This is a genomic window from Cellulomonas sp. zg-ZUI22, from assembly GCF_017353535.1.
Lineage (GTDB): Bacteria > Actinomycetota > Actinomycetes > Actinomycetales > Cellulomonadaceae > Cellulomonas > Cellulomonas wangleii.
This window is the reverse complement of sequence record NZ_JAFMUZ010000001.1, coordinates 341,439-1,264,184: the sequence shown is the minus strand read 5'-3', so window position 1 is coordinate 1,264,184 and position 922,746 is coordinate 341,439. Positions and strand designations below refer to the sequence as shown.

At 74.4% G+C, this 922,746-nt stretch carries 837 protein-coding genes, 7 tRNA genes, 1 other RNA gene and 5 riboswitches (1 of these 850 cut by a window edge); of the genes, 384 read left to right on the top strand and 461 right to left on the bottom strand.

What is annotated here, in order from left to right:
- A protein-coding gene (locus J1G43_RS19355; protein ID WP_207370195.1) for an NUDIX hydrolase crosses the window boundary here: on the top strand, positions 1–753 show its 3' portion. Its footprint begins 228 nt before the window's first position; only the last 753 of its 981 coding nucleotides appear in the window; its start codon lies beyond the left edge, outside the window; the stop codon is at positions 751–753.
- A 6-nt stretch (positions 754–759) separates the two neighbouring features.
- Here J1G43_RS19355 and J1G43_RS05755 read toward each other — a convergent pair whose 3' ends face one another.
- The 3 genes from J1G43_RS05755 to J1G43_RS05745 form a co-directional block, all read right to left on the bottom strand.
- Positions 760–1,764, bottom strand: coding sequence for an inorganic phosphate transporter (locus tag J1G43_RS05755; protein WP_207339193.1), 1,005 nt, complete (start codon positions 1,762–1,764; stop codon positions 760–762).
- Positions 1,765–1,770: 6 nt separating this feature from the next.
- Positions 1,771–2,391 carry a DUF47 domain-containing protein gene (locus J1G43_RS05750; protein ID WP_089798286.1) on the bottom strand — a complete coding sequence of 207 codons (621 nt, stop codon included), beginning with the start codon at positions 2,389–2,391 and terminating at the stop codon, positions 1,771–1,773.
- Positions 2,392–2,635: 244 nt separating this feature from the next.
- A complete protein-coding gene (locus tag J1G43_RS05745) occupies positions 2,636–3,232 on the bottom strand; it encodes a hypothetical protein (RefSeq protein WP_207339866.1) in 597 nt (198 codons plus the stop codon).
- Positions 3,233–3,453: 221 nt separating this feature from the next.
- On the opposite strand from J1G43_RS05745, the gene J1G43_RS05740 reads away from it, so the two are divergent.
- Both J1G43_RS05740 and J1G43_RS05735 read left to right on the top strand, forming a co-directional pair.
- The gene (locus tag J1G43_RS05740; RefSeq protein ID WP_207339194.1) at positions 3,454–4,920 is read left to right on the top strand and encodes a sugar porter family MFS transporter; all 1,467 of its coding nucleotides are present in this window, start codon (positions 3,454–3,456) and stop codon (positions 4,918–4,920) included.
- A 271-nt stretch (positions 4,921–5,191) separates the two neighbouring features.
- Positions 5,192–6,814 (top strand): MFS transporter, encoded by a 1,623-nt coding sequence (locus J1G43_RS05735; RefSeq protein ID WP_374191786.1) that lies wholly within the window; start codon positions 5,192–5,194, stop codon positions 6,812–6,814.
- A 50-nt stretch (positions 6,815–6,864) separates the two neighbouring features.
- Here the strand turns inward: J1G43_RS05735 and J1G43_RS05730 are convergent, their stop codons facing one another.
- The 3 genes from J1G43_RS05730 to msrB all read right to left on the bottom strand — a co-directional run bounded on the left by J1G43_RS05730 (position 6,865) and on the right by msrB (position 8,666).
- Positions 6,865–7,326, bottom strand: coding sequence for a MarR family winged helix-turn-helix transcriptional regulator (locus J1G43_RS05730; RefSeq protein ID WP_207339195.1), 462 nt, complete (start codon positions 7,324–7,326; stop codon positions 6,865–6,867).
- 32 nt (positions 7,327–7,358) lie between these two features.
- Positions 7,359–8,039 carry a nuclease-related domain-containing protein gene (locus J1G43_RS05725; protein WP_249670606.1) on the bottom strand — a complete coding sequence of 227 codons (681 nt, stop codon included), beginning with the start codon at positions 8,037–8,039 and terminating at the stop codon, positions 7,359–7,361.
- A gap of 180 nt (positions 8,040–8,219) precedes the next feature.
- Positions 8,220–8,666, bottom strand: coding sequence for a peptide-methionine (R)-S-oxide reductase MsrB (gene msrB, locus J1G43_RS05720; RefSeq protein WP_207339197.1), 447 nt, complete (start codon positions 8,664–8,666; stop codon positions 8,220–8,222).
- A 232-nt stretch (positions 8,667–8,898) separates the two neighbouring features.
- Between msrB and J1G43_RS05715 the strand changes: the two genes are divergently transcribed.
- The 6 genes from J1G43_RS05715 to J1G43_RS05690 all read left to right on the top strand — a co-directional run bounded on the left by J1G43_RS05715 (position 8,899) and on the right by J1G43_RS05690 (position 14,501).
- Positions 8,899–10,863 (top strand): bifunctional diguanylate cyclase/phosphodiesterase, encoded by a 1,965-nt coding sequence (locus tag J1G43_RS05715; RefSeq protein ID WP_249670607.1) that lies wholly within the window; start codon positions 8,899–8,901, stop codon positions 10,861–10,863.
- A 120-nt stretch (positions 10,864–10,983) separates the two neighbouring features.
- Complete coding sequence (locus J1G43_RS05710) at positions 10,984–11,643, top strand: TasA family protein (RefSeq protein WP_207339198.1); 660 nt, start codon at positions 10,984–10,986, stop codon at positions 11,641–11,643.
- Between the two features lie 7 nt (positions 11,644–11,650).
- Positions 11,651–12,358: a signal peptidase I gene (locus tag J1G43_RS05705; protein WP_249670608.1), complete on the top strand. Its 708-nt coding sequence runs from the start codon at positions 11,651–11,653 to the stop codon at positions 12,356–12,358.
- Entirely contained in the window at positions 12,339–12,551 is a 213-nt protein-coding gene (locus J1G43_RS05700; RefSeq protein ID WP_207339199.1) for a hypothetical protein, read from the top strand. Before J1G43_RS05705 ends, J1G43_RS05700 begins: the two co-directional genes overlap by 20 nt.
- 69 nt (positions 12,552–12,620) lie before the next feature.
- On the top strand, positions 12,621–13,796 hold the full coding sequence (locus J1G43_RS05695; RefSeq protein ID WP_207339200.1) for an LLM class flavin-dependent oxidoreductase: 1,176 nt from the start codon (positions 12,621–12,623) through the stop codon (positions 13,794–13,796).
- Between the two features lie 84 nt (positions 13,797–13,880).
- The gene (locus J1G43_RS05690) at positions 13,881–14,501 is read left to right on the top strand and encodes a CE1759 family FMN reductase (protein ID WP_207378129.1); all 621 of its coding nucleotides are present in this window, start codon (positions 13,881–13,883) and stop codon (positions 14,499–14,501) included.
- A gap of 100 nt (positions 14,502–14,601) precedes the next feature.
- Here J1G43_RS05690 and J1G43_RS05685 read toward each other — a convergent pair whose 3' ends face one another.
- Entirely contained in the window at positions 14,602–14,874 is a 273-nt protein-coding gene (locus J1G43_RS05685; RefSeq protein WP_207339202.1) for an adhesin, read from the bottom strand.
- Between the two features lie 272 nt (positions 14,875–15,146).
- Positions 15,147–15,908, bottom strand: a complete 762-nt coding sequence (locus tag J1G43_RS05680; protein WP_207378128.1) for an endonuclease/exonuclease/phosphatase family protein — start codon at positions 15,906–15,908, stop codon at positions 15,147–15,149.
- A 118-nt stretch (positions 15,909–16,026) separates the two neighbouring features.
- Between J1G43_RS05680 and J1G43_RS05675 the strand changes: the two genes are divergently transcribed.
- Together J1G43_RS05675 and J1G43_RS05670 are read left to right on the top strand one after the other, a co-directional pair.
- The gene (locus J1G43_RS05675) at positions 16,027–16,719 is read left to right on the top strand and encodes a nucleotidyltransferase family protein (RefSeq protein WP_207378127.1); all 693 of its coding nucleotides are present in this window, start codon (positions 16,027–16,029) and stop codon (positions 16,717–16,719) included.
- Between the two features lie 38 nt (positions 16,720–16,757).
- Complete coding sequence (locus tag J1G43_RS05670; protein WP_207339205.1) at positions 16,758–17,114, top strand: MmcQ/YjbR family DNA-binding protein; 357 nt, start codon at positions 16,758–16,760, stop codon at positions 17,112–17,114.
- A 12-nt stretch (positions 17,115–17,126) separates the two neighbouring features.
- Here the strand turns inward: J1G43_RS05670 and J1G43_RS05665 are convergent, their stop codons facing one another.
- Positions 17,127–18,938, bottom strand: a complete 1,812-nt coding sequence (locus J1G43_RS05665) for an ABC transporter ATP-binding protein (protein ID WP_242635214.1) — start codon at positions 18,936–18,938, stop codon at positions 17,127–17,129.
- Positions 18,939–19,012: 74 nt separating this feature from the next.
- On the opposite strand from J1G43_RS05665, the gene J1G43_RS05660 reads away from it, so the two are divergent.
- Both J1G43_RS05660 and J1G43_RS05655 read left to right on the top strand, forming a co-directional pair.
- The gene (locus J1G43_RS05660; protein WP_207378126.1) at positions 19,013–19,597 is read left to right on the top strand and encodes a TetR/AcrR family transcriptional regulator; all 585 of its coding nucleotides are present in this window, start codon (positions 19,013–19,015) and stop codon (positions 19,595–19,597) included.
- A 25-nt stretch (positions 19,598–19,622) separates the two neighbouring features.
- Positions 19,623–20,402 carry an aldo/keto reductase gene (locus J1G43_RS05655; RefSeq protein WP_207370192.1) on the top strand — a complete coding sequence of 260 codons (780 nt, stop codon included), beginning with the start codon at positions 19,623–19,625 and terminating at the stop codon, positions 20,400–20,402.
- Between the two features lie 378 nt (positions 20,403–20,780).
- On the opposite strand, the gene J1G43_RS05650 is transcribed toward J1G43_RS05655, so the two are convergent.
- On the bottom strand, positions 20,781–21,836 hold the full coding sequence (locus J1G43_RS05650; RefSeq protein WP_207370191.1) for an alcohol dehydrogenase catalytic domain-containing protein: 1,056 nt from the start codon (positions 21,834–21,836) through the stop codon (positions 20,781–20,783).
- A gap of 171 nt (positions 21,837–22,007) precedes the next feature.
- The gene (locus tag J1G43_RS05645) at positions 22,008–23,468 is read right to left on the bottom strand and encodes a DUF4232 domain-containing protein (protein WP_207378125.1); all 1,461 of its coding nucleotides are present in this window, start codon (positions 23,466–23,468) and stop codon (positions 22,008–22,010) included.
- A gap of 55 nt (positions 23,469–23,523) precedes the next feature.
- On the opposite strand from J1G43_RS05645, the gene J1G43_RS05640 reads away from it, so the two are divergent.
- The 4 genes from J1G43_RS05640 to J1G43_RS05625 all read left to right on the top strand — a co-directional run bounded on the left by J1G43_RS05640 (position 23,524) and on the right by J1G43_RS05625 (position 27,370).
- On the top strand, positions 23,524–24,420 hold the full coding sequence (locus J1G43_RS05640) for a RimK family alpha-L-glutamate ligase (RefSeq protein WP_207378124.1): 897 nt from the start codon (positions 23,524–23,526) through the stop codon (positions 24,418–24,420).
- 82 nt (positions 24,421–24,502) lie between these two features.
- Complete coding sequence (locus J1G43_RS05635) at positions 24,503–24,916, top strand: PGPGW domain-containing protein (RefSeq protein WP_207378123.1); 414 nt, start codon at positions 24,503–24,505, stop codon at positions 24,914–24,916.
- Positions 24,917–25,045: 129 nt separating this feature from the next.
- On the top strand, positions 25,046–26,788 hold the full coding sequence (locus tag J1G43_RS05630; protein ID WP_207378122.1) for an FAD-dependent oxidoreductase: 1,743 nt from the start codon (positions 25,046–25,048) through the stop codon (positions 26,786–26,788).
- A 300-nt stretch (positions 26,789–27,088) separates the two neighbouring features.
- Positions 27,089–27,370 (top strand): metal-sensitive transcriptional regulator, encoded by a 282-nt coding sequence (locus tag J1G43_RS05625; RefSeq protein ID WP_207339213.1) that lies wholly within the window; start codon positions 27,089–27,091, stop codon positions 27,368–27,370.
- 206 nt (positions 27,371–27,576) lie between these two features.
- On the opposite strand, the gene J1G43_RS05620 is transcribed toward J1G43_RS05625, so the two are convergent.
- The 5 genes from J1G43_RS05620 to J1G43_RS05600 all read right to left on the bottom strand — a co-directional run bounded on the left by J1G43_RS05620 (position 27,577) and on the right by J1G43_RS05600 (position 32,467).
- Complete coding sequence (locus J1G43_RS05620) at positions 27,577–28,263, bottom strand: response regulator transcription factor (RefSeq protein ID WP_207370188.1); 687 nt, start codon at positions 28,261–28,263, stop codon at positions 27,577–27,579.
- A complete protein-coding gene (locus J1G43_RS19575) occupies positions 28,260–29,729 on the bottom strand; it encodes a histidine kinase (protein WP_307859487.1) in 1,470 nt (489 codons plus the stop codon). Before J1G43_RS19575 ends, J1G43_RS05620 begins: the two co-directional genes overlap by 4 nt.
- A 112-nt stretch (positions 29,730–29,841) precedes the next feature.
- On the bottom strand, positions 29,842–30,681 hold the full coding sequence (locus tag J1G43_RS05610; RefSeq protein WP_207378120.1) for a hypothetical protein: 840 nt from the start codon (positions 30,679–30,681) through the stop codon (positions 29,842–29,844).
- The gene (locus tag J1G43_RS05605) at positions 30,678–31,544 is read right to left on the bottom strand and encodes a hypothetical protein (RefSeq protein WP_207370185.1); all 867 of its coding nucleotides are present in this window, start codon (positions 31,542–31,544) and stop codon (positions 30,678–30,680) included. Before J1G43_RS05605 ends, J1G43_RS05610 begins: the two co-directional genes overlap by 4 nt.
- On the bottom strand, positions 31,541–32,467 hold the full coding sequence (locus J1G43_RS05600; RefSeq protein ID WP_207378119.1) for an ABC transporter ATP-binding protein: 927 nt from the start codon (positions 32,465–32,467) through the stop codon (positions 31,541–31,543). The genes J1G43_RS05605 and J1G43_RS05600 overlap by 4 nt, the downstream gene beginning before the upstream one ends.
- 259 nt (positions 32,468–32,726) lie before the next feature.
- Here J1G43_RS05600 and J1G43_RS05595 point away from each other — a divergent pair, with 259 nt between their 5' ends.
- The 8 genes from J1G43_RS05595 to J1G43_RS05560 all read left to right on the top strand — a co-directional run bounded on the left by J1G43_RS05595 (position 32,727) and on the right by J1G43_RS05560 (position 46,404).
- Positions 32,727–39,518: a VWA domain-containing protein gene (locus J1G43_RS05595; RefSeq protein WP_207378118.1), complete on the top strand. Its 6,792-nt coding sequence runs from the start codon at positions 32,727–32,729 to the stop codon at positions 39,516–39,518.
- A 154-nt stretch (positions 39,519–39,672) separates the two neighbouring features.
- On the top strand, positions 39,673–40,680 hold the full coding sequence (locus J1G43_RS05590; RefSeq protein ID WP_207339220.1) for a siderophore ABC transporter substrate-binding protein: 1,008 nt from the start codon (positions 39,673–39,675) through the stop codon (positions 40,678–40,680).
- The gene (locus J1G43_RS05585; protein ID WP_207378117.1) at positions 40,677–41,663 is read left to right on the top strand and encodes an ABC transporter permease; all 987 of its coding nucleotides are present in this window, start codon (positions 40,677–40,679) and stop codon (positions 41,661–41,663) included. Before J1G43_RS05590 ends, J1G43_RS05585 begins: the two co-directional genes overlap by 4 nt.
- Positions 41,656–42,699 carry an iron chelate uptake ABC transporter family permease subunit gene (locus J1G43_RS05580; RefSeq protein ID WP_207378116.1) on the top strand — a complete coding sequence of 348 codons (1,044 nt, stop codon included), beginning with the start codon at positions 41,656–41,658 and terminating at the stop codon, positions 42,697–42,699. The genes J1G43_RS05585 and J1G43_RS05580 overlap by 8 nt, the downstream gene beginning before the upstream one ends.
- Positions 42,696–43,457, top strand: a complete 762-nt coding sequence (locus J1G43_RS05575; RefSeq protein ID WP_207378115.1) for an ABC transporter ATP-binding protein — start codon at positions 42,696–42,698, stop codon at positions 43,455–43,457. Before J1G43_RS05580 ends, J1G43_RS05575 begins: the two co-directional genes overlap by 4 nt.
- Before the next feature lie 126 nt (positions 43,458–43,583).
- Positions 43,584–44,537 carry a zinc-binding alcohol dehydrogenase family protein gene (locus J1G43_RS05570; protein ID WP_207378114.1) on the top strand — a complete coding sequence of 318 codons (954 nt, stop codon included), beginning with the start codon at positions 43,584–43,586 and terminating at the stop codon, positions 44,535–44,537.
- Between the two features lie 90 nt (positions 44,538–44,627).
- Positions 44,628–45,197 (top strand): TetR/AcrR family transcriptional regulator, encoded by a 570-nt coding sequence (locus J1G43_RS05565; protein WP_207339225.1) that lies wholly within the window; start codon positions 44,628–44,630, stop codon positions 45,195–45,197.
- A 34-nt stretch (positions 45,198–45,231) separates the two neighbouring features.
- A complete protein-coding gene (locus J1G43_RS05560) occupies positions 45,232–46,404 on the top strand; it encodes an SGNH/GDSL hydrolase family protein (RefSeq protein WP_207378113.1) in 1,173 nt (390 codons plus the stop codon).
- Positions 46,405–46,480: 76 nt separating this feature from the next.
- Here J1G43_RS05560 and J1G43_RS05555 read toward each other — a convergent pair whose 3' ends face one another.
- A complete protein-coding gene (locus J1G43_RS05555) occupies positions 46,481–47,215 on the bottom strand; it encodes a hypothetical protein (protein WP_207339227.1) in 735 nt (244 codons plus the stop codon).
- Entirely contained in the window at positions 47,212–48,528 is a 1,317-nt protein-coding gene (locus tag J1G43_RS05550) for a hypothetical protein (RefSeq protein ID WP_207339228.1), read from the bottom strand. Before J1G43_RS05550 ends, J1G43_RS05555 begins: the two co-directional genes overlap by 4 nt.
- Positions 48,529–49,087: 559 nt before the next feature.
- On the opposite strand from J1G43_RS05550, the gene J1G43_RS05545 reads away from it, so the two are divergent.
- The 3 genes from J1G43_RS05545 (at position 49,088) to J1G43_RS05535 (ending at position 53,443) form a co-directional block, all read left to right on the top strand.
- Positions 49,088–50,647: a non-reducing end alpha-L-arabinofuranosidase family hydrolase gene (locus J1G43_RS05545; RefSeq protein ID WP_207339229.1), complete on the top strand. Its 1,560-nt coding sequence runs from the start codon at positions 49,088–49,090 to the stop codon at positions 50,645–50,647.
- Between the two features lie 263 nt (positions 50,648–50,910).
- Positions 50,911–51,114 carry a hypothetical protein gene (locus J1G43_RS05540; RefSeq protein WP_207339230.1) on the top strand — a complete coding sequence of 68 codons (204 nt, stop codon included), beginning with the start codon at positions 50,911–50,913 and terminating at the stop codon, positions 51,112–51,114.
- Positions 51,115–51,523: 409 nt separating this feature from the next.
- Entirely contained in the window at positions 51,524–53,443 is a 1,920-nt protein-coding gene (locus J1G43_RS05535) for an ATP-dependent helicase (protein WP_207378112.1), read from the top strand.
- A gap of 14 nt (positions 53,444–53,457) precedes the next feature.
- Here J1G43_RS05535 and J1G43_RS05530 read toward each other — a convergent pair whose 3' ends face one another.
- The 3 genes from J1G43_RS05530 to J1G43_RS05520 are packed head-to-tail and all read right to left on the bottom strand — an operon-like array spanning position 53,458 to position 55,549.
- The gene (locus tag J1G43_RS05530) at positions 53,458–54,423 is read right to left on the bottom strand and encodes an RDD family protein (RefSeq protein ID WP_207378111.1); all 966 of its coding nucleotides are present in this window, start codon (positions 54,421–54,423) and stop codon (positions 53,458–53,460) included.
- Positions 54,420–54,971 (bottom strand): hypothetical protein, encoded by a 552-nt coding sequence (locus tag J1G43_RS05525; RefSeq protein ID WP_207378110.1) that lies wholly within the window; start codon positions 54,969–54,971, stop codon positions 54,420–54,422. The genes J1G43_RS05530 and J1G43_RS05525 overlap by 4 nt, the downstream gene beginning before the upstream one ends.
- Positions 54,968–55,549 (bottom strand): hypothetical protein, encoded by a 582-nt coding sequence (locus J1G43_RS05520; RefSeq protein WP_207339234.1) that lies wholly within the window; start codon positions 55,547–55,549, stop codon positions 54,968–54,970. The genes J1G43_RS05525 and J1G43_RS05520 overlap by 4 nt, the downstream gene beginning before the upstream one ends.
- A gap of 197 nt (positions 55,550–55,746) precedes the next feature.
- Here J1G43_RS05520 and J1G43_RS05515 point away from each other — a divergent pair, with 197 nt between their 5' ends.
- From J1G43_RS05515 to J1G43_RS05505, 3 genes are all read left to right on the top strand, one after another.
- Entirely contained in the window at positions 55,747–56,466 is a 720-nt protein-coding gene (locus J1G43_RS05515) for a hemolysin III family protein (RefSeq protein WP_207378109.1), read from the top strand.
- A gap of 66 nt (positions 56,467–56,532) precedes the next feature.
- Positions 56,533–57,009: a heme-binding protein gene (locus J1G43_RS05510; protein ID WP_207378108.1), complete on the top strand. Its 477-nt coding sequence runs from the start codon at positions 56,533–56,535 to the stop codon at positions 57,007–57,009.
- Between the two features lie 87 nt (positions 57,010–57,096).
- Positions 57,097–59,004 carry an FAD-dependent oxidoreductase gene (locus J1G43_RS05505; RefSeq protein ID WP_307859486.1) on the top strand — a complete coding sequence of 636 codons (1,908 nt, stop codon included), beginning with the start codon at positions 57,097–57,099 and terminating at the stop codon, positions 59,002–59,004.
- 60 nt (positions 59,005–59,064) lie between these two features.
- On the opposite strand, the gene J1G43_RS05500 is transcribed toward J1G43_RS05505, so the two are convergent.
- Positions 59,065–60,942, bottom strand: a complete 1,878-nt coding sequence (locus J1G43_RS05500; RefSeq protein WP_307859485.1) for a BCCT family transporter — start codon at positions 60,940–60,942, stop codon at positions 59,065–59,067.
- Between the two features lie 285 nt (positions 60,943–61,227).
- On the opposite strand from J1G43_RS05500, the gene J1G43_RS05495 reads away from it, so the two are divergent.
- Entirely contained in the window at positions 61,228–61,644 is a 417-nt protein-coding gene (locus tag J1G43_RS05495) for an NUDIX domain-containing protein (RefSeq protein WP_207370177.1), read from the top strand.
- A 53-nt stretch (positions 61,645–61,697) separates the two neighbouring features.
- Here J1G43_RS05495 and J1G43_RS05490 read toward each other — a convergent pair whose 3' ends face one another.
- From J1G43_RS05490 to J1G43_RS05475, 4 genes are read right to left on the bottom strand one after another with little or no spacing between them, the layout of a single operon-like run.
- The gene (locus J1G43_RS05490) at positions 61,698–62,831 is read right to left on the bottom strand and encodes an acetamidase/formamidase family protein (RefSeq protein ID WP_307859484.1); all 1,134 of its coding nucleotides are present in this window, start codon (positions 62,829–62,831) and stop codon (positions 61,698–61,700) included.
- The gene (locus J1G43_RS05485; RefSeq protein ID WP_207339242.1) at positions 62,828–63,247 is read right to left on the bottom strand and encodes a RidA family protein; all 420 of its coding nucleotides are present in this window, start codon (positions 63,245–63,247) and stop codon (positions 62,828–62,830) included. Before J1G43_RS05485 ends, J1G43_RS05490 begins: the two co-directional genes overlap by 4 nt.
- 1 nt (position 63,248) lies before the next feature.
- Positions 63,249–64,835, bottom strand: coding sequence for an amino acid ABC transporter permease/ATP-binding protein (locus J1G43_RS19570; RefSeq protein WP_207378107.1), 1,587 nt, complete (start codon positions 64,833–64,835; stop codon positions 63,249–63,251).
- Between the two features lie 46 nt (positions 64,836–64,881).
- Positions 64,882–65,808 carry an ABC transporter substrate-binding protein gene (locus J1G43_RS05475; protein WP_207378106.1) on the bottom strand — a complete coding sequence of 309 codons (927 nt, stop codon included), beginning with the start codon at positions 65,806–65,808 and terminating at the stop codon, positions 64,882–64,884.
- Between the two features lie 281 nt (positions 65,809–66,089).
- On the opposite strand from J1G43_RS05475, the gene J1G43_RS05470 reads away from it, so the two are divergent.
- Together J1G43_RS05470 and J1G43_RS05465 are read left to right on the top strand one after the other, a co-directional pair.
- A complete protein-coding gene (locus J1G43_RS05470) occupies positions 66,090–66,785 on the top strand; it encodes a FadR/GntR family transcriptional regulator (protein ID WP_249670612.1) in 696 nt (231 codons plus the stop codon).
- Complete coding sequence (locus tag J1G43_RS05465) at positions 66,785–67,537, top strand: YoaK family protein (RefSeq protein ID WP_207378105.1); 753 nt, start codon at positions 66,785–66,787, stop codon at positions 67,535–67,537. Before J1G43_RS05470 ends, J1G43_RS05465 begins: the two co-directional genes overlap by 1 nt.
- Before the next feature lie 91 nt (positions 67,538–67,628).
- On the opposite strand, the gene J1G43_RS05460 is transcribed toward J1G43_RS05465, so the two are convergent.
- Together J1G43_RS05460 and J1G43_RS05455 are read right to left on the bottom strand one after the other, a co-directional pair.
- Entirely contained in the window at positions 67,629–68,003 is a 375-nt protein-coding gene (locus J1G43_RS05460) for a PH domain-containing protein (RefSeq protein ID WP_207339246.1), read from the bottom strand.
- A gap of 197 nt (positions 68,004–68,200) precedes the next feature.
- Positions 68,201–69,664: a von Willebrand factor type A domain-containing protein gene (locus tag J1G43_RS05455; protein WP_242635211.1), complete on the bottom strand. Its 1,464-nt coding sequence runs from the start codon at positions 69,662–69,664 to the stop codon at positions 68,201–68,203.
- Between the two features lie 357 nt (positions 69,665–70,021).
- Here J1G43_RS05455 and J1G43_RS05450 point away from each other — a divergent pair, with 357 nt between their 5' ends.
- Together J1G43_RS05450 and J1G43_RS05445 are read left to right on the top strand one after the other, a co-directional pair.
- Positions 70,022–70,636 carry a hypothetical protein gene (locus tag J1G43_RS05450; protein WP_207378104.1) on the top strand — a complete coding sequence of 205 codons (615 nt, stop codon included), beginning with the start codon at positions 70,022–70,024 and terminating at the stop codon, positions 70,634–70,636.
- Positions 70,637–70,768: 132 nt separating this feature from the next.
- Complete coding sequence (locus J1G43_RS05445) at positions 70,769–72,697, top strand: ABC transporter ATP-binding protein (RefSeq protein WP_207339249.1); 1,929 nt, start codon at positions 70,769–70,771, stop codon at positions 72,695–72,697.
- Between the two features lie 86 nt (positions 72,698–72,783).
- Here the strand turns inward: J1G43_RS05445 and J1G43_RS05440 are convergent, their stop codons facing one another.
- The 6 genes from J1G43_RS05440 to J1G43_RS05415 all read right to left on the bottom strand — a co-directional run bounded on the left by J1G43_RS05440 (position 72,784) and on the right by J1G43_RS05415 (position 78,569).
- Positions 72,784–73,251: an SRPBCC family protein gene (locus tag J1G43_RS05440; protein WP_207378103.1), complete on the bottom strand. Its 468-nt coding sequence runs from the start codon at positions 73,249–73,251 to the stop codon at positions 72,784–72,786.
- 9 nt (positions 73,252–73,260) lie between these two features.
- Entirely contained in the window at positions 73,261–75,165 is a 1,905-nt protein-coding gene (locus J1G43_RS05435) for an NAD+ synthase (protein ID WP_207378102.1), read from the bottom strand.
- Positions 75,162–75,959, bottom strand: a complete 798-nt coding sequence (locus J1G43_RS05430; protein WP_207339252.1) for an NUDIX domain-containing protein — start codon at positions 75,957–75,959, stop codon at positions 75,162–75,164. The genes J1G43_RS05435 and J1G43_RS05430 overlap by 4 nt, the downstream gene beginning before the upstream one ends.
- Positions 75,960–76,027: 68 nt before the next feature.
- A complete protein-coding gene (locus tag J1G43_RS05425) occupies positions 76,028–76,627 on the bottom strand; it encodes an isochorismatase family protein (protein ID WP_207378101.1) in 600 nt (199 codons plus the stop codon).
- Positions 76,624–77,208 carry a hypothetical protein gene (locus tag J1G43_RS05420; RefSeq protein ID WP_207378100.1) on the bottom strand — a complete coding sequence of 195 codons (585 nt, stop codon included), beginning with the start codon at positions 77,206–77,208 and terminating at the stop codon, positions 76,624–76,626. Before J1G43_RS05420 ends, J1G43_RS05425 begins: the two co-directional genes overlap by 4 nt.
- A complete protein-coding gene (locus tag J1G43_RS05415) occupies positions 77,205–78,569 on the bottom strand; it encodes a nicotinate phosphoribosyltransferase (protein ID WP_207378099.1) in 1,365 nt (454 codons plus the stop codon). Before J1G43_RS05415 ends, J1G43_RS05420 begins: the two co-directional genes overlap by 4 nt.
- Positions 78,570–78,939: 370 nt before the next feature.
- On the opposite strand from J1G43_RS05415, the gene J1G43_RS05410 reads away from it, so the two are divergent.
- The 3 genes from J1G43_RS05410 to J1G43_RS05400 all read left to right on the top strand — a co-directional run bounded on the left by J1G43_RS05410 (position 78,940) and on the right by J1G43_RS05400 (position 81,252).
- On the top strand, positions 78,940–79,242 hold the full coding sequence (locus J1G43_RS05410; protein ID WP_207378098.1) for a hypothetical protein: 303 nt from the start codon (positions 78,940–78,942) through the stop codon (positions 79,240–79,242).
- A 204-nt stretch (positions 79,243–79,446) separates the two neighbouring features.
- A tRNA-Lys gene (locus tag J1G43_RS05405) sits at positions 79,447–79,519 on the top strand.
- A gap of 206 nt (positions 79,520–79,725) precedes the next feature.
- Entirely contained in the window at positions 79,726–81,252 is a 1,527-nt protein-coding gene (locus tag J1G43_RS05400; RefSeq protein ID WP_307859483.1) for a hypothetical protein, read from the top strand.
- A 192-nt stretch (positions 81,253–81,444) separates the two neighbouring features.
- On the opposite strand, the gene J1G43_RS05395 is transcribed toward J1G43_RS05400, so the two are convergent.
- Entirely contained in the window at positions 81,445–81,903 is a 459-nt protein-coding gene (locus J1G43_RS05395) for a DUF1772 domain-containing protein (protein ID WP_207378096.1), read from the bottom strand.
- Between the two features lie 103 nt (positions 81,904–82,006).
- Positions 82,007–82,132, bottom strand: a complete 126-nt coding sequence (locus tag J1G43_RS05390; protein WP_242635521.1) for a RidA family protein — start codon at positions 82,130–82,132, stop codon at positions 82,007–82,009.
- Between the two features lie 18 nt (positions 82,133–82,150).
- Between J1G43_RS05390 and J1G43_RS05385 the strand changes: the two genes are divergently transcribed.
- Together J1G43_RS05385 and J1G43_RS05380 are read left to right on the top strand one after the other, a co-directional pair.
- Positions 82,151–82,300: a hypothetical protein gene (locus J1G43_RS05385; protein ID WP_207378095.1), complete on the top strand. Its 150-nt coding sequence runs from the start codon at positions 82,151–82,153 to the stop codon at positions 82,298–82,300.
- Positions 82,301–82,410: 110 nt separating this feature from the next.
- The gene (locus J1G43_RS05380) at positions 82,411–84,843 is read left to right on the top strand and encodes a LamG-like jellyroll fold domain-containing protein (RefSeq protein WP_207378094.1); all 2,433 of its coding nucleotides are present in this window, start codon (positions 82,411–82,413) and stop codon (positions 84,841–84,843) included.
- Positions 84,844–85,008: 165 nt separating this feature from the next.
- On the opposite strand, the gene J1G43_RS05375 is transcribed toward J1G43_RS05380, so the two are convergent.
- Positions 85,009–85,425 carry a YafY family protein gene (locus J1G43_RS05375; protein ID WP_207339265.1) on the bottom strand — a complete coding sequence of 139 codons (417 nt, stop codon included), beginning with the start codon at positions 85,423–85,425 and terminating at the stop codon, positions 85,009–85,011.
- Between the two features lie 84 nt (positions 85,426–85,509).
- Between J1G43_RS05375 and J1G43_RS05370 the strand changes: the two genes are divergently transcribed.
- Both J1G43_RS05370 and J1G43_RS05365 read left to right on the top strand, forming a co-directional pair.
- Entirely contained in the window at positions 85,510–85,863 is a 354-nt protein-coding gene (locus J1G43_RS05370) for a DUF4440 domain-containing protein (protein ID WP_207339266.1), read from the top strand.
- Between the two features lie 121 nt (positions 85,864–85,984).
- Positions 85,985–88,312 (top strand): hypothetical protein, encoded by a 2,328-nt coding sequence (locus J1G43_RS05365; RefSeq protein WP_207378093.1) that lies wholly within the window; start codon positions 85,985–85,987, stop codon positions 88,310–88,312.
- Here the strand turns inward: J1G43_RS05365 and J1G43_RS05360 are convergent.
- Positions 88,285–88,503, bottom strand: coding sequence for a hypothetical protein (locus J1G43_RS05360; RefSeq protein ID WP_207378092.1), 219 nt, complete (start codon positions 88,501–88,503; stop codon positions 88,285–88,287). The two genes, J1G43_RS05365 and J1G43_RS05360, sit on opposite strands and share 28 nt — an antisense overlap.
- 224 nt (positions 88,504–88,727) lie before the next feature.
- Here J1G43_RS05360 and J1G43_RS05355 point away from each other — a divergent pair, with 224 nt between their 5' ends.
- A complete protein-coding gene (locus J1G43_RS05355) occupies positions 88,728–88,928 on the top strand; it encodes a hypothetical protein (RefSeq protein ID WP_207339268.1) in 201 nt (66 codons plus the stop codon).
- A 14-nt stretch (positions 88,929–88,942) separates the two neighbouring features.
- On the opposite strand, the gene J1G43_RS05350 is transcribed toward J1G43_RS05355, so the two are convergent.
- Positions 88,943–89,506: a TetR/AcrR family transcriptional regulator gene (locus J1G43_RS05350; protein ID WP_207339269.1), complete on the bottom strand. Its 564-nt coding sequence runs from the start codon at positions 89,504–89,506 to the stop codon at positions 88,943–88,945.
- Positions 89,507–89,587: 81 nt separating this feature from the next.
- Here J1G43_RS05350 and J1G43_RS05345 point away from each other — a divergent pair, with 81 nt between their 5' ends.
- The 4 genes from J1G43_RS05345 (at position 89,588) to J1G43_RS05330 (ending at position 92,538) form a co-directional block, all read left to right on the top strand.
- Positions 89,588–90,307, top strand: coding sequence for an MBL fold metallo-hydrolase (locus J1G43_RS05345; RefSeq protein WP_207378091.1), 720 nt, complete (start codon positions 89,588–89,590; stop codon positions 90,305–90,307).
- 198 nt (positions 90,308–90,505) lie between these two features.
- Positions 90,506–90,718: a hypothetical protein gene (locus J1G43_RS05340; protein WP_207378090.1), complete on the top strand. Its 213-nt coding sequence runs from the start codon at positions 90,506–90,508 to the stop codon at positions 90,716–90,718.
- Positions 90,719–90,899: 181 nt separating this feature from the next.
- On the top strand, positions 90,900–91,988 hold the full coding sequence (locus J1G43_RS05335) for an NADH:flavin oxidoreductase/NADH oxidase (RefSeq protein WP_207339271.1): 1,089 nt from the start codon (positions 90,900–90,902) through the stop codon (positions 91,986–91,988).
- A 139-nt stretch (positions 91,989–92,127) separates the two neighbouring features.
- Positions 92,128–92,538, top strand: coding sequence for a TIGR03618 family F420-dependent PPOX class oxidoreductase (locus tag J1G43_RS05330; RefSeq protein ID WP_207339272.1), 411 nt, complete (start codon positions 92,128–92,130; stop codon positions 92,536–92,538).
- A gap of 48 nt (positions 92,539–92,586) precedes the next feature.
- Here the strand turns inward: J1G43_RS05330 and J1G43_RS05325 are convergent, their stop codons facing one another.
- Both J1G43_RS05325 and J1G43_RS05320 read right to left on the bottom strand, forming a co-directional pair.
- Positions 92,587–93,867 carry a glycoside hydrolase family 3 N-terminal domain-containing protein gene (locus J1G43_RS05325; RefSeq protein ID WP_207378089.1) on the bottom strand — a complete coding sequence of 427 codons (1,281 nt, stop codon included), beginning with the start codon at positions 93,865–93,867 and terminating at the stop codon, positions 92,587–92,589.
- A gap of 9 nt (positions 93,868–93,876) precedes the next feature.
- Positions 93,877–94,473, bottom strand: a complete 597-nt coding sequence (locus J1G43_RS05320) for a hypothetical protein (protein ID WP_207378088.1) — start codon at positions 94,471–94,473, stop codon at positions 93,877–93,879.
- Between the two features lie 433 nt (positions 94,474–94,906).
- On the opposite strand from J1G43_RS05320, the gene J1G43_RS05315 reads away from it, so the two are divergent.
- Both J1G43_RS05315 and J1G43_RS05310 read left to right on the top strand, forming a co-directional pair.
- A complete protein-coding gene (locus tag J1G43_RS05315; protein ID WP_307859482.1) occupies positions 94,907–95,989 on the top strand; it encodes a substrate-binding domain-containing protein in 1,083 nt (360 codons plus the stop codon).
- 89 nt (positions 95,990–96,078) lie between these two features.
- Positions 96,079–96,624, top strand: a complete 546-nt coding sequence (locus J1G43_RS05310) for an MOSC domain-containing protein (RefSeq protein ID WP_207339276.1) — start codon at positions 96,079–96,081, stop codon at positions 96,622–96,624.
- Positions 96,625–96,668: 44 nt separating this feature from the next.
- Here J1G43_RS05310 and J1G43_RS05305 read toward each other — a convergent pair whose 3' ends face one another.
- From J1G43_RS05305 to J1G43_RS05285, 5 genes are read right to left on the bottom strand one after another with little or no spacing between them, the layout of a single operon-like run.
- Positions 96,669–97,538, bottom strand: coding sequence for a prenyltransferase (locus J1G43_RS05305; RefSeq protein ID WP_207339277.1), 870 nt, complete (start codon positions 97,536–97,538; stop codon positions 96,669–96,671).
- A complete protein-coding gene (locus J1G43_RS05300; RefSeq protein ID WP_207339278.1) occupies positions 97,538–97,876 on the bottom strand; it encodes a lycopene cyclase domain-containing protein in 339 nt (112 codons plus the stop codon). Before J1G43_RS05300 ends, J1G43_RS05305 begins: the two co-directional genes overlap by 1 nt.
- On the bottom strand, positions 97,873–98,211 hold the full coding sequence (locus tag J1G43_RS05295; protein ID WP_207339279.1) for a lycopene cyclase domain-containing protein: 339 nt from the start codon (positions 98,209–98,211) through the stop codon (positions 97,873–97,875). The genes J1G43_RS05300 and J1G43_RS05295 overlap by 4 nt, the downstream gene beginning before the upstream one ends.
- Positions 98,208–99,914, bottom strand: coding sequence for a phytoene desaturase family protein (crtI, locus tag J1G43_RS05290; protein ID WP_242635210.1), 1,707 nt, complete (start codon positions 99,912–99,914; stop codon positions 98,208–98,210). The genes J1G43_RS05295 and crtI overlap by 4 nt, the downstream gene beginning before the upstream one ends.
- Positions 99,911–100,804, bottom strand: a complete 894-nt coding sequence (locus J1G43_RS05285; RefSeq protein ID WP_207378086.1) for a phytoene/squalene synthase family protein — start codon at positions 100,802–100,804, stop codon at positions 99,911–99,913. The genes crtI and J1G43_RS05285 overlap by 4 nt, the downstream gene beginning before the upstream one ends.
- Before the next feature lie 232 nt (positions 100,805–101,036).
- Between J1G43_RS05285 and galE (J1G43_RS05280) the strand changes: the two genes are divergently transcribed.
- A complete protein-coding gene (gene galE, locus J1G43_RS05280; RefSeq protein ID WP_207370155.1) occupies positions 101,037–102,014 on the top strand; it encodes a UDP-glucose 4-epimerase GalE in 978 nt (325 codons plus the stop codon).
- 65 nt (positions 102,015–102,079) lie between these two features.
- On the opposite strand, the gene J1G43_RS05275 is transcribed toward galE (J1G43_RS05280), so the two are convergent.
- Genes J1G43_RS05275 through J1G43_RS05260 form a run of 4 tightly spaced genes read right to left on the bottom strand, consistent with a single transcriptional unit; the run spans position 102,080 to position 104,762 of the window.
- Positions 102,080–102,985, bottom strand: coding sequence for an LLM class flavin-dependent oxidoreductase (locus J1G43_RS05275; RefSeq protein WP_207370154.1), 906 nt, complete (start codon positions 102,983–102,985; stop codon positions 102,080–102,082).
- 30 nt (positions 102,986–103,015) lie between these two features.
- Positions 103,016–103,927, bottom strand: a complete 912-nt coding sequence (locus J1G43_RS05270; RefSeq protein WP_207339283.1) for a cation diffusion facilitator family transporter — start codon at positions 103,925–103,927, stop codon at positions 103,016–103,018.
- Positions 103,924–104,367: a helix-turn-helix transcriptional regulator gene (locus J1G43_RS05265; protein WP_207378285.1), complete on the bottom strand. Its 444-nt coding sequence runs from the start codon at positions 104,365–104,367 to the stop codon at positions 103,924–103,926. The genes J1G43_RS05270 and J1G43_RS05265 overlap by 4 nt, the downstream gene beginning before the upstream one ends.
- Positions 104,368–104,417: 50 nt before the next feature.
- The gene (locus J1G43_RS05260; protein ID WP_089798709.1) at positions 104,418–104,762 is read right to left on the bottom strand and encodes a metallopeptidase family protein; all 345 of its coding nucleotides are present in this window, start codon (positions 104,760–104,762) and stop codon (positions 104,418–104,420) included.
- A gap of 186 nt (positions 104,763–104,948) precedes the next feature.
- Between J1G43_RS05260 and J1G43_RS05255 the strand changes: the two genes are divergently transcribed.
- The 6 genes from J1G43_RS05255 to J1G43_RS05230 all read left to right on the top strand — a co-directional run bounded on the left by J1G43_RS05255 (position 104,949) and on the right by J1G43_RS05230 (position 106,906).
- A tRNA-Glu gene (locus J1G43_RS05255) sits at positions 104,949–105,021 on the top strand.
- 45 nt (positions 105,022–105,066) lie between these two features.
- A tRNA-Asp gene (locus tag J1G43_RS05250) sits at positions 105,067–105,140 on the top strand.
- A gap of 39 nt (positions 105,141–105,179) precedes the next feature.
- Positions 105,180–105,252, top strand: a tRNA-Phe gene (locus tag J1G43_RS05245).
- Positions 105,253–105,621: 369 nt separating this feature from the next.
- Entirely contained in the window at positions 105,622–106,053 is a 432-nt protein-coding gene (locus tag J1G43_RS19565; protein ID WP_207339284.1) for a phage holin family protein, read from the top strand.
- Between the two features lie 128 nt (positions 106,054–106,181).
- Positions 106,182–106,616 carry a phage holin family protein gene (locus J1G43_RS05235; protein ID WP_207339285.1) on the top strand — a complete coding sequence of 145 codons (435 nt, stop codon included), beginning with the start codon at positions 106,182–106,184 and terminating at the stop codon, positions 106,614–106,616.
- Positions 106,613–106,906, top strand: coding sequence for a DUF3618 domain-containing protein (locus tag J1G43_RS05230; RefSeq protein ID WP_207339286.1), 294 nt, complete (start codon positions 106,613–106,615; stop codon positions 106,904–106,906). The genes J1G43_RS05235 and J1G43_RS05230 overlap by 4 nt, the downstream gene beginning before the upstream one ends.
- A gap of 234 nt (positions 106,907–107,140) precedes the next feature.
- Here the strand turns inward: J1G43_RS05230 and J1G43_RS05225 are convergent, their stop codons facing one another.
- A complete protein-coding gene (locus tag J1G43_RS05225) occupies positions 107,141–107,356 on the bottom strand; it encodes a BldC family transcriptional regulator (RefSeq protein WP_249670615.1) in 216 nt (71 codons plus the stop codon).
- Between the two features lie 692 nt (positions 107,357–108,048).
- Between J1G43_RS05225 and J1G43_RS05220 the strand changes: the two genes are divergently transcribed.
- Positions 108,049–108,258 (top strand): DUF3073 domain-containing protein, encoded by a 210-nt coding sequence (locus J1G43_RS05220; RefSeq protein ID WP_207339288.1) that lies wholly within the window; start codon positions 108,049–108,051, stop codon positions 108,256–108,258.
- A gap of 114 nt (positions 108,259–108,372) precedes the next feature.
- On the opposite strand, the gene purM is transcribed toward J1G43_RS05220, so the two are convergent.
- The 6 genes from purM to J1G43_RS19350 all read right to left on the bottom strand — a co-directional run bounded on the left by purM (position 108,373) and on the right by J1G43_RS19350 (position 113,904).
- Entirely contained in the window at positions 108,373–109,494 is a 1,122-nt protein-coding gene (gene purM, locus J1G43_RS05215; RefSeq protein WP_207339289.1) for a phosphoribosylformylglycinamidine cyclo-ligase, read from the bottom strand.
- Complete coding sequence (purF, locus tag J1G43_RS05210) at positions 109,491–111,038, bottom strand: amidophosphoribosyltransferase (protein ID WP_207339290.1); 1,548 nt, start codon at positions 111,036–111,038, stop codon at positions 109,491–109,493. The genes purM and purF overlap by 4 nt, the downstream gene beginning before the upstream one ends.
- Positions 111,039–111,108: 70 nt before the next feature.
- Complete coding sequence (locus tag J1G43_RS05205; protein WP_207339291.1) at positions 111,109–111,543, bottom strand: phage holin family protein; 435 nt, start codon at positions 111,541–111,543, stop codon at positions 111,109–111,111.
- A 14-nt stretch (positions 111,544–111,557) separates the two neighbouring features.
- A complete protein-coding gene (locus tag J1G43_RS05200; protein WP_207370152.1) occupies positions 111,558–111,935 on the bottom strand; it encodes a sterol carrier family protein in 378 nt (125 codons plus the stop codon).
- A 50-nt stretch (positions 111,936–111,985) separates the two neighbouring features.
- Positions 111,986–112,633 carry a response regulator transcription factor gene (locus tag J1G43_RS05195; RefSeq protein ID WP_207339293.1) on the bottom strand — a complete coding sequence of 216 codons (648 nt, stop codon included), beginning with the start codon at positions 112,631–112,633 and terminating at the stop codon, positions 111,986–111,988.
- A complete protein-coding gene (locus tag J1G43_RS19350) occupies positions 112,585–113,904 on the bottom strand; it encodes a sensor histidine kinase (protein WP_207339294.1) in 1,320 nt (439 codons plus the stop codon). Before J1G43_RS19350 ends, J1G43_RS05195 begins: the two co-directional genes overlap by 49 nt.
- Positions 113,905–114,043: 139 nt before the next feature.
- On the opposite strand from J1G43_RS19350, the gene J1G43_RS05185 reads away from it, so the two are divergent.
- Entirely contained in the window at positions 114,044–116,290 is a 2,247-nt protein-coding gene (locus tag J1G43_RS05185) for an MMPL family transporter (protein ID WP_207370149.1), read from the top strand.
- A 157-nt stretch (positions 116,291–116,447) separates the two neighbouring features.
- Entirely contained in the window at positions 116,448–117,548 is a 1,101-nt protein-coding gene (trpS, locus tag J1G43_RS05180; RefSeq protein ID WP_207378085.1) for a tryptophan--tRNA ligase, read from the top strand.
- 136 nt (positions 117,549–117,684) lie between these two features.
- Here trpS and gdhA read toward each other — a convergent pair whose 3' ends face one another.
- The 5 genes from gdhA to J1G43_RS05155 all read right to left on the bottom strand — a co-directional run bounded on the left by gdhA (position 117,685) and on the right by J1G43_RS05155 (position 124,427).
- The gene (gene gdhA, locus J1G43_RS05175; RefSeq protein ID WP_207370147.1) at positions 117,685–119,022 is read right to left on the bottom strand and encodes an NADP-specific glutamate dehydrogenase; all 1,338 of its coding nucleotides are present in this window, start codon (positions 119,020–119,022) and stop codon (positions 117,685–117,687) included.
- Positions 119,023–119,293: 271 nt separating this feature from the next.
- Complete coding sequence (locus J1G43_RS05170) at positions 119,294–120,694, bottom strand: glycoside hydrolase family 6 protein (RefSeq protein ID WP_207378084.1); 1,401 nt, start codon at positions 120,692–120,694, stop codon at positions 119,294–119,296.
- Positions 120,695–120,919: 225 nt separating this feature from the next.
- Complete coding sequence (gene rsgA, locus J1G43_RS05165) at positions 120,920–122,020, bottom strand: ribosome small subunit-dependent GTPase A (RefSeq protein WP_207339299.1); 1,101 nt, start codon at positions 122,018–122,020, stop codon at positions 120,920–120,922.
- Positions 122,021–122,094: 74 nt separating this feature from the next.
- Positions 122,095–122,907 (bottom strand): M15 family metallopeptidase, encoded by an 813-nt coding sequence (locus tag J1G43_RS05160; protein ID WP_207378083.1) that lies wholly within the window; start codon positions 122,905–122,907, stop codon positions 122,095–122,097.
- 35 nt (positions 122,908–122,942) lie between these two features.
- Positions 122,943–124,427, bottom strand: coding sequence for an RNB domain-containing ribonuclease (locus J1G43_RS05155; RefSeq protein ID WP_207378082.1), 1,485 nt, complete (start codon positions 124,425–124,427; stop codon positions 122,943–122,945).
- Positions 124,428–124,738: 311 nt separating this feature from the next.
- Here J1G43_RS05155 and J1G43_RS05150 point away from each other — a divergent pair, with 311 nt between their 5' ends.
- Positions 124,739–125,308 (top strand): NADPH-dependent FMN reductase, encoded by a 570-nt coding sequence (locus J1G43_RS05150; protein WP_207378081.1) that lies wholly within the window; start codon positions 124,739–124,741, stop codon positions 125,306–125,308.
- Entirely contained in the window at positions 125,305–125,838 is a 534-nt protein-coding gene (locus tag J1G43_RS05145; RefSeq protein ID WP_207339303.1) for a flavin reductase family protein, read from the top strand. The genes J1G43_RS05150 and J1G43_RS05145 overlap by 4 nt, the downstream gene beginning before the upstream one ends.
- Positions 125,839–125,928: 90 nt before the next feature.
- On the opposite strand, the gene purL is transcribed toward J1G43_RS05145, so the two are convergent.
- Positions 125,929–128,328 (bottom strand): phosphoribosylformylglycinamidine synthase subunit PurL, encoded by a 2,400-nt coding sequence (purL, locus tag J1G43_RS05140; protein WP_207370145.1) that lies wholly within the window; start codon positions 128,326–128,328, stop codon positions 125,929–125,931.
- 205 nt (positions 128,329–128,533) lie between these two features.
- On the opposite strand from purL, the gene J1G43_RS05135 reads away from it, so the two are divergent.
- Positions 128,534–129,193 (top strand): MBL fold metallo-hydrolase, encoded by a 660-nt coding sequence (locus J1G43_RS05135; protein ID WP_207339305.1) that lies wholly within the window; start codon positions 128,534–128,536, stop codon positions 129,191–129,193.
- 17 nt (positions 129,194–129,210) lie between these two features.
- On the opposite strand, the gene J1G43_RS19560 is transcribed toward J1G43_RS05135, so the two are convergent.
- Positions 129,211–130,074: a DUF2599 domain-containing protein gene (locus tag J1G43_RS19560; protein WP_307859481.1), complete on the bottom strand. Its 864-nt coding sequence runs from the start codon at positions 130,072–130,074 to the stop codon at positions 129,211–129,213.
- Positions 130,075–130,164: 90 nt separating this feature from the next.
- Between J1G43_RS19560 and J1G43_RS05125 the strand changes: the two genes are divergently transcribed.
- Positions 130,165–130,335: a heme biosynthesis protein HemY gene (locus J1G43_RS05125; RefSeq protein WP_207370143.1), complete on the top strand. Its 171-nt coding sequence runs from the start codon at positions 130,165–130,167 to the stop codon at positions 130,333–130,335.
- A 276-nt stretch (positions 130,336–130,611) separates the two neighbouring features.
- Complete coding sequence (locus J1G43_RS05120) at positions 130,612–131,040, top strand: alpha/beta fold hydrolase (RefSeq protein ID WP_374191785.1); 429 nt, start codon at positions 130,612–130,614, stop codon at positions 131,038–131,040.
- Between the two features lie 103 nt (positions 131,041–131,143).
- On the opposite strand, the gene J1G43_RS05115 is transcribed toward J1G43_RS05120, so the two are convergent.
- Both J1G43_RS05115 and J1G43_RS05110 read right to left on the bottom strand, forming a co-directional pair.
- A complete protein-coding gene (locus J1G43_RS05115) occupies positions 131,144–132,790 on the bottom strand; it encodes an APC family permease (protein WP_207378080.1) in 1,647 nt (548 codons plus the stop codon).
- A 19-nt stretch (positions 132,791–132,809) separates the two neighbouring features.
- Positions 132,810–134,216: a glutamate decarboxylase gene (locus J1G43_RS05110; protein ID WP_089798188.1), complete on the bottom strand. Its 1,407-nt coding sequence runs from the start codon at positions 134,214–134,216 to the stop codon at positions 132,810–132,812.
- A 296-nt stretch (positions 134,217–134,512) separates the two neighbouring features.
- On the opposite strand from J1G43_RS05110, the gene J1G43_RS05105 reads away from it, so the two are divergent.
- Entirely contained in the window at positions 134,513–134,959 is a 447-nt protein-coding gene (locus tag J1G43_RS05105; RefSeq protein ID WP_207370141.1) for a pyrimidine dimer DNA glycosylase/endonuclease V, read from the top strand.
- A gap of 197 nt (positions 134,960–135,156) precedes the next feature.
- On the opposite strand, the gene J1G43_RS05100 is transcribed toward J1G43_RS05105, so the two are convergent.
- The 7 genes from J1G43_RS05100 to J1G43_RS05070 form a co-directional block, all read right to left on the bottom strand.
- A complete protein-coding gene (locus J1G43_RS05100) occupies positions 135,157–136,833 on the bottom strand; it encodes an APC family permease (protein WP_207370140.1) in 1,677 nt (558 codons plus the stop codon).
- A gap of 26 nt (positions 136,834–136,859) precedes the next feature.
- Positions 136,860–138,266: a glutamate decarboxylase gene (locus J1G43_RS05095; RefSeq protein WP_207370139.1), complete on the bottom strand. Its 1,407-nt coding sequence runs from the start codon at positions 138,264–138,266 to the stop codon at positions 136,860–136,862.
- 186 nt (positions 138,267–138,452) lie between these two features.
- On the bottom strand, positions 138,453–139,244 hold the full coding sequence (thiD, locus tag J1G43_RS05090; protein WP_207339311.1) for a bifunctional hydroxymethylpyrimidine kinase/phosphomethylpyrimidine kinase: 792 nt from the start codon (positions 139,242–139,244) through the stop codon (positions 138,453–138,455).
- Positions 139,245–139,361: 117 nt separating this feature from the next.
- On the bottom strand, positions 139,362–139,793 hold the full coding sequence (locus tag J1G43_RS05085) for an MmcQ/YjbR family DNA-binding protein (protein ID WP_207339312.1): 432 nt from the start codon (positions 139,791–139,793) through the stop codon (positions 139,362–139,364).
- A gap of 9 nt (positions 139,794–139,802) precedes the next feature.
- A complete protein-coding gene (locus J1G43_RS05080) occupies positions 139,803–141,140 on the bottom strand; it encodes an MFS transporter (protein WP_207378079.1) in 1,338 nt (445 codons plus the stop codon).
- Between the two features lie 222 nt (positions 141,141–141,362).
- Positions 141,363–143,438, bottom strand: coding sequence for an acyl-CoA dehydrogenase (locus tag J1G43_RS05075; RefSeq protein ID WP_207370137.1), 2,076 nt, complete (start codon positions 143,436–143,438; stop codon positions 141,363–141,365).
- Positions 143,435–144,274, bottom strand: coding sequence for a TetR/AcrR family transcriptional regulator (locus J1G43_RS05070; RefSeq protein ID WP_307859480.1), 840 nt, complete (start codon positions 144,272–144,274; stop codon positions 143,435–143,437). Before J1G43_RS05070 ends, J1G43_RS05075 begins: the two co-directional genes overlap by 4 nt.
- A 236-nt stretch (positions 144,275–144,510) precedes the next feature.
- Between J1G43_RS05070 and J1G43_RS05065 the strand changes: the two genes are divergently transcribed.
- The 4 genes from J1G43_RS05065 to J1G43_RS05050 all read left to right on the top strand — a co-directional run bounded on the left by J1G43_RS05065 (position 144,511) and on the right by J1G43_RS05050 (position 149,071).
- Entirely contained in the window at positions 144,511–145,875 is a 1,365-nt protein-coding gene (locus tag J1G43_RS05065; RefSeq protein WP_207339315.1) for an acetyl-CoA C-acetyltransferase, read from the top strand.
- A gap of 121 nt (positions 145,876–145,996) precedes the next feature.
- Entirely contained in the window at positions 145,997–147,388 is a 1,392-nt protein-coding gene (locus tag J1G43_RS05060) for a 3-oxoacyl-ACP reductase (RefSeq protein ID WP_207339316.1), read from the top strand.
- Positions 147,385–148,305, top strand: coding sequence for a MaoC/PaaZ C-terminal domain-containing protein (locus J1G43_RS05055; protein WP_249670620.1), 921 nt, complete (start codon positions 147,385–147,387; stop codon positions 148,303–148,305). Before J1G43_RS05060 ends, J1G43_RS05055 begins: the two co-directional genes overlap by 4 nt.
- Positions 148,306–148,465: 160 nt before the next feature.
- Positions 148,466–149,071 (top strand): pentapeptide repeat-containing protein, encoded by a 606-nt coding sequence (locus J1G43_RS05050; protein WP_207378078.1) that lies wholly within the window; start codon positions 148,466–148,468, stop codon positions 149,069–149,071.
- Positions 149,072–149,091: 20 nt separating this feature from the next.
- On the opposite strand, the gene J1G43_RS19555 is transcribed toward J1G43_RS05050, so the two are convergent.
- The 3 genes from J1G43_RS19555 to J1G43_RS05030 form a co-directional block, all read right to left on the bottom strand.
- Positions 149,092–150,177, bottom strand: a complete 1,086-nt coding sequence (locus J1G43_RS19555) for a GNAT family N-acetyltransferase (protein ID WP_307859479.1) — start codon at positions 150,175–150,177, stop codon at positions 149,092–149,094.
- 119 nt (positions 150,178–150,296) lie between these two features.
- Positions 150,297–151,733 carry an aminotransferase class V-fold PLP-dependent enzyme gene (locus tag J1G43_RS05035; RefSeq protein ID WP_207370134.1) on the bottom strand — a complete coding sequence of 479 codons (1,437 nt, stop codon included), beginning with the start codon at positions 151,731–151,733 and terminating at the stop codon, positions 150,297–150,299.
- Between the two features lie 35 nt (positions 151,734–151,768).
- Positions 151,769–151,882: riboswitch (SAM riboswitch) on the bottom strand.
- A gap of 56 nt (positions 151,883–151,938) precedes the next feature.
- Entirely contained in the window at positions 151,939–152,508 is a 570-nt protein-coding gene (locus tag J1G43_RS05030) for a GNAT family N-acetyltransferase (RefSeq protein ID WP_207370133.1), read from the bottom strand.
- A 99-nt stretch (positions 152,509–152,607) separates the two neighbouring features.
- Positions 152,608–152,705: riboswitch (SAM riboswitch) on the top strand.
- 4 nt (positions 152,706–152,709) lie between these two features.
- On the opposite strand from J1G43_RS05030, the gene J1G43_RS05025 reads away from it, so the two are divergent.
- Together J1G43_RS05025 and J1G43_RS05020 are read left to right on the top strand one after the other, a co-directional pair.
- Entirely contained in the window at positions 152,710–153,153 is a 444-nt protein-coding gene (locus J1G43_RS05025) for a rhodanese-like domain-containing protein (protein WP_207370132.1), read from the top strand.
- Positions 153,154–153,176: 23 nt separating this feature from the next.
- Positions 153,177–154,424 carry an O-succinylhomoserine sulfhydrylase gene (locus J1G43_RS05020; protein WP_242635422.1) on the top strand — a complete coding sequence of 416 codons (1,248 nt, stop codon included), beginning with the start codon at positions 153,177–153,179 and terminating at the stop codon, positions 154,422–154,424.
- 63 nt (positions 154,425–154,487) lie between these two features.
- On the opposite strand, the gene J1G43_RS05015 is transcribed toward J1G43_RS05020, so the two are convergent.
- The 3 genes from J1G43_RS05015 to J1G43_RS05005 all read right to left on the bottom strand — a co-directional run bounded on the left by J1G43_RS05015 (position 154,488) and on the right by J1G43_RS05005 (position 156,350).
- A complete protein-coding gene (locus J1G43_RS05015) occupies positions 154,488–155,003 on the bottom strand; it encodes a hypothetical protein (protein WP_207378077.1) in 516 nt (171 codons plus the stop codon).
- 89 nt (positions 155,004–155,092) lie between these two features.
- Positions 155,093–155,698, bottom strand: a complete 606-nt coding sequence (locus J1G43_RS05010; protein WP_207370130.1) for a pyridoxamine 5'-phosphate oxidase family protein — start codon at positions 155,696–155,698, stop codon at positions 155,093–155,095.
- Positions 155,699–155,810: 112 nt separating this feature from the next.
- A complete protein-coding gene (locus J1G43_RS05005) occupies positions 155,811–156,350 on the bottom strand; it encodes a hypothetical protein (RefSeq protein ID WP_207339323.1) in 540 nt (179 codons plus the stop codon).
- 379 nt (positions 156,351–156,729) lie between these two features.
- Here J1G43_RS05005 and J1G43_RS05000 point away from each other — a divergent pair, with 379 nt between their 5' ends.
- Positions 156,730–157,374, top strand: coding sequence for a DUF1345 domain-containing protein (locus J1G43_RS05000; RefSeq protein WP_207378076.1), 645 nt, complete (start codon positions 156,730–156,732; stop codon positions 157,372–157,374).
- Between the two features lie 6 nt (positions 157,375–157,380).
- Here the strand turns inward: J1G43_RS05000 and J1G43_RS04995 are convergent, their stop codons facing one another.
- A complete protein-coding gene (locus J1G43_RS04995) occupies positions 157,381–158,106 on the bottom strand; it encodes a DUF72 domain-containing protein (protein ID WP_207378075.1) in 726 nt (241 codons plus the stop codon).
- Positions 158,107–158,232: 126 nt separating this feature from the next.
- Between J1G43_RS04995 and J1G43_RS04990 the strand changes: the two genes are divergently transcribed.
- Entirely contained in the window at positions 158,233–158,793 is a 561-nt protein-coding gene (locus J1G43_RS04990) for an META domain-containing protein (protein WP_207378074.1), read from the top strand.
- A 36-nt stretch (positions 158,794–158,829) separates the two neighbouring features.
- Here J1G43_RS04990 and J1G43_RS04985 read toward each other — a convergent pair whose 3' ends face one another.
- The 4 genes from J1G43_RS04985 to J1G43_RS04970 form a co-directional block, all read right to left on the bottom strand.
- The gene (locus J1G43_RS04985; protein ID WP_307859478.1) at positions 158,830–159,792 is read right to left on the bottom strand and encodes a GNAT family N-acetyltransferase; all 963 of its coding nucleotides are present in this window, start codon (positions 159,790–159,792) and stop codon (positions 158,830–158,832) included.
- 5 nt (positions 159,793–159,797) lie between these two features.
- Positions 159,798–160,493 (bottom strand): phosphoribosylformylglycinamidine synthase subunit PurQ, encoded by a 696-nt coding sequence (gene purQ, locus J1G43_RS04980; protein WP_207339327.1) that lies wholly within the window; start codon positions 160,491–160,493, stop codon positions 159,798–159,800.
- Complete coding sequence (purS, locus tag J1G43_RS04975) at positions 160,493–160,780, bottom strand: phosphoribosylformylglycinamidine synthase subunit PurS (protein ID WP_207339328.1); 288 nt, start codon at positions 160,778–160,780, stop codon at positions 160,493–160,495. The genes purQ and purS overlap by 1 nt, the downstream gene beginning before the upstream one ends.
- A gap of 153 nt (positions 160,781–160,933) precedes the next feature.
- Positions 160,934–162,421: an amidohydrolase gene (locus J1G43_RS04970; RefSeq protein ID WP_307859477.1), complete on the bottom strand. Its 1,488-nt coding sequence runs from the start codon at positions 162,419–162,421 to the stop codon at positions 160,934–160,936.
- Between the two features lie 167 nt (positions 162,422–162,588).
- Between J1G43_RS04970 and J1G43_RS04965 the strand changes: the two genes are divergently transcribed.
- On the top strand, positions 162,589–163,413 hold the full coding sequence (locus J1G43_RS04965) for a DNA/RNA non-specific endonuclease (protein WP_207339330.1): 825 nt from the start codon (positions 162,589–162,591) through the stop codon (positions 163,411–163,413).
- A 34-nt stretch (positions 163,414–163,447) separates the two neighbouring features.
- On the opposite strand, the gene J1G43_RS04960 is transcribed toward J1G43_RS04965, so the two are convergent.
- From J1G43_RS04960 to J1G43_RS04950, 3 genes are all read right to left on the bottom strand, one after another.
- Positions 163,448–164,383 carry a phosphoribosylaminoimidazolesuccinocarboxamide synthase gene (locus tag J1G43_RS04960; RefSeq protein WP_372434846.1) on the bottom strand — a complete coding sequence of 312 codons (936 nt, stop codon included), beginning with the start codon at positions 164,381–164,383 and terminating at the stop codon, positions 163,448–163,450.
- Positions 164,384–164,440: 57 nt separating this feature from the next.
- Positions 164,441–165,742: a phosphoribosylamine--glycine ligase gene (gene purD, locus J1G43_RS04955; protein WP_207378072.1), complete on the bottom strand. Its 1,302-nt coding sequence runs from the start codon at positions 165,740–165,742 to the stop codon at positions 164,441–164,443.
- A gap of 83 nt (positions 165,743–165,825) precedes the next feature.
- Positions 165,826–166,413: a helix-turn-helix domain-containing protein gene (locus tag J1G43_RS04950; protein WP_207378071.1), complete on the bottom strand. Its 588-nt coding sequence runs from the start codon at positions 166,411–166,413 to the stop codon at positions 165,826–165,828.
- Between the two features lie 76 nt (positions 166,414–166,489).
- Between J1G43_RS04950 and J1G43_RS04945 the strand changes: the two genes are divergently transcribed.
- Positions 166,490–167,830 (top strand): MFS transporter, encoded by a 1,341-nt coding sequence (locus J1G43_RS04945; protein WP_207370124.1) that lies wholly within the window; start codon positions 166,490–166,492, stop codon positions 167,828–167,830.
- A gap of 30 nt (positions 167,831–167,860) precedes the next feature.
- Here J1G43_RS04945 and J1G43_RS04940 read toward each other — a convergent pair whose 3' ends face one another.
- Together J1G43_RS04940 and J1G43_RS04935 are read right to left on the bottom strand one after the other, a co-directional pair.
- Positions 167,861–169,147 (bottom strand): adenylosuccinate synthase, encoded by a 1,287-nt coding sequence (locus J1G43_RS04940; protein WP_207339881.1) that lies wholly within the window; start codon positions 169,145–169,147, stop codon positions 167,861–167,863.
- A gap of 210 nt (positions 169,148–169,357) precedes the next feature.
- Complete coding sequence (locus tag J1G43_RS04935) at positions 169,358–169,774, bottom strand: DUF3151 domain-containing protein (RefSeq protein WP_207339333.1); 417 nt, start codon at positions 169,772–169,774, stop codon at positions 169,358–169,360.
- A gap of 222 nt (positions 169,775–169,996) precedes the next feature.
- Here J1G43_RS04935 and J1G43_RS04930 point away from each other — a divergent pair, with 222 nt between their 5' ends.
- Positions 169,997–170,362: an STAS domain-containing protein gene (locus J1G43_RS04930; RefSeq protein WP_207339334.1), complete on the top strand. Its 366-nt coding sequence runs from the start codon at positions 169,997–169,999 to the stop codon at positions 170,360–170,362.
- Positions 170,363–170,436: 74 nt separating this feature from the next.
- Here the strand turns inward: J1G43_RS04930 and J1G43_RS04925 are convergent, their stop codons facing one another.
- Complete coding sequence (locus tag J1G43_RS04925) at positions 170,437–172,518, bottom strand: SpoIIE family protein phosphatase (protein WP_242635207.1); 2,082 nt, start codon at positions 172,516–172,518, stop codon at positions 170,437–170,439.
- A 261-nt stretch (positions 172,519–172,779) separates the two neighbouring features.
- Between J1G43_RS04925 and J1G43_RS04920 the strand changes: the two genes are divergently transcribed.
- Entirely contained in the window at positions 172,780–173,094 is a 315-nt protein-coding gene (locus J1G43_RS04920; protein ID WP_307859476.1) for an STAS domain-containing protein, read from the top strand.
- Positions 173,095–173,209: 115 nt separating this feature from the next.
- On the opposite strand, the gene fbaA is transcribed toward J1G43_RS04920, so the two are convergent.
- Complete coding sequence (gene fbaA / locus J1G43_RS04915) at positions 173,210–174,232, bottom strand: class II fructose-bisphosphate aldolase (RefSeq protein ID WP_207370123.1); 1,023 nt, start codon at positions 174,230–174,232, stop codon at positions 173,210–173,212.
- A 149-nt stretch (positions 174,233–174,381) separates the two neighbouring features.
- Positions 174,382–175,131, bottom strand: coding sequence for a TrmH family RNA methyltransferase (locus J1G43_RS04910; RefSeq protein WP_207378070.1), 750 nt, complete (start codon positions 175,129–175,131; stop codon positions 174,382–174,384).
- Positions 175,132–175,242: 111 nt separating this feature from the next.
- Here J1G43_RS04910 and J1G43_RS04905 point away from each other — a divergent pair, with 111 nt between their 5' ends.
- From J1G43_RS04905 to J1G43_RS04880, 6 genes are all read left to right on the top strand, one after another.
- Complete coding sequence (locus J1G43_RS04905) at positions 175,243–176,037, top strand: IclR family transcriptional regulator (protein ID WP_207378069.1); 795 nt, start codon at positions 175,243–175,245, stop codon at positions 176,035–176,037.
- 233 nt (positions 176,038–176,270) lie between these two features.
- Complete coding sequence (eda, locus tag J1G43_RS04900) at positions 176,271–176,894, top strand: bifunctional 4-hydroxy-2-oxoglutarate aldolase/2-dehydro-3-deoxy-phosphogluconate aldolase (RefSeq protein WP_207339338.1); 624 nt, start codon at positions 176,271–176,273, stop codon at positions 176,892–176,894.
- Positions 176,895–176,944: 50 nt separating this feature from the next.
- Positions 176,945–178,048, top strand: coding sequence for a sugar kinase (locus J1G43_RS04895; RefSeq protein ID WP_207339339.1), 1,104 nt, complete (start codon positions 176,945–176,947; stop codon positions 178,046–178,048).
- Positions 178,049–178,172: 124 nt separating this feature from the next.
- Positions 178,173–179,024 carry a VTT domain-containing protein gene (locus tag J1G43_RS04890; protein ID WP_207339340.1) on the top strand — a complete coding sequence of 284 codons (852 nt, stop codon included), beginning with the start codon at positions 178,173–178,175 and terminating at the stop codon, positions 179,022–179,024.
- Complete coding sequence (locus J1G43_RS04885; protein WP_207339341.1) at positions 179,021–179,794, top strand: HAD-IIA family hydrolase; 774 nt, start codon at positions 179,021–179,023, stop codon at positions 179,792–179,794. Before J1G43_RS04890 ends, J1G43_RS04885 begins: the two co-directional genes overlap by 4 nt.
- A 79-nt stretch (positions 179,795–179,873) precedes the next feature.
- On the top strand, positions 179,874–180,893 hold the full coding sequence (locus J1G43_RS04880; RefSeq protein ID WP_207378068.1) for an AAA family ATPase: 1,020 nt from the start codon (positions 179,874–179,876) through the stop codon (positions 180,891–180,893).
- 56 nt (positions 180,894–180,949) lie between these two features.
- Here the strand turns inward: J1G43_RS04880 and J1G43_RS04875 are convergent, their stop codons facing one another.
- The 4 genes from J1G43_RS04875 to J1G43_RS04860 form a co-directional block, all read right to left on the bottom strand.
- Positions 180,950–181,519 carry a LemA family protein gene (locus J1G43_RS04875; protein ID WP_207339343.1) on the bottom strand — a complete coding sequence of 190 codons (570 nt, stop codon included), beginning with the start codon at positions 181,517–181,519 and terminating at the stop codon, positions 180,950–180,952.
- 53 nt (positions 181,520–181,572) lie between these two features.
- The gene (locus J1G43_RS04870) at positions 181,573–182,361 is read right to left on the bottom strand and encodes a hypothetical protein (RefSeq protein ID WP_207378067.1); all 789 of its coding nucleotides are present in this window, start codon (positions 182,359–182,361) and stop codon (positions 181,573–181,575) included.
- A gap of 11 nt (positions 182,362–182,372) precedes the next feature.
- On the bottom strand, positions 182,373–182,948 hold the full coding sequence (gene pyrE / locus J1G43_RS04865) for an orotate phosphoribosyltransferase (protein WP_207339345.1): 576 nt from the start codon (positions 182,946–182,948) through the stop codon (positions 182,373–182,375).
- A 96-nt stretch (positions 182,949–183,044) separates the two neighbouring features.
- On the bottom strand, positions 183,045–183,839 hold the full coding sequence (locus J1G43_RS04860; protein ID WP_207378066.1) for an SDR family oxidoreductase: 795 nt from the start codon (positions 183,837–183,839) through the stop codon (positions 183,045–183,047).
- 178 nt (positions 183,840–184,017) lie between these two features.
- Between J1G43_RS04860 and J1G43_RS04855 the strand changes: the two genes are divergently transcribed.
- Entirely contained in the window at positions 184,018–184,833 is an 816-nt protein-coding gene (locus tag J1G43_RS04855; RefSeq protein ID WP_207339347.1) for an SDR family oxidoreductase, read from the top strand.
- 80 nt (positions 184,834–184,913) lie between these two features.
- Positions 184,914–187,001, top strand: coding sequence for a DNA helicase RecQ (recQ, locus tag J1G43_RS04850; protein ID WP_207339348.1), 2,088 nt, complete (start codon positions 184,914–184,916; stop codon positions 186,999–187,001).
- A 30-nt stretch (positions 187,002–187,031) separates the two neighbouring features.
- Here recQ and J1G43_RS04845 read toward each other — a convergent pair whose 3' ends face one another.
- Complete coding sequence (locus J1G43_RS04845) at positions 187,032–188,129, bottom strand: LacI family DNA-binding transcriptional regulator (RefSeq protein WP_207339349.1); 1,098 nt, start codon at positions 188,127–188,129, stop codon at positions 187,032–187,034.
- Between the two features lie 146 nt (positions 188,130–188,275).
- Between J1G43_RS04845 and manD the strand changes: the two genes are divergently transcribed.
- Both manD and J1G43_RS04835 read left to right on the top strand, forming a co-directional pair.
- Positions 188,276–189,511 (top strand): D-mannonate dehydratase ManD, encoded by a 1,236-nt coding sequence (manD, locus tag J1G43_RS04840; protein WP_207378065.1) that lies wholly within the window; start codon positions 188,276–188,278, stop codon positions 189,509–189,511.
- Positions 189,508–191,700, top strand: a complete 2,193-nt coding sequence (locus J1G43_RS04835) for an alpha-glucuronidase (RefSeq protein ID WP_207378064.1) — start codon at positions 189,508–189,510, stop codon at positions 191,698–191,700. Before manD ends, J1G43_RS04835 begins: the two co-directional genes overlap by 4 nt.
- A 78-nt stretch (positions 191,701–191,778) precedes the next feature.
- On the opposite strand, the gene J1G43_RS04830 is transcribed toward J1G43_RS04835, so the two are convergent.
- The 8 genes from J1G43_RS04830 to J1G43_RS04795 all read right to left on the bottom strand — a co-directional run bounded on the left by J1G43_RS04830 (position 191,779) and on the right by J1G43_RS04795 (position 201,639).
- Entirely contained in the window at positions 191,779–192,819 is a 1,041-nt protein-coding gene (locus tag J1G43_RS04830; protein ID WP_207370116.1) for an aldo/keto reductase, read from the bottom strand.
- Between the two features lie 31 nt (positions 192,820–192,850).
- Entirely contained in the window at positions 192,851–193,342 is a 492-nt protein-coding gene (locus tag J1G43_RS04825) for a YbjN domain-containing protein (protein ID WP_207370115.1), read from the bottom strand.
- 44 nt (positions 193,343–193,386) lie between these two features.
- Positions 193,387–195,420, bottom strand: a complete 2,034-nt coding sequence (locus tag J1G43_RS04820) for a beta-galactosidase (RefSeq protein WP_207378063.1) — start codon at positions 195,418–195,420, stop codon at positions 193,387–193,389.
- A 7-nt stretch (positions 195,421–195,427) separates the two neighbouring features.
- Positions 195,428–196,174 carry a DUF624 domain-containing protein gene (locus J1G43_RS04815; RefSeq protein ID WP_207378062.1) on the bottom strand — a complete coding sequence of 249 codons (747 nt, stop codon included), beginning with the start codon at positions 196,172–196,174 and terminating at the stop codon, positions 195,428–195,430.
- Positions 196,174–197,721 carry a xylan 1,4-beta-xylosidase gene (locus tag J1G43_RS04810; protein ID WP_207370112.1) on the bottom strand — a complete coding sequence of 516 codons (1,548 nt, stop codon included), beginning with the start codon at positions 197,719–197,721 and terminating at the stop codon, positions 196,174–196,176. The genes J1G43_RS04815 and J1G43_RS04810 overlap by 1 nt, the downstream gene beginning before the upstream one ends.
- Before the next feature lie 184 nt (positions 197,722–197,905).
- The gene (locus J1G43_RS04805) at positions 197,906–199,567 is read right to left on the bottom strand and encodes an extracellular solute-binding protein (protein ID WP_207378061.1); all 1,662 of its coding nucleotides are present in this window, start codon (positions 199,565–199,567) and stop codon (positions 197,906–197,908) included.
- 105 nt (positions 199,568–199,672) lie between these two features.
- On the bottom strand, positions 199,673–200,599 hold the full coding sequence (locus J1G43_RS04800) for a carbohydrate ABC transporter permease (RefSeq protein ID WP_249670623.1): 927 nt from the start codon (positions 200,597–200,599) through the stop codon (positions 199,673–199,675).
- Complete coding sequence (locus J1G43_RS04795) at positions 200,596–201,639, bottom strand: sugar ABC transporter permease (RefSeq protein ID WP_242635206.1); 1,044 nt, start codon at positions 201,637–201,639, stop codon at positions 200,596–200,598. The genes J1G43_RS04800 and J1G43_RS04795 overlap by 4 nt, the downstream gene beginning before the upstream one ends.
- Before the next feature lie 380 nt (positions 201,640–202,019).
- On the opposite strand from J1G43_RS04795, the gene J1G43_RS04790 reads away from it, so the two are divergent.
- Entirely contained in the window at positions 202,020–203,054 is a 1,035-nt protein-coding gene (locus tag J1G43_RS04790) for a LacI family DNA-binding transcriptional regulator (protein WP_207339359.1), read from the top strand.
- Positions 203,055–203,063: 9 nt separating this feature from the next.
- Here J1G43_RS04790 and J1G43_RS04785 read toward each other — a convergent pair whose 3' ends face one another.
- On the bottom strand, positions 203,064–205,571 hold the full coding sequence (locus J1G43_RS04785) for a glycoside hydrolase N-terminal domain-containing protein (protein WP_207378060.1): 2,508 nt from the start codon (positions 205,569–205,571) through the stop codon (positions 203,064–203,066).
- A 78-nt stretch (positions 205,572–205,649) separates the two neighbouring features.
- On the opposite strand from J1G43_RS04785, the gene J1G43_RS04780 reads away from it, so the two are divergent.
- From J1G43_RS04780 to J1G43_RS04765, 4 genes are all read left to right on the top strand, one after another.
- Entirely contained in the window at positions 205,650–206,111 is a 462-nt protein-coding gene (locus J1G43_RS04780; RefSeq protein WP_207339361.1) for a tRNA (cytidine(34)-2'-O)-methyltransferase, read from the top strand.
- A 39-nt stretch (positions 206,112–206,150) separates the two neighbouring features.
- On the top strand, positions 206,151–207,974 hold the full coding sequence (locus J1G43_RS04775) for a gamma-glutamyltransferase family protein (RefSeq protein WP_207378059.1): 1,824 nt from the start codon (positions 206,151–206,153) through the stop codon (positions 207,972–207,974).
- Between the two features lie 214 nt (positions 207,975–208,188).
- Entirely contained in the window at positions 208,189–209,067 is an 879-nt protein-coding gene (locus J1G43_RS04770) for an amidohydrolase (protein WP_207370108.1), read from the top strand.
- An 89-nt stretch (positions 209,068–209,156) separates the two neighbouring features.
- Positions 209,157–209,876 (top strand): FadR/GntR family transcriptional regulator, encoded by a 720-nt coding sequence (locus J1G43_RS04765; RefSeq protein WP_207339364.1) that lies wholly within the window; start codon positions 209,157–209,159, stop codon positions 209,874–209,876.
- Between the two features lie 26 nt (positions 209,877–209,902).
- Here the strand turns inward: J1G43_RS04765 and J1G43_RS04760 are convergent, their stop codons facing one another.
- The 3 genes from J1G43_RS04760 to uxaC all read right to left on the bottom strand — a co-directional run bounded on the left by J1G43_RS04760 (position 209,903) and on the right by uxaC (position 213,486).
- Entirely contained in the window at positions 209,903–210,799 is an 897-nt protein-coding gene (locus tag J1G43_RS04760) for a hypothetical protein (RefSeq protein ID WP_207378058.1), read from the bottom strand.
- 85 nt (positions 210,800–210,884) lie between these two features.
- On the bottom strand, positions 210,885–211,913 hold the full coding sequence (locus tag J1G43_RS04755; protein WP_207378057.1) for a LacI family DNA-binding transcriptional regulator: 1,029 nt from the start codon (positions 211,911–211,913) through the stop codon (positions 210,885–210,887).
- 76 nt (positions 211,914–211,989) lie between these two features.
- Entirely contained in the window at positions 211,990–213,486 is a 1,497-nt protein-coding gene (gene uxaC, locus J1G43_RS04750; RefSeq protein WP_207378056.1) for a glucuronate isomerase, read from the bottom strand.
- 216 nt (positions 213,487–213,702) lie between these two features.
- Here uxaC and J1G43_RS04745 point away from each other — a divergent pair, with 216 nt between their 5' ends.
- From J1G43_RS04745 to J1G43_RS04725, 5 genes are all read left to right on the top strand, one after another.
- Positions 213,703–214,689: a LacI family DNA-binding transcriptional regulator gene (locus J1G43_RS04745; RefSeq protein ID WP_207339368.1), complete on the top strand. Its 987-nt coding sequence runs from the start codon at positions 213,703–213,705 to the stop codon at positions 214,687–214,689.
- Entirely contained in the window at positions 214,686–216,194 is a 1,509-nt protein-coding gene (locus J1G43_RS04740; protein WP_207370105.1) for a mannitol dehydrogenase family protein, read from the top strand. Before J1G43_RS04745 ends, J1G43_RS04740 begins: the two co-directional genes overlap by 4 nt.
- A 142-nt stretch (positions 216,195–216,336) precedes the next feature.
- Positions 216,337–217,500 (top strand): Gfo/Idh/MocA family protein, encoded by a 1,164-nt coding sequence (locus tag J1G43_RS04735; protein WP_207339370.1) that lies wholly within the window; start codon positions 216,337–216,339, stop codon positions 217,498–217,500.
- A complete protein-coding gene (locus tag J1G43_RS04730) occupies positions 217,497–218,450 on the top strand; it encodes a sugar phosphate isomerase/epimerase (protein WP_249670624.1) in 954 nt (317 codons plus the stop codon). The genes J1G43_RS04735 and J1G43_RS04730 overlap by 4 nt, the downstream gene beginning before the upstream one ends.
- An 88-nt stretch (positions 218,451–218,538) precedes the next feature.
- Entirely contained in the window at positions 218,539–219,090 is a 552-nt protein-coding gene (locus J1G43_RS04725) for a septum formation family protein (protein WP_207339371.1), read from the top strand.
- On the opposite strand, the gene J1G43_RS04720 is transcribed toward J1G43_RS04725, so the two are convergent.
- The 5 genes from J1G43_RS04720 to J1G43_RS04700 form a co-directional block, all read right to left on the bottom strand.
- On the bottom strand, positions 219,059–219,760 hold the full coding sequence (locus J1G43_RS04720) for an ABC transporter ATP-binding protein (protein WP_207378055.1): 702 nt from the start codon (positions 219,758–219,760) through the stop codon (positions 219,059–219,061). The two genes, J1G43_RS04725 and J1G43_RS04720, sit on opposite strands and share 32 nt — an antisense overlap.
- Entirely contained in the window at positions 219,757–220,728 is a 972-nt protein-coding gene (locus J1G43_RS04715) for an ABC transporter substrate-binding protein (RefSeq protein ID WP_207378054.1), read from the bottom strand. The genes J1G43_RS04720 and J1G43_RS04715 overlap by 4 nt, the downstream gene beginning before the upstream one ends.
- A gap of 101 nt (positions 220,729–220,829) precedes the next feature.
- Positions 220,830–221,612, bottom strand: coding sequence for an ABC transporter permease (locus J1G43_RS04710; protein ID WP_207378053.1), 783 nt, complete (start codon positions 221,610–221,612; stop codon positions 220,830–220,832).
- Positions 221,613–222,090: 478 nt separating this feature from the next.
- Positions 222,091–222,184, bottom strand: a riboswitch (TPP riboswitch).
- Between the two features lie 121 nt (positions 222,185–222,305).
- Positions 222,306–224,477, bottom strand: a complete 2,172-nt coding sequence (locus tag J1G43_RS04705) for an FAD-binding protein (RefSeq protein ID WP_207339375.1) — start codon at positions 224,475–224,477, stop codon at positions 222,306–222,308.
- A gap of 19 nt (positions 224,478–224,496) precedes the next feature.
- On the bottom strand, positions 224,497–225,291 hold the full coding sequence (locus J1G43_RS04700; protein ID WP_207339376.1) for a 3-ketoacyl-ACP reductase: 795 nt from the start codon (positions 225,289–225,291) through the stop codon (positions 224,497–224,499).
- Positions 225,292–225,589: 298 nt separating this feature from the next.
- On the opposite strand from J1G43_RS04700, the gene J1G43_RS04695 reads away from it, so the two are divergent.
- Entirely contained in the window at positions 225,590–226,567 is a 978-nt protein-coding gene (locus tag J1G43_RS04695) for an AEC family transporter (RefSeq protein WP_207339377.1), read from the top strand.
- 12 nt (positions 226,568–226,579) lie between these two features.
- Here the strand turns inward: J1G43_RS04695 and J1G43_RS04690 are convergent, their stop codons facing one another.
- Positions 226,580–227,167, bottom strand: a complete 588-nt coding sequence (locus J1G43_RS04690) for a helix-turn-helix domain-containing protein (protein ID WP_207378052.1) — start codon at positions 227,165–227,167, stop codon at positions 226,580–226,582.
- Between the two features lie 64 nt (positions 227,168–227,231).
- Here J1G43_RS04690 and J1G43_RS04685 point away from each other — a divergent pair, with 64 nt between their 5' ends.
- Positions 227,232–228,221 carry an NAD(P)/FAD-dependent oxidoreductase gene (locus J1G43_RS04685; RefSeq protein WP_207339379.1) on the top strand — a complete coding sequence of 330 codons (990 nt, stop codon included), beginning with the start codon at positions 227,232–227,234 and terminating at the stop codon, positions 228,219–228,221.
- A 53-nt stretch (positions 228,222–228,274) separates the two neighbouring features.
- The gene (locus tag J1G43_RS04680) at positions 228,275–228,979 is read left to right on the top strand and encodes a bifunctional 2-polyprenyl-6-hydroxyphenol methylase/3-demethylubiquinol 3-O-methyltransferase UbiG (protein WP_207339380.1); all 705 of its coding nucleotides are present in this window, start codon (positions 228,275–228,277) and stop codon (positions 228,977–228,979) included.
- Between the two features lie 16 nt (positions 228,980–228,995).
- Here J1G43_RS04680 and J1G43_RS04675 read toward each other — a convergent pair whose 3' ends face one another.
- Together J1G43_RS04675 and J1G43_RS04670 are read right to left on the bottom strand one after the other, a co-directional pair.
- Positions 228,996–229,688, bottom strand: coding sequence for a response regulator transcription factor (locus J1G43_RS04675; RefSeq protein WP_207339381.1), 693 nt, complete (start codon positions 229,686–229,688; stop codon positions 228,996–228,998).
- Positions 229,685–230,833 carry a histidine kinase gene (locus tag J1G43_RS04670; protein WP_307859475.1) on the bottom strand — a complete coding sequence of 383 codons (1,149 nt, stop codon included), beginning with the start codon at positions 230,831–230,833 and terminating at the stop codon, positions 229,685–229,687. Before J1G43_RS04670 ends, J1G43_RS04675 begins: the two co-directional genes overlap by 4 nt.
- A 157-nt stretch (positions 230,834–230,990) precedes the next feature.
- On the opposite strand from J1G43_RS04670, the gene J1G43_RS04665 reads away from it, so the two are divergent.
- The 3 genes from J1G43_RS04665 (at position 230,991) to J1G43_RS04655 (ending at position 233,890) form a co-directional block, all read left to right on the top strand.
- Complete coding sequence (locus tag J1G43_RS04665) at positions 230,991–231,401, top strand: hypothetical protein (protein ID WP_207370096.1); 411 nt, start codon at positions 230,991–230,993, stop codon at positions 231,399–231,401.
- On the top strand, positions 231,398–232,933 hold the full coding sequence (locus J1G43_RS04660) for a multicopper oxidase family protein (RefSeq protein ID WP_207370095.1): 1,536 nt from the start codon (positions 231,398–231,400) through the stop codon (positions 232,931–232,933). The genes J1G43_RS04665 and J1G43_RS04660 overlap by 4 nt, the downstream gene beginning before the upstream one ends.
- Before the next feature lie 177 nt (positions 232,934–233,110).
- Entirely contained in the window at positions 233,111–233,890 is a 780-nt protein-coding gene (locus J1G43_RS04655) for an ATP-binding cassette domain-containing protein (RefSeq protein ID WP_207339384.1), read from the top strand.
- Between the two features lie 174 nt (positions 233,891–234,064).
- On the opposite strand, the gene J1G43_RS04650 is transcribed toward J1G43_RS04655, so the two are convergent.
- Positions 234,065–236,530 (bottom strand): non-reducing end alpha-L-arabinofuranosidase family hydrolase, encoded by a 2,466-nt coding sequence (locus J1G43_RS04650; RefSeq protein ID WP_207370094.1) that lies wholly within the window; start codon positions 236,528–236,530, stop codon positions 234,065–234,067.
- A 418-nt stretch (positions 236,531–236,948) separates the two neighbouring features.
- On the opposite strand from J1G43_RS04650, the gene J1G43_RS04645 reads away from it, so the two are divergent.
- The gene (locus tag J1G43_RS04645; protein ID WP_207339386.1) at positions 236,949–238,007 is read left to right on the top strand and encodes a LacI family DNA-binding transcriptional regulator; all 1,059 of its coding nucleotides are present in this window, start codon (positions 236,949–236,951) and stop codon (positions 238,005–238,007) included.
- A gap of 15 nt (positions 238,008–238,022) precedes the next feature.
- Here the strand turns inward: J1G43_RS04645 and J1G43_RS04640 are convergent, their stop codons facing one another.
- Positions 238,023–240,320, bottom strand: a complete 2,298-nt coding sequence (locus J1G43_RS04640; protein WP_207378051.1) for a glycoside hydrolase family 3 N-terminal domain-containing protein — start codon at positions 240,318–240,320, stop codon at positions 238,023–238,025.
- A gap of 305 nt (positions 240,321–240,625) precedes the next feature.
- On the opposite strand from J1G43_RS04640, the gene J1G43_RS04635 reads away from it, so the two are divergent.
- The 3 genes from J1G43_RS04635 to J1G43_RS04620 all read left to right on the top strand — a co-directional run bounded on the left by J1G43_RS04635 (position 240,626) and on the right by J1G43_RS04620 (position 243,317).
- On the top strand, positions 240,626–240,952 hold the full coding sequence (locus J1G43_RS04635) for a hypothetical protein (RefSeq protein ID WP_207339388.1): 327 nt from the start codon (positions 240,626–240,628) through the stop codon (positions 240,950–240,952).
- Positions 240,953–241,034: 82 nt separating this feature from the next.
- Positions 241,035–241,433, top strand: coding sequence for a VOC family protein (locus J1G43_RS04630; RefSeq protein ID WP_207339389.1), 399 nt, complete (start codon positions 241,035–241,037; stop codon positions 241,431–241,433).
- A 33-nt stretch (positions 241,434–241,466) separates the two neighbouring features.
- Entirely contained in the window at positions 241,467–243,317 is a 1,851-nt protein-coding gene (locus tag J1G43_RS04620; protein ID WP_307859474.1) for a bifunctional 3'-5' exonuclease/DNA polymerase, read from the top strand.
- A 14-nt stretch (positions 243,318–243,331) separates the two neighbouring features.
- On the opposite strand, the gene J1G43_RS04615 is transcribed toward J1G43_RS04620, so the two are convergent.
- Positions 243,332–244,390: an alpha/beta hydrolase gene (locus tag J1G43_RS04615; protein WP_207378050.1), complete on the bottom strand. Its 1,059-nt coding sequence runs from the start codon at positions 244,388–244,390 to the stop codon at positions 243,332–243,334.
- A 100-nt stretch (positions 244,391–244,490) separates the two neighbouring features.
- Here J1G43_RS04615 and J1G43_RS04610 point away from each other — a divergent pair, with 100 nt between their 5' ends.
- Positions 244,491–245,810, top strand: a complete 1,320-nt coding sequence (locus J1G43_RS04610; protein ID WP_207370091.1) for a YihY/virulence factor BrkB family protein — start codon at positions 244,491–244,493, stop codon at positions 245,808–245,810.
- Between the two features lie 56 nt (positions 245,811–245,866).
- Here the strand turns inward: J1G43_RS04610 and J1G43_RS04605 are convergent, their stop codons facing one another.
- Positions 245,867–246,484: a sugar O-acetyltransferase gene (locus J1G43_RS04605; RefSeq protein ID WP_207339393.1), complete on the bottom strand. Its 618-nt coding sequence runs from the start codon at positions 246,482–246,484 to the stop codon at positions 245,867–245,869.
- A gap of 108 nt (positions 246,485–246,592) precedes the next feature.
- On the opposite strand from J1G43_RS04605, the gene J1G43_RS04600 reads away from it, so the two are divergent.
- Entirely contained in the window at positions 246,593–247,762 is a 1,170-nt protein-coding gene (locus tag J1G43_RS04600) for a PrsW family intramembrane metalloprotease (RefSeq protein ID WP_207378049.1), read from the top strand.
- Between the two features lie 29 nt (positions 247,763–247,791).
- On the opposite strand, the gene J1G43_RS04595 is transcribed toward J1G43_RS04600, so the two are convergent.
- Complete coding sequence (locus J1G43_RS04595) at positions 247,792–248,532, bottom strand: cupin domain-containing protein (RefSeq protein ID WP_207339395.1); 741 nt, start codon at positions 248,530–248,532, stop codon at positions 247,792–247,794.
- Entirely contained in the window at positions 248,529–250,070 is a 1,542-nt protein-coding gene (locus J1G43_RS04590) for a Gfo/Idh/MocA family oxidoreductase (protein ID WP_307859473.1), read from the bottom strand. Before J1G43_RS04590 ends, J1G43_RS04595 begins: the two co-directional genes overlap by 4 nt.
- Before the next feature lie 181 nt (positions 250,071–250,251).
- Here J1G43_RS04590 and J1G43_RS04585 point away from each other — a divergent pair, with 181 nt between their 5' ends.
- Positions 250,252–251,790: an alpha-N-arabinofuranosidase gene (locus J1G43_RS04585; protein WP_207339397.1), complete on the top strand. Its 1,539-nt coding sequence runs from the start codon at positions 250,252–250,254 to the stop codon at positions 251,788–251,790.
- A gap of 104 nt (positions 251,791–251,894) precedes the next feature.
- The gene (locus J1G43_RS04580; protein ID WP_207339398.1) at positions 251,895–252,860 is read left to right on the top strand and encodes a glycoside hydrolase family 43 protein; all 966 of its coding nucleotides are present in this window, start codon (positions 251,895–251,897) and stop codon (positions 252,858–252,860) included.
- A 97-nt stretch (positions 252,861–252,957) separates the two neighbouring features.
- Here J1G43_RS04580 and J1G43_RS04575 read toward each other — a convergent pair whose 3' ends face one another.
- Entirely contained in the window at positions 252,958–253,638 is a 681-nt protein-coding gene (locus tag J1G43_RS04575) for a TetR/AcrR family transcriptional regulator (protein WP_207370088.1), read from the bottom strand.
- A 155-nt stretch (positions 253,639–253,793) separates the two neighbouring features.
- On the opposite strand from J1G43_RS04575, the gene J1G43_RS04570 reads away from it, so the two are divergent.
- Both J1G43_RS04570 and J1G43_RS04565 read left to right on the top strand, forming a co-directional pair.
- Complete coding sequence (locus J1G43_RS04570; RefSeq protein ID WP_207370087.1) at positions 253,794–256,565, top strand: MMPL family transporter; 2,772 nt, start codon at positions 253,794–253,796, stop codon at positions 256,563–256,565.
- 20 nt (positions 256,566–256,585) lie between these two features.
- A complete protein-coding gene (locus tag J1G43_RS04565; protein ID WP_207378047.1) occupies positions 256,586–258,928 on the top strand; it encodes a YhgE/Pip domain-containing protein in 2,343 nt (780 codons plus the stop codon).
- Here J1G43_RS04565 and J1G43_RS04560 read toward each other — a convergent pair.
- The 5 genes from J1G43_RS04560 to J1G43_RS04540 form a co-directional block, all read right to left on the bottom strand.
- Entirely contained in the window at positions 258,891–259,934 is a 1,044-nt protein-coding gene (locus tag J1G43_RS04560) for a sugar ABC transporter permease YjfF (RefSeq protein WP_207339402.1), read from the bottom strand. The genes J1G43_RS04565 and J1G43_RS04560 overlap by 38 nt on opposite strands.
- Positions 259,931–261,043: an ABC transporter permease gene (locus J1G43_RS04555; protein WP_207378046.1), complete on the bottom strand. Its 1,113-nt coding sequence runs from the start codon at positions 261,041–261,043 to the stop codon at positions 259,931–259,933. The genes J1G43_RS04560 and J1G43_RS04555 overlap by 4 nt, the downstream gene beginning before the upstream one ends.
- On the bottom strand, positions 261,040–262,557 hold the full coding sequence (locus J1G43_RS04550) for a sugar ABC transporter ATP-binding protein (RefSeq protein WP_207370328.1): 1,518 nt from the start codon (positions 262,555–262,557) through the stop codon (positions 261,040–261,042). Before J1G43_RS04550 ends, J1G43_RS04555 begins: the two co-directional genes overlap by 4 nt.
- 201 nt (positions 262,558–262,758) lie before the next feature.
- On the bottom strand, positions 262,759–263,748 hold the full coding sequence (locus tag J1G43_RS04545; RefSeq protein WP_207378045.1) for an ABC transporter substrate-binding protein: 990 nt from the start codon (positions 263,746–263,748) through the stop codon (positions 262,759–262,761).
- Between the two features lie 220 nt (positions 263,749–263,968).
- Positions 263,969–265,015: a LacI family DNA-binding transcriptional regulator gene (locus J1G43_RS04540; protein ID WP_249670626.1), complete on the bottom strand. Its 1,047-nt coding sequence runs from the start codon at positions 265,013–265,015 to the stop codon at positions 263,969–263,971.
- 391 nt (positions 265,016–265,406) lie between these two features.
- On the opposite strand from J1G43_RS04540, the gene J1G43_RS04535 reads away from it, so the two are divergent.
- Positions 265,407–267,707: a cellulose binding domain-containing protein gene (locus J1G43_RS04535; RefSeq protein WP_207378043.1), complete on the top strand. Its 2,301-nt coding sequence runs from the start codon at positions 265,407–265,409 to the stop codon at positions 267,705–267,707.
- Positions 267,708–267,740: 33 nt separating this feature from the next.
- Here J1G43_RS04535 and J1G43_RS04530 read toward each other — a convergent pair whose 3' ends face one another.
- Together J1G43_RS04530 and J1G43_RS04525 are read right to left on the bottom strand one after the other, a co-directional pair.
- Entirely contained in the window at positions 267,741–268,898 is a 1,158-nt protein-coding gene (locus J1G43_RS04530) for a Gfo/Idh/MocA family oxidoreductase (RefSeq protein ID WP_307859472.1), read from the bottom strand.
- Positions 268,895–270,913 carry a DUF6807 family protein gene (locus tag J1G43_RS04525; protein WP_242635203.1) on the bottom strand — a complete coding sequence of 673 codons (2,019 nt, stop codon included), beginning with the start codon at positions 270,911–270,913 and terminating at the stop codon, positions 268,895–268,897. Before J1G43_RS04525 ends, J1G43_RS04530 begins: the two co-directional genes overlap by 4 nt.
- 257 nt (positions 270,914–271,170) lie before the next feature.
- Here J1G43_RS04525 and J1G43_RS04520 point away from each other — a divergent pair, with 257 nt between their 5' ends.
- From J1G43_RS04520 to J1G43_RS04505, 4 genes are all read left to right on the top strand, one after another.
- Complete coding sequence (locus tag J1G43_RS04520) at positions 271,171–272,115, top strand: carbohydrate ABC transporter permease (protein ID WP_207339408.1); 945 nt, start codon at positions 271,171–271,173, stop codon at positions 272,113–272,115.
- Entirely contained in the window at positions 272,108–273,055 is a 948-nt protein-coding gene (locus J1G43_RS04515) for a carbohydrate ABC transporter permease (RefSeq protein WP_207370082.1), read from the top strand. The genes J1G43_RS04520 and J1G43_RS04515 overlap by 8 nt, the downstream gene beginning before the upstream one ends.
- 66 nt (positions 273,056–273,121) lie before the next feature.
- A complete protein-coding gene (locus J1G43_RS04510) occupies positions 273,122–274,456 on the top strand; it encodes an ABC transporter substrate-binding protein (RefSeq protein WP_207339410.1) in 1,335 nt (444 codons plus the stop codon).
- Between the two features lie 200 nt (positions 274,457–274,656).
- Positions 274,657–275,790: a hypothetical protein gene (locus J1G43_RS04505; RefSeq protein WP_207378041.1), complete on the top strand. Its 1,134-nt coding sequence runs from the start codon at positions 274,657–274,659 to the stop codon at positions 275,788–275,790.
- A gap of 15 nt (positions 275,791–275,805) precedes the next feature.
- Here J1G43_RS04505 and idi read toward each other — a convergent pair whose 3' ends face one another.
- Positions 275,806–276,333: an isopentenyl-diphosphate Delta-isomerase gene (gene idi, locus J1G43_RS04500; RefSeq protein WP_207378040.1), complete on the bottom strand. Its 528-nt coding sequence runs from the start codon at positions 276,331–276,333 to the stop codon at positions 275,806–275,808.
- Between the two features lie 491 nt (positions 276,334–276,824).
- Here idi and J1G43_RS04495 point away from each other — a divergent pair, with 491 nt between their 5' ends.
- The 6 genes from J1G43_RS04495 to J1G43_RS04470 all read left to right on the top strand — a co-directional run bounded on the left by J1G43_RS04495 (position 276,825) and on the right by J1G43_RS04470 (position 282,608).
- Positions 276,825–277,973, top strand: a complete 1,149-nt coding sequence (locus J1G43_RS04495; protein WP_207378039.1) for an ABC transporter substrate-binding protein — start codon at positions 276,825–276,827, stop codon at positions 277,971–277,973.
- Positions 277,973–278,842: an ABC transporter permease gene (locus J1G43_RS04490; RefSeq protein WP_207378038.1), complete on the top strand. Its 870-nt coding sequence runs from the start codon at positions 277,973–277,975 to the stop codon at positions 278,840–278,842. The genes J1G43_RS04495 and J1G43_RS04490 overlap by 1 nt, the downstream gene beginning before the upstream one ends.
- A complete protein-coding gene (locus J1G43_RS04485) occupies positions 278,818–279,732 on the top strand; it encodes an ABC transporter ATP-binding protein (protein WP_207378037.1) in 915 nt (304 codons plus the stop codon). The genes J1G43_RS04490 and J1G43_RS04485 overlap by 25 nt, the downstream gene beginning before the upstream one ends.
- Positions 279,729–281,141 carry an LLM class flavin-dependent oxidoreductase gene (locus J1G43_RS04480; RefSeq protein ID WP_207378036.1) on the top strand — a complete coding sequence of 471 codons (1,413 nt, stop codon included), beginning with the start codon at positions 279,729–279,731 and terminating at the stop codon, positions 281,139–281,141. Before J1G43_RS04485 ends, J1G43_RS04480 begins: the two co-directional genes overlap by 4 nt.
- Complete coding sequence (locus J1G43_RS04475) at positions 281,138–282,160, top strand: aldo/keto reductase (RefSeq protein ID WP_207378035.1); 1,023 nt, start codon at positions 281,138–281,140, stop codon at positions 282,158–282,160. The genes J1G43_RS04480 and J1G43_RS04475 overlap by 4 nt, the downstream gene beginning before the upstream one ends.
- A 157-nt stretch (positions 282,161–282,317) precedes the next feature.
- Positions 282,318–282,608, top strand: a complete 291-nt coding sequence (locus J1G43_RS04470) for a hypothetical protein (protein WP_207339417.1) — start codon at positions 282,318–282,320, stop codon at positions 282,606–282,608.
- Between the two features lie 88 nt (positions 282,609–282,696).
- Here the strand turns inward: J1G43_RS04470 and J1G43_RS04465 are convergent, their stop codons facing one another.
- The 7 genes from J1G43_RS04465 to J1G43_RS04435 form a co-directional block, all read right to left on the bottom strand.
- On the bottom strand, positions 282,697–284,256 hold the full coding sequence (locus tag J1G43_RS04465; protein ID WP_207378034.1) for a glycoside hydrolase family 43 protein: 1,560 nt from the start codon (positions 284,254–284,256) through the stop codon (positions 282,697–282,699).
- The gene (locus tag J1G43_RS04460; RefSeq protein WP_207378278.1) at positions 284,253–286,622 is read right to left on the bottom strand and encodes a beta-glucosidase; all 2,370 of its coding nucleotides are present in this window, start codon (positions 286,620–286,622) and stop codon (positions 284,253–284,255) included. The genes J1G43_RS04465 and J1G43_RS04460 overlap by 4 nt, the downstream gene beginning before the upstream one ends.
- 142 nt (positions 286,623–286,764) lie before the next feature.
- On the bottom strand, positions 286,765–287,649 hold the full coding sequence (locus tag J1G43_RS04455) for a carbohydrate ABC transporter permease (RefSeq protein ID WP_207339419.1): 885 nt from the start codon (positions 287,647–287,649) through the stop codon (positions 286,765–286,767).
- Positions 287,649–288,668: a carbohydrate ABC transporter permease gene (locus J1G43_RS04450; RefSeq protein WP_207339420.1), complete on the bottom strand. Its 1,020-nt coding sequence runs from the start codon at positions 288,666–288,668 to the stop codon at positions 287,649–287,651. The genes J1G43_RS04455 and J1G43_RS04450 overlap by 1 nt, the downstream gene beginning before the upstream one ends.
- A gap of 8 nt (positions 288,669–288,676) precedes the next feature.
- A complete protein-coding gene (locus J1G43_RS04445; protein ID WP_207339421.1) occupies positions 288,677–289,969 on the bottom strand; it encodes an extracellular solute-binding protein in 1,293 nt (430 codons plus the stop codon).
- Positions 289,970–290,330: 361 nt separating this feature from the next.
- The gene (locus J1G43_RS04440; RefSeq protein WP_207339422.1) at positions 290,331–291,620 is read right to left on the bottom strand and encodes an extracellular solute-binding protein; all 1,290 of its coding nucleotides are present in this window, start codon (positions 291,618–291,620) and stop codon (positions 290,331–290,333) included.
- 303 nt (positions 291,621–291,923) lie between these two features.
- Complete coding sequence (locus tag J1G43_RS04435) at positions 291,924–294,503, bottom strand: ATP-dependent Clp protease ATP-binding subunit (protein WP_207339423.1); 2,580 nt, start codon at positions 294,501–294,503, stop codon at positions 291,924–291,926.
- A 258-nt stretch (positions 294,504–294,761) separates the two neighbouring features.
- Here J1G43_RS04435 and J1G43_RS04430 point away from each other — a divergent pair, with 258 nt between their 5' ends.
- Both J1G43_RS04430 and J1G43_RS04425 read left to right on the top strand, forming a co-directional pair.
- On the top strand, positions 294,762–295,247 hold the full coding sequence (locus tag J1G43_RS04430; RefSeq protein WP_207339424.1) for a septum formation family protein: 486 nt from the start codon (positions 294,762–294,764) through the stop codon (positions 295,245–295,247).
- 3 nt (positions 295,248–295,250) lie between these two features.
- Positions 295,251–295,640: a DUF4280 domain-containing protein gene (locus tag J1G43_RS04425; protein WP_089798072.1), complete on the top strand. Its 390-nt coding sequence runs from the start codon at positions 295,251–295,253 to the stop codon at positions 295,638–295,640.
- A 3-nt stretch (positions 295,641–295,643) separates the two neighbouring features.
- Here the strand turns inward: J1G43_RS04425 and J1G43_RS04420 are convergent, their stop codons facing one another.
- The 3 genes from J1G43_RS04420 to J1G43_RS19550 all read right to left on the bottom strand — a co-directional run bounded on the left by J1G43_RS04420 (position 295,644) and on the right by J1G43_RS19550 (position 301,286).
- Positions 295,644–296,174 (bottom strand): hypothetical protein, encoded by a 531-nt coding sequence (locus J1G43_RS04420; RefSeq protein WP_207339426.1) that lies wholly within the window; start codon positions 296,172–296,174, stop codon positions 295,644–295,646.
- Complete coding sequence (locus J1G43_RS04415; protein ID WP_207378033.1) at positions 296,171–299,239, bottom strand: DUF4157 domain-containing protein; 3,069 nt, start codon at positions 299,237–299,239, stop codon at positions 296,171–296,173. The genes J1G43_RS04420 and J1G43_RS04415 overlap by 4 nt, the downstream gene beginning before the upstream one ends.
- Before the next feature lie 136 nt (positions 299,240–299,375).
- Entirely contained in the window at positions 299,376–301,286 is a 1,911-nt protein-coding gene (locus tag J1G43_RS19550) for an ATP-binding protein (protein ID WP_207339428.1), read from the bottom strand.
- A gap of 247 nt (positions 301,287–301,533) precedes the next feature.
- On the opposite strand from J1G43_RS19550, the gene J1G43_RS04405 reads away from it, so the two are divergent.
- From J1G43_RS04405 to map, 5 genes are all read left to right on the top strand, one after another.
- Positions 301,534–302,106 (top strand): DUF4255 domain-containing protein, encoded by a 573-nt coding sequence (locus J1G43_RS04405; RefSeq protein ID WP_207339429.1) that lies wholly within the window; start codon positions 301,534–301,536, stop codon positions 302,104–302,106.
- Positions 302,103–304,289, top strand: coding sequence for a carboxypeptidase-like regulatory domain-containing protein (locus J1G43_RS04400; protein ID WP_207378032.1), 2,187 nt, complete (start codon positions 302,103–302,105; stop codon positions 304,287–304,289). The genes J1G43_RS04405 and J1G43_RS04400 overlap by 4 nt, the downstream gene beginning before the upstream one ends.
- The gene (locus J1G43_RS04395; RefSeq protein WP_207378031.1) at positions 304,289–306,793 is read left to right on the top strand and encodes a carboxypeptidase-like regulatory domain-containing protein; all 2,505 of its coding nucleotides are present in this window, start codon (positions 304,289–304,291) and stop codon (positions 306,791–306,793) included. The genes J1G43_RS04400 and J1G43_RS04395 overlap by 1 nt, the downstream gene beginning before the upstream one ends.
- 37 nt (positions 306,794–306,830) lie before the next feature.
- Positions 306,831–312,551, top strand: a complete 5,721-nt coding sequence (locus J1G43_RS04390) for a carboxypeptidase regulatory-like domain-containing protein (RefSeq protein ID WP_207378030.1) — start codon at positions 306,831–306,833, stop codon at positions 312,549–312,551.
- 74 nt (positions 312,552–312,625) lie between these two features.
- Positions 312,626–313,396 carry a type I methionyl aminopeptidase gene (gene map, locus J1G43_RS04385; RefSeq protein WP_207370070.1) on the top strand — a complete coding sequence of 257 codons (771 nt, stop codon included), beginning with the start codon at positions 312,626–312,628 and terminating at the stop codon, positions 313,394–313,396.
- 51 nt (positions 313,397–313,447) lie between these two features.
- Here map and J1G43_RS04380 read toward each other — a convergent pair whose 3' ends face one another.
- The 12 genes from J1G43_RS04380 to J1G43_RS04325 form a co-directional block, all read right to left on the bottom strand.
- On the bottom strand, positions 313,448–313,951 hold the full coding sequence (locus J1G43_RS04380) for a hypothetical protein (RefSeq protein ID WP_207378029.1): 504 nt from the start codon (positions 313,949–313,951) through the stop codon (positions 313,448–313,450).
- Positions 313,948–314,487: a phage tail protein gene (locus J1G43_RS04375; protein WP_307859471.1), complete on the bottom strand. Its 540-nt coding sequence runs from the start codon at positions 314,485–314,487 to the stop codon at positions 313,948–313,950. The genes J1G43_RS04380 and J1G43_RS04375 overlap by 4 nt, the downstream gene beginning before the upstream one ends.
- 90 nt (positions 314,488–314,577) lie before the next feature.
- On the bottom strand, positions 314,578–316,533 hold the full coding sequence (locus J1G43_RS04370; RefSeq protein ID WP_207378028.1) for a putative baseplate assembly protein: 1,956 nt from the start codon (positions 316,531–316,533) through the stop codon (positions 314,578–314,580).
- A gap of 1 nt (position 316,534) precedes the next feature.
- Positions 316,535–316,972, bottom strand: a complete 438-nt coding sequence (locus J1G43_RS04365; RefSeq protein WP_242635201.1) for a GPW/gp25 family protein — start codon at positions 316,970–316,972, stop codon at positions 316,535–316,537.
- Entirely contained in the window at positions 316,972–318,726 is a 1,755-nt protein-coding gene (locus tag J1G43_RS19545) for a phage baseplate assembly protein V (protein WP_207378027.1), read from the bottom strand. The genes J1G43_RS04365 and J1G43_RS19545 overlap by 1 nt, the downstream gene beginning before the upstream one ends.
- The gene (locus tag J1G43_RS04355) at positions 318,723–319,388 is read right to left on the bottom strand and encodes a LysM peptidoglycan-binding domain-containing protein (RefSeq protein ID WP_207339437.1); all 666 of its coding nucleotides are present in this window, start codon (positions 319,386–319,388) and stop codon (positions 318,723–318,725) included. Before J1G43_RS04355 ends, J1G43_RS19545 begins: the two co-directional genes overlap by 4 nt.
- Complete coding sequence (locus tag J1G43_RS04350) at positions 319,385–320,236, bottom strand: hypothetical protein (RefSeq protein WP_207378026.1); 852 nt, start codon at positions 320,234–320,236, stop codon at positions 319,385–319,387. Before J1G43_RS04350 ends, J1G43_RS04355 begins: the two co-directional genes overlap by 4 nt.
- Positions 320,237–322,443: 2,207 nt before the next feature.
- On the bottom strand, positions 322,444–322,914 hold the full coding sequence (locus J1G43_RS04345) for a phage tail protein (protein ID WP_249670629.1): 471 nt from the start codon (positions 322,912–322,914) through the stop codon (positions 322,444–322,446).
- Positions 322,907–323,080 (bottom strand): DUF6760 family protein, encoded by a 174-nt coding sequence (locus tag J1G43_RS04340; protein ID WP_207339439.1) that lies wholly within the window; start codon positions 323,078–323,080, stop codon positions 322,907–322,909. The genes J1G43_RS04345 and J1G43_RS04340 overlap by 8 nt, the downstream gene beginning before the upstream one ends.
- Positions 323,081–323,087: 7 nt before the next feature.
- Positions 323,088–323,558 (bottom strand): hypothetical protein, encoded by a 471-nt coding sequence (locus tag J1G43_RS04335; protein WP_207339440.1) that lies wholly within the window; start codon positions 323,556–323,558, stop codon positions 323,088–323,090.
- On the bottom strand, positions 323,555–324,040 hold the full coding sequence (locus J1G43_RS04330; protein ID WP_207339441.1) for a phage tail protein: 486 nt from the start codon (positions 324,038–324,040) through the stop codon (positions 323,555–323,557). Before J1G43_RS04330 ends, J1G43_RS04335 begins: the two co-directional genes overlap by 4 nt.
- A gap of 38 nt (positions 324,041–324,078) precedes the next feature.
- Positions 324,079–325,647 carry a phage tail sheath subtilisin-like domain-containing protein gene (locus J1G43_RS04325; RefSeq protein ID WP_207339442.1) on the bottom strand — a complete coding sequence of 523 codons (1,569 nt, stop codon included), beginning with the start codon at positions 325,645–325,647 and terminating at the stop codon, positions 324,079–324,081.
- Between the two features lie 300 nt (positions 325,648–325,947).
- On the opposite strand from J1G43_RS04325, the gene J1G43_RS04320 reads away from it, so the two are divergent.
- From J1G43_RS04320 to J1G43_RS04270, 11 genes are all read left to right on the top strand, one after another.
- A complete protein-coding gene (locus tag J1G43_RS04320; protein WP_207378025.1) occupies positions 325,948–328,608 on the top strand; it encodes a LuxR C-terminal-related transcriptional regulator in 2,661 nt (886 codons plus the stop codon).
- 147 nt (positions 328,609–328,755) lie between these two features.
- Positions 328,756–329,973, top strand: a complete 1,218-nt coding sequence (locus J1G43_RS04315; protein WP_207378024.1) for a toxic anion resistance protein — start codon at positions 328,756–328,758, stop codon at positions 329,971–329,973.
- A gap of 28 nt (positions 329,974–330,001) precedes the next feature.
- On the top strand, positions 330,002–330,526 hold the full coding sequence (locus J1G43_RS04310) for a hypothetical protein (RefSeq protein ID WP_207339445.1): 525 nt from the start codon (positions 330,002–330,004) through the stop codon (positions 330,524–330,526).
- A complete protein-coding gene (locus tag J1G43_RS04305; protein WP_207339446.1) occupies positions 330,523–332,043 on the top strand; it encodes an AAA family ATPase in 1,521 nt (506 codons plus the stop codon). The genes J1G43_RS04310 and J1G43_RS04305 overlap by 4 nt, the downstream gene beginning before the upstream one ends.
- A complete protein-coding gene (locus J1G43_RS04300; RefSeq protein ID WP_207339447.1) occupies positions 332,040–333,323 on the top strand; it encodes a hypothetical protein in 1,284 nt (427 codons plus the stop codon). Before J1G43_RS04305 ends, J1G43_RS04300 begins: the two co-directional genes overlap by 4 nt.
- Positions 333,320–334,318 (top strand): glutamate ABC transporter substrate-binding protein, encoded by a 999-nt coding sequence (locus J1G43_RS04295; RefSeq protein ID WP_207370063.1) that lies wholly within the window; start codon positions 333,320–333,322, stop codon positions 334,316–334,318. Before J1G43_RS04300 ends, J1G43_RS04295 begins: the two co-directional genes overlap by 4 nt.
- Positions 334,315–335,448 carry a hypothetical protein gene (locus J1G43_RS04290; protein WP_207339449.1) on the top strand — a complete coding sequence of 378 codons (1,134 nt, stop codon included), beginning with the start codon at positions 334,315–334,317 and terminating at the stop codon, positions 335,446–335,448. The genes J1G43_RS04295 and J1G43_RS04290 overlap by 4 nt, the downstream gene beginning before the upstream one ends.
- Entirely contained in the window at positions 335,445–337,778 is a 2,334-nt protein-coding gene (locus tag J1G43_RS04285; protein ID WP_207339450.1) for a serine/threonine-protein kinase, read from the top strand. Before J1G43_RS04290 ends, J1G43_RS04285 begins: the two co-directional genes overlap by 4 nt.
- Positions 337,775–339,160, top strand: coding sequence for a protein phosphatase 2C domain-containing protein (locus tag J1G43_RS18895; protein ID WP_307859470.1), 1,386 nt, complete (start codon positions 337,775–337,777; stop codon positions 339,158–339,160). Before J1G43_RS04285 ends, J1G43_RS18895 begins: the two co-directional genes overlap by 4 nt.
- A 49-nt stretch (positions 339,161–339,209) precedes the next feature.
- Complete coding sequence (locus J1G43_RS04275) at positions 339,210–340,487, top strand: VWA domain-containing protein (RefSeq protein WP_207370061.1); 1,278 nt, start codon at positions 339,210–339,212, stop codon at positions 340,485–340,487.
- The gene (locus tag J1G43_RS04270) at positions 340,484–341,299 is read left to right on the top strand and encodes an FHA domain-containing protein (protein ID WP_207378023.1); all 816 of its coding nucleotides are present in this window, start codon (positions 340,484–340,486) and stop codon (positions 341,297–341,299) included. Before J1G43_RS04275 ends, J1G43_RS04270 begins: the two co-directional genes overlap by 4 nt.
- 58 nt (positions 341,300–341,357) lie before the next feature.
- On the opposite strand, the gene J1G43_RS04265 is transcribed toward J1G43_RS04270, so the two are convergent.
- Entirely contained in the window at positions 341,358–342,074 is a 717-nt protein-coding gene (locus J1G43_RS04265; RefSeq protein WP_207370059.1) for a uridine kinase, read from the bottom strand.
- A gap of 116 nt (positions 342,075–342,190) precedes the next feature.
- Between J1G43_RS04265 and J1G43_RS04260 the strand changes: the two genes are divergently transcribed.
- Positions 342,191–342,673 carry a PPOX class F420-dependent oxidoreductase gene (locus J1G43_RS04260; protein WP_207378022.1) on the top strand — a complete coding sequence of 161 codons (483 nt, stop codon included), beginning with the start codon at positions 342,191–342,193 and terminating at the stop codon, positions 342,671–342,673.
- A gap of 88 nt (positions 342,674–342,761) precedes the next feature.
- Here J1G43_RS04260 and J1G43_RS04255 read toward each other — a convergent pair whose 3' ends face one another.
- Positions 342,762–343,397: a helix-turn-helix domain-containing protein gene (locus tag J1G43_RS04255; protein ID WP_207339455.1), complete on the bottom strand. Its 636-nt coding sequence runs from the start codon at positions 343,395–343,397 to the stop codon at positions 342,762–342,764.
- Positions 343,398–343,638: 241 nt separating this feature from the next.
- Here J1G43_RS04255 and J1G43_RS04250 point away from each other — a divergent pair, with 241 nt between their 5' ends.
- Both J1G43_RS04250 and J1G43_RS04245 read left to right on the top strand, forming a co-directional pair.
- Positions 343,639–345,330 (top strand): NCS1 family nucleobase:cation symporter-1, encoded by a 1,692-nt coding sequence (locus tag J1G43_RS04250; RefSeq protein ID WP_207378021.1) that lies wholly within the window; start codon positions 343,639–343,641, stop codon positions 345,328–345,330.
- Between the two features lie 8 nt (positions 345,331–345,338).
- Positions 345,339–346,109 (top strand): aspartate/glutamate racemase family protein, encoded by a 771-nt coding sequence (locus J1G43_RS04245; protein WP_307859469.1) that lies wholly within the window; start codon positions 345,339–345,341, stop codon positions 346,107–346,109.
- 30 nt (positions 346,110–346,139) lie between these two features.
- Here J1G43_RS04245 and J1G43_RS04240 read toward each other — a convergent pair whose 3' ends face one another.
- Positions 346,140–346,634, bottom strand: coding sequence for a thioesterase family protein (locus J1G43_RS04240; RefSeq protein ID WP_207378020.1), 495 nt, complete (start codon positions 346,632–346,634; stop codon positions 346,140–346,142).
- Positions 346,635–346,802: 168 nt separating this feature from the next.
- Here J1G43_RS04240 and J1G43_RS04235 point away from each other — a divergent pair, with 168 nt between their 5' ends.
- The 5 genes from J1G43_RS04235 (at position 346,803) to J1G43_RS04215 (ending at position 350,959) form a co-directional block, all read left to right on the top strand.
- Entirely contained in the window at positions 346,803–347,543 is a 741-nt protein-coding gene (locus J1G43_RS04235) for a Sir2 family NAD-dependent protein deacetylase (RefSeq protein WP_207339458.1), read from the top strand.
- 101 nt (positions 347,544–347,644) lie between these two features.
- Positions 347,645–348,862 carry an RHS repeat-associated core domain-containing protein gene (locus J1G43_RS04230; protein WP_207339459.1) on the top strand — a complete coding sequence of 406 codons (1,218 nt, stop codon included), beginning with the start codon at positions 347,645–347,647 and terminating at the stop codon, positions 348,860–348,862.
- A 407-nt stretch (positions 348,863–349,269) separates the two neighbouring features.
- The gene (locus J1G43_RS04225) at positions 349,270–349,800 is read left to right on the top strand and encodes a WD40 repeat domain-containing protein (protein WP_207370055.1); all 531 of its coding nucleotides are present in this window, start codon (positions 349,270–349,272) and stop codon (positions 349,798–349,800) included.
- Positions 349,797–350,039: a hypothetical protein gene (locus J1G43_RS04220; protein ID WP_207339461.1), complete on the top strand. Its 243-nt coding sequence runs from the start codon at positions 349,797–349,799 to the stop codon at positions 350,037–350,039. The genes J1G43_RS04225 and J1G43_RS04220 overlap by 4 nt, the downstream gene beginning before the upstream one ends.
- 38 nt (positions 350,040–350,077) lie before the next feature.
- Positions 350,078–350,959: a WD40 repeat domain-containing protein gene (locus J1G43_RS04215; RefSeq protein ID WP_207378275.1), complete on the top strand. Its 882-nt coding sequence runs from the start codon at positions 350,078–350,080 to the stop codon at positions 350,957–350,959.
- Between the two features lie 81 nt (positions 350,960–351,040).
- Here J1G43_RS04215 and J1G43_RS04210 read toward each other — a convergent pair whose 3' ends face one another.
- Positions 351,041–351,604 carry an alpha/beta family hydrolase gene (locus J1G43_RS04210; protein WP_207378019.1) on the bottom strand — a complete coding sequence of 188 codons (564 nt, stop codon included), beginning with the start codon at positions 351,602–351,604 and terminating at the stop codon, positions 351,041–351,043.
- A gap of 72 nt (positions 351,605–351,676) precedes the next feature.
- On the opposite strand from J1G43_RS04210, the gene J1G43_RS04205 reads away from it, so the two are divergent.
- Genes J1G43_RS04205 through J1G43_RS04175 form a run of 7 tightly spaced genes read left to right on the top strand, consistent with a single transcriptional unit; the run spans position 351,677 to position 358,455 of the window.
- The gene (locus J1G43_RS04205; protein WP_249670634.1) at positions 351,677–352,669 is read left to right on the top strand and encodes a MoxR family ATPase; all 993 of its coding nucleotides are present in this window, start codon (positions 351,677–351,679) and stop codon (positions 352,667–352,669) included.
- Between the two features lie 3 nt (positions 352,670–352,672).
- Positions 352,673–353,638 carry a DUF58 domain-containing protein gene (locus J1G43_RS04200; RefSeq protein ID WP_207339464.1) on the top strand — a complete coding sequence of 322 codons (966 nt, stop codon included), beginning with the start codon at positions 352,673–352,675 and terminating at the stop codon, positions 353,636–353,638.
- Positions 353,625–354,125, top strand: a complete 501-nt coding sequence (locus tag J1G43_RS04195; RefSeq protein ID WP_207339465.1) for a hypothetical protein — start codon at positions 353,625–353,627, stop codon at positions 354,123–354,125. Before J1G43_RS04200 ends, J1G43_RS04195 begins: the two co-directional genes overlap by 14 nt.
- Positions 354,119–355,108, top strand: a complete 990-nt coding sequence (locus J1G43_RS04190) for a VWA domain-containing protein (RefSeq protein WP_207339466.1) — start codon at positions 354,119–354,121, stop codon at positions 355,106–355,108. Before J1G43_RS04195 ends, J1G43_RS04190 begins: the two co-directional genes overlap by 7 nt.
- Positions 355,105–356,160 carry a VWA domain-containing protein gene (locus J1G43_RS04185; RefSeq protein WP_207370052.1) on the top strand — a complete coding sequence of 352 codons (1,056 nt, stop codon included), beginning with the start codon at positions 355,105–355,107 and terminating at the stop codon, positions 356,158–356,160. Before J1G43_RS04190 ends, J1G43_RS04185 begins: the two co-directional genes overlap by 4 nt.
- A complete protein-coding gene (locus J1G43_RS04180) occupies positions 356,157–357,404 on the top strand; it encodes a hypothetical protein (protein WP_207378018.1) in 1,248 nt (415 codons plus the stop codon). Before J1G43_RS04185 ends, J1G43_RS04180 begins: the two co-directional genes overlap by 4 nt.
- Positions 357,405–357,441: 37 nt before the next feature.
- Positions 357,442–358,455 (top strand): HAD hydrolase family protein, encoded by a 1,014-nt coding sequence (locus tag J1G43_RS04175; RefSeq protein WP_374191784.1) that lies wholly within the window; start codon positions 357,442–357,444, stop codon positions 358,453–358,455.
- Between the two features lie 54 nt (positions 358,456–358,509).
- Here the strand turns inward: J1G43_RS04175 and J1G43_RS04170 are convergent, their stop codons facing one another.
- The 9 genes from J1G43_RS04170 to J1G43_RS04130 all read right to left on the bottom strand — a co-directional run bounded on the left by J1G43_RS04170 (position 358,510) and on the right by J1G43_RS04130 (position 366,376).
- Positions 358,510–359,268 (bottom strand): PIG-L deacetylase family protein, encoded by a 759-nt coding sequence (locus J1G43_RS04170; RefSeq protein WP_207378017.1) that lies wholly within the window; start codon positions 359,266–359,268, stop codon positions 358,510–358,512.
- 53 nt (positions 359,269–359,321) lie between these two features.
- Positions 359,322–359,849: an O-acetyl-ADP-ribose deacetylase gene (locus J1G43_RS04165; RefSeq protein ID WP_207339470.1), complete on the bottom strand. Its 528-nt coding sequence runs from the start codon at positions 359,847–359,849 to the stop codon at positions 359,322–359,324.
- 763 nt (positions 359,850–360,612) lie between these two features.
- Positions 360,613–361,050, bottom strand: a complete 438-nt coding sequence (gene dtd, locus J1G43_RS04160) for a D-aminoacyl-tRNA deacylase (protein WP_089798028.1) — start codon at positions 361,048–361,050, stop codon at positions 360,613–360,615.
- 46 nt (positions 361,051–361,096) lie between these two features.
- Positions 361,097–362,074 (bottom strand): asparaginase, encoded by a 978-nt coding sequence (locus J1G43_RS04155; RefSeq protein ID WP_207378016.1) that lies wholly within the window; start codon positions 362,072–362,074, stop codon positions 361,097–361,099.
- Positions 362,071–362,415, bottom strand: a complete 345-nt coding sequence (locus J1G43_RS04150) for a DUF2516 family protein (protein ID WP_207339472.1) — start codon at positions 362,413–362,415, stop codon at positions 362,071–362,073. Before J1G43_RS04150 ends, J1G43_RS04155 begins: the two co-directional genes overlap by 4 nt.
- Positions 362,416–362,462: 47 nt before the next feature.
- A complete protein-coding gene (locus J1G43_RS04145) occupies positions 362,463–363,569 on the bottom strand; it encodes an FUSC family protein (protein WP_307859468.1) in 1,107 nt (368 codons plus the stop codon).
- A 19-nt stretch (positions 363,570–363,588) separates the two neighbouring features.
- Positions 363,589–364,785 (bottom strand): folate-binding protein, encoded by a 1,197-nt coding sequence (locus tag J1G43_RS04140; protein WP_307859467.1) that lies wholly within the window; start codon positions 364,783–364,785, stop codon positions 363,589–363,591.
- 1 nt (position 364,786) lies between these two features.
- A complete protein-coding gene (locus J1G43_RS04135; RefSeq protein ID WP_207339473.1) occupies positions 364,787–365,389 on the bottom strand; it encodes an FABP family protein in 603 nt (200 codons plus the stop codon).
- Between the two features lie 252 nt (positions 365,390–365,641).
- Positions 365,642–366,376 (bottom strand): hypothetical protein, encoded by a 735-nt coding sequence (locus J1G43_RS04130; RefSeq protein ID WP_207339474.1) that lies wholly within the window; start codon positions 366,374–366,376, stop codon positions 365,642–365,644.
- A gap of 216 nt (positions 366,377–366,592) precedes the next feature.
- Here J1G43_RS04130 and J1G43_RS04125 point away from each other — a divergent pair, with 216 nt between their 5' ends.
- The 3 genes from J1G43_RS04125 to J1G43_RS04115 all read left to right on the top strand — a co-directional run bounded on the left by J1G43_RS04125 (position 366,593) and on the right by J1G43_RS04115 (position 369,827).
- A complete protein-coding gene (locus tag J1G43_RS04125) occupies positions 366,593–367,318 on the top strand; it encodes a response regulator transcription factor (RefSeq protein WP_207339475.1) in 726 nt (241 codons plus the stop codon).
- A 158-nt stretch (positions 367,319–367,476) separates the two neighbouring features.
- On the top strand, positions 367,477–368,886 hold the full coding sequence (gene nhaA, locus J1G43_RS04120) for a Na+/H+ antiporter NhaA (protein WP_207378015.1): 1,410 nt from the start codon (positions 367,477–367,479) through the stop codon (positions 368,884–368,886).
- Between the two features lie 11 nt (positions 368,887–368,897).
- Entirely contained in the window at positions 368,898–369,827 is a 930-nt protein-coding gene (locus J1G43_RS04115; protein WP_207339477.1) for an alpha/beta fold hydrolase, read from the top strand.
- On the opposite strand, the gene nth is transcribed toward J1G43_RS04115, so the two are convergent.
- The gene (nth, locus tag J1G43_RS04110) at positions 369,817–370,515 is read right to left on the bottom strand and encodes an endonuclease III (protein WP_207339478.1); all 699 of its coding nucleotides are present in this window, start codon (positions 370,513–370,515) and stop codon (positions 369,817–369,819) included. The genes J1G43_RS04115 and nth overlap by 11 nt on opposite strands.
- A gap of 129 nt (positions 370,516–370,644) precedes the next feature.
- On the opposite strand from nth, the gene J1G43_RS04105 reads away from it, so the two are divergent.
- Both J1G43_RS04105 and J1G43_RS04100 read left to right on the top strand, forming a co-directional pair.
- A complete protein-coding gene (locus J1G43_RS04105; RefSeq protein WP_207339479.1) occupies positions 370,645–371,055 on the top strand; it encodes a hypothetical protein in 411 nt (136 codons plus the stop codon).
- A gap of 135 nt (positions 371,056–371,190) precedes the next feature.
- A complete protein-coding gene (locus J1G43_RS04100) occupies positions 371,191–371,868 on the top strand; it encodes a Crp/Fnr family transcriptional regulator (RefSeq protein WP_089798017.1) in 678 nt (225 codons plus the stop codon).
- 68 nt (positions 371,869–371,936) lie between these two features.
- Here the strand turns inward: J1G43_RS04100 and J1G43_RS04095 are convergent, their stop codons facing one another.
- Genes J1G43_RS04095 through J1G43_RS04085 form a run of 3 tightly spaced genes read right to left on the bottom strand, consistent with a single transcriptional unit; the run spans position 371,937 to position 372,943 of the window.
- Positions 371,937–372,446, bottom strand: coding sequence for a RidA family protein (locus J1G43_RS04095; RefSeq protein ID WP_207370046.1), 510 nt, complete (start codon positions 372,444–372,446; stop codon positions 371,937–371,939).
- On the bottom strand, positions 372,443–372,601 hold the full coding sequence (locus tag J1G43_RS04090; RefSeq protein ID WP_163275479.1) for a hypothetical protein: 159 nt from the start codon (positions 372,599–372,601) through the stop codon (positions 372,443–372,445). The genes J1G43_RS04095 and J1G43_RS04090 overlap by 4 nt, the downstream gene beginning before the upstream one ends.
- Positions 372,602–372,628: 27 nt before the next feature.
- Complete coding sequence (locus J1G43_RS04085; RefSeq protein WP_307859466.1) at positions 372,629–372,943, bottom strand: WhiB family transcriptional regulator; 315 nt, start codon at positions 372,941–372,943, stop codon at positions 372,629–372,631.
- 192 nt (positions 372,944–373,135) lie between these two features.
- On the opposite strand from J1G43_RS04085, the gene J1G43_RS04080 reads away from it, so the two are divergent.
- The 3 genes from J1G43_RS04080 (at position 373,136) to J1G43_RS04070 (ending at position 376,757) form a co-directional block, all read left to right on the top strand.
- A complete protein-coding gene (locus tag J1G43_RS04080) occupies positions 373,136–375,652 on the top strand; it encodes a transglycosylase domain-containing protein (protein WP_207339481.1) in 2,517 nt (838 codons plus the stop codon).
- Positions 375,649–376,635, top strand: a complete 987-nt coding sequence (locus tag J1G43_RS04075) for a metallophosphoesterase (protein WP_249670636.1) — start codon at positions 375,649–375,651, stop codon at positions 376,633–376,635. Before J1G43_RS04080 ends, J1G43_RS04075 begins: the two co-directional genes overlap by 4 nt.
- A 48-nt stretch (positions 376,636–376,683) precedes the next feature.
- Positions 376,684–376,757: transfer RNA gene (locus tag J1G43_RS04070), tRNA-Pro, on the top strand.
- A 111-nt stretch (positions 376,758–376,868) separates the two neighbouring features.
- Here the strand turns inward: J1G43_RS04070 and J1G43_RS04065 are convergent.
- The 8 genes from J1G43_RS04065 to J1G43_RS04030 all read right to left on the bottom strand — a co-directional run bounded on the left by J1G43_RS04065 (position 376,869) and on the right by J1G43_RS04030 (position 385,367).
- Entirely contained in the window at positions 376,869–377,294 is a 426-nt protein-coding gene (locus tag J1G43_RS04065; protein WP_207339482.1) for a hypothetical protein, read from the bottom strand.
- A gap of 20 nt (positions 377,295–377,314) precedes the next feature.
- The gene (locus tag J1G43_RS04060) at positions 377,315–378,295 is read right to left on the bottom strand and encodes a DUF4097 family beta strand repeat-containing protein (RefSeq protein ID WP_207378014.1); all 981 of its coding nucleotides are present in this window, start codon (positions 378,293–378,295) and stop codon (positions 377,315–377,317) included.
- Entirely contained in the window at positions 378,292–378,963 is a 672-nt protein-coding gene (locus J1G43_RS04055; RefSeq protein WP_207339484.1) for a response regulator transcription factor, read from the bottom strand. Before J1G43_RS04055 ends, J1G43_RS04060 begins: the two co-directional genes overlap by 4 nt.
- The gene (locus J1G43_RS04050; protein WP_207370044.1) at positions 378,951–380,300 is read right to left on the bottom strand and encodes a sensor histidine kinase; all 1,350 of its coding nucleotides are present in this window, start codon (positions 380,298–380,300) and stop codon (positions 378,951–378,953) included. The genes J1G43_RS04055 and J1G43_RS04050 overlap by 13 nt, the downstream gene beginning before the upstream one ends.
- A gap of 213 nt (positions 380,301–380,513) precedes the next feature.
- Positions 380,514–382,022: an alpha-N-arabinofuranosidase gene (locus J1G43_RS04045; RefSeq protein ID WP_207378013.1), complete on the bottom strand. Its 1,509-nt coding sequence runs from the start codon at positions 382,020–382,022 to the stop codon at positions 380,514–380,516.
- A 97-nt stretch (positions 382,023–382,119) separates the two neighbouring features.
- Positions 382,120–383,457 carry an ABC transporter substrate-binding protein gene (locus J1G43_RS04040; RefSeq protein ID WP_242635198.1) on the bottom strand — a complete coding sequence of 446 codons (1,338 nt, stop codon included), beginning with the start codon at positions 383,455–383,457 and terminating at the stop codon, positions 382,120–382,122.
- A gap of 48 nt (positions 383,458–383,505) precedes the next feature.
- Positions 383,506–384,420: a carbohydrate ABC transporter permease gene (locus J1G43_RS04035; protein ID WP_242635197.1), complete on the bottom strand. Its 915-nt coding sequence runs from the start codon at positions 384,418–384,420 to the stop codon at positions 383,506–383,508.
- Entirely contained in the window at positions 384,417–385,367 is a 951-nt protein-coding gene (locus tag J1G43_RS04030) for a carbohydrate ABC transporter permease (protein WP_249670637.1), read from the bottom strand. Before J1G43_RS04030 ends, J1G43_RS04035 begins: the two co-directional genes overlap by 4 nt.
- Positions 385,368–385,667: 300 nt before the next feature.
- Between J1G43_RS04030 and J1G43_RS04025 the strand changes: the two genes are divergently transcribed.
- A complete protein-coding gene (locus tag J1G43_RS04025; RefSeq protein WP_207800107.1) occupies positions 385,668–386,693 on the top strand; it encodes a LacI family DNA-binding transcriptional regulator in 1,026 nt (341 codons plus the stop codon).
- Between the two features lie 167 nt (positions 386,694–386,860).
- On the opposite strand, the gene J1G43_RS04020 is transcribed toward J1G43_RS04025, so the two are convergent.
- From J1G43_RS04020 to J1G43_RS03975, 10 genes are all read right to left on the bottom strand, one after another.
- On the bottom strand, positions 386,861–389,380 hold the full coding sequence (locus J1G43_RS04020; protein ID WP_207378012.1) for a glycoside hydrolase family 48 protein: 2,520 nt from the start codon (positions 389,378–389,380) through the stop codon (positions 386,861–386,863).
- 304 nt (positions 389,381–389,684) lie between these two features.
- Positions 389,685–390,542, bottom strand: a complete 858-nt coding sequence (locus J1G43_RS04015; RefSeq protein ID WP_207339489.1) for an ABC transporter permease — start codon at positions 390,540–390,542, stop codon at positions 389,685–389,687.
- 1 nt (position 390,543) lies between these two features.
- The gene (locus tag J1G43_RS04010; protein WP_207339490.1) at positions 390,544–391,503 is read right to left on the bottom strand and encodes an ABC transporter ATP-binding protein; all 960 of its coding nucleotides are present in this window, start codon (positions 391,501–391,503) and stop codon (positions 390,544–390,546) included.
- 141 nt (positions 391,504–391,644) lie between these two features.
- The gene (locus J1G43_RS04005; RefSeq protein ID WP_207378011.1) at positions 391,645–392,391 is read right to left on the bottom strand and encodes a hypothetical protein; all 747 of its coding nucleotides are present in this window, start codon (positions 392,389–392,391) and stop codon (positions 391,645–391,647) included.
- Between the two features lie 57 nt (positions 392,392–392,448).
- Positions 392,449–393,186 carry a hypothetical protein gene (locus J1G43_RS04000; RefSeq protein WP_207378010.1) on the bottom strand — a complete coding sequence of 246 codons (738 nt, stop codon included), beginning with the start codon at positions 393,184–393,186 and terminating at the stop codon, positions 392,449–392,451.
- Positions 393,183–394,106: an ATP-binding cassette domain-containing protein gene (locus J1G43_RS03995; protein WP_207370038.1), complete on the bottom strand. Its 924-nt coding sequence runs from the start codon at positions 394,104–394,106 to the stop codon at positions 393,183–393,185. Before J1G43_RS03995 ends, J1G43_RS04000 begins: the two co-directional genes overlap by 4 nt.
- Positions 394,103–394,486: a GntR family transcriptional regulator gene (locus J1G43_RS03990; protein WP_207339494.1), complete on the bottom strand. Its 384-nt coding sequence runs from the start codon at positions 394,484–394,486 to the stop codon at positions 394,103–394,105. The genes J1G43_RS03995 and J1G43_RS03990 overlap by 4 nt, the downstream gene beginning before the upstream one ends.
- Before the next feature lie 123 nt (positions 394,487–394,609).
- Entirely contained in the window at positions 394,610–395,458 is an 849-nt protein-coding gene (locus J1G43_RS03985) for a helix-turn-helix transcriptional regulator (protein ID WP_207370037.1), read from the bottom strand.
- A gap of 53 nt (positions 395,459–395,511) precedes the next feature.
- Positions 395,512–396,285, bottom strand: a complete 774-nt coding sequence (locus J1G43_RS03980) for an SDR family NAD(P)-dependent oxidoreductase (protein ID WP_207378009.1) — start codon at positions 396,283–396,285, stop codon at positions 395,512–395,514.
- A 161-nt stretch (positions 396,286–396,446) separates the two neighbouring features.
- Positions 396,447–396,917 (bottom strand): MarR family winged helix-turn-helix transcriptional regulator, encoded by a 471-nt coding sequence (locus J1G43_RS03975; RefSeq protein WP_207339497.1) that lies wholly within the window; start codon positions 396,915–396,917, stop codon positions 396,447–396,449.
- 77 nt (positions 396,918–396,994) lie between these two features.
- On the opposite strand from J1G43_RS03975, the gene J1G43_RS03970 reads away from it, so the two are divergent.
- Entirely contained in the window at positions 396,995–399,259 is a 2,265-nt protein-coding gene (locus J1G43_RS03970) for an LLM class flavin-dependent oxidoreductase (RefSeq protein ID WP_207378008.1), read from the top strand.
- Positions 399,260–399,342: 83 nt separating this feature from the next.
- On the opposite strand, the gene J1G43_RS03965 is transcribed toward J1G43_RS03970, so the two are convergent.
- A complete protein-coding gene (locus tag J1G43_RS03965; RefSeq protein ID WP_207378007.1) occupies positions 399,343–400,398 on the bottom strand; it encodes a DegT/DnrJ/EryC1/StrS aminotransferase family protein in 1,056 nt (351 codons plus the stop codon).
- A gap of 553 nt (positions 400,399–400,951) precedes the next feature.
- Here J1G43_RS03965 and J1G43_RS03960 point away from each other — a divergent pair.
- The 7 genes from J1G43_RS03960 (at position 400,952) to J1G43_RS03930 (ending at position 406,711) form a co-directional block, all read left to right on the top strand.
- Positions 400,952–402,055 carry a substrate-binding domain-containing protein gene (locus tag J1G43_RS03960; protein WP_207378006.1) on the top strand — a complete coding sequence of 368 codons (1,104 nt, stop codon included), beginning with the start codon at positions 400,952–400,954 and terminating at the stop codon, positions 402,053–402,055.
- Positions 402,052–403,188 carry a glycosyltransferase gene (locus tag J1G43_RS19775; RefSeq protein ID WP_374191783.1) on the top strand — a complete coding sequence of 379 codons (1,137 nt, stop codon included), beginning with the start codon at positions 402,052–402,054 and terminating at the stop codon, positions 403,186–403,188. Before J1G43_RS03960 ends, J1G43_RS19775 begins: the two co-directional genes overlap by 4 nt.
- A gap of 48 nt (positions 403,189–403,236) precedes the next feature.
- Positions 403,237–403,473, top strand: coding sequence for a BBE domain-containing protein (locus J1G43_RS03950; protein ID WP_242635196.1), 237 nt, complete (start codon positions 403,237–403,239; stop codon positions 403,471–403,473).
- Between the two features lie 162 nt (positions 403,474–403,635).
- Positions 403,636–404,241 (top strand): hypothetical protein, encoded by a 606-nt coding sequence (locus J1G43_RS03945; protein ID WP_207370034.1) that lies wholly within the window; start codon positions 403,636–403,638, stop codon positions 404,239–404,241.
- Positions 404,242–404,280: 39 nt separating this feature from the next.
- Entirely contained in the window at positions 404,281–405,366 is a 1,086-nt protein-coding gene (locus J1G43_RS03940; protein ID WP_207378004.1) for an amidoligase family protein, read from the top strand.
- The gene (locus J1G43_RS03935) at positions 405,363–405,965 is read left to right on the top strand and encodes an RNA polymerase sigma factor (protein WP_207378003.1); all 603 of its coding nucleotides are present in this window, start codon (positions 405,363–405,365) and stop codon (positions 405,963–405,965) included. The genes J1G43_RS03940 and J1G43_RS03935 overlap by 4 nt, the downstream gene beginning before the upstream one ends.
- Positions 405,962–406,711, top strand: coding sequence for a hypothetical protein (locus J1G43_RS03930; protein WP_207378002.1), 750 nt, complete (start codon positions 405,962–405,964; stop codon positions 406,709–406,711). The genes J1G43_RS03935 and J1G43_RS03930 overlap by 4 nt, the downstream gene beginning before the upstream one ends.
- A 73-nt stretch (positions 406,712–406,784) precedes the next feature.
- On the opposite strand, the gene J1G43_RS03925 is transcribed toward J1G43_RS03930, so the two are convergent.
- Positions 406,785–407,846 carry an aspartate-semialdehyde dehydrogenase gene (locus tag J1G43_RS03925; RefSeq protein WP_207339503.1) on the bottom strand — a complete coding sequence of 354 codons (1,062 nt, stop codon included), beginning with the start codon at positions 407,844–407,846 and terminating at the stop codon, positions 406,785–406,787.
- A gap of 1 nt (position 407,847) precedes the next feature.
- Positions 407,848–409,113 carry an aspartate kinase gene (locus tag J1G43_RS03920; RefSeq protein ID WP_207378001.1) on the bottom strand — a complete coding sequence of 422 codons (1,266 nt, stop codon included), beginning with the start codon at positions 409,111–409,113 and terminating at the stop codon, positions 407,848–407,850.
- 218 nt (positions 409,114–409,331) lie between these two features.
- On the opposite strand from J1G43_RS03920, the gene J1G43_RS03915 reads away from it, so the two are divergent.
- Entirely contained in the window at positions 409,332–410,630 is a 1,299-nt protein-coding gene (locus J1G43_RS03915) for a cellulose binding domain-containing protein (protein ID WP_207339505.1), read from the top strand.
- A 45-nt stretch (positions 410,631–410,675) separates the two neighbouring features.
- Here J1G43_RS03915 and J1G43_RS18890 read toward each other — a convergent pair whose 3' ends face one another.
- Positions 410,676–410,903, bottom strand: a complete 228-nt coding sequence (locus J1G43_RS18890) for a DUF4395 family protein (protein WP_242635380.1) — start codon at positions 410,901–410,903, stop codon at positions 410,676–410,678.
- A gap of 17 nt (positions 410,904–410,920) precedes the next feature.
- Here J1G43_RS18890 and J1G43_RS03905 point away from each other — a divergent pair, with 17 nt between their 5' ends.
- Both J1G43_RS03905 and J1G43_RS03900 read left to right on the top strand, forming a co-directional pair.
- Positions 410,921–411,937 (top strand): ABC transporter ATP-binding protein, encoded by a 1,017-nt coding sequence (locus J1G43_RS03905; protein ID WP_207378000.1) that lies wholly within the window; start codon positions 410,921–410,923, stop codon positions 411,935–411,937.
- Positions 411,934–413,049 carry an ABC transporter permease gene (locus J1G43_RS03900; RefSeq protein WP_207339507.1) on the top strand — a complete coding sequence of 372 codons (1,116 nt, stop codon included), beginning with the start codon at positions 411,934–411,936 and terminating at the stop codon, positions 413,047–413,049. The genes J1G43_RS03905 and J1G43_RS03900 overlap by 4 nt, the downstream gene beginning before the upstream one ends.
- A 102-nt stretch (positions 413,050–413,151) precedes the next feature.
- On the opposite strand, the gene J1G43_RS03895 is transcribed toward J1G43_RS03900, so the two are convergent.
- The 8 genes from J1G43_RS03895 to J1G43_RS03860 all read right to left on the bottom strand — a co-directional run bounded on the left by J1G43_RS03895 (position 413,152) and on the right by J1G43_RS03860 (position 421,507).
- Complete coding sequence (locus J1G43_RS03895) at positions 413,152–413,733, bottom strand: DUF5063 domain-containing protein (protein ID WP_207339508.1); 582 nt, start codon at positions 413,731–413,733, stop codon at positions 413,152–413,154.
- Positions 413,734–413,755: 22 nt separating this feature from the next.
- Complete coding sequence (gene recR, locus J1G43_RS03890) at positions 413,756–414,355, bottom strand: recombination mediator RecR (RefSeq protein WP_207339509.1); 600 nt, start codon at positions 414,353–414,355, stop codon at positions 413,756–413,758.
- 38 nt (positions 414,356–414,393) lie between these two features.
- Positions 414,394–414,978 (bottom strand): hypothetical protein, encoded by a 585-nt coding sequence (locus J1G43_RS03885; RefSeq protein WP_207377999.1) that lies wholly within the window; start codon positions 414,976–414,978, stop codon positions 414,394–414,396.
- 81 nt (positions 414,979–415,059) lie between these two features.
- On the bottom strand, positions 415,060–417,912 hold the full coding sequence (locus J1G43_RS03880; protein WP_207377998.1) for a DNA polymerase III subunit gamma and tau: 2,853 nt from the start codon (positions 417,910–417,912) through the stop codon (positions 415,060–415,062).
- A gap of 66 nt (positions 417,913–417,978) precedes the next feature.
- Complete coding sequence (locus J1G43_RS03875; RefSeq protein ID WP_207339512.1) at positions 417,979–419,331, bottom strand: FtsX-like permease family protein; 1,353 nt, start codon at positions 419,329–419,331, stop codon at positions 417,979–417,981.
- Entirely contained in the window at positions 419,328–420,137 is an 810-nt protein-coding gene (locus J1G43_RS03870) for an ABC transporter ATP-binding protein (protein ID WP_207339513.1), read from the bottom strand. The genes J1G43_RS03875 and J1G43_RS03870 overlap by 4 nt, the downstream gene beginning before the upstream one ends.
- 135 nt (positions 420,138–420,272) lie before the next feature.
- Positions 420,273–420,369: signal recognition particle sRNA small type (ffs, locus tag J1G43_RS03865), an RNA gene on the bottom strand.
- A gap of 97 nt (positions 420,370–420,466) precedes the next feature.
- Complete coding sequence (locus J1G43_RS03860) at positions 420,467–421,507, bottom strand: hypothetical protein (protein WP_207377997.1); 1,041 nt, start codon at positions 421,505–421,507, stop codon at positions 420,467–420,469.
- Positions 421,508–421,690: 183 nt separating this feature from the next.
- Here J1G43_RS03860 and J1G43_RS03855 point away from each other — a divergent pair, with 183 nt between their 5' ends.
- Positions 421,691–422,977, top strand: coding sequence for an amidohydrolase (locus J1G43_RS03855; RefSeq protein WP_242635195.1), 1,287 nt, complete (start codon positions 421,691–421,693; stop codon positions 422,975–422,977).
- A gap of 51 nt (positions 422,978–423,028) precedes the next feature.
- On the opposite strand, the gene J1G43_RS03850 is transcribed toward J1G43_RS03855, so the two are convergent.
- The 3 genes from J1G43_RS03850 to J1G43_RS03840 form a co-directional block, all read right to left on the bottom strand.
- Positions 423,029–423,778 (bottom strand): AAA family ATPase, encoded by a 750-nt coding sequence (locus J1G43_RS03850; RefSeq protein WP_207377996.1) that lies wholly within the window; start codon positions 423,776–423,778, stop codon positions 423,029–423,031.
- Positions 423,779–423,890: 112 nt separating this feature from the next.
- Positions 423,891–424,388, bottom strand: a complete 498-nt coding sequence (locus tag J1G43_RS03845; protein WP_207339516.1) for a DUF6584 family protein — start codon at positions 424,386–424,388, stop codon at positions 423,891–423,893.
- A gap of 132 nt (positions 424,389–424,520) precedes the next feature.
- Positions 424,521–424,605: transfer RNA gene (locus J1G43_RS03840), tRNA-Ser, on the bottom strand.
- 177 nt (positions 424,606–424,782) lie between these two features.
- Between J1G43_RS03840 and J1G43_RS03835 the strand changes: the two genes are divergently transcribed.
- Both J1G43_RS03835 and J1G43_RS03830 read left to right on the top strand, forming a co-directional pair.
- On the top strand, positions 424,783–425,070 hold the full coding sequence (locus tag J1G43_RS03835; RefSeq protein ID WP_207339517.1) for a DUF4287 domain-containing protein: 288 nt from the start codon (positions 424,783–424,785) through the stop codon (positions 425,068–425,070).
- Positions 425,071–425,140: 70 nt separating this feature from the next.
- The gene (locus J1G43_RS03830; protein ID WP_207339518.1) at positions 425,141–425,665 is read left to right on the top strand and encodes a DinB family protein; all 525 of its coding nucleotides are present in this window, start codon (positions 425,141–425,143) and stop codon (positions 425,663–425,665) included.
- 48 nt (positions 425,666–425,713) lie between these two features.
- On the opposite strand, the gene J1G43_RS03825 is transcribed toward J1G43_RS03830, so the two are convergent.
- Positions 425,714–426,799: a CPBP family intramembrane glutamic endopeptidase gene (locus J1G43_RS03825; RefSeq protein ID WP_307859465.1), complete on the bottom strand. Its 1,086-nt coding sequence runs from the start codon at positions 426,797–426,799 to the stop codon at positions 425,714–425,716.
- A gap of 148 nt (positions 426,800–426,947) precedes the next feature.
- On the opposite strand from J1G43_RS03825, the gene J1G43_RS03820 reads away from it, so the two are divergent.
- The gene (locus J1G43_RS03820) at positions 426,948–427,244 is read left to right on the top strand and encodes a DUF1905 domain-containing protein (RefSeq protein WP_207339519.1); all 297 of its coding nucleotides are present in this window, start codon (positions 426,948–426,950) and stop codon (positions 427,242–427,244) included.
- A gap of 6 nt (positions 427,245–427,250) precedes the next feature.
- Here J1G43_RS03820 and J1G43_RS03815 read toward each other — a convergent pair whose 3' ends face one another.
- A complete protein-coding gene (locus tag J1G43_RS03815; protein WP_249670639.1) occupies positions 427,251–427,475 on the bottom strand; it encodes a PLDc N-terminal domain-containing protein in 225 nt (74 codons plus the stop codon).
- A gap of 135 nt (positions 427,476–427,610) precedes the next feature.
- On the opposite strand from J1G43_RS03815, the gene J1G43_RS03810 reads away from it, so the two are divergent.
- Complete coding sequence (locus J1G43_RS03810; RefSeq protein WP_207377995.1) at positions 427,611–428,096, top strand: hypothetical protein; 486 nt, start codon at positions 427,611–427,613, stop codon at positions 428,094–428,096.
- 52 nt (positions 428,097–428,148) lie between these two features.
- On the opposite strand, the gene J1G43_RS03805 is transcribed toward J1G43_RS03810, so the two are convergent.
- Both J1G43_RS03805 and J1G43_RS03800 read right to left on the bottom strand, forming a co-directional pair.
- Positions 428,149–429,198, bottom strand: coding sequence for a P1 family peptidase (locus J1G43_RS03805; RefSeq protein ID WP_207377994.1), 1,050 nt, complete (start codon positions 429,196–429,198; stop codon positions 428,149–428,151).
- A 21-nt stretch (positions 429,199–429,219) separates the two neighbouring features.
- Complete coding sequence (locus J1G43_RS03800) at positions 429,220–431,112, bottom strand: M48 family metallopeptidase (protein ID WP_207339523.1); 1,893 nt, start codon at positions 431,110–431,112, stop codon at positions 429,220–429,222.
- Between the two features lie 315 nt (positions 431,113–431,427).
- Here J1G43_RS03800 and J1G43_RS03795 point away from each other — a divergent pair, with 315 nt between their 5' ends.
- The 3 genes from J1G43_RS03795 (at position 431,428) to J1G43_RS03785 (ending at position 432,907) form a co-directional block, all read left to right on the top strand.
- Entirely contained in the window at positions 431,428–431,631 is a 204-nt protein-coding gene (locus tag J1G43_RS03795) for a cold-shock protein (protein WP_089797961.1), read from the top strand.
- Positions 431,632–431,810: 179 nt separating this feature from the next.
- The gene (locus J1G43_RS03790) at positions 431,811–432,188 is read left to right on the top strand and encodes a PadR family transcriptional regulator (RefSeq protein ID WP_207339524.1); all 378 of its coding nucleotides are present in this window, start codon (positions 431,811–431,813) and stop codon (positions 432,186–432,188) included.
- Positions 432,185–432,907 carry a hypothetical protein gene (locus J1G43_RS03785; protein WP_207377993.1) on the top strand — a complete coding sequence of 241 codons (723 nt, stop codon included), beginning with the start codon at positions 432,185–432,187 and terminating at the stop codon, positions 432,905–432,907. The genes J1G43_RS03790 and J1G43_RS03785 overlap by 4 nt, the downstream gene beginning before the upstream one ends.
- A gap of 37 nt (positions 432,908–432,944) precedes the next feature.
- Here J1G43_RS03785 and J1G43_RS03780 read toward each other — a convergent pair whose 3' ends face one another.
- Genes J1G43_RS03780 through J1G43_RS03770 form a run of 3 tightly spaced genes read right to left on the bottom strand, consistent with a single transcriptional unit; the run spans position 432,945 to position 435,786 of the window.
- Positions 432,945–434,252, bottom strand: coding sequence for a lysophospholipid acyltransferase family protein (locus J1G43_RS03780; RefSeq protein ID WP_207377992.1), 1,308 nt, complete (start codon positions 434,250–434,252; stop codon positions 432,945–432,947).
- Entirely contained in the window at positions 434,249–435,184 is a 936-nt protein-coding gene (locus J1G43_RS03775; RefSeq protein ID WP_207339526.1) for a phosphatidate cytidylyltransferase, read from the bottom strand. Before J1G43_RS03775 ends, J1G43_RS03780 begins: the two co-directional genes overlap by 4 nt.
- Entirely contained in the window at positions 435,181–435,786 is a 606-nt protein-coding gene (locus tag J1G43_RS03770; protein ID WP_207339527.1) for a CDP-alcohol phosphatidyltransferase family protein, read from the bottom strand. Before J1G43_RS03770 ends, J1G43_RS03775 begins: the two co-directional genes overlap by 4 nt.
- Before the next feature lie 127 nt (positions 435,787–435,913).
- Between J1G43_RS03770 and J1G43_RS03765 the strand changes: the two genes are divergently transcribed.
- Complete coding sequence (locus J1G43_RS03765) at positions 435,914–436,207, top strand: type II toxin-antitoxin system VapB family antitoxin (protein WP_207339528.1); 294 nt, start codon at positions 435,914–435,916, stop codon at positions 436,205–436,207.
- Between the two features lie 34 nt (positions 436,208–436,241).
- Positions 436,242–436,907, top strand: coding sequence for a LytR C-terminal domain-containing protein (locus J1G43_RS03760; protein WP_207377991.1), 666 nt, complete (start codon positions 436,242–436,244; stop codon positions 436,905–436,907).
- A gap of 76 nt (positions 436,908–436,983) precedes the next feature.
- On the opposite strand, the gene J1G43_RS03755 is transcribed toward J1G43_RS03760, so the two are convergent.
- Positions 436,984–438,321, bottom strand: a complete 1,338-nt coding sequence (locus J1G43_RS03755) for a uracil-xanthine permease family protein (protein ID WP_207339530.1) — start codon at positions 438,319–438,321, stop codon at positions 436,984–436,986.
- A 239-nt stretch (positions 438,322–438,560) separates the two neighbouring features.
- Here J1G43_RS03755 and J1G43_RS03750 point away from each other — a divergent pair, with 239 nt between their 5' ends.
- The gene (locus J1G43_RS03750; protein ID WP_307859464.1) at positions 438,561–439,973 is read left to right on the top strand and encodes a glycosyltransferase 87 family protein; all 1,413 of its coding nucleotides are present in this window, start codon (positions 438,561–438,563) and stop codon (positions 439,971–439,973) included.
- Here the strand turns inward: J1G43_RS03750 and J1G43_RS03745 are convergent.
- From J1G43_RS03745 to J1G43_RS03730, 4 genes are all read right to left on the bottom strand, one after another.
- On the bottom strand, positions 439,929–442,010 hold the full coding sequence (locus J1G43_RS03745; RefSeq protein WP_242635194.1) for a glycosyl hydrolase: 2,082 nt from the start codon (positions 442,008–442,010) through the stop codon (positions 439,929–439,931). The genes J1G43_RS03750 and J1G43_RS03745 overlap by 45 nt on opposite strands.
- A gap of 44 nt (positions 442,011–442,054) precedes the next feature.
- Positions 442,055–442,786 (bottom strand): HlyD family efflux transporter periplasmic adaptor subunit, encoded by a 732-nt coding sequence (locus tag J1G43_RS03740; RefSeq protein ID WP_207339532.1) that lies wholly within the window; start codon positions 442,784–442,786, stop codon positions 442,055–442,057.
- A gap of 15 nt (positions 442,787–442,801) precedes the next feature.
- The gene (locus J1G43_RS03735) at positions 442,802–444,631 is read right to left on the bottom strand and encodes a glycosyltransferase (RefSeq protein ID WP_207377989.1); all 1,830 of its coding nucleotides are present in this window, start codon (positions 444,629–444,631) and stop codon (positions 442,802–442,804) included.
- A gap of 381 nt (positions 444,632–445,012) precedes the next feature.
- The gene (locus J1G43_RS03730) at positions 445,013–445,966 is read right to left on the bottom strand and encodes an LLM class F420-dependent oxidoreductase (protein ID WP_207377988.1); all 954 of its coding nucleotides are present in this window, start codon (positions 445,964–445,966) and stop codon (positions 445,013–445,015) included.
- A gap of 83 nt (positions 445,967–446,049) precedes the next feature.
- Here J1G43_RS03730 and J1G43_RS03725 point away from each other — a divergent pair, with 83 nt between their 5' ends.
- Together J1G43_RS03725 and J1G43_RS03720 are read left to right on the top strand one after the other, a co-directional pair.
- Positions 446,050–446,244, top strand: a complete 195-nt coding sequence (locus tag J1G43_RS03725; RefSeq protein WP_207339535.1) for a hypothetical protein — start codon at positions 446,050–446,052, stop codon at positions 446,242–446,244.
- Between the two features lie 57 nt (positions 446,245–446,301).
- Positions 446,302–446,949, top strand: a complete 648-nt coding sequence (locus tag J1G43_RS03720) for a DUF1684 domain-containing protein (RefSeq protein ID WP_207339536.1) — start codon at positions 446,302–446,304, stop codon at positions 446,947–446,949.
- Positions 446,950–446,971: 22 nt separating this feature from the next.
- Here J1G43_RS03720 and J1G43_RS03715 read toward each other — a convergent pair whose 3' ends face one another.
- On the bottom strand, positions 446,972–447,925 hold the full coding sequence (locus J1G43_RS03715) for an Fpg/Nei family DNA glycosylase (protein WP_207377987.1): 954 nt from the start codon (positions 447,923–447,925) through the stop codon (positions 446,972–446,974).
- A gap of 105 nt (positions 447,926–448,030) precedes the next feature.
- On the opposite strand from J1G43_RS03715, the gene J1G43_RS03710 reads away from it, so the two are divergent.
- The 4 genes from J1G43_RS03710 to J1G43_RS03695 all read left to right on the top strand — a co-directional run bounded on the left by J1G43_RS03710 (position 448,031) and on the right by J1G43_RS03695 (position 451,887).
- A complete protein-coding gene (locus J1G43_RS03710; RefSeq protein WP_307859463.1) occupies positions 448,031–448,903 on the top strand; it encodes a tyrosine-protein phosphatase in 873 nt (290 codons plus the stop codon).
- Positions 448,904–449,279: 376 nt separating this feature from the next.
- On the top strand, positions 449,280–450,284 hold the full coding sequence (locus J1G43_RS03705) for a methionine ABC transporter ATP-binding protein (protein WP_207377986.1): 1,005 nt from the start codon (positions 449,280–449,282) through the stop codon (positions 450,282–450,284).
- On the top strand, positions 450,284–450,964 hold the full coding sequence (locus J1G43_RS03700; protein ID WP_207339540.1) for a methionine ABC transporter permease: 681 nt from the start codon (positions 450,284–450,286) through the stop codon (positions 450,962–450,964). The genes J1G43_RS03705 and J1G43_RS03700 overlap by 1 nt, the downstream gene beginning before the upstream one ends.
- A gap of 89 nt (positions 450,965–451,053) precedes the next feature.
- Positions 451,054–451,887, top strand: coding sequence for a MetQ/NlpA family ABC transporter substrate-binding protein (locus tag J1G43_RS03695; RefSeq protein WP_207370011.1), 834 nt, complete (start codon positions 451,054–451,056; stop codon positions 451,885–451,887).
- A gap of 71 nt (positions 451,888–451,958) precedes the next feature.
- Here J1G43_RS03695 and J1G43_RS03690 read toward each other — a convergent pair whose 3' ends face one another.
- Both J1G43_RS03690 and J1G43_RS03685 read right to left on the bottom strand, forming a co-directional pair.
- Positions 451,959–452,960, bottom strand: coding sequence for an alpha/beta fold hydrolase (locus tag J1G43_RS03690; protein ID WP_207377985.1), 1,002 nt, complete (start codon positions 452,958–452,960; stop codon positions 451,959–451,961).
- Positions 452,957–454,345, bottom strand: coding sequence for an MFS transporter (locus tag J1G43_RS03685; protein WP_207370009.1), 1,389 nt, complete (start codon positions 454,343–454,345; stop codon positions 452,957–452,959). Before J1G43_RS03685 ends, J1G43_RS03690 begins: the two co-directional genes overlap by 4 nt.
- Positions 454,346–454,482: 137 nt before the next feature.
- Here J1G43_RS03685 and J1G43_RS03680 point away from each other — a divergent pair, with 137 nt between their 5' ends.
- The gene (locus J1G43_RS03680; RefSeq protein ID WP_207377984.1) at positions 454,483–455,706 is read left to right on the top strand and encodes an amidohydrolase family protein; all 1,224 of its coding nucleotides are present in this window, start codon (positions 454,483–454,485) and stop codon (positions 455,704–455,706) included.
- A gap of 13 nt (positions 455,707–455,719) precedes the next feature.
- On the opposite strand, the gene J1G43_RS03675 is transcribed toward J1G43_RS03680, so the two are convergent.
- The 8 genes from J1G43_RS03675 to J1G43_RS19340 all read right to left on the bottom strand — a co-directional run bounded on the left by J1G43_RS03675 (position 455,720) and on the right by J1G43_RS19340 (position 464,580).
- Positions 455,720–455,809: transfer RNA gene (locus J1G43_RS03675), tRNA-Ser, on the bottom strand.
- A 69-nt stretch (positions 455,810–455,878) separates the two neighbouring features.
- Entirely contained in the window at positions 455,879–456,625 is a 747-nt protein-coding gene (locus J1G43_RS03670; protein ID WP_207339544.1) for an SDR family oxidoreductase, read from the bottom strand.
- 142 nt (positions 456,626–456,767) lie between these two features.
- Positions 456,768–458,048, bottom strand: a complete 1,281-nt coding sequence (locus J1G43_RS03665; RefSeq protein WP_207377983.1) for a glycoside hydrolase family 32 protein — start codon at positions 458,046–458,048, stop codon at positions 456,768–456,770.
- Between the two features lie 91 nt (positions 458,049–458,139).
- Positions 458,140–458,670 carry a hypothetical protein gene (locus tag J1G43_RS03660; protein ID WP_307859462.1) on the bottom strand — a complete coding sequence of 177 codons (531 nt, stop codon included), beginning with the start codon at positions 458,668–458,670 and terminating at the stop codon, positions 458,140–458,142.
- The gene (locus J1G43_RS03655; RefSeq protein WP_089797938.1) at positions 458,667–459,278 is read right to left on the bottom strand and encodes an ATP/GTP-binding protein; all 612 of its coding nucleotides are present in this window, start codon (positions 459,276–459,278) and stop codon (positions 458,667–458,669) included. Before J1G43_RS03655 ends, J1G43_RS03660 begins: the two co-directional genes overlap by 4 nt.
- Complete coding sequence (locus J1G43_RS03650; RefSeq protein WP_207339546.1) at positions 459,259–459,636, bottom strand: DUF742 domain-containing protein; 378 nt, start codon at positions 459,634–459,636, stop codon at positions 459,259–459,261. The genes J1G43_RS03655 and J1G43_RS03650 overlap by 20 nt, the downstream gene beginning before the upstream one ends.
- An 11-nt stretch (positions 459,637–459,647) precedes the next feature.
- The gene (locus J1G43_RS03645; RefSeq protein ID WP_089797937.1) at positions 459,648–460,097 is read right to left on the bottom strand and encodes a roadblock/LC7 domain-containing protein; all 450 of its coding nucleotides are present in this window, start codon (positions 460,095–460,097) and stop codon (positions 459,648–459,650) included.
- Between the two features lie 88 nt (positions 460,098–460,185).
- Positions 460,186–464,580, bottom strand: coding sequence for an ATP-binding protein (locus J1G43_RS19340; protein ID WP_207377982.1), 4,395 nt, complete (start codon positions 464,578–464,580; stop codon positions 460,186–460,188).
- 256 nt (positions 464,581–464,836) lie between these two features.
- On the opposite strand from J1G43_RS19340, the gene J1G43_RS03635 reads away from it, so the two are divergent.
- Positions 464,837–465,850 (top strand): NAD(P)H-quinone oxidoreductase, encoded by a 1,014-nt coding sequence (locus J1G43_RS03635; RefSeq protein WP_207377981.1) that lies wholly within the window; start codon positions 464,837–464,839, stop codon positions 465,848–465,850.
- A gap of 35 nt (positions 465,851–465,885) precedes the next feature.
- On the opposite strand, the gene J1G43_RS03630 is transcribed toward J1G43_RS03635, so the two are convergent.
- A complete protein-coding gene (locus J1G43_RS03630; RefSeq protein ID WP_207377980.1) occupies positions 465,886–467,118 on the bottom strand; it encodes an AGE family epimerase/isomerase in 1,233 nt (410 codons plus the stop codon).
- Positions 467,119–467,187: 69 nt separating this feature from the next.
- Here J1G43_RS03630 and J1G43_RS03625 point away from each other — a divergent pair, with 69 nt between their 5' ends.
- Positions 467,188–467,799, top strand: coding sequence for a bacterial proteasome activator family protein (locus tag J1G43_RS03625; RefSeq protein WP_207339550.1), 612 nt, complete (start codon positions 467,188–467,190; stop codon positions 467,797–467,799).
- Between the two features lie 46 nt (positions 467,800–467,845).
- Here J1G43_RS03625 and J1G43_RS03620 read toward each other — a convergent pair whose 3' ends face one another.
- The 6 genes from J1G43_RS03620 to serS form a co-directional block, all read right to left on the bottom strand.
- Entirely contained in the window at positions 467,846–468,691 is an 846-nt protein-coding gene (locus J1G43_RS03620) for a DMT family transporter (protein WP_207339551.1), read from the bottom strand.
- Positions 468,692–468,777: 86 nt separating this feature from the next.
- The gene (locus J1G43_RS03615; RefSeq protein ID WP_207339552.1) at positions 468,778–469,704 is read right to left on the bottom strand and encodes a carbohydrate ABC transporter permease; all 927 of its coding nucleotides are present in this window, start codon (positions 469,702–469,704) and stop codon (positions 468,778–468,780) included.
- Positions 469,701–470,678, bottom strand: coding sequence for a carbohydrate ABC transporter permease (locus J1G43_RS03610; RefSeq protein ID WP_207370004.1), 978 nt, complete (start codon positions 470,676–470,678; stop codon positions 469,701–469,703). Before J1G43_RS03610 ends, J1G43_RS03615 begins: the two co-directional genes overlap by 4 nt.
- 121 nt (positions 470,679–470,799) lie before the next feature.
- Positions 470,800–472,167 carry an ABC transporter substrate-binding protein gene (locus tag J1G43_RS03605; protein WP_307859461.1) on the bottom strand — a complete coding sequence of 456 codons (1,368 nt, stop codon included), beginning with the start codon at positions 472,165–472,167 and terminating at the stop codon, positions 470,800–470,802.
- A 137-nt stretch (positions 472,168–472,304) separates the two neighbouring features.
- Positions 472,305–473,102 carry an HAD family hydrolase gene (locus J1G43_RS03600; protein WP_207377979.1) on the bottom strand — a complete coding sequence of 266 codons (798 nt, stop codon included), beginning with the start codon at positions 473,100–473,102 and terminating at the stop codon, positions 472,305–472,307.
- The gene (gene serS / locus J1G43_RS03595; protein WP_207377978.1) at positions 473,099–474,379 is read right to left on the bottom strand and encodes a serine--tRNA ligase; all 1,281 of its coding nucleotides are present in this window, start codon (positions 474,377–474,379) and stop codon (positions 473,099–473,101) included. The genes J1G43_RS03600 and serS overlap by 4 nt, the downstream gene beginning before the upstream one ends.
- A 119-nt stretch (positions 474,380–474,498) precedes the next feature.
- Here serS and J1G43_RS03590 point away from each other — a divergent pair, with 119 nt between their 5' ends.
- Positions 474,499–475,638, top strand: a complete 1,140-nt coding sequence (locus tag J1G43_RS03590; RefSeq protein WP_207339556.1) for a diacylglycerol kinase family protein — start codon at positions 474,499–474,501, stop codon at positions 475,636–475,638.
- Positions 475,639–475,692: 54 nt separating this feature from the next.
- Here the strand turns inward: J1G43_RS03590 and pheA are convergent, their stop codons facing one another.
- Positions 475,693–476,643, bottom strand: a complete 951-nt coding sequence (gene pheA, locus J1G43_RS03585; protein ID WP_207339911.1) for a prephenate dehydratase — start codon at positions 476,641–476,643, stop codon at positions 475,693–475,695.
- Positions 476,644–476,770: 127 nt separating this feature from the next.
- Between pheA and J1G43_RS03580 the strand changes: the two genes are divergently transcribed.
- Positions 476,771–479,089, top strand: a complete 2,319-nt coding sequence (locus tag J1G43_RS03580; protein WP_307859460.1) for a hypothetical protein — start codon at positions 476,771–476,773, stop codon at positions 479,087–479,089.
- Here J1G43_RS03580 and J1G43_RS03575 read toward each other — a convergent pair.
- Both J1G43_RS03575 and J1G43_RS03570 read right to left on the bottom strand, forming a co-directional pair.
- Positions 479,046–479,906: a glycosyltransferase family 2 protein gene (locus J1G43_RS03575; RefSeq protein WP_372434854.1), complete on the bottom strand. Its 861-nt coding sequence runs from the start codon at positions 479,904–479,906 to the stop codon at positions 479,046–479,048. The two genes, J1G43_RS03580 and J1G43_RS03575, sit on opposite strands and share 44 nt — an antisense overlap.
- Before the next feature lie 89 nt (positions 479,907–479,995).
- Positions 479,996–480,820, bottom strand: coding sequence for a DUF5926 family protein (locus J1G43_RS03570; protein WP_207339557.1), 825 nt, complete (start codon positions 480,818–480,820; stop codon positions 479,996–479,998).
- A gap of 138 nt (positions 480,821–480,958) precedes the next feature.
- Here J1G43_RS03570 and pgm point away from each other — a divergent pair, with 138 nt between their 5' ends.
- Complete coding sequence (gene pgm / locus J1G43_RS03565; RefSeq protein WP_207339558.1) at positions 480,959–482,644, top strand: phosphoglucomutase (alpha-D-glucose-1,6-bisphosphate-dependent); 1,686 nt, start codon at positions 480,959–480,961, stop codon at positions 482,642–482,644.
- Positions 482,645–482,824: 180 nt separating this feature from the next.
- On the opposite strand, the gene J1G43_RS03560 is transcribed toward pgm, so the two are convergent.
- Genes J1G43_RS03560 through J1G43_RS03550 form a run of 3 tightly spaced genes read right to left on the bottom strand, consistent with a single transcriptional unit; the run spans position 482,825 to position 487,717 of the window.
- Positions 482,825–484,198, bottom strand: a complete 1,374-nt coding sequence (locus tag J1G43_RS03560) for a UDP-glucose/GDP-mannose dehydrogenase family protein (protein ID WP_207339559.1) — start codon at positions 484,196–484,198, stop codon at positions 482,825–482,827.
- Positions 484,199–484,215: 17 nt separating this feature from the next.
- Positions 484,216–486,147, bottom strand: a complete 1,932-nt coding sequence (locus tag J1G43_RS03555; protein ID WP_207377977.1) for a glycoside hydrolase family 26 protein — start codon at positions 486,145–486,147, stop codon at positions 484,216–484,218.
- A complete protein-coding gene (locus tag J1G43_RS03550) occupies positions 486,140–487,717 on the bottom strand; it encodes a glycosyltransferase family 2 protein (RefSeq protein WP_207339560.1) in 1,578 nt (525 codons plus the stop codon). Before J1G43_RS03550 ends, J1G43_RS03555 begins: the two co-directional genes overlap by 8 nt.
- A 600-nt stretch (positions 487,718–488,317) precedes the next feature.
- Here J1G43_RS03550 and J1G43_RS03545 point away from each other — a divergent pair.
- Positions 488,318–489,691, top strand: coding sequence for an MFS transporter (locus tag J1G43_RS03545; protein WP_207339561.1), 1,374 nt, complete (start codon positions 488,318–488,320; stop codon positions 489,689–489,691).
- Between the two features lie 35 nt (positions 489,692–489,726).
- Here J1G43_RS03545 and J1G43_RS03540 read toward each other — a convergent pair whose 3' ends face one another.
- From J1G43_RS03540 to J1G43_RS03530, 3 genes are all read right to left on the bottom strand, one after another.
- A complete protein-coding gene (locus tag J1G43_RS03540; RefSeq protein WP_207339562.1) occupies positions 489,727–491,010 on the bottom strand; it encodes an MFS transporter in 1,284 nt (427 codons plus the stop codon).
- A gap of 65 nt (positions 491,011–491,075) precedes the next feature.
- Entirely contained in the window at positions 491,076–491,585 is a 510-nt protein-coding gene (locus J1G43_RS03535; RefSeq protein ID WP_249670645.1) for a gluconokinase, read from the bottom strand.
- 131 nt (positions 491,586–491,716) lie between these two features.
- Positions 491,717–492,064, bottom strand: a complete 348-nt coding sequence (locus J1G43_RS03530; RefSeq protein ID WP_207339563.1) for a YtxH domain-containing protein — start codon at positions 492,062–492,064, stop codon at positions 491,717–491,719.
- A gap of 262 nt (positions 492,065–492,326) precedes the next feature.
- Between J1G43_RS03530 and J1G43_RS03525 the strand changes: the two genes are divergently transcribed.
- Positions 492,327–493,715 (top strand): APC family permease, encoded by a 1,389-nt coding sequence (locus J1G43_RS03525; RefSeq protein ID WP_207339564.1) that lies wholly within the window; start codon positions 492,327–492,329, stop codon positions 493,713–493,715.
- 29 nt (positions 493,716–493,744) lie between these two features.
- Positions 493,745–495,493: a sodium:proton antiporter gene (locus J1G43_RS03520; protein ID WP_207339565.1), complete on the top strand. Its 1,749-nt coding sequence runs from the start codon at positions 493,745–493,747 to the stop codon at positions 495,491–495,493.
- Positions 495,494–495,498: 5 nt separating this feature from the next.
- On the opposite strand, the gene J1G43_RS03515 is transcribed toward J1G43_RS03520, so the two are convergent.
- A complete protein-coding gene (locus tag J1G43_RS03515; protein ID WP_207377976.1) occupies positions 495,499–497,862 on the bottom strand; it encodes an excinuclease ABC subunit UvrA in 2,364 nt (787 codons plus the stop codon).
- Positions 497,863–497,991: 129 nt separating this feature from the next.
- On the opposite strand from J1G43_RS03515, the gene J1G43_RS03510 reads away from it, so the two are divergent.
- Both J1G43_RS03510 and J1G43_RS03505 read left to right on the top strand, forming a co-directional pair.
- Positions 497,992–500,121: a SpoIIE family protein phosphatase gene (locus J1G43_RS03510; RefSeq protein ID WP_207377975.1), complete on the top strand. Its 2,130-nt coding sequence runs from the start codon at positions 497,992–497,994 to the stop codon at positions 500,119–500,121.
- A 52-nt stretch (positions 500,122–500,173) separates the two neighbouring features.
- Positions 500,174–501,103: a VOC family protein gene (locus tag J1G43_RS03505; RefSeq protein WP_207377974.1), complete on the top strand. Its 930-nt coding sequence runs from the start codon at positions 500,174–500,176 to the stop codon at positions 501,101–501,103.
- A 49-nt stretch (positions 501,104–501,152) separates the two neighbouring features.
- Here J1G43_RS03505 and J1G43_RS03500 read toward each other — a convergent pair whose 3' ends face one another.
- On the bottom strand, positions 501,153–501,734 hold the full coding sequence (locus J1G43_RS03500; protein WP_207377973.1) for a TetR/AcrR family transcriptional regulator: 582 nt from the start codon (positions 501,732–501,734) through the stop codon (positions 501,153–501,155).
- Positions 501,735–501,836: 102 nt separating this feature from the next.
- On the opposite strand from J1G43_RS03500, the gene J1G43_RS03495 reads away from it, so the two are divergent.
- A complete protein-coding gene (locus tag J1G43_RS03495) occupies positions 501,837–502,259 on the top strand; it encodes an organic hydroperoxide resistance protein (protein ID WP_207377972.1) in 423 nt (140 codons plus the stop codon).
- A gap of 3 nt (positions 502,260–502,262) precedes the next feature.
- On the opposite strand, the gene J1G43_RS03490 is transcribed toward J1G43_RS03495, so the two are convergent.
- A complete protein-coding gene (locus tag J1G43_RS03490) occupies positions 502,263–502,715 on the bottom strand; it encodes a Fur family transcriptional regulator (RefSeq protein WP_207369960.1) in 453 nt (150 codons plus the stop codon).
- Positions 502,716–502,902: 187 nt separating this feature from the next.
- Here J1G43_RS03490 and J1G43_RS03485 point away from each other — a divergent pair, with 187 nt between their 5' ends.
- On the top strand, positions 502,903–504,072 hold the full coding sequence (locus tag J1G43_RS03485; RefSeq protein WP_242635193.1) for a HoxN/HupN/NixA family nickel/cobalt transporter: 1,170 nt from the start codon (positions 502,903–502,905) through the stop codon (positions 504,070–504,072).
- Here the strand turns inward: J1G43_RS03485 and J1G43_RS03480 are convergent.
- The 8 genes from J1G43_RS03480 to J1G43_RS03445 form a co-directional block, all read right to left on the bottom strand.
- A complete protein-coding gene (locus J1G43_RS03480) occupies positions 504,018–504,740 on the bottom strand; it encodes a response regulator (protein ID WP_207369959.1) in 723 nt (240 codons plus the stop codon). The two genes, J1G43_RS03485 and J1G43_RS03480, sit on opposite strands and share 55 nt — an antisense overlap.
- The gene (locus J1G43_RS03475) at positions 504,737–507,292 is read right to left on the bottom strand and encodes an ATP-binding protein (protein WP_207377971.1); all 2,556 of its coding nucleotides are present in this window, start codon (positions 507,290–507,292) and stop codon (positions 504,737–504,739) included. The genes J1G43_RS03480 and J1G43_RS03475 overlap by 4 nt, the downstream gene beginning before the upstream one ends.
- Before the next feature lie 2 nt (positions 507,293–507,294).
- A complete protein-coding gene (gene kdpC, locus J1G43_RS03470; RefSeq protein WP_207377970.1) occupies positions 507,295–507,909 on the bottom strand; it encodes a potassium-transporting ATPase subunit KdpC in 615 nt (204 codons plus the stop codon).
- Positions 507,910–507,957: 48 nt separating this feature from the next.
- The gene (kdpB, locus tag J1G43_RS03465; protein ID WP_207377969.1) at positions 507,958–510,114 is read right to left on the bottom strand and encodes a potassium-transporting ATPase subunit KdpB; all 2,157 of its coding nucleotides are present in this window, start codon (positions 510,112–510,114) and stop codon (positions 507,958–507,960) included.
- Complete coding sequence (gene kdpA / locus J1G43_RS03460; RefSeq protein WP_207339576.1) at positions 510,114–511,787, bottom strand: potassium-transporting ATPase subunit KdpA; 1,674 nt, start codon at positions 511,785–511,787, stop codon at positions 510,114–510,116. Before kdpA ends, kdpB begins: the two co-directional genes overlap by 1 nt.
- Positions 511,787–511,876 carry a potassium-transporting ATPase subunit F gene (locus J1G43_RS18880; protein WP_207369955.1) on the bottom strand — a complete coding sequence of 30 codons (90 nt, stop codon included), beginning with the start codon at positions 511,874–511,876 and terminating at the stop codon, positions 511,787–511,789. The genes kdpA and J1G43_RS18880 overlap by 1 nt, the downstream gene beginning before the upstream one ends.
- Positions 511,877–512,132: 256 nt before the next feature.
- On the bottom strand, positions 512,133–513,110 hold the full coding sequence (locus J1G43_RS03450; protein ID WP_207339578.1) for a bile acid:sodium symporter family protein: 978 nt from the start codon (positions 513,108–513,110) through the stop codon (positions 512,133–512,135).
- A 126-nt stretch (positions 513,111–513,236) separates the two neighbouring features.
- Positions 513,237–513,392 carry a hypothetical protein gene (locus J1G43_RS03445; protein ID WP_207339579.1) on the bottom strand — a complete coding sequence of 52 codons (156 nt, stop codon included), beginning with the start codon at positions 513,390–513,392 and terminating at the stop codon, positions 513,237–513,239.
- A gap of 309 nt (positions 513,393–513,701) precedes the next feature.
- On the opposite strand from J1G43_RS03445, the gene J1G43_RS03440 reads away from it, so the two are divergent.
- Positions 513,702–514,754 (top strand): 5'-3' exonuclease H3TH domain-containing protein, encoded by a 1,053-nt coding sequence (locus J1G43_RS03440; protein WP_207377968.1) that lies wholly within the window; start codon positions 513,702–513,704, stop codon positions 514,752–514,754.
- A 12-nt stretch (positions 514,755–514,766) separates the two neighbouring features.
- Here J1G43_RS03440 and J1G43_RS03435 read toward each other — a convergent pair whose 3' ends face one another.
- Positions 514,767–515,141 carry a glyoxalase superfamily protein gene (locus J1G43_RS03435; protein WP_207339581.1) on the bottom strand — a complete coding sequence of 125 codons (375 nt, stop codon included), beginning with the start codon at positions 515,139–515,141 and terminating at the stop codon, positions 514,767–514,769.
- A 211-nt stretch (positions 515,142–515,352) separates the two neighbouring features.
- Between J1G43_RS03435 and J1G43_RS03430 the strand changes: the two genes are divergently transcribed.
- From J1G43_RS03430 to J1G43_RS03410, 5 genes are all read left to right on the top strand, one after another.
- The gene (locus J1G43_RS03430; RefSeq protein WP_207377967.1) at positions 515,353–516,942 is read left to right on the top strand and encodes a fibronectin type III domain-containing protein; all 1,590 of its coding nucleotides are present in this window, start codon (positions 515,353–515,355) and stop codon (positions 516,940–516,942) included.
- 105 nt (positions 516,943–517,047) lie between these two features.
- A complete protein-coding gene (locus tag J1G43_RS03425) occupies positions 517,048–517,815 on the top strand; it encodes an SDR family oxidoreductase (RefSeq protein WP_307859459.1) in 768 nt (255 codons plus the stop codon).
- 56 nt (positions 517,816–517,871) lie between these two features.
- Positions 517,872–518,807, top strand: a complete 936-nt coding sequence (locus tag J1G43_RS03420; protein ID WP_207377966.1) for an aldo/keto reductase family oxidoreductase — start codon at positions 517,872–517,874, stop codon at positions 518,805–518,807.
- 104 nt (positions 518,808–518,911) lie between these two features.
- Positions 518,912–519,130, top strand: a complete 219-nt coding sequence (locus J1G43_RS03415; protein ID WP_207339584.1) for an antitoxin — start codon at positions 518,912–518,914, stop codon at positions 519,128–519,130.
- A complete protein-coding gene (locus tag J1G43_RS03410; RefSeq protein ID WP_207377965.1) occupies positions 519,120–519,560 on the top strand; it encodes a TA system VapC family ribonuclease toxin in 441 nt (146 codons plus the stop codon). The genes J1G43_RS03415 and J1G43_RS03410 overlap by 11 nt, the downstream gene beginning before the upstream one ends.
- 41 nt (positions 519,561–519,601) lie before the next feature.
- On the opposite strand, the gene J1G43_RS03405 is transcribed toward J1G43_RS03410, so the two are convergent.
- A complete protein-coding gene (locus tag J1G43_RS03405) occupies positions 519,602–520,270 on the bottom strand; it encodes a TetR/AcrR family transcriptional regulator (protein WP_207377964.1) in 669 nt (222 codons plus the stop codon).
- 117 nt (positions 520,271–520,387) lie between these two features.
- Between J1G43_RS03405 and J1G43_RS03400 the strand changes: the two genes are divergently transcribed.
- The 6 genes from J1G43_RS03400 (at position 520,388) to J1G43_RS03375 (ending at position 527,796) form a co-directional block, all read left to right on the top strand.
- Positions 520,388–521,869, top strand: a complete 1,482-nt coding sequence (locus tag J1G43_RS03400; protein ID WP_207339587.1) for an MDR family MFS transporter — start codon at positions 520,388–520,390, stop codon at positions 521,867–521,869.
- A 240-nt stretch (positions 521,870–522,109) separates the two neighbouring features.
- A complete protein-coding gene (locus tag J1G43_RS03395) occupies positions 522,110–523,096 on the top strand; it encodes a polyphosphate polymerase domain-containing protein (RefSeq protein ID WP_307859458.1) in 987 nt (328 codons plus the stop codon).
- Positions 523,093–523,764, top strand: coding sequence for a DUF4956 domain-containing protein (locus tag J1G43_RS03390; RefSeq protein ID WP_207339588.1), 672 nt, complete (start codon positions 523,093–523,095; stop codon positions 523,762–523,764). The genes J1G43_RS03395 and J1G43_RS03390 overlap by 4 nt, the downstream gene beginning before the upstream one ends.
- Positions 523,765–523,776: 12 nt before the next feature.
- A complete protein-coding gene (locus J1G43_RS03385; protein ID WP_207377963.1) occupies positions 523,777–525,369 on the top strand; it encodes a CotH kinase family protein in 1,593 nt (530 codons plus the stop codon).
- The gene (locus J1G43_RS03380) at positions 525,359–526,057 is read left to right on the top strand and encodes a TetR/AcrR family transcriptional regulator (RefSeq protein ID WP_207339590.1); all 699 of its coding nucleotides are present in this window, start codon (positions 525,359–525,361) and stop codon (positions 526,055–526,057) included. The genes J1G43_RS03385 and J1G43_RS03380 overlap by 11 nt, the downstream gene beginning before the upstream one ends.
- A 482-nt stretch (positions 526,058–526,539) precedes the next feature.
- Positions 526,540–527,796, top strand: coding sequence for an acetyl-CoA carboxylase biotin carboxylase subunit family protein (locus J1G43_RS03375; protein ID WP_207339591.1), 1,257 nt, complete (start codon positions 526,540–526,542; stop codon positions 527,794–527,796).
- 43 nt (positions 527,797–527,839) lie between these two features.
- Here J1G43_RS03375 and J1G43_RS03370 read toward each other — a convergent pair whose 3' ends face one another.
- Complete coding sequence (locus tag J1G43_RS03370; RefSeq protein WP_207339918.1) at positions 527,840–528,745, bottom strand: siderophore-interacting protein; 906 nt, start codon at positions 528,743–528,745, stop codon at positions 527,840–527,842.
- 139 nt (positions 528,746–528,884) lie between these two features.
- Positions 528,885–530,084, bottom strand: coding sequence for a VIT1/CCC1 family protein (locus J1G43_RS03365; RefSeq protein WP_207339592.1), 1,200 nt, complete (start codon positions 530,082–530,084; stop codon positions 528,885–528,887).
- 170 nt (positions 530,085–530,254) lie between these two features.
- Between J1G43_RS03365 and J1G43_RS03360 the strand changes: the two genes are divergently transcribed.
- Positions 530,255–532,936 (top strand): LuxR C-terminal-related transcriptional regulator, encoded by a 2,682-nt coding sequence (locus J1G43_RS03360; RefSeq protein WP_207339593.1) that lies wholly within the window; start codon positions 530,255–530,257, stop codon positions 532,934–532,936.
- A gap of 18 nt (positions 532,937–532,954) precedes the next feature.
- Here J1G43_RS03360 and J1G43_RS03355 read toward each other — a convergent pair whose 3' ends face one another.
- Together J1G43_RS03355 and J1G43_RS03350 are read right to left on the bottom strand one after the other, a co-directional pair.
- Entirely contained in the window at positions 532,955–533,320 is a 366-nt protein-coding gene (locus tag J1G43_RS03355) for a hypothetical protein (protein WP_207339594.1), read from the bottom strand.
- Between the two features lie 91 nt (positions 533,321–533,411).
- Positions 533,412–534,395, bottom strand: coding sequence for a TIGR03557 family F420-dependent LLM class oxidoreductase (locus J1G43_RS03350; RefSeq protein WP_207339595.1), 984 nt, complete (start codon positions 534,393–534,395; stop codon positions 533,412–533,414).
- A gap of 110 nt (positions 534,396–534,505) precedes the next feature.
- Between J1G43_RS03350 and J1G43_RS03345 the strand changes: the two genes are divergently transcribed.
- Positions 534,506–535,627, top strand: coding sequence for a Gfo/Idh/MocA family protein (locus J1G43_RS03345; protein WP_207339596.1), 1,122 nt, complete (start codon positions 534,506–534,508; stop codon positions 535,625–535,627).
- Positions 535,628–535,636: 9 nt separating this feature from the next.
- Here J1G43_RS03345 and J1G43_RS03340 read toward each other — a convergent pair whose 3' ends face one another.
- Positions 535,637–536,257, bottom strand: a complete 621-nt coding sequence (locus J1G43_RS03340) for a hypothetical protein (protein WP_242635192.1) — start codon at positions 536,255–536,257, stop codon at positions 535,637–535,639.
- 117 nt (positions 536,258–536,374) lie between these two features.
- Here J1G43_RS03340 and J1G43_RS03335 point away from each other — a divergent pair, with 117 nt between their 5' ends.
- The 7 genes from J1G43_RS03335 (at position 536,375) to J1G43_RS03305 (ending at position 546,931) form a co-directional block, all read left to right on the top strand.
- Positions 536,375–537,616 (top strand): sensor histidine kinase, encoded by a 1,242-nt coding sequence (locus J1G43_RS03335; protein WP_207339597.1) that lies wholly within the window; start codon positions 536,375–536,377, stop codon positions 537,614–537,616.
- Between the two features lie 95 nt (positions 537,617–537,711).
- Entirely contained in the window at positions 537,712–538,317 is a 606-nt protein-coding gene (locus tag J1G43_RS03330; RefSeq protein ID WP_242635363.1) for a response regulator transcription factor, read from the top strand.
- 216 nt (positions 538,318–538,533) lie between these two features.
- Positions 538,534–540,735 (top strand): hypothetical protein, encoded by a 2,202-nt coding sequence (locus tag J1G43_RS03325; RefSeq protein WP_207339598.1) that lies wholly within the window; start codon positions 538,534–538,536, stop codon positions 540,733–540,735.
- Positions 540,736–540,858: 123 nt separating this feature from the next.
- Positions 540,859–541,890: a TIGR03885 family FMN-dependent LLM class oxidoreductase gene (locus J1G43_RS03320; protein WP_207377962.1), complete on the top strand. Its 1,032-nt coding sequence runs from the start codon at positions 540,859–540,861 to the stop codon at positions 541,888–541,890.
- Positions 541,887–543,581, top strand: a complete 1,695-nt coding sequence (locus J1G43_RS03315; protein ID WP_207377961.1) for an alpha-amylase family protein — start codon at positions 541,887–541,889, stop codon at positions 543,579–543,581. Before J1G43_RS03320 ends, J1G43_RS03315 begins: the two co-directional genes overlap by 4 nt.
- A 126-nt stretch (positions 543,582–543,707) precedes the next feature.
- The gene (locus tag J1G43_RS03310) at positions 543,708–544,679 is read left to right on the top strand and encodes an FKBP-type peptidyl-prolyl cis-trans isomerase (protein WP_207369936.1); all 972 of its coding nucleotides are present in this window, start codon (positions 543,708–543,710) and stop codon (positions 544,677–544,679) included.
- Positions 544,680–544,873: 194 nt separating this feature from the next.
- On the top strand, positions 544,874–546,931 hold the full coding sequence (locus J1G43_RS03305; protein ID WP_207339603.1) for an elongation factor G: 2,058 nt from the start codon (positions 544,874–544,876) through the stop codon (positions 546,929–546,931).
- Between the two features lie 7 nt (positions 546,932–546,938).
- Here the strand turns inward: J1G43_RS03305 and J1G43_RS18875 are convergent, their stop codons facing one another.
- The 3 genes from J1G43_RS18875 to J1G43_RS03290 all read right to left on the bottom strand — a co-directional run bounded on the left by J1G43_RS18875 (position 546,939) and on the right by J1G43_RS03290 (position 551,436).
- Positions 546,939–547,910, bottom strand: coding sequence for a S41 family peptidase (locus J1G43_RS18875; RefSeq protein WP_207377960.1), 972 nt, complete (start codon positions 547,908–547,910; stop codon positions 546,939–546,941).
- 140 nt (positions 547,911–548,050) lie between these two features.
- Positions 548,051–550,633, bottom strand: a complete 2,583-nt coding sequence (locus J1G43_RS03295) for an ABC transporter permease (protein ID WP_207377959.1) — start codon at positions 550,631–550,633, stop codon at positions 548,051–548,053.
- Complete coding sequence (locus J1G43_RS03290) at positions 550,633–551,436, bottom strand: ABC transporter ATP-binding protein (RefSeq protein ID WP_207339606.1); 804 nt, start codon at positions 551,434–551,436, stop codon at positions 550,633–550,635. The genes J1G43_RS03295 and J1G43_RS03290 overlap by 1 nt, the downstream gene beginning before the upstream one ends.
- Before the next feature lie 286 nt (positions 551,437–551,722).
- Between J1G43_RS03290 and J1G43_RS19335 the strand changes: the two genes are divergently transcribed.
- The 4 genes from J1G43_RS19335 (at position 551,723) to galE (J1G43_RS03275) (ending at position 554,347) form a co-directional block, all read left to right on the top strand.
- The gene (locus tag J1G43_RS19335; RefSeq protein ID WP_278186562.1) at positions 551,723–551,851 is read left to right on the top strand and encodes a hypothetical protein; all 129 of its coding nucleotides are present in this window, start codon (positions 551,723–551,725) and stop codon (positions 551,849–551,851) included.
- Positions 551,852–551,900: 49 nt separating this feature from the next.
- A complete protein-coding gene (locus J1G43_RS03285) occupies positions 551,901–552,518 on the top strand; it encodes an L-threonylcarbamoyladenylate synthase (protein ID WP_207339607.1) in 618 nt (205 codons plus the stop codon).
- A 3-nt stretch (positions 552,519–552,521) separates the two neighbouring features.
- Complete coding sequence (locus tag J1G43_RS03280) at positions 552,522–553,256, top strand: uracil-DNA glycosylase (RefSeq protein WP_207377958.1); 735 nt, start codon at positions 552,522–552,524, stop codon at positions 553,254–553,256.
- Between the two features lie 104 nt (positions 553,257–553,360).
- Complete coding sequence (galE, locus tag J1G43_RS03275) at positions 553,361–554,347, top strand: UDP-glucose 4-epimerase GalE (RefSeq protein WP_207369931.1); 987 nt, start codon at positions 553,361–553,363, stop codon at positions 554,345–554,347.
- Here the strand turns inward: galE (J1G43_RS03275) and J1G43_RS03270 are convergent.
- Positions 554,331–555,188, bottom strand: coding sequence for a hypothetical protein (locus tag J1G43_RS03270; protein WP_207377957.1), 858 nt, complete (start codon positions 555,186–555,188; stop codon positions 554,331–554,333). The two genes, galE (J1G43_RS03275) and J1G43_RS03270, sit on opposite strands and share 17 nt — an antisense overlap.
- Positions 555,189–555,340: 152 nt before the next feature.
- On the opposite strand from J1G43_RS03270, the gene J1G43_RS03265 reads away from it, so the two are divergent.
- From J1G43_RS03265 to J1G43_RS03250, 4 genes are read left to right on the top strand one after another with little or no spacing between them, the layout of a single operon-like run.
- Positions 555,341–556,603: a glycosyltransferase family 39 protein gene (locus J1G43_RS03265; protein WP_207377956.1), complete on the top strand. Its 1,263-nt coding sequence runs from the start codon at positions 555,341–555,343 to the stop codon at positions 556,601–556,603.
- Entirely contained in the window at positions 556,600–557,370 is a 771-nt protein-coding gene (locus J1G43_RS03260; RefSeq protein ID WP_207377955.1) for a glycosyltransferase family 2 protein, read from the top strand. The genes J1G43_RS03265 and J1G43_RS03260 overlap by 4 nt, the downstream gene beginning before the upstream one ends.
- Complete coding sequence (locus tag J1G43_RS03255; RefSeq protein ID WP_207369927.1) at positions 557,367–558,230, top strand: ChbG/HpnK family deacetylase; 864 nt, start codon at positions 557,367–557,369, stop codon at positions 558,228–558,230. The genes J1G43_RS03260 and J1G43_RS03255 overlap by 4 nt, the downstream gene beginning before the upstream one ends.
- Positions 558,227–558,895 carry a methyltransferase domain-containing protein gene (locus J1G43_RS03250; RefSeq protein ID WP_207377954.1) on the top strand — a complete coding sequence of 223 codons (669 nt, stop codon included), beginning with the start codon at positions 558,227–558,229 and terminating at the stop codon, positions 558,893–558,895. The genes J1G43_RS03255 and J1G43_RS03250 overlap by 4 nt, the downstream gene beginning before the upstream one ends.
- A 4-nt stretch (positions 558,896–558,899) precedes the next feature.
- On the opposite strand, the gene J1G43_RS03245 is transcribed toward J1G43_RS03250, so the two are convergent.
- From J1G43_RS03245 to J1G43_RS03235, 3 genes are all read right to left on the bottom strand, one after another.
- The gene (locus tag J1G43_RS03245; protein ID WP_207369925.1) at positions 558,900–559,559 is read right to left on the bottom strand and encodes an NAD(P)H-binding protein; all 660 of its coding nucleotides are present in this window, start codon (positions 559,557–559,559) and stop codon (positions 558,900–558,902) included.
- Entirely contained in the window at positions 559,559–560,446 is an 888-nt protein-coding gene (locus J1G43_RS03240; RefSeq protein WP_207369924.1) for an SDR family oxidoreductase, read from the bottom strand. Before J1G43_RS03240 ends, J1G43_RS03245 begins: the two co-directional genes overlap by 1 nt.
- Before the next feature lie 134 nt (positions 560,447–560,580).
- Positions 560,581–560,997: a CBS domain-containing protein gene (locus J1G43_RS03235; RefSeq protein WP_207339612.1), complete on the bottom strand. Its 417-nt coding sequence runs from the start codon at positions 560,995–560,997 to the stop codon at positions 560,581–560,583.
- Between the two features lie 187 nt (positions 560,998–561,184).
- Between J1G43_RS03235 and J1G43_RS03230 the strand changes: the two genes are divergently transcribed.
- The 3 genes from J1G43_RS03230 to J1G43_RS03220 all read left to right on the top strand — a co-directional run bounded on the left by J1G43_RS03230 (position 561,185) and on the right by J1G43_RS03220 (position 565,948).
- On the top strand, positions 561,185–564,838 hold the full coding sequence (locus tag J1G43_RS03230) for a bifunctional RecB family nuclease/DEAD/DEAH box helicase (RefSeq protein ID WP_207369923.1): 3,654 nt from the start codon (positions 561,185–561,187) through the stop codon (positions 564,836–564,838).
- 75 nt (positions 564,839–564,913) lie between these two features.
- The gene (locus J1G43_RS03225; protein WP_207369922.1) at positions 564,914–565,621 is read left to right on the top strand and encodes a hypothetical protein; all 708 of its coding nucleotides are present in this window, start codon (positions 564,914–564,916) and stop codon (positions 565,619–565,621) included.
- Between the two features lie 138 nt (positions 565,622–565,759).
- The gene (locus J1G43_RS03220) at positions 565,760–565,948 is read left to right on the top strand and encodes an antitoxin (protein WP_207339615.1); all 189 of its coding nucleotides are present in this window, start codon (positions 565,760–565,762) and stop codon (positions 565,946–565,948) included.
- A 76-nt stretch (positions 565,949–566,024) separates the two neighbouring features.
- On the opposite strand, the gene J1G43_RS03215 is transcribed toward J1G43_RS03220, so the two are convergent.
- The 3 genes from J1G43_RS03215 to J1G43_RS03205 form a co-directional block, all read right to left on the bottom strand.
- The gene (locus J1G43_RS03215) at positions 566,025–567,503 is read right to left on the bottom strand and encodes an MFS transporter (protein ID WP_307859511.1); all 1,479 of its coding nucleotides are present in this window, start codon (positions 567,501–567,503) and stop codon (positions 566,025–566,027) included.
- A gap of 290 nt (positions 567,504–567,793) precedes the next feature.
- Complete coding sequence (locus J1G43_RS03210) at positions 567,794–568,294, bottom strand: nitroreductase/quinone reductase family protein (RefSeq protein ID WP_207377953.1); 501 nt, start codon at positions 568,292–568,294, stop codon at positions 567,794–567,796.
- A gap of 51 nt (positions 568,295–568,345) precedes the next feature.
- A complete protein-coding gene (locus J1G43_RS03205) occupies positions 568,346–569,149 on the bottom strand; it encodes a TetR/AcrR family transcriptional regulator (protein ID WP_207377952.1) in 804 nt (267 codons plus the stop codon).
- A gap of 102 nt (positions 569,150–569,251) precedes the next feature.
- Between J1G43_RS03205 and J1G43_RS03200 the strand changes: the two genes are divergently transcribed.
- Both J1G43_RS03200 and J1G43_RS03195 read left to right on the top strand, forming a co-directional pair.
- A complete protein-coding gene (locus tag J1G43_RS03200) occupies positions 569,252–570,208 on the top strand; it encodes an ABC transporter ATP-binding protein (protein ID WP_207369919.1) in 957 nt (318 codons plus the stop codon).
- Positions 570,205–570,987 (top strand): ABC transporter permease, encoded by a 783-nt coding sequence (locus tag J1G43_RS03195; protein ID WP_207377951.1) that lies wholly within the window; start codon positions 570,205–570,207, stop codon positions 570,985–570,987. The genes J1G43_RS03200 and J1G43_RS03195 overlap by 4 nt, the downstream gene beginning before the upstream one ends.
- Before the next feature lie 96 nt (positions 570,988–571,083).
- Here J1G43_RS03195 and J1G43_RS03190 read toward each other — a convergent pair whose 3' ends face one another.
- Entirely contained in the window at positions 571,084–571,257 is a 174-nt protein-coding gene (locus J1G43_RS03190) for a hypothetical protein (RefSeq protein WP_207339620.1), read from the bottom strand.
- 302 nt (positions 571,258–571,559) lie between these two features.
- Between J1G43_RS03190 and J1G43_RS03185 the strand changes: the two genes are divergently transcribed.
- From J1G43_RS03185 to J1G43_RS03170, 4 genes are read left to right on the top strand one after another with little or no spacing between them, the layout of a single operon-like run.
- Positions 571,560–572,507: an ABC transporter ATP-binding protein gene (locus J1G43_RS03185; RefSeq protein WP_207377950.1), complete on the top strand. Its 948-nt coding sequence runs from the start codon at positions 571,560–571,562 to the stop codon at positions 572,505–572,507.
- The gene (locus tag J1G43_RS03180) at positions 572,504–573,379 is read left to right on the top strand and encodes an ABC transporter permease (RefSeq protein WP_207377949.1); all 876 of its coding nucleotides are present in this window, start codon (positions 572,504–572,506) and stop codon (positions 573,377–573,379) included. The genes J1G43_RS03185 and J1G43_RS03180 overlap by 4 nt, the downstream gene beginning before the upstream one ends.
- Positions 573,380–573,403: 24 nt before the next feature.
- Positions 573,404–575,059 carry a sensor histidine kinase gene (locus tag J1G43_RS03175; RefSeq protein ID WP_207369915.1) on the top strand — a complete coding sequence of 552 codons (1,656 nt, stop codon included), beginning with the start codon at positions 573,404–573,406 and terminating at the stop codon, positions 575,057–575,059.
- Entirely contained in the window at positions 575,056–575,730 is a 675-nt protein-coding gene (locus tag J1G43_RS03170; RefSeq protein ID WP_207369914.1) for a response regulator transcription factor, read from the top strand. Before J1G43_RS03175 ends, J1G43_RS03170 begins: the two co-directional genes overlap by 4 nt.
- An 86-nt stretch (positions 575,731–575,816) precedes the next feature.
- Here J1G43_RS03170 and J1G43_RS03165 read toward each other — a convergent pair whose 3' ends face one another.
- Entirely contained in the window at positions 575,817–576,020 is a 204-nt protein-coding gene (locus tag J1G43_RS03165) for a hypothetical protein (protein ID WP_207377948.1), read from the bottom strand.
- A gap of 169 nt (positions 576,021–576,189) precedes the next feature.
- Here J1G43_RS03165 and J1G43_RS03160 point away from each other — a divergent pair, with 169 nt between their 5' ends.
- The 3 genes from J1G43_RS03160 to J1G43_RS03150 all read left to right on the top strand — a co-directional run bounded on the left by J1G43_RS03160 (position 576,190) and on the right by J1G43_RS03150 (position 579,094).
- Positions 576,190–576,798, top strand: a complete 609-nt coding sequence (locus J1G43_RS03160) for a DUF6318 family protein (RefSeq protein WP_307859457.1) — start codon at positions 576,190–576,192, stop codon at positions 576,796–576,798.
- Positions 576,799–576,827: 29 nt separating this feature from the next.
- Positions 576,828–577,703: a hypothetical protein gene (locus J1G43_RS03155; RefSeq protein WP_242635191.1), complete on the top strand. Its 876-nt coding sequence runs from the start codon at positions 576,828–576,830 to the stop codon at positions 577,701–577,703.
- Between the two features lie 155 nt (positions 577,704–577,858).
- Positions 577,859–579,094, top strand: a complete 1,236-nt coding sequence (locus J1G43_RS03150) for a hypothetical protein (RefSeq protein ID WP_207377946.1) — start codon at positions 577,859–577,861, stop codon at positions 579,092–579,094.
- A 77-nt stretch (positions 579,095–579,171) separates the two neighbouring features.
- Here the strand turns inward: J1G43_RS03150 and J1G43_RS03145 are convergent, their stop codons facing one another.
- The 4 genes from J1G43_RS03145 to J1G43_RS19540 all read right to left on the bottom strand — a co-directional run bounded on the left by J1G43_RS03145 (position 579,172) and on the right by J1G43_RS19540 (position 582,229).
- Positions 579,172–579,849, bottom strand: a complete 678-nt coding sequence (locus tag J1G43_RS03145; protein ID WP_207369909.1) for a hypothetical protein — start codon at positions 579,847–579,849, stop codon at positions 579,172–579,174.
- Between the two features lie 14 nt (positions 579,850–579,863).
- Positions 579,864–579,976: riboswitch (SAM riboswitch) on the bottom strand.
- Between the two features lie 85 nt (positions 579,977–580,061).
- Positions 580,062–581,015 (bottom strand): ADP-ribosylglycohydrolase family protein, encoded by a 954-nt coding sequence (locus J1G43_RS03140; RefSeq protein WP_207377945.1) that lies wholly within the window; start codon positions 581,013–581,015, stop codon positions 580,062–580,064.
- A gap of 78 nt (positions 581,016–581,093) precedes the next feature.
- The gene (locus tag J1G43_RS03135; RefSeq protein ID WP_207377944.1) at positions 581,094–581,558 is read right to left on the bottom strand and encodes an HD domain-containing protein; all 465 of its coding nucleotides are present in this window, start codon (positions 581,556–581,558) and stop codon (positions 581,094–581,096) included.
- Positions 581,555–582,229, bottom strand: a complete 675-nt coding sequence (locus J1G43_RS19540) for a hypothetical protein (RefSeq protein WP_207377943.1) — start codon at positions 582,227–582,229, stop codon at positions 581,555–581,557. Before J1G43_RS19540 ends, J1G43_RS03135 begins: the two co-directional genes overlap by 4 nt.
- A gap of 127 nt (positions 582,230–582,356) precedes the next feature.
- On the opposite strand from J1G43_RS19540, the gene J1G43_RS03125 reads away from it, so the two are divergent.
- Genes J1G43_RS03125 through J1G43_RS03110 form a run of 5 tightly spaced genes read left to right on the top strand, consistent with a single transcriptional unit; the run spans position 582,357 to position 585,376 of the window.
- Positions 582,357–582,665, top strand: coding sequence for a hypothetical protein (locus J1G43_RS03125; RefSeq protein ID WP_207377942.1), 309 nt, complete (start codon positions 582,357–582,359; stop codon positions 582,663–582,665).
- Positions 582,662–584,365 carry a hypothetical protein gene (locus J1G43_RS03120; RefSeq protein WP_207339632.1) on the top strand — a complete coding sequence of 568 codons (1,704 nt, stop codon included), beginning with the start codon at positions 582,662–582,664 and terminating at the stop codon, positions 584,363–584,365. Before J1G43_RS03125 ends, J1G43_RS03120 begins: the two co-directional genes overlap by 4 nt.
- A complete protein-coding gene (locus J1G43_RS18870; protein WP_242635190.1) occupies positions 584,362–584,619 on the top strand; it encodes a hypothetical protein in 258 nt (85 codons plus the stop codon). The genes J1G43_RS03120 and J1G43_RS18870 overlap by 4 nt, the downstream gene beginning before the upstream one ends.
- On the top strand, positions 584,577–584,894 hold the full coding sequence (locus tag J1G43_RS19770) for a glycohydrolase toxin TNT-related protein (protein ID WP_374191791.1): 318 nt from the start codon (positions 584,577–584,579) through the stop codon (positions 584,892–584,894). Before J1G43_RS18870 ends, J1G43_RS19770 begins: the two co-directional genes overlap by 43 nt.
- Positions 584,891–585,376 carry a hypothetical protein gene (locus tag J1G43_RS03110; RefSeq protein WP_207339634.1) on the top strand — a complete coding sequence of 162 codons (486 nt, stop codon included), beginning with the start codon at positions 584,891–584,893 and terminating at the stop codon, positions 585,374–585,376. Before J1G43_RS19770 ends, J1G43_RS03110 begins: the two co-directional genes overlap by 4 nt.
- Positions 585,377–585,743: 367 nt before the next feature.
- Here J1G43_RS03110 and J1G43_RS03105 read toward each other — a convergent pair whose 3' ends face one another.
- Entirely contained in the window at positions 585,744–586,367 is a 624-nt protein-coding gene (locus J1G43_RS03105) for a hypothetical protein (RefSeq protein WP_089797815.1), read from the bottom strand.
- Positions 586,368–586,667: 300 nt separating this feature from the next.
- Here J1G43_RS03105 and J1G43_RS03100 point away from each other — a divergent pair, with 300 nt between their 5' ends.
- From J1G43_RS03100 to J1G43_RS03085, 5 genes are read left to right on the top strand one after another with little or no spacing between them, the layout of a single operon-like run.
- Positions 586,668–587,585, top strand: a complete 918-nt coding sequence (locus tag J1G43_RS03100; protein ID WP_207339636.1) for a hypothetical protein — start codon at positions 586,668–586,670, stop codon at positions 587,583–587,585.
- Positions 587,582–587,848 carry a hypothetical protein gene (locus tag J1G43_RS03095; RefSeq protein WP_089797836.1) on the top strand — a complete coding sequence of 89 codons (267 nt, stop codon included), beginning with the start codon at positions 587,582–587,584 and terminating at the stop codon, positions 587,846–587,848. Before J1G43_RS03100 ends, J1G43_RS03095 begins: the two co-directional genes overlap by 4 nt.
- Positions 587,849–587,854: 6 nt before the next feature.
- The gene (locus J1G43_RS19765) at positions 587,855–587,953 is read left to right on the top strand and encodes a DUF6222 family protein (protein WP_372434866.1); all 99 of its coding nucleotides are present in this window, start codon (positions 587,855–587,857) and stop codon (positions 587,951–587,953) included.
- Complete coding sequence (locus J1G43_RS03090; RefSeq protein WP_207339637.1) at positions 587,950–588,429, top strand: hypothetical protein; 480 nt, start codon at positions 587,950–587,952, stop codon at positions 588,427–588,429. The genes J1G43_RS19765 and J1G43_RS03090 overlap by 4 nt, the downstream gene beginning before the upstream one ends.
- Before the next feature lie 20 nt (positions 588,430–588,449).
- Positions 588,450–588,830 carry a hypothetical protein gene (locus tag J1G43_RS03085; protein ID WP_207339638.1) on the top strand — a complete coding sequence of 127 codons (381 nt, stop codon included), beginning with the start codon at positions 588,450–588,452 and terminating at the stop codon, positions 588,828–588,830.
- Positions 588,831–589,352: 522 nt separating this feature from the next.
- Here the strand turns inward: J1G43_RS03085 and J1G43_RS03080 are convergent.
- The gene (locus J1G43_RS03080) at positions 589,353–590,015 is read right to left on the bottom strand and encodes a response regulator transcription factor (protein ID WP_207339639.1); all 663 of its coding nucleotides are present in this window, start codon (positions 590,013–590,015) and stop codon (positions 589,353–589,355) included.
- A gap of 56 nt (positions 590,016–590,071) precedes the next feature.
- Positions 590,072–591,358 (bottom strand): sensor histidine kinase, encoded by a 1,287-nt coding sequence (locus J1G43_RS03075; protein WP_207339640.1) that lies wholly within the window; start codon positions 591,356–591,358, stop codon positions 590,072–590,074.
- 170 nt (positions 591,359–591,528) lie between these two features.
- Here J1G43_RS03075 and J1G43_RS03070 point away from each other — a divergent pair, with 170 nt between their 5' ends.
- The gene (locus J1G43_RS03070) at positions 591,529–592,209 is read left to right on the top strand and encodes a DUF4352 domain-containing protein (protein ID WP_207339641.1); all 681 of its coding nucleotides are present in this window, start codon (positions 591,529–591,531) and stop codon (positions 592,207–592,209) included.
- 72 nt (positions 592,210–592,281) lie between these two features.
- Here the strand turns inward: J1G43_RS03070 and J1G43_RS03065 are convergent, their stop codons facing one another.
- Entirely contained in the window at positions 592,282–593,259 is a 978-nt protein-coding gene (locus J1G43_RS03065; RefSeq protein WP_207339642.1) for an ADP-ribosylglycohydrolase family protein, read from the bottom strand.
- 219 nt (positions 593,260–593,478) lie between these two features.
- Between J1G43_RS03065 and J1G43_RS03060 the strand changes: the two genes are divergently transcribed.
- Positions 593,479–595,851 carry an AAA family ATPase gene (locus J1G43_RS03060; RefSeq protein WP_207339643.1) on the top strand — a complete coding sequence of 791 codons (2,373 nt, stop codon included), beginning with the start codon at positions 593,479–593,481 and terminating at the stop codon, positions 595,849–595,851.
- A 163-nt stretch (positions 595,852–596,014) separates the two neighbouring features.
- Positions 596,015–596,932, top strand: coding sequence for an HNH endonuclease (locus tag J1G43_RS03055; protein ID WP_207339644.1), 918 nt, complete (start codon positions 596,015–596,017; stop codon positions 596,930–596,932).
- Positions 596,933–597,405: 473 nt separating this feature from the next.
- Here J1G43_RS03055 and J1G43_RS03050 read toward each other — a convergent pair whose 3' ends face one another.
- The 8 genes from J1G43_RS03050 to J1G43_RS03015 form a co-directional block, all read right to left on the bottom strand.
- A complete protein-coding gene (locus J1G43_RS03050; protein WP_207339645.1) occupies positions 597,406–602,238 on the bottom strand; it encodes an ATP-binding protein in 4,833 nt (1,610 codons plus the stop codon).
- Positions 602,235–603,899: a hypothetical protein gene (locus J1G43_RS03045; protein ID WP_207339646.1), complete on the bottom strand. Its 1,665-nt coding sequence runs from the start codon at positions 603,897–603,899 to the stop codon at positions 602,235–602,237. Before J1G43_RS03045 ends, J1G43_RS03050 begins: the two co-directional genes overlap by 4 nt.
- A complete protein-coding gene (locus J1G43_RS03040) occupies positions 603,896–607,648 on the bottom strand; it encodes a protein kinase (protein WP_207339647.1) in 3,753 nt (1,250 codons plus the stop codon). The genes J1G43_RS03045 and J1G43_RS03040 overlap by 4 nt, the downstream gene beginning before the upstream one ends.
- Positions 607,641–609,272 (bottom strand): 3'-5' exonuclease, encoded by a 1,632-nt coding sequence (locus tag J1G43_RS03035; protein WP_207377941.1) that lies wholly within the window; start codon positions 609,270–609,272, stop codon positions 607,641–607,643. Before J1G43_RS03035 ends, J1G43_RS03040 begins: the two co-directional genes overlap by 8 nt.
- A 617-nt stretch (positions 609,273–609,889) precedes the next feature.
- Entirely contained in the window at positions 609,890–610,318 is a 429-nt protein-coding gene (locus tag J1G43_RS03030; protein ID WP_249670650.1) for a nuclease-related domain-containing protein, read from the bottom strand.
- A gap of 19 nt (positions 610,319–610,337) precedes the next feature.
- Positions 610,338–610,847, bottom strand: a complete 510-nt coding sequence (locus tag J1G43_RS03025) for a hypothetical protein (RefSeq protein ID WP_207339649.1) — start codon at positions 610,845–610,847, stop codon at positions 610,338–610,340.
- Between the two features lie 378 nt (positions 610,848–611,225).
- Positions 611,226–611,852 carry a C-terminal helicase domain-containing protein gene (locus J1G43_RS03020; protein ID WP_207339650.1) on the bottom strand — a complete coding sequence of 209 codons (627 nt, stop codon included), beginning with the start codon at positions 611,850–611,852 and terminating at the stop codon, positions 611,226–611,228.
- Positions 611,822–612,061 (bottom strand): hypothetical protein, encoded by a 240-nt coding sequence (locus tag J1G43_RS03015; RefSeq protein WP_207339651.1) that lies wholly within the window; start codon positions 612,059–612,061, stop codon positions 611,822–611,824. Before J1G43_RS03015 ends, J1G43_RS03020 begins: the two co-directional genes overlap by 31 nt.
- A gap of 242 nt (positions 612,062–612,303) precedes the next feature.
- Here J1G43_RS03015 and J1G43_RS19330 point away from each other — a divergent pair, with 242 nt between their 5' ends.
- From J1G43_RS19330 to J1G43_RS03005, 3 genes are all read left to right on the top strand, one after another.
- Positions 612,304–612,438 (top strand): hypothetical protein, encoded by a 135-nt coding sequence (locus tag J1G43_RS19330; RefSeq protein ID WP_256439590.1) that lies wholly within the window; start codon positions 612,304–612,306, stop codon positions 612,436–612,438.
- Positions 612,439–612,706: 268 nt separating this feature from the next.
- The gene (locus tag J1G43_RS03010) at positions 612,707–615,112 is read left to right on the top strand and encodes an AAA family ATPase (protein WP_207377940.1); all 2,406 of its coding nucleotides are present in this window, start codon (positions 612,707–612,709) and stop codon (positions 615,110–615,112) included.
- Between the two features lie 227 nt (positions 615,113–615,339).
- Complete coding sequence (locus tag J1G43_RS03005; RefSeq protein WP_207339653.1) at positions 615,340–616,176, top strand: hypothetical protein; 837 nt, start codon at positions 615,340–615,342, stop codon at positions 616,174–616,176.
- A 99-nt stretch (positions 616,177–616,275) separates the two neighbouring features.
- On the opposite strand, the gene J1G43_RS03000 is transcribed toward J1G43_RS03005, so the two are convergent.
- From J1G43_RS03000 to pglW, 7 genes are all read right to left on the bottom strand, one after another.
- Positions 616,276–618,375, bottom strand: a complete 2,100-nt coding sequence (locus J1G43_RS03000) for a DEAD/DEAH box helicase (RefSeq protein ID WP_207377939.1) — start codon at positions 618,373–618,375, stop codon at positions 616,276–616,278.
- A gap of 3 nt (positions 618,376–618,378) precedes the next feature.
- Entirely contained in the window at positions 618,379–619,713 is a 1,335-nt protein-coding gene (gene brxD, locus J1G43_RS02995; protein ID WP_207377938.1) for a BREX system ATP-binding protein BrxD, read from the bottom strand.
- On the bottom strand, positions 619,710–620,762 hold the full coding sequence (locus tag J1G43_RS02990) for a hypothetical protein (RefSeq protein ID WP_207377937.1): 1,053 nt from the start codon (positions 620,760–620,762) through the stop codon (positions 619,710–619,712). Before J1G43_RS02990 ends, brxD begins: the two co-directional genes overlap by 4 nt.
- Before the next feature lie 19 nt (positions 620,763–620,781).
- Positions 620,782–623,472, bottom strand: a complete 2,691-nt coding sequence (pglZ, locus tag J1G43_RS02985) for a BREX-2 system phosphatase PglZ (RefSeq protein WP_207377936.1) — start codon at positions 623,470–623,472, stop codon at positions 620,782–620,784.
- Complete coding sequence (locus tag J1G43_RS02980; protein ID WP_207377935.1) at positions 623,469–627,311, bottom strand: DUF6079 family protein; 3,843 nt, start codon at positions 627,309–627,311, stop codon at positions 623,469–623,471. Before J1G43_RS02980 ends, pglZ begins: the two co-directional genes overlap by 4 nt.
- A 61-nt stretch (positions 627,312–627,372) precedes the next feature.
- On the bottom strand, positions 627,373–630,987 hold the full coding sequence (gene pglX / locus J1G43_RS02975; protein ID WP_207377934.1) for a BREX-2 system adenine-specific DNA-methyltransferase PglX: 3,615 nt from the start codon (positions 630,985–630,987) through the stop codon (positions 627,373–627,375).
- Entirely contained in the window at positions 630,984–635,159 is a 4,176-nt protein-coding gene (gene pglW / locus J1G43_RS02970; protein WP_207377933.1) for a BREX system serine/threonine kinase PglW, read from the bottom strand. Before pglW ends, pglX begins: the two co-directional genes overlap by 4 nt.
- A 221-nt stretch (positions 635,160–635,380) precedes the next feature.
- On the opposite strand from pglW, the gene J1G43_RS02965 reads away from it, so the two are divergent.
- The 3 genes from J1G43_RS02965 to J1G43_RS02955 all read left to right on the top strand — a co-directional run bounded on the left by J1G43_RS02965 (position 635,381) and on the right by J1G43_RS02955 (position 637,325).
- Positions 635,381–635,593: a hypothetical protein gene (locus tag J1G43_RS02965; protein ID WP_207339661.1), complete on the top strand. Its 213-nt coding sequence runs from the start codon at positions 635,381–635,383 to the stop codon at positions 635,591–635,593.
- Between the two features lie 94 nt (positions 635,594–635,687).
- The gene (locus tag J1G43_RS02960; protein ID WP_207339662.1) at positions 635,688–636,179 is read left to right on the top strand and encodes a hypothetical protein; all 492 of its coding nucleotides are present in this window, start codon (positions 635,688–635,690) and stop codon (positions 636,177–636,179) included.
- A gap of 117 nt (positions 636,180–636,296) precedes the next feature.
- Positions 636,297–637,325, top strand: coding sequence for a hypothetical protein (locus J1G43_RS02955; RefSeq protein ID WP_207339663.1), 1,029 nt, complete (start codon positions 636,297–636,299; stop codon positions 637,323–637,325).
- A gap of 56 nt (positions 637,326–637,381) precedes the next feature.
- Here J1G43_RS02955 and J1G43_RS02950 read toward each other — a convergent pair whose 3' ends face one another.
- The 3 genes from J1G43_RS02950 to J1G43_RS02940 form a co-directional block, all read right to left on the bottom strand.
- Complete coding sequence (locus tag J1G43_RS02950; protein ID WP_207339664.1) at positions 637,382–638,662, bottom strand: hypothetical protein; 1,281 nt, start codon at positions 638,660–638,662, stop codon at positions 637,382–637,384.
- Entirely contained in the window at positions 638,659–640,806 is a 2,148-nt protein-coding gene (locus J1G43_RS02945; protein WP_207339665.1) for an ADP-ribosylglycohydrolase family protein, read from the bottom strand. Before J1G43_RS02945 ends, J1G43_RS02950 begins: the two co-directional genes overlap by 4 nt.
- 208 nt (positions 640,807–641,014) lie before the next feature.
- Positions 641,015–641,668 carry a hypothetical protein gene (locus J1G43_RS02940; RefSeq protein ID WP_207339666.1) on the bottom strand — a complete coding sequence of 218 codons (654 nt, stop codon included), beginning with the start codon at positions 641,666–641,668 and terminating at the stop codon, positions 641,015–641,017.
- Between the two features lie 293 nt (positions 641,669–641,961).
- Between J1G43_RS02940 and J1G43_RS02935 the strand changes: the two genes are divergently transcribed.
- The gene (locus J1G43_RS02935; RefSeq protein ID WP_207339667.1) at positions 641,962–642,504 is read left to right on the top strand and encodes a DUF6318 family protein; all 543 of its coding nucleotides are present in this window, start codon (positions 641,962–641,964) and stop codon (positions 642,502–642,504) included.
- A gap of 5 nt (positions 642,505–642,509) precedes the next feature.
- The gene (locus tag J1G43_RS02930) at positions 642,510–643,373 is read left to right on the top strand and encodes a hypothetical protein (protein ID WP_374191782.1); all 864 of its coding nucleotides are present in this window, start codon (positions 642,510–642,512) and stop codon (positions 643,371–643,373) included.
- 56 nt (positions 643,374–643,429) lie between these two features.
- On the opposite strand, the gene J1G43_RS02925 is transcribed toward J1G43_RS02930, so the two are convergent.
- The 3 genes from J1G43_RS02925 to J1G43_RS02915 form a co-directional block, all read right to left on the bottom strand.
- The gene (locus J1G43_RS02925) at positions 643,430–643,822 is read right to left on the bottom strand and encodes a type II toxin-antitoxin system VapC family toxin (protein ID WP_207339669.1); all 393 of its coding nucleotides are present in this window, start codon (positions 643,820–643,822) and stop codon (positions 643,430–643,432) included.
- Between the two features lie 2 nt (positions 643,823–643,824).
- Positions 643,825–644,097 carry a type II toxin-antitoxin system Phd/YefM family antitoxin gene (locus J1G43_RS02920; protein WP_207339670.1) on the bottom strand — a complete coding sequence of 91 codons (273 nt, stop codon included), beginning with the start codon at positions 644,095–644,097 and terminating at the stop codon, positions 643,825–643,827.
- Positions 644,098–644,285: 188 nt separating this feature from the next.
- Entirely contained in the window at positions 644,286–645,650 is a 1,365-nt protein-coding gene (locus J1G43_RS02915; protein ID WP_207377931.1) for a hypothetical protein, read from the bottom strand.
- A 265-nt stretch (positions 645,651–645,915) separates the two neighbouring features.
- On the opposite strand from J1G43_RS02915, the gene J1G43_RS02910 reads away from it, so the two are divergent.
- The 4 genes from J1G43_RS02910 to J1G43_RS02895 all read left to right on the top strand — a co-directional run bounded on the left by J1G43_RS02910 (position 645,916) and on the right by J1G43_RS02895 (position 648,288).
- Entirely contained in the window at positions 645,916–646,422 is a 507-nt protein-coding gene (locus J1G43_RS02910; protein WP_207377930.1) for a hypothetical protein, read from the top strand.
- A gap of 313 nt (positions 646,423–646,735) precedes the next feature.
- On the top strand, positions 646,736–647,086 hold the full coding sequence (locus J1G43_RS02905; protein WP_207377929.1) for a hypothetical protein: 351 nt from the start codon (positions 646,736–646,738) through the stop codon (positions 647,084–647,086).
- A 99-nt stretch (positions 647,087–647,185) separates the two neighbouring features.
- Positions 647,186–647,566, top strand: coding sequence for a hypothetical protein (locus tag J1G43_RS02900; protein WP_207339674.1), 381 nt, complete (start codon positions 647,186–647,188; stop codon positions 647,564–647,566).
- A 299-nt stretch (positions 647,567–647,865) separates the two neighbouring features.
- Complete coding sequence (locus J1G43_RS02895; RefSeq protein ID WP_207377928.1) at positions 647,866–648,288, top strand: hypothetical protein; 423 nt, start codon at positions 647,866–647,868, stop codon at positions 648,286–648,288.
- 1 nt (position 648,289) lies between these two features.
- Here J1G43_RS02895 and J1G43_RS02890 read toward each other — a convergent pair whose 3' ends face one another.
- Positions 648,290–648,772, bottom strand: a complete 483-nt coding sequence (locus tag J1G43_RS02890) for a hypothetical protein (RefSeq protein ID WP_207377927.1) — start codon at positions 648,770–648,772, stop codon at positions 648,290–648,292.
- 176 nt (positions 648,773–648,948) lie between these two features.
- Here J1G43_RS02890 and J1G43_RS02885 point away from each other — a divergent pair, with 176 nt between their 5' ends.
- Positions 648,949–649,515: a hypothetical protein gene (locus tag J1G43_RS02885; protein WP_207377926.1), complete on the top strand. Its 567-nt coding sequence runs from the start codon at positions 648,949–648,951 to the stop codon at positions 649,513–649,515.
- Here the strand turns inward: J1G43_RS02885 and J1G43_RS02880 are convergent.
- The 10 genes from J1G43_RS02880 to J1G43_RS02835 form a co-directional block, all read right to left on the bottom strand.
- Positions 649,512–651,443: a hypothetical protein gene (locus tag J1G43_RS02880; protein ID WP_207377925.1), complete on the bottom strand. Its 1,932-nt coding sequence runs from the start codon at positions 651,441–651,443 to the stop codon at positions 649,512–649,514. The two genes, J1G43_RS02885 and J1G43_RS02880, sit on opposite strands and share 4 nt — an antisense overlap.
- Before the next feature lie 2 nt (positions 651,444–651,445).
- A complete protein-coding gene (locus J1G43_RS02875) occupies positions 651,446–651,739 on the bottom strand; it encodes a hypothetical protein (protein WP_207377924.1) in 294 nt (97 codons plus the stop codon).
- Between the two features lie 98 nt (positions 651,740–651,837).
- Complete coding sequence (locus J1G43_RS02870; protein ID WP_207377923.1) at positions 651,838–652,680, bottom strand: hypothetical protein; 843 nt, start codon at positions 652,678–652,680, stop codon at positions 651,838–651,840.
- 170 nt (positions 652,681–652,850) lie between these two features.
- Complete coding sequence (locus J1G43_RS02865; protein ID WP_207339681.1) at positions 652,851–653,450, bottom strand: hypothetical protein; 600 nt, start codon at positions 653,448–653,450, stop codon at positions 652,851–652,853.
- 136 nt (positions 653,451–653,586) lie between these two features.
- Positions 653,587–654,300, bottom strand: coding sequence for a hypothetical protein (locus tag J1G43_RS02860; RefSeq protein ID WP_207339682.1), 714 nt, complete (start codon positions 654,298–654,300; stop codon positions 653,587–653,589).
- A gap of 7 nt (positions 654,301–654,307) precedes the next feature.
- A complete protein-coding gene (locus tag J1G43_RS02855) occupies positions 654,308–655,672 on the bottom strand; it encodes a hypothetical protein (RefSeq protein ID WP_207377922.1) in 1,365 nt (454 codons plus the stop codon).
- On the bottom strand, positions 655,672–655,953 hold the full coding sequence (locus tag J1G43_RS02850; RefSeq protein ID WP_207339684.1) for a hypothetical protein: 282 nt from the start codon (positions 655,951–655,953) through the stop codon (positions 655,672–655,674). Before J1G43_RS02850 ends, J1G43_RS02855 begins: the two co-directional genes overlap by 1 nt.
- Before the next feature lies 1 nt (position 655,954).
- The gene (locus J1G43_RS02845) at positions 655,955–656,803 is read right to left on the bottom strand and encodes a hypothetical protein (protein ID WP_207377921.1); all 849 of its coding nucleotides are present in this window, start codon (positions 656,801–656,803) and stop codon (positions 655,955–655,957) included.
- On the bottom strand, positions 656,800–657,051 hold the full coding sequence (locus tag J1G43_RS02840; RefSeq protein ID WP_207339686.1) for a hypothetical protein: 252 nt from the start codon (positions 657,049–657,051) through the stop codon (positions 656,800–656,802). The genes J1G43_RS02845 and J1G43_RS02840 overlap by 4 nt, the downstream gene beginning before the upstream one ends.
- Positions 657,052–657,195: 144 nt before the next feature.
- On the bottom strand, positions 657,196–657,390 hold the full coding sequence (locus J1G43_RS02835) for a hypothetical protein (RefSeq protein ID WP_207377920.1): 195 nt from the start codon (positions 657,388–657,390) through the stop codon (positions 657,196–657,198).
- Positions 657,391–657,508: 118 nt separating this feature from the next.
- Here J1G43_RS02835 and J1G43_RS02830 point away from each other — a divergent pair, with 118 nt between their 5' ends.
- The gene (locus J1G43_RS02830) at positions 657,509–658,114 is read left to right on the top strand and encodes a hypothetical protein (protein WP_207377919.1); all 606 of its coding nucleotides are present in this window, start codon (positions 657,509–657,511) and stop codon (positions 658,112–658,114) included.
- Between the two features lie 273 nt (positions 658,115–658,387).
- On the opposite strand, the gene J1G43_RS02825 is transcribed toward J1G43_RS02830, so the two are convergent.
- The 6 genes from J1G43_RS02825 to J1G43_RS02800 all read right to left on the bottom strand — a co-directional run bounded on the left by J1G43_RS02825 (position 658,388) and on the right by J1G43_RS02800 (position 664,366).
- On the bottom strand, positions 658,388–659,179 hold the full coding sequence (locus tag J1G43_RS02825) for an EI24 domain-containing protein (RefSeq protein WP_207377918.1): 792 nt from the start codon (positions 659,177–659,179) through the stop codon (positions 658,388–658,390).
- Positions 659,180–659,275: 96 nt separating this feature from the next.
- Positions 659,276–659,458 (bottom strand): antitoxin, encoded by a 183-nt coding sequence (locus tag J1G43_RS02820; RefSeq protein ID WP_207339690.1) that lies wholly within the window; start codon positions 659,456–659,458, stop codon positions 659,276–659,278.
- Positions 659,459–659,638: 180 nt separating this feature from the next.
- Positions 659,639–660,964 (bottom strand): APC family permease, encoded by a 1,326-nt coding sequence (locus J1G43_RS02815; protein WP_207339691.1) that lies wholly within the window; start codon positions 660,962–660,964, stop codon positions 659,639–659,641.
- A gap of 132 nt (positions 660,965–661,096) precedes the next feature.
- Positions 661,097–662,419: an amino acid permease gene (locus tag J1G43_RS02810; protein ID WP_242635346.1), complete on the bottom strand. Its 1,323-nt coding sequence runs from the start codon at positions 662,417–662,419 to the stop codon at positions 661,097–661,099.
- 277 nt (positions 662,420–662,696) lie between these two features.
- The gene (locus J1G43_RS02805) at positions 662,697–663,725 is read right to left on the bottom strand and encodes a hypothetical protein (protein WP_207377917.1); all 1,029 of its coding nucleotides are present in this window, start codon (positions 663,723–663,725) and stop codon (positions 662,697–662,699) included.
- Between the two features lie 20 nt (positions 663,726–663,745).
- On the bottom strand, positions 663,746–664,366 hold the full coding sequence (locus tag J1G43_RS02800; protein ID WP_207377916.1) for a hypothetical protein: 621 nt from the start codon (positions 664,364–664,366) through the stop codon (positions 663,746–663,748).
- A 359-nt stretch (positions 664,367–664,725) separates the two neighbouring features.
- On the opposite strand from J1G43_RS02800, the gene J1G43_RS02795 reads away from it, so the two are divergent.
- Positions 664,726–665,109 carry a hypothetical protein gene (locus tag J1G43_RS02795; RefSeq protein ID WP_207377915.1) on the top strand — a complete coding sequence of 128 codons (384 nt, stop codon included), beginning with the start codon at positions 664,726–664,728 and terminating at the stop codon, positions 665,107–665,109.
- Here J1G43_RS02795 and J1G43_RS02790 read toward each other — a convergent pair.
- On the bottom strand, positions 665,084–667,285 hold the full coding sequence (locus tag J1G43_RS02790) for an MMPL family transporter (RefSeq protein ID WP_207377914.1): 2,202 nt from the start codon (positions 667,283–667,285) through the stop codon (positions 665,084–665,086). The two genes, J1G43_RS02795 and J1G43_RS02790, sit on opposite strands and share 26 nt — an antisense overlap.
- Before the next feature lie 111 nt (positions 667,286–667,396).
- Here J1G43_RS02790 and J1G43_RS02785 point away from each other — a divergent pair, with 111 nt between their 5' ends.
- The 3 genes from J1G43_RS02785 (at position 667,397) to J1G43_RS02775 (ending at position 671,021) form a co-directional block, all read left to right on the top strand.
- Entirely contained in the window at positions 667,397–668,125 is a 729-nt protein-coding gene (locus tag J1G43_RS02785; RefSeq protein ID WP_207377913.1) for a response regulator transcription factor, read from the top strand.
- Positions 668,122–669,243, top strand: a complete 1,122-nt coding sequence (locus J1G43_RS02780; RefSeq protein WP_207369860.1) for a cell wall metabolism sensor histidine kinase WalK — start codon at positions 668,122–668,124, stop codon at positions 669,241–669,243. Before J1G43_RS02785 ends, J1G43_RS02780 begins: the two co-directional genes overlap by 4 nt.
- Before the next feature lie 524 nt (positions 669,244–669,767).
- A complete protein-coding gene (locus tag J1G43_RS02775) occupies positions 669,768–671,021 on the top strand; it encodes an arginine deiminase (RefSeq protein WP_207377912.1) in 1,254 nt (417 codons plus the stop codon).
- 84 nt (positions 671,022–671,105) lie between these two features.
- On the opposite strand, the gene J1G43_RS02770 is transcribed toward J1G43_RS02775, so the two are convergent.
- The 4 genes from J1G43_RS02770 to J1G43_RS02755 all read right to left on the bottom strand — a co-directional run bounded on the left by J1G43_RS02770 (position 671,106) and on the right by J1G43_RS02755 (position 674,953).
- On the bottom strand, positions 671,106–671,990 hold the full coding sequence (locus J1G43_RS02770) for a hypothetical protein (RefSeq protein ID WP_242635344.1): 885 nt from the start codon (positions 671,988–671,990) through the stop codon (positions 671,106–671,108).
- Between the two features lie 73 nt (positions 671,991–672,063).
- Positions 672,064–672,516, bottom strand: coding sequence for a hypothetical protein (locus tag J1G43_RS02765; protein ID WP_207377910.1), 453 nt, complete (start codon positions 672,514–672,516; stop codon positions 672,064–672,066).
- Positions 672,513–674,651, bottom strand: coding sequence for a hypothetical protein (locus tag J1G43_RS02760; RefSeq protein WP_207377909.1), 2,139 nt, complete (start codon positions 674,649–674,651; stop codon positions 672,513–672,515). Before J1G43_RS02760 ends, J1G43_RS02765 begins: the two co-directional genes overlap by 4 nt.
- Positions 674,648–674,953, bottom strand: a complete 306-nt coding sequence (locus J1G43_RS02755) for a hypothetical protein (protein ID WP_207377908.1) — start codon at positions 674,951–674,953, stop codon at positions 674,648–674,650. The genes J1G43_RS02760 and J1G43_RS02755 overlap by 4 nt, the downstream gene beginning before the upstream one ends.
- A gap of 175 nt (positions 674,954–675,128) precedes the next feature.
- On the opposite strand from J1G43_RS02755, the gene J1G43_RS02750 reads away from it, so the two are divergent.
- Both J1G43_RS02750 and J1G43_RS02745 read left to right on the top strand, forming a co-directional pair.
- Entirely contained in the window at positions 675,129–675,362 is a 234-nt protein-coding gene (locus J1G43_RS02750; RefSeq protein ID WP_207377907.1) for a hypothetical protein, read from the top strand.
- Positions 675,359–675,757, top strand: coding sequence for a type II toxin-antitoxin system VapC family toxin (locus J1G43_RS02745; RefSeq protein WP_207377906.1), 399 nt, complete (start codon positions 675,359–675,361; stop codon positions 675,755–675,757). The genes J1G43_RS02750 and J1G43_RS02745 overlap by 4 nt, the downstream gene beginning before the upstream one ends.
- Before the next feature lie 51 nt (positions 675,758–675,808).
- Here J1G43_RS02745 and J1G43_RS02740 read toward each other — a convergent pair whose 3' ends face one another.
- The 3 genes from J1G43_RS02740 to J1G43_RS02730 all read right to left on the bottom strand — a co-directional run bounded on the left by J1G43_RS02740 (position 675,809) and on the right by J1G43_RS02730 (position 678,916).
- Positions 675,809–675,985 carry a hypothetical protein gene (locus J1G43_RS02740; RefSeq protein WP_207369854.1) on the bottom strand — a complete coding sequence of 59 codons (177 nt, stop codon included), beginning with the start codon at positions 675,983–675,985 and terminating at the stop codon, positions 675,809–675,811.
- 110 nt (positions 675,986–676,095) lie between these two features.
- Positions 676,096–678,024: an FAD-dependent oxidoreductase gene (locus tag J1G43_RS02735; RefSeq protein ID WP_307859456.1), complete on the bottom strand. Its 1,929-nt coding sequence runs from the start codon at positions 678,022–678,024 to the stop codon at positions 676,096–676,098.
- Positions 678,025–678,280: 256 nt separating this feature from the next.
- Positions 678,281–678,916, bottom strand: a complete 636-nt coding sequence (locus J1G43_RS02730; RefSeq protein WP_207369853.1) for a superoxide dismutase family protein — start codon at positions 678,914–678,916, stop codon at positions 678,281–678,283.
- Positions 678,917–679,032: 116 nt separating this feature from the next.
- Between J1G43_RS02730 and J1G43_RS02725 the strand changes: the two genes are divergently transcribed.
- The 7 genes from J1G43_RS02725 (at position 679,033) to J1G43_RS02695 (ending at position 686,184) form a co-directional block, all read left to right on the top strand.
- A complete protein-coding gene (locus J1G43_RS02725; RefSeq protein ID WP_207377905.1) occupies positions 679,033–679,572 on the top strand; it encodes a TIGR03086 family metal-binding protein in 540 nt (179 codons plus the stop codon).
- Positions 679,573–679,584: 12 nt separating this feature from the next.
- Positions 679,585–680,511 carry an aminoglycoside phosphotransferase family protein gene (locus J1G43_RS02720; protein WP_207339707.1) on the top strand — a complete coding sequence of 309 codons (927 nt, stop codon included), beginning with the start codon at positions 679,585–679,587 and terminating at the stop codon, positions 680,509–680,511.
- 11 nt (positions 680,512–680,522) lie between these two features.
- Entirely contained in the window at positions 680,523–681,011 is a 489-nt protein-coding gene (locus tag J1G43_RS02715) for a hemerythrin domain-containing protein (RefSeq protein ID WP_207339708.1), read from the top strand.
- Positions 681,012–681,065: 54 nt separating this feature from the next.
- Entirely contained in the window at positions 681,066–681,299 is a 234-nt protein-coding gene (locus J1G43_RS02710) for an HIT family protein (protein ID WP_207339709.1), read from the top strand.
- A 288-nt stretch (positions 681,300–681,587) separates the two neighbouring features.
- Positions 681,588–683,822, top strand: a complete 2,235-nt coding sequence (locus tag J1G43_RS02705; protein WP_207339710.1) for a glycoside hydrolase domain-containing protein — start codon at positions 681,588–681,590, stop codon at positions 683,820–683,822.
- 105 nt (positions 683,823–683,927) lie between these two features.
- Complete coding sequence (locus tag J1G43_RS02700; RefSeq protein WP_207377904.1) at positions 683,928–685,232, top strand: glycosyltransferase; 1,305 nt, start codon at positions 683,928–683,930, stop codon at positions 685,230–685,232.
- Positions 685,233–685,374: 142 nt separating this feature from the next.
- A complete protein-coding gene (locus tag J1G43_RS02695; protein ID WP_207369847.1) occupies positions 685,375–686,184 on the top strand; it encodes a hypothetical protein in 810 nt (269 codons plus the stop codon).
- Between the two features lie 29 nt (positions 686,185–686,213).
- On the opposite strand, the gene J1G43_RS02690 is transcribed toward J1G43_RS02695, so the two are convergent.
- The 5 genes from J1G43_RS02690 to J1G43_RS02670 all read right to left on the bottom strand — a co-directional run bounded on the left by J1G43_RS02690 (position 686,214) and on the right by J1G43_RS02670 (position 690,578).
- Positions 686,214–686,483, bottom strand: coding sequence for a hypothetical protein (locus J1G43_RS02690; RefSeq protein ID WP_207377903.1), 270 nt, complete (start codon positions 686,481–686,483; stop codon positions 686,214–686,216).
- A gap of 198 nt (positions 686,484–686,681) precedes the next feature.
- Positions 686,682–687,935: a hypothetical protein gene (locus J1G43_RS02685; protein WP_207377902.1), complete on the bottom strand. Its 1,254-nt coding sequence runs from the start codon at positions 687,933–687,935 to the stop codon at positions 686,682–686,684.
- A gap of 279 nt (positions 687,936–688,214) precedes the next feature.
- Positions 688,215–689,180, bottom strand: a complete 966-nt coding sequence (locus tag J1G43_RS02680) for an NAD-dependent epimerase/dehydratase family protein (RefSeq protein ID WP_207377901.1) — start codon at positions 689,178–689,180, stop codon at positions 688,215–688,217.
- A gap of 67 nt (positions 689,181–689,247) precedes the next feature.
- Positions 689,248–690,207 (bottom strand): LLM class flavin-dependent oxidoreductase, encoded by a 960-nt coding sequence (locus tag J1G43_RS02675; protein ID WP_207377900.1) that lies wholly within the window; start codon positions 690,205–690,207, stop codon positions 689,248–689,250.
- 92 nt (positions 690,208–690,299) lie between these two features.
- Positions 690,300–690,578 carry a hypothetical protein gene (locus tag J1G43_RS02670; protein WP_207339717.1) on the bottom strand — a complete coding sequence of 93 codons (279 nt, stop codon included), beginning with the start codon at positions 690,576–690,578 and terminating at the stop codon, positions 690,300–690,302.
- 169 nt (positions 690,579–690,747) lie between these two features.
- Here J1G43_RS02670 and J1G43_RS02665 point away from each other — a divergent pair, with 169 nt between their 5' ends.
- Positions 690,748–692,055, top strand: coding sequence for a sensor histidine kinase (locus J1G43_RS02665; protein WP_207377899.1), 1,308 nt, complete (start codon positions 690,748–690,750; stop codon positions 692,053–692,055).
- A complete protein-coding gene (locus tag J1G43_RS02660; protein ID WP_207339719.1) occupies positions 692,043–692,702 on the top strand; it encodes a response regulator transcription factor in 660 nt (219 codons plus the stop codon). Before J1G43_RS02665 ends, J1G43_RS02660 begins: the two co-directional genes overlap by 13 nt.
- A gap of 31 nt (positions 692,703–692,733) precedes the next feature.
- Here the strand turns inward: J1G43_RS02660 and J1G43_RS02655 are convergent, their stop codons facing one another.
- The 9 genes from J1G43_RS02655 to J1G43_RS02615 form a co-directional block, all read right to left on the bottom strand.
- The gene (locus J1G43_RS02655; protein ID WP_207377898.1) at positions 692,734–693,132 is read right to left on the bottom strand and encodes a universal stress protein; all 399 of its coding nucleotides are present in this window, start codon (positions 693,130–693,132) and stop codon (positions 692,734–692,736) included.
- Complete coding sequence (locus J1G43_RS02650; protein ID WP_207377897.1) at positions 693,129–694,655, bottom strand: tripartite tricarboxylate transporter permease; 1,527 nt, start codon at positions 694,653–694,655, stop codon at positions 693,129–693,131. The genes J1G43_RS02655 and J1G43_RS02650 overlap by 4 nt, the downstream gene beginning before the upstream one ends.
- Positions 694,655–695,221: a tripartite tricarboxylate transporter TctB family protein gene (locus J1G43_RS02645; RefSeq protein WP_207377896.1), complete on the bottom strand. Its 567-nt coding sequence runs from the start codon at positions 695,219–695,221 to the stop codon at positions 694,655–694,657. The genes J1G43_RS02650 and J1G43_RS02645 overlap by 1 nt, the downstream gene beginning before the upstream one ends.
- Positions 695,218–696,222, bottom strand: coding sequence for a tripartite tricarboxylate transporter substrate binding protein (locus J1G43_RS02640; protein WP_207377895.1), 1,005 nt, complete (start codon positions 696,220–696,222; stop codon positions 695,218–695,220). Before J1G43_RS02640 ends, J1G43_RS02645 begins: the two co-directional genes overlap by 4 nt.
- 231 nt (positions 696,223–696,453) lie before the next feature.
- Positions 696,454–700,236, bottom strand: coding sequence for a glycoside hydrolase (locus J1G43_RS02635; protein ID WP_207377894.1), 3,783 nt, complete (start codon positions 700,234–700,236; stop codon positions 696,454–696,456).
- Positions 700,237–700,311: 75 nt separating this feature from the next.
- A complete protein-coding gene (locus J1G43_RS02630) occupies positions 700,312–702,072 on the bottom strand; it encodes a beta-galactosidase family protein (protein ID WP_207339725.1) in 1,761 nt (586 codons plus the stop codon).
- Positions 702,073–702,170: 98 nt separating this feature from the next.
- Positions 702,171–703,487 carry an ABC transporter substrate-binding protein gene (locus tag J1G43_RS02625; RefSeq protein ID WP_207339726.1) on the bottom strand — a complete coding sequence of 439 codons (1,317 nt, stop codon included), beginning with the start codon at positions 703,485–703,487 and terminating at the stop codon, positions 702,171–702,173.
- Positions 703,488–703,556: 69 nt separating this feature from the next.
- The gene (locus J1G43_RS02620) at positions 703,557–704,522 is read right to left on the bottom strand and encodes a carbohydrate ABC transporter permease (protein ID WP_207339727.1); all 966 of its coding nucleotides are present in this window, start codon (positions 704,520–704,522) and stop codon (positions 703,557–703,559) included.
- A gap of 3 nt (positions 704,523–704,525) precedes the next feature.
- Positions 704,526–705,452, bottom strand: coding sequence for a sugar ABC transporter permease (locus J1G43_RS02615; protein ID WP_307859455.1), 927 nt, complete (start codon positions 705,450–705,452; stop codon positions 704,526–704,528).
- 194 nt (positions 705,453–705,646) lie between these two features.
- Here J1G43_RS02615 and J1G43_RS02610 point away from each other — a divergent pair, with 194 nt between their 5' ends.
- Complete coding sequence (locus tag J1G43_RS02610; RefSeq protein ID WP_207377893.1) at positions 705,647–706,678, top strand: LacI family DNA-binding transcriptional regulator; 1,032 nt, start codon at positions 705,647–705,649, stop codon at positions 706,676–706,678.
- Positions 706,679–706,705: 27 nt separating this feature from the next.
- Here J1G43_RS02610 and J1G43_RS02605 read toward each other — a convergent pair whose 3' ends face one another.
- The 6 genes from J1G43_RS02605 to J1G43_RS02580 form a co-directional block, all read right to left on the bottom strand.
- Positions 706,706–707,317, bottom strand: coding sequence for a polysaccharide deacetylase family protein (locus J1G43_RS02605; protein WP_207377892.1), 612 nt, complete (start codon positions 707,315–707,317; stop codon positions 706,706–706,708).
- Between the two features lie 159 nt (positions 707,318–707,476).
- Complete coding sequence (gtfA, locus tag J1G43_RS02600) at positions 707,477–708,955, bottom strand: sucrose phosphorylase (protein WP_207377891.1); 1,479 nt, start codon at positions 708,953–708,955, stop codon at positions 707,477–707,479.
- Positions 708,956–709,117: 162 nt separating this feature from the next.
- Positions 709,118–710,086 (bottom strand): alpha/beta hydrolase, encoded by a 969-nt coding sequence (locus J1G43_RS02595; RefSeq protein WP_207339731.1) that lies wholly within the window; start codon positions 710,084–710,086, stop codon positions 709,118–709,120.
- Positions 710,083–710,907 (bottom strand): carbohydrate ABC transporter permease, encoded by an 825-nt coding sequence (locus J1G43_RS02590; RefSeq protein WP_207339732.1) that lies wholly within the window; start codon positions 710,905–710,907, stop codon positions 710,083–710,085. The genes J1G43_RS02595 and J1G43_RS02590 overlap by 4 nt, the downstream gene beginning before the upstream one ends.
- Entirely contained in the window at positions 710,907–711,872 is a 966-nt protein-coding gene (locus J1G43_RS02585; RefSeq protein WP_207339733.1) for a carbohydrate ABC transporter permease, read from the bottom strand. Before J1G43_RS02585 ends, J1G43_RS02590 begins: the two co-directional genes overlap by 1 nt.
- Positions 711,872–713,242 carry an ABC transporter substrate-binding protein gene (locus tag J1G43_RS02580; protein ID WP_207339734.1) on the bottom strand — a complete coding sequence of 457 codons (1,371 nt, stop codon included), beginning with the start codon at positions 713,240–713,242 and terminating at the stop codon, positions 711,872–711,874. Before J1G43_RS02580 ends, J1G43_RS02585 begins: the two co-directional genes overlap by 1 nt.
- A 249-nt stretch (positions 713,243–713,491) precedes the next feature.
- On the opposite strand from J1G43_RS02580, the gene J1G43_RS02575 reads away from it, so the two are divergent.
- Positions 713,492–714,529, top strand: a complete 1,038-nt coding sequence (locus J1G43_RS02575; RefSeq protein ID WP_207339735.1) for a LacI family DNA-binding transcriptional regulator — start codon at positions 713,492–713,494, stop codon at positions 714,527–714,529.
- Between the two features lie 12 nt (positions 714,530–714,541).
- On the opposite strand, the gene J1G43_RS02570 is transcribed toward J1G43_RS02575, so the two are convergent.
- The 3 genes from J1G43_RS02570 to J1G43_RS02560 form a co-directional block, all read right to left on the bottom strand.
- Positions 714,542–715,231, bottom strand: coding sequence for a hypothetical protein (locus tag J1G43_RS02570; protein WP_207339736.1), 690 nt, complete (start codon positions 715,229–715,231; stop codon positions 714,542–714,544).
- 108 nt (positions 715,232–715,339) lie between these two features.
- Entirely contained in the window at positions 715,340–717,523 is a 2,184-nt protein-coding gene (locus J1G43_RS02565; protein ID WP_207377890.1) for a nuclease-related domain-containing DEAD/DEAH box helicase, read from the bottom strand.
- 121 nt (positions 717,524–717,644) lie between these two features.
- A complete protein-coding gene (locus J1G43_RS02560; RefSeq protein ID WP_207339738.1) occupies positions 717,645–718,895 on the bottom strand; it encodes an MFS transporter in 1,251 nt (416 codons plus the stop codon).
- Between the two features lie 160 nt (positions 718,896–719,055).
- Here J1G43_RS02560 and J1G43_RS02555 point away from each other — a divergent pair, with 160 nt between their 5' ends.
- Complete coding sequence (locus J1G43_RS02555; RefSeq protein WP_207377889.1) at positions 719,056–719,766, top strand: hypothetical protein; 711 nt, start codon at positions 719,056–719,058, stop codon at positions 719,764–719,766.
- Between the two features lie 19 nt (positions 719,767–719,785).
- On the opposite strand, the gene J1G43_RS02550 is transcribed toward J1G43_RS02555, so the two are convergent.
- Both J1G43_RS02550 and J1G43_RS02545 read right to left on the bottom strand, forming a co-directional pair.
- Positions 719,786–721,297 (bottom strand): MATE family efflux transporter, encoded by a 1,512-nt coding sequence (locus J1G43_RS02550; RefSeq protein WP_207339740.1) that lies wholly within the window; start codon positions 721,295–721,297, stop codon positions 719,786–719,788.
- 354 nt (positions 721,298–721,651) lie between these two features.
- Positions 721,652–721,933: an isoamylase early set domain-containing protein gene (locus J1G43_RS02545; protein WP_207339741.1), complete on the bottom strand. Its 282-nt coding sequence runs from the start codon at positions 721,931–721,933 to the stop codon at positions 721,652–721,654.
- Positions 721,934–722,192: 259 nt separating this feature from the next.
- Between J1G43_RS02545 and J1G43_RS02540 the strand changes: the two genes are divergently transcribed.
- Positions 722,193–722,792, top strand: a complete 600-nt coding sequence (locus J1G43_RS02540; protein WP_207339742.1) for a hypothetical protein — start codon at positions 722,193–722,195, stop codon at positions 722,790–722,792.
- On the top strand, positions 722,786–723,781 hold the full coding sequence (locus J1G43_RS02535; protein ID WP_207339743.1) for a hypothetical protein: 996 nt from the start codon (positions 722,786–722,788) through the stop codon (positions 723,779–723,781). The genes J1G43_RS02540 and J1G43_RS02535 overlap by 7 nt, the downstream gene beginning before the upstream one ends.
- Positions 723,782–723,885: 104 nt before the next feature.
- Here J1G43_RS02535 and J1G43_RS02530 read toward each other — a convergent pair whose 3' ends face one another.
- From J1G43_RS02530 to J1G43_RS02475, 12 genes are all read right to left on the bottom strand, one after another.
- Positions 723,886–728,508, bottom strand: a complete 4,623-nt coding sequence (locus J1G43_RS02530) for an FtsK/SpoIIIE domain-containing protein (protein WP_207339744.1) — start codon at positions 728,506–728,508, stop codon at positions 723,886–723,888.
- Between the two features lie 80 nt (positions 728,509–728,588).
- On the bottom strand, positions 728,589–728,861 hold the full coding sequence (locus J1G43_RS02525) for a WXG100 family type VII secretion target (RefSeq protein ID WP_207339745.1): 273 nt from the start codon (positions 728,859–728,861) through the stop codon (positions 728,589–728,591).
- Between the two features lie 119 nt (positions 728,862–728,980).
- A complete protein-coding gene (locus tag J1G43_RS02520; protein WP_207339746.1) occupies positions 728,981–731,812 on the bottom strand; it encodes a bacterial transcriptional activator domain-containing protein in 2,832 nt (943 codons plus the stop codon).
- A complete protein-coding gene (locus J1G43_RS02515) occupies positions 731,809–732,294 on the bottom strand; it encodes a pilus assembly protein TadG-related protein (RefSeq protein ID WP_207369829.1) in 486 nt (161 codons plus the stop codon). Before J1G43_RS02515 ends, J1G43_RS02520 begins: the two co-directional genes overlap by 4 nt.
- Positions 732,295–732,296: 2 nt before the next feature.
- Positions 732,297–732,737, bottom strand: a complete 441-nt coding sequence (locus J1G43_RS02510) for a TadE/TadG family type IV pilus assembly protein (protein WP_207369828.1) — start codon at positions 732,735–732,737, stop codon at positions 732,297–732,299.
- Positions 732,738–732,813: 76 nt separating this feature from the next.
- The gene (locus tag J1G43_RS02505) at positions 732,814–733,218 is read right to left on the bottom strand and encodes a TadE/TadG family type IV pilus assembly protein (protein ID WP_249670653.1); all 405 of its coding nucleotides are present in this window, start codon (positions 733,216–733,218) and stop codon (positions 732,814–732,816) included.
- Positions 733,215–733,469: a hypothetical protein gene (locus tag J1G43_RS02500; RefSeq protein WP_242635188.1), complete on the bottom strand. Its 255-nt coding sequence runs from the start codon at positions 733,467–733,469 to the stop codon at positions 733,215–733,217. Before J1G43_RS02500 ends, J1G43_RS02505 begins: the two co-directional genes overlap by 4 nt.
- A 94-nt stretch (positions 733,470–733,563) precedes the next feature.
- Positions 733,564–734,484 (bottom strand): type II secretion system F family protein, encoded by a 921-nt coding sequence (locus J1G43_RS02495; protein WP_207339749.1) that lies wholly within the window; start codon positions 734,482–734,484, stop codon positions 733,564–733,566.
- Entirely contained in the window at positions 734,481–735,398 is a 918-nt protein-coding gene (locus tag J1G43_RS02490) for a type II secretion system F family protein (RefSeq protein ID WP_207377888.1), read from the bottom strand. The genes J1G43_RS02495 and J1G43_RS02490 overlap by 4 nt, the downstream gene beginning before the upstream one ends.
- Positions 735,395–736,711, bottom strand: a complete 1,317-nt coding sequence (locus tag J1G43_RS02485; protein WP_207339751.1) for a CpaF family protein — start codon at positions 736,709–736,711, stop codon at positions 735,395–735,397. Before J1G43_RS02485 ends, J1G43_RS02490 begins: the two co-directional genes overlap by 4 nt.
- A 19-nt stretch (positions 736,712–736,730) precedes the next feature.
- Entirely contained in the window at positions 736,731–737,516 is a 786-nt protein-coding gene (locus tag J1G43_RS02480; protein ID WP_207339752.1) for a hypothetical protein, read from the bottom strand.
- Positions 737,516–738,220 (bottom strand): SAF domain-containing protein, encoded by a 705-nt coding sequence (locus tag J1G43_RS02475; RefSeq protein WP_207339753.1) that lies wholly within the window; start codon positions 738,218–738,220, stop codon positions 737,516–737,518. Before J1G43_RS02475 ends, J1G43_RS02480 begins: the two co-directional genes overlap by 1 nt.
- A 280-nt stretch (positions 738,221–738,500) precedes the next feature.
- Between J1G43_RS02475 and J1G43_RS02470 the strand changes: the two genes are divergently transcribed.
- Positions 738,501–739,337, top strand: a complete 837-nt coding sequence (locus tag J1G43_RS02470) for an FHA domain-containing protein (RefSeq protein ID WP_207339754.1) — start codon at positions 738,501–738,503, stop codon at positions 739,335–739,337.
- A gap of 94 nt (positions 739,338–739,431) precedes the next feature.
- Here J1G43_RS02470 and J1G43_RS02465 read toward each other — a convergent pair whose 3' ends face one another.
- The 6 genes from J1G43_RS02465 to pdhA all read right to left on the bottom strand — a co-directional run bounded on the left by J1G43_RS02465 (position 739,432) and on the right by pdhA (position 747,059).
- Positions 739,432–741,465, bottom strand: a complete 2,034-nt coding sequence (locus J1G43_RS02465; protein ID WP_207369827.1) for a cytochrome c oxidase assembly protein — start codon at positions 741,463–741,465, stop codon at positions 739,432–739,434.
- A 67-nt stretch (positions 741,466–741,532) separates the two neighbouring features.
- A complete protein-coding gene (locus J1G43_RS02460) occupies positions 741,533–742,231 on the bottom strand; it encodes a copper resistance CopC family protein (protein WP_207377887.1) in 699 nt (232 codons plus the stop codon).
- A 77-nt stretch (positions 742,232–742,308) separates the two neighbouring features.
- A complete protein-coding gene (locus J1G43_RS02455; protein WP_207377886.1) occupies positions 742,309–743,112 on the bottom strand; it encodes a hypothetical protein in 804 nt (267 codons plus the stop codon).
- Positions 743,113–743,236: 124 nt separating this feature from the next.
- The gene (locus J1G43_RS02450; protein WP_207377885.1) at positions 743,237–744,808 is read right to left on the bottom strand and encodes a dihydrolipoamide acetyltransferase family protein; all 1,572 of its coding nucleotides are present in this window, start codon (positions 744,806–744,808) and stop codon (positions 743,237–743,239) included.
- Positions 744,809–744,825: 17 nt separating this feature from the next.
- Positions 744,826–745,899 carry an alpha-ketoacid dehydrogenase subunit beta gene (locus tag J1G43_RS02445; protein ID WP_372434860.1) on the bottom strand — a complete coding sequence of 358 codons (1,074 nt, stop codon included), beginning with the start codon at positions 745,897–745,899 and terminating at the stop codon, positions 744,826–744,828.
- Positions 745,896–747,059 carry a pyruvate dehydrogenase (acetyl-transferring) E1 component subunit alpha gene (gene pdhA / locus J1G43_RS02440; protein WP_207339759.1) on the bottom strand — a complete coding sequence of 388 codons (1,164 nt, stop codon included), beginning with the start codon at positions 747,057–747,059 and terminating at the stop codon, positions 745,896–745,898. Before pdhA ends, J1G43_RS02445 begins: the two co-directional genes overlap by 4 nt.
- Before the next feature lie 243 nt (positions 747,060–747,302).
- On the opposite strand from pdhA, the gene J1G43_RS02435 reads away from it, so the two are divergent.
- Together J1G43_RS02435 and J1G43_RS02430 are read left to right on the top strand one after the other, a co-directional pair.
- The gene (locus J1G43_RS02435) at positions 747,303–747,827 is read left to right on the top strand and encodes a DUF2243 domain-containing protein (RefSeq protein ID WP_307859454.1); all 525 of its coding nucleotides are present in this window, start codon (positions 747,303–747,305) and stop codon (positions 747,825–747,827) included.
- Complete coding sequence (locus J1G43_RS02430; RefSeq protein WP_207377884.1) at positions 747,824–748,753, top strand: cytochrome c oxidase assembly protein; 930 nt, start codon at positions 747,824–747,826, stop codon at positions 748,751–748,753. Before J1G43_RS02435 ends, J1G43_RS02430 begins: the two co-directional genes overlap by 4 nt.
- Here the strand turns inward: J1G43_RS02430 and J1G43_RS02425 are convergent.
- Together J1G43_RS02425 and hisC are read right to left on the bottom strand one after the other, a co-directional pair.
- Positions 748,689–749,003: a DUF805 domain-containing protein gene (locus J1G43_RS02425; protein WP_207339761.1), complete on the bottom strand. Its 315-nt coding sequence runs from the start codon at positions 749,001–749,003 to the stop codon at positions 748,689–748,691. The two genes, J1G43_RS02430 and J1G43_RS02425, sit on opposite strands and share 65 nt — an antisense overlap.
- A gap of 55 nt (positions 749,004–749,058) precedes the next feature.
- Positions 749,059–750,138, bottom strand: coding sequence for a histidinol-phosphate transaminase (gene hisC / locus J1G43_RS02420; RefSeq protein WP_207377883.1), 1,080 nt, complete (start codon positions 750,136–750,138; stop codon positions 749,059–749,061).
- 166 nt (positions 750,139–750,304) lie between these two features.
- Here hisC and J1G43_RS02415 point away from each other — a divergent pair, with 166 nt between their 5' ends.
- Positions 750,305–750,685 carry a phage holin family protein gene (locus J1G43_RS02415; RefSeq protein ID WP_207339763.1) on the top strand — a complete coding sequence of 127 codons (381 nt, stop codon included), beginning with the start codon at positions 750,305–750,307 and terminating at the stop codon, positions 750,683–750,685.
- On the opposite strand, the gene J1G43_RS02410 is transcribed toward J1G43_RS02415, so the two are convergent.
- The 8 genes from J1G43_RS02410 to J1G43_RS02375 all read right to left on the bottom strand — a co-directional run bounded on the left by J1G43_RS02410 (position 750,642) and on the right by J1G43_RS02375 (position 758,169).
- Entirely contained in the window at positions 750,642–752,291 is a 1,650-nt protein-coding gene (locus J1G43_RS02410; protein ID WP_207377882.1) for a hypothetical protein, read from the bottom strand. The two genes, J1G43_RS02415 and J1G43_RS02410, sit on opposite strands and share 44 nt — an antisense overlap.
- Positions 752,282–752,569, bottom strand: a complete 288-nt coding sequence (locus tag J1G43_RS02405; RefSeq protein WP_207339765.1) for a hypothetical protein — start codon at positions 752,567–752,569, stop codon at positions 752,282–752,284. Before J1G43_RS02405 ends, J1G43_RS02410 begins: the two co-directional genes overlap by 10 nt.
- Positions 752,570–752,708: 139 nt before the next feature.
- Positions 752,709–753,347, bottom strand: coding sequence for a hypothetical protein (locus J1G43_RS02400; protein WP_207377881.1), 639 nt, complete (start codon positions 753,345–753,347; stop codon positions 752,709–752,711).
- Positions 753,344–754,627, bottom strand: coding sequence for a DUF58 domain-containing protein (locus J1G43_RS02395; protein WP_249670655.1), 1,284 nt, complete (start codon positions 754,625–754,627; stop codon positions 753,344–753,346). The genes J1G43_RS02400 and J1G43_RS02395 overlap by 4 nt, the downstream gene beginning before the upstream one ends.
- A gap of 92 nt (positions 754,628–754,719) precedes the next feature.
- Positions 754,720–755,700, bottom strand: coding sequence for a MoxR family ATPase (locus J1G43_RS02390; RefSeq protein ID WP_207377879.1), 981 nt, complete (start codon positions 755,698–755,700; stop codon positions 754,720–754,722).
- The gene (locus J1G43_RS02385; RefSeq protein WP_207377878.1) at positions 755,697–756,263 is read right to left on the bottom strand and encodes a hypothetical protein; all 567 of its coding nucleotides are present in this window, start codon (positions 756,261–756,263) and stop codon (positions 755,697–755,699) included. The genes J1G43_RS02390 and J1G43_RS02385 overlap by 4 nt, the downstream gene beginning before the upstream one ends.
- Positions 756,260–757,030 carry a DUF4129 domain-containing protein gene (locus J1G43_RS02380; protein ID WP_207377877.1) on the bottom strand — a complete coding sequence of 257 codons (771 nt, stop codon included), beginning with the start codon at positions 757,028–757,030 and terminating at the stop codon, positions 756,260–756,262. Before J1G43_RS02380 ends, J1G43_RS02385 begins: the two co-directional genes overlap by 4 nt.
- Before the next feature lie 107 nt (positions 757,031–757,137).
- Complete coding sequence (locus J1G43_RS02375; RefSeq protein WP_207377876.1) at positions 757,138–758,169, bottom strand: DUF2804 domain-containing protein; 1,032 nt, start codon at positions 758,167–758,169, stop codon at positions 757,138–757,140.
- Positions 758,170–758,355: 186 nt separating this feature from the next.
- Between J1G43_RS02375 and J1G43_RS02370 the strand changes: the two genes are divergently transcribed.
- Positions 758,356–759,492, top strand: a complete 1,137-nt coding sequence (locus J1G43_RS02370) for a class I SAM-dependent methyltransferase (RefSeq protein WP_207378265.1) — start codon at positions 758,356–758,358, stop codon at positions 759,490–759,492.
- A 166-nt stretch (positions 759,493–759,658) separates the two neighbouring features.
- On the opposite strand, the gene J1G43_RS02365 is transcribed toward J1G43_RS02370, so the two are convergent.
- On the bottom strand, positions 759,659–760,603 hold the full coding sequence (locus J1G43_RS02365; RefSeq protein WP_207369817.1) for a hypothetical protein: 945 nt from the start codon (positions 760,601–760,603) through the stop codon (positions 759,659–759,661).
- A gap of 130 nt (positions 760,604–760,733) precedes the next feature.
- Between J1G43_RS02365 and purB the strand changes: the two genes are divergently transcribed.
- The 5 genes from purB to J1G43_RS02340 all read left to right on the top strand — a co-directional run bounded on the left by purB (position 760,734) and on the right by J1G43_RS02340 (position 766,388).
- A complete protein-coding gene (gene purB, locus J1G43_RS02360) occupies positions 760,734–762,182 on the top strand; it encodes an adenylosuccinate lyase (protein WP_207369816.1) in 1,449 nt (482 codons plus the stop codon).
- Positions 762,183–762,389: 207 nt separating this feature from the next.
- The gene (locus tag J1G43_RS02355; protein ID WP_207800081.1) at positions 762,390–763,244 is read left to right on the top strand and encodes a hypothetical protein; all 855 of its coding nucleotides are present in this window, start codon (positions 762,390–762,392) and stop codon (positions 763,242–763,244) included.
- Positions 763,245–763,471: 227 nt separating this feature from the next.
- Positions 763,472–765,520, top strand: a complete 2,049-nt coding sequence (locus tag J1G43_RS02350; protein ID WP_207377875.1) for a thioredoxin domain-containing protein — start codon at positions 763,472–763,474, stop codon at positions 765,518–765,520.
- Between the two features lie 78 nt (positions 765,521–765,598).
- Positions 765,599–766,054: a hypothetical protein gene (locus J1G43_RS02345; RefSeq protein WP_207377874.1), complete on the top strand. Its 456-nt coding sequence runs from the start codon at positions 765,599–765,601 to the stop codon at positions 766,052–766,054.
- Complete coding sequence (locus J1G43_RS02340; protein ID WP_207377873.1) at positions 766,044–766,388, top strand: transcriptional regulator; 345 nt, start codon at positions 766,044–766,046, stop codon at positions 766,386–766,388. Before J1G43_RS02345 ends, J1G43_RS02340 begins: the two co-directional genes overlap by 11 nt.
- A 111-nt stretch (positions 766,389–766,499) precedes the next feature.
- On the opposite strand, the gene J1G43_RS02335 is transcribed toward J1G43_RS02340, so the two are convergent.
- The gene (locus J1G43_RS02335; protein WP_207377872.1) at positions 766,500–767,039 is read right to left on the bottom strand and encodes an SRPBCC family protein; all 540 of its coding nucleotides are present in this window, start codon (positions 767,037–767,039) and stop codon (positions 766,500–766,502) included.
- Positions 767,040–767,156: 117 nt separating this feature from the next.
- On the bottom strand, positions 767,157–768,428 hold the full coding sequence (locus J1G43_RS02330) for a glutamyl-tRNA reductase (RefSeq protein ID WP_207339928.1): 1,272 nt from the start codon (positions 768,426–768,428) through the stop codon (positions 767,157–767,159).
- Between the two features lie 26 nt (positions 768,429–768,454).
- Here J1G43_RS02330 and hemE point away from each other — a divergent pair, with 26 nt between their 5' ends.
- The 6 genes from hemE (at position 768,455) to hemL (ending at position 775,745) form a co-directional block, all read left to right on the top strand.
- Positions 768,455–769,540: a uroporphyrinogen decarboxylase gene (hemE, locus tag J1G43_RS02325; RefSeq protein ID WP_207339779.1), complete on the top strand. Its 1,086-nt coding sequence runs from the start codon at positions 768,455–768,457 to the stop codon at positions 769,538–769,540.
- The gene (locus J1G43_RS02320) at positions 769,537–771,168 is read left to right on the top strand and encodes an FAD-dependent oxidoreductase (protein WP_307859453.1); all 1,632 of its coding nucleotides are present in this window, start codon (positions 769,537–769,539) and stop codon (positions 771,166–771,168) included. Before hemE ends, J1G43_RS02320 begins: the two co-directional genes overlap by 4 nt.
- 179 nt (positions 771,169–771,347) lie before the next feature.
- Positions 771,348–772,376 (top strand): hydroxymethylbilane synthase, encoded by a 1,029-nt coding sequence (gene hemC / locus J1G43_RS02315; RefSeq protein WP_207339781.1) that lies wholly within the window; start codon positions 771,348–771,350, stop codon positions 772,374–772,376.
- On the top strand, positions 772,373–773,377 hold the full coding sequence (locus J1G43_RS02310; protein WP_207339782.1) for a uroporphyrinogen-III synthase: 1,005 nt from the start codon (positions 772,373–772,375) through the stop codon (positions 773,375–773,377). The genes hemC and J1G43_RS02310 overlap by 4 nt, the downstream gene beginning before the upstream one ends.
- Entirely contained in the window at positions 773,374–774,366 is a 993-nt protein-coding gene (gene hemB, locus J1G43_RS02305; RefSeq protein ID WP_207339783.1) for a porphobilinogen synthase, read from the top strand. The genes J1G43_RS02310 and hemB overlap by 4 nt, the downstream gene beginning before the upstream one ends.
- Entirely contained in the window at positions 774,366–775,745 is a 1,380-nt protein-coding gene (gene hemL / locus J1G43_RS02300) for a glutamate-1-semialdehyde 2,1-aminomutase (protein ID WP_207339784.1), read from the top strand. Before hemB ends, hemL begins: the two co-directional genes overlap by 1 nt.
- Positions 775,746–775,889: 144 nt before the next feature.
- Here hemL and J1G43_RS02295 read toward each other — a convergent pair whose 3' ends face one another.
- Positions 775,890–776,879, bottom strand: coding sequence for a sulfite exporter TauE/SafE family protein (locus J1G43_RS02295; RefSeq protein ID WP_207369807.1), 990 nt, complete (start codon positions 776,877–776,879; stop codon positions 775,890–775,892).
- Positions 776,880–777,058: 179 nt separating this feature from the next.
- Positions 777,059–777,517: an Rrf2 family transcriptional regulator gene (locus J1G43_RS02290; protein WP_207339786.1), complete on the bottom strand. Its 459-nt coding sequence runs from the start codon at positions 777,515–777,517 to the stop codon at positions 777,059–777,061.
- Positions 777,518–777,654: 137 nt separating this feature from the next.
- Here J1G43_RS02290 and J1G43_RS02285 point away from each other — a divergent pair, with 137 nt between their 5' ends.
- The 5 genes from J1G43_RS02285 to J1G43_RS02265 all read left to right on the top strand — a co-directional run bounded on the left by J1G43_RS02285 (position 777,655) and on the right by J1G43_RS02265 (position 782,285).
- Positions 777,655–778,035 carry a metal-sensitive transcriptional regulator gene (locus J1G43_RS02285; RefSeq protein ID WP_372434861.1) on the top strand — a complete coding sequence of 127 codons (381 nt, stop codon included), beginning with the start codon at positions 777,655–777,657 and terminating at the stop codon, positions 778,033–778,035.
- Positions 778,036–778,159: 124 nt separating this feature from the next.
- Positions 778,160–778,390, top strand: coding sequence for a heavy-metal-associated domain-containing protein (locus J1G43_RS02280; RefSeq protein WP_207339787.1), 231 nt, complete (start codon positions 778,160–778,162; stop codon positions 778,388–778,390).
- Positions 778,387–780,903 (top strand): heavy metal translocating P-type ATPase, encoded by a 2,517-nt coding sequence (locus tag J1G43_RS02275; protein WP_307859452.1) that lies wholly within the window; start codon positions 778,387–778,389, stop codon positions 780,901–780,903. Before J1G43_RS02280 ends, J1G43_RS02275 begins: the two co-directional genes overlap by 4 nt.
- A gap of 96 nt (positions 780,904–780,999) precedes the next feature.
- The gene (locus J1G43_RS02270) at positions 781,000–781,959 is read left to right on the top strand and encodes an SPFH domain-containing protein (RefSeq protein WP_207339788.1); all 960 of its coding nucleotides are present in this window, start codon (positions 781,000–781,002) and stop codon (positions 781,957–781,959) included.
- Complete coding sequence (locus J1G43_RS02265) at positions 781,956–782,285, top strand: hypothetical protein (protein WP_207800104.1); 330 nt, start codon at positions 781,956–781,958, stop codon at positions 782,283–782,285. The genes J1G43_RS02270 and J1G43_RS02265 overlap by 4 nt, the downstream gene beginning before the upstream one ends.
- Positions 782,286–782,329: 44 nt before the next feature.
- On the opposite strand, the gene J1G43_RS02260 is transcribed toward J1G43_RS02265, so the two are convergent.
- The 4 genes from J1G43_RS02260 to J1G43_RS02245 are packed head-to-tail and all read right to left on the bottom strand — an operon-like array spanning position 782,330 to position 785,065.
- Positions 782,330–783,124, bottom strand: coding sequence for an ABC transporter permease (locus tag J1G43_RS02260; protein ID WP_207339789.1), 795 nt, complete (start codon positions 783,122–783,124; stop codon positions 782,330–782,332).
- Complete coding sequence (locus J1G43_RS02255) at positions 783,121–784,101, bottom strand: ABC transporter ATP-binding protein (protein ID WP_207377871.1); 981 nt, start codon at positions 784,099–784,101, stop codon at positions 783,121–783,123. Before J1G43_RS02255 ends, J1G43_RS02260 begins: the two co-directional genes overlap by 4 nt.
- A complete protein-coding gene (locus J1G43_RS02250; RefSeq protein WP_207339791.1) occupies positions 784,098–784,403 on the bottom strand; it encodes a transcriptional regulator in 306 nt (101 codons plus the stop codon). The genes J1G43_RS02255 and J1G43_RS02250 overlap by 4 nt, the downstream gene beginning before the upstream one ends.
- Positions 784,400–785,065, bottom strand: coding sequence for a hypothetical protein (locus J1G43_RS02245; protein WP_207339792.1), 666 nt, complete (start codon positions 785,063–785,065; stop codon positions 784,400–784,402). The genes J1G43_RS02250 and J1G43_RS02245 overlap by 4 nt, the downstream gene beginning before the upstream one ends.
- A gap of 135 nt (positions 785,066–785,200) precedes the next feature.
- Between J1G43_RS02245 and J1G43_RS02240 the strand changes: the two genes are divergently transcribed.
- Entirely contained in the window at positions 785,201–786,067 is an 867-nt protein-coding gene (locus tag J1G43_RS02240) for a CPBP family intramembrane glutamic endopeptidase (RefSeq protein ID WP_207377870.1), read from the top strand.
- Between the two features lie 35 nt (positions 786,068–786,102).
- Here the strand turns inward: J1G43_RS02240 and J1G43_RS02235 are convergent, their stop codons facing one another.
- Together J1G43_RS02235 and J1G43_RS02230 are read right to left on the bottom strand one after the other, a co-directional pair.
- Positions 786,103–786,687, bottom strand: coding sequence for an HdeD family acid-resistance protein (locus J1G43_RS02235; RefSeq protein WP_207339932.1), 585 nt, complete (start codon positions 786,685–786,687; stop codon positions 786,103–786,105).
- A 129-nt stretch (positions 786,688–786,816) separates the two neighbouring features.
- Positions 786,817–787,050: a hypothetical protein gene (locus tag J1G43_RS02230; protein ID WP_242635187.1), complete on the bottom strand. Its 234-nt coding sequence runs from the start codon at positions 787,048–787,050 to the stop codon at positions 786,817–786,819.
- Between the two features lie 155 nt (positions 787,051–787,205).
- Between J1G43_RS02230 and J1G43_RS02225 the strand changes: the two genes are divergently transcribed.
- Entirely contained in the window at positions 787,206–789,800 is a 2,595-nt protein-coding gene (locus J1G43_RS02225) for a lysylphosphatidylglycerol synthase transmembrane domain-containing protein (protein ID WP_207377869.1), read from the top strand.
- A 75-nt stretch (positions 789,801–789,875) separates the two neighbouring features.
- Here J1G43_RS02225 and J1G43_RS02220 read toward each other — a convergent pair whose 3' ends face one another.
- The 6 genes from J1G43_RS02220 to J1G43_RS02195 form a co-directional block, all read right to left on the bottom strand.
- Positions 789,876–790,013, bottom strand: coding sequence for a hypothetical protein (locus tag J1G43_RS02220; RefSeq protein WP_177199542.1), 138 nt, complete (start codon positions 790,011–790,013; stop codon positions 789,876–789,878).
- Positions 790,014–790,027: 14 nt separating this feature from the next.
- A riboswitch (cyclic di-GMP riboswitch) is annotated at positions 790,028–790,102 on the bottom strand.
- 247 nt (positions 790,103–790,349) lie between these two features.
- Positions 790,350–790,520, bottom strand: a complete 171-nt coding sequence (locus tag J1G43_RS02215; protein WP_089797534.1) for a CsbD family protein — start codon at positions 790,518–790,520, stop codon at positions 790,350–790,352.
- A gap of 30 nt (positions 790,521–790,550) precedes the next feature.
- Entirely contained in the window at positions 790,551–791,180 is a 630-nt protein-coding gene (locus J1G43_RS02210; RefSeq protein ID WP_207339795.1) for a 1-acyl-sn-glycerol-3-phosphate acyltransferase, read from the bottom strand.
- Positions 791,177–793,474 (bottom strand): SpoIIE family protein phosphatase, encoded by a 2,298-nt coding sequence (locus J1G43_RS02205; protein WP_207339796.1) that lies wholly within the window; start codon positions 793,472–793,474, stop codon positions 791,177–791,179. The genes J1G43_RS02210 and J1G43_RS02205 overlap by 4 nt, the downstream gene beginning before the upstream one ends.
- A gap of 69 nt (positions 793,475–793,543) precedes the next feature.
- Positions 793,544–794,521 carry an aldo/keto reductase gene (locus tag J1G43_RS02200; protein ID WP_207339797.1) on the bottom strand — a complete coding sequence of 326 codons (978 nt, stop codon included), beginning with the start codon at positions 794,519–794,521 and terminating at the stop codon, positions 793,544–793,546.
- Positions 794,522–794,565: 44 nt separating this feature from the next.
- Positions 794,566–796,572, bottom strand: coding sequence for a penicillin-binding transpeptidase domain-containing protein (locus tag J1G43_RS02195; RefSeq protein ID WP_307859451.1), 2,007 nt, complete (start codon positions 796,570–796,572; stop codon positions 794,566–794,568).
- A gap of 240 nt (positions 796,573–796,812) precedes the next feature.
- On the opposite strand from J1G43_RS02195, the gene J1G43_RS02190 reads away from it, so the two are divergent.
- On the top strand, positions 796,813–797,478 hold the full coding sequence (locus tag J1G43_RS02190) for an N-acetyltransferase (RefSeq protein ID WP_207339799.1): 666 nt from the start codon (positions 796,813–796,815) through the stop codon (positions 797,476–797,478).
- Positions 797,479–797,502: 24 nt separating this feature from the next.
- On the opposite strand, the gene J1G43_RS02185 is transcribed toward J1G43_RS02190, so the two are convergent.
- Positions 797,503–798,351, bottom strand: coding sequence for an LLM class flavin-dependent oxidoreductase (locus J1G43_RS02185; RefSeq protein WP_207377867.1), 849 nt, complete (start codon positions 798,349–798,351; stop codon positions 797,503–797,505).
- A 414-nt stretch (positions 798,352–798,765) separates the two neighbouring features.
- Between J1G43_RS02185 and J1G43_RS02180 the strand changes: the two genes are divergently transcribed.
- Together J1G43_RS02180 and aroD are read left to right on the top strand one after the other, a co-directional pair.
- Positions 798,766–799,329 (top strand): ATP-binding protein, encoded by a 564-nt coding sequence (locus tag J1G43_RS02180; RefSeq protein ID WP_207339801.1) that lies wholly within the window; start codon positions 798,766–798,768, stop codon positions 799,327–799,329.
- Positions 799,330–799,399: 70 nt separating this feature from the next.
- Positions 799,400–800,179 carry a type I 3-dehydroquinate dehydratase gene (aroD, locus tag J1G43_RS02175; RefSeq protein WP_207339802.1) on the top strand — a complete coding sequence of 260 codons (780 nt, stop codon included), beginning with the start codon at positions 799,400–799,402 and terminating at the stop codon, positions 800,177–800,179.
- Between the two features lie 79 nt (positions 800,180–800,258).
- On the opposite strand, the gene J1G43_RS02170 is transcribed toward aroD, so the two are convergent.
- On the bottom strand, positions 800,259–801,572 hold the full coding sequence (locus tag J1G43_RS02170) for an AI-2E family transporter (protein ID WP_307859450.1): 1,314 nt from the start codon (positions 801,570–801,572) through the stop codon (positions 800,259–800,261).
- Positions 801,573–801,715: 143 nt separating this feature from the next.
- On the opposite strand from J1G43_RS02170, the gene J1G43_RS02165 reads away from it, so the two are divergent.
- Positions 801,716–802,279: a GNAT family N-acetyltransferase gene (locus J1G43_RS02165; protein WP_207369798.1), complete on the top strand. Its 564-nt coding sequence runs from the start codon at positions 801,716–801,718 to the stop codon at positions 802,277–802,279.
- A gap of 322 nt (positions 802,280–802,601) precedes the next feature.
- Here the strand turns inward: J1G43_RS02165 and J1G43_RS02160 are convergent, their stop codons facing one another.
- Positions 802,602–803,054, bottom strand: coding sequence for a helix-turn-helix transcriptional regulator (locus tag J1G43_RS02160; protein ID WP_207339804.1), 453 nt, complete (start codon positions 803,052–803,054; stop codon positions 802,602–802,604).
- A 40-nt stretch (positions 803,055–803,094) separates the two neighbouring features.
- Positions 803,095–803,742 carry an SRPBCC family protein gene (locus J1G43_RS02155; RefSeq protein WP_207377866.1) on the bottom strand — a complete coding sequence of 216 codons (648 nt, stop codon included), beginning with the start codon at positions 803,740–803,742 and terminating at the stop codon, positions 803,095–803,097.
- 161 nt (positions 803,743–803,903) lie between these two features.
- On the opposite strand from J1G43_RS02155, the gene J1G43_RS02150 reads away from it, so the two are divergent.
- Complete coding sequence (locus J1G43_RS02150) at positions 803,904–804,569, top strand: hypothetical protein (protein ID WP_207377865.1); 666 nt, start codon at positions 803,904–803,906, stop codon at positions 804,567–804,569.
- Positions 804,570–804,603: 34 nt separating this feature from the next.
- Here the strand turns inward: J1G43_RS02150 and J1G43_RS02145 are convergent, their stop codons facing one another.
- Positions 804,604–805,086 carry a GNAT family N-acetyltransferase gene (locus tag J1G43_RS02145; RefSeq protein ID WP_207377864.1) on the bottom strand — a complete coding sequence of 161 codons (483 nt, stop codon included), beginning with the start codon at positions 805,084–805,086 and terminating at the stop codon, positions 804,604–804,606.
- A gap of 81 nt (positions 805,087–805,167) precedes the next feature.
- Between J1G43_RS02145 and J1G43_RS02140 the strand changes: the two genes are divergently transcribed.
- From J1G43_RS02140 to J1G43_RS02130, 3 genes are all read left to right on the top strand, one after another.
- A complete protein-coding gene (locus tag J1G43_RS02140; RefSeq protein ID WP_207369794.1) occupies positions 805,168–805,503 on the top strand; it encodes a YnfA family protein in 336 nt (111 codons plus the stop codon).
- Between the two features lie 117 nt (positions 805,504–805,620).
- Positions 805,621–806,754 carry an ATP-dependent 6-phosphofructokinase gene (locus J1G43_RS02135; protein WP_207339809.1) on the top strand — a complete coding sequence of 378 codons (1,134 nt, stop codon included), beginning with the start codon at positions 805,621–805,623 and terminating at the stop codon, positions 806,752–806,754.
- Positions 806,755–806,838: 84 nt separating this feature from the next.
- Positions 806,839–807,678, top strand: coding sequence for a class II glutamine amidotransferase (locus J1G43_RS02130; protein ID WP_207377863.1), 840 nt, complete (start codon positions 806,839–806,841; stop codon positions 807,676–807,678).
- A 48-nt stretch (positions 807,679–807,726) separates the two neighbouring features.
- Here J1G43_RS02130 and J1G43_RS02125 read toward each other — a convergent pair whose 3' ends face one another.
- The 7 genes from J1G43_RS02125 to J1G43_RS02095 all read right to left on the bottom strand — a co-directional run bounded on the left by J1G43_RS02125 (position 807,727) and on the right by J1G43_RS02095 (position 812,694).
- The gene (locus J1G43_RS02125; protein WP_207339811.1) at positions 807,727–807,960 is read right to left on the bottom strand and encodes a helix-turn-helix transcriptional regulator; all 234 of its coding nucleotides are present in this window, start codon (positions 807,958–807,960) and stop codon (positions 807,727–807,729) included.
- Positions 807,960–808,454: a DUF2975 domain-containing protein gene (locus J1G43_RS02120; protein WP_207369792.1), complete on the bottom strand. Its 495-nt coding sequence runs from the start codon at positions 808,452–808,454 to the stop codon at positions 807,960–807,962. Before J1G43_RS02120 ends, J1G43_RS02125 begins: the two co-directional genes overlap by 1 nt.
- Before the next feature lie 112 nt (positions 808,455–808,566).
- Entirely contained in the window at positions 808,567–809,490 is a 924-nt protein-coding gene (locus J1G43_RS02115; RefSeq protein WP_207377862.1) for an NADP-dependent oxidoreductase, read from the bottom strand.
- A gap of 59 nt (positions 809,491–809,549) precedes the next feature.
- Complete coding sequence (locus J1G43_RS02110) at positions 809,550–810,113, bottom strand: TetR/AcrR family transcriptional regulator (protein WP_207339814.1); 564 nt, start codon at positions 810,111–810,113, stop codon at positions 809,550–809,552.
- Positions 810,114–810,128: 15 nt separating this feature from the next.
- Positions 810,129–810,812, bottom strand: a complete 684-nt coding sequence (locus tag J1G43_RS02105; protein ID WP_207339815.1) for an ABC transporter ATP-binding protein — start codon at positions 810,810–810,812, stop codon at positions 810,129–810,131.
- The gene (locus tag J1G43_RS02100) at positions 810,809–811,939 is read right to left on the bottom strand and encodes an ABC transporter permease (protein ID WP_207377861.1); all 1,131 of its coding nucleotides are present in this window, start codon (positions 811,937–811,939) and stop codon (positions 810,809–810,811) included. The genes J1G43_RS02105 and J1G43_RS02100 overlap by 4 nt, the downstream gene beginning before the upstream one ends.
- 113 nt (positions 811,940–812,052) lie before the next feature.
- A complete protein-coding gene (locus J1G43_RS02095) occupies positions 812,053–812,694 on the bottom strand; it encodes a LysE/ArgO family amino acid transporter (protein WP_207377860.1) in 642 nt (213 codons plus the stop codon).
- 71 nt (positions 812,695–812,765) lie between these two features.
- Here J1G43_RS02095 and J1G43_RS02090 point away from each other — a divergent pair, with 71 nt between their 5' ends.
- A complete protein-coding gene (locus J1G43_RS02090) occupies positions 812,766–813,674 on the top strand; it encodes a LysR family transcriptional regulator ArgP (RefSeq protein WP_207377859.1) in 909 nt (302 codons plus the stop codon).
- A 45-nt stretch (positions 813,675–813,719) separates the two neighbouring features.
- Here the strand turns inward: J1G43_RS02090 and J1G43_RS02085 are convergent, their stop codons facing one another.
- Both J1G43_RS02085 and J1G43_RS02080 read right to left on the bottom strand, forming a co-directional pair.
- Positions 813,720–815,114, bottom strand: coding sequence for an FAD-binding oxidoreductase (locus J1G43_RS02085; protein ID WP_207339819.1), 1,395 nt, complete (start codon positions 815,112–815,114; stop codon positions 813,720–813,722).
- A gap of 132 nt (positions 815,115–815,246) precedes the next feature.
- Positions 815,247–816,206: a YafY family protein gene (locus J1G43_RS02080; protein ID WP_207377858.1), complete on the bottom strand. Its 960-nt coding sequence runs from the start codon at positions 816,204–816,206 to the stop codon at positions 815,247–815,249.
- 101 nt (positions 816,207–816,307) lie between these two features.
- On the opposite strand from J1G43_RS02080, the gene J1G43_RS02075 reads away from it, so the two are divergent.
- The 3 genes from J1G43_RS02075 (at position 816,308) to J1G43_RS02065 (ending at position 817,815) form a co-directional block, all read left to right on the top strand.
- Entirely contained in the window at positions 816,308–816,880 is a 573-nt protein-coding gene (locus J1G43_RS02075) for a DUF664 domain-containing protein (protein ID WP_207369784.1), read from the top strand.
- A gap of 65 nt (positions 816,881–816,945) precedes the next feature.
- The gene (locus J1G43_RS02070; protein WP_207339822.1) at positions 816,946–817,377 is read left to right on the top strand and encodes a hypothetical protein; all 432 of its coding nucleotides are present in this window, start codon (positions 816,946–816,948) and stop codon (positions 817,375–817,377) included.
- Positions 817,378–817,446: 69 nt separating this feature from the next.
- Complete coding sequence (locus J1G43_RS02065) at positions 817,447–817,815, top strand: VOC family protein (RefSeq protein WP_207339823.1); 369 nt, start codon at positions 817,447–817,449, stop codon at positions 817,813–817,815.
- 21 nt (positions 817,816–817,836) lie between these two features.
- On the opposite strand, the gene J1G43_RS02060 is transcribed toward J1G43_RS02065, so the two are convergent.
- The gene (locus tag J1G43_RS02060; protein ID WP_207377857.1) at positions 817,837–818,307 is read right to left on the bottom strand and encodes a GyrI-like domain-containing protein; all 471 of its coding nucleotides are present in this window, start codon (positions 818,305–818,307) and stop codon (positions 817,837–817,839) included.
- Positions 818,308–818,457: 150 nt separating this feature from the next.
- Here J1G43_RS02060 and J1G43_RS02055 point away from each other — a divergent pair, with 150 nt between their 5' ends.
- The 4 genes from J1G43_RS02055 (at position 818,458) to ggt (ending at position 824,691) form a co-directional block, all read left to right on the top strand.
- Entirely contained in the window at positions 818,458–819,324 is an 867-nt protein-coding gene (locus tag J1G43_RS02055) for an oxygenase MpaB family protein (RefSeq protein ID WP_207339825.1), read from the top strand.
- 297 nt (positions 819,325–819,621) lie between these two features.
- The gene (locus J1G43_RS19535) at positions 819,622–821,322 is read left to right on the top strand and encodes a cellulose binding domain-containing protein (protein ID WP_307859449.1); all 1,701 of its coding nucleotides are present in this window, start codon (positions 819,622–819,624) and stop codon (positions 821,320–821,322) included.
- Between the two features lie 155 nt (positions 821,323–821,477).
- Complete coding sequence (locus tag J1G43_RS02045) at positions 821,478–822,683, top strand: NAD(P)/FAD-dependent oxidoreductase (RefSeq protein ID WP_207377856.1); 1,206 nt, start codon at positions 821,478–821,480, stop codon at positions 822,681–822,683.
- Positions 822,684–822,762: 79 nt separating this feature from the next.
- Positions 822,763–824,691 (top strand): gamma-glutamyltransferase, encoded by a 1,929-nt coding sequence (gene ggt / locus J1G43_RS02040; RefSeq protein ID WP_207339827.1) that lies wholly within the window; start codon positions 822,763–822,765, stop codon positions 824,689–824,691.
- Between the two features lie 35 nt (positions 824,692–824,726).
- On the opposite strand, the gene J1G43_RS02035 is transcribed toward ggt, so the two are convergent.
- Positions 824,727–825,323 (bottom strand): hypothetical protein, encoded by a 597-nt coding sequence (locus J1G43_RS02035; protein WP_207339828.1) that lies wholly within the window; start codon positions 825,321–825,323, stop codon positions 824,727–824,729.
- Positions 825,324–825,637: 314 nt separating this feature from the next.
- On the opposite strand from J1G43_RS02035, the gene J1G43_RS02030 reads away from it, so the two are divergent.
- Positions 825,638–825,904, top strand: a complete 267-nt coding sequence (locus J1G43_RS02030) for a hypothetical protein (protein WP_207339829.1) — start codon at positions 825,638–825,640, stop codon at positions 825,902–825,904.
- A gap of 164 nt (positions 825,905–826,068) precedes the next feature.
- Here J1G43_RS02030 and J1G43_RS02025 read toward each other — a convergent pair whose 3' ends face one another.
- Both J1G43_RS02025 and J1G43_RS02020 read right to left on the bottom strand, forming a co-directional pair.
- The gene (locus J1G43_RS02025) at positions 826,069–826,476 is read right to left on the bottom strand and encodes a hypothetical protein (protein ID WP_207339830.1); all 408 of its coding nucleotides are present in this window, start codon (positions 826,474–826,476) and stop codon (positions 826,069–826,071) included.
- 207 nt (positions 826,477–826,683) lie between these two features.
- Positions 826,684–827,436 (bottom strand): HAD-IIB family hydrolase, encoded by a 753-nt coding sequence (locus tag J1G43_RS02020; RefSeq protein ID WP_207369777.1) that lies wholly within the window; start codon positions 827,434–827,436, stop codon positions 826,684–826,686.
- Between the two features lie 188 nt (positions 827,437–827,624).
- Between J1G43_RS02020 and J1G43_RS02015 the strand changes: the two genes are divergently transcribed.
- Positions 827,625–828,353: a peptidase E gene (locus tag J1G43_RS02015; RefSeq protein ID WP_207369776.1), complete on the top strand. Its 729-nt coding sequence runs from the start codon at positions 827,625–827,627 to the stop codon at positions 828,351–828,353.
- 119 nt (positions 828,354–828,472) lie between these two features.
- Here J1G43_RS02015 and J1G43_RS02010 read toward each other — a convergent pair whose 3' ends face one another.
- The 7 genes from J1G43_RS02010 to J1G43_RS01980 all read right to left on the bottom strand — a co-directional run bounded on the left by J1G43_RS02010 (position 828,473) and on the right by J1G43_RS01980 (position 835,388).
- Positions 828,473–829,141 (bottom strand): YceI family protein, encoded by a 669-nt coding sequence (locus J1G43_RS02010; RefSeq protein ID WP_207377855.1) that lies wholly within the window; start codon positions 829,139–829,141, stop codon positions 828,473–828,475.
- A gap of 35 nt (positions 829,142–829,176) precedes the next feature.
- Positions 829,177–829,701: an N-acetyltransferase gene (locus J1G43_RS02005; RefSeq protein ID WP_207339833.1), complete on the bottom strand. Its 525-nt coding sequence runs from the start codon at positions 829,699–829,701 to the stop codon at positions 829,177–829,179.
- 154 nt (positions 829,702–829,855) lie between these two features.
- Positions 829,856–830,929 carry a hypothetical protein gene (locus tag J1G43_RS02000; RefSeq protein ID WP_207377854.1) on the bottom strand — a complete coding sequence of 358 codons (1,074 nt, stop codon included), beginning with the start codon at positions 830,927–830,929 and terminating at the stop codon, positions 829,856–829,858.
- 231 nt (positions 830,930–831,160) lie between these two features.
- Positions 831,161–832,219 carry a hypothetical protein gene (locus J1G43_RS01995; RefSeq protein WP_207377853.1) on the bottom strand — a complete coding sequence of 353 codons (1,059 nt, stop codon included), beginning with the start codon at positions 832,217–832,219 and terminating at the stop codon, positions 831,161–831,163.
- Positions 832,220–832,324: 105 nt separating this feature from the next.
- Positions 832,325–832,495 (bottom strand): hypothetical protein, encoded by a 171-nt coding sequence (locus J1G43_RS01990; protein ID WP_207377852.1) that lies wholly within the window; start codon positions 832,493–832,495, stop codon positions 832,325–832,327.
- A 506-nt stretch (positions 832,496–833,001) separates the two neighbouring features.
- Positions 833,002–833,865: an alpha/beta fold hydrolase gene (locus J1G43_RS01985; RefSeq protein ID WP_207369772.1), complete on the bottom strand. Its 864-nt coding sequence runs from the start codon at positions 833,863–833,865 to the stop codon at positions 833,002–833,004.
- On the bottom strand, positions 833,862–835,388 hold the full coding sequence (locus J1G43_RS01980; RefSeq protein ID WP_207369771.1) for an alpha-N-arabinofuranosidase: 1,527 nt from the start codon (positions 835,386–835,388) through the stop codon (positions 833,862–833,864). The genes J1G43_RS01985 and J1G43_RS01980 overlap by 4 nt, the downstream gene beginning before the upstream one ends.
- A gap of 239 nt (positions 835,389–835,627) precedes the next feature.
- Here J1G43_RS01980 and J1G43_RS01975 point away from each other — a divergent pair, with 239 nt between their 5' ends.
- Positions 835,628–836,629, top strand: coding sequence for a LacI family DNA-binding transcriptional regulator (locus tag J1G43_RS01975; protein WP_207339941.1), 1,002 nt, complete (start codon positions 835,628–835,630; stop codon positions 836,627–836,629).
- Between the two features lie 49 nt (positions 836,630–836,678).
- On the opposite strand, the gene J1G43_RS01970 is transcribed toward J1G43_RS01975, so the two are convergent.
- Positions 836,679–838,328 (bottom strand): FAD-binding protein, encoded by a 1,650-nt coding sequence (locus J1G43_RS01970; RefSeq protein WP_207377851.1) that lies wholly within the window; start codon positions 838,326–838,328, stop codon positions 836,679–836,681.
- A 53-nt stretch (positions 838,329–838,381) separates the two neighbouring features.
- On the opposite strand from J1G43_RS01970, the gene J1G43_RS01965 reads away from it, so the two are divergent.
- Positions 838,382–838,933 carry a TetR/AcrR family transcriptional regulator gene (locus tag J1G43_RS01965; protein ID WP_207339943.1) on the top strand — a complete coding sequence of 184 codons (552 nt, stop codon included), beginning with the start codon at positions 838,382–838,384 and terminating at the stop codon, positions 838,931–838,933.
- 21 nt (positions 838,934–838,954) lie between these two features.
- Here J1G43_RS01965 and J1G43_RS19530 read toward each other — a convergent pair whose 3' ends face one another.
- A complete protein-coding gene (locus J1G43_RS19530; RefSeq protein ID WP_207339944.1) occupies positions 838,955–839,410 on the bottom strand; it encodes a hypothetical protein in 456 nt (151 codons plus the stop codon).
- 92 nt (positions 839,411–839,502) lie between these two features.
- Here J1G43_RS19530 and J1G43_RS19525 point away from each other — a divergent pair, with 92 nt between their 5' ends.
- The 3 genes from J1G43_RS19525 (at position 839,503) to J1G43_RS01945 (ending at position 842,201) form a co-directional block, all read left to right on the top strand.
- Entirely contained in the window at positions 839,503–840,174 is a 672-nt protein-coding gene (locus J1G43_RS19525; protein ID WP_207377850.1) for a class I SAM-dependent methyltransferase, read from the top strand.
- Positions 840,175–840,276: 102 nt separating this feature from the next.
- Positions 840,277–840,522 (top strand): hypothetical protein, encoded by a 246-nt coding sequence (locus J1G43_RS01950; RefSeq protein ID WP_207339946.1) that lies wholly within the window; start codon positions 840,277–840,279, stop codon positions 840,520–840,522.
- Positions 840,523–840,719: 197 nt separating this feature from the next.
- Positions 840,720–842,201: a hypothetical protein gene (locus tag J1G43_RS01945; protein ID WP_207339947.1), complete on the top strand. Its 1,482-nt coding sequence runs from the start codon at positions 840,720–840,722 to the stop codon at positions 842,199–842,201.
- A gap of 145 nt (positions 842,202–842,346) precedes the next feature.
- Here the strand turns inward: J1G43_RS01945 and J1G43_RS01940 are convergent, their stop codons facing one another.
- Both J1G43_RS01940 and J1G43_RS01935 read right to left on the bottom strand, forming a co-directional pair.
- The gene (locus J1G43_RS01940; RefSeq protein WP_207339948.1) at positions 842,347–842,688 is read right to left on the bottom strand and encodes a DUF6223 family protein; all 342 of its coding nucleotides are present in this window, start codon (positions 842,686–842,688) and stop codon (positions 842,347–842,349) included.
- Positions 842,689–842,781: 93 nt separating this feature from the next.
- Complete coding sequence (locus J1G43_RS01935) at positions 842,782–843,474, bottom strand: hypothetical protein (RefSeq protein WP_207377849.1); 693 nt, start codon at positions 843,472–843,474, stop codon at positions 842,782–842,784.
- A gap of 57 nt (positions 843,475–843,531) precedes the next feature.
- On the opposite strand from J1G43_RS01935, the gene J1G43_RS01930 reads away from it, so the two are divergent.
- Together J1G43_RS01930 and J1G43_RS01925 are read left to right on the top strand one after the other, a co-directional pair.
- Complete coding sequence (locus J1G43_RS01930) at positions 843,532–844,176, top strand: TetR/AcrR family transcriptional regulator (RefSeq protein WP_207339950.1); 645 nt, start codon at positions 843,532–843,534, stop codon at positions 844,174–844,176.
- A 104-nt stretch (positions 844,177–844,280) separates the two neighbouring features.
- Positions 844,281–846,047: an FAD-dependent oxidoreductase gene (locus J1G43_RS01925; RefSeq protein ID WP_207377848.1), complete on the top strand. Its 1,767-nt coding sequence runs from the start codon at positions 844,281–844,283 to the stop codon at positions 846,045–846,047.
- Positions 846,048–846,102: 55 nt separating this feature from the next.
- Here J1G43_RS01925 and J1G43_RS01920 read toward each other — a convergent pair whose 3' ends face one another.
- A complete protein-coding gene (locus tag J1G43_RS01920) occupies positions 846,103–846,729 on the bottom strand; it encodes a hypothetical protein (protein ID WP_207377847.1) in 627 nt (208 codons plus the stop codon).
- A gap of 202 nt (positions 846,730–846,931) precedes the next feature.
- Between J1G43_RS01920 and J1G43_RS01915 the strand changes: the two genes are divergently transcribed.
- Positions 846,932–848,200: an FAD-dependent oxidoreductase gene (locus tag J1G43_RS01915; protein ID WP_207377846.1), complete on the top strand. Its 1,269-nt coding sequence runs from the start codon at positions 846,932–846,934 to the stop codon at positions 848,198–848,200.
- Between the two features lie 86 nt (positions 848,201–848,286).
- Here the strand turns inward: J1G43_RS01915 and J1G43_RS01910 are convergent, their stop codons facing one another.
- The 5 genes from J1G43_RS01910 to J1G43_RS01890 all read right to left on the bottom strand — a co-directional run bounded on the left by J1G43_RS01910 (position 848,287) and on the right by J1G43_RS01890 (position 854,023).
- Positions 848,287–849,468 (bottom strand): hypothetical protein, encoded by a 1,182-nt coding sequence (locus tag J1G43_RS01910; RefSeq protein WP_207377845.1) that lies wholly within the window; start codon positions 849,466–849,468, stop codon positions 848,287–848,289.
- Positions 849,465–850,613, bottom strand: coding sequence for a hypothetical protein (locus J1G43_RS01905; RefSeq protein WP_207377844.1), 1,149 nt, complete (start codon positions 850,611–850,613; stop codon positions 849,465–849,467). Before J1G43_RS01905 ends, J1G43_RS01910 begins: the two co-directional genes overlap by 4 nt.
- Positions 850,610–851,422: a hypothetical protein gene (locus tag J1G43_RS01900; RefSeq protein WP_207377843.1), complete on the bottom strand. Its 813-nt coding sequence runs from the start codon at positions 851,420–851,422 to the stop codon at positions 850,610–850,612. Before J1G43_RS01900 ends, J1G43_RS01905 begins: the two co-directional genes overlap by 4 nt.
- Positions 851,422–853,068 (bottom strand): phenylacetate--CoA ligase family protein, encoded by a 1,647-nt coding sequence (locus tag J1G43_RS01895; protein ID WP_307859448.1) that lies wholly within the window; start codon positions 853,066–853,068, stop codon positions 851,422–851,424. The genes J1G43_RS01900 and J1G43_RS01895 overlap by 1 nt, the downstream gene beginning before the upstream one ends.
- Positions 853,069–853,180: 112 nt before the next feature.
- Complete coding sequence (locus J1G43_RS01890; protein WP_242635186.1) at positions 853,181–854,023, bottom strand: SMP-30/gluconolactonase/LRE family protein; 843 nt, start codon at positions 854,021–854,023, stop codon at positions 853,181–853,183.
- A 98-nt stretch (positions 854,024–854,121) separates the two neighbouring features.
- On the opposite strand from J1G43_RS01890, the gene J1G43_RS01885 reads away from it, so the two are divergent.
- A complete protein-coding gene (locus tag J1G43_RS01885; protein WP_207377841.1) occupies positions 854,122–855,267 on the top strand; it encodes an endo-1,4-beta-xylanase in 1,146 nt (381 codons plus the stop codon).
- Between the two features lie 85 nt (positions 855,268–855,352).
- Here the strand turns inward: J1G43_RS01885 and J1G43_RS01880 are convergent, their stop codons facing one another.
- Positions 855,353–855,934, bottom strand: a complete 582-nt coding sequence (locus tag J1G43_RS01880; protein ID WP_207377840.1) for a DinB family protein — start codon at positions 855,932–855,934, stop codon at positions 855,353–855,355.
- 194 nt (positions 855,935–856,128) lie between these two features.
- Between J1G43_RS01880 and J1G43_RS01875 the strand changes: the two genes are divergently transcribed.
- The 4 genes from J1G43_RS01875 (at position 856,129) to J1G43_RS01855 (ending at position 862,381) form a co-directional block, all read left to right on the top strand.
- A complete protein-coding gene (locus tag J1G43_RS01875; protein ID WP_207377839.1) occupies positions 856,129–857,565 on the top strand; it encodes an endo-1,4-beta-xylanase in 1,437 nt (478 codons plus the stop codon).
- Positions 857,566–857,699: 134 nt separating this feature from the next.
- On the top strand, positions 857,700–859,025 hold the full coding sequence (locus J1G43_RS01870; RefSeq protein ID WP_207377838.1) for an FAD-binding oxidoreductase: 1,326 nt from the start codon (positions 857,700–857,702) through the stop codon (positions 859,023–859,025).
- A 62-nt stretch (positions 859,026–859,087) separates the two neighbouring features.
- Positions 859,088–860,032 (top strand): pseudouridine synthase, encoded by a 945-nt coding sequence (locus tag J1G43_RS01865; protein ID WP_207377837.1) that lies wholly within the window; start codon positions 859,088–859,090, stop codon positions 860,030–860,032.
- Between the two features lie 213 nt (positions 860,033–860,245).
- Positions 860,246–862,381, top strand: a complete 2,136-nt coding sequence (locus tag J1G43_RS01855) for a cellulase family glycosylhydrolase (RefSeq protein ID WP_307859447.1) — start codon at positions 860,246–860,248, stop codon at positions 862,379–862,381.
- Between the two features lie 80 nt (positions 862,382–862,461).
- Here the strand turns inward: J1G43_RS01855 and J1G43_RS01850 are convergent, their stop codons facing one another.
- Positions 862,462–864,135, bottom strand: coding sequence for an MFS transporter (locus tag J1G43_RS01850; RefSeq protein ID WP_207377836.1), 1,674 nt, complete (start codon positions 864,133–864,135; stop codon positions 862,462–862,464).
- Between the two features lie 177 nt (positions 864,136–864,312).
- Here J1G43_RS01850 and J1G43_RS01845 point away from each other — a divergent pair, with 177 nt between their 5' ends.
- Complete coding sequence (locus J1G43_RS01845) at positions 864,313–865,119, top strand: MBL fold metallo-hydrolase (protein WP_207369757.1); 807 nt, start codon at positions 864,313–864,315, stop codon at positions 865,117–865,119.
- Positions 865,120–865,149: 30 nt separating this feature from the next.
- Here the strand turns inward: J1G43_RS01845 and J1G43_RS01840 are convergent, their stop codons facing one another.
- From J1G43_RS01840 to J1G43_RS01830, 3 genes are all read right to left on the bottom strand, one after another.
- A complete protein-coding gene (locus tag J1G43_RS01840) occupies positions 865,150–867,219 on the bottom strand; it encodes an endo-1,4-beta-xylanase (RefSeq protein ID WP_207377835.1) in 2,070 nt (689 codons plus the stop codon).
- Positions 867,220–867,416: 197 nt separating this feature from the next.
- Positions 867,417–868,655, bottom strand: a complete 1,239-nt coding sequence (locus J1G43_RS01835; RefSeq protein ID WP_207369755.1) for an MFS transporter — start codon at positions 868,653–868,655, stop codon at positions 867,417–867,419.
- A gap of 142 nt (positions 868,656–868,797) precedes the next feature.
- Positions 868,798–869,172, bottom strand: coding sequence for a hypothetical protein (locus J1G43_RS01830; protein ID WP_207377834.1), 375 nt, complete (start codon positions 869,170–869,172; stop codon positions 868,798–868,800).
- A 130-nt stretch (positions 869,173–869,302) separates the two neighbouring features.
- Here J1G43_RS01830 and J1G43_RS01825 point away from each other — a divergent pair, with 130 nt between their 5' ends.
- The 7 genes from J1G43_RS01825 to J1G43_RS19760 all read left to right on the top strand — a co-directional run bounded on the left by J1G43_RS01825 (position 869,303) and on the right by J1G43_RS19760 (position 876,430).
- A complete protein-coding gene (locus J1G43_RS01825; protein ID WP_207377833.1) occupies positions 869,303–870,730 on the top strand; it encodes a serine hydrolase in 1,428 nt (475 codons plus the stop codon).
- Positions 870,731–870,824: 94 nt separating this feature from the next.
- Complete coding sequence (locus J1G43_RS01820; protein ID WP_207377832.1) at positions 870,825–871,142, top strand: helix-turn-helix transcriptional regulator; 318 nt, start codon at positions 870,825–870,827, stop codon at positions 871,140–871,142.
- Positions 871,139–871,666 (top strand): SRPBCC domain-containing protein, encoded by a 528-nt coding sequence (locus J1G43_RS01815; RefSeq protein ID WP_207377831.1) that lies wholly within the window; start codon positions 871,139–871,141, stop codon positions 871,664–871,666. The genes J1G43_RS01820 and J1G43_RS01815 overlap by 4 nt, the downstream gene beginning before the upstream one ends.
- Positions 871,663–872,085 (top strand): VOC family protein, encoded by a 423-nt coding sequence (locus tag J1G43_RS01810; RefSeq protein WP_207377830.1) that lies wholly within the window; start codon positions 871,663–871,665, stop codon positions 872,083–872,085. Before J1G43_RS01815 ends, J1G43_RS01810 begins: the two co-directional genes overlap by 4 nt.
- 165 nt (positions 872,086–872,250) lie before the next feature.
- Entirely contained in the window at positions 872,251–872,850 is a 600-nt protein-coding gene (locus tag J1G43_RS01805) for a hypothetical protein (RefSeq protein ID WP_207377829.1), read from the top strand.
- A gap of 162 nt (positions 872,851–873,012) precedes the next feature.
- Complete coding sequence (locus tag J1G43_RS01800; protein ID WP_207377828.1) at positions 873,013–875,793, top strand: glycoside hydrolase family 9 protein; 2,781 nt, start codon at positions 873,013–873,015, stop codon at positions 875,791–875,793.
- Positions 875,794–875,971: 178 nt separating this feature from the next.
- Positions 875,972–876,430 carry a putative immunity protein gene (locus tag J1G43_RS19760; RefSeq protein ID WP_374191790.1) on the top strand — a complete coding sequence of 153 codons (459 nt, stop codon included), beginning with the start codon at positions 875,972–875,974 and terminating at the stop codon, positions 876,428–876,430.
- On the opposite strand, the gene J1G43_RS01790 is transcribed toward J1G43_RS19760, so the two are convergent.
- Positions 876,393–876,875: an NUDIX hydrolase gene (locus tag J1G43_RS01790; RefSeq protein WP_307859445.1), complete on the bottom strand. Its 483-nt coding sequence runs from the start codon at positions 876,873–876,875 to the stop codon at positions 876,393–876,395. The genes J1G43_RS19760 and J1G43_RS01790 overlap by 38 nt on opposite strands.
- Before the next feature lie 29 nt (positions 876,876–876,904).
- Positions 876,905–877,567 (bottom strand): TetR family transcriptional regulator, encoded by a 663-nt coding sequence (locus tag J1G43_RS01785; protein ID WP_207377827.1) that lies wholly within the window; start codon positions 877,565–877,567, stop codon positions 876,905–876,907.
- 99 nt (positions 877,568–877,666) lie between these two features.
- Between J1G43_RS01785 and J1G43_RS01780 the strand changes: the two genes are divergently transcribed.
- The 5 genes from J1G43_RS01780 (at position 877,667) to J1G43_RS01760 (ending at position 881,835) form a co-directional block, all read left to right on the top strand.
- Positions 877,667–878,569, top strand: coding sequence for an SDR family NAD(P)-dependent oxidoreductase (locus J1G43_RS01780; protein WP_207377826.1), 903 nt, complete (start codon positions 877,667–877,669; stop codon positions 878,567–878,569).
- Positions 878,570–878,660: 91 nt separating this feature from the next.
- Positions 878,661–879,329 carry an SRPBCC family protein gene (locus tag J1G43_RS01775; protein WP_207377825.1) on the top strand — a complete coding sequence of 223 codons (669 nt, stop codon included), beginning with the start codon at positions 878,661–878,663 and terminating at the stop codon, positions 879,327–879,329.
- A complete protein-coding gene (locus tag J1G43_RS01770; protein WP_249670666.1) occupies positions 879,326–879,994 on the top strand; it encodes a DUF4166 domain-containing protein in 669 nt (222 codons plus the stop codon). Before J1G43_RS01775 ends, J1G43_RS01770 begins: the two co-directional genes overlap by 4 nt.
- A gap of 77 nt (positions 879,995–880,071) precedes the next feature.
- A complete protein-coding gene (locus tag J1G43_RS01765; protein WP_307859444.1) occupies positions 880,072–881,121 on the top strand; it encodes a magnesium and cobalt transport protein CorA in 1,050 nt (349 codons plus the stop codon).
- A gap of 255 nt (positions 881,122–881,376) precedes the next feature.
- A complete protein-coding gene (locus J1G43_RS01760) occupies positions 881,377–881,835 on the top strand; it encodes a ricin-type beta-trefoil lectin domain protein (RefSeq protein WP_207369746.1) in 459 nt (152 codons plus the stop codon).
- Between the two features lie 386 nt (positions 881,836–882,221).
- On the opposite strand, the gene J1G43_RS01755 is transcribed toward J1G43_RS01760, so the two are convergent.
- Positions 882,222–882,998: a bifunctional 2-polyprenyl-6-hydroxyphenol methylase/3-demethylubiquinol 3-O-methyltransferase UbiG gene (locus J1G43_RS01755; RefSeq protein WP_207377824.1), complete on the bottom strand. Its 777-nt coding sequence runs from the start codon at positions 882,996–882,998 to the stop codon at positions 882,222–882,224.
- 138 nt (positions 882,999–883,136) lie between these two features.
- Between J1G43_RS01755 and J1G43_RS19320 the strand changes: the two genes are divergently transcribed.
- The 7 genes from J1G43_RS19320 (at position 883,137) to J1G43_RS01720 (ending at position 889,934) form a co-directional block, all read left to right on the top strand.
- Positions 883,137–883,565, top strand: a complete 429-nt coding sequence (locus J1G43_RS19320) for an OsmC family protein (RefSeq protein WP_207377823.1) — start codon at positions 883,137–883,139, stop codon at positions 883,563–883,565.
- Positions 883,566–883,821: 256 nt separating this feature from the next.
- Complete coding sequence (locus J1G43_RS01745) at positions 883,822–884,271, top strand: DUF1801 domain-containing protein (protein ID WP_207339981.1); 450 nt, start codon at positions 883,822–883,824, stop codon at positions 884,269–884,271.
- A 67-nt stretch (positions 884,272–884,338) separates the two neighbouring features.
- The gene (locus J1G43_RS01740; protein WP_307859443.1) at positions 884,339–885,433 is read left to right on the top strand and encodes a sensor histidine kinase; all 1,095 of its coding nucleotides are present in this window, start codon (positions 884,339–884,341) and stop codon (positions 885,431–885,433) included.
- Positions 885,430–886,068 carry a response regulator transcription factor gene (locus J1G43_RS01735; RefSeq protein ID WP_207339982.1) on the top strand — a complete coding sequence of 213 codons (639 nt, stop codon included), beginning with the start codon at positions 885,430–885,432 and terminating at the stop codon, positions 886,066–886,068. The genes J1G43_RS01740 and J1G43_RS01735 overlap by 4 nt, the downstream gene beginning before the upstream one ends.
- Positions 886,069–886,192: 124 nt before the next feature.
- Positions 886,193–886,588 carry a hypothetical protein gene (locus J1G43_RS01730; protein WP_207369741.1) on the top strand — a complete coding sequence of 132 codons (396 nt, stop codon included), beginning with the start codon at positions 886,193–886,195 and terminating at the stop codon, positions 886,586–886,588.
- Complete coding sequence (locus tag J1G43_RS01725) at positions 886,585–887,901, top strand: DJ-1/PfpI family protein (RefSeq protein WP_207377822.1); 1,317 nt, start codon at positions 886,585–886,587, stop codon at positions 887,899–887,901. The genes J1G43_RS01730 and J1G43_RS01725 overlap by 4 nt, the downstream gene beginning before the upstream one ends.
- 416 nt (positions 887,902–888,317) lie before the next feature.
- Entirely contained in the window at positions 888,318–889,934 is a 1,617-nt protein-coding gene (locus J1G43_RS01720) for an alpha/beta hydrolase (protein ID WP_207369739.1), read from the top strand.
- Positions 889,935–889,977: 43 nt separating this feature from the next.
- Here the strand turns inward: J1G43_RS01720 and J1G43_RS01715 are convergent, their stop codons facing one another.
- Positions 889,978–890,709 (bottom strand): hypothetical protein, encoded by a 732-nt coding sequence (locus tag J1G43_RS01715; protein ID WP_207369738.1) that lies wholly within the window; start codon positions 890,707–890,709, stop codon positions 889,978–889,980.
- A 13-nt stretch (positions 890,710–890,722) separates the two neighbouring features.
- Complete coding sequence (locus J1G43_RS01710) at positions 890,723–891,010, bottom strand: metalloregulator ArsR/SmtB family transcription factor (protein WP_207339987.1); 288 nt, start codon at positions 891,008–891,010, stop codon at positions 890,723–890,725.
- A 189-nt stretch (positions 891,011–891,199) separates the two neighbouring features.
- On the opposite strand from J1G43_RS01710, the gene J1G43_RS01705 reads away from it, so the two are divergent.
- Positions 891,200–892,057, top strand: coding sequence for an NAD(P)-dependent oxidoreductase (locus J1G43_RS01705; protein ID WP_207369737.1), 858 nt, complete (start codon positions 891,200–891,202; stop codon positions 892,055–892,057).
- Positions 892,058–892,093: 36 nt separating this feature from the next.
- Here J1G43_RS01705 and J1G43_RS01700 read toward each other — a convergent pair whose 3' ends face one another.
- Complete coding sequence (locus tag J1G43_RS01700; RefSeq protein ID WP_207339989.1) at positions 892,094–892,852, bottom strand: hypothetical protein; 759 nt, start codon at positions 892,850–892,852, stop codon at positions 892,094–892,096.
- A 52-nt stretch (positions 892,853–892,904) separates the two neighbouring features.
- Here J1G43_RS01700 and J1G43_RS01695 point away from each other — a divergent pair, with 52 nt between their 5' ends.
- Positions 892,905–893,672 carry a phosphotransferase gene (locus J1G43_RS01695; RefSeq protein WP_207369736.1) on the top strand — a complete coding sequence of 256 codons (768 nt, stop codon included), beginning with the start codon at positions 892,905–892,907 and terminating at the stop codon, positions 893,670–893,672.
- A gap of 134 nt (positions 893,673–893,806) precedes the next feature.
- Positions 893,807–894,421 (top strand): HAD family phosphatase, encoded by a 615-nt coding sequence (locus tag J1G43_RS01690; protein WP_207369735.1) that lies wholly within the window; start codon positions 893,807–893,809, stop codon positions 894,419–894,421.
- A 272-nt stretch (positions 894,422–894,693) separates the two neighbouring features.
- Here the strand turns inward: J1G43_RS01690 and J1G43_RS01685 are convergent, their stop codons facing one another.
- The 6 genes from J1G43_RS01685 to J1G43_RS01660 form a co-directional block, all read right to left on the bottom strand.
- A complete protein-coding gene (locus tag J1G43_RS01685; RefSeq protein ID WP_307859442.1) occupies positions 894,694–895,263 on the bottom strand; it encodes a dTDP-4-dehydrorhamnose 3,5-epimerase in 570 nt (189 codons plus the stop codon).
- Positions 895,264–895,586: 323 nt separating this feature from the next.
- A complete protein-coding gene (locus tag J1G43_RS01680) occupies positions 895,587–896,186 on the bottom strand; it encodes a hypothetical protein (RefSeq protein ID WP_207339992.1) in 600 nt (199 codons plus the stop codon).
- Positions 896,183–898,297 carry a DUF6571 family protein gene (locus J1G43_RS01675; RefSeq protein ID WP_207377821.1) on the bottom strand — a complete coding sequence of 705 codons (2,115 nt, stop codon included), beginning with the start codon at positions 898,295–898,297 and terminating at the stop codon, positions 896,183–896,185. The genes J1G43_RS01680 and J1G43_RS01675 overlap by 4 nt, the downstream gene beginning before the upstream one ends.
- A gap of 12 nt (positions 898,298–898,309) precedes the next feature.
- On the bottom strand, positions 898,310–898,600 hold the full coding sequence (locus tag J1G43_RS01670) for a hypothetical protein (RefSeq protein ID WP_207377820.1): 291 nt from the start codon (positions 898,598–898,600) through the stop codon (positions 898,310–898,312).
- A 291-nt stretch (positions 898,601–898,891) separates the two neighbouring features.
- Positions 898,892–899,485, bottom strand: a complete 594-nt coding sequence (locus J1G43_RS01665; protein WP_207369732.1) for a hypothetical protein — start codon at positions 899,483–899,485, stop codon at positions 898,892–898,894.
- Positions 899,486–899,495: 10 nt separating this feature from the next.
- Complete coding sequence (locus tag J1G43_RS01660; protein WP_207377819.1) at positions 899,496–899,666, bottom strand: hypothetical protein; 171 nt, start codon at positions 899,664–899,666, stop codon at positions 899,496–899,498.
- Between the two features lie 262 nt (positions 899,667–899,928).
- On the opposite strand from J1G43_RS01660, the gene J1G43_RS01655 reads away from it, so the two are divergent.
- The 4 genes from J1G43_RS01655 (at position 899,929) to J1G43_RS01640 (ending at position 903,543) form a co-directional block, all read left to right on the top strand.
- A complete protein-coding gene (locus tag J1G43_RS01655; RefSeq protein ID WP_207339997.1) occupies positions 899,929–901,047 on the top strand; it encodes an alcohol dehydrogenase catalytic domain-containing protein in 1,119 nt (372 codons plus the stop codon).
- Positions 901,044–901,805 carry a 3-oxoacyl-ACP reductase FabG gene (fabG, locus tag J1G43_RS01650; RefSeq protein ID WP_207369729.1) on the top strand — a complete coding sequence of 254 codons (762 nt, stop codon included), beginning with the start codon at positions 901,044–901,046 and terminating at the stop codon, positions 901,803–901,805. The genes J1G43_RS01655 and fabG overlap by 4 nt, the downstream gene beginning before the upstream one ends.
- Positions 901,802–902,263 (top strand): MaoC family dehydratase, encoded by a 462-nt coding sequence (locus J1G43_RS01645; protein WP_207339999.1) that lies wholly within the window; start codon positions 901,802–901,804, stop codon positions 902,261–902,263. The genes fabG and J1G43_RS01645 overlap by 4 nt, the downstream gene beginning before the upstream one ends.
- Positions 902,264–902,343: 80 nt before the next feature.
- The gene (locus J1G43_RS01640) at positions 902,344–903,543 is read left to right on the top strand and encodes a hypothetical protein (RefSeq protein ID WP_207377818.1); all 1,200 of its coding nucleotides are present in this window, start codon (positions 902,344–902,346) and stop codon (positions 903,541–903,543) included.
- Positions 903,544–903,701: 158 nt separating this feature from the next.
- Here the strand turns inward: J1G43_RS01640 and J1G43_RS01635 are convergent, their stop codons facing one another.
- Together J1G43_RS01635 and J1G43_RS01630 are read right to left on the bottom strand one after the other, a co-directional pair.
- A complete protein-coding gene (locus J1G43_RS01635; RefSeq protein WP_207369727.1) occupies positions 903,702–904,925 on the bottom strand; it encodes an acetyl-CoA C-acetyltransferase in 1,224 nt (407 codons plus the stop codon).
- A 79-nt stretch (positions 904,926–905,004) separates the two neighbouring features.
- Positions 905,005–906,300 (bottom strand): acyl-CoA dehydrogenase family protein, encoded by a 1,296-nt coding sequence (locus J1G43_RS01630; protein ID WP_242635185.1) that lies wholly within the window; start codon positions 906,298–906,300, stop codon positions 905,005–905,007.
- A gap of 123 nt (positions 906,301–906,423) precedes the next feature.
- Here J1G43_RS01630 and J1G43_RS01625 point away from each other — a divergent pair, with 123 nt between their 5' ends.
- The 5 genes from J1G43_RS01625 to J1G43_RS01605 all read left to right on the top strand — a co-directional run bounded on the left by J1G43_RS01625 (position 906,424) and on the right by J1G43_RS01605 (position 911,694).
- Complete coding sequence (locus J1G43_RS01625; protein WP_207340002.1) at positions 906,424–907,074, top strand: QsdR family transcriptional regulator; 651 nt, start codon at positions 906,424–906,426, stop codon at positions 907,072–907,074.
- On the top strand, positions 907,071–907,478 hold the full coding sequence (locus tag J1G43_RS01620; protein ID WP_207369726.1) for a thioesterase family protein: 408 nt from the start codon (positions 907,071–907,073) through the stop codon (positions 907,476–907,478). Before J1G43_RS01625 ends, J1G43_RS01620 begins: the two co-directional genes overlap by 4 nt.
- A gap of 155 nt (positions 907,479–907,633) precedes the next feature.
- The gene (locus J1G43_RS01615) at positions 907,634–908,776 is read left to right on the top strand and encodes a phosphotransferase family protein (protein WP_307859441.1); all 1,143 of its coding nucleotides are present in this window, start codon (positions 907,634–907,636) and stop codon (positions 908,774–908,776) included.
- 11 nt (positions 908,777–908,787) lie between these two features.
- On the top strand, positions 908,788–909,999 hold the full coding sequence (locus J1G43_RS01610) for an acyl-CoA dehydrogenase family protein (RefSeq protein ID WP_207377817.1): 1,212 nt from the start codon (positions 908,788–908,790) through the stop codon (positions 909,997–909,999).
- A 96-nt stretch (positions 910,000–910,095) separates the two neighbouring features.
- Positions 910,096–911,694 (top strand): AMP-binding protein, encoded by a 1,599-nt coding sequence (locus J1G43_RS01605; RefSeq protein ID WP_207377816.1) that lies wholly within the window; start codon positions 910,096–910,098, stop codon positions 911,692–911,694.
- Positions 911,695–911,771: 77 nt separating this feature from the next.
- Here J1G43_RS01605 and J1G43_RS01600 read toward each other — a convergent pair whose 3' ends face one another.
- The 10 genes from J1G43_RS01600 to J1G43_RS01555 form a co-directional block, all read right to left on the bottom strand.
- Positions 911,772–913,052, bottom strand: a complete 1,281-nt coding sequence (locus J1G43_RS01600) for an ABC transporter substrate-binding protein (protein WP_207340005.1) — start codon at positions 913,050–913,052, stop codon at positions 911,772–911,774.
- 5 nt (positions 913,053–913,057) lie between these two features.
- Positions 913,058–914,230 carry a branched-chain amino acid ABC transporter permease gene (locus tag J1G43_RS01595; RefSeq protein WP_207340006.1) on the bottom strand — a complete coding sequence of 391 codons (1,173 nt, stop codon included), beginning with the start codon at positions 914,228–914,230 and terminating at the stop codon, positions 913,058–913,060.
- Entirely contained in the window at positions 914,227–915,105 is an 879-nt protein-coding gene (locus J1G43_RS01590) for a branched-chain amino acid ABC transporter permease (RefSeq protein ID WP_207377815.1), read from the bottom strand. The genes J1G43_RS01595 and J1G43_RS01590 overlap by 4 nt, the downstream gene beginning before the upstream one ends.
- A complete protein-coding gene (locus J1G43_RS01585) occupies positions 915,105–915,821 on the bottom strand; it encodes an ABC transporter ATP-binding protein (RefSeq protein ID WP_207369720.1) in 717 nt (238 codons plus the stop codon). The genes J1G43_RS01590 and J1G43_RS01585 overlap by 1 nt, the downstream gene beginning before the upstream one ends.
- Positions 915,818–916,555 (bottom strand): ABC transporter ATP-binding protein, encoded by a 738-nt coding sequence (locus J1G43_RS01580; RefSeq protein WP_242635184.1) that lies wholly within the window; start codon positions 916,553–916,555, stop codon positions 915,818–915,820. The genes J1G43_RS01585 and J1G43_RS01580 overlap by 4 nt, the downstream gene beginning before the upstream one ends.
- 138 nt (positions 916,556–916,693) lie before the next feature.
- On the bottom strand, positions 916,694–917,425 hold the full coding sequence (locus tag J1G43_RS01575) for a glucose 1-dehydrogenase (protein WP_207377813.1): 732 nt from the start codon (positions 917,423–917,425) through the stop codon (positions 916,694–916,696).
- Between the two features lie 77 nt (positions 917,426–917,502).
- The gene (locus J1G43_RS01570) at positions 917,503–918,483 is read right to left on the bottom strand and encodes an NADPH:quinone oxidoreductase family protein (RefSeq protein ID WP_207377812.1); all 981 of its coding nucleotides are present in this window, start codon (positions 918,481–918,483) and stop codon (positions 917,503–917,505) included.
- Positions 918,484–918,488: 5 nt separating this feature from the next.
- A complete protein-coding gene (locus J1G43_RS01565) occupies positions 918,489–919,121 on the bottom strand; it encodes a TetR/AcrR family transcriptional regulator (protein WP_207377811.1) in 633 nt (210 codons plus the stop codon).
- 10 nt (positions 919,122–919,131) lie between these two features.
- Positions 919,132–919,896 carry an SDR family oxidoreductase gene (locus J1G43_RS01560; protein ID WP_207377810.1) on the bottom strand — a complete coding sequence of 255 codons (765 nt, stop codon included), beginning with the start codon at positions 919,894–919,896 and terminating at the stop codon, positions 919,132–919,134.
- Positions 919,897–919,986: 90 nt separating this feature from the next.
- Positions 919,987–921,450, bottom strand: a complete 1,464-nt coding sequence (locus J1G43_RS01555) for an MFS transporter (RefSeq protein WP_207377809.1) — start codon at positions 921,448–921,450, stop codon at positions 919,987–919,989.
- Positions 921,451–921,673: 223 nt separating this feature from the next.
- Here J1G43_RS01555 and J1G43_RS01550 point away from each other — a divergent pair, with 223 nt between their 5' ends.
- Entirely contained in the window at positions 921,674–921,877 is a 204-nt protein-coding gene (locus tag J1G43_RS01550; RefSeq protein WP_207340015.1) for a hypothetical protein, read from the top strand.
- 282 nt (positions 921,878–922,159) lie between these two features.
- Positions 922,160–922,642, top strand: a complete 483-nt coding sequence (locus J1G43_RS01545; protein WP_207377808.1) for a 2'-5' RNA ligase family protein — start codon at positions 922,160–922,162, stop codon at positions 922,640–922,642.
- The last annotated feature ends 104 nt before the right edge of the window (positions 922,643–922,746 follow it).

Below are 922,746 nucleotides of genomic sequence, written 5' to 3'. Positions count from 1 at the left end.
TACCGGCTGGCCGACGGACGGCAGAAGGTCGTGCACTACTGGGCCGCCCGCGTGGCCGGACGGGGTGACGAGGCGCCGCTGCGGGCGCGACCGCCCGTGCCGCACGCCGACCGGTCCGAGATCGACTTCTGGGAGTGGTTCGACGTGGCGCAGGCAGGCCACCGGCTCACCCGCGGCGCCGACAGCCGCCCGCTGGACGCACTCGTCGAGGCCCACGAGAAGGGCCGGCTGGACACCCACGCGCTGGTGGTCGCCCGCCACGGGCAGGCACGCAAGCGCAGCCTCTGGGACGGCACGGAGGACGACCGTCCGCTGACGGGCCTGGGGCTGCGCCAGGCGACGACGATGACGCCGGCGCTGGCCGCGTTCGGCGTGGAGCACGTGGTGACGAGCCGGTGGGAGCGCTGCGCGGCGACGGTGGCGCCCTACGCCGCGGCCGCGGGGGTGGACCCGCAGGTGGCGGAGGTGCTCACCGAGGCCGAGCACGACGCCTCACCGGCCCGCGTGGGCGGGACGGTCCGCGAGCTGCTGGACGGCCGCCGGGACACGGTGCTGTGCACCCACCGCCCGGTGCTGCCGACCGTGCTCGACGTGCTGGCCGAGCACAGCCGCCGCCCCGTGGCCGACGCGCTGCCCCGCGGCAACCCGTTCCTGGCCCCGGCGGAGCTGCTGGTGGCGCACGCCGGCCTGACACCGCGCGGGGTGCGGGTGCTGGCCGTCGAGCGCCACCGGTCGCCCGTCCCGGCGGCCTGACGCCGCTCAGCCCAGGATCGGGTGCAGCACCCAGAAGACGACGGCCGCCACCAGCGCGGCAGCCGGGATCGTGAGGATCCAGGCACCCGCGATGTTCTTGGCGACGCCCCAGCGCACGGCCGACAGCCGCTTGGTGGCGCCGACGCCCATGATCGCGGACGTGATGGTGTGCGTCGTCGAGACGGGCGCGTGCAGCGCGAAGGCGTTGACGTAGAGCACGACCGCGGAGACCGACTCGGCGACGAACCCGCGCGCCGGGTCGAGCTCGATGATCTTGCGGCCGAGCGTCCGCATGATGCGCCAGCCACCGGCGTAGGTGCCGGCCGAGATCGCGGCGGCAGCGGCGAGCTTGACCCACAGCGGGATGCCCTCGTCGGGGTCGGCCCACCCGGCGGTGAGGAGCGCCAGGTAGATGACGCCCATCGTCTTCTGCGCGTCCTGCAGGCCGTGCCCGAGCGCCATGGCGGCGGCCGAGACGGTCTGCGCGATGCGGAACCGGCGGTTCACGCGCGTCGGGGGGCGGTTGCGGATGAGCCACAGGAGCCCGACCATCACGGCGAACGCCAGGCCGAAGCCGATGAGCGGCGAGAAGATCATCGGCAGGACGACCTTGTCGACGATCGCCGAGCCGTAGATGCCGAAGCCGGCGGCGAGCCCCGCCCCGACCAGCCCGCCGATGAGGGCGTGCGTGGACGACGAGGGCAGGCCGAACCACCACGTGACCAGGTTCCACGTGATCGCGCCCACGAGTGCGCAGAGCACGACCACGAGCGCTGAGTGCGGTGGTTCGCCCTGCAGGTCGACGATCGACGTGGCGATGGTCTCGGCCACCTCGGTGCCGAGCAGGGCGCCGGCGAAGTTCATGACGGCCGCCATGATCAGCGCCGCGCGCGGCGTCAGCGCGCGCGTCGAGACCGACGTGGCGATGGCGTTGGCGGCGTCATGGAAGCCGTTCGTGTAGTCGAACCCGAGAGCGAGCGCGACGACGAAGACGACGAGCACAGGTTCCACGGGTGCTCAGGACTCCTTGAGCGCGATCGTCTCGACCGTGTTGGCCACCTTCTCGAAGGCGTCCGCCGCGTCCTCGAGCTTCTCGACGATCTCCTTGAGCTTCATGAGCAGGATCGGGTCGGCGATCTCGTCGAACATCTGCGCGAGCAGCTTGCGGTGCGACTTGTCCGCCTGGTTCTCGAGGCGGTTGACCTCGACCCAGTACTCCTGCAGCGAGTCCATCGACCGCAGCCGCGGCATCGCCTCGGCGGTGAGCTCGGCGGCACGCTGCAGGACCTGCACCTGGTCGGACACCCGCGCGGGCAGCTCGTCGACCTTGTACAGGACGATGAGGTCGGACGCCTCGTCCATGTAGTCCATGCAGTCGTCGAGGCTCGAGGCCAGGTCGTAGATGTCGTCCCGGTCGAAGGGGGTGACGAACGTCTGGTTGAGGCGGCGCATGATCGTGTGCGTCGCGTCGTCGGCGGCGTGCTCGGCCTCCGCCATCCGCTTGTTGATCTCCTTGCGGGTGGCGCGGTCGGCGCCGAGCATCTCCGCCAGCAGGTTCGCACCCGTGACGAGATGCGTCGCGGACGCGGCGAAGAGGTCGAAGTACGAGGTGTCGCGCGGTGTCAGGCGCAGGCGCACGGAAGGCTCCGGGTCGTCGACTGGTGATGAGCCCCGGGGATGGGGCCGTTGCTCAGCGTAACGGGCGCAGAACAGGGCTCGTGACGGACCGAGGTCTCATGCGGGACGCCGCCCCGTGGTGCACCCTCGCGTGCGAGACGACGCCGGGCCGGAGCGCCTCTCGGCGCGTGGCCGCTCGAAGCGGCTGATGATGGAGCCCGGGGCTACCGACCCGGCGTCGCGTGACCAGTGTACGCGGCGGGCGTCACTCGAGCCGGTCGAGCCGCCACAGCTGCGCCGCGCGCACGAGCTCCTCGGCGGTGCGGACCAGGGAGGCGGCGCCGCGCGTCTGGCGCACGGCCGCCCGCGGGTCCAGCTCCTCGAGGTGGTCCGCGTCGAAGGCGGCACCGGTGGCCAGGACCTGGCAGAACGCCGCCGCGCGCTCCAGCGCGACGGCGAGGTCGCCGGTGTACACGCCGGACAGCACGGCGTCCGCGACCGCGCGCACGTCCTGCGGTCCGGGCGCGTCGACCACGCCGGCGACCGCGTCGTGCACCGGCGCGGCGGCCACGCCCTGGCGGTACCGGTCGGCGACCGTCGCCGGGTCGCGCCGTACCCACTCGCGCAGCACGTACAGGCGCCACAGCGCCCCCGGCAGCGTCTCGGGCGGGCTGTCCGCCCACATCGCCGCCACTTCGTCGAGCCCCTCGGTCTCGACGAGCGCCACCAGGCGCGCCACCACCTGCGGGTCCTCCGTGGCCCGGCCGTGGCGCACGAGCGCACCCGCCGTGGTGTGCGCGATCTCGTCGCGCAGCGCCGGGTCCACGTCGCCCGGCAGCTCGTCGGCCGCGGCGGGGTCCATGACGACGGGACGGTGGTGCCGCCGCCCACCCCCCGAGCCGCCCGCCGCCGCGCCCGTCCCGTTCCCGTCCGTGCTCATCGCGGCATGATCCCCCGGCGGCGGGCGACGCACCAGTCGCCACCCGCCGTACCGCCGCCCCGCCCCGCGTGCGCACCGCACGGGGCAGGGCCACAGTAAGTCTGACCGGGAGGGGCCCGGACTTGGCGGGGGGTGTGCTGACCATGGGCGACGCGGGATCGGGGCAGAGGTCGCCTGCGGGCGCGACGAAGTACAAGGGCAAGGCGATCGGCCTGGCGGTCGCGGCCGCCGTCGGCGGGTTCCTCTTCGGGTTCGACTCCTCGGTGATCAACGGCGCCGTGGACGCGGTCGAGGGCACGTTCGAGCTGTCCGGCGTCGTCACGGGGTTCGTGGTGGCCGTCGCGCTGCTCGGGTCGGCCCTGGGCGCGTGGCTCGGGGGCCGGCTGTCCGACCGCTGGGGCCGGACGCGCGTCATGGTGCTGGGCGCCGTCCTCTTCTTCGTCTCCTCGGTGCTCTCGGCGTTCGCGTTCTCCGCGTGGGACCTGGCGATCTGGCGCGTCGTGGCCGGCATCGGCATCGGCATCGCGTCCGTCATCGCCCCCGCGTACATCGCGGAGATCGCCCCGGCGTCGCTGCGGGGCCGGCTCGGGTCCCTGCAGCAGCTCGCCATCACGCTGGGCATCTTCGCCGCCCTGCTGTCGGACCAGCTGCTCGCGACGGCGGCCGGGGGCGCGTCGCAGGAGCTGTGGTTCGGGCTCGCGGCGTGGCGGTGGATGTTCCTGGTGTGCGTCGTCCCCGCTGCCGTGTACGGGATCCTGGCGCTGCGGATCCCGGAGTCGCCGCGCTACCTCGTGGCGCAGGGGCACCGCGAGGAGGCCAAGGCGGTCCTCGCGGACGTCCTCGGTGCGGACGAGGACCCCGAGGAGCGCGTCGCGCAGATCGAGACCACGATCCGCACCGACCAGGAGCTGGCGAACCAGGCGAGCCTGCGCGGCCCGGTGCTGGGGCTGCTGCCCGTGGTGTGGGTGGGCATCCTGCTGTCGGTCTTCCAGCAGTTCGTCGGCATCAACGTGATCTTCTACTACTCCACCACGCTGTGGCAGGCCGTCGGGTTCGAGGAGAGCCAGTCGTTCCTCATCTCCACCTTCACCGCCGTGACCAACGTGCTGGTGACGTTCATCGCCATCGGGCTCATCGACAAGGTCGGGCGGCGCCCGCTGCTGCTCATCGGCTCGCTGGGGATGACCGTGGCGCTGGGGACGATGGCGTTCGCGTTCACGAAGGCCACGGGGACGGGCGACGCGATCAGCCTGGAGGGCTCGTGGGGCGTGATCGCCCTGGTGGCGGCCAACGCGTTCGTCGTGTTCTTCGGTGCGACGTGGGGCCCGCTGGTGTGGGTGCTGCTCGGCGAGATGTTCCCCAACCGCATCCGTGCGGCGGCGCTCGGCGTGGCCGCGTCGGCGCAGTGGGTGGCCAACTTCCTCATCACGCTGTCGTTCCCCGAGATGCTCGACCGCTTCGGTGCGTCCATCCCGTACGCGATGTACGCGAGCTTCGCGCTCATCTCGTTCTTCTTCGTGCTGACCAAGGTGCCCGAGACCAAGGGTGTGCAGCTCGAGGACATGGAGGGCCTGAAGGTCCAGCGGCGCGGCCGGCCCGCGTCCGCCTGACCTGCGGGAGCGGTGCGCCGCCCGGCCCGCACCCGCGGGGCCGCGGCGGCGCACCGTGACGGACCACCCCAAAGATGTTGCCCGGGGTAACGATCGGACGTAGAGTTGCCTGGAGCAACTGTCGGCACCTGCACCCGACCGCGCCCTCTCGACCGCTCACCCGCCCGGTCCGCCCGGCCGGCCGCGGCCGCCCTCAGCCCGTCCGACCCCCAGCCCGACCGCCGACGACGCCCGGTCGACCCGTCCCCGCGCCCGGAAGCGAGCACCGTCTGTGAGCAGCACTCCCCCCGTCGACGGCACCACCTTCGACAGCCCCACCCCCGCCGGGGCCTCCCCCGCACCGATGACGCACCGCGAGGTCCTCGAGGCCCTGTCCGGGATCCTGCTGGGGATGTTCGTCTCGATCCTCGCGACGAGCGTGGTGTCGACGTCCCTGCCCCGCATCATCACGGACCTCGGCGGCAGCCAGTCCGCGTTCACGTGGGTCGTCACCGCGACGCTCCTGACCACCACCGTCTCGACGCCGATCTGGGGCAAGCTGGCCGACCTCGTGGACCGCAAGCTGCTCATCCAGCTGGCGCTGGCAGTCTCCGTCATCTCCTCGGCGCTGGCCGGGCTCGCCCACACCACGGAGATGCTCATCGGGATGCGCGCCCTGCAGGGCATCGGCGCCGGCGGCCTGACCGCGCTGGGCACCGTGCTCATCGCCGACATCATCAGCCCTCGCGAGCGCGGGCGGTACATGGGACTCATGGGTGCCGTCATGGCCGTCGGCATGGTCGGCGGCCCGCTGCTCGGCGGCGTCATCACCGACGCGGCCGGCTGGCGCTGGAACTTCTTCGTCGGCCTGCCGTTCGCCGTCGCGGCGATCGTCGTGCTGCAGCGCACGCTGCACCTGCCCGCCCTGGCCCGACGGCGCGTGCAGATCGACTGGGCGGGCGCGGTCCTGCTCTCGGCATCCATCGCCACGCTCCTGCTGTGGGTGACGTTCGCCGGGTCCTCGTTCGACTGGCTGTCGTGGCAGACCGCGGTCATGGTCGGCGGCTCCGCCCTCGGCATCGTGGCCGTGGTCGCGGTCGAGTCGCGCGCGGCCGAGCCGATGATCCCGCTGCACCTGTTCCGCAACCGCACCGTGGTGCTCACGGTCCTCGCGTCGGTCGCGGTCGGGATCGCACTGTTCGGCACCCAGGTCTTCCTCAGCCAGTACATGCAGCTGGCCCGCGGCAAGACCCCGACCGAGTCGGGCCTGCTCACCATCCCCATGGTCCTGGGCACGTTCGTCGCCTCGACGCTCTCGGGGCGGGCGATCTCCCGCAGCGGGCACTACAAGAAGATCATGGTCGCCGGTGCGGTCCTGCTGACCGCGGGCCTGACGCTCATGGGCACCATCGACGAGCGCACGAGCTTCACGTTCGTCGGGCTGTCCATGCTGGTCATCGGCTCCGGCGTCGGCATGCTCATGCAGAACCTCGTGCTCGCGACGCAGAACACGCTGCCGATCACCGACATGGGCGCCGGCACCGCGACGGTCGCGTTCTTCCGCACCCTCGGCGGGGCGATCGGCGTGTCAGCGCTGGGTGCCGTGCTGTCCACGCGCGTGTCGCACCGGATCGCCGACGGGCTGACGGACCTCGGCGCCGACCCCGCCGCCCTGGGGTCCGGCGGTGCGGCGTCCCTGCCGGACCTCGCGACGCTGCCCGGTCCGGTCCGCCAGGTGGTCGAGCACGCGTTCGGGACCGGCGTGGCCGAGCTCTTCCTCATCGGGGCGCCCGTCGCGCTGCTGGCGCTGGTCGCCGTGCTGGCGCTGCGGGAGGTCCCGCTGGGTCGGGCGTCGGGCCTGGAGCAGCGGCTCGCCGCGCAGGCCGACCAGGGGCAGCCCGCCGCGGCTCGCTGACGAGCAGCCCGCCCCTCCGGGGCCGGCGCGCACGGCCCGGCCCGCCCGCCTCAGTGCGGGTCGGCGGGCCGCCCCGCGCCCCGGACCAGGTCGTCGTTGAGGCGCCCCAGCAGGTCGGCGAGCCGCAGCAGCTCGTCGTCCTGCCACCCCTCGAGCGAGCGGTGCAGGTACTCCTGGCGCGCGGCACGCGCGTGGGCCATCCGCCGCTCCCCCTCGGCCGTGAGCTCGAGGGGCTGGCTGCGCGAGTCGTGCGGGTCCGGGCGCCGCACCAGCAGGCCCAGCCGCTCCAGCCGGGTCACCTGGCGCGACATCGTGCCGCGCCCCACCCCCAGCAGCTCCGCGAGGTCGCTGGTCCGGGTCCCCGGCGTCCGGGCGACGGCCGACAGCAGCAGGTACGCGGAGCCGTCGAGGTCGGGGTGCACGGACCGCGCCACACCGGCGGAGGCCGCCCGCGCGCGGCGCAGGAACAGCCCCAGCTCCCGCTCGACACGCAGCACGGGCTCGTCGCTCATGCGCCCATCCTCCCGCAGCGGTCGCCGCGCGGTCAGCGCGCCCAGGTGGTGCGGCGGCGGGCCACCTGCGCGATGGCCGGGACCCGTGCCGGGTCGAGCCGCTCGGGCAGCCGGCGGAAGACGTTCGGCACCTCGTGCCGCGCCACCACGAGCGCGTCCTGCGGCGGGTCCTGCACGTCGCGGTCGAGGTCACCGGTGACCACGAGCACCGCACGCACGCTCACCCCCGCGCACCCGGCGGACTGCAGCAGACCCTGCACCCGGCCCGCCTCGAGCCGCGCGTCGCGCAGGTACGGCAGCGCACGGCCGTCCACCTGCAGGGTCCGCCCCGCGACCCGCACGTGACTGCCCGGGTGGCGCCGCTCGGTCACGGTCCAGATGCCGCCCGGCCCCAGCAGCAGGTGCTCGACGACCGTGCCCTGGCGCCCCAGCGGCACGTCGTGCAGGACCTGCCAGCCCTCCTCGGCGAGCCGCTCCAGCCGCGAGCCCACCGGGCTGCCGCGCTCGCCGCGGGGATGGTCCTCGTCCTCGCCCGGCCACGCCCCCGGGCCGACGCCCTCGAGGGCGTCGATCGAGGCGAGCGCGGAGGTGACGGGCAGCACGAGCTCGGGGACGTCCGAGCGCAGGTACGCCTGCGCCGCGCGTCGCACCCTGGCCTCCAGGACGGGGTCGTCCGCGACGACCTCGCCGGACTGGAGGTCGACGGAACCCACGCGCGCACCCGTCTCGTGCGTCACGTAGAGGCGGTCGGCACCGTATCGCCGCCATCGCCGAACAGTCAGGACCTCGTCCACGTCCGCATTATCGGCATGGCGTGCCGTGCACTTCAGTCGTGTCCAGGACGGACTTCCTCGACGGCGGCGTGTCGCGGCGTGTCGTCACCCGCTCGGCCCTCAGCCGGCGGTCGGCCCCGCGTCACCGGGGGACGCGCCCGCCGGCTCGAACGTCAGGCTGACGGAGTTCATGCAGAACCGGTCGCCCGTGGGGGTCTGCGGGGCGTCGTCGAACACGTGCCCCAGGTGCGACCCGCAGCGCGCGCAGCGGACCTCGGTGCGCACCATGCCGTGGCTGCGGTCGGTCAGCAGCTCCACCCTGTCGCCGGCCAGCGGGGAGAAGAAGCTGGGCCACCCGCAGTGCGAGTCGAACTTGGTGTCGGAGCGGAACAGCTCGTTGCCGCACGCGCGGCACCGGTACACGCCCGCGCGGTGCTCGTCGAGCAGCTCACCGGTCCACGCCCGCTCCGTGCCGGCGCGGCGCAGCACCGCGAACTCCTGGGGCTCGAGCTCGAGCGCCCACTGCTCGTCGGACTTGGTGACGGGGTACGTGCGGGGGTCGGTCACGGCCGCGCTCCTTCCGGTCCCGCCCGCGCGGCGGCACCGACGGTGACAACACGCCGGGTCGCCGGCGCGTTCCCGCACCACTGGACACGCGCGGCCTGCGGGGGCAGCCGCACCCCGGAGGCCCCACGGCATACCCTGGCGGGCGAGCCCCCCGTCCACCGGGGCCCCGAGCCGCGAGGTGCACGTGCCAGCTGGTCGCCGACGTCCGAGTCCCACGCGCCGGTTCGCCGTCGTGAGCCTCGTCGGGATGGTGCTGGTGGGCGTGGCGCTGGTGCTGGTGACGTCCACGCAGCTGCGGGGGCAGGCGCTGCGCGACGGCACCGGCTCGGCCACGCGCGTCGCGGTGTACGCCGCGGGTGTGGTGCCCTCCTCGGCGTTCGCCACCGGCGTGCTGTCCACCGCCGAGCAGGCGGCCGTGGCGACGGCCACCCGCGGGTTCGACGACGAGCTCGTCGAGCTGCGGCTGTGGAGCGCCGACGGGCGGCTCATGTACTCGTCGGACGCGGCGACCACCGGCCTGCCGCACGCGGAACGCCTGGCCCGTGTCATGCAGTCCGGCACGCCGGACGCCCTGGTCCAGCCCGACGTGCGCGCCGGGCGCGCGTCCAACGACCAGCGCACCGTCCTCGACGTCTACGTGCCGGTGACGCTGGCCGACACGGCGACACCCGACGCCCGGTCCGGCGTCAGCCCCGACGACCGGGTGGGCGCGGCGGAGGTCATGCTCGACCGCACGGCCACCCAGGAGACGCTGCGCTCGACGACGCGCACCGTCGGCCTCGTCGTCGTCGGCAGCCTGGCGCTGCTGTGGCTGCTGCTGTTCCGCATCGTGCACGCGACGTCACGCCGGCTGCGCACGACCGCGCTGGAGAACGCGCGCCTCGCCCTGCTCGACTCCCTGACAGGGCTGCCCAACCGCCGGCTGCTGTCCGACCAGATGCAGCGCGCGATCGACCGCGTCGCCGACGAGGGGGCCCGCGTCGGGCTGATCCTGCTCGACATCGACCGGTTCAAGGACATCAACGACACCCTGGGGCACGACCACGGCGACGAGCTGCTGCAGCAGGTGGCCGAGCGGCTGCGCCACGCGCTGCGGGACGACGACGTGGTGGCGCGCCTCGGCGGCGACGAGTTCGCGATCCTGCTGCCCGACGTGCGGACGGTCGCCAACGCCGAGCGCCTGGCGCGGCGCGTGCGGGGCCTGTTCGCCCAGCCGTTCGAGCTCACCGACATCGCCCTGCACGTCGAGACGTCCGTGGGGGTGGCGTGCCTGCCGGACCACGCGGCCGACGCCTCCTCGCTCATGCGCACCGCGGACATCGCGATGTACGCGGCCAAGCACCACCGCGCCGGCGTCAGCGTGTACTCGCCCGACGCGGACGACTCGTCCCCGGCCCGCCTGGTGCTCCTCGGTGAGCTGCACCGGGCGCTCGGGGAGCGTCCCGACGACCGGCCGGCGCAGCTCGAGATGCACTACCAGCCCAAGATCGAGCTGGCCTCGCAGCGCACCGTCGGCCTGGAGGCGCTGATCCGCTGGCGCCACCCGACCCGCGGCCTGCTGCCGCCGGGCGTCTTCGTGCCGCTGGCCGAGCAGTCCGGCCTCATCCACCGTGTCACGACGTTCGCGCTCGAGGAGTCGGTGCGCCAGCTCGCGCGCTGGCAGGAGCAGGGGCACCAGGTCCCGGTGGCGGTCAACCTGTCCGCGCACGACGTCGTGAGCCCTGCCGTGGTCGACACGATCGAGCGGCTCCTCGCGGAGCACGGCGTGGCGCCCTCGCTGCTCGAGGTCGAGATCACGGAGACGGCGCTCGTCGCGGACCCCTCGCGCGTGGTCCCCGTGCTGGAGCGCCTGCAGGCGCTGGGCGTGGCCGTCGCGATCGACGACTTCGGCACAGGGACGACCTCGATCTCCCAGCTGCGCGACCTGCCGGTGGCCGAGCTGAAGATCGACCGCCTCTTCGTCGCCGACCTGGGCGAGGGCGGCCGGGCGGGGTCGGAGGTCGTGGTGCAGGCCATGGTGGACCTCGCGCACTCGTTCGGGCTGCGCGTGGTCGCCGAGGGCGTCGAGGACGAGGCGACGGCCCGCACCCTGGCCCGCCTCGAGGTCGACCGTGCGCAGGGCTACCTGTGGGCCCGGCCGGCCCCGGCCGGCGACGTGCACCCGCCCGGCACCCCCGCGCTTCACCCCATCGGGTGAAGCGCGGGCGGTCCGCTCAAGGTTCGTGACCGGGAAGCCGACTCCTGCCGAAGAGGGTGGGGTGCGTCCGCGGGCCGCGGGACGCGCCGACCGCCCCGGGCACGCAGGAGGGACCGCCCCATGATGGACGAGCTGCTCGAGGAGATGATCGACCCCGCGCCGTCGCGGCAGGACGTCGCACGGCACCGGCGCGCGTGGGCCACCGGCTCGATCCTCGTGCTCGCCGCCGTGGGCGTGACGTCGCTGACCACGTCGGCGCTGTTCACCGACCAGGACACGCTGCCCGGTGCGCTACGGACGGGCACCCTGGTGCTCGCCGCCGAGGGCGCGTCGTTCGAGATGCCCATGGGCGGGCTGGCGCCGGGCGGCACCGTGGTCGCGCCCGTGACCGTGCGCAACACCGGGTCGCTGGAGCTGCGGTACGCCGTGAGCCTGTCGGCGGCGCAGGGCGCGGACGACGCCGCGGACCTCACCACCCAGCTGCGCACGCGCATCCTCCAGGACGCCACGTGCACGCTCACGAGCGTCGAGGACGCCCTCGTGCTCGGGGACTCCCTCGAGCTGGTGGAGCGGGAGTTCGGCCTTCCGGGGGCGGTGACGCCGATCGTGGGCAGCCCGACGCCCGGCGCACAGACGGGTGACCGCGTCCTGGCCGCGGTCACGGGCGCGGAGACGCTGTGCGTCCGCGTCGACATGTCGCGCGACGCGGGCAACGAGTACCAGAGCACGACCGCCGCGCTGACGTTCCAGGTCGACTCCGAGCAGACGGTCAACAACTGATCCGACCGTGAACGCCACGACGACCACCCGGCCTCTCGTCGAGCGCCGCGCCCCCCGGGCGACGGTGCGCCCGCGCGTGCCGTGGTGGCGCCGGGCGACGGGCGTGGCGCTGTGGGCGGTGGTCGCCGTGGGCGTCGTGGCGTACCTCGTCTCGCTGGCCGTGCCGCTGTGGTTCCAGGCGCAGGGCGAGCGGCTGCTCATCGTCACCTCGGGGTCGATGGCCCCGCAGTTCCTGGCGGGCGACGTGGTGGTGCTGCACGCGGTGACGGAGCCGTCGGAGCTCAAGCCGGGCCTCATCGTGACGTTCCAGCCGGTGGGATCCGCCGGCCTCGTCACGCACCGCATCGTGTCGTTGCACAACCTGCCGGCGATGCAGGAGGTCGACGACGGCTCGGGGCGGATGGAGCCCCTGCTCGAGCCCGACGGCTCGCCGGTGCTGCAGGCGTACATCCGCACGCAGGGCGACGCCAACCCCGCGCCCGACGCCAACGCGACGCCGGTCGAGCGGGTGCGGGGGGTGGTGCTGGACGTGCACCGCGGCTGGGGCTCGCTGCTCACGTGGGCGACGTCGGCCCAGGGCCGTGCCGTGATGCTGGTGCCGCCGCTGCTGGCACTGGCGACGCTCGAGGTGATCTCGGTCGTCGAGACACGCCGGGCACGGCCGGTGCGTGCCCACCACGAGGACCGGAGGGTCGATGCGTTCGTCGGCGAGTGACGGCGCCCGCGGCGGGGGCCTGCGGCGCGGTACGCGCGTGCGGCTCGGCCTGCTGCTGCTGCTGGTGGCCGCCGGGCTGGTGGCGCAGGAACCCGGGATGACCCGGGCCCTGATGACGGACACGGACCGGCTGACGACGGTCGTGTCCACGCGACCGGACTTCCCGTCGCCGACGCCCACGCCGGCGGAATAGTCGGGCAGCCCGCGCGGTTGAGGTGCCTGATCGATGCAAACGCATCGACCTGGACCAGCGAGGTGCACCATGCAGTTCGGGATCTTCTCCGTCGGAGACGTCACGACGGACCCCACGACCGGCCGGACCCCCGACGACACCGAGCGCGTGCGCGCCATGCTGACGATCGCCGAGCACGCGGACGCCGCCGGGCTCGACGTCTTCGCCACCGGTGAGCACCACAACCCGCCGTTCGTGCCGTCGTCCCCCACGACCATGCTCGGCTACCTCGCCGGCCGCACCAAGAACATCGTGCTGTCGACCGCGACCACCCTCATCACCACCAACGACCCCGTCCGCCTGGCCGAGGAGTACGCGATGCTCCAGGTCATCGCCGACGGGCGCATGGACCTCATGATGGGCCGCGGCAACACCGGCCCGGTCTACCCGTGGTTCGGCAAGGACATCCGCCAGGGCATCCCGCTCGCGATCGAGAACTACGCCCTGCTGCGGCGCCTCTGGGAGGAGGACGTCGTCGACTGGAGCGGGAAGTTCCGCACACCCCTGCAGGGATTCACGTCCACGCCGCGCCCGCTCGACGGCGTCGCGCCGTTCGTCTGGCACGGGTCGATCCGCTCCCCCGAGATCGCCGAGCAGGCCGCGTACTACGGCGACGGGTTCCTGCACAACGCGATCTTCTGGCCCATGGAGCACACCGCGCAGATGGTGAGCTTCTACCGGCAGCGGTACGAGCACCACGGGCACGGCCGTGCCGACCAGGCGATCGTCGGGCTCGGCGGCCAGGTGTTCATGCGGAAGAACAGCCAGGACGCCTGGGACGAGTTCCGCCCCTACTTCGACAACGCGCCCGTCTACGGGCACGGGCCGTCGATGGAGGACTTCACGCGCGAGACGCCGCTGACCGTCGGCAGCCCGCAGCAGGTCATCGACCGGTACGGCGCCTTCTGGGAGCAGGTCGGTCACTACCAGCGCCAGCTGTTCCTCATGGACCACGCCGGCCTGCCGCTCAAGACCGTGCTGGAGCAGATCGACATCCTCGCCGAGGACGTCGTGCCCGTGCTGCGCCGCGAGGCCGAGTCGCGCCGCCCCGCGGACGTGCCGGCGAACCCCCCGACGCACGCCGAGCGCGTGGCCGCCGCCCGCGCCGCGGGGCAGCAGGCCGCACAGCCCGTCGCGGCCGCCGACCACTGGACCGGCCGCACCGCCGAGGACGACCTCGCCGCGGCGGACGCCGCCACCCGCTGACGGACCCGGTCGCCCTCCGCGCAGGGCGACCGGCGTCCCACCCCGCCCGCGCCCGGGCGCACCGGCCCCACCCAGGAGGACCCCATGCCGTCCCGTTCCCTCGTCGTCGTCTCCGGCGGCCTGTCGCAGCCGTCGTCGACGCGCCTGCTCGCCGACCGGCTCACCGAGGCCGCCGTCGCCGACCTCGCCGCCCGGGGCATCGACACCGTCGTCGAGGTCGTCGAGCTGCGCCCGCTCGCCCACGACGTCGTCGACATGACCCTGACGGGCTACGCCCGCCCCGAGCTCGCCGCCGCCCAGAGCGCGCTCGCGGGTGCCGACGGGGTCGTCGCCGTCTCCCCCGTGTACGCCGCGTCCTACGCGGGGCTCTTCAAGTCGTTCGTCGACGTGCTGGACCCGCAGGCGCTGCGCGCCACGCCCGTGCTGCTGGGCGCCACCGGCGGCACCGTGCGCCACTCGCTGGCGCTCGAGCACGCGCTGCGCCCGCTCTTCGCGTACCTCCAGGCGGACGTGGTCCCGACCACCGTGTTCGCGGCCACCGACGACTGGGCCGACGCCGGCACCGAGCAGGTCTCACCGCTGCCGGCACGCATCCGGCGGGCGGCGGGCGAGCTCGCGGCGCGCGTCGCGGCCCGCGAGCCGGTCGCCCGCGGCGGGATCTACGACGCCGTGCCGTCGTTCGAGGAGATGCTCGGCGGCGCCTGAGCGCCGCCGGACCCGGACGACGAGGGGCCGACCACCGGGTGGTGGCCGGCCCCTCGTGCACCCGCCGGGCCGCGTCAGGCCGCGGCGGGTGCCGACCGGGTCACTGCGGCGTCAACGTGAACGACGTCCCGGTGCCCGACGCCTCGACGTCCAGCTGCTGGGCGGCGAGCGTCCGTGACGCGCGGGGGTCCACGTAGACGCGGGCGTCCCCCTGCGCCACGACGTCGTCACCGGGGTCCGGGCCGGCCACGAGCGCGAGCTCGAAGCCTCCCGACTCCTGCTCGGCGATGCGCAGGCCGCCCTCGTCGGGCAGGCCGGCGCGGCTGGTGAGGGTCTCGACGGCGGTGCGGGCGTTCTCGGTCAGGGTGAGCACGGGTGCTCCTCTCCGATGGCCTGGTGACGTCGGCCGGGACGCGCGGCCCCGCACCTGCGGTGCACGAACGGGTCGCACCGCGGGCGGGGCGACGTACCCCGGTCCGACGCCGTCGGACGTCGACCACCGTGACCCGGCGTCGCGCCGGCCCGCAACCGCACGTCCGCTGCGCGAGACCGCTCGCCACGCACCGGGCCGCGGGCTGCGGGAGCGCGCGGTGGCCCCTGCCCTGCACGGCCGGCAGTCCCGCCCCGCCCGGCCGTCACGTCGGCTCAGCGCGTGATGTCGACGACGAGCGCCCGGTGGTCGGACAGGCCGAGGTCGAGCGCCTCCCCGCCACCGGCCGCCCGCAGCCCCGGGCCGGCCAGCACGTGGTCGAGCTGCCGCACCGGCTCGGCGACCGGGAAGGTGTCCGCCACCACCAGCGAGCGCAGACCGGACAGGCGGGCGGGCTGCTCCCCGGCCAGGTTGAGGTCGCCCATGACCACCGTGGGACCGGGCAGGGTGCGCGCCACCCGCACCAGGTGACGCAGCTGGCGCACGTTCCACCCGGGGATGAAGGTCAGGTGCGTGCCGACCACGGTCAACGGGCCCCGATCGTCCTCGACGACCGCCGCGAGCGCCGTGCGCGGCTCGTCGCGCACGAACGCCGGCCAGCGGGCACCGGGGAACCGCACGGGTGCGCGACGGCGCAGCGTCGGCAGCGTCAGCACGTGCCACGCCACGACGGGCCGGCGGGACAGCAGCGCGATCCCGTACGCCGCGATGTCGGGCTGCTCCTCGCCCGTGCCGGCCACCCACAGGCCGGGCTCCCCGTGCAGGGTGGCGACGAACCGGTGGTGGGAGGCGCCCATGGCGTCGGCCGCCACGGCGGTGAGGTCCGCCCCGTGCGAGCGGGGCTGCGCGCGGTCCACCTCCTGCAGGGCCAGGACGTCCGCGTCGAGCCGCCGCACGGCGTCGGCGAACCGGTCCAGGTCGACCCGCCCGTCCACGAGCGAGCGCCCGTGCAGGATGTTGAAGGTCGCGAGCCGCACCTCGCGATTGTCACCGGTGGGCGGGCCCGTCGCACCCCGCGGGCCGGGACGGCGCACGCCTCGCGCGGTCGGTCCCGCTCGGCGCGCGGCCCACGCCGAGCCGGTGTAGACACCGTGCATGCCCCAGACCCCGACACCGACGGACGCCCCGCCGCCCCTCACCGGTGCCGCCCCGGCGCCGCTGCCCGTACCGGCCGGCGCCGCGACCCCGGACGACCGTGCCGCCCTGCAGGACGGACTGCGCCGCACGGCGGTCGCCCTGCTGGAGGCGGACATCCCGTTCGCCCTGGTGGGCGGGTACGCGGCCTGGGCGCGCGGCGCACCGGAGCCGAGCCACGACGCGGACTTCGCGGTCGCGGAGGACGACGTGGACGCGGCCCGCGCGGCCCTGGCCGCCGCGGGCCTGGACGTGCAGCAGCCCGCCGAGAACTGGCTGTTCAAGGCCTACCACCACGGCCAGCTCGTCGACGTGATCTTCCGGATGGTCGGCGAGCCCGTGACCCACGAGCAGCTGGCCCGGGCCGACCAGCTCGAGGTGCTGGCGGTCCGGATGCCCGTGCTGCCGGCCACCGACATCATCTCGGCCAAGATGCGCGTGCTCGGTGAGCACTACTGCGACTTCACGTGGCTGCTGCCCATGGCACGTGCGCTGCGCGAGCAGATCGACTGGGACCGGGTCCGGCAGGACATCGCGGGCCAGCCGTACGCGCGGGCGTTCATGTACCTCGCGGACGAGCTGGGCCTGACCGGCCACCCCGGCGAGCGGCTCGAGGCCGGCCCCGGACGCACCGGCCCCGGCTCGGAGGAGTAGGCCTCGCGCACGGTGCCCGCCCGCGGCAGCATGGCGGCATGGACGTCGACCACGTGCGACGGCTCGCGCTGGACCTGCCGGAGGTGGGCGAGCGGCTGAGCTGGGGCGAGCCCGCCTGGTTCCACCGCCGGCTGGTGGCACGCATGTGGGACGCCCACCGTCTGACGGTGCACGTGGAGGACGACGGGGAGCGCCGGGCGCTCGCCGCCGAGGACCCCGCCGTGTACTCCACGACCGACCACCACCGCGGGACGGACCTGCTGCTCGTCGACCTGCGGGTGGCGGACGGTGCGCTCGTGGGGTCCCTGCTGCGGGAGTCGTGGTGGTGGGCGGCGCCGGCCGTGCTGCGGCGCCGCCACCCGGGGCTCGGCCCGCCGGCGGGTGGGCCTGGCTGACGTCCGGCGGCGTCACCCGACGTCGGCGTCCGCGGGGACATCGGTGATCCGCAGCGCCTCCACGAGGTCCCGGTACAGCTGGTCCGACGCGAGAAGCTCGGCGTGGGCCCCCCGTGCGCGGACCCTGCCGTCCTCCAGCACGATGATCGTGTCCGCGTCCACGACGGTGGACAGCCGGTGCGCGACCGTCACGACGGCGCCGGTGGTCGCCAGCACGCGGATCGCGTCGTGCACCGCGGCCTCCGTGAGTCCGTCGACCTGCGCCGTCGCCTCGTCCAGCAGCATCACCTGCGGGCGGCACAGCAGCGCGCGGGCGAGCGCGATGCGCTGACGCTGTCCGCCGGAGACGGACGTCTCCGTCAGCCGGGTGTCCAGCCCGTCGGGAAGCGCGTCGAAGGCGCCGTCGAGGCGTACCGCCGCGAGCGCCCGGCGCAGCTCCTCGTCGGTCGCGGCCGGGTTGCTGAACAGCAGGTTGTCGCGGATCGTGCCCGGCACGACGGGGGTCTCCTGCTCGACGTACGCGAAGCGGGAACGCACGTCGGCGTGGCTCCAGCCGGCGTACGGACGCCCGTCCAGCAGCAGCTGCCCCGACTGCGGCTCCAGGAACCGCAGCAGCAGCGAGAACACCGTCGTCTTGCCTGCACCGGACGGCCCGACGAGCGCCGTGTGCCCGTGCCGCGGGACCGTCAGCGACAGCTCGCGCACTGCCGGGGGCAGGCCCGGACCGTAGGCGGCCGTGACGTCGCGCAGCTCGATGACGTGGACGCCGTCGGGGCCGTCCGGCGCGGGGCGTGCGGGCACCGGCGCGCTCGCCGCCTGCGGCTCCACGTCCATCGCGGCCACCTCGCTGATGCGCCCCGCCGCCGCGATCCCGGACTGCAGCTGCGTCAGGGACTGCGTGAGGTCGGTGATGGGCCCGACGATGTTGAAGGCGTAGAGCAGGAATGCCACGAGGCTGGAGACGGCGAGCTCGCCCTGGCCGACGCGCCACGCGCCGAGCCCCAGGATGACGATGATGGCGAGCTGGATGCCGCCCCACGACACGCTCCACGCGACCGCGGCGGTCCGCACCGCGCGCACCGCGTGGTCGCGCGCCTCGCGCGCGGCGCCGAGGACGGTGGCCGCCTGGCGGTCCTCCGCGCGGCTGGACTTGACCGTGCGGACGGCCCGCAGCGACCCCTCCAGCGTGCCGCCGAGCGTGCCCAGGGCCTCCTGGGAGGCCCGCTCGGCGGCGCCGATGCCGGGCAGGAGCACGGCCATGAGCGCGCCCACGACGACGATCGCGGCGATGGTCGTGCCGAGGAGCACGCGGTCGAGCACGCCCATGAGGACGAGGGTGCCGACGAGCGCCACGACCCCGTTGACGAGCCCGACGATGCTGGACGACGTCGCCTCGCGCAGCAGGACGGTGTCCGAGGTGACGCGGGTGACGAGCTCGCCGGTGGGGCGGCCCGTGACGGCCGCGACCGTGGCCCGCAGGTAGCGGCGCACGAGCGACTCGCGCGCGTCGAGGACGATCCGCTCGGCCAGCGTCCCCATGAGGACCCACTGGGCGTACCCCACCACCGACCCGACGGCGAACAGCGCCAGCAGCCACCCGACGGGCCGCGCCAGGGACTCACCCGTCCCGAGCGTGTCGAGGACCCACTTGGTGACCATGGGGGTGGCCAGGGAGAGGCCGGTGCCGGCGAGGCCGAGCAGGAGGCCCGTGCCGAGGGTGCGTCGGTGGGGCCGGACCAGCTCGAGCAGGATGCGCAGGCGGCGGCGCCCGTCCGGCTCGGCTGCGGCGGTGGGCGTCTCGGGCGGTGACGGTGCGGCGACCATCCTGCGAGTGGAACACTCCTGTTCCATTGTGGTCAATAGCAATCCCTCCCAGTTCTCCGGTGTACCGTTCGCTCGTGGCGAACCAGGCACCCCCACCCGTGACGGGCCCCCGCGCCCGGACCCGGCAGGCGATCCTCGAGGCCGCCATCCGCGCTCTGGCCGTCGACCCCTCGGCCCCTCTGGGCCGGGTCGCCGAGCTGGCCGACGTCGGTCGGACCACGCTGCACCGCTACTTCCCGGAGCGCGACGACCTGCTCGCCGCCGTCGGCGTCCACGCCGCCGCCTGTCTCACCGCCGCGCACGCGCGGGCGCGGCTCGACGACGACACGGCCCTGGACGCGCTGCTACGCGTCGCGCAGGAGTACCTCGAGCTGGGTGACCTCCTGACGGTGCTGTTCACCGGCATCGTCCCCGAGGACTCCTGGGCGCAGGACCCGACGAACGACGCCGCCCTGGGCGCCCTGTACGCACGCGGCCTGCGGGACGGCTCGATCGACCCCCGGTTCGACGCCGAGTGGGCGCTGGGCGTCGTGTGGTCGGTCCTGTACCTCGCGTGGTCGACCGTGCGCACCGCCCGGGCCGACCGCCACACCGCCGTCACCCGCCTGCTGCTCACGCTCGAGAAGTCGCTCGCGCCGGAGCGCCCCGACCTGCGATGACGCACCCGGTGGGCAAGGATGGAGCATGCCCGACTCCCCCACCCCCACCCTGTCCCTGCCCGGCGGCGCCATCCCCGTCCTCGGCCTCGGCACGTGGCAGTCGGAGGGCTCCGACGCGGAGCTCGCCGTCAGCACGGCGCTCCAGCTGGGCTACCGCCACGTCGACACCGCGACCGGCTACGGCAACGAGGCGCAGGTCGGGCGCGTGCTGTCCACGCGCGGCATCGACCGCGACGACGTCTTCCTGACGTCGAAGCTGCCCCCGGACCACGCGGGGCGCGAGCGGCAGACGCTCGCCGAGTCCCTCGTCGCGCTCACGACCGACCACCTCGACCTGTGGCTGATCCACTGGCCGCCGGGCAAGGAGGCCCGCCCGGACGTCTGGCAGCGGTTCCGCGAGGCGCGCGACGAAGGCCTCGTGCGATCGATCGGCGTCTCGAACTACTCGATCGCGCAGATCGACGAGCTGATCGCGGCGACGGGCGAGGCCCCGGCCGTCAACCAGATCCCCTACTCCCCCGTCGACCACGACCCGGCGCTGCTCGCGGCGCACCGCGAGCGCGGCGTCGTCGTCGAGGGGTACAGCCCGCTCAAGCGCACCGACCTGGACGCGGAGCCGATCGTCGCGGCGGCGCGCGCGCACGGCGTGACACCCGCACAGGTCGTGCTGCGCTGGCACATCGAGCACGACGTCGTCGTGATCCCGAAGTCGGTGCGACGCGAGCGCATCGAGGAGAACCTCGCGGTGCTGGGCTTCACGCTGACGCCGGACGAGGTCGCGGCGATCGACACGCTGGGACGCTGACGGCGCGACGCACCTGGCAGGAGCGGGGCCCGGACGTGCGCGTCCGGGCCTCGTGCACGTCGAGGGATGCGACGAGGGGATGCCACGAGGGGATGCCACGAGCGGGACTGCTGCCGAGGCCTTCGGGGGCGGTGGTCGCGCTCCCACCTCGCACGTGCTCGCCGCCGTCGCGATGCGACCGGCGAGCACGTCGGGTCTCGGCCTACCGAGGAACCGGACCCGTGTCCTGCGATCGGCGTCACGCCGTTGTGCCGCCGGCCCAAGGTCTACCGGACCCGGGCACGTGACGTCAACCACAGCCCTCCGCCGCACCTCCCGGTCGGGGGAAACGGACGCAGCCCGACAACCCGGACCGGTACCGGCCGTGCGGCGGGCCGCTCAGGGCACGACGACGGTCATCCCCGCGGCGTCGCCCGCCGGACGGCCGGACGACATGGCCGCCAGGGCGTCCGCCGCCTGGTCGAGCCCGACGGTGCGCGACACGAGGGCCGCGGGGGCGAGCCGGCCGGCCGCGATCGCCGCGAGCATCGCCGGGTACTCGTGGGCCGCCATCCCGTGACTCCCGTGCACGGACAGCTCCCACGCGACGACGCGGTCCATCGGCAGCGCCGTCCACGCGTCCTCACGGAGCAGCAGCCCGACCTGCACGTGCCGGCCACGGCGGCGCAGTGCGAGCACGCCCGCCTGTGCGGTCGCCGGGCTGCCGAGCGCGTCGAGCGACGCGTGCGCCCCGCCCCCGGTCGCCTCGACGAGGCGCGCCGCGAGGGCCGCGGGCGCGTCGTCCCCGGGGTCCAGGGTCACGGCCGCCCCTGCCTCGTGCGCAGCACGCCGGGCGGCGGGCACCGGATCGACCGCGACGACGTGCGCACCGGCGGCCGCCGCGACCATGACCGCGGACAGGCCGACCCCGCCGCAGCCGAGCACCACGACCTCGTCGCCGGGCGCCACGGCCGCGTGCACGGTGACGGCGCGGTACGCGGTGGCGAACCGGCAGCCCAGTGCGGCGGCGGCGACCGGCGACATGCCGTCCGGGACGCGCACGAGGTTGGTGTCGGCGTGGTCGAGCGCCACGAGCTCGGCGAACGACCCCCACTGCGTGAAGCCGGGCTGCGTCTGGTGCGGGCACACCTGCTGGTCCCCGGCGCGGCACGTCGCGCAGTCCCCGCAGGCCATGACGAACGGCACCGTGACCACGTCGCCGACCGCCCAGCCGCGCACGGCCGGACCCACCTCGACCACGGTGCCCGCCAGCTCGTGGCCGGGCACGTGCGGCAGGCGCACGTCGTCGTCGTGCCCCTGCCAGGCGTGCCAGTCGCTGCGGCACACGCCCGTCGCGGCCACCCGGACCACCACGCCGTCGGGCGGGCACACGGGGTCGGGGACCCTCCTGACCTGGGGCGTCACTCCGAACTCGTCCACCACGACCGCGCGCACGAGCCCATCCTGCCTGCTGACGGCACAGGACCGGTCCGCCCGCCGGCCGGCGAGGCGCTGCGGGAGCGGGTCGCACGGCTGCTCGGCGCCGTCAAGCGGGACACCGCAGGTCCGGGCACGCTGCACGGAGCCCCGACGCGCGGGCGCCCGGGCTGAGCCACCGGCGCGGCGTCACCCGTCGGGGTCGAGGAGACCCTCGTCGGCCCGCCAGGGGCCGACCTCGACGGTCGCACCTGCCAGCACGTCGAGCGTGACCGGCGGCACGAGGTCGACCGCCGGGCCGTCCCGGACCGCCCAGACCGTGACGCCGACGGCCACGTCGGGGTCCTGCGACGTCGACATGGCGCGCCACCGGACCTGCGCGAGCGCGGCGGCGCCGGGTCCCAGCACGACCTGCGGCGGCACGTCGGGCGCCACGAGGTCCGGCAGCTGCGTGAGGTCGGGCGTCCGGGTGCCCGACTCCCGGGTGAACGCGAGCGTCGGCACGCCCGACAGCACGCACGGCGCCGCGCCCGTCCACGTCGCGCGCAGCACGAGGAAGCGGGCGCCGAGCGCCGCGTCCACGGCCGCGACCTCGAGCCGCAGACCGTCGCCGGTGCAGGCGGGCACCCCCGCGGGCGCGGCCTCCCCGGACGCATCCGGGGCTCCGACGTCCGGTGCGTCGGCACCCGCGGCGTCGGGGCCGGCAAGGACGCCGTCCAGGGTGCCGGCGTCGGTCGTCACGTGGTAGCCCAGCGGCGGTCCCGTGCGGAGCGTGGAGGCCAGCCGGGACGCGACGTGGGACCGGTGGGCGTCGTCGTCCGCGTGGACCGTGAGGTCGGGCGCCGCGGGCTCACCGCCCCGCAGCACGACGCGCCACACGCCCTCCCAGGCCGCGACGTCGACCGCCAGCGCCACCGCCTCGGCGTCCGGCCAGGCCCCGGGGTGCACCTGCGCCACCTCGAGCCAGTGGTCGAGCGCCTCGACCGTCGTGACGGGCAGGTCCCGCCCGGCGACGGCGGCCAGCGCGTCGGCGACCGCCTCCCCGCCCGCCACGACCACCCGCCCGGCCTCGGGCCCGAACCACACCTCGTCGACCCCGGGCACACGACGCACCGCCAGCGCGTCCACGGCCAGGTCGGCGTCGCCGCCGGGCGCGAGGGCCACGGCGAGCGTCCGCGCGGCGTCGTGCACGTCGAGGCGCCACGCGCCGGGCCCGGCCGTGACGGCGCCGAGCACCGCCTCGGCCGCGACCGGGAGCGCGTCGATCCCCCCGACCTCCGCGTCCACACCGACCTCCCACACGGCGGGGTCGGCAGCCGGGTCCGGGGCGCCGAGGCCGGTCGGCGCGGTCGTGTCCACCAGGCGGCACGTCGTGGTCACGGTCGCCGTGGCACCGCCGACGACCTCGTGCACCCGGGCGACCGCCTCCCGGACCACCTCCGGCGGGCGCACGTCGCGCTCCCCCGCCAAGACCGTGCAGCCGCCCGCGTCGAGCACCGCGCGCAGCGGCGTCGTCCGGAGCGCCAGGGCGCCCAGCACGGCCACCACCAGGACGACGACGGCCGCGACCGCGAGGCGGCCGCGCTCCGCGGCGGGCGGCGGGAGCGTCCCGGGCGGCGGCCCGGCCGGGGCGTCCGGCGCAGCTGTCACGACCCGCGACCCTACCGATGCCGGACGCATGGGCGGCTCGTCGTAGGGTCCGCCCGTGAGCGCAACCCCCCGCGTGGGTGTCGTCGTGACCGACACCTACCCCGCCGAGGACCCGGACCACGACACCGCGCCGCTCGTCACCGCGCTGCGGGCACGGGGTGTGGCAGCCGCGCCCGTCGTGTGGCACGACGCGACCGTCGACTGGGCCGCGCACGACCTGCTGGTGCTGCGCTCCCCGTGGGACTACCCGGAGCGGCTCACCGAGTTCCTCGCGTGGCTCGACGTCGCCGAGCAGGCGACGCGGGTGCTCAACCCCCCGTCGCTGGTGCGCTGGAACCTCGACAAGCGGTACCTCGCCGAGCTCGCCGACCTCGGGGTGGGCGTGGTCCCGACGACGTACCGGACGTCCCTCGACGACGTGCGCGACGACCTGGCCGCGACCGCGCCGGACGCGCACGTGGTGCTCAAGCCCGCGGTGTCCGCCGGGGCGCGCGACACCGGGCTGTTCCGCGCCGACGACCCGCGGGCCCTCGACCTCGCGGGCCGGGTCCTCGCGGCCGGCGGCGTGGTGATGGTGCAGCCGGAGGTGCCCGAGCTGTCGCAGGGACGCGAGAAGGCGCTGTACGTCGTCGACGGGACGCTGACGCACGCGATCGCCAAGGGCGCGCTGCTCGCCCCGGGCGGCGGGCTGATCGGGGGCGTGTACGCCGAGAACCCGCAGCGGGTCGACGTCACCGCGGCCGAGGCCGAGTTCGCGCTCGACGTGGTCGGCGCGGTCGACCGGGCCACGGGCAGCGGCGTCCCGCTGTACGCGCGCGTCGACACCGTGGACTCCGTCGAGCACGGCCTGGTGCTGCTGGAGGCCGAGCTGTTCGAGCCCGCGCTCAACCTGCACGTGGTGCCCGAGGTCACGGACGTGGTCGCCTCGGCGGTCGTCGCCCGGCTGGGTTAGTCTCCGGCGCACCGGGCACGCCCCGGCGGTCCCCGCCGTTGAGGGAGCAACGGGCGCAGCGGCGTCCCGACAGGGAGGTGCCGTGGCGGGTTGGTCGGACCGGTGGACGCGCGTGCGCGCGCAGATCGACGCGCTCCCGCGTCCCGTGCGCGTCGTGGCGGTGACGGTCGTCGGCGGCACGGTGGTGCTCACGGGCGTGGCGATGCTCGTGCTGCCCGGCCCGGGCATCCTCGCGATCCTCGCCGGGCTCGCGCTGCTCGCGACGGAGTTCGCGTGGGCGCGGCGCTGGCTGGACCGCGCGCGGGCCGCAGGCCAGGCAGGCGTCGACAAGGGGCGTGAGGTGTGGGACCGCCGGCGGCCCGCTGCCGCGACCGACCCGGTGCGCGCGACCGAGTCGGTGGACGCGGCGGAGCGGGCCGACGCGCAGCACCCGGTCGAGGTCCGCGACCACCGCGACCCCCAGGACCCGGTCGACCCGGTCGGCACGTCCCGCTGAGACAGGGGTGCGCGGCGCGCTCCCACGCCGAGCACGTGGGCCACCTCGACCGCCGAGGGGCGCCGCCGTGGCCGACGGCACAGCCGCCGAGCTGTGGCACACACATACCCCCGGGGGTATCGTGGCGCCATGTCCACCAGCACCGCGCCCCACCCCGTCCGGCGCATCGTCGTGGTCGGTGGCGTCGCCGGCGGCATGAGCGCCGCCGCCCGCGCCCGCCGGCTCGACGAGCACGCCGAGATCGTCGTCCTCGAGCAGTCCGACTACGTCTCGTTCGCCAGCTGCGGCCTGCCGTACCACCTGTCCGGTGAGATCGCGGAGCGCGGCTCCCTGCTGCTGCACACCCCGCAGTCCCTCGCCGCCGCGCTCGCGCTCGACGTGCGCACCGGCAGCCGCGTCACCGCCGTCGACACCGCCGCCCGCACGGTCACGGTCGTCACCGCGGACGGGCGGTACACCCTCGGCTACGACGCCCTGCTGCTCGCCCCCGGTGCCGTCGCGGTGCGCCCGCCCGTCGACGGGCTGGACCACCCGGCCGTGCACTCCCTGCGCACGGTGCCCGACCTGGACGCCCTCGGCGGGCGCGTCACGCAGCTGCTCACCGGCCGCGCCGCCGACGCACCCGCACCCACGGCCGTCGTCGTCGGCGCCGGGTTCATCGGGCTCGAGGCCGTCGAGGCGCTGACCGCCCGCGGCCTGCGGGTGCACCTCGTCGAGCTGGCGGACCACGTGCTGCCCCCGCTCGACCCGGAGCTCGCGCCCCTGCTGGCCGACGAGCTGCGCGCCCACGGCGTGGGCCTGCACCTGGGCGTCGCGGCCCAGCGCGTCGCACCGCGCGGCGAGGACGGCTCCGTCACGGTCACGCTGTCGGACGGCACCGAGCTGCCCGCCGACGTCGTCGTCGTCAACGTCGGCGTGCGCCCCGCGAGCGACCTGGCCCGCGACGCCGGCCTCGCGCTCGGCCCCACCGGCGCCATCCGCGTCGACGCCGACCAGCGCACGTCCGACCCGCACGTGTGGGCCGTCGGCGACGCCGTCGAGGTCACGCAGGCCGTCACCGGCGCCGTCGGGCCCGTCCCGCTGGCCGGGCCGGCCAACCGGCAGGGCCGGCGCGCCGCCGACTCCATGGTCGGTCACCGCACCACGCCGCAGGCGCCCGTGCTCGGCACCGCGATCGTGCGCGTCTTCGGCCTGACGGCGGCCGTGACCGGCCCGAACCAGGCGGCGCTGACCCGCGCGGGCCTGGACCACGAGGTGGTCCGCATCCACCCGGCCCACCACGCCGGGTACTTCCCCGGCGCCGAGCAGATCCACCTGGTGGCGACCTTCGCCCCCGACGGTCGCCTGCTGGGCGCCCAGGCGGTGGGCCGCGACGGTGTCGACAAGCGCATCGACGTGCTGGCCACGGCCCTGCGCGCCGGGATGACCGCCGACGACCTCGCCGAGCTGGAGCTCGCGTACGCACCGCCGTACGGCTCTGCCAAGGACCCGGTGAACATGCTCGGGTTCGTCGCGCAGAACGTCCTCGACGGGACGACACCGCAGTGGCACCCCGCCGATCTCGACGCCGCCCGGGCGGGCACCCTCGTGCTCGACGTGCGCTCGCCCGGCGAGTTCGCCCGCGGGCACGTGCCCGAGGCGCTGAACGTCCCGCACACCGAGCTGCGCGGCCGGCTCGACGAGGTGCGCGCGGCCGCGGCCGGGCGGCCGGTCAGCGTGCACTGCGCGAGCGGGGTGCGGTCCCACATCGCCACCCGCGTGCTGCTCCAGGCCGGTCTGGACGCCCGCAACCTGTCCGGCGGCTGGCTGACGCTCAGCGCCGTGCACCCGTCCCTGGCCCAGCCGGCCGCGACCCCCCGGACCGCTGCGTGAACCACCCCCGCCACGCCGGCACCCCGGCGTGGCAGGCTGCGGGCACCCCCGCCCGCCGCTGACCTCCCACCCTGACCTCACCCCCCGAAGGAGCCACCATGTGCTACCCCGTCCGCTGCGCCACCTGCCAGAAGACCACCTGGGACGGCTGCGGCCAGCACGCCGAGGACGTCATGGCCGAGGTGCCCCGCGACCAGCAGTGCACCTGCCCCCGCTGACGGGCCGCACCCCCACGCCACCACCCCCGCACGCCCGTGCCGCGGCACCCCACGGTGCCGCGGCAGGTTCCCAGGAGGACGCATGGAGCTGGACAAGGACGAGATGACCAAGGTCGGCAACCGGCTCCGGCGTGCGCAGGGCCAGCTCGCCGCGGTCGTGCGGATGCTCGACGAGGGCCGCAGCTGCGAGGACGTCGTCACGCAGCTGTCGGCCGTCTCGCGGGCGCTGGACCGCGCCGGGTTCGCGATGATCGCGTCCGGCATGAAGCAGTGCCTGGTGCAGGGCGACGGCCCCACCGCCGACGGCGAGGCCCCGACCCTGGACGTCCAGAAGCTGGAGAAGCTCTTCCTGTCGCTGGCCTGACGCCGCCGCAGCGGGCTGACGCGACGCGGAGCACCGTCGCAGTCCGGACCCTCTCCCCGGGAGAGGGTCCGCCCTGGTGCCCGTGACGACGACACCCGACGCCCACGACAGCCTCCCGACGACCGTCCGCGGTGGTCGACCACCGCTTCACGACGGACGGGGGCCTGATCAGCGAGCTCGTCATCGGCTGACCACGGCTCCGTCCCTCAGGCGCGACGGGCACCGGCCGACACCAGGCCGCACTCGTAGGCGATGATCACCGCCTGCACGCGGTCGCGGGCGCCGAGCTTCGCGAAGACGTTGCCGACGTGCGTCTTCACCGTCGTCTCCGAGACGACCAGCTCGCGCGCGATCTCGGAGTTCGACGCGCCCTCCGCGATGAGCCGCAGCACGTCGAGCTCGCGCGGGGTGAGGCAGCGCAGCCGCGGGTCGGGCCCACGGTCGGGGTCGACGCGCTCGCCGTCCCCCGGCAGGTGCGGGGCGAACAGGTCGAGCATGCGGCGCAGCACCCTCGGCGCCACGACGGAGGTGCCCGCGTCGACGGTGCGGATCGCGTCGAGCAGCTCGTCGGGGCGGGCGGACTTCAGCAGGAACCCGCTGGCGCCGGCGCGCAGCGCCGCGAACGCCAGGTCGTCCACGTCGAACGTGGTGAGCACCAGCACCCGGGAGGCCGGGTGCTCCTCGACGATCCGCCGGGTCGCCTCGATGCCGTCCATGCCGGGCATCCGGATGTCCATGAGCACCACGTCCGGGGCGAGGGCGGCGACCTGCTCGAGCGCGACCCGACCGTCGGCCGCCTCGCCGACGACCTCGAGGTCCGGCTCGCTCTCGACGACCATCCGGAAGCCCACGCGCAGCAGCGACTGGTCGTCCACCAGCAGCACGGTCGTCACGGTCGTCCCCCGTCGTCGGTCCGGTCCTGGTCCGGCTCCCCGTCCAGCTGCTCCCGGTGCACCTGCTCCCCGTCCGCCCCGCCCTCGCCCGTCCACGGCAGCACGGCACGCACGCGCCAGCCGCCCTCCGGCCGCGGGCCGGCCTCGACGTGCCCACCGAGAAGCGCCGCGCGTTCGCGCATGCCGACGATGCCACGTCCCGTGCCACCGCCGGACCCCGGTCGTGTGCCGCCGGAGTCGGCCACGTCGACCTCGACGGTCGTCGGGGTGCGCCGCACCGCGACGTCGACCGACCCGGCACCCGGGGCGTGCCGCAGCACGTTCGTCAGCGCCTCGCCCAGGATCCGCAGCACCGCGAGGCGCACGGACGTGTCCGCCGGCAGCGCGGTGTCCAGGCCGTCCGCCGTCACGGGCAGGCCGGCGGCGGCGAAGCGCTCGACGACCGTCGGCAGGTCCAGCTCGGTCGGCTCGGCGCGCCGGTCCGTCCCGTCGACCACGGACGGGCCGAGCGCCCCCAGGACGCGCTGCATGTCCACCAGCGCCGACCGGCCGGTGCGCGCGACCTGCCGCAGCGCGTCGCGCGACCGGTCCGGCGCCCGCTCGAACGCGGCGTCGGCGCCGTCGGCCAGGGCGACCATGACGGTCAGGCTGTGCGCCACGACGTCGTGCATCTCCCGTGCGATGTGCGCGCGCTCGGCGGCGCGGGCCAGGGCGATGCCGTCGTCCCGCTGCCGGGCCAGCGCCCGGTACCGCTCGACGAGGTCGGCGGCGTGCTGGCGTCGGGCCCGCGCCGCGGACCCGACGGCGACCCCCAGCAGCAGCAGCGCGAGCAGCAGCAGCACCGACCCCGTGCGACGGCCGGCCGAGAACAGCGGTGCGTCCAGGACCGTCCTCCACTCCGACGGGTCCGACTGGGAGACCACGGCGTTGCTCCACAGGACCATCTCGAGCAGGCCGAGGTCCTGCCACGACCACAGCGCGACCGTGACGACCGTGAGGACGGCCCCGAAGACCAGCCACGTCGTCGTCGTCCCGCGTGACGCCGCGACGCTGTACAGCGCGCACGCGAGGCACGCGCCGAGCACCCCCAGGACCCCCGCCACCTGCAAGGACACCAGCGCGGCCACCACGAGCAGCACCGTCACGGTGATCGGGCGCACCCGCCGCAGCAGCAGCAGGCCGGCACCGGAGGCGGTACCGACCAGCCAGGTCACGGTCACGCGCTGCGCGACCCCGGAGTCGGGCTGGTACAGACCGAGGCCGACCGCACCGTTCGCGGTCTCCCAGATGAACATCGAGCCGACCAGCCCGACGAGGACGACGACGACCGCGACCGTGGCGTCCATGACCCACGGGCGCGCCGCGACCAGCCGCGCGACCGGGCTGCCACCGGCCACCTGCGCCTCGGTGAGCGGTGGCTCGTCGCGCGTGCTCGGCACCTGCACCACCGCCGCGCGTCGGATCACCGGCCCACCCTCCCATCCCGCACCGTCGGTGGGACCGGCCTGCCGGCCCGTGGCGCGCGCCGCCACCCCTGCGGGGGACGGGTCGGCGGGCGACGGCCCGGCGGTGGACGGGTCAGCGGACGTCATGCCGCCCCAACCGGTACGCCGCGGCGGCGAGGACCAGCACGACCCACGCCCCGACGACCGCTCCCCCGCCCCAGAGGCCGAGCTGCGGTCCGCGGGTCGTCGCGTCCAGCGCCGCGAGCGCCGCGTCGTCCTGCAGCAGACGCGCACCCGACGACGGCAGCAGGGCCCGGACCGTGTCCATGACCCGGCCGGGGTTGGCGCCGAGCGCGACGTCGAGGAAGAACACGAGCATCACCCCGGCGACGAGCGGGTCGGCGGGCCGCCGCAGGAGCGAGCCCAGCCCGAGCCCGAGCAGGGCCACCGCCACGGCGACGACCACGAACCCGACCAGTGCGCGGGTCGTGCCCGGCACGGCCAGGTCGACGGCGGGCACGTCCCCGCCACGCGCCCCGGTGGTCGCCAGGTACGACGCCCCCAGCGCCACCGTGGCCGTCACCCCTGCCGCGACGGCCACGACGACGGCCTGCGCCGCGAGCACGGGCAGCCGGCGCGGCACCGCCGTGAACGTCGTGCGGGCCGTGCCGGTGGTGTGCTCGGCCGTCCCGACGACGGACCCGAGCACGAGGAACCCGAGCTGCGCGAGCACGAACCCGGACACCACCACCCAGGACCCGGACCGGCCGTCGCCGGTCCGCACGAACAGGCCGAGCCCGTACGCGGTGCCCGCCGCGACCGCGACCGTCCCCAGCGCCAGCCAGCCGTTCGACGGGACGCTCGTCAGCTTGGTCCACTCCGCGGCGAGCACGCGGAGGAACGTCGGGCCGCGGCGTGCGGGCGCACCGCGGGGCGGGCGTGTGGCAGCCCGGCCGGGGTCGAGCGTCGTCATCGCACGTCCCGGGTCCGCAGCCGCACCGCAGCCACGGCGAGGAGGAGGACGATCCACGCACCCAGGACCAGGCCACCGCCGACGGGGCCGAGGTCCGGCATGCCGGGCATCGGACCGGACGAGGCGGGGGTGATCAGAAGCTGGCCGGCGGTGCCGGGGGTGAACGCCCCGATCGTGCCGGGGGCCGTGACGCTGTGGGGAGCTGCCGCGCCCATGGAGCCGCCGCCGGGGTCGCCCACCATCGCCAGCACGATGGGCAGGATCAGCACGACGCCGAGCGCGGTGACCAGCGCCGGCACGGTGCGGCGCAGCAGGGTGCCGAGCGCGTACCCGACCAGGGCCACCCCCACGACGAGCAGCACCATGCCCACCAGGACGCCCGGGGTGTCCCCGACCGTCAGGCCGAGCGGCAGGTCGCGCGACGCGGCCGGGGGCAGGACCCCGACGACGCTGGCCGCGACGGTCAGGACGCCCACCACCAGTGCGAACACCGCGACCACGGCGACCTGCGCCGCGAGCACCGGCCACCGGCGCGGCACCAGCGTGAAGGTCGTCCGCGCCGCACCGGTGCGGAACTCCCCCGCACCGACCAGCACCCCCAGCACCAGGGGGCCCACCTGGGCCAGCATCAGGCCGGTGGCCAGGTCACGGGTCGGCTCGAACCCGGGGTCGACGGACGACGCGGTCGCGAACATGAAGGCGAGCGCACCGGCCACCACGACGGTGACCAGACCCGTCCACCACGGGGACCGCAGCGACGTCAGCTTCGTCCACTCGGACGCGACGGCACGGGCGAACGTGGGGCCGTCGGTGCGGGCACCGGCCGCGGCACGGGATTCCCGGGGCGTCGTGGTGGCGCTCATCGGGCACCCCCACGGGTGTCGGCCGTGCGGTACTCGACGGCATCGCCGGTCAGCTGCAGGTAGGCCTCCTCGAGGGTGCCGGACTCGGCGGCGAGCTCCAGGACGGTCACCCCGCAGCGGCGGGCGGCGGTGCCGACCTCGTCGACGGACGCGCCACGCACCTGCAGCACCCCGCCCTCCTGCGGCACGACCTGGGCGCCGGCGGCGAGCAGCTCGCGGGCCAGCGGCTCGGGGTCGGTGGTGCGCACGCGCACCGCACCGGCCCGCTCGGACCGCTCGACGATGTCATGCACCGTCGCGTCCGCGAGGAGCCGGCCGCGGCCGATGATGACGACGCGGTCGGCGCACAGCGCGAGCTCGTGCATCAGGTGCGACGAGAGCAGGACGGTGCGGCCCTCGGCGGCCAGCTCACGCACCAGGCGACGCACCCACAGCACGCCGTCGGGGTCCAGGCCGTTGACCGGCTCGTCGAGGACCAGGGTCTGCGGGTCGCCCAGCAGCGCACCGGCGATGCCGAGCCGCTGGCCCATGCCGAGCGAGAACGTGCCGGCACGGCGGTGCGCGGCCGGCTCGAGGCCGGTCTGCGCGATGACCTCACGGACGCGGGCCTTGCCCATGCCGTGCGTCTGGGCCATCGCCAGCAGGTGCTTGTAGGCCGTGCGGCCGGGGTGCACGGAGCGGGCGTCGAGCATGACGCCCACCGCGTGCAGGGGCGCCGGCAGGTCGGCGTAGCGCCTGCCGTCGACCCGCGTGGTCCCCGACGTCGCGCGCTCGAGCCCGACCACGACGCGCATCGTCGTCGACTTGCCCGCCCCGTTGGGCCCGAGGAACCCGGTGACCGTCCCGGGCCGGGCGGTGAACGTGAGCCCGTCCACCGCCGTCGTGCTGCCGTAGCGCTTGGTCAGCGCGTCCACCTCGATCATCGCGTCTCCTCCGTCGGGGGCGGGCCCGTGCCGGGCGTCCGTCGGCGACGCTACGGAGACGCACCCCGGCGTCGTCACCTGCCGTCGTCGGAGACGTCGCGGCGGTCGCCCTCCTCCCGGAGAAGGAGGGCCGCGGTCCCGCGGCACGGCTCGTCGTTCCCCTTCCACCCCGCCTCGAGGTTCCGATCCGTCCGGTTCCTGTTACTTTCGATCAGCGCGCCCTCTGCGGCGCGGCGCCATGCGAACTGGGGGGGACGCCATGGACAACGGCTCGCGACGCCTGCGTCGGATCGGGGCAGCACTGGCTTCGGCGGCGCTCGCGCTGGGTCTGGCGGTACCGGTCGCCCTGGTGGGCGCCCCGCCCGCCGAGGCGAACTCCCCCGCAGCCGCGCCGCTGGCCGTCCCGCCGGCGACCGGCGACAACGCGGTCATCACCGTCCGGGTCGGCGCCGACCGCCAGGGCACGACCGGCGTCTCCGGCCTGGCCGGGGTGACCCTGCAGCTCTACGACGGCACGACCGCCCCCACGACGCCCGTCGCCGACGCCTGGGCGACGTGCGTGTCCGACGCGGACGGCGACTGCAGCTTCGTCGTCCCCGACACCGAGACCGGGCTCTTCGGCTGCCAGGTCGGGGCCGGCGCCAACTGCGACCGGCGGTTCTGGGTCGTGCAGACCGGCGTGCCGGAGGGGTTCACGCAGAACTCCACCCTGCGCACGGGCAACGGCGACGGCAGCGGGTCGCAGCTGACGCCGTACCAGTTCCGGACCGGCTCGACCCTGCGCGCGGGCAACACGTACACCTCGCAGTCGAACTTCATGATCGGGACGGGCGGCACCAACCGCTCGGCGTCGGGCGGCGTGTGGCAGCAGTCGCGGACGAACCCGGCGCCCCTGCAGCAGTGCGGGCTGCGCGTCGCGCTGATCCTCGACCTGTCGGGCTCGGTGACGTCGCAGCAGCTCGTCAGCCTCAAGGCCGCGGCCGACACGTTCACGAACTCGCTCGTGGGCACACCGTCCGAGATGGCCCTGTTCTCGTTCTCCACGGGGAGCCCCGCGGCCGGCGCGACCCAGAACTACCCCGGCCTGACCTCGGTGTCGACGCAGGCGGGCGCGGACGAGTTCACGTCCCGCTACGCCTCGTGGACCGCCACCGGCGGGACCAACTGGGACCGCGGGATCGCCGCGGCCGCCGAGGCCGCGGCATCGTACGACGTCGCGGTGGTCATCACGGACGGCGACCCGACGTTCTACTCCCAGCCTGCGGAGGGTCCGGGCAACTTCACCCGCTTCCGCGAGATGGAGAACGGCATCTTCTCGGCCAACGCGCTGAAGGCGCAGGACACCCGCGTCCTCGCCGTGGGCGTCGGGGCCGGGGTCAGCGACCCCGCCACCGCCCAGAACCTCGCCGCCATCTCGGGCCCCACCGCGTACGACGGCACCAACACCGGGACCGCGGACTACTTCCAGGTCGCCGACTACACCGTCGTGGGACAGGCCCTGCGCCAGCTCGCGCTCGGCGACTGCACCGGGTCCCTGTCGGTCGTCAAGCAGCTCGTCGACGCGTCCGGCGACCTTGCGAGCGCCACGCCCGCCGGCGCCGGGTGGACCTTCGGTGCCTCGACGAGCACGGCCGGGGTGACGCTGCCGACCACGAGCGCGACGACCGACGCCTCCAGCGCCGTGAACTTCCCGATCACCTACGCGGGCGGGACCGCCACCGGGACGATCGAGGTCCAGGAGGAGGCCCAGGAGGGCGCTGTCCTGTTCCCCGTCGCCGGGGCGAACGCCGTCTGCACCGACCTCGTGACGGGGCAGGGCGTGACGGTCACCAACGTCGGGGCGGCGGGCTTCACCGTCGACGTCCCGAACACGGACGCCGTGAGCTGCACGGTCTACAACCAGGTGGCGGCACCTGCCACCGTCACCGTCGACAAGGAGTGGGTGATCGACGGCGCCGCACCGGTGCCGAACGGCAACCAGCCGCCCGGCTTCACCTCCGAGCTGACGCTCACGGGTCCGGGCGCCGACGGCGCCACCAGCCAGGCGTGGGGCGTGACCCGCCCCGGGTACGTCGCCGGCGAGAGCGTCACGGTCGACGAGCAGGTGGTGCTGCAGGCCCCGGACATCGACCCGGACCTCTGCGTGGTCTCCACGCCGCAGGTCGTCGAGATCGACGGTGCAGCCGTCGACCCGACCCCCGTCCCCACGGGCGGCTACGGCCTGACCCTGATCGAGGGCGCCAACACGCTGACGCTCCGCAACACCGTCGACTGCGAGTCCCGCCTGACGCTCGCCAAGTACGTCGAGGAGGGCACGGCCGACCCCACGCTGTGGGACCTGGCGGCCCTCCCGGCGCCGGACGCGCCCGCCGGGCAGCTGCCCGGGCCGGCCGGGACCAGCGGGAGCGCGGGCGCGACCGACGTGCCCATCACCCCGGGCGTCGCCTACCAGCTCGCGGAGTCCGGCGGCCCGGCGACGTACCTGCAGGTGGACCAGCGCTCCGACCTGCAGGAGTTCCCCGCGTCGACGGGGTCGTGGTCCTGCATCCGGGTCGACACCGAGGGCAACCAGATCTCCGGCTTCGCCGACGGCCTCAACGGGGGCGTGACCGCGCCGATCGCCGCGCGCGTCCTGTGCACGGCGACCAACCAGACGGCGCAGCTGACGCTGGTGAAGGAGGTCGTCAACCAGGCCGGCGGCACGGCCGTGCCGTCCGACTTCACGCTGCGCGCCACCCCGGGCACGACGCCCGAGGTAGAGGGGCTCACCGAGATCGAGACCCCCGGCGCCGCCGAGGCCGACGCCCAGACGTTCGAGATCCGGCCCGGCCACCCGTACACGGTCAGCGAGACCGGGCCCGCCGGGTACGAGCAGACCGACCTCGAGTGCCTCGTGAACGGGACCGCCGTCAACGGCACCGAGATCACGGCCGGACGCGGCGAGAGCGTGGTGTGCACGTTCACCAACGCCGACGACCCCGCGTCACTCACGTTGCGCAAGGCCGTCGACGCCGGGTCCACCGGTGCGACGCAGACGCCCGCCGACTGGACGCTGACCGCCACGCTGCAGGGCACCGGCGAGCAGGACCCGGTCTCCGGGAACGGGGCCGACGGCGTCACCGACGTCGAGGTCCTCGCCGGCACGTACGCGCTGTCCGAGTCCACCGTCGCGGGCTTCGACGCGGGCGCGTGGGAGTGCGTCGACGCCGGTGGTGACGAGGTCGCCGTCGACGACGACGCGGTGGTCCTCGCCAACGGCGCGAGCGTCACCTGCACCGTCACGAACACCGCCCAGCAGCCCACGCTGACGCTGGTCAAGGAGCTGACCAACGACCAGGGCGGGACGTCCGGCACGGACGACTGGACCCTGACCGCGGACGGGCCGACCGCCGGCGTGAGCGGGGTGACCGGCGAGGAGGCCGTCACCGGCGCCCCCGTGGCGATCGGGAGCTACGCGCTGTCGGAGTCGGGCCCCGCCGGGTACACGGCCGGTGAGTGGACCTGTGCGGACGACGGCGGCGCCGTGCCCGTCACGGACGACGCGGTCGAGATCGGGCTCGGTCAGGACGTGACCTGCACGATCACGAACGACGACCAGCCCGCGGCCCTGACGCTGCGCAAGGTCGTCGACGTCGGGACCACCGGGGCGACCCAGACCCCGGCCGACTGGACCCTGACCGCCACACCGCAGGACATCGAGGGCCAGGACCCCGTGTCCGGTGACGGAGCCGACGGGGTCACCGCCGTCGAGGTCTTCGCCGGCACGTACGCGCTGTCGGAGTCGACCGTCGCCGGCTTCACCGCCGGGACGTGGGGCTGCGTCGACGCCGACGGCGGCACGGTCGCCGTCGACGGGGGCGCCGTGACCATCGGCAGCGGGACCGATGTCACCTGCACGATCACCAACACCGCGCAGCCCTCGACGCTGACCCTGGTCAAGCAGGTCGTCAACGACGAGGGTGGCACGGCCGCCGCGACCGACTGGACCCTGACCGCCGCCGGGCCGACGACCGGGCTGACCGGGGTCACCGGGGACGCCGCGATCACCGCGGCCCCGGTGGCGATCGGCACCTACACGCTGAACGAGTCCGGGCCCGCGGGCTACGCCGCCGGCGACTGGGTGTGCGCGACCGACGAGACGTCGGTGCCGGTCGCGGACGGTGCGGTCGAGATCGCGCTGGGCCAGGACGTGACCTGCACGATCACCAACGACGACCAGCCGGCGGCCCTGACGCTGCGCAAGGTCGTCGAGGCGGGGACCACCGGGGCGACGCAGACGCCGGCCGACTGGACGCTCACCGCGACGCCCCAGGGCATCGAGGGCCAGGCGCCGGTCTCCGGTGACGGCGCCGACGGTGTCACCGGTGTCGGGGTCTTCGCCGGCACGTACGCGCTGTCCGAGTCGACCGTCGCCGGCTTCACCGCCGGGACGTGGGGCTGCGTCGACGCGGCCGGCACGGCCGTCGCCGTCGAGGCCGACGCCGTCACCCTGACCACCGGGGCGGACGTCACCTGCACCATCACGAACACGGCGCAGGGCGCCACGCTGACGCTCGTCAAGCAGGTCACCGCCGACGACGGCGGTACGGCCGTCCCCGGCGACTGGACGCTGACCGCGACCGGACCGACCACGGGGCTCACCGGCGCCACCGGTGACCCGGCGATCACGGACGCGCCCGTCGCGATCGGCACCTACGCCCTGACGGAGTCCGGCCCCGCCGGGTACACCCCGGGCGACTGGACCTGCGCGACGGACGAGACCACCGTGCCCGTCACGGACGGCTCCGTGACCGTCGCCCTGGGGCAGGCGATCACGTGCACCGTCGTCAACGACGACCAGCCCGGCACGCTCACGCTGGTCAAGCAGGTCACCAACGACTCCGGCGGCACCGCGGAGCCCACGGACTGGACCCTGTCCGCCGACGGCCCGACCACCGGGGTCACCGGCGCGACCGGCAGCACCGCGGTCACCGACGTCGAGGTGGCTGCCGGTGACTACGCCCTGTCCGAGGCCGACGGCCCGGCCGGGTACACCGCGTCGGCGTGGACGTGCGAGGGCGGCGCGCTGAACGGCACCACGGTCACGATCGCCAACGGCGCCACCGTGACCTGCACCATCACGAACGACGACCAGCCGGCAGCCCTGACGCTGCGCAAGGTCGTCGACACCGGTGCCACCGGGGCACCGCAGACGCCCGCCGACTGGACGGTGCGCGCGGCCCCGGAGGACATCCCGGGCCAGGAGGTCGTCGAGGGGAACGGGGCGGACGGGGTGACAGGCGTCGCCGTCTTCGCCGGCACCTACGCGCTGTCCGAGTCGTTCGTCCCCGGGTACGAGGCCGGGGAATGGGGCTGCGTCGACGCGGGCGGCGCTGACGTGCCGCTGGACCAGGGCTCGTTGACCCTCGCCAACGGCGCGGACGTGACCTGCACGATCACCAACACCGCCGTGCCGTCCACCCTCACTCTCGTCAAGCAGGTCACGAACGACGACGGCGGCACCGCGGACGCACGCGACTGGGTGCTCACCGCGACCGGCCCGACGACGTCCCACAGCGGTGCGACCGGGGACGACGCCATCACCTCGACGGAGGTCGAGTACGGCAGCCACACGCTGTCGGAGTCCGGCGGCCCCTCGGGGTACACCACGAACGACTGGGCCTGCGAGAACGACGAGGGCGACCTGCCGGTCGAGTCCGGCGCCGTGCTGCTCGACCTGGGGCAGGACGTCACCTGCACGGTCCTCAACGACGACCAGCCGGCGACGCTCACGCTCGTCAAGGAGGTCGTCAACGACCACGGCGGGGACGCGGAGGCCACCGACTGGACCCTCACTGCCGACGGCCCCACCACCGGGGTCACCGGGGAGACGGGCAGCGACACCGTCACGGGCGTCGACGTCAGCGCGGGTGACTACACCCTCTCCGAGGCCGACGGACCGGCGGACTACACCGCGTCCGACTGGTCCTGCGAGGGCGGCACGCTCGACGGCGACACCGTCACCGTGGCCAACGGTGAGGCCGTCACCTGCACCGTCACCAACACGTTCGCCGCACCGCGCCTGACGCTGGTCAAGGACGTGCTCAACGAGCAGGGCGGCACGGCGACCCCCGAGGAGTGGACGCTGCGGGCCGAGGGCCCGGAGACGGTCACCGGCGCGACGCGCGGCCCCACGGTCACGGACGTGCCCGTGACGCCCGGGGCGTACACGCTGTCCGAGGTCGACGGGCCGGAGGGCTACACGCAGGTGGGCTGGGTGTGCGAGGACGCGGCCGGGCCCGTCGCGGTCGACGGTGACGTGCTGGAGCTCGCCGCCGGTGACGACGTGACCTGCACGGTCACCAACACCGACGCGCAGGCGACTGCCCCGTGGACCGCGGTCAAGAGCAGCGACCCGCCGTCGGGCACCGAGGTCCAGCCCGGTCAGGTCGTCACCTACACGGTGACGCTGAGCCCGGTCGACCCCGGGGGCGAGATCCCCGAGTTCCTGGTCACCGACGACCTGACGGACGTGGTCGACGACGCCACGCTGATCGAGGACAGCATCGAGACCACCACGGGCGGGGTCGCCGTGGCCCAGGGGGGCGTCGAGCTCGTCTGGAGCGGTGGCCCGGTGGCGGGCACGCAGACGCTGACGTACCGGGTCCGGGTCGACGACGACGTGAACGGCCAGGTGCTGCGCAACGTCGTGACGGCGCCGGGTGCCGAGCCGTGCGTCGACGACGCCGACGTGACGTTCGCGGTCGCGGCGCTCGCCGACGTGACGTTCGCGGTCGCGGCACTCGCCGACGAGGTGCTCGCCGACGAGGTGCTCGCCGACGAGGAGTGCCGGACCACGACGCACCCGACGCCCACCCGCGCCACGCCGGGCGGCCGACCGGGCAGCGCGGGGACGTCGGACCGCGGCTGGTTGTCGAGCACCGGCGGACCGGGCGCAGGGCTCGCGCTCGTCGCGCTGTGGCTGGTGGCGGGCGGTGCGGCGCTGGTCGGGATCACACGGCGCCGTGAGTCCGGTGGCACGGACGACGAGTCGCGGCCCGACGTGACGTGACGGCCGCGGCGCGTCCTGCGGGGCGCGCCGGCGGTCGTCCGCCGGGCAGGACCATGTCCCAGCAGAGGGTAGCCTCCCCTAAGTCGTCTTAGGGTGCCCTTCCCTGGGATCGACGCGCCTCGTCGCGCCCGTCCACACCTCCCGGAGCTCAGCCATGCACTCCCGCCACCCTGCCCGCCGTCTGGCCGTCGCCCTCACGGCCGCCCCGCTCGCCCTCGTCCTCGCCGCCTGCGGTGCGGGCGCCGACGCCGCGGAGCCGGCCGCGTCGGCCGAGCCGACCACCGCCACGACGGTCACGATCGAGGACAACCACGGCACCGTCGAGGTGCCCGTCGACCCGCAGCGGGTCGTGGCGCTCGACAACCGGGTGTTCGAGACCCTGTCCGCGTGGGACGTCCCGCTGGTGGCGGCACCCAAGGGCGTGATGGGCTCGGGCATCTGGCCCGTGTACACCGAGAACGAGGACGTCCTGGACGTCGGCACGCACCGCGAGCCGAACCTCGAGTCGATCGTCGCGGCCGAGCCCGACCTGATCATCGGCGGCTACCGGTTCGGCAACCACTACGACGACATCGTCGCGCAGAACCCCGACGCGACCGTCATCGAGATCGCCCCCCGCGAGGGCGAGGAGATCGCCGACGAGCTGATCCGGCAGGTCGAGATCCTCGGCCAGATCTTCGACCGCGAGGACGAGGCCGCGCAGATCGTCGCCGACTTCGAGGCGGCCGTGGCCGACGCCGCCGAGGCGTACGACGGCACCAGCACGGTCGTCGGGCTCATCACCTCGGGCGGCGACATCAGCTACGCCGCGCCGGTCACCGGGCGCAGCATCGGCACGGTCTTCCCGACGCTCGGCCTCGTGCCCGCGATCGACCAGGCGAGCGAGGACACCACGCACGGCGACGACATCGGGGTCGAGGCCATCGCCGCGGCGAACCCGGACTGGATCCTCGTGCTGGACCGCGACGGCTCCGGCGTCGGCGAGGGCGACTACCGCCCGGCGACCGAGCTCATCGGCGCGTCCGAGGCGCTCGCGTCCGTCACCGCCGTCATGAAGGACCAGATCGTCTACCTGGACCCGAACTTCTACGTCACCGAGGACATCCAGGCCTACACCGCGCTGTACGAGCAGATCGCACAGGCGTTCTCCGCCGCCGCGTGACCTCGACCCTCACGGCACCCGCGCCGGCCGCCGCCCGTCACGGGCGGCGGCCGGTCGGCCTGCTGCTCGCCGTGCTCGTCACCCTCGCGCTCGTCGTCGCCTCGCTGTTCGTCGGCGTCTACGACCTGTCCGCCGAGGGCGGCGGCGCGATGTTCCAGATCACGCGGGTGCCGCGCACCCTCGCCCTCGTGCTCGCCGGCAGCGCCATGGCCGTCAGCGGGCTCGTGCTGCAGCAGCTCACGCAGAACCGGTTCGTCGAGGCCACCACCAGCGGCACCAGCGAGTGGGCGGCGCTCGGGCTGCTGCTGTCCGTCATCCTCCTGCCGACCGTCGGTCTGGCCACACGCATGGTGATCGCCTCGGCCGCCGCGTTCGTCGGCACCATGGTCTTCCTCGCGGTGCTGCGCCGCGTGCAGGTGCGCACCACGCTCGTCGTGCCGATCGTCGGGCTCATGCTCGGCGCCGTCGTCAGCGCGCTGACCACGCTGATCGCCGTCTCGACCAACTACCTGCAGCTGCTCGGCACGTGGTTCATGGGCTCGTTCACCTCGGTCGTGCGCGGGCAGTACGAGCTGCTGTGGGTCGTCGCCGCGGTCTGCGTCGCGATCCTCGTGCTCGCCGACCGGCTCACGGTCGCGGGCCTGGGCCGCGACGTCGCCACGAACCTCGGGCTGGACTACGACCGCGTGCTGCTGCTCGGCACCGCGATGGTCGCGGTCGCGTCGGGCGTGACCACCGTCGTGGTCGGCTTCCTGCCGTTCCTGGGGCTGGTCGTCCCGAACGTCGTGTCCCTCCTGCGCGGTGACGACCTGCGCTCGAACCTGCCGTGGGTGTGCCTCGGCGGCATCGCGCTCGTCACCGCCTGCGACATCCTCGGACGCGTCGTGCGGATGCCGTTCGAGGTCCCGGTCGGGATGATCCTCGGGCTCGTCGGCGCGGCCGGGTTCCTCGCACTGGTCCTGCGGGTGCGCCGCCGTGGCTGAGCTCCGCACGGCACCGGCGACGGCCGTCGCGTCCGCCCCGCCGTCCCCCCGCGTCCCGCTGCGCCACACCGCCCGCGGCTACGGCCTGCGCCTGGCGCTCGTCGCGCTGGTCGGCGTCGTCGCCGCCGTCGGCATCCTCGTCTGGGACAACCCGGCGGACCCCGGGTCGAGCGGGTTCTGGGTGATCGTCCGCAGCCGGCTGACGTCGGTCGGCACGATCCTCGTCGTGGCGTTCTGCCAGGGCGTGGCCACCGTCGCCTTCCACTCGGTGACGGACAACCGGATCCTCACCCCCTCGATCCTCGGCTTCGACGCGCTGTACCGCGTGATCCAGACCGCCCTGGTGTTCCTGTTCGGCGCCGGTGCCCTCGCCGCGACGGACGGCCTGCCCAAGGTCGCCCTGCAGAGCGTGCTCATGGTCGCGTTCGCGTCCCTGCTGTACGGGTGGCTGTTCACCGGCAAGCGCGCCGACCTGCACCTGCTGCTGCTCGTCGGCGTCGTGCTGGGGATGGGGTTCGGGTCGCTGTCGACGTTCATGCAGCGGCTGCTCACGCCGAGCGAGTTCGACATCCTGTCCGCCCGGCTGTTCGGCTCGATCGGCACGTCCTCAGCGTCCTACCTGCCCTGGGGTGCGCTCGTCTGCGTGGTCGTCGGCACGGTGCTGTGGCGCCGTCGGCACGTGCTCGACGTCGTCGCGCTGGGCCGCGAGACCGCCACCAGCCTCGGCGTGCGCCACCAGCGTGAGGTCCGGGTGACGCTCGTGCTCGTCGCGGTGCTCGTGTCGGTGTCCACGTCGCTCGTCGGCCCCATGACGTTCTTCGGCTTCGTCGCCGCGCTGCTGACCTACCAGGTCGTCGGCACGAGCCGCAGCGCCCGGACGCTGCCGATGGTCGTGGCGATCGCGTCCACCGTGCTGCTGCTCGCGTACGTGGTGCTGCGGCACGTGTTCTACGCCGCCGGTCTCGTCACCGTCGTCATCGAGCTCGGCGGCGGGCTCGTGTTCCTCGTCTACCTCCTGCGGAAGGGCCTGCGGTGATCACCCTCGTCGACGTCTCCAAGTCCTACGGGGACGTGCACGCGCTCGGTCCCGTCGCGCTCGACATCCCGGCCGGCGGCGTCACCGCTCTCGTCGGGCCCAACGGCGCAGGCAAGTCCACGATGCTGACGATCGTCGGCCGGCTGCTCGCCGCCGACGCGGGGCGCGTCACCGTCGGCGGCATGGACGTCGTGACGGCCCGCCCGCGGGACCTCGCCAGGCGCCTGGCGATCCTGCGGCAGGAGAACCACTTCGTCGCCCGGCTCACGGTGCGCCAGCTCGTCGCGCTCGGCCGCTTCCCGCACTCCCAGGGCCGTCTGACCCGCGACGACGAGGCGGCCGTGGACACGGCGCTCGACTTCCTCGGCCTGGTCGACCTGCAGCACCGCTACCTCGACGAGCTGTCCGGCGGGCAGCGGCAGCGCGCGTACGTCGCGATGGTGCTGGCGCAGGACACCGAGTACCTGCTGCTCGACGAGCCGCTGAACAACCTCGACATGCAGCACGCCGTGGCGATGATGGCCCAGCTGCGCCGCGCCGCCGACGAGCTCGGCAAGACCGTCGTGCTCGTCGTGCACGACGTGAACTTCGCCGCCGCCTGGGCGGACCGCGTCGTCGCCATGACCGAGGGCCAGGTGCGGTACGTCGGGTCCCCGGCGGAGATCATGACGGCGGAGATCCTGTCCGAGGTGTTCGCGACACCGGTGACCGTCGTCGACGGCCCGGGGCACCCGCTGGCGGTGTACTACCGGCCCTGAGCGGCGCCGTGTGGCGGGGGTCGCACCACCGACCTAGGCTCGCCGCGACGGGCCTCGCGGCCGGGACACATCCGCCACGGGCCCGCGGCGCACGAGCCGGTGCGTCGGGGCGGACGGGGGACCGCGATGAGAGCAGCCGTGGTGCCGGCACCGGAGGAGGCCCCCCGGTACGGCGAGTTCCCGGACCCGCAGGCGGGCCCCGACGACGTGCTGCTGGACCTCGTCGCCGCTGCCGTGCACCCGCTGGTGCGCTCCCGCGCCCGCGGGACGCACTACAGCAGCGGGCAGCGGTACCCGATGGTTCCCGGCGTGGACGGCGTGGGCCGGACCCGCGAGGGTGCGCTCGTCTACGCCGGTGAGGTGCACGAGCCGTGGGGCACGTTCGCCGACCGGTTCGCCGCGCCGCGCACCCGGACCGTCCCCCTGCCCGACGGCATCGACCCGGTGGCCGTCGCCGCGAGCATGAACCCGGGGATGTCGTCGTGGATGCCGATCACCGAGCACCTCGCCGGCGGTGGGGCCCTCGGCACCGTCCTGGTGCTCGGTGCGACGGGCACGGCCGGCGGCCTGGCGGTGCAGAACTCCCGCCGGCTGGGCGCCGGGCGGGTCGTGGGGGCGGGCCGCGGTGCCGACGCGCTCGTCCGCGTGCTGGCCCTCGGCGCCGAGCCGGTCGAGCTCACGGGTGACGCCGACGCCGACGTGCAGAGCCTCGCGGCGACGCTCGACGGCGAGGCACCCGACCTCGTCCTGGACTACCTGTGGGGCGCACCGGCGGAGGTCGCGTTCCGCGCGCTGGCGGCCGGCCCGGCCGGTGACGGCACGCTGTACGTCGAGGTCGGCGCCGTCGCCGGCCCGACGGCGGCCATGCCCGCCGCGCTGCTGCGCAGCCGCCGGTTCCGGGTGCGCGGCAGCGGCATCGGCTCGGTCGACATGAGCCGCTACCGCGACGAGGCCGTCGCCTACCTGGGGCGGATCGCGTCGGGCGCCGTGGTGGTCCCGACGGTGACGTTCCCCCTCGAGCGCGTCGCGGACGCGTGGCAGGCGACGCACGGCCCGCGCGCCGTCGTGACGCCCGTCTGACGACCGCTCGTCCGCAGCGCGGTCGTCCGACGTCGGAGCCGTGCCTACAGGGCATAGGCTGCATCCTGTGACGTATAGCGAGACGCCTTGATGGCAGGCCGCGCGGGCCTGACCGTGCCGGCCCTGACGACCGCCGCGGCCGAGCTGGCCGACGAGGTGGGCTTCGACCAGGTGACGGTCTCGGCGCTCGCCCGCCGCGTCGGCGTGCAGCCCGCGAGCCTGTACGCGCACCTGCGCGGCACCGACGACCTGCGCACCCGGATCGCCGTGCGCGCGCTGGAGGAGATCGGCGACCGGCTGTCCGTCGCCCTGGCCGGGCGGGCGCGGCGCGAGGCGCTGCAGGCGCTCGTCGACGTCATGCGGGACTACGCCCGGGAGCACCCCGGCCGCTGGGCCGCCACCCAGGTGCGCGTCGACGTGACGCGGGCCGGCGCCGCGGGCGCCCGCGTCTCCGCACTGACCGCCGGCGTGCTGCGCGGGTACGACCTGCCCGACGCCGAGGTCCCGCACGCCGTGCGGTTCGTCGGCAGCACCGTCAACGGCTTCCTGCACCTGCAGGCGATCGGCGGGTTCGACCACTCCGCGCCGGACGCCCAGCAGTCGTGGGCGCGCACGACCGACGCCCTCGACGCGGCTCTGCGCGCGTGGCCGACCGCCTGAACCGCACACCGACACCGCGAGAGACGACGAGACGATGACCTCCCTCACCCCGACCCCCCTGACCGACGACCTCGTCCACGGCGCCCTGGAGCTCGAGCGGACGCCCCGCGGCGTGCAGCCCCACCGGCTGCCCGCCTGGGTGCGGCGCCAGCTGCCCGACCCGCAGCTGCTCATGGCCGAGGCACAGCCGTCCGGCGTGCGCCTGGTCCTGCGCACCCGCGCGACGGTCGTCGAGCTCGACGCCCACCCCACCCGCCTGGCGTACGTGGGCGGCCCGGCCCGCCCGGCCGGCGTCTACGAGCTGCTGGTCGACGGCGAGGTCGTCGCCGGCGCGACGGTGGACGGCGGCGACCTCCTGCTGATCGACCCGGTCACCGGCGGCCGCGAGGTCCGCCCCGGCGAGCCGGGGACGGTCGCCTTCACCGGGCTGCCCGACCGCGACAAGACCGTCGAGCTGTGGCTGCCGCACAACGAGCTCGCGACCCTCGTCGCGCTGCGCACCGACGCACCGGTGCACCCGGTGCCGACCGGTGACCGCCCGGTGTGGCTGCACCACGGCTCGTCGATCAGCCACGGGTCCAACGCGACCACCCCCACCGGCACGTGGCCCGCGCTGGCGGCACGGGCGGCCGGGGTGGACCTGGTCAACCTCGGGTTCGGCGGCAGCGCGCTGCTGGACCCCCAGACCGCACGGACGATGCGCGACACCCCCGCCGACCTGATCTCGGTCAAGATGGGCATCAACATCGTCAACGGCGACACCATGCGGCTGCGGACGTTCACCGCCGCGGTCCACGGGTTCCTCGACACGATCCGTGACGGCCACCCCGAGACCCCGCTGCTGGTGGTCTCCCCGGTCCTGTGCCCCATCCACGAGGACACCCCCGGGCCGGGCGCCTTCGACCCGAGCACGTTCGGGTCCGGGACGGTGCGGTTCGTCGCCACCGGCGACCCGGCCGAGGTCCCGGCGGGGCGGCTGACCCTCACGGTGGTCCGGGACGAGCTGAGCCGCATCGTCGCCCAGCGTCGGCAGGACGACCCGCACCTGGCCTACCTGGACGGTCGCGAGCTGTACGGGACGCCGGACGCGGCGGCCCACCCGCTGCCCGACGCGCTGCACCCCGACGCCGCGACGCACCGGGTCGTCGGGGAGCGGTTCGCCCGCCTCGCGTTCGGCCCGGGTGGTGTGCTCGCGTCGTCGCGCTGAGACCGGCGCCCTCAGCCCCGCGGGCCGAGGAGCCGCGCCCTGGCCCGTCACACGTGACGGGCCAGGGCGCCGCGCCTCACGCGGTCGAGCGGTTCGAGCGGGCGAAGTGCACGTCGATGCACGGCGCGAGCACGACCTCGGTGCTCCCGTCTGCTCGCGTCGCGCCCGTGGCGTACCCCCAACGGTGGGCGGCATCGAGATCGCCACGGACGATGACCGTCGAGGTCTCGACGTCCCACCGGACATCGAGACCCAGCGCGATGAGCACCGGCACGTCCCCGGGATCGGCCTGCCGGAGGTCGGCGTCGACCCACTCGGCGACGAGGTCGGCGCGCGTCGCGTACGACAGGGGGTCGACCGTCTCAGCCTCGGCCGGATCGCGCTGCTCGCGGTCCAGGCGAGCCACCTCGTCGAACAGCGCGAGAACCGGCCCCACCGAGATGTCCGGAGGATCGCCGAACCCCTCCGTCTGGGCCGCCAGCAGGCTCGCCTGGTAGCCCAGCTCGTGGCGCAGCGCGACCATCGCGCGCCAGGCGTCGTCGGACGCCGCGGCGTCCTCCGCGCCCATGAAGCCCGCCTGCTCCCGCCATGCGCGGCGTGCCGACACGCCCGCCGTGGCGCGTGCCCGGAGCCCCCGGGCCGCGGCGGGGTCGGCCGTCTCGAGCTCCGCTGCGAGCATCCGCTGCCCCTCGGGCGTGGCGTCGTACTCGGTCTGCGCGCGCAGTGCTGCCTGGTACTCGGGCGACATGGCCGCCTCGTACCTGCGCTGCGCCTGCTCGTACCTACGCTTCTCCTCGGCGTCCGCGCTCATCGGGACCGCCGCCTTCCGGCCACGACACCGAACCCGAGGAGCAGCCCTGCGGCGATGCCGACCACGGTGGCGACCACCGCGTCGGGCATCGAGTCGAGCAAGGACCCGCTGGCCGGGCCGGGCAACGAGGCGAACGCCGCGAACAGCCCGACCAGCGTCGCCACCGCCGCGACCCCTCCGAGCACCGTGAACCTGTCGTCCCACATCTCCCGCCGCGACTCGAGCCGCTTCTCCAGCTCCGCACCGGCCGCGTCGACGAGACGCGGCAGCGCATCGACCAGCTCACGGTCGGCGTCCGCGATGTCCCCGTCCAGCCGCTTCGTCAGCAGCGCCGGGTTCGACCAGGTCTCGAACTGCTCCGGGCTTGCCATGAGCGCGCCGAGCTCGCGCCGGAGCAGCAACTCACGGACGGTCGCGACCGTGGCGAGCTTCTCCGACACCTCGGACGACGCGTCGACGACCGTGGCGTGCACGGCCCCGAACGCGCGGTGCACCCGTGCCCTGTCCGCCACGAGCGGGACCGTCAGACCCACCATCGCCGCCATGCGGGCTCCTTCGTAGTCGTGGAACACGGACGTCGACTCCAGGTCGACCAGCACGGCACGCGCGTCGTCCCTGACGAGGCTGGAAGCCCCGGGCCGGACCGGCTCGCCGGCCATCGCGAAGCGCGACCACGTGTGGGGCCAGCCCGAGTCCTGCGACACCTCGACCGCGTCCTCGTCCTCGCCGGACTCGAGGACGTCCACGGCACCACCCGCATCGGGCGCGATGACGACGAGCAGCGCCTCCGTCACGGGCACACCGCGCACGTGGCGCACGGACCGTGCGACGAGGTCGACGAGCGCGGGGGGAGCGACCTTCCGCCTCCCGATTCCGAACGACGCCCACGGCGAGCGAGATGGGCGGACGTCGAACAAGGTCCACAGGTCGTCGTGCGCGGTCAGCCCGGTGCCCTGCAGCAGCCCGGTCAGCGCGAGCGCCACGTCGCGGTCGATCGCCGGGCCGCTCACCAGCGGGGCGACCCGGTCAGGGCGCCTGTCGAGGCGCTCGACCGTCAGGACCGGCCCGGCACCCGTCTCCCAGAGGGTCAGGCAGACCGCCGGGCGCACGCGCCAGCCGCGATCCGTGCCGGCATCGTGCTGGTCGGCCGTGCCGACCGACACACCGAACCGCACCTCGCCACCGCCGAGCTCGATCACGCGACGCCCGACCGCGCGTGCCGCGCCGGCGCCTGAGCCTGTCACCCGCGAGAAGTCCGCGCCGGGGCCGGCGGTGAAGAGCTCGTCGTAGGGAGCACCCTCGTCGAACGACACGTCGGTCCGCGGTAGTCCGCAACCCGGCGCGAGCGGGAGGACGAGGGCGCACAGCACCCCGTCGAGTCCGTGGGAGTGCGCGCGCGGCGCCTCCCGGGTCAGCTCCACCGGGCGGCTGCGATACGGATTGATCGCCCTCACGAGGCCTCGGCCTCCGAGCCCGTGCTGCGGGCCTCAGGCCGCGAGCTCGGCGGCGCTCCTTCGACTTCTGTGATGAGCACGTACGACATCCCTTCTCGCCGTCAAGGTGACGGCGCCCGGCCCATCGGGCGCACAGGCCACGATCTGAGCCGAATCCGACGGGAGAGAACGCGTGCAGGTCGACGACGCCCGGCACCACCACGTGCGGGTGACCGCTTACCGCGAGACGCGGCCAGTGGTTCCCCGAGCGGCTGACGAAACGTTTAGGACACCCCCGCACCCCTTCAGCCCCCCGGCCCGGCGTGGCAATGTGAAGGTTCACAATCGCCACCGCAGCGCCGGGCGACGACGAGGCCGACCCGGTGCTGTGACGTCACAACAGTCCCCCGCTCGATCCCGTGACTCGAAGGAGAGCAGCATGAGACCAGCACGTGCACCCGGGGCCGTGGCCCCCGTGCAAGGAGCGCGACGCCGGCTGGCGTCCGTGCTCGCAGCGGCGGCCTTGGCGGTCACCGCCGGTGGGCTCGCGGTCGTCACCGCCCCCGCGGCGTCCGCGGCGACGGTCGACACGAACGCGTCGTACGTGCTGATCAACCGCGGCAGCGGCAAGGCGCTCGACGTCTACAACCTGTCGACGGCCGACGGCGCCCGCATCACCCAGTGGACCCGCAACGACGGCTCGCAGCAGCAGTGGCAGTTCGTCGACGCCGGCAACGGCACCTACCGGATCAAGTCCCGCCTGTCCGGCAAGGTCCTCGACGTCCACAACTGGTCCACCGCCAACGGCGGCGCGATCGTGCAGTACACCGACCGCAACCAGGCCAACCAGCAGTTCCGGCTGCAGGACGTGGCCGGCGGTTACGTGACGCTCATCAGCCAGCACTCCGGGCTGGCCGTCGAGGTCCAGGGCGCCTCGACCGCCGACGGCGCGAACATCGTGCAGTACTCCAGCTGGGGCGGCACCAACCAGCAGTGGCAGCTCGTGCAGCTCGGGGGCGGCGGCAACCCGGCACCGAACCCGACGACGCCCGCGCCCACCGCCAACCCGACGACCCCGCCGCCGAGCGGTGGCACCTGCAACCTGCCGTCGTCGTACCGCTGGCGTGACTCCGGCGTCCTCGCGCAGCCGCGCTCGGGCTGGGTCTCGCTGAAGGACTTCACGGTCGCGCCGGTCAACGGCCAGCAGCTCGTGTACGCCACGACGAACACCGGCACCGCGTGGCAGTCGACCGCGTTCGCCCCGTTCTCGAGCTGGTCGCAGATGGCCTCGGCGCAGCAGCGGACGATGCCGTTCACGGCCGTCGCGCCGTCGCTGTTCTACTTCGCGCCCAAGAACGTCTGGGTGCTGGCCTACCAGTGGGGCGGCCCGGCGTTCTCCTACCGGACGTCGACCAACCCGACCGACCCGAACAGCTGGGGCGCGCACCAGACGCTCTTCACCGGGTCGATCTCCGACTCGGGGACCGGTCCGATCGACCAGGCGCTCATCGGTGACGACAGGAACATGTACCTGTTCTTCGCCGGCGACAACGGCCGCATCTACCGGGCCAGCATGCCGATCGGGAACTTCCCGGGATCGTTCGGGTCCAACTACACGACGATCATGACCGACACCCAGGCCAACCTGTTCGAGGCCGTGCAGGTCTACAAGCTCGCCGGTCAGCAGCGGTACCTCATGATCGTCGAGGCCATGGGAAGCCAGGGCCGCTACTTCCGGTCCTTCACCGCCACCAGCCTGGACGGGCAGTGGACCCCGCAGGCGGCCACCGAGTCGAACCCGTTCGCGGGCAAGGCCAACAGCGGCGCGACGTGGACGAACGACATCAGCCACGGCGAGCTGCTGCGCACCAGCGCGGACCAGACCATGACGGTCGACCCGTGCAACCTGCAGCTGCTCTACCAGGGCCGCAGCCCCAGCTCCGGTGGCGACTACGGCGCCCTGCCGTACCGCCCGGGCCTGCTGACCCTGCAGCGGTGACCAGCCCGGCCTGATCCACCCCGACGCGCCCCTGCGGCCCGCTCCTCGGAAGCGGACCGCAGGGGCGCTCCGTCGTCCAGCTCGGCGAGCTCGTGCCCGAGCTCACGGGCCGTGGGGCGTCGTGCTGGGTGCGGCGGCGGTTCCCCGTTGAGCGAACACGCTGGGGGATGGCCCCGCGATGGGCGATGGTTCAGGTGAGCAGAACCTGCGGCCTCCGTCATCCGGACGTGCGCCGCAGGCCCCGCGAGACGAGGAGACCGGCCATGACCGTCACCACTGCCGACGCCCCCACCGCCCAGCTCACCCGCCAGGACCGCTGCGACCGCTGCGGTGCCCAGGCCTACGTCCGTGCCACCCTCCCCGGCGGGTCGGACCTGCTCTTCTGCGGTCACCACTTCCGCGCGCACGAGGCCGCGCTGGCCGGCGCCGGCGCGGACGTCCTGGACGAGCGCCACCTCATCGACTGAGCGCACGGCCCGTGACGACGGGACGCCCTCGGAGACCGTCCGGGGCGTCCCGTCGTTCATGTCCCCCGTCGGCGTGGTGCCCGACGACGACGCACCATTCGACGACGCACCGTTCGACGACGACCCACCGTTCGACGACGACGGAGGCGCGCCCCCGACGCGGAGGCCGGACGCCACCGCACCGGGGCGGTCCCGCCGTCGCAGGGTCATGACCGCGGGAGCGGTCCTCGTGCGCGGTGCGCTTCTCGTCGTCGAACGTGATCTGCAGGGGGACGGTCACGCGGTCGTCGTGCCGACGCCGGTGGACCGGCCACGAGGGCATTCCGACGGACGGCTCCGCGACCGCGTGACGCGGCCCACCGCGCCCGCGCGTGCGCGGGCCACCGCACGGCACGTACGGTCGTGCCTCGTGCGTGACGGACGGGACGGGGGCGGCGCGGACCGCGTGCTCGCCGGCCTCGACGAGCAGCAGACCGCCGCCGTCGTCGCACCGCCCGGCCCCGTGCGGATCATGGCGGGCGCCGGGACGGGCAAGACACGCACGATCACGCACCGCATCGCGTACCAGCACCTCACCGGGGACGTCCCCGCGCACGTCGTGCTGGCGGTGACGCACTCGAGCAAGGCCGCGGGCGAGATGCGCGACCGCCTGGCGCGGCTCGGCGTGGGCGGTGTGCAGGCGCGCACGTTCCACGCCGCGGCGCTGCGGCAGCTGCGGTACTTCTGGCGCGCGACGGGCCTGCCGGGCGACGGCCCGGTGCTCATCGACGCGGACGGGCCGGGCGCGCAGTACCGCTACCTGCGTGGTGCGCTCGGTGCGGTGCTGCGGACGCCCGCGCGGGACGTCGACGCGTCGATGGTCACCGACCTCTCGACCGAGCTGACGTGGGCCGCCGCACGCGACCTGACCCCCGAGGAGTACGAGGTGCAGGCCGAGGCCGCGGGGCGCAGGCCCGGCATGCGGCTGTCGACGGTCGCGGGCGCCATGCGCCGCTACGCCACCGCCAAGCGCGCGGCCGGCGTGCTGGACTTCGCGGACCTGCTGGCCACGTGCGCGCGGCTGCTCGAGGACGACGACGAGGTCGCCGCCACCGTGCGACGGCAGTACGCCGCGTTCGTCGTGGACGAGTACCAGGACACCGACCCGGCGCAGCAGCGGCTGCTCGACGCGTGGCTCGGCACGCGCGACACGCTCGCCGTGGTGGGCGACGCCCGGCAGGCCGTCTACGCGTTCAAGGGCGCCGACACCTCGCTGCTGCGCGACTTCACCGTACGGTTCCCGCAGGCGGTGACCGTCGACCTCGTGCAGGACTACCGCTCGACCCCGCAGGTGGTCGACGTCGCGAACCGGCTCATGGCCGGGCGACCGGAGGCAGCGGGCCCGGTGCTCGTCGGCGTGCTCGGCGACGGGCCGACGGCGCAGGTGGTGCGGGCGGACGACGAGGACGACGAGGACGCACGCATCGTCGCGACGGTGCGCGGGTGGCTGGACGCGGGCGTGCCGGCCGAGGAGATCGCGGTGCTGCACCGGTTCAACGCGCAGGCCGTCGCGCTGACCGCGGCACTGCGCGACGCAGGGATCGCGGTCGTCGCCGCGGACGGGCAGGCGTACTTCGACCGCCGCGAGGTCGCGCACGTGCTCGCGCTGCTGCGCGAGCACGTCGCGCGCGCGCCGGACGAGGACGCGGCCGAAGTGCTGGACCAGGTGCTCGCGCGCGTCGGCCACGACCCCGACGCACCACCCGACGGCACGGGCGCCGCCCGTGAGCGCTGGGACGCCCTCGAGGCGCTGCGGTCGCTGGTCGCGTCCCTGCCCCCGGCCGGCACGGTGCGGGCCCTGTCCGCCGACCTCGACCGCCGCGCCGCCGAGGACCACGCGCCACCCGGCCGCGGCGCCGTCACCGTCAGCACCATCCACAAGGCCAAGGGGCTGGAGTGGGAGGCGTGCGTGGTCGCGCGCGCCACCGAGGGCTCGTTGCCGTCGGTGTACGCGACGACCTCCGCGGAGATCGCCGAGGAGAGGCGCCTCGCGTACGTCGCGGTGACGCGTGCCCGGCGGCACGTCGTCGCCACGTGGGCGGCAGCGCGGCGCGGCGGGCGGGCGAACACGCCGTCGCCGTACCTCGACGCGTTCACGGCGCCGCGGGCGGGACGCGGCCCGGACGTGCCGACGCCGCGCCCGACGTCCGCGCTGAGCGTCGGGCAGCGGGTCACGCACGACACGCACGGGCTGGGACGCGTGGTCGACGTGCGCGACGGCAGGGTGACGATCGACTTCGGGTCCGGCGGACGGCGGACGGTGGCGTCGGGGCGCATCGTCACGCTGTGACGGGCGCCCGGCGCTCAGCCGCCGGTGAGCAGCGTCGCCGTGCAGGTCGTGAGCGTGCGCCCGTCGAACAGCACCTCGACGTCGACGGGTGCAGCGCCCTCGAGCGGGAACGTCGTCATCGGGCCGTCGCCGGACCACGCCGCGTTCTCGACCGTGGCGCCGTCGGACGTCGTCGTGCGCACGAGCAGGGAACCGGGCTCGTGGGGGCCCGTCGGGCGCCACGCGACCTCGAGGGCGAGCCTCGTGGTCTCGGCGCGGCGCGCGTCGCCCTGCCACGGCCACAGGCGCTGCGCCTGCCGCCACTCGATCTCGCGGACGAGCGTCACGCGATCGACCCGGAGCGGGGCGTCGGCGTCCTGCGTCTCGAGCCGGCAGGACGCGGACGAGTCGCGCGTCACGCCGCCCGCGTCACCGAGCCGGACCCCGAGGACGAGTCCGACGACGATGACGACCCACGCGGCGGCGGTGACGGCACGGCCGAGGCCGTCGGACCTCGGGGGCCGCAGGACGACCGCGGTGCCGACGAGGCTGTCGGCGAAGGTGCGCCCCTCGGGGTGCCACAGCGGGCGCAGGTAGCCGATGAGCAGGATCGCGTCGAGCAGGTGGGCCCAGCACCGCACCACCGACCGCAGGACGCCCGGCTGGCCGCCGACCGGGCCGTCGGCGGGCGCGCGCACGACCTGGAGCCGGACGACGCGGCGCCCGGGCGTCTGGCCCGTCAGGCCCTGCAGCACGAGCATCAGCACCACGGCCGTCACGACCACGGCCGACGAGGTCCACGGCAGGAGGTCGGCGTCCGTGCCGGTGTCGAAGGTCGGCTGCAACGACGGGGCCGCGATCCGGTCACCGCCCACGAGCCACGCGACCGCCCCGAGGACCGCGCCGTCGAGGAGCGCGGCGATCACGCGCCGGCCCCAGCTCGCGACCTCCGGGACGCGGGGCGTGACGCGGGTCGACGGGTCGACGTCGGTGACGGTCACCGGCGCATCGTGGCAGGTGACGGCTGCGGGCACCAGGGCCGGACGGCGAGCGGGACGTCCTGCTCGCCGACGAGGTCGCGGGGCGACGGGCCGGGGACGGCCCGCCGCACGACGAGCACCACCACGGCGCAGGCCAGCACGGTCCACACGTCGGTCGCGTCGGGCTGGACCACGACCCGGACGGGCGCAGCCACCCCGCCGACGAGCGCGTCGACGGGGAACCGCAGCGCCCCGACCACGTCGACGTACACGCCCCGCGCCGCTGCGGAGAGCTTGACCGCGGCGAACACCAGGGCCGTGAGCGCGGCCGCGACCTGGGCCGCCGCGACGGTCGGCGCGCGCCGCGTCACGACGTCACGCGCTGCCAGCAGCAGGAACGGGAAGAACGCGAGGCCGGCGACGTCCGAGAGCTTGCCCGTCACCCAGCCGGGAGCGGCCGCCTTCAGCACGTGGTCGTTGAGCAGCAGCACCGCGAGCGCCACGAGCGGCACGGGGTGCAGCACGAGCTCCCCCGGAACGCGGCGCCCGGCGGTGGTCGGACGACTCACGGGGTGGCCGCGGGCGCGTCGGGCGCGTCGAGCGAGAGCCGGTCGAGCGTCGCGCTGCTCAGGTCACCGAGGTGCAACGACACGGGCGACGTCAGGTCGACGGGCAGCAGGAAGGTCACGCCCGCGTACCCCTCGACGGGCCGGGCACCCTCCGAGCGGGGCGGCACCCAGCCGCGCGCGGTCACCTCGGCCGGGAGCCACGTGCGGCCACGCCCGTCGCTCACCGTGAGGGTGCGCAGCACGTCGTCGGGGACGGGCTCGGTGCCCACCCCGCCGATCCGGAGGTCGACGTGCACGGGGACGTCGACGTCGTCGGCCGTGAGGCAGCCCGGTGCGCGCACCCCGACGTCGACCACGTCGTACCCGCCGCCCACGAACGCCGCGGGCGTCGCCGTGCGGTCCGTCCACGAGTCGTGCTCCTGGGGGCCGTAGAACTCCCCGACCTCACCGGCGGACGGCGGGTCCGGGCAGTCCTGCACCGGTGGCGAGGTCGCGACGGCCGCACCTGCCCCCACCAGCAGGACGACGGCGACGGCCGCAGCGCGCAGCCGCGGTGGCCGCGGTGAGGTCGTCGCCATGTCGGCACCGTAGGGCCCCGCCCGCCGCGGCGTGGGCGTCGATGCCGATCCGTCACCCGCTTGACACGTCCGGCGTGCGTCGTCGCGCTGTGACGAACCGCCCACCCGGCACAGGGCGCGCGCCGCCGGTGCGGCCGCGCCGCGCGGGTAGGCTCCCGGACGGGCCGGACCGATGGCTCACCAGGAGGAACGAAACGGTGGAGACCACGTCCGCACGCACCACGCCGACGCCGGGGACGACCCCACCACCGCGGCTCAGCCGCGACGGCAGCGTGCACGTCACCGACGAGCGGGTCAACACCGTCACGCACCTCGCGGCGAGCTGCTTCGCGCTCGTCGGGGGCGCCCTGCTCGTCACCCAGGCGGTCACCGGGGGCGACCTGTGGAAGATCGTCGGGCTCAGCGTCTACGCCGCGTCCGTGCTGCTGCTGTTCGTCGCCAGCACGCTGCACCACGGCATCGACCGGGGGCCGCGCGTCAACGGCGTGCTGCGGACGCTCGACTACGCGTCGGTGTTCGTGCTGATCGCCGGGTCGGTGACGCCGCTGGTGCTGGTGCTGTTCCGCAACGCCTACGGCTGGGCCGTGCTGGGAGCGGTCTGGGCGGTCGCCGCGGTCGGCATCGCGCTGCGGTCGGCGCTGCGCGAGCTGCCCAAGTACGTGACGAACACGCTGTACATCGCGATGGGCTGGATGCCGGTGGTGCTCGTCGGGGCAGGCGTGGACCTGCCCGTGGGGGCGTACGTGCTGATGGCCGCCGGCGGGCTGGTCTACAGCGTGGGGTTCGTCGTGTTCGTGGTCGAGCGGCCCAACCCCCTGCCCGGCGTGCTCGGCTTCCACGAGATCTGGCACGTGCTGGTGGTGCTCGCCTCCGTGCTGCACTACCTGCTGATGTACCGGTACGTGCTCCCCGCCTAGCACCCCGTGACGAGGTCCCGCTGGGCCGGATCGCCCGCCTCACGCGGCATGCCGCAGGATGGGCCCGTGACCGAGCTCCCCACCTTCACCGTCGCCGACCTCGAGGCCGAGCCCGTGCTCGACCTGCCGGCGTTCACGCAGGACGACGCCGTGGACCTCGGTCTGCTGGCCGTCGCCGTGGTCCGCGAGCGCGGCGCGGACCTCGCGGTGCGCGTCGAGCTGCACGGCGAGACGGTCTTCCTGGCCATGACCGGCTCGACGGGCGCGGGCAACCTCCCCTGGCTCGAGGGCAAGGCGCGCGTCGTCCACCGCTTCGGCGAGCCGTCGCTGCTGGTCCGTCGGCGCCACGAGGCCGCGGGCACGCCCTTCGACCAGCGCACCGACGTCGACCACGACCTCTTCAAGGCGCACGGCGGGTCGGTCCCCCTGCGCGTCGACGGCGAGGTCGTGGGCACCCTGACGACGTCGGGCGAGCCGGACGTCGTCGACCACGCGGTGGCGGTGGAGACGGTCCGGCGGTTCCTGGCGGCGCGCGCCGCCTGACGCACCTCACGCGGGACACCCGTGACCGGGTGCGACCGCGGGGCGGCGGACGTAGCGTCGAAGGGTTCGTCGACGCAAGGGGGCGCCGTGTTCGACAACCTGCTCAGCCCTGGCCGGATCGGCCGGCTCGAGGCACGCAACCGGATCGTCATGCCACCGATGCACGTCGGGTTCGGCCGACGCGTCGAGGAGCGGGAGGTCGCGTACTTCGCGGCCCGCGCCGCGGGTGGCGTCGGCCTGATCATCACCGGGACCATGACGACGACGTCACGGTTCGAGGACAACGAGGGCTGGCCCAAGGTCGAGGACGACTCGGTCGTCCCCGACCTGGCGCGGCTCGCGGACGCCGTCCACGCCGAGGGCGGTCTGCTGGCCGGGCAGCTCACGCCGGGGTCCGGCCGCGTGGGCCCGGCCGAGCCGGGCGGCGACGTCCCGGTGTCGGCGTCGGCGACGCCGTGGCTGTCCGACCCCACGCGCCTCTGCCGTGAGCTGACCACCGCCGAGGTCGAGCAGCTCGTGGCGGACTACGGCCCGGCCGTCGCGCGGCTGGCCGCCGCCGGGTTCGACGCGGTCGACATCCACTCCCACACCGGGTACCTGATCGACCAGTTCATGAGCAGCCAGTGGAACCAGCGGACGGACCGCTACGGCGGCTCGCTGGAGAACCGGCTGCGCTTCCCGCTCGAGCTCATCGCCGCCGCCCGCGCCGCCGCGCCGGACCTGGCCATCACCTTCCGCCTCACGGTCGACCACCACATGCCCGGCGGCCGCAGCCTGGACGAGGCGCTGCAGATGGCGCCGGTCATCGCCGGTGCGGGCATCGACCTGCTCATGGTCGACGACGGCGCGTTCGAGACCGTCGACTGGATCTTCCCGCCGTACTACATGGGCGACGCCCCGCTGCTGCCGGGCGCCGCGGCCGTCCGCCGCGTGGTGGACGTGCCCGTCATGGCGACGGGCAACATGACCCCGGAGATCGGGGACCGCGCGGTGGGAGCCGGCGAGGTGGACTTCATCGGCATGGGCCGTGCGCTCATCGCCGACCCCGACCTGCCGCGCAAGCTGGCGGCCGCCCGGCCCGACGCGGTCCGGCCCTGCATCCGCTGCAACCAGCTCTGTGTCGGCAACATCCTCGTCGGGCAGCCGATCGGCTGCGCCGTCAACCCCGAGGTCGGCGTCGAGGCGCACCTGCCCGGCCCCGCGCCGCAGCAGAAGCACGTCGTCGTCGTCGGCGCCGGGCCGGCCGGGCTGGAGGTGGCCCGGGTCGCCGCGTCCCGCGGGCACCGTGTCGACGTCTACGACGAGAACGACCACGCGGGCGGGGTGCTCTGGCCCGCCGCGACGCCGGACTTCAAGCGCGAGCTGCGGCGCATGGTCGACTGGTGGCAGGGGCAGCTCGCCGACCTGCCCGTCACCCTGCACCTGGGCCACCGCATCACGGCGGACTCCCCCGAGCTGCGCGACGCCGACCAGGTCGTCGTCGCCACGGGGTCGGTCCAGCTGGTGCCCGCGAGCATCCCCGGCACGGACCGGGATGACGTCGTCGACGTCCTGCGCTTCCACCAGGGCGCGCCCGTCGGGCACCGCGTCGTCATGGTGGGCGGCGGGCTCTCCGGCTCCGACGCGGCCCTCGAGCTCGCGCGCGAGGGGCACGACGTGACCGTCGTGGAGATGCTCGACGAGATCGCCCGGGACATGCTGCTGGTCAACCGGATCACGCTGCTGCGGGACCTGGACGAGGCCGGGGTGCGGCTGCTGACGAGCACCCGGGTGAAGGAGATCACGGACGACGGCGTCCTGGTCGAGGGGCCCGACGGCCCGGCGACCCTGCCGGCGGACACGGTCGTGCTCGCGCTCGGCAGCCGGCCGCGCACCGACCTGCTGACCGACCTGAGCGCCGCGGGCCTGCCCGTCGAGGCGGTCGGTGACTGCGTGGCGCCGGCCAAGGTCGGGGAGGCGGTCAACAACGCCTACGCGCTGGCGGCGCGGCTGTAGCGCGCAGGCGTACGGCGTCGGGCCCCCGGGGGGCCGGGGACGCGTCGGCCGCGAGCCGCGTCACCCCGCCGGGTCCCGGGACGGCGGGGGTTCGGCGCCTCCCTCGTCCGGCTGGTACCAGTCGGTGAGCACCGGGTCGTCGGTGTCCAGCCACGCGCCCGCGCCCTCGTCGGGCTCGGTGGCCACGACGCCCACGACGAAGTCGTCGCCGTGCTCCTCGATGCCGGCGCGGACGCCCTGCTCCAGGGCCTCGCGGGCGTACCGGCGCCGCAGCGTCAGCGGGTCGCGCGCCAGGTCCTTGGACCACGCGACCATGACGAAGATGAGCACCACGGCGAACGGCAGGGCCGAGACCATCATGAGGCTCTGCAGGCCCGAGAGCGCGACCTCGCCGCCCCCGACCAGCAGGACCGCCGCGACCGCCGCGAGGGCGCTCCCCCAGACCACCGTCGTCCACCGCCGTGGGCTCGGGTTGCCCTGCTCGGACAGGCTGGCCATGACGATGGACGCGGAGTCGGCGCTGGTGACGAAGAAGATGACGATCGAGACGATCGCGAGCACCGAGGTCACCGCGCCGAACGGCAGCTCCCGCAGCAGCGTGAACAGCATGTCCTGCCCGGACGCGCTCGCGCTCATGACCGACCTGGTCTGCTCGAGCCACATGGCGGTGCCACCGACGACCGTGAACCACACCAGGCACACGGCGCTGGGCACGACGATGACCGCGGTGACGAACTCCCGCAGCGTCCGGCCGCGGCTGATCTTGGCGATGAACATCCCGACGAACGGCGTCCACGACACCCACCACGCCCAGTAGTAGGTGCTCCAGGCGCTCATGAACTCCTGCGCGTCGGGCGACGTCGCCGCGGACTGGCCCATCATCACCGGCAGCTCGGCCACGAACGTCATCAGGACGCCGGGCACGAGGTTCAGCAGCAGGACGGTCGGGCCCACCACCAGGATGAACAGCCCGAGCAGGCCGGCCAGGACCATGTTGACGTTCGACAGCGCGCGGATGCCGCGCTTGACCCCGGAGACCGCCGAGAGGATGAACGCGACGGCCAGGACGACGATGATGCCGACGATCACCGCGTTGCCGAGGGGGCCGACGCCGCTGACGATCTCGATCCCGCGCCCGATCTGCAGCGCACCGATGCCCAGGGACACCGCGGTGCCGAACAGCGTGACGACGATCGCGAACACGTCGACGACCTTGCCGAGGGCGCCCTGGCTGCGCTCCCCGAAGACCGGCTCGAGCAGCGCGGACATCAGCGGCGCGCGGCCCTTGCGGTACGCCGCGTACGCGACGGCACCGCCGACCAGCGCGTAGAACGCCCAGGCGACCGGCCCCCAGTGGAACAGCGTCTGCGCGAGCGCGACGTGCATGGCCTGGCCGCTGCCCGGCTCGGTGCCCGTGAACGCCGGCGGAGGGTCGAGGAAGAACGACATCGGCTCCAGCGGGCCGTAGAACAGCAGCCCGATCCCGATGCCCGCCGAGAACAGCATCGTCACCCAGGAGACCGTCGAGAACTCGGGCTCCTCGTCGTCCTGGCCCAGGCGGACGGCTCGGTGCCGCCCGAAGCCCAGCCACATCATGAACACCAGCACGACGACGGTCAGGACCCCGAAGAACCACCCGAAGTCCACGGTGACGACCTCGAAGGCGGCGTTCGCGAAGTCCGCGAGGCCGGCCGGGAGCAGCAGGCCCCAGGCGATCACGGCGAGCACGACGGCCGCCGCGACGGCGAACACCACCCTGTCGATCCGGAAGGAGAGGTGCGTCTGCTCGACACCGATGCCCGGCAGCAGCGCGGGGTGCGGGCTGCCGAGGGTGCCCGGAGAGGTGACCTCCTGGAGGATCCGCGCAGCGCGTGCGCGCTGGGCCTCCGAGGTGCGGCCGGACTGGCTCCCGGTCGATCCGGTGCGCGTCTCGCTCACCACCGATTCGCCTTCTTCCTGCGTCAGGAACGGCCATCGATGGTAGGTGGCCCGGGCAACCGGGCGCGGCCGGTCCCTCGGCACCCCGGCGCGCCCGGTCGACGACGACCCGGCGTCCTGACGTGCGCCTCCGCGTCCTGACGAGGCAGCGGACGAGCCGGCCCCGCCCGGCCGGACGTCGCCCGGATCACAGGCGCCCGACGCACTGCGTGCAACCCGGGCGGCGGACGGCGGGACGCTGACGGCACGGCGGCGTTCCCAGCGGCGCGTCGTACGATCCGGCACGTGCCGGCCACCCCTGTCATCCACGTGAGCGCCGTCGTCCTGCGCCGGGCCTCGGGCGAGGTCCTCACCGTGCGCAAGCGCGGCACGCACCGCTTCATGCTCCCCGGTGGCAAGCCCGAGCCCGGGGAGAGCGCCGCCGCCACCGCGGTGCGGGAGGCGCACGAGGAGGTCGGCGTCGTGCTGGACGAGGCGCGGCTGCACGAGCTGGGCACGTTCCGCGCCGCCGCGGCCAACGAGGCGGGCCACGAGGTCGTCGGGACCGTCTTCGAGCACCCGCTCGTCGGCGCGACGGCACCCGCGGGCGAGATCGAGGAGCTGCGCTGGCTCGACCCCGCCGGCGACCTGCCCGACGACCTCGCCCCGCTGCTCGAGCACCACGTGCTGCCGGTGCTGGCGGGGACGACGCCGCCCGCCTGACACGACGACCGCCGACGGGCCGGCCGGCCCGTCGGCGGTCACCACGCATCCTGCTAGGCCCAGGCGACCCAGTCGGCCTTCGGGATCAGGCAGTGCACGCCCTTCACCGAGTCCACGACCTGGCTGACCTCGAAGTCGCCGGCGGCCGAGAGGTACGCCAGGGCCACGGCCCGCGGCACCCCGAACCGGCCGTGCAGGAACGCGACCGCGTGGCGCACGGCCTGCCGCATCGCCTCGTCGAGGTCCGCGTCCATGCCGGTCGGCATCCAGTGCGTCGCCGTCTCCACGACCGGGTTGCGCAGCCCGCCGAGCGCGACGTCCGCCTGCGCCGCCGGCACCACGCTCAGCCGCAGGGTCGCGCGCAGCGACGCCTCGAGCGCGGTGAGCGCGACCTCGCCGTTGCCCTGCGCGAAGTGCGGGTCGCCCGCGTAGAACAGCGCCCCGTCGACCGACACCGGCAGGTACAGCGTGGCGCCCACGCCGGCGTGCTTGATGTCCATGTTGCCGCCGTGGTCACCCGGCGGCACCGACGGCACGGGCGCGCTGGTGTCCGGGGCGGTCCCCATCAGCCCGAGGAACGGAGCGAGGCCGAGCTGCACGGTGCGCCCGGGGCCGGCCTCCATGACCCCGACGTCCCGGCCGTCGCGGTGGTCGACCCACGCGAAGTGGCTCACGGAGCCGTCCGTGATCATGCGGTCCACGTGGCGGGTGGGCGTCGAGTCCGCGTCCTGCGGGTACTCCCCCGCCAGGGCGCCGAACCCGTGCCGGTTGCTGACGAACCCGTAGGGCACGCGGTACGCCAGGTCCAGGACGTCGACCCGCAGCACGTCGCCGGGGCGGGCGCCGGCCACCGCGATCGGGCCGGTCACCACGTGCGGGCCGTCCTGGGGTCCGTTGACCAGACCGCTCGCCGCGACCTCCACGGCGTCGTCCAGCACGTCCACGTCGCCGAACTGGCGGATGTAGCGCGCGGGGTCCCGACCCTGGTCGGCCAGCAGCCCCTCGTGGGAGAGGGTGTCGACCGTCACCGTCGCACCGTCCGCGACCTGCAGCACGGGCGCCGCGTCGGCGTTGGGGAGCCAGCCCCAGCGCACCTCGTCGGCGCGCGAGGGCAGGTAGTGCTCACCGAGGATCGCGCCCCGGCCCGGCTGCAGCGTGGGGACGCCGACCGCCGTCGCGGCGCTCACGCCGGACCGCCCGGCATGCCGACCACCAGGTCGACCTCGACGAGCGCACCGACCGCCAGGCCCGTGACGCCCACGCAGGTGCGGCTCGGCAGCGGGTCGTCGAACCAGGTGCGGTACTCGGCGTTGAACGCGTCGAAGTCGTCGAAGTCCGTCAGGTAGGCGCGGACCATGAGCGTGTCGTCCAGCTCGGCGCCCGCGGCGCGGACGACTGCCTGCAGGTTCGCCATCACCTGGCGGGTCTGCTCCACCAGGCCGCCGGCGACGAGCTGCCCCGTCGCGGGGTCGGTGGGCATCTGCCCGGTGACGAACAGCAGGTCGCCGAACCGCACGGCGTGGCTGAACGGGCCGACCTGGGGCGGCACCCCTGCGGATGCCGGGAAGACGTGGTGCGTGCGTGCTGTGCCTACCGTGCTCATCTCAGACCTCCGCCGAGTCCATCGCGCGGACGAAGCGACGCGTCGCCTCGACCTGCGGGTCACCGATCACCTGTTCTGCCGTGCCCTGCTCGACGACCACCCCGCCCGCCATGAAGACGACCCGGTCCGCCACCTCGCGGGCGAACCGCAGCTGGTGGGTGGCGATGATCATCGTCAGACCGCCCTGCCGCGCGAGGCTCTGGATGACGCCCAGCACCTCCGCGACGAGCTCGGGGTCCAGGGCGCTGGTCGGCTCGTCGAGCAGCAGCACCTTCGGGCTGGACGCCAGCGCCCGGGCGATGCCCACGCGCTGCTGCTGACCACCGGACATGTGCCGCGGCAGGGCGTCCGCGCGGTGTGCCATGCCGACCTGCGCCAGCAGCTCGTCGGCGCGGGCGTCGGCGTCCTCGCGGGACCAGCCGTGCACCCAGCGCAGCGGGGCCGCGACGTTCTCGCGCGCCGTCAGGTGGTGGAACAGGTTGAACTGCTGGAACACCATCCCGACGCCGGCGTCGACCCGCTGCTGGGCGACGCGCCGCTCGACGAGCTCGTCGCCGCGCTCCGAGTACCCGATGGCCGTGCCGCCCACCAGCACCGCGCCGCCGTCGAGACCCTCGAGGTGGTTGATGCAGCGCAGCAGGGTGCTCTTGCCCGACCCGCTGGGGCCCAGCAGGGCGACGACCTCGCCCTGCCGGATCTGCAGGTCGATGCCGCGCAGCACCTCGTTCTCGCCGTAGGACTTGCGCAGACCGAACGCCTCGATGAGCGCCTGGCCGAAGCTGCGCGGCGGCGGGTCCGCGTGGGTCAGCGGGACCACCGTGCCGAGGCCGGCGTCGGTACGGTCCGGCGCCCGGCGCGGGTCCGGCTCGACCGTGGCCGGGACGGCCACCGCCGGCCGGCCGAGGCGCGCGGCCCACGTCCGCAGCGAGGTCCGCGCCGGACGGTCCAGGTCGAGCGCCCGCTCCACCGCGAGCTGTACCAGGGTCAGCGCCCCGGTCAGCACCAGGTACATCACGGCGGTGGCGAAGTAGATCTCGAAGTAGTCGAACGTCGCCGACGCGAGCTGCTGCGTGCGCAGCGTGAGCTCCGGCACCGCGATGATCGACGCGAGCGCCGAGTTCTTCATCGTGGTGACGGCCTCGCTGCCCAGCGCCGGGACCATCGACCGCAGGGCCTGGGGTGCCACGACGCGGCGCATCAGCAACGTCGGCCGCATGCCCAGGGCACGTCCCGCGGCGACCTGACCGGGGTCGACGCCCTTGATGCCGGACCGGAAGATCTCCGCGAAGAACACGGCCTCGTTGAGCGCGAGGGCCACACCCCCGGCCACGAGCGGGGACAGGGTGATCCCCGCTCGTGGCAGCACGGAGAAGACGAAGACGAGCTGCAGGATCAGCGGCGTGCCCCGGTAGAGGGTCACGTACGCCCGGGCGACCCAGGTCAGCGCCCGGAACCGGGTGAGCTGCATCGCCGCCAGGAGCAGGCCCAGGACCATGCCGCCGACGAACCCCATGGCGGTGAGCCGCAGGGTGAAGCCGATGCCCTCGAGCAGGTAGGGAAGGGTCAGGTAGTGCAGGAACTCGGTCATGGTCAGGCCGCCCTCGCGTCGCTCGTCATCTCGGTCGGTGCGACGGTCAGCCGACGCTCAGCACGGCGGGCTCGGCCAGCGCGTTCTCGTCGAGGGACCACTTCCCGGCCAGCTCCGTCTGGAGCCCGGACTCCTGGATCTCGACGAGCGCGGCCTGGACGGCGTCGCGGAAGGCGTGCTCGCCCTGCAGGACGCCGATGCCGATCTCGTAGTCGAGCATCACGGTCTCGGCGGTGTCGAGGTCGTCGGGGTGCTGCGCGACGTAGCCCCGCACGGTGTTGACGTCGTTGATGTAGGCGTCGGCGCGGCCCGCGAGGATCGCCTGCACGCAGTCGGCGCTGGAGTCGAAGAGGCTGACGGTGGGCCCCTCGAGGCCGGCGGCCTCGCACTCGGGGACCATCGCCTCGACCAGCGGCACCTCGACGTAGCCCTTGTTGAGGGCGACGGTGGTGCCGCACAGCGAGGTGTCGATGCCGGTGATGCCCTGCGGGTTGCCCGTGGTCACCAGGATCCCGTCGAAGACCTTGGAGTAGCTGATGAAGTCGACGCCGCCGTGCGCGCGCTCCTCGGTGGCGTACAGGTTGGAGATGATCCAGTCGGCCTGGCCGCTGGCGACCGTGGGCACGAGCTCCGAGAACCCGACGGGCAGGTAGTCGACGTCGAAGCCGAGGCAGTCGCCGATCGCCTCACCGAGGTCGATGTCGAAGCCCATGAACTCGTCGGGGTTCTCGGGGTTGACGACCTCGTAGCCGGGGGTGTGCGGGTTCAGCGCGTTGGTCTGGGTGGTGCCCACCAGGTCGGGGTTCTGCTCGCGCAGCTCGACGCAGGCCGCCGACTCGGCGAGCTCGGGGTAGGTGACCTCGCCGGCGCCCTCGGCGGCCGAGCTGGACCCCGCGCAGGCCGTCAGGGCGAGCAGCGTGGCGACTGCTCCGGTGATGAGGACTGCCGTGCGGGAGTTCTTCGTGGTGCGCATCGCGGGTGCCTTCCGGTCGCCGGGCACCGGCGTCGAGGCCCCACCGGACGGAGGTGCCGCGACGCCGCCCTTGGTGTCTCTCGGTCGGATGGTCTGACCGATGTGGCATGAAGGTAGACGCGCCTCCGAGGGCGGGAACGGGCATCCCGGACACGGAAACGCACTGTTTACCGAGTCGACCCAGGGCGAAACATTGGTCAGACCATCTGACCGGATCCCGTTGCTAGCGTGCCGGTACGCACACTCCCCGCACCGACGACGGCCACCGAAGGAGCACGCTCGTGACGACACCGGTACCGCCGCTGGCGCGCAGGTCACCGACCATCTCGGTCACCCTGGCCGCCCACCTGGAGCGCCTCATCGCCACCGGCGAGCTCGCGCCCGGGCAGCGACTCCCCGGCGAGCGGGAGCTCGCCGAGCAGCTCTCCGTCTCCCGCGCCTCGCTGCGCGAGGCGATGTTCGAGCTCGAGTCCAAGCACCTCGTCGAGCGGCGGCCCGGCCGCGGCACCGTGGTGGTCGAGACGTCGGCCGAGCAGCGCGACCTCGAGGGCCTGAACGCCGGCACGAGCGGCGTCGCGAGCGCCGACGCCGCCGAGCTGCGGCTCATCGTGGAACCGTCCGTGGCGGGCCTCGCCGCACGACGCGCCACGCCGGCGAACCTCCTGCAGCTGCACGACGTCCTCGACGCGTCACAGGGCCCGCTCAGCGCCGCGCGCTCGGTCGAGCTCGACCTGGAGTTCCACCTGCTGCTCGCCCAGGCGGCCCGCAACCCGCTGCTCACCACCCTGCACGGGCTCATGGCCGACTGGACCCTGCCCGTGCGCCGCCGCTCCCACGCCACCAAGGCCGCCCGCGCGAGCTCGCTCGCCGGGCACCGCGCCATCTACGCCGCGGTGGCGGCGCACGACGCGGACGCCGCCACCGCCGCGATGCGCGAGCACCTGACCGACATCCACGCCCCGCTGAAGGACGCCTGATGCGCCGCCCCACCACCGCCGGCCTGTACACCTCCGGCCTGCTGCTCCTGACCGCAGCGACCGGCGCGATCGACGCCGTGAGCTTCCTCGCGCTGGACGGCGTGTTCACCGGCAACATGACCGGCAACGTGCTGTTCCTGGCGTTCGCGCTGGTCGGGGTGCCCGACATCCCGCTGCTCAACAACGCGTTCGCGCTGCTGGGGTTCGCGCTCGGTTCCGTCGTCGGCGGGCGGCTGGTGCGCCGCGGGCACCCCGTGGGGCTGCCGGTGCGCAGCGCGTGGCTCCTGGTCGCCGGGACCGCCCTGGTCTTCGTGCTCGTCGGCGTGTGGGCCGCGGTCGGGGAGCTGGCGGGCGTCGGGCAGATCACGCTCACCGCCGTGCTCGCCGCGCTCATGGGGGCACAGGTCGCCGCGGTGAAGCCCGTCGGCAACACCGACATCACCACGGTCGTCGTCACCAGCACGCTCGCCAACGTCACGCGCGAGAGCCGGCTCGGCGGCGGACGTCAGACGCTCAGCCAGTGGCGGCACCGGACCTTCGCCATCGTCGCCATGGGTGCCGGTGCCGCGCTGGGCGCGGCGGTGCTGCGCCTGGCCGACGGACCGGTCGCGCTGGCCGCGTCGGGGATCGTGTTCGCCGCCGGGGTCACGATGCTGCTCGTCGCCCGGGCCGACCAGCAGCGGTCGGCCCGTCAGCAGGCGCACGCCGCAGCCGCCGCTGAGCGGCCGACGGAGGTGCTCGCCGCACGGTGACGTCCCGACGGCGGGGAGCCGACGGCGGGGAGCCGACGGCGGGGAGCCGACGGCGGGGAGGCCGGACGCACCGGGTGCCGCCCGGAACCCGTCAGAGGCAGCGCTCGGCGAGCAGCCGGCTGAGGCCGCGGACGTCGACGCCCGCCCCGAACTCGAGCTTGACCAGTCCCAGACCGCTGAACCACAGCTCGAGCTCGGTGTCCCGGTCGAACGTCCCCGCAGTCTCCACGGAGAACGCCTGGACCCGGCTGTACGGGAGCGACGTGTAGTCCTTCTTCTTCCCGGTCATGCCCTGCACGTTCACCGCGACGATGCGCTTCGTCGTGAACGTGACGGAGTCACGGATGCCACGGAACGCGACGAGCACCCGCTCGTCCGGGAGCAGCAGCTCGGCCAGGTCGGCGTGCGCGTCGGCGGGGTTCCGCTCGTTGAGCTTGACGTAGGCGGCGTTGGCGAAGTCGATCATGTCTCTCCTGGATGTCTCGCGTGCCCGGCCCTGCGGACCCGCGTCGTGACGAGCGCTACGGGACGCCCGGGGTGGGCACGACCGATGGTGGCGGACGCCGACGGCTGCCCGTCTCCGACGCACGGTACCGACCGCGCACCCCTCTCCCGCGGTGGCGCCGGAGGTCGGACGCCGTAGGCGCCCGGCGGTGCGACGCGTCAGCCGGCGAGCCGCTCGTAGGCGTCGACCAGGGAGACGAACTCCGCGCGCAGACCGTACCGGTCCTCCCCCAGGGCGGACTCGGCCCGCTCGCGCGCGCGGCGCGGGTCAGCACCCTCGGCGTGCTCCGAGCCGGTCACCGCCAGCCCGAACTCGGCGACCGCGGAGGCGAACCGGAAGTCGGCCGTGGGCGTCCGCGTGTAGGCGTCGGCCCGCGCGGGGTACACCACCTCCGTGCTCTCGGACGCGCCCGGCTGCTTGTAGCGCACGCGCACCGTCAGGAAGTCGTCGGAGTCGCCCGCCTCCACGTCCTGGTAGGTCAGGTCGTCGTCCCGGGTCTCGCCGTCCGCCGGGACCAGCTCGTAGAACGCCGTCACCGAGTGCCCGGCGCCCACGTCGCCCGCGTCCTTGGTGTCGTCGGCGAAGTCCTCGTCCGCGAGTCGCCGGTTGTCGTACCCGAGCAGCCGGTAGCGCGCGACGGTCGCGGGGTTGAACTCGACCTGCAGCTTGAGGTCCTGCGCGACGACGAACATCGTCGCGTCGAACTCGTCCACCAGCACCTTGCGGGCCTCGTCGAGCGTGTCGATGTAGGCGTAGTTGCCGTTGCCGTGGTCGGCGATGGCCTCCATCGTGCTGTCCTTGAGGTTGCCCATGCCGAACCCGAGCACCGAGATGTAGACCCCGGTGCGGGCGTGCTGCTCGATGAGCTCGGTCAGCTCGTCGGGACCCGACGGCCCGACGTTGAAGTCGCCGTCCGTCGCCAGCACGACCCGGTTGTTGCCACCCTCGACGAAGTTCTCGGTGGCCAGCTCGTACGCGGTCTGCAGACCCGCCGCACCGCCGGTCGAGCCGCCCGCGCGCAGCTCGCGCAGGATCCCCACGAGCTCGTCGCGGCGGTCGCCCGGCACCGAGTCGGCGAGCACCTCGTTGCTCCCGGCGTAGGTGACGATCGAGACGGTGTCATCCTCCCCCAGGCGCTCCACCAGCAGCGAGAACGACTCGGCGAGCAGCGGCAGCTTGTCGGGCGCCGCCATCGAGCCGGACACGTCGAGCAGGAACACGATGTTGTTGCCGGCGCGGGTGGGCGTCGCGTCGGTGGCCTGCACACCGATCATCGCGAGCTGGTGGTCGGACGCCCACGGGGCGTCGGCGACCTGCGTCGTGACGGTGAACGGGTCCTCCGCACCGGGTGCCGGCGCCGGGTACTCGTAGTCGAAGTAGTTGACGAGCTCCTCGATCCGCACACCCTCGGGCGACAGTCCGTCGCGCAGCTGGCGGCGCAGGTTGCTGTAGGAGGCGGTGTCGACGTCGGAGGCGAACGTGGACAGCGGGCTCGCGGCCACGTCCTGGAACGGCTGCTCCGGGGAGTCGTCGTACTCCTCGCCGCCCGGGGGGACCTCGCGCCACTCCTCGGCAGCGGGCAGCTCGTCGAGGGTCGCCCCCTCGTACGCGGCATCACTCATGCCGTCGGCGCTGCACGCGCCGAGCAGGGAAAGGGCGAGCGCGGCGCAGACCACCGCCGGCACAGCCTTTCCGCGTCGCGTTCCGGAACGCGGCGCGGATGGGTGAAGGACGCTCGTCGATGACCAATTGCGCATTGTTCGCCTCCGTTTGTGAGGCTTGCAGCGTGGCGTGCCACGCACCGCTGTGGCCAGCACAGGAGGGTCACGCACATGTCCCGGTCGGGTAACGGGAGGCGGGCGACCCGCGATCCGGTTCACCCGCCCCGGGCCGATTCACCGTCGCTCTCCGGGTGAATTCCTCGACGATTTTCTCGGGGTACAGCAGCATGAGGTCGGGGCCTTCGGCAAGATGCAACCGTGGTCGAGCTGGTACTGACACCTCACGCGCGCCGTCGACTCCTGCGCGCGAACGTGCCCGCCGCGCTGGTGCCCGCCCTGCTGCTCGGCTGCGGCCTCGGCGGCCTCCATCTCCTGGCCGGCCGCACGGGCCGGGCCGTGGTCTTCGTCGGTGTCGGACTGGCCCTCGCCGTCCTCGGCGTCGTGCTGCCCCTGGTCCACGCCCGCCGCGCCCGCGTCGTGTTCGGTGACGGCACGTACGCCCTGCGGTCGCTCGTCGGCGAGCGACGGTTCGCGGCGACGGACGTGGCAGCCGCCGCGATGGTCAGCCGCATGCCGCTCGGCGCCCTGACCTCCCACCACCTGGTGCTCGCGGGCGCCCGCGGCACGCTGGCCCACCTCGACGGCGCGATGTGGGACCAGGGACAGCTGACCGCGCTCGCGCACGACCTGGCAGCCCGCGGCGTCCCGGTGACGGCGTTCCCGCACCCGATCACCGCCGCCCAGCTCCGCGCAGTCGATCCGCGCTACCTGGCGCCCTGGCGCGCGCACCCCGCTCGCAGCGTGCTGCTCGCCGTGGCGGGCGCGCTCCTGACGATCGCGGTGGCCGTCGTCGTCGTGCTCACGATGCTGTGACACCCTGACCGCCCGCCCTCGAGGAGTCCTCACGACGCTCCCCGAGCAGCCGATTCGCGCGCTATGGTCCGGGTCCCGCCCAGCAGCGGCGCCGCCGTGCGCCACCGGGCCCGGACGAGGAGGACCACGACCGTGACGCGCACCGGGGACGCGAACCGTACGCCGCACGTCCGGGACATGGTCCGCGCCCACCGGGGGCGGTTCGTCGTGTCGTACGTCTTCCAGGTCGTCGGAGGGGTCGCGCCGCTGTTCCAGGTGCTCCTGCTGCGCGCGGTGGTCGACGGGCTGATCGAGGGACGGACGGGCACGGCGCAGGCGTTCGGCCAGATCGCCGGGATGGCGGGCCTGGGGCTGCTCGGCGTGTGGATGACGTGGGCGGCACGCGTGACGGCGACCGCAGCCGCGGGCAGGGTCATCGCGGACCTGCGCTCGGCGATGTTCCGGCGCCTGACCACGATGCCGATCCACTTCTACACGACGGTCCGGCCGGGTGCCGTCGTCAGCCGCCTCACCAACGACGTCAACGGCGCCGAGGAGATGTACACCTCGGTGATCCCCGTGGTGGTCTCCAGCGTGACGACGATCGCCACGTCCCTGGTCATCGTCGCGTTCATCGACCCGCGCCTGGTGCTGCTGCTCGTCGTGATCCCGGTCGCCATCGCGTACGTGCGCAAGGCCGAGGCGCGGATCAACGAGCTCATCGCGAAGTCCTTCGACGTCGTCAAGGAGCTGTCGTCGACCGCCGAGACGTTCGTCAGCCGCGACGGCGCCGTGCTCGCGCGGCAGAACGGGCAGACCGCCCGGGAGCAGGCGACCTTCCAGGAGCGGTCCGCCGCGCTGGCCGACCTGTCCACCGGCATCAGCCGGGCCGCCGCGACGTCGGGGGCGAGCTACGGGACGGCGTTCGTGCTCATCACCTCGGGCGCGCTGGCCACCGGCGTGTGGCTCGTGACGGAGCAGGGCATCACGGTCGGCAGCGTCATCCTCATCGTGCTGTACCTGCAGCAGCTCCAGGCCCCGGTGCAGGCACTGCTCAACACCCGCTACCCCCGGATGCGCTCGTCGATCGCGCTCGACCGGGTCGAGGCGGTGCTCGGCGCCGAGCCGGCACGTGACCGCGCAGCAGAGGCCCCGGCGCCGGGCACGGTCGACACCCCGCCGGCGGACGCGGCGGGCGCCGACGACGGACGGGCCGCTCCTGCGCCGGCCCTGCGCACGCGTGACCTGCGGTTCCGGTACCCGCCGGTGTCGGCGTACTCGATCGACGGGCTGTCCCACGCCGGCGACGCGCTCTCCATCCCGTGGCTGCCGCTCGTCGGCCTGTCCGGCGACGACGGCATGCGGGACGTCGGTGGGGGCCGCGACGGGGCGGGCGACGCCCTCGACGGGATCGACCTGACGGTGGGACGCGGTGAGGTCGTCGCGGTCGTCGGGGCGTCGGGCGCCGGCAAGTCGACGCTGGCCACGGTGATCGCGGGACTCGTCGACGCGGACAGCGGCATCGTCGAGGTCGACGGCCGGCCGCTGGCCGCCCTGGACGAGCAGCAGCGCGCCGGCCTCATCGCGTACATCCCGCAGGACCCGTACGTGCTGCACGCCTCCGTGCGGGAGAACCTGCGGTACGCGAAGCCCGACGCCACCGACGACGAGCTCCTCGCGGTGTGCGAGCAGGTGGCCCTCGGTGACCTCGTCCGCGGTCTCGACGACGGCCTCGACGCGGTGATCGGTGAGAAGGGGCACCGCCTGTCCGGCGGTGAGCGCCAGCGCCTCGCGATCGCCCGCGCCGCGCTCCGGCGTCCCGCGCTCGTGGTGCTCGACGAGCCGACCGCGCACCTGGACACCGCCACGGAGCACCGCGTCCGCACCGCGATGTCCACGCTCTTCGACGGCGCCGGCGTCGTCATGATCGCGCACCGGCTGTCCACCGTCCGCGACGCCGACCGCATCGTCGTCCTGGAGCACGGCCGCATCACCCAGGAGGGCCCGCACGACGAGCTCGCCGCGGTGGCCGACGGCGGGTACCGCCGGCTGCTGGACGCGGGGGCGATGGGGCGGGAGTGACCCGGGCGCGCGCCCGGGTGCCGATCTCCGTCCCGACGTCCGCTGGTCCGTCGTGACCCCTGGACCTCCGCGCCGGCGGGACCGTCTCAGCCCACCGCGCCCAGCACGTGCGGGTCCGCGCAGCCGCGCGCGAACCCCGCGATCCGACGGTCGACGTCCCGCTGCAGGACGACCCGGCCGATCCGCTCGGCCACCGGTGCCAGCCACGCCGGCCGGCACGTGAAGCTGTACCGCCAGACGGCGCGCGTCCCGCCGTCCGGCAGCGGGCTGAAGCGCCACCCGCCGGCCATGACGGCGAAGAACCACGGCCCCTCGACCATCTTCATCCCGACGTTCGTCGGCGGCTTGTACGAGACGTACTCGCTGACCATCCGCAGCCCGGAGCGGTGGCGCGTCAGCGTCCGCACGCCCTTGGCGGGGACCGTCGCGCCGTCGAGGAACGACTGCCGGCGGATGAACGGGTCCCAGCGCAGCCGGGTGGCTCCTGTCGTCTGCGACACCGCGAACGCGACGTCGGGCGGCACGGGCAGGTCGACGCTCGACTCGACGATCATCCGCCGACCCTAGGGCGCACCGGGCTTTCCGGCGTCCGGCACCGACCCCGTCAGCTGCAGTTCACCTGGACGTGGCTCGGCGGTCGCGTGCGACCAGTGGTTCGCCAGCGGCATCCGCCGGTCCCGCCCGAACGAGAGCGTGGAGATCTTGATCCGGATCGGCACCTGACGCCGCTTGAACTCGCTGCGGTCCACGAGCGTCAGCACACGGTTGACGGTGCTCGCAGCCACCTGCCGGTCCCACCCGTCGGCGACCAGGGTGTCAGCCAGCTCGCTGGCACAGGCGTGGTCCTCGAGGAACGCGAGCAGCAGACGGTCCAGGACCGGGTACTCCGGCAGCGAGTCGCTGTCCTGCTGCCCGGGGGCCAGCTCCGCGCTCGCGGGCTTGGTGATCGTCGAGACGGGGATCGGAGGCACCAGCCCGGCAGCGTCGGCCTGGTCGTTACGCCACTGCGCGAGTCCGTAGACGCCCGGCAGGACCGTTCCGTCCTTCATGGTGACGGTGGTCTTCAGCAGGTCGCCCAGCGGGTTGGGAGCCGTTCCGCAGGAGTCCCCGTAGAGCGTGAAGTACCCGACGGCGCTCTCCGAGCGGTTGCCCGTCGTGCAGACCAGTGCACCTGTCGCGTTCGCGATCGTCATCAGGGTCGTCCCCCGCAGCCGTGCCTGCAGGTTCTCCCATGCCACCGGGTGCCCGGTGTCGCCGGTCCTGGCGGTCAGCAGCCCGCCCAGCACCTGCTCGCGCTCGAGGTAGGCGTCCGTGATCTTCACGACGTCGAACCGGATGCCGAGGTTGTCCGCCAGGGCGCGCGCGTCGGTGACGGACCCGTCCGAGGAGTACGGGCCGGGCATCCCGATGCCCCACACCGCGTCCGGCCCCAGGGCGTCCACGGCGATCGTGGCAGCCAGGGCGGAGTCGATCCCGCCGGACAGGCCGAGCACGACCTTCGGCAGCCCGACGCGGGTGCAGTAGTCACGGAACCCGGTGACCAGGGCGGTGTACACCTCGTCGTGGACCTCGCGCGGAGCGGCGAGGGGCGGCGCGGGCAGTGCGCACCGCCGGGTGTGGGTGGCGCCCAGGTCCAGCACGTCCCAGTGCCGCCCCAGGTCGATCCGGGGTGCGACCGGGATGTCGACGGTGACGAGGTCGGTCTGGAACGACCGTGCCCGAGCGATGACGTCGCCGTCGCGGTCCACGGCGAACGACCCACCGTCGAACACCAGCTCGTCCTGCCCGCCGACACCGTTGACGTACGCGATCGGTACGCCCGCGTTCCTGGCCGCGGCCGCGACGGTCGCCTCGCGCAGCTGCTGCTTGCCGACGTGGTACGGCGAGGCGTTCAGCACGACGACGACCTGCGCCCCGCCCCGGCGCATCTGCTGCACGAGTGCCTTGTCCCACACGTCCTCGCACACCAGCACACCGAACGTGACCCGCCCGGTGGGGGTGTCGACGCGGTAGAGGTCCTGGCGCGTGGCCCCGGCCTCGAAGTGCCGGGCGTCGTCGAACACCGAGTACGTCGGCAAGAGCGTCTTGGAGTGAGCGCCGCGAAGAGCGCCCCGGTGGGCGAGCGCGGCGACGTTGCGAAGGGTGCGTCCGCGGGTGTCCGTCGCCCGGTGGGTCCGGCCCGGCCCGGCAGGCAGCGCGCTGGTGCGCCACGGCGCGCCGATGAGGGTGACCGTGCCGCTGGTCGCGCGGGCGGCCTCGTGGGCGGCGTCCATCGCTGCGTCGATGAGCTGCGGCTCGGACAGCAGGTCCTCGGCCGGGTACCCGGTCACGGTCAGCTCCGGGGTGATGAGCACGTCGGCGTCCACCGCCTCGGCCTGGTGGATGGCCTCGACCGTCGTGTCGGTGTTGCCGGCGATGTCGCCGACGCGCACGGGCAGCTGGGCGAGGGTCACGCGCAGGGTCGTCATGGGGTGCCCTTGACCGTGCGGGCGCCCTCGGGGCGCATCAGCGGCGGGGTCAGGGTCTTCGGGCCGTCGCCGACCGCGGTGTACAGGGCGGCGGGCCGACCCGCCCCACCCGTCAGGCGACGTTCGGTCCCGGTCGTCGGGCGCACGAACCCCTCGGTGCCCTTGACCCAGCGGCGGAAGTTCGAGCGGTCCAGGTGCGTGCCCCACACCGCCTCGTACACGTGCTGGAGCTCCCCGAGCGTGAACTGCTCGGCGACGAACGCGGTCGCCAGCGGCGTGTACTCGAGCTTGGCGGCCACGCGGTCCACACCGTCGGCCAGGATCCGCGCGTGGTCGAACGCGAGCTCGGGGCCGTCGCCGTCGTCGTTCCCGCCGGTCAGGCCGGGCAGGTCGAGGTCGGACACGTCCCACCAGCGGGCGTTGCGGGCGTCGGACCCGGCGGTCGGCTCGGGCAGGTTCGGAGCGAACGCGACGTGCGCGACCGACACCACCCGCATGCGGGGGTCACGTCCCGGCTTGCCGTACGTGCCGAGCTGCTCGAGGTGCCCGGCGAACTGCTCGACACCCGTCTCCTCGGCCAGCTCGCGCCACGCGGCGTCGGCGATGTCCTCGTCGATGTCCACGAACCCGCCGGGCAGCGCCCACGCACCCGCGTACGGGTCGTCGGCCCGCTCGATCAGCAGCACCTTGAGCGCACCGTCGCGGACCGTGAAGATGCACAGGTCCACCGTGACGGCGAACGGCGGGTAGTCGTGCGGGTCGTAGCCCTCGGGCGCCTGAGCGTCGGTGGTCATCGGTGCGTTCCCTTCGTGGGCCGTGGTGTCGAGCACGGCGGTGCCTGGTTCGGTCGAGGTCCGCGAGGTCAGCGCGACTCGTCCAGGATGATCTTGTTGCGGGCGAGCTCGGTCAGCGCCCTGCTCGCGGTGGCGGCACTGACCGCAGCGGTCAGGTCGGTCAGGACCGCCACGGTCGTCGGACCGTGGCGGCGAGCGTCCAGCGCGGTCGCCCTGACGCAGAAGTCCGTCGCGATCCCCACGACGTCCACGTGGGCGATGTTCCGCTCCATCAGCAGGTCCGCCAGGCGCTCGCGGCCGTCGACCGGGTCGACGATCCGGCCCTGGAACCCCGAGTAGTCCTGCCGGGACTCGCCCTTGACGACGTGCACGGTCCGCTCGGGCAGCACGAGGTCCGGGTGGTAGTCCGCGCCCGGGGTGCCGGCGACGCAGTGCACCGGCCAGGTGCTCACGTAGTCCGGGTCGCCGTCGGTGGCGAAGTGCCCGTCGTTGGTGTCCGGCAGCGGGGCGTGCCAGTCGCGCGTCGCGACGACGGTGTCGTACCGGTCCCCGGTGCGCGCGAGGTAGTCGCTGATCTGCTTGGCGACGGCCGCGCCGCCGGTCACGGCGAGCGCGCCGCCCTCGCAGAAGTCGTTCTGCACGTCCACGACGATCAGTGCGGTCCTCATGCTGCGGTCCTTCCCAGGAGGGGTGTGAGGGTCTGGCGCCAGCTCGCCCATCCGGTCAGCCGGTACGGCGACGGGGCGGCCTGGTTGTAGGTGGCGGCGAAGACGACGTGCTTCCACACCGGGGTCCAGTCGCCGTTGACGACGGGCTTGTCGTCGATGAGGACGTCGCCCCGCACGAGGGTCTTGTCCTTGGTGATGACGGCACGCTCGGCCCACCGCTGCCCGAAGTGCCGGGCGAGCGAGGCGAGCTTGTCGGACGCGCACGTCGGGTTGTGCAGCAGCGGCGCGGTGCAGATCCGCACGTCCCAGCCCTCGTCGAGCATCTCGTCGAGCGCCTCGACAGCCCCGGGCACCGGGCGCAGCCCGCCGAAGAACCCCGGGGCGGCCATGATCGAACGGACCGCGTCACGCCACTGCGGGTCGAGCTGCTCGTCGATCCTGAACACCGTCCTGTCGCCGTCCGTGCGCCGGGGTCCGGCGGGGTGCGCAGTCTCGAACGCGTCCCAGAACGCGGCCTCGAGGTCGACCAGGACACCGTCCATGTCGACCAGGACCAGGGGGGTGGACGTCAGCGGGCTCATACGGCGGCTCCGATCAGGTTGCCGATGGCGGTGGGGTCCGCGACCAGGCGCGGGGTTCCGGGTGCGAGGTCCAGGTCGAGCGCGGTCAGCTCGGCCTTCGCGCCGCGGTGGTGGGCGCGGATCTCGGCCAGGGACGGGCGGTGCACGACGTGCCCGTCGCGGATCACCGCGACCTGCAGCGCGCGGCCCAGGCCGGTCTCCGGGGCACCGGGCAGGTGCCGCACGACGACGACCTCACGGGTCGCGTGGCCCTGGTGGTCCAGCGCCCGGTAGGCGACCTTGCGGCCACCGACGCTGCCCTTGCTGGTGGCCTTCTTCGCGACCGGACGCATCGGGGCGTACGGGCCGGGCTCGTCGGCGATCGCGACGAGCTTGTAGACCATCCCGGCGGTCGGGTGACCCGACCCGCCGACGAGCTTGGTCCCCGCGCCGTACAGGTCGATCGGCGCGTCGGCCAGCGCGGCGATGGTGTGCTCGTCCAGGTCCGAGGTGACCGAGATCTTCGTGCTCGTGGCACCCAGGGAGTCCAGGAGGGCGCGTGCCTTGCGTGCCTCGTCACCGAGGTCCCCGGAGTCCAGGCGGATACCGCCGAGGTTCGTCCCGGCGGCCTCGACGGCAGTGCGGATGCCCTGCGGGATGTCGTAGGTGTCCACCAGCAGCGTGGTGTCCGTCCCGAGGGAGGCGACCTGGGAGGCGAAGGCCTCGCGCTCGCTGGTGTGCCCGAGGGTGAACGCGTGTGCGGCGGTGCCTCGCGTGGGCACGCCGTACTGGAACCCGGCCTGCAGGTTGCTGGTGGAGGCGAACCCGGCGATGTACGCGGCTCGCGCGGCCGCGACGGCGGCACTCTCGTTGGTGCGCCGGCTGCCCATCTCGAGCAGCGGTCGGCCGTCGGCGGCGCTGACCATCCGGGCTGCGGCGGAGGCCATCGCGCTGTCGTGGTTGAGGATCGACAGGATCAGCGTCTCGAGGACGACGCACTCGGCGAACGTCCCGGAGACCGTCAGGACAGGGCTGTTCGGGAAGTAGATGTCACCTTCGCGGTACGCGTCGATGTTCCCGGTGAACCGGTACCCGAGCAGGTGGTCGGCGGTGCGCTCGTCGATGATGCCGCGCTCCAGGAGCCATGCGACCCGGCTCGTGTCGAACGTGAAGCTCTCGATGGCCTCGACGATCCGGCCGAGACCTGCCACGACGCCGTACCTGCGTCCGTCGGGCAGGCGGCGGGCGAAGGCCTCGAAGACCGCCTGGTGGTGAGCGGTGCCGTCGGCGAGGGCGGCACGGAGCATGGTGAGCTCGTAGTGGTCCGTCAGCATCGCGGTGCTGGTGGCGCCTACCGTCGTCGTTGTGGTCATGTTGACCATTATGGCCGCCCAGCCTGGCCGGGTCGAGTGATTTATAGTCAGAGCGACCCTAATCATAAGTGATGTGCGTCACACCGAGCCTGCCGTCACCCCCACGCCCTGGCCGACCTCGCCGCACGCGCCACCGGGAACATCACCCGAGCCTCGGCCCTCTGTGACATGAGTGGATGAGGAACGTGCCGGCCACGAACGGGACTGCGCAGAACTGCGCGTCCGGGTCGGTGCTGCTGCCGAAGCGAACGCTGCAGCAGCTCGGTTCGCCGCCGGCGCGGCGTGACGGGGTCGAGTACACAATGGCGAGGTGACGTACTCACCAGTGCCTGCCGACTTCGCGCGGATTCGGCGTCTGGGGTGCGCGGCGACGGAGTCGATGAGGGAGCTGGTCCGGGAGGTCGACAGCTGGGCGAGCCGGCCCCTGGGCCCTGCCCCGGTCGAGGTTCACGAGGTCGGGCGAAGCCTGTCGGCTGCTCTCGAGCGGACCTCGCGGATCGCTGACGCACTGGCGTTGCAGGCGGAGCGTGCACAGGACGACGAAGGATCCGCCCAGGCAGCGGCCGCGGCCCGCGCTCTCGACGCGGCCGTCAGTGCGCTCGGAGCCTTCGGGCGCAGCATGGCCGACCGCCACTTCGGGCTCGAGGCGTGGGCGGACGAGGCACCGGGCGCCAGCGAGTGATGCGACCGCCCCCCATCGCCGCCGTCCCGAGGGTTCCACCGGCCCGACCACGGCGACGCCAACCACGCTCCACCGCCCCGCGACGCCTCCGCCACCGACTCTGACCAGCCTGTACCGTCGACTCCGTCAGCCGCAGCGGCCCTCACCGGCGCCCGCGGACGACACGGGTGTTGTCCCGTGGTTTCCACGAACCCCTCATCACCCGGGCCTCTAGCTCAACTGGCAGAGCAGCGGACTTTTAATCCGCGGGTTGTGGGTTCGATCCCCACGGGGCCCACCTGACCTGCGGAAACGCCGCGTGGGCCTGCCTCGGTCGGTCGACTCCTGGCCTGTGAGAGGCTCGAGCGAGCTAGATCATCGGTGTCGCCCCGTAGTCACTCGGAAGGAACTCGCTGCATGCGTCGTGTGCCCGGCCGCTCTCCGCACGCTCGACCGGGTGCACGCTCGCGGCGGAGGGCGCCCGTCGCCGCCGGCCTGGCGCTGGTGCTCGGTCCTGTGTTGCTGGTCGGCTGCTCGCCCGCGCAGTTCGCGCCGCAAGAGCGGTCGACCACCGCCCTCGACGAGGCGTCCGACGAGCTCAGCGCGATCGTCGCCGGGTTCGCGCCCGAGGGCTGCACCGACGCCTCGCTGCCCGTCACGGTCGAGGAGGAACGCCTCACGGCCGTCCTGCCGGACGCGGCGGACCCGTCGCAGCCCGCCGACCGCACGTTCGCCCGCGCGATGGTCCAGGGCGCCGGGTTCGGTGAGTTCACCGCCGCCCTCGCCGAGGCGGTCTGCAGGCAGGACTCCCTGGCCGACGCGACGACCGTCGTCGAGCGCCTGGGCACCGAGCTGTGGCGGGACGCCGTCGCGCGCGCCCAGTCGACCGACGGCGTCGCCGGGGAGCTGCCGGCGAGCGACGACCGCCCGCTGTACTGGACGCGGCTCGAGGCCATGTCCGTGCTGCACCAGTGGAGCCCGGACTTCACGCTCTCCACCGAGGAGCGGGCGTCGCTGGTCGATGCCTTCGACCGGGCGGCCCGGGGCATGCACGACATCGACCTGCCGACGGGCGACCAGGTGACGCGGGTGCTGGTCAGCGGGTTCGACCCCTTCACGCTGGACGGCGGCGACACGGGCCGGGCGCGGGGAACGGTCGGCAACCAGATCCGGCACGGCAACCCGTCCGGCGCGACCGCCCTGGCGATCGACGGGACGACGACGACCGCTCCCGACGGCACGACGGTGCACTACGAGGCGTACACCTTGCCGGTCAACTACCCCGAGTTCGAGCGCGGGTACCTGGAGGACACGGTCGGGCCGCTGATGGAGGCCGGCGACGCCCGGCTGGACGCGTCGATCACCATGAGCCAGGCGGGCGGCGCGTTCTTCGCGCTCGAGCAGTGGAACGGCCGCTACCACGGCGACGTCGCCGGGAACGACGACTTCGCGCCCTGCCCGCCCGCGCCCCTGACGAGCGCCCCGCAGCTCGCGAAGGACAACCCCGGCTGCAACACGCAGGTGCCGGCGCGCTGGGGTGGCGGCGACACGCTGACGGATCCGCCGCAGTGGACCGCGTCGACGCTGCCGATCGAGCAGATGATCGAGGCGCGCACGGGCGCGGACGTCCCCCGGCCGCCGGGCGACGGGTGGGAGGACGAGTCGGTCGCGTTCGGCGTGCTGTGGAACACGAGCTACACGTACTTCCCCAGCTGCGACTCCCGGGATCTGGAGGACGCCTTCCAGCGCGAGGACACGTACCCGCCCGCCGTCGAGCCGACACCTCCGCCCGAGGACTCGTGCGCGCGCAGCGGCGGGGGCGGCGCCTACCTCTCGAACGAGTCGGCGTACCGCAACACGCTGCTGCGCGACCGGGCGGGGCTCGGCATCCCGGCGGGGCACATCCACACCCCGGACATGCAGCACTTCGCCACGGACTTCGCCGTGACGGACGCGACGTTCGAGGCGTGGCGTGACGCCATCGTCGCCCAGTCGCGCGAGCTCATCGAGGTGGTGGGAGCCCACAACTGACATCTGCGGTCACGCGCGCGTGGCCGCCGCAACCGCGCCGCGGGATCGGCCGTCCACGGTCGCGCCGCTCGGTCCGTCAGGGGGACGGCCGACCAGGGGGGCGGACCCGGCGCCGACGCCACGCCCGTCGCGACGTGGCTCAAGGAGACCTGCGGTCCGGGCACGCGCCCGGGCACCGCCCCGGCCGACACGCTAGCGCGCGGCAAGCACGAGGAGCGTGGCGGCCACCGCGCAGGCCAGGACGCGCACGTGGTTCCACGCGAGCCACTGCGGCACGTAGGAGCGCCACTGCGTCGCGGGGTCGAGGGCTGCCTCCAGCCCGTTATTGAGCGGCACGTTCGCTGCTGCGGTGACCCCCACGCAGCCGAGCAGGTGCGCGGCCGCGGCAGCCACCGCGAGCACCGCCGTCGACGCTCCCGTGACGAGCGCGACCGTGGCAGTGACGACCGCGAGCACCAGAGACCCGAAGAGGACCGTCATGAACGGTGGTCGTACGGCCGCACGGTTGATCGCGCGCATCGCGGCGGCGCCGTCGGCCGGCGGCAGCGCACGCAGGCCCGTCATCACGAAAGCGGAGAACGCGAGGAGGACTCCGCCGGTGAGCGCGGTGGTGACGGCGGCGGCGAGGGCGAGCAGGGACGTGGCGTTCATGGTGCCCAGCGCACCGCACCCGGGCCGGCGCGTCCATGCCCGCAGCGCCGACGGGCATGCCCGTCCGTCCGGCACGAGCCGCGGCGCGCGCCGACGTGTCGGGTCACGCCTCGGTCACGAAGAACCACAGCCGCACGACGTCGGCGAACGACGCGCCCGCGCCGGCCAGGCCCCGGGCGGTGCTGCGCAGCGCCTGTGCGAGCCGGCCGCGCAGGTCGCCGGGGGCCACGGCGGCTGGCAGCCGGAGATGTACGCCGACTTCGTCGCCGGCATCGAGGACGTCACCGAGGAGCTGGGCCTGCCCACGCCGCTGCCGCCGCTGTCCGCGATCGGCGTGGACCACCTCGTCGAGCCCGACGTGCTCGGCGAGGTCGAGGCGTACGCGGTGCGGGACTGACCGGCTCGTCACGGTCCCTCCCTTTACAACGTTGGAGATCCGCCCTACGGTCGGATCGCGCGGCCCGGCCGCGCCCACCCTGCGTCCAGCGCTGCACCCAGGAGGCCCCCGTGCGCACCCGACCATCCCGGACCGCCGTCCCGCTCGTCCCCCTCGCCGCGGCCCTCGCCCTCGCGCTCGTCGCGGGGGCGGGGGCTGGACCCGCGACCGCCGGTCCGCCGGGCCACGCCGGAGGACCCGGCCGCCCGCAGCCCGCTCCGGCGGCCCCGACGTTCGTCGACGCCACGGTGCACGACCCGTCCGTGGTCGTCGCCGACGACGAGATCTGGGTGTTCGGCTCGCACCTGCAGGTCGCGCGGACCGACGACCTGATGGCCTGGGAGCAGGTCGCGGCGGGGGTCACCCCCGACAACCCGATCTTCGAGGACGTCACCACCGAGCTCGCCGAGGCGCTCGAGTGGGCGCAGACGGACACGCTGTGGGCCGCTGACGTCATCCAGCTCCCCGACGGCCGCTTCGCGATGTACTACAACGCCTGCAAGGGCGACTCCCCGCGCTCGGCCATGGGCCTGGCCGTGGCCGACTCGGTGGCCGGCCCCTACGAGGACCAGGGGGTCTTCCTGCGGTCGGGCATGTGGGACCAGCCCAGCGAGGACGGCGAGATCTACGACGCGCGCGTCCACCCGAACGTCGTCGACCCGGACACGTTCGTCGACGCCGACGGGCGGATGTGGATGGTCTACGGGTCGTACTCCGGCGGCATCTTCATCCTCGAGATGGACCCGCTCACCGGCTTCCCCCTGCCGGGCCAGGGCTACGGCGAGCACCTCGTCGGCGGCAACCACAGCCGCATCGAGGCGCCCAGCATCCTGTTCGACGAGGACACGGGCTACTACTACCTGTTCCTGTCGTTCGGCGGCCTGGACGCGAACGGCGGCTACAACATGCGCGTCGCGCGGTCGAAGCACCCCGACGGCCCGTACGTCGACGCCGAGGGCAACCCGATGTCCGAGGTCAGGTCCGACCCGTCGCTGCCGCTCTTCGACGACGCGTCGATCGCGCCCTACGGCGTCAAGCTCCTGGGCAACCACCTGTTCCAGCGCGAGGTCGGCGACCCCGGCAGCGGCCCGGGCACGGGGTACGTCTCCCCCGGCCACAACTCGACCTGGACCGACCCGGCGACGGGTGAGCACGTCCTCGTCTTCCACAGCCGGTTCCCGGGGCAGGGCGAGACGCACCACGTCCGCGTGCACGGGATGACGATGAACGCCCACGGCTGGCCGGTCGTGGCGCCGTACCGCTACGCGGGCGACGCGCCGGGCGCCCGGCCGGGCAAGCGCCCCGACCCCCGCAGGGACACGTTCCGGCTGCCCGACGTCGCCGGGCAGTACGCCCTCGTCGACCACGGCAAGGCGATCTCCGCCGAGGTCACGCGCGCCGTCACCGTGCGGCTGGAGAAGAACGGGCGGGTCACCGGCGACCGTGAGGGCCGCTGGCAGCTGCGCGGCGACGACGGCGTGCGCCTGACGGTCGACGGCGCGACGTACGACGGCGTGCTCGACCGGCAGTGGCAGCCCGACCGGCAGGAGTGGGTCGTCACGTTCAGCGTGCAGTCCCGCGCCGGGGTCTCCCTGTGGGGCAGCGCGGTGCCGCTCCTGAGCGCGAAAGAGGCCGTCGCCGCCGTCGCGGCCGACCTCGACCTGGGCGACACGTCCGCGGTCGTGACCGACCTGACGCTGCCCACGACGGGGACGCACGGCACGACGATCGCGTGGGCGTCGAGCGACCCGGCCGTCGTCTCGGCGGACGGCGAGGTGACGCGCCCCGAGCACGGTGCCGGCGACGCGTCCGTCACGCTGACGGCCACCGTGCGCAACGAGCGGCGCACGGCGACCGTGCGGTTCGAGGTCACCGTGCCCGAGCGCACGCCCGGCGGACTCGCCGGCACGTGGTCGTTCGAGGGCGACCTGGCCGAGGCGAGCGGCTCGCTCCCCGCCGGCACGATCACCGGCCCGCGGATCGGCACGACCGGCGGCACGGTGTCCTACGTCCCCGGCGTGGCCGGGCAGGCGCTGCACCTGGACGGCACCAGCGGGGTGCAGCTCCCGCAGGGCCTGGTGAGCGGCCCGACGTACTCGGTGTCGCTGTGGGTGCGCCCCGACGCGGTCACGCCGTACACGACCGCGTTCTTCGCCGCCCGCGACGAGCGCAGCTGGGTCAGCGTCGTCCCGCGCGGCCCGGACGGCAGCACGATGGTGTGGTCCGGCGAGGCCTGGTACGACGCGAGCACCGGCGGGCAGATCCCGGTCGGCGAGTGGACGCACCTGGCGCTGACGGTCGACGGCGGCGACGTCGCCGTGTACGTGGACGGCGAGCAGCGGTTCGCCGGCACGGGGTTCCCGCAGGTGCTCACCACGACGACCGGCACGTTCGCGGTCGGCGTGAACTGGTGGGACACGCCGTTCCAGGGCGCGGTCGACGAGCTGACGGTGCACACCGCCGCACTCAGCGCCGAGGAGGTGGCCGCGCTGGCGGGCCGCTGACCCACCCGAGCACACCCGGCTCCGCCCACCCCGACCGGGTGGACGGAGCCGGGTGCACGTCGGCTCCGCTCGACCCGCACGGCGCCGAGGAGCACGGACGAGACGCGGGCCCCCGCCCGGCGCCACGGTGAAGGGCCCGTCCGCGGCCGGTGCGTCCCGACCCGGTCACCGCACGCCACCCGGCTCCCGCGCACGGTCGCCCTCCCGCGTCTCCCCGAGCGCCGCCACGAGCTTCGCCGTCGCGGACGCCGTCGCCGCGCTGGACGTCGTCCCCACCACCGCCAGCGCGGACACGACCGCCCCGATCTCGGTGGCGTCGAGCACGACGGGCACGCTGCGCCGGGTCGGGGTGAAGGCGATCCCGCCGCCGCGTCCCGGCCGTGTGCTGAACGGCAGGCCGGCGTCGCGCAGGCGTTCGACGTCGCGTTCGACGGTCCGGGTGGAGACGCCCAGCCGCTCGGCGAGCGCCCGGGCCGTCAGCGGGCCGCTCGCGAGGAGCTCGAGGATGCGCTGGTGGCGCTCCACCCGACGCAGGGCGAGGTGCCCGTCGCGGGAGGCGGCCGCGAGCGCGTGACGGTCCATGGTCGCCACTCAACACCGTCACGGGCGTGTCGGGATAGCCGCCTAGCGTCGCTCGTACGGGACGACCGGACAGGAGGCAGGACCATGCACGACGTCACCGACGAGTTCTTCGCACGCTACGCCCGGGCGCTGCTGGCGCGGGACGCCGACGCCGTCGCCGCGATGTACGCGGTGCCGGCGCTGATCGCGTTCCCGGGCCGGTCGGTCGCGGTGGGCGACCGGCAGCAGACCCGGGACTTCTTCGCCTCCACGTGGCCCTCGTACGAGGGCGTCACCGAGGCTGAGCCGCAGGTGCGCGTGCTGGCGGCCACGGACCACAGCGTGTGGGCGGACGTCACCTGGTCGTACGGCGGCACGGTGCAGGAGCGGTTCGTCTACCAGCTGCTCGACGGGCCCGAAGGCTGGCAGATCGGCGTGCTGACGCCGATGGGGCTGTGACCCGGAGGTGACCCCGGCGCCACCGGCGAGGCTTCCCCACCGCCCCTGGTGTCCGCTTTACTGGCGTTCACACCATATGTGACGTGCGCCACACCGCCGACCAGTGCGCTGGGGAGGCCCCATGGCCCGGACACCCGAGCGCGGCCCGCTGCGGGTCGCGACCTTCAACGCCGGGATGATGTCGACGTTCATCCTCAACTGGGACGTCCGCGAGGACCCCCTCGGCGCCTTCGTGGCGTCCTTCACGAGCATCTTCACCGACGCGGACGCCCGTGACATCGGCCACCGGCTCGCCGACATGGTCCTCGGCGCGCCGTACGACGTCGTCGTGTTCAACGAGATCTTCCACGCCGACACGCGCGAGGCCCTCGTCAGCCGGGCGATGGACCCCGCGCGGCCGGCGACGACGCGGTACGACTGGGTCGTCGCCGGCCTCGGCCCCGAGCTGCGGTCCCCCTCGCCCCCTCAGCGGACGCCCAGGCCCGTCCTGGAGGTGATCGCGGCGGTGGTCGACGTCGAGGTCGAGGCCGTCGCCGAGGCCTGGGACGACCTCGTGGAAGGACCGCTGCGCTCGTGGATGGACGACTCGGGGCTCCTTCTCCTGTCCCGCGTGCCGCTGCTGCCCATCCCGGTCGACGGCGGCGGGACGTCGCCCTGGGTCTACGACCGGTACCTCGGCGCGACGGGCTGGGACGCGCTGGCGCCCAAGGGCATCGGGGCGGTGGCGCTCACCGACCCCAACAACATGGGACCGGTCGTGCTCGGGTTCACGCACATGCAGTCCGACGAGGGCGGGGACCCGAACGTGGGGATCCGCGTCTCCCAGCTGCGCCAGGTGGACTGGCTGATGACGGAGACCATGCGGTCGCTGGGGACACCGCACGGCGTCCTGCTCGGCGACCTCAACATCCCGGGCAGGCCCGACGCGTCGGGCGTGATGCCGTCCGAGTGGGACCGGCACCTGTCACCCGCGACGGGCGACCGGGCGGCCGTCGCCTGGGACGGGTGGACCCAGATGCTGATGCCGGGCCGCGCACCCGACCTGTGCCTGTCGCACCCCGGTTCCGGCGAGCGCCTGGACTACGTCGTCTGCTACGACCTGTCCGGGTCCACGCCCGCCACCGCACCGGAGGCCTTCGGCTCCCTGGGGGTGCAGCACCTGAGCCTCGCCCGGGAGCTGCGCCTGGGCAGCACCGGCGGGTCCGCGCCCATCGGCCTCGCCCCGGTGGACCTGGCCGCACCGCCCGGCACGCAGGACGTCTCCGACCACGTCGGCGTCAGCGCGATCATCGGTCACCGCCAGGACGGGAGCTCCCCGTCCACCGCGCGCGACGGCACGCTGCCACCGGCCCCGGTCGGGAAGCCGCCGCAGCCGCTACCCGTCGAGTGGCACCGCGTCCAGCACGGGGAGGTCCGCTGGCTGTCGCTGCCGGGCGGCTCGTACCGCCTGGACATCGAGGACGACGACGGGCAGGTGCCACCGCTGGTCGACGTCCGACTCTTCCGCCCTGCCGACCTGTCAGCGCAGCTGCCCGACCGGCGACGGTCGACCGACCCGGTGCAGCTGCGTGAGGGCCGCGTCATCACCTCCACCGAGCAGGAGGTCCTCGTCCGCCTGCACCGCCTGGACACGGACACCGAGTCGCGGACCGTCCGGCTCGAGGTCCACGCCGTGTTCGGCCGGACGTCCGCCGACGCGGTGGGGCTGCAGCCCTGGGTGCCCTCGCACCCGCTGTTCTGGCCGCAGGAGTCCGTGACGGCCTCGCCGGTCGAGCCTCGCTGGCACGAGGTGCAGCTGGACGACATGACGGTGCCGACCCAGCCGCTGCGGTTCCGCGCGGTGAACCGCGCCGGGGACCCCGTACCCGTCGAGATCGAGCTGTTCCCCGGTACCGAGCGGGGCACGGACCCCTCGGAGCTCGACGCGCCGCTCTCGTCCGTCGCGACCGACGAGGAGACCGGGACCACGCCCGTGGTGACGTGGCCGGCCGTCGACCCGCGCGAGCGGACGTTCCTCGCGCGGGTCCGCAGCAGGACCGGGACGCAGGAGGAGGTGTCCCTCGAGGTCCAGGTCGAGCTCCACGTGCTGCGGTACATGCACTTCTACTGCCTCGACGAGTCGGGTACGGACCGCCCGTTCTCGGACACGATCGACTGGGTGGTGCGGTCCGACCTGCCGGGCGTGGCGCCCGTGGGCGGGGTGGTCCCCGGTGTCGACACCGACCCCCGCCGGCCGCACACCATGCTCGTCGCACCGCTGGCCTTCACCACCAGCGTCGCCGTCGAGCTCGAGGAGCTCGGGAGCGGGGAGAAGACCGCCGCGCAGTTCGTCGTCCCCGGCGCCGGAGAGGCCGACGGCGCCGACCACGCGCAGGACAAGGACATGCCCGACTGGTTCAGCGACGGCCGCTACCGCCTCGCCTACTCCTGGAGCAGGCGTCCGCGGTAGCCGCCCGCACCCCCGCTCGGCCTCGCCGCGCCCACTCCCGCTCGGCCCGCGCCCTCCAGGAACAGCGCGACGATCCGCGGCGCGTCGTCAGCCGCCCGCGCGTGGTCCGTGCCGGATGCCGACCGGGTGCGGACCCCGGCCGCGACGCTCAGCGGCGCGACGCCGGCGGCGAGCACCAGCAGCAGCGCCACGGAGGCGACGAGCCCGCCGACCTGCTGCGGGCGGTACCCGACCCGGAGCGCGCGTTGCGCCCCCTGCGATCCGTACGGCCAGGCCGGCCACCGAGAGCACGCCGTCGGACGCACCGACGCAGCCGACGGCGGGCGAAACGCAGCCCCCACGGCATCACGCGAGCCCGTGCACTCTCCTCTCTGCAGGACCACGTCGCAGGACCACGTCACGGCAGGGGGCCACCGTGAGCACCGTCGTCGCACTCACGGTGGGTGACGTCCGGCGCGACGGCGAGCGGGCGCTCGCGATCGCGCTCGGTCTGGTGCGCCGCACGATCCCGCCGCTGCACCTGCCCGCGCTGGAGCAGCGGATGGTCGCGGGCGGCTCACCGCTGGAGGCCTCCGGGTGGGCGGGCGCCGGCACGCCCGCCGCCCGGCGCCGGTAGCCCGCCCCGCCCGGTCACACGCCGCCGCCGGCGCCACCCCCCGGGCCCGGGCCCGTCGGCGCCAGCGCCGCGGAGAGCCGCGCCACGCCGAACTCGAACGCCTCCGCGACGTCACCTCCCAGACGGAACGCCCCGGCCAGCTCCATGGTGAGGAACCCCGTCGCCCAGGCGGTCACCAGCCGCGCCGCGTCCAGCGCCTGCTCCGGCCCCACCAGGTCCGCGGCGGTGCGCAGCACGGGCGCGCTGGCGCACTGGAGCGCTGCGGGCTCCGCGCCCAGGGACTGCATCAGCCGGAAGCCCTCCGGCCGCTCGTGCGCGAACGCCCGGAACGCATGCGCCAGCCCGGCGACCGACGGCTCGGCGGCCGCGAGCCGCTCCCCCAGCTCCTCGACGGTGGCGGCGGCGACCAGCCGGAGCAGCGCGTCCCGGTCCCGCACGCGCTTGTAGAGCGACGGCGCGCGCACCCCCACCCGCTCCGCGACGGCCTGCATGGTCAGGCGCGACGGCCCGCCGTCCTCCAGCAGGTCGCGCCCGGCGGCGACGATGTCCGCGAGCGACGTGCGTTCCGGCGTCGGCATGCATCCTCCTATGGCTATTGACGTTAGCCATGATGGCTACGTATGTTAGCCATCTAACCACGGACGCTCCCAGGAGGACCCATGAGGCTCGGCCCGCACCTGCACCGCATCGGCAACGACGTCATCGCCGTCCACCTCGTCGACACCCCCGAGGGCGTGACGATCATCGACGCCGGGCTCGCCGGCCACTGGCGCGAGCTGCTCGCCGAGCTCCGCGTCATGGGCCGGACGCTCGACGACGTCCGCGGGGTCGTCCTCACGCACGGCGACACCGACCACCTCGGGTTCGCCGAGCGACTGCGTCGGGACCACGGCGTGCCGGTCCACGTCCACGCCGCCGACGCGGACCGCGCGCGCGGCGGCGACAAGCTCCGGCCCGCCTTGGGCTCCTGGCGCCTCGGCGCCGTCCTCGGGTTCGTCGCCCACGCCCTGCGCAAGGGCGGCTGGCGCACCACGTACCTCACCGAGGTGGTCGAGGTGCAGGACGGTGACGTCCTGGACCTGCCGGGCGCACCCCGTGTCGTCTCGATGCCCGGGCACTCCCCCGGCAGCATCGCCGTGCACGTCCCGGTCGCCGACGCCGTCTTCGTCGGGGACGCCCTGACGACGCGCGACGTGCTCACCGGCCGGACCGGTCCGCAGCCGGCGCCGTTCACGGACGACCCGGTGCTCGCGCTCGCGTCGCTGGAGCGGCTGACCGGCCTGGCGGCGAGCTGGCTGATCCCCGGCCACGGCGCCCCGTGGCGCGGGGACCTGGCCGACGCCCAGGCCGCCGTGCGACGGGCCGCCGCCGCGCGCTGAGCCCACGCCCCGGGTGGAACCCGGTCACGGGCCGACCCCGACGTGCCGCCCCCGGGATCCGGCCCGCCGGACCATGCCCGCACCAGGTGGTGCACCAGGCGACGGACCAACTCCGCCTCTCGGCGTCAACCCGGGCGATCCGGTTGCCGATGCTGGAAGGTGACGGATGACCCAGGTCCGTCGTGGAGAGGAGGCTCCGTGAGGAGCACGACGACCGGTACCGCTCTCCCCCGCACCCCGCGCACCGACGGCCGCACCCTGGCCGTCGCCCTCGGTGTCGCACGGCGCAGCGTCCCCGCCCTGCGCCTGCCACCGCTGAGGCGGCAGGCCGTTCCGGGTCTGTCGCCGCTCGAGGCGTCCGGCTGGTCCGGGGAGACCGGGGCAGGCGCCGGCCACGAGCCGGCGCGGTAGGCACCTGCCGGGCCGCTCGACCGGGCGACCCTCCGTCACGACGACCGCAGCGCCCGTCGGCAGCGTGCGGCAGCGCCCGACGACCAGCGCTGCGCGGGCTGCACCGCACGGCGCTGCGGTCGCGTGACGTCGGGGATGCTGGGTGCCGGCACACGCCGGCACCCAGGACCGGAAGGACCCCATGCCCACGCTGTTCACGCCCCTGACCCTGCGCGGGACCACGTTCGCGCACCGCGTGTGGATGGCGCCGATGTGCCAGTACTCCGCGGTCGCGGACGGCCCCGACGCGGGTGCCCCGGCCGAGTGGCACCTGCAGCACTACGGCGCGCGGGCCGCCGGGGGCGCCGCGCACGTGATCGTCGAGGCCACGGCGGTGGTCCCGGAGGGCCGGATCACCCCGTTCGACCTGGGCCTGTGGGACGACGCCCAGGTCGCGGCCCACCGGCGGGTCGTGGAGCTGGTGCACGCGCAGGGCGCACGGGCCGGCGTCCAGCTGGCGCACGCCGGCCGCAAGGCGAGCACCGACGCGCCCTGGAACGGCGGCGCCCCCGTGCCCCCCGGCGCCGGCGGCTGGCCCGTGGTGGGGCCGAGCGCGGTGCCGTTCGCCGAGGGTCACCCCGTGCCCACGCCGCTGACGGTCGACGGCATCGCCGGGGTCGTCGCGGCCTTCGCCGACGCGGCACGCCGCGCGGTCGCGGCGGGGTACGACGTGGTCGAGGTGCACGCCGCGCACGGGTACCTGCTGCACCAGTTCTGCTCCCCGGACTCCAACGTGCGCGACGACGGGTACGGCGGCGGCTTCGACGGCCGCACCCGCCTGGTGCGCGAGGTGACGTCGGCGGTGCGGGCCGCGATCCCCGACGGCATGCCCCTGCTGGTCCGCGTCTCGGCGACCGACTGGGTCGAGCCCGCCGGGTGGACGGCCGACGACACCGTGCGCCTCGCCCGCGACCTCGCGCCGCTCGGCGTCGACATGGTGCACGTGTCCACCGGCGGCAACCTGCCCGGCGTGCACGTGCCGGTCGAGCCGGGCTACCAGGTGCCGTTCGCCGCGCGCGTGCGGGCCGAGGCAGGGCTGCCGACGATCGCGGTGGGCGCCATCACCGACCCCGCCCACGCCGAGCGCGTCGTCGCCGACGGGTCCGCCGACGCCGTGGCGCTGGCGCGGCCGCTGCTGGTCGACCCGTTCTGGCCGCACCGCGCGGCCGTCGCGCTCGGTGCCGACCTGCCGCTCCCGCCGCAGTACGACCGGGCACGCGCGCTGCTCTGATCGTCGGGCGGCCGACCCGGGACGGGACGGCCAGGGGCGGCGCGCGGACGGCACCGGACGACGCACGTCGCCCCCGGGTCGCGGCGACACGATCCGGCACGAGGATGGGGTGACACCCGACCCACCGGAAGGACCCACCGTGCCCCAGCCCCCGCTGCCCGCCGACGTCATCGAGCTGCTCACCCGGCCCAACCCGGCCGTCATGGCCACCGTGCACCCCGACGGGTACCCCGTCACCGTCGCCACCTGGTACCTGCTGGAGGACGACGGCCGGGTGCTGCTCAACCTCGACGCGTCCCGGGCGCGCCTGCGGCACCTGCGGGAGAACCCGCACGTCTCGCTGACCGCGCTGGCCGAGCACGACTGGTACACGCACGTGAGCGTGCAGGGCCGGGTCGTCGAGATCGTCGACGACGTGGACCTGGTGGACATCGACCGCCTGTCCACGCACTACGGCGGCAAGCCGTACCCCGTGCGGGACCGTGCGCGGGTCAGCGTCCGCGTGGAGATCGACCGCTGGCACGGGTGGGGTGCCGCCAAGCAGGACTGACCGCGGCGGCGGGTGCGCGGGTCCGGCCCGGCCCGCGCCCGGCTGCCGTCAGGGCGTCGGCACCGGCGCCGTCGCAGGCTGCGGCAGGTCGACGTCGACGCACCCCATGGCCACGGGGTCGCCGCCCGCGAGCGCGGTCACGCGGGCGGCTGCCTCGGACAGCCGCTCCTCGGGCAGCCGCCCGCTGCGCACCGCCTCCACCAGGGCGTCGCGCATGCGGACCGCGTGCGCCCCGTCCGTGGCCAGGACCGCGTCGGCGCCGGCGGTCACGGCCTGGACGGCCGCCTCGGGGAAGTCCCACCGCAGGTTGACCGCACCCATGCCGACCGAGTCGGTGATCGCCACCCCCGTGAAGCCCATCTCGCGCAGCAGGGCGTACGCACGCGGGCTGAGCGACGCCGGCAGGTCCGGGTCGAGGGCCGCGTACTGCAGGTGGTTGAGCATGACGACCGGCACACCGGCGGCGACGGCGTCCCGGAACGGCACCAGGTCGGTCGCGGTCAGCTCGTCCAGGCCCGCGTCCACGACGTCCGACGCCCGGTGCGAGTCGACGCGGGAGCGACCGTGCCCGGGGAAGTGCTTGACCGTGGGCGTCACGCCGGCGTCGGCCAGCCCTGCCGCGTAGGCCAGCCCGTAGCGGGACGCGACCGCGGGGTCGGCGCTGAACGACCGGTCGCCGATCACCCCTCCCGACGGCCCGTCGTCGAGGTCCAGCACGGGCGCCAGGTCCAGGTTCACGCCCACGGCCACGAGCGCCTGCCCGGTCGTCGCCGCCCGGGCGCGCACCTGCTCGGGCGTCTCGCGCTGGGCGAGGCGCCGCGGGGACGGGCCGGCGCCGACGACGTCGCGCATGAGCGCGACCCGCCCCGACTCCTCGTCGGTGGACACGAGCAGCGGTCGCCCGGCAGCGGCGCGCAGGCCGGCGGACAGCTCGGCGACCTGCGCGCGGCTGCGCACGTTCGACTCCGAGAGGAACACCCCACCCACCCCCAGGCCGACCACGTCCCGCGCGAGCGGCTCGTCGGCGTCGACGACCCCCGGCAGCCCGACGACGAGCGTCACCGCAGCACGCTGCTCCAGCGACGCCGGTGTGCAGGACGGCGTGGGGGACGGTGCGGACGAGGGTGCGGCCGACGACGGTGCGGCCGGTGACGGCGCGGCGTCGACCGGTGCGCCCCGCTCGTGGTCGGCCGCGAGCGTCCCGCTTCCCACCGACAGCAGCGCGCACAGCACGAGCAGGACACCCCGGCTCCGTACCGCCCGCCTCCGCGCGTGCCGGGGTGCCGGCTCACGCGCGGCGCGCGCGCGTGGCGGCAATGGGTCGCTCATCGCCGCAGGCTACGTCGAGGGTCCCGACCCCGCGCGGCCAGCCACCCGCGCTGCGGTCAGCCACAGCCCGGCGACCGCCGAGCCGATCCCGCCGGCGACGAGGTCCCCGATCGTGTCGGCGTACCCCACGTAGATGGTGTCGTCGACGTAGGTGTTGCCCAGGTACTCGCCGATCTCCCACAGCACGCTCAGCGCCAGGCCCAGCGACGCCGTGACGGCCACGACCCCCGCCCGTTGCCCGCCGCCCGCCGCGGCCGCCGGGTCCAGCGCGGCACCGGTCCGCCGCGCGAGCAGCAGGTGCGCCACGGCGGCGACGAGCCCCGTCACGACGAGGTGCATGACGACGTCGAGCCAGCCGACCGACTGGTAGAGGTCGAGCGCACCGGACCAGGCGGCGACGATCAGGCCGATGCCGTACGCCGCGTCCAGGGCGCGCGGCGCCCCTGCGGCCGGTGGCGCCACCAGCCCCGCCAGCACCAGCGCGAACAGGGCGGTGTCGACCGGCCCCCGCACGACGACCGCCACGAGCACGCACGCGACGCCGACGGCCCGCACGATCCCTCCGGGCCCGCGGAACAGCGCCCGCGCGGCCTGCCCGACCGTCATGTCCGCCACGCTGCTCCCGTCCTGCGTGCCGGCCGTCCGGCTCCCGCGACCGTACGACGGTGTCACCGTCCCCGCACGGCGATCCTGCGCGCCGCCGCCTCTCACGGCGCCGACCCGCCGGCAGGAGGCGACCTGTCGGCCCGTCGGTGCGACCGACCGCGTCGGGATACGCACCCGCGCGCGAAACTGTTTCGCACGTGGTTCCGCATCACGAGGGCTGGTCGCTACCGGCCCCGGGGCGACAGACGTCGCGCCAGAGCAGTGGACTCGCCGGGGGCGCTGTCGCCCCGGCTCCGCCGCCGGGGGCACCTCGCGGCGTGCACCCTCATCCCTGGCCGACGCGCCGTCGAAATGTTTTCGCGTCAGCGTCCACGGGTCTAGCCTGCGGCCAGGTGCGGCGCCCCGCACGTGTGCGTCGAGACCGAGGAGAACCGTGGACGCAGGACCGACAGGCCGCCGGGCGACCCTCCAGGACGTCGCGGCCGTCGCAGGCGTCTCGAAGGCGACGGTCTCCAAGGCCCTGAACGGGCGCGACGACGTCGCCGGTGCCACCCGGGAGCGGGTCCTCGCGGCGGTCGCCGAGCTCGACTACCGGCCGACCACGGCGGGTGCGCTCCTCACGCAGCGGCGCGCCGTCGCGGTCGTGTTCGACCTGCCCGCCTCCCCGTACATCCTCAAGGTCCTCGAGGGGATCCTGGCCGCGGCGACGGACGCCCGGCTGGACCTGGTGACCCGCCTGGCGCCGGACCTGGGCGCCCGGCGCCGGCGCACCGTCGCCCGCGAGTGGATCGCCGAGCAGCGCGCGAGCGGGGTCGTCGGGATCGCGGGGCTGACGCTGTCCGCACCGGACGCGCTCATCGACGCCGCGGCCGACGTCGGCATCCCCTTCGTCATGGTCGACCCCGTGGACACCACCAACGAGCGCATGGTCAGCGTCGCGTCGTCCAACTGGGCCGGCGCCCGCGCGGCCGCCGAGCACCTCATCGCCCTCGGCCACCGGCGCATCGGGTGGATCGGCGGGCCCGAGGCGTCGGGTGCCGCGCAGGACCGCTTCTACGGCTTCAACGCCGCCATGGACGCCGCCGGGCTCACGGTCGACCCGGCGCTCGTGCGCGCCGACCAGTTCGACGTCGCCACGGGCGCCCGGCACGCGCACGACCTGCTGACGTCGGCCGACCCGCCCACGGCCCTCATGGCCGCCGACGACGAGCTCGCCGTCGGGGTGCTCGCGGCCGCGCACGCGCTCGGCATCCGGGTGCCTGACGACCTGAGCGTCACCGGCTTCGACGACACGTCCCAGGCGGCCTGGACGACGCCGCCGCTGACCACCGTCCACCAGCACCTCGAGGGCATGGGGCAGATGGCGGTGCAGGCCCTGCTCACCATGGCCGCCGGGACGTGGCCCGCGTCCCGGCACGTCGAGCTCGCCACGTCGTTGACGGTCCGCGGCAGCACCGGCGCCGCGCCCGCCACGGGCACCCGGCGGCAGGACCTGGTGGTCGACCGCAGCCGCTGACGGTCACCCGTGAGCCGTCCGGGCACCCGCCGCCCATGGCTCGGTGCGTGGGCGTCGGCCGCGACGCCCGGCACACCTACCCTGGTCCGATGGCTTCGATCCTCGCCGTGTGCGTCGTCCACGCCCTGCGCCCGGACCCGGGTCCCGTGGGGGTCACCGCGATCGACAAGCGCGCCGTGTCCCGGCCCGTGCGCGTGGGACCGTACGGGCTGCGTGCCGACGTGCAGGCCGACCGCAAGTACCACGGCGGCCCGGACCAGGCGGTGTACGTCTACGGGCAGGACGACGCCGCGTACTGGGAGGCCGAGCTGGGCCGCGAGCTGCCGCCCGGGTGGTTCGGGGAGAACCTGCGGATCGAGGGCCTCGACCCGAACGCGGCGCGGATCGGGGACCGCTGGCGCCTCGGTGACGACGTGGTGCTCGAGGTCACCGGGCCGCGGACCCCGTGCGCGACGTTCGCCCGCTGGGTGGGCGGCGACGACGAGCGCGGCTGGGTCCGGCGGTTCCGCGACGCCGCCCGGGTGGGCGCCTACCTGCGGGTGGTGCACCGCGGCTCGGTGCGCGCCGGGGACCCCGTGGTCGTGGAGCACACCGTCCCGGAGGCGCCGACGGTGCGGGACGTCCTGCTGGGCTGACCCTGCGGCCCGGCCCGGCCCGGCCCGGCCCGGCCCGGCGCGGGTCAGGTCAGGGCGATCGCGATGAGCAGCATCGTCACCAGGAACCCGGTGAGCAGGTTGAGCCACAGGAACGTGCGCCACCCCGCGTTGGCACGCTCGCAGTCCTCGTCGGTGACGCCGCGGAACCGCCAGGTGCTCACGGCGTACGGCAGCGGCAGCAGCGCCGCCAGGACGCCGGGCCACGGCAGCACCAGCAGCACGGCCGCGGCGGCGACGTACGCGGCGGTGGCCGCCAGCACCGTGGGCCTGGCCCCCAGCACCGTGGCGATCGACGCGAGCCCACCGGCGCGGTCCGCGCGGACGTCCTGCACGGCACCGAACGCGTGCGACGCCATCCCCCAGAGCAGGAACGCCACGAGCACGGGCCAGGTGGTCCGCGCGCCCAGGTCGGCGCCCGCCAGGACCAGCGCGTACAGCAGCGGCCCGACGAAGTGCACGGCCGACGAGAACGAGTCCAGGACGGGTCGCTCCTTGAACCGCAGGCGCGGCGCCGAGTAGGCGACCACGTCGAACAGCACCAGCAGCAGCACGACGCCGGCCAGCGGCGACCCGAGCGCCAGCAGCCACACGACGAACGGGACGGTCGTGACGACGCAGGCGACGAGGATGCGCCGGTGCACCGCGCGCGCCCGCGACGGGTCGACCAGCCCGCCCTCGATCCCGCCCTTGCGCGGGTTGGCCAGGTCGGACGCGTAGTCGAACACGTCGTTGATCCCGTACATCAGCAGGTTGTACGGGATCAGGAAGAACAGGGTCCCGACGACCAGCCGCACGTCGACGCGCCCGTCGGTGGCCATGAGCCATCCCGCGGCGAACGGGTAGGCGGTGTTCACCCAGGAGAAGGGCCGCGACGCGGCCAGCACCTCGCGCATCAGGCGTGCGTGCTCTCGGCGCCGTGCGCGCCGTCCGGGCGTGACGCCGTGCGCGACGAGCGTCCGAGCACCCGCCACAGCACGGGCACGAACACGGCCGCGGCGATCGCGTACGCGAAGTCCTCCAGCGGCGCGCCCCAGACGTAGAAGCCGAGGATCTTGGCAGGGTCGAAGACGTACAGGCCGACGTCGATCATGATCGTGTCGAAGACGGCGGTGAGCACGCACAGGTGCACGACAGCCCAGAACAGCGCCCACCCGCGCATCCGACGCAGCACCGACCAGGAGACGGCGGTCAGCGCCGTGAGCACGAGGACGTTGAGCACGATGTTCGTCACGACGGCCCCCGCCCCGCGGCACGGTGCTCGGCCGTCCGGTCGAACCACCGCCACGCCAGCAGCCCGACGTAGCAGAGCAGCGTGAGGAAGAACGCCTCCTCGACCGGCAGCTCGGGCGCCAGCAGCAGCCCGGTCATGTGCGGCGAGTCCCCGCGCGCGAAGATCCCGAGCAGCAGCCCGGCGACGTCCCACAGCAGGAACCCGACGACGCCGAGGCCGACGGTCCACGCGGACCGGCGGGCGTCGTACCAGAAGGCCAGGCCGAACCGGCGGTCGATGAGCGCGAGGCAGCCGATCGAGACCAGCAGCGCCCCGAGGTAGGCGAACGTGATCATGCACGCCCCGCCGTGACGTCGGACCACAGCCCGCGCGGCAGCGCGGACGCCAGGTACCCGGGTCGCAGCGGCGCGGGCAGCGGCCGTGAGGAGGTCTCCCCCAGCAGCCTCTTGGCCACGAGCTCCGCGCCGATGAGCACCATCGGCAGCCCGACGCCCGGCACGGTGCCCCCGCCGACGTGCAGCAGGTTGGGCACCCGGGCCGACGCGACGCCGGGCCGGAACATGGCCGACTGCCGCAGCGTGTGCTCCATGCCCAGGGCGGTGCCACGCCACGCCGACAGGTCGCGGGCGAGGTCCGCCGGCCCGACGACGCGCCGCACCACGACGCGCTCGCGCAGGTCCGGGACGCCCGCCCACGCGCCGAGCTGGTCGAGGTACCGGTCCGCGTGCGCGTCGAGCTCGCCGGGCCGCGTCCCGATCGCCGGGTCGGCGGGGAACGGCACCAGGACGAACAGGTTCTCGTGCCCCGGCGGCGCCGCGGTCGGGTCGGACGCGGTGGTCCGCGAGACGTAGAGGGACGCGACGTCGGGCACACGCAGCCCGTCGGGCGGCGTGGCCCGCCCGGGCCCGAGGATCGCGTCGAAGTTGCCGGGCCAGTCGCGCGTGAAGAACAGCGAGTGGTGCCGCAGCTCGGGCAGCTCGCCGCGCACGCCGGCCATGACCAGGAGAGCGGAGATGCCCGGCCCGCGGCTCTCCCACGCCCCGGCGGGCAGGTCCGCGTGCTGCGGGGTCAGCAGCGCCGTCTCGGTGTGGTGCCGGTCGGCGCCGGAGACCACGACGTCGGCGGGGACGACCGTGCCGTCCGCCAGCCTCACCCCGCGGGCGACGCCCCGGCGGCGGGGGTGCCGCACGCTGCGCGGCGCGTCGTCGACCTCGACGGCGACGACGTCGGCGCCCGTGCGCACGACGACGCCCTCCTCGACGGCCGCCGCCGCCAGGGCCTCGACCAGGGTGTACATGCCCCCGCGGGGGTAGTACACGCCCTCGCCGAGGTCGAGGTGGCTCATGAGGGAGTACAGCGCCGGGACCCGGTACGGCGAGGACCCGAGGAACACGGCGTGGTACCCCAGCACCTGGCGCAGCACCGGGTGCTCGACCGTCCGGGCGATCCGGTCCGCGAGGGTCTGCGTCAGCAGCCCGGCCAGCGTCCCGGAGCGACGCAGGACGTCGCGCGACAGTGCGCGGTCGGGCCGCTCGAAGGTCGTGTACAGGAAGTGGTCGAGCGCGGTGCGGTACGCCTCGCCCGCGTCCGCGACGTACCGGCGGATCGCGGCGCCGGCACCCGGCTCGACGGCGTCGAAGGTCGCGGCGTTGACGAACGGGTCGGCCACCACGTCGAACGGGTCGACGCCCGCGCCGGGCTCGGGGAACAGCCGGTACGCGGGGTCGAGCCGCTGCAGGTCGACGTGGTCCTCGACGCGACGCCCCAGCAGCGCGAACGTGTGCTCGAACACCTCGGGCATGAACCACCACGACGGACCGGTGTCGAACCGGAACCCGTCGACCGACCACGTGCCCGTGCGCCCCCCGAGCTGCTCGTGCCGCTCGAGGAGGGTCACGTGCGCACCGCCGCGCGCGAGCAGCGCGGCCGTCGTCAGGCCGCCGACACCCCCGCCGATCACGACGACGCGGACGGCACGGCCGGCGTGAGCGCCCTGCGGGTCCCGCACCGCACCCGGCACCGGGTGCTGCGTGGTCATGCGCCCACCACCCGCCGGACGCGCTGCGTGCCCTCGCGGACGAGCGCACCGGCCACGACGCGCCCCACCACGACCGCCTTGACCGGGCCCGGCACGCGGACACGGCGCTGGGTGAGGTCCTCGGGAGGGGTGGCCGCGAGGTCCCGCAGCAGACGGTCGTACAGCGCGGTGGTCGCCTCGACGGCGCAGCGTGCCCGCGGCGGCAGCAGCGGCAGGGCGGCGCGCGCGGTCGCCAGGTCGTCGCGGACCTCGTCGAGCACGGCGTGCACGTCACCGTCGGTCAGCCGACCGGCGTCGACGCCCGGCAGGTACGACCGCCCGAGGTCGCCGTGGTCGGCGCCCAGGTCCCGCAGGAAGTTGACCTTCTGGAACGCGGCGCCCAGGGCCCGGGCGCCCGCGACCGCCTGCGGCGACGGCTGCACCACCGGGTCGCCCGGGCGGCGGTCGGCGGACAGGAAGACCTTGAGGCACATGACGCCGACGACCTCGGCCGAGCCGTACACGTAGGTGTCGTACGACGCGCGGTCGTGCTCGCGCACGGACAGGTCGGCGCGCATGGACGCGAAGAAGGGGTCGATCTCGTCGTGCCCGATGCCGGTGCGGCGCGCGGCGCGCGCGAAGGCGTGCACGACGACGTTGGTCGAGTAGCCGGTCACCAGGGCACGGGCCGTCTGGGCCTCGAGCTCGTCGAGCTCGTCGTCCGCGTCGGGGCCGCGGTACGTGTCGACGACCTCGTCCGCGAGCCTGACCAGGGCGTAGACGGCCTCGATGTCCGCCCGCGAGCGCGGCGGGAGCAGTCGCGTGCCGATCCCGAACGACGTGGAGTAGGTCCGCAGCACGGCCCGGCTGGCCCGCGCCGCCGTGGTGTCGTACCGGCGTCGCGCCGTCATCCCCGTGCTCCGGCCCACGCGCGCCCGCCCCGTCGTCGTCCCGCCCCGGCACCCGCCCCGGGTGCCCCGCCCACCGCGACCGTCACCAGGGCGGACGTGGGGGTTCTGGAAGCGTACGCGGGATCACGCCGTCCCACCCCGTGATCCCCGGGGCACTCCGGGGGTGTGCAGATGTGTTCGATCCTGTGTGCTTCTGTGGGATCAGCGGGTTCGGGCGGCTATGCTCGCGGCCATGACGTGGCTGGTGACGGGCGGGGCGGGGTACATCGGGGCGCACGTGGTGCGGGCGTTCCAGGTCGCGGTGCGGACCACGGGCGACGATCGGCTGCGGCCGGTCGTGCTCGACGACCTGTCGAGCGGGCACGCGGAGTTCGTCCCCGCGGACGTGCCGTTCGTCGAGGCGTCGGTCGTCGACACCGACGCCGTGCGCACCGCGCTCGTCGAGCACGGTGTCACCGGCGTCGTGCACCTGGCGGGCTTCAAGTACGCGGGCGTCTCGGTGCAGCGGCCGCTGCACACGTACGAGCAGAACGTCACCGGCACGGCCCACCTGCTCGCCGCGATGGCCGACGCGGGAGTCGGGCAGATCGTCTTCTCGTCGTCCGCGGCCGTGTACGGCACACCCGACGTCGACGTGGTCACCGAGGCCACCCCGACCGCACCGGAGTCGCCGTACGGCGAGTCCAAGCTCGTGGGCGAGTGGCTGCTGCGCGACCAGGGCGTGGCCACGGGCCTGCGCCACACGTCGCTGCGGTACTTCAACGTCGTCGGCTCCGGCGCACCCGACCTGTACGACTCCAGCCCGCACAACCTCTTCCCGCTGGTGCTCGACGCCCTGGCGGCGGGCCGGACGCCCCGCATCAACGGCACGGACTACCCGACGCCGGACGGCACGTGCGTGCGCGACTACGTGCACGTGGCGGACCTCGCGGTGTCCCACGTCGCCGCGGCGCGCGCCCTGGCCGACGGCCGCACGCTGGACCCCGTCTACAACCTGGGGTCGGGGGACGGGCTGTCGGTCGCGCAGATCATGACGACCGTCGCCCACGTCACGGGGATCGGCTTCACCCCGGAGGTCGGCCCGCGCCGCGCCGGCGACCCCGCCCGGATCGTCGCGTCCGGCGAGGCCGCCGCGCGGGACCTCGACTGGGCGATGCGCCACACCCCCGAGCAGATGGTCGCCACGGCCTGGGCGGCCCACCGCCGCTGACACCCCGCCGGCGAGCCGACCCGCCGCCCCACCCGGGAGCGACGGACCGACCCCGCCGCCGGACCTCAACGCGTGGCGGGCTGCAGCGCCTGCAGCCGGGGCAGCTCCGCGGCGAACCGCTCGAGCTCACGCTCGTCCCCCGCGTAGACCCCCGACGCCCGGGGCCAGTGCACGACGACGTCCCCGAAGCCCAGCGCCGCCGCGCGCTCGACGCCCTCGACGGCGAGCGCCGCGGACGTGAGCGAGAACCGGGGCGCGCCGTCGAGGCTGAGCCAGCGGCCGACCGGACGGTCGCCGGCGACCTGGTCGAACGCGTCCACCATCCCCGCGAGCCCGTCCCACCAGGTCTCCTGCGCGGTCGCGGCGTCGACCCCGTCGCCGACGCCCGTCCCGGGGCCGTACGTCGCCCACCCCTGCCCGTACCGGGCGGCGAGCGCCATGGCCCGCGGGCCGTTGGCGGCGACGACGAACGGCGTGCGGGGCCGGGCGAGGGTGCCGGGCACCATCCGCGCGGCCTGCGCCGTGTAGAACTCGCCGGAGTGCTCCGTCACGGGCTGCGTGAGCAGCGCGTCGAGCAGCTCGACGAACTCGGCGAACCGCCGCGTGCGCTCGCCGCGCGTGGGCGGGGGTCCGAGGACGCTCGCGTCCCAGCCCTCGCCGCCGGCGCCGAGCCCGAGGACGAACCGGCCCGCGGAGACGTCGTCCAGGCCCATGACGTCCTTGGCGAACGGCACGGGGTGGCGGAAGTTGGGTGAGGCGACCCAGGTGCCCAGGCCGATGCGCTCGGTCACCGCCGCGGCCGCCGCCAGGAGCGGGACGGTGGCGAACCACGGCTCGTCGGCGAGGTCGCGCCAGGCCAGGTGGTCGTAGGTCCACGCGTGGTCGAAGCCGAGCTCCTCCGCCCGCTGCCAGCGCGTCCGTGCGCTCGCCCACCGTTCCTGCGGCAGCAGCACCACCCCGATGCGCACCATGGCGCCCACGGTACCCGCCACGCTCGGGCGTCAGGGGTGCAGGCCCGCCTCGTCGACGTGCGAGGCGGGCTCCAGCTGGAAGGTGCAGTGCTCGACGTCGAAGTGCCCCGACAGGCACGTGCGCAGCTGGCTCAGCACGCGCCCGGTCCCGGCCCGGTCGAGCTCCTCGTCGGCGACGACCACGTGCGCGGAGAGCACCGGCACCCCCGACGTGATGGTCCACGCGTGCAGGTCGTGGACCCCGACGACGCCCGGGACGCCCGCGATGTGCGCACGGACCACGTCGAGGTCGACGCCCTCGGGTGCCGACTCCAGCAGGACCGCGACGACCTCGCGCAGCAGCAGGACCGCCCGCGGCACGACGAGCGCCGCGATCGCGACCGACGCGATGCCGTCGGCTCGCGTGAAGCCCGTGGTCAGCGTGACGAGCGCGGCGACGACGACCGCGACGGAGCCGAGCGCGTCGCCCAGCACCTCGAGGTAGGCACCGCGCACGTTGAGCGACTCGTGGCGCCCGCGCCGCAGCAGCAGCATGCCCACGGCGTTGGCGGCCAGCCCGAGCAGGGCGACCCCCAGCATCAGCCCGGGCTCCACCTCGGTGGGCTGCAGGATGCGGCGGATGCCGCCGATCAGCACCAGGACCCCGACCGTCGCGACGACCAGCCCGTTCGCCAGCGCCGCCAGGATCTCGGCACGCTGCCACCCGAAGGTGCGCCGGGACGTCGCCGGCCGCGCGGCCAGCACGCTCGCCCCGAGCGCCACCGCCAGCCCCGACGCGTCGGTGAGCATGTGCCCCGCGTCCGCGATCAGCGCGAACGACCCCGACACCACACCGCCGACCACCTCGACGACCATGACGCCGAGCGTGAGCGCCAGCACGGACGCCAGACGTCCGCGATGCCCGCCGGCCGCCGTCGCGTGGTCGTGCCGGTGCGCGCTCACCCGCCGGCCCGCTCCGCGAGCCTGCCGTCGCCCCCTCCCGCTGCGAGCCCGCGACGGGCCGCCTCGAGGTGCCGCCACGTCGAGGACCCCGCCCCCGGCGCCTGGCCCTCGCGCTGCCGCGCCACGAACCGCTCGGCGGCCGCGAGCACCTCGTCGATCTCCGGGTCGGCCAGCGCGTAGCGCGTGGCCCGCCCCTCGGGCGTGGCGGTGACCAGGCCCGCCAGACGCAGGACGGCCAGGTGCGCGGACACGGTCGACTGCGCGAGGCCCAGGGTCGACGTCAGCTCGACGACCCGGTACGTCCCGCCCGCGAGCGTGTGGACCAGCGACAGCCGGGTGGGTTCGGCGAGCGCGTGCAGGATCTGCGCGACGTCGGCGTGCGGGTGGTCATCGAGTGGTGCGTCCTGCGTGGCGGCGGCCGACGCACTTACGGCTGTCATCGTCACATGGCGATGATACCTGCCGGGGGCCGGTGCCCCGGCGACCCGGGCTACGCCCACCCCAGGGCGTGCAGCCGGTCGTCGTCGATGCCGAAGTGGTGGGCGATCTCGTGCACCACGGTGATCGCGACCTCCTCGACGACCTCGTCCCGGTCCTCGCAGATCGCGAGGGTCGGCAGCCGGTAGACGAAGATCCGGTCCGGCAGGGACCCGGCAGCCCAGAACTCGCCCCGCTCGGTCAGCGGGGTGCCCTCGTAGAGGCCCAGCAGCTCCGGCTCGTCGGCCGGCGCCTCGTCCTCGACGAGCACGACGACGTTGTCCATCATCGCCGCGAGCTCCTCGGGGATCTCGTCCAGGGCGTCACGGACCGCGTCCTCGAACTCGTCACGCGTCATCTCGACCACGGGACCATCCTGCCGGGCGCGGCCCGCAACCGCCCCGCACTCTGTCCCCGCGTGCGCGGCACGAACCATCCGCACCCCACCTGACCTGCGCAGACGCATCGACTTTGGAGTTCCGGCCGGCAGCCCGTATGCTCATCACCGGTCTTCCGACGCCTCGACGTCAGGGGCGGACAACCCGCCCCCATCGTCTAGCGGCCTAGGACCCCGCCCTTTCACGGCGGTAGCACGGGTTCGAATCCCGTTGGGGGTACGAGCAGTTCAGCAGTAAGGCTTAGGGTGGCTCCGGTCACCACGAGGCCCCGTAGCGCAGTTGGTTAGCGCGCCGCCCTGTCACGGCGGAGGTCGCGGGTTCAAGTCCCGTCGGGGTCGCTGCGAGGGCCGACCGAGAGGTCGGCTTCCTCGTTGCGAGGCTCTGTAGCTCAGTTGGTAGAGCGTTCGACTGAAAATCGAAAGGTCACCGGATCGACGCCGGTCGGAGCCACCTCAGACGGCCCCGCGGGACGCCCGCCGGGGCCGTCGGCATGTCCGGGACCGTGCGACGACGCACCCTGCCCTGATCGTGCCGGCACCGCGCCCCCCGAGCCCCGGCCCCGCCGTCGCCGCAGCGCGCCCGCCACGCCGCACGCCCGGCACGCGCACGCGTCGCGCTGGACGGTGGCAGGTCCGCACCGGCGCCCGGCCGCGCGGCGCCAGAGACCCACGGCCACGGACCCGCCGCGCCCGGACCCGCGACACTCCGGGCCCCGCGGCGAGCCGGTCACCCGTCCGAGTCAGGCCCATCGTCCCGTTCGCCGCGCGGGCCTGCGCGCCTACCGTGGAGACACAGCTCCCATCGACCGAGGACACGACCGTGACCACGACGACCGACCGCCCCCGCCCCCGCATCCTCGACCGCCTCACCGACCCCCTCGCCGAGCGCGCGCGGGACCGCATCGAGCGCGCGGAGGACAAGGTGCGGGCCGCGGTCCAGCACGAGCTCGACGCCGTCGGTCGCAGCGTGCGGACGCGGGCGGTGCGCATCCGGCCGTCCGCGATCGCCTTCGCCGTCGCGGCCCTCCTGACCGTGATCGGCATCGCGCTCTTCGCCCTCGGTGCGGTGTTCGGCCTGGCCACGGCGCTGCCGCTGTGGCTCTCCGCCCTGCTGGTGGGCGCAGCGCTGGTGCTGCTCGCCGCCGGCGCGGCCGCCTGGGGCCGCGCGAAGCTCCCGGCCGCGGGCCCCGTGATCCCCGCGCCGTCGAGCACCCACCCCGCCGAGGAGCTCGTGCACCCCTGGGTCGACTGACCCCGCACGGCACCGACGACCTCCCGCGCGGCGCGTCGCGGGGCGCCGCCCTCGCGCGCACCTGCTCCTACGGGCAGACTGAAGACCGTCGCAGCACCCGTCTCCGCAGGTGAGGAAGGTCGTCGAAAATGGCAACGCACTCCGGCTGGGCGAGCGATGCCCGCCCCGATGCACCCGAGGACCCCCGGTCGCTCGGTCGCCTCGTCTCCGATCTGAGCGAGCAGGCCACGCGTCTCGTCCGCGCCGAGATCAGCCTGGCGAAGGCCGAGGTGACCGCCAAGGCCACGCAGGCGGGCATCGGCATCGGCCTCGTCGCCGGTGCGGCAGTGCTGGCGCTGTACGCGCTCGGCACCCTCATCACGACGGCCATCCTGGGCCTGTCCAACGCGGTGTCGCCCTGGCTGGCGGCGCTGATCGTCTCGCTCGTGCTGCTGGCGATCACCGCGGTGCTGGGCCTGCTGGGCGTCAAGCGCCTGCAGAAGGGCATGCCGCCCGTGCCCGACCAGGCCATGGAGAACCTGCAGGAGGACGTCGAGACCGTCAAGAAGGGGATGCACCGGTGAGCGCCGAGGAGATCACGCCGACACCCGCGACCGACATCGGCACGCTCACGGCCGAGGCGGCCCTCGCCCGCGCGCAGCTGGCCGAGACCGTCGACGCGCTCGTCGACCGGGTCGACCCGCGCCGGCAGGCCGAGCGGGCCAAGGACCGGGGCCGCCGCCTCGTCTTCGACGCGACGGACCCGGCAGCCCTGCCCGAGGACCGCGCCCGCGCGCGCAAGGTGCTCGTGGTTGCCGGTGTCGTCGTGGCACTGGTGGTCGTGGGCATCGTGCGCCGCGCCACGCGGGACTGAGGGACACGCGGGACTGAGGACCACGCCGGACTCAGGGCCACGCTGGACTCAGGACGCGCGCACCGCAGGCACGACGCCGACGGCCGCGGTCGAGCCACCCGGGTGATCCGGGTGGTCCGACCGCGGCCGTCGTGCGTGCCGGAGGCCTGGTGCCGGAGGCCGGCGTCGGGACGTCTCGCACACTCCCCCGCGGTGCGCGCAACACGTCGACGCTGGTGCCCCCTGCGCCGGACCTCAGGACTGCGGGGTCGTCCTGGGCTGCGGGACGCCGTTCAGCAGGTCACGGACCTCGGACTCGCGGTACCGGCGGTGGCCGCCGAGCGTGCGGATCGAGGAGAGCTTGCCGGACTTGGCCCAGCGGGTCACGGTCTTCGGGTCGACCCGGAACAGGGTCGCGACCTCGGACGGCGTGAGGAGTGCTTCGGCCTCTGACGAGTGTGCGGTGGACACTGGATACCTCCCATGTGTGACCGCCCCGAGCCTCCGAGTCATGTCACTTGGTCCGCGGCGGGGCGTACGTCTTGGTACTGAATCTGACACATCGGGCACCCCGGCAGGTCGTCGGCGACGCGGATCCGGTCGCCGCCACCGTGATCCGGACGCCGAAACCGTCACCACGGCGCTGGGGTGCCGTCGACAAGCAGCAGCCTAAACCCGCCTCAATCCGGACACATCTCCGATCGCCACCCGAACGGCGTCGCACGAACGTGTGACGTTCGTCTCCTGGGATGATTGCCCGGTTCGGGGTGCTCTGCACGACGCATGTCGTGACCAGCGCAAACGCAGGGCGTCGAAGCGCATCAACGCTCTGACGTGCACGAACGGTGTAGCGTGGACACGTTCCCGCAGCGGTTCGCAACGGGAATGTGATCTGCGTCACAGTGAGCCGCGCCAGAGGGCGCGACGCCCACGGCGCGGCCGGCCACCCGTGCGCCGACCCGCAGAACGCCGCAGTCAGAGCAGACATCCGTGAAGTCAGCGCCGCCTGGCACCCACCGTCACGTGTCCCAACCCACCTGGCGCAGGTGGTCGGAATGGATCGCGACCCTGTACCGTTGCCACACGAAGAGACTCAACAGCACCCGGGGCCGCACGTGTCAGCACGGAGCCGCCCCGCTTCCACGTTAGAGGGGGTCGATGCCATGGGGCGCGGCCGTCAGAAGGCAAAGCAGACGAAGGTGGCGCGGGAGCTGAAGTACTTCAGCCCTGACACCAACTACCGGGCTCTCGAGCAGGAGCTCACGTCGCGCAGCCGCAACGATGTCGTCACGGACAGCCGCCGCAGCGCGGTGAGCACGGACGACGACGACCCCGCCGGTCGTGACCGCTGGCCCCGGGACGACGACTTCTGAGCCTGCCCGGGGGCTGATCGGCGCAGACGACCGCGACGACGCGTCGCCGACCTTCGGGTCGGCGACGCGCTGTCGCGCGCGCGAGGCCGCGTGCAGGCGATGCGCACACCGGTCTCACGCCGTGCGGTAGGTCCCGTGCAGCCGGACGGCACCGCCCTGGACGCCCTTGGTCCCCGCGACGACGTCCGCCGCGGTGGCGTCGTCGGCCCGGGCGTCCCGCACCGTCCCCAGCACCCAGGCCGGCATCCCGAGCTCGCGCGCGGCGCGCTGGACCTCGTCCGCCACGTCGGGCGCGACCACGGCGACCATGCCGACGCCGAGGTTGAGGGTGCTCTCCAGGTCGCCCCAGGGCACGGCCCCGAGGCCCTGCACGAGCGCGAACACCGGCGGCAGCACCCAGGAGGCCCGGTCGACGTCCGCGACGAGGCCGGGGGGAAGCACACGGGCCACGTTGGCCGCCAGGCCCCCGCCCGTGACGTGGCTGAACACGTGCACCTGCTCGGGCCCGAACCGCTCGACCAGCGCGAGGCAGTCCGCCGCGTAGACGCGGGTCGGCTCCAGCAGCTCCTCGCCCAGGGTGCGCCCGAGGTCGTCGACGTGCCGGTCCAGGCCCCAGCCGGCGACCTGGACGACCCGTCGCACCAGCGAGTAGCCGTTCGAGTGCAGACCCGAGGACCCGAGGGCCACGAGCACGTCGCCGGCGCGGACGCGCTCGGGACCCAGCAGCTCGTCCGCCTCGACCACGCCGGTCGCGGCGCCGGCGACGTCGTACTCGTCCGGAGCGAGCAGCCCGGGGTGCTCGGCGGTCTCGCCGCCGACGAGCGCGGTGCCGGCCACCGAGCACGCGGCCGCGATGCCGCGCACCACGTCGGCGATGCGCTCCGGCACGACCCGCCCGCACGCGATGTAGTCCGTCATGAACAGCGGCCGGGCGCCGACCACCACGATGTCGTCCACGACCATGCCGACCAGGTCGAAGCCGATGGTGTCGTGCACGTCCATCGCCTGCGCGATGGCGACCTTGGTGCCCACGCCGTCCGTGGACGTCGCCAGCAGGGGCCGGCGGTAGGCGGTGAGCGCGGCCGCGTCGTACAGGCCGGCGAACCCGCCGACCCCGCCGAGGACCTGAGGCCCGTGCGTCGCCCGCACGGCGTCCTTCATCAGCTCGACGGCCCTGTCCCCCGCCTCCGTGTCCACGCCCGCGGACGCGTACGTGACGGGCTGCGGGGCGCTCACGGGTGCTCCAGCGCGGACGCGCCACCGGCTGCCGGGACGATGCTGAGCAGACCGTCCTCGGGCTGCCCCAACGGCAGCTGGTTCTGCTCCAGCAGGTGCTTGCCGAGCCGCTCCGACGGGGGCAGCTCGATGGGGTACCGGCCGCTGAAGCACGCGGTGCACAGCTGCGACGCAGGCTGCTCGGTGGCGGTGATCATGCCCTCCTCGGACAGGTAGCCCAGCGAGTCGGCGCCCAGCGACCGGGCGATCTCCTCCACCCCCAGGCCGTTGGCGATGAGCTCGGCACGCGACGCGAAGTCGATGCCGTAGAAGCAGGGCCACTTCACGGGTGGCGCGGTGATGCGGATGTGGACCTCAGCGGCCCCGGACTCGCGCAGCATCCGCACGAGCGCACGCTGGGTGTTGCCCCGCACGATCGTGTCGTCGACGACCACCAGCCGCTTGCCGCGGATGACGTCCTTGAGCGGGTTGAGCTTGAGCCGGATCCCGAGCTGGCGCAGCGTCTGCGACGGCTGGATGAACGTGCGCCCGACGTACGCGTTCTTCGTCAGGCCCTGACCGAAGGGGATGCCGGACTTGGCCGCGTAGCCCACCGCGGCGGGCGTCCCGGACTCGGGGACGGGGATCACGAGGTCCGCCTCGACGGGGTGCTCGACCGCGAGCCGGCGCCCCATCGCGACACGCGCGGCGTGCACGGACCGCCCGTTGATCGTGGTGTCGGGCCGCGCCAGGTAGACGTACTCGAAGACGCAGCCGGCGCGGTCGATCGGGGCGAACCGCGTCGAGCGCAGCCCGTCGGCGTCGATCGCGATGAACTCCCCCGGCTCGACCTCGCGGACGTACGACGCACCGACGATGTCCAGTGCCGAGGTCTCGGACGCGACGACCCAGCCGCGCTCGAGGCGCCCGAGGACCAGCGGGCGCACGCCCTGCGGGTCACGCGCGGCGTACAGCGTGCGCTCGTCCATGAAGACCAGGCAGAAGGCGCCGCGCAGCCGCGGCAGCACCTCGAGCGCCGTGGCCTCCAGCGTGTGGTCGGGGTCCCCCGCGAGCAGCGCCGTGATCAGCGCCGTGTCGGTGGTGTTGCCGCGCGCGAGCTCGCCGCGCCGCTGGCTGCCGTACCGCTCGGCGACGAGGTCGACGAGCTCGGCGGAGTTGGTGAGGTTGCCGTTGTGGCCCAGGGCGACGGTGCCCGCGGCGGTCGCCCCCAGCGTCGGCTGCGCGTTCTCCCACGTCGAGCCGCCCGTGGTCGAGTACCGGGTGTGGCCGATCGCGATGTGCCCCTGCAGGGCGTTCAGCGCGGTCTCGTCGAAGACCTGGGAGACCAGGCCCATGTCCTTGTAGACGAGCAGCTGCTGGCCGTTGGACGTCGCGATGCCCGCCGACTCCTGGCCGCGGTGCTGCAACGCGTAGAGGCCGAAGTAGGTGAGCTTCGCCACCTCTTCGCCGGGTGCCCAGACGCCGAAGACACCGCAGGCGTCCTGCGGGCCTTTCTCGCCGGGTAGAAGGTCGTGGGTGAGACGTCCGTCTGCGCGGGGGGCCACGGCACCATGGTGGCACACCCCGGGTCACCCCGGCTCGCCCGTCCACCGGACGGCGGCGGGCACGGCCCCGTCAGGCGGGCGGTGCGGGGCGACGGCCCCGAGTGCTCCGCCGGTCCGCGAGCAGGGCCAGCACCCCGCCCACCAGGGCACCGACGATGCCCAGCGAGAGCGCGAGCAGCCAGCGCACGCCGTTCTCGCCGCCCAGGAACGGCAGCACCCCGCCGTCCGCGGTGCTGCTGCTCCCGTCGGACGTCAGGGCCGCGACGACGAGCCCGACGACCATGCCGACCAGGGCCCCGGCCACCAGGAACGCGCCGTACCGCGGCGCGCGGCGCACCGTCGCGGGCACCGCGACCCGTGCGAGCTCGGCCTCGTCCGGCGTGCCGGGCGCCTCGTCCGGGGTACCGGGAGCAGCGGGCGGGGGTCCCGCCGGGGCCGTCGGCGCCGGGACGTCCTGGCGGGTGTCGTCGTGGGCGTCGTCGGCGGGGCGGGGCGTGTCGGGCACGGGACGATCGTAGGTCAGCGGCTCCGCGTCGCCTGCAGCGGCAGCAGGTGCCCCAGGTCGGCCCGCTCGCCCGACGCGTGCACCCGTCCCGCCGCGACCGCCTCGTCCCACGTGACGTCACCGGCGGCCAGGGCGAGCCACGTGGCCGGGTCCGTCTCCACGACGTTGGGCGGCGTGCCACGGGTGTGGCGCGGCCCCTCGACGGCCTGCACCGCGCCGTCGGGCGGCACGCGGACCTCGACGGCGTTGCCCGGCGCCACGTCCGCGAGCTCCTCGAGCGTGAAGCGCACCGCGGTGCGCCGCACGGCCGTCGGGGCGGAGCCCGGGTCCGCGCGCCACGCCTGCAGCGCGGCGCGCCCGTCGGCGGGGTCGGTACGGCGACGCGGTGGCACGTGTTCCATCCTCCCCCACGCGTGCCGGGACGTCCGACCGTGGCGGCTGCTCAGTCCTGCCCGTCCAGCCAGGCCAGCACGGCCCGCACCCGGCGGTGGTCGTCGGGGCCGACGGGCAGGTCGAGCTTGGTGAAGATGCTGCCGATGTGCTTGGCCACCGCTTTCTCCGTGACCACGAGCGCGGCCGCGACGCCGGCGTTGGAGCGCCCCTGCGCCATGAGCTCGAGCACCTCGCGCTCGCGCGCCGTGAGCCGTGCCAGCGGGGAGGCCCGCCGTCGCGCCATGATCGCGGCGACCACCTCCGGGTCGAGCACCGTGCCCCCGGCGGCCACGGTCCGGACGGCGTCGACGAAGCCTGCCGGGTCGGACACCCGCTCCTTGAGCAGGTAGCCGACGGCGCCGGCGCCGTCGGCCAGGAGCTCGCGCGCGTACAGGTGCTCGACGTACTGGCTCAGCACCATCACCGGCAGCCCCGGCCGGCGCCGGCGTGCCTCGATCGCGGCGCGCAGGCCCTCGTCGCTGAACCCCGGCGGCAGCCGCACGTCGACGACGGCGACGTCGAGGGTCGGGTCCGCGAGCGCGACCTCGAGCGCCGGGGCGTCCTCGACGGCCGCGACGACCTCGCAGCCGTGCGCCGTCAGCAGCCGGATCAGGCCGTCGCGGAGGAGTGCGAGGTCTTCGGCGAGGACCACGCGCACGGCACCTCCAGGTGGATGACTGTCGGACCGCCCGGCGGGCTGTCGACGCCCATGGTGCCGTCGAACGCCGCCAGGCGGGAGCGGACGCCCTGCAGGCCCGAGCCCTGGGCGGGGTCGGCCCCGCCGACCCCGTCGTCCCCGACCTCGACGCGGAGCACCGGCCCGTCCGCCTGCAGCCGGACCCACGCCCGCGTCGCGTCCGCGTGCTTGACGACGTTGGCCAGCGACTCGGCGACCGCGAAGTACGCCGCCGACTCGACGGCCGGCGGCGGCCGCCCGGGCAGCCGGTCGGTCAGCGTCACGGGCACGGTGAGGTCCAGCGCGAGCGCCTCGACCGCACCCGACAGGCCGCGGTCGGCGAGCACCGGCGGGTGGATCCCCTGGACCAGGTCGCGCAGGTCGCGCAGCACGGCGGCCGTGGTGCCGCGGGCCTCCTGCAGCAGGGCGCGGGCCTCGTCGGGGTCGTCTGCCATCAGCTCGGCGACCATGCCGAGGGTCAGGCCCAGCGACACGAGCCGCGCCTGCGCCCCGTCGTGCAGGTCCCGTTCGATGCGCCGCAGCCCGGCCGCCGCGTCGTCCACGCTCTGCGAGCGCGAGGCCGCCAGGTCCTGGACCCGCTGCTCGAGCAGCGCCTGCCGGCCGGGTGAGAGGAGTGCGGCGTCCGCCGCGGCACGCGCCCGCCCCAGGGCGTCACCGTGGCGCCACCACGTCCACGCGGCCAGGACGGCGAGCACGACGAGGGCGACCGCCCACGGCCAGGGCACGCCGCCCGCCGGGAGCACCAGCGCGAGGACCACGGCGGCGACCGTCACCGGGACCAGCAGGACGACGAGGGCGCTGAGCAGCAACCCGCCCGTGCCCGCGAAGGCGACCCACCCGAGCAGGCGCCAGGCGTCGGCGTCCACGAGCCAGCGCCATCCCTGGCGGAAGGGCTCGGTGGCGCCGCGGCTCAGCGCCGCCAGGTCCGTCCCCCGCAGGGTGCCGTCGGCGCCCAGCCCCCACGCGCCCGGCTCCAGCAGCGGCGACGGCTCCTGCGTCCGCAGCTCGACCAGCGGCACCGGGTGCCCGAGGGCGGACGTCGCGAGCTCCCGGCCGGCGCGGGCGAGGCCGTGCACCGCCGGCAGCAGCGCGCGCAGGAGCGCGAGCCCGACGCCCAGCGGCGCCAGCACCAGGGCGACGACGGTGAGGCCCGTCAGCAGCAGGCTCGGCACGGCGAGCAGGACGAGCGCGAGCGACCTGCCGGTCGCGGCCCAGGGGGTACGGCGTTCCATGCCGCCCATCCTGGCCGCGGGCGCACCGGTTGTCGGGGGTGCCAGGTCCACCGTCCGTCCGGGTGCGGCCACTCCTGACCGGCACCCCACCGCCGGGCCAGCGTGGGACCCGACCGCTCGTCGAGCCCCGGAGGCCACCATGCACACCCTCGGACACCGTCCCCCGCCCCGCGGCCCCGCCCCCGACCCGGCCGCCGGGAGCGCGCACCGCGCCGCAGCCCACGGCCCGGTCTCCCGGGTCGCCGTCCGCGCCGCCCGCTGGAGCGCGACCCACCCCGCGTGGGCCATCGGTGGGTGGTTCGCCCTCGTGGTCGTGTGCGCGGCGCTCAGCGCGCTCGTGCCCACGCAGACGATCCAGGACGAGGACACCGGCATCGGCGGCTCGGGCACCGCCGCGGCGTGGGTCGCGGAGTCGGGGCTCGCCGAGGCGGACACCGAGCTGGTCCTGCTCACCGCGGGCCCGGCGGGCCTCGACGCGACCCTCGCCGGGGCCGAGGACCTCACCCGGAGCCTCAGCGGGCGTGCGGAGGTGTCCGCGGTCGCGCCCGCGGTCCCCGCTCCTGACGGGTCCGCGGTGCTCGTCGCGGTCGAGCTCGCCGACGGGACCGACGACGTCACCGCGCTCGCGCAGGCCGTCGCGGACGTCGCCGACCGCCATCCCGGCCTCGACGTCGAGCAGGCGGGCGAGGTCTCGCTGCAGGCCGCGATCGACGAGCGGGTGGCCGAGGACCTGGTGGCGGCCGAGATCGTGTCGCTGCCGGTCACGCTGCTGCTCATGCTGCTGGCGTTCGGCGCGGTCGTCGCCGCCGGGATCCCGGTGCTGCTCGGGGTGTCCGCCGTCGCCGCGACGCTCGGGGTCTCGGCCGTGCTGTCCCACGTCGTGCCGGCCGACCCGACGGTCGCGAGCATGGTCGTCCTCATCGGGATGGCCGTCGGCGTCGACTACACGCTCTTCTACCTCAAGCGGGAGCGCGAGGAGCGCGCCCGGGGACGCAGCACGTCGGCCGCCGTGGAGATCGCCGCCGAGACGTCGGGCCACGCGATCGTGGTGTCCGGTGCGGCGGTCGCGGTGTCGCTGTCCGCGCTGTACCTGCTGCAGCTCGCGACGTTCTCGTCGCTGGCGACGGGTGCCGTCGCCGTGGTCGCCGTCTCCGTGGTCGGCTCCCTGACGGTGCTGCCCGCGCTGCTGGTCGTCCTCGGGCACCGCGTCGACCGTCCACGCGTCCCCCTGCTGTGGCGGCTGCAGCGCCGCATCGGCCCCGGAGCCGTCAGCCGTCGCGTCCTCGGTCCGGCGGTGCGTCACCCGCTCGCCGCCGTGGTGGTGGCCGGCGTGGTCACGCTCGCCGCCGCGGCGCCCGCGCTGGGCATGCGGCTGCACGGCGGTGACCTCGCCACCCTGCCGCCCGACGTGGCGGAGGTCGGCACGCTCACCCGGGTCGCCGAGACGTTCCCGTCGCGCGGGGAGACGATCGACGTCGTGGTGCGCGGCGACGCGGCGCAGCAGGACGAGGTCGTGGCGGCACTCGGCTCGCTGGAGTCCGCCGCCCTGGCCACGGGCCGGTTCACCGACGTCGGCGACGTCCCGCCCGTGGCCGCGGACGACGGCCGCACGCACGTCCTCACCCTGGCCGTGCCGCTGAAGAGCGCCGACCCCGCCCTGGACGACGTGGTGCGCGAGGTCCGCGACGACCTGGTCCCGGCCGCGCTCGACGGCCTGGACGTCGAGGCCGTGGTCGGTGGCTGGCCCGCGGCCGACCTCGACCGCACGCAGCGGCAGTCCGAGCGGATGCCCTGGGTGATCGGGGTCGTGCTGCTGCTGACCTGCGTGACCATGGCCGTCTCGTTCCGCAGCGTGCCGCTCGCCCTGGTCTCGACCGCGCTGAACCTGCTGTCGGTGGGCGTCGCCTTCGGGGTGCTGCGCCTGGTCTTCCAGGAGGGCTGGCTGGCCGGCCCGCTGGCGTTCACGGCGCCGGGCTTCGTCATCGACTGGGTGCCGCTGTTCGTCATGGTGGTGCTGGTCGGCCTGTCGATGGACTACCACGTCTTCGTCCTCAGCCGGGTCCGGGAGCGGGTGGTGCGTGGCGTGGCCCCGGGTGCGGCGGTCCGCGACGGCGTCGCCGACTCCGCGGGTGTCGTCACGAGTGCCGCCGCGGTCATGGTCTCGGTGTTCGCGATCTTCGCCACGTCGAGCATGCTCGAGCTGAAGATGCTGGGCGTGGCGCTGGCCGTGGCCATCCTCGTCGACGCGACCGTCGTGCGGCTGGTGCTGCTGCCGGGGCTGCTGACGCTCCTCGGCGACCGCGTGTGGCGTGGCCGCCCGACCGGGCCGGCCCTGGCGGGATCGGCACGCACCGGGACCCTTGAGGCGGCGGTGCCCACGCACTAGCGTCCCGGGTATGACCTCGACCCGCACCCACGTCATGTGGTGGCCGCTGCCCTGACGCAGCCGTGGGTCACCCGCCGAGCTGCTCACGCGGCTCGGCGGGTCCACGTCAGGTCCCTGCGCGGCCGCGCGACGGCTCCTCCCCGAGGAGAGCACCGACATGCCGACCACCGCCCGCTCCGCACCGTCCCCCGCTCCTGCCGCCGGAACCCGTCCCGGGCCGGACCACGCCGACCACGCCCGCCCCGACGTCCTGACGCTCGAGGAGGTGCTGGCGCGGGACCCGGGGACCTTCCGGGTGCTGACCGGCGACCGTCCCACGGGCGCGCTGCACGTCGGGCACCTGTTCGGCACCCTCGCCACGCGCGTCGCGCTGCAGCGGCACGGCGTCGAGACCTTCGTCGTGGTCGCGGACTACCAGGTGATCACCGACCGGGACGACGCCGGGGACCTGCCCGCGACCGTGCGGGAGGTGGTGCTCGACTACCTCGCCGCGGGGCTCGACCCCGAGGCCACGACGGTCTTCGTGCACTCGGACGTCCCCGCCGTGCACCAGCTCATGCTGCCGTTCCTCTCGCTGGTGACCGTCGCCGAGCTGGACCGCAACCCCACGGTCAAGGCCGAGCTCGCCGCGTCCGGACGCGCCCTGTCCGCCCTGCTGCTGACGTACCCCGTGCACCAGGCCGCGGACATCCTCTCGGTCCGCGGCACGCTGGTCCCCGTGGGGCGCGACCAGCTGCCGCACCTGGAGCTGACGCGCACCGTCGCGCGGCGGTTCACCCGCCGGTACGGGCCCGTCCTGACGGAGCCGACCGCGCTCCTGTCGCAGGCTCCGCTCGTCCTGGGCACGGACGGGGCCAAGATGAGCAAGAGCCGCGGCAACGCGATCGAGCTGCGCGCGGACGCCGACGCCACGGCCGCGGCGGTGCGCGGGGCCCGGACGGACGCCCGACGCACCATCACCTACGACCCGGCACACCGCCCCGAGGTCTCCAACCTGCTGCTGCTGGGCGCGCTGGCGTCCGCGCGGACGCCGCAGGACCTCGCCGACGAGATCGCGGACGGGGGCGCGGCCGCACTCAAGGCGTACGTCACCGACGCCCTCGTCGCGCACCTCGCGCCCGTGCGGGCCCGCCGGGCCGAGCTGGCGCGCGATCCGTTCCTCGTGCGCGACGTCCTGGCGCGCGGGGCCGCGCGGGCCGCCCAGGAGGCCGACGCGACGCTGGCCGACGTCCGGCGGGCGATGCGGCAGACGTCCTGACGGCCTGCTCGGACACGTCGTCGGCCCGGCACGTCCGCGACCGTGCCCGGGCCGCGGCCACCGGGGACGCGACCCCGGGACGCACGAGGGCGGCCCGGCAGGTGCCGGGCCGCCCTCGTCGACGGGTCGGGTCGGGTCAGACGACGCCGAGAGCGAGCATCGCGTCCGCGACCTTGGTGAAGCCGGCGATGTTGGCGCCGAGCACGTAGTTGCCCGGGTCGCCGTACAGCTCCGCGGTCTCGGCGCAGTTGTCGTGGATCCGCGCCATGATCGTCGCGAGCCGCTCCTCGGTGTGCTCGAACGACCACGCGTCACGGCTGGCGTTCTGCTGCATCTCGAGAGCCGACGTCGCCACGCCGCCGGCGTTCGCGGCCTTGCCGGGCGCGTAGAGGACGCCGGCACCCTGCACGAGCGCGACCGCCTCGGGCGTCAGCGGCATGTTGGCGCCCTCGGCCACGGCGAGCAGGCCCGCGTCGACCAGGCGCTTGGCGTCGCTCTCGTCGAGCTCGTTCTGCGTGGCGCACGGCAGCGCGACCTGCGCGTCGACCTGCCACACGCGGGCCGCCGGCACGTAGTGCGCCCCGCTGCGGCGCGCCGCGTACTCCTCGACGGGTCGGCGCTCGACCTCGCGGACCTGCTTCAGCACCTCGAGGTCGATGCCCGCCTCGTCGACGACGTACCCGTGCGAGTCCGAGCAGGCCACGACGTGCGCGCCGAGGGACTGCGCCTTCTCGATCGCGTGGATCGCGACGTTGCCCGCCCCGGACACCACGACGCGCATGCCGTCGAACGACAGGCCACGGGTGGCCAGCATGCGCTCGGCGAACAGGACGGTGCCGTAGCCCGTGGCCTCGGTGCGCACCAGCGAACCGCCCCACGTCACGCCCTTGCCGGTGATGACACCCGACTCGTAGCGGTTGGTGATGCGCTTGTACTGGCCGAACAGCCAGCCGATCTCGCGGCCGCCGACGCCGATGTCACCCGCCGGCACGTCGGTGTACTCCCCGATGTGCCGGTACAGCTCGGTCATGAACGACTGGCAGAACCGCATGACCTCGCCGTCGGAGCGCCCACGCGGGTCGAAGTCGGAGCCGCCCTTGCCGCCGCCGATGGGCATGCCGGTCAGGGAGTTCTTGAAGACCTGCTCGAAGCCGAGGAACTTCACGATCCCCAGGTACACCGAGGGGTGGAACCGCAGGCCGCCCTTGTACGGGCCGAGCGCGGAGTTGAACTCGACGCGGAAGCCGCGGTTGATGCGGACCCGTCCCTGGTCGTCCACCCACGGCACGCGGAAGATGATCTGCCGCTCGGGCTCGCAGAGGCGCTCGAGCACGGCCGCGTCCACGTAGTGGGGATGCCGTTCGAGCACCGGGCCGAGACTCTCGAAGACCTCGGTGACGGCCTGGTGGAACTCGCGCTCACCCGGGTTGCGCGCGAGCACCTGTTCGAGGACACGCTCGAGCTGTACCTGCATGGGTCGCTCCGCTCTGCTCAGCGAGGACGGGGAATCCTCTCGAGCGTAGGTCGCGTCCCTGTGGACGGGACAGGACGTCCGACCCGTGGTCAGCGACGTGCCGGTCGGGCGGGCGCGGACGCGGTGGCCAGGGGCCCGGACGCGACGAGGCCGCGGACACACCCCCGTCCGGGGTGTCCGCGGCCTCGTCCTCGGTGCGCGTGCGCCTCAGCGCCGCCGCGCACCGGTGGGTGGTCGTGTCATCGACACGCCACCGGCCGGTGGCGGTGCGTCACCACTTCGCGTTGCGGGCCAGCTCCAGTGCCATCTCCTGCCACCACTGGCCGGCACCGGGCCCGCCGTTGCAGGCACCGTCCGACTCACCGGGCAGCTTGATCCACAGCAGGGCGTCGAGGCCGCTGCCGTCGTTGACCCGCGTGGGGCGCTCACCCAGGGCGCGGCCCCGGGGGTTGCACCACTCGGAGCCCGCCGGGCCGTTGCCGTTGCGCGACGTGTCGATGACGAACGTCTTGCCACCGGTCAGGCGCGAGATCTCCTGCCCGTAGGCCTTGGCCTCGGCGGTCGTGCGGTAGTTCGACACGTTGAGCGAGAAGCCGACGGCGTCGCTGAACCCGATGCGGTTGAGGCGGTTCGCGGCCTCGGTCGTCGAGAGCCACGCGGAGTGCCCGGCGTCGATGTAGACACGGGCGCCCTTGGCCGTCAGTGCCTTGGCCGCGTACTGCAGGAACCCGACCCGGTCGCCCTGACCGGAGCAGTCACCGAGCTGCGCGAGGGCGTCGGGCTCGAGGACGACCCAGGGGTTGCCCTGGATGCCCTGGGCGACGGTGTCGATCCAGCGCGCGTACTCGGACTCCGACACGCCGCCGCCGGAGTGCGAGCCGCAGTCGCGGCCCGGGATGGCGTAGACGACGAGGACGGCGGTCTTGCCCGCGGCGCGCGCGGCACCGGTGATGTCCCGCACCTCCTGCTGGGCGTGCGCCGCGTCGTTCCAGTTGCCGACCCAGTACGCCTGCGGCGTGAGCGCGATCTTCTCGAGCAGGGCCTTGTCGCTGCCGGACGCGGCCTGCCACGCGCGGTACGACTGGTTCGTCGTGTCGACGTGGAACTGGCTGCTCGACACCGGCGGGGGCGTCGTCGGGTTCTGCGTGGGCGTGATCACCGGCGTGGGGGTGACGACCGGGCTGGGCGTCACGGAGGGGGTGACCGAGGGCGTCGGGCTCGACGTCGGACCCGCGACGCCACCGGTGCAGGTGGTGCCGTTGAGGGTGAACGAGGTCGGGGCGTTGTTGCTGCCGGCCCACGAGCCGTTGAAGCCCACCTGGACGTTGGCGTTGGTGCCGAGCGAGCCGTTCCACGGCACGTTCTTCACGCTGACCTGCGAACCGGTCGTCGAGACGACCCCGTTCCACAGCTGCTGGATGCTCTGGCCGTCGGCGAACGACCAGCGCAGGTCCCAGGACGACAGCGGGTCGCCCAGGTTCGTGACGGTCACCGTGGCGCCGAAGCCGCCGGGCCACTGGCTCGTCACGGAGTAGTCGACGCGACAGCCGGCGGCGGCCTGCGCCGCGGTCGAGGTCAGCGCCGTGACTCCGGCGGCCACGACCGCGCTGGCGGCGAGGGCCGCGACGACCTTGCGCCGGGTGGTGGAGACCACCTTCGTGCGGGGGGACATGGACTCTCCTCGGGTCGGGTCGGCGTCGGGCACGCCGACGCCGGCGAGCCGGTCGGCGCGCCCGGGGGGGCGTCGTCCTCGACGCCGTCCCCGAACGACTCCCCGATCACACCTGAGCGGGGTGCGGCCTGGCGAGCGGACGGTCGTGCCCTAATCGTTTTTGCCCGGGCAGGCGGACGTCGAACCGCTTACGTGCCCGCCGGGGCAGCCGCGCCCGTCACCCTGTCAGGGCCGCGGCGCACCGCGCCCCCGCAGCGCCCGGTGGTGGTCGCGCGTGATCCGTCGCCACCGGGCCCGCTCCTCGGCCGCGAGCCGCGCGTCCGCGCGACGGGCCTGGTAGGCGGCCTCGCGGGCCAGCTTGCGCCAGCTCGCCAGCCGGCGGGCCGGCAGCTCACCGCTCGCGACGGCCGCCTGCACCGCGCAGCCGGGCTCCCGCTCGTGGGAGCAGTCCGTGAAGCGGCACGCGGCCGCGAGCGCCGTCACGTCGGCGAACGTCGCGTCGAGCGCCTCGGGCGCGGCGACGAGGCCGATCCCCCGCAGCCCCGGCGTGTCGACGAGGACCGCGCCGTCGGCCAGGGGCACCAGCTCCCGGTGGGTCGTCGTGTGGCGGCCCCGGCCGTCCACGCGGACCTCCCCCGTCGCCATGACCTCCCGGCCGGCGAGGCGGTTGACCAGGCTCGACTTGCCCGCGCCCGACGCCCCCACCACCACGATCGCCACGCCCGGCGCCAGCAGCGCCCGCAGCGGCTCGAGGCCCGCGCCGTCCAGCACGCTCACCGCGTGGACGTCCACGCCGATCGCGACCTGCGCCACCTCGGCGGCCATGCCGTCGGGGTCCGGGACGAGGTCCGCCTTGGTGAGCACGACGACGGGCCGGGCGCCGGAACGCCACGCCAAGGTCAGCAGCCGCTCGACCCGCCCCAGGTCCGGGTCGGGATCCAGGTGCTCGACCACGAGCACGACGTCGACGTTCGCCGCGACGACCTGCTCGAGCGACGTGCGGCCGGCCGAGTCGCGCACCACCGCCGTGCGCCGCGGGTGCAGGCCGGTCGCGCGCAGGGCGGTCGCGTGCAGTGCTGTCGCGTGCTCGTCGGCGGGCCACGTCTCACCTGCGTCGTCGCCGACCACGTCGACCACGTCGCCGACGGTCGGGGGCGTGCGCGTGCCGTCGGGCAGCGGCAGCAGGCCGTCGCGGGGCAACTCCGCGCGCCGTGCGACCGCACCCAGGTCCGCGTCGGGGACGACGAGGACCGCACCGCGCTCGGCCCGCACGACGCGGGCGCGCAGCGGCGCGCCGGCGGGTGGCTGCGGTGCGGACGTGCTCACCCCTCGACGGTAGGTCGGGCGTCGCGCGCGGGCGACGGCTTTTCCGTCCCCCGGCGCCGTCGGGCCCGACGCCCTCAGCCGGTGGGGTAGTCCGGTCCTCCGGGGACCCCGAACGCCTCCTCGAGCGAGCCGACGCCCTGGGCGTGCAGCCACGCGGTCAGGTCGCGGCCCACCCAGCGCAGGTGCCAGCCCTCCGGCGCGTACCCGGTGACCGCGGTGTTCTGCTCGGTGTAGCGCACGACGAACCCGTGCTCCCAGGCGTGCTCGGCGAGCCACCGGCCCTCGGCCGTCTGCGCGAAGCAGGTCTGCAGGTTGCACTCCGGCTGCGTCCCGGAGTCGATGTCCACCGCGAGGCCGGTCTCGTGCTCCGAGAACCCGGGGCGGGCCGAGTAGCGCTCGGCGTGCGCGAACCCGCGACGCCCCTCGACGTCGGCACGCGCCGCGGCCTGCTCGGCGTACGACCGGAACCCGCTGCGCACGACGAGCCGGGCACCCGCCTGGTCCGCCGCCGCGACCATCGCCGCGAGGTCCGGCTGCACGGCGGCCCGCAGCCGCGCCCCGCCCACGTCCACGAGGTCGCCCGGCACGTGGTCCGCCGCGATGGGGTGCTGCTTGTTGACGATCACCCACGGGCTCGCGGGGTCCGTCGTGGAGTGCGTGGCCAGGTCGAACGTGGGCTCCGGTGCCGGCTCGGGCTCGGCCGCGGGCGCGTAGGACGGCACGGGCAGGGCCTCGTGCCAGGGCACCTCCTCGGTGAGGCCCTGGATGCGCATCGCCGGGTCGCCCGCCAGCTCGGACCACAGCCCGGTGGCGGCTCCGCCGATGCCCACGACGGCCAGCGCCACGAACCCGGCGACCAGGATGCCGCGCCAGGGACGAGGGGTCATGGACGCCGATCGTAGGGGCAATCCGGACGAATCCGTCACCGCGCCACGAATGTCACCCGTCGGTGGGGCACCGACACCTCGTCCAGCCGAGCGTCGAGCGTCTCCCCGAGCGGCAGGACGCCCGACGCGGACGTCACCGGGGCCACGACGGCGGGGTCGCGCAGCTGCAGGGCGCCGCGCACCCGGCCGTCGCGCGGCTCGTCCGCGTCGACCACCACACCGGTGAACACCTGGCCGACCCGGGGCGCCAGCACGGCGGCCTCGACCAGGTCCAGCACCCCGCGGTCGAACGCCGCGACGCGCCGCCCGGTGCGCGACATCGTGGCGGGCAGCTCGGGCAGCTGCTCCTGCACCCATCCCGGCACGTCGTGACCACCGACGGCGGCGAGGCAGACCTCGGTGCCGTAGCGGTCGACGAGCCGGCGCAGCGGGGCGGTGACGTGCGCGTACGGCGCGCGGATCGCGCCGTGCTCCGCGTCGTGCCCGGTGGGCGGCGCCTCGTGCGGGCCGAAGGTGCGGTAGCCGGCCCCGCGGAACAGCGTGGTGGCCTCCCGCAGGAACGCGGCGTGGGGGCCGAGGCGCGAGTCGAGGCCCGCCAGCAGGTCGGGGTAGGGCACGTCGTCGGGCCAGTCGATGTCGAGGGCGCGCGCCGTGCGCCGCAGCCGCGCGACGTCCCGCGGGTCGGCGGGCGGCAGCGTCCGGACGACGCCGGCACCGACGTCGAGCATGAGCCGGGCGGCGACGATGCCGGTGAGCAGGGAGATCTGCGCGTTCCAGCCCTCGACGGGCAGCGTCGCGCGGAACCGCAGGCCGAAGGTGCCGTCGTCGGCGCGCACCACCTCCTGCTCGGGGACGTCGAGGGACGCCCCGCCGCGGTCGCGCTCGCGCGCCTCGCGCAGCCGGCCGACGGCGGCCAGCGACTGCAGGAGGTCGTCGGCCGTGCCCGCGTCGAGCCGGTCCTGCACCTCGCCGTAGGCGAGCTGGGCCCGGCTGCGCACGGTCGCCCGCTCCACGTGGACGTCGACGGGCTCACCGTCGGCGTCGAGGTCGATGCTCCACAGCACGGCCGGGCGCACCTGCCCGGGCAGGAGGCTGGCGGCGCCCTCCGAGAGCACCGTCGGGTGCAGGGGGACGCGCCCGTCGGGGCTGTAGCAGGTCAGGCCGCGGCGGTGCGTCTCGGCGTCCAGCGGTCCGCCGGGTGCGACGAAGGCGGCGACGTCGGCGATGGCGTACCGCACCCGCCACCCGGCACCGCGCCGTTCGACGTGGACCGCCTGGTCGAGGTCGGTCGAGCCCACCGGGTCGACGGTCACGAAGGGCACGTCGGTGCGGTCCGCGCGCGGTCCGGGGACGCGCGCGTCGTCCGGTCCGCGTCGGGCGGCCTCCTGCGCCTCGGCGAGCACGTCGGGCGGGTGGGCGCCCGGCAGCTCGACCTCCTCCCGCAGGGCCGCGAGCCCCGCGGTCACGGCGGACGTCGTGGCGTCGGAAGGGGCGAGGAGGCGGACGGGACGAACGGGCACGCAGGCACTGTAGGTGCTGCGGGCGCGCCGGGCGCACCGGGGGGACGTCTCACCAGGCAAGAAAGCAGACCGTTCTTATCCCCTTTTACGGACCGCGTGCCTAGCCTCGACGCCAGGACGCACCCACGCCGCGCACCGGCCGGCGGGACGGGGGACCGCATGAGCACCACGGGGCACGCCGCCGACCGCCGATGTCGGCGCCGCGGTCACGCGCCCGCCGTCCCGGCGCCCGCGTCCCGCCCGCCGCGCCACCGACCCGCCGGTCGGTCGCGCGCACCCCCGCGCACCCGCCCACGCCCCAGGAGAGACCCATGCCCCGACCCGACCCCGTGCGCGTCGCCGCGCTCGTCGGCAACCCCCGCGCCGGATCCCGCACGCTGGCCGCCGCCGCGGCCCTGGCCCGCACGCTCGCCGCGCGGCTCGACGCCGCCGGCGCGGCCGCCGGTCCCGCGTCCGTCGTGGACCTCGCGACGCTGGCGCCCGCGCTGCACGCGCAGCCCCGCACCCCCGACCTCGACGCCGCGCTGCGGGCCGTGGCGGACGCCGACGTCCTCGTCGTCGCCACCCCCGTCCACAAGGCGTCGTTCACGGGCCTGCTCAAGTCGTTCCTCGACCTGTACGGCCCCGACGGCCTCGCCGGGGCCGTCGCCGTACCGCTGGTCGTCTCGGCCTCCGCCGCCCACGCGCTGGTCGGCGAGGTGCACCTGCGGCCCGTGCTGGTCGAGCTCGGCGCCACGGTCCCCACCCGGTCCCTCACGCTGCTGGACGCGGAGCTGGCCGACGTCGCACCGGTCGTCGAGCGCTGGTGGCAGCGCGCCGAGGACCCGCTGCGGCGGGCCGTCGGCGCGGACCGCACCCGCGCCCTGGAGGTGGCGCGATGAGCACGAGCACCCACGACCTGCACCACCTGGAACGCCTCCTGGCCGAGCACGACGAGCCGACGCTCACACCCGACGAGTACAAGCAGGTGTTCCGCCGGCACGCCGCCGGCGTCGCGGTCGTCACCCTGCGGGACGGTGACCGGCTCGTGGGCTTCACGGCGACGTCCGTCATCTCGGTGTCCGCCGCGCCGCCGCTGCTGGCGTTCTCGCTCGCGTCGGGGTCGTCGTCGTGGCCCGCGCTGTCCCGGGCGACCACCGTCGCGGTGTCCTTCCTGGCCGAGGGCCAGCAGGACGTGTCGACGCGGTTCGCGACCTCGGGGATCGACCGGTTCGCCGCCGGCGGCTGGACGCCGCTGCCGACCGGGGAGCCGGTCGTCGACGGCGCGCAGGCGTGGGTGCGCGGACGGGTCGTCCAGCGCACCCCCGTCGGCGACAGCCACCTGGTCTCGCTGCGGGCCCTCAGCCACGGCGTGAGCTGCGCGCGCCCGCTCGTCTACCGCGACCGGGTCTACCACCGCCTCACCACCTGACCCCGCCCGGACGTGACGGAGCGACCCGGTCGCGCCCAGGCAGCCTGGGTGTGACCGGGTCGCTCCGTCACCCGAGGGCGGGGCGGTCCGTCAGCCGAAGAGGCGCGGGAGGGTGGCCTCCCACTCCGCGCGGGCCTCGGTCAGCGGCAGGGTGAACAGGCCGCTCACCTCGACCGCGGCCGCGTGCACGTGGTCGTCGTCGTCGACCGGCGTGCCGGCACCCAGGGTGCAGGTCTCGGCCGTCTCGCCCAGCCGCAGGGCCGGGACGCCGCGGGCGGTGCACAGGTCGAGCAGGCGCACCTCCTCCGAGCGCGGGACCGCCACGACCGCGCGGGCCTGCGACTCCGAGAACAGCGCCTCGAACGGCGTCAGCCCGTCGCGCTCGCACAGCGCGTCGAGGCTGACCTGCACCCCGACGCCGTACCGCAGGCTCGACTCGACGAGCGCGAGGCCCAGGCCGCCCTCGGACAGGTCGTGCGCCGCGTCGACCAGCTCGTCCCGCGCGGCGGCGACGAGCACCTGCGCCAGACGGCGCTCGGCGTCCAGGTCGACGCGCGGCGGCACGCCACCGAGGTGGTCGTGCACGACGTCGGCCCAGGCGGAGCCGTCGAGCTCGGCACGCGTCGTCCCCAGCAGGTACACGGCCTGCCCGGGAGCGGTCCACCCCGACGGCACGGCGTCGGCCACGTCGTCGAGCACGCCCAGCACGCCGACGACGGGCGTCGGGTGGATCGCGGAGTCGATCTGGCCGGGCTCCCCCGTGCCGTTGTACAGCGAGACGTTGCCACCGGTCACCGGCACCTCGAGCACCTGGCACGCGTCCGCGAGCCCGCGGATCGCCTCGACGAGCTGCCACATGGTGTCGGGGTGCTCGGGGCTGCCGAAGTTCAGGCAGTCGGTGACGGCCAGGGGCCGCGCGCCGACGGTGGCGACGTTGCGGTACGCCTCGGCGAGCGCGAGCTGCGCACCGGTGTACGGGTCGAGCTTGGTGTAGCGGCCGTTGGCGTCGGTGGCCAGCGCGACGCCCAGGCCCGTGGTCTCGTCGACGCGCACGACCCCGGAGTCGTCGGGCTGCGCGAGCGCGGTGTTGCCCTGCACGAACCGGTCGTACTGGTCGGTCACCCACGCCGGGGAGGCGAGGTTGGGCGAGGCGAGCAGCCGCAGCAGCGTGGCGCGCAGCTCGTCGCCGCCCGACGGTCGGGCGTAGCGCGCCGCACCCTCGGGGGTGCTCACGGAGTCCGCGACCAGCCCGTCCTGCCAGGCGGGGCGCGCGTACGGGCGGTCGTAGACCGGGCCGTCGTGCGCGACCGTCTTCGGGTCGACGTCGACGATCCGCTGCCCGAAGTGGTCGATCGTCAGCCTGCCGGTGCCGGTGACCTCGCCGATGACGGCGGTCTCGACGTCCCACCTCGACGTGATGGCGAGGAACTCGTCGAGCTTCTCGGGCCGGACCACGGCCATCATCCGCTCCTGCGACTCGGACATGAGGATCTCGCCGGCCGTCAGGGTGGGGTCGCGCAGCAGCACGTTCTCCAGGTCGACGTGCATGCCGCCGTCACCGTTCGACGCGAGCTCGCTCGTCGCGCAGGAGATGCCGGCCGCGCCCAGGTCCTGGATGCCCTCGACGACGCGTGCCGCGTACAGCTCGAGGCAGCACTCGATGAGCACCTTCTCCATGAACGGGTCGCCGACCTGCACCGACGGGCGCTTGGACGGCTTGGTGTCGTCGAACGTCTCCGACGCCAGGATCGACGCGCCGCCGATGCCGTCGCCGCCGGTGCGCGCACCGAACAGGACGACCTTGTTGCCGACGCCCGAGGCGTTGGCCAGGTGGATGTCCTCGTGGCGCAGCACGCCCAGGCACAGCGCGTTGACCAGCGGGTTGCCCTGGTAGCAGGAGTCGAACACCAGCTCGCCGCCGATGTTCGGCAGGCCCAGGGAGTTGCCGTACCCGCCGACGCCGGCGACGACCCCGTGCACGACGCGCGCGGTGTCCGGGTGCTCCGGGGCGCCGAACCGCAGCTGGTCCATGACCGCCACGGGACGCGCACCCATCGAGATGATGTCGCGCACGATGCCGCCGACACCCGTGGCCGCACCCTGGTAGGGCTCGACGTACGACGGGTGGTTGTGCGACTCGACCTTGAAGGTGACCGCCCAGCCGTCACCGATGTCGACGACGCCCGCGTTCTCGCCGATGCCGACGAGCAGGTGCTCCTTCATCGCCGGCGTGGTCTTCTCGCCGAACTGCCGCAGGTGCACCTTCGACGACTTGTACGAGCAGTGCTCGGACCACATGACGGAGTACATCGCGAGCTCGGCCGCGGTGGGGCGGCGCCCGAGGATGTCGCGGATGCGCTGGTACTCGTCGGGCTTGAGGCCGAGCTCGGCGAACGGCTGCTCGGTCCCGGGGGTGGCCGCGGCGTGCTCGACGGTGTCGGACGCATGCGGGGCGGACGGGACGTCGGGGCGCGCAGGTGCGGTGGTCATCGGTTCCCTCGGTGGAGGCCGGGTCCGCAGGGGCGGCTCGCCCGCGCAGGTCCCGCGCCGCAGGTCGGCAGACCCGGTCAGCGTACCGGCGTGCGGGCAGCCGACGGGCCCGGTGTCCACGTCGGGCCACCTGGCGCGAACCCGCCCGTCACGGCACTCTCGTCGCAGCGACCACCCGCATCCCGCGGGCGCCGGAGGAGGAACCGTGACCACCATCCGCTCGCTGGGCCACGCCTGCGTCCGCCTCGACCGCGACGACCAGGTGCTGGTCATCGACCCCGGCACCTGGAGCGACGCCGACGCCCTCGCGGGCGCGACGGGCGTCCTCGTGACGCACGAGCACCCCGACCACGTGGACCCGCCGCGCCTCCTCGCGGCGCTCGACGACTCGCCCCGCCTGGAGGTGTGGGCCCCGGCCGGCGTCGTCGACCAGCTGGTGGCCGCCGGCGCGGACCTCGCACGGCTGCACGTGGTCGTGGAGGGGGACCGGTTCGAGGCCGCGGGCTTCCCGGTCGAGGCGCTGGGCGAGTGGCACGCCGTCATCCACCCCGACATCCCCCGGATCCCCAACCTCGCCTACCTGGTCGACGGCGTCGTGCTGCACCCCGGGGACTCGTTCACGCCGCCGCCGCCGGGCACCCACGTCGAGGTGCTGTGCGTGCCGGTCAGCGCGCCGTGGCTCAGGCTCGCGGACGCCGTCGACTACGTGCGCCTCGTCCGCCCGGCCCTCGCCGTGGCGATCCACCACGGCATCCTCAACGACGACGGGCTCGCGCTGGTGGACCGCGTCGTGGGGCAGCTCGTCCCGCCGACGGGCTACCGGCGCCTGGCGCCGGGCGAGAGCCTGACGCTCGACGACGACTGACCCTGCGCGGCGTCCGCTCAGGCGTCGTCGTCGGTGGGGTTGCAGCGGGTGGCGAGCAGCGTGGTCGTCGGCACCTCGGGCCGCCACGGCTCGAGGTTCCACGACGCCTTGTCGCGCGCGCCGAGCACGTGGCACCACAGCTGGGCCTGCATCGAGGGCGACGCGGCCTCGGGCTCGGTGGCCGAGAGCTGGGAGGCGAGCGCCTGCTGCGCGGCCAGGCCGCCGTCGCGCACCCACGGGGCCGGGACGACGGCGAGCGACCTGCCGCCCTCGTTCTCGCCCCACGTCGCGCCCTCCAGCGGCACGGTCCCCACGACGAACGACGCCGATCCCGTCGGCCCGTCCAGCGCCACCACGTCGCCGGAGGGACGCCAGGCGGCGCGGGTGCCGTCGGCCGCGACGGGGGCCGCGAGCGCCGCGACGACCGTCCCGGCCTCGTCGTGCAGGGTCAGCGACCCGTCGGTCTGCACCTTGCCGCGACCGCCGGGCGGCGGGGCGACCCACGCGAGGGCCCCGGGCGGGCCCTGCACGGTCGCCGCGACGGACCCGTCGCCCTGGTCGACGACCTGCAGGTCGCCGCCGTCGACGGGCAGCAGCGACCCGGCGTCGTGACCGGGCCGCGCGGCGTCGGCGAGGGGCGACCCGTCCCGCCGGACGCTGCCGGCGTCCGGGAGCACCGGGCCGGCGGCGGCGGACGGGGTGCCGGTCGACGTCGGGGCCGTGCTCACCGCCGGGGTCGACGGCGTCACCGGCGCGCCGCCGTCCGGACCGCACCCGGCGGTGAGCCCGGCCACGACGACCGCGGCGACCGCCGCCCACGCGGCACGCGACGCGAGGACGCCGCGGGCCGTACCGTCCCGGCCCACCGCGCGCGCACCCACGCCGCGACCGTACCGTCGGGCAGCACGGTGAGGCGTGGACACCGCGCCCCCCGGGTGGCAGATTGCGTGGCACCCGACGAAGGGACCGTCATGTCGAGCACCGAGCCCGGCCACGTGCCGGACCCCGAGCGGCAGGAGTTCCGCCGGCTCCCGGAGCCGATCGCGCTCGAGGACATGGTGGCGAGCGTGGACGTGCGCCCCGTGCCCGACCCCGACGGCGGCCGGGACCCTGACCACGAGTGGATGCTGCGGCACGGCTGAGCACCCCGGCCCGCGCCGGCACCGGATCGCGCGAGCCCACGGCGCTGAGCGCGCGCCGGGCTGTCGCCGCCGTGGCCCGTCACGGCGCCCCCGCACGCACGTGTCACCGCGTCGAGAGGCCGTTGACCTCTCTCAGGTATAACGGTTAACCCGCTCGCCACGTGGCCGCCCTCCCGCAACGACGCCGGGCCCGACCACGTTCTGCGACCGGATGGTCGGCGCGACGGTCTCGCCTTCGACGTACGCGACCACGGGCCGGGTGACACGCCGGTCGTCGTGCTGCTCCATGGGTTCCCGCAGGACGCGTCAGCGTACGACGCCGTCGTGCCGCTCCCGACGGACGCCGGCGTGCGCACGCTCGTGCCCGACCAGCGCGGCTACTCCCCCGGCGCCCGCCCGCGCGGGCGCCGGCCGTACGCGGTGCGCGAGCTCGTCGCGGACGTCGTGGCGCTGCTCGACGCCGCCGAGCGCGCTCTGCTCGCCGACGACGGCGCCCGGCGCGCTCACCGCCGTGATCGCGTGGTACCGCGCGCTCCCGCTCGCCGGGTCGGGGACCGCGCGTGCCGTCCGGGTCCCGACGACGTACGTCTCGGCCCGTCGGGACCGGTTCTTCGCACCGGCGTCGATCTCGACGCCGACCACTGGCTGCCCGAGCACCGGCCGGCCGACGTCGCCGCGGCCGTGCTCGGGCAGGTGCGTGCCTGAAGCACGCACGTCCCGAGCGGCCGTCCCCGCAGGCACGCGACCGCCCCGACCGACCACGATCGGTCGGGGCGGTCGGCATGACATCACGACCACCGCCCGGAGGTCAGCCTCCGGCGGTCGTGCCCGTCGGCGTCGGGGTCCCGCCGGGTGTGACGGGGTCCGCGACGGGATTGACCAGCACGTTGTCGCTCGTCGCCCGCTCAGCCGTCGTACGGCGGTCCCACCCGGGGCGCCGCAGCGCGTAGAACAGCAGCGGCGGACCGCCGAGCACGATGACGACGGCCGCGACGACGAGCGGGTAGGCGACCTCCGACAGCCCGGTGAAGCCGGACGGACGGATGAACGCCAGCACGAACGCGACGGCGCAGGCGACGAACCCGACACCCGCGACGAGCTTCATCGCGGGCGTGCGGTACGTCCGCACCACCTGCGGCTGGGTCCGACGCAGCCGGATCGCCGACGCGAACATGATCATGTACATGATCAGGTAGAGCGCCGCCGCCATGTCGACGAGAGCGATGAAGGCGGTGTTGCCGTTCGGCACGAGGACGAACAGCAGCGCCAGCAGCGTGACGATCCCGCCCTGCACCATCAGGATGCCCACCTGCACCCCGGCCTTGTTGCGCCGCTGCAGGGCAGGGGGCAGCAGGCCGGTGTGGGCCGCGGCGAGCAGCCCGCGCGAGGGTCCCGCGATCCACGTGACGACCGACGCGAACGCCCCGAGCGCGATGAGCAGCGAGACCACCGGCGTGCCCCAGGCCATGCCCCAGTGGTCGAAGAACTGCTGGAAGGCGAGGTTGATGCCGTTGGTCACCCCGAGGTCGCCCTTCGGGACGGCCACGGAGATCGCGATGGTCGGCAGGATGAACACCAGGAGGATGAGGACCGTCGCGGCCGCGATCGACCGGGGGAAACCCTTGCCGGGGTTCTTCAGGTCGTTGGCGTGGACCGCGTTGACCTCCATGCCGGCGTACGCGAGCACGTTCGACACGATGAGCACGATCGACGCGATGCCCGTCCAGGGCGGGATCACCGCCGACACCTCCAGCGGGGTCTGCGACGGTTCGCCGGTGGCCAGCCAGATGCCGCCGAAGACGATCAGGAGCAGCGCCGGCAGCAGCGTGCCGAAGATGCCGCTCCACGAGCCGACCTTGGCGAACAGGTTGCCTCCGGCGAGCGTGATGAGGGTCGAGCCCCAGTACAGGACGAGGATCACGACCGCCGTGTAGACACCGTTGGAGACGAGCCGCTGGTCGCCCACGACGAACGACAGGCTGGCCGCGATGAACGCGATCTGCGTGGGGTACCAGACGACGTTCTGGATCCACTGCAGCCAGATCGCGAGGAATCCGACCCTCTCGCCGTACGCCTCGCGCGCCCAGGTGAAGATCCCGCCCTTCCACCCCGTGGCGAGCTCGGCCGCGACGAGCGCGGTCGGCACGAGGAACAGGATCGCGGGGAGGACGAAGAGGGTCACCGACCCCAGCCCGTACGTCGCGATCGCCGGCAGCGACCGCAAGGACGCCACCACCACGACCGTGAGCATCGAGAGCTGGAGCACGGACATGAACGTCGCGGGGCCGGCCGCGGGCGCACCGATGGCGGGCCCGGAGTGACCGGCGGGCTGCCGCGCCCCGGGCTCTCCGTAGGGGTGCGGCGTGACGTGATCAGCACTGGGGGCGTGCGTGCCGTCGGCACGCACGTAGGTTCCAGCGTCCCCGGGCACGGGGACGCTGCGGGTGGTCGACATGACAGCCTCCGTCCGTGCGTCAGTGGTGGAAGCCGGAGCGCTGCCTCTCGGTGGGCATCGGTCCGGTGAGGGCATCGAGGTAGGCGACCTCCTCACGCAGGTCGTCCAGGAAGGCCGAGGCCAGGTCGTGGCTGAACCCGTTGCGCACCACGATCCGCTGCACCGTGACGTCGGGGAGGTCGTCCGGCATCGGGTACGCCGGGACGAGCCAGCCCTTGGTGCGCAGACGGTCGGACAGGTGGTAGAGGTTCCAGTTCGTCGTGTACCCCTCGCGCAGCCGCCAGGCGAACACCGGGATGTCCGAGCCGTCGTTCCACAGCTCGAACGCCGGCATCTTCGCGATCTCGTCCGCCAGGTAGCGCGCGACGTCGTGCGACGTCTGCTGGACCGCCGTGTACCCGGCCCGGCCGAGGCGGAGGAACAGGTAGTACTGCAGCAGGACCTGAGCACCGGGCCGCGAGAAGTTCAGCGCGAACGTCGGCATGTCACCGCCGAGGTACGACACCCGGAAGACGAGGTCCTCGGGCAGCGACTCCAGGTCACGCCAGACCACCCACCCGAGACCCGGGTAGACCAGGCCGTACTTGTGGCCGGAGGTGTTGATCGACGCGACCCGCTCGACGCGGAAGTCCCACTCCAGGTCGGGCTGGACGAACGGAGCGACCATGGCACCCGACGCGCCGTCGACGTGGATCGGGACGTCGAGGCCCGTCGCCTCCTGGATGCGGTCGAGCGCGGCGGCGATCTGCTTCACCGGCTCGTACATGCCCGTGTACGTCACGCCCATGATCGCGACGACACCGATCGTGTTCTCGTCGACGTACTTCTCCAGGTCGTGCCCGTCGAGGACCTTGTGGTCCCACGAGATCGGCACGTAGCGCGCCTCGACCTCGAAGTAGTTGCAGAACTTCTCCCAGCACACCTGCACCGCGCTGGACAGCACGAGGTTGGGCCGGTCCGTGGGCTTCCCGGCGGCACGCCGCGCGTGCTGCCAGCGCCGCTTGAGCGCCAGACCGCCCAGCATCGCGGCCTCGGACGAGCCGATCGTCGAGGTCCCGATCGTGTGCTCGGGGTCAGGCGCGTGCCACAGGTCGGCGAGCATCGTCCAGCACCGCGTCTCGACGGCCGCCGTCTGGGGGTACTCGTCCTTGTCGATCATGTTCTTGTCGGCGGCCTCGAGGTACAGCCGCGACGCGTACTCGTCCATCCACGTGCCCACGAACGTGGCGAGGTTGAGGCGAGCGTTGCCGTCCAGCATCGCCTCGTCGTGGACGATCTGGTAGGCCGTGGCCGGTAGTGATTCCTCGTCCGGCAGTCTGAACTTCGGGACAGCCGTGGCCTCGCCCGGACGGGCGAAGACCGGGTTCAGCTCGACCACGTCGGGTTCGTCGTGGCGACGAGCCGCTCGGCGAGTGTTCGTAACCATGGTGGTTCCCCCTGTGAGCTACGAGCTCGCGGGCGCGAGCCCGTGTTTTCACGATATGCCTGGTCCCAGGATCGGATTCCTGCCCGAAGGTCCTAGTTCTCGCGCGGGTGGAGGGGCTTTCCTCTCGGCCGCGGCCGAGTGGCTCGACGCGCGGGCCTGCACGTCCCGAGCAGTCACCCCGGCCGGCACCTCCCCGACCGACCACGGCTCGGTCGGCTCGACGTCGCCTGACGTCTACGCACGGAGCTGCCCGAGCACCGACCGGGCGACGTCGCCGTCCGCGGGCGAGTGGGCCCGTGAGGCTGTGGTCGCTGCACCCGGCGCTCCTCGACCGCGCCGGCCTCGTCGCGTGCTGGCGCGAGGCGCTGCTCGCGCAGGCCGTCCTCGCGGGCCGCACCCGTGGGTACACCCGGCACCCGCAGCTCGCACGGTTCCGTGCGCACCCCGAGCCGGAGGTCGCGATCGCCGCGTACCTGCACGCCGTCGCCGACGAGGCGAAGACCCGCGGCTACCGCTTCGACACGACCCGCATCGAGGCCACCGCATCCGAGCGGATCGGCACCACACCACGGATCCCGGTGACCGACGGGCAGCTCGCGCTCGAGTGGCGGCACCTGCTCGCCAAGCTCGAGGTCCGCTCGCCCGAGCGGTGGACGCAGTCGGTGCAGGCAGGCCGGCCGTTACCGCACCCCCTGCTCGTCGTCGTCCCGGGTGACGTCGAGGAGTGGGAGCGGGCGACCTGACGCGCTCGTCGGGCGCCCTGGCGGACCACCTCGAACGGGGCCCGCCCGGACACCCGGCCCTCGATGCCGGCCGTGACGAACTCCTCGGCGCGAGCTGTTCGACGGTCTCGAGGCCGGGTGCACGCGTGACCCCGTCGGCCGACGACGTGCCGGACGGCGGGGACCCGTGTCACGGGTCCCCGGCGTCCGGCCGTCCGCTAGCTCGTCGCGGGCCGGCCGGTGCCCGGCTGCCCCGTTCCCGGAGGCGGGGGTGACGACCCCGCGGAGGAGGGTGCCGACCCCGCGGGTGCGGGGTTGACGAGCACGCTGTCGGTGGTCGCCCGCTCCTCCGCGGTGCGCTTGTCCCACGACGGTTTGCGCATCGCGTAGAACAGCAGCGGTGGGCCGCCCAGGAAGATGACGACCAGGCCCACGACGATCGGGTACGCCACCTCGGAGAGGCCGGTGAAGCCCGACGGCCGGATGAACGCGAGGATCAACGCGATGGCGCTGAAGGCGAACCCGACGCCGGCGACCGCCTTCATCGCCGGGGTGCGGTAGGTGCGGACCACGTTCGGCTGGGTGCGCCGCAGCCGGATCGCGGCGGCGAACATGATCATGTACATGATCAGGTAGAGCGCCGCCGCCATGTCCACCAGCGCGATGAACGCGGTGTTGCCGTTCGGCACCAGGACGAACAGCAGTGCCAGCAGCGTCACGATGACGCCCTGGACGCCGAGGATGCCGACCTGCACACCGGCCTTGTTGCGGCGCTGGAGCGCCGGCGGGAGCAGCCCGGTGCGGGCGGCGGCCAGCAGACCGCGCGACGGGCCGGCGATCCACGTGACGACGGACGCGAACGCCCCGAGCGCGATCAGCAGGGAGATCGCCGGCGTCCCCCAGGGGATGCCCCAGTGGTCGAAGAACTCCTGGAAGGCCAGGTTGATCCCGTTGGTGACGCCCAGCTCCTTCTTGGGCACGGCCACGGAGATCGCGATGGTCGGCAGGATGAACACCAGCAGGATGAGGCCGGTCGCGATCGCGATCGACCGGGGGAACCCGCGGCCGGGGTTCTTCATGTCGTTGGCGTGAACGGCGTTGACCTCCATCCCCGCGTACGCGAGGACGTTGGACACGATGAGCACGATCGACGCGATGCCGGTCCACGGCGGGATGACGGCGGACGCCTCCAGGGGCGTCTCCGACCGTTCGCCCGTGCTCAGCCAGATCGCGCCGAACACGATGAGCAGGAGCGCGGGCAGGAGCGTGCCGAAGATGCCGCTCCACGACCCGACCTTGGCGAACAGGTTGCCGCCCGCCAGCGTGATCAGGGTCGACCCCCAGTACAGGACGAGGATGACCACGGCGGTGTACAGGCCGTTGTTCGCCAGGCCCTGGTCGTTGATGACGAACGACAGGCTCGCCGCGATGAACGCGATCTGCGTCGGGTACCAGACGACGTTCTGGATCCACTGCAGCCAGATGGCGACGAAGCCGAGGCGTTCGCCGAACGCCTCGCGCGCCCACGTGAAGACGCCACCCTTCCAGCCCGTGGCGAGCTCGGCGGCGACGAGGGCCGTGGGCACGAGGAACACGATCGCGGGGATGACGAACAGCGTCACGGACCCGAGCCCGTAGGTCGCGATCGCCGGGAGGGAGCGCAGCGACGCGACCACCACGACGGTGAGCATCGCGAGCTGCAGGACGGACATGTAGGTGGCCGGGCCGACGGCCGGCGCGCCGATCGCGGGGCCGGTGTGGTCGGGCGGCTTGCGCGCGCCCGGCGTGCCGAACGGGTGCGGCTTGACGTGGTCGGCGGACGGCGCGTGCGTGCCGTCGGCCCGGATGTGCGGCCCGGTGCCACCGGATGCGGGCGTGCTGCTCTGCGCAGACATAGGTGTCCCCCTGCCTTGTCCGCGGCTCAGTGGTGGAAGCCGGAGCGGTGGCCCTCGGCCGGCATGGGACCGGTGAGGGCGTCGAGGTAGGCGACCTCGTCGCGCAGGTCGGCGAGGAACGCCGACGCGAGGTCGTGGCTGAACCCGTTGCGGACCACGATGCGCTGGACGGTGAGGTCCGTGAGGTCGTCGGGCATCGGGTACGCCGGCACCAGCCACCCCTTCGTCCGCAGCCGCTCGGACAGGTGGTAGAGGTTCCAGTTGGTCGTGTGCCCCTCGCGCAGCCGCCAGGCGAACACCGGGATGTCCGAGCCGTCGTTCCACAGCTCGAACGCGGGCATCTTCGCGATCTCGCCCGAGAGGTAGAGCGCGACGTCCCGGGACGTCCGCTGCACCGCCTCGTACCCCGCGCGGCCGAGCCGGATGAACAGGTAGTACTGCAGGAGCACCTGGGCGCCGGGCCGCGAGAAGTTCAGCGCGAACGTCGGCATGTCGCCACCGAGGTACGACACCCGGAAGACCAGGTCCTCGGGCAGCGACTCGACGTCCCGCCACACCACCCAGCCGAGCCCGGGGTACACCAGGCCGTACTTGTGGCCCGAGGTGTTGATCGACGCGACCCTCGCCACGCGGAAGTCCCACTCCAGGTCGGGCTGGACGAACGGCGCGATCATGGCGCCGGACGCGCCGTCGACGTGGATGGGCACGTCGAGGCCCGTCGACTCCTGGATGCGGTCGAGTGCCGCCGCGATCTGCGCGACCGGCTCGTACATGCCGGTGTAGGTCACGCCCATGATCGCGACGACGCCGATCGTGTTCTCGTCGACGTACTTCTCCAGGTCGTGCCCGTCGAGCACCTTGTGCTCCAGCGAGATCGGCACGTAGCGGGCCTCGACCTCGAAGTAGTTGCAGAACTTCTCCCAGCAGACCTGCACCGCGCTGGACAGCACGAGGTTGGGCCTGTCCGTCGGCTTGCCGGCCTCACGGCGCGCGTGCTGCCAGCGACGCTTGAGGGCCAGCCCACCGAGCATCGCCGCCTCGGAGGAGCCGATGGTGGACGTCCCGATCGTGTTCCGCGGGTCCGGGGCGTGCCACAGGTCGGCGAGCATCGTCCAGCACCGCGTCTCGACGGCGGCCGTCTGGGGGTACTCGTCCTTGTCGATCATGTTCTTGTCGGCGGCCTCGATGTACAGCCGCGACGCGTGCTCGTCCATCCACGTGCCGACGAACGTCGCGAGGTTCAGCCGCGCGTTCCCGTCGAGCATCGCCTCGTCGTGGACGATCTGGTAGGCCGTCTCGGGCAGCGCCTCGTCGGCCGGGAAGTCGAACTTGGGGATGGCGGTGGCCTCCCCCGGCCTGGCGAAGACCGGATTGAGCTCGACGACCTCGGGCTCACCCTCGTGCCGCTTGGCTCGGCGCGTGTTCGTGACCATGTTCAGCCCCCCGCTGAGAACGACCCCGCACCACGCGGGCTCGATTCCGACGGTAACGGTCGTTTCGCCCACGCGCACTGCGGGAACGAACCGCCTGATCAGCGAGGTGGTCGGCGACGCTCCGCCCGTACTCGTCAGGGTTCGCCGGGGCTCGTCGCGGTTCGTCGGGGCGACCTCGCGGGGAGGTCAGGCGCCCTGGCGGACCACCTCGAACGGCGCTCGCCCGGACACGCGTCCCCGAATCCCGGCGGTGACGAAGTCCTTCGCCCGCTCGACGGCCGCACCGACCTCGGCGCCCTTCGCGAGCTCCGCGGTGATCGCGGCGGCCAGCGTGCACCCGGCACCGGCGACGCGCTCCTCGCCGACCTTCGGGGTCCGCAGCACCGTGACGTCGTCGCCGGCGACGAGCACGTCGACCGCGTCGTCACCCGGCAGCTCGACGCCACCCTTGGCGACCACGTACCGCGGGCCGAGCTGCTGGATGCGGCGGGCGGCCTCGGTGAGCTGCTCCACCGTCTCGATCGTGTCCATGCCGGACAGCGCGCGGGTCTCGAACAGGTTGGGCGTGACGACCGTGGCGAGCGGGACGATCTGCTCGCGCAGCGCGTTGTCGGTGTCGAGGGCCGCGCCCGGCTCCTGGCCCTTGCAGATGAGCACCGGGTCCAGCACCACGTGCCGCCACGGCTGCCGCCGCAGCCCCTCGGCCACGACGTCGATGGTCGCGGGCGTCCCGAGCATGCCGATCTTGACGACGTCGAGGTCGTAGGCGGCGGCTGCCGCCTCCATCTGCGCCGCGATGACCTCGGGCGGGACGGGGAAGAAGCGGTGCCCCCAGTCGTTCGCCGGGTCGAACGACACGATGCAGGTGAGCGTGCCGAGGCCGAAGGCGCCGAGCTCCTGGAACGTGCGCAGGTCCGCCTGGATGCCGGCGCCGCCGGTCGCTTCGGATCCGGCGATGACGTAGGCGAGGTCGACCACGGGTGCTCCTGGGAGGCTGGGTGTGCGGGGTGTCGGCTCCAGCCTAGGCACCAGGACGGGGTGCGCCGGGAGCGGACGCGGTCACACGGCGCGGCACGGCAGCGCGCGGCGCCGGGGTCAGGGGGCCGAGTGCCCGTCGTCACCGGCGGCCCGCCGCGCGTCCAGCGCCCGCAGCGCACGCTTCGACGCCCTGCGACGCCATGCGGACTCCAGCAGCTCCGCCGCGTGCTCCCAGTCGGGGTCGCTCGCCGGGTCGACGAGCATGCCGACCCAGCCGTGCGCCCCGTCGTAGTCGGGCACGAAGAAGCGTGCCGGGTCCCGCGCGACCAGCTCGCGCTGCTCCTCGGGCGTCGTCCCGATCCGCAGCGCGAGCAGGCCGTCGTCGTGGTGGTCCACCGTGAGCCCGGCGAACCGGCGTCCTCCCAGGAGGACCGCCGCGTGACCGTGCTCGCTCCGCAGCTGCACGCTGACCTCGGGCAGGGGCGCGACGACCTCGGCGAGGCGCGTCCGTGCGGCCTCGGCATCGCCCTCTGTCCACGAGGTGCCCATGTGGGCACGCTAGCGACGCGTCGTCGCCGGCGTCGAGCGCACCTCGGCACGACCTGCGGGACGTCGCCGGCGACGACCGGCCCTGCGGACCGAGGCGGCCGCTGGTCGGCCCTCCGCAGGCGCGTCGTCGCGACGGCCGGCGACGACGCCGAGCGGACCACCTTCGCCGTCCCGCCCGTCGCCGCCCGGCGGCCCGGGGGGAAGCCACCACCGCAGCCAGCCCGCCCCGACCAGGCCGAGCGCCCCGACGACCGTCGCCGCGACGCCCACGGTGGACGCGCCGACCACGGCCGCGACCAGCACCGGTCCGGACGACTGCCCGACGCCCGTGACGAGCCGCCATCCCGCGAGGAAGGACGCCCGTGCGTCCTCCGGCGCCGCGTCGGCGCCCATCGTCATCACAGCCCCCGAGGACAGGCCGTTGCCCAGCCCCAGCGCGACGCCGATGACGAACGCCCAGAGCACCGCATCGCCCAGCGGGAGGCAGAGCAGCGCGACGCCCATCACGACCATCGCGGGGACGACCGCCGCCCTGCGGCCGTACCGGTCCATCACCATCCCCGCCACGTAGAAGAGGCTGAGGTCCACGGCGGAGGACACGGCGAAGAGCAGGGTGACGGTGCTCTCGGAGAGCCCCAGGTCGTGGCCCCACAGGGGAAGCAGGGCGTCCCGCGACGCGCGGACGAGCATGACGAGCGCACCGCCGACCCCCAGGGTGGCGAACAACCGCCCGAACCCGGGCCGCCACATCGCCGGCGCCCGCCCGTCGGCCGCAGGGCCGGGCTCGGCAGGAGCGGTGAACGCGTACGTCGCGACCGCGGCGCACGCCGAGAGCCCGGCGGCGGTGAGGAGCGCCCACTCCATGGGCCCGAGGGTGAGGAGGAGCGACGCGATCAGTGCCCCGACCAGCGAGCCTGCGCGGAAGACGCCGCCGAGCAGGGCCATCGCGCGGCCCCGGACGCCGACGTCCACGGCCGTCGCGAGGTAGCTCTGCCGGGCGACGGCGAGGACGACTCCCGCCAGCCCCATGGCGAAGCCCGCGACGAGCATCGCCGGGACGGAGCGCACGACGCACAGGGCCAGGATCGCCGCGGTCTCCACGACGAGCGCGCCGGTGAGCGCCCACCGGTCCCCGAGCCGCGCGATGACGAGCGCGCTCGGCAGCGCACCGACGAACCCGCCCACGCTGAGCATCGCCACGACCAGGGCCGCGTCACCCGGCGCGGCGCCCCGCTCGATGGCGAGCAGCGCGAGGATGGGGGTGACGATGCCGAGGCTCGCCATCGCCAGCGCCGCCGGCGCGTACACCGGCACGACGAGACGCCGCAGGTCCGTCGACACCGGCACCGCCCCGCCTCCCGCCCTCGGCACTCCGGTCACCGTTCGACGACCACGACGAACCGGTCGCGGCAGGCGGACCGCACCGCCTCGGGTCCGGCGTCGCACAGCAGGCGGTCGACCACCGTGGCAGCCTTCCCCAGATCCGTGCGATCCACGACCCGGACCTCACCGTCAGCGTGGAGGGCACGCCACCGGCTCCCGGGACGGCGCGCCCGCAGGCGGCGAAGGTCAGCGCGTCAGGTGCTTCTCCGGGATCGGCGCGTCACCACTGGCCCGCTGCGCGCGATAGTACGCACGCGCCTCGTCCTGCCGCTCCTGCTCCTGCCCCGACGCGATGGGCGCCCGCAGGTGCTCCGGGCCGTACCCGAACGCGTCGACCAGGTCCTGCGCGTGCGGCCGCAGCCGCGCCAGCAGCCGCTCGATGTACGACGTGACGGTGCGGGCACGCCCGGCCGACAGGCGCCCGTTGACCAGGTACCACGCGAGGTTGCGCTCGACGAGCGTGAGCCCGAACAGGTCGCGCACCCACGTGAGGACCTGCTTCGTCCCCGGGTCCTCCACGCGCTCGACCGCCCGCGTGAACGCCTCCCACTGCACGCGCTCGGCGTGCGCGCGCGCCGCCTCGATGAGCTCGTGCTGGTGGGCGTTGAACAGGTCCGCGGCCTTCTCCGGGCTCATCTTGCGGGCCGGGGCGAGCGCCTGCGCGACGTGCGCCACCATCGTCTCGACGCGGTCCGTGAGCAGGTCGCGCTGCGTCTGCGTGTCCCGCAGCCGGCCGACGGACCGCCGGGCGTCGCCCCGGTCACCGAGGGTCTGGACGGCCCGGATCAGAGGCGTGCGGTGCATCGCGGCGTCGGTGACGCGGTCGACGACGAACCGCGCGAGGTCGCCGCGGTCGGCCTGCGTGACCTTGAGCGCCTTCGCGTAGTCCCCGAGCAGCCGCTTGGCGACGAGCTGGTACAGCACGGTGTTGTCACCCTCGAACGTCACGTACACGTCGAGGTCCGCGTGCAGCCCCGTCAGCCGGTTCTCGGCCATGAACCCCGCACCGCCGCACGCCTCGCGGCACTCCTGCAGCGTGCGCAGCGCGTTCCACGTCGACGTCGGCTTGAGCGCCGCCGCCAGCGTCTCCAGGTCCTCGCGGTTCTCCGGGGTGTCCCCGCGGCCGGAGAACACCTCGTCGAACGCCGCCAGCAGCTCCTCGTGCGCGAACGCCGTGGCGTACGCGTCCGCCACCAGCGGCAGCAGCCGGCGCTGGTGCTGGCCGTAGTCGAGCAGGACGACCTCGTCGCCCGTGCCGCCGGCGAACTGCCGGCGCTGGTTGGCGTACGTCACCGCGATGGCCAGGGCGATCTTGCTCGCGTTGGCTGCGGCGCCGTCGAGCGAGACACGGCCCTGCACGAGCGTGCCGAGCATGGTGAAGAAGCGCCGCCCGGGGCTCTTGATGGGCGAGGAGTACGTGCCGTCGGGGGCGACGTCGCCGTACCGGTTGAGCAGGTTCGTGCGCGGGACCCGGACGTGCGTGAAGTGCAGGCGCCCGTTGTCGATGCCGTTGAGGCCGCCCTTGACGCCGTCGTCCTCGCCGCCGATGCCGGGCAGGAACTCCATCGTCCGGGGGTCACGGATCGGCACGTAGAACGCGTGCACGCCGTGGTTGACGCGCGGGCCGTCGGGCGCGGCCGTGACGAGCTGGGCGAACACGACGGCCGCCGTGCCGTGCACCGCCGCGTTGCCGAGATAGTCCTTCCACGCCGCACGGAACGGCGTGTGGATGACGAACTCCTGCGTCTGTGCGTCGTACTCCGCGGTCGTCCCGATCGACGCGACGTCCGAGCCGTGGCCGGCCTCCGTCATCGCGAACGCGCCGGGCACCTGCAGGTGCATCGCGTCGGACAGGAACGTGTCGTGGTGGTGCTGGGTCCCCAGGTGCAGGATCGCCGAGGCGAACAGCCCCCACTGCACGCCCGCCTTGATCTGCAGCGACGGGTCGCCGGCGACGAGCTCCTCGAAGCGCGCGAGCGAGCCGCCGTGGTCGTCGGCGCCGCCGAGGTGCGTCGGGAACGACCGCAGGACGTCGTGCTCGGCCTCCAGGCGGCGCAGCTGCGTGAGCACGCGCTCACGGTGCTCGGCCACCGACTGGCCGTCGATCTTGTGGAAGAACGGGTCGGCGGTGACCGCCCGCGCCTCGCGGCGCAGCTGCGCGTACTGGCCCAGCAGCAGGTTCTCGAGCGCTGCCACGTCGACGCGCGGGGGCGCGGCGGCAGCGACGGGGCGGGCCGTGGGGCGGTCGGTGGTGGTGGTCATCGCTGCTCCCTGGTGGTGTGCCCGGCGTCGTCGCCGGTCGTGTGCTGCTGGTCCGCCGGGTGGGCGGGCGTGCGGGGACGGGTGTCGAGGTCGGCGGTGCCCGACGGTGCGGGCTGCGCCGGTGGGCGGGGGTGCTCGCGGGCGAGCAGCCCGACCGGTCCGGCCCACAGCCACGCGGCGACCTGGGCCGTGAGGGTCTCGCGGTCGGGCGTGCCCGGCTCGCCCCGGTGGGCCAGCCACCACTCGCCGGCGCCGCGGACGAACCCGACGGCGCCGGCGGCCCACGACTCGGCGAGCGCCACGGTCGCCGGGTCCGGTCCGGTGTCGGACTCCTCGGCCTCCGGACGGCGTGCGACGCGCACGTCGTCCCGGTCCTCCGTGAGACCGCGGGCGAACGGGGCGGCGACGAGGGCCGTGACCGAGTCGAGGAAGTGCCCCAGCGGGCCTCCCGACTCCACCGACCCGTCGCGCGTGACGAACGCGTACACGTGCGGCGACGACTCGATCATCTCCAGGTACACGGCGACCATCGCGCGCAGGCCCTCGCGGGGCGTGGGCGCCACGCGCAGCACACCCTCCAGGGCGCCGCGGATCTGCAGGACGACGGCCTCGGCGACCGCGATCTGCAGGCCGGTCTTGTCGGTGAAGTACCGGTAGACGATCGACTTGGACGTCCCCGCCGCGGCGGCGATCTCCTCCATCGAGACGTCGGGGCCGCGGTGGTGCACGGTCTTGCGGGCCGTGCGGACCAGCTCGGCGCGCCGGGCCTCGCGGTGGTCGGCCCAGCGCGTCGAGCGGCCGTCGGCGGGGGCGTCCTCGTCCACACCGTCCGGCACGACGGCACGTGCGGACGGGGGCACCCGCGGCACGGGCCGGCCGGGCGCGTCGTCGCGCGATCGGTTCGAGGAGGTCGTCGTCGACGCTCCCGGAGTGACGGGGCTCACGCAACCGAAGGTATCAGGTACTGTGAGTTCCGGACACCCTTCCGGGACGAACGTCCCTCCCGCCAGAGCGGGACAGGGTCACCGGAACGACCGCACGCCACAGACGCCGATGCGAGAGGGAACGCCAGATGGCCACCCGTAAGCCGAGCACGTCCCCCGCCACGCCCACCACGCCCGCAGCCCTGCCCCGCACCGCGTACGTGCTCGGCGGCAACCGGATCCCGTTCGCCCGCGCCGGGGGCAGGTACGCGCAGGCGAGCAACCAGGACATGCTCACCGCGGCGCTCGACGGGCTCGTCGCCCGCTACGGGCTGCAGGGCGAGACCATCGGCGAGGTCGCGGCCGGGGCGGTGCTCAAGCACAGCCGCGACTTCAACCTCACGCGTGAGGCCGTCCTCGGGTCGGCCCTCGCCGCCACCACCCCGGCCTACGACGTGCAGCAGGCCTGTGCGACCGGCCTGGAGACCGTGGTCTCGCTGTCCAACAAGATCCGCCTCGGCCAGCTCGAGTCCGCCATCGCCGGCGGCGTCGACACGACGTCCGACGCGCCCATCGCCGTCAGCGACCGCCTGCGCCGCGTGCTGCTCGACCTCTCGCACGCGAAGACGCCGCAGCAGCGGCTCAAGGCTGTCGCCCGCCTGCGTCCCAAGGACCTCGCCCCGGCGACGCCCCGCACGTCCGAGCCGCGCACCCACCTGTCGATGGGCGAGCACCAGGCCCTGACCACCGCCCAGTGGGGCATCACCCGCGAGGCGCAGGACGAGGTCGCGCTGCGCAGCCACCAGCGCCTCGCCGCCGCCTACGACGCCGGGTTCTTCGACGACCTCGTCACGCCGTACCGCGGCCTGACGCGCGACGCGAACCTGCGCGCCGACACCTCGCTCGAGAAGCTGGCGAAGCTGAAGCCGACCTTCGGTCTGGGTCTGGACACGCCCGCCACCATGACGGCCGGCAACTCCACCCCGCTGACGGACGGTGCGTCCACCGTGCTGCTCGGGTCGGCCGAGTGGGCTGCCGCCCACGACCTCACGCCGCTCGCCGCGGTCGTCGACGCGGAGGCCGGCGCGGTCGACTTCGTGCACGGTGTCGACGGGCTGCTCATGGCGCCGGTCTTCGCGGTCCCGCGGCTGCTCGCCCGGCACGGGCTGCGGCTCGAGGACCTGGACTACGTCGAGATCCACGAGGCGTTCGCGTCCACCGTCCTGACGACGCTGGCCGCGTGGGAGTCCGCCGAGTTCGGCCGCGAGCGCCTGGGGCTGGACGGCGCGTTCGGCACCGTCGACCCTGCGCGGCTCAACGTGCACGGCTCCTCGCTGGCCGCCGGGCACCCGTTCGCCGCGACGGGCGGTCGCATCGTCGCCACCATTGCCAAGGAGCTGCACGCGCGGCGCGCCGCCCAGGTGGCCGCCGGCGACGACTCCCCCGTCCGTGCGCTCGTCTCGGTCTGCGCGGCCGGTGGCCTGGGCCTCACGGCCCTCCTCGAAGCAGCCTGACCCTCTGCGGCGGGAGCCCTCTCCCGCCGCAGCGCAGTCCCGCCCCTCCCCTCGGCGACAGAGCGATCGGCTCCCCGGTGGGAGCGGGCGACCCGCCGGACCCGACGACGCAGGAGTCGTGATGACCGACCGCTACCTCGAGCTCGTCAACAACGGGCTCACCCAGAAGCTCGCCAAGCAGCTCGGCCTGCCGCGCCCCGCCGTGCTGCGCCGCCACCGCCCCGGCCGGCCGCTGCTCGACGGCCCCGCGCTGGTGCTGGGCTCCGGGCCCGACGCCGACGCGGTCGCGACGCTGCTGTCCTCGCCCCCGGGCGGCGCCACCCCCACCGGTGACGCCCCGGCCGTCCTCGACGGCTGGGACGTCGAGGTGCACCGCCACGCGTCGCCGGACACCCGGTACGCGGCCGTCGTGCTCGTGCTCACCGACGTCGAGCACCCGGACGACCTCACCGCACCGGTGCTGGCGGCTGCGAGCACCCTGAGGTCGCTGCGCGGCGGCGCACGGGTCGTCACGATCTCGCGGCCCGCCCTGGACTCCGACGCCCCGGCCGTCGCGGCCGCCCGGCAGGGGGTCGACGGGTTCCTGCGGTCGCTGGCCAAGGAGCTGCGCGCCGGCGGCACGGGCAACGGCGTCGTCGTCGCCGAGCCGGTGCCCGTCACCGCGCCGAGCGTGGTCGCCGCGCTGCGGTTCTTCCTGTCCGCGCGGTCGGCGTTCGTCGACGGGCAGCTGCTGGAGGTCGACTCCGACGCGGGCGAGCTGCCCACCGACTGGGAGAAGCCGCTCACCGGCAAGGTCGCGGTGGTCACGGGTGCCGCGCGCGGCATCGGCGCGGCCATCGCCGACGCGCTCGCGCGGGACGGTGCCACGGTCGTCGCGGTCGACGTGCCCGCGGCGGGCGAGCAGCTCGCGCAGGTCGCCAACCGCGTGCGCGGCACCGCCCTGCAGCTCGACGTCACCGCGCCCGACGCCGGCGAGCGGATCCTCGAGCACGCCAGGAGCCGTCACGGCCGGCTCGACATCGTGGTCCACAACGCCGGCATCACGCGGGACAAGCTGCTCGCCAACATGAGCGACGACAAGTGGTCGTCCGTGCTGGCCGTCAACATCGACTCCCAGCTGCGCATCAACGAGGCGCTGCTGACCTCCGGGGACTTCGTGGACGCGCCGCGCATCGTCTCGCTGGCGTCCACGTCCGGCATCGCCGGCAACCGCGGCCAGACCAACTACGCGGCGTCCAAGGGCGGCGTCATCGGCATGGTCCGGGCGACCGCACCGCTGCTCGTGCCGTTCGGCGGGACCGCCAACGCCGTGGCCCCGGGGTTCATCGAGACCGAGATGACCGCGCGGATCCCGGCCGTCACGCGGCAGGTCGCGCGCCGGCTGAACTCCCTGCAGCAGGGCGGCCTGCCCGTCGACGTCGCGGAGGCCATCGCGTTCCTCGCCTCCCCGGCCGCCGGGGGGATCGTCGGGCGCACGCTGCGCGTCTGCGGCCAGAACATGGTGGGCCGGTGACAGGCGGTCCGACGTCCGGGCCGACGTCCGGGCCGGCGACCGAGGTCGTCCTGCCCGCCGTTCCCGGGCTCGGCGGGCTCTACGGCCGTGGGCTGGTCGCCTCCGCACGCTCGGTGGTGCCCGGTGGCGCGCGGGCGACGTCCCGCGGGCTGCCCGACGTCACCTACGTCGTGCACGACGTCCACGCCGACGCCGACCACCTGACCGCGTACCAGCACCTGCTCCACGAGCCCGGCACGGACGCGCTGCCGGCGGGGTACGTGCACGTCCTGGCGTTCCCGGTGGCGATGGCGCTGATGGTCCGTCCGGACTTCCCGCTGCCACTGCTCGGGATGGTGCACCTGGCCAACCGCGTCGAGCAGCGCCGTCCGCTCGCGCTCGGCGACCGGCTCGCCGTGCGGGCCTGGTCCCAGGACCTGCGGCCGCACCGCTCGGGCACCCAGGTGAACCTCGTCACCGAGGTGAGCGCCGACGGCGAGGTCGCCTGGCTCGGTGTCTCGACGTACCTCGCCAAGGCCGTCCGCCTGCCCGACGCGCCCCGCGACGAGACCCCGCGCCCCGAGTTCACGCCGCCGGTGCGCACGGGTCGCTGGGAGCTGCCGGCCGACGTCGGTCGCCGGTACGCCGCCGTCTCCGGCGACCGCAACCCCATCCACCTGTCGCCCGTCACCGCGCGGGCGCTGGGGTTCAAGCGGGCGATCGCGCACGGCATGTACACGGCGTCGCGGGCCCTCGCGGACGTGGGCGCCGCACGCGGCGACGCGTTCGTCTGGTCGGTCGAGTTCGCCGCGCCGGTCCTGCTGCCCGCGACGCCCGACGTGCGGGTCGCCCCGGACGGCGACGGGCACGCGTTCACCGTCTGGCACCCGCGCTCGGGCCGGCTGCACCTCGCGGGGCAGGTCACCCCGCTGTCCTGACCGCCCGCGAGCGCTCGGCCCCCAGTCCGCGAGAGGTCGATCCAGCACACCCCACCCGTGCTGGATCGCCCTCTCGCCGGCTGGGGGCCGCGGTGCGCAACGGCGTTCGCCCGGGAGGCCGTCGGGCGAGGGTGTCCGCGGTCCGTGGGAGGGTCGGGCCATGCTGAACGGTGACGCGTACGACCTCGAGCCCGACGCCGACCTCGACGGCCTGGCGTTCCGCGGGCTGGACCTGACCGGCCGCGACGCGTCACGCGCGAGGTTCCTCGACTGCGAGGTCGAGGACTGCGACCTCGACCAGGTCACGATGGACGGCGTGCGGGTCCTCGACACCACCTGGACGGGGGTGCGCGCCGGTGCGCTGCCCGCACCGTCCTCGACGTGGCGGGACGTGACGCTGACGGGCGTGCGCGTCGGCGCGCTGACCGCGTTCGGCTCCACGTGGACGCGGGTCCACGTCGTCGGCGGCAAGATCGACTACCTCGACCTGCGCGAGTCCACGGTGGACGAGCTGCGGCTGGAGGGCGTGACGCTGGGTGACCTGGACCTGAGCCACGCGCGCGTGCGCCGGCTCACCGTCGTCGACTGCGACCTGCGCCGCCTCGACGCGACCCAGGCACGCCTGGTGGCGTGCGACCTGCGCGGCGCGCGGCTGCGGGTCGTCGAGGGGGTCGGCAGCCTCGGCGGCGCGCAGGTCACCCACGACCAGCTGCTGGACCTGGCACCTCTGCTCGCCCACCACGTCGGGCTCGTCGTCGAGGACTGACCCCTCGACCGCACCGCGGCTCACCAGCCCGCGAGCGCGACCACCTCCGCGGCGACGTCCTGCGGCGTCCGACCGTCGGTGGCGACCCGGTGCACGCCCGTGCCGGCCCGCTCGCCCAGCCGCACCGCGGCGGCGTCCGAGCGCGCGACGTGCGCGTCGTACGACGCGCCGTGCTCGCGCCGGCCCAGCCGCTCCCGCGCGGTCGCGTCCGAGCCGGTGAGCAGCACCGACGTCACGTGGGGGCGGTCCCCCACGGCGGCGGCGAGCACGTCGGCCTGCAGCACGCTGACGGTGTTCGTGTACACCAGCCGCCGGTACCCCAGGGCGCGGTAGCGACGCCAGACGTCCGCCAGGTTGGCCTCGGCCACGCCGTGCTCCCACGGCGCCGGGTGCGCGAGGTCCAGCGCGTCACCCTCGACCCAGGCGTGCGGCACGTCCCGCGCGACGAGCAGGTCGTGGACCGCCGCGGCGACCGTCGACTTGCCGACCCCGGACCGCCCGCCGAGCAGCAGCACCGACGTGCGCGCGGCGGGCACCCCGTCCCCGGCGAGCCGCTCCTCGAGCCCCGCGCGCACGTCCGGCCACTCGTCCGCGAGCACCGAGAAGTACAGCGAGTCCTGGCGCGTCCCGTCGGCGGCGACACGGTGCCCCCGCAGCCGACCCTCCGGCCGGGCACCGAGCCGGGTGACCGCCGCGATCGACCGGGCGTTGCGCGCCTCGACGCGGTAGGCGACGCGCGCGACGTCCCACGTGTCGAAGGCGTGCGCCATCAGCAGCAGCTTGCAGGCGGGGTTCACGTGCGTGCCCCACACGCGCGGGTCGGAGAACGTGTGCCCGACCTCGAGCCGTCCCATCCGCAGGTCGACGTCGTAGAACGACGTGGACCCGACCACCTCGCCGTCCACGAGCACCGCGAACGCGTACCGCGCCGGCGTCCCGTGGGCCGTCCGCACGACGTCCCGCAGATCGTCGACGCCCCGGGGCGTGGGCGACGTCATGCCCGCCCACACCCGGTCGTCGACGAAGGCCGCGAGCGCCGTCGCGTGGTCCTCGGCGAGGGGGACGAGGCGCACACCGTGGCCGTCGAGCGTCAGGTCGTGGAGCACGCGGACGATCCTCCCCCCGCCCCGACCGGGCGACCAGCGGATTCGCGGGTGTCCCGCACGGTGGGACGTCGCCCGCCGCGGGGCGCGCGTCGCCGGCGCGACGGCCGGGTCGGTGCGCCTCAGTCGTCCAGCGCCGGCCCGCAGGCGGCCGCCGCGGTCGCGGCCAGGTGGTCCAGCCCTTGCACCTCGATGAGCGGGCGCGTGTCGTCGACGACGGACCAGCAGCCGTCGACCACCTCGTACTCCGCCTGCGTCCCGCGCACCAGCAGCACGCCGAGCGCGGCGACGAGCCGGTCCACGTGCTCGGCCGTCGTCCCGACCCCGACCGACGCGCGCACGGCGCCGTGGGACGCCCCGAGGTGCGCGAGCAGCGGGTGCGCGCAGAACCGCCCGTCGCGCACGCCGATGCCGTGCTCGGCCGCCAGGTACGCCGCGACCAGGCCCGGGTTCAGGTCCGCCACCGTGAACGTCACGACGCCCACCGGGTCGGTCGAGTCCGGCCAGATCCGCGCGACGCGCACGCCGTCGAGCCGCTCGAGGCCTCGCACCAGGCGGTCCCGCAGCGCCTGCTCGTGCGCCTCGAGCGCACCCGCGGGCAGGTCGGCGAGCGTGTCGCAGGCCTGCGCGAGCGCGATCGCCCCGAGCACGTTGGGCGACCCGGCCTCGTGCCGGGCAGGTGCCGGCTGCCAGACCGTCCGGTCGGCCCGCACGTCACGCACCGCACCTCCCCCTGCGAGGTACGGCGTGCCCGTGTCGAGCCAGTCCCGGCGCCCCACGAGGGCGCCGGCACCGAACGGGGCGTACGTCTTGTGGCCGGAGAACGCGACGTAGTCGACGTCCGTCGCGGCCAGCGAGAACCCCCGGTGCGGCACCAGCTGCGCACCGTCCACGGCGACCCGGGCACCGGCACCGTGCGCGAGCGCGACCACCCGGTCCAGCGGCAGCGCCTCCCCCGTCACGTTCGACGCCCCGGTCACGGTCACCAGGGCGTACGGGCGGCGTGCGAGCTCGGTGCGCAGCGCGTCGAGCGTGGCCGCGACCGTCGGCTGCACCGGCAGGACGGTCGCGACGCGCCCCGTCCCGGACTGCCCGCCCCCGCTGTGCTGCACCCACGGCAGCAGGTTGGCGTGGTGCTCGACGTCGAGGACGAGCACCGCCTCGCCGTGCGGCACGACGCCGGCGAGCAGGTTGAGCGAGTCGGTGGTGTTGCGCGTGATGATCGCGACGTCGTCCTCGCGGGCCCCCACGAAGCGGGCGATCGACTGCCGGGACGTCTCGTAGAGCGCGGTCGAGACCTGCGACAGGTAGCCGGCGCCGCGGTGCACCGAGGCGTACAGCGGCAGCACCTCGGCGACGCGCGCGCCCACGGACTCCAGCGCGGGGGCGCTGGCGGCGCAGTCGAGGTTGGCGTAGGTGCGGCTGGTGCCGTCGACGAGCGGGACGGTGGTCGACGCGCCGACGACCGGCAGCAGCGGCGCGTCCCCGCTGCGCGGTCCGGGGGCCGCGGTGCCCGACGCCTCGTCGGCACACGCGAACAGCTCGGTGATCGTGGTCATGGTGCTCCTCCGGAACGGTCCGGGGACCGCCGAGGGCCCCGCGCTTGCCGGCGCCGAACGGCGCGCGGCCAGGTCGTCACCCGGGGCACCCCACCGCGGAGGAGGGTTGCCGGCCAGCGAGCCGGGGCTTGTCGCTGGCGCTCATGACCTGTGTCGAGGATCGGCCGCCCGGCGCGGGCATGTCAACGGCACCACGCCGCCGCTCTCAGGATGCGAGACGCGCCGTCTCACCTTCCGTACCTCGCGGCGCGCGCTCCAGGCTGTGCAGCATCACCACGCTGCGGTACGTCTTGCCGGGCCACTGCACGACGTCGGCGTCGACGAAGCCCCACCGCCGGTACATCGCGCGCAGCGGCGCAGCGGGCTCCGCCGTGTCCAGGCCCACCGACCGCATGCCGCGCGCGAGGGACCACTCGCGCAGCACGCCCCACAGGTACGTCGCCAGCCCTCGCGCCCGCAGGTCCGGACGGACGGCGAGCTGGTTGAGCCAGACGCGGTCCGGCTCGAGCGCCAGGTCGGTGAGCGCCTTGATGCCGCGGCCAGGAGGGCTGGTCGCGGTGATGGTGCCCGCGAGGCCGCCGGCCGCGTCGACCAGCACCCACGAGGCGCCCACACCGAGGCTGCGCCGGGCGGTCGTCGCCTCGTCCTGGGTGGCACCCGTGAAGTTCAGGCCGCGCGCGGCGAGGTCCGCGTACGCGTCGTGCAGCAGACGCGTCAGCGCCGGCACGTCATCAGGGGTCACGGGTCGCAGCACGAGGTCCTCGGGGGCGTCCATCGCGCACCACCCTGGCACGGCCCGCGGCCCCGTCGCACCGCGGCGGGGCGTGCGTGAGACGCCCTGCCGGTGGCGACGCACCCTGGCGTAGCATCGCGGCGACCATCCAGAGCGGCCGAGAGATCTGGCTCGACGACGCCGCAGCAACCCGCACGGGCGACCGTGGCCGAGGGTGCTACCGCCAGAGACGATGGGAGGACCATGACCGTGCAGCCACGTCCCGCACCCGGGTACGCCGGGGACCTCACCCCCACCGAGGCCTGGGACCTGCTCGCCGAGCGCGACGACGCCGTCCTCGTCGACGTCCGCACGGACGCCGAGTGGCGCTACGTCGGCGTGCCGGACCTGCGCGGCCTCGGCCGCCAGGCGGCACTGGTGGAGTGGGTCTCCTACCCCTCGGGGCGGCCGAACGCCGCGTTCCTCGACCAGCTCTCGGCGGCGGGCGTCGCGCCGGGCGACGAGCGCCCCGTCGTGTTCCTGTGCCGGTCGGGGCAGCGGTCGATCGGCGCCGCGCAGGCGGCGACGGCCGCGGGCTACGGCCCGGCGTACAACGTCCTGGAGGGCTTCGAGGGCCCGACCGGCCCCGACGGTCACCGCGGGCACACGGGCTGGCGTGCCGCCGGCCTGCCGTGGCTCCAGCCGTGAGCACGCCCGACCTGCCGCCCGACCTGCCGCCCGGCCCGGGCGACTGGGACGACCACCGCCTCGACCGCGGGACCCTGCGCCCCGACACCCTCGCCGTGCGCGGCGGGCTGGTGCGCAGCGGGTTCGGCGAGATGTCGGAGGCCGTGTTCCTCACGCAGGGCTACACCTACGCCACCGCCGCGCAGGCCGAGGCCGGGTTCGCGGGCGAGGTCGACCGGTTCCTGTACTCGCGCTACGGCAACCCGACCGTCGCGACGTTCGAGGAGCGGCTGCGGCTGCTCGAGGGCGCGGAGGCGTGCTACGCGACGGCCACGGGGATGTCCGCCGTCTTCACGGCGCTCGCCGCGCTCGTCCGGTCCGGCTCCCGGGTCGTGGCGGCGCGGGCGCTGTTCGGCTCCTCGGTGGTCATCCTCGACGAGATCCTCGCGAAGTGGGGCGTGCGGACCGACTACGTCGACGGCCACGTGCCCGAGCAGTGGGAGCAGGCCCTCGCGACGCCCGCGGACGTCGTGTTCTTCGAGACGCCGTCGAACCCGATGCAGGACCTCGTCGACATCGCTGCCGTCAGCCGCCTGGCGCACGCGGCCGGGGCGACCGTCGTCGTCGACAACGTCTTCGCGACGCCGGTCTTCTCCCGCCCGCTGGAGCACGGCGCCGACGTGGTGGTCTACTCCGCCACGAAGCACATCGACGGTCAGGGGCGGGTGCTCGGCGGCGCGATCCTCGGCTCGGAGGAGTACGTGCGCGGCCCGGTGCAGACGCTGCTGCGCAACACCGGCCCGTCGCTGTCGCCCTTCAACGCCTGGGTGCTGCTCAAGGGCCTGGAGACGCTCAGCCTGCGCGTCCGCCACCAGGCCGCGTCCGCGCTGGACCTCGCCGGCTGGCTGGAGCAGCAGCCGGGGGTCGCGCAGGTGCGCTACCCGTTCCTGCCCTCGCACCCGCAGCACGCGCTGGCCCGCGCCCAGCAGACCGGAGGCGGGACGGTCGTCACCCTCGACCTCGCCGTCCCGGCGGGTGCGACGCCCGACGTCGCGAAGAAGGCGACGTTCGGGTTCCTCGACGCGCTGCGCGTCGTCGACATCTCCAACAACCTGGGCGACGCCAAGTCGATCGTCACGCACCCCGCGACGACGACGCACCGCCGGCTCGGCCCGGCGGGCCGTGCCGCGGTGGGCATCGGCGAGGCCACCGTGCGGCTGTCGGTCGGGCTGGAGGACGTCGAGGACCTGCGGGAGGACCTCGCGCAGGCGCTGGCGACGCTGCCGGACTGACCCGCGCGGACGCCGCCGGCCCGCGCCGCGCGGGCTCGGTCCGGTTCGCTCAGCCCGGTCGGCTCAGCCCGCGGCGACCAGGCCGACCGCGACGACGGAGTCCGCCGCCGCCGTCACGCCGACGTCCACGGCACCGGCCGGGACCTCGAACGGGTCGCTGTCCGCCATCGTCGACCCGCCCTGGAAGACCGGGACGCACGGCGCCTGGTACGACGTGAGCTCGGTACCGTCGGCGGCGGCGGCGACGGTGACGGTGACCGGGCCGCCGTCCGACGACGTGCACACGACGCGGAGCAGGTACGGGCCCGCCGGCACGTCGGCCACCTGGCCGACCTCGCTCTCGCCCGCGTCGAGCGGGGCCGCGAACGCCTCCGTGGACTCGCCGGCGGAGGCCAGCGCCTCCTGCTGCTGCTCCACGGTCGGCAGCTCCGTCTGACCGCGCCCCGGGACGGTCGGGGCAGCGATCTGCCCGTCGCTCGCCGACGCGCTCGGCTCCGGCTCGGGGGTCGTGCCCTCGGAGCACGCGGCCACAGTGAGCAGCAGCAGGACGGGGAGCGCGAGACGCCGTCGAGATCGCATGGCCGGGACCGTAGCGCAGCGGGCCCGGCCGCCGTCAGGGGCGTCCACCAGGAGGACGAACCGGGAGGAACCGGGAGACCGTCGCCGGCTCACAGGTCGACGGTCGCGTTCTCGCCGCCGTCGTACGCCGTGCCCGTGACCTTGGCCTTCACGAGGCTCAGCACGGTCGCCAGACGCCCGCCCGGGCTGTCCCAGTACTCGGCCGTCTCGGCCCGCAGCCGCACGAGGCACAGCTCCGGGGTCGTCGGTCCGTCGGGGAACCACGCCGCCGCCACGGGGTTCCACAGCTCGTCGATGCGGGCCTGGTCCCTTACCACGTCCGCCGTGCCGGAGATCGACAGCCACGACGACGACCCGGAGAACGCGGCGTTGGCGGGCGAGCCCGCCCGGATCTCCGCGACCTTGTGGCTGTCGAGGGTCGTGAAGAACCACAGGTCCCCGTCGAACTCGGTGTCCTGGACCCCCATCGGCCGGCTGACGAGCGCGCCGGACGCGTCCTGCGTCGTCAGCATGGCCAGGTGGTGGTCCCCCAGCAGCTCGCGGACCTTGGCCAGGGCCTCGTCGCGCGTCGGGCCGTCCTCGGGCTCCGGGCTGTGGCCGGGCGTCAGCGAAGGGCCGGGCGTCGGGGTGCTGCCCGACCACGGGGTGCTGCCGGTCGTCCCCGGGAGGTCCTGGCCCTGCGGTGTGGTGGTCATCTCGCCTCCGTCCACCGTCGGGCGGGCGCCCGTCCGGTCAGGCCACGCTAGGAACGCGGGCGCCCGCGCGCATCCCGGAGGGGACCTCGACGAGCCGGGCCGGGCCGGGCGGTCAGCGCGCGGCGAGGGCGGCGAGCGTCGCGGCGCTCCGGCGCGAGTCCCCCACCAGGGCGAGCGCGACCGCGTCGACACCCGTACGGGCCGCCAGCGCCGCCGCGTCCGCGACCAGGACCTCCGGGGGCGCCACCAACCACGTCGCCGACGGGGACCAGGTCAGCGCCGCGAAGGCCTCCGCGTAGGCGACGGCGGCCCGGCGACGGGCGGCGTCCGCGGCGTCGGCCGCGACGACGGCCTCGACCTCGAGGACGACCCGCACGTCACCGCGGTCACGGCCGACCGCGCGCACCTCGTCCTCCAGCACCTCGACGAGCGCACGGACGGCGGACGGGGTCGGCACCGCGGCGGAGTGGACGACGCGCACGACGTCGGCCCGCGCGGCCGCGAGCGCGAGCGTCGTCGGGTCGAGCGAGTCGGCGTCGAGCAGGAACTCCGCGACCTCCCGGTCGGGCACGGTCGGCGCGACCTCGACGGCCGGGACGCGACGGACCTGCGACGCGCCGGTGTCCGAGGCGGCGACGGGTGGGGCGGGCACGGGCGAGGCGGGTGCCGCCGCGGCCCGGGCAGGTGCGGTGGCGGTGGCGGTGGCGGTGGATGCGGCGCGAGCGGACGACGGTCGGGCGGAGGTCGCACGGACGGTGGTCGCACGGACATGCGCGAGAACGGGCTGAGCCACGGGGAGGTCCTCGAGGTCGAACGGGGTGCGCAGCGAGGGCGGAGCCGCAGGCGCGCGGGGTCGTCAGCTCAGCGACAACACACCCGGACGGAGAACATGCGGGCCACAGTAGCGCCGGTCCTGGGATCGCAACAGCCCCGTCTCCCCCGGCGGACGCGGCGCGAGGGGTCGGCCGGCGGTGGTGCGGGGTGAGCCGGCTGCACGTGCCGCCCAGCAGCTCGGGCGGTTGGATGAGGACGTGACCGAGGACATCGCGCGAGGGGACGTCACCCCGGCGACGCGGCTGGCCGTCTCGTCGGCCGTCGGCGTCGTCGCGGCTGTCGTCACGGTGCGCGCGGTGCCGGACGCCACCATCGTCACCGCGCTGCTGGTCGGGTGGGCCACCGTGGCGACCGTGGCCTCCGCGTGGAGCTGGTCGTTCCTCTGGCCGCTCGACGCCGACCAGACCCGGACCCACGCCACCCGCGAGGAGCCGACCCGCCTCGCGGCCGGCGCGTTCCTGCTGACGGCGTGCGTGATGAGCCTCGTCGGGATCGTCGTGGTGCTCGCCGGCTCGCAGGGGCGCGCCCGCGACGTCGGGATCACCGCCGCGATGGCCGCCGTGATCGCGTCGTGGGTCGCGCTGCAGACGATGTTCACCGTCCGGTACGCGCTCGACTGGTACGCCGAGCCGGTCGGCGGCATCGACTTCCACCAGGACGCACCCCCGCGGTACTCCGACTTCGCGTACCTCGCGATCACGGTGGCGATGAGCTTCGCGACCTCCGACCCGGACATCGTCGACTCCGGGGCCCGGCGCACCGTGCTGGCGCACGCGCTGCTGTCGTACGTGTTCGGCACGTTCCTCGTCGCGCTGCTCGTCAACGTGCTCGCGGGGCTCTGACGGCGCTCACGCCAGCAGGCCGCGCAGGGTCCACGCGTTGCGCACGGCGTTGCCGCCGCCGTCGTTGTTGAAGTACGCCACGACGTCGTGCCCTGCCCCCTCCCACTCCCGCAGCCGGTCGGCCCACCACCGCAGGTCGTCGTCGGAGTAGGAGCCCGCGTACAGGTGGTGGTGGTCCGGGCCGTGCAGCCGCACGTAGACCAGGCGCGACGTGGCGCGCAGCACGCACGGGATGCCCGCCCCGGAGACGACGCAGTACGCGGCCCCGTGCCGCGCGAGCAGGTCGAACACGGCGTCGGTCTGCCACGACGGGTGCCGCAGCTCGACGGCGACCTGCACCCAGTCCGGCAGGCAGCCCAGGAACCAGTCGAGCCGGGCGTCGTCCCGCTGCGCGTCCGGGCGCAGCTGCACCAGCACCGCCTCGCGCCGGCCGCGCAGCTCGTGCCACGCCCGGGCGATGCGCTCGGACCACACCTCGGGCCCGTACAGCCGCCGGGCGTGGGTCAGGCCGCGCGACGCCTTCACCGACATGGTGAACCCCTCGGGCAGCCGCTGGCGCCAGGACGCGAACGACCGGTCGCGGGGCCAACGGTAGAAGCTCGCGTTGAGCTCGACCGTGTCGAACTCCTCGACGTACCGGGCGAGACGCTCGTGCGGCGGCAGCCCCGGGCGGTAGAGGACCCCGTCCCAGTGGTCGTACGACCAGCCGGAGGTCCCGATGCGGATCGTCACCCCCGTACCCTCGCGCGACCGGGCGCGGTCCGCACGGCGGTGCGGGGGCGCCCTGTGGCGGGCACGCGCACGGCGGATACCGTCGAGGCAGCGGCGGGGTGCGCCGCGGACCACGAGGGGGCGGCCATGGCACGCACGACGGGACGGGGCCACGGGCCCGCGACGGCCGGGCGCACCGCACGGCGCGGGGGCCGGCCACGAGCAGGCCGCGCACGGCGCACCCCGGCCACGGCCCTCCTCGTCGGCGCGCTCCTGCTGGTGGCGGCGTGCACGACCGGCACCGAGCCGACCGGTGGGACCACCACCGACGGCGGGTCGACCGCGACGGGCACCCCCGGCACCGGTCACCGGACCGACGGGGCGTGGGCGCTGACGTCCGGCGAGGTCGACGGGGCCGCGCTGACCGTGACCGGCGGCGCGCCGGTGACGCTGCTGGTCGAGGACGGGCGGGTGTCCGGGACGTCCGGCTGCAACACCTACACGGGCGCGGTCGACACGACCGACGGGTGGTCGGTCGGCGACGTCGGCCTGACGCGCATGGCGTGCGAGCCGGCGGTGATGGCGCTGGAGACGGCGTACCTCGACGCCCTGGCCCGGGTGGACGCCGCCGAGCTCACCGACGACGGGCTGGAGCTCACGGGGCCCGACGTCGTGCTCACGTTCGTCGCGGACCCGAACGCCGCCTGACGGACGCCGGCTGCGGGCTCCGGGCGGCGCGGCGGCTCAGAGGTCGCGTGCCAGCCACAGCGAGACGGGAAGCACCGGCCAGGCGTCCGCGGGCGGCGCCACCGGGCGGTAGCCCTGCGACAGGTACAGCTCCAGCGCGGCGGGCTGCCGGATGCCGGTGTCGAGCACGACGCGTGTGGCACCTCGCGCACGGGCGTCGACCTCGACGAGCCCGACGAGGCGCCGCGAGAGCCCTCGACCGCGCGCGGACGGCACCACGTAGACGCGCTTGAGCTCGGCCGTGCCCGGGCCCCAGGACGCCGCGGCGTCGCGGCGCGTCGCGCAGCCCACGGGCTCGCCGTCGCGCCGCAGCAGGAACGTCGTCGAGCCCACCGTGCCCTGGTCGTCGGCGAGCCGTGCGGCCGTGCCTGCCGCGTCGTCCGCGTGCTCGGGGTACAGGGGCGCGAGCTCCTCGACCATCGCCCGGCGCAGCGCGACCGCGTCGGGGTGCTCCCAGTCGACCCGCTCGACGCTCACGCGTGGCAGCAGGCGCTTGGCGAAGCAGCGGGACTCGACGACGCCCACGTACTCGCCGTAGCTCTCCACGGGCCGGTACCCGGCGGCCAGGTACAGGCCGATGGCCTCCGGCTGCAGCACGCCGGTCTCGAGCACGAGCCGGTCCAGCCCGCGCCGGGCGGCCTCCTCCTCGAGCGCGGTCAGGACGCGCGGCGACAGCCCTCGGCCGCGGTGCTCCGGGCGGACGTACATCCGCTTCAGCTCGCCCGTGCCGGGGCCGAGCTCGTCGGACGCGTCACGGAGCGCACCGCAGGCCACGGCCTCACCGTCGACGCGCAGCACGACCATCGCGACGATCGAGTCGCCGGTCATCGCGTGCCCGATGTCGTCGTCGCCGTACCGTGCCCGCAGCTCGGCCTGCTGGGCCGTGCGCAGCGTGGTGGCGTCCGGGTCGTCCCAGGCGACGAGCTCGAGACGCACGTCGCCGCGGGTGCGCGTGGCCACCGGGGTCAGGAGACGAGCGCCTGCAGGACGGACGTGAAGAACCGCAGCCCGTCGGTGCCGCTGCGCGGACCGGCCGGGCCGTCGGGACCGAAGCCCGCCTCGACGGCGTGCTCGGGGTGCGGCATCAGGCCCACGACGTTGCCGGCCGCGTTGGTGATGCCGGCGATGTCCCGGCGCGACCCGTTGGGGTTCTGCCCGACGTACCGGAACACGACGCGCCCCTCGCCCTCGAGCTCGTCGAGGGTGCGCTCGTCGGCGACGTACTGGCCGTCCTGGTTCTTCAGCGGGATCGTGATCCGCTCGCCCCGCGCGTACGCGCGCGTCCACGCGGTGTCGGCGTTCTCGACGGCCAGCACCTGCTCGCGGCAGACGAAGTGCAGGTGGTCGTTCTTGATCATCGACCCGGGCAGCAGGTGCGCCTCGGTGAGGACCTGGAAGCCGTTGCAGATGCCGAGGACCGGCAGGCCCGTGGCGGCCGCGTCGACGATCTCGCCCATGACCGGCGCGAACCGGCTGATCGCGCCGGCGCGCAGGTAGTCGCCGTACGAGAACCCCCCGGGCAGCACGACCGCGTCGACGCCCTTGAGGTCGGCGTCCGCGTGCCACAGCGCGACGGGCTCGCCGCCGGCCAGGCGCACCGCGCGCGCGGCGTCCCGGTCGTCCAGCGTGCCGGGGAACGTGACGACGCCGATGCGACCCATCAGGCCAGACCCTGCGAGACCACCGTCGCGGCCGCGTCGGCCTCGATGTCGGCCACGCGCACGACGTCCTCGATGACCGGGTTCGACAGCACCTGCTCGGCCGCGGCCGCGGCCGCCTCGAGGACCTCGGGCGTCACCGGCCCGTCGACCTCGAGCTCGAACCGCTTGCCCTGACGGACGGACGTGAACTGGCCGAACCCGAGCCGCGGCAGCGCGTTCGCGACGGCCTTGCCCTGCGGGTCGAGGATCTCGGGCTTCGGCATGACATCGACGACGACTCGTCCCACGGGTGCTCCCTGGTTCACGACGTACGGGTTCGGGCCGATCCTACGGGCACGCCCGCACGCCGCGGGGCGGCGTCCACCACGCAGGCGAGGGCCGGGCGGCCGCGCCACCGGGACCGCCGGGCGACCCCGCCGGGCAGGGGCTACGGGCAGGGGCTACAGGGCGGCGTGGGCCCAGGTGCCGGCGACCAGGGTGCCCGTGACGCGGACGTCGCGGACCGCACCCGGCGTCGCCGCGAGCGCCACGGGGTCGTCGTCGAGGACCACGAGGTCCGCCGGGTCGCCGGTGCGCAGGCCCAGCGGGCGGCCGTCGACGGACGACGCCAGCGCCGTCGTGACGTCGACCGCCTGCTCCGGGTGCCACGACGGCCGGTCGTCGCCGGTGCGCCACACCGCCGCGTCGATCGCGAGCCACGGGTCCAGCGGCGCGACCGGGGCGTCGGAGCCCAGGGCGAGCGGGACCCCGGCGGCGTGCAGGTCCGCGAACGGGAAGGCGCGGTCGGTGCGGCCCGCCCAGTGCCGGTCGGCGACGTCGCGGTCGTCGGGCAGGTGGGCCGGCTGGACGCTCGCCGTGAGCCCGAGCGCGGCGAACCGCGGGACGTCCGCGGGGTCCAGCAGCTGGGCGTGCTCGACCGACCCGCGCGCACCGGTCGCGGCGAACGCGTCGAGCACCAGCGTGTTCGCGGCGTCCCCGATCGCGTGCACGGCGCAGCGCAGGCCGTGCGCGTGGGCGTGCCGCAGCAGCGGCACCAGCTCGTCGGCCGGCACGGTGAGCACGCCGCGCGCCAGCGGCCCCTCGACGCCCGGGTAGGGGTCGTGGCACCAGGCGGTGCGGGTGTTGAGCGAGCCGTCGACGATGACCTTCAGCGGCCCCTGCGTGACGCGCGGCCCCGCCAGCCGGTCACCGGTGTGCAGGTCCTCGGCCACCACGCGGTCCAGGTACGGCTGCCACACGCCGGCGCGCACGCGCACCACCGGGTCGCCCGACGCCGCCCGGCGCCGCCAGGCCGTGACGTTGTCCGCGATCTCCAGGTCCACCACGCCGACGACGCCCCGGGCGGCCGCGGCGCGCAGCGCGTCCGCGACCAGCGCGTCCTGCACGTCGTCGGGCACGTGGTCGAGCGCCCCCATGAGCGGCATCCACTCGGCCTCCCGCAGGACCCCCGTCGGGTGCGCGGTCACGCCGAACAGCCGCAGACCCGCGCTCGACACCCACGCGCAGTGCAGGTCCCCCGAGACGAGCACGACCGGCACGTCGCCGGCGACGGCGTCCAGCAGCGCGGCGGACGGCACGTCGGGCCACGTCCCGTCGCGGAACCCGATGCCGACCAGGGGGCGGCCCGCGGGCGGCGGCTGCGTGCGCAGCCGCTCGGCGACGAGCCCCACCACCTGCGCGGCCGACCCCGCGCCGGACACGTCGAGCCGCCCCCGCGCGAGCGCCCACTGCGTCAGGTGCGTGTGCTGGTCCCACAGGCCGGGCAGCAGCAACCGGCCGTCGAGGTCGACGGCCTCGACGGCCTCGCCGGACAGGTCGACCGCACCGCCGATCGCAGCGACGCGGCCGTCACGGAGCACGACGTCGACGGGCGCCTCCTGCCCGAGCAGGCGCGCGCGTCGCAGGACGAGGGGGTGTGGGACCTCCACCGGACCTCCGGGACGTGGACGGGTGAGCCGCAGGGAGACTACGTCGCCCATCGTGCCTCCACCCCCCGGGCCCGGCGCACGTCGCCCCCCGAGCACCCCGGCGGCCCGCGGCGGACGTGGGTACCGTGGTCGGGGTCCGGTGGTCCGCTCGGGGGCAGGGGTGGCTGATGGGGTACGACCCGACGTTCCTGGGGCCGCTGGTCCCGCTGCCCCGCGCGCCGCAGGAGGTGCGCGAGCTCCCCGCCACGCACTTCACGGTGCTGCTGGACCCGGCCCGTCGGCTGGCCGCGGCCACGGCCGTCAACATCGACGGGGTCGCGCTGCTCGACGTCCCGCGCGACGACGACTGGCGCCTCGACGAGCGCGTCCCGCTGCAGGAGCAGACGGGCCCGGAGCTGTACGCCCGCAACGACCTGGACCGTGGGCACCTGGTGCGGCGGCGCGACCCGGTGTGGGGCACCCCGGGGGAGGCGGCGCAGGCGAGCCGGGACACGTTCACGTACCCGAACGCGGCGCCGCAGGCCTCGGGGTTCAACCAGAGCCGCGAGCTGTGGCTGGGCCTGGAGGACCACCTGCTGGAGCACGCCCGCGCGCAGCGGCTGCGGCTGTCGGTGCTCACCGGCCCGGTCCTCGCCGGGGACGACCCGGAGTACCGGGGCGTCCAGCTCCCCCGCCGCTTCTGGAAGGTCGCCGCGTGGTCGCTCGACGCGGGGCGGCGCCTGGCGTCCGCCGCGTTCGTGCTCGACCAGACGCCGCTGCTGCCGGCGACCGAGCTCGCCGCCACCACGCACGCGGCCGCCGAGGCCGACGAGCCGCCGCCGCTCGGGCCGTACCGCACGTACCAGGTGCCGGTCGCCGACGTCGCGGACCTCACCGGCCTCGACCTGGGCCCGCTGCCCGCCGCCGACGTGCTGGCCGTGACCGCCCCGCAGGAGCTGGCCTGGCGGGAGCTGGGTGCCCTGGACGAGGTCCGGCTGGAGGCCACCGCCTGACGGCCGCCCGACCGAGCGGGCCGAGCCGCTGCGGTCAGACGTCCAGCGGTCGGCCCGTCAGCCGCTCGTACGCCTCGACGTAGCGCTCGCGGGTGCGCTCGACGACGTCCGCGGGCAGCGGCGGCGGGGGCGCGTCGGACGCACGGTCCCACCCCGAGGCGGGCGACGTCAGCCAGTCCCGCACGTACTGCTTGTCGAAGCTGGGCTGCGACCGGCCCGGCTCCCACGCGTCGGCGGGCCAGAAGCGCGACGAGTCGGGCGTCAGGACCTCGTCACCGAGCGTGATCGCGCCGGACGTCGGGTCGGTGCCGAACTCGAGCTTCGTGTCCGCGAGGATCACGCCCCGCTCGCGCGCGACCCGCTCGGCACGCGCGTACACGGCCAGCGTCAGGTCGCGCAGCCGCTCGGCCGTCTCGGGTCCCACCGCGTCGACGACCACCGAGAAGCGCACGTTCTCGTCGTGCTCACCGAGCTCGGCCTTGGTCGCGGGCGTGAAGACCGGCTCGGGCAGCCGCGAGCCGTCGACCAGGCCGGCCGGCAGCGCGATGCCCGTGACCTCGCCGTCCACCCGGTACTCCGCGAGGCCGGAACCCGTCAGGTACCCCCGGGCGACGCACTCGACGGGGAACATGTCGAGGCGCCGGCAGACCATCGCCCGGCCCGCGACGGCGTCGGGCACGTCGGTGGACACGACGTGGTTCGGCACCAGGTCCGCGAGCTGCTCGAACCACCACAGGCTCAGCTGCGTGAGGACCGTGCCCTTGCCCGGGATCCCGGGGCTGAGCACGTGGTCGTACGCGGACACCCGGTCCGAGGCCACGACCAGCACGACGTCGCCGTGCTCGTCGCGCAGCGCGACGCCCGCCACCGAGTCGTCGGGCTCGTACAGGTCCCGGACCTTGCCGGAGTACACGTGCCGCCAGCCCGGCAGCGTGACGGTCGGGGCGAGGGGTGCGTGGGTCACGCGCACAGTGTGGCGCGCGGCACCGCCGGTGCGCGACGGACGACCACGTGGTGGTGCGGTCCGTCAGGCCTCCGCGACCGCCAGCGCGATGTCGGTCCGGTGGTGCGAGCCGGCGAGGGCCACCTGGTCGACCGCGACGTACGCGGCGCGGCGGGCCTCGCCGAGGGTCTCCCCCACGCCGACCACCGACAGCACACGCCCACCGTCGGAGACCAGCAGCGGGTCGTTGAGCGGGTTGTCCGGGTTCTCCGGGTCGTCGACCGCCGTGCGCACCGCCGTGCCCGCGTGCAGGACGTGGACGCCCGGCACCGTGTCGGCACCGTCGAGGCCGGTGATCGGGTCACCCGTGCGCACGTCACCCGGGTACCCGGCCGACGCGATCACGACCGTGACCGCCGCGTCGACGCGCCAGTGCAGCGGCTCGAGGGCACCGAGGCGACCCTGCGCCGCCGCCAGCAGGACGCCCGCCAGCGGCGTCGCGAGGCGCGCGAGGACGACCTGCGCCTCCGGGTCGCCGAACCGGGCGTTGAACTCCACGACGCGCACGCCGCGGCTGGTCAGCGCGAGGCCGCAGTACAGGACCCCGACGAACGGCGCGCCACGGCGGGCCATCTCGGCGACCGTGGGCCGCGCGACCTTCTCGACGACCTCGTCGACCAGGCCGTCGGGCGCCCAGGGCAGCGGCGAGTACGCGCCCATGCCGCCGGTGTTGGGGCCCTGGTCGCCGTCCAGCGCACGCTTGAAGTCCTGCGCGGGCACCAGCGGCACGACGTCGGTGCCGTCGCTGAGCACGAAGAGCGAGACCTCGGGGCCGTCGAGGAACTCCTCGACGACCACACGGCCGCCGTCCTTGGCCAGGCACGCGGCGGCGTGCTCGAGCGCCGCGGCGCGGTCGTCGGTCACGACGACGCCCTTGCCGGCGGCGAGCCCGTCCTCCTTGACGACGTGGGGGGCGCCGAACTCGTCCAGCGCGGCGGCGACCTCGTCGAGCGTGGTGGCGACGCGTGCAGCGGCCGTCGGCACGCCGGCGGCGGCCATGACGTCCTTGGCGAACGCCTTGGACCCCTCGAGGCGCGCGGCCTGCGCCGACGGCCCGAACACCGGGATCCCGGCGGCCCGCACCGCGTCGGCGACGCCCGCGACCAGCGGCGCCTCGGGGCCGACGACGACCAGGTCGACGCCGAGCGACGTCGCGAGCGCGGCGACGGCCGTCCCGTCCAGCGGGTCGAGTGCGTGCAACGTCGCGTGCTGCGCGATCCCGGGGTTGCCCGGGGCGGCGTGCACCCCGGTCACCTCCGGGTCGAGGGACAGCGTGCGGGCGAGGGCGTGCTCACGGGCACCGGTGCCGACGACGAGGATCTTCACGGGGCCCGACCCTACCTGCGCGGTGGCCACCGGGCAGCGGCGACCGCACCGGGACGCCGGACGGCGCTGCGCGCCGGTGCGCCTCAGCCCTCGCCGGGCCGTCCGTGGCGCACCGGGAAGACGTCGAGGTGCACGCGCACGCGGCGCGCCCCGTCGGCGCCGTCCTCGCCGCGCGCGTCGCTGAGCTCCTTGTACTCGTCGACCACCTCGAGCACGCGCTCGATGAGGCGGCGGGTCTCGTCCTGCGTGAGGTCGAGGCCGGTGCTGGACATCACCTGCGCCTCCCAGGTGAGGTCGACGTCCTCGACCCAGGCAGCGAGCTCCTGCGACCGCTCCGCGACCATCGCCTGCATCACCGCGTGGGCGGACGACGCCGTGGCCGGGTCGACGAGCAGGTCGGCGCTGTCCATCGTGAACCCGACCGCGCGCCACCAGCGCTCGCGCCCCCCGGTGTGGTCGGGGTCGTCCTCGACGAAGCCGTGCCGCTCGAGCTGGCGCAGGTGGTAGCTGGTCTGGCCGCTCGACTCCCCCAGCGCGCGCCCCAGCATGCTCGCCGTCGCCGGGCCGTCGTTGCGCAGCGCCCGGTACATCGCCATGCGCAGGGGGTGAGCGAACGCCTTGAGGGCGTCGGCGCCGATGCTCGGGCCGCGCAGGGACTTGTCGTCCGTCATGTGCAGAGATACCTTTGCAGAGTCTTCTTTGCATAGAACGCTTTGCAGAGCGTCCTCTCACCCTAGCGAGGTCCCGATGGACAGCACCGCCACCACGACGCCGGACGCACCGCCCGCGCCCCCGCCCGCCGCCGCACCTCCCGCCCCCACCACCGGCGACCGAGGGCTGGGGCCGCGGTTCCGCGCGCTGCTCGTCGCGTCCGGCGCGTCGAACCTCGGCGACGGCATCCTCATGGTCGCCGTCCCGCTCGTCGCCATCGGGTTCACCCGGTCCCCGGGCCAGATCGGGCTGCTCACCGCCGCGACGTGGCTGCCGTGGCTGCTGCTCGGCATCGTCGCCGGCGTCGTCGTCGACCGCACCGACCGACGCCGCGTCCAGGTGGTCGCGCTCACCGCACGGGCCGTCCTGCTCGCCGGCGCGGCCTGGCTCGCCGTCAGCGGCGGCCTGACCCTCACCTGGCTGCTCGCGATCGTCCTCGCCTACGGCACGACCGAGGTCTTCGCCGACCTCGCCGCCAACGCGCTGGTGCCCGACCTCGTCACCACCGAGCAGCTGCCCACCGCCAACGGCCGGATCGTGTCGGTGCAGGAGGTGGCCAACACGTTCCTCGGCTCCCCCGCGTCCGGGGCGCTGCTCGCGCTCGGCACGGGCTGGGCGTTCGGGGCACCGGCAGGGCTGGCGGCCCTCGCCGTCCTCGTCCTGTGGCGCGGGCTGCCGGGCAGCTACAGCCACGCACCCTCGCGCGCGTCCGGCGAGGAGACGCCGGGGGTCGTCCGGCGCGCCCTGGCGGACGTGCGCGACGGTCTCGCGCTCGTCCTGCGGCACCGGGTGCTGCGCCCGCTCGTCCTCGCCGGTGCGCTCGTCAACCTGACCAGCACCGCCTACATCACCGTCTTCGTGCTCTGGGTCGTCGGCCCCGGGTCCCGGGTCGGTGTGCCCGCGACCGTCTACCCGCTGCTGCTCACGCTCGCCGCCGTCGGCGCCGTCCTCGGCTCCGCGCTCGTGGGCCCCGTGCTCGCGCGGACCAGCGAGGTGCGCGCGATGGTGGGCTCCTGGTCGGTCGCGTTCGGCACCCTCGCGCTGCCCGTGCTCGTGCCGCACCCGGTCGCGATCGGCGCGGCCCTGCTGGTCATGGGCACGTTCAGCACGATCGGCAACGTCGTGAGCCAGTCCGTGCGCCAGCGCATCGTCCCGCGCGACATGCTCGGCCGCACGGGCGGCGCCACCCGGACCCTGGTCTTCGGCCTGATGCCCGTCGGCGCCCTGCTCGGCGGTGCCGTCGCCGAGCGCTGGGGCATCGCCACGACGCTCGTGGGAGCCACCGTCGCGGCGCTCGCCGTCGCGGCCGGTCTCGCGGTCGCGATGCGCGGCGTGACGCCGGCGGACCTCGCCGCCCCGCAGCCCGGGACCCGCTGACGTCGCGGCGGGCCGGGCGCGGGGGTGGGCTCAGCCCAGCAGCTCGTGCCGGATGATCGTCGCCTCGCGGCCCGGCCCGACGCCCACCGACGAGATGCGCGTGCCCGACACGTCCTCGAGGTACTGGAGGTACCGCTGCGCGGCCTTGGGCAGGTCGTCGAAGTCGCGCGCGCCGCTGATGTCCTCGGACCACCCGTCGAGGTACTCGTAGACCGGGCGGGCGTGGTGGAAGTCGCTCTGGTCGATCGGCATGTCCTCGACCCGGCGGCCGTCCACGTCGTACGCGACGCAGACCGGGATCCGCTCACGGCCCGTGAGCACGTCGAGCTTGGTGACCACCAGGTCGGTGAGCCCGTTGACCATCGAGGCGTAGCGCACGACGACCGCGTCGTACCAGCCGGTGCGGCGCGGACGGCCCGTCGTGGTGCCGAACTCGCCGCCGGTCTGCCGCAGCCACTCCCCGTCGACGTCCAGCAGCTCGGTCGGGAACGGCCCCTCGCCCACCCGCGTCGTGTAGGCCTTGGCGACCGCGACCACCCGGTCGATGCGGGTCGGACCGACACCCGAGCCCGTGCACGCCCCGCCCGCGGTGCACGCGGACGACGTGACGAAGGGGTACGTGCCGTGGTCGACGTCGAGCATCGTGGCCTGGCCGGCCTCGAACACGAGCGTCCTGCCCTCGTCGAGCGAGCGGTTGAGGAACTGCGGGGTGTCCGCCACGAACGGGCGCAGCCGCTCCGCGTGGCGCAGCAGGTCGTCGAGGGTCTCCTCGACCGTGATCGCGCGCCGGTTGTAGACCTTCACCAGCAGGTGGTTCTTCTGGTCCAGGGCGCCCTCGAGCTTCTGGCGGAGGATGCCCTCGTCGAAGAGGTCCTGGACGCGGATGCCGATGCGGTTGATCTTGTCGGCGTACGTCGGGCCGATGCCCCGGCCCGTCGTGCCGATGCGGCGCTTGCCGAGGAACCGCTCGGCGACCTTGTCCATCGTCCGGTTGTACGGCGCGATGACGTGCGCGGCCGACGACACCAGCAGGCGCGAGGTGTCGACCCCGCGGGCCTCCAGCGCGTCGATCTCCTCGAACAGCACCTCGATGTCGACCACGACACCGTTGGCGATGACCGGGACCACGCCCGGCGTGAGGATCCCCGAGGGCAGCAGGTGCAGGGCGTACTTCTCGCCCTCGATGACGACCGTGTGCCCGGCGTTGTTGCCGCCGTTGAACTTCACGACGACGTCGGTGCGGTCACCGAGCTGGTCGGTCGCCTTCCCCTTGCCCTCGTCACCCCACTGGGCTCCGAGCACCACGACGGCCGGCATGACGATCACCACTCCCAGGCTGCCTGCGGTGCGGCTCAGCCCGCAGACGGGCGCGAGCGGGCTCGCGGCGCGGGTGACCCCAGCACGCGCGGCAGTGAACGCGTACCACCGGGAAGGGTACCGGAGCGCCGCGCGGCCACGGTCGGGACGGGTCCCCGGCCGGTTCCGGGCGGGGACCCGAACAGGCCCGGCCCGCCCGCCGCGGACGGCTCACCGCAGCGCGGCGACCTCCTCGGCCGACGTGCCGCAGTCCCGCAGGAACGTGCGGCAGCGCTCGCCCTCGGCCGTCTCGCCGATCGCGTCCGCGGCGCCTGCGAGCGCGAGCAGCGCCCGCAGGAAGCCCTGGTTCGGTTCGTGCGCGACCGGGACCGGGCCGCGGCCGCGCCAGCCGGCGCCCCGCAGCGCGTCCAGGCCGCGGTGGTAGCCGGTGCGGGCGAAGGCGTAGGCCGTGACGGGGTCGGCCGCGCGCTCCGCGAGCAGCGCCCAGACCAGGGACGACGCGGGCGCCAGGGGCACGACGTCGCGCGGGTCGGTGCCCGCGGCGAGCGCGGCCCGGGCCGTCGCGTCGGCGCCGTCGGCGGGCAGCAGCGTCGGGGGCGGTCCGTCCAGCAGGTTCTCGTGGGTCATGGCGCCAGTGTGCACCGCGGTGCGCGGCGGGAGGTCGCCGGGCACCGCACCGACGACCGGGCACGCTCGGGCGGACCCCGCGGGGCACGACCGGACCGGCCCGGCGAACCGGGACGAGCCGGGCGTGCGCTCGCACGTCGCGGGACCCGCGACTACAGTCGAACGGCCGACCAGTACCCGCCCCCGCGCCCCCCTCCCCGGTCGGTACGGAGCACAGGACCCATGATCGAGATCTCGACATCGTCCACGACCACGACCCTCGTCGTGGCGGGCGACCTCGACCTGGCCGAGCGCGACCAGTTCCCCGAGGTGACGGCGCGCGTCGTCGGGCTGCGCCGTCAGCTGCTCGTCATCGACATGTGCCGGGTGACCTTCATGGACTCCACGGGCGCGGCGTTCCTCATCTCGCTGGCCGACGCGGGGCGTCGACGCGGCGGCGCCACGGTGCTGCGCGGTGCGGCCGACCGGGACCTCTTCGTGCTGGAGATCTGCGGCGCGCTCGAGCTGTTCCGCATCGACGCGGACCACCGCTGCGAGCTGGGCGCCGAGGCGGCCCTGACCCCCGAGGACGCCCCCGCCCCCGCCTGAGCCCGAGCTCGGACCGGCACACGAAGGCCCGCCTGCAGGACGACCGGTCGGCGACCCCCGCCGCGCGACCGCCCTCAGGCGAGCCGCGCCGACGCGGGCAGTGAACCCGGGCGCACCTTCGCCCACACGACCTTGCCGCCGCGCGACTGCCGCCACCCCCAGTCGGCGAGCCGCTCGACGATCTGCATGCCGAAGCCCCCCACGCGGCCGGGGTGACCGTCGGTCGTCACCGGCGGGGTCGGGTTGGCGTCCTCGACCTCGATGCGCAGCCCGTCGCCCGTGTCGTACAGCTGCAGGGCCACGTGCCCCCAGCCGTGCAGGACGGCGTTGGCCACCAGCTCGGAGACCACGAGCTCGGCGTTGGCGGCGTCGGGGATCTCCCACGCCTGGCAGGTGCGCACCACCGCGTGGCGGGCCCGGCCGATCGACGCCGGCTCGCTGGGCAGCGCCCACCGCCGCCGCCGCGGCGAGACGGCTCCCGCCAGGTGGTCGTCGGTGCCGGGCACACGCAGGACCACGACGGCGACGTCGTCCTCCGGGTGGTCCGCGAGCCGCGAGAGCAGGTCCTCGCCGATGCCCGCGGCGTCCCGCGCGGTCACGGCGGCGGCCACCGTCTCCAGCTCCTCCAGCCCGGCCCGCAGGCTGCGGTCGCGACGCTCGACCAGCCCGTCGGTGTAGTAGACGACGACGTCACCCGGTGCGAGCTCGACCTCGTCCGTCGCCCGCCCGCCCTCGCCGAACCCGACGAGCCGACCACCCGTGCCGCGCAGCAGCCGGGTGCGCCCGTCGCGCACGTGCAGCAGCGGCAGGTGCCCGGCGCGGGAGTAGCGCAGCGTCCAGCAGCCGCCCTCGCCGCGGACCAGCGCGGAGTAGACCAGGCTCGCGGCCCGCGGGATCCGCATGCCGCCGAACAGCTGGTCGACCCGGTCCAGCACCGGACCCGGCGTGGTGATGTCGAACGCGTACGACCGCACGACCGAGCGCAGCTGACCCATCGTGGCGGCCGCCTCGACGTCGTGCCCGACGACGTCCCCGATGACCACGCCGACGGTCTGCGGGTCGATCTGCAGCACGTCGTACCAGTCGCCGCCCACCTGCACGTCGTCGGAGTTGGGCGAGTAGTACGTCCACACGTCGAGACCGTCCACCTCGGCCTGCTCCGGCAGCATCGCCCGCTGCAGCGTCTCGGCCAGGCGGTGCTCGCGGTCGTACAGCCGCACGTTGTCGATGGACAGCCCCACGCGTCGCGCCACCAGCTCGACGACCGTGCGCTCGGAGGCGTCCAGCGCGGCGGTCCCCCCGCCGCCGCGGGGCCGCACGACGAGCATGCCGACCGGCCGTCGCCGGCCCGGGACCACCTGCACGACGACCCGCTGGTCGCCGTCGGCGTCGTCCGACGCGAGCCGTGCCGACAGCCACTGCGCGTAGGTGCCCTCGGGGTGCTCGGCCGCCAGGTCCAGCTCCAGCACGTCGCCGTCGGTGCCGGCCAGCAGCCGGCCCACCGGGTCCTGCCGGCACCGCGACAGCATCCGGCCCGACGGCCCGTGGTGGCGCGCGACGCCCGCACGGGCGGGCTCGAGCCCGTCCGCCGCCCACAGCCCGTTGTCGAAGAGGAAGAAGTCGGCACGCTCGACCACCTCGGACTCCAGCAGCGCCGCGATCTCGCGCAGCCCGTGGGGCTCGTCCACGTCCATGAGCAGGTCCGACACGCGTGCGATGAGCGACAGGCTGCGCCGCTCACGACGTTCCTCGGCGACGAGCGCCGCCTGCTCGGCGGACGCGCTGAGCTCGGCGGTGAGGTCCTGCACGCCCGCGACGAGCGTCCCGGGCGGGACGTCGGCACCGGCGGGCACGGCCGAGACGTGCGCCACGCACCGCACGTGCACGCCGTCGGCGCGGCGCAGCACGACCGGGTGGGTCGACGGCCCGCGCCGGTACTCCCGCACCGCCTCCGGGTCGGTCGGCCGCACCCGCGGGTCCGCCAGCACGTCGAGCCCCACGATGGTGTCGGCCGCGTACCCGACGGCACGCGCGAGGGCGTCGTTGACCCACACGACACGGATGCCCGAGGGTTGCGTACGCAGCACCGCGTAGGGCACCTCGGTGGCGGCGAACGCGGCCCCGAGCGCCGCCGCGGTGGGCGCAGGACCGGTCAACGGCAGGGCGACCGGACCGTTCCCCCGGTTCGCTGGCGTAGTCTCGGACGTCGGTTCCGTGGCGTGGGAGTTGACCACCACCACCTCCGATCGTCTAGCGTGCCGAACGGATGGACGGCTCGACCAACCCGGCGAGCCCCACCAGCGCCCGGAAGGAGCATCGTGCGAGACGCTAACAGTCCTTCCGCCGACGAGGATGCCGCCACGGCGGACCCGACCGACCCGGTCACGGTCGGCGAACCCGGCGCAGTGCAGGTCATCGTGGGGACCGACCGCACCCGCATCGTCCTGTCGGGCGAGGTGGACGCGGACCTCGGCCCCGAGCTCCAGGAGGCCACGGCAGAGGCGGAGCAGCGTGGTCTGCCGATCGAGGTGGACGCGCACCACGTCACGTTCATGGACTCGTCGGGCGTGGCCTTCCTCGCCCGGCTGTCGATCCGCAGCGAGCACCGCGTGCGCCTGCTGCGCGTGCCGCCCACCGTGCGCTTCCTCCTCGAGGTGACGCGCATCGGCGAGCTGCTCGACGTGGTCGACGACGACGACGCCCCGTTCCAGCCGGTCGAGCCCACGTCCTGACACGAGCCCACGTCCTGACGCGTCGCCCCGACGCCGGTGACGTCGGGCCCCGGACGACGACGGCCCCGGTCCCCCTCGCGGGGACCGGGGCCGTCGTGCAGGCTCAGCGCACCGGTCAGGAGATCCGGGTGCCCGCCGAGCGCAGCTGCTGGCACGCCTCGACGATGCGGGCGGCCATGCCGGCCTCGGCCAGCTTGCCCCACGCGCGCGGGTCGTACGCCTTCTTGTTGCCGACCTCGCCGTCGATCTTCAGGACGCCGTCGTAGTTGGTGAACATGTGGCCGACGACCGGGCGCGTGAACGCGTACTGCGTGTCGGTGTCGATGTTCATCTTGATGACGCCGTTGTCGACCGCCTCGGCGATCTCCGCGGCCGTCGACCCGGACCCGCCGTGGAAGACGAGGTCGAACGGCGACTCCTTGCCGATCTTCGCGCCGACCTCACGCTGGATGTCCGCGAGGATCGACGGGCGCAGCTTGACCGCACCCGGCTTGTAGACGCCGTGCACGTTGCCGAACGTGAGGGCCGTCAGGTAGCGGCCCTTCTCGCCCGCACCGAGCGCCTCGACGGTCTTCAGACCGTCCTCGGCCGTGGTGTAGAGCTTCTCGTTGATCTCGGCCTCGTGGCCGTCCTCCTCGCCACCGACGACGCCGACCTCGATCTCGAGGATCGTGCGGGCCGCCTGCGAGAGCTCGAGGAGCTCGGCCGCGATGACGAGGTTCTCGTCCAGCGGGATGTCCGAGCCGTCGAACATGTGCGACTGGAACGTCGGGTTCTCGCCGCGCTTGACCTGCTCCGCCTCGAGGGCGAGGAGCGGGCGGACCCACGAGTCGAGGTTCTTCTTGACGCAGTGGTCGGTGTGCAGCGCGATGGTCACGCCGTAGTTCTTGGCGACCTCGGTGGCGTACGCGGCGAGCGCGAGCGTGCCGGAGACGCGGTTCTTGATGGTCGAGCCGGAGGCGTACTCGGCGCCACCGACGGAGACCTGGATGATGCCGTCCGACTCGGCCTCCGCGAAGCCCTGGATGGCGGCGGTGACGGTCTGGGACGACGTGATGTTGACGGCGGGGTAGGCGAACTTGCCGGCCTTCGCCCGGTCGATCATCTCGGCGTAGACCTCGGGGGTGGCGATGGGCATCGCGGCTCTCCTGATGTTCGGGTGCGGTACGACACGAGTCTGCCACCACCGGGCCCCGAGCGTTCCGGGACGTCCACCGGGACCAGGTCGCCCGGCCCGGGAGAGGTCGTGGTGCATGCGCCCGAGGACCGCCCGGGAGCGCGACGCCGTCAGTGCGCGCCGGCGCCGCCGGGCGGCGTCACGTGCTGCACCATCCACGTGTGCATGGCGATCGCCGCCGCCGCGCCCGCGTTCAGCGACCGCGTGCTGCCGTGCTGGGTGATGTGCAGGACGACGTCGCAGACGTCCTGCGCCGCGGCGGTCAGCCCCGTGGACTCCTGCCCCAGCAGCAGGACGCACGCGCGCGGCAGCGCGTACCCCTCGATCGGTACCGACCCGGGCACGTTGTCGAGGCCGACGACCGGCAGGCGCCCGCCGTCCGGCCCGGCGCCGGCGGCCCACGCCGCGAGCGCCGCCGCGTCGGCGTGGTGGTGCACGTGCAGGTAGCGGTCCGTCACCATCGCGCCGCGCCGGTTCCAGCGACGACGCCCGACGACGTGCACGCCCGCGGCGTTGAACGCGTTGGCCGTGCGCACCACCGAGCCGATGTTGAGGTCGTGCGCCCAGTTCTCGATCGCGACGTGGAACGGGTGCCGCCGGGTGTCGAGGTCGGCCACGATCGCCTCGACCGTCCGGTAGCGGTAGGCGTCGACGACGTTGCGCCGGTCGCCGTGCGCGAGCAGCTCGGGGTCGTAGCGGGGGTCGAGGCGGTCCGTGCCGGGCAGCCGTGGCCAGGCCGCCGGGCCCCCGGGCCAGGGCCCGACGCCGACCTCGTCCGGCGGGCCGCCCACCGCCGGGCCCGCCTGCGCCGCACCCGCGACGGAGCCTTCCTGACCTGCAGGGTCGTCCGATCGCGGCATGCTGCCGAGCGTAGTCGCGGGCGCCCGCGGCGCGGTCCGCACCGCGGCCCCGGTGGCGCGCGCCGTGTCCGCACGCCACGGTTCGCGACCGCGGGCTCCTAGGCTGCAGGCATGGCACCCCCGCAGGACGAGGCACCGGTCGCCGGTGACGCCGTCGGCGTGGGGGCGTCACCGGTCGAGGCCGTCGACCGGGCGCTGCGGGTGCTCGAGGCGCTGGCGGCTGCCGGGCCGCACGGCACCGGGCTGGCGGAGCTCGCGTCGGGGCTGGGGCTGAACAAGACGACCGTGCACCGCACGCTCGCCGCGCTGCGCCACCGCGGTTTCGCGACGCAGGAGCCGTCCGGCCGGTACGTGCTCGGCCCCGCGGCGACGCGGCTGGGTGACGACTACCTCGGCGACGAGAACCTGCCCGTGCTGCTGCACCCCGCGCTCGTGGCGCTGAGCCGGGACGTCGACGAGCTGGTCCACCTGGGCGTGCTCGGCGGGCGCGAGGTCGTCTACCTCGACAAGGTCGAGCCCGAGCGCCCGGTGCGCGTCTGGTCGGCGATCGGGCGCCGCAGCCCCGCGGTCACCACCGCGCTCGGTCGGGCGCTCCTGGCGTACCGCGGGACCGACCGCGCGGCGCTCGCCGGCTACCTCACGGCGGGCGAGGTCGACGCCGAGCACGTCTGGGACGTCCTCGAGCGGGCGCGCCGCACGGGGTACGCGACGGAGGTCGAGGAGAACGAGGCGGGCATCAGCTGCCTCGCGGTGCCGCTCGTGCGCGCGGGTGCAGCGGTCGCGGCGGTGTCGGTCACCGCCCCGGTCGAGCGCATGACGCCCGGACGCGTCGCGGAGCTGCACGCCGCCGTGCTGCGCGTGCTGCCGCCCCTGCTGCCGGACGGGCTCACCCTCCCCCACCCGTGAGCCGGCCGGCCGGTCCCACCCCCTGCGGTCGACCGCTGGTCGTCCCGGAGCACCCACCCGGGCCCGGAGCACCGCCGAACCGACCACTGGTCACCCCCGCGCAGCGGCGGCCCCCCGGGCGGGTGTGCCGCGGCGCGCCCGCCGGTGACGGGGTGGACCCCGACATGAGACAGTGTTCCCCTCAGCGGCACGAGCGTTCCGCTAGGCGCAACACGTTCGAAGGAGAACCCGCGATGGACACCCTGGACCAGCTCGCCGCCGCCCGGCTCGTCCCGGTCGTCGTGCTCGACGACGCCGCCGACGCCGCGCCGCTCGCCGCCGCGCTCGTCGCGGGCGGGCTCCCCGTGGCCGAGGTGACCTTCCGCACCGCCGCGGCCCCCGACGCCATCCGCGTCATGAGCGAGCGCGGCGACCTGCTCGTCGGCGCCGGCACCGTCCTGACCGCCGCACAGGTCGACCAGGCCGTCGCGGCGGGCGCCTCGTACGTCGTCTCCCCCGGGCTGAGCCGGGCCGTCGTCGAGCGGTGCCAGGAGCACGGCGTGCTCGCCCTGCCCGGTGCGGTCACCGCCACCGAGATCCAGGCCGCGCTCGAGCTCGGCCTGACGACCGTGAAGTTCTTCCCCGCCGGCACGTCGGGCGGCCCGAAGGCGATCGCCGCCCTCGCGGCCCCGTTCGGCGGGGTGGGGTTCGTCCCCACCGGCGGTGTCAGCGCCGCGAACCTCCACGAGTACCTCGACGTGCCCGCCGTCGTCGCCGTCGGCGGCTCATGGATGGTGGGCAAGGACCTCGTGCGTGCCGGCGACTTCGCGACCGTCACCCGCCTCACCGCCGAGGCCGTCGCCCTCACCCGGCGCTGATCCGCGCCGCACCGCCCCCGGACGCCGACCTCCACGAGACCGAGGACCCCATGAGCAGCCTGCCCATCCGCCCCGCGGCCGAGTGCCGCTACGACGTCGTCTCCCTCGGCGAGGTGATGCTGCGCCTCGACCCGGGCGAGGGCCGCATCCGCACCGCCCGGCAGTTCCGCGCGTGGGAGGGCGGCGGCGAGTACAACGTCGCCCGCGGCCTGCGCCGCGCGTTCGGCCTGCGCGCGGCCGTCGTCACCGCTCTGGCCGACAACGAGGTCGGCCGCCTGGTCGAGGACCTCGTCCTCACCGGCGGTGTCGACACCTCGTTCATCCGGTGGGTGCCCTACGACGGCATCGGCCGCGGCGTGCGCAACGGCCTGAACTTCACCGAGCGCGGGTTCGGCGTCCGCGGTGCCGTCGGGGTCTCCGACCGCGGCCTGACCGCGGCCTCGCAGATGAAGCCCGGCGACGTCGACTGGGACCACCTGTTCGGGGACCTGGGCGTGCGCTGGCTGCACACCGGCGGCATCTACGCCGCGCTCAGCGGGACGACGGCCGAGCTCGTCGTCGAGGCGGTGACCGCCGCGAAGCGTCACGGCACCGTCGTGTCCTACGACCTCAACTACCGGCCCTCGCTGTGGAAGGCCATCGGCGGGCAGGCGACGGCCCAGGAGGTCAACCGGCGCATCGCCGAGCACGTGGACGTCATGATCGGTAACGAGGAGGACTTCACGGCCTCCCTCGGGTTCGAGGTCGAGGGCGTCGACGAGAACATCTCCGCCATCGAGGTCGACGCGTTCGCCGCGATGATCGAGCAGGCCGCCGCCGCGTACCCGAACTTCCAGGTCATCGGCACCACGCTGCGCACCGTGCACTCGGCGTCCTGCAACGACTGGGGCGCGATCGCGTGGTCCCGCGACACCGGGGTCGTGCAGGCGACGTACCGCGAGCGCCTCGAGATCCTCGACCGCGTCGGCGGCGGCGACTCGTTCGCGTCCGGGCTGATCTACGGCCTGCTCGACGGGCAGCCGCTGGCGACCGCCGTCGAGTACGGCGCCGCGCACGGCGCGCTCGCCATGACCACGCCCGGCGACACCACGATGGTGACGAAGGCCGAGGTCCTCAAGCTGGCGGGCGGGGGCAGCGCGCGGGTCGACCGGTGACCCGGCCCCCACGCCCGCCCAGCGCCGTCACCGTCCGCGCCCGGGGCGCCGGCGGCCCGACGTGCACGGGTCCTGCACCCGGGGACCAGCCGCCGCCCACGTCGCGCGCCGTACGCTGGGACCCATGCTGACGACGACGGTGCTCGCTGCCGCCCTGACCGATGCCCCGATGCAGGCCCTGGCGGCCGGCCCGCTGCCCGCGCTGGGCCCGGACTTCCTCGACGCCGAGAAGCTCATCAACTCGTTCGGCACCGCGGCGCTCATCGGCATCGTCGCCGTCGTCTTCATCGAGACCGGGCTGCTGTTCCCGTTCCTGCCCGGTGACTCGCTGCTCTTCACCGCCGGGGCGCTCGTCGCGCAGGACTCGCTGCAGCTCAACATCTGGGTGCTGTGCCTCCTGCTGTTCCTCGCCGCGTTCACGGGCGACCAGGTCGCGTACGTGATCGGCCGCAAGCTCGGGCCCAAGGTCTTCAACCGGCCCGACTCGCGGTTCTTCAAGCAGAAGTACATCGACCAGACGTACGCGTACTTCGACAAGTACGGCGGCCGCACGATCATCGTCGCGCGGTTCGTGCCCTTCGTGCGGACGTACGCGCCCGTCGCGGCCGGCGTCGGCAAGATGCACTACCGCCACTTCGTGTCGTACAACGTCATCGGCGCCCTGCTGTGGGGCGTCGGGGTCACGCTCCTGGGCTACTGGCTGGGCAACTTCTCCTTCATCAAGAACAACATCGAGGCCCTGCTGATCCTCATCGTCGGCGTCTCGGTGCTGCCCGTGGTGTTCGAGCTGTGGAAGGCGCGCCGCAAGGAGAAGGCCGGTGAGACGGTCGAGGGCCGCGACACCGACTACGACGAGCCGGTCGAGCGCGCGGCCGTCGAGCGGGAGGTCTTCGGCCACGCCGCCACGCCGCCCGTGGACGGGCAGGCCGGCACGGAGGTCGTCGACGACGGTGCGGCGGAGCGCACCGAGCGATGACCCGCGAGATCCGGTCGTGGCTCTCGGACATGGACGGCGTCCTGGTCCACGAGGGCACCGCGCTGCCGGGCGCGGCGGAGTTCGTCGACGCGCTCAAGGCCGCCGGCCGTCCGTTCCTCATCCTCACGAACAACTCGATCTTCACGCCGCGCGACCTGCGGGCGCGGCTCGCCGCCACCGGGCTCGACGTGCCGGAGGAGTCGATCTGGACGTCCGCGCTGGCGACGGCGCAGTTCCTCACCGACCAGATGCCCGGGGGCTCCGCGTACGTCATCGGTGAGGCCGGCCTGACGACCGCCCTCTACGAGGCCGGCTACACGCTGACCGCCACCCGCCCCGACTTCGTCGTGCTCGGTGAGACGCGCACCTACTCGTTCGAGGCGATCACGCAGGCCATCCGCCTGGTCCAGGGCGGCGCCCGGTTCATCGCCACGAATCCCGACGTCACGGGGCCCAGCGCCGACGGCGACCTGCCGGCGACCGGCGCCGTGGCCGCGATGATCTCGGCCGCGACCGGACGCAAGCCCTACTTCGTCGGCAAGCCCAACCCGATGATGATCCGCTCGGCGCTCAACCGGATCGACGCGCACTCGGAGACGACGGTCATGGTCGGCGACCGCATGGACACCGACGTCGTGGCCGGCATCGAGGCGGGCCTGCGCACGTACCTGGTGCTCACGGGGTCCACGCGGGAGCAGGACGTGCAGCGCTTCCCGTTCCGCCCCACGGCGGTGCTGGACTCGGTGCAGGACCTGCTCGCGCTCGTCTGAGGGGCGTCCGGGCCGCCCAGGGGCTCCTCCGGGGCCGTTCGTCCCGCCTGCACGCCCTGCGCCGGGGGCACGCTGGAGCATGCGCAACAGCGAGCTCGCCCAGGTGCTGCGCGCGGCCAACCCCTGGTGGTCGCGTCGCCGCCGTGCGTCCTGGGTGCTCGACGACGCCGACCTGGCGACCCGCGCACGCCACGAGTGGCAGCCGGCGACGCAGGCGGCCCGCTCGATCCTGGCGGACCTCGCCGCCGGACCCCGTCCCGGCACGGTGACCGTCGTCGCCGGCCCGCGCGGCGTCGGCAAGACGACCGCGGTCAAGGACGTCGTCGCGCATCTCGTGGCGGACCCCCGCACCGACCCCCGCCGCGTGGTGCTCGTCCCGGTCCAACGGACCGAGCCCGACGGCACGGTCGCGCAGTGGGAGCCGGCCGACCTCTCCACGACGGTGCGCACCCCCACCCGGACCGGTGCTCCGGCGTGCGACGACCCGCGCGTGCTGGTCCTGGACGAGGTGGGCGCCGTCGCCGGGTGGCCCCAGGTGGCCGCCCACGCGTTCCACCGCGGCGACCAGGTGGTCGTCACGACGTCCGTGCTCGACCCCGCCGACCTCGCCGCCCTGGAGCAGGAGGTGCCGGCCGCCACGGTCCGGCGCCTGCACCCCGCGAGCATGTCCGAGGTCCTGCTCGCCCAGCCGGGCGGTGGCACGCAGGACGTGCGCAGCGCCTACCTGCGCCACGGCGGCCTGCCGCGCGCGCTGGCCGAGCACCGCGACCTGGGCGACGTCGGCGACGAGCTGGTCCGGTGGCTGGCGGCAGGGCTGCACCACGACGTCTGCCGCGGCGAGGGCGGCTGCCCGACCGAGCTGCTGCTGGCGGCGCTGTGCGCGACCACCGACCGGTTCGTCGAGCCGCAGCAGCTGGCACGTGCGCTCCGCCTGTCGACGGCCGAGGTGGCGCGGCTGCTGGCACGCCTGGAGCAGGCGCACCTGCTGGACCCGCGCCGCGGCCTGGTCGACCCGCTGCTGCACCGGCTGCCGTCACTGCTGGCGCCCGACCGGTACGCCGCACCGTCGGCCCAGCACATCGCGACGTTCTCGCACTGAGCACGACGACGCCCGGCCACCACGGGCCGGGCGTCGGGTGGTGCGGCAGCGGCGGCTCAGAACCCCACGGTCGGGGCCCGACGCACCTGCGGGTCGTCGACCTCGAAGTACTCGGCGCGCGTGAACCCGAACGCACCGGCCACGAGGTTGGCGGGGAACGACTCGACCTTGGTGTTGAGCTCGCGCACGTTGGCGTTGTAGAACCGGCGCCCCGCGGCGATGCGGTCCTCGGTGTTGGCCAGCTCGGCCTGCAGCTGCTGGAAGTTCTCGCTGGCGCGCAGCACGGGGTAGTTCTCGGCGACGGCGAGCAGCCGGCCGAGCGCGGCGTTCAGCGCGTTCTCCTGCGTGGCCTGCTCGGCGGGCCCGGCGCTCGGTCCGGCGGCCGCCGCGCGGGCGCGCGTGACCTCGTCGAACACGCCGCGCTCGTGGGCGGCGTACCCCTTGACCGTCTCGACGAGGTTGGGGATCAGGTCGTGCCGGCGGTGCAGCTCGACGTCGATCTGCCGCCACGACTCCTGCACGAGGTTCCGCAGGCGGACGAACCCGTTGTACTGCGCGACCCCCCACAGCAGCACGAGGACGACGACGACGGCGATCACGACGAGGGCGATGAGGCCTCCGCTCACGGCGACTCCTTGGGTCGGGACGTGCGCCGATCGTACCGGCCGCGTCCCCGTGCTCAGGTGCCGCGTGCGGCGTCGTCCCGGGCCGGGTCGTACCCGTGGTCCTGCCACACGTGGCGCGGGACCCCCCGCACCACGGCCGCCAGCACGCCCAGCCGGGGTGCGATGCGGGCGGTGTCCGTGGCGCCGGTCTCCCAGGACGTGATCCACGTGCCCTCGATGCGCCAGGCGACGCCGAGGGCGTCGGGCCGCAGCAGCCGTTCGAGGGTGCGCGGGTGCAGGATCGCGTGCGCCGTGCGCGCGTCCGGCGCGTCGACCCGGTACGCGGCGTTGAACGCCGCGGACTCCAGCTGCAGGTCGCGCGCACCGAACGCCTTGGCCACGCGGGCGCCGACGCCCTCCGCGGTCACCTCGAGCGTCGGCAGGTGGGCGGGCAGGCGGAGCGCGACGACGTGCACCTCGTGCTCGCGCCGCTCGTCACCGCTGCCCGTGGTCCACGTGTACGTGAACGACACGGCGGACAGCCCCTCGTACGTGCCGGTCAGGACCTCCGTGACCGTGCGCGAACGGCCCTGGCCGAAGGGCCGGCCCGTCTGCAGGGCGGCCAGACCGAGCCCGGGGTCCCGCGGTGCGAAGGTCCAGCCGGTCGCCGCCGCCCACGCCGTCAGCTCCGCGGCGCGCCGGCGCCGCAGCCACGCGCCGCCCACGGCGCTCAGCACGGCGACCGCGCCGATGAGCAGGAGCATCCCGCCGCCCTGCGGAGCCAGACCGGTCCACGAGCCCACGGTGACGAACGCGACCAGCCCCAGCACGGCGTACGCGCCGAACCGCACCCCCTGCCGCACCGCGGTGCCCGTCAGGCCAGGCCGAGGTCGGACAGGTCGAGCAGGTGGTGGTACGCGACGCCGAGCGCCTCGATCGCCTCGCGCGCGCCGGTGCCGCGGTCGACGATCGTCGCGACGGCCACGACCTCGCCGCCCGCCTCCCGCACGGCCTCGACCGCGGTGATGGCCGACCCGCCCGTGGTCGACGTGTCCTCGACGACGACCACGCGACGACCGGCCACGTCGGGGCCCTCGATGCGGCGCTGCAGGCCGTGGGCCTTGCCCGCCTTGCGCACGACGAACGCGTCGAGGTCCTGCCCGCGCGACGCGGCGGCGTGCAGCAGCGCCGTGGCGACGGGGTCCGCACCCAGCGTGAGCCCGCCGACGGCGTCGATCTCCGCGGTGCCCAGACCGACCTCCTCGAGCAGGTCGAGCAGCAGGTGGCCGATGAGCGGCGCAGCCCGGTGGTGCAGCGTCACCCGGCGCAGGTCGACGTAGTAGTCGGCCTCCTTGCCGGACGACAGCGTGACCCGCCCGTGCACGACGGCGAGGTCACGGACGAGGGCGACGAGCTGGTCACGGGGCGCTGCGGCGGGGGCGTCGGTCACGGCCCGAGGGTACCGGGCCGCCCTGGCGCCCGGCGTCCGGCGTCCGGGTGCCGGGGCGGCCGCTGCCGCGGGCACGCAGCCCGACGGGCCGACGGGTCAGGACTCGTCGGTCTGCGCCTGCGCACCGTCCGGCAGCGCGCGCCGGTACCCGCCGAACGCCCGCACCGCGGAGCGGGGCGCGAGGCGCAGCAGCGCCGAGACCGCCTTGTACCGCAGGCTCGGCGTCGACAGGACGACACCGCGGCGGACGTCCGCGAGCGCGGCGGCCACCACGTCCTCGGCGTCGAGCCAGCCCACCTCGGGGTAGTGCGCCGTGTCGATGCGCCCGCGCTCGTGGAACTCGGTGCGCGTGAACCCCGGGGCGACGACGGTCGCGGTGACGCCCGTCCCCTTGAGCTCGACCGACAGGGCCTCGGTGAACACCCGCACCCACGCCTTGTGCGCGGAGTAGGTGCCGGTCGCGATGAGCCCGGCGACGGATCCGACGTTGAGGATCGCGCCGCGGCCGCGCGCCCGCATCGCGCCGGCGGCCTCGTGCGACAGCACCATGACGGTCCGGACCATGAGGTCGAGCGCCCGCTCCTCCGCGGCGAGGTCGCCGTCGACGAAGCTCTGGTTGAGCCCCATGCCCGCGTTGTTGACGAGCAGCCCGACGGGCCGCTCGTCCGAGCGCAGGCGGGCGGCGACGCGCTCGAGGTCGCCGCGGTCGGTGAGGTCGGCGGCGAGCACCTCGGCACGGACGCCGGCCGCGGCCTCGAGCTGCGAGGCGAGGCGGGTCAGCCGCTGCTCGTCGCGGGCGACGAGGACGACGTCGTGGCGGGCGGTGGCGAGCTGCCAGGCGAACTCCAGACCGAGTCCGGCGCTGGCGCCGGTGACGAGTGCGGTTCCCATGGGCGCCACCCTACGGATCGCGCGCCCGTCGCGTCGCGTCGGCGGGTCCGCCGCGCGGCGGATCCGCAGGTGGCGGGCCCTCGTGCGGTGTCAGGTGCCCGGTCCGCGGTCTCCGGGTGCCCGCCTGCCGGACCGCCCGTAGCGTGGTGCGCCCGACGTCGACCCGGAGGTGCGTGCCATGGAGACGCCCCTGCTGCCCGCCCCGCTCGCGCTCGTCACCGGTGCGTCGAGCGGCATCGGCCTGGAGATCGCGACGCGGCTGGCCGAGCTGGGCCACGACCTCGTCGTCACCGCCGAGGACGAGGCGATCGGCCTGGTCGCCGAGGGCCTGACGCAGCACGGCCGCGCGGCGCGGGCCGTGCGCGCCGACCTCACGCAGGCCGAGGGGGTCGACGCGCTCGTCGCCGACGTCGTGGCCGGGGGACGGCCGCTGGACGTGCTCGTGCTCAACGCGGGGCGGGGCGCCGGCGGCGCGTTCCTCGACGTGCCGCTGGAGGACGACCTGGCCACGATCGCGCTCGACGTGGTCGCCCCGGTGCGGCTGGCCAAGGCGCTGCTGCCCGCGATGGTCGAGCGCGGTGTCGGCCGGGTCCTGGTGACGTCGTCCGTGGGCGCGCTCATGCCCGGGCCGTACTACGCGACGTACGCCGCGTCGAAGGCGTTCGACCTGTCGTTCGCGCAGGCGCTGCGGTACGAGCTGCGGGACACGGGTGTCACCGTCACGGCGCTGCTGCCGGGCCCGACCGACACCGACTTCTTCGAGACCGCCGGCATGCAGGACACGCGCGCGGGGCAGGGCCACAAGGACGACCCCGCCGACGTGGCCCGGCAGGCGGTCGACGGTCTGCTGAAGGGGGACGAGAAGGTCGTGGTGCGGTCGCTGCAGGCACGGGGCCAGGCCGCCGCGGGTGCGCTGCTGAGCGACGGCGCCGGGGCGGCGCTGCAGGCCCGGTTCGTCGAGCCGCGGGACACCGAGCCCGCCGACGGGCGCTGAGGCGCCGGGTCCCGGCCTCCCGTCCACAGCCGGACGCCGACGCGCCCCGCCGCACGCCCGACGGCTCGTAGGGTGGGGGCGTGCTGCCGGACCCCGCCGTTCCCGAGACCCGTCGCCGACGGTCGGCCGGACCGCTCGACGACCCGCCGCCCGCCGACGCCCCGACCTGGGACGACGCGCCGGCCGAGCCGTGGTGGGACGACGCTCCCCCGCCGCCGGACGACGCCCCGCCGCCCGAGGCGTGGGACGAGGACCCGTGGGGCGCGCCGGCGCCGGGCCGCACGAGCGCGCGCCGACCGGACGCGCCGCGCAGCACGGCCGCGGGACGCCCGGCCCCGTCCCACGGGACGCCGGCCGAGGTGCTGCACCGGGTCTGGGGCTACGAGGCGTTCCGCGGCGAGCAGGCCGCGATCGTCGACACCGTGGTCGCCGGCGGTGACGCGGTGGTGCTCATGCCCACCGGCGGCGGCAAGTCGCTGTGCTACCAGGTGCCCGCGCTGGTGCGCGAGGGCACCGGGGTCGTCGTCTCCCCGCTGATCGCGCTCATGCAGGACCAGGTCGACGCGCTGTCGGCCCTGGGTGTGCGCGCCGGGTTCCTCAACTCGACGCAGGAGCGCGACCAGCGCCGGGCGGTGGAGGCCGCGTTCCTGGCGGGCGAGCTGGACCTGCTCTACCTGGCCCCCGAGCGGCTGCGCGTCCCGGAGACCCTCGACCTGCTGGACCGCGGCCACGTCGCGCTGTTCGCGATCGACGAGGCGCACTGCGTGTCCCAGTGGGGGCACGACTTCCGCCCCGACTACCTGGCGCTGTCGCTGCTGCACGAGCGCTGGCCCGACGTGCCGCGGATCGCGCTCACCGCCACCGCGACGCACACGACGCACCGGGAGATCTGCGAGCGCCTGCAGCTGACGGACGCCGCGCAGTTCGTCGCGAGCTTCGACCGCCCCAACATCCGCTACCGGATCGTGCCGAAGGACAACCCCCGCGCCCAGCTGCTGCAGCTGCTGCGCACCGAGCACGCGGGCGACGCCGGCATCGTCTACTGCCTGTCGCGGGCGTCCGTCGAGCAGACGGCCGAGACGCTGCGCAAGGAGGGCATCGACGCGCTGCCGTACCACGCAGGGCTCGACCGGCGGGTCCGGGCCGCCAACCAGTCCCGGTTCCTGCGGGACGACGGCGTCGTGATGGTCGCGACCATCGCCTTCGGGATGGGGATCGACAAGCCCGACGTGCGGTTCGTCGCGCACCTGGACCTGCCCAAGTCGGTCGAGGGCTACTACCAGGAGACGGGACGCGCGGGCCGCGACGGGCTGCCGTCGACGGCCTGGCTCGCGTACGGCCTGGCGGACGTGGTGCAGCAGCGCCGCATGATCGACACGTCCGAGGGCGACGCCGCGCACAAGCGGCGCCTCACGCAGCACCTGGACGCGATGCTCGCGCTGTGCGAGACGGTGGACTGCCGCCGGGTGCAGCTGCTCGCGTACTTCGGTCAGGAGTCCGACGGGCCCTGCGGCAACTGCGACACGTGCCTGGAGCCGCCGCAGTCGTGGGACGGCACCGTGCCGGCGCAGAAGCTGCTGTCGACGGTGGTGCGGCTGGACCAGCGCGGGCAGCGGTACGGGGTGGGCCACCTGGTCGACATCCTGCGCGGCAAGGTGACGCCGCGCGTGCAGCAGCTCGGGCACGACCAGCTGTCGACGTTCGGGATCGGGCAGGACCTGTCGGACGGCGAGTGGCGCGGCGTGGTGCGTCAGCTGCTCGCGGCCGAGCTGCTCGCGGTCGACACCGAGGGCTACGGCACGATCCGCCTGCTGCCCGCGTCGGCGGAGGTGCTGCGCGGGGAGCGCGAGGTGCGGCTGCGCCGCGAGCCGGAGCGCACCGGGCGCTCGACGCGGGAGCGACGCGGCTCCGGACGCACCCCGGCGGCGGCGGCGGACCTGACGGGCGGCGACGCCGGGCTGTTCGAGGCGCTGCGCGCGTGGCGCGCGGGCGCCGCCAAGGAGCAGGGCGTGCCCGCGTACGTGGTGTTCCACGACGCGACGCTGCGCGAGATCGCGACCCGTCGCCCGACGACGCGTGCCGAGCTCGGCACGATCAGCGGGATCGGCGCGGCCAAGCTCGACCGGTACGCCGAGGGGGTCCTGGCCACGGTCGCGGCCGACGGCTGACGCCCCGGGCTGTCGACCTGTCGGGCTGCGTCAGCCCACGGGCCCGGTCGAGGACCGGACGACCAGGTGCGTGGGCAGCAGCACGGGGTCGGCCGCGTCGCGGCCCCGGGTGACCGGCTCGTCGTCGAGGTCGGGCGCCCGGTCGAGGTCGGAGGCCTCGTCCGGGTCGGCCGCCGGCGCCGCGTCGGGGTCGTCGTCGGCCGGGCGGTTCCCCTCGAGCCGCGCGAGCAGCAGGTCGGCCGCCATGCGCCCCGCCTCCTCCACGGGTGACTCGACGGTCGTCAGGGCGGGACGCACCAGGTCGGCACCGAAGATGTCGTCGCACCCGATGACGCTCAGGCGCTCGGGCACGGGCACCTCGCGGGCGTCGAGCCGTTCGAGGACACCGAAGGCGAGCAGGTCGTTGAACGCGACGACGGCGGTGGCACCGGCGTCGAGGGCGGCGTCGGCCGCGGCCGCACCGGCCTGCCGCACCGGGGCGTAGGGGCCGAGCACGACGAGCTCCACGCCCAGGCGCGCCGCGGCCGGCTCCAGTGCCTCGCGGCGGCGCCGGTCGGACCACGACGTCACCGGGCCGGAGGCGTAGGCCACCCGCCGGTGCCCCAGCGAGGCCAGGTGCTCGAGCGCCTGGACCATGCCACCGGCGGTGTCGAGCAGCACGCCCGGCGTGCCGGGGATGGTGCGGTTGACCACGACGAGCGCGAGATCCGCCGCCGCGGCCGCGATCTGCTCGTCGGACAGACGCGAGGCGGCGAGCACGGCGCCGTCGACCTGGCCGCGGAGCTTGCGCAGGGTGTCGAGCTCGACCTCGGCGGACTCCTCGGTGTCGGCGAGCACCTGCACGTACCCGGACTCCCGCAGCCGCGCACCGGTGCCCCGCACCAGCCCGAAGAAGAACGGGTTGGTGACGTCGGGCAGCACGAGCGCGACGGTGGCGGTGCGGCCCGAGAGCAGCGCGCGGGCCGACGCGCTCGGGATGTACCCGAGCTCCTTGGCGGCCGCGACGACGCGGTCGGCGGTGTCCGCGTTGACCCGCCCGGGGCGGGTCAACGCCCGCGACGCGGTCGACACGGCGACCCCTGCGGCCGCTGCCACGTCCCGCAACGTGGGCTGTCGCCTGACGGCCATGCACCCTCCAGGTCAGCTCGTCGCCGACGGTGCGGCGGTGCACCGGGCGGATCTTGCTGGCAAACGATTGCCAGCCTAGCGTGTCGGGGCCTACTCTCACCAGTGCCCCTCGCGACGTCGCGATCGGGCGAAAGGAGCCTCCCACGATGCCCGGCACGACGATCCGCTCGGCCGAGGTGCTGGTGTCCAGCCCCGGCCGCAATTTTGTAACGTTACGCCTCGTCACCGAGGATGGCGTGGAGGGCCTGGGTGACGCCACCCTCAACGGGCGCGAGCTGGCTGTCGCCAGCTACCTGACCGACCACGTGGTCCCCCTGCTCATGGGCCGGGACGCGCACACGATCGAGGACACCTGGCAGTTCCTCTACCGCAGCGCGTACTGGCGCCGCGGGCCCGTGACCATGGCCGCGATCGCCGCCGTCGACGTCGCGCTGTGGGACATCAAGGCCAAGCTCGCCGGCATGCCGCTCTACCAGCTGCTCGGCGGCGCCTCGCGCAGCGGGATCATGGCGTACGGCCACGCGTCGGGCCGTGACCTGCCCGAGCTCTTCGACTCGATCCGCCAGCACCTCGACGAGGGCTTCCGGTCCATCCGGGTCCAGACCTCCGTGCCCGGCGTCGACGCCGTCTACGGCGTCGCGGCACAGCCGTCGTCGTCGGGACGCTACGACTACGAGCCCGCCCAGCGCGCGCCCCTGCCGGCCGAGGAGGACTGGGACACCCGGGCCTACCTGCGCCACATCCCCCGGGTGTTCGAGGCCGTGCGCAACGAGTTCGGCCCCGAGCTGCCGCTGCTGCACGACGGCCACCACCGCATGACGCCCATCCAGGCCGCGCGCCTGGGCAAGGACCTCGAGCCGTACGACCTGTTCTGGCTGGAGGACTGCACGCCGGCGGAGAACCAGGACGCGCTGCGCCTGGTGCGGCAGCACACCGTGACGCCGCTCGCGATCGGCGAGGTCTTCAACACGGTCTGGGACTACCAGACCCTCATCCGCGAGCAGCTCATCGACTACGTGCGCTCGGCGGTCACGCACACCGGTGGCATCACGGCGCTGCGTCGCATCCTCGACTTCGCGGCGCAGTACCAGATCAAGTCCGGCATCCACGGCCCCACCGACATCTCCCCCGTCGGCATGGCCGCGGCGCTGCACCTGGACCTCGCGATCCACAACTTCGGCATCCAGGAGTACATGAAGCACTCCGCGACGACCGACGAGGTCTTCCGCACGTCGTTCACGTTCGCCGACGGCTACCTGCACCCGGGCCACGAGCCCGGCCTGGGCGTCACCTACGACGACGAGGCGGCCTCGCGCCACCCGTACCAGGCGGCCTACCTGCCGTTCAACCGGCTCAAGGACGGCACGGTGCACGACTGGTGAGCGCCACCGACACGCCCCAGGTCCACCCCGCGTGGCTGCCCGACGCCGCGTTCGCACCGCTCGGCTCCCGGCGTGTGCTCGTGGCCGTCGGCCCGGACGCCGGGCCGGTCGGCGCGACCGTCGTCGACGAGGTCCGGCGGGCCACCGCCGCGCACGGCGGGTCGGTCACGGTCCTCGCACCGAGCGAGGCGCTGCCCGATGCCGCGTCCGTCCGGTCGCACGACCTCGTGCTGGTCGTGGCGTCGCGTGCCGCCGAGCGCGACAGCGGGGCGGCCCGACAGGTCCCGCCCCCGGGGCGCGCCCCGCAGCCGCCGCACCCGAACGACGCGCTGGTGGCCGTGGCCACCGACGGCGCGCTCGTCGCCGCCGACGGGGCGCCGGGCCTCAGCCCTGACATGTTCGTCCGGGTCCGCGCAGGCGGCACCACCGTGGTCGTCGCCGGCGCCGCGACGGGCCTGCTCTACGGCCTGCACGACGTGGTACGGCTGGGCGAGGACGCGTTCGGTGACGACGCCCCGCCGGTGCGCGACCTGCCCGTCGCCCCGGTCCGCATGCTCGACCACTGGGACAACATCGACGTCCACCCCGTCATGGGGCAGGTCGAGCGCGGGTACGCGGGCGGCTCGATCTTCTACGCGGACGGCCGCGTGCGCGAGGACCTGTCCCGCGTCGCCGACTACGCGCGGCTGCTCGGGTCGATCGGGATCAACGCGGTGGCGATCAACAACGTCAACGTCCACCGCACCGAGGCGCGGCTGCTCACCGACGGGCTGGCCGACGTCGCGCGCGTCGCCGACCTCTTCCGCCCCCACGGGGTGCGGACGTACCTGTCGGTGTCGTTCGCGTCGCCCGTGGTGCTCGGTGGCCTGCCGACGTCGGACCCCGCCGACCCGGACGTCCAGGCGTGGTGGGCCGCCGCGGCGGACCGCGTCTACGCGACGATCCCCGACTTCGGCGGGTTCGTCGTCAAGGCGGACTCCGAGGGGCAGCCCGGGCCGTTCGCGTACGGCCGCGACCACGCCGACGGGGCGAACCTGCTGGCCCGCGCGCTGCGCCCGCACGGCGGGACGGTGTTCTGGCGCGCGTTCGTCTACAACCACGAGCAGGACTGGCGCGACCGGCGCACCGACCGCGCGCGGGCCGCGTACGACCACTTCGCGCCCCTGGACGGCCGGTTCGACGACAACGTCGTGCTGCAGGTCAAGTACGGGCCGATCGACTTCCAGACCCGGGAGCCGATCTCGCCCGTGCTGGCCGCGATGCCCCGCACCCGCCTGGCCGTCGAGCTGCAGGTCACGCAGGAGTACACGGGCCACCAGAAGCACGTGTGCTACCTGGGGCCGCTGTGGTCGCAGGTGCTGACGTTCCCACTGGCCGAGGACGCGACGCGGGACGTCGCGGCGCTCGTCTCGGGACTGCCGGGGCGGCGGGACACGCCGTCCGGGGAGCTGCCGGCCGGTGGCGTCACCGCCGTGTCCAACGTCGGGGACGACGAGTTCTGGACCGGCCACCCGCTGGCGCAGGCCAACCTGTACGCGTACGGGCGGCTCGCGTGGGACCCGGAGGCGGACCCGGTCGCGCTGCTCGACGAGTGGATCGGCCTGACGTTCCCCGGCGCCGACCCGCGCGTGCGCGACACGCTGCACACGCTCATGGACGGCTCGTGGCTGACGTACGAGGCGTACACGGCCCCGCTGGGCGTGGGCTTCATGGTGGACCCGGGGCGCATGCACTACGGGCCCAACGTCGACGGGTACGAGTACTCGAAGTGGGGCACGTACCACTTCGCGGACCGCGACGGCATCGGCGTCGACCGGACCGTCGCGACCGGGACCGGCTACGCCGGGCAGTACCCGTCGCCGTGGCGTGAGACGTACGAGGACCTGGCCACCTGCCCGGACGAGCTGCTGCTGTTCTTCCACCACGTGCCGTACTCGCACGTGCTGCACAGCGGCACCACCGTGATCCAGCACGTCTACGACTCGCGCGCCGACGCCGTCGACGTCGTCGAGTCGTGGGTGCCCGCGTGGGACGCGCTGCGCGGCCTCGTCGACGACCGTCTGCACGCGCGGGTCGCCGAGCGGCTGACCGAGCAGGTCCGGTCCGCCACCGAGTGGCGCGACCAGGTGCGCTCCTACTTCTTCCGGAAGTCCGGGGTCCCGGACGCCTCGGGGCGGCCGATCTACTGACGCCCGTCCCGGGCGATGCGTGAAGGGGTGCTGCCGGACCTCGGCAGCACCCCTTCACGCCTCATCGGCCGAACCGCCTCAGCGGCCCGTCCCGTCGACGGCGTGCTCGTCGATCGCGGCCAGCTCGTCGTCCGTCAGCGGCGGCGCCGACAACGCGGCCACGTTGTCCTCGAGCTGGGCCACCGAGCTCGCGCCGACGAGCGCCGAGGTGATGCGGTCGTCGCGCAGCACCCAGGAGAGCGCGAGCTGCGCGAGGGTCTGGCCGCGTCCCGCCGCGATCTCGTTCAGCGCACGCGCGCGCGCCAGGTACGTCTCCGAGAGCGCGCGCTCGGAGAGGAAGGGGCTGGCACCGGCCGCGCGGGACCCCGCCGGGGCGGCACCGCCCAGGTACTTGTCGGTCAGCAGCCCCTGCGCCAGCGGCGAGAACACGATCGTCCCCACCCCCAGGTCGCCCACGACGTCGAGCAGCGACTCGGTCTGCCCCTCGGCGACGTTCTCGACGTGCCGGTTGAACATCGAGTAGCTCGGCTGGTGGATGAGCAGCGGCACGCCCATGCCGGCGAGCACCGCGTGCGCCTCGCGGGTCTGGGCCGGCGTGTAGTTGGAGACCCCCACGTACAGCGCCTTGCCGCTGCGCACGGCCTGCGCCAGCGCACCCATCGTCTCCTCGAGCGGCGTCGAGGGGTCCGGACGGTGGTGGTAGAAGACGTCGACGTAGTCCAGCCCCATGCGCCGCAACGAGGCGTCGAGGGACGACAGCAGGTACTTGCGCGACCCGCCGTCCTGGTACGGGCCGGACCACATGTCGTAGCCCGCCTTGGTGGAGATGACGAGCTCGTCGCGGTAGGGCCGCAGGTCCGCCGCCAGGTGCCGGCCGAGGTTCTCCTCGGCCGCGCCCGGCCGCGGGCCGTAGTTGTTCGCGAGGTCGAGGTGCGTGATGCCCAGGTCGAACGCGCGGCGCAGGACGTCACGCTGCGTGCCGAACGGCGTCAGGTCACCGAAGTTGTGCCACAGCCCCAGGGACAGCGCGGGCAGGTCGAGGCCCGAGCGCCCGGTGCGGCGGTAGGGCATGGTCGCGTACCGGTCGTCGGCGGCGCGGTACGGCTGCAGGGCGGGCATGCGGGGGCTCCTCGTCGTCGGGGGTGGGGTGTCAGCCCTGCTGCTGCTGCAGCGCCGCCCGCGCCGCGGCCGCCTCGGCCGGGAACGCCTCGTCGAGCTGGGCGAACAGCTGCAGCGTCGTGGCGATGCCGCACGCGAGGTGCTGGTCGACCTGGACGTCCGCGACCCCGTGGGCGTAGTCCACCGTGTGCTCGCCGTAGACACCGAGGACGTCGTCCTCGGTCCGCACGTACCCCTTGGGCCACAGGTGGGTCGAGTTCCACTCGTTGACCAGCGCGGTCACGTCCGCGAGGCGCGCGGCGGGCACCTCGCGGCTCCAGCGACCGCGCACCTGCAGCGACGTGTCGCCGGGGCCCAGCAGGAAGAAGTAGAAGAGGTGCCCGTCGAAGTACCCGCCGACGTCACCGTCCTCGTCGATGCCGTACTCCAGGCCGCGCGCGTCCAGGACCGCCGTGACGCGCTCCCGCCCGAGCGGGGCCAGGGCGGGCGTCGGACCGGACGTGTCGTCACTGAGGAGAGCCATGGTCGGGGAGCCTAACCACCCCGGGCGACGCCCGCGCGGTGTGCTCAGCCGCGCAGGACCAGGACCTCGGCCGGGGCCAGGGTCAGGTCGTCGCCCACCCGCACGACCCGCCCGGTCAGCAGGTCCTCCCCCGCCACCTGCGCGGTCACCGTCACCGGCGCGTCGCCGTGGTGCAGCACGAACGTGGACGTGGTCCCGTCGGGTGCGACCCGGCGTGCGACCTCGACGCCCACGTCGTCCGCGTGCGGGCCGACCAGCCCGTGCCCGGTGAGCACGTGCCGCAGCACCCGCGCCAGGCCGGCGTCGTCCAGGCCCGTCGCGACGTGCCACGCGGAGCCGGCGCCCCGCCGGGCGCGCGTGACGGCCGCCCGGCCCGCGTAGAAGTCGGCGCCGTACGTGCCGACGACCTCGGTGCCCTCGTCGGGGACGAGCAGCTCGAACACGAGCGTCGCGTCGTGCGTCGTCGCGACCCCGTCGAGCTCGAGCGTCACCGGGTTCGCCGCACCCGGCACGCCCGAGTCCGTCTCCTCCACCCGCGTGCCGAGCAGCGGGTCGAGGGGCGGCACGCCGCAGTACGCGTTGTCGTCCTCGTCGACGCGACCGCCGTAGAACGTCGTCACCAGCGAGCCGCCGCGCTCGACGTGCGCGGTCAGGCGCTCGACGACGTCGCCCTTGAGCAGGTGCAGCAGCGGCGCGACGACCACGTCGTACGGTGCGAGGTCCGCGGTCACCGGGACCACGTCCACCTCGGCGTTCAGGGACCACAGGGCGCGGTGGTGCTGCAGCAGCGTCTGCAGGTAGGAGACGTGGCGGTTGTACCCGTCGGTCATCTCGACCGCCCACCACGAGTCCCAGTCGAGCAGCAGCGCGACGCGGGCCGGCGTGCGGGCGCCCAGCAGGGCGTCCCCGGTGCGCGCCAGGCCCGCACCGAGCTCCGCGGCCTCCCGGAACACCCGCGTGTCCGTGCGCCCGGAGTGGTCGATCAGCGCGCCGTGGTACTTCTCGCACGCGCCCTTCGACTGCCGCATCTGGAAGTACAGGGTGGCGTCCGCACCGTGCGCGACCGACTGCCACGTCCACAGGCCCAGCACGCCCGGCCGCTTGACCGGGTTGACGTCCCGCGACGCCGTGGTCGACGGCGTCTGCTCCATGACCCAGAACGGCTGGCCGCCCTTCAGCCCGCGCATGGCCGCGTGGGTGGCCGCCATGCGGGCCGCCGTCCGCAGCGGGTCGTCCGGCAGCGGCGGGTAGTTGTCCCAGGACACGAAGTCGAGGTCGTCGGCCCACCGGTGGTAGTCGAGGGGCTGGAAGAACCCCATGAGGTTGGTCGTGACGGGCAGGGCGCTGCGCTCCCGGATCGCCGCCTTCTCGTCCGAGTACCCCTCGTGCAGGCGGTCGGACATGTAGCGCCGGTAGTCGAGCGTGATGCCCTGGAACGCCGTGTGGTTCGGCCCGCGCCAGTGCTCGGAGAGCATCGACGGCGGCACGACCTCGTCCCAGTCACCGAAGACGTGGGACCAGAACAGCGTGTTCCACGCCCCGTTGAGCCGCTCCAGCGTGCCGTACCGCGCCCGCAGCCACTCGCGGAACCCGGCCGCGCACAGGTCGCAGTAGCAGGCGCCGCCGTACTCGTTGCCGACGTGCCACGCGACCACCGCGGGGTGGTCCCCGTACCGCTCGGCCAGCCGATCGGCCATCGCCACGGACAGCCGCCGGAAGTCCGGCGACGACGGGCAGTGGTTGTGCCGCTGCCCGTAGACGTGCCGGCGCCCCTCGAGATCCACCCGGCAGGCGTCCGGGTACGCGCGCGCGAGCCACGGCGGCATCGCGCCGCTCGGCGTCGCGAGCACGACGTCGCGGCCCTGCGCGTGCGCCCGCTCGACGATCGCGTCGAGCCGCGAGAAGTCGTACGCCCCCTCCGCCGGCTCGGTGTGCGCCCACGCGAACACCCCGACGGTCAGGGTCGTGACGTGCGCGAGGTCGAACGCCGCGTAGTCGTCGTCCCACACCGCGGCGGGCCACTGCTCCGGGTTGTAGTCGCCGCCGTAGCGGATGTGGTCACCGGCAGGGAGGGACACGGGCACCTCAGGGGGACGGGTCGGGATCGGCGGACGGGGCCGCCGCGGACGGCTCGGGATCGGCGGACGGGTCGGCGGTGAAGCGGGCCACGGCGTCGCGCACGACCGGCTCGGTGGTGGTGACCACCGCGAACGCGAGGGGCCCGGCCAGCATCACCAGCACCCAGTCGGACGTGAACAGGACGATGCCCACGGCCAGCACCACGAGGGACAGCACCCCGAGCGTCACCAGCGGCTTGGCCGCCAGGTAGTACGTGGACAGGCGGGCCACGTCCCGCGTGCGCAGGCTCAGGTGCGACGACAGCGCCAGGGCCGTCACCGCCCACATGAGCAGCGCCACGGACAGCACCACGAGCACGATGCCGTAGCCGGCGGGCACGCCGGCTGTGTCGAGGTGCGCGAGCGAGAAGGCGATCACGGCCAGCGCCGCGAGCACCGGCACCCACCACCGCAGCACGTCGAGCGCGTTGAGGCGGTAACCCCGCCAGAAGTGCCGGGCGGGTGCCAGGTCGCGCTCCTCGATGAACCGGCGCCACGCGAACATGGCCGCCGCGAGCGCGGGACCCATGGGGACCAGCAGCAGGGCGACGGCCCACACGTTGGAGGGGTCCCCCGTGAGGAAGGGGACGAGCACCAGCGGCAGGCCGCCGACGACGACCGTCAGGGCGCTGATCACCAGCACCCACATCACGACGGCCGCGCCGCGGGACAGCGGGCCGGCGCCGACCTCGTCCAGGTCGTCGCGGCGGGACATCACGCCCGCCCCCGCTCGTGCGCGGCGACCAGGCGGTCGTCCGACGCGCCCAGCAGGCGGCGGTCGTCCAGACCCTCGTGGTGCGTCGGGGACACGGGCGTGAGCTCGACGAACGTGATCTCGTGGCGTCCCAGGACGAGGTCGAGGTCGACGCGCCCGTCGGCGCCGCGGGCCAGGTCGTGCTCGACGGCGGGGCGGGCGCACGCGCGCAGCACGTCCAGCTCGCGGGCCGTCGGGGACGTCGGGCGACCCATCTCGCGCCACGCGGCGAACGCGTTGCCGTCGTGCTCGTTGACGCGCTCGCGCAGCACGAACGCGGCGTCGCCGCGCACCGGCAGCGACAGCTCGACGCGGTGCTCGGCGGGCGTGTCGGCGGCGTCGGTGCCGCCCACGGGCTGCCAGGCCAGCACGGTGACGCGGCCGTCGGGGTCGGCGCAGACCAGGTGGTCCGCACCGCGCGACAGCACGTCACGCCCCATGCGCGCCATGAACGTGTAGAGGTGGTAGGTCGGCTTGGCGACCTGCCGGTGGGTGAGCATGCCGAACCCGCCGTGGAAGAACGACGTGGGGACGTTCGCCTCCTCGAAGACGTCACAGAACGTCCAGTACGAGAAGGAGTCGACGACGTCGCCGCCGCCCGCCAGCACGGGGGCCAGGTACGCGGCGTTGTACGCGGTGTCGTGGATCGGGTTGTCCGGGCGGTACGAGGTGTTGAACTCCGTGATGTGCACGGGCAGACCGGCCAGCTTCGTGCCCTCCAGGTACCGGCGCGGCGCGTCGAACTGGTCGAGCAGGTCCTGCGGCTCCACGAGCGTCTGGTAGACGCCGAACGGGATCCGCTGCACGGGCCCCGAGGCGTACGCGTGCCGGCTGACGAAGTCGATCGGCACGTCGCGCCGCGTCACGAAGTCGGTGAACGGCGCCCACCACTCGTCGTCGGAGCCGCCGCAGATGGCCGGGCCGCCGACCTGCAGGTCCGCGTCGATGTCCTTGATCGCGCGCGCCGTCTCCTCGTAGAGGCGGAAGTACGCCTCCTGGTCGGCGTCCTTCCAGAACACGGTGAGGTTGGGCTCGTTCCACACCTCGATCGGCCAGCGGCGCACCTCCTCGATGCCGTACCGGTCGATCTGGTGGCGCACGAACGCCCGCACCAGCGCGGTCCACTCGTCGTGGTCGCGCGGCGGCGTCACGTTGCCCTTCCACCAGAACACCGTCTGGTCGCCCGACGCGAGCTGCGACGGCATGAAGCCCAGCTCGAGGAACGGCCGGATCCCGACCGACAGGAAGAAGTCGTGCACCTGGTCGACGTACGTGAAGGCGTACCGGCTGTGGGTGCGGCCGTCGACCTCGTCGGTCCGCAGCACACCCATGTCGTCCGACAGCACGCCGTGGCCGCGGATGTGGTGGAACCCGACCTCGCGCTGCACCTGGGCCAGCGAGTCGCGGTAGTCGGACCGCAGGGCGAGGTTCATGCGGCCGGTGCCGACGCACGCGCGCCAGGCGTCGGGCAGCGGGCCGGTGGGCTGGGCGGGGACGACGGTACGCACGGGTGCGACCTCCAGGCGACGGTGGCAGGGGGTTCGACGTCCGCCGCGGCGGACGGGGACAACCCTCGCACGTGGCGGTACGTGTCAGGAGAGACGGTGCAGGGGTCGCACCGGGCGGCCTCCGCCGCCCGGCAGCGGAAGGGCCCGGCCCTCGTCGCCAGGACGAGGACCGGGCCCGCTCCTGTCAGCCGTTCGCGTCGGCGAAGCGCTGCTGCGCGCCGTTCACGACGTCCAGGTACTGCTGGACGTTCTTGCCCTCGAGCTCGGCGACGTACGCGTCCCACTCGTCGAACGAGCGCTGGCCGAGGATGAAGGCGGCGGTGTTCTGCCAGACGTGGTCCTTGAGGGCCGTCGTCCACAGCGACACCTGCTCGCGCTCGAGCTCGTCGAGCGGGGCCGGCGGCGCCACCGGCGCGAGCTCCTTGTCGGACATCGACTCGACGAACTCCACGACCTCGGGCCGCAGCATCGACTGGTCGAGCTCGTCGGAGGAGCCGTGCTCGAGCATCCACACGCCGTTGTGGTAGCCGTAGTCGACGTTGAGGAACTTCGGCGCACCGGGGTTCAGACCGTTCTGGTCGATCTCCGGCATGAGGGTGCGCTTGCCGTCGGCGTCCTTGGTGTAGGTCTCGCCCTCGACGCCCCACTTGGCGAACTCGAGGCCCTCGTCGGAGTAGAACAGCCAGTCGAGGAACTGGAGCATCGCGAGGAAGTCGTCCTCCTCGGCCACCGACGACGAGAGCATGACGCCGCTGATGAGGCGCCCGCCCGCGACGATGTCACCGGCCGGACCGCCCGGGACCCGGATCATCGCGACCTCACCGGCGGTGCCGGTCTCGGTCATCGCGGTGCGGATCTTCAGGATCTCCTGGTCGTTCGTCAGCTGCGCGAACGTCTGGCCCGACGCGATCTTGGTGAGGGCCTGGTCGTCCTCCTGGATCAGGCTCTCGGGGTCCATGAGGCCGTCCGCGACGAGGCCGTTGAAGTACTCGAGCAGCTCGCGGTACTCGTCCATGGCGCCGGTGTAGACGAACTCCTCGGCGTCCTCGTCCCACCACACGCCCTCGCCGTAGCCCCAGCCCGCAGCGGTGCCGAAGTTCGGGGCGGCGACGTTGAGGGACGCCTCGAGCGGGCCGTTGGCCGACCAGCGGTCGGACAGCGGGTACTTGTCGGGGTAGGCGGCCTTGACCTTGGCCAGGTCGGCGGCGAAGTCCTCGTAGGTCTCCGGCGCCAGGCTGAGGCCGAGCTGCTCCCACACGTCCTTGCGGACCGCGTAGGTGTAGGACGGCCGGACCGACTCACGCAGACCGGGCAGCACGTAGTACTTGCCGTCCTCCTGGCGCATGCGGTCGATCTCGGCCTGCAGGTCCCACTTCTCGACCTTGTCGAGGAAGTTCGGCATGTACTCGACGTAGTCGCTGACCGGCAGGATCGCCCCGCCCGCGACGAACGCCGACTCCTGGCCGGGGTACGTCACCGAGATGATGTCCGGTGCGTTGCCGGCGCCGATGGCGATCGACTGCGCCTGCTGCCAGTCCGACAGCGGGGCGGTCTGGATCTCGAACTCGACGTTCTGGTTCTCCTTGAGCTTGGTCAGGATGTCCCAGTCGTCCTTGAGCGGGTAGTTCGGGTGGTCGCGGTACATCAGCCCGAAGCTCACCGGCTCGGTGGCCTTGAACGTCGTGCCGACCTCGTAGTCCTCCATGGCACCGACCTGCCCGAGGTCGCTCACCTCGGGCGTCTGCGCCGTCTCCTCGTCCGTGCCACCCGAGCAGGCCGCCAGGGCCAGCGCGAGGGTCGCGGCGGTCGCGGCGAGCGCGAGGGGCCGCTTCTTCGTCGTCCTCATCATTCTCCTTCGGGTGGAACGTCGTCGTCCTGATCCGGGGAAGTGCACCGCAGCCCGGGGGGCAGCGGGGGTATGGGGGTCCGGCGGCTCACCGCGTGCCGGGCCTCACTGCTTGACGGAGCCGAGCATCACGCCCGACACGAAGTACCTCTGCACGAACGGGTAGAGGCACACGATCGGCAGGACGGTGAGCAGCATCGTCACCGCCTTGACGTTGGCCGCGATCTGCGTGGCCTCGGCCGACCCGGCGGCACCGTCGACGCTCGTCGCACCGGCGATGAGGTTGCGCAGGTAGACCGTCACCGGGTAGAGGTCGCGGTGGTCCATGTAGAGGAACGCGGCGAACCACGAGTTCCAGAAGGAGACCGCGTAGAACAGGATCATCGTGGCGATGACCGCCTTGCTCAGCGGCAGCACGATCCGCCAGAGCTTGCCGTAGGTGCTCAGGCCGTCGATCTCGGCGGCTTCCTCCAGCTCGGTCGAGAAGTTCTCGAAGAACGACTTCATCACGAGCAGGTTGAACACGCTGATGGCGTTCGGCAGCGCGATCGCCCACACGGTGTTGCGCAGTCCCAGCTCGTTCACCAGGACGTAGTTGGGGATCAGGCCGCCGTTGAAGAACATGGTGAACACGGCGATGCCGATGAACACCTTGCGGCCCTTGAGGTGGTACTTCGAGATCGCGTACGCGAACGTCGTCGTCAGCACCATCGCCACGAGCGTGGCGACCACCGTGTAGTACACGGTGTTCTGGTAGTTGCGCCAGAACATCGCGTCGCCCATGACGAGCTGGAAGGTCGTGAAGTTGAAGCCCTTGGGCCACAGGTTGACCTGGCCGGCGTTGATGTACGACTCGGAGCTGAACGCCTGCGCGATGAGGTTGATGAACGGGTACAGCGTGACCCCGGCGATGATCACCAGCAGCGTGCCGTTGATGATGCGGAACGCCGTGTAGGCGCGGGTGTCCTTGACGGCGCGGACTGTCGACTGCGACAGCCGCTCGTCGAGGTGCGTGACGTTCTCGGCGGTCACCACAGGGACGCTCCCACCACTCGACGCGAGATCGCGTTGGCCGACAGGACGAGGGTGAGGCCGATGATCGCCTCGAACAGGCCGATGGCCGTGGCGTACGAGAACTGGCTCGAGCCGATGCCGACCCGGTACAGGTACGTCGCGATGACGTCGGCCGTCGGGTACAGCAGGGGGTTGTACAGCAGCAGGATCTTCTCGAACCCGACCGCCATGAACGACCCGATGTTGAGGATGAGCAGCACGACCATCGTGGGACGGATGCCGGGCAGCGTGACGTGCCACGTCTGGCGCCAGCGGTTGGCCCCGTCGATCCGGGCGGCCTCGTAGAGCTGCGGGTCGACCGTGGACAGCGCGGCGAGGTAGAGGATCGTGCCCCAGCCGACTGTCTGCCAGATCTCCGAGCCGACGTAGATGGTGCGGAACCACTCCGCCAGCTGCATGAAGGGGACGGCCTCACCACCGAACGTGGTGACGATCTGGTTGATGGTCCCGCGCATCGCCGTGAGCTGGAACACCAGGCCGGCGACGATGACGACCGACATGAAGTGCGGCAGGTACGAGATGGTCTGGATCAGCCGCTTGAAGCGCCGCGAGCGCAGCTCGTTGAGCATGAGCGCCAGCACGATCGGCAGCGGGAAGATGATGACCAGGCTCAGCACGCCCAGGACGAGGGTGTTCTGGAAGACGTTCCAGAACGTGGGGTCGTTGATGAACATCCGCACGTAGTGCAGACCGACCCACTCCTCGCCGAAGATCGAGCCGCCGGGCCGGAACCGCCGGAACGCGATGACGTTCCCGAACATCGGCAGGTAGCGGAAGATCAGGAAGAAGACCAGCGGCAGGACCAGCAGCGAGTAGAGCTGCCAGTCGCGGCGCAGCGCGCGCCGCCAGGTCCTGTGCCCGGCACGACGTCGGCGGGCTGCCCGGCCGCCGGGCCCCGAGGGGCCGGCGGTGGCGGAGTGCGCCGCAGCGGCTGCCGTCGGGTCCTGGAGCGCCGCCTGGGGAGCGCCCCCGGCGACGGTCACACCGTCCGTGGACATGGCTTCACCACCCTTCGGGTGAGAGGAACGCCCCGAGGGCGGTCCGGAGGTGACGGCCATGGCCGTGCGGCGACGGACCGGGCGGAGCCGGGTGCACGTCCTGCTGCTGCGCCTGCATCGATCTCCACGCCCTCGTGGCCGAAAATGTGTCGACGGACGATCCCGTCGCCGTGTGGCCGCCACGTTAGGCAAACGTTTGCGGTGCGTCAACCCGCGTGACCGAACCGAGACCCGGCAGCGTGCGTCCCGGCCGCCGACGCACATCTCGGACAGACCCCTGCGGCCGGTGCTACCGTCGCTCTCGAAACTTGCGAACCCGTCCCGGGTGCGCCGCGCCGGCACCCGGCCGACGCGAGGGGGCCCCGGTCAGAGGAGAGCACGTGACCACGTCCAGCGACGGCGGTCGGAACGTCACCATCGCGGAGATCGCGGCGCTCGCCGGGGTGTCGGTCCCGACGGTGTCGAAGGTGCTCAACGGGCGCGCCGACGTCGCCGCCGGCACCCGCACCCGCGTCGAGGCGATCCTCGAGGAGCACAGCTACCGGCGCCGCCGCGGGCGCGGGGCGGGCGACCCCAACCTGATCGACCTGGTGTTCAACCACATCGACAACGCGTGGGCGCAGGAGGTCATCAAGGGCGTCGAGGACGCGGCCGCCGCACGGCGCGTCGGCGTGGTCCTGTCCGAGCTCGGCGGCGCGCACCGCCCGCAGCAGGAGCTCATCGACGACATCCTCGCCCGTCGGCCGCTGGGCGTGCTGCTGGTCCTGTCCAGCCTGGACGCCACGCAGCGGCACCAGCTCGAGTCCCGCTCGATCCCGTTCGTCGTGGTCGACACGTTCGGCGAGCCGCCCGCGGGCGTCCCGACCGTCGGGTCGAACAACTGGAACGGCGGGCTCATCGCCACCCGGCATCTGCTGTCCCTCGGGCACCGCCGGGTGGGCGTCATCGCCGGCCCGGCCGACGTGCTGTGCTCCCGGGCCCGCGTCGACGGGTACCGCAGCGCGCTGGAGGAGGCGGGGATCCGCCCCGACCCGTCGCTGGTCCGCTGGGGCGACTTCCACGTGACCGGTGGGTACGAGCACGGCCTCGAGCTGCTGTCGCGCGCCGACCGGCCGACCGCGATCTTCGCCGGCTCGGACTACCAGAGCCTGGGCGTCATGCGGGCGGTGCGCGAGCTGGGCCTGTCGATCCCCGAGGACGTCTCCGTCGTCGGGTACGACGACATCCCGCTCGCGCAGTGGCTCGGCCCGTCCCTGACCACGGTGCGCCAGCCGCTGCGGGAGATGGCCGGGACAGCGACCGAGATGGTCCTCAGCCTGGCCGCCGGCCAGCGGCCCGCGAACCTGCGGATCGACCTGGCGACCGAGCTCGTCGTGCGCGAGTCCACCGCACCGGCCCCCGCCGGCACGGTGTAGACCCGGGCCTCACTCCCCCACGACGACGACCGGCACCCCCGGTCGCAGCGTCACGTGGCGCCGCGCGTCACCCTCGCGCACGTCGACCACTCCGGGGCGGTCCGCCGTGAGGACCGCCCGCACCACCCGACCGTCGCGCCACCGCAGGTCGGCGAGCCGCAGACCCCCGCGCAGCCGCAGCCCCTGCACCCGACCGGTGGGCCACACCGCGGGCAGCGCCGGCAGCAGGTGCACCTCGCGCACACCGTCCGCACCGCGGTGGTGCGCCTGCACCAGCGCCTCGGCCACGCCGGCGGTGAACCCGAGGTTCCCGTCGATCTGGAACGGCGGGTGCGCACACAGCAACGAGCGGTACACCCCGCCGCGCCGACCACCGTCGGGCGGGTCGCCGAGGCCCTCCCCTCGGTCCGCGTCGACAGGGTGCAGGAAGGCGTCGACGAGCGTCGCGACGCCCGCGGGGTCCCGCAGCCGCGCCCGCAGCGCCAGCCGCCACGCGAGCGACCACCCCGTCGAGTCCGGGCCGCGCGCGTCCAGCGTGCGCGTCGCGGCGGCCGCCAGCCCCGGTGCGGTGTCCGGGTCGAGCGACGTGCCGGGGAACACCCGGTACAGGTGCGACTGGTGACGGTGGCCCGGCTCGGCGTCCGGGACGTCCGTGTGCCACTCGGCCAGGCGCCCGTCCGCCCCCACCCGCTCGGTGGGCAGCCGGTCCAGCGCACCGTCGACGTCCGCGCGCAGGTCCTCGTCGCGGTCGCCCACGACCGGCGCCAGGCGTCGCACGTGCTCCAGCAGGTCCCGGACGATCGCCAGGTCGGCCGTGGTCGACACCGACACCGACGCGGGCCGCCCGTCGGGCAGGAGGTAGAGGTTCTCCGGGCTGGTGGCCGGCGACGTGCCGAGCGTGCCGTCGGGCAGCTCCACCAGCAGGTCGAGCACCGCGCGGGCCGCGCCACGCACCACGGGCCAGTGTCGGCGCAGCGCGTCGACGTCACCGGTCCAGTCGTGGTGGTCGACCACGTGCCGCGCGAGCCACGCCCCGCCCAGCGGCCAGGACGACCAGCTCGCCGAGTCCTGGCCGCGGCCGGTGGGCCCCGTGAAGCACCAGGGGTCGCTGTTGTGGTGGGCCACCCAGCCGCCCACGTCGTACAGCGTGCGGGCGGTGCCCGCGCCCGCGACGGCCAGCCGGTCCAACCAGCCCAGCAGCGGCTCGTGGCACTCCGCGAGGTCGCCGACCAGGGTGGGCCAGTAGTTCATCTCCGTGTTGATGTTGATCGTGTAGTTCGAGCTCCACGGCGGGCGCACCCGGTCGTTCCAGATGCCCTGCAGGTTCAGCGGCAGGGTGCCGGGACGGGAGCCCGCGACCGTGAGGTAGCGACCGTGCTGGAACGCGAGCACCGCCAGGTGCGGGTCCGCCTCGCCCCGTGCGTGCCGCACCAGCCGCGCGTCCAGCGGCAGGTCCGGCACGGGGACGTCGGTCAGCTCGAGGTGGACGCGCCCCATCAGCGCGGCGTGGTCGGCGACGTGCCGCGCCGCGATCCCCTCGACGTCGGCGAGCGCCCGTCCCAGCGACGCGAGCGCGTCGGCCGTCACGCGCGGGCGGTCGCCGTGCAGCGTGCCGGTGGCGGTGTCGTGGTCGGAGGCCGTGGTGAGCAGCACCCGCACGCGGCGGGCCCCGCGCACCTCGACGACACCGTCGACCACGCGCGCGGACGCCCCGGGGCCGTCCACGAGCACGGCGAGCGCGACGGCCGCGTGCACCGCCGGGCCGCCGTACCGGACCGGGTCGGGCGCCTGCACCCAGTCGGGCAGCACGTGCGCGGGCATGTCGACGGTGGCCACGACCACGGCCGCCCGGGGGTCCGGCGCGGTGCCGTCGCCGGGCGCGGGGTCGGAGCCGGGTGCGGGCGGCGTCGCGGGTGCCGTGGCCCACGGGTGCGGCGTGGTCAGACGCACCTGCGCGTCGGCGGCCGGGCCGGTGCGCTCCAGCAGCAGCGCGCCGTCCGGGTGGCTCACCAGCACGTCCTGCCGCCACGCGGCGCCCGCGCCGGACCGCCAGCCCGTCGTGACGACCCCGGTGCCGAGGTCCAGCGTCCGCCGGTACCCCGTGCCGCCTGCGGCCTCCGGCTGGTCCAGCAGCACGTCGACCAGCGGCTGGTACGCCTGCACCCAGCCGCTCTGGAGCCGCGCGAGCTCCGCCTCCGCCGCGAGCGGGTCGCCCGCGGCCAGCAGCTCGCGCGCCCGCCGGACCACCTCCGGTGCACCGCCGGCCGGCAGGGGCCCGACCGGCTGCGGCGGTCCGTCCAGCGGCACGCCGGACCAGCACGCGTCGTCGTTCACGTGCAGGCGCTCGTGGTCGGTACCGCCGCGGACCATGGCGCCGAGCCGCCCGTTGCCGACCGGGAAGGCGTCGGTCCAGGTGCCCGCCGGGGCGTCGAGCCGCAGGACGAGACCGGGTGCGTCGGTCGCGCTCCCCGTCGTCGTCCCGTCCGCCGTGCCGTCCGCCGTCGTGGTGTCGATCACGCCCACACCCAACCACCCCCGCCGCGAGCCCCTTCGTCCCCGCGCGGGGCGTGTCGCCCGGGGTGGCAGGATCGAGCGGTGCACGTCGCCTTCCACGAACCGCGGATCCCCGGCAACACCGGCAACGCCATCCGCATGTGCGCGGGCACCGGGGCGACCCTCCACCTCGTCGAGCCGCTCGGCTTCGAGCTGTCGGAGGCCCGGCTGCGCCGTGCCGGCCTCGACTACCACGACCTCGCCCACGTCGTCGTGCACCCCGACCTCGAGGCGCTGCTGGCGGCGCTGCCCGGCTCCCGCGTGCTGGCGTTCACCACCGGCGCCACCCGCCGGTACACCGACGTGGACTGGCGCGACGACGACGTCCTGCTGTTCGGGCCGGAGCCCACGGGCCTGTCCGCCGCCGTCCTGGACCACCCGCGCGTGACCGACCGGGTGCGGATCCCGATGCTGCCGGGCCGCCGGTCGATGAACCTGTCGAACGCGGCGGCGGTCGCCACGTACGAGGCGTGGCGCGTGCTGGGCTTCCCCGGCGGCGAGTGAGACCCGCCCGCCGTCGGGACCCCGTGGCACCCTGACCGCATGATCACGACCCGCCCCGTCCTCACCGGCACGTTCGGCATGGTCGCCTCGACGCACTGGCTGGCGAGCGCCGTGGGCATGCGGGTGCTGGAGGCGGGGGGCAACGCGTTCGACGCGGCGGCGGCCGCCGGGTTCACGCTGTCCGTCGTCGAGCCGCACCTCAACGGCCCCGGCGGCGACGCCCCGGTCATCGGTCACCGCGCGGCGGACGGCCGCACGTTCGTGGTGTGCGGGCAGGGGGTGGTGCCCGCGGGGGCCACGACCGCGGCGTACCGGGACCTGGGCGTCACCGAGGTCCCGGGCACCGGGCACCTCGCGGCGGTCGTCCCCGGCGCCTTCGGGGCCTGGCTCGACCTGCTGGCGCGCTACGGCACCCTGCCCCTGGCCGACGTGCTCGGTCCGGCGGTCGGGTACGCCCGCGACGGGTACCCGCTGGTGCCGGCGGCGGCACGCACCATCGCGACGGTCGCGGAGATGTTCCGCACGCACTGGCCGAGCAGCGCCGAGGTGTACCTGCCCGGCGGGGCCGTCCCGGCCGCGGGCGCACGGTTCGCCAACCCGCAGCTCGCGGGCACGTTCGAGCGGCTGCTGGCCGAGGCGGCCGCTGCGGGTGCGGACCGCGAGGCGCAGATCGAGGCAGCGCGCCGCGCGTTCTACGAGGGGTTCGTCGCGCAGGCCGTGGACGCGTTCGTCACCGGCACCCCGGTCATGGACGCGACGGGCCGCGCGCACACCGGTTTCCTGCGGGCCGACGACCTGGCCGCGTGGCACGCGACCGAGGAGCCGACCGTCGCGGTGCCGTTCGCGGGCGTGGAGGTCCACAAGACGGGGCCGTGGGGCCAGGGGCCCGTGCTGCTGCAGCAGCTGCGGGTGCTCGAGGCGCTGGGCGTGGCCGACCTGGTCCGCGACGCCGTGGCCCCGGTCGACGCGCCCGGGCCGACGGCCGAGCTGGTGCACGTGGTGGTGGAGGTGGCCAAGCTCGCCATGGCCGACCGCGACGCCTGGTACGGCGACAGCGCCCCGGTGCCCCTGGCCACCCTGCTGTCGCCCGCGTACGCGGCCGAGCGGGCGCGGCTGGTGGGACCGGTCGCCGACGGCGGGTTCCGGCCCGGCAGCCCGGACGGCCGCGCCCCGCGGCTCCCGGCTGCGCTGGTCGCCGCACGGGCGGCGGCGGACGCCGGTGCGGCGCCCCGGCTCGACGTCGGGCTCGGCGAGCCGACCGTCTCGCCGATCGGCCTCAGCCCGGGCGACACGTGCCACGTCGACGTGGTGGACCGGTGGGGCAACCGGGTGTCGGCCACGCCGTCCGGCGGGTGGCTGCAGTCGAGCCCGGTGGTGCCCGGCCTGGGGTTCTCGCTGCCGACGCGTGCGCAGATGTGCTGGGTCGAGGACGGGCTGCCCGCGAGCCTGCTGCCCGGCCGCCGGCCGCGGACGACCCTGAGCCCGGGGCTCGTGCTCGGCGACGGCCACGGCTTCGCGTTCGGGACGCCCGGTGGGGACCAGCAGGACCAGTGGACGGTGCCGTTCCTGCTGCGGCACCTGCTCGGCGGGCTGGACCTGCAGGCCGCGATCGACGCGCCCACCTGGCACTCGTCGCACGTGCACCAGTCGTTCCACCCCCGGTCGCACACCCCGCGCGGCCTGGTGGCGGAGCAGCGCCTGGGGGCGGACGTCCGCACGGCGCTGGCCGCGCGGGGGCACGCGGTGCAGGAGGCGGCGCCGTGGTCACTCGGTCGGCTCAGTGCGGCCGGCGTGGGTCCCGACGGTCTGCTGCGCGCGGCGGCGGACCCGCGGGGGCAGCAGGGGTACGCCGCAGGGCGATGACTGGGGCGCGTCGAATGCTGTGACATGCAGCCTCCAGCGCTGTGACCTGGGCAGTCACGACATCCGGGCGACCCCGGCCGCCGTGTGAACGTTCAACATCGCACCCCGGCAGACATTGGATGTCTGACGCAGTCACAGGCTTTATTATGAGGGTTCTATGAGGGATTGACCGCTGCGACGATTCAGACATCGGAGCACAGCTACCGTCGACGACATGCCCTACGACGTCGTGGATGCGCATCTGCAGGTGTGGGACCCGGAGTCGGTCCATTACCCGTGGATGTCGCAGGACCCCTCCCTCCTGCATCGCACCTACCGAGTCCGTGACGTCGGCGGAGCCCTGGACGAGCACCACGTGGACGGCGTGGTGCTCGTCCAGTCCGCCGACAACCGTGCGGACAGCGAGCACCTGCTGTTCCAGGCGCTGTGCTCGCCGCACGTGCTCGGCGTGGTCGCGTGGGTGCCCCTCGACGCGCCGGACGAGGCCGCCACCCAGCTCGACCACTGGCGCGTCGAGCCCGTCGTGGGCATCAGCCACCACGTCGACCGCGAGCAGGACCCGCAGTGGCTCCTGCGCGACGGCGTCGACGACGGGCTGACCCTGCTGACCGAGCGGCGCCTCGTCCTCGACCTGCCCGCCACCACCCCCGAGCTGCTGCGGCACGTCGCCACCGTCGCCGACCGGCACCCCAAGCTGACGATCGTCCTCGACCACCTCGGCGCCCCGCCCCTCGCCGCGCGCCGCGCCGGTGACACCACCGCGTGGCAGCACTGGACCGCCGCGCTCGAGGTGGCCGCCGAGGCACCGAACGTCGTCGCCAAGCTGGCCGGCCTCGGCCGCGCCGCGGGCCCCGGCTGGACCGTGGACGACGTGCGCCCGGCGGTCGACCACGCGCTCGCCGTGCTCGGCCCGGACCGCCTCATGGCCGGCAGCGACTGGCCGACGTCGCTCGACGCCCACGGGTCCTGGCACGAGGTCTGGGGTGGTCTGCGCGCCACGCTCGACGGCCTCGACGACGCCGCGGTCGACCGCGTCATGGGGCGCACCGCGGTCGAGACGTACGGCATCCCGCCGCTCGTCCCCGAGCGCTGAGACACCCGCGTCGCACCGACCACCCCACCGACCGAGCCCACCGACAGCCCCGACCGACCGCCGCAGCGGACGACGACGGAGACGAGCACGTGTCACGCACCCAGGACGTCGTCGAGGACGTCCAGCGCCTGATCCTGGACGGCGTCCTGCGCCCCGGTGACCGGCTCCCGGCCGAGAAGGAGCTCGCGGCCGAGCTGGGGGTCTCCCGCGGGTCGCTGCGCGAGGGCGTGCGCGCCCTCGTCGTCCTGGGGATCCTCGAGGCGCGGCACGGGGACGGCACGTACGTCACCGACCTCGACGCGGCAACGCTGCTCGCGCCGCTGGCCTTCCTCGCCGACCTGCCCGGCGACCAGGGCCCGCTGCACGCCGTGCGCGCCACCCTCGAGACCGAGGCCGCCGGCCTGGCGGCGCTGCACATGACCGACGCGCACCTCGCCAGGGCCCGCGCCGCCCTGGACGACACGGCCCGCGCGCTGGTCGCCACGCGCGCCGACCCCGCCCGCCTGGCGGCCGCGGACCTCGCCTTCCACCGCGCGGTCGCCGACGGCTCCGGCAACACCGTCCTGTCCGCGCTGCTCGCCGCGCTCGCCGGCGGCCACGCGCGGCGGCGCGTCTGGGACGAGCTGCACGACCTGGCCGGGGACCGCACGTTCGAGGACCACGACGCGATCCTCGCGGCCGTCGCCGCACGCGACCCGGACCGCGCGCGCCTGCGGATGGCGATGCACATGGTGATGGTGGAGGACCTGCTCGCGACCGCCAGCGGTGACGGGCCCGCTCCTCGCCGGCGCGCGGCCACCACGGCCTGAGCCCCGCGGCGCAAGCGGGGACCTCGTCAGCCGCCCGAGCCGGTGGGCAGCCCGCAGGCCGCGAGCACGACCTCGTACAGCGCGCCGCGCAGCGTGTCGGAGGCGGCGACGTGGAACACCGGCTGCTCGACACCGTCCACCTCGGTGCGCAGCCCCAGCACCGTGCCCCGCTTATCCTCCGCGATCGCGTGCAGGTCGCACCGCGCCGGCACGACCGGCAGGACCACGCGGCCGTCGGGCGGCGGGGCCGCGGAGTCCACGTCCACCGCCCAGTCGGGCTCGGCGCCCGGGGACCGCAGCAGCGTCGTCGAGCGCACGGCCGTCAGGCGCACGTGCGGCCCGTCGGGCACGGTCCGCACCAGCAACGTCACGTCCGCGACGACGTCCCCGCCCACCTCCCGCACCGTCAGCTCGTCGGACAGCCGCACGTCCAGGCCCGCCGCGACGGCGGCACGTGCGCAGTCCTCGCCCCGGATGCGGCGCAGGTCGTCGGTCTCGTCGCTGGGGGTCACGACGACCGTCCCGGCGCGGCCGTCGGCGGTGGTGACGTCGAGCGCGACCCGGGCGTCGGGGTCCGCGTCCGGCGCGCCGTCGCACCGGGTGGCGTCCAGCGGCACCGCCAGGCGGCGCAACCGGTCCGCCTCGACGACGCGGTCCTCGTCGGTGGCACCGCCGACGGACGTCCCGGTCAGGCGGGCGCCGGTGACCGTGACGTCCAGCGGGCCGGTGTTGCGCACCTGGAGCTGGACGATGCGCGCCACGCGGTCGGTGCGCGCCTGCGCGACCTCCACCTCGAACGTCACCGCGGCCGGCAGGGTCGCCGCGGGGCGCGCACCGCCCGTGCCGCACGCGGCCGGCACGAGGGCGAGCAGACCGGCCACGACGAGGCCCCTCGCCCCCTGCCCGCGCGCCCTGCCGCCCATGGGTCGAGCGTGGCACCGTGCGGGGCGCGGCGGTAGGCCGCGGTGACGGCGGACGGACCGACCGGGCGTGCGACCCCTCGTCGCGTCAGGCGGTGCGCTCCGGGGTCGACGCGCGCAGGACGACCTCCGTGGGCACCGTACGCACCCGCGGCTCGGCGGACCGGTCCGCGAGCGCGAGCTCGGTGGCCAGCCGGCCCACCTCCACGAGCGGCACGCGGACGGTCGTCAGCGGCGGCACCACGTCCCGCAGCGTGAGGATGTCGTCGAACCCCGCGAGCGCGAGGTCCTGCGGCACGCGCACCCCCAGGTCGCGGGCGGCGGCCAGGGCGCCGAGCGCCATGACGTCGTTCACCGCGAACACGACGTCGACGTCGGCAGCCACGGCCAGGAGCTCACGCATGGCCGCCTCGCCGCCCTCGTGCGTGAACTCCCCCGGCACCACGTGCGCGGGGTCCACCGGGGAGCCCAGGTCGGCGAACACGTCCGCGAACGCCTCGCGCCGCTCCCGCGCGGTCAGGTGCGTGAGCGGACCGCCCAGCACGGCCGGACGCCGGTAGCCGCGCGCGTGCAGGGCGCGGGCCAGCGCGGCGGCCCCGGCGGCGTTCTCGACGACCACCGTGTCCACGCCCAGCACCGGCTGCCCCACCAGCGCGACCGACCCGCCCGCCGCGGCGTAGTCGGCGAGCGCGGTGCGCATGACCTCGTTCGCGTCCTCGTCGTCGTACCGGCTGCCGGCCACGACCACCGCGCGGGCGCGCTGCCGCTGCAGCAGCCGCACCAGCTCGACCTCGCGCTCGGGCCGGTGCTGCGTGCTCGTCAGGGTGACCTGCAGGTCCGCGGCGTCGGCCGCGCCGGTGACGCCCGCCGCGATCGACGAGAAGTACGGGTCGGTGATGTCGTGCACCACCAGGCCCACCGACGTCGTGCGGCCGCGCGCCATGGCCTGGGCGTTCGCGTCGGGCGTGTACCGCAGGCGCTCCGCGGCGGCGAGGACCCGGTCGCGCAGGTCCGGGCGGACGGTGCGCGTGGCGCTGCCGTTGATGGCCCGCGACGCGGTCGCCAGCGAGACGCCCGCCTCTCGGGCGACGTCGCTCAGGGTCACGCTGGCGGCCATGGTCGAAGGCTAGGGCACGCGTCGGCACCGCGTGGCCGGTCCTCCGTCCCGCCGCGCGGGGGTGGCGGGACGGCGGTCAGGCGCCGGCGACCTGCCGGTCCGACCCGGGCGCCGGGGTGGCACGCTCGACGGTCCCGGCCGGGGGCCGGGCGTACGCGGTGCGCGGCAGTCCGTAGGCCAGGTCGACGGCCGTCTCCAGCGCCTCGTCGAGGTCGAGCCGGTGCTCGACGACCAGCCGCGCGAGGTAGCCCGCGTCGATGCGGCGCGCCAGGTCGTGCCGCGCCGGGATCGACAGGAACGCGCGCGTGTCGTCGACGAACCCCGTGGTGTTGGCGAACCCGGCGGTGTCGGTGACCGTCTCGCGGAAGCGCCGCATGCCGTCGGGGGTGTCGAGGAACCACCACGGGGCGCCGAGCCGGACCGCGGGGTAGACCCCCGCGAGGGGCGCCAGCTCCCTGCTGAACGTGTCCTCGTCGAGCGTGAACAGGACCAGCCGCAGGTTCGGGTGGTGCCCGAACGCGGTGAGCAGCGGGCGCAGCGCGCGCACGTACTCGGTGGCCACCGGGATGTCGTAGCCCACGTCGTTGCCACGCACGGCCAGCACGTGCGGGTCGTGGTCGCGCAGGGCACCGGGGTGCAGCTGCATGACCAGGCCGTCCTGCGTCGACATGCGCGCCATCTCGAAGAGCATGTGCGCCGAGAACGCCCGCGCCGCGGCCGCGTCCACGTCGCCGCGCAGCGCTGCTGCGAACACCGCCGCCGCGTCGGTCTCGTCCATGGGCGTCGTGTCGGCCAGCAGGTGGCCGTGGTCGGTCGCCCGCGCACCCGCGTCGACGAACGCCCAGCGACGGGCCTCGAGCGCCCGCAGGTAGTCCCGGTAGGAGCCGATCGTGGTGCCGGCGCGCTCACCGAGCAGCGCGACGTCCTGCGCCCAGCCGGGGCGGTCGACGTGCAGCACGGCGTCCGGGCGGAACGTCGGCACGATCCGCTCGCCCCAGCCGCGGGCGGCGAGCGCCGCGTGGTCGGCGAGGGTCGCGGAGGCCGGGTCGGTGGTCGCGATCGTCTCGATGCCGAAGCGGTCGAGCAGCGCCAGCGGCCGGAAGCCCGGCTCCGCGAGGCGGGCCGCGATCGTGTCGTACGCGGCGTCCGCGGTGGCGGCGGAGAGCCGCTCGGTGACGCCGAGCACGTCGACGAGCACGTGCTCCATCCAGAAGCGCGTGGGCGTGCCGCGGAACAGGTGCCAGTGCGCGGCGAACGTGCGCCAGACCGCGCGGGGGTCCGTCTCGACCGGCCGCCCGTCGAGCCGCGGGACGCCGAGCGCGTCGTGCGGGACGCCCTGGGACACGAGCATCCGCACCAGGTAGTGGTCGGGCACGACGAGCAGCGACGCGGGGTCTCCGAACGGCTCGTCCCGGGACAGCACGCCGGCGTCGACGTGGCCGTGCATCGAGACGATGGGCAGCGTGCGGGTGGCCTCGAGGATCTGCCGGGCGACGGGCCGTGTGACGGGGTCGGCGGGGAGCGCGCGGTCGGGGTGCAGCACCCAGGGGGCGGCGGGTGCGGTGTCGGGCATCAGGTCCTCCGGCGCGGTCCGCGACGGCGCGGCGGTGCGCCCCACGGTGCGGCCGACAGACGTCGACCGCCTCGATGAATACGTTTGCAGGCTTGACCATGCCACCGTGTCCAGCCTGATGCAAGAACTGCACCCCGTACTTGCCGCGGCCGCGGCCAGCGTGCTGCAATCGCTTTCATCGTCTGCTCGTGCGGGCAACCACGCGGAGGAGCATCCATGGCCGTCACGCTGCGCGACGTCGCACGTGCCGCCGGCGTCTCGGCCGCGACCGCGTCGCGCGCGCTGTCCGCGCCGGACCTCGTCTCCCCCGAACGGCGTGAGCTCGTGCGCCGCGTGGCGCGCGAGCTCGGCTACCGCCCCAACCGCGCGGCCCGCGAGCTCATCACCGGACGCAGCGGCCACCTGTGCCTCGTCGTGCCGGACCTCGAGAACCCGTTCTTCTCGGCCGTCGCCAAGGCCGTGCAGGCGCGCGCCCGCGCCGCCGGGCACGCCGTGGTCGTCGCCGACGCCGAGGAGGACCCCCGGCTGGAGGCCGAGCTCGTCGCACAGCTCGGGGCGCAGGCCGACGGGGTCCTGCTCTGCTCCCCGCGCATGTCCTCCGACGACCTCGCGGCGGTCGCCGCCGACGGTCGGCCCGTGCTGCTGGTCAACCGCGAGGGTGCCGACCTGCCCTCGGTCGTCGTCGACAACCGGGACGGCCTGCGTCAGGCGGTGCGCCACCTGCACGCCCTGGGCCACCGCCGCATCGCCTACGCGGGCGGCCCCGCCGGGTCCTGGTCCGACGCCCGGCGGCGCGACGGCCTGGCGGCACTCGACCTGGACCTCGAGGTGCTGGACCTCGGGGCGCACGCCCCGGTGTTCGCCGGGGGCGTCGGTGCCGCCGACCTCGCGGTCGCCAGCGGCGCCACCGCCGTCCTGACCTACAACGACCTCATGGCGCTCGGGGTGCTCGACCGGCTCCGGACGCGCGGGGTGCGGGTGCCGCAGGACGTCTCCGTGGTCGGGTTCGACGACGCGCCCGTCGCGACGCTCGTGACGCCCTCCCTGACGACCGTCGCGGTCCCGCTGGCCCGGCTCGGGCGCACCGCGGTCGACCTGCTGCTGACCCCGCACGACGACGACGCGCCGCACACCGTGCTGCCCGTCGAGCTGGTGGTGCGCGGCACCACCGCACCACCACCCCGACCCCCGGAGACCCGATGAGCCTGCCCCGCCTGTCCGCCGACACCTGGGCGCAGCGCACCGCGCGCGGGCTGCCCGACACCGTCCGCGGCCCGGCTGTCGACCCCCGCGCCCTCACGGTGGGCCAGGTGCACCTCGGGATCGGCGCGTTCCACCGGGCGCACCAGGCCGTGTGCACCGAGGACGCCGCCGCCGCGACCGGCCGGACCGACTGGGGGATCCTCGGCGTCACCCAGCGCAGCCCTCGCGTGGTCGACCAGCTCCGCCCCCAGGACGGGCTGTACGGCGTGCTGACCGCCGGTGCGCAGGCCTCCACGCTGCGCGTCGTCGGGTCGGTGCGTGACGTCGCCTTCCCCGGCCGGGACACCGCACGGGTCCTCGACACGATCGCGGCGCCGACGACGCACGTCGTGACCCTGACCGTCACCGAGAAGGGCTACCGGCGCGCGGCCGACGGCGGGATCGACGCCGCCGCGCCGGACGTGGCGGCGGACCTCGCGGCCGCCGCGGTGGAGCTGACGCGCGACGACGAGACGCCCACCCGGACCGCGATCGGGCTGCTCCTGCGCGGGCTCGTGCGCCGCCACCGCACGTCCGGCGCCCCGCTGACGGTGGTGTGCTGCGACAACCTCACCGACAACGGCGCCGTGCTCGCGGGCCTCGTCGCGCAGGGTCTCGCCGCGGTGCACGGGGCGCAGGACGTGGCCGCCTGGGTCGCCGCGAGCGTGCGCTTCCCGTCGACGATGGTCGACCGCATCGTGCCGGCGACGACGGACGCGCACCGCGCGGAGGCCGCCGGCCTGCTGGGCCTGCACGACGAGGCGCTGGTCGTGGGCGAGCCGTTCCTCCAGTGGGTCGTCGAGGACGACTTCGCCGGACCGCGTCCGGCGTGGGAGCGCGCGGGGGCGACGTTCACGCACGACGTCGCGCCGTACGAGCGCGCGAAGCTGCGGGTGCTGAACGCGACGCACTCGACGCTGGCGTACCTCGGCGCGCTGCGCGGGTACGCGACGATCGCCGAGGCGGTCGCCGACCCGCACCTGGCGGCCCTGGTCCGCGCCCTGGTCGACGAGGACGTCATGCCCACGCTCGTCGCCCCCGACGGCACGGACCTGGCCGCGTACCGGGACGAGGTGCTGCACCGGTTCGCCAACCCCCGCACGGGCCACACCACCGTGCAGGTCGCCATGGACGGGTCGCAGAAGCTGCCGGTGCGCCTGCTGGGGACCGTCGCCGACCGGCTCGCCGCCGGCGCCGTCCCGCACGCCGCCGCGCACGCCGTGGCCGGGTGGGTCGCGTACGTGCGCGCCGCCGCCGCGGGTGAGCTCGTCGTCTCGGGGCGCACCGTGGCGCTCGACGACCCGCTCGCGCCGCGGCTGGCCGAGGCGGCCGCCGGGCCGGATCCGGTCGGCGGGCTGCTCGCGCTGCGCGAGGTGTTCCCCGAGGCCGTCGCGGCGTCGACGCCGTTCCGGGACGCCGTCACGTCCGCGCTGCGCGACCTCACCCCCCTGCCCACCACCCCCTGACCCGTCGGCACCCACCCCTCCCCGCGGGAGGGGTGGGTGTTGACGGCCGGTGGGTGCGGGCCGCTACAGTGCCGGAAAGCGCATTCCTCCTGCCGGTTCACCCCGGCGCCAGGCGACGACGCCGCGACCCACGGAGACGACGATGACCACGCGCACCCTGCGCATCGCCATGAACGGCATCACCGGCCGCATGGGGTACCGCCAGCACCTGCTGCGCTCGATCCTGCCCATCCGCGAGCAGGGCGGCGTCACGCTGCCCGACGGCACGCGCGTGCAGGTCGAGCCGGTGCTGGTCGGCCGCAACCCGGAGAAGGTGCGGGAGGTCGCCGAGCGCCACGGCGTCGAGCACTGGACCACGGACCTGCAGGCCGCGATCCACGACCCCGCGACCGACGTCGTGTTCGACGCGTCGATGACGAGCCTGCGGGCGGCCACCCTCACCGAGGCCATGAAGGCCGGGAAGCACGTGTACACCGAGAAGCCGACCGCCGAGACGCTGCACGAGGCGGTCGAGCTCGCCCGGCTGCGCGAGACGACCGGCGTCACCGCGGGCGTCGTGCACGACAAGCTCTACCTGCCGGGGCTGGTCAAGCTCCGGCGCCTGGTCGACGAGGGCTTCTTCGGCCGGATCCTGTCGCTGCGCGGCGAGTTCGGGTACTGGGTGTGGGAGGGCGACGTGCAGCCCGCGCAGCGCCCGTCCTGGAACTACCGCGCGGCCGACGGCGGCGGCATGACCGTCGACATGTTCTGCCACTGGAACTACGTGCTCGAGGGGATCGTCGGGCGGGTGCGCACGGTGACGTCCCAGACCGCGACGCACATCCCCACGCGGTGGGACGAGCAGGGCGAGGCCTACGAGGCCACGGCCGACGACGCGGCGTACGGGATCTTCCAGCTCGAGACGCCGGCCGGCGACCCCGTCGTCGCGCAGATCAACTCGTCGTGGGCCGTGCGCGTGCACCGTGACGAGCTCGTCGAGTTCCAGGTCGACGGCACCGCCGGGTCCGCGGTCGCCGGCCTGTTCCACTGCGTCGCGCAGCCCCGCTCGGCCACGCCGAAGCCCGTGTGGAACCCCGACCTGCCGACCACCGAGCGCTTCCGCGACCAGTGGCTCGAGGTCCCGGCCAACGCCGACCTCGACAACGGGTTCAAGGCGCAGTGGGAGGAGTTCCTCGTCGACGTGGCCCTGGGCCGCCCGCACCGGTTCGACCTGCTGTCCGCCGCGCGGGGCGTGCAGCTCGCGGAGCTGGGGTTGCGCTCGTCGGACGAGGGCCGTCGGCTCGACGTCCCCGAGATCACGCTGTGAGCACGCCCGTCGCCCCGGTCGGCGAGCCGGCCGCCGGGCGCCGCCCGGACCTGGCCCGCCTGTCGCTCAACACCGCGACCACCAAGCACCTGACCCTGCCGCAGGCGGCGGCCGCCGCCGCCGACGCCGGGCTGTCGTCCATCGGCGTGTGGCGCGACCGCGTGCAGGAGGTCGGCGCCGACGTCGCGGCGAAGGTCGTCGCCGACCACGGGCTGCGCGTCTCGTCGCTGTGCCGCGGCGGCTTCCTCACGACGGCCGACGACGACGCCGCCCGCGTCGCCCTCGACGACAACCGGCTCGCGATCCGGGAGGCCGCGACGCTCGGCACGCACGAGCTCGTCCTGGTCGTCGGCGGCCTGCCCGCCGCGTCCGGCCCGGGCGGCCCGGCGCTCCCCTACCCCGCGGGTACCCCGGCCGCCGACGGCCCCGACGACCCGGCCCGCGACGTCGTCGCGACCCGTCGGCGCGTCGCCGACCGCATCGCCGAGCTCGCCCCGTACGCGGCCGCGCACGGCGTGCGACTCGTGCTGGAACCGCTGCACCCGGTGTTCGCGGCGGACCGCGCCGTGATCTCGACGCTCGGCCAGGCGCTCGACCTCGCGGCCCCGTTCGACCCCGACGTGGTCGGCGTCGTGGTGGACACGTACCACGTGTGGTGGGACCCGGACCTGCAGCGGCAGATCGCCCGCGCGGGCGCCGAGGGGCGCCTCGCCGGGTACCAGGTGTGCGACTGGGTGCTGCCGCTCGCAGCCGACCCGCTGCTCTCCCGCGGGCACGTGGGCGACGGCTACGTGGACTTCGCGACGATCACCCGGTGGGTGCGCGACGCCGGCTACACCGGCGACGTGGAGGTCGAGATCTTCCACGAGGAGGTCTGGGCGGCGCCGCCCGAGCGGACGCTCGGCACGATGGCGGAGCGGCACGTGCGGTACGTCCTGCCGCACCTGTGACCGCCGCGCGGCGCACTCACAGGATCGTCACCGGATCGAGATCCGACACGATCACGGCCGCAGGGGTCGGGCTGCTTCACTGCTCGCCGTGACCTTCCGTACCCGGCGCACGACCGCCGTCCCCGCCCTCGCCCTCGCTCTCACCGTGGCCCTGTCCGGCTGCGGCACCGTCGTCGACGCCGTCCTGGGCGACAGCCCCGAGGCCGCCCAGCGCGACGAGCCCGGCGGCGAGATCACGGCCTCCGCCGAGGCCGACGTCTTCTCGCTGCAGGTGGGCGACTGCCTCAACTACCTCGCTGAGTCGGAGGAGGCCACCGAGTTCGCGGCACTGCCGACCGTGCCGTGCGCCGAGCAGCACGACGCCGAGATCTACGCCGAGACGACCCTCACCCAGGAGCAGCACGAGAGCGACCTGGCGCTGGCCGCGGACGCCGAGGCCGAGACGCCGACGCACGCCGACCAGTTCTGCTACGACGCGTTCGCCGGGTTCGTCGGGACGTCGTACGAGGAGTCCACGCTCGACTACACCTACCTCTCCCCCACCCCGGAGAGCTGGGCGCAGGGCGACGACGTGGTCCAGTGCCTCGTCGTGCACCTCGAGGGCGGGCTCACGGGGAGCATGCGCGACTCGGCCCTCTGACCGGCCGCGGCACCCCCAGCCGCTCCAGCAGGACCCCGCGGGCGTCGCACGACCCGGGCTCGACGGCGGCGGTCAGCCGGCCGCCGTCGAGCACGCGGACCTCGTCCGCGAGGGCGAGCGCCTCGTCCACGTCGTGCGTGACCAGCACCGTGGCCACCGGCCGCGCCGCCCGCACCTCCCGCAGCAGCGCGTGCGCACCGAGGCGGGTGAGGGCGTCGAGCGCACCGAACGGCTCGTCCAGCAGCAGCACGCGCGGCTCGCGGTGCAGCGCGCGGGCCAGCGCGACGCGCTGCGCCTCCCCGCCGGACAGCGTCAGCGGCCACGCGTCGGCCAGGTGCGCGAGGCCGACCTCGGCGAGCGCGGCGAGCGCCCGCGGCCGGTCCGACGCGCGCGGCACCGGGCCCGGGCCGAGCAGGACGTTGCGCCACACCGGCTCCCACGGCAGCAGCCGCGGCTCCTGGAACACGACGGCCGTGGGGTCCGCCACCTCCAGGTGGTCGGCCCGCGCGCCCGGGTCCAGGCCCGCCAGCGCGCGCAGCAGCGTGGACTTGCCGCCCCCGCTGCGCCCGACGACCGCCACGCACGCGCCCGCGGGCACGTCGAGGTCGAGGCCCGCCAGGACGTCCCGACCGCCGAACCCCCGCCGCAGCCCGCGCGCCCGCACGCTCACGGCCGCACCCCGCCGTCCTCGGCACGGGTGAGCCGCGTCGCGTCGACGGCGACGCCCGTGACGTCGACCGCGCCCGGAATCATCCCCTCCTCGACGTACAGCGCGGCGACGCGCGCCAGCTCGGCGGCGAAGCCGTCGTCGGCCGGCCGGACGTCCGGCGTCTCCAGCGCGCCGAGCGCGGCCGCGACCTGCGCGTCCGCACCCGACGCCCGGTACGCCCCGGTCCGGCGCCCCGGGTCGGCCCGCAGCGCGTCGGCCTCCGCGACCAGGGCGTCGTACAGCGCGGCCACGGCCGCCGGGTGCCGCTCGACGACGTCGCGGGTCGTGACGTGAACGGTCCGGTTGTCCGACCCCAGGTCGCGCGCGAGCGCGACGGTCCGCACCCCCGGCAGCGCCTGCGCGCCCACGAGGTACTGGTCCCACGTCGCCCACGCGTCGACGCGGCCGGCGGCGAAGGCGGTCGCGGCGTCCGGCGGCGCGAGGTGCTCGACCGTGACGTCCTCGGGCGTCAGCCCCGCCTCCCGCAGCGCGAGCCGCAGCAGGTACTCCCCCGTGCCGCCGCGGTTCACGGCGACGGAGCGCCCGGCCAGGCCGGCCACGTCCGTGACCTCACCGTGGGCGACGATGCCCTGGGTGTCACCCGCGTCGTGCTCGACGGCCACCACGACGAGGTCGGGCGTGCCGGCGAGCGCGGCGACCACGGCCGTGGTGGAGCCGGAGACGACGTCCACGTGGCCCGCCGCGAGCGCCTCGGCGGCGGGGGCGAAGGCCGGGAACGACGGGGACACCGCCAGGTCGACGCCGACGTCCGCCAGGTGCTGGGCGGCCAGACCGTCGTCGACCGCGAGCGTCAGCAGGTTCTGCGTCGACAGCGGACCGACGCGCAGGGTGGTGGCGGGTGCGCCGGTGGGCGCGGACGACGCCCCGGACCCTGCGCCCGCCGCGGCGCAGCCCGCCAGCGCGAGCACCGCGCCCACTGCCGACGCGGACGCGCCGGGCGGACGGCGGCGTGACCGGGTGCGGCACGGGACCACTCCGCGCGGTGCACGGCGGGGACGGGGGCGCGGTGTCATGCGGGCTCCTGGGTCGGGGGTCGGGCGGGTGGCAGGGGATGCCGGGCCGGCGGAGGTCCGCCGGGGGCGTCGGACGCCGGGACGGCGGGGGCAGGGGTGGGGGCGACGGCCCGGGCGACGGGCCCGGGAGCACGCCAGCGCAGCGCCCGGTGCTCCACACCGCGCACCAGGGCGTCGGTGACCAGGCCGAGCACCGCGTACAGCGCGACGCAGACGAGGACGACGTCGGTGCGCGCCCACGTCCGGGCGTCGGTGAGCAGCGCCCCGACCCCGCGGTCGGTCGCGACCTGCTCGGCGACGATCACCGCGACCCAGCCGGTGCCCAGGGCGAGCCGCACGCCGGCGAGCACCGAGGGCAGCGCGCCGGGCAGCACGACGCGCCGCACGGTGACCCACCGGCCCACGCCCTGCGCCGCCGCGACCTCCCGCAGGCGGGAGTCGACGCCCCGGGCCCCGGTGACGGTCGCGACGTACACGGGCACGGCGCTCGCCAGCACGACGAGCAGCACCTTGGGCGTCTCACCCAGCCCCCACCACACGACGAGCAGCGGGGTCAGGGCGGTGAACGGCACGGCCCGCACGGCCTGCAGGGGCCGGTCGACGACGTCGTGGCCGATCGGCGACAGCCCGGCGACGAGCCCGAGGACCAGCCCGGCCCCCGTGCCGAGGAGCGCACCCGCCGCGAGACGGCCCACGCTGACCGCGAGCGCGGGCAGCAGCGTCCCGGTGGCCACCAGGTCGGCCGCGGCGCGCGCGACGTCGACCGGTCCGGGCAGCACCCGGGGGTCGACCGCACCCGTCGCACTGGCGGCGGCCCACGCCACGAGGACGGCGCCCAGGCTGCACCACGCGCGCCAACCACCCGTCCGGCGGCCCGAGGCCCGGGTCACGGCGTGGCCCCGTCCGCGGTCGGGGCCGTGCGGGTCGGGGCCGTGCGGGTCGGTGCAGCCGGGGTCGGACCGGCGGGTGCTGCGGGCACGGGTGTCTCCGGTGGGTCGGTGCGGGCGCGACGGCACCGCCTCCAGGCGCGCGTCACCCCCGCCACGACGACGCGGGCGGCAGGACGTGCGCGGAGGCGTGCGCCGCCCACCGCGCGCGGCGGTACGGGACGGGCACGACGACGCCCGCCCGCGTGACGTCACGCGGGCCGGCGTGGGCGGGTCAGCCGGCCCCGGGACCTCGCCGTGCTCGCACGCCGGGCAGGCCGTGCGGGTGCAGGGCGTGCGGGTGCAGATGGGCGGACGGCAGCGGACGCATGGGAGACATGCGCGACATCCCTTCGCTAGTGCGACCTAGATCAGGTTCGACGGGTGTGATCTCAGCCGCGGATGCGGCACCCCGTGTCACGACGCCGCCGACGCTACCCCCGGACGTCCGGTTCGTCCGCAGGCGTCCGCACTGTGGCCGCGCACGCCGACGACCCCGCCCGGGACCTCCCGGACGGGGTCGCACCCGACGCGGCGACGGACGCATCAGGGCACGTTGCCGTGCTCGCGGAACTCCCGCCAGACGTTCTCGAAGAAGTCGTCGTCCTCCGGCACGGGACGCCGCGGTCGCCACCGGAAGACCGGCAGCCCCGCGGGGTCGTCGGCGTCGCGCGGCGCCACCGGCGCCCAGGCCCGGCCGTCGTCGGTGACGGGTGACGCCCCACCCGGCGGGACCCAGGCCGTCTCCTGGATCTCGCCGTCCAGGGCGCCCGCGTCGAGCCGGAACCGGTACAGCTCCGGCAGGTCGAGCGGCTCACCGTCCGGCCCGGCCAGCGGCAGCTCCCCGTCGGGGTCGGTGTACAGCACCGACCCGCGGGACCGCCCGCCGTGCGCCAGGTAGTCGGCCATCGCCGACAGGTACACGTACGCGCTGGTCAGCACGTCGCGGACCAGGAACGTCCGGTCGACGGACCGCCGGGAGCCGGGGTCGGCGGTGACCAGGTCGCGGTAGCCGGTGAGCCAGGCGTGCACCTGCTCGAGCGCGGCGTGGACGGACGCGGCCGAGCGCACCGGCCCGGCGTCGCGGCTCATGAGCACCTGCACGTCGCGCAGCAGGTCACCGGTGTTGTCGGGGACGCCGGCCGCGGCCCGGCCGGTCGCACGGACCGTCAGGTCGAGCGCGGCGCCGAGCACGGGCGCGGCCGCCGCCGCGAACGCCGCGTCGTCGAGCGGCGGGCTGTCGCGGCGCGCAGCGACGAGCTGCGCGGCCCGCGTCGCCCCCACCTGGCCGCTGTTGAGCGCGGCCCCGCCCGGGCGGTACACGCCGTGCGCCCCGGCCGCCTCGCCGACGGGGAACAGGCCGCTGACGTTCGACTCCCACCAGGCGTCCACGACGAGGCCGCCGTTGTTGTGCTGCGCGCAGACGTCCACCTCGAGGAGGTCGGTCTCCAGGTCCACCTGGGGGTTGCGCTCGAGGTAGAACCGGTACGCGGGCTCGTTCATGCGCCGCAGCCGCTCGATCGGCGTGCCGCCCAGCACCCCGGCCCGCTCCAGGTACCCGTACGCCTCGGGGCTCATCGCGGTGGCGTCGAAGTCGTCGCGCACGGGGTTGCGGCGGAAGTCGAGGAAGACCCGGCGCCCGCGCAGCACGGTCTCGCGGTGCACCAGCAGGTCGATCAGGGACGACCCGTCGCGCGCCTTGCGGATGTCGAAGGGCCACTGGTAGCCCTTGAGGAACACGAGGGTCAGCAGGCGCCCGTAGTCCTCGACCGCCTCGGTGAGGAACTCGCGCTCGTCGCCGCCGTCCGCGTCGGTGGACACGAAGCGCGGGACGACCTGCATGTACGTGCCCGAGACGTTCCACCGCGGCCTGGTCGACGCGAGCCCGAACTGCCACTCGGTGAGGTTCTTGCCGTGCACGCCCGCGCGGTACGCCGCCCCGGATGCACCCCACTGCCCGTGCGGGAACACGCGCGTCGCGTACATCCCCGCCGGGCCGCCGGTGGCGTACACGAGGTTGGTGCAGCGCAGCAGCAGCCACGGGCTCGCCGCGCCGTCGTGCGGCACGTCGGTGCGCAGGACGAGCAGGCCGGCGACCCGGCGCGCGCCCGGCCCGGCGTCGGGGTCGGGCACCGTGACGACGTCGACGACGCGGCAGCCGTCGAGCACCGGTGTGCCGTCCGCGCGGACCCTCGCCTCGAGCCGCTCGACCATGGTCCGGCTCGTGTACGGGCCGACGGACGTGGCGCGCCGCCGCGGGTCGTGGTCGGTCTTGTAGCCGATGAACTCCCCGAACCGGTTCTGCGGGAACGGCACCCCCAGGTCCACCAGGTGCAGGAACGCGCGCGCCGACAGGGCGGCCTCGGCCAGCGCGTTGTCGCCGTCCATCGCACCGCCGCTGAACAACGTCTGCGCCATCTCGCGCACGGAGTCGTCGTCACCGCCGGACAGCGTCAGCTTGTAGTACGTCTGCTTGTCCGAGCCCGCGTTGCGCGACGCCCCCGCGTTCACCTTGTCGGCGACCATGACGACGTCGTCGTGGCCGAGCTGCACCAGCCGCGCGGCCGCGCAGTACCCGGCCGAGCCGGTGCCGACCACGACGGTGGTCGCGGTGACGACCGGCACGTCGTGGCCCGCCACACGCAGGGTCCGCGGCTCGTGGCGCCGCTCGGGAGCCGCGGGACGTGCGGCGCCCGTCGGGTCGTCGCCTCTGCTCATGGGTGATCGCCTCCGTGGGTCACAGGACCGGGACGTGCATGCCGCCGTCGACGTGGAAGACCTCGCCCGTCGAGTACGGCGTCTGACCGGACGCGAGCAGCGCGACGGCGCCCGCGACGTCGGCGGGGCGGCCCCAGCGGTTGACCGGTGCGAGGCCCTGCGCGATGAGCGCGTCGTACTTCTCGGTCACGCCCGCGGTCATGTCCGTCGCGATGACGCCCGGCCGCACCTCGTGGACGACGACGCCCTCGGGGGCCAGGCGCACGGCCCACAGCTGCGTCGCCATCGCGACGCCGGCCTTCGAGACGCAGTAGTCGCCGCGGTTCGTCGAGACGGTCGTCGCCGAGATCGACGAGACGTTGACGATCGTCGCGACGGGCCGCTGCGGCGGTTCCGGGGGCGCGTCGAGGGGGCCGCGCAGCTCGATCACGCGCCGCGCGAACTCCTGCGTGAGGAAGTACGGCCCGCGCAGGTTGATGCCGAGCACGCGGTCGAACGACTCGGGCGTCGCGTCGAGCAGGTCGGCGCGGACGCTCGGCGCGACGCCCGCGTTGTTGACGAGCAGGTCGAGGCGGCCCCACGCGTCGACGGCGTCGGCGACGTAGCGGCGGTGGTCGTCGAGGTCGGCGACGGAACCCCGGACGTACCGCACGAGCGCCGGGTCGCCCGCGGCCTCGCGCAGCTCGGCCAGCACGTCCGCGGGCTCCTCGCGCGTGGCCAGGATCGAGACGGCGAACCCGTCGGCGACCAGGCGACGGCTGATGCCGAGCCCGATCCCGCGGTTGCCTCCGGTGACGAGCGCGACGGGCGGCATCGGTGCCCTCCTGCGGGTCGTGCACCGAGGGCGGCGCGCGGGTGCGCGGTCCGGCGCGGCGGTGCGGCGGGTCGTGCGGGCCGGGGAGTCCCGACGACGGCGTCGGGCGGCCCCGTCGTCGTTGCCGACGGGGCGCGGACCGACGCGGGGATCGTCGCATGCCGCGCGCTCGGTTGGCAAGCGCTTTCCTGCCAGGTCGACGTCCGTGCGAGGATCGACGCGTGCTCCGGACGCCCCCCGCCGCCCCGCCGCGCCCGGGGACCCCGCGACCCCGCGACCTCGCGCGCCGGACCCGCGCGTGAGTGCCGTCCTCGCCGCGCTGGGCACGATGGGCGCCGTCGTCGCGCTCGGCTGGGTGCTCGGGCGGTGGCGCGTCCTCGGCGAGCGCGCCGCCCCGGTGCTGGCGCGCGTCGTGTTCGTCGTCGCCGCACCCGCGCTGCTCCTGTCGACCGTCGCCCACGCCGACCTGCACCTGCTGGTGTCCCGCACGGCCGTCGTCACGTGGACGTCCACCGCGCTGGTCGCGCTGCTCGCCGCCCTCGTCCTGCGGGTCGTGTGGCACCGGTCCGCCGCCGACGTCACCGTCGGCACTCTCGTCTCGTCGTACGTCAACGCCGGGAACATCGGCCTGCCGCTCGCGGTCTACCTGCTCGACGACCCCGTCGTCGTCGTGCCCACGCTGCTCTTCCAGCTCCTGGTCCTCGCGCCCGTGGCCTTCGCGGTCCTCGACGCCCGCCCCGCGCCGCCGCTGGACGGCCCGGAACCCGCGGGCACCGGCCCGGACGGCTCCGACACCGCACCGGCTGGGATGCGGGTCGCCGGGGTGGCGCGCCGCACGCTGAGCAACCCGATCATCGTCGGGACCCTCGTCGGGCTCGTCCTCGCGGCGCTGCCGTGGTCGGTGCCCGAGGTCGTGCTCCAGCCGTTCGCGCTCGTCGGCGCCGCGGCCGCACCGCTGGCGCTCCTCACGTTCGGCATGTCGCTCGCCGCCCCGCGCACCACCGCGGACGCCGCACCCCGCCGCGACCTGGCGCTGGCCGTCGGGCTGCGGTCGGTCGTGCACCCGGTGCTCACCTGGGGCGTCGGGACCGCCCTCGGGCTGCCCGCGCCGGCGCTGCTCGCCGTGGTCGCCATGGCCGCCCTGCCCACCGCCCAGAACGTGCTGGTCTACGCGATGCAGTACCGCCACGGCGAGGCGCTGGCCCGCGACGCCGGCCTGCTCACCACCGTGCTGTGCGTGCCGGTGCTGCTGGTGGTCGCGGCGGCCCTCGGCTGAGGGCCCCTCGGGTCAGCCGTCGGCGCGGCGGGGCCGGGCGCGCACGTGCATGCGCTCCCCCTGCGGTCCGTACAGCGCCAGGACCTCGACGGGCTCGTCGCCCACGTTCCCCAGCCAGTGCGGCACACGGGTGTCGAACTCGGCAGCCTCGCCCGGGGCCAGGTCCAGCGCGCGCCCGCCGAGCACCAGCCGCAGCGTGCCGCTGAGCACGTAGACCCACTCGTACCCGTCGTGCACACGCGGCTCGCCCTGCTCCGGCGTGCGCGGCGGGTACACCATCCGGTACGCGCGCGGCCCGTCCGCACGGCGGCTCAGCGGCACGTACGTGACGCCGTGCCGCACCGTCGGCTGCGCCGTCACGCGCGGGTCGTCGCCCGCCGGGACGTCGACGAGCTCGTCGATCGTCACCTCGTGGAACCGCGCGAGCGGGAGAAGCAGCTCCAGCGCGGGCCGGCGCCGCCCCGACTCCAGTCGCGACAGGGTGCTCACGGAGATGCCCGTGGCCGCCGCGACGTCCGCGAGCGTCGCCTCCCGCTGCTCGCGCAGGGCCCGCAGTCGTGGTCCCACGGTGCCGAGCACCGCGTCGAGGTCGTCGTCCATCCCGCAGTTTGCCGATACGGCAACTGCACTTGTCAACCCGGCACGTGAGGCGCAGGCTCGTGCCATGCCGACCACCCCCACCCCCGTCGACGTCCTCGTCATCGGCGGCGGCGCCGCCGGGCTCGCCGCCGCCATGAGCCTGGGACGCTCCCGACGCACCGTGCGCGTCCTGGACGCGGGCGAGCCGCGCAACGCCGTGTCGCCGCACGCGCACAACCTGCTGACCCGGGACGGTACGGCGCCCGCCGACCTGCTCGCGACCGCACGCGACGAGGTCGAGCGGTACGACGTCGAGATCGTCACGGCACGGGTCGTCGACGCACGGGAGGTGGACGACGCCGCCGGCGACCGCGGCCCGGCCGAGCCGGCCTTCGAGGTCCGCACCGCCGACGGCGCCACCCACCGTGCGCGTCGCCTCGTCGTGACCACCGGCATGCGCGACGAGCTGCCCGACGTCCCGGGGCTGGCCGCCCGGTGGGGCCGTGACGCGCTGCACTGCCCGTACTGCCACGGCTGGGAGGTCCGCGAGCGCACCCTGGCGGTGCTGGCCACCGGGCCGCGGGCCGTGCACCAGGCGCTGCTGGTGCGCCAGCTCAGCGACGACGTGACCCTGCTGACGGGCGACACCTTCGAACCCGGCGCCGACGACGCGGCGGACCTCGCGGCCCGCGGCGTGCGGGTGGTCCGCGGCCCGGTGACGGGCGTGCGGACCGAGCAGGACACGCTGACCGGCCTCGTGCTCGCCGACGGCGGGCTGGTGCCCTGCGACGCGGTGTTCATCGCCACCCGGGCCGTGCTCGACGCGGCCGTGGTCGACGCGCTGGGGCTCGAGACCACGACGCTCGACGCGGACGGCGAGGACACCGGACGCGCCGTCACGGTCGACGAGACGGGGGCCACGTCCGTCCCCGGCGTGTGGGCGGCCGGGAACGTCACCGGCCCGCAGCACGCGCTGCCGTCGAGCATCGCCGCGGGGTCGAAGGCGGGTGCGCACGTCAACGCCTCCCTGGTGGCCGCGGACGTCGCGGCGGCGCGCGCGACCGTCGACGCCTGACCGGGCGCCCGCACGACCTGACCGCCCGACCGACCCGCCCCTCAGGAGACCCCGTGCACGAGCACTCGACACCCGACCAGAGCCGGCACGACCGGACCGACCACGACCGGACCGACCACGACCGGACCGTGCACGACCGGACCGTGCACGACCTGCCCGAGGAGACCCTCGACCCCGCCTGGTGGGAGGAGCGGTACCGCTCGCAGGACCGGCTGTGGAGCGGGCGGGTCAACGCCTCGCTCGTGCAGCTCGCGTCCGACCTGCCGCCCGGGACGGCGCTCGACGCCGGTGCGGGCGAGGGCGGGGACGCCGTGTGGCTCGCCGAGCGGGGGTGGCGGGTCACGGCGGTGGACGCGTCGCGCACGGCCCTCGACCGGGGTGCCGCCGAGGCGGCGCGGCGCGGGCTCGACGTCACCTGGGTGCAGGCCGACCTGCGGACCTGGGTGCCGTCGCAGCGGTACGACCTGGTGACGTCGCACTACCTGCACGCCGAGGGTGGGCGTGGGTGGCACTGGCTCGCCGACGCCGTCGCGCCGGGCGGGACGCTGCTCGTCGTCGGGCACGACCCGTCGGACCTCGACGGGCCCGTGCCCCGGCCCCACCTCGCGCGGCTGGGGCACACGGCGGACCAGGTGGCCGCCGACCTGGACCCCACGCAGTGGGCGTCGATCGAGCCGCAGGTGCTCGTGCGCACGATCCCGCACGACGGCGTCGAGGTCACCGTGCGCGACGCGGTCCTGGTGGCGCGTCGCCGCTGACGGCACGGCCGCGCGGTCACCGCGCGGGACGTGAGCCCGGTGGCGCGTCGTCCGCCGCCGACGCGCCGACCAGGCCCGTGCGGTGGGCCAGCACCACGAGCTGGGAGCGGTCGCGCGCGGCGAGCTTGGTCAGCAGGCGGGAGACGTAGGTCCGCGCCGTCGCGGGACTGAGGTGCAGCCGGTCGGCGATCTCCTGGTTGGAGCGGCCGGACCCGATCTCCCGCAGCACCTCACGCTCGCGGTCCGTCAGCACCCCGAGGGGGGCCGTGTCGGCGGCGGGCGGTCGCGCGGCGGCGGCACGCATGACGCGCCGGGTCACGGCGGGGTCGAGCAGCGCCTCGCCCGCCGCGACGGTGCGGACCGCCTGCCGCAGCTCGTCGGGGGCCACGTCCTTGAGCAGGAACCCGGCGGCGCCGGCCCGGATCGCGGCGAACACGTTCTCGTCCTCGTCGAAGGTGGTCAGCACCAGCACCGCGGTGCCCGCGAGCGCGGCGTCGTCGACGATCGCGCGGGTGGCCTCGATGCCGTCGAGGTCGGGCATGCGGACGTCCATGAGCACGACGTCGGGGTGCAGCTCGCGCACGCGCGCCACGGCCTGCCGCCCGGTCGCGGCCTCCCCCACCACGGCGATGTCCCCGTCCCGCTCGACGAGGGCGCGCAGGCCGGCGCGCAGCAGCTCCTGGTCGTCGGCCAGGACGACGCCGATCATGCGTCGAGCCTCGCGGGGAGCCGGGCGTGCACGGTGAAGCCGCCGCCGTCGCCCGGGCCGGAGGCGAGCGTCCCCCCGAGCAGCGCGGCGCGCTCGGCCATGCCGCGCAGCCCCTGCCCCGCGGTCGCCGCGGCGCGCACCGGCCCGGTGCCGTCGTCGTCGACGCGCAGGTCGAGCCAGCCGTCGGCCACGCCCGCCGCGACCGTGACCCGGGCGGCGTCGGCGTGCCGCATCACGTTGGTCAGGGCCTCCTGGACGATCCGGTAGGCGCCGGCGCCGATGGCCCCGTCCACCGCGCCGTCCGGCACGTCGAGCCGCAGGTCGACCTCCAGCCCGGCGGCACGCGCCGACGCCGCGAGCGCGCCCACCCCCGCCAGCCCGACGGCGCCGCGGGCCGTCCCCTCGTGCGACGCGCGCAGCAGCCGGACCGTCGCGCGCAGCTCGCGCAGCGTCGCACCGGTGGCCTCCCGCACCTGCGCGATCGACGCGGCGGCCAGCGCGTCGTCCCGGCCCACGGCCTCGGCGGCGACGCCCGCGTGCACCGCGACCACGGACACGGTGTGCCCGATGCTGTCGTGCAGGTCGCGCGCGATCCGCACGCGCTGCGCCTCCATGCGGCGCTCCGCGTCGGCGGCCTGCTCGGCCAGCGCCGCGACCCGCAGCCGTTCCTGGTCCTCCCGCGACCGGCGCCGCGCGCGCACGCTCTCGCCCAGGGCCACGGCCGCCGCGACGAGCGCCACGTTGGTGAGCAGGTCGTAGCTCAGCAGGTAGCTCACCGGCAGTCCTCCGGCGATGCGGAAGTACGCGGCGACGCCGACGAGCACCGCCCCCACGGCGAGCGCCGCCCGGGTGCGCCCCAGCTCGGCCGCGGAGTACAGCGCGGCCGTCGCCGGCAGCGCCTGCCCGATCGCGGGGAACCCGAGCGCGTAGTACACGAAGATGCCGAGCACCGTCACGACCAGGACCGCGACGGGCCACCGGCGGCGCACGAGCAGCACGGCACCGAACCCCACGGCGAACGCGTACGCCACGGGCGACGGGTCGCGCTCGGCCGAGACGCCCGCGCCGATGGTGAGCGCGACGACGGCGACCGTCCCGAGCGCGAGCCCGAGGTCGGTCGCGCGCGGCGTCAGCTGTGCGGTCACACCCCGAGCGTAGGAACACCGGGCCCTCCGGGACATCCCCGGCATGTCGACTCCCCCGGGTCGCCTCCTGACGACACCCGCAGTCGACGACGGACGAGCGACACGGACGACACCTGCCGGATTCCCCGCGGACCCCGGCTGCCTAGCGTCGGGAGGCATGGAGAACACACCGATGACCAGCCAGTCCGTCCCTCTCACCGCGCGCCGACGGGTGCGTGGCCGCGTGGTCGCCGCGCTCGCCGCGACCGTCCTGCTCTTCCCCGCGATCGGGGTCACCAACGCGCCCGACCGGGTGGTCCCGGCGATCGTCCTGCCCGTCACGGTGGCCATCTGGGTCGCCGTCCTCGGCCTGCGCGACATCCCCCGGCCCGTCCTCACGGGCACCCTCGCGGGCCTCGCGTACGGCGCCGTCCTCATGACGGTGTCGCTCGTGTCCGGCGCCGGCGAGGTGTCGCCGGGCCTGCACGCCGTGGCCGCCGTCTTCGAGATCGGGTGGTCGACGCTGCTCGGTGCCGGCCTCGGGCTGCTCGGCAGCGGGCTGCAGCAGATCCGGGGGCGACGGCCGTGAGGCGCCCCCGAGGTGCGCTGCGGCTCGTCGCGAGCGCAGGGGCCGCCCTCCTCGTGGCCGCGGGCGTGAGCGCCTGCAGCGAGGTGTCCGTCTCGGCGGTCGACGTGCCGGAGACGTTCGACGTCCCGCTGCCCGTCCCCCCGCTCGCGCCGTCGCGCGTCGCGGCGGACGGCACCCGTACCTTCCGGCTGACCGCGCAGGAGGGCTCGACCCAGTTCACCCCCGGCGTCGACACCCCCACCTGGGGGTTCGACGGCGACCTGCTGGGCCCCACCCTGCGGGCGGCACGCGGCGAGAAGGTCGCCGTCGAGGTCCGCAACGACCTGCCCGAGACGACGAGCGTGCACTGGCACGGCATGCACCTGCCCGCCGCGATGGACGGCGGCCCGCACCAGAGCGTCGAGCCCGGCGCCACGTGGCGCCCGACCTGGCGCATCGACCAGCCCGCCGCGACCCTCTGGTACCACCCGCACCCGCACGGCCAGACGCAGGAGCACGTCTACCGCGGGCTGGCCGGGTTCTTCCTGCTCGACGACCCCGCCGCACCGGACGTCGGCCTGCCGACGGAGTACGGCGTCGACGACGTGCCGGTGGTCGTGCAGGACCGGAACGTCGACCGCGACGGGTCGCTCGACATGTCCGGCGGTGAGCTCGGGGTCCTGGGCTCGCTGGTGACGACGAACGGCGTGCGCGGCGCCCACCTGCCCGTGACGACGCAGCGCGTGCGCCTGCGGCTGCTCAACGGGTCGACGGCGCGCACGTACGCGTTCGGGTTCGAGGACGACCGCCGGTTCCTGCAGGTCGCGTCCGACGGCGGGCTGCTCACCGAGCCGCTGCCCACGACCCGCGTCCAGCTGTCACCGGGCGAGCGGGCGGAGGTCGTCGTCACGGCGTCGCCGGGCGAGACGGTCCGGCTGCGCTCGTTCCCGCCGGACCTGGGGCGCGTCGTCGCGGGCTTCGCGATGGGCGCCCAGGACACCTTCGACGTCCTGGAGCTGCGCGCCGCGCCCGACCTGGCCCCGTCGCCCGAGGTGGCGCCGACGCTGACGACCCTGGAGCCGATGTCCGCCGCGGACGCGGACGTGACGCGCACCTTCGAGCTGGAGGACCGCTCGATCAACGGCCGCCGCATGGACATGGACCGCGTCGACGTCACCGCCGAGCTGGGCACGACGGAGGTGTGGGAGGTCCGCAACCGCAACGCGTTCCCGCACAGCCTGCACGTGCACGACGTGCAGATGCGGGTCCTCGACATCGACGGCGAGGCCCCGCCGGCGGCGCTCGCGGGCGCGAAGGACACCGTCTACCTGGCACCGAACCGCACGTACCGCCTGATCATGCGGTTCGAGGACTACGCGGACCCCGACACGCCCTACATGTTCCACTGCCACCTGCTGCTGCACGAGGACCAGGGCATGATGGGCCAGCTCGTGGTCGTGGACCCGGACGACGCGACGGGCGGGCAACCGTCCCGCGGCGGGGACGACGCCGGCGGCGACGACGCCGGCGAGGACGCCCACCACCACGGGTGACCGCGGCCGGTCGGGCCCGCGGCAGCCCTCGTCGCCTGCTGGCCTCCGACGTCGCCGACCGCGCGGCGGACGTCGCCGTGCGCCCGGCGGGGGCGGGATCGATCCGCCGGGGCCGTACGTTGGGACCAGCAGGCGCGCCAGAACGGCGCCACGACGAGACGAGACGAGCACCGACGCATGAGCAGCACCCCCGCAGTCCTCGAGGCCACCGACGTCTGGGCCGGGTACGGCGGCCCGCCCGTGCTGGCGGGCGTCTCCCTCACCCTGCGCCCGGGCGACGCCCTGGGCGTGCTCGGACGCTCGGGCGTCGGCAAGTCCACGCTCGTCGAGATCCTGGGCGGCGGCATGCGCGCGAGCCAGGGACACGTGACCCTCGACGGCGTGCCGGTCGGCAAGACCCCGCGCCGACGGCGCAAGGAGGTCAAGGCGCGCCTGCGCACGGTCCACCAGAACGGCCTGGCCGGGATCGACACGCAGCGCACGGTCGAGGAGACGATCCTCGACGCGTTCAAGGAGGCCCGGAAGGCCGGTCGCACCACGAACAACGACGTCGAGGCGGCGCTGGCCGTCGTGGGCCTGCCGATCCGGTTCGTCACGCGGCGCGTCGGCACGCTGTCCGGCGGGGAGCGGCAGCGCGTCGCGATCGCACGAGCCCTGGCCACCCGGCCCGACCTGCTGCTGCTCGACGAGCCGCTCACGGCCGTCGACCAGTCGATGCGCGAGGAGATCGCCGACGACATCCGCGCCCTGGTCCGCGCCGACGGCATCGGGCTGCTGGTCGCGTCGCACGACGTGCGGCTGCTCGACCGCCTGACCGACCGGGTGCTGGTGCTCGCCGACGGCACGTTCGTCGAGTCCGGCCCGTTGCGCGACGTCCTGCGCGACCCGCAGCACCCGGACACGCAGGCCGTCGCGGCGTCGCTGCCCGAGCTGACGGGCGGCCGGCCGCCCGCCTGACCGGCGCGGTCCGCCTGACCGGCGCGCGACAGGCGACCGGTCGGGATCCCGCACGGAGCGGGCCGGGCGGCCCCTGCCGCCCGGCCCTCCCCGGCTCCGAGCCCGGGCCACGAGGTCCGCACCGCCGCCCCCGCGGGCGACGGTGCGGACCGGTTGCCGGTGGGACCGTCCCGGCTACCGCTGCAGCGTGAGCAGCCCCGGACGGTACGGCAGCAGCCCGTAGTCGCCGCCCGAGCTGGGGCTGCGACCCTGGTAGAGCAGCTGCAGGTTGCACGGGTCGACCGTCATGGTCTGGTCCGCGCTGGTGCGCAGCAGCTCACCGTGGCTGATGTCGTTCGTCCACGTCGCGCCGCTGTTGGCCTTGCCCGCGAACGGGTTCGACTCGGTGGCCGCCTGCGGGGTCCACTGCCCGTCCAGGCTGGTGGCGGTGAAGGACCGGAAGTAGCGGCCCTGGCTGCCGATGGCCTCGACGATCATGAGGTACCGCTGCTGGCCGGCGAGCTTGTAGACCTGCACGGCCTCGAACAGGTTGTTCGTCGAGTCGGTCATGATCGTCTCGTAGCTCGACCCGAAGCTGCCGGGGAAGTTCCCGATCGGCATGCTGGCCCGGTAGATGCGGCCGTTGTCGCCGGCGAAGAACAGGTACATGTTCCTGTCGTCACCGATGAGCGCCTGGTCGATCGGACCGGTCCCCGAGTTGCTGATCGAGCCGGTGAACAGGTCCTGGTGCGGACCCCAGCTGTTCACGTCCGTCGGGTTGGTCGACGTCCGGTAGGAGAACGCCGGACCGCCCCACTGGTAGGCCAGCACCCAGACGTTCTTGGGCGCGAAGTAGAACAGCGACGGCGCGACCGCGCTGAACGGCATCGCGTTCTGGCTCGCCGAGCCCATCTGCGACCAGCTGGAGAACAGCCCGAAGTTCATCGAGCCCCAGCGCGTGCCCGTGTCGTGCGTCGTGGCGTACACGAGCTGCTGGCCGTTGACCGGCGCGACCGTGAAGTCCTTCAGCGAGACCCAGCCCGAGCGCGGCTGGGCGAGCGCACCGGAGGACGACCAGCGGTACGTCGACGGCAGCGTGCACGTGGCCGGCGGCGGGGTGGTGGGCGGCGGGGTGGTGGGCGGCGGGGTGGTCGGCGGCGGCGTCGTGGGCGGCGGCGTGGTGGGGTTCACCGTGGGCGACGCGGTCGGCTGCTGGGTTGGGGTCACCGCACCGTTGCAGCCGGCACCGTTGAGCGTGAACGCCGTGGGCACCGGGTTGCTGCTGCCGGAGAACACGCCGTTGAAGCCGAGCTGCACGGTCCCACCGCTGGGCACCGACGCGTTGTAGTCGGCGTTCCTGATGGTCACCTGGTTGCCGTTCTGCGTGGCCACACCGCTCCACGCCTGCTGCACCGACTGGCTGCCGGGGAACGTGAACCCGAGGGTCCAGCCGTTGAGCGCGGCACCGCGGTTGGTGATGCGCACGTCGGCCGTGAAGCCGCCGGGCCACTGCGCGGTGACCGTGTAGACCACGCTGCACGTCCCGGTGCCGGGGTCCGGCGGCGGGGTGGTGGGCGGCGGGGTGGTGGGCGGAGGCGTCGTCGGCGGAGGCGTCGTCGGCGGCGGGGTCGTCGGCGGCGGGGTCGTGGGTGCGGCTGCGTTCAGCGCGTTGAGCACCGAGGTGTAGGCGGCCTTCTTGTTGCCCGAGGAGTCGAACAGCAGCGGGTTGGCCCCGGTGCGCCAGGAGTCCGAGTCGCGCACGCCCCACACGGTGATGCCGGTGCAGCGCGAGACCGCCAGGCACGCCTGGGTGACCTGCCGGTAGGCGTTGGCCTGGTTCGAGCCCTGCTCGATGTCGAGCTCGGTGATCTGCACGTCGACGCCCAGGTCGGCGAAGCGCTGCAGGTTGGCCTGGTAGTCGCTCGGCACGCTCGTGCCCAGGTGCGACTGGAACCCCACGCAGTCGATCGGCACGCCGCGGGACTTGAAGTCCCGGACCATGTTGTAGACGCCGGTGGACTTCGCGTTGACGCCGTCGGTGTTGTAGTCGTTGTAGCAGAGCTTGGCGCCCGGGTCCGCGGCACGAGCGGCACGGAACGCGGCCTCGATCCAGTCGTTGCCCGTGCGCTGCAGGTTCGAGTCACGCCGCGAGCCGCGCCCGTCGTCCGCGAACGCCTCGTTGACCACGTCCCAGCTGTGGATCTTGCCGCGGTAGTGCGACGCGACCTGCGTGACGTGGTTGATCAGCGCGTCACGCAGCGTCTGGCCGGACAGGCTCTGCATCCAGCCGGGCTGCTGCTGGTGCCAGGCCAGCGTGTGGCCGCGGACCTGCTTGCCCTTGCCGAGCGCGTAGCTGACGATCCGGTCGCCGTTGGTGAAGCTGAACTGGTTGCGGTTCGGCTCCGTGGCGTCCATCTTCATCTCGTTCTCGGCCACGATCGAGCTGAACTCACGGTCGACGATCCCCATGTAGGTGGAGTCGTTCATGCGGCCGGCGGCGATGGCCACACCGTAGTAGCGCCCGCTCTGCTGGGCGGCCGCGCCGAGCGTGCTCTCGGCGGCCTGCGCCGGCAGCGTGGTGAGGACCCCGGTGATGGTGATGGCGGCGGCCGCGGTCGCGGCGACCAGCACCCGCCGCCCTGGTCGCGTCGTGTTCGTCATGCGTCACCCTCTCTGCGGCCCGCCGGACGGCGGGGATCGCGGCCGTACCGGGCACCTCGGAGGGCACGGCGGTCCCACCCGTGTGCGGGTGCAGGCCTGGTGCGTCCGGTGCCGACCGCGCGGGTGGACGCCGTCGGCCCGCCGCACGGCCGGGTGGTGCAGGGTCCCGTTCCAGCCGTTGTGTACGTTCACAATCCCACGCGGGCCACCGGAGTCGAAGGGCTTGCGCGACGGCGAATCGTTTCGCGGAGGGCCTCGCCGCCGCGCGCGCCGCCCTCCGCGCGGCCCTCCCGCAGACCCCGTCGGGCGGGCGCGCCGTTTTGACCCCGTTTCCACCAGCCGGGACCGCTTTCGGGGGTTAGCATCGGGCGGCGGACCGGCCACCGACGGCGGTCGCAGACGGGCGGGGGGGTCGTCGATGACGACGAGCGGCGACCGACCGCGACGACCGTCGATCACCGACGTCGCGCGGCGCGCAGGGGTGTCCGTCGGGACGGTGTCCAACGTCCTCAACCGCCCCGACCACGTGGCCTCGTCGACACGCGACCGCGTCCAGGCGGTCATCGAGGACCTCGGGTTCGTCCGCAACGCGTCGGCGCGCCAGCTGCGGGTGGGTTCGGCGAACATGCTGGGGGTGCTGGTCCTCGACCTCGCCAACCCCTTCTTCACGGGGATCGCTCGCGGCGTCGAGGACCGGATCGCCCCGGAGGACTACACGCTCGTCCTCTCGTCGTCGGACGCGGACACCGAGCGTGAGGCCCGCTACCTGCGGCTGCACGAGGAGCACGGCGTGCAGGGCATCCTCGTCAGCCCGGCGCGCGCCTCGATCGACCAGGTGCTGGCGGTGCGGGACCGCGGCATGCAGGTCGTCCTCCTGGACGCGTCGGCGGACGTCACCGAGATCTCGAGCGTGGGCGTCGACGACGTACGGGGCGGCGCGCTGGCCACCGAGCACCTCCTGGCGCTGGGGCACCGCCGCATCGGGCTCGTCAACGGCCCGGGCGACGTGCGGCCGTGCGCCGACCGCCGCGCCGGCACCGTCGCGGCGCTCACCGCCGCCGGCCTGGACCCGGGCAAGGTGCTCGCCGAGGTGACCGTGCCCGCCATGACCGCGGACGCGGGCGACGCGGCGATGACCGAGCTGCTGGCGCTCGGCCCCGCCCGCCGACCGACCGCGACGTTCTGCACCAACGACCTCCTGGCGCTCGGCGCGCTGCGCGCCCTGCGGCGCGCCGGCGTCGCCGTGCCCGAGCAGATGGCCGTCGTCGGGTACGACGACATCCCCGTGCTCGGCCTGCTGCCCGTGCCGCTGACCTCGGTCCGGCAGCCGACCCACACCCTCGGCTGGACGGCCGCGGACCTGCTGCTGCGGGAGGCCGCGGCGGGCCGCGGCGTCGAGCACCAGCGCGTGCTCTTCCAGCCGGAGCTCGTCGTGCGGGCCAGCACGGCCGGGGCCGCGGCACCCGACCCGCGCTGAGCCCGCGGCGCCGGCTCAGCCGGTGACGGCGAAGCCCGCGCGCAGCAGGTCGCGGTCCCGCGACGAGCGGCCGACGAGCAGCTCGAACTCCCCCGGCTCGACGACGCGACGGCCCTCGGAGTCGACGATCGTGCAGTCGGCCACGGGCACCTCGACGTCGACCACGACGGACTCCCCCGGTGCGACGTCGACGTGCCGGTACGCCTTGAGCTCCTTGTCCGCCCAGGTCAGCGACGTCACGAGGTCGCTGACGTAGACCTGCACGACCTCGTGCGACGAGCGCGTGCCGGTGTTCGTCAGCGTGACCCGCGCGCGGACCACGTCGTCGCGGCCGAGCACCGGCGTGGCCACCGTGAGATCGGTGTACTCCACCGTCGAGTACGACAGGCCCTCGCCGAACGCGAACGCCGGGTCCTGCGTGAGGTCGGCGTACCGGGTGCCGTGCTGACCGCGCAGCCCGTTGTAGTAGACGGGCTGCTGGCCGACGTGCCGCGGGAAGGTCAGCGGCAGCCGACCGGCCGGCTCGATGGTGCCGAGCAGCAGCTCGGCGATCGCGCGCCCGCCACGCATGCCGGGGTTGGCGGCCCACACGATCGCGTCGGCGCCCAGGGCCGACTCCGGCAGCACCAGCGGCTTGGACGCGATGAGGACCACCGTCATCGGCGTGCCGGTCGCGGCCAGCGCGTCGAGCAGGGCGACCTGCCCGCCCACCAGCTCGAGCGTCGCGGTGGACCGCGTCTCGCCCATGAGGCCGATGGTGTCGCCGACGACGGCGACCACGTGGTCGGACGCCCGCGCCGCGGCGACCGCCTCGGCGATCATCGCCGCGTCCGGTGCGGCCGCGTGCAGGATCGGCATCTTGGGCTGCCCGTCGGGGTAGAACTCGCCCTCCGGGTCGGGCCCGAGGGTGCCGATCTCGGCGCCCTTCGCGTACGTGAGCTCCCACGTCTCGGGCAGCAGACCGCGCAGACCGTCCAGCACGGTCTCGGTCATCTCGCGCGGGTGACCCTCCTCGCGCATCCAGTCGACCTGGCCGGAGCGACCGGCCCAGTCGCCCAGCTGGGCGTCAACGTCGTCCGCGTTGGGGCCGACCACCGCGAGCCGCAGCGGCGCCGGGGCGGCGCCGTCCGGGGCCGTGGCGTGCCCGTCCAGCCGCGACACGAGGCCACCACCCAGCGGCAGCACGCCGGAGTTCTGCAGCAGCACCAGCGAGCGGCGCGTCACCTGCAGGTTGATGTCCTGGTGGTCGTCCGACCCGATGACCTCGGCCTGCCGCACCGGGTCGGGCCGCCGCGGGTCCTCGAAGAGGCCCAGCTCGAACTTCACGGTGAGGATGCGCGCGACGGCGGCGTCGAGCTGCGCCTCGTCGACCAGGCCGTTGGCGACCGCCTTCTGCACGCCCTCGAAGAACCCGGGGGTCGTCATGACCATGTCGTTGCCGGCGTCCACGGCGTTCGCGGCGGCGTGCTCGTGGTCCGGGGCGATCTTCTGCTCCCAGACCATGCGCCCGACGTTGTCCCAGTCCGTGACGAGGGTGCCGGTCCAGCCCCACTCGCCGCGCAGCACGTCCTGCAGGAGCCACTTGTTGACGACGATCGGGACCCCGTCGGTGGACTGGTAGCCGATCATGAACGTGCGGGCGCCCTCGCGGGCGACGCGCTCGAACGGCGGCAGGAACCACGAGCGGAGCTTGCGGCGCGAGATGTCGGCCTCGGACGCGTCGCGCCCGCCCTGCGTCTCGGAGTACCCGGCGAAGTGCTTGGCGCACGCGAGCACCGCGGTCGGGTCGTCCAGGCCGTCACCCTGGTAGCCGCGCACCATCGCGGCCGCGAGCTCACCCAGCAGGAACGGGTCCTCGCCGAACGTCTCGTCGACCCGGCCCCAGCGCAGGTCGCGCGTGATGCAGACGACCGGCGAGAACGTCCAGTGCAGGCCCGTGGCCGACACCTCGACGGCCGTCACCCGCGCCATCGCCTCGGCCGCCGCCGGGTCCCAGGACGCGGCGACGCCGAGCTGGGTGGGGAAGATCGTCGCGCCCCGCCAGAAGGAGTAGCCGTGGATCGCGTCGTCGGCGACGAGGAGCGGGATGCGCAACCGCGTGCGCTCGACCGCGTCCAGGGCCTCGAGCACGCGCTGCGGCGACGCGTGCAGGATCGACCCGACGTGCTTCTCCAGGACGAGGTCCTCCACGCCCGGCTGGGCGTCGAGCTGCAGCATCTGCCCCGCCTTCTCGGGCAGCGTCATGCGGCTCAGCAGGTCGGCGACGCGCGCCGGGACGGGCAGCGACGGGTCCTGGTACGGGAGCGTGTCCACGAAGGGTCCTCTGTGACGTTCGGAGCGTTGCGACCGGCCGCACGACGCTAACGCAGGTCGGGCCGGGTGCGGTAACCGCCCGTGACGGGGTCGCGCGCCCGCCGTCGACGGGTCGCGCGGCCCCGGCCGGGCCGCGCGGGTCGGCACTCCGGACCGCGTCACCCGATCGCCCGGTATCTCACCCCGCGATCCACCCCCCTGTGTCGGTGGGCCCGGCTACCGTCCGAACCGGCGCGGCCCGGCCCGCGGTCGACCCGGGTGCAGGGGCCCGGGCGTCGGGGGACGAGCAGCGAGAGGGTGACGACATGGGCGAGACGGGTGCCGTCCCGGTACTGACCTCGGCGGACTGCGTGCTGGTGCACACGTCCGCGACGGTGGCCACGACGGTCCACCGCGAAGGACCCGACCTGGTCGTGCACTTCCTGCAGCTCGGCGGGGTGACCCGCTGGACGTGGCCGTGTGAGGTCGTCGCCGCGGCCCTGGCGACGCCCGGCGTGGTGCGGGGGGACGACGCCATCGAGGTGGTCGTCGACCCCGAGACCGCCGACCTGGTGGTGACGCTCGACGGTGCGGACGGCAGCGCGCTGCTCGCGGTGCCCGGTGAGGCGGTCCGGACGGCCCTCGCCCGCTGACCCGGCGGGTGTCGGCGGGCACCGGTAGCGTCGGGCGCACCCGACCGGGAGCACGTCCGAGGAGCACGTCCGAGGAGCACCGATGCCGCTGCGCTGGTACACGACCGTGATCGAGTCCCGCGACCCGCACGCCCTGGCCCGGTGGTGGGCCGACGCGCTGGGCTGGGACTACGCACGCTATGCGGACGACGAGGCCGGTGTGCTGCCGCCGTGGGCCCGCGAGCTCGCACCCACCCTCCCCTTCCACCAGGTGCCGCCCGGCCTGTGCTTCGTGCAGGTCGAGCACGACAAGTCGACCAAGAACCGGCTGCACCTGGACCTCGCGCCGCACACCTCCGACGACCGCGACGCCGAGATCGCCCGGCTGCTCGACCTGGGGGCGACCCTCGCGGACGTCGGGCAGGGGCCGGACGTCTCGTGGACCGTCCTGGCGGACCCCGACGGCAACGAGTTCTGCGTGCTGTCCAGCCGCGAGCAGTGAGGCCGCTGTCGGTGGGACGCGCGAGGATGGGGCGTGCCCGCGTACGTCCTGCTCACCCGTGACCCGCGCGGCCGCACCGTCACGCTGACCTCGCTGGACGCCGACGCGGCCGTCATCGGGTCGCGCGCGGTCGACGCCGACGCGCTGCCGGCAGCGGTCGCCGGGGTCGAGGCCGAGGACCGCCCACGCTGGGTGTGGGACGACACGCGCCGCTGGTACCCCGCGCTGATCGCCGCCGGCGTGCGCGTGGAGCGCTGCCACGACCTGCGGCTGTGCCACGCGATCCTGCGGCACGCCGCGACGGCGGCCGGGTCGCGGCTCCAGAGCGCGCCTCCCGGCCCGTTCGACGCACCGGCCCCGCACGAGGAGGCGCCGCGTGAGCCCGACCTCCTCGACGCGCTGCGCGAGCTCACGGACGACGCGCCGCCCACCGCGGGGTCGACGCCGCAGGCAGCGGCGGCACCGGCCGGAGCGGGAGGGGCCGGCGCGGGTGCGGCCAGTGCGGGTGCGGCCGGCGCGGGTGCGGCGACGCCGGCCGGGCAGCCGGCCGCCCACCCGGGCACCCCGCACGCGCCCGGCGCCCCGCACGCGCCGGACGCCGATGACGGTCCCGACCTGCTCGCGGAGCTGCGCGACCAGCTCGCCGCGGTCGCCGGGTCCACCCGACCGGGCCGGTTGCGGCTGCTGCTGGCCGCGGAGTCCACGGGCGCCCTGCTGGCCGCGGAGATGCAGCACGACGGCCTGCCCTGGGACCCGGTGCGCCACGACGATCTCCTGACGGCGATGGTCGGCCCCCGGCCCGTGGGCGGCGGGCGTCCCCGCCGGCTGGAGGACCTGGTCGGCCGGATCCGCGAGCTGCTGGACGACCCCCGCCTCAACCCCGACTCGCAGCCCCACCTGCTCGCGGCGCTGCGCCGGCAGGGCTTCTCGGTGGGCTCCACCAGCAAGTGGGAGATCCGCGAGCTCGACCACCCCGTCGTCGAGCCGCTGCTGGAGTACAAGCGCCTGTCGCGCCTGCTCAGCGCGAACGGCTGGGCCTGGCTCGACGCGTGGGTGCACGACGGGCGGTTCCGGCCCACGTACGTCGTCGGGGGCGTCGTCACCGGGCGCTGGGCCACCGACGGCGGCGGGGCGCTGCAGCTGCCCGCCTCCCTGCGTGCCGCGGCCCGCGCCGACGACGGGTGGCGCCTGGTCGTCGCCGACGCCTCCCAGCTCGAGCCGCGCGTGCTCGCGGCGATGTCCGGCGACCGCGCGATGGCCGAGGCCGCCCGGGGGTCCGACCTCTACCAGCGCATCGCCGACGCGGGCACGGTGCCCACCCGCACGGACGCCAAGTACGCCCTGCTCGGCGCGATCTACGGCGCCACCACCGGCGCGGCGGGCATGCTCATGCCCCGGCTGACGCGCGCGTACCCGCAGGCGGTCGCGCTGGTGGAGGCCGCCGCCCGTGCCGGTGAGCGCGGTGAGCCCGTCTCGACGTGGCTGGGTCGCACGTCGCCGCCCGCGAGCGCCGCCTTCCTCGACCGCCTGGGATCGGCGGGCGCCGAGGGCGCGGACCCGGACGACGTGCGCGACGCCCGGCGCCGGGCCCGCGACCGCGGCCGGTTCACGCGCAACTTCGTCGTCCAGGGCACGGCCGCGGAGTGGGCGCTGTGCTGGCTCGCGGCGCTGCGCCGCCGGCTGCGGGAGATCGGCGACGGTCGCGCGCACCTCGTGTTCTTCCTGCACGACGAGGTGGTGGTGCACTCCCCCGTGGCGGACGCCGAGGCCGTCGCGCAGGCCGTGCGGGACGCGGCCGACGAGGCCGGGCGGCTGCTGTTCGGCACCGCGCCGGTCGAGTTCGCGCTGGACCTGGCGGTGGTGGAGTCGTACGCGGACGCGTGAGCGCCCGGCCCGCCTCAGTCCCCGAGGCTCCCGAGCAGCGCGAGGTCGGCCGTGGTGATCTCCTGCTGCGCCCGGGCGCGCGTCACGGTCGGCTCACCGTCGCCGGGCTGCGGGCCGTAGTCCGCGAAGAACGCGTGCACCGCCCCGTCGACCACCGTGAACGTCGTGCCGCGGGGCAGGTCCGCCACCGACGCCTCGACGTCCGCCGGGGTCGTCAGGCCGTCGCGCGAGCCGGACACCGAGGCCACGCGCAGGTCGGCGTCGCTGATGTCGCCCATCGGGTACGACGCGTGCAGCAGCAGCCCGTCCACCAGGTCGTCGTTCGCGGCGGCGTACGTCGACGCCACGACGCCGCCGAGCGAGTGCCCGCCGACGGCCCAGTCGTCGATCTCCGGGTACGCGGCGATCGCCTGCCCCGACTGCGCGGGGGACGTGAGCGCCACACCCAGCGGCTCCTTGAGGGCGACCACCAGGTAGCCCGCCTCGGCGAGCGGGCGCAGCACCGCGGCGGTCGCTCGCACGTCGACCCGGGCACCCGGGGAGTAGACGAGGCCGGCGGTGGGCGACGTCGGTCCCTGCGGGACGAACGCGTACCAGCCGGACTCCTCCCGCACCTCGACGAGGTCGTCGGAGCGCAGGGCGGCCAGCGCGTCGTCCGTCGCGGCGAACGGCCGCAGCCACACGACGGCGCCGGCGAGGAGGGCGAGGACCAGGTACCCGACCGTGACGCCGGTCGCGGCCAGCACGCGGGACGCGGGCCCCCGCCGCCCGACGGCTCCGCCGGTCCCCGCAGCGGGGGCCGCGGCGGTGCGGGCCACGGCGCGCGCGGACCGGCGCCGCGCGAGGACGACGACACGCACGAGCACGGCCACGCCCGCCAGGGCGGCCACCACGAGCAGCACGGTCAGGGCACGGTGCTGGTGCGCGACGACGTCGCCGGCCGTCGCGACGACCCACGCCGGAGCGGCCAGCAGCGCGAACCCCACCAGGCCGCGCGCGACCAGGCCGGGAGCACCGGGCGGGCGGCCGTGCGCGGCGGTCACCTGCGGGGTCGTGCCGGGGGCGTCACGCATGGGCGTCACGCTACGTCGCCCCCCACGGCGGTGCGACGCAGCCCTGCGGTTGCGGGGGCCGCCTACGATGCCCGCGACCCCCTCGATCCCCGGAGTGCCCGTGCTGCTCGTCGCCGTCGCCGTGCTGGCGGTGCTCGGCGCGGTCGCGTGCCGCCGGTCGGACGACGCGAGCGCGCGCCTGGCGGTCGCCACGACGACGCTGACGGCGCTCACCGGGGCGCTCGCCGCGTGGGGCGCCGCCGCAGCCGTGGTCCCGGGGCGCACCCCGGCGTGGCTCGTCCTGCTCGTCACCGCCGTCGTGGCCCCGGCCGCCGTGCTCGGGGCGGCGCGCGCCGTCCCCCGCGTCCGGGCCCGGGCACCGCAGCGCGACCGGCAGACGGTGCTGGACCGCGCGGACGCCTGGGCTCGACGGCACCCGGTGCGCGTGCGCGGCCTCGACCTCCTGCCGTTCGTCGTGCGGTGCGTGCGCCGGGTGATCGACGTCCGGGTCACGGGCCTCGCCGCCGAGATGACGTACTACGCCCTGCTGTCGGTGGTGCCGCTGACCTCGGCGCTGGGCGCGAGCCTGGGTTACCTCGAGCGGTTCACCAGCCGCGAGCAGGTCACGCAGGTCGAGGACGGCGTGGTCGACGCCGTGTCCGGCGTCCTGGCGGACGACGTCGCGCAGGACGCCCTGGTCCCCCTGGTGCAGGGGCTGCTGCGCGAGGAGCGCACGGGCGTCGCCGTGGGCTCCCTGCTGCTCACGCTGTTCCTGGCGAGCCGGATGTTCCGGGCCGCGATCAGGGCGCTCGACGACGCGTACACGGTGCCGGAGCGCCGCGGGATCGTGGCGCAGGGCGTGCTGGGGGTCGCGCTGGCGCTCGGCGCCGTGGTGACGCTCCTGGTGGTGCTGGTACTGGTCGTCGTGGGGCCGCTGCTGGGCGGTGGCGAGCAGATCGCCGACCGCCTGGGCCTGGGCGACGCGTTCGGCACCGTGTGGGCGCCGGTCCGCTGGCCCGTCGCCGTGGGCGTCGCGGGGGCGTACCTCACCGTGCTCTACCGGTACGGCCCGCAGCACGAGCCGGGCACGACGTGGCGCCGGGCGGTGCCCGGCGCCGTCGTCGGGTCGCTCGGGGTGCTGGTCGTCGCGGCCGGCTTCGCCTGGTACCTGCGCACCGCCGGGCCCACGGCGCCGCAGGTCGACGGCGAGGGCACCGTCCAGGTGGCCGCGCAGGTGCTCGGCACGATCCTGGCGGCCGTGCTGTGGCTGTGGATCTCCGCGATCGTCGTCCTCACGGGCGGCGTCGTGAACGCCGAGCTGGACCACCGCCCCGCCGCGCACCCGGCCGGCCGCGGGGGCGCGGCGGACGGGTCGCACGCGCGCCCGCCGGAGCGCCGCCCCGGCCGGGCGCGTGCGCGGTCCCGCGGCGCCCGCGCCTGACGGGCGTCGGACGCGGGCCGGGGGAAGCGCACGGTCGCGAGGGTCCGGCGCGGGGGTCAGGCCAGCGTGCCCGGCCGGCGGTAGACGAACTCGCGGTCCGCGTCGGTGATCGGACGCAGCACGCGGGCCGGCACCCCGCCGACGACGACCCCGGGCGGCACGTCCTTCGTCACGACGCTGCCCGCGCCGACGATCGACCCGGCACCGACGGTCACGCCCGGCAGGATCACGACGTGGGCGCCCAGCCAGACGTCGTCCTCGATGGTCACGGGTGCGGAGAACTGCGCCATGCCGGAGCGCAGCTCGGGGTGCACGGGGTGACCGGTGACGCTGATCGTGACGTTCGGCGCGATCATCACGCGCGAGCCGATCGTCACCTCGATGTCGTCGACGAGCGTGAACCCGACGTTGACGAACACGTCGTCGCCGAACGACACGTTGTACCCGTACGACACCTGCAGCGGCGCCTCGATCCACACGCGCTCGCCCATCGGGCCGAAGAGCTCACGCAGGATCGCCTGGCGCGCGGCGACGTCCGTCGGGTTCGTCATGTTGAAGCGCCACGTCAGCTCCTTGGCGCGCTGCCGCTCGGCGACGAGCGCCTCCAGCCCCGGCCCCTCGTCGTCGTACAGCTCCTGCGAGCGCATCGCGCGCCGCACCTCGTGCTCGTCCATGCCTGCCTCTCCCTCGGCCCGGCCGGGGCGCCGGGACCTGCGCCACCCTACGGTCGCCCGCCGGGCGTCACCGGGGACAGGCGTCCTTGCGGGCCCTAGGGTGTGCGCGTGAGCAGCACCGAGACGATCCGCCCCGACGTCCCACCCGGTGCCGTCCCGGCGGGGTGGGTCCCGCCGCGGCGGACGACGACGGTGCGGGACGTGCTCGCGATGCTGGCGGTCGCGCTGATCGCGGTGGCGGCGCTCGGTGCGCTCGCGATGGTCCTCGTCCAGGTGGGCGTCGGGGCCGGGGTGGTCGGCACCGTGCTCGCGGTGGTGCCGCTGACGGTGGTGCTGCTCGGCATCCGCTGGCTCGACCGCTGGGAGCCGGAGCCGCGCGGCGCGCTGCTGTTCGGCCTGCTGTGGGGCGCCGGCGTCGCCGTGCTCGTCTCGATCGTCGTCAACGACCTCACCCTGTACACCGTCGCGCAGGCGACCGGCAGCCTCGACGCCGGGCTCGTGGCGTCCGCGGTCGTGTCGGCGCCCGTGGTCGAGGAGCTCGCCAAGGGCGCGGGCGTGCTGGTGCTGTTCCTGGCCCGGCGCCGCTACTTCGACGGCGTGGTCGACGGCCTCGTCTACGCGGGCGTCGTCGCGGCGGGCTTCGCGTTCATCGAGAACATCCTGTACTTCGGCCGGGCGGGGGACGCCCTGGCCGAGACGTTCGTGCTGCGCGGCCTGGCCACGCCGTTCGCGCACCTGCTGTTCACGGCGTGCACGGGCGCCGCCCTCGGCCTGGCCGCCCGCTCCCGCGGCCGGCACGCCGCCTGGTGGCTGTTCCCCCTGGGGCTGGTGGGCGCGACCGTCGGGCACGCGCTGTGGAACGCGACCAGCCTGGTCGCCGGCGGCGCGTACCTCCTCGTCTTCGCGGCGGTGCAGGTGCCGCTGTTCGCCGGCGTCGTGGGCCTGACGTTCTGGCTGCGGCGCCAGGAGTCGGTGGTCATCGCGCGCCGGCTCGCCGAGTACGCCGCGGCCGGGTGGTTCGCCCCGCACGAGGTCGAGATGCTGGCGTCCCTGCAGCGGCGGCGCACGGCCGTGGCCTGGGCGACGCGGGCGGGCGGCCCGGCGGCCGGCGAGGCGATGCGCCGGTTCCAGCGCGACGCGACCACGCTGGCGTTCCGCCGCCAGCAGGCCGCGACCGGCCGGGCGGACCTGCGGGCCCACGCCGAGTCGGAGCGGGACCTGCTCGTCGCGGTGACGGCGGACCGGCACCGGGTCCTCGCGGCCGCCGCACCCCGCTGACCCGGACCCCACCGCCGGGGCGCCGACCGTCAGCGCAGGTCCCAGGTCTCCATCCGACCGCACATGCCGTACCGGCGGGGCGCGGGGTCGGACTCGACCCGCTCGGAACGACCGTGGGCGAGGTGCGGCGCGGCCCCGCGCATCAGCCCTTCGAGCACTGCCGCGGTCGCGTCGGTCGCGGCGAACGCCGTGCGGCCCCACAGGTCCTGCCAGTGGGGCACCGAGGGTCGCACCAGACGCACCGCGGCCTCGTGGAACGGCCGCAGCGCCGCGGCCGCACCGTGCCGCGCCGCCGCCTGCAGCAGCTGGCCGTAGCCCTGCAGCGCCAGGTCCCGCCGTGCCCGGACCGCCTGGGCCACGTGCTCGTCGGTGACCTCGGCGTGCGCACCGCCGACCGGCAGCGCCGCGGCGTCCCGGTACGTCACCGTGTCCGCGAGGGCCGGGGGCGGGAACGTCATGACCGCGTCGCCCGCCTCGGGCAGCCCGGCGTTCGACATGACGACGAGCACCTCGAGGTCGCCGTCGTTGACGGCCCGGTGGACGACGCCGGGCTGGACCGTGACGACCACGCCCGGCCGGAGCGGGTGCTCGACGAACCCCTCCGGGCCGAGCGTGTGCAGCGCGCCGGTGCCGGACAGCACGACGTACGCCTCCGTCGAGGCCACGTGCAGGTGCGGTGTGCCGCTCCCGGCGCGGCCGACCCCGTCGGGCGCCGGCCAGTCGTACACGCGCAGCCGACTGACGGACACCCCACCGGGAAGACTGGTCATGTGTCCAGCATGCCTCCTCCGGCGGCCGACGACGCGACGCCGGGCACCGACTCACCCGCGGGCGTCAGGGCGACGTCGTCCGCCAGCCCCAGGTCCTCGACGCGCACCGGCAGCCCGGTGACCATGGACCGGTTGGCGGCGATGCCGACCACCACCGCCCGCAGCCCGTCGCGGTAGCCGGCGGCGCGCCCGAGCCGGTCGGGCCCCTCGCGCAGGTCCCGCCGGAAGACGTCCATCAGCAGGATCGCGTCGCCGCCGCCGTGCCCGCCGACGCCCGCCGGGATCGGCCACTCGCGCGCCGCACCCCAGTGCTGCTGGACCAGCAGCCGCTCCCCCGCGGGCCGCCCGCCCGCCGCCTGCACGGCCTCGGGCGTGGCCGAGGGGTCGAGGACGGCGTGCCCGTCGTCGTCGAGCACGACCGCGCCCCGCTCGACCACCTCCAGCTCGGCCCGCCCCCGGGTGCCGTTCACGGTGACCCGGTAGCCCTCCCAGGGGCTGTGCGCGGTGAGCGAGTACGTGAGGGTCGCACCACCCGCGTAGTCGACGAGCACGGCCATGTTGTCCTCGATGGTGATCCCGGGGGCGAAGACGTCCTGGTCGCGGCGGTACCCGTCGTGCTGCTCGGCGTCGAGGTACAGCGCCCGCAGCCGCGGGTCGCGGGTCAGGTCGAGCGACCAGGGATCACCCTGCGCGCCGGTGCCGCGCTCCGGGCGCGGCCCCATGCCCCGCTCGGCCGCGTTGGCGTCCCCGTAGAACCGCAGCCCGCCCGACGCGAACACGCGTGCCGGGACGTCCTGCAGCCACCAGTTGACGAGGTCGACGTGGTGGCTCGACTTGTGCACGAGCAGCCCGCCGGACATCCGCTTGTCCCGGTGCCAGCGACGGAAGTAGTCGGCTCCGTGCACGGTGTCCAGCGCCCACTCGAAGTGCACGGACGTCACGCGCCCGATCTCCCCCGACGCGATCACCTCGCGCAGCGCGGAGTTCCGCGGCGCGTAGCGGTAGTTGAAGGTCATGACGACGTCGCGGCCCGTGCGGGCGACGGCGCGCGTGATGGTGCGGCAGCCCTCCACCGTCGTCGTCAGGGGCTTCTCGACCACGACGTCCGCACCCGCGTCGAGCGCCCGCGCGACGAGGTCGGCGTGCGTCGCGTCGGGCGTGGTGACGACGACGACGTCGACCCGCTCCTCGACGATCATGCGCTCGAGGTCGTCGGGGCCGTACTGCGGCAGGCCCGCCGGGCCACCGAGGCCGAGGGCGGCCCCCGCCTGCGCGTCGTGGTACGCCATGCGGGCGGGGTTCGTGTCGCACCACGCGACGAGCTCGGCGACGTCCGCGTGGTCGCCGGTGAGCGCCCCGACGTACATGCCCGCGCGGTGGCCGGTGCCGACCACGGCGTGACGCCGGCGGCGTCGTCCGGGCGGCGGCGGCGCGAAGGTGGGCACGACGGACGGGTCGCCCTGCGTGCGGCGCGCGGACGGCGGCCGCGGGGCGGTGGGGTTCTGGTCGAGCGTGCGGGGGTCGGTCGGCTCAGTCACAGGTGTCCTCCGGCGGCGTCGACGATGGGGCGCGGGCGGCGTCCGCGGTGCGTGCCGCACCGTGCGGAAAGCGCGTTCCGTCGCGTGGGTCACAGTAGCCCAGGTACCGCCGGGCGCACCCCGGGGCGGCGCTATGCTGAACCCGTTTACAACGTTGTGAATTCGAAATCGGAGCTCCGCGATGACCCCGCACGCCACCGTCCTGCTGCACCCCGACTTCCGCACCGGCGCCATCGACCGTCGCCTGTTCGGCTCGTTCGTCGAGCACCTGGGACGCGCCGTCTACACCGGCATCTACGAGCCGGAGCACGCCACGGCCGACGAGCACGGCTTCCGGCGCGACGTCGCCGACCTCACGCACGAGCTCGGCGTGACCATGGTGCGCTACCCCGGCGGCAACTTCGTCTCCAACTACGTCTGGGAGGACGGCGTCGGGCCGGTCGAGGACCGCAAGCCGTTCATCGACCTGGCGTGGCGGACCGTCGAGCCCAACCTGGTCGGCACGGACGAGTTCCTGCAGTGGGCCGAGCGCGAGGGCATCGAGCCGATGATGGCGGTCAACCTCGGCACGCGCGGCGTCGCGGCCGCGGCCGCCCTGGTCGAGTACTGCAACGGCGTCGCCGGCTCGCGCTGGGCGGACCTGCGCATCGCCAACGGCCGCGAGGAGCCCTACGGCGTGACGCTGTGGTGCCTCGGCAACGAGATGGACGGGCCGTGGCAGATCGGCCACAAGGACGCCCACGAGTACGGCAAGCTCGCCGCCGAGGCCGGCAAGGCCATGAAGCTCGTCGACCCGTCGATCGAGCTCGTCGTCTGCGGGTCGTCCTCCATGCAGATGGAGACCTTCGGCGAGTGGGAGCAGACGGTCCTGTCGTACACGTACGACCTGGTCGACCACATCTCGATGCACGCGTACTACGAGGAGCTGGACGGCGACCGCGCCTCGTTCCTCGGCTCCGCGACGGGCATGGACCGCTTCATCCGTCGCGTCGTCGCGTCGGCCGACGCGGTGGGCGCCCGCAAGCGCTCGGACAAGCGGATCACGATCTCGTTCGACGAGTGGAACGTCTGGTACCTCGAGTCGCGGTTCCCGGGCGAGACCAACCTGCCGCTGCAGCACCAGCCCGCGCGCATCATCGAGGACGTCTACTCGGGCCTCGACGCCGTCGTGGTCGGTGACCTGCTGGTCACGCTGCTCAACCACGCCGACCGCGTGCCCGTCGCGTGCCTCGCGCAGCTCGTCAACGTCATCGCCCCGATCATGACCGAGCCGGGCGGCGAGGCCTGGAAGCAGCCGACGTTCCACCCGTTCGCGGCCACGGCCCGCCTCGCGCAGGGGGACGCGCTCGACGTGCGCGTGCAGGCGCCCACCCTCACGACCCGGCGCCACGGCGACGTGCCGACCGTGACGGCGGCCGTGACGTGGGCCGGTGAGCCCGACGCCGGCGAGCTGGGCGTCTTCCTCGTCAACCGCACGGCCGAGCCCGTCGAGGTCGAGCTGCGCCACCCGGGCGTCGCCCTGACCCTCGGCGGGGGTGTGCAGGTCACCGCGGACCACGAGCCCGCGGTCCACGGCCCGGCGCACGCGGCGAAGGTCGAGGCGGAGCACGTCACGACCCTCGACGCCGCGCCCGTCACGGCGACGACGACCGGCACGACCACCGTCCGCCTCGCCCCGGAGTCCTGGACCGCCCTGGCGGGCACCGCGACCCTCGCCTGACCCACCCCGGAACGGGCTGGATCGACCCCTCCCCGCGAGAGGTCGATCCAGTCCTCCCCTTCCCCCGGCGCGCACGACGAACCGCCGGCCCTCGAGGAGCTCCGATGGACGAGCAGTACGGCTACCTGCTGGTGCACCACGTCGAGGACCCCGACGGGTACGGCGAGCAGATCTACTTCTCGCTGTCGCAGGGCGACGACCCGCTGCGCTGGCGGCGCGCCAACGGCGGCCGGCCCGTGCTGCGGTCCGACCTCGGCACGACGGGGGTGCGCGACCCGTACCTCGTCGCCGGGGACGGCGAGTGGTTCCTCCTCGCCACCGACCTGCGCATCTACGGCGGCGACGACGCCGGCTGGGACGCGTGGACCCGCCACGGCAGCCGGGACCTCGTGGTGTGGCGCTCCACCGACCTCGTGCACTGGTCGGAGCCGTGGCTGCTCGAGGTCGCGCCGCCGCGGGCGGGCATGGCCTGGGCACCCGAGGCGACGTACGACCCGTCGACCGGCGAGTTCGCGGTGACGTTCTCGTCGTCGCTGTACCCCGACGACGACCCCGCGCACACGACGGCCGCGTACTCGCGCGTCCTGGTGGTGCGGACCCGCGACTTCCGCACCGCCTCACCGGCACGCGTCCTCATCGACCGGGGGACGGGCGTCATCGACACCACCGTCGTCCCGGCGTCGCTGTCACCGGACGGCCGGGTGCACCGCTTCTCCAAGCAGGACGCCGACGCACCGGACTCCCTGAAGGCCTTCCACGAGGTGGGCTCCGCGCTGGACGCCGACGACTTCGAGGTGCTGGCCTCGCGCCTGCTGGACCACCGGTTCGACCACGTCGAGGCACCGCTGGTGTTCCGCGACCACCGCACCGGCACGTGGTACCTGTGGCTCGACCAGTACTCCGTGCGGCCGCAGGGCTACGTCGCGCTGCGCACCGACGACCTGGCGTCCGGCGACTGGCAGGAGGTGCCGGACGGCGCGCTCGTCCTGCCGCCGAACACGAAGCACGGGGTGGTGGTGCCGCTCACCCGGGCGCAGCACACGGCGCTGTCGGCGGCGTACCCCGCCTGACCGCGGGGCTCGGTCGGACAGGCTCGGTCGGACAGGCTCGCTCGGACAGGCTCGGTCGGACAGGCCCGGTCAGACGGCCCCGGTCAGACGGGCTCGGTCAGACGGGCTCGGTCAGACGGTCGACGACCGTCGGGAGCCACGCCGCGGCCTGCTCCCGCGCGCGGGCGGCGGGCTGCGGGCCGCCCGAGAGGTCCGCGGCGCTGAGGTCGGCCATGTACCCGGCGGTGAGCACGCGCAGCACCTGGCGCGCGGGCAGCACCAGCCGGCGGCCGAGCACCGGCATCAGCCGCTCGATCTCGTCGGCGACCTCGTCGGTCATCTGCCGGTCCAGGTCGTGGTGGTGCCGCGCGATCGCGGGCTGGCGCATCGCCAGCAGGGTCAGCTCGGCGCTGATGACCCGCCAGCGGCGGTCGTCGGACATGCGCTCGAGCAGGATCTCGAGGAAGCGGCTCAGGGAGTCGACGTCGAGGTCGCTGCCCGTGCCGTGCCCCGACTCCGCCTGGGCGGCGGCCAGCGCGCCCCGCAGCTCGCTCAGCCGGCGCCCGTGCTCGCGCGCGGCCAGGGCCAGCAGGAGGGCGTACTTGCTCTCGAAGTTGGAGTAGAAGGCGCCGCGGGTGAACCCCGCGCGCTCGCAGACGGCCTCGATCGAGGTGGCGTCGACTCCCTCGTCCGCGAAGAGGTCGAACGCCGCGTCGAGCAGCCGCTCGCGCGTGTGCTGCCGACGCGGCGAGACGGCCGGGTCCGCGGCAGGCGCGGGGGCGGCTCCGGTGCCCGCCATGCCCTCACACTCCTCCGGCCGGGTCCTTGCGTGACGAGGACGAGCGTAGCGGTTTCGATACACACCTGTATCGCATACAGTCCTGTATCGGCTCACCGTGCACGCGCGCCGACCGGACACCGTCGTCCTCCTACCCCACCGACCCAGGAGCCCCTGTGTCCTCTGCGCTCTACCGCCTCGGCCGCTCGGCATTCGCCCGGCGCCGCGCCGTCGTCGCCGCCTGGCTGGCGCTCCTCGTGCTCGTCGGGGGCGGCGCCCTGCTCCTCGGCGGCAAGCTCGACAACTCGGTGACCATCCCCGGGACCGAGTCGCAGGCCGCGCTCGACCGCCTCGCGGCGACGTTCCCCGAGGCCGCGGGCACGACGGCGCAGGTGCTCGTGGTCGGCGAGGACGGCGCGCAGGTCGACGACCCGGCCGTGGTCGACGCCGTCACCGACGCGGTGGGCGCGTTCGAGGACGTCGAGGGCGTCACGTCCGTCGTGTCACCCTTCGACTCCGAGGGGCCCGGTGCCACCCCGGTCAGCGACGACGGTGAGGCCGCACTGGTGACGCTCTCGCTCGAGGGCGAGGGCGTCGCGATCGGCGACGACGTCAAGGACGGCCTGCGCGACATCGCCGCCGACCTCGACACCGCGCTGCCGGACGGCTACGAGGCGACGATCGGCGGGCAGCTCTTCTCGCAGGAGTTCCCCGGCCTGACGATCACCGAGGCGCTCGGTGTCGCGGTCGCGTTCGTCGTCCTGCTGGTCACGCTGGGCTCGTTCGCCGCGGCCGGCATGCCGCTGCTCAACGCGCTGCTCGGCGTCGGGCTGTCCACGCTGCTCGTGCTCGTCGCGGCCGCCTTCACGTCGGTCACCAGCACCACGCCGCTGCTGTCGCTCATGCTCGGCCTGGCCGTCGGCATCGACTACGCGCTGTTCATCGTCTCGCGGCACCGCGAGCTGCTCGCCACGGGTCTGCCACCGCAGGAGGCCGCGGCCCGCTCCAACGCGACCGCGGGCTCCGCCGTGATCTTCGCGGGCCTCACGGTCATGATCGCGCTCGTGGGCCTCGGCGTCGCCGGCATCCCGTTCCTCACCGTGATGGGCGTCGCGGGTGCCGTCGCCGTCGGCATCGCCGTGCTGGTGTCCATCACGCTCGTGCCCGCGATGCTCGGGTTCGCCGGCGAGCGGCTGCGCCCGCGCCCCTCGCGCCGCGCCCGGCGCGCCGCGACGACCCCGGCGACGGGCACCCCGGCCGCCGCAGCGGCGCCCGCTGCCGCCCACGCCACGTCCGGCGACGACTGGGACCTGCCCCCGCACCACAACCGCTTCTTCGCCGGCTGGGTCCGCCTCGCGACCGCCCGCCCGTGGATCACCGTCGTGGTGACCGTCGGCGCGCTGCTCGCGCTCGCGTTCCCGGCGCTCGACCTGCGCCTCGCCCTGCCCGACGCCGGCGTCCAGCCCGAGGACTCGTCGGCGCGCGTCACCTACGACCGGATCACCGACCACTTCGGCCCCGGCGCCAACGGCCCGCTCGTGGTGACCGGCAGCATCGTCACCAGCGAGGACCCGCTGCAGCTCATGGAGGACGTCGCCGACGAGCTGCGCGCCCTGCCCGGCGTCGAGGACGTCCCGCTGGCCACGCCGAACGCGTCGATCGACACCGGCATCGTGCAGGTCGTGCCCACCACGGGGCCGACCGACCCGGAGACCGCCGAGCTGGTCAACGCGATCCGCGAGCTGCGCCCCCACATCCTCGACGAGTACGGCTTCGACCTGTCGGTCACGGGCTTCACGGCCGTCGGCATCGACGTGTCCGCCAAGCTCGGCGCGGCGCTGCTGCCGTTCGCGGTGTTCGTCGTCGGGCTGTCGCTCGTCCTGCTGACGATGGTGTTCCGCTCGATCGCGGTGCCGCTCAAGGCCACCCTCGGGTACCTGCTGTCGGTGGCCGCCGCGTTCGGCGTCGTCACCAGCGTCTTCGAGCACGGCGTGGGCGCCGACCTGCTGCACGTCGCCAAGCTCGGCCCGATCATCTCGTTCATGCCGATCGTCCTCATGGGCGTGCTGTTCGGCCTGGCGATGGACTACGAGGTCTTCCTGGTGTCCCGCATCCGCGAGGACTACGTGCACTCCGGCGACGCGCGCGGCGCCATCGCCAGCGGGTTCGTCGGGTCCGCCAAGGTGGTCACGGCCGCCGCCGTCATCATGGTCGCGGTGTTCTTCGCCTTCGTCCCCGAGGGCGACATCAACATCAAGCCCATCGCCCTGGGGCTCGCCGTCGGCGTCGCGGTCGACGCCTTCGTCGTGCGGATGACGCTCGTCCCGGCCGTCCTGCAGATCCTCGGCGACCGCGCGTGGTGGATGCCGCGCCGGCTGGACCGCGCGCTGCCGTCGTTCGACGTGGAGGGCGAGGCCCTGCACCGCGAGCTGAGCATGGCCCGCTGGCCGGAGGACCCCGACGTCGTCGTCGCCGCGCGCGGGCTGCGCCTGGCCGCAGCCGACGGCAGCGACGTCCTCGACCTCGCGGTGCGCCGCGGCGACGCGCTCGTCGCGCACGCCGACGAGCCGGCCCGCGTCGCGGCGCTGCTGCTCACCGTCGCCGGGCGCCTCGCCCCGGCCGGCGGCGACCTCAAGGTCGACGGGTACCTGCTGCCCGTGCGGGCGGCCGCCGTGCGGCGCCGGGTCGGGTACGTCGACCTGCGCACCGAGGGCGTCGACGCGCTCGACGCGGCGGTGGCCGAGAAGCCGGCCGTCCTGGCGGTCGACCGCACCGACCTCGTCACCGACCCGCACGAGCGGGCACACGTCGCGGCGACGCTCGCCCGCGCCGTCGACGCGGGGGCGACGCTCCTGCTCGGCGTCGTCGGCACCGGCGCCGCGGACGACCTGCTGCCCGACGGCACCACCGTGACCACCCTCGCGCCGCAGACCGGCGTCCTCGCGTGAGCGCGCAGGAAGGAACCCCGATGTCCCGCACCCCGGTGTCCCGCCCGTCCGACCGGCGCTGGCCCGCCGTCGTCGTCGCCCTCGCGGCACCGCTCGCGCTGGTCGTGCTGCTGCTCGCCGCCGCGTGGGCGCCCGCCGACGGGCTGGCGCGCGTGCAGGCCGCCGTCGTCAACGAGGACGAGCCCGTGACGCTCGAGGGGCAGTACACGCCGCTCGGCCGGCAGCTCGCCGGGGCCCTCGTCGACGGCTCCGAGACCGACACCACCTACGACTGGGTGGTCACCGACGAGGCCGACGCGACCGCCGGCCTGGCCGACGGCACGTACGCCGCCGTCGTGACGATCCCGGAGAACTTCTCGGCCGCGGCCACGTCGTTCGCGTCCGGCGACGGCACGGCCGAGCAGGCCACCATCGACATCACGTCGCCCCCGGGGGCCACCGCCGTCGACCAGGTCATCACCTCGACCGTGACGACGACCGCGACGCGCGTGCTGGGGCAGCAGCTGACCACCACGTACATCGAGAACGTGCTGGTCGGGTTCACGACGCTCAGCGAGCAGCTCGGCGGGGCCGCCGACGGCGCGACGCAGCTGGCCGACGGCGCCGCGCAGCTCGCGGCGGGCACGGGGCAGCTCGCGACCGGCGCCGACGGGCTCGCCGGCGGTGCCACGGCCCTCGCCGACGGCACGGAGCAGCTGCGCGGCGGGTCGTACGACCTCGCGACGGGCACGCAGCAGCTCGCCGGCGGGGCGCGGACCCTCGCCGGCGGGGCGCAGGAGCTCGCGGGCGGGGCGGGGCAGTCGGCGGACGGCGCGCGGGAGCTCGCGACCGGGGCCGCTGGGCTCGCCGCCGGGACGTCGCAGCTCGCGGGCGGGCTGGCGCAGACCGCGGCCGGGGTGAGCGACCCGGCAGGTCTGCCCGCGCTCGCCGCGGGAGCCCGGCAGCTCGCGGGCGAGGTCGCCGCGTCCCGTGCCGACCTTGACACGTTCCTGGCCCAGGCCCAGGGTGGTCTCACCCGGGTCGAGCAGGGCCTCGAGGCCGCGGCCTGCGACGCCGCGGCGCCGACGCCCACCTGCCTCCCACTGTTCGTCCAGCAGGGCGTCCTGGAGTCGCAGATCGACACGCTCGAGGAGCAGATGACGCAGCTCGACGAGCTCGCCTCCGGGACGGGGCGCCTCGCGGGCGGGATCACCGCTGCGCTCGACGGCGACGGCACACCCGAGAACCCCGGCCTCGTGGCCACCCTCCAGCAGCTCTCCGGCGGCGCCGCCGCGCTCGACACCGGCGCGCAGCAGCTCGCGGGCGCCGCCACCGCGCTGGCCGACGGCCTCGACCAGCTCTCCGCGGGTTCCACGGGCCTGGCGGACGGCGCGTCGACCCTCGCCGGCGGCGCCTCGCAGCTCGCGGGCGGGTCCTCGCAGCTCGCGGCCGGCGTCGCGCAGCTCGACAGCGGTGCCGAGCAGCTCGCCGACGGCAGCACCCAGCTCGCCGACGGCGTGCGGCAGACGAACGACGGCGCGACGCAGCTCGCGACCGGCACGGCGGAGCTCGGCACCGGGCTGGGCCAGGCGGTCGAGCAGCTGCCCACCACGCCCGAGGACCAGCGCGCGAACCTGGCCAAGGTGGTGACCGCACCGGTGGCGGCACCCACGACGACGGTCTCGGCCCCCCTGGGCCAGGTGTCGGTCCTGGTGGCCGTGGCCCTGTGGGTCGGCGCGCTGGTGCTCTTCCTGGTCTTCCGGCCGCTGCCCGTGCGCGTCGCCGGCTCGACCCGCTCCGCGTTCGCCCAGGCGGCCGGCGCCCTGGCGCTCCCGGCGGCGGTCTCGGCCGTGGCCGGTGCCGCCGTCGGCGCCCTCGCCGGCGGCCTGACCGACCAGGGCCTGGGCCGCACGCTCGGGCTCGTGGCGGTCGGGGCCGTCGCCGCCGTCGCCCTGGCGGCGTTCCACCAGGCCGTGGGCGCGTGGTTCGGCACCGCCGGCCGCATCGTCGGGGTCGTGGCGGCGTTCGTGTACCTCGTCGCCGGGCTCGCCGCGACGGTGCCCACCTGGGTCGGGTCGGTCGTCGGCTGGCTGCCCCTGGCACCCACGGCCGACGCCCTCGGCACGATCGTCGACGAGTCCTCCGCGTCGCTGCTCGGGGCGGTCGTCGCGCTGGTCCTGTGGGGCGTCGCGAGCCTCCTGGCGACGGCCGGGGCGGCCGCACCCCCCGGGCGGGCCGGCGGCCCCCTCAGGGTGGCCCCCTACGCGTCCCCTCCCGGAACCGGCGAGAGAGGTCGACCCAGCCCGAGCGCTGGGTCGACCTCTCTCGTCGTCGGAGGGCGGCGCCTCAGCGGCGGCGGACCGCCAGCACCCGCTGCAGGATGACGAACGCGAGCAGCACGACGCCGATGAACACCCGGGTCCACCAGGAGTCCAGGCCCTCGCGGGCGATGAGCACCTGGATCAGCCCGTACACGAGCACGCCGGCGCCGGTGCCGAGCACGAACCCGACGCCGCCGGACAGCAGCGTGCCGCCGATGACGACCGCCGCGATCGCGTCGAGCTCCATGCCGACGCCGGTGAGGTTGAACCCGGACTTGGTGTACAGCGCGAACAGCACGCCCGCGATGCCGGCACACGTGCCGGAGATGACGTACACCCACACGCGGGTGCGCGCGGGCCGCAGGCCCATGAGGTTGACGGCCGCTCCCCCGTCACCGGCGCCCAGCCCGTACACGGACCGGCCGAACCGCGTGTAGTGCAGGACGAGGAACGCGATGAGCAGCACCGCCAGCGCGATGAGCATGCTGGCGTTGATGCGCCACAGCTGGCGCCCCTCGCCGAACTTCAGGCCCCACGCCGCGAGCGCCGAGAACCCCTCGTCGTCGATCTTCAGCGAGTTGACGCTGATGACGTTCGCCAGGCCGCGCGCCAGGAACATCACGGCGAGCGACGCGATGAACGGTTGGATGTCGAACACCTGCACCATCACGCCGATGAGCAGCCCGCACGACGTGCCGATCAGCACGCCGACGACGAGCACGACCGGCAGCGGCAGCCCCGCGGTGAACATCTCCGCGATCGACAGCCCGACCAGCGCGACGACGGCCCCGACGGACAGGTCGATGCCACCGGTGAGGATCACGAACGTCATGCCGACCGCGAGGACCAGCAGGTAGGAGTTGTCGACCAGCAGGTTCGACAGCAGCTTCATGCTGACGAAGTCGACGCGCTCGGTGGAGTACCGCTGCTGCCCGATGCCGAGCATCAGCGCGAGCGTGAGCAGCGTGCCCAGCACGGGCAGGAACCGGCGGTCCAACCCGCTCAGCGCCCGGCGCGCGCGCGTCGCCACGGCCGTCCGTGGCGTGCGGACCATCTCGTCGGTGCTCATGCCGTCACCTCCGCGGCGGTCGTCGTGTCCACCGGGGCGGCGGGGGCGTCCTCCCGGTCGGCGCGCCGTCGTCCCCGCAGCATGGCGCGCAGCGTCGGCGACGCCGCCACGCACACCGCGATGAGCACGAGGGCCTTGAACAACGGGGTGGTCTGCGACGGGAGCTGGAAGATGATGACGGCACGCTCCAGCGTGCTCAGCAGCATGGCGCCGACCAGCAGCCCGCCCAGGTAGAACCGGCCGCCGTCGAGCTTGGTGCCGCCGAGCACGACGACCATGATCGCGTCGAGCTCCTTCATCAGGCCGATGTTGTTGGCGTCGGCCGCCATCGTCGGCGCGCCGTAGACCAGGCCGGCCAGCGCGGCGAGCACACCGGCGATGACGTAGACGGTCCACGTGGTGCGCCGGGACCGGACGCCCGCGAGCCGGCTGGCCTCGCGGTTGATGCCGATCGACTCCAGGAACATGCCCAGCGCGGTGCGACGCACCACCACGGCCACGACGACGAACGCGGCGATCGCGATGACGACCGGCGTCGGCACGCCCAGGAAGAAGCCGGAGCCGATGGTCTTGAACGGCGGGCTCGTGACCGTGGTGATCTGCCCCTGCGTGATGAGCATGGCGATGCCGCGCCCCGCGACCATGAGGATCATGGTCGCGATGAACGGCTGGATGCCCAGCCCGGCGACCATCGCCCCGTTGAACGCCCCGCCGAGCGCCCCGACGGCCAGCCCGAGGACGATCGCCGTGAGCACCGTGGCGACGGACCGCGGGTCGGCCGCGTTGTCGAGGTACGTGAGCGACACCGCGAGCGCGATCGCCATGACCGCGCCGACGGACAGGTCGATGCCACCGGTCGCGATGACGAGGCACATGCCGAGCGCGAGCAGCAGCGGCGTGGCGCTGTTGCGCAGCAGGTCGACGAGCTGGCCGAACAGGTGCCCGTCGCGGACCGTGACGTCGAGGAAGCCGGGGCTCGCCACACCGCAGGCGAGGATCAGCAGGACCAGCGCGAGGAGCGGCCAGAACAGGCCGTGGTGGGTGACCTCGCGCCAGACGGCGGCACCGCGGGACGCCCCGGGGGCGGGCGCGGGGGTGGTCGGGGTCATGCGTGGGCTCCGCTCGGGGGGACGGTCGCGGCGATGGTCTCGAGGATGGTCGACGTGGTCACGTCGTCGGTGTTGACGAGGTCGTCGACCTTCTCCCGGTCCCGCATCACGACGAGCCGCTGGCTCAGGCGCAGGACCTCCTCGAGCTCGGAGGAGATGAACACGACGGACATGCCGTCCTGGGCCAGCTCGGTCACGAGCTTCTGGATCTCGGCCTTGGCACCGACGTCGATGCCGCGCGTCGGCTCGTCGAGGATGAGCAGGCGCGGCGCGGTGGCCAGCCAGCGGGCGAGCAGCACCTTCTGCTGGTTGCCGCCCGACAGGTTGCGGATCAGCGCGTTCGGGTTCGGCGGGCTGATCTGCAGGGCGGTGATGTACTTCGCGACGACGTCGTCGAGCTGCCGGCGCGGCAGGGGACGCCAGGTGCCCCGGCGGGCCTGCAGGGCGAGGGCGATGTTCTCGCGGACCGTGAGGTCGGCGACGATGCCCTCCTTCTTGCGGTCCTCGGTGGAGTACGCGATGCCGCGGGCGAGGGCGGCCAGCGGCGACGTCAGGCGGGTGAGCACGCTCTGGACGCGGACCTCCCCGGCGTCGGGGCGGTCGGCGCCGGCCAGCAGCCGCGCCATCTCGGTGCGGCCCGAGCCGAGCAGGCCGGCCACCCCGAGGATCTCCCCGGCGTACAGGTTGACGTCGAACGGCTGGACGGAGCCGGACTTGCCGAGCCCGACCGCGGTGAGGAACGGCGTCTCGCGCTCGGAGTGGATGGTGATGGTCGAGCGCGCCTTCTCCTCGATGCCCGCCAGCGCGTCGCCGGACTTGCCGATCATCGCGGCGATGAGCGCGCGGCGCGGCAGGTCCTCGATGCGGTGCTCACCGACGAACCTGCCGTTGCGCAGCACGGTGACGCGGTCCGAGATCTCGTAGATCTGGTCGAGGAAGTGCGAGACGAACAGCACGGCCACGCCCTCGTCCTTCAGGCGGCGCACGACGCGGAACAGCTCGGCGACCTCGGCGTTGTCGAGGCTGGACGTCGGCTCGTCGAGGATGAGGACCTTGGCGTCGACGACCAGCGCACGGGCGATGGCGCACAGCTGCTGCACCGCGATGGTGTGCGACGACAGCATGGAGCGCGGGTCGAGGTCCAGGTTGAGACGGGCGAGGAACTCCGCCGCGCGCCGGCGCGTGGCCCGCCAGTCGATGAACGGCCCGCGGCGCACCTCGTGGCCGAGCATGACGTTCTCGGCCACGGTGAGGTTCGCGCAGAGGTTGACCTCCTGGTACACGGTCGAGATGCCGGCGGCCTGCGCCTGGCTGGGCCCGTCGAACCGCAGGTCGCGGCCGTCGACCTCGATGTGCCCGGCGTCGATCGTGTACACGCCGGTCAGCGCCTTGATGAGGGTCGACTTGCCCGCACCGTTCTCCCCCATGAGCGCGTGCACCTCGCCCGGGAACAGCCGGAACGACACGTCGTCGAGCGCCTTGACGCCCGGGAAGGAGATGGAGATGCCGCTCATCTGCACGACCGGCGCACCGCTGTGGGGGCCGGATGTCGTGGGGCGGCCGGGGGCACGGTCGTCGTCGAGCGCGTCGCCGGGGGTGTCGTCGAGCGCGTCGCCGCGCGCGTCGTCGGGCAGTGGTGCGGACATCGGTGTCCTTCCTGCGGACGGGACCCGGACGGCAGGTGGTCACCTGCCGTCCGGGGCACCGGTCACGTGTCAGTACGCGCGGGCGTCGACCGTCTCCTGCGTGATGGTCTGGTCGAACGCCTCGTCGATGACGATGGTCTCCTTCGGCACGTCCTCGCCGTCGTAGACCTTCTTGATGAGCTCGGCGAGCTGGTCGCCGAACACCGGGTTGCACTCGACGACGTAGTTGAACTTCTTGTCGACGAGCGCCTGCAGCCCGTCGCGCACACCGTCGACGGACACGATCTGGATGTCCTTGCCCGGCACCTTGCCGGCCGCCTCGATGGCCTCGATGGCGCCGAGGCCCATGTCGTCGTTGTGCGTGAAGATCATGGTCATGTCGGGGTACGCCTGCAGGGCCGCCTCGACGGCGGTCTTGCCCTCGGCGCGGGTGAAGTTGCCCGACGCCTTGCCGATGACCTGCTCGCCCACGACCTCGCCGAAGCCCTCCTCGCGGTCCACCTGCGCACCGGAGCCGAGCGTGCCCTGCAGCTCGAAGATCTTGGCGTCGGGCGCGTTCTCCTTGACCCACTCGCCGGCGGTGGTGCCCTCCTGCTTGAAGTCGGCACCGATCCACGTGACGAACGGGTCGTCCACCGTGGTGTCGACGGTGCGGTCGACGAGCACGACGGGGATCCCGGAGTCCTTGATCTCCTGCAGCACCTCGTCCCAGCCGGTCTCGATCACGGGCGAGAACGCGATGACGTCGACGTCCTGGGCGACGAAGTCGCGCAGCGCCTTGATCTGGTTCTCCTGCTTCTGCTGCGCGTCGACGAACGTCAGGTCGAAGCCGTTCTCCTCCGACAGGCTCTCCTTGACGGACTCGGTGTTGGCGGTGCGCCAGCCGGACTCGGCACCGAGCTGGGAGAAGCCGACGCGGATGACGTCACCCCCACCGTCCTCGCCGTCGCCGCCGTCGCCCGCCGTGTCGGAACCGCCGCCACAGGCGGCGAGGGCCAGGATCGTGAACGTCGCGACGACACCGGCCATGCCGGTCCGCGCGCGGTTGATGCCCTTCATGCAACTCCTCCTCGAGCAGCGCGGCCGACGTCGTCGTCGACCGGTCCAGGATGCGTGTGACGCGTTGAGTGTGAACGTTCTCAACGGACACGTCAACGGTCTCTGGTTGCGGTTCGATCACGGGTGTCGACGCAGGCCACGAGCGGAAACCGCCGGGCGGGCGGGCGCCCGTGTGAGCGATCACATCGCGCCACGGCCCGCCTCCTCGCCCCGTGCGCCGTCAGAGCAGCACGCGCGCCGGGTCCCGCGGCGGTGCCGTGCTCTCGCGCACCAGCAGCCGCGGCGAGACCGCCACGGACGACGACGTCGCCGTCCCGTCCCGGGCGGCGAGCAGCAGCTCGACGCAGCGGTACCCCAGCTCCTCCAGCTCCTGGGCGACCGTCGTCAGCGGCGGGACGAAGTGCGCGGACCCGTCGCCGTCGTCGTACCCGACCACCGACACGTCGTACGGCACCTTCAGCCGGGCGTCCGCGAGCGCGTGCATCATGCCCAGCGCGAGCAGGTCGTTGGCCGCGAAGATCGCGGTCGGCAGCGTGGACCGCCGCCGGCGGACGCGGGCCACCAGCTCCTGGCCGGCCAGGTACCCGACCTCCGCGCTCCAGTCGTCGGCCCACAGCGTGCGCGGCGCCAGTCCCGCGGCGGCCATGGTCTCGCGGAAGCCCACGGCCCGCGCCCGCGCGTCGACCCACGGTGCCGGACCCGCCAGGTGCAGCACGTCACGGTGCCCCAGGTCCAGCAGGTGCCGCGTCGCCACCTTGGCCCCGGCCTCCTGGTCGATCGCCACCGCGAGCGCGTGCTCCCCGCCGGCGCGCCCCGCCACCACCACCGGCACCTGCGTCGTCGACTCGAGCACGGCCGCGGCGGCCTCGTCGTGCGACGCGACGACGACGATGCCGTCGACGCCCTGGTCGAGCAGGTGCTCGATGGCGGCCGCGACCTCGTCCTTGTGCTGCAGGTCGACCGTCGCCAGGGACACGAACAGGCCCTTGGCCCGCGCGGCCTGCTCGATCGAGACCAGCGTGCGCGTGGGTCCGAACAGGTGCGATCCCGACGCGACGACGCCGAACACCCCGGTGCGCCGCGTCTTGAGGGCGCGCGCCGCGATGTTGCGGCGGTACCCGAGGCGCTGCATGGCGTCGAGCACGCGCTCACGGGTGTCCGTCGCGACGTTGGGGTGGTCGTTGATGACGCGCGAGACCGTCTGGTAGGACACGCCCGCGGCGCTGGCGACGTCGGTGATGGCCGGTGGGCGGGGGCGCGCGTTCACCGGGCGTCCCCCCGGGCGCGGAGGTGTACCGGGCGGACGGGTGCCGCGGGCATCGGTGCACGGGCAGCGGCAGGCACGGGGCTCACCTCCACCTGGTCGTCGGCCGGACCGGGCTCCACCGTGAGCCGCTCCTGGCACAGTAGCGCCGATGCGCGCCCGCCACCGGCGGTCTCCACGGGCAGGATCGCGGGCGGGGTCGTGCGCACGGTCCCAGCCTGCCATGCGTCGGGCACCGGTCCGGTGGACGGCCGTCCCACCCGGGTCCCCCGGTGAAATGTTTCGACGCCCTGCGCCGGCAAGCGCTCGCTCGTACGTTCGGCACGGCACCGGGCGCCGCAGCGCCGCGGCGACCGGTGCCCTCGCCGCGCGACGACCCCCGGAGGGCTCAGCCATGCCACGTCGGACGTCCTCTGCCCTCGCCGTCCTGGCCGTCGCCGCGGCGGTCGCGACCGTCGTCACCGCCCCGGCCGCGTCCGCCGCGGTGGCCTGCCGTGTCACGTACACGGTGACCAACCAGTGGCCCGGTGGCTTCGGCGCGGACGTCCGCGTCGACAACCTCGGTGACGCGCTGTCCGGCTGGACCGTGACCTGGGCCTTCACCGGTGGCCAGACCGTCCAGCAGGCCTGGAACGGCACCGCGTCGCAGTCCGGCGCCCAGGTCGCCGTGACCAGCGCGTCGTGGAACGGCGGCGTCGCGAGCGGCGGCACGTTCTCGTTCGGGTTCAACGGCAGCTCCGGTGGGAGCAACCCCGCGCCGACGTCGTTCGCGCTGAACGGCACGGCCTGCACCGGGTCGGCCTCCCCGACGTCGCCCGCGCCGTCCCCGACGGTGGTGCCGACGGTGGTGCCGACGCCCACGCAGGAGCCGACGCGCGACCCCTCGCCCACGCCGTCGCCCACACCCTCCCCCACGCCGTCGCCCACGGCCGTACCGGTCCCCGTCCCCACGACGCCCGTCGCGGGCTCCCGACAGCTCGAGAACCTCGACCGCGGGCTGATCTCCGTGCGGTCCGGCACCGGCAACCTCGTGCAGTGGCGGCTGCTGGGCTGGGAGGACCGCACGACGGGCTTCCACGTGTACCGCGACGGCACGCGCATCACGTCGTCCCCGGTCACCGGCTCGACCAACCACCTCGACCCCGCGGTGACCCCGGGCGCGCGGTACACGGTGCGCGCCGTGGTGGGCGGCGCCGAGCAGCCCGCGTCCGCGCCGTCCCTGACGTTCGACGACGGCTACCTCGACGTGCCGCTCCAGCGCCCGTCGTCCGACCACGTCATCAACGACGGCTCCGTCGGTGACCTCGACGGCGACGGCGACCTCGACGTCGTCCTCAAGTGGGACCCGTCGAACGCGAAGGACAACAGCCAGGCCGGGGTCACGGGCAACGTCTACCTCGACGGCGTGACGCTGCAGGGCCAGCGGCTGTGGCGCATCGACCTGGGCCGCAACATCCGCGCGGGCGCCCACTACACGCAGTTCCAGGTCTACGACTACGACGGCGACGGGCGCGCCGAGGTCGCGGTGAAGACCGCCGACGGCACGCGCTCGGGCACCGGCCAGGTCATCGGCGACGCGTCGGCCGACCACCGCAACAGCGAGGGCTACGTGCTGTCCGGCCCGGAGTACCTCACGGTCTTCCGCGGCGACACCGGGGCGATCGGCGCGACGGCGGACTACGTCCCGCCGCGCGGCACGGTGTCGAGCTGGGGGGACTCGTACGGCAACCGGGTGGACCGCTTCCTGGCCGGCACCGCGTACGTGGACGGGCAGCGGCCGTCGATCATCATGGCGCGCGGCTACTACACGCGGACCGTCGTCGCGGCGTGGGACTACCGCGACGGGCGCCTGACACGCCGGTGGACGTTCGACTCCACCAGCTCGACGCCGGGCAACGCGGCGTACGCCGGCCAGGGCAACCACTCGCTGTCCGTCGCGGACGTCGACGGCGACGGGCGCGACGAGATCGTGTACGGCGCGTCGACCATCGACGACGACGGCCGCGGGCTGTGGGTCAACGGCACCGGCCACGGCGACGCCGGGCACGTGGGCGACCTGGTCCCGTCGCGGCCCGGGCTGGAGTACTTCAAGGTCACCGAGGCGACGAACCAGCCGAACATGTGGGTGGCCGACGCGCGGACGGGCCAGACCCTCTGGCGCAGCGGCAGCGGCGCGGACAACGGGCGCGGGGTGGCCGGCGACGTGTGGGCGGGCAGCCCGGGCGCCGAGGCGTGGTCGTCGGCCGAGGCGGACCTGCGCAACGCCGCCACCGGTGCGTCCGTGGGCCGCAAGCCGTCGTCCGCCAACTTCCTGGCCTGGTGGGACGGCGACCCCGTGCGCGAGCTGCTCGACCAGACGCGGATCGACAAGTACGGACCGGGCGGTGACACGCGCCTGCTGACCGGCACCGACGTCCGGTCGAACAACGGCACCAAGGCGACGCCGGTGCTGTCGGGCGACATCCTCGGCGACTGGCGCGAGGAGGTCGTGTGGGCGCGGTCCGACGAGGGCGGGCTGCGCATCTACGCGACGCCCGCGCTGACGTCCCTGCGGGTGCCGACCCTGCTCCACGACTCGATGTACCGCGTCGCGCTGGCCTGGCAGAACACCGCCTACAACCAGCCCCCGCACCCGTCGTTCTTCCTCGGCGACCCGTTCACGGCGCCCGCCCAGCCGAGGATCTACGTCCGCTGACCCGCTGCGCCGGTCCTGCCGGTGCGAGGCGGGTCAGCGGGTCCAGGGGGCGCCGAGGGCGGTGAAGGTGGCGGACTCCCGGCCCACGCGGTCGCACCACGCCACGACGTCGTGCACGACCGGGTGGGCGTCCGGGCCGTCGCCCTGCCACGTGACGTGCTCGGCGGCGATCGGCCGGGGGTCGGGGGCGGTGCGGACCGCGTCGAGGACCGCCATGAACGCCCCGGTGTCCGCGACGTCGCAGCTCAGCCGCGCCGAGGGGTCGCCCCGGGCGGCGAGCAGGTTCTCCAGCAGGTCCGTCCGCGTCGCGCTCACGCTGCGCGTCCCACGGTGCGAGGTGATCCGCAGGTCGTCGTGCTCGTACCGCAGCGTGGCGCTGCCCTCGGTGCCGCGCACCACCACCGTGGCGTCGGCACGCTCGGGCGCGCACAGGGTCAGGCCGGCGGCCACGCGGCGCCCCCCGGCCAGGGTCACGACGACGGACGACGTGTCGTCCGCCTCGATGGGGTGCGCGCGCCACAGGTCCGTCTCGACCTCGAGCACGTCGGCCGCGCGCGTGGCACCGGCGACCAGCAGCGCGGACGCGACCGCGTGCGCGAGGGGGTTGGTGACCACGCCGTCGACGACGGGCACCCCGTCGAGCGTGCGCCGGCCCGCCCAGCGCGAGCGGGCGTAGTAGGCGGACGTCCGCACCCAGGTCCCCACCGCGGCCACGGTGGTGACGTCCCCCAGCTCCCCGCTCGCGACGACCCGCGCCAGCTCGGCGAGCGCCCCGGACCCGAACGTCTGGAACCCCACCTGGACCCGGCGGCCGGCGGCTGCCGCGGCGGCGACGAGCGCGTCGTGCTCGGCCAGCGACGCAGCCGTCGGCTTCTCGAGCAGCACGTCGCACCCGGCGAGCAGCGCGGACCGCGCGAGGTCGAGGTGCGTGTGGATCGGGGTGGCCAGCACCACGACGTCCGGCGGGGAGTCGGCGAGCAGCGCGCCGAGGTCGGCGTACCAGGGCGTGGCGGCCGGCACGAGCGGCCCCTGCGGACCGTCGGCGGCCAGCGTCGTGCCCGCGACGGGCCGCGGGTCCACCACCGCGTGCAGCACCGCCCGGCCGCGGGCCGCCAGGGCGCGCACGGTGCGCAGGTGGCTGCTGCCGTGGCCGTGCACGCCGACGACGGCGACGCGTGCCGGCGCACTCACGCCCAGGCCCGGGCGGCCAGGTCGGCGGCCTCGTCGGCGGACAGGGCCCGGTCCACGAGCACGGCCGCCAGCCCGGCGTCGAGCGTGCCGCCGTCCGGGACGTCGCAGACCTGGTCCCACGCGAGCGACGGCCCGGCCCCGGGGTACTCGGACACGCGCACGAACCACGGGCGCACCTGCGCCGGCGGCTGCACCAGCAGCAGCGTCGTGGTCGCCAGCTCGCGGCGCTGCACGAAGGCCAGCCACGGCGAGCGCGACCCGTGCACGGCCGCCTCCCCGACGAGCCCGTCGCCCAGCACGGACGTGGTGTCGGCGGCCGACAGCCGCCAGAACAGCCCGCCGTACCCGGCCTGCGGGCGGCCGTTGGTGGCGGGGCTCTCGATGCGCAGGGCGCCGTGCTCGGCGTGCAGCACGCTGCGCCAGCGCAGCGCCCACGCCAGGGCGTCGGGCCAGGGCGCGGCGTCGAGGGTGCGCTCCTCGCGCAGCAGCGGGCGGCCGGTCTCGTCCAGCCACGTGAGGTCCTCGTGGAGCGTCGCGCCGGCAGCGCGGCGCGCCGTGGGGACCTGCCGGCCGTGGTTGGGCAGCAGCGTGGGGCCCTCGTCGCGCAGGAAGGTCCGCCCGCCCCAGTACGACGTCCCGTTGACGACCGGTACGGCGAAGGACATCCCGTAGTGGTGCCGGTGGTCGACGGGGCTGACGTCCGTGAGCGACGTGCCCCCCGGCGTGTGCACGGGGTGCAGGTAGGGGCGCGGGGAGTGCACGGGCGGCACGGCGGCGCCGGTGACGTAGCGCGCCAGCGGCAGCTCCCCGATCCCGGCGGCCTGCGAGGTGGCCAGCAGCTCGGCCGTCGGCACGGCGGCACCGGGGTGCGGCTCCGCACCGTCGGGCGCGTCGGCGCCGACCGCCGCGAGGCGCCACGCGACGTCGCGCAGCGGGGCGGGGTCGGCGGGCTGCGCGCCGCCGGGGACGGCGGTGCGGGCGAGCCGTACGGACGGCGGGACCGGCCCGGTGCTCGCCCGCACGGCCAGCCGCGGTCGGATCGGGACGGGATCGGGCACGGGGTCCTCCCCGGTGAGCAGGGGCCGCAGGTGCTGCCACGCGAGGCGGCCGAGCTCGGCCTGCGGGACGGCGGCGGTGGTGAGCGAGGGGGTCGCGAAGCGCGCGAGCTCGACGTCGTCGAACCCGACGATCGACAGGTCCCCGGGCACGGCGACGCCGATCTCGTTGAGGCGCGCCAGCAGCCCGAAGGCGACCAGGTCGTTGTAGGCGACGACGGCGGTGGGGCGGGCCGCGAGCACGTCCTCGGCGACGACGTAGCCGGCCTCGACGGTGGCGCCCGCGGGCATCTCCGAGAGCCGGACGTCCGCGCGGTGGGCGGCAGCGGCCCGCAGCGCCTCGAGCCGGCGCCGGTGCGACGCGCTCTCCGTGGGACCGGCCAGGTACAGCAGGTGCCGGTGCCCGAGCGCGAGCAGGTGCTCCACGATCTGGCCGATGCCGTGCGCGTAGTCGATCTCGAGCGTGGGGGTGGTGCCGTCGGGCGCACGGTTGACGACGACCGCGGGCCGCACCTCGGGCAGCAGCGCGCGCAGCGCACGCTCCGGCATGCGCGGGGAGACGAGGACGAGCGCGTCGCACCGCATGCGCGCGTCGAGGACGACGCGCTCCTCCTCGCCCGCGTGCTCGGCGGTGTCGGCGACCAGGACGCGGTAGCCGGCGTCACCGGCGGCCGTGGCCACGCCGCGCAGCACCTGCTGGAACATCGGGTTGGCCAGGTCGGGCACGACGACGGCCACGGTCTCGGTGCGGCCGAGCGACAGGCTGCGGGCGACGTTGCTGGGTCGGTAGTGCAGGCGGTCTGCGACCTCCCGGACACGCGCGACCAGGTCGGCGTCGACGGTGTCGTGGCCGTTCATCACGCGGGACACGGTCGCGCGCGAGACGCCGGCGGCGTCCGCGACCTCGGCGATCGTCGCCGTGCCCCGCGGTCGGCGGGTCTGCGGCCGTGGCGTGGTCAACTGCGGCCTCCTGCGGGTCGGGCGGGTCGGCGTGGGCCACGCCGTCGTGGCACCCGGACCCAGCACTGTGGTCGGGACCATACACCACGAGAAACCGGTTCCCAGCGGACATCGTGCGTGGTAGCGTCCCGGCCGGGAACCGGTTTCCAGTTCCGGGTGAAGCGCGTCGACGCGGCACCGCGGAGCCGGGCCGCGCACCGCAGCCTCCGCCGCGACGACGCGACGGGGCCGGGCCGAGCACGAAGAGGTGATCGACGATGTCCGTGGTCTCCGAGCTGCGCCGCGCGGCGCGCCCCGGACCGCCGGGCCCACCGGGGCGAGCTCCGCTGCGACGGGGCGACGGCCGCGCGGCCGCTGTCTTCCTGGCCCCGTGGTTCCTCGGCCTGTTCGCCATCACCGTGGGACCGATGGTCGCGTCCGCCTACCTGGCCTTCACGGACTACAGCCTCCTGACCGACCCCAGCTGGGTCGGCCTGGAGAACTTCGCCCGGATGCTCGACGACACCCGGCTGCACAACGCGCTGCGCGTCACGTTCACCTACGTGCTCACGGGTGTGCCGCTGCAGCTCGTCGTGGCACTGGGGCTGGCCATGCTGCTCGACCGCGGCATGCGGGGCCTGCCCTTCTACCGCTCGGTGTTCTACCTGCCCTCGCTGCTCGGCGGCTCGGTGGCGATCGCGATCCTGTGGCGCCAGATCTTCGGCGTCGACGGCCTGGTCAACTCGTTCCTCGCGTTCTTCGGCGTGCCCGGCCGGGGCTGGGTGTCGGACCCCGACACCGCGCTGTGGACGCTCGTGATCCTGCACGTGTGGACCTTCGGCGCCCCGATGATCATCTTCCTCGCCGGGCTGCGGCAGATCCCCGAGATGTACTACGAGGCCGCGTCCATCGACGGCGCCGGACGCGTGCGCCAGTTCGTCCACATCACCCTGCCGCTGCTCACGCCGATCGTGTTCTTCAACCTCGTCCTGCAGGTGATCGGGGCCTTCCAGTCGTTCACGCAGGCGTTCGTCGTCTCCGGCGGCACCGGCGGCCCGGCCGACTCCACGATGTTCTACACCCTCTACCTGTACCAGAAGGGGTTCACGTCGCTGGAGATGGGGTACGCCTCGGCGATGGCGTGGCTGCTGGTGATCATCGTGGCGGTCCTCACCGCCATCAACTTCCTCGCCTCGAAGTACTGGGTCTTCTACGATGACTGAGGTCCGCGTGCGCACCGATCCGCACCCCCCTGCCCCCCGCGACGCCGGCCTGGCCGCGCGCACGTCCGCCCTCGCCGCCGAGAGCACGAGCCGCCACCGGCGCTCCCCGTGGCCCCGGCGCCTGCGCTCCGTCGGCAAGCACGTGGCCCTCGTGCTGCTCGCCGTGGCCATGATCTACCCGCTGATCTGGTTGCTGGTCAGCTCGATCAAGCCCAGCGAGCTGATCTTCCGCGACGTGTCGATCATCCCCACGCAGGTCGACCTGACCAACTACACCGAGGGCTGGAACGCGCTGCTCCACCCCTTCGGCCACTACATGCTGAACTCCGCGATCGTCGTCCTGGGGTCGCTGGTCGGCAACCTGGTGGCGTGCTCGATGGCTGCCTACGCCTTCGCGCGCCTCGAGTTCCGCGGCCGCAGGGTGTGGTTCGCGATCATGCTCATGTCGATCATGCTGCCGATCCACGTGGTGATCGTCCCGCAGTACGTGCTGTTCTCCCAGCTGGGGTGGATCAACACGTTCTTGCCGTTGATCGTGCCCAAGCTGCTGGCCACCGACGCGTTCTTCGTCTTCCTCATGGTGCAGTTCTTCCGGGGCATCCCCCGCGAGCTCGACGAGGCGGCGCGGCTCGACGGGTGCGGCCACGGCCGCATCTACCTGCGGATCATGATGCCGCTGGCGATGCCCGCCCTGGCGACCACGGCGATCTTCACGTTCATCTGGACGTGGAACGACTTCTTCAGCCAGCTGATCTTCCTCACCAACCCCGACATGTACACCGCACCGATCGCGCTGCGGACGTTCATCGACGCCACCGGCCAGAGCTCCTGGGGCCCGATGTTCGCCATGTCGATCGTCTCGATCCTGCCGATCTTCCTCGTGTTCCTGCTCGGCCAGAAGTACCTCGTCAAGGGCATCGCCACGACCGGCATCAAGTAGCACCCCGGCCCGGCCGGGGCTGTCGTCGTGACGGACACCGCCGTCCTGCTCACCCCTAGGAGAGACATGCGCACCCCTCGCACCCGCCGCGGCCTGCGGCCCGCCGGCCTGACCGCCGGCCTGCTGGCCGCCGCCCTCGCCCTCACCGCCTGCGCCCAGGGCGGCAGCGCCGACACGGGCGGCTCCGCGACGTCCGACGCCGCGGACCCGGACGAGCCGGTCACCATCCGCTGGTCGTGGTGGGGCTCGGACACCCGCCACACGCTCACGCAGGAGGTCATCGACCTCTTCGAGCAGAAGAACCCGACCATCACCGTGGTCCCCGACTACACCGACTGGGGCAGCTACTTCGACAAGCTCTCGGTCTCCGTGGCCGGCGGCGACGCGCCCGACGTCATCACGCAGGAGGAGCGCTACCTGGCGGACTACGCCGCCAAGGGCGTCCTGGCGGACCTGTCGGCACTCGACGTCGACACCTCGAAGATCGACGACACGATCCTGCAGTCGGGCACCATCGACGACGCGGTGTACGGCATCGCCACCGGCGTCAACGTGTACTCGGTGGTCGCGGACCCGCAGGCCTTCGCCGACGCGGGCGTCGAGATGCCCGACGACACGACCTGGACGTGGGAGGACTACGTCGAGATCGCCAACGAGATCACCGAGAAGTCCGGCGGCGCCGTCTACGGGGCCCAGGACTACGGGTTCAACGAGCCGGGCTTCTCGATCCTGGCCCGCCAGAACGGCCAGTCCCTGTACGACGAGGACGGCGCGCTGGGCTTCGAGCCCGAGCTGCTGGCGCAGTGGTGGCAGCACTCGCTCGACATGCAGGCGGCGGGCGGCCAGCCCGAGGCCGCGAAGACCGTCGAGGTCGACGCGGGCGGCCCGGAGCAGTCGCTGGTCGGCACCAACACCGGTGCGATGGCGTGGTTCTGGTCCAACCAGCTCACCGCCCTGTCCAACGCGTCCGGTCGTCCGCTGCAGCTGCTGCGCGTGCCCGGCGAGTCGCAGTTCGACCGCACCGGCATGTACTTCAAGCCCGCGATGTACTACTCGGTGTCGTCGAAGTCCAAGCACCCGGAGGCCGCCGCGAAGCTCGTCGACTTCCTGCTCAACGACCCCGACGCCGGCGCGATCCTGCTGTCCGACCGCGGCCTGCCCGCCAACACCGACGTGCGCGCGGCGGTGACCGACAAGTTCGCCGAGACGGACAAGCAAGCCGCCGAGTTCCTGTCCTCGCTCGAGGACGAGATCGTCGACGGCCCCGTCGTCCCGCCCGCGGGCGCCGGGCAGGTCACGGAGATCACCAAGCGCCTGAACGCCGAGGTGCTGTTCGGCCGGATGACGCCGCAGCAGGCCGCCGAGCAGTTCGTCCAGGAGGTCGAGGCGGCGATCTCCTGACCCCGCCGCGCGACCGACGCACCGACGCCCCCGGAGACCGCCTCCGGGGGCGTCGTCGCGTCCGCGCCGGGCCACCCCGCGCGGGTGCGAGGGCGCGGGTGCGAGGCGCACGGTGTGAGGTGCGCGGTGAGGTGCGCGGGTACGAGGTGCACGGGTGTGAGCGCACGGCAGGTGTGTGAGGGTGGGCGCCGGGAGGCGACGTGACCGACAGGACGGACAGCACGGGCGGGACGAGCACGACCGCCGTCGGGGCGGCCCGGGCTGGCTACGCGTTCGCCAACGACTTCGTCAACGTGGTCGCCACCCTGCCCGGCGGCGTCCGCGTGCGGACGGCGGGCCGGTGCGGCGGCATGTCGTTCTCCGTGCTCGACCACCTGGCCGCCGGACGCGACGCGCCGTCCTGGCCGCCCACCCTGTTCGCCCCGGGGCGGGTGCCGCCCGACGGGCACCTCGTGGCGGACCACCTGCGCGCCCGCCAGCTCGACTCGTTCCGCTCCGCCTCGGCGCTGCGGTTCCTCACGTGGTCCGTGCTGCCCGACGCCGACGTCGGGCCGCTGGCCGGGGTCCGCACGCGGACGTGCCGCGAGCTGCCCCGCGTGCTGCGCGCGCTGGCGGAGGGCCACCCCGTGGTGCTCGGCCTGGTCGTCGCGCGCACCCTCGTGCGCTCCGGGGACAACCACCAGGTCGTGGCGACCGGGTTCGTCCGCGACCCGGTGACCGGCGCCGTGACGCTCACGGTGCTGGACCCCAACAGGCCCCGGCGCGAGGTCACGCTGCACGCGACGGCCGACGGCTGGCGTGGGGACGACGGGCGGCTGTGGCGCGGGTTCTTCGCCCACACCTACCGGCCGCGGACACCGCCGCCCCTGCCGGGCGCGTCGCGTCGCCCCGGCACCGCGGTGCGGCTCGACGCGCCGCTCGCCCTGGTCCACGTCGCGACGGGGCGCCGGCTCGTCGTGGCCGACGGCGTGCCGGCGCTGCGGGCGCAGGGCACGACGACGTGGGCGCCGTCCGCACCGCGCACGGGACGGGGCCTGGCCGACGGCGCCCTGGTGCTGCTGGTGGCGGCGGGCGACGCACCCCGTGCGCTGACCCTGGGTCCCGACGGCCCCGCGCTGGCCGACCCACCGGCCGAGGCAGGGGTGCCGGGCGGCCACGACGCACCCGGTCCGGAGGCGTGGCGCGTCGTCGTCGAGGGGGGCGGCGCCTGGCGCGAGGGGTCGCGCGTCCGTCTGCTGCACGCGGCGACGGGCGCGCTGCTCCGGGGTACGGGTGACCGGCTCGGGAGCACGTTCACGCCGGACGCGCAGACCTGGTGGACCGTCGGGTCGTGACGGGCAGGGTCGGGCTCAGGCCCCCACGGCGGCGGCGTCGAGCACGCGCAGCACGTCGGCGAACCACGGGGTGACGACGCCGGCGGCGACGAGCTCGTGCGCGCGGGCCGGCGTGACCCACTCGGTGCCGTCGACCTCGAGCGGGTCGGGGGCCAGCTCGCCCTCGCACCGGCCGACCAGGACGTGGTCGTACTCGCACTCGACGTGCCCGGAGACGTCGTCGGGGGCGCGGTAGCGGAACGTGCCGACCTCGCGGGCGTCGACCAGCTCGACGCCCAGCTCCTCGCGGACGCGCAGCGCGGCACGCTGGTGCAGGTCGGTCCCGGGCAGGGGGTGGCCGCAGCACGAGTTGGTCCACAGGCCCGCGAACCGCAGCTTGGTCAGCGCGCGGCGCTGCAGCAGCATGCGCCCGTCGGGGCGCGTGAGGACGACCGAGAACGCGCGGTGCAGCCGTCCCGGCGCGCGGTGGGCCTCGGCCACGGTCGTGGTGCCGGTCGCCCGACCGTCCTCGTCGACCAGCTCGACCCGGTCGGTCTCCGCCATGGGTCCCGCCCTCCCTCGTGTCGCGGTGCGGCGCGCGCGCCACGGACCTGCGGCTAGTACGACACGTCGGGCCGCCGGGAGCAAGCCGGTGCGGGCGCCCGCAGCGGGCGGCACGGCGGATCCCTCGGCACGTCGCGCCCGTGACGTCTCAGGATGCGATCACCGGGTTATTCCCGACTGATCCGGTATGCAATTGTCGACGCATGCCCGCACCGACCCCCACGCACGCCGCCGCCCCCGTGCTGCGGTCCCGCGCGTGTCGGTCGTGCCCGGCCCCGCGCTGTCGCTGACCAGCGCCCCGGACCCCGCCGCCGCCCGGCCGCGCGGTCCCGCGGTCACCGGTCCCGCCGGTCCCCGCCCCTGATCCCGGCACGCCTCCGTCACGCCCACCACCCGCAGGCCGACACCCCGAGGCGTGCCCGCACCACCCCCACCACGACCGCCGTGCGCACCTCGCGCCCGGCACCCGCACCCTGCCCGGAAGGCCCGTCATGCCCCTCGCACCCCCCGGCCCGGTCACCGGCCGGACACCCGCCCCGCCCACCGCCCGGCCCGTGCCCGCTCGCGTCCGTGGACGCCGGCTCGCCGCGCTCGCCGCCGCCGCGCTGCTGCCCGCCCTGCTCGGCGCGTGCACCGGCGACGCCGTGGCCGACACCCCCGCCGCGACGGGCGCCCCGTCGGCCCTGCCCACGGCGGTACCCGCCGAGACCACGCTGGTCGTCGGCGACCCCACCACGCAGAAGGCCGTCGAGATCGCGGGCGACGACCTCGACGCGGACCTCGGCTTCACCATCGAGTGGGCCAACCTGTCCGGCGGTCCGCAGACCAGCGAGGCGTTCCGGGCCGGCGCCCTGGACGTCGGCGCGGTCGCGGACATCCCGCCCATCCACGCCGAGTGGACGGGGCTCGACGTCAAGATCGTCGCGGCGGTCTACCGCGAGGACTGGGAGCAGAACCCCATCTACGAGTTCGGGGTCGGCCCCGATGTCGACGGCGTCGAGTCGCTCGAGGACTTCGCCGGGCACCGCATCGCGTACTCGCCCGGGCAGGCCCAGGGCGTCATCGTGCTGCGCGCGCTGGAGGCGGCGCGTCTCACGACCGACGACGTCACGCTCGTCGAGCTGCCCAGCAACGGCGACGTCTACACCACCGCGCTGGCCGCGGGCGAGGTCGACATCGCGCCCATCGGCGGCGTGCAGATCGCGCGCTACCTCGAGAAGTACGGCGTCGACGGGGCGCACACCGTGCGGCACGGCCTGCGCGACGACCCGAGCCACCTCTACGTGCCGACGTCCGTGCTGGACGACCCCGCCAAGGCCGCCGCGCTGCGCGCCTACGTGCAGCTGTGGACGCAGGCCAAGCTCTGGGTGCACGACCACCCGGAGGAGTGGAAGGCCGGGTACTACGTGAAGGACCAGGGCCTGAGCCCGCAGGACGCGGACTACCTGGTGGAGCGCGCCGGCGTCCCCGACATCCCCGAGGACTGGACCGAGCACATCGCCCGGCACCAGGAGACGGTCGAGCTGCTGGCCGCCGCCACCGGCAACGAGGTGCTGGACGCGGCCGACCTGTGGGACGAGCGGTTCGCCCCCGTGGTCGCGCAGGCGGCCGCCGACTACCGCGCGAGGGAGGCCGGCTGATGTCCACGCTGTCCCTCCCCCACGGCCTGGCCCGCCGGCCCGCCGCCCGCACGGCACCGCCGGCCGCACCCGCCCGGCGTCGCGCCCGCGGCACCCGGCGCCTCGGCCCCGGCCGGCCGCTGCGCGGCGGCACGCTCATCGGCCTCGGCGCGCTGCTCGCCGTGTGGTCCGTCGGCTCGGCCGTCGGGTTCATCGACCAGCGCACGCTGTCGGCGCCCTGGACCGTGGTGACCACGGCCGCCGACCTGGTCGCCGACGGCCGGCTCCAGGAGCACCTGGCGGTGTCGGCCGGGCGCGCACTGTCCGGGCTCGTCCTCGGCGTCCTGGCCGGGACGGTGCTCGCCGTGGTCGCCGGCCTCAGCCGCTGGGGCGAGGCGGTCGTCGACGGGCCGGTGCAGCTCAAGCGGGCCGTCCCGAGCCTCGCGCTGCTGCCGCTGCTGATCCTGTGGCTCGGCATCGGCGAGACCATGAAGGTCGTCACGATCCTGCTGGGCGTGCTCATCCCGGTCTACATCCACACGCACAACGGCCTGCGGACCATCGACGCGCGGTACGTCGAGCTCGCCGAGACCGTCGGGCTCTCGCGGTGGGGGTTCCTCACCCGGGTGGTGCTGCCGGGCGCGCTGCCGGGGTTCCTGCTGGGGCTGCGGTTCGCCGTCACCGGCTGCTGGCTGGCGCTCGTCGTCGTCGAGCAGATCAACGGCACCGCCGGCATCGGCTACATGATGGAGCTGGCCCGCACGTACGGGCAGACCGACGTGATCGTCGTCGGTCTCGTCCTCTACGGGATCCTCGGCTACGGCTCCGACCTGCTCGTCCGGATCGTGCAGAGGAGGGCCCTGTCGTGGCGACGCACCCTGGCGGACTGACCGCACCCGGCCCCACGGAGGACACCCGCGTCCCGGTCCGCTCGGCCGTGCCGGCACCCGCGCACGGGGTGCTCGCCGACGAGCGCGTCACCACCGACGACGGCTCGGTGCGCGTGCGGGACCTGGTCCGGGCCTACGGCCTGGGCGAGGGCGACGGGCGCGTGCTGCGCGGCCTGGACCTGACGATCGCCGCCGGGGAGTTCGTGGCGATCCTCGGACGCAGCGGCTCGGGCAAGAGCACGCTGCTGCGCGCGCTGGCCGGCCTCGACCACGACGTGCACGGCACCGGGACGATCGCCGTGCCGGAGCGCGTGTCCGTGGTGTTCCAGGACTCGCGGCTGCTGCCGTGGGCGCGGGTCCTCGACAACGTGGTGCTCGGCCTGCGCGGCCCGGGGGCCCGTGACCTGGGCGCCGAGCGCCTGGCGGAGGTGGGGCTCGCGGGCCGCGAGCGCGCCTGGCCCACCGAGCTGTCGGGCGGTGAGCAGCAGCGGGTGTCGTTGGCCCGCTCCCTGGTGCGCGAGCCGCAGCTGCTGCTGGCCGACGAGCCGTTCGGGGCGCTCGACGCCCTCACCCGTACCCGCATGCACGCCCTGCTGCGCGACCTGTGCGCGCGGCACCGGCCGGCGGTCCTGCTGGTCACGCACGACGTCGACGAGGCGATCGTGCTGGCCGACCGGGTCGTCGTCCTCGACGCCGGACGCATCACCCTCGACACCCCCGTCACCCACCGCGACCCGGCCGACCCCGGGTTCGTGGCCCTGCGCCGAGGGCTGCTCGACGCCCTCGGCGTGCCCCCGGTCGTCCCCTCGTCCGGCACCCCGTCCGGCACCCCGCCCACCTTCCCGTCCACCTCACTGCCCACCTCCCCGCCCCACAGGAGCACCCCATGACCGCACCCCGACGTGAGGGGCAGCTGCACCTCAACGCGTTCCTCATGAGCACCGGCCACCACGAGGCGTCGTGGCGGCTGCCCGAGTCCGACCCGTCGTACCGCAGCACCGACATCGGCTACCTGCAGCGGCTCGCGCGGACGGCCGAGCGCGGCCACCTCGACTCGATCTTCTTCGCCGACGGCCCGGCGCTGTTCCGCGACGTCGGCCGCCGCCCGTCCGGCACGCTCGAGCCGACGGTCGTGCTGGCGGCGATCGCCGCGGTGACGAGCCACATCGGGCTGATCGCGACCGCGTCGACCACCTACAACGACCCGTACAACCTGGCCCGCCGGTTCGCGTCCGTCGACCACATCAGCGGCGGGCGCGCGGGCTGGAACATCGTCACGACGGCGCACCTGGAGGCCGCCCGCAACTTCGGTCAGGACGAGCTGCCGTCGCACCGGTCCCGCTACGAGCGCGCCGCGGAGTTCATCGACGTCGCGCTGAAGCTGTGGGACTCGTGGGAGGACGACGTCGAGATCGGCGACAAGGAGGCCGGCCTGTGGGGCGACCCCGCGCGGATCCACCCGCCCGAGCACGCCGGCGCGCACTTCCGGGTCGCCGGGGCGCTGACGACCCCGCGGTCGCCGCAGGCCTACCCGCTCCTGGTGCAGGCGGGGTCCTCGGAGGACGGCAAGGACCTGGCCGCCCGCTACGCCGAGGCGGTGTTCACGGCGCAGCAGACCCTCGACGACGCCCTCGCGTTCGCCACCGACCTCAAGCGCCGGGCCGTCGAGTGGGGCCGGGACCCCGCCGGGCTGCTCGTGCTGCCGGGCATCGTGCCCGTCATCGCGGCGACCGAGGCGGAGGCCCGGGCGAAGGAGGAGGAGCTCGACCGGCTCATCCGGCCCGAGTACGCCCGCGCCCAGCTCGCCAAGACCCTGCGCGTCGACCCCGACGACCTGCCGCTGGACCGCGAGCTGCCCGCCGACCTGCCGAGCGAGGACGAGATCGAGGGTGCGAAGTCGCGGTACACGCTGATCGTCGAGCTGGCGCGGCGCGAGCACCTGACCGTGCGGCAGCTCATCGGCCGGCTCGGGGGCGGCCGCGGGCACCGCACGTTCTCGGGGACGGCCGAGCAGGTCGCCGACGCCATCCAGGAGTGGTGGGACGCGGGCGCCGCCGACGGGTTCAACATCATGCCCGCCGTGCTGCCGTCGGGCCTGGAGGACTTCGTCGACCAGGTCGTGCCCGTCCTCGTCGACCGGGGCCTGTTCCGCAGCGGGTACACCGGCACGACGCTGCGCGACCACTACGGGCTCGCGCGGCCCCCGCACCCCCGCACCCGCACCACGCCCGGCCTGGGCATCGGCGTCCTCGCCGCGGATGCCACCTCCGGCACCACCCACGAAGGAGCACACGCATGACCACGTACCGCCCGCTCGGCCGCACCGGGGTCCAGGTGTCCCCGCTGACGCTCGGGACCATGAACTTCGGCGCCTGGGGCAACCCCGACCACGACGAGACGGTCGCGATCCTGCACCGCGCGCTCGACGCCGGCATCAACGTCGTCGACACCGCCGACGTGTACGCCCGCGGGGAGTCCGAGACGATCGTCGGCAAGGCGCTCGCGGGACGTCGTGACGACGTCGTGCTGGCCACCAAGGTGCACGGCCGCCTGTCCGACGAGGTCAACCACGCGGGCAGCTCGCGCCGGTGGATCGTGCGGGCCGTCGAGGACTCGCTGCGCCGGCTGCAGACCGACCGCATCGACGTCTACCAGGTGCACCGCCCCGAGCCGGGGACGGCCCTCGACGAGACGCTGGGTGCGCTCGACGACCTCGTGCGCGCCGGCAAGGTGCTGTACGTCGGGACGTCGACGTTCCTGCCCTCGCAGCTCGTGCAGGCGCAGTGGGTGGCGGCCGAGCGGCGGCTGGCGCGGCCGGCGACCGAGCAGCCGCCGTACTCGATCCTGGCGCGCGGCGTCGAGCGCGAGGTGCTGCCGCTGGCCCAGGAGTACGGGCTCGGCGTGCTGCCGTGGAGCCCGCTGGCCGGCGGCTGGCTGTCGGGCCGCGCGCTCGACGGGTCCCGCGCGGGCTCGCCCCGCCACGAGCGGCAGCCGGGACGGCACGACCCGGCGCTGCCGGAGAACGTCGGCAAGGCGGAGGCCGTGCAGCAGCTCACCAAGGTCGCCGAGGCCGCCGGGCTCACGCTCGTGCAGCTCGCGCTCGGGTTCGTCCTGGAGCACCCGGCGGTGTCGAGCGCGATCATCGGCCCGCGCACCCAGGCCCACCTCGACGCGGCCCTCGCGGCGCTGGACGTCCGGCTGCCCGCGGACGTCCTCGACGAGATCGACCGCATCGTCCCGCCGGGCGTCACCCTCAACCCCGCCGACGCGGGCTGGCACCCCCCGTCGGTCACCGACCCCACCACCCGCCGGCGCTGACCCGCCGGCGTCCGCTGCGTCGGGCTGCGGGAGGGGCCCGGGCGAGGGCGCGGCACGGGGGCGTTGCGGCGAACGGGTGAGCGTCGCCGCTCGAGGGGCGGACCCCGCGTCCTGGTGATGAGATTTCGGGGTCCCACCCGCCTCACCGAGGAGCCACATGTCCCAGGCCCCGTACCCGTCCTACCCGGCCTCCGACCAGCAGGACTCGCTGCCGCCGATGCCGGCCAAGCGGTCCAACCTGCTGTCGATCATCTCGTTCCCGCTGTCGGCGATCGCGCTGCTGTTCGTGCCGATCCTGTTCGGTGGTGTCGCGATCGTCCTCGCCAGCATCGCCAAGTTCTCGCGGCGCGAGCCGCTCGGGACGGTGGCGTTCGTCATCTCGATCGTGGCCACGGTCATCGGCATCGTGCTCGGGGCGGTCGTCGGCATGATGAGCGCCGTCGCCTGACCCGACGACGACCGAGGCCCGACCCCCGCGCGGGGGTCGGGCCTCGTCGTCGTGCGGCCGTGCGGTGCGCCGGCCGCCCGTCGGCACGTCAGCCGGCGGGGGCGTACTCCACGCGCTCGACGTGCGCCACGGTCTGCGTCGGGGCGCCGGCGCTCGTGCCGTAGACCCCCAGCCACAGGCCCAGGAAGCCACCGGTCGCCACGGTGTCGAGCTGCGTCGCGTCGGCCGTGGCCACGACGACGGGAGCCGTGTCACCCACGCCGGCCAGCAGCTGCAGGTCCGCGCCGCGGGCCCGGACGCCCAGCAGCAGCGGTGCGTCGGCGGACGCCGCGAGCGTGACCTCGCCGAGCACCCGCTCCTGCCCGCCCTGGCGGTGCACGACGCGGACGTGCCGGACGTCGCCGTCGGCCGTGACCGCGAGCCGCGCGTGGTCCTTCTCGGACTGCCGGACGACCAGTCCGACCTCCTCGCCCTGGCCCAGGTCGGCGCGCACGCGCGCCGTGAGGTCGGCGTCCCGGTGCTGCAGCCGCAGCCCGAGGAACGCCGGGACCTCCAGGTCCGCGAGCGTCGCCGGGCGCAGCGGCAGGTCCCAGCCCTCACCGGCAGGCGTCGCGACCTCGCTCGGCTGTGCGCGCACGGCGGTCCAGCGCAGATCGGCCGGCGGCACGACGCCGGACGCCGCACCCTGGACCACGCCGGGCGTCGGGGTGCCGGCGAACGGCACCTCGACCTCGTCGGGGATCTTGCCGACGCCCGGTGCGAACACCGGCCAGCCGTCCTCCCAGACCACCGGCACGAGGAACGTCTCGCGGCCCAGCGGGTAGTGGTACCCGCCGTAGGTGCGCATCGCCAGCAGCACGGCCCACCAGCTGCCGTCGGCCGCCTCGACGAGGTCGGCGTGCCCCGCACCGACGACCGGGTGCTGCCGCCCCAGGTGACGGTGCGTGAGCACCGGGTTGCCCCTGGTCCCGACGTACGGGCCGGTCACGGAGTCCGAGCGCGCGACGCTCTCGGCGTGGTGGAACTCGGTGCCACCCTCGGCCGCGATGAGGTAGTAGGTGCCGTCCACCTTGTAGATGTGCGGCGCCTCCGACCACACGACGCCCTCGACGGCGCCGTGCCAGACGACGGTCTCCGGCCCGACCCACTGCATCGTCTCGCGGTCGAGCTCCCGCACCCAGACCTCGGTCTGGTCGTGCCAGCGGGGCTCGAGGGCCAGGCGGGTGCCGTGCACCCAGATGCGACCGTCGTCGTCGAAGAAGATCGACGGGTCGATGCCGAACGACTCCAGCCAGATCGGGTCGGACCACGGCCCGGCCGGGTCCTTCGCGGTCATGAGGAAGTTGCCGCCGCGGCTGCCGTCCCGCTGGTCGACGAGCGTGCACACGACCCAGAACTGCCCGTCGTGGTACCGGATCGTCGGCGCGTACAGGCCGCCGGACGACGCGATCCCCGTGAAGTCGAGCTGCCCGGGCCGGTCGACGACGTGCCCGATCTGCTCCCAGCTCACCAGGTCGCGGCTGTGCAGCACCGGCAGGCCCGGCAGGTACTCGAACGTCGAGGTGACGAGGTAGTAGTCGTCACCGACCCGGCAGATCGAGGGGTCGGGGTAGCACCCCGGAAGGATCGGGTTGCTCACGGTGCTCATGCGTCGTCGACCTCCACGTCGACGATCCGCCGGTCGGCGGCGGTGACCTCGTGCACGGCGCCCGTCACCCGCAGGGCGGCGCGGCGCGTGCTGCTGCCCGGCAGCACGTGGCGGGTGACCTCGCGGCTGTTGGTGATCGCACCGCCGGTGGCCGCGGCCACGTCGGACGGGTCCGCGACACCGGCGTGCGAGGCGACCCAGACCTGGACGTCACCGGGCTCGACCACGCGCACCAGGCGGCGGTCGACCAGCGCCAGGCGCGTGGTCGGCACGCGGAACGTCACGCGGCGCGACGCACCCGCCTCGAGCTCCACGCGGGCGTAGCCCAGCAGCTGCGCGACGGGACGCACCACGGAGCCCTGGACGTCGCGGCCGTAGAGCTGGACGACGTCCGCCCCGGCGACGTCACCGGTGTTGGTCACCGTGACCGACGCGGTGAAGACGCCCGCCGAGTCGACCTCGGGGTCCACCTGCAGGTCGTCGTACGCGAACGTGGTGTAGCCGAGGCCGAAGCCGAACGGCCGGACCGGCGTGGGGTCCGTCGACGTCACGTCGGACGGGCCACCGAGCACCGGGTGCAGGTACCGGAACGGCTGGGCACCCGCGGCACGCGGCAGCGAGACGGGCAGCCGGCCGGACGGGCTCGCGACGCCGGTGAGCAGGTCGGCGATCGCGTCGCCGCCGCCCTCGCCGGGGAAGAACGCCTGCAGCACCGCGGCGGGCCGCGGTCCCTCGCCGTCCAGCGCCCAGCCGATGGCGTAGGGACGCCCGGTCAGCAGCACCATGACGACGGGCGTGCCCGTGGCGACGAGCGCCTCGACGAGCCGGCGCTGCACGCCCGGCAGCTCGAGCGACTGGACGTCGTTGCCCTCGCCGACCGTGCCGCGGCCGAAGAGCCCGGCCTGGTCGCCGACCACGACGACCGCCACGTCGGCGTCCTGCGCGGCGGCCACCGCGGCGTCGAAGCCGCTGGTGTCGTCGCCCTCGACCGTGCAGCCCTCGGCGAACGTGACGTCGCCGGTCAGGGTCGCCGCCAGCGCCTCGTGGACGCTGCGGATCTCGAAGCCGAGCGGGAGCCCGGGGTGGTGCGCCAGCACGTGGTTGGCGAAGGAGTAGCAGCCCATGAGCGCCTCGGGGCGGGCCGCGTTGGGGCCGACGACGGCGACCTTGCGCGGCTGCGCGAGGGGCAGGACACCGTCGTTCGACAGCAGGACGACCGACTCCTGCGCGAGGCGACGCGCGAGCTCGCGGTGCCGCGGCGAGTCGAGGTCGATCTCGGTGGGAGGCTCGTCCTCGAACGCCTCGGGGTCGAGCAGGCCCAGCTCCTCCTTCTGCGCGAGGGCGCGCAGCACCGCGCGGTCCACGAGCGCCTCGTCCGTCAGGCCGGCGCGCACGCGCTCGGCCAGCGGCTCGAGGAAGGCGTCACCGGTGGGCAGCTCGATGTCCAGGCCGGCGGCCAGCGCGAGGGCGGCCGCCTCGCCGCGGTCCGCGGCGACACCGTGCATGACCTGCAGGAACGCGACCGCGAAGTAGTCGGCCACGACGACACCGTCGAAGCCCCACTGCTCGCGCAGCACCTCGGTCAGGTAGTGCGGGTCCGCCGCGACCGGCATGCCGTCGACGTCGGCGTAGGAGTTCATCACCGAGCGGACGCCGCCGTCGCGCACGGCCATCTCGAACGGCGGGAGGTAGATCTCGGCGAGCTCACGCGGGCCGGCGTGGACCGGTGCGTGGTTGCGGCCGGCCGCGGAGGCCGAGTACCCGACGAAGTGCTTGAGCGTGGCGTGGACGCCGGCGTCCTGCAGGCCGCGGACGTACGCCGTGCCGACGGTGCCGACCAGGTACGGGTCCTCGCCGATGCACTCGTCGACGCGGCCCCAGCGGGGGTCGCCGACGACGTCGAGCACCGGGGCCAGGCCCTGGTGGATGCCCAGCTCGCGCATCGAGTCGCCGATGGCCCGCGCGGCCTCGTGCACCAGCTCGGGGTCGAAGGACGCGCCCCACGCGAGCGGCGTCGGGTAGCTGGCGGCCTGCCAGGCGGCCAGGCCCGTGAGGCACTCCTCGTGCACCAGCGCGGGGATGCCCAGGCGCGTCTCGCGCTTGAGGCGACGCTGCTCGGCCCACAGCCACGCGGCGCGCTCGGCCGGCTCGACAGGACGCGTCCCGTACACGCGGGTGTAGTGCCCGAGGCCGTGCCGCGTGATCTCCGCGAGCTGCCCCGAGTCCTTCTGGCCCGAGGCCATCTCGGACTGCATGGGGGCGACGGTGCCGTTCTGGTCGAGCCAGTAGCCGACCAGCTGCGCGAGCTTCTCCTCGAGGGTCATCCGGGCGTGCAGGTCACGCACCCGGGAGGAGACGACGGGCATGGCGGGGACGTGCGACGACCGCTGCTGGGCGGCGCTGCCGAGGGTGTCGGACACGGGGTGGTGCTCCTTCGGAAGGTATGGCGAGGTGGTACGGCTGCGCGCCCGCCCGGGACGAACCCGGACGGGCGCGCAGAAGGGGTCGTCAGCCCTTGACGGCGCCGGTCAGACCGCCGACGATCCGCCGCTCGAACAGCGAGAAGAAGATCAGCGCCGGGATCATCGACAGCGACGTGAACGCGAGGACCCGGGCGGTGTCGACCGAGTACTGCGAGGCGAACGACTGCACACCCAGAGGCAGGGTGTACATCGACTCGTCGTTGAGGATGAACAACGGCAGCATGTAGCTGTTCCAGGCCGCCACGAAGGCGAGGATACCGACCGTGACGACGCCCGGGACCGACAGCGGGACGACCATCCGGAAGAAGAACCCGATGCGGCTGGCCCCGTCGATCGCGGCGGCCTCCTCGAGCTCCTTGGGGATGGCCCGCAGGAACGGCACCAGGATGATGATCGTCGTCGGCAGAGCGAAGGCGATCTGCGGGAGGATGATGCCCGCGAGGCTGTTCATCAGACCGAGGTTCTTGATCATGATGTACAGCGGCGTGATCGCGACCGTCATCGGGAACATCAGACCCGCGGCGAACAGCGAGTACATCGCCGTGCTCGCCTTGAAGTCGTAGCGGGCGAGCACGAAGCTCGCCATGACCCCGAGGATCACGACACCGGCCGTCGTGGCGATCGCACTGATCGCCGAGTTGCCGGCCTGCTGCCAGAACAGCGAGCTGTTGAGGACCGCGGAGTAGTTGCCCCACTCCCAGGTCGTCGGGAACCCGGAGGGGTCCGCGGTGATCTGCGAGTTGGTGCGCAGACCGCCGAGGATGATGTAGATGACCGGCCCGACGCAGATGCCGACGAGGAGCCACGCCACCACGTAGACGAGCGGGTTGACCTTGTCGAGCGTCTTGACGCGCCGCCGCACGGGTGCGGGCAGCTTCGCCGGGGTTGCCTGAACCGCGTTGGCGGCCATCACTTCTTCCCTCCCGTGAGCGCGCCCTCGGTGTCCCGCTTGAGCACGAAGCGCTGGTAGGTCAGCGCGATGACCAGCGAGATGAGGAAGAGGACCACGGCGACGGCGTTACCGAAGCCGTAGTTCCCCGCGTTGCGCCCGTTGAGCACCATGTAGGTCGCCATCGTCGAGGTACCCGCCGTGGCGGACACGTACTGGCCCCAGATGATGTAGACGAGGTCGAACAGCTGGAGCGACCCGATGATCGACAGGAACGCCCAGATGCGGACGGTCGGGCCGAGCAGCGGCAGCGTGATGCTGCGCTGCGCCTGCCAGTAGGACGCGCCGTCGATCGCGGCGGCCTCGTGGAGCTCCTCGGGGATGGACTGCAGACCCGCGAGGAAGAGGATCACGGCGAAGCCGATGTACTTCCACGTGATGATGATCATCAGCGACCAGATCGCGACGTCGGGGTCGGACAGCCAGTCGACCGCCCACCCCTCGAGCCCGATCTTGGCGAAGAGGTCGTTCACGGCACCCGTGGTCTGGAGCATGAGGCTCCAGCCGGTCCCGACGATGACCTCGGAGACGACGTAGGGCACGAAGATCAGGACGCGGATGAGCCCGCGGCCCCGCATCTTGCGGTTGAGCAGCAGCGCGAGGACCACGGCCGCCGGTCCCTGCATGACGAGGGACATCACGACGATGAAGCCGTTGTGCATCAACGCGTCGTGGAAGGTGGTGTCCTGCAGGATCGTGGCGTAGTTCTCCAGTCCCACGAAGTCCGTCGGGACCCCGTAGCCCTTCCACTTGTAGAACCCGTAGTACGCCGCCATGACGACGGGGAAGATGACGAACGCGACGAAGACGACGATCGCGGGGCCTGCGAGGAGGGTGATCTCGGCACGCTTGCGCCAGTCACCCCTGCGGCGGGGCCGGCGCGCCGGGGACGGTGCCGTACCGGCACCGCCCCCGACGACCGAGCCATCCCCGGGCGTCGACGTCCTCAGCAGCGCGTTCCCGCCCTGGGAGTTGCTCATCGGACCAGTTACTCCTTGGCTGCCGCGGCCTGGACCGTGGACACGATGCTGTCAGCGTCACCGTTGCCGGCGAGCATCTCGACGACCGCGCCGTTGAGCGCGTTGCCGACGTTCTGGCCGAGCAGGGTGTCCAGCCAGACGCTCACGTAGGCGGCGTCGTTGTACGAGGCGAGCACGTCCTGCAGGGCCGGGTCGGTGACGGCGCCCTGCGCGTCCTTCGAGGCCGGCAGGGTGACGAACGCCTCGGCGTAGCCCTCCTGGTGCTCCTGCCCCATGTAGAAGTTGAGGAAGTCGGCGCACACGTCCGGCGCGTCCACGTGGCAGGCGTAACCGTCGACGCCACCCATCATGGCCGTCGCGTCACCCTCGCCACCCTCGATCGCCGGGAACGGGAACCAGCCGAGGTCGGCCAGCGGCTCGCCGTCGGGCGTCAGACCGGCGATGACGCCCGGGTTCCACGCACCCATGAGCTCCATCGCGGCCTGGTGGTTGGCCAGCAGACCGGCCGAGGAGCCGGCACCCTGCTGCGCCGTCGTCGTCAGGAAGCCGTTGTTGAACGGCTCGACACCGGCGAACTCCTCGTACGCCTTGCCCGCCTCGGCCCAGCACGGGTCGTCGAAGTTCATCTCGGCGGCCGACTCGTTGATCGTGTCCTGCGAGCAGGCACGCAGCGCGAAGAAGTAGTACCAGTGCGCGGCGGGCCAGGCGTCCTTGGCGCCCAGGGCGATGGGCTGGACGCCCGCGGCCTTGAGCTTGGCGACGGCGTCCTCGAGCTCGGCCATCGTCTTCGGCGTCTCGGTGATGCCGGCCTGCGCGAACAGGTCCTTGCTGTACCAGATGCCACCGGGGAGCACGGCGGTCGGCATGCCGTAGATCTTGCCGTCCACCTTGAACGCGTCGAGCGCGCCGCCGACGGCCTCGCGCACGTCGTCGTCGACCTTGTCGGTGAGGTCCATGACCTGGCCCGAGTCGACGATGTCGGCGAGCTTGCCGCCACCACGCGCCATGAAGATGTCCGGCGCGTCGCCCGAGTTGAGGGCGGTCTGGAGCTTGCCGTCCATGTCCTCGTTCTGGATGGACTGGATCTTGATGGTCACGCCCGGGTTGGCCTCCTCGAAGGCCGCCGCGGTGGCCTCCCAGTAGGCCTTGCCGTCACCCGTCGTGGAGTTGTGCCAGAACGTGAGCTCGGCGTCGCCGCCGTCGCCCCCGCCGGCGTTGTCGTCGGAGCCGCCGCAGGCGGTGAGCGCCAGAGCGCCCATGAGCACGGCGGCCGTGGCCGCCAGTGTCTTCCTTACCTTCATGGTCTGTCCCTCTTCGTTGAGCCACACAGTGGTTGGACGAGCCCGTGGGGGCCGCCTCGAGGGCGGGTCGAGCGTTGCAGTGCGCTCACGTCCGGACGACGTGCGACGCAACCGTGCGGCGCCTCCACCCTCACCCCGCTGTACGGGGCTGTCGTTGACTCTGACAGCGGCCTCGCGGGATCGTCAAACTGGTTCGATAACGATATCGAAACAGTGGGGGCATATGTGCTGGACGTCGGCCGACGCTCCTCCGTCATAGTGGGCACGCCGTCGGGCCGACCACGGACCGAGGTCCTACCCGCCGCACCTGCGCGACGCGGTGCCGTGCACGCCGCACCGGTCGACCGGCGCCCCGTCACCGCTACTCCTTGGCGGCCGCGTCGTTGACGGCGGAGACGATGCCCGCGGCGTCGCCGTCGCCCGCGAGCATCTCGACCACGGCCCCGTTGAGCGCGTTGCCGACGTTCTGCCCGAAGAGCGTGTCGAGCCACACCGACACGTACGCGGCGTCGTCGTAGGCGGCCAGGACCTCCTGGAGCGCGGGGTCGGTCACCACGCCCTGGGCCTCCTTGCTGGCGGGCAGCGAGACGAACGCCTCCGCGAAGCCCTCCTGGTTCTCCTTGCGGAGCAGGAAGTTGAGGAACTCGGCGCACTCGGCCGGGGCGTCGACGTGACAGCTGAGCCCGTCGATGCCGCCCATCATCGCGGTCGGGTCACCCGCACCGCCCTCGACCTGCGGGAACGGGAACCAGCCGAGGTCGGCCAGCGGCTCGCCGTCGGGCGTCAGCCCGCCGATGACACCGGGGTTCCACGCGCCCATCAGCTCCATCGCCGCCTGGTGGTTGGCGACCAGGCCGGCCGACGACCCCGCACCCTGCTGCGCGCTGGTGGTGAGGAAGCCCGAGTTGAACGGCTGCAGCGCCGCGAAGTCGGCGAACTCCTGACCCGCCTGCGTCCAGCACGGGTCGTCGAAGCTGCGCTCCTTCGCCGCCTGGTCGATCGTGTCCTGCGAGCACGACCGCAGGGCGTAGAAGTAGTACCAGTGCGCCGCGGGCCACGCGTCCTTGGCCCCCAGGGCGATCGGCTCGATGCCGGCGGCCTTCAGCGCGGCGACGGCCTGCTCGAGCTCGGCCATGGTCGTCGGCGTCGACGTGATGCCCGCCTGCGCGAACAGGTCCTTGCTGTAGAAGATGCCGCCGGGCAGGACCGCCGTGGGCATGCCGTAGACCTTGCCGTCGATCGTGAAGGCCTCGATGGTGCCGCCCAGGGCGTCGCGGGTGGAGTCGTCGACGAGGTCGGTCAGGTCCATCACCTGGCCCGCCTCGGCGATGTCCGCGAGCTTGCCGCCACCGCGGGCCATGAAGATGTCCGGCGCGTCGCCGGAGTTCAGCGCCGTCTGCAGCTTGCCGTCCATCTCCTCGTTCTGGACCACCTGCAGGGTGATCTCGACGCCGGGGTTCTCGGCCTCGAAGGCGTCCACCATCTCCTGCTGGTACGCCTTGCCGGCGTCGGTGGTGGAGTTGTGCCAGAACGTCATCGTGACGGCACCGTCCTCCTGCCCGCCCTCGTCGGTGGAGCCGCCGCACGCGGCCAGCACCAGCGCCCCCATGACCAGCGCGGCCGATGCCGCCACCGTCCTCGTCACCCTCATCAGATCTGTCCTCTTCGTCGAGCCAGCTGATCCCGGGCGACGCCCGGGGCCCCCTGCCGACGCCAGGTCCACCGGTTCGCGTACCGCCCGGTGCGTCGCGCCCCTCGTCGGGCACCGACCGGACGTGCCCTGCCGTCGACGGCTGACCGACTCTCCCAGGGCGGGAGATATATCGTCAAACACCCAGCAGAGGGCAGGACGGGCAGAACACCACGGGCGGCGTGCTGGCCGCCCCCGGCCCCGGGCACGCGCAAGGCCCCGGTCCTCGCGGGACCGGGGCCTTGCGTGCGTCGTGCGTGCGGGTCAGGCGGGGGCGAGCCCCGTGCCGCCGTCACCGCGGGCCGGCGCCGTGGGCGCCGCCGGGACGTCGGTGCCGGAGCCCGGCGTGCCGACGGACGCACCGACCGGCAGCGGGTCCACGTCCTGCGCGCCGCGCGGCACGCCACGGAACAGGAACTCCCCGAGCAGACCCTCGCCCTGGGCGTCGACGATGACCTTCTGACCGGCCTTCAGCTCACCGAACAGGATCTTCTCGGACAGCGCGTCCTCGATGTCCCGCTGGATCGCGCGACGCAGCGGACGGGCACCGAGGACAGGGTCGTAGCCCTTCTCCGACAGCAGCTTCTTGGCCGCCGGCGTGATCTCGATGGCCATGTCCTTGTCGCGCAGGCGCTTGTCGAGCTTGGCGATCATCAGGTCGACGATCTGGAAGATCTCGGGCTGCGAGAGCTGCGGGAAGACCACCACGTCGTCGACGCGGTTGAGGAACTCGGGCCGGAAGTGCTGCTTGAGCTCGTCGTTGACCTTCGACTTCATGCGCTCGTAGTCCGTCGCCAGCTCGCCACCGGCCTGGAAGCCGGTCATGACGCCCTTGGCGATGTCCCGCGTGCCGAGGTTCGTGGTCATGATGATCACGGTGTTCTTGAAGTCGATGACGCGGCCCTGCGAGTCGGTCAGGCGACCGTCCTCGAGGATCTGCAGCAGCGAGTTGAAGATGTCCGCGTGCGCCTTCTCGACCTCGTCGAACAGGACGACCGAGAACGGCTTGCGACGCACCTTCTCGGTGAGCTGCCCGCCCTCGTCGTACCCGACGTACCCGGGAGGCGACCCGAACAGCCGCGACACCGTGTGCTTCTCCGAGAACTCCGACATGTCGAGCTGGATCAGCGCGTCCTCGTCCCCGAAGAGGAACTCGGCGAGCGCCTTGGCCAGCTCGGTCTTCCCGACGCCGGTGGGGCCGGCGAAGATGAACGACCCACCGGGACGCTTCGGGTCCTTCAGACCCGCACGCGTGCGGCGGATGGCCTGCGAGAGCGCCTTGATCGCCGCGTCCTGCCCGACGACCCGCTTGTGCAGGTTCTCCTCCATGTGCAGGAGCCGGCTGGACTCCTCCTCGGTGAGCTTGAACACCGGGATGCCCGTGGCGTTCGCCAGCACCTCGGCGATGAGCTCCTCGTCGACCTCGGCGACGGCGTCCAGGTCGCCGTTCTTCCAGGCCTTCTCCTTCTCGGCGCGCTTGAGCCCGAGCTGCTTCTCCTCGTCGCGCAGGCGCGCGGCCTTCTCGAAGTCCTGCTCGTCGATCGCGGACTCCTTGTCGCGACGCGTCTCGGCGATCTGCTCGTCGAGCTCGCGCAGCTCCGGCGGGGCCGTCATGCGGCGGATCCGCAGGCGGGCGCCGGCCTCGTCGACCAGGTCGATCGCCTTGTCCGGCAGGTACCGGTCGTTGACGTACCGGTCGGCCAGCGTCGCGGCGGCCACCAGGGCGGAGTCCGTGATGGACACGCGGTGGTGCGCCTCGTAGCGGTCGCGCAGGCCCTTGAGGATCTCGATCGCGTGCTGCAGGTTCGGCTCGGCGACCTGGATCGGCTGGAAGCGGCGCTCCAGGGCCGGGTCCTTCTCGACGTACTTGCGGTACTCGTCGAGCGTGGTGGCACCGATGGTCTGCAGCTCGCCGCGCGCCAGCATGGGCTTGAGGATCGACGCGGCGTCGATCGCGCCCTCGGCGGCACCCGCACCGACGAGCGTGTGGATCTCGTCGATGAACAGGATGATGTCGCCGCGCGTGCGGATCTCCTTGAGGACCTTCTTCAGGCGCTCCTCGAAGTCACCGCGGTAGCGCGAGCCGGCGACCAGGGCGCCGAGGTCGAGCGTGTAGAGCTGCTTGTCCTTCAGCGTCTCCGGCACGTCGCCGCGCACGATGTCCTGGGCCAGGCCCTCGACGACCGCCGTCTTGCCGACGCCGGGCTCGCCGATCAGCACCGGGTTGTTCTTGGTGCGGCGGGACAGCACCTGCATGACCCGCTCGATCTCCTTCTCGCGCCCGATGACCGGGTCGAGCTTGCCGTCGCGGGCCGCCTGCGTGAGGTTGCGGCCGAACTGGTCGAGCACCGCCGACCCCGAGGGCTGACCCTCGGCGGGGCCGCCCGACGCGACCGGCTCCTTGCCCTGGTAGCCCGAGACGAGCTGGATGACCTGCTGGCGGACCCGGTTGAGGTCGGCGCCGAGCTTGTTGAGGACCTGGGCGGCGACGCCCTCGCCCTCACGGATCAGGCCGAGCAGGATGTGCTCGGTGCCGATGTAGTTGTGGCCGAGCTGCAGCGCCTCGCGCAGCGACAGCTCCAGGACCTTCTTGGCGCGCGGCGTGAACGGGATGTGCCCGCTCGGCGCCTGCTGGCCCTCGCCGATGATCTCCTGCACCTGGGCGCGGACCGCCTCCAGGGAGATGCCGAGGGACTCCAGGGCCTTGGCCGCGACACCCTCACCCTCGTGGATCAGACCCAGGAGGATGTGCTCGGTGCCGATGTAGTTGTGGTTGAGCATCCGCGCCTCTTCCTGGGCGAGGACGACCACGCGACGGGCTCGGTCCGTGAATCTCTCGAACATGTGCACTCCTCACGAGCGGCGTGCCCCGGCTGCGCCACCCGGCAGGGGTCCGGGCGGAGCCGACGAAGCGGCGTGTTTCGATGCTAACGGCGGGGTACCTCCGCCACGTCCCGTGTTCGCCGCAGGCGGAGCCCGGTCTCCCACCCCGCTGCCGCCGTCGTGCGCACCGGACTTGCGCATCGACTACGGATGGCACCGCCCCACCCGCGACCTACGCTGCACGGGCCGGTGCGCACCGGCAGCACGGTGGGAGGGACAGTGGGACGCAGGACGGCGACGCGACGGCCCCGGGCGACAGCCCTGGTCGGGGCGGCACTGCTGACGAACGTCGCCGTCGCGGGCTGCGCGTGGTTCGGCGACGACGGGACGAACGCGACGCAGGTGCTCGACCTCGCGGTGGGCGACTGCGTCGTCACCCCCGACGACGTGCAGGCCGAGCTGACCGACGTCACCACCGTCGCGTGCGACGCCCCGCACCAGATGGAGGTCTACGCGCTGGTGCCCGACGCGCTCGACGGCCCCGAGGCCCACCCGGGCGTCGACGCCCTGGCGGCGTTCGCCGACGGCGTGTGCGCCGAGCGGTTCGCGGGGTACGTGGGCGTGGACTACCGCGACTCCGACCTCTTCCTCACCTACCTGCTGCCGTCGGCGCGCGGCTGGTCCGAGGGCGACACGACGGTGACCTGCCTCGTCACGACCACCGGTGAGCAGCTCATCGCGTCGGTCGCGGGCTCGGGGCGCTGAGCCGTGCCCCTGCCCGTCACCACGTCGGCCACCGTCACCTGCTCGTTCGGGACGGCGCCCGCCACGCTCGTCGCGCTCCCGACGCCGCGCGTGCTGGTCGAGGGCCGCCCGGTCGCGACCGTCTCCGACGCGGCGCCCCTGGTCAACGTCCCGCCGTTCGCCATGTGCCTGTCCCTGGCCAACCCGCAGGTCGCGGCGGCGACGGCGGCGGCCCTGGGCGTGCTGACCCCGATGCCGTGCGTGCCGGCCACGACCGGGACGTGGACGCCCGCCGCCCCGCGCACCGTGGTCGGCGGCAAGCCGGTCCTCGCGCAGGGCGCGATGTGCGTGTGCGCGTACGGCGGCGTGGTGCAGGTCGTGGTGCCGGGCCCGGTCCGCACGACGGTCGCCTGACGGTCAGTCGGCCTCGAGCGCCTCGACCTGCAGGACGAGCGCGTCGAGGTCCGCGGTGCGGACGTCGTACGCGGCCTCGGCGGGACCGCGGGTGCCGGCGACGACGTCCTCGACCGCGTCCAGGACGCGCTCGACCGTCGCCTCGACGTCCTCGACGACCGCCAGCAGCAGCGCACCGAGCACGTCGGGGTGCAGGACGGGCCGGCCGTCGGGCACCGGTGCGAGCGGACCGAGGGCCAGCGAGCCGCGCACGGCGACCGTCCCGGTCGGTGACCCGGCCTCGACGCACGTCGTGAACAGGTCGGCCGTGAGCGCACCCGCGAGCCGGGCGACGTCGGCCGCACGGTCCGCCGGGACGTCGACGGGCACACGGCCGTAGCAGGTGACCGTGGCGGCCTCCTCCCGGACGAGCACCAGCACCGGCTCCCCGCCGGGCAGCTGGGAGGCGACGTCGAGCGTGCCCGCGGCGTCGTCCACGCGCAGGGGACGCGCCGGGGCGAGGGCTGCGGCGACCGCGGTCAGCAGCGGCCTCACGGGGTGGCCCCCGCGGCCTCGGTGAGCTTGCGCTGCAGCAGCTCGAGCAGCAGGTCGACCATCTCCGGGGAGTTGCGCTGCGGACGGGCTGCCAGCTCGGCCTCCAGGTCCTCGACGCTGACCGTGTCGACGAACTGCGCGAACTGCGGCGGTGTGGCGTCCGGGGCGAGCGTGTGCGCCCCGACGACGAGGCCCGCTGCCGGGGCGCCGGTCCCCTGCGCCGTCAGCAGCGCGGTCATCCGCTCCTTGCGGGCCAGGTGCTCCTCGCCCTTCAGCGTCTGCCGCACGCGCCAGAACAGACCACGGTCGTCGCGGACCCTGCCGCCGTTCGCCTCGGCACCCGCCTGCGCGGTGTTGCGCTCGCCCGCGAGGGAGCCGGACCGCCGCCAGCGGTCCAGCAGCCCGCCCGCGGTGCCGCCCGCCGCGCCGACGGCGTCCTCGAACGCCGCACGCGTCCGCTCGAACACGGTCTGCGGGTCGGCGTCGACGCCCATGGACTCCAGCACGGCCTCCCGGATCAGCGCGAGCGCGCCGTCGTCCGTCGTCAGCTGCTCCTTCTCCGCGGCGCGCAGGTCCTGCGGCGACGAGCGCCGCTTCTGCGGGTCGTGCGCGACGACCGTCCGGGGCTTGATGCGGTTGAGCAGGTCGGGCCCCACGGGGCGGCCCTGCACCCGGTAGTTGGCGAGGAACGCCTTGGCGGTCTCGTCACCGGCGGCGGCGCGCAGGATGATCCCGTCGACCGCGGCCTTGGGGTGGCGGCGCAGCTCGTGCTCGGCGCCGCCCTCGAGATGCTGCACGGCGGACTCGCGCTCCGCGGCCTGCGCCTGCACGACGAACACCTCGTCGGCGATGAAGTGGCCGAGGGAGTGCACGCTGTCGACGACCGACTTGACGCCCTTGATCGCCGCGGGGATGCCGAACCCGCCGGCGGACGCGACCTGCCCGATGGACAGACCCAGGTCGACCACGGACGAGCCCAGCGCCCACGTCGTGCTCTCGAGGTTCTTCGTGTGGCTGCGCGACACGTTCATCAGCGGCCACACCATGACGTTCGCGTTCTTGCCGGGGCGGTTGACGCGGGCGGAGAACATGGCGGTGTCGGTCTCGTGCTGGCGCATGCCCGCGACGGCGACGTCGGTGACGGCCTTCACCATGGCCAGCGCCGAGGCGACGATGTCCAGACCGGGCACGACCTTCGCGACGCCGTCCGCCACCCCCTTGTCGCCGAGGAGCTTGGCGAGGCTCGCCGTCGACTTCGCCGCGGACACCAGCCCGTCGACCGCCGACGCGCCGGACTTCGTCGCCGACATCGCGGCGTACGGGTCGCTCTCGTTCCACGCGTCGCGCACCGAGCGCGCGGTCGCGAACGCCTCGCGCACCGCCGTGAGCAGGCCACCGAGCATCCCGGTGACCGTCGAGATGCCCTCCTTGGCCCGCCCGCCCGCGGTCTTCAGCGGGTCGCCGGCGCCCTTCTCGAAGTCGTCGTCGGACCTCAGGCCCTTGCCCGTGCGGTACTTCGCCTCGACGATCTTGTTGACCGCGCCGCCGTCGACCTTCTTCGGGATCTTCAGGTTCGACGCACCGGGGGCCTTGGCGAGCTCGGGGGTGTAGTGGTCAGCGATCTTGCCGCCGACGGTGCCGATCATCGACAGCACGGAGCCGCCCGCGGACTCGACCGTGCCCGACGTCGCGTCGGCCTTGTCGAGCCCGCCGAGCGCCTCGAGGTTCGCGGCGACGCCCTGCGCCTGCCGCTCGCGGCGCGCCTCCAGGATCGGCGCGCGCTGCTCCGCCAGCGCCCACGCCTCGCGGTCGACGGCCGAGTTGCGCAGCGGCAGCCGCCCGGCGACCTTCGGCGTCAGGGAGTCGCGGACCTGCTTGGCGGCCCGGTCGCGGGCGAGCTCCGGGTGCACCTCCGGCTCGGCCGTCGTGATGGACCGCATGGCGGTGACCATGCGGTCGTACACGTCCTCGAGGTCCTTCGGCATGACGCGCGATCCGGCGAGCTCCTCCTCCTCGGACTCCATCGCCTCCTCGTGGCGCGCCTCGACGTCCCGGGCGGAGCGCACCTGGAGCATGAGCCGCTCGGCGGCCGTCTCGCGCGGGGGCCGGACCGACTCCAGGGACCGGAACGTGCCGTGCCACGTCTTGTCGTACGCGTACGTCGCGGCCTCCTCCTGGGGGACGCCGCTGCGCAGGACCTTGCGGTAGATCCGCAGCTCGTGGGCCAGCGCCATGTCGAACCGCGCCCACAGGACGTCCATGCGCTCGCCGGCCGTGACGGACGTGAGGCCGTCGTCCTCGTGGACCATGCTCGACAGGTCCGCGCGGCCCTGCTGCCCCTTGGCCCGGTCCCGCGCGAGGGCGGCGAGCTCGGCCTTCTCCGCGACCTTGCCCTCCTTGACCTTCTGCGCGTCGAGCTCCTTCTGCGTCGGCGCGGTCGGGGCGCCCTTGCCGAAGAGCTTCTTGAACGGGTTGGAGAACCGGCGGACGGCCCGCGATCCGGTCTCCTGCACCACGTGCGCGATCTCGTGCGCCAGCACCTTCTCCCCCACCGGGTCGTGCGGCGCGAACCGACCGTGGCCGAAGAAGATGTCGTCGCCGGTCGTGAACGCCTCGGCCGACATCGCCCGCGACAGCCGCCCCGCCTCGGGGCCCGTGTGGACGCGCACGTGCCCCAGGTCCGTGCCGAACGCGGACTCCATGCGCCGGCGCACCGGGCCGGGCAGCCCCGTGCCGCCCGACCGGGCGGCCTCGACCTGCGACGTCACGTCGGCGTCCAGCGCCCCGCCGTCGGACCCGACGACGCCCGACGCCCCGTCGAACGACCGGCGCAGGTGCCCGCACCCGGGGGTGTGCCGGTGCGGGTCCTCGCCGTCGAGCCGGGACAGCGCGCGGTCGGCCAGCGCGTCGGCGGCGTGCTCCGCGTGGTCGTCGGCGGCACCGACCGTCAGCGTCGCGGCGGCGGGACGCAGCGCCTCCGGCGCGGTCGGGGCGGCGGGCTGCGGCGTGGCCGGGCCCGGTGCGGCCGACGTCGGCACGGGGACGCGCGCGTGGTGGGTGCTCATCGGTGCCTCCGGTGACGGTGCGCGGACGGGTGCGGGACGGGCGGGCCGCAGCGCCGGGACGCCGGGACGTGCCCGCGGCCCAGCCTCGCCGCGGGCCGCGGTCCGGCACATCGGTAAGCACTACGCATGTTGGCGCTCACCACCGCGGGTCGGTCAGCCGCCGCCCCAGCTTCGCGATCTCCCGCTCCGTCGCGGCACGCACGTGCCGCATCCCCAGCGGCACCCCGCCGGTGACCGCGTCGTACGTCGCGGCGAGGACGACGTTGCGGATGTCGCCGCCGCAGACCTCCACGGTCTCGGCCAGCAGGTCCAGGTCCACGGGGTCCTCGGGGTCCGTGGCCGGCAGCTGCGCCAGGTGGTGCTGCCACAGCGCCCGGCGCGTGGGCACGTCCGGGTCGGGGAAGTGGACCATGAAGTGCAGGCGTCGGGCGAAGGCCGGGTCGAGGTTGCCCCGCAGGTTGGTCGCCAGGATCGTCAGGCCCTCGGCCGCCTCCATGCGCTGCAGCAGGTAAGCGACCTCCTGGTTCGCGTACCGGTCCTTGGCGTCCGTCACCGCGGAGCGGGAGCCGAACAGCGCGTCGGCCTCGTCGAAGAACAGCACGGCGTTGAGGGACTCGGCCTGGCGGAAGACGCGCTCGAGGTTCTTCTCCGTCTCCCCGATGTACTTGTCGACGACCGACGACAGGTCCACCTGGAACAGGTCCATGCCGAGGGTGTCGGCCACGACGTGCGCGGCGAGCGTCTTGCCGGTGCCCGGGCTGCCGGAGAACAGCGCGCTGATGCCGGTGCCCTTGCCGCCCTTGCCGTGCAGGTCGCCCAGCGCCAGGACGTCGTCGCGGTGCCGCGCCCACGCGACGAGCCGCTCGACCTCGCGGCGCGTGTGGTCGGGCAGCACGAGGTCGTCGAGGGTCGCGGCCGTGCCCTGGGTGCGCACGCGCGAGCCGGCGGCCCCGCCGAGGCGCCGCGCCGTGCGGCGCACGTCGTCGACGTCGACGTCGCGGGAGTCCCGTGCCGCGTCGGCCCGCGCCCGGCGCCCGACCCGGACGATCTCCTCCGGGGTCATGCGCAGCGACACGACGTCCGCGGTCGCCACGTCCGGGCCCGTCATCGCGGCCCACCGCTCGGCGCGCTGCGCGAGCGTCAGCCTCCCGGCGGTGACCGTGGGCGGCAGCGGACCCGCCCAGCGGGGGTCCCACACGGTGCCGCCCACCGCCACGACCGGCACGGCCCCGTCGGTGACGAGGCGGACCAGGTCGGGGCCGGGCAGGTGCGCACCGGCCAGCACCAGGACGCAGCGGCCCAGCACGGCCTCGAGCTGCGCGGCCCGCACCGCGTCGTGCAGCGCCGCCCGCGCCGGCCCGTCCGAGCCGGCGACGGCGGGCACGCGCTCCAGGTCGACGACGACGCACGCGACGTCGAGCTCACGGCACGCCGCGACCGCCAGGCCCGTGCCCGCCGCACCCACCGGCGCGTGCACCCACACCAGCGGCTCGTCCGCGGCCAGGGCCGCCGCGACCTCGGCGTACCCGGTGACGTCCGCGGGCACCGCCTCGGTGAGCAGGGGACGCACCTCGGCGGCCGCGTCACGACGGCCCAGCAGGTGGGCGACGACCCGCGGCACGAGCCCGACACGCGTCGTGGCGAACGTGCCGGCGGCCACCAGCCGCAGCAGCCCGGCGCGGCGCAGCGCGGCCCCCGGGGCGAACCGGCCGTGCGCGGCGGGGTCCAGCACGGACGCACCGGCGAGCTCCACCGCGAGCGCCGTCGTCGGCAGCCCTGCGGCGCCGTCCCCCGCGAGCAGCCCGCACAGCAGGTGCGCGACGGGGTGCGTCTCGGCCAGCAGCGCGACGGCGACGACCTGCCGGTCGGTCGGCGTCAGCGCGCACGCGTCGACGAGGTCGTCCAGGGCCGGGTCGAGGGCGCCGAGCCCCGGGGCGTCCGCCGTCAGCGCGTCGAGCGCCCCGCGGGCCGCGGCCCCGTCGGCCCACCCGGGGCCGCGTCGCGCGACCGCTGCCCCGAACGCCCGCAGCGCTCCCGACGTGCCCACCGTGCTCCCCCACCTCCGCCGGGTCGCGCCCGGACCGCGTGCGGTCGGTCCGCTCGCCCGTCGGCACCCTGGCACCCCGCGCGACGGCACGTCGAGCGGTCCGCGGCAGGTTCCGTAGCGATTACCGATGCCCGCCGCACGGACCCGTCCGTAGCGTGGGGCTACCCGACGGCAGGTCCCGCAGCACTCTCCTGCGCGCCGGCGCCGGACGGGCGTGTCCGTGGTCCGCTGCCCGCCGGGAGGTGCCGTGCTGATCCCCGCCGTGCAGGACGGGCTGGAGCGACTCCTGCGCACCGCGCTGCCGCTGAGCGAGCAGCAGGGCGACGTCGTCTTCGACGCCCCGACGTCCACGTGGTCCGCCACCGTCAACCGCCTGACCGTGAACCTCTTCCTCTACGACGTCGCACGATCGGGCCGGCCCGCCCGCGTCGACGCACCCGTGCGCAACGCCGACGGCACCGTCGCACGCCGCCGGTTCCCGCTGCCGATGGTCGAGCTGAGCTTCCTCGTCAGCGCGTGGGCCGGCTCGACGCGCGACGAGCACCAGCTGCTGGGCGACGTGCTGACGCGCCTGCTCGCCCACCCGACCGTGCCGGCCGACCTCGCGCCCGCCGCGCTGGCCTCGCCCGTGGACCTGTCGATCGCGTCCGACGAGCGCAACCGCCCGCGCGACCTGTGGACGTCCCTCGGCGGGCAGGTCCGCGCGTCGTTCACGCTGGTCGCGACGGTGGCCGCGGACGCCTACCCCTGGCAGGACGCACCGACCGCCGTCTCCGGGGTCGAGGCGGAGCTGTCGCCCCGCGTCGACGGGCGACGATGAGGGCGGTCAGCGCACCCAGCGCCCTGGAGGTCGCGCCCGGCGGCACCGGGACGGTCCCCCTGGAGGTGCAGAACACCTCCGGGGTGATCGACGAGCTGACCGTCCAGGTGCTCGGCGTGCCCGCCGGCGCGGTCGAGGTCAGCCCCAGCCGGGTGGTGCTGTTCCCCGACGCGACCGCGCACGTGCAGCTCACGTTCCGGCTGCCCGGGACCTTCCCGGCCGGGACGCACGTGCTGTCGGTGGTGCTGACCGGCCGCACCGGCGGGGCGACGCCCGCACCGCTGCCGGTCGAGCTGACGGTGCCCGCGCGGCCCGGCACGCGGCTCGGGGCGGCGCCCACGCTCGTGCGCGCCCGCCGGCGGGCCGCGTACACCGTCCAGGCCACCAACACGGGCAACGTCCCGCTGGACCTGGCGCTGCGGGCCGTCGACACCGACCGCGCGCTCACCGCGACGCTCACCCCCTCGACCCTGCACCTGCCGGTGGCCGCGACCGCCGGCAGCACGGTCGTCGTGCACGCGCCGCGCCGCCTGCTCGGTGCGGACCAGGACCGCGCGGTGCGCGTCGAGGCGGCGGGCCTCGGGGACGTGGCCGTCCGCGGCGACGTCCTGCTGACGCTGCGGCACCGTCCGCTGGTGGGCCGGGGTGCCGTCACCGCGCTCGTCCTGGTCGCGATCGTGGCGGGCTGGGCGGCGGCGATGTGGTTCGGCATGCGCACGGCGCTCGGCGCCGAGCCCGTCGGCAAGGTCGTCGCGGGGTCCTTCTACGCGGCGACCGTGGGCGCCGGTGCCACCCCGGACGGTGCCCTGCCGAAGGACGGCGCCGTGCCCGCGGCCGTCGGCGCGACGCTCACCGGCACGGTCACGTCGGCGGTCGACGGCGCGGGGGTCGGACGGCTGACGGTCGACGCCCTGCGGCGCACCCGGGACGGCCTGAGCGTGGTCTCGTCGGCCGCGACGCAGTCGGACGGCACGTACACGATGTCCGGGCTCTTCCCCGGGCCGTACCTGGTACGCGTGCAGTCCCCGGGGTACACGACCCTCTGGTACCCGGCGGCGGCGACCGACGGGGCGGCCCGGGAGGTCCGCGCCCCCGCGCAGCAGGCCACCGAGGGCGTCGACCTGCGCGTCACGGGCGACGCGGCGTCGCTGACGGGCACGGTCGACGTGGGGCAGACGACGCGTGAGGTCGTCGTCGACGTCACCGCGACCGCTGCGTGGGACGGCGCCGACCCGGCGCTCACGTGGACGACCGCCACGCAGGGCGGCACCTACCTGTTCGAGGGGCTGCCCGCGCCCGGCACGTACACGCTGACGTTCACGGCCGAGGGGTACGCGCCGACCACCACCACCGAGCGGGTGCTCGGCGGGCAGCAGCGCATCGCGACGGCCGTGACCCTCGGCGCCGGCACCGGGCAGGTCGCGGGGGTCGTCACCGACGGCGTCCGTCCGCTCGGCGGCGTGACGGTGACGACCACGGTCGACGGCGAGGAGGTGCAGGTCGGCACGCCGACGGTCGGTGAGGTCGGCCGGTTCGTGCTGCCCGCGCTGCCGACGCCGGCGACGTACGTGCTGACGTTCACGCGCACCGGCTACGGCACGCAGACGCTCGTCGTCGACCTCGCCGCCGGCGAGCAGCGCGACGACGTGCGGGTCGCGCTGCCCGCGGGCGCCGGCACGGTCACGGGCCGGGTCGTCGACCCCGCCGGGACCGGGCTCGGTGGTGTGCAGGTCACCGCGGGCGGCGCGGGCGGCACCACCACGACGCTCACCGCGGGCGACGTCGGCGCGTTCACCCTGGCCGGTGTCGGCGCGGGCGAGCTGACGCTGACGTTCACGCGGGACGGGTACACGTCGACCACGGTCGCGGTGGACCCCGCGTCCGGGTCCGCCGGGACCGTCACCCTGCGGCCCGCGGCCGGCACCGTGAGCGGGCGCGTGCTGCGCGGGGGCGCCGGCACCGCGGGGCTGACCGTGCGGGCCACGGACGGGGCCGAGGTCCGCACCACGACGTCGGCGCAGAGCGGGACGCTCGGTGCGGGCACGTACGCCCTCGACGGCCTGCACGCCGGCCGGTGGACCGTCTCCGTGCTGGACGCGGACGGCCGCGTGCTGGTGACCACGCTGGTCACCGTGACCGGTGGCGCGTCGGTGCGCACCGACCTGACGGTGGCGGGCGCCTGATGCACGTCGACGTCACCCCCCGCCACCTGCCCGCCGGAGCCGGCGTCACCGGTGAGGTCGTCGTCACGCTGACGAACACGCGCGACGTCATCACCGGGTTCGCCGTGCGCGTCCTCGGCGTCGACCCCGCGTGGGTGCACGTCGGGGACCCGGAGCCCCGGCTGTTCCCCGGTGCGACCGTGGGCGTGCGGATCGCCCTCACGCTCCCGCCCGACGCCCCCGCGGGCCGCGGGACCGCGACCGTCGAGGTCGTCGACCTGGCGGACCCGGCGGCCGTGAGCCTGCACGAGGTCGTGCTGGAGGTGCCCGCGGTACGCCGCACGCGCGTCGTGCTGGACCCGCCGACCGTCACCGCGGGCCGGCAGGCCGTGTTCACGGCCGTCGTGCACAACGAGGGCAACACCGAGCACGTCGGCGGGCTCGCGGCGGTCGACCCCGAGGCGCGGGCCGTCTTCGCGTTCGACCCGCCCCAGGTCGTCGTCCCCCCGCGCGCGTCGACGTCCGTGACGCTGACCGCGCGCGCCCGCCGCCCCTGGGTCGGGGACCCCCTGCTGCGGCCCTTCGAGCTGCGGACCACCGGCCCGCACGCACCCGCCCCCGACGCGCCCCCGGCCGCGACCGGCGTGTTCGTGCAGCGCCCGCGGTTCACCCGCGGTGCGCTGGCCCTGGTGGGCCTGCTCGCCGCCGTCACGGTGTTCGCGACCGTCATCGCGCTGGCGCTCGGCACGGTCGTGCAGCGCTCGGCCGCGGACCGGGACCTGGCGCTGCAGGTCGCGCAGGCGCGGGACGCCGCGGCGACGAGCGGGACCGCGCGCGTCGCGGGCACCGTGGTGGAGCTGACGACGGGCGCGACGCTCGGCGGCGTCAGCGTCGAGGTCGTCGACCCGGACGACACGACCGCCGCCGTCGCCACGGTCGCCACCGCACCCGACGGGACGTTCACGGTCGGGCGGCTCGCCGGCGGGTCGTACCTGCTGCGGGTGCGCGGCGCCGGGTTCGCCGAGGTCTGGTACCCCGCGGCGTCGTCACCGGACGACGCCACCGCCGTCGACGTCGAGGACGGCGCCGCGACCGAGGGGCTCGTGGTCGTGGTCGGCGGCGTGCCCGCGACCCTGACCGGCGTCGTCACGGGCGACGACGTGGGCGGTGCGACCGTCCAGGTGCAGATGCCCCTGGACACCGCGCCGCTGCTGGGCACGGACGTCGCGCGCGAGGGCGGCGCACCGGTGGCGGGCGACGGCGTCGTCGTGCGGACCGTGCCCGTGGGCGAGGACGGCACGTTCGACGTCGCCGACGTCCCGTCGCCGGCGGTGTACGACCTCGTGGTCGCGAAGCCGGGGTTCGCGACGCACGTGCAGCGCGTCGACGTGGCCGCCGGGGAGTCCCGCAGCGGCCTGGAGCTGGCGCTGCTGCTCGGTGACGGCACGATCAGCGGCACGGTCGGCGGCGGCGGCGGCCCGCTGGGCGGCGCCACCGTGGTCGCGTCGTCCGCTGCGGTGCGCGTCGAGACGGTGTCGCTCACGCAGGACGCCGTCGGCTCGTTCGTGCTGCGCGGCCTGCCGACCCCCGGCACCTACACGGTCGTCGTCAGCGCCGACGGTCGCGCCCCCTCGACGCTGACCCTGACGCTCGGCGAGGGCCAGCAGCTCACGGGCGTCGCCGTGGTGCTCGGGGACGCCGAGGGCGCCCTCGGCGGGACGGTGGGCGTGCCGCTCGGCGACCCCGGCGGGGTCGAGGTCACCGTGACCGACGGTGCGAGCACGTGGCGCACCGCCGCACGGTCGGGGTCGGGCACGTGGCGGATGACCGGGGTCCCCGTGCCCGGCACGTACACCGTGACGTTCGCGCGCGCGGACCTGCAGTCGCAGGTGCTGTCGGTGAGTGTCGACGGGTTCGGGCGCGTCACGTCGGGGGCCGCGTCCGCGCAGGGGCTCGACGTCACGATGCGCTCCGCGACGGGCACGCTGTCCGGCACCGTGCAGCAGCAGGACGCCGCCGGTGCCGCGGCACCGGCCGGCAACGTGACGGTGCAGGTGGCGTCCGGGACCGTCACCCGCACGGTCACGACCGCCTCGACACCCGCCGGGACCGTGGGCCGGTACGCGGTCGACGCCCTGCCGCCCGGGACGTACACCGTGACGTTCACGCGTGCCGGGACACGCAGCGTGTCGCAGATCGTCGTGGTGCAGGCCGGGCAGGACGCGACGCTCAGCCCGGTGCTCGTGCGACCCGCGGGCGTGCGGGGCTCGGTCACGCGCGCGGGTGCCGCGGCCGCCGGTGCGACCGTGCGCCTGTTCCGCGCCGCGGACTACGGCCTGGCGGGTGCGCAGCCCGTCGCGTCGACCACCACCGACGCCGCCGGTGCGTACGCCCTCGACGACGTCGACGCACCGCAGAACTACCTCGTCGAGGTCCGCGTGGTCGCGGGCGGCTCCGTGCTCGGCGTCTCGGCGCCGTTCACGCTGGGCGCCAGCGAGCAGCGGACCGTGGACGTGACCTCGTGAGCGCGCGTGCCGCGGCACGCCGGATCGGAGCACCGCAGTGAGCGACGCCTCCCGGCGCAGCAGCGCCACCGCCCCGACGGTGACGGTCGGCAGCGACGCCCACGGGTCCCCGGGCCGCGACGTGGACGTCACCGTCCGCGTCCGCAACGTCGCCGCCGGGCCGCTGGACGTGCGGGTCCACGCGATCGGCCTCGAGCCGGCGTGGGCCGCGCAGACCGTGACGGTGCCCTCCCTGGCACCGGGCGCGACCGCGGGCACGACGCTGCGCGTGACGCCGCCGGCGGGCGCCGCCCCCGGCGACTACCCGTTCCTCGTGGTGGTCGAGAGCGCCGCTGGGCGCACCGTCACCGACGCCGTGCTCACGCTCGCCGTGGCCGGCGGGCTGGTCGCCGGTGTGGAGCCCACGGACGCGCGGGGGCGCGGCCGCCGCCGCGTCGAGGTCGTGCTCGCCAACACCGCGGCGACCCCGGCGTCCGTGCGGCTGTCGGCCACCGGCCACGGCGTCGACGTCGCCGTGCCGCACGCGGCCGTGGAGGTCCCCGCCGCGGGGACGGTGCGCGTGCCGGCCGTGCTGCGGACCGTGCCCCGCTGGGTCGGGCACGCGCAGCGCCACACGTTCACCGTCACCGTCACGGGGCGCGGCGCGCCGCAGCAGGTGCCGGGCACGTTCACGTCGCGCGCGTGGCTGGGGCCGGGTGTGCTCAAGGTCGCCGCGGTCGTCGCCGTGCTCGCGCTGTGGGTCGGCGGGGCACTGGTCGGGATCCCGCGCGTCGTGACGGCGCTCGGCGACCGGGACGGCGACACGCTCGTGGTGGACCCCGGGTCCCCGGCGGCGGACGGGTCGGGCGACGGGTCGGGCACGGCCACCGGCGGGGACGGCGGGGACGGCGGGGACGGCACAGAGGACGCGCCGGCGGCTCCGGACGCCGCCCCGGGCACCTCCACGCTGCGCGTCGCCGGGCAGGTCTCCGGGCCCGACCCCGGCGACGCGAGCGTGCAGGTGGTGCCGACGTCGGAGCTGTGGGCCTCGACCGGTCCCGCGACGACGACGGGCACCGACGCCCCGACGTCCGTCGCCGCCGTGGGACGGGCCGCCCTCGGGGCTGCCGTCACCGCCGCGCTGGCCCCCGCCGCGGGTCCGGTCGCCGCCGCCGTGGGCCGGGTGCTCGCCGGCACCGCCGACGCGGCGCCCGGCAGGCTGCTGGGCACCGCGCTGGCCGTCGAGGGCACCACCGGCACCGCGCAGCGGCTGCGCACCACGACGGACGCGGCGGGCACGTGGGCGGTCGCCGGGCTGTCCCCCACGACGCGCTACCTCGTGACGGTCGCCAAGCCCGGCTACCGCACCCAGCGGTACGTGCTCACGGGTGCCGAGCTGTCCGCGACGCCGCTGCGCACCGAGCTGCGCGCCGGCGACGGCGCGCTGCGTGGCCTCGTCACCGGCCCCGAGGGGCCCGTCGGCGGCGTCGAGCTCACGCTCACCGACGGCACGACGACGGTGACCACGCGCACCGTCACCGAGGGACGCGTGGGCACCTGGTCCGTCGAGGGCCTGAGCACACCGAGCACGTACCTCGTCACGGCGTCGTCCGACCGCTGGGGCAGCACGTCGCGGCTCGTGGCGCTGGGCGCGGCGGGTGAGCGCGACGTCGACCTGGCGGTGGAGCCGGGGGTCGCGGCGGTCACCGGCGTCGCGGTCGGCACCGCTGCCCTGGGCGGCGTCGGCGGCATCGGCGGCCTGACGGTCACCGCGACCGACGGCACCGTCACGCGGACCGCCACGACCCTCACCGGCGACGACGCCGGCCGGTTCGTCCTGGCGGACCTGCCGGTGCCGGGCACGTACACGGTGACGGTCGGCGGCCCGGGGTACGCGACGGTGACGCGCGAGCTGGACCTCACCGCGGCAGGCGTCGCGGGGTGGGAGGTCGCCATGACGGCCGTCGGCGGGTCCGTCTCGGGCACGGTCCGAGACGCCGACGACGCCGGGGTCACCGCGGCCGGGCTCACCCTGAGCGACGGCACCACCACGTACAAGTCGATGTCGTCCTCGGACGGCCGGGGGTCCTACCGGTTCGTCGGCGTCACCGCCGGGACGTACGTGCTGTCCGCCGAGGCGTTCGGGTACGTCACCGGGCACGCCCAGGTCGAGGTCGCCGCCGGTGCGGCGGCGTCCTCGGACCTCGTGCTGACGTCCGTGCCCGGTGACGGGCTCGTCGCGACCGCGGGCGTCACGGGCCGCGTCACCGACGCCTCCACCGGCGGGCGCGTGCAGTGCCCGGCCACCACCGAGCCCTGCCTGGTGACGGTCACCACGACCGCCGCCGGCCTGGACGGCACGACGCGCACCGTCACCGCGACCGCCGCCCCGGACGACGCGTACGTCCTGCCCGCCGACGGCGACGGCGGCCTGCTGCCCGGCCGGTACACGCTCACCGTGTCGGTGCCCGGGTACGAGACCGGCACCGTCGCCGTCACCGTGCCGATGGGCGTCGTCGTGGAGGCCGCGACGGTCGCCCTGACGCCGTCGCCGTCCCTGGTCGGCTCGGTGCTGCCGCGCGTCGGCGCCCTGCCCACCGACGTGTGCGTCGTCGCGCGCCCCGCCGGGTCCGCCACCACGTGCGCCCCCGCGACCGCGACCTGCACGGGCGCCGACGCACGCTGCGCGCGGCTCACGCAGGGCATGTACGAGCTGCGGCGCCTGCCCGCCGGGACGTGGGAGGTCGTCGTCGTGGGGCTGCCGGGTGACGACTGGGTGACGCCCGACCCCGTCGAGGTCGTCCTGCTGCCCGGGGAGACGCGGCGGTACGACGCGACCATCGAACGCCTCGGCATCATCCGGGTCACGACGCTGCGCGCCGACGCGACCGGCGCGATCGACGTGGCCCGCGACGCCTCCGTGCGGGCCGAGCAGGTGGGCGGCCCGACGGTCCGGACGGCCGTCAGCGACACGCACGGCGTCGCCGAGCTGCGCGGGCTCACCCCCGGCACGTACCGGATCGTCACCTCCGCACCCGACGACCCGGGCGTCGAGGTCGCGGTCGATCGCGACATCTCCCTGAACCAGCAGCTCGACGCGACCGTCGTGCTCGCGTCACCCGTCGGGGACCAGGTCGTGCAGGTCGTCGTCCAGTCCGCGGACGACGCCTACCAGGCGCTGCCCGGTGCCCGCGTCACCGTCACGGGCGTCGTGGGGTACTCCGGGACCACGCAGGTGCGTCGCAGCCAGACGTTCACCGCCGACGCGTCGGGCGAGGTGCTCGTCTGCACGGCCGCGACCGCCGCCTGCGCCGGTCTGCCGGTGCTGGCGCTGGTGTCCGGGCAGGTCGACATCGCGGTCCAGGCCGACGGGTTCGACGCGCAACGCCTCGGCGCGGTCGAGCTGGGCGCGGTGGACCGGGTGGTCCTGACCCCGTCGTACCAGCTGCTCGACGCGTCGGCCCTGCTGGTCCCCGCCGTCGCCGCCGTGCCGGACCTGGCCCTCGAGCTGGTGTCCGCGCCGCCCGGCACGGGCACCGTGCGTCTCACGCCGGCGGCCACCGGCACGGCCACGACCCACGGCGAGGCGCCCGACGCGCGACCCGCGACGCGCGTGGCCCTGACGTTCGTCGACACCGCGATCGGCGTCGAGAACCGCATCCGCCCCGGCACGTACCGCTTCGCGCTGCGCGCCCCGGGGTGGAGCACGCCCACCGCGACCACCGAGGTCGTCGTCGACGTGCCCTACCGCACCACGGGCACGGCGGGCACGACGCGCTCGCAGACCGTGCTGCTGCGCGACGGCGGTGTGCGCGTCACCCTCGCCCCCGACGGGGCCGCGCCGCTGGCCGCCGCCCGCGTCACGCTGTCCGCCGGCGGGGCCGTGGTCGCGCAGCGGGACGTCACGGGCACGCCCGTGGTCGACCTGGGCGCCCTGCCCGTGGGGGCGTACGACCTGCAGGTCGTGGCCGCCGGGTTCCGCACGCCCGCACCCGTGGGCGTCGAGGTCGGTGCGGGGTCCGTCGCGACGCCGTCCGTGCCGCTCGCTGGCCTGGGCCGCATCCACGGCACGGTGTCCACCCGCCTGGGTGCGGGCTGGACGGTCGCGCTGCCGGGGGCCGAGGTGCGCGCGGTGGGCCCCGCGGACGGCACCGGGTCCGGCGACGTCACGTTCACGGCACGGTCCGACGGTTCGGGCGCGTTCACGCTGGTGGGCGACCTGGACCGCGAGGGCCTGTGGGACGGCGACTGGGACGTCACCGCCTCGGCGGACGCCCACACCGCTGCCACGGTCCGGGCCGTCGTCGCACCGGGCGCGACGACCTCGCACGTGGAGCTCGACCCGCTCGGCTCGACCCTCACCGTGCGCGTCACCGACGCCGCGGGTGCCGCCGTGACGTCGGGTCTGAGCGTGCGCCTGGCGTACTCCGACCACGCCGTGACGATCGCACCGCCCACGGTGGAGGACGACGAGTTCGTGTTCAGCGGCCTGCTGCCGCTCACGTACACGCTGTGGGTGGTGCCCTCGACCAGCGAGTACACGACCGTCAGCACGCGCGTGACCGTCGGCCCGGGGCAGCCGGGGCGCGTCGAGGTGCCGCTGGCGACCCCCACGGGTGCGGTGCAGGGCCAGGTCACGCAGGAGGCCGCCGACGGGTCGTCCGGCGCGCTGCCGGGCGTCACCGTGACGGCGACGCCGCAGGGCAGCACCGACGGGGTCTCCGTCACGACCGACGCCGACGGGCGCTACCTGCTCAGCGGGCTGGGCGGCGGCACGTACGCGCTGACGTTCACCGCGTCCGGGACCACCCTCACGCGCGGTGTGCAGGTCGTGCCCGGGCAGGGCACCGTGCTGGACGTGACGTTCCCGCTGACACGGCACGCGGTGACGGTGCAGCTCACGTCGAGCATCGGGGCGGACCTGACCGGTGGCCTCGTGACGCTGACGTCGGGCACCGGGACGGTGCTCGGGCCGCAGCCGGTCGCGCGGTCCGGCACGCGGCACGTGACGACGTTCCCGCAGGTGCCGCCCGGCACGTGGACCGTGCGCGCCGCGGGCCCCGCCGGGCACCTGGCGACGGTGCAGCAGACGGTCCAGGTGTCCGGTCCGACCACCCTGCCGCTGGAGCTGCGCGAGGTCGAGCTGCGGCTGCGCGCGACGGGCGGGGCGCCCGCGGTGGACGTCACGGTCGCGCCGACCGGCGGCACCCCGGTGGACGTGCGGCTGCTCGACGGCGCGAGCGACTCCGTGCTGTACGTGCCCGGGTCCACCGGCGGACCGGCCGCCGCGCTCACCGCGACGACGAGCGCCGGGTGGCGGGTCGCGCTGTCGCAGGCGACGGTGCCCGCCGGTGCGACGCAGCTGCTGGTCACCGCGACCACCACGCCCGTGCCCGCGGTGACCACGGTGTCCGCGCGGACGTCCGGACCGGTCGAGGTCGGCGCCGACCTGACCGTGACGGTCACCGTGACCACCGCCTCCGGCACACCGGCCGGGCAGGTGCAGGTCGGCGTCGGGTCCCCGACCGTGTGGGGTGCCGCCGTCCCCCTCGCCGGCGGGACCGCCGCCGTCCGCGTTCCGACGACCGGCTGGTCGCCGGGGAGCACCACGCTGGCGGTCCGCTACGTGCCCGCGTCGACGACGACCTGGGCGCCGTCGAGCACGACCGTGGGCGTGCAGGTGCAGCCCGCGCCGGTCGTCCCGGGACCGGGCGGCGGGGGCACCCCGGGGGGCGACCAGGGGGGCGGCCAGGGCGGCACTGCCCTCGTCGACGGGTGAGCCGCACCGTGGGAGAGGATGGGGCGCACGCGTGGCACCACGCGTCGCGCCGCACGGCCGAGAAGGACTGACACGTGATCGAGATCCTCAGCCCCTCCGAGGTGTCCCGTGCCCGGGACACGGGAGCCCTGGTCGCCGAGATCCTGCAGACGCTGCGCCGCCGCGCCACGGTCGGCACCAACCTGCTGGAGATCGACCGGTGGGCGCAGCAGATGATCGTCGACGCCGGTGCGCAGTCCTGCTACGTCGACTACGCGCCGTCGTTCGGCCGCGGCCCGTTCGGCCACTACATCTGCACGGCCGTCAACGACGCCGTCCTGCACGGCCTGCCGCACGACTACGCGCTGCGCGACGGGGACCTGCTGACGCTCGACCTGGCGGTGTCGCTGCGCGGGATCGCCGCGGACTCCGCGATCAGCTTCGTCGTGGGCACGCCGCGTGACCCCGCCGACGTCGCGCTCATCGAGACGACCGAGCGCGCGCTGGCCGCCGCCATCGCCGCCGCGCGGCCCGGGGCCCGCGTCGGTGACCTCTCGCACGCCATCGGCACCGTGCTCACCGACGCCGGGTACCCCGTCAACACCGAGTTCGGTGGGCACGGCATCGGCACGACCATGCACCAGGACCCGCACGTGCCCAACACCGGCCGTCCCGGCCGTGGCTACCCGCTGCGTCCCGGCCTGCTGCTCGCCCTCGAGCCGTGGGTCATGGCGGACACGGACCGGCTCGTCACGGACACCGACGGCTGGACGCTGCGCAGCGCGACGGGCTGCCGCACCGCGCACAGCGAGCACACCGTGGCGATCACGCAGGACGGCGCGGAGATCCTCACGCTCCCGCGCTGAGGCCGCCCCCCGCCCTCGCCGTCCCGACGGGCTGCGGCGAGGTCCCGACGGTCAGCCGAGCAGCAGCATCGCCGCCACGAACGCCGCACCGGCACCCAGCAGGCCGGACACCAGCGCGACCACCCACGTGCGGGGGTGCCCGCACGGCACCGGCACGGGCACCTCGACCACCACGGGCGCGGGCTCCGGCGCCGGGGGCGGCGGCAGCAGCGGCGCCTGCGGCGGCGTCAGGTCCCCGCCGCACCGCACGCACGGACCGCGCGCGTGCCCGTTGTGCTCCCCGCAGCCGTGGCAGACGACGACGACGTCCGCGACCTCGCCCTCGACGCCGGGCGACCGGCGCACGGCGCCCGGGTCGGTGTCCCCGTGGGGCGCCCCCGCGCCGCCGCGGTCGGCCCAGAACAGCGGGAAGTCGCACTGCGGGCAGAACCCGGACGCGTCACGGCGCAGCAGGTCCAGCGCCGTGCGTGTGCCGCACTCGGGGCACACGGTCAGGGTGCCTCCCGCCGCACCCGCACGCGCCGGCAGCACCGGCTCACGGACCACCTCGGTCATCGGGACTCCTCCTCGGGTCGCGGCCACACCGTGCGACCGCCCACCACCAGCTCGACCCGCACGTGCGCCGGCACCTCGGCACGCACCAGCTCGACCAGCTCGTCCTGCGTCAACCGCCCCGGGGTGGTGGCCTCGAGCCGCACCCACGCGGTGTCGTCGTCCGGCTCCTCGCCCAGCGGGTGCACACCACCGCCGTCCACGACCCGCGCCGGCCCGCCGGTGTACCCCTCCAGCAGCAGGCGCAGCCCGTGGGCCGTCCCCCGCCACGGCAGCGCGGCCGCGCCGGCGACGAGCAGGTCGCGCTGCAGGTCGTCGGGGAGGTCCGCGTCCAGACCGGGCAGGCCGATCCAGCGGGCCAGGTACCGGACCATCTCCGGCGGCGCGAGCCGCGGGTCCGCGAGGTGCGGCAGGGAGTCCGGGTGGGCGAGCAGCGTCTCCGCCTCGGCCTGGAAGATCCGCACGAAGCGCGCGAAGAAGTCCTCCGCGACCATCCCGCCGGGGAGCTGCGCCAGCAGCCAGTCGTCAGCGCGTCCCACGGTCCACCCCCGCCGTCGTCGGCACCGTCGTCGTCGGCACCGTCGTCGTCAGCACCGCCGTCGTCTGCACCGCCGTCGTCAGCACCGCCGTCATCGCACGACCACGCGGTGCCCGGCGGACAGCAGCAGCGTGTCCGCGTCGATCGTCAGGGACTCCCGCCCCTCGCCGACGCGCCGCCCGTTGCGCAGGTCATACCCGAACAGCGTGACCTCGTCGACGCCGAGGACGCCGTCGACGCCCTCGACGACCTGCGCGACAGCCGTCGCGGTGAGCGTCTGGCCGAACGGCCAACCGGTGCCCTGCGGACCACCGACCAGGGGGTGCACGAACCGCGTGAGCGCCTCGACGACGCGCTCGCGCACGGCCTGCGCGGGCCGCCCGGGGACCGCCCGGACCAGCGCCGCGACGGACACCCCGTGGTAGTACGGCGCCCCCAGCCCCACCGAGACCCCCACGGTCCGGCGCCGGTCCAGCTCGGCGGCGACGGTGTCGAGCAGCCGCGGGGAGAGCACGAAGTCGTCGATCGTGTGGCTGCGCGGGTCCGTGCGCACCTGCGGCACGAGCAGCACGTGCACCGGTCGCACCGGCCCGTCGGGAGGCACGGCCAGGCACCGGGCCCGCGCGACCTCGACGGACGCCTGCCGGGCCACCTGCTCGAAGTCCGACGCCGTGACCGCACGCTGCCCCGCGCGCAGCGCCAGCGGCCCGCGCACCTTGGCCTCCTCGACCGTCTCGGCGTCGACGCCACCCGTGGCCGGGACCAGGTTGGTGACCGAGCGCACCGACGGCAGCGCGGTGCGCAGCGACGTCAGCGTGCGGGCACCGACGTTGCCGCGCGACCCGCCGCCGGTCCGGTAGCCGGTGACGCGCACCTGCGCACCGTCCGGCGGGACGGCGCCGTGCCGGCGCGTGCGGCCGTCGGGCTGGCGGACGGCGGGGCCGAAGCGCACCTCACCCGTCGCGGAGTCCCACACGACGTGCCGGTCGTCCGGGCCGGAGGCGGAGAAGTCGGGGACCTCGTCCCACTCGGTCGCGCCGGTGCGGTCCACGACGACCACGCGCTCGTCCGGGCGCCGCGTGGCGACCGGTGCGGCGGACACCGCGAACCGCTGGCCCGGGCGCCCCTCGGACCGCCCCAGCACCTCGGCCGGCATCGCCTGCGCGTGCTCCGCGGGCACGCCGACGCCGACCGTGCGCACCTGCACGGAGCCCACGTGCGGGGACGCCTGGTACGCGGGGCGGCCGTCGGCGCGGTCGAGCAGCCGCGCCCGCAGCCAGTACGCGGTGGTCCCGCCGATCGTCAGCGGCGCGTGCCGGTCGCCGACCAGCAGCGTGACGGTGCCGTCGCGGTTGAGCCCGCCCGTGGTGTCGTCGTCCACGACCGTGGGCACCCACGCCTCACCGCTCCACACCTCCCACGCCAGGGGCGGCCGGGTCGGGTCCACGCCGATGCCCTCGGCGTGCGCGGTGACGTCCAGGCGCAGCACCAGGTCCGCGAGCGGGCCGGTGCAGCCCAGGTACAGCGCGTCGCCGTCGCGGATCGGTGACGACGGGAAGCAGCGCACGGACTCGCCGGGCACCTGCAGCGCCTCCCACGCGTCGGTGGACGCGGCGCCGTCGGGCCCGGCCGTCCGCGCCGCGACCAGCACGGGCGGGACCGCGACGGCCTCGGCGGACGTCGCGAACACCACGGCGTCCTGGCCCCCCACCGTCACGGTCGACACCGTGGTGCCCGCGGGCACCACCACGGGCTCGGTGGCCGGTGCGGCCAGCAGGAACGTCAGCCGCGTGCGCGCCACCGACGGGGGGAACGGCTCGACGCCGACGAGCTCCAGGAAGTGCGCGTACATGCGGTCCGGCACCTGGTTGACGCGGTACAGCACCATCTCCCCGACCCACGCGAAGAGCTCGACGAGCGCGACGCCGGGGTCCGACAGGTTGTGGTTGGTCCACTCGGGCGTGAAGCGCGGGATGAGGCGCTTGGTCTCGTCGACGATGTCCTGGAACCGGCGGTCGTCGAGGTTCGGCGGGTCGAGCGGCGGCATGTCAGGAGTCCTCGCGGGGGATCACGTAGAAGGGGAAGACCAGGTTGCGGCGGTCGTTGGTGGACCGGACGCGGTAGTCGATCTGGATGTGGAGCAGGCCGGACTCGCCCGGGTCCTGCACGGGACGCACGTCCTCGACGTCCACGCGCGGCTCCCACTGGGCCAGCGCGTCGCGCACGGCCTGGCGCACCAGCCCGACGAGGTTCGGGGTGATCGGCTCGAAGAGCAGGTCCCAGATGCGGCACCCGAACGCGGGGCGCATGAGCCGCTCGCCGGGGGCCGTGAGCAGGACGACACGCATGGCGTCCTCGACGTCACCGGTCCCGTCGGTCATGGCGATCGACCCGGTGTGGTCGACCGCGAAGGGCCAGGCGAAGCCGCGGCCGACGAAGTCCGCGGCCGCCGTCATGCGCGCCGAGGGGTGCTGGAGGTCGCTCATCAGTTGATCGCCACCGGGTTGCCCACGACCTTCGTCGGCCCCGACGCGGAGACCTCGGCGGTGCCGCTGGCCTTGAGCGCGACCTGCGCGCCCGTGACGTCGACCTTGGCGGTGCCCTCGATCCTCACGGTCGTGCCCTTCAGCCGTAGCTCGTTGTCCGCCTGCACCGCGACGTCGGTGCCGCGCACGGTGACCTTGCCCGTGCCGTCCAGCTCGATCGACGACGACCCGGCGACGATGCGCAGCGGGACCTGCCCCACCTCGAGGACCGCCCGCTGCTGCGAGATCCGCAGCCCGTGACCGGCGGCGCCCAGCGCGAGCTCGACGTACGCGTCGTCACCCGACTCGCCGTCGCCCAGGACGAGGCGCTGACCGTGGCGCGAGTGCAGGGCCCGCACGCGCGGACCACCCTGGGCGCGCACGGTCTGCGGCGGCAGCGCCTGCGCGGAGTGCAGCCCGCCCAGCACGACCGGCCGGCTGACGTCGCCGCCCTCGAACGCGACGAGCACCTCGTCCCCCGGCTCGTGCTGCAGGACCATGCCGCCCGCGCTGCCGCCGCCGGGCGCGAGCACGCGGGCCCAGTCGGACGACGTGCGGTCCGACGCGGTCACGAACGTGACGCGCACGCGACCCAGGCGGTCCGGGTCGTCGGTGCTGTTGACGGTCGCGACGACGAGCCCGGTGTGCCGCGCGGACCGCACGGCCCGCTCCCCCGTGGCGCCGCCCAGGCGGACCGGCTCACGGTCGCCCGCGACGAACGTCGTGCGCGAGGCGCGACCGTCGAACCGGTGCTCGACCTCCTGCACGTAGTACGTGCCGTCGAGGGGGCCGCCCTCGACGACCTCGACCTCACCACCGGGCACGACCTCGGGCAGCAGCGGGCCGCGCCCCTGCGCCTCGACGCGGCCGTGCCGGGCGGCCACGGCCTGCGCGCGCACCCGCGCCTCCTCGGCGGAACGCACCTGCAGCCCGCCGACCTGGATCTGCGGCGTGGCGCCCCCGGCGTCCACCCGGGCGGTGAACCCGGCGCGCGGCGCCGGTGCGTCGGCGGTGGCGCGCACGGACGTCGTGGTCGCGGCGTCCCAGCCCTGCACGACGTACGTCGCGTCGGGACGTCCCACCTGGCGCGCTGACAGCTCCTCGAGGTCCACGCCGACCGTCAGGCGCGGACGGCGCGACCCGGACGCCGTGCCGTCGGCCCGCCGCCACACGCGCAGCGTCGTGCCGTCGACCACCCAGTCGAGCCCGGAGGCGACCGCGAGCTCGTCGACCAGCCCGAGCGGCGAGTCCGCCTGCAGGTGCCACGGCTCGGTGCGCGCGACCGGCCAGCCCTGGACGGTCAGACGGGCCGCGCGGGCCAGCTCGGCGACCACCTGGGAGGCGTCGACGTTGGCGCGCGCCACCACCCCCGCGTCGGTGGTCAGCGCGTACGCGCCGTCGTGGGCCGTGACGGTGGTGGTGCTGCCGCGGTCGTCCGCGCGGGTGCCCAGCGCCGTGACGGTCCCGGTGAACAGGGCCGTGCCGTCGACGCGCACCTCGACGTCCTGCCCGATCGCGAGGCGCGAGGTCACCAGCCGGTACCCGCGGTCGACGAACGTCAGCGACGCCCGGCCGACGGTCCGCACGCCGCGCTGCACCCGCACGTCGAGCAGGTCGCCGAGCTCCGTGACGCCCAGCGCGCGCCCGCCGAGGCGCACGTCGAACGACGTGTGCGCGAGCGGGTTGAGCCGGGCGGTCCCGACGTCCGTGCTCACGCGTCACCCCGCGGGACGGACAGGACGGTGCCGGGGCGCAGGTCCAGCGGGTCGTCGATGCCGTTGGCCTGCGCGAGCGCACGCCACCGCGTCGGGTCGCCGTAGTGCTGCGCGGCGATGCGGTCCAGCGTCTCGCCGGCCTGCACCCGGTGGACGCGGTGCGGCTGGGGCGTGCCCGACGTGGGGTTCTGCGGGCCGAACGCGCGCGACGGCTCGTACTGCCGCAGCTCCAGCCCCGCCCGGGCCCGCAGCGGGGTCCCCGACGCGGAGAAGTACGTGAACGTCAGCTCGAGGGCCGCGACCACCGCCGTGAACGAGTGCAGGTCGCCCCAGTGGAACGTGACCGTCGGCGGGCGGACGTTGCCGGTGGCCTCGTCCGCGCCCGGCAGCGACGGGTCGACCTCCATGAGCTCCAGCAGGCGCCCGGTGTGCCGGGTGACGTCGGTGCCGTCGTGCGTGGTGTCGAAGAACAGGTCGACGCTGAGCACGCCGGACGACGACCCGGCGTACCGCAGCCGGGGCACGCCGCGGCCCGGGCGCGGGTCGCCCACCCAGTGGTTCTCCCGCGTGAGCTGCAGCTGCGCCGGGTTGAACAGGCAGGGCACCTTCTGCCCGCCCTCGATCTCGAGGAACGCCTTGACCGGGGCCGTCGTCGCCGTCATGAGAAGACCTCCCGCGTCCGGCGCCAGGTGCGCCTCTCGTCCTGCTCGGCCAGCCGTTCCTCGACGAGCCGCACGACGCGGTCGTCGAGCTCGTGCTCCAGCCACGACGTCAGCTCGGCGCGCAGCCGGCGCTCGACGTCCGCGTGGGGTGGGCGTACCTCGTCGTGCACGGGGGTCCTCTCCTGGCCGGCCGGCGGCAGCCACCGCCGGACGACGGTGGCGCCCGCGGCCGAGGCGGGGGTGGCAGGGGCGGCACCGGGCGCGCCGCGGGTGGCCGCGGGCGGGAGCCCGCCGGACGCGGGTGCCGTGGGCGGTGCGGTGACGGGGTCGTGGCGCACGACCGTGCGCGGCGGCAGCACCGTCAGGCGTCGGACGACGCCCGCCGCGGCGAACGCCGGGGCGGGTGTGAGGGCGCCGGCGACAGTCGCGTGCGCCCCGGACGTCGACGGGCCACCCGCCGCTGCGCGACCGGTGGGCACGCGGCTCCGTGCCCCGTGCGACGTCGGGTGCGCGACCGCGGGGACCGCCGGTACGCCGGTCAGTCCCCGACCGCGGGGGGTGCTCGGCGCGCCGAGCGGGGCGACGGACGTCCCGAGCCCGGGGACCGGTGCCCCGGCGCGCCCGGGGCCGCCACCGGACGCGAGGAGCGCGGCGGCCGACCCGCTGCCCCGGCGCGCGACGGCGGGGAGCGCCGGTGCGGCGACGGCCGTGCGCAGCGCGCCGGCGGGCGCGGTGGCGCGGACCCCGACGGGCTGGACCGCACGGGCGAGCTCCCCGGCCCCCCGCAGCGACGCGACAGCGGGCGTGCGAGCCGCCGGACCGCCGGCGCGCACGACGGAGCGTCGCACCGCTCCTCCGGTGGGCGCCGGTCGGGGTGCCGACCCGGCGTGCCCGTGCGGGTCGCCGCCGGTGCCGACGGGTGTGGCACGGGCCGGTGCGGACGTCGCGCGCGGTGCGGCGGAGGCCGCGGCGAGCGGAGCCGCGACGGACCTCGCGGTCGCCGGTGCCGACGCGGGCGTCGCGGAAGGCGGTGCCGACGCGGGCGTCGCGGCAGGCGGTGCCGACGCGGGCGTCGCGGCACGGGACGTCGGGACGGGTGCCGCGCCGGGTCCCACCGAACCGGGTCCCGTCGAACCGGGTTGCGCCGAGCCGGGTCCCGTCGAGCCGGGTCGCGCCGGTCCGCCCGGCCGCGAGGCAGCGGCCGGCACCATGACGTGGGTCGCGGCCTGCGAGGCGCGGGCAGCGGCGGCGACGGCCGGTGCTGCGGGGGCGACCGACCGGCGCACGGTGCTCGGCTGCACGTCCTGGGCGCCCGCGGCGGGGCGCGACCCGACGGCCGGTCCGGCTGCCGGGGCGACGCCCGGGGCGACGGGCCCGACGGGACGGGCTCCTGCCCGGGCGCCGGTGGCCGGTGTGCGGGTGGCCGCCCGCAGGGAGGGGTGGGCGGCGGTGCCGTGACGCCCGACAGGCAGCGCGGGCGCACCCGTGCCGAGCCCGGCCGAGCGCCGCACGAGGCCGCGCCGGTGGCCGGCGCCCGGCACCCGCCCGGCGCTGCGCCCGGACGCGACCGGGCCGGTGCCGTGCGCGCCGGGCATCGCCGACGCGGTGGCCAGGGAGCCTGCGTCGGACGAGCCCGCCAGGGATCCGGGCACGCCCGGGCGACCCGTCAGGACGCGTCCGCGGTCGACGGCGCCCGACGCCGGGGGCAGGGCGGGGTCGCGACGGCCCGGGGCCCCCGCGGCGGACGGTGACGCCGGAGACCCGACCGCAGCGGGCCACGCCGGCACCGGCAGGCCGGTCCGGTCGGATGCCGTCGTGGAGCGGGTCTCCGCAGCCCACCGCCGCACCGCGGCGACGGGCCCGCGACCCGAGAGGGTCGTGCCGGGGACGGAGACACGCACGTCGAGGTCGCGCGGCCCGCGCAGCGCCAGCGCGGCGCGGCGCACGGGCCCGGCGAGGGCAGCCGTCGCGGTCGGCAGACCGGCTGCCGGGTGGCGCACCGCGCCGGCGCGGGGTCCCGCGAGAGGTCGGTGCAGCGTCCCGACCCGTCCGGGCTGCTCGCCGGCGCCCGGGGATGAGTGGGCGGGCGCGGGCGACCCGGTCGGCCCGCCCGTCGCACCCGCACCCCCGGCGAGGGGTCGGTCGGCGAGGGGTCGCTCCGGCCTCGCGCCGGCGGCGGGAGGCCGCCCGGGCTCCCGCGCGGCGGGGCCCGCGGTGCCGTCGGCGGCGGTGCGCTCGGTCGCGGTGCGCCCGGTCGCAGGGCGCTCGGTCGCAGGGCGCTCAGTTGCAGTCCGCTCGGTCGCAGTCCGCTCGGTTGCAGTCCGCTCGGTGACGGACCGGCGCGCGACCTCGGACGCGCGCTCGGCGCGCGCAGCCGCGTGGCGGCGCACCGCGGCACCCGCGTGGACCTGGCGGCGCACCAGCGCACCCCCGGGACCGGGGCGTCCGGAGGGGGCAGCGGCGCTGCCGGGGACCGTCGGGCTCGTCGGCGCCGCAGCGCCCGGCGCGGGACGGCCGGGAGACGGCTGCTGCGGCGCCGTGGTCGGCCCCGGGCGGCCCCGGGCGGTCCGGCGTCGTGGGGCGACGTCGGAGGGTGTGGTCATGGTGCCGACCGCGCGGACCGCGTCGGGCAGGCGCATCGGCACCACACGCGGCGCGAGGCGTGCCTGGACCGCGCCGGGGCGGTGGCCGCGCTCGTCGGGCAGCCGGTCCGCCGAACGCGGCAGGCCACGCGGGCGGCCACCGAGAGCGGCGACGACGCCGGCGTCCTGCGCGGCGCGTGCCCGACGCTCGGCGGCCAGGCCGGGCGACCACCAGCGGGGCGGACGCACGTCGTCGACCACGCGGACCGGGGCGGGCGCGGCGGCGGGGCCCGCGAGCGCGCGCCGCACGGCCACGGGGCGTCCGGTGCCGGCCGCGAACCGCACGGCGGCGGACGCGAGCGACCCGATCGCGGCGGGGCGCGCCCGGCCGACGGGGCCGGGCCGCCGCCACCGCTGCGCGACGGCGGCGCCCAGCGGGGTCGCCGGGGTCGGCCGCGGAGCGCCCGGGCCCGTCACCGCGTCACCGCGCGGAACCCGTGGTGCGCGACCTCGAGGGACTCGGTCAGGGGTGCGTCGGAGTCGGCGGACAGCGCCGGGCCCGTCCAGCTCACGGCGAAGACGCCGTCGAGCTCCCACGAGCGCATGCGGTTGCCCCGGTCGTCGAGGACGGTCACGGCGCCGGTGGCACGCGTGAGGGTGTCGCCGTTGCCGGCGAAGCCCTGCCCGGACGACCGCTGCACCCAGCCGAAGAGCGCGTCGGACTGCACCATGCCGCGCGTGAACACCAGGTGCGGCCAGCGCATCACACCCGGCAGCTGGTGCACGTACCCGTTCTGGCCGCCCTCGACGTGCTCGACGACGTCGACGTCGAGGCGCAGGCCCTGCACCTCGCGGAACGTGCCGATCTCCACGCCGTCGACCTCCAGCAGGAACCTGCCGGACGTCGTCGGCACACCACCGCCCAGGGGCGTCTGCTCAGACACTGTCGCGCACCGCCTCCCACGCCTGCTCGTTCATCGCCGCGACCGCCCGCACCATGCGGACCCGGTCGAGGTGCTCGAGGTCCAGCAGGTCGTCGAGCGGCCAGTGCAGGTGGTACGCCAGGTAGGCGATCTCCTGCCAGACCGCGTCGACCGGGTAGCGCAGCACCGTCCGCTCACCGGGTCTCGGCCGGGAGCTCCTCGATCGCCGAGCGCGCCGGACGCGCGGACGGCACGAAGCCCGCGTCCGGGACGTCGGCGGCCGGGGTCGGCTCCTCGACGGCGGCGGGCGCCGCGGGGGCCACGGCGGCCACGTCGTCCTGGCCGGCCAGGAACTCCTCGACCTCGGCGGGGGTGCCGAAGTTGATGACGCCGTAGAAGTCCTGCAGGTACGCCAGGTCGGCGGCGAACAGGCCCTCGATCTCGTGCGTCGTCACCAGCTCCAGCGCCCCCAGGCGCTCGACGACCCGCGCGAGCACCACGACGGTCAGCCGCGGGTCGTCCGGGCCGCTGATCGTGGGGTCGCGCAGCGGCTCGAGCTCGTCGCGCGCCGTCGCCAGGCGCATGACGCCCTGCCGGTGCAGCGCCCCCTCGCGGTCGACGTACCCGCGAGGGAGCGTGAACTCGTACCGGGTGCGCAGGGTCACTTGACCCTCTCGAGGCGCTCGATGACCAGCGAGACGGTCTCCTTGATGGCGTCCGACCCGTCGACCGAGAGCTGGTCGGTCGAGATCTTGCTGGGCCAGCCGTTGAAGAAGTTGAACCGCGCGACCTCCTTGGCGCCGGCGTCGTAGAGCACGACGGAGCCGTTCTTGCGGTTGGTGTCGCGCGACCCGCTCAGACCGCCGTCGCGCACGGCCTTGAACCACTTCCACAGCGGGTCGTTGGTGACGTCGCCGGGGGCGACGCGGGTGAGCTGCAGGTCCGGCACCTCGACGGTCTGGCCGAGGAACTTGACCTGCTGCTTCTTGCCGTCCGCGCCGATCTGGGTGACCTTGCCGACGCCGACCTCGACGTCGAGGCCGGACACCGAGATGAGGGCCGAGACGACCTGCCCGTCGATCTCGAGGAAGAAGTTCTGGGAGACGATCGGGTCGGCGCTGAACAGGCCGGTGCCGCTGCTTGCCATGGGGTGCTCCTGTGGTGGTGGGGGGCGGGCTCGGGCCGTCAGGCCGCGCTCTGCTTGTTCTGGCTGATGCGGAACACGACGAACTCCGCGGGCTTGACGGGCGCGAGCCCGACCTCGACGACGAGGCGGCCGGCGTCGATGGACTCCGGGGTGTTGGTGGTCTCGTCGCAGCGGACGAAGAACGCCTGCTCGGCGGTGGACCCGAACAGCGCGCCGGACTGCCACAGACCGTGCAGGTACCCGGTGAGGGTCCGCTTGACGCCCTCCCACAGGGTCACGTCGTTCGGCTCGAAGACGGCCCACTGGGTGCCCTCGAGGATCGTCGACTCGACCATGTTGAACAGGCGGCGCACGTTGACGTACTGCCAGTCGGTGTCCGACGTGAGGGTCCGGGCGCCCCAGATGCGGATGCCGCGGGTGCCGAACGGGCGGATCGCGTTGACGCCGACCGGGTTGAGGAAGCCCTGCTCGGTCTGCGACACGGTGCGCTCGACGTCCAGGACGCCGCGGATCGTGTCGTTGGCCGGGGCCTTCCACACGCCGCGCGTCTCGTCGGTGCGGGCCCACACGCCGGCGACGTGCCCCGACGGCGGGACGACGATCTCCGCCGACGCGCCCGAGCCGAGGGGGTTCTCGACCTTGATCCACGGGTAGTACATGGTCGCGAACGCCGAGTCGTACTGCGCGACCTCGGAGCGCCACTCCTTGACCTGCTGGGGCGTCATCCCGGGGGGCGCGTCGAGCAGCGCCATGCGGTTGGCGTGCTGCTCGCAGTGCGCGATGAGGGCCGTCTGCACGGCCTTCCACAGCCCGAGGTCGAGCGTGCCGTCCTCGCGCGTCGCGGCGGTGACCAGGTCGGGGACCGCCACGATCGTGACGTCCTCGGCGATCGCCAGGCCGTTGATGCCCGTGCGGGCGGCCTCCGAGCCGGCGAACTTGCGGCCCGTGACCGGCACCTTGACCGGCTCGGCCTGCTGCAGGTCGTAGGTGCCGGGGCGCAGCAGCTCGAGCTGGCTGGACAGGTCGGTCGCCTCGTCGAGGCGGATCTCCAGCTTCACCTTCGTGGACGTCTTGTTGACCACGGTGGCGGCGTCGCGCGGGCCGCCCAGGCTGAGGCCCGGGTGCTCCTCGACGACCTCGCCACCGTCGAGGACGGTCAGCGTGAACGTCGTCGGGCCCTCGAGGTCCTCGGGGGCGTCGTCGCTGCGCACCGCGACGGACAGCTGCGCGTCGGGCTCGACCGACTCGACGGCGACGGGCAGCCCCAGCGCGCGGTCCGCCGCGGGCAGCTCGAGCGTCGCCGGCCTGCCCGACGGCTCCGCGTGGGGGACGCGGACGATGTACGCCTGCGTGCCGCCGTTGAGGAAGTAGCCGTACACCGACAGCGGCAGCATCGCGCCCTCGACGAACCCGCCGTACAGCGCCTCGTACTGGGTCCAGCTGGTCACCAGCCGCGGGGCCAGGCCCTGCGGGTCGGCCGGGTCGTCGGTGGGTGCCGACGCGGTGAAGCCCACGAAGGCCGTCACGGCGGTGGGCGCCGAGGTCAGCACCTTCTGGGACGAGGGGATCTCCTCGACGTACACGCCGGGCGCGGTGTAGGTGGGCACAGGTGGGTCCTTCTCTCGATCGTGAGGTCGCCGCCGCTCGGTGGGTCCGGTCCGGTCCGTCGCGGGTCGTCGTGAGGCTAGGCAGGCGGGTGACCCGCGGACATCGGTAATCGCTACCGAGGTTCCGCAAGCGCGTCGACAGCGGCCGTACGGGGGACCCCCGGTGGGGTGAACCTCGCGACCCTCCCGAGCGGTCGGCACCGCTTCGTCGCACTTACCCGTCTCAGCTGTCGGACCCCCTGCGACCCGGTGCGACGCTGACGAGACGTTCGACCCCCGCACGAACCGCCCGGAGGCGCTATGACCACGTCCGACGCACGCGCGCGCGCGGGACGGACGCGGGCGACCTCGGCCTCCGTCCCCACGCAGCGACCGGCCCCCACGACCCCGACGACGACCACGCCCACGGCGGCGCCCGCCTCCGTCATGAACCCGGCCATGGTCGAGCGCCTGGTGGACTCCCTGGGCGCCGGGCGCAGCGTCCTGGTCGTCGGCGACGCCGGCACCGGCAAGACCCAGGCGGTGGCCCGCGCCCTGGACCGGCTGAGCACGGCGCACGACGACCTGACGATCGTCCACATCAGCGGGACCGGGACGCACGACGCGCTGCCGCTCGGCGCGCTCGAGCCGCTCCTGGACGACCCGGACGAGGCCTTCGGGGACCTCGCGGCGACCCTGGACGCCCTCGCCTCGGGGATCGGGCGCCGCCGGGGCGACGGCCGGCTGGTGCTGCGGGTCGAGGACGCCCACCACCTGGACGACGCCTCGGCACGCGCGCTCGAGTGGCTCGTGCGGCAGGGCACCGTGCAGGTCGTCGCGACGCTGCGCCTGAGCTGGGCGGCCCGCGCGCCGTGGGCCGCGCTGTGGAAGGACGACGTCGTCGAGCGTCTCGACGTCGGGCCGCTGACGCGGGAGACCGCCGAGCGCTGGCTGGTGGCCGAGCTGGGGGGCCTGGTCACGGCCGACACCACCCACCGGCTGTGGCGTGCGTCGGGCGGCAGCGCGATGCGGCTGCGCGAGGCCGTGCACGACGCGCTGGTGTCGGAGGCGCTCGGCCTGAGCAACGGCGTCTGGGTGTGGCGCGGCGGGGCGACCTCGCAGTCGCGGATGCTGGACCTGACCGAGCTGGACCTGCAGGGCGTCAGCCCGCAGGGGCGGTCCGCGCTCGAGGTCTGCGCGGTGGTCTGCCCGATCGCGCTCGAGGTGCTGCTCGACCTGGTGCCGGCCGCGGCCGTCGACGAGCTCGTGCTGGCCGGTGTGGTCACCACGACGACCGCGCCGACCGTCACGGGCGGCACGGTGCGTGTCGTGGACCTGACGACGCCCGCGTACGCGGAGGTCGCACGTGCCTGGATCCCCGCGTCCCGGCAGCGCGAGCTGCTGCAGCGGTCGCTGGACGCCCCCGTCGCCCACGGCGTGGCCGCCGGGTCGCTGATCCGCTCGGTGGCCCTGGCGATCGACCTGGGCATGGACGTGCCGGCCGCACGGGTCCAGCAGGCGCTGGAGGCGGCGTTCGCGATCCACCAGTACGACTCGGTCGTGATGCTCGCCACCGGCGCCCTGGCCTCCGCCCCCGAAGGGCCCCTCGCGGCGCGCCTGCACACCCTGCGGGGCAACGCGCGCGTCATGCTCACGCAGCTCGCCGAGGCGGAGCGTGACTTCTCACGCGCGGCCGAGCTGCTCGCGCCCGGCCCGTTCGACGTCGAGACGGCCTCCCTGCTGCTGCACGTGGCGGACATGGCCACGCTCGTGGCCCACCGGCGCCTGGGCGACGTGGACCGCGCGCTGGCCGTGCTGGACGGGATCGTGCGCCCGCTCCAGGAGGCGGACCCCGTGCTGCCGGTGCTGCGGTGGCGTGACGAGGTCGAGGTGACCCGGCTCATCCGGCTCGGCTACGCGGGCCGGCTCGACACCCTGGACGCGGCCCTGGCCGCACTGGAGGGCGGCGCCCACCCGGCACGTCGCGTGTCGCTGGCGCCGCCGACCGCGATGGCGCTGGGCGAGAGCGGGCGCCTGCACCAGGGGTTCGCGGTGTGCACGCGGTTCGCGGAGATCGCCACGGCGCACCAGGACCACCACCGCTGGGGGCGTGGCGAGGTGCTCGTCGCGCTGTTCTTCACGCTCCTGTGGTCCGGCGAGATCGAGGCGGTCCGGGCCTCGCTGGCACCGACGTCCGACGACGAGCCGATCACGGTCGAGTGGTCGACCGTGCACGCGGCGTTCGGTCTGCTCGCGATCGCCGAGGGGTCGTGGAGCGAGGCGCGCACGCACCTGGCGACGGCCCGTGCACGCTTCGACGAGACCGACCTGACCGGGCTGGCGCGGTACTCGCTCACGGCGGAGGCCACCGCCGCGGCGGCATGCGGCGACACCGCCACGGCACGGGACCTGCTGGAGCAGGCCGCGCGCACCGCCGAGGGCTCGGCCCGCGCGATGGAGGGCGACGTGCGGGTGCGTCGCCTCGACGCCCTGGGCTGGTTGCGCAGCCCTGACCTGGTCACCGAGGCCCGCGCGGTCGCCCGCTGGGCCCGCGAGCGCGGCGCCGCACGCGTCGAGCTCGAGGCGCTGCACCGCTGGCTCGACGCGACGCGACGCACGGGCGGCCTGCCGGACCCGGTGCTCGTCACCCGTGTGCGGGAGCTCGGTGCCGTGTGCGACGGCGAGCGCTGCGCGGCGCTCGTGGCGCACGTCGAGGCGATGTCCGCGCAGGACACGGACCTCGCGCGCATCGCCGAGCGCGAGCTGAACCGCCGGGGCCTGTGGCTGCCGCCGCTGGGAGCACCCGTGGCGCTCACCGCGCGTGAGCAGGAGATCGCCTCGCTGGCGGCCGGCGGCATGACCAGCCGCGCGATCGCGCAGCGGCTCGTGCTCTCGACGCGGACGGTGGACTCCCACCTGTCCCGGGTGTTCGCCAAGCTCGGCGTGCACTCGCGCGAGGAGCTCGCGAACATCCTGCGGTAGTCGGCGCGGGACCGGTCTGACGCCAGGGTGGAACTGTGACCACGGCCCGGGCGTTCTGGTCTGCACAGCCGGGCGTTCCGGTACCGTGACCAGGTCCGTCACCGTCCGACGGCCGCCGCGCCGCCAGCGCCTCCGGAAGGACCGCCGATGACCGAGCCGACGCCCCTGCAGCCCCCTGCTCCGAGCGGTGCGTTCGCGCTCGAGGCACCGGCCCCGGTCGCGCCCGTCGCCACGCACGACGCCCCGGCGATGGCCCCGCGCGTGGACCCCGCCGCGCTGCCCGGTCTCGACGCCAAGGTCGGGGCGTACCTGGCGAGCCTCGACAGCGCGCAGGCCGGCTCCCCGGAGTTCGCGGCGAAGGCCGACGACGTGCGCCTCATGGGCGACTCCGACATCCGGCAGGCCGCGGACACGTCCAGCCGCCTGCTGCAGGTGCCCGTGCGCGAGCTGCGCGAGGGCGGCGTCTCCGGCACGTCGCAGGTGAGCAGGTCCCTGCTGGACCTGCGCCGCACCGTCGAGGACCTCGACCCGTCCGAGAAGTCCGTCGGCCGCAAGTTCCTCGGCATCCTGCCGTTCGGGGACTCGGTCACCGACTACTTCCGCCGGTACGAGAGCTCGCAGAAGCAGATCGACGCGATCGTCAAGGCGCTGTACCGGGGCCAGGACGAGCTGCGCAAGGACAACGCCGCGCTGAACCTGGAGAAGCAGAACCTCTGGGACACGATGGGCCGGCTCAACCAGTACATCTACGTCGCGAGCTCGCTGGACACCCAGCTGTCCGCCAAGATCGCCCAGCTCGACGTCGCGGAGCCCGAGCGCGCGAGGGCGCTGCGCGAGGACGTGCTGTTCTACGTCCGCCAGAAGCACCAGGACCTGCTGACGCAGCTCGCGGTGTCGATCCAGGGGTACCTGGCGATCGACATCATCATCAAGAACAACCTCGAGCTCATCAAGGGCGTCGACCGGGCGACGACGACCACGGTCTCGGCGCTGCGCACCGCCGTGCTCGTCGCGCAGGCGCTGAACAACCAGAAGCTGGTGCTCGACCAGATCACGGCGCTGAACTCGACGACGTCGAACATGATCGCGTCGACGTCGAAGCTGCTGCGCGAGCAGTCGGTGGTCATCCAGCAGCAGGCCGCGAGCGCGACGATCGGGCTGCCGCAGCTGCAGCAGTCGTTCTCGGACATCTTCGCGGCGATGGACTCGATCGACACGTTCAAGGTGCAGGCGCTGGACTCGATGGCGCAGACCGTCGGCGTGCTGGAGACGGAGACGGCGAAGGCCAAGCAGTACCTGGACCGTGTCTCGCGCTCGGACCACACCGAGGCCGCGAGCGGGTCGCTCGACCTGGGCCTGCGCTGATCGACACGACCGGGGAGGTGAGCCGCACGTGAGCGCGCTGGGTGACCTCGTCGCGCGCCTGTTCGGCCGCGCCCCGCGGCACGTCGTGGAGATCGAGGCGGACCCGGTCCCGACGGCCGAGCAGATCGCGACCGCCGTGCGTGACGTCGAGGCGTCGATCGAGGGCCGCGTGCCCGCGGCGGTGACGGCCCGCGTGCACCGCATCACGGGCACGGTCGAGGACATGGTGCCGCGGCTCGACCGGTTCGGTGTGGGCGACCGGCAGGCGTACACGGTGGTGGCGACGGCCACGAGCTACCTGCCCGAGGCCGTCGACGGCTACCTGCGGCTGCCGCGCGACTTCGCCGACCGGCGCGTGGTGTCCCGCGGCAAGACCTCGCTCATGCTGCTGTGCGACCAGCTGGACCTGCTGGCCATGACGCTGGAGAAGATCTCCGACGCCGTGTACCGCTCCGACGCGCAGGCGCTCGTGGCGCACGGGCAGTTCCTGGCCGAGAAGTTCGGCCGGTCGTCGCTGGACGTGCCCGGTGCGGGCGGGACGGAGGGCTCGTGACGGGCACGACGCAGAGCCTGCCGGGCGCGCTGGACGCGCTCGTCGCCGCGGGCCGCGCGGCCGGGCTGGGCACGGCGGCGGTGCGCGACGAGGGCGAGCGCCTGGCCGCGGCCGTGGCGGAGTCCGTCACGGGTGCCGGGCCGGCGTGGCTCGCGGCCGTGGGCCGTGGGGACGACCTGACGGAGTTCTTCCGTGCCGCGTCGTCCGCGCGGCGGTGGCGGCACGCGCCGACGGACGTGCTCACGTCGCTCGTCGCCACGGGCTCCGCGCACGCGGCCGGCTACGCCGAGGCGCTCGCGGGCGTCGCGTCCGCGGCCTGCGACCTCGGGGTCCCGGACCTCCAGGTCGTCGCCGCGGCCTCGGTCACGGCGGCGGTGCAGCGCGCGGCGGCGAGCGCCGCCCCCACCGCACCCGGGGCCCCGGGGCCGGACCGACCTCTCGGCGGGGACGAGGTCGGACGTACCCCCTCGCCCACGAGCGACCGTCCCGTCCCCGCGCCCCCGGCGGGCGGCCGTCCCGGCCCCGCGTCCCCGGACGCGAGCGCTCCCGCGGCCCCCGAGGACGCGGCGCCCGCCAAGACGTTCGACGAGCTGCTCGCCGAGCTCGAGGCGCTGGTCGGGCTCGACGGCGTCAAGCGCGAGATCCGCCAGCAGGCGCAGGTGCTGCGCGTCGAGCGGCTGCGCGCCGACGCCGGTCTGACCAGCCCGTCGCTGACCCGGCACCTGGTGTTCGTCGGCAACCCCGGCACCGGCAAGACGACGGTCGCGCGGCTCGTCGCCGGGCTGTACCGCGCGCTGGGCCTGCTGAGCAGCGGGCACCTGGTCGAGGTCGACCGCTCCGAGCTGGTCGCCGGCTACCTGGGGCAGACCGCGACCAAGACCACCGAGGTCGTGGCCCGGGCACTCGGCGGGGTCCTGTTCATCGACGAGGCGTACTCCCTGGCGGAGGACCAGTACGGCGCCGAGGCCGTGAACACCCTGGTCAAGGACATGGAGGACCACCGCGACGAGCTCGTGGTCATCGTGGCGGGCTACCCGCTGCCGATGGCGCGGTTCCTCGCCACCAACCCGGGGCTCGAGAGCCGGTTCGCCACCACGATCGGGTTCGACGACTACACCGACGCGCAGCTGCGGGAGATCTTCGCGCTCGCGGCCCGCAAGGCCGACTTCGTCCCGTCCCCCGAGGCGCTCGACCTGGTCGAGCAGATCGTCGCCGCCCAGCCGCGGCACGAGGGCTTCGGCAACGGCCGGTTCGCGCGCAACCTGCTGGACCGCGCCGTGCTGCGGCACGCCTGGCGGCTGCGGGACGTCGAGCAGCCGACGGTCGAGCAGCTGCGCACGCTGCTGCCGGCGGACCTCGCGACCGACGTGGAGGACGTCGCCCCCGACCTGCCGGCACCCGACGCCGACCTGACCGCCCCCGGGACCCCGGCGCACGACCTGCCCACGCCGGACCTGACCACGCCCGACCTGACCGCCCCCCGCACCCCGGCCCAGCCCTCCGAGGAGCCCGCGTGACCACGACCGTCGTGCCTCCCACCTCGAGCCCGCCGGCCGCGCCGGGCACGGCGCCCGCGCCGGACCTCCCCACGAGCGGCGTGCGGTCCACCCCGGGCGGGCTGCGCCTGTGGGGTGCGCTCGCCGCCGTCGTCACCGCCCTGACGGGGCTGCTCGCGCTGGGCGTCACGACGAGCCAGCAGGCCGCCGTCGCCCAGATGAGCGACGCCGCCGCCCAGCTCGTCGGGCTGCAGGACGCCCGCAACCAGCTCGTGGCGGCCGACGCCGCGGCGACCACCGCGTTCCTCGTCGGCGGGCTGGAGCCCACCGACCTGCGCCGGTCGTACGACGCGTCGCTCGACGCCGGGGCGCAGGCCCTCACGCTGCTGGCCGCGAGCGGGACGCAGGGCGCCGACGCGCTGGCGCAGGTCTCGGCGGACCTCACCACGTACACCGGCCTGGTCGAGCAGGCACGGGCCAACAACCGGCAGGGCTTCCCCGTCGCCTCGGCGTACCTCGAGGAGGCCTCGACGGTGCTGCGCGAGGACATCGTCCCCACGCTCGACGAGCTCGTGGCGGCCGAGCAGGACCGCGTCGACGCGGAGCTCTCGACCGTCCGCACGTCCACTCCCCTGCTGATCGGGGTGGTGGTGCTCGCCCTGCTCGCGCTGGTCTCGGTGCAGGTGTGGGTCGCCCGCCGCACGCACCGCACGTTCAACCCGGGTCTGGTCGGTGCGACGGTGGCCGTGCTGGTCGTGGGTGCCGTCGGTGGCGTCACGCTGGGCGGGACGTCCGCGGCGGCGGGCCGCACGTACAGCGGGCCGTACGCGGCGACGGTCGCGGCGTCGCAGGCGTTCGCGCTGGTCAACGACGCCCGCTCGATGGAGGCGTTCACGCTGATCCGCCGCGGGTCGGGCGCGGCCTACGAGGAGTCGTTCGTCGAGAACGTCGACCGGGCGCGCGCGGCGCTGCAGGGCGACGGCGGCCGGCTCGACCGGCTGCTGGTCGAGCGCCTCGACGCCTGGGTCGCGGGCCACCAGGAGGTCCGTGCGCTGGACGACGCGGGCGACTGGGACGGTGCCGTCGCGCTGGTCACCAGCGACGACCCGACAGCACCCCCCGCGCTGTTCGACGAGCTCTCCGGTGCGTTGGACACCGCGGTGGACGCCGGCAGCGCGGACGTCGCGGACGGCCTCGGCGGCGGGGCCGGCTGGGTGGGGTGGCTGCTGGCCGCGCTCGGCGTGGGCGGTGCGGTCGCCGCGTGGACCGGGCTGCGCGCCCGACGGGAGGAGTACCGATGAGCACACGTCACACCGCCCCCGCGGGTGCGCGCCGGGGCACGTCCGGCGCCCGGCGCCGTGGTGCGCTGGTCGCGGCCGTCGGGCTCGTCGTCGCGCTCGTGGGCGCCTGCTCGGGACAGGTGCCGCCCGGCGGCACGGCCGTGATCCCGGCCGCCGCAGAGCCTGCCCCGGCCGCCGTGGTCCCCGCCGCCGACGACTGCACGGACGCCACGACCTCCTACGCCCCGGACGCCGGCACCCAGATCGCGCCCGGGTCCACGATGGACGCGATCCGCTCCCGCGGGTACCTGCTCGTCGGCGTCTCGGCGGACACCCTGCGCATGGGCGCCCGCAACCCGTTCACGGGGCAGATCGAGGGCTTCGACATCGACGTCGCCCGGCAGATCGCGTGGGCGGTCCTCGGTGACGCGGACGCGATCCGGTTCCGCGTCATCACGGCGGGCGACCGGATCCCCGTGCTGGTCGACCACGAGGTCGACCTGGTCGCGCGCGCGTTCACCATGAACTGCGAGCGCTGGGCGGACATCGCGTTCTCCGCCGAGTACTTCACGGCCGGGCAGAAGGTGCTGGTCAGCACCGAGTCCGACGCCACGGGAATCGAGGACCTCGCCGGGCAGCGGGTGTGCGCACCCGAGGGCACGACGACGCTCGAGCGGCTGGACGAGTACGACGTCGAGCCCGTGGGCGCACGCACCCACTCCGCGTGCCTGGCGCTGTTCCAGCAGGGCCGCGTCGACGCCATCACCGGGGACGACACCGTGCTGGCGGGCTTCGTCGCGCAGGACCCGTACGCGCGGGTCGTCGGCGACGCCTTCAGCGCCGAGCCGTACGGCCTGGGCGTGCCCGCCGACCAGGTGGACATGGTCCGGTTCGTCAACGCCGTGCTCGACGGCATGAAGGCCGACGGCACCTGGGCGCTCCTGTACGACCGCTGGCTGGGCGAGGCCCTCGGCCCGGCGCCCGCGCCGCCCGCGTCCGTGTACGGACGGTCGTGACGGCGACCGCCATGGCTGCCGCGTCCGCCGACGTCGTCGCGCCCGTCGCCCCGGGGCGGCTGGGCGAGGCGATCGGTGCGCGCGACCTCATGACGTACCTCGACGGGCTGCTGACGTGGCTCGACGACCGGCGCACGCGGCTCGACGCGCTGGACACGGCGGCGCAGGCGACGGCCGAGTCCGAGCGGTACACCCCGGACGTGGTGCTGGCGCTGTCGGTGTGGCAGTCGGTGCGGACCCGCGCCGACGAGCTGCTGGCGGTGTGGGACGGCGGGCGCGTCACCGAGGTCGAGCGCGAGCGCATGTCGCAGCTGCTGTGGGGCCGCGTCGACACGCGGGCAGGTGCGGCGCCGGTGTCGCTGCCCGAGGCGCTGACGCTGTGCGACGCGATGGTCTCGGCCCTGCGCACCCGCCTCGCGTTCGACCCGGACACCGCGGACGTCGTGGCCCGCCTGCGCGGCGTGCGCGCGGCGCTCGTGCGCGCCGAGGACCTGGCCGGCTCCGACGCGGCCGCCCACGAGCGCGTGGCCGCCCTGCGGGAGCGGGAGCAGCGCCTGTCCGCGCAGGCCGCCCGCGGCGGTGACGTCACGGGGCCGCTCGCCGAGCTCGAGACCCGCACCGCCCACACCGAGCGCGACCTCATGGTCGCCGTGTCGCAGCGCCGCTCGGTGGCACGTGCCCGCGCGGACGCGCTGGCCACGGCCGCCGCGCTGGAGGCCCGCGAGCCCGCGCTGCACGCGCTGGCCGAGCGGTGCCGGCACGAGGTCGCGCACCCGCCGCGGCTCGCGGTGCCCGACGTGTCACGGCTGGGCCCCGTGCCCGAGCAGCGCGAGGCGCTGGACGCCTACGTCGCCCGCCTCGACGCGGTGCGCCGGGCCCTGGACGCCGCGCAGGACGCGTACAGCAGCCCGCTGCGCGAGCGCGCCGAGCTGCGCTACCGCCTCGGACGCGCCACGGCGACCGCGGCGTCGAACGGCCGCGACGCGTCCCCCACGGTGCGCGCCGGGCACGACGAGGCCCGCACCGCCGTGGAGACGACCCCCTGCGACGTGGCGCTCGCCCGCGCCCTCGTCGAGCAGTACGAGCACCTCGTCCGGCCGTTGCCGGGCGGACCGGGAGGAGCCCGATGACCAGCGCGACCGCCTGCCGCGAGCCCGGCTGCACGGGGACGTACGAGGACGGCTGGTGCGACCTGTGCGGGTCGCCCGCCCCCAGCGGTGCCACGTCCACGGTGACCGGCACGACGACACCGCCGGCCGCCGGCGCGCCCGCGGCCCCCACCCCGTCGTCGATGCTGGGCACGGGCATCGCCCCCGGCGTCCCGACCCCCGGGGCCGGTGACGACGGTGCGGCCGAGCGGTCCACGCGCACCGGGCGCACCAGCTCGACCCGGCTGGCGTCGGCCGCCCTCGGCTCGGCACGCACGGTGGCGACGGGCTCGCGCGCGACCCGCCGGCTCGGCACGTCCTCGACGCGGCTGCGCCGCGCCCGGCTGGGCGCCGGGCTGACGACCGTGCCGCCCGCGCCCGTGGCGGACCCGCTGCAGGCGGTCATGGCCGACCCGCAGGTGCCGGAGCGCAAGCGGTTCTGCGCGGCGTGCGGCGAGCCCGTCGGGCGGGGCCGCGAGGGCGTCCCCGCCCGCACCCAGGGGTTCTGCCCCTCGTGCGGCGCCCGCTTCGACTTCGACCCGCGCCTGGCACCCGGCACGCTCGTGGGCGGACAGTACGAGGTCGCGGGGTGCCTCGCGCACGGCGGCATGGGCTGGATCTACCTGGCACGGGACCGCAACGTGTCGGGCCGCTGGGTGGTGCTCAAGGGCCTGCTCAACAGCGGCGACCCCGACGCGGTGGCCGCCGCGATCTCCGAGCGGCAGTTCCTCGCACGCGTCGAGCACCCGCTGATCGTCGAGATCTACAACTTCGTGCAGCACGACGGCGACGGGTACACCGTCATGGAGTTCGTCGGCGGGCGCTCCCTGAAGGAGCTGCTCACCGACCGCCGCGAGGCCGTGGGCCACGTCGACCCGCTGCCGGTCGACCAGGCCCTCGCGTTCGTCCTCGAGGTGCTGCCCGCGTTCGCGTACCTGCACGACCTGGGCCTGCTGTACTGCGACTTCAAGCCCGACAACGTCATCCAGGCCGGGGACGCCCTCAAGCTCATCGACATGGGCGGCGTGCGCCGCATCGACGACGACGACTCCGCGATCTACGGCACGGTGGGCTACCAGGCGCCCGAGGTGCCGGTCGACGGGCCGTCGGTCGCGTCCGACGTCTACACGATCGGCCGGACGCTGGCGACGCTGGTGCTGGACTTCCGCGGCAACACGACCACCTACGTGGCGGCGCTGCCCCCGGTCGACCAGACCCCCGTCTTCGCGCGGTACGACTCCTTCTACCGGCTGCTCGCCAAGGCGTGCGCCCCCGACCCCTCCGACCGGTTCGGGTCGGTCGACGAGATGCGCGCGCAGGTGCTGGGCGTGCTGCGCGAGGTGGTCGCGGCCGACCGCGGGGCGGGCGACCCGCCGCTGACGAGCGTCGCGTCGGTGCTGTTCGAGCCGCCCGTCACCGACCACGCGGAGCGGGCCCTGGCGTGGGACGAGCTGCCCGCCCTGAAGGTCGACCCCGACGACCCGGCGGCCGGGTGGCTCGCCGGTGTGAACGTGGTGGACGCGGAGCAGCGGCTCGCCGCCCTCGCGGGCGCCCCGGAGGACACGGTCGAGGTCCGCCTGCTGCGGGCGACCACGGCGATCGAGGCGGGACGCCCGGACGTCGTCACGGCGGCCGTGGAGGCGATCCTCGCCGACGACCCGTGGGAGTGGCGCGCCGTGTGGATCCAGGGGCTGGCGCAGCTCGCGACGGGTGACCCGGTCGCCGCGCGCGCGTCGTTCAACGCGGTGTACGGGCAGGTGCCGGGCGAGCTGGCGCCCAAGCTGGCGCTGGCCGTGGCCTGCGAGCTGTCGGGTGAGCCCGGCATCGCCGAGCAGCTCTACGCCACCTGCGCCTACGCCGACGCGAACTACACGGCACCGGCCGCGTTCGGCCTCGCGCGGCTGCGGATCGCGTCCCTGCACCTCGACGACGCGCTGGCCGCGCTCGACCTGGTGACGCCCACCCGCAGCTCCTACCCGCAGGCACGGCTGATGCGGGCACGGATCCTGGCCCGCTCGCGGGACGACCTGCCCGCCCTCGCCGCCGCGCTCGAGTCCGTGCGCTCGGTGCCGCTCGAGCCCGCCGAGCGCGCGGCCCTGCGGGTGGACGTGCTGTCGACCGCGCTGGCCACGGTGCGCCGCGGCGCCACGGCGCCCGGCGTGACCCTGGACGGCGCGCCGGCCACCCAGGACGGCGTGACGGACGCCCTGGAGGCGGCCTACCGCGAGCAGGCCGGTCTCACGGCCGACCACGCCGCGCGCGTCGCCCTCGTCGACCGCGCCAACCGGGTGCGCCGGTGGACGGCGTGGTGAGCGGCACGGGGACGGCCGTCGTGTGCCCCGCGTGCGGCGAGGCCGCGGGCGCCGGTGCGCGCTTCTGCGAGGCGTGCGGGGCACCGCTCGCGGCCGCGCACGGCGCCGGACCGAACGGTGCGGACCCGGCCGGCCCCGGCAGCGCCGACGCCGGCAGCACGGACCCCGGTCCCGCGTCCGGCGACCCCGCGTCGTCCGGACCCACGTCCGGCGACCCCGCGTCGTCCGCACCCACGTCGTCCGCTCCCCTGTCCCCCGGCGGCTCCCCGGAGGGGACCTCCCCGGCCGGCACCGCCGCGGACGGTGCGTCACCGTGCCCCGCGTGCGGCGGGGACGTCGCCGACGACGGGTACTGCGCGCAGTGCGGTGCCCGCGCCCCCGTCGAGCGCGACCACCGCGAGGAGCGGGCCGCGCCGCACGTCGCGGGCGTCAGCGACGTCGGCGTGCGCCGGCGCCGCAACGAGGACGCGCTCGCGCTCGGCACCGTCCCGGGGCCCGACCCGGGCGCGGCGGACGGGCAGGCCGTGGGCTCGTCGCCGGGCGAGGGCGTGAGCGTGCTGGTGGTGTGCGACGGCGTGTCCTCCGCACCCGACTCCGACGTCGCCAGCCAGGCCGCCGCGACCGCGGCCCGGGACACCCTGGTGGCCGGTGCCGCGCACGTCCCCGCCGACGACGCCGCCGCCTGGTCACGCCTGCTGGTGGCCGCGGGTCACGCCGCGGACGACGCCGCCCGTGCCGCCGTCGACGACGCCACCGCCCGGCAGGACCCGCCGTCGTGCACGTTCGCGGCCGTGGTGGCCGGGCCGGGCCTGCTGGTCGCGGGCTGGCTGGGCGACTCCCGGGTGTACTGGCTCCCCGACGCGGGCACACCGGAGCAGCTGACCGAGGACGACTCGGTGGCAGCCGAGCTCATGGCCGACGGCATGTCCCGCGCCGCGGCCGAGCGCTCGCCGCAGGCGCACGCGATCACCCGCTGGCTCGGCGCGGACGCCGAGGACGCCACGGCCCGCACCGTCGCCACCCGCCCCGGCGGACCGGGCTGGGTGCTCGCGTGCTCGGACGGGCTGTGGAACTACGCGTCCGCCCCCGAGGTCGTCGCGGACCTGCTGCGCGACGCCGCGGGGCGGGTCGGCGACGACCCGCTGGCCCTGTCCCGCGACCTGGTCGCGTGGGCCAACGCGAGCGGCGGGCACGACAACGTGACCGTGGCGCTCGCGCGCGTGCCCGCCCGCACGGCGGCCGGTGACGCGCAGCAGGACGCGCGGCAGGACGCGCAGGCCGACGCGCCGGACGACGCCGGCACGGCCCCCACCGTCCGCCGCCGACCGCCCGGTAGCCTCCCCGGAGAACCGACCGCGCACCGGGCACCACCTGCACCCTGAACCACCCGCACCACCCGTCCGACGCCCACCGCACCACCGAGGAGCCAGCGTGGCCACGTTCCGTGCCGAGGTCTTCCAGAACGAGTTCCTGCCCGACGGCGGCACGGACGTGCACGCGATCGTCACGGTGAGCGCCTCGGGCGTCGGCGGGGCGGGAACCAGCGGTGCCGGCGTCGCGGAGATCGTCATGATCGACACGTCGGGCTCGATGACGGGCCCGATGCTCGCCGCGGCGAAGCACGCGGCGCAGGTCGCGCTGGACCACATCCCCGACGGGACGTGGTTCGCGATCGTCAGCGGCAGCCACGTGGCCCAGCGCGTCTTCCCGTACCCGAACGCACCCGTCGCGATCGTGCAGATGGAGCCGGCCGCGCGGGCGGAGGCCAAGCGGGCCGTCGCGCGGCTGTCGGCGCAGGGCGGCACGGCGATGAGCACGTGGCTGCGGCTCGCGGACCAGATCTTCGCCACCCAGCCCGCAGTGACGCAGCGGCACGCGATCCTGCTCACCGACGGCAAGAACGAGTCCGAGCCGCGCGACCAGCTCACCGCGACGATCGCGGCCGTCACCGGCCGGTTCCAGTGCGACGCGCGCGGCGTGGGCGAGCGCTGGCAGGTCGACGAGCTGCGGGAGATCGCGACGGCCCTGCTCGGCACGGTCGAGCTCATCGCGAACCCGGCGGACATCGCCGAGGACTTCCGGTCGCTGCTGGCCGCCTCGCTGTCCCGCGGCGTCGCCGACGCGCAGCTGCGGGTGTGGACGCCGCAGGGCGGGCAGGTGCTGTTCGTCCGCCAGGTGGCGCCGACGGTCGAGGACCTGACGGCCCGCCGCACCGACGTCACACCCCTGGTCGGCGCGTACCCGACGGGCGCCTGGGCCGACGAGTCCCGCGACTACCACGTGGCCGTGCGCCTGCCGTCCAAGCCGCTCGGCGCCGAGCAGCTCGCGGCGCGGGTGCAGGTCGCGGTCGGCGGCGAGGTCGTCGCCGCCGGGCTGGTCAAGGCCGTGTGGTCGGACGACGCGTCGCTCACCGCACGCATCAGCCCGGAGGTCGCGCACTACACGGGTCAGGCCGAGCTCGCGTCGGCGATCCAGGAGGGCCTGGCGGCCAAGGCCGCGGGCGACGAGGCGACGGCGACCGTCAAGCTGGGCCGCGCGGTGCAGCTCGCGGCCGAGACGGGCAACGAGGAGGCGACGTCGAAGCTGCGTCGCGTCGTGGAGATCGAGGACGAGGAGCACGGCACGGTGCGACTGAAGCGCGGCGCGTCCCGCCTGGACGAGATGGCCCTCGACACCGCGTCGACCAAGACCTCGCGGGTGCGGCGGTGAGCGCCACCTGCCCCGAGGGGCACGTCAGCGCGTCGACCGACTACTGCGACGTGTGCGGTGCGCCCATCGCCTCGTCGGGCACCGGCCCTGCGCCGTCCGTACCGACGCCGGCCGTCGCCGCGCCGTCGACGTGCCCGCACTGCGGGTCGCCCGCGGCGTCCGGTGCGCTGTTCTGCGAGAACTGCGGCTACGACTTCACCACGGGCGTGACGCCCGTGGTGCACGCCGCCCCCGCGCCGACGCCCGCCGCGTCGACCGGGGCGGTCGTCACGCCGGCACCGGACCCGCAGGGTCCGTCCGACCCCGCGGGCGAGGAGCCGGGCGCGGGTGCGTCCGGCGCCGAGGCCGGTACGTCGCCGGCGGTGGCCGACCCCGCGGCCGCGCCGCTCGCCCCGCCGGCGCCCGGGGGCGACGCGTGGGTCGCCGAGCTGTGGGTCGACCCCGACTGGTACGCCGCCCAGCAGGCGGAGGACCCGATGCCGTCCGTGGGCCTGCCGGTGCTCGTGCCGCTGCGGGAGCGCAGCGTGCTCGTCGGGCGCCCGTCGGCCTCGCGCAACATCCGGCCCCAGGTCGATGCGGGCGCCGACAGCGGGGTCTCCCGTCGGCACTGCCAGCTCAACACCGACGGTCAGCGCTGGTGGGTGGAGGACCTGCAGTCGTCGAACGGCACGTTCGTCGCCCGCGTCGGCGAGCCCCTGCCCCAGGACCCGATCCGGCCGGGGCAGCGCCACGAGCTCCAGGACGGCGACCGTCTGTACCTGGGGTCGTGGACGCGGCTGGTCGTGCGCCGGGCGCTGCCGGGCGAGGTCTGACCCGACCGGACGGCGCACGGCGGCGCACGCCGGTCGCGGGGTCCGGTCGCTCGCGGGGTCAGGCAGCGCCGGTGCCGTCCCCGGCGACCTCGACGCGGGGCCGCCCGGCGGGCACGGGCTGCACGGAGCGGGCGACCTCGGCCGGGTCGATGATGCGCGGGTCACCGGTGGTCCCGACGACGAGGGACGCCCGCCGCCAGGGCTCGGCCGCCGCGAGGTAGAGCTGCTGGGCACCGGCGTACCGCGCCAGGGGTCCGCGTGTGGCGTCGGGATCGACACCGTCCCGCGCGACCATGCGGTGCGCGCCCACCTCGAACGGCACGTGCAGGTACATCGACCAGTCCCACCGGTGCCACAGCTCGTCGCGGTGCAGGAACGTGCCCTCCACCAGCACGAGCGCGTCGTCGGGTGCCCGCAGCGTCGGTGCGGGCGCCGTCCGGTCCCGCTCCCGGTCGAACGACGCGGTGACGTAGCGCCCGTCGCCGCCCGGCCCCAGGGGCGCGAGCGCGAGGTCGATCAGCGCGCGGTAGTCGTACGCGTCGAGCCAGAAGCCCTCCGGCGACATGCGGCCCCGCGCGTGACGCACGGCCGAGGGATGGAAGAAGTCGTCGGCGTGCAGCACGACCACGGGGCGGTCGGGCACGCGCGCGGCGAGCCGGGCGGTGAGGGTGGTCTTGCCGGCGGCGCCGATCCCGTCGACGGCGACCAGCGCCCGTCGTCCGCGCGGCAGGGCGTCGAGCATCCGCGCGACGACCAGGTCGAGGTCCCCTGCCATACCGCCTCCCGCGTGTCGTCGGCAGCGTGGCGCATCGCACCGGGCCCGGCAAGCCGGGGCGCGAGGGCGTGCGCCGCCCCGCCCGGCGGCCGCCCCCGGGGTCGTAGGGTCACCCCATGGCACGCACCATCGCGACGACCACCCCCGTCGACCTGACCACGCTCCTGGACTTCGTGCGCCCGCGGCACCACCTGCTGCTGGTGACGACGCGCGCGGACGGCCGTCCGCAGGTCTCGCCGGTCAGCGGCGGTGTCGACGACGCGGGCCGCATCGTGATCTCGACGTACCCGGACCGCGCCAAGACCCGCAACGCGGCGCGTGACCCGAGGGTCAGCGTGTGCGTGCTGTCCGACGAGTGGGACGGCCCCTGGGTGCAGGTCGACGGGACCGCCGAGGTGCTGCACATGCCGCAGGCCGAGGACGCCCTCGTGGACTACTACCGGTGCATCGCCGGTGAGCACCCCGACTGGGACGAGTACCGCGCCGCGATGCGGCTGCAGGGCAAGAGCCTGATCCGCGTGACCCCCGAGCGGTGGGGCCCGCTGGCCACGGGCGGCTTCCCCGCCGACGTCGCCGCCCGGCTCGACGCCACGACCTGAGGCACGACGAGCCAGGCGTCCCGCGTCCGGGGACGAGGGCTCCGCGCACCCCACGCGGTGGGACCGGCCGGTCGCGGTGGCCCGACCCTCAGCGGACGCCGGCGCCCGGGTGCACGATCAGCCAGGTCGCGACCGTGACGTCGTCGGACCGGTTGCTGAGCCGGTGCGGTGTGGTGCACGCGTAGGAGATCGTGTCGCCGGCGCGCAGCACGACGCGCTCGTCGGCGAAGTCGACGGTGAGCTCACCGCGCACGACCGTCCCGATCTCGTACCCGACGTGCGTGACGAGCTCGTGCTGCCGGCCCGCGACGGTGTGCGGCGGGTACGTCGACTCGAAGAAGTCGACGTCGTGCGAGATGCCGGGCGACAGGCGTCGGTACACGACGCCGCCCTCCAGCGTCACGGACTCCACCTCGACGGCACGACGCACGACGTAGCCGTCGGGCACGGGGGTGGACAGCTCGACGTCGGGTGTTCCGGACGTGCCGCCGAAGACGTCGACGAGGGTGGCGTCCATGGCGGTGACGAGCTCGAAGAGCCGGTTCACGGAGGGCCGCAGCACGCCGCGCTCGATCTGGGAGACGGCGCTGGCGGAGATCCCGAGCCGCGCACCGACCTCGCGCAGCGTCAGGCCACGCTCCTCGCGCAGGCCCCGCAGCCGCGCCCCCAACTGCTCGGCGTCGAACGACGCCAGCAGGCTGCCGGTGTCCGGCGCGGTGCTCATCGGGCCGCCTCCTCGGGGATCACGCATGAAGCAGGAAGTTCACGCGGCAGAAACCTGCCCCGGGTTGTGAAGTCATAGATTCACGACTCGGGACGAACCGGAAGCATCCGCTTCAGGTCGGCCCACGGTACGTGATCCCGTCCGCCCTCGGCCAGGGCGGACCCCCGGTCGGCCACACCGACCCTCGGCACCCCGGTGCCCGCGCCGCACCCTCCCCGACGTCCCGAGTGCGAGGACCACCATGACCGCTCCGCACGACACCCCGGCCGTCCCCCCGGGCACACCCGCCCCCGCCACGGCGCCGCCCGGCGCCTCCGCCCCGCCCAGCGCCGTCGCCCCGCTGCCCGGCACCAGGCCGCACGACCTCGTCGAGGCCGCAGGCATGCCGATCGGCGCCGGCGAGATCAAGGCCACCTACGACCCGCGCCTGACCAACGAGGACCTCGCGCCGCTGCAGAAGCAGACCTGGTCGTCGTACAACATCTTCGCGTTCTGGATGTCCGACGTGCACAGCGTCGGCGGCTACGTCACGGCGGGCTCGCTGTTCGCCCTGGGCCTCGCGTCCTGGCAGGTGCTCGTCGCGCTCGTCGTCGGCATCGTCATCGTCCAGGTGTTCTGCAACCTCGTCGCCAAGCCCAGCCAGAAGACCGGCGTGCCCTACCCGGTCATCAACCGGGCGATCTTCGGGGTGCTCGGGGCGAACATCCCCGCGATCATCCGCGGCCTCATCGCGGTGGCCTGGTACGGCGTGCAGACCTTCCTGGCGGCCGAGGCGCTCAACATCATCTTCCTCAAGTTCCTGCCCGGCTCGCAGGCCCTGCTCGAGCCCGCGTTCCTGGGCCTGAGCGCGCTCGGCTGGATCTCCTACGCCATCCTCTGGCTCGCGCAGGCGGCGGTGTTCTGGAACGGCATGGAGACCATCCGCCGGTTCATCGACTGGGCCGGGCCGGCGGTGTACGTCGTCATGATCGTGATGGCCGTGTACCTGGTGTCCGAGGCCGGCTGGTCGAACATCTCGCTCAACCTGTCGTCCGGACCGCCCCTGACGTTCGCGGCGTCGATTCCCGTGATGCTCTCGGCGATCGCGCTGGTCGTGTCGTACTTCTCCGGCCCGATGCTCAACTTCGGCGACTTCTCGCGCTACGGCCGGTCGTTCGCGGCGGTGAGGAAGGGCAACTTCCTCGGCCTGCCACTCAACTTCCTGTTCTTCTCGCTGCTCACCGTGGTCTGCGCGTCGGCGACGGTCCCGGTGTTCGGCAGGCTCATCACCGACCCGATCCACACGGTCCAGGCGATCGACACCCCGTTCGCGATCCTGCTGGGCGGGCTGACGTTCGTCACCGCGACCGTCGGCATCAACATCGTCGCCAACTTCATCTCCCCCGCGTTCGACTTCTCCAACGTCTCGCCGCAGCGGATCTCGTGGCGCACCGGCGGCATGATCGCCGCCGTCGGGTCGGTCGTCCTGACGCCCTGGAACTGGTACGCCAACGACGACGCGATCCACTACACGCTCGGCGTGCTGGGCGCCCTCATCGGCCCGCTGTTCGGCATCCTCATCGCCGGGTACTACGTGATCGGCCGCCAGTGCGTGCACGTCGACGACATGTTCACCATGGCCCCCACCGGGCGCTACTGGTACAGCCGCGGGTACAACCGCAACGCGGTCGCGACCGTCGTCGGCGCGGGCGTGGTGTCGGTCGCGGCCGCCGTGCTCCCCAAGCTCGCGAAGTCGATCGGCCTGGTCGACGTCACCTGGATCGCGTCGTACTCGTGGTTCATCGGCTGCGGGCTCGGGTTCGCGATGTTCGTCTGGCTGGAGCGGCGCAACCCGCAGATGCCGCGCCTCGAGGCGTCCGACGCGCACGTGTCGGACGGCACGCAGGACGCCCCGGCGGTCGTCAGTCACCACGCGCACCCCACGGGCTCCTGAGGCCGGTCGTGCGCGACGACATCCGCCTGCGGGTGGTCAACCCGAACACCACCCGGGCGATGACCGACCTCATCGGTCGGTCCGCCCGGGTGGTGGCCGGGCCCGGGGTCACGGTCGAGGCCGTGCAGCCCACCACCGGCCCCGCGTCGATCGAGAGCCACTACGAGGAGGCGCTGGCCGCGGTCGGCGTGCTCGAGCAGGTGCGGGTCGGCGAGGGCGACGGCGTCGACGCGTACGTCGTCGCCTGCTTCGGGGACCCCGGGCTGGACGCGGCGCGCGAGCTGGCGCGCGGCCCGGTGGTCGGGATCGCGGAGGCGGCGTTCCACGCGGCGACGATGGTCGCGCGGCGGTTCAGCGTGGTGACGTCGCTGGGCCGCACCGTGGGGCGCGCGCACGAGCTGCTCGACCGCTACGGGTTCGCGCGCGCCTGCGCCGGGGTGCACGCCTGCGAGATCCCGGTGCTGCAGATCGACGCGCCCGGCGCGCTGGACCGGGTCACCGCGGCGTGCCGGGCAGCGGTCGAGGCCGACGACGTCGACGCCGTGGTGCTCGGCTGCGCCGGCATGGCCGGGTACACCGGGCGGATCTCCGAGTCCGTCGGGGTGCCCGTGGTCGACGGCGTCACGGCGGCGACGACGTTCGCGGCGGCGCTGGTGCGGGCCGGCCTGCGGACGTCGGAGCGCTCGGAGTACGCGCGCCCGCCGTCCAAGCCGGTGCCGGGGCTGCTCCAGGAGTTCGCTGTCGGGCCCGCGGGGCTCACCGCCGTCGCGACGGGCTGACGAGAGCCCGGGGCGCGACAGGGCCCCGACTCACCAGGGGCGCAGCTCCGGCTGCTCGCCCGGGTACGCCTCGAACACCGCGCGCTCCTCGGCGGTGAACGCCCGCGGGGTGTGCGTCGCCCGGTCCAGCTGCACCATCCGGGAGCGGGCGCGCAGCGCGACGGCCGCGTCGGGGCCCTCCCCGTCGAGGATCTCGTACGCGAAGTCCACCGACGACCGGCCCAGCCGCGGCACCCACACCTCGACCACGACCGGCTCCTGCCGGAAGCGGATCGGCGCCAGGTAGTCGATCTCGTGCTTCACGACCACGAGCAGCGACGCGGTCATGGCACCGACCTCGTCGACGCCCATGCGCGGGAAGAGGGTGAACCGCGCGTCGTCGAGGTACCGCAGGAACGCGGCGTTGTTGACGTGCCCGAACAGGTCGACGTCGGACCACCTGACCTGCATGACCACGCACCCGCGCCCGGCCTGCGTCCCGCGGCGGCTCGCGACGAGCGGCGTCGGCGTGCTGCTGTCGTCCATGCCCCCACGCTACGGCGCCGACCCTGCCACCGCGGGCAGCGGCACGTTGTGCTCGGGCGGTCGACTCGATCACAGTGGACCCATGGCCACCGCGCGGGACGACACGTCGGGGAACGACACGTCGGACGTCGAGCGCGTCCTCGCGGCGCGGGGGGCGTGAGGGCTGCCGTGCCGCACCACGCCGACGCCCCGACCGTCACCGTCCTCACCGGAGCCGGCATCTCGACCGCCTCGGGCATCCCCGACTTCCGCGGCCCGCAGGGGGTGTGGACGCGCGACCCGCACGCGGCCGACCTGCTCGAGCTGGACCTGTACGTGCGCGACCCGGCCGTGCGGGAGCGCGGCTGGCGCATGTGGGCCGAGCACCCCGCCTGGCACGCGCACCCCACGGCGGCGCACCGCGCACTGGTCGAGCTGGAGCGGGCGGGCGCCCTGCTGGCCACGCTCACCCAGAACTTCGACGGCCTGCACCAGGCGGCGGGTGCGGACCCGGAGCGCGTCGTCGAGCTGCACGGCAGCCTGGCGACCACGTCGTGCCTGCGCTGCGGGACGACGTGGCCCACGCGCGAGGTGCTCGCGCGGCTGCCCGCCGAGCCGGACCCCGCGTGCACGGTGTGCGGCGGGGTGCTCAAGCCGGACGTCGTGTACTTCGGTGAGCGGCTGCCCGAGGACGCCCTGGAACGGGCCGTGGCCGCCGCGACGGACGCGGTCACGTTCGTCGCGATCGGCACCACCCTGACGGTCCAGCCGGTGGCGAGCCTGGCCGCGGTGGCCGTCGACGCGGGCGCGCGGCTCGTCGTCGTCAACGCCGAGCCGACGCCGTACGACCACCTGGCCGACGAGGTCGTCCGCGACCCCATCGACGAGGCCGTGCCCGCCCTGGTCGCCGACCTGCTCGCGACCCGCTGACACCTCGGTCCCGCGAGACCGGGCGCCCGGGGACACGGGCCCCGGCGCACGAGACCGGGTGGTCACCGACGAGGCTGCCGACCCTCGGGCTCCGCTCGACCGTGCGCCGTCGACCCGGGTCCGGCGACGTCTCAGCCCTGTTCGTGCACGACTGGCTGGGCGGCACCTCGGCGCTGGTGTCCCCGGCCGGTGCCGTGCAGAGCCTCGCGGACTTCGACCCGTACGGGCTGCCGCGCACGTCGCCCACGCAGGACGGCCTGACCGTCACCCCGGACCCGATGGCCGCGGAGAACCCGGTGCTGTACGCCGGTGGCTACGCCGACCCGTCCCTCGGTGGGCGGTACGCGCTGCGTGCCCGCGACTACGACCCGACCACGGGCGTGTTCTCCACGGTCGACCCTGCGCCGGCCGGCCTCGGGATGCCTCTGGGGTCGACGTACGCGTACGCGGCCGGTTCCCCGACGATGTACACGGACCCTGCGGGTGAGTGGCCGAGCCTGTCGTCGGTCTGGAAGTCGGCGTCGAGCGGTGTCGCCAGCGCCTACCGGGCGACCGCGACGTTCGTGGACAAGTACCAGGCCGAGATCGTCGGCGTCGGTGTGGGGATCGCTGCCGGGGCGGCGTGCGGCCTGACGACGCTCGGCGCCGGGAGTGTCGCGTGCATCGCGATCGGTGCCGCGGCGTCCTCGGCCGCCACGAACCTGTGGCGTACCAAGGTCCAGAAGAAGGAGGAGTTCACCTGGGGCGGGCTCGCCAAGGACCTGACGATCGGCACCGCCAGCTCGCTCGTCGGCTACGGGCTCGGTCGGTACGTCGCGAAGATCCCGGCCGTGCAGACCCTCGTGGGTCGGCTCGCCAACTCCACCGTCGGGCAGGCGGTGAACCGGGTCTCCACCGCGGTGAGCACCGCGGTCAACCGTGTCGCCGCGAACGTCCGGACCGCCACCGTCCAAGCCGCCGGCAGGGCACGCGCCAGCACCACGGCCGCGTTGCAGGCACGTGGCTGGAAGGCGATGGAGCCGAATGCGACGGTGAGGGATCTGGTGGGGATGCGTCGACCTGATGTCGGCGGCACCGCAGAGAGCACGATCAAGCAGCTGAGCGCGGCGACACGCTCGAACAGTGCGCTCCTCAGATCGGTGTTCAGGCCGAAGGACGGCGAGCACATCGCCCTCCGCGAAGGAACGACCAACGTCATCGACCAGGGCAACCACCGCGTGGAAGAGCTGCTGAGGAGGGCCGCCTCGTCCACCAGCCTCAGGCCCGACCGCATCACGTACGACACACCGATCTACATTCGAGGCTTTCCTGGTTCATGAGTCCGCTCGCGGGCACGCGCTCGACTCGAGGAGGAGGGATGTCGATGCAGGGAACGCCGATCGCGCAGCTGCCGTCGATGATCACCCGCATAGCAGTGGATCCCGCTGGTCGGTCGATCGCGTGCGCGACGGCGGCGGGGACGGTCCACCTGTTCGACACGACGAGCCTCACCGAGGTGTGGTCGGCTCGCCACGGGGGGCGATGGCGGGGGGTGCCGCTGCACTCCATCTCCATCTCCGGGCGCGGGGACATGGTGTGCACCGGGGGCGAGGACGGGACTGCGGTTCTCTGGTCCGTACCGGATGGTCGGAGGGCCGCCCGACTCACGTACGAGCACCGAGTTCCGGTCCTGTCGAGTTCCATCAGTCGGGACGGTCGCCAGCTGGCCCTGGGATACCGGACAGGGGTGATCGTCCTGCGGGACATGGTCGATCACCGCGAGACGGGGCGGCTGCACCACGACGTCTGGGCGAACCAGGTCGAGCACGACTCCACAGGCGCCCGGATCGCCTCGGCCGGCTACGACAAGACGGTCCGCGTCTGGCACGTCAGCGATCACTCCCCGGCGTGGCGCGTATCGACTCCTGGCCTCGCGGGCTCGCTGAGCATCGCACCTGAGGACGACCGGCTCGTCGTCAACGGATTCGGCTCGCGCGCGGCCGTGCTGTCGATGGAGGACGGCACGGAGCTCGGAGCGCTCCAGCACGATGCTGACGTCCTCTTCGTCAGGTTCAGCGCCGACGGTCGACGGATCGTCACGGAGTCCGAGACCGGTGTGGTGACGATGTGGAACGGCGAGTCCCTCGACAAGATGGCAGAGCTCACCTTCGACCGGACAGTGGCCGATCCCCACGCCCTCCCCGCGGGGGCCGCCGTCGCGTTCGGCTACGGTGACGAGCTGCGCCTGTTCACCCTGAGCTCGGAGGAGTCGACGTGAGCACGCACCCGTCACGGACCGAGCGGGTCCGCTCGACGCGGAACCTGCTCGACTCGGTGCTCAAGCCCAGGAGCGGCGCGTTCATCGCCGTGCGTCCCGGGACCACCGACGTGCTCGACGACGGTCAGCGCCGGGCGACGGAGCTGATGGCGCTGGCCGAGCGCGCGGACCTCGGGGACTACCGGGGAGTCACGTGGGACACCCCGATCCACATCAAGGGCTTCCGACGGTCGTCGTGAGCCTCGCCGCCCGTCGCCCCTCGAGGAGCTGACCACCCATGCCGTCCCCCCACGGGTTGCGCCTGCCCGCATCGATCACGAGCCTCGCCGTCCACCCGGACGGTCGGTCGATCGCGTGCGCGACGGCGGACGGCTCGGTCCACCTGGTCGACGCCGACCTGTCGGTGGTCTGGTCGGCACGGCACGGCACGCGGTGGTCGCGGGCCACCCGGCTCGCGTCCGTCGCGTTCTCCCCGCGGGGTGACCTGGTGGCCACCGGGGCGCACGACGGCAGCACGATGACGTGGCGGGTCGCGGACGGTCGACCGTCCCGGCGGATCACCTTCCCCCACACCGACTCCGTGGTGTCGTCCGCGTTCAGCCCCGACGGCCGCACGCTGGCGATCGCCCACCAGTCGGGGTACGTCGTCGCGTGGGACGTCGAGCAGGACCGCGAGGTGGGCCGCATGGACCACGGCTTCTGGGCGACCGGGGTCGAGTACGACGCGGCCGGCTCCTTCATCGCCACCGTCGGGTACGACAGGTCCGTCCGGGTGTGGCGCGCGGACGACCTCACCGAGGTCTGGCGGGTGCCGACGCCGCAGATGGCGGGTGCGGTGAGCATCGCGCCCGCAGGGGACCGACTGGTCGCGGGCGGGTTCGGCGACCGCGCCGTCGTGCTGTCGAGCGACGACGGGGCCGAGCTCGGCGCCCTGCAGCACCGGGACAAGCTGCTGTTCGCGCGATTCACCCCGGACGGCCGAGGGATCGTCACGGAGTGCCTCGGCCACGTCCTGACGCTGTGGGACGCCGTCTCGCACGAGAAGCTGCGGGAGCTCCAGCTCGACGGGCTCGCCGTCGACCCGTGCGTGCTCCCCTCCGGCGACGCCGTCGCCGCCGGCTTCGGCCCCGAGCTGCGCGTCCTGCGCCTCGTCGGCTGACCGCCGCCCGCGCGTCCCGTCCGCCGACCGGTCGTCGACCCCCGGGGAAGACGCTCCCGGACCCCCGGGTGGGCGTGGCCGTCAGGTGAGCCAGTCGCGGACCGCCGCGACGACCGGCGGGTCGGCCGGTCCGTGGGCGCCGGGGACGACGACGAGCGTCGTGGGCCCTGCCAGGGTCGCGAGGTGCGTCGCGAGCTCGTCGGGCGTGCCGAACGGGTCGGTCGCGCCGCTGACCGCCAGGACCGGCACGGCGATCCGCGGCAGGTGCTCGACCCGCAGCCGGTCGGGCCGACCGGGCGGGTGCAGCGGGTAGGACAGCAGCAGCAGGCCGGCGACGGCGAGTCCGTCCGCGACGGCCATCGAGCTCATCCGCCCGCCGAACGACCGTCCGCCGACGACCAGCCGCTCGGTCCCCACGCCCAGGTCGGCGGCGAACGCGGCGGCCTCCTCGCGCACCCGGGCGGGTGCGGCCGTCGCACCGCGCGGCAGGTCGACACGCCGGACCGGCAGCCCGACGGCCGTCAGCGCGGTGTCGAGCACGACGAGGGTGCGGTTGTCCCGCGTCGCGCCCGCCCCGGGGGCCAGCAGCACCCCCGCGACGTCGACCGGCCCGGACCCCGCCCGCAGCACCCGCACCTCCGCCATGCCCCCATCCTCCGCCGACATCACCCGCCCCGGACACCAGGTAAGGGCATTCCCCCAGGTAGCCTGCCCGCCGTGAACCGCGACACCGTCTCCTCGTCCGACCGGAGCCGCGCCGGTGCGCTGTGCGAGCGCATCGAGGGCGTGTTCGACCAGCGCGTGGTCGGGCAGAAGCAGCTGCGCACGTCCCTGGTGGTGGCGCTGATGTGCGGCGGCCACGTGCTGCTGGAGTCGGTGCCAGGGCTGGCCAAGACGACGGCCGCGCAGACCCTCGCGTACGCGGTGTCGGGCTCGTTCCACCGCATCCAGTGCACCCCGGACCTCATGCCCTCCGACATCGTCGGCACGCAGGTCTTCAACTACGGGACGTCGCAGTTCACGACGCAGCTCGGGCCCGTGCACGCCAACGTGGTGCTGCTCGACGAGATCAACCGCTCGTCGGCCAAGACGCAGTCCGCGATGCTCGAGGCGATGCAGGAGCGGCAGACGACGATCGCCGGCGAGATCCACCCGGTGCCGTCGCCGTTCATGGTCCTCGCCACGCAGAACCCCATCGAGGAGGAGGGCACGCACGTCCTGCCCGAGGCCCAGATGGACCGGTTCCTGCTCAAGGAGGTCCTCGACTACCCGCAGGCAGAGGAGGAGGTCGAGATCCTCGACCGCATCTCCGACGGCCGCATGACCCGGGCGCTGCGCACCGAGCGGCTGGGGCTCGAGGAGGTCGCCTGGCTGCAGCGCACCGTCGACCAGGTGTACGTGGACCGGTCGATCCGGCGGTACGTGGTGGACCTGGTGGCCACCACGCGCGGACGCGGGCCGGTGCAGGTGCCCGGCCTGGACCGGCTGGTGCGGATGGGTGCGAGCCCGCGCGGGTCCATCTCCCTCATGCGCGTGGCGCAGGCGGTCGCGCTGCGCGCCGGCCGCGCCCACGTGATCCCGGAGGACGTGCACGCGCTGCGCAACGCCGTGCTGCGCCACCGCATCGTGCGCACGTTCGACGCCATCGCGGACGACGTGTCGACCGAGTCGATCATCACGTCCGTGTTCGACGCGGTCCCGGCTCCCTGACCCGTGCCCGCCCGGTCCCGTCTCGCGCTGGTGCGCGCGCGCCTGCAGCTGCCCACGCTGCGGCGCGCCACCGGCCTGCTCGACGGACGGCACCGCGCGGTGTGGAAGGGCCACGGCGACGAGGTCGACGACCTGCACGTCTACACGCCGGGCGACGACGTGGGCGACATCGACTGGCGGGCGTCGGCGCGGTCCGCGCAGCCGGTCGTCAAGCGGTACGAGGCGACGTCGAACGTGGCGCTCGTGCTGGTCGTCGACACCGGGCGCCACATGGGCGCGACGTCGGCGGGCGGTGAGCCCAAGCACGAGGTCGCGCAGCTGGTGGCCGACGTGGTCGCGCACCTCGCGCACCAGCGCGGCGACCGCGTCTCGCTGCTGGCCGGCGACGCGGGGCGCGTCGTCGAGGTCCCGGCCGGGGCGGGCACCACGCACCTCGAGGTGCTGCTGCGCCGCCTGCAGCGCACGTTCGACCCCGACGCCCCCGAGGGCGACCTCGCGCGACTGCTGGACCGGGTGCTGCGCCGCACGGCCCGACGCTCGCTGGTGGTCGTCGTGACCGACGAGGCGCGGCCCGGGGCGGACGACGAGCGCGCGCTGGCGCGGCTGCGCACGCGGCACGAGGTGATGGTGGTGCAGGTCGTCGACGCGGACCTGTTCGCGGGCGCGCTGGGGTCCGCCCCCGGCAGCCTCGCCGGGGTGTCGTCGTCCGCCGCCCGCGGCCGGCCCGTCGTGCTGCCGCCGACCGGGCGCCCGGTCCGCGACGTCGTCAGCGGCTGGTCCCTGCCGGCGTACCTGCGCGGGCGCCGCAGCGTGCGCGAGGCGGTCGCCGCCGCGCGCACCGCGCGCCACGCGGAGGTGGTGGAGCGCATGCGCCGCCTGGGCGTGCGGTCCGTGACGGTCGAGTCCACGCACGACGTGCTCGACGAGATGGTCGCCCTGCTGGGGAGGTCACGCCGTGCCGGGCGCTGAGCTGGTCGACCCGGTGCCGTACGCCGGGTGGTGGCCGTGGGTGGCGGTGGCGATCGTGCTCGCGGTGGTCGGGTGGTACGTGTGGGTGTGGCGCTCGACGCGCGGCCCTGCCGCGGCGTCCCCGCCGCCGGTCGTGCCGGCCGTGCCGGGCGCGCCGCCGGCGGCGAACGCCCGCCGCGACCCGTACGCCGCGCTGCGCGGCACCACGCTGGCCCGGCTGGACGAGGTCGAGCGCCGGTACGCCGCCGGTGACGTCGACGTCCGGGGCGCGAACCTCGAGATCCGGTGGGTGCTGCGCGAGTTCGCGACGGCCCGCACCGGCGTCGACACGTCGGCGATGACGGCCGCAGCCGCCCGGGCGGACCGCCGCACCCGACCCCTGGCGACGCTCCTGGAGAACTCGTCCCTGCCGACGTTCGGGGCGTCGTCGCGCACCCGCGTCGCCCGGACGCTGGAGCAGGCCCGCAGGCGGGTGCGGACGTGGTGACGCGCGCGGCCCTCGAGACGCCCTGGCTCGCGCCGGTCGTCGTGGCGGTCGTCGTCGCCGCCCTGGTCACGGGGCTGCTGCTGCGCGACCGGCGCGGCACGACGCCCGTGGCCAACACCGACGACCTGCGCCGCGTGCCGGCCCTGCGCGCCTGGCGCGTCCGGTACCGCGCGCTGCGCGTGGGCCTGGCGCTGGCCGTCGCGGCCGCGGCCGTCGCCGCGGCGGTGCTGGCCGCGCGGCCCGTCACCGTGCAGGAGCGCACGCGCGAGCTCGCGAACCGCGACATCGTGCTGTGCCTGGACGTGTCGGGCTCGATGGTGGAGTACGACGAGCAGGTCGTGGCGACGTTCGAGCGGCTCGTGGAGGGGTTCACCGGGGAGCGCGTGGCCCTGTCGGTGTTCGACTCCACGTCGTCGACCGTGTTCCCCCTGACCGACGACTACACGCTGGTGACCACGCAGCTGCGCATCGCACGGGAGGCGTTCGCCGCGCCGACGTCCGACACGGCGCAGGACCTGTTCCGCGGCACGGCGGGCATCGAGGGGCAGGCCTCGCTCATCGGCGACGGCGTGGCGTCCTGCACCCTGCTGTTCGACCAGCACGACGCGGACCGCTCCCGCTCGGTGGTGCTGGCGACCGACAACGAGGTGTGGGGGGACCCGGTGTACGACCTGCCCGCGGCGGCGGACCTCGCGGTGTCCCGGGGCGTCGTGGTCCACGCGCTGTACCCGGCGGACCGCTCCCTCGGCGCCGCCGCTCCCGCCGCGCTGCGCGTCGCCGCCGAGGGCACCGGGGGCACGTTCGCGGCGGCGCAGGACCCGGACGCGGTACCGGCGATCCTGGCGCGCGTGCAGGACTCGCAGCTCGCGGCCATGCAGGCGGACCCGGAGCAGGTCGTCACCGACGACGGCGACGCGTGGGTGTGGCTGCTGTACGGCGCGGGACTGGCCGCCGTGCTGCTGGCGTGGCGGGTGCGCGCATGAGCGCCCGTGCGGTGGTCCCCGTGGTCGTCGTGCTGCTCACGGCGCTGCCGGTGCTGGCGCTGTGCGTCGGGCAGGCGCTGCGGGCGTCCGGCCGGCGGGGCGCGCCGGGGGCACCGGGCGCACCCGCGGGCACCTGGTGGCGCCGCACGGCACTGGTCGTCGTGCTGGCGGTGGTCGCCCTGACGCCCACGGTGGCCGCGACGCAGAGCGGCGGGGCGCGCGTCGGGGTGCAGGTGTGGTTCGTCGTCGACCGCACGGGCTCGATGGCCGCCGAGGACTGGGGACCGGGTGACCCGGTGGTGCGCGGTCCCGGCCTGCCGGCGGTGCCGGCGGTGCAGCGGCTCGACGGGGTGCGGCACGACGTGGTGCAGCTGACGCGGGACGTGCCGGGCGCGTTCTACTCCGTGGTCGCGTTCGCCGACGAGGCCGGCACCCAGCTGCCGCTGACGGACGACGCGACGGCGGTGCGCTCGTGGGCCCAGACCGTGACCCAGGAGGTCACGGCGGGGTCGGCGGGCACGCGGCGCGACCGCGCGCTCGAGGTGCTGCAGCGCTCGCTGCAGGACGCGCAGGACCGCGACCCGGGGATGGTGCGCCTGGTGTTCTACCTGTCGGACGGGGAGCAGACCGCGGACGAGGAGCCCGGGTCGTTCACCGCGATCGCCCCGCTCGTCGACGGTGGTGCCGTGCTCGGGTACGGCACGGCGGCAGGCGCCCCCATGCGGCAGCACGACGGCAGCCTGGACCCCGACGCGCCGTACATCCCGGACCCGCAGGACCCGTCCCGGCCCGCGCTGTCGCACGCCGACGAGGCCGCCCTGCGCGAGGTCGCGGCCGAGCTCGGCGTGCCGTACGTGCACCGCGACGGCCCCACCCCGACCGCCGACCTGGTGGCGGACGTCGACGTGGCGGCCATCGCGGCCGACGGCCGCGCGGACCTGAGCACGCACCGTGACCTGGTCTGGCCGTTCGCACTGGTCGCCGGCGTGCTGCTGGCTGCGGAGGCGTGGGCCTGGGCGCGGTCGTCGAGCCGGCTGCGAGGGCGGCGATGAACCGCCGCGCCGACCGGGCGCGGGTCCGCGCGGCCCGCGCCCGCGAGGTGGCGCGGGCGCAGGAGGCGCTGCGCGCCCGGCAGGCGACCCTCGCGCAGCAGGGCGTCGTCGCGCGCCGCCTCACCCGCGCGCAGCGGCGGGCCGCCCGGCGTGACCGGGTGCGTGCCCTGCCGCCGCACCTGCGGCGCCGTCGCCGGCTGCGGCGGTGGAGCGCGGTGCCGGTGGTGCTGCTGCTCGTCTTCGCGTTCACCCTGCTGCTGCTGGGCCCGCGGTACGCGGAGGCCCGGGCGGCGTACGACGAGGACCGCACCTGGGAGGCCCTCGAGCTCTTCGAGGAGCTGGAGGGGTTCGCGCTCGTCGAGCGGTGGAAGGGTCCGTTCAACTCCGGGACGGCCCGCTACCGGGCCGGCATGCCGCGCCTCGCCGTCGAGCACCTGGACCGGGCGCTGGAGCTGGTGCCGGACGAGCACCGCTGCACCGTGCAGACCAACCGCATCCTGGCGCTGACGGCGAGCGAGGAGGAGACGACCGAGCGGGCCGAGGAGCAGCTCGCCTACGCGCAGGCCGTGGCCGACGCGCTGGCGGCGCAGGAGGCCGGGGAGCCCTACGACGCCGAGGTGCTCGAGCCCCCGTACGAGGGCGCCGACCCGCCCGTGGTCTCCGACGAGCTCTGGTACGCCGGCTACCTCTTCCGGCGCGCGGCCGACGACGCCGCCATGCTCGCCGAGGCGCTGGCCGACCCCGCCTGCACCCCACCGCCGTCGCAGGGCGGCGGCGGTGGCGAGGACGACGACGCGCAGGGCGGCGGCGGTGGCGAGGACGACCAGCAGGGTGGCGGCGGCCAGGACCAGCAGGACGGCGACGGCCAGGACCAGCAGGACGGCGACGGCCAGGACCAGCAGGGTGGCGGCGGCCAGGACGAGCAGGGCGAGGACGACCCCGCGGCGGCGGCCGAACGCCGGATGCAGGAGCTGTTCGGCACGTCGACCGAGCTGGAGAACCTGGGCCGGGCGGCCGAGGAGGGCACGCTCGAGGGCAGGCCGGAGCCGGGGCGCGGGCAGCAGCAGGCGCCGGACCCGGCCCAGGCCGAGGCCCAGCGGCGCCAGGAGCTGGCCGAGCGCAACGGGCAGTCCGGCGGGGGGTCGGGCGGGCAGCAGCAGGGGCCCGCCGGCGGTACCGGCACCGCACCCGGCGGTGGCGACGGGCCGGGCACGGGTGGTGGCACCGGGGGCCGGAACTGGTGACCGTCGGGCCGGGGCGCGGCGGTGCGAGGATCGAGGGGTGCCCGTGACAGATCCGCGTCCCGCCGACCCCCGCCCCACCGAACCCGACCCGACCGACGCCGGCCCGACCGGACCCGGCCCGACCGAGCCCCGCCCGGTCGACGCCGGCCCGACCGACGTGAGCGGCGCCGGCCCGAGCCCGACCGACGTGAGCGGCGCCGGCCCGAGCCCGACCGACCCGACGCTGACCGTCCCGCCCCTGCCCGCCGCCGCCCCCGACGTCCGCCTGGTCGCGGTGGACATGGACGGGTCCCTGCTGGACGACGCCAAGCGCGTCGACCCGTCCTTCTGGCCGCTGCTCGACGCACTCGTCGCGCGCGGGGTGACGGTCTGCCCGGCCAGCGGCCGGCAGTACGCGACGCTGCGCCACCAGCTCGGGCGCGACGACCTGGTGTACCTGGCGGAGAACGGTGCGCACGTGGTGCGCGACGGCGTCACGGCGGCCGTGGACGGGCTCGACGCGGAGGTGGCGCGTGACGTGGTGCGCGAGGTCCGCCGTCAGGTGGCCCGCGGTGCGGACCTCGGGGTCGTGCTGTGCGGGCTGCGCAGCGCGTACGTCGAGCGCACGGACGCCGCGTTCCTGGCGCAGTGCGAGCCGTACTACGCGCTGCTCGAGCGCGTGCCCGACCTGACGGCGGTGGACGACACGGTCCTGAAGGTCGCGGTCCTCGACTTCGGGTCGGCCGACACGGGGGCCGGCCCGGCGTTGGCGGGGTTCGCGGACGTCGCGGCCGTGCTGGTCAGCGGCGCGCACTGGGTGGACGTCATGAGCCCGACCGCCGACAAGGGCCACGCGCTGCGGGAGGTGCAGCAGCTGCTGGGGGTGGGCCCGGAGCAGACCGTCGCGTTCGGGGACTACCTCAACGACGTCGGCATGCTGGCGGCGGCCGACTGGTCGTTCGCGATGGCCAACGCGCACCCCGCGGTGCGGGACGGCGCCCGGTTCGTGGCGCCGTCGAACGCGGACAACGGCGTGGTCCGCACGCTGCGGGCGCTGCTCCACCTGGCCTGACGTCGGCCCGGCCGCCGGGGTACCGCGCACCGCAGGTCACCGAGCCGGCAGGTGTCAGTCGGATCGCCCGTCGAGCAGCGGCGGCGGCGCCTGCAGGTCGATCGCCCGCAGGGCGACGGCGTGCTCCACGCCCACCTGCCGGCCCTGCGCGGCGGTCAGGGCGGGGACCAGGTCCGCGGGCGCGGGGTGCCCGGGCAGCAGCGCGAGGTACTCGCGGTGCGCCTCCAGCGAGGCGACCGCGCGCTCCAGCGCCTCCGGCGGCACCGGCACGCCGTGCGTGGGCTCCGGGTCCCCCGCCACCAGCAGCCACCGGACGGACCACGGCTCCAGCCCGGCGTCCACCAGCTCACGGAAGACCCAGCGGTTGCCGGCGTCGCGCACGGCGTCCGCCGTGGCCAGGCCTGCCGCGCGGTGGTCGGCCTGGTTGAGGCCCACGGGGGTGTCCTCCCGCCACGTCGTGGTCAGCACGGCGTCGGGCCGGAACCGGCGGATCGCGGCGGCGACGTCGCGGCGCAGGTCCAGCCCGTAGAGCAGCACGCCGTCGGGGTGCTCGAGGAAGTCCACCCGGGTCACGCCGACGGCGCGCGAGCCGGCCACCTGCTCGCGCATGCGCACCTGCGCGGCGTGCGCGGGATCCCGCGCGTCCATGCCCGCCTCGCCGCGCGTCAGCAGCAGGTACGCCACCTCCACGCCCCGCCCGGTCCACACCGCCACGGCGGCGGAGGTGCCGTACTCCAGGTCGTCGGGGTGCGCGACGACGCACAGCACGCGGGTCAGCGCGTCGTCGGGCAGCAACGGCAGCGGCACGGCCATGGACCCACGCTAGGGCGCCGCCCGAGGCACGGCACCCGGGCGGACCTGCCCGCTCAGGCCCGGGCCAGCGCGGCGTCGAACGCGCCGAGCAGTGCCGGGCTGAACAGCACGAACCGCACGGTGGTGACCGAAGCGCCGGGGTGCGCGTCGACCCACGCGCGCGCGGCACCGACCGCCACGTCGGCCGCCTGCGCCGCGTCCCACCCGTACACGCCGGCGCCCACGGCGGGCAGGGCCACGCTGGTCGCGCCCAGCCCGTCCGCCACGTCGAGGCTGGACGTGACGCACGACGCGAGCAGGGCGGGGTCGGTCTGCCCGCGGTGGCGGTCCGGGCCCACGGTGTGGACCACCCACCGGGCCGGCAGGTCGAAGGCCGGCGTGGCGACGGCCCGGCCCACGGGCAGGCCGTCCGGCAGCGTGGTGGCGCGCAGCTCCCGGCACGCGGCGAGCAGCCGGGGGCCGGCCGCGGCGTGGATGGCCCCGTCGACCCCGCCGCCGCCGAGCAGCGAGGAGTTCGCCGCGTTCACCACGACGTCGACGTGCTGCTGCGTGATGTCCCCGAGGACGGTCTCGATGCCCATCGCGCCATCGTGACGCAGCGGCACGCGGCGGCGCGCGGCGGCGCGCGGCGGGCGACCGCCGCCGGCAGTGCATCGATCCACCCCACCGGTGCCGGACGAGCCCTGGACGAGCCCTGGACGAGCCCCCGACGAGCCCGGGAGGAGCCGGCCGGCGCGGGACGCGGCGAGGCCCCTCGGACGCTTACTCCGAGGGGCCTCGTCCCTGCTCCGAGCCTAGCGGCGGGCCGCGGCCCGACGGGTGACGCGGTGCCGCGTGTCCACAGATCGTGTCCACACCCCTGTGTCTGACCGATGGGTTCGCAGGTCGGCCTGTGGACGAGGGTGTGGACGGACCGGTGGACGAAGACCGGTCCCGGCAGACCCTTGTGGGGTGGTCCCCGGAGGTCTAGAACTGGGGAATCGACCTCGGCCGACCATGATCCACCAGCAGGAACGCCCCTCCCGGGAGCCTCCCGCGGGTCACGGTCGATCCCGGGGACGGACCGAACGGAGAACGTGCGGCACCTCGGCGGGGCGACCCGTCGGCCTGTGGATGACGACGCAGGGACGCACCGGTACCGGGAGGTCGATCGTGGACGTCCCGCCCGCGGGGCACCGGCTCGCCGGTGCACCGGGTGCCGGGGCGGAGCCGCACCGTCAACGGCGGCGTCGGCCACCGGGCGACCGGTGGCACGCGACCCACGGTCGGGGAGGCCCCTCGGACGCTTACTCCGAGGGGCCTTCCTCGTACGCTCGCTCGGAGTGGTCTGCCTCGTCCGCGGCCTCAGCCCGTCGGCGCCGACTCGACGAGGATCGTCACGGGACCGTCGTTGACCAGCTCGACGGCCATGTCGGCGCCGAAACGCCCGGTCGCGACCTCGAGCCCGCGCGCCCGCAGCGCCGCGACGACCGCGTCGACCAGCGGCTCGGCGACCGGACCCGGCGCCGCCGCGTTCCACGTGGGGCGGCGCCCCTTGCGCACGTCGGCGTACAGCGTGAACTGGCTGACCACCAGCACGGGCGCGCCGACGTCGACCGCCGAGCGCTCGTCGCGCAGGATCCGCAGCTCCGCGATCTTGCGGGCGACCACCTCGACCTGCGCCGGGCCGTCCCCCGGCGTGACGCCGACCAGCGCGAGCAGCCCGGGTCGGTCGATCTGCCCGACGACCTCGCCGTCGACCCGCACGGCCGCGCGCGTGACGCGCTGCACGACCGCCCTCATCGCCGCACCGGCCGCGCGTGCGCACCGCCGACGACGAGCCGGCGCGTCACGCGTCCGGCCCGAACGTCGCCCGGACCTCACCGACGGGCCGGCCGTGGCCGAGCACCGGGGTCCGGGCGGCCTCGGCGACCAGGGCCGGGTCGACGCCCGCGAGTGCCAGGGCCGCGGCGAGCACGACCGCACGGGGCCGGCCCGACCCGTCGAGGACCTTGAGCGCGACCGCCCCGCCGTCCGGGAGCCCCGCGGCGTAGACGCCGTCCGCCCCGTCCTTGGCGACCAGCCCCGGGACGGCGGCCATGAACGCGGTGACGTCGCGTCCGGTCCCGCCCACGTGCCAGGGGTGGGTCGCCATCGCCCGGGCCACCCGGCCCGCGGCGGAGCCGTCCCGGGCCGCGGCGGCCACGGTGCCGAAGGCGCGCGCGAGACCGACCAGCGTCGTCGACAGCAGGGGTGCGCCGCAGCCGTCGACCGTCACGTGCTCCACGGGAGCACCGGTGAGCTCGACGGTCGCGGCGACGACCGCCTGCTGCAGCGGGTGCGTCGGGTCCAGGTAGTCGTGCGTCGACCAGCCGGCCGCACGGCAGGTGGCGAGCATGCCGGCGTGCTTGCCGGAGCAGTTCTGCGTGAGCGACGCCGGGCCGTGGCCCTGCGCGCGCCACTCCCACGCCGCGTCGGGCGCCAGGGGCCAGTCGGGCGTGTTCTGCAGGTCGGCCTCGGTCAGGCCGACACCGGCCAGCAGCCCGCGGACCACGTCGAGGTGCGCCCGCTCCCCGGAGTGGCTCGCGCACACCAGCGCCAGGTCCGCACCGGCGACGTCGAGCCCGTGCCCCAGCATGGCGACGGCCTGCACCGGCTTGAGGGACGACCGCGGCCACACCGTGACGTCGGGATCGCCGACCGCGTGCCGCACCGCCCCGTCGGGGCCGACGACCACGACGTGGCCCAGGTGGACCGACTCGACGAGGTCGCCGCGGTGCACCCGTGCGAGCGGGCGCGCACCGGCGGCGACGTCGGGGACGCTCACCAACCGCCGCCGCGCGACGGCCCACCGCCCCGGCGGCGCGTGTACGGCGCGACCGCGGGACGCACGTCGACCAGGTACACGATGGCCGCCGCCGCGCTGACCAGCGCGAGGAACGAGGGGAACCGCAGCGGCAGCCCCAGCGGCGGCGGGATGGAGATGAACGCGACGACGGTCGCGGCCACGAGCACCCACGTCCAGAACGTGCGCGTCCGCTTGCCGGCGGCCGTGAACGCCGCGGCGGGACGACGCAGGCAGTCCACGAGCGCCCACGCGGACAGCACGAAGATCGCCACGTAGAAGACGAGGAAGAGCAGGAGCTGCAGCGACCCGATGATGCCCACGCCGAGAGCCTACGAGACGCGGGGCACGCGGGTGTGCCGGGCGGCCCTCAGAGCTCGGGCAGCGCGGCACGGGCGTCCGCGGGCGTGGCCCCGGACGCCTCGAGCAGGTCCACCACCAGCGAGCGCAGCAGCAGCACCAGCGACTGCGACGTCCAGTCGTCGGGCGCCAGCGCGTACGGGTCGAGGGCCGCGGCCACGGCCAGCAGCCGCTCGCGCGCCGGGCGCGGGTCGTGCCCCGCACCGATCGCGGTGGCGAGGTCGTCCGTGGCCCGGGCCGCGTCCGCGACGACGTCCGCGAGACCCGGCGGCACCGGCCCGTCCTGGACCACCGCGACGGACCGCCGCGCCAGCACCCGCGCGCTGCGCATGGCGCGGTCCAGCAGGACGCTCTCGCCGACCAGTCCCTCGAGCTCGGCGCGGTGCCGGCGGTGCGCGGGCGCCAGGCGGACCAGCTCGGCCGCCGAGCGCGCGGCGTCGCGCCACTCGTCCAGCGCCGGCTGCGACGCCCGTCCCGTCAGCAGCGCGGCCTCGACGTCCTCGACGTCCCCGGCCCGCAGCCCGCGGGCGAGCACGTCCAGCACCGTGGTGAGCTCCTGCACCGCCGCCTGCGCGAGCGTGCGCGGGTGCCGTCGCGGGTCGGTCGGGGTGAGCAGCGCGAACGCCAGCGCGACGCAGCCGCCGACGACCGCGTCGACCCACCGGCCGAAGGGGCCGCCGCCGATCTGCGGCAGCCCGACGATGACGATGGCCTGCACACCGGCCTGCGTGGTGAGCAGCGCCCCGCGGTCCAGGAACCGCCCCACCAGCGCCGAGGCCGCCAGGACGACGGCCATCTGCCACATGCCGGACCCGATGACGTGCACGACGAGGTCGCCCGCCGCCACCCCGATCGCCACGCCGCCGGCCAGCTCGACGACGCGGCGCACCGACCGGTCGCGTGAGAACCCGAGCGCCAGCCACGCGGCGACGGGCGCGAAGAACGGCATCTCGTGGCCGAAGACGTACAGCCCGATGCCGTACGCCAGCCCTGCCGCCGCGGACGCCTGCAGGACCAGCCCCCACGAGGACCGGACGCGCGCCCACCCCGCCCGCACGCGCGACCCGAGCTGGAGCCGCAGCATCGCCGACGTGCGCAGGGTGGCCGGCGTGCTCACCGCGGCAGGTCCACGGGCGTCACGCGCCCCCGAGCATGGGGTGCTGCCCCAGGCCACGGGTCAGCGGGCCGCGCGCCGCCGGCCGGTCGGGCGTCACGCCGTCCCCGCGCACGACGACCTCCTGCCCGCCCGCGACGGCCCCGCCGTCGCAGTCCACGAGCAGCACGGCGTCCTCCGGGACGGACCGCTTGACCACGGCGAGCGCGATCGGCCCGAGCTCGTGATGCCGCGCCACCGAGGTGACCCGCCCGACCTCACGTCCCGCGGCGGCCTCGTCGGCACCGCCGGCCGTGGGCGCGGCGGCACCGGGCAGGCGTACGGGCGCCCCGACGTCGGGCAGCAGGTGCCCGGAGCCGTCGAGGTGCAGCATCACCAGCCGACGCGGGGGCCGGCCCAGGTTGTGCACGCGCGCCACCGTCTCCTGCCCGCGGTAGCAGCCCTTGTGCAGGTGCACGGCGGTGCGCAGCCAGTCGAGCTCGTGCGGGATCGTCCGGTCGTCGACCTCGTGGCTGCGGCGCGGGCGCCAGGCCTCGACACGCAGCGCCTCGGACGCCCACGTGCCGACGAGGGGCCAGCCGGCGGTCTCCCGCGCGCGCACCTCCTCGACGAGCCGCTCGCGCGGCACGAGCACGAGCCGCCACCGGCGGTCGGCGCCCGGGTGGGCGTCGTCGTCCGCGCCGTAGCGGGTGCCGCCGGGCGCGGTGCGCGGCCACGGGTCGCGCCAGGTCACCGGCTCCCCCGCGGCCCCCTCGGCGTCGACCGGCTCCGCGAGCGCCGCCCACGCGTCGGTCACGTCGGCGACCTCGACGCGCAGCATGAACCGCATCCGGTCCAGCCACGCCGCCAGCGCGGGCGCGGTCTCGGTGAGCAGCCAGGTGGTGGTGCCGTCGTCGACGACGCCTGCCGCGTGCTCGACGCGGCCGTGCGGGTCGAGCACGAGCAGCTCGGTCGACGTGCGCGGGGGCAGCGCCTGCACGTCCTGCGACGTCAGGGAGTGCAACCACGTCAGGCGGTCGGGACCGGTGACGGTGACGACGCCGACGTGGGACTGGTCGACCACCGCGCCGCCGCGTGCCAGCGCTCGCTGCTCCGCCGTCGGGTCGCCGTAGTGCCAGGCGACACCGGCGTCGGGCCCGGCCGCCGCGACCGCCCCGTGGCGTGCGAGCAGCGGGCTGCGGTGCCGCGGCAGCGCGACCGGCTGGGCCTCGACGCCCACGTCAGTCCTCGACCCGGGTCAGGCGCCCCGACGCGTACGACTGCATGGGCTCACCGAAGGCCGCCAGGTCGTGCGCCCACATCAGCTCGCCGTTGACCAGCCCGTACAGGCGCTTGCCGGCGTTCACCGCCGCCCCGGTGGCGGTGCGGGCGATGAGGTCGGACACCAGGTCGATGCGCCCGTTGCCGACCGACCCGACGTAGACGTCGACGTGCCCGGAGGGGTCGGCGAGCAGCAGCTCGACCGGGTGCTGGTCGGCAGCGAGGTCGTCGGGCCGCTCGGGCGGCACGCGCCAGTAGCCGGACTCGGTCGACCACACGGGTCCGTCGATCGGCTCCGCCGTGCCCGCGGGGGCGGCGTCGGGGTCGTCCGCGACGGGGGCGTCGGTGTCGAGGGTCGCGGCGTCGTCGGGGGCGACCACGAGCCGGATCGTCGTGCGGTAGGCCAGGTACGGACCGCCGTCGTGGGTGATCTCGAGCTCCTGCGTGAAGGTGCTCTCCTCCACGCCGGGGTAGCCGACGACGCCCTCACCGCGCCAGCGGCCGACCAGCCAGGCGAGCGGGTAGACCTCGGGGGCCAGGCCCTCGGGCAGCACGAACGGCACGGTGCCTCCTCGGCTCGGGCGCGCGTCGGCCGTGGCCGGCACGCGCGGTCGGACGACCGACCGGTCGTCCGCAGGGACGCGTCAGCGCCGAGGGCTCAGCGCTGGCCCTTGTAGAGGCGGTACACGACGAAGCCCGCGAACCACGCGATCGTCAGCGTGGCCAGCACGAGCAGGCCGATGAAGAAGCCCTCGAGCGCAGTCATGCACCGATCCTAACGACGAGAGCGCCCGGGTTCGTCCCGGGCGCTCGGATCAGACCGCCAGGACACGCCCGGCGACGTAGACGAGGACACCGCTGACGGTGACGGGCAGCACCACGACCGCCAGCGCGGGCAGCCGTCGCTCGAGCGCCGGCAGCCGGTCGAACAGGGCGTGCAGCGCGGTGACGAGGATGCCGACGCCGAGACCGAGCACGGTGCCCGCGACCAGCTGCACCGTCGGCAGCAACCAGCCGACGAGCGTGCCGCCCGCCGTCGCGGCGGCCACGGTGAGGAGGTACACGAGCCAGGTGCGGCCCCGCAGCGCGACGCAGGCCGAGCCGAGCGCGAGCGCGACCGCACCGGCGACCACCAGCTCCTCGCCCCCGTCGAGCCGGGCCGTGGCGACCCAGCCGGTCACGCAGACCGCCAGCACGGTGCCCGCGACGGTGCCCGAGACGGACTCGACCATGCGCAGCCGCCCGTCGCGGCGCAGCATCTCGTTGACGAACGCGAGCACCACGGCCGCCGCCAGCACGAGTGCCAGGTGCTGCAGGTACGGCTGCTCGGGCGTGAACGTCACGGCCGCGACGGAGCCGAGCCCGCCCAGCGCGACCACGGCACCGGCGCCGGGCGTGAACGGCAGCGCGGCGAGCCCGGGCCACCCCAGCGCCAGGACGAGGACGAGCACCGCGCTGACCGCGGCCAGCGGCAGCACGCCCGTGAAGCCGGCCACCGCGACCACCGCGGCGAGCACGGCGGTGAGGACGGACCGGGTCTCGACGCTCATCGGGGACCCCGTCGGCCGTCAGGCCGACACCTCAGGGGCGGGTCGAGGCACGGACGCGTCGGACGGCGGTGGTGAAGCACGCGGGCGATTCTCGCAGACGCCTCCTGGGACCGGGGACGCGCGGACGGGTGGTGCAGGTGAGTGCCCGTGAGCGGTCGGCGCGATGCACGCCCACCACGCGGTACCGTGTGCCCACTCGCAGCCAGGAGGTGACAGGTGGCGGATCTGCTGCTGCTCACGCCTGCGTCCGGGGGTTCGGCACAGGTGCTTCCCGCGTTGGGGCTCCTGTCCCACCGGGTCCGGGTGCTTCCCGTCGAACCGTCCGCTCTCGTGGACGCCCCGGACGCGGACATCGTCGTGCTCGACGCGCGCCGCGACCTCGTCACCGCCCGCACCACCTGCCGGCTGCTGCGCGCCACCGGCCTGACCGTCCCGCTGGTCCTGGTGCTGACCGAGGGCGGCCTGACGGTCGTCACCGCCGAGTGGGGCGCGGACGACATCATCCTCGAGCACGCGACGCCCGCCGAGGTCGAGACGCGGTTCCGGCTGGTCATGGAGCACGCGGCGACGTCCTCGTACGACGACGCGCCGCAGGAGATCTCGTCCGGCGAGCTGACGATCGACGCCGGCGGGTACACCGCCCGGCTGCGCGGGCGCCCGCTCGACCTCACGTACAAGGAGTTCGAGCTCCTCAAGTACCTGGTGCAGCACCCGGGCCGCGTGTTCACGCGCGCCCAGCTGCTGCAGGAGGTGTGGGGCTACGACTACTACGGGGGCACCCGCACCGTCGACGTCCACGTGCGGCGCCTGCGCGCGAAGCTGGGCCCCGAGCACGAGCAGCTCATCGGCACCGTGCGCAACGTGGGCTACCGGTTCGACCCGCCCAAGGACCGCCGGGTGACGGACGACCGCTCCGACGTGGCGGAGCCCGCGGGGGCCTGACGGGCCCTGACCTGCCTGTCCGCCGCGGCACCCCGCGGCCGGCGGCGCGGTCCGGCACCGCGTGCGGCTGCCCGTGCCCGTCGGTAGTGTGGACGACCGGTGCGCCGGGAAGTCTGGTCGGCAGTGACCCCCGTCGACCCCACCGAGAGGTACGACCTGTGCCCACCACGCCTTCCGGCGCGCCCGCGCCCGCGCCCCGCCCCGCCCGCACGCTCTTCGGCAGCCTGAGCGCCGCCAGCGAGCGCAACCTCGCGGACACCCTGCGCGACGAGCGGATCGGCGGTCTGCTCCTGCTGGCCGGGGCCGTCGCCGCGCTGCTGTGGGCGAACCTCGCCCCGGAGTCGTACCGCGCCGTCAGCGGCACCGTCATCGGCCCCGCTGCGCTGCACCTCGACCTCGACGTCGCGCACTGGGCGGCCGACGGGCTGCTGGCGATCTTCTTCTTCGTCGTGGGGCTCGAGCTCAAGCGCGAGATGGTCGTCGGCGAGCTGCGGCACGTGGCGACCGCCGCGCTGCCCGCCGCGGCGGCCGTCGGCGGCATGGCGGTCCCGGCCCTCGTGTACCTGACGGTCAACACGGCCCTGCCGGGCGGCTCCCCCGAGGGGTGGGCCGTGCCCACGGCCACCGACATCGCCTTCGCGGTCGGCGTCCTGGCCATCGTGGGGCGCGGCGTACCGGTCGCGCTGCGCGCCTTCCTGCTGACCCTGGCCGTGGTCGACGACCTCCTCGCGATCGTCATCATCGCGGTGGGGTACACCGACACCGTGACGTTCGGGCTCGTGCTCGGCTCCGTCGCGGGCGTCGCCGTCTTCGCGCTCGCCCTGCGTCGCGGCGTGCGCTCGCCGTTCCTGCTGGTGCCGCTCGCGCTGGCCACCTGGGCCCTGCTGCACGCCTCCGGCGTGCACGCCACGATCGCCGGCGTGCTGCTCGGGTTCGCGGTGCCCGCGGCGGCGGGCACGGCCCGGCCGGGGCGGGGCGGTGCTCTGCGTCCGGGCACGGACGGCGACCACTCGCTCGCCGAGCGCTACGAGCACGTGTGGCGGCCGGTGTCCGCCGGCTTCGCCGTGCCGGTGTTCGCGCTGTTCGCGGCGGGCGTCACGGTCGACCCGGCGACGATCGGCGCGACGTTGACCGAGCCCGTGGGCCTCGGCGTCGTCCTGGGGCTCGTGCTGGGCAAGCCCGTCGGCATCACGCTGGCCACCTGGGCGGTGTCCCGGTTCACCCGCGCCCGCCTCGCGCCCGGGCTGGGGTGGTGGGACGTGATCGGCGTGGGCCTGCTCGCCGGCATCGGCTTCACCGTGTCGCTGCTGGTCGGCTCCCTCGCGTTCGGCACCGGGACGGAGCTGGGCGACCACGTCGTCGTCGGGGTGCTCGCCGCCTCGCTGCTCGCCGCCCTGACCGGCGGTGCGGTGCTCGCCTGGCGCGGCCGCGTGCACAGCGCACGGGCCGACGGTGCCTCCGCACGGGCCGACGGTGCCTCCGCACGGGCCGACGGTGCCTCCGCACCCGACCCCGGTCCCGGTCCGCGCGGGACCGAACAGGACACCGACCCCGGGGCGAGCCGGTAGGTTCGCACTCGATGACCACCGTCGACTCCGCGTCGCTCCTGATCGAGGGGCCCTGGCAGCACCGCTTCGTCACCGCGAACGGCGCCCGGTTCCACGTCGCACTGACCGGACCCCAGGACGCGCCGCTCGTGGTGCTGCTGCACGGCGTCCCGCAGCTGTGGTGGGCGTGGCGCCACCAGCTCCCCGTCCTCGCCGCCGCGGGGTACCGGGTCGCCGCGATGGACCTGCGCGGCACCGGCGGGTCGGACAAGCCCCCGCAGGGCTACGACGTGCCGACCCTGGCCGCGGACGTCGCGGGCGTGGTCCGCTCGCTCGGTGCGGAGTCCGCCGTGATCGTCGGCGCAGGCACGGGCGGTGACGTGGCCTGGGCGACCGGCGCGTACCACCCGCGGGTCGTGCGGGCGCTCGGTGTGCTCGCCGCCCCGCACCCGCTGGACGCCGTCGCGCTGCCGGTCCCGCCGCTGCGCCCTCCCGCCGCCGCGGTGCTCGCCTTCGCGCAGCTGCCCTCGCTGCCGGAGCGCGCGATGGTGCGGGGCGACCTCGTCGACCACATGCTCGGACGGTGGGGCGGCGTGCCCGGCCTGCCCGGCCGCGAGGCCGTCGAGACGTACCGGCGTGCGGTGCGGGTGCCGTTCGCCGCGCACAGCCAGCTGGAGCAGGTGCGCTGGCTGGTCCGATCGACCCCGCGCCCCGACGGCGCCCGGTACCGGGCGGTGCTGCGCGCGGCCCGCCCCGTCCCCGTGCTGCAGGTCCACGGCGTGCTCGACGGGCTGCGGCCCGCGTCGGGCTCCGCGCTGCGGGCCGTCACGGCGCACGTGGCCCGGCCGTACCGGTACGAGCTGCTGCACGGCGCCGGGCACTACCTGACCGACCAGGCCCCCGGCCTGGTCGGCGAGCTGCTGGTCGACTGGTTGGCCGAGGTCGAGTCCGTCAGCCCTTGAGCATCGCGGCGGCCCGCACCGGGTCCGTCTCCCCCATGCCCGCGGACGGGCACATCGCGGCGACGGGGCACGCCCCGCACGCCGGGCGCCGCGCGAAGCACGTCCGGCGCCCGTGGAAGATCAGCCGGTGCGACGCCATCGTCCACTCGCGCCGCTCCAGGAGCGCCCCGAGCTCGGCCTCGATGACCACGGGGTCCTCGCTGGTGGTGTAGCCCAGCCGGTGGGACAGGCGCTGCACGTGGGTGTCCACCGTGATGGCCGGCACGCCGAACGCGTTCCCGAGCACGACGTTGGCCGTCTTGCGACCGACACCGGGCAACGTGACGAGGTCCTCGAGCCGACGGGGCACCTCACCGCCGAACCTCTCGACGAGCGCGCGCCCGATGCCGGTCACCGCCCGCGTCTTGGCCCGGAAGAACCCGGTGGGACGCAGCACGTCCTGGAGCTCGGTGGGGTCGGCCGCCGCCAGCGCGGCGGCGTCGGGCCACCGCGCGAACAGCTCGGGCGTCGTGAGGTTCACGCGCACGTCCGTGGTCTGCGCCGACAGCACTGTCGCCACCAGCAGCTCGAACGGGGTGCGGAAGTCGAGCTCGCAGCGGGCGTCCGGGTACCGCACGGACAGCGCCCGGTCGACACGTCGGGCACGTCGGGTGCGCGCGAGCGGGGTCTCGGGGGTGAGGTCGGTCACGCGGCGAGCGTACGGGGCACCACCGACGTCGGCCCACCGTCGGCCGCCGTTGGGCCTCGCGGGTGAAAGGACCGTACGGATCGGTGCGGACCGGTCAAGGGCGGACGGTCACGATCCGAACCAGCAGGGGTGACGTCCGGCGTCGAACCCCTGCACGAGCTGCGGCTCGCGCGCCGCGCGCTGCGCGCCGAGCGCGACCGGGTCGCGTGGTGGCGCCGTGCCGTGCGGGCCCGCATGGACCTGGCGGTGGCAGCGGCCGCCTCCCCCGGCACCCTCGGTGAGCAGGTCGCGTTCCTCCTGCCCCTCGACGTCTGCCTGCAGGTGCCGCGCCCCGACGAGCTGGGTGCCGCCCTGCCCCCGGGAGACGGCCACGACCTGGGCCGCCTGCCCGACCTGCGCGCGCTCGACACCCGGCTCGCCGCCTACGAGCAGGGCGTCGTGGAGGCTCTCGACCGCACCACCGCTCGCCTCGTCGAGCGCCTCGCCGGCGACCCGTCCGCCGCGCTGCGGCCGCGCGCGCCCGCCGTCGAGGGCCGCTGACCGCCCCGGGGCGCTCTGCGCACCGCGTCGACGCGCGGCGGGCCCGCGATGGGGCAGACTGGTTGCGGACGTCCGGCCTCGGTGCCGGACGGGAGGTACGCCCGCGACCGAGCGGGACGAGGGGAAGGAACCGCCGTGGCGGAGGACATCGTGCTGACGGCGCCGCTGTTCGCGGGCATGGACGAGGAGTCGTCCCGGGCACTCATCGACTCGATGAAGGTGCTCGACGTCACGCGCGGCGACGTCCTGTTCCACGAGGGCGAGCCGGGCGACCGGCTCTACCTGGTGCGCGACGGCAAGATCAAGCTCGGCAGGCGGTCCAACGACGGCCGCGAGAACCTGCTGGCCGTCCTCGGCCCCGGCGAGATGTTCGGCGAGCTGTCCCTGTTCGACCCGGGCCCGCGCACCGCGACCGCGACGGTCGTGGCCGACGCCGTGGTGCTGGAGCTGGGCCACCGCGACCTCATCACCTGGCTCGCCGACAAGCCGACGGTCGCCGAGCACCTGCTGCAGGCCCTCGCGCGGCGGCTGCGCCGCACCAACGAGGCGCTCGCGGACCTCGTGTTCTCGGACGTCCCCGGCCGCGTCGCCAAGGCGCTGCTGGACCTGTCGACGCGGTTCGGCCAGCCCGTCGAGGAGGGCATCCGCGTGGCGCACGACCTCACGCAGGAGGAGCTCGCGCAGCTCGTCGGGGCGTCCCGCGAGACCGTCAACAAGGCCCTCGCCGACTTCGCCGCACGCGGCTGGGTCCGCCGCGAGGGCCGAGCGGTCGTGCTGCTCGACGTCGACCGGCTGGAGCGTCGCGCCCGCTGAGACCGCGGCCGGCCCGTCCGGGCCGGCCCGTGCGATCGGCCCGTGCGATCGGTCCGTCCCGGCTGCGCTCAGTCCGTCTCGACGACCAGCTCGAGCTCGACGGGCGAGTCCAGCGGCAGCGCCGCGACCCCGACGGCCGAGCGGGCGTGCACGCCGCGCTCGTCGAGCAGCTCGTGCAGCAGCAGGCTGGCGCCGTTGACGACGGCGGGGTGGCCCGTGAACGCGGGGTCGCTCGCGACGAAGCCGACCACCTTGACCACACGACGCACCCGGTCCAGAGCTGCCACCGGGTCCTCGTCGGGCCCCTCGGCCGCGAGGACCGCGCCGACGGCAGCCAGCGCGTTGAGCGCAGCGGTCCGCGCGAGCGCCGTGGCGGTCTCGACGTCGACCTCCGCGCCGACCTTGCCCGTGACCGGCAGGGCGCCGTCGACGAACGGGAGCTGCCCGGAGGTCCACACGTGCGCGCCGCTGCGGACCGCGGGGACGTACGCCGCGAGCGGCGCCGCGACACCCGGCAGGGTCAGGCCCCGCTCGGCGAGGCGGGCCGCCACACGGCCGGGTGCCGGGTCCACCGTCACGCGCCCTTGGGACGCTTGAGGTACGCGACCAGGCCGGCGTCGGGGCCCTGGATCACCGTCACGAGCTCCCAGCCGTCGGACCCCCACTGGTCCAGGATCGCCTTGGTGGCATGGATGATGAGCGGAACGGTCGCGTACTCCCACTGGGTGGCCATGAGCTCACCCTATCGGCGTGGAAGCGCTCACACGCCGCCCAGCGCGACCAGCGCCGGCTCGCTGCCCAGCAGCTCGTCGCGCCAGGACGCGACCTCCGGGCGCCGTCGCAGCAGCGCGCGGCGCTCGCGCTCGGTCATACCGCCCCACACACCGAAGTCGGCGCGGCTGTCGAGCGCGTCGGCCAGGCAGTCCAGGCGGACGGGGCACCCGTGGCAGACCGCCCGGGCCTCCCGCTGCGCCGCGCCCTCGACGAAGAGCGCGTCGGGCGCCTGCTTGCCCTGACCGCACGACGCCTGTGCTGTCCAGTGGCCCTCGTACACCTGTGCCCCCTGCGCTACCACGTGTTCCTCCGCGTGTTGCTCCCCTGCGTGTCGCAGGCGTGACGGTATCGGCACGAGGGTGGTCCTGACGAGACCCCGGGCGGGTCTTTTCCTGCGGACGGGTGGATGGCGACGTGTGCAGGTCCGGTAAAGGCCGCGCGCGCGGGACCCGGAGCCCCCCGCGGACGCACGTCCCCCCGGTAGCCTGACGCCATGCCGACCCCTGCCCGCGCGCGCGGACGCAGGGTCAGCGCCGCCCAGGCGTTGGCCCTCCTGCTCTCCTTCTGCCTCGTCGCCGGGATCGGTGGCGTCCTCGCCGCCGGCCTGGTGCTGCCCGGCGTCGCCGTCGCCAACGGCGTCACGAGCATGTCCGTGACGGCGTTCGACGACCTGCCGAGCGAGCTCGAGCAGGCCCCCCTGCCGGAGAAGTCGGAGATCCTCGCGGCCGACGGCACGCTGCTGGCGACGTTCTACGACCAGAACCGCATCGTCGTGCCGCTCACCGAGATCGCGCCGATCCTGCAGAAGGCGGTCATCGCGGTCGAGGACCGCCGGTTCTACGAGCACTCCGGCATCGACCCCGCGGGCATGCTGCGGGCGGCCGTCGCGCAGGCCGGCGGCGAGACGCAGGGTGCGTCGACCCTGACGCAGCAGTACGTCAAGAACGTCTTCCTCGACGCGGCCGAGCGGGTCGAGGACCCCAAGGAGCGCGCGCGGCTGCGCGCCGAGGCCAAGGTGTCGAAGGGCTCGCCCGGCATCGCGCGCAAGCTCCGCGAGGCCAAGATCGCGATCACGCTCGAGAAGTCCATGACGAAGGACGAGATCCTCGAGAAGTACCTCAACATCGCCGCGTTCGGGGCGTCGGTGTACGGCGTGGAGTCGGCCGCGCAGTACTACTTCAGCAAGTCCGCCAAGGACGTGAACTACCTCGAGGCCGCGACCATCGCCGGCATCACGCAGTCGCCCAGCGCCTGGGACCCCGTCGGCGCGGCCAACCAGACCGACGAGCAGCGTGCCGAGCGGCACAAGAACTCCCAGAAGCGCCGGGACAAGGTCCTGCGTGACATGGAGCGCGAGGGGTACATCACCCCGGAGGAGCTGGCCGCCGGGCTGGCGACGCCGATCCAGGACACGCTGGCCGTCTCGCCGCTGCGCCAGGGCTGCATGTCGGCCGACGCGGCCGTGCCCGGCTCCGGGTTCTTCTGCGACTACGTCACCAAGGTCATCGCCAACGACCCCGCCTTCGGGGAGACGCCCTCGGAGCGCAAGAAGCTGCTGTACATCGGCGGTCTGCGGATCACCACGACCCTGCGTCCCGCGGAGCAGGCGGTGGCCGACGCCGAGGTGAAGGCCGGCGTCCCCGTGGACGACCCGTCGGGCGTCGCCAGCGCCGTGGTCACCGTGGAGCCGGGGACGGGGCAGATCACCGCGATGGCCCAGAACCGCAACTACTCGGCGCTGCGCGAGCAGCAGCCCGGCGAGACGTCGGTCAACTTCAACACGAGCTACCAGTACGGCGGGTCCGGCGGTTTCGCGCCCGGCTCGACGTTCAAGGTCTTCACGCTGCTGGAGTGGCTCAAGCAGGGTCACGCGCTGCAGGAGACGGTCAACGGCTCGCGGCTGCAGTACAACACCCGCGAGTTCACCGCCTCGTGCGTCGGGCGCTTCGCCAACGACACCTTCAAGTTCGGCAACTCCGAGAACGGCCGGGCGATCCCGCAGAACGTCCTCGACGCCACGCGGAACTCGGTCAACTCGGCGTACGTCGCCATGGCGTCCCAGCTCGACCTGTGCAACATCATGCAGGGCGCCGCGGACCTGGGCGTGACCAAGGCCGGCGACCCCAACTCGACGGGCTCGAACGGCAAGCCCCTGGGCGGCGTGCCCTTCGACCCCTACCCCGCGGTGGTCCTGGGCACCGACTCGACGTCCCCGCTGCAGATGGCCGCGGCGTACGCGACGTTCGCGTCCGGCGGCACCTACTGCAAGCCGATCGCCATCACGCAGGTCGTCAAGGCGGACGGCACCGAGGTGGCCGTCCCGTCGGCGGACTGCCGGGGCGGCGCGATCGACCCCAAGTACGCCTCCGCCATGAACTACGCGCTGAGCAACGTGTGGACCGGCACGGCCAAGTCCGTCGGGGCCCCGCCGTTCCCCTCCGCGGGCAAGACGGGGACGACGTCGAGCAACGAGTACAACTGGTTCGTCGGCTACACCCCGCTGCGCGCGACCGCCGTGTGGGTCGGCTTCAGCGACGCCATGCGGTCCATGAACCGGGTGACCATCAACGGCAAGCGGTACACCAGCGGCCCGTACGGCTCGTCGATCGCCGCCCCGACGTGGAAGCGGTACATGACCCAGATCCTCGCCGGCACCGAGAACCCCGGGTTCTCCCAGCCGGCCGACCGTGAGATCTACGGCGAGCGGATCCCCGTGCCGTCCGTGCTGGGCCTGGACGAGCAGCAGGCGCGCGATCGGCTGGAACGGGCCGGGTTCGGCATGTCCGTCTCCGGCGAGCAGATCGCGTCCGGCTACCCGGCGGGCACCGTCGCGGAGCAGTCCGCGGCGACGGCCTCGCGGGGCTCGACCATCACCGTGAAGCTCTCCAGCGGGCAGCCGGCGGCACCGCAGAACCCCGGCCCCGGGCCCGGCGGGCCCGGCGGCCCCGGCACCGGTGGGCCGGGCGGCGGCGGTGGCGGCGGCGGCCGTCCGGGCCCGGGCCAGCCGTGAGCGGTGGCACCCCGGCGACCGGCGCGGCCGGCCTCGCCGGCACCGCCCTGCGTGCGGCCGGCGGGCTGGCCGTGGCCGGGGCCGCCGCCCTGGCGTGGGCCTCGCTCGTCGAGGTCCGCTGGTACGCGCTGCGTGAGGTGACCGTGCCGGTGCTGCCCCCGGGGCAGGCGCCGCTGCGGGTGCTGCACGTCTCCGACCTGCACCTGACCCCCGGGCAGCGTCGCAAGGTCGACTGGGTCCGGGACCTGGCGACGCTCGACCCGCACCTGGTCGTCGACACGGGCGACAACTGGGCGCACGCCGACGCGATGCCCGCGCTGCTGCGGGCGCTCGAGCCGCTGCTCGCGGTCCCCGGGGCGTTCGTCCTGGGGTCCAACGACTACGTGGCACCGGGGTTCAAGAACCCCGCGCGCTACCTGCTGCCCGACGCGCGCCACGCCCCGCAGCGCCCGCCGGCGGCGCTGCCCTGGCGGGAGCTCGTCTCGCGGCTGACGTCCGCCGGCTGGGTCGACCTGTCCAACCGCCGCGACGCCCTCGAGGTCGACGGGCGCCGGCTGTCGCTGGTCGGCACCGACGACGCGCACATGGAACGCGACACGATGCCCCCGGCGGGCGGCCCGGACGACGCGCGCACGTCCGACGGCCGCTCCCCCGCGGTCGACCTGCACGTGGGCGTCACCCACGCGCCGTACCGGCGGGTGCTGGACGCCATGCACGCCGACGGCGTGGACCTGACGATCGCCGGGCACACGCACGGCGGGCAGCTCGCGGTGCCGTTCTGGGGAGCGCTGACCACCAACTGCGACCTGGACCTGCGCCGCGCCAAGGGGCTGCACGGCTGGCCGGGCGCCCGCCCGGACCGGGCCGACGGTGCGGGCTCGTCGTGGCTGCACGTCTCCGCCGGGCTCGGCACGTCGCCGTACGCACCCGTGCGATTCGCCTGCCGGCCGGAGGCGACGCTCCTCACGCTGACGTCGCCCTGATCGGATTTCGTCGCGGGGGTCCTCGTCGGCTATCCTTGCCAGGCTCCACGGGGTGTGGCGCAGCTTGGTAGCGCGCTTCGTTCGGGACGAAGAGGTCGTGGGTTCGAATCCCGCCACCCCGACAGGTCGAAGGCCCCTGATCAGCAGAGATGCGGATCAGGGGCCTTCGTCGTGCGTGACGGGCGGGACCCTCGGGGTGCGGGCGCCCGTAGCGAGCGCGCCTCGGGTGCCCGTCAGGCGTGCGCGGCGCGTGCGCGGCGGCGCCGGCCGGCGCCCGCCACCAGGGCGACGACGCCGGCGCCCACGGTCGTCCCCAGCAGCACCAGCAACGCCCCGACCAGCCAGAGCCCGGACTCGTCCCGCGGCGCCTGGGTGGCCACCCACGCCGCCGTGAACGTCACGGCGACCGTGGCCACGGCGCGTCGGCCGCCGAGCGCCCGGACCGCGAGCACGGTCACGGCCACGAGGCTGACGACGCAGCCCACGACCTGCCACGCCTCGTAGGGCCCGGTGACGTCGCCGGTGACCGGGTCCGTCCGGTACTGCGTGTCCCACCCCAGCCAGGCGAACCAGCAGGCGGCGGTCAGGGCCGCGACGAGGGCGTACCGGGCGGCGGCGCGCCCGGGGCCGGCGGCGGGGTGGTCCGGTGTCGTGGTCACGCCGGGAGTCTGGCAGACCGTCAGCCCTCGGGGCCGAGGTAGGTCACGTCGCCGTCGGACACGCTCAGCTCGACGCGCACGTCGGCGGCCGCGTCCGTCGGGCCCTCGACGCGCTGGCGTCCGTTCGACGTGATCTGCAGCGCGACGGGGGCCCCCGTCCCGTGGACCGTCACGTCGCCGTCGACCGCCTGCACCGTGACGTCGCCGCGCACCTGCGCGACCAGCACGTCGCCGTCCCGGTTCCGCGCCGTCAGCGCACCGCGCACGTCGCGCACCTCGATGTGCCCGTCGGAGCCCCGCACGTCCGCGTCGCCGGCCACGTCGGCCAGGACGACGGCGCCGTCGCGGCTGCGCACCGCGACGTCGCCGCCGGCCTCGGTGACGCGCGCGTCGCCGTCGGCGAGCTCCACCGCGACGTCCCCGCGCACGCCCTGCGCCGTGACGTCGCCGTCGAGGCCGCGCACGTCGAGGTCACCCCGGGCACCGGAGACGTGGACGTCGCCGTCGGCCGCGCGCACCTCGACGTCCGCGGCGGGCCCGGCCACCCGGACCTCGCCGTCGACGGTGCGGACCACCACGTGCGTGCCCTCGGGGACCGTCACCTCCAGCCCTGCGGAGCAGCTCGTCAGCCACACGCCCTCGCACTCGTGCCGCACGACCGTCCGGTCGCCGTCCGACGTGACCTCGTACCGGGGCCCGCCCCAGGCGAACCGCGCGACGCGCTCCACGCGCACGTCGTCCACCGCGGACACGGTGACGAGGACCTCGCCGTCGGCGACGAGCTCGACGACGTCCGTGGCCGCGAGCGTCGCCGCGGCGGACGTGGTCTGCGTGAACATCCACGCGAGGACCTGCACGACGCCGAGCGCGAGCAGCAGCGCCGCGAGCACACCGCCCACCACGGTCAGGGCGCGACCGCCGGCGGGGCGTCGCGCGGGTGCACCCGGGGTGCTGTCCGGCGGTGTCGGCGGCGGGACGTGCGTGGGCTGTGCGGCGGTCACGGTCGGGCTCCGTTCGTCGGGCCGTCCTCGAGCCAGCGCAGCACCGCGAGGACGCGGCGGTGGTCGTCGGCGTCGGGCGGCAGGTCGAGCTTGGTGAGGATGGAGGTCACGTGCTTCTCGACGGCCGGCAGGCCGACGACGAGCCGCTCGGCGATGGCCGCGTTGGACCGGCCCTCGGCCATGAGCGCGATGACCTCGCGCTCGCGGGGCGAGAGCAGGTCGGACAGGGTGCGCCGCGAGCGGGCGAGCACCTGCGCGACGACCTCGGGGTCGAGGGCCGTGCCGCCGGCGGCGACGCGGGCGAGTGCGGCGAGGAAGTCGTCGACGTCGGCCACGCGGTCCTTCAGGACGTACCCCAGCCCGCGCGCGTCGGCGGCGAACAGCTCACGGGCGTAGCGCTGCTCGACGTACTGCGAGAGCACCAGCACGGGCAGGCGGGGGTGCAGGCCGCGCAGGTGGACGGCGGCGCGCAGACCCTCGTCGGTGTGCGTCGGGGGCATGCGGACGTCGGTGACGACCACGTCGGGCAGGTCGGCGGCCGGGTCGCCCAGGACGGCGACGAGCTCGTCCGCGGTGCGGTAGCCGGTGACGGTGTGCCCCTCGGCGGTGAGCAGACGGGTCAGCCCGTCGAGCAGGAGGACGGAGTCCTCGGCGATCACGATGCGCACGGCACCTCCACGGTGAGCACGGTGCCCCGGCCGGCGGGGCTGACGAGGTGGAACGTGCCGTCCAGCGCCTCGACGCGGCGGCGCAGGCCGTCCAGGCCGCCGCCGGGCGCGGTGTGCGCACCGCCGGCGCCGTCGTCCGCGACCTCGATGCGCAGCCGGTCGCCGTCGACCGCCGCGCGGACGGTGGCCCGCGTCGCGGTCGCGTGCTTGGCGACGTTGGTGAGCGCCTCGGCGACGACGAAGTACGCCGCGGCCTGCGCCTGCGACCCGACGCCGTCACCGACGCCGTGGGCGTCGACGTCGACGGGCACGGGGCAGCGGGCCGCGAGTGCCGACAGCGCGGCGTCCAGGCCGCGGTCGGTGAGGACGGCGGGGTGGACGCCCCGGACGAGGTCGCGGAGCTCGGCCAGCACCTCCTTGACCTCACCGTGCGCCGCGTCGATCGCGGCGACGGCCGCGGCCGGGTCCTGGGCGGCGGCCCGGCGTGCGACGCCCAGCTCGACGCCGAGCGCGACGAGGCGCTGCTGGGCGCCGTCGTGCAGGTCGCGCTCGATGCGGCGGCGCTCCTCGTCGGCGGCCACGACGGCGGCCGTGCGCGTCTCGCGCAGGTGCTCGGCGCGGTCCTCGGCGACGTCGGCGCGCTGCTCGGCGGCCCGTGCCGCGCGCTCGGCCTCGGCACGCGAGCGTCCTCCCAGCAGGGTGCGCGTCAGCCGGACCTGCGCGAGGTTCGTGAGCTGCACGACGAGCGCCGCGAGCCACAGCGCCGCCACGGCCCCGGGGACGAGGAGCACGAGGTGGATCGCGTGGACCCGCCCCGCGAACGGTGCGGCGGGCACGACGAGCGCGAACGCCGCCACGCTCAGGGCGACGGACCCGGCGGTCCACGCCAGGAGGCACGTGAGCAGCGCGTGCGCGAGGGCCGCCCACGAGCGGGCGTCGCGCAGCCACGGCCACCACGTGCGCGGGTGGTACGGCGCCCCGGGGCCGGGTGCGGGCGGCAGCACGACGACGCCGAGCTGGGCCCGCAGCCGCGCGCGCTCCCCGGCGCCGTACCCGCGGGCCAGGACCAGCGTCAGGACGAGCAGCGGCACGCCGACGACGAGCACCACCAGCCCGATCCCGAGCGCCACCCCGGTGACGAGCAGGACGGACGCCGCGAGGCTCACGGCCGCCGCCAGGACGATCTGCCCGGCGCCGGCCCAGGTGGCACCCGAGACCGGTGCCAGCCCGAGCGCGCGACCGCCGGTGAGCATCGGCGCGACGACGCGCACGTCGTCGGCGAGCGGGACCTCGTCCGGGAGCGGAGGCGCGGTGGTGGCCTCGATGGTTGTGCTCATGCCGACGACGGTAGGCGTCGCGCGCGGGCCGGCGCTGCGGTGCCCGCCCACGTGGCGGGGTAGGGCACGCCCTACCCCGTACCCGGGCGGGTGGCGCCGGGGCGCCGCCTCATGGCGGCGGGGACGTGCACGAACCGTCACCCGACGACGTGCCTCCCCTCCCCTGCCGGGGCGGGTGCGGCGGTCGCCGGGTGACGGTTCGCGTGCGGTACCTCAGGACAGCTGGAGCCGGAACATGCTCCAGGACGCCGGCGGGAGCTCCGCGCGCAGCGTCGTGCCGTCGACCGCGGCCGACGTGTGGGGCCGCGGCGCGACGCGGTCGGGCTCGTCCATCGTGTTGGCCGCGAACAGGTCGTCGTCGGCGAGCAGGACGGCCTCCGTGAGGGTCGCCGCGCCGAACCCGCGCAGGTCCGTGGCGAAGGCGACGGCCTCGGCGGGGTCGCGGTTGACCACGAACACGGCGAGCTGTCCCGTCTCGGCGTCGTGGGTGGCGACCGCGTCCAGGACCGCCACCTCGCCGTGCTTGGCGGTGGTGAGGGTCGGTGCGTCCACCCGCAGGTCGAGCACCTGGCCCCGCGCGTGACGTGCCGTGAGCGCGAACGGGTGGAAGATCGACTGGCGCCACGCCGGGCCGTCGGGCTCGGAACGGATCGGGGCGATCGTGTTGACGAGCTGCGCCTGGCACGCGATCGCGACGCGGTCGCTGTGCTGCAGCAGCGTGATGAGCAGCGACCCGACGACCACGGCGTCGAGCACCGTGTACGCGTCCTCGCTGAGCCGCGGCGCCTGCGTCCAGTCCGTCGGCAGGCCGGACTCGGTGAGCGCCTTGTTGTACCAGACGTTCCACTCGTCGAACGAGATCATGATCTTCTTCGACGACTTCAGGCGCGCACCGACCGCGTCGGCCGTGGCGACGACCTCGCGGATGAACTTGTCCATGTCGACGGACGAGGCGAGGAAGCTGGCCCGGTCGTCGCCGTCGAGCTCGTAGTAGGCGTGGGCGGACACGTGGTCGACGAGCTCGTACGTGTGCTCGAGGACCGTGTCCTCCCAGGCGCCGAAGGTCGCCATCCCGCGGCCGGAGGACCCGCAGGCGACGAGCTCGAGGTCGGGCTCGACCTGGCGCATCGCGCGCGCGGTCTCGGCCGCCAGGCGGCCGTACTCCTCGGCCGTCTTGTGCCCGAGCTGCCAGGGGCCGTCCATCTCGTTGCCGAGGCACCACGTGCGGATGGCGTGGGGCTCGGGCGCGCCGTGCTCGACGCGCAGGTCGGACACCGCGGTGCCCTTCGGGTGGTTCGCGTACTCCAGGAGCTCGACGGCCTCGGCGATGCCGCGCGTCCCGAGGTTCACGGCCATGACCGGCTCGATGTCGGCCTTGCGGGCCCAGCGCATGAACTCGTTGAGGCCGAACGCGTTGGTCTCGATGGTCTTCCACGCCGGGTCGAGGCGCGTCGGGCGGTCCTCGACGGGTCCGACGCCGTCCTCCCACCGGTACCCGGAGACGAAGTTGCCGCCCGGGTAGCGCACGGCCGTGACGCCCATCTCCCGCACCAGCTCCAGGACGTCGCCGCGCAGACCGTCCTCGTCCGCGGTCGGGTGCCCGGGCTCGTACAGCCCGCCGTAGACGCACCGACCCATGTGCTCGACGAACGACCCGAACACCCGGCGGTTGACGGGGGCCACGACGAAGGCGGGGTCGATCGACAGCTTGCCGCTCTGCATTGCTACTCCTGTGCTGGGGCGCCGCGACGGGTCACGGGCGCGGGGTGGTGGCCACGGGCCCGGGCGCCGGGGTTGCCGGCGCCCGGGCTCACCGCGACTACTGGCCGATCTGGTTCTGCAGGTCCTTCTGCGCCTGCTCGAGAGCCTGCGACGGCGCGACGCCGTTCTCGTAGACCTCGGTCAGGGTGGTGGTGGTGAAGAGGTTGTTCAGCGTCGGCAGGTTCGGGTTCGCGAAGCCGTCGAAGTGGCCGATGCCGTCCTTGACCTCGTTGAGCACGTCGAACAGGTTCGTCCGGAAGTACTTGTTGAACTTGTTCTCCGGGTCCTTCGTGACGGCCTCGTCCTCCCACACCGACATGTTGACGGGGTCGAAGCCGAGGACCTCCCACACGGCGACGTTCGCCTCGGGCGAGAGCTTGGCGAACGCGAGCCACTCCGCCGCGAAGTCCTTCTTGGGCGAGGACTCGATGACGGCCGTGCCGGTGCCGCCGCCACCGATCGTGGCGACGTCGCTGCCCTCGACGACGGGCGCCGGGGCGATCGCGATGTCGCCGGCGAGGTCGGGCATGTAGTCGACGAAGCGCGACGTGTACCAGGCGGGGTACACCACGGCGGCGTAGTCGCCGCTGTTGATGACGCCGAACGCCTGCTCGTCGTCGGGGCTGCCGCCGGGGATCGTGGAGATCGCGCCCGCGTCGAGCATGGCCTTCTGCATCTCGAACGCCTTGACGACGTCGGGGTTGGCGACGTCGACGTCACCGTTCTCGTCGAAGAAGTTGCCCCCGAGCTGCGCGACGATGAGCGGCTCGACGAAGTTGACGGTCGTGCTGGCGATGCCGAACGCCTTGCCGGTCGCCGCGTTGTACTTCGCCCCAGCCTCCGAGAAGTCGTCCCACGTCTCGATGGTCGTGTAGTCGATCCCGGCCTCCTCGAGGAGCGCCGCGTTGTAGAACGTCACGAACGCCCCGACGTGCATCGGGAAGCCGAGCATCTTCTCGGCGCGGGTGTAGAGGTCCAGCCGCGCCTGGACGATGTCGTCCTGGTAGGGCTTGGCGGCCTCGGACAGGTCCATGAGCGGGGTGCGGCCGTCCTCCGACACGAAGTTGGCGAACTTGTTGACCTCGATGTCGACGACGTCCGGCAGGCCGGAGCCCGCGTTGACCGCGAGCTGCAGCTTGTTGTGCATGTCCTGGTACGGGTAGACGGTCACGTCGAGGTCGACGGGCCGGTCAGGGTTCAGCTCGTTCCACTCGTCGGCCATCTGCTCGTAGTAGTCCGCGTGCAGCTCGGCGAACACCCACATGTCGAGCTTGGTGGCCTCGCCGTCGGCGGGGGCCGCGGCGGGCTCGTCCGAGCTGCCGCCGCACGCCGAGAGCATGAGCGCCCCGGCCAGGCCGGCCGCGACGAGCGCCGAGTACCTGCGTGGTCCTGCCATGGTGGTGACTCCGTTTCGTTGTGTGGTGCGGGTGGTGCGGGTGGGCGATCAGCCCTTGAGCGCCCCCGCCGTCATCCCGGCGACGAAGAATCGCTGGAAGCAGAGGAAGAGCACGAGGACGGGCAGGAGGGAGAAGAAGGACCCGATGATCAGCAGGTCGTAGTTGTTCCCGTACGGCGTCAGCAGGGTGTTCAGGCCGATCGGCAGCGTGAACTTCTCCGCCGAGCGCAGCACCAGCAGGGGCCACAGGAAGTTGTTCCACGTGACCATGCCGTTGAGGATCCCCATGGCGGCCAGCGCGGGCCGCGAGATGGGCAGCACGATCCGGAAGAAGATGCCGAACTCGGTGACGCCGTCCACGCGGCCGGCCTCGAGCAGCTCCTTGGGGATCCCCATGAAGTACTGCCGGAAGAAGAAGATCGTCACGGACGCCGCGAGGAACGGGATGACGATGACGCTGTACGAGTCCGCGAGCCCGATGTCGTTCACCATGACGTACAGCGGCAGCATCATGATCTCGAACGGCACGGTCATGAGGAGCAGCACCGAGATGAACGCGGCGGTCTTCCCCTTGAAGTCGTACATCGCGAAGCCGTAGGCGACGAACGAGCTGACCAGGAGCGTGCCGGCCACCTGGACGAGCGTGAGGCCCACCGAGTTGGCGAACCACCGGAAGTACAGGCCCGAGTCGGTGAAGATCATGACGTAGTTGTCGAACCGGAACGACGAGATGTCGACGTCGAGCCGCAGGCCGCTGCGCATGATCTCGCCGCCGTCCTGGAACGTGCCGACGAAGATCACGACGAGCGGCACCAGGACGATGAGCCCGATGACGACGAGGAAGATGCTCTGGATCGTCACGAACATCGCCCGGGGCAGCGGGTACTTGCGACGGCCCCCGGGGACGCCCGTCCCGTGCTCCGCCGAGGGGGCGGGCGTGGTCGTGGCGGTGGGCGCGCTCATCGGGACTCCTTCTTGAACGTGCCGGTGAGGGTGAGGTAGGTGAGGTTGATCGCCATGATCACGACGAGCAGGACCACCCCCACGGCGGACGCGTAGCCGAGGTCGTTCTCCTCGATGCCGCGGCGGTACAGGTAGCCGACGACCGTCAGACCCTGGTTGTTCGGGGAGCTGTTGCCGGCGTAGAGCATGAAGCTCTCGAGGAACATCGCCAGTCCGCCGTAGATGCTGATGGTCGTGACGTAGACCATCGTCGGCTTGATGTTCGGCAGGGTGATGGAGAAGAACTGCCGGAGCTTGCCGGCGCCGTCGATCGACGCCGCCTCGTAGAGCTCGTCGGCGATCGACTGCAGGCCGGACAGGAAGTACAGGATGTTGACGCCGGTGTACCGCCAGGTGGCCAGTGCCAGCAGCGCGACGAGGCCGCCGAGGTCGGTGCGCAGCCACCGCACGGGGTCCGCGCCGAACCACGCGATGACCTGGTTGACCAGGCCCGTGCTCGTCTCGGCGAACATGAGCCGGAAGATGATGCCGGCGACGACGACGGACGTCAGCGCGGGGATGAACATCGACGCCTTGAAGAGGTTCTTCAGGCGGTCCGACCCGAGCCGGGCGTTGATCACGACCGCGAGCAGCAGCGGGACGGGGATGAGGATGACGAGCGTCAGCACCATGTAGCGGGCGCTGTTGTACATGGCCTGCCAGAAGATCCGGTCGTGCCACAGCCGCTCGAAGTTGTCGGTGCCGACGAACGCGGCCTCGCCGAACATCACGCTCTGCGTGCTCATCACGAAGGTCCGGACGAGCGGCACGGCCCAGAACGCCAGCAGCGTGATGACGAACGGGGCGATGAAGAAGTACGGGGCCAGACGCTGCGAGTACAGCAGCCCCTTGAGCCTGTGCCCGAGCGGCGTGCCCGGTGACGCCGGTCGTTCCTGCAGCTGTGCCACTTCCGCTCCTCCTGCCTTCCAGGGGAGGCCTCGCCGCTCGACACCTCTGTCGAGCAGGGCACCCTGGATCGGACGTTTCGCCACACGTGGCACGATGCTCGTCCCCTATGACGATATACACCGCTGACCTGGCGTTTTACGACGTCGTAACCGCCACGCCACTATTGCGCGCGCGGCGTACGTCTGTCAACCTCTCGGCATGGGAACGACGGGACGGCCTGGGCCGGGCGCAGGGGCGGACGCACGCGCGGCGGGTGCACGGGCACCCGGGAACGCGCGGCAGCCGTCGTGAAGGTGACGATGCAGGACGTCGCACGGCGCGCCGGCGTCTCCAACAAGACGGTCTCGAACGTCGTCAACGACCACCCCCACGTGCGCCCCGAGACGCGGGCGCGCGTGCAGCGGGTCATCGCCGAGCTGGGCTACCGGCCGAACCTGTCAGCCCGGGGCCTGCGCTCCGGCAGGACCGGCGTCATCGGGCTCGCCGTGCCGCAGCTGCGGCAGCCGTACTTCGCCGAGCTCGCGGACGCGGTGATCGCCGCCGCGGAGCGGCGCAGCCTGGGCGTGATCATCGGCCAGGCCGGCGCGGACCGTGACCACGAGACCGCCGTGCTCACGAACGGCCTGCGGCAGACCGACGGCATGCTCTTCAGTCCCGAGCACCTCGGCACCGAGGACCGCCACCTCCTCGACGACGTCACCTACCCGCTCGTGCTGCTCGGCGAGCGCATCTTCGGCGGGCCCGACGACCACGTGACCATGCACAACGTCGAGGGCGCCCGCGCGGCCGTCGAGCACCTCATCGGCCTCGGCCGGCGGCGCATCGCCGTCCTCGGCGCCCACCCCGACCGGCGCAGCGGGCAGATGCGGCCGTCGGACCTGCGCGTGCGGGGCTACCGCGAGGCGCTCGCCGTGGCCGGCCTGCCGGAGGACCCACGGCTCGAGTGCGCCGTCGCCCCCTGGCTCCCGCAGAACGGCGTGGACGCGACGCGTGAGCTGCTCGCGTCCGGCGTCGAGTTCGACGCCGTCTTCGCGCTCAACGACAGCCTCGCCATCGGTGCCCTGCGGGCGCTCGCCCGGGCCGGGCGCCGTGTGCCCGACGACGTGGCCGTCATCGGGTTCGACAACATCGGCGACGGCCGCTTCTCGAACCCCTCGCTGTCCAGCGTGGACCCGGGACGGGAGGAGATCGCCGAGACGGCCGTCGCGATGCTCGTCGAGCGCATCGAGGCCGACCCCCGGGACGTCCGCCCGCCCCGGCTCCACAAGGCCGCGTTCCGCATCGTGGCCCGCGAGTCCACGGGCGGTCAGGACGACCAGGCCTGAGGCCGGCGCCCGCACGGAGGCCCGCGCCGCAGCGAGCCGGGACCGAGAGCGTCCTCGACGAGATCCCCCCCGGTCCGGAGCAACGACGAGGGACCGGCCCCGGGCGTGTGCCCGGGACCGGCCCCTCACCCGTCGCGCATGGGGTCGCGACGGGAGCCGTCAGCCGATCAGCCGGCGGTGCAGGCGGCGCCGTTCAGGGTGAACGCCGTCGGTGCGTTGTTGGTGCCGGAGTGCGACCCGTTGAAGCCGATGTCGACGGACGCGCCCGGTGCGAGCGAGCCGTTCCACGCGGCGTTGGTCGCGGTGACCGCCGTGCCGGACTGCGACCAGGTCGCGCTCCAGCCCTGCTGGACCTGCTGGCCGTTGGCGAACGTGAAGCGCAGGTTCCAGCCGTTGAGCGCGCTGGTCCCGTTGTTGGTCACGCGGACCGAGGCCGTGAAGCCGTTGTTCCAGCTGTTGGCGGTGTACCGCACGGTGCAGGCGCCCGTGGGGTTCTGCGTGGGCGTCACCGACGGGGTCGGCGTCACCGACGGGGTCGGCGTGACCGAGGGGGTCACCGTCGGCGTCGGCGTGACCGAGGGGGTCACCGTCGGCGTCACCGTGGGCGTCGGCCCGGGGCCGGCGTCCTCGAAGAGGCGCGAGTAGTCCGACAGGGCACCGGCGATGGCCGTCTGCGCCCAGAAGCGGTGGTACTCGAACTGCGGGTCGGGCCCGCCGTTCAGCGCCGCCTGGACCTTCGCCCACTGCGGGTCGTCCTTGTAGAACGAGCGGATGTCGAGGAACGACACCCCGGGTTCCACCACGTCGCCGTTGGGCATGGTGCCCGACCAGCCGGCCGGGATGTAGACGCCGTTGCCGCCGGCGGTGTACTCGTCGTCGAACCGCTTGTAGTCGCCACGGGTCTCGACCGAGGTGACGCCGAGCGAGTCCTGGTTGTTGTCCCAGATCGCGTCGAGCAGGTCCTTGGCGGTGTCCCGCGCCTCGGTGTTGCCCGACCTGGCCGCGTAGAACAGCAGCGCGCGGGCGGTGTCACCGGCGACGCCGACGTCCTGGCCGGAGCTCTTGAGCGTGACGGTCAGGCCGGCGTTGGAGCCGGGGTTGCTCGGGTTCCAGGTGTCGGGCTTGCCCGACCAGGTGAGCTCGGACGGGACCGACCAGTCGGCGCCGTCGGTCTCGACGTGGTCGACGACCCAGGCCGCCCACTTGTCGAGGACCGTCTTGGCCTTCGCGTTGCCGGTCTCGTAGTAGAGCTCGGCGAGCCGCTGCACGCCCCACGCCTGCATGCCGAACCACTGGTTCGACGGCGGGTCGTTGTAGACGGGCGCCTCGGTGTAGGCCATGCCGTAGAACGTCGGGGTGCCGGCCGGCGGCTGCGCGTACGCACCGTCCCAGCTGTTCGTGGCGCCACCGGCGATCGGACCGTTGGACGACTGCAACCATTGGTACAGCTCGACCTGACGCTCGGCGGCCTTGGTCCAGTCCGCCTTGGCCGTTGCCGACTTCGGCGTCAGCTTCGGGTCGTTGGACAGTGCCCACGCGGCGAACGGGTTCTGGTACCCGAAGTGCGCGTGCGACGAGCCGATGCGCCACGCCCAGCCGGAGCTGGTGTCCGTGGCGCCGCCCCACGCCATGTACCAGGACAGCAGGTAGTGCGCGCTCTCCTTGCCGGAGCCGGCGGGGCAGCTCGGCGACGTGCAGCCGATCGTCTTGAAGTACTTGTCGAACAGCGTGTACCGCAGGTAGTCGCCGAGCTTGGCGGCCTTGGTGACGACGGACGCGACGTCCGCGGCCTTGCCCTGCTCGGTCGCCCACTTGTTGGCCCAGTAGACGGCCTCGACGGCACGCGCGTCGGCGTCGGACGCCGACGTGAACTTCCACTGCTTGGCGTACGACGCGTCACCGGTGAACAGGTCGAGGTACCCGTTGGGGCCGCCGTACGTGAAGTCGTCGCAGGTGGGGTGCGGGACGGTCTCCCACACCGACTCCTGCGGGCCGCGCTGGAACGTGTTGACGAGGGACATGCCCTCGTAGTCCGGGCCGAGCTGGCAGCCGGGGCCGGGAGCCGCACCGAAGCCGTAGACGTTGTCCACGTCGCCCAGCCAGTGCATCTGGTAGATGTCGTTGTTGCCGTACGTCGCACGCAGCTCCGCGGCGATCGGGTCCTTGCCGACGCTGCCGCTGCTGCCGATCTGCGACGGGTAGTTGCTCGGGTGGTTGTACTCCGAGGCGTAGCTCGCCGGGGCGTCGGCCTTGTAGAAGGAGTTCGTCGGCTGATCCGCGGCCTGCGGGATCATGTACGTCTCCATGTTGGTCCACGCCTCGTTCAGCGGGTCCCAGTCACCGGTGGCCTGCCCGTACAGGGCCTCGAGCCAGATCCAGTAGCTGTAGGCCTCGGACGTGGTCATGTGCCCGTAGTCGGGGGCCTCGACCATGAGGGTCTCGACCGCGTGGTACGGGATGCCCTGCGGGCTGAAGTACCCGTTGGCGGGGTCCTTGATCTTCTCGTACTGCTCGAGGAACCGCTGCGCGTACTCGGAGTCGACCGCCACGGCAGCGGGGACCGCTGCCTGCGACGTCGAGCCGGAGAGCGCCTGGGCGGCCTGCATGCCGCCTGCGGCCACGAGCGTCGTGGCCGTCAGGACGGCCCAGGCCGCTCTGACGGCACGCCGTCGGGTGCTTGAGGTCATCTTCCGTACCTTTCCTGGCGTCGACCACGCGCGGCCTCGGTGCCGGGCGTGGAGCCTGTCGGGGGCCTCGGAGCCGGCGACAGTCCTGCACGAAGGAACGGACCGGTCCGCGGTGCGCAGCGTCACGCGCCCGCGGTATGCGGTCTGGACGACGCTCACTCTCACCAGGTGCGGACGCACCGTCCAGGCCGCGAAACGCTTAGGGGCAGGCTCTCGTGGGAGCGTGACCAGGGGGCCTCGCCTGGAGCACGACGACGGTGCGCCACCCGCTGCGGGTGGCGCACCGTCGGGACGTGCGCGAGGGTCAGCTCCAGCGGAACAGACGCACCGCCAGCGGTGTGCCGACGAGCGCCCACGCGGCCATGACGAGCACCTGCTGGGTGGGGAACGGCGCACCGACCCAGGCGTCGGTCATCGCCTGGCTCGCCGCTCCGAGCGGCAGGTACCGGGCGATGGTCTGGACGGCCTCGGGCATGATCGGCAGCGGCGTCCACACGCCGGCGAAGAACAGGCTGATGAAGTACGCCGTCATGCCGATGCCGTTGGCCGCGCCCGTCGTCGCCGCCCGGGCCGCGATGAGCCCACCGACCGCGAACGTCGAGAGCACCCCGAGCAGGAACGCGAGGGCCACCGTCCACGGCTGCTTCGGGAGCGTCACCCCGACCACGAGCACAGCGCAGACGAGGGCGACGACGGCCGCGACGACGAGCGCGCCGAGGTAGACGAGCACCTGCGCGACGAGCAGGCGGGCCGGGCCGACCGGTGTCGCCGAGAGCCGCTTGAGCACCCCGCGCTGCCGGTAGGTCGCGACGGCCACGGGGAGGCTCGACAGCCCGACGGTCGCGACCGCGAGGCTCAGCACGATGGGCGTGTACCCGGTGATGGCGGTGATCTGCGCGAGCAGCGGGTCGCGGTCGTCGAACGGCTCGTCGGCCCACGGCATCGTGAGACCGAGGACGGTGATGAGCAGCGCGGGGAACCCGAGGGCGAAGAACCCCGCCGCGGGGTCGCGCACCAGCAGGCGCGCCTCGGCGACCGTCATCCGCAGCAACGCACCGCCGCGGGGGCGCGACGCCGCCGGGGCTGCGGCGAGGGCACCACGGCGCGCCGCGGCGGGGACGGCGGTGGCCGTCGTGGTCGGGGTCGGGGTCTGGGCGGTCATGTCACACCTCTGCGGAGGTCGTCACGGGCTGGGCGTCGGCGCCGTCGGCACCGGTGAGGGAGACGAACGCGTCCTCGAGGGACGCGCGCTCCAGGCGGACGTCGCGGGTCGCGACGTCGTGGCGGGCGAGCGCGACGAGCACGCCCTGGACGAGCGCGCCGCCGCCTCGCACGACGAGCGCACGGTCCTCGACGACGGCCTCGCGGACGTCGGGGACGCCCGTGAGCGCGCCGAGCAGCACCTCGTCGGGGACGGGCCGCTCGGGACGCACGCGCAGCACGTGCTCACCCTGCGCGAGGTCGACGATCTGCTCCGGCGTGCCGGTCGCGGCGACGAGCCCGCCGGAGATGAGGGCGATCCGGTCGCACAGCCGCTCGGCCTCCTCCATGAGGTGGGTGACGAGGAGGATCGTCACCCCCGCGTCACGTACCGCCTCGACGACCGCCCACGTCTCGCGCCGGGCGTGCGGGTCGAGGCCCGTCGTCAGCTCGTCGAGGATCGCGACCTCGGGCCGGCCGACGAGCGCGAGCGCGACCGACAGGCGCTGCTTCTGCCCGCCGGAGAGGTCCTTGAACGCGGTGTCACGCTTGACCGTGAGGCCGAGCAGGTCGAGCAGGTCGACGGGGTCGGCCGGCGCGGCGTAGAAGGACGCGTAGAGCTCCAGCGCCTCCTGGACCCGCAGCCGGTCCGGCAGGGCCGACTCCTGGAGCTGGAGGCCGACCTTGTCGTGCACGGCGGCGGCCTGCGTCGCCGGGTCGAGCCCGAGGACGCGGACCGTCCCGCCGTCGGGCCGGCGCAGCCCGGCGATCATCTCGACCGTCGTCGTCTTGCCGGCGCCGTTGCGCCCGAGGACGCCGAAGATCTCGCCGCGCTCGACGGTGAGGGACACGTCCTGGACGGCGAGCGTGCTGCCGTAGGACTTGCGCAGGTGCTCCGCGCGGACGACCGGGGTGGTGCTCATGCTGACCTCCGGGTGGGCGGTGGGTGCGCCGGGGAGCGGCGCGTGGGTGCGGGGTGCCGCGGCCCCGGCGGGTGCCGGGTCCGGGGGGACGGGTGTGACGCGGGGTGACGCGCGGTGACGTGGTGCGTGCGCGGTGCGCGGTTACGGGTGCGGTGGCCGCAGCTGCGTGCGGCGGACGACGGCGGCGTAGGCCGCGGCGGTGAGGGCGACGACGAGAACGGACCAGCCGAGCGCGGGCCACGGCGGGCCGGGGGCGGCGGCGGGCAGCGGGCCCCAGCCGCCGGCCGCGCCGAGCAGGGCGAAGACGAGGAACACGGGGCCGACGGTGAGCGGCAGCGCGAGCGTGCCGTACAGCGCGCCCCAGCGCTGGTACACGACACCGACGAGCAGGGCGGCGACGTTCCCGACGACGCAGCACACGACGACCTCGGCGAGCAGCAGGCCGAGGGGTGAGGACTCGTCGGCGAGGAAGCCGTCGGTCACCCGCCAGCCCCTGCCGAGGGCCGTGTGGATGCCGCGCTCGGCGACGGCGAGCAGGGTCAGCACGACGCCGTACGCCGCGCCCGTGCCGACCCCGACGAGGACCGTCGCCCGCGCGAACGTCCGCCGCGTCATGCCGGCGGCGACGTGCGCCCGCAGGAAGAGGCCGACGAGGGCGATCCCCTGGGAGAACGGGAACCAGATGGCGGCGTGCCGCGTGTAGAGCGAGACGGCCACGTCGTCGACGCCCAGCAGCCGGTCGACCAGGATGCTCGCGACCACGACGACGGGCACCGAGCACGCCCAGAACCAGACGAGCAGCGTGAGGTTGACGGCGGCGAGCCGGGTGACGGTGGACCGCAGCGGGCCCGTGCGGCCGGCCAGGGCCGCGGTGACGGTCGCGGACATCGCGTCCTCCTCTCTCGTGGTCGGGTCGTGGGGTCGTGCCGTCGTCCGGTCGTGGGGTCAGGGCGCGGGGGCGAGCTGCAGCCGCTCCACGAGGGCCGCGAAGACCGCCGCCATCGCCGCGGCGAGCACGACGCCCACGCCGACCGCCAGGGCCAGGTGGCCCGCCGCGGTCGTGGTCCAGATGCCCGGCAGGTCGACGTACCGGGCACCGGGGATGTAGAGCAGCAGCACGAGCGGACCCACGGTCAGCGGGAGCGTGAGCGTGCCGACCCAGGCGCCGAATCGCAGGTAGACGGCCCCGACCAGCAGCCCGGACAGGTTGGCGACGACGAACGTCACGGACAGCTCGAGGAGCATCGCCCCGGTTGACGCGGACTCGTCGGCGAGCTGGATCTCCGTGATGACCGACTCCCAGCCCAGGGCGTCGTGGACGGCACGCTCCAGCAGCACGAGGGCCGTGAAGACGGCGGCGTACCCGACGCCGGCGGCGAGCTCGACGAGCAGCGCGGCCCGGACGAACGTCCGGCGGGTCACGCCCGACGCGATGTGCACCCGCAGGTAGGCGCCGACCAGCATGATGCCGAGCGAGAAGGGGAACCAGGTCGCCGCCTGCCGCGCGTACACCGCGATCGACACGTCGGCGCTGCCGTTGACGCGCCAGACGACGAGGGTGGCGATGACGACCGCCACGACCGCGAGGGCCCAGAAGATCCCCGCCATGCTCAGCAGCACCGCGCCCAGCACGCGCGCTGTGCGCACCGTGGGCGACGGGCGGGTGGCGGCTGTCGTCGTCATCGGTCCACCCCCTGCGCGCGTGCCGCGGCGTCGGTGGTCCGGCCCGGGCCGGTGAGGTGGACGAACAGGTCCTGCAGCGGGACCGGGCCCAGCTCGAGCCCGGCCTGCCGTGCGCGGCGCGCGTCCCCCTCCAGGAGCGCGCCGCGCACGGTGGTCTGGGTGGTGCCGCCGAGGCGCTGCGTGGCGAGCACGTCGCGCCCCGCGACGAAGTCCGCGACGGCCGCCGCGGGGCCGGTGACCGAGATGCCCTCGGCGCGCAGGGACTCGACGTCCTGGGCGATGAGGACGCGGCCGGCGTCGAGCACGACGACGTCCTCGAGGAGCCGCTCGACCTCGTCGATGAGGTGGCTCGACAGCACGATGGTGCGCGGGTGCTCGGCGTAGTCGGCGAGCAGCGCGTCGTAGAAGGCGTACCGGCTCGGCGCGTCGAGGCCGAGGTGGACCTCGTCGAGGATGGTCAGCGGGGCGCGCGACGCCAGCCCGACGACGATCCCGAACGCCGACCTCTTGCCGCGCGACAGCTTCGACGGCTTGCGCTTCAGGTCCAGCTCGAACAGCTCGAGCAGCTCGCCGGCGAGCTCGTGCGAGAACCACGGCCGCGCGCCGGAGAGGTACGCGAGGTTGTCCTTGAGGGAGCAGTCGTCGAGCACGTCGCCGGACTCCCGGACGAAGCACACCCCCGGCACGACGCGCTCGTTCTCCCACGGCTCCTCACCGTCGACGAGCACCCGCCCGGCCGTCGGACGGCGGAACGCGGCGAGCAGCGAGCCCATCGTCGACTTGCCCGAGCCGTTGCGGCCCAGCAGGCCGGTGATGGTGCCGGGGCGGATCGTCAGGGCGACGTCGTCGAGCGCGGTGACGTCGCCGTAGCGCTGCGTCACTCCCTGGAGCTCGACGCCCCAGCCGGTGGTCGCGGTCATCGGGACTCTCCCTCGGGTGCGGGGCGGGCGGCACGGGCGCGGAGCCGGGCGACGACGTCCTCGACGTCGACGCCCAGGAGGCGGGCGGCGTCCGCGACGGGGTCGACGGTGTCGGTGAAGAAGGACTCGCGAGCCTCGGCGAGCAGCCGCTCACGGGCGCCGGGGGCGACGAACATGCCGACGCCCCGGCGCTTGTAGAGGACGCCCTCGTCGACGAGCTGGGCGAACGCCTTGGCCGCCGTCGCGGGGTTGATGCGGAACGTCGTGGCGTACTGCGTGGTCGACATGACCTGCTCCTCGGATGCGAGCGCACCCGAGAGCACGTCCTGCCTGATCTGGTCCGCGATCTGCAGGTACACGGGGTCACGTCCGTCGAACACGGCTACCCCTCCCTGCTGGTTCTGTGGTTCATTACTCGACTAATGAACCACAGAACCAGGGGACGCACAACCCCCGACAACGGAGGGGTGGGCTGCGCGGTCAGGAGAGGGTGGGCTGCGCGGTCAGGAGGGGGTGGGCAGCGCCGGGCGGGGGGCCAGGGAGGCCAGCAGGCGGAGCCGGTCGTCGTCCGGTGTGCCCGGTGCGGCGGTGAACACCAGCAGCACCTGGGACTGCTCGACGTCCACGAGCCGCTGGCACTCGAGGCTCATCTCCCCGACCTCGGGGTGGACGAGCCGCTTGTGCGTCTCGTGACGCAGGCCCACCTCGTGCCCGGCCCACACCCGGGCGAACTCCTCGCTGCGCACGAGCAGCGACTGCACGACCTGCTCCGCCCTCGACCCGGGCCCCTGCCGGGCGAGCGCGGCGCGCAGGTCCGAGACGAACACCCGGCCGCGCACGTCGTGGTCCTGCACGGGGTAGACGTCGCGCGAGGAGGGGTGCACGAACCAGCGGTGCACGACGACGCGGTCGAGCCCGGTCAGCGCGGACTCGTCCCCGAGCAGCGCGGCGGCCGCGGGGTTCTGCGCAAGCGCCTCCCCCAGGTCCGTCATCACCTGCGCGGGCGTGTCGTGCAGGCGGTCGAGCACCCGCATCAGCCCGGGCGACACGTGCTCGCCGCGTCCCACGCGTTCCGGCGCGGGACGGCCCGCCAGCCGGAACAGGTGGTCCCGCTCGGCCAGCGTGAGCCGCAGCCCGCGCGCCATCGCCGCGAGCATCTGGTCCGACGGCTGCGGGCCGCGCGCCTGCTCGAGGCGGGACCAGTAGTCGCTCGACATGTCGCACAGCAGCGCGACCTCCTCGCGCCGCAGCCCGCGAGCGCGCCGACGCGACCCGCGCGGCAGGCCCACGTCCTGCGGCTGCAGGGCCTCGCGCCGCGTGCGCAGGAAGTCCGCGAGCTGGAGCCGGTCCACCCGGGCAGTCTTCGCCCGCGCGGACGTCGGGGCAAGCGTCACGGGCAGGCCGGTCACAACCGCATGCCGCCCGACGCCTCGACCCGCTGCCCGGTGACCCACGCGAACGCAGGCGAGGCGATCGCGGCCACGACGGCACCGATGTCCTCCGCCTCGCCCACCCGCCCCAGCGCCGTCTGCGACGCGAGCGCGTCGCGCAGGCCGACGGTGTCCCGCACGACCCCGCCGCTGAAGTCGGTGGCCACCGGCCCTGGCGCGACGACGTTGACGGTGATGCCGCGACCCCCCAGCTCCGCGGCCCAGTACCGCGTCAACGCCTCGACCGCCGCCTTCATCGCCGCGTACCCGGCGTGGTCCCCCGGCTGGACGAACCGTGCGAGCCCGCTCGACACGGTGATGACGCGGCCGCCGTCCGCGAGCATCGGGACCAGGCCCTGGGTGAGCAGGAAGACGCCGCGCACGTGGACGTCGAACAGGGTCTGCAGGTCGTCGGCCGTGGTGCCGCCGAGCGGCGTCGCGAGCGAGAGGCCGGCGTTGTTCAGCAGCACGTCGAGGGTCCCGCGGCCCCGCTGCTCGTGCAGGACGGCGGCCAGCCGTGCCGGGAAGGCGTCCACCGCCGCGAGGTCGGACGTGTCCAGCCGCAGGGCCGCGGCGCGTCGGCCGAGCGCCTCGACGTCGGCGACGACGGCGTGCGCCTCGTCCTCGTGCTGCCGGTAGGTGAGCACGACGTCGGTGCCGGCGGCGGCGAGCGCGAGCGCGCTCGCACGACCGAGACCGCGGTTGCCGCCGGTGACGAGTGCGACGCGGGGGGTGGTGGGGCCGGTCATGGTGTCCTCCGAGGTCCGCGGTCGCCGGTGCGGCGACCCGTGCTGCCAGCCTCGGGGCGCGGCCGCCCGCGCAGAAGGCCGCGTCGATCCGGGGACCGCCGGTCCCTGGATCCGGCGGCGGCGCGGGTCACGCGGCGGCGCGGGTCACGCGGCGGCGCGGATCAGGCGGTGACGACCGCGCAGTGGTCCTCGCCCGACGCGGCCGGGCCGGTGGCCCGGGCGAGCAGCGCGCGCAGGACGCCCTGCTCGTCGGCGCCCAGGCCGTGCAGGACGGTGGCCTCCGCGGCAGCGATGCGCCCCTCGACGTCGGCGAGCGCGGCCCGCCCGAGGTCGGTCGCGGCGATGCGCCGGACGCGCCGGTCGGCCGGGTCGGGGCAGCGTGCGACCAGGCCGGCGGCGCACAGGTCGTCGAGCAGGTAGGTCATGACCGTGCGGTCGATGCCGAGGTGGGCGGCGAGCGCGGCCTGGGTGGGCGGCACGTCGGCGGTGACGACGACGCGCAGCAGCTGGTAGCCGCGCGGGCCGGCGGGGATGCCGCCGAGCGCCTCGCCGACGGCGGTGCGCCACCGGCCGAGCAGCGTGCCGAGCTGCCAGCCGAGGTCGTCGCCGGTGCGCGTCGAGGTGTCCGTCACACCCTCAGCATACCTGTTGCACCACAGATCGTCTGTCAGGCATATGATCTAGCCGGCACACGACCTCGGAGGCACCCATGACCGACTACGGGCACGAGCTGCAGCTCGGCACGTTCCTCACCCCGCAGAACGCCGACCCGCAGACCCCGGTCGACCTGGCCGTGCTCACCGAGCAGGCCGGCCTCGATCTGGTGACGTTCCAGGACCACCCGTACCAGCCGTCGTTCCTCGACACCTGGACGCTGCTGTCGTGGGTCGCCGCGCGCACCGAGCGCGTGCACCTGTCCGGCAACGTCCTCAACGTGCCGATGCGCCCGCCGGCCGTCCTGGCGCGCGCGGCCGCGAGCCTCGACCTGCTGTCCGGCGGCCGCGTCGAGCTCGGCCTGGGCGCCGGGGCGTTCTGGGACGCCATCGAGGGCATGGGCGTCCCGCGGCTGACCCCCGGCGAGGCCGTCGACGCGCTCGGCGAGGCCATCGACGTCATCCGCGCCCTGTGGGACACCGACGGACGCGGCCCGCTGCGCGTCGGCGGCGACCACCACCGCCTCGCGGGCGCCAAGCGTGGCCCGGCCCCGGCGCACGAGATCGGCATCTGGGTCGGCGCCTACAAGCCCCGCATGCTGCGCCTGGTCGGCCGGAAGGCCGACGGCTGGCTGCCCTCGCTGGGTTACCTGCAGCCCGGCGACCTCGCGCGCGGCAACGCGACGATCGACGAGGCCGCGACGGCTGCCGGCCGCGACCCCCGCGAGATCCGCCGGCTGCTCAACATCAACGGCCGCTTCTCCCCCACCCCGGGCGACGGTCTGGACGGCCCGCCCGAGCAGTGGGTCGACGCCCTCGTCCGGTACGCGCTCGAGGACGGCATCGGCACCTTCGTCCTCGCCACCGACGACCCCGCGACCATCCGGACGTTCGCCGAGCAGGTCGCCCCGGCGGTCCGCGACGCGGTCGCCGCCGAGCGCGCCTCGTCGGGCACGTCCAGCGGTCCGGTCCGCGCCGCCGCCGCCCTGGCCAAGCGGGTCGACGGCATCGCCTACGACGCCGTGCCCGCCGGCCTGCCCGCCGTCGAGCCCGGCGACCGCGCGTACGCCTCCCTGCGCTCCACCTACATGCGCCGCGGCGCGCCCGGCATCGTCCTGCTGCCCCGCACCACCGCGCAGGTGGTCGACGCCCTCGGGTACGCCCGCGAGCAGCGCGGGCCGCTGGCGGTGCGGTCCGGCGGGCACGGCATCTCCGGCCGGTCGACCAACGACGGCGGCGTCGTGCTCGACGTCGGCGCGCTGGACGAGGTGACGGTCGTCGACGAGGCGACGCGCCGCGTGCGGCTCGGCGCGGGCGCGACCTGGGGCAAGGTCGCCGCGACGCTGGCCCCGCACGGGTGGGCGATCTCGTCGGGCGACTACGGCGGCGTCGGCGTCGGCGGGCTGGCGACGACCGGCGGGATCGGCCTGCTCGGCCGCTCGCAGGGCCTGACCATCGACCACGTCGTCGCCTACGAGGTCGTCACGGCCGACGGCACCGTGCGCGTCGTCGACGCCCGGCACGAGCCCGAGCTGTTCTGGGGGCTGCGGGGCGCGGGCGGCAACCTCGGCGTCGTCACGTGGGTGGAGCTCGAGGCCCCCGAGGTGCCGGACGTCGTCTTCGCGACCATGACGTTCGACGCCTCCGACCCCGCCCGCCTCCTCGCCCGCTGGGGCCGCGTCGTCCAGGACGCCGACCGACGGCTCACCAGCTTCCTGCACGTGCAGGCCGGGGGCAGCGGCCGTCAGCCGCTCGCGCAGGCCATGACGGTGTGGGCGGACGACGACACGACGTCGGCCGTCGCGGCCCTCGAGGAGCTGCTCGGCGCGGGGACCGTGCTCGACCAGCGCGCGACCCTCACGCCGTACACCGGCGTCGTCGGCCCGGTGGCCCGCCACCACGACGGCGGTGCACCGCCCGTCACCCGCTCCGGGCTGCTGCCCGCCATGACGGACGCGGCGGCCGCCGACCTCGGGCGCCTTCTCGGCTCGGGCGAGGCGATGCTGCTGCAGCTGCGGGCGACGGGAGCCGCCGGCAACGACGTCGCGCCGGACGCGACCGCGTACGCCCACCGCCACCAGCAGCTCTCGGCCACGGCCTTCGCTGGACGCTCGTCCCGCACCGGGCTGGACGACACGTGGGACCGGCTCGCGCACCCGCACATGGACGGCCTGTACCTGTCCTTCGAGACCGACCCGCGCCCCGAGCGGCTGCGCGACGCCTTCCCGCCGCTCACGCTCGACCGGCTGCGGGCGCTCAAGCGCACGTACGACCCGGACCACGTCTTCGACCAGAACTTCCCCATCGACCCGCGGGGCTGAGGCCGGGGTGAGCCCGCCGCATCTGTGAACGCAAATTGCAGGTTGAACCCCGTCCCATCGCCGCATCGCCGCAGCAGATGACGTCACTGGCGCACGGCACCACGGACCGCCGCACACACGGCGTCGACCACCTCCGGCCCCATCTTTCCCCAAAGCGGCAGGCACAATACATCTTCTCGTGCGCGGTCTGCCTCCGGCGTGGGGCCGCTCCCCGTAACGGCGGGTACGGCGTAGGCGCCCGAAAAGTACCGGCGAGACTGAATACCCTCGGAGTGAAGGACGGAGTGAATCTCGTCCGCCAGAGGTCGACCCCCGCGCCCACGGGCACGAACGGCACACACCGCACCGTTAGATGTGGCGCCCGGGCGTTGGTCCAAAAACGATAGCCAGGGCAGGTCTAGACCATCTCGATAGCGCTGCAGCAATTCTATCCTAGCCGCAATCTCCGCCTCCAACCCGTCAAGCGAGGCGAGACCAACCGCACAGACTAACTCATCCGCCTTGCCGTTGGTACCGAGCAGGTCAGCGCAATTCTGCTCATTGTCGATACCGAAATTCCGCAAGATGTGCAGCCTGGCCGCAAGGCCGGCATGCTTGGTGGCGACCGCACCAGCCTCAACAGCGCAGAGCACCTTAGTCGCATGAAGACTAAATGCGCTGCCATCGCCCGCGTCTGCGATCGAACGGCCGCGCCAATCAACACCGACCGCGGCCGCCGCATCGAATAGGATCGGGACACCGTGCTCGCGAGCAACCGATTCCAGGACATCAACCTCTGCGGCGACGCCTAATGTGTGCGTAACGACGATTCCGGCCGTGCGAGCACTGATCAGTCGCCTAACATACTCAGGATCAGCGGTGAGAAAAACCGGATCAACGTCCGCAACCACCACCCGCAGCCCGATCGCACGCAACGCCTGGAACGTCGCAGCGTGCGTAAAGCTACCTACGATGACCTCGTCGCGGCCGTTGTGGTCCCTAAGCCCCGCGGCAGCCCCAAGCAGTTGGAGCGCCACCGTACCGTTACCGACCACGCAGGTGGTGGGCCATCGAAGGCGCGCCTCCAGCGCACGTTCGAGGCGCCCTTGGACCGGCCCTCCATTCGCCACCACCCCCCGAGCCCAGATCTCGCGGACCACCTCCACGACGTCGTCAACCGCGGGCAGCGCTGGCCGCGTGTACGGGATCGGGTCAGGTAGCACGTTCGGGCTCCAAACAGCGATTGGTGACGTAACGGACGCCAGCACCGCTAGCCTATGCGCGTGAGCCCTAGGCGCGTCCGCCGCACTCAGGAGTGCCCCAACTGCGACCCACTCACGAAGGTCGACTCCAAGCTGGCGCGCCGCCGTTCTGATCCTTGCGACCCGCCCGAGGGCGCATGCACTCGTCTGTCAGACACCTAGCGCGGCACGAGTCGCGCGCAGCCGATCAATGGTACGCCTCCGCCAAAAACGCTGAAGGTGAGCCGTATCCCGTGTGTTAATACCCGATGCTATCTGCGCGCGAGGCGTGTGAGCCGCCACGAGCGCCCGGCATGGGCCTACAAAAATGGACGGCGACTCGAGCCATCCCGTGCCCAAAAGTCTAGATCGGGGTCCCGTCGCACTGGGAGCGGCACCACACGCTCCCTCGGGAGTAAGTCCGATCTCCACGCCCAACACTGTCAATCCTTAGTCAGCAATGGAGGCAGGCATGAACTCTCCTCGACCCCGGATGGGCAAGCCTCACGTCAGCCAAATCACGCTCATCCTAGCTCCGGCGACGATCGTCCTGGTTCTACTGACGGCAATATGGGTCGCGGGAATCGACTTCGATCACGCCCTCGGGATAGCCGGGCTCGTCTACGGCGTGGCGGCGCAAGCCCTTGCAGAACTTAGGCAGCGCGACGCGCCGAGAAAATCAATTGTCGTCGTCGGGATGGATGATCATCCGTACTTGAGGAATATTGTCGATGGTCTCCGCGACGGCCTCGATGGCGCCATGCCATTCGAACTGACGACTTTCACGCCCCCAGCGAACGAGCATGCATCGGACAGGTGGCAGGTTCATGTGCTCGACGGTATCAAGGTTCACGATGCGCATGCCGTCGTGGTGCTCCCATCCGCGGACAATGTTGACGTATGGAACTCCCTCGCGCGCCTTCAGCGCAAAGGAATCTTCGTCATCGTGGCTGACCACCGACCGCCGCGCGAACTATTCGTAAACGCAGGGCTCAAACCGCCACCGTACGTAGCCTCCGACTTCCTAAAAGGAGGGTCACTTGCAGGCCGCCTGATAGCCGACCGGCTCCAAAGTAACGAGACCACCTTTGCCGTCGTCGCGATGGGTCCAGGCGAGGTCGGACCGGGAACTGCCCGGTCAGGGCGCGTTGTATACGAACTTGCTCGCAGTGGCCTTAACGGCCGGACTCGAGCAGTCGAACTGGCCTCCTGGGACGCCGTCGCCGCACGCGACTGCTTGTTTCAATCGGCCAGCGACGTCCTCACCGACGCGGCGAACAAGGTGATCATCTTCTGTGGGGACGACCGGATCCTCCTTGAGATGCAGCGTGCTTTCGCGGACCAAGGCGACTGTGAAGGTCGAGTCGAACTGGTTGGTTACGACGGCACCTACGCTATTGACGGCCAACTGCTCGCTCGTGACTACAGCCTGGCGGTGGCAACCATCGACACGCAGCCGCGCCGGCAGGGTGACGTGATCGCACAGATCCTGCGTGACGCTTATCACCGTCAGGCATCGCAAGACACCGAGGAACGCCTCGTGGAGCCTCAACTAGTAGAGACGGCACGTCCATGACGAGGATTCTTGTGACCTCGCAGCCGGGGCTGGGCCATCTCAACGGAGTCATTGCCATCGCCCAGGCACTGCAAGGCAGCGGTCATGACGTCCTTGCGGTTGGGGCGCCGAGCGTGGTGTCGGCGTTTCGTCGCGCGGCGGTCGCCTCCCGGGTGATCGTCGAGGAGCCCCCAGGGTCTGATTCGCTTGACACACACGCAATGGTGCCTCGACTGATAAGCACAGCGCCTCGCGAGCGCCTCGCGATCGTCCGCGCCGAGATTGGGATTCGAAGACGCGCTCTCCCGCTCCTTGATGCGCTGGGACCGGTTGTAGATCAGTGGCGTCCAGAGGTCTTTCTACGCGACGCGACTGAGTGCGCGGCTTGGGTCATGGCCGAGCGCTGCGGCCTCCCTGAAGTCTCCGTCGAGGTAAGCGCCCATTGGCCCAGGGAACGATGGAATGCCGAGCTAGGAGCCGCGTTGACAGAGCTGCGCGACCGCGCCGGGCTACGGACAGGAGCCGAGGGCCCCGCCGCATCGATGTTCCGCCACCTCCATGTAAACAACGCCCCGCCATCGCTCAGAGACCCGACCGTATCGTTGCCATCAAGAGTAATGGACCTGGCACCCGAATTTTTCGAAGATCACCACCAAGATCGCGCACCCGCGATCGACCTCACAGGGCACGCGTATTTGGCGTTTGGCAGCGTCTACCAAACGCCCACCCATACTGTGCAGGAGGTCGTCCAGCGGCTCAGCACCCAATTCCCTGGTGTCATTGTCGCAGGGGTCAGCATGCGGGCGTTGCCGCGAGTGGTGGCGCGGCCTTACGTCGCGCAAACTCCAGCTATGCCTACATGCAATGTGGTAGTTTGCCATGGTGGCCGTAATACCGTCCTAACCGCACTCCGCCACGGCGTGCCAGTTGTATGCGTTCCGATTGGATCGGATCATTTCGACATCGCCGGGTTCGTCCAAGAAAGCGGCGCCGGGCTCACCGCCGGGTGGCATGAGGACGAAATCACCGCAGCGACACTTCGAGTCGCTGCAGAGCCGAGTTTCCGCGCATCCGCGCGTCGAATTTCCTTCGAGATTTCTGAAATGCCCGGGCTAGACACGTTGGTGCGGCGGATAGAGTCGCTCACAGGATGAGTGGGCATGTCGCGACGACTCACGAGAGCCTTCAGTGACCCCCAGCGCTTGTCGGGCTGCACCTTCGCCGGGCGCTCGTCCGGCACGGGGCTCGACGACGCCTGGGACCGCCTCGCGCACCCGCACATGGACGGCCTGTACCTGTCGTTCGAGACCGACCCGCGCCCCGAGCGGCTGCGCGACGCCTTCCCGCCGCTCACGCTCGACCGGCTGCGGGCGCTCAAGCGCACGTACGACCCGGACCACGTCTTCGACCAGAACTTCCCCATCGACCCGCGGGGCTGAGCCCGTGCAGGGTTCGTGGCGTCCAGCGCCACGAACCCTGCACACCCGGCCGTCGCGTGGCGCGGCCGTCGCGTGGCGAGAACGAATCCGCACGGACTCCACATCTCGGGTACCCAGGGGCGTTGTCAGGGGGCACGCTCATCCCCGAGACCTGGAGGACCCATGAACCCCAGCACCACGTCCCGCCCGCGTCGCAAGCGCCTCGTCGTTGCCGGTGCCATCGCGGCGAGCCTGTCCGTCGCCGGCGCCGGCGCGGCGGTGGCCGCGAGCAACGCGACCGGCCCCGAGGGCACCACCGCGGCCGCGGTGCACGAGGACCCCGCCGTCGTCACCGAGGCGGACGCCCCGGCGCCGGTGGCGGTGACCGACGCACCCGCGGCGGCCCCCTCCGCCGACGACGAGTGGGCCGCGATGCCCGACGGGTACACGCGCGAGCAGTACGAGGCGCTGTGGTCGTCCGGCTACACGCCGGAGGACATCAACGCCCTGGGTGAGCTCTGGCAGATCGAGGGCACGGAGCTCAAGGCCCGGATCGGTCAGGCCGTCCTGGACGGTGAGCAGCTGCCGGTCGCGCCGGGCTCGACCCCGCAGGACCCGGCCGTCGCGCAGTTCGCCGCCGTCTGGGAGGCCGGCTACACCGCCGAGGACATCGAGGCGCTCAACGCCCTGTGGGGCACCGACTGGGCCGAGACCAAGGCACGCGCCGGCCAGGCGATCCTCGACGGTCAGCCGCTGCCCGTCGCGCCGGGCAGCAGCCCCGCGTCCTGACGACGTCCACCTGACGACCCACCGACGACGAGGACCTTCGTGGACGAGCTGACGTTGCGCACCGGATTCGAGATCGAGCTCCTGGCCCCGGCCGGGTCCGACAGGCAGGCGCTGGCCGACGTGGTCGCGGCACGGGTGGGGGGCAGCGTGCGGCGGGCGTTCCACGCCGACAGCCAGCCGTCGCCGGTGCCCGGCGTCAGCGTCTTCCGGCACCTGTCGCCGGCGTTCGACGTCCTCGACGCGCAGGGTGCGCCGGTGGCACTCCTCGTCGACGACATCACCATCGAGGCGGACCTCGCCCCGGTGCCCGGGTCGCGGCCGCGGCCCGGGCACCGGGGGTGGTACCGGCTGGTGTCCGACGACGGGCGGCTCCTGCGGCTCGTCGAGCGCACCGTCGACCCTCACGCCCCGCTGGCGACGGTGCTCGACCCCGTCGCGGAGCTCTTCGGGGTGCACGTCGACGTGTTCCCGGCGGCGGCGCGCGTCAACGACCCCACGGGGGCGTCGATCGCGGTCGCCCTGCCGTTGCCGCCCGGGCGGGAACGCCCGTGCGAGATCGTCACGCCGCCCCTCGTGCGCGACCACGCGCGCGCCCTCGAGCGGCTCCTGGGGCCCGCCCGGGAGCTCGGGTTCACGATCCCGCAGGAGGCGGCGGTGCACCTGCACGTCGACGCCGGGCCGTTCCGTCGGTCGTCGGCGTTCGCCAACCTCGTGCGGCTGTTCGCGCACTGGCGCGAGCCGCTGTGGGCCGCGCTCGGCACCAACCCGCGGTGCCGCCGGCTCGCACCGCTGCCCGACGCGCTCGTCGGGCTCGTCGAGCAGGGCTGGCAGGACACCGACACGGGCTGGTCGGCCCTGCGGGACGCGGCCCGGGCCGTCGGCCTGACGAAGTACGCGGACGTGAACCTCGTCCAGCTCGTCGCCACGCGGCCCGTGCGCGACACCGTCGAGGTCCGCATCCTGCCCGGTGCGATCGACGCGCGGTCGGTCGTCGAGCGTGCGGCACTCGTCGAGCGTCTGCTGCTGCGCTGCCTCGACCCCGCACCGCTGCCGCTGCCGGGACCGGACGCGGCGCACGACCCGCGCGCCGCACTCCAGGACCTCCTCACCGTGGCGGCCCGATGACGTGGCTGGGGGCCGTGGGCCCCGAGAGCGCCGATGTGCCGGTGGTCGCCCTCGCCGAGCGGCGCCGGGGCCACGGGGCACGCACGGCCGCCCCCACGACCGCGCTGGACGACCTGGTGCGCACCCACCTGCCGGGGCTCCTGCGGTACGCGACCGTCCTCACCGGTGACGGGCACACGGCCGCCGACCTCGTCCAGGAGGTGCTGCTGCGCGCCCACGTGCGCTGGCACCGCATCGCCCTCATGGAACGCCCCGACCTGTACCTGCGGCGCATGGTGACCAACGAGCACCTGTCGTGGCGGCGACGCTGGCACGTGCGGACGATCCACCCCGCGTCGGACGACGTGCTGGCCGCGCACGCACCGCCGCAGCACGACCACGCCGGGGCCGCGGGCCGCGACGACGTCATGTGGGAGCACCTGGCCGCGCTCCCGCCGCGACAGCGCACGGTGCTCGTGCTGCGCTACTACGAGGGCCTGGCCGACCCCGAGATCGCCCAGGTGCTGGGGACGTCGAGCGCGACGGTGCGCTCGCACGCCGCCCGCGCCCTGGCCACCCTGCGCGACACCGACCTCACCACGGCACCGGAGACACGATGAGCCCGCACCGCCGACCTCCCGGCACCCCCGACCCCGCGGTCCCGTCGGACGACGACCTGGCCGCACTGATCACCGGCGCCCTGCACCGACGCGCCCGCACCGCACCCGACCCCGCCGAGGTCGCCGACCTGCTCGCCGCGTCGTTGGCCCGCCGCACGCCCCCGCGCGCCGTCGCCCTGCGCCGGGGCGGTCAGGTCCTCGCCGCCGGCGTCGTCACCGGCTCGATCGCGGTCGCTGCCGGGGGTGCGGCAGCCGCGGCGAACCCGTACTCGCGGGTCGCGGTGGCCTTCGAGGGCGCGGCACGGACCGTCGGCATCGACGTGTCCTTCATGCCGGACGGGTACACCCGCGAGCAGGACGAGGCGCTCTGGGCGGCGGGGTACGAGACCGAGGAGCTCGACGCCCTCGCGGCGCTGTGGGGCACGGACCGCATCGAGACCAAGGCGCGCACCGGGCAGATGCTGCTCGACGGGCTCGAGGTCCCCGTCGCCCCGGGCTCCGTGCCCTCGCCCAACCCTGGGGAGGACCAGTCCGAGGCCTTCTGGGCCGCCGGGTACACGTTCGAGGACCTCACGGTGCTGACCGAGCTCTGGGGTGTCGAACCCTTCGACGCCAAGGTGCGCGCGGGGCAGGCCGTCCTCGACGGCGAGGCGCTCCCGATCCCGCCCGGTTCCGCACCGTCCCCGGCGGTGCCCGCACCCCTGGACCGGGCCCCGGCGGTCGGACCCGCGGCCGAGGACGGCTGAGAGCCGGCCCCGACGCGCGCGAGGCCGGCCCCGACCCGCTGTGCGGGGAGGGACCGGCCTCGCGGTCGGTGCGTCAGGCGCGGGTGACCGCGAACCGCCGGCTCGCCAGGACCTCCGCGATCTGCACGGCGTTGAGCGCCGCACCCTTGCGCAGGTTGTCGTTGCTGATGAACAGCGCCAGGCCGCGGCCCTCGGGCGCGCCCTCGTCCTGCCGGATGCGCCCGACGAACGACGGGTCCTGACCGGCGGCGACCAGCGGCGTCGGGACGTCGGCGAGCTGCACGCCGGGCGCCGTCGACAGCAGCTCGGTCGCCCGCTCCACCGAGATCGACCGCTCGAACTCCGCGTTGACGCTCAGCGAGTGGCCCGTGAACACCGGCACGCGCACGCACGTGCCCGAGACCAGCAGGTCCGGGACGTCGAGGATCTTGCGCGACTCGTGCCGCAGCTTCTGCTCCTCGTCGGTCTCGTGCAGACCGTCCTCGACGATCGACCCCGCGAGCGGGATGACGTCGAACGCGATCGGCGCGACGTACTTCTCCGGCGAGGGGAACGCGACGGCGCCGCCGTCGTGCACCAGCGCCAGGGTGTCCTGCTCGACCGCCGCGCGGACCTGCGAGTCGAGCTCGCGGGCACCGGCCAGCCCCGACCCGGAGACCGCCTGGTACGTCGAGACGACGAGGCGACGCAGACCCGCCTCGTCGTGCAGCACCTTGAGCACGGGCATCGCGGCCATGGTCGTGCAGTTGGGGTTGGCGACGATGCCGATCTCGATGTGGTCCAGCGCCTGCGGGTTCACCTCGGAGACCACGAGCGGCACGCGCGGGTCGCGGCGCCAGGCCGAGGAGTTGTCGACGACGATCGCGCCGGCGGCGGCGAACCGCGGCGCGTGCTCCTTGGACGTCGACCCGCCCGCGGAGAACAGCGCGATGTCGATGCCGGACAGGTCGGCCGTCGCGACGTCCTCGACGACGACGTCCTCGCCGCGCCACGGCAGCGTCGTGCCCGCCGAGCGCGCGGAGGCGAAGTACCGGATGGACCCGACCGGGAAGTCCCGCTCGTCCAGCAGGCGGCGCATCACGGCGCCGACCTGACCGGTCGCCCCGACGACCGCGACCCTCAGACCCTGCGCCATGTCAGCGCCCCGTCCCGCCGTACACGACGGCCTCGGTGTCCTCGGCGTCCAGGTCGAACGCCGTGTGCACGGCCCGCACGGCGTCGTCCAGCGAGTCCGCGCGGGTGACGACGGAGATGCGGATCTCCGACGTCGAGATCATCTCGATGTTGATGCCGGCCTCCGACAGCGCCGCGAAGAACTTCGCGGACACCCCGGGGTGCGACCGCATGCCCGCGCCGATGAGCGAGAGCTTGCCGATCGAGTCGTCGTACTGCAGCGACTGGAAGCCGATCGTCTGCTGGTCCGTCGTCAGCGCCGACGAGGCCTTCGCACCGTCGCTCGCGGGCAGCGTGAAGGAGATGTCCGTGTGGCCCGTCGCGGCGATCGAGACGTTCTGGACGATCATGTCGATGTTCACGCCCGCGCCGGCGACGACCTCGAAGATGCGCGCGGCCTTGCCCGGCACGTCGGGCACGCCGACGACCGTGATCTTGGCCTCGCTGCGGTCGTGCGCGACGCCCGCGATGATCGGCTGCTCCATGCTGGGGTCCTCCTGGTTCGTCACGAGCGTGCCGGTGTGCGTCGAGAACGACGAGCGCACGTGCACGGGCACGTCGTACCGGCGGGCGTACTCGACGCAGCGCGGCATGAGCACCTTGGCACCGCTCGCGGCCATCTCGAGCATCTCGTCGTAGCCGATGCGGTCCCGCTTGCGGGCGGTCGGCACGATGCGGGGGTCGGCGGTGAACACGCCGTCGACGTCGGTGTAGATCTCGCACACGTCGGCCTTGAGCGACGCCGCGAGGGCCACGGCCGTGGTGTCGGAGCCGCCGCGTCCCAGCGTCGTCACGTCGTTCGTCGACGGGTTGACGCCCTGGAATCCGGCGACGATCGCGACCTCGCCACGCGCGATGGTGTCCTTGATGCGGCTGGGCGACACGTCGATGATGTGCGCCTTGCCGTACACCTCGTCGGTGATGACGCCGGCCTGCTGCCCGGTGAAGGACTTCGCCTCGACGCCCAGGTTGTGGATCGCCATCGCGAGCAGCGACATCGAGATGCGCTCGCCCGCCGTCAGCAGGATGTCCATCTCCCGCACCGGTGGCAGCGGGGTGACCTCCTGCGCGAGCTCGATGAGCTCGTCGGTGGTGTCCCCCATGGCCGAGACGACGACGACGACGTCGTGCCCGGCCTTCTTCGTCTCGACGACCCGCTTCGCGACGCGCTTGATGCTGGCGGCGTCGGCGACGGACGAGCCGCCGAACTTCTGGACGATGAGGGCCACGGGATCGGACGCTTCCGGACGGGCGGTCAGGGACCCCGCGAGTGTAGGCCCGGCCCAGGATGCGGACTGCCGCGATTTCGCATGGCGGACGCCGTGGTCCGGCGCCGCTGAAGCGATTGGGGACCTGGCGGCGACGACCGCCCGGGCGCAGGCTCGTCGGGACGAGCGCGACGCCGCCCCCGGGGCGCGCCGCACCACGCGCCACGCAGGGGAGAACCATGACCACCACCCGCCCGGTCGCGCGCGCCCGCGCGCTCCTCGCCGCGCTCGCGGCCGCCGCCGTGACGGCCGTCGGCATCGCCGGCGCCGTCGGCGCGCAGGCCGTCGACACCTGCAGCGTGGTGTGGACCACCAACGCCTGGCCTGGCGGCTTCGTCACCGAGGCCCGCCTGACCACCGGCCCGGCACGGTCCGGCTGGACGCTCACGTTCGACCTGGCCCCCGGGGCACGGATCAGCAACGCGTGGAGCGCCACGGCCACGCAGTCCGGCGCCACGGTGACGATGACCAACGCCCCGTGGAACGGCGCACTGGCCGCGGGCGCGACCGTCTCGTTCGGGTTCCAGGGGACGTCGACGTCGGCACCCACCCCGCCGCAGGACGTGCGGCTGGACGGCGTGCTGTGCGACGGCCAGGGCGGGTCCACCGGGACGCCGACCCCGACCGTGACGCCCACCCCGTCGGTCACGCCGTCGGTGACGGCCACGCCGACGCCCACGCCGACGCCGTCGGTCACACCGACGCCCACCCCCACACCGACGCCGTCGGTCACGCCCACGCCGACCCCGACGCCGACCGTCACGCCGACGCCCACCCCCACACCGGAGCCGGGCACCTGCGCCGGCGGGTTCTGCGACGGCTTCGAGCAGCAGACCGGCACCACGCCCGCCGCGCCCTGGACCGTCGTCCACCCGGACTGCTCGGGCACCGGGACCGCGAGCATCGACTCCGCGGTGGCGCGCACCGGGATGCGTTCGCTGCGGGTGAACGGCGCGGTCGGCTACTGCAACCACGTCTTCGTCCGCGCGGACGGCGCGGTCTCGGGGACGGCCGGGCAGCCCACCTACCTGCGGTTCTGGGTCCGTCACACCACGCCGCTGCCGACGTCGCACGTGACGTTCATGGCCCTGCAGGACGCGGCCGACGGCGGCAAGGACCTGCGCATGGGTGGCCAGAACGGCGCCCTGCAGTGGAACCGCGCGTCCGACGACGCCACGCTGCCCGAGCAGAGCCCGTCGGGCGTCGCGCTGAGCCGGCCGCTGCCGACCGGGCAGTGGGCCTGCGTCGAGGCCCTGGTCGACCCCGCCGGCCGCCTGACGACGTGGCTGGACGGGACCCAGGTGACCGGCCTGGTCGCCGACGGCACCCCGACGCACGACGTCGACGGTCAGTGGTACGCCAAGGCCTGGACGCCGCGCCTGGTGGACCTCCGGCTCGGCTGGGAGAGCTACGGCGACGGCGCGGACACGCTCTGGTACGACGACGTGGTCGTCGGGACGTCCCGCACGGGCTGCTGACCCTGCAGCCGACCGGCCGGTGGGACGGGAGGGAGAGGTCGGGCGTCAGGCGGAGCGGGTGCGCAGGCGCAGGCCGAGGAGGTACATCTCGCACCCGAGGCACAGGCCGAACGCCGCGTTGAGGAACGCCGCCGCGAGGGCGACGGCCGGCCGTCCACGGGTGACCCGGCCGCCCGTGGACCGGCGGCGGGTCGGGCCGCACCCCGTCCCTCCGGGGGCCCAGGGCCGTTCGGGTGCGGTCCACCCGGAGGGGGACCCCGCCGCCGCGGGCAGGCTCCTAGCGTGGCGTCATGGCAGCCGACGCACCGCCCCCACCACCCGACGTCCCCGCCGCCACCGCTCCGGGGGTCGCGGCGCTCGCCGTCGCGCCCCCCGGCATCGAGGTGGTCGGCCTGCGCCGCGGCTTCGGCACCGTGCGGGCACTCGACGGCGTCGACCTGGTCGCACGCGCCGGGGCGGTCACCGCCCTCGTCGGTCCCAACGGCTCCGGCAAGACGACGCTCCTGCTCGTGCTGGCCGGGCTGCTCGTGCCCGACTCCGGCCAGGTGCGGATCGCAGGCCACGACCCCGTGACGGACAGCGCCGCGGCCCGCGCGCGCACCGGGTGGATGCCGGACGCGTTCGGCACCTGGGACTCGCTGACGGCCCGCGAGGTCCTCCTGACCTTCGCCGACGCGTACCGCGTCGAGCGCACCCGCGCCGCGGCCCGCGTCGACGAGCTGCTGGCGACCGTGCACCTGTCCGAGTACGCCGACCAGCCGGCCGCGGTGCTCTCACGGGGCCAGAAGCAGCGCCTCGGCCTGGCACGGGCGCTGGTCCACGACCCGCAGGTGCTGCTGCTCGACGAGCCCGCCAGCGGGCTGGACCCGCGCTCGCGCGTGGACCTGCGGATCCTGCTGCGGCGGCTGGCCGACGAGGGCCGCACCGTCCTCGTGTCGTCGCACGTGCTGTCCGAGCTGGACGAGATGGCCGACGACGCGGTGTTCCTCTCGCGCGGCCGCACGGTGGCCGGCATGTCCGAGGCCGACGCGGCGGCGGGCCGGCGCACCTGGCACGTGCGGGCGCTGTCGCTCCGCGCGCTGACGGACTGGCTCGACGCGTCCGGCGTGCGGTACCGGCCGGACGGCGCCGGGCGCCCCGAGGGCCCGGACGCCGCCGGTGGCGTGCTCGTCGACGTCGACGGCGAGACCGGCGCGGCCGCGCTGCTGCGTGACGCGGTCACGGCCGGTGTCCCCCTCGTGTCGTCGGCACCCGCCGCCGGTGCGCTCGAGCAGGCGTACCTCGCACTGGAGGAGGAGCGGCGATGACCGCCACGACGACCACCCCGACTCCCGCGGCCACGCCCGCGGTCGGCACCTGGACCCTGACGTGGCACGGCGTGCGCACCGTCGCCGCCCTCGAGCTGCGCCAGCGCGTGCGCTCGTCGCGGTGGAAGGCCGCGCTCGTCGTGTGGTTCGTCGTCGTGGGGGCGATCACGCTCCTCGCGGGCGGCGTCCTGTCCCTCTTCGACGCCCAGGCGGCGCGGTCCGACGACGGCGGGGTCGTGCTGTTCGTCGCCGTGACGGCGCTCGTCCTGGGGCTGGGCCTGCTGGTCACGCCGACGCTCACGTCGACGGCCGTCAACGGCGACCGGGCGGCGGGCACGCTGGCGACGCTGCAGGTCACCCTGCTGTCGCCCGCGGAGATCGCCGCGGGCAAGCTGCTGGCCGCCTGGCTGAGCGCGTGCGCGTTCCTCGTCGTCAGCCTGCCCTTCTTCCTCATCGCCCTCGCCATGGGCGGGGTGCCGGTGGCGACGCTGCCCCGCGTGGTGGTTCTGACCGCCCTGCTGCTGGCCGCCGTGTGCGGCATGGGCCTGGGGTGGTCGACGCTCGCGGCGCGGCCCGCCGGCTCCACCGTCCTGACGTTCCTGACGGTCGCGGCGCTCACGGTGTTCACGCCGATCTTCTTCGGCCTGACGTACCCGTTCCTCAGCACCACGCAGGAGGTCCGGGTCTACGGCGTGAGCGACGACTACTGGGTGCAGCAGGACGAGGGCACCCGGTCGAGCACGGTGGAGCCGACGTGCGAGCTGACCGTGCAGGAGCGCGACGTCGCCCGGACCGAGTGGACGTGGTGGCTGCTGGCGATCAACCCGTTCGCCGTCGTCGGGGACGGCGCCGTGCCCGCCGCCGCGCTCGAGGGGACCGACAGCACCGTGCAGACGCTGCGCGACCTGCGCCTGGGCGCGCCGGAGGTCCTGGACGAGTGCTGGGCCGAGGAGGACACGTCGCACGCGGTGCCGCCCGGCGCCCACGGTGGCCCGGTGTGGCCGTTCGGCCTCGCGGTGAACCTCCTGCTGGGCGCGGCCGGGTTCGTCACGGCGGTCCGCCGCCTGCGGATCCCGCAGCGCACCCTGGCACGCGGCACCCGCGTCGCCTGACGCACTCCCGACGCCGCCCGCCGGCCGCGTCCGCCCCCGTCCCCCGGTCATCCCTCCGGTCGGCGGCCCGGCGGCGGCCGGCGGGCGGACCAGCGTCAGCGCTCAGGGCTGCAGCGCGTCGTACTCCGCCTCGGTGGCGACGTCGTCCGCCACGTCCAGGCGCACGTGCGCCAGGATCGTCTGGATCGCGCGCAGCGTGGACGCCGCCCGCTCACCCCAGTCCTGCAGGTAGCTGAACTGCCACCACCACAGCGCCTCGAGCACGTGCCCGCGCTCGTGGTGCGCGAGCCCCTGGGTGAGGGCGGCGATGATCGCGACCAGGTCGCCCGAGATCGTCGCCTCCTCGATCTCCGGGCCCAGCAGCGGGTCGACGACCTCGACGTACTCGTCGATGCCGTCGAACAGGTTGGCCAGGTTGACGCGCAGCGGCTCCAGGTCGGCGTCGGGGCCGACGTCGGGCTCGAACCGCGACGGCGGGACGACGTCCGTCGTCGCACCGAGGCGCGCGCCCGCGGCCAGCAGGTCCGACAGGGCGAGCAGCAGCAGCGGCAGCGACGCCTCGGGTGCCGACCCGGCCGCCACCTCGGTGACCGTCGTGAGGAACCCGCGGGACTCGGACGCGACGCTGTCCGCGATGTCCCGCAGGTCCGCGTCCGCCACGGGACGCTCGTCGTCGGTGCTCATCTGGTCCCCCACCTCGTCGATCTCATGCGCTGATCCGTCGTCGTCCCTCGAACGCGCGCCCCAGGGTCACCTCGTCCGCGTACTCCAGGTCCCCGCCGACCGGCAGACCGGAGGCGAGCCGGCTGACGGTCAGGCCCATCGGGACGAGCAGCCGCGCCAGGTACGTCGCGGTGGCCTCCCCCTCGACGTTCGGGTCGGTGGCGAGGATGACCTCGGTGACCGTGCCGTCGGCCAGGCGCGACATGAGCTGCGCGATGCGCAGGTCGTCGGGTCCGACTCCCGCGATCGGGTTGATGGCGCCGCCGAGCACGTGGTACTTGCCGCGGAACTCCCGCGTCCGCTCGATCGCGACGACGTCCTTGGCCTCCTCGACCACGCAGATGGTCGTCGGCAGGCGGCGCGGGTCACGGCAGATGCGGCACTGCGGCTCCTGCGCGACGTTGCCGCAGATCTCGCAGAACCGCACGCGCGCCTTGACCTCGGTCAGCGCGTCCGCCAGGCGCCGCACGTCCGACGGGTCCGCGGCGAGGATGTGGAACGCGATGCGCTGGGCGCTCTTGGGGCCGACCCCGGGCAGCCGCCCGAGCTCGTCGACCAGGTCCTGGATCGCGCCCTCGTACACGCTGCCAGCGTAGCCGCGTCGCGGGGGCGCTCCGTGCGTCAGCGCCGGGTGTCGAGCCGGACCACACCCACGGGCCCGTAGCCGGCGTCGGCGCCCGGGCCGTCGACCCGCGGCGTCCCGTCCTCCCAGGCCACCCGCGCACCGTCGGCCTCGATGACGACCTCGTCGACGTCGGCGACGACGACGAGCGCACCGTCCCCCCGCACGACGAGCCGGCCGACACCGGCCGCGAGGACGCGAGCGCCGGCACCCTCGACGCTCAGCGTGCCGCAGGGGCCGACGACCTCGACCACGGCGGACGTCGTGAGGACCAGGTCGTCCCCGGCGCACACCAGCGTCTCGGTGACGGTGTCCTGCAGCCACGCACGGTCGAGGACCCGCGGCAGCCCGGCCGCCGTGGTCGTGGCATCGGCCGGGGTGCCCTCGGTGTCGGCCCGGGCGCGCGTGGCCGGTCCCGCGTGCGTGGCCGCACCGGGAGGCGTCGCCGGTCCGCGGGGCCGCTCGACGACCCGGCCCGTGCCGTCGGGCACGCGCACCACCGCCTCGGCGTCCGGTCGCGCCGTCGCCCGCTCGACCGTGAGCGTCTGCTGCACGGTGTGCTCGACGGGCGCCGTGCATGCCACCAGGACCGCACCCACCCCGACGAGGACGACACCCCGTGCGACGCGGCGCGCGCTCGCGCCCCCCGCCGCGCACCCCACGGGTCAGATGTCGATCTGCTCGTCGATGACGCGCCCGCCCAGCATCTGCGCGACCAGTGGCACGCCGACCAGGCCGGACTGGCCGATCGTCGGGTCGTCCGGCGAGGGCTCGTCGGGCTCCTGCATGCGGCCGCGGGACTGCGCGGCTGCTGCCCGCGCGGCTGCGACGCCCCGCTCGCGGGCCGTCCCACCGGACGCAGCGGGCGCCGGACGTGCGCCCGGGGGCGCTGCCTGCGGTGCGGACGGCCGCGCCGGCGGTGCGCCGCGCTCGGCCCCGCCGCCGGACGCACGCGCAGGGGCGGGCCCGTCGCGCCAGGGGTCGTCGGGCTCGTCGCCGGGCGGGATGTCGTCGTCGGCGTGGGCCACGACGCGCTCGTCACCGCCCGCGCCGCGCGGACCGGCGGCGCCCGTCGGTGCGGCACCTGCCGTGGCCGTCGGCGTCCCCTCGGGAGCGGACTCCCACGGCGGGACGGGCCGTGCGGCGCCGTCACGGGTCTGCCCTGCGGCGGCCGCGTCGGGGACGCCCGGCACCGAGCGGGCGGGTGCGTCGTCGGGTGCGGGCCGCGCGCCGGGTGACGTCGCGGCCGGGCGCGGCCGCGTCCCGTCGGTGGTCGTCGTGTCGGCGACCGGGGACGTCGCCGCAGCGGAGGGCGATGCAGCGGGGGCCGCATCAGCAGCGGCCGGTGCGGTCGGGCCGGCGGGCGCGGGCTCGTCCCAGGAGGCGGCGGCCCGCTCGGCGCTCATCGCGCGGGGTCCGGTGTCGGGCGCGCTCGAGGGCGCGGACCGCGCGCTGCCACCGGGCTCGTCGAGCACGGCCTCGACGCGTGCGGTGACCCCGAGCGTCTCGGACAGGGCCCGCGCGACGACGTCGCCGTGGTTGCTGTTGCGGAACGTCGTCACGAGACCGGGCTGGGCGAACCCGAGGCGCAGCGTCGTGGCGTCGAGCTCGAGGATCTGGGCGTGCTGGTTGACCAGCGCCCAGGACGGCAGGCGCAGCCGGCGCAGCGTCGTCAGGACGTCCGGCCAACGACGCCGCAGCATCTCGGTGTCCGCCGCCGCGGCTGCGGCACCGGGCACGGGCGCGGCTGCGGCACCGGGCACAGGCGCGGCAGCGGCACCGGGCACAGGCGCGGCAGCGGCACCGGGCACAGGCGCGGCAGCACCGGGCACAGGCGCCGCAGGGGCGAGGGCGGGATCCGCAGGTGCGGGGGCCGGAGCCGGTGCCGGCACCGGGGCGGCCACCGGCGCGACGGGCGCACCGGCGGGTGCTCCTCGACCGCCGTCCTCCACCGACCCGGGCTCGCGCGCGGGGGCGGGGGCGGAACCGCCCGACCGGTCTGCGACCTGCGACGTCCCTGCGGCAGCGCGGGTCGGTCGGTCGGCGGGCTCCGCCGCGCCCCGGCCTCGCTCGTCGGGGTCCGGCGCAGCCACGGTCCGGGGCCGCTCGTCGCCCGCGGCGTCGGCGGTCGGGGCGTGATCGGTCACGGGCCGGTTCGACGCGGCGGCGTCCCGCACCGGGGCGGCCGGCTCGCTCGCCGCCTGACCCGGCGCGGGCGCGTCAGGAACGGGCACCGCGGCACCGGCCGTCGCCGGGGCGGGCCCAGCGGCGGTCGGCACAGCAGCAGGCACAGCAGCAGCAGGCACAGCAGGAGCAGGCACAGCGGCACCGGGCACCGACGCCCCGGCGGGCGCCACGGCGGGCAGCCCGCGCTCCAGCCGGTCGATCCGTGCCGCGAGGCCGGTGCGCGAGTCGTCGACGCTCGGCAGCAGCAGCCGCGCCATGAGCAGCTCGAGGTGCAGCCGCGGCGACGTGGCCCCGACCATCTCCGTGAGGGCGGCGTTGGCCAGGTCGGCGGAGCGCGACAGCTCGGACATGCCCAGGTGCGTGGCCTGGCGGCGCATCCGGTCGAGCTGGTCGGCCGGAACGTCGCGCAGCACGGCCCCGGCCGCGTCGCCGGACGCCGTGATGACGATGAGGTCGCGCAGGCGCTCCAGCAGGTCCTCGACGAACCGGCGCGGCTCGTGGCCGGTCGCGATCACGCGCTCGACCACGCGGAACGCGGAGGCGCCGTCGCGGGCGGAGACCGCGTCGACCAGGTCGTCCAGCAGCGAGGTGTGGGTGTAGCCCAGCAGCGCGACGGCACCCTCGTACTCCAGGCCCGCGTCGCCGGAGCCGGCGATCAGCTGGTCGAGCACGGAGAGGGTGTCACGCACGGACCCGCCGCCCGCACGGACCACCAGCGACAGCACCCCCGCCCCCACGGGCACGCCCTCCGCGGCGCACAGCTGCTCCAGGTAGGGCACCAGCACGTCGGGCGGCACCAGCCGGAACGGGTAGTGGTGGGTGCGCGAGCGGATGGTGCCGATGACCTTGTCGGGCTCCGTCGTCGCGAAGATGAACTTCACGTGCGGCGGCGGCTCCTCGACGATCTTCAGCAGCGCGTTGAAGCCCTGCGGCGAGACCATGTGCGCCTCGTCGAGGATGAACACCTTGTACCGGTCCCGTGCGGGGGCGAACGTCGCGCGCTCGCGCAGCTCGCGGGCGTCGTCCACGCCGCCGTGGCTGGCCGCGTCGATCTCGACGACGTCGAGGGAGCCGGACCCGCCCCGGGCCAGCTCGACGCACGACGGGCAGACACCGCACGGGGTGTCGGTGGGGCCCTCGGCGCAGTTGAGGCAGCGCGCGAGGATGCGCGCGCTCGTCGTCTTGCCGCAGCCGCGAGGCCCGGAGAACAGGTAGGCGTGGTTGGCCTGCCCGGAGCGCAGCGCCTGCCGCAGTGGTGCGGTCACGTGGTCCTGCCCGATCACCTCGGCGAAGGACTCGGGCCGGTACCGCCGGTACAGCGCTGTGGTCACGCCCCGAGCCTAAGCGCCGTCGCCCACACCGCGGCACCGTCGTCCCCACCCGTGGACGCCTCCGACTCAGTCCGCGCGCACCACCGTGTCGGCGAGCACGCGGCGCAGCAGCGGACGGGCGGACTCGGTCGCGCCCAGCACGAGCGCGGCGCCGCCCGCGAGGCTCACCACCACCAGGACCAGCCCTGCGGGAGCGGCGACCACCGCCATCCCGATCAGCGGCAGGCACATCACCAGCGCGGCGAGCGCCGAGCCGACGGACACCACCAGGACGGGCACGAGCACCTCCCGGCGGCGCGCGGCGTCGAACAGCTCCGCCGGCACGCCCGCGAGCGCCGCGAGCGCGTACTCACGACGCCGGTCGAGCACCTGCCCGGCCTGCGCGATCCCGGCCGAGACCGCGGCCAGCAGGAAGGCGATGGCCAGGGTGAGCAGCGCGCCGGTGAGGACGTCCTGCATCAGCATCGCGTCCTGCGGGCGCACGTCGCCACCGACCATCGCGGGCACGACGGCGAGGCAGCCCGCGACGAACGACGCCAGTCCCAGCCCGCCGACGACACGCCAGACGGCCCGGGGATCGCCCAGCAGCCTCCGCGCGGCCAGCAGCTGGGCCGGCGTCCGCGCGCGCCGCAGCTGCCGGCGCCCGATCACGGCGACGAGCCACGGCCCGACCGCGTTCATGGTCGCGAACGCGAGCAGCAGCCCACCCAGCAGGAACGCGACGAGCGCCGCCCCGAGAGCGCCACGGACCGCGGACAGCACCATGAAGACGCCGAGACCGACGAGGGCGAGGACCAGGCGGGCGGCCCGCAGCCGCGGTCGCTGCACGCGCTGCGCGACACCGAGCGGGGACACCACGACCTGGCGCAGCGACACGAGCCCGCTGACCACCGCGACGACGGGGACCGCGGCCCACGCGGCCAGGACCGCAGGAACGCCGACCCAGAGCTCCGCCACGGTCGGCGGCGCACCCTGGAACGGGACCTGCGTCCACACGGGCAGCAGCGCGCCGTACAGGACCGTCCCGAGGACCGCCCCGACCAGCCCCTGCAGGGCGGTCTCGACGACCGTGAGGCCGACGACCTCGCGCGGTGTCGCACCGAGCAGGCGGAGGCTCGCCAGGCGCGCGTCCCGCCGGGAGAGCCCGAGCCGCGCCGCGGCGCCGGCCAGCGTCACGACAGGGACGAGGAGCAGGACGGTCGCGATCCAGGCGAGCGTCACGTAGAAGTCGCCGGTCTCGCGCTGGTAGTCGTTCGCCGGGTCGGCCGCCCGGCCGACGAAGGTGAGCAGACCACCCAGGACGCTCAGCGCGAGCGCCGTCGACACGGCGAACGCGGTGACCGCGAGCAGGGTCGTCGTCCGTTCGTCCCGACCGCCGGCGCGCTGGAGGCGCGGTGCGAGCGCCAGGACCGGGTTCACCGCGGCACCGCCGTCGCGCGGATCGCCTCGAGCTCACCCGGGCGCGGGCCGACCCCGGAGCCGGGCACCGCCCCCGCCGCGACGACGCGCCCGTCGAGCATGTCGATGCGCGCGTCGCACCACGCGGCCACCTGCGCGTCGTGGGTGACGACGACCAGGGCCGCCCCGACGGCCCGCGTGGACTCGACGAGCAGCCGCATCACGTCGTGCCCGGTGGCCTGGTCGAGCGAGCCCGTGGGCTCGTCGGCGAACACGACCTCGGGCCGCGTGACGAGGGCGCGCGCGACGGCGACGCGCTGGGCCTGACCACCGGACAGCTCACCCGGACGTCGGCTCTCGGTCCCTGCCAGTCCCAGTGCACCGAGCCACTGCCGCGCCGCCTCCTCGGCCTGCGCGCGCGAGGAGCCCGTCAGCATCGCCGGCAGCGCCACGTTCTCGAGCGCCGACAGCTCCGACAGCAGCTGCCCGAACTGGAAGACGAACCCGTACCGCCGGCGCCGCAGCAGCGAGCGCTCCTTCTCGGACAGGCTCTGCACCTCCCGCCCCCCGAGCGCGACCACGCCCGCCGTCGGCACCAGGATCCCGGCGAGCACGTGCAGCAGCGTCGACTTGCCGGAGCCGGACGGCCCCATGACGGCGAGCGACCCGCCGTCGACCAGGTCGACGTCGACGCCCGCGAGCGCCGTCGTCTCCCCGAAGCGGTGGACGAGGCCGCGCGCGGCGAGGCGGGGCGCTGCGTCCGCCCGCACCGACGTGGCCGGCGGGTGCGACGTCGACGCGGACCTGGGGGCGGCGGGCTGGGTCATGCCCCCATCGTGCGGGCGGGCACGGTGGCGGCGCGTCCCACGTCGGTCCGGTCCGGTCCGGCGGGTCCTGCACCCCCGGGGGGACCCGGCGGCGGTGGGCACCCGTCCCGGGTCGCACGCGGCGCCGTCCGGGCATGCAAGGACCCCCCGCACACCCGCCAGAGCTCACCTGCCCTTGCTGCCTTCCGGCCCTGGGGGGGTTCAGCGAGATGACGCCGCACGAGGGGTCTGAGCACCACCTTAACGCAGGTGACGGTGCTCCGGTGCGCCGCGGTCGACGTGACGCCGGGGACGGGCGTCGTCGTCGGGGGCCACGGACGACCGGTGCGTCAGCCGACGACCGGGGGGATGCGCTGCGTGGGCGGCCCCTCGTCGCCGTCCTGCTTGGCGATCCGCTCGGTGGCGGGCCCGGGCGGCTGCGGGTCACGGCGGGTGCCGCCGCCCGAGGTCACGCTGCGGCGCTGCGGCGGGGGCGCGGGCGACGGCTCGGGCGCCTCCACGACGACGGCCTCCACCACGTCCTCGTCCCGCGCGCGGACGGCGGGGGTCGATCGGCCGGGCGTGGGGACGGAGGTCGAGCGGGCCGGGGTGGGCCCGGTGGTGCGTGCCGGCGTGGGCGGTGTCGAGCGACCGGTGGGTGCGGCGGGGCGGCCGGGCAGGCTCGACGCGTCCGCGGACGTCCGGCCGGCGGGCGAGCCCGTGGCACGGCGGCCCTCCGTCGCGCCGGGGCGCGTGGCCGGGTGGTCGGTCCCGTCACCGGCGGGCTCGCCGCCCCACTCGGGCCACTCGGCGAGCTCCTCCTCGGTGGCGTCACCGGCAGGGCCGGCGGCGGGCGGGCGGGTGTCGGGCCCGTCGGGCTGCGCGGTGCCCGCACCGACCGGCTCCGCGGGGGCCGGCATCAGGCGGGCGGCGCCCCACAGGCCCAGCGCCAGCACGGCCGTGTACGTCCCGCCGAGCACGAGGAGCACGGCGACCCCGCCGCGCTCGGGCGCGTCCATCGTCAGCGCGACGACGACACCGGCCACGACCACCAGGACGCCCCACACGCCGGTGAGGAGCGCGATCCGGTGCACCACGCCACGGTGCCCGCGGCGCAGCCCCTGGACCGCGCCGAGCGCGCCGAGCGCCGCGGTCACCAGCGCCGCCGCGACGACGAGGAGCCACGTCGCCTGGCCCTCGACGGCGAGCACGACGAGCCCCACGAGGACCATCGCGAGCGCCGGCAGCGTCAGCAGAGCGACGAGGCCGCCCGCGACGGGGCTGCGCCACGCGTCGTCGGCCCAGCGGTCGGCGAGCCACGCGGGTGTGCCGTCGGACGGGGTGCCGCGCGTGGGGCCCTCGGAGGTCGGGTGCGAGTCGTCCTGGGTCATGGGTCCACGCTAACGACTGCGGGACGATCCGGACATCCGTCCGGCAGGATCGCCGTCGACCTGCACGGACCTCTCACACGGGACTGCGGGACGAGCCCGTGACGCAGTGGCTCGCGCACGCACCGCTGCGCAGGGCGGGACGCCCGCGCCGGGCGTCCCGCGCGGCGCGCCATGATGGGGAGCATGTCCACCCACGACCGCACCGCCACGTCCTCCCCCACCGAGCCCATCCGGACCGCCCGCGGGTCGGTCGCGCTGGTCGGCGGGTACGTCGTCCCGATCGCGTCGCCGCCCCTCGACGGTGCGACCGTCCTCGTCGAGGACGGCGTGGTCACGGCTGTCGGCACGGACGTCGTCGTGCCCGACGGGGTGCGCGTGGTCGACGCACGCGGGCGCTGGGTGCTGCCCGGGTTCGTCGAGGCGCACGCGCACATGGGCGTCGCGGAGGAGGCCGAGGGCTGGGCCGGCCAGGACACGAACGAGATGACCGACCCGGACGGCTCGGCGCTGCGCGCGGTCGACGGCATCAACGTCGAGGACGAGGGCTTCCGTGACGCGCTCGTGGGCGGTGTCACGTCGGCCGTCGTCAAGCCCGGCTCGGGCAACCCGATCGGTGGCCGGACCGTGGCCGTCAAGACGTGGGGCGGGCGGACCGTCGACGAGCAGGTGATCCGGTACGACGTGTCGGTGAAGTCGGCGCTGGGCGAGAACCCCAAGCGCGTCTACGGGGACCGCAAGCAGCTGCCGTCCACCCGGCTGGGTGTCGCAGCGGTCATCCGCAAGGCGTTCGTCGACGCGCAGTCGTACGTGGCTCGCCGGGACGCCGCGACCGCCAAGGGTGAGCCGTTCGACCGTGACCTGGGCAAGGAGACGCTCGCGGCGGTGCTGGCAGGTGAGCTGGCGTGGGACCAGCACACGCACCGGGCCGACGACATCGCCACGGCCCTGCGCCTGGCCGACGAGTTCGGGTACCGGCTGGTCGTCAACCACGGCACGGACGGCGCGGCCGTCGCGGACGTGCTGGCGGAGCGGGACGTGCCCGTGATCTTCGGGCCGCTGTTCACGTCGCGCTCCAAGGTCGAGCTGCGGGACCGGTCCATCGCGCACCTCGGCGTCCTCGCCCGTGCGGGCGTGCGCGTGGCCATCACGACGGACCACCCGGTGGTGCCGATCAACTTCCTGGTCCACCAGGCGTCGCTCGCGGTCAAGGAAGGGCTGGACCGGGACACGGCGCTGCGTGCGCTCACCGTCAACCCGGCGTCCTTCATGGGTCTGGCGGACCGCGTCGGTGCGCTGGCCCCGGGCCTGGACGGGGACGTCGTCGTGTGGTCGGGCGACCCGCTGGACGTCACGTCCCGCGCGGAGCAGGTCTTCGTCACCGGCACCGAGGTCTACACGTGGGACAGGACCGCCCGCGACGGCCTGGGCGCGGGCCGCGTCCGCGAGCGCGCCGAGCGCTTCCACCGCTGACCTCACCCCCGGTCGCCGGGGGTCGATCGAGCCCACCGCGACCGGGGCCCGTCAGGGCTTCAGCACGTGCCGCAGGTACCGCTGCGGGTCGTCGAGGAACCCGCGCCACCCGACGACGAGGTCCAGGTCCTCCCACGCGCACTCGCGCAGCCCCCACTCGCCGACCTCGTAGATCGTGGCCCCGGGCAGGGCCGCGAGCAGCGGCGAGTGGGTCGACAGGATCACCTGGGAGTCGTGGCGCACCAGGGCGTGCAGGTGCTGCAGCAGCGCCAGGCTGCCCGTGAACGACAGCGCGGACTCCGGCTCGTCGAGCACGTACAGGCCGGGGTTCTTCGGCTTCATGCGGGACCCGATGAGCTCGAGGAACGACTCCCCGTGCGACATCGCGTGGAACTCCGGGTCGTAGCCGCTGGGGTGGGCGTCGAGGTACGTGTAGAAGCCGTGCATCGTCTCGGCGCGCAGGAAGAACCCGCGCTTGGGCGCCCCGGCACCGCGCACCAGCCGGATGTCGTGGGCCAGCCCCGACTCGGTGGGCCGCGTGCGGTGCATCGAGCCGGTCGACCCACCCTCCGCCGCCATGCCGAACGCGCGTGCGATCCCCTCGACCAGCGTCGACTTGCCTGTGCCGTTGTCCCCCACCAGCACGGTCGCCGGACCGAGGTCCCAGCCCTGCTCGAGCACCTGCCGGACCGCGGGGACGCTCAGGTGCCAGTCGCCGCCACGCTCGTCCTCGAGCCCGGAGTCGCCCGCCTCGACCCGTCGGACCGGCAGCGTGCTCCACGGACCCGTGCGCGCGACCATGCGCACACCCCACCACGGACCGCCGACACCGTGCACGTCCCGCGGCCGTAGGTCGACCCACCGGGCCGTCGCCCCGCCGCGGACCTCCGCGCACGGCCGCTTTCCGCGGCGCTCAGACGACCCAGCCGACGACCGTCACCGCCCCGACCACGGCGAGCGCGAGCAGCACCAGCCCGGCGAGCAGGCAGCCGAGCAGGCCCAGGTCCTGGCGCCAGTCCTGGACCTCGTACCCGGTGTCCGTCCACGTGAGGGTCCTGCCGGCTCTCGCCTCGGCCCGCTGACGGACCTCGCGGAGGCGTTGACCGGCCACCTCCGTGGCGGCGTCGTCCGACCCCTCCCAGCGCAGGGCGCCCATGATCCGCACGGGGTCGCGCCCGCAGGCGCGCTCGAAGGCGTCGACCTCCGTCGGGTCGCGCACGTCGCTCAGGTACGACCACCGCCCGGCCTCGGCGCGGTCGCCCTGGAGACGGCAGACCTCGGCGAGCTTGTCCCGCGCGGCGAGCTCGCGCGGGAGGCTCCGCACCAGGTCCCGCAGACGGGTGCGCGCCATCGTCACGTCGCCGTCGCGCAGGTCCGCCTCGACCCGCCCGAGCGTCCGCTCAACACCCATGCACGCGAGGGTAGGCGCCGGCGCTGCCTCGCGGCACGAGTTCTCGCCCGGCCCGTTCCTCACCGGGGCCGGGTGGTGCGGGCACGCGAAGGGCCCGCCACCCACGTCTGCGGGTGCGGGCCCTTCGTCCGGCGGAGGATGGGGGATTCGAACCCCCGAGGGCGTTAACCCAACACGCTTTCCAAGCGTGCGCCATAGGCCACTAGGCGAATCCTCCTGGCTGCGCGCCCGGGCGAGCGGGCGCACTGCGGGTAGGAGTCTAGCCGAGGAACGCGCGCGCCCCGCACGTCTCCCGGCGGCACGGCGGAGGGGACGCGTCGGCACCCACCCGATGAGTCCGCCGGCCGGGGCGGGTCGGACCGGGGTACCACACCCGGCACAGGAGGCGATCGCATTGTCCTTCCAGGCGTACCTCGACGCGATCGAGCAGAAGACCGGCCTGACCCCCCGCCAGCTCCTCACCCAGGCGCACGAGCGCGGTTTCGACGAGACGACGAAGGCAGCACCGATCCTCGCCTGGCTCGCCGAGGACCACGGCCTGGGCCGTGGGCACGGCATGGCGATGGTCCACGTCATCACCAGGGGCGCGCAGATCAGCAGTGCGCACGTGGGGACCACGGGCACGCACCGGGACGCGTCGGACACGCTGTGGCTGGACGGCCGCGCGACGCGACCCGTGTGAGCCCGGCCGGGGCGACGGTCCCGGCCGCCCGCCGTGCGCGGGCCGTCGGCCGGTCGTAGCGTCGTGCGCCATGACGGGAACAGGCGCACGGCAGATGTTGACGGACGGCTTCGGACGGGTCGGGCCGGTGGTCGCCGCCGCTCTGGAGGGGACCACCGACGCGGCGCGCACGTGGCGCCCGGCACCGGGCGCGAACACGCTGGCCTGGCTCGCGTGGCACATCGCCCGCGGTCAGGACTCCCAGGTCGCGGCCCTGGCCGGGACGCCCGAGGTGTGGACGGCGGGCGGCTGGGACGAGCGGTTCGCACTGCCGTTCGGCGACGACGCCACGGGCTACGGGCAGTCGCCGGACGAGGCGGCGCAGGTCGACGCCCCGACCGACCTGCTGCTGGGCTACCTCGACGCCACGACCGCGCAGACGCTGGCCTACCTCGAGCGCGTCGAGGACGACGACCTCGGCACGGTCGTCGACGAGTCGTGGGACCCGCCGGTGACGCTCGGTGTGCGCCTGGTGAGCATCCTCGACGACTGCGTGCAGCACGCGGGGCAGGCCGCCTACCTGCGCGGCCTGCTCCCCCGCGAGCTGGTCGGCTGAGCGGACGGCCGGCCCGTCGTCGCCGTGACGGCGGACCTGCCGCCGCCGTCAGACCGACGTGGGAGCGGTGGCCGGTGCCGGGCGGCGGGTGAGCTGCCCGGTGACGGCCAGCACCCCCACGACCACGGCGAGCACCCCCCAGCTGACGACGCCCAGCGGTCCGACGACCGCCATGTCCGGTGCGTCGCCGGCGGCCGAGAGCAGCAGCACCAGCCCGCCGACCGCGTTGAGCGCACCGTGCCCCACGACCGCCGGCCACAGCGACCCGCTGCGCAGCCGCAGCCACCCGAGCACCACACCCCAGGCGACGCACCCGCCGATCATGAGCAGCACGCCCGTGACGTCGGTGCGCCCGAAGTTGTAGCCCAGCAGGATCAGCGGCGAGTGCCACAGCCCCCAGACGACCCCGCTGACCAGCAGCGCGGGCCAGGTGCCCAGCGGCAGCAGCGCGGGCAGGAGCCAGCCCCGCCAGCCGACCTCCTCCCCCAGCGCGGCGACGCTGTTGACCAGCGCCCCCACCGGGATGGACACGAGCTGCAGGGCGACGAGCGCGCCCACCGGCGGCAGCACGCCACCCGGGGGCAGCGCGTCCTCGAGCTGCGCGGCGAAGCCCGAGAACGTCACGAGGTCCAGCTGGACGAGGCCGAGGGCGCCGGAGACGAGGGTGGTGGCGGCGACCAGCAGGATCGGGCCGACGACCGACAGGGCGACGAACCCGAGCGTCCGACCGGCGGGACGCAGCGGCCACACCCCGAGCGCGCGCAGCCGCTCCCGCGCGGGGACGCGCAGCGCCAGGGTCACCACCGCGACGGCCGCCGCCGGCGTCCACATCATGGCGACGGCCACGAGCGTCGTGAGGGGTGACGCGAGGCCGTCACCGAGCCACAGCGGCAGCGCGACGAGCCAGGCGAGCGCGCAGGCGACCACGACGAACACGGTCACCGCGGTCCACGGGACGCCAGCGGGCCACGGGTCGACGGGTGCGTCGGGTGCGTCGGGCGCGTCGGGTGCGTCGGGCGCGTCCGCGGTCCCGTCGGCCGTCGGCACGGGCGGGCCGACGTGCGTCGGGGGCGCGGCAGGGCCGGACGGCGGGCCGCCCGGTGCGGGCGGGGGCGTGGCGGGGTGGACGGTCACGAGGCGTTCCTCCCGGGTTGGTTACTTGTTCTATAAGTTATCAAACAGTGAGCACGGCGGCCACCCCGGCGATCGTCACCGACCGGTACGGCACCGCCCCCTGCCGGGCGGCGACGCTGTGCGGGCACCGCGCGGTACCGTCGCAGCCGTGCCGGAGTTCGAGGTCGACGTCCCGCTGTGGCGGTCGGAGAACGGGTCCTGGGTGTTCGGGTCCCTGCCCTTCGACGTCGCCGACGAGGTCGACGACGTGACCCGTGGCCGGCAGGGCGGGTTCGGCTCCGTGCGCGTCGAGGTCACCCTGGGCCCCACGACGTGGCGCACGTCCCTCTTCCCCGACAAGGGACGCGAGACGTTCGTGCTGCCGGTGAAGAAGGCCGTGCGGACCGCGGCGGGCGTCGAGCCCGGCGATGTGGTGCGCGTACGCCTCCGGCTCGTCGACGTGTGACGCGCGTCAGGACGCGGCACGGCCCTTCGCGAAGTACGCCAGCGGCCCCACCCAGTTGACGAGCAGCGCGAGCCCCCACGCGAGCTTGGGCCCGTTCACCTGGTCGGCCGGCCGCTTGACGAGGTCCCGGAACGCGGCCGCCGTCAGCGCCACCTGCGCGGCGCCCACCACGGCCGTCAGGCCGCGCTGCTTGCCGCTCATCTCACGCCACGTCGTCTTCTTCAGGGACACGTCGGACCTCCGGGGACGGGCGCACGAGCGCGCGGACGGCTGCAGGTCCATCGTGCCCTGCGCCCACGCACCGGCAACAGGCCCGGAGGTCACCGAGCCGCGCGCCGCCCGCCGCGCGCCCGTACCCTGACCGGCATGGAGCTCACCCTCGGTCTCGACGAGGCCCTCACGCTGGCCCGTGCCGCCGACGCGATCCCGTCCGCCGTGACCGACGTGCGCGGCGGCCCGCAGCGGGTGCAGGCGCAGGTGAAGGTGCACGAGCTGCCGGGCGTGCCCGGCGCGGTGCGCATGGCGACGCGGATGGCGGGGCCCGTCGACGTGCGGGTGGAGGACCGCGGGGTGGCGGACCGCACGTGGCGCGTCGCCGTGGTGGCGTCCCACCCCGTCCTGCGCATGGACCTCAGCGGGTTCGTCACCGAGGCGGTCCGCGGTCAGCTCGGCAAGCTGCCGGCGGGCGTGGCGACCGTGCACACGCAGGACGGTGCGACGGTCGTCGAGATCTCCCTCGACCGGCTGGGCCCGCTGGTCGGCGAGATGCTGCCCGCCGCACGCGGGGTGCGGCTGCGCGTCGACGACGTCACCCTGGGCGAGCGGCTGCGGCTGACGGCGACCGTCGGCTGACGGCACCGACCGACCGGCCGCACCCACCGACTCCCCGACCGCGCACCGGCGGTCACCCCGCCCAGCCCGGCAGGTCGACCGCCGGCGTGGTGGTGCGGGTCGCCGAGCGGACCGCGTCCGCGACCGCCCGCTCGACCACCGTCGCGGCCGCCGCCTGCACGGCCACGAGGGCGGCGACCCGCTCGGCGCGGCGATCGGGCAGCGCGACGGCCTGCGTCGCGAGCGCGAACACCGTGTCCCCGTCGGCGAGCGTGTGCACCGGGTCCAGCGCCCGCGCGAGGCCGTCGTGCGCGGCCGACGCCGTGCGGGTGGTCTCGGCGGGGTCCAGCGCGGCGTCGGTGGCGACGACGACCAGCGTCGTGTTCAGCGGCGCGCCGGACGCCGGGGCCCCGCCGGCGCCCGGCCCGACCCGGCCCGCGGCGGGGTCGAGCGCACCCCCGGGCGGCACCGCCGGCGGCCCCAGCCCGGTGGGCGCCCCCGCGGCGTTGACGACGACGAGGGCGCCCACGACCACCCCGCCACCCGGTCCGTCGGGCAGCCGCACGGACGCCGTGCCCACGCCGCCCTTGTAGGCGGCACCCGCGATCGCGGCACCGGTGCCGGCGCCCACGCAGCCGCGCGCCACCGGGGCGTGGTCCCCGAGCGCGAACGCCGCCCCGGCCGCCTCGTACCCCATCTCCGCGGTGGGCAGCGCGCGGAAGTCCCCGCCGCGTCCCAGGTCGAACACCGCGGCCGCCGGCACGATCGGCACGACGTGCCCGGGCGGGTCGGGCGTCACCGGGAACCCGCGACCCCGCTCGGCGCACCAGCGCATCGCACCGTGCGCACTGACCAGCCCGAACGCGCTGCCGCCCGTGAGCACGACGGCGTCGACCGTGGGCACGAGCGTGGTGGGGTCGAGCGCGTCGGTCTCGTGCGTGCCGGGCCCGCCCCCGCGCACGTCGACGCCCCCCACCGTGCCGGGCGGCGGCAGCACGACCGTGACCCCCGTGAGCCACCCGCCGCCGGTGCGGTGCGCGTGGCCGACACGCACGCCGGGGACGTCGGAGATCGCGTCGCCGGCACCGCGGGGCGCCTGGGGTCGGGGCGTCGTCGCGCTCATCCCCTCAGCGTCGCACCGGGCTCAGGTCCCCGCAGCCTCCGGGTGGCGGACGGCGGTCAGCGAGGACAGGTGACCGAGCAGGACGGTCTGCGAGTCCTTGGTGAGGTACTCCCCCGCCAGCCGCTCCTTGAGCTCCAGGTGCGTGCCGTCGTGCAGGTCGACGGTGGCGCGCAGCGGGAACGGCCGCTGCACGGTCGCCTCCCGGACGTCCTCGTAGGGCACGTACCGGTGGACGGCCGCGAGGACGTGCACGGGCTGCGACTGCAGGATGCCGATCAGCCGGGCCTTGCCGCCGTCCGTCTTCTTGGGGCACGGCAGCAGCACCAGCCCGCGGTCGAGCACCAGGACGTCGTGCGGGGCGCCGCCGACCGTCATGTTCGACAGTCCCGCGACGACCGAGGCGCCGTGGGCGGTGGCGGTGTCGTGCACCTGGCCGACGGCGTGCGCGTCGACCCCGAGTCCCGCGAGCCAGGCCCGCACGTGCTCGACGCCACCGGGCACCGCGGCCGACCGTGCCCAGGCCGCCAGGTCGATGCGGTCCCCCTCGCGGTCGCACAGCGTGGCGGGCCCCGCCCAGTCCAGCCGCCAGCGGGCGGCTCCGCCGGCGACGAGCGCCGCGGCCAGGACGGTCTCGAGGACGCCCGCGAGCGGGTGCGGGGCGGGCTGCCCGGGCGCGACGGGCTCCGGCTCGTGCGTGTCGACGCCGAGCTCGCGGGCGAGCTGGTCGTTGCGCCCCTGCGCGACGAGGTCGAGGACGGTGCCCAGGGACGCGCGGGGCACGCCCGCCAGCCTGGCCGCCGTGCGGTGGACGCCGTCGGCGGCACGCTGCTTCTCGATGGCGACACCGGTCGCCACGAGCTCGTCCCAGGGCAGCCGCTGCCGGTCCTCGACGGCCAGGTACTGGTCGGCGAGGTGGGCGGCGAGCGCGTCGAGGTGGGGCACCAGCACGGTGGCGGGCCGAGCGTCGGGCACGTGCGGGACGTCCGCCAGCCGCTCCATCGCCAGCACGCGCACCCCCGTCGGGGGGTGGCTGTCCCAGCGGCTGCGGGTCTCGTCGACCGGACCCGTCCGCAGCGACGCCAGCTCGTCGGAGCGCGCCGCGAGCAGCCGGCCGAACCCGCCGTAGAAGCCCTCGGACGTCGGGGCCAGACCCGCGTCCCAGCCGATGTCGACGTAGGCGCCCAGGTAGAACCGCCAGGCCAGGTCGAGGACCTCGGTCTCGCGCAGCGCCGACTGGGCGGTCGCACGGCCCACGGCGGTGACCATCAGGGCGTCGGCGGCCAGCTCCTGGCGACGGCCCGTGGCCGCGGACACCAGCAGGTAGAGCTTGCCGTACTGGCGCAGCAGCCAGCCGGGCAGCGAGCCCGACAGCTGGGCCAACGTCTGCCCGATGACGGCGCGCCCGCGGTGCACCACGACGGACAGCCGCGTGTCGTCGTGCGCGTAGTGCCCCATCTCGTGCGCGAGGACGGCGCGCACCTGGTCCACGGTGAGCCCCTGCAGCAGGGGCACGCCGATCACCATGTGCCGCGTGCCCCCGACGAGGCCGAGCAGGCGTGCGTGCTCCATGACGCCGGCGTTGACGTCGGGTGCGAGGCGGATCTCGTCGGGAGCGCGGGTGCCGGTCAGCTCCGCGACCTCGTCGACCAGCGCCCAGAGCTCGGGCGCGTCGGCCCGCAGCAGCACGGGTCCGGCGGGGGTCCCGGGCCGCGCGCGGGCGACCTTCCACAGCGCGACGACGACGCCGACCATCGCGGCGATCGTGACGAAGCCGAGCTTGCCGCCCAGGACGCCGGCTCCCAGTCGGAACGCCTGGACCGTCAGTGCGGCCAGGCCTCCCAGCACGAGCAGCGCGACGACGTAGAACCCGGCCAGTGTCAGGACCGCGACGGCGGCGCGCAGTCTGGTGCTCATCGGTGCCTCCCGGGCTCCTCCGGGGAGCCCCTGCGCCCCGTCGCGCGGAGCGTAGCGGCGCCGGACCCCTGCGCGCGGACGATTCGTCACCCGGATGTGGAGGGCGTGTGGCCGCGGCGTGGCCGCGGTGTCCGGGTCGCGCAACGTGACGTAGACCGCCTGGGCGAAACCCTCGCGCAGACCGGTGACCTCCCGCTAGTCTGTCGGTCGTAGTCGCAGTGCATAGCTTGTCCACGTTCTCCGGAGCGGACGACGGCCACCGTGATTCACCGGCCCCGGTCGTCGGGTCCGTAGTAACCGCATGAGGAGAATGACGTGCCCACTGGCATCGTGAAGTGGTTCAACGCTGAGAAGGGCTTCGGCTTCATCGCCCCCGAGGACGGCGGCCCGGACGTCTTCGTCCACTACTCGGCCATCCAGACGCAGGGCTACCGCTCGCTCGAGGAGAACCAGCGCGTGCAGTTCGACGTGCAGGCCGGCCCCAAGGGTCCGCAGGCCTCCAACGTCGCGCCTGCCTGAGCCACACAGCTCACCGAGCCCTGAGGGGCTCACGCGAAGGGCGTCCCGACCACTGGTCGGGGCGCCCTTTCGCCGTTCCGGGGCAGAAGACGCCCCGGCGGGACCGTCCGCCATCACCGGTGCCACGGATCTCGACCACATGGTTGTGCGCCTATCTAGTTAGGCGTACTGTCTAGCCCATGCCCCGACACGCCCCACCCCCCGACCCCGAGGCTCCCGGCGACCCCTGGCCCGGCGAGTGGCTGCGGGGGGTGCTGTCGCTGTGCGCGCTGCGCGTCCTGGCGGACGGCCCCACCTACGGCTACGACATCGCCCAGCGGCTCGCGGCCGCCGGCCTGGGTGACATCAAGGGCGGCACGCTCTACCCGCTGCTCGGGCGGCTGCACGCGGCGGGCCTCCTCGACGAGGAGTGGCGACAGGGTGACGGCGGACCCGGGCGCAAGTACTACGCGCTCACCGCCGCCGGGCGCACCCACCTGCACCACGAGGGCGCGCGCTGGGCGCGCTTCGCCCACCTCACCGAGACGTTCGTGACCGACCAGGAGGCCCACCGATGAGCAGCGACAGCACCTACCTCGCACCGCACGTGACGCCCACCTGGCGCGACGCCTTCGTCCTCGAGCTGCGCCTGCGGGACGTGCGCGGCGACGCGATCGGCGACGCCCTCGCGGAGGTCGACGCGCACTGCGCCGACTCCGGGCAGGACGCGGCCACGGCGTTCGGCGACCCCGCCGGGTACGCCCGCGGGCTGGCCGACGTGCTGCCCACCCACCGCCGCACGCCGGCGCGGGACGTCGTCGCGGTCGTGCTCCAGACCGCCGGTGTCATGGGGACCGTGTGGTCGGTGCCGCCGTGGCTGCGCGGCGAGCCCCTGACCGCGTCGACCGGGCCGGTCGTGACCGCGGTCCTGTGCCTCGTGGTCGCGGTCGTGCTCTGCCTCGCGCCCGCCCGTCCGCTCGGGTGGTTCGCACGGGCACGGTGGTGGCAGGCGGCGCTCGCCGGGGCCGCAGCGACCGTCGCGGTCGTCGCCCCGGGGGCGCTGCTGCCGAACGCGCCGCTGACGGCGCCCTCCGCGCCGCTCGCCGCGGCGAGCATCCTGCTGCTGGCGGTGGGCGCTGCCGCCCTGTTCCTGGACGGCACCCTGAGCGACGACGTCCGCGGCCCGGGCGACGCCGCACCCCGCCGTCACCCGCGTCTGCGCGCGGCCCTGCTGAGCACCGCCCTGCCGGCGGTCGCGCTGCTCGTCGCCGGCGGGCTCGCGCTGCTCCCGCTCTGACGCACCGGGACGGGCCTGCCGCACCGGTGCCGGACCCTCAGCGGCTCCAGCGCCGGACGACCAGCCCCAGCCCCACCGCGAACGTCGCCCCCGCGATCCCCAGGTACGCGCCGTAGGACCGGCGCAGCAGCGGGGCACCGGCGCCCGACGCGGCGGCGACAGCACCGCCGACGGCGAGGGAGCGCGCGCCCCGGGCACCCAGGGCGTGCAGCGCCAGCGGCGCGGCGGGCACGTGCGCGGCGCCCGCCTCCGCGGCGTACACCTTGACCGGCACGCCGTTGAGCGCCTGCTGCCAGATCCCGCGCGCACCGGCCGTCGCCAGGTCCCGGGCGGCACGCTCGCGCATCGCCCGCGTCGTCAGCGGGGCCGGCGGTCGGTGCCCGCGCTCGGTGAGCGCCCGGGTCACGAGCACACCGGCCACGGACCCGACGGCCAGGCACGCCGCGGCGGGGACGACCCGGCGCGGGTGCGCCGCCGCCACCAGCACCAGGTACATCTCCGAGGTCACGGGCAGGCTCACCGCCTCCGCGAAGCCCCACACGACCGCGCCGACCATGCCGCCGGGACCGGACATCACGCCGCGCAGCACGCGCCACGTCGCGGAGCGCGACGGGACCGGCGGACCGGCCGCCAGCATCCCCTCGATCTGCGCGACCAGCGGCTTCATGTCCGTCAGCGTGTGCGGGTCGACGGGGTGCCCGACGCGCACCTCGACCGGGCCGGGCGTGAGCCGCCCCTTCTTGGCCAGCAGCTCGTGCGTCCCGACGATCGCCACGGGCAGGATCGGCACGTCGAACTCCTGGGCGATCCGCAGCGCACCGCTGCGGAACCGACCCAGCCGGCCGTCGGTGGAGCGCGTGCCCTCGGGGAAGACGAACAGGCTCGACCCGCTGCCCAGCACCTGCGTCGCGCCCTCGATCAGCGACTCGTACCCGCCCCCGCCCTTGCGGCGCACCGGGACGGCCCCGATCGCGATCTGCAGGAGCCGCGCCTTCCAGGCCGCGTCGAACCAGTAGTCGCCCGCGGCGACGACCACCGGCTTGTAGGGCGCCGGGAACGCGGCGAGCAGCGCCGGGGTGTCCGCGTGCGACGAGTGGTTGGCGACCACGACCATCGGCTCGTACGGCGCCGCACCGACGACCCGGAACCCGCCGACGAGGTGGAACGCGCTGCGCCACGCCAGGTGCCGGAGCGCGCCCGCCACGTTGAACCCGGGCGGCAGGCCCACCCGGCGACGCAGCCGACGGAACGCCTCGGCCGGGGCGTGCCCGTGGTGGCCACCGGTACCGGTGGCCACGCCGGGCACCGCCTCCGGCCCGTCGGTCCGGGGCTCGTCGGCGCTCATGCCAGCACCCACGCCAGCGGCAGGACCAGCAGCAACGAGTCCACGCGGTCGAGGAGCCCACCGAACCCGGGCAGCCACGTGCCCGCGTCCTTGACTCCCGCACGCCGTTTCACCATCGACTCCACCAGGTCACCTCCCACACCACCGAGGACCACCGCCACGACCAGGCCGGCGGAGAACGCACCGAGGACGAGCAGCACGATCGTCCCACCCACGGCGGCCCCCACCAGACCACCGACGGTCTTGTTGGGGCTGAGCGGCGACAACGGGCGCCGGGCCCACGCGAACCGCCTGAGCCCCTGCCCCCCGCACCACGCGGCGACGTCGGTCGCCGCCGCGGCGAAGCACAGCAGGAACGCGTCGGACCCGACCAGCACGAGGTGCGCGAGCGACCAGCACAACCAGATGGAGCCGAACGCGGCACCGGTCGCGCGCTCGACGCCCCGGTCGGCGTCCCCGACGAGGACGGCGGGCACGGCGCACAGCAGCGCCACCAGCGGGACCAGCGCCAGCAGCCCGGGGTCGAGCCACGCGGCCAGGGGGTAGGCGACGGCCAGCACGAGCAGGAGGGCGGTCTCGGGGCGTGGCAGGCGGGTCATCGCCGCGAACTCGCGGACCGCCTGCAGCGCGAGCAGCGCCGCCAGCAGCGCGGTCGGCCCGGGTCCCAGCCACATCGGGATCCCGATGACCGGCAGGATCAGCGCCCACGTGGTCCAGCGTCGCCGCAGCTCGGGCCGGCGGGAGGCCAGCACGGGCACCGCGGCGACCGCGAGGATCGCGGCGGTGAGGACGAGCAGGAAGACCGCGCGCCCGTCGAGGTCGAGGTGCCAGGACCCGAGCCGCAGGTCGAGGGCGTACGCGGTGCGGTCCAGACCGGTCCACGCCGCGAGCGGGTCGAGGACGCCCGGCCGTTGCGTCGGCTCGACGCTCACGCGACGCCCGGCGCGTGACGGATGCGGCGCGCCCGCACGACGGCCGTCAGGACCGATCCGACCACGACGACGACGGCCACGACCGTCAGCAGCGCGGGCACGGCGGCCCCCACCACGGCGAGCAGGCAGCGCTCCGTCTTGCCGAGGGGGCCACCGTTCAGCCGCGGCGCACCCGCACCGGCGCCGGCCAGCGAGACGAACGTCGGCAGCGTCGCGGCGACCGTGGCCACGAGCACCCAGGCCAGGGGCGTCAGACCCGCGACGGGGTCACCACCCGTCCGCGCCGCGAGCACCGCCAGCCCCGCGAACATCAGCAGGTCCGACGCGCGGTCGCCGAGCTCGTTGAGCACGAACCCCCAGGGCCGCGACACCCCGCGGGCGCGGGCCACCGCACCGTCGAGGTTGGCACCGGCGAGCCGGACCGCCAGCAGCACGAGGGCGGGCAGCCACCACCCCAGGGCCAGCGCGACGCCCGCGAGCGCCGCACCGGCGACCCCGGCCGCGGTGAAGACGTCGGGTGTCGTCCCGCGTGCCACGGCGCGGTCCACGACGAGGCGCAGCCGCCGGGTGTACCAGGGCTTCAGCGCGTACAGCGACGGCATGTCGGCGACTGTACCCACCGGCAGGGCGGGCACCGGGTGCCGCGCGCGGCCGTCACCCCCGGCGTGCGTGTGATCCCTGGGCGGACCGTCCCGGGTCGGACGCCGACCACCCCCTACACTCGGGCCCGTGATCTTCAAGGCGGTGGGCGAGGGGCGCCCGTACCCGGACCACGGGCTGACGACGCCCGCGCAGTGGGCGGACGTGCCACCGCGTCAGGTGCGGCTCGACGAGCTGGTCACGACCAAGCGGAACCTCGACCTCGACGCGCTGCTGGCGGAGGACTCGACGTTCTACGGCGACCTCTTCGCCCACGTCGTGGAGTACAAGGGGATCCTGTACCTCGAGGACGGCCTGCACCGCGCGGTGCGCGCCGCCCTCCACCAGCGGGCCCTGCTGCACGCGCGGGTGCTGGTGCTGTGACCGCGGGCCGGGGTCGACGGAAGGGCGGGGTCTCGTGAGCGACCAGGACCGTGCGCGCGCGCTGCGGCGCCGGCACATGCACGAGCGGCAGGCCGTGGTGTTCGGCGTGCTGCTCGCCGGCCTGGCGGTGTCCGGTCTCGGCGCGGCCGCGCTGTACACCGACAGCCTGTCGCTGCCCTTCCTCGAGCGTGAGTTCACGGCGCTGCCGACGGAGGCCGCGGAGGACGTCCGGACGTACTGCCCGCCGGAGGGCGCCCTTCCCGTGGCGACGAACCAGATCACGGTCGACGTCTACAACGGAGCGGGCATCGACGGCCTCGCGGGCCAGGCCGCGTCCCTGCTGACGGAGCGCGGCTTCGTCATCGGGCAGACGGAGAACGCGGCGAAGGTCAGCGGTGTCGGGCGCATCATCTACGGCGTCGCCGGCAGCGCGGCGGCGTACACCCTGCAGGCGTACGTGCCCGACGCGGTCCTGACGCCCGACACCCGGCAGGACGCCCTCGTCGACCTCGTGGTCGGCAGCGAGTTCGTCGGGCTCGCGCCGCAGGAGGAGGTCCTCCTGGACCCGGCCACGCCGCTCGTCGGGCCCGCGGGCTGCATCCCGTTCCAGGAGTTCGCCGACGCTGCGGCCGAGCAGGCCGCGGCCGAGCAGCCGGCGGCCGAGCAGCCCGCCGCGGAGCAGCCCGCCGCCGAGGGCTGACGCCCCAGCCCGGGGCGGTACCGGGCGCGGCGCACCGCCCCGAGGGCCGCCCGTCGCAGCCCTCGGGGCGAGGGCGTCAGCGGGTCAGCTCGTCGCCGCCCGGGACGGACGCCGGCGTGGCCGGCTCGTCGTGCGTGCCGCGCCACCGGGCGACCGCCCGCATGAGGTGGTAGAGCCCGATCGCCACGGCCGTGCCGATCGCGATGCCCTCGAACCGCAGGTCGCCGACGTCCCAGGTGAAGTTGGCGATGCCCACGATGAGGGCGACGGCGGCCGGCATCAGGTTGACCGGTGCCGAGAAGTCGACGCGGTTCTGCACCCAGATCCGGGCGCCGAGCAGGCCGATCATGCCGTAGAGCACCGTGGCCGCACCGCCGAGCACACCGGCCGGGATGGTCGCGACGACGGCGCCGAACTTGGGCGACAGGGCCAGCACGAGCGCGGTCGCGGCGGCCACCCAGTAGGCGGCGGTGGAGTAGACGCGCGAGGCGGCCATCACGCCGATGTTCTCGGCGTACGTCGTGGTGCCGGACCCGCCGCCGGTGCCGGCGAGCGTCGTGGCCAGGCCGTCGGCCATGAGGGCACGGCCGACCAGCGGGTCGAGGTCCTTGCCGGTCATCGCCGCGACGGACTTCACGTGGCCCACGTTCTCGGCCACGAGGACCAGCACGACGGGCAGGAACAGGCCGAGCACCGACCAGTCCACCGTGGGGGTGACGAACGGTGGCAGGCCGATCCAGGCGGCCTCGCGCACCGCGGCGAGGTCGACCTCGCCGCGCACGAGCGCCACGGCGTACCCGACGAGCACCCCGACGAGGATCGACAGCCGGCCCAGCAACCCGCGGAACAGCACGGTGACCAGCACGATCGCGAGCAGCGTGACGGTCGCCGTCACCGGGGCGGCCCGGAACCCCGAGCAGGTCCCGTCGGCCTCGCAGGACCCCCACGCCGCAGGCGCGAGGTTCAGCCCGATGAGCGCCACGATGGTGCCGGTGACGACCGGTGGCATCAGGGCGTCGATCCACCGCGTCCCCGCCAGGTGCGCGACGATGCCGACCGCGAGCAGGGCCAGACCGGTCACCAGGATGCCGCCGACCGCCACGGACTCGCCCCCGGTGGCGGTGGCGGCGGTGACCGGCGCGATGAAGGCGAAGCTCGACCCCAGGTAGCTGGGCAGCCGGTTGCGCGTCACGAGCAGGAACAGCGCGGTGCCCAACGCCGAGAAGAACAGCGTGGTCTGCGGGGAGAACCCCGTGATGAGCGGGACGAGGAACGTCGCCCCGAACATGGCGACCACGTGCTGCATGCCGATGCTGACGGTGCGCCCCCAGGCGAGTCGCTCCTCGGGCGCCACCACCTCACCGGGCAGGACGGTCCGCCCGTCCCCGTGCACGGTCCAGCCCCAGCTGCTCATGTCCGCTCCCTCTCCCGTGGTGGTGCCGACGCGAGGGTAGCGACGCCACGCGCTGCGCAGCAGGGACCGACGTCCGCGGTGGCGGCCCTCGCGACGGCCCGCGTCGACGGTCTCGCCCGACGGTCCCGGGTGAGACGCCGGTCCGCGCACCGGCGTTGTCCGAAACATTACGGTCTCGTGCTGCGGGCGGACCTCCCGTACCGTGGTCCAGCAGCGCTCACCGACCCGGGAGAACCTCCGTGACGACAGCCCCGGGCTCCGACGCGCCCGCCGCCGCACAGCCTCCCGCGGTCGGCGCCGACCCGGCCGCCGCCGACCCGGCCGCACCGGCACCGTCCGCGGCGCCCCGCGCACCCCGCCTGGTGCGGGACGCGCTGGTGTGGCTGTTCTTCGTGGCCGTGCACGTGTGGGGCGCCCACCTGGGTGCCGGGCCGATGGCGGGGGCGTACACCGACGTCGAGCTGTACCGCTGGTGGGTGCAGACGGGCCTGGACTCCGGGCAGTGGCCGGTGCTGGACGGGGCGTGGGTGTACCCCGCGGGGGCGGTGCTGCCGATGCTGGTCCCCGCGGTGGTGAGCACCACGTCGACCCTGGCGTACACGCTCGGGTGGTGCGCGCTGGTGACCGTCCTCGACGCCGTGGCGGTCGCGCTGCTGCTGCGGCGGCGCGCGGGCCGCCTCGCGGCGTCCTGGTGGATCGCGTTCCTGCTGCTGCTCGGCCCGGTCGCCATGGGGCGGCTCGACGCGGTGGTCGCCCCGATGTCGGTGATCGCGCTGCTGGTGGCGCTGACGCACCCGCGCACGTCCGCCGTGCTGGTCACCGCCGCCGCCTGGATCAAGGTCTCGCCGGGCGCTGCGATCATCCCGTTGCTGCTGGCGGCCCGCCGGCCGTGGCGGGACGTCGTCGAGCCGGCGGTGCTGGTGTGCGCCGTGGTGGTCGGCACGGTCGTCGCGCTGGGCGGCGGGGACGAGGTGCTGTCGTTCGTGCGCACGCAGGGCGAGCGCGGGCTGCAGGTGGAGTCCGTGGCCGCGACCGGCTGGCTCGTGGCCGGGCTGTGGACGCCGACGATCCGCCGCGAGTTCAACCCCGACATCATCTCGGTCGAGGTCTACGGGCCGGGTACGCAGGCCGCGGCCGACACGCTCGGTGCGGTCCTGCCGATCGCGGTGCTGCTGACGACGGCGCTGCTGTGGTGGCGTCGCCGGCGCGAGGGGCAGCGCCTGTGGTCCGACGACGCCGTGCGCGCCGACCTCGTGGTGCGTGGCACGTTCGCGCTGACGCTCGTGCTCATCGTCGCCAACAAGGTGGGCAGCCCGCAGTTCATCTCCTGGCTGGCGCCGCCGGTGGCGGTGGCCCTGGCGCTCGGGCTGCCGCGGTGGCGCCCCACGGCTGTGGCCGTGGCGGTCGTCGCGGGTGCGACCCAGTGGGTCTACCCGTGGTACTACCCGCTCGTGATGGGTGGGCAGCCGCTGAGCACGATGGTGCTGGTGGGGCGCAACGTCGCCCTCGTCGTGCTGCTCGTCGTCACGCTGGTGCACCTCGCACGCGTCCCGCGGGCGCCCTCGGTGGCCGGAGCGGGTCCGGCCACCGAGGTCGCACCGGACCCGTCAGGCGCCGTGGGCGGCGAGCCAGGCGAGCAGGTACGCGCGTGAGCTGCCGTCGTCGATCGACGTGTCCGGCAGGTCGATCGCGTCCTGCCAGGCGGCCGCGGCGTCCTCCGGGCCGGCCAGCGCCCGGTACATCAGCAGGTAGTCGCCGAACATGACGTCCGGGCCGTCGGGCGACGCCTCCTCGACCGCCGCCCGGATGGTCTCCGGGTCGACGTCGACGGCCAGGTAGTCGGACACCGGGCCCATCGGGATGAGCAGGATCCCCAGCATCGCGCTGGGCTCGGCGCTGAACCACGTGGCCCAGTCACGCTTGCCGCCCCAGTTGAGCGCGACGACCCGGTGCTCGAAGCCGTCCATGACGGGGTCGTCGAGGTCGGGGTCGGTCCAGTAGTCGCGGGCCGACGCGGCCTCGGTGGACGCGAGCCACGTCGCCTGGGTCAGCAGGTCGTCCTGGCCGGACGCCTGCGCCCACAGCCCGACACCGTTCCACGCGTTGACGGCCTCCGACGCGGACTCCTGGTTGTTGCCGTCGGCGAACGGCGACGTGCCCGACGCCCACGCGTGGCCCGCGTAGGGGTCGAACGTGCGCAGCTGCGGCAGCTCGTCGGACGGCTGCGCGGCGGCGATGTCGACCGCGAGCGCGTCCATGACGGGAGCCACGTCCTCGACCAGGTCGGGGTCGTCGGCACCCAGCAGGCCCGCGGCCGACAGCAGGTACCCGTAGTGGAAGTGGTGGTCGTTGAGCTCCTCGGACCCGAAGGACGGGGTCCGACCGATCACGGACCGGGCGGCCTCGTCGTAGACGAAGCACCGGGCGGGGCGCTCGTCGCAGCCGGCGGGCTCGGACCACTCCCGCAGCGCGTCCGACACCCGGGTGCGCAGGTCGGCCACCAGGTCGTCGGCGCCGAGCTGCTCGCCCAGCACCACGAGGGTCGCGGCGCGGTACAGGTGCTTGCCGCCGAAGTACGTGTCGGAGGCGAACGGCTGCGTCCCGGCGACGTCCTTCTCGAGCTGCGCGAGCACCGCGTCGCGGCGCTCCGCCGGGATCCCGTCGAGGTCGAGCGCACCGGTGGGGCGCAGCGTCGGGGCGTACGAGGTGAGCGTCGAGCCCGCGCACAGCTCCAGGGTGCCGTGCACGCTGCGGTAGGTCCCCAGGCCGCACCCCTCGCGGTCCGGCTGGCTGCCGGTGGTGTGGTGCCGCATGAGCACGTACGCGGTGGGCGTCGACCCCGCGGTGCGGTAGGTGAGCGTCGTGCGCGCCACGTCGTCGCCGACGCCGTAGGTCACGTCCACACCCACCACGGGGTCGACGGCGGCGGCGGCGAGCACCTCGGCGGCGTCGTCGGACGCGTCGTCGGGCAGCGCGTACCAGGCGGCCGTCGCGCCCGCCGGGAGCACGAGCGTGCCGTCGGCGAGCGACCCGGCCGAGGCCGCCAGGCCCCAGGTGGTGCCGCCGACCTCGGCGGTGGCGACGCCGTCGGTGAGGGCGTCGAACCCGTCACCCACGACGACCTCGACGTCCGCCGCCGCGGTGAACGACACGAACGGTGAGCCCGCGGCGACGGTGACGTCACCGAGCGCCTCGCCGCCGGCGTCGAGCAGGCGGGTGGTCACCGCGACGGGGTCCGCCGCGACGACCTGGGAGGACGCGGCCCCCACGTCGACGGTGACCGCCGGCACGTGCGGCCCGACGACGGCGCGGGCGCTGGTCACCGGGTCGGGCAGCCCGACGGTGAACCCGCCGGCGGTGAGACCGAAGGACAGCGGCAGCGGGAACACCGGCTGCGGCTCCTCACCGAACACCAGCCCCGAGTACCAGCGGTTCGACGGCGGTGCGAGCCCGTCGGCGAGCCGCACGGGATCGATCTTCGCGTCGGCGGCCTGCACGAGCGCGCCCGTCAGGGCGGCGGTGTCGACCTCCGGCGGCGCGGCGTCCGGTGGCCCCGTGACGGGGGCGTCGGGCGCACCGCCGTCGCCGGGGGCGCCGGCCGCGGGTGCGGCCCCTCCCCCGGACCACGGCCGTGCGACGAGCAGCGCGGCGACCAGGAGGGCAGCGACGAGCGCTCCGATGACGAGCATCCAGCGACCTCTCCCGGTGGCGGGCAGCACGGAGCGGGAGGCCGTCATCGCAGCAGCCCTTCGACGTAGGTGCGGACCTTGCCGGCGACGGTGGTCACCATGCCCTCGTTGGTCAGCTCGATCTGCGCGACCACCGGGGTGCCGGCGGACACCAGGCCGTTGTCGGACCCGTCCTTGAGCGCCTCGGAGGTCATGCGCACGACCGCCTGGGCCTCGCCCGCGACGGTGGTGACCTCGACGCGCTCGACCGTGCCCTGCAGCGCGGTCTCGTTGGGCAGGGTGATGGTGACGTCCGCACCGTCGGGCAGCCGGGAGTACTCCTTGGCCGTCAGCGTGTACTCCCCCTGCACGTAGAGGGTGTCGGCGCGCTGCACGGTCGCGAGCGCCGAGGCCGACGGCACGAACGTGCCGCGCTGCCCGGTGACCTGCGTGAGGCGGCCGTCACCGCTCGCGAGCACGACCAGGCGGCCCTGCTCGTCGACCTGCGTGAACTCGGGGGGGTCCGAGACGAAGCCGTGCGCCAGGTCGTAGGTGAGGGCGGCGGAGTCGATGACGAAGAGCGGCTGGCCCTCGACGACGTCGTCGCCGACGTCGGCGAGCTGGTCGGCGACCAGCCCGGCGTACGGCGTGCCGACGGCGTAGGACTCGGCGAGGATCTGTGCCGAGGCGCTGGTGGCGCGGCCCCGGGTCTCGTTGAGGTGGTACGTCGCCAGGGCGGCGACGACGAGCACGAGGATCGTGCCCGCGAGCAGGCGGATGCGGCTGGCCCAGGTCATGGGATCACCTCTCGGTCAGCGGGGCGGGAAGTCGGTGCGCGGCTCGGTGGCCGCTGGGGCAGCGGGCGGCACGGCGGGCGCGCGGCGGCTGCGGGGGGTGGACGGGACGGCGGCGGGAGCCGCGGCGGGTTCGAGCTCGAGCGGGACGGCCTCGGCCACCTGCGTGGCGGCCCGGCGGGCGGCGACCATGTCGGCACGCCGCTGCGTGCGTGCCTCGGCACGGGCACGTCGGCCCTCGCGCCAGGCGGTGACGATGAAGCCGCCGAGGATGACGGTGTTGGTGGCGTTCCACGCCAGAGCCAGGGTGAAGACGCCCGACGTGTGGGTCTTCCACAGCGCCACGAGGGTCGTCACGAGCAGGAACTGGAACACCAGGACCTGCGGGAGCATGAACGCGAAGGGTGAGCGGTAGGCCCCCTTGCGCCCCGTGACGTGCCACGCCTGCTCACGGCGCAGCACGGCGTTCACCAGGGCGCGCACGTAGATGGGGAACGACACGGACGCCAGCAGCAGGACCTCCCACCGGAACGACCCGAGCGTGTAGAACGCGAGCAGGATCTGCATGACGTAGAAGCCCGCGTAGTACATCGCCCACATCGCCGGCGTCAGCGTGAGGTTCATCGGCGACAGGTCGAAGTAGATCTCGAGCGGCGGCACCAGCAGCAGGAGAAGCGGCGCGATGCCCGTGAGGTAGTGCGTGGCCGTCACGAAGTACGCGATGCGCTGGTCCATCGTGAGGTTGCGCTTCGGTGACAGCGGGTTGTGGGTGAGCATGATCTCGAACCCGCCGGTGGCCCAGCGCAGCTGCTGCTTGGTGTACGCCTCGACGGTCTCGGGGGTGTCGCCGACGGCGAGCGTCGTCGGGATGTAGACCGTGCGCCAGCCCTGCTCGTGCATCATCAGCGAGGTCCACACGTCCTCGGACTTCGAGTCGGTGTAGATGCCGCCGATCGAGTCGACGGCCGCGCGCCGGTAGATGACGTTGGTACCGACGCAGAAGGCGGCGTTGAACCGGTTACGGCCCGGCTGGACGTACCGGTAGAAGACCGCCTGCATGTACCCCGCGCCGCGGCTGATGACGGTGTCGAAGTTGCCGTACGTCTGCGGCGTCTGGACGAAGGCGACGTCCGACCCGGCGAAGAACGGCACGGTCTCGTGCAGGAACTCGGGCTTGGGCACGAAGTCCGCGTCCAGGACCACGAAGAAGTCGCCGTGCGTGAGGGACAGGGCGTGGTTGATGTTGCCGGCCTTGGCGCCACCGCTCGAGAGGCGGCGGACGTACCGGGCGCCGAGCTCGGCGGCCAGGTCGCGGACGTCGTCCGACCGGCCGTCGTCCAGCACCCAGGTGGCGTGCTTGCCCTGCATCCGCACGGCGGCCGACACGGTGCGGCGGATGGTGCCCAGGTCCTCGCCGTACGTCGTGATGAACACGTCGACGGCGAGCGGGCGGTCCTCGAGGTACATCTGCCAGCGCCACGGCTCGTCCTCCGCGCCCTCGCGCAGGATCTCCGCGAGGTCGTAGAGCCGCTCCTGGGCGTGGTGGAAGGCGAAGCCGCGCGGGTTCCAGCCCGACGACAGGACGGTCCACATCGCCAGCAGCCCGTGCAGGATGAGGATCGACTCGGCGGCCATGACCAGCGCGTACGGCAGCCAGTCGCCCCGGTTGCCGGGGTTCAGCAGGAAGACGGCGTAGACGAGGATGCCGGCCGCGGCCAGCAGGACCAGCAGCATGAGCGAGGGGCTCTGCGCGGCCTCGTTCTCGGGGGCACGCCGCGTGTGCGGCCGGGCCCGGGTGTCGTCCGTCCGCCGCGGGTCGAGGATCAGTCGGTCGAAGGTCGTGGCCACGTGCGCCCCCTGGGTGTCGTCGTGAGGTGCGACGACGTCCCCGGGATCGGGGCCGACGTCACGGTCGCGACGGCCTCGTTGGCGTCCGGTTCACGGTGACGCCGACCGGAACGTTCCCGATCGGGGGTTTCGTCCCCGTGGATGTGCTCGACCGTAGGAGCGTTGCGTCCCGGGAGTCACATCCGTCGGCGGCGCGGCTACGCCGATCGAGGGGTGTTGAAACGCTTCATGGCGGCGTGGGATCGCTCTCACCTGCGCGGACGCCCGGATATGTCCGTCCTGTGAACATTTGGGTCCCGACGGACCCGTCCCACCATCCGGACATTCCGGGCGGCCCCGCAGCGAGCCGCGGCGCCTCGGGCAGCGCGGGCCGGCGGTGCCTCAGGCCTGCGGCACGTGCGGTGCGACGGCCTCGGCCACCAGCTGCAGGTGCTCCAGGTCGGCCAGGTCCAGGACCTGCAGGTACACGCGCTCCACGCCCTGCTCGGCGAGCCACGTCAGCCGCTCGACGGCCTCGTCCGGGGTGCCCGCGACGCCGTGCTCCCGCAGCTCGGGCACCTCACGCCCGATCGCCTCGGCGCGACGCGCCAGCTGGGCCTCGTCCCGGCCCACGCACAGCACGAGCGCGACCGACTGCACCAGCGTCTGCGGGTCGCGGCCCACCTCGACGCACGCCTGCCGGATGTGGGCGATACGCCCGGGCACCGACGCGATCTCCGGGAACGACTGGTTGTACTCGGCGCCGAACCGCGCGGCCAGGCGCGGCGTGCGGGTCGGGCCGCCGCCGCCGACGATCACCGGGACGCCCGCACGCGACGGGTCCAGCGGCGAGCGCTGCACCGGCTTGGGCAGTGCCGGGGAGTCCGTGAGCGTGTAGTGCTCACCGTCGAAGGAGAAGGTCTCGCCCACCGGCGTGCCCCACAGGCCCGTGACGACCTCGAGCTGCTCGGTGAGCAGGCCGAACCGCTTGGCGGGGAAGGGGATGCCGTACGCGGCGTGCTCCTCGGCGAACCACCCGGCGCCGAGGCCCAGCTCCACGCGCCCGCCGGACATCTGGTCGACCTGCGCGACCTGGATCGCCAGCACCCCGGGGTACCGGAAGGTCGCGGACGACACGAGCGTCCCGAGCCGGATGCGACTCGTCTCGCGGGCGAGGCCGGCGAGGGTCGTCCACGCGTCGGTGGGACCGGGCAGGCCGTCGCCGTCACCCATCGCCAGGTAGTGGTCGGAGCGGAAGAAGGCGTCGAAGCCCAGGTCCTCGGTGGCGCGGGCGACCGCCAGGACGTCGTCGTACGTGGCCCCCTGCTGGGGCTCGGTGAAGATGCGCAGGTCCATCCCGCCACCCTGGCACGCGGACCCCGGTGGGTGCCGCCGCGGAGCGCGGACCGCACCCGGGCCCGGCGGGGTAGCGTCGCACCGTGCGCTGGTGGACGTCCGACCGCAGGCCGCAGGCCCTGCCGTGGCCCTCGCTGCTGCTGGTCACCGGCTGCGTGGTGCTCGTGCTCGTGTGCCTGGTCGCCGCCGTGCGGGGGCGACCCGCCGCGCTCGCACCGGCTGCCCTCGCCGGCCTGCTCGCGCTGCGCGAGGTCCGGCGCGTGGGGCGCACGCGCTGAGGGCGGGTCCACCGCGTTCGACGTGCGCGAGCCCGCCGGACTTGGGACGGTGGGGACGTGCACGCCGTCACCCCGCTCAGCGCCGCCCTGGACGTCACGGACTGGCGACGGCGCACGTCCCAGACGTACGCGGAGGTGCGGGCGCTGGCCGTGGAGGACCCGGCCGCCGCGCACGCCGTCTGGGTCCAGCAGCGCGACGAGCTGTTCGCGTTCCACCCCGCGTCCCCGCTGAGCCCCGACGCCCGCGCCGACTTCGCGGGCCTCGACGTCGCCCCGTACGACCCGCGGTACCGGTTCGAGGTCAGCGTCGAGCCGGCCGGTCCGCAGCGTCTCGACGTGGCGACCGGCACCGACGGCGTCGTGGGGTTCGACCGCGTCGGGACGGTGGTGCTGGGCGACCTCGGACGCCTCACGCTGTGGTCGCTGCGCGGGTACGGCGGCGGGCTGTTCCTGCCCGTGCGCGACGCGCTGGCCGGGCACGGCACGTTCGGCGGCGGCCGGTACGTGCTCGACACCATCAAGGGGGCGGACCTGGGGTGCGACCGGGTGGGCCGGCTGGTCGTCGACCTCAACTTCGCCTACAACCCGTCCTGCGCGTACGACCCGTCGTGGGCGTGCCCGCTGGCCACGCGCGCCAACACGCTCGCCGCGCCGGTGCCGGTGGGCGAGCGGACGCCGCCGCCCGAGGGGGCGCCGGGCGCCTGAGCCCGAGGGCCGCGCGGAGAGCTCAGACCTGGCAGACGGGGCACCGGTAGAGCTTGCGGGTCGCCATCTCCTCGACGACGACAGGGGTGCCGCACACCCGGCACGGCAGGCCGCCGCGGCCGTACACCCAGTGCCGCAGCGTCGGGTCGTGGCGGGCGGCCAGACGCCCCGCGTCGTCGAGGTCCTCGCGGGTCAGCATGACGCCGTCCCGGATGCCGTCGGCCAGCAGCACGGCCCAGTCCCGCCAGATCCCGCGGACCACCTCGGCCGGGACCCGCCGCCCGGGCGTCCAGGGGTCCACCCGGGCACGGAACAGCAGCTCGGCCCGGTAGATGTTGCCGATCCCGGCCACCACGGCCTGGTCCATCAGCAGCTGCCCCACGGCCACCTGACGGCGCGTCACCCGCTCGACGACGACCTCGCCCGCCTCGTCGAGGTCCGCGACGTCCTGCGGGTCCGGGCCCAGCCGTGCGCGGACGGCCGCCGCCTCGTCGGCCGTCAGCACCTCGCACGCCGACGGGCCGCGCAGGTCCGCGACGACCGACCCGGAGTCCAGGCGCACCCGCACCTGCCCCAGCGGGGGCGGCGGCCACGCGTCGTCCGCGGCGGCGTGCTCGGACTCGTCCTCCCCCAGGCGCAGGCGCCGCGTCGAGGGCTGGGCGTCCATGACGGACCCGGGCCGCACGCGCGGTGCCCCCAGGCTGCCGCGCACCCGCTCGCCCTCGCCCAGCGGGCTGACGTCGCCGTACAGGTCCCACGCGCCGTAGAGCCCCAGGTGGACGCGCAGCACGTCCGCGGTGTCGAAGGTGCAGAACAGCTGCTTGCCGACCGCCGTCGCCCCGGTCATCGTGCGGCCGTCCAGGCGCGCGGCGCCCGCGGCGAACCGCCCCTGGGGCGAGCTGACGGCCAGCGGCCGCCCGACGAGGTCGAGGGCGAGCTGGCACGCGACCCGATGAACGGTATGACCCTCCGGCACGGCCGCCACCCTACGACGGCTCCGTCCGGGACCACCCGTGCGGGCATGCGGACGAGGGCGCGGCAGGGGGTGTGCGCGGCACCGACGGTGTGCGAGGGTCGCGGGGTGGACGACGACGCGACGCTGCCCCCGCACCCGCCGACGACCCCGACGGGCGAGCCCGTGCCCGACGCCACCCACCGGGCCGCCGCCGACCCGCACAGCCTCCCGTCCGACACGGTCGCCAACCTGCGCGACGTCGGCGGACGTCCCACCGCGGACGGCGGGCGGGTGCGCCGCGGCCTGGTCCTGCGGTCCGCGGAGCTGCGCTCCGCCGCCGTCGCCGACGACCCGGTCGTCACCCGCCTCGGGGTGCGCACGGTCGTGGACCTGCGGACCGCGGCCGAGCGGGCCGCCGCCCCCGACGTCCTGCCGCCGGGTGCGCGGGGCGTGCACGCCGACGTCCTGCAGGTCACGACGCAGGCCCCGGCGGCGGACCTGGGCGAGCTGCTGCGCCGGCCGCAGGAGGCGTCGCAGTTCCTGGCGGCGCTGGACCCCGCGGCCCAGATGCGGCGCACGTACGTCGACCTGGTCGTCGGGGAGTCCGGGCGCACGGGGTACGCCACGTTGCTGCGCCGGTTCCTCGACCCCGGGGCCGCGCCGGTGCTGTACCACTGCACCGCGGGCAAGGACCGCACGGGGTGGGCGACGACCGTGCTCCTGCTGGCGGTGGGCGCCGACGAGGCCGTCGCACGCGAGGAGTACCTGGCCGTGAACCCGGCGGTGCGGGCGATGTACGCACCGCTGCTGCAGGGGTTCGCGGACGTCGGGGGCGACCCGGAGCTGCTGGTCCCGCTGCTGGAGGTGCGCGAGGACTACCTGGACGCGGCGTTCGGTGCGGTCGCCGAGCACTTCGGGTCGTTCGGGGGGTACCTGCGCGACGGGCTCGGGCTCACGGACACCGAGGTCGCGGCGATGCGGGAGCGCCTCACCGCCTGAGGTGGTCCACGATCCGAGACGGTGACTACCGGCGTATGACGAACGGCCCGGTGCACGGCTCTGGCCTGCAGGAACACGTCACCGACCCGTCGTGCGCCCGCCTCCGCGTCGTCTCGATCCGTGAGACAACTTGGCCGCGCGCGGGCCGCGTGCTTCCATGACGACCATGGCCCCCCACGACACGCCCGCCCCGCGCACGGCCCTCGCCGTCGCCGCCGGCACGTGTCGTGGCCGAATGTGTCGCTGACCGCGGCCCCCTGCGCGCCCCGCGCGCTCCCCTGACCCGTCCCGCCGCCGACGCGCGCGCCGCGGGTCACCCCCACCCGCCGCCGACCGGCCACGTCCGTCGGCGCGGCGCGACCCCCGAGGACCTCCCGTGATCGAGCTGTCCGGCCTCCGCAAGGTCTACCCGTCACCCGGCGGTGACGTCGTCGCGCTCGACGGCATCGACCTGACCGTCGAGCGCGGCACGGTGCACGGCATCGTCGGACGGTCGGGCGCCGGCAAGTCCACGCTCATCCGGTGCCTGACCGGTCTCGAGCGACCGACCGCCGGCACCGTCACCGTCGACGGCGTCACCATCTCCGACCTGCCGGAGAACCGGCTGCGCACCGCCCGCCGCAAGACCGGGATGGTGTTCCAGCACGTCAACCTGCTCGACTCGCGCACCATCGCGGACAACGTGGCGTACCCGCTCGAGGTCGCGGGCGTGCGGCGGGCGCAGCGCGCCGCACGCGTGGCCGAGCTGCTCGACCTCGTCGACCTGGGCCACCGCGCGTCCGCCTACCCGGCACAGCTGTCCGGCGGGCAGAAGCAGCGCGTCGGCATCGCCCGCGCGCTGGCCACCGAGCCGGCCGTGCTGCTGTGCGACGAGCCGACGTCCGCGCTCGACGGCGAGACCACGCGGCAGATCCTCGGCCTGGTGCGCGACCTGCGCGACCGGCTGGGCATCACGGTCGTCGTCATCACCCACGAGCCGTCGGTCGTGCGCGAGACGTGCGACGCGGTCACGCTGCTCGAGCACGGGCGCATCGTGCAGTCCGGCGCCCTCGCGCAGGTCGTGACGCAGGTCGGCTCACCGCTGTCCCGCGCCCTGGTCCCGGTTCCCGACGTCCCGCCCGGCCGTCGACGCCGGCTGGTCGAGGCCGTCTTCGCGACCGACGCCGTCAGCACCGCCACCGCGTTCGGCGCCGTCGCGGGCCTGGGCGACGACGTGGAGGTGCTGTCCGCGACCGTCGAGCCGCTGGGTGCGCTGCGCGTGGGCCGCCTCCTCGTCGACACGCCGCAGGAGCGGACCGACGAGGTCGTGGCGCGGCTGCGCGCCGCCGGGCTCGACCCCCTCGCGGCACCCGCGGGCGACGCCGGGCAGGAGGTGGCGTGATGGGCGACCTGTGGACCGAGTTGACGACCAACCGCGTCATCACCGAGAAGCTGCCCGAGGCGACGCTCGAGACGCTGCAGATGGTGGGCCTGTCGGCGCTGATCACGGTGGTCGTCGGGCTGCCGCTCGGCCTGCTGCTGCGCTCCCTCGCGCCCGACGGTCTGCTGCCCCACCGCCCGCTGTCGGTGGTCCTCGGCTTCGTCGTCAACGTGCTGCGCTCGCTGCCGTTCATCATCCTCGCCGTCGCCGTGATCCCGGTGACCCGCGCGATCGTCGGGACGTCGCTCGGCTGGGAGGCCGCGGTCGTGCCGCTGAGCATCGGCACCATCCCGTTCTTCGCCCGCCTCGTCGAGACGGCCGTGCGGGACGTCGCACCGGGCAAGGTCGAGGCCGCGCGGGTCATGGGCTCCACGACGCCCAAGATCCTGCGGTCCGTGCTGGTGCGCGAGGCGCTGCCCGCCATCGTCTCGGGGTTCACCGTCACCGTCATCGCGCTCATCGGCTTCTCCGCGATGGTCGGCGCGATCGGGGGCGGCGGCCTGGGCTTCCTCGCCATCACGTACGGCTTCCAGCGCTTCGACCCCGTCGTCCTCTACACATCCGTCGTCGTGATCATCGTCCTGGTCACGGTCGTCCAGGTGGTCGGCGACGCCGTCGCGCGCCGCCTCGACCACCGGTGAGCGCGCCCGCCACGCCACCGGCCCGCCGCACGACCCGCGGCCCGCAGACCCGCCCCGCACCCGGGGGCACACCGAGAGGAACACCTGAGATGAAGAGAACCGTCCGCGCCGCCGCCGTCCTGTCCGCCGCGGCCCTGGTGATGACGGGCTGCTCCGCCGGTGACGACACCGAGGGCGGGGCCACGCAGGAGGGCGGACTCACCACGGTCACGATCGGCGCCAGCCCCGTGCCGCACGCCGAGATCCTGCAGTTCGTGCAGGACGAGCTCGCGCAGGACGCCGGCATCGACCTGGAGATCCAGGAGTTCACCGACTACGTGCTGCCCAACACGGCGCTCGACGAGGGCGAGATCGACGCCAACTTCTTCCAGCACCTGCCCTACCTCGACGCGCAGATCGCGGAGAACGGCTTCGAGTTCGACCACTACGACGGCGTGCACATCGAGCCGTACGGCATCTACTCCGAGAAGATCGAGGACCTCGAGGACCTGGCCGACGGCGGCGTCGTCGGCATCACGAACGACCCGGGCAACCAGGGCCGGGCGCTCGACCTGCTCGTGGACGCCGGGCTCATCACCCTCGACGAGACCGACGGCGACCCCACGCTGCTCGACATCGCCGAGAACCCGAAGGACCTGGAGTTCGTCGAGACGGCGCCCGAGCAGCTCGTGGTCGCCCTGCCGGACGTGGACATCGCGATCATCAACGGCAACTACGCGCTCGAGGCCGGCCTGAACCCCGCCTCGGACGCGATCCTGCTGGAGTCGGGCGAGGACAACCCGTACGCGAACGTCGTCGTGGTCCGCTCCGAGGACCTCGACGACCCGGCGCTCGTCACCCTCGACGAGCTGCTGCACTCCGACGAGGTCCGCGCCTTCATCGAGGAGCGCTGGCCGGCCGGCGAGGTCATCGCCGCCTTCTGACCGCGCAGCGCGGCACGGGGCCGGGCCACCTCCACCGCCGAGGGGCCCGGCCCTCCCGTGCGTGCGTCCCGTCAGCGCACGAGCGTGTCGAGGAACTCCACCACCGCGCCCAGGTACGCCGCGCGCGGCCCGTCCAGCGACAGCGCCAGGTCGTGCACGCCCCCGTCGACGACGACCTCGCGCACGTCCGTCCCCAGCCGCGGGGCCAGCGCGGCGATGGTCGCGACGTCCAGCACGGTGTCGGCGTCGTCCAGTGCCGGCCCGTCGGCGACGGCACCGGCACCGTGCTCGACGGCCGAGCGCGCGGACCGGGCGACCAGCACGGGCACGCCCACGGCGAGCCCGCGGGCCACGCGCAGCTGCCCGGCGCGGAGCGCCGCCAGCCAGCCCGCCCGCACGGCCACACCCTGCGGCCGCTTGAGCGTCGCGTCGACGTCCCACCGCTCGGCCAGCCGCGCCGCGTACCGCGACGGCCTGTGCGCGACCACCCGCAGCGGCGCCCGGCGGGCCAGCGGCCGCAGGGCACCGTCCTGCAGCGGGCGCACCCACGAGCGCACGACGGACAGGAACGGGCTGTTGAGCACCACCGCGTCCGCACCGCCGCGCGCCCGGTGGGCGTGCGCCCACAGCGCCGCGACGAGACCGCCGGTCGAGTGCGCGTGCACGACCACCGGCAACCCCGGCCAGGCGGCGCGCGCGGCGGCGACCGCCCGCCCCAGGTCGGACGCCTGCTCACGCAGGTCACCCTGGTAGTGCGGCACCTCCCCCTCCCGCCACGAGCGGCCCGCGCGGCGGGCGTCCACCGCGAGGAACGCCCAGCCCGCGTCGGCGAGCGCGTCGGCCAGGTGGGTGGCGAAGAAGTAGTCGTTGTAGCCGTGCAGGTGCACCACGACGCCGCGGGGCGCGTCCGGCGCGCGTCCGGGCCGGACGAGCGTCAGCACGGGCGCGACGCCCCCGGCCGCGACCGCACGCGCCTGCGGACCCGGTGGCGCGGGCCGCCGGCCCGGCAGCGTCCGGGCCTCGTAGCCCGGCAGCAACCGGTCCGGCAGCCAGCCGGGGTCCGCTGTGGTCACGCGCCGTCCGGCGTCACGTCCCGCCGTCCGTCGACGCCCAGGCCGCGCGGGTACCGCACGGGGACGAACAGCACGAGCCCGAGGGCCAGGACGGCGACGATCCCGAGGATCCCCCAGTACTGCTCCCCGCCGACGCCGATCGCGATCGAGAACGCGGCGGGTGCCAGGAACGTGGCCGCGCGGCCCGTCGTCGCGTACAGGCCGAACAGCTCGGTCTCGCGCCCGGGCTCCGCGAGGCGTGCCAGCAGGCCGCGCGACGCGGACTGCGCGGGCCCCACGCACGCCGAGAGCACCAGTCCCCCGACCCAGAACGCCCGCGTGCCCGCGTCGTGCAGCAGGAACACGGCGGTGCCGGCGATCACGAGCACCACGAGCGCGGACGTGACCAGCCGCCGGGGGCCGTACCGGTCGTCGAGCCAGCCGGCGCCGATGGTCGACGCGCCCGCGACGACGTTGGCGGCGATGCCGAACATGATGACGTCGCTGGCGGAGAACCCGAACGACCCGGCCGCGAGCACGCCACCGAACGTGAAGACGCCCGTGAGGCCGTCCCGGAACACCGCGGACGCGATGAGGAACCGCAGGGTCGAGCGACGCCCGCGCCACAGCTCGGCGATGTGCCGCCCGACCGCGACGTAGGCCCCGGCGACGCTCACGCGCGCGGGCGCGCCCGGGCGGCGACGGTCCGGGACCATCACGAGCACGGGCACCGCGAAGACGAGGAACCACACGCCCGCGAGGAGCATGGAGACCCGGATGTCGAGCCCGCCCTCCGAGGTGACGCCGAACCACCCGACCTCCGGGTCGATGAACCCGACGAACAGGATCACGAGCAGCACGATCCCGCCGACGTACCCGGCGCCCCACCCGATGCCGCTGACACGCCCGATGGTCCGCGGCCCGCTGATCTGCAGCAGCAGCGCGTTGTAGGCGACGGACCCGATCTCGAACGCGATGGTGCCGACGCCCAGGAGGATCACGCCGAGCCGGACCGCGTCAGCCATGCCGCCCTCGACGGGCTGCACGAACCACAGCGCCAGGATGCACAGGCCCACGATCCCGGACGTCACCGCGAGCATGGGGCGGCGGCGTCCGCCGGCGTCCGCCAGCGTGCCGAGCGCGGGTGCGGTGAGGGCGACGAGGATGCCCGCCGCCGCGAGGCCCCAGCCGAGCCACTGGCTGTGCCGCGCGGTGACGGCGACCAGGTCCTCACCCGGCTCGGCGAACGCGTTGCTCGTCAGCCACGTCGTGAAGACGAACGTGGTGACGACCGCGTTGAACGCCGCCGACCCCCAGTCCCAGGCCGCCCAGGCGGCGATCTGACGGCGGGCGGGGGCGGGCTCGACGGCGGCGTCGACGGGAGCCTCGGCGGCGGGGTGACCCATGGCGGCAGCGTAGGCCCCGGACCCGGTGGACGAGTGGCGTCCGGGTGAACGCCGCGCCGCGCAGCACGCCCCGTGACCGGCCCGGCCCGGTCGGCACGCCCTGGACGGCGCAGCGGGCGGTCGCTACGGTCGCGCCCATGCCGCCGGCCTCGAGCGAGCCCGCCCCCCGCGACCTCCTGCTGACGGGGGCGCGCGTGTGGTCGGCACCCGACGCTCCTGTCGGGGAGCCGGGTGTCCTGCTGGTGCGCGACGGGGTCGTGCAGCAGGTCGGCGGCGACGTCCCGCCCGACGCCGACCTCCCCCGCGTCGACGTGGGTGGCCGGGTCGTGACCGCCGGGTTCACCAACAGCCACATCCACCTGAGCGAGCGGGTGTGGGCCCGGGCCCGCACCGCACCGGCCGCCGCGCTGCAGGCCGAGATCGACGACATGCTGCTGAGCCGCGGGGTCACGACCGCGCTCGACCTCGGTTCGGACCCCCGGCACACGCTGCCCGTCGTCCAGCGCATCGCGTCCGGCGAGCTGCGCGGACCGGAGATCCTCGTCACCGGGGCCACGCTCATGCCGCGGCGCGGGCTGCCCTTCTACGTCCGGGAGGCGATGCCCTGGTACGCGCGCCGCTGGATCCCGACACCCGCGAGCGCCGCGGCCGCACGTCGCGCCGTCGCCGTGCGGCACCGCCGTGGCGTCGTCCTGACCAAGCTGTTCACCGGGTCGCTCGTCGAGCGGGACCGGGTCCTGGCGATGGACGCGGACGTCGCTCGCGCTGCCGTCGAGGAGTCCCACCGCCGGGGCCTGCTCGTCCTGGCCCACCCGACCGACCGGGCGGGCACCGCCGTGGCGGTCCGTGCGGGCGTCGACGCACTCGCGCACGTCCCGTCGGTGGCCGGTGGCACCGCCGACCTGCTGCGGGAGGCCGCGGACCGGGGCATCCGGCTGATCCCCACCCTGCACATGTTCGCCGCCATGGTCAGCCCGGACGACAGCTTCATGGAGCCGGTCCGCGACGGGCTGCGGGTCTTCCTCGCCGCGGGGGGCCGCGTCCTGTTCGGCACGGACGTCGGCTACCTCACCGACCGGGACGTCCGCCCGGAGCTCGAGGCGATGGCGGCCTGCGGCATGACGACGGCCGACGTGCTGCGCTCGCTGACCGCCGAGCCGGCCGCGTTCCTCAGCCGCTCGGACGCAGGCGCGGTGCGGCCCGGTGCGCGCGGTGACCTCACGGTGCTGGCGCACACCGTCCCCGACCTGGCGGCGGGCGACCTGGCCGACGTCGACCTCGTCGTGCGCGCGGGACGGGTCGTCCACCGGGCTCCCGCGTTCAGCGACGAGCCCCCGGTCACCGGACGCCAGGTCCGGTGACGGGGCCCGCGTGCGGAGGGCAAGGGATTCGAACCCTTGAGCACGGGGTCACCGCACCAACGGTTTTCAAGACCGTCGCTTTCGGCCGCTCAGCCAGCCCTCCCGGCGTCGGCGTGAGCCGACGCGGGGAGTCTCCCACACGGGCGTGCCCGGGAACGATCGCGCCGTCCCCTCACACCCCGGCGACGAACTCCTCCCACGTCCCGCCGGTGCGCAGGGCGTCGGGACCGGCGAGGTTCACGCGCTCCCGGCACGCCCGCCCCACAGGCCCGGGCACCGGGACGCGGACGACCCGCACGTCCCGCCCGCGGGCCCGCAGCAGGGTGCGCAGGAGCTGCTCGGCGGAGAGCACCTGCGGCCCGACGACGTCCGGGACGCGGCCCTGCGGAGGCCCGAGCGCGACCTCGACGAGCCGGCGTGCCACGGCCGCGACCTCGACCGGCTCCGCCCACATGGCCCGGGGCGCGGGCACGACGGGCCAGGCCGCGAACCGCCCCAGCGTGCGGAGCACGAAGTCGTGGAACTGGGCCGGGCGCACCACGGTGGACGGGACGCCCGACCGCTGGACGGCGCGCTCGGCGGCGGCCTTGGCGCGGTAGTAGCCGACGGGCAGCCGGTCGGCGCCCGTGACCGACACGAGGACGAGGTGCTCGACACCGGCCCGTCGCGCCGCGGCGGCCACCTGCGCCGCCGCCCGGTCGTCGCCGCGGCCGCCGGCCATGTGGAGCACGGTCGTGACGCCGGCCGTCGCGGCGTCGAGGCCGTCGCCCGTGACCGTGTCCCCCACGACGTACGCGGCCTGCGGGGTGTCCGTCCGGGCACGTCGGCTGAGGACCCGCGGACGCACCCCGGCCGCGTGCAGCAGCGGCAGCACGTGGCCGCCGAGGTTGCCGGTACCACCGGTGACGAGCATGGTCATCGCGCCTCCCGGCAGGACGTGGTGGGGCCGGTCGCACGACCGACCGTACGCGAGGGCGCGCCGGGCCGGAAGGCGCCCGGGCGTCCGCGAACGCACCGGCGGACGACGGCCGCCGCGACGCCCACGACCCTTCGCACCGGGCTCAGGCCGGCGGCACCCGCAGCACGTGCGCCGCGGCGTCCCCGGCCACCCCCACCCGCCAGCGCTGACCCGGACGCCGGTACACCCGACGCGTCGTGCTGCCGCGGTCCGGCTCGAACGCCTCCAGCAGCGACCCGTCGACCAGCAGCTCCGCGGGGCCGTCCGTCGACCACACGTCCACGACCGCGCCGGCGTCGTCGACCAGCGACACCGCCAGCCCACCGGACGCGGCGACGCGCCACGCGGGCGCGTCCGTCACCAGCAGGCCGCGCTCGACGTCCAGCGGTGCGCCGCGCAGCCCGACCAGCTCGGCCGCCGGGCGCATCACCGCCCGCCCGTCCGCCGCCAGCACCAGCTCCCGCGGGCACGTCAGCAGGCCCGCCCACCCCGCGGCGGCGACCTCGTCCGCCGGGCGGGTGCCGTCGCGGGACTCCCAGGACCACCCCCACAGCAGCACCCGGCCGTCGTCGCAGACGTACGCCTGCGGCGCGTACAGGTCCGGGCCGTGGTCGAACGCGGTCGCCACCTCGGGGACGAACCGCGGCGCGGCGCCCGTGACGTCGAGGTGACCCGTGTACGCCGTCACACCGAGCCGCTCCGGGCCGTCGCCACGCTCGAACCACGACACGAGCAGCACCCACCGGTCGGCGACCTGCACCAGCTGCGGGCACTCCCACACGTGGCCGGGCGCCGCCAGGCCCGCGGGGACGTCCCGCGCCTGCAGCAACGTGCCCAGCAGCCGCCAGTCGTCCAGGTCGTCGGCGTCGTGGACCACGACCGCACCGCCCGCGGGCGTCCCGGCGCCCTGGACGGCCACGCGACGCCCGCCGACGGTGAGCAGGAACGGGTCGCGCACGTCGACGACCCCGGGCAGGTCCGGGTGCGGGGCCGCGAGCCGGTCGGGCTGCTCCCAGCCGCCGTCGGCGCCGCGCCGGGCGACCGCGACGCCCGCCGTGCCCGTGTCGGACGCGTCGCGCACCGCGCTGTAGACGAGGGCCACGTCGCCGCCGTCCGGCACGGCCACCCCGCTCCACGCGCCGCCGCCGTCCGGTGCGCCCGGCCGGGGTGCCAGCGCGACCGGCTCGTGCTCCCAGCGCAGCAGGTCCACCGAGCTCGCGTGCCCCCAGCGGATCGAGCCCCACACCGTGTCGTCGGGGTTCCACTGGTACATCACGTGCCAGCGCCCGTCCCACCGGCCGATGCCGTTGGGGTCGTTCAGCCAGCCCTGCGGGGCGCGGAGGTGCCACCGCGGCTCGTGCGGGTCACCGGTGCGCTGCTCCATGCGACCCAGCGTGGCAGCGGTGCGGACCGCCGCGCCGCCCGCGTCGCACGTCGCACGCCCGGGCCGCACGCGCAGGCCACAGCCGACGGTGTCAGCACCACCAGCCGGCCGGACGGCCAGGGCTGACCACGTCGAGCCCGGCGGCCGCCGCGGCCCGCGCGGTCGTTGCCTCGTACGTGGCGATCGAGCGCACGTCGACGTGCGCGAGCGCCGCCCCCACGTGCAGCGCGGCGAACGGGCCGAGGTCCGTCGGCAGCAGCACCGCCCGCCGCAGCACCTGGTCGGACAGCCGCATGCGTGGGAGGCGCGTCAGCACGTCGAGCACCACCAGGGACGCCTCGACACCCAGGAACCCCGCCGTGACCCGCGCCTCGAGCACCGACACCTGCGACACCACCACGGCGGGCTCGTGCTCGGCCACCCACGCCGACCACGCCTGCGCCTCCGGCGCCCGCGGCAGGTACCGGCTCAGCGCCGACCCGTCGAGGTACACGTCCGCGGTCGGGTCCCGCGCCACCAGGACGCTCGCGTCGAGCGCACGCCGCTGCGCCGGCACCGTGCTCAGGACGCGCGAACGGCCGGCCCCGGCAGGGGTCCGGCCGTTCGCAGGTGCTGTGCTCACCGCTGGCGCAGACGCTCCATGGCGAGCTGCACGAGCGCGATGAGGGCCTGCTTCGTCGCTGCCCGCGACCGCGCGTCGGTGTAGAGCACCGGCACGTGGGCGGGGATCGCGAGGGCCTCGCGGACGTCGTCGAGCTGGTGCTTGGCGATGCCGTCGAAGCAGTTGACGCCGACGACGAACGGGATGCCGCGCGACTCGAAGTAGTCGACGGCCGGGAAGCACTGGTCCAGGCGGTCGGTGTCGACGAGCACGACGGCGCCGATCGCCCCACGGACCAGGTCGTCCCACATGAAGAGGAAGCGGTCCTGGCCCGGGGTACCGAACAGGTACAGCCAGAGCGACCCCGGCAGCGCGATGCGACCGAAGTCCATCGCGACCGTCGTGGTCGTCTTGCGGTCCGTCACACCGCCGGCGTCGTCGACGCCCACGGAGTGCTCGGTCATGGCGGCCTCGGTGTTGAGCGGCTCGATGTCGGAGATCGAGCCGATGAAGGTCGTCTTGCCGACGGCGAACCCGCCGGCGACGACGATCTTGACGACTGTGGGGGCAACTGCGCCCGCGGTCCCCGCCGGAGCGGCGACGGCGGCGTCAGAGGGCGGAAATGCCATTGAGAACACTCTCCAGCACGCTCAGGGACAGGGCGGGGCTTTCACCGGTGTTGACCTCGACCGGCTGTGAGGTGTGCACGCGCACAGAGTTGGCATCGGTGAGATCGGACACGAGGATCCGGACCACACCGAGCGGAAGGTGGAGGAGCGCCGACAGCTCGGCGACCGAGATGTACCCGGCCGACGCGTGCTGGATGATCGCGCGCTTCTCGGGCGTCAGCCCCGTGCGGGCAACGGCGCCCGGCATGACCTCGACCAGAGCCTCGAGAGGCAGGTCGGAGCGTGCCGAACGCACGCGACCCCCGGTCACGGCATAGGGCCGGACCGTTCGGGCCTCGTACTCGACGTGTTCGCTCATCATCCGTTCCCTCAGGCGACGGGCGCCCGGGTAGCGCCATCGATCGGCAGCTGGCCCCGCATCTCGGAGATGAGCTGCGGCGTCAGGGTGGCCTCGGTGCGCGAGACGAGCATCGCCATCTCGTAGCCGATGAGGCCGACGTCGCACGTCGCCTCGGCGACCACGGCGAGGACGGAGCCGTTGGAGACGCTCATGAGGAAGAGGAACAGGTGGTCCATCTCGATGATCGCCTGGCGCACCTCCCCCGCACGCAGCTGGCGCGACGCGCCACGGGTGAGGCTCGACATGCCCGAGACGATGGCCGCGAGCTGGTCGCCGCTGGTGCGGTCGAGCTGCTCCGACATCGCCATGAGCAGACCGTCGGCCGACACCACGAGCGTGTGGCGAGTGCCGGGCACGGTCCGGACGAAGTTGTCCAGGAGCCAGCCGAAGTTGGCTGCCTCGGTGCTGAGCGCGGTCACACTTCCTCCTTCATGGTGCAGTCTGGGCCGACTGCGGGCGGGATGTCCGCGGTGACACACAGGCCACCGGGAGTTCGGGGTCGTCGGATCACGAGTGGTCACCGTCCTGGGGTCCGTGGGCCGCGCGACGTCCGCGCGACGTACCGGTCTGGAAGCTCGACAAGCGGGACCGAAGCTGGTCCGCGTCGCGCTGGACAGGGCGCTCCTCCATCGGTGCCGGCGCGGCGGGAACCGCGCTGGGGACACGCTTGGCGAGGCGCTCCGAACCGCCCGCCCCCACGGCACTGGGCCGGTACGCGGACAGCTGGCTGAGCTCCGAGAGAGCCTGCTCCTGGATGTCCGAGCGGAGGGCGAGCATCGCCGCCACCTCGTCGTCGAGGGTCCCCACACGGGGAGCCGTCGACGGCGGGACGGACGGGTGCGGGACCGTCGACGCGGGCGCGGCCTGACGGCCCGTCCACTCCGGCGGCGACCACGAGGGCGCGGGACGCACCTCGGGGACGACGGGTGTCGCGGCGGACTGCGGTGCGGACGGCGCCGACCAGGCCGGTGCCTCCCAGCCGTTGGCGGCGGGCGCCTGCGGTGCCGGCGGTGCCGCGGGGGTGAGCGGCGCGGCCGCCAGCCCGTCCGGACCCCACGCGGAGGAGCGCACGGGGGTACGCGTCACCGTCGGGGCCGGCGCGTCCTCGACGAGCCCGTCGTCCTTCTTGCGGCTGAAGAAGTTGCCCCAGCGACGCTTCGGCTTGTCGTCCTCGGGGGCGACCAGGTCGCTGAACGCCGGTGCCGGGGCATCCGCCGCGACCGGCGCCGACGTCGGCTGCCACGCGGGCGACGGCGCCTGGGCGTTGCGCACCGGGAGTGCCGGTCGGGGGTCGACGACCGGCGCCACCGGTGCCGGTGCCACCGGCGCGGAGTCGACGGGGGCGAACATCTGGGTCGGCTCGTCGGCGGCCGCGGACCGCGCCCACGCGGGCGTGCTCGGACGCCACTCGTCGGCGGACGGTGCCGGCGCGGCCTCGACCTGCTGCTCCTGGCGTGCGGGCGCCTGCCAGGCGACAGGCTCGGGGTCCGGCTCCAGCTGCGGCGCGACCACGGGGGGCGCGACGGCGGAGACGGGCGCCCAGGGGGCGGCCACCTCCTCCTCGGCCTCGGGCTCCGGCTCCGCCTCGACCTGGTGGCCGTGGCCGGCGGGCTGCGCGTCGGCCGGTGCGGACCAGGCGGGCGCCGCCGTGCGCGCAGGCTCCGGCACGACCGGCATCGCACCCGTGTGCCAGGCACGGGCCTCGTCGAGCGACCGCTCGAACGGCACGTACGGGGCCGTGTACTCCAGCGCGGGACGGTCGCTGCTGCCCGCCCAGCCGGAGTACCCGCTGTAGGCGGTGAACGGCGCCTCGGGCTCGGGCGCCCCGTGCTCGGCGGCCGGCTGCTCGTGCGAACCCTCGTCACCGTGCTCGACGGGCGGCAGGGCGGTGGTCTCCCACTGCGCGGCGGGTGCCTCGTCCCAGGACGCGGCCGGGGCCTGCGGCTGCTCCCACGCGGGGGCCGCGGACTCCTCCGGCTGGTCCCACGACGCTGCCGGGGCCTGCGGGGCACCCCACGAGGGGGCCGCCGACTCCTGCTGCTCCCACGACGGGGCCGTCTCCTGCTGGTCCCACGAGGTCGTCGCGGTCCCCTGCTGGTCCCACGTCGCGGCGGGTGCCTGCGGCTCGTCCCACGAGGGGGCGGTCGTCTCCTCGCGGTCCCATGCGGGCGCCGGGGCCGCCTCGGCGGCCGGCGCGTCCGGGGCCCACGGCTGCTCGTCGTGGGTCGGCGCCCACGGCTGCTCGTCGCTCTGCGGCGCGCGCCACGTGTCGTCCGTGTGCGGCGCGCTCCACTGCTCGGGCTGCTGCGCGGGCTCCTGCTGCGTCGCGGCGTCCTCGTCCGGCGTCACGCTGGGACGGGCCCGGCTCGGCAGGCCGCTGGACAGGTCACGCCACGACGGCACGGGCCAGCCCTCGTCCGCACCGGGGGCGGGCGACGGCTCCGGGGTCGTCAGCTCGTCGGGCTCGAGCGACGGCACGGCGAGCCCGGACGCGGCCTGGTCGCCCGTGGTGGGCAGCTCACGACCGCGGAAGCCGGAGAACAGGCCGGCGCGGGCGGCCGGGTCGGCGGGCGCCGACGCGGGACGCGACTCGTCCTGGTCCGGCTCGCTGGCCCAGGCGGACGTGGCGGCACGCGCCCGGGTCGGCAGACCCGACCGCAGCGGCGTGGCCGCGACGGCCGGCGTCCACTCGCCCGTGTCGACCGACAGCTCCGGCGACAGCGTCGTCTCGGGTGCCACGGGGAGGACGATGTTGTTCTCGTCGAAGGTCTTGCGCGACCGCGTCGGCAGACCGCCGGGCGCGTTCAGCATCGGCACCGGGATCGGGGCGTCGTCGTCCGGGACGCCCGCGGCCGGCCGGACGGCCGGGGCCCCACCGGCCTCGTCGCCGCGGCGACGGCGCGGCAGGCCCAGCGGCGTCTCGCCGTCGGTGAGCTCGGCCAGGTCGACCTCACGGACCTCGGGCGCCTCGATCTGCGGCAGCGGCGCGGCCTGCGCCGGCGCGGCCGCGGCAGGTGGCAGCGCACCGTAGCTGTTGACCTCGTTGGCCGAGAAGAGGGTGCTCGGGAACATGACGAGCGCCTCGGTGCCCGTGCCGCCGACGCGCTTGCGCAGCGTCACCTCGGCACCGAGCCGCTGGGCGAGGCGCCCGACCACGAAGAGGCCGAGGCGCTGCGCGCCGAGCGCGTCGCTGGCGGAGACGGACGCGATCTTGCGGTTGGCCGACTCGATCTCCGCCTCGGTCATGCCCAGGCCCTGGTCGGTGATCCGGACGACCACGGACGCGCCGTTCACACCCGTGGTGACGACGACCGGCGTCTCGGGCTCCGAGAAGACCGTGGCGTTCTCGAGGATCTCGGCCAGCAGGTGGGCGGCGGACAGCGCGTTGAACCCGAGCATGTGCGGGTCGACCTGCAGGTCGAGCTGGACGCGGTCGTACTGCTCGATCTCCGAGGAGGCGGTCCGGATGACGTCGGACAGCGGCATGGCGTCCCGCAGGCGGCGACCGGAGTCGATGCCGGCGAGCACGAGGAGCGACTCGGCGTTGCGGCGCATCCGGGTGGCGAGGTGGTCCAGGCGGAACAGGTTGGCCAGCGTCCCGGGGTCCTCCTCGGCACGCTCGAGGGAGTCGATGAAGGACAGCTGCCGGTTGAGCAGCACCTGGTCGCGGCGGGCGACGTTGACGAACATCTCCGCGATGGAGCCACGCAGCGCGGCCTGCTCCTGCGCCACCTGCACGGTGGTCGCGTTGACCGCGTTGAACGCCTGGGCGAGGCGGCCGACCTCGTCGGAGGAGCGGACGGGGATCGGGGCGAGCGTGATCTCGGGACCCTCGCCGGGCGTCGACACCTGCTCGACGAGCCGCGGCAGCTGCTCGCGGACGTCGGCGGCCGCGCTGGTCAGGCGGCGCAGCGGGACGACGATGGAGCGCGCGACCGTGACGGCGAAGAGGAAGGACACGATGAGGGCGGCCAGGGCGAGCGCGACGGTGACGAGGGCGGTGTCGCGGGCTGCGGCGACGCCGTCCGCGGCGACCTGGTCGGCGCCGGCGAGGACACCGCTGTTGACCTCACCGATCGAGGCCATCTGGCTGGTGGTCTGCGCGAGCCACTCCGCGCCGTCGACCGTCGCGATGGCGGCGGTGGCACCACGCGTGAAGTTGGCACGCATCGACAGCAGCCGCGCGGTGGGGTCGCCCGTGCTGAGGGCGACGCCGGGCAGCTCGAGGTCGGCGACCGCGGACCGCGCGCGGTCACGGGCCAGCTCGGTCGACGTCGTCAGGGACTGGAAGGTACGGGCGAGCGCCGGGCTCTCGGCGACGGCCACCTTCAGCTCGTAGCCGGTGACGTACTCGTTGAGGAGTGCGTCGGACAGGAGCGCCAGCTCACGGTTGGCCGCGACGAACTCCGCCAGCTCCCGGTCCTGCAGGGAGTTCGCGACACCCTCCATGACGCGCGTCTGCCCGTCGAGGATGTTCTGGAAGCTGTTCTTGATGACGGCGCGCTGACCGTTCTCGTCGACGCGCGCGCGCACCTGCGGCAGCAGCGTGCGGTACGCCTCCTGCTGGTCGCGGAACTCGCGCACGACCGACTCGGGGAACTGGTCGAGCTGCAGCTCGGCCGTCACCTTCCGGGTCTCACCGAGAACCCGGTCGGTCACAGCGCGCGCCTCCGCGATCTGCTCCGGTGCCGCCCCGGTGAGGGACAGGATGCGCTCCTGCTGGTAGGCCGCCGTCAGCGGGCTCAGCGCATCGAGCGTGCGCACCACGGTCTGGGTGGCACGCGCGTACCGGAGGTCCTGGATCGCGCCGTACGAGATGTACGTTCCGGCCACGAGCAGGACGATCATGGGCACGGCGAGGACCGCCAGGACCTTGGCACGGATGCCGAGCCGTCGCAGCATGTCGATCCTTTCCCTTCGCCCGACGTCGGACGCTCACGGCGGTATACCGCTCGCGTCCGTCACGCAGCCACCGCAGGTGACTGCCGTCTGCGCTTCATCGGTACCTGGACACCGGACCATTAGCCCGCCGCCCGAGTTTGCCACGGACCTCACCCCTGCCGATACGCCGTGTACGTCGCAAAACGGCTGCCGCGCCCGCGGCCGCCCCGGCGCGCCTGCGTGCACGGCCCGGCCCGGCCGCCCTACGGTGCGGACCGTGCGCGCCGTCGTCGTCAGCTCCCCGGGCGGACCCGACGTGCTGCGCGCGTCGCAGGTGCCCGACCCGGTGCCGGGTCCCGGTGAGGTGCTGATCGAGGTCGCCGCCGCCGGCGTCAACCGTGCTGACCTGCTGCAACGCGCCGGCCACTACCCGCCCCCGCCCGGCGCCCCGGCGTGGCCCGGGCTCGAGGTCTCCGGCGTCGTGGTCGGCGTGGGCCCTCCGGCGACGGCCGTCACGCACGCCGGGGGCGACCCCGCGGACCCCGGCACGCCGCAGGTCGGGGACCGCGTCGCGGCGCTCCTGGCGGGCGGAGGTTACGCCGAACGAGTGACGGTGAACGCTTCCCTCACCCTGCCGGTGCACCCGGTGCTCGATCCGGTGGACGCCGCGGCGCTGCCTGAGGCGCTCGCCACCGTCTGGTCGAACCTGTGCGCCGCCCGCCTGGAACCCGGCGAGACGCTGCTGGTGCACGGTGGCTCCGGGGGTGTCGGATCGGTGGCCGTGCAGCTCGCGCACGCGCGCGGCCACCGGGTCCTCGCGACGGCGGGCGGACCCGAGCGGTGCGCCCGCGTGCGCGAGCTGGGTGCCGACGTGGTCGTCGACCACCGCAGCCAGGACGTGGCGGCCGCGGTACGGGGGGCGACCGGGGGCCGGGGCGTCGACGTGGTGCTCGACGTGCTGGGCGGTGGTGCCCTGCGGTCCAACGTGGAGCTGCTGGCCGAGGGCGGTCGGCTCGTGGTCATCGGCCTGCAGCAGGGTCGCCGCGGGGAGCTCGACCTGCCCGCCCTCATGGCACGGCGCGGCTCCGTGATCGCCACGACGCTGCGCGACCGCCCCGCCGCGCAGAAGGCCGCGATCATGGCCGGCGTCCGCGAGCACCTGTGGCCGCTGGTGCTCGACGGGCGCGTGCGGCCGGTGGTGCACGCGCGGGTGCCGCTGGCCGACGCTCCCCTGGCCCACGCGATGCTGGCGTCCGGCGAGGTGCTCGGCAAGGTCCTGCTGATCCCCTGACCCGCTGACGCTGACCCGCGCCGGGTCGCCGCAGGTCAGTCGAGCAGGCCGGCGGCCAGCGCCGGGGCCAGCGCCGGCGTCAGCGGCAGCCGCGGGATCAACGTCGCCTGCACCGCGTGGTACAGGTCGGCCTTGCCCGCCCACACGGTGCGGGACACGCGGTTGTCGGGGCCGAGCTCGTGCCACCACGAGCCACCGGCACGGTCGAGCACGTGCTCACCGACGTAGTCCCACCACTGCGTGTAGAGCGCCTCGTAGCGGGCGTCCCCGGTGGCGGCGTGCAGGGCGGCCGCCGCGGCGACGGCCTCGGCCGCCACCCAGTGCATGCGCTCGCGCACGACCGGCTGCCCCTGCCAGTCGACCGTGTAGACGAAGCCGGGCGCGCCGTCGACCGCCCAGCCCTCGCGCACCGCCGCGTCGAACAGCGCTGCCGCGTCGTCGAGGAGCCACGTCGGCGCGACGTCGCCGCGCGCGGTGAGGGCCGCGCGGGTGTGCAGGGTCAGCCGTGCCCACTCGAACCAGTGCCCGATGGTCGCCCCGTACGGGCGGAACGGGTGCGCGGGCGTGTCCGCGTTGTACTCGAGGTCGGGCTGCCACCCGGCGTCGAAGTGCTCGGGGATGCGCCAGTCGTTGCCGCGCGCGAGCACGTGGACGACGCGCTCGACGACGCGCCGCGCCCGGTCCAGCCACACCCGGTCCCCCGTGACGTCCGCGGCCGCCAGGTACGCCTCGACGGTGTGCATGTTCGCGTTGACGCCGCGGTACGCGTCGAGCGTCGTGAAGGTGCGGTCCCACTCCTCGACGACCATGCCCGCCGCGTCGTCCCAGAACCAGCGGTCCTGCGCCGCCAGCGCCTCGTCGAGCAGCGCGCGCGCTCCGGGGCGCCCGGCCGCGGTGGCGCTCGACGCCGCCAGGACGACGAACGCGTGGGGGTACGCCGCCTTGGTGGTCGCACGCGGTGCGCCGTCGGGCTCGACCTCGGCGAACCAGCCGCCGTGCTCGTCGTCGTGGAACGGACCGGACAGGGACGCCAGGCCGTGGTCGACGAGGGCCGCCGCGCCGGGCCGGCCGGCGAGGTGGGCGAGCGCGTACACGTGCGTCGCGCGGCACGTGATCCACAGCTCCAGCGGCCCCGGCGCCGGGCGCCCGACGTCGTCGAGCCGGGCGAAGCCGCCGCCGGCCACGCGCGAGGCGCGGCCGAACTCCCACAGCCGGTCGGTCTCGGCCTCGAGCCAACGGTGGTGCGCCGGGGTGCTGAGCCACGCCATGGGGGCAGCCTAGCCAGCGCGTCCGCCGCCACGGCTGCGTGCCGGACCGCACGGGGCGATGATGGCGAGATGGACACCGGTGAGCACCGCGAGGAGCAGACGACCGACCAGCAGCGCACCGACGCGCCGGGCGGCCACCCGCACGCCGTGGTGGTGCCGCCGCAGGACCGTGCCCGCCCGGACGGCCGGGCCGAGGAGGCACCCGACGGCCAGCAGGACGAGGACCTGGCCGGCATGGTCGAGCAGCCCGCCAAGGTGATGCGCATCGGCACGATGATCAAGCAGCTGCTCGACGAGGTGCGCTCGGCCCCGCTCGACGACGCGGCACGCGCCCGCCTGGCCGAGATCCACGAGCGGTCCGTGCACGAGCTCGAGGAGGGCCTGTCCCCCGAGCTGCTGGACGAGCTGCACCGCATCACGCTGCCGTTCACGGAGGACCAGGCACCCTCGGACGCGGAGCTGCGGATCGCGCAGGCGCAGCTGGTCGGGTGGCTGGAAGGGCTCTTCCACGGCATCCAGACCGCGCTCGTCGCGCAGCAGATGGCCGCGCAGGCGCAGCTCACGCAGATGCGCCGCGCGCTGCCGCCCGGCCAGGTGCCCGGACGCAGCGGGCTCATCGTGCCCGTCGCGCGCGACGAGGGCCCCGAGGACCTGCGCCCGTCGACCGGGCAGTACCTCTAGGCGCACGCCCCCTCGGGCCGGTACGGCGTCAGGCCGGGTCGCACCGTCAGCCGTCGGCCCGGTCGCCCCGGGCCGTGAGGGCGATCGCGCCCGACACCAGGACGAGCCCCACGAGCTCCAGCCCGTGCGGCCACTGCCGCAGCCCGACAGCCCCGACCACCGCCGCCGTCGCCGGCAGCAGGGACAGGAGGATCGCGAACGTCGCGGCGCTGACGCGACGCAGCACCACCTGCTCGAGGACGTACGGCACGAGGGACGAGCACACCGCGACCGCGACGATGACCAGCGCGAGCCGCGCGTCGTGCAGCACCGGGCCGGACCCGTCGGCGAGGAACGGCGCGAACACCAGCGCGCCGGCCGCCATGGCGATCGCCAGCCCGCTCGCCCCCGGGCCGCCGGACCGCGCGACCCGGCGCCCGAGCACGATGTACGCACCCCAGCAGGCGGCGGCCACGCCGATCGCGACCAGGCCCGTGACGGCGCCGGGCCCGGCGTCGAGGCTGACGCCCGCCAGCAGCACGACGCCCACCGCCGCGACGGCGATGGCGGCCCGGTCGCGCCAGCCCCGGCCGGTGAGAGCCGCCACGGCGACGGGTCCGATGAACTCCACGGCGACCGCCGTCCCCAGCGGGAGGTACTGGATCGCGATGTAGAAGGTCACGTTCATGGTGGCCAGCACGGCGCCGAACAGCGCCGTGACCGCCAGCCGCCGGGGCTCCCACAGCTCGCGCACCCGCCAGGGCCGGCGCCAGGCGAGCAGGATCACGGCGGCCACCGAGACGCGCAGCCACGCGACGGTCCCGGCGGGCACCACCGCGAACAGCCCGACCGCGAGCGCGGCCCCCGCGTACTGCGTCAGGCCCGAGACGACGAAGAGCAGGGGCGCGGGCACCGCGTCAGGCTACGTCGCGCCCGTGCGCGCGCTGCGGGAGGGAGGTCCGGGGTGGCCCGGCCTCCCTCCCGGTACGCACCGACCGGTCAGCCCTTGACCGACCCCGCCAGCAGCCCGCGCACGAAGTACCGCTGCAGCGCCAGGAACACGACGGCGGGCACGATGATCGACACGAACGCACCGGCGGACAGCAGGAACCACTGCGACCCGCGCGTGCCCGTGAGGTTGAACAGCGCGACCGTCATCGGGGCGACCTGGTTCGACGACCCGGCGAACGTCAGCGCGACCAGCAGGTCGTTCCACACCCACAGGAACTGGTAGATGCCGAAGGCCGCGAGGGCGGGCTTGAGCAGCGGCAGCATGAGGCGGAAGAACACGGTCACGTGCGCGGCGCCGTCCACGCGCGCCGCCTCGACCAGCTCGCCGGGGATCTCCCGCATGAAGTTGTGCAGCAGGAACACCGCCAGCGGCAGGCCGAACATGGTGTGCGAGAGCCACACGGCCCAGAACGTGCCCGCCACGCCGACGTCGGCGTACAGCGACAGCAGCGGGATGAGCGTGACCTGGATGGGCACGACCTGCAGCGCGAACACCGCGACGAACAGGGCGTCCCGGCCGCGGAACTGCATCCACGCGAACGAGTACGCCGCCAGCGTCGCCAGGAAGATCGGCAGCACCACCGACGGGATGGTGATGACGACCGAGTTGATGACGAACGGCAGCAGCGACTGCGAGGAGTCGGTGGCGAGCACCGTCCGGTAGTTCTCGAGCGTGAAGTTCGGGTTCGTCAGGACCGTCCACCAGCCGGTGGAGTTGATGTCCGCGGCGGGCCGGAACGACGTGACGAGCAGGCCGAACGTCGGGATCGTCCACACGGTCGCCAGCACGACGGCGGCGACGGTGGCCCAGGGCGACGTCAGGCGCCGCTTGGTGGCGCGCACCGTGGAGGCGACGTCGCCCTCGCCGCGCGAGGCGGGCAGCACGACCTGGAGGGGGGGCGGGGTGGTGGTCATCGTGCCTCCGCCTGTCGCAGCTGCCGGACGTTGTAGACGATGATCGGGATCACCAGGACGAACAGCAGGACCGCGAGCGCGGCGCCCAGCCCCTGGTTCCCGGCCGTGAAGCTCTGCGTGTAGAACTCGTTGGCCACGACGCTGGTGCCGTACAGGCCGCCGGTCATGGTCCGGACGATGTCGAAGACCTTGAGGCAGCCGATGGCGATCGTGGTGAGGACCACGACGAGCGTCGGGCGGATCGCCGGGACGGTGACGTACCGGAACAGCTGCGAGGACGAGACCCCGTCGAGCCGCGCGGCCTCGGTGATCTCCGCCGGGATGGCCTTGATGGCCGCCGACAGGATCGTCATCGCGAACCCGGCCTGGATCCAGATCATCACGACGATGAGGAACAGGTTGTTCCACGGCTGGTTGAGCAGGAACTGCTGGGGTGACATCCCCAGCCACACCAGCACCTGGTTGAGCAGACCGATCTGCTCGGGGTTGACCCGCACGTCGGGGTCGTAGAAGCGGTACTCGTAGACGAACTTCCAGATGATCGAGGCGCCGACGAACGAGATGGCCATCGGCAGGAAGATCAGCGCCTTGGCGGCGGACTCCCCGCGGGCCCCGTTGACCCAGATCGCGTACAGCAGGCCCACCAGCGTCGCGACGAACGGGGTGACCAGGACCCACAGCACCGTGTTGCGCAGGACGACCAGCTGGTCGGGCGAGCTGAAGATCGCCGTGTAGTTGGCGATGCCGATGAACGACGAGCCGGCCGCGTCGAAGAGCGAGCGGACGACCGTGCGACCGGCCGGGTACAGCAGGCCCACGATCAGCAGCAGCACCGTCGGGCCGACGAAGAACCACGCGACGCGGCGTGCACCGCGACGCTCCAGCAACGAGACGACGAACAGGATCAGACCGATCACGACGGCGAACGCCGCCAGCGCCAGCACCATCGCGACCAGCTTGTCCGCGACGTTCATCGCACCTCCCGGGCACGTACGAGGATCAGGACGGGCCGAGCCGGGCACCCCGGACCGGACCGCTCCCCCACCCCGGGCGGGGTCGCCCGCAGGCGGGGGAACGGTCCGGTCGGGTCACCGGTCAGGGCCAGGCAGTCTCGATCTTCGAGAGGGTGTCCGCGGTCGACTGCCCCGTGATCCAGTTGGTCGACTCCTTCCAGAAGGCACCCGAGCCGACGGCCGCGGGCATCTGGTCGGAGCCGTCGAACCGGAACTCCGAGGCCGGGTCGAGCAGGATCTCGGCCGAGAGCAGGTCGATCGGGTTCACCAGGTTGTCGGTGTCCAGACCGCTGTTCGCGGTGATCCAGCCGCCACCGGTCTCCTCGGACGACGCGGCCGCCTTGAGGTTGGCCCACGTGTCGGTCGACCAGAACTCGAGCAGCGCCTGCACCTCGGGACGGTCGGAGAACGCGGTGACGAACTCACCGGCACCGAGCACCGGCTTGGTGGAGGTGTCCTCCGACGGCAGGTAGAACGCGAAGACGTCGCCGTCGTCCGCGACGTCGGTGCCGTCGGGGAAGTTCGCCGCGTAGAACGACGCCATCCGGTGCAGCGAGCACTGCCCGTCGAGGATCGGCAGACCCGCGTCCTGGAACGCGGTCGTGGCGATCGTCGACACGTCGCCGATGCCGCCGTTCACGTAGTCCGGGTTCTTCAGGTACTCGCCCACGGCGTCGAGCGCCTGCGTCGGCACCTCGGAGTCGAACGCGATCTCGTGCGAGACCCACTGGTCGTAGACGTCGGGGCCACCGACGCGCAGGACCATGTCCTCCATCCAGTCGGTCAGCGGCCAGCCGGTCGCCTCACCCGACGCGATACCGGCGCACCACGGCTTGTTGTTGCCGTCGGCCGCGATCTGCTCGGTCAGCGCCATGAGGTCGTCGAGCGTCTCGGGCACCTCGTACCCGTTCTCCTCGAACTGCGTCGGCGAGTACCAGACCAGCGACTTGACGCTCGCACCGGACGGGGCCGCGTAGAACGTGCCGTCGACCGTGCCGAGGTCCTTCCACGCCTCGCCCCAGAACTCGTCCACGTTGGCCGCGACGCCCTCGGGCGCCTCGACGACCGTGCCGGTCGCCACGAGCTGGGCCAGCAGGCCCGGCTGCGGGACGATCGCGATGTCCGGCGCGTTGCCCGCCTGGGCACGCACCAGGATCTGCTGCTCGAACTGCTTGTCGGCCTGGTAGTCGACCGTCGCGCCCGTGCACTCCTCGAAGGGCTCGAACGACGTCATGTAGGGCGTGTCCTCCGGCGCGACGATCCCCGCGTAGATGGTGATCGTCTTGCCGTCCAGGTCGCCGTACTGCTCGAAGTCGGCGCAGTCCACCTCGACCTCGTCGACCGCGGCGTCCGTGCTGCCGCCCGGCGTCTCGCCGTCTCCCGTGCTGCAGGCTGTCAGCGCGAGCGCAGCCACGGCGCCTGCCGCCAGCACGCCCGCGCTCTTGCGCATGTGCCTCATCGATCCCCCAACGTCCTCGTCTCGGATAACCGGCGAATCGACCCAACGCCGTCCTGGACGGCGTTGCAAGGCAAATCACCCGACGAGAGGGTCACGATTGGGTCACATCACCCCGACGGAGGCCCAGGTCAGGCCAGCACACGCCGCAGGACCTCGACCGCGCCGTCGTCGTCGATCGTGCCGGTGACCTCGTCGGCCGCCGCGCGCACCGGGTCGGAGGCGTGGCCCATCGCCACCCCGCACGCGGCCCACCGCAGCATCTCGACGTCGTTCGCACCGTCGCCGATCGCCAGCGTCTCGTGCGGCTCGACGCCGAGCCGACGCCGCACCTCCTCCAGCGCCGACGCCTTGGAGACGCCGCCGGGTGTGAGGTCCAGCCAGGCCGACCAGCCGACGGCGTACGAGACCTCGTGCAGGCCGACGCGCTCCACGAGGGCGTGGAACTCCTCGGGCGTGCTGCGCGGTGCGCGGATGACGACGCGGGTGGCGGGCGCGCTGGCCAGCTCCTCGAGGGTCACGACCCGGTGCTCGCCCGAGAGCTCCCCGGGCGGGAACGGCGCGGACACCAGGAACCCCACGCCGAGGTCCTCGACGGCGTACAGGGCGTCGGGCAGCTCGAGGGCGATCGCGCGCACCGCCGGCCCGGGGTCGAACGTCACCGAGTGCGCCACCGTCCAGCCGGCGGGCTCGTCGGGGTCCAGCCGTACCGTGACGGCCCCGTTGGAGCACACCGCCCAGCCGTCGGTCAGGCCGAGGTCGCGCGCGACCGCGGTCGCCGAGTGCGCCGCGCGCCCCGTGGACAGCACGACGTGCACGCCGTGCTCGACCAGCGCGGTCACCGCGGCGCGCACGTCGTCGCTGATGACGCCGTCGTACGACATCAGCGTGCCGTCGACGTCCAGGGCGACGAGCCGGGTGCGGCTCACCGGACCGGCTCCAGCACCTCGAGGCCGCCCAGGTAGGGCCGCAGGCCCTCCGGGACGCGCACCGAGCCGTCGGCCTGCTGGTGGTTCTCCAGCAGCGCGACGATCCAGCGCGTCGTGGCGAGCGTGCCGTTGAGCGTGGCGACGGTCCGCATGCCGTCCGCGGTGCGCTCGCGCACCCCGAGGCGACGGGCCTGGAACGTCGTGCAGTTGGAGGTCGACGTGAGCTCCAGCCAGCGCTGCTGGCTGGGCAGCCAGGCCTCGCAGTCGAACTTGCGCGCGGCGCTCGACCCCAGGTCACCCGCCGCGGTGTCGATGACGCGGTACGGCAGCTCGGCCAGCGCCAGCATCTCCTTCTCCCACTCGAGGATCCGGCGGTGCTCGGCCGCGGCGTCCTCGGGTCGCGTCCAGACGAACGCCTCGACCTTGTGGAACTGGTGCACGCGGATGATGCCGCGGGTGTCCTTGCCGTACGACCCGGCCTCGCGCCGGTAGCAGGCGCTCCACCCCGCGTACCGCAGCGGGCCGTCCGACAGGTCGAGGATCTCGCCCGAGTGGAAGCCCGCGAGCGCGACCTCGCTGGTCCCCACGAGGTACAGGTCGTCCGCCTCGAGCCGGTAGACCTCGTCGGCGTGCGCGCCGAGGAAGCCCGTGCCGGCCATGACCTCGGGCTTGACGAGGGTCGGCGTGATGGTCGGGACGAAGCCGTTGCGGGTCGCGAGGTCCATCGCGGCGTTCAGCAGCGCGAGCTCGAGCCGCGCGCCGACACCGGTGAGGAAGTAGAAGCGCGACCCGGAGACCTTCGCGCCCCGCTCGGTGTCGATCGCGCGCAGCCCCTCCCCCAGGTCGAGGTGGTCCTTCACGACGAAGTCCGGCCCGTACTCGGCGGCCAGGTCGCGCGGCGTGCCGACGTGCTCGAGCACGACGTAGTCGTCCTCGCCGCCGGTGGGCACACCGTCCTCGACGACGTTGTCGATCCGCCGCGAGAGCTCGGTGGCGTGCGCCTGCGCCGCGTCGGCGTCGGCCTGCAGGGCCTTGACCCGCGCCGCGAGCTCCTTGGTGTGGGCGAGCAGCGCCTGCTTCTCGTCGCCCGACGCCTGCGCGACCTTCTTGCCGAGGGACTTCTGCTCGGCGCGCAGCGCCTCGTACTCCGTCAGCGCGGAGCGACGGCGGGCGTCGGCGTCGAGCACCTCGTCGACGAGGTGCGGGTCCGCGCCGCGCGCCACCTGGCTGGCTCGCACGACGTCCGGGTCCTGGCGCAGCAGCTGCAGATCGATCACGCCCCCGACACTACCGACCCTGCCCAGCGCATTCCCCCGGGGGGACCGTCCTGTGCACCACTCGCGGCCACGACCCGCCCGACCTGCGGCGTGGCCCGCACACCCGTAGATTGCCCGCCATGTCATGGGTCGCGTGGGTCGCGGTGGTCGCCGGTGCGCTGGCGCTCGTCGCCGTCGGGCTGGGTCTGTGGGTCTGGCGGCAGCAGCGCAGGCTCGGCGCACGCCTCGCGGGGCCCGCACCCGCGCCGGCGGCGGACACGGGCCGACCCGCCGGCCAGCTCGTGGCCTTCGTCGCCAACCCGTCCAAGCCCGACGTCGTCGAGCTGCGCGCGGCCGTCCGCAAGGCCGCCTCCGAGCAGTACCTGCCGGAGCCGATGTGGCTCGAGACGACCGTCGAGGACCCGGGTGTCGGCCAGGCGCGGTCGGCCGTGGAGTCCGGGGCCGACCTGGTGGTCGCCGTCGGCGGTGACGGCACCGTGCGCGCGGTCGCCGAGGCGCTCGCCGGGACGGGCGTGCCGATGGGCCTCATGCCGCTGGGGACGGGCAACCTGCTGGCCCGCAACCTCGACGTGCCGATCAGTGACCCGCTCGCGGCGCTCCAGCTCGCGCTCGACGGCACCGACAAGCCCATCGACGTCGGCTGGCTGCGCGTCGAGCGGTGGGAGTCGCAGATGGACGACGACATCGCCGAGGCCGCCGACGACCTGCCGGACGACACCGACAAGCCGCGCGACCACATCTTCCTCGTCATCGCCGGCCTCGGGTTCGACGCCGCGATGGTGGCCGACACGGACGACGGCCTCAAGGCCAAGGTGGGCTGGATCGCGTACTTCATGGCCGGCGTGCGCCACCTGCACGGCCGACGCCTGCGGGTCCGCCTGACGCTGGACGACGAGCCCGTCCAGCAGCTGCGTGCCCGCAGCCTGCTCGTCGGCAACTGCGGCAAGCTGCCCGGTGGCATCACGCTGCTGCCCGACGCCGTCCTCGACGACGGCGTGCTCGACATCGCCTCGATCGACACACGCGGCGGGATCGCGGGCTGGGCGCAGCTGTTCGGCGAGGTCGTGCTCCAGGGAGTCGGCGTCCGCAACGAGGCCCCCGGCAAGATCGGACGCATCGACCACACGCGCGCCCGCTCGGCACGCATCGAGGTGGCCGGCGGCGAGCACGTGCAGGTCGACGGCGACATCGTGGGTCGCGCGAGCGTGATCACGGCCCGCGTGGACCCCGGCGCGCTGGTCGTGCGCGTCGCGCGCTGACCCGGCGCGCCGGACCTGCCCGTCCTGGGCTGCGCCCCGGGTCCTCGGCCCTCGTCAGGCCGGGTGGCCGCCGCGCAGCCGGTCGAGCCACGCGCGCGCCTCGACGAAGTCGGCGTCCGCGGTGCCGACCTGCACGAGCGGTGCCACGGCGTCCGCCCGCGGGTACGACCCGAGGAACCTCACGTACGGGCAGCGTCGGTGCAGGCCCATGAGCACCTCCCCCATCCGCTCGTCCGTCACGTGCCCCTCGGCGTCGATCGAGAACGAGTAGCGGCCCAGCGCGTCCCCGATGGGCCGCGACTCGATGCGCGACAGGTTCACGCCGCGCACCGCGAACTGCTCCAGCATGGCGAGCAGTGCACCCGCCTCGTTGTCCGGCAGGTGCACGACGAGCGTCGTCTTGTCCGCGCCCGTGGGCGGCGGCACCGGGCCGGGCGGCCCGACCACGACGAACCGCGTGAGCGCCGAGGGGTTGTCGGCGACCCGCTCGGCCAGCGGTACCAGCCCGTAGGTGCCCACCGCAGCGGGCGGCACGAGAGCCGCGTCGAACGTCGAGGACCGCACGGCCGCCGGGTCGGCGGCCGCCTCCGCGAGCAGCGCGGCGGGTGCGGTGTTGCTCGTCGCGGGCACGTGCACCGCGCCCGGCAGGTGCGCCGCCAGCCAGCGTCGGCACTGCACCCAGGCGTGCGGGTGCGCCGCGACGCGCCGCACGTCGGCCGTCCGCGTGCCGGGTAGCCCCACCAGCGTGAACTGCACCGGCACCAGCACCTCGCGCAGCAGCATCAGCGGGGAGCCCGTCGCCAGGGAGTCCAGCGTCGCGGTGACGCCGCCCTCGGCCGTCGACTCGATCGCGACGACCGCACGGTCGGCCTCGCCGGCCCGCACCGCGGCGATCGCGGAGCCGACGTCCGTCTGCGGCAGGTACACGGCCTCGTCCGGCGACGCGACCTGGCGCAACGCCTCCTCCGTGAACGTGCCCGCAGGCCCGAGGTACGCGTAGCGCAGCACGGCGATGACCCTCCCCACCCGATGGGCCCGACGGCCCGGCGGCTCGAGCGCGGCGGCACCGGGTGCCGCGCGCGGCCGCACCCGCGGCCCCGCCGAGCCTAGTGCGCGCCCGTACGCTGGGACCGTGCCCCGGTCCCTGCGCGCGCTCGCCGCTGCCCTCCTCGCCGCGCTCGCGGTGCTGCTCGGTGCACCCGCGCAGGCGGCCCCCGCGGCGGAGCCCGTGCCCGGGCCGGTCGTGCTGGTCGGCGTCACCGGCCTGCGCTGGGACGACCTGGGGTCGCTGACCACGCCGGCGCTGTGGGGGTTGTCCCACGAGGGCTCGATCGGCCTGGTCGCGACCCGGTCCGTGCACAAGCGCGGGTGCCCGGTCGACGGCTGGCTCGCGGTGTCCGCCGGCAACCGGGCCGCGGACCTGCCCTCCGAGGACGGCACGTGCCGCACGCTGCGCGACCCCGGGGAGTCCGGCGAGGTGCCGGGGTGGGACGACTACGTGGCCGCCGCCCGCGCCGAGTCGTACGGCGCCCGGCCCGGCATGCTCGGCGACCTGCTGACGCGCACCGGCACTCCCGCGACCGGCGTCGGCCCCGGCGCCGCGATCGCGCTGGCCACGTCCGACGGCGTGCCCGCCGGCGTCCACCAGCGCCTGCCGGCCGAGCCGCGGGCGCTCGCGCAGTCGGTGGCGTCCGCGGCCGCCGACTCCCGGCTCGTCGTCGTCGACGCGGGCGTGATCCGCGACCCCGGCTACGCGACCGTGCCGCGCACACCGTCCGCCACGCCGAGCGCGGCACCCGAGAGCGACGAGCTGCCCGGCCTGGAGTCGGGCGAGGCGGACCTGCCGGGATCGGGGTCCATCACCGAGCCCACCCGGGCGCAGCAGGCCGTCGAGGTGGACGAACGCGTCGCGGCCGTGCTCGACGGCCTGGCGGACCACGACGCGACGGTGCTGCTCGTCTCGCTCGCGGACTCCGGGCGCGCCGCGCTCCAGGTCGCCGTGGCCCAGGGCCCGCGCCCGGTCGGCGACCCGTACGAGGCGAGCCTGCTCACCTCCGGGTCGACCCGCCAGCCGGGCGTCGTCCAGGTCACGGACGTGACGCCGACGCTGCTCGCGCTGCTGCAGCTGGACGACGACGCCCCCGCGCTGCCCGGGGCGCAGATGGTCCCGACGCCGGGGCCCGCCACCGGCAGCGCGCGCGTCGCCCGGCTGATCGACGTGCAGCTGGAGGCGTCCGCGATCACCAAGGTGTCCGGCCTGTTCTCGGCGCGCCTCGTGATGGCGCAGGCGGTGCTGTTCGTCGCCGCGGCGATCCTGCTGGTGCTGCGGGCGCGGACGGACCGCGGACCGTTGCGTCCGGCACTACGGGTCCTGCAGGTCGCCGCGCTGGCGCTCGGCTCGGCGCCGGTCGCCTCGTTCCTGACGGGACTCGTGCCGTGGTGGCGCGCCGACCGGCAGGCGGCGGCCTTCTGGACCGTCCTGCTGGGCTGGATCGCCGTCATCACCATCACCGCCCTGGCCGGGCCCTGGCGCCGGCACGTGCTCGGCCCGGCGGGTGTCGTCGCGGCGGTGACGGTGGTGACCCTCGCGGTCGACGCCGTCACGGGCTCGACGCTGGTCGTCGACTCCCCCATGGGCGCCCACCGCATCCTCGCGGCGCGGTTCTACGGCATGAGCAACCAGGCCTTCGCCCTCATCACCGCGGGCGGCGTGCTGGTCGCGCTGGTGGTCGCCGACCGGCTGGTGCGCCGGGGGCGGCGCGGCGCGGCCGTCGCGGCCGTCGTCGCCATCGGCGTGGTCCTCATGGTCGTCGACGGTGCGCCCGCCTGGGGCGCCGACTTCGGCGGCCCGCCCGCCCTGATCCTCGCGTTCGCGATGTTCGCGGTCGCGGTCAGCGGCCGACGGGTCTCGTGGCGGCTCGTGCTGGGGGTCGCCGCCGTCGGTGCCGTGGTCGTCATCGGCTTCGCGGCGCTCGACTGGATGCGGCCGGCGACCGAGCGCACCCACCTGGGCCGGTTCCTCGACACCGTGCTCGACGGCGGGCTGTGGGACGTCGTATGGCGCAAGGTGTCCGCCAACCTGCGGGTCCTCGGCTCGTGGCGCTACCTCGTGCCCGCCGTGGGGGGCGTCGCCCTGACCTGGCTGGTGCTGGCCGGGCCCCGCGCGCGGCGCGGCGGTCTGCTCGGCGCGGGCTCACCGCTGGCCGGCCTGCAGCGCGAGGTGCCGCTGCTGCGGCCCGCCGTCGCCGCGACGGGCGCCGCGCTCGCCCTGGGGTTCCTCATGAACGACTCGGGGATCGTGGTCCCCGCCACGGGCATCGCGCTGGCCGTGCCGTGCCTGGTCGCCGCGGCCGCGCAGTGGCGGCTCGACGCCCGCCCGGAGGACGTGGACGAGGCCCGCGGTGCGGTCAGCGACCCGGGCGCTGCTCCCGCGGGGACAGCGTCCGCCTGACGCCGGACGCCGCGGCCCGTGCGCGGCGGGTGCTGACGGCGAGCTGCACGTCGCGGTACTGCGCCGCCCGGTGCAGCTGCCCCTTGAGGTCGGTGCCCGACGGGCGGTGCCGCAGCTCGCACGGCACCTCGAGCACGCGGAAGCCCAGGCGCAGCAGGTCGATCGTCATGCCCGCCTCGACGCCCCACCCGCGGGCGAGCGGGGTCGCCGCCTCGAACGCCTCGCGCGTCAGGCAGCGCATGCCGGACAGCGGCTGCGTCGGCGTCCACCCGGTCATCGACGCGATCGCACGCCGCGCCGCCCCGACGACCAGACCGCGACCGCCGGCGCCGGGCTGCGGCGGCAGCAGCGCGATGGTCAGGTCGGCGATGCCGTCGAGCACGGGCGGCACGAGCGGGGCCGTGTTCACGGCCGTGTCGGCCAGGTCGCCGTCGATGAACAGCAGGTGGCGCGGCGGACGGTCGGGCGCGTCGCGCATGGCGACGACAGCGGCACCCGTCTCCATCGCCGCGGCCTTGCCGCGGTTGTGCGAGTGCCGCACCACCACGGCGCCGGCCTCGCGCGCCACGTGCTGGGTGTTGTCCTCCGAGCCGTCGTCGACGACGAGCACGAGGTCGACGTTCGGGATCGCCCGGGCGGAGCGGACCGTCGCGGCGATCCGCCGCGACTCGTCCTTGGCCGGGATGACCACCGCGACGCGCTGGCGCTGCTTGTGGCCGCGTGACGCGCGGGCCACCCTGTCCGCGGTCGCGGCGGACGGGGTGCCAGGCGTCACGTCGGCCTCCGGTCGGACGGCCTCGCTCCCCGTGCGTGTCACGGGCACCACCCTATCGACCACGGGGGGCAGGTCGCCTCACGGGCGCGGCGTGGGACGGCCGTGTCCGCGCTGCGGGACCGCGGCGCGGCTCAGCGCAGCGTGACCTGACGGGCGACCAGACCGGCGCGGGCGCGGCGCGCGTTCGCGTCGAGCGGCGTGGTGTCGGCCATCGCCGCCTCCAGGCGCGGGGCGAAGTCCGCGACGGGCTTCTCGACGTCCTCGGCCTCCGAGCCGCGTGCGAGCTCCCACACCGGCACGACGATGCCGGCGGCGCGGAAGTACCCGATGAACTTGCCGTCGTCGAAGCCGGACTCGCGGCGCGCGTGCAGACGCGCCAGGCCGTCGAGGACCACCTGCTCGTCCGCCGGCTGCGCCCAGCGCAGGTACTCCCGGGCGCCCATGCGGCACCAGTACGCGGACTCCACGGACGTCAGGCGGCGGGTGTCGACGATGCCGGCGTCCGCCTCCTCCATCGCGGCCTGCAGGTCGGGCGTCACCTCGGTGCTCGGGTCCAGCCAGTAGGAGAAGCTCTCCTGCACGGTGACCTCGAACGGCACGGACAGGTCCAGCACGTCCTGCAGGCGGGGGCCGGCGGTGGGCAGGCCGATGTTCTCGATCGCGGTGCCGGGCTCGGCGTCGAGCGCCAGCAGCAGCGCGGTGGCGACGTCGCGGCTGGCGTCGCCGGAGCTGGTGCCCGTCTGCAGCGCGACCAGCACGACCCCGTCCGCACGGTGCAGCGCGGCCCAGCTGTTGGGCAGGACCGTGGTGACCACGACGTCGCGGGCACCGTGCTCGGCGGTGGTGCGGGCGGTCGCGGTCGCGGCGGGCACGAGCTCGCGCAGCGCGACCCAGTCCGGCTCGCCGGGCAGCCCCTCGAACGGACGCAGCACGAAGGAGGGCGTGTTCTTGGCCATGCCCGCACCCTACCGACCGCGGCCCCGGGAGGGCGGACGAGCCGCACGACGGGTGCGCGGGCCGACGCGCCGGAGGTGTGAGAAGGATCCGGACGGACCGGGTGCGCGCCGGGGGCCCGCTGCGGGAGGATCACCCGTATGGATCCGCGCGCCGGCACCCTCGCCCAGCCCTCCGACCTCATCGACGTCGACGCCCTGCTCACGGCGTACCACGATCGCGAGCCCGACCTGGACGACCCGGGGCAGCGCGTCGCGTTCGGCACCTCCGGCCACCGGGGGTCGTCCCTCGACGGCGCGTTCAACGAGGCGCACATCGTCGCCATCACCGCCGCCATCGTGGAGTACCGCCGCGGTCAGGGCACCGACGGCCCGCTGTTCATCGGCCGCGACACCCACGGCCTGTCCGAGCCCGCCTGGACCACCGCGCTGGAGGTGCTCGCGGCGGCCGGCGTCGAGGTGCACGTGGACGCCCGCGACTCGTGGACGCCCACGCCCGCCGTGTCCCTCGCGATCCTGCGGCACAACGGTGCCGCCACCGGCGAGGGCGTGCGGACGCGCGGCCCGGGCCTGGCGGACGGCATCGTCGTGACGCCGTCGCACAACCCGCCGCGCGACGGCGGCTTCAAGTACAACCCGCCGCACGGTGGGCCCGCCGGGTCCGACGCCACCGGGTGGATCGCCGACCGCGCCAACGAGATCCTGCGCAGCGGCTGGCGCTCCGTGCCGCGGGTCGGCATCCAGCAGGCGCTGGCGGCCGACACCACCCGCAAGCACGACTACCTGTCCTCCTACGTCGACGACCTCGCGAACGTCGTCGACCTGGAGGCGATCCGCACCGCGGGCGTGCGCATCGGGGCCGACCCGCTGGGCGGGGCGTCCGTCGAGTACTGGGGCGCGATCGGCGAGCGCTACGGGCTGGACCTCACGGTGGTGAACCCCGAGGTCGATCCCCGGTGGTCGTTCATGACCCTCGACTGGGACGGCAAGATCCGCATGGACTGCTCGTCGCCGTACGCGATGGCCTCGCTGCTGGAGCGCATGCAGCCGGGACCGGACGGGCGCGCGCCGTTCGACATCGCGACGGGCAACGACGCGGACTCCGACCGCCACGGCATCGTCACCCCCGACGCGGGCCTGATGAACCCCAACCACTACCTGGCCGTCGCCATCGCCTACCTGTACGGCGGTGCGCGCCCGGGCTGGCCCGCGGGCACGGCGATCGGCAAGACCCTGGTGTCGTCGTCGCTGATCGACCGCGTCGCCGCGTCGCTGGACCGCCGCCTGCTCGAGGTGCCGGTCGGCTTCAAGTGGTTCGTGCCCGGCCTCATCGACGGGTCGGTGGGCTTCGGTGGCGAGGAGTCGGCGGGTGCGTCGTTCCTGCGCACCGACGGCACCGTGTGGACCACCGACAAGGACGGCATCCTGCCGGCCCTGCTGGCCTCGGAGATCCTCGCGACCACCGGGAAGAGCCCGTCGCAGCACCATGCCGACCTGGTCGACCGGTTCGGGCGCTCCTGGTACGCGCGCGTCGACGCCGCCGCGACCCGGGAGCAGAAGGCCACGCTCGCGGCCCTGTCGCCCGAGCAGGTCGCCGCGACCGAGCTGGCCGGCGAGCCGATCACCGCGAAGCTCACCAGCGCACCGGGCAACGACGCGGCGATCGGCGGGCTGAAGGTCACCACGCAGAACGCGTGGTTCGCGGCCCGCCCGTCCGGCACCGAGGACGTCTACAAGATCTACGCCGAGTCGTTCGTCTCCCCCGAGCACCTGGCCCAGGTGCAGGAGGCGGCCAAGGACGTGGTGGCCCAGGCGCTGGGCGCCTGACCCCGGGACGACGAAGCGCGGGGCGGCCCCCCGGGGGGGGGGCGGGCCCCCCGCCCCGGGGGGCCGCGCACGGTGTGGGCCCGGGGGGGGGGGCCCTGCCCCGGGGCGTTCGATGGGGGGTCCGGCCCCCGGGGGAGGGGCCGGACCGCGCGCTCGGGGGTCCGTCGAAGGACGGTGCCGTCAGGCTGCGGCGCGTCCCAGGCCGGTGAAGTCCCACCCGGCGGTCCGCCAGGCCTCGGCCGAGAGCTTGCCGCGCGCGTCGATCACGCGGGCCCGGTGGGTCAGCGGGGCCAGACGGGCCGGGTCCTCACCGAGGAACTGGTCCCACTCGGTCAGCACGAGCACCACGTCCGCGCCCTCGACGGCCTCGTCGACGCTCGTGGCGTACGACAGCGTCGGGAACAGCCGGCGCGCGGTGTCCCCCGCCTCCGGGTCGTAGACCGTGACCTGGGCCCCCCGCAGGTGCAGCGCGGCGGCCACGTTGAGCGCCGGGGAGTCGCGCACGTCGTCCGTCAGCGGCTTGAACGCCGCACCCAGGACACCGATCCGCCGGTTCAGGACCGACCCGCCGCACGCCTCCAGGGCCATGTCGATCACGCGCTCGCGCTGGCCCATGTTGATCTCGTCGACCTGCTGCAGCAGGCCCGCGGCGCGGTGCGCACCGAGCTCGTTGGCCCGGTGCATCAGCGCCCGGATGTCCTTGGGCAGGCACCCGCCGCCGAAGCCCAGACCGGCGTCGAGGAACTGCCGCCCGATGCGCACGTCGTGGCCCAGGGCGTCCGCCAGCACGGTGACGTCCGCGCCCGCGGCCTCGCAGACCCCGGCGATCGCGTTGATGAACGAGATCTTGGTGGCCAGGAACGCGTTCGCACTGACCTTCACCAGCTCGGCCGTGGGCAGGTCCGTCACGACGACCGGCGAGCCCTCGGCGATGGGCGTGGCGTACACGGTGCGCAGGACCGCCTCGGACCGCGCCGAGACCCCGCCGAGCACGATGCGGTCGGGGTGCAGGGTGTCGCCGACGGCCTTGCCCTCGCGCAGGAACTCGGGGTTCCAGACCAGCTCGACGTCGACACCGGCCGGGGCCTCCCGGGCGACCAGCTCACGCAGCCGCGCCGCCGTGCCCACCGGCACGGTGGACTTGCCGACGATCACCGCGTCCTTGGTCAGGTGCCGGGCGACCGCGGTCGTCGCGGCCTCGACGTACGCGAGGTTGGCCGCGTGCGACGTGCGCTGCTGCGGCGTGCCGACGCAGACGAAGTGCACGTCGCCCTGCGCGACGGCCGACGCCACGTCGGTCGTGAACCGCAGGCGGCCGGTGGCCAGGTTCTTCTCCAGCAGCTCGGGCAGCCCGGGCTCGTAGAACGGCACCTTGCCGGCCTGCAGCGCGTCGACCTTGGCCTGGTCGGTGTCGACGCCGGTGACGTCGAAACCGAGCTCGGCCATCGCGACGGCGTGGGTGGCCCCGAGGTAGCCGGTGCCGAGGACGGTGAGGCGGGGTGCGTCGCCGGCGGGGGCCGCGGGCTGCGCCTTCGAGGTGGTGCTGCGGGTCATGTCGGTGCTCCGGGGGCTCATCGGGCGCGGGTGGGGGTGGGGGTGGACGTCGGCTGCTGCTGGTTCCTGCCGGCCGGGACGGGCTCCGGCGCGGGGGCCGGGGCCGGGCTGGGGGCCGGGCTGGGGGCCGGGCTGGGGGCCGGACTGGGGGCCGGGCTGGGGGCCGGCGTCGGCTGCGGGGTCGGTCCCGGGGCCGGCTGCGGGGTCGGCTGTGGTCCGGGTGCCGGGTCCGGTCCGGCCGCGGCGTCCGGACCGGGGACCGGCTCGTCCGCCGGGCCCGCGGTGCGCGCCGCCAGGGCCGCTGCCCCGTCGACCGCTACGCCGCCCGGTACGGACGCCGCGGCCAGGGCCGCCCCACCGCCGGGCACGAAGCCCGCGGACGGGTCCTGGATGCCCTCACGGAACGCGGCCAGGGCGTCGGGGCGGGACGTGATGCGCCAGTCGTTGGTGGCGCGCTCGCCCTCGATGTACGTGGTCACGGCGTGGTGGAACCAGGCCATCCCGATGACGTCGGCGTTGCGTGGCTCCGCCAGCGCGTCGAACAGGTCGGTGATCCACGCGGCCTTGCCGCCCCCGGTCTCCGACGCGCCGATCTCGGCCAGCATGATCGGCTTGTCGCTGATCGCCCGCAGCTGGTCGAGCGAGCGGTCGAACGTGTAGGAGAACGTCGCCGTCTGGTCCGGGTCGTACGGCGGGCGGAAGTAGCCCGACAGGCCGACCCAGTCGACGTACTCGTCACCCGGGTACAGGCTGCGCGTGTACTCCAGCGTCCGGTTGGTCGCGGGCAGCCGGTTGACGATGTTGGGCGACCAGACCCAGATGACGTTCGCGTTGGCGCCCTCGGCCTCGAAGATGGCGTGGACGTGGCGCCACATCTTCACGTAGTCGCCCGGGCGGTTGCCGTTGACGGGTGCGGCGTTGCTGGTCTGCTCGGACCACGGGTACCAGCCGCTGTTCATCTCGTGGTTGAGACGGATCGCGACGGGCAGGTCGAGCTCGGCCACCGAGCGGGCGTACTCGCGCAGGTAGTCGTCGTGCGCCCCCGCGATGATCCGCGGCAGCGAGTACTCGGGCTCGTCCACCTGGTCGTTGGCAGCCGCGAGGGGACGCGACTCCCACGTGATCATCGGCAGCATCCCCTTGCGCCACGACCGCACGACCGCGTCGGGGCGGAACTGCGTGTCCCAGCCCTGGAAGTAGCCGGCCACGTCGGGTGCGACGCCGACCTGCGCGGCGACCTGGTCCAGCTCGGACCAGCTGAACGGCGACTGCGGCGTGTAGAGGCCGAAGTACCGGTCGTCCGGCACCATGAGGCTCGCCAGCGAGGGGGCTGTCGGCTTGGCGTTCGCCGCGGCCTCGGCGGCGGCTCGGGCGGCAGCCGCCGCGGCGGCGGCGTCGGCCCGCTGGCGGGCGACCTGCTCGCGGATCGCCGAGCCCTGCAGCGCACCCTTGGCGGCGGCCAGCTGACGCTCGAGCGACGCCTTCTGCTGCGAGCGGGCGGCGGCGGCGGCCCGCTCGGCGGCGGCCTTCTCCTTGCCGCGCCGCGCGGCGGCGGCACGCTCGGACTCCGCCTTCTGCTGTGCGGCGGCCTTCTGCTCGGCCGAGCGCTGGTCGCCCACGGCCGCGGCGGCCGCCTTCTGGGCGGCGGCCTTCTCCTTGCCGCGCTCGGCGCCGGCGGCACGCTCGGCGGCGGCCTTGTCCTGCGACCGCCTGAGGTTCGCGATCTCCTCGTCGCGGTCCGCCAGGATCGCCGCGAGGTCGGCGTTCTCCTGCGCGAGCTCCCGCTCGGTCGCGGTGCGCAGCGGACCCGGCACGGTGCCGGACGGCGAGAGCCAGACGACGCCGGTGATGACACCCAGCGCGAGGGCGAGGGCGACGGCGGAGATCCTGCCGACGATCCCGAGGCGACCCGAGAGGGTCCACCAGTGCGTGCCGGTGCGCTCAGACATACAGCACCGCCATGAGGCCGAACATGAGGAACCCGATCAGGTAGGGGACGAGGACGAGGGGGTTGCGTCGACGGCGCGACGCGGCGGCCGGGGCGGCCTGGGCCGTGGCGACCCGCGCCTCGGCAGGCGCGACCTGGGCCGTGCGGGCCTGCGCCCGCGTGGTGAGCCGACCGGTGGTGGCCACGTGCGGCAGCGTCGAGGTGTGCGGCCCCGACGGCCCGGACTGCGTCGGAACGACCGCCCGGTCGACGACGTCGACGGGGGCGTCGACGCCCTGCGCCTGCTCGAGCTCGGCGATCAGGTCGTCACCGGCGTCCCGCTGGCCCGCCGTGTACGCCCCGGCCCGGGTGCCCCAGCCGGCGACGTGCGCCATGCGGAAGAACCCGATGAGGCGGATCGGCATGAGGAAGAGGGTCGAGGTGATGATGAAGACCGGGAGCCGGAAGAAGTCCGAGGGCTTCTCCTGCAGGTGGCGGATCTGGCGGATCGCCATCGAGAGCACCGAGGACACGACCATGAGGCCGACCACCCAGGCCACGCCCTGCACGCCCGTCGTGGTCTGCAGGATCGCCTGGTACAGGTTGATGCCCGTTCCCGAGACGGCCCGGTAGACCCAGCCGGCGATCGTCCCGAAGAGCAGGAACGGCAGGATGATGTCGACCAGGAAGAAGATGGCCAGGACGGGCGCGTGCCCGAGCATCCAGGGCAGCATCCGCAGGGTGTTGTACTGGCTGCCGCGCGACCAGCGCAGCTGCTGCTTGTAGAGCTTGCGCAGCTCCAGCGGGGCGTCGGTGTAGACCAGGCTGGTGTGCTGGTAGACCGTGCGGTACCCGGCCTTGAGCGTGAGGTTGGTCAGGGTCCGGTCGTCGGAGACCTCGAGGAAGACGCCGAGGAACTTCTCGGTCATGAACTTGTCCATGACCTGCATGAGGATGTGGCGCCGGAACGCGATGGTGCGCCCGGGCAGGCAGCCCACCTGCCCGAGGACCGACTGCGCCGGCATGGAGTACAGGGCGCGCGTGTTCTCGAGCCAGTCGGCCCAGCGGGTGATCCACGAGCGCGTCGGCTCCAGGATCCGCTGGCGGGTCGTGACACCGCCGACCTTCGGGTCGGCGAAGGGCTTGACGAGCTCCGCGAGGGTGCCGTCGGTCCACACCGTGTCGGAGTCGACGAGGACGGTGACGTCCCCGTGCGACATCTGCGTGCCGATCTTCACGGCGTTGCGCTTGCCCGGGATGGGCGTGTGGACGCGCTGCACCAGGGGGGCGAACTCGTCGCACACGGCCTCGAGGCCGGGGTTCGGTGCCCCGTTGATGACGACGATGACCTCGTCGGGCTGCTGCTCGACGATGCGGCGCAGCACGTCGCGGAACAGGTCCAGCGGCTCGTCGACGACGGGGACGACGACGCTGGTGGTGATGTCGTAGGGAGCGGCGACGGGCCGGTAGCGCCGCGAGAGCACGACCTTGAGGATCCAGAGAGCCCAGACGATGGACGAGAAGACCGCGAACAGGTAGATCTCGTTCTGGGTCTCGAACATGTGCCGCAGCTGCAGGATGAAGATGAACATGGGTCTCCTGTGCAACCTGACGTGGGGACGAGCTGACCGACGCCATCGGCGATGCAGCAGGACATCCGGGCGTGGCCCGGCGGGGGCGGCGGGGGCCGCGGGAGCCGAGGGGAGCTGTGGCGCGGGGACGGTCGCGAGCCGTCCTCGTCGTGCGCCGGTGCTGAGCGCCGCCGGTCTGCGGCGCGTCGTCGGTGGCTCAACTGTGCAGGTCGGCCGGGTGAAAGGAAAGACGCTTCGGATGAACAGGATTGAAACGACTCATCGGACATTCGTCCAGGTCGGCCGTGACAAATCGGGTCAACGCCCAGGTCAGCCTACGGAGGCGGAGCCGCAGGTCAGGGCGTCGCACCGACGGCGGATGTGACGAGCGTCTCACTCGTCCGGCGCAATACGCACCCCTCCTGCGCGCCCCATTTCCACGGTATTGATCGCAATGGCGACGACGTTCCCGTCGCATCACCTCTTGCGCCGTTTCGAGACGCCTCGTCCACCACGGGGACGCGCCCACGGGGCCGGGCGCACCGCCGGCGGGCACCTCGTCCCCGGGCGCAGGTCGCACCGCGGTCGGACCGTGTCGGCCGCGGGTGCGACAGTGGGGTCATGCTCCAGACCTACCGGGACGTCCTCGCGCGCCCCGGCGCGTTCGCGTTCTCGGCCACCGGCATCGTCGCGCGCCTGCCCATGTCCATGGTCGGCATCGGCATCGTCCTCATGGTGTCCGCGCTGTACGGCTCCTACGGGCTGGCCGGGCGCGTCTCCGCAGCCGTCGTCATCGCGCAGGCGGTCGGCGGGCCGCAGCTGGCCCGGCTCGTCGACCGGCACGGTCAGGCCCGGGTCATGCGGCCGGCCATCCTGGTGTCGGCGACCAGCATCGTGGCGCTCGTCGTCGCCGCGTCGATGCGCGCGCCGTCGGTCTGGCTGTACGTCACGGCCGTGCTCGCCGGTGCCACCATCGGGTCGTTCGGCTCGCTGGTCCGCGCCCGCTGGAACCACCTGCTCGGCGACGACCCCCGCCGCGTGCACACCGCGTACTCGCTGGAGTCGGCGCTCGACGAGCTCGTCTTCGTCATCGGCCCCGTCGCCGCGACGGCCCTGGCCACCAGCGTCTCCCCCGTCGCGGGTCTCGTGGTGCCGGTCGTCGCGATGGTCGTCGGAGGCCTGGCGTTCCTGTCCCTGCGCGACACCGAGCCGCCCACCGCCCCCGCCCACGAGCCGCGGGTGCGCGGCAGCGTGCTGCAGCGCCCCGGCGTGGTCGTCATCGTGCTCGTGTTCGTCGCGATCGGGGCGATCTTCGGGGCCACCGACGTGGCCACGGTCGCGTTCGCCGAGGAGTCGGGTCGCAAGAGCCTCGCGGGCGTGATCCTCGCCGTGTTCGCGCTCGGTTCGCTCATCTCCGGGCTGCTGTACGGCGCGCGCCACTGGGTCTCCCCGCTGTACCGCAGGTTCGCCATCGGGGTCGTCGCGCTCGCCGTGGGCGTGTGCGCGTTCTTCCTCGCCGAGTCGCTGTGGGTGCTCGCCGCGGTCATGTTCGTCACCGGGTTCGCCATCGCCCCGTCGATCATCAACGGCAACGCGCTGGTCGCGGCGCTCGTCCCTCCGGGCCGGCTCACCGAGGGCCTGACCTGGGTCGGCACCGGCCTGAGCATCGGCGTGTCGGTGGGGTCGTCCGTCGCGGGCAGCCGCATCGACGCCGGCGGGTCGCACGCCGGGTTCATGGTCGTCGTGGTGTCCGGCGCCGCGGCGCTGGTCGCCACGCTCGTCGCACTGCCGTCGCTGCGCCGGCACGCGGCCCGTACGCGGCAGCATGACGCCGACCCGGCGGACGCCGCGCACGCCCGGCAGCCGGCCGCAGCCGAGAACGAGCCGGCCAGCGCGACCGCCGGCGCGACCATCGCGGCCTGCGACCTCGCCGCCGAGCACCGGGAGGACGCCGAGCACGACCGCGGCGCCGGCGACGGGCGCGCACCGGCCTGAGGGCGGCCCGACCCCGGCCGGGGTGGCAGCAGGCGTCAGGGCGTCGGGTGGCGGGCGTCGTAGTCCCAGAACGTGCGCTGCGCGCGCACCAGCACCCACAGCAGCACCACGCACGCCACGCCGCCGATCACGGGCGCCCACGCCTCACCCACCCGGGTCGACAGCGCACCCAGGGCGAGCTCGCCCAGGCGCGGGCCGCCCGCCACGACGACCACGAACACGCCCTGCAGACGACCGCGCATGTGGTCCGGCGTCGCGGTCTGCAGGATCGTCTGCCGGAACACCGACGACACGGCGTCGGACGCCCCCGCCAGCGCCAGCGTCACCACGGCCAGCGCCAGCGCGACGGGCAGCACGCCCTCGGGTGACGTCGGCCCGGCCGCGACGAGCACCAGGCCGAACGCGACGATCGACAGACCCCAGGCCGTGATGGCCGCCGCGATGATGCGGCCCTGCCACCGCACGCGCGCCAGCCCTCCGGAGAAGAGCCCGGCGAGGATCCCGCCGGCGGCGATCGCCGCCGTGAGCACGCCCGTGGTCGTCTCGCCCCCGCCCAGGTAGAGCACGCCGACCGCGGGGAACAGCACCCGGGGCATCGCCGTGACCATCGCGACGACGTCCACCAGGAACGTCATGCGGACGTTCGGCTGCGTGCCGAGGTACCGCAGGCCGTCGACGACCGAGCCGAGACCGAGCCGTGCACGACGCTCCGCCGACGGCTCCGGAGGCACCGGCGGCAGCCGCAGCAGCGCGGTCAGCGCGAACGTGAAGAGCACGGCGTCCACCGCGTACGCCCACACGTACCCGATGCCCGCCACCAGCACCGCCCCGGTCAGCGGCCCCAGCGTGAGGGCGACGTTCCACCCCATCGTCTGCAGGGCGTTGGCGGCGGGCATCAGCCGGGGCTCCAGGAGCCGCGGGATGATCGCCGAGCGCGCCGGCGAGTTCACCGCGCCCGCGGCCGACTGCACGGCGACCAGCCCGTACAGCAGCCCGACGTGCTCGTTGCCGAGCGCCGCCTGCGCGACGAGCACCAGCACCGCCGCCCACGACACGAGCGACGCGACCACCGCGACCGTGCGTCTGTCGTAGTGGTCGACCAGGGCGCCGCCGTACAGCCCGAAGACGACGAGCGGCACCAGCGCGCAGATGCCGAGCACGCCGACCGCGAGCGTCGAGCCGGTGAGCGCGTACACCTGGAGCCCGACGGCCACGACGGTGAGCTGGGAGCCGAGGTTCGCCACCGACAGCCCGAGCCAGAGACGCCGGAACGCGGGGCTCGTCCGGACCGGGGTCAGGTCGACGAGCAGCGAACGCACCGCAGCACCCTACGTGCCGCACGCGGGGCCGCCGACGCGGCGGACCGCTCCCCCGCCGTCGGGGGTCAGGCGTGGGGCGTGAGGGCCCTGAGGGCGGCGTCGACGACGTCCGCCGGCGGGCCGGTGACCGGCAGGATCACGCCGTCCTCGTCCGGCTGCAGCGGCTCGAGCGTGGCGAGCTGCGACTCCAGCAGGCTCGGAGGCATCCAGTGCCCGGTGCGGTGCACGATGCGGTCGCGCAGCACACCGGCCGGGACGTCGAGCAGCACGAAGCGCACGTCACCCTGCGCCTCGCGCAGCAGGTCGCGGTACACGCGCCGCAGGGCCGAGCACGCGACGACGGTCGACGTCCCGGCCTCCGTGCGCTCGGTCATCGTGTCGCGCACGATGCGCAGCCAGGGCCACCGGTCGTCGTCGTCCAGCGGCTCACCCGCGCTCATCTTGGCGACGTTGGCCGCCGGGTGCAGCGCGTCGCCCTCGAGGAACGGCCGTCCCAGACGGTCGGCCAGCGCCTGGCCCACCGTCGACTTGCCCGTGCCGGAGACCCCCATGACCACCAGATGCTCGACTCCCACGCCCCCACCCTGCCACTCCTCGGCGGGGACGCGGGTCACCGTCCGACGCCTCGCGGGGCGCACCGCTCGGGTGCGCCCCGCGTGCCCGGCGTCGGGCACCGGCCCGGACGCCGGGGACGTGGCGCCCGGGATCAGTGGCGCGGGCCGTCCGGGTTGGCGTCGTCGGCGTCGACCAGCGGACCGTCCGACGGCTCCCACGTGCTGGTGTCGTCGGTCGACGTCGTGTCGTCGGTCGACGTCGTGTCGTCCTTCTCGCTGCCGGAGAACGCGCCCTTGGCCTTGTCCTTCAGCGCGCCGCCCTGCGTCTTGGCGAACTCCGTGGCGGCATGCTCCGCGTCCTGCACGTAGCCCTGCACGCGGGGGTCGTTCCAGGTGTCCGACGCCCAGCCCTTGATCTTCTCGAACTGCTGGCGACCCGCCCGGGTCCCCAGCAGGTAGCCGACCCCGGCGCCGACGACGAACGTGAGCTTGCCCTTCATGGGTGTCCTCCTTCGCGCCGGCCGCGACGGACCGGCGGTCGTGTGGTCGTGTGGTCGTGCGAGGGCGTGCGTGGCGGACGGTGCGACCCGCGGCGAGCGGCGCGCACCGGGCCACGTCGCCGGAGTCACCGAGCGTAGGTGCGGGGCGCCGCGGCCGCGCGTCGAACGGGCACGCCCGCCGCCTCGACGAGCGGGCGCGCACCCGCGGCGCGACACTGGCGGCAGTCCCGGCCGGCCGGCCGGCGGACCCCCGGAGGTCGCCATGGTCGCCACCTCGTCCGGCACGACGTCCACGCCGACGCTCAAGCGCAGCGTCGGGCGGCGGATGCTGCTGGTCTTCATCGTCGGGGACATCCTCGGCGCCGGCATCTACGCCCTCACGGGCAAGGTCGCGGCCGAGGTGGGCGGGGCGATCTGGATCCCGTTCCTGCTCGCGTTCGGCCTGGCCGCGCTGACCGCCACGGCGTACGCCGAGCTGGTCACCCGGTACCCGCGCGCGGCGGGCGCGGCCGTGTACGCGCAGCGCGCGTTCGGGCGGCCGTTCGTGACGTTCCTCGTGGCGTTCGCCGTGCTCATGAGCGGGATCACGAGCGCGAGCGCGGCGGCGCGGGCGTTCGGCGGGGACTACCTGGCCGAGCTCGTCACGGTCCCCACGCTCGTCGCCGCGTGGGCGTTCGTGCTGCTCGTCGCGGTGGTCAACGCCGTCGGCGTCTCGGAGTCGGTGCGGGTCAACCTCGTGCTCACGGCCGTCGAGGTCACCGGGCTGCTGGTGATCCTGGTGATCGGGGCGCGCGCGTTCCTCGCGGGCGAGGGCGACCCGGGCCGGGCCATGACGCTGAGCGCCGACGGGCCGGTGTGGATGGCGGTGCTCGGCGGCACGGCGCTCGCGTTCTACGCGCTGCTCGGGTTCGAGGACTCGGTCAACCTGGCGGAGGAGTGCCGCCACCCGCGCAGCGACTTCCCGCGCGCCCTGTTCGGCGGCATCGCCATCGCGGGCGTCGTCTACCTCTCGGTCGCGTTCACCACCTCGATGCTCGTGGACACCGCGACGCTCGCGGAGTCCACCGGCCCGCTGCTGGAGGTGGTCCGGGTCGCCGGGCTCGTGTTCCCGCCGTGGCTGTTCGCGATCATCGCGCTCGTCGCGGTGTCGAACACGGCGCTCATCAACATGATCATGGCGTCGCGGGTGGTCTACGGGATGTCGCGCGAGGGCATCGTGCCCCGCTGGCTGGGCCTGGTGGACCGGCGCCGGCAGACCCCGTGGGTGGCGATCGCGTTCACCACCGTGATCGCGCTGACGCTCGTCAGCACGGGCGACCTGTCCGGCCTGGCGGACACGACGGTGCTGCTCCTGCTGCTCGTCTTCGCCGTGGTCAACGTCTCGGTGCTGGTGCTCCGCCGGCGGCCCGACGACCGCGACGGCGCGGTCGACGGCGACGCGCCCCGCGGCTTCCGTGCCCCCACGTGGGCGCCGGCGCTCGGGGCGGTCGTGTCGCTCGTCCTCGCCTCCCCGCTCACCGGCCGGTCGGCCGACGTCTACGCACGGGCCGGCCTGCTGCTGGGCATCGGGGTCGTGCTCTACGTGCTCAACCGCGTGCTGGGCGGTACCCACCGCCCCGCACCCGAGAGGGCGGAGCCGGCTGCGAGCTGAGTCCCGACCCCGTCGACCCGAGGTGATGCGTGGACCTGCTCGCCGCCCTCGTCCTGGCCGTCCTCGTCATCGTCACGATCACGACGGTCGCACCCCGCGCCGGGGTCGCCGCCCCGCTGCTGCTCGTGCTCGTCGGCGCGGGCGTGAGCTTCCTGCCGTTCGTGCCGGAGATCGAGGTGCAGCCCGAGTGGATCCTCGGGATCGTGCTGCCGCCGCTGCTGTACTCGTCGGCCACGACCCTGCCGACGATGGACTTCCGGCGCGACCTGCGCACGATCTCCGCGCTCTCGGTCGTGCTCGTGGTGGTGTCCGCGGTGGTCGTCGGGTTCGTCCTGTCGGCGGTGGTGCCGGACGTCGACCTGGCCACGGGCATCGCGCTGGGCGCCGTGGTCAGCCCGACCGACGCCGTGGCCACCTCGATCGTCCGCAGGGCCGGTGTCTCGCCGCGCGTCGTCACCGTCCTCGAGGGCGAGTCCATGCTCAACGACGCGACCGCCCTGGTGCTCCTGCGCTCGGCGATCGTCGCCGCGGCCGGCACCGTCTCGCTGCTGGAGGTGGCGGGCGACTTCGTGGTCGCGGTCGTCGTCGCCGTGGTCATCGGCTACGTGGTCGGCCGGCTGCACGTGTGGGCGCGCGGGCACATCACGCTCACGACGTCGAACGTCGCGATCTCGTTCGTCGTCCCGTTCGTCGCGTACCTGCCCACCGAGCGCCTGGGTGCGTCCGGGCTGGTCGCGGCCGTGGTCGCGGGCCTGGTGACGGGCCACGCCGCACCGGGGGCGCTGCGGGCGCGCGACCGCGTCACCGAGATCGCGGTGTGGCGGACGCTGGAGCTGCTGCTCGAGGGGTCCGTGTTCCTGCTCATGGGCCTCGAGGTGTTCGGCCTCGTGGAGGACGTCCTCGACGTGCACGGCAGCCTGGGGGTGGCGCTCGGGCTGGGCGCGCTCACCGGCACGCTCGTGCTCGCCGTGCGGTCCGTCTTCGTCGCCTGGTCGGTGTGGGAGCTCGCGCGGCGCACCGACCGGACCCCGCCCGTGCGCGACTGGCTCACGCACGCCCAGGCGCGGCTCGACGACGGCGAGCTGCCACAGCCGCCCGCCGGACGCGGCCGCGCCAGACGCCGGGCACGGCGGGGTGCGGCCGCGGCGCGGGACGGTGGGGCCGAGGCCGTCGGGCGCCGGGTGCAGCGCAAGATCGCCGACATCGACTACCTGGTCGCCGAGCGCTTCGGGCCGCGCGAGGGTGTGGTGCTCGTGTGGGCGGGCCTGCGCGGCGCCGTCACCCTGGCGGCCGCCCAGTCGCTGCCGTCGGGCACGCCGCAGCGGTCGTTGCTCGTCCTCGTCGCGTTCGTCGTGGCCGCCGGGACCCTCCTGATCCAGGGGTCGACGCTGCCCTGGGTGCTGCGACGGCTCGGGATGGCGGGGCGGGAGCAGCGCGACGAGGCGGCCCTGGCCGCGCTGCGGGACGACCTGCGGCGGGCCGCGCTGCGCCGGCTGGACGACCCCGACCTCACCCAGCCGGACGGCACGCCGTACCCCGCGCCGGTCGTGGAGCGCACCCGGCACCGGTTCGCCGTGCTGGACGCGCAGGTCACGGCCGACGACGAGCAGCGCGAGCTGGACCGCGCGGCCGGGCAGCGCCTGCTCATCGCGCTGCTGACCGCCCAGCGCGCGGAGCTGCTGCACGTGCGCGACCTGGGCACGTACCCGTCGGCGGTGCTGACCCAGGCGCTGGCGGAGCTGGACGCGCTGCAGATCGGCGTCGAGCTGCGGTCGTGACGGCGTCAGGCCCCGACGTACGCCGCCAGGTGCTGCCCCGTGAGCGTCGAGCGGTCCGCGACGAGGTCGGCCGGCGTGCCCTCGAGCACCACCCGTCCGCCGTCGTGCCCCGCGCCCGGCCCGAGGTCGATGATCCAGTCCGCGTGGGCCATCACGGCCTGGTGGTGCTCGATGACGACCACGGACTTGCCCGCGTCGACCAGCCGGTCCAGCAGGCCGAGCAGGTTCTCGACGTCGGCCAGGTGCAGGCCGGTCGTGGGCTCGTCGAGGACGAGCACCCCGCCCTTGTCGCCCAGGTGCGTGGCGAGCTTGAGACGTTGGCGCTCGCCGCCGGACAGCGTCGTCAGCGGCTGCCCCAGGGTCACGTACCCGAGGCCCACGTCGACGAGCCGCTGCAGGACGGCGTGCGCGGCGGGGATGCGCGCCTCCCCCGCGGCGAAGAACTGCTCGGCCTGCGTGGCGGGCATCGCGAGCACCTCGCTGATGTCCTTCCCGCCGAGCGTGTACTCGAGCACCTCGGCCTGGAACCGCTTGCCCTCGCAGACCTCGCACGTCGTGGCGACGCCCGCCATCATCCCCAGGTCGGTGTAGACGACGCCGGCGCCGTTGCAGACAGGGCACGCACCCTCGGAGTTGGCGCTGAACAGCGCGGGCTTGACCCCGTTGGCCTTGGCGAACGCCTTGCGGATCGGCTCGAGCAGCCCCGTGTAGGTCGCGGGGTTGGACCGGCGCGAGCCCTTGATGGCGCCCTGGTCGACCGTCACGACACCGTCGAGCGGGGCCAGCGAGCCGTGGACCAGCGAGCTCTTGCCGGACCCGGCGACGCCCGTGACGACGACCAGCACGCCGAGGGGCACGTCGACGTCGACGTCCCGGAGGTTGTGCGTGGCCGCGCCACGGATCTCGATCGCGCCGGTCGGTGTGCGGACCTCGGGCTTGAGCGACGCGCGGTCGTCGAGGTGGCGCCCGGTGAGCGTGCCGCTGGCCCGTAGGCCCTCGACGCTCCCCTCGAACACCACCTGGCCGCCGGCCGTCCCGGCCCCGGGGCCGAGGTCGACGACGTGGTCGGCGATCGCGATGGCCTCGGGCTTGTGCTCGACGACGAGCACCGTGTTGCCCTTGTCCCGCAGCCGCAGCAGCAGGTCGTTCATGCGCGCGATGTCGTGCGGGTGCAGCCCGACCGTCGGCTCGTCGAAGACGTAGGTGACGTCGGTCAGCGAGGACCCGAGGTGCCGGATCATCTTGGTGCGCTGCGCCTCGCCGCCCGAGAGCGTGCCCGACGGCCGGTCCAGCGACAGGTAGCCGAGCCCGATCTCGACGAACGAGTCGAGCGTCTCACGCAGCGCCGTGAGCAGGGGCGCGACGGACGGCTCGTCCAGGGCACGCACCCAGTCGGCCAGGTCGGTGATCTGCATCGCGCACGCGTCGGCGATGTTGAGCCCGCCGATCCGCGACGCCCGCGCCCCCTCGTTGAGGCGCGTGCCGTCGCACTCGGGGCACGTCTGGAACGTGATGGCGCGCTCGACGAACGCGCGGATGTGCGGCTGCATCGCGTCGACGTCCTTGGAGAGGAACGACTTCTGGATCTTGGGGATCAGGCCCTCGTAGGTGACGTTGATCCCCTCGACCTTGATCCTCATCGGCTCCTGGTAGAGCAGGCCGTGCAGCTGCTTCTCGGTGAACTCGCGGATCGGGCGGTCCGGCGGAAAGAGCCCGCTCGCGCGGAAGATGCGGCCGTACCAGCCGTCCATCGTGTAGCCGGGGACGGTGAGCGCGCCCTCCTCGAGCGACTTGCCGTCGTCGTAGAGCGCGGTGAGGTCGAAGTCGGTGACCCTGCCCATGCCCTCGCAGCGCGCGCACATGCCGCCGATCTGCTCGAACGACACCTTCTGCGCGCGCTTGTGCCCCTGGTCCACCGCGATCGCGCCGCTGGCCCGCACGGTCGGCACGTTGAACGAGTACGCCTGCGGCGAGCCGATGTGCGGCTCCCCCAGCCGGCTGAACAGGATGCGCAGCATCGCGTTGGCGTCGGTGGCCGTGCCGACCGTGGAGCGCGAGTTGGCACCCATCCGCTCCTGGTCGACGATGATCGCGGTGGTCAGCCCCTCGAGGACGTCGACCTCCGGTCGCGCGAGCGTCGGCATGAAGCCCTGCACGAACGCGCTGTAGGTCTCGTTGATGAGGCGCTGGGACTCCGCGGCGATCGTGCCGAACACCAGCGAGCTCTTGCCGGAGCCCGAGACGCCCGTGAACACCGTCAGCCGCCGCTTGGGCAGCTCGATGCTCACGTCCTGGAGGTTGTTCACGCGTGCCCCGTGGACGCGGATGCGGTCGTGGGTGTCGGCGCGGGCGGGCACGGGCGTGGCCATCGGTCCTCCTGGCGCGAGCGGGGTCCTCAGACTAGGGCGCGGTGCCGACACGGGTGCAGCCTCGCCTCGCCGCGGCGCGACGCGCATGGCACGCTCCGGGGACGGATGGGCCAGGGGTGAGGAGCGCACGTGCACGGATCGACGGACGGGACGGACCTACGTCCGGGCGCCGACGCGCAGGCCGAGCGCCTCTCGCTGCTCGACTCGGCCGCGCAGGCGACGCGTCTCTCGCTGCTCGACTCCGCCGCGCAGGCCGCGGGCCTGGGGACGTTCGAGTGGGACCTGGCGACGGGTGCGCTGCACTGGGACCCCACGCTGCTGGAGGTCTTCGGGTACGACGCCGGGACGTTCAGCGGCCTGATCGAGGCGTTCGACGCCCGGCTGCACCCGGCCGACGCGAGAGGCGTCGCGGCCGCGATCGACAGCGCCATCGCGGGGTGCGGCGTGTACGAGGCCGAGTTCCGCGTGGTGCGTCCCGACGGGACCGTGCGCTGGCTGAGCGCCCGGGGCCGGGCGCTGGCCGGCCCGTCGGGTCGCGCCGAGCGCCTCATCGGCGTCGCGACGGACACGACCGCGCTGCGCGAGCGCGACCTGCAGGTGCAGCAGATCCTCGAGGACATGTCGACCGGCTACTTCTGGCTCGACGAGCGGTGGCGGTTCGGGTACGTCAACGCCGAGGCCGAGCTCATCCTGGAGCGGACGCGGGCCGACCTCCTGGGCGGGGTGATCTGGGACCTCTTCCCCGCGGCGCGGGGCACCGCCTTCGAGGAGCACTACCGCGCCGCACCGCGCACGGGCGAGCCGCAGGTGTTCGACGCGTACTACCCGGCACCCCTCGACGCCTGGTACGAGATCCGTGCCACCCCCGAGCGCGGCGGTGTCGCCGTGTACTTCACGGACGTGACGGAGCGCCGCCAGGCGCTGGAGCTCGCCGAGCAGGGCCGCGCGCGCTCGGACATGCTCGCCCGGGTCGCCGGGGTGCTCGCGGACGCGGTCGACCCGGTCCGCGCCCTGGACGCCGTGCTCCCCCACCTGGTGCCGGACGTCGCCGACTTCGCCATCGCGAGCCTGCTGGACGACGGCGCGGGGCCCTGGCGAGGCCGCCTGCGCGACGTCGCGGCGCTGCACGCCGACCCCACCCTGCAGCCGCTGCTCGACGAGTACCGGTCGCTGCGCGTCCCGGCGCTGTCGAGCACCTCCCTGGTGGCCGAGGCGCTGACGACCTCGCGGCCCGTGATGCGCTTCGGCGCGCCGTCGCTCGAGGACATCGTGGCGGCGGGCCCCGTGCGGGACCTGCTGCTGCGGCTGGCACCCGAGACGCTCATGGTCCTGCCGCTGCGGGGGCGAGGCCGCACCCGGGGCATCGTGACGCTCGCGCGGCGCGCCGCCCGGGACGGGTTCACGGCGACGGACGTCACGGCCCTGCGGGACGTGACCGCGCAGATGGGCCTCGCGCTGGACAACGCGCACCTGCACGCCGCGCGGCGGGACCTCACGGAGGAGCTGCAGCGCAGCCTGCTCACCGCCCTGCCGGAGGTGGGGGGCCTGCAGCTCGCCGCACGGTACGTCCCGGCGTCGACGGGCGCGCAGATCGGCGGGGACTGGTACGACGCGTTCGTGCTGCGCGACGGGTGCACCTGCCTGGTGATCGGTGACGTCACCGGCCACGACCTGCAGGCGGCGGTGCGGATGGCGCAGATCCGCAACGTGCTGCGCGGCGGTGCGCACGCGGTCGTCCAGCCGCCGGCCGCGATCCTGTCCGCGCTCGACTGGGCGGTGCAGGACCTGCAGATCGACGCCCTGAGCACCGCGGTCCTGGCGCGTGTCGAGCAGCCGCCCGACGCGGTGCGACGGGGTGTGCGTGTCCTGCGCTGGTCGAACGCGGGCCACCTGCCGCCGCTGCTGCTGCACCCGGACGGCCGCGGTGAGCTGCTGTCGCGCCGCAGCGACCTGCTGATCGGCCTGCAACGGCACACCGTGCGGCGGGACCACACGCAGGAGCTCGCGCCCGGTGCGACCGTGCTGCTGTACACCGACGGGCTCGTCGAGCGCCGCGGGGAGCGGCTGGAGGCCGGGCTGGAGCGGCTCCGCGCGTGCGCCGAGGGCGTGGCGCACCTGGACCTGGAGGACGTCTGCGACGCCCTCGTCGAGGCGATGGCGCCCGCCGGGGACGACGACGTGGCGATGCTGGCGCTGCGGGTGCAGCCGGACGAGGCGGTGGCGCGCGGGCGGGCGGACCCGCTAGAGGTTGACGGTTGAACTAGTTCGCTCTAGCATCAGTTGTCACCACAACTAATGCTCGGAGCTGACGATGTCGACCACGATCCCGCAGGGCCCCACCGACGAGCGCGTGCTCGCGCCCGCCACGTCGATGGACGCGGTGACGCTGCACGTCGGCGACCTCGAGGGCATGACGTCCTACTACGCGGGCGCCATCGCGCTCGAGCCCCTGGAGGAGCGCGCCCGCGGCCACCAGGTGCACCGCGTGCTCGGACGCGGCACCACGCCGATGCTGCGCCTCGTCCACACCCCCGGACTGCCCGCGGTCGACCCGCGGCAGGCCGGCCTGTTCCACACCGCCTTCCTCTTCGACGACGCGACGAGCCTGTCCGCGACCGTCTACCGCGCGGCGCAGGACCCCCGCAGCCGGTTCGTCGGGTCGAGCGACCACCTGGTGTCCGAGGCGTTCTACTTCACGGACCCCGAGGGCAACGGCATCGAGCTGTACACCGACCGCGACCGCGACCTGTGGCTCCACCGCGACGGCAACGTCGTCATGGGCGTCGAGCACCTCGACCCGAACGCCTACCTGCGCGCGCACCTCACGCAGGAGGCGCTCGACGCCGGCCCGGCGCTCGCCGGGCGGGTCGGGCACGTGCACCTGCAGGTCGGGGACATCGCGGTCGCGGAGGCGTTCTACCTCGACGCACTCGGGTTCGAGGCCACGGTCCGCGGCTACCCCGGCGCGCTGTTCGCGTCCGCCGGCGGGTACCACCACCACGTCGCGATGAACACCTGGAACAGCCGGGGCGCCGGCCCGCGCGCCTCGACGCTCGGGCTGGGCGACGTCGCCGTCACGGTGCCGGGGCGCGAGGACCTCGACGCGCTGACGGCCCGGCTGCGGGCGCGGGGCCTGCCGTTCGCCGACGACGGCCGGTCCGTCACCGTGCGCGACCCGTGGGAGACCCGGGTGACCGTGAGCGTGCCCGGCACGACGACGGAGGACCTGCTCACGCGCTGACGGGACGGGGGCGGCCGGGCGGTCGCGCCCCGGACGCCAGGGCTGCGCGTCAGCGCGTCCGCACGAGCTCCTCGACCGCGTCGCGCAGCGTCGCACGGGCGGCCTGCGCGTCGTCGAGGTAGCCGCTGACCATGGCACCGTCGCGCAGCGCGGTCCAGCGCCGACCGCCCTCCGGCGGGTCGGGGTGCCCGGCGCGACGCAGCGCCTCGGTCGCCACCCCCTGCAGCCAGTCCCGGTGCTCGCGCACGACGCGCCGCACCGGGCTGGCCGGGTCGGGGAACTCCGCCGCGGCGTTGATGAACGGGCAGCCGCGGAAGCCGGGTCGGCACAGCTCGTCGGCCACGTGCAGCGTCATGCCGGTGAGCCAGCCCGCCGCCGCACCGGGCTCCTGCGGGACCTCGCCGACCGCCGCGCGCACGGCCCGGTCGGCCGCCTCGAGGTACGCGACGACGAGCGCCTCCTTGCCCGGGAAGTGCCGGTAGAACGTGGCCCGCGTGACGCCCGCCTCGGTGATGACGCGGTCGACGCCGACCGCGTGGACGCCCTCGGCGTAGAAGAGGTCGGCGGCGGTGCGCAGCAGCCGGGCGCGGGCCGGGGACGGCCCGCGCGGACCCGTCGGGTTCTCGACCATGCCCGCACCGTACGGGGCGACGTCTGCGGTTGACATCCGCACCTCCAGGGGGTGAGGTGGACCACGGTAGTAGAACGAACGTTCTTTCTAGGAGGCTATCCCATGGCTGTCATCTACACCGCGGTCGCCACGGCCACCGGCGAGGGCCGCGAGGGCCACACCCGCAGCTCCGACGGGCTCGTCGACGTCGACCTCGCCGTCCCCCGCGAGATGGGCGGCCCGGGCGGGGCCACCAACCCCGAGCAGCTGTTCGCCGCCGGGTACGCCGCCTGCTTCCACAGCGCACTGAAGGGCGTGGCCCGCCGCGACCAGGTGACGTTCACCGACTCCGCGGTCACGGCCGAGGTCGGCATCGGCCCCACCGACGCCGGCGGGTTCGGGCTCGAGATCACGCTGCACGTCGAGCTCGGCGGCGTCGACCAGGCGACGGCGGAGCAGCTCGTCGAGGCCGCGCACCAGGTCTGCCCGTACTCGAACGCGACCCGCGGCAACGTCCCCGTCACGCTGGAGGTCGTCACCGCCTGACGGTCAGCGCACGGGCGCACCCGGCGCGGTGCACGCCGCGCACAGCCCGGACAGCGCGACGTGCGTCGGCTCGATCCAGAACCCGTCGCGGCGCGCGACGGCTCCGACGACGTCGTCGAGCAGGTCGGCCGGCAGGTCCTGGACGGCACCGCAGCCGCGGCACTCGGCGTGCAGGTGCTCCCGCTCCCCGTGGGCCAGGTGGTAGGCGGTCCCGGTGCGTCGCACGTGCACGTGCTGCACCACGCCGAGGTCCGCGAGCGCGTCGAGCGTCCGGTAGACCGTGGCCCGGTGCACCCCCGGGTCGAGGTCGGCGACGCGGCCGAGGATCTCCTCCGCACCGAGGTGCCCGCCGTCGCGTGCGAGCACGGTCAGGACGGCGCGCCGGGCGCGCGTCATGCGCTCGCCCCGCGCCCGCAGCAGCGTGCCGACGTGCTCGATGGTGGCCTCGCTCGTCATCGCCCAGCCCCCTCACGGCCGCCCGGACGACCGGCGCGCCCACGCCGGGTTCGCGGTGGTTCCACTGTAGGACGACCGGTCTGCCCGGTGTCACCCCTTCTGGTGCAGTCACGACCAGGTCGCAGTAGCGTGGTCGACGGCGCGAGCACCCGATGCCCTCGGGTGCCACGTATCCGGGGGGAGCGCCATGGCCACCACGTCCAGCACGCGTGCAGGGACCGTCCGGGGTCGGGGTCGCGGCCGCCTGAGCCGCGGCGAGCGGGTGTCCATCGCCGGCATGGCGTCGGTCGTGCTCGCGCTGACCGTGGTGGGCTGGGGCGTCCTGGTCCTCGTCGTGGCCCCGGCACGCTTCCAGGTGGACTCCACGACCGTGTTCGGTGTCGGACTGGGGCTCACCGCGTACACCCTCGGCATGCGGCACGCCTTCGACGCCGACCACATCGCCGCCATCGACAACACCACCCGCAAGCTCATGACCGACGGGCAGCGACCGGTGTCCGTCGGGTTCTGGTTCTCGCTCGGCCACTCCACGGTCGTGCTCGTGCTGTGCGTGCTGCTCGCGTTCGGGGTCCGCGCGCTGGCCGGGCAGGTCGAGGACGAGTCGTCGACGCTGCAGCGGACCACCGGGATGATCGGCATCTCCGTGTCGGCGGTGTTCCTGCTGGTCATCGGCATCCTCAACCTCGTCGTGCTGCGCCAGATCCTGCGCGTCTTCAAGGACATGCGCGGCGGGCGGTACGACGAGGAGACGCTCGAGCAGCACCTGAACAACCGCGGGCTGCTCAACCGCGTGCTCGGCCCGGCGACGCGGGCGGTGCGCAAGCCGTGGCACATGTACCCCGTGGGGCTGCTCTTCGGCCTGGGCTTCGACACCGCGACCGAGGTGTCGCTGCTCGTCCTCGCGGGCGGCGCCGCGGCGTTCCAGCTGCCCTGGTACGCGATCCTCACGCTGCCCGTGCTCTTCGCCGCCGGGATGACGCTGCTCGACTCCATCGACGGCTGCTTCATGAACTTCGCCTACGGCTGGGCGTTCTCCAAGCCGGTGCGCAAGGTCTACTACAACATCACCATCACCGGGCTGTCGGTGGCGGTCGCGCTGCTCATCGGCGGCATCGAGGTGATGTCGATCGTGTCCGAGCGGCTGGGCCTGGAGTCGGGACCGATCGCGTGGGTCGGTGGGCTCGACCTCGGGCACGTCGGGTTCGTCATCGTCGGGCTCTTCGTGGTCACGTGGGTCGTGGCGCTCGCGGTGTGGCGGTTCGGCCGCGTCGAGGAGCGCTGGACCGCCGACCTGAGCCGGGCTCAGGCGCCGGAGGTGGACGACGCCACGGCGCCGCCGTCGGGGTCGAACCGGTAGCCCATGCCCGCCTCGGTGAGCAGGTGCCGGGGACGCGCGGGCTCCGGCTCGAGCTTCTTGCGCAGCTGGGCGACGTACAGCCGCAGGTAGCCGGTGTCGGTGACGTGCTGCGAGCCCCAGATCTCGGTGAGCAGGGTCTGGCGCGTCACGAGCCGGCCAGGGTTGCGCACGAGCCGCTCCAGCACCTGCCACTCGGTGGGCGTCAGCCGCACGGGCGCCCCGGCGCCGTCCGGGCCGCGCAGCACGGTGCGGGCCGACAGGTCGACCGTGACGTCGCCGAACCGCACCACCGGGGCGGCATCGACGCCCAGCACGACGCGCCGCGTCAGCGCCCGGATCCGCGCCAGCAGCTCCTCGATCGAGAACGGCTTGGTGACGTAGTCGTCGGCGCCCGCGTCGAGCGCGTCGACCTTGTCGGCGGCGCCCGTGCGCCCGGAGACGACGAGGATCGGCGACTGCGACCAGCCGCGCACCGCGTGGATGACGTCGACGCCGTCCAGGCCGGGCATGCCGAGGTCGAGCATGAGGACGTCCGGCCGGTGGTCGATCGCCTGCGTGATCGCCTGCGGGCCCGACGTCGCGGTGACGATGTCGTAGCCCTGCGCGGTGAGCGTGATGCGCAGCGCCCGCAGGATCTGCGGGTCGTCGTCCGCGATGAGGATCCTCATGCCGTCGTCCCCCTCGTCGCGTCGGCAGGGTCGTCCGTGCCGGCCGACGGCAGCGCCACCACCATCGTCAGCCCGCCGCCCGGGGTGTCCTCGGGCATGAGCGTGCCGCCCATGCCGGTGACGAACCCCTTGGACAGCGCCAGGCCCAGACCCAGGCCGGTGGCGTTGTCGGTGTCCCCCAGCCGCTGGAACGGCACGAAGACGTCGTCGCGCCTCTCGCGCGGGATGCCGGGGCCGTGGTCGACGACGCGGATCTGCACGGCCCCCGCGAAGGTGCTGGTCGCGACGCGCACCCGCGTGCCGGGCGGGGCGTGCCGCGTCGCGTTGGCCAGCAGGTTCACCACCACGCGCTGCAGCAGCACGGGGTCGGCCAGGACCGGCGGCACCGCCAGGTCGAGGTCGAGCTCGACCTCGTCGGGGCCCAGGCCCAGCTCGTCCAGCGCGGGCAGCACGACGTCGGCGGTGTCGACGTGGGTGCGGGCGAACGCGAGCACCCCCGCGTCGAGCCGGCTGACGTCCAGCAGGTCGGTCATGAGCGTCGCCAGGGCGCGCAGGCTCTCGTCGGCGGTGTCGAGCAGCTCGGCACGGTCGGCCGGGCTCAGCCGCGAACCGGCCGTCCGCAGGCCGCCGACGGCGGCGGTCGCGGCGCTCAGCGGGCGGCGCAGGTCGTGGCTGAGGGCCGAGAGCAGCGCGCTGCGCACGCGGTCCGACGCGGTGAGGTGGTCGACCTCGCTGGCCACCGACGCCAGGTCGCTGCGCTCGAGGGCGGCGCGCAGCTGGACGGCGATGACGTTGAGCAGCCGCCGCTCGGACGCCGCGACGTCGGGCCCGTAGAGCTGGAGCACGGCGCGCTCGTCGACCGGCACGGTCGTGCCGGGCTCGCCGGGCGGCACCTCGCCGTCCGACGCGAGCACCGTGCCGCCCGGGTCGCCGCCACCGTGCGGGGGCCCGCCCGGGGGCCCACCCACCACGAGCCGTGCCGCCGTCATGCCGAACGCCTCACGTGCCCGGCCGACGAGCGCGGCGACGGCGTCCTGCCCCCGCAGCACGCTGCCGGCGACGGTCGCCAGCAGCTCGCTCTCCGCCGCGGCGCGGTGGGCGGCGCGCGTGGTGCGGGCGGCACGGTCGACCACCACGCTGACCAGCACGGCGATGACGACGTACAGCACGAGCGCGAGGGCGTGCGACGGCTCCGAGACGGTGACGGTGTGCAGGGGGTCGACGAACAGGAAGTCGATCGTCAGCCCGGACAGCACCGCCGCGTAGACCGCGGGCCACAGGCCGCCGACGAGCGCGGTCACCACCACCAGCAGCTGGTACGCCAGGACGTCGGCGACGAACGCGTCGGTGCTGCGCGTCGCGACCAGCAGCCACGTCAGCAGCGGCCCGCCGACGAGCGCGAGCGCGAACCCGGCGACGCGCCGCCGCCGCGTGAGCGCGCCGCCGACGCGCGGCAGCCGCGGCCGCCCGCCCGCGGCGGCGTGGTTGACGACGTGCACGTCGATCTTCCCCGCCTCGCGGGTCACGGTCGCGCCGATGCCGGGGCCGCTGAGCGCCGTGGCGAGCCACCCGCGCCGCGACACCCCGATGACGAGCTGGGTCGCGTCGACCGCGGTGGCGAAGTCGACGAGCGCGCGCGGGACGTCGTCGCCGACGACCTGGTGGTAGGTGCCGCCGAGCTGCTCGACGAGCGCCCGCTGGTGCGCGAGCGCGCCGGGGGCGGCACCGCGCAGGCCGTCCTGGCGTGTGACGTGCACGGCCAGCAGCTGCCCGCCGGCCGAGCGTGCGGCGATGCGCGCGCCGCGGCGGATCAGCGTCTCCCCCTCGGGCCCACCGGTGAGCGTGACGACGACCCGCTCGCGCGCCTCCCACGGGCTGTCGATGCCGTGCTCGGTGCGGTACAGGCGCAGCGCCGCGTCGACCTCGTCGGCCAGCCACAGCAGCGCGAGCTCGCGCAGCGCCGTGAGGTTGCCGAGGCGGAAGTAGTTCGACAGCGCGGCGTCCACGCGCTCGGCCGGGTACACGTAGCCGCCGGCGAGCCGGTCGCGCAGCGCCTGCGGTGCGAGGTCGACCACCTCGACCTGGTCGGCGGCGCGCAGCACGGCGTCAGGGATCGTCTCGCGCTGGACGACGCCGGTGATCTTCTCCACCACGTCGTTGAGGGACTCGATGTGCTGGATGTTCACGGTCGAGAGCACGTCGATCCCGGCGTCGAGCAGGGCGTCCACGTCCTGCCACCGCTTGGTGCGCGCCAGGCCGGGCGCGTTGGTGTGCGCGAGCTCGTCGACCAGCGCGACGTCCGGGCGGCGGGCCAGCACGGCGTCGACGTCGAGCTCGGTGAGCTCGACCTCCCGGTGCCGGACCGCGCGGCGCGGCACCACCTCCAGGCCCTCGACCATCGCGGCCGTGTGGGCGCGGCCGTGGGTCTCCACGACCGCGACCACGACGTCACGCCCCTCGTCACGCAGGCGGCGGCCCTCCTCGAGCATCGCGTAGGTCTTGCCCACGCCCGGTGCCGCCCCGAGGAGGACGCGGAGCCGCCCACGCGCCATGCTCAGCCCTCCTGGTCGTCGAGGGCGAGGTTGAGCCGCAGCACGTTCACGGTCGGCTCGCCCACGAACCCCAGGCCGCGTCCCCCAGTGTGCCGCGCCACGAGGTCGGCGACGTCCTGCTCCGACATCCCGCGCGCCGCGGCGACGCGCGGCACCTGCAGCGTCGCGTACGCGGGGCTGACGTGCGGGTCCAGGCCGGACGCGGACGCCGTGACGGCGTCGGGCGGCACGTCTCCCGGCTCGACCCCCTCGAGCGCCGCGACCTGTGCGCGCCGGTCCGCGATCGCGGCGACCAGGTCCGGGTTCTCCGGCCCCAGGTTGGAGCCCGACGACGCCCCCGCGTCGTACCCGTCGCCCGCGGCCGACGGCCGGGGCTGGAAGTACCGGGCCAGCGGCTCGCCGTCGGCGTCGGTGAACGACTGGCCGATCAGCGCGGACCCGACCACGGTGCCGTCGGGACCCGTGAGGAGCGAGCCGCCCGCCTGCGCGGGGGCGACCAGCTGCGCGACGCCCGTGACGACGGCGGTGTAGCCGACGCCGAGCAGGAGGGTGAGGACGACCATGGCGCGGACGGCGACGCCCAGGGTGCGGGCGGCGGTGCGGGTGGCGAGGGGCATGCGGGTTCTCCTCGTGCGGAACGGGACGGGCCGGGACGTGCGGGTGCGTCAGTAGCCGGGCAGGAGGCGGACGACCAGGTCGATGAGCCAGATGCCCACGAACGGCACGACGACGCCGCCGAGCCCGTAGACCAGGAGGTTGCGGCCGAGGACGGCGGAGGCGTCGAGGGGCCGGTACCGCACGCCGCGCAGCGCGAGCGGGATGAGCGCGACGATGACCAGCGCGTTGAACACGACCGCGGAGAGGACCGCCGAGGCCGGCGAGTGCAGGCCCATGACGTTCAGTGCGGCGAGCCCCGGGAACACGCCCATGAACATCGCGGGGATGATCGCGAAGTACTTGGCGACGTCGTTGGCGATGGAGAACGTCGTCAGCGCGCCGCGGGTGATGAGCAGCTGCTTGCCGATGCGCACGACGTCGATGAGCTTGGTCGGGTCCGAGTCGAGGTCGACCATGTTGCCCGCCTCCTTCGCGGCCGACGTGCCCGTGTTCATCGCCATGCCGACGTCGGCCTGCGCGAGCGCCGGGGCGTCGTTGGTGCCGTCGCCCGTCATCGCGACGAGGTGGCCGCCGGCCTGCTCGGCGCGGATCAGTGCGAGCTTGTCCTCGGGGGTCGCCTCGGCGAGGACGTCGTCGACGCCCGCCTCGGCCGCGATGGCGTGGGCGGTCACGGGGTTGTCGCCCGTGACCATGACGGTGCGGATGCCCATGGCGCGCAGCTCGGCGAACCGCTGGGCGAGCCCCTCCTTGACGACGTCCTTGAGGTGCACGACGCCGAGCACGCGACCGGCGCGACCGGGTGCCGCGACCGCGACGACCAGCGGCGTGCCGCCGGACCGTGCGACGTGCTCGACGGCGGCGTCCAGCTCGGCCCGGACGTCGGGCGCCATGGGCGTCCCCTCCGCCTCGAGCCACGCGACGACCGCCGAACCGGCCCCCTTGCGGATCCGCGTGCCGTCGGGCTCGTCGAGCCCGGACATGCGGGTCTGCGCGGTGAACGGCACGACCTCCCCGGGCACGACCGTGCCCACGTCGGCACCGCTGCGGCGGGCCAGGTCGACGACCGACGTGCCCTCGGGCGTCGGGTCCGCGAGCGACGCGAGGGCCGCGGCTCGCACCAGCTCGGCCTGCTGGACGTCACCGAGCGGGACGAAGGCGACCGCCTGCCGGTTGCCGTAGGTGATGGTGCCGGTCTTGTCGAGCAGCAGCGTCGTCACGTCACCCGCGGCCTCGACGGCCCGCCCCGACATGGCGAGCACGTTGTGCTGCACCAGGCGGTCCATACCGGCGATGCCGATGGCGGACAGCAGCGCGCCGATCGTCGTGGGGATGAGGCAGACCAGCAGCGCGACGAGGACGGCGACGCTCACCGGTTCCGCCGCGTACGACGCGATCGGGTTCAGCGTGAGCGCGACGACGACGAACACGACCGACAGCGACGCCAGCAGGATCGACAGCGCGATCTCGTTGGGGGTCTTCTGCCGGCTCGCGCCCTCGACCAGCGCGATCATCCGGTCGACGAACGTCTCCCCCGGCTTCGACGTGATCCGCACGACGACCCGGTCGGACAGCACGCGCGTCCCGCCCGTGACGGCCGAGCGGTCGCCCCCGGACTCGCGGACGACCGGCGCGGACTCCCCGGTGATCGCCGACTCGTCGACCGACGCGATGCCGTGGACGATCTCGCCGTCCCCGGGCACGAGCTCCCCCGCGCTGATGACGACGACGTCACCGAGCCGCAGGTCCGCCGACGACACCTCGACCAGCGGAGCACGGGTCGCGCCCGGGTCGCGGGCTTCGTCGTAGGCCGCGACCTTGTGGGCCGCCGTCGCCGTGCGGGTGCGTCGCAGGGAGTCCGCCTGCGCCTTGCCGCGGCCCTCGGCGACGGACTCCGCGAGGTTCGCGAACAGGGCCGTGACCCACAGGACCGCCGCGATGACGCCGGTGAACGACGCGGGCACGGTGGTGCCGCCCGACTCGGCGGGCCCGCCGAGGAAGGGCTCCGCGACGGCCAGCACGGTGGTGAGCGCCGCACCGACCCAGACCACGGACATCACGGGGTTGCGCCACATGTGCCGCGGGTCGAGCTTGCGGACCGCACCGGGCAGCGCGTCGCGGACCTGCGCCCACGTGAACGCGCCGGCGGGGGTGGGCGCCGGGGCGGGCGCGGGACGGGTGTCGGTGCGTTCGAGCGTGGTGGACATCAGATCAGCCCTTCCGCCAGGGGACCCAGCGCGAGAACGGGGAAGTACGTGAGTGCGGTGAGGACGACGACCACACCGGCGAGCAGCCCGACGAACTGCGGGCGGTGGGTGGGCAGGGTGCCGGCCGTCGCGGGGACCGCGCCCTGCGCGGCCAGGGACCCGGCCAGCGCCAGGACCAGGACCATCGGCACGAAGCGGCCGAGCAGGATCGCGACGCCCAGCGCCGTGTTCAGCCACGGCGTGTTCGCGGTGAGGCCGGCGAACGCCGAGCCGTTGTTGTTCGCGGCCGACGTGAACGCGTACAGCACCTCGGACATGCCGTGCACGCCGGGGTTCCAGATCGACGTCCCCTCGACGCTGTCGCGCAGCGCCGGCACCCCGAAGCTCAGGGCTGTGCCCGCGAGCACGAGGGTCGGCGTCACGAGGATGTACAGGCTCGCGAGCTTGATCTCGCGCGGGCCGATCTTCTTGCCCAGGTACTCCGGGGTGCGGCCCACCAGCAGGCCGGCAACGAACACCGCGACGACCGCGAGCACGAGCATCCCGTACAGGCCGGACCCGACGCCGCCGGGCGCGACCTCGCCGAGCATCATGTTGAGCATCGGCAGCATGCCGCCGAGCGCGGTGTACGAGTCGTGCATCGAGCTCACCGCACCCGTCGACGTGCCCGTGCTCGTCGTCGCGAACAGCGCCGACCAGACGATCCCGAAGCGCGCCTCCTTGCCCTCGGTCGCGGCGCCCGCGAGCGCCGGCGCGGTGCCGCCGGCGGCGGACTCCAGCGCGACGAGCGCGAGGAACGACGCCGAGAACAGCGCCGCCATGACCCCGGCGATCGCGTACCCCTGCCGGTGGTCGCCGACCATGCGGCCGAAGGTGCGCGGCAGGCTGAACGGGATGACGAGCATGAGGACGATCTCGAGCAGGTTCGTCCACTGCGTGGGGTTCTCGAAGGGGTGCGCCGAGTTGGCGTTGTAGAACCCGCCGCCGTTGGTGCCGAGCAGCTTGATCGCCTCCTGCGAGGCGACAGGCCCGCCGGGGACCGACTGCGTCGCGCCGGCCAGCGTGGTCACGTCGGTGAACCCGGCGAGGTTCTGCACGACCCCGCCGACCACCAGCAGCACGGCCGCGAGCAGCGCGCCGGGCAGCAGGATGCGCAGGCAGCCGCGCAGCAGGTCGACCCAGAAGTTGCCGATCGTCACCGAGCGGCGCGCCGCGAACCCGCGCACGAGCGCGACGGCGACCGCCATGCCGACGGCCGCGGACACGAAGTTCTGCACCACCAGACCGGTGGCCTGCACGGTGTGCCCGAGCGTGAGCTCCGGGGAGTACGACTGCCAGTTGGTGTTGCCGACGAAGGACGCGGCGGTGTTGAACGCCAGGTGCTCCGACGGCGCCCCCAGCCCCAGCGACAGCGGGAGCCACTGCTGCGTGCGCTGCAGCGCGTAGACGAGGACCACGCCGACGAACGAGAAGGCCAGCACGCTGCGCAGGTAGACGGGCCACGTCTGCTGCGAGCGCGGGTCGACACCCAGCACGCGGTACACGGCACGCTCGACGCGCCAGTCCGTGCCGGTCGTGTAGACGTGCGCCATGTAGTCGCCGAGCGGCCGGTACGCGGCCGCGAGGAGCAGCAGGACCGCGCCGAGGGTGAGGACGGCCAGCAGCCCGGTCATCAGAAGCGCTCCGGTCGGACGAGCGCGACGAGCAGGTAGACGACCGCGGCGACGCCGAGCCCCGCGGCGAGCAGCTCGAGGACGATCACAGCCGCTCCACCGCCTTGCCGAGGCAGGCGGTCAGCGCGAGCACGGCGGCCGCGGTGAGCAGGTAGACGATGTCGAGCACGTGGGTCTCCACGGTCCGGGGGACGGCTCCCGTCGTGGCGGGCGCCGGGCACCCGTCGGGGGCGCCGGCGACGATGCAACACCCGCGCCGGGCGCCCGGCGCCGGTCCTCACGGAACCCATACGGCCGGCGGTCGCACCCTGACGGGTCCCTGACGCTCAGGGCCGTCGGGGCCCGTCAGGCGGGGTCGGGCTCCGCCGCCGCCAGGCGCCGCGCGAGGATCGCGCACACCACGATCTGCAGCTGGTGGAACGCGATCACGGGCAGCGCGACGCTCGCCGCGACGGCGGGCGCGAACAGCACCGCCGCCATCGGCAGCCCGGTCGCCGCCGACTTCTTCGAGCCGCACATCAGCAGCGCGATGCGGTCGCCGCGGTCCAGCCCCAGCGCGCGCCCGCCCCACCACGTCGCCGAGAGCATGACGGCCAGCACCACCGCGCACACCACCAGCAGCACCAGCAGGGCGGTGAGCGTCAGGTCGTCCCACGCACCGGCCGTCTGCGCCGCGCTGACGGACGTGAACACCACCAGCAGGATCGTCGAGCGGTCGGTCACCTTCAGCAGACCGCCGTGCCGCCGCAGCCACGCCCCGATCCACGGCTGCACCAGCTGCCCGACGACGAACGGCAGCAGCAGCTGCAGCAGGATCCCGCTCACCGCGCCGCCGTCGAGCCCCGCACCCGTCGCCCCCAGCAGCACCGCCACGAGCAGCGGGGTCAGCAGGACGCCCAGGACGTTGGAGATCGTCGCGCCGGTGATGGCCCCCGCGACGTTGCCGCGGGCGATCGACGTCATCACCACCGACGACTGCACGGTCGACGGCAGCACCGACAGGTACAGCAGGCCACGGCGCAGGTCCGGGTCCAGGACGGAGTCGGGCAGCAGCTGGACCGCCAGGCCCACCAGCGGGAACAGCAGGTAGGTCGCCGCCAGCATCGACCCCTGCAGGCGGAACCGCTTGAGGCCGTCGAGGACCTCCCGCGTGGGCATCCGCGCGCCGTACAGGAAGAACAGCAGCACGATCGCGGCCGTGCGGACCGTGTCGAGGACCGCACCGACGGCCTCGGGCACCGGGACCAGCAGCCCCAGCACGAGGACGGCCAGGATCATCGCGGTCAGCGGGTCGAGCCACCGCAGCCAGGCGGGTCGCGTCATGCCGTGCGGGTGGGGGCGTCGGGGATCACGGAGACATCCTGGCCCATGGCGGGGGCCGTCCGGTCGACGCGCCCGGGCTGTGCGACGGCCGGTCCCGCTGCGGGGCCGGCCGTCGCGCAAGGGACCTCAGCGGCGGTGCAGTGCCCGGCCGAGGCGGCGGCGGAGGCCACCCGTCGGGCGGGAGCTGGAGGAGCGGGCCGCGTGGGCCCGGCGGCGCTCCGCGGCGACCTCGATGGCGCGTTCGCGGTTGCGGTAGTCGATGAGGCAGAGCTCGGGGTGCATCGTGGGTTCTCCACTTTCTTGGCGTTGCGGGGGGTGTCGGGGTCTCCGACGTTCCTCGCGGTGTCGACGCCGGGTCCCGGCGTCGTCACCAGCATCGACGCGCTGACCTGCAAAAGGAAGGGTGAGGCCGCACACACCGTCCCTTCGTGTGACGGCAGGCGGCGCGGACGGGCGAGGGAGTGCCGCGCAGGTGCGCGACGGGCCGTGCCGACCGGGCCCCGCGGGGCCGGGAACGGCCCTCTCCCGACCGCCTACCCTGGGAGCGCGCACGCGAGAAAGGACCCGGGCGGCACCGGCCGCCCGACCCCCATGACGAAGACCCTCCTGGCCGTCGACGGCAACTCCCTCCTGCACCGCTCGTTCCACGCGTTGGCCGGCTCGCAGCTGCGCACCCGCGACGGCCAGGCCACGTGGGCGGTGAAGGGCGCGCTCTCGCAGATCCTCGGGGCGGTCGACCGGGTCGCGGCCGACGCGGTCGTCATCGGGTTCGACGACGCCGCCGGGAACGTCCGCAAGGTCGCGCACCCGCACTACAAGGCGCACCGCACCGAGAAGCCCGCCGACCTGGTCACCCAGCTCTCGCTCGCGGTCGACGTGTTCTGGTCGGCCGGGCTGCACGTGGTCATCCCGGACGGGCTGGAGGCGGACGACGTCCTGGCGTCCGCAGCCGCCACCGCGACGGCGGCCGGCTGGCACACCGTGGTCTGCACGTCCGACCGCGACGCGTTCGCGCTGGTCGACGAGACGACGTCGGTGCTGCGCATCATCAACGGCGGCGTCGAGGCCTCCCCCGTGCTGACCCCCGAGCGGCTGCGCATCCTGCTCGGCATCGACGCCGGGCAGTACCGCCAGTACGCGGCGATGCGCGGTGACGCGTCGGACAACCTCACCGGCATCCGCGGCATCGGGGAGAAGACCGGCGTCGCCCTGCTCAACGCCTTCGGGTCGGTCGAGGCCGCGTTCTGGGACGTCGACACGAACGGCGGCGCGCGCGTCGCGGAGGTGCTGGGCAAGGCGTGCGTCAAGAAGCTCGCGGACCCCGACGGGCGGGCGGCGTTCTGGGAGAACGTCGAGCTGATGACGATGCGCACCGACCTGGACCTGGAGATGGACCTCGCCGCGGGGTCCGGCCCCGGCCTGCTGCCCGTGGACCCGCAGGGACTGCACGACGCGCTGGCCCGGGTCGAGTTCCACTCGCTGCAGTGGCTGGCGGCCCGCGTGCTGGCCGCGCGCACCGACGACGCCGACGCCCCCGGCGCGGTCGTGGCACGCGCCCCGGAACCGGCGCGCGTGCCGGTCGCGGTCACCGCCGCCGCCGTGGACGTCGAGGACGACGCCGAGGACGACCTGACGCTCTTCTGACGTCTCGGCCGGTCAGGAGGCCCGCGGCGGGAGCTGCTGCACCGCCCACCGGTTGCCGTCGGGGTCGGCGAACCCCGTGAACCGCCCCCACGCGAGGTCCTGCACGGGCGGCGCGTCGACCCCGTGCGCGACGAGGAACGCGTGCGCCACGTCCGCGTCGTCGACGACGACCTGCAGCCCCTGGACCGACCCCGGCACCGCGTCCGTGAGGCCCTCGCCGAACGCGATCGAGCACGCCGACCCCCGCGGGGTGAGCTGGACGAACCTCAGGTCGTCGCTCACCCGCCGGTCGTGGTCGACGACGAAGCCGACCTGCTCCGCGTAGAACGCCTTGGCGCGGTCCACGTCGCTCACCGGGAGGATCACCAGCTCCAGCCTGCACTCCATCGCCGACCCCCTGCCTGCATGCCGCCGGCCCGACGCCCGCGGCGGTCACGCCATCGTCCCGCCGACCACCGACACCGGCAGCACCCCCGCCGTTGTGCAGACCGCACCGGCGTACCGGGCGATCCGGACCTCCCGCCACCCGATTGGACCGAGGCCCCGGAGCCGTCCCACCGTGGAAGCACCGTTTGTCCGCAGCACCCGGGAGCTCATCATGGCGCTCCGTCTCCCCCGCCGTCGCCCCTCCCGCACGGCCCTCGCCCTGGCCCTCGCCGTCGCCGCGACGCTCATCCCGGCCTCCGCCGCCCACGCGGACGGCACACCCGGCGGCACCCGGACCGACCCGGTGCCCCTGCCGGTGAACACGCTCGACGGCCCGTTCACCGCCGGCAACGCGCACGTCAGCTCGATCGCCCAGGAGGGGCAGCAGGTGTTCCACAACACCGCCTGGTACTCCTTCACCCCCGCCAAGGACGTGCGGCTGGGCGTCGCTGCCACCGGCGACTGGGACACCGCGCTGGAGGTGTGGGCCGACGGCACGGCGCAGGCCGTCAACGACGACTGGCTCTGGCTCGCCGCCGGGCTCCAGGTCGACCTCACCGCCGGGACGGAGTACCTCATCGGCCTCGGCGGCGCGTACACGACGTCGCGCGGCGAGGCGACGATCCACCTGAGCACGCACGCGCCGTCGACGCCCACCGGGCTCGCCGTGCAGTCCGTCGGCAACCGCACGGTCACGCTCGCCTGGGACGCCCCGGCCGACGGCACGGCGATCGGGTACGAGGTGTGGTGCGCGCCGTCCGGGGAGGCCCTGCAGTGGTGCGACCAGCTCGCGTCCGGCTCAGCCCGGGTGACGCGCACGCTCGACGGGCTGACGAACGGGACGGCCTACGACGTCGCCGTCCTCGCGCGGAACCCGCTCGGGCGGTCCGGCCCGAGCACGCCGGTGACCGCGACACCGCGGGCGGACACCCGCACGACCGTCACCGTGTCCCCCGGCACTCCCGTGGCCGGCGACCGCCTCGACGTCACCGTCCAGGTGTCCGAGGAGCACGCGCACGACGATCCCTCCGAGCCGCCGGTCACGCGCCCCGCCACCGGGACGGTCGACGTGGTCGTCGCCGGCACGGCCCACCGAGGGCTGCCGCTCGTCGACGGGTCGGTCGTGCTCGAGGACCTCACGGCGACCGGCGGCACGATGCCGGTGACCGCGTCCTACACCGGCGCGCCCGGTGCGGCGCCGTCGTCGGCCTCGCTGGACGTGCAGGTCGCCCGGCGGGCGGACGCCGTGAGGCTCGTCGTGCCCCCGCTCACCCTCGGCGCGACCGTGCGCCCGGTCGCGGAGTCGTCGTCCGGCCTGCCGGTGACGCTCACGGCCACCGGGGCGTGCACCGTGACCGACGGGAGCCTCACCGGCACCGGTGCCGGCGACTGCACGGTCACCGCCGCGACGGCCGGCGACCGCGACACCGACCCGGCCACGGCGTCCGCGACCGTCCAGGTGGGCGTCCCGCCCGCGGTGGACGACGAGACCACCTCCGCGGCACCGGGGGACGGCAGCCTCGTGCAGGGCGGTGGCACGCACGCCGCGCCCCCGCAGGGCGGTGACACGCACGTCCCGCCCGTGCGGACCGGGGACACGCACGTCGCGCTCGCCGCGACCGGCGCGGCGCCGGGTGCTGCCGCCACCGCGGCGGCGGCGGCGATCGCGCTGGGTGCGGGCCTCGTGCTCCTCTCCCACCGTGGCCGGTCGCACCGCCTGCGGTCAGCGGCGGCCCCGACCACCGGCACAGCCGCCCCGTAGGCACATGCGCCCCCGCGCGCCACGCGGCATCATGGCGCGCTCGGACTCCGCCCTCACCGGCGCGGCCACGTGTCCCCACCTCCCCCAGCCGATCGGACGTGCCCCGTGACCCTGCCCGACCACGCCCCCACCGCGGCCACCCGGACCCCCCGCACCGTCGTCGTCTCCGGCGCCGGGACGGGCATGGGCCGCGCCGTCGCCGAACGCTTCCTCGCCGACGGGGCGACGGTCGTCGCCCTCGGGCGTCGCTCCGAGCCGCTGCACCGGCTGCGGGACGACCACCCGACGTCCGACGTCCAGGTCGTGCCGGCGGACCTCACCGACCCCGACGCGGTGCTGCGCGTCGTCGAGGCGCTCGACGGCCGGCCGGTGGACGTGCTCGTCAACAACGCCGGCGGCGTCGGCGGCGCCCCGGCCCCCGGCCTGCACGGTCTGCTGGAGAGCTACCGCCGGACCGTCGACCAGAACCTGCTCTCGGCGATGCTCCTCACCGAGGCGTTGTGGCCGTCCCTCGCGCGGCCCGGCGGCCGCGTGGTCACGATCAGCTCGATCGCCGCGCAGCGCGGCGGTGGCGGCGCGTACGGCGCGGCCAAGGCCGGCCTCGTCGCCTGGGGCGCCGAGCTCGCCGGCCGCGGCGGCCCGGACGGCATCACCGTCAACACCGTCTCCCCGGGCTACGTCCAGGACACCGAGTTCTTCAGCACCGAGGGCCGGTCGCGGCGCCACGACGCACTGGTCGCCCAGACGCTGCTCGGTCGTGCCGGGACACCGTCGGACGTCGCGGGTGCGGTGCACTACCTGGCGTCCGCGGACGCCGGATGGGTCACGGGCCAGGTGCTGAGCGTCAACGGCGGGGCCGTCCTGGGACGCTGACGCCGCACGGGCTGCTGCCTCCACAGGTCGCGGCTGCGGACGGTGCAGGATGCAGCATGAAGACTCTCACCCTGCCGGGGACCGACGTCGTCGCCCCCAACGTCGTGCTCGGGCTCATGCGGATCGCCGAGAAGTCCGACGACGAGATCCGTGAGCTCGTGCGCACCGCGCGCGACGCGGGCATCGACTTCGTCGACCACGCCGACGTGTACGGCCGCGAGAAGCACGAGTGCGAGCGCCGGTTCGCCGACGCCATGGCGCTCACGCCGTCGCAGCGCGACGAGATCACGATCCAGACCAAGTGCGGGATCGTGCCCGAGGGGCCGTACTTCGACTTCTCGTACGAGCACATCATGACGTCGGTCGAGGGCTCGCTGCAGGCCCTGCGGACCGACCACGTCGACGTCCTGCTGCTGCACCGCCCGGACGCGCTCGTCGAGCCGGACGAGGTCGCGCGGGCCTTCGACGAGCTCGAGGCCGCGGGCAAGGTGCGGGCGTTCGGCGTCTCCAACCACACGCCCCGGCAGATCGACCTGCTCAAGCGGTCCGTGCGCCAGCCGCTCGTGGCCAACCAGGTGCAGCTGTCGATCACGCACGCCGCGCTGGTCGCCCAGGGCGTCGCCGGGAACATGGTGGCCGAGGACCAGTCCGTCACCCGTGACGGCGGCGGCCTGCTCGACTACTGCCGCCTGAACGACATCACCGTCCAGGCGTGGTCGCCGTTCCAGGCCGGGTTCTTCACCGGCACGTTCCTCGGCTCCCCCGAGTACCCCGAGCTCAACGCCGTGATCGACCGGCTCGCCGCGCAGTACGACGTGCCGCCGATCGCCATCGCCACGGCGTGGATCACGCGGCACCCCGCGCAGATGCAGGTGGTCCTCGGCACGACGACGCCGGAGCGCGTCGCCGGTGCCGCGCTCGGGTCGGACCTGCCCCTCACCCGGGCCGAGTGGTACGAGCTGTTCCGGGCCGCGGGGCACATCGTCCCCTGACCCACAGGCATCTCGGAGCCCGGTCCGCATGCGTGCGGGCCGGGCTCCGTCGTGCTCAGCCGCGCGCGGACAGGGCCCGGTGATGCGGTGATACCGTGATGCGCATGAGGACGACGCTGGAGATCGACGACCGGGTGCTGGCCGCCGCGCGTGCGATCGCCGAGCAGCAGAACGTGTCGATCGGACGCGCGATCTCCGACCTCGCCGAGCGAGCCCTCGAAGGCACCGCGCCTGCGTCGACCGTCCGGGGGTTCCCGGTCTTCCACGGCCCGGCGGGCCACGTGATCACGGACGAGATGGTCGCCGAGCACCGTGACGGCTGAGCGCTGCTACCTGCTCGACGTGAACGTCCTCCTCGCCCTCGCCGCCGACGCGCACGTGCACCATCGCGCCGCGCACCGGTGGTTCGCCGACGTCACGGCGTGGGCCACGACCCCGGTCACCGAGTCGGCGTTCGTGCGCCTGCTGTCCACCCCGGCCGTTCTCGGTCGGACGGTCCTTCCCGTCGAGGCGGTCGCGGCGCTGCGGCAGATGCGGACGGTCCCGGGTCACCGCTTCCTCCCGGACGACGCGTCGTTCGCGGACACCACGATCGACCTGACGCGCATGGTCGGACCGCGTCAGGCCACGGACTTCCACCTCGTCGAGCTGGCGAGGCGGACCGGCAGCACGCTCGCGACGCTCGATGCCAGGCTCCGTCGATCGCTCCACCCGGCGGACGCTCACCTGGTGAGCGTCGTCCCGGCGGCCTGAGAGCCCCGAGCGCCTCGCTCGACCGACCGGATCGGCGCCTGCTATCCGTCGGCGGCACCCGCGAAGTAGTCGACCAGCCCGGACCGCACCTGCCGGTAGAGCGACCGGACCGGCACGGTCTCGCCCCGCTCGGCGCGGCGCGCCCACTCGTCGTACGCCAGGCGCACGGCGGTGCCGATCGCGGTGACGACGGTGCGGGCGCGCAGCTCGTCTGGATGGTCGCCGGCGTGCAGCACGATCGTGGTGAGCTCCTGCACCTGCTCGGCGTCACGGGCGAGGGCGCGGGCGAGCAGGTCCGGGTCGGCCAGCACGAGCCGGCGGACCCGCAGCACGCGCGCGTGGCTCGCCGCCGGCTGGGCGTCGAAGGCGTCGACCTGCGCGAGGAACGCCTGCTCGATCGCGCGGACCACGGCGGGACCCTGCTGGTCGACGCCGCGCACGCTCGCGATGAGCCGTTCCATCGAGTCGTCGTCGACGAACAGCGCGTTCTCCTTCGTCCCCGCGTGGCGGTAGAAGGTGCGCGGGGCGATGCCGGCGGCGTCGGCGATCGCCTCGACGCTCGTGGCCGGGACGCCCTGGCGCTCGAACAGGTCGAGCGCGGCGTCGGTGATGGCACGACGGGTCTCGCGGCGGCGGTGCTCGCGCAGCCCGCAGTCGGCGTCCGGGCCGTCGGTGACGACGCCGCGCTGCTGGCCCTCCGGGTCGAGCATCCGCTCATCCTCCCACCCGCGACGATTGTGGCAGTCACTGCCATACACTCGTCGGCCGGACGTCCGCGGTTCCCAGGAACGCCGTCCGCCGCCCCCACCCGCTGACAGAGAGACCTCATGACGCTCGAGAACGACCTCCGGCCCGGCCGGCCCTCCACCCCGGACGGGGCCCCCGCGATCCGCACCGGCCCCGTGATCGCGCTGCTCGTGGCCTCCGCGTTCGTCGTCATCCTCAACGAGACGATCATGGGCGTCGCCCTGCCCCGGCTGATGGTCGACCTCGACATCACCGCCGCGACCGCGCAGTGGCTGACCACCGGGTTCCTGCTGACCATGTCGATCGTCATCCCGTGCACCGGCTACCTGCTGGCCCGGTTCCCGCTGCGGGGACTGTTCTTCACGGCGATGTCGCTGTTCGCCACCGGCACCCTCGTCGCGGCGCTCGCGCCCGGCTTCGAGGTGCTGCTCGCCGGGCGCGTCGTCCAGGCGTCGGGCACGGCGATCATGCTGCCCCTGCTGTTCACCACGGTGCTCAACGTCGTCCCGGCCAGCCACCGCGGCCGGATGATGGGCGTCATCTCCATCGTCATCGCCGTCGCTCCCGCGATCGGCCCGACGGTCTCCGGGGCCATCCTGTCCGCGCTGGACTGGCGCTGGATGTTCTGGCTGGTGCTGCCCATCGCGCTGCTCGCCATCGGGCTCGGCGCCGTGTGGGTCCGCAACGTCACCGAGACGTCGCCGGCGACGTTCGACCCGCTGTCGGCACTGCTCGCGGCCGTCGGGTTCGGCGGCCTCATCTACGGCCTCAGCCTCGTCGGCGAGTCGGCGTCGGGGCACGCGCCCGTGGCGCCCGGGATCCCGGTCGCGGTCGGCGCAGTCGCGCTCATCGTGTTCGTGCGGCGTCAGCTGACCCTGCAGCGCACGGACGCCGCCTTCCTCGACCTGCGCACCTTCGCGTCGCGCTCCTTCAGCCTCGCCGTCGTGCTCGTCGTCGTGGTGATGTCCGCGCTGTTCGGCTCGCTCATCCTCCTGCCCCTGTACCTGCAGCAGGCGCTCGCGCTCGACACCCTGACCGTCGGCCTGATGATGCTGCCCGGCGGCGTCCTCATGGGCGTCATCGCGCCCGTGGTCGGGGCGCTGTTCGACCGCTACGGGCCGCGGCCGCTGGTCCTGCCCGGCATGGTCGTCGCCGCTGCCGCGCTGTGGGGCATGACGACGTTCGGCATGGACACCGCGATCGGGTGGATCGTGGCCGTGCACATGACCCTCAACCTGGGGCTCGGCTTCGTCTTCACGCCGCTGCTGACCTCGGCGCTCGGGTCGCTGCCACGCGCCCTGTACTCCCACGGCAGCGCGATCACCAGCACCCTGCAGCAGGTCGCCGGCGCCGCCGGCACCGCGCTGTTCGTCACGCTGATGTCCGTCGGGGCCGCCGGTGCGGCAGCCACGGGCGCCGACCCGGCCGAGGCGATGGCGGTGGGCGTGCACCGCGCGTTCGTGGTCGGCGCGGTCATCGCCAGCGTCGCCGTCGTGCTCACGCTGTTCGTGCGCAAGCCCGCGGAGGTCGAGGCGGAGGGCCCGGTGCTCGTCGGGCACTAGAGCCACAGGGCCCGACCCTCTAAGACCGCTCGTCGCGGCCGGCCTGCTGACGCAGCCACGGCTCCGGCCGTCGCCGCAGGCGCCACGACGGACCGGCATCGACCCCTTGCTGGAGTGGATGCCGGTCCGTCTCCGCGTTCTCAGGAGCCTCAAAGGGTCGACCCACATGCTGCGGACTCCCGATGTTCATCCGCCGGCGCGTCACCGTTCACCGCCGGCCGGACCGAGAGGACCGCGCCCGTGCGACGCCTGTACCGACGCGCAGCCGAGACCCCCGGTGCCGGGCCGGACGTGACGGACGACGGTCCGGTCGCGACCGTCGCCAGCACCGCCCGCACCGACACCGCCAGCCGCCTGCACGCGTTCAACCGGTTCGAGATCAAGTACCTCGTGCCGCAGACCCAGGCCGACCAGCTCCGGGCCGAGCTGGGTCGGCACATGGACGAGGACGCCTACTCCGGCGCGACCGGCTACCCGGTCACGAGCCTCTACTACGACACCGCGCACCTGAGGTTCTACTGGGAGAAGATCGAGGGGCTGAGGTTCCGGCGCAAGCTGCGTGTCCGGCACTACGGCGCGGCGGACGACCTGACGGCGGACTCGCCGGTGTTCGTCGAGATCAAGCAGCGCGTCAACCGCGTCACCCAGAAGCGGCGGGTGCGCCTGCCCTACCGCGACGCCCTGCGGCTGTGCTCACCGCAGGGGTACGCGCCGGTCGGCGAGATCAGCAGCCGTGAACGCGCCTTCCTCGACGAGGTGGCCACCCTCGTCGGTGAGCTCGACCTGCGACCGACCGTGACGACGGCCTACCACCGTGAGGCCTGGGTGGGACGGGAAGCCGATCTGGGCCTGCGCATCACGCTCGACCACCGGCTGCGCGGCCGGGACCGCGACTTCCACCTGTCCTCGGAGAGCCTGAACCGCCTCACGCTGCCCCCCGGGCTGTCGATCCTGGAGGTGAAGGCCGACGAACGCGTCCCGGCGTGGGTCACGGACGCGGCAGCCCGGATGAACCTGGACCTGGTCCGGATCTCCAAGTACTGCCAGAGCGTGCAGGCCTTCGGTCTCGCGCCCCGCTCCCTCATGCACGCCCCCGACGGGGTGGACGAGATCCTGCGCCCCGCTCCGGACGACGCCCCCGGCCGTCACCGCGTCACACCGGCACGCCCGACCACCTCGACCGGCGTCGCCGACGCCCCGACCCGACAAGGTGCACCCACCCGATGAACCTCACCGACCTGAGCGGTACCTTCTCCGTCTTCGACGTCGCGGCGACGCTGACGCTCTCGTTCGTCCTGTCCGCCGCCATCGGCTGGGTCTACCAGCGGACGCACCGCAACATCTCCTACAGCCAGTCGTACGTGCAGACCCTCGTCGTCATCGGCATGGTCGTGGCCGTCATCATGCTCGTCGTCGGGTCGAACATCGCGCGCGCGTTCGCGCTGGTCGGCGCGCTCTCGGTGATCCGCTTCCGCAACGCGATCAAGGAGACCCGCGACGTCGGGTTCATCTTCCTCGTGATGGCGATCGGGATGGCGGTGGGCACACGCTTCTACCTGCTGGCGGCGGCCGCGACGGCCTTCATCCTGCTGGTCGTCTTCCTCATGCAGCGTTTCGACTGGTTCAAGCTCGACATCCAGCGCCAGGTGGTCAAGGTCCAGGTTCCCCCCGAGGCGCGCTACCAGCAGGACGTCGCCGACGTGCTCGTCCGCACGACCCTGGAGTTCGAGCTGGTGAGCGTCGAGACCGTGCGGGGAGGTGCGCTGACCGAGCTCTTCTACTCGGTACGCCTCAAGCCGGGAGTCACGACGACGGAGATCATCGGCGCGCTGAGCGAGATCAACTCCGGGCAGAAGGTCACCGTCCTGACCGGGTACGACCAGTCGGACATGTGAGGAGGCGGCAGCATGAGTCGCGCAGACCTCCGCAGGCGCCTCCCGGTGCCGCTGCGTCAGCACTGGAAGCCGCTGACAGCAGGGTTGGCAGGAGTCGCCGTCGCCCTCACCGTCCTCGGTGACGTGACGATCCGGCCCTACTCCACGAGCACGGCCGCCGTGACCGACGAGGAACGCATCACCGAGGACGTCGAGGGCACGGTCGACCTCTTCGACACCACCGTCGACCACGAGCTCGTCCTGTCCTACTCCCAGGACGACTACGACCGGATGCTCGACGCCTACTTCACCGAGGGCGAGAAGGAGTGGATGACCGCCGACATCACGATCGACGGCACCACGATCGAGTCCGCAGCGGTCCGCCTGAAAGGCAACTCCACCCTCTCGTCCCTGGTCGACGGCCGGGAGGGGTCCGCGACCCAGGGCGAGCGCGCCCCAGGAGGGCTCGGAGGCATGAGCGGCGGTCAGATGCCGGGCGGTGGCGGTGAGATGCCACAGATGCCGGGCGGCGGCGGAGAGATGCCACAGATGCCGGGCGGCGGCGGCGGACGAGGCCCGGGCGGCGGGTTCGCCGGCACGGGACTCGCGCTCAGCACGCAGGAGCCGGAGAACCTGCCGCTGCTCGTCAGCTTCGACGAGAACCGGCCCGGGCGCGCCTACCAGGGCATGACCGAGCTGGCGATCCGCCCGGCGAGCGCCGCAGCCGAGTCGTCGCTCAACGAGGCGGTCGCGCTGGAGCTGACGAAGCGGTCGGGACAACCGACGCAGGACTACGCGTACACGACCTACGCCGTGAACGACCGCCCCGCGACGACACGCCTGGTCGTGCAGAACCCCGACCCGCAGTACGCCGCCGCGCTCGAGGGCGACGGCGTGCTCTACAAGGTCGAGTCCACGAGCTCCTTCACCTACCAGGGCGATGACCAGACCGCGTACGCCGACGACTTCACCCAGGTCAACCTCCGGGGAAGCCACGACCTGCAGCCGATCGTGTCGTTCCTGGAGTGGCTCGACGGTGCGTCCGACGAGGAGTTCGCCCAGGAGCTGGACCAGTGGATCGACGTCGGGTCGTTCGCGACCTACCTGGCCACCCAGGACGTGCTCGGGAACATGGACACGATCTCGGGTCCCGGCCGGAACGCGTACCTGTACCACGACCTGGGCACCGGGCTGATCAGTGTCGTCTCGTGGGACCTCAACCTGGCTCTGGGCGGCATGTCGCTGCCGGGCACGGGTGGCGGGCCCGGTGACGGCGACGGCTCGGCCCGACCGGGCGCGCCCGGTGGCGCCGCCTTGCCGGCTCTGCCGGAGGGTGTCGAGCTGCCCGAGGGCGCACGGCCCGGCGCACCGGGCGGCGGACGGGGACCAGAAGCCATGGGAGGAAACGCGCTCGTGACCCGGTTCGAGGCGAGCGCCGACCTCTCGGCTCTCGTCGACGCGGCGATCGCGGAGCTGCGGGCCGAGTGGCTCGACAGCGGCCAGGCAGGCCGGGTCGTCGAGGAGGTCGCCTCGCGGGTGCCGGCCACCGACGCGGTGGACCAGGCGACGATCGACGCCGACGCCCAGGCGGTCATGTCCCGGCTGGCCGGCGACGATGCTCCCTGACCGGGACGACCGACCGCTCGGGCTGCGGGAGCGCAAGCGCGCCACGGCCCGGGCGCGCGTCGAGCAGGTCGCCGTCGACCTGTGCCTGGAGCACGGCTACGGCTCCGTCACCGTCGCGCAGATCTGCGCAGCCGCCGGGATAGCGCAGAGCACCTTCTTCACCTACTTCGGCAGCAAGGACGCCGCGATCCTCGGGCGACCGCCGCTGCCGTCGCCCGAGGCGGTCGAGGCGTTCGTCGAGGCTGACGGGCCTCTGCTCGGTGACCTGCTGACGCTCTTGACCGTGGGCGCCCGCGACGCCGTCGGGGACCTTGCCCTGTTCCGCCGCAGGTTCGAGCTGGTCGACAGCGACGCGCGGCTCAGGACCCGCGAGGCCCGACGCACCGAGGTGGCCGCGTGGCAGGCGGACGTGGTCGCCCGGCGGCTGCGGCGGCGCGGCGACCTGACCGCGGCAGAGATCGCGGAGCAGGCTCAGATGGCGGCGGCCCTGGCCCTCAGCATCCTGCGGCACACGTTCTGGTCGGTCCAGACCGCACCGGGGACCGAGTGGAACGACCGCCTCCGGCGCAGCCACGCCCTCGCGCGCGCTCTCCTCCAGGGGTCCCCGCAGACGGCACCACGTGGCGGAGCGGCGTCCGGGGTCTCGCGCGCCGGCGCCGGTGGAGGCGCCCGCCCTCGGAGGCGGTGAGACTCGACGACCCGCACGTGCCGTCGGCCGAGGAACCCCAGGGACCCTGGTGCGTCCGCGTCGTACCGTCCCATCGCTCCCCGGCCCTGCACCCGGTCACGCGGCGTGACCACCCGTCCACCGACCCTCCCGGATCGTCGACGAGTCCGGGACGAGGGTGGGAACGCGTGCCACCCTCGCCTCCGACCGGGCGACGGGGGTGACCGATCGACCCGGTTCGTCGCTTCCTGCACCTAGAGTCCTGTCACATCTCGACCCCGACCATGAGGCCCAGGCAACTGCCATGACGGTGACCACCACCACGCTCGGTCGTGACACGACCGCGACGCGCGGCCGGGGTGCCGCCGTCGCCGGCCTGCCGGCGCTGCGGGCTGACACCCCCGCGCAACGCGAGCCGGCGCCGGGGGTCCTCCCAGGACGACCGGACCCTGCCCGCGCGCTCGCCGCCGGCCGGTTGCCGATGCCGTCGTCGGGAGGCAGCGGTGGCTGACTCCTCGGCCGGGTCGTCGGACGCCCGCCCGCGCGTCGTCGTGCTCCACTCGCGCCAGCCCCTCACGACGGACCCGGCGCAGGCGTTCCCCCGCGACCGGTTCGAGGTCGTCGTCCTGACCGACGCCGACCCCGCGACCGTGCTCCGCGAGGACGTCGAGGCGTCGGTCGAGGTCGTGCGCGCCGGGCGGGGGGAGTGGGAGTCCGTCGTGCGGTCGGTGCCGGGCGCGGAGGTCGTCAGCAACGACGAGTACTGCCTCGTCGAGTGCGCACGGCTGCGGGCGGCGACGGGCCTGCCCGCACGGCACCCCGCACGCCTCGACGGGTACCGCGACAAGGTCCTCATGAAGCGTCGGCTCGAGGCCGCGGGCGTCCCGGTTCCCCGGCACCTGACCTTCGAGCCGACCGTCACGTCCTCCCGCGCCGTCGCGGACCGCGTCGTCGGGACCGTCGGCCTGCCCGCCGTCGTGAAGCCGCGGCGCGAGGCGAACTCGCGAGGCGTCGAGGTGCTGCCCGACGCCGAGGCGGTCGTCGGGTGGCTGGCCCGGCACGACGGCGAGACGGGGTGGCAGGTCGACGAGTTCGTGGACGGGGACCTCGGCCACGTCAACGCGCTCGTACACCACGGCGACGTCCGCCCCGTCCAGGCGGGGCGCTACCTGGGGCCGCTGCTCGGGTTCGAGCGCGGCCGGGTGCTCGGCGGGTGGACGCTGCCGGCCGACAGCCCGCAGGCCGTGGCCGCGCACGAGCTGAACGAGCGCGTCGTCCACGCCCTCGGGTCGGACGGCGACTTCGTCGTCCACACGGAGTTCGCGACGACGCCCGACGGTCGGCTCGTCGTGCTGGAGACCGCCGCGCGCGCTCCCGGCGCCGCCGTCTCGGAGCTCGCACGCGTGCACGCCGGCGTCCAGCTCGAGGTGGCGCACCTGCGGCTCCAGGCAGGGCTGCCCGTCCCGGAGCCGGACCACACGGGCGGGCGCCAGGCCGCCTGGCTGTGGCTGCCGGTGATGCCGGGTCAGCGCTGGGGCGGCGTCCCCGAGATCGCTCGGGCCCTCGGGAGCGAGGTCGAGGTGCACGTGTCCCGGGTGGGACGCGACGGCAACTCCGGCACGGACGTCCGGCTCGGCGCCGCGCTCCTGCTCACGAGCACCGATCCCGGCGCGGTCGCGCACGACGTCGACGTCCTGCACCGCTCGCCGTGGTTCCGCACGGCGGACTCACTGGGTGGAGCCTCAGCGGTCACCCGATGACCCCACGTCGTCCGCCGCCGTCAGGATGCCGGCTGCCTCGGGGTCAGCTCCCCTCGGACTTCCCCTGCCGCCAGTACCCCATGAACGCCACGGCCTTGCGGTCGACGCCGCACTCGCGCACCAGGTGGCGGCGCAGGATCTTGATGACACCGGCCTCACCGGCGAGCCACGCGTACAGGTGGGCCTCCGCAGCGAGCGGGGCGCCGGTCGCGTAGTCGATCGGCACCTCCCACAGCATGTCGTGGTCGACGTCGACGTCCTCGAGGACGGCGTCGGGGACGGGCGCCCGACCCGGCAGCAGACGCGCGCACGCGGCCTGGACGGCCGGGACGAGCAGGTCGCCGTGGGCGCGACCGTCGCGGCCGAGCCAGTGGATGCGCACACCGTCGGGGGCGTCGAGCGCGAGGCGGTCGTCGGACCACGGCATCTCGACGAGCACCTCGCCGCGGGCGTCGCGCGGCAGTCGCTCGACGATGCCGGCGATGGCGGGCAGCGCGGTCTCGTCACCGGCGATCAGCAGGCGGTCCGTGCGCGCGGGCGGGACGAAGTCGACGCCGCCGTGCGGGCCGACGTGGTCGGCGTTGGGGCCCATGACGACCAGCTCGTCGCCGACGCGGGCGGTCGACGCCCAGCGCGACGCAGGGCCGGTGTCGCCGTGCAGCACGATGTCGACGTCCAGCTCACGCGGGTGCGGACGCACACCGCGGGCCGTGTACGTGCGCATCGGGTGGCGGCGGTCCTCCGGCAGGGCGCGCCACGTGCCGTACCAGTCACCCGTGCGACCGAGGTCCATGAGGTCCGCGTACGGGGAGCCGTCGACCGGCAGGAAGAACTTGATGCGCTGGTCGAACCCGTTGTCCGCGAAGCGGTCGAGGTCGTCGCCCGTGAACGTCACGCGCAGCAGGCTGGGGCACAGCCGCTGCATCGCGGCGACGCGCACGTGGAACATCCGGAAAGGGGACGCCGGGGGTGCGGTCGTCTCGACGGTCGTCACTGCGGCCTCGGTCACACGTGCAGCATAAGGTGAGGCTTACCTGAAAAAGCAAGGGTGCCGCCATCAGATCGTGCGGGGCCGGGTGTGGCGGGCGTCACACCGCGGACGTCCCGAACAGCAGACCCAGCGCGTACGTGACGGCGGCGGCCCCGTACCCGATGGCCAGCTGGCGCAGCGCGCGCCGCACGGGCGACGCCCCGGACAGCAGCCCGACCACCGAGCCGGTCCCCAGCAGCGCGACGCCCACCAGCCCGGCCGACCACAGCACGGCCGTCGTCCCCGACGCCCCCAGCAGGTACGGCACGACCGGGATGAGCGCGCCGGACGCGAAGAAGCAGAAGCTCGCCATGGCGGCACCCCACGCGGTGCCGACGGACTCGTGCTCGTCCCGCTCCGGGGCGGCGGGGCGCGGTGCGGCGGCCGGTGCCGCGGCGAGGGCGTCGCCGGCCTCCGCCGCCCGGTCGCCCGACGGCAGCGACGTCGTGGTCCGCAGCAGCGACGCGTCGACGGCCTGCTGCGCGTCGTACTGCGCCAGCGACGCCAGCACGACGTCCGCACGGGCCTGCGCGTCCGCGGCGCTCATGCCGCGCGCCCGGTAGACCAGCGCGAGCTCGTTGGCGTCGACGTCGAGGTGGGCGAGGGCGCTCGCGGCGCCCGCGGCGGGCCGGGACGCCTCGAGCAGCTCGCGCTGCGAGCGCACCGACACGTACTCCCCCGCGGCCATCGACAGGGCCCCGGCCAGCAGGCCCGCCAGGCCCGTCAGCAGCACGGTGCCCGTGGCGACGCCGCTGGCGCCGATGCCCAGGACGAGCGCGAGGTTGGACACCAGCCCGTCGTTGGCCCCGAACACCGCGGCGCGGAAGGTGCCGGAGATCTGCTGCCGCCCGCGCATCGCCAGGCCGCGCACGACCTCCTCGTGGATCTGCTCGTCGGCCGCCATGCGGGCGGTCGCCTCGGAGTCCTGCCCGTACGTCGAGCGGGCCTCGGCACGCTGCGCCAGCGCGTACACCCACACCGACCCGAACCGCCGGGCCAGCACGCTGAGGACGCGGGTGCGCCAGTCCCCCCGGACCGGACGCCCGACGTCGTCACCGAGCAGGTCGAGCCAGTGCGCCTCGTGGCGGCGCTCCGCCTCGGCGAGCGCGAGCAGGATCTCGCGCTCCTCGCCCGTGCGCCGTGAGGCGAGGTCGCGGTAGACGGCCGCCTCGGCGCGCTCGTCGGCGAGGTTGCGCCGCCACCGGCGCAGCTGGGCGGGCGTGGGCCGGGTCTCGCCCGGCGGGGCAGGGGTGCTCATCGGTCTCCGGGCGTCGTCGCAGCAAGGTGCCGGCTGCACCGTAGGCCGCGCCGCGGGGTTGCGATAACGGGCGGCGCCGGAGTGCCGACGCCCCTCGCAGCGGGTTTCGGCGGACCGAACGACGCGTGTCCTGCAGGCGCACGTCGGACGCGGGCCGGATACTGAGGAGGATGACGACCGAAGAGGGTCCGTCCGGCGAGACCGGGCGCGGCAGGGGGACGGTCGGGACGCCGGCGTGGGCGTCGCGGCAGCTGCCCGTGAGCGCAGTGGCCCGCTCGCGCCTGCTCGATCGCCTGGACCGCCTCGACCCCGTCGCCGTGGTGCGTGCGGTGCACGGGTTCGGACGCACCGTGCTGGCGGAGCAGTGGGCCGCCCGGCAGCGGTCGACCGGCCGGCCGGTCGCCTGGACGGCAGGACCGTGGCCCGCGGACGGCGGCGCGTGGGTGGCGGTGCGCGACGCGCTGACGGCTGCGCTGCGCGCGGCGGGCGGCGACGTCCCCGACGCGCCGGGGCCTGCGGAGCTCGCCGCGGCGGTGGACGCGACCGCGTCGCCCGTCGTGCTCGTGGTCGACGAGGCCGACCACCTCGACGCCCCCGCCGACCTGCAGGCGGTCGCGGACCTGCTCACCGCGTCCCACGGGCTGCGTCTGCTGCTGGTGACCGGTGCGCGGTACCCGCTGCGCCCGAGCGGCGCGTGGCACCCGGTCCTCGAGGCGGCACGTCGGCCGCTGTCGGTCGTCACGCTCACCGCGCGTGACCTGGCGTTCACCCCGGACGAGCTGCGCGCCGCCGCGGCCACCTGGGGTCACCTCGTCGACGACACCCGGCTGCGTCGGCTGGTCGACCTGGTGGACGGGTGGCCCGCACTCGCGCGCGCCGTGCTGGACGACACCCGGCCGGGCGACACGCAGCCGGCGACCTCGGCGGCGTTCGCGTACGCCCGGGACGTCATGCTGCCGGAGATCGGGGACACGGCGCTGCTGCACACCGCCATGCTCGTAGCCACCGCGGCGGACCAGACACCCGCGACCGTGCGTCTCGTGCTCGACACCGCGGGGCAGGCACGGTCTGCCGCCGACGAGCTGGACGTGCTCCTGCGGCTGGAGGCCGTGGGGATGCTCGTGCGGCACCGCTCGGACGGCGGTCCCAGCCGGTGGCACGTGCCCGGGCTGCTGCGGGAGGTGCTGACGCGGGAGCTGGAGCGTCGCGACCCCGAGATGTCGGCCCGGGTGCACCGTGCCCTGGCCCGCGCGGCGCTGACCGCGCACCCGCCGGACCCCGCCGCGGCCGTCGAGCACGCCGCCCGGGCGCACGACTGGACGCTGCTCGAGACCTGCTGGGTCGACTTCGGCACCTACCTGGTGGCCACGGCGGGTGCGGCCGTCGACGCCGCGTACGCCCCGCTGCCGGACGCGGTGACGGAGACCTCGACGGTTCTCGCCCTGGCGCGGGCGGTCGCCCGCCGCGGTGAGGACGAGCGCGACGACCCGCGGGCCCTGGTCCTGCGGCTGATGATCGAGCTCGGGACGCTGGCGCTCGACGGCGCGTGGCGCAGCCGCACACCCGCCGGCCGCTGGACGGGCGCCGCGGCCGCCCTGGTCGCGGCACGGGCGCGAGGTGACATCCCTCGCGCCATGGTCGTGGTGCGGGACACGGAGGTCGCTGCGGCCCGTGCCGGCGTCGCGGGCGGCACGTCCACCCGGGCGTACTGGTGGTTCCTGCTGCAGGGCGGTCGCACGGCGCTGCTCGACGGCGACCTGGGCACCGCGCTGGAGCTGCCGATGCGGGCGTACGAGCTGGCGGACCCGTCGCGGGCGCCCGACGTGCGCGCGGCCGCCGCCGGGCACGTGGCCCTGGTCCACGCGCTCGACGGGGTGCTGAGCGACGCCGAACGCTGGCTCGTGCGGCACGCCGAGGCGCTGGACCCCGACTGGGAGAACCGGCTGCGGGACAGCGCCGGCGACGTCGCCGAGGCGATGGTCGCCACCGACCACCTCGACCTGCCCGCGGCCGACGCCGCCCTGTCCCGGCTGACGCTCGCGGTGCACTCACCTGACGTGACCTGGCCGTTCGTCATGCGCGCCCGGGTGCGCCGCGCGGTGCTCTTCGGTGATCCGGAGACCGGTCTGGCGGAGCTGGAGCAGATCGAGCGCACCCAGCACGTGTGGCTGGCGCAGGCGGGCCTGGTGCAACGGGTCGTGGCGCGGTTGCGTGCCGAGCTGCTGCTGGCCCTCGGGGAGTACCACCGCGTCGCGGACCTGCTGGTGGGGCAGGATCCCACGGGGCTGTGGAGCGACGTGCCGCGCGCCCGGTGGCACCTGCTGACCGGCGACCCGCACGCCGCGCTGCGGACCGCGGTGCTGGGAGGGCGGCGGCGGCGCGTGAACCTCGCCGACCGCACCGACCTGCTGGTCCTGGAGGCGTGGGCTGCGCTCGAGTCGGGGCAGCCGGCGCTGGCCGTGCGGGCGTTCCGCGCGGCCCGCCGCGTCGCCGGCGAGCAAGGTGCCCTGCGCAGCTTCGCGCACCTGCCCGGGTCCGTGCGCGACGCCCTGGTGCTGGAGTCCGGCATGCCGTTCGACGACCACGAGCTGGCGCGCCTGGCCACCACGGGCCAGGTGGTCCCCGCCGTGGGCCGCCTGGTGCCCCTGACACCGCGGGAGCGCACCGTCCTCACGCTGCTCGACGAGCACGGCACCACGCGCGAGGTCGCCGACGCCCTGACGGTGTCGGTCAACACGGTGCGCAAGCAGGTGCTGAGCATCTACGCCAAGCTCGGCGTGCACGACCGGGAGGCGGCGCTGCGCCGCGCGCACGAGCTGGGCGTGCTGGGACCGGAGCGGCCCGGGCGCTGAGGGCACCCGCGCGCCGGCTCAGTCCTCCCAGGGCGGCGTCTCGTCCAGCTTCGCGTAGTACTTGGCCAGGTGGGACCGCACCCGGTCGCGGTCCTTCTCGGGCAGGTCGACACCGCCGCGGGACCCCTGCATGACGGCGGCGGCGGCGATCACGGCGCGCGGCACCGCCACCAGCCGGCCGTCCACGACGTCGGCCACCAGCAGCTTGTACGCGGTGAAGTTGCCCTTCTTCTGCGCGTCGTACCAGACGTGCGCGTCGCGGTACCGCTCGTTGGGCGCGTCCTGCGCCCCGGCCCACTCGCGGACCCGGCGCTCGGCGGCGCCGCCGTCCCACTCACGGTCCCGGTCGGCCAGGGGCAGGTCCTGGAAGGCGGTCACGGCCATCGGTGGTCCTCCGTCCTCGTGCGTCGTTCGTGTCGGTCCGGGTCGTGCCTCGCGTCCCGACGGCACGTGCGGCCGCCCCGGCGCGGGGACGTCAGTGCGCCGGTGCGGCGGCGCGCAGCCGCTCGAGCAGCGGACCGGCCGCCTCGTCGAGGAACCGCTGCTGCAGCGCGTCCCCCACCTGCACCAGGGCGACGTCGGTGAAGCCGGCCTCCCAGTAGGCGCTCACGGCCTCGACGATCGCGTCGAGGTCGGGTCCGCACGGGATCGACTCAGCGACGTCCTCGGGGCGGACGAACTGGCTCGCGGCCTCGAACGCCTCCGTGGTCGGCAGGTCGGCGTTGACCTTCCACCCGCCCCCGAACCAGCGGAACTGGTCGTGCGCGCGGGCGACGGCCTCGTCGCGGTCCGGCCCCCACGAGATCGGGATCTGCCCGATCTTGCGCGACGGACCCAGCCCGGCGCGGGCCTCGTCCCAGCGGGTCACGAGGTCGGCGTCCGGCTCGACGGCCACCAGGTGGTCCGCGAGCGCGGAGAACCGCGACACCGACTGGGCGCCGGACACCGCGACGCCGATCGGCACCCGCTGCTCGGGCAGGTCCCACAGCCGGGCGGAGTCGACGCGGAAGTGCGCGCCCTCGTACGTGACGCGCTCCCCGTCCAGCAGGTCGCCGATGATGACGAGCGCCTCCTCGAGCATGTCGTGCCGCTCGCCCACGGCCGGCCACCGCTGGCCGACGACGTGCTCGTTGAGGTTCTCCCCCGCGCCGACGTTCAGCGTGAACCGCCCGTCGGACAGCACCGCGAGCGTCGCCGCCTTCTGCGCGACGACCGCCGGGTGGTACCGGACGATCGGGCAGGTCACGTACGTCATGAGCTCGAGGTGCTCGGTGGCCTGCGCGACCGCGCCCAGCACGGTCCACGCGTAGGGCGCGTGCCCCTGGGAGTCGAGCCAGGGGAAGTAGTGGTCGGACGACACGGCGAAGTCGAAGCCCAGCCGGTCGGCGTCCTGCGCGTACCGCACGAGCTCGCGCGGGCCGGACTGCTCGGTCATGAGGGTGTACCCGAAGCGTGTCACCGCACGAGGATGACCCGGACGCGGCCGGTCGGCATCCGGAGCGCACGACCCCGCCGGGAGGGACCGGACCGCGCCGGGCTAGGGTCGGGAGCGAGGACGAGGAGGTCCGCGTGACGCAGCAGCAGCCGATCCGGCTCGGGGTCGTGGGGTCCGGGTGGCGGGCCGAGTTCTTCGTGCGCGTGGCGCGCCTGATGCCGGACCGGTTCCGGTGCGTCGGCGTGGTGACGCGCACCGCCGAGCGCGGTGCGCAGGTCGAGGCCGCCTGGGGTGTCCCGACGGTCCGCACCATCGAGGAGCTCGTCACCGGCGCCGTGCCGGGTGCCGGCGCCGCGCCCGACCGTCCCGAGCTGATCGTCACCGCGACACCCTGGCCCGTCACGCCCGGCGCGGTGCGCGAGATCGTCGACGCGTCCGTGCCCGTGCTCGCGGAGACCCCGCCCGCCCCCGACGCCGCCGGGCTGCGCGCGCTGTGGGCGGACGTCGGCCCGACCGGGCTCGTGCAGGTCGCCGAGCACTCGCCGTTCATGCCGGCGCACCAGGCACGACGCGCCGTCGTGGCGTCCGGGGCCATCGGCACGCCGACGAGCGTGCAGGTCTCCTCGACGCACCTGTACCACGCGGTCGGCCTGGCCCGGCACCTGCTGGGCGCCGGGCGGGGTCCGGTCACCGTCCGCGCGCAGACGGCCACGGCACCGCTGCTGGACCCCGTCGGGCGGTACGGCTGGTCCGACGCCACCGAGCCCGGACCGACCCGCGCGATCCTCGCGACGCTCGACCTGGGCGACGGTCGCACCGTGCTCTACGACTTCACCGACAACCAGTGGTACAACCCGCTGCGCAGCAACCGGGTCGTCGTGCGCGGGTCGCACGGCGAGATCGTCGACGACACCGTGACCCGGTGGGTGGAGGGCCGGACCGTCGTCACGTCGCGCATCGAGCGCCGGCAGTCCGGCATCGAGCAGAACCTCGAGGGCTTCGACCTGCAGCACCTGTCGATGGACGGCCGGGTGCTCTACCGCAACCCGTTCACGGGCGCCCGCCTCGCCGACGACGACCTCGCGGTCGCGCACCTGGTGGACGCGACCGGCGCGTGGGTGCGGGGCGACGGCCCCGCGCCGTACCCGCTGGCCGACGGCTGCCAGGACCACCTGCTGGGTCTGGCGATCGAGGAGGCCGCGCGCACGGGCGAGGCGGTCGTGACGGCCGCGGAGGCCTGGGCGGACGCGGTCTGACCGGCAGCGTCACGCCCCGCGGACGTCCTGCTCCTCCACGCCCGAGACCGCAGGCTCCTCGTCGTCGCCCTCGGCGGCGTCGGTGAAGAGCTGCCACACCGGCCCGGCGACGAACCAGATGGCCATGACGATCGTCGCGCGCCCGGCCCACCCGAGCAGCGTCTCGCGCTGCGGCCCCTCGCCGGCGATGAGCAGCAGGACGCCGAGGATCGCGACGGAGACGAACCACGCCAGCAGCACCCGCAGCCACAGCCTCCACTCGTGCACGACCTTGGCCCGCCCGCCCGACGGCACGCGCGGCGGGCGGGGCCCGTCGAAGAACCGCCAGGCGACCCAGCCGTCGACCTTGTGCACCGTGTACCGGCCGAACGCCACGGTGAACCCGAGGTAGAGCGCCGCGAGCCCGTGCGTCCACGTCGCCTCCGCGCCACGCAGCAGGTCGGCGACCGTGGCCACCAGCAGGACGACCTCGATGAGCGGCTCGCACAGCAGCAGCACGGTCGACAGCCGCCGGCGGCGGAACACGTAGCGCGCGACGACCGCCGCGGCGAGGAACACCCAGAACGCGACCTCGCACGCGATGACCAGCGCGGCGACGGGGTGGTCGCGGACCCACTCGACGATCTCCATGCCTCGACCGTGCCGCCGCACCCCGGGCACGCACCTCGTGCGGACGGACGGACCTGTGCCCGCGACCTCCTCCGTCCGGAGGAGAGCCGCAGGTCGCGGACGTGCTGGGATGGGCACATGGTCACGCCCCGGCGCCTCGCCGCGCTCACGCGGTGGCTCCGCACGCCGCCGCGCGGGCCGGCGGCGGACCGGGCGTACTCGCTGACGATCCTGCTGGCCGGACTGGCGTTGCTGGCGCTCGACGTGAAGATGCTCGGGACCGACCAGCCGGTCGTCGCGGCCCCGGGCGGGGCGACCCCGTGGCAGGTCGCGATCCTGCTGCTGGGGACGTCGGTGCTGCTGGCCAAGCGCCGTCGGCCGGTGCTGGTCCTGGTCGCGGTCACCCTGCTCGTGGTGGCGGACGTGCTGCTCGGCGGCAGCCTGGGCATGTACCTCGTGCTGTTCGACGCGCTGTTCACGGTGGCGCGGGCCGCCGGGCGACGGGCGCGGGCGGTCGTGCTGGGCGTGCTGGTGTCCCTGGTCCTCGCGGTGCTGGTCACCACCGTCGCGCTCGGGGCGTCGCCGCGCGACGTGGTGCAGCTGACGCTGGTGGCCGGCTCGCTTCTGCTGCCGCCGTGGTGGTGGGGCTCGGACGTGCGCCGCTCGGAGCTCCTCGCCGCGGAGCAGTCCCGCCGTGCGGACGCCGAGCGTGCCCGCGCCGACCTCGCCCGGGCGCACGCGGACGACGTCGCCCGCATCGCCGCCCTCGACCGCGACCGCGCCGTGCAGGACGAGCGCGCGCGCATGGCACGGGACCTGCACGACGTGGTCGCCGGGCACCTGTCGGCCGTGGCGATCCACGCCGAGGCGGCACTGGCCGGCCCGCCGGACGAGCCGCGCGACCGTGCGGCGCTGGCCGCCGCCCGGGCCGGCTCGCTCGCCGCGCTCGCGGAGATGCGCTCGATGATCCTCGTGCTCCGTGCGGGTGCGGACGCCGACGCGGCCACCGCACCGGCCGGGCTGTCGCGCGTCGCGGACCTCGACGTGGACGTCGTCGGCGACGTGCCGGCGGACCTGCCCACGGCCGTCGACCACGCGGCGTTCCGCATCCTGCAGGAGGCCGCGACCAACGCCCGCAAGCACGGGACGGGGCCCGCGGCGGTGCGGTTCGCGGCCGACGGCGACGACCTGGAGATGGTCGTCGAGAACGCCCTGCGGACCGACGCCCTGCCCGTCGACCCGGCGCTGACGTCGTCCACGGGCCTGCAGACGATGCGCGAACGCGCGACCGCCCTGGGCGGGACCCTGACGGCGGCACCGACCGGGACGGTGTGGCGTGTGCACGTCCGCCTCCCCCTGCGACCGGGAGACGAACGGTGAGCGACCCGACGACGACCACGACCACGGGACCGCGCGGCGCGGTCCGGGTGCTGCTGGCCGACGACCACGCGGCGATCCGCGCCGGGCTGCGGCTCATGCTCGAGCAGTCGGGGCGGGTGCAGGTCGTGGGCGAGGCCGCCGACGGGGACGTCGCGGTGCGTCAGACGCGCGCGCTGCGGCCCGACGTCGTGCTGATGGACGTGCGCATGCCGGGGACCGACGGCATCGCCGCGACGGCCGCGATCGTCGGCGAAGGGCTGTCCGAGGTCGTGGCGCTGACGACGTTCGACCTCGACGAGTACGTGCTGGGGATGGTCCGGGCGGGGGCCGCCGGGTTCCTGCTGAAGACCGTCGGCGCCGGCGACCTCGTCGACGCGGTGTGCCGGGTGGCCGCCGGTGAGGGCGTCCTCGCGCCCGAGGTCACGCGCCGGCTGCTCGACGCGGTCGCGTCCCACGTCCCCGCCGACGCGCCCGCCACGGCCCCGGCCGACGACCGCCTCGCGGGCCTCACCGCCCGCGAGCGCGACGTCCTCGACGCCCTGGGCGACGGGCTGTCCAACGCGGACATCGCCGCACGGCTCGTGGTCTCGGAGACGACCGTGAAGTCCCACGTCAGCCACGTGCTCGCCAAGCTGGGCGTGCGGACACGGCTGCAGGCGGGGGTGCTGGCGCGGGACCTGCGGGGGTCGGACCGGCCCTGAGGCCCCCTCATCGTCGACGTCCAGGGCTGGTACGACGACGGCGCCCGCACCTCTCCTGATCGGGCCCACGACAGACCGCGATCTCGTCCGTCGAACGCCTGCGGAGCGCACCGCCCGGCTGGCAGGCTGTCAGCACTCCACGGCTGCCGACCCTGGGGTGCCGTGCTCCACCGGCGATCCACCCGAGCCGCGGCACCGCCACCAGCGAGGACCTCCATGAACCGTCGCCCTCTCGTGCTCAGCACCGTCATCGCGCTGACCGCTGCCGTCGTGGTCCCCGCCGCGGGAGCGGCAGCGGCGCCGCAGCCGGCCGACCGCGTGTCCGCCCTCACCTCCACGTACCGGTCCTACGGGCGCCCGGCGTCCCACACGCCGCCGACCGCACCGATCGCCGCGACGCTGCTGCCCGGGTCGGCGGACGCCCTGCGCCTGACGACCACGGCGACCGGCAGCACGGTGAGGAGCCTCGACGTCCGGGCGCCCGAGGCCGCACCCCGGCTCGCCGTGGGCAGCCACGCGGTCGGAGCCACCGCGTCCACCGTGCAGCTGTCGCTCACCGCCGACGACGGCTGCACGGCGACGAGCGGCGAGCTGGACGTCCTGGCCGTCGAGCACGACGACGCGGGCCGGCTGACCTCCCTGGCCGCGGACTACGTCGTCGGGTGCACGGACGGCAGACAGCGCTCGGGCTCGGTGCGGTGGAACAGCGCGGTGCCTTACGCGGTCACGACGACCCCCGGCAAGGTCGCCCCCACCCCGCTGCCCCCCGGCCGGACGGTGCAGGCCTCGGTCGTGCTCACGAACGCGGGGACGGCGTCGCAGACCTACGGCCCGTCGTCGTTCCCGCGCGTCGAGGAGCTCGACGCGCCCCACAGCATCACGCAGGACGGCTGCGACGGCGTGACCCTCGCACCCGGCGGGACCTGCCGCATCGACCTCGCGTTCGACCCGGAGCCCCTGCGCGGGGGGTTCCTCGCCCACCTCGAGACGCCCGACGGCTCACCCGGCGGCACGGCCTACACCTGGGTCCAGCTCGACTGGTGGGAGCTGCCCCAGCCGACCTTCACGGCGACCCCCGTGCGTGGCGGGGTACGGCTGACCACGACGTCGGAGGCCGCGACCTTCGACGTGATGCGCGACAGCACGCTGGTCGCCGACGACGTGACGCTGCCCTGGACGGATCCCTCGGCCGTCGCGGGTGCGGACCACGAGTACCGCATCGGCGCCAACTGGGACAGCCAGACGCTCTGGTCCGCGCGGACGGTGACCAGGGGGGCGCTCCCGGTGCCCCGGGGGGCCGAGGGCGAGTTCGTGGCGCTGCCGCCCACGCGCGTGCTCGACACGCGCACCGGGACCGGCGCCCGGGCCGGGGCGGTCGGACCGAGCACCTCGGTGAGGTTCGACCCGCTCGCCGGTACCCAGGTCCCCCGCGACGCCGTGCTCGCGGTGCTCCTCAACGTGACCGGCACGGAGGCGAGCACCCCGACGCACGTGCGTGCCTGGCCCTCGGGCACGGAGCTGCCGACGACCTCGTCGCTCAACCTGGTGCCCGGCCGCAGCCGCCCCAACCAGGTCATCCTCCCGCTGGGCGAGAACGACCGGGTCTCCCTGTTCAACGACAGCGGGACCACCCACCTCCTCGCGGACGTCCAGGGCTACTTCGTCTCGTCGAGCAGCACGAGCACCGACGGCGGCGGGTACCACCCGATCGACCCCGTGCGGGCGCTGGACACACGCACCGCCCGGGGCACCGGCCCGGCTGCGGCCCTGCGCGCCGACGAGGTCGTCTGGGTCCCGTTGACCCTGCCGGACGGCACCGGCACCGTCAGCGCCGTCGACGTCAACCTCACCGTCACCGAGCCCGGCACCGAGGGGCACCTCATCGCCTGGTCGGGCGCGGGTGACGCCCCGGGGGTCTCCAACGCGAACTTCGTCGCCGGGCAGACCATCGCCAACCACTCCACGGTCCCGGTCTCCTACCGCGCGGGACGCCCCGGGATCGCGGTGCGCAACGTGGCCCGCGGCACCACCCACGTCATCGTCGACGTCCAGGGCTGGTACGACGACGGCAGCCGCGCCGACGGTCTGCGCTTCCGGCCCGTCACGACCACGCGGATCCACGACAGCCGTGACGGCGTGGGCCGACCGCCCGTGGACTGGGAGATCCCGGTGACCGCCCGGCCCGACGCGGTCGCCCACGTCGTCAACATCACCGCGACGCAGGGCGTCGGGCCCGGCCACGTCATCGCCTGGGGCGGCGGCGACCCCCGGCCGAGCACGTCGGTCCTCAACTACGCGCCCGGCGAGGACGCGCCCAACCTGGCCGTCGTCACCAGCCCGCTCTCGCGGCAGCTCGGGGTGACGACGATGACCTCGTACGCGCACGTCGTCGTCGACCACCTCGGCTACTACTACTGATCGGGCACCGCTGAGCCGGACCGGGCCGGACCGGACCGGGCGTGCCTGCCACGAGCGTCCGGCGGGAGCGGGTACGCCCGTTCACCGAGCGGGACGAGCGTCCAGACGGTAGGAAAGTGCGGCATGGTGCGCGTCGGCTTTCACAACTCACACGAGCAGGTCCACCCGTCCGCCCTGCTGGCGGCCACGCAGCTGGCGGAGCAGCGCGGCTTCGACGCCGCGATGTGCTCGGACCACTGGGCACCGTGGCAGTCCACGCAGGGGCACTCCGGGTTCGCCTGGACGTGGCTGGGCTCGGCCCTGGCGACGACCCGCCTGCCGTTCGGCGTCGTCAACGCGCCGGGCCAGCGGTACCACCCGGCGATCATCGCCCAGGCCGCCGCGACGCTGGCCGCGATGTACCCGGGCCGCTTCTGGGTGGCGCTCGGCTCGGGCGAGAACATGAACGAGCACATCACCGGCGACGGGTGGCTGCCCAAGCCGGTGCGCGACGCGCGCCTGGTCGAGTGCGTCCAGATCATCCGCGCGCTGCTCGACGGCGAGGAGGTCACGCACGACGGCCTCGTGAAGGTCGACCGCGCCAAGCTGTGGACGCTCCCGGACGTCAAGCCGCTGCTCATCGGCCCGGCGGTGTCGGTCGCCACGGCCCGCAACCACGCCCGCTGGGCGGACGGGCTGGTCACGGTGAACCAGCCGGAGGAGAAGCTGCGCCGGATCGTCGCCGAGTACCGGGACGCCGGCGGCCGCGGCGAGATCTCCCTGCAGGTCCACGTGTCCTTCGCCCCCACGGACGCCGAGGCGCTGCGCCTGGCGCGCGAGCAGTGGGCGGGCAACGCGATCGGCCCGCCCGTCGCGTGGGACCTGGACACCCCGGAGGCGTTCGACCAGATCGCGGACAAGGTCGGTGACGACGTGCTGCGCGGGTCCGTGCTCGTCGAGCACGACCCGCAGCGCCTCGCCGACCGGCTCGTCGCGCTGGCCGAGATCGGCTTCGACGCCGTCTACCTGCACCAGATCGCGACCGACCCCGTCCCGTCGGACGAGAAGCACCCCGACGCCGAGGGCACCGCGACGCGCCCGTCGTCGACCCTCGAGGCGTTCGTCGACATGGCCGCCGAGCACCTGCTGCCCGCCCTGAAGGAGGTCGGCGCGTGAGGATCCGCGACACCGGTGACCTGTGGTGGAAGTCCGCCGTCATCTACTGCCTCGACGTCGAGACCTACATGGACTGGAACGACGACGGCATCGGCGACCTGCCCGGACTCCTCCAGCGCATCGACCACCTGGCCGAGCTGGGAGTGACCTGCCTGTGGCTCATGCCGTTCTACCCGACGGCCGACCGCGACGACGGCTACGACATCACCGACTACTACGGGGTCGACCCGCGCCTGGGCGACGCCGGCGACCTCGTCGAGCTGGTCCGGACCGCGAACGACCGCGGCATCCGGGTCATCGCCGACCTCGTCGTCAACCACACCTCGGACCGCCACCCGTGGTTCCGCTCCGCGCGGCGCTCGAAGGACAGCCCGTACCGCGACTGGTACGTGTGGCGCGAGGACGCCCCGCCGGACACGTCGAAGGAGGTCGTGTTCCCGGACAAGGAGGACGGCATCTGGACGTACGACGAGCAGGCGGAGGCCTGGTACCGGCACCGGTTCTACCGGCACCAGCCGGACCTCAACACCGCGAACCCGAAGGTCCGCGACGCGATCGCCAAGCTCGTGGGGTACTGGGCGCAGATGGGCCTGGACGGGTTCCGCGTCGACGCGGTGCCGTTCTTCCTCGCCGACGCCGCCAACGGCAAGGGCGACGACGTCGACCACCCGCACGAGTTCCTGCAGCAGCTGCGCGCGTTCCTGTCGCGGCGCACGGGCGACTCGATCCTCATGGGCGAGGTCAACCTGCCGTACGACCAGCAGCGCCTGTTCTTCGGCGACCACGACTCCGACGGCGACCACGAGGGCGCGGAGCTGAACCTGCAGTTCGACTTCGTCCTCATGCAGCAGATGTACCTGGCGCTGGCCCGCCAGGACGCGACGCCGATCGCCGACACCCTGCGCTCGCGCCCGACCATCCCGTCGGACGCCCAGTGGGCGACGTTCGTGCGCAACCACGACGAGCTGACGCTCGACAAGCTCTCGGACGACGAGCGCCAGGAGGTGTTCGACGCCTTCGGCCCCGAGCCGGAGCACCAGCTCTACGACCGTGGCCTGCGCCGCCGCCTGCCCCCGATGCTCGACGGCGACCCGCGCCGCGTGCGGATGGTCTACTCCCTGCTGTTCAGCCTGCCGGGCACCCCGGTGCTGTTCTACGGCGAGGAGATCGGCATGGGTGAGAACCTCGCCGCCGAGGGCCGGCTCGCGGTGCGCACGCCGATGCAGTGGACGTCGGGCCGCAACGGCGGGTTCTCCGACGCGCCGCCGTCGCGGCTGGCGGGCCCGGTTCCCGAGGGTGCCTACGCGCCGGAGCACGTCAACGTGTCCGACCAGCGCCGGGACCCCGACTCGCTGCTCAACTTCGTCCAGCAGCTGGCCCGGCGGTACCGCGAGTGCCCCGAGCTCGGGTGGACGGAGCACGCGGAGATCCTCGACCAGCCGCACCCCGCCGTGCTCGCTCACCGCTCCACGTGGCAGGACGCGTCGATGGTCGCGCTGCACAACCTCGGCTCCGAGGCGGTGCGGGTGCCGCTGCACCTGCCCGACACCGACGAGGACTCCCGCCTCATCGACCTGCTGCGCGACGACGAGCTGGTGCCGGACGAGAAGGGCCGCGTGGAGGTCGAGCTCGAGGGCTACGGGTACCGGTGGCTGCGGGTCGCGCAGCCGGGGTCACGGCGCCTGCTGTGACCCGCCAGCACCCCCGCTGAAGCGTTTCGGCAACCGGCCCGCCCAGGCAACCCCCAGGAACGTCGCGTACGGTGCCGGAGGCCGTCCACCGATCCGGGGCGGTCTCCCGACATCCGGAGGACCTTCGTGCGACGTCCCACCCCCCGCACCGCGCTGCGCGCCGCAGCCGCAGCCCTGGCGCTCAGCCTGACCCTCGCCGCCTGCGCCGGCGACGGCGGGAGCGACGACCCGACCACGCCCGCCCCGCAGCAGACCGACGCGTCGACCGAGGCCCCCACGGCCAGCGCCGAGGACGTCGCCGCGCTCGAGGCCGTGACGGTCGAGGGCGACGCCGGTGCCGAGCCGAAGGTGACCCTGCCCAGCACCCCGTTCACCGTCTCCGCCGCCGTGGCCCGCGTCCTCGACGAGGGCACCGGCGAGGAGATCACCGACGGCGACCTCATCGACCTGCACTCGGTGTGGCTCAACGGCGCCGACGCCTCGCCGCTCTCGTCGTCGTGGGCCAGCGGTGCCCCCGAGCAGATCGTCGTCAGCGAGGCGTCGCTGGCGCCCGTGCTCACCGACATCCTCATCGGCGCCAAGGTCGGCACCCGGTTCGCCTTCGCCCTGCCCCAGAGCGAGGACGCCGCGGCCGTCGCGGTCGCCGAGGTCGTCTCCAAGCGCCCGGGCCGCGCCGACGGCACGGCCGTCGCGCCCGTCGAGGGCCTGCCCACCGTGACCCTGGCCGACAACGGGGCACCGTCGCTCGAGCCGGCGTCGGGCGAGGCTCCGGCCGAGCTCGTGGCCCAGCCGCTCATCGAGGGCTCGGGTCCCGAGGTGGCCGCCGGCCAGACCGTGCTCGTGCACTACACGGGCTGGCTCTGGGACGGCACGCAGTTCGACTCCTCGTGGGAGCGCGGGGCGCCCTTCCCGGTCGAGAACATCGGCCAGGCCACCGTCATCGCCGGCTGGAACGAGGGCCTCGTCGGCCAGAAGGTCGGCAGCCAGGTCATGCTGGTCGTGCCGCCGGACAAGGGCTACGGCGCCGAGGGCCAGGGCGAGACGATCCCCGGCGACTCGACGCTCGTCTTCGTGGTCGACATCCTCGCCGCGAGCTGACGACCCCCGCCTGACGCACCCCTGACGGGCCGGACCACCTCTCCTGCGGGAGCGGGGGTCCGGCCCGTCGTCGTCCGCGCAGCGGCACCTCGTGGCACCGTCGTGGCGGCCGGACCAGGGACCCTCGTCCTGCCGTCCGGTGCCCGCGCGCCCTACGCTGGCCGCAAGTTCACCTCCAGCGTGGGAGGGTCCAGATGGACCAGGCACCGTCGGCCGCCGTCCGCACCGTCGCGCTGATCGGCGCCTCGGGTTCCGGCAAGACCACCCTGACCGAGGCGCTGCTGCACCGCGCCGGCACCGTCCCGCGGGCCGGCCGCGTCGAGGACGGCAGCACGGTCAGCGACCACGAGCCGGAGGAGATCGCCCGCGGCATCTCCCTGGCCCTGGGCATCGCGCCGTTCCGATGGCAGACCGACGACGGCACGCCGTACGACGTCACGCTGCTGGACACCCCCGGGTTCCTCGACTTCGCCGGCGCCGTCGACACGGCCCTGGCCGTGGCCGACCTCGCCGTGGTCGTCGTGTCCGCCGTCGACGGCGTGCAGGCCGGCACCCACCTGGCGTGGCGTGCCGCGGCGGAGGCGGGCGTCCCGCGCGTCGTCGTCGTCACCAAGGAGGACAAGGCCCGCGCCGACTTCCACCGCGTGCTCAGCGAGCTGCGCGACGCGTTCGGCAGCATCGTCGTGCCGCTGGAGCTGCCGTTCGGTGACGAGACGGCGTTCACGGGCATCGCCGACGTGCTCTCCGAGGAGGGCTACGGGTACGACGCCGACGGGCGCCACCACGACGAGCCGCTGCCGTCCGGCGTGGCCGAGGAGGAGCACCGCCTGCACGAGCAGGTGACCGAGGAGATCGTCGCGCACGACGACGACCAGCTCGAGCGCTACCTCGCGGGGGACGAGCCGTCGGCCGCGGACCTGGGGCGGACCCTCGCCCAGGAGGTGTGCGCCGGCGAGGCGGTGCCGGTCATGGTGGTCTCCGGCACCACCGGCGTCGGCGTCGACCGGCTCGCGGACCTGGTCTGCCTGCTGTGCCCCGGCGGGGAGGCGAGGTCGCGGACGGTGCTCGCGGGCGACGTCGAGGTGCAGGTGGCGCCCGACCCCGCCGGCCCCACGCTGCTGCACGCCTTCCGGACCGTCGCCGACCCGTTCGTCGGGCAGGTCACCGTGTTCCGCGTGCTGTCCGGCACGGTGCGCGCGGGTGACCGCCTGCTCAACACCACCACCCGCACCGAGGAGCGCCTGCCCGGCCTGTTCCGCCTGCGCGGCAAGGAGCACCTGCCGGTCGACGAGGTCGTCGCCGGGCAGGTCGGCGCGGTCGCCAAGCTCACCGGGACGCCCACGGGGTCGCTGCTCGCGGCCAAGGGCTCCCCCGGCGTGCAGCTGACGGCGCCGCCGACGCGGGAGCGCCCCGGCGTGTACGCGCTCGCGCTGGACCCGGTCACGCAGTCCGACGACGACCGTCTCTCGGCCGCGCTGGCACGGCTGGCGGCCGAGGACCCGACGCTCACCGTGGACCGCACCGGCGACCGGACGGTGCTGCGCGGGCTGGGCGACACCCACCTGGCCGTGGCGCTGGAGCGCCTGGCGCGGGTGTTCGGCGTGCACGTCACCACGTCCCCGGTGCCGGTCGGGTACCGCGAGACCATCGCCCGGCCGGTGGAGGCCGAGGGCAAGGTCAAGAAGCAGTCCGGCGGGCACGGGCAGTACGCCGTGGTGCAGCTGCGCGTCTCGCCGCTGCCGGCGGGGTCCGGCTTCGAGTTCGTCGACTCCATCGTGGGCGGTGCGATCCCCCGGACCTACCTGCCGGCCGTCGAGCGCGGGGTGCGCGAGGCGATGGCCGCCGGCGGTCCGCACGGGTTCCCCGTGGTCGACCTCCGCGTCGAGGCGGTCGACGGCAAGGCGCACTCCGTGGACTCGTCCGACATGGCGTTCCGCACCGCGGCGGCCGCCGGGCTGCGCGAGGCGCTGACGACGGCGGGCACGATGGTGCTGGAACCGGTCTGCCGGGTGCACGTCACCGTCCCGCAGTCCGCGCAGGGCGACGTCATGAGCGACCTGGCCGCGCGGCGCGGGCGGATCACGGACACCGTGTCGCTCGACGGCGGCGAGGTCGTCGTCGAGGCGACCGTCCCGGAGGCCGAGCTGAGCCGCTACGTGCTGGACCTGCGTTCGCTGACCGGCGGGCGCGGCGAGCTGACCGTCGCACCGGACCACTACGCGCCCTGCCCGGACCACCTGGTGCCGGCGTAGGAGAGGCCTACCCCGGCCCGCAGCCCTGCTGCGCCAGCCACGACCGCGCGGCCTCGTCGGCGTCGTCCGCCGGCACGGCGTGGTCCGCCTCGACGGGCCGCTCGCCGAGGTCGGTGCCGTCACGGTCGACGTACGTGTGGACGGTGACGAGCATGAGCGCCCCGTCGTACAACGAGTACGACGCGTTGCCCGAGGTGTAGCCGTAGCTCGGCTCCCCGAACGACTCCACGCCGTCGAGCCCGCGGAACGCGGTCAGGACGGCCTCGCCGCTGGACCCCGTGAGCCCGTCCTGCAGGACCGCCACCGGCGCCCCCGTGACCTTGGCGCGCGACCCCACGCTCGTCACGTGACCGGCCAGCTCGACACCGTCGGACCGGATGGTCACGGCCATGGCCCGGCCGTCGCGCTCGACCAGCTCGAACGCGGTGCCGTCCGGCAGCAGGGCCGACACCCCCGCGAGCATCGGGTGCATGTCGCCGCCGGTGTTGCCCCGCAGGTCGACGACCCACCCGCAGGTGCCGGGCGCGGCCGCCGCGATCCCGTCGGCCGCGGCGCGCGCGTATCGGTCCCGCAGGTCGCTCGATGCGCTCCCGAACGCCGGCACCGTGACCGTGGTGACGCCGTCCGCCGTCGTGACGGTCGGCTCCCGGAACTCCTGCGTCGCCTGCCCGTCGAGGTCGCGCGCCTCCTGCGGCGTGAGGAAGACGGAGTGCGGGCCACCGGCGACACGCGTCGCCGCGCGCAGCGCGTCGTGGACGTCGGCGAGCGAGTCTGCGTCCCGCGCCGCACGGGTCACCTCGGCGCGCGCGTCGTCCCACTGCGGCCCGCTCGCCCGGAGCCCGGCGTCCAGGTGCCGCAGCGCCACGTCCGCGTACGTCCGCGGCGAGGGCGGGGTGAGGTAGACGTTGAACGCGGGGCCGTAGGTGCCCACCGCCCACACGCCGGCGGCGATGACCACCGCGACGACGCAGCCGATCACGAGGACCACCCGGCCCCGACCCCGGCGGCGGGGTCCCGCCGCCGCCGGGGCGTTCCCCTGCGCCACGTCCGTTCCTTCCCCCTGCGCCACGTCCGCTCCTTCCCCCTGCGCCACGTCCGCTCCTTCCTGCCGCGCGGCCGTCAGTCCGGCGTCGCGATCGCGTCCAGCACCCGCAGCCGGGCCGCCCGCGCACCGGGCCAGACGGCGGCCAGCACACCCACGACCAGCGCGAGCACGACCATCAGGGCGAGCCCGTCCCACGGCACGGCGAGCCGGTCCAGTCCCTCCTCGGCGTACACGCGCGGCAGGACGGAGGCCAGGCCGACCCCGACCGCCAGGCCCACGACTGTGCCGAACACGGCCGTCAGGACCGACTCCACCGTGACGACGCCCGCGAGCTGCAGCCGCCCCAGGCCCACGGCCCGCAGCAGCCCGATCTCCCGGGTCCGCTCGATCACCGACAGGGCGAGCGTGTTGACGATGCCGAGCACCGCGATGACCAGGGACAGCCCCAGCAGGGCGTAGAGGATCACCAGCAGCTGGTCGACCTGCGCGGCGGTCTGGTCGACGAACTCCTCGCGGTTCTGCACGGACACCACGACGTACGGTGCGACCGCGTCCGTCACGGCGGCCCGCAGCGCGTCGGGCGCGACCCCGGCGGCCGCGTCGACGAACACCGTGTCCGTCACCTGCGCCGGCCCGGGGGCGAGCTCGTCGAGCACCGCCTGCGGGACGATCACGGCACCCCCGAGCACCGGGGAGTCGATGACCGCGGCGACGTCGAGCGTCCGCTCGCCGGCCTCGGTCACGACCGTGACCTCGTCGCCGACCGACCAGCCCTCGCCGGCGGCCATGCGCTCGTTGACGATCGCGTGGGTCGTGTCCAGGTCGTCGACGTCGCCCTGGAGCACGTCGACGACCACGGACGAGCCCAGGACCCCGTCCCCGACGCCGATGACGCCGGCGCCGTCACCCTCGCCCGGCGTCGCGCCGGGCTCCGGCGACACGCCGCCGAGCGTGAACGCGAGCACGTCGGCCCGCCCGACCTCCGGCAGCGCCGCCACGTCCGTGATCGCACCCGTGGGGATCACGGACGTCGCGGACCGCAGCACCAGGTCGGCGTTCGTCGCGCTCTCCACGACGCGCACGAGCGACGCCTGCCCGGTGGCCGCGATGACCGACACCGCGCCGACCAGCGCCATGCCGATGACCAGCGCACCCGCCGTGGACGCGGTGCGTCGCGGGTTGCGCACGACGTTGCCGCGGGCCAGGCGGCCCATCGGGGGCAGCAGGCGCACGAACGGGACGGCCAGGACGCGCAGCACGGCGCGTGCCATCGCCGGGGACGCCACGAGCACGCCGACGAGCACGACGACCGCCCCGGCGCCGAGCAGGAGCTCGGCGGCGTCCGCCTCGGGGCGCAGCGCCGCGTACGTGACGGCTGCGACCCCCGCGGCGACGAGCAGCGCACCGGCCAGACCGCGCCGGCGCAGCGAGCGCTCCGGCACCGTGACCTCGCCCCGCATCGCCTCGACGGGTGCGACGAGCGCGGCCCGCCGCCCGGGCACCGCCGCGGCGACGGCCGACACGACGGTGCCGAGCGCCAGGCACGTCACGACCGTCGTGGCGTCCAGGGGGATCTCCCCCACCAGGTCCATGCCCAGCCCCTCGAACACGACGCGCAGCAGGCTCACCAGGCCCAGCCCGCCGACGACGCCCAGCGCGGACCCGACCAGGCCCACGACCGCCGCCTGGCCGACGACCACACCGAACACCTGCGCCGGCGACGCGCCCACGGCCCGCAGCAGCGCGAACTCGCGCACCCGCTGCCGCACCGACATCGCGAACGTGTTGGCGATGAGGAACCCGCCGACGAACAGCGACATGACCGCGAAGATCAGCAGGAACGACGTGACGAACCCGAGGGTCTGGTCGACGCCGGCCTGCAGGTCGTCGCGCTGCGACTGCCCGGTGAGGACCTCGGCGCCGGTGACGTCCGCGTCGTCGAGCGCGGCGGTGACGCGGTCGACGAGCGTCCGCTCGTCCACGCCGTCCTCGGCGTACACCGACACCGTCGCCACGGTCCCGTCGGCGGCGTAGACGGCGGTGGCGACGTCGACGGGCAGGTAGACCAGCGTGGCGCCGGCCAGCGGCCCGCCGGCGTCGACCTCGCCGACGACCGCGACGTCCCGGACCTCGCCCCCCAGGACCACGCGGGTGGTGTCCCCCACGGCTAGGCCTGCCGACTCGAGGGACGCGGACTCGACCGCGACCTCGTCCGCCGCCGTCGGGGCCCGCCCCTCGACGAGCCGCAGCTCGGGGTCGTCGCCGTGGAAGGCCAGCCCGAACGACGGCGCCTGCGTCGACTGCACGGCCGTCCCGTCGGCACCGACCAGGACGATCGGTCCGGCCAGGTCGGGCAGCGCGGCGCGCACACCGTCGACGTCCGCGATCTCGTCGGCCAGCGCGGCGGGCACCGGCACGCGCTGCTCACCGAGCGAGAACCCGGCCCCGGCGGCCCCGCCACCGGCCAGGGGTGCGTCGCCCCGCACGTACGCGTCGGCCGGCGCCTGCGCGTCGACGATGCCGTGGAACGTGTCGGACAGCATGGTGCGCAGCGCGAACGTGCCGGCGACGAAGGCGACCCCGAGGGCCACGGCCAGCACCGACAGCGCGAACCGGACGGCGTGGGCGCGCACGCCCCGCAGGGTGACGCGCAGCATCAGCGCACCTCGGCGGGGGCGGTGCCGCCGGTCGCGCCGGCGCCGGACGGGCGGCGCGACAGGGCGCCGAGCCGCTCGAGCACGGTGTCGGGGGTCGGCTGGGAGATCTCGTCGACGATGCGCCCGTCGGCGAGGAACAGGACGCGGTCGGCGTACGACGCGGCCGTCGGGTCGTGCGTCACCATGACCACCGACTGGCCGAGCTCGTCGACGCTGCGCCGCAGGAACGACAGCACCTCGTGCGCCGACGCGGAGTCGAGGTTGCCGGTGGGCTCGTCGGCGAACACCACCGCCGGGCGCGTGACCAGGGCGCGGGCGCACGCGACGCGCTGCTGCTGACCGCCGGACAGCTCGCCCGGCTTGTGGCTCAGCCGGTCGGACAGCCCCACGGCCTGCACGACGGCGTCGAGGTGCTCGCGGTCGACCGGCCGGCGGGCGATGTCGAACGGCAGCGTGATGTTCTCCAGCGCCGTGAGCGTGGGCACCAGGTTGAACGCCTGGAAGACGAAGCCGATCCGGTCGCGCCGCAGCCGGGTCAGGCGGCGCTCCGACATGGCCGACACCTCCTCGCCGTCGACGACGACGGTCCCCGACGTGGGCCGGTCGAGGCCCGCGAGACAGTGCATGAGGGTGGACTTGCCGGACCCCGAGGGCCCCATCGTCGCGGTGAGCCGGCCGCGCTGGACGTCGAGGTCGACGCCCGCGAGCGCGTGCACGGCGGTGGGGCCGGAGCCGTAGGTGCGCACGAGGCCGCGCGCGGTGGCGATGGGCGTCTCGGCCCGGGTGCTGTCGGTGGTGGTCACACCGACGATCGTCCACCCCCGGGCGACCGCTCGGCACCAGGGCTGGCCCCGGACGCGACCCTGAGCGCGCGGGCCCCGGCACTCAGGGTCGACGTCGGGACGTCGGTCCTGGTCAGCGGGCGTGCACCGGGTGGGCGCGACGTGCCGCGCGGCACCGGACCCCGAGCCGACCGGGGGCTGTCCCCCGGGCACGGAGGGGGGTCCGCCCGGATGTGCGGGGCGCGGGCCGGGCGACAGGCTGGCACCACGCCACCACGGGGGTGGCGCGAGGACGGAGGTGCGGACCATGGTGGCGACGCTGCGTCGGGTCGGGTCGGTCGTGGGTGCCGTCACGGCCGGGGCGGTGCTGGCCGCCGCCGCCCAGCCGGCCCTGCTCTCCCAGCTCGTGGCCCAGGTGGCCGACCGCCTGCCGTGAGCCGCACCCACGCGCGCGGACCGGGCGCGCGCCTCCTACGCTGAGGCGCATGGCCCGGTACTTCGACGTCCACCCCACGGACCCGCAGCCGCGGTCGGTCGCCCAGGTGGTGGCCATGCTGCGGGACGACGCTGTGATCGCGTACCCGACGGACGTCATGTACGCCCTGGGCACCCGCATGGACAACCACGACGGCGCCGATCGCATCCGCCGCATCCGGCACCTCGACGACCGCCACCACTTCACGCTGGTGTGCTGCGACTTCGCACAGCTCGGGCAGCTGGTGCACCTGGACAACAGCGCGTTCCGCGCCATCAAGGCCGCCACGCCCGGCCCGTACACGTTCATCCTGCCCGCGACGCCGGAGGTGCCACGGCGCCTCGCGCACGACAAGAAGCGCTCGGTCGGCGTCCGCATCCCCGACGACCCGGTGACGCACGCCCTGCTGCGCGAGCTGGGTGAGCCCCTGCTCTCGTCGTCCCTGCTGATGCCCGGCCACGACTGGCCGATGACCGAGGGCTGGCAGATCAAGGAGGAGCTCGACGACGTGCTCGACGCCGTCGTCGACGGGGGTGACCGCGGCACCGAGCCCACCACGGTCGTCGACTGGACGTCCGGGGCACCGGAGGTCGTCCGGGTGGGTGCGGGCGACCCGGACCGGTTCTGACCCGTGGCGGGCCTGGACGACCCCGCCGACGTGGTGCACGCCGCCGCCGCGGCCACGACCGTGGCCGAGCTCGACAGCGCGGTCACGGGCTGCCGCGCGTGCCCGCGGCTGGTCGCGTGGCGGGAGGCCGCCGCCGCGGACCCGCCGGCCCGGTTCCGCGGCCAGACGTACTGGGCGCGGCCCGTGCCCGGGTTCGGCGACGAGCACGCCGGGATCGCGCTGGTCGGCCTGGCCCCTGCCGCTGACGGCGGCAACCGCACGGGCCGGATGTTCACCGGCGACCGCTCGGGCGACTTCCTCGTCGCCGCGCTGCACCGCGTCGGCCTGGCGTCGCAGCCGACCTCGGTCGCCCGCGACGACGGCCTCGTGCTCACCGGCCTGCGGATGACCGCCCCGGTGCGGTGCGCACCGCCGGCGAACGCCCCGACAGCCGTCGAGCGCCGCACCTGCGGGCCGTGGCTCGCCCGGGAGATCGAGCTGGTCGCCCCGCGCGTCGCGGTGGTGCTCGGTGGGTTCGGCTGGAAGGCGCTGCTCACGACCCTGGCCGAGCAGGGCTGGGACGTCCCCCGGCCCCGCCCCGCCTTCGGTCACGGGGCCGAGCTCACCCTGCGCCGCGGTGACGCCGCCCTCGTCCTGCTCGGCTGCTTCCACGTGAGCCCGCACAACACGTTCACCGGCCGGCTGACCCCCGCGATGCTCGACGCCGTGCTGGATCGCGCCCGCGTGCTCGCCGGCTGACCCCGCACCACGGGGCGCGGCACCGCCCGGCTCGTCCAGGGGGACGACGAACGTCCCCCTCCGGGAGGACCCGCGGCCTATGTCCCGACTCGTACGCTCCCCCCGTGGGCGTGCTGGTGACAGGCGGGGCGGGGTACATCGGGGCGCACGTCGTGGACGCGCTGCTCGGGGCCGGGCGGAGTGTGGTCGTGGTCGACGACCTGTCGACCGGACGGGTCGACAGGATCCCGGGGGTGCCCGTGGTCCGGCTCGACGTCGCGTCCGCGGCCGCGCCCGGGGTGCTGGCCGACGCGTTCGCGCGCTGGGACGTCACCGCCGTGGTGCACCTGGCAGCCCGCAAGGAGGTCGCGGAGTCGTTCGCACGGCCGGAGTGGTACCACGCGCAGAACGTCGAGGGGACGGCGCACGTGCTGGCGGCGATGGCAGCCGCCGGCGTGCCGCACCTGGTCTTCTCGTCGTCGGCCGCGGTGTACGGGTCGCCCGACGTGCCGTCCGTCGACGAGGACACCCCGCCGGCACCCCTGAGCCCGTACGGCACGACCAAGCTGCGGGGGGAGCAGCTCGCCGCGCGCGCCACCGGCAGCGGCGTGCGGTCGTTCTGCCTGCGCTACTTCAACGTGGCGGGCGCACGGTCGTCCGCGCTGCGCGACGACCAGGAGACCAACCTGGTGACGACGGTGCTGGGCCGCCTCGCGCGGGGTGAGCCCCCGCAGGTCAACGGCACGGACTACCCGACGCCCGACGGCTCGTGCGTGCGCGACCTCGTGGACGTCCGCGACGTCGCGTCCGCGCACGTCGCCGCCCTGCGGGCGCTCGAGGCGGACACGGGCCCGGTGCGCTCGGAGGTGCTCAACGTCGGCACCGGGACGGGCGTGTCCGTGCTGGAGGTGGTCCGCAGGCTCTGCGCCCTCGACGGGAGCGAGGTCCCGCTGCAGACCCTGCCGCGGCGCACCGGCGACCCCGCGACGGTCGTCGCAGCGGTCGCGCGCGCGCAGCAGCGCCTCGGCTGGCGGGCGACGCACGACCTCGACGCGGTGCTGGCCAGCGCGTGGTCGGCCGCCCATGGTGAGCAGGTCAGCCCTGTGCGCTGACCGGCTCCGGCTCGGCGAGCGACTCGGGCGACCCGAAGCGGGCGACGGCGAGCGCGCCCGCCAGGACGAGCACGAAGGCGACCGTCGCCAGCAGGCCACGGCCCGGCAGCGCGCGGTCCCCCACGAGCACCAGCCCGAGCAGGGCACCGACGCACGTCTCGGTGGCGACGGTCGCCGCCGTCACCGGCACGACGGGGGCCCGCCGCAGTGCGAGCGCCGTCAGCGCGAGCGCGAGGCACCCGCCGAGCGCCCCCGCCCACAGCGCCGGGTCCGCCGGCAGCTCGACCGGCCGGGTGGGGTCGACCACGTGCGCGGCCAGGGCGAGCAGGGCGTACCCGCAGCCCGCCATCACGGCGAGGGCGAGACCCGTGCGCGTGGCCGGCGGCCGTGCGGCCACCCGCCAGGCGACGACCCCCAGCAGGAGCGCGGCCCCGAGCAGACCCAGGGGCACGCCGGCGGCGGGTGCGGCGACGGGTGCGGACGCGACGCTGAGCGCCAGGGCGACCAGCCCCGCACCCAGGGCGACCAGGCCCGCGGCGTCCCGGCCCGTGAACCGCGCACCGAGGAGCAGGACCGCCAGCGCCGCGGCGACCGCGAGCCCGGACGCGCGCCCGGCCTGCACCAGGAACAGCGGCAGGGTGCGCAGCGCGACGAACGACAGCGCGAACCCGAGGGCCACGAGCACGAGGGCGGCCAGGTAGGCCGGGGACGTGAGGAGTCGTCGCGCGAGGGTCGACCCCAGCCCGGTGTCGTGCGGCAGGCGGCGCACCGCGACGGCCTGCAGCACCACGGCGGAGCCCGAGCAGAGCGCCGAACCCGCGACGCAGAGCAGCCCGACCACCCGTCACCTCGCCCTCGCCACGCACCCGGTCCACGATCGTCACCCGGTCGGACCCCAACGCGGCACGGCGCCCGGACGTCTCACCCTATGCTCGCGCCGTCCGCCACGGTGCGTCCCGGACACGGAGAGCAGGGATCCAGGTGACATCGGCCATGACGAGACCCGGAGCGCAGCCCGTCGCGCAGCGCAGCGACCGGTGGTACGGGGCCGCGGTCGCCGGCGTCTTCGCCGTCCTGGTCGTCGTGCTGTCGACGGTCGTCGCCCTCGCGACGCGGCACCAGGTGCGCCACGACCCCGAGCTGACCGGCCCGTCGTGGCTCGACGGCTGGTACCAGTACGACGCGGGCTGGTACCTCGAGATCGTGCGCGACGGGTACTCGTACGCGCCGGGGCAGCAGTCGCCCGTCGCGTTCTTCCCCGCGTACCCGCTCGGCGTGCGCGGGTTCGGGGAGCTCCTGGGTGACCACCAGGTCGCCGGGCAGCTGCTGAGCGTGCTGTGCGGGCTGGTCGCCGTGGTCCTGTTCGCCCTCTGGACGCGCCGACGTCTGCCGCGGCGCACCGCCGTCCTGGCGGTCGCGGTCCTGCTGCTGTACCCGTACGCGTTCTTCCTCTACGGCCCGATGTACGCCGACGCGCTGTTCCTGCTGAGCGCGATCGGCGCGTTCGTGCTGCTGGAACGACGCTGGTACCTGGCGGCCGGCATCGTCGGCGCGGTGGCCACCGCGGGCCGGCCCGTGGGGGTCGCCGTCGCGGTGGGCCTGGTGGTGCGCACCCTGGAGATCCTGGCGGAGGACCGCCGTGCTGCCCGCCCCGGCGACCTCGCGGCGGACGACCCGCCCGTGGCCGGGGCAGGCGGCGCACCGCCGGTGTGGCCCGGGTGGCGCGACCTGGTCGCCGCCGTGCGCGACGTGCGCCTGCGTCACGTCGGGGTGCTGGCATCCGGGCTGGGGCTGGCCGGCTGGTGCCTGTACCTGTGGCTGGAGTTCGGCAACCCGCTCGCGTTCGTCGAGGTGGAGTCCGCACCGGGCTGGAACCAGGGCGTCGGGCCGCGGACCTGGTTCAAGGTCGTCTACGCGGGCACGTTGATCAAGGGGCCGTACGACATCGCGCTGCTGCTGACGCTGCAGGCGCTCGCCTGCCTGTGCGCGGTGCTGCTGCTACGGCGCGTCCAACGGCTGTTCGGGTGGGGCTACGCCGCCTACGCCGCGGTCGTGCTGCTCATCCCGATCATCGGGACGAAGGACTTCATGGGGGCGGGTCGGTACGTGCTGGTGGCCTTCCCCGTGATGGCCGCGGCGGGCAGCTTCCTCGCGGATCGCCAGCGGCGGTGGGTGGTCCCCGTCACGCTGGTCGTGTCGGCAGCGCTGCTCGTCGTGCTCACGTACCTGTTCGGCAGAGGGGTGGCAGTGTCATGACGTCCACACGCGGTCCGGGACCGTTGTCCCGCATCTCCGTCTTCTTCCCCATGTGGAACGAGGAGGAGTACATCGAGCGCGCCGTCGCGGCCGCGTCCGTCACCTGCCGCCAGCTGATCGAGCAGGGTCAGGTGCTCGACTACGAGGTGATCGTCGTCGACGACGCCTCGACGGACCGCACCCCGCAGATCGCGGACCTGCTCGCGACCGAGGACCCGCACGTCCGGGTCGTGCACCACCCGGTCAACCGCAAGCTCGGGGGGTCGATGCGCTCGGGCTTCGACGCCGCGAAGGGCGACGTCGTGCTGTACACCGACGCGGACCTGCCGTTCGAGATGCGCGAGCTCGAGCGGGCGCTGCGCGTCCTGCAGACCTACGAGGTCGACATCGTCAGCGCGTACCGGCTGGACCGCACGGGCGAGGGCCCGCGCCGGGCCGTGTACTCGTTCCTCTACAACGGCCTGGTCCGCGTCATGTTCGGCACCCGCGTACGGGACGTGAACTTCGCGTTCAAGCTGGTCCGCCGCGAGGTGCTGGACCACGTGACCCTGCGCAGCGAGGGGTCGTTCATCGACGCCGAGCTGCTGGTGCGGGCGCAGAAGGCCGGGTTCGAGGTGCTGCAGATCGGGGTCGACTACTTCCCGCGCACGCGCGGGGTCTCGACGCTCTCCTCGCTCGGCGTGATCCGCACGATGCTCAGCGAGATGCGGACGCTGCGGCGCGAGCTGCGCAGCCTGCCCGCCCGACCCGCACGAGACAGCGCGTGACGCGGCTCCTCGTCGTCACGGCGGACGACCTGGGGCTCACCGCCGGCGTGAACGAGGCGGTGCGGCGCGCGCACGTCGACGGCGTGGTGACGGCGACGTCGCTGCTCGCGGTGGGCACCGCCTTCGACGACGCGGCCCGCGTCCTGCGGGACCACCCGACGCTCGAGCTCGGCGCGCACCTCGCGCTCGTCGGCGAGGACCCGCCGCTGCTGTCCGCCCGGGAGGTGCCCACGCTCGTCGACCGGCGGGGCCGCTTCCCGCTCGGCTACCGCACCGTCGTGGCACGCGGGCTCGCCGGGCGCATCGACCCCGACGACGTGCGCCGCGAGCTGGGCGCCCAGCTGGAGCGCGTGCAGGGGGTCGGCCTGCCCGTCACGCACCTCGACACCCACCAGCACACGCACCTGTGGCCGGTCGTGGGCCGGGTCGTCACCGAGCTCGCCGTCGGCGCGGGCATCGGTGCGGTCCGCCTGCCCCGCAGCCACGCGCGGGGCGTGACCGCTGCGGGCGTCGGCGCCCTGGGGCGCGTGCTGCACGGGCGCCTGCGGCGGGCGGGCCTGACGACCACCGACGACTACGCGGGCCTCGACGAGGCGGGCGCGATGGACGAGGACCGCTGGGTCGCGACGCTCACCGCGGCCGCCGCGCGCGGCGCGCGCACGCTCGAGGTCAACGCCCACCCGGGCGTCGCGCACGACCCCGACGCGGGGCGGTTCGCGTGGGGCTACCGGTGGTCCGACGAGCTCGCGGCGCTGACGTCGCCGCGCACCCGCGCGCACGTCGACGCGTGCGGGTACGTCCTCACCGGGTTCACCGGCCTGGCCGCGACGGCCGCGCCCGACGCGGGGGGACGCCCGTGACGCGCGCACCCGACGCCTTGGGGCGCCGCGCGCTCGCGCTGTACCGCGACGCGCCGTGGCAGGAGCGGGCGCACGTGCACGTGCGCTGGTGGAGCGCGCCGTTCCGTCGGCTGGCCACGCTGCTGCCCGACGACGGGCCCGTGCTGGAGATCGGCTGCGGGCACGGCCTGTTCAGTGCCTACGCCGCGCTCGCCGGCCCGGGGCGCCGCGTGGTCGGGGTGGACATCGACGCGGACAAGGTCGCGGTCGGTGCCGGTGCCGCGGCACGCGTGCCCAACCTGGAGCTGACGGTCGCGCCCGACGGCGCCGTGCCCGCCGGGCCGTGGGCGGCCGTCGTGGTGGTGGACGTGCTCTACCTGCTGCCCGCCGACGCCCAGCGTCGCCTGCTGCTGGCCGCGGCCGAGCAGGTGGCGCCGGGCGGGCGGCTCGTCGTCAAGGAGATGGGCACGTCCCCCCGGTGGAAGGTCGCCTGGAACCGGTGGCAGGAGACCCTGTCCGTGCGGGTCCTGCGGATCACCGAGGGGTCGACCACCTTCACGTTCGTCCCACCCGACGTCGTCGCCGGGTGGCTGCGCGACGCCGGCCTGGCCGTCACCGCCACCCGTCTGGACGCCGGGCGGGTGCACCCGCACCACGTGCTGGTGGGGGAACGCGAGCGCGCCTGACGGCTCAGGCCCCCGTGGCCGCCGCCAGCGCGTCCACGATCGGGGTGTCCCCGCCGACCAGCTCCCACTGGTGCCCGACGCTCGCGGGGTCGGCCAGCACGGCGGCCAGCACCGCGGCGACGTCGGCGCGGGGGACCTCTCCGCGCGGCACGCTGTCGCCCAGCCGCACCCGCCCGGTGCCGGGGCCGTCGGTCAGGCCGCCGGGCCGCAGGATCGTCCAGTCGAGGCCCGAGTCGCGCAGCGCCTCGTCGGCGTCGCGCTTGGCCACCACGTACGCCGCCCAGACGGCCCGCATGTCGTCGGTGATCGGCTCGTCGACGCCGATCGCGGAGACCTGCACGAACCGCCGGACGCCCGCACGGCGGGCACCGTCCTGCGACTTCAGGGACCCCTCGAGGTCGACGGTCCGCTTGCGGTCCGCGCGCCCGTCCGGGCCGGCACCGGCCGCGAACACCACGGCGTCGGCGCCGGTCAGCACGCCCGCGAAGTCGTCCGCGTCGGCCGACTCGATGTCCAGCAGCGCGGGCTGCGCGCCCAGCGCGGCCAGCTCGTCCGCGTGCTCCGGACGGCGCACCAGGGGGACGACGTCGTCGCCGCGGGCGATCAGCAGCGGTGCCAGCAGGCGTGCCACCTTGCCGTGGCCGCCCACGACGACGACGCGCATCAGGACCGCCCGCCGGTCACCAGGATGCGGTCGCCGGTGACGTACGACGACTCCTGCGACGCGAGGAACACGTAGGCGGGCGCCAGCTCGGCCGGCTGCCCGGCGCGACCCAGCGGGGTGTCGGACCCGAAGCTCTCCACCTTCTCCGCGTTCATCGTCGCGGGGATCAGCGGGGTCCAGATGGGGCCGGGGCACACGGCGTTGACGCGGATGCCGTCCTCCGCGAGCTGCTGGGCCAGGCCCATCGTGAAGTTGTAGATCGCGGCCTTGGTGGACGCGTAGTCCAGCAGGCCGGGGCTGGGGTCGAACGCCTGGATCGACGAGGTGTTGATGATCGACGCCCCGGCGCTCAGGTGCGGCAGCGCGGCCTGGGTGATCCAGAACATCGCGTAGATGTTCGTCTTCAGCACGCGGTCCAGCTGCTCGGTGGTGATGTCCGCCAGCCCGGACTGCGCCATCTGGTACGCGGCGTTGTTGACGAGCACGTCCAGCCCGCCGAGCTCCTGCGCGGCGCGGTCCGGCAGGGAGCGCGCGAGCGCCTCGTCACGGATGTCGCCGGGCAGCAGCAGGCCCTTGCGGCCTGCCTTCTCGATCCAGGAGAGCGTCACGCGGGCGTCCTCCTCCTCCTCGGGGAGGTAGGAGATCGCGACGTCGGCGCCCTCGCGGGCGAAGGCGATGGCCACGGCACGGCCGATGCCGGAGTCACCGCCGGTGATCAGCGCGCGACGCCCCTCCAGGCGTCCGGAGCCGCGGTACGACTCCTCGCCGTGGTCGGGCTCCTTGCGCATGTCCTCGGTCCGCCCCGGGTGCTCGATCTGCTCGGCCGTCTGCGTGTCCGGGTCGGGGTGCTGGGTGGTCGGGTCCTGGGGTGTGGTCTGGTCAGCCATGCGTCCATGGTGGGGTGGACGGGCGGGACCGGCATCCGGAACGGCGGATGCGCTCGCGGGTCGGTGGGCGCGCCGACGGCGGCCGCCCGTGGGGGGTCGGCCGCCGTCGTGACCGGCGTGGACGCCGGGTGCGCTCAGTCGTTCGCCGGTGCCTCGGAGATGTCCGCGAGCGCCGAGGTGGGGTCGAGCTCGGCGGCGAGGTCGCCGATGCTGAGGACCCCGACGGCCAGCCCGCCCTCGACCACCGGGACGCGCCGGACCGCCTGCTCGCGCATGATGCGCACGACGTCGCGCAGGTCGTCGTCCGGGGCCACGGTCAGCGGGTCGCCCGTCGCGATGCTGCCGACGGGGGCGTCGAGGCCGAGGCCCTCCGCCAGGCCGCGCACGACGAGGTCGCGGTCGGTGACGATGCCGACGACCGCGCCGTCCTGCGCCACCACGAGGGAGCCGATGTCCTGCGTGGCCATGGTCTGCGCGACCGCGTGCAGCGTGTCGGTGACCTCGACGACCGTGGGGTGGGGCGTCATGAGCTCGGAGACCGTGCGGGTCATGTGCGTCCTCCTGTGCTGGGGTGCGGCGACGCGAGGGCGACGCCGGGACACCACCGTCGGGGACGGTCCGCCCGTCCGCATCTCGAGCGACCCGCTGCCGGGCCGCGGCGAGCGCCGGCGCAGGGCGGGGCGCGAACCGCGGGCGCAGGTCGGCCGGGGTGTCGGAGGTCGGCCGTAGCCTGCCGGTGTGATCCTGCTCGACGACGGCACCCTGACGTACTCCGCGGGCGACCTGACGGCGGCCGCGGCCTGCGAGTACGCGGTGCTCCGGTCGCTCGACGCCCACCTGGGCCGCGCTGCCGCGGTCACCCCCGACGCGGACGTCGTGCTCGCGCGCGTCGCGCACCTGGGTGACGAGCACGAGCAGCGCGTGCTGCGCTCGCTGGTGCGGCGGTACGGCGTGTGGCGGCCCGGGGCACGGGGTGGTCTGGCCCAGGTGCCGGGCACGGGTGACCCGCGGTCGCGGGCGCACCTCGAGGCGGCGCAGGCCGCGACGCTGGACCTGCTGGGCACCGCGGACGTCGTGCACCAGGCCGCGTTCTTCGACGGCCGGTTCGTGGGGCGCGCGGACTTCGTCGTGCGGGACGAGGCCGGCGCCTGGTCCGTGCGCGACGCCAAGCTCGCCCGCAACGCGCAGCCGACCGCGCTGCTGCAGGTGGCGGCGTACGCGGACCAGCTGACCCGGGCGGGCCTGCCGGTGGCGCGCGAGGTCGAGCTGGCGCTGGGCGACGGTGCCGTCACGCGGCACGCGGTGGCCGACCTGGTGCCCGTGTACCTGGACCGGCGCGCCCGCCTGCAGGACGTGCTGGACACGCACCGCGCCGAGCAGGGTCCGGTGGTGTGGGGCGACGGGCGCTGGTCCGCGTGCGGCCGGTGCTCGCTGTGCACGCACGAGCTCGAGGTGCGTCGGGACGTGACCCTGGTCGCCGGGGTGTACGAGCGGCAGCGGGCGGCGCTGGCCACGGTCGGCATCACGACCGTCGAGGCGCTGGCCGCGGCGCCCGACGGCCTGGAGGTCGAAGGGCTGAACCCGGCCGTCGTCGCACGGGCCCGCCTGCAGGCGCGGCTGCAGCTCGACCTCGAGGCGCGCAACCCCGACCCGGCGCACCCCACGGACGTCCCGTACGAGGTGACCGACGCGCAGGCGGTCGCGACACTGCTGCCTCCCCCGGACCCGGGCGACATCTTCTTCGACTTCGAGGGCGACCCCCTGTGGTACGACGCCGCGATGGCCGGCGAGCCGGACGCGTGGGGGCTGGAGTACCTGTTCGGCGTGGTGGAGAACCCGCCGGAGCCGGGTGCGGAGGCGCCCTTCGTGGCGTTCTGGGCGCACGACCGCGCGGCCGAGCGTGTGGCCCTTCGGGAGTTCCTCGCGTACCTGGCCGACCGCCGGGCGCGCTTCCCCGGCATGCACGTCTACCACTACGCGGCGTACGAGAAGTCGACGCTGCGTCGCCTCGCCGCACGCCACGGCGAGGGCGAGGCGCAGGTGGACGCGCTGCTGCGCGAAGGGCTGCTGGTCGACCTGTACGCCGCGGTCAAGGCGGGCGTGCGGACGGGGCAGCGGTCGTACTCGCTGAAGAAGCTCGAGCCGCTGTACATGGCGACGGGCCGGGGGGACGGCGTCACCACCGCGGCGGACTCGATCGTCGAGTACGCCGAGGCGGTCGCCGCGCGCGACGCCGGCCGCCTGGACGACTGGACCGACCGCATCAAGGCCATCGAGGTCTACAACCACTACGACTGCGACTCCACGCGAGGGCTGCGCGACTGGCTGCTGGCGCGGCTGGCCGAGGCCGGGGTCGCGCCGTCGCGTGCCGTCGTCCTCGACCCGACGGCCGAGGCCCGCGCGGCCGAGCTCGCCACGCCCGACCCGCTGGAGGACGCGCTGCTCGCGGTCGCCGGGCCCGGCCCGGGCGAGGGTGTCGTCCGCTCCCCCGCACGCCAGGCCGTCGCGCTCGTCGGCGCGGCCCTGCGGTACCACCAGCGCGAGGACAAGCCGTACTGGTGGGGGCACTTCGACCGGCTCGGAGCGCACCCCTCGGACTGGACGGAGCGGCGCAACGTGCTGCTCGCGGACCGGCCCGGCGCCGTCGAGGTCGTCACCGACTGGCACCTGCCCGCCGGCAAGAAGGTCGAGCGCCGCGTGCTGCGCATGACCGGCCGGCTGGAGCCCGGCAGCGACCTGCGTCCCGGTACGCAGGCCGTCGGCCTGTACGAGCCGCCGCTGCCGGAGTGCGTCAAGCGGTCGGTCGACGCGCCGCGCGGCTGGTGCGAGCGCATGACGGTGCTCGACGTGACGGCCACCGGCGAGGGGTCGGCCGTGCGCGACGTCCTGCTCGTCGAGGAGACGCGCCCGAAGGGGACGGAGGCCTTCGCGGAGCTGCCCATGGCGCTGGCCCCGTCCGGTCCGATCGGCACGGGCCCGCTGCGTGAGGCGATCCGCGGCCTGGCGCAGCAGGTGCTCGACGCCGTGCACGACGTGCCCGCCGACTCCGACGTGCCGCTGCCGCGCTCCGCCGTGCTCGACCTTGCCCGGCGCACGCCGCCGCGCACCCGCTCGGGCCGGCCACTGCCGTCGGTGGGCGACGGGGCGGGCCTGGTCGACGTGCTGACGGACGCCGTCGAGGACCTGGACGACTCGTACCTCGCGGTCCAGGGCCCGCCCGGGACCGGCAAGACGTACACCGGCGCACGCGTGATCGCGGCGCTGGTGGCCCGGGGGTGGCGCGTCGGCGTCGTCGCGCAGTCGCACGCGGTGGTCGAGAACATGCTGCGCGGGGTCGCGGCCGCCGGCGTCGCGCGCGACGCGATCGCCAAGAAGGCGCCGGGCTCCTCCGACGCCCGCACCGCCGACCCGGACGCGCCGTGGACGTGGGTCCCGGACACGGGGTTCGGTGAGTTCTGGGCGACGCACCCGGGCGGCCGCCCGGGTGCCGGTGCGGTGCTCGGCGGCACCGCCTGGGACCTGGTCAACGCCAGGCGTCTGCCGGGTGAGCCGCTCGACCTGCTGGTGGTCGACGAGGCCGGGCAGTTCGCGCTCGCCACCACGTTCGCCGTGGCCGGTGCCGCCCGCAACCTGCTGCTGCTGGGCGACCCGCAGCAGCTGCCGCAGGTCAGCCAGGGCACCCACCCCGAGCCGGTGGACCGCAGCGCGCTGGGCTGGCTCACCGACGGCCACGACACCCTGCCGGCAGACCTCGGGTACTTCCTGCCCGTGACGTACCGGATGCACCCGGAGCTGTGCGCGGCGGTGTCGACGCTCGCGTACGAGGGGCGCCTGGCGTCGGCGCCGCGTGCGGCCCGGCGGTCGCTCGACGGGGTGCCACCGGGCGTGCACGGCGTGCTGGTGGACCACGAGGGCAACGCGGTCGCGTCCCCGCAGGAGGCCGACGTGGTCGTCAGGTTCGTCGCCGACCTCGTCGGACGCACCTGGCACGACCCCGACGCCGCCGAGCCGTCCCGGCCGCTGACGGCCGCCGACGTCCTGGTCGTCGCCGCCTACAACGCGCAGGTGTGGACGGTGCGGCAGAAGCTCGACGCGGCCGGGTTCACGGACACGCGCGTCGGCACGGTCGACCGGTTCCAGGGGCAGGAGGCGCCCGTCGTGATCGTGACGACCGCGGCGTCGTCGCCCGCGCAGGTGCCGCGAGGGCTGGACTTCCTGCTCGACCGCAACCGCCTCAACGTCGCGGTGTCGCGGGGTCAGTGGGCGGCGTTCGTGGTCCGCTCGACGCACCTCACGCGCACCCTGCCGCAGCGTCCCGAGTCGCTCGAACGGCTGGGCGCGTTCGTGGGACTGACCACCCGATCGGTCGTGGAGCCGCCGCCGGGCACGTAGCGTCGGCTCCGGGACGGGCGCGCGACGCCCGGTGCGGCGGCGCCGCACGTGAGGACCGACGAGCCGGAGGCAGTCATGGGCGTGGACGAGGAGTTCGAGCGGGTGCGCACGGCGCTGCGCACCGAGGAGCAGGCGCTCGCGCAGGAGTTCGAGCGGATCGACGCGGAGGCGCGGGCCACCATCGACGCGAGCGTCGAGCACGTGCGCACCGAGCTGGCCACGCAGGCCGACCGCATCCGCGAGGCGATCGCGCAGCAGCGTGCCGAGGTCGAGGCCCGCACCGAGGAGCTGAGCGAGGAGATCGCGGAGCCGGCGGGTGGCGCCCCGGACGGCGGGTCCGAGGGCGGCGACGTGACGGCAGCGGACGACGTGAGCGTGGCCGACGACGTGACCGTGGCCGACGACGTGATTGCCGACGCGACGACCAGCGACGAGGCCGTGGCCGACGAGGCCGTGGCCGACGAGACCGTGGCCGACGAGACCGTGGTCGACGACGAGCGTTTCACGGACGAGGCCACGGCCGAGGACCCCTCGGGTGCCGCGGCGCGCGCTGACGGCACCGCCGACACCGCCGTCCTCGACCTGGACGACCCGGCCGGTGACGGGGCGGCGCCCGCCGCACGCCCGACGGACTACCCGGACGACATCGAGTGGGACGAGGAGGCGACGGGTGACGCGACCCGGGTCGAGCAGTCCGACGGCACCGACGTCGACCGTATGACGAGCGGGGGCGACGACGTGGCTCCCGCCGGGACGGTCGACGGGGTCGAGCGCGGCGACTGACCCGCCGGAGCCTGCGCTGCGGCGGGCGCGCCGGACGGGCGGCCGCCGCCCGCTCGAGCGGCCGACCGCCGCGCGCGGACGCACACTGGAGGCAGGGTGCCGACCTGTCGGCGCCGGGACGCACGGACGGAGACCCTCATGGGCATCGACGACCTGGTGAACAAGGCGCGCGGAGCGGTGTCGGGCCGCGAGGAGCAGGCCAAGCAGGCGCTCGACAAGGCGGCCGACGCGCTGAAGTCGCGCACGGGCGACGGCACGGACGCGAAGGTCGACAAGGTCGTCGACGCGGCCAAGGACCAGCTGGACAAGCAGAAGCGCCGCCCCTGAGCGGTGCCCCAGCCACCCGGGGCGCCGGCGGAGGGGCGCCGGCGACGGCGTGCCGACGCCCCGGGCGCGGCAGCCGCTACGTCAGGCTCTCGCCGGTGCGCTCCGGCAGCGCGAGCGCCCCGAGGGCCGCGACGACGAACACGGCCGCGAAGACGGCGAACAGCAGCCCGGTGCCGCCCAGCTCCCGCAGCTGCGGGACGGCCAGCGGTGCGAGCACGGACGCGGTGCGTCCGATGCCCGCGGCCCAGCCGGCGCCGGTGCTGCGCACGCGGGTCGGGTACAGCTCGGGCGTGACGGCGTACAGCGCGCCCCACGCGCCGAGGTTGAAGAACGAGAGCAGCAGCCCCGCGCCGACGATCTGCACGTCACCCGACGCGACCGCGAACAGGCCCGCGGCGACGGCGGACCCGGCCAGGAACGCCGCCAGGGTCCGGCGCCGGCCCCACGTCTCGACCAGCACCGCGGCGGCCGCGTACCCGGGCAGCTGGCCCAGCGTGATGATCAGCGTGTACTCGAACGACCGCACCAGGGTGTGCCCGTCGGCCGCCAGCAGGGACGGCAGCCAGATGAACGCGCCGTAGTAGGAGAAGTTCACGGCGAACCACACCACCCACAGCGCCGTCGTGCGGCGTCGCAGCCCCGGCGCCCACAGCGCCGCGAGCCGGGGCGGTCCCTCGGGTGCTGCGGGCCCGTCGGCAGGTGCGGCGGGCCCGTCGGCGGGGGCGGCGACGGGCGGCCCGGCCGCGACGGTCCCGGCAGCGGTGGACCCGGCGGGCGACCCGGCGGCGACGGTCCCGGCGGGCGCCGCACCGTCGGTCGCGGCCCGGTCGCGCACCTGGGCGCCCGTCAGCCCGCGGTGGCCGACGGCGGGTGACGCCTCCAGGTCGGCGACCACGCGGTCGGCCTCCTCGTGCCGGCCGCGCGCCAGCAGGAACCGCACGGACTCCGGCAGACCGCGACGCACCACCACGGCGTACACCGCGGGCAGCGCGCCGAGCGCGAGCGCCCACCGCCACCCGTCGTCACCCAGGGGCACCACGAGGTACCCGACGACGGCCGCGAGCATCCAGCCCACCGCCCAGAACGACTCCAGGACGACGACGGCCCGCCCGCGGATGCGCGGCGGCGCGAACTCGCTGACCAGCGTGGACGCGACGGGCAGCTCCGCGCCCAGCCCGAGCCCGACCACGAACCGCAGCGCCATCAGCACCGCGACGCCGCCCGCGAGCGCGGACGCGCCCGTGGCCAGCCCGTAGACCAGCAGCGTCAGCGCGAAGACCTGCCGGCGTCCGATGCGGTCGGCCAGCAGCCCGCCCAGGGCGGCGCCCACCGCCATCCCGACGAACCCGGCGGACGCGATCCACCCGAGCGCGGTCGCGTCGGTGCCCCACACCACCGCGAGCTGGGCGATGACGAACGAGATGAGGCCGACGTCCATCGCGTCGAACGTCCACCCGACGCCGGACCCGAGCAGCAGCCGCACGTGCCGGCGGGTGACGGGCAGCCCGTCGAGGCGCGTCGCCGGGTCGCCGGCGGACCCCGCACCGACGGGCACCGTCGACGGGGCGCCTGCACGCTCGGCCGGGTGCGCCGCGCGCGCCGGCGGTCCGGCGGGCACGCCGTCGGCCTCGGGCGTGTCGAAGGGGACGTCCTGTCCGGTCACGGTGCCTCCTGGTCTGCCCGCCCGCGGTCTGTCGGGCGCGGGCGGTCGGGCGCGGTCGGTCGGCCGCGCGGCGACGTCGTCGGCACCGCTGCGCATCGTCACCCAGGACGCGGGCGGACGCCAGTGCCCTCGGACCCGTGTCGTGGCGCACCCTCTGGCTCCGGTCGGGTGGTGACGCGCGTCTACCCCGCGGCGGCCGGCTCGACGCGGAAGACGGGGTGGTCGGCCGCGACGGCGTCGAAGGCGGCGACCGGCTCGCGGCGGTCGACGCGCACGTGCGGGCGCCCGCCGGGTGCCACCTGGACGAACCGGCGGATGACGGCGGCCCGCTCCTCGACGGGGACCTCGACGAGCCGCACGGCCCGGCGTCGCCCGTGGTGCAGCACGGCGTGCCCGTCGGCGGCGCGGACGTTCCACACCCAGGCGCACTCCCCCAGCATCGACACGAGGTACCAGCGCCCGTCGACGTCGGCCATCGCCAGGGGGAACCGGGTGGTCCGCCCGGTGCGTCGGCCGGGCACCTCGAGGGTGACCCACCGCCGGGGCGTCAGCCCGGTGCGGCCGAGGGCCGCGTAGGCCCGTGACGAGTAGCGGGCGAACGCGTCACCCCGACCGCCGCGGTAGTGGCCGCGCAGCCACGCCGCCCACCGCCGCTCGAACCAGCCCCCTGCCGTGTCCGTCATCCGCCCGAGCGTGGCAGGCGGGGCGGCGCAGCGTCCAGGGGCCGGGTCGGGTCAGCCCAGCAGGCGGGCGATCACGCGCGCCCCGGCGGCGGGCGTGATGTGCTCCGGCCCGAGCAGCCGGGCGCCGAGCGGCGCGACGTTGAGCAGGGCCACGACGCCGAGGGTCGTGTCCCGGTCGTCCTGCGTGGTGCCGGGGTCCGAGGGCCGGCCGTCCCGGGCGTCGCGGGCGCGACGCAGGTCCGCGACGTGCTCGACGAGCGCGTCGAAGGCGCGGGCGTAGGAGCCCGCCAGCTCGTCGGCGTCCTCGGGGTGACGCAGGGCGTAGGCGAGGATCTCGACGGTCAGCAGCAGGCGTGGGTCGTCGGAGCTGCGTGCGAGCCCGTCCGCGAGCGCCTCGACGTCGACGCCGTCGGCTCCGACGCCGGGCAGCGTGTGCTGCGACGGGTCGCCCGCCTCGCCGAGCCGCGCGCGCGCGACGGCGAGGAACAGCTCGCGCTTGGAGCCGAAGTGCGCGTACACCGCGCCCTTGGTGTACCCCGCCTCGGCGGCGACGTCGTCGACGGACGCCCCCTCGAACCCGCGGGCGGCGAAGACGCGGGCGGCGGCGTCCAGCAGGTCCGCGCGGGTGCGGTCGACCTTGCGGCGGCGCCGCTGGTCGCTCGTGCGCACGTCGTCCGCGAGGGAGCCGGTGACGTCCGCGAGCTCCCGGGCCGCCTCGCGCAGCCCCTGGGCCACGGCGTCCGAGACCTCGGGGACCACGCGCTCGGCCTGGGCACCGAGGGCACGCGTGAGCTGGGCGGCCGCGTCGGCGAGGGCGCGGCTGGCGGCGGAGAGGCGGTCGCGGTCGTCGGCCATGCACCCAGCGTACGACGGGTTCATACCGAGGGGTTGATACCAATGGGTATTTCGTCGTACCGTCATGCACATACCGATCGGTATCAGAGAGGCGGGGAGACCATGGGTGAGGACGTGCTGACCGTCCGAGGGCTGCGCAAGCGGTACCGCGGACGACGCGGCGTGCAGGCGAATGACGGGATCGACCTCGACGTGGCCGCCGGCCAGGTGGTCGGGCTGCTCGGGCACAACGGCGCGGGCAAGACGACGCTCGTGCACCAGGTCGTGGGGATCGTCCGCCCCGACGCGGGCACCATCACCGTGGCCGGCGCCGACGCCGTCGCGCACCCGGACCAGGCACGGCGCCTGGTGTCCATCCAGGCGCAGGCCAACGTGCCCATCAGCGGGCTGACCCCGCGGCGGGCCATCGAGCTCGTCGGGCGCATCCGCGGCGCGTCGCCGGCCGACGTGCGGCGCCGCGCGGACGACCTGCTCGACGCCCTGGACCTGCGCCCGTGGGCCGACACCCCCGCCGAGAAGGTGTCCGGGGGCGTCGCGCGGCTCACCGCGTTCGCCATGACGACGGTCGTGCCCGGCAGGCTCGTGGTGCTCGACGAGCCCACCAACGACGTCGACCCGGTGCGCCGGCGCCTGCTCTGGGAGCAGATCCGCGGGCTGGCCGACGCCGGGCACGGCGTCCTGCTGGTCACGCACAACGTCCGCGAGGCCGAGCGCGTCGTGGACCACCTCGCGGTGCTCGACCGCGGCGTCGTCCTCGCGGCCGACACCCCCGCGGGCCTCACCGCTCACCGGCGCGGCAGCCTCACCCTCGAGGTCGACACGGTGCCCGGCGTCGACGTCCGCTGGCACCCCGCAGCCGCCGACCGCACGGCCGGTCACCTGCGCGCGACGGCCACCGTGCCGTCCGACGCCGCCGCCGACGTCGTGCGCTGGGCGCAGGCCGAGGTCGAGGCCGGGCGGCTCGAGCGCTACGCCCTGACGCCCGCGTCCCTGGAGGACGTGTACGTGCAGCTCGTCGGCGAGCCCGCCGGCACCACCGAGGAGGTCCCGGCAGCATGACGACGCTCACCGCCCCCGTCCCCACCACCGCCGCACCGGCGCGCATGGACGGTGTGCGCCAGACCCTTCTGCTCGCGCAGTGGCAGCTGCGCCGCCAGTCGCAGTTCCTGCCGCTGATGGTCGTCGTGCAGGTGTTCATGGCCGTGGCCACCGTCGTCGGTTACGGGCTGCTCGTCGGCGACCCCGACCCCGTCACCGCGCTCTTCCTGGCGACCGGCGCGCCGACCATCACGCTCATCACCGTGGGCCTCGTGATGGTCCCGCAGATGGTCGGGCAGTCCCGCATGGAGGGCTCGCTCGACTGGATGCGCACCCTGCCCGTCCCGCGCATCTCGTTCCTGCTGTCCGACCTGCTGGTGTGGACGCTCATCGCGCTGCCCGGCATGGCCCTGGGCGTGGTCGCCGGGGTGCTGCGCTTCGACGTCGACCTGTCGCTCGCGCCGTGGCTGCTGCCCGCCACCGTGCTGGTCTCCCTGACGGCCGCCGCCGTCGGGTACGCCATGGCGACGCTGCTGCCCCCGCAGCTCGCGATGCTCGTCACGCAGGCGCTGGTGTTCGTCGTCCTGCTGTTCTCCCCCGTGTCCTACCCCGCCGAGCGCATGCCGGCCTGGCTGCAGACCGCGCACGAGTGGCTGCCGATCGAGCCGATGGCGCAGCTGGTGCGCGCGGGGCTCGCGCAGGACACGTTCACGATGCCGGGCCGGTCGCTCGTCGTGCTGCTCGCGTGGGCGGCGGCGTCGCTGGTCGGGGCAGCGACGGCGCTGCGGCGCCGCGCCTGACGGCACCGGGAGCGGCCGCGGACAGGACCGCGGACACGGCCCGGACACGACGGTGGCGCCCCACGCGGGGCGCCGCCGTCGTCGTGCCAGGGCCTGCTACGCCACGCCGTTGCCGCCGCGGTTGCCCGGGACGGGCAGGATCGTGCCCTCCTCGTCGGGCTGCCCGGTCAGGTCCTCGTCCGGGGGCGGGTCGGCGCGCGGGGCGGTCGCCTCCACGGGGTCGGGGACCTCGTCGGGCGTCGGGGTGACGGCGTCGTCGGGGACGGACATGGTGGCCTCCCTCTCGTCGGTGAGCACACGATCGTGACACGCGGGCACGCCGCTGTCGCCCGCAACGGGCCCGCCGACCCTCCCCGCCGACCACAGGTCACCTGGGGGCACTCCGACCGGCCGCAGGCGCCCCCACCTGACCAGTGGTCACCCGGCCGGCCAGGGCGCGCCCACGTGGCGCCCGGGGGGACGGGCGTCATCCTTCCGGCGTATGCCCGCCACCTGCGCAGATGGTCCTCGTGGGCGTCCCGCGCCGGCACCTGCGTCCGTACGTTCGAGTCACACCCGAACGAGGAGGACGCATGATCGAGGCCCACGGTCTGACGAAGAGGTACGGCGACAAGACCGTCGTCGACGGCATGACCTTCACGGTCCAGCCGGGCAAGGTGACGGGGTTCCTGGGACCCAACGGCGCCGGCAAGTCGACGACGATGCGCATGATCGTGGGGCTCGACCACCCCACCGCGGGCAGCGTCACGGTCAACGGCCGTCCGTACGCCCAGCACCGCGCACCGCTCGGCGAGGTGGGGGTGCTGCTGGAGGCCAAGGCGGTGCACGGCGGGCGGTCCGCCCGCGACCACCTGCTGGCGCAGGCCACCACCCACGGCATCGGCGCGCGCCGCGTCGACGAGGTCATCGAGCTCACCGGGCTCGGGTCCGTCGCCCGCCGCCGTGCCGGCACGTTCTCGCTCGGCATGGGGCAGCGCCTCGGCATCGCGGCGGCCCTGCTGGGTGACCCGCAGACGCTGATCCTCGACGAGCCGGTGAACGGCCTGGACCCCGAGGGCGTGCTGTGGGTGCGCACGCTGCTGCGCGGGCTCGCCGCCGAGGGCCGCACCGTCTTCCTGTCGTCGCACCTCATGTCGGAGATGGCCCTGACGGCCGACCACCTCGTGGTCATCGGCCGCGGGCGGGTCGTCGCCGACGCACCCGTCGCGGACGTCATCGCGCTGGCCGGCCCGCCAACCGTGCGGGTCCGCACGCCCGAGGTACGCGCGCTGGCCGCGCTGCTGTCCCGCGAGCCCGGCGTCGAGCTCGCGTCCACCGGCCCCGACGTGCTCGACGTCGCGGGCGCCACCACCGCGCACGTCGCCGCGGTCGCCGCCTCCGCCGGGATCCCGCTGCACGAGCTCGCGAGCGTCCAGGTGTCCCTCGAGGAGGCCTACCTGCAGCTCACCGGCGGCGAGGTGGAGTACCGCTCCTCCGCCGCCCCCACCACGCCCCGTCCCACCGCTGGAGCCCACCGATGACCACCTCCGCCCGCCACGCCGTGCCCGCCCCGGCCACGCCGGTCCCCGCCGGCCGCGCCCCGGGCCGCACCCCCGTGCACCCCGTCACCTTCCCCCGGCTCGTCGCCGCCGAGTGGGTCAAGATCCGCTCGCTGCGCTCGACGTGGTGGGCCCTCGCCCTGGCCTTCGCGCTGTTCCCGCTGCTCGCCGCCATGCGCAGCGCGAGCATCGCGACCATCGCGGACGAGGCCCCGCCCGGGTTCTTCGTCGGGCCGGCGTACGTCACGTCCGGCGTCTCCCTCGCGCTGCTCGTCCTGTGCGGCCTGGGCGTGGTCGCCGTGACCGGCGAGTACCGCACCGGGCAGATCCGCTCCACGCTCGCCGCCGCCCCGACCCGGCTGCCGGCGCTGTGGGCCAAGCTCACCGTCGTGGTCGGGCTGGCGTTCGCCACCGCGTTCGTCGGCACGCTCGCCGGCTGGGCGGCCGCCGCCCCCTGGTTCGACGTCATCGGCATGAACGTCGACCTCACCGACGCCGAGCACGTGCGCCTCATGATCGGTGTGCCGCTGTACCTGGCCGCGATGACGGCGCTGGCGTACGCGATCGGCGCCATGATCCGCAGCTCCGCCGCCGGCATCACCGCCGTCCTGGGCCTGGTGTTCGTCGTCGAGCCCGCGTTCGCGTACATCCCCTGGGAGCCGCTGCAGCAGCTCGCGGCGTACCTGCCGACCGCCGCCGGCGCGCGGCTGGTCACGTCCGACTCGATCGGCTCGATCGTCACCGGCTCGGGCGTCACCGCGCTCAGCCCGTGGGAGGGCTACCTGGTGCTGCTCGGCTGGGTCGCCGCCGCGCTGGTCGCGGCCGCCGTGCTGCTGCGCCGTCGGGACGCCTGAGCCGTGACCTGGGAAGATGCACCGATGACGGAGACGACGCACCGTGAGGGTCAGGCCACCGGGCCTGGCCCTCACGGGCCGACCGGGAACCCGGAAGGGCGCGGCACGGCCCCGCAGGGCTCGGTGAGCGGTGGGCACGAGCCGACCCCGGCGGACCGCGACGGATCGTCACCCCGCCTCCTGCGCCGCACGCGCGCCCGCCTGCGGACCCTCACCGGAGCACCCGCCCGCACGTGGCTGCGTGCGCTCGCGACGATCGCACTGGTCATGGCGTTCGTCGCGTGGGGCGTGACGATGGCCGTCGGCGCGGAGTCGATGTACCTCGTCAGCCGGCACGTCGGGCAGGAGCAGGCCGACACCATGGCGTTCGCGTCGGCGCTGCTGACGCTCGTCGGCGCGGGTGTGCTGCTCGCGCGGCACCGCTCGCCCCTGCCGGTCGCCGCGGCCGTCGGGGCGCTGGCCGTCACGACGCTGGTGGTCGCCGGCGCCACCAACGGGTACGAGCTCGCGATCGCGGCCGCGCTGTTCACCGTCGCGGCCGCCCGGCCGCCGCGCACCGCGTGGACCGTGGCCGCCGCCGTCCTGGTGCCCGTGCTGCTCGTCGCACGGTTCGCACCGCGCGTGGCGCTCGTCGGGTCCCTCGCCGCGGGCGACGAACCCGACGCGGCCGGGCAGGCCTCCCGGTTCCGGCTGCCCGGCGTCCTCGCCGAGCTGCTGCCCCCGTCGTGGGTCATCACCGCGCTGCCCGTCGTCGTGCTCGCGCTGTTCGGCATCGCGTTCGGGACGCTGGTCCGCACCGCCCGCCTGCGGGCGGCGGCGCTCGCGGAGGCCGCGGCAGCGCGCGCCGCGGAGGAGGAGCACCGCGCCCGCGTCACGCAGGCGGACGAACGCGCCCGGGTCGCACGTGAGATGCACGACGTCATCGCGCACTCCATCACCGTGATGATCGCGCTGGGCGGCGGTGCCGCCGCCGCGCTCGACCGGTCCCCCGACCAGGCACGACGCGCGCTCGACGAGCTGGTGGACACCGGGCGCGGCGCACTGGACGACGTACGGCGGATCCTCGGGGTGCTGCACGCTCCGCAGGAGGCGGGCGCCGGGGCACCGGGAGCCGGCGGCAACCCGGGCGCCGGCGCGACGTCGGGGACGGGCGGCACGCCGGGCGCCACGGAAGCCGCAGCCCCGGACCGCGGCCGCGGCGAGGTCGGCTCCGACCGGTCCACGGGCGACGTGCCGATGGCTCCGCAGCCGGGCGTCGAGGACCTCGGGCGGCTGGTCGAGCGGTTCCGGACCGCAGGGCTGCCGGTGCGCACCGCGGGGCTGGCCGTCGCCGGCCTGGAGGACCTGGACGCGACCGTGCAGCTCGCGGTCTACCGGATCGTCCAGGAGTCGCTGACCAACACCCTGCGGCACGCACCCGGGACGGCCGCCGTGGACGTCGCCGTGCGCCGCGTGCCGGACGGGACCGAGGTCGTCGTCACCGACCGCGGACCCGGCGCCGAGGTGGCGCCGACCCCCGGGTCGGGCCGTGGCGTCGCCGGCATGACGGGTCGGGCCGCCGCGTTCGGTGGCACCCTCGAGGCCGGGCCGCACGGCCCCGGGTGGCGTGTGCGCGCGCTGCTGCCCGGGACGTCCCGTGACGTGTCGACCACCGCAGCACCCACCGAAGGAGAGGCATGATCCGCGTCCTGCTGGTCGACGACCAGGCGCTCATCCGCATGGGCTTCCGCATGCTCATCGACAGCAGCGACGACCTCGAGGTCGTCGGTGAGGCCCAGGACGGGCAGTCGGCCATCGAGCAGGTCACCGCGCTGCGCCCCGACGTCGTGCTGATGGACGTGCGCATGCCCGGGGTCGACGGCATCGCCGCCACCGAGCGGATCGTCGCCGCGCACCCGGACACCCGCGTGCTGGTGCTCACCACGTTCGACCTGGACGAGTACGCGTTCGCCGCCCTGCGCGCCGGCGCCAGCGGGTTCCTGCTGAAGGACGCCGCACCGGCCGAGCTCGCCACCGCCGTGCGGACCGTCGCGTCGGGGGAGGCTGTCGTGTCCGCCCGCATCACCCGCCGGATGCTCGAGCTGTTCGCCGGCCACCTGCCCGCCGGTGCCGCGGCAGCCGACCCCGACGCACCTCACCCGCGCCTCGCCGACCTCACCCCCCGCGAGGTCGAGGTGCTGCGGGAGGTCTCCGACGGGCTGTCGAACGCGGAGATCGCCGAGCGGCTGTTCCTGTCCGAGGCGACCGTGAAGACGCACGTCGGCCGGATCCTCGCCAAGCTCGGCGTGCGGGACCGCGTGCAGGCCGTCGTCGTGGCGTACGAGACGGGACTGGTGCGCGCGGGCCGGTAGCACCGGACGCGGGTCGGTAGCACCGGACGCGGGGACGGCGCCCACCCGGAGGGGCGGACGCCGTCGTCGTGCCGTGTGCCCGACCCTCAGGCGTAACCCGGCAGGCCCGGGTTCCGGGAGCCGTCCTTCGGCAGGACGGTCTCCTCGATCACGGGCAGCCCGCTGCCGTCGGCGACCCGGTCGTCCGCGGAATCGGCCTGCGGGGCGGTCGCGACCACGGGGTCGGGGACCCCGTCCGGGATCGGGGTGTCGGTCGGGGTGTCGGTCGTGGTGTCGTCAGGAACGGACATCGTCGGCCTCCCATCGTCGGTGGGCCCCGATCGTGGCACGTGACGTGCAGGTCCGCCTGGCGAGAAGGAGCGCGGGTGGGCCGGACGGGTACGGCGCCGGGCGTGGGCCGTCGTCCACAGGACGGTCGCCGGGAGCCCGCCGAGGCGGGCGAACCGGTACGTTCCCGGCATGGTTGTGGGGAGACGAGCATCCCGGATGGTTGTCGTCGCCGTCGCGCTCGGTGCGCTGATCGGTGGCTGTACAGACGCGCGGCCACCGGTGGCGAGCCCAGCCCCGACGGGATCGCCGACTACCACGCCGACCCCCATGTCGTCTGCGGCTCCGCCCTCGACGCCAGACCCCGCGACCCCGCCGACGCGCCCTGCCGCGATGGCCGAGCCGAGCGCCGAAGGAGCCGCGGCGGCAGCCGGCTACTTCATGTCGCTGTACGCCTACGCGAATGCCACCGGGGAACTGAGTGAATGGGACACGATGTCCGCCCCGGGCTGCACGTTCTGCGCGGGCGTGCGGGAGGACGTGGAGAGTCGCCGCACGGCGGGACTGCGCAACATCGGCGAGGTCCACGTGCGCTCGGCCGCCGGGACCGAGGTCGATGCCGGCCGGTGGTATTCAGCACGCCTCCACGTCGTCATCGGCGAGTCAGAGGACGTGAAGGACGACGGGTCCATCGTGGAGGTGCACCCGCCGGAGGATCACGAGATCGACGTCGTGATGACGTGGACGGACGCGTCATGGATCGTCGACGAAGTAGGCCCTGCCTCCGGCCCAACGACATGATTCGTCGCCTACCGCGGCTGCGAACCCTCATGGTCACCGCAGCAATCGTGCCGACGATGACGGTGACGGTCTTCCTCACGACACCCGCCCGCGCGGACGGAGACCCCGCCTTCGGTGGCCACCTGTCCGAGCAGTCGGCTCACATCTCCGCGTCCCGCGCCGAGGAGTTGGGGCGCGCAAACCTGTCGGTCACCCCTGAGCAACGGCTCTTCGAGTACGAACGGGCACCCTTCTGCCGCGAGGCCGCCGGGATGTGGGTCATGGGCATGGAGGACGGGAGCTGCGCCACGGGTGCCGACCTCGCGCGCGCGTCCGTGCAGTGCGAGGAGGGAGACACCCTCGTCATGCCGATGTGGCGACGAGAGCGCGCCACCGCCGCCTCCCCCTGGGGCGAGTGGACCGACATCGACGCCGGCGGATGCGGTGTCGACCTCCTGCCCGTCCTGACCGCCGAGGACTTCCGTCGCCTTCCGCTGCCGGCACCGCCGCTGACCCTGCAGCCGGACCGTGGGTGGGTGCTGGTGAACATCGAGACCATCGTCTACACCGACCCCGCGCCCGTGACGCTGCGCACCGAGCTGCTGGGGTACGGCGTCACCGTCGAAGCCACGCCGCGCTCCTGGACGTACGACTTCGGGGACGGGCACACGCTGCGCACCACCTCCCCCGGCCGACCGCACCCCCAGCACGACGTGTTCCACGAGTACGAGCACCCCGGCACCACCGCGATCACGTCCACGGCCGAGTGGACGGGCCGCTACCAGGTCGACGGCAGCGCCGTCTGGCGGGACGTCGACGGCACGGCCACGACCACCGCGACCACCACCCCCTTCACCGTGGAGGAACGGACCAGCCGGCTGGTGGGTGACCTGTGCACCGATCGACCCACCCCACCCGACTGCTGACCGCCGTGCGAGGACCCTGGCCAGGCCACCGGCCCGCACCGGAAGAGCCCTTCACCGGCACGGTGAACGGCTCCGGCAGCGGTCACCGTGGACCGGATGCCCCGCTCCGGCCCTCAATCCCTTCGTCCGGTCTGCCGATCTGTGAACCTGTGACCGTGCCCCCCGACGACCTGCCGCGCTCGCCGACCGGCCGCGTGCCGCAGTGGGTCGTCGACGAGACGGCCGGGTTCACGGTCGCACCGCCTGCGTGGCGCCCGGACGACGGCCGTCTGCCCCCGCCGCCGCGGCGGCGGAGCCTGTTGGGCCGGCTCGCGGTGGTCGTCGCGCTCGCGCTCGGCGGGTGGTGGGTCGTCACGGCCGTCCTGCCGGGCTTCCTGCGGGAGGTGGACGCGCCGTTCCTCGACGGCATCGTCGCGGGCCGGGTGCCGGAGCCGACCGCCGAGGTCGCCGCGCTGGCCACCGAGATGTTCCTCACCGACGAGGGGCGCGACCTGCTGTACCGGTCGGAGCCGGAGCTGCTGGGTGCGGCGGAGTTCACGGGGCGGTGCGACCGCGGCGACGCCCCCGCCGGGCAGAGCGGTGGCGCGGTGGGCTGCTACCACACGGCCGCCGGCGGTCTGGAGACCGGTGGGCGCATCGTCGTCTACGAGCCGGCGGACCCCCGCCTGCGCGGGTTCGTCGTCGAGACCGCCGCGCACGAGCTGCTGCACGCCGCGTGGAACGAGCTCACGGCGGATGAGCAGGCGACGGCGCTGGCGGCGCTGGAGCCGGTCGTCGCCGGCATCGACCCGGCCGACGACCTGCACGAGCAGCTCGCCGGATCCGTCGGCGGCACACCGGCCAACCGCGCGACCGAGCTGTTCGCGTACCTCGGCACGCAGGTGTGGCAGCCGGGTGGGCTCGACCCGGCGCTCGAGGGGCTGTACGGGCGGTTCATCGCCGACAGGGAGTCGTTGGTGGGGGTGCACACCGCGTTCGAGCAGCAGCTGGACCAGCTCACCACCGAGTACGAGTCCGCACTGGCGACGTTCGAGGGCCGTCAGATGGAGCAGGTCAGGGCCACGATGGAGCTCGACGCGGACACCGACGAGCTCGCGCAGTACCGCGCGACGATCGAGGAGGAGGAGGCGCGCCTCGCGTCGCTGCCGGCCTCCCAGCGCGCGCGGTCGCTGCTGTCGTGGACGTGGCGCGACGGCACCACGCTGCCGCAGGCGCCGGCCGACGAGCTGCTGGCCGATGCGCGCGCCCTGCTCGCCCGGGACGAGGCGGAGCTCGCCGCCCGCACGGAGGCGCTGCGGGCCACGGATGAGGAGATCCTCGCGGAGCAGACGCGGATCACGACGGTACGGGTCGAGCTCGAGGCGCTGCTCGGGCAGCTCGTCCCGGGGTGATCGTCGGCCGGGACGTCCCGGCACCGCCGGACGACGCCGCCCCGGGGCCAGGGGCGCGGCGCCGTCCGGCGATCACCTCAGGCCTCGAGACCCGGAGGCAGCGCGATCTCGTACCCGATGCCGCTCAGCGCCGTGGCGTCGTCCGCGGCGTCGATGGTGCTGCCGGGCAGCAGCACGTCGGACAGGACCCGTCCGGTCGCGTCGGCGTGGTGGATCGCCGTGACCCCCCGCCCCCGGTACTGGTAGGCCAGCACGAGCACCCAGTCGACCGGCGCGGCGTCGGGGCCGCGCCCGTGCCGCAGCGGCGGGTCCAGGTGGTAGAGCGTCGCGGTGTGCGGCGGGATCGGCCGCCCGTCGTCGGCGCCCTCCTCGGGCTGCAGCGAGGCGACCTGCCATGCCACCGTGCGCCCGGGACGTCGCTGCAGCGTCCGCAGGCACGGTGTCCGCTCCTCGCGTGACGCCACGGCGACGTACCGGTCCCCCACGCGCACCACCCCGAGGTCGTCGTGCACCCACACGGTCGGGTCGTCGGTGCGCAGGTGGGCGACGAACGGTGCGTGGTCGTGCAGCCACCAGGTCGCGGTGGCACCGGAGGCGTGCTCGAGGCCGATGCGGTGCGGCCCCACGACCGTGAGCCGCCAGGGCGTCCCGGAGGCGGCGACGGCGCGGGCGACGAGCTCCGGCTGGACGACGTGGCCCGGTGAGGTGGACACGCACACCACGTGGGTGGGGGGATCGAGAGCGAGGTCGGACACGGGTTCTCCCGGAGGTCGAGCGTCTTCCCGTGCCGGCGGCGCGGGCGGATCTTCCTCCGGGGGCACCGTGCGCTCTGCGCGGTTGCCAGTCGGCCTGCCGGAGGGCTTGTGGCCGAGCTTCGTGATCGGGGCCCACGGTAGCGGCAAGGGCTGACATCACCGGCCCGTCGGGGAGATCCAGACCGTCGTCACCAGCTGACGGCCCGGCTCCCTCAGGCTGCGCCCGGGCCACCGCCCACCGCGCGCACGGCCAGGTCGGCCAGGTCGTCGGCGTCGAGGCCCGGCCATCCGTGCAGCTTCTGCCGCCACTCGGCGGGCACAGCCGCGGCGCCGTGCGCCGCACCGGCGAGCGCACCGGCGATCGCCGCGACCGTGTCGGTGTCACGTCCCCCGCGCACGGCGCGCTCCAGGACGTCGACGAGGTCCGCGCCGTGGTGCAGGGCCGACCAGGCGCCCTGCAGCGCCTGCACCACCCACCCGTTCTTGGCGAAGTCCGCCGGCTGCAACTCCTCCGCCTCGGCGATGACGGCCGCCCACCGTGCCCGCCGGTCCGCCGGGAGCCACGTGAGCTGCGCCGTCAGGTCGACGACGCCCTCGCGCACCGCGTGCCGCACCGCCAGCGACCACAGCACGCACGCGTCCCCGGCGTCGGGGTCGCCGTGCGTGAGGTCGGAGACGGCGCGCGCGGCCGCCGCGAGCGCCTCCTCCCGACCGTCGCCGAGGTACCCGAGCGCCACGGGGCCGGTGCGCATGAGCGTGCCGTTGCCACCCGCGTGCCGGGGGTTGGCGGCATAGTGCTCAGCGGACTGCCGACGGGCCGCTGCGGCGGTGGGCTCCGGCAGGGCGTCGAGCAGGGTGCTGGTCTGCACCCCGATGTCCGTGGCGGTCAGCGCCCACTCCGCCCACGCGGCGACGATCCGGTCGAGGCACGCCTCGTCGGCGAGCGAGCCGCCGTCGGCCAGCACCTGCGCGATCGGCACGGCCATGGACGTGTCGTCGGTCCACTCCCCCGGCTCCCAGTCGAAGCTGCCGCCCCCGGCCATGTGGACAGGCTGGTCGTCGGGCAGCGGCGGACCGAACTCGTAGCCGGCGCCCAGGGCGTCGCCCGCGGCGGAGCCGAGCAGGGCGCCGATGGCGCGGTCGGTCTGGGCAGGGGTGAGGGGCATGGGACCTCCGGGGGCGGGGACAGCGGGTGCCCGAGGGTGCCACGAGGCACCGACATCGCTGGTCGGAGGGCCTGCGCGTCACCCGTCGGCGGTTGCCCCGGCGGGTGGGCCGGCGAGCAGCTGCCGGACGCGCGCGTACTTCGCCACCAGTCGCGCCCGGGTCGCGTCGTCCAGGGCCGCGAGCCGGGCGGGGTCCGTGTTGTCCGCCAGGTCCGCCGTCTTGACGGCCACGGCCAGCGGGTCGCGCCGCACGCGTGCGATGTAGTCCTCCAGGGGCTCACCGGCGACCTTGCTCACCGCGACGACCGCCGCGACGACGTCGTCCGGGATGCCGGCGGCGCGCAGGTCGTCGGGGGTGACGTCGGTGTCCTCGACCACGTCGTGCAGCCACGCGGCGGCGACCACGCGCTCGTCACCGCCGGCGGCTGCGGCGTGCGCGGCCACGCGCGCCGGGTGCCCGATGTAAGGCGCACCGGCCTTGTCGCTCTGGCCACGGTGGGCGTCGGTCGCGATCCGGCGCGCGGTGGTGACGAGGTCGGTCACGACGCGCCGTCCGGGGCGGGGTCGGGGGCGGGATCCGGTGCGGGATCCGGACCAGGTGCGCCCGCGGCGGGACGGTCGACGGTGAGGCTCGTCGCCAGCGCGCGGACGGCCTGCTCCAACGCGGCCACGTGCGGCTCGCCCGTGGTGGTGCCGGTGAGCACCGCCAGCCAGATCGAGTCCGGCACGGGTGCGGCCACCTGGACGGTGTGCTGCTCGCCGCCGGTGACGGTCTGCTCGGAGCGCGTCGCCAGGAGCCCGGGACCCAGGCCCGTGGCGACGGGCTCCCCCGCCCGCAGCACGAGCCGCGCGAGGTCGAGGTCGGCCCGGACCGGCGCGGTGCGCAGCCAGGTCAGGCTCATGGTCGAGACGTCGGGCTCGTCGTGCTGCTCCGGGGTGACGTCCGTCGGCAGGTGCAGGAACGTCGCGAGCGCACCGCTGGCGGCGCTCGCCCGCGCGACGCCGTGCAGCAGGTACCCCAGGCCGCCGCGGCGGCGGTCGTCCAGCGCCGCCCACAGCGGGGTCCGCGCGACGAGCGCGAGCAGGTCGTCGCCGAGCGAGGCCGAGTCCCCGCGCAGCGTCTGCCAGCCGGCGGGCGCCTGCAGCGTGAAGGCGAACGGCGGGCGCGCAGGCGTCCCGGCGCGACGTCCCGGGGGTGCGGCTGCGGTGCTCACAAGCCGCGAGCCTAGCGAGGGACGGCGGCGCGAACGGGGCGAAACACCTCACCCTCGGGACGACGCCCACGACACGGGTCGAACCAGTATGTTTCGGGCAGCCACCGACGACCCGGAGGGACGCCCGATGACCGCCGTCGACGCGGCCGAGCAGCGCGTGCAGGAGCTGCAGGCCCTGCTCGCCGCCGTGCGTGCCGCCCGCGCGCGCGTGCCCTCGCTGCGGCGCGCGACCGGGACGGTCGGCGCACCCGGGAGCTGGACGGGCACCGCCGCGCACCGGCTGCACCACGACGAGCTGGTGCCCCTGACCGACCAGCTGACTCATGGCCTGGACCGGGCTGAGCAGGCCGTGCTGGACGACCTGCAGCAGGCCCGGCGCGCGCTCACCCGCGCGGAGGACGAGCAGGAGGCCGCCGAGCGGAGGCCCGCGTCGTGACCCGGGTGGTGGAGGTCAGCGCGGACGCGGTCGCGGGTGTGCGCTCGGACGTCGCGGCGGTGCGGGAGTCGCTGGACGCGGACTGGGGATCGCTGCGGTCGCGGGCGCTGGCGCTCGGGGTGCGCACCTCGGGGTTCGACGACGTGCTGGGCGCCCGTGACCGGCTGGGCACCCACGTGCTGCCCGTGGTCGACCGGCACCTGGACCGGGCCCGGGCGCTGGAGCAGCTGCGGTACGGGTCGATGGGCGGACCGCTGCCCGTGCTCGACGTCGACCCCGCACCCCTCGCGGTGCCGTTCACCTCCTCCCCGATCGGCGACGGCGGCACGACCCTGACCTGGGCGGCGACCTCCCAGGCCGAGGTCGAGGCCGACGAGCAGCAGGCCCAGGAGTCCCGCGGGATCGGCGACTGGTTCGCCGACCGGTGGGACGACGCCTCCGACGCCGCGGCCGACGGCACCCAGTGGGTCGCCGACAAGGCCGGGCAGGCCTGGGAGGCCGTCACCGACGCCGGGGCGGCCATCGGCGACTGGTGGGAGCGCACCACCGCCGACCTCGGCACGTGGATCGACACCCACCTGGACGGGGTCCGCGAGTTCATCGGCCGACACGTGGCGGTCTTCCGGTTCCTGGCCGACGCCCTGCGGATCGTCGGGTGGATCCTGGTGGCCGTCGGGGTCGTGCTGTCCGTCGCGCTGGCGATCATCGGCGCCATGGGCGGCACCGCCGCCGGCGCGGTCTTCGGGTTCGGCGTCGGCGCTGTGCCCGGCGGAGCGGCCGGCGCCGTGGCCGGGCTGTCCCTCGGCCTGAAGGTCCTCGGCGTGGGGTTCACCCTGGTGTCGGTCGGGGACTTCCTCGACGTGGCCGCCGACTGGGGCGAAGGAAAGATCGACGGGCAGGAGCTGGTCAAGCGCGGGTCCATCGAGCTCGGCCTCGCCGTCACGTCGCTGATCGGCGTGGGGGTCGTCGGCAAGGTCCTGCAGAAGGCCCTCGCGCACCTGCCCGCGTCGTGGCGGCGGCGGATCGACGACTGGCTGACCCCCGCTGACGGTCGCACTCCGGCCGGCAAGCCCTCCGCATGGGTCGGCCCGGACGGGCTTCGCCTCTCGGCCGACGAGGTGGCCGCGGTCGACGACCTCATGCGCAAGGCCGCGCGCGCGGAGCCGGACATCACCGACCCGCTCCAGCGCATGGTCGGGCAGGTCGACGGCGCGACCATGCCTGGGTTGGAGTACCGCCTGAAGGGCTCGGACTCGCTGTACCGCAAGATCGCGACGGACCTCATGGACGACGCGCCGCCCCGGGACGTCGCAGGCGCCCTCGCCCGGATCAAGGACGCGGTCCGCTACACCGCCCAGATCCCTGATGCCGACTTCGCCAGCGGGGTCGAGCGTGTGACGAGGGACCTGCGCGCGGAAGGGTTCACGCCCGTGTCGTGGAAGAACACCTTCGGTCAGCCGGGCTACCAGGGCATCAACAGCGCGTGGCGGTCCCCCGACGGACAGGTCTTCGAGCTCCAGTTCCACACCCCGACGAGCTTCGATGTGAAGATGCGGAGCCACGAGCTCTACGAACAGATTCGACTGCCCAACATCAGCCCGCAGGAACGGGCCCGGCTCGAGGCGGAGTCGCAACGCGTGTTCGCCACCGTACCGACGCCACCCGGCGCACCCTCGATCCCAGCACCGGAGATCCGATGACACCCCAGACCGAGTACTTCGCCCTCCTGTGGGACGGCGACGACATCGCCCACCCACGCGCCGTCCTCCGACGGCGGCCCGCACCCGAGCAACCGTTCGAGGAGATCCTGCGCGCGGACGGCACCTGGGAGAACACCGGGATCCTCGCCCTGGTGCGCCTGAACATGTACGAGCACGACGTGCAGCCGATCAGCGCCGATGCTGCTCTCGAATTCGAGCGCCGGCTGCTGTCGGGAGGACTAAGCAAGGGCTGAGGTCCGGGCGGAGGACCGCGCGCGGCGGCGACCGCCGGCGCCCCAGATCGATCGAGACCTCTCTGCCGCCCGGCCACCTCGCGCGAGAGCTGCACAACTACGAGTTCACCGGGCGCCTGCCGCACGGGCTGACGATCGAGGTCTCCGAGATCGAGCCGGCCTTCGGGCGTCCGGGAGGCGGCGTCCAGGTTCGCTTCATGAAAGGCACGAAGCCTGTTCCGATCGCCGACCTGCTGCCCGGCAGCGGCTCGCGCTACGAAGGAGTCCTCAAGTGACAGACCTCGGGCTGAACCCGGCACTGGCCGCACTCGCTCAGGACGCCCGGCTGCAGTGGGAGGCCGGACCGGACGGCGGGCTCGTCGTGGGCGAGTCGGAGGTGAAGCTCGTCGTCACCCGCGACGGCGAAGACTTCGTCATCGACCGCATCAGCCGGGGCGCGCCTGCCGGCACCCAGCTGCGCACCCGGGAGCGCTCTGCGGTCGAGCGGTACCTCGTCTCCTGGATCGGCGACGCTTGGCGCGAGAGTCACCGCCTGCCACGCGCCGTGCCTGACTCCTCCATCGCTGTCGCCGACATCATCGAGGGCGAGAACTGGGACGCGACCCTCACGTGGACCGAGGACGGGCGGCGGTCCACCGCCACCGAGCTCAACGTCGGCGCAGCGCGCCGCCTGGCCGCCCTGCTCGCGCACGACCTCGACGCGCTCGTCGCCTCGTACCAGGCCCCGGAAGGGCGGCCTGCACTCGTGATCGTCTGACTCGACGGCGGCCCGGCCAGCACGACGATGGTCTGCTCGAAGCCGGCGTCGCCGAAGGGAGCGACCTGGCCACCACATCCCGTCACGCACTCGACCGCTTCCTGGTCCTGTCCGCCCGACAGAGCTGGCGTTCCAGGAATCGCCTTCGACCGCTGCGGGCACCTTCCGGTGACGGCCCCCTCGAACGTGACCGCGCGCGCCGACGGGCCGGGCTGGTCGGTGGACTGGACCGACCTCGAGGGCCCACAGCGCGCGACGCTCTGGTGGCAGTTCGACGCCCACGAGCTGGCTCTGGGTGACGGCGACCTCGTCCGGCGACCCTGCGAGAGCTCGGGCCACGGTTCGCGCATCCCTCACCCCCGAGGCGTCAGCACCCGACCGTGAACTCCGCCTCCTCGACACGCCAGGTCGCTCCGCCGTCAGGGCTCGCCAACGTCATCGCCGAGCCCACGAACTGGGCGTACTCGGCTTGCTCGAGAGTCAGCGGGGCCGCGGCGTCCGGCATCGTGAACCTGACGTCGGCGTAGTCCTCGCACACCGACGCCGTGGCGGTCGCGCCGTCGACCACGACGTCGGAGATGGTGACGCGCAAGGCCCCCTCGTACCCCCATCCGGCCTCGCGATCCCTCTGCACCAGGGACTCGACCCAGGTGAGCTGGCTCGGCGAGACCGTCGACGCGAGGCCAGGGCTGATCGCGCCCTCCTTCTGGGACCGCCAGGTCTCCACCTCGGTCCTCGCGACCGCGTCGTGCGCTGCGGCGGCCGGACCCCTCAGGTCAGGGATGTCGACGAAGACGATCCCCGCACCGTCCGGGTCCGACAGGTCGGACGCCGTGACCTCGGCGGGCGTCGGGGACGGCGTCGGCGAGGGCGTCGGCGACGGCGTGGGTGACGCCGACGCCGTCGGCTCCGCCGTCGCGGCCTGCTCGACCGCGCACCCCGCGAGCCCCGTCACGACCACCCCGACGACCAGCACCGTCGTACGACGCACCACACACCTCCACGCCACCGCGCACCGTGCGCCGCAGACCGCGCGAAGGGTAGCAAAGCGGACGCTCGGGTGGGCATCAGCGTGCAGGACATGGTCGAGCCCGGAGCTGCACGGCACGACGTCCTCGAGCGGCGCGAGGGTGTCCGTCAGTGGCGCCGGCAGCGGCGGGCGCGGGCGCGAGGAAGCGCGCCGTGACGCAGCATCGAGATGGCGCCGGGAACGCCCGGCGCGATCGTCCGCACGACGAGCAAGGAGAGCACGCACGGGTATCGACGACCTCCGGGGCAAGGCCTCCGACGCGTGGCCGGGCTGTCCCTCGGCCTGAAGGTCCTCGGCGTCGGATTCACCCTGGTCTCCGTCGGGGACTTCCTCGACGTGGCTGCCGACTGGGGCGAGGGCAAGATCGACGGGCAGGACCTCGTCAAGCTCGGCTCCCTGGAGCTCGGACTGGCCCTCACGTCCCTCATCGGCGTCGGGGTCGTCGGGAAGATCCTGCAGAAGGCCGTGAAGCACATGCCCGCGTCGTGGCGGCGGCGGATCGACGACTGGCTGGCTCCACCCAACGACCGCCACCGTCCACCCGGCTCGGCAACTGAGTGGGTAGGACCGAACGGGCTGCGGCTCTCCGGCGACGAGGTCGCCGAGGTCGACGCGCTCCTGCTCGCGGCGTCCCGTTCCGAGCCGGCCATCACAACTGGGCTTCAGCGCACATTGGGCCGGATCGACGGGGCGACGATGCCGGGGCTCGAGTTCCGACTGAAATCTCCGGACTCGCTCTACCGCAAGATCGCGACCGACCTCGAGGGCAACGAACCACCGCGAGACGTCAGACGTGCCGTGTCAAGGATCAAGGACGCGGTCCGCTACACCGCGCAAGTCCCGGACGCCGACTTCGCGCGCGGAGTCGAACTCGTCACAAGCGACCTCTCGGCGCGGGGCTTCACACCTGTGTCGTGGAAGAACACCTTCGGTCAACCCGGGTACCAAGGCATCAACAGCGCCTGGCGGTCACCCGACGGGCAAGTTTTCGAGCTCCAGTTCCACACTCCAACGAGCTTCGATGTGAAGATGCGTAGCCACGACGTCTACGAGCGGTTGAGGCTGCCCAACCTGAGCCGGCAGGAACGAACTCGACTCCTCGCCGAGACGGTGCGGATCTTCGAGACCGTGCCCATGCCACCCGGGGCCACTGCCCTCAGAGGACCGGAGATCAGATGACAGCCCACACCGAGTACTTCGGGATCCTGTGGGACGGCGACAGCGCCTCCCGACCTCGAGCCATTCTGCGGCGGCGGCCTGTCGGCGACGAATGGGAAGAGGAGCTCCTCCGCAGTGACGGGACGTGGGAGGGCACCGGCATCCTGGCGCTGGTGAGCCTCAACATGTACGAGCACGACGTGCAGCCGATCAGCGCTGCCACAGCCCGTGACTTCGAGCGACGCCTCCTGTCCCGACGCCCTGCGGAGCATGACGAGAGCTGAGCACCGATCGGGGATCGCGGGTTCCGATGGAGCGACGTCATCGCCGAGCTCACACGAGAGACCGTCGCCCGTCCGTTCCACATCAAGGAAGGTGGCCTCGAGTGACGCTCACGCAGCCCGAGCTCCTGCTCTCATTCGTCGTCGAGGCGGGTGGTGTCGCCGAGCAGCGCGGTGACGTGCTGCACCTCCGCCTCGACGACGTGACGCTCCTCGTCCGTGCCGACGAGGGCCGTTACGTCGTCGAGCACATGGAGCGCGGCGTCGTCGAAGGGACCGACCTCGACACCACGTCCCGTCACGCTCTCGACCGCTTCCTGGTCCTGTCCGCCGGCCAGAGCTGGCGTTCCAGGAATCGTCTTCGCCCACTGCGGGCACCTTCCGGGGGCATCTCGGAGGTGACCGTGCGCGCCGACGGTCCGGGATGGTCGGTGGACTGGGCCGACCTCGAAGGCCCGCAGCATGCGACTCTCTGGTCGAAGTTCGACGCCCACGAACTGGCCCGGGCACTCCCCCACACGCTGCAGGACGTCGCCGCGTCGATCCGAGACGTCGACGGGCGCCCGTTGTACGAGGTGGTGTGACGGATGCGGGAGCAACTCCCATGAAGTCCGCGTTCCTCGTGTCCGCCGCCGAGTCGTTCGAGGACGACGTCTGGCGTGCCGCGCGCAGCCTCGGGGGGGACGTCTCCGAGGCGTCCACGCGGGTCCAGGACGAGCAGGGACGCGTGCTGCTGATCACCGGCGGTCTCGGTCTCGACGGCGCGGGCGCGTGGCAGGACGACCTGGTCTCGTCCCCGGGCCTGGACGCCCTGCCCGATCTCAGCACAGCCGCAGCGGTCCTCGTCGAGTGCCGGTGGGAGGACCTGTTCGCCTCCTGGATCGCAAGGCTCGCCGCGCTCCTGCCTGGGGCTGCGTGGGTCGTGGACGACGACGGCGTCGTGTGGCCGGCGACGCGCGTCGATCCGGAGGGCGTGCGGTTGTGATGGTTGGGGTCGCCGTCGCTCGGATAGCGGCACCCGCGGTCCACAAGCGCCCGTCCCAGGCTTTCGGGGCCCCACTTCTTGCAGCTGCAAGGCGCATATCGTGGATGCGTGACGAGGAAGTCGGACCGCCGAAGCACCTTCGCAGACCTGGTGCGAGAAGTCCGTGAGCATCCGATGGTCAGCGAGCCGGAGCCCGGGGGCGTCACTGACCCGGAAGGGACGCGCTGGCGGCCGAGCACGAGCAGCATCAGTGAAGGGCAGGCGCTCGCTCTTCTGAAGGATGGCGCGCGTGTGGCCTGGGACCCGTGCGGCTGTGGTGGCTACTGCGGGTTCACCTGGTTCGGGCCGGAGGAGACGACCCGCTTGGTCGCCTCTGGAATGCCCACGGTACGGAACACGAAGCGACGGCACGGGAACATCAGCGCGTGGACGGACGGCGACGGTCGGGTCCTCGTCGTTGCGGAGGATGCAGTCCGCTGGGCAGACCTCATGGCGTAGCGGGCCGCTCCGAACCTGTCGGCGTCAGCCGTGATCCGGCACCGCGGAGCCGGCCAGCGCCACGAGCATGGCGACCTGCACCCTGCCCGCCACGCCGAGCTTCTCCATCGCCCGGGCCAGGTGCGTCTTGACGGTCGCCTCGGAGACGAACAGCTCCCGTGCGATCTCGCCGTTGGAACGGCCCGCGGCGACCGCCAGCGCCACGTCGTTCTCGCGCTCGGTGAGGACGCGCAGCCTCTCCTGCGCGTCACGGCTCGCCGCGGCGGCACGGTCCGTGCTGACCTGCTCCATGACCGTGCGGGCAGCGCGCGGGGAGAGGGCTCCCTCCCCCGCCGCCACGTCGCGGACCGCTGCGACGATCTGGTCCGGCGAGGAGTCCTTGGCGAGGAACCCGTCTGCGCCGGCGCGCACGGCGTCGAGGATCACGGACTCGGTGTCGAACGACGTCATGGCGATGACCCCGGGCGGTGTCGGCAGCGCGCGGAGCAGCTCGGTGGCGCGGATGCCGTCGACCCGCGGCATGCGCAGGTCCATGAGCACGACGTCGGGGTGGTGGGCCTGCGTCTGCGTGACGGCCTCGTCGCCGTCGCCCGCCTCGGCCACGACCTCGATGTCGTCGGGGCGCAGGATCGTCCGCAGCAGCAGACGCACCATGGGGTCGTCGTCGACGACCAGGACTCGGATCACGTGCCCGACGGTACCCACGACCCCCGACACCGGTTGCACCGTGCGGCGTGCTGCGCTCAGGGATGCGTTGCTGCCGGCCACGGCAGGTGCACGCGCACCACGAACCGTCCGTCGCGAGGCCCGGCCTCGAATCGACCGCCGAGCGCCACCGCCCGCTCGCGCATCCCGATGAGCCCGGCGCCGCCAGGGCCATCCGGCACGTCATTCACCAGCCCGTTGGCGACGGTCACGTCGACCCCGTCACCCGGCCGTGCCCGCAGGTCGACCTCGACGCGGGTTCCCGGTGCGTGCTTCACCGCGTTCGTCAGCGACTCCTGGACCACCCGGTACACGGCCCGCGTCAGGGCGGGCGGCGCGTCGTCCCCGCCGTCGACGAAGACCGTGGCCCCGATGTCCGCCCCGGCACTGCGGGCCTCGTCGATGAGCGCCACCAGGTCGACCAGACGGGGGGCCGGGCCGGCGTAGCGGTCGGCGCTGTCGTCACCCGCGGTGCGCAGGCTCGCGATCAGGACGCGCATCTCCTCGAGCGCGCGGTGCGCGGACGAGCGCATGGAGCGTGCCGACCCCGTCACGTCCGTCCCGGGGTCGTCGGCCGTGACCTCGAGCGCCGCGGCGTGCAGCGACACGAGCGACAGGTGGTGGGCCACGGTGTCGTGCATCTCGCGTGCGATGAGCTCCCGCTCCTCCTGCCGCGTGAGCTCGGTCCGCAGCTCCGCCGCCTGCGTGCGCAGCGTCGCTGCCTGCTGCTCGCTCTCGGCGGCCGCGCGGCGCGCGGTGCGGGCGGCGTCCCCGAAGCGCCGGACCAGCCCGACGACCACGGCCACGGCGAGCACGGCGGCACCCATGGCGACGTACCCGCCGCCCGTCAGGTACATCCGCTCTCCTGTCGCCGCGTCGGTCGTCGCCCACATGACGGCGTCGCCCTCACGCCGCCAGTCCCGGACCAGCGACGCGGCCACCGCAGCGCCCACGGCGGCCGTGCACCATGCGGCGATGCGTAGCGTCGCGGTGGCGAGCACCCACGGCAGCGCGATCAGCGCGGCGAGCGCGCCCACCGGCATCAGGGCGCCGGCGACCGCCGTGCCGAGGCAGACCGCGACGGGATACCGGCGACGCCGGACCAGCGCGGCAGCCGCGGCGAGCGCCACGAGCATGAGGAGCAGACCGAGGAACGCGTAGCCGACGGAGAGGTCCGGACCCGACGGCACGGAGAACGCCACCTCGGTGAGCCCGAGAAAGCCGGCTGCCAGGACGGCCACCGCCGTGCCCGGCGTGTCCGCCCACCTGCGCCACCACGGCGCGGCGCGGCCCTCGGCGGGCGGGACCGGGGAGGACGTCGACATGGCAGGAGCGTAGGTCGGACCACCGACGTCCCACGTCCACCGGACGGTCGGCCGACGCGGGTCGGGTGTCGTCCGACCGGCCAGCCGGCTCGAGCCGATCGGTCGACCCGGCGGGTGCGCCCGCCGTCGAAGGATCGGACCACACGCAGGACCCGACCACAGGAGCAGCGATGAACCACCCCGCCCCCACCGATCCGTCCGGCACCACGACCCCGGCTGCAGCGCCGGCACCGAAGCGTTCGTGGTTCGCCCGCCACAAGGTCCTCACCACCCTCGGCGCGGTCGTCCTCGTGGTGGGCGTCGCCGGCGCGCTCGGCGGTGGCGACGACGACACGGCCGGCTCCGCGTCCTCAGGCAGCTCCTCGGCGGCCGACGTGGGCGCCGTCGCTCCCGCTGCGGGCGAGGCCGCTGCCGACGAGGCCCCCGCACCGGAGCCCGCCGCCGAGGAGCCCGCTGCCGCCGGCATCGGGACCCCCGTGCGCGACGGCAAGTTCGAGTTCACCGTGACGGCGATCGAGCCCGGCGTCGCCCGCATCGGCAGCGACGTGCTCGGCAAGGACGCGCAGGGCCAGTTCACGCTGGTCCACGTCACCGTCACGAACATCGGCGACGAGGCCCAGTACTTCGACGGGTCCAGCCAGAAGCTCGTCGACGCGCAGGGCCGGACCCACTCGGCCGACACGTCCGCGGCCATCTACCTGGGTGACGCCGAGTCGTTCCTCAACCAGATCAACCCCGGCAACAGCGTGCAGGGCACGGTCGTGTTCGACCTCCCGGCCGACGCGACGCCCGCGAGCCTGGAGCTGCATGACTCGATGTTCTCCGGCGGGGTGACGGTCACCGTCGGCTGAGCAGTCGCGGGTCGGTGACGACGCGCCCGGGGCAGGGGGCCGGGCGCGTCGACCGGCGCGTCCGGCGCGCTGTCAGCCGGCCGTGCCGGGCTGATCGGGACGGCCGGCCGCGCCGTGCCCCACCGCCCGCACCGCCAGGTCGGCCAGCCCGTCCGCGTCCAGGCCGGGCCACCCGTGGAGCTTCTCGCGCCACGCGTCCGGCACCGCGCCGGCGCCATGGGCCGCACCCGCGAGCGCTCCCGCGATGGCGGCGACGGTGTCGGTGTCCCGCCCACCCCGCACCGCACGCTCGAGGACGTCGACCAGCCCGGTGCCGTGGTGGATCGCCGACCACGCGCCCTGCAGCGCCTGCACGACCCAGCCGTTCTTGTCGAAGTCGGCAGGCTGCGACGCCTCCGCCTCCGCGATGAGCGCCGCCCACCGGTCGCGCCGCTCCTCCGGCAACCACACCAGCTGCGCCGTCAGGTCGATGTCGCTCTCACGGACCGCGTGCCGGATGGCCGTCGACCACAGGACGCAGGCGTCCCCCGCGTCCGGGTCGGCGTGGGTGATGTCCGAGACCGCACGCGCCGCCGACACCAGCGCCGCCTCCTGACCGTCGTCGAGATAGCCCAGCGCGACGGGCCCGGTCCGCATGAGGGTGCCGTTGCCGCCGGCGCCGCGCGGGTTCGCCGCGTAGAAGGCGGCCGCCGATGCGCGTGCCGCCGCGGCCGTGGGCGTCCGCAACGTCGTGAGCAACGTGCGGGTCTGCACGCCGACGTCCTTCGCCGTCCGCGCCCAACCGGCCCACGCCGCGACGACGCGGTCCAACGACGCCTCGTCGTCCAGCGAACCGCCGTCCGCGAGCACCTGGGCGATCGGCACGGCCATCGACGTGTCGTCGGTCCACTCCCCCGGCTCCCACCCGAAGCTGCCGCCGCCGGCCATGTGGACGGGCTGGTCGTCGGGCAGCGGTGGGCCGAACTCGTAGCCAGCGCCGAGGGCGTCGCCCGCGGCGGAGGCGAGGAGGGCGCCGATGGCGCGGTCGGCCTGGGTGGGGGTGAGGTTCATGTGGAGCTCCGAGTGGCGGGGACTTCAGACTCCAGCGTGCCACTCCGGGCCGACATCAGATCCCGCGGGCGGACGAATGTACGGAAGCGCGAGTTCCGCACATCGACTCGGCGGCCGCCTAGCCGTTCACCCGTCCAGGCGGTCCCCTCACCGTCGACTCATCTGGCCGAGCGTTCATCCCGATGGCCTAACGACAACCATCGATGTCGAGGGGGCCCCGTGTCGCTGACGATCCCGGCTGCGAGCGCGACGCTCGAGGACGAGCAACTCTTCTTCGAGGCGGTGCGCGACGTCCGCGAGTCCACGCGTGAGACACGCGCTCTCGCCTGGCAGAGCGCGGCGAACGGGAAGGACCGGGCGCGCCTGAAGGCGAACGCCGCGACCGACGCGACGTTGGGCGCGTCGGATGAGCCCGTCGCGTTCTTGCGCCTCGACCTGGACGACGGCGACACGTACTACGTCGGCGAACACGGAGTCTCCGACGCGGACAACGAGCGCGTCGTCCTCAGCTGGAAGGCTCCCGCGATCCTTCGCCTGCGAGGAGCCTCGCACCACGACCGCCGCGGCGTCGCGCGTCAGCGCAACTACCGCACGGAGCCGATCAACCGGATCCGCGACATCGACGACGTCGTCCTGGCCGAGCTCGCCCGTCAGGTTGCCGAACTGCGGACGTCGGACGCCCAGATCGTCTCGTCGGATACGTTCCTCCAGTCCGAGCTGGCGCGGACGCGATCGCCCGAGATGCAGACGATCGTCCGCACCATCCAAGCGGCGCAGGCCGACGTGATCGCCGCGCCGCACGACACCTTGCTCGTCGTGCAGGGCGGGCCCGGCACCGGCAAGACGGCGATCGCGCTGCATCGCGTCGCTGCACTGTTGTTCGGTCCTCTGCGCGACGTCACGAACAACGAGGTGCTCGTCGTCGGGCCCAACGCCACCTTCCTGAAGTACATCTCCCGCGTGCTGCCGGAGCTGGGCGAGGAGAACGTCGTTCAGCGTGACATCGGGCACCTGATGGCCACGACCGTGACGCCGGATGTCGTCGAACGGCCGGCAGCAGCCCGGCTCAAGGGCGACGCGCGCATGGTCGAGGTCCTGGCCAGGGCTCTGAGCGATCGCATCCGGCCGCTGCGGGAAAGTGTCGAGTTCACGTTCGACGACGTGTCGTGGCGCGTGACTCTGACACCACAGGACGTTGCGGAGATCATCGACGAGGTCGACCGGACCCCGTACGCCGTGGGACGAGCACGGTTCCGCGAGCTTCTCGAGTCCGAAATCGCGACCGACGCGCGCCGGCGGCAGAAGGCGGACGGCCGATGGACCAACCGCAGCGCGACCCCGCGCCCTCGACCAACCGACGTCGAGTCGCTCGTCGAGCGCGTGTGGCCGCAGCTCACGCCTGCCGCGTTCCTCCGCGACCTCTTCGGTTCTGTCGAGCGACTCCTGTCGGCCGCAGGTTCCACGCTCGGCGCCGACGAGGTCGGGCTGCTCCGTCGTCAGGCGGCGCCCAAGCTGTCAGAGCAACAGTGGTCGAAGGAAGACCTGCCACTGCTCGACCACGTCGCGATCGAAATGACGGGTGAGGCCGAGACGTACGCCCACATCGTCGTGGATGAGGTCCAGGACCTCTCCCCCATGCAGCTCCTGGCGCTGCGACGCCGGTCCCGCCACGGGGCGATGACGATCGTCGGCGACATCGCGCAGTCCACCGGGCACTGGGCACGCGATTCGTGGACCGACATCGTCGACCTGCTGGCCTCGCCGCTGCCGACCCGGCGCGTCGACCTCGAGTACGGCTACCGGGTCCCGCGGGCCGTCATGGAGCTGGCCGCACGCCTGCTGCCGGAGGCTGCGCCGGGAATCGTGGCGCCCACCATCGTTCGGGACGTCGAGAATGCGACTCGCCTGCACCCTGTCGGGACCGCGGACGACCAGTTCGCGCGTGCCGTCGAGGTCGTGCGCGAGCACAGCAGCAAGGGACTCTTCGTCGGTGTCGTCTGCCCGGACGGGGGCCGTAACCGCCTCGAGGACGCCTTCCGTGACGCGCGGATCCAGTGGAACGACGCAGACAAGGGCGGGCTCGCGTCGGCTATCAACGTCGTCAGCCCTGGTGCGTCCAAGGGCCTGGAGTTCGACGCTGTCGTCGTGGTGGACCCCGAGACGATCGTGCAGGCGGGGCCGCACGGGCTGCGAATGCTCTACATCGCGCTGACCAGGACGACCGGGTACCTCGACGTGGTGCACGTTGCGGGGAGCCTGCCGCGGTTGCTGGCCGAGGGCGGTGCTACTCAAGAGCCCGCCCGGGTCTCTCCGACTTCTGCGAGCGGCGCAGACGGGCCGACCGAGGCCGCCCCGGCGCTCCCTGACGTGCCCGTCCCTGCCAGGACGGAATCGCCCACGGCTCAGGACGAGGATCGGCCTGATGCGTCAGCCGCACGCGCGCGCCCCCGGAGCCGCGGCGGTTCGGTCCGCGAACGGACGGTCGCGCTGAACGCCGAGAACGTGCTGGAGCTCCTTGCCGAAGTCGCGCCGGCTCACCTGTGGCAGGAGATCCTCGAGGAGGTTGCGGCCCGCATCGCTGATGAGTCGTAACCACTCTGGACACCGACTAGCGACAGGGAGGCGTCTTCGCGCGCACTCCCGCGAGCGCTCGTCGTCGCTCTGCCCGTCATGACGATCGTCCGACCCGCTAGTCCTCCCGCAGGATGATTCAGGGCACCGCCAGCGCGGCGGTCCCACGGACTCCACAGCTGCCGTGCTGAGCTCCGCCCGTGGACACCGCGATCGAGGCCGAGCTCAGGACGCAGATCATCGCCTGGGTGCTCCAGCGCGCCGAGGCGAACGGCGGGTTTCTGCACCGTCAGGAGCTGCTCGGCTACCGGACGGACGGACGGACGGACGGAACCTGCCACTCATCGACTACTCCCGTGGCATCCGCAACCCGGCGGGCCTGTCCTCAACACTGGCAATCGTCCAGTCGGCGCACGGGCCATACGACGACGCCGAGGACCCGGATGACGGGCTGCTGCACTACGCGTACCGCTCCGGTGATCCCGACGGCAGCGACAATCGCAAGCTCCGCAACGCGATCACCACCGGCATGCCACTGATCCTCTTCCGCAAGGAGCAGCCGAACTACTACACGCCCGTGGCGCCGGTATACGTCGTCGACGACGTCCCGGAGGAGCGGGCCTTTCTCATTGCCCTGGACGAGTCGTTCCGGTACATGGGCGGCGTCCGACACCTCGGTGCGGACCAGCGGCGCTATGCCCTGCGCCTCGCCAAGCAGCGACTTCATCAGCCGGCGTTCCGCACGCGCGTCCTGCTCGCATACGGGACACAGTGCGCAATCTGCCAGCTCAGGCACGGGTCGCTGCTGGACGCAGCGCACATCGCACCGGACTCGTCCGAGCAGGGCATCCCCACGACTCCCAATGGCCTCGCCCTGTGCAAGATCCACCACGCGGCGTTCGACCAGAACATGCTCGGCATCTCACCGGACTACGAGGTGCACATCGACCGCGACCTCCTGCACGAGGTGGACGGGCCGATGCTCAAACACGGGCTGCAGGAGATGCACGGGCGGACGTTGACCCTGCCGGTGCGACGGACAGATCACCCCGACCGGGACTTGCTGGCCGCTCGCTGGCGGGTGTTCGGCGCCTCAGCCTGACGCGGCGCGCCTGGCCGAGGCCATCGACGGGCGCCGCGTCGCTGCGTTGGCATTCAGCGCTGAGCGACCGAGGCGACGTGTCAGAGGGCTTCCGCCCGCTGGGGCGACGAGGTCGGTGTCGCTCTCGGTGATACGCCTCAAGGCCAGCGACAAGCACAACAAGGCATACCGAGTCAGGTGCCTTCCAGGTGCTCCGGCCCTAGATCACGGGAGGGCGCCCCGTGAGGTCGAGGTAGTCGGACGGGGTATAGCGCATCCGGATCATGATTGGTCCTCGTCACCGGGGCGCGCGGCCTTGAGAGCACCTGCGGCACTCAGCCCTAGCCTCATCTCCAGCCCTTTTGCGTCACTCCCACCGCGTCTACCGAGCCGAGCCACCTCCTGGAGCAGGCACGGTGGCCGCTCCGACCTGACTGAACGACCCGCTGACACGGCGCTGCACGCTCGAGGCTCCTCTGGACTTCGGCGCACGCTTACCTACTCATCTGAATCCTGCGCGCCTGTGGCGAGTCCGGGGTCGAGACGTAAGCCTGGCCGACTGCCAGCTTCTCGATCTCCATACTCAGGTCCTGACCCGACCTCCCCCTGAGAAAACCCGCCACCTGCTTGCTCGCTGGGAAGTTCGTGCGGAAAGCAATCTTGGTTCCCGCGTTGCCGACGACATCTCGGTGGAAGTCGGCCGCCCCCTGGCTGGCGACGACGACGACGACGCCGTACTTCCGCCCCTCCTTCATCAGCTTGGGAAGCGTCACGTCCTTCGCCAACCGATGCGCTTCATCGAGTACCACGGCCAGCTTCAGCGTTCCGTCCTGCGGCCACTGGAACATGTCGCGGTACACCTTGCGCAGCAAGAACGCACCTGCGGCGAGCTGCACCTGCTCCAGCGGGATAGCGCTGACGTCGACGACCATCCCTCCCTCTCGCGGCCGAAACGCGCCAGCACCATCACCGGCGAACAGCCCGAAGTCAGTGAGAGGACGGACTCTTTCTCGTGCGTGCTTTCCCTTTGCCGCGGCCTCGACTGCCTCCAGCGCTTCGGCGAACTGCTCGACCGATGGCGCTCGGAGCTCCTGACCGTCGATCACACCGAGGTAAGCGTTCTGGATCGCCTTGTACACGTGCGACTGCTGGATCTCACCGAGGCCGGCGACGTAGGCGATGATCTCCGCGGTCTCGAACGCCAGTGCGTTCAGCAGGGGGCCCGTCGCGAGGGCACCCTCGAACGGGCTGAAGGGGAGCCCCTGACTCGCGTCGAGCACACTCGCCCCCGCCGGGGGGTCTGCCGCCATGTCACCGTGGAAGTCCAGCAGCAGCGACGGCAGACCAGCCTCCGAGAAGGCGCGGACGACGCGACGGGTCGTGACGGACTTGCCCTGACCCGGGATCCCGAGGATGAAGCAGTGCGGACTGCCCTTCGTGCTCACGGACCACACCAGATCCGCCCCCTGGACGTCGGTACCGAGAACAACGTCGATGCTCTGGGGCGGGCCGGACGGCTCTAGCTTTCGAAACTCAGCTTCTACAGGCGAGTCGATGGGCTCTGCATCGCACTCCGTCGGCGCGACCGTCACGGCGACAGGTTGCTGTGGGACCCCGCCGCCACCTGCGTTCCCGGGGACGTCGACAGATGACTTTGCTGCCACGTCCGCTGATGGGCGCTCGGCACGCTTACCCTCATCTACGACCTTTGTCGAGAAGCCAGCCTGGCCAAGGTCCGCCGCGGTGAGCACCGAGATCGGGACTTGCCGATGCTGCGTCGGGACGCCCTCCGCGCCATTGAGGCTGATCACGTAGCCGTGCATCGAGATTTCCACAGGCGCCCACGCCTCTAGATGCCGATCGATCAGCTTGTGCGTGTCGGCCAACTTTTCCTTCGACAGGGTCCCGTTCACGACGGCCCGGTCGGCGTAGTAGTGCAGCATGCCGGCCAGCCTCGCGCGCTGGAGTGCGGCATCGACACGCGGAGGATCGACAGCGAAGAAGCGCGCGACAAGGAGCCGCCTGGTCTCCTCGAGCTGATCGACGATGTCGTCCGCGAGCTGGAGCGGCAACGCAGCCGCCTTGCGCGACTTCACCTCCACGCACTCGATGCGCAGTCCGCCACGGTGGACGCGCACGAGCAGCAGGTCACACCGACGCGCGGGATGGTCGGCCTCCCGCGCCGACCTGCCGAAGATCTCCTCGTGGGAGTCGACAGGGACGATGATCGCGTCCTCCAGCTTCCGACGTGCGGAGAGGTGTGCGAACAGCGCCGCGAGGCTGACCGCCTCCCGCGCGAAGGACTCGCTGCCCTGGAGCCGCAGGACGAGCCGCCCCGAGATCGCGAGCAGGCTCTCGATGATCAGCGTGACGGACTCACCGACCTGATCGAGGCCGAGGTCGTCCATCGCCCGCTTGAGGATGTGGACGACCTCGCCGCGTTGCTTGGTAGTCACCGTCAACCGGTGGCTCAGGCCCTCGATGAAGTCAGGCGCATAGTCGAGCATGTAGCTGGTTGTTCCCAGACCCATCGCGAGGGCGTCGTCGTAGAGGTCGAGCCCGACGAACCGGTCGAGGGTCATCACCCAATCCGCCACTTCGTGAAGCACGCGGATCGCCTGCAGACCATCGGGCTCGACGCAAATCCTCAGCGCAGGCGAGGAGCCCAGGCCGGTGTGCGCGCCGAGAGCTGCCTGGTAGGACTTGTGCGCCTCGACGGCGGCGCGACCGGGTGCGTCGGGGGTCGACAGCAAGGCCGGCGCGCTCACCCAGGCAGCCTTCCCCTCGTGGTCCCTCGTCGTGATGACGGGAGTGAGCAGGTCGTGGAAGGCCGCGAAACGGTCGGTCCCCGCCGTGAGCGTCCCGGTCATCCCCAGACCCGCGACGTCCTGAATGATCGCGATGTGACTGGCCCGGTCGTCTCGTACCAGTGCGTCCGGCGGGCGCACGGCGATGCCCAGCGGCGGGGCCAGGTGGCTCCGCGAGCCGGGCGCTTGAGCCAACTGAAGCGTCCGCTGCAGGTCGGTGAGGCGGGGAAGGGGAGACGCGAAGCCCGCGTCGCGCCCGTAAGCAACGACCTCGACGCGCGGAGCATCGGGCGTGACGTCCTCGGCCGTCGTCGCGGGAGCGAGCAGCGACTCGACCGCAAGGCCAGCGATCTCCCCGTCACCGGGGTTCATCAGCGCGATGCGCAGGGCACGCGCTTCGGGGTGCGAACGGCGGAAGTCGTCCAGTCGGCTGGACACCATGGCCGCGGCCGCGGTGAGCGCGGTGGACCGCCGCGGCACGTCGAGCGCGCCGTACACCGCCGACGCGACCGCCTCGGGCGCCGCGACGGACGGAGCCAGGAGCACCGCTGAACCGAATGCCACCTCGTCGAAGTACACGAGGACATCCCCGGTGGCCGCGAGGCCCGTGAACGGCAGGTTCGCCGGTTGCACGCGCGCGAACAGTTCCGCGTCGACGGCCGATCGGCGCACCTTCGCGCCGCCCACCGCGAGCAGTTCCTGGCACCAGGAATCGGCGACACCGAAATGCGTCGCGATCCAGGCGACTCTCAGGGGATGGATCGGGAGCACGACGACCGCGAGCTCCGGCCTCGCCGCGGTGCCGACCTCGAGCGACACTGTGTCCAGCCGGAGCAGCGCCTCGCGCTGGCTGTCGTCAGCAGCGTCGAGCGCTCGCTTGTAGCTCTGCGCGTACTCGATCGCGAGTTTCCTGGCGTCGGGGTCCCACGAGAAGACCTCCGGCACGTCCTGCGGTGCGGACCGGGCGAGGAGCGCCAACAGGTCCTTGCGCTTCCTGGCGAGCGCGGCGGGCAGGTCCCAACGCTGTGCGAGAGCGGACTGCGAGACGATCGGCTCGCCGAAGTCCGACTTGGCCTCGAACGCGGTGATCGCGGGATCAGCGATGACCCGGCGCTGGAGGCCGACGATCGTTGGGGCGACCCGGAGCTGCACCCCGAGGTGCTTGCCGATCCGTGCCGAGAAGACCTTCCCCTCGAGATCCCACGCCTGCATATCGATGTCGGTGTTCGGTGCGCCCGCAAGCACGGCGTTGAGCTGAGCCTCCGCCAGCGAGGCGGCTGAGGAATGCCGCATCGGCCTCTCGGACAGAGAGTCCTCGATCACCACCTCGAACTGGTCGCTGTCTGCCGTTGCCGGGGTCTCGTCGGACAGCAGCAGAGGGACGCCGTTCGCGTCGAGCGCGGTGATGCGCACAACGAACAGCGCGCCGCCGACGAGGTCGTCCGGGCCGAGCTCCAACGAGAGGCTCGTGGACATCCGGGTTCCCTTGACCCGGCGGTCGATCACGGACGACGTGGCGTCGTCCCGGAGGTCAGCCGGCGGCAGAAGTTCCAGGAGCCAGCTGGCTACGTCGGTGGGCTTGGCGGGTTTCGTCTTCCATCGCAGGCCCACGGAGCTGGGGTTCTCCGGCGACGTGCGGATATACAGCGCGCCGCTGTCCGACGACTCCAGCTTGCTGAACTTCTCCACCGCCCCATCCGCCCTGGTGAAGCTCTCCATGTGGAGCTCGACGATCCCTGACGCGACCTCGCGGTCCCAGGGGATGTCGGACAGGGTGATCCCCTGCTGCGTGTAGAGGCGGTGCGTCCACTCGACGGTGTTCCGTAGGTCCCCGTGCGCGGAGTCGAGCACGGCGACGAGCTTCTCGTGGACCTCGCCCGGCGCGACCCGGACCTTGCGCAGTCGTTCCCGCACGGTGGTCGTGGCCGTAGACGGTCTCGCGACGGCGGCGACGAGCTCGGCGTTGAGCTCCAGGTTGGCGCGCAGGAGGGACGCCTCGGACGTGTCGACGAGGAGGCCCACACGCCATAGTTCCCGCCCGAAGGCTCGGTGGTCGTCCGACTCAAGCACAGCGGCCAGGTAGTCGAGTCGCGCCTCGATCGGCACACGGAGCTTGCGGAACAGTGCCGTCACGGGCAGCTCGGGCCACCTCCTGGCAACCTGATTCTTCAGGGTCGCAGCGACGGCCTCGAGTTCGTCGACGAGCGCGAGCCGCTCGAACGAGTTGTCCAACGAGCTCGCGGCGTGGGCCTGGCCGGGCGGGACCAGCAGCACGAAGACGCGAGCCTTGTCGTTGCGGATGCCGACCGCGGTCTCGACGTCGACGGCAAGTTCGCCGGTGACCGACGAGAGCACCGCCACGCGGACCCGCTCCTCGTCGACCTCGCTCGCGAGCAGGCGTGCGAGCTCGAACGCCTCGGTCTCGGCGATGTCGTCCACGCGGAGGCAGTGGCCCACCTCGGCGCCGCTCACGGATTCGAGCACGCGCGCGGCGAGCTGCTCGAGGACCAGGTTTCTCATGCGTTCTCCGAGAGGTTCACCAAGGGATTGCGCACCCGCTGCGCATCGAGGTCGTCGCTGAGTCCTTCGAAGACGCCGAGCAGCTGAAGCCGGTACTTGAACGCTTCGAGGTTCTCGGCCGCGGCGGCTCGGTTGGCAGCCGTCGCCATGGCGCACGGAGGTCGGTTCACGAGGAGGCCGAACCGCTCCTCCAGCTGCTTCAGGACCTCGCCGATCGTCAGCTCCGCATGTGCCGCTCCGCCTCCTCGCCGGGCGAACGTCACGGCCAGTAGCGACGCCAGCAGCTTGTCCGACGGGGCATACGCCCACGAGCTCCGCACGTTCAGGGCGCCGGTCAGCACACCGATGTCGGTCTTGATGCCGCCCGCGGACCAGAACCACTTGACGGCGTTCTCGTAGCCACGCTTCTTCAGCGCCTCGACGAGGACGTCAGCGAGTCGGTCCGCCGCCGGGCGGGGGTCCGCCTCCATGGTGGCGAGAAAGTGGCGCGCGTCCTCGTCGTCGCTCTGCTCGTTGAGGTCGACGATCCGCGACAGGAGGTACTCGAGGTGCCCGACGACGCGCGGGATCTCCTTCGCGTCTGCGACCAGCGCGACCCTCTCGGCCGGGCTCAAGCTCTGGTCGGCGAGCTCGGCCTTGAGCGCGGGCGCTCCTCGGATCGACAGCAGGTACAGGCGGTCCCGAAAGAACTGCCGGGTGATCTCGAGATCGCGCTGCACACACTCGCGAGCCAGCAGGTCCGAGGGGGAACCCTTGCTACCTGTGAAGTCGACGTACTGCTCCAGCGGGTTGGAGGCGTCGTCGTCGACCATGTCGTGCGGGATCTGCCCTGTCTCGATGAGCTCGCGGGTCGCCCGCGCGATCCGCAGGGGGAGCTGGAACAGACGGAGACCGAGAATCGCGGCCATGTGCTGCGACATCACGAGCGACGGGGCTCGTTCGCCGTAAGCCTGGAGGTAGTCGAGGACGTCCGCACCGAGCGGCCTCGTCGCGCCCGGCACGGGCGACCTATACCGGGCAGTCTGCTCGGCATCCCTGTCCTTCGCAGCGGACTTGGCGTCGAACAGCTCGACAAAGTACAGCGTCAGCAGGGCGGTGATGTCGACGTCGGTCGTCCCGTCGTAAGTCGGCGCCCATTTGGGGGGATCGCTGAAGGTCACGCCCGGACCGAAGGCCCCTGTGAACTGCTCCCGGATCCAGGCAGCAGCCTTGTCTGTTGAACCCTCGGAAGGCCCCAGTCGAGCGGCCATCTCGCGCAGGAGCTCGCGGTAGACGACCATGTCGGCACCGCGGTGGCGCGACCGGGCAGGGAAGCCAGCCCGGAAGACAGCCACCGTCGTGGGCCGCAAGTACTGCATCTGCTCGCTCGCACGCGCGCGACCCGCGCGTCCCATCTCGACGACAGACGCGCGGAGCCAACCGTCCAGCACGGCACGGCCGCGCGTGTCGTTGAAGCCGGCCAGATGTCCGCTCTGCGCCAAGGCAGCCCGCTTCTCGTCGTACAGCTTCGCCGCGCTGACGTTGGTCGCGGTGCGCCCCTGCTTGATCGCCAGCTCGAAGATCTGCGTCAGCATGCGCTCGACGTCCGTGTCGTTCGGCTCGACCACCGTCAGCTCGCGGTAGGCGAAGGTGCGGAGCTCCTCAGGCAGCTCGATCTTCATGAGTCCGCCCCCTCCCGGGTGAGGACGCCGCCGACATTGCGCACCAGGTCGCTCCCGCCGGACGGATCGACGACGACGACCCGGTGTGCCGGCGTCGTCCGCAGCACGTTCCCGAACGACGCCAACTCGAGCTTGACGGCCTCTGCGCCCGAGTCGCCGAGGATCTCGCCGTCAGCCGCACGCCGGATCAGCTCGTACGAGTCGAGCGTGAGCACGATGGAGCCGAGCCTGTGCGAGAGGCGCAGTCCTTCGGGCTGCGACTCCACGAACCTCCCGTCGGGCTCGAGCGCGACGAGTGTGAACTCCTCCGCCGGGATCTCGCGGAGTACCGACCAGCCGTCGCTCTCACCATCCCGCAGCGCGAGTGCGCTTCCTTGGTAGCCGTGGGCGCCCAGGACGCGGCTGAGCCCGAGCAGGACGGTCTCCTTCACGGAGCCGTCGAGGTCGCCGTTGAGTGCGTCGACGAACTCGTCGAAGAAGCGATAGGCGCGCACCTCATCGCGGAGGGCTCGTGTGCTCGTGGAGCCGAAGAAGACCTGACGGGTCTCGAAGCCCGGGCGCCGCGGGGTGTAGAGCTCGAGCGTCTCACTGCGCATGGCTCGCTCCACGCCGGGCGCGGCGAGCGTCGCCGGATCGACGCTCGCCCACTCGGCGACGAGATAGTCGGGGTTCCCGGCGGAGAACGCCAGGTCGAAGGCGAACGCGTCCGTGGCCAGTCGCAGGTCTCGGCCCTCCTCGATCGCTTTGTGGACGTCATCGCACGAGCGGTCTCCCGTGAGGGTCCATGCGATGGCCGAGCGGACGTCACGGAAGGTGGCGCGGCGCTTGCGGCGGAGGTGGGAGATAGCGACGAGCTCGAGCAGGGGCCCACGGCCGGAGCCCCGCAAGATGTCGCGGTTCGCGAAGATCGGGCAGATGCCGCGGGCCCGACAGGGCTGGCAGGCGAGCCAGAGCTCGTCCGCGACGAACGAGTCCAGCACCTTCCCGGCCAGTCCGGATCCGCCCCCGCCCGTCGGCGCGATCGACCGTCGCTTGAGGTCGACGACGGCCACCCGCGAGTTCTGGACGGGGCGCCCGCGTGCGTACTGGTCGACTGCGACGTAGAGGTCCTCGTAGACGTCGGCGTGGGCCTGGAAGAAGTTCAGGAGACGGCCGTCGTTGATCGCCACGAGCGCGGTGTGCTCGGCGCCTCCTTCGAGGGCCTCGACGAGGAGCTGATCAGAGGACTTCCCGTCGCGTGCCTCGCTCGCGTCGTACACCGCCGCGAAGGTGCGGTCTCCCAGCTTCATCCGCCATCCGGCCGCCGTGGGCTCGGTCACGTCTACAGCACCTTCGTCGGTGAGGCGGCGGCGCAGGGTGGAGAGGAATGAGGTCTTGCCGTCACCGGGGTTGCCGGTCAGGAGAACGACGTCGAGCTCGCCTCGGAGCACGCTCGGCGTGAGCTGGGTGTCCAGCAGCGTCCTGACGTACGTCTCCCGAGCGAAGCGATCGTCGAGACCACGGTTGCCGGCGTTGCCGACGGCGCTGCCCCGGTAGAGGCGACGGAGGCTGAGGACGGTCGGATTCTGCGCCCTCTCGCCCGGCTCGACGTCGGTCGCGGCGACAGTCTTGAGATACCGGGCGAAGTCTGCGGCGGACGACGGTCGCACGCTGGTGTCGGCCTCCACCAGTCGGAAGAGCGCGTTGACGATGGCGGAGCCGTCCGCCCCCCACCTCTCCTGCTCCTCGCGGGAGAGCGGCACGAGTTCGGACTTGTCATGACTGCGATAGGGCTCGCGGCCGAGCATGGTGCGCAGGACGCTCACGCCCAGGGCGTAGAGGTCGGCGGCCGGCGACCATGGCCCCGCCGCCAGCACCTCGGGCGCTACGAACGCCAGGGTGCCAGCGATCGTGACGGCCTCGCTCTTCGCCGTCGTCAGTCCGAAATCGATGAGGACAGCCCGACCCTCGTTGGTCACGACGATGTTGTTAGGGGAGATGTCCCGGTGCAGGTGGCCCTCGCTGTGCATATACGCGAGCCCGTCGAGGGCGTCGAGAACGATGCGGCGATACTCCTCCGCACCGGCACTCTGCTCCGCGCCGAGCTCCTTGAGGGTGCGACCGGGGACGTAGTCGGACACGATGTAGGCAGGGTCGGCCGAGTAGTCCCACACCCTGGCGCACCGAGGACTGACGAGCTTCTCCGCGGCCTCGAACTCGTGCATCGCCTGGGTGACCGCAGTCGAGTCGTGGAACTGCTTGATCACCCGCCACGCGTCTCGATCAACGACTCTCGCCAGCCACGAGGTCGCGAAGCCGCCCTGTCCGAGCTTGCGCTCTATCCGGTACCGACCGCCCACGATCCCGTCGGGTTCGAACACATCCTGCTTCGGCTCGTCGGCAGGGGCGTTCGGGGGCGGGGGCGGACGCAGCAGCGCGCTCAACCGTTCCACCACGTCGCCGGCCTCGGGCCTCCCGGCGGGGTCGTCAGCGACGCACGAGACCAGCACGGCGAGCACCGGGTCGGCAGGGTCGACCGCGGCGGGGAGTGCCTTGACGGCGCCTTCGTCTGTCAGGCGGATGTCCCCGTTGACCCACCAGAGCAGGCTCAGGGCGAGGGCGTACACGTCCGACCTGGTCGTTGCCGCGCCGATCGCGTACCCGAGCTCAGGAGCCCTGAAGGGGACCGAGCTGTCGACCGTGTCAGCAAGCGCCGGCGCCACGGTGAAATCGGTAGGCAGGTGTGCGAGGTAGAAGTCGCAGAACATGACGCGATCGCCTCGAGCCGTGAGGACGCGATCAGGCGAGAGTCCTCGGTGCAGGACACCCGTCGCGTGCACCTCCGCAAGTGCCTCGAAGGCGTCCAGGACGATGCCGGCCGCGCGGTCGGTCACGCGGCCGCCCTCCGTGACCGCCAGATCACGGGCCGCGGCCCGTCGCTTGAGCGAAAGGCTGGCGACAGGGCGGATCGGCAGGACGACCCATCGTCTCGCCTCGTCGACGAAGGTGGCCTCGACGCCCCACGACCGCTGCATGTCCGCGATCTGCTTCGTCGCTTGGCGCTCGTTCTTCACCAGCTGCCCCGCGTCCACCCCGGGGCCCCAGCCGTCCATCGGGTAGGCGCGGAGCACCACCGGCTCCCGATCGCTGTCCTCGCCCCAGAAGACGCGCGACCGGCCGACACCGGCGACCTCGTGCAGGACTGTGAAGGGCCCGAGTGACTCGGGAGCCGACTTCCTCGTGGACAGCCCGGCAAGGAACTCGCAGACGGCGTTCCGCACGGCCGCGAAGTCCGTGCTCAATCTGTCCCATTCCATCAACGCGGCGGGGGCGTCGTGGAGCAACAGGATGTGATCGTCGTCAGGCGGGTAGCCGGTCGTGTCAAGCGTTACGCCGGGGTAGGAGAGCACGACTGATTCCTGAACGAGATGCTTCGACCTCGCTGCCACCGCGTACCCGGGGACCCTCGCCTTGAGAAGACCGGCCAGGATCCTCGCGACCTGGGAATTGCGTCCCACCGGACTCGGCCGCAGTGCGCCCTTGACGAGCCACCCGCCGTTCAGGACCTCGACCGTCGGCCCCCAGTGCTTCTCCTCGAGCACGAAGATGTGGTGCCGCCCGATGACCAGGAGGTCGACGTCGTCCTTCTGCGGCGTCGGAAGTTCTCTTCCGACGACGATCAGCCAGTCGGCAGGCAGCTCCTTCGCCAGTGTCTCGGCGGCCACCTGCTCGCCAGGCCCGGCGTAGCTATACACCGCGAGCTCAGCCATCGCTCACCGCTCCCTCGTACTGATCGGGCCAGAGCCAGCGCCGCACGTATTTCTCGTCCTTGCTCAGAATCTCGAGATAGGCATTGTGTTTTGTGTAAGTGATGACAAGTTGATCCTTGGCTCGCGTGGCGCCGACAAAACCCGCCCGGCCGCGCTGCACGGACTCGGGATCCGACGGGTCGAACGGCTTGACCGTGTCGAGGGCGAACAGGAACACCACCGGGAACTCGTGGCCCTTTGCCGAGTGGGGCGTGATGATCTTTACCGTGTTTGCCCCGCGGTCGAAGTTCTTCTTGTCATCCTTGCTGACGACGGCCGTGAAGGGGATGCCCATCGCCTCCAGGGCAGGGGCGATGTGCATGAGAGTGCCGCGGTAGCGCACGATGACGACGGCGATGTCGCCAGGATCACGATCCCCGCTCGACACCATCCGGTGGATCTCCCAGGCGATGGCCCTCGCCTGTTCGGCCGGAGTCTCGGCCCAGATCAGTTCGACCGGCTCACCAGGCGGAGCGGATTCGAGTTGTTCGACGGCAAACTGCGCATTGATCGCACCTATCGCGCCCAAGATGTTGCGAGTGCTGCGGTAGGGCCGCGTGAGATGGAGATGCTGGACGCCGAGTGACTCCAACCCCGCGAGAGCGTCGTCGGCGCCGTAGAGCGCTTGCGCCGGATCCCCCGCCATGACGAGCCCTCCACGTCCAGGCGTCAGGCCCGCCATGACGATCGCGATCCATGACGGGCGGAAGTCCTGGGCCTCGTCGAGGAGGATGGCGTCGGCAATCGGACGCACCCCCTTCGACTTCGCCACCTCCAGGGCACGGTGATTGGCGGCCTCATCGTCGAACGAGAACCGGACTCCGACCTCCTTCGCGTACGGCCACATGGTGGTGACGACGACATTGGGGTGGTCGGCGACGAGGCTCCTGAGGTACGGCACGAGCGCGTTGTTGAAGCAGAGAAATTGAATCCGCCAGTCAGGGTGAAGGCTCGCGAGCCATCGAGCGCGGGCGGCGAGGACGAGCGTCTTGCCGCTGCCCGGCGGGCCCTGGACCAGAGCGAGGTCGAGATCACGCCTCTGGGCGATCGCCGCCTGTTGGGCGTCGAGCGTGACACGGAGCTGGTCGCGCTCGGCGGCTCCCTGGTCATGTGAACCAGCCCGAAAGACGGTGGTGAAGGTGAAGGTGGGCTCCAGCAGGCCTCTGATCCGCGCAACCAGTTGCTCGTCGAGCGGCCGCGCTCGCGCCTGGCTCAGCCAAGTGGAGTCAGACAATTGAGCTGGACTGATGCTGATTCGTCCGCCGATACCGATTGCTGGCTCCGTCAACAGCTTCCGCGTGTGCAGAACCACCCGGCCGATCGGAGTCGTGGCGTCGAGCTCGAGGGTCTGACGCAACGAGTGCACTCTCTCGTTGAGGCGCAGGAAGGGTATCTGGGTCTCGAACCCGGTGTCGGAGTCATCGATGTCGATGGCCAGGAGACCAATCTCTGGGTACAGCAATACCAAGCTCGGCTCGCTGTCGTTGGCGAGGCGGATGGCGCGGGCGCCACACCCATGAAGCTGCTCATTGAGGGCAGTCACGACATCGGCGACATCGACCGTGTCGGTAGACCGCGCCGCCATCCCGATCCTGCCTCCTCGGCTCATCTCTGGCTACGTCCGGCGCCCGATAACCGGCCCGCATTCCAATTTGCCCGACCTTGACGGGAGGGCCCGACACGGATCGTCTGAGGCTCTATCGGCACCCGTATGGCGTAGCTTGAGTCAAGCTAGTCATCGGCCGCGCCCTTCATCTGGTCTAGAGGTCCTAACCAAGACCGTTGTCGACGTGACATGAGGCCGCCGGGGTGGAGTGGGACTGGCTGAAGGAAAGAACGACATCCTTGACTAGCCCGAGCCGCACTCGGGGGCGGAGCGTCGGCTCTTCGCCCCACCGCCGTCCCGGTGCACACCGAGGTGCAAGGACGGCGTGGAGGCGAGGAGCTCAACCTGACGTTGGACACTCTGTACACCCGCTCGACGTCGAGGTCGACGGGCGCACCACCAGGACGTCCGCTGTCGGTAACGCCTCCAGGACCTCGCACGCGACGCCGCGCGCCGGGCCCCGGGTTGCAGGTCGTCCCTGTGCCAGCCTGGCAGGCCTCAGTGGAGGCCGACGCTGTCGCGCGGGAACTCACGCACCATGCCCAGGGCAGGCAATCAAGGCGATAGCGCTGCCTCGCCGCTGAGAGCGTGCCTCGTCACCGCGGATCACGTGAGACCCGTGACCACCCTGCTGCCGCTGCCGGCCGTGACGCCACTTGATCCTCGCCGGACGCACGCGCATCCCAGTCCCCCGGCACGGAGGTGTGCGGCAGCGCGACGAGCGCGACGAGATGCGCCGTCCGGGTCCGCGCCGCCGCGAGGCCGTGCCGGACCGGCAGCGCCAGCAGGATGCGCTTGGCGTCCTGCACCTGCCCGACGGGGTCGAGCGCGTGCCGCTCCGCACCCGACCCTTGCCACCACTGCCCGTCGGCGCGGGCGGCGTGCCCGCCCTTCACCTCGATCGCCGCGACACCCAGCTCTGGCCACACGACGAGCAGGTCGATCTCCCGCTCCTTGGCCCCGTCCTGCAGCGAGGTTCCCACGAGGAGCACGGCGTCGTCCGGCAGGTTGTCGCGAGGCCTCACCGAGACTGCAGTGTCCGGCTCAGCGACTCCACGCGGCACGCAGCCGCCCAAGGAGCGAGGTACGCGGGTGGTAGCGGTACGGCAGCACCTCAGCCGTCACCGCCTCCAGGGTCGTCATGTCCACGTACGACAACTGGTCTGAGGCGATGAAGACGAGTGACCCCGTGCTGACGTCGACAGGGTCCAGCGCCTGCCACACCCGCGGCCCACGGAGCGAGTACGCGCGACGCAAGATGAGGAACGTCGCGTCGTCCTCGACCCACTGGTCGACGACGATCCACGCGTCACCGTTGGTCTGACCGTAGGAGGCATCCCCGGACCGCCGGTCTGTTCGCACGGCCAGCGCCAGTCGCTCCTGACCTTCGCCGATGGGGTAGAGCACCGGCTCGACCCGGGCGTGGCCGACGCGCGCCGACGGGGAGGCGCCCTGCTGCGTGCACGGGTGCTTCGGCCACGGTGGGCCCATCTCGTCGAAGTAGACCCTGCTGCCGTGCTCGTTCGAGTAGAAGTAGACGGCGGCGCCGCACACGGGACACGCGGCGTTCGGGCGCGCCCATCGGGTCGACTTCGGGCCGCTAGGAGCGAGCCGACGAGGCGTCGAGCGCACGGTCGAGCGTTCGTAGGTTCGCCAGGTGTAGGACGTCCGCCCACGGCCACTGGCACGGGTCACTGTGTGCGACGACACCCAGTGCTTGCGCCCGTCGCGCCCTCGGCGGTAGTGCCCTCGCCGTCGGTACGTCGTCATGAAACCATCCCCTCCGATGTCGGGGAGCGCTGCGGCCAGAACCCACCCCGCCGTCGACTACCAGGTTATCCCTCGTGACTTTCGACTACGGACCTGCACGGGGTTCATTGCCCCAAAGCGGGCATTCGACGCGAATTATTGGCATGGGCCCCGGCAATCACCTCACATGGGCGCACGCGAGAACGTTTGGTTTGTCGCGGAATCCTCGTCCATGCTCGTTTCCTGCGAATTAGTACGCGACGCCGGGGCGCACATCCGTCCACCCCGCCCGAGGCGTGTTTCGCGTTCCGGGGACGCGGCCGACGCCGTCGTCGCAGCTGGGAACCTCTGGGGCCAGCCGCCGTGGCGGCTCACGCGCAGACCGCGGCGCCACCGCGTGGTTGCTGAACACTGGCGACGAAACAGACCGGACGACCGCTCGTCCGCCACTGCGTCAGCGGCAAGCGGTTCACACAACGTCGTCAACAGGCGCGGCGATGCCGTGAGCGAACCGGCGCCCGACAACCCCAGCGCCCTCTCCAGCTCCTCCTGCGTCACCTCCCGCGGCACCACCACCGCGTCCCTGAGTGCCACCTTCGAGCGCAGCAGCCGGTCGAGGTTGAGGTCGAACGACTCGACGTCGGGGTGCAGCGCGATCGGGTAGTGCACGTGCACCTCGCGGGTCTGCCCGACGCGGTAGATGCGGTCGGTGGCCTGCGCCTCCTTGGCGGGGTTCCAGTGGCGCTTGAGGTGGATGGCGTGGTTGGCGCCCACGACGGTCAGGCCCACACCGACGGCGAGCGGTGACATGACGATGACGTTGAACCCGGGCGCTGCCTCGAAGGCGCGGATCTTGGCCAGGCGGGTGTCGCCGGTGCCGGTGGCGGGGGTGTCACGTTGACGATGTCGACGCGCAGCCCGTAGATCTCCCGCAGCCACAGCGCGAGGGCCCGCTGGACGTCCTCGGTCTTGGCGACGACGATCGCCTTCTCTCCGTCGTCGCGGACCGTGTCGAGCACGCCGCGGACGCCCACCAGGGTGCGCGCGGAGTCGTCGACGCGACGCGGGTCACCGCCGAGCGTGCCGTTGAGCAGGCCCGGGTGCAGCGAGGCGGCGCTCAGCTCGTGGAGCGTCTTGAGCGCGGCGACCTTGGCCCCGGCCCTGGCGCGGTGGCCGGCGAGGACGTCGTCGTAGACCGCGATCTGAGCCGCCGGCGTCGGCTGGAGTGCTCGTGTATCCGCTTGGGAGGCAGGTTCTCAAGGTGGTCCTCCTTGATGCGGCGCAGCATGAGCGGGCCGACGGCCTCGCGCAGCTCAAGCCCGAGCTGCTCGTGCTCGGGCCGCTCGCCGCCTTCATCGGCTTGACCCAGTCGTCCTGGAAGTCGGCCCAGGCGTGACGTTCCGAGGCCTTCCCGGACGAGGCATGTCGTTGGGACCTCCGTCGTGGTCATCGGCGCGCGGCAAGTGCGAGCCTGGGTCGACCCTGTGGCTCGGTGGAGCTGAGGAGCCCGGCAGATCGTGGCGCGCCGGACATGCCGGCGCGTCAGTCCACGGGAGTGCCGACGACGGCGCGCCGCCGCGCAGGGCGCCTCGGCACGTCGTCCAGGGCCCCGTGTCCCGGCCGCCGCGTCCGATGCCGGTGGAAAGCGATGCCAAAGGGGACACGTGTCACTCTCACTGCCGAGATGGGCCGCCACACGAGACGACGAGCAGACGTACTTCGACCGCGTCCGCGAGATCCGCGAGGCGGCCCGCGAGTCACGGGCGCTGGCTTACCAGAGCGCCGCGAACCCGAAGGACCGCGGCCGGCTCAAGGCCAACGCCGACGACGACGCCACGTTGGGTGCACCGGAGGAGGCCGTGGCCTTCCTCCGCATCGACCTGGAGGACGGCGAGACGTACTACGTCGGCGAGCACGGCATCTCCGACGAGCAGCGTGACCGACTCGTGTACAGCTGGAAGGCGCCGGCCATGCTGCGGTTGCGGGGCGCCTCGCACAGCGACCCGCGCGGGGTCGCACGACAGCGCACCTTCCGGACGGAGCCCGTCAACCAGATCCGTGACATCGACGACGTCGTCCTCGCCGAGCTCGCGCGACAGGTCGTCGAGCTCGGGACGTCCGAGTCGGCGCTCGTCTCGTCCGACGAGTTCCTGCAGGACGAGCTGGCGCGGACCCGTTCACCTGAGATGCAGACGATCGTCCGGACGATCCAGGCAGCGCAGGCCGATGTCATCGCGGCGCCGCACGACACACTGCTCGTCGTGCAGGGCGGACCGGGCACCGGCAAGACGGCGATCGCCCTGCACCGGGTGGCCGCGCTGCTGTTCGGCCCGCTGCGGGAGGTCGCGGACAACGAGGTCCTCGTCGTCGGGCCCAACCGCACGTTCCTCAAGTACATCTCCCGGGTGCTGCCGGAGCTGGGTGAGGAGCACGTCATCCAGCGCGACGTCGGGCGGCTCATGAGCACGTCCGTCACCCCCAACGTGGTCGAGGATCCTGCCGCGGCGCGGCTCAAGGGCGACGCGCGCATGGTCGAGGTGATCGCGCAGGCGCTGACGGACCGCGTCCGCCCGGTGCGGGAGGACGTCTCGTTCGCCTTCGACGACGTGTCCTGGCGCGTCACGCTCAGCCCGCGGGACGTCGCCGACATCCTCGAGTCCGTCGACAGGACGCCGTACACGGTGGGCCGCGCACGGTTCCGCGAGCTGCTGGAGTCCGCGATCGCCACCGAGGCGCGCCGCCGACAGAAGGCCGACGGGCACTGGAGCCGCGGCAGCGCGACGCCCCGACCTCGCCCGGCAGAGGTCGAGGCCCTCGTCGAGCGTGTGTGGCCTCAGCTCACACCCGCGGCGTTCCTGCGGGACCTGTTCGGCTCGGTCGAGCGCCTGCTGTCCGCCGCCGGCTCCACGCTGGGCGCCGACGAGGTCCGCCTGCTGCGCCGGCAGGCCTCGCCGCGCATGTCCGAGCAGCGCTGGTCCAAGGAGGACCTGCCGCTGCTCGACCACGTGACGATGGAGATGACGGGCGAGACCGAGACGTACGCCCACATCGTCGTCGACGAGGTGCAGGACCTGTCCCCCATGCAGCTCCTGGCACTGCGTCGGCGGTCACGAGACGGGTCGATGACGCTCGTCGGCGATATCGCCCAGTCCACCGGGCACTGGGCTCGTGACTCGTGGGCCGACATCGTCGAGCTGCTCGCCTCGCCGCGGCCCAGGCAACATGTCGAGCTGGAGTACGGGTACCGCGTGCCGCGAGGGGTCATGGAGTTCGCCGCGCGGCTGCTGCCGGAGGCTGCGCCCGGCGTCTCCGCACCCACGATCGTGCGGGACGTCGAGGACTCCACCCACCTGCACGCCGTACCGACCGAGGATGACCAGTTCACCCGCGTCGTCGAGGTCGTGCGCGAGCACAGCAGCAAAGGGTTGTTCGTCGGTGTCGTCTGCCCGGACGCCGGCCGCGAGCGACTGGAGGACGCGTTCCGGGCCGCACACATGCATTGGCAGGACGCCGACAAGGGAGGGTTGGCCTCGGCGATCAACGTCGTCAGCCCGGGCGCGTCGAAGGGCCTGGAGTTCGACGCCGTGGTCGTCGTCGACCCCGAGACCATCGTGGACGCGGGGCCGCAAGGGCTGCGGATGCTGTACATCGCGCTGACACGCACGACCGCGTACTTGGACGTCGTGCATGTGGCGGGGCGGTTGCCGCGGCTGCTGACGGACGCGGACGCACCCGCGGAATCCGGCGACGAACCCGAGACCGCGCCTCCGGCTCCCTCGCCGAACACCGGAGTCCTCGCCGGCGCCATCGACCCGCAGGTGGCAGGTGCGGGAGCAGCGGCCACGGTCGAGGGCACAGAGCTCGACGCGCCCCGGCGGCTGAGTCGGCCGCGCAGCACCAGCGCCCGAGGGTCGGTCCGGCAGAGGACGGTCGCCATGAACGCCGAGCACGTCCTCGAGCTGCTCGCCGAGGTTGCGCCGCCGCACCTCTGGGAGGAGATCCTGGCCGAGGCGAGGGCGAGGGTTGCCGGGGAGGAGGTTGCCGGAGCCGAGGCACAAGACTCGAGGTGAGCCCGGCCGGCGCATGACAAGCTCGTGCGATCGCGTGAGCGACGAGACCGCTGCGGGTCGTGTCAGCCAGCGGCGCGCATCGTCGGCCATCGCTCGCGTCGCATGCCTCATCGTGATGCAGTTGATGTGGCCACGTCACCACCTGACCAGCGACACGACTCATGCACCGCACCCAGGACCCTGCCGACGTCCCGGAGCGCTGCCGATGCATCAGACGAGGAGCCTTCTTGCCTCTCATCACCCGCGGTCAACAATGTCGCAGCCTGCACGAGCTCGCCGAGTTGCTCACCGTGTGGCGCGACACGACGAGCGAGCCCACGATCTCGGGTGGCACGGACAGCAGGAAGGGCTACCTAGGCGTCGCCATCGGTGGGGTGGAGTGCGGGCTCGCGGGAGACACCACACGAGCAGGGGTACAGAGGTTCCTGACGTCCGGTCAAGCTACAGCCAGGTCCGCCGTCGTACCGCGTGCGGGTGGTGCGATGCAGCGTGTGGCCTTCGGCCGTTCAGCGACCCCGATCCACGGATTCTATCTGTACACGAATGAGCCTCATTGGCGTCCATTCGAGCTCGACGCTCCGTACGTGACCGCATGGCGGATTCTGGACGGCGTCGCGGCATTGCATCGTCGCGGATTTCAGACTGTGCGAGCGTTGCCGGGCATGAGCCCTTCGGGAACGAGCTGGAGAGTCTCCGTTGCTCCGGCGGACAACATTCCCGAGCGCCGCATGTACCCCGATCTGCGAGACTGGGACCTGGGGATTCACTATTCGATCGGCGCAGGCTACGAGTTCGCGGCGAGGACTGTGACCGCGTCGAGTACCGGAGACGACGTCGCCGACCTGATCATCGCTGCGGCGCCCTGGCGCGTGGTCAAGGCTCACGACTGGGCTTACGCCGGATGGTTCGGCGAGATGTTGGGGCTCGCTCACGAGCTCGAAGGACTACCCATTGCGTACGACTACGGGTATGAGCCGCTGACCGCCTGGACATTCGCGACGCTAGATGAGGTCCGGTCCTTCCCCGACCCTCCACGCCACCAAAGCTCGTCGAGCGACACTTGAGCGCGCGGGCCCCTCTGGCACTTTCGCAACAACTCGTCGAAGAAAGCATTCGCCGCTCCAGCTACGGATATGGCTAGGGAGCAACTGCTGAGCCGGCTATCAGCTCCACGACTCACTATCCTGTTCCGATGACCCCGCATTCAAACACTCGCGGGCAACCATGGCTGCGCCCTTCCGGTCTGCGTACCTCTCCGCGAGCGTCTTCACAGCGACAGGCAGAGGCAGCGCCGCCGAGAACTTGAGGCTCTCCACCATCTCGACCGGGACACTCGGTGCGACGTCGTCTAACGCGACACCCTGCAGGCGGTCCAGTCGCCCCGCCCCTCGCACGATCATCACCTCGTTGAAAGACCGCCCCTCAGCTCCGCCAAGCGCGGTGCGGAGTGTCTCGTTGGCTCGCAGCCCCGCCCAGGTCCACAGCCGGAGATCTTGTCCCGATCCGTCCACGACAAGACCGCCTTCTGACACCTCATCCGCCCGTGTCTCGCGGATCAGGTCGAGCCGGTCGACAGCACGCCGAGACAGCGGCACGTCCGGCGTCTCCCCGAGGAGAACGTCGCGCTGGGCACGCATCACCTCGAACGACAGCGCGACGGCGTCGCTGTGCCATCGGACATCGCCCTTGTGCGCGACTGGGCTCACGAGGACCTCGAACCGCTCCCAGTTGACCTGCTCGACGTGCCAGGCGCGGCCGTTCATGAGGATGGGCTTGGAGTCGAGCTTGGCGGATCCCTCACGAGGCAGTGCGAGAGGTGAGATGAAGCCGAGCTCCTTGTTGCCCGCGACGACTCGAAGCTCCTTCTCGGCGTTGAACGAGCTGAGCAAGTCCATGAAGTGGCGGCGCCCGAACGCCTTCTCGGCCGCGGGTCCGATCATGAGCAGCCCGCCGTCCTCGACGAGGAACCCTTCCTCGCGGAGGTACTGGAGAACCTCGTCGCCGTCGTCCATCAGCGCGAGGTCGCCCCACCACTCCCGCCAGGTGCTGGCGCCGTACGCGCCCTCCTGCAGGGCGAGCGCGAGCAGCTGTTGAGCGGTCAGGTGCCGCGGATGACGCGGTGGGCTGATCGGCTCGACGAAGCCACGTTGCCAGAGCAGCAGGAGGCCGGCTGCTTCGAGGAAGGCCTCCGAGCTGGTGGCGAGGAACAGCGTGTTGCGCCGCGTCCCTGGTCTCCGCCCCGTCCGTCCGAGTCGCTGGAGGAACGACGCGACGGTGCGAGGCGCGTCGATCTGGATGACACGGTCGAGGTCGCCGATGTCGATGCCGAGCTCGAGGGTCGAGGTGGCGACGATGACGGTGTTCTGCGCTTCCGCGAAGGCCTGCTCGGATCGTCGCCTCTCCTCCGCTGAGAGTGAGGAGTGCGAGACGAAGGTCTGCACGCCCAGCTCTCGCAGCTCGAAGGCCAGCTGCTCGCTGACGCGCCGCGACTCGCAGAAGACGAGGCGCTTCTCCCCACGGTGCAACTGCGAGATGACCTTCGCTGCGTTCAGGACCGAGCCGACGTAGTCGAGCAGCACCTCGGGTTCAGCAGCAGCGCCGGACGCATCCTCCGAGACCACGCGCAGCTCGCGGTTGTCGGTCCCGCCGCCCTGCAGCCACCGCCCGATCTCTTCGGGGTTGCCGACTGTCGCAGACAGTCCGACCCGCTGGATGGGCCGCTGCGCAAGTCGCTCCAGGCGGGCGAGCACTCCGAGCAGGTGCCACCCGCGGTCGGACGCGGCGAAGGCGTGCAGCTCGTCGACGACGATCGCGCGCACTCCCGAGAAGAAGCGGTCGTGGTCGACGCGCCGCGACACCAGCATCGCCTCGAGCGACTCCGGCGTGGTCAGCAGGATGTCCGGCGGCTCAGCGAGGATGCGCTTGCGTTCCGTGTCGCCGATGTCGCCGTGCCAGAGACCCACGCGCCGGCCGAGCCAGTCCGCGTACTTCGTGACCCGCGGGTAGAGGTTGTTGAGCAACGCACGCAGGGGCGTGACGTAGAGGACCGACAGCCCTGTCCACTCCTCCTGGACCATCGAGGACAGGAGAGGGAAGACCGCAGCCTCGGTCTTGCCACCGGCGGTCGGGGCGATCAGCACGCAGTCCGCTCCCGCGCGCACCGGCTCGACCGAGTCAGCCTGCAGCGGGCGCAGGCTCGCCCAGCCCAGCGAGTTCACCACGTGGTACTCGATGGCCTCGTCGAGCCCGGTGCCACCACTCATCTGTCAGAAGCCCAGGTCGACGTCGTCGACGCTGGACGCGGCACGCAGGTCCCCACGGGAGCGCGCCTCGCGTTCGACCTCGGTGAGCTCCGTCGCGCTGACGGTCAGCTGGTAGTCGCGCCGCGGGTCGAAGTCGGGGAACTGGTCGACACGGTCGAGCACGTCGGCGACGAGCTTCTTCAAGAAGATGCGGGGCGCCACGCCGGTCTTGCCCCCGAGCTCGCCACCCACGGCCGCGGCGAGATCGGCGATGTACCGGTCATCGACGACGTCGTGGATGCGCGGGCCGTTCGGCGTGCTGTCGGCGTAGATGTCGCGGACACGCGCGCCGAGCTCGACCAGCGACTCCGCGTTGAAGCCGGTCAGGCGGATCTGCGTCGCCCGCGGGTTGTCGAAGCGCGGGTCGGTCGTGAAGTCGGTCTGCAGGCGCTGCGCCAACGGGGGCAGGCGCTGGACCCCCTGCTGGCCGTCGTAGAACGCCGGCGTTCCGGTCATGACGAGGTAGAGCCCAGGGAACCGGCCGGCGTCGACCTCGTCCATGAGCTGGCGCAGGGCGTTGAGGGACTTCTCCCGCACGTCAGATCGCATGCGCTGCAGCGTCTCGACCTCGTCGAGCACGAGCACGAGACCGGCGAAGTCCGAGTCCCGGAGCACGGTGAGCAGACCCTGGAGGAAGCCCAGGGCCCCAAAGTGGTCGAGCTCGCCGCGCACCCCGGCCGCTCGGCGCGCCGAGGCGGCCACGTTCGGTTGGCCGCCCAGCCACGCGAGAAGCGCGGCAGCTTCTGCGTGGTGCCCGTCGGCGGTCAGCCGCCGGTAGGCCCGCAGGGCCATGGCGAAGGAGGGCGCCTCCTTGGACACCGCGGCCAGTCGCTTCTCGAGCAGCTCGTCGGTCCGTTGGCCGAGGTCCCCTGCGGCGCCGGCGGCCAGCGCATCCTGTCCCAGGAAGTAGAACCACCCGTCCACGATGTCGCCGAACGCCCCGGCCGACCCTCCAGGAGCGGAGAGCGTCTCGATGACTCGTCGGTACACCTTCTCCAGCTTGTAGAGCGGAGTCTCCGTCTCGGAGATCTGCACCTCGGCCGTGGCGAAGTTCATCTTCTTCGCGCGCTCCGTCAACCAACGGGAGAAGAAGGTCTTTCCCGATCCGTACTCCCCGCGGACGGCCTTGAACTGGGCGCCGCCGTGCTTCACGGACTCGAGCTCGTCCTCGATCGCGGACTCGAACCGCCCGAGCCCCACCGCCATGACGTCCAGCCCTTGCTGGGGCACGGTGCCACGCCGCAGCGCGTCGATGATCTCCCGACGACGCCGAGGACTGATCGAGGCGGTGCTGTTCACAGACGATCTCCTTCAGGCTGTGCAGGGCTCACGAGCCCGAACTGCTGGCGCAGCAGGTTCTCGTCGATCGCGAGAACTCCCCCGTCGCGCAGTGCCAGTGTTTCGTAGCCGTCGACGTTCAGCAGCCGCCGTAAGAGCGGCAACATCGGCCTCAGTGCCCCAGGAGCCAGCCCTGCCTCTCGCTCCACCGTCATGATCGACCCGCTCCAGCCTGTGCGGACCACCGCATTCACGACGCCCCGTACGACGGCGTCGTCGACAGTCGCGCGCCCTGCCCGTGCCTTCTGCGCGAGGTACACCTCGGACCGGAGCAGCTGCTCGGTTTCGTGGAACGTCGCGGGAATCTGTGGGGGTGCCACCAGTTCTCGGCTCGACACGTGCGACGTGCCCACCACCGCTTCGCTGACGAGCCCGCGCCGGTGACGCGCCGTGAGGCCCAGGTCGGCCAGCCGAATGACATCGGCATGTGCCCTGACGAGGAACTCCTGGAGGTCCTCGGAGACGTCGTTCACGATGACGGCCGCACGCTGGTAGGCAGGCGGTGCTGATCTGAGGTCGAGCTCGACGTCCGCGTACCGCAACGCCTGCAGGTTCGTGAAGTCGACGATGTACCAGTCGCCGCCGGCGTATGGACGGTCGTCCCGGGCGACCACCCGCCGCTGAGCCCTCGATCCTTCGGTGCTGAGGTCGTCGACCTTGTCTAGACCTGCCCGGTCGATGAAGCGGTCGATCGGGTCCTCGGGTTCCACGACAGACGGGGTCGGCGACGCCCCCCGCGGAGGTTCGGCGGGCTCCTCGCCGGGACCCGGTCGTATCCCGGGGAATGTCCGGTCCAGGATCTGCCGCAGCTCAGCCGCACCCTCGGCGCCGATCTGGAACGTCTGGCTGACCTTCGGCTGACTCTGCCGCTGGTCCGAGCCGAGGGTCGAGAGCTGCAGAACCCGGGATCCCCCGGTGTCCAGGAAGTGGAAGTAGAGGCAGTCCACGTCCGTCGAGTGCCGCGTCCCGTGCCCCTTCACCTCATGACGGAATGCGCGGATCACTGCCACTGCGCGTCCCCCCGGTCGCTCATGTGGTCAGCCCGAACTGGTCCTTGAGCAGGTCGACGTCGAGCCGCAGGGTCACACCATCGCTGTCCACGGAGAGGATGTCGTACCCCTCGACGTTCAGGACCCGCTTGACGACGGCCAGGCCCTGACCGAACAGCGTGACGGGCATGCCCGCAGCCGCGGCGACGGTGTCTTGGTGCGCTCGCCCACCGTGGGCGACGAGGGTGCGCAGCACCGTCTCGATGAGCGCTGCCGACGCGGCACGCCCACCGAGCCGGTACTGGTCGGCGTACACGCTCGACGCCAGCACACGTCCCACGAGGTCGTCCGACGGTGCAGGCGACGCCACCGCGGCCACCTCGAGCTCGAACAGCGCGGGCTCCGACTTGTCGACCGCGGGCTTCTTGCGCGCTCTCTTCGCAGGACCAGGCTGCGTGGAAGTGGTCGCCTTCGCCTCGACGACGGGGTCGTTCCACCAGGCAGGTGCCTGGGGCGGCGCTGGCTCCCATCCGTCGGGAGCCTCCTGCGCGAGCGACCGCTGGTACACGAGCACGGGCACGGTGAGCTCCGCGAGGGACGCGCCCCCGTGGTAGCCCGCACGCGCGGCGCCGTACCTTGCGTCGTCCCGCCACAGCACGACGACCTGGCCGGCGTCGAGCGCCACGCGCGGCCCGGTGACCAGCGCCTCGCCCTCCTCGACGGGCCCCGTCGACACCGGCCGCCAGCGCGCGTCGCCCCCGGCCACAGCAGGGAGCATCGCGGTCCCGCGCTCGACGACGTGGCCGTGGTCGGAGGTGAGGACCACCGTGCGCCCGGCGATGGAGGCGGCGTTCAGCAACCCGCGAAGGGGCTCGAGGTCGCCGATGCCCCAGGGCCGCCCCGAGGTGTCGTTCTTGTGGGTCGCGTCGTCGATCGCGTTGATGACGACACCGACCACCGGAACAGCGGGGTCGGCGATCGCGGTGGCGACGTCGTCCGCGAGCTGGGCGCCGCCCGGCGCGCGGAGCTCGCCCTTGTGGAACACCCTCGCGCCCGGGAAGGCAGCAGCGAGGCCCGACTTCTCCGTCGCGGACGTGCCGTGACGGACCTCGCCGCAGAACAGGCTGGTGCGCGAGATCCCGGTCATCGACGGCAGCACGGCAGCGGCGGCGAGCCGGCGCTTGGTCGCGGACGGCACCCACTCGACGAGACCGGACCGCCCTACCTCGCCCGCGAGGTCGACGGCGACGGCTCCGCTCATGCCGTCCAGGACGATGAGCAGCACGCCTCCGTGCGCCTTCCAGGGGTCCACCACGGCGCGCAGGATGTTCTCGACGCCGAGGGCCGGGCCGCCCAGCAACGCCTCCGCCAGCGACTGCATGACGACTGTGTCCCCGAGGTGCGTCGCGGCCACCGCATCGCGTTCCCGGCGGCGGGTGCGGACACGCTCGATGAGTCGCCCGTAGGCGGCCCCGACCTCGGCGTCGGATGACCCGCTCCACAGCACACCGAGCGCCGCGTCGACCCACGCGCCGTCGGCGAGCTGCCGCTGAAGGTCCGTCCCCAGGGTGTGCGCGTCGGTCTCAGGAGTCGCGAGCCAACGCGAGAGGCGCACCGCCATGCGCGGCGCAAGGTCCTGGCTCCCCAGGGTGGCTTCGCGGTGCTCGAGAACGCCGGCGAGTGCCTCCTCGATGCCGGTGCCGGAGTCCAGGGCCGTGCCCAGCACACGCAGGCGGGCGGTGAAGCCCGGACGCAGGATGCCGGAGCGTTCGGCGCCCTCGGGCCACCCGAGGTTGTCGCGCAGCAAGGCCTCAGCCTGGTCGAGCACCACGCCGAGGCGCCCTTCGGGGTCGTTCTCGCGCGACAGCCGGAGCACGGCGGAGACGGCCGCGTTGGCGATCTCCCGCGCCTGCACCGGCGTGACAGCGCGACCTGCGACGTATCTCTCGAGGAGCCGGGTCCGCGCAGCGACCTGGGCCTCGGTGAGGTCACCGGCGGGCTGAGGCCACAGCACGTCGATCGCCAGACCGAGGGCGAGTGGCTTGACCAGGCCGCCCGGCGTGGCGGTGGTGCGCAGAGCAAAGGCCGCCGCCGTGCCGTACTGGCCCTCGGCCCACGCGATGAGGTGGTCCTGCAGCTCGGGGTCGACACCCGCCCATGACGAGCGCGAGCCGTTGCTCAGGACGGCCAGGAGGACGACGCCGTCGAGGTCAGCCGAGTCCAGGTCGAGCAGGTGGGCGAGCAACCCGCCGATGGCGTGCTCGGCGGTCACGGCCAGGTCCGTGGAGGGGGCCCACCCGCCGGCGGGCTCATGGTCGAGCAGTGCGGTCGCGGCCCAGTCCAGCCGTCGGAGCTCGCGGCTGACCTCGCGCGCACCCCCGAAGAGCGCGGGGACGCTCGCCCACTCGTCTGGCTCCTCGATCCGCTGGCCGTACGCGCGTGCGAGCACGGTGTCGTTGAGGTCCGCTCGCGGCCGATCGGTGAGCACGACGAGGTACTCGTCGTCGGACTGCTGCGCGTACGCATCGAGGATCGCAAGCTGGGAGACACCCTCGACGACCCGGACCCGCTGCCCGTCGATGGTCAGCTCGCCGCCGTGCCACCGCGGCTGCGCCCGCAGGACGAGCACCCGCGCGTCACCGCCCTTGGCGATGAGCTCGACGGCGCGTGACCGCACGAGCGCCTCGGAGACGGCGACGGTACGCGGCGTCTCCGTGGCAGCGCTGGTCACTCCCACCTCCAGCTCACGCGTAGTTCCTTACCCGGGACCGGGTGAGCCAGCTCCTCGGTGATCCTCCGACGGATCTCGTCGGCCTTAACGGGGTCCGAGACGACCTCCGTCACCTCGATGAGCCGCTTTCGCTTTCGCTCGTCCTCTTCCAGGCGGATCCGGTCAAGCTCGGCAAGCCTGTGCTTGATCTCCGCCTCGCGCGCTTCCTGCTCGCGCTTCTGCGCGTCGAGCCGCTCTCGCTCCTTGCGCAGCGCCTCCTCGCGGGCCACGCGCTCCGCTTCGGCCTTGCGCTCGGCCTCCTCGCGGGCGCGATGAGCGTCCTCGATCGCCTTGAGTCGCGCTTCCTCCTCGCGGCGACGCCGCTCGACCTCCTCGGGGTCGGCCGCGATGATCTCAAGCGCTTCGTCCGCCGCGCTGGCCAGGGCTGGCTTGAGCTGTGCGTGGAGCTCCGCTTGCCGTGCAGCATCGCGAAGCGCGGCCAGTGCCTGTGCGGCCTGGTCACCTCCCAGGCCCGGCAGCCGGTTGATGAGGCTCCAGTTCGCCCCTCGCAGCGCGGCGACGACGTCACCCGAGGCCGCGATCGAGCGGCCGATCGCCTGCGACTCCGTGGGCAGGTCGAACTGTGCGAGCGCCTCGATCCTTGCGACAGCGTTGTCGGCCGTCGCAAGCACCGCGACGAGGTCCCGTCCGCGCGTGACGGACTGCCACCGCGGGCTGGTCTCGTCGAGCCCCAGGACGTCACGGTGTGCCGACAGCTCCGCGGCCGCCTCCGACGTCGTGCTCACCGCGGGACGCACCTTGCCGAGGAGCGCGTCGCTGACGCGCTGTACCGCGGCGGTCGACAGGTGGTACTCGTCGGCGCCCACGCCGAACAGCGCCTTGGCGCGGGTCAGCGCGACTCGCCACTCCTGCTCCGAGGGCAGCACCGGCTCACGCAGCAGCATGTCCGGGGCCAACGACCCGATCCCCGGCTCACTGGTGCGGGATCCGGCGCGATACCACTCGCGGTCGGTGATCCGGGCCCACGCCAGGACGAGCAGGTCCATGGTGTCGGTGGTCATGCCGCGGTCCGCGAGGACCCCGCGCAAGGTCCCGACGGTCACGTCACCGGTGCCCGCGGCGCGCGTGAACTCGTCGAAGAACGCGAAGGTCTGAGCATCCAGCGCGTAGGTCGTCTCGCGCAGCGCCCCCACGCCGTAGCCGGTCACGACGCGCCGGACCTTACTGCCCGTCGCACGGTCGACGTCAGCCAACCGACCCCCGGCGTCAACAGCCTTGCGGGCGAGGTCGAGCACGGCGTTGAGTTCCGTGCGTCGCACCTCCTCGACGCCTCGCTCGAGCTCGGGGTGCTGGGGGTACCTGGCGGTCAACGCGGAGCCCAGCGCCCCCACGACGGCGTCGCGCAGCGTCGCGGCGGACGGCTGGGTAGGCGTGAACCCGTCGGCCAGGGTGACGAAGTTGGTGCCCGGGAGCCGAGTGCCGAGGTTGTCGTCATTCGCCGAGGAGTCGACCCCGTACGCCTGCCGCAGGAGCGCCCCGAGCTGGCTGCGCAGCGAGTCCCGCTGGTTGGTCAGCAGGCGGCGGGCGGGCTCACGGTCGTTGACCGGCAGGTTGCTGGCGTACTGGTCGAACCGGTTGCCCGTCAGTAGGTACTCGAGCTGAACGAGCTTGCCGACGTCGTCCATGCGCTGCGCAGTGAGGAAGTGCGGGACCCAGATGATCGTGTCGGAGACGACGCCGTCCTGCTTGAGGTCGTAGATGCGCGCGGCGTCGTCGGACGGTCCGCGGCCCTCCTCGTCGTCGAACGGGTAGTCGACGACGAGCTTCCAGCGGGAGTCCGACGCCTTGAGCGTCTCGACGGGCATGGCGGCCCTGTCGCGCACGTTGCCGAACACCACGTCGACGGCCCGCTTCTGGCCGCGCCAGACGTGGTCGAGCGCGTACTCGCCCGCGTAGGAGCCGGTCGCGACGGCACCGATCTCGGCCACGAGGGTGTCGCGGATGAGCTTGCGTCGGTTGGCGTGGGAGTCCTCCTGGGCGACGTGCGCGAGGATCGCGTCGAAGTCGACGCCGGTGAGCTGCAGGCTGACGACCGGGTCGGCGGTGGACCCGACGGTGATCTCGGAGAACTTGGCCTGCCACTCGGTGGCGAGCGTGACGACCTGCCCGGAGACGTTGCCGCCGAACATCGACACGACGGACCCGAAGTTCAGGGCCGCCAGCTTGGACGCCGTGAGGTCCTTCAGGGACGTCGCGCCGGGGGCGATCGCGGCGACGAGGAGTGTCTTCGCCAGACGGTCCTCGCGCCGGAACGGGTGGTTGCGGTCGAGCGCCCGAGCCTCGGCGTCGGTGAGGCGGTGCTTCTCCAGCAGGTACGGGCGCATCTTGCCCCGGTAGAACGTGGCGGCGGCCTCGAACACCTTGACCATGTCGTCGGTGAGCGGCTTGGCGTCACCGAGCACGACGACGTCGAACAGGTCACCAACGGGGATGACATCGCCGACCGTCAGCTCGTCGCGGCCCCGGTAGAGCAGCTCGCTCATGATCTTCAGGGCGGTGCGCTCGCGCTGCATGATCGCTGACAGCGCGACCATCGCGTCGACGAGCGCCGGCGAGAAGGGGTAGACCTTCTCGAAGTCCACGGCGCTCGAGCCGGCAGAGTCGGTGAGCAGGTGCTTCCAGTCCGTCGGGTTGGCCCGCACGCGAGCAACGGCAGCGGCGAGCGCAGCCTTGCCCGAGTCGGACGTCGGGGTCAGCAGCCGCTTCTGGACGATCTCCGGCAGGTCGGCGGCGGCGAGGGTGATCTTGTCGAACCGGTCCTCCCACCACTGGAAGGAGTCCTCGAGGGCCACCTGCTCGGCGCCGACGTTCCCACCGCCGAGGAACTCCTTGAGGGCCCGCTGACGGGCGACGAAGGAGATCATCGGGATCGCCATCTGGCCCGACCCGGTCTCGACCAGCTTGGCGACCTTGGACGTCTCGTTCTGGATGAAGGCCGAGTCCCGCAGGTGGTTCGCCAGCCACAGCACGAGCTCGTCGAGGAACAGCACGAGCCCGTCGTAGCCGAGGTCCTTGGCGTGGGCCGTCATGATCCGCAGGCCCTGGTCAATGGGCAGCCACGCCGACGTCGACGTGTACCCGGGGAAGTACGTCTCAACGAGCTTCGCCGCAACCGCCTGCCGGTCTCGCTCGGTCGCCGCACCGCGGGCCGCCGCGTCGAGGTCTGCCGCCGTGAGCCCGCCGTCGCTAAGGGCGCCGAGCACGGGGTCGATCTCGCTGGCGAACTGGGCGAAGAACGCCTCGTCACCCATCTTCGCGCGCAGGCTCTGGGCGTCCTGGAAGAGCAGATCGCTCCGGTGCAGGACCGGCGGAGCGGCGTCCGGGTGCTTCTCCTTGACGGTGTTGATGTACCCCTGGAACAGGGCGCCTTCGAAGGACTCGGCCCCGATGAGGTGGTAGTCCACCGCGAGGAACCTGCGCGAGAGCACGTCCGTGTGCTCGGCGACGACCTGCTGCAGCCCGGGCAGGGCGCGCGCGTGGGCGTTGCCCGAGATCAGCAGGTGCATCACCGCCATGTAGTGCGACTTACCGGCACCGAACGAGCCGTGGATGAAGGCGCCCTTGGCGTTGCCGCGCGCCACCGCGGACTTCACCAGGGTGAGGCCCTCGCCGAACGCCTCGGCGATCTTCTCGGTGACGACGTAGTCCTGGAGCGTCCGGTCGGCTGCGGGAACGCCCTCATGGATCCGCATGACGAAGTCGTCGTCGTGCACAGCCTCGGGCACGTGGATCGCGTCGCGCAGCATCATCGACAGTGCGCCAGCGGTAGGGGTGCTCATCAGTCGACTCTTCCGTTCTTCAGGTACAGCACGTACGTCATCACTCAACCAGTGACCCGCTCTACGTCCTGCGCCGCCGGCCACGTGCCGCGGCCGGCGGCCGCCACGCGTTGACGTCGTCCCTCGTCATCTGGAGTTCTGCGAGGAACTGGTCTATCTGGCTCGTCACCGCCTGGGCGGCACTCGACCCGAACTCCGGCTCAAGGTCGGTGTGCCACTGGTGCAGCCACGGCTCGAGCTCGACGAGACCCGCCACCATCGGAACGAGCGCATCCTCGGAGGCGCCGAGCGCCTGCTGCGTGAGAACTTCGCGGACGAGTGCGACTGCCTGGTCGCGATGAGTCCACGCCGCCCACCCAAGCACCGGGCTCAGGTCCCCCTCACGTGCGATGCCAGGAAATAGAGTAAAGAGTTCTCTGGACACGTCGAGCTCGCCGCGGAGGCGCCATGTGGACCTCGCGATGAAGTCATTCTCCCTATATCGAGGAGGCGTTGCGAACGAGACCTTACCGCCGGCATCCTCCAAACGCTGCTGGCGCCACACCTCCTGCCACTCATGAAACTTCTCTAGCCCAGATCGAGTGTATCGATAAGCCGCAAGAAACGGTACCGCTTCGCTGAGCACCAATTCCTCTACGACCGCCAGAACGTCAGGCTCCGAACTTCCTGTAAGCGCACTCGCCAGTTGACTCAATCCCTCATCTCTCCGCAATTCGTCAACCAACTGAACGATAGAGCGGAGCCTCGGCCCCTGGTGATCGGCCCACAAACGACCGTCAGCGACCCGGTCGACAATCGCTTCCTTCAGCGCCTGACGAGACTGGGCTTCCCACGGGACGGCCGCCCAGCGACGCTTGTAATCCGGCGCCTCCAAGATCTTTAGTGCAGCACTCGATTGAATAGCCGACAGACGTCGACCAACAACCTTGCGATACTCCAGTGGCCATGATTCCGGGAATTCCAGCACGCGCGCAAATCTGTGAACCTGACCCGTTCGATTGTCCACGTAGTCGAACCAAGTCGTATATTGGGCGTTCTCCGGTTCGCGACGAGCCATCTCCAATGCAAACGCACGCTCGCCCGAGCCGATCGCCGGCTCCGACCCGTTCCAATCGCCTTGATACGTAAGATCCTCGTCAATAAGGCCATACAGCCGATAGACGTCCCAGTCAAGTTCCTCTTGCTCGAACATCATGCGGGCCCGAATCGCCGCCCAATGACTGCGCGCCTCGCCAAGACGCTCCGGAAGCGAGTCCGTCGCGCCAGCCCTTAGCCAGTCAGCGATGACTGCATGTGGACTCGTCGCGCTGAGTCTCCGTGCAAGGTCATCCAACACAGTTGCCCGGCTAAGAGGCAGCACCCTGGGAAGGGGGAAGTTTTGGAGCTTCGTACCTGTGAACTCCCACGTCCGAAGCCAAGGCGTATCCGCGTCGCCACCCTTCTTTTGGGAGACCTGCCGCATCCAGAAGCATGCGACGGAACTATTTAGCACCCCGAGCAGTTCAAGGTGCTCCCGCTCGCCTGCGCCATCAGGCAGTTTGAGAACGGGGGCCGACTTGTTGAAGAGGCGCCCACCTCGATCGAGCACAAAATGATTATGCGTAGATACGAACGCATATGAGATCAACATCCGATTAGAATGCTTACCGGGCTGAAAGATGGCATGGTCATACCAACGCATACCACGCTGTTCGGCGGTTTTTCCGAAGTAGACCGCCGTCCGCAAGTTGCGCCGAAATGGCCACAAGTGCCGTGAAGCTGCGACGTTCGGCTCTGTCTGCTCCCCGGCCATACTGCTAAACATGAGGGAGACAGCCTGGGGGGTTACGGTCCAATCACGCACCGCCCCTCCCTCGACGAAGGGGTAACACTGCGTAACCATTCCGCGGGCAATCGCCGTCGCCCTTGACATCAAAAAGATCTCATCATTGCCCGTAATATCGGAGAAGCCCGCCTCGGATATTACGGAGGAGAGGGCGCGTGGCGAGGCGCTGATGAGGAGCGACATTAGAGCACTGGCGCCTCCCCCATTTAGGACCCAAGGGAACTTCGCGAGCTCCTTTCGCGCGAGGTCTCCTACGCTAACGTACTCGCCGTCGAATCCTGGGTCGTCTAGATGTTTGACTATCTCCGACCAGACCGGCCCATTTTCTGGGTCCGATCGCTTTCCAGGGTCATCCTTCACGGAGAACACAGTCCTCACGGTGGAGTTCACGGGACGTCGCCGCCTACCGAAAATCACGCACGTTGGAGTTCCATCAAAGTTATGGCCAGGCATCCAAGCACCTTGGCTATCGATCACATGAGTCAGGTCCACAGGGTTATCCAGGTGATAGCCAGCGAAGAACTCTTCAATTAGTTTCTTCCCGAACTCCCGCTTCATAAATGAGTTGGACGTTATCTGGCCAACATACCCAGCCCCGCGCCCGGAAGTCCCGAGCGTGGCGAGACGAAAGAATAGTTCCGCGAACGGCACGGTGAGGGCGTACTTTTTGTAGGCGCTTGAGTAGACTTGACGGTACTTTTGGTTTAGTGCGGGGTCTTTGACCGTAATATATGGCGGATTACCTACAACGACGTGGTATTGCCCGGGCCTCAGGATTCCTGTGAACTTGCCCAAGTCCTCTGTGCCGTACACAAACGTCTCGCTCTCGTCGAACAGGCCGACGCCACCGCCCTGCTCACCGAGCAGAGAGTCACCGATCGCGAGGTGGAACCCGAGCCGCGGCACACCCACGAGTGACTTCTCACCGGCCATCTGGATGGCGGCGACTGTGAGCCGGAAGCGGGCGATGGCCACGGCAAATGGGTTGATGTCAACGCCGTGAATCGAATCCATGGCCTTGAGAACACGCTGCCTGGGATCGAGTCCGGGCGCCTCTGCCGCCCATTGTGCGTTGAGCCGGTGGAATGCCCCGAGGAGAAAGTGTCCCGACCCGCAAGTCGGGTCGATGAGCTTGAGCCCGTCGATGCCGAACTCGGCGATCGCCGGGGTGAGCGTGCGGTCGAGGATGAACTCCTCGACGAACTCGGGCGTCTGCAGCAGCGCGTACGTCTTCTTCGCGTGCTCCGACAGGTCCTGGTAGAGGTCACCGAGGAACCGGGTGTCGAGCTCGGGATCGGTCAAGTCGTGGATCAGCGTCCCGTCATCGTGGGTCCGCCGCCAGAAGTTCACCAGTCCCTTCGCGGCCTCGGCGCTGATCTCCGCGGTCCACACCGGGTTGTGCTTCGGGTCCACGAGGGCGGCGCCCGCAGGCTGGGCGGCGAGCACGCGGAACGCCTGCTGGAGCCAGTCGCGGTCGTGGTGGCTGGTGTGGACGCGGAAGTACGCGGTCTGGTTCTCCCGTGCCCGCGCCGTGCGGTCGCCCGGCCCGGCGATCCAGCCCACGGGGACGGGCATGCCGTCGAGCGTGGCGCCCGCGAGGAGGTCGTTGTCCTCGCAGAACCGGATGAACGTCGTCGCGATGACCCACGCGACCGCGGCCTGGTCGACCTCGTTGTCCCGCCACGCCGTCCACGACAAGCCGGTGCGCTCCCGCCGCAGCGCCTCTGCGTGCTCGCGCTGGAGCGCGGCTCCCCACTCGGTCGTGGGGTCGTCGGCGCGCGCCTTCAGGTCGGCCTGCAGCAACTTGAGCTGGGCCTTCAGGTCGGCGAGGAGGGCGGAGGAGTGGATCATGAACGGTCTCCGGTGGTCGTGCTGTGGGGCGCGGGCTTGTCGTCGTCGGCAAGCTGCGCGAGGTCACGGGGGAGGTCGACCCAGCCGCTCGGTCCGAGCGGCACGGACCGCCCGTCGAGCAGTGGCGCGCGGGCGTCACCGGGCTTGGCGACGAGGAGCCAGCGCGCGGCCGGTCGACTGGTACCGGTGTCCAGCAGGGTGGCCAGCAGCGACGTCATGCCGTACCGCACGAGCGGACCGGCGTTGGCCAGCAACAGCGGGCGGGGTGACGCGAGCCGCTCCGCCCACGCGGGCTCGACTGATCGCTGGACGACGCTCTGCAAGGCCTTCCACTGCTTGCTGTCACGGTCCAGGGCGTCGTAGCCGAGCAGCCCGGACCACATGCCCCCAGCCTCCTCGATCTGCTCCTTCGTCACCGTCACGACGAGCTCCGCGACGTCGAGGACGTCGATGTCGAAGGTGGTGGACAGTGCGCGAACAGCGGCGGTGTACCGCCGCGGCGGCACCGTCAGCGTCAGGGCCGAGTGGCGGCCGAGTGCGTCGTTGAGCTTGCGCGTGATCTCTGCGGCCGGCGTCGGTGCGGACTGCGTGGTCTGGACCGACCCGGTGGTGAACAGCGCCGTGCTCTTGGGCTCGTAGACGCCCTCGCGGTTCACCAGGTCCGGGTACAGGTCGCGCATGAGCGCGTCGAGCTTGTCCGAACCTGCAGGCAGAGGCTCGGCGAGGTGGGGGAAGCGAGCGCTCAGAGTCCGCCGCACCGCCGCCTGGCTGATGGCGCGGCCCGGCTTTCCGCGCATCGCATGCTCCAGGGCCGTCGCGATCGGCAGCGCCCTGGGGTACAGCTCCTGGAAGCCCGAGAGGGCCGCGGTCTGGCTGGCCGCGGCGGCCAACCGCAGCACGCGCGTGTCCGAGACCTGCCACTGGCCCGCGCCGTCGAGCTCATCCACCACGCCCCGCAGCGCGCCGATCGCCGTGCTCGCGGTGATGACCCCGCCGGTGACCAGCTCGTCAGCCTTGGCGCCCAGCTCAGCCGCCAGCTCGGTGAGCAGGTCGGCCGGCGGGCTCGCGTCGCCGGCATCGGTCGCGGCAGCCGTCTCGCTCAGGGCCAGCACGTCCGCCTTGGCGCCTGCGCGGCGTCGGAGGACAAACACGGAGCCGATATCCCGCGCGTCGAACTCGACGATCCCGCGGACCAACGCCGTGCCGTGGCTCATGCGCGCGTCGCCGTCGAGCGTCGACCCGCGCAGCGTGACGAGCGCAGCAGCAGCCTCGGGGACCGTCATGACGCGGCCGGCGTTCTGCACGATGGTCGTCAGCTCGTCGCGTGCCGTGAGGAACGGCTGGTGCTTGGACCAGGCAGCCGCAGCGTCGTCCACCATCGCGGTGACGCGCTCACGCGTCGTCTGCGCGTCGGCGGCGACCTCGGCGGCGGTCGGCCACGCTGGGCCGTCACCGAGGCCTAGCAGAGTGCGGGCGAGCGACTCGTCGGCGGCGGGCAGCATCTCCAGCAGGTTGTTCACCAACCGGTCCACCCCGAGCGCCACCGCGACTCCGGCGACGGGCTCCGCCGGTCGCAACGCGGTGCGCCACTGCCCGATGCGCGCCTGGATCTCCTTGCGGTACGTCTCCCCCAGTCCGCGGATCCCGTTGATCTTCACCGGGTGCACGCCGAGGACGTCCGCGACCGTGACCACGCCGTCGAGCCGACGCAGGGCCGACAGGGCCTGAGCCGAGAGGCCGGACTGCTCCAGCGGGGTGTCGAGCGTGGCACGGGAGGCGAGCTCGTCGTCCTTCTTCCGCGCGTCCTCGTCCAGGGCGAGGCCGGCGAACGCCTCCGTCCAGGCACGCAGCAGGTCCTCGACGTTGCCGAAACGGTCCTTGGCGTCCGGGGCCAGGGCCTTGCGGAACAGCGCCGTCAGCGGTGCCGCGACCGCCGGGTCGAACGACGTCGGCTCCACCACCGCCCGGTCGGTCGGCTTGGCCGGCATGCTTGCGCCGTTGGGCCACCACGGCAGGACGCCTGTGGCCATCTCGAAGAGCGTCACCGAGACCGCCCACAGCTCCGCCGCCCGGTCGTAGCGGTTCCGCCGGCCCTTGCCCAGGTACGGGTCGAGGTACCCGGGCGTGCCCGAGCCGGTGGCCTCCAGCGGCTCACGCGCGAGCGAGAAGTCGAACAAGGTCAGGTGCGGCTTGCGGTAGCCCGGGTCGGGGGCGATGCCGAGGTTCGCCGGCTTGATGTCGCGGTGGAAGACACCCTCGACGTCGACGAGGTAGGACATCGCCTCCAGCAGGTCGGTCCCCCACCGCTGCAGCTGCTCGAGCGTCGACTGGCCCTCCTTGGCCAGCCGAGTCGCGAGCGTCTCCTTGCCCGCGTCGGACATCAGCAGCACGCGGCGGCCACCGAGCTCGAGCGACTCCACCAGGCGCACGACGCGGGGGTGCTCCAGCCCCGCGAGCACCTCGGCCTCGACGTCGAGGCGGCGGCCGGCGGCGTCGTCCCGAGCGATCTTGAGGATGAGCTCCCGGTCGTCGCCCGCGTCGTCGTCGAGGACGGCAAGAGCGACACCCGAGGAGCCTTCCCCGCGCTTGCCCGCGACGAGGAAGCGGCTGCCGATCATGTCGCCGGTCCGGGCGTCGAGCGGGTCCTGGACCTCCTCCGGGGGCGACTCGGCATCCGGGCGACGCACCTCGTCCCACGCCATGCGGACGAACGTGAGGGCGTCCTCGACCGAGGCAGGGCGTTCAGACTCGTCGACCGCCGTGAGGTCACCGATCACGTCAGCGAGGGAGTCCGGCAGGGCCGCGGTGACGGCGCGCGGGTCGAACCGGCCGGCCTGCTGCTGGACCTCCTGCACCTCGGCGATCGTCGTCGCGGGCGGCTTCCCCGTCAGCATCAAGAACGCCAAGGCACCGAAGCCGAACACGTCCAGCGGGGCACCCGGGACGTCCGAGACGGACTGCCGCGCCTCGGGAGCGAGCCACACCAGGTCCTGGTGGCCGGCAACGCCCATGAGGTCGGTGACACCACGGCTGATGACGGTCCACCGGGTCGTGGACGCGGTCTCGCGGTCCTTCTGCGCGGAGTACCAGTCCCGCACCTCGAGCCGGGGACCGTCGGCCGTCGGCCGGACCCACACGCGCTGCGGCGACAGGGCCCGGTGGAACAGGTGCCGGTTGTGCGCGTACCGCAGGATGTCACCGAGCTGCTCGACCATCGCCACGCGGTCGTCGAGCGTGAGGGCCGCCCCCTCGTCGGCGAGGAACGCGTCGAGAGGCCGCTCGGCGTCCTGGTACTCGAAGAGCAGCGCCAGCCCGTCGTCCGTCGTCAGCAACTGCTGCGGGACCGCGATGCCGTCGTGCTTGATGCCGTACGTGAGCTGGAACTCACGCTGGGCGAGCTGCTCGATGCGCTTGCGCTCCGACGCCGAGGCCTTGGGCGGCACGTCGTACAGGCGCAACCGCTGCTTGAGCTTCGGCAGGTTCGGGTGCGTGACCACCACGTCCTGCCAGTCGACGCCCTCCGCCACCGGGTCGGACTCCGCGACCGCGTAGTCGCCGACCATGCGTGTCTTCGGCGTCGGGCGGAAGTCCGCCTTCTGGCACAGGTGCCGCACGAGCTGGGCACGCTGCGGGTCGATGCTGTCGTGCGGGTTCGCCGGCGGCGTCGCCAGGAACTCGCTCAGTCGCTGCAGCGGCGGCTTCGACGCCACGTCGTACCCGTCGAGCTTGATGACCCCCGCACGCCCGGACTGGTCGACCTCGAACTTCGATCCCTGACCGTGGAGGACGACCAGTGCGTTGACCCACGGGACGGCGCGCTCCATCTGCGGGCTCGTCGCGTAGGACTTGAGCAGGGAGGCGAGACGCTTGCCCTTGCGGTCGGTCACCAGGAACGGGTTGGGGTGCGTCTTGCCCGGCTGGTACCAGCGCTGGGACGTGCCCGTGATGGTGCCGTGCCAGCCCTTGAGCTCGACGCAGAACAGGCCCACGGGCGTGAGGAGCAGGACGTCGACCTCGGCCGTGCGGTTGTTCGTGTCGATGAAGGTGAGGTTGACCCACGCCGTGGTGCGGCCGTCGTCGGGGAGGACCTCGCGGAAGGCCTCGAGTGCCGCGGCCTCCTCCGGCGTCGCCGGAGGGCCCATCACCTTCCAGTGCGGCGAGTCGGCCTTCATCGCGCGTCAGTACCCCCACTCGGCATCGTTGACTGGCGCAAGTCCTGTCCCTGGCGTCTACAGGGTAACGAGCGAACCAGTGGCCACGGGCCATCGCCGTGGGTACATGAGGGGCGTAGAACCACGACTGCAGAAGATTCACCCATCGCAGCGCATAGGGCCACAGCTTAAGACGGACCACGCCGTTCAAGGACGGTGCCCGATATGCCGATGCGTCGTATGTGAACGAATTCGGATACGGAAGCAGGTTCGGTCAAGCCCAGCCGGCCGACCCCCTCGTCTACGAGCGGATCGGACAGCTCGAGGCGGAGAACGCCGACCTGCGCAAGAAGGTGCGACGGTACAACCGCGGATCCTGGGTGCTCGGCATCCTGCTCCTGCTGGTCTGGGGCGTGCCCTTCGTGCTGGGTATCGCTGCTGCACTGTCGTCGTAGCGGTCCTGATCGCTGACCACCGGCGGGTCGAATGCCGCAACTGTGCACGTTCCGCCACGATGATCCCTTCGCTGGCTCGACACCTGGGGGCACCATGACCGCGCTGCTTGTCCACCCCTCTCGAGGCAAGGGTGATGGTCAGCTCAACGCCGGCCGATCGCTGCTCGAGCCCGTACCCCTGGACTCAGCCGTCGCCCAGCTGCTGACGGCCGACGAGCGACTCCACCTCCAGCGCCGGCACGGTGACGCGGCTCGGTTCTGGGGCACGTACCGGCACAACCTCAAGAAGTACGAGCGCGTCACGGAGGGGGACCCGGTCCTCTTCACGGGGGGTGGCGGCATCTGGGCGACAGCACGGATCGGGTTCCAGTTCCGGAACAAGCGGTTTGCCGAAGAGCTCTGGCACAGCCACCCGGAGAAGGGCGTCTACGAATACGTGTACTCAGTGACGGACTATGCGCGTGCGGACATCGCGTACGCGGCGATCAACGCGGAACTGGGGCTGAAGCCCACGAACCACTTCCAGGCGATGGCGTCGTACGAGGGCGCCAAGGCAGAGACTGTGATCGCTGCGCTCGGGCTGTAAGGCTGAGGATCGACCTTGGCGCCCTCTGAGCCTGACCGCGACGCACGACATGAGACGTCGCGTCCCGTACGTGACGCCCGCCGTCGATTCGTCCTCAACCTGGTCCTGTCCGTTGGCATGGCATTGTTCGTGACCAGCGCGATCACCTTCGTCGCTGCGCAATGGCCTCACCGGGACCGTCAGAGCCCATGGCATGACGCCATCCCCCAACTCGAGCTCGGCGACGCGCTGACACTCATCACGGCACTGCTCGTGACCTACGGGCTAGGGGTGCTGGGCGCGCCGGCCGCTTTGCGGCACCACGAGGGCGACGTCGATTCTGCGATGGCGGACCAGCACCTTCGGGAGATCGCTGCCCTCACGGGCTGGGCAGGCGCAACGATCGCGCTGTGGTCCATCGCTGGGACGGTGGTGGCGAACGTCGAGGGCGCCGCCACGGCTGGCTCCTCCATCGGCGGCGTCGGTAGCGCGCTGACGGCGGGCGCGCTGGTAGCAGCAATGGGCGCTCTCGTCCGCGTGAAGTACGCCCCGGGGATCCAGTCGCTCGTCGACGCGGAACGGTGGGCGAACGAGATCGCGATCCGCCAGCGCCTCGCAAGCTGGGCAGTCCCGAACGACCCTGCGTCACCGTGGCGTGCGCGCCTTGGATTGCGGCTCCGCGCCCTCGTCCTGCCAGTGGTCGCACAGACGGCTTGCGCGTCCATCGTCGTCGGCGTGGTCATCGCCGCATCCAGTCCGCACACCGTGGTGGATGTTGGGATCTTCTTGGTGCTGGGCTTTGCAGTAGCTAGCCTCGCTGCTGCACATTGTGTGATGGTTCTTGCTTTCTTCCACGCGATTCCGCGCGCACCGATCCTCGGGACGGTCTTTGCTGCCGCCTTGCTGCTTGTGGGGATGGTGGGCGTGGTGTTCGCACTGCTGTACCGGGAGCATCCGAGCATCCTGGCGGCCTGGTTTGCCCCCATGGTCATTCTCGCGATCCGGCTAGTGCTCGGGATCGTCATGCGGCGGCGCGTGCCAGCGGTGGCACCGTGGCCCTGGGCGCTCGTCGACCGCAGATGGTGGGTGGCTGCGACGCTGACTGCGTCACAGCCTCCCCGCCTCGTGGCGGTGCCGGACGGTCAGGGTGGTCGCGGGTACATGTGACGGATGTCGGCGCCGCTTGCCCCGCTTCGAAGGGTGGAGACGTTGGTTGCACTCTGCTACTGATCGCCAAGCACTACGGCGGCACCCATCCTCGCCGTCCACCCGTCGTCCACGTGCCTGTCGTTCCCATCCTCCCCGAGCAACGCCACAGCATCGTCCCCCCGCAGCACGGCCCACCCGCCCTCACCATGGGAGATGACCCGCCACTCCCCGTCGTCGTCGACCGCGGCCGCGAGCAGGCGTGCGATGAACCGATGGACACGCTCGGCGCCGCTCGCGTCACGTGACGGCGACCCTCGGCGCGGCAGCTCGTCGACCAGCGCGTCCGGCACGCTCGACGCGAGCGGCGCCGCGAACACGTCCCACCAGTCGCGGACCACGGGCGACCCCCCGACATGCACGCCCTCGGTCGTCATACGCAGCCGCACGCTCCCGTCGAGATCGGTCATGCGACAGATCTCGCCCCTGGCGGCCGGCCCCACGACCTGCAGGTCGGTCCGGGCGACCAGCGCCGCGACAAGGCGCCAGGCCTCCGCCCGAACGTGCCCGTAGTGCAGCGGCAGGAGATCGACGGCGGGGTCCACGACCGGCTCCGGGTCGAGGCACCCCCACTGGCCCGCGCACACCTGGCGGAAGAAGAAGCCGATGGTGTGCGGCTCCACCTCGACCTCACGGACGAGCTTGTCGGCAGGATGTGCGAGCCCGCCGGGGACGTGCGCCTGCCCCGTGCTCGCGTCGAGCAACGCCACGACGTCGAGCCCGCGGCGCAGCACCCACAGCGGCTCGTGGAACACCACGGGCTCGTCGTGCGCGGCCCCGGCGAGCGCGGCGTCGAGCGCCGCCTCGGCGACCGACTCGCCCCCGGCGAACCCTCGCAGCACCTCGAGCGTCTCGGCGCTCCACTCACCTGCGATCCGCACCTGCTGCACCCACCACCCGGCGTCGTCGGCGAGCCCCACCGCGAGCGCCCGTGCGATGAGCCGGTACACGGGCAGCCGGCCCGTCGCCCCGTCGTCCACCACGGGGCCGGTCGCGGCGACGATCCGCCCCACGACGTCGTCGAGGCGCGTCGCGAAGACCTCGTCCCAGTAGAGGTGCTGGATCTCCCTGCTCGGCGCGCCGAAGAGCACCCACGCGACCATGTCGAGCTGGATCCGCTCCTGCTCGGTGCCGTCGTGGACGATGAGCAGCGGCGTGCCCGTCTCGTCGACGACCTGCGACACGCGCATGCCCGGGAGCCGCTCGACGAGCGCGGCCATGAGCGCCCACGCCCGGGCCGCGACGTAGCGGTCGGCGAACCGGTACTCCTCCTCGTCGACCTCGAGGTCGACGCTCACGGGAGCACCGCACCGAGTGCCTCCGCGACGACGAGCCCCAGGCGGTGACCGCGCTTGCGGTAGAGGGCCATGAGGTCGATGGGCTCGGCGTCGCCGGCGAGGAAGACGCGGGCGTCGTCGGAGAGGACGGCAGCGACGTGGCGCTCGCCGGACCGCCGCAGGTTATGCCCGAGAATCCAGAGGTGGCGCCTCGCCTCCACGTCGCCCGTCGACGAGGTCAACGTCCGCGCGTGAGCGACGGCCGCGGGATGTGAGGACTCGAGACCGTAGAAGAAGTCCTCCGACAGGTCCTCCCCCACCTGGAATCCGATCCGGACGTCCCACGGGTGACGGTCGTCCACGGCCCCCGCAAGCGCGCGCGCGATGACCCGGTAGGTGAGCGACCGGCGCGTCGTCTTCTGATGGGGCTGAGGGCTCAACCCCATGGTCTTCTCGGCCCGACGCACGACCGCGTGCGGGTCGGGCTGCGCGAGCACCTCCTGCCAGGTCATCCATCCCGTGTGGGCGGGGTGGATGTGGAGCCTCCCACCCCGGTTCATCTCGAGGCTCGCGCCGCCGCCGCTCGTCCCTGCTCTCCGGACACCCAGGACGTCGTAGCCGCAAGGCTGGTCCTCGTACACCTCGAGTCCATTCCGTCGAGCGAGCTCCGACGCGATCCACCATGACTGCGCGATGGTGAACCGCAGCGCCGGCTCGGTCGACTCGGGCCCCGTCTCCTCGTCGCCCTCCCCTGCGACGTTCTCCGCGATCCGCCCCACCGCGTCGAGCAGGAACTGCTTCGGCTCGTAGTCGGGCAGCGTCGCCTCCAGAGCCGCGAGCGCCTCGGTCTTCGGCACCCCGCGGTGACGGATCGCGTAGACCGCGGCCACGGCGGACGTGCGCGAGCGCGCCTCGACGCAGTGCAGTGCGACCCTCTGCCCCTGGGCGCGCAGCTCGGCGATGGTGTCGGCGGCGTCGATCAGCACGGCGTCGACGTCGGCGTTGGCACCGTCCTGGTCGACGAGCCAGAACTCGACGTGCTCCCGCGACGTCTGGCGGCGACCGACCCGGCACATCGAGACGACCGTGGTGACGTCGTCGGGGAGGCGGACGAGGCCGTCGAGGGACGCGAGCACGACGCCCTCGTCGTGCGGGTGCGTGACGAGGGTGCGGACGCCGGTGCCGCTGAGCTGCGGGGCGACCGGCCAGCCCAGGCTGTCGGGCTGCCCACCACGGACCGCGAGCGCACCCAGCTCGACGAGCCCGCGGGTGTTGATCCCCGGCCACCCGTGCAGGATCCTCCGCCAACGCGCGGGAACGGCCGTCCCACCGTACGCGGCGCCGACGAGCGCGCCCGCGATGGCCGCCACCGTGTCGGTGTCCTTGCCACCGCGGACCGCGCGCTCCAGCACGTCGACCAGCCCGTCGCCGTGGTGGATCGCGGACCACGCACCCTGCAGCGCCTGCACGACCCACCCGTTCTTCGGGAAGTCCCGGGGCTGCGACGACTCCGCCTCGGCGATCACCGCGGCCCACCGCTCGCGTCGCGCGGCCGGTAGGTGCGCGAGCTGCCCGACGAGATCGATCTCGCCGGTGCGGATCGCGTGCCGGATGGCGAGCGACCACAGGACGCACGCGTCGCCGGCGTCAGGGTCACCGTGGGTGAGGTCGGAGACAGCGCGTGCCGCGTTGGCAAGGGCGCGCTCGGCGCCGTCGTCGAGGTAACCCAGAGCGACAGGGCCGGTGCGCATGAGGGTGCCGTTGCCACCGGATCGGTCCGGCTCTCGGAGGTACTGCGCACTCGCGGCCTGCCGCGCAGCGGCAGCACTCGGCGTCCGCATCGCGCGCATGAGCATGCTCGTCTGCTTGCCGACGTCCTTCGCCTCCGCTGCCCAGGCGAACCACGCCGCGACGATCCGGTCGAGCGCTCCCTCGTCGTCGAGCGACCCGCCGTCGGCCAGCACCTGCGCGATCGGGATCGCCATCGACGTGTCGTCCGTCCACTCCCCCGGCTCCCAGCCGAACCCGCCGCCGCCCTTCATCACGACGGGCGCATCATCCGGCAGCGGCGGACCGAACTCGTACCCCGCCCCCAACGCGTCACCGGCGGCGGAACCGAGGAGGGCACCGACTGCGCGGTCGATCTGAACGGGGGTGAGCTTCATCATCGGGGTCCAGACGTCGATCGGCGAGGGTGACGATCCCCCACACGGCGTGGCGGGACGCATGTCGACGTCCCTCGAGTGCATCGGTCGTCCGCGTCTGCGATGTGACCTACAGGGGACTCCGGAACGGGTGAACCTCTGCGTGCTCAGCCCGGTCGACGACCACACCTCGGCCCAGACCGACGACGCCCCGATCGCACCCGATCGATCAGAGCGTCTCCGACTCCGGCTCCGGCAGCCCGTCGATCCTCCGCGCGAACGCCGTCTGATGCTTGGGGTCGTCCTTACGGTCGATGTACACCCACAGGCGTCCGTCACCGAGGCGCCGCACGTAGACACGCCCGCGATCCCGACCCGTGGCGTCGATGCGGATGTGGGCATTCACCTCGAGGACGTGCTCAGTGGCGCGGAACCGCTTCAGCGGTACGGCCTCGCCGCGATCCAGCTGCGACAGCACGTGACCGACCATCTGGGGCCGGGCACAGGTTCGGACGTCGACCAGGTAGGCCTTCGCGTCCTCGTGCAGGACGAGGCGCGGCCACAACCGCTCGAACACGTCACCGCCGCGCGTCGTCGCCACGCGGGAGGACCCGCTCCGGGCCGCCTTGTCGAGCCCGTGCTGGAGCTGCTCCACCTGGGCCTGGAGGTCGCGGGCCCGCTCGTTCTGGATCTCCAGATCGGCCGCCAGCCTGTCGCGCTCGGCCGCCAGGCCGCCGCGTTCGTCCTCCGCGGTCTCCAGCAGCTGGCGGTACTCGAGGACGTCCGCCGGCAGTTCACCCTCGGTCGCGCCGGACAGTCGTTCCTCGAGCTCCGTCGCGCGCTGCCGCGCACCGTCCCTCCTCCCATACGGTCTGCTCGGCACCGCCGTCCTCGGGGAACGCGGGGTGCTCGGGGTAGGTGCGCGCCACGGCCGTGACCTCCTCGGGTGGGTGTCCCCCTCCACTATCGGCACGGGCCCGTCGGTGCCGGAGGGACCGAGGTCGCAGGAGTTCGTTCGCGCGCCGGCAACGAGGACGACGCGAACTTGTCCACACGACGGCCCGACACAACCCGGGGCGGGTGTACAACCGGTACTTTTCCGACATGCCGAGACGCGGATGGCCCCGACGCGAGCTCACGGGCACGGCGGCTGCGCTGGCTCTCGCAACGTCGCTCGTGAGTTGCACGGACGGCGGCGCAGCAATACCGACGGCGGCCACGTCCGCGACCGCACCTGTGTTGCCGACCCCAAGTCCGTCGCCGACGACGGAGCCCTCGCAGGATGCGACCACGCCGCCCGACCGGCCGGCCGCGATGGCCACGCCTGATGCCGACGGGGCCGCGGCGGCTGCGGCCTACTTCATCGCGCTATACCCGTATGTGTACGCCACGGGTGACACGAGAGCGTGGGACGAGCTCGCTGCGCCTGCCTGCGTCTTCTGCAGCAGCGCCCGTGACGGCGCCTCAAGCATCCATACCCGCGGCGGCCGCGTCGAAGGCGGGTTCATCACCGTTGAGTCCGCAGAAGGCACCGAGATCGACGCGGCCAACTGGTACTCCGCGACCGTAGTCGCGACCGAGGCTCCCTCTACCGAGTACGACGCCAATGGGACGGTACTCGAGGAGTCTCAGGGCGGGCGGTACCGGTTCGCGATCGCCCTGACGTTCACTGTCGACCATTGGGTCGTTGACGCGGTTGACGTCGGTCCCGTCCAATGACCCGCTTGTCCGCGGCAGCGCTGCTGGGGTTGATGTTCGTCGTCATGCTCCCGGCGGTGGCCCACGCTCGCGGCGTCGGGAGCGAGGCCCAAGGGGGCGCCATCCGTGTGACGGCCTCGCGGACTGAGCAGATGGCCCGGGAGAACGTCGCCGTGGCCGCCGAGCTCCGCTTGTTCAACTACGAGCGCGCCCCGATGTGCCGCGAGGTCGCAGGGCGATGGACCATGGGCTTCGCGGACGGGACCTGCCCCGCGGGCGCCGACCGAGCCGGCACCCTGCGCGAGTGCGCCGAGGGCGACACCATCGTGATGCCCATGTGGCGTCAGTCCCGCGCCACCCCGACCGCCGCCTGGGGCTCCTGGGAGCAGATCGACGAGGGCGGGTGCGGCGTCGACCTGCTTCCCGAGCTCACCGCCGAAGGCTTCCGTCGCCTCCCCCTGCCGGCACCAGCCCTCACCATGCAGCCGGACCGCGGCTGGGTCCTCGTCAACATCGAGACCATCACGCACACCGACCCCACGCCGGTCACCCTGCGCACCGAGCTCCTCGGTTACGGCATCACCGTCGAGGCCACCCCCACCCGCTGGACCTACGACTACGGCGACGGGCACACCCTGGCCACCACCTCCCCGGGACGCCCCTACCCCGCCCACGACGTCTTCCACCGGTACGAGACGCCCGGCAGCGCCACCATCACCTTGACCGCCGAGTGGACCGGCCGTTACCAGGTCGACGGCCACCCCACCTGGCGTGACGTCGACGGCACCGCCACCACCACCGCATCGACCCCACCGTTCAGCGTGGAGGAACGCACCAGCCGACTCGTCTCCGGGCTCTGCACCGACCGACCGAAGCCGCCCGACTGCTGACCGGCCATCACGGAGACCGCAGGGCCGCCCGAGAACCCTGCAGCACACGATCCCGCTCAGGCGGGCGCGACCACGGGGACGCCGTACGACGTCGCCGCCTCGGCGAGCCGCTCGTCGTAGGTCACGATCCCCTCGAGGTCGTCGCCGAGCTCGAGAGCGGCAGCCAGGTGGATCGCGTCGAGCGACCGCAGTGTCGTCGGCTCCAACCGCCCGGCCGCGTCGAAGACTCGCGCGGTCACGGACACCAGCACAAGCGCATCGAGCACCGCGTGTACCTGCACTGCGGCCTCGGGTGCGGCCCTGCGGACGGCGCGCATCAGCTCGGTTCGCGCCAGGTCGCACGAGACGGGAGTGGTGCCGTGCGACCGCCACCACTCCCGCAGTGCCGCCGTCTCCCCCTCGTCGACGACCAGCTTCACCAGGGCGGAGGTGTCGAGGTAGTACGCCACGGTCAGCGCTCGTCGGAGCGCAGGTCGGCGAGCGCGTCGGACAGCGCGGATCGCCCGCCCGCTGCGCGAACGGGGGAAGGGAGGTCGGCGAGGTCGGTGCGTGCCGGACGCGCGGACCCGCTCTCGAGCAGACGCGCCAGGGGCGACGTCGGCAGTGGCGACAGCTGTGCCGCCGGCCGTCCGCGATCGGTCACGGTCAGCGTCTCACCGGCCGCCGCGCGCGCGACCGCCGCAGACGCGTTCTGCTTGAGCTCGCGAATGCCGATCGTGCCCATGTGCTACATCGTAGCTCTTCATCTGTATCGCGGCACGGACGCCTTGTGGGTCTCCTCGAGCCGATCTCATCAGCCCGATCGCGCGCGATCGTCGAGGACCCGCGCGAGCAGGTCGTCCAGGCAGTCGGTGACGAGTGAGCCGTGAGGTGAGCTGGCCCGAGTCGCAAGGGGCCGCGCGTGACCGTGACTCAGTCGTCCGCAGCGCCGTCGGCAGTCCCCGTCACGGTTTCGGCGGGGTCCGTCGCGACGTCGCCGAGGTTCGCCGAGCCGCCCGCGAGGTCCGGCGCAGTCTCGCCACCATCCGCCCCGCTTGATCCGGGTCGGCCGCGTCGCCGGCTGAACACCGCCCCGACGGCTCCGGAAGCACCACCGGCCGCACCCTTCACGGCTGACGCCGCACCCTTGACAGCGCTGAGCGCACGCGCCTCGTCCGGGACGCCGTCGCCGTCGAGGTCGACGGACCGGAACACGTCTGCGGACCTCGTGACCGCGTCGCGGACGTCACCGCCCAAGGTCGCCGCACCGACGGCAGCCTTCTGCAGCGCGAGCACTGCCCGCGACGGCTCACCCGGCCCCTCGTCGGCCGCGACCTGGTCGAGCGACGGCGGAAAGCCGGCCGGCGGGTCGGGGAACGCCAACCGGGACGCCTTGACGACGTCCCTGCCGAACGTGAAGGACCCCACACCTCCGATGACGGCTCCCACCCCGAAGGGAACCGCCTTGCCGAGGGTCCCGGCCGTCAGCTTGCCTCCGGTCTTGAGCGCCTCCCGCGCGAGGACTGTGAGCACCGGGGCCAGGGCCGAGTCGGGCAACTGCTGGGTCAGGGCCTCACCCCACCCGCTCGGCAGCGCCTTACCCGCGACACCGGCGGCCACGGTCCGCGCGTCCTGATCGTCCATCCCCGGGATGGCGCCCATGACGAGCTTCGTCACTTGGCTCTGGGACTTCTCGCCGAGCAACATGCCGAACACCAACGGACGCGCCCTGGCGGGGTCGTCGACGGCGATGCCATGGAGCTCCGCCACCGCGAGCACATAGAGGGCGCTCGTCTCGTAGAAGAACATGAGGTCGGCGACGCCGAGGCCCAGAGCGACAGGGACCCCGACTCCCGGGATCGCAGCCGACGCCCCGACGCCCGTGCTCGCGGTGGTGACGGTCGTGACATACCGGCGGTCCAGCTCCTTGAGGAGCTCGGCAGCCGTCGCCTCCGGCTTGTCCCGACGCAGGCTGCGCAGGTACTGCAGGACGGCCGGCCGCTGCACGGAGATCGCCCTGAAGATCTGCGCCTGCACGGCCTCCACATGGAGCGCGCCTCGCGCCTTGCCCAGCACCTGTCCCGGCGCGGATCGCCCCTGCGGGCCCGTCGTCGGCGCGTCGTCCGCCATCGCACTCCACTCCCACGCTGTTGGCGCCGGCGGGTCCGGGCGTCTCGCCAGAGAGCGGACGCTAGAGGGCGGCGCTTGAGTCCCCGTTCGGGTGGTTTCTCCGGCGCGTCGGCACGAGGTCTGGATCCCATCGGCCGTCCTGTGAACGACACCTCCAGCGATGCGCAAACCTGTAGGTTTCGGGCGACCCTTAGGGCCGCGATGGAGGAAGCGCGATGACCGCCGTCGACTCGCCCGAGCATCAGGAGATGCGGGCACTGCCCGTCGCCGTACGGGCTGCGGGTACGCGCGTCGCGTCGCTGCGGCGGGCAACCTGTGGCGTCGGCAGCCGGGGGTGCAGGACCCGCACGGCTGCCCACCGCCTGCGCCAGGACGTACTGGTCCCGGTCAGCGGGAGCCTGGCGCACGGCCTCAAGCGCACCGGGACACTCAAATGAACGCGCCCGCCCTCGACCCCCGCACGGTCGACTTCCTCCGTTCTGTACCCGTCGGAGTGACGACGGACGGCGAGACGCTCATCGTCGGGGACGGCGAGATCGAGTACCGGGTGACCCCGGAGGACAACCTCCTGGTCGTCGAGTGGGTTCTGCGCGCCGTCCCGCGCGAGACGGTGCGCCTCGCGACGGGCAGCACCGTGCTCGACACCTTCCTCATCGTGTCTCACGCCAACGCCTGGAGAGGAGCCCACGACTTCCCGCTCCTCGACCTCTGGGGACAGCAGGAGTCTTCTCCGGAAGGCCTGACGGTCGTCGAGGAGAAATCGGGATGGTCGGTGACCCTGGCCGACGCCCCTCTGCGACTCCTCGCCGCCGAGATGCGCCAGGCTCATGCAGCCCGACTCGCGCGCGCTCTCGCACTGCCGTTGGAGACTCTGCTCACGGCCGTGCAGGACCCCGAGGGCGGGGGCGTCTACGGACGCGTTCCGCCGCCCCAGGACTGAGAAGGTTGAGGTCGCTTCCGGTGTCGGCGTGCTGCGAGCTCGGTCCTGGGCTGCCTCCTGGCGCAATGACCCACGGGGCGCCTCTCCTACCTGAGGGACCGGATGTCGATGCGGAGCTCGATCCTTTCGACGCGGGAGTGCTCGCATGACACCTCTCACCGTCATCCCGTACCGAGCGGTCGACCTGGCCCGGACGCGTCGCGGAACGCACGAGCCGCCTGGTCTCGGGACTGTGCACCGACGTCCCCCGGCCGCCCGACTGCTGACACGCGCCACGACACCGACCACCACGACCTCCGATCGGACGCCCACGATGCCCGCACCCCTGACCGCACCCGACGACACGCACCTCGAGGCTCTCGGCCTAAGCGTCGAGGCCGGGGACGAGCCGTGGGTGCGGTCGGTGTCGTTCGCCGCCGAGCGCGGCGGGACCGTGCTTCTCACGTGGGACGTCGTCGGCGCCTCCGCACACCTGCTCTGGTCGGCTGACGACGACGTCGTCGTCGAGCTCACCCGGGAGGACGTCGACACCGTCACTGTCGACCGGCACGCCGACGGGCACCTCGCGAGCGTCACGTCGAGCAGCGACGGCCTCACGGGCGCACTGACCCTCACCGTGACCGCCGGGTGCGTGCGGATCCGCGACACCCTCCTGCGCTCCTAGCGTCGGCCGCGGACCGACACTGTCCCGACCCGCGCGCGTTGACCCATCGACCCACGAACGCGAGGACCACGAGCACATGCACACACCGAAGGCCGCGACGTGAAGGCCGCGTATCTCGTCTCCACGTCGAGCTCGTTCGAGGACGACGTGTGGCGAGCCGCCGCGGCCCTGGGGGCGGTGGTCGACGGGCCGTACGCCCAGTACCGCGACGAGCAGAACCACTACCTGACGATCTTCGGCGCCCTCGACCCCCGGCACGCGCACGACTGGCGCGACGACCTCGCCGCATCCCCCGGCCTGGATGACGTGCCCGACCTGAGCACAGCCCTCGCGGTCTCGGTCGAGTGCCGCTGGGAGGACCTGTTCGCCGCGTGGATCGCACGGTTGGCGGCGCGGCTGCCGGAGGCCGCGTGGGTGGTCGACGGTGACGGGGTCGTGTGGCCCGCGGCCGGGGTCGACCCGAAAACGGTGCGCCTGTGACACGTCACGGGCAGTTCGTCACCGGAGCGTCGGGCCCACCGCAGTCTGCCGAACACCACGAAGGACGGGCCGACGCCCCGAGATTGACCGGACCCCCAGTCAGCCGACCTCGCGGACCGTGGAAAGGCCCGCACCATCAGCGCCCGACCTGCGAGGATTCGCCGGTGCCTGCCAACGTGCGACTCGTGAACCGACCTCGATCTCGCCGAGCGGCCACGGCGACGACGATGGCCATCGGGGTCATGGTTGCCGGGGCTTGCACCGCAGGGCCTCTCACGGCGGACGAGCAGCGCGCGCCCATGGCGGACACCACGCGCACCGTCGTCGACCGGACGGCAGACGGCATGAGGACGGACTCGATAGAGGTCACCGATGACGCAGACGAGCTGCGCGCCTGCCCCGACGGCGGGAGCCGATACGTCTTTGCTGCAACTATCGGCCCCGTCGGTCGGGACAAACTAGCGAGCACCATGGGCAGTGCGTTGACCCGCGTCGAGAACAGGTTCCTCGGCGTAGTGGAGAGACTCGGACTCGACCCGGCGGATGCAGGTCTCGCACGCTTCGATCGTCTCGACATCGCCGACCCGGTGACGGCTGAGGACGTTCGCCACGCGACATATCACGTCACGGACGGCGACCTGCAAGGCATCACGCTGTCGTTCAGCGCAGCAACAGCCGGAGCCGATGACATCGACGTCGACGGCTACACGCGCTGCACCTGACTCAGGCCCTGCCGAAGACAGCCTGCACACGCCCGAAACCGGCGTGGAATTCGCCGGCGGCATCCGTCACGGAATCGTAGGTGGACTGAACAGAAGCGTCGACGTTGGTTGACACCATCCACGCCGCGAACTCTGCGTCGAGCGCAGGGCTGTCGATGATCCTCACAGGGTCGACCAGTCCTCCGGTCGGCGACCGGAGCGCTGACGGCAGGCCCGCTGCATGTCGTGGATCGTTGGCGACCAGGAGCTGGGCGACCACGGCGTCCTGGAGCCGAGCAACTCGGACAACCTGTGCCTCGAGCCGGCCTGCGTGCGTGGCGTCAACGTCACCATCGACGAAGACGTCTAAGCCCTGGTTCACGCCGAACTTCCCCGCTTCCCACAGCACGGTGCCGACGAGGCCATCGGGTCCCGGGACCTGGTCCAGGACCAGGCCGGTCGCAGTCCCCAGGCGGTCGCGGGTCGCCTGCGCCTGTGCGTCCATCTCGCTGCGCACCCTGGTGCTGGGCGAGGTACTGCGCACCCGCGAGGCTGTCGAACCTACTGGCGACGCGACCCACACGCCTCCTCGAGAACCAGGGCGGCACCCGGCGACAGTCGAGCCAGTGCCACCCCGCGGAACTCGAACGAGGACGCGGTCAGCCATGCGAGGATTCGCCGATGGCTGACAGCACGCGATTGGTGGATCCCGTGACACGTCGGGACGCGGCCATGGCGACGGCGCTGGTCGCGGCCGCAATGCTTGCGGGAGGCTGCACGGGACCTCTCCCCAGCGACGAGCAGCGCGCGGCGATGGTGGACGCGACCCGCATGGTGGTCGAAGGGACCGCGGAGGGCCTCGGCACCGAGTCCATCGACGTCACCGATGACGGAACAGAGCCACGGGCCTGCGCCGACGGCGGATCGCAGTACGTCTACGCAGCGAAGATCGGTCCCATCGCATCTGGCGACCTCAGCAGCACCCTGGCCGGCGCACTCACGAGTGCCGAGACAGGCTTTCTTGGCGTCATGCAGAAGTTTCGCCTCCAGATCACCAGCGGGGTCCTCGCGGAACTAGATGAAGCGAGCATCATTGACGCCCCGCATCCCGATGGTGACCGCCGAGTCACCTACGCCGTGTCAACGGGCGAACTCGAAGGAATCACGCTCACCTATCTGGGGTCGCCTACCGATGGAGACCAGGTGGTGACGACCATCAGGGGATATACCCGCTGCGGCGAGGACTAGGGTTCCCCGAACAGGATCTTCACCCTCCCAAATCCCCCAAGGAACCGGTCACTCGTCTGCCCGACCACGTCATAGGTGTCGACCTCCCCACTGGAGCCGTTGGTCGAGGTGATCCACATGGTGAATTGCGCTTCGAGCGCAGGGCTGTAAGCGATCTCAACAGGGCCGATCAGACCGCCCGTCGGCGACCGGAGCGCTGCCGGCAGCGTCTCCGCATGCCGTGAATCGTTGGCGACCAAGATCTGGGCGATCACGGCGTCCTGGAGCAGGCCCACCCGGACAGCCTGCGCCTCGAGCCCTCCCGTGTGCGAGGCGTCAACGTCGCCCTCGACGAACGCGTCCAGCCCTTGGTTCACGCCGAACTTCCCGGCCTCCCACAGCACGGTGCCGATCAGACCGCCCGGTCCCGCGACCTGATCCAGAACCAGGCCGGTCGCAGTCCCCAGGCGGTCGCGGGTCGCCTGCGCCTGGGCGTCCATCTCGCTGCGCACCTGGTGCTGGGCGAGGTACTGCGCTCCTGCGAGGCTGCCGAACCTGCTGGCGACACGCCCCATCTGCTCGCCGTTCCCCGCTGTGGCGTCCAGGCGCACCGCGTTCGCCATCAGCCCGTAGTACAGCTCACCGACCGCACGGTCGAACGGCGCCGAGAGCTCGTCAGTGTGGCCGAAGGTCGCCAGGAACCCCCGGGTGTCCTCGAGGGAGAGGTAGAACCGCGGCTGTACCCCCGGGATGTCCTCCCACCCCTCGGGTCGGCTGCGGGTGGACTCCGGCACCCGGCACGCCTCCGCCGTCGCCCCCGCGAGCATCTCCGGGGCCCATGCCGTGGCGATCGCGGCGTAGTGCTCGCGGGCGAACCACATGGTCCCGTCCAGCCGCGCGGTGGCGGTGATCGCGTCGAACGCGAACCGCGCGGCTGCGGCGTGCCGGGCAGGGTCCTCACCGACGCCGGCACCGGCCGCCAGCGCGGCGCCGAACGCCTGGTCGACCCGCACACCGAACCGTGCGTTGTAGGCGTGGACACGCTCGACCATCACACCCGTTCCGGGCCCGGTCGAGATCGCCAGGCGCGCGGCGTCAGGGTCGGCCGCCAGCGCGGTGAACGCCAGTTCCGGGCGGTCGCGGGAAAGGCCGACCGCCGCAGGACGCGCGTCGAGCGGCGCGCCGTTGAGGTCGCCCATCGGACTCTCGACGAGCGCGTCCAACGCGTTCGCGCGCGTGAACGCCACCAGGTGCCGCGTCGGGATCGTGCCGTGCTGGAGCAGTGCCAGACGACCCCAGGCCACGTCGTGATCCGCAGGTGCCCGGCCGAACGCCGCGACCGTCGCGGCGAAACCCGCCGGAGGGTCGGTGTCGTGCAGCGCCGCGGCGAATCCGCGCCCCAGCACCTGCAGGTCCCGTGCGCCGCGCCCGGACCACTCCTCCCGCGCCTCCAGGCCCGGCGCCATCTCGGCGACGACGTGCGCCAGCCGCTCGGTGCGCGCGGTCCCCAGCTCGGCGTAGAACCCGGACATCACGTCGGGGTCACCGACGTGCCCCTCCAGGCGCGCCAGCAGCGCGCGCAGCTGAACCGCTGCCTGCTCGCCCGTCGAGTCGATCGCGACCAGCTCGGCGGCCAGTCCCCGGCCCACCGCCTCGGCCTGCCGGGCGTCCAGGACGGGCTCGACGATCGTCACGACCCCGCCGCGCAGCGCGATCGGGACGGCCGTGTCGGCGACCCTGGCCAGGTCCAGACGACGACGCAGCCCGGGCAGCTGCCCGTCCACCCACGTCGCGATGTGCTCGACCTTCCTCAGCTCACGCACCGGGACGTCCAGGGCGTTCGCCCTGCCGGTCAGGTCCGCGCACACCCCTTGCAGCGACGACGCCGCGCCCTCGAGCCTGGCGATCAGCAGCGCCAGACCCTCGACGTCGACACTGGCGAAGGCCACGCTCACAGCTCCGAGACCGGGACGTCGAAGCTCGGCGGCACCGCAGCGCGACGCACCGTGACCGCGTCGATGAACGCCTCGAACCGCTGCGGCAGATCCGCCCGACGCCCGTCGAGCTCCAGGGCGAACGCCTCAGCCGCGGTCGGGCCCGTCCACACCCGGTCCTGCGACATCAGACCAGCCGGACGCTCCAGCAGCCCGGCGACGACCACCGCCATCGTCCGTGCCCGCTCCAGCAGATCGGTGAGGTCCTCGAACTCCGGGTTCGGCACCGTCCGGGTCTTCAGCTCCCCCACATGCCCCTCCGCGTTCGCCGCACCTGGCCGGTGCGCCGTCACCGTACTGGTGGACCCGGCCGCCGCGTGTCCGGTTTCCACAACCGACATCCGCGGTATCAGCGCGTGACGATCGTCTGCACCTCACCGACCGGGACCTCGGCCGTCACCGACCGGGTCTGGGCCTCCAGGGCCTGCGGCGTCGGATCCAGCGACGACGTCCACGTCGCCTCCCACCTCGCCGTGGCCGTCAACGTCGCCGTCGGGTGCTGCTGCCCGGACTTCAGCGGCTGCTGGTTCGCGCTGGACCGGTAGAACACGATCGCGCACGAGCTCTCCGTCATCCCCGGCACGTACGGCGTCCCGGCGTCCGGGCACGTCACGTCCTCGGCGTTCGGGGCCGACAGGGCCATCGACGTCATCCGCGCCTCCACCGTCGACCACACCCCCGGCACCGACGCGGTCACCTGCACCGACGTCGCCGCGTCCTCCACCCACACGAACGTGTCCATGTTCACCACCGTGGCCCCCGACCCCTGCACCGACGGGTTCCACCGGATCGTCCCCGCCGGCAGCTGCATGTGCTCCGCCGCGATCTGCGCCAGCACCCGCGGATCGACCGACTCCTGCACAGCCGGAGCCGGCTCCCCCGGCATGACGTACACCGCCGGGTGGGAGAGGAAGTACGCGACCTGCTCGTCAGCGGGCACGTGCGACGCGCACTCCGCCTCGTACCACCGACCCTCGGTGTCCGTCGCGTGCTCCTGGAACCCCTCGTGCAGCAGCCCTTGCGCCGCGTACGCGTCCTGCGTCATCGAGGACCGCCCGACGCCCCCGTCCTTCCAGTACTCGTAGTACCGCTGCCCCGTCCACCCCGCCCCGTACCAGCACCGCCGCGGCACCGGCACCCGCACCGAACCCTGGAACGGCACACCAGCCGTCGTCGCACCGCTGGTCTCCACCGTTGCGGAGGTGGAACCCGCACCGATCCCGCCCTCCGACGAGTCACCGCTGACCGCCCCGCCCCCGTGATCCTCCTGACCGGACTGCGGCGGCGCGGCCCACGCGGGTGCGCTGAGGGCGAGGAGGAGAGCAGCGGAGCCCAGGCCCACGAGGGCGAGGCGCCCAGCGCTCAGCATCCGCCGGCCGGGCTGCCGCTCAGAACGCGCCACATGCCCCCCACGCTGCGGCCGAGAGTGAGCTGCGACGCGAGGTTCTCCAGGCCGATCTCCTCGGAGGTGTACGTCCCGTTCGGATCGGTGCCGATGACGTCGCGGTAGTCGTCGCAGACGATGGCGGTGGCCGACTCCCCGTCGGCGGCCACTGCACTGATGCGGGTGTGGAACGCACCCCCCAGGAGGAGCTGCTGATCGGCGTTCTGGGTGGCGATGCGTTGCATCATGGCGACCAGCTCGGGCGACGCCAGGACGTCGAACCCCGGACTGACGTCATTCGTCGTCAGCATCCGCCAGTACTCCTTGCGGTACGCCGCAACCGTGTTGTAGACGTCCACCTGCGCCCCCTCGAGCACCGGCACGTCCTCGAACACGATCCCCAGCTCGGGGTCCGACGGCTCCAGCACCGGCCCGGTCGGCGTGGGGCTCGGCGTCGGGGTCGGTGACGGGTCGGCCGTCACCGTGGCATCCAGCCCGGGCGGCTCGACGGCCTCCGAGGCGCACCCGGCGCACAGCAGCAGCACCGTCAGGATCGGCAGGGCCCTGCGCAGCGTCACGTCGTCCTCGTCTCGTCCGGTGGCCCGCACACGATAGCGGCCGATCTGCACCAAACCGGACGCAACGGGGTGAGACGCGGTGACTCGCGCCGACGTCGCCGCGTCCTCACCAAAGGACGAAGCACAGGCCCTGGCGTCAGGACGCGCCGCCGGCGTCGACCACCCGCCACCACAGCGGCGTGAGCTTGGTCTCGTTGGTGCCGAGGAAGAGCAGCATCGTCAGGACCACCTCCTCGACGGTGGCGCCATCGGCCCAGCTCACGGTGACGTAGAGCCTGCCGCTGGGGTCCTTCTCCTCCCGAGCGCCCTGGTGCTCCCAGGACACGGCGAGCGGACCCGTCGCCGGGTCCGGGCCGCGGCGCAGCTCGGTGGCCGCTCCCACGACGCCGAGCACCTTGCCCACCGGGTTGGCACTCCCGGTCTGGGTCTGGGTCGACCCGTACGTCCACGCCCGGTCCGGGGCCGTCACCCGCAGGAACCGGCGCCGACCGGCCGGACGCAGCCGGGATCCCTCGGCGACGAACCGCACACCTGCCGTCATCGCACCCAGGACGACCGGGACGTCACGGCCCGTGAACGTGGGCACGGGCCCTTCCTCGTTCACCGTCTCGCTCACCGCGGTGAGCGTCGCCACGATCTGCCCGTCGACCTGGGCGCGGACGCTCAGCGGGTACCCGTCCATCGACATCCGCAGCGCACCCCACGGCCCGTCGACCTCGGCCAGCGTCATGTCCACCAGGCCGTCCGACTTCGCACCCATGCGTCGCAGCGACTCCCCGCTCATGCGCGGGACCACGCGGACCCGCCCCGCCGCGAGGGTCGCGTGCAGACCGGACGGGCTGTTCGTCATGTCCATGTCAGAACCAGTTCATCGGGTTGATCTTCGAGTCCGCCACAGCCTCCACGGCGCCGCCGACCTTGTCGACCACGTCACCCACGTCGTCGATGTCGGCCACCTGGTCGGCGGCCCATCCGGCGGCCTTCGTCGCCTGCTCGGCGGTCCACTCGGCGGCCTGCGACGTGGCCGCGGACACCTCGTCCCAGTGGTCCACGAGCTCGGCGCCCGCGTAGACCGCGCCGGTGACGGCGACGGCACCCCAGGTGACCGGGTTCGGCGCGATGAGCGCGGCCGTCAGGCTGACGTCGAATCCCGTCTTGGCGATGTCGGCGACGTAGCCGGCACCGTCACGCCGGAACGCCTCGACCGGGTTGCCGTGCGACGCCACCTGGGCGATGTCGAACCCGACCGACGCCGCGCTGCCGAGCACGCCCGCCCCGCGGAGGACCCCCGCCGTCCGGGCCACCGTGGCGAGCTTCGTGCCCGCCTGCGCGTCCCCGGCGACGGCCAGCAGGTTGCTCGTCCCGCGGACGGCGATGACCGGCTCTCCTGCGGCGTTCGCCGCGCTGAAGACGTACTGCTTCGCCCCGAAGACGCCTTCGTAGACGTCCTTCGCCATGCCCGGCAGGCGGGCCTCCACCGCAGGCAGCAGGGTGCGCAGGCCGCTGTTCGCCGCCCACCTCTGCACGCTCGGCGGGACGGACTGCATCTTGTCCAGCGGGACCATCCGCATGAGGAGCGACTGCATCGTGGTCCCGGGCGCCCGGTACGTCCCGTACCTCAGCAGCGCGTTCTCGACCGTGCTCGGTGGCAGCGCCAGCCGCTGCATCATCGGCACGACCACCGACCGCGTGACGGACACCCGGGCGACCGTCGCGGCCGCGAGCGCACTCATCCCGCCGGAGAACAAGACGGCGACGTAGTCCTCGTACCACTCGTAGGCCTCGACGACCGGCCGACCGGCGCCGTCCAGGTGGGGCAGGGCGTCGATCGCCTCACCCGCGATCCGGTGGATCCAGTCGTCGAGCGTCTCACCGGGGCGTCGCGCCAGGCCCGCGTTCCGGTCGGGCTGGGTGGCCAGGCCGCCGAGGCGGCCCATCGACGTGACCACCGCGGTGCGGCCGCCGGCGATCTCCATCCACCCGGCCCCGGCGGGTCCGAAGGCCGGGACGGCCTGCTGCTCGATGCTCCGGACGATGCCGAGCCGGGCCCGCAGGTCGACGGTCGCGTCGTCGCACCAGGCGGGGACCTCGCCGAGCCCGGTCACCGCCCACCCGGCATCGAGCTGCCGAGCCTCGGCGAGCATGCCGTGCAGCTCGTCGCTCAGGGTCGTCACCCGGGTCGCCACGGCGTCGAGCACCGTCGGGTCGATGCGCACCGCCATCAGTACGCCCCCGTCACGGCCGCGGCGTCCCGCTTGCGACGGGCGTCGTTGTCCGCCGACGACGCCTCCTGCAGCAGGTGCCGCGCCGCCGCGCGGGCGGCGCCCTGGTACGCGGCGAGCCGCTCCCGCACGTCGTCGGCGTTCGCGCACTCCCACAGCTCGGTGCGCGCGGCGTTCAGCGCGGGGTCGACGACCGTCTCGATCCGCGCGGCGAGGGTGCGGAGGCGGGACGCGCGCAGGGCGTCGGCGGCGCCGGGGTCGTACCCGGGCGCGGGTGCCATCTCAGCCCCGCCCGTGGCCGACGGCGGCCTGCAGCTCAGCCGACGAGGGCAGCAGTCCCTGCAGCGCCTCCCAGAGCCCGCCCCCGCTGACCGGGACGAGCGAGACCCGGGCGACGCCGTCGTCCGTCCGGTCCTCGGGGTGGTCCCACCGCCAGTAGCCGTCGGCACCGCAGTCCAGCACGGACAGCCAGCGGCCGGTGCCGGCGCCCTCGTCGCCCCAGCTCACGGTGACGCGCCACCAGCTGCGCAGCGTCGCGACGATCGCCAGCCAGCGCGCACGCGTCTGCGCGTCGAGGTCCGGCCACCGCTCCGTCGTCGTGGTGGCCAGGGCGACCGTGCGCGCGTCGTCCCACTCGGCGGGGCCCAGCGACGCCATCTCGAGGACGATGTCGACCAGCCCGGCGGGGGCCGACACGGCGGTGGCACCCGCGGGGACCCGGCTGCGGTGCAGGCCCGCGAGACGACCCAGGTCCCAGACGATGGTGGGAAGCTCGGCGCGCTGGTACGTCACCGGGTCGTCCGGTCCGCTGCCCGGCCACGGCTCGCTGTACCAGACGTCCTCGCCCGCCACCGCCACGTGCGCGGCGGACGTGCCCTGCGGGCCGCTGGTCTCCACGAGCATGCGGATCAGCGGCGCCGTCATGGCGAGCACGAACTGCGCCGCCAGCGGGTGGACGCGGTCCTGGCCGTCGAGGATCCCGGCGCTGCGCAGCTCGTCGAGCGCGCGCCGCTGGTCCGCGGTCTCGGGCGCTGCGGACCGGACGGTGAGCGCGAGCGCGTCGAGCTGGTGGGCGGTGAGCCGCAGCCGTCCTCGTGCCTCGTCGAGTGCGGCGCCGGCCGCGCCGGTCACGGGACCAGCCCGGTCGGCGGCGTGTCGACCGGTGCCGTCGCGGGCCGGTGCTTCTCGACCCACGTCCGGCGAGCGCCGCGCACCCACGTGAGCCCGACGAGCATCGCCACCATCGGCCACAGGAACGTCCAGCGCTCGTCGGGGACGACGACGAAGAGCACGACGAACGCGACCAGCGCGAGCAGCAGCAGGATCGTCAGCAGTGCGAACCCCACACGTGGCAGGACGGGCGGTCGCGGACCGGGCACGGCACCTCCTGGACGGTCGACCGGCGGCGGTGCGAGACCGGCGACGACACCGGCTACGGGTGAAGGTCCCGAGACGGTCGACCGGCGCACCACAAGCCCCGAACACGGACAAAGCGCCTTCAGGGCCCGCTGAGACTAGCAGCGTCAGGGCCCCAGGAAGGGGTCACCAGCCGTGGTCGCGCCGCTGGTCTCGATGGTCGCGGTGCCGGCCTCGGCCGCCAGGACGTCCGGCGACGCATCGCCGCTCGTCGAAGGCTTCTCGGCCTGCTGGCCGAGCGCGGGCGCGGCCGCAGCCGCGGGCGAAGCGACGACCAGCGAGACAGCCAGAGCAGTCGACACACCCACCCCGACGAGCGGGTGAACTGCCGAGGACGCGGGCTTCCAGCTTCCCGGGCCGACGGGCCTCGTCGTATCGTCGGCCCCGTCCTGGCCACGCCGCACGATCCCTGGAGAGCCCGTGACCTGGCAGTCCGCGCGCGCAGCCCTGACGACGGTGGGTGTGCTCACCCTGGTCGTCGTCGCCGGGTACTGGATCGCGAGGTCCCCGGAGCCCTCGTGGTCGCTGCTCGCGCTCGTCGTCGTCGTCGGGGGCCCCGTCGGGTGGTTCTGGTGGAAGGCGCGCCGTGACGACCGCGCGCGGCGCGAGGCTGCGGCGGCACGGCCCGGGCGGCGCACGCACGCCGTGTGGGCGGACGAGCACCTGGAGTCGGCCCTCGCGGACCTCGGAACGACGGCCGGCGGGCTGCCGGGCGGCACGCGGCTCACGCTCGCGTGGTCGCTGTCCGGCGTCGAGCTGTGGCGGGGACGCGTCGTGCTGACGACGCTGCCGTGGACGCAGGTGGCGACGATCGGCCGGACCACCGGACGTGCGGCGTCGGCAGGCAACCCCGCCGTCGCGCTCGTGACGACCGAGGCGGTGCGGCTCGTGCTGGTCCCCGCACGACGCCCCGACGGCGGCATGCTGCCGGCGCGCGTGGCGCAGGTCGACGCTCTGGCAGTCGAGCTGGAGGAGTCACGCAACACCGCCGCGGACGCCTCGCGGATACCGCCGAAGCTGGTGTGAGGCACGCCGGGCACGACCGGCGATCCCGCCGGGTCCGAGATCTACCCGATGCACCCGTACTGCACCGGGATCGTCGCCGTCGCTGTCTCGGCCTCGGCACGCGGTCACGACCAGCGGGTCACCGTGCAGGTCGCCGCCGGACTCCGGCGACACGGGGTTCCCCGTCCGGTCGAACGTCGGGCCGTCCCCGCGGGGGCCCTGGGGGTTCTCGGTCGGTCCCGACGTCTCGTCGAGCGCCTCGAGCCCGTCGTCGGCGACAGGGCTACGCGTCGATCATCCGGCGTGCGTGGACGACCCCGCGCCGGAGACCGCACCTCCCGGTGCACCGTCCACGACACCCCCCGGCCCCAGCACCCGGTGCGCCAGCATCGTCGCCCCGGCCACGGCCGCGGGCATCGTCGCCACGGCCCCGCCCGGCACCAGGAAGCACAGCTGCGTCGCGACCCCGAAGCCGATGGCCTCGCGCCGGTGCGCCCGCAGCAGCCGGTTGCGCTCGGTGCGCGACAGCCCGCGGGACACCAGCGCGCGGGACGTGAGCTCGTGCGCCAGCACCCACCCGGTGAGCACGAGCCCGGTCGACCAGCCGATCACGGTCCCGACCACGGGCACGAGCCCCAGCACACCGGCCATCAGGGCCACCAGCAGACCGCGGGCCATCAGGGCGAACCCGTCGACGGCCCCCCGCCAGAACCCGGTGTCCCCGGCGGGCACGGTTCCGGTCTCCTCGCGCTCGACGGCACGCCAGATGCGGTCGTAGAACGGCTCGCCCACGGTCAGCGTCAGGGCGGTGAACGTGACGACGACCAGCACGACGGCGCCGACGAGCACCACGCCCTGCGCGGCGATCTCGGCGGCACGCTCCCAGAAGGGCGTCCACCCGTCGGCGAACGGGGTGAGCCACTGCGCCACCGTGCCCAGGTTGATCACGAGCAGGGACAGGGCGGTCAGCACCAGCACCCCGACCAGCGCGGCGGGCACCAGCCCCCACGCCATCACCGACGGCCGGAGCCGCCAGTACCCCCACCCGCGCAGCAGCAGCCGGGCACCGTCGCGCACCTCACCCATGACGTCGCAGCGTAGGGCCCGGGCCGCGTCCGTGCCCGAGGACGGGGCCCGAGGGAGCGCCCGGGCCGGGCGCTCCGCCCGGCCCGGAGGAGCCGACTACTGGTCGCCGATCTTCTCGTCCGCGGCCGACTGCGCCTTGTCGATGTGCTCGTCGTGCTTGCCGCCCGTGGCGGACGAGGCAGCGTCGGCACCCTTCTCCATGGCGGAGTCGCTCGCCTGCTCGCCCTTCTCGCCCTGCACCGCGTCGGACGCCTTGCCCTTGAGATCGTCGATACCCATGAGTCCCCCTGGTCTCTCGCTCATCACCTGCCCGTCGAGCAGGCCGCACCGAGCGGTCTCCGGTGCCGTTCCATCCTCCGGCTGCGGCGCACGGGCCGCACCCCCGGCGTGACGGCAGCGCACCCGCGCTGCTGAGCGCGGTCGTCGCCGCGCACTGACCGCCGGGACGGGGCCGGTACGTCAGGCGTCGGCCGGCACCACCCGCGACGACCGCCGCGTGACGAGGTAGACGAGCACGCCGACCGCCAGCAGCACCCCGGCGAGCAGCCAGTGCTGCGCCTCCTGCCGGGTCAGCAGCAGCAGGCAGGACACGACCGCCAGCACGGGCAGGGCCGTGGGGGCGCGGAAGTGGTCGTGCTCGACGCGGTCGCGCCGCAGCACCAGCACGGCGACGTTCGTCGAGAGGAAGACGAACAGCAGGAGCAGCACCACGGTCGACGCGAGGTCGACCAGCTCACCCGTCACGGCCAGGACGATCGCGACGACGGTGGTCACGACGATCGCCACGCCGGGCGTCTGCCGGCGCGGCAGCACCCGGGACATCGGCGAGGGCAGCAGGCCGCGCTGCGCCATGCCGTAGCCGAGGCGGCTCGCCATGATCATCGTGAGCAGCGCGCCGTTGGCGACGGCGACGAGCGCGATGACGGCGAACAGCTCCGGCGGGACGGCCCCGGCGGTGCGGACGACCTCGAGCAGTGGGCCGGTGGACTCCGCGAGCTCGGCCGGCGCGATGACGGCCGGCGCGACGAACCCGAGCAGCAGGTAGACGACCCCGGCGGTGAGCAGGGCGCCGAACAGCGCACGGGGGTAGACGCGGGAGACGTCGCGGATCTCCTCCGCGAGGTTCGCCGAGGTCTCGAAGCCGACGAAGGAGTAGTACGCGATGAGCGCGGACCCGAGGACGGCGACCCACACCCCGGTCTCCGCCGGCGGGTCGAACGCGCCGCCGAGGTCGGCGTCCCCACGCCCGATGACCCACGCCCCGAGGACGATGACGAGGACGAGCCCGGTCGTCTCGATGATCGTCATGCCGATGTTCGCGCGCAGCGACTCCTTGATGCCCCACGCGTTGATGAGCGCGACGAGCACGAGGAAGACGATCGCGGCAGGCACCTGCGGGACGTCGAGGAACGCCGTGAGGTACTCCCCGGTGAACGCCAGCGAGAGACCCGCGGCGCTGACCATCCCGGCCGCGAGCATGCAGAACCCGACGAGGAACGCGACCAGCGGGCTGCGGTACGCCTTCTCGGCGTAGACCGCGGACCCACCGGCGTGCGGGTACTTGGTGACCAGCTCGGCGTACGAGAACGCCGTGAGCAGGGCCATCACCAGCGCGATCGTGAACGCCAGCCACACCAGGCCGCCGGCCTGCCCGGCCATCTCACCGACCAGCGCGTACACCCCGGCACCCAGCACGTCACCGAGGATGAACAGGAACAGCAGCGGGCCGGTCACCGCCCGCTTCAGCCCGGGTGCGCCCGCGGCCTTCTCCGTCTCGCTCGTCACGCGCCGATTCTGTGACAGTGGCACCCGGTCCGCGCGGTGAACGGGCGCGGGCAACGCCGGCCGCAGCCCTCGCGACAGCGCTCCGCCGCGCGGACGCGCTCCCCCGCGACCGCGCTCACCTGCGCACCCGCGCTACCCGCGTGCGTCCCGCCGCCTGCGCAGCCCCTGCGACACCACGTAGATCCCGACGACCACCGCGACCAGCCCCGCGGTCGCGGCGAGCTGCGCCCGCGCCGCGTCGTCGGTGAGCATCAGCACGACGACGCCGCCGAGCCCGGCCAGCGTCGCCCACGTCAGCCACGGGTAACCCCACATGCGCAGCGGCAGCCCGTCCGGCCCCGCCGCGGCCTCCAGCCGGGGCCGCAGCCGCAGCTGCGACACCGCGACCAGCACCCACACCACCAGCAGCGACGCCCCGGCGGCGTTGAGCAGGATGCCGAGCAGCGCGTCGGGCAGCAGCCAGTTCAGCGCGACGGCGACCAGCGCCAGCACGACCGACACCAGCACCGCCACCCACGGCACCTCGCGCCGCGACACCCGCTGCAGCACCGCCGGCCCGTCGCCGCGCCCGGCCAGGGAGAACGCCATGCGGGACGTCGCGTAGATGTTGGCGTTGAACGCCGACAGCAGCGCGAGGACGACGACGACCTCCATGACGCGCGCCGCACCGGGCAGCCCGGCGACGTCGAGGACGGCGACGAACGGCCCGTCGACCAGCTGCGGGGCGTCCCACGGCAGCACGAGCACCATGACGGCCACGGCACCGATGTAGAAGAGCATGATCCGCCACACGATCGAGCGCGTGGCGCGGGCCACGGCCCGCTGCGGGTCGCGTGCCTCGGCCGACGCGATGGTGACGATCTCGATGCCGCCGAACGCGAAGACGACGACCAGCAGCCCGGCGGCGATCCCCGCGGGACCGTTGGGGGCGAACCCGCCGTTGCCCAGCAGGTTCGCCGTCCCGACGGGTTCGGTGCCCGGCAGCAGCCCCAGCACCAGCAGCACGCCCACGACGAGGAACGCGATGATCGCGACGACCTTGACGAGCGCGAACCAGAACTCGAACTCGCCGAACTGCCGCACCCCCACGAGGTTGACCACGGCGAACACGGCGACGGCCGCGAGCGCGACGCCCCACTGCGGGACGCCGGGCAGCCACCCGGTGACGATGCGCGCGACGCCGGTGATCTCGACACCGAGCACCATGATCAGCGTGAACCAGTAGACCCAGCCGAGGGTGAACCCGGCCCAGCGTCCCAGCGCCTTCTCGGCGTACACGGAGAAGGACCCGCTGGACGGCACGGCGGCGGCCATCTCGGCGAGCATCCGCATGACGAGCACGACGAGCAGCCCGGCGACGGCGTACGACACGAGCACGGCCGGCCCGGCGACGGCGATCCCGACGCCGCTGCCGAGGAACAGTCCGGCACCGATCGCGGAGCCCAGGCCCATCATCGTCAGGTGCCGGGGGCGCAGGGCGTGGCCCAGCACGCGCTCCCCGGTGACGGGGAGGAGGGGCGGTGGCCCGGCGGTCCCGGCGGGGCCGGTGACGGACCCCAGGTCGGTGGCGGACCCGTCGGTGCGGTGCGGTGGGGGCGTCATGCGGGTGCGGACCTTCGGTGGGCGAGCGGCGGCCGGACGGCCACCGCGACACGCTACCCGCGCGCCGAGGGCCTGCCGTCGGCCTCTTGTCCCGCCGGACGGTCGCGCACAGGCGCGCGGCGGCCCTCGGTCACCGCGTGACGACGGTCTGGATCTCGCCGACCGGGACCTCCGCGGGCACGGTCGTGGTCTGCTCGCCCAGGTCCACCGGCGTCGCGTCCAGCCACGACGTCCACGACGCCGACCACACCGTCGTCACCACCATGGTCGCGGTCGGGTGCTCCTGCCCGTGCTTGGCGGGCTGGTTCGCGCTGGACCGCTCGAAGACCACCTCGCAGGTGGTCCCGGCGTCGTCGGCGTCCGGGGTCCAGGGCACCCCCAGGTCGTCGCACCGCACCGTGTCGTCGGACCCGACGATGCCCGGCGCCGTGACCTCGACCCGCTCGATGACCGCCTCGACCTGTACCCACGGCCCCGAGGGCAGCGTGGCGCGCACCGTGGCCGTGCTCGCGGCGCCCTCGACCCACACCCAGGTCGCCATGTTCACCACCGTGGCACCCGAGCCCTCCACGGACGGGTTCCACCGCACCGTGCCCCGGGGCAGCTCCATCGCCTCGTACGCCGCCTCGGCCAGCACCCGCGGCTCGACCTCCGCAGCCGCAGCGGGCCGTGGCTCGTTCGCCTCGAAGAACCGCGGCGGGTGGGTGTCCAGGTAGCTCAGCAGGAACTCCCCGTCCACGCCCTCCCGGCACCACGGCCCGTACCAGCCGCCGTCCTCCGCGCCCTTGAGCGCGTGCTCCTGGTAGCCCGGCAGCGCCTGCGCGCGGTACCGGTGCGGCACCTGCGCCATCGCCTTCTGGTTCGCCTCGCCCTCCCAGAACGCCGCGTACTCCGCCCCGGTGTACCACCACCGGTACCAGCACCGCGGCACCACCTTCACCCGCCCCGCGCTCCGGTACTGCGCCCCGCCGGTGACCTGGCCGGACACGTCCAGCGACGCCCAGATCTCCTCACCGTCCAGACCGGTGTCCGTCGTCGGCGGCGGGGCGTCGAAGTCACACTCGCGGCCGCACGGCTTGCGACCCTCGGAGGGGGCGGCTGCCGCCGGTACGGCAGCCAGCAGCAGAGCCGCCGACAGGGTGACGAGGACGGCCGTCACCCGCCGCCTCGCACCTGACCTCAGCACGAGTTGCCCTCGAACGTGGCGTCCTCCGGTCGCCATGTCGCACCGTCGTCGAACGTGCTGAGCCGCGTCGTCGACCTCTCGTACTGCGGGAAGTCGATCTCCTGGAAGGACTGGGGTGCAGAACCGTCCACAGTCGTGAACAGGACGTCGGAGTAGTCGGCGCACACCGAGGCCGTCGCGCTGCCACCGTCGATCGTCACATCGGAGATCGTGATGCGCAGGGTCCCATCGAACCCGAACCCGTCCTCGCTGTTGCGCTGGACGCCGTACTCGACCTTCCGCACGAGCTCAGGAGAGGCGAACTGCACCAGTGCCGGGCTCGTGCCACCGGTCGTCTTCGAGCGCCAGTACTCCACCTCGAAGATCGCGACCGCGTCGTGCGCCGACGCCGCCGGGCCGGTCAGGTCCGGGGTGTCGACGAACACGATCCCCAGCTCGGCGTCGGACAGGTCGGTGGTCGTGACCTCCGTGGACGTCGGCGACGGTGTCGGGGACGCCGTGGCGACCGGGGTGGGTGACGCCGTCAGCCCTGCCGGCTCCGCCTTCTGCGCGCTGCAGCCCGCCAGGACCACGACGCACACCCCGACGGCCAGCAACCCGCGAACCCGCACCACGCACCTCCCTCGCCGCACGCCCTGTGCGAGTCGGCCGCGCGAAGCGTACCGAAACGGACATCACCGGCAGCGGCCGGTGAGCGACTTCTCACCCGTGGGACGCGCCAGGGTCCCGCGAACGGCGGATCAGGACACGACGGCCGCCTGCGTAGCCTCGGCACCGGTGCGGGGACGTCGCCGTCTCCCGGGGCAGGGGAGGTCCAGGGAGTCGTGATGACGATCAGGATGCAGGAGAGGGTCGGCGGGCTCGTCGGGGCTGGGCTCCGGCCGGTGTCGGAACGTCCGCGACAACTGGTGAGCGGCACGCGCCGCGCCCAGGGGTGGAGGGCCGTCACGGGTCTCGTGCTCGTGGCGGCGCCGTGACGGCCTGCTCGGCGGGCGAGCGGATCGAGCACACCGTCGTCGGCACCGTCGTCGGCAGCGAGCCGTGGGAGACGACGGTGACCCTCGACCCGGAGAAGGTCGCGGCGGGCTGGTCGGAGGCCGGCGGTGCGCCCGTCCCGCTGCCGCCCGGTGAGGTCGCGGTGCTGCTCTCCCCCGGCGGTGCGGTGCAGGCCCCGACGGTGTCGGCGGTGCGGGCGGAGGCGGACGGCTGGGTGCTCGACGTCACCGGCGAGCGGCTCGCCCCGGGGTGCGACGGCCCGGCGATGGTCCGGTCCGTGACGTTCCTGCTGCACGTGCGCGCCGATGCACCGCCGGAGCGGGCGCGCGTGGAGGTCACCGAGCACGAGGTGGGCTGCTGACGCGTTCCGCGACGGGTCCGGACGTGGTGGCCGTGGCCCGCGGCGCGAGCGGCGAGGGCTCGACGCGCAGCACCCGTGCCGCCCACACCGGCAGCCACCAGTTCCAGCGCCCCATCATCACGACGGTCGCGGGCACGAGCACCGACCGGACGACGGTCGCGTCGAGCAGGATCCCCAGGGCGATGCCGGACGCGAAGATCGCGACGTCGAGCTCGCCGCCGGACGCCATCGACGCGAAGGAGAAGAACAGGATGAGAGCCGCGTAGGTGACGAGCCTGCCGGTGCGGGCGACGCCGCGGACGACGGCCGCGCGGGTGTCACCGGTGCGGTCGTACTCCTCGCGGACGCGGGACAGGATGAACACCTCGTAGTCCATCGTCAGACCGAACAGGAACGCGAAGAGCGTGACGGGCACGAAGGTGCCGATCGCCCCGTCCGGCTGGATGCCGAGCACTGCCTGCGTGCCCCAGCCCCACTGCCAGACCAGCACCATCGCACCCAGCACGGCCGCGAAGGACATGAGGTTCATGACGATCGCCTTCAACGGCAGCAGCAGCGACCGGAACGCCCGCGCCAGCATGACGTAGCTGACGAGCGCGACGAGGACGAGCATCCACACGAACGTGCCGTACGTGATCTGCACGTAGCCGATCTGCTGGGTCGCGTTGCCTCCCACCATGGCACCTGGGGGCACCTGCGCGACGACGGCGTCGATCGTGGCCCGCCCGCCCGCGGTGGCGCTCTCCTCGACCGGCAGCACCGTGAGGACGGCGGAGCCGTCGGTGCGCCATGCGTCGGCGTCGGGCGCTGCGACCCCGTGGACCCCGGGCAGCGCGCGCAGGTCGTCGGCGAGCGCGTCGGGGTCGGTACCGGGCGGCACGTACACGTCGAACGACGCGACGACCCCCGACGGCAGGCCGGCGTCCCGGAGCGTGTCCAGGCCGTCGCGTCCCAGGCCGGACGCCGCGAGGTCGTCCGACGCGGGCACGTCGAGGTTGAGGTTCACGGCCACGGCACCGAGCGCCAGCATCACCGCGGTCGCGGCGGCGGCCGCGGGCCAGCGCAGCCGGACGACACCTTCGGCCCAGCGTGTCCACTGCCGGCTGCCGTCACGGTCGAGGCGGCTGGGCCGCACCGACGCCCCGTGCGTGCGACGTCCGACCCACGACAGCACGAGGGGCAGCATCGTGATGGACACGAGCGCGGACGTGGCGGTCACGATGGTGCCGCCGATGCCCAGGCTGCGCAGGAGCGGCACGGGCAGCACGATCATCGTGAGCAGTCCGATGGCCACGGCACCGGAGGAGAACGCCACGGCGTGGCCGGCGGTCCGCATCGCAGCGTGCACGGCCTCGTCGCCGACGGTCCCGCGCGCACGCTCCTCGCGCCACCGGGCCACGACGAGCAGGGCGTAGTCGATCGCGATCCCGATGCCGAGCAGCGGCAGCATGATGACGGTCGTCTCGTGGACGGTGACGAACGGGCTGACCGCTAGCAGGCCGATGTACGAGATCGGGACCGCGACGAACGCGGTGAGCAACGGCACCAGCGCCAGCAGCGACCGGAACGCCCACGCCAGCACCACGAGCGCGGCGAGCACGGTGATCGCGAGCTTCACGGGGACGTTCAGACCACCGGCGTCGGCACCCGTCGCGAGCGGGTCGAGGCCCGTGACCTGCAGCGTCGCACCGGCCGGCAGGGCGGGCGTCATGGCGTCGACGATCAGGTCCGTGAGCTGCCCGCCCTCGCCGAGCGCGCTGCCGGGCAGTCCGCCCCGCTCCACGGGCCCGCCGAGCACCAGGCCGAACGTCGTGCGCCCGTCGTCGCCGACGAACACGGGGTCGCCCGTGTCGGCCCAGGAGACGACGCGGGCCTCGGCGGCGGCACCGGCGGCGGCGAACGCGTCACCGAGGGCGTCGCGCACGCCGGGGTCGTCGACGTGCGCGCCGTCGGCCAGCGTGACGACCGGGACGAAGGGACGCTCGTAGCCACCCGTGCCGTAGGTGTCCACGATCTGCTGGTTGGCCTCGTACGCGGGCAGCCCCGGGTACTGGTTGGCCTCCGTCATGTTCGGGATCAGCAGCGCGATGGCACCCCCGCTGGCCACGAACAGCAGCACGAGGACCGTGCGCACCGCGCGCCGGTGACCCAGGACGTATCTCGAGAAGCGCTCCATGGCCCCAGGGCACCAGGGCGGTCTTCCGTGGGCGTGCGGGACTTCTGGGGAAAGCCTGAGAACCTCGGCCGACGGTCGCGCCCGGGGGACGGACCGGGGCAGACTGCCCAGGTGGTCACCGTCGCGCCCCGTGTCCTCGTCGTCGACGACGAGACGTTCCTCGCGGACTTCGTGGCCACCGCGCTGCGTTACGAGGGCTTCGTCACCCGGACGGCGGGCACCAGCGCGCAGGCGGTGGGGTGCGTGCGGACGTTCGACCCCGACCTCGTCGTGCTCGACGTCATGCTGCCCGACCGCTCGGGCCTCGAGACGTGCCGTGAGCTGCGCCGGCTCGGCGTCGACGCGCCCGTCGTCTTCCTCACCGCACGCGACACGCACGACGACCGCATCGCCGGGCTCACGGTGGGCGCCGACGACTACGTGACCAAGCCGTTCAGCCTCGACGAGCTCGTGCTGCGGGTGCGGGCGGTGCTGCGCCGCACGGGCGTCCAGACGCCCGAGGACGACGGCGACGTGCTGCGGTTCGCCGATCTGGAGGTCGACGTCGCGGCCCACGCGGCCCGCCGCCAGGGCGAGCTCATCGACCTGACGCCGACGGAGTTCAAGCTGTTGCGCTACCTCGCGGCGAACGCCGGGCGCGTGCTGTCCAAGCGGCAGATCCTCGACCACGTGTGGGAGTACGACTTCAACGGGAACGACGGCGTCGTGCAGACGTACGTGTCGTACCTGCGCCGCAAGGTGGACGCGTACTCCCCGGCGCTGATCCACACGATCCCGCGCGTGGGCTACGTCATGCGCACGCAGACGGGGTTCCCCCGACGTCGGGAACGCGCCCGGTGAGGTCGCTGCGGGCGCGGCTCACGGTGCTGGTGACCAGCCTGCTCGCCGTCGGCCTGCTGGCGGCGCTCGGCGGCACGCTCGCTGCCGTGAACGACTGGGGCGGCGACGCCGGGTCGCTGCCCCAGATGCAGCAGCGGGTCCGGGCGGCGGCGTTCACGTCGGCGGGCGTGGCCCTGGTCGCCGGCGCCCTGCTCTCGTGGCACGGGGTGCGGCGCGCGCTGCGGCCCCTGGACGACATCGCCCGCACGGCCGAGGAGATCGGCGACGAGCGCACCGACCGCAGGGTCGGTGTCCCTGACCAGCCCGCGGAGGTCGCGCGGTTGGCCGCGTCGCTGGACGCGATGATCGACCGGCTCGACCAGGCCCTGGACGCGCGCGCCCGCTCCGAGCAGCGCGTCCGGGACTTCGTCGCCGACGCGGCGCACGAGCTGCGCACCCCCGTCACGACGATCCGCGGGTACGCCGAGCTGTTCCGCCGCGGCGCCCGCGACGACCCGGCCGAGCTCGCGCGCGTCCTGGAGCGCATCGAGTCCGAGGCGGTCCGCACGGGCGACCTCGTCGACGACATGGTGCTGCTCGCGCGGCTCGACCAGCACCGCCGGCTCGAGCGCGACCACGTCGACCTGACGCTGCTGGCGCACGACGCCGTCCTCGACGCGCGCGCCGCCGACCCGGACCGGAAGGTCGTCGTCGACGAGACCGGGCCGGTGGTCGTCGTCGGCGACGAGCCGGCCCTGCGCCAGGTGCTGGCGAACCTGCTGACGAACGTCACGGCGCACACCCCGCCCGGCACGTGCGCGTCGGTGCGGGTGCGCGCTGCCGACGGGTGGGCGCACCTCCAGGTCGCCGACGACGGGCCGGGGCTGACGGCCGAGCAGCGCGCGCTCGTGTTCGAGCGCTTCTACCGTGCCGACCCGGGACGCTCCCGGGCCGACGGCGGCTCGGGCCTGGGTCTGGCGATCGTCGCGGCGATCGCGCACGCGCACGGCGGTGCCGTCGCGGCCGACGCGCCCGGCGGGGGTGGGAGCGGGACCGTGATGACGGTGACGCTGCCCGGACCGGGGACCGGCCCTCACCTGCACCGACCACCTGTTCCGTCCGGAACGTCCGACCTCTAGTGTGACGAGGGTCGAGCTGCGTCCCGACGTGGGGGCGCGGGCCTGGGGGGCGCGGTGAGCGGACCGGTGGGGGAACCCGCCCGAGCACCCACGCCCACCGATGCCCAGGTCTCCCGCGACGCCCCGGCGACGATGAGCGTGCCGACCCTGGCCGCCATGGTCGTCGGCAGCATGGTCGGCGCCGGGGTGTTCTCGCTCCCGCCCGGTTCGGGGTCGCCACGGCGTCGACCCGCGGACGCAGCGCCGGCACGCGGTCGTCGCGGGCGCCGCCACCGGGTACACGCTGTTCCTGTTCGTGGCGGCGGGCCTGGAGTTCCTGCTGCTGTCGACGCTGGTCCTCGCGCCGCTGACCCTGCTCTCCGTGAAGCCCGCAGCGAGCACGGCCGACGCCTGTTCACCCCGACCGAGGCGGTGCTGTGCGGGGTGGTCGTGCTCGGCGCCGTCATCGCGGTGCTCGGCCTGGGCACGGGCAGGATCGAGCTGTGACTGCGGCGTGGGCCACGCCACCCGACGGAAGGACGAGCATGACCGCGAACGTCTCGGCAGGCTACGGCGTCCACTCGGAGGTCGGACGCCTCCGCAAGGTCATGGTGTGCCGCCCCGGGCTCGCGCACCGGCGTCTGACCCCGACCAACAGCGACGAGCTGCTGTTCGACGACGTCCTGTGGGTGGAGAACGCGCAGCGGGACCACGCCGGCTTCGTCGACGAGCTGACCACGCGGGGTGTCGAGGTGGCCGAACTGCACGACGTGCTCGCGCAGACCCTGCAGGTGCCGGGCGCGCGCGACTGGCTGCTGGACCGCAAGATCGTCCCCGACCGCGTCGGGCTGGGGCTGGTCGACGCCACACGGGCGTACCTGGAGTCCCTGTCGGCCACGCGGCTCGCGGAGCTGCTGATCGGCGGCCTCGCGACCATCGACCTGCCTGCCGAGCACCGCCCGCCGGCGATCGGCCTGGCCCGCGAGTCCACCGGCGCGCGCGAGTACCTGATGCCGCCGCTGCCCAACACCCTCTACACCCGCGACACCACCTGCTGGCTGTACGGCGGGCTCACGCTCAACCCGCTGTACTTCCCGGCGCGGCGCGACGAGACCCTCATCTACCAGGCGATCTACCGGCACCACCCGGACTACGTGGGCTCGCGCGTCTGGTGGGGCGACCCCGGCAGGGACTGGGGGCAGGCGACGTTCGAGGGCGGCGACATCATGCCCGTCGGCGACGGCGTGGTCCTCATGGGCATGAGCGAGCGGACGTCACGGCAGGCGATCACACAGGTCGCGGCCGCGCTGTTCGCGCAGGGTGCCGCCACCCGCGTGGTGGTGGCCGGCATGCCGAAGCTGCGCGCGGCCATGCACCTCGACACCGTCTTCACCTTCGTCGACCGGGACGTCGTCACGCTCTACCCGACCATCATGGACGCGGTCCACGCGTTTACCCTGCTGCCGTCCGACCGGGCGCCCGGGTTCGACGTCGTCGACGAGGGCTCGGCCGCGTTCACCGACGTCGTGGCCCGCGCCATGGGCCTGGACCGTCTGCGGACCATCGACACCGGCGGCGACGTGTACGAGTCGGAGCGTCAGCAGTGGGACTCCGGCAACAACGCCCTCGCGCTCGAGCCGGGTGTGGTGTTCACCTACGACCGCAACACGCTGACCAACGCGCTGCTGGAGCGGGCGGGCATCGAGGTCGTCACGATCGTCGGCGCCGAGCTGGGCCGCGGCCGCGGCGGCGGGCACTGCATGACGTGCCCGATCATCCGGGACCCGATCACCTGGTGACTCTCGAACCACCGTGCCCGTCGACGCGCGACGGGACACCTCATCGTGAGACGGGTCGCGCTCCTGGATCACCAGGGGTCGTCGTCACCGTGAGGCCCAGCCCGCCGGGACGAGCTGGGAGGTGACGACGTCGGTGAGGGCCCCGGGTGCGACGGTGGCCTCGTACAGCGCGGCCTCGACCTTGTCCATGCGCAGCCCTTCGGCGAGGTCGGCGTCGTGCGTGGTCGCGCACACGCGGACCAGGGGTCGCCCACGGTCCGTGAACTCGTCGACCACGCGGACGTCCAGCCCGTTCCACCGCGCCTCGACGTACAGCTCGAACAGCTCCTCGACGTCGCCGCGCGGGACGTCCCGACGGAAGCGTCCCGCGGCCGTGCGCTCGAAGCCGTCGAGCGGCTCAGCGGCGGCGAGGACGACGCGGTCGCCCAGCACGTCGGCGGGATGCACGTTCCCGTTCCACCGGGCCAGGGGGCCGACGTGCAACGGCAGGAGCCCGAACGCGACCGCGCGGTCCTCGGTCACCCACCCGTGCGCGACGTCCACGTACGTGGCGAGCAGCACGCTGGAGCCGTCGGCGCCGACGCGCACCAGCTGCGCACCCGCCGGTACCCGCGAGTGCACGAACCAGTAGAGCGGGACGACGTGGTCGGGAACGCCCACGAAGCCCGTGCCTGTGAACGGCGGGCGGTCGAGGAACGGGCCGCCTGTCCGCTCGCGCGTGCGACGGTCCGGGCCACCGACGGCGTCCTCGAACCGGAGCTGAGCCGTGGCGTCGAACCTCAGCACGTCGACGTGCGGGCTGTCCGGCCCGTACGGCGATCCGGGGTACGTCAGGCCGTGCGCCCGGACCAGGTCGGCGGCGGTGCTCGCCCACGTCACGGTCTGCGCGGGGACCGCGAATCCCCCCGTGCGCTCGTACCCCGCGGCGAGGTACGCGTCGCTCAGCTGCGGCGTCAACGCCTTCTGCATCAGCGTCACCCGACGCTCACCTCCAGGTCGTGGTCATGCCTGTGCGACGGCGGATCCGCCGCACCACCGTTCCTCAGGAGACCCGCCTGCCCGGCAGGTCGACGTCCCGGCGCACGCTGCGCACGTCGGTCAGCTGGTCACCGGGGACCCACCCGTCGGACATCAGGTCGTACCGCCGGTAGTTCAGGTACGGCGGTTCGCCCGCGGGCTCCTCGTACCGGCCGAACGGGGACCGCTCCTGGACGTGCGTCATGTGCGTCACCCATGCCTGACCGGTCTCCTCGTCCCACTCATCGACCTGCACGACCCACCCACCGGGTGCGCGTGCCCACACCTCGATCTCATAGGCCTCGTCGACCTCGTCCCACTCGGCGTCCCGCCACCACCCGAACCGTTCGTGCCGCGTGAAGCCCTCGGGGCGCGGCTGGTCACCCGGCACGACCAACCCGACACCACTGCCGCGTCCGGTCGAGTACCGGGCGCTGTAGAGAACTCCGTCCACGACGGCGAACTTTCCGACGATCACGGCTGCTCCCTCACCTGGATCCATTGCTTGTCGTCGAACCTCGCCACGAGCTCCTCAGTCCCGTCCGGCCGGGTCACCCACATCTCCGCCCCGTCAGGCAGCCCGTGACGGTCCGCGTACGCCCACTCCGGCGTGTAGTCCGGACCGTCGCCGGACCACCCGTTCCCGCGGTAGGGATCCTCCCAGCCCAGCGCCCACTCCAGGTGCTCCATCTCCTCCGGCCCGAGCCCTCGTTCGGTCGCCAACGCCTTCCATGCCGCAGCCCGCGCGTCCGCGTCCGGCACCGACGCGATCTGCTCGAAGCGCGACGCCGAGATCCCGTCCGTGGCCGGCAGGTACTGCGCCTGGTCGACGAGGTCGAGCGGCCCGTTCGGGGTGCCCGGGGCGACCATGGAGCCGTCGACCCGGATGTCGTCCGCCTGGTAGCGGACGGTGAACATCGACTCGTCGGGCGCGAAGTCGCTCCGCTCGTAGTTGAGCCCGAGCTTGCGGTACAGCGCAGCCGTGTCCATCCCCGTGACGTCGGCGGCCCGCGAGACGTACCCGCCGACGCTCGTGAGCGCGAACCTCGACGCGTTGCCCGCTGCCGCCTTCTGCGCCACCCGCAGCACGGTGACGTCGTCGGCGACCTGACCGAACCGCGCCGGTCCGAGGGCGTTGGCGACCTGGTCCGGCGGCACGACCTTCTGGATCGCGTCGTCCGGCCGGATCGTCGGCATCGCCCGGCGGATCGCCAGCACCTCGCGCAGCGTGGCGGCCGAGAGCTGGTGCACCGGCCGCGCGACCAGCGAGGTGAACTGCGCCCGCGTCCAGCCGCGGTCCCGCAGCTCGACGTCCAGCGCGTCGTCCCACCGCGCCTGGTCGGCCACCTCCGCCGCGCCGAATCGGATCTCGTGCACCGCACCGCTCGGGTCGACCGCCTTGCGGACCGCACGAGCCGGATCCAGGTCACGCGCCGCCGACGCACCGAGGCCCGGCTCGGATGGGGCGCCGTCGGCGGCGTCTGCCGGAACTCGGCCCGTCCGATCAGTGTCGGCACCATGCGGCGTCACCTCGGGAGCCGACGGCCGCGGGCGGAAGAACCGTTCCAGCGCGTCGTCGATGCGCCCGGTCCACGACGCCGGCAGACGCGTCCACGTCTTCTGCACGATCTTGCCCAGCGCACCTGCCCCGACCAGCGACGTCACGGCGAATGCGAGCTCGACCGAACCCCGCTGCACGAGCTCCTGCCCGTCGATGCTGCCCTCGCCCCAGTCCGCAGCCACGTCCAGGAGGTCCCCGACCGCGACGAGGGTGAACCCGACGCCCAGGACCTTGAGCCCGGCGGTGAGCCCGGCGACGGCCCCTGCGCCACCGACCGGTACCGCCCCGACCCCGAAGCCGAAGACCGCACCGATCGCGGCCCCGCCCATCGCGCCGATGACCGTCAGCCCGACGGTGAGCACGGCACCGATACCGACGACCACCCACCCGACGACGCGGCACACGTCGGCCAGCACCCGGAACATCGCCACGTGCCGGCCGATGAGCTCACGTACCCCGGCCAGGTTCTCGTCGACCCACGTACCCAGGTCGGCCGTGGTCGACTGCCACCACTCGCCGATCGACGCACCCGCCTCGCCGACCGCGTCCCCCGCCTCGACCGCTCGCTGCGCGAGCCAGTCCACGCCCTGGTCGACCGCGTCGCTCACGCCATCCCACGTGCCGGCGAGCCAGTCCCCGATCCCGCGGGACTCGACCGTGGCGTGCGCGTCAGCCTGCTGAGCCTCGACGGGGGCGGGCATCCACGACAGCATCGTCGTCCCGTCATCGAGCGCCGAGCTGGTGAACGGGTCGACCACCGGGGACGGGTGCGGGGCGTCGACCACAGGGAACGGAGCGCCGAGCGCCCCGCCGTACCAGGTGTCGGCCAGGGCACGCGCCCGGCCGAGGTGGGTGTCGACGACCGGCAGCACGTTCTCGTCGAGCCGGTGGGCCACGTCGACCGCGTCGTCCAGCCCTCGGGTCGGCACGCCGAGCGCGAGCATCCGCGAGCGCAAGGGTGCGACACGGTCCAGCACGGCCTGACTCGTCGTCGCCACGTCCGCCCGGACGCACGCCATGGCCTCCGGGCACACCTCGACCAGTCGGCTCATCGCGCGCCCACGTCGCCCCTGGCGCTCTCGCGCGCGCCGCGCAGGGTGCGCTCCGCGTGAGCCAGCTCGTCCCGCACCGCCTGCAGGGCAGCGTCCAGGGCGCGGGGGAGGCGCTGGGCCGCGGGGGCCAGCTCCTCGTGGTGGAGCCGGTCGGCCGCGGATCCCGTCCATGACCCCGGCGCGCCGACGGCACCGGCCGGACGCGCGAGGCCCGGTACGTCCTCGCAGGCCGCACTCAGGTCCTGCAGCAGCCGGCGCAGCTCGTCGACCCTGCCCTGCGCACGGGCCACCGGATCGACCACCGCACCTCCCGACCAAACCCGCCCAACCCGGACACGCACGGTACCGGTTCACGGCCCCTCGCAGACCCCGTCGTCCACAGGTTCATCCCGGTGGCCGACACGGCTCGGTGGGCCCACGGCGATGGCGCGCGCCCGGGCGCATGCGTTCTGCATGCAGTCGCAGTAGATTGACGGCATGAGCGTCTCACTCACCGTCCGCGACGTCCCCGACGAGGTCCGTGACGAACTGGCGGCGCGTGCCGCGCGCAGCGGCCGGTCCCTGCAGGAGTACCTGCGGGCGACGCTCACCGACCTCGCCTCCCGCCCGACCTCCTCCGACGCCGCCGCACAGGCCCGAGGGCGCGCCGCGTCGTACCCGCCGGTCGATGCGCAGGAGATCCTCGACGACCTCGACGCGGGCCGGCGGTGACCGACCTCCTCGTGGTCGACGCGTCCGCGGTGCTCGCGACGCTGATCGACCCCGGCGAGCGTGGCGACCACGCCGCCGCAGTCATGGCCCGCTCACAGCTCGCCGCGCCCGACCTGCTGGGCTACGAGGTGCTGAACGTGCTGCGCCGACGTCGCGCCGCCGGCCGCCTCACCGAGAACCAGGCGACGCTCGCCGTGCGCACCTGGTCCGAGCTGCCCGTCGACCTGTGGCCGCTCGCTGCGCTGCAGCCCGACGTGTGGCGGCTGGCGCACAACCTCTCCACGTACGACGCGGCCTACGTCGCGCTCGCCACCCACCTGGACGCACCGCTGCTCACGGGCGACCGCCGCATCGCCGCCGCTCCGGGCGTGACCTGCGAGGTCGTCACCGTGTGAGCGAGGTCGACCCTCCTCGGGGGCCGGCTGGGTGCCGGCGCCCCCGCGGCGTCAGGGGGTCGGGTCGTCGCCCGTCGGGTCGGACGGGTACAGCCGACGCGTGCCGGTGTCCTGCGTGTCGCCGATCTCCGGCTGGGTGTCCGGGCCGGTGGCGCCGGGCAGCGGCTGGTTCTCCGGGTCCTGCGCCTCGGGGCGCTGGGACGCGGGGTGGACGGTGTCCTCGCTCATGGCACCACCCTGACCCGGGCACCCACGGCCCGCCACCGGTGACGACGGAACCGCCCGCCGCCCACCCCTCACGGGCGGACGACGGGCGGCTCGCGTCGGGACCGGACGGGTCAGACCGCCGCGCCGGCGAGGTAGCCGGCGTTGATCGCCTCGCCCACCTTCGCGGGCGTCACGCAGTCACCGACGGTCCGCACGGTGCGCCCGGCGGCGGTGAGCTGGTCGGCCAGCGTCGTCTCCGGCAGCACGCCGAACGCGGTGACGACCGTGTCGGCCGCCACCCACACGTCGGTGCCGTCGGCCGTGCGCAGCTGCACGCCGTCCTCGTCGACCGCGACGACCGTGTGACCCGTGAGCAGCCGGACGCCGGCGGTGGCCAGGTCGCGCAGCAGCGTCATGCGGTTGATGAGGATGAGGTCGCGCGCGATCTCGTCGGTCGCCTCGACGACCGTCACGTCGCGCCCGCCCTGGGCGAGCTCGAGCGCGAGGTCCGCACCCGACAGGCCGCCGCCCGCGACGACGACGCGCTGCCCCAGCGGCGCCCCCTCGTGGGCGTCGATCACGCCGACGACGGTCGGGCCGTCGATGCCGGGGATCGACGCCGGGACGAGCGGGCGCGAGCCCGTCGCCAGGATGATCTCGTCGGCGTCGGCGAGCTCCGGGGAGTCCGCCGTGATCTCGTGACCGAGGTGCACGGTGACGGGCAGGCGGGCGATCTGCCGCTCCCACCAGCCGATCATCGCGTGCAGCTCCTTCTTGAAGTCGGGAGTCGCCGCGGGCCGCAGCACCCCGCCGAGGCGGGTGTCCCGCTCGTACAGGTCGACGCGGTGGCCGCGCTCGCCGGCGACCCGGGCGGCCTCCAGCCCGGCGGGCCCGCCCCCGACGACGACCACGTGCCGGGGCGTCCCGACGGGCGTCAGGACGCGCTCGCGCTCGAACCCGACCTGGGCGTTCACGGCGCAGCCCAGGGGCAGCGCGAAGAACGCGTTGCCGACGCACATGGCGTTGCAGCGGATGCACGGACGGATGTCCTCGCGGCGTCCCTCGGCGAGCTTCGCGCACCACTCCGGGTCGGCGATGAGGCCACGACCCACGCCCGCGATGTCGGCGTCGCCCGCGGCGAGCACCTTCTCGGCGGTGTCGGGGTCGAGGTTGCCGCAGGCCACGACGGGGATGTCGACGACCTCCTTGAGCGCCTTCGCGGCCGGGACCATGCAGCCGTCGCCCAGGTAGTACGGCGGGAAGACGTAGTCCATCGCCTCGTACGAGCCGTCGTCGGCGAGGATGAAGTCGAGGCCCGCGGCCGCCAGGATCACGGCGACCTGCTGCGACTCGGCGGGCGTGCGACCGCCGGGGAACCGGTGGTCCACCGACAGCCGGAAGCTCACCGGCAGGCCCGGCGCGGCGGCCTTGACCGCCTGGATGATCTCGACCGCGAACCGGCAGCGGTTCTCGACCGAGCCGCCGTAGGAGTCGGTGCGGCGGTTCCACGCGGGCGTGAGGAACTGGTCGATGAGGTACCCGGTGTGCCCGTGGATGTCGATCGCGTCGATGCCGGCATCGGCGGCGCGCGCGGCGGCCTCGCCGAACCGGCGCACGATCGTCGCGATCTCGTCGACCTCCAGCGGGCGGCACAGCACGTCAGGGTTCGCGTAGTGCGGGTTGTCCGACGCGGAGATGGGCGCGCGCTCCGGGTCGACGTTGTTGATGTTGCGACCCAGGCCGGCGGTGAGCTGCAGCGAGACGCGCCCGCCGACGCCGTGGATCGACTCCGCGAGCGCGGTCAGCCCGGGTACGGAGTCGTCGGTGTCGACGCGGCACAGACCGGGGTTGATCTGCTCGTAGTCCTGCGACACGGCGGCGATGCCGGTCATGACCAGGCCGACGCCACCGGCGGCGCGGGCCGTGTAGTACGCGATCTCGCGCTCCGTGAACAGACCCTCGTGCGTGCCCATCTCGGTGCCCATGGGGAGCATCACGACGTGGTTGGGCAGCCGCAGCGAACCGAGGGTCACGGGTGCGAGGAGGTGGGGGTAGGGCACGGGGACGTCCTTGTCGCTCGACGGCAGGTGCCGGGGCTGCCGGCCGCCCGATCGTCTGCCTGCGGGAACGCGCGCCCGCGGGACCCACGTCCCGAGGCCGACATCCGGGCCCCGCTGCGCCTCACGCGTGCCCCGAACGGGTGACCGGCGACGGGGTGCCGACGTGCCCACGGCAACGCCGGGGCACGTCGGCACCCTCACGGTCCGGCGGCGGCCGGGCAGCGGACGGTCGTCGGCGCTGCCCGGTGTGCGTCGATCAGCCTCCGCTGATCACGCCGCACGCGATCCGGTCGCCCGCGTCCCCCGTCGTGAGCGTGTCCTCGTCCGGCCCCTCGGGCGCGTACCGCTCGGGGACGTGCGCGGTGTTGTCGCGGCCGGCGTGGATCATGACGGCCGTGCCGTCCTCGTCCTGCAGGTCGGCCATGGTCACCGCGTCGGTGCGGACCGTCAGGCGCGCGGCGCCGGTGGAGTCGACGAGCAGCGACGGCAGGTCACCGGCGTGCTCGCCGTGGTCACCCGCGTCGGCGCCCAGGTGACCACCCGCGGACAGGAAGTCGCCCGTCTTCGCCGGGTCGTTCGGGTCCGGGCTGTCGACCTCGCACTCCCCGACCGTGTGCAGGTGGAACCCGTGGAACCCGGGCTCCAGGCCGCTCACCGCGACCTCGACCTCCACACCGCCGTCCTCCTCCTCGAGCCACACCGTGCCGACCTGGGCGTTGCCGGCGTCGAACACGGTCACCTCGACCTCGTCGTCGTCCGGCGTGCTCGCCGGCGTCGTGGCGTCCGTCTGGTTGCTGACCGGGGCGTCCTCGTCCTCGCCGGCCGCGCTGCACGCGGTCAGTGCCGCGGCCGCGGCGACGGCGACGACGGTCGTCCGGAGCGTTCCTCGCATCGTCTCCCCCTCCATCGGTGCTCGGTGGGTCGTCCACGCTACGAAAAGCCCCGCGAGCCCGCGCGGTGACCGCCCGATTCGACCCGGTGTCGGTGGGTCGGCCTACGTTCGTCCCCATGGAGACGACCTCGCCCACCTTTCTCACGCTGGTCCAGCCGTTCACCGGCGTGGTCGACCGGCTCCCCGCCGACGCCTGGGACGCGCCGTCGCCGTGCGAGGGCTGGACCGCGCGCGACGTGCTGCGCCACGTCGTCGGGTCGCAGCGGGACTTCCTCGCCGGGCACGGTGTCGACCTGCCGGACGTCGACCTCGACGCCGACCCGGCCCGCGGGTGGCACGCGCACGCCGCGGCGCTGCAGGACGCGCTCGCCGACCCGGCCGTCGTGGGGCGCGAGTACGACGGGTGGGCCGGCCGGACGACCGTCGGCGCGACCCTGCAGGGGTTCCACGCGCTCGACCTCGTCGTGCACCGCTGGGACGTGGCGACCGCGGCCGGGCTCGACGAGCGGCTGAACGACGACGAGCTGACCTTCGTGGAGGAGCGGGCCGACGCGCTCGGTGAGGCGCTGTACTCCGACGGCGTGTGCCGCGCGGGTGTCGAGCCGTCCGCCGACGCGGACCGTCAGGCGCGTGTGCTGGCGCGGCTGGGTCGCTGACACGCCACGGCCGTGACCGCTCCGCCCGACGAGGTCCCCCTGACGCCCGCCGTCGTCCGCGCCCTGCTGGCCGAGCAGCACCCCGACCTGGCGGACCTGCCGCTGGGCCGCCGGTACGCGGGCTGGGACATGGCGATGTACCGGCTGGGTGACGACCTCGCGGTCCGGCTGCCGCGGCACGCCGCCTCGGTGGGGTCGATGGAGTCGGAGCTGCGGTGGGTGGCGCGGCTGTCGGCCGGGTGGACGTTCCCGACGCAGCGCGTCGTGCGGGCCGGGACGCCCGGCGCGGCCTACCCGTGGCCGTGGGCCGTGGTCGCGTGGCTGCCGGGGGTGACCGCGGCGGAGGTGCCGCTCACCGCCGACGCCGGGCCCGACCTGGGGCGCGCGCTCGCGCAGGTGCACGTCCCCGCGCCGCCCGACGCGCCGTCCAACGACGAGCAGTCGATCCCGCTCGCCGACCGCACCGACGGCGTCGTGCGAGCACTGGCGCGCGTCGAGCAGACGGCCCGCGCCCGCGGGCTGCGCCTCGACCGCGAGCGCGCCGAGCGCCTGTGGGCCGACGCGCTGGCCGCCCCGGTGGACCTGCCGACGTCCTGGATCCACGCGGACCTGCACCCGTTCAACCTGCTCAGCGTCGACGGGCGGTTCGGCGGGGTCCTCGACTGGGCCGACGTGTCGGGCGGTGACCCGGCCACGGACCTCGGGTTCCTGTGGCTGGCGCTGCCGGCTGCCGGGGTGACGGCCGCGCTGGACGCGTACGGCGGGGTGTCGGACGCGACCGCGGCCCGCGCGCGCGGCACCGGTCTGGCGATGGCCGCGGGGTGGGTCGGCCACGAGGACGGCTCACCCCAGGAGATCGGGTGGCGGGCGCTGGTCGAGCTGGGCGTGGTCGTGCCGGTCGGCCGCTGGCTCTCGACGCACGCGCACCGACCCGGCTAGCGTCCGGGTCGATGCCGCCCCTCGACCCGTCCCGGCTCGTCGCCTGGGACCGTGAGCTGCGTGCCGTCCACGCCCGCCTCCGTGACGCCCTGCAGGTCGCGCGCGAGGCGGTGGACGACGGCACCGGCGCCGCGGTGCCGTCGCGCGACCTCCTGCTGTTCTGCACCGGCTTCTGCGCCGCCCTCGACGGGCACCACCGAGGTGAGGACGGCGTCGTCTTCCCTGCCCTGCTCGACGCGGCACCCGGGCTGCGGGACGTCCTCGACCACCTGGTGCGGGACCACGCGGTGCTGTCGCACCTGCTGGGTGAGCTGCAGCGCGCGGTCGAGGTGGGCCACGCCGCGGGCAGCCACGACACGGTCGCGCTGCACCGGCACCTCGACGGCATCGAGGCCGTCATGGAGACGCACTTCCGGTACGAGGAGAAGCGCCTGCTGCCGGCGCTGGCGGACCTCGTGCTCGACACGACGCCCCGTGCCGCGCTCGGCCCGCTGGCCTGACCACGCTCACCGATTGTCCTGGCGCGTGCGGGGCCGTACTGCCACGCTCGGCGCATGACGACAGAGGGCTGCGTCTTCTGCCACATCGTCGAGAGTGGCGACGCCTCGTTCGTGCACGAGTCCGCGACGGTGATCGCCCTCATGGACATCGACCCGGTGACCCCCGGCCACGTCCTGGTGCTGCCACGGGCGCACCTGCCCGCTCTCGCGGACCTCGACGACGACGTCGCCGCCGAGCTCGACGCCCACGCGTCGACGATCCGCGCACTTCTCGACCAGCCGTCCTGACGGGCTCCGCACCCCGGTCGCCAACCCGCCGAGGCGGGCCCCACGCGTGCCCCCGTCCGCACCCTGGTCGGTCACCACCCGGCGGTCCGGCCGGTCGCTCCGCGCCCGCCCGGCCGAAGCGTGACCTGCGCGCAACATGCCCGACACACGCGGCTCGTACCGTCACCGCACCGCACCCGTGGACACGGCGAGCGCACCGCGTCACGCTGAGTCCACCCGGCTCACGAGGCCGTCCGCCAGGCCGCGCCCACCGGCGCACGACGCACGCAGGCGAGGCAGGAGGCCGGGATGTTCGACCACGTCGACCCGTTCATCGGCACCGATGCCACCGACCTGCCCGCGCCCACGGGCCTGGCCGCGACGTGGTGGTGGCCCAAGCCGCAGGTCGGCAACACGCACCCCGGCGCGACGTACCCGCTGGGCATGGTGTCGGCCTGCGCGTACTCCGGGGCGTACCCCACGGGCTACGGCCGCTACGACCTGTCGACCGAGGGGCAGCCGCCGGTGCTGCACGACCGGCTGGTGGCCAGCGGGTTCACGCACTTCCAGCAGTCCGGCACGGGTGCGATCCGCAAGTACTACAACTACTTCCGCGTCACCCCGATGCTCGGCCCGCTGGACGACCTGGGCCGCGCGTGGGAGATCGTCGACGAGGTCGCGCGCCCCGGGTACTACGCCGCGACGCTCGAGTCGGGGATCCGCGCGGAGATCACGGTCGGCCCCAAGTCGGCGGTGCACCGGTACACGTTCCCCGCGCACCACGACGCGCGGCTCGTCATCGACTTCTCCCTCGGCGGGCTGGACATCCCGTACGGCCGGACCATCCCGCTGCGCGCGCACCTGGCGTCGGTAGGCCCCGGGTGCGCGGAGGGCGAGATCGTCGTCGAGGGGGCGCCGCTGGCCGTGCGGGTCGAGTGCGACGCGCAGCACTGGCGGCAGCTGCTCTGGTACGACCGGCGCCTCATGCCCGGCGGCACGCGCCTGGACTTCGACCGGATCCGCCCCACGACGCTGCGCCCGTTCGGCCTCATGTGGGCCGGGCCCACGGAGCCCGGGCAGGTGGTCGAGCTGCGGTTCGGGTTCTCGCTGCGGGGCGTCGAGCAGGCCGCGACCACCCTGGAGCGGGAGTGCGGCCCGGACCCGCGGCTGTCGTTCGAGCGGCGGCGGGCCACCACGGAGGGCGCGTGGCGAGAGCACCTGGGCAAGGTGCAGGTCGACACCCCGTCGACGGACAAGGCCACCGTCTTCGGCACCGCGCTGTACCACTCGCTGATCAAGCCGTGCCTGGCACCCGACGAGTCGCCGTTCTGGCCCACGCCCGGGCCGTTCGCGTTCGACCTGTCGACCATGTGGGACATCTACCGCACCCAGCTGCCGCTGCTGACGGCGCTGGCGCCGGACCGGGCCGTCGAGCTGGCGAACGCGCTGCTGCAGATCGCCGAGGAGGAGGGCAACCTGCCCATCGGCTACCGCATGGCGCGCGGCGCCGACCGGTTCAGCCGGCAGGGGTCCGCCCTGGCGCACACGTTCCTGGCCGACCTGTGCGCGCTGGGCCTGCCGGGCGTCGACTGGGACTGGGCGCTGGTGCACATGCACGACGACCTGCGCCGCACGTACGGCGAGGAGTTCCTGCTGCACGGCCGCACGCACCCGATCAGCCACACGCTCGACATCGCGTTCGGGTACTGGTGCACGGCGATCGTCGCGGGGCGCGTCGGCGACCTGACGCTGGTCGACCAGTTCGGGCCGCTCGCCGCGCGCTGGGCCAACGCCTTCGACCCGGAGACGGGCCTGCTGGTCGACTCGACCTACTACGAGGGCGGCCGCTGGAACTACTCGTTCCGGCTGATGCACGACATGGCGTCCCGCATCGCGCTGGCGGGCGGCGACGACGCCTTCACGACGATGCTCGACCGGTTCTTCGGGTTCGGCGCCGACCCGGTGAAGCAGCCGGGGCTGCACCCGGACGTCGAGGAGATGGCCGCCGGGTACGGGCTGCACCGCTTCGAGGGTCTGAACAACGAGCCCGACATGGAGGCGCCGTGGTCGTACATGTACGCCGGGCGCCCGGACCGCACCGCCCAGGTGGTGCACGACGTCGTGCAGCAGCAGTTCGGCGCCGGGCGCGGCGGGCTGCCGGGCAACGACGACTCCGGCGGGCTGTCCTCCTGGTACGTCTGGGCGTCGCTGGGGCTGTTCCCCGTCGCGGGGCAGAACCTGTTCCTGCTCAACGCGCCCGCGTGGCGTGAGGCACGGCTCGACGTCGGCGGACGCCCGCTGACCGTCGAGACGACGGGGTTCGTCGAGCCGGAGCCCGGCGGTCCCGTGCAGCACGTGCAGTCGGTCCACCTGGACGGGGTCCCGCTGGACCGTCCGTTCCTGACGGGCGGCGAGCTGCACTCCGGCGGCCGTCTGCTCATCGGCCTCGGCCCGGAACCGTCGGGCTGGGGCACCCAGCACCGACCACCCAGCGCGCGGGCGCCGCACGTCGACGTCCCGCTCCCCCGCCTCACCCTTCCCTGACGGGGCTGGGCCGGCCTCCCGCCCTCGCGCGAGGGCTGTCCACCCCCACCCACCCCCCTCTCTCCCCCGCGAGAGGGCGAGCCAGCCACCTGAGAGGACGACGCCGTGGACACCACTGCCGCCCGCCCCGACCGCCGCCTCGTGATCGTGGTGCGCGCCGACCCGGTGATCTGCGGTCACTCGGGTGAGGCGCGCAACCTCGCCGAGGCCGCGCTGCAGCGGGGTTTCGACGAGGTCCGCATCGTCACGTGGTCCGTCGAGCGGCTGCAGGAGGCGGGCCTGCCGCTCAAGCCGCTGGACGGCGTGACGCCGTACTCCCCCGGGATCGTCGTGGAACGTCCCGAGCCCGTGGGCGACTACAAGGTGCCCGACGGCCGCTACCTCGCCGGGCTGACCGGCCGGCTGGTCGAGCTGTTCACCGACGGCGTCCCCACGGTCGCCATGTCGCTGTACCTGTCGCCGCACGCCACGGCCGTGGCCGACGCCGTCTCGGTCGCACGCCGCACGGGCCTGCCCGTGAACGTGGTCACCGTCGCGGAGGCCGTCGGGTCCGACGTCACCAACGTGGTCCGCGCGTGCGTCGAGCAGGACCGGTTCGGCGCCGCGGCGCACGTGCTCGCGCAGTACCTGTCGCACGACGTGGTGCTCGCCGTCTCGCAGTACACCCGGGACCTGGTGATCACCGAGGCCGCCGCCATCGACGCCCGGCACGGCACCCGGTTCGCCGACGAGTGCCGTGAGCGCGTCAACGTCTCCTACCCGGCGATCGACGTCGGCACCTACCTGGCGCGCGACGAGGACGAGACCGACCGGGCGCTCGCCACGCGCGGGCTCACGCGCGACGGGTACGTGCTGTTCCTGTCCCGCCTCGCGCACGCCAAGGGCGTCGACGACCTCATCGACGGCTACGTGCGCTCGGGAGCACCGGCCGCGGGTCGGCGGCTGGTCATCGCGGGCAACGGCCCCCAGGCGGCCGAGCTGCGGGCCCACGCCGCGCGCACCCCGGTGGCCGACCTCATCACCTTCCTCGACGACGTCCCCGACGACGAGAAGGGCCACCTCATGGCCGGCTGCACGGCGTTCGTGCTGCCGTCCAAGCCGCGCCCGGAGTTCGTCGAGACGTTCGGGATCGCGCTGGTCGAGAAGATGCTGTCCGGCGGTGGCCCGGTGATCACCACCGTGACCGGGGGGATCGGCGAGGCCGTGGGCGACACCGCGATCATCGTCCCGGTGGACGACCCCGACGCCATCGCCGCCGCGATCGACGACGTGCTGGCGATGGACCGCGCGGAGCGGGCCGCCTGCGCCGAGCGGGCGCGGGAGTACGCGCTGCGGTTCGACCGCGGGGTGGTGCTCGACCGGATCCTCGATCGGGTCACCGCGGTGAGCTGGGCGCCGGTCCCGGCCTGAGGGGCCGCGCCCGGACGGACGTACGCACGTCGCCGGAAGACCCGGGCGTGTCGCATGCCGGATATGTCAGGCTTCCTGCGGTCCTGTGTGAGCGACGAGCCGGCCGGTTCGATCCCGCGACCACCTGTCCCGGAGGTCTGCCGTGCTGTCGCGTCATCGTGCCGTCGTCGTCCCGTCCCTCGTCGCACTGCTGTGCGCCCTGCCCGCGTGCAGCTCCGCGCCCGCGGACGTCGCAGCGAGCCCGTCCGCGACGGCCGCGGCGACCCCGACCCCAGAGGAGGCCGTCGGCGCGACGCTCACGAAGGACGACTTCGTCCGCACGATCACCGACGCGTTCACCGCCGTGGGCAGCTACGACTTCACGGTCGTCCTGGGCACGGACGGCTCGCTCGGTGAGGTGAGTGGCTCGATGCATCTGGGTGAGGTCCCCTCGTACGACATGACGATGGCGATGGTCGGCATGGAGATGCGGATGCGCGCCGTCGACGGCACGGGGTACGTCAGCCTCGGTGAGCTGACCGGCGGCAAGTTCCTCGCCGTCGACCCTTCGGACGCGTCGGACCCGTTCGCCGCGGCGTTCGCGGACTCGGTGAACCAGGCCGACCCGTCGATGGGTCTGGAGGAGCACGAGGCGGCGATCGTCAGCGTGACCGCCGTCGGCGAGCCGACGGACGTCGACGGCGTGCAGGTGCGGACGTACGAGGTGCTCGTCGACCCGCGGAAGATGCCCGAGCGGATGGCCGACCTGGAGAGCAGCCTGCCGCCCGGCCAGGAGATTCCCGAGACGCTCGCGTACACCTACCTGATCACCGCTGACGGCCTCGTCCGGGAGGTGTCGTACGAGGTCCTCGGGATCGAGGGGCGGATGACCACGTCGAACTGGGGTGCTGCGGCGCCCGTCACGGCGCCCGGGCCCGACGAGATCACGACGCAGGAGGCGCTCGGCGGCTGAGCCGAGGGAGGGGGCGCGGCCACCTTCCGTCAGCCGGTCAGGGCGGCGAGCACCGTACGCTCCTCCGCGGGCGTCAGACCGGAGCGCCGCGGCCGGTCGGCGCCGCGCGCGACCTCGTCGGCCAGCGCGCGGCCGACGGTCTCGGCCAGCGTGCGCTCGTGCCCGCCGGCCGCGCAGTACGCCGACCCGTCGCGCCGCACGAGCGCGGACGCCTCGGGCGGCAACCACAGCGGCAACGACCGGGGCCCTGCCCAGTGCCGGACGTCGTGGGCGAGCAGCGCCGCGTCGTCGACAGGCACGACGACGTCCTGGCGATGGACCGCGACGAGCGCGCCGCGTCCGCCGAGCGGGCGCGGGAGTACGCGCTGCGCTTCGACCGGGGGCCGTGCTGGACCGGATCCTCGACCAGGTGACCGCGGTGACCTGGGAACCCGTCCCGGGCCAGACGAGCCTCCGGGGGCCGGGTCGGCGCGCGGCCGACCCGGCCCCTGCGCTCGTCAGGGGGTCGCGTAGGCGGTGAACTGCGTCCCGGCGGGCAGCTCGTCGTAGAAGTCGATCTCGAACGGGCCCTTGCCACCTGCGGGCACGAGCTCGACGTAGCCGCGCTCCGCGCCCACCACCGTCCCCGCCGGGTCGGTCGCCACGACCACGACCAGGGCCATCTCCACGTCCTCGGCCAGGCTGCTCGTCACCGTCCCGGTGATCGTCGTCCCCCACGACGACTCCTCCGCGACCGGTGTGCTCGTGGTGAGCGCACCGCCGCCGGGCGCGTGGACGACCCCGCGCTGCACGGCGGGCAGCCGCACCTCGACGCGGTCGGGCGTCATGCCGCCGAGCTCACGGAAGGTCCCCGTGATCGCGGTGCGACCGGGCAGCGCCGTCAGGTACTGGGGGCGAGCCGCGATGAGGGTGCCGTCGGCGGCGATCGCCTCGACCGACATCTCCGCGGAGTCGTACCGGTGGTCCGGGTTGGGGTTGTCGACGGTGACGACGAACCACCAGGACCCCTCATCGAGCGGGTCCGGCCCGAACGCGATGTCGGCCACCTGCAGCGGTGCCGCGGCCGGGCCGGTGCCGGCCTGCGCGTCGTCGCCCGCGCCCTGCTCGTCCGCCCGCTCGCCGCCCTGCTCGTCGGGCTGCGCGCCACCCGGCAGGTCCTCGTCGGGGACCGCACCGGGACGCTCCGGCTCCACGTGCTCCTCCACCTGCTCCGCGACGACCTCCGTGGTCGAGACGAGCTCGTACACGACCAGCGTGGTGAAGCCGACCACGGTCGCCAGCGTCCCGACGACGACACCGGCGACGCCCGCACCGACCTTCCGGCCCGCGCCCCGCCCCCGGGCGATCGACACGATGCCCAGCACCAGCGCGACCAGACCCAGCAGCACCGCCACGACGTTGGCGACCGGCACCCAGGCCATGACGAACGCGATGATCGCCAGGACGAGGGCGGCGACGGCGAGGCCGTTGCGCGTCGGGGGCGCGACCGGGCCCCAGGGCGCGCCCGGCGGGTTGGCGGCGGGGTCGGGGCCCAGCGGGTGGGCGCCGGTCGGGTCGGTGCCCGGCGGGGTGGTGCCGGGCGGCCGCCAGGGGGACGACCCGGCCGGGTCGTGCGGCGAGTCGGACGGGGCACCGGGACCGTACGTCGCAGCGGGCGGCCCGGGCGTGCCGTACGGCGCCCCACCGACCTGGTACGGGTTCGCAGCGGGCCCGCCGTACGGGCTCGCGGCCGGCCCGCCGTACGGGGACACCGGTCCGCCGTGGGGGACGGTCCCGGGCGGTGCGGGCGGGACGTCTGGCGCCGCGAAGGGCTCCAACGGCGGCGGTCCCGGCGGCGGGGGCGGCGGGACCGCCCCGGTTCCGTGCGGCGTCGTCGACGGGTCCTCGCTGCTCACGGCACTCCTGATCCAGGGGGTGGGATGGGTCAGGCAGCATCTTGACGCACGTCGCCGGGATCACCGGGTGAGAGCCCGGAGCCGACGCCCGGACGGTCGAGCCCGTCCCCGTCCCGGCCGCGGCCGTCCCTTCGGTCAGCGGGACGCCGCCGCCAGCACCTCGCGCTCCTCGTCCGGCGTGAGGCCGGCGCGACGCGGCCGGTCCACGCCACGTCGGACCTCGTCGGCCAGGACGCGGGCGATCGTGTCGCGCAGCGGGCGCTCCGTGCCGCCGGCCGCGCGGTACGCCGACCCGTCGCGGCGTGCGAAGCCGATCGCCTCCGGGGGCAGCCACAGCGGCAGCGACCGCGGACCGGCCCAGTACGCCACGTCGTGCGCCAGCAGGGTCGCGTCGTCGACGGGCACGAGCTCGGCGTCCGGCCCAGAGACGGCGGCGACCTCGGCGAGCAGGTCAGCCAGCGGGACGGCCGTGCCGACGGCGTTCACCGGCCCGGTGAGGCCCGCGCCCCCCGCGGCGACGAGCCACGCGGCGAGGTCGTCCACGTCGATCACCTGCATGAAGCGCCCCTCCGGCGTCGGGGCGAGCACCCGCCCGCCACGGTGCAGGCGCGCCGGCCAGTAGCCGAACCGGTCGGACGGGTCCCCGGGTCCCACGATCAGCCCGGGCCGCGCGAGGAGCAGACGGTCACCGAGCCGCGCGGCGGTCGCCCGCTCCGCGGCCACCTTGGCGTCCGGGTACCGGGTCAGGTCCTCGGGCTCGACGACGGCGGCTGTCTCGTCCGCGCCCGGCTCGTCGTCCCGCGCGTACACGGACACCGACGAGACCAGCGTCCAGTGCGCCGCGCGGTCCGCGAGGGCGTCCAGCGCCGACGTGACGAGGTCCGGCTCGTACGCGATCTCGACGACCTCGTCCCAGGCGCCGGTCAGCGCGTCGTACGCGCCGGGCTCGCGCCGGTCGGCCCGGACCAGGCGGGCGCCGTCCGGCACGTCCCCCGAGGTGCCGCGCGCGAGGCAGACGACCTCCGCCCCGTCCGCGAGCGCCGCCCGCACCACGGCGGCCCCGAGCCACCCCGTCCCGCCGAGCACCAGCACGCGTCGCATGCGCCCAGTCAACAGGCCGGGACGACGTGGGCTGCGCGACCGGCCGGGTGACGTGCCGCGTTCGCGGTCAGCGCACGCGCGCCAGCGACTCCAGCGCGGCCACCGGGTCCGGACCGGTGGGGAACAGCACGCACGTCGTGGCACCCGCCGCACCGCGCGCGGCGATGCGCTCACGGACGTCGGCCGGCGTGCCGGCCAGCGCGAGCTCGCGCACCCAGGCGTCGGGCAGGGCGGCCGCGAAGTCCTCGGGCGACGCGCAGCGGGCACGCAGGTCGGCCAGGTCGGCGGCGAACGGCAGCGGCGCGACGTGCGGCGCCCAGTCGGGCTCACCGATCCACGTGAGGCCGGTGCGTGCGAGGGCGAGGGCGCGCGCCTCGTCGTCGTCGACGGCGGCGACGTCGTAGGCGACCACGCGCGGCGGCGTGGGGGCGGCGACCTGCGCGACGGCCGCCCGCACGTACGCGGGGGCGCACGGCTCGGCGAGCACCACGCCCTGGGCGACGCGCCCCGCCGCCGCGAGCGAGCGCGGGCCGCGCACGCCCAGCAGCACGTCCGGCACGACGTCGGGCACCGACGACGGGTCGAGCGCGACGCCGTCGAGCACCACCGCCGCGCCCGGGGCCGTCGTCACCGTCTCGCCGCGCAGCAGCGCCCGCAGCGCGACGGTGTACTCCTCGAGGTACGTCAGGGGCCGCGCCGGCCACCGGCCGACCGACCGCATCCAGTCCGGCATGCCGTGCCCGATCCCGAAGGTGACGCGACCCGGGAACAGCCGCGCCAGCGTCGCGGCGTCCATCGCGGCGAACGCGACGTCCCGCGACGCGGCGGGCACGATGCCGATGCCGACGTGGATCCGCTCGGTCGCGGCCAGGACGGCTGCCGCCTGCGCGGCGCCGCCGCGGAAGCCGAGGTCCTCGACCACCCACAGCTCGTCGAAGCCCAGGGCCTCGGCGCGGCGGGCGTGCTCGAGCACACGGTCGGCGGGCAGGTCACGCGGCAGGAGCACCCCGAGGGACGGCGTCGTCATGGGGACATCCTCGCGTGTGCCGCGCCCGCGTCGCTCGGCAGATGCGCCTGCCGCGCGAGGCGGGGCCGCCTCCCGCGAGCCGGAGGGCCGGCTCACGGCCCCATCCGGCGGTGCTCGACCACGAGCGCACCGACCAGCACGAGCACGAGCACGCCGAGCGAGATGCTCACGGCGATCCAGCCGGCCGTCGAGGTGACCAGGTTGCCGACCACGGCGACCAGCAGCAGAGTCCACAGCGCGACGCGCAACGGACGCCCGGGGGCGCCGGCCGGGTCGGCCGCTGCTGGGGCGCGGTCGGCGGGGACGGTGTCGGCGGCGGTGAGGAGGGTGTCGGTGAAGGCGGTGTCGGTGAAGGCGTCGGGACCGGTCATCGCGGGGCTCCTGGGGTGTGTCGGGATGATGCTGACGACGCTACGGACCGGCCCCCTGCTGCCACGATCCAGCCCGCCACCCAACCGAGGTGCAGCAGGCTGTACTCCCTGCCCGCCCGGCCCCGCAGCACGCCCGGGGGTGCCCTAGGGTCGCGGTCGAGGAGGTGCCATGACGGCCGACCCCGGTGCCCGCACCGCCCCGCCCCGCCCGACGCACAACCGCGGCCCCGCCCGCGACGCCGCGCCCGTGCCGCCGCGTGCGCGCAGCCGGGCCGCGCGCACCCTCGACGCGCTCGAGCACGTGGTCGGCGGCCTGGGCATCGGGCTGCTCGCGCTGATGTCGCTGCTGGCCCTGGCGCTGACGGCCCTGCTGTGCGTGGTCGGCGTGGGGTTCCTGCTCGCGCCCGGGGTGCTGCGCGCCGTCCGCGCGGTCGCGGACCGCGAGCGCACACGCCTGTCGCACACCGGCGCGCCCGTCGTCAGCCCGGGTCCGCTGCCCGACGGCCTGCGCGCGCAGCTCACGGACCCGGATGTGCACCGCGAGCTGGCGTGGACGCTGCTGCACGGGACCGTCGGCGTCCTGCTGGGCCTGGTGGCGATGACGCTGCCGTTCTCGGCCGTCCGGGACGTGACCGTGCCGCTGTGGTGGCGCGCCTTCCCCGAGCAGGTCGCGTCGACCGACCTGATGTACGTGCCGGTCACGTCGTGGCCCACCGCGTTCCTGGCCTTCCTGCTCGGTGTCGGGTGGCTCGTGCTCGCCGTCGTCGTGCTGCCGCCGCTGTCCCGGCTGCAGTCGTGGCCGGGACGTGCGCTGCTGGCGCCCCCGCCGGGCGCCGACCTGGCGCTGCGCGTCGCGCAGCTCACCGCCACCCGCGCCGGCGCGCTCGACGCCCACGTGGCCGAGCTGCGGCGCATCGAGCGGTCCCTGCACGACGGCACACAGAACCGCCTGGTCGCGGTGACCGTGCTGCTGGGGGCCGCGCGCCGGGCGGTCGCCCGGGACCCCGCCCGCGCGGAGGAGCTGCTGGAGCGCGCGCACAGCGCCGCGGAGGAGGCGCTGGCCGAGCTGCGGTCCGTCGCGCGCCACATCCTGCCGCCGGTCCTCACCGACCGGAGCCTGGCCGACGCGCTGACCGGGCTCGCGTCGTCCAGCCTCGCGCCGTGCGCGCTGCGCGTCGACCTGCCCGTGCGGTGCGCCGCGTCGGTGGAGGCCACCGCGTACTTCGTGGTCGCCGAGGCGCTGACGAACGCGGCCCGGCACGCCCGCGCGACCGCCGTCACGGTGGACGTCGGGATGGTCGCGGGCCGGCTGCGCGTCGCCGTCACCGACGACGGCGCGGGCGGCGCGGACGAGACCGCCGGGTCCGGCCTCGCCGGGATCCGGCGCCGCGCCGAGGCGCACGACGGCACGATGCTGCTGACCAGCCCGCCCGGCGGGCCGACGACCCTGGAGGTGACCCTGCCGTGCGGATCGTGATCGGCGAGGACGACGCCCTGCTGCGCGAGGGCCTGGCCCTGCTGCTGCGGGCCGAGGGACTGGACGTGGTGGCCACGGCCGCCGACGCCGACGAGCTGCTGGCGGCCGTCGAGCGCCACGAGCCCGACGTCGCGATCGTCGACGTGCGGATGCCCCCGACCCACACCGACGAGGGCATCCGCGCGGCCGTCGAGGCGCGCCGGCGCCACCCGGACCTGGCGGTGCTGGTGCTGTCGGCGTACGTCGAGCAGGCCTTCGCCACCGACCTGCTGGTGCAGGGCGGTGCGCGTCTGGGCTACCTGCTCAAGGAGCGGGTCGGGCGCGTCGAGGAGTTCCTGGCTGCGCTGCACCGCGTGGCCGACGGCGGCACGGCCATCGACCCCGACGTGGTCGCCCAGCTGCTCACGCGGACGCGGTCCGACCCGCGCCTGGACCGCCTGAGCCCACGGGAGCGCGAGGTGCTCGAGGTCATGGCCGAGGGCCTGGGCAACACCGCGATCGCGACCCGCCTGTTCATCACCGAGGGCGCCGTCCACAAGCACATCCGCAGCATCTTCGCGAAGCTCGACCTGCCGCCCGACGACGAGGCGGACCGCCGCGTCACCGCCGTGCTGCGGTACCTGGAGGACGCCCAGCGCCGGGGGTGAACGGCGCCGGCGCCGGCGGCGACGCCCCGCCTCAGCGCTCCTCCGCCGCCTTCACCGCCAGCACCGGGCACCGCGCGTCCAGCAGGATCCGCTGCGCGGTGGACCCGAGCAGGAACTTGCCGACGGGTGACCGGTGCCGGATGCCGATGACGAGCATCGACGCGCCGACCTCGTCGGCGATGCCGAGCAGCGCGTCGGGGACGTCGCGCACGACCGGTTGGCGGACCTCGGCCTCGACGTCCAGCAGGGCGAGCAGCGTGCGGACGTCGGCGACGTCGTCGGCGCCGGCGTACCGGTCGTCGACGGCAGCGGTGCCGGTCGTCGCGTTCACCACCAGCAGCTGCTCGCCGTGCACTCGCGCCTCGCGCGCCCCACGGACGAGGGCCGCGTGGCCCCGGGCGTCGGGCGTCCAGCCCACGACGACGGTCATCGCCTCACCTCTTCCTCGAGCTCGTCGACCTCGTCCGCCAGCCGCTCCGGCCCCTGCCGCCCGGGGACCAGCCGCAGCACGAGCGGCCCCAGCAGCAGCGCCGCGATCACCACGTACACCACCACCGCGACGGGCTCGCTCCACAGCGCCGCGACGTCCCCGCGGGACAGCTGGAGCGCCTGGCCCAGCTGCTCCTCGAGCCGCGGCCCGAGGATGACGCCCACGATGAGCGGCAGGACCGGCAGCCCGAAGCGGCGCATCGCGAACCCCAGGGCACCGAACAGGCAGAGCAGCGCGACGTCGAACCACTGGAAGTTCACGCTGTACGCGCCGAGCACCGCGAAGAACAGGATGCCCGCGTACAGGTACGGCCGCGGGATGCGCAGCAGCCGCGCCCAGACCGGGGCGAGGGGCAGGTTGATGACCAGCAGCAGGGTGTTGGCGACGAACAGGCTGGCCAGCAGCGTCCACACCAGCTCCGGCTCGGCCTCGAACAGCTGCGGTCCGGGCTGCAGGCCGTAGCCCTGCATCGCGGCGAGGATGACGGCGGCCGTCGCGGTCGTCGGCAGGCCGATGGCCAGCAGCGGGACGAGCGTGCCGGCGGCGGACGCGTTGTTGGCGGCCTCGGGCCCGGCGACGCCCTCGATGGCGCCCTTGCCGAACTCGTCGCGGTGCTTGCCCGCGAGCCTGCGCTCGGTGACGTACGACAGGAACGTCGGCATCTCGGCACCGCCGGCGGGCAGCGCGCCGAACGGGAAGCCGAACGCGGTGCCCCGCAGCCACGGCTTCCACGACCGCCCCCAGTCGGCGCGGTCCATCCACGGCCGCCCCACGGGGATGATCTCCAGCGGCCGACGGCGCAGGTGCGCGGCGACCCACAGCGCCTCCCCGACGGCGAAGATCGCGACGGCGACGACGACGATGTCGATGCCGTCGGCGAGCAGGGGGTTGCCGAACGTCAGGCGCGCCTGCCCGGTCGCGGTGCCGACGAGCCCGATCGTCAGCCCCAGCGTCAGCGCGATGAAGCCACGCAGCCGCGAGGACCCGAGCACCGTGGTCACGGCGATCAGCGCGAGCACCATGAGCGCGAAGTACGACGGCGCGCCCAGGACGACGACCCACTCGGCGACCGTCGGTGCGAGCGCGACCAGCAGGATCGTGCCGATGGTCCCGGCGACGAAGGACCCGATCGCGGCGGTCGCCAGGGCCTGCGCCGCGCGCCCGCCCTTGGCCATCTTGTTGCCCTCGAGCGCGGTGATGACCGACGACGACTCCCCGGGCGTGTTCAGCAGGATCGACGTCGTCGACCCGCCGTACATGCCGCCGTAGTAGATGCCGGCGAACAGGATGAGCGCCGCGCTGGGCTCGACGTTGTAGGTCACCGGCAGCAGCAGCGCGACCGTCATGGCCGGGCCGATGCCGGGCAGCACGCCGACGGCGGTGCCGAGCAGCACGCCGACCACCGCGTACAGCAGGTTCTCCGGCGTGACGGCCAGGCTCAGGCCCGTGAGCAGCGCGTCCATCACAGGACCCCGTCCAGGACGCCCGCGGGGATGGGGATGCCCAGCCCGACGTAGAACCCGTACCAGGACCCCACCGACATGACCGCCCCGATCAGCAGGTTGCGCACCCAGTGCCGGTTGCCGAGCACGGTCGCGGCACCCGCGAACAGCAGCGCGCCGACGATCGCCCACCCGAGCAGGTCCAGCAGTGCGACGGTCGCGGCGAGGACCCCGGCGAGCCCGGCGAGCGTGCGCCAGTCGGTGCCCTGGTCGAGGTCGACGTCCTCACCGGCCTCGCCCTCGGCACGGTCGCCGCGGGCCGTCGCGACCGCGAGAAGGACCGCCAGCACGACGAGCGCCGAGCCGATGACGTACCCGAAGGCCGCCGGCCGCACGACCTGGTCGGCGAAGCCCGGTCCGAGTCCCGCGGAGTCGACGACCGTCCCGACACCGACGACCGCGAGCACCGCGGCGAGCCCGTACTGCGCGCGGTCGACGGTCGGCGCCGGGGCACCGACCCCGTCGTCACCGGGCCCGGCGGCCGGGGTGCGGCCCGCCGCGCCCGCAACGCCGCCCGCCGCGCTCACAGCAGGCCCAGCTCGTCGAGGGTGCCGGACACCCGCTCGTCCTGCTCCACGAGGAACTCCTCGAACTCGTCGCCCGTCACGAACGCGTCGACCCAGCCGTTGGTCTCCAGCGCCTCTTGCCACGCCTCGGTCCCGTGCATCTCCTCGAGCAGCGCGATGTGCGCGTCGCGGACCTCGTCGGGGATGCCCGGCGGCGCGAGCACGCCGCGCCAGTTGGTGAACACCAGGTCGATGCCCGACTCGACGAGCGTGGGCGCGTCGACACCCGCGAGCCGCTCCTCGCCGGAGACGGCGAGCACCCGCAGCGACCCGTCGGCGATCTGCCCCTCGAACTCCGCGAGCCCGGACGTGCCGACGTCGATCTTGCTGCCGAGCAGCGCGGTGGTCAGCGGGCCGCCGCCGTCGTAGGAGATGTAGTTGACGGCCGTCGGGTCGACGCCGACCGCGTCCGCGAGCTGCATGGGGAACAGGTGGTCCGGCCCGCCGGGGCTGGACCCGCCGCCGACGCGCACACTGCCCGGGTCGGCCAACCACGCCGTGACCAGGTCGTCCACCGTCTCGAACGGCGAGTCGGCCGGGACCAGCAGGCCCTCCTGCTCCTCGACGAGCTGAGCGATGGGCGTCGCCCCGCTGACCCGCGCGTCCGAGCCGTTGGTGTACGTCGCGCCGACGACGCCCAGGCCCATCGTCATGAGCAGGTCCTCCGCGCCGCGCTCGTTGACGAGCCGCTGCATGGCAACGGTCCCGCTCGCGCCCGTCACGTTGCTGACCTCGAACCGACCGGTCAGGCCCGCGGTCTCCATGACGCGCGTGGCCGCGCGACCCGTCTGGTCGTAGCCGCCGCCGGGCGCGTTGGGGATCATCATGCGCAGCCGCTGGTTCTCGGCGCCGTCGTCACCGCGCGTGACGCCGCACCCCCCGAGCGCGAGCACCGAGACCAGCGCTGCGGCGACGACCGCCCTCCGCCCCGGCCCGGACCGACCCGCAGCGACGCCCCCCATGCAGAACACCTCCTCGTGCCTGCGTCGATCCTGCTGCCTGGGGGGCGGACCGGCACGTCGAGAGGGCGGAGGTGCGAGGTGCCGCGCACAGCGCGGCGGTGGTGGTGGGAGCGAGTGAGGTGTCACCCCGCTCGGCTGCTGCGACCGAGGGCGTCTCAGCACAGCACGACCCCGGGGAGAGCGCGTCTCCCCGGGGTCGCACCGGTGGTGGGTCAGGTCAGACGGTGGCGGTCACCGTCCGGCGTGCCCGATCGGCCCTCCGTGCTTTCCCGGCTTCCCCGGCTTCCCCGGCTTGCCGGGCTTGCCGGGGTCTCCCGGCTTCCCCGGCTTGCCGGGCTTCCCGGGGTCTCCCGGCTTGCCCGGGTCGACGTCCGCGACGACCGTCGCCGGCGCCGACGTGACCTCCGTCGACGTCGCGAAGCCACGCGCCGCGGCGGTCACCGTCACGGTCACCGCCCCGCCGACGTGCTTGCGGGTCGGCGTGAACGTCGCCCGGTGCGCGCCGGGGACGGGCCTGCCGTCGACCGCCCACCGGTAGGTGAGCCGCGCGTCGGCGGGGTCGGCGTCGACGACGGCGGTGAGCCGTCCCCGGACGGCGGCTGCCCCGTCGGCGTCCAGCCCGCCGATCGTCACGCCCCGGACGACCGCCTGGCGCACCACGCGCACGGTCGTCTCGGTGGTCACCGTGCCGTCGGGCGACGTGACCCGGACGGTGGCGACGCCGCCGTTCTCGTCCGACGGCTGCGTCACCTCCACCCGCGCGGCCGCGTCGACGGGCACCGCGACGACCGTCGGCCAGGCCGACCCGTCGACCGTGACGTCGAACGACGTCGTCCCGGGTGCCAGGCCCGGCACGTCGACCCCGTTCGTGCGCAGCGCCGCCAGGTCGGCCACGGACGACGCCGCGGGGGCGACGGCACCGATCTCGACCTCGGAGACGATCATGTGGACGCCCGGGTTCGGCGTCAGCGCGAACCGCAGGCCCGTCGCGGTCACGCCGTCGAGGTCGAGCGTGACGACCGGGGCCGTCCCGTCACCCGGCTCGACGACCGCGATCGGCGACCCGTCGACCGGCACCCACGCGCCGTCCTCGCCTCTCCGCTCGACCGCCACCTCGCTCGCCCAGCTGCGGTGGCTGCCGTCCGCGTAGAAGTGCACGGCCGCGTCGGCCACCTCGGTCACCGGGAACGTGTACGTCAGGGTGTCGCCCGCGCGTGCGGTGCTCACCCAGTTCGACCACGCCTTGTCGGTGCGGTCACCGTTGCGGGTGTTCTCGATCGAGTACCCCGGCTCGGTGAACGTCGCCTCGGCCGTCGTCGTGGGCAGCGGCACGATGTTCGCCGACGACCGCGCCGTGACGACCACGTGCAGCGTCGCCGCGACGGGCTCGGCACCGGCCTCGTTCGACCGGGCCGCACCGGTCACGCGCACGACGCCCTGCGCCGCGAACGACTCGTCGGTGACGCCCGACCAGTCCCACGTGACGGGCGTGTCGAACGTCGCGGTCGACGCCCCGATGCGCGCGGGCACGACCGCGGGCGCGGCGGCCTGCACCTGCGCGAGCGTCGCCCCCTCGTAGGTGGTGACGGACACCGGGTCGGTGACCGTGAACCCGCCGACGTCGACCGTGCCGGTGACCTGCAGGGTCGTGCCGTACACGTCGGTCGCGGTGCCGGTGACCGGCACCTGCCCGGCCTGCTCCCACGTGCCGGCCGGCACGTCGTCCCACACCACCGCGGCGGCGGGGCCCGTGCCCCAGCGGTACGTCGGCACCACCGTGGCGGGCAGCACCGGCGCGACGCCGACCGTGGTGCTCACGGCGACCGGCGGGACGCCGGTGGCCTCGACGTCGCGCGGGTACCAGCGCTGGTTGGCGCCACCGTTGGAGCCGTACACCCCGACGCCCGCGCCCTCGGTGGTGGACTGCCCACCGACCTCGAGCGCCTGGCCGACCCCCTCGTTGACCAGCGCGTACGTGAGCGTGTCGGTCGAGGACAGGATCCAGCGGGTCTGCGGGTCCTGCGCCGCGTCGGCCACGGGCACCGACCGCAGGTCGGTCCCGGCGGGAGTCGCCCCCAGGACGCGCCCGTCGGCCGCCTCCAGCACCACGCGCCGGGTGCCGTCGAGGCGTCCCGGTGCCACGGCGTGCGCGGTCCACAGCTGCGGGCCCACCGCCTGCGCGGTGTCGCCCGGGGTGGTGATGGTCGTCGCGGTGGCCGCGTCGGCCGCCGTCAGCGCCTTGCCGCTCTGCACGCCCACCAGCTGGTAGGTGCGCCCGTCGGCGAGTGCCGCGGCGTCGTCCGCCACGCCGCTGACGCCCGCGAGGTCCACGGACGTCACGGACCGGGCCGGGAGCGTGAGCGTGACCGTCCGGGCCGCGGCGTCGACCGCCACGGCCTCGCCCGGCGCCAGCGCGTTCGCGCCCGGCTGGTCGGCCGGCGACTCGGTGGTCACGTACGGCGTCGCGGTCGCCCCCGGGGCGATCGTGCCGAAGTGGCGCAGGTCGACCGTGAGGGTCACCGGCTCGGACGTCGCGTTGGTGTGCACCAGCGTCGTCGACGTGCCGTCGGCCTTGAGCGCGGCCGTCGTGGTCGTCGAGTCGGTGCCGATGACGCGGTCCCCGGGCCGGATGAAGTGCGTGAAGTTGCGTGTGGTGTCGTACTTGGTGCTCGTCTCCACGTGGCACGGCTCGACGCCCGTCCAGTCGCCGTCGGCGTCGTCGACGCGCCGCTCGGACGCGAACACGCGGTCCTCACCGGAGCCGTACCAGCGGCAGTCGAGGTCGATGAAGACCCCGCCCCAGTTGGAGTTCTCGCCCTGCGGCTCCATGTTGTAGAGGTCCTCGACCGGCTGCCAGAACACCCACGCGTCCGACTCGAGCTCGCGCAGGTCGTCGTGGATGCGCCCGGCCAGGCCCAGGCCGTTGACGATGCTCGCCGGGTTCCACCCCGACACCCAGCTGCCCTCGACCTCGCTCATCCACAGCGGCTTGTCCGCGACCTTGGCCAGGTCGCGGACCGTGACGCGCCCGCCGGTGCCGTACGTGTGCACGTTGAGCTGGTCGACGTTGGCGCGGGTCTGCGCGTCGTACGCCTCCCAGTTGCGCACGAACGTGCCGGGGTTGGTCTCGTCCATCGCGGACACCACGGCATCGGTCGTGGAGCCCGGGGCGCGCAGCCGCTCGGCCAGCGCGTCGATGAGGTCGGCCTGCCGCTGCGGGCCGACGTGCATGCCCTCCTGCCGGCCGCCCACCGGGACGCCGTCCTCCAGGGTGGTGCGCCAGTAGTTCGTGTTGGGCTCGTTGAGCGGGTCGACGGTCGCGACGTCGATGCCGTGCGCGTCCTCCAGCGCCTCGCTGACGCGCACCAGGTACGCGGCGAAGTCGTCGACGGAGTCGGGCCGCAGCTGCTCGGTGGTCGGGTCGAACCCGCCGGACACGTACCCGTTCTCCGTCATGAACCACGGCGCGGAGTTGGCGAACGTCTCCCAGTGGGTGATCTGCTCGTCGTCCGCGAGCTGCTGCACCCACCACCGCTGCCCGGCGTCCGCGTCCAGGTCGTAGAACCGGTCGTCGGCCGGGTCGAACGCCTCGCGGACCGCCTCGGCGTTCGCGTGCGTCGTCGGGGCGCCGTACAGGTCGCCGGTGGGGTCGGCACGCCACCACCCCGGGACGGCGCCGCCGGCCCGCAGGTAGTCCTCGACGTCGGACGCGTGGCCGCCGCCGATGTTGTACCGCGCGATGTTGAGGTCCAGCCCGTCGGCCGTGAACAGCTTGTCGTACAGGTCCTGGCGGACGTCCGCCGGGTAGCCGCCGGTCGCGTTGGCGAACCAGACGAGGGAGGTCCCCCAGCCCTGGAACGTCTCCCCCGCGTACCAGGGGTTGGGGGTGACGGTCACCGCGGTGCCCGTCGGGGCGGCGGTGGCCGGTGCGGTCACGGCCGGGGCTGCGATGAGCCCGGCCGTCAGCGCGAGCACGGCGGCTCCCGCTGTCGAGCGACGTGACGTCGTCGTCATCTGTCCTCTTTCCGAGGTCGCTGCGAACGGTGGGTGGTGCGGTGGTGCGACCGGCCGGGCACACCCGGCCGGGGGTCAGGAGTCGGTGTGGCCGAGGTCCGGCGCGTCGACCAGCGCGAGCTGACCGGCACCGGCGAGCAGCTCGAGGACGACGACGCGGTCGCCGCGCCCCGTGACGGTGGGGGCGGGCGCGTAGAGCGTGGTCTGCGGACCCTTCGACCAGTACCGGCCGAGCGACGTGCCGTTGACCCACACGACGCCCTTGCCCCAGCCGCGGGTCGAGACGAACAGGTCGGCGACCGGCAGGTCGTGCTCCCAGACGCTGAACGACGGGCCGGGCACCGGACCGGTCGCGGGTGCGGCACCGGCCGCGAGCGCCGGCGACGCCGCGACCGCGTCCACGTCGACCGGCAGCACCCGCCAGCCGGTCAGCGGCCGGCCGCCGAGGGTCGCCGGGCCGATCAGGCCCTTGTCCTCACCGATGCGCGGGCCGTAGTTGACGCGGCCCTGGTCCTCGACGAGCACGTCGAGCCGGGCGACCCCGACCGCGGGCAGCGTCAGCGCGGTCGCGTGCTCGGCGCGGTCGAGCACCCCGACCGGCCGTCCGTCGAGGAACACCTGCGCACGGTCCCGGACCTCGCCGAACGCGAGGACCGCGGGGGCGGTCAGGTCGACGGTCGCGCGGTGCAGCACGAACCCGCCCACCGCCCCGACCTGCTCGTACGTCGGCACGTCGGGTGCCTCGACCCAGCCGTCGAGCCCGTCGACGACCGACCACAGGTCCACCGTGCGCCGCCCGTCGCGCAGCACCGCGGTCGGTGCGGGCGCACGCACGGGCGGCACGTCGTCCGGCAGGGCGGTGTACCGGCCGAGCACCTCACGGAAGGCGTCGTACTTGGCGGTGCGGGTGCCGTCCTCCGCCAGCGGGGCGTCGTAGTCGTACGACGTCACGGTCGGCTGGTAGACGCCCTTGTCGTTGGCGCCGCTGGTGAACCCCGTGTTGGTGCCGCCGTGGAACATGTAGACGTTGACGGACCCGCCGGCGGCCAGCAGGGCGTCGAGGTCGGCCGCGGAGGCGGCGGCGTCCGTGGTGTGGTGGTGCGCCCCCCAGTGGTCGAACCAGCCGCACCAGAACTCCATGCACATCAGCGGGCCCGTGGGCTGGTGACGGCGCAGCACCTCGAGCCGCTCGGCCGTGCGCGACCCGAAGGTGGCCGTGCGGTGCACCCCGGGCAGGCCGCCGCGCTCCAGCATCGCGTCGTCGGCCTGGTCGCACGTCAGCAGCGGCACCTCGATGCCCTGCGCGCGCGTCATCGCGACCAGCGCGCGCAGGTACTCCTGGTCGTCGCCGTAGGCGCCGTACTCGTTCTCCACCTGCACGGCGATCACCGGGCCGCCGCGGGTGACCTGCCGGGCGGCGACCAACGGCAGCACGTGGGCGAGGTACTGCTCGACCGCGGCCAGGTACGTCGGCTCGTTGCGGCGCACCCCCACCCCCGGCAGGCGGAAGAGCCACGCGGGGAACCCGCCGTTGTCCCACTCGGCGCAGATGTACGGGCCGGGACGCACGATCGCGTGCATGCCCTCGGCGGCGACGAGGTCGAGGAACCGCCCCAGGTCCCGCGGGCCGGACGTGTCGAAGACGTCCGGGGTGGGCGCGTGCACGTTCCACGCGACGTACGTCTCGATGGTGTTGAGCCCCATCTGCCGCGCCGAGCGGATGCGGTCGGCCCACAGGTCCGGGTGGACGCGGAAGTAGTGCAGCGCGCCGGAGAGCACCTGGTGCGGGCGGCCGTCGAGCAGGAAGTCCTGCTCGCCGATCTCGAACGTGGGCATGCGGGAGCTCCTCGGGACGTGCAGGGGTTGCGGCGCGGGACGGGGGGCGGGAGGGGGGCGGGACCGCGCGCCCGGGCGTCGGGCGCGCGGTCCGGCGGTCAGTCGACCGTGAAGCCCTGGTCGTCGCCGTAGGTGACGAGCTGGTCCTGCCAGGCGCCGAGCCCCTCGGTGATGGTCGTGCCCGAGACGTAGGCCTGGCCGACCGTGTCGTTGAAGACGCTGTTGGCGTAGACCTGGAAGGGCAGGTACTGCCAGCCCTCGGCGACGTCGGCCGCCGCCTGCGCGAGCACCTCGTTGATCTTCTGCCCGCCGAAGTACTCGGACTCCTGCGCCAGGTACTCCTCGGACTCCAGGTCCGCGACCGTGGCGGGGAACCCGCCGCCCTCGAGCCGCAGCGCGACGCCGTCACCGGACGACGCGAACTCCAGGAAGTCGTAGGCGAGGGCCTTGTTCTCCGAGGCCTCCATGACGGACATCGCCGACCCGCCGTTCTCGGCGGTCACCGACTCGCCGGCCGACCACTGCGGCATCGGCGCGACGCGCCACTTGCCCGCACCCTCCGGCACGCCGGACACGAAGTTGCCGGGCATCCACGCACCGGTCACGAGCGTGGCGATGGTGCCGTTGCCCAGGCCCTGGTACCACTCGTCGCTCCACGCGCTGATGGGCGCGAGCAGGTCCTCCCCGACCAGCTGCTGCCACAGGTCGGCGTACTGCTGCGACCCCTCGTCCGCCAGGTCGATGCTCACGGTGGTGCCGTCGACCTGGAACGGCTGCCCGCCCGCCTGCCACATGAGCGACGTGGCCAGGCCCGCGTCACCGGTGTCCGAGGTGATGAAGACGCCGGGGTCGGCCGCCTGCAGCGCCCGGCCCGCGGCCACGTACTCGTCCCACGTGGTCGGCACCGCGATGCCGTGCTGCTCGAAGAGCTCGGCGTTGTAGAACATGGCCATCGGGCCGGAATCGAGCGGCAGGCCGTAGACGCCGTCGCCCTGCTGCACGGCCGACCACGGGCCGGGGGTGTACGTGCCCTCGAGCTCGTCGGCGCCCAGGTCGGTCAGGTCGGCCAGGGACTCGCCGATCGCGAACTGCGGCAGGGCGTAGTACTCGATCTGCGCCAGGTCGGGGATGCCCGAGCCGGCACCGATGGCGTTCTGCAGCGCCGTGTACTGGTCGTTGCCCGTGCCGGCGTTGACCAGCTCGATCGTCACGTCCGGGTTGGCCTCCATGTACGCGTCGGCGATGGGCTCCACGGTGGGGTCCCACGCCCAGACGAGCAGCTCGCCGCCCTCGTCGGCGGCGGCGTCCGGGTCGCCTGCGGAGCCGTCGTCTCCGCTGCAGGCGGCCAGCGTCAGGGCGAGCGCGCCGACCAGGGCGGCACCGCGCAGTGCGCCTCGGCGGGGGGTGCGGGTCATGGGGGTGTCCTCTCACGTCGTCGTACGAAGAACCGGTGGGTGTGCGGGGCGGGTGCGGCGGGTGCCGCGTCACTCCTTGACGGAGCCGGCCGACAGGCCGGACTGCCAGTAGCGCTGCAGCAGCAGGAAGGCGACGACCAGCGGCACGATCGTCAGGACGGACCCGGTGATGACCAGGTGGAAGATCGCCTCGCCGCCGGCCGTGGCGGCCTGCGCGTTCCACGCGTTGAGGCCGAGCGTCAGGGGGTACCAGTCGGGGTCCTTGAGCATGATCAGCGGCAGGAAGTAGTTGTTCCACGTCGCGACCATGGTGAAGAGCAGCACCGTGACGATGCCGGGAGCGAGCAGCGGCAGGCACACCTGCGCGAACGTGCGGGCCTCGGAGGCACCGTCGATGCGGGCGGCCTCCATGAGCTCGGTGGGGACCGCCTCGGCGGCGAACGTCCACATGAGGTAGAGGCCGAACGGCGAGATCAGCGACGGGATGATCACCGACCAGGGCGTGTTGGTCAGGCCGAGCTGGCTGAACATGAGGAAGGTCGGCACGGCCAGCGCGGTCCCGGGCACGGCGACGGCGCCGATGACGACGGCGAACACGGCGCGCTTGCCGGGGAACGTGAACTTGGCCAGCCCGTACCCGCCCAGCACCGCCAGCGCGGTCGCGCCGCCGGCGCCCAGCACCACGTACATCACGGTGTTGAGGAGCCAGCGCACGAAGATCGCGTCGTCGTACGTGAGCGTCTGCCCGATGTTGGTGAACAGCGCGAACGAGTCGCCGAACCACAGCCCGAACGACGAGAACAGGTCGCCCTGGGTCTTGGTGGCGTTGACGACGAGCCACACGAGCGGGACCAGCGAGTACAGCAGGACGACCCCGGTGAGGACCGTGAGCAGCACGGACCGGCGCGGCCGGTCGGCGCTGCGGGTGCGGGTGCGTGCCGGGCCGGAGCCGCGGGTGCTGCGCAGGCGCGGCGCCGCGGACCGGTGCGTCGCGCTGGGGGTCGCGGGCGTGGGGGCGGGGGTCGCGGTGGTCATCGCTCACGCCTCCTTGCGCATGCCGCGCAGCTGGACGACGTAGGCGATGACCATGGTGAGCACGCCCATGAGCAGCGCCACCGTGGCGGAGTAGTTGTACTGCTGCCCGGAGAACGACAGCGAGAACGCGTACAGGTTGGGCGTGAAGTACGTGGTGATCGCGTTGGGCGCCAGGGACTGCAGGATGCTCGGCTCGTTGAACAGCTGGAAGCTGCCGATGATCGAGAAGATGCCGGCCACCACGAGTGCGCCGCGGATGGCCGGCAGCTTGATGGCGGTGATGACGCGCCACTGCCCGGCGCCGTCGATCTCGGCCGCCTCGTACAGCGAGGTGGGCACCGTGCGCAGCGCCGAGTAGAAGATCAGCATGTTGTAGCCGACGAACTCCCAGGTCACGATGTTGCCGATCGCGGCCAGGACGAGATCGGGCGACAGCGGGTTGGGCAGGCTCACGCCGAACGCGTCGTTGATGTTGCCGACCAGGCCGAAGCGTGTGCCGTACATGAAGCCCCACATGAGGGTGGCGACGACGGCGGGCACGGCGTACGGCAGGAAGATCGAGATGCGGAAGAAGTCACGCCCGAACAGCCGGCCCGAGTCGATGGCGAGGGCCACGAGCAGCGCGATGCCGAGCATGATCGGCACCTGCACGGCCAGGAACACCGTGACCCGGCCGAGGGCGGACCAGAACTGCGGGTCCTCGAGCGCGCGCTGGTAGTTCTGCAGCCCGACGAACGCGGTGCCGCCGACGAGCTGCGTGCGGAACAGGCTGATCCACAGCGAGTACGCGATGGGCGCGAGGAACACGAGCGCGAACACGGCCATGAAGGGCCCGACGAACCCCCACCCGGCCCACCGGGCGCGGGTGCGGCGCCGCGGCAGCGCGCCGGCGACGGGCGGCACCGCGGCGACGACGGCGGTCTGGGACACGGGACACTCCTTCGTGCGCCGGATGTTGACGTCATCATCAGCACGTCGTCGCAGAGTTTCACCAAGGGTCGAAGTATGTCAAGACCTCCGAGTTCTCCTGGTCAGCACGGCCCGCCCTCGATGGTTCCGGAGGAGCCAGAACCGATGGCGACGTCGCCATCGATGGTCGCGCGACCACTGCTACGCTCCCCCGCATGGCGCAGGTGCCCTCACCCCGCGGCCGGGCCGGGCCCTCGATCGCGGACGTCGCACGGCTCGCGGGCGTCTCGCAGCAGACGGTGTCGCGGGTCTCCACCGGCGCCACCAACGTGCGCCCCGCCACCCGCGACCGCGTCCTGGCGGCCATGGACCAGCTCGGCTACAGCCCCAACCACGCGGCCCGCGCCCTGCGCTCGGGGTCGTTCCACGCCATCGGCCTCATCGCGCACCGCCTGACCCGCACGGGCGAGTCCCGCACCCTCGAGGGCGTCGTCGAGGCCGCCCGCCAGCACGGGTACACCGTCAGCCTCGTCGACGTGCGCACGCCGTCGTCGTCCGACGTCTCCGACGCCGTGCGCCGCCTCGACCACCAGGCCATCGACGGGCTGGTCGTCATCCGCGCCGAGGACGCCACGCCCGCGACCCTCGCACTGCCGCCGCGCCTGCCGGTGGTGGTGTCGGACTCCCGGTTCGTGGGCCACCATCCCGCGGTCGGCACCGACCAGGTCGAGGGCGCGACGTCGGCCGTGCAGCACCTGCTGGACCTGGGGCACCCGACCGTGCACCACGTCGGCGGCCCGCTGGACTCGACGCCGGCGCGGGTGCGCGCCGACGCGTGGCGCACCCGGCTGCGCGCCGCCGGGCGGCCCGTCCCGCGGGTCTGGCACGGGGACTGGTCGGCCGCGTCCGGGTACCGCGTGGGTGCCGAGGTCGCGGCGGACCCGCACGTCACGGCGGTGTTCTGCGGCAACGACGAGATGGCGGCCGGTGTGGTGCGCGCGCTGCACGAGGCAGGCCGGCGGGTCCCCGAGGACGTGTCGGTGGTCGGATTCGACGACGTCCCGCTGGCCGAGTACCTGTGGCCGCCACTGACGACCGTCCGCCAGGACTTCACCGCGATCGGCGCCGAGCTCGTCGAGCTGCTGGTCCGCCAGATCCGCGACGGCGAGCACCTCGCCGGTCACCACGTGGTCGTGCCGACGCGCCTGGTCGTGCGTGGCAGCACCGCCCCGCCGCGGGCGCGCTGACCCGGCCCGTCAGGACGCCTCCGGGCGTCAGGCCCCCGGCACCGTGAACCCCCACCCGTCGGCCCGCAGCCGCGGGATCACGCGCGCCACCGCCTCGACCGTCTGGCTGCGGTCACCGCCGCCGTCGTGCAGCAGGATCACGCCGCCGGCCTCCACGCCTCCCAGGCGGCGCACCAGCTCGTCGACGCCCGGGGGCTCCCAGTCGCCGACGGCCAGCTGCCACTCGAGCGGCGCCATGCCGAGCTCCGCAGCCACCGGGACCGTGCGCCCCCAGTGTCCGAACGGTGCACGGAAGAACGGCACCGGGGCGTCGGGGACCACGGCGTGGATCGCGTCGAGCGTGCGCTGCAGGTCCGCCCGGACGGCCTCGGGCGACCACTCCTGCAGGTCGTCGTGCCGCCACGAGTGGTTGGCCAGGACGTGCCCGTCGGCGGCGATCCGCCGCACCACGTCGGGGTGCGCCTCGACCTGCACGCCGACCAGGCAGAACACCGCGCGCACCTGCTCCCGCGCCAGCACGTCGAGCAGCGTGAGGGTGTCCGGCGGGTTCGGCCCGTCGTCGAACGTGAGGACCGCCGTGGGTGCGGCGGGGTCCGGGTCGACGTACCGGATGACGTCGGCGAGGCCAGGAGCGTCCATGCGGGCATCCTGCCGCACGCGCGCGACCCCCACGCCGATTCCCGGTGCCCGACACATGGGCAGGTGCGTCCGCGACCCCGGGTGACGTCATCCGCACCCGTGGACGACGTCAGCCCGGTGTCGCGACGCGCACGTCCCGGGATGTGGGGCCGGACGAGGTCAGGCCGTGAGGTCGCCGTCCGTCAGCACGACCTGCTCGCCGTCGTCACCGGTCGCACGGACCTCGAACGAGCCGTCGGCGACGTCGAACGTCAGCGTCGCGCGGGCGTCGCCGGCCGACCGCACGAACGTGCCGCGCGTGCCGTCGAGGTCCCAGGTGAAGTCGCCGTCGAAGGCCGGGTGCGAGGACCGCAGGCGCAGGCCCGTGAGCTGGCCGCGCACCGCGGGGTGCTCCAGTGCCTCCTTGACCTCGGTCGGCGTGTAGTGGTGCCGGTTGACGTCACGCCCCACCCCCGTGGCCGCCAGCAGGTCCATGTCGTTGGCGCCGGCCAGCAGGCCGACGTAGTAGACCTGCGGGATCCCCGGGACGAAGAGCTGCAGCAGCCGCGCCAGCACGTAGCGGCGGTCGTCGCGGGCCAGCGCGTCGTAGAACGTGCAGTTGACCTGGTACAGGTCGAGGTTCGACGCCGCCGCGCCGGTGGCCTGCCGCGACGTGCCGCCGGAGTTGTCGTGGATCCGCTCGACCAGGGCGTCGATCTTCTCCGGGGTCAGCAGGCCGGGCTCGCCCGGGCGCAGGTCCGAGGGGCCGACGTCGACGATCCCGATGCCGTCGTGCGTGTCCAGCACCGTCACGGCGTTCGCGGGGCGGATGCGCAGCCACCCGGCCAGCGGCTCGAGGTCGGCGGCGGTCAGCGCGTGCAGCACCAGCGGCGGCAGCGCGAAGTCGTAGACGAGGTCGACCTTGCGCGCGATCTCGATCTGCTGCGTGTGGTGCCCGTGCACCTCGACCAGCACCTGCGCGCCGCGGACCTTCGCCTGCTCGACGATCCGCTCGGTGTACTCGTCGGTCGCGGGGGTCATGAAGCAGTCGGTGCCCGCCTCCTTGCCCGTGTACCCGACGGCGTCGAGCCGCAGCATCGTCACGCCGCCGGAGGTCAGGGCGTCGACGACGGACGTCAGGTAGTCCCACGCCTGCGGCGTGCGCAGGTCGATGTCGACCTGGTCGGCCGTGAACGTCGTCCACACCAGGCGGCGACGCCCGCCGAGCGTCATCGCCGTGAACGGCAGGCCGGGGCGCGGGCGGTAGATCCGCGCCAGGTCCTCCTCGGTGACGCCGTCCGGGAAGACGGAGTCCAGCGTGAGGAACATCGGGGCGTGCGGGGACGCGTCGCCGTGCTCGCGGACGTCACGGAACTGCGCGGAGTCCGCCGACACGTGGTTGACGATGACGTCGGCCATGACGTCACGACCCCGGGCGAGCGCCCGCACGTCGTCCCAGGTGCCCAGGCGCGGGTCGACCTGCGTGTGGTCGCGCGGGTCGAAGCCGGCGTCCACGCCGTCGAAGGGCGTGTAGAAGGGCAGGACGTGCACGCCGCCGAACGCGCCGGCGAGCGGGCCGTCGAGCAGCGCGTGCAGGCCGGGCAGGTCGCCCGCCAGGCGGTCGGCGTAGGTGATGAGCTGAGGGCCGTGGTGCGTCACGCGTCGGGCTCCGTCGTCGTCGGTGACCGGGGTCGGTCGCGGTGGGGCGGTGGACCGGCGGACCGGTCGGGGGTCCTCCGTCAGGATGGGCCCGTCAGGAGGGTCTGGCAGAGGGGGTCCGTCGGCGCCCACCACCGGGGGGAGGGCGGACGCCGACGGACGTCAGGGGGCCGGCGGGCGCTCGCGCAGCCGCGCCAGCCAGCGGGCGCGGGCGTTGCGCGCGTCGCGCGACACCGGCGCGTCCGGCACGAGCCCGTCGAAGCCGTGGCAGCCGCCGGGCCAGACGTGCAGCTCGGCCTCGCCGCCGTCGGCCCAGATCCGGGCCGCGTACTGCACGCACTCGTCACGGAACGTCTCGGCCGACGCGACGTCGACGTACGCGGGCGGCAGGCCGTCGAGGTGTGCGGCACGCGCGGCCGACGCGTACGGCGGGGTGTCGGGCCCGCCGGCGGCCTCGCCGAGGTACGCGGCCCACGCGGTCGCGTTCGCCGTGCGGTCCCACGAGCCGACGCCGGCCATCTGGTGGCCCGACGCGCTGTCGTTGCGGTCGTCGAGCATCGGGCACACCAGCAGCTGACCCGCCAGGGCCGGCCCGCCGCGGTCCCGCGCCAGCAGCGCGAGGGCGGCCGCGAGCCCGCCGCCGGCGCTGACGCCCGTCACGACGACACGCCCGGCGTCGAGGCCCAGCGCCTCGGCCTGCCCGACGAGCCACACCAGCGCGGCGTAGGCGTCCTCGACCGCGGCCGGGTACGGGTGCTCGGGCGCCAGCCGGTAGTCGACCGACGCGACGGCCCACCCGGGGCCGGCCTCGGCGACCGCGGCGACGTCGTCCGACACCGTGCCCACCACCAGGCCGCCACCGTGCAGGTGCAGCAGCACCGGGACGACGCCGTCGACCTCGGGCCGCAGCAGCGCCACGCGCACCGGGCCGTCGGGCCCGGGGGCCTCGTGCCACGTGAGCGTGCGGCGCACGGCCACCGCGACCGCGTCGAGGTCCGGCGGGCAGGCCCGCGAGCGCAGCCCGTCGATCTCGTCCGGCGCCAGGGTCGTCACGACGTCCTGGGGCCGGCCGGTCAGCGCGGCCGCGATCGCCGGGTCGAAGGGCGGTCGGGTCGCCACGGCGGTGGTCATCCCTTCAGCGCCCCCTGCATCAGTGCCGAGACGAACTGCCGCTGGAACGCGAGGAACACGAGCAGCGTCGGCGTGAGGATCAGCAGCGAGCCCGCGCACAGCAGCGGGATGTCCGTGCCCCACTGTCCCTGGAACGCGCCGAGGGCACCGGCCATCGTGCGGTTCTTCGGGTCATCCACCAGCACCACGGCGAGCAGGAACTGGTTCCACGTCCACAGGAACATGAGGATCCCGAGGGACGACAGCGCGGGCCGCGACAGCGGGACGTGCACACGGGTGAACAGCTTCCACGTGTTCGCCCCGTCGATGCGGGCGGCCTCGGACAGGTCCGGGGGCATCGTCACGAAGTGCGCGCGCATCCACATGACCGCGAACGGCATGTACAGGCCGAGCAGCGGCAGGATGATCGCCCACCGGGTGTTCAGCAGCTGCATGTCCCGCATCTGGTAGTACAGCGGGACGATGATCGCCTGGAACGGCAGCGTCAGACCGAGCACGAACGTCAGGAAGATCCACCGGTGGCCCGGCGGGCGCAGGTGGCCCAGCGAGAACCCGGCGAGCGTCGCGATGAGCAGCGCCGCGGGCACCACACCGAGCTCGATGAGGAAGCTCGACCACAGCAGGGCCCACATGTCGGCGGCCTGGAACGCGTCGACGAAGTTCGACCAGTACGGAGTCTCGGGCCACGACATGCCCGACGGGTACGTCCCGGGCTTGTGCAGCGCGGTGACGAACAGGCTGATGAACGGGATGACCGTCACGGCCATCAGCAGGACGAGCAGGGCGCGGCCCAGCCACGCCTCACGGCGGGAGACGATCATCAGTCCTCCTCCTTCGTCAGGCGCTGGATCGGCAGGACGACGGCCAGCACGAGGACCATGAACACCACGGCGAGCGCGGAGGCCTGGCCCACCTCGCGGGAGAAGAAGCCGAGGTAGTAGATCTCCAGGCCGGGGACGAGCGTCGAGTTGGCGGGCCCGCCCTGCGTGGAGATGTAGACGATGTCGAACGCGGCGAGCGCCGCGATGACGGTCACGGTGACGCACACGCCGATCTCCTGGCGCACGCTCGGCAGGGTGATCGCGAAGAACTCGCGGACCGCGCCGGCACCGTCGATGCGCGCGGCCTCGAACAGCGCCGGGTCGATCTTCGTCATGCCGGACAGCAGCAGCAGGAGGCACAGCCCGAGGGCGACCCACGCGCCGATGACGCCGACGGCGCCGAGCGCGGTGCTCGTGTCACCCAGCCAGGCGCGCGTGACCGAGCCCAGGCCGACGGCGCGCATGAGCTCGTTGACGACGCCGTCCGTGGCGAGCATCCACGTCCACATGATGCCCGCTGCGACGAGCGGGATGACCTGCGGGAGGAACAGCACGGTGCGCGAGAGGAGCGCGAGGCGGCTCGTCGCGAACTTGCGGATCGTGGCCGCGGTGAGCAGGCCGAGGATCACGGGGACGAAGCTGAAGTAGATGATCAGCTCGAGCGCGTTGACGATCGAGCCGAGCAGCTCGGGCTTCTCGACCAGGCGGGTGTAGTTCTTGCCCCCGACGAACGTCGAGGCGCCGACACCGTTCCAGTCGTAGAAGGAGTACTGCACCGTGAGCACCAGGGGGCGCAGCACGAAGAGCACGTAGAAGAAGGCAGCCGGGACCACGAGGCCGAGAGCGGCCCAGCCCCGGCGCAGGCGCCGCGCCTTGAGGGCGCGGCGCCTGGCCTCGAGGCTGGTCGACGCCGAGGCGGCGACCTCGCGGCGACCGGGCGCAGCGGCCGTCCGCGTGGTGTTCATCAGCCGTTGATCTCGCTCTCGTAGTCGGCCTGGACGGCGGTGAGGAGGCCCTCGGCCGTCTGCTCGCCCGCGACGAGCTTCTGCAGGTTCGGCGTCCAGCTCTTCGCGTAGATGGCACCGGTCGCGTTGGCGATGAACTCCATCGCGCCGTTGTCCTCGGCGATCGTGGCGCCGGCCGCGAGGGTCTGGCCCGTCACGGACTCGGGGTCGACCTCAGGCATGAAGGCGTCGGCCGGGCCCATGGGGTGCGAGCCACCGATCTCGACGGCCAGCGTGCGCGCGTCGTCGTTCGTGGCGATCCAGTCGAAGAAGAACGCCGCGCACTCCGGGTTCTCGGCCTTGGACGAGATGCCGAACGTCAGCGGGGCCGACATGGCGCCGACCTTGCCGCCCTCCTCGAGCGGGGGCATGAGGAAGAAGCCGGCCTTGCCCTCCATCTGGGTGTCGAGGTTCCCCGACTCCCAGTCGCCGTTGAAGATGAACAGGCTCTTGCCGTCGATGAAGCGGCCCATCATCTGCGAGTAGTCGAGCGAGTTGATGTCGTCGGCGAAGTAGCCGGCGTCGATCCACTTCTTGAGGTGCTCGGCAGCCTTGATGTTGCTCTCGGTGTCGATGCGGGCGCCCGGCTTCTGGAACGTCCAGTCGTTGATCGGGTCGACCGCGCCGTACGACGCCATGAGCAGCTGCAGCGGGAACGCGAGACCGCCGGTGGCACCGCCGTTGAACTGGTCGGACGGCGTGATGCCGGCGTCCTTGGCCTTCTGCATCCACTCGTCGAGCTCGGCGAGCGTCTTCGGGGCCTCGGTCATGCCGATCTGCTCGGCGAGCTCGGTGTTGTAGAAGACACCGGTCATCGAGTAGTTCTTGCCCATGGCGTACAGGGGGCCGTCGCCACGGCGACCCTCCTCGTCGACCCGCATCTGCGCGAGCTGCGAGGCGGGCCACTCGTCCCAGCCGAAGTGCGCGGCGGCCTCGTCGAGGTTGTAGAGCAGGCCGTCGTCGACGAGGTCGGACATCTGCGGCAGGCGCATGAGGTCCGGCGGGTTGTCGGCCAGGACGCGGGGGGCGTTCTGGGTGATGACGGCGAACTGGTCCTCGCGGACGTCGAACGAGACGTTCGGGTACTGCTTCTCGAACTCCTCGAAGAGGGCGTTCGAGAGCGGGAAGCCGGTCTCGAGGTACGCGTCGAGCGTCACGTCGTCCGTGCCGCAGGTCCAGTCACCCGCGGCGGTGGCGGCGCCGTCGCCGTCGGCCGTGGGCTCGTCGGTGCTCGCGCCCGGGGCGCTGCACGCGGTCAGTGCGAGGATGCCGGCCAGGAACAGCGACGTGGCAGCAGCCGCGTTCCGGGACCTTCCAGTCGTACGAGACACCGGTGTCTCCTTCTCCGTCGGACGAGGTCCGTGGGGGCGCGGACCCTTGCTAAATCGTCTTAGCAACGTCATGCTTTCGATCAGCCAGGGGCGGTGTCAAGCCAGGTCACGTCACGAATCGGTGACGGTGCCGGCCCTGCGCCCGGCACACCGGACATGCGTCCAGGTCTGGTCGGACATGCCGGCGGGGCGGGTGCGGCCCATCGCCGGGCAGGCGCCCCTAGGATCCTCGCGACGGAAGGACGGGACGTGACCCGACGCGTGACACTCGCGGACGTCGCCCGCGCCGCGGGAGTCTCGTCGACGACGGCGTCGCTCGTGCTGTCCGGCCGCGGGTCGGAGCTGCGCATCTCGCAGGCCGTGCAGGAGCGCGTCCGGGACGCGTCCGCGACGCTGGGCTACCGCCCCAACATCGTGTCCGTCGGGCTGCGCAAGGGCACCACCCGCACCCTCGGCCTCGTGTCCGACACCGTGGCCACCGGGCAGATGGCCGGTGACATGATCAAGGGCGCCATCGAGGCCGCCCGCGACCACGGCTACATGCTGTTCATCGGCGAGACCGAGGGCGACCCCGCCATCGAGGGTGCGCTCATCGACGCCATGCTCGACCGCCGGGTCGACGGCATCATGCTGACCTCGATGTTCACCCGTACGCGCGCCGTGCCGGCCGAGCTCGAGCGGCTCCCCACCGTCCTGCTCAACACCCTGCCCGCCGGTACCACCCGGGCACCGGCGGTCGTCCCGGACGAGGTCGAGGCGGGCCGCGCCGCCGCACGCCTGCTGCTCGACGCCGGGCACCGGGAGATCCACCTGGTCGGCGCCGGGCCGGCCCCGGGTGACGTGCCCCCCGACACCGTCGCCGGCGTCGAGCGGCTCGCGGGCATCCGCGAGGCCCTCGGCGCAGTCGGCCTGACCCCCGCGTCGGGGCACCTGTGCCCCGACTGGGTTCCGCCGCAGGGCTGGGCCGCGACCCACGCGCTGCTCGCCCGGCACCCGCAGCCCCGCGCGATCATCTGCTTCAACGACCGCCTCGCGTTCGGCACCTACCAGGCGCTGCAGGAGGCGGGGCTGCGCATCCCGGACGACGTGTCCGTGGTGTCCTTCGACAACTACCCGATGGCCGACTGGCTGCGGCCGGGGGTCTCGTCGTTCGCCATCCCGCACGAGGAGCTCGGCCGCCGCGCGGTCGAGCTGCTGCTCGCCGAGGTCTCCGGGTCCGGCAGCGGCCCGGGCGTCCACCGCCTGCCCGTCCCGCTGCGCGCCCGCGGCTCGGTGGCGCCCGCCTGACCCCTCGGGGCGTCAGCCGCCCGCGACCGCCGCACGGGCGCGTGCCCGCACGACCCACCAGACCACCCCGGTGATCACCGCACCGGACCCGACGAACCCCAGGCCCAGCACCACGAACACGCCCAGCACCGTGCCCCAGATCGACGCGAAGAAGGGCGCGAACTCCTTGTCCGGCGTGAGCGCGACCCACGCGTCGGGGACGCCCGCGGACGGCACCGCCATCTCGTACGTCCCGGTCTGCGGGGCGGTGAACGCGCCGACCGACACCGCCACGAGGCCCCCCGCGGTGCTCGTCATGGTCACGCCCGGCGAGCCGTCCGCCGCGACGACCTCACCGGACGGGGCCAGGAGCAGCACGTCCTCGGGCAGGTCCGGGCGATCGTCCTCGCGGGACGCGCCGCTCGGCACCACGAGGTGGACGGCGTAGCGCTCTCCCTCCGTGAGGTGGACCCGTGCCGCCCCGGGCGCGGGCGCGGCCGCCAGCACCGCGACCCCCGGCTGCCCGTCGGACGTCAGGACGTCGCTGCGCACCGCACCGACGAACGCGCCGGCCGTTCCCACGGCCGCCGCGAGGGCCGCCACCAGCACCAGCAGCCCGACGACGGTCAGCACGACCGGCCAGGTCAGCGACGGGCGGCGCGGCGCTGCCGGCGGGGAGGCCGCCGGGTCCGGCGGGACGGGCGGGTGCGGCGGGACGCTCACGACGCGACCCTACCGGCGCGGTCCCGGCGCGCGGTCCCGGCGCGCGGTCCCGGCGCGCGGTCCCGGCGCGCGGTCCGGGCACGCGACGACGCACGCGCCGCGCCGAGGTCAGATCGACGCCACCCACAGCCCGTCGCGCGCACGCGTCATCGCCACGTACAGCTCGCGCAGCCGGAAGTCGCGGCGCTCGCGGTCCACGTCGTCCAGCTCCTCGGGCTTCTCCGTGAGCCACGACGCGTACGGGTCGACGACGAGCACCTGCTTGAACTCCAGCCCCTTGGCGCGCTTCACCGTGCCGACCTTCACGCGGTTGACCGGCACCCCGTCGTACTGCTCCAGGTTCACCACCGGCACACCGGCCTTGCGCAGCGACTCCGTGGCCGCCTCGACGCCGCGGCGCGACAGCGACAGCACGCCCACGTCACCGAAGTTGGTGCCCACCTCCGCGACCACCTCGTGCACGCGCAGCACCAGCCGGCGCTGCCGGTCCGCCTCCGTGGCGCACCGCACGTACACCGGCTTCGGGCCGCTGCGCTCCACCTGCGCCGGGCGGTCGCCGCGGGCGGTGGTGCCCTCGATGTCCGCGAACTCGTCGTCGCGCACCAGCATCGACGCGAACTGCAGGATCTCGCTGGTGTTGCGGTAGTTGACGTCGAGCACGGTGCCGCGCCCGGCGACGGACACACCCGCCTCGGCCAGCGTGAACCCGCCGGGGTAGATGGTCTGCTGCCCGTCGCCGATCAGGGTCAGGCCGTCGGGGACGTCACCCACCAGCGCGTGCAGCATGCGGATCATCACGCACGTCAGGTCCTGCGCCTCGTCGACGACCACCGCGGTGTACCGGCCGGTCATGGGCTCGCGCCGCAGCTCGGCCTCCGCCAGGGCGATCTGGTCGGCGAAGTCGTGGACACCGCGGTTCGCCAGCTCCTCCTGGTACGCCTCGTACAACTCCCACACGACGCGCCGCTGGTGCGGCCCCAGCCGGTGCCGACGCCCCAGGCGCGGCAGCTCGGCGTACTGCTCCCACCGGGTCAGGCCGCGGCCCTTGATGACGTAGCTGACCTCGTCGTGCCAGTAGTCCTGCTCGTGCCGGTCGGTGTCGATGACGCTGCCGCCGGCCACCCGGCCCCACGCGGCGGTCCACGCCGACGCGATCTTGCGGCCGTCGATGCGGTGCTCCACGCCGCGCTCCTCGAGGATGCGCTTGGCCGTCTCGTGGACCCCCGCCAGCTCGACCCGGTCGACGACGTCCGGCGCGAGCCGGGTCAGCTGCTGGCGCAGCACGTCGGGCAGCGTCCGGATGTAGGTGGTGACCAGGACCTTGCCCTGGCGGGTGCGCGCCAGGTACGCGGCGCGGTGCAGCCCGACGACGGTCTTGCCGGTGCCGGCGGACCCGCGGATCCGGGAGGGCCCGTTGTACGAGCGCCGCACGACCCGCGCCTGCGCCGGGTGCAGGAACGCCATCCACTCCTCGACCGGTGCGGCCATGAGGCCGGTGAGCAGCGCGGAGCGCACCTCCTCCTCGCTCAGCGGCGGCACGGGGGGCACCGGCGTCGTGACCCCGCGGGGCACGCGGGGGTCGGGGAAGCCGTGGTGCACGCCGCCGTGGTCACGCTCCCGATCGTCCGCGGGGTGCGGGGTGCCGGGCTGCGGGGCGCGGGGGGCGGGAAGCACCGGCTCGAGCAGGGTGGTGCTGATCGGCGCCGCGTCCCCCACGTGGCGGAACCACTCGAGGCAGCGCGCCAGCACGACGTCGACCTGCGCCGGGCCCAGGCGCGCGCCGCGCCGGGCGATCTGGCGCAGCGCATCACGCTCCCCGACGACCTGCACCGGCCCCACGCGCTCGTCGACGCCGGTGCGCCCGGCCAGGACGGCCATCGCGTGCACCTCGCCGGGAGCCAGGCCGACCTCGGCCAGTTCGCCCTCGGTGCGGTAGGCCAGGTCCGCCAGCGCCATGAGCTCGTCGGTGACGTCCTCCTGACCGCGGTGGATGCGGTCACCCGCGATGGTCACGTCCGCCCACGCCTTGGTGTCCACCACGAACACCCCGGCCGGTCCGACGACCACCATGTCGACCTGCGCACGCCGGCTGCCGGGCCACTGGCGGTCCGCCAGCAGGTGGTAGCCCGCGCCGGCCAGCGGCGCCAGCGCCGCGGCGGTGCGCTGCTCGGTCACCGAGGCCAGCCCGTACCGCGACGCGGCCGCGCGTGCGGCGGACGCCGCCTTGTCGTGCGCGGCCGCAAGCGCGAGCTGTCGGCTCGCCTCCTGCCCCGCGGAGTCCCCTGCAGGCATGCTCGTCCCTCCCACCGTCGTGGGCTCTATCGGCCGCGGCGTGCGGGAGCATGAGACGGCGCGAGGGTGACCACCCGTTGGCCCGGACGGCTCACCCGGGCGCGCCCGGCGAGGTGACGGGTCAGGCCGGTGGGCGACCGCCCGCGAGCTCGGCGACCCGCGCGCCGGCGAGCCGCGGCACCGCGGCCATCGCCGGCACCAGCAGCAGCGCCGGCACCAGGAACCCCGGCCCGATGCCCGTGATGCCGGCCAGCAGCCCGATCGACACGGACCCGATGAGCGCACCGGCGTAGTTGAAGAGGTTGATCCGGGCGATGACGTCGTCCAGCCGGTCGGGTGCCAGCTCACCGGCCGCGGAGAACGCCAGAGGCACGAGCGTGCCGGCGCCGATCCCGGCCAGTGCGAACCCGACGATCGCCGCCTCCGGGCTGGGCACGAGCGCGACCAGCACGAGACCCGCGGCGGCGACGGCGCCGGTCGGGGCGGCCACGCGCACCCGTCCGTGGCGCCGCACCAGCGGGTCGCCCAGCAGCCGGGCGATCAGCACGGCCCCCTGGTAGGCCGCGTACCCGAGCGGCGCGACGGACGCGGACGCCGCCAGCTCGTCGTGCAGGTACACCGTGCTCCAGCTGGAGACGGCGGCGTCGACCACGAACGCGGCGGCGACGAGCGCGCCGAAGACCCACAGGCCGGCGCGCGGCAGCGGGGTCCGGGCGGGTGCGGCAGCGGGCGCGTCGGCGACGACCCCGGTGCGGGCACCGGGCAGGATCCCCTCGTGGTCGTCCGCGGGCGGCGGCTGCGACGCGGTGCTGTCCAGCAGCACCGGACGCACCAGCAGCGCCACGGCGGCCGCGACCAGCACGGCGACGACCAGGGCGGACACCGCGCCGGTCGTCGTACCCAGCCGGGCCAGGCCCGACTGCACGAGCGCCGCCGTGATGGCCGCGACCGTGAGGCACGCGAAGAGCGTGGAGACGATGGGCCGGCCCACGTGGTGCTGCAGCGCGACGCCCTGCATGTTGGACGACGCGTCGACCATGCCCAGCCCGAGGGCGAACGCGACGAACGCCACGACCAGCACGGGCACCGACGTGGCCGAGGCGACGAGGGCCAGCCCGGCGGCCTGCGCCAGCAGCCCCAGCACGACGGCCGACCGGCTCGACCACCGGCGCGCGATCCGCTCGGCGGCCACCGACCCGGCCGCGGCGAGCAGCGCGCCCATCAGCAGCACCACCGAGATCATCGCGTCGTCGATGCCGGTGCGGGCCTTGAGGCCCGGCAACGCGGTCACCACGGTGGCGTACCCGAAGCCCTGCGCGGCGTACGTGGCCCCCACGGCCACCCTCGTCCGCACGTCGACGACCTGCTGCATCCGTCCCCCTCGTCCCCCTGCTGCCCCCGCGGCGTGCCGACGACCCTACTGGCAGAGCACCGCGACGTGCCGGGTGGTCGTGGCCGCGTCGCGGCTCGCGCAGCGGGTCCGGGCTCAGGTCACCGCGCCGACGGGCCGATACCGGGGACATGGGGCCACGATGAGCACGGGCGACGAGCCGACCACCACGCACCGCGGTCCGTCCGGTGCGCGCCCCGGCGTGCCGTCGTGGGTGCACGACGTCCCGGCGGGCAAGCCCTCGTCGGTGCCCGGGGTGCCGGCGGCGCTGCGCGCGCTCGAGGCCGAGGGCTGGCTCGTGCTGCACGCGCTGCACCACCCGGGGCGGCCGTCGGCCCGGATCGCGCACGTGGCCGTGGGCCCCGGCGGTGTGGTGGTCGTCGAGGGCACCGGGAGGACCGCGGGCGCGCACCAGGGGACGGACGCGGCCGCGGCCGTCGCCGCCCTCCTGGCTCCGCGCTTCCGCACAGCGGTGCGCGGTGTGCGCTGCGGGCCCGGCCGGGGGACGGCCGACGCGCCGGTGGTCCGCGCGACCGCGCTCGGTGCCCACCTGCGTGCCCTGCCGCCCCGGCTGTCGCCCGTGGACGCGGCCGGGCTCGCGCTCCTGCTCGAGGTGCGGCTGGGCGGTGCCGGCCAGCCGGACCTGCTGACCACGGCGGACCTCACGGACGACGCCCGGGTGGCCCGCCGCCGGGCCGTCCGCCCGCGCAGGTCGGTGCGCTGCGCACCACCCGCGCCGCAGGTCGCGACCCCGTGGGTGGTCGCCGGCCGGCTCGCGGCCACGGCCGCCGTCGTCCTGGCCGCCGGGTGGCTGGCCTGGGTGGCCGTGTCCGCACCGCTCGCGATCGCCTGACGCCGGGCCGCGGCCCGGGTCAGCCCGCCACGCGCTCCCGGCGGTCGCACCCCTCGCCGACCTGCGTCGGCTGCTCCGCGGCCGTCCCGGACCCGCGGCGCGGCTGCGGCACCACCGCGTCCACCACCATGGACCCGTCGGACGGCCCTTCGAGGGTGATCGGCTCGGGCGTCGACGCGACGTGGGACAGCGGCGCGATGGGGTCCTGCGCGAGGCTGCGGTGCGCCCGCAGGTACGCGGGGACGAGCAGCGCGACGGCCCCGAGCCACGCGAGCGGGTTGCCCCACACCACGCCGGCGAACCCGTAGGCCGCGCCGAGCACCACCGCGGCGCCGACGCGGCAGACCAGCTCGATGAGACCGGTGACGGTGGGCACGAGGGTGCGGCCCAGCCCCTGCAGCGCACCGCGCAGCACGAAGAGCACCCCGAGGACGGCGTAGAGCACGCCGTTGACGACCAGGTAGTGCGCGGACATGTCGACGACGCGCTGCTCGCCCTCGCCGACGAACATCTCGACGATCCAGCCGCCCGCGGTGACGAGCACGACCCCGATGAGCACCGCACCGAGCACCGACATCCAGACGGCCTGCACGACGCCCGTCCGGATCCGGTCGGGCCGCCCACCGCCGCGGTTCTGGGCGACGAACATGGAGACCGCCAGCCCGAGCGAGGCGAGCAGGGCGACCGCGAGGCCGTCGACGCGCGTCGCGGTGGTATAGGCGGCGACGGCGTCGGAGCCCAGGCTGTTGAGCCGCACCTGCACGGCGAGCGTCCCGATCGCGATGATCGACGCCTGGAAGCCCATGGGCAGGCCCAGCTGCAGGTGGTGCGCCAGGTCGGCGCGCGTGACGCGCCAGTCCTCGCGGCGCACGTGCAGCACGGGCACGCGTCGCCGGACGTGCACGAAGCACAGGACGACCGAGACGCCCTGCGCCACGACGGTGGCCAGCGCCGCGCCCCCGACGCCGGTGCCGAGAACCCCGACGAGCACCACGACCAGGGCGATGTTGAGGAGGCAGCTGAGCGTGAGGAAGACGAGCGGGGTACGGGAGTCGCCGATGGCGCGCACGATCGCGGCGAGGAAGTTGAAGAACATCGTCGTCGCGGCCCCGAGGAAGCTGATGACCGCGAAGGTCTCGGCCTGCGGCAGCAGCTCCTCCGGGGTGCGCAGCAGGCGCAGCGCAGGGCCGGCCAGCAGCGGCGCACCCACCGTGAGCAGCAGCGTGACGACGCCGGTGAGGATGGCACCGGACGCCACCGAGCGGCGGACCGCGGCGGCGTCGCCGGCGCCGAAGGCCTGCGCGGTGGGGATCGCGAAGCCGGACGTCATGCCCCAGGCGAAGCCGATGAGCAGGAACAGCAGGCTCCCGGTCGCGCCCACCGCGGCGAGCGCGTCGACGCCGAGCGTGCGGCCCACGACCATCGCGTCGGCGAAGTGGTAGAGCTGCTGGACGACGTTGCCGATCAGCAGGGGGACGGCGAACGACAGGATGACGCGCCACGGGGCGCCCGTGGTCAGGGCCTTGGACATGAAGGAGGACTCCGCGCTTCGGTACGGCTGGGTCGGTGCGCGGTGGTCGGTCGTGCCGGGTCGCGTCAGGGTCCTATCGTATCGATACGATCGCGCCTGACCAGAGGGTTTCACCCGATCGGTGCGCGGGGCGGAACGGTCCGCCGCCTGCTGTGGAAAGCGCGTCTCACGCATGTCCCAACGGCACCCCTCCCGGAGGTGGGCAGGCGTCCAAGAACGCCGGGACCGGGCGCTGCGGGACGGGGCCCGGCCGCCCCGCACCCGGCCTGCGCTTGACCGAGGTGATCTCCGCGACCGTGCGACGTGCGGTCGGTGCGCGGGGGCCCACCCGTGCCGCGCGGTCGCGGGCCCGCCCTACGCGCGGACGACCGACCCCTCGGCGGTGATCTCGTCCGCGTCCGCGTCGTCGAACCACCGCCCCTGGCTGCCCAGGTAGCGGAAGCGGACGGTGGAGCCCGTCGGGACGACGACCGACGCGCTCGCCGTGCCGTTCGACCGGCGGCGCAGCGGGTGCACGCCCGGCGTCCAGTCGTTGAACGTGCCGACCACGCTCACCGGCCCGTCGAGGACGGCGGCGGGCAGGGCGAACGTCAGCGTGCACGTGGCGGACCTGGCGGAACGGGACTTCTTCAGCACCTGCGGCACCTTCCCTCGGGACGGGCGGACGGGTGCATCGTGGCGGACCCATGTTTCGGGGACGTCCACGAGCCGGTCACCGCCGTGTGACGCGGCGACGACGACGCCGCGCGGCCGCCCGGAACACGACGGTGGCACCCGGTACGGCGCGTTTGGTGCGTCCCGTCCGGATGACACCGGTTCGCGGGGTGGGCACGACCACCTCCCGGGCGCTACGGTCGGTGCGCCCAGCCGGGCCTCGTCGTCGGGAGGAGCACGCATGGGACGGGTCGCGACCGTGACGGTGGTGGTCGGGATGCTGGCCCTGGCCGGGTGCACGTCCCAGGCGGTCGAGCCGCCCGGCCTGACCGCGTCCCCGACGCCGCAGGCGAGCGCGGAGGCGACGCCCGAGCCGACGCCGGAGTCCAGCACGCAGGACATGTCGGACCCCGAGCTCGGGATCGTCTTCGACGACGTCCCCACCCTGACCGGCGACGAGGCCGACGTGTGGAACACCGTGGCCACCTACCAGGTCGAGTACTGGCGCACCATGACCACGAACACCGTCAGCCCCGCGTTCGCCGTCATCGCCTCGGCCGACGTGCAGGCGGTCATGGAGCGCATCGCCACCAACAACACCGCCGACGCCGTCGACATCGGCGGCACCTTCCGCACCCGCGTCAGCGACGTCACCGTCACCGGCGACACCGCCACCGCAGCGGTCTGCGACGACTACCGCGACGCGACGTTCGCCGACGCCGACGGACCCGACACCCCCGAGACCGCCGGCTTCGGCTACCCGCGGCGCGAGACCGTCCAGCTCCAGCGACTGGGGGATCGGTGGGTCATCGGCACGACCGCCGGTGAGGGGTCGTGCTGAGCCGCGCCGGCAGGGTGGCGGTCCTCACCGGGGCGCTCCTGCTGGCGCTGGCCGGCGGCGCCTCCGCCTATGACGGGAAGGGTGGGGGTGGTGGACCGGCGCCGGCTCCCGTCACCCCGGAGGCAGGTGGCGGCACCATCGCGGTCACCGTGACGAGCTCCGGCTCCACGGGTGAGGGCCGGTCGTTCTCGTCGTCGGTGCAGGCCACGGTCGCGCCCGACTGCTGGAGGGCCCCGGGCAGGACCGGCTACGAGTACTACGAGTACTGGAAGACCGGGGGTCCGGCACGGCAGTCCGGCACGCTCGACGCCTACGCCGCGCAGGGTCTGCTGAACCCGGACTTCGAGGCGTACGCGACCGACGACACCGGCCGGTGGTACGAGCCGCGCTGCCGCTACGACATCGACGACGACGTCGAGCTCGACTACCTGCTGTCCCACCGCGCCGTCTTCGTGCCCGAGGGCGAGCCGGCACCTCCGGTCGACGTCGTCGTCGACCCGCAGCAGCTGGTCGAGATCGCGCAGGACCACATACAGCTGCCGACCGGCACGGTCCGGTGGAACCCGTCGATCGAGGGGTCCGGCGCCACGGTGGTCAACATGGACACGTTCGTGTGGGTCGAGGGCGCCCCGGCCACCGTCGAGGTGACCGCCTCGGTGCCTGGCGTGTGGGCGCGCGTCGACGCGAGCGTGAGATCCATGACGTTGGAGGCGCCCAACGCCGACACGGCCACCTGCCCGGACGTCGGGACCGCGTACAGCGCCGGCATGACGTCGTCGACGTGCTCGATCGTCTTCACGCGCTCCAGCGCGAACCAGCCCGTCAAGGAGGGCCAGACCCTGCGGACCGCGACCCTGACGGCCACGACCACCTGGGCCGCGAGCTGGGTGTCGTCGCAGAACCCCGAGCCGCAGCCGCTCGACCTGCAGACGGTCACCACGACGGCCGAGATCCCGGTGGCCGAGATCCAGACCGTCGTCACGCGCTGACGCGAGCGCCGCGACGTGAGCGAGCCCGACGCGGACGTCGCGTCGGGGCAGCCGCACGTCGGGGCAGCCGCACGTCGGGGCAGCCGCCGTCAGGGCAGCGCACGTCAGGGCAGCGGCACCTGCACCAGCTGCCACGCCCCGCCGCTGACCAGCAGACCCCGCCCGGGGACGGCGCCGCCGATCGCCGACCGTGGCAGCCGCAGCCCGAAGAGGTCGCCGTCGTTGGGCGTGGCGGGGGCGAGCAGCAGGCCGCTGCGGGACTTCTTGATGGTGGCGGCCGGCCCCCGGTAGGCGCTGCCCAGCTCGTCGGCCGTGCCGGCGGCCACGACCAGGCCGGGCCGGTCCCGCAGCGCCCCCAGGTGGGCGACGATCGCGTCGGCCAGCACACCGTCGGTGCCCACCAGCTCGAGGTCGTCGACCAGCAGGACGCTGGGCACGTCCTGCGGGACGAGCAGCGCGAGAGCCGCGGTGACCTCGTCCCGCGTGGCCTCGACCTCGATGGCCACGACACCGTCCCGCGCCGCCAAGTCGCGCAGCGGGCTGCGGCGCGGCGTGACGACCCCGACGGTCCAGCCGCGGCGCAGCGCGCTCTCCCCCACGGTGAGCAGCGTGGTGCTGCGGCCGGAGCGCCGCGGGCCCAGCACCAGCAGCCCGGGCCCGTGCTCCTCCGCCTCCAGGCCGTGCAGGGCCAGCGTGTCCCCGCCGACGCCCAGGGGCACGGCGGTACGGCGCAGGGGCGGGCCGCCGAGGGCCGCGGCCTCGTCGAGCGTGAGGCGGGTGGGCAGCGGGTCGATGCGGAACGGCACCTGCGCGCCGGTCGCCGGCACCGGGTCGCCCGCGTGCCGCGCCGTCGCGGTCCGCCCCACCGCCTGCAGCGCCGCCACCTGTGCCGGGCCGCTCGGGTCGTCGTCGAGCAGGCAGACCTGCAGCTCGTGCGGCCCCTCGGAGCGGAACGCGCGACCCTCGGGAAGGTGCTGGGGCACGTCGCGCACCGACAGCCCGACGGACTGGTAGTCGCCCGGGTCGGGCATGGGGAGCATGACGCGGTCCTCGGTGAGCGTGGAGATGCGGCCCGCCAGCAGGCTGCGGTCCCCCGCGACGACGACCTTGACCCCCGCGCCCGGTCCCTCCTGCAGGATCTGCGTCCACAGGTCGACGAGCGCACCCGCGTCCACGTCCTCGAAGGCCTGGATGAACCCCTCCCACCGGTCGAGCAGCACCAGCAGGTACGGCAGGCGCTGCGCGGGGGCGACGCCGGCCCGCTGCTCCCGGACGTCCGCGAACGACTGCTCGGCGAGCAGCTGCTGGCGGCGGGAGATCTCCGCGCGCAGGCGGCGCGTGAGACGCGCGACCCGGTCGGGCTGGTCGCGCGGGACCACGGCACCCGTGTGCGGCAGCCCCATGAGCGGCAGCAGCGCGTTGTTGCCGAAGTCGAGCCCGTACAGGTGGACGTCGCGCGGGGAGGTCCGCGTCGCGACCGCGGCGGCCAGGGCACGCAGCACGGTCGAGCGGCCCGAGCGCGCGGCGCCGACGACCGCCAGGTTGCCGGCCGTGTCCAGGTCGTGCGTCGCGACGTCACGACGCTGCTCCGCGGGCAGGTCGAGCAGGCCGTACGGCAGCGCGAGCGGGCGTGCCGCGAGCGCCTCGCCACCCTGCGTCGCGACGTCGTGTGCCGTGACGACCTCGCCGAGCGCGGGCAGCCACGGCGGTGGTGGCGCGCTGACGCCCGCGAGCGTGGCCGCGCCCTGCACCGCGGTGACCAGCGACGCGAGGTCCGTCGGGACGTCGACGTCGTCCTCGCTCGAGGCCCGCTGCACGGGCACCGGCCGGCCGGTCCCTGCCCACGTCAGCGGTGTGACGTCGACCCGCGCACCGCCGCCCACGCTGGGCGGGCGCCCGCCCACGCGGGACGACTGGAACGCGACGAGGCTGGTGTGCCCGAGCCGTGCGTACGCGCGCCCGGGCAGGCTCGGGGCGATCTCCGCCGCGTCGGGCGCCTCGATGACGTCCTGGCTGTCGTTGCGGTCGGTGACCCGCAGCGCGATGCGCAGGTTGGTGTTCGACTTGATCTCGGCGCTCACGACGCCGGCAGGGCGCTGCGTCGCCAGCACCAGGTGGACGCCCAGGGAGCGGCCGCGCCGCGCGATGTCGACGAGGCCGGTGACGAAGTCCGGCAGCTCGGCGACGAGGGCCGCGAACTCGTCGATGACGATCATGAGGCGCGGCATCGGGGCGTCGGCCGGGCCGCGGGCAGCCAGGTAGTCCTCGATGTCCTTGGCGCCCGCGTCGGCCAGCTGGTGCTCCCGGCGCCGCAGCTCCGCGGCCAGGGACTCCAGCGCGCGTGTGGTCAGGTGCGCGTCGAGGTCGGTCACCATGCCCACGGTGTGGGGCAGCCGGCTGCAGTCCTTGAACGCCGCGCCGCCCTTGTAGTCGACCAGCACGAACGTCATCTCGTCGGGGCGGTTGCCGATCGCGAGGGACGCGATCATCGTCTGCAGCAGCTCCGACTTGCCGGAGCCGGTGGTGCCGGCGACCAGGCCGTGCGGCCCGTCGGCACGCACGTCCACGGCGAACGGCCCGTCGGAGGACTCCCCGATCACGGCGCGCGTCGTGCGGCCGCCGGCCGCCCACCCGCGCGCGACGTCGGCCGGCGTGGGCGGGTCGAGTCCCAGCACGTCCAGCAACCGCGACGAGGCCACGAGGGTCGCGGAGAGGTCCTCGGTGCTGATGTCCTCGATCGGGGCCAGCGACCGGCCCAGCCGCTCGAACCAGCCGGTCGGCACCAGGTCGACGCGCACGCCGTCGACCGGCTCCTGACCGGCCACGGCGACGCGCGCGGTGGGCCCGGCCAGGTCGACGACGGCCTGGCACTCCTCGGGGAGCTGACGCTCCTGCTCGTCCAGGCACAGGAAGTAGATGCCGTGCGCCGGCCCCTCGCGCAGCAGCGTCACCAGACCGGGCAGCAGCCGGACCCGCCGTGCACCGTCGAGCACCACGACCACGGGTGCCGGCAGCACCGCGCCGGACCCGCCGAACCCGACGCCCTGCCCACGTGCGACCGACCGCCGCTGCTCGAGCACGGCGAGCAGCTCGGAGATCCGCCGGGCGGTCGTCTCCTCGTCGGTGCCGACCTGCGCGACCGGTCCGCCGTCGCGGCGCGCGTGCGGCAGCCACCGCACCCACCCCCACTCCTGCCCGCCGTCCGGGTCGGCGAGCAGGTGCACCGACACGTCCGCGGGCGAGTGCGCCGCGACCACCTGCGCGAGCATCCACGCGCCGACCCGGCGGCGCGCGTCGGCCGGTCCGACGACGCCGGTGACGCCGACGCGGGCGAGCGGCACCGCGACGGGCACGTCGGCCGCCGTCCAGTGCTGGACGCGCTCGTGCTCCTCGCGCCCGGGGTCGTGCAACGACACCTCGCTGGGCAGGTCGGCGGTGCCCACGCGCGCCAGCATCCAGTCGGGGTCCGTGCGACGCCGCTCCCACAGCCGGGCGCGCGGGCCGGTGGCGAACAGCAGCACCGTCGCGGGGTCCGGCAGGTCGCGGCGGCGTGACGCGCTCTCGGTGCGCAGCGACTCGAAGGCCTGCTGCTCGATGCGCGCCACCCGCTGCACGTAGGTCCGTACGGCCTCGACGTGCTTGCTGCGCTGCCCCCCGCGCGAGGACACGAAGTTGCCGATGGCCATGAGCGGGGACAGCCCCATGATGATCAGCGCGTAGGGCGACCTGGTGAACCAGTACATGGCCGCGCCCATGACCAGCGGCATGAGCACCATCGTCAGGGGGAAGCGCTGCTTGTCGGGCATGCGCGGCTCGGGCGGCAGCCGGAACTCCGACGGCCGCACGGGCGGCAGCAGCCGCGGCGGCCGGTTGTAGTCGAGCGTGGCGCCCGCCGCGCTCGGTGACAGCGACGCGTCGGGCAGGCCCACCTCACCGACCTCGAGGACGACGTCACCCACCACCAGCGACTCGCCGGGGTGCCACGGCTGCGCGGCGGTCAGCGCGATCCGGTCGACGTGGACCAGCGGGCGGTCGGACTCCGGGTCGACCTCGGTCATGGCCTCCAGGCCCTGGCGCGCCTGCGCGAGCTGGCGGGCGAACCGCCCCCGGGGGCGCCGGCCGCGGGACGCCCCGGCCGCCGGCTCGCCCCGGGGGACCACGATGGGGCCCTCCGGGGGGCGACGGCGCACGGGTGCGGGGACGACGGCACCCAGCACCTCGGGCGCGGGCTCGACGGTCACCGAGCCGTCGACGCCGACCTCCAGCACCACGGCGACCGGCGGCACGTCGGGGTCGTCCACCGGGACGGACGCGGCGGGGTCCGACCCGAGCACGTGCCGGCCGACCGGCAGGCGGTGCACCCGCCCGGCCTGCCGGCCGGACACGACACGGACCTCGCACGCACCGTCCGGCTCCGCCCACACGTCGCCCGGGTCGACCCCGAGGCCCACGACCGCGCCGTGCCGCAGCGGCGACTGCTCGACGGGTACGTCGGCGTCCAGCGGGGCGCCGTGCCACCACAGGTCGGGCGCACCGGCCTCGGCGACCGTCGCGGTCACGACGCCCAGGTGCCCCGACCCGCGCGGCACCACGCGCGCACGCGCCGTCGGCACGAGCGCGTCGAGCGCCTGCGCGACGTCCCGCACCCGCGCACCGGGAGGGCACTCCACGACGACGTCGCGCGGCTCGTCGCCGCGCTGGGCCGTCACGCTGAGCAGCAGTCGCACGCGCTCCCCCGTCCGGGTGGCTCGGTGCCGGGCGGACCACGGCCCGCCCCATGAGGGCGGGCCGCCGGCCGTGGCACCGGTCAGATGCGGTCGGGCTCGCCCGTGGCCGCCGCGATGTTGTTGTGGTTCGTCTTCACGTCGCCCGCTGCACCGTCCAGCGCGTCACGCAGCCGGTCGAGGTTGGCGCGGTAGTCCTGCCACGCGGTCCGGAAGTCCTCGGAGTACTTGCCCGTCCACACGGCGCTCTCGAGCGCCTTGTCGACGTCGCCCTTCATCCGCTCGGCGTCGGCCGCCGTCGTCGTGAACGTCTTGTTGAGCTGCTGCAGGGTGCTGAGTTCGGCGCCAACGGCCACGGGAGTCTCCTCTTGTGTCGAGCTCGGCGCCCCTCGGCGCCGGGGACCGACCTTATCGGGCAATTCACCGCGAAGGGTGCGCCTTGTGGATGAACCGTCGAGCGCTCACTCGTCCGGTCTCACGCGGACCCGCGCAGGGTCTGCCCCGTGTCCGGGACCAGCTCCTCGACCAGGGCCCGCGTGGCCGCCGACATCACCGGGACGTCCGCCGCGCGCAGCGTCGCGACCAGGACGCCGACCACGTCACGCACCGCGTCGGGGCCGCCCGTGGCGTCCGCGGCCCGCAGCAGGTCGCGCCACAGCAGCTCGGACGTCGGGCTGACCTGCACGGCGTCCCAGGCAACCCGCTGCGCGGCCGCCGGGTCGTCGCCGTCCCGGTGCAGCACCACGAGGCGGTGGGCCGCGTCGACGAGCAGGTCCCGCGACGCGTGCTCCGCGCGCACCCGGGCGAGCCACCCGTAGCGCCCCGGCGGCCGGACGGCCACGACGGGCGCCGCCGCCAGGGCGAGGGCCTCGCCGAGCAGCGAGCGCTCGGCCGCGGGATCGGCGGCACCGCGCGCCCGCGCGAGCAGCGAGCGCACGACGTCCCAGTCCACGACGACGTCGGGACCCAGGGTGAGCCGCCCGTCGTCGCCCCGGCGCAGGTGCGGCCGCCCGGCCGCGTCCTCGCCGAGCCACGCCGCGGCGCGGGTGATCGTGCGCTCCCGGACCTCCGGGGTCGCCCCACCGGGCCACAGCGCGGCGGCCAGCACCGTGCCGTGCACCCCCTCGGGGTGCAGCGCGAGCAGGGTCACCAGCTCGGTGAGCAGCGGCCGGCGGGCCTCGTCCACCGGCCGCCGCGCCTCGACGCGGGGCTCACCGAGCACGAGCACCCGGACCGCGGCACGCTGCAGGTCCGCCGCGGACAGCGTCCGGTCCGGCGGGTCGACGTCGGGCCGTTCCACCGCGCCCTCGTGCTCGGCCGCCGCCCGCCGCTCGTCGACACCGCGCACGGGGTCCGGCGCCTCGACCAGCAGCTCGCCCAGCGCGTCGACGTGCGCGGCGGTGAGCCGGTTGGCGCGGACGTCGACGCCCAGCAGGCGGGCCGTCAGCCGGCCGTCGGCCGCGACCTCGAGCCGCCAGCGCGCGCCGGGCAGGTCTCCCACGCAGACCACGCCCAGCGCGGTGCGCTGCGCGGTGGTCGACAGGGCGGCCAGCTCGCGGCCGGCGTCCGGGGCGGGCGGCTCGCCCAGCACGACGTACTCGGGCACACCCACCGCGGTGCCGTCGCCCCGCAGGCGGCCGGTCAGGACGTCGTCGCCGGTCGCGCGGGCGCGGTGGGCACGCAGCCGGTCCAGCACGCCGGTGACCGTGCCGGCGCGCGTGTAGCGGTCCGCGGGGAGCTCGCGCAGCCCGTCCGGCATGCCCACCCCGGTCACCTGCAGGGCGTCCGACCAGCGGTTGGTCGCCAGCTCGGCGGCCAGCGCGGTCGCGACCTCCCGGGCGGCGGTCGGGTCGCCGACCAGCGCCACAGGACCCTGCGCGGCCTCGAGGTCCACGAGGACGTCGCGGCCCGCGTCGTCGCGGCCCAGGGACACCAGGCCCGGGAACGGCGCCGGTGCGTCGATCCGGCCCAGGTCGAGGTCGGAGGCGGCGAGCCGCCAGCGACGCCCGCCGTCCAGCGTCTGCCAGGGCCGCGGGGCGTCCGCGGCGGCCGGCGTCAGGTCGAGCTCCAGCCCGCTGTCGTCGACGCGTGCGACCACGACGCCCGGCAGGCTGCGCCGCTGCGAGCGCAGCTCGGCGGCGAGCCGCCGCAGCCCACGGTCGAGCAGCAGCGCACGCTGCGGGTCGGCTCCGACGCGCAGGACGACCTCGAGCTCGACCGCGCCCGCGCCGGGCTCGCCGGAGCGCCCGCGGCGGCGACGGCGCTCGAGCGCCACGAGCAGGCCGGCGGCCAGCAGGCCCGCCCCGACCAGACCGGGCGCGGTGCTCTCCGCGGCGGACCCGGTGACCTCGTGGGCGGCGGCCCCGGCGACCCCGGTGGCGGCGGTCGCCACGTCGCCCGCCGGGGTGGGCGCGGCCGGGGCCTGGACGGGCACCGCGGGCGCCGGGGCGGGGGTGACCACCGCGGTGACGCGGTCCACGCCCGTCGCGTCCTCCGGCATGATCAGCAGCCAGTTCGGCTGGATCAGCCGCTCGAGCGTGAGCTCCTGGCCGTCGGGCTGGTCCCGGCCCTTGTTGAGCTCGAACACCTCGCGGTAGCGCATGCCGTCGCCGGTGGTGCGCTCGGCGATGTCCCAGAGGTTGTCGTGGTACCGGCCCTCGGGCGGCTGCACCACGTAGACGCGGCGCCCCTCGAGCTCGGCGCCCTCCTCGGGGCTGAGCTGCATGCCCCCCAGCCAGTACGTGGTCTCGACCTGGGCGGCAGCCTCGACCGAGGCGTCGGCGGCGGGGGCCGGCGTCGACGCCGCGGGCCCGGGGACCTCGACGGCGGAGACCGCCACCGGGGACGCGACGGACTCGTACCCCGCGACGGCGGGCGCGACCGCCGCGGTGGCCTGACCGGCCGCGGTCACGAGCAGCAGCACCGTCACCACCAGCGTGCGGGCCAGCCGCTGGCTGGGACCGGCCAGCGGCACCCGGGCGGGCAGCCCGACGCCCGACAGCGCCGACCGCAGCTCGACGAGCACGCAGACCGTGAACTGCAACCAGGCGATCCACACCACCCACACCAGCACTGCCAGCAGCTGCTCGACCCCGATGGTGGCCAGCAGGTCCGCCCGGCCGGGCAGGGACGTGGGGATGACGGGCAGGGCGTCGAGCGCCACCAGCCCCGCCGGGACCCCGACGACGAGCAGGAGCAGCAGGAACGCCGCACCGAGGGCCGCGCCGACAGGTCGGGCCTCCGGCTCCCCCACCTGCTGGAACCGCTGGGGGCCGGTGCGGCGCTCGTCCTGGTGCTGGCTGGTCACGGTGCTCCCCCGAGCTCGGAGTTGATGCCGAAGGCGGCGCGCGCGGTGGCGTCGCCCTCGACGGTGAAGCTGTCGATGAACACGAGCTGCAGCAGCGCCGTCGGGACGACGTCGCTGACCTGGACCGTCACGGCGTCCCCGTCGGCGCCGACGGAGATGCGGCCGGGCGCGTAACCACGTGCGACGAGGAAGTCACGGGCCTCACTGGTCGCCCGCACCGGGTCGATCCTCGGGACGCTGCCGCCGCGCAGGGACCCGGCGTCCACCTGGTCGGCGCCGACGCGCGCCGCCTGCTCCGCGTCGTCGGTGATGGCGACCCGCGCGTTCACGGCGCGCCCGCCGTCCGCGACCAGGCCGGCGAGCGCGAACAGCACGACGACCAGGCCGATGACGAAGGCGGTCGCCGTGCCGCGGTCACCCCGCTCCGGCCCGCCGTCCGGGTCCGTCACGCCCTGCCGGACGCGGTCCACGGTCCTGCGCACGCTCAGCCTCCCGTCCGTCGCCACGTGTCCAGCGGGGCGGTGCTCGACCCGGTCACGTCCGCCGACCCGGGCAGCCCGACGAGTCCCAGGTCGGAGAACGAGACCCGGCAGCGCACCTCCACGGTCACCAGGTCACCGGCGACGAAGTCCCCGGTCAGCTCGGCCGGCTCGCACCGCAGCGAGTCGGGCGCGGCGGCGTCCGCCATGGCGCGCGCGGCCACCAGCGCGGCGTCGCCGCTGCGCTCGAGGGTCGCGGCACGCACGGCGTCGCGCGCCATCGCCTGCGCCGCCCCCTCGGCGGACACGAACCGGCCGAAGGCGACGACGAGGAACATCATGAGGACGAGCAGCGGCACGAGCACGACGACCTCGACGGCCATCGACCCGCGGTCGCGCGGCGGCGCCGCGGCGCAGCGGGGTCGCCGGTCCTCCCCGTGCCTCATGCGTCCCCCTCCCCTCGGTCCGACGGCTGCCGGCCGGCGTCCAGCGCCACCGGCCCCGCCCGGTGCTGCACCCGCGTCACGTGTCCGCGCGGAAGCGCTCGACCGGTCCCTGGACCGTGGCCGACACCTCGGGCGCCAGCCCCTGCACGATCTCGACCGCGCGGCCCGTGACGGTGACGCGCACCGTCAGGGCGTCGGGCTGGGTGACCGTCACGTCCACGTCGCGCAGCGACGCACCACCGATCTGCTCGGCGTACGTGACGGCCCGCTGCCGCGCCTCCTGCACCGACCCGGCGGTCCCGCCACCGGTGCGCACGACGCGCGCCGCCTCGCGCGCGACGGCGCCGGCGAGCTCGTTCCCGTACCAGGTGAGCGAGAACTGCACGATCGCGAAGATCGCCAGCATGAGCAGCGGCGTGTAGAAGATCATCTCGACGCTGCTCGCTCCGCGGTCGTCACGCGGGTGACGCCACCGGCTCACGGGCCGTCGCCGCCACCGGGGTTACCACCGCCACTGCCGGGTGCGCCGGGGATGTCGATCGCGTCGGCCTCCTCGGTGATCCGGTTGTACAGGGTGAGACCGACGGCAGCCGCGAGGGCCACCAGGACGCCGGTGATGATCACCCACTCGATCGCGGAGGCCCCGCGGTCGCCGGACTGCTGTGCGCGGGCGATCCGTCGCCGGATCTCCAGCTCCATGTACCCGTACGGGGTCCAGGGTGCGAAGAACATGTCACTCTCCTGTCGTGCCGTGCCTGTGTGGTCCTGCCGTGCGTCCGTGCCTGTCCATCCGTGCGTGCTGCCGGTCGCGCGTGCCCGCGCAGCCTCACCCGCTGCCGAACACCGTCATCGCCGCCGGGTAGACGAGGAAGACGAGGAACCCGATCGCCAGCAGCAGCTGGGCGACGAGCATGGTCTCGGAGCTCTCACCGGCCTTGCCCTCGGCGTCGGCGAGCTCGCGCCGGCGCATCGAGCCGGCCCGGGCCGCGAGCGAGTCCCGCACCTTGGCCCCGTCCTCGGCGACGAGCGCCAGGGCCGCGGCCAGGTCGCGCAGCTCGTCGACGCGCAGGTCCTCGCCGAGGGCACCGAGCGCCGCCCACGGCGTCTCACCGCGCAGCCGGGCCGCGATCAGGGCGTCCCGGATGCGGACCATCGCCCAGCCGTCGCTGATCTCCGAGGCGCCGGACAACGCCTCGGGCACACCGCGCCCGCCGGCCAGGCTCATGGCGACCAGGTCGAGGAACGAGCCGACCACGTGCCGGAAGTCACGACGCCGGCGGGCCGCCTGCGAGCGCACCGACAGCGCGGGCAGGGCACCGGCGACCAGGGCGACGACGACCGCGACGACCACCGGCACCCCGAGCGGCACCCCGGTCCCCAGCGCCGCGAGCGCCGCCGTGACCAGCAGCGGGACCACGAGACCGGCGAGACCGGCCAGCACGGTGCGGGCGAGGAACGCGTCCCGCGTGAGCCCGACCATCGACAGGTCCGAGCGCAGGGAGCCCAGCCCGATGCCGAGGGCGTCCAGGCCACCCGCGGTGCGACGGCCCAGGACCTGCTCCCAGGACGGCAGCAGCGCGGCCTGCCGGTCGGTCTGCAGCACGCGTGCGCGCGCGCGGCCCTCGCGGCGCTCCCGGTCGAGCCGCGCCAGGGCGCCCGCGGGACGGGTGGCGGGCGGCACCAGCACCAGGACGAGGACGAGGACGCCCAGCCCGGCCAGCGCACCGGCCACGAGCACGCCGGTCATCCGCGCACCTCCGGACCGGTCAGGGCACGGCCGTCGGGCGCGCCGCCGCGGTCGGCCGGTGCGGCGCGGTCGGGGGTCGCGACGAGGAAGCGCTCGGGCAGCTCGACGCCGGACAGCCGCCGCATCCACAGGAACCCGGCGGCGAAGAGCGTGCACACGAGCGTGAGGACCAGCTGCCCGGTGGCGGTGCCGTACGGCTCGACGTACGTGGGGTTGAGGACGGTCAGGCCGAGGATGGCCACGATCGAGAACACCGTGACGATGAGGGCCGACCGTCGGGTGGACGCACGCCCGGCACCGACCCGCTGCCGCATGTCGAGCTCGGCGCGGCCCGCGTCGGACAGCGACGAGAGCACCTGGCGCAGACCGGGACCGCGCAGCCGCGCGTTGAGGATCAGCGCGGCGACGATGAGGTCGGCGCTGGGGTCGTCCAGGTCGTCCGCGAGCCGCTGCAGCGCCGTGGCCAGCGGCACCCGCACCCGCAGCCGGTCCACCAGCAGCCGCAGCTGCGGCTGGATCACGGGCGACGCGGCCGTGACCGTCGCGGGGATCGCCTGCTCCAGACCCACGGCACCGGCGATCGTGTCGCGCAGCGACTCGGTCCACGCCGCGAGCGCCTCGATGCGGGCCATGGCCTGACGCTCCGCGCGCGCACCCCCGAACAGCACGGGCCACACCAGCACCAGCAGCACCGCGGCCACGGCCGCCACGGGCCAGCGCGTCAGCAGGAGCACCAGCAGGCCGGCGCCCAGGGCCAGGGCGCCCTGCCGACCGATCCGCTCGACCAGCGAGGGCCCCTCGCTGCGGACCGTCGCCCGGCGGCGGTCGCGCGGCAGCAGGCTGTCGACGAGCAGGACGAGGCCGCCGCCGACGAGGGCGCCGAGGCAGACGACGAGCAGCAGCGTGGGGGTCATCGGACCCCCTGCGCGAACGCGTAGCCGGGGCTGTACCCGACGGCCGCGAGCTCGTCGATGCACGCGACGGGTGCGGCCGGGACCGCGATCCCCCCGGGTCCGGGCGCGAACACCTCGCTGGACAGCACGCGCCCGTCGATGCCGTTGACCTCACGGATGCTGGCGACGTAGCGGCGCAGCCGCCCGCCCGACGCGTAGTCGTTCTGCTTCTGCACGAACACGACGAAGTCGATCGCACCCGCGATGAGCATCATCGTGGCGTCGACCGGCAGGCGCTCCGCCGACTGGATGGCGTAGGTGGAGATGCGGTTGAACACCTCGATGGAGCTGTTGGCGTGGATCGTCGACAGCGAGCCGTCGTTGCCCTGGCTCATCGCGTTGAGCATCGTGACGATCTCGTCGCCCAGCACCTCGCCGACGATCACGCGGCTCGGGTTCATGCGCAGGCTGCGGCGCACCAGCTCGGCCATGGTGATCGCACCGTTGCCCTCGGAGTTGGGCAGCCGCTCCTCGAACGCCACGACGTTGGGGTGCAGGTCCGCGAACTCCCCGAGCCCCAGCTCCAGGGCGCGCTCGACGGTGATGAGGCGCTCGTGGGGGCCGATCTCGTTGGCCAGGGCGCGCAGCATCGTCGTCTTCCCGGCGTTGGTGGCGCCGGCGATCATGATGTTCTTGCGGGCCGCCACGGCGGCGGACAGGAACGCCGCGATGTCCGGCGTCACCGACCCGAACCGCACCAGGTCGTCCAGGTGCACGCGCGACAGGCGCGAGCGGCGGATCGACACCGAGGGCCGCGCGCACACGTCCATGACCGCGGACATGCGCGAGCCGTCGGGGAGCCGGATGTCGAGCTGCGGGTTGGCGGAGTCGAACGGCCGGCTCGTCAGGCCCGAGTAGGCGCCCAGCACCTGGATGAGCTCGACGAGCTCGTCGTCCGTCTCCGCCACGGGCGGGGCGACGGCCTCGCGGCCGTCGGAGTACTGCACGAAGACCCGGTCGCAGCCGTTGATGTCGATGTTCTCGACGTCCCGGTCGTCCAGCAGCGGCTGCAGGCGCCCGACGCCGAAGAGGGCCGCGTGGATACCCCCGGCGACCTCCTCCTCCTCCAGCGGCGCCAGCGGTGTGCGGCCGGCCGCGATCTCGGCACGGGCGTGCGCGTCCAGGACACGGTTGATGACGGCGCGGGCGAACTGCCGCTCGTCCTGGGCGGACATGGCAGGGCTGCCCGCGGCGGCGTCGTCGCGCCGCTGCCGGGCGAGGGTGTCGGCGACCTCCTCGCGCAACCGGCGGACGAGCCCCTGGTCGACGGCCATGTGTGCTCCTCCGGGACGCTCAGACGGGGGTGCCGACGCCGCGGCCCGCGCGCGCGGCGGCGAGCGCCCGCACCGGGTCGACGAGCTGGCGGACGGACCGGACGAGCAGGGAGCGCGCGACGGGGCGCTGCAGGCGCCCGCCCACGACGTCGGCGGCGCGCGGGTCGTCCGCGACCTGGCCGAGCACCGTCGCGGACAGCCCCTCGTGCGCGAGCAGCTGGGCCAGGTCACCGGCCGAGCGGCGGTCCCGGCTGTCGGCCACGAGCACGATGCCGATCGCGGGCGACCGCAGGCTCGCGTCCCGCAGCTGCGCCAGCCAGCGCACGCGCTCACGCAGGTGCGCGAAGGCCTCGAGGCGCGCGCGCGTGACGACCAGCACGACGTCCGACGCCTGCACGATCGGCAGCACCGGGCTCGACGGGGTCACGCGGCCCACGTCGACGACGACGTCGCGGCCGGGCCACCGGGAGAACGCGGCGCCGAGCTGCGGGAGCACGGGGGCGATGCCGACCATCTGGTCGGGCGTGCCGACGCCGCACAACACGTCCAGGCCGCCCTCCGACTGCTGCAGGTGCGCCTCGAGCGGGCGGTCCGCCAGCCCTCGGCGGGCGTCCGCCGCCAGGGAGAGCAGACCCAGCTCGGGGTCCAGGGCACCCTCGTCGGGGCGGCGCGCCAGCAGCGACAGGTCGCCGCCGCCGGGGTCGGCGTCCACCAGCACGACGTCCTGCGGCCAGACGCTCGCCAGCACCCGGGCCGTCGTCGTGACGCCCGGCGCCCCCTTGGCGGAGGCGACGGTGACCAGCATCAGCCGTCCCCGTCCACCGCGGCGCCGCGCGTCATGAGGACCGCGGCGAGCTGCCCCTCGGCGCCCACACCGGCCACGACCGGGCCCTCGGAGTCCTCCACGATGAAGGTGGCGGTGACCGTCGCGCCGCCGGGGCTGTCGCTCGATCGCGACGCGGAGCTCACCAGCGCCTCGCGGACCAGCACGGTGCCCTCGCCGTCCAGGACGCGCACCAGCTGCACGACGTCGCCCGGCTGGAGCCCCGAGGCCGGCACGCGGCCCGCGGCCAGGGCCGCACCCACGGCCACCTTGCCCTCGGTGAGCATCCCCGACGTGGTGAGCATCGACGTGTCGAGCAGCTGACCGGCGCTGATGGAGCGCCGCGCGTACTGGCCGACCACCAGGTCGTGCTGCCCCGCGGGGAGCAGCAGGGTGCCCTCGGACGCCACGGGCGTGGTCCCGAGGTGCTCGGCCGTGATGCGCTGACCGGCGACGATGTCCGCGGTGGCGACCAGGACCGGGACACGCGAGTCCGCCCGCAGCGCGAGCAGGCCGGCGACCGCGGCGCCGCCGACGATCAGCAGCACCGCGAACGCCGCGAGCAGCGGTCGCCTCTCGCGCGGCGGCGGCGGCAGGCGGTCGGCCCGCGCACCGGACGGTCGGCTCGCGCGGGCGCGGCGGTCCGGTGCGGCCTCGGGCCCGGTCGTGCTGGTGCTCACCGTCATGGGCGACGCCGTACCTCACGCTCGTCGTGTGCTGGACGGGAAGACTATAGGGGCGAGTAGGGGCGATCCGGACAGACCGGTCACCCGGACGGCTCTCCGGCCCCGCCCGCGACGTCGGTAGCATCTGCGCACGCGCCGCGGGTCCCCGGACCGGCGGCGAGGCCCCACGAGCGGGTCCGGGGACCGGACCCGACGGGACGAGAAGAGGGCTCGCCATGCACGGACCTGCGGCTCCGCACGCCACGGGTGGACGGCGCGACCGCGGCGCCCGGGACGCGTCATGACCCGGGGCGCCCCCGCGGGCGGTCCCACCGTCACCCGGATCTCGCCCTGGCCGCGGGTGACGGCCGTCCTGCACTCGCCGACGACCGCGACCCTGATCGTCAACGACACCGAGCACGCGTGCTCGGCGCCCTCCGCCGCCCGGCTGCGGACCGGCCTGCTCGCGCGCGCCACGGCCGTGGCGGCGACGGTCGACCGCCCGGTGCGGCTGCGACTCGCGTCAGCCGGCGGTGGCCAGCTGCTGGCCGTGCACCCGGACGGCGCCGTGCACGCGCTCGACGACCAGGGGCGCACGTCCGCCGCGCCGCTGCCCGCACCCCAGGACACCGGGTGCCGCCGGTGCGGCACCCCCCAGCCCGTCGTCGCGACGACGTGCGCCCGGTGCGGTGCGCTCGAGCCCCACCGCGTCGAGGACCGCCCCGTCCCCGTGCTCGACGTCGCCGCGCTGACGCTCCCGGACGCGGCGCTGGCCGAGCGCCTGCACGGGACGCGGGACGAGGCGGCCCACCCGGACGTGTCGCAGGCCGTGCTCGAGGTGGACGGCCGCCCGCCGGTGACGTTCCACGGCGAGGCGGCACTCGGGCGCAACCCCTCCGCGGCGCCGGGCCGCACCCCCGTCGTCGTGCGCAGCCCCGGCATGCTCGTCTCCAAGACGCACGCGCTGGTGTCCGTCGACCCCCAGGGGGTGCTGCGGGTCACGGACTGCGGGTCCACCAACGGCACGACCGTGCTGGGCGACCCGCCGCTGCCGCTGAGCCCGGGCCAGGCGCACGTGGTGCCGTCGGGGACCACGGTCCGGCTCGGTGACGTGTCCTGCCGGATCGTCCTGGTCTGACGGCCTGACGGTCCTGACGATCCTGACGGTCCTGACGGTCCTGACGGTCCTGACGGTCCTGACGGGCTGACGGCGACGAGCCGCGGGGCACGGCCTAGCGGCGGGCGTCGTCCTCGGCCATGCGCGCGAGCATCGCGTTGTACCGGTCCATCTCGTCGTCGCCGTCCCTGTCCACCCGCCGGTCGCGGCGACGGGCCGTGCGCTCGTCGTCACGCGTCCACTGCACGGCCACGACCACCGCGAGCGCCAGCGTCGGGATCTCCCCGATGCCCCACGCGACGGACCCGCCGATCTGCTGGTCGCGGATGGCCGAGACCCCCCACGGGCGACCCGTCAGGCCGAACCAGTCCGCCACCAGCAGCCCTTCGCCGCCGACCAGCGCGACGCCGAAGAACGCGTGGAACGCCATGGTCGCGAACAGCAGCAGCAGGCGCATGGGGTACGGCGGGCGGGTGGGGCCGGGGTCCACGCCGGCGAGCGCGTTGACGAACAGGTACCCGGCGAGCGTGAAGTGCACGATCATCGCCAGGTGCCCCACCGGGGAGCGCAGCGACCACTCGAACAGGCCCGAGTAGTAGAAGAGGACCATCGAGCCGGCGAAGTTCACGGCGGCCACCACGGGGTGGGCGAAGAACCGGCCGACGTGGCTGTGGACGAGGGTGAGCACCCACTCGCGCGGGCCGCGCGAGGCGTCGTCCCGCAGCACGGCCGCCCGGGCAGGCACGGCGCGCAGCAGCAGGGTCACGGGTGCCGACAGCGCCACGAACAGCGGCACCACCATGACGAGCACCATGTGCTGGATCATGTGCGCGCTGAACAGCACGTGCCCGTAGACGGACGGCCCGCCGGACGTCGTCCAGGCGAAGAGCAGCATGCCGGTGACCCACGACGCCGTGCGCACCCAGGACCAGGAGTCGCCGCGCCGCCGCAGGCGGCGCACCCAGCGCAGGTACACGACGATCCCGGCGGCCGCCGCGCACGCCATGAGCACGTCCCAGCGCCACTCGGTGAGCCAGCGCAGGGCCGTGGGCTCCGGCGGCAGGGCGTGACCCGTGAGGACGTAGGCGGGGGACGTGTCCGTCACCGGTGCGTCGGGCACCGGCGGCGGGGACGAGCCCAGCGCCACCGCGACGCCCGAGACCGCCCCCATGACCGCGAGCTCGACCAGCACCACGCGCCAGAACAGCAGCCCGCCACGGGGGCCGGCCAGGCGCGGGACGGTCGCACGGCGGTGCGCCAGGCCCAGCAGCGCCAGGGCCGCGAACAGTGCGATCTTCACCAGCAGCAGCACACCGTAGCGGGTCTGCAGGCCCTCCCAGCCGCCGAGGCGCAGCACGCTGTTGACGACGCCCGAGACGGCGACACCCGCGACGCACCACCCGGCCACCACCGAGAAGCGCGAGACGGCGGGCACCACGTCGGCGCCCAGGCGTCGGACCAGCACCGCCAGGGCGGCGAGCGCGCCGATCCAGACCGCCGCGCTGACCAGGTGCAGCACCATCGCGGACGTCGCCAGGTCGTGGCTCGCGGCGCCGGCGGCGTGGCCGGTCTGGCCCAGCTGCCACAGCGCGACCAGCGACAGGGCGGCGGTCCAGGCGGCGCCCGTGGGCGTGGCGACGACCAGGGACAGCGCGGTCACCACCGCGGCGACGGTCGTCACCGACAGCAGCGTGCGGCCCAGGTCGATCTGCGTGACGAACAGCGCGAGCTCGTCACCGAACGACGGGGCCGTGGGCGGCACCCCCGCGACGGACGCGTACGCGAGCACCAGGTGCACGACCGACAGCACGGTCCACGCGCCGGCGGCGACGCCGGCGAGCACGAGGCTGCGGGGGTAGGCCGAGCCGTCGGCGGCGGCCCGGTCGGACCCGGGGGTGCGGGCGGGCGCGGACGTGCGGCGCGGCAGCACGCACACGGCCAGCAGCAGCGCGCCGACCGTCAGGGACGCGGCCAGCTCGGTGAGCGTCTCGACGACGGGCAGGCCCCAGCGCACCACGGCGCCGGGGTCCCCGACGAGGACCGCCGCCGCGCTCCCGGTGAGGGCCACCCCCGCGAGCACCGCGACGACGCCGGTCGCCGCGAGCACGCCGAGGGCACCACGCGGCACCGGGTTCACGCGCTCCTCCACGCCGACAGCCTAGGCCGGTTCCCGGGGCATCCCGGGCGGCGGTCGTCGCCCCCGCGACGCGGGCGCGTCAGCGCTCGGACGGCCCGTCCGCGTCCGTCGACCCCGGGCCGTCGGACGTCGCCGCGCGGCGGCGGGCGGCGAGGGCGGCACCACCACCGGCCAGCGCGGCCAGCACCCCGACCGCGAGCACGACCCACACCCAGGCCGGGACGCCCTCGTCGTCGGCGAGCGCCACGGGCGGAGTGGCCGTGGCGGTGAACACGTCGGTCGGCTCGTCCGCGGCGGGCTCCTCCGGCGTGGGCGTCGCGTCCGCGGCACCCTCGGTCGGCGCCGGGTCGGCGGGCGCCGGCTCGAGGACCGGCGACGCGGCCGTCGCCGTGAACCCGAAGGTCCCCGACAGCGGGTGCCCGTCGGCGGACGTCACACGCCAGTCCACGGTGTACGCACCGGCGGGCAGCGTCTCGACGAGCGGCTGGACCACCGAGGAGTCGACCAGCCGCACCGGGCCGTCGCTGACGACGACCCCGTCCGGGGCGGTCACCACGACCTGCGTGCCCAGCTCCATCGCCGGCTGGTCGAAGGTCAGCGTGACCTGCGCAGGCGCGGCCGGGACCGTCGAGCCGTCCGCCGGGTCCGTGGACCGCAGGGTGTTGTGCGCCTCGGCGGGCGACGCCGCCAGCACGGCGAGGACGAGCGCGAGGACGAGGGCGAGGACGGCGGGCCGCCACCCTGCACGCGCGGCGGGGGCCGGGACGACGGACGGCACGGGGACCACCTCTCCTGCGGGGACGACAGCGCCCCGATCCCATCACGGACGCCCGGCCCCCGACGAACCCGCCCGTCTCACGCGGCGAGCGGCGGCCGGCCCGACCCCGACGGGAGCGCCCCCGGCGGCCGTCGTCGACGGCCGGGCACCAGCAGCACCGACCCGGCGAGCGCCGCCGTCAGCGCCGCGCCCGCCGCGACCGCGACCGCACGGGGGGCCGGTGCGGGCGACCGCACAGCGGGAGGGGCGGGCTCGGGTGCGACGGGTGGACCACCGGCCGCCCGGGCACGGTCGGCGGCCGCGACGAGGCCCGCCACGACGTGGGGTGCGTGCGGGTCGTCCGGGTCCATGCCCGCCGCGGCGAGCGTGGGACCGTCGAGCCCTGCCGCGACGAGGGCGTCGAGGTCCGTGCCGGCCGCGCGCACGGCGTCGAGGTCGATGCCGGCCGCCAGCAGGGGGGTCAGGTCGACGGCCGCACCGGGCGCGTCACCGTGGGCCGCGTGACCCGCGGCCCGGACGGTCCCGGCGTCCGCGACGGGCTCGGCGAGCAGCGCGAGGACGGGGTGCAGCGCGACCGCCAGGCCCGCGGCGGCGAGGGCGGCGGCCGCGCGGGCGACCGGCGACGGCGCGGCGCCCCGGCTCGCGGCGTCCGGCGTCGCGGCGGGCGCACCGGCCCGCACGAGCAGGCTGCGCGCGGCGAGCACCCCGGTGACCAGCACGAGCGAGCCCACCGCGGCCAGCACGGCGGGCCCGGGCACGTGCCCACCGGCCAGGCAGTGGCCGACCACGCCCCCGGCGAGCACGGCGGCGGTCAGGCCGGCCCCGCGGACGAGCGCCTGCGGGCTGCGGCCCGCGGCGAGCGTCGTCTCGTCGGCCGGCACCCGCAGAACATCACGCGCGACCGCGGCACGATCCAGTCACCGAATCGTTTCGTCACCCACCGACGGTGACGGGACGACCACGACGGGACCACTCACCGCCGGCCGCCGGCCCTGCCGCTGCCCGTCAGCCCCAGACCAGCGCCTGCGCGGGGTCGGCCAGCACCGCGGCGACGTCGGCCAGCACGCGGCTGCCCAGCTCACCGTCGACGAGCCGGTGGTCGAAGCTCAGGGCCAGCTGCGTCACGTTCCGGGGCTTGACCTTGCCCTTGTGCACCCACGGCTGCTGCCGGATCGCCCCGAAGGCGAGGATCGCCGACTCCCCCGGGTTGAGGATGGGCGTGCCGGTGTCGATGCCGAAGACCCCGACGTTGGTGATCGTGATGGTGCCGTCGGACATGTCGGCCGGGGACGCGCGGCCCGCGCGCGCCGTCGCGGTCAGCTCGCCCAGCCCGCGGGCCAGGCTCAGCAGGTCCAGCCGGTGCGCGTCCTTGATGTTGGGCACCACCAGGCCCCGCGGTGTCGTGGCCGCGATGCCGAGGTTCACGTAGTGCTTGTAGACGATCTCCTGCTGCGCCTCGCCCCACGACGCGTTGATCTCCGGGTGCCGGTCGACCGCCAGCAGCAGCGCCTTCGCCGCGATGAGCAGCGGGGTCACGCGCACGTCGGCGAACTCCCGGTCGGAGCGCAGGCGCTCGACCAGCTTCATGGTCCGCGTGACGTCGACGGTGTGGAACACGGTCACGTGCGGGGCGCTGAACGCGCTGGACACCATCGCCTCGGCGGTCCGCTTGCGCACGGACTTCACCGGCACCCGCGTCTGACGCCCGTCGGGGCTCACGGTGCCGCCCGCCGCCCAGGGGCGGTCGTCGCCGGGGTACGTCGCCAGGGCGCGGCCCTCGGCGCGCACCGCGTGCGCCAGCACGTCCTCACGCGTGACGATGCTGCCCGGGCCCGTCGGGGTGACGGCGTCCAGGTCGACGCCCAGGTCACGGGCCAGCTTGCGCACCGGTGGCTTGGCCAGCGCGTGCTGCGTGCCGTCGGGTCGCGCGGGCGCCTCGGGCCGCGCAGGCGACGCCGCGGGGCGCGCGGGCGCCGCGGCGGACGACGTCGCCCGCGGGGCGGCCGGGGACGACGCGGCCGGCCGTGCACCGTCACCCGCAGACGCACCGGACGCACCGGCGGCGCCCGCGGCCGGCCGGCGAGGGCGTCGCGCCGACCCGCCGTCCGCCACGCCGTACCCGACGAGCACCGCCCCGGACCCGCCACCGGCCGCGGGCGCACCGCTCGCCGGTCCGTCGGCGCCGACGGGCGCCTGCAGCTCGTCGCGTGCCGCCCCGACCTCGTCCGCACCGCCGGGCTCTGCCGACGACCGGCTCGGGTGCGGGTGGTGGGCGCGCGCGCCGTCCGCACGGGCGTCGCCCTTCCCCACCGGCTCCGGCGCCGCGCCGTCCGGGTCCACGTCCACCTCGATGATCGGCGTGCCGACCTCGACCGTCGTCCCCGTGTCGACCAGCAGCCGCGTCACGACGCCCGTCCACGGGCACGGCAGGTCGACCAGCGACTTGGCCGTCTCGATCTCGACGATCGTCTGGTTGACCTCGACACGGTCGCCGACGGCGACGTGCCACGTGACGATCTCGGCCTCGGTGAGGCCCTCACCGGCGTCGGGCAGGGGGAACTGCTGGTACGTGGGCACGCGGGGTCTCCGGGGGGTCAGAACGCGAGGGTGCGGTCGACGGCGTCGAGCAGCCGGTCGAGCCCGGGCAGGTAGTCGTGCTCGATCTTGGAGACCGGGTACGGGGTGTGGAACCCGCCGACGCGCAGCACAGGGGCCTGCAGGTGGTAGAAGCACTCCTCGGTGATGCGGGCCGCGACCTCGGCGCCGGACCCGTAGAGCACGGGCGCCTCGTGCACGACGACGCAGCGGCCCGTGCGGCGCACCGACGCGGCGATCGTGGCGGTGTCCAGCGGGGAGATGGTCCGCAGGTCGACGACCTCGACGCTCGTGCCGTCGGCCGCGGCGGCCTCGGCGGCCTTCAGCGCGGTGGCCACGGTCGGCCCGTAGGCGACGACCGTGACGTCCGTGCCCGGGCGCACCACGCGCGCGTGGTCGAGGTCGGCCGGGCTGCCGTGCGGTGCCGGCAGCGGCGCGTCGAGGTCGACGTCGCCCTTCTCCCAGTACCGGCCCTTGGGCTCGAAGAAGATCACGGGGTCGGGCGACGCGACGGCCTGCTGGATCATCGTGAACGCGTCGGCGGCCGTCGCCGGCGACACGACGCGCAGGCCGGGCGTGTGCGCGAACAGCGCCTCGGGCGACTCGCTGTGGTGCTCGATGGCGCCGATGCCGCCGCCGTAGGGGATGCGGATGACCACGGGCAGCCTCAGACGTCCCTGCGAGCGGTAGTGCATCTTGGCCAGCTGCGTCGTGATCTGGTCGAACGCCGGGAAGACGAACCCGTCGAACTGGATCTCGCACACCGGCCGGTACCCGCGCAGCGCCAGGCCGATCGCGGTGCCGACGATGCCGGACTCCGCCAGCGGCGTGTCCACGACGCGGTCCTCGCCGAACTCCGCGAACAGCCCGTCGGTGACGCGGAAGACCCCGCCGAGCCGGCCGATGTCCTCCCCCATGAGCAGCGCGCGCGGGTCGTTCGCCAGCGCGCGCCGCAGGCCGAGGTTGAGCGCCTTGGCCATCGGCAGGCGCTGCGTGCCGGTCGGGAACGGCGCCGCGGCGGGTGCCGGCGGCAGGTCGGTCGTCGGTGCGGTGCGCTCGCCCGTCACGGTCATCGGTGTCCCCCTGCCGTCTCGCGGCCGTCGTGGTCCACGAACGACTGCTCGTACTGCGTGAACCACGCCCGCTCGGCGTCGACGACGGCGTGCGGCGTGGCGTAGACGTGCTCGAACATGCTGTGCGACGACGGGTGGCCCATCGCGCGGACGGTGGTGCGGATGTGCTCGCCGAACGCGTCGGACTCCGCCGCGAGCTGCGCCTGGAAGACCTCCGGCAGCTCGCCGGTGCGGTCCAGGTGCACCCGCAGCCGCTCGATCGGGTCGCGGCGGCGCCAGTGCTCCTCCTGCTCCGACGTGCGGTAGCGGGTCGGGTCGTCCGACGTGGTGTGGGCGCCCATGCGGTACGTGAAGGCCTCGACGAACGTCGGCCCGCCGCCGCTGCGGGCGCGCTCGAGCGCCTGGCGGGTCACGGCGTACGACGCGAGCACGTCGTTGCCGTCGACGCGCACGGACGGGATGCCGAAGCCCGGTGCGCGGTCGGCGAGAGGTACGCGCGCCTGGCGCGTCGTCGGCTCCGAGATCGCGAACTGGTTGTTCTGGCAGAACAGGACGACCGGCGCCTGGTTGACCGACGCGAAGACGAGGGCCTCGCTGACGTCGCCCTGCGCGGTGGCACCGTCGCCGAAGTAGGTGACGACGGCGGTGTCGCGCGTCGGGTCGCCCGTGCCGACGAGGCCGTCGCGCTGCACGCCCATCGCGTACCCGGTCGCGTGCAGCGTGTGCGAGCCGATGACCAGGGTGAACAGGTGGAATCCGTGCGCTGCCGGGTCCCACCCGCCGTGGTCGACGCCGCGGAACAGCCGCAGCAGGTCGGTCATCTCCAGGCCGCGGACGTGCGCGACGCCGTGCTCGCGGTACGACGGGAACACGTGGTCCTGCGGCGCGAGCGCGTGGCCCGAGCCGACCTGGGCCGCCTCCTGGCCGAGCGACTGCGCCCACAGGCCCAGCTCCCCCTGCCGCTGCAGGGACGTCGCCTCGGTGTCGAACCGCCGGGTGAGCACCATGTCGCGGTACATCGCACGCAGGCGGTCGGCGTCGAGGTCGGCGGCCCACCCGTCGTACTCGGGGTGGTGCACGCGCTCGCCGGTCGGGGTGAGCAGCTGGACGAGGCCCTCGTCGGTGAGAGGGCCCTCGGCCGCGGGAACGGTCGTGCTCACGCGGTTCTCCTTCGCCTGGGGTGCGAACCTACGTCAGCGTAGGCTACGGATGCGTAGGTTCCGCCGGGGAGGTCCCGACAACACTGGTGCGACGTGTTTGTCGGATCCCCACACCCCTCGCAGCCTGCCCGAGCCGCGGCCGGGCGTGCACGGCGACACCCCGAGCACGCCCGACCCCGCACCGGTGGCGGGCTCGCGTGCGATCGGCCACCCTCGGGGCTGTCGACCACCCCGGGAGGTGCCGTGGCCCCTGACCTCGCCGCCCCTGCGGCGCGCCGCCGCTCGGCCGCCGCCGCGGCGCTCGTCGGCGCCGGCGTCATGGCGGCGGTCGACGAGATCGTGTTCCACCAGGTGCTCGCCTGGCACCACTTCTACGACCGCGGCACCCCGGACCTGGCGCTGCTGTCCGACGGGCTGCTGCACGCCGCCGAGCTCCTCGCGCTGGTCGCCGGGTTCTTCCTGCTCGGTGACCTGCGACGACGCGGTGCGCTGGTCGTGCAGGCGGCGTGGGCCGGCTTCCTGCTCGGCGCCGGCGGGTTCCAGCTGTTCGACGCGCTCGTCGACCACAAGCTGCTGCGGGTGCACCAGATCCGGTACGGCGTCGACCTGCTCCCGTACGACGTGGCGTGGACCGCGAGCGCCGTCGTCCTGCTGCTGGCAGGCGCCGCGGTGTGGGTGTCCGCCCGGCGCGCGGCACCGGACGGCGCGTCCGGGACCGGGTCCTCCGACGGCACGACGGGAGGCAGGACACCGGGGCCGGACGCATGACACCGGGCGCGCTCGGCACCTCCCCGGCGTCGGCCGTCCTCGCGCACGCGGGGCACGACACCGCCGCGGCCGCCTGGGGGCCGGACGCCGTGGCCGCCGCCCTGCTCGCCGCCGCCCTCGTCGCCGGGTACGTGCTGGCCGCCCGGCGGCACGGCCGCCGCGTGCTGCGACCGTGGCCGGTGCACCGCACGGTCGCCTGGGTGACCGGGTGCGCGCTGGTGGCGGTGGCGCTGTCCCCCGTGCTCGCGGTCGTGCCCGGGGACGCGAGCCGGCACATGGTGCAGCACCTGCTGCTCGGCATGCTCGCTCCCCTGGCGCTCGTGCTGGCGGCACCCGTGACGCTGCTGCTGCGCGTGACGACGCCCGGGGTGCGACGCGTCGTGGGGGGCGTGCTCGCGGCGCGGCCGGTGCACGTCCTGTCGCACCCGGTGACGGCGGCCGTGCTGCACGTCGGCGGCGTCGCCGTGCTGTACCTGACGCCCCTGTACGCCCTGACCACCCGGTCCGCCGCGGCCCACGTCGCCGTGCACGTGCACTTCCTCGCTGCGGGGTACCTGTTCGCGTGGGCGCTCGCGGGGCCGGACCCGGCACCGCGCCGCCCCGGGACCGCGACGCGGCTCGTGGTCCTGGTGCTCGCCGGGGGCGCGCACGCCGCGCTCGCCAAGCTGCTGTACGCGCACGCGGACCGGCTGCCGCCCGGAGCCGTGCACGCGCCGGGCGACGTCGAGGCCGCGGCGCAGTGGATGTACTACGGCGGGGACGTCGCCGAGGTGCTGCTGGCGGTGGCCGTGCTGGCCGCCTGGTACCGCGCCGGTGCGCGACGGGGGTCGGGCACGGGTCAGCGGGTCACGGGTGAGGGGGTCACGGCTCGTAGCGCGCCAGCGACCGCAGCCGCTCGTTCTCCCGGAGCACCGGCCACCGGCTGAAGGCGAACACCAGGAACATCACGACGTTGAGCACGGGGACCAGACCCACCAGCACCCACCAGCCGGAGTACCCGGCCTTCTGGATGATCCGCACGTAGGCGACCAGCATCACCACGTACACGGCGATGAGGACGGCCAGCCCGACACCGCCCGCGAGCCAGTCGGTCCACTCGGTCGCGGTCTCGGTCGCGGTCTCGGTGACGTCCGATGTGTCGATGGCCGTCGGTACCCCGGTCAGCACCATGTCCATGCCTCCCATGGTGCTCCCGGCACCGGGGGACGGCGAGGGGAACGCCGTGCGCCCGTCAGCGGGGTGCGTGCGCCTGCGCCACCTCGAGGAAGATGTCGGTCGCCTCGCGCTCCCCCACGCTCACCCGGACCCCGTCACCGGCGAAAGGCCGGACCAGCACGCCGGCGCGCGCGCAGCGCTCCGCGAAGGTGACGGCCCGGTCGCCCAGCGCGAGCCAGACGAAGTTGGCCTGGCTGTCGGGCACCGCCCAGCCCTGCGCACGCAGACCCTCGAGCATCCGGGTGCGCTCGGCGACGACCGCCTCGACCCGCACGAGGAGCTCCTGCTCCGCACGCAGCGACGCGATCGCGGCGAGCTGGGCGACGTGCGAGACCCCGAAGGGCGTCGACGCCGTCCGGATCGCCGCGGCCAGCCGGGGGCGCGCCACGGCGTACCCGACGCGCAGCCCCGCCAGCCCGTACGCCTTGGAGAACGTGCGCAGCAGCACGACGTTGGGGTGCTCGGCGAACAGGGCGAGCGCGTCGGGTGCCTGCGGGTCCCGCACGAACTCGACGTACGCCTCGTCGAGCACGACGAGGACGTCGCGCGGGACGGCGGCGAGGAAGTCCCGCAGCTCGGCGTCGCGCACGGCGGGGCCGGTGGGGTTGTTGGGCGTGCAGACCAGCACGACGCGGGTGCGGTCGGTGACCGCGGCCGCCATCGCCGGCAGGTCGAGACGCCCGTCGGCGAGCACGGGGACGCGCACCTGCTCCGCGTGCGCGAGCGTCACCGCGATCGGGTACGCCTCGAACGACCGCCACGGCAGCACGACCTGGTCGCCCGCCTCGCACACCGCGGTGAGGACGTGACCCAGCACGGCCACCGACCCGGTCCCGGCGACGACGGACTCCGGCACCACCGCGAGGCGGTGGGCGATCCCCTCGGTCAGCTCCGTGGCGTACATGTCCGGGTACCGGTTGACGTCGACGGCGGCGTCCGCGACGGCGGCGACCACGGACGGCAGCGGCGGGTACGGGTTCTCGTTGGACGACAGCTTGTACGCGGCGGCGCCGACCGCGGCACGGGCGCCCGGCACGTACGCGGGCAGGTCGGCGAGGGCACGACGGAGGGGGACGCGGCTCACGTCGGTCAGCATGCCACCGCCGCCGGCGGGCCGCGCCGTGCTCCGCGGAGTGACCCGACCGGTCTCCGAGCGCGGAGGGCGACCTGCCGGCCGCCCTCGAAGGACGTGCCTGCCGGCGCGACGCGCCGCACGGCCGCGCCGACCTGTGGAAACACACGACAAGGTGCACCATCGGAGCATGGGATTCGTCGTCCGCGTGCTCATCAACGGGGTGGCCATCTGGTTGGCCACCCTGATCCTGCCCGGCCTGGTGATCGTCGGTGGCGAGACGACGACCCAGACCGTCGGGATCATCCTGGCCGTGGCGCTCGTCTTCGGGATCGTCAACGCGATCGTCAAGCCGGTCGTCGCACTCCTGTCGTTGCCGCTGTACATCCTCACGCTGGGCCTGTTCACCCTCGTCGTGAACGCCCTCATGCTGCTGCTCACCGAGTGGATCACCGAGCAGACGTCGTGGGGGCTGCGGATCAACGACTTCGGCACCGCCGTGCTCGGTGCGCTGATCATCTCCATCGTCAGCTTCGTCCTGTCGTCGATGACGTCGTCGGACCGGGACTGACGGCACCGCCGGCGCCCGCCCCGAGCGCGTCCCGCGTGAGCAGGCCAGGGGCGGGCGGCGGCCAGGCGGCCGGCTCCCCGAACGTGCCGTCGGGCGGGGCGGGCGGCGCCGGGCGCATCACCGCCGGGACCGGCAGCCCGCCGGGGGTCGCCGGGACCACGGGCGACCCCGTCGTGACGGTGACCTGGGACGTCGTCGCGCCTGCCGGGGTGTCCCCCAGCACCTCCGCGAGCGCCCGACGCACCGGGTCGCCCACCGGGGCGTCCGCCAGTGCCTGGTCGACCAGGGCGCCCGTGCGCACGTAGCCGGCCACGGCGTGCGCCTCGCTGAACGACGGCCGCACCGGCCCGCCCGTGGCCGCCAGGTCCCGCACCACGGACAGCGTCCCGGGCCCGCCGCGCTCCCCCACGCGCCCGTCCAGCAGCGAGACCGCGTCCTCGCGGTGCCGCAGCGTCACGGTGGCCACACCCGGCGGCGGGACGGCGGGCACGTCGGGCGACCCTGCGGTCACGACCAGCCGCACCGCGTACGCGCCGGCCGTGGCGGCGGCGACGTTGGTGGCGACCATGCCGCCCTGGCTGTGACCCACCAGGGCGACGGGCTCGTCGGGGCCGATGCCCGCACCTGCCATCGCCGCGAGCACCGCGCGCGTCATGACGTCCGGCACCCCGCCCTCGAGCGCCAGGTTGGTGCCGTTGTCGGTCGGCACGTCACCCGTGAGCCCCGCGGCCCGCGTGCCGGGCACGGCGACGACCCAGGACCGGCTGCCGTCCGCGTGGTCGAGGCGCTGCAGGGTGACCGTCGCCAGGGGTGTGCCGGGCTCCCCGGTCGCGGTCCCCTCGTCGTACGTGCGTGCCGCGAGGGCCACGAGCCCCTCGACGCCGCGCGGGGCCGGCAGCCGCGGCGGGTCCGTCCGGGACACCAGCCGCACGTCCCGCGCCGGCAGGAGCCCCGCCACCAGGGCCGAGAACCGCCGCACCGGGTCGAGCTGCGGTGCCGACGCCCCGGCGACGGACCCGAGCGCGGCGGCCAGGAGCTGCAGGACGAGCGCGGCGCGGCCGTCCGTGACGATCCGCCGGGGGACGTCCACGAGGTCGGTGAGCTCCGCGAGCGCGTCGCCCGGGGACGTCCGGCCGCCCGGGGCGAGGGCGAGGTCACGCGCCTCGGCGAGCAGCAGGTCACCGACCGCGACCCCCGCGGCGGCCGTCAGCAGCGCCGCCGACCCGAACGGTCCGATGCCGACCGCGAGCCCCAGGGCACCGACGACCCCGGCCCACCGCGCCTGCGCGGCCGTCTCGGCCAGGTCGTACACGGCCGCCGCGTCGGCGGTCCGCGTCGCCAGGTCCCGCACGTCGTCCGCCAGGCCGGCCGGCCCGTGCACCGCGCGCCGCAGCGTCGCCAGCGCGTCACCGAGCGCGTGCGCCTGCGGGAGCAGCGCGGCCAGGTCCCCCGCCCGCCACGCGGCGGACCCGAGACGGATGTCGGCCGTGTCCAGCCGTTCCGCCGCGCCGCGCAGCCGGGCGGCGGCCTCCTGCAGCTCGCCCGGGTCGACCAGGACGTGCCCGCGCCCGTCGAGCGTGAGCGACAGCCCGTCCCTCACCCCCACGACGGCACCACCCCGCGGCCGACGCCGCCCGTCACCAGCGGGGGCAACGGGGCGCACTGCTGCTCCGCGCGCCGCACAGCCGCCAGCAGCCGGTCGACGTCGTCGAGCGCTGCCAGGCAGGCGCGCACACCCGTGAGCACGGCGGTCCGCCGCGCCTCCGCGGCGTCCGCCGCCGTGCCCGTCCACGTGACGGCACCGGTCAGCGCCACCACGACCTGGGCGGACGTCAGGTGCGCCCGCACGTCCGCGAGTGCGGACTCGATGACCGTCGTCGACATGCCGCGACGCTAGGGCGCGACGCAGGCGGCACCCGGGACGGGCGACAGGTCCGGGGACGGACGCGCCGTGCGCGGGAGCTGGGGTCGGGTCGGTGCCCGCCCGTGGTCCGGCGGGGCCGTCCGACGACGCGCCGCGCCCCTACGCGTCCGGCTGGCCCCGCCACCACGGCCGTACCGGCCGGATCATCACGGCCGCGGCCAGCCCGGCGACCGCGAGCATCCCGACCACGCGCCAGCCCCCACCCGCGGCACCCCCGGCCCCCGCCGCCGCGCCGGCGAGCAGCGCCAGCGCCTGCGCACCGACCTGCACGGCCACCGCCGCCCGCAGGTCGTCCGTGAGGACAGCCACCTCGATCCGCCCCCGCCACCCGACCCGGGCGACGACGGCGGCGAGCCGCAGCACCACGTGCAGCGCCAGCACGAGCACCGCCAGCACCAGCGGCGACGCCGGGTCGGCCAGCAGCACCCGCACCCCCACGGCCAGCACGAGGAGCGCCGTCACCGGCACGCGCGGCACCACCGCGGGCGCGAGCGCCACCACCACCAGCAGCGTGAGCACCCAGGAGGGCACCACCCCGCCGGGCATCGTGCCCGCGACGAGCGCGGCGACCACCGCGGCCAGCGCGAGCACGGCCCGGACGGCGACGGCCGGCACGCTGGGCCCCGTCCGCACGGTGACCTCGGGCGGTTCGCCCCGCCCGCGCGGCGCGCGCGCCGTCGGGCCGATGCGGTCCAGCACCCACGCCCCGAACCCCTCGGAGCCGAACCGCGCGCTCACCGCGCCACCCCCGCCCCGGCGCGCCGCTGCGCACGGCGGGCCAGCACCCGCAGCGCGACCGCGGGCTCGTCGCGCCACGTCACCAGCTCGACGTCCTGGTCGGCCAGCTCGGCCATCCGGTCCTCGCGGGTCAGCGTCATCATCCGCAGCGCGAGGCGCTCGCGGTCGTACAGGCCCGACGCCCGCAGGCGCGGCAGCACGTCGACGGCGACCACGCGGTGCCCGGCGGTCCGCCAGCGGGCCGCGACGGCTGCCGACTCGTCGTCCAGGAAGGTGGAGAACACCACGACGAGGGCACCCGACGGCAGCCGCGGCGGCCGCAGCCGTGCCGACGGCTCCCCCTCGGGTGCCGTCAGCGCCAGCGAGTGCCGGATGCGGTCGAGCTGTCGGCGCCCACCGCCGGGGGGCACGGGGCGGCGGCGCACGCCCAGGTCGTCGAGGCCGACACGGTCGCCTGCGGCCAGGTACGCGCGGGCCAGCGACGCGGCGGCCTGCCGTGCGCGGTCCAGCGACGTCGCGTCCTGCGGGCGGGGGGCGACCGACCCGCGCCACGTGCGCGGGTCGGGGCCGACGTCGTCGCGGGAGTCGACGACCAGCACCACGACGGCCTCGGCCTGCGCGTGCTCGCGGCGCACGTACAGCTCGCGCAGGTCGGGCGAGCGGCGGGCGGTCACACGCCAGTCGATGCGGCGCAGCCGGTCGCCGGGCGCCCACGGGTGGACGTCGCGCAGACCACCGCCCTCCCCGGGGCGGCGCGACTCGTGCGGGCCGGTGAGCCCGCGCAGCCGGCTCGGCAGCGGCAGGTCCAGCAGCGGGGTCGTCGCGGGGAGCACCACGGTGCTGCGCGTGACCGGCGGGGTCGGCTCGGCGACCGACGCCCCGTCGGGCCCGACGCCCTGCACGACCGCGGTGGCGACCTCCTGCGGCCCGGTGCGCACGGTGCGGGCCACCACGGGCAGCCGGCGCTCGTCCGCCAGGCGCACCAGCACCTCGGTGCCGGGCCGGCCCTGACGCGTCGTGGTGACGGCGGCCCACCGCGCCGGGCCCTCGAGGCACAGGGTGGCGTGCAGCCCGCCCCCACCGCCGCGCGCGTCGGGGTCGTCGTCGACGTCGCCCGCCTCGAGCCGCGCCCGCAGGGGGCCGGCGGGCCGTCCGTGCAGCGCCCGCGCGGCCAGCACCAGCGGCGCGACGCCCAGCACCGCGGCGTCCGGGCGCCCCGCGAGGACCCCCAGCAGCAGCACGACGAGGCACGCGGCCGACGCCCACGTCGCGGCGCGCACGGGCGTCCACCGCCGCGTCGCGGCGGGGGCCGGGGGCGGCTCCGGGTCCTGCCCCCACGTGGGTGGGCGCGCGGGGGGCGGCTCGGGCAGGCTCACGCGCGGCGGGCGGTCGTCGGCACCGCGACCTGCGCGAGCACCTCCTGCACCACCGTGTCGGGGGCCAGGCCCGCGGCCCACGCCTGCGGCGTGAGGGACAGCCGGTGGGCCAGCGCCGCCGCGGCGACCTCCTTGACGTCCTCGGGCGTGACGTGGTCGCGGCCGTCGAGCACCGCGAGCGCGCGTGCCACCAGCACCAGCGCCTGCGACCCGCGCGGCGACGCCCCGACCTCGACCGCGCGGTGCGTGCGCGTCGCGGCGGCCAGGTCCACGCAGTACGCGAGCACGTCGGGGTCCACGGCGACGGCCTCGACGCCTGCCTGCATGGCCAGCAGCGTCGCGACGTCGACGACCTGCCGCACCGACGCGCCCTCCTGCCGCCGTACCAGGCGCCGGGCCAGCACGTCGACCTCGGCGTCCCGGTCGGGGTACCCGACGGCCAGGCGCACCATGAACCGGTCGAGCTGCGCCTCCGGCAGCGGGTACGTGCCCTCGTACTCGACGGGGTTGGAGGTGGCGACCACGTGGAACGGCGCGGGCAGCACGTGCGTGGTCCCGTCGACGCTCACCTGCCGCTCCGCCATGGCCTCCAGCAGCGCGGACTGCGTCTTGGGGGCGGTGCGGTTGATCTCGTCGGCCAGCAGCAGCCCGGCGAAGACGGGACCGGGACGGAACGTGAACTCGGACGTCGCGGGGTCGTACACCGACGAGCCCGTGACGTCCGACGGCAGCAGGTCCGGCGTGCACTGGATGCGGCGGAAGTCCAGGCCGAGCGCGGTCGCCAGGCTGCGCGCCGCCAGGGTCTTGCCCAGGCCGGGCACGTCCTCGAACAGCACGTGCCCGCCGGCGAGCACCGCGGCGAGCGCCACGCGCAGCGGCCCGCCCATCCCGACGACGGCGGTGGCGACCTCGTCGAGCACGGCACGGCCGCTGCGGGCGACGTCGGCGACGGGCAGCGGCGCGGGGGTCGGCGTCATCGGGGGCTCCTCGGGTCGGGGTCGGGCCGCGCGTCGGCGGCCGGGGGGTCGTGGGGGGCGGCCGTGCGCGACCGGGTGGCACCGAGCCGCTCGAGCACACCGAGCGTGTGCGTCAGGTCCCCGATGGTCGGGGTCGGGTGGCCCCGCCGGGCGAGGGTCCCGTAGGCGCGTCGGCCCAGCAGCCCGGTCAGCGCGTCGGCCTGCCGGTCGTCCGTCAGGTCCAGCCCGTGGCGTGCGACGCGGCGCGCGCCGGCGGCGCGCAGCGGGCGCAGGGCGCGCTCGGTCACGCGGCCGTCCCGCCCGACCATCGACCAGGCCACGTCGAGGACCTCGCCGCGCCCGCCGTCGCGCGCGGCCTGCACGCGGCGGGCCGGACGCGGCTCCGGCAGCGAGTCGACCCGTTGCAGCACCGCCGTCAGGGTCGCGGCCGCCAGGCCGAGCACCAGCGCGGACGACGTCCTCATGCCCAGCGCCCACGCCAGCGCGGCGACGGCGGCGCCGACGACGAGCGGTCGCCAGCCCGCGTCCCACACCGCCCGGACCAGCCGGCGCAGGGCGGTCACGGGGCCGACCCCCGGTCCACCGTGTCCTCGCGACCGGCACCGTCCTCACGACCGGCACCGTCCTCACGCGGGACCAGCCCTTGCCCCACGACCGTCAGCAGGTCGCGGGCGCGCCGCACGTCGTCCGCGTCGACGCCGTGCGTGCCGTACCGCGCGGACAGGTACAGCCGCAGCAGCGCGCGCGTGGCCGTGGGGTCGGCGCGGGTGGCGCCGAGCACGCGCACGGTCAGCTCACCGGCCGTCTCCGCCGGGTCGCGGACCACGCCGGTGCGGGCCGCGGCGGTCTCCACCGCCACCCACGCGCCGATCACGGCGTCCCCGGGCGGCACGTCGTCCTCCAGGGCGCGGCTCGCCACGCGCACCCCTTCGCGCAGGGCGGCCACGGCGGTGTCGCTGAGCTCGTCGTCCGTCTCGTCGCCGGCGGGCACGTCGTCCTCGTCGTCGGCCGGTCGGTCCAGGCGCCAGCCGCGCACCAGGTACCGCAGCACCAGCAGCACCACGACGGCGCCGGCGAGCGCGGCGAGGACCTGCACCGCGCGGACGATCCAGTCGGCCCACTCGAACGCCGGGGCCAGGTCGTCGAGGTCCAGGGGCCTCGGCGGGGGCGAGGAGGTCACCATCTCGATGGACGGCGTGTCGGTGGGCACCGGCACCTCGCCGCCGCGACCCTCCAACGACAGCGGCCCGCTGACCGCGGCCGCAAGCACCGCCAGCACCACCAGCAGGGCGGACAGCGCCGTCACCGCAGCGGTGGAGCGGGTCGGCACCGAGGACCTCCGGGGGTGGGGGTGCCGTCCGACGGTGGACGGCCCGGTCAGGCTAGCCGGTGGCCGTCCCCCGGAGCAGGACCCCGGCGGCCGCGTCGGCGCGCACGTCACCAGCGGTTGTGCACGTCCTCGGCCCACCCGACGACGTCGCGCACCGGCACCCACGCGCCCGTCCCGTCGCGCACCCGCCCGGACCAGTGGCCGAAGCACTGGTGGGTGCGGGACGCGAAGACCGCCAGGTCGGTGACGGACTCCTTGAGGTGGAACGGGGTGAGCGTGAGGTCGACGTCCGTGCCGGTCACGCGCCAGGGCGCGAGCCAGTCCTCGGGGTCGTAGTCCCACACGAGCTCCTCGCTGATCTTCGTCAGCCGCCCGTCGACGAGGAACGCGTTCTCGACCGACCCCGTCCCGTCGGTCCAGCGTCCGCCGACCTGCACCCCGACGACGCGCCCGTCGGTGACCCCCGACCCGGCGCCCCAGTTCCACCGCACGTCGTACGGCCAGCGGCCGCGACCGTGGTCGAGGGTCGCCCAGGACTCGCCCGCGGGCACGTCGGACACGACCCCGTCCACCCGCACCGTGCCCGTGGCGGGGCGGGCGACGTCCTTGACCGTGTACTGGAACAGGGTGTCGGACCAGGGCACGACGACTCCCAGGGACTCGTGCCCCGCAGGCCGGTGGGCGACGACGTCGACGCGCACCCGCGGGCCGACCGCGCGCAGCCGGGTGCCGCCGACCACCTCGTCGATCGCGATCCTGACCTGGCGGGTGCTGGTGCGGACCGTCCCGCCTCCGAGCGTGCCGGGCAGCCGCACGGAGCCGGTGAGCGCGCCGATCGCGTCGTGCGAGACCGCGGTGCCCGTCCGGCGGTCCAGCACCCAGATGCCGTGGACGGCGGCGTAGTCGATCGCGGAGGTCACGAGCGCGACGACGTGCGTCGGGGTGGTGACCGCCCAGTACTCCCACCGCTTGTTGCGTCCGAACCCGCGCAGCCCACGTCCGATGCCGTCGGTGGTGACGAGAGGCGTGCGCGTCCAGCCGACGGCGTCGGGGTTGAGCCGGCCGTCGGGCAGCGTGAGGCTGACGGGCGCGGTGATCTCGCGCTCGGGGACCACGAGCGGGCCGGGGCGTCGTTGCACGGCTGGACTGTAGCCACGCCGGGCGGGCTGCCCGAGGAGCGCGGTGGGCGCCGCGCCGTGGCGATCGCACCGGCTCGCCCGTCCGGCTGCCTCGGCGTCGGGCCCCTCCCACCGCCGCCTCCCAGCCCTGGGGCCCGCGTCCGGACCGGCACAGCCACCGTTGCTAGCCTCGGCCCGGTGCCCGAGCTGAACGACGTCCTCGACGACCTGCGCCGCCACCCCGACCTCGAGGCGCCGAACCTCTACGCGGTCGACGCGACGGACCGGCTGGTCCTCGACGAGGCCGCGCCGCTGCTGGCGGACGCGCCCGCCGGCACGGTCGTCGTCGTCGGGGACCGGTACGGCGCGCTGACGCTCGGCGCGATCGCCCGGCACGGCGTCACCGGGGTCCGCACGCACCAGGACCGCCTGACCGGCGAGCGCGCGCTGCAGGAGAACGCCGAGCGCCTGGGCGTCGGCGGGTTCACGTCGCACGGGCTCACGGCCGAGCTGGTGGCGGGCGCACGCGTCGTGCTCCTGCAGCTGCCGCGGTCCCTCGACGAGCTCGACGAGGTCGCCGCGCTGGTCGCGGAGCACGCGGACCCGGCGGTCGTCGTCGTCGCGGGCGGGCGGGTCAAGCACATGACGACCGCGATGAACGACGTCCTCGACCGGCACCTGGCCGTCGTCGAGGCGCGGCTCGCGCGGCAGAAGTCACGGGCCCTGGTCGCGTCGTCCCCGCGCCCCGCGGCCGAGCGCCCGACGCGGCGCTGGCCCGAGCGCGCGACGCACGCGTGGGCCGGGCACGACGACCTCGTGGTGTGCGCGCACGGCGGCGCGTTCGCCGGCACGAGCATCGACATCGGGACGCGGGCACTGCTCACCCACCTCGACGAGGTCCCGCAGACGACGGGCACGGCGGTCGACCTCGGCTGCGGCACGGGCGTGCTCGCCGTCGCGCTCGCGCGGCTGCGGCCCGGCATCGACGTGATCGCGACGGACGAGTCCGCGACCGCGGTCGCGTCGGCCCTCGCCACGGTCGACGCGAACGGTGTCGCCGACCGGGTGCGGGTCACCAGGGCGCTCGGTACCGAGGGCATCCCCGACGCGAGCGTCGACCTCGTGCTGCTCAACCCGCCGTTCCACGTCGGCGCCACCATCGCCCCGGCGATCGCCCGCACCCTGTTCGCCGACGCCGCGCGCGTGCTGCGCCCCGGCGGGCAGCTGTGGGCGGTGTGGAACTCGCACCTGCGCTACCGGCCGACCCTCGAGCAGGTCGTCGGGCCGACGCGGCAGGTGGGCCGGGACCCGAAGTTCACGGTGACGGTGTCGACGCGGCGCTGACCCACCCGGCGGACGGGGCGTATCACGCCGTCCACCTCGGCATGCGGTGCCGTCCACAGATCCACCGTGCGGCGAAGCCCCTCGCCGTGGACGATCGCATCCATCGTCGACGGAGCCGTCCGACGACCACGGCCCGACCACGTCACGGACAGAGCCACGACTCCCGTCAGCCCCGGCTGACCCCGTCCATGACCACCTTCTCCAGTCCTGCCAGTGCATCGGCCGCGTCGCCACGCAGCGGCTGACCGTGCCCCGGGAGCCGGATCACCCGCAGCGCGCGGGCCGCGGCCAGCGGCCCCAGGTCGAGCGGCGACCGCCCGGCGACCGTCCCGTGCGGCAGGACCGCCAGCTCCTCGAGCGCCGGAAGCGCCTGAACGCCCTCGAGCGAGACGAGGCACGCGTCATCGACCCACAGCTCACGGAGCGCATCCAGCCCGCACGCGGGCCGCAGATCGAACGCCTGGTCCCGAACCGACCGGTCGGCCTCCACCCGCGCGACCCGGAGACGAGGGAGGTGGCACAGCAACGCGATCGACAGCGTGCGTACGCGGGACAGGTGCACCGTGGTCAGGTGCGCAGCATCCCGCAAGGGCCCCGTGACGTGACCCTCGTCGGCGGCCAGGTGCTCGAGTCGCAGCAGGTCACCGGACCGGACCGGCTCACGCAGAGACGCCCCGCTGGTGACGTCGAGACTCCGCAGACGTCCCAGCGTCCTGGCCGGCAGCCTGGGCACAGGGCGCCGCGAGTCGATCGTCAGCACGTCGAGGGACAGCCCGTCGAGCCACTCGAGGCTGTCACCCGTCGTCCTCTCGTCGAGGTCGATGCCTCGCACGCCGCTGCTGACAAGACGTGCCAGGTCGTCGTCGGTCGGGACTCGGCCGGGGCGCGCGCACCTGATCTTCTCGGCACCAGCCGCGAAGACCACCTTGCGCGTCTCGTATCTCATCGTGCGGACCTTCTGATCTCGACCCTCCGGTTCAGCAGTCGTGGCCCGATGCGAGCACTCCTCGCGCGGATCAGCTTGTCCTCGTTGCGCATCTGCTGCGCACGCGTCCCGACTCGTCGCGCGCCTCGACCGTAGCCGCGTCGAGCGCGAGCCACCGCTCGTCACCGGCGGGTCCCCGCGCGGGCGGGGCGTGGCCGGAAGAGCGCGACGAGCCGACCCGGTCACCCGTCCGGCGCGTCCGTACGCCCCGCGGACGCCCGCACGTCGGCACCGTCGCCTCTGAAACACTGAGCGCATGCCGCTCGACGACGCCCCCGCCACCCGCGTCCCCCTCGCCGACGTCACCCCGCCGATCGCGCTCGGCCCGCTCGACGGCCGGTACCGGCCCGCGGTGGCGCCGCTCGTCGACCACCTCTCGGAGGCGGCGCTCAACCGGGCCCGCGTCGAGGTCGAGGTCGAGTGGGTCATCCACCTGACGTCGCACGCCGTGGTCCCGGGCGCCCCGGAGCTCGCCCCCGACGAGGAGCAGTACCTGCGCGACGTCGTCGCGACGTTCGGTGCGGCCGAGATCGCGGAGCTGGCGGAGATCGAGCGCACGACGGTGCACGACGTGAAGGCCGTCGAGTACTTCCTCAAGCGCCGCATCGCCGCGGCCCCGGAGGCGCTGCGCCCCGACACCGTGCTGCCGCAGGTCAACGAGCTCGTCCACTTCGCGCTGACCAGCGAGGACGTCAACAACCTGTCCTACGCCCTCATGGTGCGCGGCGCCGTCCGGGAGGTCTGGTTCCCCGCGGCGGTCGCGCTGAGCGACGAGGTCGCGGCCCTGGCGGCCGAGCACGCCGCCGTCCCGATGCTCGCGCTGACCCACGGCCAGCCCGCCACCCCGACGACGCTCGGCAAGGAGATCGCGGTCCTCGCGCACCGCCTGCGTCGGCAGCTGCGCCGCATCGCGTCCGACGAGTACCTCGGCAAGCTCAACGGCGCGACGGGCACGTACGGCGCGCACCTGGCCGCGGTGCCGGACGCGGACTGGCAGATGGTCTCGCGCACGTTCGTCGAGCACCTGGGCCTGACGTGGAACCCGCTGACCACGCAGATCGAGTCGCACGACTGGCAGGCCGAGCTCTACGCCGACGTCGCGCGCTTCAACCGGGTGCTGCACAACCTGGCCACCGACGTGTGGACGTACATCAGCCGGGGCGTGTTCACGCAGATCCCGGTCGCGGGGGCGACGGGCTCGTCGACGATGCCGCACAAGGTCAACCCGATCCGCTTCGAGAACGCCGAGGCGAACCTCGAGATCTCGTGCGCGCTGCTCGACACGCTCGCCTCGACGCTCGTCACCAGCCGGCTGCAGCGCGACCTCACCGACTCCACCACGCAGCGCAACATCGGCCCGGCGTTCGGGCACTCGCTGCTCGCGATCGACAACGTCCGGCGCGGGCTGCGGGCCCTGTCGGTGGACGAGGCGCTGCTCGCCCGCGAGCTCGACGCCAACTGGGAGGTGCTGGGCGAGGCCGTGCAGTCGGCGATGCGCGCGGCGTCCGTCGCGGGCGTCCCGGGCATGGACAACCCGTACGAGCGGCTCAAGGAGCTGACGCGCGGCCACCGGCTCACCGCGCAGGACATGCGGGACTTCGTCGACGGCCTCGGGCTTCCGGCCGACGTCACCGAGCGGCTGCGAAACCTCTCGCCCGCGACGTACACCGGACTCGCGACGTCGCTCGTCGCCCACCTGGAGTAGCATCGCGCCCGGTTCGTCCGGTTCGAGGGCGGTACGTCCCCCGGATGCGTCACCCGTTCGGCCGAACGAGGGCCTCCGGAGTGGGAGCGATCCCTGTCGAGACGTTTCGATGCCTGGACATGTGACCTGAAGCGGGTCAGAATCGTCGGCGTCGTCGGAATCCTCCCCCTCCGTCCGATCCGGCAAGGAAGCCCCCTCGTGACACTGATGCAGAAGGCGATCACACCGTCGCTGGCGCACGCCCATCTCACGCAGGGTCACGACCGCATCGCCGGTTACGTGGTCCGCGCAGAGGACGTCGCCTTCGCGACCACCCCGGCCCAGCTCTTCGAGGTGCACGGCCTGGGCTACCCCGGGTCCCCGTTCAGCCCGTACGACCGGTACATCGACATCCTGCGGTTCGAGTCGTCCCCGCAGCTGCAGTACCGGGACGTGCCGGGCTACATCGTCCCGCTGTGGTGGCTGCGGCACTCCCGCATCCCCCCGGGCGCCGAGCTCATCCGCGTCCATGACGACGGGACGTCCACCCTGCTCGCGCGCTACGGCGACGTCGGCACGGGCTGGACGGTCACGCAGCTGGGAGCGCCCCGGCCGGCGCTCGCGTCGCTGTCCCGGTGCGTCGGGCCCGTCGCCAAGTGGCACGGCGCGTACCTCGAGGCGGACGTCGTCGACGGCGGGCACACGGTCGTGCTCGCCCTGGCCAACCCGCCGCTCGCGGAGACGGGCTTCCACCAGTCGCCGTCGGGCCGCTGGTACCGGCGCGTGGCCCGTGAGGACGTCACCGAGCTGTTCGAGCTCGACCTGACCGCGCGGTGGAACGGCCTGTCCGTGCGGGTGGTGGACCAGTGGCAGGACGCGCAGCGGTACGTCGTCGCGCGCATCTCGCACCTGGGCGACGACATCGAGCGGGCCGAGCGGCTGCACCTCGACCGGGTCGAGGCCGGGGTGTACGAGGCGATCGTCTACGCCGCCGAGCTCACCGACATCGAGACGAACCAGGTGGTCCCGCACACGTGGGCGCCCGGTCCGGCGGCCCAGCAGCGGGACTGGGCCCACTCGTGAGAATCTGGTCGATGAATTTTCACCCACGGAGCCCAGTCATCGCGTAGCATCACTGGACATACCGGCACGAACCCGAGCGGCACTCCACGGAGCGCCCCGGTCAGGTCGGACCTCACGGGTCCGGCCCACAGACCGCACCGGGCCTGGTCCTCCCCCCCGACCAGGCCCGGTGCGCTTTTTCGTGCCCCCCGGTCGCACGCCCCCACCGCCTGCCCCAGGCTGGAGCCGTGCCCAACCGCCTCGCCACCGCCAGCAGCCCGTACCTGCTGCAGCACGCCGACAACCCCGTCGACTGGTGGGAGTGGGGCGACGACGCGTTCGCCGAGGCCCGCCGGCGGGACGTCCCGCTGCTGGTCTCCGTCGGGTACGCCGCGTGCCACTGGTGCCACGTCATGGCGCACGAGTCGTTCGAGGACCCGGCGACCGCGGCCTTCATGAACGAGCACTTCGTGTGCGTGAAGGTGGACCGCGAGGAGCGGCCCGACGTCGACGCGGTCTACATGACCGCCACCCAGGCCATGACCGGCTCCGGCGGGTGGCCCATGACCGTGTTCACCACGCCCGACGGCAAGCCCTTCTACTGCGGCACGTACTTCCCGCCGCGTCGGTTGGGGCAGGTGCCGTCGTTCCCGGAGGTGCTGGCCGCGCTGGCCGCCGCGTGGACCACCCGCCGCGACGAGGTCGTCGGCAGCGCGTCGTCGATCGCCGGTGTGCTGGCACGCCGCCCTCCGACCGACGGGAGCACCCCGACGGCAGATGACGTCGACGAGCGCGTCACCGCCCGGGCGCTGGGTGCGCTGGGCGCGTCCTTCGACGAGCACCACGGCGGGTTCGGGGGGGCACCGAAGTTCCCGCCGTCCACGACGCTCGAGTGGCTGCTGCGGCACCACGCCCGCACGGGGGACGCCGACGCGCTGGCCATGGCCCGCGGCACGCTCGACGCGATGGCCGGCGGCGGGATGTACGACCAGCTGGCCGGCGGGTTCGCGCGGTACTCGGTGGACGCGACGTGGACCGTCCCGCACTTCGAGAAGATGCTGTACGACAACGCGCTGCTGCTGCGGGCGTACCTGCACGCGTGGCGCCTGACCGGCGAGCCGACGTACCGCCGCGTCGCCACGCAGACCGCGGCCTGGCTGCTGGCGGACCTGCGCACTCCCGAGGGCGGCTTCGCGTCCGCGCTCGACGCCGACAGCGAGGGCCGCGAGGGCGCCTTCTACGCGTGGACGCCGCAGCAGCTGCGCGACGTGCTGGGCGACGACGACGGCGCGTGGGCGGCGGACGTGCTGGGCGTGACGCGCGACGGGACCTTCGAGCACGGGGCGTCGGTGCTGCAGCTGCGGCGCGCCCCCGACGACGCCGCACGGTACGCGGCCGTGCGCGACCGGCTCCGCCGCGCACGTGCCGCGCGACCGTGGCCCGCGCGCGACGACAAGGTGGTCACCGCGTGGAACGGACTGGCCGTCGCCGCGCTGGCCGAGGCCGGCGCGCTGCTCGACCGCCCCGACCTGGTGGCGGCGGCGCGGGACTGCGCGCAGCTGCTCGCGGACGTCCACACGCGGACCGACCCCGCCGGTGGGGACCGGCTCGTGCGGACCTCGCGCGGCGGGACCGCCGGCCACGCGCCGGGCGTCCTGGAGGACTACGCCGACGTGGCCGACGGGTACCTCGTGCTCGCCGCCGTGACCGGCGAGCACGGGTGGACGGCCCGCGCGCACCGCCTGACGACCACGGTGCTCGCCCACTTCCGGGACGCCGACGGCGCGCTGTTCGACACCGCCGACGACGAGACCGACTCCGTGCTCGGCGCGCTGATGCGCCCCCAGGACCCGACCGACGGCCCGACCCCGTCCGGTGCCGCGGCGGCCGCCGCGGTGCTCGTCGCCCTCGGCGCGCTCACCGGCGACCTGACCCTGCGGGAAGCGGCGCTCGCCGCGCTGCGCGCACCGCTGGGGCTGGCCGGGCGCTACCCGCAGGCGGCGGGCTGGGCGCTGGCGACGGCCGAGGCGCTGCTCGACGGCCCCCGCGAGGTCGCCGTCGTCGGCCCGCCCGACGACCCGGCCGCCCGCACGCTGCACCGGGTGGCGCTCACGGCACCCGCACCCGGGCTGGTGGTCACGCTCGGCGACCCCGCGCACCTCGACCCCGACGCGCCCGCGCTGCTGCGCGACCGGCCGCTCGTCGACGGGCGCCCGGCGGCGTACGTCTGCCGAGGGTTCGTGTGCGAGCGGCCGACCACCGACGCCGAGGCCCTCACGCAGCAGCTGCGCGCCTGAGCGCGGGCGGCGCCCGGCCCGCGCCGCCGCATGGGCGAGTGTCTTGCCATCATGGAAAGTCCGAGTAGGGTTTCCGACATGGAAACTCACTCGCCGGTCCCGGACGCCCGCGGCGCCGAGGAGCTGCTCGCCCACCTCGACGCCGACCGGACCGCGCTCGCGCCGCACGTGACGACCCCGACGTGGTACCTCACCGGCATGGCCGGGCTGGCCGCCGTGTTCGTCGCGGCGCCGCTGCTGGGCGACCGCCGCAGCGGGCTGCTCACCCCGCTCCTCGCCGGCGCCCTCGTGCTGGTCACCGCCCTGCGGCAGCGCCGGCTCGTGCGCCCGGCCGGGGGCGGGGTGGCGGCCGGTGGGACGCTCGCCGTGCTGATCGGTGCCCTGCTCGTGCTGCTCAGCACGTCGTTCGGGCTCGTGGCGGCCGACCTGCACCCCTGGGTCGCGCTGCCGGTGCTCGCCGCCGGCGCCCTGACCTTCCTGCTCGGGCGTCGTCTCGACAGGATCGCGCAGGAGCGGCTCGCCCGTGTCCGCTGAGCGCGAGCCCGCCGGTCCCGGGACCGCCGCCGCCGCACGGTTCGACGAGATCGTGCACGCGCCCGTGCGGCTGCGGGTGTGCGGGCTGCTCGCGGCCGCCGAGCAGGTCGAGTTCTCCGTCGTCCGCGACGCCGTGGGGGTCTCGGACGCGACCTTGTCCAAGCACCTCAAGGTGCTCACCGAGGCCGGCTACGCGGAGGTGCGCAAGGCCGCGTCCGCGAGCCGCGACGACGCCCGCAGGCTGGCGTGGCTGCGCCTCACACCGGCCGGCCGGCGCGCGTTCTCCGCGCACGTGGCGGCCCTGCGGGCGATCACCGAGGGCACGGTGCACTGACACGGCCCGGCCCGATCGCGGCCCGGTCGCTGCCCGACCGGGACGGATCGCGCCGCGCCGACAGCACGACGGCCCGGCCGCCCGGGCGGGCGACCGGGCCGTCGGCGCAGGTCAGGGAGTCGTCGTGCCGCCCTCGACCGGGGTGCCGCCCGGGAACGCGGTGCCACCGGTCGCAGCGGTGCCGCGGTCGACCGGGGTCCCGCCCTCGACCTCGCCGCGCCACGCACCGGTCTCGGTGCGGCGCGACTCGATGAACTCCTTGAACCGGTGCAGGTCCTTCTTCACCTGCCGGTCGTCGGCACCCACCGCGGCGCCGATCTTCTCCTTGAACGAGCCCGGCTCCCACTCGATGTGCGTCGTGATCCGCGTGGACCCGGGCCCGAGGGGCTCGAAGGTCACACGGCCGGAGTGCGTCGTGCCGTCGATGCTGCTCCACGCGACGACCACGTCCGGCTGCTGCTCACGGATCGCCGCGTCGAACTCACGCTCGACCCCCTGGATGTCGGTGACCCAGCGCGTCAGCGTGTCGCTGATCTGCTTGACCTCCTTGACGCCGTCCATGAAGTGCGGGAACTCCTCGAACTGCGTCCACTGGTCGTACGCCGTGCGGACCGGGACGTCGACGTCGATCGTCTCGTCGATCGTGGCCATGCCGTCTCCTCCTGCGGGTCGGGGATGGTGCGCCGACGACGCTACGGCGGGTTCGGTGGCAGCGCGCGCGGGGCCGGGACGTGAGGAGCCGGGACCGACGCGACGGTGCCCGCGCGGTCAGGCGGACGGCACCTGCGGGACCGGCACGGCCGCGAGGTCGGCCAGCGCGCGGGCGTACCCCGCGGCGTCACCCTCGCGCGCGGCGGTGCGCGCCGCGACCGTGGGCCCGTGCAGCGCGGCGCGGGTGCGCCGACGCAGCGACCGTGCGCGGGCCTCGTCGCGGTCCTGCGGCGGCAGGGCGTCGAGCGCGGCCTCCAGGCCCCCGAGCACCCGGGTGCGCTGGGCCACCACGGCCGGGTCCCACTCGCGCACACGGCGGTCCGCCTCGAAGTCCCGGGCCGCCTGCAGCACCACCTCGCGCGCACGGCCGAGCGCCGCGTGCTCGGCGGGTGCGTGCTCGGCCACCGACTGCAGCGAGACCAGCGCGACACCCGGCAGCGACCGGACGTCCGGGTCCACGTCGTGCCGCAGCGCCAGGTCGACCACGGTGAGCGGGTGCGTCACGCCCCGGCGCGCCTCGGCCAGCGCCTCGACACCCAGCACGGGGCCGGCGGCACCCGAGCACGCCACGACGAGGTCGGTGCGCGCCAGCTCGTCGCGCAGGTCGGCACCGGCGGGCAGCGCCGCGACACCGCGCGCCGACGCGAACGGCCCCGCGCGGCCGCTCGGGGAGTACACGCGCACGTCGTGCACGCCGCGGGCCTTCAGGGCAGCCAGGCTCGCCCCGGCGTAGGAGCCGGTGCCCACGAGCACGCAGCGCACGGCCGCCCAGTCCGCACCGTCGTCGCCCTGCGGCAGGGTGGCGGCGGCCAGGTCGAGCGCGACCCCGACCACCGAGCGTCCGGTCGACCCGAGGCCGGTGGTGGCCTCGACGGCCCGTGAGGCGCGGGACGCCGCCTGGAACAGCGCCTCGAGCGTCGACGTCGTCGTGCCGTCGCTGCGGGCCGTGGTCAGCGCGCGCCGCACCTGCCCGGCGATCTCCCGCTCCCCCACCACCATCGACTCCAGGCCGGACGCGACCGCGAACAGGTGCTCCCCGGCGTCGGCCCCGACCAGCGGGCGCAGGTGCTCGACGACCTCGTCGACGTCGTACCCGGACCGCGCGGCCACCGCCTGCGCGACGGCGCGACGGGCACGGGAGGTGTGGGCGGTGTCGTCGACGTCCAGGTACAGCTCGAACCGGTTGCACGTCGCGAGCACGACGGCACCGGACACGGCGTTGGTCGCGGCGACGAGCTCACGCCCGACCGCGTGGACGTCGGACTGCAGACGCTCCAGGACGGTCAGGTCGAGGTCGTGGTGGCTCGCGACGAGCGACAGGAGCACCACGGGAACCGATTGAATCATCCTCAGAAATGTCCGGCACAATCGATCACGTGAGTCTTCCCCCACACCATCCTCTCGTCGACGGCCGCACCTCCGGTTCCGCACTCGTGCGCGCCTATTCCGGGGACCGCCCGGAGCGCCCGCCCGTGTGGTTCATGCGCCAGGCGGGACGGTCCCTGCCGGAGTACCGCGAGTCCCGCGCGGGCGTCGCGATGCTCGACGCGTGCCTGGACCCGGACCTGGCCGCCGAGATCACCCTGCAGCCCGTGCGCCGCCACGGCGTCGACGCCGCCGTGTTCTTCTCCGACATCGTGGTGCCCCTGCGCCTGGTCGGCGTGGACGTCGAGATCGTGCCCGGCACGGGCCCGGTCATCGCCTCGCCCGTGCGCACCGTGGACGACGTCGCCCGCCTGCGCGACCTGGGCCCGCTGGACGCCGAGCGCGTGGCACCGGTCGCCGAGGGCGTGGCGCGGACGGTGTCCCAGCTGGGCAGCACCCCGCTGGTCGGGTTCGCCGGGGCGCCGTTCACGCTGGCGGCGTACCTGGTCGAGGGCGGCCCGTCGCGCGACCACCTGGCGGCACGGCGCCTCATGCACGCCGACCCCGCCGCGTGGGCCGCGCTGATGGACTGGACGGCCGAGGTCACCGGTGCGTTCGTCGCAGCCCAGGTCACCGCCGGGGCGAGCGCCGCGCAGCTCTTCGACTCCTGGGCCGGTGCCCTCACCCTGGCCGACTACACGGCGCACTGCGCTCCCGCGTCGGCGCGGGTGCTGGCGCAGGCCGGTGCGCTGGGGGTGCGCACGGTGCACTTCGGCGTCGGGACCGGCGAGCTGCTCGTCGCCATGCGGGACGCCGGTGCGGACGTCATGGGCGTCGACTACCGGGTGCCGCTCGACGAGGCCTCGGCGCGGCTCGGCGGTCGCACACCGCTGCAGGGCAACGTCGACCCGGCCCTGCTGGCGGCGCCCTGGGAGGTCCTCGAGGCGCACGTGCGGGACGTGGTGCGCCGCGGGACCGCCGCGCCCGCGCACGTGGTGAACCTGGGCCACGGCGTGCCGCCGGACACCGACCCGACCGTGCTGACGCGGCTCGTGCAGCTGGTCCACTCGCTGTGACCGACGGCGGGTCGGGGCCGCTCACGGGGGCGCCGGCGTGGGAGGCCGTCGTCGTCGGGGCCGGTGTCGCGGGCCTGGTGGCGGCGCGTGAGCTGACGCGCGCGGGGCTGCGCACGCTCGTCCTCGACGAGCGTGACACCCCCGGCGGCGCGGTCCGCGGGCACGACGTCGCCGGGCTGCGGCTCGACGCGGGCGCCGAGTCCTACGCGACCCGCAACGGCTCCGTGGCGGCGCTGCTCGCCGACCTGGGGCTCGCCGAGGACGTCGTCGCACCCGAGCCGCGCGGCGCGTGGACGCACCTGACCAGCGGTGACGGGCCACTGCCGCGCACGGGTCTGCTGGGCGTCCCCGCGTACCCGCTGACGCCCGACGTGCGGCGGACGCTGGGGACGGCCGGGGCGCTGCGGGCGGCGCTGGACCTGGTGCTGCCGGCACGGGTGGGGGCGCGGGCCACGACCCTGGGCGGGCTCGTGCGCGCGCGCATGGGTCGCGCCGTGGTGACGCGGCTGGTGCACCCCGTGGTCGGCGGCGTGCACGCTGCCGACCCGGACGACCTGGCCGTCGACGCGGCCGCACCGGGTCTGCGCGAGGCCCGGGCCGCCGCCGGGGGCTCGCTGGCACGTGCGGTGCGTCGCCTGCGGGCGTCCGCGCCGGCCGGCAGCGCGGTCGAGGGCGTCGCCGGCGGGGTGCACCGCCTGGTCGACGCGCTGGTCGCCGACGTGACCGCGCACGGCGGCGTGGTGCTCACCGGCACGCGCGCGGAGTCGGTGACGCGGGCGGCGGACGGCACGCTGGTCGTCGGGACGCAGGACCGGCACCGCCCGCCCCGGCCGTCACGCGACCTGCGCACCCAGCGCCTGGTGGTCGCGACGCCCGGTGCCGCGCGCGTGCTGGACGGGCTGGACGGGGCCGACCTGCGGGACGTGCGGCTCGACGACGGCGCCCCCGTCACCCTGGTCACGCTGGTGCTCGACGCGCCCGCGCTGGACGCCGCACCGCGCGGCACCGGGGTGCTGGTGGGGCCGGGCGTGGACGACGTGCGGGCCAAGGCGCTGACCCACGCGACGGCCAAGTGGGCCTGGGTGGCCGACGCCGCCGGGCCGGGCCGGCACGTGGTGCGCCTGTCCTACGGCCGTGCGGGCGGCACGCCGGCCGACGGCGCGGACGGCCGGGACCACGGGGCGACGACGCCGGACCGGGACGCGCTGCCGGACGGCCCCGCCCTGGTGGACCTCGCGCTGCGCGACGCCACGACCCTGCTCGGCGTGCCCCTGGGTCGCGCGCAGCTGCGCGGGTCGGCGGTGGTGCGGTGGACGCAGTCGCTGCCCCGGCCGAGCGCCGCGCACCGGGCGGCGGTCGCCGCGGTGCGGGCGGCCGCGGCGGGCATGCCGGGCGTCGCCGTGTGCGGTGCGTGGGCGGCGGGCAACGGGCTGGCGTCGGTGGTCCCGGACGCGCGCGCCGCGGCGGCCGCGCTGCTGGCGGAGGCGCCGGTCGAGCCGTCGACCGAACCGTCGCCGGAGCCGCCGACCGAGCCACCGACCGAGCCGCCGACGGGCGTCGAGGACGACGCCGTCGTGGACGGCACCGACCCCTCGCCGTCGACCCCCACCCCACCGGACGCGGCGTGATGACGACCTGTCAGAAATAGCGCGGAGAAATGGCGTGAGTCACATTCTGAGCGGCACCTCGGAAACGTTCTGACGCATTGTCAGAACGGCGCCGGTACGGAATTCCACGGGGACCTGCGGAGGGGCACCGACGAGCTCGCCATTTCGACATCCGCACGCGCGACGACGACACTGGGCGCATGCCTCAGCAGGTCCGTGTCGGCACGCGCGCGAGCGCCCTGGCCCTCACGCAGACGGGTCACGTCGCCGACGCGCTCGCCGCCCTCGGCGGCCTCGCCGTCGAGACGGTGCGCGTGCGCACCCAGGGCGACCGCGTCCGCGCGTCCCTGGCCACCATCGGCGGCACCGGCGTCTTCGTCACCGCCCTGCGCGACGCGCTGCTCGACGGCCGCTGCGACGTGGCCGTGCACTCGCTCAAGGACCTGCCCACGGTCCCCGCGGACGGGCTGGTCATCGCCGCGGTCCCCCCGCGGCAAGACCCGCGCGACGCCCTGTGCGCCCGCGACGGCCTCACGCTGGCGACGCTGCCGGCGGGTGCGCGCGTGGGCACCGGGTCCCCGCGGCGCGCCGCGCAGCTGCGTGCGCTGCGCCCCGACCTCGACGTGGTCGACATCCGCGGCAACGTCGGCACCCGGCTGGGGCGCGTCCGCGGGCTCGACCCGACCACCCACGCCACCGGCGCGCACATCGGCGCCGAGGCGCCGCACCCCGGCGTCGCCACCGACGCACCCCGCGGCGACCTCGACGCGGTGGTCCTGGCCGCGGCCGGGCTGGCGCGGCTCGGACGCCTCGACGCCGTGAGCGAGACCCTCGATCCCGACGTCCTGGCGCCCGCGCCGGGGCAGGGCGCGCTGGCCGTGGAGGTCCGGGCCGCGGACGCCGGCGGCGACACCGCGCTGGCCGCCGCGCTGCGTGCGCTGGACCACACCCCCACCCGCCGGGCGGTCGTCGCCGAGCGCGCCGTGCTGGCGCGCCTGGAGGCCGGGTGCGCCGCACCCATCGGCGCCTGGGGACGGCTCGACGAGACGACGGGCACCCTCGTGCTCGACGCCGTCGTGGCCGCACCCGACGGCTCGCGCGTCCTGCGCCTCGCCGCCCGCGGCCCGGCCGACGACGACGCGGCGGCCGACGCCCTCGGTCGGCGGCTGGCCGAGGACCTCCTGGACGCCGGCGCCACCGACCTCGCACCCCTCGGCCCGGTGCGATGACGGCCGACGGCCCGACCCCGGCCCGCCCCGCGGCCGACGCGCCGAGGGGTGCGGCCGCCGCCGGTGCCCTCGACGGGTGGCGCGTGCTGGTCCCCCGGCCCCCGCTCGACCCCGCCCCTGCGGCCGGTGCGTCCGCCGCGGGCCACCCGGACACCCCCGACGCGCTCGCCCCCGCCGTCAGCCCGGCGGCGATCGCGCTGCGCGCCGCGGGCGCCGAGCCCGTGGTCGTCCCCCTCGTCCGCACGCAACCCGTCGACGACCAGGGCCCCCTCGACGACGCCCTGCTCGCCCTCGGCGCCGGCTGGTACCCGTGGCTCGCGGTGACCAGCCAGGCCGCCGTCGCCGTGCTGGCCGACCGCGCCGCCGCCCACGACGACGGTCTCGCGGCCCTGGTCGCGCGCGGCGGCGCCCGGGTCGCCGCGGTGGGCCCGGGCACGGCGCGCGCGCTGCGGGCCCTGGGCGTGCGCGTCGACGTCGTCCCCCCGGTGCGCTCCACCGCGGCGGACCTGGTCGTCGCGCTGCTGGCCGCGGCCGCCGGCGCACCGCCGCTGCGCCCCGGTGACGCCCCGACCGGCCCCCGCGTCCTGTTCCCCCGCGGGGACCTGGCCGCCGGCACGCTGGCGGACGGGCTGCGGGCCGCGGGGTGGGCCGTCGACGACCTCGTCGTGTACCGGACCACCCCCGCCGGTCCGCCCGACGCGGCCGTCGCGCGCGCCTGGGCCGACGGCGACGTCCACGCGGCCCTGCTCACGTCCGCCAGCAGCGTGCGGGCCCTGCTCGACCACCTCGGCACGCCGCCGCCCGCCACCCGCGTCGTCGTCATCGGCCCCAGCACCGCCGACGAGGCCCGCCGCCGCGGGCTGCGCGTCGACGCGGTCGCGGACCAGCAGACCCTCGCCGGCCTCGTCGACGCGCTCACCCGCCACGTGGTGGGCACCGGCGCGACGCCCGGCGCCGTCCCCCCGTCCGCACCCGTCACCCCCACGGAGGACACCCCGTGACGACCCCCACCCCCGGCCGGCTGCGTCCCCGCCGGACCCGCCGCACGCCGGCGATGCGTCGGCTGACCGCGCAGACCCGCCTGCACCCGGCCGACCTCGTGCTGCCGCTGTTCGTCCGCGAGGGTCTCGACGCCCCGCGGCCGATCACCTCGATGCCGGGCGTGCAGCAGCACACGCGCGACTCGCTGCGCCGCGAGGCGACCCGCGCGGCCGAGGCGGGCCTGGGCGGCGTCATGCTCTTCGGCGTCCCCGCGCACCGCGATGCGCTCGGCACGGGCGCCACGGACCCGGACGGCGTGCTCAACGTCGCGATCGCCGACGTCGTGGCGGAGGTCGGTGACGCCCTGGTCGTGCAGGCGGACCTGTGCCTGGACGAGTTCACCGACCACGGGCACTGCGGCGTGCTGACCCCGCAGGGGGTCGTCGACAACGACGCGACGCTCGAGCGGTACGCCGCGATGGCGCTCGCGCAGGCCGAGGCGGGCGCCCACCTGCTCGGGCTCAGCGGCATGATGGACGGCCAGACCGCGGCCGTGCGTGACGCGCTGGACACCGCCGGGCACCACGAGGTGGCCGTGCTGGCCTACGCGGCGAAGTACGCGTCCGCGTTCTACGGGCCGTTCCGCGAGGCCGTCGAGTCGCAGCTCGACGGTGACCGCCGCACGTACCAGATGGACCCCGCCAACCGCCGCGAGGCGGCGCGCGAGGTCGCCACCGACATCGCCGAGGGCGCGGACGTCGTCATGGTGAAGCCCGCGATGTCCTACCTCGACGTGCTCGCGGACGTCGCGGCGACGGCGACGGTGCCCGTATGGGCGTACCAGGTGTCCGGCGAGTACGCGATGATCGAGGCGGCGTCCGCGCAGGGGTGGATCGGCCGTCGGGGTGCTGTCACGGAGTCCGTGCTCAGCATCCGCCGGGCCGGTGCCGATGCCGTCCTGACGTACTGGGCGACGGAGCTGGCCGGCTGGCTGGCAGAGGAGCGGTGATGACGCAGGTGGAGGACGACGTCGCAGGTGGTCCCGCCCCCGCGGACGGCCCGACCTGGACCGCCAGCAGCACGGAGGCGTTCGCGCACGCCACGGCGGTGATCCCCGGCGGGGTGAACTCGCCCGTGCGCGCGTTCGGGTCCGTCGGCGGCACGCCGCGGTTCCTGGCCTCGGCGCGCGGTGCGTACGTGACGGACGTGGAGGGCCGCGACTACGTGGACCTCGTCGGGTCGTGGGGGCCGGCGCTCGTCGGCCACGCGCACCCGCAGGTGGTCGAGGCGGTGCAGCAGGCGGCCGCGCGCGGTCTGGGCTTCGGCGCCCCGACGACGACCGAGGTCGAGCTGGTCGACGAGATCCGTGACCGCGTGCCGGTGGCGGAGCGGGTGCGGCTGGTCTCGACCGGCACCGAGGCGACGATGACGGCGCTGCGCCTGGCGCGCGCGTGGACGGGCCGCGACAAGGTCGTGAAGTTCGCCGGCTGCTACCACGGGCACGTGGACGCGCTGCTCGCGCAGGCCGGCTCGGGCGTCGCGACGCTCGCGCTGCCCGGGTCCGCGGGCGTCACCGCCGCGGTCGCGGCGGAGACGATCGTCGTGCCCTACAACGACCTCGAGGCCCTGCAGGCCGCCTTCGACGAGCACGGGTCGTCCATCGCCGCCGTCATCACCGAGGCCGCGCCGGCCAACATGGGCGTCGTCCCGCCGCTGCCCGGCTTCAACCGTGAGCTGCGCCGCATCACCCAGCACCACGACGCCGTGATGATCCAGGACGAGGTGCTCACCGGGTTCCGTGTCGGCCGTGCCGGCTGGTGGGGCCTGGAGGGTGCCTCCGAGCAGTGGGCGCCGGACCTGCTGACGTTCGGCAAGGTCATCGGCGGCGGGCTGCCCGTGGCCGCGGTCGCCGGACGCGCGGACATCATGGAGCAGCTCGCGCCGCTCGGGCCCGTCTACCAGGCCGGGACCCTCTCGGGGAACCCGGTGGCCACCACGGCCGGCCTGGCGACGCTGCGGCTGGCCGACGCCGAGGTGTACGCGCGGGTCGACGCCGCGTCCGCGCACCTGCGCCGGGCCGTGACGGGCGCACTGGCCGAGGCCGGTGTGCCGCACGCCCTGCAGTGGGCGGGCAGCCTGTTCAGCATCGTGTTCGGCGAGCGGGCCGCGACCGAGGGCGCGCGCGACTACGCCGCGGTCCAGGCGTCGGAGCACTGGCGGTACGCACCGTTCTTCCACGCGCTGCTCGACGCGGGCGTGCTGGCTCCCCCGTCGGCGTTCGAGGCGTGGTTCGTCTCGGCCGCGCACGACGAGTCGGTGCTGGACCGCGTGCTGGAGGCGCTGCCGGCGGCGGCACAGGCCGCGGCCACCGCCGACCGTCCGGAGTGACCCACCCGCGCTGAGGCGTCCACGTCCTCAGGCCCCGGGACGCACGAGACCGGGCTCAGGTCGCTCACCGCAGTCGATGAGCGACCTGAGCCCGGTCTCGTGGCGGGTCCGTCCGGCGTGTGCACCGGCGACGGTGGGACGAGGTCAGCGGGTCGGCGGCGCCGGGTCGGCGTCGGCCGCGGCGAGGGCGGGCTCGACACTCGCCGGCTCGGTGCCCGGCCCGGCCGCGCCGTGGTCCACCGCGACGACGTCACCGCGCCCGGCGGCCAGGTCGTGGCGGTACGCCCGGACCGACCACGTGATCGCGGCGATCCACACGAGCGCGATCGCGCCGAGCACGAGGCGCTCGGTCGGGGTGTCGCCCACGCCGACCCAGTCGGAGCGCAGCAGCGTGCGGGTGTTGGTCAGGACGATGACGCCGCCGACCGCGGACCCGAGCACGCGGCCCGGGACCTTGCGGACCAGCCACGCGGCGAGGGGTGCGGCGATGAGCCCACCGACGAGCAGCGCGGCGACCCACGTGAAGTCGATGCCCTGCGAGCCGATGGCGAGCAGGAAGCCGAGGCTCGCGGCGATCGCGACGAGGAACTCCGAGGTGTCGATCGACCCGACCACCTTGCGCGGCTCGAGCCGGCCGCTGGCGAGCAGCGCGGGCGTGCCGACCGGCCCCCAGCCGCCGCCGCCGGTCGCGTCGACGAAGCCGGCGACCAGCCCGAGCGGCGCGAGGAACCGCGAGCGCAGGGGCAGGTGCAGGCGGTCGGTGCGCAGGCCCTTGAGCGTGAACCGGACGAGCAGGTAGACGCCGAGGCCGAGCAGGATCAGGGACATCACCGGCTTGGCGGCGTCGGTGGACAGGTTCGACAGGACCGTCGCCCCGGCGAACGCCCCGATCGCACCGGGTACGCCAACCCGCAGGACGACCTTCCAGTCGACGTTGCCGAACTTCCAGTGCGAGACGCCCGACGCGAGCGTCGTGCCGATCTCGGCGAGGTGGACCGTCGCGGACGCGGCGGCCGGGTTGGTGCCGATGGCCAGCAGCAGCGTCGTGGACGTCACGCCGTAGGCCATGCCCAGGCTTCCGTCGACGAGCTGGGCGGCGAGCCCGACGAGGGCGAGCAGGACGATCGCGGGCACGGGGACCACCTCGGGAGCGGCCCGGCGGAGCGCCGGGGTGGGATCGGACCTATCGGACGTGCTGCGTACCAGCCCGATAATTCCGACCCGAGTGCTCGGGTTACAAGACCCATCCGCATCGCGAGACGACGTCTCGGAGCGCGGACGTCGCGTCGGGCAGCATTCTGCCCAGGGCCCCGTCAGGGGTTCTGCCAGGCGTCCTCACGGGCGGCGAGCCGGTGGACCGACTCGGGCAGGTCGCGGCGCACCACGTCGGCCAGCGTCACGACGTCGAGCACGTCGCGCACCGAGGTCCGCAGCGCGACCCAGACCTCGAGCAGCGCGGTCGCCGAGCCCTCGTACGTCAGCCCCGGGGGACGCACGTCACGCACCGTGACCAACGGGCCGTCGACGGCCCGGATGACGTCCGCGAGCGTGATCTCCTCGGCCGGCCGCGCCAGCAGGTAGCCACCGGCCCGCCCGCGCACGCTCGTCACGATGCCGCCGCGGCGCAGGTCGCCCATGATCCGCTCGAGGAAGCTGGTGGGGATGTCCTGGCCCGCGGCGAGCGCGTCGCTCGTGACGGACTCACCGCCCGGCCTGCTCGCCAGCTCGGCGCACGCCCGCACCGCATAGTCCGCCTTCGCCGAGACCCGCATGGCGCGATTCTCCCCCGGGACGGCGGCCGGGCGGGGCAGCACCGGTCGCGCGGTCGGGTGAGAGCGGTCGGCGGGCGTGCCGTCGGCGGGACGGACCCGACGGGAATACCCCCCAGGGGTACCGTGTTGGGGTGCACGTGACGACGACACCGACCGACACGCAGGCGACGGCCCCCACGGCCCCGCACCCCGCGGACGTCGACGCACCCGCGACCCCCGGGGAGACCGGGTCACCGGTGCACGGGTACACGCCCGCCAAGGACGAGTACCTGCGCCGGCTGCGCCGCGTCGAGGGCCAGGTGCGCGGGATCGCCCGCATGGTCGACGAGGACGTGTACTGCATCGACGTCCTCACGCAGATCGCGGCGGTGACCAAGGCCCTGCAGGCCGTGGGCATCGGCCTGGTCGAGGACCACCTGAGCCACTGCGTCGTCGACGCGGCCCGCCAGTCCCCCGAGGAGGGCGCCGCCAAGGTCCGCGAGGCGTCCGCCGCCATCGCACGGCTCGTCCGCAGCTGAAGCCCCCGGCCGCCCGTCACCCCACCAGGACGGACGGCCCCATCCCACCGGCCGCCCGGTCGCTCGCCGCACACCCGCGCGGGCCCCCGCCGCACCGGACCACCGAGGTCGAAGGAGCACCACCATGAGCACCACCACCTTCCGGGTCGACGGCATGACGTGCGGGCACTGCGTGAACGCCGTGACCGAGGAGCTGTCCGCGCTGCCCGGCGTCACGGGCGTCGACGTCGAGCTCGTCACCGGCGGCTCGTCCCCCGTGACCGTCACGTCCGACGCACCGCTCGACCCCGCGGCGGTGGACGCCGCCGTGGCCGAGGCCGGGTACGCCGTCACACCCACCCGGTCGCTGCTGTGAGTGCTCCCGCGGCCCGGGGGCCCGCTGCGCCCGACGGCGTCGCGGCCGCCGCCATCGACCTGGCGATCGAGGGAATGACGTGCGCGTCGTGCGTCGCGCGCGTGGAGAAGCGGCTCAACCGCGTGCCGGGTGCCAGCGCGACGGTGAACCTCGCCCTGGAGACCGCGCACGTCGACGTCGCACCGACGGACGACGCCCCGGCGCCGACCGTCGACGACCTGGTCGCCGCCGTGCGCGCGGCCGGGTACGACGCCCACCCCGTGGTGCGGCCGGGCACGACGCACGGCGGCACCGGCCACCCGTCCGGCGAGCACGCGGACCACCCCGAGCACAGCGACCACGCAGGCCACGACGAGGTCGCGCACGCCCTGTCCGGCATGCAGCACGCCGGCACGGAGCACGACCCCGACGACGACACCTCCGCGCCGGACGACACCCGCGGGGCGGACCTGCGCCGCCGGCTGCGCGTGGCCGCGGTGCTGACCGTGCCCGTCCTCGTGCTGAGCATGGTCCCCGCGACGCAGTTCCGCGGCTGGCAGTGGCTGGTCGCGGCCCTCGCGCTGCCGGTGGCCACGTGGGCGGCCTGGCCGTTCCACCGGGCGGCCTACCGCGCCGCACGCCACGGGGCGTCGACCATGGACACGCTCGTGTCCATCGGTGTCGTCGCGGCGACCGCCTGGTCGCTGTGGGCGCTGCTGCTGGGCGGCGCGGGCGAGCTCGGGACGCGCATGACCCCGACGCTGTTCCCCGCCGCCGACGCGGGCCACGGCGGGGGCATGCCGGAGCTCTACTTCGAGGTCGCGGCCGTCGTCACCACGTTCCTGCTGGCCGGCCGGTACGCCGAGCACCGGTCGCGGCGCCGGGCGGGCGACGCGCTGCGCGCGCTGCTCGACCTGGGCGCGAAGGACGTCGCGCTGCTGGTCACCGGCCCGGACGGGCGGCGCGTCGAGCGCCGCGTGCCGGTCGGCACCCTGGGCGTCGGCGACGAGTTCGCCGTGCGCCCGGGCGAGAAGGTCGCCACGGACGGCGTCGTGGTGTCCGGCAGCAGCGCGGTCGACACGTCGCTGCTGACCGGTGAGCCCGTGCCCGTCGACGTCGGGCCGGGCGACGAGGTCACCGGCGCGACCGTCAACACGTCCGGCCACCTGGTGGTCCGGGCCACGCGCGTGGGCGAGGAGACCCGGCTGGCGCAGATCGGGCGGCTGGTCGCGCACGCGCAGACCGGCAAGGCGCCCGTGCAGCGGCTGGCCGACCGGATCTCGGCCGTCTTCGTGCCCGTCGTGCTGGTCATCGCCGTGGGCACGCTGCTCGTGTGGCTCGCGACCGGCGGCGGCGTGCAGGCGGCGTTCACCGCGGCGGTCGCCGTGCTGATCATCGCGTGCCCCTGCGCCCTGGGGCTGGCCACGCCGACCGCCCTGCTGGTCGGCACGGGGCGCGGCGCGCAGCTCGGCATCCTCATCAAGGGTCCGGAGATCCTCGAGCAGACGCGGCGCGTCGACACCGTCGTGCTCGACAAGACGGGCACGGTCACGGCCGGCCGCATGGCCCTGGTCGACGTCGTGCCCGCGGCGGGTGAGGAGGCGGCCGAGGTCCGTCGGCTCGCCGCCGCCGTCGAGCGGCTCGCGGAGCACCCGATCGCCCGGGCGATCGCGGACGCCCCCGCCGGGGTGACCGGGGAGGTGGCCGGGGACACGGTGGGTGCCGACACCGTGGGTGCCGACGGCGTGGCCGTCGGGGCCGACGAGGTGCGGGAGTTCCGCGCCGACGCCGGCCGCGGCGTCAGCGGCGTGGTCCGCACCGCGCACAGCGGGGTCGGGCTCGCGCGCCGCGTGCTGGTGGGCCGGCTCGGCTGGCTCGACGAGCAGGGCGTGCGCACCGCGGAGGTGGCCGACGCGGTCGCCGCGGCGGAGGCGGACGGTGCGACGGCGGTCGTCGCCGCGTGGGACGGCCGCGCCCGCGGTGTCCTGGTGCTGCGGGACCCGGTGAAGCCGACGTCGGTGCAGGCCGTGCGCGACCTGCGTGCGCTCGGCCTGCGCCCGGTGCTGCTGACGGGCGACAACCGGGGCGCTGCCCTGGCGACGGCCCGTGCGGTCGGCATCGCCGAGGAGGACGTCGTCGCGCGGGTGCTCCCGGACGAGAAGGTCGCGGCGGTCGAGCGGCTGCAGGCCGGCGGCGCGCGCGTCGCGATGGTCGGTGACGGCGTCAACGACGCCGCGGCCCTCGCCACGGCCGACCTGGGGCTGGCCATGGGCACCGGCACGGACGTCGCCATCGAGGCGGCGGACCTCACGCTGGTGCGCGGGGACCTCGCGTCGGCGCCGCAGGCGATCCGGCTGTCGCGGCGCACGCTGCGGATCATCCGGCAGAACCTGTTCTGGGCGTTCGCGTACAACGTCGCGGCGATCCCGCTCGCTGCCCTCGGCCTGCTCAACCCCATGATCGCGGGCGCCGCCATGGCGTTCTCGTCGGTCCTGGTGGTGACCAACTCGCTGCGGCTGCGCCGGTTCGCCTGACCGGGCGCCCCGAGAGACCCCACGGCGGGCGGTCCGGTGGTAAAGTGCTATCACTTTGATAGCGCATCAGCGCTTCGTCGTCCCCTGGAGGTCACCATGCCCGACACCGCACCGCCGCAGGACTCCGTCGGGGGGGACCCGAGCGGTCGCCCGGTCGGGCACGACGGCGCCCGGGTGGACGTCGTCGAGCGCGACGCCTGGGCGCTCGGCCCCGGCCCGGCGGCGTTCGTGGCCCTGCTGGCACTGACCGGGCTCGCCGCCTCGATCCCGCTGTTCATCGTCGCCGACATCACCGGGCAGAACTGGTACGGCGTCCTGGGCATCGCCACCCTCGTCCTCGGGGTGGTGCTGCTCACCTCCATCGCCGTCATCAGCCCCGGGCAGACCCGCGTGGTGCAGTTCTTCGGCCGCTACATCGGCACCATCCGGCGCACCGGCCTCGTCCTCACCGTGCCGCTGACGTTCCGCAAGAACGTGTCGGTGCGCGTGCGCAACTTCGAGACCAACGAGCTCAAGGTCAACGACGCGGACGGCAACCCGATCAACATCGCGGCCATCGTCGTCTGGCAGGTCGCCGACACCGCCAAGGCCACGTTCGCGGTCGAGGACTACGCCGACTTCGTGCGCGTGCAGTCCGAGTCCGCGCTGCGCCACGTCGCGATGTCGCACCCGTACGACCACGCGGACGACGGCGAGAACTCGCTGCGCGGTGCCACCGACGTCGTCTCCGCGGAGATCGCGGCCGAGGTCGCGGCCCGCGTCGTCATCGCCGGCCTCGAGGTCATCGAGGCGCGCATCTCCAACCTCGCGTACGCCCCGGAGATCGCCCAGGCCATGCTGCAGCGCCAGCAGGCAGGCGCGATCATCGCCGCCCGCGAGCGCATCGTCGAGGGTGCGGTGTCGATGGTCGAGGGCGCACTGGGTCGGCTCGAGGCGGACGGTCTGGTCACGCTGGACGACGACCGCCGGGCCGCGATGGTGTCCAACCTGCTGGTCGTGCTGTGCGGCGAGTCCCGCGCGACACCCGTCATCAACACCGGGTCGCTCTACGCGTGACGGTCGACGAGCCCGCGGGGGCGCAGGGGCGCGAGGCCCCGGACGGCGAGCAGAGGGCTGCGCCGACCGGGGCCGGACCGGCCCCTGGCCCACCCGGGGTGGGGGGCGACGACGGCGCGCGTCCGGCCCGTCGCGAGCGGCGCCAGGTGCTGCTGCGGCTCGACCCCGCGGTGCACGACGCGCTGGCCAAGTGGGCCGCGGACGACCTGCGCAGCGTCAACGCGCAGATCGACCTGCTGCTGCGCCGCGCGCTGCAGGACGCCGGACGCATGCCGGACGCGGCCGGCGCCCCGCCGCGCCGCGGGCGGCCGCGCTCGACGCCGTGACGCGGCGCCGACGCCCCGGGCGAGGGGCGTCGGCGCGGCAGCCGTCAGCGGAAACGACGCCCCTCGTCCGAGCGGACGGCGGCGACGGCGAGCGCCGCGAGGACGGCCGTCCAGGCGAGCAGCACCGGCAGCGCCGCCGGGCTGCCCTCGACACCCGTGGTGACCTGCACGATGAGGTCGCGCGCGGCCCGCGACGGCAGGGCCTGCGAGATCGCGTCGAGCCAGCCGGGGAAGACCTCGGGCGGCATGAAGACCCCGCCGGCGAACGCGAGCGGGAACAGCACGCACTGCGTGACGGCCAGCGCCGCCTTGGTCGACATGGAGAACCCGATCGCCATGCCGAGCAGCGTGAACGGCACCGCGACGCCCGCGACCATGGCCACGGCACCGAGCGCGCGCGCGGGCGTCAGCGTCGCCGACGTGAGCAGCACCCCGATGAGCACCAGCGGCACGAGCGCGAGGTACGCCCACAGCAGCCCGTTGAGGACGCGCCCGGCGAGCCGCGGGCCGGGCCGCGCGGGCAGCGTGCGGACGAACGTGTCGAACGGCTGCGCCCGGTCCTCCGCGACGCCCGCGCCGTGCGTGAACATGCAGGCCGACATGATGGCGAAGGTCCCGAGCTGCGCGATCGCCGCGGTCGACGCCAGGGGGTCGGCCATGATCGCGCCCTGCGGCACGACGAAGAACAGCAGCGCCAGGCCGGGGAAGAGCATGTTGCCGATGACCGCGAGCGGCACGCGCACGGTCTCGAGGAACTGGTAGCGGGTGTGCAGCCACGCGAGCGACGCCCAGGGGCGCAGCGCCGGGGCCGGCACGGCCGCGCGGGTCGTCGTGCTCATCGGGCCACCTCCGGGAGGGCGGGCGCGGCGGCCGCGGCGACCGGCGCGGGTGCGTCGGGCGGGACGGCGGCGTCGCGCGTCGTGAGGGACAGGAAGGCCTCCTCGAGGGACGCGCCGCGCACCTCGAGGTCGGCGAACGGCACGCCCGCGGTGACGAGCGCGCGCACGGCGGCGTCGGCGTCGGACGCGACGAGGGTGACCCGCGTGCCTCCCGGGACCTCGCTGGTCCCGGTCACCTCGTGCACGCCCGGCAGCGCGGCGAGGCCGGCGACCGGGCCGGCGACGGTGAGCGTCACCCGCCGGACGGCGACCAGGTCGAGGACGTGCGGCAGGGTGTCGTCGGCCAGCACCCGCCCGCTCCCGACGACCACGACGCGCTGGGCCAGCGCCTCGATCTCCTCGAGGTAGTGGCTGGTGACGATGACCGTGGCGCCGTCGGCGTGGTAGTCGCGCAGCGCCTGCCACAGCACGTGCCGCGCCTCGACGTCGAGGCCGGTGGTCGGCTCGTCGAGGAGCACGAGGCGCGGGCGGCCGACGAGGGACAGCCCGACGGCGAGCCGGCGCTTCTGCCCGCCGGACAGCGCACCGGTCTGCCGGTCGGCCAGCTCGGTGAGGCCGAACCGTGCCATGACCTCGTCGCGGGGCATGGGGTCGGCGAAGTGCCCGGCGACGAAGTCGATGACCTCACGGACCTTCAGCGTCTCCGGCAGGCCCGTCTCCTGCGGCGTGGTGCCGAGCGAGGTGCGCGCGGCGGGGTCGCGGGGGTCGGCGCCGAAGAGGCGGACGGTGCCCTCGTCCGGGGTGCGCAGCCCGGCGACCAGCGACAGCAGGGTCGTCTTGCCGGCGCCGTTGGGGCCCAGCAGGCCGACGATCTCGCCCGCGTCGACACGCAGGCTGACGTCGTCGAGCGCGGTGACGGCGCCGAAGCGCCGCGTGACGTGCTCGACGAGCACGGGGGGTGGGGTGTCGGTGCTCATTCCTGCGCTCCTTTGAGCAGCTCCGTGAGGGTCTGCGTGTACCGCTCGAACGCGAGCCGTCCGGCGGGGGTCAGCTCCACGTACGTCGCCGGGGTCCGGCCGACGTGCGTCTTGGTCTGGGTGACGTACCCGGCGTCCTCGAGGCGCCGCAGGTGCGTGGACAGGTTCCCGGCGGTCATGTCGAGCAGCTTCTGCAGCCGGGGGAAGGAGACCCGGTCGCCGCGGTCGAGGGCGGCGAGGGTGGCGACGACCCGCAGCCGGGACGCCGAGTGGATGACGGGGTCGAGATCGACCTCGCTCATGCGCGCCGCCGTCGCACCGCGGCCAGGCCCGCGCCGACGAGCATCCCGCCGCCGCCGGCCACCGACATGACGAGGTAGCCGGCGGGCATGGCGACCAGGCCGGCGGCCGCCGCGGTGACGATCATCCAGCCGCCGAGGACGTACATCGACACCTCGCGCCACAATGCGCCCCCGGCCATGTAGAGCAGGCCGACGACCAGGCAGGCGACCCCGTTGGCGACGACGGTGACGACCACCGGGCTCGCGTCGGCGCGCACGACGCCCGCGACGAGCAGGCCCTGGCCGACGAACCCCAGCATCCAGGCCCAGCCGTACATCGCACCGACCTGGCGGCTGGTGCCGGCGAGCCCGTGGGTGGCCCGCGTGACGTGGACGAGCGTGACCACGAGCCCGGCGATCGCCAGCACGCCGAACACGAGGCCGCCGACTCCGGTGGCCGTGCGGGTGGGCGACGTGGTGGCGGTCCACCACTGCGCGCCGTAGCCCAGGAGCCAGGCGACGCCCCAGACGCCGAAGAGCACGCGGTCGTCGACGTCGGAGTCGCGCACGCGGCGCTGCTGGGCGGCGACGATCGCGAGCCCCTCGCGGGGGTCGGGCGGGGTGTCGTCGTCGGGTGCGTCCGGCGCGGCGGACCTCCGCGCGTCGTCGTTCGAGTTTGTCATGCAAACCACTTTGCACCTGCGGGCGCTCTGCGGTCAAGACCCGCTCTCGTGCGGGTGCGTGGCCGGGACGGCCGGGCCGGGACACACCCCGGGGCCGGCCGGGCCGGCCGGGCGCACGGCACGTAGCCTGCGGGCATGGGACGTGCGGTCGGGGGGCGCGGGGGCGCGCGCGAGGACGACGGGCGCGGCAGCGCCGCCGGAGCCGTCGACGGGCTGCCCGACGCCGCGCCACCCCCCGGAGAGCGCGCCGTCGCCCGGCGGTTCACGGCCGAGATCTGGATCGTGCTGGGCCTGTCGCTCGGGAAGTCGGCGGTCTACGCCGTCGTCTCGCTCATCGCCAAGCTCACCGCGGGCCCTCCCCTGGCGAGCCAGACCACCACGCTCAACGCCAGCCGGTCGCCGCGCCCCTACCTCGACCTGACCTACCAGCTGCTGTCCATCGGGTTCGCGCTGCTGCCCGTCGCGCTCGCGCTGTACCTGCTGTCGGCCAACGGTCGCTCCGCGGTGCGGCGCATCGGGCTCGACCGCACGCGACCGTGGCGGGACCTGGGCATCGGCGTGGGGCTCGCGGCACTCATCGGCATCCCCGGCCTCGGCCTCTACGTGGCCGGTCGCGCGCTCGGCATCACGGTCGAGGTGCAGGCCGCGGCGCTCAACGCGGCCTGGTGGACCGTGCCCGTGCTCATCCTCTCGGCGCTGCAGAACGCCCTGCTCGAGGAGGTCGTCGCGGTCGGCTACCTCATGGAGCGCCTGCGCGACCTGCGGTGGCGGACGCCGGCGATCATCGCCGCCAGCGCGCTGCTGCGCGGCTCGTACCACCTGTACCAGGGGTGGGGGCCGTTCGTCGGCAACGTGGTCATGGGGGTCGTCTTCGCCGAGTACTACCGGCGCCGACGACGCGTCATGCCCCTGGTCGTCGCGCACACGGCGCTCGACGTCGTCGCGTTCGTGGGCTACGCGCTGCTGCCGCAGGAGTGGCTCGAGGCCATCGGCGTCACCTGACGCCCCGCGCTGCGGGGCTCACGGCACCGCGGGGCTCACGGCACCGCGGGACGGCCGAGGTCCTTGACCATCTGCCGCACCGCGAACCCGCTGACCAGGTTCATGGCGCCGCCGACGAACGCGAACAGGCCCAGCAGGACGCCGAACACCGCGAGCGAGCCCTGCGGCCGGGCGATGAGCAGCACCGCGAACAGCGTGCTGACCAGCCCGAACGCAAGCGGCCAGTGCCAGCCGGGGTCGCGGTAGCGGGACAGCGCCACCGCTCCGATGATCGAGACGATGCCGAGCACGAGCAGCCAGGCGGCGAGCAGGAAGAACAGCACGCGCACGGTGGGGCCGGGCCACAGCACCACGACCGCGCCGACGGCGACGCCGGCGAGACCCTCGACCACCCACCACGTCCAGCCCGGGACGCCGCGGTCGAGCAGTCCCTGCACGACCAGCAGCACGCCGTCGACGATGGCGAAGATCCCGAAGAGCCAGACGATCGCCTCGAGCGACGCGGCGGGCTGGGCCATGAGCAGCAGCCCGAGCACCAGCAGCAGCACGCCGCGCACGACCGGCAGCCACCACACCTTGCGCACCGTCCGCACGACCTGCGCGGTGACGTCGTCGACCATCGTGACCTCCTCACGGAGCCCTGCGGCCCGGGGTCGGGTGGCGCGGTCGGTGACCACGCGGCGGCACCCCCGGGCCGAAGGTAGCGCGGTCGGCCGCACGGGGCGCGCCGGGCGCCCCGTGCGACGCGGTCAGTCCTCGCGGCGCCGCCCGCCGTAGCGGCGGTGGACGGCCTGCTTGCTGACCCCGAGCATCACGGCGATCGCCGCCCACGGGACGCCGGCGGCGCGGGCGCGGCGCACGGCGACGGCCTCGCGGCGGTCGACCTCACGGCGCAGCCGCGACAGCGCCAGCAGCGCGCCGAGCGGGTCGTCGTCCTCGGCGCGGGCGACCAGAGCGGTCATGTCGGCCTCCTCCTCGGTCATGCGTGGTCCTCCGTCGACGTCCTGACGTCAATATATGTTGACGCGCCCAGCGTTCGACGTCAACACATGTTGACCCCGTGGGCGGAGAGACGGCCGCACAGGACCCGCCGCAAGGTGGACGAGCGCCGTGCGGCACGCTGCCTAGACTCGCCATCATGTCGACCTCGCCGCCGCGCGCACCGGACGGTGCCGGCGACGACCCCCGACCAGTGTCCGCAGCACCGTCGGCCACGGCACCCGGTGCCGCACCCCCCGACCCCTCGCCCGACGGCGAGGTCCGCGCCGTCCGCTCACCGGTCGACGTGCTGGACGTCCGCCCCCCGCGGGTGCACCGCCCGGTCGACCTGCTCGGCGCCACGCTGTCCACGGTGATCGCCGTGCTCGTCGTCGTGCTGGCGACGTACGCGCAGAACACCACCACGGGCGTGGCCGAGGACGTCCAGGGGTTCGCGACCCTGCTGCGCCGCATCCTGTTCGTGCCCGTCAACGTGCTCGTCGGGTTCACCACCGTCGTCGTGCCGATCGCCGTGCTGACGGAGCTCGCCCTGCGACGCCTCGGCCGCCAGCTGCTGCAGGCCGTGCTGGCCGCGATCGGCGCGCTCCTGCTCGTCGCCGCCCTGTACTGGACGTTCGACACCTTCGGCTCCGAGGGCCTGCGCCACGGACTGTCCGTGCGGTTGGGCGGGGTATGGCAGCTGACCATCCCCGAGTACGCCGCCATGCTGACGGCCCTGCTCACCGTCGCCGGCCCCCGCAGCCGGCGACGCAGCGTCGCCTGGTCGTGGAACCTGCTGTGGGTGACCACCGGCGTCGTGCTCATCACGGCGGCCGTGTCCCTCGCCGGGATCGGCCTGGCGCTGCTCGTGGGCCGCACCGCCGGGCTGCTGGGTCGCTACGTGGGCGGCGTGGACCCCGAGCGCGCCTACGCCCGCACCCTCCTCGCCGGCATCCGCCGCGCCGGCGTCGAGCCCGCCACCGTCACCCGCGTGCCCGACCCTGCCCTGCTGGGCGACCGCACCACCGCGACCGTCGAGGGGCTCGCCCGCCTGCCGCAGGGCACGCCCGCCCAGCGGGCGCTCGTGCGCGCCGCCGGCGACCGGCTCTACGACGTGACCACCGACGACGGGCGCCACCTGGACCTGCTGGTGTTCGACGGCGACCGTCAGGTGGTCGGCATGATCACCCGGCTGTGGCGCTCGCTGCGCCTGCGCGGCCTGGAGGGCCGGTCCGCCCTGTCGCTGCGGCAGGCCACCGAGCGCGCGGCACTGCTCTCCTACGCCGCGAGCGCCGCCGGCGTGCGGACCCCGCAGCTGCTGAGCATCGCCGAGGCGGAGGACTCGATGCTCCTGCTGCAGGAGAGCACCGGGTCCGCGGTGCCCCTGTCCGACCTCGACGCCGACGACGTCGACGACGACGTGCTGCACGCCATCTGGGCCCAGCTGCAGCTCGGCCACGCCGCGGGCATCGCCCACCGTGCGCTCACGTCCGACGCCATCCTCGTCGAGCGGGGACCCACGGGACCGCGCGTGTGGCTGACGGCGTGGGAGCAGGGCGACGTCGCCTCCTCCGAGCTCGCGCGCCGCATGGACACCACCCAGATGATCGCCCTCCTGGCCCTGCGCGTCGGCGCGGAGCGTGCCGTCGGCTCGGCCGCCGAGGTGCTGCCCGACGGCGACATCGAGGCCATCGGCCCGCTGCTGCAGACCGTGGCCCTGCCGCGACGCACCCGCGACGAGATGCGCGCCCACAAGGAGGTGCTGGCCGAGCTGCGCTCCGCGCTCGTCGCACGCCTGCCCGAGGCCGACGTCCACCCCGAGCAGCTCGTCCGGTTCGGCGCCCGCACGCTGTTCACCATCGTGCTGACGATCGTCGCGGTGTTCGCCGTGCTCACGGCCGTCAACGTCGCGGAGATCGGCCCCGTGCTGGCCGCCAGCGACTGGAGGTACTCGGCCCTCGCAGCGGCCCTCGGCATGGTGACCCTCCTCGGGGCCGGTCTCGCGTTCGTCGCGTTCTCCCCCGTGAGGCTGCCGGTGTGGCGCGCCACGCTGGTGCAGACGGCCGCCACGTTCGTGGCCCTCGCGGCGCCCGCGGGCATCGGACCGGCGGCGCTCAACCTGCGGATGCTCACCCGCCGCGGCGTCAGCACGACCCTCGCCGGCGCCACGGTCGCCCTGGTGCAGGTGAGCCAGTTCATCACCACGCTGCTGCTGCTCCTGGTCCTCACCGTGACGTCGGGCGTGCACTCGCCGTCCTCGTTCTCCGTGTCACCGACCATGCTGGTGGCGCTCGCCGTCCTCGCGGCCCTGGTCGGCATCGCCCTGCTGTTCCCCCAGGTGCGCGCGTGGGTGCAGCGACGGGTGGGGCCGACCATGCGCCAGACCCTGCCGCGCCTCATCGAGGTGCTCGGGCAGCCGTGGCGGCTCGCCCTCGCGCTGGGCGGCAACGTCCTCATGACGATGGGGTACGTGCTCGCGTTCGACGCCGCGCTGGCCGCGCTGGGGCAGCACGCCTCGCTGGTGCAGGTCGCGCTCGTGTACCTCACCGGCAACACCGCCGGCGCGGTCATCCCCACGCCCGGCGGCATCGGCACCGTCGAGTCCGCGCTGGGCCTCGGCCTCTACACCATCACCGGCATCAACGCCGGTGTCGCCACCACGGTCGCCCTGCTGTTCCGCCTGCTGACGTTCTGGCTGCGGATCCCGTTCGGCTGGATGGCGATGCGGTACCTCACGCGCGTCGGCGAGCTCTGACGGCAGACCGCGGCCCCGCCGTCCGGCGGGAGGACGACGGGGCCGCGGGGTGGTGCGTCGAGAGGTGTGACGTCGTCAGGCCGCCAGCGCGTCGCGCTGAGCGGGGACGCTCACCGTGGCCTCCAGGCGCGCGGCGATGGCCGCCCACCGGGCGACGGGCAGGACCTGGGGGCGAACCTCGTGCGGCTCTGCGGCGGAGTTGCGCTGGTCCATGACGGAACCCTTCGTTCGGTAGCCCGGCTGACCTCGTGGGTCCCGTGGCTTTGCGTCCCCTCCTTGCAGAGGGTTTGCCGTTTCGCTGACAAGTCCGACATTAGACGGCTCTCACGTGCAGCGGTAGTGGTTCGAGTGACTCGTCCTGGACAGGAGCCCAATTCACCCGCTCGGCGGAGCATCGCGCGCCCCGCGGCGGGCGTGTCGGCGCGACGCGGCGCTGACCTGCGCCCGTCCGGGTGATGCGGGCACCCCGGCAGCACGACGCCCCCGGGACCGACGTCGGTCCCGGGGGCGTCGAAAAGGTGCGGAGCACCCGCTCACGCTGGCGAAAGATCAGCGGAAGGCGTCCTTGACGTTCTCGCCGGCCTGCTTGAGGTTGGCGGAGGACTGGTCCGCGCGGCCCTCGGCCTCGCGCTCCTCGTCGCCGGTCGCCTTGCCGACCGCCTCCTTGGCCTTGCCCTCGGCCTGCTGCGCGGAGTTCTTGATCTTGTCGTCGAGACCCATGATGAGCTCCCTTCGTCGGGACCCCCGAGGTTAGGGCCGGTCCGGCGCTCCCGCATCCGCAGGGCCCTCGCCGGCGGGTCCACCGCCGGCGGTCCCCTCGTCGCGCAGCCGCGGCTCCGTGCGGCGGGCGGGCACCACGCCGGCCTTGTCCGCGTAGAACGCGCGCACCCGGTCCATGTCCGCGCGGACGTCGCCGGTGAGCGTGAGCGTCGGGCCCAGGCCGGCCGTCATGGTCGTGCGGTCCACGTACCCGAGCGTGACCGGCAGGTCCGTCGCACGCGCGATCCGGTAGAAGCCCGACTTCCACCCGGACCCGGACCGGGAGCCCTCCGGCGTCACCACGAGGTAGAAGTGCTCGCCGGCACCCATGCGCGCGACCAGGTCGTCCACCAGACCGGCGGGGTCGCGCCGGTCGACCGGGATGCCACCGAGCCCGCGCATCAGCGGGCCGGCAGGCCCCCGGAACAGCGTGTGCTTGCCGAGCCACCGGAACGGCAGCCCCGCCTCCCACGCGATCGCGAGCATCAGGACGAAGTCCCAGTTGGACGTGTGCGGGGCGCCCAGGATGATGCCGGACCCGTCCTGCGGCACGCGCTCGGTGCGCAGCGTCCAGCGGCTCACCCGCCAGTAGGCGCGGGCGACGGCCCGACGGGCGCTCACGGCCGGGCCCCCGGCGGCAGGTCGGCGTCCCGGCACAGCAGCAGCAGTGTCATGTCGTCCTTGGAGTCAGGGTCGGAGCACACGGCCACGACCTCGTCGATGTCGACCGGGACCGTCGGGTCGGGGCGGTCGAAGCGGCGGATCAGCCGGTCGATGCCGTCGGCCAGGGCGGTCGACCGCGAGTCGACCAGACCGTCGCTGTACAGGACCAGCCCACCACCCGGCTCGATGTGCAGACGCTGCACGGGCGGCTCCCCGGAGCCCACACCGATGGGCCGGTCCACCCGCAGCGGCAGCAGCGCCGCGTCCCCGTCGGCGCTCAGGACCAGCGGCCGCGGGTGCCCGGCGGCACCCACCTGCGCCTCCCCCGTTGCCGGGTCGACCACGACGACCACGACCGTCGCCATGTCGTCCGGCATGGTGCGACGCGCCAGCTCGTCGAGGTCGACGAGCGCCTCGCGGATCTCCGCCCCCCGCATGACGTAGGCCCGCAGGGCGTTGCGCAGCTGGCCCATCGCGGCGGCCGCGCCCAGCCCGTGGCCTGCCACGTCACCGACGACGACGACGAAGCGGCCGTCCGGCAGCTCCAGCGCGTCGTACCAGTCGCCGCCGACGCGCCCGCCGGCCGCCGGGACGTAGCGTGCCTGCAGGCTCCAGCCGGGCAGCTCGGGCAGCCGTCGCGGCAGCAGGGAGAGCTGGACGGCGTGCGCCGCCGCCATCTGCCACCGGTTGCGCGTGATGATCACCTCGAGCAGCCCGCTGCGCAGGTCCGCCACCGCCCGCACGTGCTCCGGCGCCCACGGCTCGCTGCGGCCGCGCACCACCTCGCGCCACTGGTCGAAGGACTTGCGCGGGCTCAGCCGCACCTCGTCACCCTCGCGGTGCGCGATCGCCTTGTTGTGCGGGTCGCCGCCCCAGTAGATGTCACGCACCTGCTCGTACCGCAGCCAGGCGATCACCTGGTCGTCGGGCAGCCGGACCGCCAGCACGCCGGCGACGTCCGGCAGCGCACCCGCCAGCTCCGGGTCGGTGACGCCGAGCTGCGTGCGCACCGTCACCGGCTCCGGCTGCGCGAGCACCCACGCGCGCAGGGCCGCCACGTCCACGGGGACGTCACCGGCCGTGACGGTGGTCCCGTCCGCGACGACGACCAGGCCGTGGGCGGGCACGGCCGCCAGCAGGCCGTGGTCACCGGCCAGGGCCTCCGCCAGCCCGTGGTCCGGGTCGCGCGCGAGGCCCAGGACGCGGGTCATCGCCCCCTGGGCGGCGAGCTCCCGCTCCAGCTCGCGGTCCTCCGCGCGGGCGACCAACCGCAACGACAGGGCCGACCCGAGGAACTCCGCCGCCGCCCGCACGCCGAACGGCACCACGTGCGGACCGGCGTAGTGGTGGCAGGCGACCAGGCCCCACAGGCGGCCCTCGCGCAGCAGCGAGATCGACATCGAGGCCCGCACGCCCATGTTCGTCAGGTACTCGACGTGCACGGGCGAGACGCTGCGCAGCACCGCGTGCGTCAGGTCCAGCGGCTCGCCCGACGCGGGGTCCCACGCGGGCACGATCGGCGCCGGTCGGTACCCGACGTCGGCGATGAGCCGGATCCAGTTGGTCTCGTACAGCGCGCGGGCCTGCTGTGGGATGTCGGACGCCGGGTAGTGCAGGCCGAGGAACGCGTTGAGGTCCGCCCGGCGCGCCTCGGCGACGACCTCACCGTTGTGGTCCTCGTCGAACCGGTACACCATCACCCGGTCGAACCCGGTCAGCGCGCGGACCTCCTGCGCGGCGACGTCGTACAGCTCCTCCAGGGTGCCGGCACCGTGGAGCTTCTCGAGAGCGGCGCGCACGGCCTGGTACGTGTTGGGGAACGAGAAGGGACGCGGCCCGGTGGCCGTCTCCAGCTCGACCACGAGCAGCGTGCGCCCACCGATGGCGATGCGGTGCAGGATCGCGTCGGCCGTCACCAGGCCGTGCGGTCCGGCCACGTCGACGGACACCGGGTTGCGCGCCCGCAGGTCGCCGAACGTGCGCACGTGCACCCGCACCGCCTGCTCGGCGGCCACGCCCAGCACGTCGCGCAGCGGCGCACCGACGACCTCGTCGACCGAGCGCCCCGTGAGGTCCGCGACGTTGGCGGACACGTGCCGGACCACCAGGTCCGGCTCCGAGACCGCGAGCAGCACCCCGTGCGGCTGCACCGAGCCGGGGATCCGGATCGGCTCCTCGGCGCAGGCGTCGAGGTCCGCGAGTGCCTCCCCCGCGGACGGCAGAGGTCCTGGCCCAGTGCCCTGGTCGGTCATCCTCGCTCCGTCCCCGCGGCCGGGGCACCCGCCCCGAGCCCGCCCTGAAACGGTAATGGATGCCGGGCGTCAGCTGTCGAAGGGGGCGTCCAGCCACGTCGCCGCAGGCGGCACGAGCGTCTCCAGCTCCTCGAACAGGTCGTCCGGCAGGGGGACGGCCGCCGCGGCCAGGGTCTGGGCGACCCGCTCCGGGCGCGACATGCCCACGATGGTCGAGGCGAAGCGCTCGTCGCGCAGGGAGAACTGCAGGGCAGCGGTGCCCAGGTCGGTGCCGTGCCGCGCGCACGTGCGCCGCATCGCGTCCACCGCGTCGAGCACCTGCGGCGGAGCGGGGCGGTAGCCGTAGGTCGTGGGCCCGCCCTGCTGGTGGGCGAGGATCCCGCCGCCGTACACGGCCGCGTTCAGCACCCCCATGCCCTGCGCACGGGCCTCGGCGACGACCGCGCCGGCGGACCGGTCCACCAGGGTCCAGCGGTTGTGCACGAGCAGCACGTCGAACACCCCGAGCGCCAGGTAGCGCGCCATCTCCTGCACCCGTCCGCCCGCCAGGCCGATCGCCCCGACCTCCCCGGACTCGCGCAGCTCGACGAGCGCCTCGACAGCACCGTCGGGACCCGTCAGGTCGTCGAACTCGTGGAACTCCGGGTCGTGCAGGTGCACGAGCGGCAGGTGGTCCAGGCCCAGGCGGGACCGCGACTCCTCGACCGACCGGCGCACCCGCTCGCCGGAGTAGTCGGCGCCGTCGGGGTCGACCTTGGTGGCGACCGCGTAGCCGGCCGGGAGGCCGCCGGCCGCGGTCAGCGCGGCACCGATGCGACGCTCGCTCTCACCGTCCGAGTAGCCGTTGGACGTGTCGATGAACCGGACGTCGCTGTGCAGCGCGGCGCGGACCGTGTCGATCCCGCGCTCCGGGGAGACCTCCTGCCCGAAGAGCTGCGGCATGCTGCCCAGCGGTCCCCCGCCGAGGGCGAGCGCGCTCACGGTCAGCGCGGTCCCCGGCAGCGGGCGCAACCAGCCCGGCCCGCCCGGCACGTGGCGTGCGGTCATCGTCCCTCCTGACGTCGGCGCCCCCGGGGGGCGGACCCCGGCCGTCATCCGGCCAGGAACGCGCGCAGCAGCGGACCGGCCGTCGTCGAACCGTAGTCCCCCTCGGACACGAACACCGCGACGGCCAGGTCGCCGTGCACCGCGATGATCCAGGCGTGGTTGCGCAGGTCCGCGTCCTGCCCGAACTGCGCGGTGCCGGTCTTGGCCAGCACCGGGTCGCCCGGCACGTCGGCCAGCAGCCCGGCCCCGCCCTCGGTGACGACGGCCCGCATCATCGCCTGGAGCGCGGACGCCTCGTCGCCGGTCAGGGGCGCGGCGGCGGGCAGGTCGTCCTGCGGCTCGGCGGACGCGTCGCCGTCGTCCGCGGCGTCGTCCCCCGGCCCGCCCTCGGCGTCGCCGGCCTGCGCGCCGTCCGCGTCCGGGAGCACGAGGAGCGGCACGACCGTGCGACCGGCCCCCACCGAGGCGGCCACGGTCGCCATGCCCAGCGGGGAGGTCAGCACCTGCCCCTGGCCGATGACCGACGCGGCGTGGGCCGTGGCCGACGCCTCGTCCGGCACGGTCCCCAGGAACGCCGGGAACCCGAGCTCGGCGGCCGGCTCGAGACCCAGCGAGCGGGCGGCGGCCAGCAGCTCGCCCTGGTCCGCCATGTCCCGCAGCCCGATCATCGCGGTGTTGCAGGAGTTGGCGAAGGCCGTGCGCAGCGGCACGTCGCCGAGCGCCGACGCCGGGTAGCCGGGGAAGTTCTGGAACGTGCGACCGTCGACCGTGACGGTCGGCGGGCAGGTGACCGTGGAGTCCGGCGTGAGCCCGCCCCGCAGGTACGCCAGCGCACTGACCACCTTGAAGGTCGAGCCCGGTGCGTACTGCCCCACGGTCGCCGTCGACAGCCCTTCGCCGCCCGGCCCGCTCGCGGCGGCCAGCACCTCACCGGTGGACGGCCGCAGGGCGACGATCGCCGCCGCGGGCTCGATCCCGGCGAGCAGTCCCTCGGCGCGCGCCTGGAGGTCGAGGTCCAGGGTCGTGCGCAGGGGCTCGCCGGCCACCGGCGGCACGTCCAGCAGCAGCCGCTCCGCGCCGCCGTCCTGCGAGACGGCACGCAGGGTCAGCCCGGGGGTGCCGCGAAGGCGGGCGTCGTACTGGCGCTGCAGCCCGGAGAGCCCGGCCTGGTCACCCGCCGCGACGGCCCCCTCGGACGCCTCGATGATCTCGGCGGTCGCCTCACCGACCGTGCCCAGGACCGGCCGCGCGAAGGTCCGGGTCGGCGCCAGCGGGATCTCGTCGGCGACCAGCGTGACGCCCGGCAGCGCGCCCAGGGCGGCCAGGTCGTACGACGGGTCCTCCTCGCGCACGACGATCGCCTCGACGAACGCCTTGGGCCCCGCCGCCACGGCGCGCGCGGCGTACGCGTCCGCGTCCGTCCCGAGCGCCGCGGCCAGACCGCGCGCGGCCGCGTCGACGTCGCCCTCGGCGACACGCGTGCGGTCGATGCCGATGCGTCGGACCGGGCGGTCGACGACGATCGGGGCGTCGCCCTGACCGAGCACCGGGCCGCGCGCGGCCGACTGCCGGGACACGGTCAGCCGCTCCCCCGCCGTCAGGTCGGGGCCCAGCAGGGGAAGCTGCCACCGGGCGCGCCACGGCCGCTCCGCGTCGTCCTCGACGCGCTCGAGCCGGGCCGTCGCCTCGTACGACCAGTCCTGGTCGGTCCACGGGAGGTCCCAGGCCACGGCGAGCCGCGCGGTGGCGCTCTGCTCGTCCTCCGCGACGGTGACCTCCCGCACCGTGGCGGTCGCGGTCGAGTCCCCCAGCCCCTCGACCACGGCCGTACGGGTCGCGGCGATCTCGTCGGGCGCCGGGGAGTCGCCGGTCAGGGGGACCGCACCGAAGTCGCCCGATCCGAGCGCGTCCGCCAGGGCCTCGGCCGCGGGTCGGGCGTCCGGGACGCTCGGGCTGCAGGCGGCGAGCCCGGCCGCCGTCAGGGCGGCGACCAGCACCGCGGTGGCCCGGCGCCGGGCGGCGCCCCGGTCGGTCGTTCGTACGGCTCGCACCGTCGTCCTCCTCGTGGTCCCCGCGCGGGCGCCGACGGGTGCGGCACCCTCCCCGCGCACGACGTCGTGGCGGGCCGGACGGGGACTCTCCGAGCCTGTCATCCCGGGGCCGTACCGCGTGCGGGTTCGGGGGGCATCTTCACCCGTCCTCCCCACCTCCAGTTGCGACCGCGGCGACGAAGCGGACGCGCCACCACGTTCCGGTTGCACCTGGACGCACGTCCGAGACACGATGCCCTCATGGACGCAGGGGGACGCCCGCCCGGGACACAGCGCGCCGACCCGCCCGACGCCGTCGGGCCTCTGGCCCCGGGCGACCGACGGCAGGCCGCCGCCGTCCTCGCGGCCGCCCTGGCGGACGACCCCGGCTACCGGCACCTCTTCCCCGTCACGGCACGCCGCGAGCGTGAGCTGCGTGAGGTGTACCGCATGACCCTGGCGGACGGGCTGCGCCACGGCCAGGTGCTGGCCACGACGCTCGACGGCGAGGTCACGGGCGTGCTCGCGCTCTACCCGCCGGGGACCTACCCCATGACCGTCGGACGCTGGGCGCGGCAGGCGGGGCGGATCGTGCGCATCGCGTCCCGCACGCGCGAGCACAGCCCGGGCATCATCCGCTTCGGGGACCTCACGTCCCGCGGCGTCCCCGCGGACAGCTGGTACGTCGAGGCCTTCGGTGTGCGGCCCGACCTGCAGCGGGCCGGGCGCGGCAGCGTCCTGCTGCGCCGGTTCCTCACCGAGGTCGACGCGCACGGCGCGCGCTCCTACCTGGAGACGACGAACGAGGAGAACGTCGGCTACTACACCGACCGCGGCTACACCGAGTCGCACGAGCCGGTGCCGCTCGCGCCCCGCGGCCCGCAGATCTACCGCATGAGCCGACCGGCGGTCGACCCCGGCCGCTGACGGCCACGGTGCCCTCATGCCGCGTCACGTCCCCGGAGGCCCGAGCCGGGCCCGCGCCCGCAGCGCCTCGGGCGTCGCCGTGGCGGGGTCCCACAGCGCGTCGACGAACCAGGTCGCCCCGGCCTCGGCGAGCGCCGCCACGCGCTCGCGCGCCGCACCGCGGTCGGCGGGCAGCGCACCGTGCAGGACCACCTCGAACGGGCCGGCGTCCGACGGGCGGTGGGCCCGCAGCCACGCGACCACCTCCGCGACGTCCTGCGGCTCGAGGTCGGCCATGGCCCGCTCCCCACGGTGCTGGGGCACCACCCCGTCCCACCGCGCGGGACGGGCCATCGACCGGTCGGACGGGTGGGCGGCGACGACCCACACCGGGATCCGCGTGCGCCCGTCGGGCCGGGCCACCGGCACGGGTCGCAGCTGCAGCCCGTGCACCGTGAGGTGCCGCCCGTCCAGGTCGAACCGCTCGCCGGTGAACGCCCGGTCCAGCACGTCGAGCGCGTCGTCGAGCCGTTCGACGCGCTCGCGCACCGTCGCCGCCTCACCGCTGACGCACGCGACGGCGCCGTCGGTGGGCACCCCGAGGCCGACAGGCAGCACCAGCCGCCCCCCGGACAGGTGGTCGACGGTCACCGCCTGCTTGGCGACCACCCAGGGCCGCCGCCGCGGCAGCGCGAGCACCAGGGCGCCGAGGGTCACCCGGTGCGTGCGCACCGCGGCCGCCGCGAGGACCGCCCAGGGGTCCCACGCGTCCATCCCGTCGATGTCGACGCCGTCCCACGTGAAGAAGCCGTCCCAGCCGTGCTCCTCGACGTCCACCGCCAGGTCGACGACCTGTTGGACCGTCCCGAAGCTGCCCACGAAACCGAACCGCACGGCACCCCTCCTCTCGTCCGGCACGCCACGCCCGACCCCCGCCGCCGGGGCGCCCCGGGGCTGCGTCCCCGGTCGCCGTGCGCGCCTCGTCGGCGGGCACCGCCGGGCGTCCCCGCCCGACTCTGCCGACGCTACCGGGGCCCACCCACACCGCCCCGCGCACCTGCGTGCCCGCGGTTCCGGTACCTCGCGGTACCGTCTGACGCGTCCGACCCGGCCCCTCCGGTCCCGGGCGGCGCCCCAATGGCCCTCGCGGGCACGGCTGGACGGCGGTTCATCTCGTCCCCGGCGCACCGCGGTCCTCAGTGGTGGGATCCGGCGTGGGCGCCTACCGTGGCCGGGAACCCGACGGCGGACGACGCGCACAGACGGACACGCGGCCGCCCGAGGGACCGAGGAGAGGGGGTGCGGGAGATGACCGACGACGAGCAGCTGACGTCGCCGAGGATCCCGCCGCCCCCCGCCGGCAGCCAGTTCGAGGCGGAGCACACGCCCCCGGCCGCCCTGCCGCCCGACGACGTCCTCACCGACCCCACCCACGGGCGCACGCTGCCCGCCACGCGCCCGCCGGAGGAGTTCGTCCCGCTGCGCCGCTGGGTGCTGCGCAGCGCCTCGGAGCTGCGGGCCATGCGCGGGGACCTGCGTGAGCAGCTCGCCGCGTCCGCGCCGCCCCCGGACGGTGGTGACGCCGCCGGGCCGGACAACGTCGTCCTCGTGGCGTCCGAGCTCGCGACCAACGCGCTCGCGCACGGGCGTCCCCCCGCGCAGGTGAGTCTGGCGGTCGACGGGCACGCGGTGCTCATCGTCGTGTCCGACTGCGACACGACGCACGCCCCGTTCCTCGCCCAGGGCCGCGAGCCCGGCGAGGGCGGGTTCGGCCTGCAGATCGCGCGCCGGCTCTCGAGCAGCGTGGGCTGGTGGTCCGACCCGGGCGGCAAGCACGTCTGGGCCACGTTCCCGGCCGAGCCGACGACCTGACGACACCCGTGGGCGTCCCGGCCGCGGGACGTGCGCGGTGCTCGCGCCGCCCACCGGCGACAATCAGCGCATGACGACGAACGACGCGCTGCTCCGCCTGCGGGGGACGACCCTGGGCGCGGGGTCCCCGAGCGTGTGCGTGCCCCTGGTGGCGACGACCGTCGGCGACGCCGTCGACGCCGCGCACGCCCTGCCGACCGGCGTCGCCGACGTCGTCGAGCTGCGCCTGGACCACCTCACGGGTGCCGCGGCCGACCCGGCCCTCGTGGGCGCTGCCGTCGCGGCGGTGCGGGCCGCGCTGCCCGGGGAGGTGCCGCTGCTCGCCACCTTCCGCTCCGCCCGGGAGGGCGGTGCCCAGCCCGCGGACGACGCGGCGTACGCCGCCGTCGTCGCCGCCGTGGTCGCCGGCGCCGGGCCGGACGGGGCCGACGCCGTGGACGTGGAGCTCGCCACCCCGGACGTCGCGGACACCGTGGCGCGGGCGCGGGCCGCCGGGCTCGCGGTGGTCGTCTCCCACCACGACTTCGTGCGCACGCCTCCCGCGGCCGACCTCGTCGCCCTGCTGCGCCGGCAGCGGGACGTCGGTGCCGACGTCTGCAAGGTCGCCGTCCTGCCGCACGACCCCGACGACGTCCTCGCCCTGCTCACGGCCACGCGGGAGTTCGCGCGCGACGCCGACCGGCCCGTCGTGACCGTCGCGATGGGTGCGCTCGGGCTGGTGACGCGCCTGGCCGGCGGGGTGTTCGGGTCGGCGATGACGTTCGGTGCCGTGGGGACCGCGAGCGCGCCGGGCCAGGTGGACGCCGCGCGGCTGCGCGACGTGCTGACCCTGCTGCACGACGCGTCGTAGGCCTGCCCGGGACGGCCCGCCCCGGGACGGCCCGCCCCGGCACCGGACCGGCGGGCACCGGCGGCCGGCACCGGGAGGGTCAGGCGCCGTTCGCGCGCCGCTCGTCAACCTCGCGTGCCGCGGCCCGTGCCTTGTCCGCGTCGCCGCGGCCCCGGCTCGGGTCGTCCTCCCCGCCCGGGTCCTCGCCGGACGCCTCGCCCGGGTCGTGCAGCATGTGCGAGTGCACCAGCTCGTGGCGCTGCACGTACGTGTTGGCCACCGCCTGGATCGTCGCCGCGATCGGCAGCGCGAGGAACGCGCCGAGCGCCCCGAACACGGCGCCGAACGCCAGCACGACGACGAACGACACCGCCGGGTTCATCTCCAGGGCACGCGCCGACACCTTGGGCGCCAGCCACAGGTTCTCGACCTGCTGGTACGCGAGGATGAACGCCAGCACGCCCAGCGCCTGGGGCACGCCCTGCGACGTCAGCGCGACCGCGACCGGCAGCGCACCGCCGATGTACGTGCCGATGGTGGGCACGAACTGCGAGACGACCCCGGTGAACAGGGCCAGCGGGAGCGAGTACGGCGTGCCCAGGATGGCGAGGAACGCGAACGTCGCGACCGTGGCGATCGCCGCCAGGACGATGCGGGTGTTGAGGAAGTCCGAGACCTTGACCTGGGTGACCTCCCAGAGCCGCAGCACCTCCTGCTGCCGGTTCGGGGTGAGCCACCGGCAGATCGACGCGCGGAACCGCGGGCCGGCAGCCAGCAGGTAGTAGGTGACGAGCAGGATGGTCAGGGCGGCGAAGACGCCGCCGACGATCGTGGAGCCGACCAGCAGGGCCCCGGAGGCGACCTCGGTGCCCCACTCCTCGGCGCCCTGGCGCAGCAGCTCGGCGACGTCCGGCACCTCGACGTCGAACCGCTCCTGCACCATCTCCTGCGCGGACGTGTACAGGTCCGGGACGTTGCCGACGAGCTGGACGAGCTGCTGCACGAACAGGTTGCCGAACAGCGCCGTGACCACCAGCACGACGGCGAGCCCGCCGAGCAGCGCGAACGCCGCCGCACCACCCCGCTTCCACCCGTGCCGCACCAGCCACACGACGATCGGCTCGAGCGCGAGCGCGACGAAGAACGCGATCAGCAGGTTGACCAGCAGGCTCTGCAGGGCCCCGATCGCGTCCCACGCGAAGATCCCGACGAAGACCGCGACGACCGCCATCGCCAGGCCCTTGCCCCACCAGCGGGGCGGGCGGCGGGCGTCGTGCTGCAGCGGGCGCGTGCCCTCGTCGCCCGGGGAGTCGGGTGCCCCGAACAGGGGCGCACCGGTCGCGGGTGGCGCGTCGGGGGCCGGGGCGTCGCTGCCCGGGGAGTACGGCGACGCAGGCGTGGTGTCGGTGGTCACGGGTGGTCCTCCGCGGAGCATGACGTCGGGGGTGACGGGCGGGCTGCTGACCTGCTGCTGGGTGCCGGACGAGGTGCCGACGGTGCCGGCGCCGCGCGTGCGGGCCCCACCCTAGGGCGGGACGCGGCCGCTAGGGTCCGAACATGCCCAGCGGCGTCCCGGCCCCTGACCCGCCCGTGGTCGTCCGCGACGCGACGCCCGCCGACGGTGCCGCGTGCGCGGCGGTCTACGCGCCGTACGTGCACGACACCGCCGTGTCGTTCGAGGACCGCCCGCCGACGCCCGACGAGATGGCCGGTCGCATCGCTGCCGCGCTGGCGTCGCACGCGTGGCTGGTCGCCGTGCTGCCACCCGGCACCCCGGACGCGGGACGGGTCGTGGGGTACGCGTACGCGGTGCCGTTCGCGGCGCGTCCGGCGTACCGGTGGGCGTGCGAGACGAGCGTGTACCTGGAGCCGGGCCGGCGGCGCACGGGCGCCGGGCGGGCCCTGTACTCCGCGCTGCTCGAGCGGCTGGCCTCCCTGGGGTACCGGCAGGCGGTCGCCGGGTACGCGGAGCCGAACCCCGCCAGCGCCGCCCTGCACGCGGCCCTCGGGTTCGAGCCCGTCGGCACGTTCCGCGACATCGGGTTCAAGCACGGCGCGTGGCGGGACGTCACGCGGGTGCAGCGTGCGCTCGGTGCAGGGGGGACGACGCCGCCGGAGTGACGCTCGACCCGGCGTGAGGCGGGCGGGTGCAGCAGGTCGGCCAGGTGCGTGAGGTGCTCGCGGACGGCGGCCGGGCCGCGCGTCTGCACGTCGGCGAGGTAGGCGGTGTGCTCGTCGACCAGCGCCGGGACGTCGTAGCGGGCACGGGCGTGCAGCAGCAGGAGGGCGACCTCGGCGCCGAGGGCCGCGTACGCCTCCGTCAGCCGGGGCGACCCGGCAGTGGCCGGTCGCGCGCGCCCTGCGCGAGGCGCTGGCGGACTGAGCCGTCCCGCAGGAGACGCGCCTGCCACCCCTCACACCCGGCGGGCCACCGAGGGGCGTGTCAGGAGGCCGGGGTCGCCCGCGCGTCGCCCGGAGCCCGGCCACCGGCGTCGCGCCGCTGCCGTCGGCCGCGCGCCAGCTCCGTCCCCAGCGCGTCGAGCGGCTGCGCGAACGGGTCGAGGAACCCGGCCAGCCAGTCCTCGACGACGCTCAGCGCCCCCGGCTCGACCCGGTAGAGCCGCCGCGGCCCGTCCGCACGGACCGTGACGACACCGGCCTCCCGCAGCACCCGCAGGTGCTGGGACGTCGCGGGCTGCGAGATGCCGAACTCGTCGGCGGCCGCCGCGACCAGCTCCCCGGCCGCGCGCTCGCCACGCCCGAGGTGCTCCAGCAGGCGCCGTCGCACGGGTTCCGCGAGCGCGGCGAGGACGACGTCGACCGGCACGGCACCCGCCCGCTCGGCCCGCGCCGGCGTGCCGTCGGCGGCCGTGGCGCTCGCGGCCACCTCGCTCATGCCTCCCTCATGCCCGCGCCCCTCCCCACGTCCGCGACGCTCATGCCTCGGGCGCCGCCGTGCCCGTGTAGAACGCGAACGTCCGCTGCCCGGCGGCCTCCGCCGACGCCGCCTCGCGCCCGTCCGCGGTGTCCGCCCGGGCCCAGCCGGTCGCCGCCCGCTCGATGAACCCCTGCCCCTCGGGCGTCATGGGCCACTGCTCGCCGCCCTCCTGTGCGACCGCCGCCCCGGTGGCGAGGTGCACCGCGAGCCCCCACAGCGCCAGGTCCCACCCGACGCCGACGGCCCCGGGCCCGAACTGCTCCCAGAACGCCGGGTCGACGTGGGCCTCGTGCAGCAGCGTGAGCTCGGTGCCGCCGTCGGCCGGGGCCAGCAGCACCTCGACCCAGCTGACCTGGTCGCCCATCTCCCAGGTCAGGGCGAACCGCTCGGGCGCCCGGCACTCCTCGACGACGCCGCCGGCGTTGCCCACCACCTGGTAGCGGCCGCCCTCGCGCAGGTCGCCGGTGACGGGCGCGAACCAGCGCGGCAGCCGCTCGGGATCCGTGAGCGCGTCCCAGACGTCGTCGACCGCGGCGCGGTACGTGCGGCGCGCGACCGCGACCTTCGTGGGCGCGCCGCCCCGCTCGCCGCGGCGCAGCTCACGCGTGACGAGGCCGGCCTGCTCCAGTGCGTCGATGCCGGTCATGGCTCCTCCAGAACCCAGGAAATAAGTCGTGACTTATACGCTATGCCCGGCGGTCCGACGGCGTCCACCCCTCGGCGCACGTCCGGCACTCCCGTCCCAGCCGTGCGCCCCGGCCCACCCGACCCCTCGACGCGCCCGGCAGGACCCGGCACGCTGGCCAGGTGCTCCTGCCACCCACGGTCGCCGCCGGGGTCGCCGACGGCTCCGTCACCCTGGCCTTCCGCCGCTGGCAACGCCCCGACGTGCGCGTCGGCGCGCGCTTCCGCACCGGTGCGGGCGTGGTCGAGGTGACGTCCGTGGGCACCGTCGACCCGGCGTCCCTGACCGACGACGACGCCCGCGCGGCCGGGTTCGCGGACGCCGCCGCGCTGCGGCGCGTGCTCGACCCCGCGGAGGTCGCCCGGCGCCGGCGCACCGCGCGCTACGGCCGCACCCCGGCGGACGACACCGCACCCGCCGACGCGGCCACGTGGCCGGTGTACCGCATCGGCCTGACGTGGGCCGGCCCCGACCCCCGCGTCGCCCTGCGCGACGACGCCGCGCTCACCGACGCCGACGTCGCCGCGATCGACGCGCGCCTCGACCGGCTGGACCGCGCCGGCAGCCACGGCCCGTGGACCGCCGCCACGCTCGACGTCATCCGCCGCCGCCCCCACGTGCGCGCGCCGGACCTCGCCGCCGAGCTGGGCCGCGACCGCGACTCGTTCAAGATCGACGTCCGCAAGCTCAAGGGCCTGGGCCTGACGCAGAGCTTCGACGTCGGCTACGCGCTCAGCCCGCGCGGGGAGGCGTACCTCGCGCGCACGGAACGCACCGGGCGCAGCTGACGTCGCCGGGCGGACGGGCGCGACGCGGGCCGCCTCACGCGTCGGCCCCGAGCGTCCGCTCGTACCGGCGCAGCACCGGGTACGGCGGGAAGGTCGTCCGCGTGACCACGTCGGTGGCCCGCCAGCCGCGGCGCTCGTAGAACCGCACGGCCCGGAGGTTGTCGTCGAACACGCGCAGCCAGGCCGTCCGGTGCCCCCGGGCGCGCAGGTGGTCGAGCACCTCGTCGTGCGCGAGGCCCGCCAGGCCGGTCCCCCAGGTGGCCACCGCCGTGCCGAAGTGCAGGAGCTCGTCCCCCCGCGTGGCGGCGAACCCGGCGACCTGACCGTCCCGCACGACCGCGAAGCAGTCCACGCCCGGGTCGTCGAGCTCCGCCTCCCACCGCGCGCGGACCCGCGCGGTCGGGAACGGGTGCTCGTCCTGGGGGAAGAGGTGCCCCAGCCCGGCGACGGCGCCCTCGCGCTGGACCTCCAGGAGCACCTCGAGGTCGTCGCGCGTCAGAGGGTGCAGGACCGCCATGCGGTCACGGTAGCGGCCGGAGGGCGGCCACCGGCCACCCGCCCGCGATACTCGTCCCACCCCCGACGAGAGGCCTCCACCATGACCGTCCTGCGCTCGGTCCTGCTGTTCGTCGCGGCCGCGGGCCTGGAGATCGGTGGCGCGTGGCTCGTCTGGCAGGGCATCCGCGAGCACCGTGGCTGGGTCTGGGTCGGGTTCGGCGTGATCGCGCTGGGGCTGTACGGCGCGGTGGCGACGCTGCAGCCGGACGCGAGCTTCGGGCGGATCCTGGCCGCGTACGGCGGGGTGTTCGTCGCCGGGTCGCTGCTGTGGGGCACGGTCGTCGACGGGTTCCGACCGGACCGGTGGGACGTCATCGGCGCCCTGGTGTGCCTCGTCGGCGTCGGGCTGATCATGTACGCGCCGCGTCCGGCCTGACGCACCGGCCGCATGACCTGCGGTGTCACGCACGCCCCGCGTTGTGCCGCGGCGCCTCGCCCACGACACTGTCGGCACACGGCCGGCCCCCGCCGGTCACGGTACGGCGGAGGCGGCATGACGCGGACGAAGGCGAAGCGGGTCGGGATCCTCACGGCGGGCGGCGACAGCCCCGGCCTGAACGCCGCGATCCGCGGGTTCGGCAAGACCGCGATCGCGCACTACGGCATGGAGCTGTTCGGGTTCCGTGACGGTGTGACGGGGCTGGTGGAGAACCGGTACGTGGAGCTCGACGGCAAGGCCCTGTCCGGCATCCTCACCATCGGCGGGACGATCCTCGGGACGAGCCGCGACAAGGTCCACCGGTACGTCGTGGACGGCGAGCCGCAGGACATGGTGCCGGTGGTCGCGGAGAACTACCGCGAGCTGGGCCTGGACGCCCTCATCATGCTGGGCGGCGGCGGGACCGCGAAGAACGCGATGCGCCTGGTCGAGGCCGGGCTCAACGTCATCCACCTGCCCAAGACCATCGACAACGACATCGCCGAGACCGACACGAGCTTCGGGTTCGCCACGGCCACGGAGATCGCGACCGACGCGGTGGACCGCGTGCACTCCACGGCGCACAGCCACCACCGCATCATCCTCACGGAGATCATGGGGCACCGAGCGGGCTGGCTGACGCTGGCCGCCGGGGTCGCGGGCGGCGCGGACATCATCCTCATCCCCGAGATCCCGTACACGATCGAGTCGGTCGCCGAGACGATCCGGCGTCGTACCGCCCACGGCTCGTCGTTCTCCGTGGTCGCCGTCGCCGAGGGCGCCCGGGACGTCGAGGACACCGCGGACTACGAGGCGGCACAGCTGCTCGTGAAGTCCGCGAAGACGCCCGAGTCGCGGCGTGCGGCCAAGAAGCACCTGGCCCACGTCGAGGACGCGCAGCGGGAGCACACGTTCAAGCTGGCGCGCGAGCTCGAGGCCGCCACAGGGCTGGAGACGCGCGTGACGATCCTGGGGTACGTGCAGCGCGGCGGGACGCCGTGCGCGGCGGACCGTCTGCTCGCGACGCGCCTGGGTGCGGCGGCGGCGGACCTCGTGGACCGCGGCGAGTTCGGGGTGATGGTCGCCGCGCGCGGTGACGACGCCGTCCCGGTGCCGCTGTCCGACGTGGCCGGCAAGGTCAAGCTCGTCCCGCCGGACCACGCGTGGGTGCGCGCCGCACGTCAGGTGGGCACCGGACTGGGCGACTGACCCGCCCGCCTGGCGCGTGGCGCCCGGTCGGCGCAAGGTGGGCCGAGGGTCCCGCGACGCGCGGGCCGCCGCGAGGGGGCCGACATGTGCCGATGGCTGGCGTACTCCGGGGCTCCGGTCACGCTGGACGACCTGCTCTACAAGCCGGCGAACTCGCTCGTGCTGCAGAGCCTGCACAGCCGGATGGGTGCGGAGCCCACCAACGGAGACGGCTTCGGCATCGGCTGGTACGACGGGCACGCGCCGGAGCCGGGCATCTTCCGCAGCACCGAGCCCGCGTGGAGCGACCCCAACCTGCGCGAGCTGGCGCGTCACGTCCGCTCGGGCACGGTGTTCGCGCACGTGCGCGCCACCAGCGGCACGGCGATCCAGCTGACCAACTGCCACCCCTTCCGCCAGGGTGACTGGCTGTTCATGCACAACGGGGCGGTCGACCGGTTCCCGCTCCTCAAGCGGGACCTGCAGCTCGCGGTCGACCCCGCGCTGTTCCCGACGATCGAGGGCACGACCGACTCCGAGACCCTGTTCCACCTGGCGCTCACGTTCGGCCTGACGGACGACCCGCCGGCCGCGATGGCGACCGCGGTCGGCCTCGTCGAGGCGACGGGCCGGCGCCACGGCGTCGACTTCCCGTTCCAGGGCACGCTCGCCGTGACCGACGGGCACCGCACGTGGGCCGTCCGCTACTCCTCCGAGGGCCGCTCGCGCACGCTGTTCCGCAACGCCGACGTGTCAGTCCTGCGGCAGCACTACCCGGACCACGCCGCGCTGCAGGGCCTGTCGGACGACACCCGCGTCATCGTGTCCGAGCCGCTGGGCGAGCTGCGCGGCGCGTGGCTCGAGGTACCCGAGGGCACGTGCCTCGTCGTCGACGGCGCGGACGAGGAGCTGCACCCGTTCGTCCCGACGGCGCCGGCCGCCTGACCTCGCCGGGGACCACGGGCGCCCGGCCGGCCCGAGGGTCCGGGCCGGTCACACCGGGCTGGGCGCCTCGTGTTCCCCGTCCGGCTCCCAGCGCAGCAGGTCGCCCGGCTGGCACTCCAGCACCTCGCACAGCGCGGCGAGCGTGGTGAAGCGCACGGCCTTGGCGCGCCCGTTCTTCAGCACCGCGAGGTTGGCGGGCGTGATGCCGACGCGCTCGGCGAGCGTCCCGACGGACATCTTGCGGCGCGCGAGCATGACGTCGACGTCCACGACGATCGGCATCAGATCACCTCGTCGAGCTCGTCGCGCAGGCGCCGGGCCTCGCGGTCGCGGTCGACGGCCTGCGCGAGCAGCAGCCGCAGCAGCAGGACGATCAGGGCGACGCCGCCGACGACGAGCGCCGCGCCGCAGACCAGCAGCACGATGCCCGGGGCGACCGCCTCCCCCGGCGCGAGCACGACCGCCAGCGCGAACGCCAGGACCGCCGCCGCGGTGATGGCGCCGATGATGACGTCGACCCAGCGGAACGCGGCGGGGGTGAACACCTCCTCGCGGCGGACCATCGTCAGCAGACGCCAGACGCACACGCCGCAGACCTGCAGCGTGACGAGCCCCGCGACGAAGATCGCGACGAACGGCACCCGCACGGACAGCGGGGCGCCGGCCTCCACCAGGTCGGTCCACAGCAGCGGCGCCATGACGCACTGGACGAACAGGGCGCCGGCCAGCGCGAGCGCGATGACGACGCGCAGCGCTCCGACGGTCAGGTTGCGCATGACGGGCTCCTCGATCGAACGTCCGGTGTCAGACGCGACGAATCTATCGAGAAACGATCGATTCCTCAAGATAGTCGATCGGGGAGCCGGTCGCAGCGCGCTCGGCACGCCCTCAGACGCGCACGACGACCTTGCCCCGCACGTGCCCCTCGGCGACGAGGTCGTGCGCCGCGGCCGCGTCCGCGAGGTCGAAGACCTGCGCCACGTCGACCTTCACGGCGCCGTCGTCGATCAGCCGCGTGAGCGCGTCGAGGTCCCCCGTGCTGGGCCGCACCCACACGTAGTGCCCGCCGAGCTCGTCGCGGGCGGCGGTGTCGACGATCGACGCGACCGTGCCGCCGTCAGCCAGGACCGCGCGCGTCGTCGGCACCAGGTCGTCCGAGCCGTAGTCCAGGACGACGTCGACGCCCTGCGGTGCCAGCGCGCGCACGCGCTCGACCAGGCCGTCGCCGTACTCGACCGGCTCGGCACCCAGGCCGCGCAGGTGCTCGTGGTTGCGCGCCGACGCGGTCCCGATGACGCGCGCCCCGCGGGCCCGCAGGATCTGCACGGCGAACTGCCCGACGCCCCCGGCCGCGGCGTGCACGAGCACCGTCCGCCCGTCGCGCACCCCGGCGCGCTCGATGGTCTGGTACGCCGTGAGCCCCGCGAGCGGCACCGCCGCGGCCTCCTCGAAGCTCAGCGACGCGGGCTTGCGGGCCAGCGTCCGCACGGGCGCGGAGACCAGCTCGGCGAACGTCCCACCGTGCAGCCAGTCCTTGCGGACGTACCCGTAGACCTCGTCGCCGGCCGCCAGCTCCGGGGTGTCCAGGCCCGGCCGCTCGACGACGCCCGCCACGTCCCACCCCGGGATCGCGGGGAACTCGGTGTCGATGATCTGGTCGAGGTACCCGGCGCGGATCTTCCAGTCCACCGGGTTCACGGACGCGGCACGTACCCGCACCAGGACGCTGTCGGAGCCGACCTTGGGCTCCGGCTGGTCGGTGAGCTGCAGGACGTCGCTGCCGCCGAAGCGGTCGTAGGTGATGGCTCGCATACCGACCGCAACCGCCCAGGGGTGCGGGTCTGTTCCGCCCCGCCGTGGTCCCGCGGCCGTCAGCGCGTGAGCACCGCGCGCACCGCCGCCCGGACGGTGTCCACGTCCGCACCGCCCTCGATGAGCGCACCGGCCCGCTGCACCATGGCGTTGACGAGCTCCGCCACGACCTCGGGCTCGGCGACCCCCGCGCCCCGCAGGGCCGCGACCAGGGGCTCGACGTGCTGACCGTGCATCTCCTGCACCCAGGGGTCGGAGAACGCGCGAGGGCTGAACGCCGCGAGCGCGCTGATGACGGCGTGCTCACCCTCCGCGACGAGCCTGAGGTTGGCGTCGGCGTACGCGACGACCCGGGCGACCGGGTCGTCCTGCGCGCCCATCGCCTGGGCGATGGCCTCGCTCCAGCGCGGCAGCGCCTCCACGACGACCGCCCGGAACAGGTCCTCCCGGGACGGGAAGTAGTGGTAGATGCTCGACCGTGCGAGCCCCGCCTTCGCGGCGACCGCCGCGAAGGTGGGCTCGACGTCGGGTGCGTCCGCGAGCAGCTCGCGGGTGGCGTCGAGGATCGCGCGGCGCTGGGCCTCGCGGTGCTCGGGCACCGTGCGCGCCGTGATGCGTGGCACGCGTCCTCCTGTTCGTCAGACGGCGCGCAGGCGTCCGTCGACCATCTCGAGCACGCGGTCGCAGTGCTCCAGCACGTCGTGGTCGTGCGTGACCATCACCGTAGCGACCCCGAACTCGTGCGTCTGACGCGCGAGCAGCTCGACGATCTCGTGGCTGCGGCGCCGGTCGAGCGCGGCCGTCGGCTCGTCGACCAGCAGGACCGACGGGGAGGCCACCAGCGCGCGGGCGATACCGACGCGCTGCCGCTCACCGCCGGACAGCTTCCCGGGCCGGCGCTTCGCGTGGTCGGCCATGCCGACGGCGGCGAGCAGCTGCTCGGGCGGCTTCACCGCGCGGCGACCGGTGATCTTCTCGACCAGGCGGAGCTGGTCGATCGCGGTCAGCGCGGGCACCAGGTTGCCGGACTGGAAGACGAACCCGACGTGGTCACGGCGGTACCGGGCCAGGGCGGCCTTCGACATGCTCGCCAGGTCGGCGCCGCCGACGACGACCGAGCCGGACGTCGGCGTCGTCAGACCGCCGGCGACGGCCAGCAGGCTCGACTTGCCGGCGCCGGACGGGCCGACGACGGCCACGATCTCCCCGGGGGTGACCGTCAGGTCCACGTGGTCGAGGGCGTCGACCTGGGTGTCACCGTCGCCGAAGGTCAGGACGACGTCGCTCAGCGCGAGGCCCGTGCGGGTGGTGGTCGTGGTCATCGGTTCTCTCCCAGCGCGGTCAGCGGGTCGACTCGGGCGATGCGGACGGTCGCGACGGCGGCGCCGAGCAGACCCAGTCCGAGCAGCAGGAGCGCACCGGTCGCGATGGGCCCGCTCTCCAGCTCGAACGGCATGCCGGTACCGACGAGCAGCGAGCCGAGCCCGAGGCCGACGGCCAGACCGGCGCCGACGGACACGACGAGCAGGATCGCGGCCTGCGCCAGACCGTCGCCCAGCAGGAAGCGCGTCGAGGCGCCCATGGCGCGCATGACGGCGAGCTCGCGGGTGCGCTGCACGGTCCACAGCGTGAAGAACGCGCCGACGACGAGAGCCGAGATGGCGTACAGGAAGCCCTGGATGAGCTGCATGGTCATGATCTCGGCGGTGTAGCCCGGCGACGAGTCGAAGGCGTCCTTGATCGTCCGTGCCGAGGTGCCCGCGTCCGCGTCCCCCGCGGCCAGGTCGGGCAGGGCGCCGTCGACGCCGCGCAGCGCGACGACGCTCGCCGCGTCGTACGCCTCCGCGGTGGCCTGCTGGCCGGGCACGGTCGCCGAGTGGATCTCCTGCCAGGTGCGCAGGTGCAGGAAGCCGATGTCCATGTGGCCGAAGGTGCGCTGGTCGGTGGTGAAGCCCACGACCTCGAGCTCCGTGCCGACGCGGTCGATGGTCAGGACGTCACCGAGCGCGACGCCCTCGTCCTGCGCGGAGGCCGACAGCACGACCTCCCCCTCGGCGGCCAGAGCGCGCCCGTCGCCCGTCTCGGGCTCGACGAACCCGCCGGGCTCGACGCCGAAGAGGGTGAGGTCGACGGGCGTGCCGTCCTCGTTCTTCGCGTTGACGATCGCGGTGCCGAGCAGCTCGGCCCCGTCGACGTCGTCGCGCGCGGCCCAGGCGTCGCGCTCGGCCGACGTCACGACGCTGCGGGTGAACGCGGAGTCGGTCTTGGTGCCGTCCTCGAACGCGACCGCGTCCACGGGGCTGCGCATGAGCCCCGAGACGCCGTCGACCACGAGGCCGGACGACAGGCCGGACAGCAGGACCATGAGGACGCTGATGAGGCCGACGACGGCGCCCATCAGCCCGAATCGGGTGCGCGCGAACGCGAGCTCGCGCAGAGCGAGGAACACGGGGTCAGACCTCTCGCCGGGGACACACGTCTTGTTGACGCACTGTCGACATCTTATCGACGCGCTGTCGAAAAGAGGCCCCCGCCGGGTGAGAGATCGGCCACTGCGGGGCGTCAGGGGGCCAGGAGGTCCACCACCAGCCCCGTCGCGATGCCGACCATCACCGCGGCGATCACGGCGTCCAGGACCCGCCACGCCGCCGGGCGGGCGAACACCGGGCGCAGCAGCCGCGCCCCGTACCCCAGCGCCGTGAACCACAGCACGCTGCCGACGCCGGCGCCCGCGGCGAACCACCAGCGCGCGTCGCCGTGACCGGCGGCCACCGAGCCCAGCAGCACCACCGTGTCGAGGTACACGTGGGGGTTCAGCCAGGTCAGGGCCAGGGTCGTCAGCGCCACGGCGGCCGCGGTCCCGGGGGCGCGGCCGACCGCGCCGTCCACGCCCGGAGTGCCGTCCACGACCAGCGCGTCGTCGCCGCGCACGGCCCGGCGCGCGGCCAGCGCCCCGTAGCCGAGGAGCACCGCCGCCCCGAGGACGGTGGTCACCACGGTGACCGGACGGCTGGCGGCGACGACGGTGCCGACGCCCGCCGCCCCGACCGCGATGAGCAGCAGGTCGGAGACGGCGCAGATCGCCACCACCAGCCCCACGTGCTCGCGGCGCAGCCCGGTGCGCAGCACGTGCGCGTTCTGCGCGCCGATGGCGACGATGAGCGCGAGCCCGAACCCGAGCCCGGCGAGGGCGGACGTCCACATGAGGACGACGCTACGAGCGGCACCGGCCATCAGACCAGCGAATGTTCTGCACGTACCATTAGCGTGGCTGCATGACCGACTGGGACCTGGGCCAGCTGCGGGCGCTGGCCGCGGCCGCCGACCTCGGCACGTTCGACGCCGCCGCACGCGCCCTGCACGTCACGCCCTCCGCCGTGAGCCAGCGCATCAAGGCGCTCGAGGAGACGGCCGGCGCCGTCCTGCTGCGCCGCGAGCGGCCCGTGCGCCCGACCGCCGCGGGCGAGCCCCTCGTCCGGCTGGCCCGCCAGCTCGACGCCCTCACCACCGAGGCCACCCGCCACCTCACGCAGGACGCGACCGCGCCCCGCGTCACGCTCGCGGTCAACGGCGACTCGCTGACGACCTGGGTGCTGCCGGCGCTCGCACCGCTCGCGGACCGGGTCGCGCTGCGCATCGAGCGCGCGGACCAGGACCGCACCGCCGACCTGCTGCGCGACGGCACGGTCATGGGCGCGGTGACGTCCCAGGGCGCCGCCGTGCAGGGGTGCACCGTCGAACCGCTGGGCGTCATGCGCTATCGCCCCGTCGCGGCACCCGCGTTCGCCGCGCGGTGGTTCGGCGGGCCGTGGGACCCGGGTGCGGCCGACGCGGTGCGACCCGCTGCGCTCACCGCCGCGCCGGTCGTCGTGTTCGACGCCGACGACCGCCTGCAGGACCGCTGGCTGCGCCGCCGGCGGGTGGACCCGGCCCGTCCGCCGCGGCACCTCGTGCCCGCGTCGGCGGACTTCGCCGCCGCGGTGCGCCTCGGGTTCGGCTGGGGGATGCTGCCCGACCAGCAGGCCGACGACGACGTCCGCGCGGGGCGCCTGGTGCGGCTGGCCGACGACGTGGTCGACGTGCCGCTGCTCTGGCAGCAGTGGTCGCTGCGGACCGACGCGCTGGACGCCGTCGCGCACGCCCTGCGCGCGGCCGCGGCGGCCACGCTCCTGCCGCCGGCCTGACCCGCGTCGACGCAGCCGCCGTCCGCCCGTCGCCGACGGCCCCGCTCAGCGGGTGCGGAACGCGCGACCCCCCAGCAGCACCCCGTCCGGGTCGTAGCGGCGCGACACCTCGGCCAGCCGGGCACGGGTGACCGCGGGGTACACGCGCTCGGCCCAGGCGGTGCCGTGGCCGGCCGTGAAGTTCGGCAGCCCGCCCGGGCGCGTCCACGGGGCGAGCCCGGCGGCGATGCGCCCGGCGTCGTCGACGACGGCCGCCGCGGTGGCGGGGGTCGCGACGCCGACCGTGAAGACCGACCACGTCGCCGCCCGCGACGGCATCGCGTCCGGGACGGCGGGCTGCCGGGACGCCGCCCCGCCCAGGTGCCGCACCTCCACGACGTTCTGCACGCACGACGACGCGGGACCCACGAGCTCCAGCAGGCGCTCGACCGCCTCCGGCCCCAGGTCCTCCAGCAGCAGGTGGGAGTCGTGCACGGGCAGCGCACCGTCGGGGTCGGCGTGGATCGACCCGATCGCGGTGCACGGGATGACGCCCACCGTGTCGACGAGCGGTGCGGCGACCCGCCGCAGGGGCGCGAGGACCGCCGCGCCCTCGTCCGCGTCGCCCGTCCACCCGAAGCGGACCGTGACGGTCGTGCGGCCGGCGAGCGGCTCCGGCACACCCGGCAGCGCGGGCAGGCGCATGACACCGAGCGACGTGCTCGCCTGCGGGGGCACGGTGGGCGCCCACCGCGCCCACGCCTGCACCGTGCCCTCGACGTCGGCCGACCACAGGGACCCGCCGTAGAGCGTGGGCTGGTCCACCAGGGCGAGATCGACCGCGACCACGACACCCAGGGCCCCACGCCCGCCCCGCAGCCCCCAGAACAGGTCGGGGTCGTCGGTGGGCGTCGCGCGGCGCAGCACGCCGTCACCCGTCACGACGTCGAACGCGCGCACCCGGTCGGACGACACCCCGAGCGTGCGGGCGAGCGGGCCGTGACCGCCCCCGGTCAGGTACCCGACGGCCCCGACCGACGGCGCCGAGCCGCACACCGGCATCAGGCCGTAGGGCGCGGCGGCCTCCACCACCCGCGACCACCGCAGCCCGGCGCCCACGTGCGCCGTGCCCCGCGCCGGCAGCACGGCGAGGTGGTCCAGCTCGACGGTCGACACGAGCAGGGCGCCGTCGAGCGGCGCCGAGGCGCCGTGGCCCGTGCCCTGCACCGCGACGGGGACACCGTGCTCGCCCGCCAGGCGCACGACGTCCGCGACCTCCTGCGGGCTGCGGGGCGCAGCGACCAGCGCCGGGCGCTGCGGGACCGTCAGGTTGGTGGTCGCCGAGAGCGCGGTGTGCTCCGGCGTGCCCGGCACGTGGGCGGGGACCCGACCGGCCAGGGCCGCGCCCAGCGCCGCGACGGCCGCGTCCGTCCGTGCGTCGGCGCGCGGGGGCAGGTCCATGCGAGCTCCTCCTCGGCCGTCACGTCCTCGGCACCGGGCGCACGAGGATCACGGCGGCAGGAGCACGACGCAGGGGTCGGTGATACACCCGATCGGGTGGTTCCCGCCGGCCGGGCGGTGCCGCCGGCGCGCTCAGCGACCGTCGATCGCCGCAGACATCCGGGTGCCGACGTCCGCCACGCACGCCCGCAGCTCCGGCCCTCCGACCACCCGGAACGGCACGGGGACCCCCACCAGCTGCTGCGCGTACCAGCGCGGGCTGCTCGTGGTCCCGACCAGGCGGGTGGTCGTGGCGTCGACACGCTCGAGGCTGCCCAGACCGCTGGGCAGCTCGCGCCCGACGTCCTCGACCGCCGCCTCGATCAGCACGTCCACGTCGTGCTCCCAGCCCTGCGCCAGGTGCTGCTCCAGCAGGGCCACCGGGTCCACGTCGGGGGGCGGCTGCGCCGTGCCGGGCAGGGGCTCGACGGTGCGTACGCGGTCGACCCGGTACGTCCGCACGGCGGCGTCGTCGTGCCGGCGGCACACCAGGTACCAGCGCCCGTGCCGGACGACGACCGCCCACGCGTCGACGTCGGCTCCCCACTCCCGCCCGCGCTCCCCGCGGTAGCCCACCCGGACGGGACGGCGGTCGGCGCACGCCTGCACGAGCGCGGCGGTGACGGCCGGGTCGGGGCGCACGGCCGCACGGTCGGGAGCGGCGGCGGTGGACCGACGGACGACCGCGGCCTGCGCGGCGACCGCCGGGGGCAGGGCGCGCAGCAGCGTGTCGAGGGCGGCGCCGACGGGGTCGGCGCCGCGTCGCACGTCGTGGTGCCCGTCCAGCACGGCCATGACCAGGGCGAGCGCCTCGTCGGCGCCGAAGACGAGGGGCGGCAGCCGCACGCCGCGCCCGACGCGGTAGCCGCCGTACGGGCCGCGCGTCGAGGTCACCGGGATGCCCGCCTCGCGCAGGATCGCCACGTAGCGGCGGGCGGCGCGCTCGGTGACCCCGAGCGTCGCCGCGAGGCCGGCGGCCGTGACGCCCGGGTTCGCGTGCAGCTCCGCGAGCGCGAGCAGTGCCCGCGAGGTGGGGCTGGTGTCGGTCGGCATGGCGCCCCCGCGGCGTGGTCCGGCGCCGCCGTCCGGGTCGATCGAGAGATGTTCCGGACAACCGGCAGCAGATCGTCCGGAACCGAGCCTAGGTTCGCGTCATGCCCCCCACCACCCCGCCGGGCGTCCCGGCTCTCGACACCACCATCCAGGAGCCCGGCCTCGACGCCGGCGAGGTCGAGCTCCTGCTCTTCATGCTGGAGCGCTCGCGCGCGACCTTCGCGTGGAAGGTCGGCGGGCTCGACGCCGACGCGCTGCACCGCTCGTTCCCGCCGTCCCAGATGACGCTCGGCGGCCTGGTCAAGCACATGGCCCTCGTCGAGGACGACGTGTGCGCCCGCCGGCTCGGCGCCGGCGGCTACGGCAAGGCCTGGCAGGCGACGACCCCCGAGGACTGGCCGGGCTACGACTGGCGCTCGGCCGCCGAGGACTCCCCCGCCGAGCTCTACGCCTGCTGGCAGGACGCGGTCGACCGCGCACGGGAGGTCTGGGCGCGCGTCACCGCCGACGGTGGGCTCGACGAACGCGCCGAGATCGAGTGGGACGACGGCAGCCCGAACCGCCGCCGGCTCCTCGTCGACCTGAACGCCGAGTACGCCCGCCACCTCGGGCACGCCGACCTGTTCCGCGAGGCGGTCGACGGGCTGGTCGGGGAGGACCCGCCGCAGGCCTGAGGCACGTGCCCGGCGGCGGTGTGCCGCCCGCCCACCCGGCCCGACGCTCCCACTACCGTGGGCGCGTGGCGACCTCCACCCTCCTCGCGCTGGCCTGCGTCGGCGCCCTGGTGCTGGGCGTCGTGCTGGCGGTACGGGGCTCGCGCGCGCTGCGCGCGGCGCGGGCCGTGCCGCGCGTCCGGGTGCCGGCCCGCCCGCTGTCGAGCATGCCCAGCCCCGGCGGGGAGGTCCTCGAGGTCGAGTACCCCGGGCCCGACGGTTCGCTGCTGCGCAGCCGCATGCAGGTGTTCCGTGTGCGCGGACCGGGCGTGCAGTACGGGTTCGACGGCACGGTCTGGGTGGACCCCACCCGGCCCACCGACGTGACGCCCCGGCCCCAGGGCCGCACGGCGGGCGCCGTGACGACGATCGTGGTGGCCGCCGTGGTGCTGGTCCTGGCGTTCGCGGCCGGCGTCGCCGCGGGGGTCGTCCGCTTCGCCGAGTCGCTGCCGTCCTGAGCGTCGGCGCATGTGGGCGTCCGCCCCTAGCCTGGGACGGACATACCGGGCACGGCGAAGGGGACGGCCATGGCACACGGCGACATCACCCACATCGACATCCCCGTGAACGACGTGCAGGCGGCGTCGCGGTTCTACGGCGCGCTGTTCGGCTGGGACATCCACGAGATCCCCGGGTTCGAGGGCTACCCCATGTGGTCGACCCCGAACAAGGTGAGCGGCGGCGGCCTGGCACCGCGCGGCGAGGGCTTCACCTCGCCCCGCAGCTACGTCGAGGTCGACTCGATCGACGACGCCCTCGCCCAGGCGACGCAGCTGGGCGCCGAGGTGCTGCGGTCGCGCACGCCCATCGACGAGACGAGCTGGTGGGCGTCGTTCCGCGACCCCGACGGCAACGAGATCGGCCTGTTCGAGGGCCGGACGGGCGACGGCGACTGAGCGCCCCGCGCCGGCGGTCGCTCACCCCTCCGCGCGCAGCGGCAGCACCAGCCGCGTGACGTTCGCGTCGGGGTCACCACCCGGGGACGGCTCGGTGACGTACTCCTCCCAGAAGTCGCCGCGCCCGTCGACGCCGAGGGCTGCCCGCTCCTGCTCGAGGCGGTCCCAGGCGTCGGGGAGCCGATCGTACGATCCGGTGTGCGTCGCCTCCAGCGCTGCACCGCCCGGCAGCTCCATGACCTCGACGCCGTCGGACACGGGCCCCAGGGGCGCGCCCTCGACCGGGAAGCCGCCGGTCACGTCGACGCTGTCCGTCGGCATGCCGTGGTACCGGGCCAGCGCCGGGCCGCTGAACGTCCAGCCCTCGCGCCGCACCGTGTCGGCCACCGCCGTGTAGGTGCGGTCGAAGAACGCGACCAGTTCTGCGGCGGGCACCGTGGCCCGCACGGCGGCGATGCGGACGGTCGGCCTGTCGGTCGGGGTCGTGCTCATGGTTCCTCCTCGGCGACGTGTCGCCCTCGTGGTCGGTACAGCCGCGGGGTCGGTGCAGACGCGGTCGGACGGACCGACCCGGGTGGGCGCGCGAACTCATCGGGTCGGGGTTCCGGTGGCGCGCCACCATCCGGTCCGTACGGTGGGGGCGTGACGCTCGTCGACCCTGTCCGACGCTGGCGCGCCCGCTCCGGCGAGGCGCTGTTCCTGCGCGTCGCCGGGCCCCACGGGCACCGCAGCCGGGAGCGGATCCACCGCCGGCCCGGGCCGCGCTGGTTCGAGCCCGACGCCGCGATCCGCGACGTGCACGGGGACGCCTCGATGTTCGTCGGCGGGCTGCGCTCCCTGCTGCTGCAGTCGCTGCACCCCGCGGCGATGGCCGGGGTCGCCAGCCACTCCGACTTCCGCCAGGACCCGTGGGGGCGGCTGGCCGGGACCAGCACCTTCCTGGCGACCACCGTCTTCGGCACCGCGGACGACGCGCAGGCGGCGGTCGACGCGATCCGCACCATCCACGACCGGGTGCGCGGCGTGACGCCCGACGGCATCGCGTACGCGGCGTCCGACCCGGACCTGCTGCGCTGGGTCCACGTGGCGGAGATCGAGAGCTTCCTGGTCGCGCACACCCGGTACGGGGCGCGCCCGTTGACCCCGGCGCGCGCGGACGAGTACGCGGCGCAGGCGGCCCGGATCGGCCGCGCGCTGGGAGCCGTCGACGTGCCGGAGACGGCGGCCGGCCTGCGCGACGCCATCGAGGGCTACCGGCCGGTGCTCCGCGCGACCCCGGCAGCACTGGACGCCGCACAGTTCCTGCTGCGCGAGCCGCCGGTGCCCCGGACCCTGCGCCCGGGCTACACCGCGCTCGGCGCCGCGGCCGTCGAGTCCCTGCCGGACTGGGCGCGCACCGCGTTGGGGCTGCCGGACCGCGGCCGGGTCGCCCGTGCGGCGGCGCGGGCCTCCGGTCACGTGGCGACCCGGGCCATCAGGTGGCTGCTGGCGGGACAGCCGGAGGGCTGAGGGTCGGCCTGCCGGACGGCGGGCCCGCGGCTGACCGGCGCGCCCGGCTCGACCGCTGACGTCGCCGGCCGCGTCGGGCGGGCCCCATGCCGCGCCGTGCGCACGTGGCGCGCACGTGGTGCCCCTCGTCGTCGAACCGCTTGCGCCACGGGCATAAGGGTTTAGCCGCGTTGACCGGGCATGGAAAACGTTTGCACTGTGGCGCTGTCCCTGGGGAGCAGCGTCGCTCGGGCCGTCGTCCCTCGGCTCCGTCGAGCACGCCAGGCTCCTCTCCGCCCTCACGGAGGGAGAGACCCGGTGAGATCCACGGGCCGCTCGAAGTCCCGCCCCGCCGTCGTCGTCGCCGCGTCGCTCGCGCTGGCTGCGGCGGCGGTCGTCGTCCCCCACGCCCCACCCGCGCAGGCCGCGCCGTACGTCGAGGTGGTCGAGAACGCCGGCGCCGACTGCACGTTCCCCTCGCTCCCGGCCGCGCAGTCGAACGCACGGCTGCCCGACCCGTTCAAGCGGGCCGACGGCACCCGCATCACCAGCAAGGCGGACTGGCGCTGCCAGCGCGAGCAGACGCGACGCCTCGCGGAGCGGTACGTGTACGGCGAGAAGCCGGGCAGGCCGGCCACCGTCTCCGGGAGCGTCACCAGCTCCCGGATCACGGTGAACGTCTCGCACGGCGGCCGCTCGACCAGCTTCTCCGCGAACGTCTCGCTGCCCAGCGGCAACGGCCCGCACCCGGCTGTCGTCGTCTACGGCGGCTTCGGCGCCGACACGGCGACCATCCGCAGCTCCGGGGCGGCGGTCATCAGCTTCGATCCGTACGCCGTCGGCAAGGAGGGCACGGGCCGCGCCACCAAGCAGGGTGCGTTCTACGACATCTACGGCTCGAGCAGCCAGACGGGCCTGCTCATGGCCTGGGCGTGGGGCGTCAGTCGCATCATCGACGTCATCGAGGCGTCCGACGGGACGATCCTGCGGGCCGACGCGACGGGCGTCACCGGGTGCTCGCGCTTCGGCAAGGGCGCCATCGTGGCCGGGGCGTTCGACCAGCGCATCGCGCTGACCATGCCGATCGAGTCCGGGACGGCGGGCGTGCCGATCTTCCGTGGCATCGCCGGTGAGGGCGCCCAGTCGCTGAGCAGCGCGTACGGCGAGCAGCCGTGGTTCGGCGACGCGTTCGGGTCGTACGCCGGCAACCCGAACAACCTGCCGGTCGACACCCACCAGCTCCTCGGCCTGGTCGCGCCGCGCGGGCTGTTCATCATGGACAACCCGCACATCGCCAACCTCGGACCGCGCTCGGCGAGCGTCGCCGCGCTCGGTGCGGCGGAGATCTACCGCGCCCTCGGTGCGGGCGGCAACATCACGTACTGGTCCGACGTCGCCGACGGGTCGCACTGCGCCAACCGGCCGGAGTGGCGCACGCCGTTGCAGCAGAACATCCAGAAGTTCCTGCTCGGCACGGGCTCCTCGCAGGGCCAGATGCGGATCTCGTCACGCGCCCAGGGCAGCCTCGCGCAGTGGGTCGACTGGACGACGCCGACGCTCACGGACGGCCCCGGGTCGACCCCGACGCCCACGCCCACGTCGTCACCGACGCCCACGTCGTCACCGACGCCCACGTCGTCACCCACGCCCACGTCGTCACCGACCCCCACGTCGACACCCGGGCCCACCCAGTCGCCCACGCCCACGTCGTCACCGCCGCCGACGCCCGTGCCCGGCGGCTGCACCGCGACCGTCTCGCTCAACCAGTGGAACGGCGGGTTCGTCGCGACGGTGAGGGTGACGGCAGGGTCGTCGTCCCTCAACGGCTGGACGACCACCGTCGCCCTGCCCGGTGGCGCCGCCGTCAGCAACGCGTGGAGCTCGGTGAGCAGCGGCACGAGCGGCACCGTCCGGTTCACGAACGCACCGTGGAACGGCTCGGTGGGCGCGGGCCAGAGCACCGAGTTCGGCTTCCAGGGCACGGGCTCGGGCCAGGGCCTGACGCTCACCTGCACCTGACAGGGCTGGATCGACCTCTCGCGGGGAGGGGAGGGGTCTTCACCCTCCCCTCCTCCTGCGCCGCGTCGAGCGTCCGCACGGACCCTCGCCGCGCGGTCCGTCCACGGCGGCCCTAGCGTGGCCGCACACCGTCGTCCCGAGGGAAGCGTGCCGCCATGACCCCTCCCCGTCATCGTGTCCTCGTCGTCGGGGGCGGCAACGCCGGGGTCTCGCTCGCGGCCAAGCTGCTGCGCGGCGGCTGCCCGGACGTGGGGCTCGTCGAACCGAGCCCCACCCACCACTACCGGCCGCTGCTGTCGTACGTCGCCGGCGGAGCCGCCACCCTCGACGACCTGCGCCGCCCGCAGGCTGACGTCGTACCGGACGGGGTGCACTGGCACCAGGACAGCGTCGTCGCGGTCGACCCGGACGCGTCGGTGGTGCACCTGGCCGGCGGCGGCGAGCTGGCGTACGGGGACCTCGTCCTGTGCCCGGGGTCGCGGGTCGACTGGGACGCGGTGCCCGGTCTGCGCGTGGCGTGCGCGACGCCGCACGCCTCGACCAGCTACCTGCCGGAGCACGCCCCGCAGGCGTGGGACATGCTGTCGGGGCTGACGTCGGGGCGTGCCGTGTTCGTCGTCTCCGACCGCCACGTGCCGTGCTCGCCGGTGGGCCTCAAGCCCTTGTTCCTGGCGGCGGACCACTGGCGCAGCACCGGGGTGCTGGGCGACGTCACGATCGACCTCGTCGTCGAGGGGTCGCGGCTGGCCGGCACCGCGCGCGCCGACCAGGAGCTGCGCGCCGCCGCCGACGACTACGGGGTGCGGGTGCGCACCGGGACCGTCGCGCAGCGGGTCGACCCCGCGGCGCGCACGGTGCACCTGCGGTCGGCGGACGGCACGGCCGCTCCCGACGGGACCACCCTCGGGTACGACGCGCTGTTCGTCGCCCCGCCGCACCGGGCACCGGGATGGGTCACGACGAGCGGCCTGGCCGCCGAGGGGACGGACGGGTTCGTCGACGTCGACCCGCTGACCCTGCAGCACCGCACCCACCCGCGCGTGTGGGCGCTGGGCGACGTCGCCACGGTCGACACGTCGCCGTCCGGCGGTGCGCTGCGCAAGCAGGTGCCGGTGGTGGCGCACAACATCCCCGCGCACCTGGTCGGCGCCCCGCTGCGGCACTACGACGGGTACACGGTGGCGCCCGTGACGACGTCGCGGCACGAGCTGCTGCTGGCCGAGCACGACCGTGAGGGCCACGCCGAGCCGACCATCCCGTTCCCCGACCTGGTGCGGCCACGCCGGTCGCTGTACCTGTTCGACCGGTACGTCGAGCCGCAGGTGTACTGGCACCGGCTGCTGCGGGGCAAGGTCTCCTGAGCGGGTGGCCCTGAGCGGGTGGCCTGCGGCGTGCGGTGGTAGGCAGGACACCTGACGTCCGCACCACCAGGGGGCCGCCATGCGCACGTCCACGCTCGCTCGTCCGCTCGTCGTCGCCGCCGCGTCGCTGGCGCTGGCCGCGGGGGCGCTGCCCGCGGCCGCGGCGCCGCCGGATCCCGGCTCGACGTCCGAGGGCGCCGTGGCGGACGTGGGTGGCGACGAGGTCGACGGCGACCAGGTGGACGGTGCCCAGGTGGACGGCCGAGGCCGTCCGGGGCGTCCCGGGAAGCCGGGCCCGGGGAAGCCCGGTCCGCACCGCCCGCCCGCCAAGGTCCCGGTCGCCGTGGGCAGCGGCGGCGCGGTCGCCACGGTCGACCCCGACGCGACCCGGGTCGGGCTCGAGGTGCTGCGCCGGGGCGGCAACGCGGTCGACGCCGCCGTGGCCGCGGCCGCGACGCTGGGCGTGACCGAGCCGTACTCGGCCGGCATCGGCGGCGGAGGCTTCCTCGTCGTCCACGACGCCGCGACGGGCACGGTCCAGACCCTCGACGGCCGCGAGACCGCCCCGGCCGCCATGGGCCCCGACGCGTTCGTCGAGAACGGCACCGCGATCCCGTTCGACCAGGCGGTGACGTCCGGCCTGTCCGTCGGGGTGCCGGGGACGCCGGCGACGTGGCAGGCCGCGCTGGACACGTGGGGCACGCTCAGCCTGCGCGACGCGCTGGCCGGTGCCACGCGCGTCGCGGAGAAGGGGTTCGTCGTCGACCGGACGTTCGTCGAGCAGACCGCGGCGAACGCCGACCGGTTCGCCGCCTTCCCGTCGACCGCCGCGCTCTACCTGCCCGGTGGCGCCCCGCCGCGCGTCGGGTCGGTGCTGCGCAACCCCGACCTGGCGCGCACGTACCGGCTGCTCGCACGCGACGGCGTCGACGCGCTGTACACCGGGCCGCTGGCGCAGGAGATCGTCGACACGGTGCAGGCGCCGCCGGTCGCCCCGGGCAGCACGCGCGTCGTGCGGCCGGGGCTGCTGGAGACGTCCGACCTGGCCGCGTACGACGTCGTGCCGCGCGACCCCACGCACGTCACGTACCGCGGGCTCGACGTGTACGGCATGGCACCGCCGTCGTCCGGCGGGTCCACCGTCGGCGAGGCGCTGAACATCCTCGAGACCGTGGACCTCGGCGCCCTCGACGACACCCAGGCGCTGCACCGGTACATCGAGGCGTCGTCGCTCGCGTTCGCCGACCGCAACCGGTACGTGGGCGACCCGGCGTTCGTCGACGTGCCGCTCGAGGAGCTGCTGTCCGACGGCTTCGCCGCCGAGCGCGCCTGCCTGATCGACCCGACGGCGGCCCTGCCCAAGCCGATCGCGCCCGGCGTCCCGGACGGGACCTACGAGGGCTGCGAGGCCGGCACCGACCCCGGCGTCGAGTCGCCCGAGGGCACCTCGACCACGCACCTCACCACGGCCGACCGCTGGGGCAACGTCGTGGCGTACACGCTGACCATCGAGTCCACCGGCGGCAACGGGATCGTCGTGCCCGGGCGCGGCTTCCTGCTGAACAACGAGCTCACGGACTTCAGCTTCACGGACACGCAGGGCGGGTCCGACCCGAACCTGCCCGGCCCGGGCAAGCGCCCGCGGTCGTCCATGGCGCCGACGATCGTCCTGCGGGACGGGCGGCCGTTCCTCGCCCTCGGCTCCCCCGGCGGCGCGACCATCATCACCACGGTGCTGCAGACGCTGGTCAACCGGATCGACCTCGGCATGCCGCTCGACCAGGCCGTGGCCGCGCCGCGTGCGACACCGCGCAACGGGACGTCGATCCAGGCCGAGCCGGGGTTCCCGCGCACCGGCCTGGAGGCGCTGGGCCACACCTTCGCCGACACCCCGGAGATCGGGGCGGCCACCGCGATCGAGGTCCTCGACGGGGGCAGGCTGCTGTCGGTCGCGGAGCCCGTGCGGCGCGGGGGAGGCAGCGCGGGGGTCGTGCGGCCGCAGGGCTGAAGGCGCGGCGTCGTGCGCGTGGGCCGCCGCTGCCCTCACCAGGTCGAGGAGCCGGGCCCGTGGCGCGCCGCGAGCGCCCGGCCACCGAGGACCCCGCCGAGCACCCCGAGCAGCGCCCCGACGGCGGCGCCGAGCGCGGCCGTCAGGCCCGGCGACGGAGGGACGTCCCCCCGCCCGACGGCGATGCTCGCGGTCGTGCCGCCGTCCTCGAGCCCCCACGGGCGGACGTCCACGACGACACGGTCCCGGCGCCCGTGCACCACGCCGCCGTCACCGGGGTCCTCGACGGTCCACCCCTCGTCGCGCAGCGCGTCCGCGACGTCCCACGTCGTGACGACGCTCTCGGACACCGCGTCCCAGTGCAGGGACCCGCGGTCGAACGACGGGGCCCAGCGCCCGGAGATCCCGCGCCCGCCGACGTCCCGGAAGCCGTGGAGCGGCAGGTCGGCGGCTGCGGCGCGCAGCTCGTCGTCGCTCGGCTGCACGACGAACCAGTGCACCACCGCGCCACCGACCCCACCGACGCCCGCGAGCACCAGGGCGAGCAGCACGACGACCGCGCGCGCCCCGCGGCCCATCCAGGGGACGTCCCGCACGGTGTCGCGGCCAGCCCCGCCGTCGATCATGTCCACCCGGCACCTCCGTCGAGCTCGTCGTCACTGCCCCGCTGCACGTCGTCGCCGTCCTCGCTCCCTGGGCTCGCGACGCCCGGAACGCCGCACGCGGACGAGAACACGTGACGTGCTCGCACCGTAGGGATGGCGGACCAGGGTCGGGGCGGCACGGATGAAGTTCACACGCACGGCCCAGGGGCCCCGGTCGTGGCGCCCTCAGCGTCCGGTGGGAGATCGTCCTTGCCGTCCCGGACCCGCGGCGCACACGTCCCGGACCCGCGGTGGGACCTTCTGACCACCGCTGGACCTGTCGGACGGCGCACGGTGGTGGGATGTTTCGTCAGACCCCCCACCTGCGACCCCGCACCGCCCGCCACGACGCCGCGTCCGGCACGCTGACGGTCCGCTTCACGTCCGCCTCGGGGGGCGCCTGGGCCGACTACGAGTACCGCGACGTCCCCGTCCACGTCGCGAACCGGGTCACGACCGCAGGCGTCCGGCTGCGCACGGCGCTGCTCGAGCACGTCGTGGACCGCTACGCGGTGCGCCGCTGCGGGACCCCCCGGTGGGTCGAGCCGGCGACCAACGGCCCGGGCTGACACCTGCCCCCCGACCACGAGCGCGCCGCTCCGTGCGGCCGGTTCGCAGTGGCCCGGGGCGCGGCGCTGTGTCGAGCTCGACGAGCCATAGGACCTCGTCTGTCTCGAGGCGTGGATGCCCTTGCTCCCCTGCCGAAACCCGCCGGCGCAAGCGCTTGGTGCGGTCAGCTGATCGAGACCTGGTCCCAGACGAGCATGTCGACACTCGGCCACTGCGTCGGAGCCTCGTCGGTGAACCACGGATGCTCGACCCCGGAGAGCCGGCCGTCCTCCACCCAGACGTAGATGGTCCCCGTCGGCTCGCCCGACGCATCGACGACGCTGGGGTTCAAGGCGAGTGGGATGAACCCGTCCGACCACGGGACACGCGCTACCGGGTCCGGGACGGAGAAGTAGACCCACGTGCGCGCGTTCTCGGTGACCACCGCACGGGTGATCTGGCGCACCAGCACGTCCCGGTGCTCGCCCGAGCGCTCCGCAACGGCCACGAGGATCCTGCGGACGTCCTCCGGCAGACCCGCGGACGTCACGGCAGCGTCCGGGCCGCCCTCGTTCGATGTGGTGCCGTCCATCAGGTGCCCGTCCACGCTGGTCCGACTCCCGCCACGACGCGGTAGGCGCCTGGCTGTGCACAACGTAGCGCTCGGACGCGGGCGTCCGAGGCGCTTCGTCGACCCACCGGTCGTGCCTCGCGCAGGAGCGGCACCTGGAAAACGTGAAGGGTTGCTGCCGGGTCCCGGCAACAACCCTTCACGACCAGCTGGCCGACGCGGGGTCCGTCAGGCGAACGCCTCCGGCAGCGCCGCGCGGACCTTGGCCGGGGTGTCCTCCCAGCCCTCCACCGCGATGCACGGGACGCCGGTGGAGATGACCGGGTAGTCGTTGCCGCCCTCGTCGAGGCGGTCACCGAAGAACACGGCCTGCGTCGGCTCCAGGCCCAGGCGCGCGAGCAGCCGGTTCACGCCGTACGCCTTGTCGATGCCCTTGCGGGTGATGTCGACGGACGTCGAGCCGCCGGAGCGGACCTCGAGGTCGGGCAGCTGCTCGGCGACGGCCGCACGCAGCTTCTCCTTCTTCGCGCCGTCCGGGTCCCAGGCGGCCTTCGCGTCGACCGGGGCCTCCTGGCCGAGGGCCGAGAACGTCACCTGGCTGCCGCGCAGCTCGATGCGGTCACCCCAGGTGTTCTCCTCCCACAGCCCCAGCTCGCGCGCCGACTTCTCGACGGCGGCGGCGGCGCGGGCGGACTCGTCCTCGGTCAGCGGCTCGCTGTAGACCTCGGTCCACGCGGAGCCGTCGTGCACGAGGTAGCGCGTGCCGCAGGTCGGCAGCACGTGCAGCCGGGAGAGGGCCGCGGCGTCGTCGATCGACGACAGCAGCTGGGCGTCGAACTGCTCGAACCGGCCGCCGGAGATGATGCCGACCTGCGCGACGCGCGTGAGCGCGACGATCATGTCGACGATCTGCGGGTGCACCTTGCTCTTCGACGGCGCGAGGGTGTCGTCCAGGTCGAAGAGCGCGAGCTCGTAGGTCATCGGTCCTCCGTGTGCGGGTGTGCCCACCGACGTGGGCCTGCGCGGGCGGCCACCGCGGGATGACGCGTGGGCGGCCGGGATCGGCGGGGCCCGGTGACCCCGCAACCGGAATACGGTACCCGGTGGGCCGTGGGACCTGGCCGGGAATGCGCGCGACCGCACGGTTCGTCCTGGCCTACCGTCGGCCCATGACGCTGCGACAGGGCACGATCGTGACGATGGGCGGCGGGGGCTTCTCGATGCCCGACGTCGCCGACGCCGGCTCGCTCGACGAGCACCTCCTCGCCCTCGCCCGCGCCGACACCCCCCGCGTGTGCTTCGTCGGCACCGCCGGCGGCGACGCGGCCGCGTACGTCGAGCGGTTCCTCGCCGCCTTCGATGGCCGCGCCCGCACCTCGGTGCTCGCGCTGTTCGGCAACGGCCCCGAGGGGTCGATCCCGCTGAACCGCCTCGACGACGTGCTCGACCAGGACGTCGTGTACGTCGGCGGCGGGTCCACCGCCAACCTGCTGGCGGTGTGGCGGCTGCACGGCCTGCCGGACCTGCTCGCGCAGGCCGCGAGCCGCGGCACCGTCCTGGCCGGCATCTCGGCCGGCATGAACTGCTGGTTCGAGGCGTCGAGCACGGACTCGTTCGGACCCTACGCACCGCTGCGCGACGGCCTCGGCCTGCTGCCGGGGTCCGCGTGCCCGCACTACCGCGGGGAGCCGGGGCGGCGGGAGTCGTACCTCGACTGGGTCGCCTCGGGTCGCCTGCCGGACGGGTACGCCGCCGACGACGGCGTCGCGCTGGTGTGGCGCGACGGCGTCCTCGTGGAGGCCGTCACCGAGCGCGCGGGAGCACAGGCGGTCGGCGTCCGGCGCACGGCGCGGGGTGTCACCGAGGAGCCGCTGCCCACCCGGGTGCTCGGGGCCTGACGCGCTCGGCCCGGCGGCACGCCGTACCGGGAGCCAGGCGTCACCGGGACGGACGAGGTGGCAACCGCCGACGACGCGTCACCCGCCGCGCCGGCCCTCCGACCCCTGCCGGCGCCGCGTCAGTCCGCCGCGAGACGCAGGTCGAACTCGACGAACCCGTCGTCCTCGACCGTCACGAAGCCGAGGCTCGGCGCCTGCACGCCGTAGTCCGCGAACGTGATCGGCACCGACCCCACGACCTGCACGACGTCGCCCGACGCCGCGAGGTCGGCGTCCACCGTGACCTCGCGCGTGACGTCGCGGATCGTCAGGTCACCCGTGAGCTGCGCACTCGTCGCGTCCTGCGGCAGCTCGACCGGCTCGGTCAGCGTGAAGGTCGCCGTGGGATAGCGCACCACCTGGATCGCCTGGTCCCGGAAGTAGCCGTCACGCGGGTGCTGGTCCGTGGCGATGCTCGCCATGTCGACCACGACCTCGGCAGCGGTGAGCGCGCCGTCCGCGACGGTGAGCGTGCCGGTCACCTGGTCGGTGCGCCCGGTCACGGTGACGTCCTGGCCGCGCAGCACCTCCTCGAGGCGGTACCCGGCGAAGGAGCCGTCCGTGACGGTCCACGTGCCGTCCGTCGCCGTGACGGGTGCGCCCTGCACCTGCGCCTCGAGGGTCGGGGCGGCGTCGGCGCGGTCGTTGGCCCAGTCGGCGTACAGCCCGGGCCCGACGACGGCGGCCACGATCCCCAGCACCACCACGCCGGCACCGATCCCGACCCACGTCCTGGTCCGCTGCTGCATCGTCCTGTCCTCCCTCGCCGGGCCGCGACGTGCCCTCACGGGGACGACGGTACGTCGCCCGGGGCCGTCCCCCCGTGCACGGGGCGCTGCATCAGCACCACCGCGAACCCCGGGCGGTCGGTGACGCCGACCGGCTCGAACCCCCAGGACCGGTACACGTCGTCCAGGTGCGGGTTGGACGCGCGGTGGTCGAGCCGCAGCCACGTCGCGCCGGCAGCGCGCGCACGCTCGCCCACCCACTCGACGAGCGCCCGCCCGAGCCCGGTCCCCGCCGCCCGCCGGGCGACCATGAGCCCGTGGACGTAGAGGGCGGGCGCGTCGTCGTCGCCCCAGTACTCGGGGTCCGTGGCGACGACGCGCACGACGCCCCGCAGCCCGTCGTCGTCGCGGACCACCCACCACTGCCCGTCGGCCACCTGCGCCGCGATGCGCTCGGCCGGCACGGACCCGACGGGCCACTGGTCGATGCCGCGGGTGGCCATCCAGTCCTCGAGGGAGCGCCGCAGCGCGTGGATCGCCGTCGCGTCGGCGGCGGTGGCCTGCTGGGGGTGGACGTCCACGGCACCCGACGGTAGTGCGTGGGGCCGGTCCCGCGTGCGCACGAGCGACGTGACCGGCCGGGGCGATTGATACTTCTGCCCGCCACGCCCGCACCGGGAACAGCATCAGTCGCCATGTGCGCCGGTGGGCGACCATCGCGACCGGAGCTCGCCCCTACGGTTCGGGCCAGCCTTCGGAGTCCGAGGCCAAATGACCACCCAGGGACTCCGCGAGCCGGCGCAGACCGTCCTCGATACACGCCCAGGACGCGGCCGCGCCACCACCGGCCGGTTCGACCGACAGTGCACGCAACGCACCGCCGGTCGCGATGGTCTCGACCATGGCGGTCCCGTCAGCGGCGAACAGCTGGGTCCCGTCCTCCAGGAGCTCCCGGGCCTTCACGGGCCGGCCGTCCTCGTGCGTGAGATCGAGCGCGGTCAGGACCGCGGCGACCGTGTCGACGGGCAGGGGCGCGAAGTGCCGCGGGTCGTCCAGGCCCGCAGCCGGTCCCCCGGCCAGCAGCAGCTCGACCCCGACGTCGTCGAACGGTTCCGCGGGCGCCGGGGTGGGTGCGTCGAACAGCACCGCCAGCGGGCTCGACGTCACGATCGCCGGCGGCGTCCGGCCGGCGTAAGCGAGGTAGGGCGCGAGCACCGACGGCTGCGGGTCCTGGTCGCGTCGCCACGACAAGGGAAGGTCCTCGGTGATGTTCTTGCGTAGCGCCAGCGGGTCCCGACCGGCATGGAGCTCGCCCTTCTCGTACCGACGGGCCATGCCGCCCGGAAGGTAGACCACGTGGATCGGTGTGCCGTCGCTGAGCCGGAGGACCGGCTCCTGGTGCTGCGCCATGCGGATGCGGCCCTTCTGCAGCCACAGGTCCCACCGCGACTGAGGGTCGATCCGCCTGACCACCAGTTCGATGTAGTGCGTCAGCCCTTCGCACATGAGGGCGCGACGGCGCGCGAGATCGACGTACTCGGGGAGTGCGTGCGCAACGATTCGCGGCTCGTCCGTGGGCGGCACGTCGGTAGGGACGTCGGGGTAGCCAGCCATGGCGAGCGTGGTGAACCACTCCCACATCGGGACCAGGCTCTCCAGACTCGCATCCATCTGGTCCAGAGGGCCGCCGGTGTCCCGCATTCGCTCGGCCAGCAGGCACAGCCGGTAGGGCGCGCGCGCCTCGATGTGCCGCACGACGTCCCACGCCTGTTCCCTGGTCAGGTCCACGTACAAGAACTTCCCCCACACCTTCGCATTGACGTGAACACGTACGACGTGCCGCCCCCCTGATGTCGCCGGTACTTCTGCCCGCCACGGCCCTATACGCCTGAATGCGAGACACCAGGAAACCGTCGTGGTCTCGTCCCCGACGCAATTCCCAGGGCGCTGCACCCACCTGGCTTCGCCCTGAGATCGGCAGATGGAACAGCATCAGTCGCAATGTACGCCGGTGGTACCCATCGCGACCGGAGCTCGCCCCTACGGTTCGGGCCAGCCTTCGGAGTCCGAGGCCAGATGACCACCCAGGGACTCGGCGAGCCGGCGCAGACCGTCCTCGATACACGCCCAGGACGCGGCCGCGCCACCACCGGCCGGTTCGACCGACAGTGCACGCAACGCACCGCCGGTCGCGATGGTCTCGACCATGGCGGTCCCGTCGGCCGCGAACAACTGGGTCCCGTCCTCCAGGAGCTCCCGGGCCTTCACGGGCCGGCCGTCCTCGTGCGTGACGTCGAGCGCGGTCAGGACCGCGGCGACCGTGTCGACGGGCAGGGGCGCGAAGTGCCGCGGGTCGTCCAGGCCCGCAGCCGGTCCCCCGGCCAGCAGCAGCTCGACCCCGACGTCGTCGAACGGTTCCGCGGGCGCCGGGGTGGGTGCGTCGAACAGCACCGCCAGCGGGCTCGACGTCACGATCGCCGGCGGCGTCTGGTCGGCGTAGGACAGGTAGGGCACGAGCACCGACGGCTGCGGGTCCTGGTGGCGACGCCACGATGAGGGAAGGCCCTCCGCGATGATGTCGCGCAAACGCTGGGGGTCGCGTGCGCCAGGCAACTCTCCCACTTCACACTTGTACGCCATCCCCGTCACTATGCTCGTGAGGTGAATCGGCGTCCCGTTGCTCAGTCGAAATACCGGCTCCTGGTGCTGGGCCATGCGGATGCGGCCCTTCTGCAGCCAGAGGTCCCAACGCGCACCTTGGTCGACCCTCCTGAGCACGAGTTCCACGTAATGCATGAGACCTTCACACAGCAGCGCGCGGCGCCGGGCAAATTCGACGTACTCCGGGAGTACGTGCTCGGCGATGCTTGCCTCGTACAAAGATGGCATATCCGTCGGCACGCCCGGATACCCTGCAATAGCGACCGGGGTGAACCACGCCCACGCCGCGACAAGGCTCTCGAGCGTTGCGTCCATCTCCGCCAAGGGTCCGTCGGTGTCGCGCATCAACTCGGCCAGGAGGCGCAGTCGCGAGGGCGCGTCGGCTTCGATGTGCCGCACGACGTCCCACGCCTGTTCCCTGGTCAGGTCCTCGTACATGCGATCTCCTGCGTCATGCGGTCATGTGAATGTAGAAGGGAATATTGTGGCGATTCAGCGCCTCGAGCACCTCGTGGGAAGGCCCAATCATCCCGGTGGTGCCACTCATGAAGAAATGCCAGACAACTCCGCCGATATCATTACCTTCTCGGCGAAGTCGTACGGCCACCCCTCCGGAGGCTCGGTCGGCTCCTCGAGGCACGCGTACACCTCGAAGGACGGATCCGTCCGGGCGGCGACCCGCACACCGCCGTCGGTGAACGCCTCCTCGATCAATCCCAGGGACGGTGCAGGGACACCTGCGCGGAACGCTGCAGGTTGGTCGGCCGGCAGGGCAGCCGCCGGGGGTACGACGCTCCACCCCATGGCGAGCAGCACAGCGATCGCGGTCGCCCCAGAGGTCCTGCGTGACAGCCATGTCGTCGGTCGGTCACTCTGCACCGTCGCCCCCAGCATCCACACGTCGGAACTCGGTGGACACTCCCCCATCCCGCCCATGCCGCCTAGCCCGGGAGCGTGAGGTGCACCCGTTTGCAGCAGCCTCGATCTGGGCGTGGTCGCGGCTACCACGAGCCCGCGAGACAGACGAGCCACAGAGCACCACGCGACTCGGCTGCCTGACGTGTGCCGCGCGCAGTTCACGCTGACGAACGCTCAGCGACGTGGCGATACGGATCCCCATCCGTGTCGGACCGCGCTCACCGAGGACGCTGAACCCACTCGCGACCGGTCCGAGCTCCCTCGGACGATCCGGGCACGTCGTGGTGCGGCCGACCGCCCCGTCAGCGCAGGTGCTCCGCGAGGAACGCGTCGACCAGCGCGTGGTACGCGTCCGGCTGGTCGCGGCGCACGCAGTGGCCGGCGCCGGGGACGACGACGGTCCGCACGAGCGGGTTGTCGAATCCGTCGGGCCGCGGCGCCATCGTGGCCTCCTCCGGCAGGACGAGCAGCGTCGGCACACGCAGGGCGCCGAACGCCTCCTCCCACGCCGCGTCGCCCAGGAACAGCCCGGCACGCAGGTACTCCTGGTCGACGTCCGCGCGGGTGGCCGCCCAGGCCTCGATCTCGGTGTCGCTCCACGGCGTCTCGCGGCGCATGCGGGCGATCTCGGCACCGCGGTCGTCGATGACGACCTGCGTCTGGCCGAGCAGCATCGCCGAGAACTGCGGCTCCGGTGCCCGCGCGCCCGTCGGGCGGGCCGGGTCCTCGACGACGAGCGCGCGGACCTTCTCGGGGCGCACGAGCGCCGCCCGCAGGGCCGTCACGCCGCCGAGCGAGTGCCCGACGAGCGCGACCGGCCCGGGCAGCGCGTCGAGCAACGCGACGACGTCCGCGACCAGCACCTCCGGCGCGTACGCCATCTGCGCGGGCGTGAACCGCGGCGACGTGCCGTGCCCGCGCAGGTCGGGTGCGTGGACGTCGTACCGGTCGCCCCAGTGCGTCAGCAGGTCCGGCCACGTGGTGCCCGAGTCGGTGACGCCGTGCAGCAGCACGACCGTCGGGGCGTCGGGGTCACCGGAGCGGTGGTCCGTCAGCCCGTCGGTCGGCACGGCCTCGGCCGGCAGCTCGGTGATCGCGCCCGGTGTCCCGGGCGGCGCCCAGCTCGTCCACGTCGTCCCGTTCACGCCCAGCCCCTGCCCGCTCACGCGCCCAGCTCCAGCCGGACGGTGGTGTACGAGCGCGCCGGCAGGTCGACCTCGAGCCCGCGGGGGTGGCGCCGGACGCCGTCGTGCGCGACGGGCGCGACGGCGTCCGGCTGCTCGGGCGTGTTGTGCGCCTGGATCGACGGCGCGGTCAGCACGCGGGCCGAGAACTCCACGACCTCACGGCCGCGCAGGTCCAGCACGAGGGTCGTCGGGGTGTCGGCGTCGAGGTTCGACAGGGAGATCAGCGCCGTGTCGTCCGTGGTGGACGCGGACATCGACAGCAGCGGCAGCGCCTTGCCCTCGACGTCCCGCGTGGGCACCTCGCCCTTGACGTTCACCGCGAGCGCGGACGCGTCGTGGTGGCCGGTGTTCATCTCGAACACGTGGTAGCTGGGCGTGAGGACCAGCGCACCGGTCGTCGGGTCCGTGAGGATCATCGCCTGCAGCACGTTGACCGTCTGCGCGATGTTCGCCATGGAGATGCGGTGCGCGTAGCGGTGGAACGTGTCGAAGTGCAGGCTCGCGACCAGGGCGTCGCGCAGCGTGTTCTGCTGGTACAGGAACCCCGGGTTGGTGCCCTCCTCGACGTTCCACCACGTGCCCCACTCGTCGACGACGAGGCCGATGCGGTGCTCGGGGTCGTACGCGTCCATGACGTTGGAGTGCCCGCGGACGAGCTCCTCGATCTTGTGGGCGCGGCGCATGGTGACGTACCAGTCGTCGGTGTCGAAGGCCGTCGCGTGGCCCTTGTCGCTCCAGTCGCCGGACATCGTGTAGTAGTGCATCGAGATGCCCTGGAAGAACCCGCGCGGGTCGCAGCCGCAGCCCAGCTTCTGCGAGACCTTCATGAGGGTCTCGGTCCACGCGTAGTCGTCGGCGTTGGCGCCGGCGGCGATCTTGTAGACGCTGTTGCCGCCGTGGTTGCGCACGTAGGTGGCGTACTGGCGGGCCAGGTCGGCGTAGTGCTGGGCGGTCATGTTGCCGCCGCAGCCCCACGGCTCGTTGCCGATGCCGAAGAACGGCAGCGCCCACGGCTCGTCGCGGCCGTTGGCCCGGCGCAGGGCCGCCATCGGGGAGTCGTCGGCCCGCGTGAGGTACTCGACCCACTCGCTCATCTCGCGGACCGTGCCGGAGCCGACGTTGCCGTTGACGTAGGGCTCGGCGCCGAGCATCTCGCACAGGTCCATGAACTCGTGGGTGCCGAAGGAGTTGTCCTCGACGACGTCGCCCCAGTGGGAGTTGACCATGCGGGGTCGCTCGTCGCGCGGGCCGATGCCGTCGCGCCAGTGGTAGTCGTCGGCGAAGCAGCCGCCGGGCCAGCGCAGGTTGGGGATGCGCAGCGCGCGCAGCGCCTCGACGACGTCGGTGCGGATGCCTCGGACGTTCGGGATGTCGGAGTCCTCACCGACCCAGAAGCCGCCGTAGATGCAGCGTCCCAGGTGCTCGGCGAAGTGCCCGTAGACGTGGCGGCTGATCGTCGGCCCGGGTAGGTCGAGGTCGATGACGGCAGTCAGGGAAGACACGAAGGTCCCTTCGAGGTCGGTGCCGGGCGTCGGCTCTGACGCACCGGGAGTCGCGTGGCCGGCGTGCGCACAGACCTCCGGACGGGCGACGGGGTCCGGCTGCCGGGGCGGAGGGAGCCTCGTCGTCGAGTCCTCGGGTTTATCGTTACACGCGGCGCAACCCGACCTTCGGGTACACGATCACAAAAGTCAAGCGCATCGGGTCCCGCGCGACGGCCCACACTCCGTAGGGTGGCGACATGCCCACACTGAAGGACGTCGCCAAGGCGTCCGGTGTCTCCGTGATGACGGTGTCGAACGTGGTGAACGGCCGCCCGCGCGTCAGCGAGGCCACCCGCCGCCGCGTCCTGGCGGCGGTCGACGAGCTGGGCTACCAGGTGAACCTGACGGCCCGCAGCCTGCGGGCCGGCCGCAGCGGCACCATCGCGCTGTCCATCCCCCGCGCCGACCACCCCTACTTCGCCGAGCTCGCGGCCGCCGTGACCGACGCCCTGCGGCCCGCCGGCCGGCACCTGGTGATCGAGCAGACCGGAGCCAGCCGCGAGGGGGAGCTGAGCGCGCTCTCACAGGCGCGGCTGCAGATGTACGACGGGGTCCTGCTGTCCGTCGTCGGCATGCACGACGACGAGGTGGCCCGCCTGCAGAGCGACATGCCCCTCGTGCTGCTCGGCGAGAAGCGGATGCCCGACCACCTCGACCAGGTGATGCTCGGCAACTTCGACGGCGCCCACCTGGCCACGGCGCACCTCATCGCCCGCGGTGCGCGGCACATCGCCATCGCCGGCGGCACGCGCGACCCGGCCGAGACCGGCATGGTCGGCATGCGCACGGCCGGGTGGCGCGCCGCGCACGTCGAGGCCGGGCTCGTCCCCGACGAGCGCCTCGTCCTGCCGCCCCTGCACTTCGAGATGTCCGAGAGCCGCGAGCAGATCCGCACCGCCGTGGCCGAGGGCCTGCCGATCGACGGCGTCTTCGCCGTCACCGACCAGGTGGCGATCGGCGTCATGGCCGGGCTGCACGACTGCGGCCTGCGCATCCCCGACGACGTGCAGGTGGTCGGCTTCGACAACCTCGCCGTCAGTGCGCACCTCACGCCGGGCCTCACGACGGTGGACCCCCGCACGGACCTGGTGGTCGAGGAGTCGCTGCGCCTGCTCGACCGGCGCCTGTCCGGTGACGACGTCCAGGTCGAGCACCTGGTCATGCCGGTGCGGCTCGTGGTGCGCGGCACCACGCGCTGAGCCCGGCCGGTGCTGCCTGCCCCGGCCGGGCTCTGCGCGGACCGACCTGTCAGGCGCGGGCGGCGGCCATGTGGCGGGCGCCGCGCAGGCCGAACACGACCGCCGGTCCGATCGTCGACCCGGGCCCGGGGTACGTGCGGCCCATGACCGAGGCCGAGCAGTTGCCCGCGGCGTACAGGCCCTCGATGACGCTGCCGTCCGCGCGCAGGGCGCGGGCGTGGGCGTCGGTCAGCACGCCACCCTTGGTGCCCAGGTCGCCGACCACGACGCGGTACGCCACGAAGGGGCCCTTCTCGATCGGGCCGAGGTTCGGGTTGGGGTGCACCAGCGGGTCGCCGTAGTACCGGTCGTACGCGGAGTTGCCGCGCCCGAACTCGCCGTCGACGCCGGTGCGCGCGAACCCGTTGAACCGCTCGATCGTCGCGCGGAACGTCTCGGGGTCCACGCCCATCGCGTCGGCCAGGCCCGCGAGCGTGGGCGCCTTGACCGTGATACCGGCTTGCGCCCACGCCTTCTTCTGGCGGGGGTCCATCGCGAACATGCGCAGGTAGCGCCGGCCGTGGCGGGCGTCGAAGACGAGCCAGTAGGCGCCGTCCTTGTCGTGCTCGAGCATGTGGTGCCCGAGGTCGACGTAGGACTCGGACTCGTTGGCGAACCGCGCGCCCTTCGCGTCGACCATCAGCGAGAACGGCATGGACCGCTCGCCGACGATGAACGAGGCGGGCTCACCGTCGACCGTCGCGATGGAGGCCCCCCACCACGCGTCGTCCATGAGGTCGAGCGCCGCGCCGGCACGGGCCGCGACCTCGATCGGGTGCCCGACGTTGCCGGGGTTGCCCGACGGCGCACCGTCGATCCCGTGGTGCATGCGCCGCCACTCGACGTTGGCCTCGAAGCCGCCCGAGGCCAGCATGACGCCGCGGGTGGCGCGGATGCGCTCCGTGCGGCCGTCGCGGGTCACGGTGATCCCGGTGACCCGGCCGTCGTCGACGATCAGGTCGTCCATGGGCGTCTCGAGCCACATCGGCGCCCGCCCGTCGATCACGACGGCCTTGCAGAAGGCGGTCGCGAGCGCGTTGCCGATGCCGACGAGCCGCTTGCCGGTGACGACGCCGCCGAGGGCACGGAACACGAGCTGCGCGCCGCGGACGAACCCGCTGGGGGTGGACCAGGCGCGACCGAGCAGCCACACGTCGTCGGTCTTGGCGGGCAGCGGCACCGCCGAGCGCAGCGAGCCCCACCACGGCCCGAGCTTGCGGGAGTCGTGCGGCTCGATCTCGATGGCGCGCCCGATCTTGCCGCCCGGCCGCTCGGGGTAGTAGTCGGGGTAGTCGGCCGCGCGGGCGAACACCATGCCGTGCTTCTCGGCGGTGACGACGAAGTCCTCGACGCCGTCGACGAACGCCTCCTTGCGGGCGCGGTCGGTGGCCGGGCCGGCGTCGCCGACGGTGGCCTCGAGGTAGGTCAGCGCCTCCTCGCGGGAGTCGCCGACGCGGTCGCGGCGCATCAGCGGGTTGTCGGGCATCCACATCCCGCCGCCCGACATCGCCGTGCTGCCGCCCCACTTGTCGGTGCTCTCGACCAGCAGGACGCTCAGTCCCTCGTCGATCGCGCCCATCGCGGTGGCGAAGCCGGCGGCGCCGGTGCCCACCACGACGACGTCGTAGGTGTGGTCATAGGTCTGTTCGCGGTCGGACACGTGCCCTCGCTCCTGTAAACCGGACAACGTTGTCCGGATGGTTGAATGCCACTATGCCCAGAACCACGGGTCGCGTCAATCGAGGCCCCGCGGCCGCCGCGGGCAACCGGCGCGCGATCCTCGCCGCCGCCCGCCGCCTCTTCGCCGAACGCGGCTACCACGTGCCGCTCAGCGCGATCGCGCAGGAGGCCGGCACGGGCCAGGGCGTGCTCTACCGGCACTTCCCCACCCGCCTCGACCTCGCCCGCGCGGTCTTCGAGACGCACTTCGAGGAGCTGACGGCCATCGCCCAGGACGAGGCGCCCGACGCGTTCGTCCGCCTGTGGTCACGCCTGCTCGACCTGGTGGTCGAGGAGTCGGCGTTCGTCGAGATGGTCGTCGACGCCCGGCGCTCGATGCCCGACTACGACGGCGGCCACCAGCTGCGCCTGCTGGTCGAGGCGACCCTGTCGCGCGCGCAGCGGGCCGGGCTCGTCCCCGCGACCACCACCACCGCGGACGTCCTGCTGGCGGTGCGGATGGCCTACGGGATCGTCGCCACCAGCGAGGGCGGCGAGGACCTGCGCGCACTGGTGGACGGCGTGCTGCCGATCACCCCCGCCTGAGCGACGACGGTCGCCCCGCGGTCAGGCGCAGTAGTCGCAGACGCCGGTCGAGGGCAGCGTCATCGAGCACGTCGGGCAGACCGGGGCGACGCGCTCCGGCTCCGACGCCCGGCGCGGCTTGGCGGGGGCGGGGGCCGTGGTCGTCCGGCGGGCGCGGGGTGCGGCGGCCGCCCGGACCGCACGCGCGGTCGACGCACCGGCGGGCTCGGTCACCTCGAAGCCCCGCTTGCGCAGGATCGCACCGGCCACCGGCAGGCTGCCGGCCAGGTCGTCCGACGTGGCCAGACGGCCCGTCGCGTAGCGGTGGGCGACGCCGACCACGGCCGGCAGGTCGTACACGCGGCCCTCGTGCTGGATCGTCCACGCGGGGTTCGGGGCGAACCCGTAGACCGCGAGGAAGTCCTCGGCCCCCCGGCGGTCGTACTCCTCGATCGCCTGGAGGACGTGCTGACGCGCAAGGGAGGAGAAGGTGGCCACGGCACGAGCCTACGTCGCGCCGCGACGGGCACCGCCGGGACGGGCACCGCCGTGACCTTGACACCGGTCGGCCGCGGTCCGACGTTGGGCGGGTGACCGCCTGCCGCCACCCGGTGTTCGCGCGCGTCTACGCCCGCGCGTCGCCGACGCTCGACGCCCAGGGGGTCGCCGCGCACCGGCGCCGGATCCTGGCGGGGCTGCACGGGCAGGTCGTCGAGGTGGGGGCGGGCGACGGCGCGAGCTTCCCGCACTACCCCGACGCCGTCACCTCGGTCGTCGCCGTGGAGCCCGAGCCGTACCTGCGGGGACGGGCCGAGCGACGGGTCACGGACGCCTCCGTCCCGGTGCGGGTGCTCGACGCGGTCGCCGAGCGGCTGCCGTTCGCGGACGCGTCGGCGGACGTGGTGGTCGCCTCGCTCGTGCTCTGCTCGGTCGGGGACCCGCCCGCAGCGCTGCGCGAGGCGTTCCGGGTGCTGCGACCGGGTGGCGAGCTGCGGTTCTACGAGCACGTGGCCGCGCAGACCCCGACGCTGCGGCGCGTGCAGCGCGTCGTGGACGCCACGCTGTGGCCGCTGTTCAGCGGCGGCTGCCACACCGGCCGCGACACGGTCGCCGCGATCACGGCGGCCGGGTTCGTCATCCACGACCTCGAGCGGTTCATGTTCCCGCCGGGTCGCACGCAGCCCGCGTCGCCGCACGTGCTGGGACGGGCCACCCGCCCGGCGGTCCCGGCCCCCGTGGGGTCCGGGCACCGGGGCGACTAGCTGTCCTGCCGGCCGCCGGTCGACCTGCGGTTCACCACCGTCTACAACCTGCCCGGCACGAGCGTCGTCGTCGGCCTGCTGCCCGCGAGCGAGGCGGACTGCGTGCGCCTGCTGGCGGCCCGCGCACTGCTCGACGAGATCGTCCCGTCCGGCCCCTTCACACCCCACGTCACGCTCGCGTACTACCGCCCGGCCGCCGCCTCGCCGGTGGACCCGCGGCACCTCGCGCGGACGCTGGACCGCCTCACGGAGCGTGTCGCCGGGCGGCTGGTCACCCTCGCGCCGGAACGGCTGCGGTCCACGCACTTCTCGACCATGGCGACCTACTGGGACGTCGGCCCCGCCTGACGCGGCCCTCGCTGCTCACGGGCGCCGGACGCCCTGTCCGGTGCCCGCCGACGGCGGACACGGGCTCGGGCCGGGCAGCAGGCCGAACCGATCCTGATGTGAGCCACGTCACACAGGAAGTCGCCCCACACCCCTGCTGCGCGGGATGGGATGTGCCTGCACGCGGGCGCCCGCCCGCCCGGGACCAGGCGGTGGCCATGCCCCAGATCGACACGGACGCACTGCTCGGTGCCTGGAGGGGCGCGGCCGACACGATGGACGAGTTCGACGTGCTCCGTGGGCTCGTCGAGAGCCAGGCGCGACTCAGCCCCGAGGACGACACCCGGGCGGCGCGGGCACGGGCGGCGCTGTTCGACGGCGACCCGGTCGCCGCCCTCGACATCCTCGGTGACGTCGGTGAGATCGACCTGGACACCGCCAGCGTCAGCTGGGCCGACGTCGTCGCGGTCGGGGCACGGGCCGCCCAGGGCGATGCGGACGCGCTGGGCGCCCTGCACCGGCTCGGCCAGGGGCTCCAGGGGTCCGTCGCCGTCGCGCACGGCTACCTCCTCGCCCGCGTGGCCGAGCTCGCCGGCGAGCACGAGGTCGCGGACGCCACCTGGCACCTGCTCAAGGAGATCGCCCCGGGGACCACGCTGCTGACCCGGCGCGTGCTGGTCGTCGACACCCTCGCGCGGTCCACCACCGACGCCGACGCGGCGACGCGACGCGTCGGGGCCACCGCCCGCACCCTCGTCGAGCTGGTTCCCGCACCCGAGGACGGGCCGCGGCACGTCGTCGAGGTGGTCCGCGCCCTGGAGGAGCGCGGCGACCCGGCGGGGGCCCGTCTCGTGCTCGAGGCGATCGTCGCCATGCGCCCCACCGCCACGGAGGTCGTCGCCCTGCGTGACGCCCGGGCGACGCCCGAGCAGTGGTGGCGCGAGCGGCTCCCGGGGCTGGTCGCTACCGGCGTCGCCGCCGTGCTGGTCACGGTGGGCATCCTCGCGTCCTGGCCGGTGTGGGTGCCGGCGCTCGCGGCCGTCGTCAGCCTGGTCGTGTGGAAGCGCTGGCGCCTGCCGCACACCCCGGGCCTGTCGGCGACGGACGCGCGGGTCCTGGCCTACATCCGCGGGTGGCTCCCGGACGCGGCGGAGGACATCGGCGCAGGCCGGCGTCGCGTCGGGCTGGCGATCACCGGCGCCGCGGTCGGGTTCGTCGCCGGCGCCCTGGTCATGGGGGTCGTCACCGAAGGGCTGCTGGCCGACCTGTACGCCACGCACGCCCGCGAGGTGGACGCCGTCGCCTGGGCGCTCGTGCTGCTCGCGGCCTTCCTCGGCGGCGTCGGGGCGCAGCGGCTGCTGCGCCGCCCGCTGGCGACCGCGACGCAGCAGCTCGTCGAGCGGCAGCGCGCGGCGGTCGAGGAGGAGTGCAGCCGGTGCACGTGCCTGCGCACCGTCGGCATCCGCGGCCGCGGTGCGGACGTCTACCTCACCCGGCACCTCACGGGTGCGGCCAAGGACGTCGCCGCCCTCGCCCCGCAGATCCCGGGCGCGACGGTCAGCGTCCACCAGTGCCCGATGTCGCGGACCCCGTGGCTCGCGGTACGTCGGCCCGGGTACGAGACGCTCGTGCTGCGTGGGGTGCTCGCCCACGTGGAGGAGGAGGCCACCCCGCAGGCCACGACGGGCGGCTACCTCTGACCCGGGGCCGGGGTGAGCGGCGGGTCCCAGCTCCCCGCTGACCAGCCGATCAGGCCCGACCGGGCCCCCCGCCGGCGCCCGCGTCGTCCGCACGCGGCCGCGGCGACGCCGAGCCGGCGACACCTCCGAGCAGCCGCCCCGGTCGTCACCCCCTGGCCCTCGTGCGCCCGCCGCGCGCCGCGAGCACGACGCCGCCGGCGAGGACGCCGACGGCACCCAGCACGACGGCGACGACAGCCCCGGCCAGACCGTTGCCGGTGCCGACGCCGCCGGCGGCCTGGGAGGCGTGGGCGCCGCCGACGGCGACCGCGAGGACCCCCGTGGCGACAGCGGCGGACGCACGGGCTCCCGCGCCGGGTGCCGCCCGTCGCCACCGCGAGACGGCGAGCGTGGCCGCGGCGACGGCGGCGAGGCCGAGCACGGCCGCGACGGTGGGTACGAGACGGCCGGTGCCGACCTCGTAGCCGAGGAGCTGGGTGGTGAGCATGGCGTGTCCTCTCGGTGCGGTGCGGACCGCCGGCCGGTCGGCCGGCGGTGGTGCTGCGGGGAGGATGCGCGGGGTCGTGGTGCGAGGTCCGGCTCAGACGCGTCCGGCGGCGGACCGGTCGGCGGCACGGTGGGCGCCGGTGCGCAGCAGCCGTACCCCGGCCACCGCGATCCACCCGAGCCAGAGCACCCAGCCGGCGAGACCCGCGAGCGCGAAGGGCTGCGCTCCCCCGACGCCGTAGGGCGCGGCCGTGGCGGACGCGAGCAGGAGGGCGGCACCCGTGAGCCCGAGCGCGGCGTGCGCCCGTGGCGAGGGCCGGGCGAGGGAGAACCCGAGCAGCGCCGTCGCGAGGAAGACCTGGTTGAAGCCGAACACCGCGCGGTGCAGCCCCCACAGGCCCGCGAGCGCGCCCGGCTCGCCGCCCGTCCCGTCGAGCGCGGCGGCCGCGACGGCGAGCCGGGCCGCCTCGGCGACGGCGAAGGTCGCGCACTGGGCGAGCACCCCGCCGAGCCCGACGAGCGCCCACGTGCGCCGCGCCGGCGAGTGCCACGACTCGACGGCGAGCCCGGCGGCGAAGACGGTCGCGAGCAGCCAGGCTGCGGGCATGAGCGCGGAGGCGAGCCGCAGCGCGTCGACGCCGTCGGCGTGGGCGCGGCCGAGCTCAGGCAGCGTCGAGGTGTCGGTCGGCAGCGGCAGGCCAGCCGAGGTGAGGACGAGGTTCGCGACGACGAGGAGGAGGACGAAGCCGAGGCCCGCCGCGCCGCTCGCCCGACCGGTGGCTGTCATGACGCCTCCCGAACGTTGATATATTCGATATAAGCACGTTCAACCCGGGAGGACAAGATGTCCGACGACCGCAGCCCGCGTCGCTACGAGTCGCTGCTGCGCACCGCGCAGGCCGACGAGACACGCACGCGCATCGCGCAGGCCGCCCGGCAGGCGTTCGTCGCACGCGGCTGGGCAGGGACGACGGTGCGGGACGTCGCCGCGGCGGCCGGGGTGTCGGTGCCGACGGTGTACGCCGTGTACGGGAACAAGAAGGGCCTCGCGACGGCGCTCATGGACGCCGCGGACCTCGCCGCGGACCCGGCGCAGGTCGCGGCCGACCTCGGTGCCGCCGACGGCGACCACGCCCGCCAGCTCGAGATCTCGGTGGCGTTCGACCGTCGGCTGTACGAGCGCTCGGGTGACCTGCTGCGTGCGCTGCGCGAGGCCCCCGAGCCCGAGCTGGCCGAGCTCGCCCGCGAGGGAGCCCGCCGCGGGGACCACGCGCGGCTCACGGCGTTCACGTCGTGGCCCGCGGGCACGCTGCGCGAGGGCCTCGACCCGCAGCGGGCCGTGGACCGCTACGCCGCGGTGTGCACGCTCGAGGCGTGGACGGACCTCACCGCCCACCGCGGCTGGACGCCGGACGAGGTCGAGCGGTGGTGGGCGGGCGTCGTCGTCCACGAGCTGCTCGACGACCCGGGCACGGCCGGACCCACCTGACCCGCACCCCGCGGGTGCAGCAGTGCGTCGCGCCACGGCCATGACGCCCGGCGCGGCTATCGTCGGGCCTCCGACCTGCTGCGACACCACCGGAGGTGCGCTCGATGACGAGCCCCGACGCCCCGCACGTCATCGTCGTGGGCTCCGGGTTCGGCGGCTCGGTCGCGGCGCTGCGCCTGTCGGAGAAGGGCTACCGGGTCACCGTGCTGGAGGCCGGCCGTCGGTTCACCCCCGACACCCTGCCGCGCACCTCGTGGGACGTCCGCCGGTTCCTGTGGGCACCGCGGCTGGGGTGCCGCGGCATCCAGCGCATCCACGTGCTGCCGGACGTCGTGCTGCTGGCCGGGGCCGGGGTGGGCGGCGGGTCCCTGGTCTACGCCAACACGCTCTACCGCCCGGAGTCCGACGACTTCTACCGCGACCCGCAGTGGGCGGCCCTCACGGACTGGCGCGACGAGCTGGCCCCCCACTACGACCAGGCGCAGCGGATGCTCGGGGTGGTGCAGAACCCCACGCTCACGACCGCCGACGAGGTGGTCCGCGCGGCCGCGCGTGAGCTCGGCGTCGCCGGGACGTTCCGGCTCGCGCCGGTCGGCGTCGTGTTCGGCGAGCCCGGCGCACCGGTGCCGGACCCGTTCTTCGGAGGCGCCGGCCCCGAGCGTCGCGGCTGCCTGGAGTGCGGGCAGTGCATGACGGGCTGCCGGCACGGGGCCAAGAACACCCTCGAGACGAACTACCTGTGGCTCGCCGAGCGTGCGGGCGCGCGCATCGTCCCGGACACGACCGTCGTCTCCCTCGTCCCGCACGACGACGGCCGCTGGGACGTCGTCACCGTCCCCACCGGGCGGCGGCGCCCCCGCACCACCCTGACCGCGGACCAGGTCGTCCTCGCCGCCGGGGCCTGGGGCACCCAGGAGCTGCTGCACCGCCTCAAGGCCGACGGGACGCTGCCGCACCTGTCCGACCGGCTCGGGCACCTGACGCGCACCAACTCCGAGGCGCTCGGCGGCGCCGCCCGCCGGCCCGGTGCCCGCGGGCCGCGCGTCAACAGCGGCGTGGCCATCACGTCCTCGGTGTGGCTCGACGAGCGCACGCACATCGAGCCGGTCCGGTACGGGCGCGGGTCCAACCTCATGGGCCTGCTCGGCACGGTCCTCACCGACGGCGGCGGGCGCGTACCGCGCTGGGTGCGCTGGCTCGGGCAGGTCGTGCGGCACCCGGGGCACGCGGTGTCCGTGCTCAGCGGCCTGCGGACGTGGTCGGACCGCTCGGTCATCGGCCTCGTCATGCAGACCGGCGGCGCCTCGCTCACCGTGCGCCCGCGCCGCACGTGGACGGGCCGGTGGCGGCTGACGTCGACCCGCGGCGACGGGGAGCCGAACCCGACGTGGCTGCCGCAGGCCAACGCCGCCTACCGGGCGATGGCCCGGCACCTCGACGGCATCCCCATGAGCACGCTCGGGGAGGTCGCCGACGTCCCCATGACGGCGCACTTCCTCGGCGGCTGCGCGATCGGCGCGGACGCCTCCACGGGTGTCGTCGACGCGTACCACCGGGTGTTCGGGTACCCGGGCCTGCACGTCGTGGACGGGTCGGCGGTCTCCGCGAACCTCGGGGTCAACCCGTCGCTGACGATCACCGCGCAGGCCGAGCGGGCGTGCGCGACGTGGCCGAACGCCGGGGAGCCGGACCCGCGGCCCGCCCTCGGCGAGCCGTACCGGCGGGTGGCTCGCGTCGCACCCGTGCGCCCCGCCGTCCCGGCGCACGCCGCGGCCGCGCTGCCGCTGACGGTCGTGCGGCACCGTGCGCCCACGGACGACGCCACGCCGACGGACCCGGCACCGCCCCGAGGGGTCGCGTACCCCTCGTGAGGCTCGCCGGGGCACAGGTGCACCGCTCGACCGGCGCACCTGTGCGGCGGCACGGTCAGACCGCTGTGAAGTGCACCGTCTCGCCACCGCTGCCGACGTACTGGTTCTCGACCCGCCACGTCCCGCCGGTCAGCGCGTCGTCCGGGACGACGAACGGCACGCTCCCCTGGGCGGACTCCCCCGTCGTCAGCTCGGGCGTCACCGACAGGTCGCCCGGCACCAGCGCCATGCTGGGCTCGAACGTGCGACCGTCCGCCGCGACGAACGTGATGCCGAGGTCGAGCCACGCGTGCGCCGGCTCGGCGCCCGTCCCGACGTACGTGGCACTGACCGGCAGGAGGACGTACGAGGACCCCGCCGGGGCGGGCTCGTTCCCGTCGAAGTAGCCGGTGACGACGTCGCCCGCGGCGAAGTCGGCCGGCGAGAGCGCCACCTGGTAGACGGGAGCCCCCTGCGCGCCGAGCGGCACCGTGTCGACGCCGGGCGTCGCCGGGTTGTCCGGGCTCCCCAGCGGCGCGACGACCGGCTCGGGCTCGGCGGTCGGCTCCGCGGGCGTCGGTGACGCCGACGCGGTGGCGGCGGCGGGCGTCGGCTCCGCCGCGTCCCGCTCCGACGTGCCACAGGCACCAAGCAGCATCGCGACGCAGAGCACGGCTCCGGCGGCGGTCGGGGTCGTGCGCATGGCTCTCCTCGGGTCGGGGCGACAGGGCGCGACGGGACGGACAACCCGGACATCCTGGCGGACGCGGCCGGTCGACGGCACGGGCGTCGGACCCGTGAGACGGCAGCGCGCCGGCGGTACGGCGAGGCGGTACGGCCACCGGGACCAACCTGGACAGCACGCGCAGATCGGGCAGGATGTCCTGCGAGGACAGGGGGTCCCCATGACGTCGGACGGCACCACCACGGGACGCACGACGTGCGCGGTCGTCGGCGGCGGGCCCGCCGGGCTCGTGCTCGGTCTGCTGCTGGCACGCGCCGGGGTCGAGGTGACGGTCCTGGAGAAGCACGCCGACTTCCTGCGTGACTTCCGCGGCGACACCGTGCACCCCTCGACCATGCAGGCGCTGGACGACCTCGGGCTCATCGAGCGGTTCCTCGCGCTGCCGCACTCCCGTGTCGAGGGCATCACGCTGCCCGACCCCGCGGGCGGGGACCCCGTGCGCGTCGTCGACTTCACGCGCCTGCGCGTGCCGTACCCGTACATCGCGATGGTCCCGCAGTGGGACCTGCTCGACCTCGTCGCGGACGCCGGCGCCGCCGAGCCGACGTTCACGCTGCTGCGCGAGCACGAGGTGACGGACGTCGTGCGCACCGGCGGGCGCGTCACCGGCGTGCGCTACCGCACCCCGCAGGGCGAGGGGACGCTGCACGCCGACCTCGTCGTGGCGTGCGACGGCCGCTGGTCGGTGGTCCGCCGGGCGGTCGGTCTGCCCGTGCGGGCGTTCCCCGTCCCGTTCGACGTCTGGTGGTTCAAGGTCCCGACGAGCCGACCCGTGGGCGGTGCGCTCGTGCCGCGGATCCACCCCGGCCGCGCGCTCGTGACCATCCCGCGCGAGGGCTACCTGCAGATGGCGTACCTCGGGCCCAAGGGGACGGACGCCGCGCTGCGGGCCCGTGGGATCGAGGCGTTCCGCGCCGAGGTCGCCGAGCTCGTGCCGGAGCTCTCCGACGACGTCGAACGGCTCGCCTCGATGGACGACGTCAAGCACCTCGACGTGCGCCTCGAGCGGCTGCGGCGCTGGTCGGCGCCGGGGGTGCTGTGCCTCGGCGACGCCGCGCACGCCATGTCGCCCATCGGCGGGGTCGGCGTCAACCTCGCGGTGCAGGACGCGATCGCCGCGGCCCGGCTGCTCGCGGGCCCGCTGCGGTCGGGGGAGTTCCGCGGTCCGTTCCCCACGCGCCTGGTCGGGCGGGTCCAGGCCCGCCGGCGGATGCCCACCGCGGTCGTCCAGGGGGTGCAGCGTGCGATGCACGCGCGCGCGATCGGACCGGCGATCGCCGGGCACGACGGCGTCGCACCCGACCGCGGGCCACGGCTCTTCCGCCGGGTCCCCGCGCTCAGCGCGCTGACGGCACGCCTCGTGGGTCTCGGGCCGCGACCCGAGCGGGTGCCGGTGTGGGGACGACGGCCGCGGACGCCGGTGCTCTGACGGTGCCCACCGGCGCCCGCCCGGCGTCAGGCCGGGGTGCCGTCAGCCCGGCTCGCCGTCAGCCCGGGTCGCTGACCGGCTCTCCGTCAGACAGGTTCGTCCGTCAGCCGCGGCGAGGCCGGTGCGGGCGCGGTCGGCCGGCCCACGCTGAAGACCGCGAGCGCGACCTGCGTGCGGCGCAGGCCGAGGCGCCGGCGCAGGCCCGCCACGGCGTGCGGGGAGTCGACGACCTCCGAGTGCGGTGCCACGGCCAGGCCCGCGCGGTGCGCGTGCAGCCACGTGCGCTGCAGCGCGCGCCCGGCCTCGACGACGTCGGCGGGCGGCAGACCGAGCCGTGCGTCGAGCTCCTCGGTGCCGCTGCGCACGCCGGGCGTGCGGGCCACCAGCACGAGGTGCTGCGGACCGGTCAGGGGCTCGTCGGGCGCCGGCGGCGCGGGCAGCGGGCGGGTGCGACCGACGGCCTCGACCGCGCGGCCGGCGATGCCCGCCGCGGTGAGCGCGGCGTCGTGCAGCGCCGGGCGGCGCGTCAGCGGCGCGGCGAGCCGCGCCAGGGGTGACGGCAGCAGCAGCATGCGGTCCGTCATGCCGTCGCGGGCGTAGCGGGGGTGGGCGGGGCTCAGGCGCAGCCAGCGCACGAGCTCGGCCGCGACCGCACGCCGCGAGGCCGTCCACGCTCCGCCGAGCCGCACCAGGTGCCGCATCGCCGCGTCGTCCACCTGGAGCAGCGCGAGCCCCGCGGGCAGCGGGGGGACGTCGGTGCGCAGGTCGGGGGCCGGGTCCAGGTGACCGCGGTGCGTGCGCCGGCCGCGGACGTCGGCCGGGGTGAAGGGCGTCGGGTACGGCGCCGCCTGCGGGTGCAGCACCAGGACGGGCGCCCCCGGGTCGGCCGGGCCGCGCACGGGCAGGTCCGCGAGGCGGTCGAGCCGGTCGGTCGGCTCCACGTGCACCCCCCGGCCGTCGGCGGCCGCTGCGATCGCGAACGACTCGACCCACGCGCCGAGCGAGAGCAGCAGGTCGCGGAACGACGGGTCGCCCGCGGCCAGCACACGGTCGGGGACCACCGCGACCTCGACGGTGCCGGCCACGACGCGCGGCGACCACGGCTGCGTGTTGTGCGCGGACGGCGCACGTCCGGCGACGTGCACCCAGCGGTGCAGGTCGTCGTCCGTGACCGGCGGCGCGGGGGTGGCGCCGGCGGGGGTCGTGCCGTCGGGGGTGGCGCCGGCGGGGGTGCCGGCGGGGGTGCCGGCGCGCGAGGTCGAGGTCATCGGGTCTCCTTCGGCGCCGGACCGGCGGTCGTCGTGCCGGTGGCGACCGGCCTGCGGTAGAACGTCACGCCGTGCAGCGGCCGGCCGCCGAACCGCTGGAACTGGCGGGCCGAGGCGGGGTTGTCGCGGCCGACGAACGTCGAGCGCAGGCGCCCGTACCCGCCCCGCGCGAGGTGCGCCTGCAGCGTGCGGGACAGCAGCGTCAGCACCCCCTGGCCCTGACGGTCGGGCTCGGTGCCCTGGATGACCAGGACCGCGTCGCGCCGGTACCGGTGCCGGGTCACCAGCAGCCGCAGCTGCTGCAGCGGGCCCAGCCGCCCGCCCACGCGCTGCAGGAACGCCGTGATGTCGGGCACCACCAGCACGAACGCGACCAGCTCACCCGTCGTGGCATCACGGGCCAGCAGCAGCAGGTCCTCGTCGACCAGGTGGCCCAGCCCGTCGGTCGCGAACGCCATCTCCGCGTCCGTGATGGGCGTGTAGTACGGCAGCGCTGCGAAGGACCGGTTGAGCACCGCGAGAACCTCCGGCACCAGCCGTCCCACCTGCGAGCGCCGGCCGCGCTCGAGGCGCAGCCCGGCCGCCACCCACTCCGCCTCCGACGGCAGCCCGTCGCGCGACGCCGCGGCCACGTCGACCGCCCACGTGTCCGCCTCGCCCCAGCGCTCGAAACCCAGCGCCTCGTACGTCGCCGGCACGTGCGCGGGGTTCCACGGGGAGTCCACGAACCCGCGGGCAGCGAACCCCGAGGTGATGACCCCGCCCGACTGGTTGGGCAGCAGCGAGACGGGCCCGAAGAGCTGGGTGCGGCCGGCCGCACGGTCCTCGAGCGCGCGCACGAGCGCGGCCGCCGCGGGCGCGTCGGCGAACTCGGTGGCGCCGAACAGCAGCGACGGCGCGCCCAGGCGGGCGTCGAGGCGGGCGTCGGTGTGGACGGTCGTGCGTCCGACCGCCCGTCCTGCGCCGTCGCGCACCAGCAGCAGCTCGACCGGCTCGGGGTGCGGGGACGTGCCGCGCCACCACGCCCGCACCGTCGAGGCGAGCAGCGGCACCGCCAGCTCGCGCGGGTGCAGCCGCAGCGGCAGGTCGACGAAGTCGCGCAGGTCGGCGCGCGAGGTGACCGGCTCCACGCGCAGGTCGCTCACGCGGCACCCCCGGAGGCGTCGGCGGCGACGTGCACGCGGATGTACCCGCCGGTGCCGTGCCGGCGGTCCCGGGTGATCCACGTCATGAGCCGCCGGTGCGCGGGCAGCCGGGCGAACAGCAGGAGCGCGTCGCGGTCGGTGAAGAACGCGATCGTCCCCAGCGTGAACGGCGGCTCCCAGTAGACCCGGTGCCACACGTGCCCGCGCATGCGGCGCATCGCCGCGACCATGGGGTACCACTCGCGCGACAGCACCGCCCACGAGTGCGGACCGCGGTAGCGCGTGGCGCCGAGGAACATCGCCCCGCCGCGGGCCGGGGTGCGGGCCGCCCGGGTGTCCCCGTCCCCCCGGTGTTCGCCCCGTCGGTCCGGGGGGTCGTCGGCGGTGCGCGCGGCCCGTCGCGGCGGTGCCGGTGCCACGGCCGGCGGGGTGCGCCCGCGCGACGCCTCGCTGCTCAGCGCCGTGAACCGCTCGATGTGCGCCATGGTGTCGCCCTCGGCCCGCCACACGCCGTTGGTGTAGCCCTCGGGCTCGGCGCGGAACACGCGCGCGCGGTCCTGCACCGGGTCCGCACCGGCCGCGAACGCGTCGGCGTGCGCGGGCGTGGCGAAGCAGACGACCAGCCCGCGCACGCGCCGGCCGTCGGCGTCGCGCGCCCGCACGCCGGCGGTCCACACGTGACCGGCCGCCGAGCGGGCCGCGCGTCGTGCACGACCGACCCAGCGCAGGTCCCCGCCGGGGCGCTCGACGACGGCCAGCGCCTGCGCGCGGGCCTGCACCGGCGCCCGGGAGAAGTCGCGCGAGCGCATCAGGCGCGGGCCGGGGGTGTCGGGTGCGCCGTCGTCGGGTGCGCCGCCGTCGGGTGCGCCGTCGTGGCGTCCCGGTCGCCCGCGTCGACCAGGTAGACGTTCTTGATCTTCGTCTGCCCCCCGACGAACGGGCCGGTGCCGTGGTCGTGCACGTGGACGCGCAGGTCGGCGGCCGTCGGGTCCTCCTCGAGGGACTGCGCCACGTCCCGGGACACCGAGGCGAGGTGGTCGAGGACCCCCGCGGCCGCCCGCGTCGCGAGGTCCGCACGGGCCGCGTCGTCCAGGTCGGCGTCCGCCCGCAGCTGCAGGTGGATCGCGGGGCGCTGCTCGTGCTCCCCGACGTCGACCAGCGCGAGCTTGAACGACTCGATCGCGGCGGCGTGCGGGTTGTGGAGGTACAGGCCGTTCTCGACGTCCAGCGGGTAGAGGTGGGCGCCCATGTAGGACACCGTCGAGTCCTTGCGCCCGTAGAGCAGCAGGAACGGCAGCCGCATCCGCTGGATCGCGTGGGCGCGCTCGAACCCGAACGCCAGGCGGTCGCGCGCCGGCTCGGGCAGCTCCGCGATGGCGGCCTTGAGCCGGTCGAAGGTGACGATCCGCGCCTCGTCGCCGATGTCGTACCGCAGCTTGGGGCTCATGATGTCGGCCGAGTTCAGCGTGACGAGCAGCCGGCCGTCCGGGGTGGTCTCCATGTACGTCTCGAGCGGGTTGTACTGGAAGACCATGGGCGTGCGGGTCTCGTCCGGGCCCAGCACGGCGTCGCGCAGCGGCCCGCCCGCGGCCAGCGTGCGACGCACCCACACCGCCAGGTCGCTCTCCCCCGCCATGCCGATGGTCAGGTCGGACGCGCCGTAGCCGGAGTACACGCGGCCGAAGCGGTCCTCGAGGTAGTCGCGCAGCCCCTCGGTGAGCGCCTCCCCGCCGACGAACCCGTTGAGGTCGTACGCGTCCCAGTCGAACCCGTCGGCGTCCAGCCGGTCGCGCAGGTGCTTGAGGAACGGCGGGTACGCGCAGACCAGGTACGTGTACCCGGGGCCGAAGTGCCGCAGGGTGTCGACGATCTTGTCGATGTCGGGGCCGGTGTTCTTCACCATCGCGATGCGCGACATCGCGATGCCCGTGTTGGTGCCCGTGGCCCAGGCGCCCATCGAGAACGCGTTGATCGCGAACAGCCGGCGTGTGCCGAACAGCGACGTCACGTACCCCGCGACGTTCTTGTGCACGGTCGCCAGCTCGCGGCGTGACCGCATCCAGTTGTACGGCGTGCCCGACGACCCGCTGGACTCGTCGACCACCGTGCCGACGGTCTCGATCAGGCCGTCCCAGCACCGCAGGTCCTCGGGGTACCGGTCGACGTACCCGTGCTTGGACGTCGGACGGTAGGCGGTCAGGTCCCACCACCGGAACCGGAACCCGCCCTCCTCGACGTGGTGCCGGTACGCCGGGACGTCCAGGTACGCGTGCTGGCAGATCATCCACGCGTTGAGCCGCGCGAACCGCTCCATGGCCGGGTGGTAGTTGCGGGCGGTGAACCGCCACAGCGCGGGGTGCAGCCGGTACAGGCGGTACGCGGCGGTCACGAACCAGGTGGCCAGCCGCAGGGCGGCCTGCCGCACGGCGCTCGTCAGCGGGGCCGGGGAGGTCACGCCGGGCACCCTACAAGCCGCGTCGGACGCCGGGGAGTGCGCGTCGTCGCAGGTCGCGCGCGTGGCGGGTGAAGTTCACCGGGCCCTGCGCGGTCCGGCCGCACCCGGGCGGTCAGCCACCGAACGTCAGCACAGGCCGCCCGGGCACGTCGACCCGGACCCGGAACAGCGCACCGGCCGCCGGCTCCGGGTCGTCCAGGTTCTCCCGCGACGTCGTCACGTACAGGTCGCGCAGGTCGGGTCCGCCCAGGGTGCACGCCGTGACCAGCCGCACCGGCAGCTCCACCTCGGCGAGCGTGCGCCCGTCCGGGGAGACGCAGCGCACGCGACCGTCCCCGTTGAACGCGACCCACACGTTGCCCGCGGAGTCGACGACCAGCCCGTCGGGGCTCTCGTCGGTCCCGGTGGCGAACGGGCGGCGGTTCGTCAGGCGCCCGTCGACGACGTCGAACACGTCGGTCCGGCCCGTCGCGGTGTCGTCGTAGTAGGCCACGGTGCCGTCGGGCGAGAAGTCGATGCCGTTGGAGATCGTCACGTCGTCCAGCACGACCTCCACCTGCCCGTCCGGCGTGATCCGGTAGAGCGTCGCGCCGCCGGGCCGCGCGTCGTACGCCATCGACCCCGCGTACAGCACGCCCCACGGGTCGCAGCCGGCCTCGTTCATCCGCACGCCGGTGTCCGACCACAGCTCCGGCAGCGGGGTCGGCAGCGCGTCGGGGCCGTCGGCCAGCCCGATCCCCCGCTCGAGGCCCACGACGTATCCCCCGCGGCTGCGCGGCCGCACGAACGCGGCGACGTCGCCCACGTGCAGACGATCCACGGACCCGTCGTCCCGCAGGGTCAGCAGGTCGCCCGCCAGCATGTCCACCCAGCGCAGCCCGCCCCAGGTGGGCGACCAGCACGGCCCCTCCCCGTGGTAGGCGACGGCGTCGGTGACCTGCTCTGCTCGCAGCAACGGTGCTCCTCAGGACGGGGACGGCGGTGCGTCCGAGCCTCGCGCGCCCGCGAGCAGGACGCACGTCGGCACGCGGGCAGCCCGTACGATCCCGCTCCATGAGAGCAACGAGGCTCGTCCTGCCCGGGGCCGCGCTGGGCGCCGTCGCCGCGCTCGCCCTCGGCGGCTGCACGGCCACCGCCGACCCGGGCCCCACGCCGTCGCCCAGCTCCACCACGCCGGAGGCCGCCGCGCCGGACGTCGCGCTGCGCGACCTGCCCCGCGACGGCCTGGCGATCGGCGTGGCCGTCGCCGGCGGCGGCCACCTCGCCGCGTCGGGCTACCCCGACCCGTTCGGCAGCGACGACGCCTACCGCGCGGTGATCGCCGAGCAGTTCTCGTCCCTGACGCACGAGAACCAGCTCAAGTGGGAGTTCCTGCGCCCCACGCGCGACGAGTTCCGGTTCGAGGGCGCCGACGCGGTGATCGACTTCGCCGAGGACAACGGGCAGCAGGTGCGCGGCCACACCCTGCTGTGGCACTCGCAGAACCCGCGCTGGCTGACCACCGGCACGTTCACGGACGACGAGCTGCGCGCCCTCCTGCAGGAGCACATCACCACGGTCGTCGGCCGGTACGCGGGCCGGATCGTGCACTGGGACGTCGCCAACGAGATCTTCGACGACGACGGCGTGCTGCGCACCGAGCAGAACCCGTTCCTCGCCCGGTTCGGCACCGCGATCGTCGCGGACGCGCTGCGCTGGGCGCACGAGGCCGACCCCGACGCCGTGCTGTACCTCAACGACTTCAACGTCGAGGCGGTCGGACCCAAGTCCGACGCGTACCTCGCGCTCGCGCAGGAGCTGCTGGCGGCCGGTGCCCCGCTGCACGGGTTCGGCGTGCAGGGGCACCTGTCCACGCAGTACCCGTTCCCCGACGACCTCGAGACGAACCTGCGCCGGTTCACCGACCTCGGTCTGGAGGTCGCGATCACCGAGCTCGACGTCCGCGTCCCCGTGGACGCGGACGGTCGCGCCGAGCCGGACGACGTCGCCACGCAGGTCGACTACTACGGGCGTGCGGTCGCCGCGTGCGTCGCCGTCGAGCGCTGCACGTCCCTGACGCTGTGGGGCGTCACGGACCGCTACTCGTGGGTCCCCAGCTGGTCGCCGGGCGAGGGTGCCGCCACCGTCCTGGACGAGGACCTCGCGGTGAAGCCCGCGTTCGAGGCGGTGGCCGACGCGCTGCGGGCCTCGACGCCCTGACCGGGGACGCCGGGATCGGGAGCGACGGGGTCGGGGACGCGGTCCGGGACGACGCGACCGTGGGCGACCCCAGCGGCTGAGCCCGTCAGCGTCCCGCCGCCTCCCGCGCCGCCTGCTCGATGCGCCCGCGGAACGACGCCCACTCGTCCGTCGTGCGGTCCGGGACGTTCGGGTCCCCCGCGACCAGGCCCGTGGCGCCGTCGAGCTGCTCGCGCAGCACGTCGGCGTGCCCGGCGTGCCGGGCGACCTCGCCGACCAGGTGCACCAGGACCTCGTGGAGCGTCGCCCGGGGCTCGGGCCACCACGGCACCTCGCCGACGGCGTCGAGCGGCAGCGCCTCGACGGTCGCGTCCGCGTGCTCCGCGGAGTGCCGCCACACGTCGAGGATCGCCTCGCGGCTCTCGTCCGCCGTGGCCCAGAGGTCCGCGTCGCGCTCGGCGGTCTCGGCGGACCAGGGCAGCTCGAGCGGGCTCGGGCGACCGAAGACCAGGCCGAGGTACTCGACCTGCACGCTCGCGACGTGCTTGACCAGGCCCAGCAGGTTGGTGCCGGTGCCCGTCAGGGGCCGCCGGACGTCGTACTCGTCGAGCCCGTCGAGCTTGCCGACGAGGCCGTCGCGCTGGCGGCACAGCACGCGGTGCAGCGTGGCCTTCGGGTCGGTGTCCATGGCACCGACGATGCCACCCGGGACCGACACCCGGGCCGCCCGCCGGCCGCAGTGGCCACGCCGCGCACTATCGGAGCGCCCACCGAAACGTGAAGCGTTTACGTGCGTTGACGGGCCCATCGGGTGGTCGAAGAGTGGGGCGTCCGCCGACCGGCTCGCTGACGACCCGGCCATCGGCTCATCAAGGAGGAACGATGACCCCCCCACCCCAGCTCCGACGCGGGCGCCCCCTGGTCGCACGCGGCGCCTCCGCCATCGCGATCGTCGCGCTCGCGGTGACGGCCGCCGCGGCCATCCCGGCGCAGGCCGCCGGCTCGACGCTCCAGGAGGCCGCCGCACAGAGCGGCCGCTACTTCGGCACCGCGATCGCCGCGAACAAGCTCAGCGACTCGACCTACGTGACCATCGCGAACCGTGAGTTCAACATGATCACGGCCGAGAACGAGATGAAGATGGACGCGACGGAGCCGAACCAGAACCAGTTCAACTACAGCCAGGGCGACCGGATCCTCACCTGGGCCAAGCAGAACGGCAAGCAGGTCCGCGGGCACGCGCTCGCGTGGTACTCCCAGCAGCCGGAGTGGATGAAGCGCATGGAGGGCTCCGCGCTGCGCAGCGCGATGGTCAACCACGTCACCCAGGTCGCGACCCACTACAAGGGTCAGATCTACGCCTGGGACGTCGTGAACGAGGCGTTCGCCGACGGCAGCTCCGGCGGCCGCCGCGACTCCAACCTGGAGCGCACCGGCAGCGACTGGATCGAGGTGGCCTTCCGCGCCGCGCGCGCCGCCGACCCGGCCGCGATCCTCTGCTACAACGACTACAACATCGACGACTGGTCGCACGCCAAGACCCAGGGCGTCTACCGCATGGTCCGTGACTTCAAGCAGCGGGGCGTGCCGATCGACTGCGTCGGCCTGCAGTCGCACTTCAACCCGCAGAGCCCGGTCCCGGCCAACTACCAGACGACGATCGAGAGCTTCGCCGCCCTCGGCGTCGACGTGCAGATCACCGAGCTCGACATCGAGGGCTCCGGCTCGGCACAGGCCGAGAACTTCCGCAAGGTGACCCAGGCCTGCCTCAACGTCGCCCGCTGCACCGGCATCACGGTGTGGGGCGTGCGTGACACGGACTCGTGGCGCGCCTCGGGCACCCCGCTGCTGTTCGACGGCAACGGCAACAAGAAGCAGGCGTACACCTCGGTGCTCAACACGCTGAACGCGGCGAGCCCGACCACGCCGCCGCCCACCACGCCGCCGCCGACGACCCCGCCGCCGACGACGCCCCCGCCCACGACCCCGCCGCCCACGACCCCGCCGCCCACCACGCCGCCGCCGACGACCCCGCCGCCGGTGACGGGCAGCTGCTCCGCCGCACTGACCATCGCCAACGCGTGGCCCGGTGGCTACCAGGGCACGGTCACGGTGACGGCCGGCTCGTCGTCCCTCAACGGGTGGCGGGTGACCCTGCCGGGTGGCGTCTCCACGAACAACGTGTGGAACGGCGTGGTCTCCGGCAACGTCGTGAGCAACGCGCCCTACAACGGCTCCGTCGGGGCCGGGCAGTCGACGACCTTCGGGTTCATCGGGAACGGCAACGCCCCGTCGCCGACCTCCCTCACCTGCTCCTGAGCTGAACCCCGGCCGGTGGCCGGGACATGACGGCGGCGCCGCACCTTCGGGTGCGGCGCCGCTGTCGCGCGTGCGGCCGTGTCGCGTTGTCGGAGGGCCTTGGCAGAGATGCCCGACGGCGCGACAGTGGTGAGATGTCCGTCGCGCCGCTTCCCGCCCGGTTCACCGGAGAGGTGCTCGTCCCCGGTTCTGCCGGGTACGACGCTGCGCGCACGGTGTGGAACGGTGCCGTCGACCGCCGGCCCGCGTACGTCGTGCGGTGCGCCGACCCGGACGACGTCCGCACGGCCGTCCGCGTGGCGCGCGACCTCGGGCTGCCGCTGGGCGTGCGGGGCGGCGGCCACAGCGCCGCCGGCCACGCGGTGCCCGACGGCGGGCTGATGATCGACCTGGCGGGGATGCGGGGCGTCGTCGTGGACCCGGGGGCCCGCACCGCGCAGGTGCAGGGCGGGGCCCTCCTCGGGGCGCTGGACGCGGCGGCGCAGCCGTACGGCCTGGCGACGACCGCCGGCATCGTCTCCCACACGGGGATCGGCGGCCTGGCGCTGGGCGGGGGTGTCGGCTGGCTCGCCCGCATGCACGGCCTGACCTGCGACAACGCCCTGGGATACGAGGTGGTGACCGCCGACGGCGACCTCGTTCGCGCCACCGCCGAGGAGCACCCGGAGCTGTTCTGGGCGCTGCGCGGGGGCGGCGGCAACTTCGGCGTCGTCACACGCTTCGACCTGACGCTGCACGACGTCGGCACGCAGGCACTCGCCGCGGAGGTCGACCTCGACCCGGCGGCAGCGCTCGACGCGCTGCGGACGTGGCTGGCGCTCGCGCAGGTCGCGCCCCGGTCCGTCACCCACACCGCCACGGTGCGCGCCGGTGGCCTGCTCACCCTCGGGTTCGTGCGGGTGGGCCCACCCGCCGACGCCGAGCCGTGGCTGGCCCGGCTCGACGGGCTCGGGCCCAGCCTGGCTCGGCGGGTGACGCCGTCGAGCTACATGGACCTGCAACGGCGCTCCGACGTCCACACGTCGTTCGGCCGGCGCCGGTACATGAAGAGCCACTACGTGCGCGACCTGCCGGACGCCGGGCTCGAGGCGTTCCTGGCCCATGCCGAGGCGGAGGTGGGCGCGGCGGACCTCGTCGCCTACGGCGGTGCGATCGCGGAGGTCGACCCGGGCGCGACGGCCTTCGCGCACCGCGGCGCGTGGTTCGAGTACGGCGCGGGCGCCCAGTGGCAGGACCCGGCCGACGACCAGCACCGCGTCGCGACCTGCCGGCGGCTCGCCGCGACGATCGAGCCGTGGAGCGTCGGCGCGTACGTGAACGCGCTCGGCGCCGAGGGCGCCGGCGGCGTGCGACGGGCGTACGACGCGGCGACGTTCGCGCGGCTGCAGGAGGTCAAGACGGCCTGGGACCCGCACAACGTCTTCCACCTCAACCAGAACATCCCGCCCCTGGGCGCCTGAGCACGAGCCGGCCCCGGCCGGCGCCCGTCCGCCGCACGACGACGGCCTCGTACCATCGACGCGTGCCACCCCGCTCCCCCCTCCCGGCACGCCACGGCCTGGACGCCGCCCGCCTGTGCACCCCGCCCCCGGCCCGCGGCGTCCCCGCGGCGTGGCCCACGATGGGCGCCTGGCTGCGCGACCGGCTCCCCACGCACGTCGACGTCGCCGGGATGCTCGCGGCGGGCGAGTTCGTCGACGAGGACGGACGCGCGCTGCGGGACGACGACCCGTTCGTCCCCGCGCGGCACGTGTGGTTCCACCGCGTCCTGCGCGAGGAGCCCGTGGTCCCCGGGACGATCCACGTGGTCCACCGCGACGAGCGGCTCGTGGTCGTCGACAAGCCGCCGTTCCTGTCGACCATCCCCCGCGGGCGGCACATCGTGCAGAGCGTCGTCGTGCGGCTGCGCGCCGAGCTGGACCTGCCGGAGCTCTCGCCGCTGCACCGCCTCGACCGCAACACCTCCGGGCTGCTCATGCTCGCCACCGAGCGTCGCTGGCGCGGGGCGTACCAGACGGCGTTCGAGCGCCGCGCCATCGACAAGACGTACCGCGCCCTCGCGCCGCTGCGCGCCGACCTCGAGCTGCCGACGGTGGTGCGGAACCACCTGCGCAAGGTGCGCGGGACCACGCACGCCGAGGTCGTGCCCGACGCCCCGGTCAACGCGGTGACGCACGTCGAGCTGGAGCGCGAGGTCGACGGGCTCGGGGTCTACCGGCTGACGCCGCTCACGGGCCGCACCCACCAGCTCCGCCTACATCTCTCGGGCCTGGGGATCCCGATCGTCGGCGACCCGCTCTACCCGGTGGAGCGCGAGATCGACCTCGACGACTTCCGCGAGCCCCTGCAGCTGCTGGCCGCCGAGGTCGGGTTCACCGACCCGGTCGACGGGGGACGGCGGGAGTTCCGCAGCGTGCGGGAGCTGCCGCTGACGGCCGAGACGGACGGCGCGCAGCCGGAGGGCTGACGCCGCGCGCCCCTCGACGTCGCCACCCCGGCACCCCCCGGGTGGGTCTGCGGCGTCCCCGCACCCGGGCGGCCCCGTCGGTGTCCCGGACCGACGAAGCGTTTCGCGCAGTGCGCCGGCAAGCGCTGTCTGCGACGGTCGGTCGTGGCCGGTGTGATCGTTCCCAGGCAGGCGACCGGGGCGCCGGCGGGCGACGGCACCGAGGAGAGACCCGTGACCACTGCTCCCTGGCACGCACGCCTGCGGCGGCGCGTCACCCCGTTCGCCGTCGCCCTGGTCGCGCTGCTGGCCGGCGGGACGGCGACGGCGGGCACGGCGCACGGCGCTGCCGGGTGCCGCGTCGACTGGACCGTGACGTCGCAGTGGCCGGGCGGGTTCACCGCCGACGTCACCGTGGCCAACCTCGGCGACGCCCTGGACGGCTGGCGCCTGGCATGGACGTTCCCGTCGGGCCAGCGCGTGACCCAGGCCTGGAACGCGACCACCACGGCGACCGGGGACCAGGTCGTCGCGACGAACGCGCCGTACAACGCCGCCCTGGCGACCGGCCGGTCCGTGTCGTTCGGGTTCCTCGGCTCCTGGGCCGGCAGCAACCCGGCGCCCACGGCGTTCACGCTGAACGGCGTCCCCTGCACGGGTCAGGTCGGCACGTCGCCCACGCCGACCCTCGACCCCTCGCCGTCGCCCACCGTCGCACCGACGCCCACCACGCCGTCACCCACGCCGACGACGTCGCCGCGTCCGAGCCCGTCGGCGCAGCCCGCCGACGCGATGGCGACCGTCGCCGCCATGCAGCCCGGCTGGAACCTCGGCAACACCCTCGACGCGATCCCGGACGAGACCGCGTGGGGCAACCCGCTCACGACGCGCGAGCTGCTGCACCACGTCCGCTCGGAGGGGTACAACAGCATCCGCATCCCCGTGACGTGGACCGACCACGTCGGCCCGGCGCCCGACCACACGATCGACCCGGCGTGGCTCGCACGGGTCGAGCAGGTCGTGGACTGGTCCCTCGACGAGGGCTTCTACGTGATGCTCAACCTGCACCACGACTCCTGGCAGTGGGCCGACGACTACCCGGCGGACCGCGAGGCCGTCCTCACCCGGTACCGCGCGCTGTGGGACCAGATCGCCGTGACGTTCCGTGACCGCTCCTCGCGGCTCGTCCTCGAGAGCCTCAACGAGCCCCAGTTCGCCGGCGTCACGGACGAGCAGGGCGACGTCCTCGTCCAGGAGCTCAACACCGACTTCGTCGAGCGGGTGCGGGCGACCGGTGGCGGCAACGCCACCCGGCTGCTGGTGCTGCCGACCCTCCACACGAGCAGCGAGCAGCCCCGGCTCGACGCGCTGGCCGACACGATCGACCGGCTCGACGACCCGAACCTCGCCGCGACCGTGCACTTCTACGGGTGGTGGCCGTTCAGCGTGAACATCGCCGGCGGCACCCGCTACAGCACCGAGGTCGAGCAGGACCTGGTCAGCTCGTTCGACCGGGTGACCGACACGTTCGTCGAGCGCGGGGTCCCGGTCGTGATCGGCGAGTGGGCCCTGCTGGCGTGGGACCACACACGCCCCGGGATCATCGAGCGCGGCGAGTTCCTCAAGTACCTGGAGGCCGTCGGGCACCACGCCCGGACCCGCGGGCTGACGACGATGGTGTGGGACGCCGGGCAGTTCCTCGACCGCAACACGCTGACCTGGCGTGACGAGGGCGTGCACGCCATGATGCGCGCGAGCTGGACGCAGCGGTCCGGGACGGCGTCGTCGGACGAGCTGTACCTGCCGGGCGGCGGCCCGGTCACCGCGAGGTCGCTCACCCTCAACCCGAACGGGACGACGTTCCAGGGGCTCTGGCACGACGGCACCGAGCTGGTGCGCGGCACCGACTACACCCTCGACGGCGAGCGCCTCACCCTGTCGGCCCCCGCGCTGACCCGCCTGGCCGGCGAGCGGCGGTACGGCGTCGCGGCGACGCTCGAGGTCCGCTTCTCCCAGGGCGTGCCGTGGGAGATCCACGTCGTCACCGCCGACACCCCGGTCCTGGCCGCCGCGACGGGCACGACCGCGTCGTTCGCGATCCCGGCGGAGCTCCGCGGGGACCGGCTGGCCACCATGGAGGCCCGCTACGCCGACGGCTCCAACGCCGGGCCGCCGTCGTGGACGTCGTACAAGGAGTTCTGGAGCTCCTTCCGGCCCGACCCCGCGACCGGGACGATCCTGCTGACCCCGGAGTTCTTCGCCGAGGTCCGCGACGGCACCGTGACGCTGACGTTCCACTTCTGGAGCGGTGCCCAGGTCACCTACACGGTCACGAGGACCGGGACGTCGGTGGTCGGCACCCCGTCGTGAGCGCGGCGGGGCGCGCCGTACGCCGGTGGGCGGGCGATGGCGGTGGGCGGTCGTCGGGCGGTGGGCGGTCGTCGGGCCGGTCAGCTCCCGGGGTCGCCCGGAGCGTCGGCTCCCGGCGTCGCCGCCGCGACACCGCGGTTCCGACCGCGCCGTCCACGCGGCGGCTCCCCCGCACCCGAGGGACGGTTCTCGGGGGGCGCCTGGTCCGCGGCCCGGTGCGGCAGGGCGAACGTCACCGCGACGCCGACCAGCAGCACGCCGGCGGCGATGCCCGTGGTGATCCGGCTGGCCTGGACGAGCGCCTGCTCGGCGTCCACGGCCGCGTCGGCCGTCGACGGGTCGGCCGCGAGCGCAGGGATCCCGGCGCCTGCCGACTCGTGGACGACGTCGACGACACCCTCCTGCACCTCACGGGGCAACGCGGAGTCGTCCAGCCGCGCCTGGGTCTGCGCGGTCATCGTGGTGATGAGCAGACCACCGAGGAGCGCGACGCCGAGCGCGGAGCCGAGCTGACGGACCGTCGTCTGGAAGCCGGACGCCTGGCCGCTCTCGGCGACCGGCACGTCGACGAGGATGACGCTGGTCAGCTGGGCGGTGGCCATGCCGACGCCGACCCCGTAGAGGAACAGCCAGGCGGCGATCGCCGCACCGGGGACGGTCAGGCTCATCGTGAGCGCCAGGCCGCCGATGGCGACGGCCTCGAGCACCAGACCGACCCGCACGACCGTCGTCTGGCCGAGGCGCTCGGCGAGGCGCGGCGTCGCGCCGGAGACGAGGAACGTCCCCAGCGCGAGCCACAGCACGATCCAGCCGGTGCCCAGCGCGGAGTAGCCGAGCGCGCCCTGCAGCAGCAGCGGCAGCGTGAACAGCAGGCCGAACTCACCCATGGACACGATGAGCGCCGCGCTGATGCCGTACCGGAACGACGGGATGCTCAGCAACGAGAGGTCGACGAGCGCGACCTTCCCCTGGCGCACCCGCCGGCGCTCGACGACGACGAACATCGCCACGAGCAGCACACCGAGCGCGAGCGCGACGGGGACGGGCGACAGGTCGCCGGCGTCGGTGAACCACCAGCCGTAGTAGTCGCCCTCGATGAGCCCGAAGACGATGCCGGCGAGGCCGATGCTGGACAGCAGCACCCCGGGGACGTCCGCACCGCGCTGGAGGGTGGGGTCGCGGGTCTCGTCCAGGGTCCTCGCGATGCCCACCAGCGCGAGCAGGCCGAAGGGGATGTTGAGCCAGAACGCCCACCGCCACGACACGTCGGTGGCCAGCCAGCCGCCGACCAGCGGCCCGACCGCGGCCATGCCACCGATGGTCGAGCCCCAGATGGCGAACGCGATGCCCCGCGCCCGCCCCGTGAACATCGCGTTCAGCGTGGACAGGGTGCTGGGCAGCACCATCGCGGCGCCCAGGCCCTGCACGAGCCGTGACGCGATCAGCATGGCCGGGCTGGTGGCCGAGCCGGCCCCGAGGCTGGCGAGCATGAACACGACGAGACCGATCGCGTACAGCCGCTTGCGGCCGTACAGGTCGCCGATCCGCCCGACGGTGAGCATCAGCGAGGCGAACACCAGCGAGTAGATGGCGTTCATCCACTGCGCCCCGGCGGAGTCCAGACCGAGGTCCTCGATCACCACCGGGAGGGCGACGTTGACGATCGTCGCGTCCATGATGACGAGGGAGACCCCGAGCGACAGGGTCCCCATCGCGAGCCAGCTGCGACGGGTGATGACGGTGGACTCGCTCATGGTGCGCTCCTCGATCCACCGGTGGTGCACCGGCTCTTCGAGCGTACTTTGTCGACGCGGTGTCGGTAAAACTGGGCAGGTCGACGGTCGAGACGCCTACGTGCCGCAGGACGTCGACCCGATGAGCCGACGTGACCCCGGCGGTCGACAGACAAAAGCCCTCGAGAAGGAGCCGCCATGCTCACCCAGGTCGCTGACGCCACGCACGTGCACACGAGCGGGTTCGTCCTCAGCAACGCCGTGGTCGTCGAGGGGCCGGCCGGTGCGCTGCTGGTCGACCCCGGCGTGACGAGCGGCGAGATCGACTGCCTCGCCGCCGACCTCACCGCGCGCGGCACCGCCGCGGTCGTCGCCTTCTCGACGCACCCGGACTGGGACCACGTCCTGTGGCGGCCGACGCTCGGGGACGCACCGCGCTACGCGACCGGGCGGGCCGCCGACACCATGGCCGGGCTGCTGCGCGACCCGCAGACGATCGTCCGCATCGCCGAGCACCTGCCGCCCGAGATCCACGGGCAGGTCCCCCTGGCGCTGCTCGGACTGCTGACCTCGCTGCCGGACGGGACGCCGCACCTGCCGTGGGACGGACCACGCACGCGCATCGCCGAGCACCGCGCGCACGCACCCGGGCACGCCGCCCTGCTCGTCGAGGAGCAGGGGGTCCTGGCTGCGGGCGACATGCTGTCCGACGTCTTCGTCCCCATGCTGGACCTGGACTCCGACGGCGACCCGGTCGAGGAGTACCTCGCCGCCCTTGACCTCCTCGAGACGGTGGCCGCCGACGCGGACGTCGCCGTCCCGGGGCACGGGACCGTCGCCCGCGGCCCCGCGATCAGCGCCCGCATCGCCCTCGACCGGGCCTACGTGCACGCCCTGCGGGACGGCGAGGGCCCCGACGACCCCCGCATCGGGCCGTCCGCGCCGGAGGGATGGGAGTGGGTCACGGGCATCCACGAGTGGCAGGCGGAGCGGCTGGGTCGCTGACCCGGCCGCGCCGCCCGCCCCCGTCGCGGATCAGGTGCCGCAGACCTCGTCCGGCGCGACGACGACGTCGACCCGCCCACCACCGGGTGCGAAGGTCACGCACCGCTCCTCCTCGACCGCGCCCGTCGAGTCCACGCTGCGGTAGCCGAGCGTCTGCCGGTCGGCGCGCTTGAGCCGGAACGGAGCGTCGTAGGCGGTCCACGCACCGCCGTCGACCCGGTACTCGGTGCGGGCGAGGGTGGCGGGTGCCGTGACCTGGGCGTCGAGCGTCACGGTGACCCAGTTGGTGCCCTGGTAGGACAGCGTCGTCGCGGGCGGCACGGACGGCTCGGGCTCAGGCTCGGTGATCCCCTGCGGCCAGCTCACCAGCAGCTGGTCGCCGGCGTCGGTCACCTGCTCCACGGTGATCGTGTTGATCGAGAAGGCGTTCCCGCCCCCGCCGCCACGGATGCCGATGTTGCCGATCAGGCCGTCGGCCGGCTGCGACCCGTCGAGGGTGATCTCGCTGACCAGCGTGTAGCTGCCCATGTTGACCATGCCGCTGTTGAAGTGCGCGGGCAGCTGCGTGGCGACCTGGTCGGCCGCGTACGGGTGGGCGTTGACCAGCGCACCGTCGGCCGTCGTGTAGCCGCCGTTGCTGTTGTCCCGCAGCCACCGCACGCGGATCGCCGTGGTGCCCTTGGCCGTGTAGTTCACGGCGATGCGGTACGTGGCGCCGGGCTCGGGACGGAAGGCCACCTCGCCGTCGTCGGTGGTGGACCAGGGCCACGCAGACGCGTCGTCGCCCAGGACGATGTTCGCGCCGCTCCACGAGTCACCGGCCGACGTGTCGAACACGTGCACGCCGGGCACGGGTGCCGGCTCCTCGCCGCCGGAGGTGTCGATGTAGTCGTGGGTCGCCAGGAACTCGTCCGGGTACAGGATGCCGAGCAGCGCGAGCTTGGCGTTGCCGTCGTAGTCGTAGGGCATGGCGAACTCGCCGCCCTTCCAGCCGGTGCGCACGTCACGGACGCCCGCCAGCTTCACGGCGGCGACGACCTTCGGGTTGTCCGTCGTGTTGCCCGGGCCGGCGGCGTGGTCCCGGTACACCTGGAACAGCTCGGCGTACTTCATGCCCTGGTTGTTCTCGTTCTCGGGCGTCAGCTCGCCCGGCGGCAGGGCGATGTCCATCTCCGTGACGTGGACCTCGACGTTCCCGAGCGTCGCGAAGAGGCGGATGTTCTGCTCGACGGCCGCGACGTCGGTGGCCAGGTTGTAGTGCCCCTGCATGCCGATGACCTCGATCAGCGGCTTGCCGCCCGGACGGGTGCCCGCGTGGCGCTCGTTGATCTCCTTGACCATCTCGAAGACCACGCGCGCCTTCGCCGGGGAGTCCAGGCCGAAGTCGTTGTACGTGAGCTTCACGTCCCAGCCGTGGGCGTCGACGACCTCGGCCGCCTTGACGAACGCGAGCTCCACCCAGTCGGCGCCCAGCGCCTGGTACCAGCCCTCGCCCTTGGCCAGCGAGGCGCGCCAGTCGGCGGGGTCCGCGGTGCCGACGGCCTCGTTGACCACGTCGATCGCGACCAGCCGGCTGCCGAAGTGCCCGAGGACGTTCTCGATGTGGGTGTTCAGGTTGTCCAGCGCCACCGTGCGGTCGAACGTGCCCGGCTGGTCGAACCGGGCCGGCGGCGCGTCCCACATCCACGTGGGCGTCTGGGAGTGCCACGCCAGGGTGTGGCCGTAGAGGTCGAGGTCGGGGTTGCGCGACGTGTAGCGGGCGAACGCCGCCTCGGCCGCGTCGTACGTGAACACGCCCTTGTCGCGCTGCGTGCTCTCGGGCTTCATCTCGTTGCCCGGGGTGTAGGAGGCGTAGTTGTACAGCAGGCCCTCGATCTCACCGGCGCCGAAGATGCCGAACGAGAAGTGGTCCGCGTAGACGTCCTTCATCGGCGGGTAGTGCTCGAAGGTCCGGCCCGCCGGGGGCAGGGTCGGCTCGGCGGCCGCGACCGCCGGCTGGGCCGGGCCCAGCGCCGCGAGCGCGAGCAGTCCCGCGAGGGCGCCGGCGAGGACGGGCCGGGCCGGTCCCCTCGCGGCGCGGGAGGCCCGTGACGCGGCCACCCCTCCGATCGTGCCGCCGTCCGGTCGCGCATCCGACATGGGATCCCCTCCAGGCACTCCCGCGGCGCGTCGTTGCGCCGGGGCTCGGTGTGGCAAACGTTCTCCATCGAGAACGTGCCCGAACCTAGCCGCCGTGACGCGGGGGCTGTCAAGGGTCGCGTGACGGCGCGGTCGTGGTCAGTGCGCGTCGGGAACGGTCACCGACCGCCCGTGCGCAGCCCTGCCGCGGCGCAGATGCCGAGCAGGCCCGCCACGGCCGCCGGCCAGAAGGCGTGCGCCAGGGACCCCGCGAGCGCACCGCTCGCCGCCGCCCCCGCGGAGAGTCCCAGCACGAGCGCCGTGGCCAGCAGCGACATCGTCGACGCGACCAGCCGCGGCGGCGCCACGCGCTCGGCACGCGCGTAGCCGCTGACCAGCAGGGTCCCCGCGCCGACGCCGAGGACGAGCGCGCACGCCGCCGCACCCCACGCGCCAGGGAGCGTGGCCAGGCCCACGGCACCGACCAGCACCGCGACACCACCGACGGCCACCCGCGCCGCGAGGCTCCCGCGACCGACCAGCCGCGAGAGGAACAGGCTCGCGATCGCGCTGCCGATCCCGGCGCAGGCGTAGACCACACCGGTCAGCTCCTCGGTGCCGCGCGCGGCGTTCACGGCCGTGAGACCGGTCTGCGTCGAGCCGAACGCGGCGCCGACCGCCAGGGCGGCGAGCATCGGCGCGACGAGCGGACGCAGGTCGAGCCGCGCGCCGTCGTGCTCGGTACCCGCGACCGGTGCGGTGCGGCGGGGCCAGATGGCCCGGTCGGTCCACAGGTACGCCGCGAAGGCACCCTGCCCCACGACGGCGAACCCGACCAGGACCCACAGCGCGGGCACCGGCCCCAGCAGCGCCACGAGCAGGCCGGCGGCCACGGGCCCGATGACGAACCCGAGCTCGTCGGCGGCCACCTCGTACCCCAGCGCGCGGCGGACGAGGTCGAGGCGTCCGTCGCGCCGCGCCAGGTGCGACCACCGCGAGCGCGCGATGGACCCGACCTGCGGGTTCGCAGCACCGACCACCGCCGCGCACAGCAGCAGCGCCCACGTGCCGACGTCCCGCGAGGTGACGGCGAGCACCGCCAGCAGGCCGGCCACCTGCACCGCCGTCGCGACCGCGACGACAGGGAGCGGCCCCCACCGGTCGACGCTGCGCCCGACGAGCGGGGCACCGACGGCCGTGCCGATGCCGACGGCCGCGACCGTCGCACCGCCGAGCCCGACGCCGAGACCGGAGGAGGCCACGAACATCAGCAGACCCAGCTGGATCATCGACGAGGGGATCCGCCCGACGAGGGCGGTCACGAGGAAGGGCAGGCCGCCGGCGGCGGGCAGCGAGGTGCGGGCGGCGGGCGCGCGCGTGAGGGACTCCGCGCGCGTGGGCGCGAGCTGGGACGTCAAGGTGGGTGCTCCAGGGTGCGTCGAGTACCCGCGCGCCCCACCCCACACACGGAAGACTGCCCCTGATCTGGTCCCAGGATACGCGAGCCCGCGGCGACCGCCACGTCCGGCGGCGGACCCACGGGCGCCGGAGGGGCGTCGGTCAGTCGGCCCCCGGTCGCTCGGCCCGCCCCGGACCCCCCTCCACGTCAAGCGCTCGGCGCCGGACCCGGCGCCGCTCGCTCACGGTGACCGTCACGACGGAGACGAGCACGACCGCCAGGGCCGCGACCCACAGCCGGCCGTCGTCGGACCCCGTCACCCGCAGCACGACGCAGGCGACGACCCCGGCCATGCCGGCCCCGAGGGCCACCTTCCCGAGGGGCGTCATGTCCGACGGTGCGCGCCCGGGCTCCCAGGACCCGTCCTCCCGCTGCCCGCTGCGCAGCAGCAGGTCCCGGGTCGTGGCACCGCGGAGGTACCAGGAGATCCCCAGCACGGGCAGGCCGACGAGCAGGCCGAGCAGCACGTCAGGCACGGGATCCCCCTGGTGGACCTGGTTGTCGGTCCAGGGTGGCACCGGGGGCGCCGCGACGCGCGGCGGCCCGGCACCCTGCGCGAGCCCGGCCTGGTCGAGGCGCGGCAGGACGCCTCGCTACTGTGCCCCGATGCCGTCCCGACGCGCACTCCTGCCCCGGTCGACGCCCGCCGCGACCGGGGTCGACTCCCGCGCCGTCGCGGCGATGCTCGACGACCTCGAGGCGCGCGACGTCGAGTGCCACTCCCTCATGGTGGTGCGCCACGGCCACGTCGTCGCCGAGGGGTGGTGGGCGCCCTACTCCGCGGACCGGCCGCACCTGCTCTACTCGGCCACCAAGTCCTTCACGTCGGTCGCGGTCGGGCTCGCGGTCGCCGACGGCCTGCTCGCGCTGGACGACCGGGTGGTGGACGTCCTGCCCGACCACGTGCCGCACGACGTCCCCGACCAGGGCCGCCGCCTGACGGTGCACCACCTGCTCTCGATGACGACCGGGCACGCCACGGACACCCTCGAGGACGCGTGGGGCCTGGAGCCCGGCGACCTGGTGAAGGGGTTCCTGCGCGTGCCGTTCGCCGCGCCCGAGGGGACGCGCCACGTCTACGACAACGCCACGACGTTCGTCCTCGCGCGGATGGTCGAGCGCGTGACCGGGCGCGGCCTGCCCGAGCTGCTCGACGAGCGCCTGTTCCGCCCGATGGGCATCGAGCACGCCGAGTGGGACCGCGTCGGCAGCGGGGCCGCCTTCGGGTTCCACGGTCTGCACCTGACCACCGAGGCGCTCGCCGCGTTCGGCGAGCTGCTGCTGCGCGGCGGCCGGTGGGGTGACCAGCAGCTCGTCCCCCGGGAGTGGGTGGAGCTGGCCACGCGGCAGCACGTCCCGACGGAGCACGTCGAGGGGTCGGTGGAGGGCGCCGACGCCTGGTGCGGGTACGGCTACCAGTTCTGGATGTCCCGTCACGGGTACCGGGCGCACGGGGCGTACGGCCAGCGGTGCGTCGTCGTCCCGTCGCACGACCTCGTCGTGGCCGTGACCGGGGCCACCGAGCCGCAGGACGTGCTGGACGCGATCTGGGAGCACCTGCTGCCCGGCCTGGACGGTCCGACGAGCGCGCGCGACGACGAGGCGCTCGCCGACCGGATGCGGCGGCTGTCGCTGCCGACGGTGCCGGGGTCGGCGCCCGCGGGGCGCGCGGTGACGGCCCGCGTCGTCGCGCCGGACGCCGACTCCCCGCTGGCGGACGGGACCTCCGTGGTCGTCCACCCGACCGGCGACGGCTGGGTCGTGCGGCTCGGACCCTCGATCGAGGTCGCGGTCGGGCACGCCGCGTGGCGGGAGAGCACGCCGCTCGGCCGGCCCGTCGTCGCGTCGGGAGCCTGGCAGGGCGACACCTTCGTCGCCGACCTGGTCGTCGTCACCACCCCGCACCGGGTCCGCCTGGTCGTCGACGCGGGCTCCGGCACCGCCGTCGCGACGTGGAGCACCCCACCCCTGACGACACCGGACCTGGCGCTGCACCTGCGCTCGCCGCTCATGACCCGTCCCCGTCACGCGTAGCCGGCCCGCCCCGGGTGGGCCGGGTTCCCGAGCGCCGCCGGTCGGTCTCGTCCGTACCTATTGTGTTACGTACCCATACGGGTACGCTCGTCCTGTGGATGCCGTCCTGCACGCACTCGCCGACCCGAGCCGACGCACCGTGCTCGAGATCCTGCGCGACCACGACGCCACCGCGGGCGAGCTCGCCGAGGCGCTGCCCATCGCCCGGCCCGGCGTGTCACGTCACCTGCGGGTGCTGCGGGACGCCGGGCTGGTCGAGGCACGGCAGGAGGCGCAGCGCCGGATCTACCGGCTGCGGCCGGAGGCGTTGATCGAGGTCGACGACTGGCTCGACGACTACCGCGCGCTGTGGACCAACCGGCTCGACGCGCTGCACACCGAGATCCGCCGAGGGAAGAAGGCCAGGACATGACCAGGACCGCGATCATGCGCGCGATCGACGCCACGACCGGGGCGATCCGCGTCGAGGACGTCTACGACACCGACATCGACGACCTGTGGCAGGCGTGCACGGTGCCCGAGCGGCTCGCCCGGTGGATGGCGCAGGTCTCCGGCAACCTGCAGCCCGGCGGCGTCCTCCGGGTGACGTTCACCAGCTCCTGGGCCGGCATGGCACGCGTCGAGCTCTGCGACGCGCCCCACCACCTGCTCCTGAGCACCTCCTCCCCCGACGGCGGCGCCGACGGCCGGCTCGAGGCGTGGCTGACCGCCGAGGGCGACCGCACGCGCCTCGTCGTCGAGGAGCGCGGGCTGCCGCTGACGAACCTGCACGCCCACGGCGCCGGCTGGCAGACCCACCTCGAGGACCTCGGACGCGCGCTCGCCCTCGACGCGTCAGCCCACCCCGAGGGGTGGTCCGCCACCCGGCCCGCGCCCCGGTGGGAACGCCGGTGGGCGGAGCTGGCGCCGACGTACCAGGCCATGGGCGTGTCATGACGTCCGACGCGATCCGCCTGAGCGCCGTCACGCTGAACGCCCCCGACGCCCTCGCGCTGGCCCGCTTCTACGCGGAGATCACCGGAGGCCGGGTCCAGGGCCGGGCCGAGTGGGCCCGGGTCTCGGGCCCCGGCGGGGACATCGAGTTCCAGCAGGTCGCGGACCTGCGCCCACCCACCTGGCCCGAGGGCGACACCCCGATGCACAGCCACCTGGACTTCCACGTCGAGGACCTCGCCGCCACCGAGGCCCGGGTGCTCGCGGCCGGCGCGACCCGCTTCGACACCCAGCCCAACGCCGACCACTGCCTGGTCTACGCCGACCCGGCGGGGCACCCGTTCTGCCTGTCGCTGTGGGACTGGCCGCAGATCGTCGAGCACCTGGGGGTGCAGGCAGACGCCCCGCACCCCTCGGCGTGATCCCTCCGCGCCCCATTCCTCCCCGTGCGCGCCTCCCGCGGTCTAGGGTGGCGAGCGCTCGTCCGGCCGCACCGGCACCGGCGTCGGCGTCACCGGACAGCGTCGTGGCACTCCCGGTCCGGTCACGGGTCGGAGTCGTCGCCACCACGAGCCCTCGGAGGACCGATGACGCCGCGCACGAGCACCACGGGCTCCCCACGTCGCACCGCTGCGATCGGGGTCGTCGCGTTCACCGTCACGGTCGCGACGGCCGGGGTCGCCTACGCGGTCGCGAGCATCGCCCGACCGGCCGCGGACGTGGCGGCCGATGACGCCGCACCGCTCGCGCCGGCGGTCGACGCAGACCTGGAGGTGAAGATCCCGGCGACCCCTGTCCTCGAGGACTACTTCCCGGGGGCCGAGGAGTACACCCAGGAGCGGTCCGACGCGTTCTGGGGCGCGGGGTACCACATGGAGGACGCGGGCGCCCTCGCCGAGCTGTGGAACGTCAGCCTGATGGAGGCGAAGGGCCGGGCCGGGCAGCTGCTGCTCGACGGGGAGCCTGTCCCGATCGCGCCCGGCTCGTCCCTCGACATGACGGACCCCGCGACCATCGCGATGCTGGAGTCGATGGCCTACTGGGACGCGGGCTACACGCACGAGGACGGCGTGACCCTCGGTGCACTGTGGGGTGTGGACGCCTACGAGGCCAAGGCCATGGCCGGCAAGATGCTCCACACCGGGCACCAGCTCCCGATCACCCCGAGCGGCACCCCGTCCTCCTGAGCCCACCGGGCCGCACCTAATCGATTCCGCGACGACGCGACCCTCGGACCCGCAGGCCGGCCGACCTACCGTGACGGAAGCGCTCCTGCACCGTGCCCCAGCGTCGGGGCCGCGCGGCCGGGCGCCGCCCGCACATCGCCGGCCCCCACCCCGAGGACTGCCATGCCACCGATCACCCGCGAGCGCGCCCGACGCGGTGGCCGGCTCTCCGGTCTCGCGGCCACCGCCGCGCGCACCGTCGCCGTCGTCGCCGCCCTGACCGTCGTGGGCGGCACCGCGCCCGCGGCCGTGGCCGCCCCCGACCCGGGCACGCCGGTCAAGGTCAACCAGGTCGCGTACGTGCCCGGCGTCGCCAAGGTCGCGACGCTCGTGAGCACGTCGACGGCGCCGGTCGCCTGGACGCTGCGGGACGCCGCAGGCCGCACGGTGGCCGAGGGGACGTCGACGGTCAAGGGTGCCGACGCCCTGTCCGGCGACCGCACGCACCTCATCGACTTCTCGTCGTACGACACCCCGGGCACGGGGTACGTCCTGTCCGCGGGCGGCTCGAGCAGCCTGCCGTTCGACATCTCCGCCGACCCCCTGAAGAAGCTGCGGTACGACGCGCTCGCGTTCTTCTACCACCAGCGCTCGGGCATCGCGATCGAGGCGCAGTACGTCGGCAGCACGTACGCGCGCGCGGCCGGCCACCTGGGTGTCGCACCCAACCAGGGCGACACCAGCGTGCCGTGCCGGCAGTCGTGCGGGTACAGCCTGGACGTGCGCGGCGGCTGGTACGACGCGGGTGACCAGGGCAAGTACGTCGTCAACGGCGGCATCGCGACGTGGCAGCTGCAGAACGCGTACGAGCGGACGCTGCACGTCGACGGCGCGGACCGCGCGGCGCTGGGCGACGGCACCCTCGCGATCCCCGAACGCGCGAACGGCGTGCCGGACGTGCTCGACGAGGCGCGGTGGGAGGTCGACTTCCTGCTGCGGATGCAGGTGCCGACCGGCCGCACCGACGCCGGCATGGTGCACCACAAGATGCACGACGAGAACTGGACGGGGATCCCGACGATCCCGTCGCAGGACGCCCAGCGGCGCATCCTCGCGCCGGTCAGCACGGCCGCGACCCTCAACATGGCGGCCGTCGCCGCCCAGGCCGCGCGCCTGTGGGAGCCGTACGACGCGACGTTCGCCGCGAAGGCGCTCAGCGCCGCACGCACCGCGTACGCGGCGGCGAAGGCGAACCCCAACCGGATCGCGTCGGCCACCGACGGCACCGGCGGCGGCGCCTACGGGGACACGTCCGTGACCGACGAGTTCTACTGGGCGGCCGCCGAGCTGTACGCGACGACGGGTGAGTCGTCCTACCGCGCCGACGTCACCGGCTCGTCCTTCTACAAAGGCGTGAGCTTCGCGCAGCGCGGCTACGACTGGGGCTGGACGGGCGGCCTGGGCGACACGACGCTCGCCCTGGTGCCGACCGGCCTGCCCGCGGCGGACGTCGCCGCGACGCGCTCCGCGATCGTGTCGTTCGCGGACGCCGCGCTCTCACGGCTGGCGAACCAGGCCTACCCGGCGCCGAACAACGCCGGCTCCGTGTACTACTGGGGCTCGAACGGGCAGGTCGCCAACAACGCGAACGCGCTCGCGCTGGCGTACGACTTCACGGGCCAGGCGAAGTACCGGACCGCCGTGTACGGCGCGCTCGACTACTTCCAGGGCCGCAACCCGCTCAACCAGTCGTACGTCGCGGGCTACGGCGAGAAGGCCGTGCGCAACGTGCACCACCGGTTCTGGGCGAACCAGAACGACGCGTCCCTGCCGATCGCCCCGCCCGGGTCGTTCTCCGGCGGCCCCAACAGCGAGCTGCAGGACCCTGTCGCCGCTGCCGAGCTCGCCGGCTGCGCCGCGCAGAAGTGCTTCGTCGACGACATCGAGGCGTACTCCGTCAACGAGGTGGCGATCAACTGGAACTCGGCGCTCGCGTGGCTCACCGCGTGGGCGGCCGAGCAGGCGGGTGGGCAGGCACCCGCCGACACCACCGCACCCAGCACCCCCGGCACCCCGGTCGCGAGCGCCGTCGCGGACACGTCGGTGACGCTGACGTGGGCCGCGTCGACCGACGCGGAGAGCGGGGTCGCGGGCTACGACGTGCTCGACGCCGCAGGGGCGGTGCTCGCGACGTCGACCACGACGAGCGCGACCGTCTCCGGGCTGACGGCCGACACGGCGTACACGTTCACGGTCCGCGCCCGCAACGGCGCCGGTCTGGCGTCGACGTCGGCACCCCTGACCGTCCGCACCACGGGCGGCGGGACCCCCGTGGACGCCCCGCCGTCGACGCCGGGCACGCCCGCCGCGTTCAACGTGACGGCGACCGGGATGACGCTCGTGTGGGCCGCGTCGACCGACGACGTCCGCGTCGCCGGGTACGACGTGCTCCAGGTCGAGGGTGCCGCACAGACGGTCGTCGCCACGTCGACCACCCCGTCCGTCACCATCGACGGGCTCGCGGCGGACGGCGTGTACACGTTCGTCGTGCGCGCCCGGGACTCCGCCGGTCAGCTCTCCGGTGTCTCCGCGCCTGTCACGGTCGACACGTCGCCCCGCATCAGCCCGACGCCGACGCCGCCGCCGACCACTGCAGCCTGCACGGTCACCTACACGGCCAGCTCGTGGGGCTCGGGCTTCACGGCCGCGGTCACGGTGACCAACACGGGCTCGACCGCGTGGTCGTCGTGGCAGCTCGGCTTCACGTTCCCGGGCGACCAGAAGGTCACCCAGGGCTGGAGCGCGACGTGGAGCCAGACGGGCGCGACGGTCACCGCGACCAACGCCGCCTGGAACGGGTCGCTCGCCGCGGGCGGGTCGACGAGCATCGGGTTCAACGGCTCGTACAGCGGCACCAACGCCGCACCCACCGGGTTCACCGTCAACGGGGCAGCCTGCTCCTGAGTGGACGGCCCGGGGCGCTCCCCGGAGTCGACGGCGGCCGTCGGTCCACGTGACCGGCGGCCGTCGCCGTGCCGCGTCGAGGGTGTCTAGTGTCGGGACGTGGTCTCTCCCCAGGCACTGAGCGAGGCGGACCCGGCGCACGGTCGCCGGGTGGGCGGCGGACTGCGCGGAGCGCGTCCTGCCGCTCTTCGAGGCGGAGGCACCGGACGACGACCGCCCGCGCGACGCGATCGCACGCGCCCGGGCGTTCAGCCGCGGTGAGCTGCGCGCCGCCGACGAGATCCGCCGGCGCTTCGTCGCCGGCCGCGCCGCGAACGCCGTCAGCTCGCCCGCGGCCGTCGCCGCGGCCCGGGCGGCGGCGCAGGCCTCGGGCGTCGCCCACATGGGTGCGCACGCCCTGGGGGCCGCGGCCTACGCCGCGAAGGCCGCCGGCCTCGCGCTCCCGGATCGCCCGGACGCGCTCGACGTAGAGGTCCGCGAACAGGTGCACCGCATGAGCGCGGACACCCGGGTGGCGCTGCGGCGTCTTCCCCTGCTCGGTGAGGACACGGCGGGACCGCTCGGGTCGGGGCTGCTGGCGTCCGGCGTCCTCGCGACCGTCATCCGCATGATCCAGGCGGACCTGGCCACGTCCTGACGTGCTCGACGGCGAGGCGCACGATCTCGGGCGTGGGAGCGTCCAGCGGGACCTCGTCGAGCGGCACCCACGCGGCGAAGTCGGTCGTCCCCCCGACCTCGGTCGTCCCGAGCTCGCCGCCCACCACCCGGGCGCCGAACAGCACGCGCACGGACTTGAACGGACGTCGGCCGTCGCCGGCCGGTCGGGTGAACGAGTGGGTCGTCAACGGTGCGTCGAGCTCGACCTCGTAGCCCGTCTCCTCGCGCACCTCGCGCACCACCGCCTCCTCGACGGACTCGTGGAACTCGACGCCGCCGCCGGGCAGGGTCCAGCTCGGCGTGGACCCGTTGAACCAGGTGAGCAGGATGTGCTCGCCGTCGCTGACGACCGCGTAGGCCGCCAGGCGCGTGTCGTACTCGGTGAACTCCACGGTCTCCTCCGCCACGACGTCGTGCCGCCGCACCGGGCGGCTCGCGGAGACTACCGGCCGGGTCAGTCGCGCGGCAGCACGCCCAGGAGCGCGGAGGTGAGGGCGACCTCGAGCGCCTCGCGCAGGTCGAGGTGGAGCACGGCAAGGGCCGGGTCGGCGGCGTAGGCGGCGAGGACGCTCGGCGGCGGCGGGACGTACGACGACACGGCGCCCGCCATGACGAGGCACGTGAGGCTGAACAGGCGGGCGTCGCCGATCTCGGGCAGGTGGCGCCGGACGATCCCGGCCATGGTGTCGAGCAGCGCGAGCGACGCACGCTTGTGCCGCGTCACCACCTCCACCGAGACGTTGTGCTCGAGGACCCCGCCCTGGGCGCCGAAGAGGTCGCACAGCACGGGCCGTGCCGCCAGCGACGCGCTGATGACCTCGGCGAGCCGTCGCGCGCGGTCCTGCGGTGCCGCGTCGGCGTCGATGCCCGCGGCGAGCTCCTGCTCCAGGTCGCGCAGCCAGTCCGCCAGGAAGTCGTCCAGGAGCTCGAGCAGGACCGCCTCGCGGGAGTCGAAGTACCGCAGGACGTTGGACTTGGCCAGGCCCACGCGCCGGCTGAGCTCGTTGAGGCTCACGTCCGCCACGGGCATCTCGTCGAGCATCGCCGCGGCGGTGTCGAGGATCGCGCGGCGCCGGATCTGCCGCTGCTCCTCGCTTCGCGCACGCTGGAACGTCACGGTCCGAGCCTAGCTTGCGGACCACCGGTCTCTTGACTAGCAGACCGGCGGTCACTTACGTTCGGCATAAGAGACCGGCGGTACATTGAGGAGCCTCCCATGAACGAGCGCTGGACCGACGAGCACGTCCCCGACCAGAGCGGCCGCGTGGCCGTCGTGACCGGCGCCACCTCCGGCCTGGGCTACGAGACGGCCCGCGTGCTCGCGCAGCGCGGGGCGACGGTCGTCCTGGCCGTCCGGGACGTCGAGAAGGGCAAGCAGGCGGCCGCCCGCATGACGGGCGACGTCAGCGTCCAGGCGCTCGACCTCACGTCACTCGCCTCGGTCCGCTCGGCCGCGGCCGACCTGCGCGCCGCGCACCCGCGCCTCGACCTGCTGATCAACAACGCCGGCGTCATGTACACCCCGCGGCAGACCACCGCCGACGGCTTCGAGCTGCAGCTGGGCACCAACCACCTCGGCCACTTCGCCCTCACCGGCCTGCTGCTCGACCGGCTGCTGCCCACCCCCGGCTCGCGCGTCGTGACGGTCGCCAGCACCGCCCACCGCCTGCGCGCCGCCATCCACTTCGACGACCTGCAGTGGGAGCGGTCGTACAGCCGCGTCGGCGCTTACGGGCAGTCGAAGCTCGCCAACCTCATGTTCACGTACGCCCTGCAGCGCCGGCTCGCGTCGCACGGCACCACCGTGGCGGTCGCCGCCCACCCCGGGGTGTCCCGGACCGAGCTGCTGCGCAGCGCCCCCGTGGCGATGCGGCTGCTCGTCGACCGCATCGCCGGTCCCTTCCTCCAGAACGCCGCGATGGGCGCGCTGCCCACCCTGCGCGCCGCCACCGACCCGCACGTCGAAGGCGGCCAGTACTACGGCCCGGACGGGCGGCGGCAGATCAGCGGCCACCCGACGCTCGTCGCCTCCAGCCCGGAGTCCCACGACGAGGCGGTCCAGGAGCGCCTGTGGACGGTGTCCGAGGAGCTCACGGGGGTGACCTTCCCCCGGGCGTGAGGCTGTGGGCCGCAGGCCGCCGGGTTCGCCCCGCCGCCACGCCTCGGACGTCGGGATTGTCCCGCCGGACGTGTCGGGACATAGTGGGAGCGTGCCCACCCCGATCTACGTCGAGACGCACATCCGCGCGAGCCTCGACCGGGTGTGGGAACTCACGCAGGACACGCAGCAGCACCCGCGGTGGGACGGGCGGTTCAGCCGCATCACCCCGGTCGAGGCCCTGGCGACCGGCGGCTACCGGTTCCGCTACGAGCTGCGCGTGCCCTTCCACACGCTCGCGGGGACGGGTACGAGCCTGGGCGAGCGGCACCGCCCCGACGGCACGTGCACGTCCGCGCTGCGGTTCACCACCCCGGACCGTCTCTCGCCGCTGGGCGACGGGCGGGGCTACTGGCGCTACGTCCCGACCGCCGACGGCGTGACCTTCGTGACCGGCTACGACTACGAGCCCGGGTGGGGCAGGGCGCTGGACCGCCTCGTCGTGCGACCGCTCGTCGGGTGGCTGACCGCCTGGAGCTTCGACCGGCTGCGCCTGTGGGCCGAGGACGGCGTCGAGCCCGAGCGCTGGCCGCTGTGGTCCGTGCTGGCGGTGTGGCGCCCGGACCGTCCGCGCGCGGGTCGCTGCCTGCGAGCGCCCCGCCGGGGACCCACCGACCGGGTTGCGCCGAGCAGGACGGCGCCGACCGGCGCCCCCACCCCTCCGGGCCCGTCCGTCATGGACGACGCCCCCACGACGCTCGACCAGCTGGAGGCACCGTGACGTCCGTGTTCGCCCAGGCCCTCGGCGCGGACTTCGCGCGCCTGCACCCGATGCTGCAGCGGCGGTTCGGCGTCGGCCTCGACGCGGGGTACGCGTGCGTGGGCCGCGGCGTCATGCAGGAGATCCGGCGCGGGCCGTGGTGGACGCTGCCGTTCCTGCAGCTCGGGGCCGTGCGCAACATCCTGGTCCCCGACGTCGGGCACGACGTGCCGTTCACCATCTCCAACTTCCCGTACCGCGACCCCTTCGGCAGGGAGACCGTCACGTTCGTGCGGGAGTACCGCGTGCGCGGCCGCACCCGGCGGTTCGACGCCACGATGGTCCTGCACGAGGGCCGGGTCATCGACTACCTCGGGACGCACCAGCACCTCGCCGTCGACCTCGACCTGCGTGTCCTCGACGACGGGTCGCTGCACCTGACGACCCACGGGCAACGGTTCTACGAAGGGCCGGTCGGCTTCCGCTTCCCGATGCTGCTCAGCGGTGAGGCCCGCCTCCACGAGTGGTTCGACGACGACGAGCAGCAGTTCCACGTCGACCTCGAGGTCCGCAACCGGCTGCTGGGGTTCCTGTTCGGCTACCGCGGCACGTTCACGTGCGAGTTCCCCGACGCGGTCGACGCGCCCGGCGCCCTACGGCCGGTGCGGCACGAGGTCCGTACCTGACGACGTGCTCGACGGCGCGACGTCCGCCCGCAGTCCCTGCCCTGCAGGTACGGTCACGGCGACGAGAGGAGCCGCACGTGGACGTGGACGGTGGCGCGGACAACGCCGAAGGCGTGGTGGACGCGGACCGCGTCGTCGTCGACTGCGGGCTCTACGTCGACGGCCGGCGCGCACCGGGCCGCCTGCCGCTGGGGCGCGCCGGCGACGTGGCGCGCGAGAGCGGCGGCTTCGTCTGGCTGGGGCTCGAGGGGCCGACGGTCGCGGACGTCGCGGCGGTGGCGGGCGAGTTCGGGCTGCCGGCGCTCGCGGTCGAGGACGCGGTCAAGGCCCACCAGCGCCCGAAGCTCGAGGTGTACGGCGACGTGGTGTTCGTCGTGCTCAAGCCCGTGCGCTACGTCGACCACAACGAGGTCGTGGACGTCGGGGAGATCGCGCTGTTCCTCGGTCAGCACTTCGTCGTCACCGTGCGGCACGGGCAGGGTGACGTGCTGCGGCGCGTGCGCGAGGAGCTGGACCGCGGCGAGGGCCCCGCGGCCGGATTCGGGCCGGCCGGCGTGCTCTACCGGGCGGCGGACCTCGTCGTCGACGGCTACGAGTCGGCGCTGGGCGAGATCGACGTGGACGTGGACGACATCGAGGCGCGCGTGTTCGGGCCGGGGCAGGTCAACCACGCGGAGCGCATCTACAAGCTCAAGCAGGAGGCGGCGGAGGTGCGCCGGGCGGTGCTGCCACTCGGCCGTCCGCTGCAGCGGCTCGTCGACGGCGACGTCCCCCACGTGCCGCCGACGTCCGCCCCCTACTTCCGCGACGTGCAGGACCACCTGCTGCGGGCCGCGGACGCGGTGGAGGCGGTCGAGCGCCAGCTCGGCGACGTGCTGCAGGCCAACACCGCCCGCGTGACGGTGGCGCAGAGCGAGGTCGCGCTGCGCCAGAACGGCGACATGCGCAAGATCTCCGCGTGGGCGGCCATCGCCCTGGTCCCCACGGCGATCGCCGGTGTGTACGGCATGAACTTCGAGTTCATCCCCGAGCTGCGGTGGCGGTACGGGTACTTCCTCGTGCTGGGGGTCATCGCTGCGGTGTGCGTCGGGCTCCACCGGTTGTTCCGCCGCAACGGCTGGCTCTGAGGGGTTCCGGGTGACGTCCTCGACGTCGACACGGGCGTGAGGCCCCGAGCATGCTCCTGCGCGCGCAGCCGCCGGATCGGTGGGAGATCGCCTGACTGACCGGCGGGGCAGGGGCCGATTCTCAAAGGGCCCTGAGTCTCGACGAGCACACTGGGTAGTGCAAAGTTCCACTACCTCCAGAGATCGACGTCACCGCCGACGTCGTCAGGCGCCGGCGCGACCGTCCGAACTCAGCTCGCGAGAAGGAGCCCGACGATGGCGCGGAAGATCATCTCGACCCTGGCGGCATCCGCCCTGCTGGCCCTGAGCCTGCTCGGCGCGGCACAGCCGGCGCAGGCCGCGGCTCCCGGCGGTGAGCTGCGCAACAAGGACACCGGACTGTGCGTCGACCGCCGGGAGCACCCCGAGCGTCCGGTGGCGGCGTTCACCACGAGGTGCAACGGCTCCGCCACCCAGCGCTGGGTCTACTCGGCGTCGGACCAGACGATCCGCACCCCGGACGGCAGGTGCCTGGCCACCGGCAGCACCTCCGGGATCTTCGTCACCGCCTGCGACAGCGGCCTGCTGGTGCGCTGGGGACAGACGAGCGACGGCCGCATCCACCAGCTCGACTGGGGCATCGGCTGCATCGAGGACTTCCGCACGGTCACGCTCACCTGGGGCGCCTGCACCAACAGCCCCAACGAGGTCTGGTCGTCGCTGGCGACCGTCTGACCCCCTGGAGGTGGGAGCGTGCGGTACCGGTGATCTAGTCGTCGCGGACCAGACGCTCCCACCCCTCCGGCACGGCAACGGCCGCCCACCGCGGGTCGGGCAGCCACGCGTCCCAGTCGGCGTCGAACGGCCAGCCCGCGTCCCGCGCGTGCTGCAGCAGCCGGGCGCCGACCCCGCGGACGTGCCGGGCCTGCAGGTCGGTCGCTGCGCAGCACGACGGGTGCGCCGCGCTCGAACGGTGGCGGCTCGGGCACGGGCGGCAGCGGGACCTCGTCGTGGACCACCGGCCGACGGTACCGGGCGGGCGACCGCCCCGAGCGTGCCACGGGCCCTCCCCCGCGCCGTCGCACGGATCTGCGCGCCACGCCCGCACCCCGACGTGCCCGTCAGGGCAGCGGACCGGTGCGCGACGGCGTGCGCTCCTCGTCGAGGAGCCGGTACACCGACACGTGCGACGTCGACCCGGCGGTGAACGCGGCTCCGCTCCAGTCCGCGTGCCGGCTCTCCAGCCCGAACCCGGCGAGCTGACCCATGAGGTCGAGCTCCGCGGGCCACACGTACCGGTGAGGGCTGCGGAACAGCTGCGCGTCGCTGCCCTCACCGAACCGGACGTGGTGGGACACCAGACGCTGCTCGAGCACGTCGTACGTGTCGATACCCAGGTACCCGGGCTCCTCGTGCCACACCGTCGCCCCCACGCCGGGCGGGAGCACCCGCAGCTGCGGCACCCACAGCTCGATGACGAACCGCCCACCGGGTGCCAGGTGGCGTGCGGCGTTGCGGAAGCACTCGACCTGCTCGGCCTGCGTGAGCAGGTTGGAGATGGTGTTGAACACGAGGTAGACGAGCGAGAACCGGCCCGGCGCCCGGACCGTCGTCATGTCGCCCATCACCACCGGGATCGTCGCCTCGTCGACCTTCGTGCGGAGCACGTCGACCATCGGCTGCGACAGCTCGATGCCCGTCACGGGCACCCCTCGCCCGGCCAGCGGCACGGCGACCCGGCCGGTGCCGATCGCCAGCTCGAGCGCGGCACCGCCGTCCGCGAGCGCGACGAGCCTGTCGACCGTCGGCCCGAGCACCTCGGGCGCGAACATGCCGGTGCCGGGGGTGTCGTAGCGCCGTGCGGTGTCGGCGTCCCAGATCTGCTGCTCGTCTGCCACACGTCGACCGTGGCACCGGTCGACGACGCACGTCCACGGGTTTGTCCGTACAGGTCGGCGGGCGGCTCTGGACGGGCGGTAGCGCACGCACGAGACTCGACGGACCGGACCGGTCCACGAGGCAGGAGGGCGGACGACGTGGAGTACACCGCCTCGATCCGCAGCACGCCCGGCACCCACCAGGTCACCGTCACCGCCGGTGGACAGGGCCGGGCGCTCGACCTCCCCGCGCGCAGCGGCGCGCCGGGTTCGGCCGTCAGCGGCGGCGAGCTCCTCTTCCTGGCCCTCGCGACGTGCGCCACCAACGACGTCTACCGCGAGGCCGCCGCCCGGTCCCTCCCCGTGGTCGCGGTGGACGTCGAGGTCGCGGGGTGGTTCGACGCTCCCGGTGCGCGTGCGCGGGACGTGTCGTATCGCGTCTCGGTCGTCTCGCCGGCCCCCGAGGAGCAGGTGCGCGAGCTCGTCGCCCACGTCGACGCGATCGCCGAGGTGCACGGCACGCTGCGTACCGGCACCACGGTGAGCCTCGACGAGGTCCGGGTCAGCAGGCCGCCGGAACCGTCCTGACGCGGTCAGCTCCCCGGAGATCGGCGACGGCACGGCCGGTTCGACGGGCTGCCGGACGCCCGTTCGCCGGGGACCCCTGGGCGCTGCCGACCAGGGACGACGCAGCGGACCACGTGCAGTCCTCCGCGGAGCACCTGGTCGCGCCGCCGGATCACAACCCCACCACGCGATCCGGTCAGCAATCGAGAAGTGCCCGCACCCCGTCGTCCCTACGGTGGAAGCACCACGAACCGGACGAGGACGGGAGCGGGACGACATGACCACCACCGACGGCACGGCCGAGGGCTTCACCGCGCAGGAGCGCGCCGCCATCAAGGAGCGGGCGGCGGAGCTGAGGAAGGAGAAGACCCGCGGGCGCGGCAACAAGAAGGCCGCCGACGAGCTCGACGTCCTCGCCAAGATCCAGGACATGAGCGACGCGGACCGCCCCGTCGCCGAGCGCATCCACGCGATCGTCACGACGACGGCCCCCGACCTGGCACCCAAGCTCTGGTACGGGCAGCCGGCCTACGCGCGCAACGGCAAGGTCGTGTGCTTCTTCCGCAGCGGCGACGTCGACAAGGAGCGCTACTCGACGTTCGGGTTCACCACCGAAGCGGACCTCGACGACGACGCCGGCGCCTGGCCGACGTCGTTCGCGGTCAGCAGGCTCACGCCCGAGGCCGAGGCCACGCTCACGGCGCTGGTGGCGCGGGTCGCCGTCTGACCGGGCCTGCCTGACACCCAGCGTCGCGTCATTGACCGGCGACACCTCCTCCTGCACAGTGAATCGGGTGAACCGGGCGCTCGCCGTTCTCACCGTGGTCGCCTACCTGACGCTGCCGCTCGGGTCCGCGAGCTCCGCGGAGCTCGCGCCCACGCTGCTGGTGGGTCTCGCGTACTCCGCGCTCGCGATCGTGGGATTCCGCTTCGTCGAGGGGCGTCCTGTCGGGTGGGCGGCCGGGTACGTCGGCGTGCAGCTGGTGCTCGGCTTCGCGGTCTTCTCCCTGTCCGGTGCCGCGGTGGGCGCCGTGCTGCTCCTGGTGGTCCTGGTCGCGCAGTCGGTCCTGCTGCTGCCGCTGCCGGCGGCGATCGGCGTGGCCGTCGTCGTCCCGCTCGTCCACCTCGGCATGCAGTGGCCGCGCGTGCTCGGCGAGGCCCTGAGCACCCTGGCGGTCAGCACGTTCACGGTGGTCGTGACCGAGCTGCTGGTGCGGGAGCAGCGGGCCAGGGTCGAGCTGGCGGCCGCGCACGAGCGGTTGCGCGGGTACGCCGCGCAGGCCGAGCAGCTGGCCACCACCCAGGAACGCAACCGCCTGGCGCGCGACATCCACGACGGTGTCGGCCACCACCTGACGGTCGTGCGCATGCTGCTCGAGGCGGCGCGCGCCGTCATCCCCACCGCAGACCCCGACCGCCTCGACGCCATGCTGGCGCAGGCGCAGGACCAGTCGGGGCGTGCCCTCGCCGAGGTCCGGCGGTCGGTGGCGGCGCTGCGCGAGCACCGTCCCGTCCTCGCGGACGCCTTGCGGACGCTCGCCGCCGAGGCGACGGAGGCCGGCGTCCTGACCGAGCTGGACGTCCGGGGCACGGCCCGTCCGCTGCGCGCCGACGTGGACGAGTCCCTCTTCCGCGCGGCCCAGGAGGGTCTGACGAACGTCAGGAAGCACGCGGCCGCCACGCGCACCGCGGTCGTGCTGGACTTCCGCGACGAGGACCACGTCCGGCTCGAGGTGCGCGACGACGGACGCGGCCTCGCGGAGGAGCCGGCCGACGGTTTCGGGCTCGCCGGGCTCCGCGAGCGCATGGCCAACGTCGGGGGGCGCCTGTCCCTGGGCTCGACCCCGACCGAGGGCGTCACGACCCTCGTCGTCGAGGTGCCCGGGTGACGATCCGCGTGCTGCTGGCCGACGACCAGGCCCTCTTCCGTGAGGCGCTCACGACCCTGCTGGAGGTGCAGCCGGGGATCCAGGTCGTCGGTGAGGCGGCGGACGGCGAGGAGGCCGTCCGCGCGAGCGCCGCGGCGCGACCCGACGTGGTCCTCATGGACCTGCGGATGCCGGTGCTCGACGGCATCGCCGCCACGGCCCGGCTGCGCACCGAGCAGCCCGACGTGCGGGTGATCGCGCTGACGACGTTCGACGACGACGAGGACGTCCTCGCCGCGCTGCGGGCCGGTGCGGTCGGCTACCTCCTCAAGGACGTGAGCGCGGCACGTCTCGTCGAGGCGCTCGTCGCAGCCGCTCGCGGGGAGACCGTGCTGCAGCCGTCGGTGGTGGCGCAGGTCGTCGCGCGGGTGGTGCGGATCCCCGCGGACGCGGAGCCGTCGACGCACCCGCTCTCCGAGCGGGAGGTCGCGCTGGTGCGGCTGCTGGCCGACGGGCGCAGCAACCGTGAGATCGCCGGCGCCCTGTACCTCGCCGAGGGGACCGTGAAGAACCTCGTCAGCAGCGTGCTGTCCAAGCTCGAGGTGCGCGACCGCACGCAGGCGGCCCTGCGGGCCCGGGACCTCGGCATCCTCTGACCGTCGCCGGTCGCCGGGGTCACTCCCGGAGGGTGACCCGCGGCATGACGATCGGCACCTGACGCGGCCGTGCGGTCGGCCGAGGCTGTCGTGTGTCCGCACGTCGGATCCACGAGGAGTCGAGATGAACCACGAAGAGCACGGCATCGCCCGCCACCCGGCGCGGCGGTTCACGCGGCACGCGGTGGAGATGGTGGCCGCGATGGTGGCGGGCATGGTCCTGCTGGAGCCCGTCTGGTCGTTCGCCTGGCCGGGCCTGCGCGAGAGCACCACCGCGCAGACGCTGGTGATGGCGACGAACATGTCGATCGGCATGGCGGTGTGGATGCGGGTCCGGGGGCACGGGGCGGCCTCCGTCGCCGAGATGGCCGCCGCGATGTACCTGCCTCTCCTGCTGCTGCTGCCGTTCAGCCTGGCCGGGACCGTGACCGCCATGCAGCTGATGACGGCCGGGCACGTGCTGATGCTGGCCGCGATGCTCGCCGTGATGCTGCGGCGCCGTCACGAGTACGGGTGGTGAGCCCGGTGCGCGCGTTCCTCAAGGTCGTCCTGCTCGTGCTCGCAGCGCTGGCGCTCCCGGCGGCGCTGGGCGCCCCGACGGTCGTCCACGCCGTCACCGGCCTCAACGCCCCGCGGACCGACGCCGTGTCCCCGACCCCGGCGCCGGTCGCGTACGACCCGACCAGACCGACCGTGGCCGTCGTGGTCGGGGACGCGGGCGCCGTCGCGTCCGACGTCCTGGCCCCGTACGAGATCCTCGCCGGCACGGGTGCGTTCAACGTCTACACCGTGGCGCCCGCGAGCCACCCGGTGCCACTCACCGGCGGGCTCGACCTCGTCCCGGACCTCACGTTCGCCGGGCTCGAGAACCTCCTGGGTGGTCCGGCGGACCTCGTGGTCGTGCCCGCGATGCCCGACGTCGGCCGCCCTACGACGAAGCCCGTCACGGCATGGCTCACCACCCAGGCGGACGAGGGCTCGATCATCCTCAGCGTCTGCAACGGAGCCGCCGTGGTCGCCTCGGCCGGACTGCTCGACGGCCACCGCGCCACGGCGCACTGGCTGCGCCTCGACGAGTGGGCCGGCACCTACCCCGGCGTCGACTGGGTCGCCGGGACCCGGTACGTGGACGACGGTGCGGTCATCAGCACGGCCGGCGTCCTGTCGGGGATCGACGGCACCCTGCACGTCGTGCAGCGGCTGGTCGGAGCGGACGCCGCGGTGCGCGCCGCACGGGCGATCGGCTGGCCGTACGAGGCGTCGAGCGGCCCGCCGCGGATGGCGCGGGCGCGGCTCGCACCCTCCGACGCCGTCGTCGCGTTCCGCACCGGCTTCGGCTGGGACCGTCCGCGCATCGGCGTCCAGATCACCGACGGGGTCGGCGAGGTCGAGGTCGCCTCGGTGTTCGACACGTACGCGCAGTCGCTGGCCGCGGACACGGTCGCCGTGGGCGACGGGCCGGTGACGTCGCGCCACGGGCTGACGTTCGTGCCGCGCACCGCGTCGGTCGCCGGGCTCGACCGACTCGTCGTCCCGGGCACGACCGAGCACCGCACCGTCCCCGGGATCGACGCCGTGCACCCCCACGAGCGGCCCGGCTTCGCGTACGACGCCGTGCTGCAGGACCTGGCACGGACGACCGACGTGGCCACCGCACGGTGGACGGCGAAGGTCCTCGAGTACCCCCTCGACGGACTGTCGCTCGAGGGCCCGTCCTGGCCGTGGGCGCTGACGCTGCGAGCGCTCGCGCTCGGAATGCTCGGCGTGCTGCTCGCGCTCGGTGCGCTCGGCCTCGTGGGCCGCAGGACGCGCGCCGCGCGCGGCGCACGGTGAAGTGGTGCGCAGCGACGGACTCGTCCGCCCTCGGGCGCCCTGCGTCCGGTGGCCACGGGGGAGCTCACCGCGATGCGCGCAGAGCTCGACGAGGCGTTGACGAACGCGCGCCTGTACACCGCCGAGCACGGCTGACGGGAGCCCTGCACGGCCGACGGCGGCCGACGCGCTGCTGGCGGGCCGTCCGGGCCGGTGCGATGCTCGGGTGACGGCGTGCGCGGCCCCGTCCGGGACGTGACGTCACCGCCCCGGGGGAGGCGCGCATGGCGCAGCGTCCGGGCGTGACCACTCCCCCGTCCCGGTCCGTCCCGGCGGCGCCACGGGCCTCCCCGACAGGCGGCCCGCGCCAGGCCGGCACGGACCCGTCGCGGCGCCCCCGGCGACGTCTCCGACCGCCGCACCCGGCGGGGCTCGCGATGGGGACGCTCTTCGCCGTGGTCGCGATGACGCCGTCCCTGCTGCCGCGCGACTGGCTCTACCAGGGGCTCGTGTCGGGGATCTCCGGCGCGCTGGGGTACGGGGTCGGCGTGGCGCTCGCCCGGGTCCTGCGGCTCGTGCCCGCATGGCGCCGGCTCGTGGCCACGACGCGCGGACGGGTCCCGACGGCACTCGCGTCCCGGCAGCTGCCGGCCGTCGTCGCGCTCTCCGCCGCCGCCGTGGTCGCCATGCTCGTCGTGGGTGCCGGTTGGCAGAGGGCGATGACGGCGGCCGTCGGCATGCCGCCGCCCTCGACCCTCGACTGGCTGCGGGCCGGGCCGCTCCTCGTGCTCATCGCCGTCGTGCTCGTCCTGGCGGCGCGCGGGGTGTGGTGGGTGAGCCGCCGCGTCGACGCACTCCTGGAGCGGCGGCTGCACTGGCCCCACGCGGTGGCGTCCGTGGTGGCGACCGTGCTCGTCCTCGGCGGGGTCGTGCTCGTCAACGACGTGCTGCTGCACCGCGCGCTCGGCGCGGCGGACGCCGCGTTCGCCGCACGCAACGCCGATGACCACCCGGGTGTGGAACGCCCGTCGGCGGCCGAGCGCTCCGGCGCGGCGGGATCGCTCGTGGCCTGGGAGTCCCTCGGCCGCGAGGGGCGCCGCTTCGTCGCCGGTGGCCCGAGCACCGACGACCTGCAGACTGCCGTGCCGGACGCCGCACCGGCGACGCCCGTCCGCGTCTACGTCGGCATCGAGAACGCCGGCACCGCTGGTGAGCGCGCCGCGCTGGCGGTCGAGGAGCTCGAGCGCACCGGCGCGTTCGAGCGGCAGGTCCTGCTGCTGGTGACGACGACCGGGAGCGGGTGGGTCAACGAGGCCGCGGTCGCGCCGCTCGAGCTGATGTACGCCGGGGACACCGCGGCGGTCGCCACCCAGTACTCGTACCTGCCGAGCTGGCTGTCCTTCCTCGTCGACCGCTCCCGGGCCGGCCAGGAGTCGCGTGCCCTGACCGCGGCCGTCGAGGAGCACCTCGCCGGGATGCCCGCGGACGAGCGCCCGCTGCTGCTCGCCTACGGCGAGAGCCTCGGCTCGTACGGCAGCGAGACGGCGTACAGCTCCCTGGCCGACATCCGCGAGCGCACCGACGGGGTGCTGTGGGCGGGCCCCCCGGACGCGAACCCCGTCTGGCACGCCCTGGTCGAGCGGCGGGATCCCGGGACGCCCGCCGTGGCACCCGTCTACGCGAGCGGTCTGTTCGTCCGCTTCGCCGGCGACGCCGCGCAGATCACCACGCCGACGACGCCGTGGGAGCCGCCGCGGGCCCTGTACCTGCAGCACGCCGACGACCCGGTCGTGTGGTGGAGCCCCGACGTGGTCCTGTCCGCGCCCGACCGGCTGCGCGAGCGACCCGTCGGCACCGACCGCCCGACGATGCGGTGGTTCCCCGTGGTGACGTTCTGGCAGCTGACGTTCGACCTGCTCAACGCGAAGTCGGTGCCCGACGGGTACGGGCACAACTACGACGGGCTGGTCCTCGACGGGTGGGTGGGCGTGGTGCCGCCCGACGGGTGGACGGTCACGGACACGGAGCGGGTGCGCGCGGTGCTCACGCGGTGAGGGGTGCCGGGGTCCGCCACGAGCCTCGTGCCTGGCCGCTGTGTCAGGCGCGGGTCGAGCGGATCGCGGTGCGCAGCACGACGACGCCGGTGACGACCCCCATGGCCACGACGGCGAGCACCGAGACGCCCAGGGACACCGTCGGGTCGACGAACGCGAGCACGAGCGCGAGCAGGCCGAGCACGACGACGACGGCCCCGGCGCGGCGCTGCCCGCGACGCGCGGCCATGAGCAGACGGTCGAGCGTCGGGCGCTCGTCGAGGAGCATCGCGCGCGACGCCGCGGCGTCCGGCACGGGCACCTTGGGCAGGGCGTTGCCGATCACGATCGCGACCAGCGCGAGGACCGCCGCCACGACCACACGACCCGTGCGCTCGTCGCCGCTCGCGAAGCTCAGGAAGAACACGTGCAGGGCGACGACGACGGGCGTGAGGATGGACAGTGCGGTGTCGACCGAGCGACGGTCCGTCTCTGCGGTGCGCCACAGCGGGATGGAGGCCGCCTTGGCGACGCGCACGCGGGCACGCTGGGCGAGCAGCAGGACTCCGCCGATGCCGAGCAGCACCAGCGGCAGCAGCGCGACCAGCACGAGCTTCGGGACGTGGGCGTCGGCACCGTCCTGCCCGCCACCCTCGAGCGTCAGGACCCAGGGCAGCCGGCCCCAGACGTACGCCGACAGACCCGCCATGGCCACCAGGCCCACCGCCGCGACGGTGACTCCTCGGGTCGGGAAGGTGCGGTCCGGGGCGCCGGCCGTGGTCGTCTCGTGATGCATGTGGTCCCCCTGCTCACTCGGTGGGTGGTGCCGCGCGGCCGACGCCGAGCGACTGGAGGAAGGCGGCGAACGCGGACTCGACGACGGACGCGTTCGCGCTGTACCGGATCGTGGTCCCGCGGCGCTCGGCGAGCACGAGGTCCGCCTCGCGCAGGATGCGCAGGTGCCCGGACAGCGTCGGTCCGGGGACGTCGAGCACGTCGGCGAGCTCGCCGGCGAGCATCCAGTCCCGTCGGGCCAGCTCACGCAGCACCGCGCGCCGCGTGGGGTGCGACAACGCAGCGAACACGCCGTCCGCCATGGATTCCTCCGTATTTCGTGAGATACCAAATTAGCGCCATACGGCACATCTCGCCAGCCCCGACCGGTCCGCGTGGGACCGGACGTCCCCTGCCCGGCCGTGATCAGATGTCGGCATGACGCCGCACGCCCCCACCCTGTCGCCGGCCCCGGAGCCGTCACTGCCGCCGTCGCACGCCCGGACCGACGCATGAGCCGCGTCGTCGTGACCGGCGGGAGCGGGAAGCTCGGGCGCGCTGTCGTGGAGCACCTGGCGACGCACGGGTACGACGTGGTCAACGTCGACACCGCTCCCCCACCGGAGGGCCAGAGGGCGCTCTTCACCCGGGTCGACCTCACGGACCTCGGCCAGGTGACCGAGGCGTTCACCGGCATCGACGACCGGTACGACGGCGTCGACGCGGTGGTCCACCTCGCGGCCATCCCCGCGCCGGGCCTGCGCCCGAGCGGTGCGACGTTCGCGAACAACGTCGTCGCCACCCACCACGTCTTCAGCGCCGCCCGCCGCGCAGGCATCAAGAACGTCGTCTGGGCCTCCAGCGAGACCGTCCTCGGCCTGCCCTTCGACACTCCCCCGCCGTACGTCCCGGTCGACGAGGAGTACGCCGTCCGCCCGGAGAGCACCTACTCGCTCGGCAAGGCGGTCGAGGAGGAGATGGCCCGGCACTTCACGCGGTGGGACCCGGACCTCAAGCTGATCGGCCTGCGGTTCTCCAACGTGATGGACGTCGCCGACTACGCCGCGTTCCCGGGCTTCGCGGCCGATCCGCGCAGCCGGATCTGGAACCTGTGGGGCTACATCGACGCCCGCGACGGCGCCCTCGCGGTCCGGCTCGCGCTCGAGAGCGACCTGCGTGGATTCGAGGCGTTCATCATCGCGTCGCCCGACACGGTGCTGGAGCGGCCGTCGGCCGAGCTGGTCGCCGAGTACTTCCCGGACGTCCCCGTCAGCCGCCCGATCGAGGGCCGCGAGACGCTCCTGTCCATCGACAAGGCCCGTCGCCTGCTGGCGTACGACCCGCAGCACACGTGGCGCGACGAGGTCTGAGGCGCGGCGTGAGGCACGCCGCGCCCGGGCGTCGTCTCACGGGAAGACCGGGCGGTCGATCCCGTACGCCTGCTCGAGCGTGAGCTCGTGCCAGGACGGGTCACGCGGGTCGGTCCGCTCGATGAGGAATGCCTCGCCGCCCGGCGTGTAGAAGCCCGGGTCCGTCGGGCGCAAGCCGAACCACTCGGCGACCTCGAGGAGGTGCCCATGAGTGAACCGGTCACGGATGCGCCGCGCGGTGTGGTCCGTGGGGTCGGGGAACGGCAGCGGGGTGGGGGGCACCGCGACCTCCCACCGCCCGGACTCGGTCGTCCGGACGCCGACGGTCCCCCCGTCGGGCTCGTCCGGGTGCTCGAGCGAGGGGACGTAGGCGGTCACCTTCCGCTCACCCCACCACCCGCGGTCGGTCCGAGCGCTGTAGGTGTGAGGGGCCTCGCTCACGGCGACGGTGCGCAGGCCGTTCGCAGCCAGCGCCCAGGGCGTCAGCTGCACCTCAGTGCCCATCCAGTCGTTCTCGACGAACGCGGACCACCCGTTGGCCGTCGGCATGACGAGGCACTTGCTCGGCACCGCCGTCGCGAGCGGCAGCATCGCCGCCAGCGCGTCCTCGAGCGTCCCGCCGATCCGCGACACAACAGGGACGCATCCCGTGTCCCGCATGATGACTGCCCCGCGCCACGCCATCCAGGTCTCGACGAACTCCTCGGCCTCCTGATCGACGAAGATGATCGACCTGGTCAGGGGCAGCCAACGACCGCCGAGCAGCAGCTCATCGTGCACAGGTCGTGGCGCCATCCCCGAACCGTCTCACTCGCACGTCCCCGCCCGGCAATGGGACGATCGCGTCATGGGCCTCGAGGAGCAGCGCGACGTCGCAGCGCAGGAGCTGGACGGCGGCAACGTCAACACCGTGGTGCGTGTCGGTGACACCGTCCGGCGGACGGCCGGCCCGTGGACGCCGGCCGTGCACGCACTGCTCGCGTGGGTCCGGGAGCGTGGCGTCACGTGCGTACCGGCGCCGCTCGGCCTCGACGACGACGGTCGGGAGATCCTCAGCTGGATGCCCGGCGAGGTCGTCGGATGGCCCGTCCCGGACTGGCTGTGGACAGCGCAGACCCGCGCGCAGGCCGGAGCGATGCTGCGCACCGTCCACGACGCGACCGTCGGGTTCGACCTCAGCGATCGCGTCTGGCGCTCCCCGACGCACCACCCCGTCGAGGTGGTGTGCCTGAACGACGTCGCGCCGTACAACATGGTCTTCGACGGGACGGACCTGATCGGGCTGATCGACGTCGACATGGCCTCGCCCGGCCCTCGGGCGTGGGACCTCGCGTACCTCGCGTACCGGCTGTGCGGCTGGTGCGAGGACATGCGGGCACCGGACGACGCCACCCCGCTGGACCGCCTCGCGCACCTGCTGTCGAGCTACGGGCAGGACGCCGCTCCGCCGATCGGGGACGTCCTGACGACCATGGTCACCCGGCTGCACGACCTGGCGGACTGGACCGACGAGCACGCACGCGCCGCCGACCGGCCCGACCTGCACGACCACGCCGCGATGTACCGGCGCGACGCGGCGCGACTGCTCGAGCAGCAGGCGAGCCGGGACGGGTGATCGGACGAGTCGGCCCCCGGTCCGCAGAACCCTGGACGTCACGGCAGGCCGCCCGGCCAGGACCTCGTCGCCGGAACGACGACTCATCTGCGAGGCCCCGGGGAGACTGTTCGCATGGGCCACACGGTTGTCACATGATCAAGGTCGTCCTGTTCGATCTGGACGGGGTCATCCGGCACTTCGACGAGCATGCCGTGGCCGAGATCGAGGCATCCCACTTCCTCGCGCCGGGATCCATCGCCGCGTTCGCGTTCTCGGAACCCCACCTCACCGACGTCACCACCGGCCGCATCACCCGAGCACAGTGGGTGAGACGCATCGGCGACCACGTCGAGAACCACGTCGCAGCTGGCGCGTGGGCCACCGCCCCGTCGCACATCGACGACGAGGTGGTGCAGCTGGCGACCGAGCTCCGGTCGCTCGGCCTGACGACGGCGATCCTGACCAACGGCACCGACACGATCCCCGCCGAGCTGCGTGCGCTCGATCTCCCTCCCACCTTCGGCACGGTCTTCAACTCCGCCGAGATCGGCCGTGCCAAGCCAGATCCTGCCGTCTTCCACCACGTTCTCGGGGCCCTGGGGGTCGACGCCAACGAGGTGTTCTTCATCGACGACACGCCCAGGAACCTCACCGCAGCGGCCGACCTCGGGATCGTCACGCACCGCTTCGTGGACGTCCCTCGACTTCGAGCGGCGCTCGTGGAGGTCGGCATCGTGACGACGAGTTCCTCGTCCTCCTCGGGCTGAACGCGGCGCCCGACCTCTCGGGCGTGTGCGCCCGGATCGGGCACGACAGCAGCGCCCACCACGACGACGGCAGCAGCGAGACGGGCGGTTTCGCGTGTGGGTCGACGTGGGAGTCACGACCGGCCCGGTCACCCCGTGCGTCACGATGCCGGTACAGGACTGACGCGCCCCGCGTCCGACCCGCGTGCACGGTTCGCCGACGCACGATGCTCGGCCGGCATCGAGTGGCCGGGGGCGGGTCACGCCGGGCCACGCCACACGAGCGCCGGTCCTCAGCGCTCCGGCGCGGTCCACACCGGGGCGTCGCGGTCCTTCGTCGAGATCTGCGCCGGGTCGTCCGGATCCACGGGGATCGTCCACTCGATGCGCAGGTCGGGGCTCAGCGGGGTGTAGGCCGTGCCCGGCATCCCGGGCCGCCACTCGTCGTCGAAGCAGTAGAGGTACTGGGTCTCGTCGGACAACGACTGGAAGCCGTTGCCGACACCGCGCGGCACGAAGACCTGTGTGCCCTTCTCCAAGGTGCACGTGTGCACCGCGCCGTACGTCGGCGACCCCTCCCGGGTATCGAGGTAGATCCCCATCGCTCGCCCCGAGACGACCCCGACGAGCTTGTTCATCGCCTCGGCGTGCAGACCGCGGACCGCCCCTCGGCGGGTCTCCGTCACGTTGATCTGAAGCCAGGGACCGTCGACCAGGGACCGGAGCTCGTCCTGTTGCCAGATGGAGGTCCGGAAGAACTCGCGAACCGTCCCGCGCGCATCCCCTGCCTGCTTCATCCGGATCACGAGCAGGCCGTCGATGCCGGTCTCGTCCGCCACGATCTTTTCATCATCGATGCTCACAGCGCGCGTCCTTCACGTCAGAGGGGGGTAGGCGAGCAGTCACGCGCTCAGAGCAGACGTCGTTCCACCCGTACCGGTCGCGACCAGCGCCCCCGTCGCAAGGACGGTGATCCACGCCGTGTACGACTCGGACGTCGTGTCGAGGACCGGAGGGTCCAACCCCGGAGGGGTCTGCTGCAGGATCGGTTGACACCAGGTGAGTGGTGATCATGCCGCAAGAGGCGTTCTGGGCGGTGAAGACGAGCTCGAACTCGGCCGGGGTGAGCCTGCCCAGGGCGCGCTGGCGTCGACGACGGTTGTAGGTCCGCCCCCGGGCCACCGCGTCAGTCCAGCGGGTCGGGTCGCTCCAGCCCGTACGACTGCGCCACCTGGAACGTCATGGCCAGCAGGTCGTCCGCCCCTGCACGCCATGACGCGGTCTGGGTGAGGTAGACGTAGATCATCGTGTCGCCCCAGAAGACGCGTGAGTGGGGCGCCTGCTTGAGGTTCTGGTTGGGGGTCGCGGTGACGCCCCAGGCGGCGCCGTCGGCCACGTCGGGGTCGAACCGTATGTCCGGCACCCGCACCGCGGACGGCTCGTCGCCGTCGATCGCTGCACGTACCTGCTGCGCCTCGACGTCGTCCAGCTCGTACATCTCCACGACCACGAGCTCGCCGTCAGCGTCGTCGCTGAACGCCTCGCACCTTCCGGTGCCTGCGCCGTCACGGACGACGATCTGGTCGTCGGACCGTCCCACCGAGAGGCCTGTGGCGAGCTCGACGTCGCCGACGGCGACCCCGCACACCACCGGCTCATCAGCGGCAGCGGCCGACGAGACGGGCCCGGGTGAGGCGGTGTCCGTGGGGCTCGGCCCCCCGGTGCACCCGGCCAGGGCGAGCGCCCCTGCGACAGCGACCACGACGGCCCGCTGGTGACTGGTCACGTGATGTTCCCCCACGCCGACCCGTAGGGGTCGATCACCGTGTTCTGCAGCAACGCCCCATTGGAAAGGTTCGCGACCCACGCCCCGTAGTCCTCCGACGACGTGTCGAAGCGGGGTGGGTCCGCGCCGACAACCTTGGCGGTGTCCGGTGGTTCCGTGTAGAGCGGGGCTTTCGCATCCACGTTGGCCGCGGCGAACGCTGGCTCCTCAAGGTAGCCCGACTGCAGCAACGCGTTCAGGACGCTCTCGACGGCGGTTCGCGGAACCTCCTTGTCGAGCACCTGGTACGTCTTCACCTGCTCGGAGGCGTCGATCGTCCCGGCTCCGCTGATCGCCTCGCCCACCGCCTTGTCGAACAGCCACTGCACGTTCTTGTTGTCGCTGACGTCCGGGATCATCGGAAGGCTTGAGGCGAGGCCGAGGGCGTCGGCGAACGCCGCCTGGCGCGCCTCGCGCAGCTCCTTGTCGTCCTGCGCGCCCGCGTAGCCCTGCTGGACCGTCCACGACAGCGCTTCGGACGACCTCAGCAGGGTGTTGGAGATCCGGGGGATGTCCCGTCGGCCGGTGATCAGGTCGACGGGCGCTTCGGGGTGGATCGCCAACGTCTGGTCCAGGGCGGTCGTCAGACGCAGGTTCGACGCGACGGCCAGCCCCGCCATCACCACGTCGACGTGTGCCCGGTCCTCGCCGAGCGTCTTCAGCACAGGCGCCAGCAGGTCCTGGTCGAACACCGCCCCGTACGCCTGGCCCGGACCGTAGAGCAGGTCGGACGTCCCGTCGTTCATCGCGCGGCGGTCCAGGACGGCACCGTCGGACAGGTCGCTGCCCTCCACGGCGACGGCCTCGTACAGGTCCATGCCGTAGGTCGCCAGCATCGTGGCGACCGTCGGGCGCAGGCTCTCCGGCAGCTGCCATCCCGGTTCAGCCGGCCAGAGGAAGACCTCGCCGCGGGCGTCGTGCCCGGTGTGCGCGCCGATGAGCGCGATCGTCTGCGTCGTCAGATGGGCGGACGTGCGGCCGGTGCTCTCCCGGTCGCGCAGCGTCATGGTCGCTGCCTCCAGCACCTGGGAGAACGCGCGCCCGGGGACACGGTCGAACTCCCAGGTGCGGTTCTCGACGAGGTGCTTCAGCCGCGAGGAGACACGGAGCTTCCCGTCGCCCAGCTGCACCATCTCCTGCTCGCCGGTCACGAACACCCGCTGCGCCGCACCGGGATCCTTCGCCAGGCCCGCCAGCAGCGTGGACAGCGGGTCACGCACCTTGCGCCCGACAGCGTCGTACACCCCGGGGCCGTCGGTCGGGTTCGACATCTGGTTGCCGCGTGACAACCACATGTCCTCCACGTCCGGCCGTGTCCGCTCGTCGTCGATCACCGCACCGGTGACCTCCACGAGGAAGTCGGAGTCCCACCGGCCGGACGTGACCAGCAGCGCCAGGGCGTTCGCGTGGTCCGGCGCCGCCACCGCGTCGGGGTACACGGCTCGGTTCACCTCGGAGGTGATCTGCCGTACCCACTGCTGCGCGTAGCCCGACGGCAGCGCCAGGTCGCCGGTGGCGCGCGTCGCGGTGCCCATCGTGCGCGCGAGCGCGACCACGGTCCGCGCGTACCAGGCGTCGTCCTGGGACGTGCCGGTGCGTGCGTACGACAGCTGCTTCACGGCCTCGGCGAGCTCGCCCACGGTCAGGCTCCTGGCCAGCGCGGAGGCGAAGTACGGGTCGTCGCGGTACGACTCCAGGAGGTCGATGAGGTCCTCGTCGAGCGGCCCGTCCACCTCGCGCAGGGCATGAGCCACCCGGTGGGCCACGTTCTGCGCGTGCTCGGGATCGGTGGTCGAGACCAGCGCCTCGTCGAGCATGACGGTCCCGGCCGGCCAGGACGCCTCCTGCCCCTCGAGGGCCTGCGCGAGCGCCAGGCGGCGGCGCACCCCGGGAAGCTCACCGCGGGCCCAGGCCACCGGCCCGTCCAGCGTCCACGTCCCCGACGAGTCGAGACCCAGACGGTCGAGCTCCGTGCGCAGGAGGTCCCGCGCCCGCAGCACCGTCTCGATGCCCTCCTCGAGCCCTCGCACGACGTCCGCCATCCCGGCGACGTCGATCCGCACCTCAGCCACGGTGGTCGCCTGTCATGAAGGCCGTGCCCTGCGGTCGTCACGCGGCACCAGGGCCGGCTCCCGACGGTGACGGAGCTCCATGTCGTCCACGCAGCCACCCGCCGACACCGTCGCCGAGTGCTGCGCCTCGACGCAGCCGTCGTAGAAGGTCTGCGCCAGCGGGCTGTCCCACGCCCCGGCCGCCATCGCCCGGTCGACCCGTGCGAACGCCCGACCGACCAGCTCGGCCTGCCGGTGAGCCCTCGGCAGCGCCCGTCCCAGCCGCTCGCGGTACCGGTTCGGCACCTGATCATCCTCGGGCACTCGACCTCCATGGCTGATCGGAACCGGGACACTCTACGGGGACAGAACGCCCGTTGTGGGTGCCTTTGGCACAGGATCCGACAGGCGATCCTTCTCATCGATTCCCACCGGCCCATCCAGCTCCCGAGAACTCGTGTCGCCCGACTCGCCCGTCCACGTCCCGCAGGGCCAAGCGTCGTAGTCGATGCGGGCGAGCTGTCGAGATACGGCGAAGACTGGCCGCTGGTGTGCGGCCCACTTCGAACGGCAGGGCATCCTAAGGACGCCACTCACGATCCACGACGCCGAGAGTCAGGACAGGACGTCCTTGACGCTCAGGTCACCGCTCGCACCCGGGTACCGCGAGAGGTCGACAGCCCACAGCCCTTGAGGAGTGATCGACCACGCCCCGTGGTCCAGCGCCCAGTGCCACCACCGGACCCGCTCGACCATCGTCAGATGGGGCGTCTGCCCCAGGCCGGCGTCAGGAGTCCACATCGCCGTGGTGGACGCTTGCGTCCGGCAGTCGAACACCAGCGGGTGCTGGTAGCCGAGGACCGGCACGAACTGCGGGCGGAAGATGACGTCAGCGAGGTCCTCGTCGTCGGCCAGGCCCCAGTCGATGGCGTCTTGCGCCCACGTCCGTGCCAGCTCGAGAGCAGTCCGGAGCGGCGGGAACTCCCGGTACGGCGCCAGCGCAGGTGACCGTGCGGCGGCGTCCTCGCCGTCGTGCCACGCCCAGACGGCACGGGCGTCTTCAGGGAGCCTGAGGTCGTGCTCGGCGGCGAGGGCGTCGATGTCGTCCAGAGGGAGTCCTGGGCGCAGGTAGGTCACTCCCCGCGCGCCGAGGTCACGCAGGCGCTGTTCCCATGCGGTCAGCGCGTGCGTGACCTCGGCGGCGGACATGGCGATCTCCTCAGTCGTCGCCCTCGACGACGGCCCTGCCGAGCGAGCCGACGACGGACCGCGCGGACGTGGACCTGCCGGTACCGCCCTGGCCGTCCACCCCGACGAGGACGGGTTGGCGGTCGACAGCGGAGACGAGGGCGCGCAGGGTCTCGGCGGCGAAGTCGGCGGTGCTGGTCAACGTCGTCCTCCCGGTCAGGATCGGTCGCCGGTGGCCTGGATGTGGTGGAGATGGCGCTACTCACCGCCGCCGCGTGCCGGCTCGAGGCGAGACCGCTCATGGTGCCGAACTGAGGTCCCTTCAGCAACGCATCTGACCCCGACCGGGACGCTGACCGCTCGTTCACGACGTACGTGCGGTGCAGGGCGACATACCTACCGGTCGGTACGGAGAACCCGGTAGGTTGAGACCAGAGGTCGGCGGCGTCGGCAGGAGGTCACGCATGGAGATCGTCGGGGCGGTCCTCGAACGGTCGGGCAGCCCGGCTCCCTTCGCCGAGTCGCGACCGTTCACGGTCTCGCGGCTCGAGCTCGACGACCCCGGCCCGGGCGAGGTGCTCGTGCGCATCGAGGCCGCGGGCGTGTGCCACTCCGACCTGTCCGTCGTCGACGGCAACCGCGTCCGTCCCACGCCGATGCTGCTCGGGCACGAGGCCGCCGGGATCGTCACCGCGCTCGGCACCGGTGTGACGGACCTGTCGCGGGGCGACCGCGTCGTCCTCACCTTCCTGCCCCGGTGCGGCGACTGCGCCGGCTGCGCCGCCGACGGACGGCTCCCCTGCGTGCCCGGCAGCGCCGCGAACGCCGCCGGGACCCTCGTCGGCGGCGGCACCCGGCTGCACCGCGACGGCGCACCCGTGCACCACCACCTCGGCGTCTCGGGGTTCGCGTCGCACGCCGTCGTCAGCCGCACCTCGCTCGTGCGCGTCGACCCCGACGTCCCTCCGCAGGTCGCGGCCCTGCTCGGCTGCGCGGTGCTCACCGGCGGCGGTGCGGTCGTCAACGCCGGCCGACCGCGGCCCGGTGAGCCCGTGGTCGTGGTCGGGCTCGGCGGCGTCGGGATGGCCGCGCTGCTCGTCGCCGTCGCGCTCGGGCACGACGTGACCGGCGTCGACACGGTGCCGGACAAGCTCGCCACGGCGCGGGACCTCGGGGCGAGCGTCGCGTGCACGCCCGCCGAGGTCGTCGAGCGCGGGCTGCGCGCCCCCGTGGTCGTCGAGGCCGCCGGCTCCGCGCGCGCGCTCGAGACCGCGTTCGCGGCGACCGCGCCCGGCGGGACGACCGTCACCGTCGGGCTCCCCTCCCCCGCCGCGCGGGCCTCGCTCTCCCCCCTGACGCTGACCGCGGAGGCCCGCACGGTCGTCGGCTCCTACCTCGGCTCCGCAGTGCCCGAGCGTGACGTGCCCCGGTACGTCGACCTGTGGCGCTCCGGCCGGCTGCCCCTCGAACGGCTCGTGTCCTCGCACATCGCGCTCGACGACCTCGACTCCGCCATGGACCGCCTCGCGGCCGGTGGCGAGCTCCGCCAGCTCCTGACCTTCGACGAAGGGACCACCCCGTGACGACAGCGCGCACCACGACAGCCCTCGTGACCGGCGCCGCCCGCGGCATCGGCGCCGCGACCGCCCGTCGGCTCGCCGCCGACGGCCACCAGGTCGCCGTGCTCGACCTGCGCGAGGCCGACGCCGAGGCGACCGCCGCCGCGATCCGCGAGGCGGGTGGCACCGCGCTGGCCGTGGGCGCCGACGTGGCGGACGAGGACGCGGTCGCCGCCGCGGTCGCGCGCGTCGCGGACGAGCTCGGGCCGCCGACCGTCCTGGTCAACAACGCGGGGATCCTGCGCGACAACCTGCTGTTCAAGATGTCGGTCGACGACTGGGACGCCGTCCTGTCGGTCCACCTGCGCGGCGCGTTCCTCGTGAGCCGTGCGGTCCAGCAGCACCAGGTCGCCGCCCGCTGGGGGCGAGTGGTCAACCTGTCGAGCACGTCGGCGCTCGGCAACCGCGGCCAGGCGAACTACGCCGCCGCCAAGGCCGGCATGCAGGGGTTCACCAAGACGCTCGCGATCGAGCTCGGGCCGTTCGGCGTCACCGTGAACGCCGTCGCGCCCGGCTTCATCGAGACCGACATGATGCGCGCCGTCGCCGAACGGACCGGTATGGCGTACGACGACCTGATGGCCGCCGCGGCCAAGGAGGTCCCGGTGCGCCGGGTCGGCCGGCCCGACGACGTCGCCGCAGCCGTCTCGTTCTTCTGCTCCGAGGACGCCTCCTACGTGTCCGGGCAGGTGCTCTACGTCGCCGGAGGGCCGCGCGCATGACCGCCATCACCGTGAGCTCGCCCGAGGACCTCGGCACCGCCGTCGGGCAGTCCGCCACCGGGGAGTGGCGGGTCGTCGACCAGGACCGCATCGACCTGTTCGCCGACGCGACCGACGACCACCAGTGGATCCACGTCGACCCCGCGCGCGCCGCCGCCGAGTCGCCGTTCGGCGGGCCCGTCGCGCACGGCTTCCTCACGCTCGCGCTGGTCCCCGCGCTCACCGCCGGGCTGCTCGACGTCGGCGGGACCGCGATGGTCGTCAACTACGGGCTCGACCGCGTGCGCTTCCTCCAGCCCGTGCTCGCGGGGTCCCGCGTGCGGGCGACCACGGTGGTCGAGGGCGCCGAGCCGACCGCGCAGGGCGTGCGCGTGTCGTCGACCGTGACCGTCGAGATCGAGGGTGCGCCGCGCCCGGCGCTCGTCGCGCGGACCATCGCGCTGTTCGTGCCGGCCTGAGCGACGGCTGCAGGCCCGACGCCGGTCAAGTCCTCGGACCCAGCCGCCGATGAGCCTGGCATGACTCGGACCTGCGCGCGGTGAACCGGCGCGACGCCGCCAACCTCACGATCGCCGTCGTGGTCGTCGCGGCCGTCCTCGTCCTCGGCGGCAGCCTGTCCGGCCTGTGGGCATCGCCGGCCGGATCGCCGGTCCCCGGCGCGGCCCCCCACGACGCGGCGGCGACACCGGTCGCGACGGTCCGTGCGCCACCCGGCTCGCCGGCGCCCCCGGGCTCCGGCACCACGTCCGCGCGGCGGCTGGCCGACCTGCCCGCCGGGACGCTCGACCCCGCCGGCTTCCCGGTCCGCCGGGTCGAGCAGGCCCTCCTCGTCGCCGACGTCGGCGCGGACAGCCTCGCCGCGATCGACGCCGCGACCGGGCAGTGGGTCACCACGGGCGTGCTCCCGCCGATCGGCGACCCGCTGCTGCTCTCGCCCGACGGCCGGTCGCTCGTCACACTCACGTACCGCGGCTCCACCGTGCGCGTCGAGACCCTCGAGCTGCTCAGCGGGGCCGTCCGCGAGGTCCCGGTCGGCGTGCCGCCCCCGCCCGGCGACTCCGAGTGCCGCGTCGACGGGGTCGCGTGGGCCCCGGACGGCGGGCACCTCGGGGTGGTCGCGACGTGCATGACGTTCGACATGACGTCCGACGGCGAGCTGCAGGAGCCCGAGTACGAGGCGGTCGCGCTCGAGGTGGAGGTCCGGACGGGCGCCTCGCGCGTCGTCGAGCGCGTCCCGGAGGCGTCGCCTCTGGAGGCGTACCCGAGCTACTCCCCCGACGGGGCCCTGTTCGCGTACGGGATCGGGCGCCCGCTCCCGGCGCCGGGGTGGGTCGACGAGTCGTGGTTCGGGGTGCGCGTGATCGGCGTGCACGACGACAGGCCGGCCCGCGAGTGGGTGAACACGCACATGGCGTACGGCGACCCGTGGCGGGACGCCGGGACGCTGCTGGTGTGGGACGAGCTCGCCGACCCGGGCAGCACCGACGACTACCTGCTGCTCGACACGAGCACGGGGACGCAGGCTCCGTACGGGGTCGACCGGCTCACCAACACGCTCGGCTTCGTGGGCGGCAGCCTCCTCGCGACGCGGACCGGCTGGCTCCAGGAACCGGACCCCTGCCCGGTGGCCCTGTGCACCGTCGACCTCGATTCCGGCGTCGTGGCTCCGTGGCTCGAGCTACCGGAGCGGGAGGACGTCGGCTGGCTCGGCGTCGCCCGGGACCTCGTCGGCCCCTGAGCCGCCCCGGGACGCGGTCGACCGCACCTGGGCGGCACCGGACCGTCCGGCCCGGCCGTCCACGCCGCACCGACCCCGCGGACTCCGTCGGCGCAGCCACAGCCGTCGGGAACGGCGGGCCGGGGAACGAGCAAAGGCGTGGAGTGCCCGTCCACCCTTCAGCTCACCCGCTCCAGCACCATCGCCATCCCCTGGCCGCCGCCGACGCACATGGTCTCGAGCCCGAGGGTCCCGTCGCGCTCCTGGAGGCCGTGCAGCAGCGTGCTCGTGATCCGGGCGCCGGTCATGCCGAACGGGTGGCCGACCGCGATGGCGCCGCCGTGCACGTTGAGCCGGTCGAGGTCGACGCCGAGCTCGCGCGCGGACGGCAGGACCTGCGCGGCGAACGCCTCGTTGAGCTCGACGAGGTCGATGTCGCCGATCGACAGGCCCGCGAGCGCGAGCGCCCGTCGGCTGGCCTCGACCGGCCCGAGACCCATGAGCTCGGGTGACAGCGCGCTCACGCCCGTCGAGACGATGCGCGCGAGCGGCGTCAGGCCGAGCTCGTCGACGACGCGGTCGCTGACCACGACGAGGGCCGCCGCGCCGTCGTTGAGCGGGCAGCAGTTGCCGGCGGTGACGGTGCCGTCGGGCCGGAACACGGGGTCCAGAGCGGAGAGCGCCTCGACCGTGACCCCCGCGCGAGGACCGTCGTCGCGCGAGACGACCGTGCCGTCCGCGAGCGTGACCGGCGTGATGTCCCGCTCCCAGAAGCCGCTCGTGAGCGCGGCCTCCGCACGGTTCTGGCTCGACGTGGCGTACTCGTCCTGGTCACGGCGGGTCGTGCCCGTGCGCTGCGCCACGTTCTCGGCGGTCTGGCCCATCGCGACGTAGACGTCGGGCAGCTCGCCGTCCTCGCGCGGGTCGCGCCACGTGCTGCCGCCCTTCGCGGACCGGGCCGTGCGCTCGACGGCCTCCGCGAACACCGGGTTGGTCAGGTCCTCGCCGGGGATGAAGTCGCTCGATCCGCGCGCCGCGTGGCTGACCGACTCGACGCCGGCCGAGACGAACACATCGCCCTCGCCGGCCTTGATCGCGTGGAACGCCATGCGCGTGGTCTGCAGGCTCGACGAGCAGTACCGGTTCACGGTCGTGCCGGGCACGGTGTCGAGCCCGAGCAGCACCGCGACGACCCGCGCCATGTTCATCCCCTGCTCGCCGCCGGGCAGCCCGCAGCCGAGCAGCAGGTCGTCGACGCGCGTCGGGTCGAGCGCCGGCACCTGGTCGAGCGCCGCGCGCACCATCGCGGCGGCGAGGTCGTCGGGTCGCACGCTGCGCAGCGAGCCCTTGAACGCGCGGCCGATGGGTGAGCGGGCGGTGGCGACGACGTAGGCCTCGGGCATGGCGGGCGGTCCTCTCGTGGACGACGACGGGTCGGACGGACGGACGGTCGGTCGGTCGCGCGGCGGCGCGGCGTGCCGGTCAGACGAACGCGCCGACCCCGGTGATCGCACGCCCGACGATGAGGTTGTTCATGTCGCGTGTGCCCTCGAACGAGTAGACGGCCTCCGCGTCGGCGAAGAACTTGGCGACCCCGTGGTCGAGCACGATGCCGTTGCCGCCGAGCAGCTCGCGGCACCACGCGACCGTCTCGCGCATGCGGGTCGTCGCGTACCCCTTGGCGAGCGCCGCGTGCTCGTCGCCCTGGCGTCCCTGGTCCTGCATCCGCGACGCCTGCAGGCACAGCGCGATGCACGCGGTGATGTTCCCGAGGCACTGCGCGAGGCGGTCCTGCACGAGCTGGAACGACGCGAGCGGCCGGCCGAACTGCTGACGCTCCCCCGCGTACCGCACCGCCGCCTCGTACGCGCCGACCTGCACCCCCACGGCCTGCCAGGCGACCTCGGCGCGCGTCAGCCGGAGCACGAGCGCGACCTCGCGGAACGAGTGGATGTTCGGCAGCCGGTCGGCCTCGTCGACGCGGACGCCGTCGAGCGTGATGTCAGCGTTCTGCACGATCCGCAGGGCCTGCTTGCGCTCGATCTTCGTGGTCGTGAACCCGGGGGTCCCGCGGCGCACGAGGAAGCCCTTGACCTGGTGGTCGGCGACGTCGCGCGCCCAGATGACGACGACGTCGGCGAACGTCGCGTTGCCGATCCACCGCTTGGCGCCGTTGAGCACCCACGTGTCGCCGTGGCGCTCGGCGGTCGTGCGCAGGCCCTTCGAGGAGTCGGAGCCGGACAGCGGCTCGGTCAGGCCGAACGCGCCGATGAGCTCGCCGCGACCCATGGGCGGCAGCCACTGCGCGCGCTGCTCGGGCGAGCCGCCGATCGCGATCGAGCTCATCGCCAGGCCGCTCTGCACGCCGACGAACGTCGCCGTCGACGGGTCGACCCGCCCGAGCTCGAGCGCCGCCCAGCCGCGCCACACGGCGCTGTTCTCGAACCGCTGCGTCTCGGGCCACATCGCGCCGAACATCCCGAGGTCGGCGAGCCCGGGGATGATCTGCGTCGGGAACTCGGCGCGGTCCCAGTAGTCGGCGGCGATGGGCCGGACCTCGCGCTCCATGAAGTCGCGCAGGCGCAGCGACGCCTCGAGCTCGACGGGCGTGAGCTCGTCCTGGAAGCCGTAGAAGTCGGCGGCGAGACGGTCGGTGCCGGGGACGAGGTACGCGCCGGCGTCGGTCGCGGCGCTCCCGGCGGCGGCCGGACGGTCGGCGCCGTGGTCCGTGGCAGCGCGGTCCGTGGCGGCGTGGTCCGTCGTGGCGGTGTCGGTCATCTCGGCCCTCGATCGTCGTCGATCGGCGCGCTGCGCCCCGGTGCGCGCGCGTCCCGCTGCCAGGGTTGCATCATTCTCAGGAATGTTGCAACCCCCTGCCGGGCCGGGGCTAGAGTGCGGCGCATGACGGCCCCCACCCACCGGAGCTCGCTCGCGCGGGTCGGCACCGCGGTCGCGCCGTCCCGGCTGTCCCAGCGCCTCGAGGACGGCACGCACGAGGACGCCGTCCGGGCGTTCCGCATCGCACGCGAGACGTTCATCGCCGGCGAGCGCATCGACATGGGCGGGCTCGCGACCCGCTTGGGCGTCGACCGCACCTCGCTGTTCCGCTGGGTCGGCAACCGCGACGCGCTGCTGTCCGAGGTGCTGTGGTCGCTCGCCGTCCCGACGCTCGAGCAGGCCGACGCCGCGACCCACGGGCGTTCCGGCAGCGACCGGGTCGTCGCGATCCTCACGTCGTTCGCGCACGACCTCATCACCGCCGACTACTTCCGGTCGTTCCTGAGCCGGGAGCCCGCGCGGGCCCTGCGGCTGCTCACGACCAACGACAGCCAGATCCAGCGCCGGTACGTCGCCGTCGTCGAGCAGCTGGTCCGCCAGGAGCTCGGCGACCGGCCGTTCGGGCGCGACATCGCTCCGGTCGACCTCGCCTACCTGCTCGTGCGGGTCTCGGAGTCCTTCACGTACGCCGACCTGATCACCGGCGACGCGCCGAGCGCCGAGCGCGCCCGCGCCGCGTTCGACCTCGTCCTGCGCCCCGAGGAGCCCCGATGACCTACGGCCACCACGCCCCGTTCCCGACGCGCTGGAACGACAACGACCAGTACGGGCACGTCAACAACACCGTCTACTACGAGGCGATGGACACGACCGTCAACGCCTGGATGATCGGCGCCGGGCTCGACCCCCTCGGCGGCGACCGGATCGCGCTGTGCGTCTCGTCGTCGTGCGAGTTCCGGGCGCCCGCGTCGTTCCCCGAGCCGCTCGCGGTCGGCCTGCGCGCGGGCCGCGTGGGGACCACGAGCATCACGTGGGAGCTCGGCATCCTGCGCGCGGACGAGCCGGAGCCGATCGCGACCGGGCGCTTCGTGCACGTGTTCGTCGACCGCGACTCGCGCCGCCCGGCGCCGGTCCCCGAGGCGATCCGGGCCGCGATCGAGCGGGACCTCCTGGTCTGACTCACCCCGGGACCGTCGCCGGCGCCGGGTCGGTGTCGGGGGATGTCGTCACGGCGTCGACCACCAGGGACACAGGGCGGCGCGTCATACCGACTGTCCGGTATGCTGCGGAGCGCGGGCACCGCCGCCCGCCCGAACCGCGGAGGTGGTCGCCGGTGACCCAGCCCGTCCCGGACGCGCCCACCGCGTCCGCCGGCACGCCGGAGGTCCCGCCCTCGCCGGGCCGGCGGACCGTCGATGACGGCACCACCGCACGGGCACTGCCCGGTCTCGACGTCGCGCGCCTCGACACGTGGCTCCGCCGCACGCACCCCGAGCTCGCGACCGACGATCCGCTGCGCGCGACGCTGTTCGCCGGCGGCCGCAGCAACCTCACGTACCGGGTCGACGGCGCGCGCGTCCCGCTCGTGCTGCGCCGGCCGCCGCTGGGCCACGTGCAGGAGACCGCGCACGACATGGCCCGCGAGCACCGCGTGATCCGCGCGCTCGGCAGCACCCGCGTCCCCGTGCCCGCGACCGTGGACCTCGTCGACGACGCCGACGGCAGCGCCGGGACCGGGACGCCGTTCTTCGTCATGGAGCGGGTCGAGGGCGAGGCGCTGCGCGACCCCACGCAGAACGGCGCCTGGTCCCCCGCCGAGCTCCGGGCCCTGAGCCTCGAGCTCGCGGAGCTGCTCGCCGAGCTGCACACCCTCGATCCCGCGTCCGTCGGGCTGGGCGACCTCGGCCGACCCGACGGCTACCTCGGCCGCCAGCTGCACCGCTGGGGTCGGCAGTACGACGGCTCGCGCTCGCGGGACCTCCCCGCGCTCGACGCGCTGCAGGAGCGCCTGCGCGAGCACGTGCCCGCGACGGTCCGCACCGGACTCGTGCACGGGGACTACCGGCTCGACAACGCGCTCGTCTCCCGCGCGGGCGGCGTGCACGTGGCGGCGGTGCTCGACTGGGAGATGGCCACGCTCGGCGACGCCGCCGTCGACCTCGGGATGCTCGGCCTGTACTGGGACATCCGCCGGATCGCGCCGCCCGACGGCCTGACCGCGAGCGCGGTCGACCCCGCTGCGGGCTACCCGGAGTTCGCCGAGCTCGCCGACGCGTACGCCGCCCGGTCGGGCTCGTCCGTCCCCGAGCTGTCCTGGTACCGCGCGTTCGCGGCGTACAAGCTCGCGGTGATCCTCGAGGGTGTGCACTTCCGGTACCGCGCGGGCGAGACCGTGGGCGAGGGCTTCGACGCGATCGGCACCCTCGTCCTCCCGTTGGCCGACGAGGGCCTCGCGTGCCTCGACGGCGCGAGCTGAGAGCAGCGGACGTGGACTTCGCCTACGACGAGCGGACCCGGGACCTGCGCACGCGCACGCGCACGTTCCTCGACGAGCACGTCCTGCCCGCCGAGCCGGTGCTCGACGCACAGGTCGCCGCGACCCCCGACGAGTGGGGTCCGCGCCCGGTGGTCCGCGAGCTGCAGGAGATCGCGCGGGCGCAGGGCCTGTGGAACCTGTTCCTGCCGGGGCCGCGCGGCGCCGGGCTGACGAACCTGCAGTACGCGCCCGTCGCCGAGCTCCTGGGCCGCAGCCCGCGCCTCGGCCCCGTCGCGACCAACTGCGCGGCCCCCGACACCGGGAACTGCGAGCTCCTCGCCGAGTTCGGGACCCCCGAGCAGCAGGAGCGCTGGCTCGACCCGCTGCTCGCCGCGCAGACGCGCTCGGCGTTCTGCATGACCGAGCCCGGCGCCGCGTCGTCCGACGCCACCCAGATCGCGACCCGCATCCGCCGCGACGGCGACCACCTGGTGGTCACGGGTCGCAAGTGGTGGTCGACGGGCGCGATGAACCCCGACGCGACGCTGCTCGTCGTCATGGGGGCGACCGACCCCGAGGCGCCGCGGCACCGGCAGCAGAGCATCGTGCTCGTCCCGCGCGACACCCCCGGCGTGCGGGTCGTCCGCCCGCTGACCGTGCTCGGCTACGACGACCGCGACCACGGCGGGCACGCCGAGATCGCGTTCGAGGACGTGCGCGTGCCCGCCTCGGCGCTGCTCGGCGGTGAGGGCGACGGGTTCGCGATCGCGCAGGCCCGGCTCGGACCGGGCCGCATCCACCACTGCATGCGGGCGCTCGGCATGGCGGAGCGCGCGCTCGACCTGGTGCGCGAGCGCGCCGCGTCCCGGTCCCCGTTCGGCCGGCCGCTCGCCGAGCAGGGCGTCGTGCGGGAGTGGGCCGCGGAGTCGCGCATCCAGGTCGAGGCGCTGAGGCTGCTCGTCCTCAAGACCGCCTGGCTCATGGACACGGTCGGCAACCGCGCGGCGATGACCGAGATCCAGGCGATCAAGATCGCGGTCCCGCGCGCGGTGCAGCAGGTCGTGGACCGCGCGATCCAGGTGTTCGGTGCGGCGGGGCTCAGCGAGGACCAGCCGCTCGCCGCGATGTACGCCGCAGCACGGTCGCTGCGGATCGCCGACGGGCCCGACGAGGTCCACCTCTCCTCGCTCGGGAAGGCCGAGCTCCGACCGCGCCCGACGTGACGTCCCGCCCGCTCGCACCGCACCACCCGCGCACGACCCCCGCACCACCCCCGCTGTAGTCGCCGCCGAAGTCACCACATGCGAAGGGACCCCGAGATGACCCCCGACCCGATCCTCACCGGCCCAGGGCACAGCACGCTCTCCGTCGCCGCGATCCTCGCCGAGACCGCCCGCCGCCACCCGGACCGGGTCGCGTTCCACTTCGGTGACGACGCGCTGACCTACGGCCCGCTGTGGGACCGTACGCGCGCGTACGCCGGTGCCCTGCGGGACCGTGGCGTCGGGCCGGGCGACCGCGTCGCGATGCTCGTGCCGAACGTGCCCGACTTCGCGCGCGTCTACTACGCGGTCCTGTCGCTCGGCGCGGTCGTCGTGCCCGTGCACCTGCTGTTCAAGGCCCAGGAGATCGAGTACGTGCTGCGCGACAGCGGCGCGACGCTGCTCGTCGCCGCGGCCCCGATGCTCGGCGAGGCGCTGCCGGCCGCCGCGACGGCCGGCGTCCCCGCCGTGACGGTCCTGGTTCCCGACGTGCACGCCGCTGCGGTCCCGGCCCCGCGCCTGGAGGACGAGGCCGACGCCGCGGAACCGGTCCACACGTACGCGTCGGTCAACCCGCTCGCGCCGGCCACGGTCCTGTACACGAGCGGCACGACGGGCCGACCCAAGGGCGCGGTCGCCTCGCACCTCACCCTGATCGAGCAGGTGCACGTCACGCTGCTCGACACCACGGACCTGCAGGCCGATGACGTCGTCTTCGGCGGGCTGCCGTTCTTCCACACGTTCGGCCAGTCCGCCGTGCTCAACACCGCGTTCCGGCGCGGCGCCGCGATCGTGCTGCTGCCCCGGTTCGACCCCGACGAGGCGCTCGCGCTGCTCGTCAGGCACCGCGCGACGGTGTTCACCGCCGTCCCGACGATGTTCCTCGGCATGGTCCAGGCCGCCGCGCGCACGCCCGCCCGGCCCCCGCTCAAGTACGCGGTCTCGGGCGGCGCCGCGCTGCCGGTCGCGCTGCTGGAGGCGTTCGCGCAGGAGTTCGGTGCCGAGGTGCACGAGGGCTACGGCCTGACGGAGACGGCGCCGACCGTGTCGTTCAACTACGTCGGCGAGCCCATCCGCCCGGGCACCGTCGGCCGGCCGCTGTGGGGCGTCGACGTGGAGGTGGCGGACCCCGAGGTCGAGGGTCGGATCGTGCTGCTCGGCCCGGGCGAGCTCGGCGAGATCGTGGTGCGTGGCCACAACCTGTTCAAGGGCTACCTCGGCAACCCCGAGGCGACCGCTGCGGCCGTCGTCGACGGCTGGTTCCGGACCGGCGACCTCGGCACCGTCGACGCCGAGGGGATCGTGACGATCGTCGACCGCAAGAAGGACATGATCGTCCGCAACGGCTACAACGTGTACCCGAGCGAGGTCGAGGACGCGATGGTCCGCCACCCGGCCGTCGCGCAGGCCGCGGTGTTCGGCATCGCCGACGACGCGCACGGCCAGGAGGTCCACGCCGCCGTCGTCCTCATGCCCGGCCGCGCGGCGACCGCGCAGGAGGTCGTCGACTTCACGCGCGAGCTGATCGCCGCCTACAAGTACCCCCGCGTGGTCCACCTCGTCGAGACGCTGCCGCTCGGCGGCTCGGGCAAGGTGCTCAAGCGTGAGCTCGTCGCGCAGTACTCGACGCCGGCCGGGGAGCCCGTCGTGCGGTGACGGCGGCCAGCTCGCGGACGAGCGGCCCGGGTGCGACATCGCACCCGGGCCGCAGCGCGTCTGCGGGTCCGACCCGGTCAGCTCTGCGGGATCCCGTCGTTCTCCAGCGGGACCGCCTCGCCGTCGTACACGACGACGTCCCCGTCGGCGGTGTCGGTCGTGTACACCTCGCCGACGTAGTCCTGCACGCCGCCCTCGACGACCGTGATCCCGACGCCGCCGAACGCCCGGCGGCTGTCCTTCCCGAACTGCAGCGGGACGATCCCGTTGCCGACGACCTCGCCGGACTCCAGGGCCTCGACCAGGCTCTCGCGCGTGGGGTCCTCGCCCGCGCGCGCGAGCGCCTCGGCGAACGTGTACGCCACCGACATCCCGAACACGGTGTTCCCCGTGAACGGTGCTCCGTCGTTGTACTCGTCGTTGACCTTCTGGAACAGCTCGACCCACGGGTCGTCGGCGCTGAACGGGAGGTAGTTGGTGCTGACGAAGCCCTCGAGGAGCGCGGGCCCGACGTCCTCGCCGAGGTAGCCGACCAGCGTCGGGTAGTCGCCGCCCGACGACGAGGACAGCCACTGCGCGCGGTAGCCCATCTTCGCGGCGGTGCCGAGCGCGAGCGCCGTGAAGCCGTTGACGGTCGCGAGGAAGTTCACGGTGCACCCGGCCGCCTGCATCGCGCCGATCTGCGCGGTCACGTCCTGGTTGGACACCGAGTACGTCTGGGTGCTCGCGAGCTCGTCGAGCACCGTCGTCAGGCCGACGGTGAAGTCGGTGCCGAAGTCGTCGTCCTGGCCGAGCACGCAGTAGACGGCGTCGTCGTACGTCTGCTGGGCGTGGTGGGCGAGCACCTTGCCCTCGGTGATGTAGTCCGCGTTGTAGCCGAACGTCCACGGGTAGGTCTCGGGCTGGTCCCAGCTCGGGCTGCCCGACGCGACGAACAGGTCGGGGACCTCGTTCTCGTTGAGGTAGTCGAGCACCGCGGAGTGGGTCGGGGTGCCGAGGCCGTTGACGACCGCGAGCACCTCGTGCTCCTGGACGAGCTCGCGCACGACCGTCTGCGTGGTCGACGGGTTGTACGCGTCGTCCTTGACCACGTACTCGATGCTGCGGCCGTGGACCCCGCCGTTGTCGTTGAGGTAGTCGAAGTAGGCGGACGCGGCCGCGGAGATCGACGAGTAGCCCGCCGCCGCCGGTCCGGTGAGCGGCGTGTGCGTGCCGATCGTGACGGTCTCCTCGTCGACGCCGGGGGACGCGGCGGGCGTCGAGCAGGCGGCGAGCGGCACGATCGTCACGAGCGCGACGAGCGGGCCGGCGGTGCGCCGCGGGCGGCGGCGCGTGGGTGAGGTACGGAGCTGCGGCATCGTCGTCATCCCTCGGTCGGTGTGCGGACGGGTTCTCCAGAGCGGGTGGCGGTGGGGCCGACGGACCCGGGGCGTGCGGCCGGGCCGGTGGGGTCGTCCCCGGCGGTGGGGTCGTCGCCGGCGGTGGGGGCGAGCCGTGCGGCGCTGGGCCCGGGTGCCGGGGGGCGTCTGCGGGCCCGGCGGCGGTCGCGGGCTGCGGTGAGCGCGCCGGCCAGCCCGCCCGGGGCGCCGGCGACGAGGACGATGAGCAGCAGCCCGAACACCAGCAGCGGCAGCGTGCCGTCGAGCCGCTGCGTGACCTGCGACGGGAGCGGCAGCATGTCGGTCAGCGTGCCGACGAGCCACGGCAGCAGCACCAGGAGCACCGCGCCGAGCGCGGCGCCGAGCAGGCTGCCGAGCCCGCCGACCACGACCGCGACGAGCAGCAGCAGCGAGAGCGACACGGTGTAGGCGCCGGGCGAGACGGACTGCGTGACGAACGTGAGGACCGCGCCGCCGAGCCCGGCGGTCACGGAGCTGACGACGAACGCGAGCACCTTGACCCGGGCGGGCGCGATCCCGGCGAGCGCCGCGGCGACCTCGTCGTCCCGCACCGCGCGCATGCGCAGCCCGGTGCGCCCGTCGCGCACGAGCGCGAGCCCGGTCACGGCGACGGCAGCGACGGCGAGCGCGACCCACGCCTGCCACTGCTCGAGCGCGATGAGCGCCTTGAGCGGGCCCGGGACCCCCTCGAACTCGATCCGGACGCCGCGGTCGCCCTGGAGCGCGCCGACGCTCGCGGCCACCGCGGGCACCGCGACGACGAGCGTGAGCGTGAGCCCGGCGAGGTACGGGCCGTGCAGGCGGGCGCCCGCGAGCCCGAGCAGCAGCCCGAGGACCCCGGCGGCCACCGCCGCGGCGACGGTCGCCGCGAGGAACCGCGGCACGCCGCCGACGCCGGCCGAGGTCAGCGCCTGCGACGTCAGCGCGTACCCGTAGCCGCCCGCCGCCATGAGTGCGGCGTGCCCGAGCGAGAGCTGCCCGCTGAGCCCGACGAGGACGGTCAGCCCGGCGGTCGCGCACAGGTAGGCCGCGGCGAGCGCGAGCTGGTAGTTGCGGTACGGGTCGAGCAGGAACGTCAGGCCGATCGCGAGGACGAGCCCGCCGAGCGCGAGCAGGAGCGTGCGGCGCGCGTTCATGCTCGCCTCGCCTCGGCCTGGGCGAACAGGCCGGACGGTCGCACGAGCAGCACGACGACGAGCAGTGCGAGCACCGCGACGGGGGCCAGCGTCGCCCCGAGGTACCCGGTGACGAGGCTCATGACGACCCCCACCGTGAGCCCTGCGAGGAGCGCACCGCCCGGTGAGTCGAGCCCGCCGACGACCGCGACGGTGAACGCGTAGACGAACAGCATGTCGGCGGCGTGCGGGTTGAGGCCGAGCTCCTTGGGCACCGCGAGCATCGCGGCGAGCGACGCGGCCGCCGCGGCGAGCACCCAGCCGACCGTCCGCATCCGTGCGACGCGGACGCCGAGCAGCCGGGCCACCTCGGGTGCGAACGCCGCGGCGCGCAGCTGGAGGCCGAGCGTCGTCCGCACGAACAGCAGCCGCAGGGCCGCCATGAGCCCGAGCGCGACGATGACGACGACGACGTCGTACGGCGAGAGCAGCGGGACCCCGCCGACGCGCAGCGGCCGGTCGCTGAACGGTGCGGGGACGGGCTCGTGCTGCTGGCCGAACGCGATGCCGAGCAGCGACTGCAGCACGATCACGAGGCCGATCGCGAGGATGACCCCGGACAGCGGCGAGCGGGCCGACGCGAACCTCAGGACCCCCCGCTCGACGACCAGGCCCACGAGGCCGCCGGCCAGCACGGTCGCGACCAGGCCCCACCAGTAGCTACCGGTCAGCCCGGTGACGGCGACGCCGACGTACACGCCGACGATCGCCATGGCGCCGGCGGCGAAGTTGACGATCCTGGTGGCGCGCCAGATGAGCACGAGCGCGAGCGCGAACAGCGCGAACAGCGTGCCCCGGGCCAGCCCGGTGCCGAGCAGGAACACGAGACGGTCCATCAGAACCCCAGGTAGGCGTGTCGGAGGGCCTCGTCACCGGCGAGCTCGGCCGCGGGCCGTGAGGCGACGACCTCGCCGAGCCCGAGCACGAGGCCCCGGTCGGCGACGGACAGCGCCCCGGCGACGTTCTGCTCGGCGAGCAGGACGGTGAGCCCGGTGCGGTCGCACAGCTCGCGCAGCGTGCGCATGATCTGGGCGACGACGAGGGGCGCGAGGCCGAGCGACGGTTCGTCGAGCAGGAGCACGCGGGGCCGGGCGACGAGCGCGCGGGCGATCGCGAGCATCTGCCGCTCGCCGCCGGAGAGCTGGTGGCCGAGGGTCGTGCGGCGTCGCTCGAGAGGCTCGAAGAGCGCGTACATCTCGGCGAGCGCGGCTCGCAGGCCGGCGGGGTCGCGGCGCCAGAGCCCGCCGAGCCGCAGGTTCTCCTCGACGGTGAGCTCGGTGATGACCCCGCGACCCTCGGGCACCTGGGCGAGCCCGCGGCGCACGCGGTCCTCGACGCCGACGCGGGCGAGGTCCCGCCCGTCGAGGTGCACGGTGCCGGCCGACGGCGCGAGCAGCCCGGACACGGTCCGCAGCAGCGTGGTCTTGCCGGCGCCGTTGCCGCCGACGAGCGCGACGACGGTGCCGTCGTCGACGTCGAACGAGACGCCGTGCAGGACGGGCGCGCCGCCGTAGCCGACGACGAGGTCCCGCACGCTCAGGGCTGCGCTCATGGGGCGGTCACCTCGATCCCGAGGTACGCCGCGGTGACGGCGGGGTCACGGCGGACGTCGTCGGGCGAGCCGTCGGCGATGACGCGCCCGAAGTCGAGCACGACGACCCGGTCGCACAGCCCCATGACGAAGTCGACGTGGTGCTCGACGAGCAGGACCGCGCACCCGGTCGCGGCGACCCGCCGCACGACGGTGTCGAGCTCGGCGATGTCGGCGGCGCCGAGCCCGCCCGCGGGCTCGTCGAGCAGCAGGAGCCGGGGATCGGCGACGAGAGCGCGCGCGAGGGCGACCTTCTTCTGCTCGGGGTAGGGCAGCGCACCGACGGGCAGCGCGGCGCGGTCGGCGATCCCGAGGTCGTCGAGCGCCCGGAGCGCACGGGCTGCGGGGTCGGGTGCGCCGGGGTCGGGGTCGGCGGGGTCAGGGGTGCCCAGGGCGCCCACCTCCACGTTCTCGCGGACGCTCAGCCCCGGGAACAGCCCGAGACCCTGGAGCGTGCGGGCGACGCCCGCCCGGGCCAGCCCCGAGGGCGCGCGGGGCGCGGGGCGGCCCGCGACGGTGATCGTCCCGGCGGCGGTGCGGACGAGCCCGCTGACGGCGTTGAACACGGTGGTCTTGCCCGCGCCGTTCGGCCCGATCAGGCCCACGACCTGGCCGTCGGCGACGTCGAGGTCGACGTCGGTGAGGGCCGCGAGACCGCCGAAGCGCACGGTCAGTCCGCGGACCTGCAGTCGCATCGCACCCGCGCGGGCGGGCGCTTCCCGTGGTGGCATCGGCACTCCGTCGTGTCGGCGTGCTGCGACAGTACAGGAGAAACCGACTGGACGGTATGTATCAGACCAGACGCATTCCGGGACGCCCGCCCGGTACCGCCCTCACGCGTGCGGGACGCCCGCGATCATGCCGCCGTCGACCACGAGCTCGATGCCCGTCACGTAGGCGGACTCGTCCCCCGCGAGGAACAGCACGGCGCCCACGACGTCGTCCGGCACCGCGGGCCGCCCGAGCGGGATCCGCTGGAGCGTCACGTCGAGCCGGTCCGTCATCGGCGTCAGCACGAAGCCGGGGTGCACCGAGTTGACCCGGATCCCGTCGGCACCGAGCTCGACCGCGAGGGACTTGGTGAGCCCGCGCACCCCGAACTTCGACGCGACGTACCCGTGCAGGCCCGCGTCGCCGCGCATCCCCTCGACCGAGGAGATGTTGATGATCGACCCCTTCCGCGCCGCCTTCATGACGGGCACGACCGCGCGCGTCCCGAGGTAGGTTCCCGTGAGGTTGACCGCGATCACGGCGTCCCACTTCTCCCGGCCGTACCGCTCGATCCGGCCGGTGTTCGCGATCCCGGCGTTGTTGACCAGCACGTCCACCCCGCCGAGCCCGACCGCGGCCTCCACCGCGACCGCCCAGCTGCTCTCCGACGTCACGTCGAGGTGCACGAACAGCGCGCGCTCCCCGAGCTCGTCCGCGAGCGCGGTCCCCTCCTCGTCGAGCAGGTCCGCGACGACGACGCTCGCGCCGCAGCCGTGCAGGGCCCGCACGTACGCGGCACCGAGGCCGCGGGCGCCGCCGGAGACGAGGGCCACACGTCCGTCGAGCTGCGTCATCGTCGTCTCCCCGTGCGGTCGGTGGTGGTGGACGCCCGGCACCCACCCGGTCCGTGCGCGGTCCCGGCCCGGTCGCGTCAGTCCTGGACGCGGACGACGAGGCGGCCCGTCGTGCTCCCGGCGGCGAGCCGGGCGACCGCGGCGGCCGCGTCGGTGAACGGGACCACGCCGCTGACCTGCGGGACGACGGCGCCGGTGTCCGCGAGCCGGGTCAGCTCGACGTGGGCGGCGGTGACGAGCTCCGGACGGACGCGCGCGTAGAGCCCCCAGTGCAGACCGTGCACGGTGTAGTTCTTCACCAGCAGGTGCGCCGCACGGATGTCCTGGATGGTCCCGCCGGCGAACCCGACCACGACGATCCGCCCCTCGAAGGCGACGGACTTCGTCGACGCGGCGAACGCGTCCCCGCCGACGGGGTCGTACACGACGTCGGCCCCGGCACCGCCGGTCTCGGCACGCACCGCGTCCGCGACGTCCTGCACGGACCGGTCGATGACGACGTGCGCCCCGGCGCGGCGTGCGGCGTCGGCCTTGGCGGCGCTCCCGACGACCCCGATGACGCGGGCACCGGCCGCGGCGCCGAGCTGGACCGCCGCGGTGCCGACCCCGCCTGCCGCGGCGTGCACGAGCAGGGTCTCCCCGCGCTGGAGCGCCGCACGCCGGTGCAGCCCGAACCACCCGGTCTGGTAGGCGATCGTGAAGGCGGACGCCTGGGCGTCGTCGAGCGCGTCCGGCGCCGCGAAGACCTCGTGGGCGTCGAGCACCGCGAGCTCGGCGAGCACCCCGATGTGGGAGCCGACGACGCGCTGCCCGACGTCCACGTGCGTGACGCCGGCGCCGACCGCGAGGACCTCGCCGCAGAGCTCGATGCCCGGCACGAACGGCAGCGGCGGGCGCACCTGGTACTCCCCGCGCGCGAGCAGCACGTCCGGGAAGTTCACGGCGACCGCCCGCACCCGCACGAGCACCTGCCCGTCGCCCGCGATGGGGTCGGGGAGGTCGACGAGCCGCAGGACGTCCGCGGGCTCCCCGTGGGCCGTGACGTGCCAGGCGCGCACGGCGGTCAGCCCTCGACCGCGGAGGCGGCGTGCGGCCGGACCGCAGGGGCTGACCCGGCCGACGCGGCCGAGATCGAGACGAGGAACAGGTCAGTGAGCTGGTTCGCGAGCACGGTCTTGTCCTCCGGGCCTTCGGGGCTGTACCAGTGGGAGAGGTAGTGCACGTCCGAGAAGAAGTGCGCGACGAGCACCGCGACGGGGACGTCGGTGCGGTACAGGCCCTCGGCCTGACCGGCCTCGATGAGGCCGGCGAACGTGTCGTGGTACGCGCGGCGGCGGCGGGTGACCTCCTGCTGGCGCGGTGCCGAGAGCATGTGCGCGCTGCGGAAGAACACGGTGCCCTCGAGCAGGTGGTCGACGGACGTCTCGATGACGTCGACGCACACCGCGCGCAGGGTCTCGGCGGTCGGCTCGCCGCGCTCGACGATCGCGTTGAGGTGCTCGGTCTGGAGCGACAGCAGACGCTCGTAGATGCCGAACAGCAGGTCGTCCTTGGACTGGAAGTAGTGGTACAGCGCGCCCTTGGTCACGCCTGCCGCCTCGACCACCTGCTGCACGGAGGTGTTCGCGTACCCCCGGGACGCGAAGAGCTCGACCGCCGCACGGGTCACCTCGTCCACCACACTCGTCTGCTTCATCCGCACATCCTCACCCCATCGGCGCCACGGAGGCGCCCCCGTCGATCACGAGCGTCTGACCGGTCACCCAGGCGGCGTCGTCGGACAGCAGGAACGCCGCGGGGCCGGCGACGTCGACGGGCTCGCCGATCCGGCGCAGCGGATAGCGCGCGGCGACCTCCTGCTCGCGACCCTCGTAGAGGGCGGCGCCGAGCCGGGTCCGCACGACCGCGGGAGCGACGGCGTTGACCCGGACCCGCGGGGCGAGCTCGACGGCGAGCTGCGCGGTGAGGTTCATGAGCCCGGCCTTGGAGACGCCGTAGAACGCGATGCCGGGACTGGCCGCGAGCCCGGCGGCCGACGCGGTGCTGAGCACCGACGCCCCCTCGCCCGTCCCGAGCCCGGCGGCGACCGCGTCACGCGTCCACTCGAGGGCCGCGACGACGTTGACGGCGAGGATCTTGTGCACCGCCGCGAGCTCGATCTCCAGCGCCGGGCCGTAGACCGGGTTGATGCCGGCGTTGTTCACGAGGTGGTCGAGGCGCCCGAACCGCTCGACCGTCGCGGCGATCGCCGCGGTGCGGTGCTCGGGGTCGTCGACCTTCCCGGCGAGGCCCAGCACCCGCTCGGCTCCGCGGTGGGCCGACAGGGCGGCGACGGCCGCGTCGAGCGCGTCCTGCTTGCGGCCCGTGAGGACCACGGACGCGCCCTCGGCGAGGAGCCGCTCGGCGATCGCGAACCCGATGCCGCGGCTCGCGCCGGTGACCAGGGCGACCCTGCCCTCGAACCGCTGCATCGCACACCTCTCCGTCGAGGTCAGATCACAGACCGACCGTCCGGTATGTGTCGTGAGGGAGCGTACACGACGGCCAGGGCAACCTGGTCATCACCGTGATGGCTCCCCGCTGGGGGCCATCGACAGCTTCGGGGCGCGCCAGTCGATCTCCGGCTCGAGAGGCACAGGGCTGAGCACGAGCAGGTGACACCCACCTGCGCGTCTGCTACGGGGAACGCCCCGGCAGCGTCGTGCAGCTCTGAGGCCGTCGGCCGTCGATGTGGACGCGTCACCGAGTCGTGCGCCCCACAAGCGGGAGCCGGCCGTGACGGCCGTCGCGACCACCAGAGCCCCACCCGCGACGACAAGTGCCGCCCCGTACCCCGCGGCGTCCCCGAGAAGACCACCCAGCGGCGCAGCCACGACGATCATCGCGCGGTTGATCGAGCGCATCGTGGCGTTCATCCGGCCCTGCAGCGCGTCCGGCGTCGCGGTCTGGCGGTACGCCAGCTCGTTCGTGTTCTCCGCGCCCATGCACAGCCCGAGCAGCAGCTGCCCCAGTGCGAACACCACCCACGCCGGACCACCGCCCCACCCGCCGGCGGCCGGCCCCTCGTGCATCGCCACGGGCGAGAACGCCATGAGCCCCCACGCGATCCCCGTCCCGAACCGTGCGACGACGATGACGCGGCCCGCACCGAACCGTCGACCGAGCCGGACCGCGACGGACGCACCTACCAGCGCCCCCAGCCCGGCAACCGAGAGCGCCAGGCCGAGCGTCCCCGCACTCAGGTGCAACGTCCTGTACGCGAACGGCACCATCACCGCTCCCGCGACGGCCGAGCAGGCGAACCACGCGTGCGTGCTCAGCGCGAGCGGACGCAGCGTCGGGTGACGGTAGACCCAGCGCACACCCTCCCGGATCTCGGTGCCGATGCTGCGGAGCCGGGCGTTCGACCTCCGCTCCACGGCAGGCTCGTCGACCTTGACCGTCGCCAGGAGGACCGCGGACGCCAGGTAGCTGACGGCGTCGACGAGCACCGTGAGCGGCGCACCCAGCAAGCGGACGAGGCCGCCGGCGAGAGCAGGGCCGCTGACCTGGGCGACCGCATCCGACTGATCGAGCCGGGCGTGTGCCGATCCCAGCAGCGTGGTCGGCACGACGCGGGGCACGAACGACTGGAACGCTGCATCACCCACCAGCGTGCACAGCCCGAACACGGCCATGAGGACGACGAGCCACCCCACGCCGAGGTGCCCCGTCATGGACAGCGCAGGGATCGCTCCGAGCGCGACCGCGCTCAGCAGGTCGGTGGCAACCAGCACCGGACGGCGCCGCATCCGGTCCACCATCACGCCGGCCAGCAGCCCGAACACGAGGTACGGCACCCAGCGGGCCGCATTGACCAGCCCGACGTCGACGGCGTCGCCGTCCAGCGCGTCCACGACGATGAACGGCACTGCGAAGGTCGTCACGTAGCTGCCGAACGCTGAGACCGTCGAGGCGCTCCACAGCCGACCGAACCCGCGGACGCCGCGCAGCGTCATCGTCTGCGTCGGTCGGTCGTCGGTCACCGCTGATGTCTATCGCACGCGACAGCGTGTCGATGCGTAGCGGCCCAGTGCTCGTGCCGTCGGCGAGCTGGACGGTGACGGTCGCATCAGGGTCCTTCCGATCTCGGAGCCCTTCTCCACTAGCGGTCGTCGTGACCGTGGGCCATGATCCGGTTGCTCCCGAATCACCGGAAGCATCAGACCCTCCCGGCAGGCTCGCCGGACCCCCTCCCTTGGAGTGCTCATGCTTGCGCTCGTCGCTGCCGCAATCTTCGCCCTCGCCCTGCTCCTCGACCTCGTCGAGGCGAACCTCGGGGACGCGTTCACCCCCCAGACGCTGATGTTCGTCGGCCTGTTCCTCCTCGCGCTGCACCTGGGAGGAGTCGGCGGCGCGTCGCCGGTGAACGGCGGCTGGCGGGGGCGTGGGGGGAGTTCCCGCCGGCGGTAAGGGCTCGTACCACCCGCTCCCGTCATCAGGCCGGAATGCACCAAGAGGTCACGACGCGCTCTGCGCATTCGTGGCCTCTTGGTCCCCCCGGGACGAGCCGCACGGGCAGCTCATTCCTGCCTCGGTCGAACAACCCTGCATCTCGCATCTCGACAACAAGTGTCGAGATGCAGGACAGATCGACCGGCGTCAGGCGTCGCGCGTTGACGGCCCAGCCGTCCGGACAGGTCCGCCGGCAAGCTGCGTCGGGCCATCCGCGCCTTCATGGGCAGACTGGTGGGCATGGGGCACACGGTGATCCAGGTTCCCGTTCCAGCGCTGGAGTCGATCGCTGCACGGCTCGAGGTCGCGCCCGTGTGCCCCCACGTCACGTTGCTCGGACCGTTCGTCGATCGGTCCGACGTCGATGAAACCCTCGTCAGCACCATCCGCGAGCTCCTGGCTCCGGTCCGAGCATTTGGCTTCACGCTCTCCGCGGTCGGACGCTTCGCCGGCGGACTCACGTACCTGGTGCCCGAACCCGGCGCGCCGTTCATCCGGCTCACGGAGATCTTCTCCGCGGCCTTCCCGCAGTGGCCGCCGTACGGCGGGATGTTCGACGAGGTCGTGCCTCACCTGTCCATCGGCGAAGAACTCCCCGAGACCGACGTGGCGATCCTGAGGGAGCTACTACCCATCAGCGCGACCGCAGACGAGGTGACGCTCACCTGGTGGTCGGAGGACATTGTCGAGGTGCTTGAGCGCTATCCGCTTCGAACCGGGTAGCCCAGCTCGAGAGGGCTGGCCCGCGTCGTAGGTTTTCACGAGCCGGCGGTCGGCTTCTCACGAGGACAAATCGGGGTAGTTGAACTAGGGGGCCCAATTAGTTG

Bases quoted from the DNA above. Each gene is read 5' to 3' on its own strand.
- J1G43_RS05745 (WP_207339866.1), bottom strand. From the start codon at position 3,232: ATGGACCCCGCCGCGGCCGACGAGCTGCCGGGCGACGTGGACCCGGCG.
- J1G43_RS05740 (WP_207339194.1), top strand. From the start codon at position 3,454: ATGGGCGACGCGGGATCGGGGCAGAGGTCGCCTGCGGGCGCGACGAAG.
- J1G43_RS05730 (WP_207339195.1), bottom strand. From the start codon at position 7,326: ATGAGCGACGAGCCCGTGCTGCGTGTCGAGCGGGAGCTGGGGCTGTTC.
- J1G43_RS05710 (WP_207339198.1), top strand. From the start codon at position 10,984: ATGATGGACGAGCTGCTCGAGGAGATGATCGACCCCGCGCCGTCGCGG.
- J1G43_RS05700 (WP_207339199.1), top strand. From the start codon at position 12,339: ATGCGTTCGTCGGCGAGTGACGGCGCCCGCGGCGGGGGCCTGCGGCGC.
- J1G43_RS05695 (WP_207339200.1), top strand. From the start codon at position 12,621: ATGCAGTTCGGGATCTTCTCCGTCGGAGACGTCACGACGGACCCCACG.
- J1G43_RS05690 (WP_207378129.1), top strand. From the start codon at position 13,881: ATGCCGTCCCGTTCCCTCGTCGTCGTCTCCGGCGGCCTGTCGCAGCCG.
- J1G43_RS05675 (WP_207378127.1), top strand. From the start codon at position 16,027: ATGCCCCAGACCCCGACACCGACGGACGCCCCGCCGCCCCTCACCGGT.
- J1G43_RS05670 (WP_207339205.1), top strand. From the start codon at position 16,758: ATGGACGTCGACCACGTGCGACGGCTCGCGCTGGACCTGCCGGAGGTG.
- J1G43_RS05665 (WP_242635214.1), bottom strand. From the start codon at position 18,938: ATGGTCGCCGCACCGTCACCGCCCGAGACGCCCACCGCCGCAGCCGAG.
- J1G43_RS05655 (WP_207370192.1), top strand. From the start codon at position 19,623: ATGCCCGACTCCCCCACCCCCACCCTGTCCCTGCCCGGCGGCGCCATC.
- J1G43_RS05630 (WP_207378122.1), top strand. From the start codon at position 25,046: ATGTCCACCAGCACCGCGCCCCACCCCGTCCGGCGCATCGTCGTGGTC.
- J1G43_RS05625 (WP_207339213.1), top strand. From the start codon at position 27,089: ATGGAGCTGGACAAGGACGAGATGACCAAGGTCGGCAACCGGCTCCGG.
- J1G43_RS05610 (WP_207378120.1), bottom strand. From the start codon at position 30,681: ATGACGACGCTCGACCCCGGCCGGGCTGCCACACGCCCGCCCCGCGGT.
- J1G43_RS05605 (WP_207370185.1), bottom strand. From the start codon at position 31,544: ATGAGCGCCACCACGACGCCCCGGGAATCCCGTGCCGCGGCCGGTGCC.
- J1G43_RS05600 (WP_207378119.1), bottom strand. From the start codon at position 32,467: ATGATCGAGGTGGACGCGCTGACCAAGCGCTACGGCAGCACGACGGCG.
- J1G43_RS05595 (WP_207378118.1), top strand. From the start codon at position 32,727: ATGGACAACGGCTCGCGACGCCTGCGTCGGATCGGGGCAGCACTGGCT.
- J1G43_RS05590 (WP_207339220.1), top strand. From the start codon at position 39,673: ATGCACTCCCGCCACCCTGCCCGCCGTCTGGCCGTCGCCCTCACGGCC.
- J1G43_RS05570 (WP_207378114.1), top strand. From the start codon at position 43,584: ATGAGAGCAGCCGTGGTGCCGGCACCGGAGGAGGCCCCCCGGTACGGC.
- J1G43_RS05565 (WP_207339225.1), top strand. From the start codon at position 44,628: ATGGCAGGCCGCGCGGGCCTGACCGTGCCGGCCCTGACGACCGCCGCG.
- J1G43_RS05560 (WP_207378113.1), top strand. From the start codon at position 45,232: ATGACCTCCCTCACCCCGACCCCCCTGACCGACGACCTCGTCCACGGC.
- J1G43_RS05555 (WP_207339227.1), bottom strand. From the start codon at position 47,215: ATGAGCGCGGACGCCGAGGAGAAGCGTAGGTACGAGCAGGCGCAGCGC.
- J1G43_RS05545 (WP_207339229.1), top strand. From the start codon at position 49,088: ATGAGACCAGCACGTGCACCCGGGGCCGTGGCCCCCGTGCAAGGAGCG.
- J1G43_RS05540 (WP_207339230.1), top strand. From the start codon at position 50,911: ATGACCGTCACCACTGCCGACGCCCCCACCGCCCAGCTCACCCGCCAG.
- J1G43_RS05520 (WP_207339234.1), bottom strand. From the start codon at position 55,549: ATGGCGACGACCTCACCGCGGCCACCGCGGCTGCGCGCTGCGGCCGTC.
- J1G43_RS05485 (WP_207339242.1), bottom strand. From the start codon at position 63,247: ATGAGCACGGTAGGCACAGCACGCACGCACCACGTCTTCCCGGCATCC.
- J1G43_RS19570 (WP_207378107.1), bottom strand. From the start codon at position 64,835: ATGACCGAGTTCCTGCACTACCTGACCCTTCCCTACCTGCTCGAGGGC.
- J1G43_RS05475 (WP_207378106.1), bottom strand. From the start codon at position 65,808: ATGCGCACCACGAAGAACTCCCGCACGGCAGTCCTCATCACCGGAGCA.
- J1G43_RS05465 (WP_207378105.1), top strand. From the start codon at position 66,785: ATGCGCCGCCCCACCACCGCCGGCCTGTACACCTCCGGCCTGCTGCTC.
- J1G43_RS05460 (WP_207339246.1), bottom strand. From the start codon at position 68,003: ATGATCGACTTCGCCAACGCCGCCTACGTCAAGCTCAACGAGCGGAAC.
- J1G43_RS05455 (WP_242635211.1), bottom strand. From the start codon at position 69,664: ATGAGTGATGCCGCGTACGAGGGGGCGACCCTCGACGAGCTGCCCGCT.
- J1G43_RS05440 (WP_207378103.1), bottom strand. From the start codon at position 73,251: ATGATCGTCGAGTCGAGCGTCGACCTGCCCGTGCCGCCCGACGTCGCG.
- J1G43_RS05435 (WP_207378102.1), bottom strand. From the start codon at position 75,165: ATGACGACCCTGCGCGTGACCCTCGCCCAGCTGCCCGTGCGCGTCGGC.
- J1G43_RS05430 (WP_207339252.1), bottom strand. From the start codon at position 75,959: ATGACCACCGACGCTCAGGCGCCCGAGGGCTACGACCCGCACGACTAC.
- J1G43_RS05425 (WP_207378101.1), bottom strand. From the start codon at position 76,627: ATGAGGACCGCACTGATCGTCGTGGACGTGCAGAACGACTTCTGCGAG.
- J1G43_RS05420 (WP_207378100.1), bottom strand. From the start codon at position 77,208: ATGAGCCCGCTGACGTCCACCCCCCTGGTCCTGGTCGACATGGACGGT.
- J1G43_RS05415 (WP_207378099.1), bottom strand. From the start codon at position 78,569: ATGGTCAACATGACCACAACGACGACGGTAGGCGCCACCAGCACCGCG.
- J1G43_RS05410 (WP_207378098.1), top strand. From the start codon at position 78,940: ATGAGGGAGCTGGTCCGGGAGGTCGACAGCTGGGCGAGCCGGCCCCTG.
- J1G43_RS05395 (WP_207378096.1), bottom strand. From the start codon at position 81,903: ATGAACGCCACGTCCCTGCTCGCCCTCGCCGCCGCCGTCACCACCGCG.
- J1G43_RS05385 (WP_207378095.1), top strand. From the start codon at position 82,151: ATGTACGCCGACTTCGTCGCCGGCATCGAGGACGTCACCGAGGAGCTG.
- J1G43_RS05375 (WP_207339265.1), bottom strand. From the start codon at position 85,425: ATGGACCGTCACGCGCTCGCGGCCGCCTCCCGCGACGGGCACCTCGCC.
- J1G43_RS05370 (WP_207339266.1), top strand. From the start codon at position 85,510: ATGCACGACGTCACCGACGAGTTCTTCGCACGCTACGCCCGGGCGCTG.
- J1G43_RS05365 (WP_207378093.1), top strand. From the start codon at position 85,985: ATGGCCCGGACACCCGAGCGCGGCCCGCTGCGGGTCGCGACCTTCAAC.
- J1G43_RS05350 (WP_207339269.1), bottom strand. From the start codon at position 89,506: ATGCCGACGCCGGAACGCACGTCGCTCGCGGACATCGTCGCCGCCGGG.
- J1G43_RS05345 (WP_207378091.1), top strand. From the start codon at position 89,588: ATGAGGCTCGGCCCGCACCTGCACCGCATCGGCAACGACGTCATCGCC.
- J1G43_RS05335 (WP_207339271.1), top strand. From the start codon at position 90,900: ATGCCCACGCTGTTCACGCCCCTGACCCTGCGCGGGACCACGTTCGCG.
- J1G43_RS05325 (WP_207378089.1), bottom strand. From the start codon at position 93,867: ATGAGCGACCCATTGCCGCCACGCGCGCGCGCCGCGCGTGAGCCGGCA.
- J1G43_RS05320 (WP_207378088.1), bottom strand. From the start codon at position 94,473: ATGACGGTCGGGCAGGCCGCGCGGGCGCTGTTCCGCGGGCCCGGAGGG.
- J1G43_RS05310 (WP_207339276.1), top strand. From the start codon at position 96,079: ATGGCTTCGATCCTCGCCGTGTGCGTCGTCCACGCCCTGCGCCCGGAC.
- J1G43_RS05305 (WP_207339277.1), bottom strand. From the start codon at position 97,538: ATGCGCGAGGTGCTGGCCGCGTCGCGGCCCTTCTCCTGGGTGAACACC.
- J1G43_RS05295 (WP_207339279.1), bottom strand. From the start codon at position 98,211: ATGATCACGTTCGCCTACCTCGGGGCGCTGCTGGTCTCGATCGGCTGC.
- crtI (WP_242635210.1), bottom strand. From the start codon at position 99,914: ATGACCACGCAGCACCCGGTGCCGGGTGCGGTGCGGGACCCGCAGGGC.
- J1G43_RS05285 (WP_207378086.1), bottom strand. From the start codon at position 100,804: ATGACGGCGCGACGCCGGTACGACACCACGGCGGCGCGGGCCAGCCGG.
- galE (WP_207370155.1), top strand. From the start codon at position 101,037: ATGACGTGGCTGGTGACGGGCGGGGCGGGGTACATCGGGGCGCACGTG.
- J1G43_RS05275 (WP_207370154.1), bottom strand. From the start codon at position 102,985: ATGGTGCGCATCGGGGTGGTGCTGCTGCCGCAGGAACGGTGGGCGAGC.
- J1G43_RS05265 (WP_207378285.1), bottom strand. From the start codon at position 104,367: ATGACAGCCGTAAGTGCGTCGGCCGCCGCCACGCAGGACGCACCACTC.
- J1G43_RS05260 (WP_089798709.1), bottom strand. From the start codon at position 104,762: ATGACGCGTGACGAGTTCGAGGACGCGGTCCGTGACGCCCTGGACGAG.
- J1G43_RS05235 (WP_207339285.1), top strand. From the start codon at position 106,182: ATGGCAACGCACTCCGGCTGGGCGAGCGATGCCCGCCCCGATGCACCC.
- J1G43_RS05220 (WP_207339288.1), top strand. From the start codon at position 108,049: ATGGGGCGCGGCCGTCAGAAGGCAAAGCAGACGAAGGTGGCGCGGGAG.
- J1G43_RS19350 (WP_207339294.1), bottom strand. From the start codon at position 113,904: ATGGAACGCCGTACCCCCTGGGCCGCGACCGGCAGGTCGCTCGCGCTC.
- J1G43_RS05185 (WP_207370149.1), top strand. From the start codon at position 114,044: ATGCACACCCTCGGACACCGTCCCCCGCCCCGCGGCCCCGCCCCCGAC.
- trpS (WP_207378085.1), top strand. From the start codon at position 116,448: ATGCCGACCACCGCCCGCTCCGCACCGTCCCCCGCTCCTGCCGCCGGA.
- gdhA (WP_207370147.1), bottom strand. From the start codon at position 119,022: ATGCAGGTACAGCTCGAGCGTGTCCTCGAACAGGTGCTCGCGCGCAAC.
- J1G43_RS05170 (WP_207378084.1), bottom strand. From the start codon at position 120,694: ATGTCCCCCCGCACGAAGGTGGTCTCCACCACCCGGCGCAAGGTCGTC.
- J1G43_RS05160 (WP_207378083.1), bottom strand. From the start codon at position 122,907: ATGACCCCTCGTCCCTGGCGCGGCATCCTGGTCGCCGGGTTCGTGGCG.
- J1G43_RS05150 (WP_207378081.1), top strand. From the start codon at position 124,739: ATGCCCCGACCCGACCCCGTGCGCGTCGCCGCGCTCGTCGGCAACCCC.
- J1G43_RS05145 (WP_207339303.1), top strand. From the start codon at position 125,305: ATGAGCACGAGCACCCACGACCTGCACCACCTGGAACGCCTCCTGGCC.
- purL (WP_207370145.1), bottom strand. From the start codon at position 128,328: ATGACCACCGCACCTGCGCGCCCCGACGTCCCGTCCGCCCCGCATGCG.
- J1G43_RS05125 (WP_207370143.1), top strand. From the start codon at position 130,165: ATGTCGAGCACCGAGCCCGGCCACGTGCCGGACCCCGAGCGGCAGGAG.
- J1G43_RS05115 (WP_207378080.1), bottom strand. From the start codon at position 132,790: ATGTCGACCACCCGCAGCGTCCCCGTGCCCGGGGACGCTGGAACCTAC.
- J1G43_RS05110 (WP_089798188.1), bottom strand. From the start codon at position 134,216: ATGGTTACGAACACTCGCCGAGCGGCTCGTCGCCACGACGAACCCGAC.
- J1G43_RS05100 (WP_207370140.1), bottom strand. From the start codon at position 136,833: ATGTCTGCGCAGAGCAGCACGCCCGCATCCGGTGGCACCGGGCCGCAC.
- J1G43_RS05095 (WP_207370139.1), bottom strand. From the start codon at position 138,266: ATGGTCACGAACACGCGCCGAGCCAAGCGGCACGAGGGTGAGCCCGAG.
- J1G43_RS05085 (WP_207339312.1), bottom strand. From the start codon at position 139,793: ATGGGCACCTCGTGGACAGAGGGCGATGCCGAGGCCGCACGGACGCGC.
- J1G43_RS05075 (WP_207370137.1), bottom strand. From the start codon at position 143,438: ATGACCACCACCACCGACCGCCCCACGGCCCGCCCCGTCGCTGCCGCC.
- J1G43_RS05065 (WP_207339315.1), top strand. From the start codon at position 144,511: ATGGCCACCCGTAAGCCGAGCACGTCCCCCGCCACGCCCACCACGCCC.
- J1G43_RS05060 (WP_207339316.1), top strand. From the start codon at position 145,997: ATGACCGACCGCTACCTCGAGCTCGTCAACAACGGGCTCACCCAGAAG.
- J1G43_RS05050 (WP_207378078.1), top strand. From the start codon at position 148,466: ATGCTGAACGGTGACGCGTACGACCTCGAGCCCGACGCCGACCTCGAC.
- J1G43_RS05035 (WP_207370134.1), bottom strand. From the start codon at position 151,733: ATGACCACGATCACCGAGCTGTTCGCGTGTGCCGACGAGGCGTCGGGC.
- J1G43_RS05030 (WP_207370133.1), bottom strand. From the start codon at position 152,508: ATGGACGCCCCCGAGGACCTCGTGCTGCGACCCGTGACCCCTGATGAC.
- J1G43_RS05025 (WP_207370132.1), top strand. From the start codon at position 152,710: ATGACCGTGCAGCCACGTCCCGCACCCGGGTACGCCGGGGACCTCACC.
- J1G43_RS05015 (WP_207378077.1), bottom strand. From the start codon at position 155,003: ATGCGATCTCGACGGCGTCTCGCGCTCCCCGTCCTGCTGCTGCTCACT.
- J1G43_RS05010 (WP_207370130.1), bottom strand. From the start codon at position 155,698: ATGACCACCACACCGCAGGGCCAGGACCTCCCGGGGACGACCGGCAGC.
- J1G43_RS04990 (WP_207378074.1), top strand. From the start codon at position 158,233: ATGGCACGCACGACGGGACGGGGCCACGGGCCCGCGACGGCCGGGCGC.
- purQ (WP_207339327.1), bottom strand. From the start codon at position 160,493: ATGGGTCGCATCGGCGTCGTCACGTTCCCCGGCACGCTGGACGACCGG.
- J1G43_RS04965 (WP_207339330.1), top strand. From the start codon at position 162,589: ATGGGGTACGACCCGACGTTCCTGGGGCCGCTGGTCCCGCTGCCCCGC.
- J1G43_RS04950 (WP_207378071.1), bottom strand. From the start codon at position 166,413: ATGACGGACGACAAGTCCCTGCGCGGCCCGAGCATCGGCGCCGACGCC.
- J1G43_RS04945 (WP_207370124.1), top strand. From the start codon at position 166,490: ATGGACAGCACCGCCACCACGACGCCGGACGCACCGCCCGCGCCCCCG.
- J1G43_RS04940 (WP_207339881.1), bottom strand. From the start codon at position 169,147: ATGCCGGCCGTCGTGGTGCTCGGAGCCCAGTGGGGTGACGAGGGCAAG.
- J1G43_RS04935 (WP_207339333.1), bottom strand. From the start codon at position 169,774: ATGACCCACGAGAACCTGCTGGACGGACCGCCCCCGACGCTGCTGCCC.
- J1G43_RS04930 (WP_207339334.1), top strand. From the start codon at position 169,997: ATGATCGAGATCTCGACATCGTCCACGACCACGACCCTCGTCGTGGCG.
- fbaA (WP_207370123.1), bottom strand. From the start codon at position 174,232: ATGCCCATCGCCACCCCCGAGGTCTACGCCGAGATGATCGACCGGGCG.
- J1G43_RS04910 (WP_207378070.1), bottom strand. From the start codon at position 175,131: ATGCCGCGATCGGACGACCCTGCAGGTCAGGAAGGCTCCGTCGCGGGT.
- J1G43_RS04905 (WP_207378069.1), top strand. From the start codon at position 175,243: ATGGCACCCCCGCAGGACGAGGCACCGGTCGCCGGTGACGCCGTCGGC.
- eda (WP_207339338.1), top strand. From the start codon at position 176,271: ATGGACACCCTGGACCAGCTCGCCGCCGCCCGGCTCGTCCCGGTCGTC.
- J1G43_RS04895 (WP_207339339.1), top strand. From the start codon at position 176,945: ATGAGCAGCCTGCCCATCCGCCCCGCGGCCGAGTGCCGCTACGACGTC.
- J1G43_RS04890 (WP_207339340.1), top strand. From the start codon at position 178,173: ATGCTGACGACGACGGTGCTCGCTGCCGCCCTGACCGATGCCCCGATG.
- J1G43_RS04885 (WP_207339341.1), top strand. From the start codon at position 179,021: ATGACCCGCGAGATCCGGTCGTGGCTCTCGGACATGGACGGCGTCCTG.
- J1G43_RS04880 (WP_207378068.1), top strand. From the start codon at position 179,874: ATGCGCAACAGCGAGCTCGCCCAGGTGCTGCGCGCGGCCAACCCCTGG.
- J1G43_RS04860 (WP_207378066.1), bottom strand. From the start codon at position 183,839: ATGGGAACCGCACTCGTCACCGGCGCCAGCGCCGGACTCGGTCTGGAG.
- J1G43_RS04855 (WP_207339347.1), top strand. From the start codon at position 184,018: ATGGAGACGCCCCTGCTGCCCGCCCCGCTCGCGCTCGTCACCGGTGCG.
- J1G43_RS04845 (WP_207339349.1), bottom strand. From the start codon at position 188,129: ATGGCCGTCAGGCGACAGCCCACGTTGCGGGACGTGGCAGCGGCCGCA.
- manD (WP_207378065.1), top strand. From the start codon at position 188,276: ATGCCCGGCACGACGATCCGCTCGGCCGAGGTGCTGGTGTCCAGCCCC.
- J1G43_RS04830 (WP_207370116.1), bottom strand. From the start codon at position 192,819: ATGCCCGCCCTGCAGCCGTACCGCGCCGCCGACGACCGGTACGCGACC.
- J1G43_RS04825 (WP_207370115.1), bottom strand. From the start codon at position 193,342: ATGGCTCTCCTCAGTGACGACACGTCCGGTCCGACGCCCGCCCTGGCC.
- J1G43_RS04815 (WP_207378062.1), bottom strand. From the start codon at position 196,174: ATGTCCCGCCGCGACGACCTGGACGAGGTCGGCGCCGGCCCGCTGTCC.
- J1G43_RS04805 (WP_207378061.1), bottom strand. From the start codon at position 199,567: ATGAGGACGACGAAGAAGCGGCCCCTCGCGCTCGCCGCGACCGCCGCG.
- J1G43_RS04795 (WP_242635206.1), bottom strand. From the start codon at position 201,639: ATGTCCACGGACGGTGTGACCGTCGCCGGGGGCGCTCCCCAGGCGGCG.
- J1G43_RS04775 (WP_207378059.1), top strand. From the start codon at position 206,151: ATGATCACGACCCGCCCCGTCCTCACCGGCACGTTCGGCATGGTCGCC.
- J1G43_RS04770 (WP_207370108.1), top strand. From the start codon at position 208,189: ATGCCCTACGACGTCGTGGATGCGCATCTGCAGGTGTGGGACCCGGAG.
- J1G43_RS04760 (WP_207378058.1), bottom strand. From the start codon at position 210,799: ATGGGCGGCAGGGCGCGCGGGCAGGGGGCGAGGGGCCTCGTCGTGGCC.
- J1G43_RS04755 (WP_207378057.1), bottom strand. From the start codon at position 211,913: ATGGCCGCCAGCGTGACCCTGAGCGACGTCGCCCGAGAGGCGGGCGTC.
- uxaC (WP_207378056.1), bottom strand. From the start codon at position 213,486: ATGCCCGACACCGCACCCGCCGCCCCCTGGGTGCTGCACCCCGACCGC.
- J1G43_RS04745 (WP_207339368.1), top strand. From the start codon at position 213,703: ATGGCCGTCACGCTGCGCGACGTCGCACGTGCCGCCGGCGTCTCGGCC.
- J1G43_RS04740 (WP_207370105.1), top strand. From the start codon at position 214,686: ATGAGCCTGCCCCGCCTGTCCGCCGACACCTGGGCGCAGCGCACCGCG.
- J1G43_RS04735 (WP_207339370.1), top strand. From the start codon at position 216,337: ATGACCACGCGCACCCTGCGCATCGCCATGAACGGCATCACCGGCCGC.
- J1G43_RS04705 (WP_207339375.1), bottom strand. From the start codon at position 224,477: ATGAGCAGAGGCGACGACCCGACGGGCGCCGCACGTCCCGCGGCTCCC.
- J1G43_RS04700 (WP_207339376.1), bottom strand. From the start codon at position 225,291: ATGCCGCCCGTCGCGCTCGTCACCGGAGGCAACCGCGGGATCGGGCTC.
- J1G43_RS04690 (WP_207378052.1), bottom strand. From the start codon at position 227,167: ATGGACGACGACCTCGACGCGGTGCTCGGCACCGTGGGACCACGACTG.
- J1G43_RS04685 (WP_207339379.1), top strand. From the start codon at position 227,232: ATGCCGACCACCCCCACCCCCGTCGACGTCCTCGTCATCGGCGGCGGC.
- J1G43_RS04675 (WP_207339381.1), bottom strand. From the start codon at position 229,688: ATGATCGGCGTCGTCCTGGCCGACGACCAGGAGCTGCTGCGCGCCGGC.
- J1G43_RS04665 (WP_207370096.1), top strand. From the start codon at position 230,991: ATGGAGAACACACCGATGACCAGCCAGTCCGTCCCTCTCACCGCGCGC.
- J1G43_RS04655 (WP_207339384.1), top strand. From the start codon at position 233,111: ATGAGCAGCACCCCCGCAGTCCTCGAGGCCACCGACGTCTGGGCCGGG.
- J1G43_RS04650 (WP_207370094.1), bottom strand. From the start codon at position 236,530: ATGACGAACACGACGCGACCAGGGCGGCGGGTGCTGGTCGCCGCGACC.
- J1G43_RS04645 (WP_207339386.1), top strand. From the start codon at position 236,949: ATGACGACGAGCGGCGACCGACCGCGACGACCGTCGATCACCGACGTC.
- J1G43_RS04635 (WP_207339388.1), top strand. From the start codon at position 240,626: ATGGGCGAGACGGGTGCCGTCCCGGTACTGACCTCGGCGGACTGCGTG.
- J1G43_RS04630 (WP_207339389.1), top strand. From the start codon at position 241,035: ATGCCGCTGCGCTGGTACACGACCGTGATCGAGTCCCGCGACCCGCAC.
- J1G43_RS04615 (WP_207378050.1), bottom strand. From the start codon at position 244,390: ATGCGTGACGCCCCCGGCACGACCCCGCAGGTGACCGCCGCGCACGGC.
- J1G43_RS04605 (WP_207339393.1), bottom strand. From the start codon at position 246,484: ATGGACGAGCACGAGGTGCGGCGCGCGATGCGCTCGCAGGAGCTGTAC.
- J1G43_RS04595 (WP_207339395.1), bottom strand. From the start codon at position 248,532: ATGACCAGTCTTCCCGGTGGGGTGTCCGTCAGTCGGCTGCGCGTGTAC.
- J1G43_RS04585 (WP_207339397.1), top strand. From the start codon at position 250,252: ATGACCCCGCACGCCACCGTCCTGCTGCACCCCGACTTCCGCACCGGC.
- J1G43_RS04580 (WP_207339398.1), top strand. From the start codon at position 251,895: ATGGACGAGCAGTACGGCTACCTGCTGGTGCACCACGTCGAGGACCCC.
- J1G43_RS04575 (WP_207370088.1), bottom strand. From the start codon at position 253,638: ATGGCGGGCACCGGAGCCGCCCCCGCGCCTGCCGCGGACCCGGCCGTC.
- J1G43_RS04565 (WP_207378047.1), top strand. From the start codon at position 256,586: ATGTCCCGCACCCCGGTGTCCCGCCCGTCCGACCGGCGCTGGCCCGCC.
- J1G43_RS04560 (WP_207339402.1), bottom strand. From the start codon at position 259,934: ATGAGCACCGACGAGATGGTCCGCACGCCACGGACGGCCGTGGCGACG.
- J1G43_RS04555 (WP_207378046.1), bottom strand. From the start codon at position 261,043: ATGACCCCGACCACCCCCGCGCCCGCCCCCGGGGCGTCCCGCGGTGCC.
- J1G43_RS04550 (WP_207370328.1), bottom strand. From the start codon at position 262,557: ATGAGCGGCATCTCCATCTCCTTCCCGGGCGTCAAGGCGCTCGACGAC.
- J1G43_RS04545 (WP_207378045.1), bottom strand. From the start codon at position 263,748: ATGAAGGGCATCAACCGCGCGCGGACCGGCATGGCCGGTGTCGTCGCG.
- J1G43_RS04535 (WP_207378043.1), top strand. From the start codon at position 265,407: ATGCCACGTCGGACGTCCTCTGCCCTCGCCGTCCTGGCCGTCGCCGCG.
- J1G43_RS04520 (WP_207339408.1), top strand. From the start codon at position 271,171: ATGTCCGTGGTCTCCGAGCTGCGCCGCGCGGCGCGCCCCGGACCGCCG.
- J1G43_RS04515 (WP_207370082.1), top strand. From the start codon at position 272,108: ATGACTGAGGTCCGCGTGCGCACCGATCCGCACCCCCCTGCCCCCCGC.
- J1G43_RS04510 (WP_207339410.1), top strand. From the start codon at position 273,122: ATGCGCACCCCTCGCACCCGCCGCGGCCTGCGGCCCGCCGGCCTGACC.
- idi (WP_207378040.1), bottom strand. From the start codon at position 276,333: ATGGCGGAGACCGACCGGGTCGAGCTGGTCGACGAGGACGGTCGGGCG.
- J1G43_RS04495 (WP_207378039.1), top strand. From the start codon at position 276,825: ATGCCCCTCGCACCCCCCGGCCCGGTCACCGGCCGGACACCCGCCCCG.
- J1G43_RS04490 (WP_207378038.1), top strand. From the start codon at position 277,973: ATGTCCACGCTGTCCCTCCCCCACGGCCTGGCCCGCCGGCCCGCCGCC.
- J1G43_RS04480 (WP_207378036.1), top strand. From the start codon at position 279,729: ATGACCGCACCCCGACGTGAGGGGCAGCTGCACCTCAACGCGTTCCTC.
- J1G43_RS04475 (WP_207378035.1), top strand. From the start codon at position 281,138: ATGACCACGTACCGCCCGCTCGGCCGCACCGGGGTCCAGGTGTCCCCG.
- J1G43_RS04470 (WP_207339417.1), top strand. From the start codon at position 282,318: ATGTCCCAGGCCCCGTACCCGTCCTACCCGGCCTCCGACCAGCAGGAC.
- J1G43_RS04465 (WP_207378034.1), bottom strand. From the start codon at position 284,256: ATGAGCACCGTGAGCAACCCGATCCTTCCGGGGTGCTACCCCGACCCC.
- J1G43_RS04460 (WP_207378278.1), bottom strand. From the start codon at position 286,622: ATGCCCGTCGTCTCCTCCCGGGTGCGTGACCTGCACGCCCGGATGACC.
- J1G43_RS04455 (WP_207339419.1), bottom strand. From the start codon at position 287,649: ATGGCCGCCAACGCGGTTCAGGCAACCCCGGCGAAGCTGCCCGCACCC.
- J1G43_RS04450 (WP_207339420.1), bottom strand. From the start codon at position 288,668: ATGAGCAACTCCCAGGGCGGGAACGCGCTGCTGAGGACGTCGACGCCC.
- J1G43_RS04445 (WP_207339421.1), bottom strand. From the start codon at position 289,969: ATGAAGGTAAGGAAGACACTGGCGGCCACGGCCGCCGTGCTCATGGGC.
- J1G43_RS04440 (WP_207339422.1), bottom strand. From the start codon at position 291,620: ATGAGGGTGACGAGGACGGTGGCGGCATCGGCCGCGCTGGTCATGGGG.
- J1G43_RS04435 (WP_207339423.1), bottom strand. From the start codon at position 294,503: ATGTTCGAGAGATTCACGGACCGAGCCCGTCGCGTGGTCGTCCTCGCC.
- J1G43_RS04415 (WP_207378033.1), bottom strand. From the start codon at position 299,239: ATGAGCACCCACCACGCGCGCGTCCCCGTGCCGACGTCGGCCGCACCG.
- J1G43_RS04400 (WP_207378032.1), top strand. From the start codon at position 302,103: ATGAGGGCGGTCAGCGCACCCAGCGCCCTGGAGGTCGCGCCCGGCGGC.
- J1G43_RS04395 (WP_207378031.1), top strand. From the start codon at position 304,289: ATGCACGTCGACGTCACCCCCCGCCACCTGCCCGCCGGAGCCGGCGTC.
- J1G43_RS04380 (WP_207378029.1), bottom strand. From the start codon at position 313,951: ATGACCGAGGTGGTCCGTGAGCCGGTGCTGCCGGCGCGTGCGGGTGCG.
- J1G43_RS04370 (WP_207378028.1), bottom strand. From the start codon at position 316,533: ATGCCGCCGCTCGACCCGCCGAACCTCGACGACCGCCGGTTCCAGGAC.
- J1G43_RS04365 (WP_242635201.1), bottom strand. From the start codon at position 316,972: ATGAGCGACCTCCAGCACCCCTCGGCGCGCATGACGGCGGCCGCGGAC.
- J1G43_RS04355 (WP_207339437.1), bottom strand. From the start codon at position 319,388: ATGACGGCGACGACGGCCCCGGTCAAGGCGTTCCTCGAGATCGAGGGC.
- J1G43_RS04330 (WP_207339441.1), bottom strand. From the start codon at position 324,040: ATGGCAAGCAGCGGCACCGGCCTGTTCAGCGCCGACCCGATCGTCTCC.
- J1G43_RS04320 (WP_207378025.1), top strand. From the start codon at position 325,948: ATGACCACGTCCGACGCACGCGCGCGCGCGGGACGGACGCGGGCGACC.
- J1G43_RS04315 (WP_207378024.1), top strand. From the start codon at position 328,756: ATGACCGAGCCGACGCCCCTGCAGCCCCCTGCTCCGAGCGGTGCGTTC.
- J1G43_RS04295 (WP_207370063.1), top strand. From the start codon at position 333,320: ATGAGCACACGTCACACCGCCCCCGCGGGTGCGCGCCGGGGCACGTCC.
- J1G43_RS04285 (WP_207339450.1), top strand. From the start codon at position 335,445: ATGACCAGCGCGACCGCCTGCCGCGAGCCCGGCTGCACGGGGACGTAC.
- J1G43_RS04265 (WP_207370059.1), bottom strand. From the start codon at position 342,074: ATGGCAGGGGACCTCGACCTGGTCGTCGCGCGGATGCTCGACGCCCTG.
- J1G43_RS04260 (WP_207378022.1), top strand. From the start codon at position 342,191: ATGGCACGCACCATCGCGACGACCACCCCCGTCGACCTGACCACGCTC.
- J1G43_RS04255 (WP_207339455.1), bottom strand. From the start codon at position 343,397: ATGAGCACCGCGCCGGACACCGGCAGCCTGCTGGCGTCGTTCGACGCC.
- J1G43_RS04250 (WP_207378021.1), top strand. From the start codon at position 343,639: ATGACCGCTCCGCACGACACCCCGGCCGTCCCCCCGGGCACACCCGCC.
- J1G43_RS04240 (WP_207378020.1), bottom strand. From the start codon at position 346,634: ATGGACGACAGCAGCACGCCGACGCCGCTCGTCGCGAGCCGCCGCGGG.
- J1G43_RS04215 (WP_207378275.1), top strand. From the start codon at position 350,078: ATGCCGTCCCCCCACGGGTTGCGCCTGCCCGCATCGATCACGAGCCTC.
- J1G43_RS04210 (WP_207378019.1), bottom strand. From the start codon at position 351,604: ATGGCGGAGGTGCGGGTGCTGCGGGCGGGGTCCGGGCCGGTCGACGTC.
- J1G43_RS04185 (WP_207370052.1), top strand. From the start codon at position 355,105: ATGAGCGCCCGTGCGGTGGTCCCCGTGGTCGTCGTGCTGCTCACGGCG.
- J1G43_RS04180 (WP_207378018.1), top strand. From the start codon at position 356,157: ATGAACCGCCGCGCCGACCGGGCGCGGGTCCGCGCGGCCCGCGCCCGC.
- J1G43_RS04170 (WP_207378017.1), bottom strand. From the start codon at position 359,268: ATGGCCGTGCCGCTGCCGTTGCTGCCCGACGACGCGCTGACCCGCGTG.
- J1G43_RS04165 (WP_207339470.1), bottom strand. From the start codon at position 359,849: ATGGGCATCGAGACCGTCCTCGGGGACATCACGCAGCAGCACGTCGAC.
- dtd (WP_089798028.1), bottom strand. From the start codon at position 361,050: ATGAGGGCGGTCGTGCAGCGCGTCACGCGCGCGGCCGTGCGGGTCGAC.
- J1G43_RS04130 (WP_207339474.1), bottom strand. From the start codon at position 366,376: ATGAGCGTCGAGACCCGGTCCGTCCTCACCGCCGTGCTCGCCGCGGTG.
- J1G43_RS04115 (WP_207339477.1), top strand. From the start codon at position 368,898: ATGACCACCGTCGACTCCGCGTCGCTCCTGATCGAGGGGCCCTGGCAG.
- J1G43_RS04090 (WP_163275479.1), bottom strand. From the start codon at position 372,601: ATGGCCACCCAGTGGGAGTACGCGACCGTTCCGCTCATCATCCATGCC.
- J1G43_RS04080 (WP_207339481.1), top strand. From the start codon at position 373,136: ATGCCGACCCCTGCCCGCGCGCGCGGACGCAGGGTCAGCGCCGCCCAG.
- J1G43_RS04050 (WP_207370044.1), bottom strand. From the start codon at position 380,300: ATGAGCACAACCATCGAGGCCACCACCGCGCCTCCGCTCCCGGACGAG.
- J1G43_RS04045 (WP_207378013.1), bottom strand. From the start codon at position 382,022: ATGCAGAGCGGCAAGCTGTCGATCGACCCCGCCTTCGTCGTGGCCCCC.
- J1G43_RS04040 (WP_242635198.1), bottom strand. From the start codon at position 383,457: ATGGCAGGACCACGCAGGTACTCGGCGCTCGTCGCGGCCGGCCTGGCC.
- J1G43_RS04035 (WP_242635197.1), bottom strand. From the start codon at position 384,420: ATGAGCGCGCCCACCGCCACGACCACGCCCGCCCCCTCGGCGGAGCAC.
- J1G43_RS04025 (WP_207800107.1), top strand. From the start codon at position 385,668: ATGCAGGACGTCGCACGGCGCGCCGGCGTCTCCAACAAGACGGTCTCG.
- J1G43_RS04020 (WP_207378012.1), bottom strand. From the start codon at position 389,380: ATGACCTCAAGCACCCGACGGCGTGCCGTCAGAGCGGCCTGGGCCGTC.
- J1G43_RS04015 (WP_207339489.1), bottom strand. From the start codon at position 390,542: ATGACCGCCCAGACCCCGACCCCGACCACGACGGCCACCGCCGTCCCC.
- J1G43_RS04010 (WP_207339490.1), bottom strand. From the start codon at position 391,503: ATGAGCACCACCCCGGTCGTCCGCGCGGAGCACCTGCGCAAGTCCTAC.
- J1G43_RS04005 (WP_207378011.1), bottom strand. From the start codon at position 392,391: ATGTCCGCGACCGTCACCGCGGCCCTGGCCGGCCGCACGGGCCCGCTG.
- J1G43_RS04000 (WP_207378010.1), bottom strand. From the start codon at position 393,186: ATGACGACGACAGCCGCCACCCGCCCGTCGCCCACGGTGCGCACAGCG.
- J1G43_RS03995 (WP_207370038.1), bottom strand. From the start codon at position 394,106: ATGACCGCGACCACCGGCTGGGGCGTCGAGCTCCAGGGAGTGACGCAG.
- J1G43_RS03980 (WP_207378009.1), bottom strand. From the start codon at position 396,285: ATGACCGGCCCCACCACCCCCCGCGTCGCACTCGTCACCGGCGGCAAC.
- J1G43_RS03970 (WP_207378008.1), top strand. From the start codon at position 396,995: ATGACCGACTACGGGCACGAGCTGCAGCTCGGCACGTTCCTCACCCCG.
- J1G43_RS03960 (WP_207378006.1), top strand. From the start codon at position 400,952: ATGAACTCTCCTCGACCCCGGATGGGCAAGCCTCACGTCAGCCAAATC.
- J1G43_RS19775 (WP_374191783.1), top strand. From the start codon at position 402,052: ATGACGAGGATTCTTGTGACCTCGCAGCCGGGGCTGGGCCATCTCAAC.
- J1G43_RS03945 (WP_207370034.1), top strand. From the start codon at position 403,636: ATGAACCCCAGCACCACGTCCCGCCCGCGTCGCAAGCGCCTCGTCGTT.
- J1G43_RS03935 (WP_207378003.1), top strand. From the start codon at position 405,363: ATGACGTGGCTGGGGGCCGTGGGCCCCGAGAGCGCCGATGTGCCGGTG.
- J1G43_RS03930 (WP_207378002.1), top strand. From the start codon at position 405,962: ATGAGCCCGCACCGCCGACCTCCCGGCACCCCCGACCCCGCGGTCCCG.
- J1G43_RS03925 (WP_207339503.1), bottom strand. From the start codon at position 407,846: ATGGCGCAGGGTCTGAGGGTCGCGGTCGTCGGGGCGACCGGTCAGGTC.
- J1G43_RS03915 (WP_207339505.1), top strand. From the start codon at position 409,332: ATGACCACCACCCGCCCGGTCGCGCGCGCCCGCGCGCTCCTCGCCGCG.
- J1G43_RS03905 (WP_207378000.1), top strand. From the start codon at position 410,921: ATGGCAGCCGACGCACCGCCCCCACCACCCGACGTCCCCGCCGCCACC.
- J1G43_RS03900 (WP_207339507.1), top strand. From the start codon at position 411,934: ATGACCGCCACGACGACCACCCCGACTCCCGCGGCCACGCCCGCGGTC.
- J1G43_RS03895 (WP_207339508.1), bottom strand. From the start codon at position 413,733: ATGAGCACCGACGACGAGCGTCCCGTGGCGGACGCGGACCTGCGGGAC.
- J1G43_RS03870 (WP_207339513.1), bottom strand. From the start codon at position 420,137: ATGACCCAGCCCGCCGCCCCCAGGTCCGCGTCGACGTCGCACCCGCCG.
- J1G43_RS03860 (WP_207377997.1), bottom strand. From the start codon at position 421,507: ATGACCCAGGACGACTCGCACCCGACCTCCGAGGGCCCCACGCGCGGC.
- J1G43_RS03855 (WP_242635195.1), top strand. From the start codon at position 421,691: ATGTCCACCCACGACCGCACCGCCACGTCCTCCCCCACCGAGCCCATC.
- J1G43_RS03850 (WP_207377996.1), bottom strand. From the start codon at position 423,778: ATGGTCGCGCGCACGGGTCCGTGGAGCACGCTGCCGGTCCGACGGGTC.
- J1G43_RS03845 (WP_207339516.1), bottom strand. From the start codon at position 424,388: ATGGGTGTTGAGCGGACGCTCGGGCGGGTCGAGGCGGACCTGCGCGAC.
- J1G43_RS03830 (WP_207339518.1), top strand. From the start codon at position 425,141: ATGACGGGAACAGGCGCACGGCAGATGTTGACGGACGGCTTCGGACGG.
- J1G43_RS03810 (WP_207377995.1), top strand. From the start codon at position 427,611: ATGGAGCTCACCCTCGGTCTCGACGAGGCCCTCACGCTGGCCCGTGCC.
- J1G43_RS03805 (WP_207377994.1), bottom strand. From the start codon at position 429,198: ATGAGCGCGACGACGCCCCGACCCCAGGCGCCCCGCGGTGCCGGCGAC.
- J1G43_RS03800 (WP_207339523.1), bottom strand. From the start codon at position 431,112: ATGAGCACCAGACTGCGCGCCGCCGTCGCGGTCCTGACACTGGCCGGG.
- J1G43_RS03790 (WP_207339524.1), top strand. From the start codon at position 431,811: ATGCCCCGACACGCCCCACCCCCCGACCCCGAGGCTCCCGGCGACCCC.
- J1G43_RS03785 (WP_207377993.1), top strand. From the start codon at position 432,185: ATGAGCAGCGACAGCACCTACCTCGCACCGCACGTGACGCCCACCTGG.
- J1G43_RS03780 (WP_207377992.1), bottom strand. From the start codon at position 434,252: ATGAGCGCCGACGAGCCCCGGACCGACGGGCCGGAGGCGGTGCCCGGC.
- J1G43_RS03770 (WP_207339527.1), bottom strand. From the start codon at position 435,786: ATGCCGTCGCTGTACGCGCTGAAGCCCTGGTACACCCGGCGGCTGCGC.
- J1G43_RS03755 (WP_207339530.1), bottom strand. From the start codon at position 438,321: ATGAGCAGCTGGGGCTGGACCGTGCACGGGGACGGGCGGACCGTCCTG.
- J1G43_RS03745 (WP_242635194.1), bottom strand. From the start codon at position 442,010: ATGCTCGTCATCGGAGCGCTCGTCGCTGCCCTCCTGGTCGCCGCGCTG.
- J1G43_RS03740 (WP_207339532.1), bottom strand. From the start codon at position 442,786: ATGACCTGGGCCAGCCGCATCCGCCTGCTCGCGGGCACGATCCTCGTG.
- J1G43_RS03730 (WP_207377988.1), bottom strand. From the start codon at position 445,966: ATGGACCTGCGCATCTTCACCGAGCCCCAGCAGGGGGCCACGTACGAC.
- J1G43_RS03700 (WP_207339540.1), top strand. From the start codon at position 450,284: ATGGGCGACCTGTGGACCGAGTTGACGACCAACCGCGTCATCACCGAG.
- J1G43_RS03695 (WP_207370011.1), top strand. From the start codon at position 451,054: ATGAAGAGAACCGTCCGCGCCGCCGCCGTCCTGTCCGCCGCGGCCCTG.
- J1G43_RS03685 (WP_207370009.1), bottom strand. From the start codon at position 454,345: ATGGGTCACCCCGCCGCCGAGGCTCCCGTCGACGCCGCCGTCGAGCCC.
- J1G43_RS03680 (WP_207377984.1), top strand. From the start codon at position 454,483: ATGCCGCCGGCCTCGAGCGAGCCCGCCCCCCGCGACCTCCTGCTGACG.
- J1G43_RS03670 (WP_207339544.1), bottom strand. From the start codon at position 456,625: ATGACCATGCTCGTCACCGGTGGTACCGGCAACCTCGGCGGCCACGTG.
- J1G43_RS03665 (WP_207377983.1), bottom strand. From the start codon at position 458,048: ATGGAGCAGCGCACCGGTGACCCGCACGAGCCGCGGTGGCACCTCCGC.
- J1G43_RS03655 (WP_089797938.1), bottom strand. From the start codon at position 459,278: ATGGCATTTCCGCCCTCTGACGCCGCCGTCGCCGCTCCGGCGGGGACC.
- J1G43_RS03650 (WP_207339546.1), bottom strand. From the start codon at position 459,636: ATGAGCGAACACGTCGAGTACGAGGCCCGAACGGTCCGGCCCTATGCC.
- J1G43_RS19340 (WP_207377982.1), bottom strand. From the start codon at position 464,580: ATGCTGCGACGGCTCGGCATCCGTGCCAAGGTCCTGGCGGTCCTCGCC.
- J1G43_RS03630 (WP_207377980.1), bottom strand. From the start codon at position 467,118: ATGGCGTGGCTCAGCACCCCGGCGCACCACCGTTGGCTCGAGGCCGAG.
- J1G43_RS03625 (WP_207339550.1), top strand. From the start codon at position 467,188: ATGGACACCGGTGAGCACCGCGAGGAGCAGACGACCGACCAGCAGCGC.
- J1G43_RS03615 (WP_207339552.1), bottom strand. From the start codon at position 469,704: ATGACCACCACCCCGCCCCCCCTCCAGGTCGTGCTGCCCGCCTCGCGC.
- J1G43_RS03610 (WP_207370004.1), bottom strand. From the start codon at position 470,678: ATGAACGTCGCGGACAAGCTGGTCGCGATGGTGCTGGCGCTGGCGGCG.
- J1G43_RS03605 (WP_307859461.1), bottom strand. From the start codon at position 472,167: ATGCGCAAGAGCGCGGGCGTGCTGGCGGCAGGCGCCGTGGCTGCGCTC.
- J1G43_RS03590 (WP_207339556.1), top strand. From the start codon at position 474,499: ATGTCATGGGTCGCGTGGGTCGCGGTGGTCGCCGGTGCGCTGGCGCTC.
- J1G43_RS03570 (WP_207339557.1), bottom strand. From the start codon at position 480,820: ATGGCCAAGAACACGCCCTCCTTCGTGCTGCGTCCGTTCGAGGGGCTG.
- pgm (WP_207339558.1), top strand. From the start codon at position 480,959: ATGGATCCGCGCGCCGGCACCCTCGCCCAGCCCTCCGACCTCATCGAC.
- J1G43_RS03560 (WP_207339559.1), bottom strand. From the start codon at position 484,198: ATGACCCGCAGCACCACCTCGAAGGCGCAGCCCGCGGCCCCCGCCGGC.
- J1G43_RS03555 (WP_207377977.1), bottom strand. From the start codon at position 486,147: ATGTCTGAGCGCACCGGCACGCACTGGTGGACCCTCTCGGGTCGCCTC.
- J1G43_RS03550 (WP_207339560.1), bottom strand. From the start codon at position 487,717: ATGTTCATCTTCATCCTGCAGCTGCGGCACATGTTCGAGACCCAGAAC.
- J1G43_RS03545 (WP_207339561.1), top strand. From the start codon at position 488,318: ATGCTCCAGACCTACCGGGACGTCCTCGCGCGCCCCGGCGCGTTCGCG.
- J1G43_RS03530 (WP_207339563.1), bottom strand. From the start codon at position 492,064: ATGAAGGGCAAGCTCACGTTCGTCGTCGGCGCCGGGGTCGGCTACCTG.
- J1G43_RS03525 (WP_207339564.1), top strand. From the start codon at position 492,327: ATGGTCGCCACCTCGTCCGGCACGACGTCCACGCCGACGCTCAAGCGC.
- J1G43_RS03515 (WP_207377976.1), bottom strand. From the start codon at position 497,862: ATGGCCACGCCCGTGCCCGCCCGCGCCGACACCCACGACCGCATCCGC.
- J1G43_RS03505 (WP_207377974.1), top strand. From the start codon at position 500,174: ATGTCGACCACGATCCCGCAGGGCCCCACCGACGAGCGCGTGCTCGCG.
- J1G43_RS03500 (WP_207377973.1), bottom strand. From the start codon at position 501,734: ATGGTCGAGAACCCGACGGGTCCGCGCGGGCCGTCCCCGGCCCGCGCC.
- J1G43_RS03495 (WP_207377972.1), top strand. From the start codon at position 501,837: ATGGCTGTCATCTACACCGCGGTCGCCACGGCCACCGGCGAGGGCCGC.
- J1G43_RS03490 (WP_207369960.1), bottom strand. From the start codon at position 502,715: ATGACGAGCGAGGCCACCATCGAGCACGTCGGCACGCTGCTGCGGGCG.
- J1G43_RS03485 (WP_242635193.1), top strand. From the start codon at position 502,903: ATGGCCACCACGTCCAGCACGCGTGCAGGGACCGTCCGGGGTCGGGGT.
- J1G43_RS03480 (WP_207369959.1), bottom strand. From the start codon at position 504,740: ATGAGGATCCTCATCGCGGACGACGACCCGCAGATCCTGCGGGCGCTG.
- J1G43_RS03475 (WP_207377971.1), bottom strand. From the start codon at position 507,292: ATGGCGCGTGGGCGGCTCCGCGTCCTCCTCGGGGCGGCACCGGGCGTG.
- kdpC (WP_207377970.1), bottom strand. From the start codon at position 507,909: ATGCCCCTCGCCACCCGCACCGCCGCCCGCACCCTGGGCGTCGCCGTC.
- kdpB (WP_207377969.1), bottom strand. From the start codon at position 510,114: ATGTCCACCACGCTCGAACGCACCGACACCCGTCCCGCGCCCGCCCCG.
- kdpA (WP_207339576.1), bottom strand. From the start codon at position 511,787: ATGACCGGGCTGCTGGCCGTCCTCACCCTCGGCGCGGTCCTGCTGCTC.
- J1G43_RS03450 (WP_207339578.1), bottom strand. From the start codon at position 513,110: ATGACGCGACCCGCCTGGCTGCGGTGGCTCGACCCGCTGACCGCGATG.
- J1G43_RS03445 (WP_207339579.1), bottom strand. From the start codon at position 513,392: ATGCACCCCGAGCTCTGCCTCATCGACTACCGCAACCGCGAACGCGCC.
- J1G43_RS03440 (WP_207377968.1), top strand. From the start codon at position 513,702: ATGACGAAGACCCTCCTGGCCGTCGACGGCAACTCCCTCCTGCACCGC.
- J1G43_RS03435 (WP_207339581.1), bottom strand. From the start codon at position 515,141: ATGGAGTGCAGGCTGGAGCTGGTGATCCTCCCGGTGAGCGACGTGGAC.
- J1G43_RS03430 (WP_207377967.1), top strand. From the start codon at position 515,353: ATGGCGCTCCGTCTCCCCCGCCGTCGCCCCTCCCGCACGGCCCTCGCC.
- J1G43_RS03420 (WP_207377966.1), top strand. From the start codon at position 517,872: ATGAAGACTCTCACCCTGCCGGGGACCGACGTCGTCGCCCCCAACGTC.
- J1G43_RS03415 (WP_207339584.1), top strand. From the start codon at position 518,912: ATGAGGACGACGCTGGAGATCGACGACCGGGTGCTGGCCGCCGCGCGT.
- J1G43_RS03405 (WP_207377964.1), bottom strand. From the start codon at position 520,270: ATGCTCGACCCGGAGGGCCAGCAGCGCGGCGTCGTCACCGACGGCCCG.
- J1G43_RS03400 (WP_207339587.1), top strand. From the start codon at position 520,388: ATGACGCTCGAGAACGACCTCCGGCCCGGCCGGCCCTCCACCCCGGAC.
- J1G43_RS03390 (WP_207339588.1), top strand. From the start codon at position 523,093: ATGAACCTCACCGACCTGAGCGGTACCTTCTCCGTCTTCGACGTCGCG.
- J1G43_RS03385 (WP_207377963.1), top strand. From the start codon at position 523,777: ATGAGTCGCGCAGACCTCCGCAGGCGCCTCCCGGTGCCGCTGCGTCAG.
- J1G43_RS03380 (WP_207339590.1), top strand. From the start codon at position 525,359: ATGCTCCCTGACCGGGACGACCGACCGCTCGGGCTGCGGGAGCGCAAG.
- J1G43_RS03370 (WP_207339918.1), bottom strand. From the start codon at position 528,745: ATGTTCCACGTGCGCGTCGCCGCGATGCAGCGGCTGTGCCCCAGCCTG.
- J1G43_RS03365 (WP_207339592.1), bottom strand. From the start codon at position 530,084: ATGAGCACCCCTGCCCCGCCGGGCGAGACCCGGCCCACGCCCGCCCAG.
- J1G43_RS03360 (WP_207339593.1), top strand. From the start codon at position 530,255: ATGACGACCGAAGAGGGTCCGTCCGGCGAGACCGGGCGCGGCAGGGGG.
- J1G43_RS03355 (WP_207339594.1), bottom strand. From the start codon at position 533,320: ATGGCCGTGACCGCCTTCCAGGACCTGCCCCTGGCCGACCGGGACCGT.
- J1G43_RS03340 (WP_242635192.1), bottom strand. From the start codon at position 536,257: ATGGAGATCGTCGAGTGGGTCCGCGACCACCCCGTCGCCGCGCTGGTC.
- J1G43_RS03335 (WP_207339597.1), top strand. From the start codon at position 536,375: ATGGTCACGCCCCGGCGCCTCGCCGCGCTCACGCGGTGGCTCCGCACG.
- J1G43_RS03330 (WP_242635363.1), top strand. From the start codon at position 537,712: ATGCTCGAGCAGTCGGGGCGGGTGCAGGTCGTGGGCGAGGCCGCCGAC.
- J1G43_RS03325 (WP_207339598.1), top strand. From the start codon at position 538,534: ATGAACCGTCGCCCTCTCGTGCTCAGCACCGTCATCGCGCTGACCGCT.
- J1G43_RS03320 (WP_207377962.1), top strand. From the start codon at position 540,859: ATGGTGCGCGTCGGCTTTCACAACTCACACGAGCAGGTCCACCCGTCC.
- J1G43_RS03305 (WP_207339603.1), top strand. From the start codon at position 544,874: ATGGACCAGGCACCGTCGGCCGCCGTCCGCACCGTCGCGCTGATCGGC.
- J1G43_RS03295 (WP_207377959.1), bottom strand. From the start codon at position 550,633: ATGCTGCGCGTCACCCTGCGGGGCGTGCGCGCCCACGCCGTCCGGTTC.
- J1G43_RS19335 (WP_278186562.1), top strand. From the start codon at position 551,723: ATGGTGGCGACGCTGCGTCGGGTCGGGTCGGTCGTGGGTGCCGTCACG.
- J1G43_RS03285 (WP_207339607.1), top strand. From the start codon at position 551,901: ATGGCCCGGTACTTCGACGTCCACCCCACGGACCCGCAGCCGCGGTCG.
- J1G43_RS03265 (WP_207377956.1), top strand. From the start codon at position 555,341: ATGACGAGACCCGGAGCGCAGCCCGTCGCGCAGCGCAGCGACCGGTGG.
- J1G43_RS03260 (WP_207377955.1), top strand. From the start codon at position 556,600: ATGACGTCCACACGCGGTCCGGGACCGTTGTCCCGCATCTCCGTCTTC.
- J1G43_RS03245 (WP_207369925.1), bottom strand. From the start codon at position 559,559: ATGCGCGTCGTCGTCGTGGGCGGCCACGGCAAGGTGGCACGCCTGCTG.
- J1G43_RS03240 (WP_207369924.1), bottom strand. From the start codon at position 560,446: ATGGCTGACCAGACCACACCCCAGGACCCGACCACCCAGCACCCCGAC.
- J1G43_RS03235 (WP_207339612.1), bottom strand. From the start codon at position 560,997: ATGACCCGCACGGTCTCCGAGCTCATGACGCCCCACCCCACGGTCGTC.
- J1G43_RS03225 (WP_207369922.1), top strand. From the start codon at position 564,914: ATGGGCGTGGACGAGGAGTTCGAGCGGGTGCGCACGGCGCTGCGCACC.
- J1G43_RS03220 (WP_207339615.1), top strand. From the start codon at position 565,760: ATGGGCATCGACGACCTGGTGAACAAGGCGCGCGGAGCGGTGTCGGGC.
- J1G43_RS03210 (WP_207377953.1), bottom strand. From the start codon at position 568,294: ATGACGGACACGGCAGGGGGCTGGTTCGAGCGGCGGTGGGCGGCGTGG.
- J1G43_RS03205 (WP_207377952.1), bottom strand. From the start codon at position 569,149: ATGGCCGACGACCGCGACCGCCTCTCCGCCGCCAGCCGCGCCCTCGCC.
- J1G43_RS03200 (WP_207369919.1), top strand. From the start codon at position 569,252: ATGGGTGAGGACGTGCTGACCGTCCGAGGGCTGCGCAAGCGGTACCGC.
- J1G43_RS03195 (WP_207377951.1), top strand. From the start codon at position 570,205: ATGACGACGCTCACCGCCCCCGTCCCCACCACCGCCGCACCGGCGCGC.
- J1G43_RS03190 (WP_207339620.1), bottom strand. From the start codon at position 571,257: ATGTCCGTCCCCGACGACGCCGTCACCCCGACGCCCGACGAGGTCCCC.
- J1G43_RS03185 (WP_207377950.1), top strand. From the start codon at position 571,560: ATGATCGAGGCCCACGGTCTGACGAAGAGGTACGGCGACAAGACCGTC.
- J1G43_RS03180 (WP_207377949.1), top strand. From the start codon at position 572,504: ATGACCACCTCCGCCCGCCACGCCGTGCCCGCCCCGGCCACGCCGGTC.
- J1G43_RS03175 (WP_207369915.1), top strand. From the start codon at position 573,404: ATGACGGAGACGACGCACCGTGAGGGTCAGGCCACCGGGCCTGGCCCT.
- J1G43_RS03170 (WP_207369914.1), top strand. From the start codon at position 575,056: ATGATCCGCGTCCTGCTGGTCGACGACCAGGCGCTCATCCGCATGGGC.
- J1G43_RS03165 (WP_207377948.1), bottom strand. From the start codon at position 576,020: ATGTCCGTTCCTGACGACACCACGACCGACACCCCGACCGACACCCCG.
- J1G43_RS03160 (WP_307859457.1), top strand. From the start codon at position 576,190: ATGGTTGTGGGGAGACGAGCATCCCGGATGGTTGTCGTCGCCGTCGCG.
- J1G43_RS03155 (WP_242635191.1), top strand. From the start codon at position 576,828: ATGGTCACCGCAGCAATCGTGCCGACGATGACGGTGACGGTCTTCCTC.
- J1G43_RS03140 (WP_207377945.1), bottom strand. From the start codon at position 581,015: ATGCCCCTCACCCCTGCCCAGACCGACCGCGCCATCGGCGCCCTGCTC.
- J1G43_RS03125 (WP_207377942.1), top strand. From the start codon at position 582,357: ATGACCGCCGTCGACGCGGCCGAGCAGCGCGTGCAGGAGCTGCAGGCC.
- J1G43_RS18870 (WP_242635190.1), top strand. From the start codon at position 584,362: ATGACACCCCAGACCGAGTACTTCGCCCTCCTGTGGGACGGCGACGAC.
- J1G43_RS03095 (WP_089797836.1), top strand. From the start codon at position 587,582: ATGACAGCCCACACCGAGTACTTCGGGATCCTGTGGGACGGCGACAGC.
- J1G43_RS03085 (WP_207339638.1), top strand. From the start codon at position 588,450: ATGAAGTCCGCGTTCCTCGTGTCCGCCGCCGAGTCGTTCGAGGACGAC.
- J1G43_RS03075 (WP_207339640.1), bottom strand. From the start codon at position 591,358: ATGTCGACGTCCTCCCCGGTCCCGCCCGCCGAGGGCCGCGCCGCGCCG.
- J1G43_RS03070 (WP_207339641.1), top strand. From the start codon at position 591,529: ATGAACCACCCCGCCCCCACCGATCCGTCCGGCACCACGACCCCGGCT.
- J1G43_RS03065 (WP_207339642.1), bottom strand. From the start codon at position 593,259: ATGAACCTCACCCCCACCCAGGCCGACCGCGCCATCGGCGCCCTCCTC.
- J1G43_RS03050 (WP_207339645.1), bottom strand. From the start codon at position 602,238: ATGAGAAACCTGGTCCTCGAGCAGCTCGCCGCGCGCGTGCTCGAATCC.
- J1G43_RS03045 (WP_207339646.1), bottom strand. From the start codon at position 603,899: ATGAAGATCGAGCTGCCTGAGGAGCTCCGCACCTTCGCCTACCGCGAG.
- J1G43_RS03040 (WP_207339647.1), bottom strand. From the start codon at position 607,648: ATGGCTGAGCTCGCGGTGTATAGCTACGCCGGGCCTGGCGAGCAGGTG.
- J1G43_RS03035 (WP_207377941.1), bottom strand. From the start codon at position 609,272: ATGGCGGCGCGGTCTACCGACACGGTCGATGTCGCCGATGTCGTGACT.
- J1G43_RS03020 (WP_207339650.1), bottom strand. From the start codon at position 611,852: ATGTCACCGCTCGCCGTCGGTGTGGGCCTGACCGTCGTGGGCGCCAAC.
- J1G43_RS03000 (WP_207377939.1), bottom strand. From the start codon at position 618,375: ATGAGTGGTGGCACCGGGCTCGACGAGGCCATCGAGTACCACGTGGTG.
- J1G43_RS02980 (WP_207377935.1), bottom strand. From the start codon at position 627,311: ATGAGCACCCCTACCGCTGGCGCACTGTCGATGATGCTGCGCGACGCG.
- pglX (WP_207377934.1), bottom strand. From the start codon at position 630,987: ATGATCCACTCCTCCGCCCTCCTCGCCGACCTGAAGGCCCAGCTCAAG.
- pglW (WP_207377933.1), bottom strand. From the start codon at position 635,159: ATGAAGGCCGACTCGCCGCACTGGAAGGTGATGGGCCCTCCGGCGACG.
- J1G43_RS02960 (WP_207339662.1), top strand. From the start codon at position 635,688: ATGACCGCGCTGCTTGTCCACCCCTCTCGAGGCAAGGGTGATGGTCAG.
- J1G43_RS02955 (WP_207339663.1), top strand. From the start codon at position 636,297: ATGGCATTGTTCGTGACCAGCGCGATCACCTTCGTCGCTGCGCAATGG.
- J1G43_RS02945 (WP_207339665.1), bottom strand. From the start codon at position 640,806: ATGAAGCTCACCCCCGTTCAGATCGACCGCGCAGTCGGTGCCCTCCTC.
- J1G43_RS02920 (WP_207339670.1), bottom strand. From the start codon at position 644,097: ATGGGCACGATCGGCATTCGCGAGCTCAAGCAGAACGCGTCTGCGGCG.
- J1G43_RS02910 (WP_207377930.1), top strand. From the start codon at position 645,916: ATGAACGCGCCCGCCCTCGACCCCCGCACGGTCGACTTCCTCCGTTCT.
- J1G43_RS02905 (WP_207377929.1), top strand. From the start codon at position 646,736: ATGCCCGCACCCCTGACCGCACCCGACGACACGCACCTCGAGGCTCTC.
- J1G43_RS02895 (WP_207377928.1), top strand. From the start codon at position 647,866: ATGGCGGACACCACGCGCACCGTCGTCGACCGGACGGCAGACGGCATG.
- J1G43_RS02890 (WP_207377927.1), bottom strand. From the start codon at position 648,772: ATGGACGCACAGGCGCAGGCGACCCGCGACCGCCTGGGGACTGCGACC.
- J1G43_RS02885 (WP_207377926.1), top strand. From the start codon at position 648,949: ATGGCTGACAGCACGCGATTGGTGGATCCCGTGACACGTCGGGACGCG.
- J1G43_RS02860 (WP_207339682.1), bottom strand. From the start codon at position 654,300: ATGACGAACAGCCCGTCCGGTCTGCACGCGACCCTCGCGGCGGGGCGG.
- J1G43_RS02855 (WP_207377922.1), bottom strand. From the start codon at position 655,672: ATGGCGGTGCGCATCGACCCGACGGTGCTCGACGCCGTGGCGACCCGG.
- J1G43_RS02850 (WP_207339684.1), bottom strand. From the start codon at position 655,953: ATGGCACCCGCGCCCGGGTACGACCCCGGCGCCGCCGACGCCCTGCGC.
- J1G43_RS02825 (WP_207377918.1), bottom strand. From the start codon at position 659,179: ATGGGTGAGGTGCGCGACGGTGCCCGGCTGCTGCTGCGCGGGTGGGGG.
- J1G43_RS02820 (WP_207339690.1), bottom strand. From the start codon at position 659,458: ATGGGTATCGACGATCTCAAGGGCAAGGCGTCCGACGCGGTGCAGGGC.
- J1G43_RS02810 (WP_242635346.1), bottom strand. From the start codon at position 662,419: ATGATGGGCCTGGGCTCCGCGATCGGTGCCGGACTGTTCCTCGGCAGC.
- J1G43_RS02790 (WP_207377914.1), bottom strand. From the start codon at position 667,285: ATGGAGCGCTTCTCGAGATACGTCCTGGGTCACCGGCGCGCGGTGCGC.
- J1G43_RS02775 (WP_207377912.1), top strand. From the start codon at position 669,768: ATGACCGCGAACGTCTCGGCAGGCTACGGCGTCCACTCGGAGGTCGGA.
- J1G43_RS02770 (WP_242635344.1), bottom strand. From the start codon at position 671,990: ATGCAGAAGGCGTTGACGCCGCAGCTGAGCGACGCGTACCTCGCCGCG.
- J1G43_RS02760 (WP_207377909.1), bottom strand. From the start codon at position 674,651: ATGAGCCGACTGGTCGAGGTGTGCCCGGAGGCCATGGCGTGCGTCCGG.
- J1G43_RS02750 (WP_207377907.1), top strand. From the start codon at position 675,129: ATGAGCGTCTCACTCACCGTCCGCGACGTCCCCGACGAGGTCCGTGAC.
- J1G43_RS02740 (WP_207369854.1), bottom strand. From the start codon at position 675,985: ATGAGCGAGGACACCGTCCACCCCGCGTCCCAGCGCCCCGAGGCGCAG.
- J1G43_RS02730 (WP_207369853.1), bottom strand. From the start codon at position 678,916: ATGCGAGGAACGCTCCGGACGACCGTCGTCGCCGTCGCCGCGGCCGCG.
- J1G43_RS02725 (WP_207377905.1), top strand. From the start codon at position 679,033: ATGGAGACGACCTCGCCCACCTTTCTCACGCTGGTCCAGCCGTTCACC.
- J1G43_RS02715 (WP_207339708.1), top strand. From the start codon at position 680,523: ATGCCGCCCCTCGACCCGTCCCGGCTCGTCGCCTGGGACCGTGAGCTG.
- J1G43_RS02710 (WP_207339709.1), top strand. From the start codon at position 681,066: ATGACGACAGAGGGCTGCGTCTTCTGCCACATCGTCGAGAGTGGCGAC.
- J1G43_RS02705 (WP_207339710.1), top strand. From the start codon at position 681,588: ATGTTCGACCACGTCGACCCGTTCATCGGCACCGATGCCACCGACCTG.
- J1G43_RS02680 (WP_207377901.1), bottom strand. From the start codon at position 689,180: ATGCGACGCGTGCTGGTGCTCGGCGGGACGGGGTGGCTCGGGGCCGCC.
- J1G43_RS02675 (WP_207377900.1), bottom strand. From the start codon at position 690,207: ATGACGACGCCGTCCCTCGGGGTGCTCCTGCCGCGTGACCTGCCCGCC.
- J1G43_RS02670 (WP_207339717.1), bottom strand. From the start codon at position 690,578: ATGACCGGTCCCGACGCCTTCACCGACACCGCCTTCACCGACACCCTC.
- J1G43_RS02665 (WP_207377899.1), top strand. From the start codon at position 690,748: ATGACGGCCGACCCCGGTGCCCGCACCGCCCCGCCCCGCCCGACGCAC.
- J1G43_RS02655 (WP_207377898.1), bottom strand. From the start codon at position 693,132: ATGACCGTCGTCGTGGGCTGGACGCCCGACGCCCGGGGCCACGCGGCC.
- J1G43_RS02650 (WP_207377897.1), bottom strand. From the start codon at position 694,655: ATGGACGCGCTGCTCACGGGCCTGAGCCTGGCCGTCACGCCGGAGAAC.
- J1G43_RS02640 (WP_207377895.1), bottom strand. From the start codon at position 696,222: ATGGGGGGCGTCGCTGCGGGTCGGTCCGGGCCGGGGCGGAGGGCGGTC.
- J1G43_RS02635 (WP_207377894.1), bottom strand. From the start codon at position 700,236: ATGACGACGACGTCACGTCGCTCGACAGCGGGAGCCGCCGTGCTCGCG.
- J1G43_RS02630 (WP_207339725.1), bottom strand. From the start codon at position 702,072: ATGCCCACGTTCGAGATCGGCGAGCAGGACTTCCTGCTCGACGGCCGC.
- J1G43_RS02625 (WP_207339726.1), bottom strand. From the start codon at position 703,487: ATGACCCGCACCCCCCGCCGAGGCGCACTGCGCGGTGCCGCCCTGGTC.
- J1G43_RS02620 (WP_207339727.1), bottom strand. From the start codon at position 704,522: ATGACCACCGCGACCCCCGCCCCCACGCCCGCGACCCCCAGCGCGACG.
- J1G43_RS02610 (WP_207377893.1), top strand. From the start codon at position 705,647: ATGGCGCAGGTGCCCTCACCCCGCGGCCGGGCCGGGCCCTCGATCGCG.
- J1G43_RS02605 (WP_207377892.1), bottom strand. From the start codon at position 707,317: ATGGACGCTCCTGGCCTCGCCGACGTCATCCGGTACGTCGACCCGGAC.
- J1G43_RS02595 (WP_207339731.1), bottom strand. From the start codon at position 710,086: ATGACCACCGCCGTGGCGACCCGACCGCCCTTCGACCCGGCGATCGCG.
- J1G43_RS02590 (WP_207339732.1), bottom strand. From the start codon at position 710,907: ATGATCGTCTCCCGCCGTGAGGCGTGGCTGGGCCGCGCCCTGCTCGTC.
- J1G43_RS02585 (WP_207339733.1), bottom strand. From the start codon at position 711,872: ATGAACACCACGCGGACGGCCGCTGCGCCCGGTCGCCGCGAGGTCGCC.
- J1G43_RS02565 (WP_207377890.1), bottom strand. From the start codon at position 717,523: ATGCCTGCAGGGGACTCCGCGGGGCAGGAGGCGAGCCGACAGCTCGCG.
- J1G43_RS02560 (WP_207339738.1), bottom strand. From the start codon at position 718,895: ATGCAGCAGGTCGTCGACGTGCGGACGAGGGTGGCCGTGGGGGCCACG.
- J1G43_RS02555 (WP_207377889.1), top strand. From the start codon at position 719,056: ATGAGCACGGGCGACGAGCCGACCACCACGCACCGCGGTCCGTCCGGT.
- J1G43_RS02550 (WP_207339740.1), bottom strand. From the start codon at position 721,297: ATGTCCAAGGCCCTGACCACGGGCGCCCCGTGGCGCGTCATCCTGTCG.
- J1G43_RS02540 (WP_207339742.1), top strand. From the start codon at position 722,193: ATGGGACGGGTCGCGACCGTGACGGTGGTGGTCGGGATGCTGGCCCTG.
- J1G43_RS02510 (WP_207369828.1), bottom strand. From the start codon at position 732,737: ATGAGGCACGGGGAGGACCGGCGACCCCGCTGCGCCGCGGCGCCGCCG.
- J1G43_RS02500 (WP_242635188.1), bottom strand. From the start codon at position 733,469: ATGTTCTTCGCACCCTGGACCCCGTACGGGTACATGGAGCTGGAGATC.
- J1G43_RS02495 (WP_207339749.1), bottom strand. From the start codon at position 734,484: ATGACCGGCGTGCTCGTGGCCGGTGCGCTGGCCGGGCTGGGCGTCCTC.
- J1G43_RS02490 (WP_207377888.1), bottom strand. From the start codon at position 735,398: ATGACCCCCACGCTGCTGCTCGTCGTCTGCCTCGGCGCCCTCGTCGGC.
- J1G43_RS02485 (WP_207339751.1), bottom strand. From the start codon at position 736,711: ATGGCCGTCGACCAGGGGCTCGTCCGCCGGTTGCGCGAGGAGGTCGCC.
- J1G43_RS02480 (WP_207339752.1), bottom strand. From the start codon at position 737,516: ATGCTGGTCACCGTCGCCTCCGCCAAGGGGGCGCCGGGCGTCACGACG.
- J1G43_RS02475 (WP_207339753.1), bottom strand. From the start codon at position 738,220: ATGACGGTGAGCACCAGCACGACCGGGCCCGAGGCCGCACCGGACCGC.
- J1G43_RS02470 (WP_207339754.1), top strand. From the start codon at position 738,501: ATGACCCGGGGCGCCCCCGCGGGCGGTCCCACCGTCACCCGGATCTCG.
- J1G43_RS02445 (WP_372434860.1), bottom strand. From the start codon at position 745,899: ATGACCGTGACGGGCGAGCGCACCGCACCGACGACCGACCTGCCGCCG.
- J1G43_RS02430 (WP_207377884.1), top strand. From the start codon at position 747,824: ATGACACCGGGCGCGCTCGGCACCTCCCCGGCGTCGGCCGTCCTCGCG.
- J1G43_RS02425 (WP_207339761.1), bottom strand. From the start codon at position 749,003: ATGGACATGGTGCTGACCGGGGTACCGACGGCCATCGACACATCGGAC.
- hisC (WP_207377883.1), bottom strand. From the start codon at position 750,138: ATGCTGACCGACGTGAGCCGCGTCCCCCTCCGTCGTGCCCTCGCCGAC.
- J1G43_RS02415 (WP_207339763.1), top strand. From the start codon at position 750,305: ATGGGATTCGTCGTCCGCGTGCTCATCAACGGGGTGGCCATCTGGTTG.
- J1G43_RS02405 (WP_207339765.1), bottom strand. From the start codon at position 752,569: ATGTCGACGACGGTCATCGAGTCCGCACTCGCGGACGTGCGGGCGCAC.
- J1G43_RS02390 (WP_207377879.1), bottom strand. From the start codon at position 755,700: ATGACGCCGACCCCCGCGCCGCTGCCCGTCGCCGACGTCGCCCGCAGC.
- purB (WP_207369816.1), top strand. From the start codon at position 760,734: ATGCCGCTCGACGACGCCCCCGCCACCCGCGTCCCCCTCGCCGACGTC.
- J1G43_RS02355 (WP_207800081.1), top strand. From the start codon at position 762,390: ATGCAGAAGGCGATCACACCGTCGCTGGCGCACGCCCATCTCACGCAG.
- J1G43_RS02345 (WP_207377874.1), top strand. From the start codon at position 765,599: ATGGAAACTCACTCGCCGGTCCCGGACGCCCGCGGCGCCGAGGAGCTG.
- J1G43_RS02335 (WP_207377872.1), bottom strand. From the start codon at position 767,039: ATGGCCACGATCGACGAGACGATCGACGTCGACGTCCCGGTCCGCACG.
- hemE (WP_207339779.1), top strand. From the start codon at position 768,455: ATGTCCGGCACAATCGATCACGTGAGTCTTCCCCCACACCATCCTCTC.
- hemC (WP_207339781.1), top strand. From the start codon at position 771,348: ATGCCTCAGCAGGTCCGTGTCGGCACGCGCGCGAGCGCCCTGGCCCTC.
- J1G43_RS02310 (WP_207339782.1), top strand. From the start codon at position 772,373: ATGACGGCCGACGGCCCGACCCCGGCCCGCCCCGCGGCCGACGCGCCG.
- hemL (WP_207339784.1), top strand. From the start codon at position 774,366: ATGACGCAGGTGGAGGACGACGTCGCAGGTGGTCCCGCCCCCGCGGAC.
- J1G43_RS02290 (WP_207339786.1), bottom strand. From the start codon at position 777,517: ATGCGGGTCTCGGCGAAGGCGGACTATGCGGTGCGGGCGTGCGCCGAG.
- J1G43_RS02280 (WP_207339787.1), top strand. From the start codon at position 778,160: ATGAGCACCACCACCTTCCGGGTCGACGGCATGACGTGCGGGCACTGC.
- J1G43_RS02270 (WP_207339788.1), top strand. From the start codon at position 781,000: ATGCCCGACACCGCACCGCCGCAGGACTCCGTCGGGGGGGACCCGAGC.
- J1G43_RS02260 (WP_207339789.1), bottom strand. From the start codon at position 783,124: ATGAGCACGACGACCCGCGCGGCCGTGCCGGCCCCGGCGCTGCGCCCC.
- J1G43_RS02255 (WP_207377871.1), bottom strand. From the start codon at position 784,101: ATGAGCACCGACACCCCACCCCCCGTGCTCGTCGAGCACGTCACGCGG.
- J1G43_RS02250 (WP_207339791.1), bottom strand. From the start codon at position 784,403: ATGAGCGAGGTCGATCTCGACCCCGTCATCCACTCGGCGTCCCGGCTG.
- J1G43_RS02245 (WP_207339792.1), bottom strand. From the start codon at position 785,065: ATGACAAACTCGAACGACGACGCGCGGAGGTCCGCCGCGCCGGACGCA.
- J1G43_RS02240 (WP_207377870.1), top strand. From the start codon at position 785,201: ATGGGACGTGCGGTCGGGGGGCGCGGGGGCGCGCGCGAGGACGACGGG.
- J1G43_RS02235 (WP_207339932.1), bottom strand. From the start codon at position 786,687: ATGGTCGACGACGTCACCGCGCAGGTCGTGCGGACGGTGCGCAAGGTG.
- J1G43_RS02230 (WP_242635187.1), bottom strand. From the start codon at position 787,050: ATGACCGAGGAGGAGGCCGACATGACCGCTCTGGTCGCCCGCGCCGAG.
- J1G43_RS02225 (WP_207377869.1), top strand. From the start codon at position 787,206: ATGTCGACCTCGCCGCCGCGCGCACCGGACGGTGCCGGCGACGACCCC.
- J1G43_RS02220 (WP_177199542.1), bottom strand. From the start codon at position 790,013: ATGGACCAGCGCAACTCCGCCGCAGAGCCGCACGAGGTTCGCCCCCAG.
- J1G43_RS02215 (WP_089797534.1), bottom strand. From the start codon at position 790,520: ATGGGTCTCGACGACAAGATCAAGAACTCCGCGCAGCAGGCCGAGGGC.
- J1G43_RS02205 (WP_207339796.1), bottom strand. From the start codon at position 793,474: ATGACCGACCAGGGCACTGGGCCAGGACCTCTGCCGTCCGCGGGGGAG.
- J1G43_RS02200 (WP_207339797.1), bottom strand. From the start codon at position 794,521: ATGACCGCACGCCACGTGCCGGGCGGGCCGGGCTGGTTGCGCCCGCTG.
- J1G43_RS02190 (WP_207339799.1), top strand. From the start codon at position 796,813: ATGGACGCAGGGGGACGCCCGCCCGGGACACAGCGCGCCGACCCGCCC.
- J1G43_RS02180 (WP_207339801.1), top strand. From the start codon at position 798,766: ATGACCGACGACGAGCAGCTGACGTCGCCGAGGATCCCGCCGCCCCCC.
- aroD (WP_207339802.1), top strand. From the start codon at position 799,400: ATGACGACGAACGACGCGCTGCTCCGCCTGCGGGGGACGACCCTGGGC.
- J1G43_RS02165 (WP_207369798.1), top strand. From the start codon at position 801,716: ATGCCCAGCGGCGTCCCGGCCCCTGACCCGCCCGTGGTCGTCCGCGAC.
- J1G43_RS02160 (WP_207339804.1), bottom strand. From the start codon at position 803,054: ATGAGCGAGGTGGCCGCGAGCGCCACGGCCGCCGACGGCACGCCGGCG.
- J1G43_RS02155 (WP_207377866.1), bottom strand. From the start codon at position 803,742: ATGACCGGCATCGACGCACTGGAGCAGGCCGGCCTCGTCACGCGTGAG.
- J1G43_RS02145 (WP_207377864.1), bottom strand. From the start codon at position 805,086: ATGGCGGTCCTGCACCCTCTGACGCGCGACGACCTCGAGGTGCTCCTG.
- J1G43_RS02140 (WP_207369794.1), top strand. From the start codon at position 805,168: ATGACCGTCCTGCGCTCGGTCCTGCTGTTCGTCGCGGCCGCGGGCCTG.
- J1G43_RS02135 (WP_207339809.1), top strand. From the start codon at position 805,621: ATGACGCGGACGAAGGCGAAGCGGGTCGGGATCCTCACGGCGGGCGGC.
- J1G43_RS02130 (WP_207377863.1), top strand. From the start codon at position 806,839: ATGTGCCGATGGCTGGCGTACTCCGGGGCTCCGGTCACGCTGGACGAC.
- J1G43_RS02125 (WP_207339811.1), bottom strand. From the start codon at position 807,960: ATGCCGATCGTCGTGGACGTCGACGTCATGCTCGCGCGCCGCAAGATG.
- J1G43_RS02120 (WP_207369792.1), bottom strand. From the start codon at position 808,454: ATGCGCAACCTGACCGTCGGAGCGCTGCGCGTCGTCATCGCGCTCGCG.
- J1G43_RS02115 (WP_207377862.1), bottom strand. From the start codon at position 809,490: ATGCGAGCCATCACCTACGACCGCTTCGGCGGCAGCGACGTCCTGCAG.
- J1G43_RS02105 (WP_207339815.1), bottom strand. From the start codon at position 810,812: ATGACCACGACCACCACCCGCACGGGCCTCGCGCTGAGCGACGTCGTC.
- J1G43_RS02095 (WP_207377860.1), bottom strand. From the start codon at position 812,694: ATGTGGACGTCCGCCCTCGCCGGGCTCGGGTTCGGGCTCGCGCTCATC.
- J1G43_RS02090 (WP_207377859.1), top strand. From the start codon at position 812,766: ATGACCGACTGGGACCTGGGCCAGCTGCGGGCGCTGGCCGCGGCCGCC.
- J1G43_RS02085 (WP_207339819.1), bottom strand. From the start codon at position 815,114: ATGGACCTGCCCCCGCGCGCCGACGCACGGACGGACGCGGCCGTCGCG.
- J1G43_RS02080 (WP_207377858.1), bottom strand. From the start codon at position 816,206: ATGCCGACCGACACCAGCCCCACCTCGCGGGCACTGCTCGCGCTCGCG.
- J1G43_RS02075 (WP_207369784.1), top strand. From the start codon at position 816,308: ATGCCCCCCACCACCCCGCCGGGCGTCCCGGCTCTCGACACCACCATC.
- J1G43_RS02065 (WP_207339823.1), top strand. From the start codon at position 817,447: ATGGCACACGGCGACATCACCCACATCGACATCCCCGTGAACGACGTG.
- J1G43_RS02060 (WP_207377857.1), bottom strand. From the start codon at position 818,307: ATGAGCACGACCCCGACCGACAGGCCGACCGTCCGCATCGCCGCCGTG.
- J1G43_RS02045 (WP_207377856.1), top strand. From the start codon at position 821,478: ATGACCCCTCCCCGTCATCGTGTCCTCGTCGTCGGGGGCGGCAACGCC.
- ggt (WP_207339827.1), top strand. From the start codon at position 822,763: ATGCGCACGTCCACGCTCGCTCGTCCGCTCGTCGTCGCCGCCGCGTCG.
- J1G43_RS02030 (WP_207339829.1), top strand. From the start codon at position 825,638: ATGTTTCGTCAGACCCCCCACCTGCGACCCCGCACCGCCCGCCACGAC.
- J1G43_RS02025 (WP_207339830.1), bottom strand. From the start codon at position 826,476: ATGGACGGCACCACATCGAACGAGGGCGGCCCGGACGCTGCCGTGACG.
- J1G43_RS02020 (WP_207369777.1), bottom strand. From the start codon at position 827,436: ATGACCTACGAGCTCGCGCTCTTCGACCTGGACGACACCCTCGCGCCG.
- J1G43_RS02015 (WP_207369776.1), top strand. From the start codon at position 827,625: ATGACGCTGCGACAGGGCACGATCGTGACGATGGGCGGCGGGGGCTTC.
- J1G43_RS02010 (WP_207377855.1), bottom strand. From the start codon at position 829,141: ATGCAGCAGCGGACCAGGACGTGGGTCGGGATCGGTGCCGGCGTGGTG.
- J1G43_RS01995 (WP_207377853.1), bottom strand. From the start codon at position 832,219: ATGTACGAGGACCTGACCAGGGAACAGGCGTGGGACGTCGTGCGGCAC.
- J1G43_RS01975 (WP_207339941.1), top strand. From the start codon at position 835,628: ATGCCCACACTGAAGGACGTCGCCAAGGCGTCCGGTGTCTCCGTGATG.
- J1G43_RS01965 (WP_207339943.1), top strand. From the start codon at position 838,382: ATGCCCAGAACCACGGGTCGCGTCAATCGAGGCCCCGCGGCCGCCGCG.
- J1G43_RS01945 (WP_207339947.1), top strand. From the start codon at position 840,720: ATGCCCCAGATCGACACGGACGCACTGCTCGGTGCCTGGAGGGGCGCG.
- J1G43_RS01940 (WP_207339948.1), bottom strand. From the start codon at position 842,688: ATGCTCACCACCCAGCTCCTCGGCTACGAGGTCGGCACCGGCCGTCTC.
- J1G43_RS01935 (WP_207377849.1), bottom strand. From the start codon at position 843,474: ATGACAGCCACCGGTCGGGCGAGCGGCGCGGCGGGCCTCGGCTTCGTC.
- J1G43_RS01930 (WP_207339950.1), top strand. From the start codon at position 843,532: ATGTCCGACGACCGCAGCCCGCGTCGCTACGAGTCGCTGCTGCGCACC.
- J1G43_RS01925 (WP_207377848.1), top strand. From the start codon at position 844,281: ATGACGAGCCCCGACGCCCCGCACGTCATCGTCGTGGGCTCCGGGTTC.
- J1G43_RS01920 (WP_207377847.1), bottom strand. From the start codon at position 846,729: ATGCGCACGACCCCGACCGCCGCCGGAGCCGTGCTCTGCGTCGCGATG.
- J1G43_RS01915 (WP_207377846.1), top strand. From the start codon at position 846,932: ATGACGTCGGACGGCACCACCACGGGACGCACGACGTGCGCGGTCGTC.
- J1G43_RS01910 (WP_207377845.1), bottom strand. From the start codon at position 849,468: ATGACCTCGACCTCGCGCGCCGGCACCCCCGCCGGCACCCCCGCCGGC.
- J1G43_RS01900 (WP_207377843.1), bottom strand. From the start codon at position 851,422: ATGCGCTCGCGCGACTTCTCCCGGGCGCCGGTGCAGGCCCGCGCGCAG.
- J1G43_RS01885 (WP_207377841.1), top strand. From the start codon at position 854,122: ATGAGAGCAACGAGGCTCGTCCTGCCCGGGGCCGCGCTGGGCGCCGTC.
- J1G43_RS01880 (WP_207377840.1), bottom strand. From the start codon at position 855,934: ATGGACACCGACCCGAAGGCCACGCTGCACCGCGTGCTGTGCCGCCAG.
- J1G43_RS01875 (WP_207377839.1), top strand. From the start codon at position 856,129: ATGACCCCCCCACCCCAGCTCCGACGCGGGCGCCCCCTGGTCGCACGC.
- J1G43_RS01870 (WP_207377838.1), top strand. From the start codon at position 857,700: ATGTCCGTCGCGCCGCTTCCCGCCCGGTTCACCGGAGAGGTGCTCGTC.
- J1G43_RS01850 (WP_207377836.1), bottom strand. From the start codon at position 864,135: ATGAGCGAGTCCACCGTCATCACCCGTCGCAGCTGGCTCGCGATGGGG.
- J1G43_RS01845 (WP_207369757.1), top strand. From the start codon at position 864,313: ATGCTCACCCAGGTCGCTGACGCCACGCACGTGCACACGAGCGGGTTC.
- J1G43_RS01825 (WP_207377833.1), top strand. From the start codon at position 869,303: ATGCCGTCCCGACGCGCACTCCTGCCCCGGTCGACGCCCGCCGCGACC.
- J1G43_RS01815 (WP_207377831.1), top strand. From the start codon at position 871,139: ATGACCAGGACCGCGATCATGCGCGCGATCGACGCCACGACCGGGGCG.
- J1G43_RS01810 (WP_207377830.1), top strand. From the start codon at position 871,663: ATGACGTCCGACGCGATCCGCCTGAGCGCCGTCACGCTGAACGCCCCC.
- J1G43_RS01805 (WP_207377829.1), top strand. From the start codon at position 872,251: ATGACGCCGCGCACGAGCACCACGGGCTCCCCACGTCGCACCGCTGCG.
- J1G43_RS01800 (WP_207377828.1), top strand. From the start codon at position 873,013: ATGCCACCGATCACCCGCGAGCGCGCCCGACGCGGTGGCCGGCTCTCC.
- J1G43_RS01780 (WP_207377826.1), top strand. From the start codon at position 877,667: ATGAACGAGCGCTGGACCGACGAGCACGTCCCCGACCAGAGCGGCCGC.
- J1G43_RS01760 (WP_207369746.1), top strand. From the start codon at position 881,377: ATGGCGCGGAAGATCATCTCGACCCTGGCGGCATCCGCCCTGCTGGCC.
- J1G43_RS01745 (WP_207339981.1), top strand. From the start codon at position 883,822: ATGACCACCACCGACGGCACGGCCGAGGGCTTCACCGCGCAGGAGCGC.
- J1G43_RS01730 (WP_207369741.1), top strand. From the start codon at position 886,193: ATGAACCACGAAGAGCACGGCATCGCCCGCCACCCGGCGCGGCGGTTC.
- J1G43_RS01720 (WP_207369739.1), top strand. From the start codon at position 888,318: ATGGGGACGCTCTTCGCCGTGGTCGCGATGACGCCGTCCCTGCTGCCG.
- J1G43_RS01715 (WP_207369738.1), bottom strand. From the start codon at position 890,709: ATGCATCACGAGACGACCACGGCCGGCGCCCCGGACCGCACCTTCCCG.
- J1G43_RS01710 (WP_207339987.1), bottom strand. From the start codon at position 891,010: ATGGCGGACGGCGTGTTCGCTGCGTTGTCGCACCCCACGCGGCGCGCG.
- J1G43_RS01705 (WP_207369737.1), top strand. From the start codon at position 891,200: ATGAGCCGCGTCGTCGTGACCGGCGGGAGCGGGAAGCTCGGGCGCGCT.
- J1G43_RS01700 (WP_207339989.1), bottom strand. From the start codon at position 892,852: ATGGCGCCACGACCTGTGCACGATGAGCTGCTGCTCGGCGGTCGTTGG.
- J1G43_RS01695 (WP_207369736.1), top strand. From the start codon at position 892,905: ATGGGCCTCGAGGAGCAGCGCGACGTCGCAGCGCAGGAGCTGGACGGC.
- J1G43_RS01690 (WP_207369735.1), top strand. From the start codon at position 893,807: ATGATCAAGGTCGTCCTGTTCGATCTGGACGGGGTCATCCGGCACTTC.
- J1G43_RS01665 (WP_207369732.1), bottom strand. From the start codon at position 899,485: ATGTCCGCCGCCGAGGTCACGCACGCGCTGACCGCATGGGAACAGCGC.
- J1G43_RS01655 (WP_207339997.1), top strand. From the start codon at position 899,929: ATGGAGATCGTCGGGGCGGTCCTCGAACGGTCGGGCAGCCCGGCTCCC.
- J1G43_RS01645 (WP_207339999.1), top strand. From the start codon at position 901,802: ATGACCGCCATCACCGTGAGCTCGCCCGAGGACCTCGGCACCGCCGTC.
- J1G43_RS01635 (WP_207369727.1), bottom strand. From the start codon at position 904,925: ATGCCCGAGGCCTACGTCGTCGCCACCGCCCGCTCACCCATCGGCCGC.
- J1G43_RS01630 (WP_242635185.1), bottom strand. From the start codon at position 906,300: ATGACCGACACCGCCACGACGGACCACGCCGCCACGGACCGCGCTGCC.
- J1G43_RS01625 (WP_207340002.1), top strand. From the start codon at position 906,424: ATGACGGCCCCCACCCACCGGAGCTCGCTCGCGCGGGTCGGCACCGCG.
- J1G43_RS01620 (WP_207369726.1), top strand. From the start codon at position 907,071: ATGACCTACGGCCACCACGCCCCGTTCCCGACGCGCTGGAACGACAAC.
- J1G43_RS01605 (WP_207377816.1), top strand. From the start codon at position 910,096: ATGACCCCCGACCCGATCCTCACCGGCCCAGGGCACAGCACGCTCTCC.
- J1G43_RS01600 (WP_207340005.1), bottom strand. From the start codon at position 913,052: ATGCCGCAGCTCCGTACCTCACCCACGCGCCGCCGCCCGCGGCGCACC.
- J1G43_RS01595 (WP_207340006.1), bottom strand. From the start codon at position 914,230: ATGAACGCGCGCCGCACGCTCCTGCTCGCGCTCGGCGGGCTCGTCCTC.
- J1G43_RS01590 (WP_207377815.1), bottom strand. From the start codon at position 915,105: ATGGACCGTCTCGTGTTCCTGCTCGGCACCGGGCTGGCCCGGGGCACG.
- J1G43_RS01585 (WP_207369720.1), bottom strand. From the start codon at position 915,821: ATGAGCGCAGCCCTGAGCGTGCGGGACCTCGTCGTCGGCTACGGCGGC.
- J1G43_RS01580 (WP_242635184.1), bottom strand. From the start codon at position 916,555: ATGCGACTGCAGGTCCGCGGACTGACCGTGCGCTTCGGCGGTCTCGCG.
- J1G43_RS01575 (WP_207377813.1), bottom strand. From the start codon at position 917,425: ATGACGCAGCTCGACGGACGTGTGGCCCTCGTCTCCGGCGGCGCCCGC.
- J1G43_RS01565 (WP_207377811.1), bottom strand. From the start codon at position 919,121: ATGAAGCAGACGAGTGTGGTGGACGAGGTGACCCGTGCGGCGGTCGAG.
- J1G43_RS01560 (WP_207377810.1), bottom strand. From the start codon at position 919,896: ATGCAGCGGTTCGAGGGCAGGGTCGCCCTGGTCACCGGCGCGAGCCGC.
- J1G43_RS01550 (WP_207340015.1), top strand. From the start codon at position 921,674: ATGCTTGCGCTCGTCGCTGCCGCAATCTTCGCCCTCGCCCTGCTCCTC.
- J1G43_RS01545 (WP_207377808.1), top strand. From the start codon at position 922,160: ATGGGGCACACGGTGATCCAGGTTCCCGTTCCAGCGCTGGAGTCGATC.